The 914,208-nt window shown below is 67.2% G+C and carries 864 protein-coding genes, 6 tRNA genes, 2 other RNA genes, 62 pseudogenes and 1 riboswitch (2 of these 935 only partly in view); of the genes and pseudogenes, 547 read left to right on the top strand and 387 right to left on the bottom strand.

Going from position 1 to position 914,208, the window contains the following annotated elements:
* Positions 1-1,095 carry the 5' portion of an ABC transporter ATP-binding protein gene (locus tag ACFQBT_RS14170; protein WP_377823608.1) on the bottom strand. It extends 615 nt beyond the left edge of the window, so 1,095 of the gene's 1,710 nt are visible here — the first part of the coding sequence; its start codon is at positions 1,093-1,095; its stop codon lies off the left edge, out of view.
* Positions 1,096-1,319: 224 nt separating this feature from the next.
* Here ACFQBT_RS14170 and ACFQBT_RS14165 point away from each other — a divergent pair, with 224 nt between their 5' ends.
* From ACFQBT_RS14165 to ACFQBT_RS14140, 6 genes are all read left to right on the top strand, one after another.
* On the top strand, positions 1,320-2,246 hold the full coding sequence (locus tag ACFQBT_RS14165) for an endonuclease domain-containing protein (protein ID WP_377823606.1): 927 nt from the start codon (positions 1,320-1,322) through the stop codon (positions 2,244-2,246).
* A gap of 589 nt (positions 2,247-2,835) precedes the next feature.
* Positions 2,836-3,615 carry an SURF1 family protein gene (locus ACFQBT_RS14160; RefSeq protein ID WP_377823604.1) on the top strand — a complete coding sequence of 260 codons (780 nt, stop codon included), beginning with the start codon at positions 2,836-2,838 and terminating at the stop codon, positions 3,613-3,615.
* Positions 3,608-3,973 carry a DUF3817 domain-containing protein gene (locus tag ACFQBT_RS14155; protein WP_377823602.1) on the top strand — a complete coding sequence of 122 codons (366 nt, stop codon included), beginning with the start codon at positions 3,608-3,610 and terminating at the stop codon, positions 3,971-3,973. Before ACFQBT_RS14160 ends, ACFQBT_RS14155 begins: the two co-directional genes overlap by 8 nt.
* Positions 3,970-5,544 carry a glutamine-hydrolyzing GMP synthase gene (gene guaA, locus ACFQBT_RS14150; protein WP_377823600.1) on the top strand — a complete coding sequence of 525 codons (1,575 nt, stop codon included), beginning with the start codon at positions 3,970-3,972 and terminating at the stop codon, positions 5,542-5,544. Before ACFQBT_RS14155 ends, guaA begins: the two co-directional genes overlap by 4 nt.
* Before the next feature lie 46 nt (positions 5,545-5,590).
* Positions 5,591-6,448, top strand: coding sequence for a phosphatase PAP2 family protein (locus ACFQBT_RS14145; RefSeq protein ID WP_377823598.1), 858 nt, complete (start codon positions 5,591-5,593; stop codon positions 6,446-6,448).
* Entirely contained in the window at positions 6,445-7,245 is an 801-nt protein-coding gene (locus ACFQBT_RS14140; protein WP_377823596.1) for a phosphatase PAP2 family protein, read from the top strand. The genes ACFQBT_RS14145 and ACFQBT_RS14140 overlap by 4 nt, the downstream gene beginning before the upstream one ends.
* Here the strand turns inward: ACFQBT_RS14140 and ACFQBT_RS14135 are convergent.
* Entirely contained in the window at positions 7,242-8,384 is a 1,143-nt protein-coding gene (locus ACFQBT_RS14135) for a lysylphosphatidylglycerol synthase transmembrane domain-containing protein (RefSeq protein ID WP_377823594.1), read from the bottom strand. The two genes, ACFQBT_RS14140 and ACFQBT_RS14135, sit on opposite strands and share 4 nt — an antisense overlap.
* Positions 8,381-9,214 carry a PIG-L deacetylase family protein gene (locus tag ACFQBT_RS14130; RefSeq protein ID WP_377823592.1) on the bottom strand — a complete coding sequence of 278 codons (834 nt, stop codon included), beginning with the start codon at positions 9,212-9,214 and terminating at the stop codon, positions 8,381-8,383. Before ACFQBT_RS14130 ends, ACFQBT_RS14135 begins: the two co-directional genes overlap by 4 nt.
* Positions 9,215-9,276: 62 nt before the next feature.
* Here ACFQBT_RS14130 and ACFQBT_RS14125 point away from each other — a divergent pair, with 62 nt between their 5' ends.
* Positions 9,277-10,389, top strand: coding sequence for a glycosyltransferase family 4 protein (locus tag ACFQBT_RS14125; RefSeq protein WP_377823590.1), 1,113 nt, complete (start codon positions 9,277-9,279; stop codon positions 10,387-10,389).
* 106 nt (positions 10,390-10,495) lie between these two features.
* Here ACFQBT_RS14125 and ACFQBT_RS14120 read toward each other — a convergent pair whose 3' ends face one another.
* Positions 10,496-11,002, bottom strand: coding sequence for a fasciclin domain-containing protein (locus tag ACFQBT_RS14120; protein ID WP_377823588.1), 507 nt, complete (start codon positions 11,000-11,002; stop codon positions 10,496-10,498).
* Here ACFQBT_RS14120 and ACFQBT_RS14115 point away from each other — a divergent pair.
* Entirely contained in the window at positions 11,001-11,246 is a 246-nt protein-coding gene (locus ACFQBT_RS14115) for a hypothetical protein (RefSeq protein ID WP_377823587.1), read from the top strand. The genes ACFQBT_RS14120 and ACFQBT_RS14115 overlap by 2 nt on opposite strands.
* 41 nt (positions 11,247-11,287) lie before the next feature.
* On the opposite strand, the pseudogene ACFQBT_RS14110 reads toward ACFQBT_RS14115, so the two are convergent.
* The 4 genes and pseudogenes from ACFQBT_RS14110 to ACFQBT_RS14095 all read right to left on the bottom strand — a co-directional run bounded on the left by ACFQBT_RS14110 (position 11,288) and on the right by ACFQBT_RS14095 (position 14,863).
* A pseudogene (locus ACFQBT_RS14110) lies at positions 11,288-12,135 on the bottom strand (molybdopterin-dependent oxidoreductase).
* Entirely contained in the window at positions 12,033-12,797 is a 765-nt protein-coding gene (locus tag ACFQBT_RS14105; RefSeq protein ID WP_377823585.1) for a hypothetical protein, read from the bottom strand. Before ACFQBT_RS14105 ends, ACFQBT_RS14110 begins: the two are co-directional and overlap by 103 nt.
* A 42-nt stretch (positions 12,798-12,839) precedes the next feature.
* Positions 12,840-13,493 (bottom strand): DedA family protein, encoded by a 654-nt coding sequence (locus ACFQBT_RS14100; protein ID WP_377823583.1) that lies wholly within the window; start codon positions 13,491-13,493, stop codon positions 12,840-12,842.
* An 8-nt stretch (positions 13,494-13,501) separates the two neighbouring features.
* Positions 13,502-14,863, bottom strand: a complete 1,362-nt coding sequence (locus ACFQBT_RS14095; RefSeq protein ID WP_377823581.1) for a serine hydrolase domain-containing protein — start codon at positions 14,861-14,863, stop codon at positions 13,502-13,504.
* 128 nt (positions 14,864-14,991) lie between these two features.
* On the opposite strand from ACFQBT_RS14095, the gene pcrA reads away from it, so the two are divergent.
* Positions 14,992-17,295, top strand: coding sequence for a DNA helicase PcrA (gene pcrA, locus ACFQBT_RS14090; protein ID WP_417281785.1), 2,304 nt, complete (start codon positions 14,992-14,994; stop codon positions 17,293-17,295).
* Positions 17,296-17,299: 4 nt separating this feature from the next.
* Here the strand turns inward: pcrA and ACFQBT_RS14085 are convergent, their stop codons facing one another.
* Positions 17,300-17,629, bottom strand: coding sequence for a M23 family metallopeptidase (locus ACFQBT_RS14085; protein WP_377825503.1), 330 nt, complete (start codon positions 17,627-17,629; stop codon positions 17,300-17,302).
* A gap of 33 nt (positions 17,630-17,662) precedes the next feature.
* Between ACFQBT_RS14085 and ACFQBT_RS14080 the strand changes: the two genes are divergently transcribed.
* The 6 genes from ACFQBT_RS14080 (at position 17,663) to purN (ending at position 23,017) form a co-directional block, all read left to right on the top strand.
* Positions 17,663-18,151: a hypothetical protein gene (locus tag ACFQBT_RS14080; protein WP_377825602.1), complete on the top strand. Its 489-nt coding sequence runs from the start codon at positions 17,663-17,665 to the stop codon at positions 18,149-18,151.
* A gap of 268 nt (positions 18,152-18,419) precedes the next feature.
* Positions 18,420-18,833, top strand: a complete 414-nt coding sequence (locus tag ACFQBT_RS14075; protein ID WP_377823579.1) for a cobalamin B12-binding domain-containing protein — start codon at positions 18,420-18,422, stop codon at positions 18,831-18,833.
* 79 nt (positions 18,834-18,912) lie between these two features.
* Positions 18,913-20,106 carry an ADP-forming succinate--CoA ligase subunit beta gene (sucC, locus tag ACFQBT_RS14070; RefSeq protein WP_377823577.1) on the top strand — a complete coding sequence of 398 codons (1,194 nt, stop codon included), beginning with the start codon at positions 18,913-18,915 and terminating at the stop codon, positions 20,104-20,106.
* 9 nt (positions 20,107-20,115) lie between these two features.
* Positions 20,116-21,000 carry a succinate--CoA ligase subunit alpha gene (gene sucD / locus ACFQBT_RS14065; protein WP_377823575.1) on the top strand — a complete coding sequence of 295 codons (885 nt, stop codon included), beginning with the start codon at positions 20,116-20,118 and terminating at the stop codon, positions 20,998-21,000.
* 85 nt (positions 21,001-21,085) lie between these two features.
* Complete coding sequence (locus ACFQBT_RS14060) at positions 21,086-22,285, top strand: cell division protein PerM (RefSeq protein ID WP_377823574.1); 1,200 nt, start codon at positions 21,086-21,088, stop codon at positions 22,283-22,285.
* A 117-nt stretch (positions 22,286-22,402) separates the two neighbouring features.
* Entirely contained in the window at positions 22,403-23,017 is a 615-nt protein-coding gene (gene purN / locus ACFQBT_RS14055; RefSeq protein WP_377825501.1) for a phosphoribosylglycinamide formyltransferase, read from the top strand.
* Here purN and ACFQBT_RS14050 read toward each other — a convergent pair.
* Positions 22,982-24,169 (bottom strand): amidohydrolase, encoded by a 1,188-nt coding sequence (locus ACFQBT_RS14050; RefSeq protein WP_377823573.1) that lies wholly within the window; start codon positions 24,167-24,169, stop codon positions 22,982-22,984. The two genes, purN and ACFQBT_RS14050, sit on opposite strands and share 36 nt — an antisense overlap.
* A complete protein-coding gene (locus tag ACFQBT_RS14045) occupies positions 24,169-25,623 on the bottom strand; it encodes an MFS transporter (RefSeq protein WP_377823571.1) in 1,455 nt (484 codons plus the stop codon). The genes ACFQBT_RS14050 and ACFQBT_RS14045 overlap by 1 nt, the downstream gene beginning before the upstream one ends.
* A 132-nt stretch (positions 25,624-25,755) precedes the next feature.
* On the opposite strand from ACFQBT_RS14045, the gene ACFQBT_RS14040 reads away from it, so the two are divergent.
* From ACFQBT_RS14040 to ACFQBT_RS14025, 4 genes are all read left to right on the top strand, one after another.
* A complete protein-coding gene (locus ACFQBT_RS14040; RefSeq protein WP_377823569.1) occupies positions 25,756-26,772 on the top strand; it encodes an AsnC family transcriptional regulator in 1,017 nt (338 codons plus the stop codon).
* A complete protein-coding gene (locus ACFQBT_RS14035; RefSeq protein WP_377823567.1) occupies positions 26,769-27,314 on the top strand; it encodes a GNAT family N-acetyltransferase in 546 nt (181 codons plus the stop codon). The genes ACFQBT_RS14040 and ACFQBT_RS14035 overlap by 4 nt, the downstream gene beginning before the upstream one ends.
* A gap of 129 nt (positions 27,315-27,443) precedes the next feature.
* Positions 27,444-27,521: riboswitch (ZMP/ZTP riboswitch) on the top strand.
* A gap of 24 nt (positions 27,522-27,545) precedes the next feature.
* Positions 27,546-29,147: a bifunctional phosphoribosylaminoimidazolecarboxamide formyltransferase/IMP cyclohydrolase gene (purH, locus tag ACFQBT_RS14030; protein WP_377823565.1), complete on the top strand. Its 1,602-nt coding sequence runs from the start codon at positions 27,546-27,548 to the stop codon at positions 29,145-29,147.
* Positions 29,137-29,541: a YjbQ family protein gene (locus ACFQBT_RS14025; protein WP_377823563.1), complete on the top strand. Its 405-nt coding sequence runs from the start codon at positions 29,137-29,139 to the stop codon at positions 29,539-29,541. Before purH ends, ACFQBT_RS14025 begins: the two co-directional genes overlap by 11 nt.
* On the opposite strand, the gene ACFQBT_RS14020 is transcribed toward ACFQBT_RS14025, so the two are convergent.
* The 4 genes from ACFQBT_RS14020 to pta are packed head-to-tail and all read right to left on the bottom strand — an operon-like array spanning position 29,542 to position 34,596.
* Entirely contained in the window at positions 29,542-30,207 is a 666-nt protein-coding gene (locus ACFQBT_RS14020; RefSeq protein WP_377823562.1) for a class I SAM-dependent methyltransferase, read from the bottom strand.
* Positions 30,204-31,271 (bottom strand): glycosyltransferase family 2 protein, encoded by a 1,068-nt coding sequence (locus ACFQBT_RS14015; RefSeq protein WP_377823560.1) that lies wholly within the window; start codon positions 31,269-31,271, stop codon positions 30,204-30,206. The genes ACFQBT_RS14020 and ACFQBT_RS14015 overlap by 4 nt, the downstream gene beginning before the upstream one ends.
* A 5-nt stretch (positions 31,272-31,276) precedes the next feature.
* The gene (locus ACFQBT_RS14010) at positions 31,277-32,464 is read right to left on the bottom strand and encodes an acetate/propionate family kinase (RefSeq protein ID WP_377823558.1); all 1,188 of its coding nucleotides are present in this window, start codon (positions 32,462-32,464) and stop codon (positions 31,277-31,279) included.
* Positions 32,464-34,596, bottom strand: coding sequence for a phosphate acetyltransferase (gene pta / locus ACFQBT_RS14005; protein WP_377823557.1), 2,133 nt, complete (start codon positions 34,594-34,596; stop codon positions 32,464-32,466). Before pta ends, ACFQBT_RS14010 begins: the two co-directional genes overlap by 1 nt.
* A 39-nt stretch (positions 34,597-34,635) precedes the next feature.
* Between pta and ACFQBT_RS14000 the strand changes: the two genes are divergently transcribed.
* Both ACFQBT_RS14000 and ACFQBT_RS13995 read left to right on the top strand, forming a co-directional pair.
* Positions 34,636-35,481: a bifunctional methylenetetrahydrofolate dehydrogenase/methenyltetrahydrofolate cyclohydrolase gene (locus ACFQBT_RS14000; RefSeq protein ID WP_377823555.1), complete on the top strand. Its 846-nt coding sequence runs from the start codon at positions 34,636-34,638 to the stop codon at positions 35,479-35,481.
* Entirely contained in the window at positions 35,478-35,738 is a 261-nt protein-coding gene (locus tag ACFQBT_RS13995) for a DUF3017 domain-containing protein (RefSeq protein ID WP_377823553.1), read from the top strand. Before ACFQBT_RS14000 ends, ACFQBT_RS13995 begins: the two co-directional genes overlap by 4 nt.
* Before the next feature lie 70 nt (positions 35,739-35,808).
* Here the strand turns inward: ACFQBT_RS13995 and ACFQBT_RS13990 are convergent, their stop codons facing one another.
* Both ACFQBT_RS13990 and ACFQBT_RS13985 read right to left on the bottom strand, forming a co-directional pair.
* Complete coding sequence (locus tag ACFQBT_RS13990) at positions 35,809-36,795, bottom strand: malate dehydrogenase (RefSeq protein ID WP_377823551.1); 987 nt, start codon at positions 36,793-36,795, stop codon at positions 35,809-35,811.
* A 75-nt stretch (positions 36,796-36,870) separates the two neighbouring features.
* On the bottom strand, positions 36,871-37,413 hold the full coding sequence (locus ACFQBT_RS13985; RefSeq protein ID WP_377823549.1) for a hypothetical protein: 543 nt from the start codon (positions 37,411-37,413) through the stop codon (positions 36,871-36,873).
* Positions 37,414-37,580: 167 nt separating this feature from the next.
* Between ACFQBT_RS13985 and ACFQBT_RS13980 the strand changes: the two are divergent.
* Positions 37,581-38,809: pseudogene (locus ACFQBT_RS13980) on the top strand (NADP-dependent isocitrate dehydrogenase).
* On the opposite strand, the gene ACFQBT_RS13975 reads toward ACFQBT_RS13980, so the two are convergent.
* Genes ACFQBT_RS13975 through ACFQBT_RS13955 form a run of 5 tightly spaced genes read right to left on the bottom strand, consistent with a single transcriptional unit; the run spans position 38,806 to position 45,257 of the window.
* On the bottom strand, positions 38,806-39,924 hold the full coding sequence (locus ACFQBT_RS13975; protein ID WP_377823547.1) for a glycosyltransferase: 1,119 nt from the start codon (positions 39,922-39,924) through the stop codon (positions 38,806-38,808). The pseudogene ACFQBT_RS13980 and the gene ACFQBT_RS13975 overlap by 4 nt on opposite strands.
* Positions 39,921-40,922: a glycosyltransferase family 4 protein gene (locus tag ACFQBT_RS13970; protein ID WP_377823546.1), complete on the bottom strand. Its 1,002-nt coding sequence runs from the start codon at positions 40,920-40,922 to the stop codon at positions 39,921-39,923. Before ACFQBT_RS13970 ends, ACFQBT_RS13975 begins: the two co-directional genes overlap by 4 nt.
* Positions 40,919-42,034, bottom strand: a complete 1,116-nt coding sequence (locus ACFQBT_RS13965; protein ID WP_377823544.1) for a glycosyltransferase family 4 protein — start codon at positions 42,032-42,034, stop codon at positions 40,919-40,921. Before ACFQBT_RS13965 ends, ACFQBT_RS13970 begins: the two co-directional genes overlap by 4 nt.
* The gene (locus ACFQBT_RS13960) at positions 42,031-43,344 is read right to left on the bottom strand and encodes an O-antigen ligase family protein (RefSeq protein ID WP_377823542.1); all 1,314 of its coding nucleotides are present in this window, start codon (positions 43,342-43,344) and stop codon (positions 42,031-42,033) included. Before ACFQBT_RS13960 ends, ACFQBT_RS13965 begins: the two co-directional genes overlap by 4 nt.
* Positions 43,341-45,257: a glycosyltransferase gene (locus ACFQBT_RS13955; protein ID WP_377823540.1), complete on the bottom strand. Its 1,917-nt coding sequence runs from the start codon at positions 45,255-45,257 to the stop codon at positions 43,341-43,343. Before ACFQBT_RS13955 ends, ACFQBT_RS13960 begins: the two co-directional genes overlap by 4 nt.
* Positions 45,258-45,404: 147 nt before the next feature.
* On the opposite strand from ACFQBT_RS13955, the gene ACFQBT_RS13950 reads away from it, so the two are divergent.
* The gene (locus tag ACFQBT_RS13950) at positions 45,405-47,708 is read left to right on the top strand and encodes a glycosyltransferase family 4 protein (RefSeq protein WP_377823538.1); all 2,304 of its coding nucleotides are present in this window, start codon (positions 45,405-45,407) and stop codon (positions 47,706-47,708) included.
* Positions 47,705-49,087: a tyrosine-protein kinase domain-containing protein gene (locus ACFQBT_RS13945; RefSeq protein WP_377823536.1), complete on the top strand. Its 1,383-nt coding sequence runs from the start codon at positions 47,705-47,707 to the stop codon at positions 49,085-49,087. Before ACFQBT_RS13950 ends, ACFQBT_RS13945 begins: the two co-directional genes overlap by 4 nt.
* On the opposite strand, the gene ACFQBT_RS13940 is transcribed toward ACFQBT_RS13945, so the two are convergent.
* From ACFQBT_RS13940 to ACFQBT_RS13915, 6 genes are all read right to left on the bottom strand, one after another.
* On the bottom strand, positions 49,084-50,169 hold the full coding sequence (locus ACFQBT_RS13940) for a glycosyltransferase family 4 protein (RefSeq protein WP_377823534.1): 1,086 nt from the start codon (positions 50,167-50,169) through the stop codon (positions 49,084-49,086). The genes ACFQBT_RS13945 and ACFQBT_RS13940 overlap by 4 nt on opposite strands.
* A complete protein-coding gene (locus ACFQBT_RS13935) occupies positions 50,166-50,399 on the bottom strand; it encodes a hypothetical protein (protein WP_377823532.1) in 234 nt (77 codons plus the stop codon). The genes ACFQBT_RS13940 and ACFQBT_RS13935 overlap by 4 nt, the downstream gene beginning before the upstream one ends.
* The gene (locus ACFQBT_RS13930) at positions 50,396-51,109 is read right to left on the bottom strand and encodes a 2-nitropropane dioxygenase (RefSeq protein WP_377823530.1); all 714 of its coding nucleotides are present in this window, start codon (positions 51,107-51,109) and stop codon (positions 50,396-50,398) included. The genes ACFQBT_RS13935 and ACFQBT_RS13930 overlap by 4 nt, the downstream gene beginning before the upstream one ends.
* 197 nt (positions 51,110-51,306) lie before the next feature.
* A complete protein-coding gene (locus ACFQBT_RS13925; RefSeq protein WP_377823529.1) occupies positions 51,307-52,233 on the bottom strand; it encodes a glycosyltransferase family 2 protein in 927 nt (308 codons plus the stop codon).
* Entirely contained in the window at positions 52,230-53,135 is a 906-nt protein-coding gene (locus ACFQBT_RS13920; protein ID WP_377823527.1) for a glycosyltransferase family 4 protein, read from the bottom strand. The genes ACFQBT_RS13925 and ACFQBT_RS13920 overlap by 4 nt, the downstream gene beginning before the upstream one ends.
* A 145-nt stretch (positions 53,136-53,280) precedes the next feature.
* Positions 53,281-54,375: a glycosyltransferase WbsX family protein gene (locus ACFQBT_RS13915; protein ID WP_377823525.1), complete on the bottom strand. Its 1,095-nt coding sequence runs from the start codon at positions 54,373-54,375 to the stop codon at positions 53,281-53,283.
* A 66-nt stretch (positions 54,376-54,441) separates the two neighbouring features.
* Between ACFQBT_RS13915 and ACFQBT_RS13910 the strand changes: the two genes are divergently transcribed.
* Complete coding sequence (locus ACFQBT_RS13910; RefSeq protein ID WP_377823522.1) at positions 54,442-56,250, top strand: ABC transporter ATP-binding protein; 1,809 nt, start codon at positions 54,442-54,444, stop codon at positions 56,248-56,250.
* 28 nt (positions 56,251-56,278) lie between these two features.
* Here the strand turns inward: ACFQBT_RS13910 and ACFQBT_RS13905 are convergent, their stop codons facing one another.
* Entirely contained in the window at positions 56,279-57,100 is an 822-nt protein-coding gene (locus tag ACFQBT_RS13905) for a hypothetical protein (RefSeq protein ID WP_377823520.1), read from the bottom strand.
* Positions 57,101-57,502: 402 nt separating this feature from the next.
* On the opposite strand from ACFQBT_RS13905, the pseudogene ACFQBT_RS19900 reads away from it, so the two are divergent.
* The 4 genes and pseudogenes from ACFQBT_RS19900 to ACFQBT_RS13885 all read left to right on the top strand — a co-directional run.
* Positions 57,503-57,715 (top strand): annotated as a pseudogene (locus tag ACFQBT_RS19900) (acyltransferase); the annotation flags it as partial.
* A gap of 21 nt (positions 57,716-57,736) precedes the next feature.
* Complete coding sequence (locus ACFQBT_RS13895; protein ID WP_377823519.1) at positions 57,737-58,525, top strand: exodeoxyribonuclease III; 789 nt, start codon at positions 57,737-57,739, stop codon at positions 58,523-58,525.
* A 4-nt stretch (positions 58,526-58,529) separates the two neighbouring features.
* Positions 58,530-59,330: an HAD-IIA family hydrolase gene (locus ACFQBT_RS13890; RefSeq protein WP_377823518.1), complete on the top strand. Its 801-nt coding sequence runs from the start codon at positions 58,530-58,532 to the stop codon at positions 59,328-59,330.
* A complete protein-coding gene (locus ACFQBT_RS13885; RefSeq protein WP_377823516.1) occupies positions 59,327-59,893 on the top strand; it encodes an arsenate reductase/protein-tyrosine-phosphatase family protein in 567 nt (188 codons plus the stop codon). The genes ACFQBT_RS13890 and ACFQBT_RS13885 overlap by 4 nt, the downstream gene beginning before the upstream one ends.
* Position 59,894: 1 nt before the next feature.
* Here ACFQBT_RS13885 and ACFQBT_RS13880 read toward each other — a convergent pair whose 3' ends face one another.
* Entirely contained in the window at positions 59,895-60,704 is an 810-nt protein-coding gene (locus ACFQBT_RS13880; RefSeq protein WP_377823514.1) for a DeoR/GlpR family DNA-binding transcription regulator, read from the bottom strand.
* A gap of 59 nt (positions 60,705-60,763) precedes the next feature.
* Here ACFQBT_RS13880 and trpS point away from each other — a divergent pair.
* The 7 genes and pseudogenes from trpS to ACFQBT_RS13840 all read left to right on the top strand — a co-directional run bounded on the left by trpS (position 60,764) and on the right by ACFQBT_RS13840 (position 67,302).
* Positions 60,764-61,803, top strand: a pseudogene (gene trpS, locus ACFQBT_RS13875) (tryptophan--tRNA ligase).
* A 3-nt stretch (positions 61,804-61,806) separates the two neighbouring features.
* Positions 61,807-62,316, top strand: coding sequence for a 2'-5' RNA ligase family protein (locus ACFQBT_RS13870; protein WP_377823512.1), 510 nt, complete (start codon positions 61,807-61,809; stop codon positions 62,314-62,316).
* A gap of 48 nt (positions 62,317-62,364) precedes the next feature.
* Positions 62,365-63,078 carry a succinate dehydrogenase cytochrome b subunit gene (locus tag ACFQBT_RS13865; protein WP_377823510.1) on the top strand — a complete coding sequence of 238 codons (714 nt, stop codon included), beginning with the start codon at positions 62,365-62,367 and terminating at the stop codon, positions 63,076-63,078.
* Positions 63,079-63,089: 11 nt separating this feature from the next.
* Positions 63,090-65,057, top strand: a complete 1,968-nt coding sequence (locus ACFQBT_RS13860) for a fumarate reductase/succinate dehydrogenase flavoprotein subunit (protein WP_377823508.1) — start codon at positions 63,090-63,092, stop codon at positions 65,055-65,057.
* Positions 65,057-65,797, top strand: a complete 741-nt coding sequence (locus tag ACFQBT_RS13855; RefSeq protein WP_377823507.1) for a succinate dehydrogenase/fumarate reductase iron-sulfur subunit — start codon at positions 65,057-65,059, stop codon at positions 65,795-65,797. Before ACFQBT_RS13860 ends, ACFQBT_RS13855 begins: the two co-directional genes overlap by 1 nt.
* A gap of 142 nt (positions 65,798-65,939) precedes the next feature.
* Positions 65,940-67,115: pseudogene (locus ACFQBT_RS19945) on the top strand (IS1634 family transposase); the annotation flags it as partial.
* A gap of 4 nt (positions 67,116-67,119) precedes the next feature.
* Positions 67,120-67,302, top strand: a complete 183-nt coding sequence (locus ACFQBT_RS13840) for a hypothetical protein (protein ID WP_377823503.1) — start codon at positions 67,120-67,122, stop codon at positions 67,300-67,302.
* 223 nt (positions 67,303-67,525) lie between these two features.
* Here ACFQBT_RS13840 and ACFQBT_RS13835 read toward each other — a convergent pair whose 3' ends face one another.
* From ACFQBT_RS13835 to ACFQBT_RS13825, 3 genes are all read right to left on the bottom strand, one after another.
* A complete protein-coding gene (locus tag ACFQBT_RS13835; protein ID WP_377823502.1) occupies positions 67,526-67,867 on the bottom strand; it encodes a hypothetical protein in 342 nt (113 codons plus the stop codon).
* Positions 67,868-68,151: 284 nt separating this feature from the next.
* Positions 68,152-68,334 (bottom strand): matrixin family metalloprotease, encoded by a 183-nt coding sequence (locus ACFQBT_RS13830; protein ID WP_377823500.1) that lies wholly within the window; start codon positions 68,332-68,334, stop codon positions 68,152-68,154.
* 528 nt (positions 68,335-68,862) lie between these two features.
* On the bottom strand, positions 68,863-69,909 hold the full coding sequence (locus ACFQBT_RS13825; RefSeq protein ID WP_377823498.1) for a glycosyltransferase family 4 protein: 1,047 nt from the start codon (positions 69,907-69,909) through the stop codon (positions 68,863-68,865).
* A gap of 130 nt (positions 69,910-70,039) precedes the next feature.
* On the opposite strand from ACFQBT_RS13825, the gene ACFQBT_RS13820 reads away from it, so the two are divergent.
* From ACFQBT_RS13820 to ACFQBT_RS13765, 12 genes and pseudogenes are all read left to right on the top strand, one after another.
* Positions 70,040-71,155: a mannose-1-phosphate guanylyltransferase gene (locus ACFQBT_RS13820; RefSeq protein ID WP_377823496.1), complete on the top strand. Its 1,116-nt coding sequence runs from the start codon at positions 70,040-70,042 to the stop codon at positions 71,153-71,155.
* Entirely contained in the window at positions 71,152-72,213 is a 1,062-nt protein-coding gene (locus ACFQBT_RS13815) for a quinone-dependent dihydroorotate dehydrogenase (protein WP_377823494.1), read from the top strand. The genes ACFQBT_RS13820 and ACFQBT_RS13815 overlap by 4 nt, the downstream gene beginning before the upstream one ends.
* A gap of 14 nt (positions 72,214-72,227) precedes the next feature.
* Positions 72,228-73,892, top strand: coding sequence for an acyl-CoA mutase large subunit family protein (locus ACFQBT_RS13810; RefSeq protein ID WP_465252292.1), 1,665 nt, complete (start codon positions 72,228-72,230; stop codon positions 73,890-73,892).
* 38 nt (positions 73,893-73,930) lie between these two features.
* Positions 73,931-75,136: an amidohydrolase gene (locus ACFQBT_RS13805; RefSeq protein ID WP_377823493.1), complete on the top strand. Its 1,206-nt coding sequence runs from the start codon at positions 73,931-73,933 to the stop codon at positions 75,134-75,136.
* A 49-nt stretch (positions 75,137-75,185) separates the two neighbouring features.
* The gene (locus ACFQBT_RS13800) at positions 75,186-76,784 is read left to right on the top strand and encodes a hypothetical protein (protein WP_377823492.1); all 1,599 of its coding nucleotides are present in this window, start codon (positions 75,186-75,188) and stop codon (positions 76,782-76,784) included.
* Between the two features lie 91 nt (positions 76,785-76,875).
* Positions 76,876-77,958: a BMP family lipoprotein gene (locus ACFQBT_RS13795; RefSeq protein WP_377823491.1), complete on the top strand. Its 1,083-nt coding sequence runs from the start codon at positions 76,876-76,878 to the stop codon at positions 77,956-77,958.
* 78 nt (positions 77,959-78,036) lie between these two features.
* A complete protein-coding gene (locus ACFQBT_RS13790) occupies positions 78,037-80,637 on the top strand; it encodes an ABC transporter permease subunit (protein ID WP_377823489.1) in 2,601 nt (866 codons plus the stop codon).
* Positions 80,638-80,697: 60 nt separating this feature from the next.
* Positions 80,698-81,879, top strand: coding sequence for an ABC transporter permease (locus tag ACFQBT_RS13785; RefSeq protein ID WP_377823487.1), 1,182 nt, complete (start codon positions 80,698-80,700; stop codon positions 81,877-81,879).
* Positions 81,876-82,274 carry a cytidine deaminase gene (locus ACFQBT_RS13780; protein WP_377823485.1) on the top strand — a complete coding sequence of 133 codons (399 nt, stop codon included), beginning with the start codon at positions 81,876-81,878 and terminating at the stop codon, positions 82,272-82,274. The genes ACFQBT_RS13785 and ACFQBT_RS13780 overlap by 4 nt, the downstream gene beginning before the upstream one ends.
* Positions 82,267-83,549, top strand: a pseudogene (locus tag ACFQBT_RS13775) (thymidine phosphorylase). The gene ACFQBT_RS13780 and the pseudogene ACFQBT_RS13775 overlap by 8 nt, the downstream one beginning before the upstream one ends.
* Positions 83,542-83,895, top strand: a complete 354-nt coding sequence (locus tag ACFQBT_RS13770) for a cupin domain-containing protein (RefSeq protein WP_377823483.1) — start codon at positions 83,542-83,544, stop codon at positions 83,893-83,895. The pseudogene ACFQBT_RS13775 and the gene ACFQBT_RS13770 overlap by 8 nt, the downstream one beginning before the upstream one ends.
* 9 nt (positions 83,896-83,904) lie before the next feature.
* Positions 83,905-84,945, top strand: a complete 1,041-nt coding sequence (locus ACFQBT_RS13765; protein WP_377825499.1) for an adenosine deaminase — start codon at positions 83,905-83,907, stop codon at positions 84,943-84,945.
* Here the strand turns inward: ACFQBT_RS13765 and ACFQBT_RS13760 are convergent.
* Positions 84,926-85,732 carry an RDD family protein gene (locus ACFQBT_RS13760; protein ID WP_377823481.1) on the bottom strand — a complete coding sequence of 269 codons (807 nt, stop codon included), beginning with the start codon at positions 85,730-85,732 and terminating at the stop codon, positions 84,926-84,928. The two genes, ACFQBT_RS13765 and ACFQBT_RS13760, sit on opposite strands and share 20 nt — an antisense overlap.
* A 24-nt stretch (positions 85,733-85,756) precedes the next feature.
* On the opposite strand from ACFQBT_RS13760, the gene ACFQBT_RS13755 reads away from it, so the two are divergent.
* The gene (locus ACFQBT_RS13755) at positions 85,757-86,752 is read left to right on the top strand and encodes a stage II sporulation protein M (RefSeq protein ID WP_377823480.1); all 996 of its coding nucleotides are present in this window, start codon (positions 85,757-85,759) and stop codon (positions 86,750-86,752) included.
* A 43-nt stretch (positions 86,753-86,795) separates the two neighbouring features.
* Here the strand turns inward: ACFQBT_RS13755 and ACFQBT_RS13750 are convergent, their stop codons facing one another.
* A complete protein-coding gene (locus tag ACFQBT_RS13750; protein ID WP_377825600.1) occupies positions 86,796-87,017 on the bottom strand; it encodes a hypothetical protein in 222 nt (73 codons plus the stop codon).
* On the opposite strand from ACFQBT_RS13750, the gene ACFQBT_RS13745 reads away from it, so the two are divergent.
* Complete coding sequence (locus ACFQBT_RS13745; protein WP_377825497.1) at positions 86,910-88,439, top strand: siderophore-interacting protein; 1,530 nt, start codon at positions 86,910-86,912, stop codon at positions 88,437-88,439. The two genes, ACFQBT_RS13750 and ACFQBT_RS13745, sit on opposite strands and share 108 nt — an antisense overlap.
* Here the strand turns inward: ACFQBT_RS13745 and ACFQBT_RS13740 are convergent.
* Genes ACFQBT_RS13740 through ACFQBT_RS13720 form a run of 5 tightly spaced genes read right to left on the bottom strand, consistent with a single transcriptional unit; the run spans position 88,417 to position 93,276 of the window.
* On the bottom strand, positions 88,417-89,706 hold the full coding sequence (locus ACFQBT_RS13740; RefSeq protein WP_377823478.1) for a DUF58 domain-containing protein: 1,290 nt from the start codon (positions 89,704-89,706) through the stop codon (positions 88,417-88,419). The two genes, ACFQBT_RS13745 and ACFQBT_RS13740, sit on opposite strands and share 23 nt — an antisense overlap.
* A 3-nt stretch (positions 89,707-89,709) precedes the next feature.
* A complete protein-coding gene (locus ACFQBT_RS13735) occupies positions 89,710-90,660 on the bottom strand; it encodes an AAA family ATPase (RefSeq protein WP_377823476.1) in 951 nt (316 codons plus the stop codon).
* A complete protein-coding gene (locus tag ACFQBT_RS13730) occupies positions 90,657-91,712 on the bottom strand; it encodes a DUF4350 domain-containing protein (protein WP_377823474.1) in 1,056 nt (351 codons plus the stop codon). Before ACFQBT_RS13730 ends, ACFQBT_RS13735 begins: the two co-directional genes overlap by 4 nt.
* Positions 91,709-92,305 carry a DUF4129 domain-containing protein gene (locus ACFQBT_RS13725; protein ID WP_377823472.1) on the bottom strand — a complete coding sequence of 199 codons (597 nt, stop codon included), beginning with the start codon at positions 92,303-92,305 and terminating at the stop codon, positions 91,709-91,711. The genes ACFQBT_RS13730 and ACFQBT_RS13725 overlap by 4 nt, the downstream gene beginning before the upstream one ends.
* Positions 92,302-93,276, bottom strand: coding sequence for a DUF7847 domain-containing protein (locus ACFQBT_RS13720; RefSeq protein WP_377823471.1), 975 nt, complete (start codon positions 93,274-93,276; stop codon positions 92,302-92,304). The genes ACFQBT_RS13725 and ACFQBT_RS13720 overlap by 4 nt, the downstream gene beginning before the upstream one ends.
* Positions 93,277-93,303: 27 nt before the next feature.
* Here ACFQBT_RS13720 and deoC point away from each other — a divergent pair, with 27 nt between their 5' ends.
* Both deoC and ACFQBT_RS13710 read left to right on the top strand, forming a co-directional pair.
* On the top strand, positions 93,304-93,951 hold the full coding sequence (gene deoC, locus ACFQBT_RS13715; protein WP_377825495.1) for a deoxyribose-phosphate aldolase: 648 nt from the start codon (positions 93,304-93,306) through the stop codon (positions 93,949-93,951).
* Positions 93,952-93,956: 5 nt separating this feature from the next.
* On the top strand, positions 93,957-94,556 hold the full coding sequence (locus ACFQBT_RS13710) for a hypothetical protein (protein WP_377823469.1): 600 nt from the start codon (positions 93,957-93,959) through the stop codon (positions 94,554-94,556).
* On the opposite strand, the gene ACFQBT_RS13705 is transcribed toward ACFQBT_RS13710, so the two are convergent.
* Entirely contained in the window at positions 94,549-96,147 is a 1,599-nt protein-coding gene (locus ACFQBT_RS13705) for a phospho-sugar mutase (RefSeq protein WP_377823467.1), read from the bottom strand. The genes ACFQBT_RS13710 and ACFQBT_RS13705 overlap by 8 nt on opposite strands.
* The gene (locus ACFQBT_RS13700; protein WP_377823465.1) at positions 96,105-96,917 is read right to left on the bottom strand and encodes a purine-nucleoside phosphorylase; all 813 of its coding nucleotides are present in this window, start codon (positions 96,915-96,917) and stop codon (positions 96,105-96,107) included. Before ACFQBT_RS13700 ends, ACFQBT_RS13705 begins: the two co-directional genes overlap by 43 nt.
* Before the next feature lie 31 nt (positions 96,918-96,948).
* Between ACFQBT_RS13700 and ACFQBT_RS13695 the strand changes: the two genes are divergently transcribed.
* Positions 96,949-98,361, top strand: coding sequence for an NAD(P)H-quinone dehydrogenase (locus tag ACFQBT_RS13695; RefSeq protein ID WP_377823464.1), 1,413 nt, complete (start codon positions 96,949-96,951; stop codon positions 98,359-98,361).
* Here ACFQBT_RS13695 and ACFQBT_RS13690 read toward each other — a convergent pair.
* Entirely contained in the window at positions 98,321-98,842 is a 522-nt protein-coding gene (locus ACFQBT_RS13690) for a class I SAM-dependent methyltransferase (protein WP_377823463.1), read from the bottom strand. The genes ACFQBT_RS13695 and ACFQBT_RS13690 overlap by 41 nt on opposite strands.
* 39 nt (positions 98,843-98,881) lie before the next feature.
* Here ACFQBT_RS13690 and ACFQBT_RS13685 point away from each other — a divergent pair, with 39 nt between their 5' ends.
* Positions 98,882-100,216 carry an HNH endonuclease gene (locus tag ACFQBT_RS13685; protein WP_377823461.1) on the top strand — a complete coding sequence of 445 codons (1,335 nt, stop codon included), beginning with the start codon at positions 98,882-98,884 and terminating at the stop codon, positions 100,214-100,216.
* 4 nt (positions 100,217-100,220) lie between these two features.
* Here ACFQBT_RS13685 and ACFQBT_RS13680 read toward each other — a convergent pair whose 3' ends face one another.
* The 4 genes and pseudogenes from ACFQBT_RS13680 to ACFQBT_RS13665 all read right to left on the bottom strand — a co-directional run bounded on the left by ACFQBT_RS13680 (position 100,221) and on the right by ACFQBT_RS13665 (position 101,653).
* A complete protein-coding gene (locus tag ACFQBT_RS13680; RefSeq protein WP_377823459.1) occupies positions 100,221-100,661 on the bottom strand; it encodes a pirin-like C-terminal cupin domain-containing protein in 441 nt (146 codons plus the stop codon).
* 200 nt (positions 100,662-100,861) lie between these two features.
* A pseudogene (locus tag ACFQBT_RS13675) lies at positions 100,862-101,110 on the bottom strand (pirin family protein); the annotation flags it as partial.
* A gap of 119 nt (positions 101,111-101,229) precedes the next feature.
* Positions 101,230-101,421 carry a hypothetical protein gene (locus ACFQBT_RS13670; protein WP_377823458.1) on the bottom strand — a complete coding sequence of 64 codons (192 nt, stop codon included), beginning with the start codon at positions 101,419-101,421 and terminating at the stop codon, positions 101,230-101,232.
* Positions 101,422-101,488: 67 nt separating this feature from the next.
* Positions 101,489-101,653 (bottom strand): hypothetical protein, encoded by a 165-nt coding sequence (locus ACFQBT_RS13665; protein WP_377823456.1) that lies wholly within the window; start codon positions 101,651-101,653, stop codon positions 101,489-101,491.
* Positions 101,654-101,686: 33 nt separating this feature from the next.
* Here ACFQBT_RS13665 and ACFQBT_RS13660 point away from each other — a divergent pair, with 33 nt between their 5' ends.
* Positions 101,687-102,367, top strand: a complete 681-nt coding sequence (locus ACFQBT_RS13660; RefSeq protein ID WP_377823454.1) for a TetR/AcrR family transcriptional regulator — start codon at positions 101,687-101,689, stop codon at positions 102,365-102,367.
* On the opposite strand, the gene ACFQBT_RS13655 is transcribed toward ACFQBT_RS13660, so the two are convergent.
* The 3 genes from ACFQBT_RS13655 to ACFQBT_RS13645 are packed head-to-tail and all read right to left on the bottom strand — an operon-like array spanning position 102,357 to position 106,246.
* Entirely contained in the window at positions 102,357-104,117 is a 1,761-nt protein-coding gene (locus tag ACFQBT_RS13655; RefSeq protein WP_377823452.1) for an acetyl/propionyl/methylcrotonyl-CoA carboxylase subunit alpha, read from the bottom strand. The genes ACFQBT_RS13660 and ACFQBT_RS13655 overlap by 11 nt on opposite strands.
* An 18-nt stretch (positions 104,118-104,135) precedes the next feature.
* A complete protein-coding gene (locus tag ACFQBT_RS13650; protein ID WP_377823450.1) occupies positions 104,136-105,416 on the bottom strand; it encodes a VWA domain-containing protein in 1,281 nt (426 codons plus the stop codon).
* Positions 105,404-106,246 (bottom strand): AAA family ATPase, encoded by an 843-nt coding sequence (locus ACFQBT_RS13645; RefSeq protein WP_377823448.1) that lies wholly within the window; start codon positions 106,244-106,246, stop codon positions 105,404-105,406. Before ACFQBT_RS13645 ends, ACFQBT_RS13650 begins: the two co-directional genes overlap by 13 nt.
* A 23-nt stretch (positions 106,247-106,269) precedes the next feature.
* Here ACFQBT_RS13645 and ACFQBT_RS13640 point away from each other — a divergent pair, with 23 nt between their 5' ends.
* A complete protein-coding gene (locus ACFQBT_RS13640; protein ID WP_377823446.1) occupies positions 106,270-107,241 on the top strand; it encodes a YihY/virulence factor BrkB family protein in 972 nt (323 codons plus the stop codon).
* On the opposite strand, the gene ACFQBT_RS13635 is transcribed toward ACFQBT_RS13640, so the two are convergent.
* The 7 genes from ACFQBT_RS13635 to ACFQBT_RS13605 all read right to left on the bottom strand — a co-directional run bounded on the left by ACFQBT_RS13635 (position 107,204) and on the right by ACFQBT_RS13605 (position 116,229).
* On the bottom strand, positions 107,204-108,472 hold the full coding sequence (locus ACFQBT_RS13635; protein WP_377823445.1) for an MFS transporter: 1,269 nt from the start codon (positions 108,470-108,472) through the stop codon (positions 107,204-107,206). The two genes, ACFQBT_RS13640 and ACFQBT_RS13635, sit on opposite strands and share 38 nt — an antisense overlap.
* A gap of 19 nt (positions 108,473-108,491) precedes the next feature.
* Positions 108,492-109,019 carry a Maf family protein gene (locus ACFQBT_RS13630; protein WP_377825493.1) on the bottom strand — a complete coding sequence of 176 codons (528 nt, stop codon included), beginning with the start codon at positions 109,017-109,019 and terminating at the stop codon, positions 108,492-108,494.
* 73 nt (positions 109,020-109,092) lie between these two features.
* Entirely contained in the window at positions 109,093-110,946 is a 1,854-nt protein-coding gene (locus ACFQBT_RS13625; RefSeq protein ID WP_377823444.1) for a Na+/H+ antiporter, read from the bottom strand.
* Positions 110,947-110,975: 29 nt separating this feature from the next.
* On the bottom strand, positions 110,976-112,622 hold the full coding sequence (locus ACFQBT_RS13620) for an APC family permease (protein WP_377823442.1): 1,647 nt from the start codon (positions 112,620-112,622) through the stop codon (positions 110,976-110,978).
* A gap of 164 nt (positions 112,623-112,786) precedes the next feature.
* Positions 112,787-114,445, bottom strand: coding sequence for a DUF885 domain-containing protein (locus ACFQBT_RS13615; protein WP_377823440.1), 1,659 nt, complete (start codon positions 114,443-114,445; stop codon positions 112,787-112,789).
* A 9-nt stretch (positions 114,446-114,454) separates the two neighbouring features.
* A complete protein-coding gene (locus ACFQBT_RS13610; protein WP_377823438.1) occupies positions 114,455-114,613 on the bottom strand; it encodes an acyl-CoA carboxylase epsilon subunit in 159 nt (52 codons plus the stop codon).
* Complete coding sequence (locus ACFQBT_RS13605) at positions 114,610-116,229, bottom strand: acyl-CoA carboxylase subunit beta (protein WP_377823436.1); 1,620 nt, start codon at positions 116,227-116,229, stop codon at positions 114,610-114,612. The genes ACFQBT_RS13610 and ACFQBT_RS13605 overlap by 4 nt, the downstream gene beginning before the upstream one ends.
* A gap of 24 nt (positions 116,230-116,253) precedes the next feature.
* On the opposite strand from ACFQBT_RS13605, the gene ACFQBT_RS13600 reads away from it, so the two are divergent.
* Genes ACFQBT_RS13600 through ACFQBT_RS13590 form a run of 3 tightly spaced genes read left to right on the top strand, consistent with a single transcriptional unit; the run spans position 116,254 to position 119,698 of the window.
* On the top strand, positions 116,254-118,053 hold the full coding sequence (locus tag ACFQBT_RS13600; RefSeq protein WP_377823434.1) for a biotin--[acetyl-CoA-carboxylase] ligase: 1,800 nt from the start codon (positions 116,254-116,256) through the stop codon (positions 118,051-118,053).
* 10 nt (positions 118,054-118,063) lie between these two features.
* Complete coding sequence (locus ACFQBT_RS13595) at positions 118,064-118,738, top strand: response regulator transcription factor (RefSeq protein WP_377823432.1); 675 nt, start codon at positions 118,064-118,066, stop codon at positions 118,736-118,738.
* 6 nt (positions 118,739-118,744) lie between these two features.
* Positions 118,745-119,698, top strand: a complete 954-nt coding sequence (locus ACFQBT_RS13590; RefSeq protein WP_377823429.1) for a sensor histidine kinase — start codon at positions 118,745-118,747, stop codon at positions 119,696-119,698.
* Here the strand turns inward: ACFQBT_RS13590 and ACFQBT_RS13585 are convergent.
* The gene (locus ACFQBT_RS13585; RefSeq protein ID WP_377823428.1) at positions 119,653-120,153 is read right to left on the bottom strand and encodes a GtrA family protein; all 501 of its coding nucleotides are present in this window, start codon (positions 120,151-120,153) and stop codon (positions 119,653-119,655) included. The two genes, ACFQBT_RS13590 and ACFQBT_RS13585, sit on opposite strands and share 46 nt — an antisense overlap.
* A 32-nt stretch (positions 120,154-120,185) precedes the next feature.
* Here ACFQBT_RS13585 and ACFQBT_RS13580 point away from each other — a divergent pair, with 32 nt between their 5' ends.
* From ACFQBT_RS13580 to ACFQBT_RS13570, 3 genes and pseudogenes are all read left to right on the top strand, one after another.
* Entirely contained in the window at positions 120,186-121,346 is a 1,161-nt protein-coding gene (locus ACFQBT_RS13580) for a 5-(carboxyamino)imidazole ribonucleotide synthase (RefSeq protein WP_377823427.1), read from the top strand.
* A gap of 19 nt (positions 121,347-121,365) precedes the next feature.
* Positions 121,366-121,854: a 5-(carboxyamino)imidazole ribonucleotide mutase gene (gene purE / locus ACFQBT_RS13575; RefSeq protein ID WP_377825491.1), complete on the top strand. Its 489-nt coding sequence runs from the start codon at positions 121,366-121,368 to the stop codon at positions 121,852-121,854.
* A 1-nt stretch (position 121,855) separates the two neighbouring features.
* A pseudogene (locus tag ACFQBT_RS13570) lies at positions 121,856-122,853 on the top strand (LLM class F420-dependent oxidoreductase).
* Here the strand turns inward: ACFQBT_RS13570 and ACFQBT_RS13565 are convergent.
* Positions 122,834-123,730, bottom strand: coding sequence for a hypothetical protein (locus tag ACFQBT_RS13565; RefSeq protein WP_377823425.1), 897 nt, complete (start codon positions 123,728-123,730; stop codon positions 122,834-122,836). The pseudogene ACFQBT_RS13570 and the gene ACFQBT_RS13565 overlap by 20 nt on opposite strands.
* Positions 123,731-123,806: 76 nt before the next feature.
* On the opposite strand from ACFQBT_RS13565, the gene ACFQBT_RS13560 reads away from it, so the two are divergent.
* Complete coding sequence (locus ACFQBT_RS13560) at positions 123,807-124,973, top strand: acyl-CoA dehydrogenase family protein (protein WP_377823424.1); 1,167 nt, start codon at positions 123,807-123,809, stop codon at positions 124,971-124,973.
* Between the two features lie 3 nt (positions 124,974-124,976).
* Here ACFQBT_RS13560 and ACFQBT_RS13555 read toward each other — a convergent pair whose 3' ends face one another.
* The 3 genes from ACFQBT_RS13555 to ACFQBT_RS13545 are packed head-to-tail and all read right to left on the bottom strand — an operon-like array spanning position 124,977 to position 127,173.
* On the bottom strand, positions 124,977-126,011 hold the full coding sequence (locus ACFQBT_RS13555; RefSeq protein WP_377825489.1) for an LLM class F420-dependent oxidoreductase: 1,035 nt from the start codon (positions 126,009-126,011) through the stop codon (positions 124,977-124,979).
* Between the two features lie 8 nt (positions 126,012-126,019).
* Complete coding sequence (locus ACFQBT_RS13550; protein ID WP_377823422.1) at positions 126,020-126,652, bottom strand: LCP family protein; 633 nt, start codon at positions 126,650-126,652, stop codon at positions 126,020-126,022.
* Positions 126,583-127,173 (bottom strand): hypothetical protein, encoded by a 591-nt coding sequence (locus ACFQBT_RS13545; protein ID WP_377823420.1) that lies wholly within the window; start codon positions 127,171-127,173, stop codon positions 126,583-126,585. Before ACFQBT_RS13545 ends, ACFQBT_RS13550 begins: the two co-directional genes overlap by 70 nt.
* A 49-nt stretch (positions 127,174-127,222) precedes the next feature.
* On the opposite strand from ACFQBT_RS13545, the gene ACFQBT_RS13540 reads away from it, so the two are divergent.
* From ACFQBT_RS13540 to ACFQBT_RS13530, 3 genes are all read left to right on the top strand, one after another.
* Positions 127,223-128,170, top strand: a complete 948-nt coding sequence (locus ACFQBT_RS13540; protein ID WP_377823418.1) for a glycosyltransferase — start codon at positions 127,223-127,225, stop codon at positions 128,168-128,170.
* A 97-nt stretch (positions 128,171-128,267) separates the two neighbouring features.
* Positions 128,268-129,110 (top strand): ABC transporter permease, encoded by an 843-nt coding sequence (locus tag ACFQBT_RS13535; protein WP_377823416.1) that lies wholly within the window; start codon positions 128,268-128,270, stop codon positions 129,108-129,110.
* A 1-nt stretch (position 129,111) separates the two neighbouring features.
* A complete protein-coding gene (locus ACFQBT_RS13530) occupies positions 129,112-130,179 on the top strand; it encodes an ABC transporter ATP-binding protein (protein WP_377823415.1) in 1,068 nt (355 codons plus the stop codon).
* Here ACFQBT_RS13530 and ACFQBT_RS13525 read toward each other — a convergent pair.
* Both ACFQBT_RS13525 and ACFQBT_RS13520 read right to left on the bottom strand, forming a co-directional pair.
* On the bottom strand, positions 130,103-130,777 hold the full coding sequence (locus ACFQBT_RS13525) for a TIGR03089 family protein (RefSeq protein ID WP_377823413.1): 675 nt from the start codon (positions 130,775-130,777) through the stop codon (positions 130,103-130,105). The two genes, ACFQBT_RS13530 and ACFQBT_RS13525, sit on opposite strands and share 77 nt — an antisense overlap.
* Entirely contained in the window at positions 130,774-131,778 is a 1,005-nt protein-coding gene (locus ACFQBT_RS13520) for a Gfo/Idh/MocA family protein (RefSeq protein ID WP_377823411.1), read from the bottom strand. Before ACFQBT_RS13520 ends, ACFQBT_RS13525 begins: the two co-directional genes overlap by 4 nt.
* A gap of 26 nt (positions 131,779-131,804) precedes the next feature.
* Here ACFQBT_RS13520 and ACFQBT_RS13515 point away from each other — a divergent pair, with 26 nt between their 5' ends.
* Entirely contained in the window at positions 131,805-133,157 is a 1,353-nt protein-coding gene (locus ACFQBT_RS13515) for an aldo/keto reductase (protein WP_377823409.1), read from the top strand.
* A gap of 24 nt (positions 133,158-133,181) precedes the next feature.
* On the opposite strand, the gene ACFQBT_RS13510 is transcribed toward ACFQBT_RS13515, so the two are convergent.
* The 3 genes from ACFQBT_RS13510 to ACFQBT_RS13500 are packed head-to-tail and all read right to left on the bottom strand — an operon-like array spanning position 133,182 to position 134,909.
* The gene (locus ACFQBT_RS13510; RefSeq protein WP_377823408.1) at positions 133,182-133,868 is read right to left on the bottom strand and encodes an HAD family hydrolase; all 687 of its coding nucleotides are present in this window, start codon (positions 133,866-133,868) and stop codon (positions 133,182-133,184) included.
* Between the two features lie 10 nt (positions 133,869-133,878).
* Positions 133,879-134,592: a hypothetical protein gene (locus ACFQBT_RS13505; RefSeq protein WP_377823407.1), complete on the bottom strand. Its 714-nt coding sequence runs from the start codon at positions 134,590-134,592 to the stop codon at positions 133,879-133,881.
* 11 nt (positions 134,593-134,603) lie between these two features.
* Positions 134,604-134,909, bottom strand: a complete 306-nt coding sequence (locus ACFQBT_RS13500; RefSeq protein WP_377823405.1) for a hypothetical protein — start codon at positions 134,907-134,909, stop codon at positions 134,604-134,606.
* A 115-nt stretch (positions 134,910-135,024) separates the two neighbouring features.
* On the opposite strand from ACFQBT_RS13500, the gene pseB reads away from it, so the two are divergent.
* Genes pseB through ACFQBT_RS13485 form a run of 3 tightly spaced genes read left to right on the top strand, consistent with a single transcriptional unit; the run spans position 135,025 to position 138,247 of the window.
* Positions 135,025-136,014 carry a UDP-N-acetylglucosamine 4,6-dehydratase (inverting) gene (gene pseB, locus ACFQBT_RS13495; protein ID WP_377823403.1) on the top strand — a complete coding sequence of 330 codons (990 nt, stop codon included), beginning with the start codon at positions 135,025-135,027 and terminating at the stop codon, positions 136,012-136,014.
* The gene (locus ACFQBT_RS13490) at positions 136,014-137,144 is read left to right on the top strand and encodes a DegT/DnrJ/EryC1/StrS family aminotransferase (RefSeq protein WP_377823401.1); all 1,131 of its coding nucleotides are present in this window, start codon (positions 136,014-136,016) and stop codon (positions 137,142-137,144) included. Before pseB ends, ACFQBT_RS13490 begins: the two co-directional genes overlap by 1 nt.
* Positions 137,144-138,247, top strand: a complete 1,104-nt coding sequence (locus ACFQBT_RS13485; RefSeq protein ID WP_377823400.1) for a hypothetical protein — start codon at positions 137,144-137,146, stop codon at positions 138,245-138,247. The genes ACFQBT_RS13490 and ACFQBT_RS13485 overlap by 1 nt, the downstream gene beginning before the upstream one ends.
* 7 nt (positions 138,248-138,254) lie before the next feature.
* Here the strand turns inward: ACFQBT_RS13485 and ACFQBT_RS13480 are convergent, their stop codons facing one another.
* The 4 genes from ACFQBT_RS13480 to ACFQBT_RS13465 all read right to left on the bottom strand — a co-directional run bounded on the left by ACFQBT_RS13480 (position 138,255) and on the right by ACFQBT_RS13465 (position 142,090).
* Positions 138,255-140,105, bottom strand: coding sequence for a hypothetical protein (locus ACFQBT_RS13480; RefSeq protein WP_377823399.1), 1,851 nt, complete (start codon positions 140,103-140,105; stop codon positions 138,255-138,257).
* Between the two features lie 25 nt (positions 140,106-140,130).
* Complete coding sequence (gene pseI / locus ACFQBT_RS13475; RefSeq protein ID WP_377823398.1) at positions 140,131-141,192, bottom strand: pseudaminic acid synthase; 1,062 nt, start codon at positions 141,190-141,192, stop codon at positions 140,131-140,133.
* An 80-nt stretch (positions 141,193-141,272) separates the two neighbouring features.
* On the bottom strand, positions 141,273-141,680 hold the full coding sequence (locus tag ACFQBT_RS13470; RefSeq protein ID WP_377823396.1) for a hypothetical protein: 408 nt from the start codon (positions 141,678-141,680) through the stop codon (positions 141,273-141,275).
* A complete protein-coding gene (locus ACFQBT_RS13465) occupies positions 141,677-142,090 on the bottom strand; it encodes a hypothetical protein (RefSeq protein ID WP_377823395.1) in 414 nt (137 codons plus the stop codon). Before ACFQBT_RS13465 ends, ACFQBT_RS13470 begins: the two co-directional genes overlap by 4 nt.
* Before the next feature lie 61 nt (positions 142,091-142,151).
* On the opposite strand from ACFQBT_RS13465, the gene ACFQBT_RS13460 reads away from it, so the two are divergent.
* Positions 142,152-142,979: a LysR family transcriptional regulator gene (locus ACFQBT_RS13460; protein ID WP_377823393.1), complete on the top strand. Its 828-nt coding sequence runs from the start codon at positions 142,152-142,154 to the stop codon at positions 142,977-142,979.
* Positions 142,980-143,035: 56 nt separating this feature from the next.
* Here the strand turns inward: ACFQBT_RS13460 and ACFQBT_RS13455 are convergent, their stop codons facing one another.
* Positions 143,036-143,548 (bottom strand): GNAT family N-acetyltransferase, encoded by a 513-nt coding sequence (locus tag ACFQBT_RS13455; protein WP_377823391.1) that lies wholly within the window; start codon positions 143,546-143,548, stop codon positions 143,036-143,038.
* Positions 143,549-143,595: 47 nt separating this feature from the next.
* Between ACFQBT_RS13455 and ACFQBT_RS13450 the strand changes: the two genes are divergently transcribed.
* The 9 genes from ACFQBT_RS13450 (at position 143,596) to ACFQBT_RS13410 (ending at position 150,902) form a co-directional block, all read left to right on the top strand.
* Positions 143,596-143,847: a phosphopantetheine-binding protein gene (locus ACFQBT_RS13450; RefSeq protein ID WP_377823389.1), complete on the top strand. Its 252-nt coding sequence runs from the start codon at positions 143,596-143,598 to the stop codon at positions 143,845-143,847.
* Positions 143,844-144,680 carry an AMP-binding protein gene (locus tag ACFQBT_RS13445; protein WP_377823388.1) on the top strand — a complete coding sequence of 279 codons (837 nt, stop codon included), beginning with the start codon at positions 143,844-143,846 and terminating at the stop codon, positions 144,678-144,680. The genes ACFQBT_RS13450 and ACFQBT_RS13445 overlap by 4 nt, the downstream gene beginning before the upstream one ends.
* Positions 144,659-145,063 carry an AMP-binding enzyme gene (locus ACFQBT_RS13440; protein WP_377823387.1) on the top strand — a complete coding sequence of 135 codons (405 nt, stop codon included), beginning with the start codon at positions 144,659-144,661 and terminating at the stop codon, positions 145,061-145,063. The genes ACFQBT_RS13445 and ACFQBT_RS13440 overlap by 22 nt, the downstream gene beginning before the upstream one ends.
* Positions 145,056-145,802, top strand: a complete 747-nt coding sequence (locus ACFQBT_RS13435) for an SDR family NAD(P)-dependent oxidoreductase (RefSeq protein WP_377823385.1) — start codon at positions 145,056-145,058, stop codon at positions 145,800-145,802. The genes ACFQBT_RS13440 and ACFQBT_RS13435 overlap by 8 nt, the downstream gene beginning before the upstream one ends.
* Positions 145,786-147,012: a glycosyltransferase family 2 protein gene (locus ACFQBT_RS13430; protein WP_377823383.1), complete on the top strand. Its 1,227-nt coding sequence runs from the start codon at positions 145,786-145,788 to the stop codon at positions 147,010-147,012. Before ACFQBT_RS13435 ends, ACFQBT_RS13430 begins: the two co-directional genes overlap by 17 nt.
* Before the next feature lie 17 nt (positions 147,013-147,029).
* Positions 147,030-147,941 carry a polysialyltransferase family glycosyltransferase gene (locus ACFQBT_RS13425; RefSeq protein WP_377823381.1) on the top strand — a complete coding sequence of 304 codons (912 nt, stop codon included), beginning with the start codon at positions 147,030-147,032 and terminating at the stop codon, positions 147,939-147,941.
* Positions 147,942-147,951: 10 nt separating this feature from the next.
* On the top strand, positions 147,952-148,689 hold the full coding sequence (locus ACFQBT_RS13420; protein ID WP_377823379.1) for a hypothetical protein: 738 nt from the start codon (positions 147,952-147,954) through the stop codon (positions 148,687-148,689).
* Positions 148,686-149,591 carry a DNA-3-methyladenine glycosylase family protein gene (locus ACFQBT_RS13415; protein WP_377823377.1) on the top strand — a complete coding sequence of 302 codons (906 nt, stop codon included), beginning with the start codon at positions 148,686-148,688 and terminating at the stop codon, positions 149,589-149,591. The genes ACFQBT_RS13420 and ACFQBT_RS13415 overlap by 4 nt, the downstream gene beginning before the upstream one ends.
* Before the next feature lie 144 nt (positions 149,592-149,735).
* Positions 149,736-150,902, top strand: a complete 1,167-nt coding sequence (locus ACFQBT_RS13410; RefSeq protein WP_377823375.1) for a DegT/DnrJ/EryC1/StrS family aminotransferase — start codon at positions 149,736-149,738, stop codon at positions 150,900-150,902.
* Here ACFQBT_RS13410 and ACFQBT_RS13405 read toward each other — a convergent pair.
* The 4 genes from ACFQBT_RS13405 to ACFQBT_RS19935 are packed head-to-tail and all read right to left on the bottom strand — an operon-like array spanning position 150,874 to position 154,082.
* Complete coding sequence (locus ACFQBT_RS13405; protein WP_377823373.1) at positions 150,874-152,103, bottom strand: carboxylate--amine ligase; 1,230 nt, start codon at positions 152,101-152,103, stop codon at positions 150,874-150,876. The genes ACFQBT_RS13410 and ACFQBT_RS13405 overlap by 29 nt on opposite strands.
* A gap of 10 nt (positions 152,104-152,113) precedes the next feature.
* On the bottom strand, positions 152,114-153,106 hold the full coding sequence (cofE, locus tag ACFQBT_RS13400) for a coenzyme F420-0:L-glutamate ligase (RefSeq protein ID WP_377823372.1): 993 nt from the start codon (positions 153,104-153,106) through the stop codon (positions 152,114-152,116).
* A complete protein-coding gene (locus ACFQBT_RS19940) occupies positions 153,103-153,669 on the bottom strand; it encodes a 2-phospho-L-lactate transferase CofD family protein (protein ID WP_465252291.1) in 567 nt (188 codons plus the stop codon). The genes cofE and ACFQBT_RS19940 overlap by 4 nt, the downstream gene beginning before the upstream one ends.
* Positions 153,670-153,680: 11 nt before the next feature.
* The gene (locus ACFQBT_RS19935; protein WP_465252290.1) at positions 153,681-154,082 is read right to left on the bottom strand and encodes a 2-phospho-L-lactate transferase CofD family protein; all 402 of its coding nucleotides are present in this window, start codon (positions 154,080-154,082) and stop codon (positions 153,681-153,683) included.
* 209 nt (positions 154,083-154,291) lie between these two features.
* Between ACFQBT_RS19935 and ACFQBT_RS13390 the strand changes: the two genes are divergently transcribed.
* From ACFQBT_RS13390 to ACFQBT_RS13380, 3 genes and pseudogenes are all read left to right on the top strand, one after another.
* Positions 154,292-154,561: a WhiB family transcriptional regulator gene (locus tag ACFQBT_RS13390; RefSeq protein WP_109688840.1), complete on the top strand. Its 270-nt coding sequence runs from the start codon at positions 154,292-154,294 to the stop codon at positions 154,559-154,561.
* A 34-nt stretch (positions 154,562-154,595) separates the two neighbouring features.
* Positions 154,596-157,775 carry a glycosyltransferase family 2 protein gene (locus ACFQBT_RS13385; protein ID WP_377823371.1) on the top strand — a complete coding sequence of 1,060 codons (3,180 nt, stop codon included), beginning with the start codon at positions 154,596-154,598 and terminating at the stop codon, positions 157,773-157,775.
* Positions 157,691-159,216 (top strand): annotated as a pseudogene (locus ACFQBT_RS13380) (DUF5719 family protein). The gene ACFQBT_RS13385 and the pseudogene ACFQBT_RS13380 overlap by 85 nt, the downstream one beginning before the upstream one ends.
* 1 nt (position 159,217) lies before the next feature.
* On the opposite strand, the gene ACFQBT_RS13375 reads toward ACFQBT_RS13380, so the two are convergent.
* Complete coding sequence (locus ACFQBT_RS13375; protein ID WP_377823369.1) at positions 159,218-160,036, bottom strand: SDR family oxidoreductase; 819 nt, start codon at positions 160,034-160,036, stop codon at positions 159,218-159,220.
* Complete coding sequence (locus ACFQBT_RS13370) at positions 160,033-160,422, bottom strand: metallopeptidase family protein (RefSeq protein WP_377823367.1); 390 nt, start codon at positions 160,420-160,422, stop codon at positions 160,033-160,035. Before ACFQBT_RS13370 ends, ACFQBT_RS13375 begins: the two co-directional genes overlap by 4 nt.
* Before the next feature lie 139 nt (positions 160,423-160,561).
* Between ACFQBT_RS13370 and ACFQBT_RS13365 the strand changes: the two genes are divergently transcribed.
* The 6 genes and pseudogenes from ACFQBT_RS13365 (at position 160,562) to ACFQBT_RS13340 (ending at position 166,182) form a co-directional block, all read left to right on the top strand.
* Positions 160,562-160,891 carry a DUF3499 domain-containing protein gene (locus tag ACFQBT_RS13365; RefSeq protein WP_377823365.1) on the top strand — a complete coding sequence of 110 codons (330 nt, stop codon included), beginning with the start codon at positions 160,562-160,564 and terminating at the stop codon, positions 160,889-160,891.
* Positions 160,892-160,929: 38 nt separating this feature from the next.
* Positions 160,930-162,359: pseudogene (locus ACFQBT_RS13360) on the top strand (phosphomannomutase/phosphoglucomutase).
* A gap of 11 nt (positions 162,360-162,370) precedes the next feature.
* On the top strand, positions 162,371-162,577 hold the full coding sequence (locus ACFQBT_RS13355; RefSeq protein ID WP_377823363.1) for a Trm112 family protein: 207 nt from the start codon (positions 162,371-162,373) through the stop codon (positions 162,575-162,577).
* A 20-nt stretch (positions 162,578-162,597) separates the two neighbouring features.
* The gene (locus ACFQBT_RS13350) at positions 162,598-163,761 is read left to right on the top strand and encodes an SIS domain-containing protein (RefSeq protein ID WP_377823361.1); all 1,164 of its coding nucleotides are present in this window, start codon (positions 162,598-162,600) and stop codon (positions 163,759-163,761) included.
* Positions 163,762-163,783: 22 nt separating this feature from the next.
* Positions 163,784-165,163, top strand: coding sequence for a mycothione reductase (gene mtr / locus ACFQBT_RS13345; RefSeq protein WP_377823360.1), 1,380 nt, complete (start codon positions 163,784-163,786; stop codon positions 165,161-165,163).
* A 30-nt stretch (positions 165,164-165,193) separates the two neighbouring features.
* Positions 165,194-166,182, top strand: a pseudogene (locus ACFQBT_RS13340) (cation diffusion facilitator family transporter).
* Here the strand turns inward: ACFQBT_RS13340 and ilvA are convergent.
* The 5 genes from ilvA to ACFQBT_RS13315 all read right to left on the bottom strand — a co-directional run bounded on the left by ilvA (position 166,160) and on the right by ACFQBT_RS13315 (position 169,121).
* Positions 166,160-167,440: a threonine ammonia-lyase IlvA gene (ilvA, locus tag ACFQBT_RS13335; protein WP_377823359.1), complete on the bottom strand. Its 1,281-nt coding sequence runs from the start codon at positions 167,438-167,440 to the stop codon at positions 166,160-166,162. The pseudogene ACFQBT_RS13340 and the gene ilvA sit on opposite strands and share 23 nt — an antisense overlap.
* 59 nt (positions 167,441-167,499) lie before the next feature.
* Positions 167,500-167,634: a hypothetical protein gene (locus tag ACFQBT_RS13330; protein ID WP_377823358.1), complete on the bottom strand. Its 135-nt coding sequence runs from the start codon at positions 167,632-167,634 to the stop codon at positions 167,500-167,502.
* Between the two features lie 97 nt (positions 167,635-167,731).
* Positions 167,732-168,007, bottom strand: coding sequence for a hypothetical protein (locus ACFQBT_RS13325; protein ID WP_377823356.1), 276 nt, complete (start codon positions 168,005-168,007; stop codon positions 167,732-167,734).
* Positions 168,004-168,321 carry a hypothetical protein gene (locus tag ACFQBT_RS13320; RefSeq protein ID WP_377823355.1) on the bottom strand — a complete coding sequence of 106 codons (318 nt, stop codon included), beginning with the start codon at positions 168,319-168,321 and terminating at the stop codon, positions 168,004-168,006. Before ACFQBT_RS13320 ends, ACFQBT_RS13325 begins: the two co-directional genes overlap by 4 nt.
* A gap of 158 nt (positions 168,322-168,479) precedes the next feature.
* Complete coding sequence (locus tag ACFQBT_RS13315) at positions 168,480-169,121, bottom strand: DUF6801 domain-containing protein (RefSeq protein WP_377823353.1); 642 nt, start codon at positions 169,119-169,121, stop codon at positions 168,480-168,482.
* A 254-nt stretch (positions 169,122-169,375) separates the two neighbouring features.
* On the opposite strand from ACFQBT_RS13315, the gene ahcY reads away from it, so the two are divergent.
* From ahcY to ACFQBT_RS13270, 9 genes and pseudogenes are all read left to right on the top strand, one after another.
* The gene (ahcY, locus tag ACFQBT_RS13310; RefSeq protein WP_377823351.1) at positions 169,376-170,827 is read left to right on the top strand and encodes an adenosylhomocysteinase; all 1,452 of its coding nucleotides are present in this window, start codon (positions 169,376-169,378) and stop codon (positions 170,825-170,827) included.
* Between the two features lie 191 nt (positions 170,828-171,018).
* Positions 171,019-171,705, top strand: a complete 687-nt coding sequence (gene mtrA, locus ACFQBT_RS13305) for an MtrAB system response regulator MtrA (RefSeq protein ID WP_377823350.1) — start codon at positions 171,019-171,021, stop codon at positions 171,703-171,705.
* 16 nt (positions 171,706-171,721) lie between these two features.
* The gene (locus tag ACFQBT_RS13300; protein WP_377823348.1) at positions 171,722-172,627 is read left to right on the top strand and encodes a HAMP domain-containing protein; all 906 of its coding nucleotides are present in this window, start codon (positions 171,722-171,724) and stop codon (positions 172,625-172,627) included.
* 11 nt (positions 172,628-172,638) lie between these two features.
* Positions 172,639-173,394: an ATP-binding protein gene (locus ACFQBT_RS13295; RefSeq protein ID WP_377823346.1), complete on the top strand. Its 756-nt coding sequence runs from the start codon at positions 172,639-172,641 to the stop codon at positions 173,392-173,394.
* On the top strand, positions 173,394-174,146 hold the full coding sequence (locus tag ACFQBT_RS13290; RefSeq protein WP_465252298.1) for an LpqB family beta-propeller domain-containing protein: 753 nt from the start codon (positions 173,394-173,396) through the stop codon (positions 174,144-174,146). The genes ACFQBT_RS13295 and ACFQBT_RS13290 overlap by 1 nt, the downstream gene beginning before the upstream one ends.
* Positions 174,095-175,186, top strand: a complete 1,092-nt coding sequence (locus ACFQBT_RS13285) for an LpqB family beta-propeller domain-containing protein (protein WP_377823342.1) — start codon at positions 174,095-174,097, stop codon at positions 175,184-175,186. Before ACFQBT_RS13290 ends, ACFQBT_RS13285 begins: the two co-directional genes overlap by 52 nt.
* A 54-nt stretch (positions 175,187-175,240) precedes the next feature.
* Complete coding sequence (locus ACFQBT_RS13280) at positions 175,241-176,026, top strand: ComF family protein (RefSeq protein ID WP_377823340.1); 786 nt, start codon at positions 175,241-175,243, stop codon at positions 176,024-176,026.
* Between the two features lie 194 nt (positions 176,027-176,220).
* A complete protein-coding gene (gene hpf / locus ACFQBT_RS13275; RefSeq protein ID WP_377823338.1) occupies positions 176,221-176,883 on the top strand; it encodes a ribosome hibernation-promoting factor, HPF/YfiA family in 663 nt (220 codons plus the stop codon).
* Between the two features lie 72 nt (positions 176,884-176,955).
* Positions 176,956-178,940: pseudogene (locus ACFQBT_RS13270) on the top strand (OPT family oligopeptide transporter).
* Between the two features lie 10 nt (positions 178,941-178,950).
* On the opposite strand, the gene ACFQBT_RS13265 reads toward ACFQBT_RS13270, so the two are convergent.
* The 4 genes and pseudogenes from ACFQBT_RS13265 to ACFQBT_RS13250 form a co-directional block, all read right to left on the bottom strand.
* Positions 178,951-179,166 carry a hypothetical protein gene (locus ACFQBT_RS13265; protein WP_377823336.1) on the bottom strand — a complete coding sequence of 72 codons (216 nt, stop codon included), beginning with the start codon at positions 179,164-179,166 and terminating at the stop codon, positions 178,951-178,953.
* A complete protein-coding gene (locus tag ACFQBT_RS13260; RefSeq protein WP_377823334.1) occupies positions 179,163-179,528 on the bottom strand; it encodes a flavin reductase family protein in 366 nt (121 codons plus the stop codon). Before ACFQBT_RS13260 ends, ACFQBT_RS13265 begins: the two co-directional genes overlap by 4 nt.
* 61 nt (positions 179,529-179,589) lie before the next feature.
* Positions 179,590-180,678, bottom strand: a complete 1,089-nt coding sequence (locus ACFQBT_RS13255; protein WP_377823332.1) for a GNAT family N-acetyltransferase — start codon at positions 180,676-180,678, stop codon at positions 179,590-179,592.
* Between the two features lie 113 nt (positions 180,679-180,791).
* Positions 180,792-181,748: pseudogene (locus ACFQBT_RS13250) on the bottom strand (GNAT family N-acetyltransferase); the annotation flags it as partial.
* 154 nt (positions 181,749-181,902) lie between these two features.
* On the opposite strand from ACFQBT_RS13250, the pseudogene secA reads away from it, so the two are divergent.
* Positions 181,903-184,646: pseudogene (gene secA, locus ACFQBT_RS13245) on the top strand (preprotein translocase subunit SecA).
* Between the two features lie 12 nt (positions 184,647-184,658).
* Here secA and ACFQBT_RS13240 read toward each other — a convergent pair.
* From ACFQBT_RS13240 to ACFQBT_RS13210, 7 genes are all read right to left on the bottom strand, one after another.
* Positions 184,659-184,802, bottom strand: a complete 144-nt coding sequence (locus ACFQBT_RS13240; RefSeq protein WP_377823330.1) for an Rv3235 family protein — start codon at positions 184,800-184,802, stop codon at positions 184,659-184,661.
* Positions 184,803-184,904: 102 nt separating this feature from the next.
* Positions 184,905-189,818 (bottom strand): hypothetical protein, encoded by a 4,914-nt coding sequence (locus ACFQBT_RS13235; RefSeq protein WP_377823328.1) that lies wholly within the window; start codon positions 189,816-189,818, stop codon positions 184,905-184,907.
* Between the two features lie 106 nt (positions 189,819-189,924).
* Positions 189,925-191,424, bottom strand: a complete 1,500-nt coding sequence (locus ACFQBT_RS13230) for a hypothetical protein (protein WP_377823326.1) — start codon at positions 191,422-191,424, stop codon at positions 189,925-189,927.
* Positions 191,425-191,489: 65 nt separating this feature from the next.
* Positions 191,490-192,716, bottom strand: coding sequence for a hypothetical protein (locus tag ACFQBT_RS13225; RefSeq protein ID WP_377823324.1), 1,227 nt, complete (start codon positions 192,714-192,716; stop codon positions 191,490-191,492).
* A 125-nt stretch (positions 192,717-192,841) separates the two neighbouring features.
* Entirely contained in the window at positions 192,842-193,360 is a 519-nt protein-coding gene (locus ACFQBT_RS13220; RefSeq protein ID WP_377823322.1) for a hypothetical protein, read from the bottom strand.
* Positions 193,361-193,371: 11 nt separating this feature from the next.
* Complete coding sequence (locus tag ACFQBT_RS13215) at positions 193,372-194,550, bottom strand: DNA cytosine methyltransferase (protein WP_377823320.1); 1,179 nt, start codon at positions 194,548-194,550, stop codon at positions 193,372-193,374.
* A 548-nt stretch (positions 194,551-195,098) separates the two neighbouring features.
* Positions 195,099-195,398, bottom strand: coding sequence for a helix-turn-helix domain-containing protein (locus tag ACFQBT_RS13210; protein ID WP_377823318.1), 300 nt, complete (start codon positions 195,396-195,398; stop codon positions 195,099-195,101).
* Positions 195,399-195,489: 91 nt separating this feature from the next.
* Between ACFQBT_RS13210 and ACFQBT_RS13205 the strand changes: the two genes are divergently transcribed.
* A complete protein-coding gene (locus ACFQBT_RS13205; protein WP_377823316.1) occupies positions 195,490-195,924 on the top strand; it encodes a DUF6912 family protein in 435 nt (144 codons plus the stop codon).
* Positions 195,925-195,927: 3 nt separating this feature from the next.
* Here ACFQBT_RS13205 and ACFQBT_RS13200 read toward each other — a convergent pair whose 3' ends face one another.
* Positions 195,928-196,425: a DUF2505 domain-containing protein gene (locus ACFQBT_RS13200; protein ID WP_377823314.1), complete on the bottom strand. Its 498-nt coding sequence runs from the start codon at positions 196,423-196,425 to the stop codon at positions 195,928-195,930.
* 107 nt (positions 196,426-196,532) lie between these two features.
* On the opposite strand from ACFQBT_RS13200, the gene ACFQBT_RS13195 reads away from it, so the two are divergent.
* From ACFQBT_RS13195 to ACFQBT_RS13180, 4 genes and pseudogenes are all read left to right on the top strand, one after another.
* A complete protein-coding gene (locus ACFQBT_RS13195) occupies positions 196,533-197,012 on the top strand; it encodes a hypothetical protein (protein WP_377823313.1) in 480 nt (159 codons plus the stop codon).
* 8 nt (positions 197,013-197,020) lie between these two features.
* Positions 197,021-201,223, top strand: a pseudogene (locus ACFQBT_RS13190) (NAD-glutamate dehydrogenase); the annotation flags it as partial.
* 113 nt (positions 201,224-201,336) lie between these two features.
* A pseudogene (locus ACFQBT_RS13185) lies at positions 201,337-201,624 on the top strand (histidine kinase N-terminal domain-containing protein); the annotation flags it as partial.
* Between the two features lie 73 nt (positions 201,625-201,697).
* Positions 201,698-202,813, top strand: a complete 1,116-nt coding sequence (locus tag ACFQBT_RS13180; RefSeq protein WP_377823312.1) for a sensor histidine kinase — start codon at positions 201,698-201,700, stop codon at positions 202,811-202,813.
* A gap of 19 nt (positions 202,814-202,832) precedes the next feature.
* On the opposite strand, the gene ACFQBT_RS13175 is transcribed toward ACFQBT_RS13180, so the two are convergent.
* The gene (locus ACFQBT_RS13175) at positions 202,833-203,081 is read right to left on the bottom strand and encodes a WhiB family transcriptional regulator (RefSeq protein WP_109685654.1); all 249 of its coding nucleotides are present in this window, start codon (positions 203,079-203,081) and stop codon (positions 202,833-202,835) included.
* A 329-nt stretch (positions 203,082-203,410) separates the two neighbouring features.
* On the opposite strand from ACFQBT_RS13175, the gene ACFQBT_RS13170 reads away from it, so the two are divergent.
* From ACFQBT_RS13170 to ssrA, 6 genes are all read left to right on the top strand, one after another.
* A complete protein-coding gene (locus ACFQBT_RS13170) occupies positions 203,411-203,800 on the top strand; it encodes a hypothetical protein (protein ID WP_377823309.1) in 390 nt (129 codons plus the stop codon).
* Positions 203,793-205,007 (top strand): DUF2207 domain-containing protein, encoded by a 1,215-nt coding sequence (locus ACFQBT_RS13165; protein WP_377823307.1) that lies wholly within the window; start codon positions 203,793-203,795, stop codon positions 205,005-205,007. The genes ACFQBT_RS13170 and ACFQBT_RS13165 overlap by 8 nt, the downstream gene beginning before the upstream one ends.
* A gap of 30 nt (positions 205,008-205,037) precedes the next feature.
* Positions 205,038-206,897: a DUF2207 domain-containing protein gene (locus tag ACFQBT_RS13160; protein WP_377823306.1), complete on the top strand. Its 1,860-nt coding sequence runs from the start codon at positions 205,038-205,040 to the stop codon at positions 206,895-206,897.
* 39 nt (positions 206,898-206,936) lie between these two features.
* Complete coding sequence (locus ACFQBT_RS13155) at positions 206,937-208,313, top strand: FAD-binding oxidoreductase (RefSeq protein ID WP_377823304.1); 1,377 nt, start codon at positions 206,937-206,939, stop codon at positions 208,311-208,313.
* A gap of 23 nt (positions 208,314-208,336) precedes the next feature.
* On the top strand, positions 208,337-209,608 hold the full coding sequence (locus ACFQBT_RS13150; protein WP_377823302.1) for a class I SAM-dependent methyltransferase: 1,272 nt from the start codon (positions 208,337-208,339) through the stop codon (positions 209,606-209,608).
* Between the two features lie 91 nt (positions 209,609-209,699).
* Positions 209,700-210,067, top strand: a transfer-messenger RNA (tmRNA) gene (gene ssrA, locus ACFQBT_RS13145).
* 28 nt (positions 210,068-210,095) lie between these two features.
* On the opposite strand, the gene ACFQBT_RS13140 is transcribed toward ssrA, so the two are convergent.
* The gene (locus tag ACFQBT_RS13140; RefSeq protein ID WP_377823301.1) at positions 210,096-210,728 is read right to left on the bottom strand and encodes an SIMPL domain-containing protein; all 633 of its coding nucleotides are present in this window, start codon (positions 210,726-210,728) and stop codon (positions 210,096-210,098) included.
* Between the two features lie 50 nt (positions 210,729-210,778).
* On the opposite strand from ACFQBT_RS13140, the gene ACFQBT_RS13135 reads away from it, so the two are divergent.
* Complete coding sequence (locus ACFQBT_RS13135; protein WP_377823299.1) at positions 210,779-212,188, top strand: NAD-dependent malic enzyme; 1,410 nt, start codon at positions 210,779-210,781, stop codon at positions 212,186-212,188.
* Between the two features lie 195 nt (positions 212,189-212,383).
* Positions 212,384-214,384 (top strand): DEAD/DEAH box helicase, encoded by a 2,001-nt coding sequence (locus tag ACFQBT_RS13130; RefSeq protein WP_377823297.1) that lies wholly within the window; start codon positions 212,384-212,386, stop codon positions 214,382-214,384.
* Between the two features lie 87 nt (positions 214,385-214,471).
* Here ACFQBT_RS13130 and ACFQBT_RS13125 read toward each other — a convergent pair whose 3' ends face one another.
* The gene (locus tag ACFQBT_RS13125; protein ID WP_377823295.1) at positions 214,472-215,098 is read right to left on the bottom strand and encodes a YqgE/AlgH family protein; all 627 of its coding nucleotides are present in this window, start codon (positions 215,096-215,098) and stop codon (positions 214,472-214,474) included.
* Between the two features lie 38 nt (positions 215,099-215,136).
* On the opposite strand from ACFQBT_RS13125, the gene ACFQBT_RS13120 reads away from it, so the two are divergent.
* Positions 215,137-215,460 (top strand): DUF3039 domain-containing protein, encoded by a 324-nt coding sequence (locus tag ACFQBT_RS13120; RefSeq protein WP_377823293.1) that lies wholly within the window; start codon positions 215,137-215,139, stop codon positions 215,458-215,460.
* Between the two features lie 633 nt (positions 215,461-216,093).
* Here ACFQBT_RS13120 and ACFQBT_RS13115 read toward each other — a convergent pair.
* From ACFQBT_RS13115 to ACFQBT_RS13095, 5 genes and pseudogenes are all read right to left on the bottom strand, one after another.
* Positions 216,094-216,548, bottom strand: a pseudogene (locus ACFQBT_RS13115) (ABC transporter ATP-binding protein); the annotation flags it as partial.
* A complete protein-coding gene (locus ACFQBT_RS13110) occupies positions 216,545-217,378 on the bottom strand; it encodes an ABC transporter permease subunit (RefSeq protein WP_377823292.1) in 834 nt (277 codons plus the stop codon). The gene ACFQBT_RS13110 and the pseudogene ACFQBT_RS13115, both read right to left, overlap by 4 nt.
* On the bottom strand, positions 217,375-218,313 hold the full coding sequence (locus tag ACFQBT_RS13105) for an ABC transporter permease (protein ID WP_377823290.1): 939 nt from the start codon (positions 218,311-218,313) through the stop codon (positions 217,375-217,377). Before ACFQBT_RS13105 ends, ACFQBT_RS13110 begins: the two co-directional genes overlap by 4 nt.
* Position 218,314: 1 nt before the next feature.
* Positions 218,315-219,478, bottom strand: a complete 1,164-nt coding sequence (locus tag ACFQBT_RS13100) for an ABC transporter substrate-binding protein (protein WP_377823288.1) — start codon at positions 219,476-219,478, stop codon at positions 218,315-218,317.
* On the bottom strand, positions 219,478-220,605 hold the full coding sequence (locus ACFQBT_RS13095; RefSeq protein WP_377825487.1) for a TIGR03364 family FAD-dependent oxidoreductase: 1,128 nt from the start codon (positions 220,603-220,605) through the stop codon (positions 219,478-219,480). The genes ACFQBT_RS13100 and ACFQBT_RS13095 overlap by 1 nt, the downstream gene beginning before the upstream one ends.
* Before the next feature lie 179 nt (positions 220,606-220,784).
* Here ACFQBT_RS13095 and ACFQBT_RS13090 point away from each other — a divergent pair, with 179 nt between their 5' ends.
* The 7 genes from ACFQBT_RS13090 (at position 220,785) to ACFQBT_RS13060 (ending at position 227,606) form a co-directional block, all read left to right on the top strand.
* Positions 220,785-221,465, top strand: coding sequence for a phosphonatase-like hydrolase (locus tag ACFQBT_RS13090; RefSeq protein ID WP_377823286.1), 681 nt, complete (start codon positions 220,785-220,787; stop codon positions 221,463-221,465).
* A 12-nt stretch (positions 221,466-221,477) separates the two neighbouring features.
* Positions 221,478-223,232, top strand: coding sequence for a DEAD/DEAH box helicase (locus ACFQBT_RS13085; RefSeq protein ID WP_377823284.1), 1,755 nt, complete (start codon positions 221,478-221,480; stop codon positions 223,230-223,232).
* Positions 223,233-223,266: 34 nt separating this feature from the next.
* Positions 223,267-223,797 carry a hypothetical protein gene (locus tag ACFQBT_RS13080; protein ID WP_377823283.1) on the top strand — a complete coding sequence of 177 codons (531 nt, stop codon included), beginning with the start codon at positions 223,267-223,269 and terminating at the stop codon, positions 223,795-223,797.
* Positions 223,798-223,817: 20 nt separating this feature from the next.
* Positions 223,818-224,783 carry a Dyp-type peroxidase gene (locus ACFQBT_RS13075; RefSeq protein ID WP_377823282.1) on the top strand — a complete coding sequence of 322 codons (966 nt, stop codon included), beginning with the start codon at positions 223,818-223,820 and terminating at the stop codon, positions 224,781-224,783.
* Positions 224,784-224,799: 16 nt separating this feature from the next.
* Positions 224,800-225,600 carry a family 1 encapsulin nanocompartment shell protein gene (locus ACFQBT_RS13070; protein WP_377823280.1) on the top strand — a complete coding sequence of 267 codons (801 nt, stop codon included), beginning with the start codon at positions 224,800-224,802 and terminating at the stop codon, positions 225,598-225,600.
* A gap of 188 nt (positions 225,601-225,788) precedes the next feature.
* Entirely contained in the window at positions 225,789-226,352 is a 564-nt protein-coding gene (locus ACFQBT_RS13065; RefSeq protein WP_377823278.1) for a manganese efflux pump MntP, read from the top strand.
* A 159-nt stretch (positions 226,353-226,511) separates the two neighbouring features.
* On the top strand, positions 226,512-227,606 hold the full coding sequence (locus tag ACFQBT_RS13060; RefSeq protein WP_377823276.1) for an aldo/keto reductase: 1,095 nt from the start codon (positions 226,512-226,514) through the stop codon (positions 227,604-227,606).
* A gap of 4 nt (positions 227,607-227,610) precedes the next feature.
* Here the strand turns inward: ACFQBT_RS13060 and ACFQBT_RS13055 are convergent, their stop codons facing one another.
* Together ACFQBT_RS13055 and ACFQBT_RS13050 are read right to left on the bottom strand one after the other, a co-directional pair.
* Positions 227,611-229,080, bottom strand: a complete 1,470-nt coding sequence (locus ACFQBT_RS13055) for a gamma-aminobutyraldehyde dehydrogenase (RefSeq protein WP_377823275.1) — start codon at positions 229,078-229,080, stop codon at positions 227,611-227,613.
* Positions 229,077-230,414, bottom strand: a complete 1,338-nt coding sequence (locus tag ACFQBT_RS13050) for an aspartate aminotransferase family protein (RefSeq protein WP_377823273.1) — start codon at positions 230,412-230,414, stop codon at positions 229,077-229,079. Before ACFQBT_RS13050 ends, ACFQBT_RS13055 begins: the two co-directional genes overlap by 4 nt.
* A gap of 178 nt (positions 230,415-230,592) precedes the next feature.
* On the opposite strand from ACFQBT_RS13050, the gene ACFQBT_RS13045 reads away from it, so the two are divergent.
* Positions 230,593-231,996, top strand: coding sequence for a helix-turn-helix domain-containing protein (locus ACFQBT_RS13045; protein ID WP_377823271.1), 1,404 nt, complete (start codon positions 230,593-230,595; stop codon positions 231,994-231,996).
* Positions 231,997-232,136: 140 nt separating this feature from the next.
* On the opposite strand, the gene ACFQBT_RS13040 is transcribed toward ACFQBT_RS13045, so the two are convergent.
* Positions 232,137-233,648: a CoA-acylating methylmalonate-semialdehyde dehydrogenase gene (locus tag ACFQBT_RS13040; RefSeq protein WP_377823269.1), complete on the bottom strand. Its 1,512-nt coding sequence runs from the start codon at positions 233,646-233,648 to the stop codon at positions 232,137-232,139.
* A 79-nt stretch (positions 233,649-233,727) separates the two neighbouring features.
* On the bottom strand, positions 233,728-234,699 hold the full coding sequence (locus ACFQBT_RS13035) for a P1 family peptidase (RefSeq protein ID WP_377823267.1): 972 nt from the start codon (positions 234,697-234,699) through the stop codon (positions 233,728-233,730).
* Positions 234,700-234,810: 111 nt separating this feature from the next.
* On the opposite strand from ACFQBT_RS13035, the gene ACFQBT_RS13030 reads away from it, so the two are divergent.
* The gene (locus ACFQBT_RS13030; protein ID WP_377823265.1) at positions 234,811-235,638 is read left to right on the top strand and encodes an RDD family protein; all 828 of its coding nucleotides are present in this window, start codon (positions 234,811-234,813) and stop codon (positions 235,636-235,638) included.
* Between the two features lie 63 nt (positions 235,639-235,701).
* Positions 235,702-237,549, top strand: a complete 1,848-nt coding sequence (locus tag ACFQBT_RS13025; protein WP_377823263.1) for a bifunctional metallophosphatase/5'-nucleotidase — start codon at positions 235,702-235,704, stop codon at positions 237,547-237,549.
* Positions 237,550-237,576: 27 nt separating this feature from the next.
* Here ACFQBT_RS13025 and ACFQBT_RS13020 read toward each other — a convergent pair.
* Both ACFQBT_RS13020 and ACFQBT_RS13015 read right to left on the bottom strand, forming a co-directional pair.
* Positions 237,577-238,136: pseudogene (locus ACFQBT_RS13020) on the bottom strand (isochorismatase family protein).
* A 1-nt stretch (position 238,137) separates the two neighbouring features.
* On the bottom strand, positions 238,138-239,436 hold the full coding sequence (locus ACFQBT_RS13015) for a nicotinate phosphoribosyltransferase (RefSeq protein ID WP_377825485.1): 1,299 nt from the start codon (positions 239,434-239,436) through the stop codon (positions 238,138-238,140).
* Positions 239,437-239,504: 68 nt separating this feature from the next.
* On the opposite strand from ACFQBT_RS13015, the gene clpS reads away from it, so the two are divergent.
* The 6 genes and pseudogenes from clpS (at position 239,505) to ACFQBT_RS12985 (ending at position 242,650) form a co-directional block, all read left to right on the top strand.
* A complete protein-coding gene (gene clpS, locus ACFQBT_RS13010; protein WP_377823261.1) occupies positions 239,505-239,786 on the top strand; it encodes an ATP-dependent Clp protease adapter ClpS in 282 nt (93 codons plus the stop codon).
* Positions 239,786-240,052, top strand: a complete 267-nt coding sequence (locus ACFQBT_RS13005) for a DUF2017 family protein (RefSeq protein WP_377823258.1) — start codon at positions 239,786-239,788, stop codon at positions 240,050-240,052. The genes clpS and ACFQBT_RS13005 overlap by 1 nt, the downstream gene beginning before the upstream one ends.
* Positions 239,989-240,393 (top strand): DUF2017 family protein, encoded by a 405-nt coding sequence (locus ACFQBT_RS13000; RefSeq protein WP_377825483.1) that lies wholly within the window; start codon positions 239,989-239,991, stop codon positions 240,391-240,393. The genes ACFQBT_RS13005 and ACFQBT_RS13000 overlap by 64 nt, the downstream gene beginning before the upstream one ends.
* A gap of 12 nt (positions 240,394-240,405) precedes the next feature.
* Positions 240,406-241,337, top strand: a pseudogene (gltX, locus tag ACFQBT_RS12995) (glutamate--tRNA ligase); the annotation flags it as partial.
* Entirely contained in the window at positions 241,329-241,931 is a 603-nt protein-coding gene (locus ACFQBT_RS12990; protein WP_377825482.1) for a hypothetical protein, read from the top strand. The pseudogene gltX and the gene ACFQBT_RS12990, both read left to right, overlap by 9 nt.
* Positions 241,928-242,650: an HAD family hydrolase gene (locus tag ACFQBT_RS12985; RefSeq protein ID WP_377823256.1), complete on the top strand. Its 723-nt coding sequence runs from the start codon at positions 241,928-241,930 to the stop codon at positions 242,648-242,650. The genes ACFQBT_RS12990 and ACFQBT_RS12985 overlap by 4 nt, the downstream gene beginning before the upstream one ends.
* On the opposite strand, the gene ACFQBT_RS12980 is transcribed toward ACFQBT_RS12985, so the two are convergent.
* Positions 242,621-243,109, bottom strand: coding sequence for a hypothetical protein (locus tag ACFQBT_RS12980; protein ID WP_377823254.1), 489 nt, complete (start codon positions 243,107-243,109; stop codon positions 242,621-242,623). The two genes, ACFQBT_RS12985 and ACFQBT_RS12980, sit on opposite strands and share 30 nt — an antisense overlap.
* Before the next feature lie 121 nt (positions 243,110-243,230).
* Between ACFQBT_RS12980 and ACFQBT_RS12975 the strand changes: the two genes are divergently transcribed.
* From ACFQBT_RS12975 to ACFQBT_RS12965, 3 genes are all read left to right on the top strand, one after another.
* Positions 243,231-243,302 (top strand) — tRNA-Gln (locus ACFQBT_RS12975).
* Between the two features lie 76 nt (positions 243,303-243,378).
* Positions 243,379-243,454, top strand: a tRNA-Glu gene (locus ACFQBT_RS12970).
* Positions 243,455-243,570: 116 nt separating this feature from the next.
* Entirely contained in the window at positions 243,571-243,990 is a 420-nt protein-coding gene (locus ACFQBT_RS12965) for a PPOX class F420-dependent oxidoreductase (protein ID WP_377823252.1), read from the top strand.
* On the opposite strand, the gene ACFQBT_RS12960 is transcribed toward ACFQBT_RS12965, so the two are convergent.
* Positions 243,987-244,763: a formate/nitrite transporter family protein gene (locus ACFQBT_RS12960; protein WP_377823250.1), complete on the bottom strand. Its 777-nt coding sequence runs from the start codon at positions 244,761-244,763 to the stop codon at positions 243,987-243,989. The genes ACFQBT_RS12965 and ACFQBT_RS12960 overlap by 4 nt on opposite strands.
* Positions 244,764-244,962: 199 nt before the next feature.
* On the opposite strand from ACFQBT_RS12960, the gene ACFQBT_RS12955 reads away from it, so the two are divergent.
* Entirely contained in the window at positions 244,963-245,742 is a 780-nt protein-coding gene (locus tag ACFQBT_RS12955; protein WP_377823248.1) for an IclR family transcriptional regulator, read from the top strand.
* Positions 245,743-245,775: 33 nt separating this feature from the next.
* A pseudogene (locus ACFQBT_RS12950) lies at positions 245,776-246,957 on the top strand (4-hydroxybenzoate 3-monooxygenase); the annotation flags it as partial.
* Here ACFQBT_RS12950 and ACFQBT_RS12945 read toward each other — a convergent pair.
* Positions 246,870-247,535 carry an acyltransferase gene (locus ACFQBT_RS12945; protein ID WP_377823246.1) on the bottom strand — a complete coding sequence of 222 codons (666 nt, stop codon included), beginning with the start codon at positions 247,533-247,535 and terminating at the stop codon, positions 246,870-246,872. The pseudogene ACFQBT_RS12950 and the gene ACFQBT_RS12945 overlap by 88 nt on opposite strands.
* A gap of 74 nt (positions 247,536-247,609) precedes the next feature.
* Between ACFQBT_RS12945 and ACFQBT_RS12940 the strand changes: the two genes are divergently transcribed.
* On the top strand, positions 247,610-248,263 hold the full coding sequence (locus ACFQBT_RS12940; RefSeq protein ID WP_377823244.1) for a NeuD/PglB/VioB family sugar acetyltransferase: 654 nt from the start codon (positions 247,610-247,612) through the stop codon (positions 248,261-248,263).
* A gap of 23 nt (positions 248,264-248,286) precedes the next feature.
* Here the strand turns inward: ACFQBT_RS12940 and ACFQBT_RS12935 are convergent, their stop codons facing one another.
* Both ACFQBT_RS12935 and ACFQBT_RS12930 read right to left on the bottom strand, forming a co-directional pair.
* Positions 248,287-249,318, bottom strand: coding sequence for a TolB family protein (locus ACFQBT_RS12935; protein WP_377823242.1), 1,032 nt, complete (start codon positions 249,316-249,318; stop codon positions 248,287-248,289).
* Positions 249,315-250,667, bottom strand: coding sequence for an MFS transporter (locus ACFQBT_RS12930; protein ID WP_377823240.1), 1,353 nt, complete (start codon positions 250,665-250,667; stop codon positions 249,315-249,317). Before ACFQBT_RS12930 ends, ACFQBT_RS12935 begins: the two co-directional genes overlap by 4 nt.
* A gap of 372 nt (positions 250,668-251,039) precedes the next feature.
* On the opposite strand from ACFQBT_RS12930, the gene ACFQBT_RS12925 reads away from it, so the two are divergent.
* The 8 genes and pseudogenes from ACFQBT_RS12925 to ACFQBT_RS12890 all read left to right on the top strand — a co-directional run bounded on the left by ACFQBT_RS12925 (position 251,040) and on the right by ACFQBT_RS12890 (position 265,859).
* A complete protein-coding gene (locus ACFQBT_RS12925; protein WP_377823238.1) occupies positions 251,040-251,474 on the top strand; it encodes a hypothetical protein in 435 nt (144 codons plus the stop codon).
* Positions 251,432-257,491, top strand: coding sequence for a DUF4082 domain-containing protein (locus ACFQBT_RS12920; protein ID WP_377823236.1), 6,060 nt, complete (start codon positions 251,432-251,434; stop codon positions 257,489-257,491). Before ACFQBT_RS12925 ends, ACFQBT_RS12920 begins: the two co-directional genes overlap by 43 nt.
* Before the next feature lie 99 nt (positions 257,492-257,590).
* Positions 257,591-258,673, top strand: coding sequence for a Gfo/Idh/MocA family protein (locus ACFQBT_RS12915; RefSeq protein ID WP_377823235.1), 1,083 nt, complete (start codon positions 257,591-257,593; stop codon positions 258,671-258,673).
* A pseudogene (locus ACFQBT_RS12910) lies at positions 258,670-259,669 on the top strand (NAD-dependent epimerase/dehydratase family protein). Before ACFQBT_RS12915 ends, ACFQBT_RS12910 begins: the two are co-directional and overlap by 4 nt.
* Positions 259,666-260,802 (top strand): DegT/DnrJ/EryC1/StrS family aminotransferase, encoded by a 1,137-nt coding sequence (locus ACFQBT_RS12905; RefSeq protein ID WP_377823233.1) that lies wholly within the window; start codon positions 259,666-259,668, stop codon positions 260,800-260,802. The pseudogene ACFQBT_RS12910 and the gene ACFQBT_RS12905 overlap by 4 nt, the downstream one beginning before the upstream one ends.
* A 22-nt stretch (positions 260,803-260,824) precedes the next feature.
* On the top strand, positions 260,825-263,266 hold the full coding sequence (locus tag ACFQBT_RS12900; protein ID WP_377823231.1) for a glycosyltransferase family 4 protein: 2,442 nt from the start codon (positions 260,825-260,827) through the stop codon (positions 263,264-263,266).
* Positions 263,263-264,369, top strand: coding sequence for a DegT/DnrJ/EryC1/StrS family aminotransferase (locus ACFQBT_RS12895; protein WP_377823229.1), 1,107 nt, complete (start codon positions 263,263-263,265; stop codon positions 264,367-264,369). Before ACFQBT_RS12900 ends, ACFQBT_RS12895 begins: the two co-directional genes overlap by 4 nt.
* Entirely contained in the window at positions 264,366-265,859 is a 1,494-nt protein-coding gene (locus ACFQBT_RS12890) for an oligosaccharide flippase family protein (protein WP_377823227.1), read from the top strand. The genes ACFQBT_RS12895 and ACFQBT_RS12890 overlap by 4 nt, the downstream gene beginning before the upstream one ends.
* Positions 265,860-265,863: 4 nt before the next feature.
* On the opposite strand, the gene ACFQBT_RS12885 is transcribed toward ACFQBT_RS12890, so the two are convergent.
* Together ACFQBT_RS12885 and ACFQBT_RS12880 are read right to left on the bottom strand one after the other, a co-directional pair.
* Positions 265,864-266,733 carry a glycosyltransferase gene (locus tag ACFQBT_RS12885; protein ID WP_377823225.1) on the bottom strand — a complete coding sequence of 290 codons (870 nt, stop codon included), beginning with the start codon at positions 266,731-266,733 and terminating at the stop codon, positions 265,864-265,866.
* Complete coding sequence (locus ACFQBT_RS12880; protein WP_377823223.1) at positions 266,730-267,377, bottom strand: hypothetical protein; 648 nt, start codon at positions 267,375-267,377, stop codon at positions 266,730-266,732. Before ACFQBT_RS12880 ends, ACFQBT_RS12885 begins: the two co-directional genes overlap by 4 nt.
* 130 nt (positions 267,378-267,507) lie before the next feature.
* Between ACFQBT_RS12880 and ACFQBT_RS12875 the strand changes: the two genes are divergently transcribed.
* The 6 genes from ACFQBT_RS12875 (at position 267,508) to ACFQBT_RS12850 (ending at position 273,341) form a co-directional block, all read left to right on the top strand.
* On the top strand, positions 267,508-268,338 hold the full coding sequence (locus tag ACFQBT_RS12875; RefSeq protein WP_377823221.1) for a hypothetical protein: 831 nt from the start codon (positions 267,508-267,510) through the stop codon (positions 268,336-268,338).
* The gene (locus ACFQBT_RS12870) at positions 268,335-269,726 is read left to right on the top strand and encodes an O-antigen ligase family protein (RefSeq protein ID WP_377823219.1); all 1,392 of its coding nucleotides are present in this window, start codon (positions 268,335-268,337) and stop codon (positions 269,724-269,726) included. Before ACFQBT_RS12875 ends, ACFQBT_RS12870 begins: the two co-directional genes overlap by 4 nt.
* Positions 269,723-270,706, top strand: a complete 984-nt coding sequence (locus tag ACFQBT_RS12865; RefSeq protein ID WP_377823217.1) for a glycosyltransferase family 2 protein — start codon at positions 269,723-269,725, stop codon at positions 270,704-270,706. Before ACFQBT_RS12870 ends, ACFQBT_RS12865 begins: the two co-directional genes overlap by 4 nt.
* On the top strand, positions 270,703-271,383 hold the full coding sequence (locus ACFQBT_RS12860) for a polysaccharide deacetylase family protein (protein WP_377823215.1): 681 nt from the start codon (positions 270,703-270,705) through the stop codon (positions 271,381-271,383). The genes ACFQBT_RS12865 and ACFQBT_RS12860 overlap by 4 nt, the downstream gene beginning before the upstream one ends.
* Before the next feature lie 128 nt (positions 271,384-271,511).
* On the top strand, positions 271,512-272,558 hold the full coding sequence (locus tag ACFQBT_RS12855) for a hypothetical protein (protein ID WP_377823214.1): 1,047 nt from the start codon (positions 271,512-271,514) through the stop codon (positions 272,556-272,558).
* Positions 272,559-272,567: 9 nt separating this feature from the next.
* Positions 272,568-273,341: a PHP domain-containing protein gene (locus ACFQBT_RS12850; RefSeq protein ID WP_377823212.1), complete on the top strand. Its 774-nt coding sequence runs from the start codon at positions 272,568-272,570 to the stop codon at positions 273,339-273,341.
* On the opposite strand, the gene ACFQBT_RS12845 is transcribed toward ACFQBT_RS12850, so the two are convergent.
* The 4 genes from ACFQBT_RS12845 to ACFQBT_RS12830 form a co-directional block, all read right to left on the bottom strand.
* Positions 273,331-274,206: a glycosyltransferase family 2 protein gene (locus tag ACFQBT_RS12845; protein ID WP_377823210.1), complete on the bottom strand. Its 876-nt coding sequence runs from the start codon at positions 274,204-274,206 to the stop codon at positions 273,331-273,333. The two genes, ACFQBT_RS12850 and ACFQBT_RS12845, sit on opposite strands and share 11 nt — an antisense overlap.
* Positions 274,207-274,216: 10 nt before the next feature.
* Positions 274,217-274,951 carry a WecB/TagA/CpsF family glycosyltransferase gene (locus tag ACFQBT_RS12840; RefSeq protein ID WP_377823209.1) on the bottom strand — a complete coding sequence of 245 codons (735 nt, stop codon included), beginning with the start codon at positions 274,949-274,951 and terminating at the stop codon, positions 274,217-274,219.
* A gap of 354 nt (positions 274,952-275,305) precedes the next feature.
* Complete coding sequence (locus ACFQBT_RS12835) at positions 275,306-275,722, bottom strand: TIGR03667 family PPOX class F420-dependent oxidoreductase (protein ID WP_377823207.1); 417 nt, start codon at positions 275,720-275,722, stop codon at positions 275,306-275,308.
* A gap of 49 nt (positions 275,723-275,771) precedes the next feature.
* Complete coding sequence (locus ACFQBT_RS12830) at positions 275,772-276,356, bottom strand: MerR family transcriptional regulator (protein ID WP_377823205.1); 585 nt, start codon at positions 276,354-276,356, stop codon at positions 275,772-275,774.
* Positions 276,357-276,423: 67 nt separating this feature from the next.
* On the opposite strand from ACFQBT_RS12830, the gene ACFQBT_RS12825 reads away from it, so the two are divergent.
* Complete coding sequence (locus ACFQBT_RS12825) at positions 276,424-276,918, top strand: DUF4188 domain-containing protein (protein WP_377823203.1); 495 nt, start codon at positions 276,424-276,426, stop codon at positions 276,916-276,918.
* Here the strand turns inward: ACFQBT_RS12825 and crcB are convergent.
* The 3 genes from crcB to ACFQBT_RS12810 are packed head-to-tail and all read right to left on the bottom strand — an operon-like array spanning position 276,902 to position 278,503.
* The gene (gene crcB / locus ACFQBT_RS12820) at positions 276,902-277,273 is read right to left on the bottom strand and encodes a fluoride efflux transporter CrcB (RefSeq protein WP_377823201.1); all 372 of its coding nucleotides are present in this window, start codon (positions 277,271-277,273) and stop codon (positions 276,902-276,904) included. The two genes, ACFQBT_RS12825 and crcB, sit on opposite strands and share 17 nt — an antisense overlap.
* Entirely contained in the window at positions 277,270-277,740 is a 471-nt protein-coding gene (locus tag ACFQBT_RS12815) for a fluoride efflux transporter FluC (RefSeq protein WP_377823199.1), read from the bottom strand. Before ACFQBT_RS12815 ends, crcB begins: the two co-directional genes overlap by 4 nt.
* Before the next feature lie 10 nt (positions 277,741-277,750).
* The gene (locus ACFQBT_RS12810; RefSeq protein WP_377823197.1) at positions 277,751-278,503 is read right to left on the bottom strand and encodes an IclR family transcriptional regulator; all 753 of its coding nucleotides are present in this window, start codon (positions 278,501-278,503) and stop codon (positions 277,751-277,753) included.
* A 97-nt stretch (positions 278,504-278,600) separates the two neighbouring features.
* Here ACFQBT_RS12810 and leuC point away from each other — a divergent pair, with 97 nt between their 5' ends.
* From leuC to ACFQBT_RS12795, 3 genes are all read left to right on the top strand, one after another.
* Positions 278,601-280,040: a 3-isopropylmalate dehydratase large subunit gene (leuC, locus tag ACFQBT_RS12805; protein WP_377823196.1), complete on the top strand. Its 1,440-nt coding sequence runs from the start codon at positions 278,601-278,603 to the stop codon at positions 280,038-280,040.
* Between the two features lie 14 nt (positions 280,041-280,054).
* Complete coding sequence (gene leuD, locus ACFQBT_RS12800) at positions 280,055-280,651, top strand: 3-isopropylmalate dehydratase small subunit (RefSeq protein WP_377823194.1); 597 nt, start codon at positions 280,055-280,057, stop codon at positions 280,649-280,651.
* Between the two features lie 280 nt (positions 280,652-280,931).
* On the top strand, positions 280,932-281,582 hold the full coding sequence (locus ACFQBT_RS12795) for an HU family DNA-binding protein (protein WP_377823192.1): 651 nt from the start codon (positions 280,932-280,934) through the stop codon (positions 281,580-281,582).
* Between the two features lie 70 nt (positions 281,583-281,652).
* Here the strand turns inward: ACFQBT_RS12795 and ACFQBT_RS12790 are convergent, their stop codons facing one another.
* Together ACFQBT_RS12790 and cofC are read right to left on the bottom strand one after the other, a co-directional pair.
* On the bottom strand, positions 281,653-281,865 hold the full coding sequence (locus tag ACFQBT_RS12790) for a hypothetical protein (RefSeq protein WP_377823191.1): 213 nt from the start codon (positions 281,863-281,865) through the stop codon (positions 281,653-281,655).
* Positions 281,865-282,518, bottom strand: a complete 654-nt coding sequence (cofC, locus tag ACFQBT_RS12785) for a 2-phospho-L-lactate guanylyltransferase (RefSeq protein ID WP_377823189.1) — start codon at positions 282,516-282,518, stop codon at positions 281,865-281,867. Before cofC ends, ACFQBT_RS12790 begins: the two co-directional genes overlap by 1 nt.
* Before the next feature lie 60 nt (positions 282,519-282,578).
* Between cofC and ACFQBT_RS12780 the strand changes: the two genes are divergently transcribed.
* Positions 282,579-283,577 (top strand): NAD(P)H-dependent glycerol-3-phosphate dehydrogenase, encoded by a 999-nt coding sequence (locus ACFQBT_RS12780; protein ID WP_377823187.1) that lies wholly within the window; start codon positions 282,579-282,581, stop codon positions 283,575-283,577.
* On the opposite strand, the gene ACFQBT_RS12775 is transcribed toward ACFQBT_RS12780, so the two are convergent.
* Positions 283,578-284,660 (bottom strand): trans-sulfuration enzyme family protein, encoded by a 1,083-nt coding sequence (locus ACFQBT_RS12775; RefSeq protein ID WP_377825480.1) that lies wholly within the window; start codon positions 284,658-284,660, stop codon positions 283,578-283,580.
* Positions 284,661-284,702: 42 nt separating this feature from the next.
* On the opposite strand from ACFQBT_RS12775, the gene ACFQBT_RS12770 reads away from it, so the two are divergent.
* Positions 284,703-285,818, top strand: a complete 1,116-nt coding sequence (locus ACFQBT_RS12770) for a D-alanine--D-alanine ligase family protein (protein WP_377825478.1) — start codon at positions 284,703-284,705, stop codon at positions 285,816-285,818.
* A 141-nt stretch (positions 285,819-285,959) separates the two neighbouring features.
* Here ACFQBT_RS12770 and ACFQBT_RS12765 read toward each other — a convergent pair.
* Together ACFQBT_RS12765 and ACFQBT_RS12760 are read right to left on the bottom strand one after the other, a co-directional pair.
* Positions 285,960-286,172: pseudogene (locus tag ACFQBT_RS12765) on the bottom strand (hypothetical protein); the annotation flags it as partial.
* A 110-nt stretch (positions 286,173-286,282) separates the two neighbouring features.
* Entirely contained in the window at positions 286,283-286,510 is a 228-nt protein-coding gene (locus ACFQBT_RS12760; protein ID WP_377823186.1) for an Lrp/AsnC family transcriptional regulator, read from the bottom strand.
* A gap of 65 nt (positions 286,511-286,575) precedes the next feature.
* Here ACFQBT_RS12760 and thiL point away from each other — a divergent pair, with 65 nt between their 5' ends.
* The 3 genes from thiL to ACFQBT_RS12745 are packed head-to-tail and all read left to right on the top strand — an operon-like array spanning position 286,576 to position 289,579.
* Complete coding sequence (gene thiL, locus ACFQBT_RS12755; protein WP_377823184.1) at positions 286,576-287,550, top strand: thiamine-phosphate kinase; 975 nt, start codon at positions 286,576-286,578, stop codon at positions 287,548-287,550.
* Positions 287,551-287,592: 42 nt separating this feature from the next.
* Positions 287,593-289,284 (top strand): sodium:solute symporter family protein, encoded by a 1,692-nt coding sequence (locus tag ACFQBT_RS12750; protein WP_377823183.1) that lies wholly within the window; start codon positions 287,593-287,595, stop codon positions 289,282-289,284.
* A 13-nt stretch (positions 289,285-289,297) separates the two neighbouring features.
* Positions 289,298-289,579 carry a hypothetical protein gene (locus ACFQBT_RS12745; RefSeq protein WP_377823181.1) on the top strand — a complete coding sequence of 94 codons (282 nt, stop codon included), beginning with the start codon at positions 289,298-289,300 and terminating at the stop codon, positions 289,577-289,579.
* Between the two features lie 36 nt (positions 289,580-289,615).
* Here ACFQBT_RS12745 and ACFQBT_RS12740 read toward each other — a convergent pair whose 3' ends face one another.
* Together ACFQBT_RS12740 and rpmB are read right to left on the bottom strand one after the other, a co-directional pair.
* A complete protein-coding gene (locus ACFQBT_RS12740) occupies positions 289,616-290,410 on the bottom strand; it encodes a class I SAM-dependent methyltransferase (RefSeq protein ID WP_377823179.1) in 795 nt (264 codons plus the stop codon).
* 273 nt (positions 290,411-290,683) lie between these two features.
* Positions 290,684-290,878 (bottom strand): 50S ribosomal protein L28, encoded by a 195-nt coding sequence (gene rpmB, locus ACFQBT_RS12735; protein WP_109685549.1) that lies wholly within the window; start codon positions 290,876-290,878, stop codon positions 290,684-290,686.
* A gap of 194 nt (positions 290,879-291,072) precedes the next feature.
* Here rpmB and ACFQBT_RS12730 point away from each other — a divergent pair, with 194 nt between their 5' ends.
* The 12 genes and pseudogenes from ACFQBT_RS12730 (at position 291,073) to ACFQBT_RS12675 (ending at position 301,732) form a co-directional block, all read left to right on the top strand.
* Positions 291,073-292,599 carry a DAK2 domain-containing protein gene (locus tag ACFQBT_RS12730; protein ID WP_377823176.1) on the top strand — a complete coding sequence of 509 codons (1,527 nt, stop codon included), beginning with the start codon at positions 291,073-291,075 and terminating at the stop codon, positions 292,597-292,599.
* Positions 292,600-292,606: 7 nt separating this feature from the next.
* Complete coding sequence (locus ACFQBT_RS12725) at positions 292,607-294,256, top strand: ATP-dependent DNA helicase RecG (protein WP_377823174.1); 1,650 nt, start codon at positions 292,607-292,609, stop codon at positions 294,254-294,256.
* Complete coding sequence (locus ACFQBT_RS12720) at positions 294,193-294,798, top strand: helicase-related protein (RefSeq protein WP_377823172.1); 606 nt, start codon at positions 294,193-294,195, stop codon at positions 294,796-294,798. Before ACFQBT_RS12725 ends, ACFQBT_RS12720 begins: the two co-directional genes overlap by 64 nt.
* Positions 294,798-295,367, top strand: coding sequence for a 16S rRNA (guanine(966)-N(2))-methyltransferase RsmD (rsmD, locus tag ACFQBT_RS12715; protein ID WP_377823170.1), 570 nt, complete (start codon positions 294,798-294,800; stop codon positions 295,365-295,367). The genes ACFQBT_RS12720 and rsmD overlap by 1 nt, the downstream gene beginning before the upstream one ends.
* On the top strand, positions 295,364-295,867 hold the full coding sequence (coaD, locus tag ACFQBT_RS12710) for a pantetheine-phosphate adenylyltransferase (RefSeq protein WP_377823168.1): 504 nt from the start codon (positions 295,364-295,366) through the stop codon (positions 295,865-295,867). Before rsmD ends, coaD begins: the two co-directional genes overlap by 4 nt.
* A gap of 103 nt (positions 295,868-295,970) precedes the next feature.
* A complete protein-coding gene (locus tag ACFQBT_RS12705) occupies positions 295,971-296,543 on the top strand; it encodes a YceD family protein (RefSeq protein ID WP_377823166.1) in 573 nt (190 codons plus the stop codon).
* A 1-nt stretch (position 296,544) separates the two neighbouring features.
* Entirely contained in the window at positions 296,545-296,739 is a 195-nt protein-coding gene (gene rpmF / locus ACFQBT_RS12700; RefSeq protein WP_377823165.1) for a 50S ribosomal protein L32, read from the top strand.
* A gap of 16 nt (positions 296,740-296,755) precedes the next feature.
* Positions 296,756-297,517 carry a ribonuclease III gene (rnc, locus tag ACFQBT_RS12695; protein WP_377823163.1) on the top strand — a complete coding sequence of 254 codons (762 nt, stop codon included), beginning with the start codon at positions 296,756-296,758 and terminating at the stop codon, positions 297,515-297,517.
* Positions 297,510-298,405 (top strand): annotated as a pseudogene (gene mutM, locus ACFQBT_RS12690) (bifunctional DNA-formamidopyrimidine glycosylase/DNA-(apurinic or apyrimidinic site) lyase). Before rnc ends, mutM begins: the two are co-directional and overlap by 8 nt.
* Positions 298,402-300,330, top strand: coding sequence for a M3 family metallopeptidase (locus tag ACFQBT_RS12685; RefSeq protein ID WP_377823161.1), 1,929 nt, complete (start codon positions 298,402-298,404; stop codon positions 300,328-300,330). Before mutM ends, ACFQBT_RS12685 begins: the two are co-directional and overlap by 4 nt.
* The gene (gene map / locus ACFQBT_RS12680; RefSeq protein WP_377823160.1) at positions 300,327-301,094 is read left to right on the top strand and encodes a type I methionyl aminopeptidase; all 768 of its coding nucleotides are present in this window, start codon (positions 300,327-300,329) and stop codon (positions 301,092-301,094) included. Before ACFQBT_RS12685 ends, map begins: the two co-directional genes overlap by 4 nt.
* A complete protein-coding gene (locus tag ACFQBT_RS12675) occupies positions 301,094-301,732 on the top strand; it encodes a nitroreductase family protein (protein WP_377823158.1) in 639 nt (212 codons plus the stop codon). The genes map and ACFQBT_RS12675 overlap by 1 nt, the downstream gene beginning before the upstream one ends.
* A gap of 312 nt (positions 301,733-302,044) precedes the next feature.
* Here ACFQBT_RS12675 and ACFQBT_RS12670 read toward each other — a convergent pair whose 3' ends face one another.
* A complete protein-coding gene (locus tag ACFQBT_RS12670) occupies positions 302,045-303,649 on the bottom strand; it encodes a DHA2 family efflux MFS transporter permease subunit (RefSeq protein WP_377823156.1) in 1,605 nt (534 codons plus the stop codon).
* A gap of 129 nt (positions 303,650-303,778) precedes the next feature.
* Between ACFQBT_RS12670 and smc the strand changes: the two are divergent.
* Positions 303,779-307,341: pseudogene (smc, locus tag ACFQBT_RS12665) on the top strand (chromosome segregation protein SMC).
* Here the strand turns inward: smc and ACFQBT_RS12660 are convergent.
* The 8 genes from ACFQBT_RS12660 to ACFQBT_RS12625 form a co-directional block, all read right to left on the bottom strand.
* A complete protein-coding gene (locus tag ACFQBT_RS12660; RefSeq protein ID WP_377823155.1) occupies positions 307,342-308,721 on the bottom strand; it encodes a GH1 family beta-glucosidase in 1,380 nt (459 codons plus the stop codon).
* Positions 308,718-310,682 (bottom strand): cellulase family glycosylhydrolase, encoded by a 1,965-nt coding sequence (locus ACFQBT_RS12655; RefSeq protein WP_377823153.1) that lies wholly within the window; start codon positions 310,680-310,682, stop codon positions 308,718-308,720. The genes ACFQBT_RS12660 and ACFQBT_RS12655 overlap by 4 nt, the downstream gene beginning before the upstream one ends.
* Positions 310,679-311,521 carry a carbohydrate ABC transporter permease gene (locus ACFQBT_RS12650; RefSeq protein WP_377823151.1) on the bottom strand — a complete coding sequence of 281 codons (843 nt, stop codon included), beginning with the start codon at positions 311,519-311,521 and terminating at the stop codon, positions 310,679-310,681. The genes ACFQBT_RS12655 and ACFQBT_RS12650 overlap by 4 nt, the downstream gene beginning before the upstream one ends.
* Positions 311,514-312,446: a carbohydrate ABC transporter permease gene (locus ACFQBT_RS12645; RefSeq protein ID WP_377823150.1), complete on the bottom strand. Its 933-nt coding sequence runs from the start codon at positions 312,444-312,446 to the stop codon at positions 311,514-311,516. Before ACFQBT_RS12645 ends, ACFQBT_RS12650 begins: the two co-directional genes overlap by 8 nt.
* 1 nt (position 312,447) lies before the next feature.
* The gene (locus ACFQBT_RS12640; RefSeq protein WP_377823149.1) at positions 312,448-313,758 is read right to left on the bottom strand and encodes an ABC transporter substrate-binding protein; all 1,311 of its coding nucleotides are present in this window, start codon (positions 313,756-313,758) and stop codon (positions 312,448-312,450) included.
* Between the two features lie 136 nt (positions 313,759-313,894).
* Positions 313,895-314,923, bottom strand: coding sequence for a LacI family DNA-binding transcriptional regulator (locus ACFQBT_RS12635; protein WP_377823147.1), 1,029 nt, complete (start codon positions 314,921-314,923; stop codon positions 313,895-313,897).
* A gap of 90 nt (positions 314,924-315,013) precedes the next feature.
* Complete coding sequence (locus tag ACFQBT_RS12630; RefSeq protein WP_377823145.1) at positions 315,014-316,219, bottom strand: serine hydrolase domain-containing protein; 1,206 nt, start codon at positions 316,217-316,219, stop codon at positions 315,014-315,016.
* 26 nt (positions 316,220-316,245) lie between these two features.
* Positions 316,246-316,485 (bottom strand): hypothetical protein, encoded by a 240-nt coding sequence (locus ACFQBT_RS12625; RefSeq protein WP_377823143.1) that lies wholly within the window; start codon positions 316,483-316,485, stop codon positions 316,246-316,248.
* A gap of 263 nt (positions 316,486-316,748) precedes the next feature.
* Here ACFQBT_RS12625 and ftsY point away from each other — a divergent pair, with 263 nt between their 5' ends.
* Positions 316,749-318,041 (top strand): signal recognition particle-docking protein FtsY, encoded by a 1,293-nt coding sequence (gene ftsY / locus ACFQBT_RS12620; protein WP_377823141.1) that lies wholly within the window; start codon positions 316,749-316,751, stop codon positions 318,039-318,041.
* 4 nt (positions 318,042-318,045) lie between these two features.
* On the opposite strand, the gene ACFQBT_RS12615 is transcribed toward ftsY, so the two are convergent.
* Positions 318,046-318,981 carry an oxygenase MpaB family protein gene (locus ACFQBT_RS12615; protein WP_377823139.1) on the bottom strand — a complete coding sequence of 312 codons (936 nt, stop codon included), beginning with the start codon at positions 318,979-318,981 and terminating at the stop codon, positions 318,046-318,048.
* 87 nt (positions 318,982-319,068) lie between these two features.
* Between ACFQBT_RS12615 and ACFQBT_RS19895 the strand changes: the two genes are divergently transcribed.
* The 6 genes from ACFQBT_RS19895 to ACFQBT_RS12590 all read left to right on the top strand — a co-directional run bounded on the left by ACFQBT_RS19895 (position 319,069) and on the right by ACFQBT_RS12590 (position 325,846).
* Entirely contained in the window at positions 319,069-319,473 is a 405-nt protein-coding gene (locus ACFQBT_RS19895; protein WP_417281784.1) for a hypothetical protein, read from the top strand.
* Positions 319,431-320,441 (top strand): ammonium transporter, encoded by a 1,011-nt coding sequence (locus ACFQBT_RS12610; RefSeq protein ID WP_417281783.1) that lies wholly within the window; start codon positions 319,431-319,433, stop codon positions 320,439-320,441. The genes ACFQBT_RS19895 and ACFQBT_RS12610 overlap by 43 nt, the downstream gene beginning before the upstream one ends.
* Entirely contained in the window at positions 320,438-320,776 is a 339-nt protein-coding gene (locus ACFQBT_RS12605) for a P-II family nitrogen regulator (RefSeq protein WP_377823137.1), read from the top strand. Before ACFQBT_RS12610 ends, ACFQBT_RS12605 begins: the two co-directional genes overlap by 4 nt.
* A 46-nt stretch (positions 320,777-320,822) precedes the next feature.
* The gene (locus ACFQBT_RS12600; RefSeq protein ID WP_377823135.1) at positions 320,823-323,189 is read left to right on the top strand and encodes a [protein-PII] uridylyltransferase; all 2,367 of its coding nucleotides are present in this window, start codon (positions 320,823-320,825) and stop codon (positions 323,187-323,189) included.
* Between the two features lie 48 nt (positions 323,190-323,237).
* Positions 323,238-324,839: a signal recognition particle protein gene (ffh, locus tag ACFQBT_RS12595; protein WP_377823133.1), complete on the top strand. Its 1,602-nt coding sequence runs from the start codon at positions 323,238-323,240 to the stop codon at positions 324,837-324,839.
* A gap of 125 nt (positions 324,840-324,964) precedes the next feature.
* Positions 324,965-325,846, top strand: coding sequence for a hypothetical protein (locus tag ACFQBT_RS12590; RefSeq protein WP_377823132.1), 882 nt, complete (start codon positions 324,965-324,967; stop codon positions 325,844-325,846).
* Between the two features lie 2 nt (positions 325,847-325,848).
* On the opposite strand, the gene ACFQBT_RS12585 is transcribed toward ACFQBT_RS12590, so the two are convergent.
* Positions 325,849-326,484 carry an ABC-2 transporter permease gene (locus tag ACFQBT_RS12585; protein ID WP_377823130.1) on the bottom strand — a complete coding sequence of 212 codons (636 nt, stop codon included), beginning with the start codon at positions 326,482-326,484 and terminating at the stop codon, positions 325,849-325,851.
* A 474-nt stretch (positions 326,485-326,958) separates the two neighbouring features.
* Between ACFQBT_RS12585 and ACFQBT_RS12580 the strand changes: the two genes are divergently transcribed.
* The 3 genes from ACFQBT_RS12580 to ACFQBT_RS12570 are packed head-to-tail and all read left to right on the top strand — an operon-like array spanning position 326,959 to position 329,516.
* Positions 326,959-327,426 carry a MarR family winged helix-turn-helix transcriptional regulator gene (locus tag ACFQBT_RS12580; RefSeq protein WP_377823129.1) on the top strand — a complete coding sequence of 156 codons (468 nt, stop codon included), beginning with the start codon at positions 326,959-326,961 and terminating at the stop codon, positions 327,424-327,426.
* Between the two features lie 27 nt (positions 327,427-327,453).
* Positions 327,454-328,542: an amidohydrolase family protein gene (locus tag ACFQBT_RS12575; protein ID WP_377825476.1), complete on the top strand. Its 1,089-nt coding sequence runs from the start codon at positions 327,454-327,456 to the stop codon at positions 328,540-328,542.
* On the top strand, positions 328,539-329,516 hold the full coding sequence (locus ACFQBT_RS12570; RefSeq protein WP_377823128.1) for a GNAT family N-acetyltransferase: 978 nt from the start codon (positions 328,539-328,541) through the stop codon (positions 329,514-329,516). Before ACFQBT_RS12575 ends, ACFQBT_RS12570 begins: the two co-directional genes overlap by 4 nt.
* Before the next feature lie 28 nt (positions 329,517-329,544).
* On the opposite strand, the gene aceB is transcribed toward ACFQBT_RS12570, so the two are convergent.
* Positions 329,545-331,218, bottom strand: coding sequence for a malate synthase A (gene aceB / locus ACFQBT_RS12565; protein ID WP_377823126.1), 1,674 nt, complete (start codon positions 331,216-331,218; stop codon positions 329,545-329,547).
* 195 nt (positions 331,219-331,413) lie between these two features.
* Positions 331,414-332,709, bottom strand: coding sequence for an isocitrate lyase (gene aceA / locus ACFQBT_RS12560; RefSeq protein WP_377823124.1), 1,296 nt, complete (start codon positions 332,707-332,709; stop codon positions 331,414-331,416).
* A 189-nt stretch (positions 332,710-332,898) separates the two neighbouring features.
* Between aceA and ACFQBT_RS12555 the strand changes: the two genes are divergently transcribed.
* Positions 332,899-334,422, top strand: coding sequence for a helix-turn-helix domain-containing protein (locus ACFQBT_RS12555; protein ID WP_377823123.1), 1,524 nt, complete (start codon positions 332,899-332,901; stop codon positions 334,420-334,422).
* Positions 334,423-334,500: 78 nt separating this feature from the next.
* Here the strand turns inward: ACFQBT_RS12555 and phoA are convergent, their stop codons facing one another.
* The gene (phoA, locus tag ACFQBT_RS12550; RefSeq protein ID WP_377823121.1) at positions 334,501-335,871 is read right to left on the bottom strand and encodes an alkaline phosphatase; all 1,371 of its coding nucleotides are present in this window, start codon (positions 335,869-335,871) and stop codon (positions 334,501-334,503) included.
* Positions 335,872-336,470: 599 nt separating this feature from the next.
* Between phoA and ACFQBT_RS12545 the strand changes: the two genes are divergently transcribed.
* Positions 336,471-338,186, top strand: a complete 1,716-nt coding sequence (locus tag ACFQBT_RS12545; RefSeq protein ID WP_377823119.1) for a hypothetical protein — start codon at positions 336,471-336,473, stop codon at positions 338,184-338,186.
* A gap of 42 nt (positions 338,187-338,228) precedes the next feature.
* Positions 338,229-339,326 carry a peptidoglycan-binding protein gene (locus ACFQBT_RS12540; RefSeq protein ID WP_377823117.1) on the top strand — a complete coding sequence of 366 codons (1,098 nt, stop codon included), beginning with the start codon at positions 338,229-338,231 and terminating at the stop codon, positions 339,324-339,326.
* A 76-nt stretch (positions 339,327-339,402) separates the two neighbouring features.
* On the opposite strand, the gene ACFQBT_RS12535 is transcribed toward ACFQBT_RS12540, so the two are convergent.
* Positions 339,403-339,915 (bottom strand): DUF4395 domain-containing protein, encoded by a 513-nt coding sequence (locus ACFQBT_RS12535; RefSeq protein WP_377823115.1) that lies wholly within the window; start codon positions 339,913-339,915, stop codon positions 339,403-339,405.
* A 218-nt stretch (positions 339,916-340,133) separates the two neighbouring features.
* On the opposite strand from ACFQBT_RS12535, the gene rpsP reads away from it, so the two are divergent.
* The 10 genes from rpsP to ACFQBT_RS12485 all read left to right on the top strand — a co-directional run bounded on the left by rpsP (position 340,134) and on the right by ACFQBT_RS12485 (position 346,379).
* Positions 340,134-340,658, top strand: coding sequence for a 30S ribosomal protein S16 (gene rpsP / locus ACFQBT_RS12530; RefSeq protein WP_377823113.1), 525 nt, complete (start codon positions 340,134-340,136; stop codon positions 340,656-340,658).
* A gap of 2 nt (positions 340,659-340,660) precedes the next feature.
* Complete coding sequence (locus tag ACFQBT_RS12525; protein ID WP_109685476.1) at positions 340,661-340,903, top strand: RNA-binding protein; 243 nt, start codon at positions 340,661-340,663, stop codon at positions 340,901-340,903.
* An 84-nt stretch (positions 340,904-340,987) separates the two neighbouring features.
* Positions 340,988-341,500 carry a ribosome maturation factor RimM gene (rimM, locus tag ACFQBT_RS12520; RefSeq protein WP_377823111.1) on the top strand — a complete coding sequence of 171 codons (513 nt, stop codon included), beginning with the start codon at positions 340,988-340,990 and terminating at the stop codon, positions 341,498-341,500.
* A complete protein-coding gene (gene trmD / locus ACFQBT_RS12515; protein ID WP_377823109.1) occupies positions 341,490-342,677 on the top strand; it encodes a tRNA (guanosine(37)-N1)-methyltransferase TrmD in 1,188 nt (395 codons plus the stop codon). Before rimM ends, trmD begins: the two co-directional genes overlap by 11 nt.
* 162 nt (positions 342,678-342,839) lie before the next feature.
* Positions 342,840-343,202, top strand: coding sequence for a 50S ribosomal protein L19 (gene rplS / locus ACFQBT_RS12510; RefSeq protein WP_377823107.1), 363 nt, complete (start codon positions 342,840-342,842; stop codon positions 343,200-343,202).
* Positions 343,203-343,233: 31 nt separating this feature from the next.
* Positions 343,234-343,863, top strand: a complete 630-nt coding sequence (lepB, locus tag ACFQBT_RS12505) for a signal peptidase I (protein WP_377823105.1) — start codon at positions 343,234-343,236, stop codon at positions 343,861-343,863.
* A gap of 4 nt (positions 343,864-343,867) precedes the next feature.
* Positions 343,868-344,587, top strand: a complete 720-nt coding sequence (gene lepB, locus ACFQBT_RS12500) for a signal peptidase I (protein ID WP_377825475.1) — start codon at positions 343,868-343,870, stop codon at positions 344,585-344,587.
* Positions 344,584-345,333: a signal peptidase I gene (gene lepB, locus ACFQBT_RS12495; RefSeq protein ID WP_377823103.1), complete on the top strand. Its 750-nt coding sequence runs from the start codon at positions 344,584-344,586 to the stop codon at positions 345,331-345,333. The genes lepB (ACFQBT_RS12500) and lepB (ACFQBT_RS12495) overlap by 4 nt, the downstream gene beginning before the upstream one ends.
* Before the next feature lie 10 nt (positions 345,334-345,343).
* Positions 345,344-346,066 (top strand): ribonuclease HII, encoded by a 723-nt coding sequence (locus tag ACFQBT_RS12490; RefSeq protein WP_377823101.1) that lies wholly within the window; start codon positions 345,344-345,346, stop codon positions 346,064-346,066.
* 4 nt (positions 346,067-346,070) lie between these two features.
* Positions 346,071-346,379, top strand: a complete 309-nt coding sequence (locus ACFQBT_RS12485; protein WP_109685460.1) for a DUF2469 domain-containing protein — start codon at positions 346,071-346,073, stop codon at positions 346,377-346,379.
* 13 nt (positions 346,380-346,392) lie between these two features.
* On the opposite strand, the gene ACFQBT_RS12480 is transcribed toward ACFQBT_RS12485, so the two are convergent.
* From ACFQBT_RS12480 to ACFQBT_RS12465, 4 genes are all read right to left on the bottom strand, one after another.
* Positions 346,393-348,834, bottom strand: a complete 2,442-nt coding sequence (locus tag ACFQBT_RS12480) for a CHAT domain-containing protein (protein ID WP_377823099.1) — start codon at positions 348,832-348,834, stop codon at positions 346,393-346,395.
* Between the two features lie 73 nt (positions 348,835-348,907).
* Positions 348,908-350,596 carry a S8 family peptidase gene (locus tag ACFQBT_RS12475; RefSeq protein WP_377823097.1) on the bottom strand — a complete coding sequence of 563 codons (1,689 nt, stop codon included), beginning with the start codon at positions 350,594-350,596 and terminating at the stop codon, positions 348,908-348,910.
* A 41-nt stretch (positions 350,597-350,637) separates the two neighbouring features.
* Entirely contained in the window at positions 350,638-351,099 is a 462-nt protein-coding gene (locus ACFQBT_RS12470; RefSeq protein WP_377823096.1) for a hypothetical protein, read from the bottom strand.
* On the bottom strand, positions 351,096-351,734 hold the full coding sequence (locus tag ACFQBT_RS12465) for an RNA polymerase sigma factor (RefSeq protein ID WP_377823094.1): 639 nt from the start codon (positions 351,732-351,734) through the stop codon (positions 351,096-351,098). The genes ACFQBT_RS12470 and ACFQBT_RS12465 overlap by 4 nt, the downstream gene beginning before the upstream one ends.
* 136 nt (positions 351,735-351,870) lie before the next feature.
* Here ACFQBT_RS12465 and ACFQBT_RS12460 point away from each other — a divergent pair, with 136 nt between their 5' ends.
* From ACFQBT_RS12460 to dprA (ACFQBT_RS12440), 5 genes are all read left to right on the top strand, one after another.
* A complete protein-coding gene (locus ACFQBT_RS12460) occupies positions 351,871-352,236 on the top strand; it encodes a YraN family protein (protein WP_377823092.1) in 366 nt (121 codons plus the stop codon).
* A 78-nt stretch (positions 352,237-352,314) separates the two neighbouring features.
* On the top strand, positions 352,315-352,560 hold the full coding sequence (locus tag ACFQBT_RS12455; protein ID WP_377823091.1) for a DUF3311 domain-containing protein: 246 nt from the start codon (positions 352,315-352,317) through the stop codon (positions 352,558-352,560).
* Complete coding sequence (locus ACFQBT_RS12450) at positions 352,557-354,215, top strand: sodium:solute symporter family protein (RefSeq protein WP_377823090.1); 1,659 nt, start codon at positions 352,557-352,559, stop codon at positions 354,213-354,215. Before ACFQBT_RS12455 ends, ACFQBT_RS12450 begins: the two co-directional genes overlap by 4 nt.
* Positions 354,216-354,237: 22 nt before the next feature.
* Complete coding sequence (locus ACFQBT_RS12445; RefSeq protein ID WP_377823089.1) at positions 354,238-355,779, top strand: YifB family Mg chelatase-like AAA ATPase; 1,542 nt, start codon at positions 354,238-354,240, stop codon at positions 355,777-355,779.
* Positions 355,776-356,951: a DNA-processing protein DprA gene (gene dprA / locus ACFQBT_RS12440; RefSeq protein WP_377823086.1), complete on the top strand. Its 1,176-nt coding sequence runs from the start codon at positions 355,776-355,778 to the stop codon at positions 356,949-356,951. The genes ACFQBT_RS12445 and dprA (ACFQBT_RS12440) overlap by 4 nt, the downstream gene beginning before the upstream one ends.
* On the opposite strand, the gene ACFQBT_RS12435 is transcribed toward dprA (ACFQBT_RS12440), so the two are convergent.
* Positions 356,920-357,615 carry an HNH endonuclease family protein gene (locus ACFQBT_RS12435; protein WP_377823084.1) on the bottom strand — a complete coding sequence of 232 codons (696 nt, stop codon included), beginning with the start codon at positions 357,613-357,615 and terminating at the stop codon, positions 356,920-356,922. The genes dprA (ACFQBT_RS12440) and ACFQBT_RS12435 overlap by 32 nt on opposite strands.
* Before the next feature lie 118 nt (positions 357,616-357,733).
* Here ACFQBT_RS12435 and ACFQBT_RS12430 point away from each other — a divergent pair, with 118 nt between their 5' ends.
* The 3 genes and pseudogenes from ACFQBT_RS12430 to ACFQBT_RS12420 all read left to right on the top strand — a co-directional run bounded on the left by ACFQBT_RS12430 (position 357,734) and on the right by ACFQBT_RS12420 (position 360,850).
* Complete coding sequence (locus tag ACFQBT_RS12430) at positions 357,734-359,068, top strand: transaminase (RefSeq protein ID WP_377825473.1); 1,335 nt, start codon at positions 357,734-357,736, stop codon at positions 359,066-359,068.
* Positions 359,069-359,121: 53 nt separating this feature from the next.
* A pseudogene (locus ACFQBT_RS12425) lies at positions 359,122-360,044 on the top strand (tyrosine recombinase XerC).
* 35 nt (positions 360,045-360,079) lie between these two features.
* Positions 360,080-360,850 carry a DUF3152 domain-containing protein gene (locus tag ACFQBT_RS12420; RefSeq protein WP_377823083.1) on the top strand — a complete coding sequence of 257 codons (771 nt, stop codon included), beginning with the start codon at positions 360,080-360,082 and terminating at the stop codon, positions 360,848-360,850.
* Positions 360,851-360,962: 112 nt separating this feature from the next.
* On the opposite strand, the pseudogene ACFQBT_RS12415 reads toward ACFQBT_RS12420, so the two are convergent.
* Positions 360,963-361,346 (bottom strand): annotated as a pseudogene (locus tag ACFQBT_RS12415) (M23 family metallopeptidase); the annotation flags it as partial.
* A gap of 134 nt (positions 361,347-361,480) precedes the next feature.
* Here ACFQBT_RS12415 and ACFQBT_RS12410 point away from each other — a divergent pair.
* Positions 361,481-362,278: a tyrosine-protein phosphatase gene (locus ACFQBT_RS12410; protein WP_377823081.1), complete on the top strand. Its 798-nt coding sequence runs from the start codon at positions 361,481-361,483 to the stop codon at positions 362,276-362,278.
* Positions 362,279-362,283: 5 nt separating this feature from the next.
* Here ACFQBT_RS12410 and ACFQBT_RS12405 read toward each other — a convergent pair whose 3' ends face one another.
* The gene (locus ACFQBT_RS12405; RefSeq protein ID WP_377825471.1) at positions 362,284-363,381 is read right to left on the bottom strand and encodes a pyridoxal phosphate-dependent aminotransferase; all 1,098 of its coding nucleotides are present in this window, start codon (positions 363,379-363,381) and stop codon (positions 362,284-362,286) included.
* Between the two features lie 321 nt (positions 363,382-363,702).
* Here ACFQBT_RS12405 and rpsB point away from each other — a divergent pair, with 321 nt between their 5' ends.
* Positions 363,703-364,605, top strand: a complete 903-nt coding sequence (gene rpsB / locus ACFQBT_RS12400; protein WP_377823080.1) for a 30S ribosomal protein S2 — start codon at positions 363,703-363,705, stop codon at positions 364,603-364,605.
* Between the two features lie 100 nt (positions 364,606-364,705).
* On the top strand, positions 364,706-365,533 hold the full coding sequence (tsf, locus tag ACFQBT_RS12395; protein WP_377823078.1) for a translation elongation factor Ts: 828 nt from the start codon (positions 364,706-364,708) through the stop codon (positions 365,531-365,533).
* 362 nt (positions 365,534-365,895) lie between these two features.
* On the opposite strand, the gene ACFQBT_RS12390 is transcribed toward tsf, so the two are convergent.
* The gene (locus ACFQBT_RS12390) at positions 365,896-366,435 is read right to left on the bottom strand and encodes a type 1 glutamine amidotransferase domain-containing protein (RefSeq protein ID WP_377823076.1); all 540 of its coding nucleotides are present in this window, start codon (positions 366,433-366,435) and stop codon (positions 365,896-365,898) included.
* Between the two features lie 284 nt (positions 366,436-366,719).
* Here ACFQBT_RS12390 and ACFQBT_RS12385 point away from each other — a divergent pair, with 284 nt between their 5' ends.
* From ACFQBT_RS12385 to ACFQBT_RS12310, 16 genes and pseudogenes are all read left to right on the top strand, one after another.
* A complete protein-coding gene (locus tag ACFQBT_RS12385) occupies positions 366,720-368,111 on the top strand; it encodes an ABC transporter substrate-binding protein (RefSeq protein WP_377823075.1) in 1,392 nt (463 codons plus the stop codon).
* A gap of 114 nt (positions 368,112-368,225) precedes the next feature.
* On the top strand, positions 368,226-369,239 hold the full coding sequence (locus tag ACFQBT_RS12380; RefSeq protein WP_377823074.1) for a carbohydrate ABC transporter permease: 1,014 nt from the start codon (positions 368,226-368,228) through the stop codon (positions 369,237-369,239).
* Entirely contained in the window at positions 369,239-370,171 is a 933-nt protein-coding gene (locus ACFQBT_RS12375) for a carbohydrate ABC transporter permease (RefSeq protein ID WP_377823073.1), read from the top strand. The genes ACFQBT_RS12380 and ACFQBT_RS12375 overlap by 1 nt, the downstream gene beginning before the upstream one ends.
* A 79-nt stretch (positions 370,172-370,250) precedes the next feature.
* Positions 370,251-371,225: a LacI family DNA-binding transcriptional regulator gene (locus tag ACFQBT_RS12370; protein WP_377823072.1), complete on the top strand. Its 975-nt coding sequence runs from the start codon at positions 370,251-370,253 to the stop codon at positions 371,223-371,225.
* 271 nt (positions 371,226-371,496) lie between these two features.
* The gene (gene pyrH, locus ACFQBT_RS12365; protein ID WP_377823071.1) at positions 371,497-372,228 is read left to right on the top strand and encodes a UMP kinase; all 732 of its coding nucleotides are present in this window, start codon (positions 371,497-371,499) and stop codon (positions 372,226-372,228) included.
* Positions 372,229-372,288: 60 nt separating this feature from the next.
* Positions 372,289-372,855, top strand: coding sequence for a ribosome recycling factor (frr, locus tag ACFQBT_RS12360; RefSeq protein ID WP_377823070.1), 567 nt, complete (start codon positions 372,289-372,291; stop codon positions 372,853-372,855).
* A gap of 134 nt (positions 372,856-372,989) precedes the next feature.
* A complete protein-coding gene (locus ACFQBT_RS12355; RefSeq protein ID WP_377823068.1) occupies positions 372,990-373,760 on the top strand; it encodes a phosphatidate cytidylyltransferase in 771 nt (256 codons plus the stop codon).
* Positions 373,761-373,779: 19 nt separating this feature from the next.
* Positions 373,780-374,949, top strand: coding sequence for a dual-specificity RNA methyltransferase RlmN (gene rlmN / locus ACFQBT_RS12350; RefSeq protein WP_377823066.1), 1,170 nt, complete (start codon positions 373,780-373,782; stop codon positions 374,947-374,949).
* Positions 374,950-375,059: 110 nt separating this feature from the next.
* A complete protein-coding gene (locus ACFQBT_RS12345; RefSeq protein ID WP_377823064.1) occupies positions 375,060-376,169 on the top strand; it encodes a polyprenyl synthetase family protein in 1,110 nt (369 codons plus the stop codon).
* A complete protein-coding gene (gene crtI / locus ACFQBT_RS12340; RefSeq protein ID WP_377823062.1) occupies positions 376,166-377,866 on the top strand; it encodes a phytoene desaturase family protein in 1,701 nt (566 codons plus the stop codon). Before ACFQBT_RS12345 ends, crtI begins: the two co-directional genes overlap by 4 nt.
* Positions 377,748-378,875: pseudogene (idi, locus tag ACFQBT_RS12335) on the top strand (isopentenyl-diphosphate Delta-isomerase); the annotation flags it as partial. The gene crtI and the pseudogene idi, both read left to right, overlap by 119 nt.
* Positions 378,876-378,904: 29 nt before the next feature.
* Positions 378,905-379,153: an NUDIX hydrolase gene (locus ACFQBT_RS12330; protein ID WP_377823060.1), complete on the top strand. Its 249-nt coding sequence runs from the start codon at positions 378,905-378,907 to the stop codon at positions 379,151-379,153.
* Between the two features lie 2 nt (positions 379,154-379,155).
* Entirely contained in the window at positions 379,156-379,497 is a 342-nt protein-coding gene (locus ACFQBT_RS12325; RefSeq protein WP_377823058.1) for a lycopene cyclase domain-containing protein, read from the top strand.
* The gene (locus ACFQBT_RS12320) at positions 379,490-379,801 is read left to right on the top strand and encodes a lycopene cyclase domain-containing protein (RefSeq protein ID WP_377823056.1); all 312 of its coding nucleotides are present in this window, start codon (positions 379,490-379,492) and stop codon (positions 379,799-379,801) included. Before ACFQBT_RS12325 ends, ACFQBT_RS12320 begins: the two co-directional genes overlap by 8 nt.
* On the top strand, positions 379,798-380,526 hold the full coding sequence (locus tag ACFQBT_RS12315; RefSeq protein WP_377823054.1) for a class I SAM-dependent methyltransferase: 729 nt from the start codon (positions 379,798-379,800) through the stop codon (positions 380,524-380,526). The genes ACFQBT_RS12320 and ACFQBT_RS12315 overlap by 4 nt, the downstream gene beginning before the upstream one ends.
* A gap of 83 nt (positions 380,527-380,609) precedes the next feature.
* Positions 380,610-382,082 carry an FAD-dependent oxidoreductase gene (locus ACFQBT_RS12310; protein WP_377823052.1) on the top strand — a complete coding sequence of 491 codons (1,473 nt, stop codon included), beginning with the start codon at positions 380,610-380,612 and terminating at the stop codon, positions 382,080-382,082.
* A 6-nt stretch (positions 382,083-382,088) separates the two neighbouring features.
* Here the strand turns inward: ACFQBT_RS12310 and ACFQBT_RS12305 are convergent, their stop codons facing one another.
* The 3 genes from ACFQBT_RS12305 to ACFQBT_RS12295 form a co-directional block, all read right to left on the bottom strand.
* Complete coding sequence (locus tag ACFQBT_RS12305; protein WP_377823050.1) at positions 382,089-383,093, bottom strand: DUF5914 domain-containing protein; 1,005 nt, start codon at positions 383,091-383,093, stop codon at positions 382,089-382,091.
* A 58-nt stretch (positions 383,094-383,151) separates the two neighbouring features.
* On the bottom strand, positions 383,152-383,478 hold the full coding sequence (locus tag ACFQBT_RS12300) for a YbjQ family protein (protein WP_377823048.1): 327 nt from the start codon (positions 383,476-383,478) through the stop codon (positions 383,152-383,154).
* Between the two features lie 88 nt (positions 383,479-383,566).
* Positions 383,567-384,097, bottom strand: a complete 531-nt coding sequence (locus tag ACFQBT_RS12295) for a TetR/AcrR family transcriptional regulator (RefSeq protein WP_377823046.1) — start codon at positions 384,095-384,097, stop codon at positions 383,567-383,569.
* A gap of 98 nt (positions 384,098-384,195) precedes the next feature.
* On the opposite strand from ACFQBT_RS12295, the gene ACFQBT_RS12290 reads away from it, so the two are divergent.
* The 5 genes and pseudogenes from ACFQBT_RS12290 to fdhD all read left to right on the top strand — a co-directional run bounded on the left by ACFQBT_RS12290 (position 384,196) and on the right by fdhD (position 386,998).
* Positions 384,196-385,242, top strand: coding sequence for an ABC transporter permease (locus ACFQBT_RS12290; RefSeq protein ID WP_377823044.1), 1,047 nt, complete (start codon positions 384,196-384,198; stop codon positions 385,240-385,242).
* A 72-nt stretch (positions 385,243-385,314) separates the two neighbouring features.
* Entirely contained in the window at positions 385,315-385,584 is a 270-nt protein-coding gene (mobA, locus tag ACFQBT_RS12285; protein ID WP_377823043.1) for a molybdenum cofactor guanylyltransferase, read from the top strand.
* Positions 385,569-385,919 (top strand): hypothetical protein, encoded by a 351-nt coding sequence (locus tag ACFQBT_RS12280; RefSeq protein ID WP_377823041.1) that lies wholly within the window; start codon positions 385,569-385,571, stop codon positions 385,917-385,919. The genes mobA and ACFQBT_RS12280 overlap by 16 nt, the downstream gene beginning before the upstream one ends.
* Positions 385,888-386,145 carry a DUF6457 domain-containing protein gene (locus tag ACFQBT_RS12275; RefSeq protein WP_377823039.1) on the top strand — a complete coding sequence of 86 codons (258 nt, stop codon included), beginning with the start codon at positions 385,888-385,890 and terminating at the stop codon, positions 386,143-386,145. The genes ACFQBT_RS12280 and ACFQBT_RS12275 overlap by 32 nt, the downstream gene beginning before the upstream one ends.
* A pseudogene (gene fdhD / locus ACFQBT_RS12270) lies at positions 386,142-386,998 on the top strand (formate dehydrogenase accessory sulfurtransferase FdhD). The gene ACFQBT_RS12275 and the pseudogene fdhD overlap by 4 nt, the downstream one beginning before the upstream one ends.
* Here the strand turns inward: fdhD and ACFQBT_RS12265 are convergent.
* Both ACFQBT_RS12265 and ACFQBT_RS12260 read right to left on the bottom strand, forming a co-directional pair.
* Positions 386,985-387,893: a S66 peptidase family protein gene (locus ACFQBT_RS12265; protein ID WP_377823036.1), complete on the bottom strand. Its 909-nt coding sequence runs from the start codon at positions 387,891-387,893 to the stop codon at positions 386,985-386,987. The pseudogene fdhD and the gene ACFQBT_RS12265 sit on opposite strands and share 14 nt — an antisense overlap.
* The gene (locus ACFQBT_RS12260) at positions 387,890-389,053 is read right to left on the bottom strand and encodes an SLOG cluster 4 domain-containing protein (RefSeq protein ID WP_377823034.1); all 1,164 of its coding nucleotides are present in this window, start codon (positions 389,051-389,053) and stop codon (positions 387,890-387,892) included. The genes ACFQBT_RS12265 and ACFQBT_RS12260 overlap by 4 nt, the downstream gene beginning before the upstream one ends.
* Between ACFQBT_RS12260 and ACFQBT_RS12255 the strand changes: the two genes are divergently transcribed.
* The 3 genes from ACFQBT_RS12255 to ACFQBT_RS12245 all read left to right on the top strand — a co-directional run bounded on the left by ACFQBT_RS12255 (position 389,052) and on the right by ACFQBT_RS12245 (position 391,138).
* Positions 389,052-390,089, top strand: coding sequence for an AAA family ATPase (locus ACFQBT_RS12255; protein WP_377823032.1), 1,038 nt, complete (start codon positions 389,052-389,054; stop codon positions 390,087-390,089). The genes ACFQBT_RS12260 and ACFQBT_RS12255 overlap by 2 nt on opposite strands.
* Positions 390,090-390,103: 14 nt before the next feature.
* Positions 390,104-390,262 carry a hypothetical protein gene (locus ACFQBT_RS12250; RefSeq protein WP_377823030.1) on the top strand — a complete coding sequence of 53 codons (159 nt, stop codon included), beginning with the start codon at positions 390,104-390,106 and terminating at the stop codon, positions 390,260-390,262.
* Between the two features lie 261 nt (positions 390,263-390,523).
* Entirely contained in the window at positions 390,524-391,138 is a 615-nt protein-coding gene (locus ACFQBT_RS12245) for a hypothetical protein (protein ID WP_377823028.1), read from the top strand.
* Here ACFQBT_RS12245 and ACFQBT_RS12240 read toward each other — a convergent pair.
* From ACFQBT_RS12240 to ACFQBT_RS12215, 6 genes are read right to left on the bottom strand one after another with little or no spacing between them, the layout of a single operon-like run.
* A complete protein-coding gene (locus ACFQBT_RS12240; RefSeq protein WP_377823026.1) occupies positions 391,135-391,749 on the bottom strand; it encodes a 4'-phosphopantetheinyl transferase family protein in 615 nt (204 codons plus the stop codon). The two genes, ACFQBT_RS12245 and ACFQBT_RS12240, sit on opposite strands and share 4 nt — an antisense overlap.
* Positions 391,746-392,039 (bottom strand): DNA glycosylase AlkZ-like family protein, encoded by a 294-nt coding sequence (locus ACFQBT_RS12235; protein ID WP_377823024.1) that lies wholly within the window; start codon positions 392,037-392,039, stop codon positions 391,746-391,748. Before ACFQBT_RS12235 ends, ACFQBT_RS12240 begins: the two co-directional genes overlap by 4 nt.
* Positions 392,036-392,779, bottom strand: a complete 744-nt coding sequence (locus ACFQBT_RS12230) for a DNA glycosylase AlkZ-like family protein (RefSeq protein ID WP_377823022.1) — start codon at positions 392,777-392,779, stop codon at positions 392,036-392,038. Before ACFQBT_RS12230 ends, ACFQBT_RS12235 begins: the two co-directional genes overlap by 4 nt.
* Positions 392,776-393,972, bottom strand: coding sequence for a saccharopine dehydrogenase family protein (locus tag ACFQBT_RS12225; protein WP_377823020.1), 1,197 nt, complete (start codon positions 393,970-393,972; stop codon positions 392,776-392,778). Before ACFQBT_RS12225 ends, ACFQBT_RS12230 begins: the two co-directional genes overlap by 4 nt.
* Positions 393,911-395,446, bottom strand: coding sequence for an aspartate aminotransferase family protein (locus ACFQBT_RS12220; protein WP_377823018.1), 1,536 nt, complete (start codon positions 395,444-395,446; stop codon positions 393,911-393,913). The genes ACFQBT_RS12225 and ACFQBT_RS12220 overlap by 62 nt, the downstream gene beginning before the upstream one ends.
* On the bottom strand, positions 395,443-395,883 hold the full coding sequence (locus tag ACFQBT_RS12215; RefSeq protein ID WP_377823016.1) for an Lrp/AsnC family transcriptional regulator: 441 nt from the start codon (positions 395,881-395,883) through the stop codon (positions 395,443-395,445). Before ACFQBT_RS12215 ends, ACFQBT_RS12220 begins: the two co-directional genes overlap by 4 nt.
* A gap of 130 nt (positions 395,884-396,013) precedes the next feature.
* On the opposite strand from ACFQBT_RS12215, the pseudogene ACFQBT_RS12210 reads away from it, so the two are divergent.
* The 5 genes and pseudogenes from ACFQBT_RS12210 (at position 396,014) to ACFQBT_RS12190 (ending at position 403,966) form a co-directional block, all read left to right on the top strand.
* Positions 396,014-397,371, top strand: a pseudogene (locus ACFQBT_RS12210) (L-serine ammonia-lyase).
* Between the two features lie 9 nt (positions 397,372-397,380).
* Complete coding sequence (locus ACFQBT_RS12205) at positions 397,381-398,820, top strand: gamma-aminobutyraldehyde dehydrogenase (protein ID WP_377823015.1); 1,440 nt, start codon at positions 397,381-397,383, stop codon at positions 398,818-398,820.
* A gap of 24 nt (positions 398,821-398,844) precedes the next feature.
* Complete coding sequence (locus ACFQBT_RS12200; protein ID WP_377825469.1) at positions 398,845-400,302, top strand: NAD-dependent succinate-semialdehyde dehydrogenase; 1,458 nt, start codon at positions 398,845-398,847, stop codon at positions 400,300-400,302.
* Between the two features lie 137 nt (positions 400,303-400,439).
* Positions 400,440-402,214 (top strand): annotated as a pseudogene (locus ACFQBT_RS12195) (oleate hydratase).
* Between the two features lie 54 nt (positions 402,215-402,268).
* Positions 402,269-403,966 (top strand): AMP-binding protein, encoded by a 1,698-nt coding sequence (locus ACFQBT_RS12190; RefSeq protein ID WP_377823013.1) that lies wholly within the window; start codon positions 402,269-402,271, stop codon positions 403,964-403,966.
* On the opposite strand, the gene ACFQBT_RS12185 is transcribed toward ACFQBT_RS12190, so the two are convergent.
* The 3 genes from ACFQBT_RS12185 to ACFQBT_RS12175 all read right to left on the bottom strand — a co-directional run bounded on the left by ACFQBT_RS12185 (position 403,955) and on the right by ACFQBT_RS12175 (position 407,285).
* Complete coding sequence (locus ACFQBT_RS12185; RefSeq protein WP_377823011.1) at positions 403,955-404,323, bottom strand: hypothetical protein; 369 nt, start codon at positions 404,321-404,323, stop codon at positions 403,955-403,957. The genes ACFQBT_RS12190 and ACFQBT_RS12185 overlap by 12 nt on opposite strands.
* 124 nt (positions 404,324-404,447) lie before the next feature.
* Positions 404,448-406,526: an MMPL family transporter gene (locus tag ACFQBT_RS12180; protein ID WP_377823009.1), complete on the bottom strand. Its 2,079-nt coding sequence runs from the start codon at positions 406,524-406,526 to the stop codon at positions 404,448-404,450.
* A 249-nt stretch (positions 406,527-406,775) separates the two neighbouring features.
* Positions 406,776-407,285: a hypothetical protein gene (locus ACFQBT_RS12175; RefSeq protein WP_377823007.1), complete on the bottom strand. Its 510-nt coding sequence runs from the start codon at positions 407,283-407,285 to the stop codon at positions 406,776-406,778.
* 47 nt (positions 407,286-407,332) lie between these two features.
* Between ACFQBT_RS12175 and dxr the strand changes: the two genes are divergently transcribed.
* The 3 genes and pseudogenes from dxr to ispG all read left to right on the top strand — a co-directional run bounded on the left by dxr (position 407,333) and on the right by ispG (position 411,021).
* Complete coding sequence (gene dxr, locus ACFQBT_RS12170) at positions 407,333-408,526, top strand: 1-deoxy-D-xylulose-5-phosphate reductoisomerase (RefSeq protein WP_377823005.1); 1,194 nt, start codon at positions 407,333-407,335, stop codon at positions 408,524-408,526.
* A 17-nt stretch (positions 408,527-408,543) separates the two neighbouring features.
* A complete protein-coding gene (locus ACFQBT_RS12165; protein WP_377823003.1) occupies positions 408,544-409,836 on the top strand; it encodes a M50 family metallopeptidase in 1,293 nt (430 codons plus the stop codon).
* Positions 409,837-409,867: 31 nt separating this feature from the next.
* A pseudogene (gene ispG, locus ACFQBT_RS12160) lies at positions 409,868-411,021 on the top strand (flavodoxin-dependent (E)-4-hydroxy-3-methylbut-2-enyl-diphosphate synthase).
* On the opposite strand, the gene ACFQBT_RS12155 reads toward ispG, so the two are convergent.
* Positions 411,014-411,559: a DUF402 domain-containing protein gene (locus ACFQBT_RS12155; RefSeq protein WP_377823001.1), complete on the bottom strand. Its 546-nt coding sequence runs from the start codon at positions 411,557-411,559 to the stop codon at positions 411,014-411,016. The pseudogene ispG and the gene ACFQBT_RS12155 sit on opposite strands and share 8 nt — an antisense overlap.
* A gap of 52 nt (positions 411,560-411,611) precedes the next feature.
* Positions 411,612-412,163, bottom strand: coding sequence for a DUF402 domain-containing protein (locus ACFQBT_RS12150; RefSeq protein ID WP_377822999.1), 552 nt, complete (start codon positions 412,161-412,163; stop codon positions 411,612-411,614).
* A 61-nt stretch (positions 412,164-412,224) separates the two neighbouring features.
* Here ACFQBT_RS12150 and ACFQBT_RS12145 point away from each other — a divergent pair, with 61 nt between their 5' ends.
* The gene (locus ACFQBT_RS12145; RefSeq protein WP_377822997.1) at positions 412,225-413,067 is read left to right on the top strand and encodes a GNAT family N-acetyltransferase; all 843 of its coding nucleotides are present in this window, start codon (positions 412,225-412,227) and stop codon (positions 413,065-413,067) included.
* 22 nt (positions 413,068-413,089) lie between these two features.
* On the opposite strand, the gene ACFQBT_RS12140 is transcribed toward ACFQBT_RS12145, so the two are convergent.
* Positions 413,090-414,172: a hypothetical protein gene (locus ACFQBT_RS12140; protein ID WP_377822995.1), complete on the bottom strand. Its 1,083-nt coding sequence runs from the start codon at positions 414,170-414,172 to the stop codon at positions 413,090-413,092.
* A 72-nt stretch (positions 414,173-414,244) separates the two neighbouring features.
* On the opposite strand from ACFQBT_RS12140, the gene ACFQBT_RS12135 reads away from it, so the two are divergent.
* A complete protein-coding gene (locus ACFQBT_RS12135) occupies positions 414,245-414,628 on the top strand; it encodes a DoxX family protein (RefSeq protein WP_377822993.1) in 384 nt (127 codons plus the stop codon).
* Here ACFQBT_RS12135 and ACFQBT_RS12130 read toward each other — a convergent pair.
* On the bottom strand, positions 414,597-415,922 hold the full coding sequence (locus ACFQBT_RS12130) for a CoA transferase (protein WP_377822991.1): 1,326 nt from the start codon (positions 415,920-415,922) through the stop codon (positions 414,597-414,599). The genes ACFQBT_RS12135 and ACFQBT_RS12130 overlap by 32 nt on opposite strands.
* The gene (locus tag ACFQBT_RS12125; protein WP_377822989.1) at positions 415,919-416,554 is read right to left on the bottom strand and encodes a pyridoxamine 5'-phosphate oxidase family protein; all 636 of its coding nucleotides are present in this window, start codon (positions 416,552-416,554) and stop codon (positions 415,919-415,921) included. Before ACFQBT_RS12125 ends, ACFQBT_RS12130 begins: the two co-directional genes overlap by 4 nt.
* A 10-nt stretch (positions 416,555-416,564) precedes the next feature.
* Here ACFQBT_RS12125 and ACFQBT_RS12120 point away from each other — a divergent pair, with 10 nt between their 5' ends.
* Positions 416,565-417,266, top strand: a complete 702-nt coding sequence (locus ACFQBT_RS12120; protein ID WP_377822987.1) for a copper homeostasis protein CutC — start codon at positions 416,565-416,567, stop codon at positions 417,264-417,266.
* On the opposite strand, the gene folP is transcribed toward ACFQBT_RS12120, so the two are convergent.
* Positions 417,236-418,147 carry a dihydropteroate synthase gene (gene folP / locus ACFQBT_RS12115; protein ID WP_377822985.1) on the bottom strand — a complete coding sequence of 304 codons (912 nt, stop codon included), beginning with the start codon at positions 418,145-418,147 and terminating at the stop codon, positions 417,236-417,238. The genes ACFQBT_RS12120 and folP overlap by 31 nt on opposite strands.
* Positions 418,141-418,968 (bottom strand): maleylpyruvate isomerase family mycothiol-dependent enzyme, encoded by an 828-nt coding sequence (locus ACFQBT_RS12110; RefSeq protein ID WP_377822983.1) that lies wholly within the window; start codon positions 418,966-418,968, stop codon positions 418,141-418,143. The genes folP and ACFQBT_RS12110 overlap by 7 nt, the downstream gene beginning before the upstream one ends.
* Positions 418,969-419,007: 39 nt before the next feature.
* Here ACFQBT_RS12110 and ACFQBT_RS12105 point away from each other — a divergent pair, with 39 nt between their 5' ends.
* The 3 genes from ACFQBT_RS12105 to ACFQBT_RS12095 all read left to right on the top strand — a co-directional run bounded on the left by ACFQBT_RS12105 (position 419,008) and on the right by ACFQBT_RS12095 (position 421,376).
* Positions 419,008-420,654 carry an acyl-CoA dehydrogenase family protein gene (locus ACFQBT_RS12105; protein WP_377822981.1) on the top strand — a complete coding sequence of 549 codons (1,647 nt, stop codon included), beginning with the start codon at positions 419,008-419,010 and terminating at the stop codon, positions 420,652-420,654.
* Between the two features lie 67 nt (positions 420,655-420,721).
* The gene (locus ACFQBT_RS12100) at positions 420,722-420,940 is read left to right on the top strand and encodes a hypothetical protein (protein ID WP_377822979.1); all 219 of its coding nucleotides are present in this window, start codon (positions 420,722-420,724) and stop codon (positions 420,938-420,940) included.
* Positions 420,930-421,376 (top strand): TA system VapC family ribonuclease toxin, encoded by a 447-nt coding sequence (locus ACFQBT_RS12095; RefSeq protein WP_377822977.1) that lies wholly within the window; start codon positions 420,930-420,932, stop codon positions 421,374-421,376. Before ACFQBT_RS12100 ends, ACFQBT_RS12095 begins: the two co-directional genes overlap by 11 nt.
* Before the next feature lie 60 nt (positions 421,377-421,436).
* On the opposite strand, the gene ACFQBT_RS12090 is transcribed toward ACFQBT_RS12095, so the two are convergent.
* Together ACFQBT_RS12090 and ACFQBT_RS12085 are read right to left on the bottom strand one after the other, a co-directional pair.
* Positions 421,437-422,822 (bottom strand): HNH endonuclease, encoded by a 1,386-nt coding sequence (locus tag ACFQBT_RS12090; protein WP_377822976.1) that lies wholly within the window; start codon positions 422,820-422,822, stop codon positions 421,437-421,439.
* An 811-nt stretch (positions 422,823-423,633) separates the two neighbouring features.
* On the bottom strand, positions 423,634-424,104 hold the full coding sequence (locus ACFQBT_RS12085; protein WP_377822974.1) for a lamin tail domain-containing protein: 471 nt from the start codon (positions 424,102-424,104) through the stop codon (positions 423,634-423,636).
* Between the two features lie 144 nt (positions 424,105-424,248).
* Between ACFQBT_RS12085 and ACFQBT_RS12080 the strand changes: the two genes are divergently transcribed.
* The 5 genes from ACFQBT_RS12080 (at position 424,249) to ACFQBT_RS12060 (ending at position 428,600) form a co-directional block, all read left to right on the top strand.
* Positions 424,249-426,006 (top strand): proline--tRNA ligase, encoded by a 1,758-nt coding sequence (locus ACFQBT_RS12080; protein ID WP_377825467.1) that lies wholly within the window; start codon positions 424,249-424,251, stop codon positions 426,004-426,006.
* 52 nt (positions 426,007-426,058) lie between these two features.
* Positions 426,059-426,553, top strand: a complete 495-nt coding sequence (locus ACFQBT_RS12075; protein ID WP_377822972.1) for a lipopolysaccharide assembly protein LapA domain-containing protein — start codon at positions 426,059-426,061, stop codon at positions 426,551-426,553.
* A 25-nt stretch (positions 426,554-426,578) separates the two neighbouring features.
* Complete coding sequence (locus ACFQBT_RS12070; protein ID WP_377822970.1) at positions 426,579-427,073, top strand: MauE/DoxX family redox-associated membrane protein; 495 nt, start codon at positions 426,579-426,581, stop codon at positions 427,071-427,073.
* Between the two features lie 63 nt (positions 427,074-427,136).
* Positions 427,137-427,892: a DsbA family protein gene (locus ACFQBT_RS12065; RefSeq protein WP_377822969.1), complete on the top strand. Its 756-nt coding sequence runs from the start codon at positions 427,137-427,139 to the stop codon at positions 427,890-427,892.
* 120 nt (positions 427,893-428,012) lie between these two features.
* The gene (locus ACFQBT_RS12060; protein WP_377822967.1) at positions 428,013-428,600 is read left to right on the top strand and encodes a DsbA family protein; all 588 of its coding nucleotides are present in this window, start codon (positions 428,013-428,015) and stop codon (positions 428,598-428,600) included.
* A 4-nt stretch (positions 428,601-428,604) separates the two neighbouring features.
* On the opposite strand, the gene ACFQBT_RS12055 is transcribed toward ACFQBT_RS12060, so the two are convergent.
* Together ACFQBT_RS12055 and ACFQBT_RS12050 are read right to left on the bottom strand one after the other, a co-directional pair.
* Positions 428,605-429,486 (bottom strand): aminoglycoside phosphotransferase family protein, encoded by an 882-nt coding sequence (locus tag ACFQBT_RS12055; protein ID WP_377822965.1) that lies wholly within the window; start codon positions 429,484-429,486, stop codon positions 428,605-428,607.
* Positions 429,483-430,403: a hypothetical protein gene (locus ACFQBT_RS12050; RefSeq protein ID WP_377822963.1), complete on the bottom strand. Its 921-nt coding sequence runs from the start codon at positions 430,401-430,403 to the stop codon at positions 429,483-429,485. Before ACFQBT_RS12050 ends, ACFQBT_RS12055 begins: the two co-directional genes overlap by 4 nt.
* 116 nt (positions 430,404-430,519) lie before the next feature.
* On the opposite strand from ACFQBT_RS12050, the gene ACFQBT_RS12045 reads away from it, so the two are divergent.
* The 9 genes and pseudogenes from ACFQBT_RS12045 to ACFQBT_RS12005 all read left to right on the top strand — a co-directional run bounded on the left by ACFQBT_RS12045 (position 430,520) and on the right by ACFQBT_RS12005 (position 438,851).
* Complete coding sequence (locus ACFQBT_RS12045; RefSeq protein ID WP_377822962.1) at positions 430,520-432,211, top strand: nitrite/sulfite reductase; 1,692 nt, start codon at positions 430,520-430,522, stop codon at positions 432,209-432,211.
* On the top strand, positions 432,208-432,393 hold the full coding sequence (locus ACFQBT_RS12040; RefSeq protein WP_377822960.1) for a hypothetical protein: 186 nt from the start codon (positions 432,208-432,210) through the stop codon (positions 432,391-432,393). The genes ACFQBT_RS12045 and ACFQBT_RS12040 overlap by 4 nt, the downstream gene beginning before the upstream one ends.
* A pseudogene (locus ACFQBT_RS12035) lies at positions 432,390-433,084 on the top strand (phosphoadenylyl-sulfate reductase). The gene ACFQBT_RS12040 and the pseudogene ACFQBT_RS12035 overlap by 4 nt, the downstream one beginning before the upstream one ends.
* A gap of 68 nt (positions 433,085-433,152) precedes the next feature.
* A complete protein-coding gene (gene cysC, locus ACFQBT_RS12030) occupies positions 433,153-433,716 on the top strand; it encodes an adenylyl-sulfate kinase (protein ID WP_377822958.1) in 564 nt (187 codons plus the stop codon).
* Positions 433,713-434,632 (top strand): annotated as a pseudogene (gene cysD / locus ACFQBT_RS12025) (sulfate adenylyltransferase subunit CysD). The gene cysC and the pseudogene cysD overlap by 4 nt, the downstream one beginning before the upstream one ends.
* A gap of 92 nt (positions 434,633-434,724) precedes the next feature.
* On the top strand, positions 434,725-436,041 hold the full coding sequence (locus ACFQBT_RS12020) for a sulfate adenylyltransferase subunit 1 (protein WP_377822956.1): 1,317 nt from the start codon (positions 434,725-434,727) through the stop codon (positions 436,039-436,041).
* 65 nt (positions 436,042-436,106) lie between these two features.
* Positions 436,107-437,186, top strand: coding sequence for an ABC transporter substrate-binding protein (locus ACFQBT_RS12015; RefSeq protein ID WP_377822954.1), 1,080 nt, complete (start codon positions 436,107-436,109; stop codon positions 437,184-437,186).
* A complete protein-coding gene (locus ACFQBT_RS12010) occupies positions 437,183-437,983 on the top strand; it encodes an ABC transporter ATP-binding protein (RefSeq protein WP_377822952.1) in 801 nt (266 codons plus the stop codon). Before ACFQBT_RS12015 ends, ACFQBT_RS12010 begins: the two co-directional genes overlap by 4 nt.
* Positions 437,970-438,851 (top strand): ABC transporter permease, encoded by an 882-nt coding sequence (locus ACFQBT_RS12005; RefSeq protein WP_377822950.1) that lies wholly within the window; start codon positions 437,970-437,972, stop codon positions 438,849-438,851. The genes ACFQBT_RS12010 and ACFQBT_RS12005 overlap by 14 nt, the downstream gene beginning before the upstream one ends.
* Before the next feature lie 27 nt (positions 438,852-438,878).
* On the opposite strand, the gene ACFQBT_RS12000 is transcribed toward ACFQBT_RS12005, so the two are convergent.
* Positions 438,879-439,391, bottom strand: a complete 513-nt coding sequence (locus ACFQBT_RS12000) for a DUF3817 domain-containing protein (RefSeq protein WP_377822948.1) — start codon at positions 439,389-439,391, stop codon at positions 438,879-438,881.
* A 108-nt stretch (positions 439,392-439,499) separates the two neighbouring features.
* On the opposite strand from ACFQBT_RS12000, the gene rimP reads away from it, so the two are divergent.
* From rimP to ACFQBT_RS11955, 9 genes and pseudogenes are all read left to right on the top strand, one after another.
* Complete coding sequence (rimP, locus tag ACFQBT_RS11995; RefSeq protein ID WP_377822946.1) at positions 439,500-440,066, top strand: ribosome maturation factor RimP; 567 nt, start codon at positions 439,500-439,502, stop codon at positions 440,064-440,066.
* Positions 440,066-441,112, top strand: a complete 1,047-nt coding sequence (gene nusA / locus ACFQBT_RS11990; RefSeq protein WP_377822944.1) for a transcription termination factor NusA — start codon at positions 440,066-440,068, stop codon at positions 441,110-441,112. The genes rimP and nusA overlap by 1 nt, the downstream gene beginning before the upstream one ends.
* 46 nt (positions 441,113-441,158) lie before the next feature.
* The gene (locus tag ACFQBT_RS11985) at positions 441,159-441,458 is read left to right on the top strand and encodes a YlxR family protein (RefSeq protein ID WP_377822942.1); all 300 of its coding nucleotides are present in this window, start codon (positions 441,159-441,161) and stop codon (positions 441,456-441,458) included.
* A 185-nt stretch (positions 441,459-441,643) separates the two neighbouring features.
* Positions 441,644-444,550, top strand: a complete 2,907-nt coding sequence (infB, locus tag ACFQBT_RS11980) for a translation initiation factor IF-2 (protein WP_377822940.1) — start codon at positions 441,644-441,646, stop codon at positions 444,548-444,550.
* A 331-nt stretch (positions 444,551-444,881) separates the two neighbouring features.
* Positions 444,882-445,340: an MFS transporter gene (locus tag ACFQBT_RS11975; RefSeq protein WP_377822938.1), complete on the top strand. Its 459-nt coding sequence runs from the start codon at positions 444,882-444,884 to the stop codon at positions 445,338-445,340.
* Positions 445,238-445,672 (top strand): annotated as a pseudogene (locus ACFQBT_RS11970) (MFS transporter); the annotation flags it as partial. The gene ACFQBT_RS11975 and the pseudogene ACFQBT_RS11970, both read left to right, overlap by 103 nt.
* 55 nt (positions 445,673-445,727) lie before the next feature.
* On the top strand, positions 445,728-446,222 hold the full coding sequence (locus ACFQBT_RS11965; protein ID WP_377825465.1) for an MFS transporter: 495 nt from the start codon (positions 445,728-445,730) through the stop codon (positions 446,220-446,222).
* A complete protein-coding gene (locus tag ACFQBT_RS11960) occupies positions 446,219-447,631 on the top strand; it encodes a pyridoxal phosphate-dependent decarboxylase family protein (RefSeq protein ID WP_377822936.1) in 1,413 nt (470 codons plus the stop codon). Before ACFQBT_RS11965 ends, ACFQBT_RS11960 begins: the two co-directional genes overlap by 4 nt.
* The gene (locus ACFQBT_RS11955) at positions 447,628-448,023 is read left to right on the top strand and encodes a hypothetical protein (RefSeq protein ID WP_377822934.1); all 396 of its coding nucleotides are present in this window, start codon (positions 447,628-447,630) and stop codon (positions 448,021-448,023) included. Before ACFQBT_RS11960 ends, ACFQBT_RS11955 begins: the two co-directional genes overlap by 4 nt.
* 11 nt (positions 448,024-448,034) lie before the next feature.
* Here ACFQBT_RS11955 and ACFQBT_RS11950 read toward each other — a convergent pair whose 3' ends face one another.
* Complete coding sequence (locus tag ACFQBT_RS11950) at positions 448,035-448,418, bottom strand: VOC family protein (protein ID WP_377822932.1); 384 nt, start codon at positions 448,416-448,418, stop codon at positions 448,035-448,037.
* 50 nt (positions 448,419-448,468) lie between these two features.
* On the opposite strand from ACFQBT_RS11950, the gene ACFQBT_RS11945 reads away from it, so the two are divergent.
* From ACFQBT_RS11945 to ACFQBT_RS11920, 6 genes are all read left to right on the top strand, one after another.
* A complete protein-coding gene (locus tag ACFQBT_RS11945; protein WP_377822930.1) occupies positions 448,469-449,314 on the top strand; it encodes a helix-turn-helix domain-containing protein in 846 nt (281 codons plus the stop codon).
* Between the two features lie 207 nt (positions 449,315-449,521).
* Complete coding sequence (locus tag ACFQBT_RS11940; protein ID WP_377822928.1) at positions 449,522-450,109, top strand: hypothetical protein; 588 nt, start codon at positions 449,522-449,524, stop codon at positions 450,107-450,109.
* Positions 450,106-450,336: a helix-turn-helix domain-containing protein gene (locus ACFQBT_RS11935; protein ID WP_377822926.1), complete on the top strand. Its 231-nt coding sequence runs from the start codon at positions 450,106-450,108 to the stop codon at positions 450,334-450,336. Before ACFQBT_RS11940 ends, ACFQBT_RS11935 begins: the two co-directional genes overlap by 4 nt.
* A 92-nt stretch (positions 450,337-450,428) precedes the next feature.
* The gene (locus ACFQBT_RS11930) at positions 450,429-450,821 is read left to right on the top strand and encodes a BatC protein (RefSeq protein ID WP_377822924.1); all 393 of its coding nucleotides are present in this window, start codon (positions 450,429-450,431) and stop codon (positions 450,819-450,821) included.
* A gap of 3 nt (positions 450,822-450,824) precedes the next feature.
* Complete coding sequence (locus ACFQBT_RS11925) at positions 450,825-452,054, top strand: cupin domain-containing protein (RefSeq protein WP_377822922.1); 1,230 nt, start codon at positions 450,825-450,827, stop codon at positions 452,052-452,054.
* Entirely contained in the window at positions 452,051-452,929 is an 879-nt protein-coding gene (locus tag ACFQBT_RS11920) for a sucrase ferredoxin (protein ID WP_377822919.1), read from the top strand. The genes ACFQBT_RS11925 and ACFQBT_RS11920 overlap by 4 nt, the downstream gene beginning before the upstream one ends.
* A 6-nt stretch (positions 452,930-452,935) precedes the next feature.
* Here ACFQBT_RS11920 and ACFQBT_RS11915 read toward each other — a convergent pair whose 3' ends face one another.
* Positions 452,936-453,229 carry a VOC family protein gene (locus tag ACFQBT_RS11915; protein WP_377822917.1) on the bottom strand — a complete coding sequence of 98 codons (294 nt, stop codon included), beginning with the start codon at positions 453,227-453,229 and terminating at the stop codon, positions 452,936-452,938.
* 53 nt (positions 453,230-453,282) lie between these two features.
* Positions 453,283-453,366, bottom strand: a pseudogene (locus ACFQBT_RS11910) (VOC family protein); the annotation flags it as partial.
* Positions 453,367-453,423: 57 nt separating this feature from the next.
* Between ACFQBT_RS11910 and ACFQBT_RS11905 the strand changes: the two are divergent.
* The 10 genes and pseudogenes from ACFQBT_RS11905 to ACFQBT_RS11860 all read left to right on the top strand — a co-directional run bounded on the left by ACFQBT_RS11905 (position 453,424) and on the right by ACFQBT_RS11860 (position 463,373).
* Complete coding sequence (locus ACFQBT_RS11905; RefSeq protein ID WP_377822915.1) at positions 453,424-454,392, top strand: TRM11 family SAM-dependent methyltransferase; 969 nt, start codon at positions 453,424-453,426, stop codon at positions 454,390-454,392.
* Positions 454,393-454,432: 40 nt separating this feature from the next.
* Entirely contained in the window at positions 454,433-454,846 is a 414-nt protein-coding gene (gene rbfA / locus ACFQBT_RS11900) for a 30S ribosome-binding factor RbfA (protein ID WP_377822913.1), read from the top strand.
* Complete coding sequence (gene truB, locus ACFQBT_RS11895) at positions 454,830-455,723, top strand: tRNA pseudouridine(55) synthase TruB (protein ID WP_377825463.1); 894 nt, start codon at positions 454,830-454,832, stop codon at positions 455,721-455,723. The genes rbfA and truB overlap by 17 nt, the downstream gene beginning before the upstream one ends.
* 79 nt (positions 455,724-455,802) lie before the next feature.
* Positions 455,803-456,912 (top strand): Nickel transporter NicT, encoded by a 1,110-nt coding sequence (gene nicT / locus ACFQBT_RS11890; RefSeq protein ID WP_377822911.1) that lies wholly within the window; start codon positions 455,803-455,805, stop codon positions 456,910-456,912.
* 44 nt (positions 456,913-456,956) lie between these two features.
* Positions 456,957-457,904, top strand: a complete 948-nt coding sequence (locus ACFQBT_RS11885) for a bifunctional riboflavin kinase/FAD synthetase (protein WP_377822909.1) — start codon at positions 456,957-456,959, stop codon at positions 457,902-457,904.
* Positions 457,879-459,047: pseudogene (gene rodA, locus ACFQBT_RS11880) on the top strand (rod shape-determining protein RodA). The gene ACFQBT_RS11885 and the pseudogene rodA overlap by 26 nt, the downstream one beginning before the upstream one ends.
* A gap of 42 nt (positions 459,048-459,089) precedes the next feature.
* On the top strand, positions 459,090-460,625 hold the full coding sequence (locus ACFQBT_RS11875; RefSeq protein WP_377822907.1) for an AMP-dependent synthetase/ligase: 1,536 nt from the start codon (positions 459,090-459,092) through the stop codon (positions 460,623-460,625).
* Positions 460,613-460,906 carry a hypothetical protein gene (locus ACFQBT_RS11870; RefSeq protein ID WP_377822905.1) on the top strand — a complete coding sequence of 98 codons (294 nt, stop codon included), beginning with the start codon at positions 460,613-460,615 and terminating at the stop codon, positions 460,904-460,906. Before ACFQBT_RS11875 ends, ACFQBT_RS11870 begins: the two co-directional genes overlap by 13 nt.
* A gap of 19 nt (positions 460,907-460,925) precedes the next feature.
* The gene (locus ACFQBT_RS11865; RefSeq protein WP_377822903.1) at positions 460,926-462,887 is read left to right on the top strand and encodes a TIGR03960 family B12-binding radical SAM protein; all 1,962 of its coding nucleotides are present in this window, start codon (positions 460,926-460,928) and stop codon (positions 462,885-462,887) included.
* A gap of 51 nt (positions 462,888-462,938) precedes the next feature.
* Complete coding sequence (locus tag ACFQBT_RS11860; protein WP_377822901.1) at positions 462,939-463,373, top strand: hypothetical protein; 435 nt, start codon at positions 462,939-462,941, stop codon at positions 463,371-463,373.
* A gap of 6 nt (positions 463,374-463,379) precedes the next feature.
* On the opposite strand, the gene ACFQBT_RS11855 is transcribed toward ACFQBT_RS11860, so the two are convergent.
* The gene (locus ACFQBT_RS11855; protein ID WP_377822899.1) at positions 463,380-464,675 is read right to left on the bottom strand and encodes an MFS transporter; all 1,296 of its coding nucleotides are present in this window, start codon (positions 464,673-464,675) and stop codon (positions 463,380-463,382) included.
* 70 nt (positions 464,676-464,745) lie between these two features.
* On the opposite strand from ACFQBT_RS11855, the gene ACFQBT_RS11850 reads away from it, so the two are divergent.
* Positions 464,746-465,732 carry a GlxA family transcriptional regulator gene (locus ACFQBT_RS11850; RefSeq protein ID WP_377822897.1) on the top strand — a complete coding sequence of 329 codons (987 nt, stop codon included), beginning with the start codon at positions 464,746-464,748 and terminating at the stop codon, positions 465,730-465,732.
* A 139-nt stretch (positions 465,733-465,871) separates the two neighbouring features.
* Here the strand turns inward: ACFQBT_RS11850 and ACFQBT_RS11845 are convergent, their stop codons facing one another.
* Positions 465,872-467,746, bottom strand: a complete 1,875-nt coding sequence (locus ACFQBT_RS11845) for an ABC transporter ATP-binding protein (protein ID WP_377822895.1) — start codon at positions 467,744-467,746, stop codon at positions 465,872-465,874.
* A gap of 135 nt (positions 467,747-467,881) precedes the next feature.
* Between ACFQBT_RS11845 and ACFQBT_RS11840 the strand changes: the two genes are divergently transcribed.
* A complete protein-coding gene (locus tag ACFQBT_RS11840; RefSeq protein ID WP_377822893.1) occupies positions 467,882-468,361 on the top strand; it encodes a MarR family winged helix-turn-helix transcriptional regulator in 480 nt (159 codons plus the stop codon).
* A gap of 4 nt (positions 468,362-468,365) precedes the next feature.
* Positions 468,366-469,085 carry a 3-keto-5-aminohexanoate cleavage protein gene (locus ACFQBT_RS11835; RefSeq protein ID WP_377822891.1) on the top strand — a complete coding sequence of 240 codons (720 nt, stop codon included), beginning with the start codon at positions 468,366-468,368 and terminating at the stop codon, positions 469,083-469,085.
* Here the strand turns inward: ACFQBT_RS11835 and ACFQBT_RS11830 are convergent.
* Entirely contained in the window at positions 469,082-469,789 is a 708-nt protein-coding gene (locus ACFQBT_RS11830; protein ID WP_377822889.1) for a TIGR03936 family radical SAM-associated protein, read from the bottom strand. The two genes, ACFQBT_RS11835 and ACFQBT_RS11830, sit on opposite strands and share 4 nt — an antisense overlap.
* Before the next feature lie 375 nt (positions 469,790-470,164).
* On the opposite strand from ACFQBT_RS11830, the gene ACFQBT_RS11825 reads away from it, so the two are divergent.
* The 10 genes and pseudogenes from ACFQBT_RS11825 to ACFQBT_RS11780 all read left to right on the top strand — a co-directional run bounded on the left by ACFQBT_RS11825 (position 470,165) and on the right by ACFQBT_RS11780 (position 480,891).
* Entirely contained in the window at positions 470,165-472,735 is a 2,571-nt protein-coding gene (locus ACFQBT_RS11825) for an Rne/Rng family ribonuclease (RefSeq protein WP_377822887.1), read from the top strand.
* 104 nt (positions 472,736-472,839) lie between these two features.
* Positions 472,840-473,148, top strand: a complete 309-nt coding sequence (gene rplU / locus ACFQBT_RS11820) for a 50S ribosomal protein L21 (protein ID WP_109685249.1) — start codon at positions 472,840-472,842, stop codon at positions 473,146-473,148.
* 43 nt (positions 473,149-473,191) lie between these two features.
* Positions 473,192-473,482 (top strand): 50S ribosomal protein L27, encoded by a 291-nt coding sequence (rpmA, locus tag ACFQBT_RS11815; protein WP_377822885.1) that lies wholly within the window; start codon positions 473,192-473,194, stop codon positions 473,480-473,482.
* 83 nt (positions 473,483-473,565) lie between these two features.
* Positions 473,566-475,128 (top strand): GTPase ObgE, encoded by a 1,563-nt coding sequence (obgE, locus tag ACFQBT_RS11810; protein WP_377822883.1) that lies wholly within the window; start codon positions 473,566-473,568, stop codon positions 475,126-475,128.
* A complete protein-coding gene (proB, locus tag ACFQBT_RS11805; protein ID WP_377822881.1) occupies positions 475,115-476,266 on the top strand; it encodes a glutamate 5-kinase in 1,152 nt (383 codons plus the stop codon). Before obgE ends, proB begins: the two co-directional genes overlap by 14 nt.
* An 82-nt stretch (positions 476,267-476,348) precedes the next feature.
* Positions 476,349-477,815, top strand: a pseudogene (locus ACFQBT_RS11800) (hypothetical protein); the annotation flags it as partial.
* Positions 477,782-477,952 (top strand): annotated as a pseudogene (locus tag ACFQBT_RS11795) (hypothetical protein); the annotation flags it as partial. The pseudogenes ACFQBT_RS11800 and ACFQBT_RS11795, both read left to right, overlap by 34 nt.
* A 360-nt stretch (positions 477,953-478,312) precedes the next feature.
* Complete coding sequence (locus ACFQBT_RS11790) at positions 478,313-478,642, top strand: RCC1 domain-containing protein (protein WP_377825598.1); 330 nt, start codon at positions 478,313-478,315, stop codon at positions 478,640-478,642.
* A gap of 129 nt (positions 478,643-478,771) precedes the next feature.
* On the top strand, positions 478,772-479,593 hold the full coding sequence (locus ACFQBT_RS11785; RefSeq protein ID WP_377822879.1) for a DedA family protein: 822 nt from the start codon (positions 478,772-478,774) through the stop codon (positions 479,591-479,593).
* On the top strand, positions 479,590-480,891 hold the full coding sequence (locus ACFQBT_RS11780; RefSeq protein ID WP_377822876.1) for a glutamate-5-semialdehyde dehydrogenase: 1,302 nt from the start codon (positions 479,590-479,592) through the stop codon (positions 480,889-480,891). Before ACFQBT_RS11785 ends, ACFQBT_RS11780 begins: the two co-directional genes overlap by 4 nt.
* On the opposite strand, the gene ACFQBT_RS11775 is transcribed toward ACFQBT_RS11780, so the two are convergent.
* Together ACFQBT_RS11775 and ACFQBT_RS11770 are read right to left on the bottom strand one after the other, a co-directional pair.
* Positions 480,876-481,589: a hypothetical protein gene (locus ACFQBT_RS11775; protein WP_377822874.1), complete on the bottom strand. Its 714-nt coding sequence runs from the start codon at positions 481,587-481,589 to the stop codon at positions 480,876-480,878. The genes ACFQBT_RS11780 and ACFQBT_RS11775 overlap by 16 nt on opposite strands.
* Positions 481,586-481,909: a glycosyltransferase gene (locus ACFQBT_RS11770; protein ID WP_377822871.1), complete on the bottom strand. Its 324-nt coding sequence runs from the start codon at positions 481,907-481,909 to the stop codon at positions 481,586-481,588. Before ACFQBT_RS11770 ends, ACFQBT_RS11775 begins: the two co-directional genes overlap by 4 nt.
* Positions 481,910-481,996: 87 nt before the next feature.
* On the opposite strand from ACFQBT_RS11770, the gene ACFQBT_RS11765 reads away from it, so the two are divergent.
* From ACFQBT_RS11765 to ACFQBT_RS11715, 11 genes are all read left to right on the top strand, one after another.
* Complete coding sequence (locus ACFQBT_RS11765) at positions 481,997-482,185, top strand: hypothetical protein (protein WP_377822869.1); 189 nt, start codon at positions 481,997-481,999, stop codon at positions 482,183-482,185.
* 2 nt (positions 482,186-482,187) lie between these two features.
* Entirely contained in the window at positions 482,188-482,793 is a 606-nt protein-coding gene (gene nadD, locus ACFQBT_RS11760) for a nicotinate-nucleotide adenylyltransferase (RefSeq protein WP_377825461.1), read from the top strand.
* Between the two features lie 46 nt (positions 482,794-482,839).
* Positions 482,840-483,196, top strand: coding sequence for a ribosome silencing factor (rsfS, locus tag ACFQBT_RS11755; RefSeq protein WP_377822867.1), 357 nt, complete (start codon positions 482,840-482,842; stop codon positions 483,194-483,196).
* Entirely contained in the window at positions 483,193-483,573 is a 381-nt protein-coding gene (locus tag ACFQBT_RS11750; RefSeq protein ID WP_377822865.1) for a histidine phosphatase family protein, read from the top strand. The genes rsfS and ACFQBT_RS11750 overlap by 4 nt, the downstream gene beginning before the upstream one ends.
* The gene (locus tag ACFQBT_RS11745; protein WP_377825460.1) at positions 483,573-483,806 is read left to right on the top strand and encodes a histidine phosphatase family protein; all 234 of its coding nucleotides are present in this window, start codon (positions 483,573-483,575) and stop codon (positions 483,804-483,806) included. The genes ACFQBT_RS11750 and ACFQBT_RS11745 overlap by 1 nt, the downstream gene beginning before the upstream one ends.
* Positions 483,803-484,309 (top strand): PaaI family thioesterase, encoded by a 507-nt coding sequence (locus tag ACFQBT_RS11740; RefSeq protein WP_377822862.1) that lies wholly within the window; start codon positions 483,803-483,805, stop codon positions 484,307-484,309. The genes ACFQBT_RS11745 and ACFQBT_RS11740 overlap by 4 nt, the downstream gene beginning before the upstream one ends.
* A 183-nt stretch (positions 484,310-484,492) precedes the next feature.
* A tRNA-Ala gene (locus ACFQBT_RS11735) sits at positions 484,493-484,568 on the top strand.
* Positions 484,569-484,716: 148 nt separating this feature from the next.
* Positions 484,717-484,941: a hypothetical protein gene (locus ACFQBT_RS11730; protein WP_377822860.1), complete on the top strand. Its 225-nt coding sequence runs from the start codon at positions 484,717-484,719 to the stop codon at positions 484,939-484,941.
* Positions 484,929-485,069 (top strand): MerR family transcriptional regulator, encoded by a 141-nt coding sequence (locus ACFQBT_RS11725; RefSeq protein ID WP_377822858.1) that lies wholly within the window; start codon positions 484,929-484,931, stop codon positions 485,067-485,069. Before ACFQBT_RS11730 ends, ACFQBT_RS11725 begins: the two co-directional genes overlap by 13 nt.
* A complete protein-coding gene (locus tag ACFQBT_RS11720; protein ID WP_377822856.1) occupies positions 485,069-485,317 on the top strand; it encodes a hypothetical protein in 249 nt (82 codons plus the stop codon). The genes ACFQBT_RS11725 and ACFQBT_RS11720 overlap by 1 nt, the downstream gene beginning before the upstream one ends.
* Positions 485,305-486,360: a tyrosine-type recombinase/integrase gene (locus ACFQBT_RS11715; RefSeq protein ID WP_377822854.1), complete on the top strand. Its 1,056-nt coding sequence runs from the start codon at positions 485,305-485,307 to the stop codon at positions 486,358-486,360. Before ACFQBT_RS11720 ends, ACFQBT_RS11715 begins: the two co-directional genes overlap by 13 nt.
* Positions 486,361-486,814: 454 nt before the next feature.
* Here ACFQBT_RS11715 and ACFQBT_RS11710 read toward each other — a convergent pair whose 3' ends face one another.
* Genes ACFQBT_RS11710 through arsM form a run of 6 tightly spaced genes read right to left on the bottom strand, consistent with a single transcriptional unit; the run spans position 486,815 to position 492,370 of the window.
* Positions 486,815-487,240: an arsenate reductase ArsC gene (locus ACFQBT_RS11710; RefSeq protein ID WP_109686921.1), complete on the bottom strand. Its 426-nt coding sequence runs from the start codon at positions 487,238-487,240 to the stop codon at positions 486,815-486,817.
* A 27-nt stretch (positions 487,241-487,267) separates the two neighbouring features.
* A complete protein-coding gene (locus ACFQBT_RS11705; protein ID WP_109686919.1) occupies positions 487,268-487,885 on the bottom strand; it encodes an arsenate reductase ArsC in 618 nt (205 codons plus the stop codon).
* 19 nt (positions 487,886-487,904) lie between these two features.
* The gene (gene arsA, locus ACFQBT_RS11700) at positions 487,905-489,683 is read right to left on the bottom strand and encodes an arsenical pump-driving ATPase (RefSeq protein WP_377822851.1); all 1,779 of its coding nucleotides are present in this window, start codon (positions 489,681-489,683) and stop codon (positions 487,905-487,907) included.
* A gap of 14 nt (positions 489,684-489,697) precedes the next feature.
* On the bottom strand, positions 489,698-490,519 hold the full coding sequence (arsD, locus tag ACFQBT_RS11695) for an arsenite efflux transporter metallochaperone ArsD (RefSeq protein ID WP_109686915.1): 822 nt from the start codon (positions 490,517-490,519) through the stop codon (positions 489,698-489,700).
* Positions 490,512-491,621: an ACR3 family arsenite efflux transporter gene (arsB, locus tag ACFQBT_RS11690; RefSeq protein ID WP_172461500.1), complete on the bottom strand. Its 1,110-nt coding sequence runs from the start codon at positions 491,619-491,621 to the stop codon at positions 490,512-490,514. Before arsB ends, arsD begins: the two co-directional genes overlap by 8 nt.
* Positions 491,618-492,370, bottom strand: coding sequence for an arsenite methyltransferase (arsM, locus tag ACFQBT_RS11685; RefSeq protein WP_109686914.1), 753 nt, complete (start codon positions 492,368-492,370; stop codon positions 491,618-491,620). The genes arsB and arsM overlap by 4 nt, the downstream gene beginning before the upstream one ends.
* 139 nt (positions 492,371-492,509) lie before the next feature.
* Here arsM and ACFQBT_RS11680 point away from each other — a divergent pair, with 139 nt between their 5' ends.
* On the top strand, positions 492,510-492,803 hold the full coding sequence (locus ACFQBT_RS11680; protein WP_377822848.1) for an ArsR/SmtB family transcription factor: 294 nt from the start codon (positions 492,510-492,512) through the stop codon (positions 492,801-492,803).
* A 1-nt stretch (position 492,804) separates the two neighbouring features.
* Here the strand turns inward: ACFQBT_RS11680 and ACFQBT_RS11675 are convergent, their stop codons facing one another.
* From ACFQBT_RS11675 to ACFQBT_RS11650, 6 genes and pseudogenes are all read right to left on the bottom strand, one after another.
* Positions 492,805-493,221, bottom strand: coding sequence for a hypothetical protein (locus ACFQBT_RS11675; RefSeq protein WP_109686910.1), 417 nt, complete (start codon positions 493,219-493,221; stop codon positions 492,805-492,807).
* Positions 493,222-493,302: 81 nt separating this feature from the next.
* Positions 493,303-494,388, bottom strand: coding sequence for a hypothetical protein (locus ACFQBT_RS11670; protein WP_377825596.1), 1,086 nt, complete (start codon positions 494,386-494,388; stop codon positions 493,303-493,305).
* A gap of 249 nt (positions 494,389-494,637) precedes the next feature.
* A pseudogene (locus ACFQBT_RS11665) lies at positions 494,638-495,159 on the bottom strand (TniQ family protein); the annotation flags it as partial.
* Positions 495,062-496,006, bottom strand: coding sequence for a TniB family NTP-binding protein (locus ACFQBT_RS11660; RefSeq protein ID WP_377822845.1), 945 nt, complete (start codon positions 496,004-496,006; stop codon positions 495,062-495,064). The pseudogene ACFQBT_RS11665 and the gene ACFQBT_RS11660, both read right to left, overlap by 98 nt.
* Before the next feature lie 115 nt (positions 496,007-496,121).
* Positions 496,122-498,104, bottom strand: a complete 1,983-nt coding sequence (locus tag ACFQBT_RS11655; protein ID WP_109686906.1) for a DDE-type integrase/transposase/recombinase — start codon at positions 498,102-498,104, stop codon at positions 496,122-496,124.
* The gene (locus ACFQBT_RS11650) at positions 498,101-498,826 is read right to left on the bottom strand and encodes a TnsA-like heteromeric transposase endonuclease subunit (protein WP_109686904.1); all 726 of its coding nucleotides are present in this window, start codon (positions 498,824-498,826) and stop codon (positions 498,101-498,103) included. Before ACFQBT_RS11650 ends, ACFQBT_RS11655 begins: the two co-directional genes overlap by 4 nt.
* A gap of 228 nt (positions 498,827-499,054) precedes the next feature.
* On the opposite strand from ACFQBT_RS11650, the gene ACFQBT_RS11645 reads away from it, so the two are divergent.
* Complete coding sequence (locus ACFQBT_RS11645) at positions 499,055-499,366, top strand: hypothetical protein (RefSeq protein WP_377822842.1); 312 nt, start codon at positions 499,055-499,057, stop codon at positions 499,364-499,366.
* A gap of 28 nt (positions 499,367-499,394) precedes the next feature.
* On the opposite strand, the gene ACFQBT_RS11640 is transcribed toward ACFQBT_RS11645, so the two are convergent.
* From ACFQBT_RS11640 to ACFQBT_RS11615, 6 genes are all read right to left on the bottom strand, one after another.
* Positions 499,395-500,264, bottom strand: coding sequence for a sortase domain-containing protein (locus ACFQBT_RS11640; protein WP_377822840.1), 870 nt, complete (start codon positions 500,262-500,264; stop codon positions 499,395-499,397).
* A gap of 107 nt (positions 500,265-500,371) precedes the next feature.
* Positions 500,372-503,107 carry a hypothetical protein gene (locus ACFQBT_RS11635; RefSeq protein WP_377822838.1) on the bottom strand — a complete coding sequence of 912 codons (2,736 nt, stop codon included), beginning with the start codon at positions 503,105-503,107 and terminating at the stop codon, positions 500,372-500,374.
* Positions 503,108-503,593: 486 nt separating this feature from the next.
* Entirely contained in the window at positions 503,594-504,502 is a 909-nt protein-coding gene (locus ACFQBT_RS11630; RefSeq protein WP_377822836.1) for a M15 family metallopeptidase, read from the bottom strand.
* Between the two features lie 84 nt (positions 504,503-504,586).
* On the bottom strand, positions 504,587-505,798 hold the full coding sequence (locus tag ACFQBT_RS11625; protein WP_377822834.1) for a peptidoglycan-binding protein: 1,212 nt from the start codon (positions 505,796-505,798) through the stop codon (positions 504,587-504,589).
* A gap of 15 nt (positions 505,799-505,813) precedes the next feature.
* Positions 505,814-506,506, bottom strand: a complete 693-nt coding sequence (locus ACFQBT_RS11620; RefSeq protein ID WP_377822832.1) for a hypothetical protein — start codon at positions 506,504-506,506, stop codon at positions 505,814-505,816.
* Positions 506,507-506,535: 29 nt separating this feature from the next.
* Positions 506,536-506,859, bottom strand: a complete 324-nt coding sequence (locus ACFQBT_RS11615) for a WhiB family transcriptional regulator (RefSeq protein WP_377822830.1) — start codon at positions 506,857-506,859, stop codon at positions 506,536-506,538.
* 290 nt (positions 506,860-507,149) lie between these two features.
* On the opposite strand from ACFQBT_RS11615, the gene ACFQBT_RS11610 reads away from it, so the two are divergent.
* Positions 507,150-507,353, top strand: coding sequence for a hypothetical protein (locus ACFQBT_RS11610; protein WP_109685209.1), 204 nt, complete (start codon positions 507,150-507,152; stop codon positions 507,351-507,353).
* 69 nt (positions 507,354-507,422) lie between these two features.
* Here ACFQBT_RS11610 and ACFQBT_RS11605 read toward each other — a convergent pair whose 3' ends face one another.
* From ACFQBT_RS11605 to ACFQBT_RS11580, 6 genes are all read right to left on the bottom strand, one after another.
* On the bottom strand, positions 507,423-508,049 hold the full coding sequence (locus ACFQBT_RS11605; protein WP_109685207.1) for an NYN domain-containing protein: 627 nt from the start codon (positions 508,047-508,049) through the stop codon (positions 507,423-507,425).
* A 222-nt stretch (positions 508,050-508,271) separates the two neighbouring features.
* The gene (locus ACFQBT_RS11600; RefSeq protein WP_377822827.1) at positions 508,272-511,913 is read right to left on the bottom strand and encodes an FtsK/SpoIIIE domain-containing protein; all 3,642 of its coding nucleotides are present in this window, start codon (positions 511,911-511,913) and stop codon (positions 508,272-508,274) included.
* A gap of 3 nt (positions 511,914-511,916) precedes the next feature.
* Positions 511,917-512,567, bottom strand: a complete 651-nt coding sequence (locus ACFQBT_RS11595) for a nuclease-related domain-containing protein (RefSeq protein ID WP_377822825.1) — start codon at positions 512,565-512,567, stop codon at positions 511,917-511,919.
* Between the two features lie 193 nt (positions 512,568-512,760).
* Positions 512,761-513,129, bottom strand: coding sequence for a hypothetical protein (locus tag ACFQBT_RS11590; protein ID WP_291522047.1), 369 nt, complete (start codon positions 513,127-513,129; stop codon positions 512,761-512,763).
* The gene (locus ACFQBT_RS11585; RefSeq protein ID WP_109685200.1) at positions 513,126-513,419 is read right to left on the bottom strand and encodes a hypothetical protein; all 294 of its coding nucleotides are present in this window, start codon (positions 513,417-513,419) and stop codon (positions 513,126-513,128) included. Before ACFQBT_RS11585 ends, ACFQBT_RS11590 begins: the two co-directional genes overlap by 4 nt.
* A gap of 55 nt (positions 513,420-513,474) precedes the next feature.
* A complete protein-coding gene (locus tag ACFQBT_RS11580; protein WP_377825458.1) occupies positions 513,475-514,536 on the bottom strand; it encodes a radical SAM protein in 1,062 nt (353 codons plus the stop codon).
* Between the two features lie 285 nt (positions 514,537-514,821).
* Here ACFQBT_RS11580 and ACFQBT_RS11575 point away from each other — a divergent pair, with 285 nt between their 5' ends.
* Entirely contained in the window at positions 514,822-515,397 is a 576-nt protein-coding gene (locus ACFQBT_RS11575; protein WP_291522053.1) for an ArsR/SmtB family transcription factor, read from the top strand.
* Here the strand turns inward: ACFQBT_RS11575 and ACFQBT_RS11570 are convergent.
* Both ACFQBT_RS11570 and ACFQBT_RS11565 read right to left on the bottom strand, forming a co-directional pair.
* Complete coding sequence (locus ACFQBT_RS11570) at positions 515,371-515,568, bottom strand: hypothetical protein (RefSeq protein WP_377822821.1); 198 nt, start codon at positions 515,566-515,568, stop codon at positions 515,371-515,373. The two genes, ACFQBT_RS11575 and ACFQBT_RS11570, sit on opposite strands and share 27 nt — an antisense overlap.
* A 978-nt stretch (positions 515,569-516,546) precedes the next feature.
* Complete coding sequence (locus ACFQBT_RS11565) at positions 516,547-517,845, bottom strand: hypothetical protein (protein WP_377822819.1); 1,299 nt, start codon at positions 517,843-517,845, stop codon at positions 516,547-516,549.
* Positions 517,846-518,036: 191 nt separating this feature from the next.
* Between ACFQBT_RS11565 and ACFQBT_RS11560 the strand changes: the two are divergent.
* A pseudogene (locus ACFQBT_RS11560) lies at positions 518,037-519,152 on the top strand (IS1380 family transposase); the annotation flags it as partial.
* Between the two features lie 286 nt (positions 519,153-519,438).
* Here ACFQBT_RS11560 and ACFQBT_RS11555 read toward each other — a convergent pair.
* Complete coding sequence (locus ACFQBT_RS11555; RefSeq protein ID WP_377822817.1) at positions 519,439-520,224, bottom strand: TetR/AcrR family transcriptional regulator; 786 nt, start codon at positions 520,222-520,224, stop codon at positions 519,439-519,441.
* Positions 520,225-520,530: 306 nt separating this feature from the next.
* Here ACFQBT_RS11555 and ACFQBT_RS11550 point away from each other — a divergent pair, with 306 nt between their 5' ends.
* From ACFQBT_RS11550 to ACFQBT_RS11520, 7 genes are all read left to right on the top strand, one after another.
* A complete protein-coding gene (locus ACFQBT_RS11550) occupies positions 520,531-521,394 on the top strand; it encodes a DUF2382 domain-containing protein (RefSeq protein WP_377822815.1) in 864 nt (287 codons plus the stop codon).
* Between the two features lie 135 nt (positions 521,395-521,529).
* Positions 521,530-522,036 carry an Asp23/Gls24 family envelope stress response protein gene (locus ACFQBT_RS11545; RefSeq protein WP_291522063.1) on the top strand — a complete coding sequence of 169 codons (507 nt, stop codon included), beginning with the start codon at positions 521,530-521,532 and terminating at the stop codon, positions 522,034-522,036.
* On the top strand, positions 522,005-522,343 hold the full coding sequence (locus ACFQBT_RS11540; RefSeq protein ID WP_291522065.1) for an Asp23/Gls24 family envelope stress response protein: 339 nt from the start codon (positions 522,005-522,007) through the stop codon (positions 522,341-522,343). The genes ACFQBT_RS11545 and ACFQBT_RS11540 overlap by 32 nt, the downstream gene beginning before the upstream one ends.
* A gap of 354 nt (positions 522,344-522,697) precedes the next feature.
* Positions 522,698-522,874 carry a DUF2273 domain-containing protein gene (locus ACFQBT_RS11535; RefSeq protein WP_291522066.1) on the top strand — a complete coding sequence of 59 codons (177 nt, stop codon included), beginning with the start codon at positions 522,698-522,700 and terminating at the stop codon, positions 522,872-522,874.
* Positions 522,867-522,995, top strand: a complete 129-nt coding sequence (locus ACFQBT_RS11530; RefSeq protein ID WP_377822812.1) for a hypothetical protein — start codon at positions 522,867-522,869, stop codon at positions 522,993-522,995. Before ACFQBT_RS11535 ends, ACFQBT_RS11530 begins: the two co-directional genes overlap by 8 nt.
* A gap of 256 nt (positions 522,996-523,251) precedes the next feature.
* Entirely contained in the window at positions 523,252-523,791 is a 540-nt protein-coding gene (locus ACFQBT_RS11525; RefSeq protein ID WP_291522070.1) for a DUF6286 domain-containing protein, read from the top strand.
* On the top strand, positions 523,788-524,369 hold the full coding sequence (locus ACFQBT_RS11520; RefSeq protein ID WP_291522072.1) for a hypothetical protein: 582 nt from the start codon (positions 523,788-523,790) through the stop codon (positions 524,367-524,369). Before ACFQBT_RS11525 ends, ACFQBT_RS11520 begins: the two co-directional genes overlap by 4 nt.
* A gap of 307 nt (positions 524,370-524,676) precedes the next feature.
* Here the strand turns inward: ACFQBT_RS11520 and ACFQBT_RS11515 are convergent, their stop codons facing one another.
* Together ACFQBT_RS11515 and ACFQBT_RS11510 are read right to left on the bottom strand one after the other, a co-directional pair.
* Entirely contained in the window at positions 524,677-525,699 is a 1,023-nt protein-coding gene (locus ACFQBT_RS11515; protein WP_377822811.1) for a site-specific integrase, read from the bottom strand.
* A gap of 516 nt (positions 525,700-526,215) precedes the next feature.
* Complete coding sequence (locus ACFQBT_RS11510) at positions 526,216-527,157, bottom strand: GlxA family transcriptional regulator (RefSeq protein WP_003941078.1); 942 nt, start codon at positions 527,155-527,157, stop codon at positions 526,216-526,218.
* Between the two features lie 108 nt (positions 527,158-527,265).
* Here ACFQBT_RS11510 and ACFQBT_RS11505 point away from each other — a divergent pair, with 108 nt between their 5' ends.
* Positions 527,266-527,577: a putative quinol monooxygenase gene (locus ACFQBT_RS11505; RefSeq protein WP_003941073.1), complete on the top strand. Its 312-nt coding sequence runs from the start codon at positions 527,266-527,268 to the stop codon at positions 527,575-527,577.
* Between the two features lie 632 nt (positions 527,578-528,209).
* Positions 528,210-529,535 carry an ISL3-like element ISPfr2 family transposase gene (locus tag ACFQBT_RS11500; RefSeq protein ID WP_377822808.1) on the top strand — a complete coding sequence of 442 codons (1,326 nt, stop codon included), beginning with the start codon at positions 528,210-528,212 and terminating at the stop codon, positions 529,533-529,535.
* A gap of 87 nt (positions 529,536-529,622) precedes the next feature.
* On the opposite strand, the pseudogene ACFQBT_RS11495 reads toward ACFQBT_RS11500, so the two are convergent.
* Positions 529,623-530,815 (bottom strand): annotated as a pseudogene (locus ACFQBT_RS11495) (alcohol dehydrogenase catalytic domain-containing protein).
* A gap of 295 nt (positions 530,816-531,110) precedes the next feature.
* Between ACFQBT_RS11495 and ACFQBT_RS11490 the strand changes: the two are divergent.
* Both ACFQBT_RS11490 and ACFQBT_RS11485 read left to right on the top strand, forming a co-directional pair.
* On the top strand, positions 531,111-531,335 hold the full coding sequence (locus tag ACFQBT_RS11490; protein ID WP_291522154.1) for a DUF2188 domain-containing protein: 225 nt from the start codon (positions 531,111-531,113) through the stop codon (positions 531,333-531,335).
* A gap of 143 nt (positions 531,336-531,478) precedes the next feature.
* The gene (locus ACFQBT_RS11485; protein ID WP_377822805.1) at positions 531,479-532,912 is read left to right on the top strand and encodes an IS1380 family transposase; all 1,434 of its coding nucleotides are present in this window, start codon (positions 531,479-531,481) and stop codon (positions 532,910-532,912) included.
* A gap of 169 nt (positions 532,913-533,081) precedes the next feature.
* On the opposite strand, the gene ACFQBT_RS11480 is transcribed toward ACFQBT_RS11485, so the two are convergent.
* Together ACFQBT_RS11480 and ACFQBT_RS11475 are read right to left on the bottom strand one after the other, a co-directional pair.
* Positions 533,082-533,474 (bottom strand): hypothetical protein, encoded by a 393-nt coding sequence (locus ACFQBT_RS11480; protein ID WP_291525019.1) that lies wholly within the window; start codon positions 533,472-533,474, stop codon positions 533,082-533,084.
* A gap of 32 nt (positions 533,475-533,506) precedes the next feature.
* Complete coding sequence (locus ACFQBT_RS11475; protein WP_377822803.1) at positions 533,507-534,130, bottom strand: hypothetical protein; 624 nt, start codon at positions 534,128-534,130, stop codon at positions 533,507-533,509.
* Between the two features lie 40 nt (positions 534,131-534,170).
* Here ACFQBT_RS11475 and ACFQBT_RS11470 point away from each other — a divergent pair, with 40 nt between their 5' ends.
* Positions 534,171-536,861 (top strand): ATP-dependent DNA helicase RecG, encoded by a 2,691-nt coding sequence (locus ACFQBT_RS11470; protein ID WP_377822801.1) that lies wholly within the window; start codon positions 534,171-534,173, stop codon positions 536,859-536,861.
* 64 nt (positions 536,862-536,925) lie between these two features.
* Here the strand turns inward: ACFQBT_RS11470 and ACFQBT_RS11465 are convergent, their stop codons facing one another.
* The 7 genes from ACFQBT_RS11465 to ACFQBT_RS11435 all read right to left on the bottom strand — a co-directional run bounded on the left by ACFQBT_RS11465 (position 536,926) and on the right by ACFQBT_RS11435 (position 543,296).
* The gene (locus tag ACFQBT_RS11465) at positions 536,926-538,077 is read right to left on the bottom strand and encodes a P-loop NTPase family protein (protein WP_291525025.1); all 1,152 of its coding nucleotides are present in this window, start codon (positions 538,075-538,077) and stop codon (positions 536,926-536,928) included.
* Positions 538,078-538,351: 274 nt separating this feature from the next.
* Positions 538,352-539,581: a vWA domain-containing protein gene (locus tag ACFQBT_RS11460; RefSeq protein WP_377822799.1), complete on the bottom strand. Its 1,230-nt coding sequence runs from the start codon at positions 539,579-539,581 to the stop codon at positions 538,352-538,354.
* 132 nt (positions 539,582-539,713) lie between these two features.
* A complete protein-coding gene (locus ACFQBT_RS11455) occupies positions 539,714-540,658 on the bottom strand; it encodes a hypothetical protein (RefSeq protein WP_377822797.1) in 945 nt (314 codons plus the stop codon).
* A gap of 275 nt (positions 540,659-540,933) precedes the next feature.
* Complete coding sequence (locus ACFQBT_RS11450) at positions 540,934-541,152, bottom strand: hypothetical protein (protein WP_291525031.1); 219 nt, start codon at positions 541,150-541,152, stop codon at positions 540,934-540,936.
* A gap of 5 nt (positions 541,153-541,157) precedes the next feature.
* Positions 541,158-542,450 (bottom strand): AAA family ATPase, encoded by a 1,293-nt coding sequence (locus tag ACFQBT_RS11445; protein ID WP_291525032.1) that lies wholly within the window; start codon positions 542,448-542,450, stop codon positions 541,158-541,160.
* A 112-nt stretch (positions 542,451-542,562) separates the two neighbouring features.
* Positions 542,563-542,796, bottom strand: a complete 234-nt coding sequence (locus ACFQBT_RS11440) for a hypothetical protein (protein WP_377822794.1) — start codon at positions 542,794-542,796, stop codon at positions 542,563-542,565.
* Positions 542,797-542,798: 2 nt separating this feature from the next.
* Positions 542,799-543,296 carry a hypothetical protein gene (locus ACFQBT_RS11435; RefSeq protein ID WP_377822792.1) on the bottom strand — a complete coding sequence of 166 codons (498 nt, stop codon included), beginning with the start codon at positions 543,294-543,296 and terminating at the stop codon, positions 542,799-542,801.
* Between the two features lie 54 nt (positions 543,297-543,350).
* Between ACFQBT_RS11435 and ACFQBT_RS11430 the strand changes: the two genes are divergently transcribed.
* Entirely contained in the window at positions 543,351-543,902 is a 552-nt protein-coding gene (locus ACFQBT_RS11430; protein ID WP_377822790.1) for a hypothetical protein, read from the top strand.
* A 134-nt stretch (positions 543,903-544,036) separates the two neighbouring features.
* On the top strand, positions 544,037-546,304 hold the full coding sequence (locus ACFQBT_RS11425) for an ATP-dependent DNA helicase (protein ID WP_377822788.1): 2,268 nt from the start codon (positions 544,037-544,039) through the stop codon (positions 546,302-546,304).
* Between the two features lie 182 nt (positions 546,305-546,486).
* Here ACFQBT_RS11425 and ACFQBT_RS11420 read toward each other — a convergent pair whose 3' ends face one another.
* The 7 genes from ACFQBT_RS11420 to ACFQBT_RS11390 all read right to left on the bottom strand — a co-directional run bounded on the left by ACFQBT_RS11420 (position 546,487) and on the right by ACFQBT_RS11390 (position 556,211).
* Positions 546,487-547,119, bottom strand: coding sequence for an LPXTG cell wall anchor domain-containing protein (locus ACFQBT_RS11420; RefSeq protein ID WP_377822786.1), 633 nt, complete (start codon positions 547,117-547,119; stop codon positions 546,487-546,489).
* Between the two features lie 55 nt (positions 547,120-547,174).
* The gene (locus ACFQBT_RS11415; protein WP_377822784.1) at positions 547,175-547,480 is read right to left on the bottom strand and encodes a hypothetical protein; all 306 of its coding nucleotides are present in this window, start codon (positions 547,478-547,480) and stop codon (positions 547,175-547,177) included.
* A 317-nt stretch (positions 547,481-547,797) separates the two neighbouring features.
* Positions 547,798-549,915, bottom strand: a complete 2,118-nt coding sequence (locus tag ACFQBT_RS11410; RefSeq protein WP_377822782.1) for a lytic transglycosylase domain-containing protein — start codon at positions 549,913-549,915, stop codon at positions 547,798-547,800.
* 446 nt (positions 549,916-550,361) lie between these two features.
* Complete coding sequence (locus ACFQBT_RS11405; protein ID WP_377822780.1) at positions 550,362-551,522, bottom strand: hypothetical protein; 1,161 nt, start codon at positions 551,520-551,522, stop codon at positions 550,362-550,364.
* A 113-nt stretch (positions 551,523-551,635) separates the two neighbouring features.
* Positions 551,636-554,266, bottom strand: coding sequence for an ATP-binding protein (locus ACFQBT_RS11400; protein ID WP_377822778.1), 2,631 nt, complete (start codon positions 554,264-554,266; stop codon positions 551,636-551,638).
* A gap of 153 nt (positions 554,267-554,419) precedes the next feature.
* Positions 554,420-555,529, bottom strand: a complete 1,110-nt coding sequence (locus ACFQBT_RS11395) for a hypothetical protein (RefSeq protein ID WP_377822776.1) — start codon at positions 555,527-555,529, stop codon at positions 554,420-554,422.
* Between the two features lie 55 nt (positions 555,530-555,584).
* Positions 555,585-556,211, bottom strand: coding sequence for a hypothetical protein (locus ACFQBT_RS11390; RefSeq protein ID WP_377822775.1), 627 nt, complete (start codon positions 556,209-556,211; stop codon positions 555,585-555,587).
* A 10-nt stretch (positions 556,212-556,221) separates the two neighbouring features.
* Here ACFQBT_RS11390 and ACFQBT_RS11385 point away from each other — a divergent pair, with 10 nt between their 5' ends.
* Complete coding sequence (locus ACFQBT_RS11385; RefSeq protein ID WP_377822773.1) at positions 556,222-556,383, top strand: hypothetical protein; 162 nt, start codon at positions 556,222-556,224, stop codon at positions 556,381-556,383.
* Here ACFQBT_RS11385 and ACFQBT_RS11380 read toward each other — a convergent pair.
* From ACFQBT_RS11380 to ACFQBT_RS11370, 3 genes are all read right to left on the bottom strand, one after another.
* Positions 556,377-556,901: a DUF7455 domain-containing protein gene (locus ACFQBT_RS11380; protein ID WP_377822771.1), complete on the bottom strand. Its 525-nt coding sequence runs from the start codon at positions 556,899-556,901 to the stop codon at positions 556,377-556,379. The genes ACFQBT_RS11385 and ACFQBT_RS11380 overlap by 7 nt on opposite strands.
* Positions 556,902-556,933: 32 nt before the next feature.
* Entirely contained in the window at positions 556,934-557,140 is a 207-nt protein-coding gene (locus tag ACFQBT_RS11375) for a hypothetical protein (RefSeq protein WP_291525056.1), read from the bottom strand.
* 78 nt (positions 557,141-557,218) lie between these two features.
* On the bottom strand, positions 557,219-557,776 hold the full coding sequence (locus ACFQBT_RS11370) for a hypothetical protein (protein WP_291525058.1): 558 nt from the start codon (positions 557,774-557,776) through the stop codon (positions 557,219-557,221).
* Positions 557,777-558,070: 294 nt separating this feature from the next.
* Between ACFQBT_RS11370 and ACFQBT_RS11365 the strand changes: the two genes are divergently transcribed.
* The gene (locus ACFQBT_RS11365; RefSeq protein ID WP_377822768.1) at positions 558,071-559,576 is read left to right on the top strand and encodes a RecB family exonuclease; all 1,506 of its coding nucleotides are present in this window, start codon (positions 558,071-558,073) and stop codon (positions 559,574-559,576) included.
* A 53-nt stretch (positions 559,577-559,629) separates the two neighbouring features.
* On the opposite strand, the gene ACFQBT_RS11360 is transcribed toward ACFQBT_RS11365, so the two are convergent.
* From ACFQBT_RS11360 to ACFQBT_RS11340, 5 genes are read right to left on the bottom strand one after another with little or no spacing between them, the layout of a single operon-like run.
* The gene (locus ACFQBT_RS11360) at positions 559,630-560,451 is read right to left on the bottom strand and encodes a sigma-70 family RNA polymerase sigma factor (RefSeq protein ID WP_291525061.1); all 822 of its coding nucleotides are present in this window, start codon (positions 560,449-560,451) and stop codon (positions 559,630-559,632) included.
* The gene (locus ACFQBT_RS11355; RefSeq protein ID WP_291525063.1) at positions 560,448-560,897 is read right to left on the bottom strand and encodes a hypothetical protein; all 450 of its coding nucleotides are present in this window, start codon (positions 560,895-560,897) and stop codon (positions 560,448-560,450) included. The genes ACFQBT_RS11360 and ACFQBT_RS11355 overlap by 4 nt, the downstream gene beginning before the upstream one ends.
* Complete coding sequence (locus ACFQBT_RS11350) at positions 560,894-561,757, bottom strand: hypothetical protein (protein ID WP_377822765.1); 864 nt, start codon at positions 561,755-561,757, stop codon at positions 560,894-560,896. Before ACFQBT_RS11350 ends, ACFQBT_RS11355 begins: the two co-directional genes overlap by 4 nt.
* On the bottom strand, positions 561,754-562,041 hold the full coding sequence (locus tag ACFQBT_RS11345; RefSeq protein ID WP_291525067.1) for a hypothetical protein: 288 nt from the start codon (positions 562,039-562,041) through the stop codon (positions 561,754-561,756). Before ACFQBT_RS11345 ends, ACFQBT_RS11350 begins: the two co-directional genes overlap by 4 nt.
* Positions 562,038-563,042 (bottom strand): hypothetical protein, encoded by a 1,005-nt coding sequence (locus tag ACFQBT_RS11340; protein ID WP_377822763.1) that lies wholly within the window; start codon positions 563,040-563,042, stop codon positions 562,038-562,040. The genes ACFQBT_RS11345 and ACFQBT_RS11340 overlap by 4 nt, the downstream gene beginning before the upstream one ends.
* Positions 563,043-564,277: 1,235 nt before the next feature.
* Between ACFQBT_RS11340 and ACFQBT_RS11335 the strand changes: the two genes are divergently transcribed.
* Positions 564,278-565,072, top strand: coding sequence for a hypothetical protein (locus ACFQBT_RS11335; protein ID WP_377822761.1), 795 nt, complete (start codon positions 564,278-564,280; stop codon positions 565,070-565,072).
* 344 nt (positions 565,073-565,416) lie between these two features.
* Positions 565,417-568,275 carry a hypothetical protein gene (locus tag ACFQBT_RS11330; protein ID WP_377822759.1) on the top strand — a complete coding sequence of 953 codons (2,859 nt, stop codon included), beginning with the start codon at positions 565,417-565,419 and terminating at the stop codon, positions 568,273-568,275.
* Between the two features lie 381 nt (positions 568,276-568,656).
* Here the strand turns inward: ACFQBT_RS11330 and ACFQBT_RS11325 are convergent, their stop codons facing one another.
* Entirely contained in the window at positions 568,657-569,163 is a 507-nt protein-coding gene (locus tag ACFQBT_RS11325) for a M50 family metallopeptidase (protein WP_377822757.1), read from the bottom strand.
* Between the two features lie 1,187 nt (positions 569,164-570,350).
* Between ACFQBT_RS11325 and ACFQBT_RS11320 the strand changes: the two genes are divergently transcribed.
* Positions 570,351-572,903 (top strand): type IV secretory system conjugative DNA transfer family protein, encoded by a 2,553-nt coding sequence (locus ACFQBT_RS11320; protein ID WP_377822755.1) that lies wholly within the window; start codon positions 570,351-570,353, stop codon positions 572,901-572,903.
* A complete protein-coding gene (locus ACFQBT_RS11315) occupies positions 572,903-574,438 on the top strand; it encodes a hypothetical protein (RefSeq protein ID WP_377822753.1) in 1,536 nt (511 codons plus the stop codon). The genes ACFQBT_RS11320 and ACFQBT_RS11315 overlap by 1 nt, the downstream gene beginning before the upstream one ends.
* Before the next feature lie 17 nt (positions 574,439-574,455).
* On the opposite strand, the gene ACFQBT_RS11310 is transcribed toward ACFQBT_RS11315, so the two are convergent.
* The gene (locus ACFQBT_RS11310; RefSeq protein WP_377822751.1) at positions 574,456-575,421 is read right to left on the bottom strand and encodes a toll/interleukin-1 receptor domain-containing protein; all 966 of its coding nucleotides are present in this window, start codon (positions 575,419-575,421) and stop codon (positions 574,456-574,458) included.
* Positions 575,422-575,574: 153 nt separating this feature from the next.
* On the opposite strand from ACFQBT_RS11310, the gene ACFQBT_RS11305 reads away from it, so the two are divergent.
* From ACFQBT_RS11305 to ACFQBT_RS11225, 17 genes are all read left to right on the top strand, one after another.
* A complete protein-coding gene (locus ACFQBT_RS11305; protein ID WP_377822749.1) occupies positions 575,575-575,916 on the top strand; it encodes a WhiB family transcriptional regulator in 342 nt (113 codons plus the stop codon).
* A 117-nt stretch (positions 575,917-576,033) separates the two neighbouring features.
* Positions 576,034-577,122, top strand: coding sequence for a hypothetical protein (locus ACFQBT_RS11300; protein ID WP_377822747.1), 1,089 nt, complete (start codon positions 576,034-576,036; stop codon positions 577,120-577,122).
* 105 nt (positions 577,123-577,227) lie between these two features.
* Positions 577,228-577,764 carry a hypothetical protein gene (locus tag ACFQBT_RS11295; protein ID WP_291523204.1) on the top strand — a complete coding sequence of 179 codons (537 nt, stop codon included), beginning with the start codon at positions 577,228-577,230 and terminating at the stop codon, positions 577,762-577,764.
* An 861-nt stretch (positions 577,765-578,625) separates the two neighbouring features.
* The gene (locus ACFQBT_RS11290; RefSeq protein WP_377822745.1) at positions 578,626-579,321 is read left to right on the top strand and encodes a site-specific integrase; all 696 of its coding nucleotides are present in this window, start codon (positions 578,626-578,628) and stop codon (positions 579,319-579,321) included.
* Entirely contained in the window at positions 579,322-580,095 is a 774-nt protein-coding gene (locus tag ACFQBT_RS11285) for a hypothetical protein (RefSeq protein ID WP_377822743.1), read from the top strand. It begins immediately after the preceding gene.
* A 106-nt stretch (positions 580,096-580,201) separates the two neighbouring features.
* Positions 580,202-581,932, top strand: a complete 1,731-nt coding sequence (locus ACFQBT_RS11280) for a cell division protein FtsK (protein ID WP_377822741.1) — start codon at positions 580,202-580,204, stop codon at positions 581,930-581,932.
* On the top strand, positions 581,926-582,339 hold the full coding sequence (locus tag ACFQBT_RS11275; RefSeq protein WP_146202530.1) for a hypothetical protein: 414 nt from the start codon (positions 581,926-581,928) through the stop codon (positions 582,337-582,339). Before ACFQBT_RS11280 ends, ACFQBT_RS11275 begins: the two co-directional genes overlap by 7 nt.
* A gap of 644 nt (positions 582,340-582,983) precedes the next feature.
* Positions 582,984-584,078, top strand: a complete 1,095-nt coding sequence (locus ACFQBT_RS11270) for a hypothetical protein (RefSeq protein ID WP_377822739.1) — start codon at positions 582,984-582,986, stop codon at positions 584,076-584,078.
* Positions 584,079-584,172: 94 nt separating this feature from the next.
* Entirely contained in the window at positions 584,173-585,129 is a 957-nt protein-coding gene (locus ACFQBT_RS11265) for a hypothetical protein (protein ID WP_377822737.1), read from the top strand.
* Between the two features lie 33 nt (positions 585,130-585,162).
* Positions 585,163-585,996, top strand: a complete 834-nt coding sequence (locus ACFQBT_RS11260) for a hypothetical protein (protein ID WP_377822735.1) — start codon at positions 585,163-585,165, stop codon at positions 585,994-585,996.
* Between the two features lie 118 nt (positions 585,997-586,114).
* Positions 586,115-586,780 carry a hypothetical protein gene (locus tag ACFQBT_RS11255; protein ID WP_109685095.1) on the top strand — a complete coding sequence of 222 codons (666 nt, stop codon included), beginning with the start codon at positions 586,115-586,117 and terminating at the stop codon, positions 586,778-586,780.
* Positions 586,777-587,244: a hypothetical protein gene (locus ACFQBT_RS11250; RefSeq protein ID WP_377822733.1), complete on the top strand. Its 468-nt coding sequence runs from the start codon at positions 586,777-586,779 to the stop codon at positions 587,242-587,244. Before ACFQBT_RS11255 ends, ACFQBT_RS11250 begins: the two co-directional genes overlap by 4 nt.
* Positions 587,130-587,648, top strand: a complete 519-nt coding sequence (locus tag ACFQBT_RS11245; protein WP_377822731.1) for a hypothetical protein — start codon at positions 587,130-587,132, stop codon at positions 587,646-587,648. The genes ACFQBT_RS11250 and ACFQBT_RS11245 overlap by 115 nt, the downstream gene beginning before the upstream one ends.
* A gap of 118 nt (positions 587,649-587,766) precedes the next feature.
* Positions 587,767-588,687, top strand: coding sequence for a hypothetical protein (locus ACFQBT_RS11240; protein WP_377822729.1), 921 nt, complete (start codon positions 587,767-587,769; stop codon positions 588,685-588,687).
* Positions 588,688-588,796: 109 nt separating this feature from the next.
* Positions 588,797-589,456, top strand: coding sequence for a hypothetical protein (locus ACFQBT_RS11235; protein WP_109685089.1), 660 nt, complete (start codon positions 588,797-588,799; stop codon positions 589,454-589,456).
* Complete coding sequence (locus ACFQBT_RS11230) at positions 589,398-590,354, top strand: hypothetical protein (protein ID WP_377822727.1); 957 nt, start codon at positions 589,398-589,400, stop codon at positions 590,352-590,354. The genes ACFQBT_RS11235 and ACFQBT_RS11230 overlap by 59 nt, the downstream gene beginning before the upstream one ends.
* Before the next feature lie 27 nt (positions 590,355-590,381).
* Complete coding sequence (locus tag ACFQBT_RS11225) at positions 590,382-591,419, top strand: ImmA/IrrE family metallo-endopeptidase (RefSeq protein WP_291523225.1); 1,038 nt, start codon at positions 590,382-590,384, stop codon at positions 591,417-591,419.
* Between the two features lie 7 nt (positions 591,420-591,426).
* On the opposite strand, the gene ACFQBT_RS11220 is transcribed toward ACFQBT_RS11225, so the two are convergent.
* From ACFQBT_RS11220 to ACFQBT_RS11205, 4 genes are all read right to left on the bottom strand, one after another.
* Positions 591,427-591,852 (bottom strand): hypothetical protein, encoded by a 426-nt coding sequence (locus ACFQBT_RS11220; RefSeq protein ID WP_146202528.1) that lies wholly within the window; start codon positions 591,850-591,852, stop codon positions 591,427-591,429.
* Positions 591,842-592,303: a hypothetical protein gene (locus tag ACFQBT_RS11215; protein ID WP_146202527.1), complete on the bottom strand. Its 462-nt coding sequence runs from the start codon at positions 592,301-592,303 to the stop codon at positions 591,842-591,844. The genes ACFQBT_RS11220 and ACFQBT_RS11215 overlap by 11 nt, the downstream gene beginning before the upstream one ends.
* A 111-nt stretch (positions 592,304-592,414) precedes the next feature.
* Positions 592,415-593,224 carry a hypothetical protein gene (locus tag ACFQBT_RS11210; RefSeq protein WP_109685081.1) on the bottom strand — a complete coding sequence of 270 codons (810 nt, stop codon included), beginning with the start codon at positions 593,222-593,224 and terminating at the stop codon, positions 592,415-592,417.
* Positions 593,225-593,348: 124 nt separating this feature from the next.
* Positions 593,349-594,647 (bottom strand): hypothetical protein, encoded by a 1,299-nt coding sequence (locus ACFQBT_RS11205; protein ID WP_109685079.1) that lies wholly within the window; start codon positions 594,645-594,647, stop codon positions 593,349-593,351.
* Positions 594,648-595,330: 683 nt separating this feature from the next.
* Between ACFQBT_RS11205 and ACFQBT_RS11200 the strand changes: the two genes are divergently transcribed.
* Positions 595,331-596,215: an RNA-guided endonuclease InsQ/TnpB family protein gene (locus ACFQBT_RS11200; protein ID WP_377822723.1), complete on the top strand. Its 885-nt coding sequence runs from the start codon at positions 595,331-595,333 to the stop codon at positions 596,213-596,215.
* Here the strand turns inward: ACFQBT_RS11200 and ACFQBT_RS11195 are convergent.
* Positions 596,185-597,513: an IS256 family transposase gene (locus ACFQBT_RS11195; protein ID WP_245934222.1), complete on the bottom strand. Its 1,329-nt coding sequence runs from the start codon at positions 597,511-597,513 to the stop codon at positions 596,185-596,187. The genes ACFQBT_RS11200 and ACFQBT_RS11195 overlap by 31 nt on opposite strands.
* Before the next feature lie 140 nt (positions 597,514-597,653).
* Here ACFQBT_RS11195 and ACFQBT_RS11190 point away from each other — a divergent pair, with 140 nt between their 5' ends.
* Positions 597,654-598,244 carry an RNA-guided endonuclease InsQ/TnpB family protein gene (locus tag ACFQBT_RS11190; RefSeq protein ID WP_377822721.1) on the top strand — a complete coding sequence of 197 codons (591 nt, stop codon included), beginning with the start codon at positions 597,654-597,656 and terminating at the stop codon, positions 598,242-598,244.
* Between the two features lie 34 nt (positions 598,245-598,278).
* Here the strand turns inward: ACFQBT_RS11190 and ACFQBT_RS11185 are convergent, their stop codons facing one another.
* On the bottom strand, positions 598,279-598,479 hold the full coding sequence (locus tag ACFQBT_RS11185) for a hypothetical protein (protein ID WP_109685075.1): 201 nt from the start codon (positions 598,477-598,479) through the stop codon (positions 598,279-598,281).
* 32 nt (positions 598,480-598,511) lie between these two features.
* Positions 598,512-598,925, bottom strand: coding sequence for a hypothetical protein (locus ACFQBT_RS11180; protein WP_109685073.1), 414 nt, complete (start codon positions 598,923-598,925; stop codon positions 598,512-598,514).
* Between the two features lie 560 nt (positions 598,926-599,485).
* Here ACFQBT_RS11180 and ACFQBT_RS11175 point away from each other — a divergent pair.
* Entirely contained in the window at positions 599,486-600,211 is a 726-nt protein-coding gene (locus ACFQBT_RS11175; protein ID WP_377822718.1) for a M15 family metallopeptidase, read from the top strand.
* A gap of 21 nt (positions 600,212-600,232) precedes the next feature.
* Here ACFQBT_RS11175 and ACFQBT_RS11170 read toward each other — a convergent pair whose 3' ends face one another.
* The 6 genes from ACFQBT_RS11170 to ACFQBT_RS11145 form a co-directional block, all read right to left on the bottom strand.
* Positions 600,233-600,988 carry a nucleotidyltransferase domain-containing protein gene (locus tag ACFQBT_RS11170; RefSeq protein ID WP_109685067.1) on the bottom strand — a complete coding sequence of 252 codons (756 nt, stop codon included), beginning with the start codon at positions 600,986-600,988 and terminating at the stop codon, positions 600,233-600,235.
* Positions 600,985-601,860 carry a DNA-processing protein DprA gene (gene dprA / locus ACFQBT_RS11165; RefSeq protein WP_109685065.1) on the bottom strand — a complete coding sequence of 292 codons (876 nt, stop codon included), beginning with the start codon at positions 601,858-601,860 and terminating at the stop codon, positions 600,985-600,987. Before dprA (ACFQBT_RS11165) ends, ACFQBT_RS11170 begins: the two co-directional genes overlap by 4 nt.
* A 389-nt stretch (positions 601,861-602,249) precedes the next feature.
* Positions 602,250-602,489, bottom strand: coding sequence for a hypothetical protein (locus ACFQBT_RS11160; protein ID WP_109685061.1), 240 nt, complete (start codon positions 602,487-602,489; stop codon positions 602,250-602,252).
* Positions 602,490-602,592: 103 nt separating this feature from the next.
* Complete coding sequence (locus ACFQBT_RS11155) at positions 602,593-603,240, bottom strand: hypothetical protein (RefSeq protein WP_109685059.1); 648 nt, start codon at positions 603,238-603,240, stop codon at positions 602,593-602,595.
* A 2-nt stretch (positions 603,241-603,242) separates the two neighbouring features.
* Positions 603,243-603,497 (bottom strand): hypothetical protein, encoded by a 255-nt coding sequence (locus ACFQBT_RS11150; RefSeq protein WP_109685057.1) that lies wholly within the window; start codon positions 603,495-603,497, stop codon positions 603,243-603,245.
* A gap of 30 nt (positions 603,498-603,527) precedes the next feature.
* Complete coding sequence (locus tag ACFQBT_RS11145; RefSeq protein WP_377822714.1) at positions 603,528-603,986, bottom strand: HNH endonuclease family protein; 459 nt, start codon at positions 603,984-603,986, stop codon at positions 603,528-603,530.
* Between the two features lie 78 nt (positions 603,987-604,064).
* Here ACFQBT_RS11145 and ACFQBT_RS11140 point away from each other — a divergent pair, with 78 nt between their 5' ends.
* From ACFQBT_RS11140 to ACFQBT_RS11130, 3 genes and pseudogenes are all read left to right on the top strand, one after another.
* Positions 604,065-605,186, top strand: coding sequence for a tyrosine-type recombinase/integrase (locus ACFQBT_RS11140; protein WP_377822712.1), 1,122 nt, complete (start codon positions 604,065-604,067; stop codon positions 605,184-605,186).
* On the top strand, positions 605,183-607,339 hold the full coding sequence (locus ACFQBT_RS11135; RefSeq protein ID WP_377822710.1) for a tyrosine-type recombinase/integrase: 2,157 nt from the start codon (positions 605,183-605,185) through the stop codon (positions 607,337-607,339). The genes ACFQBT_RS11140 and ACFQBT_RS11135 overlap by 4 nt, the downstream gene beginning before the upstream one ends.
* A pseudogene (locus tag ACFQBT_RS11130) lies at positions 607,326-607,490 on the top strand (hypothetical protein); the annotation flags it as partial. The gene ACFQBT_RS11135 and the pseudogene ACFQBT_RS11130, both read left to right, overlap by 14 nt.
* Before the next feature lie 2 nt (positions 607,491-607,492).
* On the opposite strand, the gene ACFQBT_RS11125 reads toward ACFQBT_RS11130, so the two are convergent.
* The 3 genes from ACFQBT_RS11125 to ACFQBT_RS11115 are packed head-to-tail and all read right to left on the bottom strand — an operon-like array spanning position 607,493 to position 609,792.
* Positions 607,493-607,882, bottom strand: coding sequence for a hypothetical protein (locus ACFQBT_RS11125; RefSeq protein WP_377825594.1), 390 nt, complete (start codon positions 607,880-607,882; stop codon positions 607,493-607,495).
* Positions 607,883-607,915: 33 nt separating this feature from the next.
* The gene (locus tag ACFQBT_RS11120) at positions 607,916-609,070 is read right to left on the bottom strand and encodes a sensor histidine kinase (protein ID WP_377822708.1); all 1,155 of its coding nucleotides are present in this window, start codon (positions 609,068-609,070) and stop codon (positions 607,916-607,918) included.
* Positions 609,067-609,792 (bottom strand): response regulator transcription factor, encoded by a 726-nt coding sequence (locus ACFQBT_RS11115; protein ID WP_377825457.1) that lies wholly within the window; start codon positions 609,790-609,792, stop codon positions 609,067-609,069. The genes ACFQBT_RS11120 and ACFQBT_RS11115 overlap by 4 nt, the downstream gene beginning before the upstream one ends.
* Positions 609,793-609,992: 200 nt before the next feature.
* Here ACFQBT_RS11115 and ACFQBT_RS11110 point away from each other — a divergent pair, with 200 nt between their 5' ends.
* The 8 genes and pseudogenes from ACFQBT_RS11110 to ACFQBT_RS11075 all read left to right on the top strand — a co-directional run bounded on the left by ACFQBT_RS11110 (position 609,993) and on the right by ACFQBT_RS11075 (position 617,350).
* Complete coding sequence (locus tag ACFQBT_RS11110; RefSeq protein WP_377822706.1) at positions 609,993-610,196, top strand: SHOCT domain-containing protein; 204 nt, start codon at positions 609,993-609,995, stop codon at positions 610,194-610,196.
* Positions 610,197-610,230: 34 nt separating this feature from the next.
* A pseudogene (locus ACFQBT_RS11105) lies at positions 610,231-611,722 on the top strand (multicopper oxidase family protein).
* Positions 611,719-612,630, top strand: a complete 912-nt coding sequence (locus tag ACFQBT_RS11100) for a F510_1955 family glycosylhydrolase (protein ID WP_377822704.1) — start codon at positions 611,719-611,721, stop codon at positions 612,628-612,630. Before ACFQBT_RS11105 ends, ACFQBT_RS11100 begins: the two are co-directional and overlap by 4 nt.
* A gap of 118 nt (positions 612,631-612,748) precedes the next feature.
* Positions 612,749-613,027 (top strand): hypothetical protein, encoded by a 279-nt coding sequence (locus ACFQBT_RS11095; protein ID WP_377822702.1) that lies wholly within the window; start codon positions 612,749-612,751, stop codon positions 613,025-613,027.
* Positions 613,028-613,527: 500 nt separating this feature from the next.
* Positions 613,528-615,828, top strand: a complete 2,301-nt coding sequence (locus ACFQBT_RS11090) for a heavy metal translocating P-type ATPase (protein ID WP_377825455.1) — start codon at positions 613,528-613,530, stop codon at positions 615,826-615,828.
* Positions 615,828-616,142, top strand: coding sequence for a DsbA family protein (locus ACFQBT_RS11085; protein WP_377822700.1), 315 nt, complete (start codon positions 615,828-615,830; stop codon positions 616,140-616,142). Before ACFQBT_RS11090 ends, ACFQBT_RS11085 begins: the two co-directional genes overlap by 1 nt.
* Positions 616,143-616,397: 255 nt before the next feature.
* Positions 616,398-616,757: a Cd(II)/Pb(II)-sensing metalloregulatory transcriptional regulator CmtR gene (gene cmtR, locus ACFQBT_RS11080; protein ID WP_028708027.1), complete on the top strand. Its 360-nt coding sequence runs from the start codon at positions 616,398-616,400 to the stop codon at positions 616,755-616,757.
* The gene (locus ACFQBT_RS11075; protein WP_030153505.1) at positions 616,754-617,350 is read left to right on the top strand and encodes a cadmium resistance transporter; all 597 of its coding nucleotides are present in this window, start codon (positions 616,754-616,756) and stop codon (positions 617,348-617,350) included. The genes cmtR and ACFQBT_RS11075 overlap by 4 nt, the downstream gene beginning before the upstream one ends.
* A 66-nt stretch (positions 617,351-617,416) precedes the next feature.
* On the opposite strand, the gene merA is transcribed toward ACFQBT_RS11075, so the two are convergent.
* The gene (merA, locus tag ACFQBT_RS11070) at positions 617,417-618,865 is read right to left on the bottom strand and encodes a mercury(II) reductase (RefSeq protein WP_030153508.1); all 1,449 of its coding nucleotides are present in this window, start codon (positions 618,863-618,865) and stop codon (positions 617,417-617,419) included.
* A gap of 78 nt (positions 618,866-618,943) precedes the next feature.
* Between merA and ACFQBT_RS11065 the strand changes: the two genes are divergently transcribed.
* The 6 genes and pseudogenes from ACFQBT_RS11065 to ACFQBT_RS11040 all read left to right on the top strand — a co-directional run bounded on the left by ACFQBT_RS11065 (position 618,944) and on the right by ACFQBT_RS11040 (position 622,882).
* Positions 618,944-619,333, top strand: a complete 390-nt coding sequence (locus ACFQBT_RS11065; RefSeq protein ID WP_028708020.1) for a heavy metal-responsive transcriptional regulator — start codon at positions 618,944-618,946, stop codon at positions 619,331-619,333.
* Positions 619,334-620,065: 732 nt separating this feature from the next.
* Positions 620,066-620,665, top strand: coding sequence for a recombinase family protein (locus ACFQBT_RS11060; RefSeq protein ID WP_111251521.1), 600 nt, complete (start codon positions 620,066-620,068; stop codon positions 620,663-620,665).
* 3 nt (positions 620,666-620,668) lie between these two features.
* Positions 620,669-620,755, top strand: a pseudogene (locus tag ACFQBT_RS11055) (hypothetical protein); the annotation flags it as partial.
* A gap of 227 nt (positions 620,756-620,982) precedes the next feature.
* Positions 620,983-621,573 carry a DDE-type integrase/transposase/recombinase gene (locus ACFQBT_RS11050; RefSeq protein ID WP_377822697.1) on the top strand — a complete coding sequence of 197 codons (591 nt, stop codon included), beginning with the start codon at positions 620,983-620,985 and terminating at the stop codon, positions 621,571-621,573.
* Positions 621,570-622,067 (top strand): Mu transposase C-terminal domain-containing protein, encoded by a 498-nt coding sequence (locus ACFQBT_RS11045; protein ID WP_377822695.1) that lies wholly within the window; start codon positions 621,570-621,572, stop codon positions 622,065-622,067. Before ACFQBT_RS11050 ends, ACFQBT_RS11045 begins: the two co-directional genes overlap by 4 nt.
* Positions 622,064-622,882: an AAA family ATPase gene (locus ACFQBT_RS11040; RefSeq protein WP_048544689.1), complete on the top strand. Its 819-nt coding sequence runs from the start codon at positions 622,064-622,066 to the stop codon at positions 622,880-622,882. The genes ACFQBT_RS11045 and ACFQBT_RS11040 overlap by 4 nt, the downstream gene beginning before the upstream one ends.
* A gap of 175 nt (positions 622,883-623,057) precedes the next feature.
* Here the strand turns inward: ACFQBT_RS11040 and ACFQBT_RS11035 are convergent, their stop codons facing one another.
* Positions 623,058-623,435, bottom strand: a complete 378-nt coding sequence (locus ACFQBT_RS11035) for a hypothetical protein (protein WP_377822693.1) — start codon at positions 623,433-623,435, stop codon at positions 623,058-623,060.
* Between the two features lie 147 nt (positions 623,436-623,582).
* Here ACFQBT_RS11035 and ACFQBT_RS11030 point away from each other — a divergent pair, with 147 nt between their 5' ends.
* From ACFQBT_RS11030 to ACFQBT_RS11020, 3 genes are read left to right on the top strand one after another with little or no spacing between them, the layout of a single operon-like run.
* Positions 623,583-625,808 carry a restriction endonuclease gene (locus tag ACFQBT_RS11030; protein ID WP_377822691.1) on the top strand — a complete coding sequence of 742 codons (2,226 nt, stop codon included), beginning with the start codon at positions 623,583-623,585 and terminating at the stop codon, positions 625,806-625,808.
* On the top strand, positions 625,694-627,550 hold the full coding sequence (locus ACFQBT_RS11025; protein WP_377825452.1) for a type ISP restriction/modification enzyme: 1,857 nt from the start codon (positions 625,694-625,696) through the stop codon (positions 627,548-627,550). The genes ACFQBT_RS11030 and ACFQBT_RS11025 overlap by 115 nt, the downstream gene beginning before the upstream one ends.
* A 29-nt stretch (positions 627,551-627,579) precedes the next feature.
* A complete protein-coding gene (locus tag ACFQBT_RS11020) occupies positions 627,580-628,473 on the top strand; it encodes a type ISP restriction/modification enzyme (protein WP_377822689.1) in 894 nt (297 codons plus the stop codon).
* A gap of 459 nt (positions 628,474-628,932) precedes the next feature.
* On the opposite strand, the gene ACFQBT_RS11015 is transcribed toward ACFQBT_RS11020, so the two are convergent.
* Both ACFQBT_RS11015 and ACFQBT_RS11010 read right to left on the bottom strand, forming a co-directional pair.
* Complete coding sequence (locus tag ACFQBT_RS11015) at positions 628,933-629,085, bottom strand: hypothetical protein (protein WP_170119803.1); 153 nt, start codon at positions 629,083-629,085, stop codon at positions 628,933-628,935.
* A gap of 18 nt (positions 629,086-629,103) precedes the next feature.
* Positions 629,104-630,000, bottom strand: a complete 897-nt coding sequence (locus ACFQBT_RS11010) for an IS30 family transposase (RefSeq protein ID WP_377822686.1) — start codon at positions 629,998-630,000, stop codon at positions 629,104-629,106.
* Positions 630,001-630,057: 57 nt separating this feature from the next.
* Between ACFQBT_RS11010 and ACFQBT_RS11005 the strand changes: the two are divergent.
* Positions 630,058-631,454: pseudogene (locus ACFQBT_RS11005) on the top strand (IS30 family transposase).
* Positions 631,435-631,806 (top strand): integrase core domain-containing protein, encoded by a 372-nt coding sequence (locus tag ACFQBT_RS11000; RefSeq protein WP_377822684.1) that lies wholly within the window; start codon positions 631,435-631,437, stop codon positions 631,804-631,806. The pseudogene ACFQBT_RS11005 and the gene ACFQBT_RS11000 overlap by 20 nt, the downstream one beginning before the upstream one ends.
* A 38-nt stretch (positions 631,807-631,844) precedes the next feature.
* Here ACFQBT_RS11000 and ACFQBT_RS10995 read toward each other — a convergent pair whose 3' ends face one another.
* Positions 631,845-632,927 (bottom strand): IS110 family RNA-guided transposase, encoded by a 1,083-nt coding sequence (locus ACFQBT_RS10995; RefSeq protein ID WP_109685050.1) that lies wholly within the window; start codon positions 632,925-632,927, stop codon positions 631,845-631,847.
* A 366-nt stretch (positions 632,928-633,293) separates the two neighbouring features.
* Between ACFQBT_RS10995 and ACFQBT_RS10990 the strand changes: the two genes are divergently transcribed.
* From ACFQBT_RS10990 to ligA, 9 genes are all read left to right on the top strand, one after another.
* Positions 633,294-633,869, top strand: coding sequence for a hypothetical protein (locus ACFQBT_RS10990; RefSeq protein ID WP_109685048.1), 576 nt, complete (start codon positions 633,294-633,296; stop codon positions 633,867-633,869).
* A gap of 445 nt (positions 633,870-634,314) precedes the next feature.
* Positions 634,315-635,580 (top strand): hypothetical protein, encoded by a 1,266-nt coding sequence (locus ACFQBT_RS10985; RefSeq protein WP_377822682.1) that lies wholly within the window; start codon positions 634,315-634,317, stop codon positions 635,578-635,580.
* Between the two features lie 65 nt (positions 635,581-635,645).
* Positions 635,646-635,897, top strand: coding sequence for an ArsR/SmtB family transcription factor (locus ACFQBT_RS10980; RefSeq protein ID WP_170119801.1), 252 nt, complete (start codon positions 635,646-635,648; stop codon positions 635,895-635,897).
* A 69-nt stretch (positions 635,898-635,966) separates the two neighbouring features.
* Positions 635,967-636,905 carry a site-specific integrase gene (locus tag ACFQBT_RS10975; RefSeq protein WP_377822680.1) on the top strand — a complete coding sequence of 313 codons (939 nt, stop codon included), beginning with the start codon at positions 635,967-635,969 and terminating at the stop codon, positions 636,903-636,905.
* A 129-nt stretch (positions 636,906-637,034) separates the two neighbouring features.
* Positions 637,035-638,459, top strand: coding sequence for an IS256 family transposase (locus ACFQBT_RS10970; RefSeq protein WP_377825450.1), 1,425 nt, complete (start codon positions 637,035-637,037; stop codon positions 638,457-638,459).
* 79 nt (positions 638,460-638,538) lie between these two features.
* Entirely contained in the window at positions 638,539-639,426 is an 888-nt protein-coding gene (locus ACFQBT_RS10965; protein WP_377822678.1) for a hypothetical protein, read from the top strand.
* On the top strand, positions 639,423-640,253 hold the full coding sequence (locus ACFQBT_RS10960; protein WP_377822676.1) for an RHS repeat-associated core domain-containing protein: 831 nt from the start codon (positions 639,423-639,425) through the stop codon (positions 640,251-640,253). Before ACFQBT_RS10965 ends, ACFQBT_RS10960 begins: the two co-directional genes overlap by 4 nt.
* Before the next feature lie 393 nt (positions 640,254-640,646).
* Positions 640,647-640,835, top strand: a complete 189-nt coding sequence (locus tag ACFQBT_RS10955) for a hypothetical protein (RefSeq protein WP_146202525.1) — start codon at positions 640,647-640,649, stop codon at positions 640,833-640,835.
* Between the two features lie 20 nt (positions 640,836-640,855).
* Positions 640,856-642,940 (top strand): NAD-dependent DNA ligase LigA, encoded by a 2,085-nt coding sequence (gene ligA / locus ACFQBT_RS10950; RefSeq protein ID WP_377822674.1) that lies wholly within the window; start codon positions 640,856-640,858, stop codon positions 642,938-642,940.
* Between the two features lie 390 nt (positions 642,941-643,330).
* On the opposite strand, the gene ACFQBT_RS10945 is transcribed toward ligA, so the two are convergent.
* The 3 genes from ACFQBT_RS10945 to ACFQBT_RS10935 all read right to left on the bottom strand — a co-directional run bounded on the left by ACFQBT_RS10945 (position 643,331) and on the right by ACFQBT_RS10935 (position 646,277).
* On the bottom strand, positions 643,331-643,732 hold the full coding sequence (locus tag ACFQBT_RS10945; protein WP_109685033.1) for a hypothetical protein: 402 nt from the start codon (positions 643,730-643,732) through the stop codon (positions 643,331-643,333).
* A 443-nt stretch (positions 643,733-644,175) separates the two neighbouring features.
* On the bottom strand, positions 644,176-645,588 hold the full coding sequence (locus ACFQBT_RS10940) for an IS1380 family transposase (RefSeq protein WP_377822672.1): 1,413 nt from the start codon (positions 645,586-645,588) through the stop codon (positions 644,176-644,178).
* A gap of 359 nt (positions 645,589-645,947) precedes the next feature.
* Entirely contained in the window at positions 645,948-646,277 is a 330-nt protein-coding gene (locus ACFQBT_RS10935) for a hypothetical protein (RefSeq protein ID WP_377822670.1), read from the bottom strand.
* 111 nt (positions 646,278-646,388) lie between these two features.
* On the opposite strand from ACFQBT_RS10935, the gene ACFQBT_RS10930 reads away from it, so the two are divergent.
* On the top strand, positions 646,389-646,706 hold the full coding sequence (locus ACFQBT_RS10930) for a hypothetical protein (protein ID WP_109685027.1): 318 nt from the start codon (positions 646,389-646,391) through the stop codon (positions 646,704-646,706).
* 105 nt (positions 646,707-646,811) lie between these two features.
* Here the strand turns inward: ACFQBT_RS10930 and ACFQBT_RS10925 are convergent, their stop codons facing one another.
* The 9 genes from ACFQBT_RS10925 to ACFQBT_RS10890 all read right to left on the bottom strand — a co-directional run bounded on the left by ACFQBT_RS10925 (position 646,812) and on the right by ACFQBT_RS10890 (position 653,301).
* Positions 646,812-647,738, bottom strand: coding sequence for a XamI family restriction endonuclease (locus ACFQBT_RS10925; protein ID WP_109685025.1), 927 nt, complete (start codon positions 647,736-647,738; stop codon positions 646,812-646,814).
* The gene (locus tag ACFQBT_RS19930) at positions 647,707-647,949 is read right to left on the bottom strand and encodes a hypothetical protein (RefSeq protein WP_465252289.1); all 243 of its coding nucleotides are present in this window, start codon (positions 647,947-647,949) and stop codon (positions 647,707-647,709) included. The genes ACFQBT_RS10925 and ACFQBT_RS19930 overlap by 32 nt, the downstream gene beginning before the upstream one ends.
* A complete protein-coding gene (locus ACFQBT_RS10920) occupies positions 647,847-649,331 on the bottom strand; it encodes an Eco57I restriction-modification methylase domain-containing protein (protein WP_377822667.1) in 1,485 nt (494 codons plus the stop codon). Before ACFQBT_RS10920 ends, ACFQBT_RS19930 begins: the two co-directional genes overlap by 103 nt.
* A gap of 20 nt (positions 649,332-649,351) precedes the next feature.
* The gene (locus tag ACFQBT_RS10915; protein ID WP_109685023.1) at positions 649,352-649,801 is read right to left on the bottom strand and encodes a hypothetical protein; all 450 of its coding nucleotides are present in this window, start codon (positions 649,799-649,801) and stop codon (positions 649,352-649,354) included.
* A gap of 629 nt (positions 649,802-650,430) precedes the next feature.
* On the bottom strand, positions 650,431-650,727 hold the full coding sequence (locus ACFQBT_RS10910) for a hypothetical protein (RefSeq protein WP_109685021.1): 297 nt from the start codon (positions 650,725-650,727) through the stop codon (positions 650,431-650,433).
* A gap of 2 nt (positions 650,728-650,729) precedes the next feature.
* Positions 650,730-651,023 carry a hypothetical protein gene (locus ACFQBT_RS10905; protein WP_377822664.1) on the bottom strand — a complete coding sequence of 98 codons (294 nt, stop codon included), beginning with the start codon at positions 651,021-651,023 and terminating at the stop codon, positions 650,730-650,732.
* A complete protein-coding gene (locus tag ACFQBT_RS10900) occupies positions 651,020-652,000 on the bottom strand; it encodes an ATP-grasp domain-containing protein (RefSeq protein WP_377822662.1) in 981 nt (326 codons plus the stop codon). The genes ACFQBT_RS10905 and ACFQBT_RS10900 overlap by 4 nt, the downstream gene beginning before the upstream one ends.
* A gap of 5 nt (positions 652,001-652,005) precedes the next feature.
* A complete protein-coding gene (locus tag ACFQBT_RS10895) occupies positions 652,006-653,052 on the bottom strand; it encodes an RNA ligase (ATP) (protein ID WP_377822660.1) in 1,047 nt (348 codons plus the stop codon).
* A gap of 21 nt (positions 653,053-653,073) precedes the next feature.
* Positions 653,074-653,301 carry a hypothetical protein gene (locus ACFQBT_RS10890; protein ID WP_377822657.1) on the bottom strand — a complete coding sequence of 76 codons (228 nt, stop codon included), beginning with the start codon at positions 653,299-653,301 and terminating at the stop codon, positions 653,074-653,076.
* 106 nt (positions 653,302-653,407) lie between these two features.
* Between ACFQBT_RS10890 and ACFQBT_RS10885 the strand changes: the two genes are divergently transcribed.
* Positions 653,408-653,611, top strand: a complete 204-nt coding sequence (locus ACFQBT_RS10885; protein ID WP_377822656.1) for a hypothetical protein — start codon at positions 653,408-653,410, stop codon at positions 653,609-653,611.
* On the opposite strand, the gene ACFQBT_RS10880 is transcribed toward ACFQBT_RS10885, so the two are convergent.
* Positions 653,592-654,098 (bottom strand): class F sortase, encoded by a 507-nt coding sequence (locus tag ACFQBT_RS10880; RefSeq protein ID WP_170119800.1) that lies wholly within the window; start codon positions 654,096-654,098, stop codon positions 653,592-653,594. The two genes, ACFQBT_RS10885 and ACFQBT_RS10880, sit on opposite strands and share 20 nt — an antisense overlap.
* Positions 654,099-654,186: 88 nt before the next feature.
* Here ACFQBT_RS10880 and ACFQBT_RS10875 point away from each other — a divergent pair, with 88 nt between their 5' ends.
* Positions 654,187-654,459 carry a hypothetical protein gene (locus ACFQBT_RS10875; protein ID WP_377822653.1) on the top strand — a complete coding sequence of 91 codons (273 nt, stop codon included), beginning with the start codon at positions 654,187-654,189 and terminating at the stop codon, positions 654,457-654,459.
* A gap of 4 nt (positions 654,460-654,463) precedes the next feature.
* Here ACFQBT_RS10875 and ACFQBT_RS10870 read toward each other — a convergent pair whose 3' ends face one another.
* From ACFQBT_RS10870 to ACFQBT_RS10855, 4 genes are all read right to left on the bottom strand, one after another.
* A complete protein-coding gene (locus ACFQBT_RS10870) occupies positions 654,464-654,796 on the bottom strand; it encodes a hypothetical protein (protein WP_109685007.1) in 333 nt (110 codons plus the stop codon).
* 120 nt (positions 654,797-654,916) lie between these two features.
* On the bottom strand, positions 654,917-655,402 hold the full coding sequence (locus tag ACFQBT_RS10865; RefSeq protein ID WP_377822650.1) for a RusA family crossover junction endodeoxyribonuclease: 486 nt from the start codon (positions 655,400-655,402) through the stop codon (positions 654,917-654,919).
* Complete coding sequence (locus ACFQBT_RS10860; RefSeq protein WP_377822648.1) at positions 655,395-656,132, bottom strand: N-6 DNA methylase; 738 nt, start codon at positions 656,130-656,132, stop codon at positions 655,395-655,397. Before ACFQBT_RS10860 ends, ACFQBT_RS10865 begins: the two co-directional genes overlap by 8 nt.
* 32 nt (positions 656,133-656,164) lie before the next feature.
* Positions 656,165-657,598 carry a DNA methyltransferase gene (locus ACFQBT_RS10855; protein ID WP_377822646.1) on the bottom strand — a complete coding sequence of 478 codons (1,434 nt, stop codon included), beginning with the start codon at positions 657,596-657,598 and terminating at the stop codon, positions 656,165-656,167.
* Positions 657,599-658,594: 996 nt separating this feature from the next.
* On the opposite strand from ACFQBT_RS10855, the gene ACFQBT_RS10850 reads away from it, so the two are divergent.
* The 13 genes and pseudogenes from ACFQBT_RS10850 (at position 658,595) to ACFQBT_RS10790 (ending at position 674,544) form a co-directional block, all read left to right on the top strand.
* Positions 658,595-659,425 (top strand): hypothetical protein, encoded by an 831-nt coding sequence (locus tag ACFQBT_RS10850; protein ID WP_291523293.1) that lies wholly within the window; start codon positions 658,595-658,597, stop codon positions 659,423-659,425.
* 27 nt (positions 659,426-659,452) lie between these two features.
* A pseudogene (locus ACFQBT_RS10845) lies at positions 659,453-660,604 on the top strand (PHP domain-containing protein); the annotation flags it as partial.
* 189 nt (positions 660,605-660,793) lie between these two features.
* Positions 660,794-664,300, top strand: a complete 3,507-nt coding sequence (gene dnaE, locus ACFQBT_RS10840; RefSeq protein WP_377825448.1) for a DNA polymerase III subunit alpha — start codon at positions 660,794-660,796, stop codon at positions 664,298-664,300.
* 47 nt (positions 664,301-664,347) lie between these two features.
* Positions 664,348-664,983 (top strand): deoxynucleotide monophosphate kinase family protein, encoded by a 636-nt coding sequence (locus ACFQBT_RS10835; RefSeq protein ID WP_291523297.1) that lies wholly within the window; start codon positions 664,348-664,350, stop codon positions 664,981-664,983.
* The gene (locus tag ACFQBT_RS10830; protein ID WP_377822644.1) at positions 664,980-667,001 is read left to right on the top strand and encodes an ATP-binding protein; all 2,022 of its coding nucleotides are present in this window, start codon (positions 664,980-664,982) and stop codon (positions 666,999-667,001) included. Before ACFQBT_RS10835 ends, ACFQBT_RS10830 begins: the two co-directional genes overlap by 4 nt.
* Positions 667,001-667,660, top strand: a complete 660-nt coding sequence (locus tag ACFQBT_RS10825) for a hypothetical protein (protein WP_291523300.1) — start codon at positions 667,001-667,003, stop codon at positions 667,658-667,660. The genes ACFQBT_RS10830 and ACFQBT_RS10825 overlap by 1 nt, the downstream gene beginning before the upstream one ends.
* Complete coding sequence (locus ACFQBT_RS10820; protein ID WP_291523302.1) at positions 667,657-668,331, top strand: class E sortase; 675 nt, start codon at positions 667,657-667,659, stop codon at positions 668,329-668,331. Before ACFQBT_RS10825 ends, ACFQBT_RS10820 begins: the two co-directional genes overlap by 4 nt.
* 80 nt (positions 668,332-668,411) lie before the next feature.
* Entirely contained in the window at positions 668,412-668,915 is a 504-nt protein-coding gene (gene ssb / locus ACFQBT_RS10815; protein ID WP_377822641.1) for a single-stranded DNA-binding protein, read from the top strand.
* Positions 668,916-668,992: 77 nt separating this feature from the next.
* A complete protein-coding gene (locus ACFQBT_RS10810) occupies positions 668,993-669,421 on the top strand; it encodes an HNH endonuclease (protein ID WP_377822639.1) in 429 nt (142 codons plus the stop codon).
* A gap of 148 nt (positions 669,422-669,569) precedes the next feature.
* Positions 669,570-669,899, top strand: coding sequence for a hypothetical protein (locus ACFQBT_RS10805; protein WP_109684985.1), 330 nt, complete (start codon positions 669,570-669,572; stop codon positions 669,897-669,899).
* A 9-nt stretch (positions 669,900-669,908) separates the two neighbouring features.
* Positions 669,909-670,343 (top strand): hypothetical protein, encoded by a 435-nt coding sequence (locus ACFQBT_RS10800; protein ID WP_291523310.1) that lies wholly within the window; start codon positions 669,909-669,911, stop codon positions 670,341-670,343.
* A 42-nt stretch (positions 670,344-670,385) separates the two neighbouring features.
* Positions 670,386-673,784: a hypothetical protein gene (locus tag ACFQBT_RS10795; RefSeq protein ID WP_377822636.1), complete on the top strand. Its 3,399-nt coding sequence runs from the start codon at positions 670,386-670,388 to the stop codon at positions 673,782-673,784.
* Positions 673,785-673,863: 79 nt separating this feature from the next.
* Positions 673,864-674,544, top strand: coding sequence for a hypothetical protein (locus ACFQBT_RS10790; RefSeq protein WP_377822634.1), 681 nt, complete (start codon positions 673,864-673,866; stop codon positions 674,542-674,544).
* A gap of 99 nt (positions 674,545-674,643) precedes the next feature.
* Here ACFQBT_RS10790 and ACFQBT_RS10785 read toward each other — a convergent pair whose 3' ends face one another.
* Positions 674,644-675,159, bottom strand: coding sequence for a hypothetical protein (locus ACFQBT_RS10785; protein ID WP_377822632.1), 516 nt, complete (start codon positions 675,157-675,159; stop codon positions 674,644-674,646).
* A 268-nt stretch (positions 675,160-675,427) separates the two neighbouring features.
* Positions 675,428-676,772: pseudogene (locus ACFQBT_RS10780) on the bottom strand (ISL3 family transposase).
* Positions 676,773-677,015: 243 nt separating this feature from the next.
* Between ACFQBT_RS10780 and ACFQBT_RS10775 the strand changes: the two are divergent.
* Positions 677,016-677,354, top strand: a complete 339-nt coding sequence (locus ACFQBT_RS10775) for a hypothetical protein (protein WP_377822630.1) — start codon at positions 677,016-677,018, stop codon at positions 677,352-677,354.
* Positions 677,355-677,592: 238 nt separating this feature from the next.
* Here the strand turns inward: ACFQBT_RS10775 and ACFQBT_RS10770 are convergent, their stop codons facing one another.
* Entirely contained in the window at positions 677,593-678,525 is a 933-nt protein-coding gene (locus ACFQBT_RS10770) for a LysR family transcriptional regulator (RefSeq protein WP_377822628.1), read from the bottom strand.
* Positions 678,526-678,612: 87 nt separating this feature from the next.
* On the opposite strand from ACFQBT_RS10770, the gene ACFQBT_RS10765 reads away from it, so the two are divergent.
* Genes ACFQBT_RS10765 through ACFQBT_RS10740 form a run of 6 tightly spaced genes read left to right on the top strand, consistent with a single transcriptional unit; the run spans position 678,613 to position 683,389 of the window.
* Positions 678,613-679,296 (top strand): FAD-dependent oxidoreductase, encoded by a 684-nt coding sequence (locus ACFQBT_RS10765; protein WP_377822626.1) that lies wholly within the window; start codon positions 678,613-678,615, stop codon positions 679,294-679,296.
* Between the two features lie 23 nt (positions 679,297-679,319).
* The gene (locus ACFQBT_RS10760) at positions 679,320-679,868 is read left to right on the top strand and encodes an FAD-dependent oxidoreductase (RefSeq protein WP_377825446.1); all 549 of its coding nucleotides are present in this window, start codon (positions 679,320-679,322) and stop codon (positions 679,866-679,868) included.
* Positions 679,868-680,638: an NAD-dependent epimerase/dehydratase family protein gene (locus ACFQBT_RS10755; RefSeq protein ID WP_377822624.1), complete on the top strand. Its 771-nt coding sequence runs from the start codon at positions 679,868-679,870 to the stop codon at positions 680,636-680,638. Before ACFQBT_RS10760 ends, ACFQBT_RS10755 begins: the two co-directional genes overlap by 1 nt.
* Before the next feature lie 49 nt (positions 680,639-680,687).
* Entirely contained in the window at positions 680,688-681,476 is a 789-nt protein-coding gene (locus ACFQBT_RS10750) for an ABC transporter ATP-binding protein (protein WP_377822622.1), read from the top strand.
* Positions 681,473-682,345: an ABC transporter permease gene (locus ACFQBT_RS10745; protein WP_377822620.1), complete on the top strand. Its 873-nt coding sequence runs from the start codon at positions 681,473-681,475 to the stop codon at positions 682,343-682,345. The genes ACFQBT_RS10750 and ACFQBT_RS10745 overlap by 4 nt, the downstream gene beginning before the upstream one ends.
* 57 nt (positions 682,346-682,402) lie before the next feature.
* Entirely contained in the window at positions 682,403-683,389 is a 987-nt protein-coding gene (locus tag ACFQBT_RS10740; protein ID WP_377822618.1) for an ABC transporter substrate-binding protein, read from the top strand.
* 164 nt (positions 683,390-683,553) lie between these two features.
* Here the strand turns inward: ACFQBT_RS10740 and ACFQBT_RS10735 are convergent, their stop codons facing one another.
* Positions 683,554-683,877: a cupin domain-containing protein gene (locus ACFQBT_RS10735; protein WP_377822616.1), complete on the bottom strand. Its 324-nt coding sequence runs from the start codon at positions 683,875-683,877 to the stop codon at positions 683,554-683,556.
* Between the two features lie 42 nt (positions 683,878-683,919).
* Here ACFQBT_RS10735 and ACFQBT_RS10730 point away from each other — a divergent pair, with 42 nt between their 5' ends.
* Positions 683,920-684,357, top strand: coding sequence for a DUF4234 domain-containing protein (locus ACFQBT_RS10730; RefSeq protein WP_377822614.1), 438 nt, complete (start codon positions 683,920-683,922; stop codon positions 684,355-684,357).
* Here ACFQBT_RS10730 and ACFQBT_RS10725 read toward each other — a convergent pair.
* Complete coding sequence (locus ACFQBT_RS10725; protein ID WP_377822612.1) at positions 684,327-684,842, bottom strand: XdhC family protein; 516 nt, start codon at positions 684,840-684,842, stop codon at positions 684,327-684,329. The genes ACFQBT_RS10730 and ACFQBT_RS10725 overlap by 31 nt on opposite strands.
* 35 nt (positions 684,843-684,877) lie before the next feature.
* Between ACFQBT_RS10725 and ACFQBT_RS10720 the strand changes: the two genes are divergently transcribed.
* Positions 684,878-685,468 (top strand): 1-acyl-sn-glycerol-3-phosphate acyltransferase, encoded by a 591-nt coding sequence (locus ACFQBT_RS10720; protein ID WP_377822610.1) that lies wholly within the window; start codon positions 684,878-684,880, stop codon positions 685,466-685,468.
* Here the strand turns inward: ACFQBT_RS10720 and ACFQBT_RS10715 are convergent.
* From ACFQBT_RS10715 to ACFQBT_RS10705, 3 genes are read right to left on the bottom strand one after another with little or no spacing between them, the layout of a single operon-like run.
* Positions 685,465-686,136 carry a PQQ-dependent sugar dehydrogenase gene (locus ACFQBT_RS10715; protein ID WP_377822608.1) on the bottom strand — a complete coding sequence of 224 codons (672 nt, stop codon included), beginning with the start codon at positions 686,134-686,136 and terminating at the stop codon, positions 685,465-685,467. The two genes, ACFQBT_RS10720 and ACFQBT_RS10715, sit on opposite strands and share 4 nt — an antisense overlap.
* A 58-nt stretch (positions 686,137-686,194) precedes the next feature.
* Positions 686,195-686,329: a hypothetical protein gene (locus tag ACFQBT_RS10710; RefSeq protein WP_377822606.1), complete on the bottom strand. Its 135-nt coding sequence runs from the start codon at positions 686,327-686,329 to the stop codon at positions 686,195-686,197.
* A complete protein-coding gene (locus tag ACFQBT_RS10705; RefSeq protein ID WP_377822604.1) occupies positions 686,323-687,285 on the bottom strand; it encodes a flavin monoamine oxidase family protein in 963 nt (320 codons plus the stop codon). Before ACFQBT_RS10705 ends, ACFQBT_RS10710 begins: the two co-directional genes overlap by 7 nt.
* Before the next feature lie 75 nt (positions 687,286-687,360).
* Between ACFQBT_RS10705 and ACFQBT_RS10700 the strand changes: the two genes are divergently transcribed.
* A complete protein-coding gene (locus ACFQBT_RS10700) occupies positions 687,361-688,938 on the top strand; it encodes a Na+/H+ antiporter (protein WP_377822602.1) in 1,578 nt (525 codons plus the stop codon).
* Between the two features lie 77 nt (positions 688,939-689,015).
* Entirely contained in the window at positions 689,016-690,395 is a 1,380-nt protein-coding gene (locus tag ACFQBT_RS10695) for a ClC family H(+)/Cl(-) exchange transporter (RefSeq protein ID WP_377822600.1), read from the top strand.
* 50 nt (positions 690,396-690,445) lie between these two features.
* Here the strand turns inward: ACFQBT_RS10695 and ACFQBT_RS10690 are convergent, their stop codons facing one another.
* Entirely contained in the window at positions 690,446-691,645 is a 1,200-nt protein-coding gene (locus ACFQBT_RS10690) for an MFS transporter (RefSeq protein ID WP_377822598.1), read from the bottom strand.
* 34 nt (positions 691,646-691,679) lie between these two features.
* On the opposite strand from ACFQBT_RS10690, the gene ACFQBT_RS10685 reads away from it, so the two are divergent.
* From ACFQBT_RS10685 to ACFQBT_RS10675, 3 genes are all read left to right on the top strand, one after another.
* A complete protein-coding gene (locus tag ACFQBT_RS10685) occupies positions 691,680-692,831 on the top strand; it encodes an ROK family transcriptional regulator (RefSeq protein WP_377822596.1) in 1,152 nt (383 codons plus the stop codon).
* Between the two features lie 180 nt (positions 692,832-693,011).
* Positions 693,012-693,125, top strand: coding sequence for a GNAT family N-acetyltransferase (locus ACFQBT_RS10680; RefSeq protein ID WP_377822594.1), 114 nt, complete (start codon positions 693,012-693,014; stop codon positions 693,123-693,125).
* 114 nt (positions 693,126-693,239) lie between these two features.
* The gene (locus ACFQBT_RS10675) at positions 693,240-693,386 is read left to right on the top strand and encodes a hypothetical protein (RefSeq protein ID WP_377822592.1); all 147 of its coding nucleotides are present in this window, start codon (positions 693,240-693,242) and stop codon (positions 693,384-693,386) included.
* A 4-nt stretch (positions 693,387-693,390) separates the two neighbouring features.
* Here ACFQBT_RS10675 and ACFQBT_RS10670 read toward each other — a convergent pair whose 3' ends face one another.
* The 9 genes from ACFQBT_RS10670 to ACFQBT_RS10630 form a co-directional block, all read right to left on the bottom strand.
* The gene (locus tag ACFQBT_RS10670) at positions 693,391-694,899 is read right to left on the bottom strand and encodes a glycoside hydrolase family 3 protein (RefSeq protein ID WP_377822590.1); all 1,509 of its coding nucleotides are present in this window, start codon (positions 694,897-694,899) and stop codon (positions 693,391-693,393) included.
* The gene (locus tag ACFQBT_RS10665) at positions 694,896-695,723 is read right to left on the bottom strand and encodes a carbohydrate ABC transporter permease (protein WP_377822588.1); all 828 of its coding nucleotides are present in this window, start codon (positions 695,721-695,723) and stop codon (positions 694,896-694,898) included. The genes ACFQBT_RS10670 and ACFQBT_RS10665 overlap by 4 nt, the downstream gene beginning before the upstream one ends.
* Complete coding sequence (locus tag ACFQBT_RS10660; RefSeq protein ID WP_377822586.1) at positions 695,720-696,385, bottom strand: carbohydrate ABC transporter permease; 666 nt, start codon at positions 696,383-696,385, stop codon at positions 695,720-695,722. The genes ACFQBT_RS10665 and ACFQBT_RS10660 overlap by 4 nt, the downstream gene beginning before the upstream one ends.
* Positions 696,382-696,633 (bottom strand): hypothetical protein, encoded by a 252-nt coding sequence (locus ACFQBT_RS10655; protein ID WP_377822584.1) that lies wholly within the window; start codon positions 696,631-696,633, stop codon positions 696,382-696,384. The genes ACFQBT_RS10660 and ACFQBT_RS10655 overlap by 4 nt, the downstream gene beginning before the upstream one ends.
* Before the next feature lies 1 nt (position 696,634).
* On the bottom strand, positions 696,635-697,951 hold the full coding sequence (locus tag ACFQBT_RS10650; RefSeq protein WP_377822582.1) for a sugar ABC transporter substrate-binding protein: 1,317 nt from the start codon (positions 697,949-697,951) through the stop codon (positions 696,635-696,637).
* Positions 697,952-697,979: 28 nt separating this feature from the next.
* The gene (locus ACFQBT_RS10645) at positions 697,980-699,314 is read right to left on the bottom strand and encodes a sugar ABC transporter substrate-binding protein (protein WP_377822580.1); all 1,335 of its coding nucleotides are present in this window, start codon (positions 699,312-699,314) and stop codon (positions 697,980-697,982) included.
* Between the two features lie 210 nt (positions 699,315-699,524).
* On the bottom strand, positions 699,525-700,568 hold the full coding sequence (locus tag ACFQBT_RS10640; protein ID WP_377822578.1) for an ABC transporter substrate-binding protein: 1,044 nt from the start codon (positions 700,566-700,568) through the stop codon (positions 699,525-699,527).
* A 50-nt stretch (positions 700,569-700,618) separates the two neighbouring features.
* Positions 700,619-701,494: an ABC transporter permease gene (locus ACFQBT_RS10635; RefSeq protein ID WP_377822576.1), complete on the bottom strand. Its 876-nt coding sequence runs from the start codon at positions 701,492-701,494 to the stop codon at positions 700,619-700,621.
* Positions 701,484-702,281: an ABC transporter ATP-binding protein gene (locus tag ACFQBT_RS10630; protein WP_377822574.1), complete on the bottom strand. Its 798-nt coding sequence runs from the start codon at positions 702,279-702,281 to the stop codon at positions 701,484-701,486. Before ACFQBT_RS10630 ends, ACFQBT_RS10635 begins: the two co-directional genes overlap by 11 nt.
* 201 nt (positions 702,282-702,482) lie before the next feature.
* Here ACFQBT_RS10630 and ACFQBT_RS10625 point away from each other — a divergent pair, with 201 nt between their 5' ends.
* Positions 702,483-704,111 carry an ATP-binding protein gene (locus ACFQBT_RS10625; protein WP_377822573.1) on the top strand — a complete coding sequence of 543 codons (1,629 nt, stop codon included), beginning with the start codon at positions 702,483-702,485 and terminating at the stop codon, positions 704,109-704,111.
* Positions 704,105-704,767: a response regulator gene (locus ACFQBT_RS10620; protein WP_377822571.1), complete on the top strand. Its 663-nt coding sequence runs from the start codon at positions 704,105-704,107 to the stop codon at positions 704,765-704,767. Before ACFQBT_RS10625 ends, ACFQBT_RS10620 begins: the two co-directional genes overlap by 7 nt.
* 55 nt (positions 704,768-704,822) lie before the next feature.
* Here ACFQBT_RS10620 and ACFQBT_RS10615 read toward each other — a convergent pair whose 3' ends face one another.
* Both ACFQBT_RS10615 and ACFQBT_RS10610 read right to left on the bottom strand, forming a co-directional pair.
* Positions 704,823-706,049 carry an acyl-CoA dehydrogenase family protein gene (locus tag ACFQBT_RS10615; RefSeq protein WP_377825444.1) on the bottom strand — a complete coding sequence of 409 codons (1,227 nt, stop codon included), beginning with the start codon at positions 706,047-706,049 and terminating at the stop codon, positions 704,823-704,825.
* A 29-nt stretch (positions 706,050-706,078) separates the two neighbouring features.
* Positions 706,079-707,410 (bottom strand): acyl-CoA dehydrogenase family protein, encoded by a 1,332-nt coding sequence (locus ACFQBT_RS10610; RefSeq protein ID WP_377822569.1) that lies wholly within the window; start codon positions 707,408-707,410, stop codon positions 706,079-706,081.
* 154 nt (positions 707,411-707,564) lie between these two features.
* Between ACFQBT_RS10610 and ACFQBT_RS10605 the strand changes: the two genes are divergently transcribed.
* The gene (locus tag ACFQBT_RS10605) at positions 707,565-708,083 is read left to right on the top strand and encodes a type II toxin-antitoxin system PemK/MazF family toxin (RefSeq protein WP_377822567.1); all 519 of its coding nucleotides are present in this window, start codon (positions 707,565-707,567) and stop codon (positions 708,081-708,083) included.
* A gap of 30 nt (positions 708,084-708,113) precedes the next feature.
* On the opposite strand, the gene ACFQBT_RS10600 is transcribed toward ACFQBT_RS10605, so the two are convergent.
* Genes ACFQBT_RS10600 through ACFQBT_RS10580 form a run of 5 tightly spaced genes read right to left on the bottom strand, consistent with a single transcriptional unit; the run spans position 708,114 to position 711,577 of the window.
* Entirely contained in the window at positions 708,114-708,935 is an 822-nt protein-coding gene (locus tag ACFQBT_RS10600; RefSeq protein ID WP_377822565.1) for a glycine betaine ABC transporter substrate-binding protein, read from the bottom strand.
* Complete coding sequence (locus ACFQBT_RS10595; RefSeq protein ID WP_377822563.1) at positions 708,932-709,066, bottom strand: hypothetical protein; 135 nt, start codon at positions 709,064-709,066, stop codon at positions 708,932-708,934. Before ACFQBT_RS10595 ends, ACFQBT_RS10600 begins: the two co-directional genes overlap by 4 nt.
* On the bottom strand, positions 709,063-709,824 hold the full coding sequence (locus ACFQBT_RS10590) for an ABC transporter permease (RefSeq protein ID WP_377822561.1): 762 nt from the start codon (positions 709,822-709,824) through the stop codon (positions 709,063-709,065). Before ACFQBT_RS10590 ends, ACFQBT_RS10595 begins: the two co-directional genes overlap by 4 nt.
* The gene (locus tag ACFQBT_RS10585; protein ID WP_377822559.1) at positions 709,821-710,495 is read right to left on the bottom strand and encodes an ABC transporter permease; all 675 of its coding nucleotides are present in this window, start codon (positions 710,493-710,495) and stop codon (positions 709,821-709,823) included. Before ACFQBT_RS10585 ends, ACFQBT_RS10590 begins: the two co-directional genes overlap by 4 nt.
* Positions 710,495-711,577, bottom strand: a complete 1,083-nt coding sequence (locus ACFQBT_RS10580) for an ABC transporter ATP-binding protein (RefSeq protein WP_377822557.1) — start codon at positions 711,575-711,577, stop codon at positions 710,495-710,497. The genes ACFQBT_RS10585 and ACFQBT_RS10580 overlap by 1 nt, the downstream gene beginning before the upstream one ends.
* Before the next feature lie 69 nt (positions 711,578-711,646).
* Here ACFQBT_RS10580 and ACFQBT_RS10575 point away from each other — a divergent pair, with 69 nt between their 5' ends.
* Positions 711,647-713,047, top strand: coding sequence for an aromatic amino acid lyase (locus tag ACFQBT_RS10575; RefSeq protein WP_377822556.1), 1,401 nt, complete (start codon positions 711,647-711,649; stop codon positions 713,045-713,047).
* 45 nt (positions 713,048-713,092) lie between these two features.
* On the opposite strand, the gene ACFQBT_RS10570 is transcribed toward ACFQBT_RS10575, so the two are convergent.
* Together ACFQBT_RS10570 and ACFQBT_RS10565 are read right to left on the bottom strand one after the other, a co-directional pair.
* On the bottom strand, positions 713,093-713,746 hold the full coding sequence (locus ACFQBT_RS10570; protein ID WP_377822554.1) for a hypothetical protein: 654 nt from the start codon (positions 713,744-713,746) through the stop codon (positions 713,093-713,095).
* Positions 713,747-713,924: 178 nt separating this feature from the next.
* A complete protein-coding gene (locus tag ACFQBT_RS10565; protein WP_377822553.1) occupies positions 713,925-714,572 on the bottom strand; it encodes a hypothetical protein in 648 nt (215 codons plus the stop codon).
* Positions 714,573-714,761: 189 nt separating this feature from the next.
* On the opposite strand from ACFQBT_RS10565, the gene lepA reads away from it, so the two are divergent.
* The 4 genes from lepA (at position 714,762) to hemW (ending at position 719,124) form a co-directional block, all read left to right on the top strand.
* Positions 714,762-716,618 carry a translation elongation factor 4 gene (gene lepA, locus ACFQBT_RS10560; protein WP_377822551.1) on the top strand — a complete coding sequence of 619 codons (1,857 nt, stop codon included), beginning with the start codon at positions 714,762-714,764 and terminating at the stop codon, positions 716,616-716,618.
* A 75-nt stretch (positions 716,619-716,693) separates the two neighbouring features.
* Positions 716,694-717,413: a tRNA (guanosine(46)-N7)-methyltransferase TrmB gene (trmB, locus tag ACFQBT_RS10555; RefSeq protein WP_377822549.1), complete on the top strand. Its 720-nt coding sequence runs from the start codon at positions 716,694-716,696 to the stop codon at positions 717,411-717,413.
* A complete protein-coding gene (locus ACFQBT_RS10550; protein WP_377822547.1) occupies positions 717,410-717,904 on the top strand; it encodes a hotdog fold domain-containing protein in 495 nt (164 codons plus the stop codon). Before trmB ends, ACFQBT_RS10550 begins: the two co-directional genes overlap by 4 nt.
* Positions 717,904-719,124: a radical SAM family heme chaperone HemW gene (gene hemW, locus ACFQBT_RS10545; RefSeq protein ID WP_377822545.1), complete on the top strand. Its 1,221-nt coding sequence runs from the start codon at positions 717,904-717,906 to the stop codon at positions 719,122-719,124. The genes ACFQBT_RS10550 and hemW overlap by 1 nt, the downstream gene beginning before the upstream one ends.
* Before the next feature lie 155 nt (positions 719,125-719,279).
* Here hemW and nadC read toward each other — a convergent pair whose 3' ends face one another.
* The 5 genes and pseudogenes from nadC to ACFQBT_RS10520 all read right to left on the bottom strand — a co-directional run bounded on the left by nadC (position 719,280) and on the right by ACFQBT_RS10520 (position 724,653).
* Positions 719,280-720,182 (bottom strand): carboxylating nicotinate-nucleotide diphosphorylase, encoded by a 903-nt coding sequence (gene nadC, locus ACFQBT_RS10540; RefSeq protein WP_377822543.1) that lies wholly within the window; start codon positions 720,180-720,182, stop codon positions 719,280-719,282.
* Positions 720,179-721,612 (bottom strand): L-aspartate oxidase, encoded by a 1,434-nt coding sequence (locus ACFQBT_RS10535; protein ID WP_377822541.1) that lies wholly within the window; start codon positions 721,610-721,612, stop codon positions 720,179-720,181. Before ACFQBT_RS10535 ends, nadC begins: the two co-directional genes overlap by 4 nt.
* A 2-nt stretch (positions 721,613-721,614) precedes the next feature.
* Positions 721,615-722,595, bottom strand: coding sequence for a quinolinate synthase NadA (gene nadA, locus ACFQBT_RS10530; RefSeq protein ID WP_377822539.1), 981 nt, complete (start codon positions 722,593-722,595; stop codon positions 721,615-721,617).
* 291 nt (positions 722,596-722,886) lie between these two features.
* Positions 722,887-723,801, bottom strand: a complete 915-nt coding sequence (locus tag ACFQBT_RS10525) for an NUDIX hydrolase (protein WP_377822537.1) — start codon at positions 723,799-723,801, stop codon at positions 722,887-722,889.
* Positions 723,794-724,653, bottom strand: a pseudogene (locus ACFQBT_RS10520) (DUF3097 family protein). Before ACFQBT_RS10520 ends, ACFQBT_RS10525 begins: the two are co-directional and overlap by 8 nt.
* A gap of 110 nt (positions 724,654-724,763) precedes the next feature.
* Here ACFQBT_RS10520 and hrcA point away from each other — a divergent pair.
* The 10 genes and pseudogenes from hrcA (at position 724,764) to ACFQBT_RS10470 (ending at position 733,034) form a co-directional block, all read left to right on the top strand.
* Positions 724,764-725,783 carry a heat-inducible transcriptional repressor HrcA gene (hrcA, locus tag ACFQBT_RS10515; RefSeq protein WP_377822535.1) on the top strand — a complete coding sequence of 340 codons (1,020 nt, stop codon included), beginning with the start codon at positions 724,764-724,766 and terminating at the stop codon, positions 725,781-725,783.
* 5 nt (positions 725,784-725,788) lie between these two features.
* The gene (dnaJ, locus tag ACFQBT_RS10510) at positions 725,789-726,916 is read left to right on the top strand and encodes a molecular chaperone DnaJ (protein WP_377825442.1); all 1,128 of its coding nucleotides are present in this window, start codon (positions 725,789-725,791) and stop codon (positions 726,914-726,916) included.
* Between the two features lie 4 nt (positions 726,917-726,920).
* Positions 726,921-727,676: a 16S rRNA (uracil(1498)-N(3))-methyltransferase gene (locus ACFQBT_RS10505; RefSeq protein WP_377822533.1), complete on the top strand. Its 756-nt coding sequence runs from the start codon at positions 726,921-726,923 to the stop codon at positions 727,674-727,676.
* A 7-nt stretch (positions 727,677-727,683) separates the two neighbouring features.
* Positions 727,684-728,700, top strand: a complete 1,017-nt coding sequence (locus ACFQBT_RS10500) for a PhoH family protein (protein WP_377822531.1) — start codon at positions 727,684-727,686, stop codon at positions 728,698-728,700.
* A complete protein-coding gene (ybeY, locus tag ACFQBT_RS10495) occupies positions 728,697-729,191 on the top strand; it encodes an rRNA maturation RNase YbeY (RefSeq protein WP_377822529.1) in 495 nt (164 codons plus the stop codon). The genes ACFQBT_RS10500 and ybeY overlap by 4 nt, the downstream gene beginning before the upstream one ends.
* 7 nt (positions 729,192-729,198) lie before the next feature.
* Positions 729,199-730,494 (top strand): hemolysin family protein, encoded by a 1,296-nt coding sequence (locus ACFQBT_RS10490; RefSeq protein ID WP_377822528.1) that lies wholly within the window; start codon positions 729,199-729,201, stop codon positions 730,492-730,494.
* A pseudogene (gene era / locus ACFQBT_RS10485) lies at positions 730,491-731,404 on the top strand (GTPase Era). The gene ACFQBT_RS10490 and the pseudogene era overlap by 4 nt, the downstream one beginning before the upstream one ends.
* Positions 731,404-731,598 (top strand): hypothetical protein, encoded by a 195-nt coding sequence (locus tag ACFQBT_RS10480; protein WP_377822527.1) that lies wholly within the window; start codon positions 731,404-731,406, stop codon positions 731,596-731,598. The pseudogene era and the gene ACFQBT_RS10480 overlap by 1 nt, the downstream one beginning before the upstream one ends.
* Positions 731,599-732,162 carry a class I SAM-dependent methyltransferase gene (locus ACFQBT_RS10475; RefSeq protein WP_377822525.1) on the top strand — a complete coding sequence of 188 codons (564 nt, stop codon included), beginning with the start codon at positions 731,599-731,601 and terminating at the stop codon, positions 732,160-732,162. It begins immediately after the preceding gene.
* A 23-nt stretch (positions 732,163-732,185) separates the two neighbouring features.
* Complete coding sequence (locus ACFQBT_RS10470) at positions 732,186-733,034, top strand: aldo/keto reductase (protein WP_377822524.1); 849 nt, start codon at positions 732,186-732,188, stop codon at positions 733,032-733,034.
* On the opposite strand, the gene ACFQBT_RS10465 is transcribed toward ACFQBT_RS10470, so the two are convergent.
* The 3 genes and pseudogenes from ACFQBT_RS10465 to ACFQBT_RS10455 form a co-directional block, all read right to left on the bottom strand.
* Positions 733,031-734,164: a M4 family metallopeptidase gene (locus tag ACFQBT_RS10465; protein ID WP_377822523.1), complete on the bottom strand. Its 1,134-nt coding sequence runs from the start codon at positions 734,162-734,164 to the stop codon at positions 733,031-733,033. The genes ACFQBT_RS10470 and ACFQBT_RS10465 overlap by 4 nt on opposite strands.
* A 36-nt stretch (positions 734,165-734,200) precedes the next feature.
* Positions 734,201-735,127, bottom strand: a complete 927-nt coding sequence (locus ACFQBT_RS10460; protein WP_377822521.1) for a MauE/DoxX family redox-associated membrane protein — start codon at positions 735,125-735,127, stop codon at positions 734,201-734,203.
* A gap of 56 nt (positions 735,128-735,183) precedes the next feature.
* Positions 735,184-735,288: pseudogene (locus tag ACFQBT_RS10455) on the bottom strand (hypothetical protein); the annotation flags it as partial.
* A gap of 250 nt (positions 735,289-735,538) precedes the next feature.
* Between ACFQBT_RS10455 and leuA the strand changes: the two are divergent.
* On the top strand, positions 735,539-737,278 hold the full coding sequence (gene leuA / locus ACFQBT_RS10450) for a 2-isopropylmalate synthase (protein WP_377822519.1): 1,740 nt from the start codon (positions 735,539-735,541) through the stop codon (positions 737,276-737,278).
* Between the two features lie 54 nt (positions 737,279-737,332).
* Here leuA and ACFQBT_RS10445 read toward each other — a convergent pair whose 3' ends face one another.
* The gene (locus ACFQBT_RS10445) at positions 737,333-738,610 is read right to left on the bottom strand and encodes a hydroxyacid-oxoacid transhydrogenase (protein WP_377822517.1); all 1,278 of its coding nucleotides are present in this window, start codon (positions 738,608-738,610) and stop codon (positions 737,333-737,335) included.
* A 33-nt stretch (positions 738,611-738,643) separates the two neighbouring features.
* Positions 738,644-739,444, bottom strand: a complete 801-nt coding sequence (locus ACFQBT_RS10440; RefSeq protein ID WP_377822515.1) for a maleylpyruvate isomerase family mycothiol-dependent enzyme — start codon at positions 739,442-739,444, stop codon at positions 738,644-738,646.
* Here ACFQBT_RS10440 and ACFQBT_RS10435 point away from each other — a divergent pair.
* Positions 739,443-740,731, top strand: a pseudogene (locus ACFQBT_RS10435) (aminotransferase family protein). The gene ACFQBT_RS10440 and the pseudogene ACFQBT_RS10435 sit on opposite strands and share 2 nt — an antisense overlap.
* Here the strand turns inward: ACFQBT_RS10435 and ACFQBT_RS10430 are convergent.
* The gene (locus ACFQBT_RS10430) at positions 740,732-741,346 is read right to left on the bottom strand and encodes a class I SAM-dependent methyltransferase (RefSeq protein ID WP_377822514.1); all 615 of its coding nucleotides are present in this window, start codon (positions 741,344-741,346) and stop codon (positions 740,732-740,734) included. It lies immediately after the preceding pseudogene.
* A 143-nt stretch (positions 741,347-741,489) separates the two neighbouring features.
* Here ACFQBT_RS10430 and ACFQBT_RS10425 point away from each other — a divergent pair, with 143 nt between their 5' ends.
* The 7 genes and pseudogenes from ACFQBT_RS10425 to ACFQBT_RS10395 all read left to right on the top strand — a co-directional run.
* Complete coding sequence (locus ACFQBT_RS10425; RefSeq protein WP_377822513.1) at positions 741,490-741,867, top strand: ATP-binding cassette domain-containing protein; 378 nt, start codon at positions 741,490-741,492, stop codon at positions 741,865-741,867.
* A complete protein-coding gene (locus ACFQBT_RS10420) occupies positions 741,852-742,346 on the top strand; it encodes an ATP-binding cassette domain-containing protein (protein ID WP_377822511.1) in 495 nt (164 codons plus the stop codon). The genes ACFQBT_RS10425 and ACFQBT_RS10420 overlap by 16 nt, the downstream gene beginning before the upstream one ends.
* Complete coding sequence (locus ACFQBT_RS10415; RefSeq protein ID WP_377822509.1) at positions 742,343-742,606, top strand: hypothetical protein; 264 nt, start codon at positions 742,343-742,345, stop codon at positions 742,604-742,606. Before ACFQBT_RS10420 ends, ACFQBT_RS10415 begins: the two co-directional genes overlap by 4 nt.
* A gap of 5 nt (positions 742,607-742,611) precedes the next feature.
* Positions 742,612-743,079, top strand: a complete 468-nt coding sequence (locus tag ACFQBT_RS10410) for an ABC transporter permease (protein ID WP_377822508.1) — start codon at positions 742,612-742,614, stop codon at positions 743,077-743,079.
* 16 nt (positions 743,080-743,095) lie between these two features.
* Positions 743,096-744,289 (top strand): sensor histidine kinase, encoded by a 1,194-nt coding sequence (locus ACFQBT_RS10405; protein WP_377822506.1) that lies wholly within the window; start codon positions 743,096-743,098, stop codon positions 744,287-744,289.
* The gene (locus ACFQBT_RS10400; RefSeq protein WP_377822504.1) at positions 744,286-744,909 is read left to right on the top strand and encodes a response regulator; all 624 of its coding nucleotides are present in this window, start codon (positions 744,286-744,288) and stop codon (positions 744,907-744,909) included. The genes ACFQBT_RS10405 and ACFQBT_RS10400 overlap by 4 nt, the downstream gene beginning before the upstream one ends.
* Positions 744,910-744,982: 73 nt before the next feature.
* Positions 744,983-745,450, top strand: a pseudogene (locus tag ACFQBT_RS10395) (GNAT family N-acetyltransferase); the annotation flags it as partial.
* Here ACFQBT_RS10395 and ACFQBT_RS10390 read toward each other — a convergent pair.
* Positions 745,422-746,669: a chloride channel protein gene (locus ACFQBT_RS10390; RefSeq protein ID WP_377822503.1), complete on the bottom strand. Its 1,248-nt coding sequence runs from the start codon at positions 746,667-746,669 to the stop codon at positions 745,422-745,424. The pseudogene ACFQBT_RS10395 and the gene ACFQBT_RS10390 overlap by 29 nt on opposite strands.
* A 37-nt stretch (positions 746,670-746,706) precedes the next feature.
* The gene (locus tag ACFQBT_RS10385; RefSeq protein WP_377822501.1) at positions 746,707-747,336 is read right to left on the bottom strand and encodes an alpha-ketoglutarate-dependent dioxygenase AlkB; all 630 of its coding nucleotides are present in this window, start codon (positions 747,334-747,336) and stop codon (positions 746,707-746,709) included.
* Positions 747,337-747,481: 145 nt separating this feature from the next.
* Here ACFQBT_RS10385 and ACFQBT_RS10380 point away from each other — a divergent pair, with 145 nt between their 5' ends.
* Together ACFQBT_RS10380 and ACFQBT_RS10375 are read left to right on the top strand one after the other, a co-directional pair.
* The gene (locus ACFQBT_RS10380; protein ID WP_465252288.1) at positions 747,482-748,765 is read left to right on the top strand and encodes a DDE-type integrase/transposase/recombinase; all 1,284 of its coding nucleotides are present in this window, start codon (positions 747,482-747,484) and stop codon (positions 748,763-748,765) included.
* Between the two features lie 151 nt (positions 748,766-748,916).
* Positions 748,917-749,636, top strand: coding sequence for a class I SAM-dependent DNA methyltransferase (locus tag ACFQBT_RS10375; RefSeq protein WP_377822499.1), 720 nt, complete (start codon positions 748,917-748,919; stop codon positions 749,634-749,636).
* 198 nt (positions 749,637-749,834) lie between these two features.
* On the opposite strand, the gene ACFQBT_RS10370 is transcribed toward ACFQBT_RS10375, so the two are convergent.
* Positions 749,835-750,254 (bottom strand): TetR family transcriptional regulator C-terminal domain-containing protein, encoded by a 420-nt coding sequence (locus tag ACFQBT_RS10370; protein ID WP_377822497.1) that lies wholly within the window; start codon positions 750,252-750,254, stop codon positions 749,835-749,837.
* Entirely contained in the window at positions 750,182-750,457 is a 276-nt protein-coding gene (locus ACFQBT_RS10365) for a TetR/AcrR family transcriptional regulator (RefSeq protein WP_377822495.1), read from the bottom strand. Before ACFQBT_RS10365 ends, ACFQBT_RS10370 begins: the two co-directional genes overlap by 73 nt.
* A 103-nt stretch (positions 750,458-750,560) precedes the next feature.
* Here ACFQBT_RS10365 and ACFQBT_RS10360 point away from each other — a divergent pair, with 103 nt between their 5' ends.
* Both ACFQBT_RS10360 and ACFQBT_RS10355 read left to right on the top strand, forming a co-directional pair.
* Entirely contained in the window at positions 750,561-751,370 is an 810-nt protein-coding gene (locus ACFQBT_RS10360) for an alpha/beta hydrolase (RefSeq protein ID WP_377822493.1), read from the top strand.
* 192 nt (positions 751,371-751,562) lie between these two features.
* On the top strand, positions 751,563-751,931 hold the full coding sequence (locus ACFQBT_RS10355; RefSeq protein ID WP_377822491.1) for a TraR/DksA family transcriptional regulator: 369 nt from the start codon (positions 751,563-751,565) through the stop codon (positions 751,929-751,931).
* Here the strand turns inward: ACFQBT_RS10355 and ACFQBT_RS10350 are convergent.
* The gene (locus ACFQBT_RS10350) at positions 751,928-753,460 is read right to left on the bottom strand and encodes a phytoene desaturase family protein (protein ID WP_377822489.1); all 1,533 of its coding nucleotides are present in this window, start codon (positions 753,458-753,460) and stop codon (positions 751,928-751,930) included. The two genes, ACFQBT_RS10355 and ACFQBT_RS10350, sit on opposite strands and share 4 nt — an antisense overlap.
* A gap of 72 nt (positions 753,461-753,532) precedes the next feature.
* Here ACFQBT_RS10350 and ACFQBT_RS10345 point away from each other — a divergent pair, with 72 nt between their 5' ends.
* Positions 753,533-754,072, top strand: a complete 540-nt coding sequence (locus ACFQBT_RS10345; protein ID WP_377822487.1) for a GNAT family N-acetyltransferase — start codon at positions 753,533-753,535, stop codon at positions 754,070-754,072.
* Between the two features lie 21 nt (positions 754,073-754,093).
* Here the strand turns inward: ACFQBT_RS10345 and ACFQBT_RS10340 are convergent, their stop codons facing one another.
* The gene (locus tag ACFQBT_RS10340) at positions 754,094-754,687 is read right to left on the bottom strand and encodes a hypothetical protein (protein ID WP_377822485.1); all 594 of its coding nucleotides are present in this window, start codon (positions 754,685-754,687) and stop codon (positions 754,094-754,096) included.
* Positions 754,688-754,804: 117 nt separating this feature from the next.
* Here ACFQBT_RS10340 and ACFQBT_RS10335 point away from each other — a divergent pair, with 117 nt between their 5' ends.
* From ACFQBT_RS10335 to ACFQBT_RS10295, 9 genes are all read left to right on the top strand, one after another.
* A complete protein-coding gene (locus ACFQBT_RS10335; protein WP_377822483.1) occupies positions 754,805-755,725 on the top strand; it encodes a phosphotransferase in 921 nt (306 codons plus the stop codon).
* Positions 755,726-755,731: 6 nt separating this feature from the next.
* Positions 755,732-756,445 (top strand): VOC family protein, encoded by a 714-nt coding sequence (locus ACFQBT_RS10330; RefSeq protein WP_377822481.1) that lies wholly within the window; start codon positions 755,732-755,734, stop codon positions 756,443-756,445.
* A gap of 686 nt (positions 756,446-757,131) precedes the next feature.
* Positions 757,132-757,863, top strand: a complete 732-nt coding sequence (gene recO, locus ACFQBT_RS10325; RefSeq protein ID WP_377822480.1) for a DNA repair protein RecO — start codon at positions 757,132-757,134, stop codon at positions 757,861-757,863.
* On the top strand, positions 757,860-758,669 hold the full coding sequence (locus tag ACFQBT_RS10320) for an isoprenyl transferase (RefSeq protein ID WP_377822478.1): 810 nt from the start codon (positions 757,860-757,862) through the stop codon (positions 758,667-758,669). Before recO ends, ACFQBT_RS10320 begins: the two co-directional genes overlap by 4 nt.
* Positions 758,670-758,801: 132 nt before the next feature.
* The gene (locus tag ACFQBT_RS10315; protein WP_377822476.1) at positions 758,802-760,043 is read left to right on the top strand and encodes an ABC transporter substrate-binding protein; all 1,242 of its coding nucleotides are present in this window, start codon (positions 758,802-758,804) and stop codon (positions 760,041-760,043) included.
* Positions 760,043-761,209 carry an ABC transporter ATP-binding protein gene (locus ACFQBT_RS10310; RefSeq protein WP_377822474.1) on the top strand — a complete coding sequence of 389 codons (1,167 nt, stop codon included), beginning with the start codon at positions 760,043-760,045 and terminating at the stop codon, positions 761,207-761,209. The genes ACFQBT_RS10315 and ACFQBT_RS10310 overlap by 1 nt, the downstream gene beginning before the upstream one ends.
* On the top strand, positions 761,206-761,559 hold the full coding sequence (locus ACFQBT_RS10305; protein WP_377822473.1) for a hypothetical protein: 354 nt from the start codon (positions 761,206-761,208) through the stop codon (positions 761,557-761,559). Before ACFQBT_RS10310 ends, ACFQBT_RS10305 begins: the two co-directional genes overlap by 4 nt.
* Positions 761,526-762,116: an ABC transporter permease gene (locus tag ACFQBT_RS10300; RefSeq protein ID WP_377822471.1), complete on the top strand. Its 591-nt coding sequence runs from the start codon at positions 761,526-761,528 to the stop codon at positions 762,114-762,116. The genes ACFQBT_RS10305 and ACFQBT_RS10300 overlap by 34 nt, the downstream gene beginning before the upstream one ends.
* Entirely contained in the window at positions 762,113-762,970 is an 858-nt protein-coding gene (locus ACFQBT_RS10295) for an ABC transporter permease (protein ID WP_377822469.1), read from the top strand. Before ACFQBT_RS10300 ends, ACFQBT_RS10295 begins: the two co-directional genes overlap by 4 nt.
* Before the next feature lie 2 nt (positions 762,971-762,972).
* Here ACFQBT_RS10295 and ACFQBT_RS10290 read toward each other — a convergent pair whose 3' ends face one another.
* Positions 762,973-765,273, bottom strand: coding sequence for an RCC1 domain-containing protein (locus tag ACFQBT_RS10290; RefSeq protein ID WP_377822467.1), 2,301 nt, complete (start codon positions 765,271-765,273; stop codon positions 762,973-762,975).
* Between the two features lie 54 nt (positions 765,274-765,327).
* A complete protein-coding gene (locus ACFQBT_RS10285) occupies positions 765,328-765,645 on the bottom strand; it encodes a DUF6703 family protein (RefSeq protein WP_377822465.1) in 318 nt (105 codons plus the stop codon).
* A 97-nt stretch (positions 765,646-765,742) separates the two neighbouring features.
* Here ACFQBT_RS10285 and ACFQBT_RS10280 point away from each other — a divergent pair, with 97 nt between their 5' ends.
* The 6 genes from ACFQBT_RS10280 (at position 765,743) to ACFQBT_RS10255 (ending at position 769,691) form a co-directional block, all read left to right on the top strand.
* A complete protein-coding gene (locus tag ACFQBT_RS10280) occupies positions 765,743-766,687 on the top strand; it encodes an ABC transporter ATP-binding protein (RefSeq protein ID WP_377822464.1) in 945 nt (314 codons plus the stop codon).
* Positions 766,684-767,373: an ABC transporter permease gene (locus tag ACFQBT_RS10275; protein WP_377822462.1), complete on the top strand. Its 690-nt coding sequence runs from the start codon at positions 766,684-766,686 to the stop codon at positions 767,371-767,373. Before ACFQBT_RS10280 ends, ACFQBT_RS10275 begins: the two co-directional genes overlap by 4 nt.
* 119 nt (positions 767,374-767,492) lie before the next feature.
* Entirely contained in the window at positions 767,493-768,686 is a 1,194-nt protein-coding gene (locus ACFQBT_RS10270) for a sensor histidine kinase (protein WP_377822461.1), read from the top strand.
* A complete protein-coding gene (locus ACFQBT_RS10265) occupies positions 768,683-769,288 on the top strand; it encodes a response regulator transcription factor (RefSeq protein ID WP_377822459.1) in 606 nt (201 codons plus the stop codon). The genes ACFQBT_RS10270 and ACFQBT_RS10265 overlap by 4 nt, the downstream gene beginning before the upstream one ends.
* Positions 769,289-769,361: 73 nt before the next feature.
* A complete protein-coding gene (locus ACFQBT_RS10260; protein WP_377822457.1) occupies positions 769,362-769,517 on the top strand; it encodes a hypothetical protein in 156 nt (51 codons plus the stop codon).
* 24 nt (positions 769,518-769,541) lie between these two features.
* Positions 769,542-769,691, top strand: a complete 150-nt coding sequence (locus ACFQBT_RS10255) for a hypothetical protein (RefSeq protein WP_377822456.1) — start codon at positions 769,542-769,544, stop codon at positions 769,689-769,691.
* Between the two features lies 1 nt (position 769,692).
* On the opposite strand, the gene ACFQBT_RS10250 is transcribed toward ACFQBT_RS10255, so the two are convergent.
* The 4 genes from ACFQBT_RS10250 to ACFQBT_RS10235 all read right to left on the bottom strand — a co-directional run bounded on the left by ACFQBT_RS10250 (position 769,693) and on the right by ACFQBT_RS10235 (position 771,917).
* Positions 769,693-770,241, bottom strand: coding sequence for a hypothetical protein (locus tag ACFQBT_RS10250; protein WP_377822454.1), 549 nt, complete (start codon positions 770,239-770,241; stop codon positions 769,693-769,695).
* On the bottom strand, positions 770,238-770,450 hold the full coding sequence (locus ACFQBT_RS10245) for a type II toxin-antitoxin system HicA family toxin (RefSeq protein ID WP_377822453.1): 213 nt from the start codon (positions 770,448-770,450) through the stop codon (positions 770,238-770,240). The genes ACFQBT_RS10250 and ACFQBT_RS10245 overlap by 4 nt, the downstream gene beginning before the upstream one ends.
* Before the next feature lie 63 nt (positions 770,451-770,513).
* Entirely contained in the window at positions 770,514-771,209 is a 696-nt protein-coding gene (locus ACFQBT_RS10240; RefSeq protein WP_377822451.1) for a hypothetical protein, read from the bottom strand.
* 117 nt (positions 771,210-771,326) lie between these two features.
* Complete coding sequence (locus ACFQBT_RS10235) at positions 771,327-771,917, bottom strand: hypothetical protein (protein WP_377822449.1); 591 nt, start codon at positions 771,915-771,917, stop codon at positions 771,327-771,329.
* A 330-nt stretch (positions 771,918-772,247) separates the two neighbouring features.
* On the opposite strand from ACFQBT_RS10235, the gene ACFQBT_RS10230 reads away from it, so the two are divergent.
* The 3 genes and pseudogenes from ACFQBT_RS10230 (at position 772,248) to dusB (ending at position 775,214) form a co-directional block, all read left to right on the top strand.
* Positions 772,248-773,381: an LLM class flavin-dependent oxidoreductase gene (locus tag ACFQBT_RS10230; protein ID WP_377822447.1), complete on the top strand. Its 1,134-nt coding sequence runs from the start codon at positions 772,248-772,250 to the stop codon at positions 773,379-773,381.
* Positions 773,378-774,034 carry a CE1759 family FMN reductase gene (locus ACFQBT_RS10225; protein WP_377822445.1) on the top strand — a complete coding sequence of 219 codons (657 nt, stop codon included), beginning with the start codon at positions 773,378-773,380 and terminating at the stop codon, positions 774,032-774,034. The genes ACFQBT_RS10230 and ACFQBT_RS10225 overlap by 4 nt, the downstream gene beginning before the upstream one ends.
* Before the next feature lie 93 nt (positions 774,035-774,127).
* Positions 774,128-775,214 (top strand): annotated as a pseudogene (dusB, locus tag ACFQBT_RS10220) (tRNA dihydrouridine synthase DusB).
* A 118-nt stretch (positions 775,215-775,332) separates the two neighbouring features.
* Here the strand turns inward: dusB and ACFQBT_RS10215 are convergent.
* Positions 775,333-776,166 (bottom strand): sulfurtransferase, encoded by an 834-nt coding sequence (locus tag ACFQBT_RS10215; protein WP_377822444.1) that lies wholly within the window; start codon positions 776,164-776,166, stop codon positions 775,333-775,335.
* Positions 776,167-776,283: 117 nt separating this feature from the next.
* On the opposite strand from ACFQBT_RS10215, the gene ACFQBT_RS10210 reads away from it, so the two are divergent.
* From ACFQBT_RS10210 to ACFQBT_RS10175, 8 genes and pseudogenes are all read left to right on the top strand, one after another.
* A complete protein-coding gene (locus tag ACFQBT_RS10210) occupies positions 776,284-776,853 on the top strand; it encodes a DoxX family protein (protein WP_377822442.1) in 570 nt (189 codons plus the stop codon).
* A gap of 19 nt (positions 776,854-776,872) precedes the next feature.
* Positions 776,873-777,144: pseudogene (locus ACFQBT_RS10205) on the top strand (DUF2277 domain-containing protein).
* Positions 777,144-777,596, top strand: coding sequence for a hypothetical protein (locus tag ACFQBT_RS10200; RefSeq protein WP_377822441.1), 453 nt, complete (start codon positions 777,144-777,146; stop codon positions 777,594-777,596). Before ACFQBT_RS10205 ends, ACFQBT_RS10200 begins: the two are co-directional and overlap by 1 nt.
* The gene (locus ACFQBT_RS10195) at positions 777,593-778,822 is read left to right on the top strand and encodes a deoxyguanosinetriphosphate triphosphohydrolase (RefSeq protein WP_377822440.1); all 1,230 of its coding nucleotides are present in this window, start codon (positions 777,593-777,595) and stop codon (positions 778,820-778,822) included. The genes ACFQBT_RS10200 and ACFQBT_RS10195 overlap by 4 nt, the downstream gene beginning before the upstream one ends.
* Positions 778,819-779,898 carry a nitronate monooxygenase gene (locus tag ACFQBT_RS10190; RefSeq protein WP_377822438.1) on the top strand — a complete coding sequence of 360 codons (1,080 nt, stop codon included), beginning with the start codon at positions 778,819-778,821 and terminating at the stop codon, positions 779,896-779,898. Before ACFQBT_RS10195 ends, ACFQBT_RS10190 begins: the two co-directional genes overlap by 4 nt.
* Before the next feature lie 4 nt (positions 779,899-779,902).
* Entirely contained in the window at positions 779,903-781,777 is a 1,875-nt protein-coding gene (dnaG, locus tag ACFQBT_RS10185; RefSeq protein ID WP_377822436.1) for a DNA primase, read from the top strand.
* A complete protein-coding gene (locus ACFQBT_RS10180; protein ID WP_377822434.1) occupies positions 781,774-782,433 on the top strand; it encodes a hypothetical protein in 660 nt (219 codons plus the stop codon). Before dnaG ends, ACFQBT_RS10180 begins: the two co-directional genes overlap by 4 nt.
* Positions 782,434-782,461: 28 nt before the next feature.
* A tRNA-Asn gene (locus ACFQBT_RS10175) sits at positions 782,462-782,534 on the top strand.
* Positions 782,535-782,645: 111 nt separating this feature from the next.
* Here the strand turns inward: ACFQBT_RS10175 and ACFQBT_RS10170 are convergent.
* Entirely contained in the window at positions 782,646-783,245 is a 600-nt protein-coding gene (locus tag ACFQBT_RS10170) for a TetR/AcrR family transcriptional regulator (RefSeq protein ID WP_377822432.1), read from the bottom strand.
* 117 nt (positions 783,246-783,362) lie between these two features.
* On the opposite strand from ACFQBT_RS10170, the gene ACFQBT_RS10165 reads away from it, so the two are divergent.
* The 17 genes from ACFQBT_RS10165 (at position 783,363) to ACFQBT_RS10085 (ending at position 799,460) form a co-directional block, all read left to right on the top strand.
* A complete protein-coding gene (locus tag ACFQBT_RS10165) occupies positions 783,363-784,784 on the top strand; it encodes an amidase family protein (RefSeq protein WP_377822430.1) in 1,422 nt (473 codons plus the stop codon).
* Entirely contained in the window at positions 784,777-785,256 is a 480-nt protein-coding gene (locus ACFQBT_RS10160) for a DUF3237 domain-containing protein (protein WP_377822428.1), read from the top strand. Before ACFQBT_RS10165 ends, ACFQBT_RS10160 begins: the two co-directional genes overlap by 8 nt.
* 198 nt (positions 785,257-785,454) lie before the next feature.
* On the top strand, positions 785,455-787,104 hold the full coding sequence (locus tag ACFQBT_RS10155; RefSeq protein WP_377822426.1) for an ABC transporter substrate-binding protein: 1,650 nt from the start codon (positions 785,455-785,457) through the stop codon (positions 787,102-787,104).
* A 317-nt stretch (positions 787,105-787,421) separates the two neighbouring features.
* A complete protein-coding gene (locus tag ACFQBT_RS10150; protein ID WP_377822424.1) occupies positions 787,422-788,063 on the top strand; it encodes an ABC transporter permease in 642 nt (213 codons plus the stop codon).
* Positions 788,060-788,923 (top strand): ABC transporter permease, encoded by an 864-nt coding sequence (locus ACFQBT_RS10145; protein WP_377822422.1) that lies wholly within the window; start codon positions 788,060-788,062, stop codon positions 788,921-788,923. The genes ACFQBT_RS10150 and ACFQBT_RS10145 overlap by 4 nt, the downstream gene beginning before the upstream one ends.
* Entirely contained in the window at positions 788,923-789,747 is an 825-nt protein-coding gene (locus tag ACFQBT_RS10140; protein ID WP_377822420.1) for an ABC transporter ATP-binding protein, read from the top strand. Before ACFQBT_RS10145 ends, ACFQBT_RS10140 begins: the two co-directional genes overlap by 1 nt.
* Entirely contained in the window at positions 789,740-790,492 is a 753-nt protein-coding gene (locus tag ACFQBT_RS10135) for an ABC transporter ATP-binding protein (protein ID WP_377822418.1), read from the top strand. The genes ACFQBT_RS10140 and ACFQBT_RS10135 overlap by 8 nt, the downstream gene beginning before the upstream one ends.
* Positions 790,426-790,632, top strand: a complete 207-nt coding sequence (locus ACFQBT_RS10130; RefSeq protein WP_377825439.1) for an ABC transporter ATP-binding protein — start codon at positions 790,426-790,428, stop codon at positions 790,630-790,632. Before ACFQBT_RS10135 ends, ACFQBT_RS10130 begins: the two co-directional genes overlap by 67 nt.
* Positions 790,629-791,138, top strand: coding sequence for a CocE/NonD family hydrolase (locus ACFQBT_RS10125; protein WP_377822416.1), 510 nt, complete (start codon positions 790,629-790,631; stop codon positions 791,136-791,138). The genes ACFQBT_RS10130 and ACFQBT_RS10125 overlap by 4 nt, the downstream gene beginning before the upstream one ends.
* Complete coding sequence (locus ACFQBT_RS10120; protein WP_377822415.1) at positions 791,135-792,322, top strand: CocE/NonD family hydrolase; 1,188 nt, start codon at positions 791,135-791,137, stop codon at positions 792,320-792,322. The genes ACFQBT_RS10125 and ACFQBT_RS10120 overlap by 4 nt, the downstream gene beginning before the upstream one ends.
* Positions 792,319-792,786, top strand: a complete 468-nt coding sequence (locus tag ACFQBT_RS10115; RefSeq protein WP_377822413.1) for a DUF3237 domain-containing protein — start codon at positions 792,319-792,321, stop codon at positions 792,784-792,786. Before ACFQBT_RS10120 ends, ACFQBT_RS10115 begins: the two co-directional genes overlap by 4 nt.
* Positions 792,787-792,889: 103 nt before the next feature.
* Positions 792,890-794,629, top strand: coding sequence for a subtype A tannase (locus ACFQBT_RS10110; RefSeq protein ID WP_377825437.1), 1,740 nt, complete (start codon positions 792,890-792,892; stop codon positions 794,627-794,629).
* Positions 794,629-795,069: a hypothetical protein gene (locus ACFQBT_RS10105; protein ID WP_377822411.1), complete on the top strand. Its 441-nt coding sequence runs from the start codon at positions 794,629-794,631 to the stop codon at positions 795,067-795,069. The genes ACFQBT_RS10110 and ACFQBT_RS10105 overlap by 1 nt, the downstream gene beginning before the upstream one ends.
* A 253-nt stretch (positions 795,070-795,322) precedes the next feature.
* On the top strand, positions 795,323-796,633 hold the full coding sequence (locus ACFQBT_RS10100; RefSeq protein ID WP_377822409.1) for an efflux RND transporter periplasmic adaptor subunit: 1,311 nt from the start codon (positions 795,323-795,325) through the stop codon (positions 796,631-796,633).
* Positions 796,630-797,316: an ABC transporter ATP-binding protein gene (locus tag ACFQBT_RS10095; protein ID WP_377822407.1), complete on the top strand. Its 687-nt coding sequence runs from the start codon at positions 796,630-796,632 to the stop codon at positions 797,314-797,316. The genes ACFQBT_RS10100 and ACFQBT_RS10095 overlap by 4 nt, the downstream gene beginning before the upstream one ends.
* The gene (locus tag ACFQBT_RS10090; RefSeq protein ID WP_377822405.1) at positions 797,313-798,542 is read left to right on the top strand and encodes an ABC transporter permease; all 1,230 of its coding nucleotides are present in this window, start codon (positions 797,313-797,315) and stop codon (positions 798,540-798,542) included. The genes ACFQBT_RS10095 and ACFQBT_RS10090 overlap by 4 nt, the downstream gene beginning before the upstream one ends.
* Before the next feature lie 3 nt (positions 798,543-798,545).
* Positions 798,546-799,460 carry a DUF5666 domain-containing protein gene (locus ACFQBT_RS10085; RefSeq protein WP_377822403.1) on the top strand — a complete coding sequence of 305 codons (915 nt, stop codon included), beginning with the start codon at positions 798,546-798,548 and terminating at the stop codon, positions 799,458-799,460.
* 327 nt (positions 799,461-799,787) lie between these two features.
* Here ACFQBT_RS10085 and ACFQBT_RS10075 read toward each other — a convergent pair whose 3' ends face one another.
* Together ACFQBT_RS10075 and ACFQBT_RS10070 are read right to left on the bottom strand one after the other, a co-directional pair.
* Positions 799,788-800,225, bottom strand: a complete 438-nt coding sequence (locus ACFQBT_RS10075) for a hypothetical protein (RefSeq protein WP_377825592.1) — start codon at positions 800,223-800,225, stop codon at positions 799,788-799,790.
* A 27-nt stretch (positions 800,226-800,252) separates the two neighbouring features.
* Complete coding sequence (locus ACFQBT_RS10070) at positions 800,253-800,564, bottom strand: hypothetical protein (protein ID WP_377825590.1); 312 nt, start codon at positions 800,562-800,564, stop codon at positions 800,253-800,255.
* 244 nt (positions 800,565-800,808) lie between these two features.
* Between ACFQBT_RS10070 and ACFQBT_RS10065 the strand changes: the two genes are divergently transcribed.
* Positions 800,809-801,501 carry a permuted SH3 domain-containing protein gene (locus ACFQBT_RS10065; RefSeq protein ID WP_377825588.1) on the top strand — a complete coding sequence of 231 codons (693 nt, stop codon included), beginning with the start codon at positions 800,809-800,811 and terminating at the stop codon, positions 801,499-801,501.
* A gap of 198 nt (positions 801,502-801,699) precedes the next feature.
* Here ACFQBT_RS10065 and ACFQBT_RS10060 read toward each other — a convergent pair whose 3' ends face one another.
* The 5 genes from ACFQBT_RS10060 to ACFQBT_RS10040 form a co-directional block, all read right to left on the bottom strand.
* Positions 801,700-802,563, bottom strand: coding sequence for an amino acid ABC transporter permease (locus ACFQBT_RS10060; protein ID WP_377822401.1), 864 nt, complete (start codon positions 802,561-802,563; stop codon positions 801,700-801,702).
* On the bottom strand, positions 802,560-803,240 hold the full coding sequence (locus tag ACFQBT_RS10055; protein WP_377822399.1) for an amino acid ABC transporter permease: 681 nt from the start codon (positions 803,238-803,240) through the stop codon (positions 802,560-802,562). Before ACFQBT_RS10055 ends, ACFQBT_RS10060 begins: the two co-directional genes overlap by 4 nt.
* Before the next feature lies 1 nt (position 803,241).
* Positions 803,242-804,075 (bottom strand): glutamate ABC transporter substrate-binding protein, encoded by an 834-nt coding sequence (locus ACFQBT_RS10050; RefSeq protein ID WP_377822398.1) that lies wholly within the window; start codon positions 804,073-804,075, stop codon positions 803,242-803,244.
* 32 nt (positions 804,076-804,107) lie between these two features.
* Complete coding sequence (locus tag ACFQBT_RS10045; RefSeq protein WP_377822397.1) at positions 804,108-804,866, bottom strand: amino acid ABC transporter ATP-binding protein; 759 nt, start codon at positions 804,864-804,866, stop codon at positions 804,108-804,110.
* Between the two features lie 364 nt (positions 804,867-805,230).
* Positions 805,231-806,157, bottom strand: a complete 927-nt coding sequence (locus ACFQBT_RS10040; protein WP_377822396.1) for a glycine-rich protein — start codon at positions 806,155-806,157, stop codon at positions 805,231-805,233.
* 229 nt (positions 806,158-806,386) lie between these two features.
* Between ACFQBT_RS10040 and ACFQBT_RS10035 the strand changes: the two genes are divergently transcribed.
* Positions 806,387-809,305 (top strand): AfsR/SARP family transcriptional regulator, encoded by a 2,919-nt coding sequence (locus tag ACFQBT_RS10035; protein WP_377822394.1) that lies wholly within the window; start codon positions 806,387-806,389, stop codon positions 809,303-809,305.
* 40 nt (positions 809,306-809,345) lie between these two features.
* Here ACFQBT_RS10035 and ACFQBT_RS10030 read toward each other — a convergent pair whose 3' ends face one another.
* Entirely contained in the window at positions 809,346-809,789 is a 444-nt protein-coding gene (locus ACFQBT_RS10030) for a hypothetical protein (protein WP_377822392.1), read from the bottom strand.
* Between the two features lie 186 nt (positions 809,790-809,975).
* Between ACFQBT_RS10030 and ACFQBT_RS10025 the strand changes: the two genes are divergently transcribed.
* The 3 genes from ACFQBT_RS10025 to ACFQBT_RS10015 all read left to right on the top strand — a co-directional run bounded on the left by ACFQBT_RS10025 (position 809,976) and on the right by ACFQBT_RS10015 (position 814,987).
* Complete coding sequence (locus ACFQBT_RS10025; protein ID WP_377822390.1) at positions 809,976-812,984, top strand: hypothetical protein; 3,009 nt, start codon at positions 809,976-809,978, stop codon at positions 812,982-812,984.
* Positions 812,985-813,137: 153 nt separating this feature from the next.
* Positions 813,138-813,797: a response regulator gene (locus ACFQBT_RS10020; protein WP_377822388.1), complete on the top strand. Its 660-nt coding sequence runs from the start codon at positions 813,138-813,140 to the stop codon at positions 813,795-813,797.
* The gene (locus ACFQBT_RS10015; RefSeq protein ID WP_377822386.1) at positions 813,794-814,987 is read left to right on the top strand and encodes a sensor histidine kinase; all 1,194 of its coding nucleotides are present in this window, start codon (positions 813,794-813,796) and stop codon (positions 814,985-814,987) included. The genes ACFQBT_RS10020 and ACFQBT_RS10015 overlap by 4 nt, the downstream gene beginning before the upstream one ends.
* Positions 814,988-815,065: 78 nt before the next feature.
* Here the strand turns inward: ACFQBT_RS10015 and ACFQBT_RS10010 are convergent, their stop codons facing one another.
* Entirely contained in the window at positions 815,066-815,938 is an 873-nt protein-coding gene (locus ACFQBT_RS10010) for a M15 family metallopeptidase (protein ID WP_377822384.1), read from the bottom strand.
* 332 nt (positions 815,939-816,270) lie between these two features.
* Here ACFQBT_RS10010 and ACFQBT_RS10005 point away from each other — a divergent pair.
* Positions 816,271-816,344: transfer RNA gene (locus tag ACFQBT_RS10005), tRNA-Ile, on the top strand.
* 82 nt (positions 816,345-816,426) lie between these two features.
* Positions 816,427-816,798 (top strand): DUF3253 domain-containing protein, encoded by a 372-nt coding sequence (locus ACFQBT_RS10000; RefSeq protein ID WP_377822382.1) that lies wholly within the window; start codon positions 816,427-816,429, stop codon positions 816,796-816,798.
* Positions 816,799-816,809: 11 nt separating this feature from the next.
* On the opposite strand, the gene ACFQBT_RS09995 is transcribed toward ACFQBT_RS10000, so the two are convergent.
* The 5 genes from ACFQBT_RS09995 to ACFQBT_RS09975 are packed head-to-tail and all read right to left on the bottom strand — an operon-like array spanning position 816,810 to position 820,060.
* Positions 816,810-817,172, bottom strand: coding sequence for a biopolymer transporter Tol (locus ACFQBT_RS09995; protein WP_377822380.1), 363 nt, complete (start codon positions 817,170-817,172; stop codon positions 816,810-816,812).
* Positions 817,136-818,059 carry an SGNH/GDSL hydrolase family protein gene (locus tag ACFQBT_RS09990; RefSeq protein ID WP_377822378.1) on the bottom strand — a complete coding sequence of 308 codons (924 nt, stop codon included), beginning with the start codon at positions 818,057-818,059 and terminating at the stop codon, positions 817,136-817,138. The genes ACFQBT_RS09995 and ACFQBT_RS09990 overlap by 37 nt, the downstream gene beginning before the upstream one ends.
* Positions 818,060-818,082: 23 nt before the next feature.
* Positions 818,083-819,027, bottom strand: a complete 945-nt coding sequence (locus tag ACFQBT_RS09985) for an SGNH/GDSL hydrolase family protein (RefSeq protein ID WP_377822376.1) — start codon at positions 819,025-819,027, stop codon at positions 818,083-818,085.
* The gene (locus ACFQBT_RS09980; RefSeq protein ID WP_377825435.1) at positions 819,012-819,623 is read right to left on the bottom strand and encodes an acyltransferase family protein; all 612 of its coding nucleotides are present in this window, start codon (positions 819,621-819,623) and stop codon (positions 819,012-819,014) included. The genes ACFQBT_RS09985 and ACFQBT_RS09980 overlap by 16 nt, the downstream gene beginning before the upstream one ends.
* Positions 819,578-820,060 (bottom strand): acyltransferase family protein, encoded by a 483-nt coding sequence (locus ACFQBT_RS09975; RefSeq protein ID WP_377822374.1) that lies wholly within the window; start codon positions 820,058-820,060, stop codon positions 819,578-819,580. The genes ACFQBT_RS09980 and ACFQBT_RS09975 overlap by 46 nt, the downstream gene beginning before the upstream one ends.
* A gap of 197 nt (positions 820,061-820,257) precedes the next feature.
* Between ACFQBT_RS09975 and ACFQBT_RS09970 the strand changes: the two genes are divergently transcribed.
* The 3 genes from ACFQBT_RS09970 (at position 820,258) to ACFQBT_RS09960 (ending at position 823,388) form a co-directional block, all read left to right on the top strand.
* Positions 820,258-820,827, top strand: coding sequence for a YflT domain-containing protein (locus tag ACFQBT_RS09970; protein WP_377822372.1), 570 nt, complete (start codon positions 820,258-820,260; stop codon positions 820,825-820,827).
* Between the two features lie 144 nt (positions 820,828-820,971).
* The gene (locus tag ACFQBT_RS09965; protein ID WP_377822370.1) at positions 820,972-821,487 is read left to right on the top strand and encodes a DUF3145 domain-containing protein; all 516 of its coding nucleotides are present in this window, start codon (positions 820,972-820,974) and stop codon (positions 821,485-821,487) included.
* Entirely contained in the window at positions 821,466-823,388 is a 1,923-nt protein-coding gene (locus tag ACFQBT_RS09960) for a hypothetical protein (RefSeq protein ID WP_377822368.1), read from the top strand. Before ACFQBT_RS09965 ends, ACFQBT_RS09960 begins: the two co-directional genes overlap by 22 nt.
* Here ACFQBT_RS09960 and ACFQBT_RS09955 read toward each other — a convergent pair.
* From ACFQBT_RS09955 to ACFQBT_RS09925, 7 genes are all read right to left on the bottom strand, one after another.
* Positions 823,385-824,821 carry a carboxyl transferase domain-containing protein gene (locus ACFQBT_RS09955; RefSeq protein ID WP_465252287.1) on the bottom strand — a complete coding sequence of 479 codons (1,437 nt, stop codon included), beginning with the start codon at positions 824,819-824,821 and terminating at the stop codon, positions 823,385-823,387. The two genes, ACFQBT_RS09960 and ACFQBT_RS09955, sit on opposite strands and share 4 nt — an antisense overlap.
* Positions 824,818-826,062 (bottom strand): beta-ketoacyl-ACP synthase II, encoded by a 1,245-nt coding sequence (gene fabF, locus ACFQBT_RS09950; protein WP_377822366.1) that lies wholly within the window; start codon positions 826,060-826,062, stop codon positions 824,818-824,820. The genes ACFQBT_RS09955 and fabF overlap by 4 nt, the downstream gene beginning before the upstream one ends.
* On the bottom strand, positions 826,062-826,310 hold the full coding sequence (locus ACFQBT_RS09945; protein WP_377822365.1) for an acyl carrier protein: 249 nt from the start codon (positions 826,308-826,310) through the stop codon (positions 826,062-826,064). The genes fabF and ACFQBT_RS09945 overlap by 1 nt, the downstream gene beginning before the upstream one ends.
* Before the next feature lie 55 nt (positions 826,311-826,365).
* The gene (locus ACFQBT_RS09940) at positions 826,366-827,403 is read right to left on the bottom strand and encodes a beta-ketoacyl-ACP synthase III (protein WP_377822363.1); all 1,038 of its coding nucleotides are present in this window, start codon (positions 827,401-827,403) and stop codon (positions 826,366-826,368) included.
* Between the two features lie 82 nt (positions 827,404-827,485).
* A complete protein-coding gene (locus ACFQBT_RS09935) occupies positions 827,486-828,583 on the bottom strand; it encodes an ACP S-malonyltransferase (RefSeq protein WP_377822361.1) in 1,098 nt (365 codons plus the stop codon).
* Between the two features lie 91 nt (positions 828,584-828,674).
* Positions 828,675-828,896 (bottom strand): helix-turn-helix domain-containing protein, encoded by a 222-nt coding sequence (locus ACFQBT_RS09930; RefSeq protein WP_377825431.1) that lies wholly within the window; start codon positions 828,894-828,896, stop codon positions 828,675-828,677.
* Positions 828,896-829,828 (bottom strand): PucR family transcriptional regulator, encoded by a 933-nt coding sequence (locus ACFQBT_RS09925; protein ID WP_377822359.1) that lies wholly within the window; start codon positions 829,826-829,828, stop codon positions 828,896-828,898. Before ACFQBT_RS09925 ends, ACFQBT_RS09930 begins: the two co-directional genes overlap by 1 nt.
* A gap of 140 nt (positions 829,829-829,968) precedes the next feature.
* Here ACFQBT_RS09925 and ACFQBT_RS09920 point away from each other — a divergent pair, with 140 nt between their 5' ends.
* Positions 829,969-831,006, top strand: coding sequence for a glycerophosphodiester phosphodiesterase family protein (locus tag ACFQBT_RS09920; RefSeq protein ID WP_377822357.1), 1,038 nt, complete (start codon positions 829,969-829,971; stop codon positions 831,004-831,006).
* Here the strand turns inward: ACFQBT_RS09920 and ACFQBT_RS09915 are convergent, their stop codons facing one another.
* From ACFQBT_RS09915 to aceE, 4 genes are all read right to left on the bottom strand, one after another.
* Positions 831,007-831,543: a universal stress protein gene (locus ACFQBT_RS09915; RefSeq protein WP_377822355.1), complete on the bottom strand. Its 537-nt coding sequence runs from the start codon at positions 831,541-831,543 to the stop codon at positions 831,007-831,009.
* Positions 831,480-831,890, bottom strand: a complete 411-nt coding sequence (locus ACFQBT_RS09910; protein WP_377822353.1) for a hypothetical protein — start codon at positions 831,888-831,890, stop codon at positions 831,480-831,482. Before ACFQBT_RS09910 ends, ACFQBT_RS09915 begins: the two co-directional genes overlap by 64 nt.
* The gene (locus ACFQBT_RS09905) at positions 831,887-833,404 is read right to left on the bottom strand and encodes an APC family permease (RefSeq protein ID WP_377822352.1); all 1,518 of its coding nucleotides are present in this window, start codon (positions 833,402-833,404) and stop codon (positions 831,887-831,889) included. The genes ACFQBT_RS09910 and ACFQBT_RS09905 overlap by 4 nt, the downstream gene beginning before the upstream one ends.
* 154 nt (positions 833,405-833,558) lie before the next feature.
* A complete protein-coding gene (gene aceE / locus ACFQBT_RS09900; RefSeq protein ID WP_377822351.1) occupies positions 833,559-836,321 on the bottom strand; it encodes a pyruvate dehydrogenase (acetyl-transferring), homodimeric type in 2,763 nt (920 codons plus the stop codon).
* 182 nt (positions 836,322-836,503) lie between these two features.
* Here aceE and ACFQBT_RS09895 point away from each other — a divergent pair, with 182 nt between their 5' ends.
* The 3 genes from ACFQBT_RS09895 (at position 836,504) to ACFQBT_RS09885 (ending at position 837,489) form a co-directional block, all read left to right on the top strand.
* Positions 836,504-836,926 carry a DUF3052 domain-containing protein gene (locus ACFQBT_RS09895; protein ID WP_377822349.1) on the top strand — a complete coding sequence of 141 codons (423 nt, stop codon included), beginning with the start codon at positions 836,504-836,506 and terminating at the stop codon, positions 836,924-836,926.
* Positions 836,923-837,381, top strand: coding sequence for a peroxiredoxin (locus tag ACFQBT_RS09890; RefSeq protein ID WP_377822348.1), 459 nt, complete (start codon positions 836,923-836,925; stop codon positions 837,379-837,381). The genes ACFQBT_RS09895 and ACFQBT_RS09890 overlap by 4 nt, the downstream gene beginning before the upstream one ends.
* 32 nt (positions 837,382-837,413) lie before the next feature.
* Positions 837,414-837,489, top strand: a tRNA-Val gene (locus ACFQBT_RS09885).
* A 17-nt stretch (positions 837,490-837,506) separates the two neighbouring features.
* Here ACFQBT_RS09885 and ACFQBT_RS09880 read toward each other — a convergent pair.
* The 6 genes from ACFQBT_RS09880 to ACFQBT_RS09855 all read right to left on the bottom strand — a co-directional run bounded on the left by ACFQBT_RS09880 (position 837,507) and on the right by ACFQBT_RS09855 (position 841,646).
* Positions 837,507-837,992 (bottom strand): SRPBCC family protein, encoded by a 486-nt coding sequence (locus ACFQBT_RS09880; RefSeq protein ID WP_377822346.1) that lies wholly within the window; start codon positions 837,990-837,992, stop codon positions 837,507-837,509.
* A gap of 5 nt (positions 837,993-837,997) precedes the next feature.
* A complete protein-coding gene (locus tag ACFQBT_RS09875; protein WP_377822344.1) occupies positions 837,998-838,525 on the bottom strand; it encodes a DUF4190 domain-containing protein in 528 nt (175 codons plus the stop codon).
* Positions 838,526-838,539: 14 nt separating this feature from the next.
* Complete coding sequence (locus ACFQBT_RS09870) at positions 838,540-839,217, bottom strand: potassium channel family protein (protein WP_377822342.1); 678 nt, start codon at positions 839,215-839,217, stop codon at positions 838,540-838,542.
* An 8-nt stretch (positions 839,218-839,225) separates the two neighbouring features.
* Positions 839,226-840,581, bottom strand: a complete 1,356-nt coding sequence (locus ACFQBT_RS09865) for a TrkH family potassium uptake protein (protein WP_377822340.1) — start codon at positions 840,579-840,581, stop codon at positions 839,226-839,228.
* A gap of 67 nt (positions 840,582-840,648) precedes the next feature.
* A complete protein-coding gene (locus tag ACFQBT_RS09860) occupies positions 840,649-841,044 on the bottom strand; it encodes a hypothetical protein (protein WP_377822338.1) in 396 nt (131 codons plus the stop codon).
* Between the two features lie 23 nt (positions 841,045-841,067).
* On the bottom strand, positions 841,068-841,646 hold the full coding sequence (locus ACFQBT_RS09855) for an esterase/lipase family protein (protein WP_377822336.1): 579 nt from the start codon (positions 841,644-841,646) through the stop codon (positions 841,068-841,070).
* A gap of 176 nt (positions 841,647-841,822) precedes the next feature.
* On the opposite strand from ACFQBT_RS09855, the gene ACFQBT_RS09850 reads away from it, so the two are divergent.
* Genes ACFQBT_RS09850 through ACFQBT_RS09825 form a run of 6 tightly spaced genes read left to right on the top strand, consistent with a single transcriptional unit; the run spans position 841,823 to position 847,151 of the window.
* Positions 841,823-842,695, top strand: coding sequence for an aldo/keto reductase (locus ACFQBT_RS09850; protein ID WP_377822334.1), 873 nt, complete (start codon positions 841,823-841,825; stop codon positions 842,693-842,695).
* 30 nt (positions 842,696-842,725) lie between these two features.
* Positions 842,726-843,583: a Nif3-like dinuclear metal center hexameric protein gene (locus tag ACFQBT_RS09845; RefSeq protein WP_377822332.1), complete on the top strand. Its 858-nt coding sequence runs from the start codon at positions 842,726-842,728 to the stop codon at positions 843,581-843,583.
* A gap of 2 nt (positions 843,584-843,585) precedes the next feature.
* Positions 843,586-844,323 (top strand): zinc ribbon domain-containing protein, encoded by a 738-nt coding sequence (locus tag ACFQBT_RS09840; RefSeq protein ID WP_377822330.1) that lies wholly within the window; start codon positions 843,586-843,588, stop codon positions 844,321-844,323.
* Complete coding sequence (locus ACFQBT_RS09835; protein ID WP_377822328.1) at positions 844,281-845,516, top strand: bifunctional RNase H/acid phosphatase; 1,236 nt, start codon at positions 844,281-844,283, stop codon at positions 845,514-845,516. Before ACFQBT_RS09840 ends, ACFQBT_RS09835 begins: the two co-directional genes overlap by 43 nt.
* Positions 845,517-845,547: 31 nt before the next feature.
* The gene (locus ACFQBT_RS09830) at positions 845,548-845,970 is read left to right on the top strand and encodes a rhodanese-like domain-containing protein (protein ID WP_377822326.1); all 423 of its coding nucleotides are present in this window, start codon (positions 845,548-845,550) and stop codon (positions 845,968-845,970) included.
* Positions 845,958-847,151, top strand: a complete 1,194-nt coding sequence (locus ACFQBT_RS09825) for an O-succinylhomoserine sulfhydrylase (protein ID WP_377822324.1) — start codon at positions 845,958-845,960, stop codon at positions 847,149-847,151. The genes ACFQBT_RS09830 and ACFQBT_RS09825 overlap by 13 nt, the downstream gene beginning before the upstream one ends.
* Here the strand turns inward: ACFQBT_RS09825 and ACFQBT_RS09820 are convergent.
* Both ACFQBT_RS09820 and ACFQBT_RS09815 read right to left on the bottom strand, forming a co-directional pair.
* Entirely contained in the window at positions 847,138-848,067 is a 930-nt protein-coding gene (locus ACFQBT_RS09820) for a hypothetical protein (RefSeq protein ID WP_377822322.1), read from the bottom strand. The genes ACFQBT_RS09825 and ACFQBT_RS09820 overlap by 14 nt on opposite strands.
* A 25-nt stretch (positions 848,068-848,092) precedes the next feature.
* Complete coding sequence (locus tag ACFQBT_RS09815; RefSeq protein ID WP_377822320.1) at positions 848,093-848,836, bottom strand: YaaA family protein; 744 nt, start codon at positions 848,834-848,836, stop codon at positions 848,093-848,095.
* Between the two features lie 50 nt (positions 848,837-848,886).
* Here ACFQBT_RS09815 and ACFQBT_RS09810 point away from each other — a divergent pair, with 50 nt between their 5' ends.
* A complete protein-coding gene (locus tag ACFQBT_RS09810; RefSeq protein ID WP_377822318.1) occupies positions 848,887-850,308 on the top strand; it encodes an RNB domain-containing ribonuclease in 1,422 nt (473 codons plus the stop codon).
* Positions 850,309-850,342: 34 nt separating this feature from the next.
* An RNA gene (rnpB, locus tag ACFQBT_RS09805) (RNase P RNA component class A) lies at positions 850,343-850,714 on the top strand.
* A gap of 60 nt (positions 850,715-850,774) precedes the next feature.
* On the opposite strand, the gene ACFQBT_RS09800 is transcribed toward rnpB, so the two are convergent.
* Positions 850,775-852,352 carry an FGGY family carbohydrate kinase gene (locus ACFQBT_RS09800; protein ID WP_377822316.1) on the bottom strand — a complete coding sequence of 526 codons (1,578 nt, stop codon included), beginning with the start codon at positions 852,350-852,352 and terminating at the stop codon, positions 850,775-850,777.
* A gap of 169 nt (positions 852,353-852,521) precedes the next feature.
* Here ACFQBT_RS09800 and ACFQBT_RS09795 point away from each other — a divergent pair, with 169 nt between their 5' ends.
* Entirely contained in the window at positions 852,522-853,595 is a 1,074-nt protein-coding gene (locus ACFQBT_RS09795) for a zinc-binding dehydrogenase (RefSeq protein WP_377822315.1), read from the top strand.
* A 25-nt stretch (positions 853,596-853,620) separates the two neighbouring features.
* Here the strand turns inward: ACFQBT_RS09795 and ACFQBT_RS09790 are convergent, their stop codons facing one another.
* From ACFQBT_RS09790 to ACFQBT_RS09770, 5 genes and pseudogenes are all read right to left on the bottom strand, one after another.
* The gene (locus ACFQBT_RS09790; protein WP_377822313.1) at positions 853,621-855,015 is read right to left on the bottom strand and encodes an iron-containing alcohol dehydrogenase; all 1,395 of its coding nucleotides are present in this window, start codon (positions 855,013-855,015) and stop codon (positions 853,621-853,623) included.
* 36 nt (positions 855,016-855,051) lie between these two features.
* Positions 855,052-855,876: an HAD-IIA family hydrolase gene (locus tag ACFQBT_RS09785; protein WP_377822312.1), complete on the bottom strand. Its 825-nt coding sequence runs from the start codon at positions 855,874-855,876 to the stop codon at positions 855,052-855,054.
* Entirely contained in the window at positions 855,873-857,192 is a 1,320-nt protein-coding gene (locus ACFQBT_RS09780) for a dihydrolipoamide acetyltransferase family protein (protein WP_377822311.1), read from the bottom strand. The genes ACFQBT_RS09785 and ACFQBT_RS09780 overlap by 4 nt, the downstream gene beginning before the upstream one ends.
* A 34-nt stretch (positions 857,193-857,226) precedes the next feature.
* On the bottom strand, positions 857,227-857,565 hold the full coding sequence (locus ACFQBT_RS09775) for a transketolase C-terminal domain-containing protein (protein ID WP_377825429.1): 339 nt from the start codon (positions 857,563-857,565) through the stop codon (positions 857,227-857,229).
* A 177-nt stretch (positions 857,566-857,742) separates the two neighbouring features.
* Positions 857,743-858,980: pseudogene (locus ACFQBT_RS09770) on the bottom strand (thiamine pyrophosphate-dependent enzyme); the annotation flags it as partial.
* 577 nt (positions 858,981-859,557) lie between these two features.
* Between ACFQBT_RS09770 and ACFQBT_RS09765 the strand changes: the two are divergent.
* Entirely contained in the window at positions 859,558-860,337 is a 780-nt protein-coding gene (locus tag ACFQBT_RS09765) for a GntR family transcriptional regulator (protein WP_377822309.1), read from the top strand.
* Positions 860,338-860,360: 23 nt separating this feature from the next.
* On the opposite strand, the gene ACFQBT_RS09760 is transcribed toward ACFQBT_RS09765, so the two are convergent.
* The 5 genes from ACFQBT_RS09760 to ACFQBT_RS09740 all read right to left on the bottom strand — a co-directional run bounded on the left by ACFQBT_RS09760 (position 860,361) and on the right by ACFQBT_RS09740 (position 866,169).
* Positions 860,361-861,152: an HAD-IA family hydrolase gene (locus ACFQBT_RS09760; protein WP_377822307.1), complete on the bottom strand. Its 792-nt coding sequence runs from the start codon at positions 861,150-861,152 to the stop codon at positions 860,361-860,363.
* Positions 861,149-862,030: a class II fructose-bisphosphate aldolase gene (locus ACFQBT_RS09755; protein WP_377822303.1), complete on the bottom strand. Its 882-nt coding sequence runs from the start codon at positions 862,028-862,030 to the stop codon at positions 861,149-861,151. The genes ACFQBT_RS09760 and ACFQBT_RS09755 overlap by 4 nt, the downstream gene beginning before the upstream one ends.
* Before the next feature lie 104 nt (positions 862,031-862,134).
* Positions 862,135-862,920: a triose-phosphate isomerase gene (locus tag ACFQBT_RS09750; protein WP_377822301.1), complete on the bottom strand. Its 786-nt coding sequence runs from the start codon at positions 862,918-862,920 to the stop codon at positions 862,135-862,137.
* A complete protein-coding gene (locus tag ACFQBT_RS09745; protein ID WP_377822300.1) occupies positions 862,917-864,575 on the bottom strand; it encodes a glycerol-3-phosphate dehydrogenase/oxidase in 1,659 nt (552 codons plus the stop codon). The genes ACFQBT_RS09750 and ACFQBT_RS09745 overlap by 4 nt, the downstream gene beginning before the upstream one ends.
* A 91-nt stretch (positions 864,576-864,666) precedes the next feature.
* The gene (locus ACFQBT_RS09740) at positions 864,667-866,169 is read right to left on the bottom strand and encodes an FGGY family carbohydrate kinase (RefSeq protein ID WP_377822299.1); all 1,503 of its coding nucleotides are present in this window, start codon (positions 866,167-866,169) and stop codon (positions 864,667-864,669) included.
* Between the two features lie 246 nt (positions 866,170-866,415).
* On the opposite strand from ACFQBT_RS09740, the gene ACFQBT_RS09735 reads away from it, so the two are divergent.
* From ACFQBT_RS09735 to ACFQBT_RS09710, 6 genes are read left to right on the top strand one after another with little or no spacing between them, the layout of a single operon-like run.
* Positions 866,416-867,510 carry a DUF7973 family transport facilitator gene (locus tag ACFQBT_RS09735; RefSeq protein ID WP_377822297.1) on the top strand — a complete coding sequence of 365 codons (1,095 nt, stop codon included), beginning with the start codon at positions 866,416-866,418 and terminating at the stop codon, positions 867,508-867,510.
* A 40-nt stretch (positions 867,511-867,550) separates the two neighbouring features.
* Positions 867,551-868,366 (top strand): HAD family hydrolase, encoded by an 816-nt coding sequence (locus ACFQBT_RS09730; RefSeq protein WP_377822295.1) that lies wholly within the window; start codon positions 867,551-867,553, stop codon positions 868,364-868,366.
* Positions 868,363-869,640: a RuBisCO large subunit C-terminal-like domain-containing protein gene (locus ACFQBT_RS09725; RefSeq protein ID WP_377822293.1), complete on the top strand. Its 1,278-nt coding sequence runs from the start codon at positions 868,363-868,365 to the stop codon at positions 869,638-869,640. Before ACFQBT_RS09730 ends, ACFQBT_RS09725 begins: the two co-directional genes overlap by 4 nt.
* Before the next feature lie 38 nt (positions 869,641-869,678).
* Positions 869,679-871,109 carry a dihydrolipoyl dehydrogenase gene (lpdA, locus tag ACFQBT_RS09720; protein WP_377822291.1) on the top strand — a complete coding sequence of 477 codons (1,431 nt, stop codon included), beginning with the start codon at positions 869,679-869,681 and terminating at the stop codon, positions 871,107-871,109.
* Positions 871,106-872,062, top strand: coding sequence for a 6-phosphofructokinase (locus ACFQBT_RS09715; protein WP_377822289.1), 957 nt, complete (start codon positions 871,106-871,108; stop codon positions 872,060-872,062). Before lpdA (ACFQBT_RS09720) ends, ACFQBT_RS09715 begins: the two co-directional genes overlap by 4 nt.
* Entirely contained in the window at positions 872,020-873,366 is a 1,347-nt protein-coding gene (locus ACFQBT_RS09710; protein ID WP_377822287.1) for a 6-phosphofructokinase, read from the top strand. The genes ACFQBT_RS09715 and ACFQBT_RS09710 overlap by 43 nt, the downstream gene beginning before the upstream one ends.
* On the opposite strand, the gene ACFQBT_RS09705 is transcribed toward ACFQBT_RS09710, so the two are convergent.
* Complete coding sequence (locus tag ACFQBT_RS09705) at positions 873,319-874,767, bottom strand: GuaB1 family IMP dehydrogenase-related protein (RefSeq protein ID WP_377822286.1); 1,449 nt, start codon at positions 874,765-874,767, stop codon at positions 873,319-873,321. The genes ACFQBT_RS09710 and ACFQBT_RS09705 overlap by 48 nt on opposite strands.
* Before the next feature lie 25 nt (positions 874,768-874,792).
* Between ACFQBT_RS09705 and ACFQBT_RS09700 the strand changes: the two genes are divergently transcribed.
* Positions 874,793-875,455 carry an MBL fold metallo-hydrolase gene (locus ACFQBT_RS09700; protein WP_377822284.1) on the top strand — a complete coding sequence of 221 codons (663 nt, stop codon included), beginning with the start codon at positions 874,793-874,795 and terminating at the stop codon, positions 875,453-875,455.
* A 14-nt stretch (positions 875,456-875,469) separates the two neighbouring features.
* Here ACFQBT_RS09700 and ACFQBT_RS09695 read toward each other — a convergent pair whose 3' ends face one another.
* On the bottom strand, positions 875,470-876,222 hold the full coding sequence (locus ACFQBT_RS09695) for an FGGY-family carbohydrate kinase (RefSeq protein WP_377822283.1): 753 nt from the start codon (positions 876,220-876,222) through the stop codon (positions 875,470-875,472).
* Between the two features lie 185 nt (positions 876,223-876,407).
* A pseudogene (locus ACFQBT_RS09690) lies at positions 876,408-877,028 on the bottom strand (xylulokinase); the annotation flags it as partial.
* A gap of 170 nt (positions 877,029-877,198) precedes the next feature.
* On the opposite strand from ACFQBT_RS09690, the gene ACFQBT_RS09685 reads away from it, so the two are divergent.
* A complete protein-coding gene (locus ACFQBT_RS09685; RefSeq protein ID WP_377822281.1) occupies positions 877,199-877,375 on the top strand; it encodes a hypothetical protein in 177 nt (58 codons plus the stop codon).
* A 24-nt stretch (positions 877,376-877,399) separates the two neighbouring features.
* Positions 877,400-878,524, top strand: coding sequence for a lipid II:glycine glycyltransferase FemX (locus ACFQBT_RS09680; protein ID WP_377822279.1), 1,125 nt, complete (start codon positions 877,400-877,402; stop codon positions 878,522-878,524).
* 3 nt (positions 878,525-878,527) lie between these two features.
* On the opposite strand, the gene ppgK is transcribed toward ACFQBT_RS09680, so the two are convergent.
* Complete coding sequence (gene ppgK / locus ACFQBT_RS09675; protein ID WP_377822277.1) at positions 878,528-879,319, bottom strand: polyphosphate--glucose phosphotransferase; 792 nt, start codon at positions 879,317-879,319, stop codon at positions 878,528-878,530.
* A 72-nt stretch (positions 879,320-879,391) separates the two neighbouring features.
* Here ppgK and ACFQBT_RS09670 point away from each other — a divergent pair, with 72 nt between their 5' ends.
* Genes ACFQBT_RS09670 through ACFQBT_RS09655 form a run of 4 tightly spaced genes read left to right on the top strand, consistent with a single transcriptional unit; the run spans position 879,392 to position 882,020 of the window.
* A complete protein-coding gene (locus ACFQBT_RS09670) occupies positions 879,392-879,577 on the top strand; it encodes a methionine aminopeptidase (protein WP_377822275.1) in 186 nt (61 codons plus the stop codon).
* Position 879,578: 1 nt separating this feature from the next.
* Positions 879,579-880,787, top strand: coding sequence for an MFS transporter (locus ACFQBT_RS09665; RefSeq protein ID WP_377825427.1), 1,209 nt, complete (start codon positions 879,579-879,581; stop codon positions 880,785-880,787).
* A 13-nt stretch (positions 880,788-880,800) separates the two neighbouring features.
* Entirely contained in the window at positions 880,801-881,574 is a 774-nt protein-coding gene (locus ACFQBT_RS09660; RefSeq protein WP_377822273.1) for an MFS transporter, read from the top strand.
* Positions 881,511-882,020 carry an MFS transporter gene (locus ACFQBT_RS09655; protein ID WP_377822272.1) on the top strand — a complete coding sequence of 170 codons (510 nt, stop codon included), beginning with the start codon at positions 881,511-881,513 and terminating at the stop codon, positions 882,018-882,020. Before ACFQBT_RS09660 ends, ACFQBT_RS09655 begins: the two co-directional genes overlap by 64 nt.
* Before the next feature lie 9 nt (positions 882,021-882,029).
* Here ACFQBT_RS09655 and panB read toward each other — a convergent pair whose 3' ends face one another.
* Positions 882,030-882,878 carry a 3-methyl-2-oxobutanoate hydroxymethyltransferase gene (panB, locus tag ACFQBT_RS09650; RefSeq protein WP_377822270.1) on the bottom strand — a complete coding sequence of 283 codons (849 nt, stop codon included), beginning with the start codon at positions 882,876-882,878 and terminating at the stop codon, positions 882,030-882,032.
* 121 nt (positions 882,879-882,999) lie between these two features.
* On the opposite strand from panB, the gene ACFQBT_RS09645 reads away from it, so the two are divergent.
* From ACFQBT_RS09645 to ACFQBT_RS09600, 10 genes and pseudogenes are all read left to right on the top strand, one after another.
* The gene (locus tag ACFQBT_RS09645; RefSeq protein WP_377822268.1) at positions 883,000-885,321 is read left to right on the top strand and encodes an immune inhibitor A domain-containing protein; all 2,322 of its coding nucleotides are present in this window, start codon (positions 883,000-883,002) and stop codon (positions 885,319-885,321) included.
* Between the two features lie 87 nt (positions 885,322-885,408).
* On the top strand, positions 885,409-886,746 hold the full coding sequence (locus ACFQBT_RS09640) for a glutamine synthetase family protein (protein ID WP_377822266.1): 1,338 nt from the start codon (positions 885,409-885,411) through the stop codon (positions 886,744-886,746).
* A gap of 19 nt (positions 886,747-886,765) precedes the next feature.
* A pseudogene (locus ACFQBT_RS09635) lies at positions 886,766-889,773 on the top strand (bifunctional [glutamine synthetase] adenylyltransferase/[glutamine synthetase]-adenylyl-L-tyrosine phosphorylase).
* Positions 889,774-889,790: 17 nt separating this feature from the next.
* Positions 889,791-891,139: pseudogene (gene hisD / locus ACFQBT_RS09630) on the top strand (histidinol dehydrogenase).
* Positions 891,136-892,287 (top strand): histidinol-phosphate transaminase, encoded by a 1,152-nt coding sequence (locus ACFQBT_RS09625; protein ID WP_377822264.1) that lies wholly within the window; start codon positions 891,136-891,138, stop codon positions 892,285-892,287. Before hisD ends, ACFQBT_RS09625 begins: the two are co-directional and overlap by 4 nt.
* The gene (gene hisB, locus ACFQBT_RS09620) at positions 892,284-892,892 is read left to right on the top strand and encodes an imidazoleglycerol-phosphate dehydratase HisB (RefSeq protein ID WP_377822262.1); all 609 of its coding nucleotides are present in this window, start codon (positions 892,284-892,286) and stop codon (positions 892,890-892,892) included. Before ACFQBT_RS09625 ends, hisB begins: the two co-directional genes overlap by 4 nt.
* Positions 892,893-892,897: 5 nt before the next feature.
* A complete protein-coding gene (locus tag ACFQBT_RS09615) occupies positions 892,898-893,512 on the top strand; it encodes a hypothetical protein (protein ID WP_377822260.1) in 615 nt (204 codons plus the stop codon).
* Positions 893,509-894,120, top strand: coding sequence for an imidazole glycerol phosphate synthase subunit HisH (gene hisH / locus ACFQBT_RS09610; RefSeq protein WP_377822259.1), 612 nt, complete (start codon positions 893,509-893,511; stop codon positions 894,118-894,120). The genes ACFQBT_RS09615 and hisH overlap by 4 nt, the downstream gene beginning before the upstream one ends.
* Before the next feature lie 24 nt (positions 894,121-894,144).
* Positions 894,145-894,881 (top strand): annotated as a pseudogene (priA, locus tag ACFQBT_RS09605) (bifunctional 1-(5-phosphoribosyl)-5-((5-phosphoribosylamino)methylideneamino)imidazole-4-carboxamide isomerase/phosphoribosylanthranilate isomerase PriA).
* Positions 894,878-895,612 carry an SseB family protein gene (locus tag ACFQBT_RS09600; RefSeq protein WP_377822258.1) on the top strand — a complete coding sequence of 245 codons (735 nt, stop codon included), beginning with the start codon at positions 894,878-894,880 and terminating at the stop codon, positions 895,610-895,612. Before priA ends, ACFQBT_RS09600 begins: the two are co-directional and overlap by 4 nt.
* Here ACFQBT_RS09600 and ACFQBT_RS09595 read toward each other — a convergent pair.
* The 5 genes and pseudogenes from ACFQBT_RS09595 to ACFQBT_RS09575 form a co-directional block, all read right to left on the bottom strand.
* Positions 895,569-896,672, bottom strand: coding sequence for a 1-acyl-sn-glycerol-3-phosphate acyltransferase (locus ACFQBT_RS09595; RefSeq protein WP_377822256.1), 1,104 nt, complete (start codon positions 896,670-896,672; stop codon positions 895,569-895,571). The genes ACFQBT_RS09600 and ACFQBT_RS09595 overlap by 44 nt on opposite strands.
* A complete protein-coding gene (locus tag ACFQBT_RS09590) occupies positions 896,669-897,529 on the bottom strand; it encodes a patatin-like phospholipase family protein (RefSeq protein WP_377822254.1) in 861 nt (286 codons plus the stop codon). Before ACFQBT_RS09590 ends, ACFQBT_RS09595 begins: the two co-directional genes overlap by 4 nt.
* 7 nt (positions 897,530-897,536) lie before the next feature.
* Entirely contained in the window at positions 897,537-898,937 is a 1,401-nt protein-coding gene (gene lpdA, locus ACFQBT_RS09585) for a dihydrolipoyl dehydrogenase (RefSeq protein WP_377822252.1), read from the bottom strand.
* A gap of 50 nt (positions 898,938-898,987) precedes the next feature.
* Complete coding sequence (locus tag ACFQBT_RS09580) at positions 898,988-899,152, bottom strand: hypothetical protein (RefSeq protein ID WP_377822250.1); 165 nt, start codon at positions 899,150-899,152, stop codon at positions 898,988-898,990.
* 150 nt (positions 899,153-899,302) lie between these two features.
* Positions 899,303-900,875 (bottom strand): annotated as a pseudogene (locus ACFQBT_RS09575) (catalase).
* A 215-nt stretch (positions 900,876-901,090) separates the two neighbouring features.
* On the opposite strand from ACFQBT_RS09575, the gene ACFQBT_RS09570 reads away from it, so the two are divergent.
* The 13 genes and pseudogenes from ACFQBT_RS09570 to ACFQBT_RS09510 all read left to right on the top strand — a co-directional run.
* Positions 901,091-902,284 (top strand): MFS transporter, encoded by a 1,194-nt coding sequence (locus ACFQBT_RS09570; protein WP_377822248.1) that lies wholly within the window; start codon positions 901,091-901,093, stop codon positions 902,282-902,284.
* A gap of 34 nt (positions 902,285-902,318) precedes the next feature.
* The gene (locus ACFQBT_RS09565) at positions 902,319-902,816 is read left to right on the top strand and encodes a hypothetical protein (protein ID WP_377822246.1); all 498 of its coding nucleotides are present in this window, start codon (positions 902,319-902,321) and stop codon (positions 902,814-902,816) included.
* A gap of 85 nt (positions 902,817-902,901) precedes the next feature.
* Complete coding sequence (locus tag ACFQBT_RS09560) at positions 902,902-904,134, top strand: winged helix-turn-helix domain-containing protein (RefSeq protein ID WP_377822244.1); 1,233 nt, start codon at positions 902,902-902,904, stop codon at positions 904,132-904,134.
* A gap of 234 nt (positions 904,135-904,368) precedes the next feature.
* Positions 904,369-904,932, top strand: a complete 564-nt coding sequence (gene infC / locus ACFQBT_RS09555; RefSeq protein WP_465252286.1) for a translation initiation factor IF-3 — start codon at positions 904,369-904,371, stop codon at positions 904,930-904,932.
* Between the two features lie 88 nt (positions 904,933-905,020).
* Positions 905,021-905,215 (top strand): 50S ribosomal protein L35, encoded by a 195-nt coding sequence (rpmI, locus tag ACFQBT_RS09550; protein WP_377822242.1) that lies wholly within the window; start codon positions 905,021-905,023, stop codon positions 905,213-905,215.
* 33 nt (positions 905,216-905,248) lie between these two features.
* Positions 905,249-905,623, top strand: coding sequence for a 50S ribosomal protein L20 (gene rplT / locus ACFQBT_RS09545; protein ID WP_109684803.1), 375 nt, complete (start codon positions 905,249-905,251; stop codon positions 905,621-905,623).
* A gap of 35 nt (positions 905,624-905,658) precedes the next feature.
* Complete coding sequence (locus ACFQBT_RS09540; protein ID WP_377822239.1) at positions 905,659-906,462, top strand: TrmH family RNA methyltransferase; 804 nt, start codon at positions 905,659-905,661, stop codon at positions 906,460-906,462.
* An 11-nt stretch (positions 906,463-906,473) separates the two neighbouring features.
* Positions 906,474-907,568: a phenylalanine--tRNA ligase subunit alpha gene (pheS, locus tag ACFQBT_RS09535; protein ID WP_377822237.1), complete on the top strand. Its 1,095-nt coding sequence runs from the start codon at positions 906,474-906,476 to the stop codon at positions 907,566-907,568.
* A pseudogene (gene pheT / locus ACFQBT_RS09530) lies at positions 907,568-910,088 on the top strand (phenylalanine--tRNA ligase subunit beta). Before pheS ends, pheT begins: the two are co-directional and overlap by 1 nt.
* A gap of 30 nt (positions 910,089-910,118) precedes the next feature.
* Complete coding sequence (gene argC, locus ACFQBT_RS09525; RefSeq protein ID WP_377822235.1) at positions 910,119-911,165, top strand: N-acetyl-gamma-glutamyl-phosphate reductase; 1,047 nt, start codon at positions 910,119-910,121, stop codon at positions 911,163-911,165.
* A complete protein-coding gene (argJ, locus tag ACFQBT_RS09520; RefSeq protein ID WP_377822233.1) occupies positions 911,162-912,313 on the top strand; it encodes a bifunctional glutamate N-acetyltransferase/amino-acid acetyltransferase ArgJ in 1,152 nt (383 codons plus the stop codon). Before argC ends, argJ begins: the two co-directional genes overlap by 4 nt.
* The gene (gene argB, locus ACFQBT_RS09515; RefSeq protein WP_377822231.1) at positions 912,310-913,227 is read left to right on the top strand and encodes an acetylglutamate kinase; all 918 of its coding nucleotides are present in this window, start codon (positions 912,310-912,312) and stop codon (positions 913,225-913,227) included. The genes argJ and argB overlap by 4 nt, the downstream gene beginning before the upstream one ends.
* Positions 913,178-914,208: pseudogene (locus ACFQBT_RS09510) on the top strand (acetylornithine transaminase); it runs 201 nt beyond the window's last position. The gene argB and the pseudogene ACFQBT_RS09510 overlap by 50 nt, the downstream one beginning before the upstream one ends.

Here is a 914,208-nt window from a genome sequence, read left to right as displayed (position 1 = left end):
GACGGCGACGAATGTGCCTGGTGTGACGGTCAATCCGGAGGTCGGGTCGTGCAATACGCCGGGCTCGTCGGGGAGGCTGGTGATGGCCACGTCGCCAGCGGAGTCGCTGCGCACCTGCAGGACCGCGATCACCTTGTGGGCAGCGACGTGGGTGCGGGTGAGTTTGCCGGCGAACTCGGTTGCGGTCTGCAGCGGCAGGACCAGGAACGCGGCGTACCCGTAGAAGGCGACGAGCTGGCCCACCTGCAGGTCGCCGTCGAGCACCGCGTGAGCGCCGAACCAGGTCACGATCAGCGTGAAGAGTCCGGGCAGCAGGATCTGGGCCGCATCCAAGGTGGACTGCAACCCAGCGACCTGGTTGCCGCGGCGGCGTACGAGCTGGGACTGGTCGCGGTAGCGCTCCAGGAAGGTGGCCTCACCGCCGATGCCGCGCAGCACGCGCAGGCCCGCGACGGTGTCGGCACCCAGCTCGACGAGCCGGCCGGACGCCTCGCGTTGCTGGGCCTGGCGGCGCTGCAGCGGTTTCATCACCAGGGAGAGGGAGGCCAGCAGGACGGGTACGCCGAGCAGCACCAGCAGCCCCAACCGCAGCGACGTGGTGAGCATGATGACCGCGACCACCAGGTAGGACACGATGGCCCCGGCGAAGCGGTTGGCGACATCGAAGCTGCTGCCGATAGTGGGGGCGTCGGAGGCGATGCCGGCGACGACCTTGCCGGTCGGCATCGCCCGGGTCAGCGCGGCCCCGGTGTCCGCGGAGTGATGGCCCAGCCATTGCATCGTGCGGAAACAGGCGCGCAACCAGTTCTCCACGGCGTACCGGTGGCGCAGCGCACCCGTGCCGGCGGAAATCACCGCAAGGGCGAAAACAATTGCAGACCAACGCAATAACGCGGCACCATCGCGCGGAACGATCCCTTGATCGATCGCGCGACCGACTGCGGCCGGGGTCAGCGCGGCGCACAGCATCCAGATGCTGCCCATCACGGCGCCGAGAACCTGGGAGCGGATCTGACCACGCCAGATGCGGGCCAGGAAGCGCCACGGACCGCGCAGATCGGGAATGCCGGGATCGGCGAAGGGGAGTCTTTCCATTTCGAAGATCACCGTGGTGCACGAGGGTGGGGTCCGGCAAATCCTTTTCGGGCGCGACGTGTGGCGGTTTCGTCGTACATCGCGGTGGCGGGTGGTTGCACGGGCGGCGACTCGTGGCGGTTTCGTCGCAGATCGGGGTGGCACCGTCTCGCGGACGGCGGACGGCTGATCGAACCTGTGGATAGCGTCGCGCACGTCCGCGCCGCGTGCATCACGCTGGGCCCGTGAATGATGCCGTGCCCAGACGCAGATTCGGATTGATCACGCGCTCCGAAGCCAACGCTGCCGGGATCACCGACGCGATGCTCGGTGGCCGTGCCTATCGACGCGTTGGACATCGGGTCTACGCGGACAGCAGCTACCCCGTGACCGAAGCGCTGCGACTGGACGCGGCGCTCCTGGTTGCTCCGCCGGAGACGGTCGTGGCCAGACAGAGCGCCGCTCGCTTGTGGCGTGGCATCGTGCCGGACTCGCCCATGGTGACGTTGAACCTTCCCGGGCATCGGCGTCTGCGTTTGGACGGAGTCGAGGTGCGCAGCGTTTCCAGTGATCAGGTCGTGCTCCTCGACGGACGGCGGATCACGAGCCCCGCGCAAACCTTCTGCGAGTTGGCGACCGTGCTGGATCTCGTAGATCTCGTCGTCCTCGGGGACTCGTTGGTGCGGGCGGCGAAGTGTCGACCGGAAGATTTGGTGCAGCGCGCGGCGCAGTGGCGAGGCGCACGATGTCGGCTGGCGCGGCGCGCGGCTGCCCTGGTCCGACGCGGTGTCCGCTCGCCGAGGGAGACGCGGTTGCGGATGCTGATCGTGCTCGCCGGTCTGCCGGAACCACTGATCAGTGTGGAGTTCCGCGACGCCGATGGCCGGACCCGCTACGAGCTCGATCTTGCCTATCGGGCGAAGATCGGCGTCGAGTACGACGGCGAGGACTATCACTCCACGCCGCAGGCCCGGGAGCGGGATGCGAAGCGTCGGCGGTGGTTCACCGATCAGGGGTGGACCGTCCTGACCTACACCAAGAGCGACCTGTGGGAAGAGCCGCGAGCGTTGCTGGAACAACTCGTGTCGATCCAGCGCAGGCACGGCATGGCGGTGCGCATCCGCAGCGACGAGTGGATCAGGTACTTCCCGGGGCGACGCGCCGCCGGTTGACATCGTGGTGGTTTCGTCGCGAATCGTGGTGCTGGCGGCCGGGGGAGCAGCGACGTGTGGTGGTTTCGTCGCGAATCGTGGTGCTGGTGGCCGGGGGAGCAGCGACGTGTGGTGGTTTCGTCGCGAATCGTGGTGGTGGTGGCCGCGGACGCGGCGACGTGTGGTGGTTTCGTCGCGAATCGTGGTGGTGGTGGCCGGGGGAGCAGCGACGTGTGGTGGTTTCGTCGCGAATCGTGGTGGTGGTGGCCGCGGGGGCAGGGACATCGTGGTGGTTTCGTCGCGAATCGTGGTGGTGGTGGCCGGGGGAGCAGCGACGTGTGGTGGTTTCGTCGCGAATCGTGGTGCTGGCGGCCGGGGGAGCAGCGACGTGTGGTGGTTTCGTCGCGAATCGTGGTGCTGGCGGCCGGGGGAGCAGCGACGTGTGGTGGTTTCGTCGCGAATCGTGGTGCTGGCGGCCGGGGGAGCAGCGACGTGTGGTGGTTTCGTCGCGAATCGTGGTGCTGGCGGCCGGGGGAGCAGCGACGTGTGGTGGTTTCGTCACGAATCGGCGAGGTAAGGGCCCCCACGCGACCGACGTACCCTAGAAACCATGCTGCGGACCGCCCTCAAGCCCAAGTGGCTGGGCTGGTTCGCCGCGTTGGTGATCGTTGTCATCGCCTTCATCTGGCTGGGGCTGTGGCAGTTCGGCGTCGCCCATACCAAGGGCGCCCATGACGCTATGCAGGACGAGGCGAACACGACGCGCGTCACCCTGCAGAACTACATCAAGCCCCATCAGGACTTCCCCGCCGACGGTTCGCTGCGACCGGTCGTGGTGAGTGGCCACTACGACCCCGAGCATCAGGTCCTGGTCGCCGGACGGGTGTTGGACGGCACGGACGGCTGGTGGGTGGTGACGCCGCTGGTCGCCGACGGCAGCAACGCCCGGATCGCGGTGGTCCGCGGCTTCGTGAGTACGCCGAGTGCGCCCGCCCCGAGCACCGGCACCTCCAGCGTGAGCGTCGAAGGCGAACTCGCGCCCGGGGAATCGCCCGCTGACGGCACGTATCCCGCGGGCCAGGTCGGCAGCGTCAACCTGGCTGTCTTCGCCAACCAGTGGGGTGGCCAGCTTTACAACGCGTTCATCTTCGCGACCAGCGAGCAGCCGGTCGCCACAGCCGCACCGATCCGGACCTTCCCGCCTCCGGAGCCCGCCAGCGGCGGTCTGCAGATCCGCAACCTGGGCTACGCGATCCAGTGGTGGCTGTTCGCGGCGTTCGCGGTCTACATGTGGTGGCGGATGGTGCGTGATGACTACCGCGATGAGCAGGCACTGAAGGCGGCGGGGGAGAATGTGCCCGATCCCGAGGAGAGAAATGCCAGTGTCTGAGCTCGACCGCATCCAGTTGATCGACGTCCCGAAGGCGCGCACCGCGTTGACGTTCTTCCGCGTGATGGCGGTGATCGTCGGTATCGGTCTGCTGCTGCTGGTCGCCGAACTGATCCTGCACTACGGCTTCAAGAACGAAGCCCTGGCCTGGTGGCCGCAACCGCACGGCATCCTGTTCATCATCTACGTCGCGGCCACCGCCAACCTCGGCTTCAAGATGCGCTGGGACATCCCCCGGATGGTCGGCGTGATCCTGGCGGGCGTCGTACCCTTCCTGTCCTTCTACGTCGAGCACCGCGTCAGCGGCACGGTGAAGCGCGAACTGGACGGCATCGAGGCCCGTAAACTGGAGCAGTGACAGCGCCCCTGCAGGACCATCCCGTCCTCGTCGTCGACTTCGGTGCCCAGTACGCGCAGCTGATTGCCCGCCGCGTCCGTGAGGCCAACCTTTTCAGCGAAGTCGTGCCGCACACCATGCCGGTCGCCGAGATGCTGGCCAAACAGCCGGCGGCGATCGTGCTGTCCGGTGGCCCGTCCTCGGTCTATGCCGACGGTGCGCCGGGTCTGGACAAGGCGCTGCTGGAGGCGGGCGTGCCGGTCTTCGGCATCTGCTACGGGTTCCAGGCCATGGTCAAAGCCCTCGGTGGCACGGTGGAGCGGACCGGTCTGCGCGAGTACGGCGCGACCCAGGCCACCGTGCGCCCCGAGTCGACGCTCTTCAACGGTCAGCCGGACACCCAGTCGGTCTGGATGAGCCACGGTGACTCGGTGTCCGAAGCCCCCGAAGGGCTGGCCGTGACGGCGACCTCTCCCGGTGCCGACGTGGCCGCGATCGAGGACAACGACCGACAGTTGTACGGCGTGCAGTGGCACCCGGAGGTCCTGCACTCCACGTTCGGTCAGCAGGTGTTGGAGAACTTCCTGCTGCACGGTGCCCGACTGAGCGCGGACTGGACCCCCGCCAACATGGTCGAGGAACTGGTGGCCCAGGCCAAGGCCGACATCGGTGATGCCCGCGCGATCTGCGCGCTGTCCGGCGGCGTCGACTCCTCCGTCGCAGCGGCCCTGGTCCAGAAGGCGATCGGCGACCGGCTGACGTGTGTCTTCGTCGACCACGGCCTGCTGCGCGAGGGTGAGGCCGAGCAGGTCGAGCAGGATTTCGTGAAGGCCACCGGCGTCGACCTGGTCGTCATCGATGCCCGTGAGCAGTTCCTGAGCGCGCTGGCCGGGGTGAGCGACCCGGAGACCAAGCGCAAGATCATCGGCCGCGAGTTCATCCGCACCTTCGAGCAGGCCGCGCGCGACATCGTGCACGACCGCGGTGACGAAGAGCACCCGGTGAAATTCCTGGTCCAGGGCACCCTCTACCCCGACGTTGTCGAGTCCGGTGGCGGCACCGGCGCGGCCAACATCAAGAGCCACCACAACGTGGGCGGTCTGCCCGACGATCTGCAGTTCTCCCTGGTGGAGCCGCTGCGGTTGCTGTTCAAGGACGAAGTCCGCCAGGTCGGCCGCGAGCTCGGCGTCCCCGAGACCATCGTCGCCCGCCAACCCTTCCCCGGCCCGGGGCTGGGTATCCGGATCATCGGCGAGGTCACGCAGGAGCGGCTGGACATCCTGCGCCGCGCCGACGCCATCGCCCGCGCCGAGCTCACGGCCGCGGGCTTGGACCGCGACATCTGGCAGTGCCCCGTGGTGCTGCTGGCCGACGTACGTTCCGTGGGAGTCCAGGGCGACGGTCGCACCTACGGTCACCCGATCGTGCTGCGCCCGGTGTCCAGTGAGGATGCGATGACCGCGGACTGGACCCGGTTGCCGTACGACGTGCTGGCCAGGATCTCCGGCCGGATCACCAACGAGGTGGCCGAGGTCAACCGGGTCGTCCTGGATGTGACCAGCAAACCGCCGGGCACCATCGAGTGGGAGTGAGCGCGCACGTAGCGCGCACCCAGCCGGCCCCGCCACACTGGAGGGCATGACTGCCTCCGTCCTCGCCGACCGGGAAGCCGCGGCTGAGCGTACGGCGCGTGACGGGCTGACCGTGCCGATGTGGGTGCACGGGGCGGCGATGATCGTTCTGTCGGCGACGGCGCTGGCCATCCTGGTGCGCTACTGCCTGCACAGCTACCGCGGGATCCGCTGGGACGAGCGGCTGATGTCGACGTGGGGCCTGAGCGGGCCCACCCGAAACGTCACCACGGACTATCTGTCGCTCATCACCGTGCCGTCGGTCGCCCTGGTCCTGACCGGGTGCGTCATCGCGGCGATCGTGCGGCGCCGGGTGGCCGTGGCCGTCGCTGCCGCGACCCTCGTGGTCGGGGCGACGGTGACGACCCAGATCCTCAAATACCAGGTCCTCGAGCGGCTCCCGCACGCCGGCGCCAACACCCTGCCCAGCGGGCACACGACCGTCGCGGTGTCGGTAGGGATGGCCGCGATCCTGGTGGCGCCGACCGGCCTGCGTGTCTTCGCCGCGCCGGTGGTCGCGGGTCTGTCCGCCGCTGTCGGCATCGCCACCGTCGTCAGTTCGTGGCACCGCCCCGGCGACGTGCTCGCCGCGCTCGCGGTCTGCACCGCCTGGCTCGGGATCGCACTGATCGTCGGCTTCGTTCTGCAGGACGGCGGGCCTCTCGCCCGGCGACCGGGTGTCTCACCGGCCCTGGCGCTGGCCGGGCCGACTGCGGTCATCTTCGCGTTGCTGTGGCAGCGCGGGATCGCGATCGGGGCCGGGTTGCCGCTGCTCGGTGCGTGGGCGGCCGTCGCGGTGTTCGCAGCCGCGGTCGGGCTGGTGTTCGCCTGGCTCACCGCCGTGGCCGATCGCGCCCTGGTGTGACGCATCCCTCCCGGTCCGCGCTGGCGATGATCGCGAGCGGTGGGCTCGCTCTCGCCGCGCTCGTCCCGGCCGCCGTGGTCACCACCACCGGTCGGCGGGTCGACCGGCAGTTGATGCTGGCCTGGGCCTACGACGATGTGATCATCGCGCCGGTGGGTGCGCTGGTCCGTTCGCCGCTGGTCGCGGTGGCGGTGGCGGTGATCGTGGCGGTCGCGCTGTTCCGGCGACGGCCCGACCTGGCCGTCGCGGCGGCGGTGCTGGTCGCTGGAGCGAGTGCGACCACCCAGATCCTGAAACGCTTCGTGATCACGCCGCTCACGACCGATGAGAACACCATGCCCAGCGGCCACGTCACCGTGGTCCTGTCGGTGCTGCTCGCCGCGCTGCTGGTCGCCGGGCAGACCTGGCGCCCCGGATGGGCGGCCGCCGTTGGTTTTCTCGGAACGCTGACCGCGATCGGCGCGATGATCGGCACCTGGCACGTACCCGGTGACGTGGTGGCCGCCGCTGCCGTGTGCCTGGTGTGGTCCGGTCTCGTGCTGTCGGCACTGGCCCCGGCCGCTCGGAGATTGCGCCGGACGGCGCGGGCGGTCTGGCCGGCCGATCCTGCGCTGCAGCCGCGCGGCCTGGCCCTGCTGGGCGGGCTGGCCGCGGCCGGTGCGCTCACGGCGTACCGCGGATGGCCCGACATCCCGCTCGGCTGGTTCGTGGCGTCCCGCCTCGTGGGGATGCTGGTGGCGCTCGCCGTCGGCGGCGTCGTCGCCTGGTTCGCGGCGGCGTTGGACGACGTCGACTAGGTCGCGGGGACGTGGTCGGGATGGTCGGGGTGGTCGGTGTGATCCAGGGGCGTCTCCTTGGGTGACTTCCACCAGGCCAGCCAGCCGATCGCACCCAGGGGCAACTCCAGGATGTGGGTGAAGAAGCCAAAGAGCAGTACGCCGGCGGCCGCGGCGGCCGGGTCAGCACCCCACGCCCTGAGCACGGCCAGCGTTCCGGTCTCGGTGATCCCGACACCGCCGGGGGTCACGCCGACCGCGGTGAGCAACCGGCCGATGGCGTACGCCGCGAACAGGTTCACCCAGGGCAGGTTGACCCCGAGCGCGTTGAAGATTCGCCAGAAGAGGATGAAGTAGACGCCCATGAAACCGACCAGGCCCAGGGTCATCGGCAGCCACCCGGTGCGGGTGACACTGGCCATCCGGGCCCGCTGGTCGACGACCAACTCCCCGAGGGCGGGCACCTGACCCTTCTTCTTGCCGCGGCGGAGCCGGCCGAACACCGGTGCGATCCACCGGTCGAGCCACCCGGCGACGAGCGTGGTCAACTTCGGGCTGACCAGGATCGCGATGAACGCCAGCAACAGCACCAGGCCGGTGATCCCGCCCCACCACGCGGCCCGGCGCACGGCGCGCGGCAGAGCATTCTCGCTGAGCGACAGGGCCGCGATACCCAGCAACGGCAGGGCAACGCGGGCGAGCACGTTCCAGACGCCGGACACGATGATCGAGGTCGAGATCTCCCGCCGCACGAAACCCCAGGAGCGGGCCATCAGGTACGTCGTGGCCACCCCGGCCGCGCCACCGCCCGGCAACAGGTTGCCGGCCGCCGAACCCGCGACGTTCATGATCAGCGCCCGCCCGTGCGACAGGCCGGGCAACGAGCCGGTCAGCGTGAACGTGTAACACCACAGACCGAGCACCACGAGGCCGAAGAGTTCCAGGCAGGTCAGCCAGCCGACCTTGCTGAAGGACACGAAGATCTCGTGCCACGTCACGCCACCCACCCACGGCAGGACGAAGATGATCAGGATGGCGGCCAGGCCGATCCCCGCTACCGCCGACAAGAAGCTGCGCCACGTCGGCTTCGGCAAGCGCGGTGCCTCGTCGTGCGCTACCTCCAGCGGCAGGGGTTCGGGTCGGGAATCGTCCGTCGTCATCGGCGGACCTCCTGGGTCGTGTCTTCGAAGATGTCGTGGCGCACCGGGCCGCTGCGCCGTGGATCGACGTACCACTCGCGGCCGAAGACGAGGTCGTAGATCGGCCGGGGGATCCGCAGGAACGCCGCGAGCGTCCGGTCCGCGCCGCCGTCGGCGGCCGCTTGCGAAGCGTGTGCCCGCATCGAGGCGCGCTTGGCCGGGATCTGGCGACGTACGTCGATCCGGTGGGTGATCTGTTCCTTCGCCGAATACGCGCGACGGTAGGAGTCGATGTCGAACTCGGGCGGGAAGCGGTAGAACTTCGCGGCGAGGTTGATGCCCTTGACCAGCAGGTCCCTGGGCACGGTGGCTTCCAGCACCGGGATTCCGGTCAGCTCCGCGGCCCGTGCGCCGACCCGGTGCACCTGGACGTGGTCGGGGTGGCCGTACCCGCCCGCGGCGTCGTAGCTGGTGAAGACACCGGCGTTCTCCTCGCGCAGGATGTCCGCGAGTTCGCCGGCCGCCACGTCGACGTCCGCGTCGACGAAACGGGTCCGGCCACTGCCATCGCGCACGGTGACCGGGCCGAGCCCGGAGTCGGCGTACCCGAGGTTGACCACGCGGGCGACGCCGAGCGCATCGGCGCTGGCCTGCACCTCGGCCAGGCGGGTTCTCGCGAGGTCGGCCGGATCGCCGTACTCGCTGCTGGTGAGCCCCAGCGCGCCGTCGGTGGCGACCACGAGCACCACCCGGTGACCTGCCGCGGCCGCCTTGGCCATCGTGCCCGAGGTGAGCAGAGCTTCGTCATCCGGGTGCGCGTGGAAGAACACCGCGACCGACATGGCCCCCATCCTGCCCTGTGCTGCTGCTATGAGGCTGAATGATTCCCCGGCGTGGCCACTACTGTTGCGCCGTGAAGGTCGCCCTGCTCACCGACTGCTACCTGCCGCGGCTGGGCGGTATCGAGGTGCAGATGCACGACCTGGGCCGGCATCTGGTGGCGGCCGGGCACGAGGTGCACGCGTTCACTGCGACCCGCGGCGCGGACGGCACCCGGCACGGCGACGACGTGATCGATGGCGTGCAGGTGCACCGCCTGGCGATCCCGCTGCCCGGTGACCTGCCGGTGAATCCGTTCGCTCCACGCGAACTGCGCGCCGTCCTGGGTGATTTCGATGTCGCGCACGTCGCGATGGGGGTCGTGAGTCCGTTCGCGATGGACAGCACCCGGGTGGCTTTGCGGCTGGGAGTGCCGACCGCGGTGACGTGGCACTGCGTGCAGGACCGGTTCCGCTTCGTGGTGCAGGCCGCGGGCTACGTGCGGCGCTGGTCGCGGCGGGGAGCGGCCCTCTCGGCCGTGTCATCGGTGGCCGCAGCGCCGCTGCAGGGGTTGTCGAACACTCCGGTTGCCGTGCTGCCCAACGGGATCGACGTATCACGATGGGCCCCGTCGGGGGATCTGCGCGTGCCGTCCGCAGGCGTGGTCGAGGTGGTTTCGGCGATGCGGCTGGCCACCCGGAAGCGGCCGGTGGAGCTGGTGGCGGCGGTGGGCACGGCGCGACGCCGGCTCTCGGCCCGGGGTATCGATCTGCGGCTGACCATCCTGGGGGACGGCCCGTTGCGCAAGGTCACCGAGGCGGAAGCCGCACGGCACGGCGAGCACTGGCTGACCCTTCCCGGCCGGGTCACGCGGGAGGAGTTGCGGTCGCGTTATCTGAGCAGCGACCTGTACGTCGCGCCCGCCCGTCTGGAGGCCTTCGGGATCGCGGCGCTGGAGGCTCGCACGGTGGGATTGCCGGTGGTGGCGCCGGCGATGAGCGGGACCAGTGAGTTCGTGACCGACGGGGTCAACGGGGTCCTGACCGGGCCCACGACGGCAGATCTGGCGGATGGCATCGTCCGGTTGGCGGGAAACACCGGGTTGTTGCGGGAGATCACTCTCACGAACCAGACCTCAGCGCCCGCGTGTGACTGGCCGGACGTCGTACGGCAAGCGCTGGGCGAGTACCGTCGCGCCGGCGCCTGAGGCTCCCGCCAACCCGCCCCCGCAATTTTTGGAACGGGATTCACCCGTAATCAGCGATGCGGGGTGAATCCCGTTCCACAAGTGGGAGGGGTGAGGGCGGACCGGCTCAGCCCATCGAGCCGGGCAGCACGGTGTCGACGATGTAGACCGTGGCGTTGGCGGTCTGCACGTTGCCGCACACCACCGAGGAGGTGCCGTCGACCTTCAGGTTCGGTGCGGTGCCGGTGACCTTGACTTCCGAACCGGCCAGCGACTTGTGATTGCCGACGACGGCCATCGGGTCGAGTTTGCCGGCGACCACGTGGCCGGTGAGGACCTTGGTCAACGCGGCCTTGTCGGCCAGCAGCTTGTTCAAGTCGGCTGCCGGGATCTTGGCGAACGCGTCGTTGGTCGGTGCGAAGACGGTCAGCGCTTTGGCGTTGTTCAGGGTGTCCACCAGGCCGGCCTTCTTGACCGCGGTGACCAGCGTCGACAGCAGCGGGTTGTTCGACGCGGCCGTCGCCACCGGGTCGGAGGTCATGCCGCTGAAGGAGCCCTTACCGGAGGCGGGGACCTTCGCGCAGCCCGCACCGAACGGAGCCATCGCGTTGGAACCCATGGAGGAGGAACCCATGGAGGAGGAACCCATCGACGACGAGCCCATCGAGGACATCGGCGACGAGGACTCGGAGGTCATCGGGGCGGAGGAACTGCTGGTGGCCATCGGCGAGGCTGCCGACGAGCCGCTGTCCGAGCTGGAGGAGCCGCATGCGGCCAGGGTCATCGGCATGACCAGTGCAGCGGCCGCGAGGGTGAGCGTGGAACGAGTCTTCATGAACGTGCCTTCCGTCGGTCCGACCGTGTCGCCGGAGGTGTGATGGTGGTGATTCGGAGTACTGGCGGTACTGGATGGGGCGAATCAGGCGCCGATGACGACGAGTTCCTGGATTCCGCTGGAACCGCTGGGGAACACCGGCGCCCGCTGCGCCGTCTGCGTCTGGTTGTCGCCGTAGATCACGCGCGCTTGCAGGGAGTGCTGCCCGCTGCCCGGGTCGTCCCAGACGAAGTACCACTGACGCCAGAAGTCCACACCGACGTCCGGACCCAACGTGCAGTCCTGCCAGGGTTTGTCGTCGATCTTCAGCTGGACCTTCACGACCCCGCGCCGCTGCGCCCAGGCGACGCCGCCCACGACCGTGCGACCTTTCACCGTCGCCAACGACGCCGGGGTGTCGATCCGGGCCGACGGTTTGATCGGCCCGTCGGTGGTCCAACCGCGCTGTGTCCAATAGGCTTTCGCGTCGCCGTACGTCGTGACGCGCATCTTCGTCACCCACTTGGTGCTGCCGAGCATCCCGTACAGGCCGGGTGTCACCAGGCGCGCCGGGAAGCCGTGCGTGCGTGGCAGCGGCGCGCCGTTCATCCCGATCGCCAGCAGCGCTTCCCGGTCATCGAGCAGGGCACCCAGGGGGTGCTGATCGTGAAGCCGTCGGTCGCCGTACTGAACACCTGGGCCTGGGGCTTGTCCGGGTCCTTCACCCCGGCACGGTCCAGGAGGTCCTTGGTGCGTACGCCGAGCCAGCGCGCCGCCCCGACGTACCCTCCGCCGACCTCGTTGCTGACACAGGTCATGGTGATATCGCGCTCGATCAGGTCCATACCGATCAGCTCGCGATAGTCGATCGTGAACGGCCGCTCGACGTCGCCCTCGATCGTGAGGGTCCAGGAGTCCCGGTCGAGATTGGGTACGGCGAGTGCAGTGTCCACGCGGTAGAACGCACCGTTCGGGGTGCGTAGGGGGTGATGTCCTTGAACCGGCGTTCGACTCCGGCGGGTAACGGCGGCAACGGGTTTCGCGGCTTGGGCAGCGTCAGGTCGCTGGGATCGGTGGCCGTGCTGAATTTCTGACCCAACGCCGCCGATCCGACCGCGGCGATCGCCACGGCTCCGGATCCGGTCAGGAACGCGCGCCGGGTGTTCGCGCCGGAGGGGTAACCGGACGGTGCGGAGCGGCCGATGCGGAACAGGGCGGTGAGCACCAACGGGCCGACCACGGCGGCCAGAAGAGCCGGGCCGAGGTCGCGCCAGGATCCGGTCGGCCGTTCCAGCGTCGCCGCCGCAGCGGTCGCCACGAGCAGCTGCTGCAGCACGATCCCGTAGACCAGTCGTCGCCGGGCCAGCAGCCCGCTGACGGCCGCGAGCAGCACGGTGCCCACGACCACCGACGCGAGCAGGACGGTCTTGTCGTTGGTGCCGAAGTGCTCGATCGCCCAGTCCTTCAGGGGCGTCGGCGTGCGATCGATGACGGCCGACCCGATGACGAGGACCGGCGATGTCGCGGGATCGACGATGGCCGCCAGCAGGTGGGCCAATCCCATCGCGACTGCAGCGGCGAGAACTCCGGCAAGGGCGGCGCGAACACGGGACATACCCGTGGTTCGTCGCGCTACCCCCTGCGGATGGGCGCGGGGTCAGGCCACGTCGGGGTGGGTCCCCTCGGTGCGGCGCTGGTCGGCGTACGCCTCCACCCGGCGGTCGATGGCCTGGCCCATGAACTTGCCCGCCCCGAAGGCGAGGATGACTGCGATCCCCAGGGCGACGTACGAGAACGTGCTGAGGTACTTCTCCGCGGCCTTGCCCAGGTAGTAGACGGCGTAGGTCGTGCCGCCCGCCCAGCAGATCGCGCCGGCGACGTTGGCGGTCAGGAACCGCGGGTAGTGCATCTTCAACACACCCGACAGCGGCCCGGCGAAGATCCGCAGCAACGCCACGAACCGGCCGAAGAACACCGCGAGCATCCCGTACCGGTGGAAGACGTGCTCGGCGTAGGCGATCGTGTCGTCGTTGAAATGCGCGGGGAACCGGCGTTTGAGGATGTCGAAGATCTTGTAGCCGTACTCGCGCCCCACCCAGTAGCCGATGGAGTCACCGATCACCGCTCCGGCCACGCCGGCGATGGCCACCGCGTGCGGCGACACGGCCAGTTCGTGTTTGGAGGACATCAGCGCCGCGGTCACCAGGACGATCTCGCCGGGCACCGGGATACCGAAGCTCTCGATCATCACAACCGCGCCGACCAGTACATAGACCAGCCACACCGGGATCGTGGTGAGGACGTGCTCCATCGTTGCTCCTAGTGCCAGCCGGCGTCGTCGACTCCGCCGGGAATGTCGCTGGCCGGATCGTACGGCGTGCGGGTGAAACGGAAACTACCCACATCGAGGTAGGCCGACCGCTCGCCGCGCGCGTGGACCTGCAACGGTTCCCCGGCGAAGTAGCCGTCCTGGCCGAGCCAGCGATCCCGCGCCAGGCGCACGAACCGGGCGCCGCGCCCCGAGCCCACCGGGGTCAGGACCAGGTCCGGCCCGTGCAACGTCGCGACGTGCGGTCGCGGTCCCCAGAACCACGTCCCGGTCAGGTCCAGGTCGCCGCTGTGCTGTTGCGCAGGTTGCCAGGCGGCGGGCAGGAGCGGCACGTGGCGGCGTAGTTCAGCGATCAGTTCGGTCGCGCCGAGATCGATGCCGGCGGTCGAATTCATCAACAGCACAGCGCAATCGCCCGATTCCGGATCGGCCCGCAACGCCGATTGGAAACCGGGCATGGACCCGCCGTGCCCCACGTAGCGGGCGGTCCCGAGGTTGGTGACGTCGACGCCGAGCCCGTACGCCCGGGCCCAGCGCTCACCGGGCTCATCGTCGACCAGGGTCGGGACCAGCATCCGCTCGCGCAGTTCGTCAGGCAGCACCTCCGCGGCACCGCGGACCAGGAACTGACCGAACGTCAGCAGGTCGCCGGCGGTGGACCACAACTGCCCCGCGGGCGCCATCGCGCCGGTGTCGGTGGCGGGTTCGTCGTGCACCAGATCTGCGTAGGGGTGCACCGCGAAACCGTGGGCACCGCTGCCCGGTCGGTCGTACGTCGTGCGCTCCAGTCCCAGCGGATCGAGGATCCGCTCCTGCAGTACGTCGCGCCAGTCCTTTTCGCGCAGCCGCGCGACCAGCTGCCCGAGCACCGCGAAGCCGACGTTGGTGTAGTGGAATCGGGACGCCGGAATGTGCGCCTGACGGATGCTGGGCAGCAACTGCTCCCAGGTGAGCCCCGCGGACCGTTCCCACCACGGCCCGTCCGTCTCGGCGTACAGGCCGGCGCCGTGAGTCAGCAGCGACTGCACGCTCACCCCCGGCAGGTCCAGCTCCGGCAGGTGCTCGCCGATCGGGTCGGTGAGCGCGACCGCCTCATCGGCGACCAACTGCATGACCAGGACGGCAGTGAACGTCTTGGTGATCGAACCGATCCGGTACGCCGTGTCCGGACCGGCCGGCGTACCCGCGGCGTCCAGGTCGCCCACGGCAGCCGTCCACTCCAGCCCGGCGATCGTGCGCACGCCGCCGACCACGGAGGGAGCGCGATCGGTGTACTGGGCGCGGGCGATGCGCGCGGTCAGCGCCGCGCCGGCCGCGGGGGCAGTTCTTCGGTCACCGGGGCATCCTCCCAAACCACGGTCCTGTCGGAGCCGCGCCGTACCCTGGGTGGTGACATGAGCAGCCTTTTCGATGACCTTCCCCTGCCCGGATTCAGCGGTGCCCAGGCCTCCCCACGCTCGGCCGCCGTGGACGATCGGGGGTGCCGGAGTGGGCGCGGACCGGCTCCGATGCCCCCGAACCGGCCGCGTCACCGCAGCACAGCCGCGGTGAGGAGTTGCTGGCGGGGCTCAACCCGCAACAACGGGAGGCCGTCGTGCACCATGGCGGCCCGTTGCTGATCATCGCCGGCGCCGGCTCGGGCAAGACGCGGGTCCTGGCCCACCGGATCGCCTATTTGCTGGCCGAGCGGCACGTGCAGCCCGGCCAGATCCTGGCCATCACCTTCACCAACAAGGCGGCGGCCGAGATGCGGGAGCGGGTCGAGGCGCTCGTGGGGCCGGCGGCCAAAGCGATGTGGGTGTCGACGTTCCACTCCGCGTGCGTGCGGATCCTGCGCCGCGAGGCCGGCAAGCTGGGCCTGAAGTCGAGCTTCTCGATCTACGACGCGGCGGACAGTCAGCGGTTGATGGCGATGGTGGTGCGCGACCTGGACCTGGACCCCAAGCGATACCCGCCGCGCTCCTTCAGCCACCAGGTCAGCAACCTCAAGAACGAACTGATCGACGAGGAGACCTACGCCGGTCAGGTCAGTGAGGGCACGCACCAGGAGCGGATGCTGGCCCAGGCCTACACCGCCTACCAGCGACGGCTGCGGCAGGCCAACGCGCTGGATTTCGACGACCTGATCATGACGGTGGTCAACCTGCTGCAGGGCTTCCCTGATGTGGCCGAGTACTACCGGCGCCGGTTCCGGCACGTCCTGGTCGATGAGTACCAGGACACCAACCACGCCCAGTACGTCCTGATCCGCGAGCTGGTGTCGGCGCACGTGTCGGATGCCGCGCTGGGGGAGTTGCCGCCCGCGGAGTTGTGCGTCGTGGGTGACGCCGACCAGTCCATCTACGCCTTCCGCGGTGCCACGATCCGCAACATCGAGGAGTTCGAGCAGGACTACCCGGACGCGAAAACCGTTCTGCTGGAGCAGAATTACCGTTCGACGCAGAACATCTTGCAGGCGGCGAACGCCGTGATCGCGGGCAACGACAAGCGCCGCCCGAAGAACCTGTGGAGCGAAGCCGGCGACGGTTCGCTGATCGTGGGATACGTCGGGGACTCCGAGCACGATGAGGCCTCGTTCGTCGCCCGGACGATCGATGAGCTGGGGGACGAAGCCGGGGTGCGGCCCGGTGACGTGGCCGTCTTCTACCGCACCAACGCGCAGTCGCGTGCGTTGGAAGAGGTTTTCGTCCGCGTCGGCCTGCCCTACAAGGTTGTCGGCGGCACGCGCTTCTACGAGCGGCGCGAGGTCAAGGACGCGCTGGCCTATCTGAGGGTGATCTCCAACCCCACCGACACGGTCAACCTGCGCCGGATCCTGAACGTGCCCAAGCGCGGGATCGGCGACCGGGCCGAGGGTGCGGTCGCCGCGCTCGCGGACCGCGAACGCATCCCGTTCATCGCGGCCCTCGGCCGGGCGGCCGATGCGCCGGGGATCGCAACGCGCTCCGTCGCGGCCATCGCGGCGTTCACCTCGTTGCTGGAGTCGCTGCAAGAGGTCCGGGAGAGCGGCGCCGGTGTCAGCGAACTGCTCGAAGCGATCCTGGACCGAAGCGGTTATCTGGCGGAGCTACGCAAGAGCCCGGACCCGCAGGACGAGAGCCGGATCGAGAACCTCGCCGAACTCGTCGCGGTGGCAGGCGAATTCGACGCCAACTACCCGGGCGCTCCGCTGGAGGACTTCCTGGAGCAGGTGTCACTGGTCGCCGACACCGACGAGATCCCCGCCGACGACCAGGAGGATCGCGGTGTCGTCACGTTGATGACGCTGCACACCGCCAAGGGACTGGAGTTCCCCGTCGTCTTCCTGACCGGTATGGAAGACGGCACGTTCCCGCACATGCGATCCCTGGGGGACAAGGACGAACTCGCCGAGGAGCGCCGGCTGGCCTACGTCGGCATCACACGGGCCCGTGAGCGCCTGCACCTGTCCAGAGCGCAGGTGCGTTCCGCGTGGGGATCACCGCAGTACAACCCGCCGTCGCAGTTCCTATCGGAGATCCCCTCGTCACTGATCGATTGGCAGCGGATCGAGACCACGGGCTCCCGGCCGTCCTCGACGCCGGCGGTCGCGCGGTTGGCGGCCCGTCCCGGGGTGCGCTCGCCGGGCAACCGGCCGGTGATCTCGCTGGACGCAGGTGACAAGGTCACCCACGACAGCTTCGGGGTGGGCACCGTGGTGCGGGTCGAAGGCCACGGTGAGCGCGCGATGGCGCACATCGACTTCGGTGGCGACACCGGGGTGAAGCGGCTGCTGCTGCGCTACGCGCCGGTCGAGAAGCTCTGAGCGATCAGAAGATGCCGCGGGCCCGCATCCACGGGCCGGGGTCGACGGCGACACCGCCCACGTGCACCTCGAAGTGCAGGTGCGGTCCGGTGGAGTTGCCGGTGTTGCCCGAGTAGCCGATCACTTCACCGGGGGACACCTTTTCGCCGACGGTCGCGGAGAACGCCGACATGTGGCCGTAGATCACGCTGGTGCCCCCGCCGAGTGCGATCTCGACGCGCATCCCGAAACCGCCATACCACCCGACGGCCACCACGGTGCCGCTGTGCACGGCCCGCAACGGGGTGCCGATCGGGGTCGCGAAATCGTTGCCCTTGTGACTGGTCGACCCGATGCCACCGGGGAGGAACGATGCCCGAAGCCGGAGGTGAACCGCCCGCCGCAGCCGGCGATCGGGCAGACGTATCCGGTCGCTGACGATGTGCTCGCCGAGGAGCCGGCTGCGGACAGGGCAGCCTTCGGAGCTGCGGCCTTGACGGTGAGTTGCTTGGCGGCCGGCGTGCTCGACAAGGCCGTGAGCGCGGCCTTCTTCTGGGCGGCCGCCTGGTCGGCAGCCTTCTTGTCGGCAACCTGTTGGGCAGCGGCCGCCCTCTGGGCGGCAGTGGCCCGTTCGGCCTGGGGGACCGTACGCGCCCGGGAGCGGGAAGCGGCCGTCACATCCGCACGCTCGATCACGGGTGCGGACACCGTCGTGGGCTTGCTGACCGTGGTGTCGGCGGAAGCGATATCGCCGCTGGTCGCCGCCCGGGTGACGCCGGCCGCGGTCAGGGTGATACCCGCAGCAGCGGCCACCGGCACCGTCACCCGGCTGGTACGCCAGATCGGTGGCGTGTGGGAGCGATGGCGACCCTGGTAACGAGACACAGTGACCTTTCAAGAACGGGACATGACGGCACCAAGGCCGTGGACGAACAATCGGCAACGGTACGAAGCGGGTCCCACCGCCCGTCCGGGCGCCCCCGGGACCTGACCGCTCGTCGTACGTTGCCTGGGAGCCCTCACCATACCGTGACCAAACCGTGACTTTTCAAATGTGCGGCCTTCCTGTGAAAAACGACCGGGTGTCGTGGGACTGCCTGACCGGTCGTTCTGTGAACCCGGACACAGCCGCGTAGGCTCCGGGTATGTCCGAGAACTCTCCGTTGCGCATCGTGGTGGCCAAGCCGGGTCTGGACGGTCACGACCGGGGCGCCAAGGTCATCGCCCGCGCCCTGCGTGACGCCGGGATGGAAGTCATCTACACCGGTCTGCACCAGACGCCCGAACAGATCGTGCAGGCGGCGATCCAGGAGGACGCCGACGCGATCGGGATGTCGGTTCTGTCGGGTGCGCACATGACGCTGTTCGCCAAGGTGCTGGAACTGCTCACGGAGCAGGACGCCGCCGACATCGTGGTCTTCGGCGGCGGGATCATCCCCGAGGAAGACATCCCTGCGCTGAAAGAGCTTGGTGTGCAAGCTGTTTTCACGCCGGGCACCACCACGACCGAGTGCGTCGAGTGGGTCCGTGCGCACGTGGGAACCGGCGCTACCGCTTGACCGCGCACCTGTGGCCCGAATCACAGGGATAGAGTCGAAAATGGTGAGTTTTTCTCTCAAAGCAAGGAAGTAGATCACGGTGGATCTGTTCGAATACCAAGCGCGCGACATGTTCGAAGCGCACGGAGTACCGGTACTGGCCGGGAAGATCGCAACCACGCCGCAGGACGCACGTGCTGCCGCCGAAGAGATCGGCGCACTGTCCGGCGGCGTTTCCGTTGTCAAAGCCCAGGTGAAGACCGGCGGCCGCGGTAAGGCCGGCGGCGTGAAGGTCGCCAAGTCTGCCGACGAAGCCGAGCAGTACGCCGAGCAGATCCTCGGCATGGACATCAAGGGCCACACGGTGGGCACCGTGATGATCGCCCAGGGCGCACAGATTGCCGAGGAGTACTACTTCTCGGTGCTGCTGGACCGGGCCAACCGGTCGTATCTGGCGATGTGCTCCAAAGAGGGCGGCATGGAGATCGAGCAGCTCGCCGTCGAACGCCCGGATGCGCTCGCTCGCATTCCCGTCGACCCCAACGTCGGTATCGACCAGGCGAAGGCGGATGAGATCGTCGCCGCGGCCGGCTTCGACGCCGACACCGCCGCGAAGGTAGCGCCCGTGCTGATCAAGCTGTGGGACGTCTACAACGGTGAGGACGCGACACTGGTCGAGGTCAACCCGCTGGTGAAGACCGCGGACGGCGACATCGTCGCCCTGGACGGCAAGGTCAGCCTGGACGCCAACGCGGACTTCCGGCACCCCGATCACGCGGCCCTGGAAGACGTCGCCGCGGCCGACCCGCTGGAAGCGGCGGCCAAGGAGAAGGGCCTGAACTACGTCAAGCTCGACGGCGACGTCGGCATCATCGGCAACGGCGCGGGGCTGGTTATGTCGACCCTCGACGTCGTGGCCTATGCGGGTGAGGAATTCACCAACCCGGCAGGGGAGCACCCCAAGCCGGCCAACTTCCTCGACATCGGCGGCGGCGCGAGCGCGGCCGTCATGACCAACGGGCTGAACATCATCCTGGGCGATGAGCAGGTGAAGTCGGTCTTCGTGAATGTCTTCGGCGGCATCACCGCCTGTGACGAGGTCGCGCGGGGCATCGTCGGTGCGCTGGACGCTCTGGGCGACAGCGCCACCAAGCCACTCGTCGTACGTCTGGATGGCAACGCGGTGGAGCAGGGCCGGGCGATTCTGGCCGAACGCAACCACCCGCTGGTCACCATCGAAGCAACCATGGACGGCGCCGCGGCCAAAGCCGCGCAACTCGCCGCCGCGAAGTGAGGATCTGACATGGCGATCTTTCTGAACGACGACAGCCTGGTCATCGTGCAGGGCATGACCGGCTCGGAAGGTATGAAGCACACGACCCGGATGCTCGCCGCGGGCACCAAGGTCGTGGGCGGGGTGAACCCGAAGAAGGCCGGCCAGTCGGTCGACTTCCCCGGCGACGTCAGCGTGCCGGTCTTCGGCACGGTCGCTGAGGCGATCAAGGAGACCGGCGCCAACGTGTCGGTCGTCTTCGTGCCGCCGGCCTTCACCAAGTCAGCGGTGGTCGAGGCGATCGACGCCGAGATCCCGCTGACCGTGGTGATCACCGAGGGTGTGCCGGTCAAGGACACGGCCGAGTTCTACAACTATTCGGTGGGCAAGCCGACCCGGATCATCGGCCCGAACTGCCCGGGTTTGATCAGCCCCGGGAAGGCCAACGCCGGCATCATCCCCGCGGATATCGCCGGCGCCGGCCGCATCGGTCTGGTGTCCAAGTCGGGCACGCTGACCTACCAGATGATGTACGAGCTGCGGGAGTTCGGCTTCTCCAGCGCCATCGGCATCGGCGGTGACCCGATCATCGGCACCACGCACATCGATGCGCTGGAGGCCTTCGAGAAGGACCCCGAGACCGATGCGATCGTGATGATCGGCGAGATCGGCGGCGACGCGGAGGAGCGTGCCGCGGCGTACATCAAGGAGAACGTCAGCAAGCCGGTCGTCGGCTACGTCGCGGGCTTCACCGCCCCCGAGGGCAAGACGATGGGTCACGCGGGCGCGATCGTCTCCGGTTCGTCCGGCACCGCCGCGGCCAAGAAGGAAGCGTTGGAAGCTGCCGGTGTGAAGGTCGGTAAGACTCCGTCGGAGACCGCTGAGCTCATGCGGGAGATCATGCGCAACGCCTGATCGTTTAGCTGTGCGCGCCGGGACCCTCCAGGGTCCCGGCGCGCCTGCGTCTGCGGGTGGGATCGGCGGGAGACGATAGACCGCGATGAGTGTTCTGGATCGGACCGGCCGTGACGAGCGGGCTGCAGGCGAGTACGACGAGCGCATCAGTCCCGGGGTCGTTGCCGGTTATGGGGCGGTGGCGGCGGGTGCCGTTGTGCTGGTGCTGTTCGCCGTCCTGCTGGTCGGGTGGGTCACCGATCCGCGCAGTGGCGGGTCGTGGATGTCGGTGCTGGGCCTGTCCGGAGACGTGTGGGCGCTGGCGCACGGTGGCCGCGTGCACGCTCCCGTTGTCGGGTCGATCACCTTCGCGCCGTTGCTGGCCACCTTCGCGGCAATCGTCCTGGCGCGCACGGCTGCTCGTCCGGTGCTCGCGACCGGTACACGCCGTGGCCTGTGGCCGACGACGGGCGCGTTCGCCGGAGGCTACGCGGTCGCCGGGGTCGCTATCAGTGCCCTGGGATACCTGGGGCCGGCGACGCCGTCGCCGGTGTATGTGATCCCGGGTGCGCTGCTGGTGCCTCTGATCGGCTTCGTCTGGGCCATCGCGCGCGACAAGGACGACGACAGCCCGCTGCGTGCCGAGATGATCGCGCAGTACGACCGCGTCCCGCCGATGGTGCGCAAGGCCGTGAGGCCCGGTCTGGAAGGTCTTGCGGCACTGACCGGCCTGGGTGCGCTGATCGTGCTGATCGCCGTACTCACCCACCTAGCGCGTATCGGCGCGGTCAGCGGAACGCTCGACATGGGACTGGTCGGCGCCGTCATGCTGTGGGGCGGCCAACTCACCGCGCTGCCGAACGGCGTTGCGTGGGCGACCACCTGGGCCAGCGGTGGCGGTTTGCAGATCGGTCCGGTCGACCTCGGCATCGGCCAGGTGACGCCGGGAACGTTGCCGGCCTTCCCCGCGCTGGGAGGCATCCCGGAAGCCGGTCCGCTCAGCTCCTTGATGCTGATCGCACCTGTCGCGGTGGTTGCCATCGGGGCCGCCATCGGCTGGCGCGTCGTGTCGCGGACCAGCCTGCTGAGCAGTGTCACCAACAAGCTGACCCAGGCCGCGGTCGCTTCGGCGATCGCGAGCGTGACCATGGTAGTGCTGGCTCTGGTCGGCCGAGCGGGTCTGGGAGACAACGCGATGGCGTATGTCGGGCCCACACCGCTGTCGTGCCTGCTGCTGATCGTCGAGGTCATGGGCGCTGCGTTGCTGACCACGACCCTGGTCCACTGGCTGAGGTCCTCGCACTAGCACTGCGCGCGGCCCACCGAGCGCACCGATTCTGAGGATTTGGAGATTGTTGAGGATGGTTTCACCCGTCCTCATCCTCAGAATTGTCGGACTCCTCAGAACCTGTGACGCATTAGGCTGACCGCCGTGAGCGCTACCCCCATCGTCGTCCTCGTCTCCGGGTCGGGAACGCTCCTGCAGGCGCTGATCGACGCTTCCGCGGACCCGGCGTACGGCGTACGCATCGTGGCCGTCGGCGCGGACCGGGACGGCATCGAGGGTCTGGCGCGGGCGTCGCGCGCGGGCATCCCCACCTTCGTGGAGAAGCTGCGCGACTACCCCTCACGTGAGGACTGGGACGCCGCGGTGGGCGCCCAGTTGGACGCCTACAACCCGGCCTTCATCGTGACGGCCGGCTTCATGAAGATCATGGGTCCGGCGGCCATGGGGTCGCGGACGTTCGTGAACACCCACCCCGCGCTGTTGCCGAGTTTCCCCGGTGCGCATGGCGTCCGCGATGCGTTGGCGTACGGCGTGAAGGTCACCGGCACGACGTGTCACCTCGTCGACGGTGGCGTCGACTCCGGCCCGATCATCGAGCAGCGGGTCGTCGCGGTGCTGCCGGAGGATGACGAGGCATCGCTGCACGAGCGGATCAAGGTGCAGGAGCGCGACCTGCTGGTTGATGTCGTGGGCCGGATGGCGCGGCAGGGTTGGTCAGTGGCCGAGCGCCGCGTGACGCTCGGCCACTAGCGCGAGCAACCGGTCACGCTGCACCGGTGAAGTAGCCGCAGCCACGGCGGCAGCCGCCAGCCCGTACGCCGCGTCGACCACCGCACGGTCCGCGGATTCGGTCGTGCCGTAGGACGCGAAGTCCGCTGTGTGGTGGACCGCGTCCTGGACGTCGTAGCCGATCATCGGGTGTATCGACGGCACCACCTGCGACACGTTGCCCATATCGGTCGACCCGCCCATCTCCTCGCGCAGCGGCACATCCCGACCACGGTCCCGCAGCGCATCTTGGTACGCCGAGGACAAGAACGCGTCCTGACGCATGTCGGCGAACTCGTGGCCCTTGGGCGTGACCGACAGCGTGCATCCGGCGGCGAGCGCGCCTGCTTCGAGACAGGCGCGGATGCGCGCCTGGGTCTGCCGCAACCCCGCGATCGTCGGCGAGCGCAGCTCGATGACCGCGGTCGACTGCGCCGGTATGACGTTGGGTGCGGTACCGCCGGAGGTCACGATGACCGAGACGATGTCGTCGCGGGGAAGCTGCTGGCGGGCCAGTGCGATCGCTGTCTGGGCGACCACCATCGCGTCCAGCGCGTTGACCCCGGCGGTCGGTGCGACGGCTGCGTGCGCCGGGCGTCCGTCGTACGTCACGTCCCAGGCACACAGCGCCAGGGAGCCGACACCGACGGCGTCCTCGCCTGCGGCGTGCGCCATCACCGCGAGCGCGACGTCGTCGAAGTATCCAGCGTCGATCAGGTCGACCTTCCCGCCGCGGGTTTCCTCGGCGGGAGTGCCCAGAGCCAGCACGGTGATGCCGACGTCGTCGGCCACCGCAGCCAGGCCCAGGGCGGCGCCCACCGCGGAGGCGGCGTTCACGTTGTGCCCGCAGCCGTGCCCGATGCCGGGTAGCGCGTCGTACTCGACGCACACCGCGACCACGAGTTCGCCGGTGCCATAGGTCGCGGCGAACGCCGTGGGATGACCGACCACCGCAGCGATCGAGAAACCCGCGCCAGCGAGCATCCGCGTGCAGCGGGCGGCGGCGTGGTGTTCCTGGTCACCCAGCTCCGGGTCGGCGTGGATCGCGTGGCTGAGCTCGATCAGTCCGGTACGCCGGGTGTCCAGTTCCGCGCCGACCCGCGCGCTCAGCGCCTGGTCAGCAACGACGCTCATCACACCAGCCCCTCGGCTGCTGCGACCTCTTCGGTGGCTGCCGTCGCCCGGCGGTAGGTCGTCGACGCAGCGGCGGCGATCAACGCGGCCGCCGCGAGGATCATCCAGATCAGGGTGAACCCGCGGAGGGCGATGTGGCCGTCGGCGGTCAGGTTGCTGGCGATCACCATCTGCACCACACTCGCCCCGATCGCGATGCCCAGGGACAGGGCGAGTTCGTTCAAACCGGCCGCGGTGGCCGTCAGGTCTTGGGGCAGGCCTTCGACGGCGAGGGCACGGGTCGCGGACTGATAGGCGCCCAGACCAAGACCGAAGAGGACCAGGCCGGCGACATATCCGACGAAGCTGCCGTGCGCGATCAGGAGCACCACGAAGCCTGCGGCCAGGACCACTCCCGACAAGATGAGTGTGCCGCGCTCGCTGACCACGGTCATCAGCCAGCTGGTGGCCAGCGACGCCAGGAACGACGCCACGCTGGAAACGATGAACAGTTCGGCGATCTGCAGTGGGTCGAGCCCGAAACCATAACCGGCATCAGCGGATTGGCTGTGTAGGAAGATGCCGTTCGCGGCCAGGTAGGAGATGCTGGCGAAGCCGAAGAAGAAGGTCGCGATGGTAATCGTGCGGATCTGCGGCACGGCCAGCATCCGCAGATTGACGAAGTGCTTTCCGGCACGGGACTGCCGGGAGTCCAACCGGGCCCACCAGGCAAGCAATACCACCCCGCCGACGGCGCAGGCCACGGTCTTGAGGTCAGTCCAGCCCCACACGGCGCCCTGGGCGGTAGCCGTCACCAGCGCGATGAGGCCGAGGGAGCAGGTCGCCAGCGGGGCACCAGCGATCGGGGTCTTGTCCGGCGTTCCGGCATCGGGGAGCAGCCACGCACACAGGATGGCGATCGCCGCGAAGGGCACGGCCACCCAGAAGGCCTTCAGTGGGTCGTCCTGGCCGACGTAGCCCGCCAGCAGACCACCGCCCCCGACGGTCAACATCAGCGTGCCGACCATCGTGCCGACCCCGGCGCGGGTGCGGCTCTCATCGGTAGCGCGCAGAATTCCCATCATCAGCGGGATGAAGCCGACGACGACGGTGAGCAGGACTACACCGATCATCACGGTGACCAGGGTGGGCACGATCGCCATCAGCAGTACCCCGATACTGACGACCGCGACCGACCAGCGCAGCGTGCGCCGGTAGCCGAAGCTGTCGCCGAGGCGGGAGACGATCGGCGTGACGACCGCGAAGCCGAGGCTGGACACCAGCCAGATCAGGTTGATCGTGTCGTCGGTGATGCTCAGCGGTCCGCCAAGGGCGGGCAGGATCGGGTTCAGGTAACCCTGGCTGACGCCGCTGAGCGCCTCGATCAGTGCCATTGCGATGATCAGCCGAAGGACCGCCCGCTCACCGCGGGTTCGCGCGGCAGGGGTGGAAGGCTCGGTGGTGATGTCGGTCATGTCGTGCACCTTGGGAGCGGGGGACGCCCGGGCTGGGCGACCAGTGCGCGAAACGCTAGGGACCTCGCGGCGCGACGTTGCCCACCTGCGCGATATCCGCCACTGCGCCCGTCGCTGGTGCACGATTCGTCCATGACGTCCTGGACCGCCTCCGAGCTGGACCACTCACTGGTCGGCGTATTGGAGGTCCGCCCGCGGGCGGAATGGGCCTCGGCCGCAGCCGTGCTGGGGGTGGCGTCGACGACGGTAGCGAGGCATTGGCATGAGTTGGTACGCCGCGGGGCGGCCTGGGTGACGGCCGCGCCCGGTCCACAGCTGGCTGGGCAGGAGGCGTGTGCCCTGGTCCTCCTAGCGGTCGTGCCGACGAAGCGTGCTGCGGTAGCCGCTGCACTGCAACATGACCCAGCTGCCGGGACTGTCTCCACGGTGGAAGGGGCGTGGGACTTCCTGGTCGACACCTTCGAGACTTCCGGACTCGCGCTCACCGCTGCCGTGGACCGCTTCGCGGGGCTGCCCGGGGTACAGCGAACCGAGGTGGTCCACCTGGTCGCGGCGCATCGCGATGGCTCGCACTGGCGCAGTGGAACCATCAGCGCGGGGCAGACCTCCTCCGTGGCAGCTGGATCCCCAGGTGCGGTATGGCCCGCACCGACCAGCCCGGACGCTACGGACAGGGCGCTGCTCAGCAGGTTGACCCTGGACGGACGAACCAGCCTGGCCGACCTCGCGGACAGCTGCCACACCTCGCCGCAAACGGTTGGCCGACGGCTGCAACGGCTGATCGGCTCCGGGTACGCCGCGTTGAGATGTGACACGGCGCAGCCGTTGCGCCGCCCGCATCGAGAGGTCACCTTGCTACTCAACGTTCCACTCGCCCAGATCGATGCGGCAACCGCCTTTCTCGCCACCCTGCCCGAATGCCGGTTGGTCGCCGAGGTGCTCGGCGAACAGAACCTGTTCGCGACGATGTGGGTGCGCGACTACGAGCAGTTGAAGACCAGAGAACGCGAGCTTGGCCGGGCGGCGCCGGGCACGATGGTGCGCGCACGTTTGGCGATCGGAGGGACGGTCAAGCGATCCGGTCAGCTGTTGGGGGAGCAGGAGCACCGGGTCGGTACGGTGCCGATGGCGATCTGGCCCGCGCCGTGACGCGGCCTGTTCTCACGACGCCGCGGTTGGAGCTGCGGCCGATGCTGCCGGAGCACTTGCCGTTGCTGGTCGCGCTGGACTCCGACCCTGAGGTTATGCGGTACCTGCTCGGCCGGGCGCGGTCGACGCAAGAGGCCGAGGAATTCTGGGCTCCGAAGTGCGCAGAGACTCACTGCGAGGATCGTGGGCTCGGCTGGTTCGTCGGTTTCGCCGATGGTGAGTTCGTCGGACGGTGGGATCTGACCACGCCGCCCGAGGACACCGCCGCCGACCCGGAGGCCGGTTGGCGGTTGCGCCGCAAATTCTGGCGACAGGGTCTGGCCACCGAGGGCGCTGCGAGGTTGTTCGACCACGGATTTCGCACCGTAGGTGTGCCGCGGATCTGGGCAGAAACGATGGCCGTCAATCTCGGCAGCCGCGGTGTGATGCGACGGCTCGGGATGCGGCACGTCCGCACCGAGCACCGGCACTGGGATGATCCGTTGCCGGGAAGTGAGCACGGCGAGGTGATCTACGAGATCCTGCGAGACGAGTGGCGCTGATCCGTGAACTTGCGGCGGTTTCGTCGGATATCGCGGTGGCGGTCCTCAAGGGGGCAGTGACTTGTGGTGGTTTCGTCGGATATCGGGGTGGCGGCCGGTGGGATTCCGTCGCCGGATACCGCCGGTAAACTGGCCGCACACGACTGGCGAAGGTGGGACACCACCGGGGAGTGGACAAGTCGCGCATCGCCCGCCTGGGTGCGCTCGTTTCGACAGCAGGAGTGTCATCTCATGGCCGACGAAGGTCGCCGTCCCATCCGCCGTGCACTGGTATCCGTCTACGACAAGACCGGTCTGGAGACCCTGGTCCGCGGTCTCGCCGACGCCGGCGTCGAACTCGTCTCCACCGGCGGATCCGCGAGACTGATCGCCGATCTGGGTCTGCCGGTGACCAGGGTCGAAGACCTCACCGGATTCCCCGAGTGCCTCGAAGGCCGGGTGAAGACCCTGCACCCCACGGTGCACGCCGGGATCCTGGCCGACACGCGCAAACCCGAACATCTTTCGCAGCTGGACGAACTCGGCATCGAGGCCTTCGAGCTGGTCGTGTCCAACCTCTACCCGTTCGAGGCCACCGTCGCCTCCGGGGCGGGCCCCGACGAGTGCGTGGAGCAGATCGACATCGGCGGCCCGTCGATGGTGCGTGCGGCCGCCAAGAACCATCCGTCCGTCGCCATCGTCACCAGCCCCTCGCAGTACGCCGAGACCCTGGCTGCCGTGCGCGACGGCGGCTTCACGCTGGCGGCGCGTCAGCGGCTCGCCGCTGAGGCGTTCGTCCACACCGCGACCTACGACGTCGCGGTCGCCTCCTGGATGGGCAACGTGCTGACTGACACCTCGCAGGGTGAGGGCTATCCGCAGTGGATCGGCGCGACGTACCTGAAGGGGCAGACCCTGCGCTACGGGGAGAACCCGCACCAGAAGGCGGCGCTCTACCTCAACGGCCACCAGCCGGAGCCGGGTCTCGCGCAAGGGGAGCTGCTGCACGGCAAGGCGATGAGCTTCAACAACTACGTCGATGCGGACGCGGCCTATCGCGCGGCGTATGACCAGGGTGACCAGCCCACGTGCGCGATCATCAAGCACGCCAACCCGTGCGGCATCGCGGTCGGCACGGACATCGCCGACGCGCACCGCAAGGCGCACGCATGCGACTCGCTGTCCGCCTTCGGTGGCGTGATCGCCACGAACCGGCCGGTGACCGTGGAGATGGCTTCGTACGTCAAGGACATCTTCACCGAGGTGATCGTGGCGCCGGACTTCGACGACGAGGCCCTCGTGGTGCTGAAGGCCAAGAAGAACCTGCGGCTGCTGAAGGTGCCGCACCGGGTGCCGGGCGATGAGATGCGGCACATCTCCGGCGGTGTCCTGCTGCAGGAGCGTGACCGGGTCGACGCGATCGTCCGCGACGACGACGGCAACGTCACGGGCGGCGACGACGCGGCGTACTGGACCCTGGTGTCCGGCGATGCCGCCTCGCCGGACACCCTCGCCGATCTCCAGTTCGCGTGGCGTGCGGTGCGCGCGGTGAAGTCGAATGCCATTCTGCTGGCGAAGGATTCGGCCTCCGTCGGGATCGGTATGGGTCAGGTCAACCGGGTCGACTCCTCGCACCTGGCCGTGCAGCGCGCCGGTGCCGAACGCGCCGAGGGATCGGTCGCCGCATCCGATGCCTTCTTCCCGTTCCCGGACGGCCTGGAAGTCCTGTTGGATGCGGGAGTGAAAGCCGTTGTCGCGCCGGGCGGTTCGCTGCGAGACAACCTGGTCATCGATGCCGCCGAGAAGGCCGGTGTGACGATGTACTTCACGGGAACGAGGCATTTTGCGCACTAGGGAATTCGAGATCGAGAGCGGCGACCGCGAAGCCGTCGTCGACATCACGCGGGAGTGCGGTTCGATCCTGCAGGCGGGCGACGAGGGGTTGTTGCACGTGTTCGTGCCGCACGCGACCGCCGGCCTGGCGATCATCGAGACCGGTGCCGGAAGCGATGACGACCTGCTCAACGCACTGCGCGACCTGCTGCCGGCGGACGACCGCTGGATTCACAGTCACGGCAGTCGCGGTCACGGGAGGTCGCATGTGCTGCCCGCGTTCGTGCCGCCGTACGCCACGGTGCCGGTGATCGACGGACGGATCGCCCTCGGTGTCTGGCAGTCGATCTGCCTGGTCGACCTCAACGTCGACAATTACGTGCGGACCGTGCGAACCTCGTTCGTCGAGGCCTGATCAGGCCCTACGCGACCGGGCCACGATCAGGAAGTGCATCCAGCGACTGTCCGGGATGAGTTTCATCAGCCCGCCGCGCAGGGCACGCTTGTCCAGGCGCCCGCCGCTGTTGGTGGCCGGGCCGATTCCGACGCACGTCTCGACCTCGAAACCGTGCTCGGTGAAGAGGGACAACGCGGTGGACCGGGTGAAGAACCGGACGTGGGTCCGGTCCAGGATCCCCCAGTCCTGGTAGTCCCACCGGCCGGCGAGCAGGTCGGTCAGGTTCCAGACGAACTGCACGTTGGGGATCGATGCCACGACATGCCCGTCCGGAGTCAGCCGCTCGTGTAGTCCGTCGACCACCGACCATGGATCGATGATGTGCTCGACTACGTCGTTGAACGTGATCACGTCGAACCGGTCGGCACGCTGCGCCAGCACGTCCGGGAAGTACCCGTTCAGCACCTCATCGAATCCGTGGTCGGTGCGGGCGGTGTCCGCCTGGGACGCGACGGGCTCGACGCCCACGATCCGCGCAGTGGGGTAGCGCGCGCGCAGCGTCTTCCCGAAACCGCCTGGGCCGCAGCCGACGTCGAGCACGGCAGATGCACCCGGCGGCAGATAGGGCAGGACCTCGGGGCGGGCCTCTTCCTGATAGCTCGACGATTGTTCGGGGTGGGTCATGCCTCGACCCTGTCAGATCGTGGGCCGCGCAGCAGCCGTCGCGTTCGCGAGACCAGCGGCTCGGGCAGCCTCGCCCGGACCTGGACCCGGGCGAGGCGGGTCAGGTTGCGCAGGGTGCGGTCGTCCTGCGTAGCCAGCAGTTGCCACAGAGCCCAGGTGTCGGCCGCGCTGCGGCCACCCGGCTCCTCGGCGAGCGCATACAGGTAGTGCGGCAGCAGGTTGGTGCCGATCAGCGGTCCGACGGACGCCGCGTCCCGCTCGTGGTCCGCGGGCACGAGGGCCCCGCCGTGACGCATGGCAGCCGCCAACGTCAGCAGCGTCCGTGGCCATCGGGTGGTCACCGACGTGTTGGTCGGATGCACCCGGTAGAGCACCGAGCGGTCGGCGATCGAACCGATCGGAGTGTGCGCCGCCAGCGACTGCAGCAGCACCCAGTCATCGGCCGATCGTGCCCAGGTGGCGAAGCCGCCGACCTGGAGACTGAGGGTGCGAGGCAGCACGTACGACGTGGTGACGGTCAGGCTGCCCGAGAGGACCCGCGAGGTGCGGACCCAGGTGAATTCCGGCTCGGCATCCGCGGGGAGGTCGGTCATCTCCGCGATCACGCGGTCGGCCGCCGGCCACCACGTGACCCACTCGGCGAACGGATGCCCGCCGGCCGTGAGGTCCGCCCGGTCCTCGGCGACCGCGAAAACCCGTTCGCCCGTGACGAGCACCTGCAGGTCCGGATGCGCCGCGAACACCGCTAGCACCCGTTCGGCGCGAGTGGGCAGCCACAGATCGTCCTGATCCAGGAACGCCACGCGTTCGGTCCGGGCCTCCAGCAGCCCGGTGTTGCGAGCGAAGGCCGCGCCGCGGTGTGGACCCAGTTCGATGACGCGGGCGGCGACCGGATGGCTCCGGGCGATGCGCACACTCTCATCCGTCGAGCCGTCGTCGATCACGATCACCTCGTGCAGCGGCGCCGTCTGGAGACGCAGGGACTCCAGCGTGTCGGGCAGAGTGCGCGCTCCGTTGTGCACCGGGACCACGACAGTGAGGCCGTGGTCGGCATGCGCGTCCACGCGGGTCAGGAGATCGCCGCGACCGCTTGTCGGGCGATCTCCAGCTCCTCGTCGGTGGGCACCACGAGTACGTCGATCGCCGAGTCGTCCGCGCTGATCCGGCGAGCGTCGTGGGAGCGAAGAGCATTGCGCTCCGGGTCGATTCGAACTCCGAGGAACTGTGCCTTCTCCAGGACGGCGGCCCGGACGGTAGCGTCGTTCTCACCGACCCCGGCGGTGAAGACGATCACGTCGACCCCGCCGAGCACCGAGACGTACGCACCGAGATACAGCCGCAGCCGGTGGATGTAGACATCGAAAGCGGCCTGCGCTGCCTCGTCCCCGGAGTCGATGGCGGCGGCGAGGTCGCGCATGTCGGTGTGGCCGCTCAGGCCGAAGATGCCGCTGCGCTTGTTGAGCAGGTTGTCCATGTCGTCGACGCCCATCCGCGCGTGCCGCAGCAGGTGCAGCAGCGCACCGGGGTCCACGTCGCCGCTCCGGGTGCCCATCACCAGGCCGGGGATCGGCGTCATACCCATCGACGTCTCGACCGACTTGCCGCCGTCGATCGCGGTGACCGAAGCGCCGTTGCCGAGGTGGAAGACGATCTGCCGCAGGTCCTCCAAGGGTTTGTCCAGGAACTGCGCCGCCGCTCCGGAGACGAACTGGTGGGAGGTGCCGTGGAAGCCGTACTTGCGGACCCGGTACCGCTCGGCCACCGACGTGTCGATCGCGTAGGTGTAGGCGGCGGGCGGGATCGTCTGGTGGAAGGCGGTGTCGAAAACCGCGACGTGCGGAATGTCCGGGAACTGGGCCTGTGCTGCGTTGATGCCCTGCAGCCCGCCCGGATTGTGCAGGGGCGCCAGCTCGGACAGGTCCTCGATGTTGATCTTCACCAGATCGGTGATGATGGTCGGCTCGAAGAAACGTTGGCCGCCGTGCACGATCCGGTGGCCGACCACGGCGGGCGGGTCGTCGTCCAGGGACGGTCCGAAGTCGCTGAAGGCCTCCATCATGGCGCCGAATCCAGCTGTGTGATCGGCGATTTCAAGCTCTCGCTGGTGTTTCGTGCCGTCCACCGTATGGCTGATCCCGGAGTGTTCGTCGCCGATGCGTTCGACCAGTCCGCTGGCAAGGACCTGCTCGGACTCGCTGTCGATCAGTTGGTACTTGAACGACGACGAACCGGAGTTGATCACCAATACTGCTCGCATCAGACACCTCCCGCGATGCTCGACTGGATCGCCGTGATCGCGATGGTCAGGACGATGTCCTCGACCAGGGCTCCCCGCGACAGGTCGTTGATCGGCTTGTTGAGTCCCTGCAGCACCGGGCCGATGGCGACCGCCCCCGCGCTGCGCTGCACCGCTTTGTACGTGTTGTTACCGGTATTGAGGTCGGGGAAGATGAAAACGGTTGCGCGCCCGGCCACTTCGGACTCCGGCAGCTTCGTGCGTGCGACCGCTGCGTCGGTGGCCGCGTCGTACTGCAACGGGCCGTCCACCGGTAGATCCGGCGCTTTCGCGCGGACCAGGTCGGTCGCCGTACGCACCTTGTCCACGTCGGCACCCGAACCCGAACTACCCGTCGAGTAGGACAGCATCGCCACCCGGGGATCGATCCCGAAGGCCCGCGCGGTCGCGGCGGAGCTCACCGCGATGTCGGCGAGCTGCCCGGCGGTGGGATCGGGGATGACGGCGCAGTCGCCGTAGACCAGCACCCGGTCGGCCAGGGCCATCAGGAAGACCGACGACACGACCGAGACCCCCGGTCGGGTCTTGATGATCTCGAAGGCCGGCCGGATGGTGTGCGCGGTGGTGTGCGCCGCGCCGGACACCATGCCGTCGGCGAGGCCGAGGTGGACCATCATCGTGCCGAAGTAGGACACGTCCGTGACGGTGTCGGCCGCCTGCTCGAGCGTGACGCCCTTCTTCTGCCGGATCCGCGCGTACTCGTCGGCGAACCGGGCCACCAGATCCTTCTGGAACGGCGAGATCACCTGTGCCGCAGAGATGTCGGCACCCAGCTCGTGCGCGCGGGCGCGGATCTGCTCCTCGTCGCCCAGGATGATCAGGTCGGCGATTCCCCGGCTGATGACGATCGCGGCCGCTCGCAGGATCCGGTCGTCGCTGCCCTCCGGCAGCACGATCGTCTTGCGCTGGCCACGAGCGCGCTCGACCAGGCCGTACTCGAACATCAGCGGGGTGACGACGCTGGTGTGCGACACATCGAGAGCACGCAACAACTCATCGCGATCGACACTGCGTTCGAAGAGCGCCAGCGCGCGCTCGTAGCGCACCGTGGAGTCGGCGGTCACCCGGCCACGAGCGCCCATCACCCGGACGGCGGTCTGGTAGGTGTTGCTGTCGGTCTGCAACACCGGCAGCGTCGAGGGAATACCGTCCAGCAGCCGCTGGATCACCCCGGGCACCTGGAACGGGCCGTTGAGGATGATCGTCGCCAGCGAGGGGAACGTGCCGGACTGATCGGCGAGCACCGTCGCGAGCAGCATCTCGGAGCGGTCACCGGCAACGATGACGGCGGCACCGTCGGTGAGGTGCTCCAGGGCATTGACGGTCGACATCCCGGCGATGACCAGACCGGTCGCCGGCCGCGACAACCGCGTCGGGTCGCCGCGCAGCAACGTCGCACCCAGGGAGTCCTGGATGTCGCGGATGCTCGGGGCCACCAGCATCGGATCGTCCGGGACGGCCCAGACCGGTGTGTCACCCAGGCCGAGTTGGTCGGAGGCGACGTGGTGGACGGCCTCGCGGATCTGGTCCAAGCAGGTCTCGTCGGCGCGGTTGACCGCGAGGGCCAGGATCTGTGCGCGCTCGTGGATGAGCTCGGCCACCGCCAGGTGCGCGATGTGCCCGAGCTGCTCAGGGGTGCGCGGCTCGCTGATGCCGAGGGTTTCCGCCGCCGAATGGGCGTCGCGCCCGTTGAGCACCAGCAGCACCGGCGCCCCCAGGTTGGCGGCGATCCGCGCGTTGTAGGCCAGTTCGGTGGGACCGCTGACGTCCGTGTAGTCGGTGCCGACGATGACCACCGCTGAGCACTGCGCCTCCACGTGCTTGTAGCGCTGCACGATGGTCGACAGCGACTCCTCCGGATCGTCGCGGACGTCGTCGTAGGTCACCCCCAGGCACTCGGCGTACTCCAGGTCCACGCTGTCGTGTGCGAGGAGGGTCTGCAGCACATAGTCGGGCTCGATGGCCGACCGGGCGATCGGGCGGAACACACCCACTCGCTCACCGCTGCGCACGAGCGCATCCAACACACCCAGAGCGATCGTTGACTTGCCCGAGAACCCCTCGGCGGATGCGACGTAGACGCTATTGGCCACGCCTCCAACCTAGCGGGCGGGGATGGGAGGATGCATGCCGTGAGTGCGACGGTGATGGACGGCACGGCAACGCTGAAGACGATCAAGGCCGAACTGACCCAACGGGTCGCCGTCCTCCGGGACAAGGGCATCGTGCCGGGGCTGGGCACCGTGCTCGTCGGTGACGATCCGGGATCGCACTGGTACGTCGGCGCCAAGCACCGCGACTGCGCGCAGGTAGGCATCACCTCCATCCGTCGCGACCTGCCGGCCACCGCGACCCAGGCCGAGGTCGAAGCCGTGATCGATGAGCTCAACGCCGACCCCGCATGCAGCGGGTTCCTGATCCAACAGCCCACGGGACTGGACGAATTCGCGCTGTTGTCCCGGGTCGATCCGGACAAGGACGTCGACGGGCTGCATCCGTACAACCTGGGCAAGCTGGTGCTGGGGGAGAGCGGCCCCTTGCCGTGCACCCCGATGGGGATCGTCGAGTTGCTCCGCCGGTACGACGTGCCGATCGCCGGTGCGGAAGTCGCCGTCGTCGGGCGAGGGCTGACCGTCGGCCGTCCGCTGGGCCTGTTGATGACCCGGCGCGCCGAGAACGCGACGGTCACGCTGTGCCATACCGGCACCCGGGACCTGGCCCGGCACGTGCGCGATGCCGACATCGTCGTGGCGGCGGCGGGTGTCCCCGGGCTGATCACCGCCGACATGGTCAAACCCGGCGCGGCCCTGCTGGACGTCGGTGTCTCCCGCGTGGACGGCGTCGTGACCGGTGACATCGCGCCGGACGCGATCGAGGTCGCCGGATACTTCTCGCCCAATCCGGGCGGGGTCGGGCCGATGACCCGTGCGCAACTGCTGGTCAACGTCGTGCACGCCGCGGAACGAGCGCTGGGGTGACCGGCGCACGGCTGGGTTCGGCGTGGTGGGCACTCGCCGTCCTGTGTGCCGCGGGCCTGGTGATGATCGTCGCGGATTCGGTGCGCCTCGGCGGCTACGTCATCGGGTCGGCGTTGATTGCCGCCGCCATCGTGCGCGCGTCCGTTCCGTCGTCGAAGACGCCGGGACTGACCATCCGCCACCGGGTGATCGATGTCTGCCTGTACGCCGGTCTGGGCCTGGCGACCGTCGGCATCTTCACCGTCGTGGTCCTGTAGGCGGTTCGCCGGCACAACGAAGAGGCGCCGGTCCGCGGGGGACCGGCGCCTCTCGGCGTACGTGATGGGCTCAGATCAGGCCGAGACCCTTGACGGCGTCGCGCTCCTCGGCCAGCTCGGCCACCGAGGCGTCGATCTTGGCGCGGGAGAAGTCGTTGAGCTCCAGGCCCTGGACGATCTGCCACTCACCGTCCTTGACGGTCACGGGGAAGGAGGAGATCAGGCCCTCGGCCACGCCGTACGAGCCATCGGACTTCACGGCCATGGACACCCAGTCACCGTCGGGGGTGCCCTGGGCCCAGGTACGGGCGTGGTCGATGGTCGCCGAGGCGGCCGACGCGGCGGAGGAGGCACCACGGGCGTCGATGATGGCGGCGCCGCGCTTGGCCACGGTCGGGATGTAGGTGTTCTCCAGCCAGTCCTGGTCGTTGATCAGGTCGGCAGCGATCTGGCCCTTGACCTCGGCGTGGAACAGGTCAGGGTACTGGGTCGCGGAGTGGTTGCCCCAGATCGTCATCTTCTTGATGTCGGTCACGGCAGCGCCGGTCTTCGCGGCCAGCTGGCTGATCGCGCGGTTGTGGTCCAGGCGGGTCAGCGCGGAGAAGCGCGAGGCCGGGATGTCAGGGGCGTTGCTCTGTGCGATCAGCGCGTTGGTGTTGGCCGGGTTGCCGGTCACGACCACGCGGATGTCGTCGGCCGCGACGTCGTTGAGGGCCTTGCCCTGCGGGGCGAAGATTCCGCCGTTGGCCTCCAGCAGGTCGCCGCGCTCCATGCCGGGGCCGCGCGGACGGGCGCCCACCAGCAGCGCGAAGTTCACACCGTCGAAGACCGTGGCCGGGTCGTCCCCGATCTGCACTCCGGCGAGGGTGGGGAAGGCGCAGTCGTCCAGTTCCATGACGACGCCTTCGAGCGACTTCAGGGCCGGGGTGATCTCCAGCAGGCGCAACTCGACGGGAGTGTCCGGACCGAACAGCGAACCGCTGGCGATGCGGAACAGGAGGCTGTAGCCGATCTGACCGGCCGCACCGGTCACGGCCACCTTGACAGGCGTGCTCATGGAAATCCCCTCAGGGCGGAAACGATGCTTACGTCGCGACGCTAGCAGGGCTGACGACCGCCCGAGTGGGTGGGCTCAGCCGACCACCAGGGAGCCGGAGGATGCAGTGGGGTTCGTGAGCCCCCAGCACAGCTGAAGTGTGCAGGTGCGGACCGTGCTACTCAGGATGAACCGGTAGCTGACGTCGATGGCGACGCAGAAACGGCTCACCGTCTTCCCGGCGGGGACGGTGAGCGTACCGGTGATCGTCCCGATCGCCAGCAGATTGCCAGCGGTCGAACCGTTGACGGTGGCCGCCGTGGAATCGGTATAGGTGACGGAATACGCCGCGGTCGGGTCGTCGGCGTTCACGACGCTGAAGAAGAGGCTGAGGAGCCCGCAATTGGAGTTGAGCACGTTCATGTCGAACGTGTAGGTGTTGTCCGTCCTGGTCCAGTCCGAGCCGCGGCTGTAGCCCACCAGGCATTGACACGGAGTGGCCGGCGCGCTGGCCGCCTGTGCCGGTACTACGGACCCCGCCACCAGGACCGGCGTCGTCCACGCCGCGCCTTTGGCCAGGGTGCGGCGGCTGATCGGTCGCACTCCGGACCCGTGCTGGGGGACGTCATCATCAACCATGGCGTGACTCGCCTCTTCTGGGCCGTCCTGTGCGTGTCGTCGTGAGCCTACCCGGTCTGTCAGGACCGGCGGTGGAAAGTTCGAACCGGGTGCCCCGAACGACGGACGCGGCCGGTGCCGTTAGCCTGGTAGGGAAGGTGTACCCACCAGGTAGGAGCGACTTACATATGTCCGGATCGGACAAGATCAAGGTCAAGAACCCCGTTGTCGAACTCGATGGCGATGAGATGACACGCATCATCTGGCAGTTCATCAAGGACCGGCTGATCCACCCCTACCTGGACATCGATCTGAAGTATTACGACCTGGGCATCGAGTCGCGGGATGCGACCGACGACCAGATCACGATCGACGCGGCCAACGCGATCAAGCAGTACGGCGTGGGCGTGAAGTGCGCGACCATCACGCCCGACGAGGCGCGGGTCGAGGAGTTCGGCCTGAAGGAGATGTGGAAGAGCCCGAACGGCACGATCCGCAACATTCTGGGCGGCGTGATCTTCCGCGAGCCGATCATCATCTCCAACATCCCGCGTCTGGTGCCGGGCTGGACCAAGCCGATCATCATCGGCCGCCACGCCCACGGCGACCAGTACAAAGCGCAGAACTTCAAGGTGCCCGGCGCGGGCACCGTGACCATCACCTATCAGCCGGCCGACGGCGGCCCGGAGCAGTCCTACGAGGTCGCGCAGTACGGCGACGACGGCGGCGTCGCGATGGGCATGTACAACTTCAACGATTCGATCACCGACTTCGCGCGCGCCTCGTTCAACTACGGCCTGCAGCGCAAGGTGCCGGTCTACCTCTCGACCAAGAACACCATCCTCAAGGCCTACGACGGCCAGTTCAAGGACATCTTCCAGAAGGTCTTCGACGAGGAGTTCAAGGCGCAGTACGACGAGCTGGGCCTGACCTACGAACACCGCCTGATCGACGACATGGTGGCTTCGGCTCTGAAGTGGTCCGGTGGCTACCTGTGGGCGTGCAAAAACTACGACGGTGACGTCGAATCCGACATCGTGGCACAGGGATTCGGCTCCCTCGGCCTGATGACGTCGGTGCTGATGACCCCCGACGGCAAGACCGTCGAGGCCGAAGCGGCGCACGGAACCGTCACCCGGCACTACCGCCAGCACCAGCAGGGCAAGGCGACCTCCACCAATCCGATCGCCTCGATCTTCGCCTGGACCCAGGGCTTGGCGCACCGCGGCAAGCTGGACGAGACCCCGAGGTGACCAAGTTCGCCGAAACCCTCGAGCGGGTCTGCGTCGAGACCGTCGAGGAAGGCAAGATGACCAAGGACCTCGCGCTGCTGGTCGGCCCGGACCAGCCGTTCCTGACCACCGAGGAGTTCCTGGCCGCGATCGACGAGAACCTGCAGAAGGCGATGAGCGCCTAACCGGCAGCGACTTCTTCCAGGGCCAGGGCGAATCGTTCGCCCTGGCCCTGCCATGTCGGCAGACCGTGCGCAACGTACGCCGCGTGGCCGCCGGACGTGAGCGCCGAACGGACCGCTGCGGCGAAGTCCGGTCCGTGCGCGATGGTCACTTCCGGGCGGTCGCGGAAGCCCGCGATCGGCGTACTGACAACGGGTCGTCCGACGGCGAGATACTCGTACAACTTGATCGGGTCGAGAGATTCGGTGAAGGCGTTGACCAGATGCGGTGCGATCAACACCGACGCGTGCTGTAGGTAGCCGGGCAGCTCGGCGTACGGACGAGCACCGAGCAGTGCGACACCCGCGCGGTGCAACGCCGAACTTGACTGCGGTGTGAGGGCATTCGGTCCCAGCAGGGTGACGGTCGCCCGCCCGCTCAGTCGCTGGGCGGTGGCGGTCACCAGCGCAACGTCGAGACGGTCCTCGTGCAGCGTGCCCAGGTAGAGCACTGCGGAATCCGGCAGGTCAGCGGGCCGCGCACGCGACGTGCGCCAGTGATCCGTATCAACGCCGTTGGTGAGCAACGTGATCGGGCGGCCCGCGGTCTTGGCCGCCAGGATCCCGGGGGAGCAGACCGTCAAACGCGCAGCGTGGCCGAGCAGGTAGTCCTCGTCGGCGACGAGGCGGTCGTGCTCGGCCGGCGTCCGTTGCGCTGCCAGCCAGTCGTCGGTGATGTCGTAGATCGTCGGCCATCCGGTGCGACGGGTCACCGCCGCGCCGCGCGGGTCGTTGACCCACAGCACGGGGCGTGTGAAGCCGATCTGACGGGCGGCGCGCTGAACGTGCCGAGCCCACCGCGCGTCGTACGTCCGGTCCAGGGTTCGGGGCATGAGTTTGGTTGCGCTCCAGCGCCATACGCGATCGGCGTACGGCGACTCATCCGGTGCCAGGTGGCTCAGGCGGGCGCCTGTGCTCGGCCGCTGCCGGCGGGTGACATCGTGAAGGGCGTCGTGATCCGGCTCGACGAAGAGCAGGCGGAGGGTCGGATCGCGCTGCAGCAGGGCGGTGGCGAAGTGCTGGTTGCGTCGCCACACCTCGTCCCAGGGTTCGAGGGAGATCGCCACGACGTCGGTCATCGCACGAGGTCTTCGTAGAGTGCCAGATGTCGCTGCGCACACTCGTGCACGGTGAACCGGGCCAGGTAGTCGCGGTGGAGTGTCTCGCCGAGGCGGGCACGGCGTGGCGGGTCGTCCGCAAGGTCGGCGAGGATGGCGGCCGCGCCGGCTGAATCGCCCGGTGCGAAAAGGGTTTCCGGGCTGAGCGCGCCCACCGTCTCCAGGTGGCCGGCGCGGGCCGTGGCAACGACCGGCGTGCCCGCGGCCATCGCCTCGACGACGCTGATCCCGAAGTGTTCGAACGCAGAGGTGGCCAGAAGGATCGAGGCCCGGGCCATCAGGTCGCGCACGTCGGTGCGGTAACCGAGCACCTCGACGGCCTCATCCGGCAGCGACCGCAGCGCCGGCTCCTGCGCGCCGCGGCCGGCGATCAACAGGCGCCAGCCGCGCTCGGCCAGGCGGGACCGGCGGAACGCTTCGACGCCGACGGCGGTGTCCTTCTCGGCATCCAGTCGTTGAGCGATCAAGATCGTCCGGCTGCGCTCGCGGGCCGGTGGCGGCGGAGTGACGCCGGGGTGGATGACAGTGCTCGGCGTGTCGATGGCCTCGGCGACGGCACGGCTCACCGACACCTGGGTAGCCACTCGGTCCAGCAGGCGGTAGGGCCGCTGCCAGGGGCCACCCCGGCCGCGCAGCCCGGCGAAGTGCCGGGTGGTCACCAGCGGCGCGCGCAGCACGGGATAGCCAGGAAGGGCCCCCAACTCGGCGGCGGTCATGTGGCTGTGGACCAGGTCGGGATGCCAGTCGCGCAGGTGCGCCAACCGCCGCACGACCTCGGGCACGGACGTGGCGGGGTAGTGCGCAATTCCTCTGTCCTGCAATGGTTGTGACATGCGCCCAGGGTCGCCTCCGATGACCCGGACGTCGACACCGAGATCCGACAGCGCCGGTGCCAGGGCCAGGATGTGTGCCTCGACGCCGGCGAAGCCGCCCGAGCGCACGACATGGACGACTTTCATCGGGCCAGTTCGGCGAGGAGGTCGAGGTATCGCTGCGCCACGACGTCCCAGTCGTGCGGGGTCGCCGCTTCTCGGGCCGCCAGGCGCGCGGCGGCGGCGTCGAGGCGCAGGGCGGCGCGAATGCCTTCGATGACGTCCGGGACCGTCGGATCGATCAGGAAGCCGTTGCCTCCCGGCTCGATCAGGTCAGGTGCAGCACCGGTTCTGGTGTGGACGGCGGGCACACCGCAGGCCAAGGCCTCCAACAGGATGAGACTGAAGGATTCGTAGCTGCTGGGTAGGACCAGGACGTCCGATGCCCACAGCGCCCGGCGGGAGTCCGGCTGCACCCCGAGGAAGATCACCCGGTCGTCGACGGCGACCGCACGACAGCGGAGCCGGGCCTCGTTGATGTCCTCCGGCCGGCCGCCCGCGACGAGCAGATGCACCTCAGGCGGCAGGGAGGGCAGTGCATCGATGATGAGCCGCAGGCCTTTGCGGCCGAACTCGTGCCCGACGAAACTCACGACGAATGCGTTGTCGGGCACCTCGAGCGCAGCCCGCGCGCAGGAGCGCTCGGTGTCGTCGGGAGGCCGGTAGTACGTGGTGTCGACGCCGTTGCCGATCACCTCGGTTCGCAGGCGCGATCGCGGATAGAGACGGTGGAACCTCGCCTCCTCCTGGGCGCTCAGATGTACGACCGCCCGGTGCGCCCGGGAGTAGGAGAAGCGCCACCAGTCACGGGCCTGGGTGAACAGGTGCAACGGGTTGCGGGCGAGACGCAAGCCGGCGTGACCGCGCGATTGCATCGCGGCCCGCAACAGCCCGTGGTTGACGTAGACGTCGCCGGCGAGCACGTCGTTGTGGCAGATGGACCACTGCTGCGGGTGCTGCTTCAAGACCCGGCGGGCACGCACGGATCCGGCGGTCGAGAAGTAGATGACCTCTCGCGCATGGTCAAGATGACGGACCACCGCGGTGTGTCCGGGCAACGGCCGGAACGGCGTGTCCGCGAGGGTGAACTCCGCGACCGCGACACCTGCTCTGTCGAGGGCGGCCGCCAACCCGGCGGCAACCGCGCCGACGCCGGTGCCGTGACCGATGCGTGGTGCGAGTTGCCGGACCGATCTCATGGGGCGATCTCGGCCGGCTGCCGGGCCGGAGCAGGCGACGCGGTGGCGACCGGGTTCTCCCAGCGTTGTGTGCCGAGGCAGATGCCGATGAGGATCCAGGGCAGGGACGCGACCACGGCCAGCCAGAACATGTCGAGTTGGCCGCGCAGGACGTGGGCGACGAGAATCGCGATGGCCAGGGCGCCGTAGCGACGCGGAATCCGCGCCAGGATCCAGACCGCGCCGCAGAAGAGCACGACATACGCCGACGCGCCCACGATCCCGGCGCTGGTCAGCATCTCCGTCAGACCGTTCGGGGGAGCGATGATGCCCGGGAAGTCGGGCCGGTACCACCAGCGCAAGCCCTGACCGAACCAGGGATCGAGTTGCCAGATCTTCATCGAGGTCTTCCAGGACGAGATGCGGATGTTGGCCGATGAGAAGTCGCTGGGGTCGGCGAGTTGCTGCTGGGTTGCCCACCAGATGAAGGCCGCCACGGGAACGGCGAGGACCACGATCACGGTCGAGCGTCGCTGCTCCTTGGGCCGCAACCACAACAGCACCAGCACCCCGACCAGGAGGGCGACGATCCCCTGGCGGGCTTGGGTGAAGAGCAGGCCGACCACCAGCAGGCCGAAGGTCAGACGCAGCACGGTGGTGCTGATCGGCAGCCAGAGCGGCCGGGCGTAGGCCAGCAGGGCCAGGAAGGCCAGGATCGTCCCGGCGAGGTTCTTGTGCATGGGCAACGGCCCGGCCAGGTAGACCGCGCTGAAGTCGTCGTGCGCGAACTGCCACAAACCCTGCCCGATCACGCCGAGCGCGATCAGGGCGCCGCAGGTCAGAAGGACCTTGCAGGCGGCGGTGCCCCGACCCGATGCGGCCAGAGTCCAGCCGACGAGCAGCGCTCCGGCCGCCAGCATCCACTCATGCCCCCACTCGATGAAATTCGCGCGATAGGGAGTCGCGATCAACGTGACGGTCAGGGCCGCTTGATATCCGACGCACAGCCACAACAGGGCGCGCAGGGGCGGTGAGTACGGGCGTGGACCGGAAACCAGGGCCGCCACCGCGCAGACGGCGATCGCCAGGTCGGAGACGGCCAGGTCGGTACCCGCGACCGAGATGCGCAGGACCATCAGAAAGGCGGGGCAGCACACCAGGGCCAACAGGCTGGCGTCGTACACGCCCATCAGGAACACCAGCAGGCCGGCGGCCAGCCCGAGCACCAGCTCCGGTCGCTGGCTCACGTGCAGGCCGGCGAGGACGGCGACAACGACGGCCAGGACGGTCGCGAGCAGGCTGCCCCCGCGATCCTTCACGAACGTCGTCATTCCGCTCCCTGCGAAAGTGCCTTCTCCAGCGCCATCGGACCGTGCAGATAGCGTTTCGCGCGGGCCAGGTGCGTCCGGCCGTCGGAGGCCCCCATCGCCCACCGGCCCGCGGCGCCCACGATGACACCCGCCCGGGTCAGTGTCCAACCCAGGCCGCCGAAGTGTTTGCGGGAGAATCGTTCGTGCCCGGCCGCGAAATGGGTTTCGCGACGCAAGGGGTCGGTGCTGGTGGCGGCCGCTTCGTGGGTGCCGGACAGGTCGCGCGCCAGCAGATGCCGCCAACCCAGCAGCCGGGCGCGGTAGGCCCAGTCGGTTTCTTCGGCGTACAGGAAGAAGTCCTCATCGAACCCGCCGACCTGCGCCAGGGCTTCGGCGCGCAGCATCAGGATCGATCCGATGCCGAAGGCCGGTCGTGACCGCCCGCCCAGGCCGACCGCGGCTCGCCAACTCTCGCCCGGTGTCGGGAACGGCCACATCACCCGTGCGGGCCGACCGGTGGCGTCGGACTGGGGTGCCGCAATCGTCGCCGCGTCCGGGTCCGCGCGCAGTTGCCGCTGCATCGCGGCGATCGCGTCGTTGCCGATCGCGGCGTCAGGATTGAGCAGCAGGACGTCGGCCGGGATGTCGAAGTCGGCCAGCGCCAGATTGACGCCGGTGCCGAAGCCCCCGTTGCGACGCGCGTCCAGGTACGTCGCGCCGTGGCGCTGCGCGACGGCCCGCACCTGCTCGTCGGCTGAGTTGTCGACGACCGTCACCGGGTAGGCCAGGCCGGATATGGCGCCCTCGAGCAGGTCGGCGCGGTGGTAGGCGACCACGACCACCCGGACGGCCGGCGGCTCGGCGAGCGGCTCGTGGACGGCGGCGGCGTACACCCGGCGCAGTCGTGCGGCCACCTCGGCCCAGGTCATGGTGCCGGCCCGGGCGACGCCCGCAGCGGCCAGCCGGTGTCGATGGGGTTCGTCCGCGGCGAGCCCGGCCAGTGCGGCCCCGAGTGCACGCTCGTCACCGGCGGGGACGATGACGCCACCGTCCCCGATCACCTCCGGCAGCGCTCCGGAGTCGGTGGCGACGACCGGGGTGCCGCAGGCCATCGCCTCCACCGCTACCCGGCCGAACTGTTCGACCCACGAGGCGGTCCTGAGCGATGGGACGGCCAGGATGTCGATCGAGCGGTAGAAGTCGGCGAGGGCTTGGCCGGACAGTGATCCGGCGAAGGTGACCCGCTCGGCCATCCCCTCGTGCTCGGCGAGCAGCCGCAGCTGCTGCTCCTGCGGTCCCGAACCGCACACCGTCAGGGTCAGCTGCGGGTACGGCGCGAGAGCGGCCACCAGGGTGGCGACACCCTTGTGCGGGGCCAGCCGCCCGGCGTACCCGATGCGGACCGGCCCCGGCGCCCGCGGGCCCGGGCGGGGCCGGAAGACGGCCGGATCGAAACCGAGCGGCGTGACCTCGGGCGCCCCGGGAAACCCCTTGCGCTGCATGATCCGCCCGGCGGCCAGGTTGCAGGGGTAGGCGCCGGAGGCGTGGCGCAGGATGGCGCGCTCGAACCATCGGAACGGGATCGGGTAGCGCTTGGGGATGTTCTGGGCCGAATAGATGACGTACGGCGCGCGGCAGCGGCGTAGCCAGCGCAACAGGAGGAACTCGGCGCTGGCCAGGGCGAACGGTTCCTCGTGCAGGTCGAGGACGTCGAAGGACCGATCGCCCAGGGCGTGCCAGAGCGGACGCGGGTCGTAGACGAACAGGGCCGGATGGGAACCCCAGGTCCGGACTCCCGTGACGTGCTCGTCGGCGCGATCGGCCGCCGACAATCCGACGATGCGACCGCCCTCATCCCACCGCTCGGCGCACAGCAGACGGACCGATTCCCCTGCCGCGCGCAGGGCCTGCTCACGGCCGCGCCAAGCGGCCACGACACCACTGTGCGAAAGACGCAGGATTCGCACGCGGGCTGCCTCGCTCGACTTCAGGGGGTGGACGTGTTCCGGGGTCGAATACACAATCCGGGGACAACTGGGGAACACTATCGCTGACCGGGATCGTGGAAGGAGACCGAATCGATGGCTCCGACGCGACGTCCGCGGGTAGCGATGGTCAGCCATTGCGCGCTTCCCAGCGGCGCGGAACTGGCGACGGCCCGGCTCGCGCGATCGATCCGGCCGGAGGTGGAGCCGGTTTTCGTGTTCTTCGAGCACGGTCCGCTGGCCGACACGCTCGAGGCCGAGGGCTTCGAGGTGGTCGTGGTGCCGCTCGATACGACGGTGAACTCCACGGGCCGGGCGCACGCTCTCGACCTGCCGGCGCTGCGCCGGCAGCTCGCGAACGTCCCGGGCTTCGAACGGCGCCTGCGGAGGGCGTTGAAGCAACTCAATCTCGACCTGGTGCATTCGCAGTCGCTGAAGAGCCACCTGCTGGTGTCCGCGGCGGCAAAGTCCCTGCGTCTGCCGTTGGTGTGGCACTTCCACGACCGGATCGCCGCGGATTACCTGCCCCGGGCGTGGGTCACGACGTTCCGCCGCGCCGCGCGGATGGTGCCGGATGCGGTGGTCGCCAACTCCGACGCCACCGCCCGGACCCTGCCCGGCACACCGGTCAACGTGATCGCACCGGCGTTGGAGCCGGCGGCCCTCACCGGGTCGCGGCGCCGGCCCGATCCGCAGGCACCGATCATCGGGATGCTGGGCCGGATCAGCGACACCAAGGGCCAGGACATCCTGCTGGCCGCAGCACCGCTGATCCTCCAGCGGTTCCCGGCCGCGCGATTGCGCATCGTCGGTGCGGCGATGTTCGGCCAGGACGATTACGTCGCCGCGCTGCGCGACCAGGTCGACCGGCTGGGCCTGACCGGGCACGTGGAGTTCGCCGGGCACGTCGAGGACCCCTACCGAGAGATGGACACCTGGTCGGTCTTCGTGCACGCCTCACCGGTCCCGGAGCCGTTCGGCCAGGTGATCACCGAAGCCATGGCCCGGCAGGTCCCCGTGGTGGCCACCGCCGGCGGCGGAGCCGACGACATCGTGCAACCCTCGCCGCAGGAGCGGTACGGCGAGTTGGTGGCGGCCGGCGATCCGGCGGCGCTCGCGCAGGCCATCGTCAAGGTCCTGACCGACCCGGACGGCGCCGAGGATCGCGCGCAGAGCGCCTACCGGTATGCGGCCGAGCGATACGACCTGGCCGAGTCGGCGCGCAGGACCACGGCGCTGTGGCAACGGCTGATCCCCGGCCGGTCACCGCGACCTGCGCTGGCGCTTGCCCATGACTACCTGACGCAGCGCGGCGGTGCGGAGCGCGTGGTCCGCGCGATGTGCGATCTGTTCCCCGACGCCACGTTGAAAACGCTGATGTACGAGCCCTCGGCGACCTTCGCCTCCTTCTGCGAGGTCGATGTCCAGACCAGCTGGCTCAACGGCGTCGGCTGGTTGCGGCGGCACTACCGGGCGGCCATGCCGATCCTGGCTCTGGCGGCCTCGACGACATCGGTGAGCGGTGACGTCGTCCTGGTGTCCAGCAGCGGCTGGGCACACGGCATCCGGGTCAGCGGTCGCAAGGTCGTCTACTGCCACTCACCGGCCCGGTGGTTGTACAAGACCCGCGAATACCTGGGCGAGAACTGGTGGTTGACGCCCAAAGGAGTGGCACTGGCCGCGCTGCGCCCGGGGTTGCGTCGATGGGACCGCCGGGCCGCGCGAACCGCGGACACCTACATCGTCAACTCCTCCGCGGTCGCCCAGGTGGTCAGAGCGACGTACGGCATCGAACCGGTGATCATCCATCCGCCGGTCACCCTCGATCCCGCCGGCGAGCAGGAGCCGATCGCCGGTATCGAGCCGGGTTTCGCCCTCGTCGTATGCCGGCTGTTGCCGTACAAGAACGTCGACATGGTGGTGCGGGCCTTCGTCGGACGAGCCGACCGGTTGCTGGTCATCGGCGCCGGCCCGTTGAGGGACCAGATCGACGCCGACCGCCCGCCGAACGTCGAGTTGTGCAGCGACGTGCCGGAGGCGCAGTTGCGATGGGCGTACGCGAACGCCCGGTGCCTGATCGCAGCCAGCTTCGAAGATTTCGGGCTGACCCCGGTCGAGGCCGCGCTGTTCGGCACCCCGGCCCTCGCGCTGCGCAGCGGCGGGTACCTGGACACCGTCCAGGACGGAGTCAACGGGCTCTTCTTCGACGCACCCGAAGTGCCGGCCCTCCGTGACGGATTGGCCAGATTCGACGCGCTCTCCTGGGATCATGACAAGGTCATGACGACCGCGCAGCAGTTCGCTCCCGAGCAGTTCGCGCGTCAGTTGGGCACCGTGCTCGGCTCGCAGCTCGTGGCACACTTGCCCGGACTACCGACCACGGAGGCTCGACGCGCGTGACCATCCGCGACTTTCTGCGCATCATGCGCCAACGCTGGCGCTGGCTGCTGGGCACCTTGCTCGTGGTCCTGGCCGCGGCGGCCGTGAGCACTCTGATGCAACCGAAGACCTACGAGGCCAGTGCGCGGTTCTACCTGGCCGGCAGCAACGGCCAGGGCACCCCGGTGCAGCGTGACGACCTCGCCACCTACGCGCAGGTCGTCTCGGCCCCGGCGGTGCAGGACGTCATTCGCAAAGAGGCCAAGGTCGGGTCGGCAGTGCCGGTGAACGTCACCGCGACCCTGTCCGACACGGCCAACATCATGACGGTGACCGCCACCTCCGGCAGCGCCCAGGAAGCGGCGGCGATCGCCAACGCGACCGGACCGGCCCTGGCGGCCGTGGCCCCGCAGTTCTCCCAGTTGCTGTCGGGGGCAGGGTCGGTGACCAGCACTGCGGTGCAACCGGCCACGGTGCCCTCCGCGCCGGCGTCTCCCGACGTCAGGAAGACGGTGGAGCTGGCCTTGGCCGTGGGGTTGTTGCTGGGCGTCGCGATGGCGCTGCTGCGGCACTTCATGGACAACCGGGTGCGGACCGTGGAGGATCTGGAGACCCTCGTGCAGCGGCCGGTGCTGAGCATCGTGCCGCGGGTCGGCGGCGGTCGACGGGTGGTGGACGCTTCCGGGAACGCCTCGGGTGCCATGGTCGAAGCGATGCGTCGCCTGCGCACCAATGTGAAGTTCGTCAACGTCACGAACGACGTCCCGGCCGTGGTGGTCACCTCCGCCCGCCCCGGGGACGGCAAGACGACGGTGGCGGCCAACCTGGCCCTTGCCATGTCGCGCGACGGCCACCGCACGGTGCTGGTGGACGGGGATCTGCGCAAACCGGGTGTCGCGTCCGCGGTCGGCATCGACGGTTCGGTGGGACTGACCAACGTGCTCGTGCACGACGTCGCGCTCAAGGACGTGCTGGTGGAGCCGGAGCCCGCGCTGCCGCTGTTCGTGCTGCCGGCAGGACCGGTGCCGCCGAATGCCAGCGAGCTTCTCGGGTCTTCGGAGATGCACAACCTGTTCCAGGAGTTGGTCGCGGAGTTCGACTTCATCGTCTTCGACAGCCCGCCGATGTTGCCGGTCGTGGACGCGCTGGAACTGGAGAAGCTGGCCGGGACCTTGATCCTGGTCGCTCGTGGCGGGCAGGTGTCCCGCCGCGAACTGCAGGTCACCCTCAAGGCCCTGGAAACGGTCGACGCGAATCTTTCGGGCACCGTGCTCAACTACGCCGACAGCTTCAGCGACGACTACGGCTACGGCGGCAAGTACGGCTACGGCGAGGACCTGGCCGCATCCGGGCCGGAGTCCGGCCGCGGCGGGTCGCGGCGGGCGGGCAAACGCGGCTAACGGCGCACGGTCGCCGCGGTCGTCCAGTGGGCGAGGAGTTGCTCGCCCAGCCGCCGCGGGTCCAGCGTGTTGGCGACCCGTTGCGGGAACCCGGGTCGATCGAGCCCTCGGCGCGACAGCGCCCGCAGTTGGGCGGCGAAGTCCTCCTGGGTGCCGTCCCAGACGGCGCCGGCGCCGTCGCCCACGATGAGGTGCGCGCATCCCACCTGGGGGCTCAGCAGGACCGGGATGCCGCGAATCGCCGCCTCCGTCGCCGCCATCCCGAAGGGCTCGAACCGGCTGGGCATGGCCAGTACGTCGATGCGCGCCCAGAAGGCGGCCAGGTCGGCCACCCAGCCGAGCGCGGTCAGACGCTCGCCCAGGCGGTGGTCGGAGAAACCGCCGCTGCCCGGGCCGGCCATGACCAGTCGCGCGCCGGGGACAGCGGCGACAGCGGCAATGAGCTCCCGGTAACCCTTGCGCGGGTCGAGGCCGCCCAGGAATCCGATGACCGGAGCATCCGCGGGAACCGGCCGCGGCCCGGGTGCCACGTCACCGGCGTCCAGCGCCGGGTCGTAGAGGATCTGCCCACGGGCGGGCGCGCCGTACAACCGTAGGTACTCCTCGCGGATGAACTCACTGCACCACAGGACCTGCGCCCCCGACCCGGTGCGGCGTAGGTAGGCGTCCTCCATCCGTGCGACGAGGCGGGCCTGGGCCCGGCGGGCCCGAGCGCGGTTGCCGGGTTCGTCTCCCAGGGCACCGTGCTCGACGGCGGACCGGGACAGGTAGGACACGTGCCAGGTGTCGGCGAAACCGGTCAGCTGGGGTTGGTAGACGTGCAGGACGTCGTGGGCACTTCCCCGCAGCGCGCGGCGCACCGTCGGTTCCGCCACGGCCCACTGGACGGCGTGCACCCGGGGCGGGACGAACAGGCGCCGCCATTCGACCTCGGTCCGCAGCTCGGGGTCGAGGTCGTGGGCGACGGCGGTGACCCGCCAGCCGGCTTCGAGCGCGACCTGCACCGCCCAGCGGGCCAGTTTGCCGATAGCGGAGTCGCCGTCGATGTTGTTGTGCACGATGGCCACGTGGGCGGTCGTCATCGGATCACCTCGACCAGGAGTCCGGAGGACACCACGGCGTCGATCACCGGTTGGAGTCGGCTGTCCGCCTCGGATGGGTCATCGCCGATGGCCTGCAGGATCGCCACCGCGGAAACCCCTGGTGCGACGGTGATCTCACCGGACACCAGGTTGGCGAGGTAGACGATCAGGTCCGGTTCGCGGCGTACGACGATGCCGGTATCGGCGCCCAGCCGGTAGGCAGCGGTCATGGTCGTCGCCCGATTCGCGCGGTCGCCTTGGTGATTTCCCGCCCGCCGGCCAGCATCCGGCGCCACTGGGCGGTCGCCAGTTCCCGGCGGTTCAGGGGCCGCCCCGCCAGGACCTCCAGGTGCTGGCGGTTGACCAGGACCGCCCGGGCGATTAGGCGGGCGCGGGCGGTCAGCCCGTCGGCGGCGTACACCCTGGCGCACCATTCGGCGGTCCGTGAGGTCGGCTCGCCGACGGCGCGCCAGAGCCGGTAGCTGCGGCGCCGGCGGTACCGCTCCAGGCCACCTTGGGTGACCGCGAACGCCGGCTCGGCGCGGAACTGCCCGATGCGGGCACGGACCTCCTGCTGCTCGGTGCGCGTCAGGCCCCGCCAGCTGCGCTCCAGGTCCTGCGGTCGTGCGTGCGCACCGGCGCGTGCGGCGTTCAGCAGCAGGATGATCCGCTGATCCACCACGGCTGGTACGGCGCAGCCGACCCCCGCGAACTGCCGGTCGTGGCGCGCCGCCCAGAGCAGGTCGAAGGCCCGGGCAGGGTCGATCTCGATGCCCGGCCACCACCGGTGGACGTCGAGGTAACCCCACACCGGGTGGCGCCAGGTAGCCGCGTGTTCGAACGGCGATCCTGCGGCGAAGTCGGTTTCCAGGACCCATCCGCACCGGGCCAGGTGCGATGAGACGGCGGCCGTCCGTGCGGGCTCGACCAGCACGTCCACGTCGTTGCTGACCGTGTCGCGGCGCAGCGGGGGTCCAGCGCCATGCCCTTGAGGTGCAGCACCCGCGCCGAGGCCCGGGCCGCCAGCTGTTCAGCGGCCGCGTGCGTGAACTCCCGCGCGACGTCGTCGGGGACCGGGAGCGTCGACTCACTCATCACGGTGCCGCTCCCGGCCGTCCAGCGCACCGATCACACGAGTCAGCACCGGCCCTGCCGGTCCGCGGTGACGGATCGCGAACGCCGTTGCGCCAGCAACGGATACGAGGGTGCGGCGGGCTGACTCGGCCGGTCCCTCGTGGCGGGCCGTGCGCAACGCCGGCCGCAGCGACCGTCGCGTGTACATCCGCAGCGCGACGGTCCCGCTCGCGTGCCAGACCGTCGCGTAGCGCAGCAGGTTGCGGGCGTAGTAGTAGCCGGTGAGGGGGCGCCCTGCGACGATGCGGAGACCTCGTGGGTCAGGACCGCCGCGTCGTCGATCAGCAGGGGTACGCCGAGCTGCCGGGCCCGCTGGGACCAGTCCGAATCCTCGAAGTAGAGGAAGTAGTCGTCATCGAAGTCGCCGACCCGGTCCCACACGTCCGTGCCCGCGCAGATGCAACAACCCGTGAACATGGGTACGGCGACCAGGCCGTCGTCGCGCCGGGGCAGCGCAGCGAACTCGGACTCGCTCAGGTGGCGGGGCAGCAGGTCGTCCGGGTCGATCGTGACGCCCAGCGACCACGGTTGCCCGGGGCGATCGGCGTAGTCGATGCGGGGAGCGATCGCGGCGGCCGGGATTGCGCGGACGTCGTCACCCAGGCGCGAGAGGACACCCGGGCCGGCGGTGGTGTCGTCGTTGAGCACGGTCAGTATCCCGTAACCGCGCCGCCGCCCCCAGTGCAGACCGGCGTTCATGCCACCGGTGAAACCGCGGTTCTCGGGCAGGGCCAACAGGTCGACCTGCTGCTCGCGGGCGACCAATTCGGTGAGCGCGCGGTCCGCGGGCAACCCAGGGCTCACCGGGTTGACGACGACGAGCAGATCGGCGGTGCCGTCCGCCAGGCAGGATGTCGCGCAGCGCACCGCCCGCCCGGGATCGCCGTAGCTGAGGATGACGACCAGGTGGTCGCGCCTGCTCGCCGTCATGAGGATGTCGCCGCGTACAACGCCTCGTACTGGTCCACGACCGACCGCAGGCTGAACCGCTGGGCCCACTCCTGGGCGGCCCGGCTCAGATCGTCGCGGCCCGCGTGGTCGGACAGCAGATCCACGACGGCGGGACCGATGTCGCCCAACGCAGCCAGCCGGCCGAACCGGCCGTGGTCGGTGACGAACCTGGCCCCTTCGTTGGGAGTGGCGACCACGGCTGCCCCGGCGGCCATCGCCTCGGCGTACGGGATCCCGAATCCCTCGTAATCAGAGGGCAATACGAAGACCCAAGCACGTTGATAAAGATCGGCGAGCTCGGCGTTGGGTATCCGCCCGTAGGCGGTGACACCGGGTGGCAGAGTCCCGGGCGCGTCGTCGCACACCAGCCACAACCGCGCGTCGGGCACCTCGGCCCGGATCCTCCGATCGAAGTCGGCCACCAGGGCCGACCCCCGTTTGCGGCCGTGCCAGGTCCCGACGAACAGCACCGTGGGCCGGTGCTCGCGGCGGCTGTGCAGGTCACCGGCGGGGGCGAAAAGGTCGAAGTCGACGCCGTTGGGGATGACCTGGTGGACCCACGGGTACCAACGCTGCGCCTCGGGTGCCACCGTCACGGTGTGGTCGGCGACGAGCGAGGCGAGCCATTCGCTGCCGCCGAGGGCAGCCATCCGCGCCTTCTCCTTGATCCCGCGAATGGTGAGTGCCTCATCGAAGCAGGAACCGTGCAGGGTGCGTACGTGGGAGGGCACCCTGCGACGCCACATCCAGTAGTCGTCGCCGTGGGCGTGCAGGACGTCGTACCCGCTGAAGTCCGCACGGCGCAGACGGGTCGCGAACCGGAAGGTACGCAGCGAGCCGGTGAGGTCGATCTGCCGATGGCCGTACCGGGCACCGGGCACCGGGGGACAGGGGAGAACACATCGACGGTGTGACCGCGACGGGTCAGCTCGGTGGCCAGGTAGTCGACCTGGTAGCCGATACCCATCTTGCTGGTGCTGGGCAGGTAGTAGGAGATCATCGCGATCCGCAACGGCCGGTGCGCCATCACGCGGACCCGGACGCGTCGGCCACACCGTCTCGCAGCGCCTCGAGCCAGCCGTGGCCGAACTCCAGGTCCGGCTCCAGGTAGTTTCCTTCGGCCCATTCGTTCCACGACTTCACCCACAACAGCCGCTCCTGTGCCGGTCGCGGCAGCGTGCTCGCGGCGGCGCCGGCCACGAGCCGGCGGAACATGTCCGGACGGCTGCCGGTGATGACCAACCCGTCGCGACCGGATCGCGGGGTGTTGTCCCAGTTGGGGTAGACGCACGGCATCAGGTCGTCCCGACCCGCCGACAGGTAGGCCCAGTCCGCGCTGTACGCGTAGGTTTCGGGCCAGCGCAACACCTTGCGGGCCCAGCGGTTTCGCTGTTCCGCCGCCTTCGTCACCTGCGCCGGAACGCGCATGTGCACGGCGGCATCGAAGCCGTCGGCGGCGAAATCGGAGTACACCGGGTGCCGGCCGAGCAGATCGCTCACTTCGGCGACCAGGTAGAGCCCGGGCAGGCCGTTCTGCACCGCCAGTTGTTGCCACAGGTCGATGAACAGGTGGCGGTGGGGCAGTTCCTCCGGTCGGAAGATGTAGAACACGGGCTTACCGTCGACCCGCAGGTAGCGCTCATCGCGGAAGGCCGGAAGGACCGACTCGAAGTGCGCTCGGTAGTCCTGCGGGCCGCCGTAGGTCTGCTGGATGAGGACCCGGCCCGGGTCGCCGTGCCAGACACCGGTCCACGACTGGTTGGCCCACGCCAGGCAGAACTGGACGCTCGGTACGCCGGAGGCGAGGACCTCGGCGAACGGCCGCTCCAGGATGCGCCGGCCCCCGCCGAACCAGTAGTGCCAGTAGGCGAACGCCGTCACGCCGTACTGCTGGGCCAGATCACTCTGCGCCGCACGAGCCTGCGGGGACCGCAGGTCGTAGAAGCCGAGGTCGGCGGGCAGATGCGGTTGGCGATGGCCGGGGAAGAGTGCGCGGGCCCTGGCGGTGTTGGTCCATTCGGTGAAGCCGGCGCCCCAGAACCGGTCGTTCTCCGGGGTGGGGTGGAACTGCGGCAGATAGAAGGCCACCGGGCGGATTCCGCTCACCGCACCTGCCGCCACGGGGATAGGTTAGCGTGATGCGGTGAGGCAACCCGATCGCTCAAGGGGCCCAGGAGCGGAGCTGGAATGATCAGCGTGCTGCGCTCCATCCGCGCCTTCACCGATCGCGAATTCCGGGTGAAGTTGACCTTTGTCTCCCTCGGTAACTTCATCGCCGCGATGATGGACATGCTGGCGATCGCGCTGGTGTACCCGATCGTGAACATCTCCTCGGGGGCCTTCTACGACGCCGGTGTGATGGGTTTGCTGAGCCGCTCGCTGGGTTCCCCGCAACGGTCCACCTTCGTGGCGATCCTGGCCGCGCTGATGGTGGGGTTGTTCCTGTTGAAGGACCTCCTGCAGATCCTCTTCAACTGGTGGTCCACGGCGCTGATCTACGACGAACGCGCCAAGACCTCGGTGCGCCTGCTGTCGGGGTTCCTGCACGCGCCGTACACCCAGATCGCCCAACGGCCCACGGCCGACCTGATCCAGGTCCTGCAGAACACCGTGACACTGGCCTTCAACTACGCCCTGGCGGGCTCGGTCTCGGCGCTGACCAGCATCGTCAGCCTGGTCGCGATGGCGGTCGTGCTCTTCGCTCTGGCGCCGTTGCCCACGGTCGGTTTCGCCGTGTACCTCGCCATCGCCGGCATCGGCTACGTCAAGGTGCTGCGCCCGCGCACGGTGCGGGCCGGCCGCGGGGTCGCCGACTACGCGGGGCAGGAAATCGCCGAGTCGATGAAGGCGCTGGGCGCCAACAAGGAGATTCACCTGCGCAGCGTCCAGGGCGTCTTCATCGAGCGTTACGCCGGGGCCAGTTACCGTCGCGCCTACGCCGACCGGATGGTGGGCTTCCTCAACTCACTACCGCGCTACTACTTGGAGATCGTGTTCATCCTCGGTGTCGGCGTCCTGCTGGCGCTTTCGAGCGTGTCGCAGAGTCAGGGCAACCGAGGATCGGTGGGCCTGCTGGCGGTGTTCGTCGCCGCAGGCTTCCGGACCATCCCCGCGGTGTCGGCGCTCCTGGGAAGTCTCAGCAACATCCGGGCGGGCACGCCCGCCCTCAACGCGATGGTGCGCGACCTGGACCGCTACAGCTCCTACGTGCCGCAGCAGAACTCCGCCGAAGCGGCGCCGCGGCTGCCGCAGGAGGGCACGCTGCAACTGCAGAACGTCAGCTTCCGGTACCCCGAGGCAGTGAGCGACGCCGTCAGCGACGTCGACCTCACCTTCGAGCCCGGTTCGTCGACGGCGTTCGTGGGAAGCAGCGGATCCGGCAAGAGCACATTGGTGGACCTCATTCTCGGGCTACACCTGCCGGACGGCGGCCGGATCACCCTGGACGGGGTGAACCTGGCGGGCGCACCGCAGCAATGGCGTACCGCCGTCGGGTACGTGCCCCAGGACGTCTTCCTGTTCACCGGCACCCTGGCCGAGAACATCGCGTTCGACCAGGACCGGGCGCAGATCGACCGGATCCGGCTGGCCGGTGCGATCCGCGACGCCGAGCTGACCGATCTCGTCGAAGCCCTGCCGGACGGCCTGGATTCCCAGGTGGGTGAACGAGGTTCGCTGCTCTCCGGCGGACAGCGGCAACGGGTCGGCATCGCGCGGGCGCTGTATCGCCAGCCGACCTTCCTGGTCCTGGACGAGGCGACCTCGGCGCTGGACAACGAGACCGAGCACCGGATCGCCCGCACCATCAACGACCTCGAAGGCACGATGACGATCATCGTCGTGGCCCACCGCCTGTCCACCGTGCGCAACGTCGAGCGCGTCGTCTATCTGCAGGGCGGACGCGTCGCCGCCGTCGGATCGTTCGAGGAGGTCGTGGCCGCCAGTCCCGGTTTCGCGCGCATGGTCGAACTCGGCGACCTGTCCCGAGCGGGTTAGTCCAGGTCGGGAGTGACTGGCAGCCGCATCAGCCGGGGCCACAGCGTGCGGGCGAACGGGTGGAAGTTGCGCAGCAGTCGCCAGGTGACGGGTGCGGGCCACCACACCAGGGCGAAGTAGACCGGTCCTCGCAGGCCGGTGGCATGCCCCCAGCCGGTGAGCTTCGACCACGTCTGCCCCGCCGGGCGAGCCCAACTGGCGTGGATGATCGCCGAGTCGGCCGCGATGGTGAGGAGCGGTCCTCCGCGGCATCGGCGGGCCGGGCCACCTGCAGGGAGGCGTCGTCACCTTCGACGACCGGGCGCAGGAAGGCGGCGTCGACGCGCCGGGCGCTGACCAGGCGGGTCCGCGGCCGTACGGCGATCGGCCCCGGGTACTCGTAGTTCGGTTCGCCGGAAGCGGTGGCGACTTGCAACACGCTTCTCCGGGTGCGCCGGAACAGTGTCCGCGACGGCCACTCGACGGCCGCAAGGCCGCGCGACTCGGCGTACGTCAGAACGCGCAGCAACCGGTCGGGGTCCGGCAGGACCTCGTCGTTGTCGATCTGCAGGATCCAGTCGACCTCGTCGCTCAACGCATCGATCGCGGCCTGGCGCTGTCGGGTCTCCGCGTCCAGGGGGTGATCGCGGTCGGTCCACCGACCGGGCACCAGCCGCAGGAGATGACGATCGTCGATCGACTCCACGATGGAGCCGATCGCGGCCAGTGGCAGGTCCTGCCCGTGCCAGCCCAGGCCGTCCTCCGGCCACGGGATGACCAGTGCCGTTAGGAGCGGGTAATAGCTGCCCAGGGACCTGCCCAGCCACGTGGTGTCCCCGGTGAGCACGTAGGCGCCGATTCGCGGACTCACCGGCCATACGCTAATCGGGTGGTCGGGACCGTGCGCGAGAAAGCCAAGAGGATCGCACCAGCGGGCGCCGTGTCGGCAGTCCGATGGCGCAGGGACGTGTGGAGCGATCTGCGGCTGAGGCTGCTCGCCGACGTGGGCTACGTCCCCTCCCACCGGGTCCGGGCGGGTTGTTACCGCCTGGCCGGGATGCGGTTGCCCAAGACATCGAGCATCCACTGGCGGGCCGAGTTCTATGCACCGGACCTGATCACCATCGGGGAGCACTGCACCATCGGCGACACAGCGTTCCTGGACGGGCGCAGCGGGCTGACCATCGGTGACAGCGTCAACCTCGGCAGCCACGTGACGATCTACACCCGTCAGCACGACGTCGATTCGCCCGACTTCGCCGAAGTGGGGGCGCCGGTCCGCATCGGCGACTACGCCTGGATCGCCAGCCACGCGATCGTGCTACCCGGCGTGACGATCGGCGAGGGTGCCGTCGTGGCCGCAGGCTCCGTCGTGACCAAGGACGTCGCGCCGTACACGGTGGTCGGCGGCAACCCGGCCCGTTACATCAAGGATCGCAGCCGTGATCTGCGCTACCGGCTCGGATACGCCAAGCGCTTCGTCTGACCCACCGGGCAGACTGGTGGCGTGCGACTGATCAGTGCGAACGTCAACGGCATCCGCGCCGCCGCCCGCCGGGGCGGCCTGGACTGGCTGGCCGGGCAACGGCCCGATGTGCTGAGCCTGCAGGAGGTGCGCGCGACGCCCGCCCAGCTGAGTGCGGGGCTGGCCGCATCGCCGTACGCCGAGTGGCAGCGTGTGCATGCCCCTGCCGCTGCCCCTGGGCGCGCGGGCGTGGCCGTGCTCACGCCGTACGTCATCTCGGCCGAGCGGACCGGCCTCGCGGGCTTCGAGGACCAGGGTCGGTGGGCCGAAGCGGTCGTCGAGACGCCCTCGGGCGCGGTACGCGTGATCAGCGCCTACGTGCACACCGGCGAAGCCGGCACGCCCCGGCAGGACGAGAAGTACGCGTTCCTCGAGGCGATGACCACGCGGTTGCAGGAGGTCAAGCACGAGCAGGTCATCCTGACCGGTGACCTCAACATCTGTCACACCCAGCAGGACCTGAGGAACTGGAAGGGCAACCGCGGCAAAGCGGGGTTCCTACCCGACGAACAGGCCTATCTCAGTAAGTGGTTCGCCGATGGATGGGTCGATGTGACCCGTCGCGCGGCGGGTGAGGTCGAGGGCCCGTACACGTGGTGGTCGTGGCGGGGGAAGGCTTTCGACAACGACGCGGGCTGGCGCATCGACTACGCCATCCACTCCCCGTCGATCGCCGAGCGGGTCAGCGGCGTCACCGTGGGTCGCGCCGCGACCTACGCGCAGCGCTGGAGCGACCACGCGGCGCTGGTCGTCGATCACGAGGCAGACTGAAGCCATGACGGATTCGAAACCGGTCGACTGCTGGCTCACCGACATGGACGGCGTGCTCGTCCGGGAGCAGCACGTCATTCCGGGCGCAGCTGACTTCCTGGCGGCCCTGCAGGAGACCGACCGACGCTTCCTGGTGCTGACCAACAACTCGATCTTCACCCCGCGCGATCTGCAGGCCCGGCTGCGGGCCAGCGGTATCGAGCTACCCGTCGAGGCGATCTGGACCTCGGCGCTTGCGACGGCGCAGTTCCTGGGTGACCAGCGATCGGACGGCACGGCGTACGTCATCGGCGAGGCGGGACTGACCACGGCCGTCCACGAGATCGGCTACGTGATGTCCGATCGGGACCCGGATTACGTGGTGCTGGGGGAGACCCGCACCTATTCGTTCGAAGCGATCACCCGGGCAATTCGATTGATAGAGAACGGGTCTCGTTTCATCGCCACCAACCCCGATCCGACCGGGCCGTCGAGCGAGGGACCGCTTCCGGCCACGGGTGCCATCGCCGCGTTGATCACCAAGGCAACAGGTGTCGACCCGTACTACGTCGGCAAACCCAACCCGCTGATGATGCGCACCGCCCTGAACCGGATCGATGCGCACTCCGAGCACACCGTGATGATCGGCGACCGGATGGATACCGACATCGTCAGCGGGCTCGAGGCCGGCCTGCGCACGATCCTGGTGTTGAGCGGATCCACCAACGCCGATGCCGTGCAACGTTTCCCCTACGTCCCGACCCGGGTCGTCGACAGCATCGCCGACGTGGTGCCCCTGGTCCACCAGTTCGCGAGAGTTCCGTGAGCGGCATCCTCGTGGTGTGCACCGGCAACGTCTGCCGGTCGCCGTACCTCGAGCGGATGCTGTCGGCGGCCCTGCCGGGGGTGAGCGTGTCCAGCGCCGGCACGATGGCCCTCGTGGGGGACGACATCGAGCCCCGGGTCGCGTCGCTGCTGACCGAACGCGGCGTGAACGCCGCGGGATTCGCCTCCCGGCAGCTGCAGGCAGTCATGGCGGAGGACGCCGATCTGGTCATCACCGCCTCGCGTGAGCATCAGCGCAAGGTCCTGCGCCTGGCCCCGCGGGCGATGCGGCGCACTTTCACCCTGCGCGAGCTGTCCGATGCGCTCGCGGCGGACGCACCGGTGCACGCCGACGAGGGTGGGCTGGCTGCCGTGGTCGCCCGTGCAGTCGCCCTGCGCGGGCGGGGGCCGAAGCGCTCCGACCAGGAATGCACGATCCCCGACCCCTACGGCAAGTCCGATGACGTCGTGCTGGCCATGGCGGCGTACGTCGATGAGACGCTTCCGCCGATCATCCGGGCGATCGAGGTGGCCGGCAGCCCTGCCTCGGCCGGGCAGCAGTAGCTCAGCGGACCAGACTCACCAGCGGGCTGTCGACGTCATCGGTCTGGGCGATGATCAGGTTGACCCCGTGGCGGGTGATCTCGCGGCGCGCTTCCTCGTCGAGATTGGCGTCCGTGACCAGGGTGTCGATGTCGTCCAGTGTGGCGATGGTCGACAGTCCGACCACACCCCACTTGGAGTGATCGGCGACGACGATCACGTGTTTGGCTGACCGGATGAGTGCCCGGTTGGTTTGCGCCTCTTGCAGATTCGGGGTTGTCAGACCGGCGTTGAGGTCGATGCCGTGCACACCGAGGATGAGCGAGTCGACATGGGTCGTTGCGAGCATCGCGTTGGCCACCGGCCCGGCCAGGGCGTCGGACGGGGTGCGGACGCCACCGGTCAGGACCAGCAGCTGGTCGTCGCGGGAGGGGTCGTACAGCGCTTGTTCGACCCGCGGGGAGTTGGTGACCACCGTCAGCCGTTTGATCGGCCGCAGCGCCACGGCCACCGCGTAGGCGGTCGTCCCGGCGGACACGGCAACGGACGAGCCGGCCTTGATCAGGCTGGCCGCGGTGCGGGCGATGTCGGACTTGTGGTCGGGGTTCATCTCCGAGCGGATGTGGAATCCCGGCTCGTCGATGGTGCGTTCGCCGACCGGGATCGCGCCGCCGTGGACCTTGGCGACCAGGCCCCGCTCGGCCAGTGACTCGATGTCCCGGCGGATGGTCATGTCACTGACGCCGAGTTCCGCCACGATGTGGGAAACCCGCACGCCGCCGTTCTCGGCGATCTTCCGCAGGATGTGTTCCTGCCGTTGTCGAGCAAGCATGAGGGGTCAGTTCCTTCCTGGCTTCAGGATAGGACGCGCGGGCTGCGAAGATGGCGCACATGCCTATTTCGTCCTCGGCGCTGCCCGGCAAGGACGCGCGACCGCGCATCCTGTCCGGGATGCAGCCAACTCATGACTCGCTCCACCTGGGCAACTACTTGGGGGCGCAGGTCAACTGGGTGTCCATGCAGGAAGAGTTCGACGCCTTCTTCTGCGTCGTCGACCAGCACGCGCTGACCGTGTCGCCGGATCCGCAGCAGTTGCGCCACCGCACCCGGGTCACCGCCGCGCAGTACCTCGCCGGCGGGATCGACCCCGAGAAGGCCACCGTGTTCGTCCAGTCCCACGTGCCGCAGCACTCGCAACTGGCGTGGGTCCTGTCCTGCATCACCGGGTTCGGTGAGGCCGCGCGGATGACCCAGTTCAAGGACAAGTCCAGCAAGCGCGGGTCGGAGGCGACCAACGTGGGCCTGTTCACCTATCCGGTCCTGATGGCCGCCGACATCCTGCTCTACGACGCCACCGCCGTACCCGTCGGGGAGGACCAGCGCCAGCACCTGGAGCTGACCCGTGACCTGGCCGGGCGGTTCAACGCGCGCTACGGCGAGACGTTCGTGATCCCGCAGCCGCACATCCCCTCCGAGACCGCCAAGATCATGTCGCTGGCGGATCCGCTGGCCAAAATGAGCAAATCGGCAGACAACCAGTCCGGCAACCTGATGATGTTGGACGAACCAAAAACCAACATCAAGAAGATCAAGGCGGCCGTGACCGACACCGACAACCACGTGCGCTGGGACCCGGAGAACAAGCCGGGTATCGCCAATCTGCTGCGGATCCACTCGGCGCTGTCCGCGGAGCCGGTCGCCGACATCGTCGCCCGGTTCGACGGGCCCAACCGGTACGGCGCGCTCAAGGGGAGGTCGCGGACCTGGTGGTGGCCGTCCAGGCGCCGTTCAAAGCGCGGGTGGAGGAGTTACTGGCCGATCCGGGCGAGCTCGACGCGATCCTGGCCAAGGGGGCCGACCGGGCGCGGGAAGTCGCAGGGGGCGTCCTCGCACGCGCATACGACGCCGTCGGCTTCCTGCCGGCGCGATAGTCCGTGCGCACGATCGGAGTCGCACTGGCCATCCCCGAGCCCGGGGGCCAGCTCATCGCAGAGGCTCGTGCCCGTGCGGGGGACCCCTTGGCGAGGTCCATCCCCACGCACATCACCCTGTTGCCGCCGACCAACGTGGCCGGGCTGGACCTGGTGCAGTTCGCCGGCCACCTGGCGCAGGTGGCGCGCAGTATGCAGCCGTTCCGGGTGGTCCTCGCCGGAACGGCGACGTTCCGCCCGGTGTCGTCCGTCGTCTTCGTCACCGTCGAAGAAGGCGTTCCGGAGCTGATCAAGCTGCAGGCCGCGATCCGGCAGGGCCCGGTGCAGCGGCCGCTGGACTTCCCCTACCACCCGCACGTGACGCTGGCCCACGACGTCGGCGACGACGCACTGGACGAGGTGGCCGCCGAGTTCGAGGACTACCGGCAGAGCTTCGTGGCGGGCGGGTTCGACCTGTACGAGCAGGACGAGGGCGGCAGCTGGGAGTCGGTGCGCCCCTTTCCTCTCGGTTAGGCCTGCCTCACCCCCGGAGCGGATACGGCGTCCGTAGAATGTGGATTCGTGGCCACATCAACCGTTCCTGTGAAGCGCACGGGGAAGACCGGCAGCACAATCTTCCTCAAGACGGTCATGGCCGTCACCGGTGTGATCTTCGTTCTGTTCGTCCTGTTGCACATGTACGGCAACCTGAAGTTGTTCGCCGGTGAGTCCGCCTACAACGAGTACGCCGAGCACCTGCGCACCATCGGCGAGCCGATGCTGCCCTACCACGGCCTGCTCTACGTCATCGAGGCCGTTCTACTGGTCTCGGTGATCGCGCACGTCTACTGCGCGGCACAGCTCTGGAGGCGCGCGAATGCCGCACGGCCGCAACGGTATTCAGTCAAGAAGCGGGTGGCTGCGTCCATCTCCAGCAAGTGGATGCGCTGGGGCGGGCTCTTCCTGCTGCTCTTCATCATCTGGCACATCCTCGAATTCACCCTGTTGCGGGTCAACGTGGGCGGCGACCAGTCGGCCGCGATCACCCAGAACCCCTACCAATTGGTGGTGCACAGCTTCAGCGTGTGGTGGCTGACGCTGATCTACCTGGCCGCGATGATCGCGCTGGGGATGCACCTCAACCACGGCATCTGGAGCGCCTCGCAGACCCTTGGCTTCACCCCGACGCCTAGCGCCCGGCGGATCGCCAAGACCGTCGCCGGGGTCGTGGCCCTGGTGGTCGCGGTGGGCTTCATCCTGCCGCCCCTGTTCATCCTTTTCGGCGTCATCGACTAAGGACGGTTCACATGACTGACACCTTCCCCGACCTCTATTCGGTCGGTGACCCGATCGCCGACACCAAGTGTCCCGACGGTCCGATCGAACAACGTTGGACCACGGCTAAATTCGAGAACAAACTGGTCAACCCGGCCAACCGGCGCAAGCTGTCGGTGATCATCGTCGGGACCGGCCTGGCCGGTAGTGCGGCGGCCGCCACTCTTGGCGAGGCGGGCTACAACGTGAAGGCGTTCTGCTATCAGGACAGCCCACGCCGGGCGCACTCGATCGCCGCCCAGGGCGGTATCAACGCCGCCAAGAACTACAACGACGACGGCGACTCGACCTACCGGCTGTTCTACGACACGGTCAAGGGCGGCGACTACCGCTCGCGCGAGACCAACGTGTACCGGTTGGCCGAGGTCAGCACCAACATCATCGACCAGTGCGTCGCCCAAGGTGTGCCGTTCGCCCGTGACTACGGCGGCCTGCTGGACAACCGCTCCTTCGGTGGCGTCCAGGTCGCACGTACCTTCTACGCCCGCGGTCAGACCGGTCAGCAACTGCTGATCGGTGCCTACCAGGCGCTGGAGCGTCAGGTCGCGGCCGGCACGGTCACCGAGTTCACCCGGCACGAGATGCTCGAATTGATCGTCGTCGACGGTAAGGCGCGCGGCATCGTCGCCCGGGACATGGTGACCGGTGAGATCGAGACGCATCTGGCCGACGCGGTCGTACTGGCCTCCGGCGGCTACGGCAACGTCTACTTCCTGTCGACCAACGCGATGGGCTGCAACGTCACGGCCACCTGGCGGGCGCACCGCAAGGGCGCCTACTTCGGCAACCCGTGCTACACCCAGATCCACCCGACCTGCATCCCGGTCAGCGGCGACCACCAGTCCAAGCTGACCCTGATGAGTGAGTCGTTGCGCAACGACGGCCGGATCTGGGTGCCCAAGAGCCGCGACGACGTCGAGAAGGACCCGAGGGACATCCCCGAGGAGGACCGCGACTACTACCTGGAGCGGATCTACCCATCCTTCGGCAACCTGGTCCCGCGTGACATCGCCTCCCGGCAGGCGAAGTACATGTGCGACGAAGGCCGCGGGGTCGGGCCGCTGGTCGGCGACTTCCGCCGCGGCGTCTACCTGGACTTCTCCGACGCGCTGTCGCGGATGAGCCGTGAGGCCATCGACGCCAAGTACGGAAACCTCTTCGACATGTACCAGCGCATCACCGGGGAGGACCCGCGGGTGGTCCCGATGCGCATCTACCCGGCCGTGCACTACACGATGGGCGGCCTGTGGGTCGACTACGACCTGCAGACGACCATCACCGGGCTCTACGCCACCGGCGAGGCGAATTTCTCCGATCACGGCGCGAACCGCCTGGGGGCCTCGTCGCTGATGCAGTGCCTGGCCGACGGTTACTTCGTGCTTCCCAACACCATCAGGGACTACCTGGCCACCGGCCCGTTCGAGCCGGTTGCCGAGGATGCCCCCGAGGTGCTCGAGGCCGTCGCGAACGTCAAGGGCCGGATCGAGAAGTTGCTGTCGATCAACGGCGAGCGCACCGTCGACTCCTTCCACAAGGAACTCGGCCACATCATGTGGGAGTACTGCGGGATGGAGCGTAATCAGGAGGGTCTGCTCAAGGCGATCGACCTGATCCGCGGCCTGCGCGATGAGTTCTGGCGCAACGTGAAGGTCCTCGGATCGGCCGAGACGCTCAACCAGTCGTTGGAGAAGGCCGGCCGCGTCGCCGACTTCCTCGAACTGGGTGAGCTGATGTGCATCGACGCCCTGCACCGTCGCGAATCCTGCGGCGGCCACTTCCGTACCGAATCCCAGACCGAGGACGGCGAGGCGTTGCGGCACGACGACGAATTCGCGTACGTCGCGGCGTGGCAGTGGGGCGGCGACGGCGGCAAGCCGGTGCTGCACAAGGAAGACCTGGTCTACAACTTCATCGAGCTGAAGCAGCGGAGCTACAAATAATGGATCTGACACTGAAGATCTGGCGTCAGGAAGGCCCTTCCGACGAAGGACGTTTCGAGACCCACCACGTCACCGACGTCTCCGAGGACATGTCGTTCCTGGAGATGCTCGACGTCCTCAACGAGGATCTGCAGGGCGGCGACAAGGAGCCGGTGGCCTTCGACTCCGACTGTCGTGAGGGCATCTGCGGGATGTGCTCGCTGATGATCAACGGGATGGCTCACGGGCCGGAGGTCACCACGACCTGCCAGTTGCACATGCGGTCCTTCAAGGACGGGGACGAGATCACCATCGAGCCGTGGCGGGCGGCGCCTTTCCCGGTCCTGCGCGATCTGGTCGTGGACCGTTCGTCGTTCGACCGGATCATCCAGTCCGGCGGCTACATCTCGGTCAACACCGGTGCGGCCACCGAGGCCAACAACCTGCCGGTGCGCAAGGAAGCCGCGGACCGTGCGTTCGACGCCGCCACCTGCATCGGTTGCGGCGCGTGCGTCGCGGCCTGCCCGAACGCCTCCGGGATGCTCTTCATGGGGGCCAAGGTCGCCCACCTCGGCGAGCTGCCGCAGGGTCAGCCCGAGCGGGATGCCCGTGTGGTCAGCATGGTCAACCAGCACGACTTCGAGGGCTTCGGCGGCTGCACCAACATCGGTGAGTGCGCGGCCGCGTGCCCCAAGGAGATCCCGCTGGATGTCATCTCCCAGCTGAACAAGGACTTCCGCAAGGCCAAGAAGCACGCCTGACCGACCGCGGGCGCTGGCTCGGTAATCCTCACCCGACTCGTGCCACTTGAGCAGGATTTCCGTTTCGGCCGGGTATATGTGCTGGTCAGCGGGTTACGGTTCGGCTGATTGACACACCCCGCTACTGGATATCGTCGGGGTCGTGGTGTTCGTGCGGAAGGTCCCGGGTCGTTCCGGTGCGACGAAAGTGCAGATCGCCGAGCGTCGGGCAGGTCGCGACGTGGTGCTGGAGCACATCGGGACCGCTCGGAGCGACGCCGAACTGGCGGTGCTGATGCAGCTGGCTCATGAGCGGCTTCGGCCGGGTCAGGACGTGCTGGAGCTCGGTCTCGACGACGAGAGCGGTGCTACCCGCCCGGGCGTCATCACCGGTAAGACCAGTGCCGTGTTGTGGCAGGTCCTGTCGCAGGCGTACACCGACTTGGGGTTCGACGCGATCGGTGACCCAGCGTTCCGGGAGTTGGTGTTGGCCCGGATCATCGAGCCAGCAAAGCGGACACGGTGCGTGTCCTGGACGAGACCGGCGTCGAACACGCGTCGCTGCGCACGATGTTCCGCTCCCTGAAGCGGTGCGCGGGCAAGGAATACCGGGACACGCTCGCTGGAGCGTGCTTCGAACACGCCGCTGCTGCAGGTGATTTGAGTCTGTGCCTATACGACGTCACGACCCTGTATTTCGAGGCCGAGAAGGAAGACGACCTCCGCAAAGTCGGCTACTCCAAAGAACGGCGCGTCGACCCACAAATCGTCGTCGGACTCCTGGTCGACCGGAACGGGTTCCCGTTGGAGATCGGCTGCTACGAGGGCAACCAGGCCGAGACCGCCACCATCGTGCCGATGGTCCGACAGTTCCAGGAACGCCATGGTTTGGCGGACATGGTCGTGGTCGCCGACGCCGGGATGCTCTCGGCGGAGAACCTGACCAAGCTCGATGAGGCCAACCTGCGGTTCATCGTCGGCTCCCGGGTGGTCAAAGCCCCCGGGGACCTGGCCAAACACTTCCACTGGCGTGGCGATGCGTTCACCGATGGGCAGGTCATCGCTCCCCTCACACTTCGTGCTGGGCGGTACCCCCACCATCACCCCACGCCGGACCAGTACGGCCGCGAGAGCCGAGAACGACCTGGCAAAGTCCGCCGAACCTATATGGGACAAGAACGTGCACCAACTGTCGTGGCGGGCAGTGTGGGCCTACTCCCGTAAACGCGCCGTCCGCGACTCCAAGACGTTGACGATCCAGCAGCAGCGCGCCCAGGCGGTCGTCGATGGGGAACGGGCACCCAAGAAACCCCGGTTCGTCAAAACCGTCGACGGGACAGCCGGTGCCGCGCCACCCGGACCAACTGGTCGATCCCATCGAGAACGCCCTCGCAGCGGTCGCCGATTGCCAGCCGTTCGAGCGAGCACTGACCATCTGGGAATCGGCCGCGAACAAGCAGCTGATCGACAAACCGGCGATGGCCCGGCTGCCGCTGCGACCCCGCGCCCGCGCCGTCCTGTGGTAGGTCGTCCCGTTCGAGGACGAGCCACAAGGTCAGGGGACATGCGTATGTCGAAAAACCGAACGAGTTCAACGAGGACAACGACTACGGTTCCTGCCCGGCACCTTCAACTCGCGAAGCGAGCTACGGGTCGCGAATCGAGGAAAGGTATGGGTGTTCATCAGCCGCATGATCAAGACGTTTGTGTCGGGTGATGCCCGGATTAAATAGCTGTGGAAGCGCTAGCCTAGTGCTGCAACGCCGTCTTCTTGAGCGCGGCGGATAAAGAGTCAAGCGAGTTTGGGATACTTGCGCTCAAGGTGGAAAAAGCTTGGTTCCGACCAGACGTATCGACGGTGAAGCGCCCTGATGGTCCACCGGTTACCTTGTACCGAGAGTCTTCTAAATGGGTAAGAAACAAAAGCACGCGTTCGCCGTTGCCGAAGATTGGATCATCTCTGATTTCGGAGAGCACACCGTTCGACACACCACCGGTCTGCGCAACAATAACACTACTTCCGATCGCGGGAAGAGTCTCCCCGGCACGAGAATAGAGGATCTTACCCACGGTCACATCGACATTGCTCATTTCGTATCCGTCAGGATGAACGTACGACTGACTTTTACCTGCAACTCCAAGTACTACTAAATCAGTATGGGCTACGAGCTCCGGTAGTGAGGAATAATGTACCGCCCAACTTGCGTCAGAGTACTGCGTCGCTGTAACTCCACCGTTGGGAGAAGAGCTGGTAAGTTGTTTCGTCGGTGTCGCCGTGCTCCCACACGCTGTGAGACCGATGGCAACGAGGAGGGTCAACGAACACCTTCCGAGATTTCTAGCTGCCCACAACATTTATGTCACCTTCAATTGACTTAGTAGATTGCACGCATTGCGGCCGCATCGTCTGCGGACGGCGTAAACCCGCAGGTTGCGGAACTCACGGGTGCCATCACGGCACATCCCACCGCGCTATGTCCAAGGCCAGTCGCATGCCCGAGTTCATGCGCCGCCGATCCTTGGTTCTGACTCGTTGACCAATTGACCGTCGTTGCCATCCCGGGCTGAAAGTACACCGTGAAATGAGCGCAGCAATTTGGTGGTGAGGGGTTTCCACCCCAAATTGGACCTTCTAATGTGTAGGCTTGGGCCCGGCCACTGAAACCCATACTCATCGCAACCGCGATCAGAACAACAAGAAATGTTTAAGCGATGCGTGGCGCATATCAACAAAATATCAGAAGGGATTTGGAACACCATAGGCACGCAGCGACGGCCTTCTTCACCGTTGGAGCGCCGGGCGGTTTGAAGTTATAGGGCTCGTGCTTTCCATGGCGTACGGGTGAACGGACCCAATCGTGCGCTGACCCCCTTCTCGGACTCCGGTCTGGAAACCCTGGTGCGCTGGCGGTTGCGCTTCCTGAAGGTGCCGATCCTGGCGCAGGCGCACCTTGCGGGTCGTCCGGTCGACTTCCTCATCGGTGACCGGTTGGTGCTGCAGGTCGACGGCGCCCACCACGTCGGCGAACAGCGCGACGCCGATATCGACGAGACAGTGTCGATCGCCGAGTGTGTGACAGCGGGGATCAGGCGGCCGCCAGCGAGCGCGGTGCCTGCACCTGCCGGTAGTAGTCCAGCAATTGCGCCACGGTGCCGGCCCAGCCGCGTTCCAGGGCCGTCTGCCGGGCGGCGCTGCCAAGGGCCGCCCGGCGGTCGGGGTCGGCGCATAGGTCGAGCACCACCCGGCGCAACTCGTGCGTGTCGTAGAAGCACCCCGTCCGACCCGCCTCCAGCACGTCCAGCGGGCCGCCGACTGACGGCGCGACCACCGGCAGACCCGAGGCCATGGCCTCCTGCAAGGTCTGGCCGAACGTCTCCTTGGTGCCGGTGTGCACGAAGAGATCCAATGCGCAGTAGGCCTGCGCCAGGTCCAGCCCCGTTCGGTAACCCAGGAAGTGCGCCCGCGGCAGCAACCGCTCCAATCGCACGCGACTGGGTCCGTCGCCGACGATGACCAGTGAGATCGAGGGGTCGTCAGCCAGCACCTCGAGGCGGTGCACCTGCTTCTCGGGGGCCAGCCGGCCGACGTACCCGACGACGGTCTCGCCCCGCGGTGCCAGGCACTCGCGCAGGGCGACCACCTCGGGGCAGGTGCGCAGTCGGGGAGTGAAGAGCAAGGAGTCCACCCCGCGGCCCCAGTGCGCGATCCGGGGTACGCCGCGTGACCGCAACTGCTGGATCGTCGCCGAGCTCGGGGCGAGGGTGAGGTCGGCCAAGGAGTGCAGATGGCGCACCCAGCGCCAGGACAGCGCCGCCGCGGGCCGGCCGCCGTACTGGGCCAGATATCCCGGCATGTCGGTCTGGTAGATCGCCACGGTCGGGATGCCGAGGTTGCGTGCGGCGCCCAGGCCACGGGCGCCCAACCCGAAGGGGGACGCCGCGTGCAGGACGTCGGGCTCGAACGACGTCAGCACGGGCTCGAGGATCCCGGCGGTAGACCCACCCGGAACGAGCGAAGGGTGACGCCGCGGACCTGGTGGATGCGGTGGCCGCGGTAGGCGGCGGGCGCGGGACCGGGAGCGATCACCAACGCCTGGTGCCCCAGGCGGGAGAATTCGTCCAAGATCCGGCAAACGCTGGTCGTGACCCCGTTGAGGGTCGGCAGGAAGGATTCGGTGACGATCGCAACCTTCACGACCTACAGGGTGCGCTCGGCAGGTGGCCGGCAGGGGGTCGGCGAGATGGCGCGGTAGTGAGCGTCTCGTGAACCCTCTCGGCTACGGTTGGCCGCGTGAGCATCGACGGATTCTGGGGGTCATCCCCGCCGGTGGCTCCGGGACGCGGTTGTGGCCGTTGTCGCGCGAGGCGTCACCGAAGTTCCTGCACGACCTGACCGGGTCGGGCCGCTCGATGCTGCAATCGACGTTCGATCGCCTGGGCCCGTTGTGCGACGACCGGTTCCTGGTGGTGACCGGGTGGCAGCACGTGGATGCCGTGCGCGAGCAGTTGCCGGAGCTGGGTGAGGACGACGTCCTGGTCGAACCCTCCCGACGCGAATCGATGCCGGCGATCGGGTTGGCTGCGGCAATCCTGGAGGCACGCCACCCCGGCGCGATCATCGGATCCTTCGCCGCCGACCAGGTCATCATCGACGAGAACGCCTTCCGGGCGTGCGTGACCGAAGCGGTCGCCGTGGCGCGGACCGGCAAGCTGGTCACCATCGGGATCGAACCCACCCACGCGGCCACCCAGTTCGGCTACATCGAGACCGGTGATCCCTTGGACGTCGACGGCGCGCCCCGTGCCCACGGCGTCACTGCCTTCGTCGAGAAGCCGGACCCGTTGACCGCTGAGGAGTACTTCAGGTCCGGACGGTTCCGCTGGAACGCCGGCATGTTCGTCGTGCAAGCCGCGACGCTGATGAGCATGCTGGAGCACTACCAGCCGCTGATGGCCAAGTACCTCCGCCAGATCGCCGAGAAGCCGATCCGGATCAACGAGTTGTGGCCCCGGCTGACCAAGCTGGCCATCGACAACGCGATCGCTGAACCGGCTGCGGTCGACGGCCGCGTAGCGGTGATCCCCGGCGACTTCTCCTGGGACGACGTCGGCGATTTCGCGTCGCTGGCCGGACTGTTGGCCGACAACGCCGACGCTCCGGGCGTCAAGGTGCTCGGCCGCCGGGAGTTGGTGGTGATGCAGGACGCGACCGGGGTGGTCGCACCCCGCTCGGGTCGCACGGTGGTCGCGATGGGCGTCGACGACATCGTCGTGGTCGACACCGACGACGCGGTGCTGGTGACCAGTCGGGCCCGGGCGCAGGACGTGAAGAAGATCGTCGAGCAACTCGTCGAGACCGGCCGCGCCAACCTGACGTGAATCCCCGCCGCACCACGCTCGACCTGGGCTATCGCCACCTGCTGCGACCGGCCCTGTTCCGCGTTGGCGGCGGGGACGCCGAGGCCGCCCACGAGCAGACGCTGCATCGGCTGGCCGGCCTCGGTCCGCGCCGGCTCGCCGCGATCGCCGCCGTCCTGAAGGTGCCGACCCAGTCGGTCAGCGTCGCCGGCCTGACCTTCCCGGGGCGGGTCGGGCTCGCCGCCGGCGTCGACAAGAACGGCGTCGCCGCCCTCGCCTGGCCCGCACTGGGCTTCGGTCACATCGAGCTCGGCACGGTGACCGCCCAGGCCCAGCCCGGCAACGACAAACCGCGGCTGTTCCGCCTGCGGGACAGCGCGGCCATCATCAACCGGATGGGCTTCAACAACGCCGGTGCCCAGGCGCTCGCCGAGCGGCTACGCGCGACGGGACCCATCGGCGTACCGGTGGGCGTGAGCATCGGCAAGACCAAGATCACCCCGGTCCAGGACGCGGTGGGTGACTACCTGACGTCGGTGCGGGCGCTCGACGGGGTCGCCGACTATTTCGCGGTCAACGTATCCAGCCCCAATACCCCCGGTCTGCGGTCCTTGCAGGACAAGGAGCCACTGGCCGAGTTACTGGCCGAAATCGTTACGGAGACAACGCGGTTGGCGGCTGCGACCGGGGCCCGTCCCACCCCGGTCTTCGTCAAGATCGCGCCCGACCTGACCGACAGTGCGATCGACGACGTCCTGGATGTCGCGGCGAACAGCGACATCAGCGGAATCATCGCAACCAACACCACCATCGCCCGCGACGGCCTCGCCGACGCCGACCTGTCGCTGGCCGGCGAGGTCGGCGGACTCTCGGGCGCACCACTGACCCGGCGGGCCCGAGCCGTCGTCCAGTACGTCGCCCAGCACACCGGGATGCCGATCATCGGGGTAGGCGGAGTCACCGGCGCCGACGACGCGCTGGCGCTGGTGGACGCCGGCGCGGATCTGGTGCAGGTCTACACCGGGTACATCTACCGGGGCCCGGCTCTGGTCATGGAGCTCAACCAGGCGCTGGGCTGACTAGGCTGAAACCTATGGCTGAGACTGAATCCGGACTGCCGATCCAGGCGGTGTACGACGACCTGCCGGCTGGGTTCTCGCAGGACTCCCTGGGCGAGCCGGGTCAGTTCCCCTTCACCCGCGGGGTCTACCCGAGCATGTACACCGGTCGTCCGTGGACGATGCGGCAGTACGCCGGATTCGGTACCGCGGCCGAATCCAACGCGCGCTACAAGGAACTCGTCGCCAACGGCACCGGTGGCCTATCGGTTGCCTTCGACCTGCCGACGCAGATGGGCTATGACTCCGATGCACCCCTGGCCCACGGCGAGGTCGGCAAGGTGGGCGTCGCCATCGACTCGCTCGACGACATGCAGGTGCTCTTCGACGGCCTGCCGCTGGACCAGGTCAGCACCTCGATGACCATCAACGCGCCGGCCTCGACGCTGCTGCTGCTCTACCAGCTGACCGCGCAGGCCCAGGGCATCGCGGCCGACAAGCTGACCGGCACGATCCAGAACGACGTGCTCAAGGAGTACATCGCCCGCGGCACCTACATCTACCCGCCGGCCCAGTCGCTGCGCCTGATCAGCGACATCTTCGCCTACTGCCACCAGGAGATTCCGCGCTGGAACACGATCTCCATCAGCGGCTACCACATGGCGGAAGCGGGCGCGACCCCCGTGCAGGAGATCGCCTTCACCCTGGCCAACGCCATCGCCTACGTACGGGCTGCGCGCGATGCCGGGCTGGCCGTGGACGACTTCGCGCCGCGGCTGTCCTTCTTCTTCGTGGCCCGTACGACGCTCCTGGAGGAAGTGGCCAAGTTCCGTGCCGCCCGGCGCATCTGGGCTCGGATCATGCGTGACGACTTCGGGGCGAAGAACCCCAAGTCGCAGATGCTGCGCTTCCACACCCAGACCGCGGGTGTGCAACTGACCGCCCAGCAGCCGGAGGTCAACCTGGTGCGGGTGGCGCTGCAGGGTCTGGGTGCGGTCCTGGGTGGCACCCAGTCGCTGCACACCAACTCCTACGACGAGGCCATCGCCCTGCCGACGGCCAAGGCGGCTCGTCTCGCGCTGCGCACCCAGCAGGTCATCGCCTACGAGACCGACGTGACCAAGACCGTCGACCCGTTCGCCGGCTCCTACGTGGTCGAGGCGCTGACCGACGACCTTGAGGAAGCGGTGCTCGACCTGATGAAGCAGGTCGAGGATCGCGGGGAGCCGTCCCGGCGATCGAGGAGGGTTTCCAGAAGGCCGAGATCGAGAAAACCGCCTATGACACTGCGCTGCAGATCGATTCGGGTGAGCGAATCGTGGTCGGCCAGAACAAGTTCACGATCGACGCCGAGGAGCCGTACGAGCCGTTGCGGGTCGATCCCGCCATCGAGGCCCAGCAGGGGGAACGACTGGCCCGGCTGCGCGCGTCCCGGGACAACGCCCTCGTGCAGCGGCACCTCGCGGCGCTGCAGAAGGCCGCGACCGGGTCCGACAACGTCCTGTGGCCGATGCGCGACGCGCTGTCCGCCCGGGCAACCGGCGGCGAGGTCGCCGATGCGCTGCGCGAGGTCTGGGGCGCCTACGTGCCCCGCGACAGCTTCTAGTGCGCCGCCTGCTGGGGTTCGTCGCGAACCACTACCTGCTGTCGGTCGTGTGCCTCCTGGCGGTCGTCCTGCTCATCGTCCTGGTGGCCGGTAGGGGAGCGGTGTGACGGGCTGACTACGCTGGAGCGCGCTGTGGACACTGCTCTGAATGACCTCATCGCCGCCCGCGTGGACGCACTCGAACCCGAGTTGATCGCCCTGCGGCGCGATCTGCACGCGCATCCCGAGATCGGCTACCAGGAACACCGCACGACCGAGGTGGTGCGTGAGCGCCTCGAAGCCAGCGACATCCGCACCCGCCGGCTCGACGGCACCGGCCTGGTCGCCGAACTGGGCGCGGAGCAGCCCACGATCCGGATCGGCCTGCGCGCCGACCTCGATGCGTTGCCGGTGCAGGAGCAGACCGGTTTGCCGTTCGCCTCCCTCGAGCCGGGTATGTGCCACGCCTGCGGGCACGACGTACACACCGCCGGCGTGCTCGGCGCGACGCTGGCGCTGGCCGCGGTCGAGCAGCAGTTGCTCGAGGCCGGTATCGCGGTGCGGGCCATCTTCCAACCCGCCGAGGAAGTGCTGCCCGGCGGCGCCGAATCCATCGTCGCGCAGGGCGAACTCGTCGACGTGGACCGGATCTTCGCGGTGCACTGCGACCCGAGCATCGACGTCGGCACGGTGGGCTTGGCGGAGGGCCCGATCACGGCCGCGTGTGACGACGTGACGGTGACCGTGACCGGCCGCGGCGGTCACACCTCCCGCCCGCACCTGACCGGTGACCTCACCTACGCCCTCGCCAAGGTGATCACCGACGTACCCGCCGTGTTGTCCCGCCGCCTCGACCCGCGCGCAGGGGCTGCGCTGGTGTGGGGCGCGGTGCACGCAGGCAGCGCCCCCAACGTCATCCCCTCCTCGGGTACGGCGCGCGGCACCTTGCGGATGCTCGATGCGCAAACGTGGTTGCGGGCCGAGGGCCTGGTGGAGCAGATCGTGCATGAGGTGGTCGCGCCGTACCGCGTGCACGCGGAGGTTCATCACGAGCGCGGGGTGCCGCCGGTGGTCAACGACGACGCGTGCATCGATGCGTTGCGCCGCAGCGCGGCGACGCTGATCGGTACCGACGCACCCGTTGGCACACCGCAGTCGCTGGGCGGGGAGGATTTCTCCTGGATGCTGCAACGGACGCCGGGCGCCCTGGCCCGGTTGGGTACCCGGACACCCGGCGGTGCGACGTACGAACTGCACCAAGGAAACCTGGTCGTCGACGAACGAGCCGTCGCGATCGCCGCCAAGGTGTTGGCCGGTGCTGTCCTATGTTCGGGTGGTATCGGATTCGGTAGAGTTTGAGGTTTTTGTACCCTCGGGTGCGCATCAAACCGACTCGTAGGGACACTTTGTGACAGATCGACGCCTGCCCGCATGGACTGTGGACGTCCCGAAGGTCGATCGCCGTACGCTCGTGCGCACGGCGACGTGGACCGCGCCGGTGCTCTTTGTCGGGGCCACCGCGCTGCCGGCCGCCGCTTCTCCGCTGTCGGATCCGAACATCGTCAACGTCACGGGTTTCGGGACAGTGGTGCGATGCAGTGTGGTTCCTGACGGCACCGTCACGTTCCGGGCCTTCATCGGGCCCAACCCCGCTCCGGCCGGTTCCGCGGTGACGATCACCCTGCCGACCGGGCTGTCCTTCACCAGCGGCAACCCTCAGACGCAGACCGTGACCGTCGGCGCGAACGGGCTCGTGAGCGTGCCCGCCTTCAAGGTGACCGGAGCCTCGGGTGCGTACTCGGTCGGTGCGACGTTCCAGGGTGTCTCGGACGCCGGGGACGGAGTGGTGACCCCGAATGCCGGGCCGGTCTACGAGTTGTACCGCAGTGTCGGCGGATCCGGTGATCCGGCAACCATCACCTCTGCCGTCACGGGTGTGACCAACGGGCTGTCCGGTGCGATCTCCGGCGATCAGGGGTCGACCACCTCCGGACCGTCGAACGGTTCGAACGCGGCCATCGTGACCCAGGCCGGCACCGTTTCCTACTGGGGACGCAGCCTGGGCGGCACTGCCGCATCGCCGCTCACCCTGCAATTCGGAGGCGTCAATCTCACCGGGCTCAAGACGGTCAGCACGTGGACCAGCGTCAACACCGCCAACGACACCGCCGGAGGCGTCGCCACCGATGGCGCGTCGGTCTACCAGATGTTCAGTTCGGCGGTCGGCGGACCGACGACGGTGACCAAGGTCAGCGGCATCTCCGGGACCGTCCTGGACGCTCAGGCCACCGACGGATACGGCTACGCGCTCACCTCGAACGGCCTCTACTACTGGCCGGACAACGCCACCGGAACTCCCAGGGCCGCCTTGCTCCCCGGCAGCGCCGGCGCCACGGCGTTCAGTGCCTACAGCACCCGGTCCGGATCGGGCACGACGGGCTCACTGACCTTCGGCGGTTCGTTGCTGATCGCCGGCACGGTGCGCAGTTGGTCCCTGGGCTTCGCCCTCACCACTGCGTCCAACGCCCCGACGAGCGTGGTCCAAGTCGTCGCCGAGCCCACCGCCACGTGGGCCCTGACCGGAAGCGGCGACCTCTACGGGACAGGGTCGGCGGTCGGCAACACCATCGGCTGGAAAGACTTCGCCAGCAATATCAAGACGTTCGACAGCTGGGGCTACAACACCTATACCGGCGGGGTGTGGGTCACCGAGGACGGACACGTGATCCAGTTCTTCAGCCACGCCAGCACCAGTCTCAGCACCCTGGACTACACCCAGTACTTCGCCGGCAAGAACGTCGTGCAGGTTTTCGCCTCCGACGGCGGATATCTGGCACTGACGGCCGACAAGCAGGTCTACGCGTGGGCCGGTAACAACGACAACGGGGGCCGCACCACACCTGCGGCGACCGGGATCAACAACGCCACCGATCTGGAAGTGTGGGGCCTGCACGACGGCGACTACTGGGGCGGCGGTTTCATCATCGCCGGGACGGATTGCGCCTAGGCGATAACGGTTCGGTCCCAGTGCTGTGTCCACGTTGAACAGGCCGTTAGGGTAAGTCCGATCATGTTGCTGCCCTGACGGAGGAGATCTTGTGCAGACCCTGAAGAAAATCGCGACAACTTCCGCTGTCGCTGCCCTCGCGATCGGCCTGGCCGCGTGTGGCTCCAACTCGACCAGCGGTTCGTCGCCATCCGGCACCGGAGCGGGCTCGGGGACCGGCACCGGCGGTGCCGGTCAACTGAAGGTCGGTATGGCCTACGACGTGGGTGGTCGCGGTGACCACTCCTTCAACGACTCCGCGGCCGCGGGCCTGGACGAGGCAGAGAAGAAGTTCGGCATCAAGCCGAGCGAAATCGTGGCCACCAGCACCGACAACGACGCATCCCGGCTGAACCGGTTGCAGCAGCTGGCGCAGAACGGCAACACCGCCATCGTGGCCGTCGGTTTCAGCTACGCGTCGGCCGTCGGCAAGGCGGCCCAGCAGTTCCCGAACGTCAAGTTCGCGATCATCGACGATGCCTCGGATGCCTCCAAGGGCACCAACGTCGACCAGATCACCTTCACCGAGGAGCAGGGCTCGTTCCTGGCCGGTGCGGCCGCTGCGCTGAAGTCCAAGTCGAACCACATCGGCTTCGTCGGCGGTGTGCAGAACCCGTTGATCCAGAAGTTCCAGGCCGGTTACGTGGCGGGCGCGAAGTACGTCAACAAGAACATCAAAGTCGACGTCGCCTACCTGACCCAGCCGCCGGACTTCAGCGGCTTCGCGGACCCGGCCAAGGGCAAGACCGCCGCGGCCGGCATGTACCAGAACGGCGCGGACATCGTCTACGGCGCCGCCGGCAAGTCCGGTGACGGCGTCTTCCAGGCGGCCAAGGCTGCGGGCACCGGTCACTGGGCCATCGGCGTCGACTCCGACCAGGCGCTGACCGCGGACGCATCGGTGCGCGACGTGATCCTGACCTCGATGGTCAAGGGCGTCAACGTCGGTGTGCTGGACTTCCTGACCCGCGTGCACGATGGCACCTTCAAGGGCGGCAACACCGTCTTCGCATTGAAGGACGGCGGTGTCTCCCTGGCCACCACCGGCGGTCACATCGACGACATCAAGTCCAAGCTGGACGACATCAAGGCCAAGATCGTCTCCGGCGAGATCAAGGTCCCCACGACCCCCTGATCAGCGTCTCTCCGTGACGCCGGTCCGGTCGCGCTATGGTGCGACCGGCCCGGCGTCACTGTCCTTGAGGAGCCCGTCATGACCGAGCAAGTGGCCGTCGAACTACACGGCATCACCAAGCGATTCCCCGGTGTCGTCGCCAACAAGGACATCGACATCACCGTCCGCAAGGGCACCATCCACGCGATCGTGGGGGAGAACGGCGCCGGCAAGTCCACGCTGATGAAGATCCTGTACGGCGTGCAGGCACCCGACGAGGGCACCATCGCGATCGACGGCAAGGAGGTGAAGTTCTCGGCGCCGGGCGACGCGATCGCGGTCGGCATCGGCATGGTCTTCCAGCACTTCAAACTGGCCGACAACTTCACCGTGCTCGAGAACGTCGTCCTCGGCGCGGAGGACCTGCACGGGATCGGCGCAGGGGCGAGAGCGGAGATCGAACGCATCTCATCGGCGTACGGGCTGAACGTCGAACCGGACGTCCTCGTCGACCGGCTCGGGGTCGGCGCCCGCCAGCGGGTGGAGATCCTCAAGGTGCTCTACCGCGGAGCCAAGATCATCATCCTGGACGAGCCGACCGCCGTCCTCGTGCCGCAGGAGGTCGACGAACTCTTCGCCAACCTGCGGGAGCTGAAAGCCGAGGGGCTGACCGTCATCTTCATCTCCCACAAACTGGACGAGGTACGCCGGGTGGCCGATGAGATCACCGTGATCCGCCGGGGCACGACGGTCACCTCCGTGAAGCCCGCCGATGTCACCTCCCGTGAACTGGCCGAGTTGATGGTGGGCTCGCAGCTGCCCACACCGGCAACCGAAGAGTCCACGGTCACCGATCAGGTGGTGCTCGACGTACGCGACCTGAGCCTGACCGACGAGTTCGGCACCCGGCTGCTGACGGACATCGAGCTGACCATCCACGCCGGCGAGGTACTCGGCATCGCGGGCGTCGAGGGGAACGGCCAGGCAGAACTGGTCGAGACGATCATGGGCATCCGGACCCCCGACGGCGGCACGATCCGGCTGTCCGATGAGGACATCACGCACTGGCCGACGCGGCGAGTTCGCGAGGCGGGCGTCGGATACATCCCCGAGGACCGCCACCGGCATGGCCTGTTGCTGCAGAGTCCCCTGTGGGAGAACCGCATCCTGGGGCATCAGACCGAATCGCCGATGGCCAAGGGATGGTTGATCGACGGTGCGGCCGCGCGCCAGGACACCGAACGCATCGTCCAGCAGTACGACGTGCGCACCCTCCGTCGACGTCACCGCGGGCTCGTTGTCCGGTGGCAACCAGCAGAAACTGATCATCGGCCGCGAGATGGCGCACACGCCGAAGGTGCTGATCGCCGCCCACCCGACGCGCGGGGTCGACGTCGGCGCCCAGGCCGCGATCTGGGACCACATCAAGGACGCTCGCCGCGAAGGCCTTGCGGTGCTCCTGATTTCGGCCGACCTGGACGAACTGATCGGCCTGTCCGACACGATCACGGTGATGCTGCGCGGCAGCCTCGCCGGAACCTTCGACCCCGACACGGTGACGGCGGAGAACCTAGGAGCGGCGATGACGGGAGCTTCGGCGTGAAAAACCTGCGGTTACGACAGATCGGATTGAGCCTCGCGGCTCCGGTGCTGGCCATCGTCGTGGCGGTGGTGGTCACCTCGATCGTGCTGCTGCTCTCCGGTGACCCGGTCGGGCCGGTGTGGAAGGTGTTCCTGTCCAGTCCGATCCCCGGCGTCCCGGCGAACATCCTCAACAACACCGCGATCTACTACCTGTCCGGAGTGGCCGTGGCCATCGGTTTCCGGATGAATCTCTTCAACATCGGTGTCGACGGGCAGTACCGCGTGGCGGCGTTCGCCGCTGCGGTCGTCGCTGCGCAGGCGTGGTTGCCCGGGTATCTGAACGTTCTGCTGGCCCTCATCGTGGCGATGCTGGTCGGTGCGGCCTGGGCCTCCATCGCTGCGCTCCTGAAGACGTATCGCGGTGTTTCAGAAGTGATTTCGACGATCATGCTGAACGCCATCGCCACCGGTCTGGTGGCCTGGCTGCTGACCAAAGCCCAGGACCAGGTCGCCGGGAGCAATGCGATCGGGACCAAACCGATCCCGGAGAGTTCGCACGTCCCTCCGCTGCCCTTCCTCAAGACAGCGTTCAGCAACGTCTACGGATTGGGGCTGCTCGCGGTGATCGTCGGCATCGCCTACTGGTTCGTCATCAGCAAGACGCGCTACGGCTTCGACCTGCGGGCCACCGGGCAGTCCGAAGACGCCGCCCGGGCCAGCGGAGTGGACGTCAAGAAGGCGGCGCTCACAGCCATGTTGTTGTCCGGAGCGGTCGCCGGTCTGGTCGGCATGCCGCAGTTGTTCGGCAGCGACTACAACTACGGCACCAACAGCCAGGCGGGGTTGGGCTTCACCGGTATCGCCGTCGCGCTGATCGGCCGCAACCACCCGGTCGGTGTCGCGTTCGGCGCCCTGCTGTGGGCCTACTTGGACGGGCAGGCCAACGCCCTGCAGGCCAACGCCGGAGTCAGCGTCGCGCTGGTCAACATCATCCAGGGCGTCATGGTGCTCGCCGTGGTCATCGCCTACGAACTGGTCCGACGGTGGCGGATCCGGATGGAGCAACGAGAAGTGGCTGCTGAACTAGCGCCGGCACCCGCCGGGGCGGAGGCCTGAGATGACTGTCACCGCCTCCGCCGCGCCCAAGGCGCCGCGCACCGTCTCCCCCGGGCCCGGTTGCTTCTCTCCCTCCTGACCGGACTGGTGCTCCTGTCGATCCTGCGCACCATCACCGGTGCGCACGACCTGGACTCGGTCGGATCTGTCTCCGCCGCGCTCGCGCTCGCCGTCCCGATCGCGATGGCCGGACTCGGCGGCCTGTGGTCCGAGCGGGCCGGCGTCGTCAACATCGGACTCGAGGGGATGATGATCCTCGGCACCTGGTTCGCGGCGTACTTCGCGCTCAACTGGGGCGCGTGGGCCGGCGTCCTCGGCGCCGTCATCGGTGGAGCGATCGGCGGTGCGGTGCACGCCGTGGCCACCGTCATCTTCACGGTCGACCAGATCGTCTCCGGCGTCGCGATCAACATCATCGCGCTGGGCGTGACCAAATATCTTGCCGCCCAGGTGTTTTCAACGATGTCGGGCGGTGGGCCCACCCAGTCGCCCGGGCTGCCGGATCTGCCGTCGTTCACGGTGCCCGGCGCCGGCTGGCTGCAGGACGTCGCGAACAAACACCTCTTCCTGGTCTCCGACGCCGCTGGTATCGTCGGTGGCTTCCTCACCAACCTGTCGGCTCTGACCATCATCGCGATCGTGCTGGTCGTCGGCTCGGTGTGGGTGCTGTGGAAGACCAAGTTCGGCCTTCGGCTGCGCTCCTGCGGCGAGAGCCCGTGGACGGCGGAGACGCTGGGCGTCAACGTGATCCGTTACAAAATGGTGGCCGTCATCATCTCCGGTGCACTGGCCGGCCTGGGCGGCGGCTTCCTGGCGATGGTCGCGGGCAACAACTACATCGAGGGCCAGACCGGCGGCCGGGGTTACATCGGTCTGGCGGCCATGATCTTCGGCAACTGGATGCCCATCGGGATGGGTGCCGGTGCGCTGCTCTTCGGCTACACCGACGCCATCCAACTGCGCAGCAACGACACCGTGCACGCCCTGTTGCTCGGCATCGGCGTCGCGTTGATCGTGGTGGGTGCGTGGCAGCTGTGGCGTCGTCGCTTCTGGCAAGCCGGTATCGCGCTGGTGCTGGGGGTTCTCTTCGCTATTGCCTACCTGAAGACCGACGCCGTGCCCACCCAATTCACCTCCATGACCCCCTACGTCACGACACTGTTGGTCATGGCGCTGGCCTCGCAACGATTGCGAATGCCCAAGGCCGACGGAGCCATCTATCGGAAGGGCGAGGCAGGATGATCATCGATTGGGAGTCGTTGACCGCGAAAGCGGTCGAGGCAATGCGAACCGCCTACGCGCCGTACTCGCAGTTTCCGGTCGGTGTTGCCGGTCTGGTCGACGACGGCCGGATTGTCACTGGCTGCAACGTGGAGAACGCGTCGTACGGCGTGGGATTGTGTGCCGAGTGCGGGATGGTCTCCTCACTGATCGCCACCGGCGGCGGCCGACTGGTCGCGGTGTCCTGTGTCGACGCGCGAGGGATGTCGCTGATGCCCTGCGGCCGGTGTCGCCAGCTGCTGTGGGAGCACGGCGGCGCAGACTGCCTGCTGCTGACGCCCGAGGGAGTGTTGCCGATGTCGCAGGTGTTGCCGCAGGCGTTCGGCGGCGAGGATCTGGCGGCCGTCCGTGGCTGAGGGATTCGACGCGGTCGACGTCATCCGTACCAAACGGGACGGCGGCGTGCTCTCCGACGGGCAGATCGACTGGGTCATCGATGCCTACACCCGCGGTGTGGTCGCCGATGAGCAGATGTCGGCGCTGGCGATGGCGATTTTGTTGCGAGGAATGACCCGGCCCGAGATCGCCCGGTGGACCGCGGCGATGATCGCGACCGGTGAGCGGATGTCGTTCGCGCAGCTGGGCAAACCCACGGCGGACAAACACTCCACCGGGGGAGTGGGCGACAAGATCACCTTGCCGCTGGCCCCGTTGGTCGCCGTCTTCGGGGTGGCCGTGCCGCAATTGTCGGGCCGGGGTCTCGGACACACCGGCGGTACCCTGGACAAGCTGGAATCCATTGCGGGATGGCGCGCTTCGCTGTCCAACGAGGAGATGATGACCCAGCTGGCCGACGTCGGTGCAGTCATCTGTGCGGCCGGCTCCGGACTCGCACCGGCCGACAAGAAGCTCTACGCATTGCGCGACGTCACTGCAACGGTGGAGTCGATTCCGCTCATCGCTTCCTCCATCATGAGCAAGAAGATCGCCGAGGGCACGGGCTCCTTGGTGCTGGACGTCAAAGTCGGCTCGGGCGCCTTCATGAAGACACAGACCGACGCCGCCGAGTTGGCCCGGACGATGGTCGCGCTCGGCACGGACGCAGGGGTGAACACCGTTGCGCTGCTGACCGACATGTCGACTCCACTGGGTCTGACCGCGGGCAATGCGCTTGAGGTGGCCGAGTCGGTGGAGGTGCTCTCCGGGGAGGACCCGCCGACGTGGTGGAGCTGACCCTGGCGCTGGCTCGCGAGATGCTGCAAGCCGCCGGCGTCGATGAGGACCCGGCTCCCGCGCTGGCCGACGGCCGGGCAATGGACGTGTGGCGCAGAATGATCGCAGCACAAGGCGGTTCGCCCGACGCACCGCTGCCGGTCGCTCGCGAGTCGCACGTCGTGACCGCCCCCGCGTCGGGAATTCTCACGCGTCTGGATGCGCTGGCCGTCGGCATCGCCGCCTGGCGGTTGGGCGCCGGCCGGGCCCGCAAGGAGGACATCGTGCAGGCCGGGGCCGGCGTAGTGCTGCACGCCAAACCCGGGGACGCCGTCACCGCCGGGCAGCCGCTGTTGACCTTGCACACCGACGAATCCGACCGGTTCGCAAGGGCGCTGGAAGCACTTGACGGCTCGTTCGACATCTCCGCGGACCCCGCGTTCTCACCCTCACCTCTGATCCTGGAGCGCTATGCCTGAGTTGTACGCCGCACCCGCCCGCATCCCCGTCCCCGGCGGCAAGATCATCGAGGAGCACATCGGTGCCGCCAGCACGGCCGAGCACCGCGTGTCGGTAGCCCATATGACCGCACCAGCCGGGTGGAGCGAGCCGTTCCAGGCCCCGGAATTCGACGAGTTCACGATTGTGTTGTCCGGCACGGTGCTCATCGACCACGACGCCGGGCAACTGGCCGTCGAAGCGGGCCAGGCAGTGAAGACCGCTGCGGGAGAGCGCATCCGCTACTCCTGCGGACCGGATGGTGCGTCGTACATCGCGGTCTGCCTGCCGGCCTTCACTCCGGAAACGGTCAATCGTGACGTTTGATACGACCCCCTGCCGAAAGTCCTGTTGCACGACCACCTCGACGGCGGTGTCCGACCGGCGACGGTGCTCGATCTCGCACGAGAGACCGGCTACACCGAACTGCCCGCGGACGACCCGGTGGAACTCGGTGAATGGTTCCGCGCTGCCGCCGATTCGGGGTCGCTGGTGCGCTATTTGGAGACGTTCGCTCACACGGTCGGGGTGATGCAGACCGCCCCCGCGCTGCATCGAGTGGCGTATGAGTGCGTGCGTGACCTGTCCGACGACGGTGTCGTCTATGCGGAGGTGCGTTACGCCCCTGAGCAGCACCTGGAGCAGGGGCTGAGTCTGGAAGAGGTCGTCGAAGCGGTGAACGCCGGCTTCCGCGACGGCGAACGGGACGCTGCGGCGGCGGGCCGGCCGATCGTCGTACGTGCGTTGCTCACTGCCATGCGGCACGCGGCCAAGAGCCGGGAGATCGCCGAACTCGCGGTGCGGTATCGCGACGACGGCGTGGGCGGCTTCGACATCGCCGGTGCGGAGGCGGGCTACCCGCCCACCCGGCACCTGGACGCGTTCGAGTACCTGCGCCGCGAGAACGCCCACTTCACCATTCACGCCGGCGAGGCGTTCGGTCTGCCGAGCATCTGGGAGGCCATCCAGTGGTGCGGAGCTGAGCGGCTGGGGCACGGCGTACGCATCGTCGATGACATCCAGCACGACGTCGCGGGCCGTCCGCATCTGGGCCGGCTGGCCGCGTTCGTACGCGACCGGCGGATCCCCCTGGAGATGTGCCCGTCCTCCAACGTGCAGACAGGCGCCGCGGAATCGATTGCGGCGCATCCCATCACGTTCCTGAAGGACCTCACCTTCCGGGTGACGCTCAACACCGACAACCGGCTGATGAGCAACACCTCGATGAGCAAGGAAATGCAACTACTCGTCGACGAAGCCGGCTGGAGCAAGACCGACCTGTTGTGGGTGACCCTCAACGCGATGAAGTCGGCGTTCCTGCCCTTCGATCAGCGGCTGCGGCTGATCGAGGACGTCATCAAACCCGGTTACCGCTGAGCTGCGCGCGTACGGCGTCCTCCCGGGCCAACCGGGCGCTGTCCCGCCGGCGGCGCTCGGCCAGGATCGCCGCCAGCGCGGCCTCGTCCGCAGTACCGGGCGGCGGTGGCGGCGCGACGTAGGGCTGCACCTGGGCGATGAGTGCCGCGGCGGTCGACGCCCGAGCCGCGGGCAGCAACGTGTGGGCGCGCAGCAGGAACTGCCGGATTGCCAGTGCCAGCCCGTCGGGTAGCGGGCGGATGTCGGTGTTGCTGGCCCAGGGCTGCAATGCGATGGGCTCCAGCGGCGGCGGGGTGAGTTTGATCGAGGTCTCCTCGCGCACGACGTACGTGCCGGCGGCCATGTCTCCCAGTCGTTTTCCGCGGGTCGACAAAGCAGCCGCGATCAGGGCCGGTAGGCCTGAGAAGGAGAAGATCTCGATCAGGGCGACCAGCCCGCGGACCAGGGAATGCCGGAACGTGATCGGCCCGCCGTCGTCACGGACGACGCGCAGTTTGAACAGGATCTTGCCGATCGAACGGCCATGGGTCGCGACTTCGATCCCGACGGGGATGAACAGCACGACGGAGGCGTACATCAGCAGCAGCACCGTCGCTGCGTTGGCGTCCAGGCCGCCGACGATCCTGCCGAGACCGAACAGCAGGGCCAGCAGGATCGCTAAGTAGATCACCTGGTCGAGCAACCGGGCTACGACCCGTCCGGGCAACCCCGCCGGGGGTATGTCCAACCGGACCGCGTCACCGCTGACCAGCGATCCCGCCTCCGCGCCGCGCAGCCCCTGCTCCATGACCGGAACGCTACCGTTACGCGCATGGACCTGGATGCCTACGTGTCGGCGCATCACGCCGAGTGGACGCGCCTGGGCCAGTTGATCAAGCAGCGCCACCTCACCGGTGCGGAATCCGACGAGCTGCTCGAGCTCTACCAGCGGGTCGGCACCCACCTGTCGGTGATCCGCACCAGCGCCCCCGACCCGTCCGTCGTGCAGTACCTCTCCACCCTGCTCGCCCGGGCCCGGACCCGGGCACTGGGCGCCCGGACCTCCAGTTGGGCCGATTTCGCGCGGTTCTTCGCGGTCAGCCTGCCGGTCACGCTCTACCGATTGCGCTGGTGGTGGCTGAGCATCATGGCGATCAGCTACGCGGCGGCTGCGGTCATCGCGATCTGGATCATCCGTGATCCCGCGGTCAGCAGTCAGATTGCGACACCCGAGGCGATCAAGCAACTGGTCGATCACGACTTCGCGGACTATTACAGCGAGTACGCCGCTCGCGACTTCGCCTTCCGGGTCTGGACCAACAACGTGTGGGTCGCTGCCGCCAGCATCGGCGGCGGCATCCTGGGCTTCCCGGTGGTCATCATGCTGTGGCAGAACACCGTGAACCTCGGCGTCATGGCCGGGCTGATGATCTCGCACGGCAAGGCGGACGTGTTCTTCGGCCTGATCCTGCCGCACGGGTTGCTCGAACTGACCGCGGTCTTCGTGGCCGCCGGCGCCGGTCTGCGGATCTTCTGGTCGTGGGTGGCCCCTGGTGCCCTGTCCCGATCCGCCTCGCTGGGCCGCACGGCCCGCAGCATGATGGTCGTGGTCCTCGGTCTGGTGATCGTGCTCGGCGTGTCCGGAGTGATCGAGGCCTTCGTGACCCCGAGCGGTCTGCCCACGTGGGCGCGCATCGCGATCGGCGCGATCGCCGAGGTCGCGTTCCTGATCTACGTCTTCACGATGGGCCGGCGTGCCGACCGACTCGGGGAGAGTGCTGATCTGGCCGCCGAGGACCTCAGTGCGGAGGCGCCCGTCGCCGGCTAGGTAAGGTAAGCCTTATGCCGCGAACCCGCCGGGAATGGAAGACCTATCCGATCAACGTGCGCGAACTACGCGTGTTGGAGGTCAGCGATGTCACCCCGCGGATGCGACGCATCGTGATCGGGGAGAGCAACTCGACGCCTTCACGACGCCCGAGGGCATCGCCGTACCCCCGCTGCGCAACGAGGGATTCGATGACCACCTCAAGGTCATCGTCCCCGACGCGGGCCAGGCGGCCGCCGTGCCGCCGCGCCAGGTCGAAGGCCACCTGGACTGGTCGATGGCTTCGGCGGCGAAGGACTACACACCCCGCGAGTGGGATCCGCAGACCGGTCGCCTGACGTTGGACTTCGTGAAGCACGACGGCGGCCTGGCCTCGACGTGGTCCCTCACGGCGAAGGTCGGCGATCCGGTCCATATCGCCGGTCCGAAGAACTCCGCGCTGCTGCCGACGGACGTCGAATGGTTGCTGGTCGGCGGGGATGAGACGGCGCTGCCGGCGATCGGGCGGCTGCTGCAGGAATGGCCCGCCGGCGTCGGTGGTCAGGTTTTCGTCGAGATCGCGGACCCGGCCGAGGAGCAGGACCTGCCAGTGCCCGACGGTGTGACGCTCACCTGGTTGCACCGCCGTGGGGTGGCCGCCGGGCACAGCAGCGTGTTGGCCGATGCGGTCATGGCAATGCCGTGGCGGGACGGTGAGGTGTATTGCTGGTTTGCCGGGGAGGCCATGAGTCTCAAGCCGATTCGCCGCTACCTCAAGGAGCGCGGGGTGCCGGCGGACTGTCTGGAGGTCAGTGGCTATTGGCGCCGCACGGAGGAAAGCCCGGAAACCGCCCGCCTGGTCCGGTTGTTGTCGTTGACACCACAGATCGCGCTGCGCGTCGCGATCCGCGAGGGCGTCATCGCCCGGTTGGAAAAGGCTCCGACCGACCCAGCGACCCTGGCCGCCGACCTGGGTCTGAACGAAACTGCTGTGCGGGCGCTGGCTCGTGCGCTCGTTGCCGAGGATGTGCTGGCCGCCGATGAGTCCGATCCCGCGGTCAACGCCGGGGGATTGCTGTCGCTCGGACCGGTGGGTCAGGTGATGACCGAGGAGTACGCCGAGGTGACCGATCCGCGCGCACAGTACCTCGATCTGTCCGTGGCCTCCGTGACGGCTGCGCTGCACGGCCAGCACGGCCCGCGCCCCGAGGTACCCCAGGACCTGCTCACCCAGGACGCGGCGTGGGCGACGCCCTCGCTGGTGCAGCATCACGAATGGGACTACCCGGTCGCGAGCGTCATCGGCTCGGCTGCCCCGGCCGTCATTGCCCAGTTGCACAGCGACGTACCCAACCTGCCGGTGGCTACCAGTGGCCAGCCCGGCCGCGACGGGGTCATTGTGGCCTGTTGGTGGTTGGAGCAATTCACCGATGACGAGGCATTAGCGGCTTTGCAGGAGCTGGAGGCGCAGTGTCGCCCGGTGGGCGCCACCGTGATCCTGGCGGAGCGACTGCGTGACACCGATGAGCAGGTGCATGACCACGACGCCGAACTCGACCTGCAGTTGCTGGCGGCCTACGGCTCCGGACTCCGCTGCGCCGAGGAGGTCGAATCCCTCGTCACGGCAGCCGGATTCGCAATCACAACCCGGCAGGAACTGGGCTGGGATATGCGGTCGTGGGAACTTACCACAGGCCAGCCCGCTTGAGCTGTAAGTAGTGATCGACCAGAGCGACTGGTAACACGCCGGGCGCCTCGTCCAACACGGTTGCGCCGGCTCGCTGCAGCGACTCAGCGGCGGCCCGGCGCAACTGCTGGGTTCGCTCGGCCGCGGCGGCGTCGTACACCGCCTTGGCATCACCACGGTCCGTAGCCATCGCCGCCACGCCGGGGTCGCCCACGGCAGCCACGACCACCCGGTGGTGTGCGGTCAACACGGGCAGGACCGGTAGCAGGCTCTCGCGCACCACCGCCGGCTCCAGAGCAGTCAGGAGTACGACGAGTGCCCGGGTCCGTGACAACTGCTGCACCGTACCGGCCAGGCGGCTCCAGTTCGCTTCCACAAGAGCCGGTTCGATACCGGCCATGGTCGTCACGGTCTCGTGCATGAGCGCGGCGCGGTCGCTGACACCGGTGATCCGGGCGCGGACCTGTTGATCGCCCAGGGCAATCGAGATGCGGTCACCGGCGCGGGAAGCCAACGCCGTGAGCAGGAGCGCGGCGTCCATGCTGTGATCCAGGCGCGGAGTGTCGAGCACCCGGGATGCGCTGGTGCGGGAGGTGTCCAGCACGATCACCACGCGACGGTCACGCTCGGGTCGCCACGTGCGCACCACCGGGTGCTGACGACGAGCGGTGGCGCGCCAGTCGATGCTGCGGACGTCGTCACCGTCGACGTAGTCGCGCAGCGAGTCGAACTCGGTGCCCTGGCCGCGGAGCTGCACAGCGGAGTTGCCGTCGATCTCGCGCAACTGCCGCAGTTTGCTGGGCAGCACCCGGCGACTGGGGAAGGCCGGCAGGCAACGGACGGACAGGGTCATCGGGACGGATCGCTGCCGCGCCGCCAGACCCAGCGGACCTCGAATCCGTAACGCGCAGTGGTCCGCTCGCCGATCGCCTCGCCGCGTCGGTGTCAGGGTCACGGTAAACCGTTCACCCTCGCCGGGCGGCAGGTCGAAAGGGTGGCGTTCGCCGGTTGCTCCGGCGGAGGGCTGCCACGCCTCGCGGATCATCCCGCGCGCACGGCGACCGGACACGTTGCGCAAGGTCACGACGTACGAGCCGGATTCGCCCAGCCTGATCTGCGGCGGGTCGGTCCGGGATACATCCACCCGCGCTCGGGCCAGCAGCAGATCGACCACCACGAGCAACGCAACCGCGAGCAGCCACCAGCCCACCGTGGCGAACGACGGCCACAGCAGGACAGCGACCACGCCCAGCAGGACGAGGCCGACGGTGCGCCCGGTGATCGCCATTCGTCAGCGGGGAACCGCGACCGAGTTGATCGCCGAGGCGAGGATGGCGGACACCCCGACGCCTTCGAGCTCGGACTCCGGGCGTAGCGAAAGACGGTGCGTCAGCGTCGAATACGACATGGTCTTCACGTCGTCGGGTGTCACGAAGTCGCGGCCCTGCAGCCACGCCCAGCAGCGCGAGGTCAGCAGCAGTGCGGTCGCGCCACGCGGGCTCACCCCGAGCGACAGCGATGGTGACGTGCGGGTCGCGCGGGCGATGTCCACGATGTACGCGGCGATCTCCGGCGCGACATGCACGGTGCGCACGGCCGCCGACCCTGCGGCCAGGTCCTCGGCCGTGGCCACGGGTTGGATGGCACTCAGGTCGCGCGGGTCGAAACCCTCGGCGTGCCGCATCAGCACCGTGACCTCCTGGTCGCGGGGCGGTAGGTCGACTACTACCTTCATCAGGAACCGGTCCAGTTGCGCCTCGGGCAACGGGTAGGTGCCTTCGTACTCGACGGGGTTCTGGGTAGCGCACACCAGGAACGGCTCCGGCAGCGGATGCGGCTCACCGTCGACCGTCACCTGCCGCTCCTCCATGGCCTCCAGCAGCGCCGACTGGGTCTTCGGCGGGGTGCGGTTGATCTCATCGGCCAGCAGCAGGTTGGTGAAGACCGGCCCGGGCCGGAAGTCGAACTGCGAACGGCCCGCGTCGAATACCAGCGAACCGGTGATGTCTCCGGGCATCAGGTCGGGGGTGAACTGGACGCGTTTGGTGTCCAGGTCGATCGCCGCCGCCAGGGAGCGCACCAGCAGCGTCTTGGCCACGCCCGGCACACCCTCGAGCAGCACGTGCCCCTTGGCGAGCAGCGCGATGATCAGACTGGTGACGACGGACTCCTGCCCGACGACGGCCTGGCCGACCTGTGCGCGCACAGCCAGCAACGCCTCTCGTGCCCGGTCTTGGTTCATTGCGGTCGGACCTGCCTTTCCAGGGTGGTGAGTTCGTGTGCGAGGTGGACTAGTTCGGCGTCCCCGGCGACGGGTCCGTCGAGCAACAAGGTGGCGATCTCCTGCTCCGGCCGTCCCGTCCGGCTGGCTGCGGCGCGCACCACGTCGGGGCTGCCGAGGTAGGCCGAAACCCGGGTGCGTGTTGCTTCCCGCAACGCCTGGGCGGCGCGGTCGGTGTCCTTGGCCTTGCGGTAGAGCCGCCCGCGCGCGTTCGTCGTCTCCTGTGCGGGTACGACGACCGGCAGCGGCTCGCGGACCAGTCGCCCGAGCCGGCGGCCGCGCCACAGCATCAGCGCGACGGTTGCCGCGGCCAGGACCGCGATCATCGGACTCCACCAGTCCGGCCAGGGCAACCCGCCGGCCCGTCCGCCGCCCACGGTGGCGTCGCCGCTGAACCACAGCAGGTGCTTGGACCCACCGAGGGCACGCAGACCGATGGCAGCGTTGTCGGCATTCAGCACGCTGTCGTTGGCGATCGCTCCGGTCGCGCCCAGCAGCAGCACGTTGTCGTCGAGCTGCACTGCGGCATAACCGTGTGCGCGATCCAAGCAGGCCTGCCCGGTCGAATCGTCGTACGTGACGTCGGTGGGACGCTCTGCTGAGCGCAGCCCGTCGAGCCAGTCGATGGTGCAGCCGTCGCCCTTGTCGAAGCCGTACCCGACCGGCAACTCCAGGACTTCCGGGTCGGGAGCGAGCAGCACGATGCGGTACGCCGAGGCGAACCGCTTCTCGATGTCCCGCAGCTGTGCTGCATCGAGCATGTCGGGATCACTGATCAGGAGCGTGTCCTGCGGGGAGGACTGGGTCCCCATCAGGTCGGCCATGCTGCGCACCGGGGTGACGTCGACCCCGGTCTGGTCCAGCACCCGGGCGATGGCCCGCCCGCCGGCGGGAGCCGGGTTATCGGGGTCGAACGGGGTCGCGTTGCTGGTTTGACGGCTGGCGAGGAACACCGAGACCACGATCAGCAGCAGCACGACGACTCCCCAGAACGCCCAGGGATGCCGCTTCACGTGGTCACCACGGGGCGGGCGGCTCGCAGGCGCTCATCCAGCCCTCGGATCCGGGTGACGTCAGCCTCGGAAGCCGGCACCTCGCCGTACCGGAAGAGATCGAATCCGTCTGCCGCGCGCTCGATCTCACCCGACTCGGCCGGGAAGTGGTCCGCCAGCGGCCGGCCGAGCTCGTGGGCCGTCAGGCCGGGATCGGCGGGCACCAGTGCGCGCTCCTGGCCGCTGCGGGCCAGCGCCCGGAAGTAGTCCAGATAGGCCCCGGTGAAGTCACCCCGTAGGGCGGCAGCGGCGGCGCTGGCGCGCAACCGGGCGGCGGTGGCGGTCGCATCGGTGAACACCACGTCCCCGACCGACTCGGGCGCGGCACGGCGGGCGCGGAACCGGGTGAGGGAGTAGCCGACGGCAATCGCCAACAGCACCAGCAGGACGGCCACCACGATGCCGGGCGCGGAACTCGCATGGCGCAGAATCGGATCCAGGACGTGCTCGATGATCCAGTCCTTCGCCTCCTGCAGCCAGTTGCGCTGCGGCGCGTACTCCGGATTGGCCAACTCCCGCCGGAGCAGGTCGCGGGCGTGATCGGGGTCGATCACGAAGCGGCTGCCATCAAGGTCACGTCCAGCGCTTCCTTGCGGATCCGTTCGTCGATGTAGAGCAGACCCGTCACGTTCGCGGAGAACGGCGCGAGGACACCGCCGACGATCGCGGACCAGATCGTCGTCACGGTGAGGCCGACCGTACCGCCGACGCCGATCGCGAGGAACGCGACGGGAGTGGTGGCCAGCCCGCTGACCATTCCCACCACGATCCGGGTCAGCAACGAGATCCCGAGAATCCGCCAGAACTGGCTGCGCGACAGGGTCCACGACCGCTTCAGCGCGGCGATCGGCCCGGCCCGCTCGAGTACGACCGCAGGAGCGGCGAGTGACCACCGGGTCCAGAAGAACACCACGGCCGCGCCCACCGCGAGCGCCAGCGGGATGGCGATGGCCACGACCACCGCGCCATCAAGGGTGTTGGCCAGGAGGACGATGAGCCCGACCAGGAGGCCACCGACGACCGCGGTGAGTGCCGCGAGGATCAGCGCCAGACCGATCAGGGGCAGGATGCGCGACCGGACGCCCTGCCAGGCGGCGCCGATGCTGCAGCGCCGGCCCAGGACCGCTTCGGACAGGACGAACACCAGCATCCCGGCGAGGACTATCCCCGCCAAGCTGTCCAGCACGTACCCGCCGGCTTGCACGATCACGCCGCGCGCGTCGCTCTCGATACCGCCGTCGAAGCTCACTTGCGACAGCAAGGCCACGGCCAGCACCGACGGGATCGCGGCGACCAAGGTCACGATGAGCGACAGGCCGATCGTGGCAGTCGGATTGCCGCGGATGGTGGCGACCGCGCCCTCCCAGATGTCGCCGAGGGTCAGCGGTCGCAAGGGGATCACGCCGGGTTTGGGACTCAGCGGCATCGGTTGGTAGGGCATCATCGGCGCCGCCTGCCCCCACTGCGGCGTGCCGTGTGCACCCTGCGGCGGGGTCCCCTCTGGTGGCGTCCAGCCCTGGCTCATACGCGCAGCCTAGCTAGGGTGGCGTTCATGCTGGCAGCGATGATCGACCACACCCTGCTCAAACCCGAAGCAACGGCCGCCGACGTGCAGGCGCTGATCGACGAAGCCGAGGAGCTCGGCACGTATTCGGTGTGCGTGTCGCCGAGCATGCTGCCCCTGAAGCTGCCCGATGACCTGAAGCTCGCGGTGGTGGCCGGGTTTCCCAGCGGCAAGCACCACTCCTCGATCAAAGCCGCCGAGGCAGCGCTCGCGGTGGCGCAGGGCGCCGATGAGGTCGACATGGTGATCGATGTCGGAGCAGCAGTCGCGGGGGAGTACGACGCAGTCGGCGCCGACATCGCACAGGTTCGGGCCGCCGTACCCGATGCGGTCCTCAAGGTGATCATCGAGTCCGCGGCGTTGTCGGACGAGGCGATCGTGGCTGTCTGCGAGGCCGCCGTCGCGGCGGGCGCCGACTTCGTGAAGACCTCCACCGGGTTCCATCCCGCCGGCGGCGCGACGGTGCACGCGGTCGAGCTCATGGCTCGCACGGTCGCCGGCCGCGCGCAGGTGAAGGCCTCGGGCGGCATCCGCGATCGCGCGACGGCGGAGGCCATGGTCGCGGCCGGGGCCACCCGGCTCGGCGTGTCCGGCAGCCGCGCGGTGCTCGCGGGCGAAACGTCCACCGGCTACTGACCGCGATGAACGTACGCCGCGTGGTGCGGCAGGGCTCTTCCCTTGCCATCGGGTGGGGGCTGATCGGGCTCTGCGTCCTTCTCGGGGTGCTCTTCGCCTTCGGGCGTGGCGGCCTGGATGTGGAGTCCGGGTGTTTCCTGCTCGCGGTGGCTCTGATCCTGTGGGCCGTTTTCGTGCGGCCCTGTCTGATCCTGGCGACCGGCGGTGTCGGACTGCACAACATCGTGCGCGACGTCGACCTCACCTGGCCGGTCGTCGATCTGATCGAAAGCCGTTGGAATCTGAAGATCTTCGCCGCCGACGGGCGCGGCTGGGGATCGTGGGCGATCACCACCCAACGACCGAGCGCGCGCGGCGCGGTCCGCTCCGGTGGCGGCAGCGGCCTGGGCCTGGGCCGGGTGGCGGCCGAGGACCTACGTGAGGCACCCGCTTCCTCCTCGGCCATGGCCCGGACGATCCAGTCGGCCAAGGAGGATTACGAGCGTGCCGTGCGTCAGGGGCAGCTCGCACCCCAGGAGGAGCAGGTCAGGATCCGCCCGGCCTGGCCCTCGATCATCGCCCTGGCGGCAGCCGTGGTGTTGATCGTCGTCGGCATCCTCAGCTGAGCAGTGCGCGCACCGCGTCGGTCACGGCCGCGAGGTGCTGGACGGCGACCTCGCGGGAGTCATCGATCGCCTCGAGGTAGACCTTCAGCTTCGGTTCGGTACCACTGGGCCGGATGATGATGCGGGTCCGGTCGGCCAGGTGGATCCGGATCCCCTCGGTCGGCGGCAGCTCACCACCAGCGGAAAGATCCTCGAACCCGCTCACGACGATTCCGGCGATCTCGGTCGGGGGCTGCTCCACCAGCGACGCCGGTAGTCCGGCGCCGCGGATCGAGAAACTGTCGGTGACGTGCGCGCCGTACCGCACGTCCAGTTCGCGCAGGACGTCGATCAGCGTGCGGTCTTCGGCCTTGAGGGTCGCGGCGAGTTCGGCCACCAGCAGCGCCGCGCTGACGCCGTCCTTGTCCCGGACCCGCTCGGGGTCCACGCAGTAGCCCAGCGCCTCCTCGTAGCCGTAGACCAGACCGGGGACCCGGCTGATCCACTTGAAGCCGGTGAGCGTCTCCTGGTGGCGGACACCGTGTGCGTGCGCCATCGCCGCGAGCAGCCGGGAGGACACGACCGAGTTGGCGAACACAGCGCCGTCCGGCACCCCGCGCGAGAGCAGGTGGTATCCGAGCAGCGCGCCGACCTCGTCGCCGCGCAGCATCCGCCAGCCGTCCACGTCACGTACGGCGACCGCGCACCGATCCGCGTCCGGATCGTTGGCGATGACCAGGTCGGCGTCCTGCTGCCGGGCCGTCTCCAGCGCGAGGTCGATGGCACCGGCCTCTTCAGGATTGGGGAACGCGACGGTGGGGAAGTCCGGGTCGGGCTGTTGCTGGGCCGTCACCGGGATGGGCGCCGGGAACCCGGCCGCTTCGAACGCGTCGAGCACGATCTGTGAGCCGACGCCGTGCAGCGCGGTGTGGATCACCCTCAGGTCGCGCGGGGAACCGGGTGCGACCACCCGGACGACGTCCTCGAGGTAGGCCTCCACGATGTCGTCGCCGAGGGTCTGCCAGCCGTCGTCCGCCACGGGTACGTCGGCTGCGCGAGGGGCGATGAGTGCTTTGATCTGCTCGTCGGCCGGTGGCACGATCTGGCTGCCGTCGCCGAGGTAGACCTTGTAACCGTTGTCCTGCGGCGGGTTGTGGCTCGCGGTGACCATGACCCCGGCGTCGGCACCGAGGACGCGGATCGCGTAGGCAAGGACCGGCGTGGGTAGCGGCCTGGGCAGCAACATCGCGTGACCACCGGCAGCGACGGTGACCGCCGCGGTATCGCGGGCGAAGACATCCGAGTTGTGCCGGGCGTCGTACCCGATCACCAGGGCCGGCTCCACGCCGAGGTAACGGACCAGGCCGGCTGCCACTCGGCGTACGACGACGCGGTTCATCCGGTTCGGACCGGCACCCAGGGCACCACGCAGCCCGGCGGTCCCGAAGTCGAGCAACCCGCTGAACCGGTCCGACAACTCGCCGTCGTCGTCCAGCAGCGCGGTCAGTTCGGCGCGGGTCGCCGGGTCGGGGTCGTCGGCGATCCAGGCCTCGGCCTCTTCGCGCAGCGTCACGACAACCTCCGGATCACGTTGGCCAGCAGGTCTCCGCATCGGGCGGCCGCGGCCTGGCCGGCCTCGATCACCTCCTGGTGGGACAGCGGCTGGTCGCTGACCCCGGCGGCGAGGTTGGTCACCAGGGAGATGCCCAGGACCTTCATACCGGCCTGGCGGGCCGCGATGGCCTCCAGGGTGGTGGACATCCCGACCAGGTCGGCGCCCATGATCCCGGCCATTTTCACCTCGGCGGGGGTTTCGTAATGCGGGCCGCGGAACTGGGCGTAGACGCCTTCGGCCAGCGACGCATCGACGGTGTGGGCGATGTCACGCAGTTCCTGGGCGTAGAGGTCGGTGAGGTCGACGAAATTCGCACCCTCGATCGGCGAGGCCGCGGTCAGGTTGATGTGGTCGCGGATGAGCACCGGTGTGCCGGGGCCCCAGTCCTTGTTCAACCCGCCGCACCCGTTGGTGAGCACGATCGTCCGGCATCCGGCGGCCGCTGCGGTGCGGACCGGGTGGACGACGGCTCGCACTCCGCGGTCCTCGTAGAAGTGCGTGCGGGTGCCGAAGACCAATGCGCGACGGTCGGTTTCACCGATCTGCACCGAACGAACCGTTCCGGTATGACCGGCGACGGCGGCCGGTTTGAAACCGGGCAAATCGGTGTTTTCGATGGTGGCCAGCGTCGGTCCGATCAGGTCGGCCGTCTTACCCCAGCCGGATCCCAGCACCAGCGCCACATCATGGGCGGCGATTCCGGTGCGGTCGGCGATGACGTCGGCAGCCGCCTGGGCGAGTTCGAAGGGTTCCTGGGTGTCAGCCACCCCGTCAGGGTAGTGGGGCGTCCGTGGAAGGATGAGGGCCGTGACGACTCGAAAGCGCTCCGTAGTCGTGATCGGTGGTGGCCCGGGTGGCTACGAGGCGGCCCTCGTCGGTGCCCAACTCGGCGCCATGGTCACCGTGATCGAGAAGGAAGGCATGGGCGGCGCCGCCGTTCTCACCGACTGCGTGCCCAGCAAGGCCCTGATCGCGACGTCGGACTTCATGTCCCGGTTCGAGGCGGCCGGCCGGCTCGGCGTGGGCTTCGACACCAGCGAACTGGACCAGCACGCGCATGCCGAGGTGCAGCAGATCAACCACCGCATCGTGCGCCTGGCCAAGGCGCAGAGCTTGGATATCCGTGCGCAGTGCGAGAGCGCCGGCGTGCAGATCTTCGACGGTGTCGGGCAGATCGTCGACCGTGGGCGGGTGTACGCCGAGGGGGCCAACGGCGTGGGGCGCGAGTTCGGAGCTGACACCATCCTGCTCGCGGTGGGTACGACGCCCCGCCAGTTGCCGACCGCCGTACCCGATGGTGAGCGGATCCTGACGTGGCAGCAGATCTACGACCTGCCCGAGCTGCCCAAGCACCTGATCGTCGTGGGGTCGGGCGTCACCGGCGCCGAGTTGGCGCACGCCTACCTCGGCCTGGGCTGCGAGGTCACGCTGGTCTCCTCGCGCGACCGGGTGCTGCCCGGCCAGGACGCGGACGCGGCAACCGTCATCGAGAACGTTTTCCGCCGGCGCGGGATGAACGTGCTGAACAAGTCGCGCGCGGTCGGCGCGGAGCGGGTCGGCGACTCGGTCGTCGTCACCTTGGACGACGGCCGGACCGTCGAAGGGTCGCACGCACTGCTGGCCGTGGGTGCCATCCCGCAGACCGAGGGCATCGGGCTGCAGGCGGCCGGTGTTGAGACGACTGCTTCGGGACATATCGTGGTCGACCGGGTCTCACGGACGAGCGTTCCGGGTATCTACGCCGCCGGAGACTGCACCGGGGTCTATCCGCTGGCGTCCGTGGCGGCGATGCAGGGCCGGATCGCGATGTTCCACGCGCTGGGTGACGCCGTGGCGCCGCTGAACCTACGCGGTGTGTGCGCCAACATCTTCACCGATCCGGAGATCGCGACGGTGGGCTATTCGATGGCGGACATCGACGAGGGCAAGGTCGAGGCGCGCACGGTGACCTTGCCGTTGTCGACGAACCCGCGGGCCAAGATGCGCAACATCACCGACGGTTTCGTGAAGCTGTTCGCCCGGCCCGGTTCCAACACCATCGTCGGTGGTGTGGTCGTGGCGCCGCAGGCCTCGGAGTTGATCTTCCCGATCGGCATCGCGGTGCAGAACCGGCTGACCGTGGATCAGCTGGCGTCCACGTTCTCGGTCTACCCCTCGATGACCGGGTCGATCACCGAGGCAGCGCGCCGCCTGCACACGCTGGAGTCCTAGCCGCGCGCGCCGATGACGACGGCCTGAGGATCGACCTCGCTGCGAGCTGGCTGATGATCTGCGCTACGGACCGGTGGTAGCGGTTCAGGGTGACATCGTGGCCGGACGCCGCCCGCAAATACTTGCCCACCCGGCGTACGCCGTGTCCGACCTGGAAAGCAAGCAGCACCAAGCCGCCGGGCCGCGTCACCCGGGCCATCTCGGCGAATATCCGATCGAGGTCCTCGTCGGGGTTATGGATGGTCGAGTACGAGGAGAACACCCCGTCGAAGGAGTCGTCCGGGTAGCCGAGGTGCCGAAGACTGCCGACCGTGAACCGGTAGCGCGGGACCCGGCGCGGCGATGGAAGCAGCCCCGCGAAGTGGTCGATCATCGCAAGGTCGATCGGCTGCTCCGGTTCGGTTGCAGTGAACAACTGCGCGTAGGCATCGGCGGTCCGGTCGTAGGCGATGCGGGCACTTTCCTCATCGTCCGCGGGCATGAGTCCGATGTTGTCAGACCCTCAGTCTACGTTTGGGCTATGGATGAGAACGAGGTGTTGACCGAGGCCGAACAGGCCGCGCTCGCCCTCGTGCGCGAATGTCGGTCGCGGATCAATTCGACTGCGGGGCAATTTGATTCAGCCCGGATCGGCGATGTGCTCATCCGGGAGCTGGAGTACCTCAAGCACGCGGTCAGCGCCCGGCAGATCGAGTTGACCGCCCGGTTGGTGACCGACGCGAAGGACCGGCTGCGGCCCGAGACGAAGGTGGCCGCGGGGTGGGCGGCACGGGTCACCGCCGTCGCCGTCGGATTCGCTCGTCGCAGGCATCCGGCGGCGGCGGCCCGGCTGGTGCGTCAGGCACAGGTGCTCACCCACGAGATGCCGTCGATCCTCGACGCGATGCGCGCGGGCGAACTGGGTGAGGAGCAGGCAGCCATCCTGGTCCGCGAGACCGACGGTCTCGATCCCGCGGCCCGCGCACAGGTGGCCGATGAGATCTCCGATCGGTGGCACCGCCTGGGCGACCGCGGACTGCGGGAAGCTACCCGCTGCGTGGTCAACCGGCTCGACCCGGACCTCGCCCAGGTGCGCGCGATCGCCGCCGCGCAGGATCGTCACGTCAACTGGCGTTCGGCACCGGACTCGATGCTGCGTCTGACTGCGCTGCTGCCGGTGCGGGAGGGCTTGGCCTGCGTTCAAGCACTACAAGCCGCCGACGACGTTGCGAAGGCAAGCGCCGCAGATCGCGGTCGGGCTATGGCCGACGCCCTGGTGTCCCGTGTGACCGGACGGGCGGCCGGCGAACCGGCACCGGTGGATGTCCGGGTGAACCTCATGATTCCCATCGAGGCGCTCATCAAGGATGCGTCCGGTCACCTGGAGGGGTACGGCACGATCCCCGGTCACCTCGCCCGCGACCTGATCGCCGCCTGCCCCGACGAGGACGGTCCGGCCGTACGGCGGATCTTCACCGCTCCCGGACACGACGAACTCATCGGCATGGAATCCAGCTCGCGCACCTACCGCGGGTTGTTGCGCGAGTTCATCACACTCCGCGACCAGCGCTGCCGTACGCCGTTCTGCGAGTCCCCGGTCAAGCACATCGACCACATCACGCCGGCGGCTGAGGGCGGGAAGACCACTGCCGCCAACGCCGAGGCCGGTTGCGAACGATGCAACTACACCAAGGAACTCCCCGGCTACTTCGTGACCGGCGGCGCGGAGAAGGTCACCCATCGCGTCGGCCGGCTGACCATGATCAGCACTCCGCCACGGCCACCCGGAACCCGGCGGCGGCAGCCGCCGTCCGGTCTCGAGCGGCACTTCGCAGAGGTCATTTGGGACGGCTTCACGGCGCCGAAGCGCGAGTAGCGGGTCAGCCGCGGGGCTTCAGCCGGGTCCCGGGCATCGGCGGGGCCGGGATCGGCGGCAGATGATCGCCTTTGGCTATTCCGAACTGCCCTGGCGCGCTGTCCTGGGTGTCGGTGATCAGCGCGCCGTCACGGGTGATCTGGCGTTGCCATTCCTCTCGGAACGCCACGATCTCGTCGTGATCGCGACCGACGAAGTTCCACCACATGATCAGGGACTCGCCCAGCGGCTCACCGCCCAACAGGATCATCCGGGCCGGTTCGTCCCCGGCCCCCAGGGACAGCCGGCGCGCGCCCGGTGGGAAGTACCGCAGCTGCGCGGGAGCCACCGGTTCACCGGCGGCGGTGAGGTGCCCTGAGTCGACCAGGACGCCGTACTCGAAGTCCGGCTCCAGATCGATCTCCACGCGAGCCCCGGGGGCGAAGTCGAGTTGGGCGCCGAGCACGGGGAGTACGTCGGGACCGGGCTAAACTGCCCCGCGAGGGCGCCCAGGAAGACGCGGAGGCGGACGCCGTCGGATTCGCTGACCGGAGGCACGAAGTGCAGCAACGCCGGGTCGCTGAACCGATATCGGTCCGGCAGGGCCAGCCACAGTTGGGCGCCGTGCAAGGTCGCGGGTCCCGAGGCGTCCGAGATCTCAGAGTGACTGATCCCGCGGCCGGCGTTCATCAGGTTCAGCTCCCCCGGCAGGACCGCCTGGACGTGGCCGGCCGAATCGCGGTGCTCGATCCGGCCCTCGAAAAGCCAACTGACAGTGGCCAATCCGGTGTGCGGATGCGGGGCGACCTGCATCCCGCCGGTCCGGGAGATGTCGTCGGGGCCGTAATGGTCGGCGAAGCACCAAGCGCCGATCAGGCTCCGGGACCGCTGGGGCAGGGTCCGCCGGACCGTCATCGCTCGCAACCCGCCCAAAGGCACATCGCGCGGGTTCAGCAGTTCACTGTGCCCCGCACACGGCGCAGCGTGGATCGGAACTTCGAGCGGATGCGGATCGGGATTGGTCATACGCCACCTTAGGCAGTGGCGAAACCGTGCTTCCATCCGTCGCGGTAGTACGGGACAAGAGCTTCGCGGCTGGCCAGGCGCACCTTGCGGTTCTCCACGAAGAAGTGGGTCAGAACCACCGCATAGGTGCCGATCGAGAGCAGTGCGGCGATCCCGCCGATGATCGCAAACGCCGTGACGGCGAAAGTGATGTCAGCCACGAGCAAGTCCTTTCTACACGTGTAGTGATCCGACGTCGTCGAGACTACAAGTGTAGAAAGAACCGCCTCAAGCCGAATCGTCGTGACGTCGCTCACCCGTCTGTTCCGGCAAGAGGCCCTCGCGTTCCCACCGGTCGTAGCGCGCCTGCCGGATGCGTGGCCGCACCCACCGGACGTAGGCCACCGCGAGCGCAATGACCACCAGCAGCGGAAGCAGGTTGCCCCATCTCATACCACCACCGTAAGCCGGGGCTACGCTGAGCGCGTGTCGAAGTCCCTCGAGCGCCGTCGCGCCGTACGTAGCCGCCGGAGCCGTCCGGAGGGAACCGCCGCCCGGCAGTTGCATCTGCTCGAATCGGCGGCGGCGGTTGTGGCCGAGCAGGGTTTGCGCGGCCTGACCCACCGAGCGGTCGACCGTGAGGCCGGGCTACCAGAAGGCACCTGCTCGGTCTACTACCGCACCCGACTGGCCCTGCTGACCGCGCTCACCGAGCACGTCGGCGCGCGGTTCACCAGTGATGTGGCGGCGATGGGCGAGGGGTTCTCCGACGAGCAGATCCTGAACCGCGTGTTCGTGGTCAACGCCTGCACGCGGCTGCTGCACGGCTGGACGCGGGACGCAACCCTGGTGATCGCGATGGGCGAGTTGAGCTTCGAGTCACTGCGCAAGCCGACGCTCGCACCGGCCGCCAACCACTGGCGCGAGATGATGGCGTTCATCGTCGAGACCATCATCGAACGGATGGGCATCTCCGCGCCCGAGATGCGCTCCAAAGCCCTCGTGTCCTCCCTCGAGGGCATCGTCGTGAGTTCGATGAAGCTGCAGCCGGCCGCTCGCGAGCGATACCTACGTCACACGATCGGCATCCTGGTCCTCGGCATCCTGAACCTCGACGCCGCCGACGTGGTAGCTCTCGACGCGGAGCAGTTGCAGCTCAGTCAGTGATCGTCGCGAGCACGGTGCCGGAGGTGACGGTCTCGCCCACGCTGGCCGACAACCCGCTGACCGTGCCGTCCTTGTGCGCGGTGATCGGCTGCTCCATCTTCATCGCTTCCAGCACCACCACGGTGTCACCCGTCGCGACCTGATCGCCGTCGGCGACCAGCACCTTGACGATGGTGCCCTGCATGGGCGCGGCCAGAGCGTCTCCGGACACCGTCGCCCCGCCGCTGCCGGCGCGCTTCTTGCGCTTGGCCGGCCCGCCCGGTGCCGGCGCGGTTCCGGAGAAGCCCGCGGGCAGGCTCACCTCCAGGCGCTTACCGTCGACCTCGACGACCAGGCTCTGCCGCTCCTGCGGTTCGTCGCCGTCGGCGACCGGCCCCGAGTACGCCGGGATCCGGTTGTCGAACTCTGTCTCGATCCACCGGGTGTGGATGGTGAACGGCGTGTCGTCGTCGGTGGCGAACGCCGGGTCCCGAACGACCACCCGGTGGAACGGCACGACCGTCGGCATCCCCTCGATCACCAACTCGTCCAATGCGCGCCGGGAGCGTTCGAGAGCCTGCTGTCGGTCCGCCCCCGTCACGATCAGCTTGGCCAGCATCGAGTCGAACGCGCCGCCGATGACGTCACCACTGACGACCCCCGAGTCGACGCGCACGCCGGGACCGGACGGCGCCTCGAAGACGGTGACGGTTCCGGGCGCGGGCAGGAAGCCCCGCCCCGCGTCCTCGCCGTTGATCCGGAACTCGATGGAGTGTGCGTGCGGGACCGGGTCGGGGTAGTCCAGCGTGCCACCGGCGGCGATGCGGAACTGCTCGCGCACCAGGTCGATCCCGGTGACCTCTTCGGAGACCGGGTGCTCGACCTGCAGGCGGGTGTTGACCTCCAGGAACGAGATGACGCCGTCCTGCCCGACGAGGAACTCGCAGGTGCCCGCGCCGACGTAATTCGCTTCGCGCAGAATGGCTTTGGAGGCGCGCACCAGCTCGTCGTGCTGCTCATCGGTGAGGTACGGCGCGGGAGCCTCCTCGACCAGCTTCTGGTTGCGTCGCTGCAGGGAACAATCCCGCGTCGACACGACCACCACGTTGCCGGTTGTGTCAGCGAGGCACTGCGTCTCCACGTGCCGCGGCTTGTCCAGGAACCGCTCGACGAAGCACTCGCCGCGGCCGAACGCCGTGACCGCTTCGCGCACGGCCGAGTCGTAGAGCTCGGGAATCTCCTCCAGCGTGCGGGCCACCTTCAGACCGCGCCCGCCACCGCCGTACGCCGCCTTGATCGCCACCGGCAGGCCGTGCTCGCGCGCGAAGGCGACGACCTCGTCGGCGTCGGCGACGGGATCGTTGGTGCCCGGCACCAGCGGCGCACCGGCTTTCGTCGCGATGTGCCGCGCCTTGACCTTGTCCCCGAGCGAATCGATCGCGGCCGGCGGCGGCCCGATCCAGGTCAGCCCGGCGTCGATGACGGCCTGGGCGAAGTCGGCGTTCTCGGAGAGGAACCCGTAGCCCGGGTGCACCGCATCGGCACCGCACTGGGCCGCGACCTCCAGCAGCTTGTCCTGCTTCAGGTAGGACTCCCCGGGCGTTGCGCCGCCCAACGCGTAGGCCTCGTCGGCGACCCGCACGTGCAGCGCGTCCCTGTCCGGATCGGCGTAGACCGCCACGGAGGTGATGCCTGCGTCTTTGCAGGCGCGGGCGACGCGGACGGCGATTTCGCCCCGGTTGGCGATGAGGACCTTCGACACGGACGGCATGGACCTGACTCTAGTGAGTCACAGAACGCGTTCGACGAAGTGTCGCAGGCCGGCTGCCGTGCGGACCTCGTGCATGGGCACGATCTGCCCGTACGCCGAGGCGACCGAGTCGCCAGTGTCCCACCTCGAGCGGGCCTCCGGATTGAGCCAGTACACCCGGCGCACCGTGCGGCGGATGGTCTCCAACGTGTCCAGGTCCGGGCGGGCGTGGTTGCTGCGCGCGTCGCCCAGGATGAGCAACGTGGTGCGCGAGGTGAGACCGTCTGCCGCTGCGAGGTCGCGCAGCGACTGCTCGTAGTTGCTGGAGCGTCCGCGTCGGGTCAGCTCGGGTCGTTCGAGCGCCCAGTAGGTCAGCGAGCCGGAGAGCAGATCCCCGGTGATCAGGTCGGTGATGTCGGCGGCGCTGCTGACGAAACCCAGCACGCGCAACCGGCGGAAGTGGCTGTGCAGTGCCTTGAGGAGCAGCAACGTGAACATCGAGAACCCGCCCACCGATCCGGACAGGTCGGCCAGCACCACCAGGTCGGGTCGGTGTTTGCTGCGCTTGCGGTACACCGGGTCCATCGGCACCCCACCGGTGGACATCGACGAACGCATGGTGCGCCGTACGTCGATCGGGCCGCGTGCGGTCTCCCTGGCCCTGAGGCGGGCCGCGAGTTTCTTTGCCAGCGGGACCAATTCGGCTTTCAGGGCGGCAAGGTCACCCGGTCCCAGGCCGAGCAGGTCACGTTCGAGCAGGGTCTTGTCGACGGCGTACCGGCTGATCTGCTCCACGCCGCGGATCTCCGCGTTGCGCCGGCGCGCCTCGGCCTCGACCAGCTCCCGGAACCGGCCGACCCGGGCACGCAGCTCGTCGCGCTCGTACGCCTGGGAAAAGCCGCCGTCGCCTTTCACCGCGCCGGCGATCGCCCGCTCCGGTCGAAGCTGCTGCAGCGTCTGTTGCGCCGACCAGCCGGAGCCGACCCGACCGTGTTGGGTGACCGCATCCACGGCCAGCTGGTCCAGCGAATCGTTCTGGGCCAGAGCGGTACTCAGCTCCGCAAGCAGGTCACGGTCCTCGACCGCCCGGACTCCTACCGCGAGGGGGAAGTACAGGTCGAAGAGCGGATCGAAGATGGCCCGTTCGGCCGGGGACCCGGTGAGTGCGCTGGCCAGTCCCGCCCGCAACCGGTCCCGGTCGGCGAAGCCGAGGGTCTGCGCCGCAAGCGCCGCGTCGATGCCCTCGCTGGTGCCGACGGGTACGCCGTGCTCACGCAGCGCATGGGTGAACAGGACCAGCCGGTCGGCTACTTCAGCCATGCCGCGCGCACGGTGTCGATGTCGCTCTGGTGTTTGAGCACCACCCCGAGGGTGCGTTCCACCAGCGCCGGATCGAGGTCGTCGGCACCGAGAGCGAGCAGGGTGCGCGCCCAGTCGACCGTCTCGGAGATGGAGGGCGCCTTGCGCAGGTCCAGGTCGCGCAGCGCGGCAACGGTACGCACCACCGAGTCGTTGAGGGCCTGCGGCAGGCCGGGCGCGTGCAACTGCACGATCTCCCGCTCACGCTCCTGGGTCGGATAGTCCAGATGCAGGTAGAGGCACCGCCGCCGCAATGCCTCGGACAGCTCGCGCTGGGCGTTGGAGGTCAGGATGACCAGCGGTGCATGCTCGGCCTTGACCGTGCCCAACTCGGGGATGGTCACCTGGAACTCCGAGAGCAGCTCCAGCAGAAGGCCCTCCATCTCCTCGTCCGCTTTGTCGAGTTCATCGACCAGAAGTACGGCGCGCGCCGGGCTGCGGACTGCCTGCAGCAAGGGTCGGGGCAGCAGGAACTCCTCGGTGAAGACGCTGGAGTCGTCGCCGGCAGCGGTGATGCGCAAAAGTTGGGCGGCGTGGTTCCACTCGTAGAGGGCTCGGGCTTCGTCGACCCCTTCGTAACACTGCAGACGGATCAGGTCGGCACCGGTCGCGCGGGCCAGGGCCGCTGCGAGGGCGGTCTTGCCGACACCGGCCGGTCCCTCCAGCAGGAGCGGGCGGGCCAGGTGGTCGGCCAGGAAGACGGTCGTCGCGATCGCATCGTCGGGCAGGTATCCGGCCCGGCCGAGCGCCGTACTCACGGCGTCGGGGTCGGGGAACCACGGCTCAGTCACGTTAGTGAGGGTAACGTTCGGGCATGTCGCTGATCCGGCGCGTGGACGCCTTCCAGCAGCGGCACGCCGTCCTCGGCTTCCCGATCGGGGTGCTCTACAAGTTCTTCGACGACTACGGCACCTATCTGGCGGCGCTGGTCACCTACTACGCCTTCGTCTCGATCTTCCCGCTGTTGTTGCTCGCCAGCACCGTGCTGTCGATCGTCCTGCAGGGTCATCCGCACCTCCAGCAGGAACTGATCGATTCCGCGTTGAGTGAGTTCCCGGTGATCGGGGACCAGCTGAAGACCCCGCAACGCCTCAGCGGTAGTTGGGCGGCCATTCTCGTCGGAGTGATCGTGGCCCTCTACGGTGCGCTGGGCGCAGCCCAGGCGATCCAGTACGTCTCGAACCAGGTGTGGCAGGTACCGCGCAACAACCGCCCCAATCCCTTTGTCGCACGCGGCAAGTCGATCCTGATCATCCTGATCATGGGCATCGGCGTCTTCGGGGTGAGCCTGGCCAACGTGATCCTCAGCAGGTGGACGTTCCTCGGTGAGCACAGCGGCCTGATTGCCGACGCTGCCGCCTTACCGGTCATCGTGGCGTCGATCGCCTTCATCTTCCAACTGAGCGCCTCGTCGCGGGTGCGGCCCTGGGACGTCCTACCGGGTGCGATCCTCGCAACGATCGCGCTGCGTGTCCTCCAAGGGTTCGGCGCGTCGTACGTGTCGGGGGTGGTGGCCAAGTCCTCGAGCGTGGACGGGGTGTTCGCGATCGTCCTGGGTCTGCTGGCCTTCGTCTATCTGGTCGCGATGAGCCTGATCCTGGCCATGGAGCTCAACGTGGTGTGGCGCAAACGGCTCTACCCCCGTGCCCTGCTGACCCCGTTCAGCGACAACGTGGAACTGACCCGGGCCGACCGGGCGATGTACGCCGGCCGGGCCCGGGCCCAGCGCTACAAGGGCTTCGAGGAGATCACAGTGGACTTCGAGCGGGAGCCGGATCAGAAATGATCGACGACCGGCCGAAGGCGGCGCCCTTGTTCTCCTTGCCCAGCGCGGTCAGCACGATCACCGCGATCAGCACCGGCACGATCGTCGCCGCCAGCGCGAACGGGTAGCCGTGTGATCCGGCCAGCGCCTCCTGGATCGGCAGGTTGAACGCGGCCAGGCAGTTACCGAGCTGATAGGTGACCCCGGGGTAGAACCCGCGAATCTCATCGGGAGACAGTTCGGTCAGGTGCGCCGGGATGACACCCCACGCGCCCTGCACCATGACCTGCATCAGGAAGGAGCCGAGCGTCAACATGCCTGCTGTCGTGGAGTAGGCGAAGATCGGCACGATGGGCAGGGCAAGGACCGCGCAGCCGATGATGATCGCCTTGCGACCGTATCTCTCCGACAGGGCACCGGCGATGAGCCCGCCGATGATCGCGCCGATGTTGTAGACGACCGCGATCCAGGTGGCGGTGCTCTTGGCCAGGCCGGCGCCGTGATCGTTGGTGGCCTTCAAGAAGGTGGGGTAGACGTCCTGGGTGCCGTGGCTCATCCAGTTGAAGGCGGTCATCAGCAGGACCAGGTAGACGAACCGTTTCCAGATCACCGGGTTGGAGAAGATGTCGCGGGTGCGTGTCTTGGTGGCCTTGACCCGTTCGCGGGTCTGCTCCCACACTTCGGACTCCTTGACGCGGGCGCGGATCAACAGCGAGATGGCCGCCGGGATGACCGACAGGGCGAACATCCACCGCCAGTTCAGCCCCCACCAGGTGTTCAGCAGCAGGAAGGCCAGTGCGGCGAACAGGTAGCCCATCGAGTAGCCGCTCTGCAGGAATCCGGAGAAGAAGCCCCGTCGCTCGGCGGGAATCTTCTCCATGGCCAGGGCCGCACCCAGACCCCATTCGCCGCCCATCCCGATGCCGTAGAGCATCCGCAGCACGATCAGGACCCAGAAGTTCGGTGCGAACGCGCACAGGAAACCCACGGTGCTGTAGAAAGCCACGTTGGTCATCAACGGGATCCGCCGGCCCTTGCGGTCGGCCCACAACCCGAAGAGGAATGCGCCGACCGGCCGCATGATCAGCGTCATCGTGGTGATCAGCGCCATTTTGGTCAGCGGGACGTCGAAGTCCTTGGCGATGTCGGCATAGATGAGCACGACCAGGAAGTAGTCGAACGCGTCCATCGCCCAGCCGAGGTAGGCGGCGGCGAAGGAGTTGCGTTGGTCCGATGTCAGCGGAGTGGGCATCCCTCAACGGTAGCGATGATTAGCGAAGCAATGTGATCCATGCAATGCCCAACTGGGTAGTCAGTTCGCGCAACGCGGGCAGGCTGACGCCGATGACATTGTGGTGATCGCCCTCGATACCGCTGACGAACGCGCCACCGATCCCGTCGATGGTGAACGCCCCGGCGACGTGCAGCGGTTCACCGGTCGCCACGTAGAAGTCGATCTCTTCATCGTCCACCTCGGCGAAGTGCACCTTCGTCGAGACGGTGGCACCCGTCGCCGCGTCGCCGAGGACCAGCCAGTGCCCGGTGTGCAGCACGCCGGTGTGACCGCGCATCCGGCGCCATCGTGCGGTGGCCTCCGCCGCGTCGGCCGGTTTGCCGAGGACCTCACCGTCGAACTCCAGCACCGAGTCACAGCCGAGGACCAGCGCCTGCGGGGCCTGCGGGGCGACATCCTGCGCCTTGGCCCGGGCGAGCAGGAGAGGTACGTCGATCGGCGCCAGATCGCCGTACGTCGCCTGCGCATGGGCCAGGGTCGCCGGCTCGTCGACCCCGGACACGATGACGCGCGGGTCCAGGCCCGCGCTACGCAGCGTCTTCAGGCGGGCGGGGAGGCCGAGGCCAGGACGAATTCGCTCACCCCGGCAACTTATCGACGTAGCACCACATCCACCCCTCGCCGGGTTCGAACGAGCGCATCACCGGGTGACCGGTGTCCTCGAAGTGCCGCCGCGCGTGCTGCCCGACGGAGGAGTCGCAGCAGCCGACGTTGCCGCACGTCAGGCACAGACGCAGGTGCACCGGGACCGTTCCTTCGCGCTTGCAGTCCGGACACCCTTGCGGTGTCTGCGGATCCACGGCCACGGGGGCATCGCGCAGATGCTCGCACGCTCCACGTCGCGGCTCCGGCGTGAGCAGGATCCGATCGCGCAGGTCGTCCTGCGTGCCATGGACGTAGCCGATCATCGACTCCTCGATGTCCAGCTGCTCCAGCACGTTGGCCAGCAGCGCGTGGTCGGCCAGCGCGTTGTCCCGCATCTTCAGGACCTTGCCGCGCTCGGCGTCCAGCATCGACAGGCGCAGCCGGCGGTACTCCTCGGTCGGGGTGTCGGTGTCGTGGTCGGGTCGGCCCAGTTGCTCCCACGCCAGGTTGGCGCGGTTCTCGTTCTGCCGGCGCAGTGCCTCCACGACGTTCTCGGGCACGCGAGGATCCAGCTCCTCTTCCAGGCGTTTGTCACCCGCCTGGGTGGCGGCCTGGATGATCTGGGCCAGTTGCAGCGCATCCTCGCGGGGATCCGGACCGTGCAGGTGCAGGGCGCGAGCCACGTGGCTCAGGCTGAAGCCCTGGATGATGAGCGTGCCGATGGTGACGAAGAGCGCGATGAAGATCAACTGCTCACGCTGCGGGGTCTGCTCCGGCAGCAGGAACGCCGCGGCGAGCGTCACCACCCCGCGCATCCCGGCCCAGGACACGACCGCCGCCTCCCGGGGTCGCAGGTTGTTCGGGTCGTCCGGGCGCAGCCGCCAGCTGAGGAAACCGATGGTCATGACGTAGACCGGGCGCAGCAGCATCACCGTGAGGAGCACCAGGACGGCCGCACCGATGGTGCTGGGGCGTACGTCCTCGACGATGGTGCGCACCTCCAGGCCGATGAGCAGGAAGACGACGCTTTCCAGGACGTATTGCAACGACTGCCAGTTCAGGCGTTCGGAGACCCGGGAGGCGGCGGTCTGGATGCTGGGTGCTTGGTGGGCGAGCAGCACCCCGCAGATGACGACGGCGAACACCCCTGAGGCGTGGATGGCCTCGGCCGGAAGGTAGGCCAGCCACGGTGTCAGGTAGGAGATGGCCACGCTGATCGTCGTGTCGGTGACCTGGCGCCTGACCCAGGCCAGCACGACGTACGCGAGCATTCCGACCGCGACGCCGCCGACGACGGCCAGGGCCAGCTGCCCGGTGACGGCCAGCACGGTCACGCTGCCGCTGATCAGGATGCTCTTGGCCGTGTTGACGGTGACCAGTGCCGTGGCGTCGTTGAAGAGCGACTCGCCCTCCAGCACGGCAACGACACGGCGTGGCAGACCCATTCGCCGGGCTACCGCTGTTGCTGCGACCGCGTCGGGCGGGGCGACGATGGCACCGAGGGCCAGCGCCGCGGCGTACGGGATGCCCATCAACCACCACGCGATCAGGGACACTCCGAAGGCTGTGAAGAGCACCAGCAGCATCGACAAGCTGAGGATCTGGCGCCGGTCCCGGCGCAGGTCGACCAAGGAGGTCTGGGAGGCGGCGGCGAACAGCAGCGGCGGCAGCAGGCCCAGCAGGATGAATTCAGGGTTCACCTCGATCCGGGGCATGCCCGGCACGAAGGACAGCGCCGCTCCGACCGCCACCAGCACCAGCGGTGCGGAGACCCGGAAACGCTCGGCGAGGACGCCGACGGCGATCGCCCCGGTGAGCAGCAGGAGGAGAGGTACGGCGATGTGCACGGCCCATTGTCACCTGGGCCGGGCGCGGGTCAGGCGATGCCGGGTGAGGTTCGCAGATCGCCGAGGTGCTCCAGGTCCGCATCCACGACGGGCTCGACCTCTTCGCGCGGGTAGGCCATCTTCAGGACGGCGAAGTAGTAGAGCCCCAGCGACAGCACGGCCACCACCAGAGCATCCCAGTCATCGGGCAGCCAGCCCCGACCGCCGTAGTTGCCCAGCCAGCCCACGACGATCATCCCTACCTGCCAGGTGATCAGCCAGATCGCGAACCGCCAGCGGGAGCGGTCCGGGTCCACGTTCTTGGCGTTGACCCGTGTCGCGATCAGATAGATGAGGCCACCGATGAGCAGACCGATGGACAGCTTCCAGGTCGAGGTGAACGTGCCCCAGTAGACGATCAGGTTGGCGAAGATGAAGCCCACCGGCAGGGTGACGGCCGGGAAGGGCACCCGGTAGGGGTGTTCGCGGTCGGGATCGGAGTGCCTGAGGGCGCCGAGGGCGATCGGGGCGAACGCGTACATCAGCGCCGTGGCGCCGGTGATCAGCCCCACCAACTCCTGCCAACTGGGTGCCGGCAGCAGGAAGAGGACGCCGAAAGCAGTCGCCACGATCACCGACCAGACCGGCACACCGCGCTTGTTGACCTTGGTCAGCGAGTCCGGCAGGCCCAGGGCGTAGGAGATCCGGGCGGTGGTGCCGACGTAGATCAGGCCGGTGCCGCCGGGGGAGATGACGGCGTCGATGATCAGGACGGTGGCCAGCCAGCCGACGCCCGCGTTGATGGCGAGGGTGTAGTACGGGCCGTAGTCGCCGGCGCCGATCGGGTGCTGCCAGTTGTGCACGACGTTCGCCGGGTTCACGGCACCGACGAAGGCGACCTCGAGTCCGATGTAGATGACGGCACCGATGATCATCGCCAGGATGATTGCCTTGGCGACGTCCTTCTGCGGGTTCTTGGCTTCCCCGGCCATCTGGGTGGCCTGCTCGAAGCCCTGGAGGGCGAAGACCACACCGGCGGGCAGTGCGGCGAAGATGCCGTGGAAGCCGTACGGTGCGAAGCCCCCGCCCGCGGTGAAGTTGCCCGGATGGAAGCTGACGATCAGCAAGGTGATGATGGTCAGAAGTGGGACGGCGATCTTCCACAGCACGATGGCGGTATTGCTGTCCGACATCCATTTGGCGCCGGCCAGGTTGATCAGCATGAAGACCAGCATCGCCACGACGCCGATCACGATGCCGGTCACGGTCAGGGTGCCGTTGGTGTTGACCAGCTTCACGTGCGACTTCACCGCATCGATCGAGTTCACGTAGCCCAAGGAGGCCTCGACCTCCAGCGGCGCGATCGCCACCGCCTGCAGGTAGGTCGTCCAGCCGGCCGCGAAGCCGGCGAGGCCGCCGAACGCGAAGTGCGGGTAGCGCGACGTCCCGCCGGCGACCGGGTAGGCGGCGCCCAGATCGGCGTGGATCAGCGCCAGCACCGTCAGCATGATCGCGGCGAGGATCCAGCTGATCAGCGAACCACCGCCCCCGGCGATGGTCGCCGCAGTCAGCGCCCCCAGCAGCCAGCCGGAACCGATGATCGAACCCAATGACACGAAGGACAGACCCCAGAAGCCCACGGTGCGGTGCAAGCCGCCCGGGGTGGTCTCGGGGCCCTCGGTGACGACAGCGGACATGGCAACCTCCATGGGTCGACGGGCCCGGGGCGACACTGACCCGTGAATCGCGCCAGCGTAGAAGTACGGCGCTGGGGCGCCTAGCTCCGCGGGAGCCGATCCGAAGGATTGCCAGCCACTTGGCAGGCGGCGCGCAGATTGCGTTCAGATTGGCGCCGACTGCCTCAGAGCAGGTCGAACTCCCGCAACACGGCGGTCCGCAGAGCGTCCAGGCCGATCGAGCCCACGTCGAGGGCCTTGCGGTGGAATGCCTTGGCGTCGTACGAATCCGCCTGTGCCGCTTGGACATCCGCGCGCAACTGGCGCCACAGGCGCTCGCCGATCTTGTACGACGGGGCCTGGCCCGGCCAGCCGAGGTAGCGATCCAACTCAAAGCGCAGGAAGCCGTCGGCCATGTTGGCGTGTGCCTTCAGGAACGCCCAGGCTTTGTCGTAGTCCCATGACCCGCCACCGACCTCGGCCGGTGCCTCGAACCCGCAGTGGACGCCGATGTCGAGCACGACCCGCGCGGCGCGCAGCGACTGTCCGTCCAGCATGCCCATCCGGTCACCCGGATCGGACAGGTACCCCAACTCGTCCATCAACCGCTCGGCGTACAGTGCCCAGCCCTCGCCGGAACCGGACACCCACACGTCCATCCGCCGCCAGGAATTCAGCAATGCGCTGCGGTACATCGTCTGACCCACTTGCAGATGGTGGCCGGGTACGCCCTCGTGGTAGACGGTGGTCAACTCCCGCCAGGTTCCGAAGTCGGTCACGCCCTTGGGCACGGCCCACCACATGCGGCCGGGCCGGGAGAAGTCCTCGCTGGGTCCGGTGTAGTAGATACCGCCCGAAGTGGTGGGGGCAATCATGCACTGGATGGTGCGGACCGGCTCGGGGATGTCGAAGTGCGTCCCGGCCAGGTCGGTGATCGCCTGGTCGGCTTTGCCCTGCATCCAGCGCTGCAACTCATCGGTGCCGTGCAACTGATACGCCGGGTCGGCGTCGAGGACGTCCATCGCTTCGCGCGGGGAGGCACCGGGTTTGATCCGCTGCGCGGTCTGCTCCATGTCGGCGACGATGCGCGCGAGTTCTTCCTGGCCCCACGCGTAGGTCTCCGCCAGATCGATGGTAGCGCCGAGGAACTGCCGTGAGCTCAACCGGTAGCGGTCCTGGCCGACCGCGTCGGCCTCCGGTGCGAGCGGCAGGATCTCATCGCGCAGGCGATCCGCAGCGCGTGAATAAGCCTGCGCGGCAACGGTGGCCGCGTCGGCGATGTCCGGGTACGTCGATCCGAGCGTGGCGAAGTACCCACCCGGTGCCGTGTTGTCCCCGGCCTGGCTCATGCACGCCTTGACCTGTCGCGCGGCGGCCACGTGGCCTTCTGCGGCGGCGGAATGCAGTGACTCGAACCACTGGTCCAGGGCGGTCGGCATCGCTCGTAAGCGGGCGGCCAGGTCTGCGCGCTGCGCTGCCGTATCGGTCGACATCAGGTCGAGGATGTCGCGCATCTCCTGGAACGGGGAGGCGATGTTGTTCAGGTCCATCCGGTCGAGGCCGGCCTCCGCGAATTCCACCTGTAGGCCGAGCCGTTCGTTCATGGCGTCGAGCGTCACCCGGTCCACGTCGTCGACGGGAGCCGCGTCGGTCAGCCGGGCGAGCGTCGTACGTGCGAGGTCGGTCTTGGCCGCCAGGCCGGCGGGGGAGTAGTCATCCAACTCGCCGTCGTGGCCAGGGACGCCCAATGCCGTTGCGGCAGTAGGCGAAAGCTCCAGGTAGGCGCGGTGGTAGTCCTCGGCGACGGCATCGATGGCGGTGGGAGTGCGAGTGGGCTCAGTCACGCCTCGACGTTAGCGCCCGTGCCAGGACCGCGACGCCCACGGGGTCCGGCCCTGCCACCGAGAGCGCGGCGCAGGCGCGGGGGCGGGCGGTTTCGCGGCGGCCAGGACGGCGACCAGGGCGGCCAGTTCCTCCGGGGTCGGGTTGCCCGAGACGATCGTGAGGGTCACAGCGGGATGTTCCCGTGCTTCTTGGGCGGCAGTTTCTCCCGTTTGGTCTTGAGTGCCCGCAACGCCTTGGTGACCTCGATCCGGGTCTGCGAGGGCTGGATCACCGCATCGACGTAACCGCGCTCCGCAGCGATGTACGGGTTGGCCAGGGTGTCCTCGTACTCGGTGATCAGTTCCTGCCGGCGGGTCTGCACGGCGGCGTCGTCGTGCTTCTCGGCGACCTTCTTCAGCTCGCGTCGGTGCAGGATGTTGACCGCGCCCTGAGCGCCCATGACCGCGATCTGCGCGGTGGGCCAGGCCAGGTTGATGTCGGCGCCGATGTGCTTGGAACCCATCACGTCGTAGGCGCCGCCGTAGGCCTTGCGGGTGATCACGGTGACCAACGGCACCGTTGCCTCGCAGTAGGCGTAGAGCAGTTTGGCGCCCCGGCGGATGATGCCGCCCCACTCCTGGTCGGTGCCGGGCAAGAAGCCCGGGACGTCGACGAAGGTGAGGATCGGGATGTTGAAGGCGTCGCAGGTGCGCACGAAGCGGGCGGCCTTCTCCGAAGCGTCGATGTTGAGAGTGCCGGCCAGTTGCAGCGGCTGGTTGGCGATCACGCCGACCGGCGACCCGTCGACCCGGCCGAAGCCGCAGACGATGTTGGGCGCGAAGAGTTCCTGCACCTGCAAGAACTCGCCGTCGTCGCACACCGCCCGGACCGCCGTGACGATGTCGTAGGGCACATTGGCCGAGTCGGGGATGAGGGTGTCCAGCGCCAGATCGTCGTCGGTCGGCTCGCCGATCTCGCCGGCCGGGTAGAGGACCGGGTCGTCCATGTTGTTGGCCGGCAGGTAGGACAGCAGGTCCTTGACGTAGTCGATGGCATCCTGCTCGTCGCTGGCCATGTAGTGCGCGACACCGGAGCGGGTGTTGTGGGTGCGGGCGCCGCCCAACTCCTCCATGCCGACGTCTTCGCCCGTGACGGTCTTGATGACGTCCGGACCGGTGACGAACATGTGCGAGGTCTGGTCGACCATGACGGTGAAGTCGGTCATCGCGGGGGAGTAGACCGCTCCGCCGGCGCACGGGCCGACGACCAGGGAGATCTGCGGGATGACACCCGAGGACAGCACGTTGCGGCGGAAGATCTCGGCGTAGAGACCGAGCGCGACCACCCCTTCCTGGATACGGGCGCCGCCGGAATCGTTGATGCCGACCACCGGGCAGCCGATCTTGAGTGCCAGGTCCATGACCTTGACGATCTTCTCGCCGAAGACCTCACCCAGGGAGCCGCCGAAGACGGTGAAGTCCTGGGAGAACACGCAGACCGTGCGCCCGTCGATGGTGCCGTACCCGGTCACCACGCCATCGCCGTACGGGCGATTCTTGTCCTGACCGAACGCGACGGAGCGGTGCCGGGCCAGGGCGTCCAACTCGGTGAACGAGCCTTCGTCGAGCAACGCGTCGATCCGTTCGCGGGCGGTCAACTTGCCTTTGGCGTGCTGTTTCTCGATCGCCCGGTCCGACCCGGCGTGCACCGCGTCATCCAGGCGGCGGTCCAACTCCGCCAACCGGCCGGCGGTCGAGTGGGGATCCGGAGCGGACGAAGGATCGGGAGTGGCGACGGCGCTCATGCGTCAAGACTCTAGCCTTGTGTCGTGAGCCACCATCTTGATGCCGACGCGTTGCGCGAGCGTCTGGCCGGCACGGTGTGGGCCGGGATCGACGTCCGTGACGAGGTCGGGTCCACCAACGAGGAGTTGATGCGCGACGCGCGGCCGTTCACCGCGCTCACCGCGGACTTCCAGAGCGCCGGCCGCGGCCGCTTGGACCGGGTGTGGCAAGCCCCGCCCGGCAGCTCGGTTGCCCTGTCGGTCAGCATGCCGCTGCCCGAGGACCCGGCGCGCTGGGGTTGGGTGCCGTTGCTGGTCGGTGTGGCGTTGCGTCGCAGTCTGCGCCGGTTGACCGATGTCGAGCTGGGGCTGAAATGGCCAAATGACGTTCTGGCCCGGGCGACCCTGCACGACGAGTGGCGCAAGGTGGCCGGCATCCTGTGCAACGTCGTGGGTGCACCGGAGCCGCTGGTGATCATCGGGATGGGCATCAACGTGTACCAGGCCCGCGAGGAGTTGCCGCTTCCCGGAGCCACGTCGCTGTCGCTGTGCGGTGCCGTCGTCGGCCGTGAAGAACTCATCGCGACGGTGTTGGAGGAGCTCTCCAGCACCAGCGGCGCCTGGGTCGACGGCAGCCTGGATCACACCTACCGGGCCAGCTGCGTCACCATCGGTCAGCAGGTGCAGATCAGTCTCGGCGACGGACCGGTCGAGGTCGGTCGAGCGGTCGCCGTCGACGACATGGGCCGGATCGTTCTGCAGGATGCGCAGGGCGGACAGATTCCGCACGCCGCGGGAGACGTGGTCCACGTGCGGCCCCGGGACACCGTCGAGATCGACGACGAGTTCTTCAAGGTCCAGCAACCGGACCCCGCGGTGTTCGTCGACCAGCTGGAGTCGGAGCTGCTCGGTTCGCCGCGCACCATGCGCCGGGCGGATGTGGCGCACGCGGTCGGGACGGACACCGAGACCACGCGGTTGATCTGGCGGGCTCTGGGGTTCGCCAGTCCCCGCGACGAGGATCTGGTCTTCACCGAGGCCGACGCTGAGGCGCTGCGACGGCTGCACGAGGCCATGGCCGAGGGGGCGCTGGACACCACCACGGCCCTTGGCCTGGCGCGTGCGGTCGGGCGCACGACCGATCGGCTGGCCATGTGGGCGTTGCAGCTGATCACCGACATGGTCGCCGGCGAGAACGAAGGTTTCGATTCGCGTACAGCGTTCCTCGCCGCGGAGCGGACCGTGCAGGTGATGGACACCTTCGAGCCGTTGCTCAACTACGTGATGCGCCGCAACCTGGCGGTCGCCATTTCGCGGTTGATCGCCGACGCCGAGCCGGAGAGCCACGTCGGGGTGGTGCGCACCATCGGCTTCGCCGACCTGGTGAACTTCACCCAGTTGGTGCGGGAACTGTCCGAACGCGAACTGGCCAAACTCGTCTCACGCTTCGAAGCGACCGCCTCGGACATCGTCGCGTCGCACGGCGGCGCCCTGATCAAGACGGTGGGCGATGAAGTGCTGTTCTCCCACACCACCGTCGAGGGCGCGGTCGCGATCGGGTTCGATCTGCTGGATCTGGCCGCCGAGGACGACGTGATCCCCCGGATGCGCGTGGGAATGGCCAAGGGCCGGGTCCTTGCCCGGTTGGGCGACGTGTACGGCACGGTCGTGAACCGGGCCGCGCGGCTGACCTCCGCGGCCGATCCGGGCACGCTGCTGGTGGACCAAGCGGTCGCGGACGCGATCAGCGGTAGCAACCTGGCTCGCGCCGTACCCCACCCGACCGTATTCCTCACCGGGCTGGGTGAAGTCATCCCGTGGGTGCTGAAGCGCGAGGCGCACTAGCATCCACACCATGACACGCGTACTGCTCGCGGAGGACGATCCGACGATTTCCGAACCCCTGGCCCGCGCTTTGCGTCGCGAGGGATACGACGTCGAGGTGACCCCCGATGGAGCGGCCGCACTCCAGGGCGCGGAGGACAACCCCGATCTGTTGATCCTGGATCTCGGCCTACCGGTGATGGACGGTCTGGAGGTCTGTCGCCGGCTGCGCGCCGCCGGAAACTCGGTACCCGTGCTGATCCTGACGGCGCGCGCGGACGAGGTCGACACAGTGGTCGGGCTGGACGCCGGAGCCGACGACTACGTGACCAAGCCGTTCCGCCTGGCCGAGCTGCTGGCCCGCGCCCGTGCGCTCCTGCGGCGTCAGCCCATCGCGGAGGACGACCAGGCCTTCGTGCGGATCGATTCCGAGGGCCGCCGGGCCTTCATCGACGACGAGGAGCTGCAGCTGACCGCCAAGGAGTTCGACCTGCTGCGGGTCCTGGTGCGCGAGGCGGGCAAGGTGGTCTCGCGTGAGCAGCTGATGCAGGAGATCTGGGAGACCTCGTGGTACGGCTCGACCAAGACCCTCGACATGCACGTCTCGGTCCTGCGGCGCAAACTCGGTGACGACGCGACGAACCCCAGGTTCATCGCCACGGTCCGCGGGGTCGGTTTCCGGTTCGAGCAACCAGACGGGACCTGAGTTGACGTGCGCCGGCGCCTGACCCGCGAGGGGCTGGTAGCCCTCACCTGCGCCGGACTGCCGCCCACGGTGGCAGGGATCGCCATCGCCACCGATTGGCCAGCGCGACTAGCCGTGCTGCTTGCCGGGGTCGTTTCGTTCGCGGTCGCCTGCTGGCTGACGGTGCGCAACGTCGACTGGGTGACGTCGTCGGTGAATGAACTCGTCCGCCGCGCCGAGGACACCCGCGTCGGGAGCAGCGGTCCGCCGCTGAACAGCGGCGTCCAGGAGTTCGACCGGATCGCCGCGGTGTTCGAGCAGCGCGCTGCCTCCCTGTCGCGCAGCATCGCCGCCGAACGGGACTTCGCGGCCGACGCCAGTCATCAATTGCGCACCCCGTTGACAGCGCTGATGATGCGGCTGGACGAGATTGCCGAGACCGACGACATCGTCTTCATCCATGAGGAGGCGCACGCCGCCATCGAGCAGGTGGAACGGCTGACCGACGTGGTGGAGCAACTGCTGCATCGCACCCGCACCCAGGACGACGAACCTGCCGAGACCGTTTCCCTGGACTCGGTCATCGCGGCCCTGCAACGGGAATGGCAGCCGGCGTTCACCGGAGCGCGCCGGGCCGTGCGGGTGACGGGACAGCGCGGGCTACAGGTGCTGTGCGCCCGCGGTGATCTTGCTCAGGTGCTGTCGACCCTGCTGGAGAACGCGCTCATCCACGGCGCCGGCACCGTGGAGGTGCGGGCCCGCAGTAACGGACCGTCGGTGGTGGTCGAAGTCTCCGATCACGGCCCGGGGGTGGACGCCGCGCTAGCGCCGCGGATCTTCGAGCGACGGGTCAGCACCGGCGGCACCGGGCTCGGCCTGGCCCTCGCGCGTGACCTGGCAGCCGCGAACGGCGGCCGGCTCGAACTGCGTTCGGCTCATCCGGCGGTGTTCGCGCTGTTCCTCTCCGAATCGCGATCCTGAGCCGCTTCGGCGCCGTCGCCGTCGACGTCCTCATTGGCGAAGACCACGTTGCGGTAGGCCCAGAAGCGGAAGACGGTTCCGAGTCCGATGCCGATGAACGCATGCACGTTGAGCATCAACGTGGTGTGGGCGTGCAACACGTAGTGGGCGAAGGCGACCCACGCGGCGGAAATCGCCAGCGCGACGCCGTTGACGGCGAAGAACAGGAACACCTCGTGATGAACCGGCCGGTTGCGCCGGTCCCGGAAGGTCCAGTACCGGTTGCCGACCCAGGCGAAGGCAGTCGCCACGGCGCCGCTGATGATTTTCGCGGTGGTCACCTTATGCGACATCGGGCCGGCGATGAGCACGTTGTACCCGCCCAGGTCGATGACGAAGGAGATCGCGCCGATGACTCCGAACTTGGCCAGCTCACGCCACAGTCGGTGGAAGGCGTCGATGAGGCGGGTACGCACGAGGTCCAAGGGTAACCCCCTACGATAGCGGCGTGACGGCACCGCGACGGGCTCCAGGCGGCTTTCCGGTCGTGGGCATCATCGGCGGCGGTCAATTGGCCCGGATGTGCGCACCCGCCGCGGTCAATCTCGACATCACGCTGTCGGTTCTGTGTGAATCCGCTGATTCGGCGGCCCGATTCGTCGTCCCGTCCGCTCCGGTAGGCGACTACACCGACGTCGACACGGTGCTGGCCTTCGCCCGTGACTGTGACGTGATCACCTTCGACCACGAGCACGTCCCCCAAAACGTTCTGCACGCGCTGGTCGAGGCGGGTGTCGCCGTGCATCCCTCGCCGGAGGCGCTGGTCTACGCCCAGGACAAGCTCGCCATGAGGAAGCGACTGACCGGCATGGGCGTGCCGTGCCCGGCGTGGGCCGGAGTGCGGACCGCGGAGGAACTCACCGCGTTCGCGGCGACGCACGGCTGGCCGGTGGTGCTCAAGACGCCCACCGGCGGGTACGACGGCAAGGGCGTCCTGCTGGTGTCGTCGGTGGACGATGCGGCCGACTGGCTGGCCCACGGGGAGCCCCTACTCGCTGAGGAAGCGGTCCCGTTCGTGCGTGAACTGGCGGTCCTGGTCGCCCGCAGCCCATCGGGGCAGGCCGCTGCCTGGCCGGTGGTGCACACCGTCCAGACCGGCGGCATCTGCACCGAGGTCCTCGCGCCGGCGCCGCAGCTGCGGCCGGACCTCGCCGCTCGGGCGACCGAGGCGGCGCTGCGGATCGCGGGCGAACTCGGCGTGACCGGGGTCATGGCGATGGAGACCTTCGAACTGCCCGACGGCGGTTTCGTCGTGAACGAACTGGCGATGCGCCCGCACAACAGCGGCCACTGGACGATGGACGGAGCGGTCACCGGGCAATTCGAACAGCACCTGCGCGCGGTGCTCGACCTGCCGCTGGGCTCGCCGCGCCCGCTCGAGCAGTGGACGGTGATGACCAACGTGCTCGGCGGCCGGGACGAGGATCTGTATCCCACCTACCGGCACCTGATGGCTCGTGATCCCGGGCTGAAGATCCACCTGTACGGCAAGGCGGTCCGGCCCGGCCGCAAGATCGGCCACGTCAACCTGACGGGTACTGATCTGGCCGACCTGCGTGAGCGGGGCCGCCACGCTGCCGACTACCTGGAGGGAACTGTCCGTGAGTGATCCGATCGTCGGTGTGGTGATGGGCAGCGACTCGGACTGGCCGGTGATGAAACTGGCCGCCGACGCGCTGACGGAGTTCGGGATCGGGTTCGAGGCCGACGTGGTGTCGGCCCACCGGATGCCGACCGAGATGATCGAGTACGGCCAGCACGCCGCGGGCCGGGGACTGCGCGTCATCATCGCCGGTGCCGGCGGGGCTGCCCACCTGCCCGGCATGCTCGCCGCGGTGACCCCGCTGCCCGTGATCGGCGTACCCGTGCCGCTGAAGTACCTGGACGGGATGGACTCGTTGCTGTCGATCGTGCAGATGCCGGCAGGCGTGCCGGTGGCGACCGTGTCGATCGGCGGAGCACGCAACGCGGGGCTGCTCGCGGCCAGGATCATCGCCTCTGGGACGGATTCGCTTGCTGCCCACGTGCGTACGTCGATGGTGGACTTCCAGTCCACCTTGCGGGACCAGGCGCACGCCAAGGGTGCGTCGCTTCGATCAGAGATTGCAGGGAGCTGACATGCGATTCGGTGCGTTCGTGCCCCAGGGGTGGCGGTTCGATCTGGTGGGGATCGACCCGGCCCGGCAGTGGGAGGTGATGTCCGGCCTGGCGTCGACGATCGACGCGGATCCGAACTGGGAGTCGTTGTGGGTCTACGACCACTTCCACACCACGCCGCAGCCCAGCGACCAGGCCACGCACGAGGCGTGGAGCCTGATGTCGGCGTACGCCGCGTCGACGGCTCGGGTGCGACTGGGCCAGATGTGAACCTGCATGAGTTACCGCGAGCCGACCTACCTGGCCAAAGTCGCCGCCACCGTCGACGTCATCAGCGGCGGCCGCGTCGAGATGGGCATCGGCGGCGGCTGGTACGAGCACGAATGGCGCGCCTACGGGTACGGATTCCCCCTGCCGGTGAGCGATTGGGCCGCCTGCGGGAAGGTGTTGAGATATTCCGGCAGATGTGGACGACCGGGTCGGCGACGCTGGACGGAAAGTACTACCAGGTCGACGGCGCGCTGTGCCATCCGCAGCCGGTGCAGACCACCAGTGAGACCAACCGCATCCCGATCTGGATCGCCGGCGGCGGTGAGAAGGTCACGCTGAAGATCGCGGCGCAGTACGCCGACTACACCAACTTCGACGGTACGCCCGGCAACTTCGAGGCGAAGTCGGCTGTGCTGCAGCAGCATTGCGACAGCCTGGGCCGCGACTTCTCCTCGATCACCCGGTCGGCGAACTACAACGTGCTGATCGGTTCGCCCCAGCAGATCGACGCCACGGTGACGCACCTGACCGACCGGCTGGCGCCGTACATCGGCGTGGAGAAGGCACGCGCACACGCCGGCGCGCTGCGTGAGCAGCCGCTGGTCGGCGAGCCCGACCAGATCGTGGAGACGTTGCACGGCCTGAACGAGGCCGGCATGGACTACGCGATCTGCTACTTCCCGGACGCGGCGTACGACGACACGTCCCTGCGACGGTTCAGCGAGGAAGTCATCCCGCAAGTTTCCTGAGCTCGGCCGAGTAGCTCGTCTGCCACTGGCGGGTCAACCCTGCGATGTCTGCGCCAAAAACCCTGCGCGCCAACGCATTCAAATCAGCGGGGTTGCTCGTCACGGCCGGGGTGTAGAACGCGGAGACGGCGTCCTTGCGGCGGATTTGCAGGAACACGGCAAAGAGGAACGCCAGCACGTACGACGTCCCGGAGTCCGCGACGAACTGGGCATTGCTGGGCAGATGCGCCGCCGGGGGCGGCTTGGCTGACAACGCCTGGACGCTCGTGACGTCGGTAGCGGCCAGTTGGGCAAATCCCTCGGTGAGCCACAGCGGCTGCGTGGCACGGGCCTGGGGCGTCAACGTGAGCGCGTGCAGCATCTCGTGGGCAAGGACATTCTGCTGCTCGGCGGTGGTCAGTGCCGGTTTGAGCGCGATCCACGGCGCGACGTGTTCGACGACGACGGTCACTCCCCGTTCTTCCGGGTTCAACGACTGGTTGGTCCAGCGGTCGTATTCGGCGGCCGTGGCCGGAGCCAGGATCAGGGTGCTCTCGCGCGGCGCGGGGATGGAGCACAGCTGTGCCAGCGTCGGGGTGTAGCTCATCGCAAGGGTCGCCAGGGTGTTCACCGCCGAGGCGGGAACCGTACCGACAACCACGGCAGCGGAGTTGACGGCGGTTGAGACACCGGTTGCTCCGGGCACCGGCGCGGCTGCTGGGGACAAACCGCTTCGCGCCAGGCGCGCGGTCGCCAGCGCTTGGGGTGACTCGGTGGTCGGTGGGATGGACGTCGCGCTAGTCGTGGCGGGGCTCGAGGCGTGGCAGCCACTCAGCACGGCAGAGACACCGGATCCGACCACCAAGCCGATCGCCGTACGCCGCGGGAGTGGGTTCATCCGCCGGAGGATAGTCGCGAGGACTGGGAGCTAAGCGGTTGCTTAGTAGGCCGGGCAGGCGGGTAGCATTCAAAACGTGACCGGAAACCCTGATTTCGACCTGTTCAAGACTTCTGAGGAGCACGAGGAGCTGCGGGCCGCGGTTCGTGCCGTCGCCGAGGACAAGATCGCGCCGCATGCAGCCGAGGTCGATGAGAAGAGCGAGTTCCCGCAGGCTGCGCTGGACGCGCTGGTGGCTTCGGATTTCCATGCTCCGCATATCCCGGAGGAGTACGACGGGGTCGGCGCGGACGCTCTGGCGACGTGCATCGTGATCGAGGAGGTGGCCCGGGCGTGCGTGTCCTCCTCCCTGATCCCGGCGGTCAACAAGTTGGGTTCGATGCCGGTCATCCTGGGTGCTTCGGAGGAGGTCAAGGCCAAGTACCTGCCGCCGGTGGCGCGGGGTGAGGCGATGTTCTCCTACGGGTTGTCCGAGCGCGAGGCGGGTTCGGACACCGCCGGGATGAAGTGCAAGGCGACCGCCGACGGGGACGACTTCATCCTCAACGGGCAGAAGTCCTGGATCACCAACGCCGGTGTCTCGCAGTTCTACACCGTCATGGCTGTGACCGATCCCGATGGTCCTCGCGGTCGCAACATCACCGCGTTCGTGGTGGAGAAGGACGATGAGGGGTTCACCTTCGGCGCTCCCGAACGCAAGATGGGCATCAAGGGTTCCCCGACCCGGGAGTTGATCTTCGAGGGCTGCCGGATCCCGGGGGACCGGATGGTCGGTGAGCCCGGCGAGGGCTTGAAGATCGCGTTGCGGACCCTGGACCACACCCGGGTCACCATCGGCGCCCAGGCGATCGGCGTCGCGCAGGGCGCCCTCGACTACGCGCTTGCCTACGTCAAGGAGCGCAAGCAGTTCGGCAAGGCCATCGCGGAGTTCCAGGGGTTGCAATTCATGCTGGCCGATATGGGCATGAAGCTGGAGACGGCCCGGCAGATGGTCTACGTCGCGGCGGCCAAATCCGAGCGCGGGGACGCCGACCTGACCTTCTTCGGCGCCGCGGCCAAGTGCTACGCCGCGGACGTGGCCATGGAGGTCACGACCGATGCGGTGCAACTCCTCGGTGGCGCCGGGTACGTCAAGGACCACCCGGTCGAGCGGATGATGCGCGATGCCAAGATCACCCAGATCTACGAAGGCACCAACCAGATCCAGCGCGTCGTCATGGCCCGCCAGTTGCTGAAGGGCTGAGGTTCAGCTCAACGTCTCGGCCAGGGTCGTCAGCCCGGCGACCGGGTCCGGCCAGAAGGTGACCCCCTGCACCAGCAGGGAGGTCACCACGGTCGGCTCCCACCGGCTGAACTGCTCGCGCACCCGTGCCGCCGGGCCCACGAGGGCCACGTCGTCGACCATCTCCAGCGGGATGGCGGCGGCCGCCTCGTCCTTGCGGCCGTCCAGGTAGAGATCCTGCACCTGCGCGCAGACGTCCTCCCAGCCCATCCGGGCGAAGACGTCCAGGTGGAAGTTCTGGCCGCGCGCACCCATACCGCCGACGTAGAGCGCCAGGTTGCGGCGCACCAGGTCGGCGGCGCCATCCAGGTCGTCGGCGATGATGACCGGCACCGAGGCGTGCACTTCGAAATCGCTCGCCGTACGCCGTGCCCCGGCCCGGGCGAAACCCTCCGCCAGCGCCGCGCGATAGAAGTCGTCGCTGCGCGGGGAGAAGAACAGCGGCAACCAGCCGTCGGCGATCTCGGCGGCCAGCGCGACGTTCTTGGGTCCCTCCGCGCCCAGGAAAATCGGCAGATCGGTGCGGTAGGGGTGCAACGTCGAGCGCAGCGGCTTGCCCAGGCCGGTGGTGCCGCCGTCGATCAACGGCAGCGGGTAGTGCGGGCCGCCCGAGGTCACGACCTCGCGAGCGACGGTGCGCCGCACGATGTCGATGTACTCGCGGGTGCGGGCCAGCGGCTTGGGGTACCGCTGGCCGTACCATCCCTCGACGACCTGCGGCCCGGAGACGCCCAGCCCCAGGATGAACCGGCCATCGGACAAATGGTCCATCGTCATCGCCGCCATGGCCGTGGCGGTGGGTGTCCGAGCTGACAACTGGATCACGTTGGTGCCCAGGCGGATGCGGGTTGTGGAAGCTCCCCACCACGCCAGCGGGGTCAACGCATCGGAGCCGTAGGCCTCGGCGCTGTAGATCGCGTCGAAACCCAGGTCGTCGGCTGCGCGCACGATCTCCCCAGCCCTCGCCGGCGGACCGGCTGACCAATACCCGAGGTGCACTCCGAGCTTCACGGCGACACCGACGTCGGCAACGCGGTGTCGTTGCGCAACGCCTCGAAGAGCGCTAGCGCCTTGGGCTTGTCCCACAGCAGCACGTCGCCCACGTTGGTGCTGGCATTACCCGCGATCGGGACCTGGACGGACGTGCCGCTGGAGGAGATGCCCTTCAGCGCCCACACCGTCTTGAACGCCATCAGCGGCGACATCTCGTTGTCGACCGCCAGCCCCTGGGCGCCGGAGACGCCGATGCTGTGCAGCTTCCACGGCATCAGGACGTTGGCCGGACTGGCGATCTTGCTCATCAGCGCCGCGAGGAATTCACGCTGGTGCTTGGCGCGGGCCAGATCGCCCTCGGCGAACGCGTGCCGGGAGCGCACGTAGCCCAGGGCGTCCTTGCCGTTGAGTGTCTGGCAACCGGCCGGCAGGTCGATGTGCGCGTAGTCGTCCTTGACCGCCTCAGGCAGGCACATCCGCACCCCGCCCACGGAGTTGACGACGCCGGCGAAGCCGCCGAAACCGATCTCCATGTAGCCATCGATCCGCAGGCCCGTGGCGTCCTCCAGCGTCTCGATCAGCAGCGGAGCACCGCCGAACGCGAACGAGGCGTTGATCTTGTTGCGGCCATGGCCCGGGATCGGCACGTAACTGTCCCGGGGAAGCTGACCAGCGTCGGCTGGCCGGAGGAGGGCAGGTGCAGCAGCATGATCGAGTCGGTGTGGGCGCTGCCCTGGCTCACGTTCGCCCCGCCGGTGCCCAGATCGTGAGCTTCCTCACTGCTCAAGCCGGCTCGTGAGTCCGAGCCGACGAGCAACACGTTCGTGCCCGACCCCGCCGCGGGCCGGTCCCCGGTCGGGAACGCCGCGATCTTGTCGACCGCGCCCCAGGCGCTGAAACCGGCCCACGCCAGCAACGCCAGCCAGAGGGCGATGATCAGGGCGACGGCCAGTACGACGCGCCGCCACCGCCGCTTGCGACGCGGCTTGGGTGCGGGTGCAGCAGCGGGCTGCCGCACCGGCCCCGCCGGACCCGAGGGCCCGGCAGGGCGTGGCGCGGGTCCGGCCGGCCGCACCGGCATGGCTCGGGTGGCCTGCTGCGGCGCTGCCGACGGCAACCGACGGCGTACCGGGATCGGTTGCGCTCGCTGGTCCTCGTATCCGCTCACGCAGGCGAGGGTAACCGGGCAACCTGGCCGGTCCGGGTAGCCTTGCCGGGTGCTGGACGAGAGCGAGCCGGGAATCTCGGTGATCATGCCGATCCTGAACGAAGAACGGCACCTGGCGGAGTCGGTCGACGCGATCCTCGCGCAGGAGTACGCCGCACCGATCGAGGTGATCCTCGCGCTCGGCCCCTCCCACGACCGGACCGACGAGGTGGCCGCGGGTCTGGCCGCCGCGGATCCGCGCGTCGTCCTGGTCGACAACCCCACGGGTCGTACTCCGGCGGGCCTGAACGCCGCGATCGCCAAGGGGCAGTACCCCGTTGTCGCCCGTGTCGACGGCCACGGCATCCTGTCCCCGGGATATCTCGCCACCGCGGTGCGCACCCTGGCTGAGCAGCACGCCGCGAACGTCGGCGGAATCATGGACGCCGAGGGCACGACCGACTTCGAACGCGCCGTCGCCTGCGCGATGAAGAGCAAGATCGGTGTCGGCGGCGTGAAGTTCAAGCAGGGCGGCGCCCCCGGGCCGGCCGACACCGTGTATCTCGGCGTTTTCGACCGCAAGTGGCTGGACCGGGTCGGCGGCTACGACCCGCGCTACCTACGCGCCCAGGACTGGGAGATGAACTACCGCATCCGCCAGGCCGGGGGACTGTGTGGTTCACCCCGCAGCTCAAGGTCACCTATCGACCCCGTGGCACGTTCCGGGCCCTGGCGACCCAGTACAAGCAGTACGGCATGTGGCGTCGGGTGGTGGCCCGGGAGCACCGCGGGTCGATCAACCTGCGCTACCTGGCGCCGCCGACCGCTGTGGTCGCGATCGCCGCGGGCGCACTCGGCGGCTTGGCGTGGCGACCGTTGTGGGCGATCCCGCTGGCGTACGCAGGGGCGATCAGCGTCGGGGGTATCGCCATTTCACGCGGCGAGGCAGCCACGGTGCGGGCGCTGCTACCCGGCGTACTGGCGACGATGCATGTGTCCTGGGGGTGGGGTTTCCTGACCAGCCGGGTACGGCTTGCAGAGTCCGCCCAGCAGACCCCCAGCAACTGACGGGTAGCCTGACCCGGCACGCCCGACCACGTAAGGATCACACGTCCATGCTCGAACGCCTCCGCAGGATCGTCGACTACCGCAAGGTGCTCGGCACGCTCGTCCGGCGGGACTTGCGCATCCGCTACGCCCGCAGCGTCCTCGGGTACCTGTGGACGCTCATCGATCCGTTGGCGATGACGCTGGTCTACTGGTTCGTCTTCGGGGTGATCTACAGCATCAAGACCACCGGCAGCACGGACATTGCGCACAGTCGCTCCCAGGGCGCGCCGTACGTCGTCTTCCTGCTGGCGGGTCTGCTCGCCTGGAACTGGTTCAACAACTCGATCAACGAGACGGCCCGGGCGTTGTACTCCGAGCGGTTGCTGGTCCGCTCGACCAACCTGCCGCGGGAGCTGTGGGTGATCCGGGTCGTGATCGCCAAAGGCATCGAACACCTGATGTCGCTGCCCATCCTGATCGCGTTCATTCTGCTGTTCTCGGTGACCGGCGACCAGATCCACCTCAACTGGCGGTTCGTGCTGTGGATACCGGCGCTGATCCTGGAGTTCTTCCTGTGCGTGGGTCTCGGCCTGGTGATGGCACCGGTCACGGCCCTGGTCGATGACTTCATCCGCATCGTGCGCATCATGCTGCGGATGGGTTTCTACTTGACCCCGATCGTCTACTCGGTGGGCATGCTGGACAAAGAGCACGCCTGGGCCAAGACCATCCTGCAGTTCAACCCGCTGACCGGCATCAACGACATGTACCGGTTGGGCTTCCTCAGCCCGCAGATCCACCCGGACTACTTCGCCTGGGCAACCTGTACGGCCATCACCATCTTCTGGTTGATCTTCGGCATGTGGGTCTTCCGCAAACTCGAATCCCCGGTCCTGAAGGAGATCTGAGATGACCGATCAGTCGCCGCCGCTCGGGCCGATCGGCGAGCCGGTGATGGGGGCCAACGGCAAACTGCGCTGGCGACCGGTGCGCAAGGCCAACGACCCCGAGGGCTACGACCCCGAGCACAAGCACCGCATCGACGACTACGCCCTGGCGCCGGTCGAGTCGACCGTCACCTGGAAGACCAATCCCGGAGAGCCGGTCATCGAGGTCGAGGACCTGGGGATCGAGTTCTTGCGCGGACGGAAGCGCAGCCTGTCGCTGCGTGAGATCGTCTTCACCGGCAGGAGCGCCCACAAACGCGACACCTTCTGGGCGCTGCGCAACCTGAATTTCACCGTCGGTCGCGGGGAGGCGGTCGGCCTGGTCGGCGGGAACGGCGGCGGAAAGTCGACGCTGCTGAAACTGATCGCCGGCACCCTGATCCCCGATGAGGGGCGCGCCAAAGTGAACGAGGGGGTCGCGCCGCTGATCGAACTCACCGGTGGCTTCATCGGCGAACTCAGTGCGCGCGAAAACATCTACCTCACCGCCGGGCTGCACGGCATGTCCAAGGAACAGGTCGAGGAGCGCTGGGACGAAATCGTCGATTTCGCCGGTCCCCAGGTCCGCGCCGGACTCGACGTGCCCTACCGGCACTTCAGCTCCGGGATGCAGGTGCGCCTGGGTTTCTCGGTGATCACCTGCCTGGACGAGCCCATCATCCTGGTCGACGAGGTGCTGGCCGTCGGCGATGCCGCGTTCCGGGAGAAGTGCTACAACCGCATGGAGAGCCTGCTGGATCAGGGGCGCACCCTCTTCCTGGTCTCCCACTCCGGTCCGGACCTGCTGCGCTTCTGCACGCGCGGGCTCTACCTCAGCGGCGGGCACCTGGTCGGCGACGGCCCGATGGACGAGATCATGGATCGCTACCTGTCGGAGTTGATGGGCGACAACTACGAGCTGCCCACCGATGAAGAAGTGGTCGACCGCCGGCGCAAGCGCACCGATGAGCAGATCAAACGCCGCCTGCGGCGCGAGGCCGAGCGGCGGGCCATCGAGGACGAGGCGGATCGGCGCCGCACCGTCGGTTAGGCGATCGGCAACCCTTCGGCGGCCAGTCGGGACGCGCGTTTGCCGGGATCCTCGTGCCGCAGCAGGATGAGCGATCCGTCACGCGCGTACGTCGTGAGCAGCGTCTGCGGTAGGTCGGCGCCGACCACCACCCGGGGCGCCGTGTGGTCTGCCGCCGCCTGCAGTGCGGCGTAGGGAACCTGCTCACCGCCCAGGTCGACGGCCAGGTCGTCAGGGCCCGGATCGACGTACGGCGTGAACGCATCCGGTTGGCCGGTGATCTCCGAGGCAGCCAGGAAGCCTCCGGCTCGGACAGGTCCGCGGCCGGATCGTCCATCGCGACCCGTACGTCCGCATCGGGATCGTCGCTGAGGACGGCACCGACCGCCCAGGTGGCCAGGATCCAGTAGACCGCGCGCCAGTGGTCCTGCGGGATGTCGACCCGGACCGTGGTGCCGGGGGCGGCATCCATCTCGTCCTGCAACCAGTTGCCCGCCTTGTTGACCCAGCGCAGCACGGTGGAGCCGGACAGTTCGATGCGCTCGCCGGTGGCATCGTTGTAGTAGGTGACCCGTGGCCGGGCGGAATCGGCGGCCAGGTTGGCCAGTTGGGGGATCACAGTTGCCTGCGGATCTCATCGAGCAGGTCCATGATGGCGACGGTTTCCGCCAGCGGCAGCAACGGTGACTCGCGTCGGTCGTCGGCCACGAGCTGCGCGAAATGCGCTGCCTCGTAGACCAATCCCTCGTGCCGGCGCAGCGGACCGGGGTCGATCGTCTCGCTGTCGCCGTCGCGGCCGATCAGGGTGACGGGAGTGGGGGTGTAGAAGTCGGCCGCGAATTCCAGGCGTGCCTGCGTGCCGCTGATCGAGGCCGTCGTGGGGGTCCGCGCGAACAGTGTGGTGTCCAGGACGGCCGTCGCGTCGTCCCGGGTGGCCACGATGCTGACATGGCCGTCGACGCCGGTCGGCGCCGGACGGCCGCTGGCGCGTAGGTGCAGGTCGGTGCCCAGCACGAACGCCGCGAACGACACCGGGTAGATCCCGAGGTCGAGCAATGCGCCGCCCGCGAGATCCGGGTTGAACAGCCGGTGCTGCGGGTCGTAGGCGAACCACTGTCCGTGATCGGCGTACACCGCCTCCAGGTCGCCGAGCGCGCCGTCGGCCAACAGCTGCCGCACGACGTCGGTGCCGGGCAGGAAGCGGGTCCACATCGCCTCCATGCAGGTAACGCCGTTCCTCCGCGCTGCCTCGACCAGGCGTCGGGCCTGCGCTGCGTCCACCGTGAAGGCCTTCTCCACCAGGACGTGTTTGCCCGCTTCGACGGCGACCAGGGCTTGGTCGAGATGACCGGAGTGCGGGGAGGCGACATAGACCGCGTCCACCGTGGGATCCGCGCACATCGCCGCCAGATCGTCGTACGCCCGCTCGACGCCGAACTCGCCCGCGAAGGCGTCCGCGCGGTCCTGGGAACGGGAGGCGACGGCCACGACGCGTTGTCGCGAGTTCGCGTGCATGGTGGCGGCCATCGTCGCGGCGATGCCGCCGGGGGCGCTGAATCCCCAGCGCAGCGGCGCGGCGCTCATCGGGTCGGGGATGCGGGTCGTGGGCAGCACAGCCATCAGGCTATCCGCTAGCGTCACGTGTCATGCCGACCCGCGTGCTCCTGCAGTCCCGGCTGTCCTCGTCCCGATTGCCGGGGAAGGCACTCCTGACGGTGGCGGGCCAGCCCGTCGTGGCGCTGGCGGCCCGCCGAGCGGGCAACACCGGGCTCGATGTCGTGGTGGCCACCAGCGATCAGCCCGAGGACGACGCCATCGCCGATGCCCTGGGCGAGATCGGGGTGGCGGTGTTCCGCGGGTCGCTGCACGATCCGTTGCGGCGCTTCTACGACGCAACCCGTGACCTGGCCGATGACGACCTGGTCGTGAGGTTGACCGGCGACAACGTGGTGCCGGATGGATCGTTCGTGCAACAGATGATCGACGACATGCGGGCCGCGGGCGAGCAGTACATCCGCGTGGCGGTCACCGACATCACCGGGCTGGGCGCGGAGGTCTTCAGCGCCGGGCTGCTGCGGCAGGCACACCGCATCGCCACCGATCACTACGACCGTGAACACGTCACGCCCTGGATCCGTCGGCACACCGCGGACCTGTCCGTGAACCCGCCGCTGACCGGACCGGTGAAAAGGCTGCGCTGCACGATCGACACGCTGCGCGATTTCACCGTCGCGGCCCGCGCACTGCGCGGTGTGCCGGACCCGGTCGCGGTGCCGTGGCGGGTCCTTCTGGATCGCTTCATCGACGCGGGCGGTGCGGTGCCGGCGCCGCTGCCCGGCACGGTGCCCAACCCGATCGGGCAGGGTCCGTGGGTCCTGGATGCGGCACGCCTGGGCGGCGGCGTCGATCTCGCCGAGGTGGCGAGGGTGCTCGACGCCGCCGCGATGGCCGGGGTCACGCACGTGCACACCGACAGTCGGTACGGCGATGCGTCGGCCCGCATCGGGCAGAGCCTTGCGCATGGGCTGAGCGAGCGGCTGTCGGTCGTGGCGCAGGTGGCGCCGCTGACCGTCGTGCCCCCGTCGGCCCCGGCGGGCTGGGCGGCCGCCGCGGTCGAGGCGTCGGTCTACAACACGTTGCGGCTGCTGCAGACGAAGACGGTCGACGCGCTGCTGCTGTCGTGGTCGGACTGGATCTCCTGGTCGGGCGGCGGGCCGCTGGGATTGGCGACGGTGCAAGGTGACGGCCGCTGCCGGACGATCGGGGTGGCGTTGGACGACGCGTCCCAAGTGGCGCCGGCCCTTGCCGACCCACGGGTCGGATACCTGCGGATCCCTCTGCGCTGGAGGGACATTCAGATTCCCCGCTCGGACGTCATCGTCACATGTTCGGACTCAGCGGCGCGGGGATTGCCGTTCGTGACGTCGGTGTCGCTGCCCGCCGCATCGGTGGCGCAGGTCGAGCAGCAGGCGGCGTCGTTCCAGGAGCCGCCCACGTAGTCGGCGCTATCCGTGCGGTCGAGGTTACGCCGGCGTCCGGTCGTGCAGTGGCGACTGCGACCAGTGCGCCAGCAGGTCGGCCGGGTCGCTCCACACCGCGACGGCACCCGCATCGCGCAACTCGGCGGCGCTGGTGCCCCCGCATTCGAGGCCGATGCAGGGCATGCCGATCCGGGTTGCCGCCTGCACGTCCCACACCGCATCCCCTACGAACACCGCTTCCTGCGCCCGCACCCCGATGCGCTGGAGTGCGGCGGTCAGGATGTCCGGAGCGGGTTTGCTCTGGTCGGCGTCCTCACTCGTCGTCGCTTCGTCGATCCACGCCTCGGCGTCCAGGGCGTCACGCAGCGCGTCGTGGTCACGCTGGTCGGCCGAGGTCGACAACACCACCGTGAGCCCCTCGTCGTGGCAGCGCTTCAGCAGGTCGCGGGCACCCGGCAGCGGTGTGAACCGCTGGTACCAGGCGGCGACCAGCGTCGCGTGGGACGCCGTGATCGCATCGTCCTGCCCGTTGTCGTGATCGCCCAGCAGATGGTCGAGGATCTTGTCCGAGCCGAGTCCGATGGCTCGATGGATCGGCGCCATGGGCACCAGGTGGCCGTGTTCGCGCAGTGCCTGCCACCAGGCGATGGTGTGCACGTACGTCGTGTCCACCAGGGTGCCGTCGACATCGAACAGCACCGCACGTGGCCGGTCGGTTGAGGTGTCCATCGGGTCAGTCTTACGCATTCACCAACGCCAGCAGGGCTTCGGCGACCCGATCGCGGCCCTTACCGTCCACGAGCGCCTGACCAGCGCGGGCCTGGCGCTGCCGGAGGTCCGCGGAATCGAGCAGGTCGGCGAGCCGGGCAGAGGCCACACCCGGGTCGAACGTTTCCAAGTGGCCGAGCGGAGTGGCGACACCCAGTTCGGTGGCATGCCGGTAACCGTCGACCTGGTTGTCGACCACGCAGACCAGCGCCGTCGGCACGCCGAGACACAAGAATTCCCACACCGAGGACCCGGCCGCGCTCACGACGATGTCCGCCTCCTGCGCCAATTCGGCCAGCTCGGGTGTCGGTGGGACGATCTGCAGTTCTGCCGGGTCCACCGGGAGTCGGCTGAGGCGGTGCGCAAGGTCCGCGGTCGCCGCCACCGCGGTCACCTCGACGGGCCGACCGGTCGCAAGGATCGCCGGCACGACCACGGGCGCAGCGCCGTAGGGGTCGGTGCCGCCGAAGACCGCCAGCACCCTGGCCGGCCTGGCGAGCGGTCGAGGGGCGACGCGCCGCCGGTCGAGCACGTCGTCCCGAAAGAGGGTGTACTCGATGCCGGAGAGAACCTGTGATCCCGCGGGCCGGGCGCCCGGCGGTAGGAACCGGGAGGGGTCGGCGCCGAGGTTCTGGTCGACGTAGAGGTCGGCTGCCTGACCCGTACCGAACGCATAGTCGGTCATCGCCAGCACGGTCATACCGGCGGCTCGCAGCGCCGCGCCCGTCGCCGGGGAAGGTGATAGCCGTCGAGGACAACGGCATCGACCCCGGAGGACACGGCCAGTTCGCGAAGTTCCCCGGGATCGTCGGGGGCGGGGGCCGGGTGCAGGCCGCGTTGACCGAGCAGCGGCCGCGCCCAGTCCACGTCGGTGACCGTGCCCCAGAGCACGACCCGGGCGCCGCGATGCCGGAGCGCGTCGGTCAGGGCCAGTTGCCGCATGAGGTGACCCACGCCGTACGGGCCGCCGGCATCGCAGCGCAACGCGATCAGCGGCGGCATGCAGGTCCTCGGGCTCGGGAACAGGGGCGGCAAAATGCTAGCCTCTACGGTGGTCTGGCTGCCGTGTCGGCCGCCTCCACCGAGCACCTCCAGCGAATGAGAAGAGTACGCAAGCGTGAGTATCCTGCAGGGTTCGTCCATCCTGATCACCGGTGGTACCGGGTCCTTCGGCAAGGCGTTGATCACCCGCCTTCTCGACGACATCGGGCCGAAGCGGATCGTCATCTACTCTCGCGACGAGTTGAAGCAGTGGGAGGTGCGCCAGCAGTTCGGCGACGACCCGCGCCTGCGTTGGTTCATCGGTGACGTCCGGGATCTGCCGCGGCTGCAGCGCGCGATGCACCAGGTCGACTACGTGGTGCACGCCGCCGCACTGAAGCAGGTCGACACCGGCGAGTACAACCCGTTCGAGTTCGTCAAGACCAACGTGATGGGTAGCCAGAACGTGGTCGAGGCGACCATCGACGCCGGGGTGAAGAAGGTCGTGGCCCTGTCCACCGACAAGGCGTCCAGCCCGATCAACCTGTACGGCGCGACCAAGCTGACCGCCGACAAGATCTTCATCCTGGGCAACCACTACGCCGCGGCGTACGAAACCCGATTCGCGGTGGTCCGCTACGGCAACGTCACCGGATCCCGCGGTTCGATCATCCCCAAGTTCCGTGCGTTGCACGCTGCGGGCGAGTCACTGCCGATCACGGACCTGCGGTGCACGCGGTTCCTGATCACCCTGCCGCAGGCCGTCCAGATGGTCCTGGACACCTTCGAGATGATGCAGGGCGGCGAGCTGGTCGTACCCCACATCCCGTCGCACAAGGTGACCGACCTGGCCCAGGCCATCGCCCCCGGCGCCAAGATGCACGACATCGGACTGCGCCCCGGTGAGAAGCTGCACGAGGAGATGATCTCCCCGGAGGAGGGACGCCGCGCGGTGATCGTCCAGGACGGCAAGTACTACGTGTTGGAGCCGGAGCTGGCGACCTGGGGTTACAAACCCATCGAGAACGCTGTTCCGGTCCCCGAGGGTTTCCACTGTTCCTCGGACAAGAACGACCTGTGGTACTCCGCCGAGGACATCCGTCGCGTCCTGGAGTCCGGAGTCTGATGCTCCCGTACGGGCGGCAGTCGATCGACGAGGACGACATCGCAGCGGTTTCGCAGGTGCTGCGCGGCGACTGGCTGACCACCGGCCCCGCGGTCGCGCAGTTCGAGAAGGACGTCGCTGCGGTGGCGGGCGTCCACGACCCGGCGGTCGCCGTGACCTCCGGCACGGCCGCGCTGCACACGGCGTACGCAGCGGCGGGTGTCGGACCCGGTGACGAAGTGATCACCACGCCGCTGACGTTCTTCGCCACGGCCACCACTGCCATGTGGCAGGGCGCCCGGATCGTCTTCGCCGACGTCAGCGAAGACACCGGCAACCTGGACCCGGAGGCGGCCGCAGCAGCGGTCACCGACCGGACCAAGATCGTGGCCGGTGTCGATTACGCCGGTCACCCGATCGACGCGCCCGCTCTGGCGAAGGTAGCGCACGACGCCGGGGCGCTGCTGCTGGAGGACGCCGCACACAGTGTCGGCGGTTCGCTGGACGGTGTGCCGGTCGGGTCGCTGGCCGACCTGACGACGTTCTCGTTCTTCCCGACCAAGAACCTCACCACCGCCGAAGGCGGTGCGGTGGTGTCGCCCAGTAGCGAATTACTCGCTGCGGCAAGGAATTTCAAGGGGATCGGCTATACCCGGGAGGAATCGAAGCTGCGGGTTACCGATGAGGGCCCGTGGTACTACGAGGTGCACAGCCTCGGCCTGAACTACCGCTTGCCGGATGTGCTGGCCGCCCTGGGTTCCTCGCAGTTGACCCGCCTCGCCCGGTTCAAGGCGCGACGGCAGGAGATCACCGACCGGTACAACGCCGGGCTCGCGGACATCGAGGTGTTGCGGACGCCGGGGCACCGGGCGGGGGCCGAACCGGTCTGGCACCTCTACCCGCTGCGGATCCTCGACGGACGGCGCCGGGAACTCTTCGAGCATCTGCACGCGGACGGCATCGGGGTCCAGGTCAACTACATCCCGGTGCACACCCAACCCATCTTCGCCGACCTGGGTTGGCACAAGGGTCAGTTCCCGGTTGCCGAGGCCTACTCGGCCCAGGAGATCAGCCTGCCGATGTTCCCCGACCTCACCGACGTCGACGTGGACCGGGTGATCGACTCTGTGCGCACCTTCGTGGGGGCCTGATGCATCACGCCAACCATTTCTACGGGCACGCGCACATCATGGCCCGGTACGTCGGGCTCGAGGAGCCGCCGCGGATGTGGGGTTACCTGCAGCACGGCTGGAACATGCACGACGGTTTCGCCGTCGGCACAGTGTTCGCGCCGCGTTACCCCAAATTCGTGTGGTCGCAGGCCTGCGCACGTCGCGGCTGGGCCGATGGTTTGCGGGACTACGTGACGGTCGGGGCGCCGTGGCTGTACCTGCTGGAACTGGAGAAGCAGCGCGACTGGCTGGCCGATGCGCCCGAACGCACCGGGACCATCGTCTACCCGTTCCACGGCTGGGAGGGTCAGCAGGTCGTCGGCAGTCACACCGAATACGTCGAGGAGATCAAGGCCGCCGAGGGCGACGTGCCGATCACCGTCTGCCTGCACTGGAACGAGTTCGACAATCCGGAGGTGCGGCGCGAGTACGAAGCTGCGGGCGTCCGGGTGATCACGCACGGCCAGCGGGGATATCTCTGGCAGGACACCGACGTGGCGTTCCTCTACCGGCAGCTGGCCGAGATGCGCCGGCACAAGCGCGTCGTCTCCAACCGGATGAGCAGCGCCGTGCTGTACGGCGCGACGGCGGGCAACGAGGTCGGGGTCTACGGCGACCCGATGGAACTCGAGGCCGATCACGCGATCCTGGGCGGCGCCAGCAAGCCGCGCCGGATGTGGCCGCAGATGCACCAGTTCTCGGTCCCACGCGACTACGCCTACGGCGTGGCAGCGGACGAACTCGGCCTGGACCATGTGCTGCCCGAGACGGAGATCATCGACGTCTTCGGCTGGGGCGATGTGCTGACCCATCCGCTGCCACCACCGCCGGCGCCGCCGCTGGAGGAGAAGCGCAGCAACCGCGCCGCGTCACGCCGCGCCCGGGTCAACGCCCACCGGGCACCGGTCGAGGCCGAGTCCTCCGACGGCCTGGTCACCGAGGTGGACGAAGAGCTCACCGAGGAGACCATCGCCGTGGAGGCGACCGCGGAGACGACCTCGACCGAACCCAACGAGCCGAGCACGGTGAGTGAACCGGCTCGCACCGACGCCGAACCTTCGACGCCGGGCATCGGCTCCTGACCGGTCCCTAGTCGCCCAATCGCTTGGCCAGGTTGCGGGCCTTGCTCATGGCGCCGGGCGGCAACACCTGGTCCGCGGTCGACTTGGCCATCGACACCGCACGGTTGGTGGCGATCCTGCGCGGGGCGCGCATCAGGTCGACGGCCTTGTAGGTCAGGGTCGTTTCGTAGTTCTCGATCGTCTTCTCCAAGCGCCGGATGTAGCGATCCCGATGCCGCAGAGTGCCCTCCAGCCAGGCGATCTGACCGTCCTTCTGACGCATTTCGCTGGATCCGGCGCGCAGCCGGGTCAACAGCTCTCGATAACCGGCCTGATCGGCGGCGGGCAGGTCGCGGGCATGGCGACCGCTTTCCAGGTCCAGTTCGAGCAGTTCGTCGGCCATGCCCGGCGTTCCCAGCAGCGTCGCCCGGATGTGTGCCGAGGTGTTGGCAACTCGTGCGATGTCGGCCGGCGTGACGGAGAAGCCGGCCATCGCGGCGAGCGTGACGGTCAGCTCATCGGGGGTGACCCCGACCCGCCAGGGGTGCGCGCCGCCGGTGGCGAGCAAGCGAGTAGCGAAGGTCCGCAAGCCGCGCACGAGGGTGTCACCGGCCGACACGATCCCCGCCCGGCTCCAGGTCCGGTCCAGCAGGGTCAGCCCGTCGTCACTCATCAGGACGTTGTCCGGTGTGGCGAAGACGCGTTGGGCGGCGACATCGGTCGGCCAGGCCGAAGCGTCCTCCAGCCACTCGGCGTACCGGCGGACCAGCGGCCGGATGGCCGATTGCTGACGGGTCGCGGCAGCCGATCGCAGGCGCGTTTCCAGGGTGACCCCGACGGGGAATTCGACCTGGAGGGTCCGGGTCAGGTCGACCTCGCTGCGGTCGGCGTCCTGACCTCCGTCGCTCCACGAACGCGTGACCGAATCACCCTCCAGCACCAGCCGCTGGGTCCACCGTGTGGGCCCGGTCTCGACGTAGACCACGTCCGGTAGCGCGGTGCGGGTTGCCGGGCTCTTGCCGGCGACGATCAGCCAGGCAGGAGCCAGGTCGTCCAACTGACCTGCGGCCGTGACCCGGTCGAGTGTGGCGTGCACATCGCGCAGCACCGGCAGTTCGGTCAGTTCCTGGGTGGTGACCTGGGCGGCGACGGCGCGCACGGCTTCGACGCGACCCGCGTCGGTGGCGATGTCCCGGGAGACCAGTAGGTTGTGCGCGTCCAGGTTCGGGAGCGCGGCGTACGTCGAGTGGCAGGTCAGTCCGGCTGCGGCCAGCAGACCGTCCCGCTCACGGGCGTAGGTGGCGCGCTCACTGAAGCCGTCGGCGCCGATCCACCAGGCGACGTCCTCCTCCGTCTGCGGATCGGGTACGGCGCGCACCAGGTCGGTCAGCCCCAGCTCGTTGGCCAGGTCGGTCACCAGCACGCCGTCCTCGGTGAGGACCTCGCTCAGACGGTTGATCGTCTCGCCGATCGTCAGCCCGGTCCGGTCGGGGCTGAGCAGCCGTTGCGGGCCGCCGAGGGCCACGACCAGGTCGTAGTGCCGTTCGGGGTCGAAGTCGAGGAAGCCGCCGCAGAAGTAGGACACCCGCGAGTGCATCCCGCCGAGGATCTCCAGGGTCCGGACGTCGTCCAGCGAGCGGGTGAGGACGTCGATCCGGGCGGTCGTCGGCAGCTGCGGCAGAAGCAGTCCCGCGCGCGGACCGGCGAGCAGGACCGTCTGCGGAGCGGAGCCGGCCACGAGGCGCTCGACGACCGCGGCCGTGGCCCCGGGCGCGGTCAACTCGCTCAGATCGGACCAGGCGATCATGTCTCCGACGATCACGGTTGCGCCGGATACGGAGTCCTGCCGGATGCCGGTGTGCTCAGCCTGTTCGGTCATGGAGGTCAGCTTAGTTGGGCGCTGATCAGATCAGATCCCAGGACAGCGCCGTACCGCGGGCCACGTCGGCGGTGAACGTGCGCCCCTCGACGATCCGGAACAGGTCCGGAGCCAACCCGAGGGCCGGCCGGATGGAACGGACGTTCGCCGGCGTCACCACGTCACCGGCCTTGACGTCCTCGACGACGTAGAGCGAGCGGCGGAAGCGCAGGCCCTCGCGTTCACCAGGGGTGGCGCCGATGCGGGCTTCGCCCAGGCACTGCCACGCCACCTCGGACTCGCGCACCAGTGCACGCAATTCGTCCGGTTCGAGGGAGAAGGAGGAGTCGACGCCGCCGCCCTCGCGGGCCAGGGTGACGTGCTTCTCGATGACGACCGCGCCGAACGCGACCGCGGCGAGCGGTGCGCCGATGCCGGGGGTGTGGTCCGACAGGCCGATGTGGGCGTTGAACGCGTCGCGCATCACCGGGATGCCACGAAGGTTGGAGTCCTCCGGGTTGGCCGGGTAGTCGGCGGTGCAGGACAACACGATGATCTGCTCGTTGCCGGTCTCGCGGGCCGCGCTCACCGCGGCGTCGATCTCACTGATCGAGGCCATCCCGGTGGAGATGATGATGGGCTTGCCCTTGCTCGCGGCCAGGCGGATCAGCGGCAGGTCGACGATCTCGGAGCTGGCGATCTTGTAGGCCGGGGTGTCCAGCGACTCCAGGAGGTCGATCGCCGTCGCGTCGAAGGGACTGGAGAAGCAGGTCAGGCCGAGGTCGTTGGCGAGCCGGAAGATCGGCTCGTGCCACTCCCACGGGGTGTGCGCCTCGGTGTAGAGGTCCCACAGGGTGCGCCCGCCCCACAGCTCGTGGCCGTCGGACAGGCGGAAATCGGGGGCGTCGGAGTCGATCGTGATCGTCTCCGGCTTGTAGGTCTGCAGTTTGATCGCCTGGGCACCGGAGTCGGCGACCATGCGGACGATGTCGAGCGCCTTGTCGAGCGAACCGTCGTGGTTGCCGGAGACCTCGGCGATGATGAACGGCGCGTGGTCCGGGCCGATGGAGTGCTTGCCGATCGTGATGTCGGGAAGTTGCGTGCTCATGTACCTAGCCTTCGTCACGGGTGCGGCAGTGTCCAACTGCGATTACGGATCAGCCTATCCGCCGGGCCGATAGGCCCAGGTCACCGCAGCGGCTTGTTGCCCAGGTCCGCCAGCTGCTGTGCGTACGATCCCGGGAAGCGGGTACGCCGCTTGGTCCCGTCGGTGAGTACGAGCACCGCCTCATCGTCTTGGATGGTCACGGCCGCCACCTCCGGCCAGACGACGTCCTTCTGCGCGAACCCGCGGACGCCGGTGCGGTCAGCAACGCCGGCTGAGTCGCGGTACTTCACGACCAGCAACAGGATGAGTGCAGCGAGGACCAGCCGCACGACGAGCCGTGGCGCCACGTCAGCCGGTGAGCCGCCGTGCGCGAGTTCGTACGCCGCCCGAATGACTGCCGCGGTGCAGTAGAGCAGAGCGATGAGGAAGTAGCCGCGACGCTCTCGCGTGGACTGGCTGCGGTAGCGCAGCACGGTGGGTCGGTTCATTGCAGCGGCTTGTTGCCGACGCTAGCCAGCCGCTCGGCGTACTCGGGCGGGAATCCGGTGGGCTTCTCGGTGCCGTCGTCCATGACGACCCGGACGACGTCGGACCATCGCGTCGGTGCCTGGACGTGGTCGACGTCGCGCCACGGAATGTCCCTCAGGGGTCGCGGCAGGTGGATTGCGTCGGCATCCGCGGTGAGTCGGCGCGGTCGTCCGGCGGTGGCCCGTTGATAAGCGAACCAGCAGGCCGCGATGACCATCCAACCGATAGTGGGCCATGCGATCCGGTGTTTGGTGAACCAGTTGAGGACCATCGTGAGGATCCCAAGCACGACGGCGGCGACCCACACCCACCGTAGCCACGGAATGTCCGGCCTCGGCACCTGATACTCAACGACGTCCGCGTCCCCCACGCGCAGAGCATGCCGCTCGCCGGGGTCGGTAGGTCACCCGGGCGGGTGGATGATGGCCGGGATGGACGTCGACTTCGAGCTGCTTGCGGATTTCCTGGCGGTGACCAAGGAGGGTACGACGATCGCGGCCGCGCGCGCCCGGCGCATCTCCCAGCCGGCCCTCTCCGCACGTATTGCACGCCTCGAAAAGGCCGTTGGTGCAACGCTTTTCGAACGAGGCGCCGGCGGAATGCGTCTCACTGAAGCCGGCCAGCGTTTCGAACCGTTCGTTCGGCAGGCGCTCACCGCACTGGAGCGCGGCGCCCAGGTCGCGCGTGATGGAGGAACGCTGCGGGTGGGCGTGGTCGATGACGAGCTCGCCGTCGTGCGGCAGGTGGTGCAGCAGTTGCCTGCGCCGGTGCAGGTGCTGCGCCTGGGTGAGCCCGAGCAGGAGCGGCTCCTGCGCAGCGGTGACCTCGATCTGGCGATCGCGGGACCGCAGGTCGCCCCCGGTCTGCCCCGCGAGGTGCTGTCGCGCGAGAAGCTGTCACTCGCCGTACCCGCAGCTCACCCGCTCGCCGGTCAGGATCAGGTGACGGTCGCACAGACCGCGGACGAGGTGCATTACCTGCCCCGGGAGGAGTTCGCGCCGTCCTGGGTCGCGCTGGTGCGGGACCTGTTCGCCGACGCCGGGATCAACCCAGGGACGTACGCCGTGCAGTCCGATTCCAGTCTCAACCCGCTGCGGTGGGTAGCAGCGGGGGAGTGCGTTGCGATCAGCCTCGCGAGCACGCCGGCCCCTGCGGGCGTTGCTGTGGTGCCGTTGGTGACGCCGCGACGATTCGAGTGGGTGGCCATTGCGCGGAGCGGCTCAGAACTGATGGCGGTTTCGTCGAAGATCAGGGTCTGATCGCCGAGGCGCACACCGAGTTGTGGCGGTTTCGTCGGAAATCAGGGTGGATCGGGTCAGCGGTCGCCGGGCTGCACGGTCCGCCGGATCCGGTGCACCACCGTCACCAGCCCGTCGATCTCGACATCGTCGACGCCGACTTCCTCGAAACCGTTGCGCTTGTTCATCGAACGCACCGCTTCGTTGGCTTCGAGGACCTCGCCTTCGAGCACGTCCAACGCCAGCCCACCCTTGTCCGTGGGACCGAACGCGAGCTTGACGGCCTCGCGCTGAATCTTGATCCAGGCCGGCAGCAGTTGACCGCGCGCCTCCAAGCCGTCGTTGTCCAGGTAGTAGCCCCACATCGCGTAGCCGTCGTCGATGTCGAAGAACGTCACGACCCCGGCGGGAGTGTCCGCCAGCTCGTAGATGTAGACCTTGCGGTGCGGGTTGTCCTTCAGGGACGCCCAGTACTGCGCGTGCTCGTCCTCGCTGATGGGTTGCTGTTGGAGCGACACCGCCCGCACCACTGGGTGATTGCGCCACTTCAGCGCCAGGTCCTTGTCGTCGTCCGTAGCCGCTCGCAACACATCGCTAAACTACTCCGTGATTCCCGAACACAACCACGGAGGTTGAAGTGGCCACGCTCTCGCGCGACCAGGTACGCACCCTGATGGGGGAGGTGCTCTCGGCGCAGGGCAAACAGCTTCCCGCCGACGACTCCACCCAGCTCTCGGAGATCGGCTTCCGTTCCCTGGACTTCTCCGAGCTGGCGCTGCGCGTTGAGGACGAGTTGGACGAAGAACTCAACTTCGATGCTCCCGGCCTGCGCTCCATCGAGACCGTTTCGGACGTCCTGGACTTCGTCGACCAGCTGCAAACCTCTTGATCGAGTCGGCAGGGGCTGGCAACCGGGTCGTCGCAGGCGACACGGTCACGACGTGGGCGCAGCTGGGCGCGGCACCGGAGGACATGCCGCAGGCTGCGGCCTTCCTGACCGCGAACAACCTTCAAGCCGCGCACGCGGTCTGGGCGCACGTGCTCGACCCCGGCCGGGAGACGCTGATCGCGGCCCGCACCCGGATCGGGCAGGAGCAGGAGACCGAACTGCGCGAGGCCGGTCTGGCGATCATCGAGGGCCATGATGTCGTCCCCGCGCTGACCGAGCGTGCCGCCGAGCCCGGGCGTATCTGGTTGCTCACCAGCGGCTCCACCGGTCGCCCCAAGCAGGTCGCGCACACCCTCGACTCCCTGACCACGGTGAGCGGGCAGCAGCCGCCGCGCACCTGGCTGTGCCCCTATGCCACCGGTGCCTACGCCTGGTGGCAGGTGGTGACCCTGTCGCTGTCCCTGCCCGGGCAGGACATCGTCTTCGTCGAGCCGTCGGAGTTGGACTCCTGGCCGGCCAAGGCCGAGAAGTACGGCGTGACGGCCGCCTCGGGGACCCCCACCTTCTGGCGGCAGGCGATCTTCCGATCGGGGGAGACGATGGCCCGGCTACCGCTGCAGCAGATCACCCTCGGCGGCGAACCGGTCGACCAGGCGATCCTCGACCAGTTGCGCGAGCTGTATCCGCACGCCCGGATCTCCTGGATCTACGCCTCTTCGGAAGCCGGCGCCGCGATCGCGGTGCACGACGGGCATGCCGGGTTCCCCGGGCCTGGCTGGACCGGGACACCCCGGGCCGGCCGCGACTGTCGGTGGACGGCGAAGAACTGCTGATCGCCTCCTCGCACGCGGCCGAAGGGATGGACGCCGTCATCCGCACCGGCGACCGGGTCGAACTCACCGACGACCGCGTGCTGATCACCGGCCGGCTGGCCTCCGATGAGATCAACGTCGGCGGTTCCAAGGCCTCGGCCGGCAAGGTGCGCGACGTCCTACTCAACCACCCCGCGGTGGCGTGGGCCGCCGTACGCGGTCGCAAAGCGCCGCTGGTCGGCAACATGGTGGTCGCCGAGGTCGTCCTGACCGACGGTGCGCAGGTCAGTGACCAGGACCTGGTCTCCTATGCCGCCGAACAACTGCCCGACTACTCCGTGCCGCGGCGGATCCGCGTGCTGCCGCAGATCCCGATCAAGGAAAGCCTGAAGAGCGATGTCTGAACCCACTCCCATCCCGGCCACGAAGACCGTTCTCATCTCAGGCGGTTCACGTGGCCTTGGCCTCGACCTGGTCCGCGGTGCCCTCGACGGCGGCGCGAAAGTGGCGACGTTCGCCCGCACCGTCACCCCCGAACTGGAGCAACTGGCCAAGGAGCGACCGGACGACGTCTTCGTCGGTTCGGTCGACGCGACCGACGAGAAGGCAGTGCGGGCGTTCATCAAGGACGCCGCCGCCCACCTGGGGCCGATCGACTCGCTGATCAACAACGCCGCCATCGGCCAGGACTCGTTGCACGTGCATACCTCACCGGAGCGGATCGCCGACATCATCGGCACCAACCTGACCGCGCCGCTGTTGCTGACCCGCGCTTTCCTGCGGCACGCGATGGCCAAGGTCGGGCGGGGCCGGATCGTGATGGTCACCTCGATCTGTGCGCAGCGCGGCTACTCCGGGCTGGTCGCCTACTCGGCCACCAAGGGCGGTCTGGACTCGGCGATGCGGGCGCTCGCCCGGGAGATGCACGGCCGTTTCCTGGTCAACTCCATCGCGCCGGGTTTCTTTGCCTCCGAGATGAGTTCGGTGCTGGGCACCGAACAGTTGTCGACCATCACCCGGCGTACGCCGACCGGTCGCCTCGTCGAGCCGGCCAACGTCACGCCGCTGGTCAAGTCCCTGCTCTTCGACGACACCAACCTCAACGGCCAGGTCATCGTGGTCGACGGTGGCGGCAGCATCTGACCCGCTGGTCGTCCCGGCGCAGCAGGCGCGGAACCGGCGCAGCGGCGCAGCCAGCTATCTCGCCGACGGCCGCGCGGTGGTGTGGAACGTCCCTGCCGACGACCACGCGGTCGACGCGGAGATCGCGACGCAACCTGTCCCGCCGGCCCTCGCGCGGCGTACGGGCATCAGCGATCCGGCGCTCTTCTGGCCGGCCTGGACCCGCGCGGAGGTCGTCGCCAAGCTCACCGGTGAACCCATGCTGGTGTTGCTCAAGCGCACGGGGTTACCGGTCGGCGTACCCGAAGGCATCGAGGTGACCACGATCGAACGCGACGGCCTGGTGATTAGCCTGGGCAGCATGACGAAGCAGCCCACGGTCGGTGTCGTGATGCTGCACATGGGTGACCGGCCGGTAGAGCTGACGCACGCACTGGAGACGTTGAAGGCGCAAGAAGGTGTCGATCTCGACGTCGTCCTGGTCGGAAACGGTTGGCAGCCAACGGGATTGCCTGACTGGGTGCGCACGGTCCACTTGCCCGAGAACGTCGGCATCCCTGAGGGCCGCAACGTCGGCGCGGCCGAGGCGACCGGCGAACTCATCTATTTCTATGACGACGACGCGAGCCTGCCCACACCCGACGTCCTCGCCCGGTTGGCGGCCGTGATTCTCGCCGAGCCCGACATCGCCGTCGCTCAACCACGCGGGGAGGACCCGGGCGGTAAACCCGCACCGCGCCGATGGGTGCCGCGGTTCGACGTCAGCGATGGGGGAGCGGCCGGTGAGGCGACGTGGTTCTGGGAGGCGGTCTTCATGATCCGTCGTAGCGCCTTCGAGCAGGTCGGCGGCTGGCCCGGACAGTTCTTCTTCGCCCACGAAGGCATTGACCTCGCCTGGCGGTTGGTCGACGCCGGCTGGCGGATCATCTACGCGCCCGACATCGTGGTGAACCACCCGGCGACCGATGCCGCCCGCCACGCCGTCTATTACCGCACCAACGCCCGCAACCGGGTGTGGGTCGCACGGCGCAACCTGCCGTGGCCGCTGGTGCCGATCTACCTGGGCAACTGGACGGCGATCACCGTGTTGCGGGTGCACGACAAGGAGTCGCTGAAGGTGTGGTTCCGCGGCTTCGGTGAGGGTGTGCGCACGCCGGCGGGGGAGCGGCGGCCGATGTCGTGGAAAACCGTGGCGCGGCTGACTCGCGCAGGGCGGCCGCCGGTCGTATGAATGTTGTTGTCACCGGGGTGCGCAGCCGGAGCCATCTGGTCTACGTCGCGTCCTACCTGCGCACGCTGCCGCCGGACACGACGGTGCGGTACCTGGAGGGCGGCGGCTTCCTGTCGGCGACCGTCAGCCGGGACGAGGTCCGCAAGGCGTTGCCCTTGGACGTCGAATTCGCCGACAGTGCAACGGCTTTGGCCCCCAAGGGGCCGGTAACGTACGTCGCGGTCGGAGCTCCCGGGTTACGTCCCCTGGCCGCGTTGCGGCGCACCGACCCGCTGCGCCGGATCACCACCGTGGTCGTCGACGAGGGCCTGGGCACGTACGGCGACTGGGCGACCCGGCGTGCCGCCTACCTGCGTCAGGGTGGCTCGCAACTGAAATCCACCGTGCGCGCGGCCGCGATCGCGACCGGGAACCGGACACTGACCAGCCTGCGCTGGCCGCTTTACCGCAAAGAATCTGATTGGGCGGTGTTCGAGCCGGTCGAAGCAGAGTTCCGCCGTGCGCTGGGACCGGTCGACCCCGGTGCCTACGAGGCCGGCCGGGCGATCCTGCTGACCCAGCCGTGGGTCGATCTGGGGCTGATCGACCCGGAGGCCTACACGCGACACGTCGCTGCACTGGCCGCGGAGCAAAGGGACGCCGGGCGGCGGTTCCTGATCAGGGCGCACCCGGCCGAGACGCCGGGAAGGTACGGCGACTACGAGAGCCTGCCGATCGACGTACCGGCCGAACTGGACCCAGCCGTGGTCACCGCGGACCTGCTGATCGGCGCGTCCAGCACCGCGCTGCTCAACCTCGCTGCGCTGCATCACCGGCCCGTCCTGCGGGTGCTCCCACCGGGGACCGAGGCACTGGAAAAGGCGTTGAGTGCGGACCAGCGCAGTTTGCTGTCGCGCTATCTCCCGCCCCTTGTCAGCCCGGTCGTCTAGTGTCAGTTCTGTGAGGGCCAACCCCAAGACGGCCGCGCTGATCGCGTCCGCACCGCTTGTCCGCAACGCCTTCGATCGAGCCCGCACCGCCGCCCGGGATACGGCGGCCCGGCTGCCGCGCAACAGCGGGCCGTTGGACAAGTCCCACCTGGCCGGAGTGCGCCCCACCGCGCTGTTGGTCGACGGTTCGCAGGCCAAGGCCGCCCGCCGCGCGGGTCGGTTGCTGAGGCTGCCACGCACCATCGACGACACCGCGGCGTGGGCCGCCCTCGGAGCGCTGGCAGCGCTGGTGCGGGTCGTGGACGATGGCCGACGCCGCTCCGTCGTGGTCGACGCGGCCGGGCCCCGCTCGGTCTTCACCCGGTGGGCCGCGCGCGCCGGGTTCGCGCCCTTGTCGCTCAATGTCATGCGACCGGACGTCGTGGGCACCGACCTCGATCCGGGCACGGTGGACATGGTCGTGCGCCTGCACCCGCATTCGGCGACGCCGGAAACCATCGACCTGGATCTGGCGCACGGCGGTGCGGCGCTGCGCCCCGGTGGAGTCATCACCCTGACGACCCGCCTGGGTCCGGCCGACGAGGGGTCCTTCTCCGTGGCCGATCTGCGCGGGGTGATCGCCCGGGCCGACGAGCAGGGCCTGGGCCTGATCGGTGACGTCGGCGTGGTCGAGGGGCAGCTGGCGCGGCGCGCGGCCGACTCCGGCGCGTCGTACGGGCTGGCGCTGCTCACCTTCCGACGCCGGTGACCGCATTCACCACGACCTTCCGGCCCGGGCGGACGGTGCCGTTGCGCTCGATCCTCGGCTCGCTGCGCCGCGGCGCCGGTGACCCGACCTGGCGGGCCGACGCGACGGGCCTGTGGCGGGCTTCCCAGACACCCGACGGCCCGGTCACGACCCGCTTCGTCGCGCGGCCGGACGGGGTCGATGTGACCGCTTGGGGTCCCGGCGCCGGGTGGGCGATCAATCAGGTGCCACGGCTGTTGGGCGATCAGGACGACCCGTCCGGGTTCGTCGTTCACGACGCCGTCTTGCGCGACGCCGCCCGGCAGCACCGCGACTGGCGGATCGGGCGTACCGACCGCGTCATGGATGCGCTGATCCCGGCGATCATCGAGCAGCGGGTGACCGGCAAACAGGCGTTCGGCGCCTACCGGCGACTGGTGCAGCGGTACGGCGAGCGGGCACCCGGCCCGCGCACCGACCTGACAGCGCCGCCGCCGGTGAGTCTCTGGGCGCGGATTCCGTCCTGGGAGTGGTTGCGGGCGGGCGTCGACGCGGCCCGATCGGACACGATCATGAGGGCCGTGCGGGTGGCCGACCGGCTGGAGGAGACCGCGTCGTTGCCGGTGGCCGACGCCTGGCGCCGGTTGCGGGCCGTGCCCGGGATCGGGGTGTGGACCGCCGCCGAGACGTTGCAGCGGGCGATCGGCGACCCGGACGCGGTCAGCTTCGGTGACTACCACGTGGCCAAGGACGTGGGGTTCGCGTTGACCGGGGCGCCGGTCGATGACGCGGGGATGGAAGAGTTGCTCGCGCCGTACGCAGGGCATCGCTTCCGCGTGCAGTATCTGGTCTTCGCCGCGGGTCTGGGTGCGCCTCGCCGCGGTGCGCGACTCACGCTGCCGACCCACCTGCCCGTGCGGTGAGCAAGCGCGCCGGACATAGAAAGCGCAACACGTGATCACTCGACGTCGTATGTCGCCCGACCCCGCGAGCGAAGGCGCAATATGTGACCACTCGACGGGAAAGTGTCGCGTCCGCCGATGAGCCGCGAAGCTAGGGTGGAGCGCATGTCCCAGGCGCACGACGTACTCGCACAACTCGCCGACCGGACCGGGACGCAGGCCGCCGATTGGCATCTGGTCTTCAAGGCCCGCCACGGGATGCAGGTGGTCTTCGAGGAGATCGCGGTCGACGGTCCGGGGTCGGTGGCGACGCAGTTGCTGACCTGCGCAACTGCAGTCGATCCGATCCTCGTCGCGGGTCTGACCCCGGTTTACGGCGAGGTCAATGCCGACTCCCTTGCGCTCGACCCGGACACGCTGCCGACGGGCACCCGCGCGGTCGTGCTGCAGCACACCTTCGGGCTCATCGACGAGGCCCGCGCCCGGCAGCTGCGGCAGCGAGCCGAGGGCGCGCTGCTGGTCGAGGACTCCTGCCACTGCGTCACCCGGATGGCTCGTAGCGAGGACGGGACACCGCTGGCGGACATTTCGGTGCACTCCTTCGGCATCGAGAAGATGCTGCCCACCCGCTTCGGCGGCGCGATCTGGGTCAACCCGGACCTGCCCGATCGGGATCTGCACGCCCGGATCACCGGCCGCTTGGCCACCCTGCCGGTGGTCGACGGCCGGCTGGAGGCGGCGGTGCGCAGCTACCGCACCCAGAACGGTCTGCTGAACCGACTTCCGGCCTCGTTGTCGGGGCGCCTGCGGAAGGCGCTGGTGGCGACCGGAGTCCTCGAGCCGGCCATCGCGCCGGTCGAAACCCGCGGTGGATTGAGCCATCCGCCGATGGCCCCCAGCGCCTCGGTGACCGCGCAGATCGCCCAGGCGCTGCCCGGCCTGGACGCCACCGAAGCGCGCCGCGCCGCGGCGGTAGCGATCTACCGCGAGCAGGTGGCCGATCTCGTGCAGGTTCCCGAATTCGCGACCGCGACAAGTCCGTTGGTGCGCTTCCCGTTCTTCGTGGCCGATGCCGCGGACGCCGAACCGACCGTCAAGAAGCTCACCGAGGCCGGACATTACGCCGGTCGCTGGTACCGGCCAGCCCTGTTCCCGGGCGCCCAGAACCCGGCCGAATACCACTACACGCCGGGCGATCCCAGCGTCGCGCGCACCGAGGATCTGATCTCTCGGATCGTGAACCTGCCGACCGACGTCGAGCCCGACCGGGCACGGGCAGCGGCAGATGTGCTGCGCGAATCCCTTACTGCGAGCGCGTCTTCGCGTACTTGAAATACGCCAGCGTGTGCCGGGCGTCGATCCGGGCGATGTCGATACGCCGGTCGCGGCTGAGGTCGGGTGCGTAGTCCAGCGTGTGCACCTTGCCGTTCTTGGCGGCCGAGGTGTATTGCGCTCGAAGGGATTTCGGCGCGAACCGGCGTACCACCGGATAGGGGACGTTCAACCAGAGCCGCTCTTCGGTGGCCACGGTGAACGGCACGGGCCGGTTGTAGACCAGGTCCTGCACGACCGGACGGAGAAGGTTCCCGCCGCCGGCCATCGCGTAGTACGACGTTGCGCCCGGGCGCAGATTGACCTCCAGCAGTTTGCGCAGCCCGGTCCGGCGGTCGTGCATCACATCGAAGTTAGCCAGCCCGACGTAGCCCACGCCGTCCAGGAAGCGCTGCATCGACGCCACGAGTTCGTCGTCCCGGACCGAGATGATCGCGTTGTTGTTGCCCACCAGTGCCGGATCCCATTCGGTCAGGACCACTTGCCCGCAGGCCGCGAACCGCATCGAACCGTGCTGGTCCGAATAGGTGTTGGCGACCCGCATGACCGCTTCGTCGCCGGCGAGGTACTCCTGCACCACCAGGTCGTCGTCGTACCCGGCCACGAAGATCCGGCCGGCGATGTCCCGCAGTTGCGCAGCATCCTGCACGACATAGACCTTCTGCTTGCCGGGGAAGTCCAGACGCGGGTAGATGTCGGTGTTCGACGGTTTCAGGATCACCGGATACGGGAACGGCAGATCGGTGCCGAAGTCGTCACCCAGCGGCGAGTTCGGACCCACGATCACCGTCTCCGGGTGCGGGACGCCCAGCTCGGCGCAGGTGCGGTAGAAATCGGTCTTGTTCATCAACCGGTCGGTGACGTCCCGGCCCGGCAGCGGCACGACGTACCGCTCGTCCAGGTCATCGCGACGATCCAGCACGACGTTGGTGTAGAACTCGATCGTCGGAATAAGCAGCAGCGTGCGGTCCGGGAACTCACGCGCGACCTCGTCCAGAACACCCACGATGACGTCGGCGTCGGCGAAGTCGGCGCGGGCACGCACCTGCACGATCCCGGAGTGGGCCGTCTCCCGCACCGCGAACCGGCCCAACGCCAGCGACCTCACTCCATAGGCCTCATGCAGCGACCGGGAGATGTTGTAGGCGTTGAGGTTGGTGCCCAGGATCACCGGGACGAAATCGTCGTTACCGAGTTGCACCCGGCCGATTCTAGGTGTGGACCGTGATCCGCACCCGCTGCGGACCGAGTCGTTCGGTGCGCCAGGCCAGGCGCTCCCCGGTCAACGCCACCTCGACGCGCGCCCACAACCGGCCGAGGGCCACCGCGTCGTCCCCGCTCAGTTCGACGGTCTGATCGTCAACGTGTACGGCGACCGGCGCCTGGCCGTGTGCCGCGGTCCGTACGGCGCGCCGCAACCGATCGGTGACCGGCTCCTCACCGGCGGCAGGCAAGCCGACGCGCTCGGCGTCGGGAGAACCGGGAGTCACTCCCAGCGCGTCCCGGACCGCCTCGTGCCGGCCCAGGGCGAACCAGTCGGTCGGCCCCGTGCGGATCAGCGTCGGTTGGGGTGTGTTCGTGAGCAGCCCCGCCAGTCCGCGTACGACGGCCACCGGCACCCGCTCGACCTTGCCCTTGACCAGGTCTGCGGCACAGGCGATTTCGTCGGCCAGGTTGCGTATCGTCACCGCGAGATCGCGTCCGTGCGTGTCAGCCAGGCCGCGCAGATCGTCCAACCTCTGCAAACCGCTGGTGCCGAGAGCGAAGTCCGTCAGCCCGGCCCGCCAGGGGCGCCCGGAGGTGTCGGACAGCACCACCGCGAGCCTGGCCCCGGTCGCCGACTCCAATGCCGCGCGCAGGTCGCCGGCCGCGCCGTCGGGATCCGGCGGCAACAGCAGGAGTTCCTCGCTGTTCGACGCGTCGATGCCGGCCCCGGTCATCACGGGACCGGAAGTCGCGACGACGATCCGGGTCACCCCGGCCGCCGTCGCCCGTTCGGCGACCACCGCGGTGGAGTTCGCCAACACCAGCGCCTGGCGGTCATCGGTGATCACGCGAAGGCCAAGCGCTTTGGAGACCACCTTGCTGGTCACAACCACGATGTCGCCGTCCTGCAACGGGATCGACCCGGCGATCAGCGCAGCCAGGTCGTCGCCCGCTTCGATCTCCGGCAGGCCGGTGACCGGCAGCAGTGTGAGGGTCACGAGTGCACAGCGGGCGCCGTGCCGGCGAGATCGATGGCTGCCTGGGCGATGTCAGCGGTTGCCTCGACATCACTCATCAGCACCGGGCGGGGCAGGACCCGCACACCCCGCAGATCGTCGTACGCCGACAGGTCTTCGTCCTCATCGACCAGCCAGCCGGACAGGAAGTCGGCGTACAAGCCGGCCACGGCCCGCGACGTGGATTCGACGCCGATCGCGGACAGGCACGCATCGGCGTACCCGCGCACCGGTCGACCCGAGATCAGCGGGCTGACGCCGATCACGGGCGCCGTGGTGCCGCGCAGCGCGTCACGGATGCCGGGGACGGAGAGGACGATCCCGATGGAGACCACGGGGTTGCTCGGCGGCAGCAGGACCAGGTCGGCCTGCCGGATCGCGTCCAGCACGCCGGGCGCCGGTGCGGCGCGGTCCATCCCGGCGACCACGAAGCGTTCGGCGGGGATGGCGGCGTGCTCCTTGACCCACCACTGCTGGAAGTGCACGGCCTGCGGCCCGGAACCGTCGTCGATCACCACGTGCGTCTCGACGGGGGAGTCGGTCATCGGCAACAGCCTCACCCCCGTGCGGGCAGTCCCCAACGTTCGGCCAGGCGCGCCGTCACCTGCGACAGGCTCTGCCCCTGGCCCAGCCACTGGCTGCGCACGATGTGGGTGCCGAAGTCCTTGTCGCCCATCCCGAACCACTGGGGCGTCGCGCCGTACGCCGCGAGTTCGGCCTGGACCGAGAACGTCTCGTCCGCGCGGCCCCAGCCCTGTTCCTCGTGGATCCCGCCGCCCAAGGTGTAGAGGACCGTGTCCAGATCCGGGCACACCCGCAGCCCGAAGAGCGTGATGTCATCGCCGGTGTTGCCGATGATCGTGAGGTCGGCTTCCTCGCCGGAGCGTTCGAGGGCGTGCAGCACACCGCGTAGGAAACGGGCGCCGCCGACGCCACCGGAGAGAGCCGTGATCCGCATGCCGACAGTCTCGCAAACGCCCTACACCATCGTGCGGGCGCGTATCTTCCGGCCTCCCGGGGTTGACCTTTGGGAATGACACGCGTGTAATTGCATTGCTGTCATTCGCTGAGGAGCCCGCCATGACCCAACAGGCAATGCACGAACAGACAATCCCCGATACCCCATCGTCCGAGGCCGCCGTCCTGACCCTTCACGACCAGACCGCGATGTTGCGCGAGCTGACCATCGCCGCTTCGACCTCCGCCATCGAGGAGGACGAGCTGGCGTGGCAGCAGCGTGCCCTGTGCGCCCAGACCGACCCTGAGGCGTTCTTCCCCGAGAAGGGCGGCTCCACACGCGACGCCAAGAAAGTGTGCGTGGGCTGCGAGGTGCGCTCGGAGTGCCTCGAATACGCCCTGTTGCACGACGAGCGGTTCGGCATCTGGGGCGGCTTGTCCGAACGCGAGCGCCGTAAGTTGAAGAAGCGCGCGGTCTGATCACCCCTTGTTGCCGGCCGCCGGCACCGCTTCCATGACCACCCTCACCACCGTGACCGACTCCGGCAGCGCCCCTGACAGCAGTGATGCGACAGCGGTCCAGGTCACCGCCGTCCTGGTCGTCCAGGACGACCGGCCCGAACTCCTCACGGGCACCTTCTCAGCACTGACCGCTCTCACCCGCCGCCCGGAGCGCCTGGTGCTGGTCGACGCCACCCCGCAACGCACACTGCGGGACCTGCTGGAGGCGCCGGCCGCGGCCGGGTTGCACGCGGCGTACGACGATCTGCCGGTGATCACCGCCGCGTCCGGTGCCGCGTTCGCCGACATCATCGACGAAGCCGTCGAAGCCTTGCCCGACCCCGGCGAGGACGTGGTCGTCGGCAAGCGGCGGCGCTCGCGGGCCCGGCGCCGGGCGATCCGTCCCCGTGATCGCCGCGAGTGGTTCTGGCTGCTGCACCAGGACGACCGGCCCGCCCCGGACAGCCTGCAGATGCTGATGGCGGTCGTGAGCCGGTCAACGCGGGTCGGCATCGCCGGCGGCAAGATCGTGGCCGGTGACGACAGCCGCCGGTTGCTGCACGTGGGCCTGGACATCACCCGGACCGGCCGGGTCGTGCCCCTGCTCGGAGCCGACGAGACCGATCAGGGCCAGCACGACACCCGGCGCGACGTGATCTCGGTGAGCACCTCCGGGATGTTGGTGCGCCGCGACGTCTACACCGGCCTCGGCGGCTTCGACCCTGCGTTCGACGGCGACGGCGACGCGCTGGACCTCTGCTGGCGGGCGCACCTGACCGGCCACCAGGTCGTGATCGTGCCGCAGGCGACGGTCTTCACCGAAGCCGGCACCGCGAACCGCGAAGACACCCGTCCCGTGCGGATCCAGCGTCGGTTCCGCCAGATCGCCCTGGCCCGGTGCTCGTGGCTCGGGCTGCCGTTCATGTGGCTGTGGACCGTGCTCGGCGGAGCTGTGCTGGCGGGCGCCCTGTTGCTCGGCAAGCGTCCGCGCGCGGCAGGGCACGAACTCGCTACGGCCACCGCGGGATTCGGTTTCGCCCGGATCCTCGGTGCTCGCTTCCGCTTCCTGCGCCAGCGCAGTGTCAGCCGTCGCTCGCTGCGGCAGCTCTTCGTCCCCGCCAGGACCGCGATCGGCGCCTGGTGGGCTTCGATGGGCCAGCGCACCGGTGACGCCTCGTCGGTGACCGGTGACCTGAACTCGCGCGAGAGCGAGGAGGCCCAGGAACTGCCGCAGGATCTGAACCAGGCGTCGTTCTTCGCCGGCCCTGCTCCGTGGGCCGGTGTGATCACCATCGCGGCGGCCCTGCTGTGGTGGCGGCACGCCCTGGGCGCCGGCGTTATCACCGGGACCGGCTGGGGCCTGCGCGGTGGCGAACTCCTGCCGTTCGCCACCGACGCCTCCGGGGTCTGGCACACGTACGTCGATGCCTGGCAGGGCGCGGGCCTCGGCCACCCGAACGTCCCGACCCCCGTCCTGGCGCTGCTGGCCGTGCCGACGTGGCTGGTGCAGGCGCTGCCCTGGGTCACGACCTCCGCGGCCGCCGCCGTCACCGTCTCGTGGTTGCTGATCGGCACCGTGCCGCTGTCCGGATTGACCGCCTACCTCGCCGGCCGGGTGGCGACCCGTGCGCCGTGGCCCCGCACCGCGGCTGCCCTGCTGTGGGCGTTCCTGCCGATCGTCACCGGAGCCCTGCGCGACGGGCGCCTGGGTCCGGCGCTCGCGCACATCCTGCTGCCGTTGGCCCTGGCCGCGGTCCTGCGGATCGGCTCGGCCCGCCGCCGGGTGGTCTCGACCGCGGGCGCGATCCTGCTGCTGACCGCGCTGGGTGGGCTCTCGCCGGTGTCGATGCTCGCCCTGATGGCGCTGGCGCTCGGCATCGTGGTCATCGGTCCGGGCCGGGCGCGGGCGCACGCAGCGACGGCCGTCATCGTGCCGTGGCTGCTGCTGGGCCGCTGGAGCTGGCAGGCGTTGCCGGCGGACTGGCGGATGCTGCTGGCCGGGCCGGGACAACTGGCCGATCCGTCGCGGGTCGCGCCATGGCACCTCGCTCTGCTGCAACCCGGTGACGGGTGGCCCTGGCTCGGGGTCCCGGTCGTCGTACTCGGGGTGCTCGGTCTGGTGCGGTCCGGTTTCGCTCGCGCGCATGTGGCACTCGCCGTGCTCGGCCTTGCCGGACTGGCAGGTGGCCTGTTCGCATCGCACCTGGCGCTGGTCGACACCGCGACGGGGGTGCGCACGCCCTGGGCCGGGACCCCGCTGGATCTCTACGCGGCCGCGCTGCTCGGCGCCGCGCTGCTGGGAGTTCGGGGCTGGTCGCCTGCGGATGGCCGGCTGGTCGCTACGGGCCTGCGCCGGTCGGTGGCCGTGGTGTGCGGTGCGTCGGTGGTCGCCGGGTTGGGGGTGGCCGGCTACCAGATCTGGCGTACGCCGCAGCGGACTGTGGTGGCGGCCGACGACGTCGTTCCTGCGTTCGTCCGTACGGCGATCGACGGCCCGCGCGCCGAACGCGCGCTGATCCTGCGCACCGGGTCCACGACGTCGTTCGAGCTGGTCGGGCGGGAAGTGGGCGGCCCCGCGCGCGACCTACGCAGCGCGCTGGCGGGTGGGGCGGCCACGGCGGCGGTGGTCCGTTCGTTGCTCATCGGCGGTACTCCGGGGGCGACGCTGACCCGACAGCTGCACGACCTGGGCGTCGGCTACGTGCTGGTGGACGGTCCCGGATCGACCGCAGTCGCGGCGCTGAAGGTGTCCGGTGCGGTGACCCAGGCCGGCGACGGTGACCGGGTATGGCGGGTTCTGCCCCTCGAGGACGGTGCTCGCAACGTGGGGGTGAGCCGAGTGGTGCTGGCCGCCGGCGACAGCCCGTCGAGCGCGGTGGACGTCGTGGACGTCGACGGGTTGCACTCACGCACCACGCAGGCCGTGACTGACGAGGCAGGCGCGCGCACGCTGGTCCTGGCCGAGGGTCAGGGCTGGTCACGCCACGGTTCGGTCAGCCTCGACGGGGTCCGACTGAGCGCCGTACCCGGCAGCGATTGGCCCGCTTACCGGTTGCCCGCCGCCGCAAACGGTCGGTTGAGCATCGATCCGGGCCTGGCCGACGGGCGATGGCTCTGGGCGCAAGGGGTCCTGTTGCTGCTCGTGGTGTACTTCGCCATCCCGTTCGGGGCCCGCCGGAGGGATCAGTCGTGAGGGTCACCGGTCTGGCTCGCGCGATCGTCGCCGTCGCGGCCGCCAGCGGTCTCGTCGTTGCCGCCGGCGCGGCCAGCGGCACCGTGCGCGCCACCCGACCGGCCGACGTACCGACCCTTCCGGCGTTGTCCGCCGCGCAGATCCAGAGCCAGGTCATCTGCCCGGGACCGGACCGGCCCGGCAGCGCATCGCCGGACGACAAGCAGCAGGTCGGCGTCGCGATGGCCGCGGCACCGGCAGACCTGGGACCCGAGGGCATCACCGGCGGATCGGTCGTCGGTCAGCGGCTGCCTGCGTCGGTCGCCGCGGCACCCCCGCCGGTCCGCGCACCGGGTTCGGTGGTCGGGGCCACGTTGACGGGTGCGGGGGCCCTGCTGGAGACCGGCTCCGGGCAGTTGGCGGCCGGCTTGACCGGCACCCAGAGCAGTCTGGAGAAGTCGGCGACCGTGCGCGGCCTGAGCACCCTGTCCTGCGCCTCGGCGCCGACGACGGAGGCATGGTTGTTCGCCGGCGGCTCCGATCCCGGCCGGGTCGTGCGCGTGGTGCTGACCAACCCCAACGACACGGCGGTCATGGCGCGACTGCAAGTGGTCGGCCGCTCGGGCGTCGACCCGACCGCGAGCGTCCCGGCGGTGTCGGTGGCGGCCAGGAGCCGCAGTGTGGTGACGCTGGGGGCGTTCCCCGCCGCACTGGCGACCGCAGCCATCCGGGTGACCACCGCGGGCGGCCCGCTGGCCGTAGCTGCCAGCGACAATTGGTCCAAGGGGAGACGCCGGTCGGCGTCGAACTCAGCGGGCCGTCGGCCGCACCGGCGACGGCGGTGGTGATCCCGGCGGTGGGCGTGGTGGGGTCGGCCCCCACGGTGCGAGTGGTGGTGCCCGGTGCCCAACCGGGGATCGTGCGCGTCCAGGCGATCGACGGCTCGGGCGCCGTCGCGGCCGACCAGGTGGCGACGATCGCGGGTGCGTCCAGCAACGAGATCGTGCTGAAGGGCGTGCCGGACGGCCTCTACGAGCTTCGGGTCACCGCGGACCAGCCGGTCACCGCGGCGGCCTTCAGCGCGTCCAAGACCAGCGACTTCGCCTGGGCGCCGGCGACCTCCGCCATCAATGACAGCTCCGCGTTCGTGGTGCCGGCCCTGCGGTCGGGGTCGCAGGCAACCCTGGTGCTCGCCGCGGGGAAGGCCGCGACGGCGGACCTGACGATCGTGTCGACCACCGGTGCTGCGACGACGCGCACGGTCGCGGTGGCTGCTGACCGGCCCAGTGCGGTGTCGATGCCGCTGGGCGGAGCCGTGTGGCTGAAGGTGACCGGCGGCGCGGTGCATGCGGGTGTCTTCCTGCGCAGCCCGGACGGTGGTGGCGATCTGATCGCGGTTGCCGGCCTGGGTCGAGTTCCGTTGCAGCCGGGCGGGGTCGACGTGACGGAGCAGCCCCGCTGAACTAGCGCGAAGCCAGCCACTCGGCGTACGTCGATCCGCCCCGCTGCGCGGTCGGGCCGGGCAGGTTGCTGCCGTCCCGGAACGCGCGCAGGGTCGCGCCGATGGCCGGCGCCGGCAGCCGGAAAGGCGTACGGCGGCCCTCGACGTGAGCGGTCAGTGCCGCCAACTCCTGGAAGGTGAAGGTCTCCGGCCCGGCGTACTGGGACAGTTCGGGCGGGTCCTCGGCCAGGGCGAGGTCGACCAACCGCGCGGCCAACCAGTGCGGATCGATGGGCGCGAACCGCAAACCGGAGACCCCCATGGTCACTCCGGCGCGGGGGCGCAACAGGTCGTGGACGAACGAGTGGAACTGCGTCGCCCGGGCTACGACGTGCGGCACCGGCGCGTCGTACACCAGACGCTCGGCGTCGGCCTTGGCCCGGTAGTAGGGCAACGGGTTGTCGAACACCCCCACGATGGACACATGCACCAGTCGGGCTGCGGGATTGTGCCGCTGCATGGCGGCAATGAGATTTCGCGTGCCGTCGACATCTACCCGCTGGGCATCGGATGGGTCTGTGGCGCAATGGATCACGGCCGCAACATCGTTCAGGGCAGTTTCCAGGCCGGTGCCGAGGGCGAGGTCGGCCGACACCCATCCGTCCGCCAGCTGCGCGGCGTCCGGGCACCGGCCGGCCGGTCGCACCGGCGTGTGCGATGCCGCCAGTTCGCCGACCACCGCACCCCCGAGGATTCCCGAGGCTCCCGTGACCAGGATCGGGCGGCGACCGAGGCCGGGAACATAGGTGACCAGCGACGGAGTGTCCGTGGGATCCGTCACTCGCGACCCAGGTCCTCAGGGGGTACGCCGATCAGATCGGCAACCTGCTCGGTCACCACCTCGTCGATCAGGTCAGCCAGCTCTTCCTCGCGGACCGTGCGCGACTCGATCGGCCGGCGGTAGAGGACCACCCGCGCGGGATTGCCGTGCTCGGCCGGGAACGTGCGGGCCAGGGCGATCTGCGTCTCCCACGGAGCGGGGTCGCTGGGCGGGACGTCCTCGACGGCCAGTTCGATCAGGCCGAGCGGCTTGCCCAGGCGGGCCTCGATGCGTTCGAGAGCGTCGAGCACCAACTCATCGAACAGCGCTGCTCGAGGGCGCATGGCAGGCACCGGAGGCCAGGCGAGCGGGCCGCGGATTCCGCGCCCGTGCCGGTTGTGCTGCATGAAAAGACTCTAGATCACCCCGACCGGCCGTGCCGCGCGCCGCCACGACCGGGTGCCCTCCGTGACCTAGCATCGGGAAGCGCCTGGCTGTGGATCGGCCTGTGACGCGTAGGGACTCGGGTTTGCGAAAGGACGTGCGGTGCGGTTGAAGCGGCAGTGCGATCGAACGGCGTGCAACGCCGGGGCTGTTGCGACCCTGACCTTCGTGCAGTCCGAGGGCACCGCAGTCGTCGGCCCCCTTGCCACCCACGCCGAGCCCCACACGTACGACCTGTGCGCTGTGCATGCCGCCCGGCTCACCGTGCCGCGGGGTTGGACCGTGGTGCGGTTGGCCGTCGAGGAACAGGAGCCGCAACCCAGCGACGACGACCTGCTGGCCCTGGCCGACGCCGTACGGGAAGCCGGACGGGTCACGCCGGCCGCGCCCGCCGCTGTCGCGCCGGCCCGTCCGGCTCTTCGCTTGGTCTGACCCCGCCGCGGCGCTGCGTCCGGTTAGGCTCCACCACTGTGGATCTCGCCTCCTTCGTCAAGGCCTACGACGTACGCGGCGTCGTCCCCGAGCAACTCAACGAGTCGGTCGCCGAAGCCTTCGGTGCTGCGTTCGCCGTCGTCGTCGCCGGGCCCGACGGTGCCGGCGGCATCGTCGTCGGCCACGACATGCGGCCCAGTTCCCCGGCGTTGAGCGAGGCGTTCGCGCGCGGCGCCGCGACGCAGGGCGTGGACGTCACGGTCATCGGCCTGTGCTCGACCGACGGCCTGTACTACGCCAGTGGTGCGCTCGACCGGCCCGGCGCGATGTTCACGGCCAGTCACAACCCGGCCCGGTACAACGGGATCAAGCTGTGCCGCGCCGGCGCGCGACCGATCAGCCTGGAGACCGGACTGGCCCAGATCCGCGACCTGGCCCAGGGACAAGTCGACGGCCAGCCGCTTGTCGAGGCCGCCGTCGCGGGCACGGTCACCACTCGCGATGTGCTGCCCGAGTACGCCGCCTACCTGCGCGGACTGGTCGACCTGAGCGGCATCCGCCCCCTGAAGGTCGTCGTGGATGCGGGCAACGGAATGGGCGGTTACACCGTGCCCGCCGTGCTCGGCACTGACGCGGGACTACCGAAGCTGCCGATCGAGATCGTGCCGCTCTATTTCGAACTCGACGGTACGTTCCCCAACCACGAGGCCAACCCCCTGGAGCCGGCCAACCTGGTCGACCTGCAGGACGCGGTGGTCCGGCACGGCGCCGACGTGGGACTGGCCTTCGACGGTGATGCCGACCGGTGTTTCGCGGTCGACGAGCGCGGCGAACCGGTCAACCCCTCGGCGATCACGGCGCTGGTCGCGACACGGGAGATTGCCCGGGAGGTCGCCGCGGGCGTCCCGGTCGGCGAGATCAGCATCGTTCACAACCTGATCTCCTCGGCCGCCGTACCCCAGATCGTCGCCGAGACCGGCGCCAAGCCGGTGCGTACGCGGGTCGGTCACTCGTTCATCAAAGCCGAGATGGCCCGGCACAACGCGGTGTTCGGCGGGGAGCACTCGGCGCACTACTACTTCCGCGACTTCTGGTTCGCCGATACCGGCATGCTGGCCGCGATGCACCTGCTGGCCGCCCTCGGCGAGACCGACCAGCCCCTGTCAGCGCTGGTCGGGCAGTTCCAGCGGTACGTCGCCTCCGGGGAGATCAACTCCACGGTCAGCGACGCCGCAGCGGCCACCGAACGGGTCCGGCGGTGGGCGGTGGCCCACGCCGGGGAGACCTCGCGACGGACACCCTCGACGGCACGACGCTGACCTTCGACGGCACGCCCATGTGGTGGCTGAACCTTCGTGCGAGCAACACCGAACCGCTGCTCCGGCTGAATGTCGAAGCGGCCGACGAGCCGACCATGAGCGCGATTCGTGACGCGGTCCTGCCGTTGATCCGTGCGTCGACTGATTAGGCTGACCACTTGTGAGCGACGTCATCGAACCTTGGCTGCGTGAGATCCTGCGCTGCCCCATCGGCAAACACGACCTGATCGACGCCACCGCCCCCGACGGGACGGCCGAACTGCAATGCGCGCAGGACTGCGAAGCGCCCGGTCAGCGCCGGGGTTATCCGATCCAGGACGGCATCCCGGTCCTGCTGGCTGACCAAGCGCGCGTCTTCACCGTCTGAGCCACGAGGACGCTCCGCGGATGCCCCGACTGGAAGAGACCTGGATCGACGATGCGGAGCAGATCGCGGCTCGTGACTCACGCGGCACCCTGAGGGCCCTGGCCACCGCCGGCGCGCAGGTCCGGGAATCCATGGCCCTGGCCCACGAGGCCGGGATCGACCAGGTTGCGTACGGCGAGCGGCCGCGCAGCGTCCTGGTCAGCGCCCTCGGCGGCAGTGCCGTCGTCGCAGACATCCTGCAGGCCCTTGCTGAGCAGGGTTCCCCGGTGCCGGTGACCGTGCGGCGCAACGTCCCGGTGCCGGCCTGGGTCGGCCCGCTGGATCTGGTCGTTGCCGTGTCCCTGTCCGGCGCCGCGGACGGGCCGGTGGCCGTGGCCGCCGAGGCCGCCCGGCGGGGCGCTTCGCTGCTCACGGTCGGCGCGCAGGATTCCGTTCTGGCCGACATCAGTCGTCAAGCCCGTGGCGTGCACGTGGACGTCGGCCGAGGTCGCACCTCCAGCCGAACGTCGCTGTGGTCGTTGTTGACCCCGGTCCTGATGGCGGGGGACCGGCTGGGCCTGGTCGACGTTCCCGACGACGCGCTCGCGGCCGCCGCCGAGCGGCTCAACGAGTGGGCTGACGCGTGCCGGCCCAGTTCCGAGTCGTTCGTGAATCCTGCCAAGTCGATGGCACTGTCGGTGGCCGAGAGCGTGCCGGTGGTGCTCGGCGACGGCCCGCTGACCGGCGTCGCGGCGCTGCGGGCGGTGTCCATGCTTTCGCGTACGGCGCGCATCCCGGCCACGTGGGGCGAACTGCCGGACACCGCATCCCAGGTGGTCGCGCTCTTCGACGGCCCCTTCACCGCCGGCGGCGGCGCCGGGGTGGCGCCCACCAAGGACATCTTCGCCGACCCGTTCCTCGACGGACCGGAGCAACCGGCGCTCGGGGTGGTCATGTTGCGCGACGCCGAACCCGCGCAGACCGCCGACGCGCTCACCGACTCCCTCTTGGAGACCGCCCGGGACGCGGGCGCGACCGTGGTGGAGCACCGCACCGCGCCCGGTCCGCCCATTGCCCGATTGGCCGAGCACGTGGCACTCACCGACTTCGCCGCGACGTACGTCGCCCTCGGCCTGGGTGTCGATCCGTCGGTGTCGCCGCATCTGGCCGACTACCTCGAACGGGTGCGCGCGAAAGGACTGTGATCGCTCCTCCTACGCTGGCGGGGTGACTAGCGAGCACTTCGACCTGGCCGTCATCGGCTCCGGCTCCGGCAACTCGATCATCACCCCCGACTTCGACGGCAAACGGGTCGCGATCATCGAGCGCGGCGTCTTCGGCGGCACCTGTCTCAACGTGGGGTGCATCCCGACCAAGATGTTCGTCTACGCCGCGGAAGTGGCCGAGCAGATCAGGTCCGCCGCGACGTACGGGATCGATGCGCACATCGACGCCATCCGCTGGCGTGACATCCGCGACCGGGTCTTCGCCCGGATCGACCCGATCTCCGAAGGCGGCAAGGACTACCGGGCCAACGGGCCCAATACGACGGCCTATCTCGGGTCGGCGCGGTTCACCGGATCGCGGGCGCTGACGGTCACCGTCGATGGCCGCGACCATGACCTGACGGCCGACCAGGTCGTGATCGCAACCGGTTCGAGTCCCATCATTCCCGAGCCGGTCGCGCAGTCCGGCGTCACGTACTACACCAACGAGAACATCATGCGAATCGACGAATTGCCCTCGCGCATCGTGATTCTCGGCGGCGGCTACATCGCGGCGGAGTTCGCGCACGTGTTTTCCGCATTCGGTGTCCAGATCAGCGTGGTCAGCCGGGGCGCGGCCCTGTTGCGTCAGACCGATGAGGACATCTCGACCGCGTTCACCGAGCTGGCCGCGCAGCGATGGGACCTGCACCCGTCCGCCGAGGTGATCGCCGCCCGGCAGGACGCCGCCGGGGTCACCGTCGATCTCACCACCGGCGAGTCGGTGACCGGCGACATCCTGCTGGTTGCGACCGGCCGTGCCCCTAACACGGAGGACCTGGACCTACCCGCGGCCGGCGTTGCCACGCACCCCGACGGGCGCGTCGTCGTCGACGAGTACGGCCGGACCAGCGCCGAAGGCGTGTGGGCGCTGGGAGACGTCAGTTCGCCGTACCAGCTCAAACACGTCGCCAACCACGAGGCCCGCGTCGTGGCGCACAACCTGGCCCACCCGCGGCAACTGCGCAGCATGGACCACCGGTTCGTGCCCTCGGCGGTCTTCACCCATCCCCAACTGGCCGGGGTCGGGCTCACCGAGCGCCAGGCTCGCGACGCCGGTCACGACGTGGTGACCAAGACCCAGATGTACGGCGACGTGGCCTACGGCTGGGCGATGGAGGACACGACCGGCTTCGTCAAACTCGTCGCCGACCGGCGGACCGGTGAGCTGCTCGGCGCCCACCTGATGGGCCCGGACGCCAGCAGCCTGATCCAGCAGCTCATCCAGGCGATGTCTTTCGGGCTGGGCGTGCACCAGATGGCCCGCGGGCAGTACTGGATCCACCCGGCGCTGGCCGAGGTGATCGAGAACGCGCTGTTGGGTCTGGATTTCGGCGGCTGACGCCGCAGCAGCGGCCCTAGACTGCCGGTTATGTCCACCGGCGGAGGAAACAAGGCCATCATCGCCGCGCTGTCGGCGAACCTGGGGATCGCGCTGACCAAGCTGGTCGCCTACCTGCTCACGGGGATGTCCTCGATGTTGGCCGAGGCGGTGCACTCCTTCGCCGACTCCGGCAATCAGTTGTTGTTGCTGGTGGGGGGCAAGAAGGCCAAGCGCTCGGCCGACGTGAACCACCCGTTCGGTTACGGCCGCGAACGCTACGTCTACGCCTTCATCGTCTCGATCGTGCTCTTCACGATCGGCGGGCTCTTCGCGCTGTACGAGGCGTATCACAAGTGGCACGAAGCGGTTTCGGGTCACGGCGAGCGACCGGGGACCGATCAGCAGTGGTGGTGGGTGCCGCTGCTGGTCCTCGTGGTGGCGATCGGGATGGAGGGTTTCTCCTTCCGTACGGCGATCGGCGAGGCCAACCACACCCGGGGAAGTGTGTCGTGGGTGCGCTATGTGCGGGGGCCAAAGCCCCCGAACTCCCGGTGGTTCTCCTGGAGGACTTCGCCGCCCTCATCGGTTTGCTGTTCGCACTGTTCGGCGTGGGCCTGGCCATCATCACCCAGGATGCGCGCTGGGACGCCGCCGGCACCGCGATGATCGGCCTGCTGCTGGTTGCGGTCGCCGTGGTGTTGGCGATCGAGATGAAGTCGTTGTTGATCGGTGAGGGTGCGGCGCCGGAGCGGGTGCGATCCATCCGCGATGCGATCGAGTCGGTCGACATGATCGACCGGGTTATCCACCTCAAGACGCTGCACCTGGGTCCGGACGAACTCCTGGTGGCCGCCAAGATCGCGGTCGACACCGGCGACTCCGGGCAGGAGATCTCGGCCGCGATCGATGCGGCGGAGACAGCGGCGCGGACCGCGCAGCCGGACATGGAGTTGCTGATCTATCTCGAACCGGCGCTCGACACGGGGGAGGCCGGCGCCGATTCGATCGGGCACATCAGGTCAGGAAGCGGAAGCTGACCGATCCGGGGTCCAGGCGTTCGATCTCCAGGGGCGTCTGCGCCATCCGGTGCAGAAGGTCGGAAACGTCTGCCGCGCGGGCCAGTTCGATCCCGACCAGGGCCGGGCCGGTCTCGCGATTGTTCCGCTTCACGTACTCGAACAACACGATGTCCTCATCCGGTCCCAGGACCTCGTCGAGGAAGCGGCGCAGGGCGCCGGGCTCCTGGGAGAAGTTGACCAGGAAGTAGTGCTTGAGCCCTTGGTGGACGAGCGAGCGTTCGACGATCTCCCCGTAGCGCGACAGGTCGTTGTTGCCGCCGGAGACCACCACCACGACCGCGTCACCGGCCTGGACCGGCAGCGGCGCCGCGTCCGGGTCGGTCACGGCCGCCGCGGCGAGCGCACCCGCCGGCTCGGTGATGATGCCCTCGTTCTGGTAGAGCTCGATCATCTCGGTGCAGATGTGCCCTTCGGCCACGGTCCGCACCGGGACGTCATGGGTGCGCAGGATCGCGCTGGTGAGTGATCCCGCGGTCCGCACCGCGGCGCCGTCGACGAACGGATCGATGGTGTCGATCGTGACCGGGCGCCCGGCGGCCAGTGCTGCGGTCATCGAAGCAGCACCAGCGGGTTCGACGCCGAGAACACGCACACCGGGCTGTCGCTCGGCGAGGTACTGGGTGACCCCGGCCGCCAGGCCCCCGCCGCCGATGGGGAGTACGACGAGCGCGGGCGGCTCGCCGAGCTGGTCCAGGATCTCCCGGGCAATCGTGCCCTGCCCGGCGATGACCAGCGGGTGATCGAACGGCGGGACGAGGGTGCGTCCGCTGCTGGTCGCGTCGGCGGCCGCCGCTTCGGCCGCCTCGTCGAAGGTGCTGCCCACGAGGTGCAACTCGACCCACGGGCCGCCGTGGTGCTCGATCCGGTTGCGCTTCTGGCGGGGAGTGTTGCGCGGCAGGTAGATCCGCCCGGGGATCTCCAGGGAGCGGCAGGCCAGGGCGACCCCCTGCGCATGGTTTCCCGCGCTCGCGCACACGACACCGGTTCGGCGGGCGTCGGCGTCGAGGCCGGTCATCAGGTTGAACGCACCGCGCACCTTGTAGGACCGCACCGACTGCAGGTCTTCGCGTTTCAGGTAGACCCGGGCCCCGGTCAGCAACGACAGGCGCGGGCTGAACTCCAGCGCGGTCGGGCGGACCACGGAGTGCAAACGGTCTGCCGCCGCGTCGACGTCGGCGGCGGTGACCGGTGCGGAGGTATCGGTCCGGGACTGCATGACTCCATTGTCGTGGTCCCGGCGGGTGGCCACCTCGTCGGTTCAGATGCCGGGCGGGCTCACGGGGTCTGGGTCACGCTCGGTGATGGTGCCTGGTGCGCGGATGCATCGACGACGCGGGTGACACCGAGCAGTATCAGCAGGGCCAGCACGTAGACACCGAGGTGATATCCGGTGCGTCGGGCGGTGGTCATGGCAATCAGGAGGCCGCGACCGGGCGAAAAATACGTCAGCGGCGCCGCCCGGCGAGGGACGACGCCGCTGACGCCGAGGTGGGACGGACGGGCCCGCCTACTTGACCGCCACGGTCGCGATCGTGACCGGACCGCCGACCGGGGTGCAGTTGATCGGCAGGGTCGTGCCCTTGTTGGTTTTGAACGTGCCGGACACCGAGGTCACCGCGTAGGTGACGGTGCCGGCCTTGGTGGCCGCGGTGTCGGTGATCGGTCCGCCGACCAGGGCCACACCCAGGGCGTTGCCCGCCGGTGGCACGACAGCCAGCGGTGCGGCGACGTTGGTGCTGCGCGCACCCGGTTTCGCCACCGCACCGGTCGCCGTGTACTTCACGGTGGTCGTCCCCTGAAGGACGGAGATTCCCTTGGACTGCAGCAGCGCGGTGGCCTGCGCCGGAGCGCTGATGATCCCGGTGACCAGGGGGTGGAGATCGTGGCGCCCTTGGCGACCGACGACGGGCTGAATGCCGCGACCGCGGCAGTCCAGGTACCGACCGGGATCGTGCTGCCCTTCAGGGTCGAGGTGCAGTTGTACTGCCCGGAACCAGTCCCGGCGGCGTGGGCGGCCGGCGTCACGAGCGCCGAGGCGGAAGCCACGAGGGCGCCCGCTCCGAGGAGAACGGCGGCGCGGCGTACAGCGGAATTCATGAAGCCTCCTGCGATATCTGGACACCGTCCAGAGCTGGTTACGGTTACGTAGGTGGACCTACCATGGCACGGTGTGTCGTAAATCACAAGAGGTGAGCTGACGGCCGGTTCGCGCCCGGTGCAACCGGGCCGCGAACCGGCCGCCCCAGTGCGCGGATCTACCTGACCGCGACGCTGAGAACCACCAGGGACTGGCCCGCGGACGGGGTACAGGCGATGGGCAGGGTCTTGCCGTTGTTCGTCTTCAGGGTGCTGGCCAGACCGCCGATGTTGAACGTCGCGGTCCCCGCCGTCGACGCCGCGGTCTCGGAGATGGGTCCGCCGGTCAGGCTGACCGGGAACGAGCCACCCGAAGGCACCTTCACCGTCGGGACGTTGACCACGGTGCTGCGGTTGCCGGGATTGCTGACCGCACCCGTTGCGGAGTACCAGACCGTTGCACTGCCGGTCAGCGTGGCGATGCCGAGCAAGCGCAGGGTCGATGTGGTGCCCGAGGGAACGGTGATCGCGGCGCCGACCGAGGTCGCGGTCACGGTGGCTCCGCGTGCGGCCGTCAGCGGTGCCGTCACCGTGACGGAAGCGGCCCACGTCCCCAGCCCGATCTTCAGGCCGGCTTTCCAGGTGGAGCAGTCGTATTTCAGCGAGGTGGTCGTCGAGGTGACGGCGGTTGCCGGGAGGGCGTTCGCGTTGGCGGCCAGCGGCAGGGCGGCGTGGGCCGCACCCGGCGCGAACGCAAAGGCCGAAACGGCCAGCGCTGCGGCGCCGAGGCCGGTGGCGGTCCTTCGAAGGGCGATGTGCATGCGATCTCCTGTGCTCACTGGTACTCGGACCTACACTTACGTTTACGTAAGTAAGGGCGATGATGGCGTCAGCGTGAGCTGGATCACAAGGCCTTGGCGGAAAATGATCATTCCGGTGACGCGCGCCCGGGAATCGGGAGTCTGGCCATATCTCGCTAGAATCGTCTGGCCGGCGCGGGTGATGACCGCCGCAGTAGCGAGGCCCAGAAGGGCAGCGCCGGGTAGTCCACCGCCCCATCACCAGGAGTTCACCTATGTCCGTAGACACCAAGACCTTCGACTTCAAGGTTGCCGACCTGTCCCTTGCCGAGGCCGGGCGGCACCAGATCCGCCTCGCCGAGCACGAGATGCCCGGCCTGATGGCGCTGCGCGAAGAGTACGCCGCCGCCCAGCCGCTGCGCGGTGCCCGCATCGCGGGGTCGCTGCACATGACCGTCCAGACCGCTGTCCTCATCGAGACGCTGGTCGCTCTGGGGGCACAGGTCCGCTGGGCATCCTGCAACATCTTCTCGACCCAGGATGAAGCAGCGGCAGCGGTCGTCGTCGGCCCGAACGGCACGCCCGAGGACCCGCAGGGTGTTCCGGTCTTCGCCTGGAAGGGCGAGAGCCTGCCGGAGTACTGGGACTGCACCGAGCAGATCCTGACCTGGCCCGGCGAGCAGGGCCCGAACATGATCCTGGACGACGGCGGCGACGCCACGATGCTGGTCCACAAGGGCCGCGAGTGGGAGATCGCCGGTGCCGTGCCGGCCACCACCGAGGAGGACTCGGAGGAGTTCGGCGTCTTCAAGGAGCTGGTGCGCCGCACGATCGCCGAGGACCCGAAGAAGTGGACCACCGTCGCCGAGGGCATCCGCGGCGTCACCGAGGAGACCACGACCGGCGTCCACCGCCTCTACGAGCTGGCGAAGACCGGTGACCTGCTCTTCCCGGCCATCAACGTCAACGACTCGGTCACCAAGTCCAAGTTCGACAACAAGTACGGCTGCCGGCACAGCCTCATCGACGGGCTGAACCGTGCGACCGACGTGCTGATCGGCGGCAAGGTCGCCGTGGTCTGCGGGTACGGCGACGTCGGCAAGGGCTGCGCGCAGTCCCTCGCCGGCCAGGGTGCCCGGGTCATCGTGACCGAGGTCGACCCCATCTGTGCGCTGCAGGCAGCCATGGAAGGCTTCCAGGTCGCTCGCCTGGAGGACGTCCTCGACATCGCCGACATCTACGTCACCACCACCGGTTGCTACGACGTGATCCGCGCCGAGCACATGACGAAGATGAAGAACAAGGCGATCGTGTCCAACATCGGTCACTTCGACAACGAGATCGACATGGCCGGCCTGGCCAAGGTCCCAGGCGTGACCAAGACGCAGATCAAGCCGCAGGTGCACGAGTGGACCTTCGAGAACGGCGACAGCATCATCGTGCTGTCCGAGGGCCGGTTGATGAACCTCGGCAACGCCACCGGGCACCCCAGCTTCGTGATGTCCAACAGCTTCTCCAACCAGACCATCGCCCAGATCGAGCTGTTCACCAAGAACGGCGACTACGACAAGCAGGTCTACGTGCTGCCCAAGCACCTTGACGAGAAGGTCGCCCGGCTGCACCTGGGTGCGCTCGGTGTGAACCTGACCGAGCTGACCAAGGCGCAGGCCGAGTACCTGGGCGTTGACGTGGCCGGTCCGTACAAGCCGGAGCACTACCGCTACTGAGTCGACGACGAAGAGCGAGGCGGAGGTTGTCGGCGGAGCGCAGCGGAGTCGGCGGCCGGATGCCGAGGTTCGAGGAGTCGGCTCCATAGGTCGACTCCACATAGGACGGGTTTGCCACCCGGCACGTGGGGGTACGCCGATCACCGGGCTGATCGGCGTACCCCACCTGCGTATGTGACACTTGGGACAATATGAACGCGCGGGTACTGGTGGTCGATGACGATCCGTCGCTGGCCGAAATGCTGGGCATCGTGCTGCGGGGTGAGGGCTGGGACGTCGGCCACTGCCCCGACGGAAGCGGCGCCCTCGAGGCGTTCCGCGCTTTCAAGCCCGATGTCGTCCTGCTGGATGTGATGCTGCCCGGCCTCGACGGGGTGCAGGTGTGCCAGCAGTTGCGCGCCGAGTCCGGCGTACCGATCGTGATGCTCACGGCGCGCACCGACACGGTCGACGTCGTCGCGGGTCTCGACGCGGGGGCCGATGACTACATCACCAAGCCGTTCAAACCGCAGGAACTCATCGCCCGGGTTCACGCCCGTCTGCGCCGCACTGACGAGCGCGAAGGCGGCGACGACACCCTGCAGATCGGTCCGTTGTCCATCGACATCACGGGGCACTCGGTGCACCGCGGCGACGAAGTGATCGCGCTGACGCCGCTGGAGTTCGACCTGGTCGTCACCCTTGCGCGCAAACCGTGGAAGGTGTTCAGCCGCGAGGAGCTGCTGCAGAAGGTGTGGGGTTACCGGCACGCCGGAGACACCCGCCTGGTCAACGTGCACGTGCAACGGCTGCGGGCCAAGATCGAGCACGATCCGGAGCATCCGGAGATCGTGCTGACGGTGCGGGGAGTCGGCTACAAGGCCGGCGCCCCCGCCTGAGCGTCCGGTTGCTCCCGTGGGGTCACTCGGGCGGCTGATCAGCGCTCCGGTCGGCCGGCTGGCCCGGTTCTGGCGCCGATCCGTGCACTTCCGGGTCGTGGCGATCACGACGATCGTCGGCGCGTTGTTCACCGTCGCCATCGGTTCGTACATGTACCAGCGCATCGCCGACGGTCTGGTCACCAATGCGATCAACTCCGCCCAGCAGGAAGCGCAGTCCCAGCGGCAGATCGCCCAGAACACGTTCTCCAACGGCGACCGCACCGACCTCACGTCGTTGCGGGTGGCCGCCCGACAGATCGCACAGCAGGTCGCATCGCCGGGCTCGGACACCTCGCGCAGGGTGGTCATCATCCAGGCGGAGGGCAACACGGCGGTGTCCCTCGGTGACGTCAGCACCCAGGGTGCCGACCCGGACATGATCCCGTCGGACATCCGCCTTGCCCTGAAGGAGGATCCGGATCACGAGCAGGTCAAGATCATCACCGTCCCCGACAGTGAGGGTCGCAGCACGGTGCCGGCGGTCCTGATCGGCAGCCGGCTGGAAGTGCCCAATGCCGGCGCCTACGACCTGTACTTCATCTTCCCCATGGACGTGGAAGCGCAGAGCCTGACGATCGTGCGCAACACGTTCGTCTTCGGCGGTATCGCCTTGGTGCTGGCGCTCGCAGCGCTGGCCTACCTGGTGACCCGGATGGTCGTGGCGCCGGTACGTTCGGCGGCCCACGTGGCCGAACGACTCAGTGCCGGTGCACTGAACGAACGCATGCCGGCCGGCGGCGAGGACGACCTGGCCCGGTTGGCGACCTCGTTCAACGCCATGGCGGACAGCCTGCAGCGGCAGATCCGGCAGTTGGAGGATCTGTCCACCCTGCAGCAACGGTTCACCTCCGATGTCTCGCACGAGTTGCGTACCCCCTGACGACCATCCGGATGGCCGTGGACATGATCCACGCCAGCCGGGACGACTTCACGGCCCCGGTCGCGCGGTCGGCCGAGTTGCTGAGCCGCGAGCTGGACCGCTTCGAAGGATTGCTGACCGACCTGCTGGAGATCTCCCGGTTCGACGCCGGGGCGGCGGCTCTGCAACTGGAACCCACCGATCTGCGCGAGATCGCCGCGAGCGCCGTGGACGCGTCCAGCGCGCTGGCCGCGCGGGCTCACACCAGTCTGCGGCTGCAAGCGCGGCGTCCGGCGATAGCGCCGATGGACAAACGCCGCATCGAGCGGATCGTCCGCAACCTGGTCAGCAACGCCATCGAGCACGCGGAGGGACGACCCATCGACGTCGCGGTCGCATGCAACGACACCGCCGTCGCCCTGACCGTCCGCGATCACGGCGTGGGCCTGGCCCCCGGGGACGCGGCCCGCGTCTTCAACCGGTTCTGGCGGGCCGACCCGGCGCGTGCCCGCACGACCGGTGGCACCGGGCTGGGGCTGGCCATCTCGCTGGAGGACGCCCGGATGCACGACGGCTGGTTGCAGGCGTGGGGTGAGCCGGGCAACGGGGCCTGTTTCCGGTTGACGCTGCCCACCCGTCCCGGGGTCCCGATCGCTCGTTCGCCGCTTCCGCTGGCGCCGGACGACTCGGAGGTCGGCCGCGTGATGCCGCCCGGCAACAGCCTGACCATCGGCAGCGCGCTCGTGAGCGGGATCGCACCCCGGGGCGAGGGGAGCGGCCAGTCGTGATGCGGCGTACCCGGATCGTCATCACCCTCCTAGCCCTGGTGCTGGTCGGGGCGCTCAGCGCCTGCAGCGGATTGCCCGCAACCAGTCCGGTGCAGGCGCGTGCCTCGATCGCGCCGGAGCAGGCTCCGGTGGTCAATGTGCGCCCGCCCGGCCCGGCGCGCGGTGCGTCGGCCCGCGACATCGTGCGCGGGTTCCTGCGCGCCAACGCCTACGCGACCGACGACTACTCCGTCGCCCGGCAGTTCCTCACCGGCGGTGCCTCGGCGACGTGGGATCCCAAGACGGAGCTGTCGATCAACACCGGTGAGCGCGACTTCGTCGACTCCATGACCGATGCGCAGACCGTTTCGGTGACCGCCCGACAAACCGCGCTGCTGGACGGCGACGGCCGGCTGCGCGATACGGCGGCGCCGCAGACGCGGACCGGCTCCTTCACGATGCGCAGGGTCGACGGACAGTGGCGGATCGGTGCGCTGCCGAAGGATTTCGGCGCGTGGATCAGTGAAGACGACTTCGACGTCAGCTATACCGCCCAGCGGGTCTATTACGCCGTCCCGGCTACCAAGACGCTGGTTGCGGACGTGCGCTGGTTCCCCCTGGGCGGTTTGACGACCGCGCTGGCGCGGGCCGTGCTGCGGCCGCCGCCGGCCTATCTTGCGCCGATCGTGACCGCGCAAATGCCCCCGGGACACTGCTGCGGGTGGATGCCGTCCCGGTGGACTCCTCGACCGGTGTGGCGACGGTTGATCTGACCTCGGCCGCTCTCGGTGCCACGCCGGCGCAGCGTACTGCCCTGTGGGCCCAGATGCTGGCGACGCTGTCGCTCACCCGCGGTGTGCGCTCGGTCCTCATCACCGTCGACGGCGCGGCGCGGCTGGAAACGCCCGACCTGCCGACGAGTCCGACGACGCCGGAGGATCTGGGTTACACCGTGGTCCAGGTCAATCGCCCCAATCTGATCGGCCGGTCGGGCGGTCAGTTGCGGTGGTTCAACCCGGCCGCGTCCGGCGCCCCCGCCAGCGGGACCACGACGGTGCATCTGCCCGGTGTCCCGCAGACCTGGACCCAGCTGGCGGCGTCCGCCGACGGGCGGCAGGTGGCGGGGGTGTCCAAGGATGCCACCACCATGTCGCGCTGGGTCGCGGGGCGGCAGTACACCCGGCCGGTGTTCGGAACGAACCTGACCAGACCCAGCTTCGCCAGCCGCGCCCCGACGGAGATCTGGATCGCCGGTACGCCGCTGACCCCCGCTGCGGGCGAGGCCGGCTCCACCGTGTGGTTCGTGTCCGCGACCGATCCGCCGCAGTCCGCACCACCTCAGCCGGTCGACGTGCCGTGGCTCGGGGCCGCAACGATCACCGCGGTCGCGGTATCCGCCGACGGGAACCGGATCGCCCTGGTGGTGCGGTCGGCCTCCGGGGGCACCCAGATCGAGGTCTGCGCGATCGTGCGTGACACCTCGGGCAATCCGACGGCGCTGTCGACACCGCTGCGGGTCGGCGACGGCCTGTCGGAGGTGCGTGACGTCACCTGGCTCGACGACAGCACGGTGGGTGCGTTGGCGCGCAGCGCCTCCGACAACGCCCCCGTGCACGCGATCCAGGTGCCGATCGGCGGTCTGCTGGAGGATCTCGGGCAGGTCCCCACCCAACAGCTCGCGGCGATCCGCGGCGTGGGGGACGGCCCCAGCGACGTGTACCTGATCACCGCCGACGACCGCGTCCTGATCCATGAGGGAGCGACCTGGTCGCCGGTGAGCGGACTGACCGGCTTGGTGGTCCCGGGGACCTGAGGTTGTCCACAGGCCGCCGGGCCGATCGCGCGCCGTACCGGCAGGCTGGCCGGTGTGGAGTGGTTACGCGGGGTGACGACACTGCTGGCCGAAGTGGCCGATCTGGCCATGCCTCGTCGGTGTGCCGGGTGCGGGGAGCCGGGGGTGCTGATCTGCGCACTGTGCGCGCTGCAAGTACGTGAGGCATCGCGGTTGCCTCCGTTCCGCTCGGTGCCCGACCCCTGCCCGAACGGGTTCCCACCTGCGTGGTCCGGCACGCCGTACACCGATGTCGTCCGCCGCCTCCTGCCGGCGTACAAGGACGAGGGCCGGACCGACCTGCGGGGGTTGTTGGGTGCGTGGCTCGGCCGTGCTATCGCGGTGGCCGGCAGCGCAGATCCCACTGTCGCCGAGCACAATTCGCTGGGCCGATCGGTGTACGTCGTGCCGGCGCCGTCCAGTCCGGCCGCCCGGCGCGCCCGCGGTCGGGACCCGCTGCGCGATCTGGTGGTCACGGCATTGGACGGTGACCCGGCGTTCCCGGTGATCGATGCTCTCGGCTACGCGCGCCGGGTGCGCGACCAGGCCGGACTGTCCAGCAGCGAGCGGGCCCGCAACCTCGGCGGTGCCCTCCGGGTGCGGCCGCGGGCCGCGCTCGAGCTGTCCGGCCGGGTCTGCCTGCTCGCCGACGACGTCGTGACGACCGGTGCGACCCTGGCGGAATCGGCGCGGGCGTTGCGGTCGGTCGGCGTGGTGCACGTGGTCGCGGTGACGCTGGCTGCGACGCCGCGGACCACGACCGGTTCCCGTGCCGCGGTGCGGCGTGGTCCGGCGTCCGGGACGAACCTGTCCGAGGCCTGATCAACCGCCACGACGCGCCGCATAACGGTTCCGTCACGAGGCGTTGCGAGTTACCGTCGGGACATGAAGAACCTCACCGTCGGCCACGTGCCGGCGGAGGGGTGCGACTGCTCCCGGACCGGGAGGTGATCAGGCGACCAGCGGCCCCGCCCGCCTGCGACGAATCACCGACACCACGGCCCTAGGAGGTCGCTATGGAGATCACCATCACCGGACGTCACGTCACGGTGCCCGAACGTTTCCGTCGCCACATCGCCGACAAGCTCGAGAAGGTCCCGCAGCTCGACCCGCGCGTCACCCGCTGCGACGTGGTTCTCACCCATGAGGCGAATCCACGACAGGCCAAGGAAGCTGAGCGCATCGAGATCACGTGCTACGCCAAGCGATCGGTCATCCGCGCGGAGGCGGCTGCGGGCGACGAATACGCCGCGCTCGATCTCGCGACCACCAAACTCGGCGAGCGGCTGCGCCGGCGGCACGACAAGCGGGTAGTGCACCGCGGCCGCAAGAGCGCCGAGTCGTTGCGCGACGCTGCCACCGTGCTGGATGAGATCGCTGCCCCGCCGGAGCCCGTCCCGGATGAGTTGCCCGAGCACATCCGCAAGGTCGGCGGCGACGAAGGCTGCCCCATCGAACTTCGCGAGAAGGTGCACGCGTCCGAACCGATGACGGTGGACCAAGCCCTGCGCGAAATGGAGCTGGTCGGGCACGATTTCTACCTCTACCACGACGCCGACACGGACAAGCCGTCCGTCGTCTACCGCCGACGCGGCTGGTCGTACGGCGTGATCCACCTCGACATCGAGGCCGTCACCAACGATCGCAGTGAGTCCGCCGACTCACTGGTCGCCGGCTGAACCACCCCGCAAACGTGCCCACCCCGTCGCGGGGTGGGCACGTTTGCGTGCACGCGATGAGTCGGCGGTCCTATGGTGAGGAAGGTGACCACGAGCACCGAAACCCCCAAGGCAGCAGGGCAGGTACGTGAACTCACTGTCCGCAGTGTGATTCTCGGCGGCATCATCACGCTGGTCTTCACCGCGGCGAACGTGTATCTGGGCCTCAAGGTCGGGTTGACCTTCGCCACGGCCATCCCGGCCGCGGTCATCTCGATGGCGGTGTTGCGCTACTTCGCCGATCACTCGATCGTCGAGAACAACATCGTGCAGACCATCGCCTCGGCGGCCGGCACCCTGTCGGCCATCATCTTCGTCCTGCCGGGTCTGATCATGATCGGCTGGTGGACCGGCTTCCCCTACTGGATCACCGTGGCCGTCTGCGCCGTGGGCGGCACTCTCGGCGTGATGTATTCGATCCCGTTGCGACGTGCGCTGGTCACCGGCTCCGACCTGCCCTACCCCGAAGGCGTCGCCGGCGCCGAGGTGCTCAAGGTCGGCGACAGCAGCGGCGGTGCCGAGGAGAGCAAGGCCGGTCTTCGGGTCATCGTCATGGGTGCGGTGTCCGCCGCGGCCTTCTCGTTGCTGGCGTCGCTGAAGGTGGTCAGCAATTCGTTGGCTGCTGCCTTCCGGGTCGGGTCCGGCGGCACGATGTTCGGTGCCAGCCTCTCTCTGGCGCTGATCGGCGTGGGTCACCTGGTCGGTGTCACCGTGGGTATCGCGATGCTCGTGGGCCTGGTCATCTCCTTCTTCGTGCTGTTGCCGATCCGCACCAGCGGCAAGGTGCCCGCGACCGGCGACATCATGGACACCGTCAGCGGCGTCTTCGCCTCCGACGTGCGCTTCGTCGGAGCCGGTGCGATCGCGATCGCGGCCGTGTGGACCCTGGTGAAGTTGATCGGCCCGGTCGTGCGCGGGGTGGTGGAGGCGGTTTCCTCCTCCCGCGAGCGGCGTACGGGCCATGAGGTCGACATCACCGAACGCGACATCCCGATCCAGATCGTCGCCGCTGTGTCGGTGCTCTTCCTGATCCCGATCGGCCTGCTGCTGTGGGACTTCGTCCGGGACACCCCTCTGGCCGGCAGCGCCGGCGGCATCATCGCGGTGAGCGTGATCTTCGTGCTGGTGGCGGGGCTGCTCATCGCGGCGGTGTGCGGATACATGGCCGGCCTGATCGGCTCGTCCAACAGCCCGATCTCCGGCGTCGGCATCCTGGTGGCCATCACGGCCGCCCTGCTGATCAAGGTGACCTACGGCGGCGCCGGCGGCAACGAGTTGGAGGCCCTGGTCGCCTACACCCTCTTCACGACCGCGGTGGTCTTCGGAGTGGCCACGATCTCGAACGACAATCTGCAAGACCTCAAGACCGGGCAGCTGGTCGGCGCCACGCCGTGGAAGCAGCAGGTCGCGCTGATCATCGGAGTCGCTTTCGGATCCTTGATCATCCCGCCGGTTCTGGAGTTGATGCAGACCGCCTTCGGGTTCCAGGGTGCGCCCGGGGCGAAGGCGGATGCACTGGCCGCGCCGCAGGCGGCGTTGATCTCCGCACTGGTCAAGGGGTCTTCGGCGGCTCGCTGAACTGGTCGCTGATCGGCCTGGGCGTGCTCATCGGCGCGGTCGTGATCGTCATCGACGAGGTGCTGGGCAAGACGACCAAGAACCTGCGGTTGCCGCCGCTGGCCGTCGGTATGGGGATGTACCTGCCGATGGCACTGACCCTGATCATCCCGATCGGTGCCTTCCTCGGCCGGATCTACGACAACTGGGCCGCCCGCGGGCCAAACGCCGAATTCCGTAAGCGGCTGGGCATTCTGATGGCGACCGGCCTGATCGTGGGGGAGAGCCTGTACGGCGTGGTGTTCGCCGGGATCGTCGCCGCCACCGGCAACGACGATCCGCTGGCAATCGTGGGCGATGGCTTCGCCACCATCGCCAACTGGCTCGGCGTCATCGTCTTCGCCGGGTTGATCGCCTGGCTCTACGCACGCACCCGCACGATCGCGGCGAGTGTCGAGTAGTCGGTAGCGGTCAGTCCGTGCGGGCCGAGCGCTCGCCCTCCTGCCACCGCCGCCAGGTGATCCGGTCCAGCGCCAACACCTCTCCCAACCGGCCCCATTCGCTGCGGCCGAGCCGGGCGAGCGGGTCCAGTGTCCGCGCGTCGGGCAGTCCGTCGTCCGCCACCACGGCCGCGTCGACGGACAGATGCACCACCTCACCGAAGACCATCACGCAGTCGCCGATCACGTGCTCCCCGCTGGCGCGGCACTCGAACGCGACCGGCGCGTCGGCGACCCGGGAGGCCGCACCGCGCTGCTGGGCGCGGTGGCGATCTGCGCCGAGGCGAATTCGTCCTCGTCGATCGGCAACGGAGTAGCACTGTCGTTCATCTGGGCCAACTGCGACCAGGAACCGATCTGCAGGACGAACTCCCCGGTGGCGCGCACGTTGGCCAGCGTGTCCTTCGCACCGACCGACACGAAGCACAACGTCGGCGGGTCGACGCCGGCCACCGTGGTGAAGGAGTGCGGCGCGAGGTTCGCCACCCCTCGGCGCTGATCGTCGACACCCAGGCGATAGCCCGCGGGATGAGGCTGGCCGTGAACCACGAGTAGAGATTGCCGACGTCAGCGGCCGACCGTTCGATGCGTTCGCTCACGAACGGGGACGCTACGGCACCCGGTCGAAGGCCAGCAGATCGACCACCCTTCCGTCGCCGAGGACTTCACGCTGGTGCCAGGCGCCCACGGGCCGGTAGTCCGCGCCCAGAGCCACCCGCACCGAGGCCGCGTTGCCGTCGGCGACCTGCACCGCGAGATGCCGGAAACCGCCCTCGGCGAACGCCCAGCGGGTGATCTCGCGCAACGCAGCGGTCATCAAACCCTGGCCGCGTGCGTCGGGATGCATCCAGTAGCCGATCTCGGCTTCGCCGTTCTCGATGTTCTGGATCCCGATGCCGCCAGCGAGTTCGTCGCTGCCTGGCGCACAGATCGCCCACCAGATACCCCAACGCTCACGATCGATCAGCGACCGCTGCGCGGCGCGCTCGCGGTTGAACGCCACGGTCCGCGGTTCGGAGTTGAACCACAAGCGGGTGATGGGGTCGGCCTGCACCTGCGTCATCCGCTCGCCGTCGCGCGTGCAGAACGGGCGCAACCACACCCGGTCGGTCTGCAGCGTCGGGGGCGGTACGGCGCGCTGGGCGTCCCGGTCATCGCTGACCAGCAACTCGAAGAAGGTCCCGTCGGAGGCGGTGCCGTCCATCCGGGTCCAGTTCGCCCGGTCGTTGCCCCACTGCCGGAAACCCGCCCGGCGCAGCACGTTCTGCGAGGCGATGTTGTCGGTGTCCGTACCCGCGTGCAGCCGGGTGACGCCGCCCTGCTCGAACGCCCAGCGAACGACCTCTTCGACCGCTTCGTCCACGTAGCCGTGGCCCCGTGCGTTCGTGTGCAGCCAGTAGCCCAGTTCGGCGTTGCCGCGGATGTTCTCGTCGAACCCGAAGAGCAGGATGTCGCCGAGCGGTTCGTCGGTGCCGGCGTCGGCAATGCACCAGCACACGATCTCGCCGCTGTCAGTGAGGCGCTGTCGCCGGGCGAACCACTGATCCCACGGCATCGCCGGCCCCGGCTGGGCATTGGCGGGCATGAACCGTTCGCTGATCTCGTCCCGCTCCTGCCCCGGCCGCGGTGCGTCGTCGGCGCGCCACGGTCGCAGGAGCAACCGCTTCGTCTGCAGGACCGGTGCGATCCGCGGTGACACCCGCTGCACGTCACGGTCATCGGAGGCGGACAGCTCGAACTGGACGGCGTCGGAGACCCGGTGCCGCCGTACGTCAGGGCGTCCCTCTCGGTGCCGATCGTCCGGAAGCCGGCCCGGCGCAGCGCTCGCAGCGATGCGCGGTTGTCCTGGTCCGCGCCCGCCTCCAGCCGCTGCAGACCCAGTTCGCCGAAGGCGTGCGGGATGAGGAGCTCAAGTGCCCGGCCGAGGATTCCGTGCCCCCGGGCGGACGGATGCAACCAGTAGGCCACCCGGCCCCGACCCCAGCGCTCGCGAGTCGCGATGCTCACCACCTGGATGCCGCCGACCGCCCGATCGTCGCCCGACGCGATGCACCAGAAGACCGCCTCGCCGCCCGCCATCCGCTCCTGTTGGCTGGTCAATACGTCGGCGAAGGCTTCCGGACCCGGCGCGGCGCGACCCCAGAACCGCACCGTCTCCGCGTCGTCGGTCCGCACCGCCGCGTCCGACTCCCGCCACGGCCGCAGTCGCAGTCCGTCGCCCTCGATGGTCGCCGGCTCCCACCAGGGCAGTCGCGGCTCGCCCGGATCGGTCGCGTGCCGGTGCCCGAACCAGGTGCCCGCAACGTCGCCGTCACCCACCGGGTGACTTGCGGGCCAGGAGCCGTCCACGGTGAAACCGTTGGCCCAGGCGACCCGCCGTGATGCCCAGTTGCCGACCGCCGCCCGCCACAGGATCGTGCCCAGGCCGAGCCCGTCGAAGCCGTAATCGCAGACCTGCCGCACCGCCCGGGTCATCAGGCCCTGCCCGCGGTACGCCGGGTGCAGGCTGAAGCCGATCTCCCGGGTCCCCGGCGCCACCAGTTTTAGATTCACCGAACCGGCGAAGGTCCCATCGACATCGATGGCCCAGGTGAGGATCGAGTCGTCCCGCCAGCCCGCGACCACGGAGTCCAGGAAGCCCCAGGCTTGCGGCTCGGCGTACGGGCTGGGCAGCGGCACAAAGCGCCGCATCCGCTCGTCGGTGCACATCGCCACGATCGCCGGTACGTCGCCCGGCCGGTGTGCGCGCAGCGTCACCTGGTCGCCCATCAGCACCGGCACGGTCGCAGTCAGGTAGGCCTCGTCCACCCCTGTAGGCAACCACGCGGCGTCCGCCTGCGCACCCGGGTTTCGTGCTGGGAACGGTGATGCGGCCCACGCCCGTTAGTCTTGGTAGGTCTGTCCACTCATTGCAGGAGAGCTTGTGCCCAAGGTTGTCGAGAAGGTGCTGCGTGCCGGTGAAGGCCGCACCCTCAAGAAGTTGCAGGCGATCGCGAACCAGGTGAACCTCCTCGAGGAGGATTTCGAGGCGCTGTCCGATGAGGAATTGCGCGAGGAGACCGACAAGTTCAAGAAGCGTCTCGCCGACGGGGAGACCCTCGACGCCCTGCTCCCGGAGGCGTTCGCGGCGGTCCGCGAGGCCGCCAAGCGCACCATCGGCAAGCGACACTTCGACGTACAGATCATGGGTGGAGCGGCGCTGCACCTGGGCAACGTCGCCGAAATGCGCACCGGTGAGGGCAAGACGCTGGTGGCGACGCTGCCGAGCTACCTGAACGCCCTGGAGGGCAAGGGTGTGCACGTCGTGACCGTCAACGACTACCTGGCCGGCTACCAGTCGGAGCTGATGGGTCGCGTGCACCGCGCCCTCGGCCTCGAGACCGGCGTGATCCTGGCGAGTATGACCCCCGACCAGCGACGGGTCGAGTACGCCAAGGACATCACCTACGGCACCAACAACGAGTTCGGCTTCGATTACCTGCGCGACAACATGGCCTGGTCGACCGACGAACTGGTCCAGCGCGGCCACCGGTTCGCGATCGTCGACGAGGTCGACTCGATCCTGATCGACGAGGCCCGGACCCCGCTGATCATCAGCGGCCCGGCCGACGCCGCGACCAAGTGGTACGTCGAGTTCTCCAAGATCGTGCAGCGTCTGGACCGCGCCGAGAAGGACAAGGACGGCAAACCCGGTCGCGGTGACTACGAGGTCGATGAGAAGAAGAAGACGGTCGGCATCCTGGAGCCCGGTATCGAGAAGGTCGAGGACCTGCTGGGCATCGACAACCTCTACGAGGCCGCCAACACCCAGCTGATCGGCTACCTGAACAACGCGATCAAGGCCAAGGAGCTGTTCAAGAAGGACAAGGACTATGTCGTCATGAACGGCGAGATCCTGATCGTCGATGAGCACACCGGTCGTATGCTCGCCGGCCGCCGTTACAACGAGGGCATGCACCAGGCGATCGAGGCCAAAGAGGGCGTCGAGATCAAGAACGAGAACCAGACCCTGGCGACCGTCACCCTGCAGAACTACTTCCGGATGTACGACAAGTTGTCCGGCATGACCGGTACCGCCCAGACCGAGGCGGCCGAGCTCTACCAGATCTACAAGTTGGGCGTCGTCACGATCCCGACCAACAAGCCGATGATCCGTAAGGACCAGGCCGACCTGATCTACCGCACCGAGGAAGCCAAATTCGCCGCGGTGGTCGAGGACATCGTCGAGCGGCACCATGAAGGTCAGCCGGTCCTGGTCGGCACCACCAGCGTCAACAAGAGCGAATACCTCTCAGAGCAGTTGCGCCGCAAAGGGATTCCGCACGAGGTGCTGAACGCCAAGCAGCACGAGCGAGAGGCATCCATCGTCGCCGACGCCGGCCGCAAGGGCGCCGTGACCGTGGCCACCAACATGGCCGGTCGAGGCACCGACATCATGCTGGGCGGCAACCCGGAGTTCATCGCGGTCGCTGCGCTGAAGAAGCAGGGCCTGGACCCGGAGGAGACTCCGGATGAGTACCAGGCGGCCTGGGACGAAGCGCTGAAGAAGGCCGAGAAGGCCGTGGCCAAGGCCAGCGAGGAGGTCACCGAGCTCGGCGGCCTGTACGTGCTGGGCACCGAGCGGCACGAGTCGCGCCGCATCGACAACCAGTTGCGCGGCCGCGCCGGGCGGCAGGGCGACCCGGGGAGAGCCGTTTCTACCTGTCGCTGCAGGACGACCTGATGCGGCTGTTCAACGCCGGTCTGGTCGACCGGTTCATGGCCGGCGCCGGGATGGACGACGACGTGCCGCTGGAGTCCAAGATGGTCTCGCGGTCCATCCAGAGCGCGCAGACCCAGGTGGAGAGCCAGAACTTCGAGATCCGCAAGAACGTCCTGAAGTACGACGACGTCCTGAACCGGCAGCGCGAGACCATCTACCGCGAGCGCCGCCAGGTGCTCGAAGGTGTCGAGCTGGAGGAGTCGGTCCGCAGCTTCATCAACGACACGATCGATGCCTATGTTGCCGGTGCCACCGCCGAAGGGTTCTCCGACGATTGGGATCTGGACGCGTTGTGGAGCGCCCTGAAGGATCTCTACCCGGTCTCGATCACGTTGGCCGAGCTGGAGGACGAGGTCGGCGGCCGCGCGGGAATCACCTCCGAGCACCTCGCCGAGGAACTGCGTTCCGATGCCCAGCACGCCTACGACGCGCGTGAAGCGGCCCTGGGGGAGGCGGTTACCCGCGAGGTCGAGCGCCGCGTCATCCTGACCGTGTTGGACCAGCAGTGGCGAGAGCACCTCTACGAGATGGATTACCTCAAGGAGGGCATCGGACTGCGCCAGTTTGCGCAGCGCGACCCGCTGGTGGAGTACCAGCGCGAAGGCTTCCTGCTCTTCGATGCGATGAACGACGCCATCAAGGAGGAGACCGTCCGGTTGCTCTTCAACGCCCAGATCGACCCGGCCGAGGTCGAGGCGTCCCTGCCCGAGCCCAAGGAGGAGCGCCTGACGATGGTTGCTCCGAATGAGGACGGAGAAGCGGAGTCGTTCGCGATGGACGACGAGGGCCGCGCCGTAGCGCAGGAGGGCAAGTTGTCCCGCCAGCAGCGCCGGGCCAAGGCTCGCTCGGACAAGAAGACGGACAAGAAGGCACAGACCAAGCCGAAGGCGTCGACCAAGTCCTGACCCGGCGTACGCTCAGCCGATCTGCAGGGCGGTGACCAGCCAGCGTCCGTCCACTCCGGACAGCCGCGCGGCGACCGCCCGCACTCTGCCCTCGTGCTGCACGACCAGGCACACCTCGGCGACCCCGTCGGCCGGTTCGCAGGCGTGGTCGCTCACGAGCGTCAAACTTCCCAGCTAGCGGTGTTGGGCCAGCTTGCCGCCATCTCCAGATGTACTCAGTCCACCGTTTTTCATCGCGGTGGGATGATCTAACTCGGGTCAGTGACCAGAACCGGTAGGTTGCGGGTCCAGAGACGGCAAACCGAGCTGCTTTGCATCACGCCACGCCTGTGCCATGCGCAGCAAACGTGGTGGTTCGCCTGAGAATTTCACGAACGCTTCGCCAGCGCCCAAGGCGCGGATCTGCTCGGGTAGTCGCTGGTCGGCAGGGTCAAGTCGCCTGGCGGCCATTGTGGCAACGGTTGGATCGAGGCCGAAGCAAATTTTTGTCTGAGCGTTAAGTGCGACTTCATCTGGCAAATCGCCAGGTCCCTGGGTGGCGAGGATGACTGCAAGGCCCTTTGACCTCCCCTCCCGCAGCATGACCTGCACCGCTTTAAAGGGCGCGACGCGGTGCGCTTCGTCAACGACGACGAGATATCGAATGGTGTTGGGCACCGGTGGAAGGCTTTGAACCTTCAGTAACAAAGCGGAGAAGATGAATCCAGCGGCTAACACGGTGGTAGCGCCATTGCCCGGGATCTTATTCAGACCGAATACGATATTTTGGTCGACGACGTCACCAAGTGGCTCACCAGCGCCAAATAGGGCGCTGCCGGTGAGGTCGCCGAGTATGCCCTGCAAGTCGGCATCAAGGTGGTCGTCCAGGGTCTGCAGCGTTGGCCAGCGGTGCTCGCTGCGACGGACGTCGAAGGCGGACGTTAACGCGGTCTTGAGCCTTTCGCGCTGGCGCGCGCCTAGGCGAGTATTGACCGACCGCAAAGCCTCTTCGACGGCATCGCGCAATTCAATGACTACGCTCTGCACTTCCCGGTCGCTTGCGTCGGCGCCGTTCGTGTCGTCCAACGCCAGGGGGTTGTACGGCGCACCCTCGTTCCACAGATCCAGGAACTTGGCATCAGCGAACTTAGGGAATCCGTTCTGGTCGCTGTAATCGTTTTTGAAGTCGGCGATGCCGAAGTGTGTGCCCCCGTGACGGGAGAGCTGCGCAAGAAGGGCCATTGTGAACTGGGTCTTGCCCATTCCCGACGAGCCCCACACCTCCATGTGGCCGTTCTGCAACACGCTCTGCTGGTGGCCGGCAGGGTGCCAGTACACCGGTTCGCCAGTGGCGGCGTCCCAGCCGAGTACTGGAGCAACGAACGATGATCGGAGGATGCCGCTGCTGAGGTTCCCCGAGGAGGCATCGCGGGTCGAATCTGACGTCTCGGCAGTCCGAGAAAGGGTGTCGCCGTTGATAATTCCAACCGCAGAGGTCAGCTCTTCGCCTGCCAGATCGGCGCTGGGCGCGCTGGATCTTGTGTTTGCGCCGACTTGGTCGACGCTTCCGTCGGCAAGTGACGTCGTTGCAGGAGCTTCTGCGGCTCCTTCTTCGTCTCCTGCCTCCCTGGAGCGATTATTCCCCGAACCCGCCTCGGGCCTGCGACGCGTACGGGTGCTGGCCAACAGCGGCTCCCTGCCCGTGTTGGCGGTCCGCAGCGTTGTGAGTCGTGTGTCGGTGGCGCGCTCTAGAAGTTGCTGGGTCAGTGGGATATTGAGAATGACGACGGGCACAATGTCGCGCTCGACTTCGATCCGGAAGGTTCTGCTGTGCTGGGTGAGATGTGGCCCGAACACCAGCCCGAGGCCAGCCCATTCGAGGCTGCCACGTCCGAGCCGAAAATTCTCCAGAGCACGGAGCTCAGCCTCATCGAGCTTGAAGCGTGATTCGCGGGCGACTGCATATGCGGCCTCAGCGATGCGATTAAGCCACAGGCGGCTGTGCACCGAGCCCTGAATTGGGTAGGCGGCCCAGCGGGTGGCTGCCAGGGTCTGGTTGAGCTGGTCGAGGGCGTCCTGCCCTGCAATATCGGCATCGGTGCGTCGGGCTTTGATCTCTATTGCAGCGACGTGGACGGCCTCATTGGCCTTATCGAGGGCAATAGCAAGTAGATCGGCACGTTTACCGCCAAACCAATGCCGGTACTCGTCCAGACTCACGAGCAGAACGCGACAGTCCGGAGGCAGTGGCCAGGGTGTAGTGGTGGTAGCCAGCAGACTGAAAGCAACGACGTGGCCAACGAGCTCGTTGATGCCAGCCCCACTGGTGGCTGCCTGCAAAGCAAGAATTCCGTAGCCTTGGCTCGCGACCTTTCGAAGTTTCGTGCCGACAGAGAGAGCCAGATCCCGATTGGGGATGATCCCGGCGCCACGCAGGCTCCGGCCGATAGCGCGGTCGGCAGGGCCTCCAGATCGTTGACTAAGTACCAAAGATAGGGGGCTGTCTCCGCCTAGACGCTTTTGCTGGTGCAGGATGGCCACGTTTTCAGGGCCAAGTGCTTGTTCGAGACTGTCCCTGGTCGCGTAGCGGTCCAGCGTAGCTACCCATAGAGCCAAGTCATGGATCTGGCGCAGTTGCGCCGAGACCTCATTTGCGCCGGTACGCACCTCGGGCACCTGAATGCGATTGCCGGGCTCAGGCCAGCTGTCCTCGATGGCATTTTGCAGTCGTAGCCACGCGATTCCGGACGGGGAAGTGGCCGGGGGCATCAGCAAGGTTCGACGATCCTGGCGGGGTCGCTGCCACACGCGGGGAGCGAATAATACTTCAGCGTCCTCGGCTGGCGGCTCAACCTCACGAGAGTCCACCATTAGTCGGTTGCCGCCGTCCGTGAGTCCAGTGACCAAGGCGAGATGTACTGCTGGCGCCTCAGGGCCGGGTTTGAGCAACTGCTGCGCGCGGTCTAGGTCGGAGATATAGCGCAACTCCAGAACGTCGCGCTCGCTCCTAAGCTCTGCGTCGGCGTACTCAAGAGTGCTGCGGTCAGGGCGAGAAGCTGGGTTGTCGCCAACGCAGAAGACCTCAATGCGCCGGATCTGCGTGCGGTCGATGGTGGTGCCGATCAGTCCGACGGCTTGCGAGACGAGCAGGTCCGCTGCTCCTGGTCCCCAGGCTAGACAGCGCAGGTGGCCAGCAGCCTCGGGCTGCAAACGCAACAGCTGAATGACGACTGAACGTAGAGCGTCCCCAGCAAATCCGCTCTCGTCGCGGCTCGAGGCCCCTCCAAATAGGCTCCAGATGCGTCCCTCGCTGGTAGGCAGCAGAGCTCGGTCGAAACTGGACAGACGTAGGTGTGCCGGAAGGTGGGCAGCGGTGGTTCGGGCAATGCCGCTGGCGGTGGCGACGGCGGCGGTTGGCTCCACACGGTCTTCGCCGGGCTCTTCGGCCCGGTTAATTAGCCCCCATAGCGCCTGGAGGTACTGCGCCAACCATTCAGCTTTCAAAGGTGCGAAGGGGGTCAACGCAGTCGCTTTGCCCGGGCCGCGAACAGCACCAGCGAGGGCGAGGGCTTCGGCAGTGTCAGTGTCGCCGGCCAGTTCGGCCGCGCGGCAAGCGTCAGTCCATGTGGACGTCCAGGCGCTCAACGTTGTGGGGTCAAGGCCATATTCGAGACTTGTTTCGGCGGTTTGCTGCAGATAGCTCGCCAGATGGGCAAGCTTGGGCGCGACGGAGGCATCGGGGATCGCCTCCTGGCTGCCGCAGATTGAGTGCAAGGTCGGTTCAACCGGCGAATACAGGGACAGGACCGGCTGCTCAGCGAATAGCAAAGCGGTCCGAAGGGTTGCCGCGTCGTCAAGATCCGGTCGCCAGTCGACCTGCACGGTGTTGTCGCTGTCGTCATACAGGCGCAGTTGCAGCGTCGGTAGTCGCGCGCCTTCGTCCAGTCCGGCATCCGTGAAAGCGGCCAATACATCGCCCAGGTCGTCTTGGTCATCGCCACGTGCAGAGCGCAACAGCAGCCCATCTACATCACCACCGGCGGCGCCCCAGGCACGTAGGAGCTTTCCAAGCCGCAGTCGCGCACAGGCCAAGGTAATGGCGCGACCAGCTCCCGTTGGGGTGTGGATGTTAGCGTCGTTGGGCTTGGGCGGGTTTATGACCTGGACCCGCTGAATTAGGCCACCGAGATGCTCGGCCGCTTGGACGAGCGCGGCCTCGGGACACGACGGGTTACTGCCCGAAATGGAGCGATTGCGCAAAATCAGCCGCTCAAGCTTACGGCGGGTCTTCGGAGTAAAAACGGCCTTCTGCTGGGCATCGTCTAGCGCACACAGATCCTGCGCAGCGTCGCGCTGATCGGCGCCACCGCGCAACTGATCTGCGCGACGTTCGTAGCGTCCCCAGGGCAGCGCCATAGCCTGACTGTCCTTAGCTAGGCGGGCGCGGAAATCATGCATCTCTTCTTTAACGGTTTCAGGCAGGCCCCTAGGCCGTTGATCGAAGACTTCTCGAGCTTCGTCATATTGCAGCGTTTTCAGTAGGTCGGGGCTACCGGCCTGTAGCTGCTCCATGACGTCGTCGGCAATGGCGCGCGCATCGGAATTGTCGACGCCAGGTCGTCGACGCGCTACCGTTTCGGCCCGCTTGCGCAGGTCCGCGAAGGCGCTGGCTCGCAGTAACTCGTCGCTGGTACGGCGTGCTGCAAGAGACAGATTGTCCGAGATGCGAGAGGAGTCGATACGAACTCCCGGAGCCACCGAATCGCGGTAAGCCCCGATCGTCGGCAGCGCCTCGAGCGCATCCTCGCCAGCAGCTAACCGGTCAAGGTAGTTTGCGACGGCGACGGGGCTTGGTCGAGTGGCCAACGGCGCTTCGTTGATCGCTGAGCGCACGTGCCGAGCGTTCCCATCAAGGGCGACTGGAGGCGCCTGTTGCGACAGCAAGGCGATCCCAGCTGGCGAGTTGAGGAGTTCGCTGGGTGACAGCGGCTCGAATAATCCAAGCGATTGCTGGTCGGGAACCTGTTCCCCTTCACACAGGACGAGCACGACGCCACGCCAGCCCTTGTCCGTCCGGTTGCGCAATTGGGTACCTGATACTCCCTGGCGCATGGCGTGACGGCCAAACAAGTTGGGAGTGCTTGAAACGATGGCAAGCTGCGGCATTGTTGCGTCATCCCAGACCTTACTCATGCCCTCTGCGACGGATGTGGGGATTCTTCGAGAAGCACGAAGCTCTTGTCGTTACCGCGCAGCCGATCACGTAGTTCGGCAGCTAGTGCCCCGCCAAGTCGGCTACTCACGGTTGCCGCCTATCGGCACGCTCGCCGACGATGGTTGTCCGGTCAGATAGGCCAAGTGCCAGGCCCGCATCGCTCATGAGTCGTTCGGCGAGCCGGACGTTGCGTGCGAGGTCAGCTCCGTCGAGCTGGTCTCGTAGCGACGTATCGGCCGCCGACTCCAGGTTGATCACGAGACCCCATTCCTTGCGCACTTCGTTCATAAAGTCGCGGCTAGACATTGGCATTTGAGCAGATAGGGCACCAACCATCGCAGCGAGCAGATCAGTGCCGGCGGTTAGGTAGCGGTAACGGCTGCCCCCGCTGACCATGCCCACAGATTCCAGAAGCACACGGAATCCGTCCTCCGACCCACGGCCGTAACTAGTAGACACCTCAGCTGCGACGCGCGCGAGCCGTGCATACTCGGAATCGGGCGCGTCTACCGGTAGCGCCTCCAGCTGGCTCGCGACGCTATCTGTATCGGAACGAAGGGCAGCGTCGCGGAACTCGCCTGCGAACCCCTTGACGGAGGGGTCGGTTTTCAGCTCCTTCATGCGCTGCCCCAGGGTGGCTACCGTAGCTTCGCCAAGTCGGATTCTTGCTCGGGCATAGGAGTCTTCGGACTTCTGGCGTAGGGCGTCCCCGGCTCGGGGTGCGCCACCGAAGCTCAGTAGCAGGAACCGATCCTCGTCCGGCGTCGCGGTGGCTTCCCATGCGGTGCGTAAGATGTGCACGGCGAAGTCAAGGGCCAAGATGCACCGAAGTTGCCATAGTTTTGCAGGATCGCTCGCGTGGCCCTGCAGCATGACGCCTTCTGCGTGACGACATAGACGGCTGCACAGCTCGGCCAGTCGTGGGTCCGCTCCAAGGGTCCAGGCGTCTTTTTCGTCCTTCTCTATGTCAATAGGCCGATTGGTGTACACCTGATCGGGCGGAAGCGCATTTTCGAGTACATCGCTGATCAAGGCCAGCGGTGTAGGCGCTGTGAGCGCCTGCTTTATGGCCTTAACCGTCACTTGTCCGAGGCGGGCGCTGTCGGGGTCCGGGGGATCGAGGAGCATCCGAGCGAGTGTGATTCCTGTGCCACGCATGTGAACTTTGCGTACTGTATACAGACTCGAGTTGCGGCCACTCCGACGCGCGTCGAACCACAGCAGAGACTCGTGAAATGGGCGCAGTAGCTTTGAGCCGGCCTGCTCGCCACGCTCGGTTTCGGGATCTACAAGGCCCTGCAGCGCCTGCTGTGCCAGAGCCAGGTTCGCTGACCCACGCAAGTCGCTGCCCTTGGCAAGCATTTCCCCATAGTCCTCGGGAGTAGTGCCCCCGTCCGCGGCTCGCTCATTGCGTCGACCGCCGAGAAAATTTACGCCGAGCGCAAGGCTCCGCACCGCGAATAGCTGGCGCTTCGGAGAGCGCAAATCATCAAGATCTGCAGGGGCAACGTAGTTGTTCTGGATGAGGGTCAGCAGGGTTTCAGCACAAAGATAGGGCGCGCGCTCGTCGCGATCTGGTGCCACGCAGAAGAGTCGACGGGCAATTGCCCCAGGGCTCAGCCGGTACTGGTTCGGAGTCTGAGGTGGCATTACAGGCCCGCCCGTGGAGCGAACTGTGGCAGGTTTATCGTCACCAACGCCGGTGGTGAGGAATCTGGGTCAGCAACCCGAAGCACAGCTTCGTTGGTGACGTGTTGAGCAAGCCGTCCGTAAAAGCCCCGAAGGTCGTTCATCTCGGCCACCCCTTGGCCAACGGGACCCTGAAAGTCGGCTGCTTCCCGGATGGCTTCATACATTCGGGGTGTGATCCGAAGGACAAGATCCTGCTGGCCAGAAACCACCAGCTCGACGTCTACATCGTCGACGTCGAGGATCTCGCGAACCATACCTCGGTCCGGTACTTGTAGCCGCAGTTCGTCGGGCCGAATTGTGCTATGAACTAGCGATGGTCGCGCCGGGCGAAAGGAACCGGGATCGCGAGCGAACAAGCAGGCTGGGTCGGGCACGATGAGCCCCTCGCTTGGGCTGGCGAACCCGGTTACGAGGAAATTCAAACCGCGGATCAGGTCGCTAACGGCCAAGATGGTGTCACCGTCCAGCGCCGCAACTTCAGCAAGAGCGAGCAACTCGACCACATGGCCAAAATCGAGCAGACGGCGAGCCGTCTCGTCGGAACCACCCAGCGCGTCCGACGCCTCGAAGTAGACGCGCTGCCTCCAGAGCACCTCAGCGGCCGAGCCGGAGCTACCGTCGCCACGAACCAGGGCGGTGAGCCCATCGGAAACGCGTTCGGGATCCTCGTCGGTGCTCACCATCTCTCCAAGGGCGAAGAACGTCATCTCGCCCTGGGTGGTTGACACCCGGTCGAGTGGCGAAATGGACCCGGCTAGTGGCCCCCTTTTGTCTCGCTCACTCTCGTCAGGGCGGGTGGCGTCCGGGTCGCCCGCCAACACTCGAACAGCGAGGGGCGCCCCGTTAGTGTCCCGTAGCCATCCATCGGTCTCCAGATCACTAACAAAACCAAGCCCTGAGCGCCTCATGCCCGTCAGAAGGGGTGATCGCTCAGAATAGGCGGGCGGAAGCCCACCTCCCAGGACACGGCTGAAGTAGCCGTGAACAGCGTGATGGGCTGATGCACCTCGGTCGCGAAACGCGTCTTTCACCGAATCACAGTCTTGATCGCCCACGATCGCCCACGACAGCACCGCAAGAACCTCGCGCAGCGTCGGCACAGCCTCTCCCGTGCCGAGGCGCACCAGAGTGCGCAACTGTTCTCTCACCTCGGAGCGACGCAGTTGCTGGGCGTTGGCGCGCATCGGACAACCCCCGAGGTCAAAGGGGCAGTCTGCACATCCGCGCCACAACTCGTCGCGTGTGACGTAATCCAATAGCTGACCCCACAACTGGGGTCCGGTGGGGCGTTGACGGTTGAGGTTAACGATTACCAGCCCGTCGGCTCTGGACGCGCCTTGACGAAGTGCCTCCTCAAGAAGACTGGACGCCGTCGCGTCAGGCCGATCAGCCAGCGCGTCGCGTAAGACCCCTTCGTTGGCGCATACAAGAGTCTGTTGGCTCTCCCGGTCCAGCGCTTCGGACAAACACTCGGCGCGACTGGTGGCGTCGGGTAGCCCGGACAAGTCTTTAACAACGCGCCGTCGGGGGCCACGGTTTGCAACGCGTCCTGCTCGGGCAAGGTGGTGCCAATAGCGCGACAGTATGCTTCCGCGACGGCGGTCTTTCCGGTGCCAGCGTTCCCGGTGAGGATTACAGTGCCGGGTTTGCCGCTTTGCGCCCATCGGGATACGTAAGCGCGAAGCTTGGTGTCCACGTCGTCGCCCAGTGCATGTGCAACCTGAGCGAAGTGCTCGCGGTAGGCACCCCCTTGGTCGGCGCTGAACACCGACAGCTTGCGTAACGCGGTGACAACCGGCAACTCGTCCGGCGCGGTGCTCTCCTCCATGGAGACAACGTTCACAGGCCCACAACCTTAGTTTTCGGCTCCGGCTCCGATGAGACGGCGCTGAGCGTACCCCGACCGCGTCGCGCTGCCGCCAGATCTCGGGCGGATCTCGTGGGGACGTCAGCGCGCTCAAGGACTTCAGCGACTGCGCCCACAATAAGTTGGGCTGCCGGTGGTGGCACTGCATTCCCGATCTGCCGGCGCACACGCGGGTATTGCGACGTGGCCCGGCCTCGACCGGGGCCACAGCCGTGCTCAAACACAAAATCGTCCGGAAAACCCTGCAGGCGGGCCTTCTCCCGGTTGGTAAGCCTCCGTGGCTCGACGTGGTGATAACCATGGGTGCCACCCCCACCGCCGGCTATAACGGTGTAGGAAGGTTTGGCGGGGTCAAGTCGCCTATAGACGTGACTGATGAGACCTTTTACGGCCAGCGGGTGATCCTTAGGAATGGCCTCGTAGTTTTCGCCCGGCTTGATCAGCTTGAGCCGCTCAATGACGTCCGGCGAGTCCATGCCCTTCTCGTGGTTGGGAGCGTTGTCCGTCAACGGGTTTCGGTCTAGTGCTTCTGCCACAGTAATTGGATTGCCGAGGTACGGAGAGGGAATCACCGGTGGTCGCTGGCCCAAGTCGCGACGGATGCCGATCACGATCAGGCGCTCGCGGTGCTGCGGCACGCCCAGGTCTGCCATGTCAATGACCTGAGCGCTCACGTCGTAATGGACTGCAGGCCGACGTGGGCCGCCGGCTGAGCTGGCGGCGACGCTAGTAGGCGCTTTGAGCGCGTGACGCACCAGCGTCCAGGCGACCCCCTTGTTCGCCGACAACAACCCTGGGACGTTTTCGAGTACGAAGGCGGCGGGCCTCAATGCGTCCAGGTACCGAGCAACCTGCTTGAACAGGTTGCCTCGTGCAGTTATTAGTCCGTCGTGGTTCCAGAGAGTTGAGTAGTCCTGGCAGGGAGGGCCAGCGAGCAGAATGTCACAGGGCACCGCTGGCACGTTCGTCACCGTGATGTCGGCTTCGACGATATGGGTCCCGATATTGCTGCGGTAGGTCTCGACAGCCCAATGCTCGTTATCAATTGCCCACACAACTCGCGCGCGCCCGGACTGCTCAGCGCCGAGGTCCATTCCGCCACAGCCAGAGAATAGTGAGACTGCAGCGTAACGCTGCGACCGTGGCGCCATCAGGCGTCCTGCTGCGAGCGCAGATTGAGGAAAGCGCGACACGCCACCGCTGTCTCACCAACGGGCGCTTCTCTGTTGTTTCGGATCCGGCCCGTCGGTTCCGAAACCATTGTCGTCGAGTTCGCTCTTACACAACCAGACAACTGGATCCGGGTAGGGGCCGCATCCTGCCTGGGCGCGCACAATCTTCGTTCCGCTCTATCCGCCGCTGACCCATACGTGTGATCACTAGTCACCATGTGCCTAAAGCTATCTCGGTGCACGGACAGTCTCCTTGAACCTACGGTGTGGGGTGTGGCGCAGGCCTCGCGCCAGCCTATTCCTCACAGTTCAGTCACCGGGTTTGGGTGGGCAGGAAGCCTTGGGCCGACCAATACGGCACCTTAGCTGGACGCTGTCGCCGGCCTGAGACCTACTCCCCGACGGGTAGGCTCACGCACCACGTGTGATACCTACTCCTGTGAGTACGGGGCCGCTGGCTCCGACCTGACGGTCCACTAGCGGGACCTCGAATGGGCGGTCGAACTGAAAACCGGAAACCCAGCTGACTACACAACTGCCAGACCGCTGATCACCAGCGCAGCGCGGTCGAGCGCACCCGGAACTACTCGCCATGACCTCGGAATCACCCCGGGCAACTGTTCCACTAGTCCGGCCCCCTCCAGCGTTCTAATATGCTGCTCGACCGACGCCGGAATCGTCGGGTTGGCGCGTAGCTGCGGAATCGTCAAGGGGCCTGATGCGAGCAGCTCAAGAACGCGTAGGCGCGACTCGTTGCCAAGCGCTTTGAACACCACCACGATTGCTTTTTGGTCGCCGAGTTGAGCGTGATCGAGGGCTGTCGCCATGGCGACGAGGATAAGGCTGGATTGGTAAATCAGGGTGGGACATGTTTGCGGGCGGGGGCGACGCGGTTGACCGCCGTGACACGATGACCGCGTGACCACGGGACGCGTCTATCTGCCCACGAGCCTCGAGCGCCTGATCGCTCTGCGCGACCAGCACCGCCTCGAGGGAGCGCTCATCGCGTACGCGCCGACCCCGGCGCTGGCTTCCGCCGTGGGCGGCAATCCGGACGAGGAAGAACTGGAGTACGCCGCGATCCAGGAAGCGGCCGTTGTCGCCACCGCACTCGGCGACGACGTCGTAGCCGCGGTGGACCTACCCAGCGGGCAGCTCGCGCTCGCCATGGAAAACAGCGAACCGCCGGACTCGCCGGCCGCCGTGCGCTTCACCGGTCCGGTCCTGTTGCGTCAGGTCGCCAGCTTGCATCGCTTGGACCCGCCGGGGCAGCGCGACGCGGACTCCGACCTCGACCTGTCCTGGTACGACGTGACCGAGTTGGCACCGCTCATCGAGGAACTGGGCGGCTGACGACTAGCGGCCCAGGTAGACGCGGCCCTGTTGTTCCTCGACCTTGAACCCCTGCAGCAAAGCCGGGGCGACGACTGATTCGACGCGCCCGCCGACCAGCGGGAGCGTGCACCGCACGTCTCCGGCGACGGTGAGCTGGCTACCCTCGCCACCCGGTGTGAGCGAACACGGCCCGTCGAAGGTGACCGGTTTGCCGCGGACCTCCAGGTGCATGGTTCCGGTCCGCGTACCGTCGGATGCCGCCGCACCCCACCGCTGCTCGATGACGATTTCCAACCGATCGCCGATCATCGACTTGAACGCCGAGGGGACGCCCTCGGTGGACATGGTGCGCACCGTGTGCAGGACGGTGTCCGGGCCTTCTTCGGCGACCGTAGCGCTGACCGTCACGGCGGCTGCGGCATCTCTTGCCGCGCGCTGGAACGACTCGTCGGTCAACATCGCGAAGACGGCTGCGGGGTCAGCGGGCAGGGTCCAGGAGTGCTCGATGTGTTTGGCCACGCAGGCAGCCTACGCGGGGCCGGTGTGCCGTGGCAGCCGCTGACGCCTATCGTGGAAGCGGATCGACAACGAGGTCGGTCGAGATCGAGCGTGCGAAGGTGCGTGCTATGCCTGCGGTGAACTCCGCGACCGTGTCCGAATCCGACGAGCTGGTGTCCAGCTACTTCGAGCACACTTCTGCCGAAGATTTCCAAACCCTCAGTCCGCCAGACGTTTCCGGCATCGTGCGCTCGCATCTGGCGCTCGCCGCCGTGCGCTCTCCCGGCACCGCCAATGTCGCGGTGTTCACCCCGCACCCTGACGAGGACGGTTGGGGCCGGGGGCTGGTGGTGGCCCAGATCGTCACCGACGACACGCCGTTCATCGTCGACACCGTGCTGGCGGCACTCAGCCGCGCCCAACGCTCGGTGCGGTTGCTGGTCCACCCCGGTTCGACGTACGTCGATCGGCCAGCGGCGCGCTGGAGTCGGCTACCGGTGCCTCGGGCGAGCCGCCCACGGGCGACACGATCCGGGAGTCCTGGCTGCACGTCGAGTTCGCCCGCGGGCGCTCCGCCGCCGACGACGAGAAGCTTGCGCACGTCCTGACCCAGGTCATGGCCGATCTGCACGCCGCCGTCGAGGACTGGCCGCAGATGCGCGAACGTTGCTGGGAACTGGCCGGATCCATCGCCGGCGAGGTCGGCGACCGTGTGACGGAGGACCAGATCCGGCAGTGCGTGGAGATGCTGCGCTGGCTCGCCGACGACAACTTCACCTTCATCGGGTACCGCGACTACCGGTTGGCCGAACGCGACGGCCGGGACGGTCTGTCGCCGGTCGAGGGCAGCGGCCTGGGCGTCCTGCGCGACGACCACCCGGACAGCTTCCGGCCCCTCACGCCTGAAGCGGCGCGCACGGCACACGACCCGCGGCTGCTGACGATCACCAAGGCCAACGCGTTGTCGACGGTGCACCGCTCGTCGCATCTGGACTACATCGGGGTCCGGGTCTTCGATGAGGCCGGCGCGGTCATCGGCGAGCGCCGATTCATCGGGTTATTCGCCGCTCGCGCCTACAACGAGACGGTACGCCGGGTGCCCGTGGCCCGCGACAAAGTCGAACAAGTCCTCGCTGCAACGGGTTACGCCGCCAACAGTCACGACGGGCGGGACGTGCTGGAAACCCTGGAGACCTACCCGCGCGACGAAGTGCTGCAAGCCGATGTCGACCATCTGGTGCACGTGGTGAAGGTCGTGTCGCGGTTGAAGGAACGCCGCTGCGCCGGAGTGCTGCGGCGGGACGACGAGTTCGGCCGGTTCGTCTCGGTCGTGGTCTACGTGCCGCGGGACGCCTACGACACCACGTTGCGGTTGCGGATGACCAAGGTGCTGCACGAGAGCTACCACCCGCGGCACATCGAGTACGAGATCCGGCTCGGCGACGCGGATCTGGCGTACGTGCATTTCGTGGTCTGGCTCGGTGACGAGCGACCCGAGCCGATCAGCGACCAGGACTTCGATGACGAGATGCTGCGCAGCGTCCAGACGTGGGGGCAGCGCTTCTCCGGTCTCGTGCGCGGTCAGTACGGCGACGAGGCGGCGGCGCGGATCACTGCCGACTACGTGCACGCTTTCCCGGAGGCCTACAAGGAGGACTTCTCGGCCGCGCAGGGTCTGGCCGATCTGCAACGCATCGAAGCGCTGGACGGGCCGGACCCGGCGCTGTTCGCGCTCTACCGGGAGGGCGGTAGCGATCCGCGCGAGCGCCGCTTCAAGATCTTCCGCCGGGATCGGCTGATCCTGACCGACGTCGTGGGCATGTTCACCGACTTCGGCATCGAGGTCACCGACGAGCGGCCCTACTCGATGCGGCTGCCGGACGGTTCGGCGGTCTGGATCTACGACCTCGGTCTGCGATCGGCGTCCACCACCGCGTGGGGCGGCGACGACCCGGATCGGGTGAAGGCAGTGCGGGCCCGCTTCGAGGACGCGTTCGCCGCGGTCTGGCACGGCCGGGCCGACAGTGACCGGCTCGGCGGCCTGGTGCTGTCCGCGGGGCTGACGTGGCGACAGGTGGCCGTGTTGCGCACGGTGGGGCGCTACCTACGGCAGACCGCGTTCTCCCTCAGCTACGGCTATATCCAGGATGCGCTGCTGGCCAACCCCGACCTGGCCGGACTGCTCACCGAACTCTTCGAGCAGCGGTTCGATCCGGCCCGTCGTCTCGAGCCCGACGAGCGGGAGAGTCACCAGCACCGGACCTTGCAGCGGATCGATGCCGCGCTGGCCGATGTCGCCAGCCTCGACCACGACCGCATCGTGCGCGCCATTCGCGACGTCATGCGAGCGACGTTGCGCACCAATGCTTTCCGTCCTGAGTCGCGGGTCGTAGCGCTGAAGCTGGACTGCCATCGGGTGCCGGACCTGCCCGAGCCGATCCCGATGTTCGAGATCTGGGTGCATGGCCCCGACGTGGAGGGTGTGCACCTGCGCTTCGGCAAGGTGGCGCGGGGCGGGTTGCGCTGGAGCGACCGGCGCGACGACTTCCGCACCGAGATCCTGGGTCTGGTGAAGGCGCAGATGGTCAAGAACGCCCTGATCGTGCCGACCGGCGCGAAGGGCGGGTTCGTGGCCCGTCACCTGCCCGATCCCAGCGATCGTGACGCGTTCAACGCAGCAGGCGTGGCGGCGTACCAGGAGTTCATCGCGGCGCTGCTGGGGGTGACCGACAACCTGGTCGACGGCGCGGTGGCCCCGCCCCGCGACGTCGTGCGGTACGACGACGACGACACCTACCTGGTCGTGGCGGCCGACAAGGGGACCGCGACGTTCTCCGACATCGCCAACGACATCGCCCGCGAGAACGGCTTCTGGCTCGACGACGCGTTCGCCTCCGGCGGCTCGGCCGGATACGACCACAAGGCGATGGGCATCACCGCGCGCGGCGCATGGGAGTCGGTGAAGCGGCACTTCCGCGAGATGGGGATCGACACCCAGACGCAGGAGTTCACCGCCGCCGGCATCGGGGACATGAGTGGCGACGTGTTCGGCAACGGCATGCTGCTGTCGCAGCATCTGCGGCTGGTGGCCGCCTTCGATCACCGGCACGTCTTCCTCGACCCGGACCCGGACGCGGCCACGTCGTACGCCGAGCGCCGGCGCCTGTTCGACCTGCCCCGCTCCAGTTGGGATTCCTATGATCGCCACCTGATCTCCGCCGGTGGTGGGGTCTACCCGCGGACGGCCAAGTCGGTGCCGATCACCGACGAGGTACGCCGAGCGCTGGCCCTGAGCGACGACGTCACCGCCCTGACGCCGACCGAGTTGATCCGCGCGATCCTGCGGGCGCCGGTCGACCTGCTGTGGAACGGCGGTATCGGCACCTACGTGCGGTCCTCGCTGGAGACCGATGCGCAGATCGGCGACCGCAACAACGATGCCGTGCGGATCAGCGCGGATCAGTTGCGCTGCAAGGTGATCGGCGAGGGTGGCAACCTCGGGCTGAGCCAGCTGGCTCGCATCGAGGCGGCGCAGAACGGCGTCCGGGTGAACACCGACGCCATCGACAACTCCGCCGGAGTCGACACCTCAGACCACGAGGTCAACATCAAGATCGCCGCCGCCGGGCTGGTCCGCGACGGTTCGTTGGAGTTGGGCCAGCGCGATGAGTTGCTGGCCTCGATGACCGACGAGATCGCCCACCAGGTGCTGCGCGACAACTACGAGCAGAACGTCCTGCTCGGTAACGCCCGGGCTCAGGAGCACGCCATGCTGCCCGTGCATCGCCGGTTCATGGCGTCGGTGCCCGGACTCGACCGCGAGTTGGAGTTCCTGCCCTCGGACGAAGCACTCGACCGACGCGACCGGGCCGGTCACGGTCTGTGTTCACCGGAGTTCTCGGTGCTGGTGGCCTACGCCAAGCTGGACGCGAAACGTCAACTGCTGCAGACGAGTCTGCCGGACGACCCGTGGTTCGAAGCGACGCTGAGCAACTACTTCCCCGAAGCGATGCGGCGCTACGACCGGGCCATCGCGGCGCACCCGCTGCGCCGGGAGATCATCACGACCTGCGTCGTGAACGACCTGGTCAACCGCGGCGGGATCACCTTCGTCTTCCGGGCCCAGGAGGAGACGGGTGCGACGGCCGATCAGGTCGCCCGGGCGTTCGTCATCGTGCGCGAGGTCTTCGGGATGCGCGACTTGCTCGAGCGGATCGAAGCAACTGACAACGAGGTGCCGACCGACGTTCAGACGCGGATGTACCTGGAGGTGCGCCGGCTGCTGGATCGGGCCACCCGGTGGTTCATCCACAACCGACCCGCCGACGGATCCATCGCCGAGGAGATCGAGCGGTTCCGGCCGGTCGTCGCGGCATTGCGGCCCGGCGTGCAGGACTACCTGCGGGGCAGTGAGCACGACCGGTGGGCTGCCAACGCCGATCAATTGCAGCAGGGCGGCGTCCCCGAGGATCTGGCCGCTGAGATCCCCGCGCTGTTGGACGCCTTCTCGCTGCTGGACATCGCCCGGCGCTCGCAGGCAGCCGGTGTCGACCCGGCCGAGGTGGCCCGCACCTACTTCGCCTGCTCCGAGCGCCTGCAGATCGACCGGCTGCTGCACGCCGTGTCCGCACTGCCCCGTGACGACCTGTCCGACGCCCTGGCCCGTAGCGCCCTTCGTGAGGATCTGTACGGCGTGTTGGACTCGTTCGTCGAGGTCGTGCTGCGGTCCACCGATGCCGCACCGGATCGCGTCGAGCAGTGGGCGACCACCCACCAGGCCGGGGTGGAGCGGGCCACGCGGGCGGTGGCGGTGCTCCCGCCGCGTTCGCAGGAGCCGCCGACGCTGGCCCAGGTGCTCGTCGCTCTTCGGGCGCTGCGCTCGGTGGCGACGGTGGGGGCTCGCACACCGATTGAGCCCAATAGGCTTTCCGCGTGCCGTCCCTGCATGAAGTCATCGACGAACAGGCCGGTCTCAAACCCGGGCAGGCCGACTGGTTGCACAGCCTGGTCGGCGACTGGCAGTTGTTGGCCGACCTGTCCTTCGCCGATCTGGTGCTGTGGTTGCGCCGGGCCGACGGCAGCTGGGTCGCCGGCGCCCACGTGCGTCCCACCACCGGCGTCGGAGTCTTCCTGGAAGACCTGGTCGGCGACCCTCTGCCGGAGGTGCGCCGCGCCGCGGTGGACGAGGCGTTCGAGACCGGCACCATCATGCGATCGCGCAGCACGACGTGGCGCGACGACGTCCCGGTCCGGGAGGAGATGATCCCGGTCGTGTGCCGGGGAGGCGATCGCGGTGCTCTCCCGGCACACCAACATGGCCGCGATGCGCACCCCCAGCCGGCTGGAAGTCACTTATCTGGCCACCGCCGACGCGCTGGCCCGGATGGTCGCCACGGGCGCGTTCCCGCACCCCCAGGACACCCCGACCGCCACCCGGGGCACTCCGCGCGTCGGTGACGGTGTGCTGCGTCTCGACGCGGACGGGGTCGTGCGCTACGCGAGCCCGAACGCCGTCTCGGCCATGAACCGCTTGCGGTACGTCGGTCCGATCGTCGGCGTGCGCCTCACCGCCGCGCTGGGGGAGGTACTGCCCGATCGCGGGCCGGTCGATGAGGAACTCATGGTCACGTTGTCCGGAAAGGTGTTCTGGCAGACCGAGATCCAGTCACGCTCGGCGTACGTCGCGGTGCGTTCCATCCCGTTGAGCGAGAACGGTCGACGGATCGGTGCGGTGCTCCTGGTGCGCGACGTCAGCGAGCTGCGCCGGCGCGAGCGGGAGCTGCTCACCAAGGACGCCACCATCCGGGAGATCCACCACCGGGTGAAGAACAACCTGCAGACCGTGGCCGCCGTCCTGCGCCTGGAGGCCCGGCGCCTGCAGGACCCGAGTGCGCGCATGGCCCTGGAGAACGCCGTACGCCGGGTGGGCACCATTGCGACGGTGCACGAGACGCTGAGCTTCGGACTGCAGGAGACGGTCCCGTTCGACGATGTCGCCAGCCGGACGGTGCGTCAGGCGATCGACCTGGCCAACCGCACCGAGACACGGGTGCGCGGCGAGGTGATCGGCCAGTTCGGCACCCTCACCCCCGAGGACGCGACCTCACTGGCGATGGTGCTCGCCGAGTTGGTGCAGAACGCCGTCGAGCACGGTTTCAAGCATGACGGAGGCACCGTGACGGTACGCGTCGATCGCCGGCCCGGTCCGGACGAGGAGATCCTCACTCTCGACGTGCAGGACGACGGCGCGGGACTGCCCGAGGGTTTCGAGCCCGGCAAGGGCGGTCTGGGCAACCAGATCGTGCTGTCGCTGGTGCAGGACCTGCGCGGCACGATCCGTTGGGAGCGGGTCGAACCGCACGGTACGAGGGTGCGGTTGACGGCGCAGCTGCGCGCCATCCGCAGGTGAGAAAGCGGGGCTGACTACCTCAGCCGGCGCGGCGGGCCCGGGCGTTGCGGCGCTTGAGGGCCCGGCGCTCGTCCTCGGACATGCCACCCCACACGCCCGCGTCCTGCCCCGACTCCAGGGCCCACTTCAAGCAGGTGTCGACGACGACACATCGCCGACAGACTTTTTTCGCCTCTTCGATCTGGGCGATCGCCGGGCCGGTGTTCCCGATCGGGAAGAACAGCTCGGGATCCTCATCCAGACACGCAGCGCGGTCGCGCCAATCCATCAGTAATAGCTCCTTGCACAGAGTCGAACGTGCGCGAGCGCACGGAACGACGTCGGTCCGTTGGTCTAGTGGTCCGTCGCGTGGACGATCCGGCGGGTGATTCTTCGCCGTGGATCGCTCTACGTTTCACAGCCGCGGGTGCGGCCTCCATTCGCAAATAACGCGCGCTACGGCATACCTGTTCCAATCCTCACCGCTGGCCCGCGAAGTCACAAGGGTTTGACCGCAGAAATTCGTTATCGAACATGAGGTGTTGGTCACATGACCAAGTCCGGCGTACGCCGCTTGCCCGGTCCGGGCGCCGCTCGCGGGTGCATTAGGGTCAGGTCATGTCCGAGCGCCAGCCGGTGAGTGCGACCCGGCCGGTCGCAGCCCTTCTCCTCCTTCAGGTCGCCCTGCTGGTGGTCGGCGCGGCATGGGTGTTGATCGCCGATCTCGGCGATGGCCGCCAGCAGACCGGGCAGACCATCGGCGAGACCGTGCTGATCCTGGTGCTGGCTGCCTGCGCCGCGGCGTTGGCGATCGCGGTGCGCCGCGGTTGGGACCTGGCCAAGACGCCGGTCCTGCTGTGGGGCGGCATGGTGGCGTTGTGCGGACTGACCCTGGGCACTGCGGGAGCGCCGGTCCTCGGGGTGATCGTCGGCCTTCTGGGTCTGGCCACCGTCGCCGCGGGCAGCCGCCTGCGTCGATACGTCGATGAGTCGGTGCCCCATGAGTGAGGTGGTCCTCGCCCTCCTGCTGGCGATCGGCCTGCCCGCGGCGAGCGCTGCCGCGATGTACCTGTACCTGCGCGGCCACGGCGGATCGCAGCAGTACGCCGGCGTCACGCCGGGTCTGATTCCGACCGACGTGGACAGTGCGCAGATCACCCGCGCCGGTGGCACGCCGGTGCCGGTGCAGTTCAACCCGCCGCCGGCATCCGCCTGGCTGGTCGGCACGCTGCTGACGCTGCGGGCCCGTCCGCGGGAGGTGAGTGCGACGGTCGTCGACCTGGCCGGCCGCGGGTATCTGCAGATGCGCCAGGTCCCAGCCGGCGACGGGGCGGCCCCCGAGTGGTGGTTCACCAGGACCGAGCCGGCGGTGCCCACGCCGCTCGCCGACTACGAACAGACGATCCTGGACGGTTTGTTCGAGCAGGGATCGCCGGTCGCAATGTCCACGCTGCGGCCGACGTTCGGCCGGGTATCCGCACAGGCGATGGGCCAACTGGAGCGGGAGACATTGCACCGGGGCTGGTTCAGCCGGCCCCCGCAGGAAGCGCAGGCGGGCGTTCGCGGTCTGTCGACGGTCCTGATCGTGCTGGGTTTCGTGGCCCTGTTCCTCACCGGGAACCAGCACTTCGGTGCGGCCGGGGTCGGGGCCGCCGTGGGTCTGCTGGGATCCGGCGCGATCGTCGCGTACGGCGCCGGGCGGGTGGGTGCGCGGACGGCGCAGGGCACGGCGGTCGCCGTACAGGCCCTGGGGTTCCGGCGGTACCTCGAGACGGCAGAGGCCAGTCAGATCCGGTTTGAGGAGGCCGCCGGCATCTTCAGCAAGTACCTGCCCTACGCCATCGTCTTCAATCTGGCCGACCACTGGGCCGAGGTCTTCGGCGACGTGGCCCGGGCGGCGCAGGCGGAGGGTTTCGATGTGTCCACGCCCGGCTGGTTCGTCGCCGACGACCTGTCGCTGCTCACCTTCAGCATGCTGGCCTTCTCAATGGACGACTTCATGGGTGATGCGATGTTCGGGGACGACGTCGGCGGGGACTTCGGCTCCGGTGACGGCGGATGGGGTGACGGCGACGGCGGCTCGGGCGGTGACGGTGGCTCCGGCGATGGCGGCGGGGGCTGGTTCGGCGGCGACGGCGGGGGCGGTGACGGGGGCGGCTGGTTCGGTGGCGATGGCGGGGGCGGTTTTGGTGACTTCGGTGGTTTCGGCGACTGAGGTAGCCCACCTGCGCATTAGGGTGAGGCCATGCGTGGGGTACGGATCCTGGCCGTCATCGGAATGCTGGCCGCGTTGGTCTTCGGGCCCGCGTCCATGGCCTCCGCCGCGACCGGTGAGCGGATCATCAGTTGGGTCAGCACCTACGACGTGAAGGCGGACGGTACCGCCCGCGTGACCGAGCAACTGACCTGGCAGTTCGCCCCGGGTCAGGACGCCCACGGCATCAAGCGCTGGATCATCACACGCCAGGGATACGACCCGCAGCCGGACAAATACCGCACCTACGATCTGGACGACATATCGGTCACGAGTCCGACCGGAGCACCGGCGGACGTGCAGCGCACGGAGTCCGGCGCCAACACGGTGCTGCGGATCGGCGACCCCAACACCACGGTGTCGGGCACCCAGAAGTACACCATCTCCTACACGCTGCACGGTGTCGTGAACAAGCAGAGCAACGGCACGACAGAGTTTTACTGGAACGTGACCGGGGCGCAGGTGGCTGTTCCGATCGATTCGGTGCGCGTGACGGTGACCGGCCCGGCGGCCAGCACCAACGCGGCCTGCTACTACGGCGCCGCGAAGAGCACCGACCGGTGCCAGGCGAGCGCCGGGGGCGACGCCACGTTCTCCGCCTCGAACCTGCCTGCCTATCAAGAGGTTTCCGTGGTCAGCGCGATGCCCACCTCGGCCTTCACCAACACCGACCCGATCCTGCGGGACGGCTCGGCCGACCAGGACGACAGCAGCGGGTTGACGCCGGACCAGAAGGCCGCGCTGGCCAAGGTCGGTCTGGCCGGCGGAATCGCGTTGCCCGTCCTGGCTGCGAGCGGCATGGGCGCCCTGGTCTGGAAGCGAGGCCGCGATGAGCGGTACGCCGGGTTGACCCCCGGTCTGACACCCACCGACGGCGAGGGTGAGGTCGTGCGGGGCGGTAAGCAGCCGATCGCGGTGCAGTTCAACCCGCCGGCCGGTGTGCGGGCGGGCCTGATGGGCACCCTCATCGACGAATCCGCCGATACCGTCGACGTGAGCGCCACGGTCGTCGACCTCGCGGCCCGCGGCTATCTGAGGATGCGGGAGATCGAGAAGCGCGGCATGTTCTCGGCGGGCGACTGGGAGCTGACGGCGACGCAGAGCCAGGAGACCGAGCCGCTGTTGCAGTACGAGCAAGTGGTGCTGCGCGGACTGTTCAGCCAGGGGTCACCGATCCAGCTGTCACAGTTGAAGAACCACTTCGCCGGCACCTTGTCCAACGCCAAGAGCGAGATGTACGCCGAGACGGTCCACCGCGGCTGGTTCCGGCAGAACCCGGCGTCGGTGCGCGCCCGGTGGCAGATGCTCGGCGCACTACTGATCGGCGCCGCGATCGCCTCCTTCGTCTTCGTGGCCAACCTTGCGCTCGCGGCCATCGGCTTGCCGATCGGTCTGGTGATCGCGGGTCTGATCGTGATGTTCATGGGCCGCCGGATGGCCTCGCGCACGGCCCTCGGCAGCGCGATGACGGCACAGTCGCTGGGTTTCAAGCAGTATCTGGAGACGGCCGAGGCGGGCCAGATCAAGTTCGAGGAAGCCTCCCAGATCTTCAGCAAGTACCTGCCCTACGCGGTGGTCTTCGGTATCGCCGAGCGGTGGGCCAGGGTGTTCGGCCAGGTCGCGGAAGCTGCCGCAGCACAGGGCCGCCCGATCGTGATGCCGATGTGGTACATCCCGATCAACCCGGGCTTCAACGGGTTTGAGAGTATCGGCAGCGGCGTCGATGCCTTCGGCACTGTCTCGGCCGGGACCTTTGTCAGCACCCCGGCTCGTCCGGAGGAAGCGGTTTCGGCGGCGGCGGATTCTCCGGTGGCGGTATGGGCGGCGGAGGCGCCAGTAGTTGGTAGGTAGAATGGCTATATACATGCCGTAGTGGGTGGAGGAGATCGCGTGATCGGACAACAGGCTCACCTCGCGGCCGTGCAGCGAGTGCGCGGGCAATTGGCGGCCCTACCTGCGGACCAGCCGGTGCGGCTGGCCAAGAAGACTTCGAACCTGTTCCGCAACCGCGAGCGCCTCAGCAGCCCGGGACTGGATGTCAGCGATCTCAACCACGTCATCTCGATCGACCCGCAGCAGCAGACCGCGGACGTGCAAGGGATGACCACCTACGAGGACCTCGTCGCCGAGACCCTGGCGTTCGGCTTGATGCCGTACGTTGTGCCGCAGTTGCGCACGATCACCCTCGGCGGAGCGGTCACGGGACTGGGTATCGAGTCCTCCAGCTTCCGGATGGGCCTGCCGCACGAGTCGGTCACCGAACTGGACATCCTCACCGGCGCCGGGGAGATACTGCACGCGACCCCGGACGGCGAGCACGCCGACCTTTTCCGCGCCTTCCCCAACTCCTATGGGTCGCTCGGTTACTCGGTGCGGCTGCGGATCAAGCTGATGCCGGTCAAGCCGTTCGTGCGGCTGCAGCACGTGCGGTTCGACGATCTGGAGTCCTGTATCGCGCAGATGGATGAGATCGTGCGCAGCGGTCAGTACGACGGCCGGGCAGTGGACTTCCTGGATGGCGTCGTCTTCTCCCGGCACGAGTCCTACCTGGTGGTCGCCACGTTCGCCGAGCACGCGCCGTACGTCAGCGATTACACCGGCCAGCAGATCTACTACCGGTCCATCCAGCAGCGCACCGACGATTACCTCACGGTCGAGGACTACATCTGGCGGTGGGATACCGACTGGTTCTGGTGCGACGGTGCGCTCGGCCTCGGCCGGCCGATGGTGCGGCGGATCTGGCCGGACAAGTACAAGCGCAGCGACGTCTACAGCAAGATCATCCGGTTCGAGACGACCCATGAGATCAAGGCCAGAATCGACCGCTGGCGCGGCAAACCCGATCGGGAGCGGGTCATCCAGGACGTCGAAGTGCCGATCGGCCGGACGGCGGAGTTCCTGCACTGGTTCACCCAGAACGTGCCCATCAGCCCCGTGTGGCTGTGCCCCATGCGTCTGCTAGATCACACCGTCGAGGGGCAACCCTGGCCGCTCTACCCGATGCGCACCGACGAAACGTATGTCAATGTTGGGTTTTGGGCGACGGTGCCCATCGCGGACGGTGCGAAGGACGGTGACGTCAACCGGCGCATCGAGCAGGCGGTCGGCACCTTCGACGGGCACAAGTCGCTCTACAGCGACGCGTACTACGACGAAGACACCTTCTGGCAGCTCTACGGCGGCGAGACCTACCAAGCGATCAAGAAGCGGTACGACCCTTCGGGCCGGCTGCCGGACCTCTACACGAAGGCGGTGTTGCGCAAGTGAGCATGACGCGAAGCAACGGAACCATGACGATCGGCGACGTCGTCACCAAACTGATCGGCGACGACGCACCGTTCAGTGTCACCGCCTACGACGGTTCGGTGGGCGGCAACCCGGACGCGCCGTACGGCGTGCACATCGAGAACGAGCGGGGGATCCGCTACCTGATCAGCCACCCCGGCGAACTGGGGCTGGCGCGGGCCTACGTCAGCGGCGACCTGACGTTGTCGGGTGTCGATCTCGGCGACCCCTACGACTTCCTCAATCTCTTCTGGAGCGGCTTCGAGCCGAAAACCCCGCCGCTGCGAGAGATTCCGGCGATGCTGTCCGCGGTCGGGCTGGGCGCCCTGAGGCCGCCGCCCCCGCCGCCGCAGGAGGCGCCGTCCCAGTGGCGGCGCGCGGTGGAAGGCCTGCGGCACTCCCGCAAGCGCGACTCCGAGGCGATCCAGCACCATTACGACGTCAGCAACGAGTTCTACGAGATGGTCCTCGGTGACTCGATGACCTACACGTGCGCCTGCTACCCCCACGAGGACGCCACGTTGGAGGAGGCGCAGTTCCACAAGTACGACCTGGTCTGCAAGAAGCTGGGTCTGGAGCCGGGGATGCGGCTGCTGGACATCGGCTGCGGCTGGGGCGGCATGGTGCGGCACGCGGTCGAGCACTACGGCGTGACCGCGCTCGGGGTGACCCTGTCGCGGGAACAGGCGAGCTGGGGTCAGCAGAAAATCAAGGAGCTCGGCCTCGATGACCGGGCCGAGGTTCGCTACAGCGACTACCGCGATGTCACCGAGACCGGGTTCGATGCGCTCAGCTCGATCGGGCTGACCGAGCACATCGGCGTACGCAACTACCCGTCGTACTTCCAGTTCGGCATGTCCCGTCTGCGTGATGGTGGCCGGATGCTGAACCACAGCATCACCCGACCCGACAACAAGGCGCCGTCGCTGACCAAGGGCGGGTTCATCGACCGGTACGTCTTCCCCGACGGGGAGATCACCGGCGTCGGGACCATCGTTGGCGCCATGCAGGACGAGGGTTTCGAGATCCGGCACGTGGAGGACCTGCGCGAGCACTACGCGCGCACCTGCCGCGCGTGGTGCAAGAACCTCTCTGCGAACTGGGACGCCTGCGTGGCCGAGGCCGGCGAGCCGACCGCCAAGATCTGGGGTCTCTATCTGGCCGGCTCCTCGTTGTCCTTCACGACCAACCGGATCCAGTTGCATCAGGTGCTCGGTGTGAAGGTGCCGGCCTCCGGCGACGCTTCCTACCCGCTGCGTCCGACCTTCGGAGTCTGAGCCGCTGCGCGCTCGCCGCGAAATAACCGGTTGCGGGTGCGCGTTAGGATCAACGAGCCAACTGAATAGTGTGACGCGCCTGCTTCATCATGGGGGTGATCGGTTTCGACGTTGATCGCCGTCGCAGGGGAAGCGGGTCGAGGATGCACGCTTATCTCGTTAACGATGCGTGCAAAACCAATAGGTGCCAACTCCAAGCGCACCGACTTCGCCCTCGCCGCCTGAGCGAGCCTCGAAGTCCGTCAGCCTGAGCTAGTTTCCGACTCAGTGTCTGGCGTCAGCTAGGAAACTTGCTGCACCGTCTCGTCGGGGGACGGTGTGGGACTCTCACCCGACTGGGCCTGTCACAGAACGTGTGCGCGCGAGCTGCGGGGCCGAGAAAATCCATAGCGCACTGCACCCGGAGAAGTCCTGTCTCGCCGTCAACGGACGCGGGTTCGATTCCCGCCACCTCCACTACACGCAGGCGCGTCACACCAGTTGCGGCTCAGACGAGTTCGTAGACCACCACGATCGTCGCCGTCACCGCGAACTCCCCGCCCTCGATGACAGGGCCGGCCGCGTCCATCGCCATCATCCGCATTGCCTTCGGTTGCAACGGGATGGGTCCGCTCGCAGGCGAGGTGTCGATGGCCAGCACCGGACCCAGCTCACGTCCCGCGAGGCGGGCCAACTCCGTCGCCTGGGACCGGGCATCGTCGAAGGCGTCGCGCTGGGCGCGGCTGCGCAGCGGGTCGGTCTCACTGATCGCCAGGCTGACCGACTCCACGCGGAGATCGTCGCCGGCGGCGTCGGCGGCAGCAGAGATGACGGCACCCGAGGTGTCGAGAGCGGCACGGACCGAGAACCGGTGCCGAGCGACGTACCCGCTCTGGACGTTCCTTTCCGAGTCCCAGCCGCGGTCCAGGGACAGACCCGCCGTCTGGACGTCCTGGTCCGCCACCCCTGTCTCTTTGACGGCGGCTACCAGCCGCTGGGCGCTGGTCGCCGCGGCGTCCAGCGCCTCCGACGCGTTGTCGGCGGTGTGTTCCACCCCGAGGCGAAGCTCGACCCGGTCGGGCGATGCGCCACAGGTGGCGGTTCCGGTCACGCGCAACGTTGCGGACTCCTCGGTCGTCATAAGCGCAGCGTGGCACATCGATTCTGGTCTACGCAGCAGTAGGGGCCACAATGAAGTACGTGACTGTGCAGCCGTCCGTGTCGAACTCCGTGACCATTCGTCTTTCGCTACCCGCCCGGCCCACGGCCGTCAGCGAGTTGACCAGCACGGTCGATGTGGCCGGGGGACTGGTCACCGGTCTGGACGTCACCTCATCCGAGACCAACCGGATGGCTGTCGACGTCACGATCGCGGCTCGCGATCCGCAGCACGCCGATCACATCGTGTCGATGATCGCCGACATCGATGGGGTCGAAATCGGCAAGGTCAGCGACCGCACCTTCCTGGCGCACCTGGGCGGCAAACTGTCCATCGAGTCCAAGGTCCCGATCCGCAACCGCGACGACCTGTCGCTGGTCTACACCCCGGGCGTGGCCCGGGTCTGCATGGACATCGCCGCGCACCCGGAGAACGCCCGCCGGCTGACGATCAAACGCAACACCGTGGCGGTGGTGACCGACGGTACGGCGGTGCTGGGCCTGGGTGACATCGGCCCGTTGGCCGCGATGCCGGTCATGGAGGGCAAGGCCGCCCTGTTCAAACGTTTCGCCGACATCGACGCCTTCCCGATCTGTCTGGACACCAAGGACCCCGACGAGATCGTGCGCACCGTGAAAGCCCTCGCGCCGGTTTTCGCCGGCATCAACCTGGAGGACATCTCCGCGCCGCGCTGCTTCGAGATCGAGCACCGGCTGCGTCAGGAACTGGACATCCCGGTCTTCCACGACGACCAGCACGGCACCGCCGTAGTCGTCCTCGCCGCGTTGACCAACGCACTGAAGGTCGTCGACAAGAAGCTGGCCGACGTGCGCATCGTGCAGTGCGGCGCCGGCGCGGCCGGTACGGCGATCACTCGCCTGCTCCTGCACGCAGGCGCGCGGGACGTCGTCGTCGCTGACATCAACGGCGTCGTGAGTACCGATCGCCCCGACATCGTGGCGGGGGAGAACTCCTCACTGGCGGCCCTGGCGCGCGATACCAACCCCCGCGGTGTGAGCGGCACGCTGCAGGACGCCCTGGCCGGTGCGGACGTCTTCGTTGGCGCCTCCGGCCCGAACATCCTTACCGGACACGACATTTCGACCATGGGCCAAGACGCCATCGTCTTCGCCCTGGCCAACCCGGTGCCGGAAGTCGCCCCCGACGAGGCCGCGCAGTACGCCGCAGTCGTCGCTACCGGGCGAAGCGACTTCGCCAACCAGATCAACAACGTCCTGGTCTTCCCGGGCATCTTCCGCGGGTTGCTCGACGCCGCGGCCAGCAAGGTGACCGAGGATCTGTTGCAAGCCGCCGCAATCGCGTTGGCCGGTGTGGTCCCCGACGACCAGTTGAACCCCACCTACATCATCCCCAGTGTGTTCCACCCCGATCTGAGCAAGATCGTCGCCGCGGCGGTCAGCCGCGCCGCCCGGGAGCAGTGAGCGCACTCACGTCGCGCGTGGTCATGAGCACGGTCTGCCACCCGGTAGACTGGTCACATCCGATCTTGCGTTCTTGAGGTCAGTCTTCTTACGCCGGGCACTATCCCGGTCGTTGTGTGAGCGCTGAGATCCGGCGGCCTGTCATCCGGACAGGACGAACCGCCCGCCAGTTGCCACCTGTGAAGGAACGCACTCATGTCACATCATTCGACGACGCCTGCCGCCACATCGGCCGGTAAGAAACCGCGGTGGACCCGCGAGCAGAAACTCGCAGCCCAGAAGGGCAAGAACGCCGCCTCCACCAAGAACACCACGCGACGCCCGGAGCGCGAGCCCCGCTCCCGGCGCGACGACTACGACTCCTCCCGTTCCGACTCGCGTCCGCAGCGCGGTGACGACCGTCGGTCCGAGAACCGCTCGTACGGCGAGCGTCGTGACAACCGCTCCTACGGCGAGCGTCGTGACAACCGTTCCTACGGCGACCGGCCGCAGCGCAGTGACGAGCGTCGGTACGACAACCGCCGTGACGACAACCGCTCGTACGGCGAGCGTCGTGACAACCGCTCGTACGGCGACCGGCCGAAGCGCAGTGACGAGCGTCGGTACGACAACCGCCGTGACGACAACCGCTCGTACGGCGAGCGTCGTGACAACCGCTCCTACGGCGAGCGTCGTGACAACCGCTCCTACGGTGAGCGTCGCGACGACAACCGCCGCTACGACGACCGCCGCGACGACAACCGATCGTCCTACGGTGAGCGTCCGCAACGCCGCACCTTCGCCCGCCCCCAGCAGACCACGACCACCCGCGCTACCGCGGCCCGCATTCAGGAACCGATTGACATGTCCGACAACGGATTCGCCGCCCTCGGGCTGCCTGAGGTGCTCGTCGAGCGACTGGCTCGTGACGGCATCACCCAGCCCTTCCCGATCCAGCAGGCGGCCATCCCGGACGCCCTGGCCGGCCGCGATGTGCTGGGCCGTGGTCGCACCGGTTCCGGCAAGACCCTGGCCTTCGGGCTGCCGACCCTGACCCGGTTGATGGGTTCCAAGGCCCGTCCGCATCAGCCGCGTGCGATCGTCCTCGTGCCGACCCGCGAACTGGCCATGCAGGTCAGCGATGCACTGCAACCGCTGGTCCACGTGGCTGGTCTGCACCACAAGCTGGTCGCCGGCGGAATGCCTTACGAGCCGCAACTGAGCGCGCTCGCGCGGGGTGTCGATCTGCTGATTGCCACCCCGGGCCGCCTGAGCGACCTGATCGCCCGGGGCGCCGCCGACTTGTCCGCAGTCCAGATCGCGATCCTGGACGAGGCCGACCACATGGCCGAGATGGGCTTCCTCGAGGCGATCACCGAAATCCTCGACCTGGTGCCCGAAGGCGGTCAGCGTCTGCTGTTCTCGGCGACTCTGGACCGCGGTATCGACACCGTGGTCGACCGCTACCTGACCGACCCGGTGACACATTCGACCGACGACGGCACCGCGTCGGTCACCACCATGGAGCACCACGCGTTGCTGATCGAGCCGCGCGACAAGAAGGTCGTGACCGCCGAGGTCGCCAACCGCTCCGGTCGCACGGTCGTCTTCGTGCGCACCAAGCTCGGCGCGGACCGTGTCGCTACCGAACTGCGCGAGCAGGGCATCGTGGCCGCCGCGCTGCACGGCGGGCTGAACCAGGGTCAGCGCAACAAGGTGCTGAGCGCGTTCAAGGACGGTCGTATCCCCGTTCTCGTCGCCACCGACGTCGCCGCTCGCGGCATCCACGTCGACGACGTCAGCCTGGTCCTGCAGATCGACCCGCCGGCCGACCACAAGGACTACCTGCACCGCGCCGGGCGCACCGCCCGTGCCGGCGAGGCCGGCACCGTCGTGACCCTGGCCCTGCCGCACCAGCGCAAGGGTGTGCAACGGCTGCTCGACGAGGCGGGTGTCGGCATCCAGCTGACCAAGGCCCGTCCGGGCGATGACATCATCGCCGCCGCCGGTGGCAGCCGCCCCTCGGGCGACTTCGTCAGCCAGTCCACGCTGGAAGACCTGCTGACCCCGCCCGGACAGCGCGACCGAGGACACCGTGGCGGTCCGCGCGGCTACCGCGGCGGCCCCCGCCGGCCCGGTCAGGGTCGCGGTGACTACCGCGGCGATCGTCGCGGCGGTCGCTCCGAGCGCGGCTACAGCCGCGCCGGCCGCGACTGATTGGTCACCCCTGCGCCACCGATGAAGGGCCGACCCGGGCGACCGGGTCGGCCCTTCATGCGTGCAGCGGGTCCGTGGCCCGAGCGTTCAGTTCAGACCCGGGTCGCCTGGGAAACTGGAGACGAAGGCGATCGTGTTGCGCTGACGGCGCGCAACCTGCGACCACAACTCGTGCGGACGGGTGGTGAAGGCATCGTCGGTATGAGCGTCCACGACGTACCACGCACCCGCCTCGATCTCGTCCTCGAGCTGCTCGGGCTCCCACCCGGCGTACCCGGCGAAGATCCGCAACGCGCCCACCTCCGGCATCACCACCGCCGGCGGGGCGTCGAGGTCGACCAAGGCGACATCGCCGAAAAGCCTTTTGATGCCGATCGATTCGTCGTCACCGGGGATCGCCACCAGGCCGAGCGCGGTGTCCAACGAGACCGGCCCGCCCTGGAAGATCGTGTCAGGGGCGGTGACGTGGTCCTGCCAGCCGGGCAGCACCGCATCGACCTCTGCGGCCAGCGGCCGGTTGAGGATCAGTCCGTGGGCACCTTCGTGGTCGTGGTGCAGGATGAGCACCACGGAGCGCTCGAATACGTTGTCCTGGTCGATCTCCGTGATCGGATCGACGTGTAGGAGGCCGTCGTCGCCCGCGCCCACGGCCGGCAACTGCTCGTGCCGCACCCGCGGTACGGCGATCAACAGCCTGCCGGTCAACGGATCCACACCTCATTATGCGACGTCGCACCCCGTACTCTTGACGTATGAGCACCCCGCTTGACGAGCCCACCGCGCCGGGCGCACCGCAGACCGCTCCGCAGGCGGCGCCCGAAGGTCCGCGGACCACCACGAGCGTCCTGGAGCGCGAGGAGGTGCAGGAGCAAACCTGGGAGCCCGGCGACCACGAGCGCTTCGCGCATTATGTGCGCAAGGAGAAAATCCTGGAGTCAGCGCTTTCCGGTGAGGCCGTGACGGCGCTGTGCGGCAAGAAATGGATCCCCAACCGTGACCCGGAGAGATTCCCGATCTGCCCGACCTGCAAAGAGATCTACGAAGGGCTGCGCGCGCCGCAGGACGGCGAGGACTGAGGTCCTCGCAACGCTACGCCTGGGGCGGTGCCACCAGCGCCGGACTGTCGGGCAGGCTGATCGAGCACCGGGCTCCGGGCGGATAGGACGACGCCACCTCCGAGGGCACGTCCGCCAGCGCGGACTGCTCGCGAGAGCGCACCAGAAGACGGGTGGTCGCCCCCGGAACGTGGCAACGAAGACCTCCCAGTCACCGTCCGAATCCGGGCGTATGCGTATCGCCTCCGGGCGCACCAACACTTCGACAGCCGTCCCTGCTCCGCCCGGCGCAGCGCCCCGGACCGGCAGCGTCTGGTCACCGATCCGCACTGATGCGCCGTCGACCATGATCCCTTCGAGGCGATTCATCGTGCCCACGAAGGTCGCCACGAAGGCTGTCGCCGGCTCGTCGTAGAGCCGCTGCGGCGCGGCGATCTGCTCCAGTCGGCCGGCGCGCATCACCCCGACCTGATCGGCCATGGACAACGCCTCTTCCTGGTCGTGGGTGACGAAGAGCGTCGTGACACCGAGCTCGATCTGAAGTCGGCGGATCTCATCGCGCAGTTGCTCGCGCACCTTCGCGTCCAGCGCCGACAGAGGCTCGTCAAGCAGGAGCACCCGCGGCCGGATCGCCAACGCCCGGGCCAAGGCGACCCGCTGCTGCTGACCCCCGACAACTGGTGTGGGTACTTGTCGAGGTGTTCGGACAGTCCCACCAGGTCGAGTAGTTCGGTGGCCCGCCGGGACCGCTTACCCGAGTCGTGACGTCGCATCCGCAGCCCGAAACCCACGTTGTCGCGAGCAGTCATCGTGGGGAAGAGGCTGTACGCCTGGAACACCATCCCCATGTCGCGCTGATTGGGCGGTAGCCCGCGCACGTCGCGGCCGCCGACGCTGATGGTGCCGGCGTCCGGTGAGTCGAATCCGGCCAAGAGACGCAGGGCCGTGGTCTTGCCGCACCCGGAGGGCCCCAACAGCGCAAGCAACTGACCGCCGGGGATGTGCAGATTCAGCCCGTCGAGGGCGACGGTCCCGGGGAACGCCCGGCGTACGTCGCGGAAGTCGACGTCCACGCCCGCCGGCTCGTCTGCGAGGGGCACAGTACTCATGATGTGGTGCCTTTCTGTCGGCCGGACGTCACGACCGAGAAGCCGATCAGCAGGACCCAGGTGAAGCCCAGGCTGATCAGCGACAGGGCGGTCGTGAGGCGGCCGTCGGTGTTGTTGAACTGCAGCAGCCACACGGTGAACGGCTGGTACTGAAGGATGCTCGCCACCGTGAACTCACCGAAGGCGAGCGCGAAGGCCAGCAGCGCCGCGGTCACGACACTGCCGCGAAGGGTTGGCAGCGCGACCCGCCACAACACCGTCCACCAGGTGGCACCCAGTCCTTGCGCCGCCTCGACGTACGTCGCAAGAGGTACCGCGCGGATTCCGGCGTCCAGTGCCCGGTAGGTAAAGGGCAGCGCCAGCACGAAGTAGAGCAGCGGCAGGATGAACGGCGGGTGGCTGTTCAGCAGTTGGTTGGTGACCTGCCAGCGGACACTGCCGGTATCGGTGGTGTTTCCCCAGGCGATCACTTTGCCGACGCCGACGACCAGCACGATGGGGGGCACCACGAGGGGCAGCAGGCAGAGGATTTCCACCACCGGCCGCAGGCGAGGCAGCCGCAGATGGAGCAACAGCATGGTGGGCACCATGATGACTAAGGTGACCAGCACCGCGACCGCCGAGATCTCCAGCGATAGCAGGACAGCATCGAAAAGTCCTGGTGCTGAGGGGATTTCAGTGTATGCCTGGAAGTCGACACCGTGGCTGTTGCGGATGGAGAACCAGAACGCGGCCGCGAGCGGACCGATGAAGTAGATCGCTGCGAGTAGCAGGACGACCCAGCGGCCCCAGGGTAACGACCGGACCCGGCCGGGGGTGACCGCGGTCATTGCAGCCACCTGGCCGTGCGACGCTGTAGGAAGAGGTACAGCGCCGTCAGGGGCACGATCAGCACCATGAGATCGAGAGCGAGCGCGGCGCCGACATTGGCCTGGTCGGCCAACACGTTGCCGGACAGGACAGCAGCGATCTGCAGCGGTGTCAGGGCCAGGGTGCCATTGGTCAATGCCGCTGCCGTCGCATAGGCGGAGATCGCGCTGCAGAAGAGCAGCGCCAATGCGCCGAGAAAGCTGGGCAGCAGGACAGGTGTCGCGACGTGCCGCCAGTACTGCCACCGGTTCGCGCCCAGATTCAGCGCCGCCTCACGCCATTGCGGCCGCAATCCCTCCAGGCTGGGGATGATCACCAGCACCATCAGAGGAACGAGGAAGTAGAGGTAGACCACCACGACGCCGCTCATGCCGTAGAGGTCGAATCCCAGGTCGGACAGGGAGATTCCGAGGTGGTCGCCCAACAGTGTCGTGACGACGCCGGCGTTGCCGATGGCCGCGACGAAGAGGAAGGCCAGCGGCAGGCCGCCGAAGTTGGTGAGCACCGCGGCGGCGGTTGCTGTGAGCTCCTTCAGGAGTCGGTTGCGGCTGCTCACGATCGCCTGCGCCAGGAAGAGGCCGAGCACGCCGGCCAGCACGGCGTCGATCAGGGACACCTTGGCGCTGTTGATCAGGCCGGTCCGATAGGCGCCCTGGAGCGAGGTGGACACGTTGTGCATCGTGAAGCCGCTACCGGAGGCCGGTTGGAAGGCGGTGAAGAGCAGGACCACGGTGGGCAGGATGAAGAAGACCACGATCAGCGCGAAGAAGGGCACCATGCCCCAGAGCGCGTGTCCCCGCACGCGTCGACCGCCGGACGGCGCGACCGCGCCGGGCGCGCCGGACGTGGTGTCCGAAACGCCCGGCGCGGCAACGGTGAGGTCGGAGTCAGTCACGTCAGCTGACTGCCGCTGACCAGTTCTGCGTCAACGCGGCCTTGGCCTTGGTGACCTGGTCCTGGCTCGGGAAGACCGGGTCCCCGCTGACTTCGGGCAGCTTCGCCGCGGCGGCGCTGTCAATGGTGCCGGCCTTGGTCATGGCGGTCATGGCTGCCGGACGGGCGAAACCCTGCAGGAAGCCGTTCTGGCCCTCGACGCTGAAGAGGTATTCCTGCCACAGGCGCGCGGCGGCCGGGTGCGGTGCGTAGACGCTGATCGCCTGGGCGTAGTAGCCGGGTAGTTTCGCGTCCGTCGGCACCACGGTCTTGAACGTGCTGACCTTCTCCGCCTTGGCCGCGTTCAGGTAGTCCCAGTCCAGCACGATCGGGGTCTCACCACTTTGGATGGTCGCAGCGGTCGCCTGCACCGGGACGTAGATGCCGTCCTTCTTCAGCTTCCCGAAGAAGTCGATGCCGGGCTGGATGTTGTCGAACGACCCGCCCTTGGCCAGCGACGTTGCCCACACGGCGTTGAACGCCGCATTGGCCTTCGTCGGGTCGCCGTTCAGCGCGACCTTGTTCTTGTAGGCGGGGTCGTCCAGCGCCGCGAGCGTGCTCGGGCAGGTGGTCACTTTCGCGGTGTCGCAGCCGATCGAGACGTAACCGCCGTAGTCGTTGACCCAGTGACCTTCGGCGTCCTTCAGGCTGTCCGGGATGTCGTTCCAGGTCGCCACCTTGTACGGCGCGAAAAGCCCCTCGCTGGTGCCGCTGAAGGCGAAAGCCTGACCGATGTCCACCGTGTCGGGTGCGGTTGCCTGGCTCTTCAAGGTCTTGATCGCGGTGATCTCATCGGCGCTGGAGCCGTCGGGGTTGGCGTCGGTGATCTTGATGCCGTACTTCTTGGTGAAGTTGTCCATCAGCGTGCCGTAGTTGGCCCAGTCACGGGGCAACGTGATGACGTTCAACTGGCCTTCGGCCTTCGCCGCCTTGACCAGCGCGTCCATGCCGCCGAGATCCTCAGCCGAGGTGGCTTTGGCGGCGGACACACCGGAGGTGCCCGTCGCGCCGCCGGTGGCGCCGCCGGAGCCGGCTGCCGACGTGCTGGCGCAGCCGCTGAGGGCAAGGGCGCACAAGCTGACGGTGGCCGGTGCGGCCACGATCCAGGATCGACGAGGGATGTTCATTACGTACCTTCTGTCAGAGGGGTGCCGGCAAGCGCCGGCGACAACTGGTCGACGACGTCCGCCGCCAGTCCGAATGAGGTGGTCATACCGATGCCCGATGTGACACTGACAACGTGAACGCCGGGCGACGGCTGGGCGACCAGGAAGGGGTCGGTGGCTGACGCGTAGACGCCTTGCCAGCGGTACCGGACATCGAAGTCGCCGATATCCAGAAGATCTCGAATCTTGTTTATTATCAGGGCATCCCAGGGTTCTCGGGCGAACACATCGGGCACGTCGTCATAGCTGTGCGTGTCACCGATGACCAGATCACCGTCCGGGCGCTGGGTGAGCATCAGGTTCAGTCCTGCTGCGGCTGCGTCGGGTTGGTCACGGGCGATACGCGCCCGGACCTGCGCCAACGAAGGGCTGACGCCGAAGCCGGCGTAGCGCAGCATCGAGTGGCCGGTGAGTACGGCAGGGCGGACCGAGATGTCCCGGTGCGGCCGGATCTGCAGCATGTGCAGCGAACAGCGTTTGATCGATGCAGCCAGGCCGGGGAAGACACGGTCGACATCGTGGTTGACCGCCACCACGACCGCCCGTGCTTCGACGGGTCCCCGACTGGTGGTCACCACACCCTTGTCCACCGCGTGCACGGCAGTCGACCATCTGAAGGTCACCCCCTGGCGGCTCAGCCAGTGAGCGATCGCGGGTACGGCGGCTCGCGGGTCTACGCGTAGATCGCCCGGCAGGAGCGCCCCGCCGATCGTCTCGTGCACCGGCGCAAGCCGTTGTACCGCAGGGGGATCGAGCAGCTGGACCGCGTCCGGACCGCGTGCAGCCCGGAGATCCTTCAGCACCGCCCACTCGTCCTCATGGCGAGCCACCACAAGGGTGCCGGCCTCGCGTGCCCAGAATCCGGCCGCCTCGGCGACGTCGAGCCAGTGCTGGCGACCACGTTGGGCGTAGTGCAATGCATCGCCGTCCTGCACCGTGATGCAGCAGTGTCCGAAGTTGCGGACCGACGCCCCGACTGCGCGCGCGTCGCGGTCGATGACGACGACACGGAGGCCCTTGCGGACGGCGTGGTAGGCGTGGGCCAGTCCGACGATGCCCGCACCCACCACGACCAGATCGGCTGTCATCACGGTGCCAGTGCGCCATGGGTTCCGGTGCCCGTCAACCCGGTCAGGGATTTCCCAGCAAGCGTTCACTGACTGGATGAATTACGTTACGACAGTGCGTCATTCGTTCATCTGGCGGCCATGTTGGACAACGCCGCGACCTTACGGGCTCGTGCCGGATGGCCGTAGGCTTAGCCGTTGTGACGAACTCCTCCGCAATCGAACTGGTCGCCTTCGACATCGCCGGCACGACGGTGCAGGAAGGCGGTCAGGTCTACGTCGCTCTCGAGGAAGCGGTTCGGGCGCTGGGAGCCGAGCCCACCGCCGAGCAGATCGAGAGCTGGATGGGTGCGGACAAGAGGGCCGCTATCCGCGGGCTGCTCGCGGCCAGCGGGATTCAAGCCGATCCGGAGCTGATCGAAGCGGGATTTGCCGATTTCCGCTCCCGGCTGGACACGGCGTACGTGCAGAATCCACCCACGCCCATGCCGGGCGTCGTCCAGCTGTTCAGCGCCTTGCGCGATCGGGGTGTCAAGGTCGCGTTGACGACCGGATTCGACCGCCCGGTCGTCGAGCAGGTGCTGGCGGCGGTCGGGTGGGACGGCAGCACCCTGGACGCCGTGGTCTGTGTCGACGACGTGGACGCCGGACGGCCGTCTCCGGCGATGATCCAGCGGGCCATGCAGTTGCTCGGCGTGGCCGACCCGACTTTGGTGGCGGCCGTCGGGGACACCGTCCGCGACATCGGTGCGGGACGGGCTGCTGGGGCCGGTCTGGTCGTGGGCGTGCGCAGCGGTGAGACCGACGGGAAGACCCTGAGCGACGCGGGGGCGGACGCGGTCATCGACAGCGTTGCCGACCTGCTGGGAGTGCTCCCTTAAGCTGGACGGCCTATGAGCACCTGGGCCGCCTCGCATCTGCCGCCGGCGTTCCCGGACCGGGCGCCCTGGGGCACTGCCGCCAAACTGCGGGCCTGGCAGCACGCCGCACTGGAGGAGTACTTCGGCGACAATCCGCGGGATTACCTGGCGGTCGCGACTCCGGGCGCAGGCAAGACGACCTTCGCGCTCACGCTGGCGGCGCGCCTGCTGCGGGAGGGCGAGATCGAGCAGATCACTGTCGTCGCGCCCACCGAACACCTCAAGACGCAGTGGGCCGACGCCGCCGCACGGGCCGGCATCCACCTCGACCCGCGGTTCACCAACGCCCAGGAGGAGCATGCCAAGGGATTCCACGGGGTGGCGGTGACGTACGCCGGTGTCTCGATGCGCCCCGCGCTGCACCGGATCCGCACCGCCCGGCGGCGGACCCTGGTGATTCTGGATGAGATCCATCACGGCGGAGAGAACAAATCCTGGGGTGATGGCCTGCGCGAGGCGTTCGACCCGGCGTACCGGCGCATCGCCCTGACCGGTACCCCGTTCCGGTCCGACACCCACCCCATCCCGTTCGTGCGCTACGAGGAGGGGGCCGACGGCATCCGCCGGTCAGCGAGCGACTTCACCTACGGCTACGGTGACGCCCTGCGTGACGGGGTCGTGCGTCCCGTGCTGTTCATGGCGTACGGCGGGTCGATGCGTTGGCGGACCAAGGCCGGTGACGAGGTCAGCATCCGGCTCGGCGAGCCGGTGACCAAGGATGTAACCGCCGCTGCCTGGCGGACCGCGCTGGATCCGACAGGGGAGTGGATCCCGGCGGTGCTGCGGGCGGCGGACAAGCGGCTGACTGAGGTACGACGACACGTGCCGGATGCGGGCGGCCTCGTGATTGCATCCAATCAGACTGCTGCGCGGGCCTATTCACGGATCTTGACCGACATCACAGGTGAGCGGCCCACCGTGGTGCTGTCCGACGACGCAGGATCCTCCAGCCGCATCGAGCAGTTCGCGCAGTCCGAGGATCGCTGGATGGTTGCGGTGCGCATGGTCTCCGAAGGTGTCGACGTCCCGCGGCTGTGCGTCGGGGTCTACGCCACGTCGGCATCCACCCCGCTGTACTTCGCGCAGGCCGTCGGACGTTTCGTGCGGGCTCGCCGGCGGGGCGAGGTCGCCTCGGTCTTCCTGCCCAGCGTCCCACCGGTGCTACGCCTCGCGGCGCTGATGGAGGAGCAGCGCGATCACGCACTGGACCGGCCACGCGCAGCGGGCGAGGACGTGTGGGCCGAGTCCGAGGAGGAGATGGCTGACGCAAATTCGGCTGAAAAAGCCTCCGACAGCGGTGAATTCGCGTTCGAAGCATTGGAGTCGAAGGCGGAGTTCGATCACGTCCTCTTCGATGCGCAGCAGTTCGGTCTGGCGGCACACGCCGGCAGCGACGAGGAGGAGGCCTACCTTGGCCTGCCCGGTCTACTCGAGCCCGACCAGGTGGCCCACCTGCTGCGCCAGCGGCAGTCGCGCCAAGAAGCGGCCAGTCGCAAACGCCATCACGACGGGCCGGAGCCCCTGGCGGCCCATCGCGCGCTGGCGGCCAAACGTAAGGAACTGAACTCCCTGGTCGCGGCGTACGCCCGCAAGACAGGGACGGCGCACGCACTCATTCACGCCGAATTGCGTTCCACTAGTGGCGGACCCGCACTGGACCGTGCTTCGACCGAGGATGTGGACAAGCGGATCGAGTTGATCCGACGCTGGTTCGTCGGGCGACGCTAGATCCCCACTGCCCTGGCGCACTACTCTCGATCGGGTGAGCGCATCCCGTCGTGATCTGGTGCGGGCGGCCACGTGGTCGATGCCCGCCGTGGTCGCCGCGGTCGCTGCACCCGCAGCGACCGCGAGTCCGGTGGTCTACCTAGGCCATCTCAATGCCTCCGACACGTCTTCGGTGAAGGACATCGGCGGCTCGACTGTGTATCTGCGACTCGGGGTGACGGTCGCCTCCGATGTCCGAGTGCCGGTGGCCGCCACGTTGACCGCCGCCGTGAGTCTGTTGATCGACAACCCGTTGCGGGCCTCGCCGTACGAAGTCAATAACGTGCCGATCGGCTGGACCCACACCAGCAGCGGCTCGTTGGCAACCCACACCTTCACGCAACCCGTTGCGCGCGGCAACTATGCGTCTACGGCGTTGGTCAACCCGACGCCGACCGGGCAGAACTACTTCCTGAAATGGGCGGGCCGAGCCAGACCCACGATTGCGCGAGTCGTGTTCTCGCTAACGGGTTTCCAGGACTCCGCGCCGGTCGACATCAGTGCCTGGGACGTGCCGTACGGATGACCGCTCGGTAGAGTCGACGCGTGGCCTCCCAACATGTCCTTGCCGAGCCGGCGACGGCCGCCATCTTCCTGGTCGCGACCGTCGATGACGGCGGCGTCGACGGGGTGCGCGACCTGTTGGCTGATCTGGCCGGGCTGACGCGGGCAGTGGCGTTCCGCTCGCCGGGGGACCGCCTGACATGCGTGGCGGGAGTGGGCGCGCGGATCTGGGATGGCCTGTACGGCGAACCGAGACCTGCCGGGTTGCATCCGTTCCAGGAACTGGCCGGGTCCAAGCACACTGCCATCGCGACTCCTGGTGACCTGCTCTTCCATCTGCGCGCACGGCGGATGGATCTGTGCTTCGAACTGGCCCGGCAGATCGGCCTACGGTTGTCGGGCCTGGCGACGGTCGTCGATGAGGTGCACGCCTTCAAGTATTTCGACCAGCGCGACGTCCTCGGCTTCGTTGATGGCACCGAGAACCCCGACGACGAAGACGCGGTCGCGGCCGTGGTGGTAGGTGAGGAAGACCCGTCGTTTGCTGGAAGCAGTTATGTGATCGTTCAGAAGTACGTGCACGATATGGCGGCCTGGCAGGCGAACAGTGTCGAGGAGCAGGAACGCGTCATCGGTCGTTCGAAGGTCGACGACATCGAGATGCCGGACAGCATCAAACCGAAGAACTCCCACATCGCCCTGAACGTGATCGAGGACGAGGACGGCAACGAACTCGACATCGTGCGGGACAACATGGTGTTCGGCAATATCGCCGACGGGTCGTTCGGGACTTACTTCATCGGTTATGCGAAAACCCCGGATGTGATCGAACAGATGCTGCGCAACATGTTCATCGGTGACCCGCCCGGCAATTACGATCGGATCCTGGATTTCTCCACGGTCCTGACCGGCAACCTGTTCTTCGTTCCCACCGCAGACTTCCTGGAAGCTCAGCCTGATTCGCCTTCGACACCGGACGGTTCGCTCCGCATCGGAAGCCTCAAGTAACGACAGAAGGTCAGTCATGAACAACCTGCACCGTGAGCTCGCTCCGATCTCGGCGGCGGCGTGGCAAGAGATCGACGACGAAGCCCGCCGCACGTTCACCGAACGCATCGCCGGGCGGCGAGTGGTCGACGTACCTGATCCTGCTGGCCTGGAATACTCTGCGGCCGGCACCGGGCACATCCGCCCGGTGGAAGCACCGATCGAGGGCGTCAGCGCGCGACAGCGGATCGTGCTGCCGACACTGGAGCTGCGGGTGCCCTTCTTTGTCGAGCGCTCCGCGGTCGATGACGTCGACAGGGGCGCTCAGGACTCCGACTGGCAGCCGGTCAAGGACGCGGCGACGCTGATCGCGACCGCTGAGGATCACGCGATCTTCCATGGCTCGCAGTCGGCCGGCATCGAGGGCATCGCTCCGGCCAGTTCGAACGCCGCCGTCCCGCTGCCCGCGAAGGTCGAGGACTTCCCAGCGGCCGTCGCGCAAGCGATGAACACATTGCGGCTGGCCGGTGTTGAAGGCGACTACTTCCTGGTCCTGAACGACGATCTCTACACCGATGTCGCCGAAACCACCGACCACGGCTACCCGATCCGTGACCACATTGCGCGCATCCTCGGTGACGGCAAGATCATCTGGGCCCCGGGCGTCGAGGATGCGCTGCTGGTCACCGACCGGGGTGGTGACTTCACGCTGCAACTGGGGCAGGACCTGTCGATCGGCTACCTATCGCACGACGCCCAGCAGATCCAGCTCTACCTGCAGGAGTCCTTCACCTTCCTGGTGCACACCTCCGAAGCCAGCGTCGTCCTGCACCGCTGAACTGGCATACTGGCCCACAGCGAAGGGGAGTAGTTCCCGGTCCTTCGGGTCCGGCGGTATCTCGACATGCTGGAGGCCACGGCCTCCCGGGATGCCATCCGCGATGATGCGGACGAGCGAGACCTTCGGCACTGTTCACGTGCCGAAGTGTCTTCATAGGCGTCTCGGCCATCATCGGAAGGCCCCGTGTGTCCCTGCTGGAAATCTTGTTGATCGCTATCGGCGTCTCTGCCGACGCATTTGCCGTCGCCTTGTCGCAAGGCGTCACCATGCGACCGTTCCGCTGGCGGCACGCGCTGGTCATTGCCGGCTTGTTCGGCGTGTTCCAGGCCGTCATGCCACTGCTCGGCTGGCTGCTCGGTCGCGGATTCGCGGAGGCGATCAGTGGAGTCGACCACTGGATCGCCTTCGGATTGCTCGCGGTCATCGGCGGAAAGATGCTGTGGGAGGCGTTTCACGATAGCGGCGAGGACGACGAGGACTCGGATCTGGACCTGCGAGGTCTCCTGATCCTGGCGGTGGCGACGAGTATCGACGCGCTCGCGGTCGGGGTGAGCTTTGCGGCGTTGTCGGTGAATCTGCCGGTTGCATTGGCCCTGATCGGTGGGGTCACCTTCGTGATCTCGCTGGTCGGTGTCCGCCTCGGTCGATCGGTCGGGTCGTGGCTGGGCAAACCGGCGGAGATCCTCGGTGGACTGATCTTGATCGGGATCGGTCTACGGATCGTGCTGGATCACACCGGAGTCATCTGAACCTGCGGCGGACGCTGCGTTCAGCTGACGAGTCGGCGCCGCCACCACGAGGTCGGCTCGGGCGCAGGCTCGGCAGCCAGTCAGCATGAAGTCGGTGACGAAGCAGATCCGGCACGTGTGCTTGACCTGGACCATGGTCCAACTGCTGAGGTAGGAGTCATGGCACGTACTGAATTCCGGATCGGCGATCTGCGGATCCCGTCGATGGCTCTGGGAACGATGTACTTCGGCACCGCCGTCGCAGAGGCGGCGGCGGTGGCTTGTTTGGACGCGGCGTACGACCTGGGGGCGCGGTTCTGGGATACGGCGAACAACTACGCGTTCTGGGCCGGTGGCGTGGGCGATGAGTCGGAGTCGACCATCGGGCGGTGGCTCACGTCTCGCGGGAGCGCTGCGCGAGCGAAGGTGGCGCTCGCGACCAAGGTCGGTGCTCGGCCGGTCAGCACCGATGGTGGCCTGGACCACGTGTACGGCCTGTCTCGCGCCGCTATCCGAAGGCAGGTCCACGACTCGTTACGACGTCTGCAGGTGGACCACGTCGAGGTCCTCTACGCGCATATCGACGACCGTGACGTGCCCTTGGCCGAGACGATTGGCGCGTTGGGTGAACTCGTCGGCGAGGGGAAGGTCCGTGAGATCGCCGCGTCCAACCTGACAGCGTCCCGACTCACCGAAGCGATGTCGGTGCCTGCGCGCCATCGGTATTCGGCATTGCAGTCACGGTTCACCTATCTGCGACCCACGTCGGGAGCGGATCTGGCGCCGCACGTCTTGCTCGATGACGAAGTGATGGCGCTGTGCGCCGCGCACCGCGTGACGGCCCTGGGCTATTCGCCGCTGCTCGGCGGAGCCTACGACCGCGATGATCGGCCGGTGCCTGAGCAGTACGTCGCGGGGAGCCCGGGCCGCTCGGCTCTCGTGACGGTCGGCTCGGCACAGGAGATGACACGTGGGCAGGTGGTTCTCGCCTGGATGGTGGGACGCCGTGACCCTGTGGTGCCGGTCGTCGGGGCCAGCGACGTACATCTCATCGAGGTGTTGTTGCATCTGCGCAGCACCGGCATGCCCCTGGCAACCATCGCCGAATTCACCCGCTGGGTCGCCGCCGACCCGGGCGGGGTTATCGAGCGTCTGGAGCTGTTGCGCCGACACCGAGACCATGTGCGCGACCAGATCGCCGAGTGGGCGACCTCACTGGAGGTGATCGACGGCAAGATCGAGGACTATACCCGGCGGCTTGCCGAGAGCGGTTGAGTCCTTACGGGTTACGCAGGATCGTGCGGTGCCAGTCGCGTTGCGCAGTGCCGGTGCGGTCGAACATCACGTGTTTGACAACCGTGTAGTCGTCGAAGGAGTACGTCGACATGTCCTTGCCGAAGCCGGACTGCTTCATCCCGCCATGCGGCATCTCACTGATGATCGAGATGTGATCGTTGACCCAAACGCAGCCGGCGCGGATCTGCTCGGTGCCGCGCAGCGCTCGGTAGACGTCCTTGGTCCAGACCGACGCAGCAAGTCCGTAGACGGTGTCGTTGGCCAGGGCAATCGCTTCGTCGTCGGAGTCGAAAGGCATTGCGGCCAGGACCGGACCGAATATCTCGTCCTTGACGATCTCGCTGGCCGGGTCGGCGTCAGCCACCAAGGTGGGCGAGTAGTAGTGCCCTGCCGACAACGCCCCGCCGGGGATCACGCCGCCAGTCACCACGCGGGCATAGCTGCGGGCGCGGTCCACCATCCCGGCCACCTTGTCGCGGTGCGCGGCCGAGATCAGCGGCCCGAGATCGGTGGCGTCGTCCGCCGTCGGCCCGAGCACGACCTTGCCCATGAGGTCCGCGACCCCGGCAACGAAGTCGTCGTAGACGCTGCGATGCACGATCGCCCGCGTCGCCGCCGTGCAGTCCTGGCCGCTGTTGATCAGCGACCCGGCCACTGCGCCGTGGATTGCTGCTTCCAGGTCCGCATCATCGAAGACCACGAACGGTGCCTTGCCGCCCAGCTCGAGGTGGACCCGCTTGGCCGTGGTCGCGGCCGCCTCCAGGACGGTCCGGCCCACCCGGGTAGAACCGGTGAAGGACACCATGTCGACGTCGGGGTGGCGCAGCAGGCTCGAGCCGGCGTCCGGACCCGTGCCCGTCACAACGTTGAAAACGCCTGCGGGTAAGCCTGATTCGTGAGCGACCTGGGCGAAGAGCACTGTGGTGAGAGGGGTGATCTCGGCCGGCTTGAGCACGATGGTGTTGCCCGCCGCTACGGCCGGCAGCATCTTCCACGCCGCCATCTGCAGCGGATAGTTCCACGGAGCCACCGACCCGACGACGCCGACCGGCTCGCGGCGGATCGAGGAGGTGTGTGCACCGGAGTACTCGCCGGTCGCCTTGCCCTCCAGGTTGCGCGCGGCGCCGGCGAAGAAGGCGGTGTTGTCGATGGTTCCGGGGACGTCGAACTCGGTAGTCAACCGGATCGGCTTGCCCGCCTGCTGCGACTCCAGCGCAGCGAACTCACCGGACCGCTCTTCCAGCGCCCGTGCGAATCCGGCAAGCACGCCCGAGCGCTCGGCCGGCGTGGCACGCGACCACTCGCCGAACGCCGTACGGGCGGCGTCGACTGCTCGCTGCACCTCATCGGCCCCGCCCAGCGTGATGTCGGCGACGGGGACACCGTTGGAGGGGTCGAAGACGGTGGCCGGCTCGCCGGCGTTGACCAGCTGCCCGTCGATGAAGTGGGTCACGGGCGGTGGGCGGCGAGGGTCTCGTCGATGATGTCCAGGCCGCGGCCGGCTTCGTCGGCGGTGATGATCGCCGGCGGCACCACGTGGATCCGGTTGTCGCTGATGAAGGGCAGTAGACCCCGCTCCAGCAGGCCGGCCTTGAGCTTGCCCATCTCGGGCGCGCCCAGCGGCTCCTTCGTGTCCCGGTTCGTAACCAGCTCGATCGCCCAGAACACACCCTTGCCTCGGACATCGCCGACCACCTCGCGGGTAGCGGCGATCTCCTGCAGCCGCGGGCCGATGACGTCGGCGCCGATCCGTGCCGCGTTCTCCACGATCTTCTCCTCGCGCATCGCCTCGATGGTCGCGATCGCACTGGCAGTCGCCAGCGGGTGGCCGGAGTAGGTCAGGCCGCCGGGGAACACCCGCTCGTCGAAGTGGTGCGCGATCGGATCGGAGATGATCACACCGCCCAGCGGTACGTAACCGGAGTTGACGCCCTTGGCGAAGGTGATCAGGTCGGGGCGCACGTCGTACGCATCGAGGGCGAGCCACTCACCGGTACGCCCGAATCCGGCCATCACCTCGTCCAGGATCAGCAGGATGCCGTAGCGGTCGGCGATCTGGCGCGCTCCGGACAGGTAGCCCGGCGGCGGCGGCATGATGCCCGCAGTGCCGGGGATCGTCTCGAGCAGGATCGCGGCGATGCTCTCTGGTCCTTCGGCCTGGATGACCCGCTCCAGGTGGTGCAGGGCTCGCTCGCATTCCTCGCGCTCCGAGGTGGCCCAGAACTCCGAGCGGTAGAGGTAGGGGCCGAAGACGTGCACGTGGCTGCGGGCGAATTCGTTGGGGATCCGCCGCCAGTCGCCCGTTGCGACGATGGCCGCGCCGGTGTTGCCGTGATAGCTGCGGTAGCGCGAGATCACCTTGTCGCGTCCGGTGAACAGGCGCGCCATGCGGATGGCGTTCTCGACCGCGTCGGCGCCGCCGTTGGTGAAGAAGACCTTGTTGAAGCCCTCCGGCGCGATGTCGGTGATCAACTCCGCGGCCTTGGCGCGGGTCTCGTTGGCCTGTGCCGGCGCGATCGTGGTCAGCTTGTCCGCTTGACGCTGGATGGCTGCGACGACCTTGGGGTGCTGGTAGCCGATGGTGACGTTGACCAACTGGCTGGAGAAGTCGAGGTACTGCTTGCCGTCGAAGTCCCACAGCATGCACCCCGATCCGCCGGCGATCGGAAGCGGGTTCAGCGCGCCCTGGGCGGACCAGGAGTGGAACACGCGGCTGCGGTCGGCCTCGCTGACCTCGGCGTTGGTGGGACCGGCGATGAACTGATCGGCTGCGGCGGTGTAGGTCATGGGCCCATTGTGCCGTGCCCCGTCCCGGCTCCGATCGACAGATTGTCGAACCCGGCTATCTGCCCTGGACATATGCTCAACCCATGCCCACGACGTTGCGCGCCCTGGTGGACACCCCGGACTTCGTCATGCGCGCACGTACGCCGATCGCGGACGCCCAGTGGGACCATCCCCTGGCGTGGGCCCACAACTCCGACCTGCTCGATCCCACCCCTGGCTGGAGCCCGGCGGTCTGCTGCTCACCGACGGCGTGCAGTTCGGCGAACGGGTCAGCCCGCGCCGTGCGCAGGCGTACGTGGCGCGATTGGTGGATCGCGGCGTGGTCGCCCTGGGCTTCGCGGTACGCATCGTGCACGATCGCGTGCCGGAGGTTCTGGTCACCGCGTGTGAGCGAATCGGCCTGCCGCTGCTCGAGATCGGTCCACATACTCCGTTCATGCAGATCATCAGGTCGGTGTCCGACGCGGTCGCGGCCGACCGGCAAGTGCGTCTCGAACGCTCCCTCGCGGCGCAACGGGCGGTGGCCCGGGCCGCTCTGCGCCCGGACGGTCTGGCGGCCGTGTTGCGCGAGCTGGAACGCAATCTGGGTACGTGGGTGGCGCTGTTCGACTCCGGCGGCAGCAGGGTCCGGGTGCCCACCCACCGCAGTGTGCCGACCGAGTTGGAGCAGGTCGTGATCCGTGCTGCCCGGGACTTGCTGGCCGCAGGTAGGCCGGCCGGTGCGCGGTTGTCGGACGAAGGCGCGGGACCGGTCACCCTGCAGACGCTCGGTCAGCGGGGGCGGCCGCTCGGCGTACTCGCGGTCGGCGTCGGTGCCGGTCTCGATCGGGCCGGTACCGACCTGATCACCTCGGTGATCGCGCTGGCCAGTATCGCCGTCGAACAGAGCCGGGCGCTGGGCCAGGCTCGACGCCAATTGCGCTCTGGCGCAATGGAATTGCTGCGCTCCGGATCAGTGGATGCGGCTAGCCGCACCGTTGCGCAGGTGTGGGGTGAGCTGCCCGGCGAACCGATCCGGGTGGCGACGGTAGCTCCTTCGGACGGCTCCACCGACGCGCTCCTGGCCGCCCTGGAGCTGCTGGCCGACGAGCATGAGGGTCAGCTGTTCTTCGCCGAGAACGACGGTGGCATCACCGTGGTGGTCGGGCCCTCGGGCCAGCGTGATGTGCGTACGGCGCTGCGTACCTACGGTGCGCACGCCGGCTTCTCCTCGCCCACCCGGTGGAGCGGCTTCGAGGAGGCCACCGCGCAGGCCCGCAGCGCACTGCGCCGCAGCACCGCCAAGCAACCCTTCGTGGACTTCGAATCCGTCGCTGCCACTGGCCTGCTCGGCCATCTGGAAGCGACGGGTGCCGACCAGGTGGCTCGCACGTTGCTGGCCCCGCTGGACGACGAGTCGTTGACCACGTTGCGAATCTGGTTGGAGCACAACGGATCCTGGGACCCGACGGCGAAGGCTCTCGGTGTCCACCGGCACACCGTGCGGGCCCGGATCGACGCCGCCGGCGTGCTCCTGGGAATGGACCTGAACACCTTCGCGGCGCGGGCCGAGGTCTGGAACGCGCTGCAGTTGGTGGGCTGATCCGGTCGGGCCGCATTCCGCACCCCGACCGACTTTTGATCGGAATTCACCTCAGGCGGCGCTGATGTGGTGAATCCCGATCCAAAGTGGGGGCGGGGCCAGGGCCGCCCATCAGGTCGAACGTCGGGTACGCCGAGTGCTCAGTTCTGCGGGAAGCCCAGGTTGAGTCCGCCGTGGCTGGGGTCGAGCCAGCGGGAGGTCACGGCCTTGAGCTGGGTGTAGAACTTCACGCCCTCGGCGCCGTGGGCCTTGGTGTCGCCGAACATCGAGGCCTTCCAGCCACCGAAGCTGAACGTCGCCACCGGCACCGGGATCGGGACGTTGATGCCGACCATGCCGACCTGGATCTCGTTCTGGAAGCGACGTGCTGCACCGCCGTCGTTGGTGAAGATGGCCGTGCCGTTGCCGAAAGCGCCGTTGTTGATCAGGTCGACACCCTCCTCGTAGGAGCCGACCCGCACCACCGACAGGACGGGGCCGAAGATCTCCTCGGTGTAGACCCGCGAGGTGACCGGTACCTGGTCGATCAGGGTCGGGCCGAGCCAGAAGCCGTCGGGCTCTCCGTCGACCTCGATGCCCCGGCCGTCGATGGCCACGACGGCGCCGTCGGCTTCGGCGACCTCGATGTAGGAGGCGACCTTGTCACGGTGCTCCTTGGTGACCAGCGGGCCCATGTCGCAGCCGCGTCGGCCGTCACCGGTGCGCAGCGTCGCGACGCGCTCCTTGATCTTCTCGATCAGCGCGTCGGCGACGGGCTCGACGGCGACGACGACGGAAATGGCCATGCAGCGCTCACCTGCGGACCCGAACCCGGCGTTGACCGCCGCGTCGGCGGTCAGATCCAGGTCGGCGTCCGGCAGTACCAGCATGTGGTTCTTGGCCCCGCCGAGTGCCTGCACGCGCTTGCCGTACTTCGCACCCTGCTCGTAGACGTACTGGGCGATCGGGGTGGAGCCGACGAACGAAACGGCCTGCACGTCGGGGTGTTCCAGCAATCCGTCGACGGCTTCCTTGTCGCCGTTCAGCACGGTGAAAACGCCGTCGGGCAGACCGGCCTCCTTCCACAGCTGCCCCATCCAGATGGCGGCCGACGGGTCCTTCTCACTGGGTTTGACCACGACGGTGTTCCCCGCGGCGATGGCGATCGGGAAGAACCACATCGGGACCATCGCCGGGAAGTTGAACGGAGAGATGATGCCGACGACACCCAGCGGCTGGCGGGTCGAGTAGACGTCGATACCGGTCGAAACGCCCTCGGAGTACTCACCCTTGAGGTGATGTGCGAGGCCGGTGGCGAACTCCACCACCTCCAGGCCGCGGGTGATCTCGCCCATTGCGTCGGACAGGACCTTGCCGTGCTCGCTGGTGATGATCTCGGCCAGCTCGCCCTTGCGGGCATCCAGCAATTCGCGGAATTTGAACAGGATCGTCTGCCGCTTGGCCAGCGACGTGTCGCGCCAGGCCGGGAAGGCAGCGCGCGCGGAGGCGACAGCGGCATCGATCTCCGCCCGGTCGGCCATCGCGACCTGCTTGGTCACCACGCCCAGGGCCGGGTCGTATACCGGCGCGGTGCGCCCGGAGTGCGATGCGGATTGTGCGCCGTCGATCCAGTGCGGGACGACCGTGGCGGTGTTGGGGCTGGCGACGGACATGGTGGCTCCTGACGGACGTACGGCGATCGCTGACCTGATCAGCCTACGAATCCGGGCCGGGTGGCGACCTGCCGTTTTGTCACACCGGACTGACGTCGATCGACAGTTCGTCGAGTAGTCCCGGATGGACATCTCGTAGAGCGTGCGCGGTGCGCCCCTCGAAGCCGGTCACCGTCTGCGCCGCCAGGAGCGACTTCAACACCGCGGCCTCGGTGGCCTCCATGGTGGCGCCGAAGAGCGGGCTCAGGTCGGCGTCGGCAATCCCGGGACCGGAGGCGGTGGTGAGGGAGATCGCGTAATCGCCACTGCCATGGGTGAATCCGGCACCCACCCGGGACAGTGCGAACACCGCTCGCCGGGCGACCCGACCCAGCTGGCGGGCATCGAGTGCTGCATCCGTGGCCACGACGATCATGCAGGAGTTGGCCGCCCGGGTGACGGGCTCGGAGGCAGGCGGGTCGACGTACCGTGGGCCGAAACGCAGGAGTCCGTCGAAATTGGACTGGACCAGCACACCGACGGTTGCGCCGTCGGCAACCCGGGAGGCAGTCCCGATGCCGCCCTTGAAGCCCAAAGCGCACATCCCGGTCCCGGCACCGACATTGCCCTGGGCGACCGGCCCACCGGTAGCGCTCTGCAGGGCGTGAGTCACGTGCTCGGCACTGATCGGCCGGGCGCGGATGTCCGATAGCCAGCCGTCGTTGCATTCGCCGACCACAGGATTGATCGATCGCAGTGAGGGTTCGCGCTCGATCAGCCACCCGACGAGCGCATCGGCGACCCGGAAGGTCGACAGCGTGCCGGTGAGCAGGATCGGTGTCTCGAGGGTGCCCAGCTCGCGCACTTGGGTGGCTCCGGTCAGTTTGCCGTGCCCGTTGCCGACGAACAGGCCGGCGGGCGTCCCAAGCACTGACGGGATCACGGCCGTGACGCCGGTCTGCAGCGAACTGCTCCGGAGTGTGGTGTGTCCGACCCGGATCCCCGCGACATCGGTAATCGCATCGAGCCGGCCGGGGGCATGCTGGTGGTGCAGGACCTCTGGCAAGCGCATGGGTACCACCCTAGGAAGCGGCGTCAGCGCGGCGGATGCACCCGGTGGCCCTCATCACCGCGCGCGTGTGGCTCGGCCGGAATCCCGCCGGCCGGGTGAGAAGATCGGCCCATGAGCGATGCGCGGCCGTCCGGCTGGTACGACGACCCGAACGATCCGAACCTGCTGCACTACTGGGACGGGGTGTCCTGGTCGGGTCGCACCATGCCGAAGGTGAAGCCCGACCTGGACCGCTCCAGCATCGGCACGCCGCCGCCCGCGGACCCGGTGCAGCAGCCACCGTCCCAGCGGCAGCAACCGTGGGCGCCGCAACCACCGCTGCAGGGTCAGCGAGCGCCGTACACCCCGCCCGTGATCCAGCAGGAGACCATCAAGCGGCGCACGCCCGACGGTGCGGTGCTGTCCGGCTGGTGGAAGCGCGTGCTGGGCTACGTCATCGACAACCTGCTGGTGTCCGCCGTCGCGGTGGCGATCACCTGGTCCTCCTTCGACGCGTGGCTCACCAAGTACCAGGCGTGGTTCGACGATGCCTTCGACCAGGCTTCCTCCGGCGGTTCGTCGACGGTCGCCCAAGCGCCCAACATCCCGTGGCAGACCTTCGCGGCGGTCCTGCTGCTCAGCGCTGTCTACGAGATCGCCATGGTGGCCTGGCGGGGCCAGACGCTCGGTCACATGGCCGCAGGGATCCGGGTACGCCGCTCGACCGATGACCGCGCACCGGACGTCGCGTCCTCGGCCGTGCGCTGGGTGGTCAAACAGGCGGGCAACCTGGCCGGTGCGCTGCCGGCGCTCGCGTTCTTCGGCAGCCTCTTCACCCTGGTCAACTACCTGTTCCCGCTGTGGGACAAGCGCTCTCAGGCGCTGCACGACAAGGCGGCCAAGACCTACATCGTGCGGAGCGATTCGCGTCCCGGCGAACACCAGGCAAAGACTTGGTAAAAGGTGCGATCGGCTGCCGCACTCGGACCCGAAGGCACCCGCGAACGCCTAGCCTCGGCGTACGTGACGAACTCACCAGAAACCCGCAAACTGCCGCACACCACGCGGCGCCAGATGCTCACCGCCGCCGTGGTCGGGGGTGCCGGCTTGGCCGGTATCACGGCCCCTGAGGCCGACGCCCACGGTTGGGGCGGCCACGACAAGTCCTTCAAACTGACCGTGCTCGGTACGACCGATCTGCACGGCCACGTCTACAACTGGGACTACTTCAAGAACGCCGAGTACGACGACAAAGCGCACAACGACATCGGGGCCGCGAAGGCGGCGACGTTGATCAAGGCGGTCCGTGCAGAGCGCGGCCGGCACACCTGCGTGACGCTCGATGCCGGTGACACCATCCAGGGCACGCCGCTGGCGTACTACTTCGCCAAGATCACCCCGATCAGCCCGAACATCAAGCACCCCATGGCCGTGGCGATGAACGCCATCGGGTACGACGCCGCAGCGCTGGGCAACCACGAGTTCAACTACGGCCTGGACATCCTGCGCACCTTCCAGCGCCAGCTGGCCCACCCGCTGCTCGGTGCCAACGCGCTGGACTGGAACACCGGTCGCTCCGTCTTCCCGCCGTTCACGTTCAAGCGGATCTGGGCGAACGGCCGGCTGCTGACCGTCGGCATCCTGGGCCTGGTCACTCCCGGCGTCGCGATCTGGGACAAGACCAACGTCGAGGGCAAGGTCAAGTTCAACGGAATCGTCGAGCAGGCCAAAATCGTTGTACCGCAGATGAAACGAATGGGCGCCGACATCGTCGTCGTGTCCTGCCACTCCGGTGCCGACACCTCCTCGTCGTACGGCGATGCGTTGCCCTACCCGGAGAACGCCAGCACCCTGCTGGCCCAGCAGGTGCCCGACATCGACGCGATCCTCGTCGGACACGCCCACGTGGAGATCCCGCAGCGGTACGTCACCAACGAGCAGACCGGCAAGCAGGTGCTGCTGTCGGAGCCGGACTACTGGGGCATGCGGGTGACGGTCATGGACCTGAACCTCACCTGGCACCGTGGTCAATGGTCGGTGGCCTCGGCCACCTCGACCCTGTTGAACTCCAACACGGTGGATGAGGACCCCAAGGTCGCCCGGCTGGTGCGCTCGGCGCACGAGAAGGTGCTGGCGTACGTCAACTCCAAGATCGGTGTGTGCACCCAGGAGATGAGCGGCGCTACCGCGTGCTGGGAGGACTCGGCCGCCGTCGACTTCATCAACCTGGTGCAGGCCACGACGGTCAAGGCCGGGTTGGCCGGGACCGCCGATGCGAACACACCGGTGCTGTCGATCGCCGCACCGTTCAGCCGTGACGCCGACATCCCGGCCGGCGATGTCACCGTGCGCGACGTCGCGGGGTTGTACATCTACGACAACACGCTGCTGGGCATCAAGTTCACCGGCGCGCAGGTGAAGGCCTACCTGGAGCAGTCCGCGACCTACTTCAAGCAGGTGAGCGGCACCGGACCCTTCCCGTCCTCAGCGGTCACCAATGCGGTGACGGCAACAGCTCCGAACGGCACACCGGACTACAACTACGACGTCATGGGCGGTCTGGACGCGCGGCTGACCTACGACATCGACATCGCCCAGGCACCGGGGTCGCGGATCAAGAACCTGCAGTACGCCGGTGCTCCGGTGGGCGATGCCGACCCGTTCGTGATCGCGATCAACAACTACCGGCAGTCCGGCGGCGGCGGCTTCCCGGGTGTGACGACGGCGCCTGTGGTCTACAACCGGCAGGGCGAGATCCGTCAAGCGCTGATCGACTACGTGACCGCGAAGGGCCAGATCGACCCGCCGACCTTCCACACGATCGACTGGAAGCTGGTGTCGAACGGCACGCCGATCACGGTGACCGCCTGACGCCGCTGCTGGTCAGATCAGCTCGGGTCAGACGACGGTCACACCGGCCGCGCGCATTTCCTCCAGCGCGCGGCCGGTGCTTTCCGGGGCGACCCCGGCCGTCAGGTCGCGCAGCACGGTGGTGGTGAAGCCCTCCCGCACGGCGTCCAGTGCGGTGGCCCGCACGCAGTAATCGGTGGCGATGCCGACAACGTCGACCGCGTCGATGCCACGGTTGCGCAACCACTCCGCGAGTGGCGCGCCGTCGTCGTTGTGACCCTCGAATGCGCTGTAGGCAGCGTCATGCTGGCCCTTGCGGAAGGTCGTCACGCCGACCAGGGCGGCGGCGATGTTGGAGTGGAAGTCCGCACCCGGCGTACCCACTTGGCAGTGCACCGGCCAGGAGTCGACGAAGTCGGGGAGTCCGACCAGTGGCTGCCCGGGTCGATGTGCCAATCGGCGGTCGCCGCCACGGCGTCCCAGTCCTCCGGGCGGTCCGCGAGCAGCCCGGCCACGTCGGCGGCCACCTGCGCACCTCCGGTCACGGCTAGCGAGCCGCCCTCGCAGAAGTCGTTCTGCACGTCGACGATGATCAATGCGCGAGCCATCTCATTGCCCTTCGTAGATGGTGGGAATGCAGGGTTCGCCGCGGGACATCTGCATCGCGGTCGGCGGAAGCTCGGCACGGGATACGGCGTGGCGCTCACGGGCGTCCTGCAGCGTCGCGTCGTAAACCCGCTCGCCGGCGGTGATCAGCGGCACCAACAGCTCGCGATCGTCGCCGTCATTGGCCGGGGGTTCGCCGATGCCCAGGACCTCGGCCTGCGCGACACCGGAGGCGGACCGGCGGCGCATGGCGTACTTGCGACCCCCGACGGACTTCTTGTCTTTGCTGGCCTTGGCGACGGAGAGCATCGAGCCGTCCGCGGCCTCGTGGGCGACCAGCTTGTAGACCAGGCCGACCGTCGGCGAACCCGAGCCCGTGACCAGCGACGTCCCCACACCGTAGGAGTCGACCGGACCCGCTGCCAGGGCTGCGATCGCGAATTCGTCCAGGTCGGAGGTCACCACGATCTTGGTGCCGGTGGCACCGAGGGAATCCAGTTGGGCGCGCACCTCACGGGCCTGCACCAGCAGGTCACCGGAGTCGAGGCGGACCGCTCCCAGGCCGGGGCCGGCCACCTTGATCGCCGTCTCGACGGCTTTGGTGACGTCGTAGGTGTCGACCAGCAGCGTCGTGTTGGTGCCGAGCGCGGCCACCTGAGCTGCGAAGGCCTGCTCCTCGGTGTCGTGCAGCAGGGTGAAGGCGTGCGCTGCGGTGCCGGTGGTGGGCACGCCCCAGCGGCGCCCCGCCTCCAGGTTCGAGGTAGCGACGAAACCCGCGATGTACGCCGCACGCGCGGCGGCCACCGCCGACCACTCCTGGGTGCGCCGTGAGCCCATCTCGATGCAGGGCCGACCGTCGGCGGCAGCGGTCATGCGGGAGGCGGCACTGGCAATCGCGCTGTCGTGGTTGAGGATCGACAGCAACACCGTCTCCAGCAGGACGCCTTCGGCGAAGCTGGACTCGACCACCATCAGGGGCGAGCCGGGGAAGTAGGCCTCCCCCTCGGCGTACCCCCAGATGTCTCCGCTGAAGCGGTAGTCCGCGAGCCAGGCCAAGGTTGCGTCGTCGACCACGGAACGCGAGCGCAGGTCCGCCAGCTCGGCATCGCCGAAGCGGAACGCGGTCACGGCATCCAGCGCGCGACCGATCCCCGCGACCACGCCGTAGCGGCGTCCGTCGGGCAGTCGGCGGCCGAAGAGTTCGAAGACGCACCGGCGATGGGCGGTGCCGGACTGCAGAGCCGCCTGCAGCATCGTCAACTCGTAGTGGTCGGTCAGCAGGGCGGTGCTCACGGGCTGCATGGCGCTCACAGGCAACACTGTAGGCCGACCGATGCCGGCCCAGACCGCTCTAGGCTAGGTAGGTGCCCATGACCGAGACTGCCCCCATCGAGCAGACGGACATCGAGTCCCAGGTCGACATGCCCTGGGTGACGATCGTGTGGAACGACCCGGTCAATCTGATGTCCTACGTGTCCTGGGTCTTCCAGACCTACTTCGGCTACTCCAAGGAGGAGGCCGAGCGGCTGATGATGCAGGTGCACACCGAAGGCCGTGCCGTCGTGTCCCGGGGCACACGCGAGAAGATGGAGACCGACACCGAGGCGATGCACGGTTATTCGCTGTGGGCCACTTTCCGTAAGGACGACTGATGGCAACCGCCTTCCAGCGCAAGGGCTCGCGCATCGTCGGTACGCTCGCGCCGCAGGAGCGGGAGGTCATCGTGAGCCTCCTCGGCCAGGTTCGCGAACTGCTCGGCGGTGACGAAGTAGCCCCGACCGGAGACCCCCTCACCGACCTGATCGGCGAGCTCGAGCCCACCGAAACGCCCCCGACCACGACCGCGATCCTGCCCTGGACCGGCTGCTGCCCAGTGGGCACGAGGACTCCGACGAAGCGGCCGAGTTCCGCGCGATGACCGAGCGCAGCCTGCGCCAACGCAAGGTGGGTCGTATCGACACCACCATCGACACGTTGCGTTCGGTCCAGCGCGACAAGCTCGAACTGGACTTCGGTCAGGCGCAGGAATTCATGATCGCGTTGACCGACGCACGGCTGGTGCTGGCCGACCGGTTGGGCCTGCACACCGAGGAGGACGCCGAGCGCCTGCACGACCAGACGACCCGGTTCCTCGAGGGCGGAGCGGACCTCAGTGACGTCGACGAGACCCTTGCGCTGTTCTACGACTTCCTGACCTGGCTGCAGGAAAGCCTGGCAAACGCGCTGATCACCACTGGTGGGCGACGCAGATCTCGTTAGGATGGCGCCGCTATGACTACGCCATCTCCTGCCCCCACCGGGCCGCGCCTGCGGGTCGCTCCCTCACCCACCGGCGATCCGCATGTCGGCACCGCCTACATGGCCATGTTCGACCTGGCCTACGCCCGCCAGCAGGGTGGCCGGTTCATCCTGCGCATCGAGGACACCGACCGAGCCCGTCTGGTCGAGGGCAGTGAACAGCAGGTCTACGACACGCTGCACTGGCTGGGTCTGACCTGGGACGAGGGCCCCGACGTCGGTGGCCCGTACGCGCCGTACCGCCAGTCCGAGCGGCTGGCGACCTATCGCCCGTACGTCGATCGGCTCCTGGCCGACGGACACGCCTACTACTGCTGGTGCTCGGCCGAACGGCTGGCCAAGATGAGGAGATCCAGCAGCGCACCAAGCAGCCGACGGGTTACGACCGGCTGTGCTACGGCAAGACCCGCGAGGAGCGGGCGCAGCTGCCCGGATTCAGCGAAACGCCGGTCGTGCGGATGTACATCCCCGACGATGCACCGCTGGAGTGGGACGACTTGATCATGGGTCACACCAGCGCCCCGCGACCCGACGACCAGGTGATCCTCAAGGCGGACGGATTCCCGACCTACCACCTGGCGGTGGTCGTCGACGATCACGAGATGGCGATCACGCACGTCGTGCGCGGGCAGGAATGGATCTCCAGCACCCCCAAGCAGTTGCTGTTGTATTCGTGGCTGGGTCTGGACACACCTGCGTTCGCGCACATGCCGTTGTTGCGCGATGAGAAGAAGGCCAAGATCTCCAAGCGCAAGAACCCCTGGGCCCGGTTGACGTGGTTCCAGGAGGAGGGCTACTTGCCCGAGGCGTTGCTGAACTTCCTTGCGCTACAGGGCTATCCGCCGATCATCGAAGCGGATGGTTCGGAGCGCGAAGTCTTCACTTTCGATGAGTTCGTGCAGCGCTTCGACTGGTCCAAGGTCAACAAGGCGGGCTCGGTGTTCAATCTCGACAAGCTGAACTGGCTGAACGGGCACTACATCCGCTCCCTGCCGCCGGACGAACTGGCTCAGCGGCTGCTCCCGGTCCTGCAGGACAACGGGGCGCTGCCGGAGCCGGCGACCATCGGTCAGTTGGCGCTGCTGAAGAACATCACGCCGTTGGTGCAGACGCGGATCACCACGCTGAAGGAAGCGATCCCGCTGATCGCCCCGTTCTACGTGGCCAACGACGCGGTGCCGATCGCCGACGACGCGCGAGCGACCCTGCCCGACAGTGCCGCGGAGGTGCTCGATGCCGCGATTGCGGCCCTGGAGCCCATCAGCGGGGCGTTCCCGAAGCCCGACGGCACCGGTCGTGAGTGGCTGGCGCCGAAGATCGAGTCGTCGCTGCGCGAGGCGCTCATCGACGGAATGGGCCTCAAGCCCAAGGTCGCCTTCGGGCCGCTGCGCGTTGCGGTGTCCGGACAGAAGGTCTCCCCGCCGCTGTTCGAGTCGATGGAGTTGCTCGGCAAGGAGCCGACGCTGACCCGGTTGCGGACTCTGCGCGCCAGCCTGTGAGGGGTCTCGACGGCGTCCTGCTGGACGTCGACGACACCTTGCTGGATACCCGCTCGGCAATGACCACCGGCGCCGAGGCGGGGGTGCGGGCGGTCTGGCCGGCCCTGTCGGCGGCCCGCGCGCACGATGTCGCGATCGCGTTCTACGAGGACGGCGGTCGGCACTTCCCCCGGTTCACCCGCGGCGAGATCGACTTCCGCACCATGCGGGGCTCCCGGTTGGAGTACGCCGCCACGCAGTTCGGTTTACCGCCGGTGGCCCAGGACGCTCCGGAGGTCTTCGAGGAGGCGTTCCGGCCGGCTTTCCACGATGCGCAGCGGGTCTTCGACGACGTGCGGCCGTTCCTGTCCGCCTGCCGTGACGCCGGACTGGCCGTGGGAGCGCTGACGAATTCCTCGCAGGCTATGACCGCCGACAAGCTCGCGGTCGTCGGCCTGTCCTTCGAGGTGGTGGTCACCCGCGACACGCTGGGCTACGGCAAGCCCGCCGCGGAGGTCTTCCATCACGCGTGCGAGCTGCTGGGGACCTCGCCGGAGCGGACCGTCTACGTGGGTGACGAGTACCCGATCGACGTCGCCGGGTCCGCGGCGGCCGGGATGATCCCGGTGTGGTTGAACCGGCAGGGGTTGCCCGACGTGTGGGGCGAGGCAGCCGCAGTGCATGCGCACGCCGTACGGTCGCTGGGGGAGTTATCGAGTGTGCTCGGAGTTGCCGGCTGAGGTCAGCGGTTCGCCGATCAGCCAGCGCACGGCGCTGCGCGCCATCAGCAGCACGAGCACCAGACCGGTCACCGACCAGAAGCCGCCCAGCACGACGGAGCCGCGGAAGACCAGGGCCACCAATTCCAGCACCACGATTTTGCTGCCGGCGGCGACCAACCACAGACTGAGCGCCGCCACCGCGCGACCGCGGCGGGTGGTGGCGGACGTCAGGGAGTGCGTGATGCGGCCCTTGGCGACCAACACCACTTCGAGGACCAGCTTGAGCAGGACGGCGGTGACGAGGGACAGGGTGAAGGTTTCGCTGATCACCGACGGCACATATTCGACGGCGAGGTTGAGCACGACCACGTAAACGAAGACGTCGACGATGTCGGCCGGATGCGCCAGCGCGAAGGAACGCACCGGGCCGGTCCGGCTCGGTTGCCGAGGGTGACTCGACGACGGCTCGGGCGGCACTCTGTGATGCTATGCGCCGGGACAGGCTGCCGTCCGCGGATCCGATTTGGGCAGCGACCCGGTCAGCGGGTAACGTTTCCCCTCGGTTCACCCCGCTCCCGCAGCGTCGGTGATACCCCCATGGGGTATGGTGTAATTGGCAGCACGACTGATTCTGGTTCAGTTAGTCTAGGTTCGAGTCCTGGTACCCCAGCGCTGATCGCGCTAGTCCTCCGGACCAGTCGATTCGCCGGAAGCCGCGCCGCACAGGTAAGGTCTTCCGAAGCCACGGCCCCGTTGTGTAGTGGCCTAGCACGCCGCCCTCTCAAGGCGGTAGCGCGGGTTCGAATCCCGTCGGGGCTACCAAAGTCGAAGGCCCCCTCGTCCGGCGAGGGGCCTTCGGCGTACCTACGTCGCGCGGAGGTCCGTCGGGAACATCGTGACCCGGGCGTGCTGTTCCCACCGTCATGGGCTACCACCACATGAGCGATGACGAGGCAATGACCTGGTTGGCCAGCGGGCGAGCGCGGCCCGGCGTGCTGGCCACCACCCGCGCCGACGGGCGGCCGCATGCGGCCCCGATCTGGTACGACGTGCAGGACGGTTCGGTCTGGTTCAACACCGGCGCCGACACGGTCAAGGGCAGCAACCTGCTCCGCACGGGCCAGGCCGCGCTCACCGTCCAGGACGACGTCGCACCGTTCTCCTTCGTGACGGTCAGCGGCGGCGTCGAGTTGATCGACGACCTGGATCAGGTACGCCGATGGGCCGCCCGTATCGGCGGCCGGTACATGGGCGCCGACCGGGCAGGGGAGTACGGCGAGCGCAACGGGGTCCCCGGTGAGCTGCTGGTGCGTTTGGTCCCATCGCACATCGTGGCCGCACGGGACGTGGCCGACTAGTCTTCCCTGCGTTCCTCCTCGACCCGCGGAGCGGCGCGCACCAGGCGCAGCGCGGTGACCAGGCCAATCCCGCCGATCAGGTTGCCGAAGGCGGCCCAGCCGACCGCGCCGGCCCACTGACCGATGGAGATGTCGCTACCGGAGAAGACGGCACCCAGGATCAGGATGCCGTCCAGCACGCAGTGGAACAGTTGCGCGCCGACCAGGAGCGCGCCGAACAGGATCGCCGGGACCAGCTGCACCCCGAGACTTTCCGTTGCGTGTTGCATCCGGGTCATCAAGGTGATGACCACGCCGGCGAGCACGGCCAACAAAAAGCTCTGGAGGGAGACCCCGAGGTGGGCATAGTGCTCCCCGGTCTCCCGAGCCACCGATTTCAGGTCGGGTCGAGCGGTGACGATGATCCAGATGATGAGTGCTCCGCCGGCGAGATTCGTCACGAGGGTGACGATCCACAGGCGAATCAGTTGCGACCACGAATTGCGCTGGGCAGCAACGGCTGTGACGGGCACGAGGAAGTTCTCGGTGAACAGCTCGCTGCGAGCCAGGAGCAGTGCCACGAACCCGGTGGAGAACGCCAGCGAGGCCAGCAGCTTGTTGTCGGTCAGATGCAGGACGACGAAGTAGGCCAGGATCCCGACGCCCACGTCGATGCCGCCGAGCAAGCCCGTCGGGATCAGCGAGCGCATCGGTCGTTCAAGCCGCTCCTGGCCCTCGTCGACCAGACGGTCGAAGGCCTCGTCGATCTCCGGTTCGGGCCGCTGCTGGCTCACGCGCTCTCCTGACGCTCGGGTGGTGGTGTCGCGCTCATCCTGCGCCCCGCATTCCGGCCGGCTACTCCAAAGAAGGGCGGTCGAACGGACCGCACAGTGAACACCCTGCCGGGTGACGACGGCGCAACCATGCAAAGGAACTCCGGATTCCTGACTGAATCGTATTCCGTTCAGCGGAAGGATGGGCGACGCTGGTGCGATGGCTGGCAACAGTGCGCGCGACGGCGTCAGCGTGACTCACAAGGTGCTGGCTCTGCTGCGTGCGTTCGACGCTCACCACCGAGAACTGACGCTCACCGAGTTGGCCACCCGCGCGCAGCTGCCGCTGGCGACGACTCACCGGCTCGCCGGTGAGCTCGTGAAGGGGCAGGCATTGGCGCGGACGCCTCATGCGACGTACGTCGTCGGTCCGCTGACCTGGGACGTCGGGCAATATGCACCCGGACCCCGCAACCTGACTGATGTGGCCTCGCCGTTCCTGCACGACGTGTACGCCGCGACGCACGCCACCGTGCATCTTGCCGTTCGTGAGGGTGCCACTGCGCTGTATTTGGCACGGCTGCAGGGGAATAGCTCCGTTCCCGTCGTCAGCTTCGTCGGCGCTCGGTTGCCCCTGTCGACGACGGGAGTGGGCAAGGCGCTGCTCGCCTACGCGCCTGACGACGTCCGCCGAGAGGTGATGTCAGATCTGCAGCGGCCCACGGCGTACTCGATCGTCCAGGCGGGCCAGCTCGCCCGGCAACTGGCCGACGTGCGCCGGCGAGGCTACGCCGTCACCGTGCAGGAGATGTCACTGGGCACCGCCAGCGTGGCAGTGCCCGTGCCGGACCCGCACGAACAGGTCGTCGCGGCGGTCGGAGTCGTGGTGCGGTCCCTGCGGCGCGACGAGCGCAGGCTGGCTACCGCCCTCCAGGTCGCCGCGCGTGGCATCCAGCGGCAACTCGCCCTGGGCCTTCCACTGGACGGAATGACTTCCTAGGTGCAGCTCACCGTGGCCAGCACACTGGTGGCCATGACTGTGAAGCAGCTCACTGTCCCCGTCGCCATCGTCGGAGCAGGTCCCGCCGGCCTCATGCTCGCCCATCTCCTCGGCCGAGAAGGAGTGCCGGCTCTCAACATCGACACGCGCACCCGCGAGGAGATCGAGAACACCCACCGCGCTGGCATCCTGGAGCAGGGCAGCGTCGACCTTCTCGTCGACTCGGGTGTCTCCGAGCGGGTGCTGCACGATGGCTACCGGCACGACGGTATCGAGCTGGCTTTCGGGGGAGCGGGCCACCGGATCGATTTCGCCGGATTGGTGGGAGCAAGCACCCAGCTGTATCCGCAGACCGATGTCTTCATCGACCTGGCCGATGCCCGTGCGCGAGATGGCGGTGACGTGCGATTCGGGGTGAGTGACGTGTCGGTCTCCGAGGTCGCCGCGCGACCCCAGGTCAGGTTCACCGACGCCGACGGGCAGCAGTGGCAGGTCGGGTGCGAGGTGCTGGTCGGCGCCGACGGCTCACGCAGCGTGTGCCGCGGTGAGGTGCCCGAGGCCCGCCGGCGGCAGTACTTCCGCGAATACCCCTTCGCCTGGTTCGGGATCCTGACCGAAGCACCCAAGAGCGCCCCGGAACTGATCTACAACCACTCGCCTCAGGGGTTCGCATTGATCAGCCAGCGCACCGAGACGCTGCAGCGGATGTACTTCCAGTGTGACCCGTCGGAGGACGTCGACGACTGGTCCGATGACCGCATCTGGTCCGAATTGTGCGGCCGACTCGGGGCGAACGGCTATGTCCTGCAGCAGGGTCCGATCACGTCGCGTTCGGTGCTGCCCTTCCGCAGCTTCGTCCAGGAGCCTCTGCGCTGGGGGAATCTCGTGCTCGCCGGCGACGCCGGCCACACCGTCCCGCCCACGGGCGCCAAAGGCCTGAATCTCGCACTGGCCGATGTGCGCGTGCTGGCCCCGCTTCTACTGGACGCTCTCAAAGGTGACGACCGCGCCCTCGACGAATACTCGCGGCGCGCCCTGTCCCGGGTGTGGGAGGCCCAGCACTTCTCTTACTGGATGACCACGATGCTGCACTCCCTGCCCGAGGCCAGTCCGTTCGACGTACGGCGTCAGGAGGCTGAGTTGGGGACCGTCACCTCGTCCGTCGCGGGGTCGACCTTCCTCGCCGAGGGGTACACCGGCTGGCCGAGCTCTCGGAGAACGCCGTCTTCCTCGACGAATTCGGTGTGGTCGGAAGGGCAGCGGTAGCGGCCGCCGCCGACATCCTCCAGCGGCAACCCGGCCGGGCCGACCCAACGGATACGGCGTGCGGGCACCCCCGCCACCAGCGCGAAGTCGGGTACGTCCTTGGTCACGACCGAGCCGGCCGCAACCATGGCCCACCGCCCGATGGTCACCGGAGCCACACAGACCGCGCGAGCCCCGATGGAAGCGCCGGTCCGACAGGTAACCGCGACGGCTTGCCAGTCGTCACCGGACTTCAGGGTTCCTTCTGAGGTGACTGCGCGCGGATAGTAGTCATTGGTGAACACGGCTGCGGGTCCGACGAAGACTCCGTCCTCGAGAACGGCCGGTTCGTAGACGAGCGCGTAGTTCTGTAACTTGCAGCGGTCGCCGATCTGCACGCCCGGCCCGACGTAGGCACCTCTGCCGATGATGCAATCACGCCCCACGACCGCTTTCTCCCGGATCTGGGCCAGATGCCAGACGAGGGTTCCGGCGCCGATCGATGCCGCATCGGCGACATCGGCGCTTGGCTCGATACGTGCACTCATGGGATCCATTCCTCTTGGTGGTGGCCGTCAGGATAGACGCCCGGAGCTGAGCGTGCGGCCCGTACGATGAGGCCATGCCCGGGCAGCAGGTGATCGCCACTCCGATCGTGGTCGTGGCGGCTAGCGGCCTTGCGCGAGAGGCCGCGGTCGCGGCCGTGGCCTCCGGCCAGCGCGTGCGCGGAGTCTTGGACGACCGAAAAGACCTGCAGGGCAAGGATATTGCCGAGGGCTTGCCTGTCCTGGGCACCATCGACGAAGCCATTGACCACCTCGATGCCCAGTTCGTGGTGTGTACCGGGAAAGGCCGCGTCCGCCGCACCATCGTCGAGCGACTGAGCGGTCAAGGCGTCGACGGCGACCACTACGTCACCATCACGCATCCTTCCGTCCATGTTCCTCCCGGTTGCCACGTGGGGCCGGGGGCGGTCCTGCTGGCGGGCGTGGTGTTGACCGCGGACGTGAGCGTCGGTGCGCACGTGGTGTGCATGCCTCATGTCGTGCTCACCCATGACTGCGTTCTCGCCGAGTATTCGACGTTGTGTGCGGGGGTCGTGCTCGGGGGAGGGGTACGCGTCGAGCGGGACGCCTACGTGGGCATGGCCGCCTCGGTGCGGGAGAATTCGCGGATCGGTGAAGGGTCTGTCGTCGGGATGGGATCGGTTGTGCTGCAACACGTTCCGGCTTTCCAGACCTGGGCAGGTGTTCCGGCCACGCCCCTGCGTGGGTGAGGCTGGGGCAGGATCATGCATGGTCAACGAACCACGGCGGGTGACCAAGCATCAGCGATCAGCATCGACGGGCTGCCTTTCCCATCGGCAGGGACGACCCACACGTTGGTCTGCGCGGCGTTCGATCCTTCGCCGGGTAGGCCATAGAGGATTCGGGAGTTGTCGAGCCACTCCACTTGGTCGTCGACGCTGCGGCTCTCAGCCAGTTGCGTCTCTTTGCCGGTCGCAATATCCATGACCACCAAGCGCCAGTTACCCCTCGCGCGGTCACCCCGCTTCTTGAAGGCCACCTTGGTTCCATCCGGTGAGAGCGATGGGCACTCGGCGTCGGTGGTGACGGTATCGATGCGGCCGGTCGTCAGTTGGCCCTTTGCCAGGTGGGTCACCCCGCCAAAGGCCACCGTTACGTAGAAGTGGTCGTCGTCCTTGGCGAAGGTGACTCCCCAGTAGTTGCGATCAACCGGCGAAATGCGCCTTCCGCCGTCGTAGAGCGCGAGGTCCTCGAGGTCGACGCTCTTGCGGGTGGCCAGGGTGGTCACCACAGTTCGGGTCGAGAAGTTGGTCGCCGCGTAGGAATCGCCAGCAACGAAACTCGTTGTGGCGGCTAGTTTTCCATCATCGGAGAGCCGCGCTCGGCTTGGACTTCCGGTGAGAGGGATCTGAACAGCTGCGCCGGTGCTCAGGTTGTAGACCGTTGCGCTGTACGTCGTGACCACCCCTCGGTCGGACGCCAGGCAGAGCAACTCCTGGGCTGCTGCGAAAACCCGGTCGCAGGAGTGGCTCAGGAGAGCACGGGGACCACCCGGGTTGTTCAGCGCGACCATTGCTACCTGCCCGTAGTGGCTTGCCACCTCGGTATTGCGTACGACGATCCGGGGCGCGCCGTCCACGGCTGAGGCTGGCATGGTCGAAAGGGTCGGCTGTGCCGATGTGGCGACGTCCTGGCGATCCTTGGTCACGAGGATGTAGACGACGACCGCGGACACCAGGACCAGCGCGATCGGGATGACCAGGAGGACCCGGGCGCGCGGGCTGAGTTGGGTCGGGCCGCTCATTCTGCGGCAGCCGCCGACAGCTCAGAAGGCTGGATCGGTTTCACAGTGGACAGCATCCACCACGCGAGCGGAATCGCCACCAACAGCATCACAGCGAAGTACAGGACTGCCGGACCGCGACCGGTGACGGTCCACAACATCCCGAAGAGGATGGCTGCGGCGAACCGGCCCAGGGCCACCACCGTCTGCGTCGTGGCGATGGACATGCCCCGTACGGCGTCCGGCACCAGACTGGCCGTCAGAGCTGCGAGGACGCCGTCCGTCGCGGCATAGAACGCCCCGAGGAACAACAAGCACAGCAGGGTCGAAGCGGCACCGAACGAGGGGCCGGCTGCGGCGAGATAAGCCGCGACCAACAACAGATGACCCCCGACGAAGACCTTCTGCCGCCCGATACGGTCCGACAACCGGCCCAGGGGGACGGCAAGCAGAAAGTAGGCAATGTTCGTCCCGACGAACAGCAGAGGGAAGTAGGTGGCCGCCAGGTCATCACGTTGCTGCAGGGACAGGTAGAGGAAGCCGTCGCTGACCGCCAATGTGCTGAGCACGGCTGCTGCGATCATCAAGCGGCCCATTCCCCAGCGCTTCATCTGGCGAAGCGAGGCTTGCGGTCGTGGCCGTTCCGCCGCCGGCGAGCCGATGGGGCCGCCGTCGCGCGCAGCTCCGGAGTGTTCGGCGTGTGCCCGCCTGGCGCGCTCGGCCGCTGCTTGTCGTGGCCGCAGGTTGGGCACCAGCAGGACGAGCACGACCAGGCCGATCAGGGCGGCCGCAAAGGAAGCGACAAAGACTGAGCTGTAACTGCCGGGGACCTGCCACAGCACGGTGAAGGCCAACAGGGGCCCGATGGCCGCGCCCACCGTGTCCAGGGCACGGTGCACACCGAACGCTCGTCCGAGCCGTTCCGACGGAGTGGCGGCCGCGATCAGTGCGTCGCGCGGCCCGGTCCGCACTCCCTTGCCCAACCGGTCCAGGGTGATGACCGTGCTCAACGAGCCGAAGCCGGTGAAGACCAGCAGGAGAGGTTTGGTGATTGCTGAGAGGCCGTAGCCGAAGAGGGCAACCCACTTGGGTCGGTCGAGACGGTCGGCCAGGTACCCGCCTGCGATCCGTACCAGGGCACTGACCCCCTGGTACAGGCCGTCGATGAATCCGTAGGCCAGCGGAGTGAGCCCGAGGACGGCGGTCAGATACAACGGCAGGATCGCCGACACCGACTCCGAGGAGATGTCCGTGAACAGGCTGACGAAACCCAACGCCAGGACGGTAGGCGCAACACGTCCGCGGTTCTTCGCCGGGGTGACGTCCGTCGTGGGGACGACCTGCTGCCGCGGGCGTTCTGAGATGTACACGGCTCACAGCTCCCGATGTTGCGAAAGAGAATTGCGTGGCTCGAAGGATCCATCGCGCAGTCGAGGTTAACCGCGATCTGAGGGTCGCGCTGATGGATTCGCGGAGTTGCACCAGGGGCCGTTCTCCGCAACAAAAAACCCCGTACCGAGTTTCCCGCATTTCGGCCCCGGGAAGTGGGCACACGTGGTTAAGTCAAGCACCCCAGCGGTTGCGCTGGGGACTTCCGAAGCGATGAATGCTCTATCAACGCGTCGGTCTTGGATCGCGTAAGTGAGGTGCTTGTGTTCTCAGTGCGTCCCTGGCGACCCCGAGAAGCTCGGACAGGCGGGTATCGAGCCATTGTCCCGACCTGGTTGGTAGCGGTTTTGTGCTTGGTGATCCTGGCCGGTCTCAACCCCTTCGCGTCGAGTGTGGCCAGCGCCGCGACCGACCCCTGCTCGGTGGGTACGCCCGTGGCTTGCGAGAACAGCAAGCCGGGAACCTCTCCCAGTGAATGGGATATTCAAGGCTCCGGTGACGATGCCATTCAGGGCTTCGCGACAACGACGAGTGTCCAGCCCGGCCAGACCGTGCAGTTCAAGATCAAGGCCTCCGCGTCGTACACCGTCGACGTCTATCGCCTGGGTTATTACCAGGGTCTTGGCGCGCGCCGTCAGGCGCCGACGTGGACCGTCAGCAATCCGGCGGCCCAGCCGGCGTGCGTGAGCGACACATCCACGCAGAACTACGACTGCGGCACCTGGGGGTCTCGACGCAGTGGGCGGTGCCGAGCAACGCGGTATCAGGGGTGTACATCGTCAAGCTGACAATGGGTGATGACGTCAGTCAGATCCCCTTCGTGGTGCGGGACGACTCGACCTCTTCCGCGGTGTTGTTCAAGACTTCGGACGCCACCTGGCAGGCGTACAACACCTACGGCGGCGCGGACTACTACACAGCGCCGAACGGATTGACCCAGTCGCAGGCCCGTGCCTTCAAGATCAGCTACAACCGGCCCTACGCGACCCGCGGCGACAACGACGGCCGCGACTACCTGTTCAGCAACGAATACCCCACGCTGCGTTTTCTCGAACGCAACGGCATCGATGTCTCGTACACCACGGACGTGGATGTCAGCAACGGTTCGAGTTCGTTGACCAGCCACAAGGTCTTCATGTCGGTAGGTCACGACGAATACTGGACGAAGTCCGAGCGGGACAACGTCGAAGCAGCGCGTGACGCCGGCGTCAACATGATGTTCCTGTCCGGCAACGAGGTGTACTGGCACACGCGACTGGCGCCGAGCATCGATGGAAGCAACACTCCCGACCGCACCATCGTCTGCTACAAGGACAGCTGGGAGCCGGCGAAGATCGATCCGGGCGAGGGGTCACCCACGTGGCGCGATGCGTCACAGGCCGCCCCGAACGGTTCGCGGCCGGAGAATTCGCTGACCGGCACGATGTACATGTCGAACTACACCGACCTGGCCATCGACGTGTCCGCGGCACAAGGCAAGACACGGCTGTGGCGAAATACGTCACTTGCCACGATGGCCGCCGGGTCGACGGCATCACTGCTGCCGCACAGCATCGGATATGAGTCCGACGAGGATGTAGACAACGGTTCCCGGCCGGCCGGTCTGATGCGGTTGTCCGAGACGACCGGCGCCACCGGACAAAAAGTGCAGAACCAGGCCGGTACCCAGGTCGCCGCAGGTACCACCACGCACAGTCTGACGCTCTACCGCGCGGCTAGTGGTGCTCTCGTCTTCGGTGCAGGCACGATCAACTGGGGCTGGGGCCTGGACGCAACCCACGACGGCGACACCAGCGGCGGTGTGGATTCGCGGATGCAGCAGGCAACCCTGAACATGCTTGCCGATATGGGCGTCCTACCCACCACTTTGATGTCCGGCATGGTCATGCCGGCAGCGTCGACCGACACGGCGGCGCCGACGGTGACGGTCACGTCACCGACTTCCAACACGGCGCTGGCCAACGGCAGTGCCGTGACCGTCACCGGAACAGCCGCGGACAACGGCGGCGGAGTCGTGACAACCGTCGAGGTGTCCCTGGACGGCGGAAAGACCTACCACCGGGCCACTGGGACCACCTCGTGGACCTACAGCGGCGTCATCAGCGGCATCGGCAGTGGTGCCATCAAGGTCCGGGCGAACGACGACAGCGCCAACCTGAGCACCCCGGTCTCGGTCGGTGTCAATGTGGCCTGCCCCTGCTCCCTGTTCGGCCAGCAGACTCCTGCGGTCGCGGCCACCAGTGACACCTCGGCAGTGGAGTTGGGAGTGAAGTTCACGGCGGACTCCGACGGCTTCATCTCCGGTATCCGGTTCTTCAAGGGCAACGGCAACTCCGGCACCCACATGGGCACTTTGTGGACCTCGTCCGGTCAGGCGCTGGCCGCCGGGACCTTCAGCAACGAGAGCGCCACCGGGTGGCAGACGCTGACCTTCGAGAACCCTGTCTCGGTCACTGCCGGGGTGACCTACGTGGCGTCGTACTACGCGCCGAACGGTCACTACGCCGCCGACAACAACTTCTTCTCCTATGCCGATTACCACGCAGCACCGTTGAACGCGCCTGGTGCTCCCTCGAGCGTCACCAACGGTGTGTACGGGTCCGGGCACGGCTTCCCCACGTCGTCCTACCAGGGAACCAACTACTGGGTCGACGTGCTCTACAACCGCGACAACACCACACCGCCGTCGGTGTCCCGCACCAGCCCGGTGACCGGTGCGACCAGTGTTGCGACCACGGCAACGGTGACAGCCACGTTCGCTGCCACGGTGGATCCCAGCACCGTAACGATCGGGCTGACGGATGCACAGGGCAACTCGGTGCCCGGAACCATGTCGTTCGACGCCTCCACCCGCGTGGCGCGATTCGTCCCTTCTGCGCCGCTGGGTCACGGGGCCAGCTACACCGCGTCGGTCTCGGCATCGAGCGGGAGCGGCGTACCGATGGCGGCTCCCTACACGTGGTCGTTCACTGTGTCGGCAGTCGACCCGCTGCCGGGGGCTTGCCCGTGCTCGATCTGGCCGGACTCGGCGACACCGGACACGCCCAGTTCCTCGGATAACGGAAGCCTGGAACTGGGCGTCAAGTGGACAGCTGACGTCGATGGTCAGGTCACCGGGGTGCGGTTCTACAAGGGCACGTTGAACCTGGGTACGCACACCGGCACGTTGTGGACCGCCACGGGCACTCAATTGGCCACCGTGACGTTCACCGGCGAGTCGAGCACAGGTTGGCAGACCGCCTACTTCACCTCGCCCGTCGACGTGACGGCCGGAACGACGTACATCGTGTCGTACCACGCTCCGAACGGCGGATATGCCGTCACCTCAGGGGGTTTGACCACCGGAGTGGATTCACCGCCGCTGCATGCGCTCGCCGGCACAGGCCTGTACACCTACGGCTCGGGCGCCCCATTGAATGCTACGAACAACAACTACTGGGTCGACCTGGTCTTCATGGCTACGGATGCAGCGCCGTCGGTAGCCTCGACGTCACCGGGTGCCAGCGCGACGAATGTCAACGTCGCCGCAACCGTGTCGGCGACGATGAGCGGCAAGGTGCAGAACGGTACGGCCAAGCTCGCCGTGTCTGACGCAGGCGGCAACCCGGTCGCGGGGACCACTTCATGGTCGGCCGCATCGAACACCATCACGTTCACGCCGGGCGCGGCCCTGGCGACTGGGGCGTCGTACACCGCCACCGTCAGCGGTGCAACGGCGTTGTCGGGCAACCTGATGTCACCCTATTCATTCACGTTCACCACGGCGGGCGCAGGTGCATGCCCGTGCACGCTGTTCGACAGCAGCGCGGTGCCGTCGACCGTTGACTCCGGCGATGGCGGATCCGTCGAGCTCGGAGTGTCGTTCAGCCCCAGCATGGACGGGCAGATAACCGGCCTACGGTTCTACAAGAGCGCGCTCAACACCGGCACCCATTCGGGCAGCTTGTGGGATGCGTCGGGGAACCTGTTGGCGTCGGGCACCTTCACCGGCGAATCAGCCTCTGGGTGGCAGTACCTCAGCTTCGACAGCCCGGTCGCGGTCAGCGCCAACCAGACCTACGTCGTGTCCTACCACGCGCCGAACGGGCACTACTCGGCCACTGGTCAGTTCTTCGCATCCGCCTACAGCAACGGGCCCCTCACCGCCGGCACCGGAAACGGTCTCTACAGCTACAGCTCGTCGCGGGTGTTCCCGACCAGCAGCTACGGAGCAACCAACTACTGGGTCGATCCGATCTTCAAGACCGGTACGCCTCCGGATGTCACTGCGCCGACGGTGAAGTCGGCTGCTCCGCTGGATGGGGCGACCAGCCAGCCTGTCGCGAGCACGCCATCGGCCACGTTCAGTGAACCCATCGATCCGTCGACCCTTACGTTCTCCGTAGCGACGAGCGGGGGGACCGCCGTGACGGGTACGGCGTCCTACGACGGCACCAGTCGGACGGCGACTTTCACCCCTACCTCGAATCTGAGCCGAGGCACGAAGTACTCCGTATCGGTGCGGGCCTCGGATGTGGCCGGCAACGCGATGAGTGCGGCGACCACGTGGTCCTTCACGACGGCACAGCCAGATCCGACGATCGGCAGCTGCCCGTGCAGCTTGTGGACCGACGCCACCCAACCGACTTCGATGACCGACCCTGACTCGGTTGCGGTGGAGCTGGGTACGGCGTTCTCGACCGACACCTCCGGCGTCATCACCGGCGTCCGCTTCTACAAGGGCCCGCAGAACACCGGGACCCACACGGTCTCGCTGTGGACGACGGACGGTACCCGTTTGTCCACTGCGGTCGCCAGCAGCGAGTCCAGCACCGGGTGGCAGACCGTCTCCTTCGCGAGTCCGGTCGCGGTGTCGGCGGGGACCACCTACGTGGTGTCGTACAACGCGCCCAACGGGAAGTACTCCTCGGTGGCCGGCGGGTTGAGCTCAGCTCTCGACGTGGGGCCGTTGCATACGGTCGCCGCAGCCGGTCGATACCTCTACAACTCCGGCTATCCAAGCAACTCTTCGAACGCCAGTTACTTGGTGGATCCCGTGTTCAATCCTTCCGTCGCCCAGGACACCACGCCGCCGGTCATCTCGACCGTGAAGGTGACGCCGTCGGCGACCAGCGCGACGGTGACCTGGTCGACTGACGAGTCGTCCACGAGTGTCGTGGCGTACGGCACGTCCGCCGGTTCGTTGACCTCTACCGCGACGGGAGCCAGCGGAACGAGTCATTCGGTCGCGTTGACGGGCCTGGCAAGCGGTACGACGTACTACTACCAGGTGACTTCCGTTGACCCGTCGGGTAATTCGGCGACATCGCCTTCGGCTGCAGCGTCGTTCGGCACCACGGATGTCACGCCGCCGGTCATCTCCACCGTGAAGGTGACGCCGTCGGCGACCAGCGCGACGGTGACCTGGTCGACTGACGAGTCGTCCACGAGTGTCGTGGCGTACGGCACGTCCGCCGGTTCGTTGACCTCTACCGCGACGGGAGCCAGCGGAACGAGTCATTCGGTCGCGTTGACGGGCCTGGCAAGCGGTACGACGTACTACTACCAGGTGACTTCCGTTGACCCGTCGGGTAATTCGGCGACGTCGCCTTCGGCTGCAGCGTCGTTCGGCACCACGGATGTCACACCGCCGGTGATCTCCGCGGTGTCCGCAGCGGGATCCGGTACATCGGCGACTGTCACGTGGACGACTGACGAGACATCGACCAGTGTCGTGGCGTACGGGACGTCCGCCACCGCACTTACCTCGACGGCCAATGGTGGTAGCGGGACGAACCACTCGGTCACGCTTTCCGGTCTGACAGCGAATACCCGTTACTACTACCGGGTTACCTCGGTGGACCCGTCGGGGAACTCCGCGACGTCGCCGGCCACCAACGCGGCTGCCGCACAGTACACCCCGACGGTGACTCCGTTCACCGCGACGTCGGTCTCCGACTTCTCCACGGGCAGTGGGGGGTATGTCAGCGATACCAGTGGAGGCGAGATCATCGCCACCCCGGCGGCCGGTTTCGAATTCGCAGGAACCGCTCTGCCGACCGGACTTGCCTCTACCACGTTGGCAACTGGAGGCACCACCGTCGTCGCGAACAAGGCGGCCACCATCAGCGGTAGCCAGCTCGCCGCGACGCAGACATCGGGGACCGGCATCAGCTTCACGGCTGCGGCGACCATGCAAGCCGGTCACATCATCGCTCTGGGATCCACCAACGGCGGCGCCTCGGGTGTACGTGCGGCGTTCGTCGTCACGAGTGCGGGTGCCATGACCGCGGTCGTCAACGACGGGTTGTTCAACCAGAAGACCATCGCGATCACTGGTTCGTTCAGCGGCACCTCTCACGTGTATCGGATCGACTGGTCCAACCGGGCTGTGACGTTCTTCATTGACGGCGTACAGGTCGCGACGAACGGCTTCGTGCCGATCGGGGCAAGCCTGAAACCGATGCTCATCGACCCGGTGGTGGACACCCAGCCACTGGTCGTGGACTGGTTGCGCACCGGCCCGTATGCCGCCTCCTCCACCTGGGTCTCGAAGGTGATCGATGCGGGCGCGGGCGTCACGTGGGACACGCTCACGCGGGACGTCACCACGGCGACGGGTACCACGGTCACGATTCAGGTTCGTACCGGGGCGACCGCGACGCCCGACTCCTCATGGACCGCCTGGAGCACCGTGTCGGCGACGACGGGGAGCATCGCTAAGACGTCGCGTTACCTGCAGTACCAGGTGGTTTCGACCACTTCGGGTACCCGATTCGTTTCTCCCGAAACCCGGAGTGTGCAGGTCAGTTTCCATGTACCGTGACGAGTCGTCGGGCGTCATGAACGCCTTACGCCGCCGGGTCCACGGCGGCTGCCGCAGGGTGTACCGCGGTATGTCAGATGCAAAAGAGGGGATGCGTCAATGACGCTGCGTGTTGCAGTCGTGGGGGCCGGCTATTGGGGCCCCAACCTGGTGAGAAACTTCCGCGGGTCCGCTGACTGGTCGTTGGCTGCGGTCTGCGACCTGGACGCTGAGAGGGCGGCGAAGGTCGTGGGCGATGCACGCGATGTCGCCGTCGAGACCTCACTGACCAGGCTGCTCGAGCGCGACGACCTGGACGCGGTAGCGATCGCTACCCCCGCGAACACCCACCGGGCCATCGCTGTACAGGCCCTCGAGGCCGACAAGCACGTCCTCGTCGAGAAGCCGTTGGCCTCAAGCCGTGAGTCGGCGAGCCAGATGGTGGACCTCGCTGATGAGCGCGGCCTGGTGCTCATGTGTGATCACACCTACTGCTATACGCCTGTGGTTCAACGTATTCGGGATATCGTTGCCTCCGGTGAGCTCGGCACGATCCACTTCATCGATTCAGTACGGATCAATCTCGGTCTGGTGCAGCCCGACGTCGACGTGATCTGGGATCTGGCCCCCCACGACTTGTCCATCATGGATGCGGTGCTGCCCGGCGGCCTGGCGCCGGTCGGAGTCTCAGCGCATGGTGCGGATCCGATCGGCGCCGGACGGGCGTGCGTCGGCTACCTGACCATGCCCCTGGCAAATGGGGCCATCGCCCACGTGCACGTGAACTGGCTCAGCCCGACGAAGATCCGGCAGATGGTGATCGGTGGATCGCGCCGCACCCTCGTCTGGGACGATCTGAACCCCCAGCAGCGGCTCTCGGTCTACGACCGCGGGGTCGACCTCGACCTGGCTTCCCGCAGTAACGACCTGGCCGATCGGACTGCCGCCGGCATCTCGTATCGCCTGGGTGACATGTACGCGCCGAGCCTGCCGGAGAAGGAGGCGCTTGGCTCGATGGTCTCTGAATTCGCCGCCGCCATCAACCAGGGCCGGCCGCCGCTGACCGACGGGGGCGCAGGCTTGCGGGTGCTGGACGTGCTGGAGGCAGCGACAACGAGCCTTGCAGCGAACGGCCTGATGGTCCCGATCAGCGACCAAGCGCAGCACGACGCGAGCACGCAGCACGCGGAGGTGTTGGTATGAGTGAGATCAAGGGTGCGCGTGTTCTCGTGACAGGCGGCGCTGGAACCATCGGATCGACCATCGTCGATCAGTTGCTCGACGGGGGCTTCGCGAGTCACAGTTCTGGACAACTTGGTTCGCGGCCGCGTCGAGAACCTTGCCGACGCGATGTCGACGGGTCGTGTCGAACTGGTCGAAGGCGACGTGCGGGATCGGGATCTGGTCCACGACCTGACCACTAGCAGCGACCTGGTGTTCCACCAGGCAGCCATTCGCATCACCCAGTGCGCCGAGGAGCCCCGGCTCGCCCTGGAAGTCCTCGTGGACGGCACGTTCAACGTCATCGAGGCTGCCGCTGAACACGACGTCGCAAAACTCGTCCTTGCCTCCTCCGCGTCGGTGTACGGCTTGGCCGAGAGCTTCCCCACGGGGGAGCGGCATCATCACCACAACAACGACACGTTCTACGGGGCTGCGAAGTCCTTCAACGAGGGCATGGCCCGCAGCTTCCGGGCGATGAACGGTTTGGACTATGTCGCGCTGCGCTACTTCAACGTGTACGGGCCGCGGATGGACGTTCACGGCCTCTACACGGAAGTGCTCGTCCGATGGATGGAACGCATCGCCGACGGGCAGCCGCCGATCATTTTCGGCGACGGCGCGCAGACCATGGACTTCGTCTACACGACTGACATTGCCAGGGCCAACCTTCTGGCCATGACGTCCGATGTCCATGAGGGTGTCTACAACATCGCCAGTCAGCATGAGACATCCTTGCTCGATCTCGCCAACGCCCTTCTGAAGGCGATGGATTCGGATCTGGGCGTGGAACACGGTCCGGAGCGTGCTGTCAACGGTGTCACCCGGCGTCTGGCCGATGTGACCGCTGCCCGAGAGGACCTGGGTTGGAGGGCTACGACTACCCTCGACGAAGGTCTGCGTGAGTTGGTGGCCTGGTGGGCGCCCCAGCGTGAGTCGGTGGCCGCCGGCCGTCGGGTGACCGCGGGGGCACCATGAGTCGGATCAATGTCATGAAGCCGTGGCTTGGCCAGGAAGAGGTCCTGGCGGTCACGGAGGTGATCGAGTCAGGGTGGGTCGCCCAAGGTCCCCGCGTTGCCGCATTCGAGAGTGCGTTCGCTCAGCGGATGGAGGTAGCCCACGCGGTTGCGGTTTCCAGTTGCACCACCGCGCTCCACCTGGCGCTGGTAGTCGCCGGGATCGGCCCGGGGGACGAGGTCATCGTGCCGTCGTTCTCGTTCATCGCCACCGCTAACGCGGCATCTTATGTCGGTGCGCGTCCCGTCTTCGCGGATGTGGAGCTCGAAACGGGCAACGTGACGGCGGATACCGTGAAGTCGGTGCTGAGCCCGGCGACCAAGGCGGTCGTGGTGGTCGACCAGGGCGGGATGCCCGTGGACCTCGGGCCCATTCGCGCCCTGTGCGACCCGCTTGGCATCGTCGTCATCGAGGACGCGGCATGCGGTGCCGGTTCGACGTACAACGGTCGACCGGTAGGAGTCGGTGCTGACATCGCTGCGTGGTCGTTCCATCCCCGCAAGTTGCTCACCACCGGCGAGGGCGGAATGATCACGACCAATCGGGCCGACTGGGCGCAGCGCGCCCGCCTCTTGCGCGAGCATGCGATGAGTGTGTCGGCCGCCGACCGTCACCTGTCCGTGCTGCCGCCAGCGGAGGAGTACGTCGAGGTCGGGTTCAACTTCCGCATGACCGACCTCCAAGCTGCGCTCGGGCTCGTTCAGTTGCAGCGGTTGGACGCGATCGTCGCCCGGCGTCGAGCGGTCGCACACATCTACCGGGCCGGACTGTCGGACCTTCCTGGTCTGCGCGTTGTGCACGACCCGGTATACGGCACCGCGAACTATCAATCCTTGTGGGTGGAGGTGGGCGAAGAGTTCCCCGTCGGACGTGACGAGCTGTTGGCGCAACTCGCGGCCTCAGACGTGTCTGCCCGTCGTGGGATCATGGCCAGCCATCGTCAGCCTGCGTACGCGACAACCTCGCATGCTCCATTGCCCGTGACCGAGCGGCTCACGGACAACACCTTGATCCTGCCGCTCTACCACGAGATAACCGACACCGAGACGACTCGGGTCATCGATGCCGTACGCGCCACCACGCACGGTGCATGAGCGAGACGATTGGGGGACTGGCATGCGAATCTTGGTGTACCCGCACGATCTTGAGATCGGCGGCAGTCAGCTCAATGCCATAGAGCTGGCCACCGCGGTCAGAGATCTTGGCCATGAGGTGGTGGTCTACGGCCAGCGGGGAGCGCTGAATCCTCGTATCGAGGAGCTCGGTCTGGAGTTCATCGAGAGCCCACGACCCAGCCTGCGGCCGACCCCGCAGATCGCCGCCCATCTGCGGACAGTGGTCACGCAGCGCGAAATTGACATCGTGCACGGGTACGAGTGGCCGCCGATCCTCGAGGCGCAGATGGCGGTGACCGGCACCAGCGCCGTTGCGGTCGGCACCGTGATGTCCATGTCGGTCGCACCATTCATTCCGCGTGGTCTGCGGCTGGTCGTGGGAACGCGCCAGATCGCGGCGTACGAGCGTTGGGCGGGCAGATCCGCCGTGCACAGTATCGAGCCGCCAGTTGATCTGGGGCACAACGGAATCGGTCACGAGGGTGATCCGGCTGAGTTCCGTCGGCAATTCGACATCCCGGCCGGGCTACACCTGGTGGTTGTGGGTCGTTTGGCTGAGGACCTCAAGCTGGAGGGTCTTCTGACGGCCATCGAGCGGACCCCGCTGCTGGCACCGGACGCCGTCCTGGTCATCGTGGGCGACGGCCCCGCGCGCGACCGCGTCGAGCGCGCTGCGGAGGCCGCCAATGAGCGAGCAGGCCGGCGCGCGGTCGTGCTCACCGGCGAGGTTGACGATCCGCGTCCCGCGTACGCGCTCGCCGACATCTCTCTCGGAATGGGCGGTTCCGCGTTGCGCGCGATGTCTTACGGTGCGCCGCTTGTGGTCCAGGGCGAGAAGGGCTTCTGGGAGACCCTGACGCCCAGCAGCGTGGGGCAGTTCCTCTGGGGCGGCTGGTACGGGGTGGGTGCCGGAGCCCACGAAGGCGCAGCGCGGTTCGACGCTGCGGTGCAGCCGCTGGTGTACGATGCCGCGCTGCGGGAGCAGCTGGGCGCGTTCGCCATGTCGACCGTCAAGCAGCGGTACTCGCTCAGTTCGGCGGCCACCAAGCTGCGCGATGTCTATGCGGCCGCGCTCTCCGAGCGCGCGGAGTTGAAGCTGGGCACGATGGCGTCCGCCCGGGTGTTTGCCGGCGCGCCACTTCGGTGGGCGCGATTCCTGCGCGACAAGATTCCCTACGCGCAGGCTGAGGCTCGTGAAGACTTCAACGCCCGACCGGTGGGTTACGAAGCCGGGACGAGTCCCGCCAACCGGCCATTGGTCTATCTGGCCGGGTCACGGTACGACGACGTGGAAGGCACCGACCGCCGGATGGTCGCCGCCCAGGCATCTGCTCGTGAGGTGCTGTGGGTGGACCCGCCGCGGCCGATTACCGACATCCTCCGGGATCCGACCCTGCGGCCGCGGTTGCGTACGCCACTGGTGCGGGAGACGGCGTCGGTTTCGCGCCTGTACACGTGGGGACCACCGTTCCTGACTCGCAGGGGAGTCCGGCGTATCACCGCCGAACTCCATGCTCGTTCTGTGAATCGCGCTGCTACCCAGATCAATCCACTGGTGCCTCCGATTGCGGTCGTCGCCGGCTGGCTCACGGAGACCTCCAGACTGAGAGCCTTCCCCCGGGCGCTGTACCTCACCGACGACCTGGGCTCCGGCGGCGACCTGTTGGGCACAGACGAGACCTATCTCACCGCGAACATGCGTCGTCAGGTGGCGGCCAGTGACGAGATCTTCGCAGTGTCCGAGGAGTTGCGCGAGCGGGTGGCCAACTGGGGTCGCGGGTCGGTGCTCCTGCCCAACGGGGCTGCACCCGAGGTGGCAGCGCTGCTGATGACGCGCGCCTATCAGTCCCGGCTGTCCGGTCCGCTGGTCGGACTGGTCGGGACGATCAACGACCGTCTCGATGTCCAATTGGTACTCGATCTTGCCCGTACCGGAGTTTCGCTGCTCATCGTGGGTCCGCGTCGTGAACAAACCGCCGAAACGCGTGAGGCTCTCGATGAGTTGGTGGCAATGCCGAATGTCGAGTACGTCGGCCGCGTCGCGTACGCCGAGTTGCCGGCCTATCTTGCGTCCATCCGGGTCGGAATCACGCCGTACCTGGATACCAGTTTCAACCGCGCCAGCTCCCCGCTGAAAACGCTGGAGTACCTGGCGGCGGGGCGACCGGTGGTATCGACCGACCTTCCGGCATCACGCAGGCTGAACACCGAACTCGTCGCGGTAGCCGATGACGCCGAGGAGTTCGTGCGATTGGTCCATGATCAGCTCAGCCGGCCACTCCTGCCAGAAGTCGCGGAAGCGTGTCGCGCCGTTGCTGGAGCCCATTCCTGGCATTCTCGCGCGGCGGCTATGAACGCCGTCTTGGACGGGACCAGCCGGTCCCTGATCAAGCAGCCCAAACGCATCCTGCACGATGCCCTCACAACGGAGACCATCTCATGAACCAACCCGTCCCTCTGGTGGACCTGCGTGCTCAGATGGCAGAGGTCAAAGATGCTGTGGGCGCAGACATCCTGCAGGCGCTCGAGACCGCTGGTTTCATCGGCGGCCCGCAGGTCAGCGCATTCGAAGCGGAGTACGCCGACTACGTGGGGGTCAAACATTGTGTCGGAGTCGGGAACGGAACGGATGCAGTCGAGTTCGCGTTACGAGCCCTCGGTGTTGACCGCGACGATGAAGTGATCGTCCCGGCCAACACGTTCATTGCCACAGCTGAGGCTGTGCGGCGCGCCGGCGCAACGCCCGTGTTCGTCGACGTCGACGATGAGTCGCTGCTGGTCAGCCCGCTTGAGGTTTCCAAGGCACTCACCCGTCGTACCAAGGCAATCGTCCCGGTTCACCTCTACGGTCGTCTGGCCGACGTCGAGGCCATTGCGCACGTGGCACCCGGCATACCGGTCGTCGAGGACGCCGCCCAATCCCAGGGTGCTCGGCGCGATGGGCGTGTCTCGGGGTCCTTCGGCCGGGTTGCTGCGACCAGCTTCTATCCGGGGAAGAACCTGGGCGCGGCGGGGGATGCCGGCGCCGTCACGACCGATGACGACGAAATGGCTCGACGGCTGCGCAGCCTGACCAACCACGGCAGCGCCAAGAAGTACGTACACGATGAGCTGGGATTCAACTCCCGACTCGACGCCGTTCAGGCAATCGCCCTGCGGCACAAGCTACGTCGACTAGATGCGTGGAACGCTGCTCGTCGGTCGATCGCGGAGCGGTATCACGAGATGCTTTCCGGGGTCGAGGATGTTCGCTTGCCGGAGACAGGCGTGGGAGATGCCCACGTGTGGCACCTGTATGTCGTGCGGGTCCCGCATCGGGACACGGTTCTGGAGCGGCTCAATGCGGCCGGTATCGGTGCGGCTCTGCACTACCCGGTTCCGGTTCACCTGACGGCGCCGTTCGCGGCTTGTGCCGACGGACCGGGTTCGTTCCCGGTAGCCGAGCAGGCGGCAGGGGAGATCTTGTCGCTTCCGATGTATCCGCACCTGACACCGGCACAGCAGGAGCAGGTCGTCGACGCGCTGGTGGCTGCACTCGCCTCATGAGCGGGGTGGTGGAGCCATCGCTCGAGGCGTCGGCGGGCCTGGAACCGGCCGACGGCGCTGAGGCCTCGGAAAAGCTCGCGGGCTCGGTTCGCCGCGGCCTGGGCTGGAGTGTCGTCAACACCGTGACCAGCAGGCTGGGTTCGCTGATCGCGGCCATGGTGCTCGCACGACTGCTGACCCCGCAGGACTACGGAGCGTACGCCGTCGCCACCGTCGTGCTGGCCGCAGTGCTCAGTTTCAATGAGTTGGGCGTGAGTCTGGCGATCGTGCGCTGGCCCGAGGATCCAGCGAAAATCGGCCCCACCGTGAATACGGTGTCTGCTCTCCTGAGCTGCCTGCTCTTCCTGGGCTGCACGCTTTCCGCGCCGTACCTGGCTGCCCTTCTCAATGCTCCGGCGGCCACCCCCATGATCCGGGTGGTCAGTGTCTGCGTTCTGATCGACGGAGTCACCGCTTCCAGCGCGGCGATGATCGCCCGGGGTCTGCATCAGGACCGTAGATTCGCGGCTGACCTGGCTGGATTCCTCATGGGGACAGTGCTCTCGGTGGTTCTGGCCATCCTTGGCTTCGGTGCCTGGAGCATGATCTGGGGACTGATGATGGCAAATGTGATCTCAGCGATCACGACGCTGACGCTCGCGCCCCGCCGGTTCGGTTTCGGGTGGGATCGGGATATCACCCGGCGGCTGGTCCGATTCGGTCTCCCGCTGGCAGGATCCAGTCTGCTGCTCTTCGTGATGCTCAACGTCGACTACATTCTGGTCGGGCACTTGGCAGGTGCCGAGGCACTCGGCCTCTACCTGATCGCCTTCAACCTGGCCTCGTGGCCGGTGAACATCATCTCGGCCACCGTCCGGCGAGTGTCGCTCGCAGCATTCAGCCGGGCCGCAGCCGACCACGTCCGGTTGCGGTCGGCGTTCCTTCGCGGGCTGACCCTGGTTCTGACGGCCGCCTTGTTGATCTGCTTGCCCCTTGGCCTGCTGGCGCATTCCGTGTTGCGGGTGTTGTACGGCGCCCAATGGACCGGGGCGGCGCAGGCGCTTGGCCTGCTGTGCGTGTTCTCTGCCGGTCGCATCCTGGCTGAGTACGCCTACGACTACTTCATCGCTAGTGACCGCAACCATTTCAACCTGATTCTCCAGGGGGTCTGGTTGGCTGCGTTGGCGCCCTCGCTCGCCCTGGGAATCCGCTGGGCCGGAATCAACGGGGCTGCCGCTGCACAGGCCCTGGTTGTCGTCGTGGTTGTGATCCCGCTGCTGTTTGCCGGGCTGGGCGGCGCCATTCCCTGGCCGGACCTCCTGCGCGCTGCGCGGCGACCACTGCTGACTGCGTTTCCGCCGGTGGTTGCGTGCCTGTTGATCGGGCTGGTCATCGATCAGCCGCTTCTCCTGCTCCTGCTCGGGGGTGCGGTGACCACGCTGGGGTACGCGATAGCCAACAAGGACACGCTGCTGGACATTCGCCGCAGCCGGGAAGCCCCCGTGGTGTAGAAAGCTACCCGCGGCGCAAGCGTGAACTGAGCTGGGCGGCAGAGGATTTCAGGTCCGTCAGGCCATCCTTACCGGCAACCGCAACGATCGAACCACGGATCAGGCCACGAGCTGCGTCGCGTCCCGTGCGCGAAGGATGGCCGAGGAGACGGTCCTTCAGCAGCCGGGATCGGCTCGGTTCGCCCAAGCCGTCCAGTTGCCCCGGGAACAACGCGGCGTACCGGGCGGGGGAAGTGAGCTGGCCGCGGACCCGGTTGCTGACATTCGTGGTGTGGATGACCTGTAGCCACCCAGGGGCGCGGTCGGAGATGTGGCGAACTGCCATGTGCCGGTCCAGCCGGTTGTGCCAGTCCTCCCAACAGGTCAGCGTCAACGGTCGATCGCTGATGGCGCTGCAGAACGCGTTGGACACGTCTCTGCGCAGATAGACGCCGTCGCTGTCACCAACCAGACCGTAATCGAGGTAAATAGCTGCGGCACCAGGCGGCTCCGCTGCTCGTCGTAGGCGCGTCGAGAAGTCACGGGCGATTGCATCGTCGTTGTCGAGGTTGCTGGTGAGTACCCGGGTCGTACCCGGCGACAGAACTTCTTCGATGTCAGCCAGCAGGTCGGTCTTGGTCACCTCCTGCCGGCCGAGCAGTTTCAGCAGACCACGATCCTGCAACGGGAGCAGGCGATCCAGCAGCCACTGCGGGCTTTCGTGATCGACGTAGACCAGCCACTGGATCGGTTCGGTCTGCGCCGCTACGGAGGGCACCGTGTATGTCTCGAACAACTCGATGCGGTTGCGCAGCCAGCCGTCCCTAGCGCGGATGAAACTCTCCGCTCCTGCACTGGGCAGGTTGAACCGGGTGAGCAAGACGTGTTCGATCACGCGGTGCTCCTCACACGTCGGCGGCTCCACCGCTCGGTGAAGTACACGGCGCAGAGCGTCACGATGACGCCAATAAGGGCGATGGCTGCCATGGGACGCACCCGGGAGCCGCTGATCTGCACTACTTCCGGCGTTTCCGGCGAGATGCTCATGGTGATGCGCTGTTCCGCGCCCACGGAGAACCGATCCTGCAATTGCACGAGAGAGGCATTGATCGAACTCAATTCCCGACGCTGCTTTTGAAGAACGGCGGCGGGGTCCGGTCCGTCGGTCTCCACCTGGATCTTGGGTCCCCGCACCGACACCACCCATTGCGAACCAGAATTGACGATGCGCGCATTGGAAGTGTCGTAGAAGCCTTCGCCGTAGAGCGTGGCGTCACTATTGCGAGAACGCAACAACGTGCGGTGTTCGTTGACCAGGGCAGCGAGAATCTCTGCGGTCGGAATGGGGTCGCTGCTGACCTGCCCGAGCTGTTTCGGCTGTGCATCGAAGGCCGCCGGCGTCTCGAGCGTGACCACCTGGTTGGTCCAGTACACGGTTTGCGGATGGGCATGCCACAGCACCGCACCCGAAGCGACCAGACCGAGCGCGGTCACATACCAGAACCGAAGAGCCGCGCGGGCCAAATCGAACGCTGTCATTCCCCAAAACCGGCTTGCCTGACGACCATTACGTGCATACTAGACACACTGATCAGGTGGCCGGTGCGGGTTTCAAAAGACCTGGTGCACCTAGCTTTACGGAGTTCTGAGCCACGCGGTTCAGGGGAAAGTGTCGTTCATGGATTTGGCTGATCTGGGCCGCACTCTGCGCCGACGGTGGTACCTGACGCTGTTGGCCATAGCCCTTGCGATCGCAGTGGCACTGCTCGGCTGGGGCAGAGCCAAGCCCACTTTCACAGCGGCGGGCACCATCTTGCTGATGCCTCCCGTGTCGGTGGTTGAAGCAAAACCAACCGACGGCGCCGCCTATTCGGCCCGGAACCCTTTGTTGTACTTGGGCGGGTTGACGGAAGCGCGAGATGCCGTGGTGTCTGCGTTCTCCACCGAAGCCACCCGCGCGGATCTCGCTGACAACTATCACTCCACCGTCGAGATCACCAGCAAAGACGGGTCCACCGCACCGATCATCGTCTACAGCGTCGAGGGAACGGATGCTTCGCAGGCCGAGCAGGGGCTGAAGCACTTGGTGTCAAGCGCCGGTCCCCGGCTGATCGAGCTGCAGGACGGCTTGAAGGTTCCTCAGAAGGACCGGGTGACGTTCGAGACACTTTCCGTTGATGACAAGGCGACCGCCTCACACAAGAAGCAACTGGAGCTTGCGGTGGTCGGATTCGCCGGCACGCTGGGTCTGGGTCTCTTGCTGATCGCCCTGATCGACGGTCGACGTCAGGCGCAGCGCTCCGCACGCGAACCCGAGCGTAAAGCGCAAGCCCGAACACGACGTACCCGCCCTGAGCCCACGGCGCGAGGGTTGCGAAGGACCTCGAAGACGCCGGATCCGAAGCCCTCCGTCGAGGAGCCAGCGGCGGGCGTCCACGTCGAATCCGACAGTCCCGCTGCGTCGGATGACCTTATGTCGACCGACGCCGTGCCCCGATGACCGCGAGCTTCGACAACCCGGCTCTGGTGAACACCGGAGCCACGAGAGCGGGCGTCGACGCCGTCAGCGTCCTGTCGGTCTACATCGTTTTGATGATGGCCGTTCCGTCAGCGGTCCGATACCTGCCGGCCGGCACATTGGGTGCGCCAGCGACCATGTTGGCGATCCTGGTTTTCTTCTGGTGGGTCTGGGAACACCTGCACCGCAGCACTCCTCACGTGGCGGAGCCGCAGTGGGTGCGACGTGCAGCGTTGCTACTTCTGGTGGTCATACTTGCCAGCTATGCTCACGCATCGCTGCGCCCCGTCCCCGCGGACGAGGTGACGCCCCTCCTGAGTTGGACCATCCAGTTCGCTGCCCTGCTTGGCCTGACCCTCACCGCATGCGACGGCATCACCAGCACGACGCGACTGATCATCCTGCTCAGGCGAATTGCCCTCGTCGGCGGTGTAGTCGGCCTGGTCGCGTTCCTGCAGTTCTTCACCCATCGGTCCTGGCTGGATCATCTGGTCCTGCCGGGATTGTCGATGACGGGGGACAGTTCGATCAGCGATCGGGGTATGTTCAGCCGGCCGACCGGCACTGCGCAACACCCGCTGGAATTCGGTGCCGTCATCGCGATGATCGTGCCAATCGCGATCACCTCGGCCCGGGTGGCGGTGCGTCGGCGACCGGCCTGGTGGATCCTGGTCGCGATCCTGGTGGTCAGTGCCTGTCTGAGCGTCTCCCGCAGTGCGCTGATCTGCACGACCCTCGCCGTCTTCATTCTTGCCCTCGGGTGGTCCAACCGGGATCGTCTGATCGCTTTGGGAACGGGTGTCGTCGGAGCAGTTGTGATTGCAGTCGCGATCCCCGGATTGGTCGGCACCCTTCGCGGAATGTTTGGCGACCCGTCCAACGACGGCAGCGTGCAGTCGCGCACCGAAGCAGTCAGCTACGTGATGCAGATGTGGTCCCGGTTCTTCTGGCTGGGACGCGGCTACGGCACTTTCCTGCCCAAGTACTGGATTGCCGACAACGGTTATCTGGGCTTTCTGGTGACGACCGGAATCCTGGGAATCACCGCGCTGTCCCTGCTGTATGTCGCTGCGCTGGTGTCGGCCCGGTTCGGCGCCCGGCGGTTCGACGACCCGAGAGACCGCGAATATGCCCACGCCGTGTTCGCGGCCTGTTTCGCGGGGATCGTCTCCATGGCGTTTTTCGATCTACCGTCCTTCCCGCAAGCGGCCGGATTGCTGTTCCTGCTTCTCGGAGTTTGCGGTGCGATACGGCGTCTCGCACAAGCCGAGCGCCGACCAGCCACCGTCGCAGGGGACGCAGCCCACGCCGCTGCGCCGGTTCCGGCCGCTGTCGAGCGCGCGGAACGTCAGCCGTTGGAGGTTTCGTGACAACTGCGCCCACCCCGGTCAGCATCATCATCATCACGTATAACAGCGGGTCTCACATCGGCGCACTCTTGGATTCGCTACCTGCTGCGACGAAGGGTGTCCAGGCCGATGTGATCGTGGTGGACAACGGTTCCACCGATTCCACCGTGGAGCAGGTGCTCCGCCGGCCGCACATCACGGTCGTCGCAGCCGGCGGCAACGTCGGTTACGCGGCAGGCATCAACATCGCTCGTCGGATGATTCCACGGGGTCACGCCGTGCTTGTGCTCAACCCCGATCAGGTACTGGGGCCCGGTGCGGTCACCCACTTGCTGGCGGCCCTGTCGTCGAGCAGTTCCGCTCCGCGTGGGGTTGGGATCGTCAGCCCGGTGCTCACTGATCCAGGCGGTCGCGTTTCCCCACACCTTCGCAGGGAGCCCACGGTCGTCAACGAATTCGGAGAGGCATTGTTTGGTGACCGATGGGCCGCCCGGCCGGGATGGCTATCGCAGGTGCGACGCAACCTCACCGACTACGAGATACCCCACGAGGTGGAATGGGCGGGCGGCGCGGTCGTCCTGGTGGCACCGAAATGCTTTGATGCAGTGGGAGATTGGTGCGAGGACTTCTTCCTTTACGCTGAGGAGACCGACTTCATGGCCCGCGCTCGCGATGCTGGATTCAGTGTGCGCTTCGAACCGCTCAGTGTCGTTGAGCATGTCGGTGCGGGATCGGGAAGTGCGCCTGGGTTGGTGGCGTTGATGGCTGTCAACCAGCTGCGCTACTACCGCTCGCGACACCGGCCGGTCCCGACCGCGCTGTTTGCAACTGCTCTCGTCCTGAACCATTCGCTACGTGCTTCCCGGCCTGAACACCGCGCGGCTGTCGCAGCGTTGCTGTCTTCGCGTCGGCGGCGTCGACTTGCCCGGGGCGACCGGCCGAATCCGCGCGTGGTGCGCTCCGGAAGCAGAGTCGAACAGGTACCAGCGGTGGGCGCATGAACTGGGCGACATCGCGGGTTGCTGAACTGTGCTTCCACGGCATCGGGGTGCCGGACAGGCAGTTGGAGCCGGGGGAGGATCGCTTCTGGGTCGATCCGTCGACCTTCGCGTCAATTCTGGATGCAGTGCGTGACTTTCCCTCAGCAACAATTAGTTTCGACGATTCGAACGTGTCCGACGTCATCTATGCCCTCCCCGGGTTGGAACGTCGGGACCTGCGCGCGGACTTCTTCGTCATCGCTGGGCGACTTGACCAACGGGGTTCACTGGGTTGCGAGGACGTGCGCGAACTCGGTCGACGCGGGATGCGCATCGGCAGTCACGGAATGGATCACGTGTCCTGGAGGCAGGTGCGCAGCGCATCTTCGCAGGAACGCGAGTATGTGCTGGCCCGGCGGATGCTGGGCGACCTGACCGGAACCGAGGTGACCGCTGCGGCCTTCCCGAGAGGCGCGTACGACCGCGCCGCGATCACAACGTTGCGGGCGCTGGGTTATGAAGACCTTCGGATCATCGACGGTGGTGCCTCGTCACCGGATGCGTGGCTGCGCGACCGATACTCCGTAACCCGGTTCGATACCGCCGAGTCGATCGCCGCGTATCTGGCCAGCCCGGATGGCGGACTGGCAGGGCGGCTGCAACGCACCGTGAAGCGAGGGATCAAGCGGTGGCGATAACGGTCCTCACCGGGTTCGCTGAGGCGTTCGCAGCTGTCGAAGCGACCTGGTCCCTCCAGTCCGCCGGAATGGAGGTCGTCCTGCTGGCCAGAGCGGGCCGCCGCAGCGCAGCGCGAAAGGTGCGTGGAGTGCGCGTCGTCGAGGTCACTGCGCCAGAAACCAGCGCCACTCAGTGCCTCCGCGACATCGAGAAGCTCGTGAGCGACGGTGGTCTCGACGCCTTCCTGCCACTCGACGATGCCGCACTATGGGTCGCCGGCAATGCCCGGTGGAGGGCAACCGTCGTGGCAGGGCCGAGCCCGGAGGCTGCATCCTGGGCGCTCGACAAAAGTCGTCAGTTCGATTCAGCGCGCCGAGCCGGCCTGGACGTCCCGGAGTCGACCGTGTTTGAGTGTCCTGAGCTATTGGCACCCCTCGCGTACCCGTGTGTCCTCAAGGCGACGCTGCCGGTTGCCCTCATCGGAGACACCCTGGTCCGCCCGCCGGGCGTCGTCTGCTCGGACGCCACCGAACTCGCGGTTGCACGTGCTCGCTTGGCACCGGTCCCCACCGTCGCACAGACGATGGTCAACGGTGTCGGCGAAGGGGTCTTCGGGATATTCGACGGCGAACACATTCGTGCCGTTTCAGGGCATCGGCGCATTCGGATGGTGAACCCGCAGGGGTCTGCATCATCGGCCTGCGGATCGGTCGACGTCGATCCGCACTTGGCGGAGGGCGTCCGGCGGATGCTGCGAGAAGTCGGCTGGCAGGGCGAATTCATGGCCGAGTTCCTGCGCGATCGGGACGGCACCGCCTGGTTCATGGAACTCAACGGAAGAGCCTGGGGCAGTCTGGCCCTCGCGCGACGGAGGGGTTTTGAGTACCCCGCCTGGACCGTACAGCACGCTTTGAATCTGCCCCTGTCTCCGCCTGCTCCGATTGCCGCGGATCACGTGCGTTGTCGACACGTCGGCCGGGAGATCACTCATCTTGCCTTCGTGGCCAGAGGACCCCGTTCGTCGGCATTGAGCCAGTGGCCGACGTTGTCACGTTCGGTGCGCGATGTGCTCACCGTGCGCCGGAGTGACACTTTCTACAACTGGAACCCACGACAGCCAGGGATTCTGGCGATCGATACATGGCGGACCCTGAAGGAACAGCTCGATGGTGTGCGTGGACGACACGGGAAGTAGGTGCAGTTCATGGCCCGGCTGCGGGTAGCGGCGCACATCCACTCGGCGTTCTCCGACGACTGCGATTGGCCGCTGGACCGGATCTGTCGCACGCTTCGTCGCCAGGGGTATCACGGTGCGCTGGTATGCGAACACGACCGGGGGATGACTGCAGATTCGTGGGAGCGGATCCGCGAGGAGTGCGCCCGCCTCAGTCAGTCCGGGTTCCTGGTTGTCCCCGGGATCGAGTACCAGGATCCGACGCACACCATCCACGTTCCCGTTTACGGTCCGGCGCCGTTCCTTGGCAGTAGCCCAACCGTTCAGGACGTTCTGTCCCATGCCCGCGCCCACGCCGCGATCGGCGTTCTTGCGCACCCACGCCGTCGGGATGCCTACCAGGTCTTGACCACCGACGACCTGCGACTTGCGTCGGGAATCGAGGTCTGGAATCGCAAGTACGACGGGATCCGGCCAAACGACTGGGCCTTCGAGCAAGCCTCCACTCATGGGCTGATCGCGTTCACAGCACTGGATTTCCACGGACCTCGGCAGTTCTTCCCGCTCAGTATGGACGTCCGGGTCGAGGGCGAGCCGACGGTTTCGAACGTTGTGAGCGCGATCGCGGCCGGAGCTGTCGCCCCCACGGTCCTCGGCGCGGCGTTGGAACATGCACTCACCGGAACGTTCGGAACAACGGCCCGGTGGGCTGAGTCGACCCGAGCACGTATGGCGCCAGGTGTGCGACGACTTGAAGCCGCAGTGTCGAACACGAGGCAACGCGTGCCGCGCCTCAAGCGGTGAGGCTACCCACCCGACGGGATTCGTCGCGTTCCCAGAGTGTCGCTGTCTTCCGACGGCCCAGGCGTCCTTGGACGACGACGGAAAGGTAGATGCCGGCGTCGAGGAGAGACCTCGGTCCGTGAACCGTCGCTACCAATTGCCGACCGACGGAGGAGGTGGTCCGGCTCTGTGGTGGCAGCAGACCGTGGTCTTGTAGTTGGCGGTTTCCGCGGTAGGAACGTCGCATGACGCTCAGCAGATCGCGTCGGTTCGTCGGGGCGTAGACAACGACGTCCTCGGTATCGACGATGGTTTTCTCCGCGTTGGAGAACAAAAGGTCGACGAATACGTCATCCGCGATCAGAGCGGGGAATTCTTCGAAACGTTCACGAGCAGATCGGCTCAGACCGTAAGTCCCAGCTCCCCAGAGGTGTCGCTGATTCTCGGGCAACTTCGAGCGGGCTCGGTAATAGGACCGGACAAAAAACGACGACCCGTGTGTGTCGTAGTGCATCGAGGGCCGCGCCGCTAACGAGCGATTGTTGGAAAGGCAATCGAAAACGTCGCGGACCGCGTCGGCCGTGATGCTCACGTCGGCGTCCAGGTAGATACGCGGCCAGTGCGAGGCGAGTTGATCGGCGTAGTTCAAGGCAGCTGTTTTCGATGCGACATCGACCTGCACGACTCGCACCCCTGCCACCTGCGCGGCTACCTCGGCGGTCTGGTCGGTGCATCCGTTCGCTGCGACGATCACCTCCACCTCGCCGTTCGCAATCATCTGCGCCAGTGGGGACAAGGTACGAGCCAGGACCGCCGCCTCGTTGTGCGCTGGGATGATGATCGCACCCAGGACAGCAGCGGATCGCAAACTCTGTTTGTCAGTCATCGTCCGCCGGCTACGCCGATCTCGTCCGGGCGCGCCCTGCGGAGTTGGGCGTACGCCGGGGGCCTTGTAACAGGTAGCGCCGCCAGAGCCGTCGTGGTTCCTTGGCCAGGCGGTAGCTCCACTCCAGGCCGGCGCTCTGGACCCATACCGGTGCCCGGTTAGCGGTCCCCGCTAGAAAGTCCGCCGACGCACCGAAGGCCAACAAAACACGGGCTCCTGTGGCAGCACCGTTGCGCTGGATCCACATTTCCTGCCGCGGTTTGCCCAGGCCGACTACGAGAATCTGGACGTCGTGGGTCCGGATCTCCTTGGCGAGGCGGGTGGACTGCAGGGGGCTGGTGATCTGCTGTCGGCTCGGTGACCACGTACCGGCTAGGTTCAACGTCGGAATCTTGTCAGCGACGCGGGTGCGCAGCCGAGCCAGTGAGTCCTCGGTTCCGCCGAGGAACCCCACCCTCAGGTTGAACTGGGCAGCGTTCCACAAGATGGGCAGGAGAAGGTCCGATCCGGCCAGCCGTGGCCAGTCCTGGCCGGTCAAGCGCCGCACGCACGCGGCAATCGGCGCCCCGTCGATGAGGTTCAGCCAGCGCACGCGATCGTTGTCGACCATCGCTCGGCCGTAGGCTGCCCCGCCGGGCCCGAAGTGGTAGAGATGATCCAGATTCGCTGAGGCGACTGCTAGTGCCGGTTTCTGGTCAGTGACGGCGGCGTCCATGATCTGTTCGAGTGCGCTATTCCAGCTCATGAGATCTACCCGGCTGCCGGAAATATTGACCGATCCGGTACGGGTGTCAAGAGAAACGGACTCATGGTGGAATTGTTTTTGGGCAGAAACCAGCGTCGAATGGTCCCTCATGCTACTTCCTCCGTGTTCGACTGCCCGGTCGCGAGGGCCAAGGACGAGGTTGCGGGCGTCGGGCCGAATGCGACTGGTCTCTCGCAGAAATGCTAGCCTTTCACGTGGTGCGTGTGACCCGATTGGCATAATTCGGCGGGCCGATTTCGCGACGACCCGCGGGGGTAATGACAGGGTCTACGACGTGCGGGCATGTTCGCGGTGTGCGGCGCCCGCTGACCGATGTGCACGACGTCAGCGCGGCTACCTGCGCTCACCAGGAGCGAAGTTTCGTCGGTGTGAGGCGTAGCAGCTGGGAGTACTCCGACTGGAACCCTCCGGGGTCGAGCCGAGGCTCTTGATGCCGTCGGCGTACTTGCGCAGATAGGCCGACATTTCCGCCTCGGTCGCCCCGTTCGGGTCCCGCTCGGCGCGCGCAGTGAGCGCAACGACGTCGGCGCCAGCGGGTGATGAGTTGAGGTTCAAGGCAACTCGCGGGTTGGCAGCGATGTGCTTCAGCTTGCCGGTGCCGGGCTGGCTGAAGATGAGGAAACGATCGTTCTGCCATAGGAACCATACCGGTGTGGAGACGGGGCCGCCTGTGGCGGAGACGGTGGTCAGCCAGATGATCTGCTCGTCGGCGAGGCGCTGCGCGATTGGTTCGGGGATCTCGATTGTCATGGCCTTCACCCTCCTCCGCGCCGCGACGGCCGGCAATAGCCTGCCCGCGTTAGCCGGCGGTGTCCTGATGGGCCAGGCGCCGCAAGGTGGCCAGCAGGGGATCGGTCAGCAGGGTGCCCACCGTTACCTGACGAACGGCGCCGACGGGATCGCCCGGCACGGACGCCACGTCCACCTCGGCGATCTGTCGGATGAGCCTGGCGTAGTCGCGCAGCTGCTGATCGGTCAGCACCACGCCGGTGCGCCGGGCGTAGTCGACCTGCCGGTCGAGCGCGGCCAGTAGCGGGCCATCGGGGTCGACGTGCCAGCCCAGATCGTCGACCAGAGCGCGCGCTGTACCCGCCGGATCCGGTGCCTCGTCCCGCAGTGTCGCGGCCTGCGCCTCCCGTAGCAACTCGCCGCGATCGTCCGGCGGGCGGTCCATCACGGCGATGACCCGGCGGATGGTCGCCAGATCGAGATCGGCCGCCTCGGACAGAGCCCGGATAGTGCGGATCCGTGAAAGGTGCGACTCGTCGTACTCGGCCGTCGTCCTCGTCACGACGACCCCCGGCGGCAGCAGACCCTCCCGTAGATAGAACTTCACCGTCGGCACGCTGACCCCGGCGGCGGCGGCCAGTTCTGAGATTCGCATGGTCACCTCCTTGCGTTGGATATTAGTACTATCTAGATTAGATACCACCACTATCCAAGGAGTTGCCATGTCAGAGCAGAAGACAACCCACCTGACCCACGGGCACGACGGCGACCTCGCCGTCTTCCTGATCGGGATGCGGCTGAACAAACCGCACCGGGTCGACCTGTGGCTGCCGGCCTTCCGGGCGATGGGCCGGATGATCTCCGAGCTCAGTGCCGATCAGGCCGGCGCCGGGCAATTGGGCTTCCTCGCCGCGCGACCGGTGATGGGCCTGACAGGCCCCACCGTGATCCAGTACTGGCGCAGCATCGATGACATCTACGCCTACGCGAACGCGCCCGAGCACGAGCACCGCCCAGCCTGGCGCGACTTCTATCGCCGGACCCGCGAGGCCCGGGGCGCCGTGGGCATCTGGCACGAGAGCTTCGCCGTGCCGGCCGGTCACCACGAATCGCTGTATGTCGACATGCCCACCATCGGTCTCGCCGCGGCGTTCGGTGCGGTGCCCATGGTCCATCGCGGCCGCACCGCGCGCGAACGCCTTACTGCCCCAGCGTGAGACCGGCCCATGCGGCCGCCAGAGCAAGCACCATGACGACCACGCCGTTGATGACGGCCAGCCCGTACCGGCGTTCCTGGGCCAGGCGCACCGTCTCGATGCTTGCGGTGCTGAAGGTCGTGTAGCCGCCCATCGCGCCGGTGCCCACGATCAGCACCCAATCGTGTGACATCGCGCCGCTCGCGCCGAGACCCGTGAGCAGTCCGAGGACGAACGACCCGGACACGTTGATCATCGCCGTCCCGATCGGAAACCCGGTGGGCCATCGGGCCCGGACGGCCCCGTCCACCACGAAACGCAGGACCGCACCGACGCCGCCGCCCACGATGAGCGCAAGGAAGACAGGCAGGCTCACGGAGCCGTCCGCCGATGCACCATTGCCCCTGTGACGATTCCGGCGGTCGTGGCGATCGCGCCGACCAGCACCGTCGCGACGGCGTACAGCCACCCGGTGCCGGCGTCGGCGTGTCTCATCAGCTGGGTCGCCCCGACGGCAAACGTGCTGTACGTCGTGTATCCGCCGAGGAACCCGGTGCCGAGCAGTAGCCGCGCGACACGGCGTCGTCCGGCGTCGGGGCCGTGCCGCACCAGCAACTCCAGGAGCAGCCCCAGGGCGAAGGCGCCGGTCACGTTGACCGCGAAGATCGTGGCGGGAAATCCAGAGTCGGGCCACGCGAGGCTGAGCCCCTCCCGCGCGGCGGTGCCGAGCGCGCCACCGATGAAGACCAACCCGGCGTACGGCGCGCGCAGATGCAGCGGGCGGCTCGCCCGACCCCCGCCGGAGTCGACGTCCGGGTCAACCGGTAGGTCGTCGTACGTCACGGGTTGTCGCTCAAGCGGACTCGCTGCGGCGGGTCTGCGCACTGGCGTTCGCGGAACGGGCCAGAACCTCGGTCAATTTGTTCGCGCCGGCGACGACGGTCGCCGCGTGCAGCCGACCCGGCTGCCGCGAGACGCGCTCGATCGGTCCCGAGATCGACACGGCCGCGATGACCCGGCCGCTGGGGGAGCGCACCGGCGCGGATACCGACGCGACGCCGGCCTCGCGCTCGCCGACGCTCTGCGCCCAGCCGCGACGGCGAACGCCGGATAGCATCGTCGCGGTGAATTTGGCGCCGTGCAGGCCGCGGTGCAACCGGTCGGGCTCCTCCCAGGCGAGCAGCACCTGCGCGGCGGAACCGGCCTGCATCGACAGCGTCGCGCCGACCGGGATGGAGTCGCGCAGGCCCATCGGTCGGTCGGCTGCGGCGACACAGATGCGCTGATCACCCTGGCGACGGAAGAGCTGGGCGCTCTCGTTCGTGTGGTCCCGAAGGGCGCCGAGCACCGGGCCGGCGGCCGCAAGCAGTCGGTCCTCGCCTGCGGCAGAGGCGAGTTCGGCCAGGCGCGGGCCGAGGACGAAGCGGCCTTGCAGGTCGCGCGCCACCAGGCGGTGGTGTTCGAGGGCGACCGCCAGGCGGTGGGCGGTCGGACGGGCCAAGCCGGTGTGCGCGACCAGTTGGGCAAGGGTGGAAGGTCCGGCCTCGAGTGCGGAAAGCACGATGGCGGCCTTGTCCAGGACGCCGACGCCGCTAGAATTGTCCATGCCTTGATATTGCCGTCTCAGTGGGCGAGACGCAACTTCACCGGCCGAATGGGCGAGAGAACCTCGTCACAACAGTATTGCCGACAGGAGAGAAATCATGGGACGCACCCTGGCGGAGAAGGTCTGGGACGAGCACGTCGTCCGACGCGCGGAGGGCGAGCCGGACCTGCTCTACATCGACCTGCACCTGCTGCACGAGGTCACCAGCCCGCAGGCCTTCGACGGTCTGCGGCTCGCCGGCCGCGGTGTCCGTCGCCTCGACCTGACGGTGGCCACCGAGGACCACAACGTCCCGACCACTCCCGGCCCGATCGTGGACCCGGTGAGCCTGACCCAGGTGCAGACCCTGCGCAAGAACTGCGAGGAGTTCGGTGTCCGGTTGTTCCCGATGGGGGACAAGGAGCAGGGCATCGTGCACATCATCGGCCCGCAGCTGGGGCTGACCCAGCCGGGGATGACGATCGTGTGCGGCGACAGCCACACCTCGACGCACGGTGCGTTCGGTGCGCTGGCCTTCGGTATCGGCACCAGCGAGGTCGAGCACGTCCTGGCCACCCAGACGCTGCCGCTGAAACCGTTCCGCACCATGGCGATCAACGTCGAGGGCACCGTGCCCGACGGGGTCACCGCCAAAGACATCATCCTGGCCGTGATCGCCAAGATCGGCACCGGCGGCGGCCAGGGCTACGTGCTGGAATACCGCGGCTCGGCGATCCGGGAGTTGTCGATGGAAGCGCGGATGACGATCTGCAACATGTCGATCGAGGCGGGTGCCCGCGCCGGCATGATCGCACCCGACGACACGACCTTCGAATATCTCAAGGGCCGCGAATATGCACCGGCCGGCGCCGACTGGGACGCCGCCGTCGCAGCGTGGCGCGAACTGGCCACCGACGAGGACGCGGTCTTCGACGCCCAGGTCGATCTGGTCGCGGACGACCTGACCCCCTTCGTCACCTGGGGCACCAACCCCGGCCAGGGGCTGCCCCTGGGTGAATCCGTGCCGTTCCCCGATGAGTTCGGTGATGAGAATGCACGTACGGCGGCCGAGCGGGCCATCGAGTACATGGGCCTGACGCCGGGGACCCCTCTGCGCGACATCGCCGTCGACACGGTGTTCCTCGGCTCGTGCACCAACGGCCGTATCGAGGATCTGCGCGCGGCCGCCCAGATCATCAAGGGACACAAGGTTGCCGACGGTGTGCGGATGCTCGTGGTCCCCGGCTCGGCGCGAGTGCGTCTGCAGGCGGAGGCCGAGGGGCTGGACGAGGTCTTCACGGCGGCCGGTGCGGAGTGGCGGCTGGCCGGTTGCTCGATGTGCCTGGGGATGAACCCCGACCAGCTGACGCCGGGCGAGCGCAGCGCTTCGACCTCCAACCGCAACTTCGAGGGCCGTCAGGGGAAGGGCGGTCGCACCCACCTGGTCAGCCCGCTGGTGGCCGCCGCGACGGCGATCCGCGGCCGCCTTTCGGCACCGTCGGATCTGGCTGCCGATCAACCGGATCCGGCCCGCCCCGTTCCGGCCGGCGCCCGCTGAGATAGGAGATCGAGATGGAAGCTTTCACCACGCATACCGGCGTCGGAGTGCCGCTGCGTCGCAGCAATGTCGACACCGACCAGATCATCCCGGCGGTTTACCTCAAGCGGGTGACCCGTACCGGTTTCGAAGACGGCCTGTTCGCGGCCTGGCGAGGCGACGACGAATTCGTGCTGAACCAGCCTGCGTTCCGCGACGGTTCGGTGCTGGTCGCCGGCCCGGACTTCGGCACCGGGTCGTCGCGCGAGCACGCGGTGTGGGCGCTGATGGACTACGGCTTCCGCGTCGTGCTGTCCTCACGGTTCGCGGACATCTTCCGGGGCAACTCGGGCAAGGCAGGTCTGCTGACCGGCCAGATGCGCCAGGAGGACATCGAGTTGCTGTGGAAGTTGCTCGACAACGAACCCGGGCTGCAGGTGACAGTCGACCTGCGCGAACGGACCGTCACCGCAGGCGAGTATGTCTTCGCATTCGAGGTCGACGACTACATCCGGTGGCGCCTTTTGGAGGGTTTGGACGACATCAGCCTCACGCTGCGCCACGAGGACGAAATCGAGGCGTTCGAAGCGTCCCGGCCGTCCTGGAAACCTGCGGTCGAGCCCGTGTCCTGATTCCTTCTACATCCGAATTCCATTGTGCTGAAAAGCAATTGGATTCGGGCGTAGCGAAGACTCTGAGGTACTGAGAAGCCGGCAAACGGCTCGCGAAAGGGTTCTCCGAAGCGGTATCAGCCCCCCAAAGATGTTGTGCGACAGTCAGATTCCTGGCGCGTCGGGTTGCAGTAGCGCCATTTTCCGGAATACCGTCGGTGTGTCAGAGCCGACCTCGGCCTGGCGAAGTTGTCACCGGATCGGCGAGGTGCCGCATCCACAGAATTAAAGGGGCATCATCGTGAACAAGGCTGAACTCGTCGACGCGCTGGAATCGCGCCTCGGCAGCAAGAAGGCTGCCAGCGATGCCGTCGAAGCCGTTTTCGACGTCATCGTGCGTGAGGTTTCCAAGGGTACGAAGGTCGGGATCACCGGTTTCGGCACCTTCGAGAAGGTCTCTCGCGCAGCACGTACCGGCCGCAACCCGAAGACCGGTCAGGCGGTTCGTATCCGCAAGACCACCGTGCCGAAGTTCAAGCCGGGCACCTCGTTCAAGACCGTGGTCGCCGACCCGCGCAAATTGCCCAAGACCGGCAACGCCAGCGGTCGGCAGAGCACCGCCACCGCGGCCCCGGCCAAGACGGCCGCCAAGAAGGCGACCACCGCCAAGAAGACGACCGCGGCGAAGAAGACCACCGCTGCCAAGAAGGCCACTCCGGCCAAGACCACCACCGCCAAGAAGACGACCGCGAAGTCGACCCCGGCCAAGACGACCGCGGCGAAGAAGACCACCGCGGCCAAGAAGGCCACTCCGGCCAAGACCACCACGGCCAAGAAGACGACTGCGAAGTCGACCCCGGCCAAGACGACCGCGGCGAAGAAGACCACCGCTGCCAAGAAGGCCACTCCGGCCAAGAAGACCACGGCGAAGAAGACCACCGCCAGGCGCTGATCGATCGGCGCATCGAGGAAGCCCGGAACACCCACTGCGGTGTTCCGGGCTTCGTCGTGGCTCAGGGGTTTCAGCGGATGGTTTGCCCCGGCCCGATACCGGACAGCCACAAACGGTTGACGCCATCGGGACCCACTTCGATATTGAGCCGTTGACCCACGCGCAGGAGGCGCAGCGAGGAGGCCTGGAACACCTCGGCGCTGAAGGGCAGGATGCGTCCGTTGTCGGTCAGCACCGAGCCGCGACCGTCGAGGGCGTCGTATTCGTGCACCGTGGCTTGCATCAGCCCAACTGTTCCACGTCGAGGTCCGCGTTGTGCAGCACAGCAGCCGTGTGGCGGCCCAGGCCCATGGCCACCGCCTGTCGCAGCGCCTCGAGATCATCGACGTCCGTGCGAAGTCGGGGTAGGTCCAGATCCAGGCGCCGTGCGGTCTGCCCGTGCCGCAGCGCCGACCCGTGCCCGAACCGCGGCGCCACCCGGCCCGCCTCCTGGTGGGTGAGCAGCACGGTGCCCATCCCGGATCGGTCGGGTACGACGGCCGATTCGACGGCCGCGCACGCCGCCAGCGCCAAGCGCAGGTCGCCGGGTGTCAGCGCGGGAAGGTCACCGAGCAGGATCCCGACCGGTGCGTCGGAGTCGTTGTCCCGCGCCACCTGGACTCCCGCTTCGACGGCGGGGTTCAGGCCCCGGCCCGGGTCGTCGACCACGTGTGCGCCGCCGATCCGCAGTTGGGCGCGGATCCGGTCATCGGAGGTCACGACGAACAAGCGGTCGGCGGATATCACCTCGGCGATCGCGGTCAGGGTGTCCCTGGCGAAGGCGAGCGCCAAGTCACTGCGGGATACCCCGCTCGGAGGCACCAGTCGGGACTTTGCGGCGTGCCGGGACTTGACCGGCACCACAAGTTGCCACGTGGAGAGGCGCTGGGCTCGCACAGGCATGATGGTGTCATGCACGGGCCAACGCCGTAGCATCCACCCCGTGGAAGGACACCGATGACCAAGGCCGCCGTGCTGGGCAGTGGGAGTTGGGGCACCGCCTTTGCCGCCATCATGGCGGACGCGGGAACCGATGTTTCCCTGTGGTGCCGACGCTTCGAGGTTGCCGAGGAGATTGCAGCGACCCGGCGCAACAGCGCCTACCTACCGGACCTGATGCTGCCGGACCTGGTCGACGCGACCAATGACGTGCAGGAGGCGTTGGCCGGAGCGGAGATCGTCGTCGTCGCCATCCCCGCCCAGGAAGTGCGTACGGCGCTGGCCCAGTGGTTGCCGTTCATCGAGGAGGGCGCGCTGCTGGTGTCCCTGATGAAGGGCATCGAGCAGGACACCGGTCTGCGGATGTCCCAGGTGATCGGTGAAGTCACCGGCGTCGAGGAGTCGCGTCTGGTGGTCATTTCCGGGCCGAACCTGGCCAAGGAGATCGCGGCCCGGCAACCGGCGGCCGCGGTGGTCGCCTCCACCAGCCCGCGCTCCCGGGCGAGGGTCGCGGAGGCGTGCGCCGCGCCGTACTTCCGCCCGTATCTCGGGGCGGACGTCATCGGTATCGAGATCGCGGGGGCCACCAAGAACGTGATCGGGATCGCCGTGGGAATGGCCGCGGGGATGGGTATGGGCGAGAACACCGTCGCCAGCCTGCTGACCCGGGGCTTGGCCGAAACCGTCCGCCTCGGAGTGGCGCTCGGCGCCGATTCGCAGACCTTCCTGGGCCTCGCCGGCGTCGGCGACCTAGTCGCGACCTGCACCAGTCCGCTCTCGCGAAACCGCAGTTTCGGCTTCGAACTAGGTCGGGGACGCTCGGTGCAGGACGTCCTGGCGACCAGTCATTCGACCGTGGAGGGCGTGAAGTCCTGCCGCTCGATCCTGCAGTTGGCGCGGGAGGCGGACGTCGACGTACCCATCGTCGAGAACATCGTCTCGGTGCTCTACGAGGACCGCGAGCCGCGTGAGGTGCTGGGGGCGTTCATGAGTCGCACCCGCAAGCACGAGATCTGATCAGGCCGGGTCTGCCCCCGGCTCGAGCGCCTGCACCAGATCGGCCCACAGGTCCTCGACGTGCTCGATCCCTACGGCGAGCCGCACCAGATCCTCCGGCACCGTGTCCACTTCGAGTGCGTGCCGACGTCGTCGCTCCAGCAGTGATTCGACGCCGCCGAGGCTGGTCGCGTTGGTCCACACGGCCACCCGTTGCTCCAATGTCAACGCCGCAGGCAGTCCGCCGGTCAGTTCGATGGAGAGCATCGCGCCGACGCCGGGGTAGCGCACCCGGCTGACCGCGGGGTGGTCGCCCAGTCGCCGGGCAAGGGTCGCCGCGCTGTGCGCGCCGCGTTCCATCCGCACGGCCAGCGTGCGCATGCCGCGCAGTGCCAGCCAGGTCTCCATCGGGCCGGGCACGGCGCCGTGCAACGTACGCCGGGCCAGGAGTTTGCCGTGCAGGTCCGGATCCGCGGTGACGGTGGCCCCCATCACGACATCGGAGTGTCCGGCCAGGAACTTCGTCACCGAGTGCACGACCACATCGGCGCCCATCGACAGCGGTCGCTGCAGGATCGGGGTCATGAACGTGTTGTCGCACACGGTGATGACGTTCGCGCTCCGGGCGGCCTCGCACAGGACGGGCAGATCGGCGATCTCCATCATCGGGTTGCTGGGCGATTCCAGCCACAGGACGGCCGCGCCCGGCAGTGCGTCGAGGACCGCAGGGGTGTCGTCGACCGGCACCCGGAGGACGGTGCAGCGTCCGTCCGCCGCCAGCTGCTCGAGCAGGCCGCCGGTGCCGCTGTAGACGTGCCGTCCGGCGACGATGGTGCCGCCGGGCGGGCAGAGCGACATCGCGGCGGCGATGGCGCCCATACCGCTGCTGAACGTCAGCGCGGTGCCGCCCTCCAGGGCGCCGAGCACCTCTTCGAAGGAACTCCAGGTGGGGTTCCCGGAGCGGGCGTAGTCCGGATCGCCGCCCGCGACGTACGTCGAGGTGAAGGTGACCGGGGTGCTCAAGGAAGCGCCGGGCGCCTTGTCCGGCCGCCCGCCGGCCACGAGGACGGTCTCGGGTCGCAGATCATCGGGGTGCTGTGGCATGCCGCCAGGATCCCAGACCGCGCACCGGTTACGCTCGGCGCGATGAATGCAAAGCGCACCGTAGCGATCATCTTCGGCGGCCGGTCCTCCGAGCACGCAGTCTCGTGCTCGACCGCGGCCAGTGTCTTGCGAGCTATCGATCGGGACCGATACGACGTCGTGCCGATCGGGATCACCCCGTCGGGTCAGTGGGTGCGAATGGCCGACGACCCGGCACCGTTGGTGCTCACCACGTCGCAGGTGCCGCAGGTCGACGGCTCGGAGCAGGTGCTGCTTCCGATCGCGCCGTCCGGCGATGCGCGGGCCGAGGTCGTCGTCCGGGACGCCACTGGGTTGCCGGCCGAACTCGCCAGCGTCGACGTCGTCTTCCCGCTGCTGCACGGCCCGTTCGGTGAGGACGGCACGGTCCAGGGCATGCTGGAGCTGGTCGACGTGCGCTACGTCGGATCGGGCGTTGCAGCCTCCGCGGTGATGATGGACAAAGCCCTGATGAAGGTGGTCTTCTCCGCCGCCGGGCTGCCGGTAGGCCCCTACGTCGTGATCACCGACAAGGAGTGGCGCAGGGATCCCGAAGCCAGTCTCGATGCGGTGTCGGCGCTGGAGTACCCGGTCTTCGTCAAACCCGCCCGGGCCGGCTCCAGCCAGGGTGTGGTCAAGGTGGACGCGCCGGAGGACCTGCGCGCCGCGATCGAGATCGCTCGTGAGCACGACCCGAAAGTCCTTGTCGAGCAGGGCATCGTCGGCCGGGAGGTCGAGTGCGGAGTTCTGGAGGGGCGTGGTGCTGACCCGGCGCGGGCCTCTCAGATCGGTGAGATCGAGGTCGTCGGCGGACAGCACGAGTTCTACGACTTCGAGGCCAAGTACCTCGGTGACGACGCCCGGTTGATCTGCCCGGCGGACCTGCCACCGCACATTACCGAGCAGCTGCGCGAACTGTCGGTCAAGGCGTTCGACACCGCCGGTTGCGAGGGCCTGGCCCGGGTCGACTGGTTCTACACCCCGCACGGCGACCTGTATCTCAACGAGATCAACACGTTGCCCGGATTCACCCCGACCTCGATGTATCCCCGGGTCTGGCAGGAGTCCGGGATCGACTACACCGCGTTGATCACGGAGTTGATCGAGTTGGCGGCTCAGCGCAAGACCGGCTTGCGCTGAGTCCGGTTCAGCTGCAGCGATGCGAATTCTGCGGGATCTGCGTCGCGGCCTGGTCGAAGGCCGACAGTACGAGCGGTTCGGGGAGTACGCCGAGGGCACCAGCACCTCGATCGCCGGCACCCTGCCGTAGGTCACGAAGCGTTTGCCGTCGGACAGTGAACTCATCACCCAATCGACGTCGTCGGCCTCGATGCAATCGGTCGACGGACCCGGCGCGGCGACCCCGCATCGCGCGATGATCGCCGGATCACCCCACGCGGCAACCGTTTTCGTCACGTCAGCGGACTGACCGTTGCCGACGTCGATGCTGACCCGGTCCTTGCCACCCACCGTGCCCGGCCACTGCGCGGCCACCTTGGCGCACAACGGATTCGCGGCGTTCTCCGCCGGGGCGGCGCTCGGGGTGTCCGAGCCGCACCCGGCCAGCACCGCCAGGGCGGCCAGGGCGGCCGAAAGGCCTCGGGTCAGCGCACGACACTGCACGTCAGTGTCCGGGTGATCCCCGGTACCTGCTGGATCTGGGTGATGACCCCGGCGCCGAGGTTCTCCACCGAAGGGGCCTCGACCTTGGCGATCAGGTCGTAGGGGCCGATGACTTCTTCGGCGGACAGGACCCCGGGCAGCTCGCGAAGGGCTGAGGTCACTGAGGTCGCCTTCCCCACATCGGTCTGGATCAAGATGTAGGCCTGCATGGGCTGAACGCTACTCTGCCGAGTGGTTGCTGGCGCCGCCGGCGTCGCACATCGGGAGAGGACACATGGCCGAGGATGAAGGTCCGCTGCGGGGCCACACCGAGGCGCAGATCCTGTCGGTCATCGAGCACGGACTGTCCCTCGCCGGTGGCTCGTCAAGCGAGGTGTTGACGGGCCCGGGCGACGACACGGCGTGGTTGCGGGTCCGCTCCGGGGCAGTGCTGGTGACCACGGATGCCATGGTGCTCGGCCGGGACTGGCGGGACGACTGGTCCTCTCCACGGCAGGTCGGGCGAAAGTGCGTGGCGCAGAACGCTGCTGACATCGAGGCGATGGGTGGGACCGCCACCGGCCTCGTGGTCACGCTCGTCGCCGACCCGGCCACTCCGCTGGCGTGGGTGCGTGAACTGGCGATCGGGCTCGGGCAGGAGGCGGCGCGCGCCGGGACACTGATCGTCGGCGGTGACCTGTCGTCGGCCGGCCCAGGGGTGTGCGTCATCAGCGCGACGGCCCTCGGTGAGTTACCGGACGGCGCCGTGCCCGTGCTGCGCAGCGGTGCACGGCCGGGGGACGCGCTCGCCGTGTCCGGGCCGCTCGGCCGGGCGGCTGCGGGGCTATTGCTGCTGCAGGAGAACCGGGCCGCGGACGATCCGGATCTGGTTGGTTACCAACAAAGCCCGCGTCCGGCGTACGGCGATGGGCGGCGCGCGCTTGAAGCGGGGGCGAGCGCGATGCTGGACGTGAGTGACGGTCTGTTGCTCGACGCGGAGCGGATCGCCAACGCCAGTGGTGTGCGGATCGACGTACGCACAGCGGCGTTGGCCGCGGACGTCGCGGCGTTGACCGCGGTCGGCGACCGCGCAACGGATTGCGTTCTGCGCGGGGGTGAGGAGCACGTGCTGCTGGCCACCTTCGCCGGTAAGGACGTGCCGTCCGGCTGGCGGGTGATCGGCGCGGTGACCCCGGGTGCCGGCGTCTCGGTGGACGGTCTTGACACGCAGGGCGGTGGCTGGGAGCACTTTACGGCTCAACAGGAGTAGCTTCTGAATGTTCGATTGGACTGCAATGCAAAGGGGCTGAGCGTGATCGCGGACGCGTCGTCATCACTGCAACTGAACGCGGGGTTCATCGATTACCTGCTAATCGCGCTGTATTTCGTCTTCGTCCTGGGCATCGGTCTCATGGCGCGGCGGCAGGTCTCCAGTTCGATCGACTTCTTCCTGTCGGGTCGTTCGCTGCCGGCGTGGATCACCGGGCTGGCGTTCATCTCCGCCAACCTCGGCGCGGTCGAGATCATGGGCATGTCGGCCAACGGCGCCCAGATCGGCATGCCGACGATGCATTACTACTGGATCGGTGCGGTCCCGGCCATGCTGTTCCTCGCCGTGGTCATGATGCCGTTCTATTACGGCTCCGGTGTGCGCAGCGTGCCGGAGTTCATGAACCGGCGGTTCGGTTCGACGGCGCACTTGGTGAATGCCATCAGTTTCGCGGTCGCGCAGGTATTGATCGCGGGCGTGAACCTCTTCCTGCTGGCGACCATCGTGCACACCCTGCTCGGCTGGGACCTCACCGTCTCCACCATCGTGGCGGCGGTGATCGTGCTGGCCTACATCACCCTCGGCGGTCTGTCGGCGGCGATCTACAACGAGGTGCTGCAGTTCTTCGTCATCGTCGCGGCGTTGCTGCCCCTGACCCTGATCGCGCTGCACAAGGTCGGCGGCTGGTCCGGTCTGACCGACAAGATGACCGCGGCGGGCACGAAGGGCGAACTCGCCTCGTGGCCGGGCGAATCACTGACCGGCTTCACCAGTGCGTTCTGGTCGGTCATCGGCATCGTCTTCGGTCTGGGCTTCGTGCTGTCCTTCGGTTACTGGACGACCAACTTCGTCGAGGTCCAACGGGCGATGGCCAGCAAGGACATGAACTCGGCCCGGATGGCTCCGGTCATCGGGTCGTTCCCGAAGATGTTCATCCCGTTCATCATCATCATTCCCGGCATCATCGCCGGTGTACTCGTGCCGGAGCTGTCCGGGCTGAAGGCCGGGAAGGATACGGGCGGTTCGTACAACGATGCGCTGCTGTACCTGATGCGTGACCTGTTGCCCAACGGCCTTCTCGGCGTTGCTATTGCGGGCATGCTGGCCGCGTTCATGGCCGGTATGGCGGCGAACATCTCCGCGTTCAACACCGTGTGGTCCTACGACATCTGGCAGACCTACATCAAGAAGGACCGGCCGGACAGCTATTACCTCAAGGTCGGTCGCTGGGCGACCCTGGCCGCGACGGTTATCGCGGTCCTGACGTCGTTGTTCGCCCGCAACTACAGCAACGTCATGGACTACCTGCAGACGTTGTTCGGCTTCTTCAACGCCCCGCTGTTCGCGACGTTCATCCTCGGTATGTTCTGGAAGCGGATGACGCCGACCGCCGGTTGGGTGGGCCTGGTCTCCGGCACCGTGGCCGCGATCGTTGTGGCGATCCTGTCCAAGGATGCGCTGGGCCCGTTGTCGACCGGGGTCCTCAACCTCACGGGTCAGGGCGCGAGCTTCGTCGCTGCCGGGGCGGCGTTCGTCGTGGACATCCTGGTCAGCATCGTGGTCACGATGTTCACCAAGCCCAAACCGGATTCCGAACTGCGCGGGCTGGTCTACAGCCTGACGCCCAAGGAGGATTTCGGCGACCAATCCGTGGCGCACTGGTGGCAGTCGCCGACCAAGATGGCCGGGTTGTCCCTGATCCTGGTCATCATCTTGAACATCATCTTCCGCTGAGAGGTTTGCGATCATGAGTGACACTGACGCCCCGGCGACCACCGGCCGCAAGACATCTGCCGGTCTGTTCGACGTGCGCAACATCATCGGCGCTCTGTTGACGATCTACGGAGTCGTGCTGGTCGGGATGGGCCTGTTCAACTACACCGCAGACGACAAGTCCAAGACCGGCGGCTTCAACATCAACCTGTGGTCGGGATTGATCGTGCTGATCTGCGGGCTGCTGATGATCGCGTGGGCGGTGACGCGGCCGATCCTGGTCCCCGTTGAAGAGGGCACGAACGAAGACGCGTAGCGCAGGTTGTGGGCGAGCGCTTGGTTGCGCTCAGGCTCACGGGGCAGCGATCAGCTCGCCGCTGGGCACCATGAACCAACCGTCAGGGTGGTCAGCCCATTCGCGCCATCCGTCGGCGATGCGCTCCAGATCGGCGCGGTCCGCCCACTCCAGCGCAGTCGCCTGATCGGCGATGGCTGAGTCGGTGATGCGCTCAGCCCACAAACCGCCCCACCAGCGACGGTCGGTCGGTGTGGCGTAGGTCCAGTTGGTCGAACTGGCCTGCAGGATCTGCAGATCCGCGGCCCGGGCCCAGGAGAGCAACCGTCGTCCGGCGTCGGGTTCGGCCCCGTTGTGTCGTGCGAGCCGCCGGTAGAGATCGAGCCACTCGTCCAGTGCCGGGATCAGCGGCCACCAGGTGAACGCCGCATAGTCGGCGTCGCGTACGGCGATGACGCCGCCGGGCCGGGTCACCCGGCCCATCTCCCGCAGGGCGCTCACCGGATCGACGAGATGTTGCAGGACCTGGTGGGCGTGCGTCACGTCGTACGTGCGGCTGGGCAGGTCGAGGTCATGGACGTCACCCACGACGTACGTCGCGTCGATGCCCTGGGCGTCCAACTCGGCTTTGGTCAGGGCGATGGCCTCATCGGTGGCTTCCAGGGCCGTCAGCGGCCCGGGTGCGACGATCCGGGCGAGGTCGGCGGTGATGGTTCCCGGGCCTGAGCCGATGTCCAGCAGGGACTGGCCCGCGTGCAGGCGGCCCAGCAGGTATCCGGCGGAGTTCTCGGCGGTGCGGGAGCGATGGGATCGCAGCACGCTCTCGGCATGCCCGTGGGTGTAGGTAGCCATACCGTCGATCACATCACTTGGTCTCGCATTGCGGACGATGGGGTCATATGGCGGACGCGTGCCCGCCCGCGGGTGAACAGGGCTCCGAGTGTGGCGGTTTCGTCACGAATCGGGGTGGTGATGGCTGGGGAGGCCGCGAAGTGTGGTGGTTTCGTCACGAATCGGGGTGGTGGGTCGCCCGCGCGACCGCGGCGACTGAAGCAATACGCCTGGACAACGACGAACGGCCGGCTCCCTGTTACGGGAGCCGGCCGTTCGTCGTACGGGAAGAGGTCAGCGAGTGACCTTACCCGCCTTGATGCACGAGGTGCACACGTTCAGTCGCTTCGGCGTCGCACCATTCTCACCCACACGGGCGCGGATGCGCTGGATGTTGGGGTTCCAACGGCGCTTGGTGCGGCGGTGCGAGTGCGAGATGGAGTGACCGAAGCCCGGACCCTTGCCGCAGACGTCGCAAGTGGCAGCCACAGTTATCTCCTACGAATAGTTGGTCGGTGTGCGGGATGATCCCGCGGCAGTCGCAACCGACGTGGTCGCGAGCAACCCTGAAATGGTAGCCGAGGCAGCACCGGACGACCAAAACGCGTCCGGCAGGCCGGTAGGTGTCGGGGCCGCGCACTATTGTGCGGGACGGGGTTGACGAGGTAGCGAAGGGGTAGTCGATGGCGCGAGCGGAGCCGCTGCGTTCTCTCGACGCCGCCGCGCTGCGCCGTTGGGCGGTCATCGCCCGCGCCGGTCTTGGCGCCGCGGCGAGCACCATCGACGCACTGAACGTCTTCCCGGTGCCGGACGCCGATACGGGCACCAATCTGCTGCTCACCTTCGAGCAAGCCCTGTTGGCTGAGCGATTCGCGGTGCCCCCGGATGCCGGGATCGCCGAACTCACCGATGCCTTCGCGCGTGCGGCAGTCCTGTCCGCGCGCGGCAACTCAGGGGTGATCCTCAGTCAGCTCGCCCGTGGAGTGGCCGCGGGGGCCGCCGACGATCACACGGCCTGGGGACCCGCCGAGGTCTCGGATGCGTTGCGATCGGCGGCCGACCACGCCCACCGCGCCGTCGCCGACCCACAGAAGGGCACGATCCTCACCGTCGCCGACGCAGCTGCAGACGCGGCACACCGAGCGGCAAGCGGCACGCTGAGCGATGTCGTCACCGCAGCTGTCCAGGGGGCGCGAGCAGCCCTGGAGCATTCGCCGCAGGAGTTGCCCGCGCTGCAGCACGCGGGCGTCGTCGACGCAGGCGGGGCTGGCTTCCTGGTACTGCTCGAGGCCCTGCTGGCGGTCGTTGAGGGCCGCACCGGGTTTGCGGCGCTGCACGACGACTGGTCGCCGGCCGGGAACGTCTCGGTGGCGGGAGCCTGCGACCTGCCGACGGACGGCGGCGGCCCCGGCTACGAGGTGATGCTGGTCCTGGAGGACAGCACCGCCGACTCCGTCACCGCGCTCGAGGCCGACCTGGTGGCTCTCGGTGACTCGGTCGTGATCGCCGGGGACGATTCCTTGCGCTCGGTACACGTGCACACCGACCACGTCGCAGCCGCGCTCGAACGCGCTGCCCGGGCCGGTACCACCGGATATCCCGAGGTGACCCGGTTCGCCGACCAGCTGCGCGGGAGTGTGTCGCGAGATCCGTTGTTGTTGATCACCGAGTCACCCGCCCTGGCCGCGCTTGCTGCTGCACTGGGCGCCCAGGCCCTCGAACACCAGCACTTCGACCCGACCGTCACCGAGGTCGTGGATGCCCTGCGAGCACAGGGAGGCGGCGTTGTGCTCGCCTCGACCGCCGGCGGGCTGGCCGCCGCTCGGGCGGCAGGGGCTCTGACCGATGAATGTTTCGTGGTGCCTGCGACCAGTCCGGTGACCGCGGCCCTGGCGCTGCAGGCCTGGGCCGATTTCCCGCCCGGGACCCCCGGGGCCGAGGCGGGCCGGGAGTGTGCGGAGCTGATCGCGGGCACCCAGGTGGTCGACCTGCGCATCGGTGGCGATGATCTGGCGGCCCGGACCCGGAGTGCGCTTGCACAGCTGGTCACCGACGACACCGAGATCGTGACGATCGTGCGCGGCGCCGACGCGGACTGGCGGGTGCTCGAGGAGGCGCTGGCCGACGTACGCCGATCGCGTCCGCACGTGCTGACCGAGCTGCTGCTCGGTGGCAGCGCCGGGATTGCTGCATCGGTGGGGGCGGAGTGAGGTCGGCATGGTGACCGGTTGGGACACCAGACTGGCCAACACCTTGGGGCGTTCGGCAGGCAAACTCACCAAGAGCGAGAAGCTGGTCACCTCCCGGGATCTGCTGGACTTCCTGCCCCGGCGCTACCTCGACGTCAACAAGGCGGGGAAACTGTCGGAGTTCGAGGTCGGCGAACAGGTAGTACTGGTCGCGACGGTGATCAGCGGCAACTCCCGGCGGATGCGCAACCAGCCCAACCGGTTGATGTACCAAGCGGTGATCGAGGACGCGGAAGGTCAACGTGCCGGGCTGGTCTTCTTCAACGCCCGCGGGCACGACAAGGCGCTGACACCGGGCACGACCGCGGTGTTCTACGGCAAGTTGGACAGTTATCAGGGCGGCCTGCAGATCTCCCACCCGTCCTACTCCCGCGGCGATCTGGACGCACCCGATCTGTACCCGGGGCAGCTGATGCCGGTCTACTCGCATATCCCCAACGTCACGGACGCGGGAATCACCAGGGCCGTCGTCATGGTGCTGGAGGCCCTACGTGCGGACCGGGTTCCGGACCCGGTGCCCCAGGAGCTGCTCGACCGGCACAACCTGTTGGGTCAGCTCGACGCCTACGAGTCGCTGCACCTGCCGATCGACCACGCGCACGCGGCGCGCGGCCGCAGGCGGCTGCGCTACGACGAGGCACTGATCGTGCAGGTCGCGCTGGCGCAGCGGCGCGCCCGGTACGACGACCTGCGGACCACTGCCCGCCGTCCCCTTCCCGCCGGGCTGCTCGAGCGCTTCGATCAGCGGTTGCCGTTCGAACTGACCCAAGGCCAGCAGGAAGTTTCAGCGACGATCTTGTCGGAACTGAGTCGCGAGCGCCCGATGCACCGGTTGCTGCAGGGTGAGGTCGGCTCGGGCAAGACGCTCGTCGCGCTGCGGGCGATGTTGGCGATGGTCGACGCCGGGGCGCAGGCCGCGCTGCTGGCACCCACGGAAGTGCTTGCGCAACAACACGTCCGGTCCATCGAGGCGATGCTCGGCGACCTCGCCCAGGGCGGGACGCTGGGCGCCGCCGAACATGCCACCCGGGTGGCCCTGTTGACCGGGAGCATGACCAAAGCTCAGAAGCAGAAGGTGCTGCTGGACATCGTGACCGGTGACGTCGGCATCGTCGTCGGCACGCATGCCCTCATCCAGGACCAGGTCGAGTTCGCCGACCTCGGGTTGGTGGTCGTCGACGAGCAGCACCGCTTCGGGGTGGAGCAGCGAGATGCGCTGCGGATGAAGGGGATTGCGCCGCCGCACGTTCTGGTCATGACCGCGACGCCGATCCCGCGCACCGTCGCGATGACCGTCTTCGGTGACATGGACACCAGCGAGTTGCGGGAGTTGCCCCCGGGACGGCCGCCGATCACCAGTCATCTCGTCCCCGCGGCCAAGCCGGGCTGGTTGCAGCGCACCTGGCACCGCGTGGCCGAAGAGGTCGCCGCCGGCCATCAGGCCTACGTCGTGTGTCCGCGGATCGGTGAGGACGACCAGGTCTGCGATGAGGAGACGCCGGACTGGGCGCTGGAGGCCGATGCTCCGAGGAGACCGGGCGCCCGATCCACGGGGTGGTCGAGACCCTCGCGACGCTGCGCCGGGAGCCGGCGCTGGCCGGCCTACGGATCGAGATGATGCACGGCCGGATGAGCGCCGCGGACAAGGACGCCGTGATGGCGGCGTTCAGTGCGGGTGACATCGACGTCCTGGTCTCCACCACGGTGATCGAGGTCGGGGTCGACGTCCCGAACGCCACCGTCATGGTGATCCTCGACGCGGATCGTTTCGGCATCTCCCAGTTGCACCAGTTGCGCGGGCGGGTGGGCCGGGGCAGTGGGGGAGGCCTCGCGCTGCTCGTGACCGACTCCCACAACGAGGACACACTCGACCGGCTGGCCAAGGTGGCCGAGAACACCGACGGGTTCGCCCTGGCCGACCTCGATCTGGAGTTGCGCCGCGAGGGCGATGTGCTGGGTGCCGACCAGTCCGGCCGGGGCACCCACCTGCGACTGCTGCGGCTGACGAACAAGAAGGACGTCGAGCTGATCGAGTTGGCCCGGCAGGACGCGGCCGACCTGATCGCGCAGGACCCGACTCTGCAGCGGCACCCCGAACTCGCCGCCCTGATCGCCGGTCAGGTCGACGAAGAGCGCGCCGCGTTCCTGGAGCGTGGCTGATGACCCGCATCATCGCCGGCACGGCGGGCGGTCGTCGCCTCCAGACTCCGCCCGGATCGGGCACCCGACCCACCAGCGACCGGGTCCGCGAAGCGCTGTTCGCCCGGCTCGAGCACCTGGGCGCCCTCGACGGCGCCGCCGTCGACCTCTACGCCGGATCCGGGGCCCTCGGCCTCGAAGCCGCCTCGCGCGGTGCGGCACCGGTGCTGCTGGTCGAGTCCGACCGGCGGGCCGCGGCGGTGATCAAGTCCAATGTCGCCGCATTGGGGCTGACGGACGTGAGCGTCCGGGCGGCCACGGTCGAGCGCACGCTGGCCGGTGACGCGCCGTACGTCGCGCAGCTGGTCCTGATCGACCCGCCCTATGCGGTGACGGAGGCGGCGCTCGCCGGCGTTCTGGATGCCCTGACCGGCGGCTGGCTGTCCCAGGACGCGGTCGTCGTCGTCGAGCGGTCCAGTCGCTCTCCGCAACCCACCTGGCCGCCCGGGCTGACCCCCGAGGACGAGCGCAAGTACGGCGAGACAACCCTCTGGTTCGCCCGGGCAACACCGCTAGGGTCGGCCCTGTGAACGATCTGCTGCCCGGTGATCCGCGCCGCTGCGTCTGCCCCGGCTCCTACGACCCCATCACCATGGGCCACCTGGATGTCATCACCCGGGCCGCCTCCATCTTCGAGGAGGTGATCGTCGCGGTGCTGTTCAACCCGGCCAAGGAGGGCACGTTCACGCCCGACGAGCGGGTCGCGCTGATCAGTGAGTCCACGGGGCACCTGCCCAACGTGCGGGCGGAGGCGTTCGAGCCGCAGCTGGTCGTCGACGTGTGCCGCAGCGTCGATGCAGGGGTGCTGCTCAAGGGGCTGCGCGGGGTGACCGACTTCGAGTACGAATGGCCGATGGCGCTGATGAATGCCGAGATGGCCGGCGTCGAGACCCTCTTCATGCCCGGCGACCCGGCCATGCAGCACTACTCCAGTTCGCTGATCCGGCTGATCGCCGGTCACGGGGCCGACGTATCGGCCATGGTGCCCTCACCGGTCCTGCGACCGCTCATCGATCGCCTCACCCGCTGAGTTTGGGGATTGCCGGTCCCCACCGGTAAAGTTGATCTTCGGTTTGTGTCGGCTTCAACGCCGTCCGGCCGCGCCGAAACCGCTCTACTTCCTCGGACCTGTGATGCCCTTCGAACCGCAACGTCCCCTGGTGCTCGACACCCGGGAACTCGCGCGACGACCCGGTCAGATGGTGACCGAGCAAGTGAGCGTTCCGGCACCGGATGCCCTGGGCAACGCCGTGATCGAGGTGCCCGCAGGTGAGCCAATGCGGCTGGACCTGCGCCTCGAGTCGGTGCTCGAAGGGGTTCTGGTGTCCAGTTCGGTGCAGGCCGAGGCCGTGGGTTCGTGTGTGCGGTGCCTGGATGACGTGACGTACGACGTCGATGTCACGTTCCAGGAGCTGTTCGCCTACCCCGACCGGGCCGCGCACCACCACGAGGTGGCGCCGGTGGACGACGAGGAGGAGATCTACGAGCTCGATGGCGATCTCGCGGATCTCGAACCGATGCTGCGCGACGCGATAGTGCCTGCACTGCCGTTGCAACCGATGTGCCGGGAAGACTGTTTGGGTCTGTGCTCCGAATGCGGGGCACATCTGAACGACGATCCGGACCATCACCATGAAGTGTTAGACCCCAGATGGGCGGCGTTGAGCCAATTGGCCAGCACGCCCGACGATGAGAAGAGGAACTGACGTGGCTGTCCCCAAGCGGAAGATGTCGCGCTCCAACACCCGCTCGCGCCGAGCCAACTGGAAAGCCAGTGCCACCCCGGTGCAGGCGTGCCCGGTGTGCAGCTCGCCGAAGCAGGGCCACCAGGCCTGCCCGAGCTGCGGCGCCTACAACGGCCGCCAGTACTCGGCTGCGGTGCGCAGCGAACACCAGGACTGACACGCCCGACCTGGGCGTGAGCACCAAACGAGCGCGGCGGGACCTGACCGCCCGGCCGGTCGAGGAACTCGCCGGCACTCTGTACGAGCTCAGCGGTACGTCGATCGACGTACCGCTGCTGCTACGTGCCGTCACGCACCGCTCCTACGCCTACGAGAAGGGCCAGGGCAACGCGGTGCTGCCGCACAACGAGCGCCAGGAGCTGCTCGGCGACTCGGTCCTGGGCCTGGTTGTCACCGACGAGCTGTACCGACGCCATCCGGACCTGACCGAGGGCCAACTGACGCCGATCAAGGCTTCGATCGTCAACGCCCGCGCCTGCGCGCAGGTCGCCCGCAGCATCGGCCTGGGCGCCTACGTCCTGCTCGGTAAGGGCGAGTTGGGCAGCGGCGGCCGGGACAAGGACTCGATCCTGGCCGACGCCATGGAGGCCGTCATCGGCACCGTCTACCTGTGCGGCGGCCTGCCCGCGGCGCAACGGTTCATCCTGGCCACCTTCGGCGACCTCTTCGAGGGCTCCCTCGAGCTCGGTCCGGGTCTGGACTGGAAGACCTCGCTGCAGGAGTTGTGTGTCGCCTTCGACGTGCCCGCGCCGCGCTACGTCGTCGCCGAAGCCGGACCGGACCACGACAAGATCTTCACCGCAACCGTGCTCGTCGGCGATCAGGCCTTCGGCTCCGGCGTCGGGCGCAACAAGAAGACCGCCGAGCAAAGGGTCGCCGAGATCGCCTGGCGGGAGATGTCCCAGCGACCGCTGCCCGACGTGCCGGATGCCTGAACTGCCCGAGGTCGAGGTGGTACGCCGTGGCGTGGCCGACCACGTGGTGGGCCAGCGATTCACGCGGGCGCACGTGAGCGGCGTACGTACGGCGCGTCGACACCTGGCCGGCGCAGCTGACCTGTCCGCCCGGCTCACCGGGCGATCAGTCAGCTCGGCCCAGCGACGCGGCAAATATCTATGGCTGACCCTCGATGACGGCGACGAAGCACTGGTCGTGCACCTGGGGATGAGCGGTCAGCTGCTGGTGGAGACGCCGGACGCCCCGCTGGAGAAGCACGCGCACGCAGTGTTCGACCTGTCCGATGGGCGCCAGTTGCGGTTCGTCGACCAGCGCACGTTCGGCGGATTGCAACTGACCCCCGTGGTGACCTCCTCGGTGGACGGACGGGCGGTTCCGGAGCCGGTCGGCCACATTGCCGCCGACCCGTTGGAGCCGGCGTTCGATCAGCCCGCGACCGTCCGGGCGATCCGCCGGCGGCGCACCCAGATCAAACGAGCGCTGCTCGACCAGTCTTTGGTGTCCGGCATCGGCAACATCTACGCCGACGAGGCATTGTGGTCGGCCCGCCTGAACGGCCTGCGCCCGACCGACCGGTTGCCGGCGGCGAAAGTGTCCGAGGTGCTCGATGCCGCGACCGGAGTCATGCACGCCGCGCTGGCGCAGGGGGAACCAGTTTCGATGCGCTCTACGTCAACGTGAACGGCGCCAGCGGCTACTTCGACCGGTCGTTGCACGCCTACGGGCAGCAGGGCCGGCCGTGCACCCGGTGCGGGACGCTGATGGTGCGGGAGGAGTTCATGAACCGCTCGTCGCACTTCTGCCCGAAATGCCAGCCTCGGCCGCGCTCGGTCCGTCCAGCGCACCGCACTAGAGTCACTTCGTGACATCCGCTCCCGCTGTCCTGCACCCGCTCGCCCTGCCCGCACCACAGGAGGCACGCACCTGGTTGCTCCAGCGCTGCGAGGACAGCCTCGCTGACGCGACCACGACCGTCACCGAGCTCAAGGCGCTGGACCACCCGTCGGCCGCGCAGGTGGTCGATGCGTGGAACGAGATCCAGATCGCGCTGGGTAACGCGTCAGCCGCGGCGTCGGTGCATTCCGAGGTCCACCCCGACGCGGCAGTCCGCGAGGCCGGCGACGACGCGATGCGTCGCATCGACGCGTTCTCCACGGATCTGGGGTTGGACCGCGAACTGTCCGACATCGTGAGTGCCGTTTCCGAGGAGGGGCTGGACTATGACGCCGCGCGATTGCTGGCCCGGATCCTCCGCGACTTCCACCGCTCCGGCGTCGACCGGGATGACGCCACCCGCGCTCGGCTGAAGGAACTGGCCGAGCTGGAACTGGCCGCCAGCCAGGAGTTCAGCCGCAACATCCGGGACGGTGTGCGCACGATCCGCGTCCGCCCGGAGGATCTGGCCGGCATGCCCGACGACTGGCTGGGCGACCACCCGGCCGACGACCAGGGCCTGGTGACGGTGACGACCGATTACCCGGACTCCGTGCCGTTGATGACCTTCTGTTCGCGCCGCGCGACGCGTGAGGCGATGACCCTGGAGCGGCTGAACGTCGCCTGGCCCGTCAACGACGAGGTGCTGCTCCGGCTGATCGCGCTGCGCCAGGAGCGAGCGACGCTGTTGGGCTACCCGACCTGGGCCGACTTCGATGCCGAGGTCAAGATGATCAAGACGGGTACGGCGATCCGCGAGTTGGTCGACAAGATCGCCGCCGCTGCGCAGGAGCGCGCGCTGCGGGACAAGGGCGTCGTGCTGCGCCGGCTGCAGGACGACGTACCCGAGGCCACGGATATCACCTCGGTCGACCTGGCTTACTACGGCGAGCTGGTCCGCAAGGAAACCTACGACGTCGACGCCCAGCTGGTGCGCACCTACTTCGACTTCGCGACCGTCCGCCAGGGCCTGCTCGACGTCACGGGGAGGTTGTTCGGTCTGTCCTGGGTCGCCGTACCCGATGCGACGGTCTGGCATCCGGACGTCACGGCGTACGACGTCGAACGCGACGGCGAACGGATCGGGCGCATCTATCTGGATCTGCACCCCCGGGAGGGCAAGTTCAAACACGCCGCGCAGTTCGACCTGGTCAGCGGCGTCTCCGGTCGGCAGTTGCCCGAGGGAGTGCTGGTCTGCAACTTCACCCGGGGGCTGATGGAGCACGACGAGGTGGTGACCCTCTTCCACGAGTTCGGTCACCTGATCCACCACGTCGTCGGCGGCGACCAGCGCTACGCCCGCTTCTCCGGGGTCGCGACGGAGTGGGACTTCGTCGAGGCTCCGAGCCAGATGCTGGAGGAATGGGCCTGGGACGGGGCCGTTCTCGCCTCATTCGCCAAGAACGCTGCCGGGGAACCGATTCCGGCGGCACTCGTCGAGCGGATGAAGAAGGGCGAGGACTTCGGGAAGGGCTATCGCGCGCGCACCCAGATGTTCTACGCCGGCTTGTCGCACGCGCTCTACACAGCCCCGCAGACGGATGTGACCGCGACGCTGCGCGAGCAGCAGGAGCGCTATTCGGTGTTCCCGTACATCCCCGACACGCATTTCCATTGCGCGTTCGGGCATTTGGACGGGTACAGCTCCGGCTACTACACCTACATGTGGTCCTTGGTGATCGCCAAGGACATGTTCAGCGCCTTCGACCCGGCCGACCTGTTCAACCCTCAGGTCGCCGGTCGGTATCGCGACACGGTGCTTGCGCCCGGTGGTTCGCGCGACGCTGCTGACCTGGTGGCCGACTTCCTGGGTCGGCCGTACTCCTTCGACTCCTACGCGGATTGGTTGGCCCGATGATCGAACTCAAGTCGCCCGCCCAGATCGAGCAGATGAAGCCGGCGGGACGTTTCGTCGCCTCGGTCATCACTGCCCTGGGCGAGGCAGCCGGCGTCGGAGTGAACCTGCTGGAGTTGGATGCCCTGGCGCACGACATGATCCGGGAGGCCGGAGCGGAGTCGTGTTACATCGACTACCACCCCAGTTTCGGCGCCATGCCCTTCGGGAAGGTCTTGTGCACGAGCGTGAACGACGCTGTGCTGCATGGGCTTCCGCACTCCTACCGGTTGCGCGACGGAGACCTGCTGTCGGTCGACTTCGCGGCGTCGATCGACGGCTGGGTTGCCGACTCGGCACTGTCGGTCGTCGTCGGCACCGCTCGTCCGGAAGATCTGAAGATCATCGACACCACCCAGCGTGCCTTGGCGGCAGGTATCGAAGCGGCCCAGGCCGGGAACCGGTTGGGCGACGTTTCCGCGGCCATCGCCGAGGTGAGCCGCGCCGCGGGATACCGGATCAACACCCAGTTCGGCGGCCATGGGGTGGGCCGCACGATGCACGGCGATCCGCACGTGCCCAACGACGGCAAGGCGGGGCGCGGTCTGAAACTCCAACCCGGACTGGTGATCGCGGTCGAGCCGTGGCTGATGGAGGGCACCGACCAGATCTACACCGACAAGGACGGCTGGACGTTGCGCAGCAGGGACGGCTCACGTGGTGCCCACAGTGAGCACACCATTGCGGTGACGCCCGACGGTCCGTTGATCCTGACGGCCCGCGACTGATGGCTACCCCCTTCGACCTGGCGGCGACCGACGAATTGCTGGCGACGACCCGCGCGGTCCGCAAGCGGCTCGACCTCGAGCGGCCCGTCGAACTGGAGGTCTTGCTCGAGTGCATCGACCTGGCGCAGCAGGCACCGACCGGCGGCAACCAGCAGGGGTGGCGTTTCGTGGTCGTCACCGACGCTGCCCAGCGACAGCTGATCGCCGACACATACCGGCGGGTGTCGCAGTCCTACTTCGCGTCGCGTGCGGCCACGCCGGGCGATGACCAGACCAGCAGAGTGCGCTCCAGCTCGGACTACCTGCGCGACAATCTCGAACGAGTCCCGGCGATGGTGATCCCGTGCCAGCAGGGCCGCCCGGAGTCCTTGCCGCTGGCCGCCATGGCGTCCTACTTCGGCTCGATCGTCCCGGCCACCTGGTCGATGATGCTGGCGTTGCGGGCTCGGGGGCTGGGGTCGGTCTACACCACGCTGCACCTGGTGGACGACGGCGAGCAGGTCGTCGCGCAGGCTCTGGGAATTCCGGGCGGCTGGACCCAGACCGCGCTCATTCCAGTGGCCTACACCATCGGCACCGACTTCAAACCGGCCAAACGACCGCCGGTGAGCGAGATTGTCGGCGTCAACGGCTGGTAGATCGGTCAATACCGGGACTTTCGACCCGGTGTGGTGGCCCAGGGTTGGTGGGCGGCTGCAATACCGGGACTTTCGACCCGGGGTGGTGGCCCAGGGTCGGTGGGCGGCTGCAATACCGGGACTTTCGACCCGGGGTGGTGGCCCAGGGTTGGTGGGCGGCTGCAATACCGGGACTTTCGACCCGGGGTGGTGGCCCAGGGTTGGTGGGCGGCTGCAATACCGGGACTTTCGACCCAATGAAGCGCACCCGACAACGAACCGCGCCAGCACCCGAGGTCGGGGTGCTGGCGCGGTTCGTAGGGTCGCGGCGGGTCAGTGCACCATGACCGGCGGCACACCCTCGTCGTCCAGCAGGTGGCTCTCCTCGTGTTTCTTGGGCAGGAAGAGCGACACCACGAAGGTCACCGCACACAGCGAGAACGCGACCATGAAGCTCACCGCGAACGCATGTGCCATGTCGTGGTGCATCAGCTTGGTGAAGTTCGCCAGCGCTTCCTGGGCGGTCTTGCCGAAGCCGGCGATGTACTGCTGGATCTCGGTCGGAACCGGTTTGCCCTGCTCCTGCGCCAAGGCCGCCGCCTGACCCGCCGTCACGGCGGGGCTGGCTTTGTACTGGTTGGTCAGGACCACGGAGATCACCGCGACACCCACCGAGCTGGCGATCTGCTGGGTGATGTTCAACAGCGTCGAGCCGCGCGCAACCTCATGTCCGCTGAGGGTACGTAGTGCGGCGGTCATCAGCGGCATCATCGTGGCGCCCATGCCCAGGCCCATGACGAACAGGACCGCGATCAGGTAGCCGTAGCTGGTGTCGGCCTGGATGCGGGTCAGCCCGAACATGCCGGCGACGATGATCGCCAAACCGACCGGCACGATTCTCCCGACGGGGAACTTGTCGGCGAGCGCTCCGGCGATCGGCATTGTCAGCATCGCGCCAAGACCCTGCGGTGCGACCAGCAGACCGGACTGCAACGCGGACTCACCGCGCACCTGCTGGAAATAGGTCGGCACCAGGAGAAGACCACCGAAGAACGCCGCCGCGAACAGGAACATCGTCAGCACCGAGATCGACAGGTTGTAGTTCCTGAACAAGCTCAGGTCCAGCAAGGGGTGCTGCGGTTTGAAGGAGTAGAAGACGAACGCGATGACCAGCGCCAACCCGACCAGGCCGGGGATCAATACCTTCGCCGAGGCGATGGTGCCGGCCTCGGGGATGGAGGACACGCCGTACAGGAACAGAGCCAGACCCGGCGACATGAGCAGCATCCCGATGACGTCGAACGACTCACTGGGTGTGGGGCTGTCCTTGGGCAGGATGAACCAGGCGTAAATCAACGCGATCAGACCGAGCGGGACGTTGATCAGGAAGATCCAGTGCCAGCTGGCGTGCTCGATCAGGTAACCACCGATGATCGGGCCGAGGATCGGGCCAAGCAGCATCGGCACGCCGAGGATGGCCATCAGCCGGCCCATCCGCTGCGGCCCGGCAGCGCGGGTCATGATCGTCATGCCCAGCGGCATCAACATGCCGCCGCCCAGGCCTTGCACCACCCGGAACGCGATCAGCATGCCGATGCTGGTGGCGCCGGCGCACAGCACCGAGCCGAGCGTGAACAGCAGGATCGCCATCATGTAGAGGCGTTTGGTGCCGAACCGGTCGGCGGCCCAACCGGTCAGCGGGATGACGGTGGCCAACGCCAGGGTGTAGGCGGTGACGGTCCAGGCGACGGTGGAGTAATCGGCGACCTGCAAGTCCTTCTGGAAGGTCGGCAGGGCGACGTTGACGACGGTGATGTCGAGGATCGACATGATGGCGCCGAGGACGACGACACCGGCGATCTTCAGCACGGCGGCATCGATCTTCTCGGGGTAGTGGTGTGGAGCGCCCGGGGTGACGGGAGAGGGGGCTTCAGACATGACGACAACGGTACCCGTAACCGGTGACAGCCTCCGCATCGTTTTCGGCCGGTCGGTCCCCGCTCGCGGGCCCTGCCCGCATTAGGCTCACTCGAGAGAAGTGTCGCCACCGCACGAGACGGGTTGTCGTTGTACGTCAAGAACCTGACCCTGAAGGGTTTCAAGTCGTTCGCTTCGGCGACCTCGATGCGCCTTGAGCCGGGCATCACCTGCATCGTGGGCCCGAATGGCTCGGGCAAGTCGAACGTCGTCGACGCGCTGGCCTGGGTGATGGGCGAGCAGGGCGCCAAGAGCCTGCGCGGCGGCAAGATGGAAGACGTCATCTTCGCCGGGACTCCGGGCCGGCCGGCGCTGGGCCGGGCCGAGGTGTCGCTGACCATCGACAACTCCGACGGTGCCCTGCCGATCGACTACACCGAGGTGACGATCACCCGCACGATGTTCAAGGGTGGCGGCTCGGACTATGCGATCAACGGCACTTCATGCCGGCTGCTGGACATCCAAGAGCTGTTGTCCGACTCCGGTATCGGCCGGGAGATGCACGTCATCGTCGGCCAGGGTCAACTCGACGCGGTGCTGCGGGCGACCCCGGAGGAGCGGCGCGGCTTCATCGAAGAGGCCGCCGGAGTCCTGAAGCATCGCAAACGCAAAGAACGAGCGCTGCGCAAACTCGATGCGATGGAGGCCAACCTGGCCCGCGCCACCGATCTGACCGCCGAGATCCGCCGTCAACTGGGACCCCTCGGCCGCCAAGCGCAAACGGCCCGCCGGGCGGCGACGATCCAGGCTGAGGTCCGGGATGCGCGGTTGCGACTGTTGGCCGATGACCTGGTGCAGTTGACCAGCACCCTGGAGCAGGAGGTGGCCGACGAGCAGGCCGTCCTGCAGCGCCGGCAAGCCGTCGAGCGGCAACTGGCCACCGCCAAGCAACGACTCGAGGCGTTGGAGGCCGAGGCCGCCGAGCAGGCTCCGGCCGTGGATCGGGCCGCCGCCCGCTGGTACGCCGCGAACGCGCTGGCCGAGCGCGTCGCCGCAACCGGTTCGCTGGCCGCCGAACGGGTGCGGCTGCTGGCCGAGCATGAGGCCAGCGAGCAGCAGTCTTCCGGTCGGGACCCGGAGAAGTTGCGCGAGCAAGCCGCCCGATTGCGAGAAGACCACGAGCGGCTCAGCGGCGAGATCGACCGCGCCGCAACGGCTTTGGAGGTAGCAGTCCAACGTCGCACGGACCTGGAGGCGGCACACCAGGAGGAGCAGCAGCGACTGCAACGGGTCGCGCGCGCGATCGCTGACCGTCGCGAGGGCTTGGCCAAACTCGAGGGTCAGGTCGCCGCACGACACAGCAGGATCGACGCGGCGCAGGGCGAGTTGGACCGGTTCGACGCCGCCGAGGCCGACATCGCGCAGCGGCTGGTCGACGCCGAGCGTGAGTACGCCGAGCTCGAGGCCGGGATCGCCGCCGACGAGCAGGGTGAGGCCGATCTGGACGCCGCCTACGAAGCGGCGGAGGCCAAACGGGTCGAAGCTGCGGCTGCCCTGGAGGAGGCGCTGGACGCCGAGCGCACCGCCGATCGCGATCGCTCAAGTTTGCAGGCCCGCCTGGATGCCTTGTCGCTCAGCCTGCGGCGCACCGACGGAGCCGCGCATCTGCTGAGCGCCGACGAGGGCGACGGGATCGCCGGCCGCTTGTCGGAGAAGCTGACGATCGACCCCGGGTCGGAAGCGGCGATCGCCGCCGCGCTCGGCTGGGCCGCCGATGCGGTCGTCGTCGCGGACCTGGACACGGCCGACCGGGCCGTCGGGTTGCTGCGCCGTGAGGAGGCCGGCAACGCCGGGTTGGTGGTTTCCGGTACGCCGAGCCCCACCGTGAGCGCACCGACGCACCTTCCCGAGGGGGCCCGTCCCGCCCGTGCCGCGGTGACAGCCTCTGCTGACGTCGCAGCGGTTCTTGACGAGTTGCTGCGTGACGTGGTTCTGGTCGATTCGGCTGATGTCGCTAAAGCCGTTGTACGACAAGACGATTCGTTGACCGCAGTGACGCGGGACGGCGATGTCTTCGCCCGGCGGTTCGTCCGGGGAGGATCGGCCGGCGCACCGAGTCTGCTGGAGATCCAGGCGGCCGTCGATGAGACGAAGTCCGCCCTCGACGAAGCCGTCGCCCGCGCCGAGCAGGCCCGCTTCGCCAGCACCGGCCTGCGCACGACGGTGGCCGAGCACACCGAGGCCACGGAAGCAGCGTTGGCGAGACTGGGGAGTCCGATGCCCGGATGGCCGCGATCGCCGAGCAGCTGGGACGACTGGGCCAGGTCATCCGCGGCGTCACGGCCGAACGTGACCGGTTGGAGCAGTCGCGGGCGCAGGCGCAGCAGGCGCTTGCCGCGCATCGCACCGAACTAGCCGATCTGGAGCAGCGGCTGGCCGATGCGCAGGCCGATGGCGATGACTTGTCCGAGCCCAGCACCGACGAACGCGACCGGTTGGCGGTGGAGGCGGCGGCAGCACGATCCGCAGAAACCGATCAGCGGCTGAACCTGCGCACCCGCGAGGAGCAGGCCCGCTCGCTGAAGGACCGCGTCGACGGCCTCGAAGCCGCGGCGGAGTCCGAATTGCGGGCCCGCGAACGCGCTCGTCAGGCCAGAGCGCGACGGGAGGCGCAGGCCCGCGTCGCACGCGCCGTACAACACGGTTGTCGGCAGACCAAGGGATTGGTCGACACGGTGCTGGCCGTGGCGAAGATCCAGCGGGCGGAAGCCGAGGCGGCTCGCACGGTCAGTGACGCCGCCTTGCGAGAGCAGCGGTCGGCCGTGGCCGCCATCGGCGATCAGCTGCGGGAGCTGACCGACACGGTCCACCGCGACGAGGTGGCCCGTGCCGAGCAGCGGTTGCGGATCGAAGCGATGCAGACCCGGGCGGTCGAGGAGCTGGGCATCGAGCCCGATGCGTTGGTCGAGGAGTTCGGCCCGCACCAACTCATCCCGCACATCGCCGGCCCGGACGAGGACGCCGACGATCTGCCGCAGCCCATCCCGTTCGAGCGCGCTGCCCAGGAGCAACGGCTGCGCTCCGCGGAGCGCAGGCTGTCCCAGCTAGGTCGGGTGAATCCGCTGGCGCTGGAGGAGTTTGCCGCCCTGGAGGAACGGCACAAGTTCCTCACCGAGCAACTGGAGGACCTGAAGAAGTCCAAGGCCGATCTGCTGGACATCGTCGCCGAGGTGGACCAGCGGGTGCAACAGGCGTTCGCGGACGCGTTCGCGGACACCGCCGTGCAGTTCGAGGGCGTGTTCTCCCGGCTGTTCCCGGGCGGCGACGGACGACTGGTGCTGACCGACCCGGACGACATGCTGACGACCGGCATCGAGGTCGAGGCACGGCCGCCGGGCAAGAAGATCAAGCGGCTGTCCCTGCTGTCCGGTGGCGAACGCTCATTAGTCGCAGTGGCTTTGCTGGTGTCGATCTTCAAAGCCCGGCCGAGCCCGTTCTACATCATGGACGAGGTCGAGGCCGCCCTGGACGATGCCAATCTGGGCCGGTTGATCACGCTGTTCGAGGAGTTGCGCGACTCAAGCCAGCTGATCGTGATCACCCACCAGAAACGCACGATGGAGGTCGCCGACGCCCTCTACGGTGTGTCGATGCGCGGCGATGGTGTGACCACCGTTGTGTCGCAACGGATCCGGGACGTCCAGCCGGCCTGATCAGGCGACAGGGGTCTTGCGCTGCGCTGCGATGCGGTTGCGGTACCAACCGAAGCTGGTCTTCGGGATACGCCGTTGTGTCGGGTAGTCCACGTAGACCAGGCCGAACCGCATCCGGTACCCCTCGGCCCACTCGAAGTTGTCGAGCAGGGACCAGCAGAAGTAGCCGCGCACATCGACTCCGTCGGCGACCGCCGCGGCAACGGCATCGAGATGTTCCTGCAAGTAGCGCACCCGGTCGGGATCGTCCACGGTGCCGTCGGGGGCGATGACGTCGTCGCATGCCCGGCCGTTCTCGGTCACGTAGATGGGCGGCAGCGACGGGTAGGTGTCGCGTAGCCACACCAAGAGCCGCCGCAGCCCGTCGGCCTCGACCGGCCAGCCGATCTGCGTGGTCTCACCGCGCGGGTCGATCACGTCGTGCGTGCCCAGGTCCGTGGCGGTGCGCTGTGCCGGGTCGGGCTGCTCGTACTCGACCGCCTCGACCCGGCTGGGGAAGTAGTTGTTGACGCCGAGGAAATCCAGCGGTGCACTGATCACGGCCAGATCTTCATCATGCATCCAGCTGAAATCGGTGATGGCACAGTAGGTTTCGCGGGCCAGGGTCGGGTAGCGACCGGCAAGGATCGGATCGGTGAAGAGAAGGTTGGAGTTCATCAGAGCCCGCTCGGCGGCGGCCACGTCCTGGGGGCGACCGGTGACCGGCTGTACTGGCTGCAGGTTGAGGGTGACACCGACGCGGGCCGTCGTGTCGGCGCGCAGCACCTGGGTCGCCAGGCCGTGCCCGAGGGCCAGGTGGTAGGCCGCGGCCAGAGCACCGTCCCCCTCCCGGGCGCCAGGTGCGTGTCGACCGGTGCCGTAGCCCAGCATCGAGGAACACCACGGTTCGTTCAGGGTGATCCAGTCCTTCACCCGGTCCCCGAGCCGGGCGTGCGCGATCTGGGTGTAGTGCGCGAATCGCTCGGCGGTGGAACGGATCCGCCACCCGCCGGAGTCTTCGAGCGACTGCGGCAGGTCCCAGTGGTAGAGCGTGACGACCGGGGTGATCCCGCGATCCAGCAACCCGTCGACCAGCCGGTCGTAGAAGTCCAGGCCCGCGGTGTTGCCGGGCCCGTCGCCGTCCGGCTGGATCCGCGGCCAGGCCAGTGAGAAGCGGTAGGCGTCCACGCCGAGCTGGTCGAGCAGCGCGACGTCCTCGCTCCAACGGTGGTAGTGGTCGCAGGCCACGTCGCCGGTGTCTCCGTTGAACGTGCGACCGGGCGTGTGACTGAAGGTGTCCCAGATGGACGGCGTGCGTCCGCCCTCGGCCACCGCCCCTTCGATCTGGTACGACGCGGTGGCCGCTCCGAAGATGAATCCGCTGGGTAGGTGGTTGGTCACGAAGGCTCTCCTGGGGTCGGGGGATGGATCAAGACGTCGACGCCGTACGGCGCGAGGGTGCGGTGGTCTGCGACAGGATCACCCTGCAGCGTGGTCAGTTCCGGGTTCGGGTGGTAGGTGACCGACTCATCGGAGGCGTTCACGACCCATTGGAAGGTGCGTCCGTCATCGTGGCTGAGGTGATCGACCATCAATCGCGGATCGTCACCGGCGGTCTCGCGCGGTAGGCCGGCCACGTCGGCCAGCGCACGATAGATGCGCCAGGTCGGGTCAGGGTTGGCTTGGGGGCGGCTGGCCGCGAAATACTCCAGCGGAAGGGTGCACAGCACCGTCTGTCCGGTGCCGCGGCTCGCTCGCAGCAGGACGGGTCGCCCGTGTTGATCGCGTGCCACGACCGTCGCGTCGACGGGTTCGACCGGCAGGATGGCGCGGCCGTCGGCGGTGCCGGCCACGGGAACGGTGATGGTCGCGCCAGCGCCGATGTCGCCGAAGTCTTCCTCGAAGCGGACGGTGACCTCGTCGTCCAGGATCGGCTCGACCAAGCCGTACCGCAGTGTGTGCCGCGCGCCGAACAACGGCTGCATGCCGGTCCACCAGGGACCGCGCTGAGCCGTCGCGTCGCCCGTTCCGTACGACGCGAAAACCGTTGCGCCCGATTCGGCGAGTTCGCGAAGACGGTGCCACGTCGGAGTGGTGACGGCCTTGGTGGAGGGCAGGATCCACAGACTGGGCTGCGTCGGCAAGCCGTCGCTCTCCCGGATCACGGCCGGCGCCAGACCGGCCTCCCGCAGCGCGATGTAGGACTGTTCGGCGTTGCGGAAGACGTCCGTGCGATGCACGGGGTCGACGAACCAGTTGTCCGGTGCGTCCAGGTAGGCACTGACCAGGAGAGCGACCGGGCTCGGGACGCGTCGGCACCGGGGTAGGTCGATGGTTCGCAGAACCTCTGCGAACCGGTGCATTTCGACCAGTTGGGGTTTGGGCCGCCCGCTGACGTCGGTCAGGCCGAAGTGTTGCTCGAACGGCTGGTGACGGTAAGGGTCGAACTGCGCCAGGTTGTCGAAGTCGGTGTTGTTCCAGGCCAGCCAGCCGGTGGCGCCGGCCAGCAGCGACAGATGCAGGACCTGCCGGTAGTAGTCGGCGGCGTGCTCATCGCTGGAGAAGTCACTGGTGACACCGAATTCCTCCAGCACGACAGGAAGCTCTGCGACAGAGGACAGTTCGCAGACGAAGGCCGCGCGCACGTGTTGCCGGACCGGGTCATCGCCCATCGGGTAGACGTGCGGACCGACGAAGTCGCTCAACTGCGCCAGGTCGCGCACGCTGAAGCCGTTGTCGGCGCCGGTGACCTCGACGCCCCACGCTCCGTCACCGAAGGAGAGTGGCTGACGTCCGCCACCGGCACGTACGGCGTGCGCAACGATACGTGCCCACGAGGAGACCGTCGCCCGGTCCCCCGAGCGGTCGTAGTTGGGCATCTCGTTGCTGATCAGCCAGCCGCAGACTGCGGGGTGGTCGGCGAACCGCCGGGTCACCGCTTCGATGTACCAGGCCTGTTGGGCCACCATCCACACGTCGCCGTACACGTCCTTACCCGCGCGCCACGCCGGGTCCCAGTTCTCCCCGGACATGTGCCCGACCAGGAAGGTGGGGATGGTCTGCATCCCCAGTTTGCGGTGCGCTTCGAGGAAGTCGGCGAACCGTTCGAGCACGTCCTCGTCGAGCACTCCCGGTTCGGGCACCGTGTGCGGCCAGAAGAGGAATGACCGCGTGACACCCAGACCGTGCTCGCTCAACGTGCGCAGTTCCGTGCGCACGAGATCCGGGTCGTACGAACGCCACATGAAGGGTCCGCCGCTGCGGGACCAGAAGTTGGCCCCGAGCCAGACCTGCGGCTCACCGTCGGCTGAGCGCACGCACGCCGATGGCCGCGCCACGCGGCCGGTGAGGGAGTTGGTCACTTCAGCGCTCCTGAGGTCAGACCGGCGACCAGGTAACGCTGCAGGAGTAGGAACACCACGACGATCGGCACACTGACCACCAGAGAGGCAGCCATCACCTGGTTCCAGTAGACGTTGATCGAGGTGGAGTAGCTCTGCAGCCCGATGGACAGCGTCTGGGTGTCGGTGTTGGTCATCTGCGAGGCGAAGAGGATCTCGCCCCAGGAGGTCATGAAGGCGTAGACCGCGACGGCGATCACACCGGGACGTGCGGCGGGCAGGATCACCTGCCACAGGGTCCGCATGGTGCCGGCGCCGTCGACCTTGGCGGCTTCGTCCAGTTCCCGGGGGATGCCGTCGAAGTAGCCCGCCAGCATCCAGATCGAGAAAGGCAGCGTGAAGGTCAGGTAGGTGACGATCAGGCCCAACCGGGTCTGGTAGAACACCGTCGTCCCGAGCACCTTGTCCAGGTTGACGAAGATCAGGAACAGCGGCAGCAGGAACAAGATCCCGGGAAACATCTGGGTGGACAGGATCGTGCCGGTGAACAGGCTGCGGCCGCGGAACCGCCACCGGGAGACTGCGTAGCCGGCGAGGATCGCGATCAGCACGCTGAACAGCGTCGCCACGCTGCACACGACCAGGCTGTTGGTGAAGTACTTCGCCAGCGGCACCGTCTGCCAGATGTCTTTGAACGGCTGCAGTGTCGGATGACTGGGCCACCACTCGAACTCGCCCTGGACATCCCCGAGCGGTTTGATCGCGCCGGTCACCATCACCCAGAGCGGCACGAGGACGAAGACAGCCAACAGGAGTAGGACGACGACCCGAAAGATCTTGAAGGACAGGGGTTCACGCACGACGCGACCTCCGGTTCACGAAGAGCAGGTAACAGGCGGTGACCAGCAGCAGGAACAACAGCAGGAGCACCGACATCGCCGAGCCGAGTCCGAAGTTCCAGTTGATGAAGGACGCACCGTAGATGTGGATGGACACCAGGTCGGCACTGCTCGGCGGTTGGGCACCGAAGAGCACGAATGGAGTGTTGAAGTCGTTGAAGGTCCACAGGAACAGCATCAGGACCAGCACGACGTTCACCGATCGCAGCGACGGCATCGTGATGTAGCGGATCTGTTGCCAGATGGAGGCGCCATCCACGGAGGCTGCGTCGTACTGATCTTCGGAGACGTTCTGCAAGCCGGCCAGCAGCATCAGGAAGGCGAACGGCCACGAGCGCCAGATCGCGACGACGACCGCTGACCAGAAGGCGTTGCCCCCCAGCAGCCAGAAGGTGTTGCCGTCGCTCAGTCCCACCGACTTCAGCACGTGGTTCACCAAGCCGTTGTCCCGCTGCAGCATGAAGCTCCAGGTGATGATGCCGGCGTAGATCGGCATCGCGTACGGCACCAGGAACAACGTGCGGAAGAAGCCACGGCCGCGGAAGCCGCGGTGGACCACCAGGGCCGCGGCCATCCCGAAGGACCATGAGATCGCGAGCACCAGAAGGGTGTACGCCGCGGTGACCAGGAACGAGTGGAACAGCCCCTTGCCCACCGGTGAGGAGACGTCGAGGGCGATCCGGTAGGCGGTGAGGCCGTGGTAGGGCGCCTCGGACCAGTTGGCGATGTAGAACTGGGTCAGGTCGACGAAGGACATCCAGACCCCGACGAGCATCGGAATGATGTGGATGAGCAGCTCGAGCAGGACCGCCGGGAGGATGAGCAGGTAGGGAGCGATCTGGCGGGCGGAGCGCCGCCCGCCAGATCGCGCTGTGGTCACCGACATGTCAGCCGGCGGCCGCCATGGTGTCCTGCGCCTTCTGCAGCGCCGCCTTGATGTCGTCGTCGCTCGGCGTCTTACCCGTGGCTGCCTGGGCGGTCAGCTGGACGACGGCGTTGCCGACGTTCGTCTCGTACGCCGCTTCGTTGGGCACCAGCGGCAGCGGTACGGCCTTGGTGTTCAGGATGTCCTGGAAGGTCTTGGCCTCCTGCGTGTTGTCCGTGAAGTTGGGCGTCACGCCCTTCAGGACCGGCAACGCCGCGAACGGTTTGTCGAAGATCTTCTGCTCGTCCTCGCTGGTCATGAAGTTCACGAACTTCAGGGCAGCGTCCTTGTTCTTGGTGTTCTTGAAGATCGACAGGTTGATGCCGGCCACGAAACTGGCGGTGTCCTTGGCCGCACCGGTCGGTGCCGGGATCGCCACCACGCCGTATTCGTCCGATTTCATCCCGTCGGCGACGAGGGTGTTGTCGGCGTTGTTCTGGCTCATGAGCATCGCGGCCTTGCCCTTGGCGAAGTCGCCGGGCGCTTCGGGACCGTTCTTGTACTGCGCGCTACTGGGGTTGACCACACCGCTGCTCATCAGATCGACGTACTGCTTGACGCCTTGGATCTGGCCGTCGCTGGTGAACTGCGGCTTGCCGGAGGAGTCGAACGGATCGGAGCCGTGCTGCTGGCCGAAGATGAAGGCGAAGTGCACGCCCTCGGTGTAGCTGCCGCCCTCCATCGCCATGCCGTAGACGCCTTTGCTCTTGTCGGTGAGCTTCTTGGCCGCGTCCTGCAACTCCTCCCAGGTCGTCGGCGGCTTCAGGCCCGCGTCGGCGAACATCTTCTTGTTGTAGTAGAGGCCGTAGACCAGCGAGTACAACGGCACCGAGGTCGGGTCCTTGCCGGCCATTCCGCCGGTGGCAAGCGACGCCGGGACGAACTTGTCCTTGCCGCCGATGGCGTTGAACTCCGAGTCCCCGAACGGGAGGAAGGCGCCGGTCGCCTGGAGCGAGGGAGCCCACGTGTTGCCGATGTTCAGGACGTCGGGCCCGTTGCCCGAGGTGGTGGCCGCCAAGATCTTGTTCTGCAGATCGGGCCAGCCGATCACCTGCAGGTTGACCTTGATCCCGGTCTGCTTCTGGAACTTGTCCAGTTCCGGCTGCAAGACCTTCTGGTCGTCCTGCAGGGAGGAGCCCTGGTTGCTGGCCCAGTAGGTCAAGGTGGTGCCGCTGCCGCCGCTACCGCTGTCCGAGCTGGATCCGCTTCCGCAGCCGGCGATTCCGACGAGAGCCGCCGACACCGCGGCCGCTGTGATGAGACGTGCTTTCACGTGAGTCCTCCTGCTGAGTCCGCGGCCCCATCGCCGCAGTGAGATCTACATCACAGCACTTACACGGTTAAGTTGCCAGGCCCAACAAACCGCCGTTATCGAATTGTTAACCGGATAAGTTGGGCGAACGACCAGTTCAGCGGCCCGCGGGAGCCCGCCCGGTGCTCTCGCGGATGACGATGATGGACGGCGTCACGCGCACCCGACCGCGGTCGACTCCGGCGATCCGATCCAGCAGCACAGTGGCCGCCTGCTCGCCGTACGCCTCGGTCTCCCGGGCGAGCGCGGTGATGGGGGTAGCGACCATCTCCGTCAATGGTGAATCATCCCAGGAGACGACCGAAACATCCTGTGGCACAGCGAATCCCGCGGCCTTGAGATCTCGTTCTCCTGCAACTGCCGTTAGGTCGTTGGCGTAGACGATGGCCGTCGGTGCCGTTGCCGGATCGCTCATCAGCGAGCGGGTCGCGGCAACTGCCGACGCTGCGTCGTAGGCGACGGACAGGCTGATGAGGTCCACGCCGTACCGCCCCGCCGCCCGCTGCATACCGCGCTGGCGGCTGCGCTCGTGGGCGAATTCGCCCGGGCCGGCGATGTGCCCGATTCGGCGATGACCCAGGCCGGCCAGGTAGTCGATCAGCGTCGCCGCGTCGGCTGCTTGATCGGTCCACAGGCACGGCATCGTGGTGTCACGACGAGGGCCGCCGCACAGTACGGCGGGTAGGCCGAGCTCGTCGACGGCGGCGATTCGCGCATCGCGATGACGCTCGTCGACCAGGATCACCCCGTCGATGCGGCCTTCACCCCACCACTTGCGGTAAACCTTCACCTCCTCGTCGGGATGGTCCCCGATGATGCGCAGCAGGAGGCTCCAATCCCTTTTGACCAGAGCGGTTTCCACGCCAACCAGGAAGCGGATGAAGAACGATTCGATGGCAACGGTCTGGGCCGGTCGCGCCAGGGCCAGACCGATCACCTTGGTGTGGAACCCGCCGAGGGCCCGGGCGCTCGCGCTGGGTTGCCAACCCAGGGTGCGGGCGACGTCGAGCACCCGTTGACGGGTCTGCTCGCCGACGCCGGGCTGTCCGTTGAGCGCATAGGACACCGCCGCCTTGGAGATCTGCAGTTCGCGGGCGATGTCGGCGATGGTCGGCCTACTGGCCATGGCGGTTCTCCTGTCAGCGCCGGGCGGGGTCCCGGGTCATGCTGGACGGAGTCTACTTATCCGGGTAAGCGCAGGCGGGGGAATCGGAGGTCAGTCGACCAGGGCTGCATAGGTGACCTGCTTCAACAGTGGCCGGATCGGCAGCGCGGAGGACGGAATCAGCTGGGTCATGAAGATCGCCGTCAGGTCCTCGACCGGGTCGATCCAGAAGTACGTCGATGCCAATCCGCCCCAGCCGAACTCGCCCGGCGAGGAGGCGATGCCGGTGGCGACGGGGTCCATGGTCACCGCGAAGCCGAGCCCGAATCCCACGCCGGTGAAGGGTGTTTCGGCGTACAACGGGATGCCGAACTCGTCCAGATCCGCGTCCCCGGGCAGGTGGTTGGTGGCCATGAAGTCGACCGTCCGGGAACTGAGCAACCGCACACCGTCCACTGCGCCCCCGCCCAACAGGAAGTCGGCGAAGCGCTGGTAGTCGGCCATCGTCGAGTAGAGACCGCCACCCCCGGACAGGAAGACCGGCGTGGTCGAAGGGTCCGGCCCGAAGGTTTGCAGGATGCGGGCACCCTCCGGCGTGTGAAGGTGCAGGGTCGCCAGCCGGGACGGGTCGACGGCGTGGAACGCGGTGTCGTGCATCCCCAGCGGCGTGAGGATCTCATCGGCGAAGAAGGAGTCCAAGGACCGCCCGGACGCCACTTCGACGACTCGGCCGAGCACGTCGGTCGCCACGCTGTAGAGCCAACTGGTGCCCGGTTCGAAGCGAAGCGGCATCGCGGCGAATGCGTCGCACGCCGTGGCCAGGTCCTTGTCGGCCGGATTGAACTCATAGCCCGCCAGCCGGTAGATCTCGTCCGTCACGTGGGTGCGGTGGAACCCGTAGGTCAGCCCTGAGGTGTGGGTCAGCAGGTGCTTCACGAGCATCGGCCGGGCGGCCGGGTGCGTCACCGGCGCCGTGGCCGGACCGCCGAGGTACACCCGCAGGTCGGCGAACGAGGGGATGTATGCCGAGACCGGGGCGTTCAGGTCCAGGCTGCCCCGCTCGTAGAGCATCATCGCCGCGACCGACGTGATCGGTTTGGTCATCGAATAGATCCGGTAGATCGCATCCGCCGGTGCAGGCGGCGATCCGGTCTGTCCGCTGCCGGTCAGGCTCGTCACGATCTGGCCGCGACGGGAGACCTGGAAGGCCCAGTCGGGCAGTGCGCCGCGCTGTTCGTACGGCGCGATGGCGTCGGCGATGCGACGAAGACGGCGCTGGTCCACGCCGTGGATCACAGAGGCGGTGTCGGTGCTCACGATCGCACCGTACGCTGCGCAGTCGCTCAGGAGCGGCGGCGCACCGGACGTCCGTGCTGGGTGACCTGGGGTTCAGGCTCGGAGTCGGTGTTCGAGCCGTCCCGGCGCAGCACCTTCTCGGTCTTGGCCGTCACGGAGGACACAAGTTCCTCGGCGCGCTCGGTCAGGACCTCCCGGCCTTCGCGACGGGCGGGAATGGCCACGACCGCGACCACCGCGGCCGCCATCGCGACACAGAGCAGCAGAGCGAGAATCAACCAGACCATGCCCCTATTCTGCCTGGTCAACCTGGGGATTTCCGAGCAAGCCCAGGTGTTGGGTGTGCCGCGGGCCAGCCGGTGATACGCGACGTCTTCCCAGCGCCGGTTTGTCATGATGGGCTGGTGGACAGTCTTTGGGTGATCCTTCTCATCATCACGCTCTTCGTTCTCATCGCGCTCACCGCCGGCGTGACCTTGCTGCGCCGCGGTGCCGGCCGTTCGAGCTCGGCGCCGACGTTGCCGCCGAGGCAGGAGCCGGGGAGTCGACGGTGGCGCCCCCGTCGGCGAAGGATGCGCCACGCCGCCGGGCGAACACCTACCAGGCCGCACCGGCCAGCTCGATCGACTTCAGCAAGGTTGCGCAGGCGCCGGTCGAGGCCGCTGCGCTCGAACAGGCGCCGGATGAGCAGGTCGTCAGCGAGCCGGCGTCCGCCCAGCAGGCCCCGGCAGCGGACTACGACGCCGACCAGATCGATCTCCCCGACGACCAGACCAATGACCCGGTGACCGCAACTGCCCCGGTGACCGCCGAGGAAGCCGCCAGCGCTATCGACACCGAGGAACTAGACACCGAGGAACTAGACGCCGAGGAACTACGCGCCGACCAGGCCGCCACCACTCCGGCGGTCGAGAAGCCGGAGTCGGCCGTCGGCCGGATGGGTCGACTGCGCGGTCGCCTGGCCCGCTCCAACTCGGCCATCGGCAAGGCGTTGCTGAGTCTGCTGGCCAAGGGTGAACTGTCCGACGCCGACTGGGAGGACGTCGAGGATGTCCTGCTCGGCGCCGACCTGGGCGCTTCGGCGACGACGGAGCTGGTGGACCGGTTGCGGACCCGCGTGGCCGTCCATGGCACCCCTACTCCGGAACAACTGCACGACTGGCTGCACACCGAACTGCTCGCGCTGGTCGACCCGTCGATGGACCGCCGGATCGCCGCCACCCGCGTCGGTGAGCGTCCCGCCGTACTCATGGTCGTAGGGGTCAACGGCACTGGCAAGACCACGACCGTCGGCAAGCTCGCCCGGGTCCTGGTCGCCCAGGACAAGCAGCCGGTCCTCGGAGCCGCGGACACCTTCCGTGCCGCCGCCGCCGATCAGCTGCAGACCTGGGGAGCCCGTGTCGGGGTGCCGACCATCCGCTCCGACAAGGAAGGGGCCGATCCGGCAGCGGTCGCCTTCGATGCGGTCAAAGCCGGCACCGAGCAGCACGCCGATGTGGTCCTCATCGACACCGCCGGGCGCCTGCACAACAAGGTCGGCCTGATGGATGAGTTGCGCAAGGTCAAGCGGGTCGTGGAGAAGCAGAGCCCGATCGATGAGTGCCTGCTCGTGCTGGACGCGACCACCGGTCAGAACGGGATGCAGCAGGCCCGGATCTTCAGCGAGGCCGTCGACGTCACCGGTGTCGTACTCACCAAGCTCGATGGCACCGCCAAGGGCGGCATCGTGGTCCTGGTGCAGCGCGAACTCGGAGTGCCGGTCAAGCTGGTGGGCCTGGGGGAGGGCCCGGACGATCTGGCTCCCTTCGACCCCTCGGCCTTCGTGGACGCCGTACTCAACTAGAGCCTCAGGCGCTCTGGCGCCGGTCCGTGCGCACCATCGGATCGGACAGCATCCAGCGGATCAACCCGACCCCGACCTGGCCGGCGCCGCGCAACGGCACCGCACCGCCGGGTAGCAAGCGCACCCCCAGCAGCCGCCGGGCGTGTGCGGGCAGCGTCCCGAGCGCCCCGGCGACGAGGGTGAGGTATCCGGGGCGGACCCCCAGCGGCATCGGCGGATCCGCCGCAATGAACCGCAGTGTTTCGCGGGCCGCCGGGGTACCCACCAGTTCCGCAGAGAAGCGGTCCAACGCCGATGCCAGTTCGGCCACGGTTTGCGGCGGGTCAATCACACCGAGCCGCGCCGCGATCGAACCTGCTTGGGCCACATACCGATCCGCGTCGTACGCCGAGAGCCGGCTCGCGCCGTACGTCTGGTAACAGGTCAGGAAACTGTCGGTCTCCGCCACGTGCACCCACATCAACAGATGAGGGTCGCTCGCGGCGTACGGGCGCCCGTCGTCGGCGGTGCCTTTCACCCGGCGGTGCATGCCCCGGATCCGGGCGATCAGCCGCTCCGCGTCCGCGACGGTCCCGAAGGTGGTCGTCGAGATGTACGCGCTGGTCTGCTGCAGGCGGCCCCACGGGTCGTCGCGGTAGCGGGAGTGCTGATCGACCCCGGCCATGGCCAGCGGATGAAGGGACTGCAGGAGCAGGGCCCGGATGCCGCCCAGGAACATCGAGGCGTCCAGATGCACCCGCCAGATCGGATCCTCGGGAGTGAACCACCGCTCACCCTCGGCTCCCCAGATGGCACTGGCCCGCTGCGTCGCATCCTCCCCGGCGACCTTCGATCGCAGAGCCAGCGCTGCGCGATGGCGCAGGATGTCGTGAACCTGCCGTGCGGGGGCCAGGACGGGTCGAGTGATCGCAACGGGGCTGGTCAGACGCGGTGCGAGCACCTATCCAGTGTGCAACAGCCACTTTGCAACACAGAGTTAACACACGACACGTTCGGGTGAAATGCGCCGTTGCGAGGGTTCAGCCCCATGAGCGCACTATCACTTGTGGCGGCGGATACGCCGACACTCGACACCGGTAACACCGCGTGGATGCTGACGTCAGCCGCGTTGGTGCTGTTCATGACCATCCCCGGTCTGGCCCTGTTCTACGGCGGCCTGAACCGATCCAAGGGTGTCCTGAACATGATCATGATGTCCTTCGGCGCCTTCGGCGTCATCGGCATCGTCTATGTGCTGTGGGGCTACTCGATGTCCTTCGGCCCCAACAACGTTGGCGGACTCTTCGCCAACCCCTTCGACTTGTGGGCACTGAAGGATCTGCTGCCCGGCGCGCCGGGGCGGACGCGTCGCTGGCGTACACGGCGACCGGCGTACCCACGCTGGTGTTCGTGGGGTTCCAGTTCACCTTCGCCGCGATCACCGTCGCGCTGATCAGCGGTTCGCTGTCGGACCGCGTGAAGTACTCCACCTGGCTGGTCTTCTCGGTCCTGTGGGTCACCCTGGTGTACTTCCCGCTGGCCCACATGGTCTGGGGCGGTGGCCTGCTCAGCGGTTCGGCCGACGGCATCGCCGCCAAGATCTTCGGTACCACCGACGGGGTGGCGACGGTCGCACCCATTGACTTCGCGGGTGGAACAGTCGTTCACATCAACGCCGGTATGGCCGGCCTGGTGCTGTGCCTCTTCCTCGGCAAGCGCATCGGCTTCGGCAAGGTTGCGATGCGGCCTCACAACGTGCCGCTGGTCATGCTGGGTGCCGGCATCCTGTGGTTCGGTTGGTTCGGCTTCAACTCCGGGTCGGCGCTGGCCGCGAACGAGTCGGCCGGCCTGGTATGGGTCAACACGACTACCGCGACCTGCGCGGCCATGATCGGCTGGCTGCTGGTCGAGAAGTTCCGCGACGGTCACGCCACCTCGGTGGGTGCCGCCTCGGGCATCGTGGCCGGCCTGGTCGCCATTACTCCGGCCTGTGGCAACGTCACCCCGTGGGGGTCGATCGCCGTCGGTGCGATCGCCGGTGTCCTGTCGGCGTTCGCGGTCGGTCTGAAATACAAGCTGGGGTACGACGACTCGCTCGACGTCGTCGGCGTCCACCTGGTCTCGGGCTTCTGGGGCACCATCTCCCTCGGCTTCTTCGCCCGCGGAACCGGCCTGTTCTACGGCGGCTGGAAGCAGCTGATCGTGCAGTTGATCATCGCCTGTGCCGCGCTGCTCTTCACGGCGGTCATGACGGCGATCATTGCGGTCGTGCTCAAGTACGCGATGGGTTGGCGCATCTCTGCTGACGCCGAGGCAGAGGGCATCGACCAGACTGAGCATGCAGAGACGGCGTACGACCTGGCGACAAACTCATTCGGGTCCGTCGCCACGTTCGCCCACGAGGAAGGAGCCAACGCATGAAGCTGGTCACCGCCATCATCAAGCCGTTCAAGCTGGACGAGGTCAAGGAGGCCCTGGAGGCCTACGGCATCGCCGGAATGACCGTGAGCGAGGCCAGCGGTTACGGCCGCCAGCGCGGTCACAGCGAGGTCTACCGGGGCGCCGAGTACAACGTCGACTTCGTCAGCAAGACCCGGTTGGAGGTCATCGTCGACGACGCTGACGCCACCAACGTGGTCGACGTGATCGTCAAGGCCGCCCAGACCGGGCGGATCGGTGACGGCAAGGTGTGGATCGTCCCCGTCGAGGAGGTAGTCCGCGTCCGGACCGGTGAGAAGGGCCCTACCGCACTCTGACGCCGTCCCTGACCACACCATCCGACAACCACCGAGAGAGGCTGTCATGAGTACCCACGCGGACCACATGACAGAGCGTCTCGACCTCGCCGGTACCCGCGACTTCACACGTCCGGGTGCCGGCGAGGCACGTCGGGCCCGCCTGGTCGCCTACGGCCGGCAGTGGCTCGGCGGTCTCTGGGACGAAGCGATCCGGCCCCTGCACACGGGTTCGCAGGATGGCGTCGCCCTCGCCGCCGTCGGCAGTTTCGCCCGCGGCGATGGCGGCCCGCTGTCCGACTACGACCTGGTGCTGTTGCACGACGGCCGCTCGCTGCGCCCCGAAGTCATCACGGCGCTCGCGGACCGCATCTGGTACCCCGTCTGGGATGCCGGTGTCCGGCTCGATCACAGCGTGCGCACGATGGCCGAGTGCCGGGGCGCGGCCAGCGGTGACCTCGCGGCGGCGGTCGGCATGCTCGACATCGACTGGGTCGCCGGAGACCCCGTGCTGGTCTCCGGGGTGCGCCAGATGATCGCCCACGATTGGCGGGCCAACGCCCGCAAACGCCTGCCGGAACTCATCGAGGCGACTCGCCGGCGGCACGAGCGCCACGGCGACCTGACCACCTCGATCGAACCCGATCTCAAAGAGGGCCGGGGCGGTCTGCGAGATATGACCGTGTTGAAGGCCCTGACCGCCGCGTGGCTTTCGGATCGTCCGCACGGGGAGGTCGACGCGGCGTACAACACCCTGCTGGACGTGCGCGACGCACTGCACGTGGCCACCGGGCGAGGCCGGGATCGCCTGGGCCGGGAGGACCAGGACGCGGTCGCCGCGCTGCTCGGGCATCCGGACCCGGACGCTCTCCTGACCGACGTCGTCCAGTCCGCCCGGGTGATCAGCTACTCGCTCGACGGCACCGCCCGTCGAGCTGCGCAATCCCAGCGCGCGCGTACGCCGCGCATCGGTCCCCGCCGCCCCGTCCTGTCCCCGGTGGGTTACGGACTCTACGAGCACGACGCGGAGATCGTCCTCGGCCCCGCCTTCACCACCCGGCCGACACCCCTGCTCCTGCTACGCGCGGCTCGCGCCGCCGCGCGCCGGGAGATTCCGCTGGCTCCTGCCACCCTGGCCAACCTGACCACCTCACTCCAGCCGCCGAGCGTGCCCTGGGAGCCGGAGATCCGGGACGCCTTCGTGGACCTGCTCGCGGCCGGACCCGGTCTGATCCAGGTGTGGGAGTCCCTTGACCTCGGCGGCGTCATCGGCACCTGGATCCCGGAGTGGCGGGCAGTGCGAAGTCGCCCGCAGCGCAATGCGATCCACCGGCACACCGTCGACCGCCACCTCATCGAGACGGTCGTGGAGGCCGCTGACCTGCGGGTGGACGTCGAGCGACCCGACCTGCTGCTGGTCGCCGCCCTGCTACACGACATCGGCAAGATCTCCGGGGTCCACGACCATGCCGTCGAAGGGGCGCCCGTCGCGGCCAACATCGCCCGCCGGATGGGCTTCTCCCGCGACGACGTCGATGTCATCGAATTGCTGGTCCGAGAGCACCTGTCGCTGGTGGACCTCGCGACGCGCCGGGATCCGGACGATCCGCAGACCGTGAACGCCCTGGTTGCTGCCGTCGAGGAGCGTCGCGACATCCTCGAACTGCTGCGCGCCCTCACCCAGGCCGACGCGGTCGCCGCCGGACCGCGGGCCTGGACCCAGTGGCGGGCGACTCTGACCGAACAACTCACCGAGCACGCCCGGGCCGCGCTGGGTGACCGGCACGTCATCGCAGCCGAACCCGCCGACATCGACCAGGAACTCGATCCGCAGGTGTTGCGGGACCTGGCCAACGGCGTTCCCAGTGTGGAAGTGGTGGCTACGGCCGCGGGTGCCCGGGTCGAGATCGCCGACAGGGACCGGTTGGGCCTGTTCGCCGACTCCGCCGGCCTGTTGTCGGCGGCTGGGGTGCAGGTGCGCTCTGCGCGGGTGCGCACCATCGACGGGGTCGCCGTCAACACCTGGGAGATCGAGGCGCCGTCCGGTGATCTACCGCAGGCGGAGAACCTGCAGCGCGGTCTCAGTGCGCTGGCGCGCGGGGACCGGTCACCGTTGCGGGTCCTGGAACGCCGGCGCCGGGCTGCCACGCCGGCCACCGTGGGGACTCGTGCGACCGTGATCCCCGGCGCGTCCGCCGAGGCGACCGTCATCGAGGTCCGCTCGCAGGACCGCCCCGGACTGTTGCGCGACATCGGTATGACGTTCGCGCGGTTCGGGCTCGGGGTGCGCTCGGCCCACGTGGCGACGTACGCCGGTCAGACCCTGGATACGTTCTACGTCACCGCCGCGGGCGGTCACCCGGTCACCCCGCCGCAGGTGGCCCAGGTGATTGCGGCGCTCATCGACGCCTGCGACGGTCCGGTCCCCGCCTGAGCGCTCGCGATTCCTGACCGGCGGGGCCCGGAAGATACCCTGAACCTCGTGTTCAACACTCTGTCGGATCGTCTCACCTCGACGTTCAAGAACCTGCGCGGCAAAGGCCGGTTGTCCGAATCGGACATCAACTCGACCATCCGCGACATCCGCCTCGCGCTGATCGACGCCGACGTCGCGACGCCGGTGGTGCGTGAGTTCACCGGGCGGGTGCGCGAGCGCGCCCTGGGCGCGGAGGTCAGCGGCGCGCTGAACCCCGCCCAGCAGGTCGTCAAGATCGTCAACGAGGAGCTCGTCTCCATCCTCGGCGGGCAGACCCGCAACCTGCAGATGGCCAAGTCGGGCCCGACGGTCATCATGCTGGCCGGCCTGCAGGGTTCGGGTAAGACCACCTTTGCCGGCAAGCTTGCGCGTTTCCTGCGCGATCAGGGCCACTTTCCGGTGCTGGTGGCTGCCGACTTGCAGCGCCCGAACGCCGTCACCCAGTTGGAGGTCGTCGGCGACCGGGCCGGGGTCCCGGTCTTCGCCCCTGAGCGGGGCAACGTGGGCGGGCACGACGCTGTGGCGGAGGACGTGGAGGGCACCCGGTCCTACGGCGACCCGGTGTGGGTGGCGCAAGCAGGTGTAGCCCAGGCGAAGGTGCGCCAGTACGACGTGGTGATCATCGACACCGCCGGTCGCCTGGCCGTCGACGAGAGCCTCATGCAACAGGCCCGCGACATCCGCGACGCCACCCAACCCGATGAGGTCCTGTTCGTCATCGACGCCATGATCGGTCAGGCGGCGATCGAAACGGCATTGGCCTTCTCCGAGGGTGTCGACTTCACCGGCGTCGTGCTGTCCAAGCTGGACGGTGACGCCCGCGGTGGCGCAGCTCTCTCGGTGGCCTCGGTCACCGGTCGGCCGATCATGTTCAGCTCCACCGGTGAGCAGGTCAAGGACATCGAGGTCTTCCACCCCGACCGGATGGCCTCCCGGATCCTCGACATGGGCGACGTCCTGACGCTGATCGAGCAGGCCGAGAAGGCGTTCGACAAGCGCCAGGCCGCCGAGATGGCCCGCAAGTTCATGGAGGAGGAGGATTTCACCTTCGATGACTTCCTCCAGCAGATGTCGGCCATCAAGAAGATGGGCAACTTCAAGGCGCTGCTGGGAATGATGCCCGGCATGGCCGGTATGAAGGACCAGCTCGACTCTCTCGATGAACGGGAGTTCGACCGGGTCGAGGCCATGGTGCGTTCCATGACTCCGTTCGAGCGCACCCACCCCAAGCAGATCAACGGGTCACGTCGCGCCCGCATCGCTCGCGGCTCCGGTGTCTCGGTATCCGAGGTCAACCAGCTGCTGGAGCGGTTCACCCAGGCACAGAAGATGATGCGCCAGATGCGGCGCGGCGGTGGAATGCCCGGTATGCCGGGGATGCCGGGCCTTGGTGGGGGTGCTCCCAAGCGGGGCAAGCAGCAGGGCAAGAAGGGCAAGAGCGGGAATCCGGCCAAGCGGGCGCAGCAGGAGCAGGCAGCCGCCCAGAAGGCGGCGGATGCTCGCACCCGCGCCCTGGAAGGGGCCTTCGGGGCGCCGGAAGAAGAGGCCGATCTGGCCAATCTGAAGCTGCCGAAGGGTTTCGAGAAGTACCTCGGCCAGAAGGATTGATCGTCGGCCGCGGGTGGCGACACGCCGAGCAATCCGGCGTCCGTCGCGCGTGTGACGACTGGTGCCATAGTTAAAGTTGGGTCAGAAGTGCCCATCTACGACTAAGTCTGGGTTTAATGGTGGCCATGCGCCGACACGCTGCCGCCCTCGCAGTCGTTCTCGCCTCCGCCGCCGGCATCACCACCGCGGCCGCTCCGGACGCTCAGGCGTGGCGTCCACCACCAGTGAAAGCCTGTGGCGCGACCGCGGCCGACAAGGCCCTCGCGGCCACGTTGTCACCCACGATCCATTCCGCCGGACTGGCCGGTGTCAGTGCTGATCAGGTGTCCTGTGCCCGGCAGATCCTCGCCGAGGTCAAAGCCGAAGGCTTCACCACCCAGGCCGGGAAGATCGCGCTGATGACGGCCATCACGGAGACCGGTCTGCGCAACTACCTCGGCGGTGACCGCGACAGCCTCGGGCTCTTCCAGCAGCGCCCCTCGATGGGCTGGGGGACCAGGGCGCAGATCATCCGCCCCTCCTACAGCACCCACAGGTTCCTGGCGGCGATGACCAAGCGCTATCCCAAGGGATCCTGGGCCCGCACAGACCCGGGGCGGGTCGCGCAGAACGTCCAGCGATCGGCGTACCCGAGTCGGTACAACCGGGAACGCACCTCGGCCGCCAGGCTGGTGGCGGCGTTGTGGAAGGGCAGCTCAGCACCCAGCGCACCGGTGAAACCGACCAAGCCGGCGAAACCGACCAAGCCTGCACCGGTGTCTTCCGCACAGGCCCTCGTCGTGCCCGGCGGCGGAATCCGGGTCCGCTCTGGACCGACCACCGCAGCGAAGCAGATCCGCTTCCTGCGCGGCGGCAGCAAGGTGACGGCGACCTGCCAACGCGCCGGCAAGTCGGTGACGATCGGCAGGTACCGCAGCGCCTATTGGTCCTACCTGCCGGCCCAGAAGGGGTACGTCAGCAACGCGGCCATGCACCGCAACGGAGCCACCGCCCTGAAGGCTTGCTGAGGTCAGCCGACGAGCTCTTCCTCGGTCTCCTCTTCGACCATCTCGGCCTCGCTCTGCGGCGCGGTCGCCTCACCCGCCAGACGGCGGGACCGCTCGCGCAGTGCGGCGAGGCAGAGCAGCAGGCCGCCGGCGACGACCCAGCCGACGATCTTGAGCACGTCGCTGCCGATGCCCAGGCCGGGGAAGTAGATCAGGTCGCGGCCGGCTTCGTTCAGGCCGGCACCGATCCAGAAATGGTGCAGGGCGGCGAAGAAGCCCGGCTGCAGCGCGGGTGGGAACACGCCGCCGCTGGTCGTGAAGTTCAGGCCGACGAAGAGGGTGACCATGGCCAGTGTCGTGAACCGGCCGATCAACGAGTGCAGCGAAATGCCGAACGCCATGATCGCCAAGCAGTAGACGAAGGCCAGCAGCCCGATCTGCCACTGATGCGAGGGCAGCGCGTGGAAGACGAGCGTGGCGATACCGGTCGCCAGGACGGTGTTCACGGCGGCGGCACCCACGCCGAGGCCGATCCGGGTGCGCATCGGCTTGCTCGCAGCGGCCACACCGATGGCGATCGCCGTGCCGTAGCCGCCGACCGTGAGCGCGACCAGGTAGAAGAACAGCGACTGCCCACTGGGGTCGGCGTCAGGATCCACCGGGACGACATCCCGGATGTCCAGGGTAGCCCGGCGCCGGCCGCGACCGGCTGGAACATCCGCTCGACGGTCACCGCCTGGGTGTCGGACGCCGCCGTGCTGACCAGCAGGGCCGGCTTGGTGGGGGACAGCACGAACGCTCCGGCGATGTCGCGGTGTTCGATGCTGGTCGTGGCCTCGGCCGTCGAGGACACCAGTTCCAGGTCGGCCGCGTCACCGAACGCGGTCTGCAGTTTCTGCGTGGTCGCGGTTGCGACGGGGCCCGACCCGACGATGTCGATGCGCAGGTGGTCCGGCGACGGGTGGTGGAAGCCGCCCAGGTAGGCCAGGGCCATGACCGCGCCCATGATCAATGGAACAGCGATGTGCGACAACACGGTTCGCATCGTGGGTGGAGTCTGGGCGGTATGGGACACGGGTTTCCTCACCTGATGAGTTGTAAAGTGCAACTAATATGGTTGTAATATACAACTCATGGTGACCGAGCGACAAGTCCGATCAGGTACGCCGCGAAAGGAGCGGGTGCGCGACGAGGCTCGCGTCCTGGTCGAGTTGACGGTGTTCTCCCGCAGGGTCCGCGCTGACGCCCGAGACGTCCACCCCGAACTCAGCTACGTCGACTTCACCCTGCTCCGGATCGTGCAGGACAACCCCGGGGTGCTCGCGGGAGATCTGGCCGATGCGGCCCGGATCGACAAGTCCACGGCCAGTAGGCAGCTGAGCGCACTGGTCCGCCGCGGCCTGTTGGAACGCACCGGCTCCGGCGGCCGGGAGGGCAAGCCGCTCGAACTGACTGCGCAGGGCCGGCGGATAACCGCCCGGGCGCAGGAAGCCCAACAGGCACTGGTCGCGCAGCGACTGGCCGACTGGAGTGCGGCCGACGTCGCGGTCTTCGCCGACCTTCTGGCGCGGTACAACGAGGCCGACGCGCCCTCAGCGTGACCTGCGCAGGTGACTAAGGTCGCGTCCATGGGTTACGTTGCGCCGCCCCTGCACCTGACCGGACCGGTTCTGCTCGGCCCCGACGAAGAGCGTGACGGGTTGTGGGTGATCGACGGCCGGATCAGCTTCTCGCCCCCGACGGCCGGGGAGTCCGTGACGCTCGACGGCTGGGTCCTGCCCGGCCTGGTCGATGCCCACTGTCACGTCGGGCTGGAAGCCCAGGGCGGCGTACCTCCCGAGCGGGCCGAGGAGCACGCGCGCGCCGACCGGACCGCCGGCGCATTGCTGCTGCGCGACGCGGGCAGCCCCGTGGACACGCACTGGATCGACGAGAGGGCGGACCTGCCGCGCATCATCCGGGCCGGGCGGCATATTGCCCGTACCCACCGCTACATCCGCAACTTCGCCCACGAGATCGAGCCGGAGGAACTGGTCGAGTACGTCCGTCGCGAGGCTCGTCGCGGGGACGGCTGGGTGAAGTTGGTGGGGGACTGGATCGACCGCGACGCCGGTGATCTCGCGCCGTCGTTCCCCAAGGAGGTGCTGCCGGCGGCGATCGCGGCAGCACACGAAGAGGGTGCGAGGGTGACGGCGCATTGTTTCGGGGAGCAGTCACTCTTCGACCTCGCCGATGCGGGGATCGACTGCATCGAGCACGCCACCGGTCTGACGCCGGAGTCGATCGCCCTGTTCGCCCAGCGCGAGATCGCGATCGTCCCGACCCTGGTCAACATCGCCAACTTCCCCAAGTTCGCCGACGCGGGAGAAGCGAAGTTCCCCGGGTACGCCGCGCACATGCGCGATCTCTACGAGCGGCGCTTCGACACGATCGCTGCCGCTCACGATGCCGGGCTGGACATCTACGTGGGCACTGACGCCGGCGGTCAGCTGCCGCACGGGCTGGTCGCGCAGGAGGTCGAGGCGCTGACCCAGGCCGGGTTGACGCCGCTGGAGGCGCTGGACGCCGCCACGTGGAAGGCGCGGGCGTGGTTGATGCGTCCGGCGATCCAGGAGGGTGCCAGCGCCGATCTGGTCGTCTACGAGGCCGACCCACGGCGCGACGTGCGAGTACTGGCGGATCCGAAACATGTGATTCTGCGGGGGCGGAGCTGGTGAGCTGGTGGTCCGGTCCCGGGACACAGTTGACCGCGCAGGGTGAGCGGGTACGCGTCGCCCCCGCGGCCACGGCCGACGTGCCGGCCTACCGGGAGGCCGTGCGGTTGTCGAAAGAACGCATCGGGCGATGGAACCCCGTCAACGCGGCGGACCTCGAATGGCACCTGACCCGGCAGTCACCGGAACACCGCACCTTTCTGATCCATGCGCTGGATCCGGCCGGATCGCACGGCATCGTCGGAAAGGTCAACGTCACCAACGTGGTTCGCGGCCGGTTCGATTCGGGGACCCTGGGGTACGACGCCTACGACCCGTACGCCGGTCGCGGCCTGTTCGCCGAGGGGCTGCGGCTCGTCGTGGGGCTGGCCCTGACCGCCATGCCGGACGGAATGGGGCTGCACCGCGTTGAAGCGAATGTCAGACCCGGCAACGAACGATCGGCAGGACTGTTGCGGTCATTGGGTTTCCGGCGCGAGGGCACCGTCCGCCGGATGCTGCGGCTGGACGGTCCTGACGGGCAGTTGTGGCGTGACCACGACATGCACGCCCTGACGGTCGAGGAATGGCCTGGCACGCCGTACCCGCCGCACCAGCCCGAACGCCTTGCGGTGCTTGTCGATTCGAGTCTGGGCACGCAGTTCGCCCACCGGCTCAGCCAGGAGCTGGGCGTACCGCTCTTCGATCAGAGCCTGATACCGCAGCCGGAGGTGCTGCTGGCCGTGCTGTCGGCTTCACCGGTGGGCGCGGTCGTCCTCGGCGCGGATCGGCTGGCCGATGAGCAGCTGCAGGCCGCTGGCTACGACCCGGCCCGCACGCCTCGGATCGGCCCCGGGTCCGGGCCTGTCGTCGACCTGGGCGTCGACCCGGCGAAGCCGATCGACGCGCGACGGGTGACGGCGATGGCGTTGCGGTGCAAGGCAGTCTCCGTCGGACAAATGGAACGGGATTCACCCGGATCCAGCGATCCGGGGTGAATCCCGTTCCAGAAGTGCAGGTGCGAGATCAGGCGGGGACGGAAACCTTCTCCGACTGCCGCAGGTCCTCCGGCTCCAGCGTGCCGGTCATCTGCAGCGGCCGCTCGGTCAGGTAGCGCACGTAGGCGTACGGCGTGAAGAAGCCCGGCAGGTAGCTACCGAACGCGACCTCCTCCAGCACGCCCCGAGCCGCCTCGTAGGCGCCCTTCTCGGTGTGCGGAAGGCTGCGGGTCAGCTTGTTGATCTCTTCGCTGACGATCCGGTCCAGCAACTGGCGGTTGACCTCGGGGCCCTCGGCCAACTGCGAGTTGTGGAACAGCCACTGCCACAGTTGTGCTCGGCAGATCTCCACGGTCGCGGCATCCTCGACGTGATTGTCGATCGCCACCGCGCCGCGGCCGCCGACCCACGCGGCGAGGTACTGCAGCGCCACCGAGATGTTGTTGCGCACACCCTCCAACGTGATGGTCTGCACCAGGCCGTCGAGGGAGACCAGATCCTGCGCCGTGATGTTCACGGTGGGGATCTTGTCGCGCTGGTCGGGCTTGTCACCCAGCACCGCGTCGTACGCCTCCTGGCAGATCGCGACGAGCGCGGGGTGTGCGACCCAGGAGCCGTCGTACCCTTCAGCGGCTTCGCGCTCCTTCTCGGTCTGCACCTGGGCCATCGCGCGCATCCGGCTGGTCTCGTCCTGGCGGGAGGGGTTCACGTTGGCCGGGCCGCCGATCGCGTGAGCGCCGCGCCGGTGGCAGGTGGCGATCATCAGGTCGGTGCAGGCCCGCACGAACGGCGCACTGGCGGTGATGCGCTCGCGGTCCGGGAGCACGAACTCCTCACCGCGGTGGGCGAACGTGCGCACGTAGCTGAAGATGTAGTCCCAGCGGCCGGCGTTCAGGCCGGCGCTGTGCTCGCGCAGTTCGTAGAGGATCTCGTCCATCTGGAACGCCGCGGTCATCGTCTCGATGTGCGCGGTAGCGCGGATGGTCCCGCGCGCGATCCCCAGCTCGTCCTGGGCCAGGTTGAACACGTCGTTCCACAGGCGAGCTTCGTCGGCCGACTCGATCTTGGCCAGGTAGAAGTAGGGTCCGAAGCCCTGGTCGATCAGCTTCTGGGCGTTGTGGAAGAAGTAGAGACCGAAGTCCACCAGCGCCGCCGACAGGGGTCGGCCGTCGACGCTCAGGTGCTTCTCGCACAGGTGCCAGCCACGGGGGCGCAGCATGATCGTGGGCCGGTCGCCGGTGGGCTTGACGTCGCGGTCCTCGTAGTCGACGTAGGACAGCGTGCCGTCGATCGCGTCCTTGAGGTTGACCTGACCGCCGATGATGTTGGCGAAGGTCGGTGCGGTGGAGTCTTCCAGGTCGGCCACCCAGACGTTCGCGCCGGAGGACAGCGCGTGCACCGCCATCCGGCGGGTCACCTGCGACACCAGCTCGCAGCGACGGTTGGTGAGGCCAGGGGCCGGCTCGGCGACCTGCCAGGACGCGTCGTCACGGATGGCGGCGGTCAGTTCGGAGAAGTCGAGGTTGGCGCCGGCGTTGATCGCCCGCGCCTTCTCGCGCCGCAACTGCAGCAGTTCGGCGCGGCGCCCGGCGAAGGCACCATCGAGTACGGCGAGGAACTCCAGCGCTTCAGGAGTCAGGATCTCCTCGAATCGGGGTTGCAGCGCGCCACGGATGGTGGCGGTCCGACGCTGACCGTTCATAGCTCTTCCTTGCTGGCGGGGGGCCGATTACTGGTGCCGTATGGCGATGGGTGGGGTTGGTTTCCTGGCTCGCGGGTCGAAATGTGTGACCCGGGCCCCCGCGACCGGAGCCAGGTTGACCGCGGGGGACCGGGTGGTGCGTGGTGCCGGCGGCGGACACCGGGAGGATGTACGCCGCCGGCAAACCGTTGCGGCTTAGTGGAACTGGGCCGCTTCGGTTGAGTTGGCCAGCGCCGTGGTGGAGCTGTCCGGGTTCAGCGCGGTGGAGACCAGGTCGAAGTAGCCGGTGCCGACCTCGCGCTGGTGCTTGGTGGCGGTGTAGCCGCGCTCCTCGGAAGCGAACTCCGCCTCCTGCAGCTTGACGTAGGCCGCCATCTGCTCGCGGGCGTAGCCGTGCGCCAGGTCGAACATCGAGTAGTTCAGGGCGTGGAAGCCGGCCAAAGTGATGAACTGGAACTTGTAGCCCATCGCGCCCAGCTCGCGCTGGAACTTGGCGATCGTGTCGTCGTCCAGGTGCTTCTTCCAGTTGAAGGACGGCGAGCAGTTGTAGGCCAGCATCTGGTCGGGGAACTTGGCCTTGATGCTCTCGGCGAACTTCTTGGCCAGCTCCAGGTCCGGAGTACCGGTCTCCATCCACAGCAGGTCGGCGTACTCCGCGTAGGCCAGACCGCGGGCGATGCACGGCTCGATACCGTTGCGGACCTCGTAGAAGCCCTCGTTGGTGCGGCCGCCGGTGAGGAACTCGCGGTCGCGTTCGTCCACATCGGTGGTCAGCAGGGTCGCGGCCTCGGCGTCGGTGCGGGCGATGACCACGGACGGCACGCCGGACACGTCGGCGGCGAGGCGCGCGGCGTTCAGGGTGCGCACGTGCTGCTGGGTCGGGATCAGCACCTTGCCACCGAGGTGGCCGCACTTCTTCTCCGAGGCCAGCTGGTCCTCCCAGTGCACACCGGAGGCGCCGGCCACGATCATGGCCTTCATCAGCTCGTAGGCGTTCAACGGACCGCCGAAGCCGGCCTCGGCGTCGGCGACGATCGGCACGACCCATTCATCGACGGTCTTGATGCCCTCGGAGAACTCGATCTGGTCCGCGCGCAGCAGCGCGTTGTTGATGCGGCGCACGACCTGCGGCACCGAGTTGGCCGGGTAGAGCGACTGGTCGGGGTAGGTGTGGCCCGACAGGTTCGCGTCACCGGCGACCTGCCAACCGGACAGGTAGATGGCCTTCAGGCCGGCCTTGACCTGCTGCACCGCCTGGTTGCCGGTGAGCGCGCCCAGCGCGTTGATGTAGTCCTCGGTGTTCAGCTTGTCCCACAGCTGCTCCGAGCCGCGCTTGGCCAGGGTGTACTCCTCCTGGACCGTGCCGCGCAGCTTGACGACGTCACCGGCGGTGTAGTCGCGGCGGACGCCGGCCCAGCGCGGGTTGGTGTGCCAGTCGTTCTGCAGTGCAGCTTCCTGGTCGGCGATGCTCGGGGCGTTGGTGTTGCTCATGGCTCCCTGTCTTTCCCATCCTCGGTGGTGGTGCTTCGTTCGTGAGTAACACTGTGCATGGCGATTGCGCTGATTACCGCGAGGTTTTCGTGTAAAGATCGGCGTTTTTTACGCTATCGTCGGCGTATGGCGAGTATTTCCCGGACGCAGGGTGCGCGATCCACTGTCAAGAGTGGCAATTCTGTCCGTATGACCTCGACAGTGCCGACGCCGGCCGGACGGTTGACCACTCCGGACGAGACGCCGGTGTCCGCGGGCGACAGTCGGGCCACGCCGGACCCCCTGACCCTCGGGCGCCGGTTGCGGCACGCCCGGCAGCAGGCGCAGCGCACGCTGACCGACGTGGCGGACTCGGTGGGCATGTCACCCTCCGCGCTATCTCTGATCGAGACCGGTAAACGCGAACCGCGGCTGTCGGTGCTGACCGCGCTCGCGCACGCGCTGGGCACCAGTGTTCCGGACCTGCTCGCGACCGCGCCGCCGACCCGTCGCGCGGCGTTGGAGATCAAACTCGAACGGGCCCAGCGCAGTGAGGCCTACGAGTTGCTCGGGTTGCCCAAGGTCAAGATCGGCCCCCGGCTGCCCCAGGAGGCTTTGGAGGCGCTGGTCGGAATGCATGAGGCAATGGCCGCCGCGCAGGCCGATCAGGCGGCGACCCCGGAGCACGCCCGCCGCGCCAACCTGGCGCTGCGCGAACGGATGCGGGCCGCCGACAACTACTTCGGCGACATCGAGCAGGCCGCTGCCGACATGCTGCGCTCGATCAACCACGCCGGTGGACCGATCAGCCGCGCGTCGGTCGATCGGCTGGCGGCTCAGATGGGCTTCACGCTTGTGCACACTTCGGATCTGCCGAGCTCGACCCGGACCGTGACCGATCTGCAGAACCAGCGCATCTATCTGCCGCAACCAGAGGCGGGACAACACGATTCGCGATCACTGGCGTTGCAGGCGCTCGCCCATCTGGTGCTGGGTCACCGCGTGCCGGCGGACTACGCGGAGTTCCTCAGCCAGCGGGTGGAGATCAACTACTTCGCCGCGGCGCTGTTGATGCCGGAGAAGGAGACCGTGCAGTATCTGCGAACCGCGATGCAGGACAAGGACATCGCCATCGAGGATCTGCGGGACTTCTTCGCGGTGTCCTACGAAACCGCGGCGCACCGGTTCACCAACCTGGCCACCAAGCACCTGGGGCTACCGGTGCACTTCATGCGGATCGCGCAGAACGGTGTGATCTTCAAGGCCTACGAGAATGACGGCATCCAGTTCCCGAGCGATCCCTCGGGCGCCATCGAGGGGCAGCGGGTCTGCCGGTCGTGGACCGCGCGTCGGGTCTTCGAACAACCGGACCTGTCACAGGCGTTCAAGGCCTACACCGACACCCGCTCCGGCACCTACTGGTGTACCGCCGTCGTCGACCGCACCGCGGAGGGACTGTTCTCCGTCAACGTCGGAGTCCCCTACCAGCACGTGAAATGGTTCCGCGGCCGGGAGACCCAGCACCGCTCCGTCTCGCGGTGCCCGGACCCGGCGTGCTGCACGCAACCGCCCGCCCAGTTGTCGGAGCGGTGGGACGGCCAGGCGTGGCCCTCCGCCCGGGTTCACTCGCACCTGCTCGCCGCGATGCCGCCCGGAGTGTTCCCCGGCGTCGACGACACCGAGGTCTACCGCTTCCTCGAGCGTCATGCGCCGGCGGCACCGCCCATCGACTGAGTGACCGGAACGCCCGGGTGAGTAGTCAACCCACCCGGGCGCTCGGCGTACGTCGATGGTCCGGGGTACGCCGGTCGGTTACCGCAGGCGCAACGCGCGGCTGACCGTCCCGAAGAGGTCGGTCTGGTTGGTCACGCCCAGGACGTTGGCGGCCTGCGGACCGCCGGCAGCGATCCGCACCTGGGTGCCGGTGTGCTGCTGGGACTGACCGTACGGCGCCGTCGCATAGCTGATCGTCATGTCCGCGTCGTCATGCGTGTGCAGCGTCGCGGTGACTCCGGTCGTGGTGGAGCCGGTCTCGACGATCTGGCTGGTGTGGCCGTGGTCGGCGGTGACCACGATCAGCGTGTCGGGGTGCTTGCGCTGGTAGTCCAGGGCCAGCTTGACCGACTTGTCGAACTCGACCGTCTCGCCGATCTGGCCGCAGGGGTTGGCGGCGTGGTCCTGCTTGTCGATCGAGGCGCCCTCGATCTGCAGGAAGAAGCCCTTACGCTGGCCCTGGCTCTGCCGGTCCAGGATGCTCAGGGCCTTACCGGCCATCTGCGACAGGTGCGGCTGCGTCGACGATCGGGCGGTGTTGGGCTGGCAGGTGGTGCTCGGCGTACCGGCGGTGGTCGGGGTCGGGCCGGTCCACTCCAGATCCATGTTGTTCGGCGCGAAGGCACCCAGGACCGGGGTCTTCACGTTGTTCGGCAGTGCGGCGAGGCCGGTGGCATCACTGATCAACCGGTAGCCCTGGGTCTGCGCCTGCTGCCACACCGACAGACCCTGGTAGTTGCCCGCTTGCACGGTCTGGTCGAAGTACTGCTTGCCGCCGCCGAAGGTGACATCGGCCCTGGTGTTGACCAGCTGCTCGGCGATGGAGCCCTTTCCACCGTTCTTCAGGTCGTTGGTCGGACACTTGGTCATGGACTGGGGACCCTTGCAGTCGCGCTGGACGACGTGCGAGACCAGCACCGCCGGCGTGGCGTCCTGCAACTCGGCGGTCGTGACGTTGCCGGTGCGGTAGCCGTTCTTCTTGGCCAGTTCGAGCACGGTCGGCACCGGTTTGCCGTTCGGCAGCACCGAGATGGCGCCGTTGTAGGTCTTGTGGCCGGTGGCCCAGCCGGTGCCGGAGGCGGCCGAATCGGTCACGTAGTCGGGCTTGGTGGGGTCGGACTGCTGGACGGCGTACGTCGTGTACGCGCCGGTCAGGGGCAGTTTGTCCATGGCCAGACGGCCGCTCGCGCCGACCTGGTAGTTGCGGGCGATGGTGATCTCGGAGTCGCCCATGCCATCCCCGATCAGCAGGATGACGTTGCGGGCGCTGCCGCCTTGGATGGCCTGCCGCGCGGCGGCAGTGTTGTCGCGACTGGTGGAGGTGGCGACGCCGATCGAGGTGGCGCCGATCGCGACGGCGAGGGCGCCGACGCCGGTGACGCGGGCGGTCGTGGACAAGCGGGAACGCATAGAAGCTCCAGGTGACGTGACGGATCAAAGCACCGCCCATCCCATCCCGGAACCGGGGTTCATCGAGGAAAGAGACAGCGAAATGCCAGCGAACACCCAGTTAACGCTGGCCGCTGGGCACTGTCGGTGCCCGGTGATCATGCGGTGGACGGATATCACGCAGGGGAGCGAAGAGAAGTGCGAGTTCCCGGCGGCGGCCGTGATGTGAACAGAGTCAATCAGAAACTAACCGACGCGGTGGTAATCGCCCACTTGCTATCGATGCCACTAATCACCGAACTTTCCGTTCAGATACAGACCGTATCGCTTTAGTTTTGTCTATGCGACCGGCTTCACAGGTTCGCTCGTGCCGCAATTCGGTGGCTCGTATGGACCGCGGTCTCGTGGTTCAGCGCGCCGCTGAATCATCAACGAACACTTGAAAGAGGGCAAGCGCCATGGCAAACGATGATGTGCCCGTAGACGGGAAAACAAGAATTTCCGACAAGGTAGTTCCACGGGAGTTCACTGTGCAGCGATTGGTGGAGAGGCCCGTCGAGAAGATTGTCGACAAGCAGGTAGAAATTCCGCGGCGGCTGGAACGCTTGGTTGTGGATACCGTGGACAAGGTCACGGATAAGCCGGTGACGGTGAGCCGGTTGGTGGAGAAGCCGATCGTGACGGTGACCGACAAGGTCACCGATAAGCCGGTGACGGTGAGCCGGTTGGTGGAGAAGCCGATCGTGACGGTGACCGACAAGGTCACCGATAAGCCGGTGACGGTGAGCCGGTTGGTGGAGAAGCCGATCGTGACGGTGACCGACAAGGTCACGGACAAGCCGGTGACGGTGAGCCGGTTGGTGGAGAAGCCGATCGTCAACATCGTCGACAGCGTCAAGGACAAGCCGGTCCAGGTTCAGCGGATGATCGAGAAGCTCGTGGTCACCGTGGTGGATCAGGTGAAAGACCGTCCCACTGAAGTCCAACGACTCGTCGAGAAGCTGGTCGTCCAGATCAAGGACAACGTGGTCGAGAAGCCGGTGACCGTGCAGCGCCTGGTCGAGAAACCGGTGGTACAGGTCGTCGACAAGGTCGTCGAAGTCCCCGTCCAGCGCATCGTCGAGCGAGTCGTCGAGAAGCCGGTGGAGAAGATCGTCTACAAGACGGTCGAAAAGCCGGTGGAAAAGATCGTCGAGAAGATCATCGAGGTACCGGTCGAGAAGATCGTCTACAAGACGGTCGAGAAGCCGGTCGAGAGGATCGTCGAGATCACCGTGGAGAAGCCGGTGGTCAAGGTCGTCGAACGGCCCAAGGAGATCCTCGTCGAGAACGTGGTCGAGAAGGTCATCGAGAAGCCGGTTGACAAGGTCATCGAGAAGATCCTCGAGAAGCCCAACGTGGTCGAGAAGGTCGTTGAGCGTCCGGTGGACCGGGTGGTCGAGAAGATCGTCGAGAAGCCCAACGTGGTCGAGAAGGTCGTTGAGCGTCCGGTGGACCGGGTGGTCGAGAAGATCGTCGAGAAGCCCAACGTGGTCGAGAAGGTCATCGAGAAGCCCGTGGACCGGGTGGTCGAGAAGATCGTCGAGAAGCCCAACGTGGTCGAGAAGGTCATCGAGAAGCCCGTGGACCGGGTGGTCGAGAAGATCGTCGAGAAGCCCAACGTGGTCGAGAAGGTCATCGAGAAGCCTGTCGACCGGGTGGTCGAGAAGATCGTCGAGAAGCCCAACGTGGTCGAGAAGGTCGTTGAGCGTCCGGTGGACCGGGTGGTCGAGAAGATCGTCGAGAAGCCCAACGTGGTCGAGAAGGTCATCGAGAAGCCTGTCGACCGGGTGGTCGAGAAGATCGTCGAAGAACCGAAGATCGTCGAAAAGGTCGTCGAAAAGCCGGTCGAGCACGTTCTTGACAAGGTGGTCGAAAAGCCGGTCGTCGTCGAGAAGGTCGTCGAGAAGGAAGTCGAGTTCATCCAAGAGCGGATCGTCGAAAAGCCGATCGAGGTTGAAGTCGAAAAGGTCATCGAAACGATCGTCGAGAAGCCGGTTTACGTGCGGAAGGTCGTTGAGAAGGAAGTCGAGCACGTCGTCGAAGAGACGCAGTCGGTCAAGACTTCCCGGCACGAGCTGAAGGGCGATGTCGGCACGACGAGGGCGAAATTCGTCGCGGGAGCAGCGCGCGAGACCGAATTCATCGATGCGTCGACCGGGGAGCACCCCGAGGACGACGTTGTCGGGCACGTCGAGGACGGCGAGCTACGCCGTGTCGAAGACGTCCGCGTCGTTGATGAGTCCGACGCCAAAGGAGCGTCGTGGCGCCGGCGCTTCCAGAATCCCAAGAAGTGACTTCATACAAGTGAAGATGAACAATGAAAGGGTGGATTCGCCGTGAGTGAATCTCGAACAAAGGCCCCCAGTCTGCTCGTTCTGGCTGCTGCGGCGCCGATCGCGTGTGCTGCCCTCCTGGGCGTCACGGCGAGCAGTGCGACAGCGCTGACCGCAGTACCGGCCCAGTGTGCGATCAATCAGACCCTTCGTTATGGGTCGACTGGTGCGCAGGTCCGGTTGCTTCAGGCAGGAGTAGGCAGCGGTGTAGACGGGATCTTCGGTCGTAACACCGAGAATGCCGTCAAGGCGTTCCAGTCGCGGCACTCGCTGCCGGCGACCGGAGTGGTCGACAAGGCCACCGTTGCGGCCTTCGGCTGCACCGTCGCTGGGGGTACCCCGACCGCCGGGGCGACCGGTGGTGCGACCGCCGGCGCGACCGGCGGTGCGACTGCCGGGGCGACCGGTGGGGCGACCGCCGGCGCCACCGGTGCCGCGACCGGTGCCGCGACCGCGACCACTGCGCCGACCGAAACCGCTACGACCACCGAAGCACCGACGACGACCGCGACGCAGGAGGCTACGACGGCGGCGGCCGTCACGACTGCCGAGGCAACCCCGACGGTGGCTGCCCCGGCCTCGACCAGCCACCACGGTGTGTCGCCCTGGTGGTGGCTGCTGCTGCCGCTGATCCTGTTGCCGCTGCTGGGCTGGCTGCTATGGCGTCGGCGGGGCGTCGACGAGTACGAGACCCGGCAGGCAGCTCCGGTCCGCCGGACCGAGCAACCTGTTGTGCGTGAGCCGGCGAAGCCGGTCGTGCGTGAGCCGGCCAAGCCGGTCGTGCGTGAGCCGGCCAAGCCGGTCGTGCGTGAGCCGGCCGAGCCGGTGGTCCGTGACACCACGACGAAGCCGTTGGTCGGTGAGACGGCCAAGCCGGTGGTCCGTGAGCCGGCCAAGCCCGTCGTTCCGCCGACTGCTCACACCACGGTTCGCGAGACGCCCAGGCCCGTGGTCGACACCACCCGTGAGGTCAGGGGCACCACACCGGTGATCCGCGATCTGACGGGAGATGTGGAGGACGGTGACGTCGAAGTCCGCTACCTGAACAACGCGATCGGCGATCACGAACAGAGTCTCGAGGACAAGTCGGACGACGACTGATTCTCCTGCTCGCCAAGGCGCGGCGGCCCTCATCCTCTGATCGCGGAGGGTGGGGGTCGTCGTTCGTTGTCCGGAGCTACTCGGAGAGCCGGATCGGTTCGGCGGCCAGTCGGTCGCGGCGCGCCCAGATGTTGTTGCACTCCTCGCACACGTCCTGTGGGATGACGCCCGCCTTCATGAGCTGTCCGAAGGCGAAACAGCCGGCGCAGAACCCGAACACCGACTCCAGTGTGGCGAAGAGCGCCAGGACGGCCACGAGTACGGAAGCGAAGCCGGTCCAGCCGAGACCCAGTCCGGTGATGGCGGCGGCGGTCGTGAGGACGGCGCCGATGCCCTGCGCGAAGCGCTTCGGCGGGCCGGCGGTCGGGACCGGCTCACCGAGTCGAGGCGCGATCACCTTCATGGACAGCGCACCGAGCGGGCTCAGCTTCGGCCCCGTGAGCACGCGGGCCCAGAACCCGTAAGCCAGCGGGAGGAGCAGCCAGAGCCAACCGGTTGCCAGGATGACGATGCTCGTGAGCGCGACGAAGGCAGCGACCGTGCGTGCGGCCTTTTCGTTCACGGGATGCGGGAAACCGATCAGACTCACCCGCCCAGCATAACTAACCGTGCGCACTGTGATAACCGGATGTGATGTGAGAGTGAGCCGGCGGACGCGGATTTCCGGGCACCCGGCTTCCTCTGGCAGACTGGTGCGCTGTACCCGCCCGGCGTCCGCCGGTGCGCCTACCCCCGACGTACGGTTCCCCGCGCTGACCATTGCGGTCTTGCCGTGCGCCACAAGATGAGGAAGCAGGAACCACGACAGTGGCTGTCAAGATTCGTTTGAAGCGGCTCGGCAAGATCCGCAACCCCCAGTACCGCGTCGTCGTCATGGACTCCCGCGCCAAGCGCGACGGTCGGGCGATCGAGGAACTGGGCAAGTACCACCCCAAGGAGGAGCCGAGCCTCATCGAGATCAACTCCGATCGCGCCCAGTACTGGCTCGGCGTCGGCGCCCAGCCCACCGAGCAGGTTCAGACCCTGCTGAAGATCACCGGTGACTGGCAGAAGTTCAAGGGTGAGCCGGGTGCCGAGGGCACCCTGAAGACCGCCGCTGCCCGCCCGGACAAGCGGGCTCTCTACGAAGCTGCGCTCGCCGCGTCGCAGAACGCCTCCGACGGGTCCGGTGCGACCACCGCCAAGAAGAAGGCCGCTAAGGCCGACCCGAAGGCCACGAAGGCCGACGCCGCCGACGAGGTCGCAGTGCCGGTCGAGGAGCCCAAGGCCGCCGAGCGCGCCGAGGTCGAGGAAGAACTGGCGACCGACACGCCTGAGACCACCGAGGCCTGACCTTGTTGGAGGAGGCTCTGGAGCACCTGGTCAAGGGCATCGTCGACCACGACGAGGATGTCGTCGTGCGGGCCAAGAACGGCCGGCGCGGGGAACTACTCGAAGTGCGGGTACACCCCGATGACATCGGCCGCGTGATCGGCCGGTCCGGTCGCACCGCGTCGGCGTTGCGCACGGTTGTCGGCGCTCTCGCCGGCGGCAAGAACGTCCGGGTCGACATCGTCGACACCGACCGCGTGCGCTGACCGACGTGGATCGCTTCGGTCCAGTGCTGATCGCCCGGGTACGACGTGTTCGTGCCCGGGCGTCATGCTGCCCGGGGGTCGCCGATGGCTGACGACGTCCTGATCGCCCGGATCGGTAAACCGCACGGGCTGCGCGGTGAGGTGACCGTGCAGGTGCACACCGACCGCCCGGATGAGCGGTTCCAGGTAGGGGAATCGTTCGTCACGGACCCGGCGGGGGCGGGTCCCCTCGTGATCCGTACGTCTCGTGCGCACAACGGGATCCAGTTGTTGTCCTTCGACGGCCACCCGGATCGCACTGCCGCCGAGGCGTTACGTGGTGTGCGGCTGTTGGGTGAGCCCGATGAGGACGAGGACGACGCGTGGTACGCCGATGACCTGGTCGGTCTGTCCGTCCAGGACACGTCGGGCATGATCGTGGGCACCGTCGCCGACCTACACTCCCGGCCGGTGCAGGATCTGCTCGAGGTCACGCTGGTAGCCGGCGGCACGGCGTACGTGCCTTTTGTGGAGGAGATCGTCCCGGAAGTCGACACCGAGCGCGGGGTGGTCGTGATCGACCCACCGGAGGGTCTGCTCGAACTGGGTGAGCAGTGACGTGCAACTCGACGTCATCACCATCTTCCCCGACTACCTTGCGCCGCTGGACCTTTCGCTGATCGGGAAGGCCCGCCGGGACGGTCTGATCGATCTGCGGGTGCACGATCTGCGCGAGTTCACCCACGATCGGCATCGCACCGTGGATGACACCCCGTACGGCGGGGGAGCGGGCATGGTCATGAAGCCCCAGCCGTGGTCCGAGGCGCTGGATCACATCGCGGTAGGAGCGCAGTCGCGGCCGATCCTGATCGTCCCCGCGCCCAGCGGGCAGCGATTCGACCAGGCGACCGCGCGTGAACTGGCCGATGCGGCGCATCTGGTCTTCGCGTGCGGCCGCTACGAAGGTATCGACGAGCGGGTCTACGAATACGCCGATCGTGACTACGACGTGCGGATCCTGTCCCTCGGCGACTACGTACTCAACGGGGGAGAGGTCGCTGTCCTGGCCATGGTCGAGGCCATCGCGAGGTTGATTCCCGGCGTCATCGGCAACGCGGAGTCGTTGGTCGAGGAGTCGCACGAGGACGGTCTGCTGGAGTACCCCGTCTACACCAAACCCGCTCAGTGGCAGGGTCTATCGGTGCCCGAAGTGCTGCTGTCCGGCGACCACGGTCGGATTGCCGCGTGGCGGCACCAGCAACGGCTGGAACGCACTGCGGATCGGCGCCCCGACCTGCTGCCCGCGGCCGCGGCGACGCAGTCCGCGGAGTTGGAGATCCGGCTGGCGACCCCCGCCGATATGGGCGAACTTCTGACGCTGACGCATGCCTGTTGGCTGCGGGTGGGTATCAACAACAACACCCTGGACAACCCCGCTCAACACGAGACGCTCGCCGGTCTCACCCAGTCGCTCAGCCAATGGGCGACGTACCTCGCGCGCAGCCCCGAGGGCCGGCTGGTCGGTTCGGTGCGCGTGCAGCAACAAGGTGACGTCTGGTTCATCGCGCGACTGATGAGCGCTCCCGACCTGTTCGGCCGGGGCATTGGGCGGGCGCTGCTGGAGTACGCCGAGTCGCTGGCTCCAGCATCGGTCCGGGCGGTGGCACTGACCACCGCCAGCGGCAACACGCGCAATCTGCGGATGTATCGTCGAGCCGGCTATCGACCGGTGTCCCCACCACCGGATTACTCGGGCGATCTGATCTACCTGCGCAAGCCGATTTCGCGGAACTAACCTCCGGCTGGCAGAATTGACCGGTAAGTCCGGCACATCTGATCCCCGCCACAGGGGGAGTGAGCTTTCTCGTCACGGGTCAGCTCATGCGGTCAGCGGACTACTCCGACATCGATTGATCGATCGTGTGCGGCCTGTGGCGCCACAAGGAAGTAGTACGTCATGCAGAAGTTCGACGAGCTCGACGCCCAGAGCCTGCGGTCCGACATCCCGGATTTCCGCGCCGGTGACACGGTCAAGGTGCACGTGAAGGTCATCGAAGGTACCCGCTCTCGTGTGCAGGTCTTCCAGGGCGTGGTCATCCGCCGTCACGGTGGCGGCATCGGTGAGACCTTCACCGTCCGCAAGGTCAGCTTCGGCGTGGGTGTCGAGCGCACCTTCCCGCTGCACACCCCGGTCATCGACAAGATCGAGGTCGTGACCCGCGGTGATGTCCGTCGCGCCAAGCTGTACTACCTGCGCGACCTGCGCGGCAAGGCCGCCAAGATCAAGGAGAAGCGCGAGACTCCGGCCGTCAAGGCCTGAGCCACTGCCAACTCCAGCTACGGGCAGCGACGTGTCATCGAGCGCGTCGTTGCCCGTTTCGCGTCCCCGGCGCTGGTGGCCGTGGATCGTCCTGATCGGACTGCTGCTGCTGGTGGTGCTGCGCGGGCTGGTCGTCGAGACATTCTCGGTCCCGTCCGCCTCCATGAGTCCGACGCTGCACGTCGGTGATCGCATCGTCGTCTGGAAACCGGGTGCTCACGACCTGCACCGCGGAGATCTCATCGTGTTCGACGGTGACGGTGTCTTCGCCCAGAGCCCGCCGGCGCCCGGCGGCCTGGCCGGAGCGGTGCGCTCGGTGGGCACCGTCCTCGGCGTGCGGGTCGGGGAGACCGACTACGTCAAGCGCGTCATCGGGCTGCCCGGGGACCACCTGCAGGTGGGTAGCGACGGCGTGCTGATGGTCAACGGAGCGGCGGTCGATGAGAACTATCTACCCGCCGGGACGAGCTCCAGCGCTACCGCGTTCGACATCCGGGTGCCGGCGGGCCGGATCTTCGTCATGGGCGACAACCGGATCGCCAGCGATGATTCCCGTAACCACCTCGGCGACCCCGGCGGAGGCACCGTACCGGAGGACCAGGTCATCGGAACGGTCACCTGGCGGTACTGGCCCCTAGGTTCGTGGGGCACACTGCGCTAGGTGAATATCGGATGACAACGGGGAAGAGCGCCCTACCGCGCGGCGGTCGGGGTGGCGCTGGATACGTGAGGTCCTCATCGTGGTGGCCTGCTCGGTGATCCTGTCGCTGCTGATCAAGACTTTTCTGGTGCAGCCGTTCTGGATCCCGTCCGGTTCGATGGAGAACACCCTCATCCCCGGCGATCGCATCCTGGTCAGCAAACTCACCCCTCGCTTCCAGCACATCGACCGCGGAGACGTGATCGTCTTCTCCGACCCGGGCGGCTGGTTGCAGGGCGAGGCGGAGGACTCCCAGCGCAGCGGGCCGATCGGGGCGGTGCAGAACGCCCTGGAATTCGTGGGGCTCTATCCCGCCGGGGACGACCATCTGATCAAACGGGTCATCGGCCTGCCGGGTGATCACGTGGTGTGCTGCAACGCGGCGGGTCAGATCACCGTCAACGCAGTGCCGTTGAAGGAGACCGAGATCTATCCCGGTGATGCGCCCAGCAGCAAGAGATTCAACATCACGGTGCCCGCGGACTCGGTGTGGGTGATGGGCGATCACCGCGGTGACTCAGCTGACTCCCGGTTCCACGACGACGGCACCGGTGCTACCGGGTCGGTGCCGATCTCCGATGTCACCGGCCGCGCCATCGTCGTCATCTGGCCGTTCGATCGCATCGGACGCCTGTCGGATTACGCTGACATCTACGACGTCGCATCGAAAGGGTCTGGTCCATGACGGACGCACCACCGGACGAGCAGTTGCCGCCGGGTGCCGCACCTCCGGTTCAGACCGGTCGCAAGGAGAAGTCCAAGGGCTCCTTCCTGCGCGAGCTGGTCATCATCGTGGTCGTCGCACTCGCGCTGTCCTTCCTGGTCAAGACCTTCCTGGTGCAGCCGTTCTCGATTCCGTCCGAATCGATGGAGAACACCCTCGACGTCGGCGACCGGATCCTGGTCAGCAAACTGACGCCGCAGCACTCACCGCTGCACCGCGGTGACGTGATCGTCTTCGAAGCGCCGCCGTCGTGGGGTGAGATCGGTCCCGAGAGCACCGGTCTCAAGGCGGTCGTGAAGAACGGCCTGGAATGGGTCGGGATCCTGCCGGCCGGCGGACACCACGTGGTCAAGCGGTTGATCGGCCTGCCCGGTGATCACGTCGTCTGCGACGCGACGTGCGCCTCCTCCGGCGGTCCGCTCACGGTCAACGGGGTTGCGATCGACGAGTCGGCCTACCTCAAGCCGGGTAATGCGCCCAGCGGCCAGAAGTTCGATATCACCGTGCCGGCGAACTCGGTGTGGGTGATGGGCGACAACCGCGGCGACTCCTGGGACTCACGCGGCCACGACAACGGGACGGGCAAGACCGGTTCGGTCCCGATGAGCGACATCACCGGCGAGGTGGTCGCCGTTGCGTGGCCGTTGAACCGCATCCAGTCGGTGAGTTCCGACCCTGAGGTGTTCGCAAAGGTTCCGTCGCCGTGACGGGTACGCCGTGACCGGCGGCAGCGCGGTGCGCACTCGGCGTACGGGAACCGCGAAGGTGCCCACGCTGCGCACCGAGCGCGCCCTGCAACGCGAGGGGTATCGGCTGCTCGCCGGGATGGACGAGGTGGGTCGTGGCGCCCTGGCCGGCCCGGTCAGTGTCGGCGTCGTCGTCATCGATGAGACCTGTCGTACGGCGCCCCAGGGCGTGCGCGACTCCAAACTGTTGACGCCGGCGGCACGGGAAGCGATGGTGCCGCGGGTGCGGCGCTGGGCGCTGGCGTACGCCGTGGGCCATGCGTCGGCGGTGGAGATCGACCGGATCGGCATCATCGCGGCCCTGCGACTCGCCGGGACACGCGCCCTCGCGGCCCTGCCGGTCCGGCCCGACCTGGTGATCCTGGACGGCAACCACGACTGGTTGACCGACCCGCAGCAGGTGGGCCTGTTCGCCGAGTTGGCGCAGCCGGCCGTGCCGCCGGTGCGCACGATGATCAAGGCCGACCTGAAGTGTTCCTCGGTCGCGGCGGCCAGTGTGCTGGCCAAGGTGGAACGTGACGGGATGCTCACGCAGTTGCACGAGCAGTACCCGCACTACCAATGGGCCGCGAACAAGGGCTACAGCGCGCCGGAGCACCTTCTGGCGCTGGACGAGCACGGCCCGTGCGAGCTGCACCGGCGGTCGTGGCGCCGGTTCGTCACCGACGACGCCATCGTGGATCTGGAGGAGTGAGCTGATGAGCGCCGAGGATCTGGAACGTTACGAGACTGAGCAGGAGCTGGCCCTTTACCGCGAATACCGCGACGTGGTGGGCCTGTTCAGCCATGTGGTCGAGACCGAGCGACGCTTCTACCTGTGCAACGACGTCGATGTACTGGTACGCGGCGAAGGCGCGGAGGTGTTCTTCGACGTACGGATGAACGACGCCTGGGTGTGGGACGTCTACCGCCCGGCCCGGTTCGTCAAGAAGGTGCGGGTGCTGACCTTCAAGGATGTGAACGTCGAGGAGTTGCCGGCTCGCGAGATGGAGATGCCCGAACCCTGATCCGCGAGGTTGGTCAGAAACCGGCACCGAAGGCCAGGAACGGTGCCCGCTCGTCGGGGACGGCGGCCAGGAGCGCGTCGCTGGGCGACAAGCCGCCGGCCATTCCCGAGTGGACCGCAGCCAGGTAGTCACTGGTGGCCGCATCGTTGACCGTGCAGGGAGCGGCGATCACGCAGCGAACGCCGGAATGAAGCCACGCTCGCGCCATCCCGATCGTTTCCTCGCCCCAGCGGGCGGTCGACCGACCGAGTTCGCAGGCCGACAGGACGACAACCGACGGCACCATCGTCAGTTCGGCGACGTCATGACCGAACCACGGCCCGTCCAGTAGTTCCAGACCGGAGAACATCGGGTTGCCCGGCGTGTGCCGGCCGTGCGCGGCGACATGCAGCAGGTCGGTGTTGCGCGTCAGTTCCCGCATGCTTGCCGTCGTGGCGTTCGCCGCATCGACGATGGTCGCACCCGGCCATTGTTTGGCGGCGTGGGTGACCTCCGTGCCTGCTCGTGGCACACCGGGCCCGGTGATGAAACCGACGCTGCGGATCGGTGCCTCGACAGCGGTGTGCCGCAGCCATTGCGTGACGCTCAGTGGCACGGTGATGGATCGATCCCGCAGGGGCCGCATCAAGCTCCAGGGGACTGCGGCCAATGCGGCCGGTGCACTGATCACGACGCGTCGGGTCCGCACCGATGACTCGATCGGTTGCCAGATCATGGCGGACAAGTGGTCCAGCCGTCGCCGGAGACCGTCGCGGACGACGGCTGCAAGGGTCGGGCGCAAGTCCGCCGACGACATGTCGAGATCGGCTTGCAGACCGGCCAGGTCGGCCCGGATGGCCGCACGCGAGGTGACCGGGATCACCCGGCATCCGTCGCGGCTGGCAACCAGGACCGACACGTCGCTGGGGTCGGACAGGAACGACACCAAGGTGGCGTCTCGCTCACCCAGGACGTCGACGGTCTCTTCGAGGCCGGCAATGTCGACGCTGATCCGGGAGGCACGCTCCCGGGCCCATTGACGACGTCGAATGCGATCGCGGACCTGCGCCACCTGGGGTGCGTCGAGGTCCTCTCCGATCGCGAGCAGACCGCGCAGGGCTTCCAGCTCGGCGTCCTCGGCGCTGTCCGGAGCGGGAGGGCGGGTCAGCGGAGTCGATGCGGCGACGAATCCGCGGGATCGCTCCGACCATTCGAAATGCAGCGCGGGATCCCCGCTGCGCATGGCAACGGCGGCGGCCTGCTCCACCATCCGGTAACCGTGCATGGCCAGCGACGAGCGCAATTCCAGGCTGTCGGTGCTGGATTGCCAGTTCCGCAGGAGCCGGATTCCGTCGCGGGCACGGTCGAGGGCCTCGGCATCCTGCCCGGTGCGAGCAGAGACCTCCACCCGCACTTCCGCCTCGGCGAGCCGGGTGACGATTGGTGCGTCATCTCGCACCGCCGGAGTGCGCCGCCACGGTTTGCCGGCCCGCACGTGATGCAGTTCCAGGGCCAGGGCGAGCGGCTCCCGCGAGGCGTCCAGGTCCTCGCCGGCCAGATCCGGCAGCGCGCGAGTTGCGGCCCGCACGGTGGTGGGATCCCACGGACGCGACAGCAACGCGACGGTCAGCGACAGTGCTTGTGCGCGCATCGCCCAGGTGAGGCTGCCCCGGCGCCGGAAGCGCGAGGCGGCCTTGCGGGCCAGGAGGACTGCTTGTTCGGGTGCGGAGTCCGCGAGGGTCCGAGCGAGGAGAAGCTCGGCATCCGCCTGGGACTGGCGCAAATGGTGGCGTCCGAACGTCTCAGCGCACCGGCGAAGCAACTCGGAGGCCTCCGCGGGCAGGCCCGCCGCGAGGAGTGCCTCGGCCCGATCGCGGCCGGCGACGGCACCCATCACCGGTGATTGACTGTCCATCGACTCCTGGACCGATCCCATCAGGTGCAGTGCTTGGACCACATCGCCGTGCAGCAGGGCGGCGGCTCCCTCGTTGTGCTGCGCTTGCGCGGCCAGGTGCTCATCGCCGTACTCGCGGGCGATCCGTGCAGCATGCTGGTAGTCGGCAGCTGCGCGCACACTGTCTGAACGCTCATAGAACACCCCGCCGCGCATGAACAGCGCGTTGATCAGCCGATCGGGCTCGTCCCGCAGGCCGGCGATGGCGGCGTCGAGGTGCGGCAGGGCGGCCGAGCCGTCACCCGCGCGCATCCAGACCAGGCCGAGTTGGCTCTGTAGGACGGCCACTGTCCGCTGGGACAGTCGTTCCGACCGGGCGAGCAGATCGTTCAGGGTTCGCACCGCAACCGCGGTGTCGGAGTGTTCGGAGTCCATGACGGCCCGCAGCCCGGCGATGAGAGCGAGCAGATCGGGATCCGACGTGCGGTCGGCAGCTCGTGCCAGATCGGTGGTCGCCGCACGATAGCGGCTCGTCCGAGCGTGCTGGACGCCACGAGCGTAGAGCTCCTGGGCGGACAGCATCGGCGTTCAGCTCCTATCGGACCCCTCCCGCGGCGACGGACGGCGGGCGGTGCTGTGTCCACCGTGGCACGATTTAGCGCGAAACGCCCGTGAGTTGTGCCACAACGCTCCAGGCTGTATCGATGTCCGGTCCGCTCCACGCCGCATCCGGTGGAGGCAGCGTGGGTTCCAGGGCCTGGGCGATCCGGCCGGCGACGTACGGCGCTGCGAACGAGGTTCCGCTCCACAATCCGAACCCGCTGTCGTCGTTGTCGGGATCGATCGACTCGCGCACCAGCCCGTAGCGGCGAAGGCGGGCTAGCGGGAGCTCACCTCCGTCCAGCGGGGGAACGGTGCTCATGATCGATGCCCCCGGTGCGTAGCAGCGCACCCACGGACCGGTGTTAGAGAACAACGCGACGGTTCCGTTCGGGTTGCGGGCGCCGACGGAAATCAGCGGAGCGGCGTCATCCGCCTGGGCGACGACGTCGGCGCCGTCCGACCACGGACCGAACGCCGCGGGGAACAACGGTCGGTCGGTGCCGTCGTTACCCGCTGAGCACACCACCGTGGTCCCGGTCCGGCGGATGCGCAGGAGCATCTCGGACATCGTCGGATCGAACCGGGCGTCTTCGGGAGTCTCGTGGTAGTAACCCAACGACAGACTGAACACATCGATGATTGGACCGTCGCCGCGCGCCTGACTGGTCTCTAGGAGCGTGGCGATCTGGTCCAGGGCTCGCACCAGGTCCGATTCGACGACGGCACCGTCCGATCCGACGATCCGCCACGAAATGATGTCCGCGGCCGGTGCGGTCTGGCGCAGGACACCGGCGATGAATGTGCCGTGGCCGGCGGCGGCGTCGATGACGCCGTCCTCGGGTCCGAACTGGTCCGGATGCCGTTCCGGATCGGTGTTCGGATCCGTATCGCCGATGGGCTGCCCCGTGGGGTCGAGCATGTGGCGTCGTACATCGACCAGCCAGGGGTGGTCTCCGCAACCGGTATCCAGGGCTGCGATGACCGGTCGCCGGTGCGTCCGCCCCTCTTCGCGACCGCGGTCGGGCGGGCTGCCGATGAACTTCACGGGTTGCCGGCCACCGCTACCGGCCAGCATGTACGAGTTGATCGGGCTGCTGTCGTCGACCCCGAGAAACGGATTGATCCCGTGCACCGGGTTGATCCCGTGGACGGGGTTGATCCCGTGGACGGGGTTGATCCCGTGGACGGGGTTGATCCCGTGGACGGGGTTGATCCCGTGGACCGGGTTGGCATCGATCCCCACGGGCGTGACCATGACGGCGTGGTCGAGGCCGACGGACCCCGAGACGGTGCGGTCGTCGAGTTGCCGTGCACGTTGGATGAGCTTCCAGGCGTCCGGGTCGCTGATCGACCGCTTGGGGTCGGCGACGATCGTCAGTCGGGTCAGTGAGATCCTGCCGTCGCGGCAGCTGAGCCGACGACGGCGGTCGGCGCGCGTGGCGTCGGTCTCTTGCGGGGCCACGAGGTAGTGCGGGTCTTCTACGAGGTCCCAGCCGAAGACGTCGGCAGCCGCGCGCAGTGCGGCCACCGCTTGCTTACCGTCGCCGTCGAGGTCTGACACCAGGACGGTCAGCGGGTTGTAGATGGTCGGCGCCGCTGTGCCCGCTGCGGCGGGGGTGCGCGCGGGGTCCAGGGTCCGCCACAGGCGGCTTGCCCGGGGCGAGGGTTCGTCGAGTTTGCCGACGGCAGGCGCCTTGAGGATGTCGTCCCCGGCGAGAATCTCAGGTGAGGCAGTGGACATGGTGGCTTCCTACAGTTTGATGATGGCCCGGCCGAGGTGGGTCAGACGTCGAAATGCGGGGTGGATGAGCGATGGCCGCCCGGACGGTCGAACCAGAGTCGAATGGCGCCGGCGGGGTGTTGGGCGACCTCGAAGCGGCCGTGGTCGTCGATCGGCACCGTGACCTCGCCGTCGGCGGACGGGATGCGCACCGTGCCCGCGGTGGGCGGATCGGTCCAGCCGTCCAATCGACGGACGCCGGGGCCCACCGAACTGATCCGGATGACCACGCTGAAATCGTCACCGGAGAACTCGACCACCGTCGGGGTGGTCGTCTGCTCGCCGCGGGTGCCGAGCAGCTCCCGGTCGGTGAATGACATGGCAAGAAGTTCGAATTCCTCTGCCATACCTTCGGATTCGATCGCAACGATGCTGCTCTCGACCAGATCGCTCGGCACAGGATCGTGGCTCGACCACATCGCGCGCAGGCGGGCGTACAGCTCTTGGTCCGTCCAGGTGCTCATGATTCTTCGTCCTCCATAGTCTCCCCCAGGTGAGCGCGAAGTTTTTGTAGACAACGGGACCGGGTTGGCCCGATGCTGCCGACCTTCATATCCAGTTCCGTGGCGATGGTGCGGTAGTCGGGTCGTTGCTCGAAGGCCACGATCCGCAGCAGCTTCTGGCATCGCTCATCGAGTCTGGCCACGGCCAACCACAGGCGCTGGTTGTCGTCCTCAGTCGCTGCCGACTCGGCCGGATCGGCGCTGTGCGTGGCCAGGTCGCTGCGGTCGAGGTCGACGTCCTGCAGGATCTCCGGGTCGGTCGAGGTCTGGGTGCGACTGCGCCGCGCGACACGCCACGCCTCCCGCCGGGCTGAGATCGTCAACCACGAAGCGATGGCCTGTGGATCCGCGATGTGATCGCGGTTGCGGACCAGCGCCAGCCAGGTGCTCTGCACCACGTCCCGGGCGTCGTCCTCGGGCAGACCGCAGGCGCGAACCACGTGCCAGAGCACCGGCGTCATCACCTGCACCAGCGGGTCGACCTTGTCCTGCCCGTCTACCCACGCGCGGAACGCGGTGGCCGCAAGATCCCACACCGGCAGCTCCGGATCGGAAGGTAGCTGCGCCATAGCATCGCTGACGTGACCGTCGTCCATGCTCCGCATTGTCCTCACGTTCGATAAGGAGGGATAGGGCGGCGGCTCTGATACTCGGCGGCACGTGTGATCTGCATCACGACGTTATCCACAGGGTGAAATTCCTTCGCCCGGCCGAGCGGGCAGGGTAGTGGGCGTGCCAAGCCAACGAGCGACCCTGGGCCGATGGGGTGAGCAGGTCGCGGCGCGATTCCTGATGGACGGCGGCTGGCAGGTCGTCGATCGCAACTGGCGTTGCCGGTACGGCGAGATCGACCTGATCGTGCACGATCCACGTGCCGGGGTGCTGGCCTTCGTCGAGGTCAAGACCCGTCGCTCCGATGCGTTCGGCGGTCCGCTGGCCGCGATCGACCATCGTAAGGCGGCCCGACTGCGCCGACTGGCCGGGCAGTGGCTGCAGGAGCATCCGCAGCGGGCACAGGTCGTGCGGGTCGACGTGGTGGCGGTCTGGGCTCGTGCCGGACAGGTACCGCTGGTGCGCCACGTGTCCGACGTCGCGTGAGGCGGCAGCGCCGCAACGCCCACTGAGGTACTTCGGTTGTCTATGGTCGAACGCACCGACTGTTGCCAGGAGGACGAAGTGTCACAGACCAGACCTGCCACGCGACGTACGACGGGCAGCTATGTGCGCTTCGCACTCGGGGCACTGCCGTTCGTAGGGATCCTGGTGCTCGTCCCGTTCGCGAACCGGGACACCCCGATGATCCTCGGCATGCCGTTCCTGTTGGTGTGGATGGTCGCGTGGGTCATTCTCACCTCGGTCTGTATGACCATCGTCTACCTGATCGATCCGCAGAACCGCGGCGACGAAGCGGACTCGCAGTGAACGGGGCACTGGTCGTCCTGATCGCGTTCTTCCTGCTGGCGCTGGTCCTTGGTCTGTGGTCGCGCCGGGGCAAGGAGATGGACATCGAGCAGTGGAGCGTGGGAGGCCGCAACTTCGGTGCGATCTTCGTCTTCCTGTTGCTCGCGGGGGAGATCTACACGACTTTCACCTTCCTGGGCGCCAGCGGTTACGCCTACACCTACGGCGGTGCGGCGTTCTACATCCTGGGGTACGGCGCCCTCGCCTACGTGATCTCCTACTGGCTGGCCCCGGCGATCTGGCGTTACGCCAAACGGGAGAAGCTGGTGTCGCAACCGGACTGGTTCCGGCGCAAATACGACAGTCGCAACCTGTCCCTGGTGGTCGCCGTGATCGGCATCGTCGCGATGGTGCCCTACCTGGAGCTGCAGCTGACCGGCCTGGGCATCATCGTGCAGGAAACCTCCTACGGATCGATCTCCCGGACCGCCGCGATCTGGATCGGAGCGATCGTGATGGCGGTGTACGTCGTGGCCGCCGGGATCCACGCCGCCGCCTGGAACGCCGTGGTCAAGGATGTGCTGGTCCTGGTCGTCGTCGTCTTCATCGGGATCTACCTACCCATGCACTACTTCGGCGGCGTCGGTTCGATGATGCACACCATTCACGAGCAGAAACCGGGATTCCTCAGTGCGAACCTGCCCAGTCACGACATGGGCTGGTTCATCACCTCCATCCTTCTGTCGGCCCTGGGCTTCTTCATGTGGCCGCACTACTTCGGGGCGATCTACGCCTCCCGCGACACCCGCACGTTCCGGCGCAACGCGATGTTCCTGCCGCTGTACCAATTGGTGTTGTTGTTCGTGTTCTTCACCGGCCTGGCCGCGGTCCTGGTCGTGCCCGGGCTGAGCGACGGCGATCTGTCACTCCTGGCCATCAGCCGCAAGACGTTCTCCCCGGTCGTCGTGGGGCTGATCGGAGCAGCAGGAATCTTCTGTGCGCTGGTGCCGGGCGCCATGCTGTTGTCCACCTCGGCGACCCTGCTGGCCAAGAACGTGGTCCACGAGTTCCGACCCGGGCTGTCCGGACGGCAGACGGCCGTTGTCGCCAAGGCGCTGGTGCCGGTGATCACGCTGGTCGCGCTCTACCTGACCTTCGCCGGCGGCGATGCCATCGTGAATCTACTGCTGCTCGGGTACGCCTTCGTCACACAGTTGTTCCCCTCGATGATTGCCAGTCTGCATCCGCGCAACCCGGTCACGAAGTGGGGCGCGGGCGCCGGGATGGTGGTGGGCGCCGTGCTGGTGACGTGGTTGACCCTTGGCAAGCACACGGCCGGTGACGTGCTGCCCTTCCTGCCCGGATCGTGGCAGCACCTCAACGTCGGCATCGTGGCGCTGGTGGCCAATGTGGTGATCTGCGTGGCGGTTTCGCTGGCTACCGGGGAGCGCGTGCGCTCTCGGTCCCGGCAGTCGCTGCAGGGAGTGCGCCACCAGTCGGCGCCGGAGACGCAGAACGCCGGTGAGCATCCAGCGGGGTACTACCTGATCAAGGATGCCGCCGTGTCCGGCCCTGTGGATGGTGCCCGGCGATCGCCGCGTTTTCCACACCGCGACAACCAGGGCTTCTACCTGGCGGGAGCCTCGCCCAGAGTCGTCTCAGGGGGTGAGGCGTGATGACCGATTCGATTCACGGGCAATGACTCTGGGCCGGACCCGCGCAGTAGCGGTGATGGGTATCGACGGCATACCGATCGAGGTCGAGGCCGATTCGGCGCCGGGGCTTCCGGCGTTCACCATCGTGGGGATGCCGGACACGGCCTGTCGTCAGGCACCCGACCGGGTGCGCTCGGCCGCAGCCAACAGCGAGCTGCAGCTGCCGCGCCAACGCGTGACGGTCAATCTGTCACCGGCCTCGCTGCCCAAGCAGGGCTCCGGTTTCGACGTCGCGATTGCCATCGCAGCATTGGCCGCCGGGGGAGTCGTGGACAACTCTCAGGTCGCGGAGGTGGTGCACATCGGCGAACTGGGTCTCGACGGCGCGGTGCGCGCGGTTCCCGGCGTGCTACCCGCGGTACTCGCAGCGGCAGCCGCCGGGTTCACCAAGGTGGTGGTGCCGGCTGCCAACGCCGCGGAGGCCGCACTGGTGCCAGGAGTGCAGGTGCTGCCGGTCACGGATCTGCGGTCGCTGGTCAGCCGGTACCGGCTGCAGCACAAGGGCAAGCCCGTGCCGCCGGTCGTGGTGCCGGACGGCCTGGACGCCTGCACGCCGGCAGTCCCGGACCTGGCTGATGTGGTGGGGCAGTTCGAAGCCCGCTTCGCGCTGGAGGCGGCGGCAGCCGGCGGGCACCACATGGCCATGGTGGGGCCGCCCGGAGCAGGCAAGACGATGCTGGCCGAGCGGCTGCCTGGACTACTGCCCCCGCTGGGTGTCGACGACGCACTGCAGGTCACGGCCGTGCATTCGGTGCTGGGGGCCTTGGGTTCGGGGGAAGACGGTCGATCGCCGTTGCTGACCCACCCACCCTTCGTCGCGCCGCACCATGGGGCCTCGATGGCCAGCGTGGTCGGTGGCGGCAGCGGGCGGATCCGGCCCGGAGCCATCTCGCGGGCGCATCGCGGGGTGCTCTTCATGGATGAGGCACCGGAGTTCCGTCGCGATGTCCTGGACGCGCTTCGTCAACCACTGGAGTCCGGTTCGGTGACCATTGCCCGGGCCGATCGACTGGTGCGGTTCCCCGCGCGATTCCAGCTGGTGCTGGCGGCGAACCCGTGCCCGTGCGGTGCGGCCCGGGACGACAAGTGCAGCTGCTCGGCCATGGTGCGGCGCACCTACCTGGGCCGCCTCTCGGGGCCGCTGCTGGACCGGGTGGACGTGCGGCTGAAGCTGCTACCGGTGTCGCGGGCGTCGCTGGCCGAAGGCCGCGGCGAGTCGACGGCCTCCGTCGCAGACCGGGTCAGACAGGCGCGGGCGACTCAGGCGGCTCGTTGGTCCGCCTTTGGCTGGCGCCTCAATGCCGACGTCCCCGGCACCGTCCTGCGGGCTGTTCCGTGGCGACTGCCCAAGGAGGTCTCCCGGCCACTGGACGAACAGCTGGAGAAAGGCACCCTGACGTTGCGCGGGTACGACCGCTGTCTTCGCCTGGCGTGGACGCTGGCCGACCTGGCGGGGGAGAAGGCCCCCGGGCCCGCCCAGGTGGGCGGGGCATCGACGATGCGGTCGGAGTTGCGAGCAGCATGAGCCTCACCCACGAGGAGTTCGGCGTCGGGGTGCAACAGGTCCGACAGAACGCGGAGTTGTCGGCCCGGGTCGCGTTGTCCGTCGTCGTAGAGCCCATGGACAGCAAGCTCACGCCGCTGATCCGGGAGTTGGGCGCGCAGCGGGCCTGGTCGGCGATCAACGGCAACGAGGGCGGCCACTTCGATCGTTGCCAGCCGCGCGTGCGGGCGCTCGACCTGGACCACGTCCTGTGGAACACCCAACAGGCCGGCGCCCGGCTGCTGTTCCCGGGGTTGCCCGGCTGGCCGCACGGGCTGGACGATCTGGAGTTCGCCCCGTTCGCGGTGTGGGCGCGCGGATCCAGTTCGGACGTCGACTGGGCGCGCAGCGTCGCGGTCGTGGGATCCCGGGCGGCGACCTCGTACGGTCTGCACGTCGCCGGGGAGCTCGGGTATGACCTGTCCAGCGCCGGTTACACGGTGGTGTCGGGGGCGGCATTCGGGATAGACGCCGCAGCTCATCGTGGCGCGCTCGCGGCGGACGCCCCGACCGTCGCCGTGCTCGCGGGCGGGGTTGACCGGCCCTACCCGGTCGCGCACAGTCAGCTGCTGGACCATATCCGGGCCAACGGACTGATCTTGTCCGAAGCTCCGCCGGGTGCCTCGCCACGCCGGGAGCGCTTCCTGGCCCGGAACCGGTTGATCGCGGCCCTGACCGCCGGGACGGTGGTGGTCGAAGCCGGCCTGCGGTCCGGAGCGTTGAGCTCCGCGGGGCATGCCGAGCGGCTGGGCCGGGTGCTGGCCGCTGTCCCCGGACCGGTGACCAGCGCGGCGTCGGCGGGCACCAACGCCTGGATCCGCGAGGGGCGCGCAGTGCTGGTCAGCAACGCGGCGCAGTGTGTGGAGCTGGTCGCTCCGATCGGGGAGGGCCTGTTGTCGCCGGAACGCGCTGAGTCGGTGCTGGAGTACGACGACCTGGCCGAGGTGCCGCGACGGGTGTTCGAGTCGTTGCCGAAATCCCGTTCGACCACGGTGGACCGGCTGGCGGTGATAGCCGGTGTCAGTGGGCCGGAGGTGATGGCGGCCCTGGGGTCGTTGGAGCTGACCGGGCGCGTGGAGCGCAGCACCGGGGGTGGCGGCGCCGCGCTCAGGGTTCGCCGGGTTAGCGACCCCCGGGCTCGGTGGGCAGTCTGACTCCGTTGCAGCCCTGCAGGATTCGCACCATCGCCGACTTCTCGGCGGCGGTCACCCAGGCCCGGTACTTTGCTTTGACGGCAACTTGCAGCGCGACGTACCGGCACCGGAAACCCTTGTTCGGGGGCAGCCAGGTAGCGGCGTCTCCAGCGCCTTTCTTCTGGTTGGTGGGGCCGTCGACGGCGAGCAGGTTCAGCGGGTCGTTGGCGAAGGCGATCCGCGTCGCGGCGCTCCACTGTTGCGCGCCCTTCTGCCATGCGTCGGCCAGCGGCACCACGTGATCGATCTGCACCTTGCTGGAGGTTCCCCGTCCGCGCACGAAGTCGATGACCTTGCCGGTGTACGGATCGATGAGACGGCCGCTGGTGACGACGGTGTTGCACCGGCCGGACTTCTTGAAGTGCAGTCGGCTCAGGTCCCGGCGCAGGATGTCTTCACGGGTCGAACACCCGTTGTGACCCCACGGTGCCGCGTTGTTGTCGGTCCACGCGGTCCCGAATTTGGCGCGGTCATACCCGGTCTTCGGTGCGCGTCCCTTGACGGTCAGGCGATGCGCCACGCTCAGCGCGCTCGGGGTGTCAGCTTGGGCGGGCAGGTCAGCAGGAACGAGGAGGGCGACGCCGGCAGCGGCGGCCAGGGCGAACGTCATCGGTCGGCGACTCACCGCAGCACGTTAACCCGCGATGAGCTCCGGCAATGCCGGCTCGGTCAGAACCCGGCGGCGTTACAGTCGCGACCATGACGCAGCCCTCCGCACCCGATACCGCCGTCGACCGGGCGCGATTGGCCTCCTCTACCGGCGCGAGGTCGATCAGTTCGCAGCGGCGCATCAAAGCTCGCAGGCCGCCTACGCCCGTGCTGACCATCTGTTCGGGCGGGTGCCGATGACCTGGATGAACAAACTCGCCAGCGGCTTTCCCATCTACCTGGACCGGGCTATCGGGAACCGGGTCTTCGACATCGATGGTCACGAGTACATCGACTTCGCCCTCGGCGACACCGGCGCCATGGCCGGCCACTCTCCGGCGCCGACCGTGGCCGCGATCCAGCAACGGATCGTGACCCAAGGCGGTCTGACCACGATGCTGCCCACGACCGACGCCGAGTGGGTCGGCGCCGAACTGACCCGCCGGTTCGGGGCGGCGAAGTGGAGTTTCTCCCTGACCGCGACCGACGCGAACCGCTGGGCGATCCGCTTGGTGCGAGCGCTCACCGATCGACCCAGGATCCTGTTCAACGCCTACTGCTATCACGGCTCGGTCGACGAATCGCTGATCGTGGTCGGCCCTGACGGGAACGGCATCGATCGTCCCGGCAACGTCGGCGCACCCGTGCCGGTCACCGCGACCAGTCGGGTGGCCGAGTTCAACGACCTGGCCGGCCTCGAACGTCAACTCGCGCACGGCGACGTCGCCGCCGTCCTGATGGAACCGGCGCTGACCAACATCGGGATCGTGGTGCCCGAGCCGGGCTACCTGGCCGGCGTGCGCGACCTCACCCGCAGGTACGGCGCGTTGCTGATCAACGACGAGACACACACCTTCTCCGCCGGTCCCGGAGGCGCGACCGCAGCGTGGGGTCTGGAGCCGGACATCGTCATCATCGGCAAGTCCATCGGTGGTGGGATCCCCTGCGGTGCCTATGGATTGAGTGAGGAGCTGGCCGACCGCGCCCTGCGGCGTACCGATCTCGACCTGGTCGACATGGGCGGCGTGGGCGGCACGCTGGCGGGCAACCCGTTGTCAGTGGCAGCCATGCGGGCCACGCTCGAGCACGTCCTGACCGAGGCCGCGTTCGAGCACATGATCGCTTTGGCGACCCGGTTCACGGCCGACGTTCAGCAGGTGATCGACGAGTACCGGCTGCCGTGGTCGGTCAGCCAGCTCGGCGCTCGTACCGAATACCGGTTCGCCGACCCCGCGCCCCGCAACGGCACCGAGTCGGCCGCCTCGGCGGACCCGTTGCTCGAGGACTACCTGCACGTGTACCTGGCCAACCGCGGGATCCTGCTCACGCCCTTTCACAACATGGCCCTGATGTGCCCGGTCACCGGCGCAGCGGACGTAGCCCGGCACCACGAGGTGTTCGCAGCCGCGGTCGCCTCGTTGTTCGGGTGAGAAGCGCGGCGCGCCCCGCCGGTCCGCCCGGAACCGGTTTGTAGCCTGCAAGGGTGACCGCGTCGACCGAACTGCAGCCCACGCAACTGGTGGGGGAGTTCGAGCGGTATCTGCGCCTGGAGCGGGCCCGATCGGAGCACACCATCCGCGCCTATCTGACCGACCTGCGACATCTGGAGTCGCACCTGGCGGCGGGCGGGCTTGGCCAGTGGGCGGATGTGGGGCTCGCCGACCTGCGCACCTGGCTGGCCGGTATCGACGCGAGCGGAGGCGCGCGGTCCACGGTGAGTCGCCGCGCGGCGTCCGCACGGGCGTTCTTCGGCTGGGCCGCCCGCACCCAGCGGCTTCCGGCCGATCCGGCGGTGCGGTTGGTTTCACCCAAACGCCTTCGCACGCTGCCCGGAGTATTGCGGCAGGCCGAGGCCGGCCAACTGCTCGACGTCGCCGCGGTCGCAGCCGATGACGCCGCACCGACCCACCTGCGGGACCGGGCGATGCTGGAACTGCTCTACGCCACCGGGATCCGGGTTGGGGAGTTGTGCGGACTGGACATCGACGACCTCGACCGTCGGACCCGAGTGGTGCGAGTAACCGGTAAGGGCAACAAACAACGGGTCGTCCCGTACGGCGTGCCCGCGGCGGAGGCGATCGACCACTGGTTGACCCGGGGCCGGCCCAGGGTCGTGACCCCCACAGCCCGCCTGCGCTGTTCCTCGGGGCTCGCGGTGGCCGGATCGATGCCCGCACCGTCCGACGGGTGCTGACCGCGCTGTTGCAGCACGTGCCCGATGCACCCCATCTGGGTCCGCACGGGCTGCGGCATTCTGCGGCCACCCATCTGCTCGAAGGCGGGGCCGACCTGCGCACGGTGCAGGAATTGCTGGGTCACGCCAGTTTGTCGACGACCCAGATCTACACTCACGTGTCTGTGGAACGCTTGCGCTCGTCATTCGCGAAGGCACACCCACGCGCATGAGCCAATCCGTTCCACCTCGCCATTCGGGCGACCGCATGCCAACTCGACACAACACTCCCGACCCGATGCGTCGCCGGCGGATGATCGCTGCAGCGGTCGTCGGGGTGGTGGGGCTCAGTGCCCTCGCCGGTTTCTTGCACGAGTCGGGCAGCGCCGCCCCCACCGCAGCCGTCACCCCGTCGGCCCTGCCGTCCACCACGAGGGCCGCGACGACACCTTCCGCGAGCCCCAGCAGCACGCCGGTCGTCGTACCCACCAGGGGCGCAGGGACATTCACCACGGTGCCGGTCCCTCAGACCACGACGGCGAAGACCGGCCGGGAGATCACCTACATCCTGCAGATCGAGAACGGCCTCGGCTCGGACAACGCCTCGATCGCGAAGACGGTCGGGGCCGACCTCCTCGACGCTCGCGGCTGGCAGGGGGTGGACCATGTGCGCTTCGTGCAGTTGACCGCCGCTCAACTTGCCAAGGGCCAGAAGCCGGCGCTGGCGATCACTTTGGCCAGCCCGGACACCGTCAACAAACTGTGCGCCCCGCTGGACACCCACGGCGAGTGGTCGTGCGGCAACAACGGCCGGGCGACGCTGAACTACGAGCGGTGGATGCTCGGTGTGCCCTACTTCGGCAAGGACCTGACGACCTACCACGCCTACATGGTCAATCACGAGGTCGGACACATCCTGGGGCACCAGCACCGGCATTGCGCCAAGGCCGGCGACTACGCACCGGTGATGCAGCAGCAGTCGATGGGTCTGCAGGGCTGCAAGGCGTGGCCCTGGCCGCAGCGTCCCGCCGGCGGCTGACGAGGTCGGGCGGCGAGCGTTGTTGGGCGTGAGATGCGCCCAGCGGCAGCAGGACGATCGGCCCAACTCCCAACAGGGACAACGGATCGCGGTACTCATCGTCATCGACCAGCAGGCCCCAATGCAGGCAGGTGAGCGGCGCGCAGTGGCTGCCCTGCCCGCTGAGGCGGCCGAGCGGCGTACCCGCAATCACCGCACTGCCCGGCGGGATGCGATGCTCCACCGGCTCGTACGTCGTGCGCCGACCGTCCGGGTGGCGCACGGTGATGACACCCCGGCCGGCGATCACTCCGCTGAAGGTGACGATCCCCGGCCCGGCGGCGACGACGACGGTGCCGGCGGGGGCGGCCAGGTCGACGCCGCGGTGTCCGGCCGACCACGGATGGGGCGGCGCCTCGAATGCGCGAACCACATGGTGCGGTGGAGGTATCGGCCACCCGAAGCCGGTGCCGGCAGTGGCAGCCGAGCTCGCGACGACGGCGCCAGCGATGGCCATCGCGACCGCGAGAAGGATCTGCATGCAGCCAGTCTCGGAGTGCTGCGGACGAACGGGCGACGGCAACCGGGCGGTGTGTGGACAACGGGCACGCGGTGGAGGTTGTCCACATCTGGTGCCGTCACAATGTGGGCATGGAACAGCCCGCGCCCGGAGCACCGATCGATCTGCCGACCCTGGCCAACCTGCGCGATCTGGGCGGCTGGACCGGCGCGGACGGTGCGCGGGTCGCTTCCGGGGTGCTCTACCGCTCGACCAAGCTCGCCGGCATCGACGAGGCCGACACCGACCAATTGGTCGACCGCCGGGTGCAGACCGTCATCGACCTGCGCACCAAGGTAGAGCGCGATGCCGAGCCGGATCCGCAGATCCCCGATGCGAGCAACGTCTTCCTCGACGTCTTCGCGGGCAGCGAGATGGCCGCCTCGGCCGATCTGCGCGACCTGTTGAAACATCCGCGCGAGGTCACCAGCGCCCTCGGCGAAGGCAAAGCGGTCGAGTTCATGTCCGTCGCCTACCGGGAGATCGTCGTGCTACCCAGCGCGCAGACGGCCTACCGCGGTTTCTTCGACACCATCGAGCAGGCAACGCAGCCGGTGCTGTTCCACTGCACGACCGGCAAGGACCGGACCGGGTGGGGTGCCGCACTCATCTTCACCGTGCTCGGCGTCTCCCGGGACCAGATCGTGCAGGAGTACCTGCTGACCAACGAACAACTACTACCGCGGTTCAAGAAGTCATTCGAGGCCTTCGAACTCGCCGGCGGTGACCCCGACGTGCTGCGGCCCGTGCTCGGCGTGGACCGGGCCTACCTGCAGAACTCCTTCGACACCGTCGATGCGCAGTTCGGTTCGATGGATCGCTACCTCGACGAGGGGCTGGGCATGACTGCCGAGCGGCAACAGAGGTTCCGGGAACGCTTCCTGGTCTGAACCGCTTACGCGTGGGTCAGCCGGCGGACCGCCTCCTGCAGGACGTCGTCCTTCTTACAGAACGCGAACCGCACGAGGGTCCGGGCGGCCGCCTTGTCATCGCAGAACACCGACACCGGGATGGCGGCTACGCCGTGGGTGTGCGGCAGCTGCCAGCAGAAGTCCACTGCATCCGTGACGCCGAGCGGCGCGGCATCGGCGATCACGAAGTAGGTGCCGCTGGGTCGGGCCACCTCGAACCCCGCAGCGGTGAGCCCGGTCGAGAGCAGATCCCGCTTGCGCCCGAGATCCTTTGCGAATCGCCCGACGTAGTCGTCCTGGGTGTCCAGTCCGAGGGCGATGGCCGGCTGGAACGGCCCGCTCCCGACGTACGTCAGGAATTGCTTGACCGTCCGGCAGGCGCTGACCAGCTCGGCCGGACCGCTGAGCCAGCCCACTTTCCACCCGGTCGTGGAGAACGTCTTGCCCGCCGAGGAGATGGTGATGGTGCGCTCCGCGGTGCCCGGCAGCGTCGCGAAGGGTAGGTGCTGCGCACCGTCGAAGGTGAGGTGCTCGTAGACCTCGTCGGTCACGACGTACGCGCCGTATTCGGCGGCCAGCTGCGCGATCAGGATGAGTTCGTCGCGGGTGAACACCTTGCCCGTCGGGTTGTGCGGCGTGTTCAGCAGCACCAGCCGGGTGCGTTCGCTGAACGCGGCCCGCAGTGCATCCTCATCGACCGCGAAATCCGGGAAGCGGAGGGCAACGGTGCGCCGCGTCGCTCGCGCCAGGGCGATGCACGCGGCGTACGAGTCGTAGTAGGGCTCGAAGGTGACCACCTCATCGCCGGGCTCGCACAGGGCGAGTACGGCGCTCGCGATGGCCTCCGTCGCACCCACCGTGACCAGCACCTGGGTCTGCGGATCGACCGTGAGGCCGTAGTACCGCTCTTGATGGCGGCCGATCGCCTCGCGCAGCACGGGATAGCCGAGGGCCGGCGGGTACTGGTTGTAGCCGCCGGCGATGGCTTCCCGGGCAGCGGCCAGCACTTCCGGCGGGCCGTCGGTATCGGGAAAACCCTGCCCGAGGTTGACCGCGCCGACCTCGGCGGCGAGGGCGGACATCTCCCCGAAGATCGTCGAGCCGAAGACGGCCAGCGAGGGTGCGATCGGCAGGCGGCTGGTGTTCACGAACGCCAGCCTATGCGCGCACGCGGGGCGTCGATTCGTCGTGCAGCCCGCGCTCGCCGTACGATAGATGCACGGTCAGTGTCGGGTTTTCGCCAGAGAACGCGACATCGGCCGAATTCGCGTGTCCTTCTCCGGATCTCGATCCGGGCCGCGGTAGCAGCAGTCTGACCTTTGGGTCGGCGCGAAACGGCAGGACACCAGGGCGGCTCCTTGCGGGTCGCAGCCAACTGAAACGACAACCGAAAGGACTTCGGCATGGCCGTCGTCACGATGCGCCAGCTCCTGGAGAGCGGCGTCCACTTCGGGCACCAGACCCGTCGCTGGAACCCCAAGATGAAGCGCTTCATCATGACCGAGCGCAACGGCATCTACATCATCGACTTGCAGCAGTCGCTGACCTACCTCAACGACGCCTACGAGTTCATCCGCCAGACCGTGCAGCACGGCGGCACGATCCTGTTCGTCGGTACCAAGAAGCAGGCACAGGAGTCGATCGCCGAGCAGGCCACTCGCGTCGGGATGCCCTACGTGAACCACCGCTGGCTGGGCGGCATGCTGACCAACTTCGGCACCGTCCACAAGCGCCTGGCGCGCTTGAAGGAGCTCGAGGTCATCGACTACGACGACGTCGCCGGCTCCGGTCGCACCAAGAAGGAGCTGCTGGTCCTCAAGCGCGAGAAGGACAAGCTGCAGCGCACCCTCGGCGGTATCCGCGACATGGCCAAGGTGCCGTCGGCGATCTGGGTCGTCGACACCAAGAAGGAGCACCTGGCCGTCACCGAGGCCCGCAAGCTCAACATCCCGGTCATCGCGATCCTGGACACCAACTGCGACCCCGACGAGGTCGACTACAAGATCCCCGGCAACGATGACGCCATCCGCTCGGTCACGTTGCTGACCCGTGTGGTCGCCGACGCCGTCGCCGCCGGTCTGATCGACCGGTCCAAGGGCCGTTCGGGCGACGCTGACGAGGCCGAGCCGATGGCCGAGTGGGAGCGCGAGCTGCTGGAGTCCGAGCAGGCTGCCGCTGACACCGACACCGCTGCCGGCCCGAGCCAGATCGACAAGGCGGCTGCTGAGACCGCTGCGGTCGACGGCGGCAACGAGGGCGTCGCCGCGGCGACCGTCCAGGCCGCCGAAGAGACCACCGAGGCCTGATCAACGCTTCACCCACGGTCCGCACCTCGGTGCGGACCGTGGTCACGCGGGTTTGCCCCGCATCTGATTCCACACTGCTGACGAAGGAGTCATTGAACTCATGGCGAACTACACCGCCGCCGACATCAAGGCGCTGCGCGAGCGCACCGGTGCCGGCATGCTCGACGTCAAGAAGGCGCTCGACGAGGCTGACGGCGACCAGTCCAAGGCCGTCGAGATCCTGCGCATCAAGGGCCTGAAGGGCGTCACGAAGCGCGAAGGCCGCTCGGCCACCAACGGATTGGTGACCGCGCACACCGCCGGCGAGGCCGGCACCCTGGTCGAGGTCGCGTGCGAGACCGACTTCGTGGCCAAGAGCGAGCCGTTCATCGCGCTGGCTGACAAGGTCCTCGCGATCGCCGTCGCCACCGAGGCGGACACCGTCGGTGCCCTGCTGAAGGCCGACCTGGACGGTCGCTCGGTGCAGGAGATCGTCGATGAGGCCAATGCCACCATCGGCGAGAAGATCGAGATCCGTCGCGTGGCCCGGGTGCACGGCGAGACCGTCGTGTCCTACCTGCACAAGACCAGCCCCGACCTGCCGGCGCAAATCGGTGTGCTGCTCGCCGTTACCGGCAACCACGAGCAGGCCGCCCGCGACATCGCGATGCACATCGCGGCGTTCAGCCCGACCGCGCTGACCCGCGATGAGATCCCGGACGCCGTGATCGCCAAGGAGCGCGAGCTGGCCGAGGCGACTGCCCGCGAGGAAGGCAAGCCGGAGCAGGCTCTGCCGAAGATCATCGAGGGCCGGGTCAACGGGTACCTGAAGGACAACGTGTTGCTGGAGCAGCCGCACGCCAAGGAGCCGAAGAAGACCGTCGGCAAGGTCGCTGAGGAGGCCGGCATCACGGTGACCGGCTTCGCCCGCTTCAAGGTCGGCGTCTGACCAAGCGCGAGCCTGGAGTTGTCGGTGAGGCGCTAGCCGAGCCGGAGCGTGAGGAAGACGCCAGTTAAGGACCGTGTCTGACGGGCGCAACGGACAAACATCGAGAGGTACGTCGCCCGCTCACCTGAGCGGGCGACGTACCTCTTTGTGTTCCCACCGAGACGGACTGGGCTCACTGTCCTTGTGTTGCTGGTGTACGGCGATCTCGGGCTCATCCGGCGGGTTGAGAGTCCCTGTATTGCCGAAGTACGGCGATCGCTGGCTCGCTGCGCGGGTCGAAAGTCCCTGTTATGTAGCGGTACGGCGATCGTGGGCTCAGTGGGCGGGTCCAGTGGCCGTGTGTTGCGGGAAGCAGCGGCGGCTCAGGCGTTGTCGCTCTGGATCGCCCGCAGCAGTTCCTTGTCGAAGTCGGGCAGGTCATCGGGTTTGCGACTCGTGATCAGGTTGCCGTCGATGACGACCGACTGATCGACCCAGTCGCCGCCGGCGTTGGAGACGTCGCTTTGCAGGCTGGGCCACGAGGTCACCTGGCGTCCGCTGATCACATCGGCCTCGATCAGCATCCAGGGTGCGTGACAGATCGCGGCGACCGGCTTCCCGGAGACGACGAACTGGCGGACGAAGCTGACGGCGTCCTCGTCCTGGCGCAACGCATCCGGGTTCGCCACGCCGCCGGGAAGGACGAGCGCGACGTAGTCGTCGATGCTAGTCTCGGCGACCTTGCCGTCGGCGTGCTGCGTCGAGGCCTTGTCGAGGTGGTCGAACAGCTGGACATCGCCGCCGTCCGGGCTCAGGAGGACCGGCTCGTATCCAGCGTCGGTCACCGCCTGCCAGGGGTCGGTCAACTCGACCCGCTCGACACCCTCGGCGGCGGTCAGGAACGCGATCTTGCCACTGCTCATCGATGAACTCCTCGTATCTCATGCCGCCCGGGGCGGCGCTGACGAGCTGCATCGCCCGTTGATCCCGACGCTAGGTCGCCGATCACCGGGACGGTTCACCCGCAAGGACCGGAGCTGGCTGTGATTGACGTTATGTAATCGTTATTACAAATTCGAGCGCGGTTCCGCGACAGCGTGATGTAAGCGGTTTTACAGTTCCGTGAGGCCCGTCACACAGGGTCGCATCCTCAACGAAGAGGGCTGGTCGTCTCGGCCACCCACATTCATGTGAAAGGGAGAGACGAATGGCTCTCAGCTCCAAACGGACCGTTGCGGCGCTCGCCGGACTGGTCGCGGTGTCGTTCGGCACGGTCGCCTGCGGTGGCTCGTCGGACGACGGAAGTGGTCCCACCGGCGGCGGCGCTTCCGTCGGCGCGTCGCAGATCGACAAGACCGACTACTCCAACTGGTGCGGTATGAAATCGCAACTCCAGGGCAAGACGGTCACCGTCTACACCTCGATCATCGGACCCGAGGGTGCCGCCCAGCAGGCGTCGTACAAGAAGTTCGAGGAGTGCACCGGGGTCACCGTCAAGTACCAGGGTGACAACGACTTCGAGAAGAACCTGCCGCAGCGCGCGCAAACCGGCAACTTGCCGGACATCGCCTTCATCCCGCAGCCGGGTCTGCTGCAGACGATGGTCTCCACCGGCAAGGCGATCCCGGCGCCGCAGACCGTCGTCGACGAGATCGACAAGGGCTGGCAGCCGATCTGGAAGACCTACGGCACGGTCAACGGCACGGTGTACGCCGCGCCGCTGGGTGCGAACGTGAAGTCGTTCGTCTGGTACTCGCCGAAGTTCTTCAAGGACAAGGGCTACGCCGTTCCCACCAGCTGGGACGAGATGCTGACCCTCACCAAGAAGATCGCGGCTGACGGCGGCGGCACCAAGCCGTGGTGCGGTGGTATCAGTTCGGGTACGGCGACCGGTTGGCCGGCCACCGACTGGCTGGAAGAAGCGATGCTGCGCTTCAACTCCCCGGAGGACTACGACAACTGGATCACCAACAAGCTGAAGTTCAACGATCCGAAGGTTCTCAAGGCGCTGAACAAGATCAGTGAGATCTTCAAGAACCCGGCCTACGTCAACGGCGGTCACGGTGACGTGAAGTCGATCAAGTCCACCACCTTCCAGGACGCGGGTCTGCCGATCCTGAAGAACCAGTGCGCCATGCTGCAGCAGGCTTCCTTCTACGCGGCCAACTGGCCGGCCGGTACCAAGGTCGGCCCGGACGGTGACGTGTGGGCGTTCTACGAGCCCGGTCAGACCGCCTCGGACAAGCCGGTCGAGGGTGGTGGCGAGTTCACCGTCGCTTTCCGCAAGGCACCCGAGGTCCAGGCCTTCCAGGCGTTCCTCGCCTCGGCCGATTGGGCCAACGACAAAGCCAAGGCCACCCCGGCCGGTGGTTGGGTCAGCGCCAACAAGGGCCTCGACGTCAACAACCTGACCTCGCCGCTGGACCAGGAGAGCTACAAGCTCCTGCAGAGTGCGACGTCGTTCCGGTTCGACGCGTCCGACCTGATGCCGAGTTCGGTGGGTGCCGGCAGCTTCTGGACCGAGATGACCAACTGGATCATGGGCCAGAGCGACCAGACGACCTTGGACAACATCCAGAAGTCCTGGCCGTCGAACTGATCGCCGACCGCTCGAGCCGGCGCTGACGGACTCGAGCGCAACCGAATCGCTGAATCAGCCGGGTGGGCGAAGGGTGCACCTTCGCCCACCCGGTGCCGTACCGAGGAGGTATGAATGCCCGCAATCACCCTCGTAGCGGCCGGTCCCACCACGACCGGCGGCAAGTTGACCCTGATGTTCATCGGAATCGTGGTTTTCGCGGCCGTGTTCGTCGGGATCCTTCTGATCGCAGCACTTTTCAAGGGCCGTCTCGGCGAGAAGATCCAAGCCGCAGCGTTCGTGGGCCCGACGATCGTCCTGCTGGTGGTCGGCCTGATCTATCCGGCCATCCTTACGGTGCGGCGCGCCTTCTACGGCGGTCAGTTCATCGACACGAGCATCGGCTACGCGCCGTACGTCGGGATGCGCAACTTCCAGAAACTGTTCACCACCCCCGGGCTCGGTGAGGTCTTCCGCAACACCGCGCTGTGGGTCATCCTCGTCCCCACCATTGCCACCGGCCTCGGCCTGTTGTACGCGGTCCTGATCGACCGGGCCCGCGGCGAAGCCTTCGCCAAGTCACTGATCTTCCTGCCCATGGCGATTTCCATGGTCGGTGCGACGCTGATCTGGAAGTTCGTCTACGCCTTCAACGGCGATCCCGGCGGCACCCAGATCGGCGTACTCAACGCCATCCTCACCGGTGTCGGGCTGAACCCGTTCGACTTCCTGAACGCCGTCCCCTGGAACACCCTCTTCCTGATCGTCATCATGATCTGGATCCAGGCGGGTTTCGCGATGACGGTCCTGTCGGCCGCCATCAAGGCCATCCCGGATGAGATCGTCGAGGCCGCGAAGCTCGACGGCGTCGGCGGCTTCAAGATGTTCCGTTACGTGACGCTGCCGAGTATCCGGTCGGCGGTCATCCTGGTCACCACCACGATCGCGATCGCGACGCTGAAGGCCTTCGACATCGTGCAGGCCAACGACGGTGGCACCGGCGGCGACTCGGTCCTGGCGAACGAGTTCTACCGGCGCACCTTCGTGACCCAGCAGCCCGGACTGGGCGCCGTGCTGGCGATCCTGATCTTCCTGCTGGTGCTTCCGATCATCATCTTCAACGTCCGTCAGATGCGGAAGGACGCCTGATGACCAACGTCACCCCCATCCCCGCTCAACTGCCCGAGGGTTCGAAGGGTTCCCGGTTCGGCCGTAAGTCGGCGGTGGGCGAGGCGGCCAAGGCCGTCAGTTCCCCGTGGGCGTCAGTGGTCGCCATCGTGATGGCGATCGTGTGGACCATCCCGACGATCGGCCTGTTCGTCACTTCCTTCCGCAACCAGAGCGACATCAACAACACCGGCTGGTGGCACGGGCTGTTCGGACCGTTCACGCTCGACAACTACCGGCAGGCGCTCAACGGTGCCGGTAACCCGACGAACGCGTTGTCCAACTTTTTCGTCAACTCGATCGTCATCGTGATCCCGTCGGTGTTGCTTCCACTGCTCCTGGCCTCGCTCGCGGCGTACGCCTTTGCGTGGATCAAGTTCCCGTTGCGGGACTGGCTCTTCGTCGGGGTGTTCGCCCTGCAGATCGTTCCGCTACAGATCGCCCTGGTGCCGCTGACGCTGATGTTCCAGGACGTCGGCCTGGGCGGTACCTACTGGTCGCTGTGGTTGTCGCACACGGCGTTCGCCCTACCCCTGGCGGTCTACCTCCTGCACAATTTCATGAAGGAGATCCCCGGCTCTTTGCTGGAGGCGGCCCGCGTCGACGGTGCCGGCCACGTGCGGATCTTCTTCCAGGTCGTGTTGCCGCTGATCGTGCCCGCCCTTGCCGCGTTCGGCATCTTCCAGTTCCTGTGGGTCTGGAACGACCTGCTGGTCGCCCTGACGATGCTGGGCGGAGCACCGGAGAACGCACCGCTGACGATGGCGCTGAACCAGTTGCAGGGCAACTGGGGAAGCCAGTGGTACCTGGTGAGCGCCGGAGCGTTCATCTCGATCATCATCCCGGTCATCGTCTTCCTCGCACTGCAGCGCTACTTCGTCCGTGGCCTGCTCGCCGGCGGTACCAAGGGTTGATGAGTCCCAACGCCAACCGCAGCGGCGCCGGTCGGTCACGCGGTCACGCGACCATCCACGACGTCGCTGCGGCAGCAGGGTGTCGGTTGCCACCGTCTCGCGGGCGCTGCGCGGCCTGGACCGTGTCAACGAAGCGACCCGGGAGCGCGTCCTCGCGGCCGCCGCGGCCCTGCACTACGTGGCCTCGCCCTCGGCCAGTTCGCTGGCTTCGGGCCGCACCGGAGTCGTCGGGGTCGCCGTGCCGTTCGGGGACCGGTGGTTCTTCGCCACGGTGCTTTCCTCGATCGCGCGACGGGTCCGCGCCCAGGGGTACCAGGTCATGCTGCTGGACCTGGAGCAACAAGGTCAGCACGAAGACCGTCTGCCCCTGACCTCGGACATGCTGGCCAAGCGGCTCGACGGCATCATCACGGTCAACATCGCGGTCACCGGCGCCGAGATCGCCCTGATCGATCGTCTCGGAATCCCGTTGGTATCAGTAGGAACTCGGGTTCCCGGGCGACCTGTGGTGCGCATCGACGACGCGGCCGCCGCCCGTCTGGCGACCGAGCACGTCGTCGGGTTGGGTCACACCAAGATCGGGTACGTCGGTCGCGTGCCTCCGCAGGCGACCGGCCTGACCACCCCGGCGCACCGGTTCGAGGCGTTCACGCAGGTCCTGTCCGAGCACCGCATCCCCTTACGGTCCACCTGGGTGCTGGACTCGGACTGGACGATGGACGACGCCTTCCGTGACGCCACGGCGCTGCTGCGAAGGACCCAGCGACCGACGGCGCTGGTCGTGGGGTCGGACGAGATGGCCTTCGGAGTCATGAACGCCGCCCGCCGGCTCGGGATCCAGGTTCCGCACGACCTGTCGGTGGTGGGGATCGACGACCATCCGTTCTCGGATGTCCTGGACCTCAGCACGGTGCGGCAGGACGTGGTGGGCCAGGGTCTGGCCGCCGCAGACCTCCTGCTGCCCATGCTGCGCGGTCGCCGTCAGGACCCGGCCCTGGAGCAGGTAGAACCCATCCGGCTCATCGAGCGGGGGAGTACCTACCCGGCGGTATGAGCGCCGTACGGCACGCCCCGCTGGGCTGCGGTGCACGGGTGCGACCGAGGGTTTCGAGCATCTGATCGCGGTCGCGAAGGAAGGCGATTGCGGCACGTCGCTGCTGTGCAACCGGTGCCGCGCCCTCCGCCCGCGAATCCATCGTTCCAGTATTGATCGGTTGGCCGACCGAGGGTCGCACAGGCGGTGATGGGAATGCACCCGGGTCGGCAACACCCCCTTGACCTGTGGAAAGATTGCGCGACCGCGCATCACCCCGCTGGGAGGCACCGTGACCGAGCAGACCGTTTCCACGCCGTACAACCGGGTCCTTCTCAAACTGTCGGGGGAGGTCTTCGGCGGTGGCACGGTCGGCTTGGACCCGGAGGTCGTCCGGCAGATCGCCGCCCAGATCGCCGAAGCCGTGCGCAGCGGGGTACAGGTCGGCATCGTGATCGGCGGGGGCAACTTCTTCCGCGGCGCCGAGCTGCAGACCAAGGGGATGGACCGGGCTCGGGCCGACTACATGGGCATGCTGGGCACGGTCATGAACTGCCTTGCGCTGCAGGACTTCCTGGAGAAGGAAGGCGTCGACACCCGGGTGCAGACCGCGATCACCATGGGCCAGGTCGCCGAGCCCTACATCCCGCGCCGGGCGATCCGGCACATGGAGAAGGGCCGCGTCGTGATCTTCGGCGCCGGCGCCGGCATGCCGTTCTTCTCCACGGACACCGTCAGTGCCCAGCGCGCCCTGGAGATCAAATGCGACGCGGTGCTCTACGCCAAGAACGGTGTCGACGGGATCTACACCGCCGACCCCAAACTGGACCCCACGGCCACCAAATTGGACATGCTCACCTACAGTGAGGCGCTTGCCCGCAACCTGCGGGTCGTCGACGCCGCCGCCTTCAGCTTGTGCATGGACAACAAGCTGACGATGCGGGTCTTCAGCATGGACGGCGAGGGCAACATCACGCGTGCGCTGCGGGGTGAGAGGATCGGAACGTTGGTTACCGCGGACTGAGTCCCGAGCGATCCACCCGGCGGTGACACCCGCACGTCATAACCAAGGAGTATCAGTCCCATGAGCGACAGCGTCGACGAGAGCCTGCTCGAGGCCGAAGAAAAGATGGACAAGGCCGTCGAGGTCGCCAAGGAGGACTTCTCGGCCATCCGCACCGGGCGGGCCAGCGCCGCGATGTTCAACAAGTTGACCGTCGACTACTACGGTGCGCCGACGCCGCTGCAACAGTTGGCCTCCTTCCAGACGCCCGAGGCACGCACCGTGCTGATCCAGCCGTTCGACAAGTCCTCGATGGCCGCGATCGAGAAGTCCCTGCGCGAATCCGATCTGGGGGTCAACCCCAGCAACGACGGCAACATCATCCGGGTGATCCTGCCCAGCCTCACCGAAGAGCGCCGCCGCGACTACATCAAGTTGGCCCGGGCCAAGGGCGAGGACGCCAAGATCGCGATCCGCAACATCCGCCGCAAGGCCAAGGAAGAGATCGACAAGCTGGTCAAGGACGGCGAGATCGGCGAAGACGAGGGCACCCGGGGTGAGAAGGAGTTGGAGTCGACCACGAAGAAGTACGTGGACGTCGTGGACGACCTTCTCAAGGGCAAGGAATCCGAACTCCTCGAGGTCTGACCCGCGGCCATGAACCAACCGCATCGCGATCCGGCGACGCGTCGCCGGCGTCGCGAGGAGACGTCGGGTCCACCCGCTCCGGAGGCGGTGAATCCCACCCCCGCGCGGGCCGGAATCTCTATGCCGCCATCGGGGTGGGCGTAGCCCTGGCCGTACTGGTCCTGGTCTCCTTGTTCACCAACAAGGAGATCTTCCTCGCAGTCGCCTCGGGCGCCTCGGCGCTGGGCGTCTGGGAACTGCACCGAGCTCTGGCGCACCGGGACTTCCAGCCGCCGGTGATCAGCACGTACGTCGGGAGTGTGCTGATCCCGGTCGTCGCCTACGTCTGGGGCAAGGACGCCTTCGCCAGTGTCATCGTCCTCGTGCTGGTGGCCGTCGTCGTCGAGGCCTCCGTCGTGCCGCACGCCGACGTCCAACGCAATGCCGCGGTCGGTGCCCTGGTCACGTTGTACGTGCCCGCGTTGGTGGGTTTCGCGGCGCTGCTACTGAAATCCGGTGATGGTGACCTGCGCATCGTCACCTTCATCCTGGTGGTGGTGTGCAGCGATGTCGGTGGGTACGCCGTGGGCGTGCTGTTCGGCAAACACCCGATGGCTCCCTCGGTGTCGCCGAAGAAGTCGTGGGAGGGTTTCGCCGGCTCGGCGATCGCCTGCCTGATCGGCGGCGTGCTCGCGGTGACCCTGCTGCTGGACGGTCGCTGGTGGGTGGGTCTGCTACTGGGTGCCTGTGTGGTGGTCACCGCGACGATCGGGGACCTGTGCGAGTCGGTGATCAAACGCGATCTCGGGGTCAAGGACATGAGCAATCTGATCCCGGGTCACGGCGGCCTGATGGACCGCCTGGACTCCCTGCTGGTGTCCGTGCCCGTGGTGTGGGCGATTCTGACGGTGCTGGTGCCCAGCTGAGAGTCCGTAGACTCAAGGGGTGCCCGAAACTCCTTTGCCGACGCCCGCGGTCGGTCGCCCCGTCCCGGGACAACTGACGTTCAAGGCTCCACGCCGCGGCAAACCGCCGGTGCATCTGGCCGACCTGGATCTGGCCGGGCGCGGGGAGGCGATGAAAGAGCTGGGTTACCCCACGTTCCGGGCCAAGCAGTTGTCGACGCACTACTTCGAGCACTACACGGTTGATCCGGCGCAGATGACCGACCTGCCGGCAGACACGCGCCAGCAGATGGTGGATCAGCTGCTGCCGCCGCTGCTGACCAGCATCCGATCGCTGGAGGCCGACCAGGGGCAGACGATCAAACAGGTCTTCCGGCTCTTCGACGGCGCCCTGGTCGAATCGGTGCTGATGCGCTATCCCGGCCGGGTCACCATGTGTATCTCCAGCCAGGCCGGCTGCGGGATGAACTGCCCGTTCTGCGCCACCGGCCAGGAGGGGCTGACCCGCAACCTAACCACCGCGGAAATCGTGGAGCAGGTGGTCTCGGGCATACGCATGCTTCGCTCGGGCCAGATCGCCGGTGTCGACGCGCACGACCAGGCCAGCGCCGTACGGGTATCCAACGTCGTTTTCATGGGCATGGGGGAGGCGCTGGCCAACTACCGCCAGGCGATCAACGCCATCAAGCGCCTGGTCGCCCCGCCCCCGGAAGGATTGGGGATGAGCGCTCGCGGGATCACCATGTCGACCGTGGGTCTGGTGCCGGCGATCGACAAACTGGCCGCCGAGGGGATCCCGGTGACTCTGGCGCTGTCGCTGCATGCCCCCGATGACCAGCTGCGTGACGAACTCGTCCCGATCAACACGCGCTGGAAGGTCGATGAGGCCCTCGATGCGGCGCACCGCTACTTCGAGACCACCGGTCGCCGGGTGTCCATCGAATACGCCCTCATCAAGGACATCAACGATCAGGCGTGGCGGGCCGATCTGCTGGGCGAGAAGCTGGTCGCCCGGGGTAAGGGCTGGGTGCACGTCAACCCGATCCCGCTGAACCCCACTCCCGGCTCGAAATGGACCGCGTCGCGCAAGGGGGTGGAGCAGCAGTTCGTGGAGCGACTGCGCGCCCACGGGATCCCGACGACGATCCGGGACACCCGCGGCTCCGACATCGATGGTGCGTGCGGCCAGTTGGCGGCAGCCACCGCTTGAGCCGCGCGCCGGCCGCAGTCACCCGAGAAGGTGGAGGAGCCCGGTTAGGGTTTCTCACACCATGCGTTCTGTGCTGAGAGTGCCGGACCAGCAACGGTTCCGGGCGTCCCGTGACGGCTGAGATGTCGGCCGTCAGTGCTGTGTGGCCCACTACCAGCGCCGACCTGCCGGACACCATCGACGCGGTCGACCGCGTCCTGGCTGCGCGCGTGGCAGACCTGCGCCAGATCCTGATCGACGCGGGCTGCGGGCTCTTGGACAGCCCCCGCCTCGGCGTCGACCTGGTCACCGAGCTCGAGTGCCGTCTTGCCGACCCCAGCAAGCGATTCCGGCCGGCACTGGCGCACCGCGGCTGGCAGCTGGGTGGCGGGGACGACCGCAGTTGGCATGAGCTGGTCCGGGTGGCGGCGGCGATGGACCTGCTGCACCTGTTCGGACTGGTCCACGACGACATCATGGACCGCTCGCAGACCCGGCGCGGCCGCGTCACGCTGCACGTCGACAGCAGCCGGCGGCACCGGGAGATCGGCGCATCCGGTGACCCCGACCATTTCGGCGACAGCGTCGCCATCCTGCTGGGCGACCTCGCCCTCAGCGAGGCCAACTCCCTGGTCGGCGAATGCTCCGCGGCGGTACGACATGCGTGGCGGGTGATGAGCGTGGAACTGGTCCAGGGGCAGTTGCTCGACGTCACCCACGCGGCAGACTCCCGTCGAGATGCGGCCAGCTCCCAGCTGATCGCACGTCTGAAGAGCGGCCGCTACACCGTGACCCGGCCGTTGCAGCTGGGGGCGCTGGTCGCGGGCAGTGACCCTGACGTCATCGACCGGTTGATCGCATGGGGCGACGTGGTGGGGGATGCCTTCGCGCTGCGCGACGACGTCCTGGGTGTGTGGGGCGACCCGGCGGTCACCGGCAAACCGGCCGACGACGACCTGATGGAAGGCAAACCGACGATGCTGCTGGTCTGGGCGGCGGAGTTGCTCGACGACCGGTCCCGGCCCCTGCTGAACGCCTGCCGGCTCGGGCGGTTGAGCGCCGACGCGGTCGACCGGCTGCGGCGCGCCATGGAGGCGGCCGGAGTACGTCGTCGCGCCGAACACGAGCTGCGGGCCATGACCCAACGGGCGCGGGCCATGATCCCCCAGCTCACCGACGATCGCGCGGCGGCGGACGCCCTGCACGTGCTGATCGACACTGTTGCCTGGCGGGCAGCGTGAAAGTCATCGTCGTCGGCGCAGGACTGTCCGGTCTGGCGGCGGCCTGCCACCTGACCGCGGCGGGTCACGACGTCACGGTGCTCGAGCGCGAGCCGGTCGTCGGCGGCCGGGCCGGCGTGCTGCATCTCGGCGGCTTTCGCTTCGATCCCGGTCCCGTCGTGATGACGATGCCGGAACTGCTCGCCGATCCCATCCGAGCGGTCGGTGGTGACCCCGAAGCACTGGTGCCGATGACCAGGTTGGATCCGGCCTACCACGCCGTCTTCTCCGACGGCTCGCACATGCACGTGCGCGCCGATCCGGCACAGCTGCGCGAGGAGGTCCGCCGGCTCAGCGGTGACGCGGACGCCGACGGGTTCACCAGGTTCGCCGACTGGCTGCAGCAGCTCTACGACGCCGAGTTCGGGTCGTTCATCGACCGCAACTACACGACGGCGCTGGACCTGGCCGCCGCTCCCGGCGCGGCGCTGCAACTGCTGCGGCTGGGCGCCTTCGGTGCGCTCGGGCCCAAGGTGGGCTCGTTCTTCCGGGACGAGCGACTGCACAAGATCTTCAGCTTCCAGGCGCTCTACGCCGGTGTCGCACCGGCCACGGCCAGGGCCCTCTTCGCTGTCATCACCTATATGGACACGATCCGCGGCGTCTACTACCCGACCGGTGGAATGCACTGTGCGCCAAGGGGGATGGCGACCGCTCTGGTCGCCGCCGGTGTGCCGATCGAGCTCGGTGTGGACGTGGCGGAGGTTCTGCGGCGTGCCGACGGCGCGGTGGCCGGGGTGCGCACGGCCGGTGGGGAGCGGGTGGCCGCGGACGCGGTGGTCTGCACCCTCGACCTACCCGTCGCCTACCAGCGGCTGCTGCCCGGCGTCCCGACCCCGCAGCGAGCCGCTCGCGGCCGGTACTCCCCGAGCGCCGTCGTCTGGCACGTCGGATCCAAGGGAAGCCCTGACCCGGGTACCGCCCACCACACCATCCATTTCGGCCGGCAGTGGGACGAGGCGTTCACGGCGTTGATCGATCGCGGGGAGCTGATGCCGGACCCGTCGCGGTTGGTGACGGTTCCGTCGGTGACCGACCCGACGGCGGCACCGGAGGGGCACACCGCGCTCTACGTCCTGGAGCCGGTCCCCAATACCGTTGCGGGACTTGACTGGTCGGTGCTCGCCGGGCCGATGCGGGAGCGGCTGCACCGGTTCCTGGAGCAGTCGGGCTATCCGGCGCAGGTGGTACAGGAGCAGTTGGTCACCCCAAAGGACTGGGCCGCTCAGGGGATGTACCACGGCACTCCGTTTGCCATGGCGCACACCTTTGCGCAGTCCGGTCCGTTCCGCCCGCGCAACATCGATCGGCGCGTCCCGGGTCTGGTCTTCGCCGGGTCAGGGACCACCCCGGGGTGGGTATTCCGATGGTGCTGGTCAGCGGGCGACTGGCCGCGCAGCGGGTGGATGAGTACACCGGGTTGGCGGTGGCGTCGTGACCGGCAGCCCGGTCGACCCGGCCAAGCTGACGGCGGGCTACAGGGACTGCGCTCGCATCACCCGGAGCCACGGGACGACGTACTACTGGGGAGCGCGGCTGCTGCCGCTGGCCCGTCGCCGGCACGTCTACGCCGTCTACACCCTCGCCCGCCTCGCCGACGACATCGTCGACCTCGCCGGAGCGCGGTCAGCGTCCGAAACCGCCTGCGCTCTGGATGAATTCGAGCTTCGCTTCCATCAGGCCGTCGACGAGGGCGACTCGCCCGATCCCACGATGGCGGCGGTGGCGACAACGGTCCGCTCGTGTCGTATCCCGGCCGAATGCTTCGACCGGTTCTTCGCCGCCATGCGCGCCGATCTCACGCAGACCCGGTACCAGACCTGGCAGGACCTGCTGGACTACATGGACGGTAGCGCCGCCGTCATCGGTGAGATGATGCTGCCGATCCTGCAACCGGGCCGGCCCGCTGTCGCCGCCGCCCGCGCGCTGGGCCTGGCGTTCCAGCTGACCAACTTCCTGCGCGACGTCGACGAAGACCTGGACCGGGGCCGCGTCTACGTCCCCCAGGAGGACCTGCTGCGCTTCGGAGCCGACCCTACGCGGCGCGGGGTCGATGAGCCCTGGCGCGAACTCATGCGCTTCGAGATCGACCGCAACCGGCGCCTCTACCGTGAGGCCGACGAGGGACTGCCCGCACTGCCTGCCGCGTCCCGGCGTTGCGTGGCCACGGCGCGGGTGCTCTACGCCCGGATCCTGGAACGCATCGAGGCGGCGGACTACGACGTGTTCGCCGGTCGGATCCGGGTGCCGACCGCGCAGAAACTGACCCTGGCGTCCCGCATGCTCAGCACCCGAGAGCCAATCGGGATCGTTCGGCGCGACCGCGCGGCCCGAAGGCCGCCAGCGTGGATCTCCGATGAAGCGGTCGTCCTGGTGGACCGGCAGGGCCGGGCCATCGGCAGTCTGCCCAAATCGGCGGCGCATCACGATGCGACGCCGCTGCACCTGGGCTTCTCCTGCTACATCGTTGACGGATCGGGACAGTTGTTGGTGACTACGCGAGCCACGCACAAACCCAGCTTCCCCGGGGTGGTCACCAATTCGGTGTGCGGCCACCCCCTGCCCGGTGAGAGCGCCGTCGAAGCCGTGCGGCGCCGTACGCGCCAGGAGCTGGGCATGGAACTGGCCGACGTGCGGCCGGTGCTGCCCGACTTTCGCTACCGTGCCGCCATGGGTGGTGTGGTCGAGCACGAGGTGTGTCCGGTGTACGTCGCGCGGACCGCCGGGGGCCGCCGCAGCCGGACCCCGCCGAGGTCGGCAGCGCACAGTGGGAACCCTGGGAAACCTTTGCCGCAGAGGTGGTCCGGGGCCGCGAGGTGTCGCCGTGGTGCGCCGAGCAGGTACCCCTGTTGGTGGCGCTGGGCCCGGATCCGCTGGACTGGCCGACGGCACCGGACGGTGACCTTCCGGCCGCCGCCAGGCCGTTGGACGAAGGAGCAGCCTGACCGTGGACGACCGGTTCCAGTATTTGTTGTTGATGGCCGGTTGCCTGGCCATCACGCTGCCGTTGGAGTGGGTGTTGCGGGCGCGGGTCTACCGTCAACCGCGGCGGCTGGTGCTCGCGGTGCTGCCCGTTGTCCTCATCTTCAGCGCGTGGGACATTCTCGGGATCAAGCGAGGTCACTGGTCCTACAGCGCGCAGTACACCACCGGGATACTGCTGCCGTTCGGGATGCCGCTGGAGGAGCTGGTCTTCTTCGTCGTGATCCCGATCTGCGGACTGCTGACCTACACCTCGGTCGGGACCGTCCTGGCCTGGTGGCGAGCACGTCGGAGGGTTGATGCCTGAGTACACACTGTTAGCCCTCGCCTCGGTACTGCTCGTGGTCGCGGTCGAGCGAATCTGGTTGCGTACCGGCGTCTTCCGCACCGCGCAGTACTGGGTCGCGATGGCGATCGTCGCCTTCTTCCAAGTGCTCGTCGACGGATGGCTGACCAAGCTGTCGGCCCCGATCGTTCTGTACGACGACGGGTCATTCCTCGGCGTACGGGCACCCTGGGACATCCCGGTCGAGGACTTCCTGTTCGGTTTCAGCATGGTCACCCTCGCCATCCTGTTGTGGGTGCGCGCAGGCCGGGGGACGGCGAGATGACCCAGGACGGTGCATGGGTTCTCGCGGAGGCCTTCGACCGCGCGGCACCCTCCTACGACGCGATGGTCGCGCTGTCGCCGGGGTACCACGCTCAACTGCGGACCGCCGCCCAGACGCTCGTCGACGAGGTTCCGGCAGGGCAGCAGGAGGCCCGGATCCTCGATCTGGGCTGCGGGTCCGGTGCTTCCACGGCGGCACTACTGGCTGCGTGGCCGCAGGGGCGTCCCCTGCGGCTCACCGGTGTCGACGCATCGGCGGGCATGGTGGCGCAGGCCCGGGAGAAGCAATGGCCGGCGGAGGTCGACTGGCGGGTCGCGGACGCCGCGGCCTACCTGCGTGAGCTTCCCGACCAGTCGGTGTCGGGGGTGCTGGCCGCCTACCTGCTGCGCAACGTCGCTGAGCGCGACGAGTTGCTGGCGCAGATCAGCCGGGTGCTCGTTCCCGGCGGTGTGCTTGTCCTGCATGACTATTCAGTCGCCGGGAGCCTGCGGGCACGCGCGGTATGGGCCGCCGTGTGCCACGGTGTGATCATCCCGCTCGCCGCGATCAAACGCTCGGACGTCCCGCTGCACCGCTACCTCTACGCCAGCGTCCGCGACTTCGACTCCATCGGCGGGGTGTGCGCCCGGATGCAGCAGGCCGGGCTCACAGAGGTACGGCACCGCTCCTACCCGGGATGGCAGAACCACGTCGTGCACACCGCGGTCGGTCACGCGCCCGCATGAGACACCCGGGCCAGCCGGCGCGCTTCCGACCCGGGCGCGACCCGCGTGCGCAGTTCCACCCACCGCCGACGCCAGCGAGTGGCGTGCGCCCTGACCCGGCCTCACGTCAGGTGATCGTCGTGGGCGGCGGTATCGCCGGCCTGACTGCGGCGCTCGCCCTGGCCGAGCGCGGCGTCGGGGTGACCCTGCTGGAGCGTGCCGACACCCTCGGCGGCCGGGTGCGCTCCTGGCCGGTCACCCTCGCCGACGGCGGCAGCGCCTCGATGAGCCGGGGATTCCATGCGTTCTTCCGGCAGTACTACAACCTGCGTTCGATGCTCCGACGGGTCGATCCCACACTGTCGATGCTGCGACCGCTGCCGGACTACCCGCTGGTGCGCCGCGACGGCGGGGCGGACTCGTTCGCCGGCATCCCGCGGACGCCGCCGTGGAATCTGGCCGCATTCGTCGCCCGTAGTCCCAGCTTCGATCTGCGCGGTCTGGCCGGCGTCGATCTGGGTTCGGCGCTGGGTCTGCTGGATGTGCACTTCCCGGACACCTTCGATGCGCTCGACGGAGTCAGTGGGCAGCAGGTACTGGATCGGCTGCACTTCCCCGACGCCGCGAGGCATCTGGCTCTCGAGGTGTTCGCGCGTAGCTTCTTCGCCGACCCGGCTGAGTTCTCCGGGGGCGAGTTGCTGGCCATGTTCCACCTGTACTTCCTGGGATCGGCCGAGGGTCTGCTCTTCGACGTGCCCGCCGACGACTATGACCGCACGCTCTGGGCACCGCTGGGCCGCCGGCTGTGCCAGCTCGGGGTACGCATCGAGACCGGTTGTGCGGTGACCGGGATCGACGCATCCGGGAATTCGATACGGGCGCAATCAGAGTCCGGTGAATGGCGCGCCGATGCAGCGGTCGTCGCGCTCGACCCGCCGGGGTTGCGGCAGTTGGCGGCCGCGTCGGGCGGGCGTTGGACCGATGGCGCCGACCGGGTTCGTAGCGCCCCTCCCTTCGCGGTGTGGCGGCTCTGGCTGGACCGCCCGGTGCGGCCAGATCGTGCGCCGTTCCTCGGTACCAGCGGGTTCGGACCGCTGGACAACGTTTCGGTCCTGGAGAAGTTCGAAGAGCACGCCGCCCAATGGTCGCGGAAGAGCGGCGGGTCGGTCGTAGAACTTCACGCGTACGCCCTGCCGGACGGTTTCGCAGCTGATGCGGTGCAGCGGGAGTTGCTGGACGCTCTGCACGAGATCTACCCGGAGACGCGAGACGCGCGAATCGTTGACGACCGGTGGCTGGTCGAAAGTGACTGTGTGCTGGTCGGATTGGAGCCCCACCGCTCGAGGCCGGGAGTGCGCACCGGGGAGCCGCGGGTGGTGCTGGCCGGTGACGGCATCCGCTGTGATCTGCCGGTGGCGCTCATGGAACGCGCGGCGACCACCGGGTGGCAGGCCGCCGACGAGTTGCTGACCGGCTGGGGGATCCAGGGGTACGGCGTGTGGTCGGTGCCCACCCAAGGCCGCCTGGGACCCTGGCCAGGTCGTGCGCGTCGCGTACTGGCGGGACGGTCGGTCTAGCCCGGATCAGTTGTGCCGCAGCGCATATCGGCGCGCGGCGTACTCCAGGTCGTCGACCCAGAGCTGACGTTGCGAAGCTCGCATTCCGTGCCGGACCAGCGGCGCCAGTGCTCTGGCTGCGCGGAAACCGGCGCGTCCGGAACTGGCGATGACCGCCTCCGTCATCACGGTCGTCGCCGGGTGTTGTCCGGGTGGCGTGACCAAGGTGGCGTGGCTCTCGACGACACTGCCCTCGCCCTCACCCTCGGTGATGGTCATGACGACCGTGGCCGCGTCGGGACAGGTGAAATCGGCCCGCACCGGCACCGCGAACCGGCGGCCGAGCCGGAAGGCCACGTCGAGCACCAGGCGATCGCTGCTGGAGGCAGCGTCGTCGACACGCAGGTCGCTGAACGCATACGGGTGGAACCAGGCCCCGTGCCACGGATCCAGCCGGTTGGCCACAATGTCCCGCGGTTCGCAGATCGCGGAGAGTGAGACCACGGACGCGATCGACGTACGCGGATCGGGCCGACGGGCCATCACCGGGCGGTCGGTGGGGGAGGCGCCTTCCTCGACGGGCCCGACGCGGGCCCAGACCAGGACGCCGTCGTCGAACGCGGCGTATGTCGCCCACGGCGGCTCGGTCGCCGGTCCGAGCGCCATGCCGTGCCACCGGCACAGGATGTTGTCGCCGGCGACCTCGCAGCCGGTCAGCAGCGCGCCCAGGTGGGGGCAGGCACCGGGGCCGGCCAGGACCGATCCGCTCGCGTCGCGCCACAGCACGATCTCGCGGCCGCCGGCGTTCCGGACGATCGACCGCCCGGCGGGCACCTCGCTGGATGCTGCCAGGACCACCCAGCCGTGTGTCGGACGGCTCAGCGCCTCCTGCAGGGCCGCTTCGATACGGGCCGGGCGGGCATCGCGCCAGGTCTCGCGGATCTCCTCCGCCGGTCGCTGGGGCAGATAGCGGACCGGCGAGCGGCGTCGTACCTCAGCTCGGACCGTTCGGTCGATGCGCAGCAAGCTCACCCGACCAGGGTAGTGAGACCCCCGCTCAGGACAGCCCGCACAAAGGGTGTCGGACCGGTCACTGGCCCGATTGCTCGGGCTCGAGGATGACCGCGGTGCCGTAGGCGAGGATCTCGGCCAGCCCGTCGGCCACCTCGCTGGATTCGAAACGTACGCCGACGACCGCGTTCGCGCCCATCGACCGGGCGTGTTCGGTGAGCCGCTCGACGGCGTGCCCGCGGGCGGTGTTGACGACGTCGGTGTATTCGGTGACCTCCCCGGCGCGAAGTGACTTGAAGCCGCCGGTCAGGCCTTTGGCGAACCCGACAGAGCGCACCAGCGTGCCCCACACCAGACCCAGTGGACGGGCGATTCGGTAGCCGGGGACGTCGAAGGTGGTGGACAAGTAGAGCGGGGGCGCCTGCGGCCCGGGGGATTGGTCATGGACCCAACCTACTGCCGAGCGGGCCGCAGTCCTTGTAGGTAGACGTCGGTCAGCCAGTCGCCGAGCCCGTCCATCGGCAGGTCCGGCAGAGGGGGTCGGGTAGCGGCCGGGTCAGCGTGGCCAGTCCGAGTTGGAAACGCGCTGGGCTCAGATCCTCCTGCACCAGACCTGCCGCTTTCGCCTTCTCCAGCACGTCGTCGAAGGCGTTCAGGATATCGCCGCGGATCCGGGTGAGGTCATCGCGCAGGGCCTCGTCAGCGGCGATGTCGAGCAGTCCCGGGATGAGCGCTCCGGGTCGGATGCTGGCCAGGTCGTGGACCAGGGTGGTCCATGCCTTCTCCGGGTCCTCGTCCCACCGGGCCCGGTGGCGCTCGATAGTGGCGAGCGCCTGGTCGCGCAGGCTGCGTGCGACGGCCAGGAAGAGTTCCTCTCGGGTGCCGAAGTGCCGGTAGAGCGTGGCGATTCCGACGCCCGCCTGCTCGGCCACCGCGCTCAGGGGGATGTCGGCGCCGTGCGTGGCCAGCAGGACCTTGGCGGCAGCGGTGATGGCGTGAGCATTGGCGGCGGCGTCGGCGCGCATGACGGCTCCTTTCGTGGCGGTGGCTTTACACAGTCTATACGGAGGAATATGCTCCACTTAAATCGGAAAAAAATACTCCACTTACACGAGGAGCGACGATGGGCAAGCACGAAACACACGCGGCCGGAGCTGCGCAGCAGACACCTGCGTCAGGTCCGCCACGGGGCCGCATCCTGGGTCTGGTTCTCGGTCTGACTGCGGCGGTGGCGCTGATGCTGCTCGCGTTGGTGCTCCCTGCGGCGCACTCCGGACCGGATCACCTGCCTATCGCGATCAGCGGCCCGCAGGGCGCGCAGCGCGACGTGGCCGACACCCTCGAGGCGACCCATCCGGGCGCGTTCGACATCGTGAGCAAGGCCGACGCCGATGACATCGCAGCGGCGATCAAGGACCGTTCGGTCGTCGGCGGCCTCGCCGTGACCCGGTCCGGCGTCACGGTGCAGACCGCCTCGGCGGCCGGAGCGCCGTACGTCACGCTTCTGCACTCCATCGGCACCGCCATGACCGACAAGGGCCAGAAGGTGACGTACGCCGATGTGGTGCCCTATCCCGGGGGCGACCCGGCCGGGTCCGGGCTGACTGCCCTCGGTCTTCCGCTGGTCTTCGGTGGAATGGCCTCTGCGGTAACTCTTTCCACCCTTCTCAAGCGACGCTGGTGGTTGCGGGTGGTCGCCTCCATCGGGTTCTCGGTGATAGCCGGCCTGGCGGTGACGGCCATCCTGCAGTTCTGGATCGGGACGTTGGAAGGCAACTACTGGGAAGCGGCGCTGACGATGATTCTCGGGATCGCAGCGATCTCGCTGACCGTGCTGGGGCTGGAGTCGTTGTTCGGCTACGCCGGACTGTTGCTCGGAGCCATGGTGATGTTGTTCGTTTCGAATCCGCTGTCCGGGATAGCGACCGGCTCGCAGTGGCTGCCCCATCCGTGGGGAACCGTCGGACAGTGGCTACCCATCGGCGCCACCGGCAACGCCATGCGGGGAGTCGGCTTCTTCGACGGCGCACTGGCTGGCGGATCGTTGCTGGTCCTGCTGGGCTGGATCGTCTTCGGGATGGCCCTGACGACCATCGCTCACCTTCGGCACGTCCGCGCTCGCCAGCAGGCGACCGTCATCGGTGCGGAGCCCGAACTTCTCGCCGTCTGAGCCCGGCTGTCGGGGCGGTCGCCCTGTGCACCTAGGGGGACCGTTGCCTCCCGGTGTGAAACGGTGGACGGCATGGACGGCCACCGATCGACGTACGACGCGATCGTGCTGGCCGGGGGAGCCGGTTCCCGGTTGGGCGGGCCGGACAAACCCGACCAGGCGGTCGGCGGACGGTCGATGCTGGAGGCGGTGGTCGACTCGGTCGCCGGCGCCCGGCGCATCATCGTGGTCGGGCCGCAGCGTACGGCGATCCGCGGCGTGCGCTGGGCCCTCGAGCAGCCGCCGGGCGGGGACCGGTGGCGGCCGTCGCGGCCGGTGTTCGGCTGGTGCGGGAGCCGGTGACGCTGCTGCTGGCGGCCGACCTGCCGTTCGTCGCCGCTGCGATCGAGCCCCTGCAGACTGCGCTGCAGCCCGACGACGACGCCGTGGCGCTGGCAGACCGCGCGGGCCGGATCAACTTCCTGGCCGCCGCCTGGTGGACGCGGCGACTCCGGGCCGCCGTATGGGCACTCGCCGATCCCGCGGACCGTCCGATGCGTGCGCTGGGTATCCCGCGCGCCGTACCGGATCCGGCCGGATGGGGGATGATTGCGATACCCCTGAACAGTTGGCGGCGGCCCGGATCCGGGCGGGAGAGGAACACGCGTGACCCAGGAAGTGCAGGAATGGTCCGATGAGCTGGCGGCCGCGCTGGGGCTGGACCCCGCGACGGTCGACGTCGATGAGATTCTCGGGATGACCGGTGTCGTGGCGCACGCGGTCGTGCGTCCCGCGGCGCCGATGTCGGCGTTCCTGGTCGGCCTGGCGGCGGGTCTGCAGGGCGGCGATCGCGCGGCCATCGAGCGAGCGGTCGGGGTGACCAAAGACCTGGCCCAGGCCCGGCCCGACGGTTTGGGCCGGTGAGGACGCAGGCCGCCCGTCGCCGCGTCACCCGCATCCAGGTCGGCGACGGCGGTAGCGTGACGCGGCGCGCGGTCCGCGAGGACCACCTCGCTGCCGAGGAGCCGTTGGAGATCCGGCTTGGCGGGCGCTCGTTCGTGGTCACCATGCGTACGCCGGGCCACGACGTCGAGCTCGCCCAGGGCTTCCTCGTGGGTGAGGGGGTGATTCGCGGCCGGGAGGACCTGCTCAGTGCGCGGTACTGCGCCGGGGAGGTCGACGGGGAGAACACCTACAACGTGCTGGATCTGCGCTTGGCGCCGCACGTGCCGGCACCGCTGGCCAGCGCCGACCGGCACACCTACACCACCTCCTCCTGCGGGGTGTGCGGCAAGGCGAGTATCGATGCGGTGCGGACCATTTCAGCCTTCGACGTGGCCGGCGACCCGCTCGAGGTCAGCCCGGCGCAGCTGGTCGAACTGCCGCATCGCCTGCGGACGGCACAGCGGGTCTTCGAACGCACCGGCGGTCTGCACGGCGCTGCGCTGTTCGACGGTCGCACCGGTGAGTTGCTGGTCGCCCGGGAGGACGTGGGGCGGCACAACGCGGTCGACAAAGTCGTCGGCTGGGCGCTCGAGCACGACAAGTTGCCGCTCGCCGGCACCATACTGATGCTGTCCGGTCGTGCCGGCTTCGAACTCATCCAGAAAGCTTCGATGGCCGGGATCCCCTGTGTCGCTGCGGTTTCCGCTCCTCCTCACTCGCTGCGGAACTCGCCCAAGAGGCGGGCATCACGCTGGTGGGGTTTCTGCGCGACCGCTCCATGGTTGCGTATTCGGGCGAACAGCGCCTCGTGGGCGAGGTCAGTCGAGGGTGAGCGTGCGGGCACCGGCGTCGAGGGTGGCCGCAACACCGATGGGGTAACTCTGCACGTGTCCACCGTGGCCGATGTTGGCGCCCTCGATCGTCGGGATCCCCAGCGTTCCCAGGCGGTCTGGCACCACCTGCGAAAGCACTTTCGCATCGCCGCTGTCGTGCCAGGTGCCGCAGATGACGCCGGCGGCGTTCTCGAAGTAGCCCGCCCGGCGAAGATGAGTCAGCATCGTGTCGATGCGTTCGGGAGACTCGGTTTCGTCCTCGAGCAACCAGATCCCATCGCCGGGTATCCATGCCGTGTCGGTGCCGACCGACCCGGCGAGCAATGACAGGTTGCCGCCGCACGTGACGCCTTCGGTGCGCCCCGCTGTGACCGTGTTCGCAGCGGGAAACGACATCGTGAGCGGCAGGTTCTCGGTCTTCATCAGGCGGATCAGCGAACTGAAGGAGTAGGACTCGGCGAACTCGTGCTCGCTGACCATCGGCCCCATGACGCCGCACCAGCCCAGGCGTGCGGCGACCGCTTCGAGGAGACCCGTCACGTCGGAGTAGCCGACGATGAACTTGGGCTCGATCTCCTCGAGCCCGGACCAGTCGAAGGCTTCAAGGGTGCGCTGGGAGCCATACCCGCCGCTGACGAGGAAGATGGCGTCGATATCCCTATCCAACAGGGCCTTTCGAAGATCGTCGGCGCGTTGCCGGTCGGTACCGGCCAACCAGTCGAAGACGGTTCCGCGCACGGTCGCGGTGTCGTAAAGCACCGGCTCGAATCCGCTGAACCGCAACGTGTCCAGACCCGCGTCGAGCCGGCGCAGCGTGCTGGGGCTGCTCACGCCGAGGACACCTATGCGTGCCCCCGCTCGTAGAGGCGCGGGTCGCCGCAGTGCGCTGATCACGATCGACCCCCGTGCTGCCGCTGAACGAGCGGGAGCACGTCTTCGACGGACTCAACCAGGTGGGTGGCGTTACTCATCGGCCGTCCCTTGGCCATGGCCTCGATCGCCGGCCAGACCGGCACGTCCTGCGTCCACTGCTGCCGGCCCACCAGGATCAACGACGGCAGCGGGCGCTCGTCGGCGACGTAGTACATCGGCGTGACCGCCTGGAAGATCTCCTGCACGGTGCCGGCGGTACCGGGCAACACGACGATGGCGGTGGAGCTACGCGTCAGAAGGGCATCTTCGCGCAGTGCGTTGGAGAAGAACTTCGCGATCCGCTGGGCGAACATGTTCGGCGGCTCGTGCCCGTAGAACCAGGTGGGGATGCCCAGACTGCGCACCTGCCGGGATATCCGCACGGACGCGGCCACGGAGGCGGATTCCCGCGCCCATGCGTCGATACCCTCGGACCAGTCAGGGGTCTTCGCCAGGCGCTCGAGCGCATGCTGCAGGGAGTCCGTATCCCTCACGGCGGCACCGAGATTCGCTGCTTCCATCGCACCGGGCCCGCCACCGGTTGCCACCAGCAAACCCGCCTCGGCGAGGTCAAAACCGAGGCGGGCGGCGTCGACGTACTGGGCGCTGTCGGCGCGCACCGAGTGACCGCCCATCACCCCGACGACCGGACGGTCATCGAGGAGTTCGATGAGCGCGTCGCTCATCGCATCGTCGTGCATGGCCCGGACCAGCGTCGCGTAGGCGTCACCCGCCGTACGCCGATCGCGCAACCAGCGGTAGGCGCGGGCATCGGGGGTGGCCGAGTAACCGCCCTCGGCCAATCCGGTGTAGAGCTCGGCCGGTGTGTACAGCGTGCCGCGGTAGGGATTCACGGGCAGTGCGGGATCGGTGGGGAAGACCAGCGCGCCGATCTGGCGCAGGTGCCCATCCAAGGCCGGTGTCGTCGCTCCGCCCAGCACGACGGTGCCGTTGGCGTGGGTCTGTGCGAGCAGTACGGCCTCCCGGTCGCGCAGATCGAGGTCCTGCAGCCGCAACCCGTCGAGTGAACCGCCCGATTGCAGAATGGCGTCGAGGGATCGCAGCGTCGCGATCTCGGTAGCTCCGGTCACCTGGTCATTCTGCCCGGTCGCGTCGGTGCCCGGCTCTAGTGTTCGAAGCATGTTGCGCACGCTGGCCATCTGCGGATATCGCTCACTGCGCGATGTGACGGTGCCGTTGTCCGGTCTGACCGTGGTCACCGGACCCAACGGCAGCGGCAAGTCGTCGCTCTACCGGGCCGTGCGGCTGTTGGCCGACGTGGGCTCGGGCCGACTGATCGGTTCGCTGGCCAGCGAGGGCGGCCTGGGTTCGGCGCTGTGGGCCGGTCCAGCGCAGTTGCGTTCGGCGCGGGCCAGTGGGGTCACCCAGGGTGTGTTGCGCAAAGGGCCGATCAGCCTCTTGGTGGGTTTCGGCAGCGACGACTTCGGCTATCTGATGGACCTTGGCCTGCCGTCGCAAGCCCCGGGTGCTACGGGTTCGCTCTTCTTGAGAGATCCCGAGATCAAGCGCGAGGTCGTGTTCGCCGGCGCCGCCATGCGTCGGGCCAACGTCCTGGCGCGCCGGTCCTGGGGGCTGGTTCAGGTAGCCGATGCCGACCTCGACGGTTCCACCGGCTGGGCACAGCTCAGCGACCGGCTTGCGCCGTATCGTTCGATGCTCACCGAGTACGCCGAGCCCACCCGGGCGGCCGAACTCGTCGCCGTACGTGAGCAACTGAGGTCCTGGCGGTTCTACGACGGGTTTCGCGCGGATCGGGAGGCGCCGGCGCGCCACCCGATGGTCGGCACCCGCACCCCGGTGCTCGCTGACGATGGCCGCGATCTGGCGGCCGCGTTGCAGACCATCATCGAGGACGGCCGACGCCATCTTGACGCAACGATCGACGACGCCTTTCCCGGGTCCGCTATCGAGATCACTGAGAACGACGGCCTCTTCGACATCGCGCTGCATCAGCCCGGTATGTTGCGCGCGATGCGTGCTGGCGAACTCTCCGACGGCACCTTGCGTTACCTGCTGTGGGTGGCGGCACTGCTCAGCCCGGCACCGCCGCCGCTGTTGGTGATCAACGAACCGGAGGCGTCACTGCACCCTCGTTGCTTGAGCCGCTGGCCCGGCTCATCGCGCAGACCGCGACCAGGTCACAAATCATCGTGGTGACCCATTCATCGGTGATGACCACTGCGCTGCGAGCGGTGCCGGTGCTGGATTGGGACGGATCCGCGCCGTTGCTGCTCCCGCTGAACCGCGACACCGGTGAGACGGTGGTCGACGGGCTCGGTGCACTGACCACCCCCGAGTGGCACTGGGGTTCGCGCCGTACGCCGAGCTGATCCGGCGGTGCGCTGCCAGCCGGCCGGCCCGGAGATTCCCAGCAAATTGGCAGCTTCGGCCCGTTTGACGGCAAAACAGCTGTCCTGCAACGCATCTCGAAGCCCACGCCGGGTGCTGCCCGCCATGGGCCACCCGCAGAGGTGCTTGTGGCGCCGATCACAACCGGTCAAGGTTCAGCAGGCCACGCGCACGATGGCGGGCGGGGCCGAGCAGGGGACGTGACCAGGTCCGCCGTCACCATGGAACGAGGGGTCATTCAGGTGAGCAAGCTGAGCACAGCGGCGGCGGGTGCTGCCGCAACCGCGGTCGTCGCGATCATGTCGGGCGGAGTGGCGATGGCGGCGACGACGCCGAAGCCGATGACGTCGGGCAACTTCGAATACACCGCTCCGCAGTACTACTGCAACCGGCAGGTGCCGGCAGTCGCGGGCTACTTCCGGACGCTGGGTCATGCGGAGAAGACAGTCACCTTGACCCTGCCGGGCGTGGGCAGCAAAGCACTGGGGTCCGCAAAGCCCTACGAGCCGGGCGTTTACGCGGCCGCAGGCATGAAGGGGGCCAACGGCGCGCTCGTCGTCAGCGGGTCGAGCACGGGATCGAAGTTCACGGTGCACATCCACCTGCCGAGCAGTTGCGCCGGGTTGCCGACGACCCGCCCCGGACCGCCGGCCTGGGTGGTTTCCAAGCCGACGGGGTCGAGCAGCCCGACCAGTTCGGGCCGCCCCACCAGCGGACCGCCCGTGGTGACCGACGGCCCGGTCGCGCCGGCCGCGACCGGTGCCAACGAGCAATTGGTCGTCGGCGCCGGGGTGCTGGCCGCGGGCGCACTGGTGACCGGCGTCGGCGTGCGCCGTAGGTTGAAGCGGCAGGGTTAATCCACGCTCTGACCGGCCCCGGCCCACCCGGGGTCGGTCAGCTGCCGTAGTTCAACGGCCGCGTCAGGTGCCGTCGCAGCTGCCGCCATGAATCCGTCCACGGCAAGATCGTGAACCATGAGATCTGGCAACGGTTCTGACGGCCAGCGCGTGACCCGTCCGGAGTCGATCTCTATGAGAGCCAGGGAAAGGCGTAGGCCATCCCCGGTGAGCTTGAGGGCCGCCTCCTTGCGCACCCAGTCCGCCAGATCCGCCGCGCCCGAATCGATCGGCACGGCGCGGCCGACGGGCTCCAGGTCGACGCCGACGGGGGCGTCGCTCACTGCGACCAGCGCCGTGCCGTCGGCGTGAGCGATGCTGAGGTGAGCGCCGTCGGTGCGGGGTCGGCCGTGGGGTGCACCGCACCGTTCGCAGGTCCGGTCGAGCGGCACCTCAGCTGCGGGTACGCCGAGCCAGGCCCCCAGCGCGTACCTCGCGAGCGTCGTGCCCACGAGGAAGTCCGTCGCCGCGGCACTCGACTGGAAGCGCGACAGCCGTTGCTTCTCAGTAGGGTTCAACCAATCGGGCGAGCCTCTCACCGAGCTCACCCACACCTGCACGGTGCGGGTCATCGCGGGAAGGCCCTCGCAAGGCGGGGGAGGGCGCGACGCGCAGCGGCGGGCAGGTTCTCGCCGAAGGGCATTGCCGACACCGGATCACCCGCTTTCCAGGTTGCAACTGCCCGACCCTGATGCACGATCGTCGGAAGGAAGTAGCCGTTGCGTCCGGGCACCACCTTCTCGAAGTCTCCGGAGGCGAGGGTGGGGGACCGGTCGGCGTATCCGATGATGAGTTCGTCGAACGCGGGCAACAGCATCGTGGCCCGCGCCGCTCGGGTCACCGCCGGGAGGGCGTCGATCACGGCGGGGTCGACGAAGGCGGTTCGGCCGTCGAGAGGAGTTCCTCGAACGGCGAAGTGATCTGCGGCCACAGTGGTTTCACGTCCCGGGCCAGTAGTTTGCTCCACCAGCAGAAGTCCGCCATCGAGGCCGGCCCGTGCGATCGCAGATATCGCCGGGCGAACTCCACGATGGCCTCGTCACCCGACACGGTCCGGGACGAGCGGATCCAGGACGAACACAGCACCAGCTGTTGTCGACCCGCCACGACCGGACCGAGACACACCACACCGTCGAGCGCCAGTCGCTGCAAAAGATGAATGAATCGCTGGCCGTTGACGTCGACGCCCGCTTGCGCCCACCTGTCCCGCAGGTCGTTGCGCGACAGCGGCTCGTCCGCCAGCGCGGCCTGCGTCAGCGAACGGACCTGGTCGACGTGGCCGTCATCGATGCCGAGCTGGCGGTGCCGACCCGCGGCTGCGCGAACGGTCGCGGCCGAGGTCAGCGAGAGCATCCATTGCAGATCCTGGGCCGGTAGCCAATGCAACGTGCCCCGCATCGGCCAACTTCGCACGATCTGACCGGAATTCGCTGCTGCGTCGACGGACTCCGCTGACTGGTCCGACCGCAGTGCCAATGCCGATCGGGACGCCTTCCAGTCCTGCGCCTGCAGGCAGGTGAGGTGGGTGACCGCCGCTGTGACCGAAGTGGCCGGTGTCGCGAGCCGCTGCGAAACGATCCGCAGCAGCGCGGCGTCGCTCACGCCGTGACCGGCCCCGCAGTGATTGTGAAACCCTGCGCGCGAAGGCGTTCCGACAACACCCCACCGAGCGCTGTTGCCGGCGTGAGCACACCGCCGTGCAGGCCCTCGGGCAGCGGTAGGTCGTCGCGCTGGGTGGCCAGGGCCAGTGCGCTCTCGCCGAGCATGACGCAGGTGGCTGCGTAGCCCGGATCGCCCTTGGCCGCGAAGAGGCTGCGGCAGCCACCCGAGCGTGCCTCGACGCTGAACCGGCCGCTGGCGCGGTCCTCCTCCGAAGGACCTTCACCGGGCGAGGGCACGACCTTGTCGACCAGAGGACCCAGGGAGTTGACCGACAGGGCGGCCATCCCGATCGCCATGCCCTTGGCGATGGCCTCAGCCCGCAGGCGTCCCTGCCAGCCGTCGCCGGTGGTGAGGGTTTCGCGATAACGGAACCCCTCGCCGTACGCGTGACCGAGCAGGGCATTGCTGCGCCGGACGATGCGGGTGTTGAAGGTCGACATGATGAACGGCGCCGCCCACGAGTGCATCTCGTCGCTGTGCCAGACCTTGAGGGAGTCTTTCCACTCGCCCTTGGGCTCGGCGGAACGGTCGGGGGAGAGGGCGAACTTGTCCAGTGCGACCGCTCGTTTGGCCTTGTCCGAGCGCACCTGAGCCATCTGCTCGCGCGCCGAGGCAACCGTTCCGCCGCTCACGCCGCCCTTCATGCGTACGTACAGCGTGGTGTCACCCAACGGGGCAGCGACCTTGGCCAGCTCGAACACGGCCAGGTCCGAGGGGATCGAGTCGAAGCCGCAGGAATGCACGATCCTGGCGCCGGTCGATGCGGCCAGGTCGTGGAAGCGGTCGATCGACTCGCGCACGAAGAGCACCTCGCCGGTCAGGTCGACGTAGTCGGTACCTGCGGTGGCGCACGCTTCAACCAGCGGCAGCCCGTACTTCGCGTACGGGCCGACCGTGCTGATCACCACGCGCGTCGACTCCGCGAGCGCCTTGAGTGAGGCCGGATCGGAGGAATCGGCAATCACCAGAGGCCAATTCACGCCGAGGTCGGCGCGCACCACTTCCAGCTTGCCCGGTGAGCGGCCGGCTAGTGCGATGCGTACGCCGTCGGGGGCGTGGGCGGCCAGATGCTCAGCGGTGAGTTTGCCGACGAATCCGGTTGCGCCGTACAGGACGATGTCGTAGTCGCTCACCGTCCGAGCCTAACCGGACCGAGCCGCGGCAGAGGATGTCCAGAGCCTGCGTGAGGACGCCGCGCAGGGTCTGCTCGATCCAGTCGAACTCGTCCTGACCGATGATCAGCGGCGGGGAGAGCTGGATGACCGGGTCGCCGCGGTCGTCGGCGCGGCAGTAGATGCCGGCTTCGAACAGGGCCTTGGACAGGAAGCCGCGCAGCAGCCGCTCGGACTCCTCCTCGTTGAAGGTCTCCCGGGTCTCCTTGTCCTTCACGAGCTCGATGCCGTAGAAGTACCCCTCACCGCGGACGTCGCCGACGATGGGCAGGTCGAGCAGCTTCTCCAGGGTCGAGCGGAACTTCGGAGCGTTCTCGTGCACGTGGTCGGTGAGCTTCTCACGCTCGAAGATGTCCAGGTTCGCCATCGCAACCGCCGCGGACACCGGGTGGCCGCCGAAGGTGTAGCCGTGTCCGAACGCCTCGGTGCCCTTGCGGAACGGCTCGAAGAGCCGGTCGCTGGCCATCATCACGCCCAGCGGGGAGTATCCCGAGGTGAGGCCCTTGGCGGTGGTGATGATGTCCGGCACGTAGCCGAAATCGTTGCAGGCGAAGATCTCGCCGATCCGGCCGAAGGCGCAAATGGTCTCGTCGGAGACCAGCAACACGTCGTACTCGTCGCAGATCTCCCGGACCCGCTCGAAGTAGCCGGGCGGCGGCGGGAAGCAACCGCCGGCGTTCTGCACCGGCTCCAGGAAGACCGCCGCCACGGTGTCCGGACCCTCGAACTCGATGGCCTCACCGATGCGGTCGGCGGCCCACCGGCCGAACGCCTTCGGGTCGTCACGCAGCTCGGGCTGCGCACGGTAGATGTTGGTGTTCGGGGCCCGGAAGGCGCCGGGCACCAGCGGCTCGAAGGGGATCTTCAGATCCGGGATGCCGGTGATGGCCAGCGCGCCCTGTGGCGTGCCGTGGTAGGCGATGGAGCGGCTGATGACCTTGTGCTTGGTGGGTTTCCCGGTGAGCTTGAAATACTGCTTGGCCAGCTTCCAGGCCGACTCCACCGCTTCACCGCCACCGGTGGTGAAGAACGCGCGGTTCAGGTCGCCCGGCGCGTAGGTCGCGAGCCGCTCGGCGAGATCGATCGCCGGAGCGTGCGCGTAGGACCAGATAGGGAAGAACGCCAGCTTCTCGGCCTGCTTGGCTGCCGCTTCGGCGAGTTCGGCGCGACCGTGGCCCACCTGCACGGTGAACAGTCCGGCGAGACCGTCGAAGTACTTCTTGCCGTTGACGTCCCAGATCCAGGCGCCTTCGCCCCGCTCGATGATCGGGATCTGCGCTCCGAGGCCGCCTGCGGCCACCGGTTCGTAGACCGACTGCCGGGTGAAGTGACCCCACAGGTGGTCCCGGGCGGCGGCGTAGCGGTCGGTGCCGCGTGGCGTCGTACCTGCTCCGGAAGCGGATGCGGCAGTGGCGGTTTCGGGTGTGGTGCTCATCGCGTTCCCCAGTCGTAGCGTTGTTTCGTCAGGTTGAGATACATCAGGGTTTCGGTCTGCGCGACGCCGTCGACGGCGCGGATCCGGCTACCCAGCAGGTCTAGGAGGTGGTCGTCGTCCTCGCAGACGACCTCGATCAGGATGTCGTAGCGGCCTGCGGTCACCACGACGTAGGCGGCCTCGTCCAGGCGGGCCAACTGGTCGGCCACCTTCTGGATGTCGCCGCGCACGGTGATGCCGATCAGCGCCTGCCGCTGGAAACCCACCTGGGTGGGATCGGTGACCGCGACGATCTGCAGCGTCTCGTTCTCGAGCAGCCGCTGCACCCGGGCGCGGACGGCCGCTTCCGACAGACCCACTTCGCGTGCAATGGTGGCGTAGGGCGCACGACCGTCGCGTTGCAACATGGCGATGATGGCCTTGGCGGTCGCGTCCATAGCACCTGCGTCCCCCGCTCGACTGCGCATCGCGTCTGTCACTGGACCATCGTGGCACTGAATCCGTCGCGAAACAACCTTTGAACGATGAATTCGTGTTTTCCACCGAGGTCGTGGCTATTCTTTCCGTATGGCGCTCAGTGCGTTCGACCTCTACTCGATCGGCATCGGGCCGTCTTCGTCCCATACGGTCGGGCCGATGCGTGCCGCGCGGATGTTCGCCGGCGGACTGCCGGTGGGCCGGGTCAGCCGGGTGAGTGCGCAGCTGTTCGGCTCCCTGGGCGCCACCGGCCATGGGCACGGCTCCGACAAGGCCGTGGTGCTGGGTTTGGAGGGGAGGCACCCGAGACCGTCGACACCGGCACGACCGATGCGCGGTACGCCGAGGTGCGGCGGACCGGCAAGCTCACCGTGATGGGCGATCACCCCATCTCCTTCGATCCCGACACCGATCTGGTGCTGCACCGCCGCAAGACGTTGCCCACCCACCCCAACGGAATGCTCTTCGAAGCCTTCGACACGGACGGCGAACTGGTCGACAGCCACGTGTACTACTCCGTCGGCGGAGGTTTCGTAGTCGATGAGACTGCTAGCGGGGCGGACCGCGTCGTGGAGGACGACACGGCGGTCCCGTTCCCGTTCAACACCGGTGCTGAACTCCTGGCGATCTGCGAGCGGGAGAGGTGCTCGATCAGCGATGTGATGCTACGCAACGAACAGGCTTGGCGCAGTGAGCAGGAGGTCCATGACGGTCTGCTGCATCTGTGGTCGGTGATGCGCGAGTGTGTCGTGAACGGCTTCAACGCCCGTGGTGTGCTGCCCGGCGGCCTGAAGGTGCCGCGCCGGGCGCCGGTGCTCTTCGATGAGTTGATGGAGGCAGGTGCTCGGGATCCGTTGCACGTCATGGACTGGGTGAATCTCTACGCACTGTCGGTCAACGAGGAGAACGCCGCGGGCGGGCGGGTGGTGACCGCTCCCACCAACGGCGCCGCGGGAGTGATCCCGGCCGTCCTGCATTACTACGCCCGGTTGGTCGAGGGCGCCGACGAAGACGGCATCGTGCGCTTCCTGCTGACCGCGGCCGCGATCGGCATCCTGTTCAAGCAGAACGCCTCGATCTCCGGTGCCGAGGTGGGTTGTCAGGGCGAGGTGGGCTCCGCCTGTGCGATGGCCGCCGGCGCACTGTGCGAGGTCACCGGGGGCAGCCCCACGCAGGTCGAGAACGCCGCCGAGATCGGGATCGAGCACAACTTGGGCCTGACGTGCGACCCGGTCGGCGGACTGGTGCAGATCCCGTGCATCGAGCGCAACGCCATCGCCAGCGTGAAGGCGATCAACGCGGCTCGTCTGTCACTCAGCGGCACCGGGGTGCACGCTGTGAGCCTGGACAAGGCCATCAAGACCATGCGCGACACGGGTCGCGACATGTCCGTGAAGTACAAGGAGACCGCCCGGGGCGGCCTCGCAGTCAATGTGATCGAGTGTTGAGGTGGAGCTATGACCCGCATCCTGAAGAACTTCGTCAACGGCGAGTACGTCGAGGCGCGCGGCGACGCGCGTCAGGACGTCGTTGACCCGAGCACCGGCCAGGTCGTCGCCTCCGCAGCGATCTCTGCCGAGGCTGACGTCGACGCGGCGTACACCGCCGCGGCGAAGGCGTTCGAGGAGTGGGGACAGACCACTCCGAGCGAGCGGCAGCAGGCGTTGCTGAAGTTCGCCGACGCGATCGAGAAGCGGGCCGACGATTTCATCAAGCTGGAGGCACAGAACACCGGAAAGCCCTGGGCTCTGACCGAATCCGAAGAGATCCCGCCGATGCTGGACCAGTTGCGGTTCTTTGCCGGAGCGGCCCGGGTGCTGGAGGGCAAGGCAGCCGGTGAGTACATGAAAGGACACACCTCGTGGATCCGCCGCGAGCCCATCGGCGTCGTGGGGCAGGTGACGCCGTGGAACTACCCGATGATGATGGCGATGTGGAAGATCGCCCCGGCGCTGGCCGCGGGCAACACGGTCGTCCTGAAGCCCAGCGACACCACCCCCGAAACCACGTTGCTGCTGGCCGAGGTCGCCGCTGAGTTCCTGCCCGCAGGTGCCTTCAACGTCGTGACCGGTGACCGCTCGACGGGGCAGTTGGTCGTGGAGCACAGGACCCCGCAGCTGGTCGCGATCACCGGCTCGGTGCGCGCGGGCATCCAGGTGGCGCTCTCGGCGGCAGCCGACGTGAAGCGGGTGCACCTGGAGCTGGGTGGCAAAGCCCCGGTGATCGTCTTCGACGACGCGGACATCGAGGCGGCGGTCGAGGGCATCGCCACCGCTGGCTACTTCAACGCCGGACAGGACTGCACCGCCGCAACCCGGGTTCTGGTCCAAGAGGGCATCCACGACGAATTCGTCGCTGCGCTGGCCGAATACGCCAAGAACGAAGCCAAGGTCGGCCTGCCCGACGACGCCGACGCCATGCTCGGACCGGTCAACAACAGCAATCAGCTCGCCCATGTCACGGGCCTGCTGGAGCGGCTGCCGGACCACGCGAGCATCGCCGCCGGTGGCTCACGCCTGACCGCACTGGGCGGCGGCTTCTACTTCGAGCCGACGGTGGTGTCGGGCCTCCTGCAGGATGACGAGGTCAGCCAGAACGAGATCTTCGGACCGGTGATCACCGCGCAGAAGTTCTCCGACGAGGCCGAAGCCATCGCGGCCGGCAACGGCGTGCAGTACGCCCTGGCGTCCTCGGTGTGGACCAAGGACTTCGGCCGGGCGATGCGCGTCTCCAAGGCACTGGACTTCGGCTGCGTCTGGATCAACACGCACATCCCGTTGGTCGCCGAGATGCCGCACGGCGGCTTCAAGCACAGCGGTTACGGCAAGGACCTGTCGCTCTACGGGTTCGAGGACTACACGCGCGTCAAGCACGTGATGGCCAACATCGAACTCTGAAATCACTGGTAGACAAGGAGATTCATCGTGGCATCTTCGGCAGCCGTGGACGGCGTCGCCAAGCAGCTCTTCATCGGCGGCCAGTGGCGGGACGCCGCTGAGGGCAGAACGCTCGTCGTCGACAACCCCGCGACCGGTCAGGAGTTGGCGCGGGTCGCCGACGCCAGTCCGGCCGACGGGATGGCGGCGCTGACCGCAGCGGCCGATGCGCAGAAGGAGTGGGCGCGCACCGACCCGCGCGAGCGGGGTGAGTTGCTGCGCAAGGCGTTCGAGTTGATCACGCAGCGGGCAGATCTCTTCGCCGAATTGATGACCTTGGAGATGGGCAAGCCGCTCGCGGAGGCCAAGGGTGAAGTCACCTACGGCGGCGAGTTCTTCCGGTGGTTCTCTGAAGAAGCCGTGCGTATTTCCGGGCGCTACTCGGTGGCGCCGTCCGGTGGCACCCGGCTGCTCACCATGAAACAGCCCGTCGGGCCCACGGTGATGATCACGCCCTGGAACTTCCCCCTCGCCATGGGTACGCGCAAGATCGGACCGGCGATCGCAGCCGGGTGCACGATGGTCGTCAAGCCGGCTGCCGAGACACCGCTGACGATGCTGGCCCTGGCCCAGTTGCTGGAAGAGGTGGGGCTGCCGGCCGGCGTACTCAACGTCATTACGACGTCCGCCAGCGGCGAGGTGATGGAGCCCATCATCCGTGACCCGCGGACGCGCAAACTGACCTTCACCGGATCCACCGCGGTTGGCCGCAAGCTCATCGAGCAGTCGGCGCAACAGGTGCTGCGGGTGTCGATGGAGCTGGGCGGCAACGCACCCTTCATCGTCTTCGAGGACGCCGACATCGACGCGGCCGTCGAGGGAGCAATGCTGGCCAAGATGCGCAACATCGGCGAGGCCTGCACGGCAGCCAACCGTCTCTACGTGCACGCCTCTGTCGCCGACGAATTCGCCGACAAGATGGCGGCCAAGATGGGCGGTCTCGTGGTCGCCGACGGCATGGACCCCGACTCCCAGGTCGGTCCGCTGATCAACCAGAAGGCCATCGACAAGGTGGACGCGCTGGTGAGGGATGCCGTGGACCGCGGCGCGCAGGTGGTCACGGGCGGGTCCACCACCGGCGAGGCCGGCTTCTTCTATGAGCCGACCGTCCTGACCAACCTGCCCGCGGACGCGGACATGGTGCGCGAGGAGATCTTCGGCCCGGTTGCGGCGATCCAGACCTTCACCGATGAGGACGAGGTCGTTGCCAAGGCGAACGACACCGAATACGGCCTGGCCTCCTACTTCTTCACTCGCGACTTCTCCCGGGCGATCCGAGTGGCCGAGGCGTTGGACTACGGCATGGTCGGGGTCAACCAGGGCATCATCTCCAACCCGGCCGCGCCGTTCGGCGGAGTCAAGGCCAGCGGTTTCGGTCGCGAGGGCGGCTTCGAGGGCATCGACGAATACCTCGAGGACAAGTACGTCGGCATCAAACTCTGAGCCCCGCCGGCCGAACGCGCGTGTCGTGATCGGTGAGACAAAAATTCAGTTGTTGGTGTGTTGTGGTGGATCCGGATCCGGGACAGGCTGGCGGTGGCGGTGACGACGCCGTCGACAGCCAATCGGGAGGATCGACGATGTACCGCAGCAATGGCAACTTCGAAGCGTTCGCGAAAGCTCCGAAACCAGAGGGCAACGAGAACAAGAAGGCGTATTTCGTCGGATCGGGGCTGGCGTCGCTGGCCGGGGCGACCTTCCTCGTGCGCGATGCACAACTGCCCGGTGACCGAATCACCATCTTTGAAGAACTTGCCCTGCCCGGCGGCAGCATGGACGGAATCCTCGATGAACACAAGGGTTTCATCATCCGCGGTGGTCGGGAGATGGAGGTCCACTTCGAGACCCTGTGGGACCTGTTCCGGTCGGTGCCGTCGCTGACCACTCCCGGCGGTTCGGTGCTGGATGAGATGTATGAGATCCACAAGTGGGACCCCAGTAGCAACCCTCGGCGCGCTACCCAGAACCGCGGTGAGCCGATCGATCACCTCAAGGACCTGACGCTGACCCCGAAGGCGGTGCAGGAACTGATCGACCTGGCGCTGACCCCGGAGTCCCAACTGGACGACAAGCGCATCGACGAGGTCTTCACCGAGGAATTCTTCGAGTCCAACTTCTGGCTCTACTGGGCCACGATGTTCGCCTTCGAACCGTGGGCCAGTGCCATGGAGATGCGTCGCTACACCCTGCGCTTCGTGCACCACGTCGCGACGCTTCCGGACCTGACCTCCCTGCGGTTCACCCGCTACAACCAGTACGAGTCGTTGATCCAGCCGCTGGTGGCCTACCTGACCGATCAGGGCGTGACGTTCCAGTACGACACCCAGGTCGACAGCATCGACCTGGACGCCAGCGGTGACAAGATCCTGGCGACCAAGATGAGCATGACCACCGGTGGCGAGAGCAAGAGCATCGACCTGGGCCCGGAGGACATCGTCTTCGTGACCAACGGCTCGATCACCGAGAGCAGCACCTACGGCGACAACGACACTCCGGCGCCGATCGAGACCGACCACGGCGGTGCCTGGAAACTGTGGAAGAACCTTGCCGCACAGGATGCCTCCTTGGGACACCCCGAGAAGTTCTGCGAGAACATCCCCTCCGACAACTGGGTGATGTCCGCAACGGTGACTCTCACCGATGACAAGATCTGGCCCTACATCGAGAAGCTCACCGGCCGCGACCCGCGCAACGGGCACATCGTGTCCGGCGGCCCGATCAGCTTCAAGGATTCCAACTGGCTCTACGGCCTCAGCATGAGCCGGCAACCGCACTTCCAGGCCCAGGACCCGCAGAAGGATCTCGTGGTCTGGCTCTACGGGCTGTTCTCCGACCGGCCCGGCAACTACGTCAAGAAGACCCTGCCGGAGTGCACCGGCGCCGAGATGTGTGCCGAGTTCCTCTATCACCTGGGCGTCCCGGAGGATCAGATCGACGATCTCGCCCACAACAGCGCCAGCACGGTGCCGTGCCACATGCCGTACATCACCTCCTACTTCATGCCGCGCGCTGCGGGGACCGGCCGCTGGTGGTGCCTGAGGGCTCGGTGAACCTGGCCTTCATCGGCAACTTCGCCGAGACCCCCATCGACACGGTGTTCACGACGGAGTACTCGGTGCGTACAGCGATGGAGGCGGTGTACACCATCTTCAACGTCGACCGCGGTGTCCCGGAGGTCTTCGGGTCGCAGTACGACGTGCGGGTCCTGCTCAACGCGCTGTACTACCTCAACGACCGCAAGAAGCTGGCTGACGTGAAGCTGCCCTTGATGGAGCGGGTCGTGGGCGCTGCCGCCATGCACAAGGTCAAAGGCACCTACGTCGAGGAGTTGCTCAAGAACGCCGGACTGGTCTGACAGATCGTCCGGCCCGGGTCGGCATCAGCGGGCCATGCGTCCTACGGTGGGGTCGTGTTCGATGATCGACCGTGGCTGAGCAGCTACTCAGAGGGCGTCCCGGCTGACGTCGAGATTCCACCGACCCTGCTGGACGGCGTGTTGCGACACGCTGCCCATCAGTGGCCGGACCGGGTGGCCGTCGACTTCTTCAGCGCCCGCACGACGTACCGCGAACTGGACGGGCTCGTCGATCGGGCGGCTGCTGGTCTCCGGAACCTCGGGGTGGTCGGCGGGACCCGGGTATCACTGGTCATGCCCAACTGCACGGCTCACGTCGTGGCGTTCTACGCCGTGATGCGTTGTGGCGCAGTGGTAGTCGAGCACAACCCGACGTACACGACGGCCGAGCTGCACGACCAGTTCGCGCTGACCAAGCCGCGGGTGGCACTGGTGTGGCGCAATCGGGTCGCCGACGTCCAGGAAGCCGCGCAGGGCACCGACCTGCAGCACATCGTCTCGGTGGACGTCGCCCGCGATCTGCCGCGCAAGATGCAGTGGCTGCTCCGTTTGCCGGTGAAGGCGGCCCGCGCCAAACGGGACGCACTGACCGGTGGGTCGACGACAGGTGCGCAGGACTGGGTTGAGCTGCTGAGCACCGATCCCGGCGCCTCCGTCGACGTCGAGCGAGTACCCACCGATGAGGCGTTGGTGCTCTTCACGGGCGGGACGACCGGGGTGCCCAAGGGCGCGAGCATCAGCCACCGCAACCTGGTGGCCAACGCGACACAGGGTACGGCGTGGGCAGGCTTCCGGCCGGGCGCTGAGGTGGTCTGTGGTGTCCTGCCGTTCTTCCACGCGTTCGGCATGATCTTCTGTCTCGTGCTGCCCCCCGTGATCGGCGCGACGCTCGTCGCGTTCCCCAACTTCGATCCGCCCGCCGTCATCGCGGGCCAGAAGCGCGCGTCGTACACCTTCATGCCGGCGGTCGCGCCAATGTTCAGCCGCATCCTGGATGCTGCGGGGGACGTCGACCTGCACTCGATCAAACAGGCGTTCTGCGGTGCCATGCCGCTGGATGCCGCGACCGCGGATCGCTGGGAGAGGGCGACCGGCGGTCTGCTCATCGAGGGATACGGTTCGACGGAGACCTCGCCGATCGCTCTGGGCAACCCTGCTTCGGACAAGCGCCGCCGCGGCGCTTTGGGAATACCCTTCCCCAACACGCAGATTCGAGTGGTGGACCCGGATGACCACACGGTCGAAGTAACGCTGGACGAAGGCGGCATCGCGCGCGGCGAGCTTCTCGTGCGTGGTCCCCAGGTGTTCTCCGGATACGTCGATCGGCCGGAGGAGACGGCCAATGTGCTCTCCCCTGACGGGTGGCTGCGCACCGGCGACGTCGTCGAAGTCGATCGCGACGGTTTTGCGGTGCTGGTCGACCGCACCAAGGAGATCATCATCGTCGGCGGTTTCAAGGTGTTCCCGACGGTGGTCGAGGACTACCTTCGTGAGCTACCCGGTATCGACGACGTCGCCGTGGTGGGCGTGCCCCGCGGCGACGGTGGCGACGAGCAGGTCGTGGCGGTGGTGGTGTGCGGCGGAGTGGCGCCGACACTGGAACAGGTCCGCGCCCACGCCTCGCAGCGCCTGGCGAAGTACGCCGTGCCGCGGCATCTGCACGTGGTCGAGGAACTGCCGCGCTCGATGATCGGCAAGGTCCAACGCCGGTTGGTGCGTGACGACGTCCTGAAGCACCACTCAGCTTCCTGAGCCGGCTCCCGCCGGGACTGCTCGTCGTCGTGCCAGCGCACTCAGGGCACCGATCACGACGATCGATTCGGACACGATGGACACCACGCCGAGCGGCTCCAACCAGTTGCCCACGTCATCGGCAAGCATCGGGAAGGCGATCAAGCGCGTAGCCGCATAGCCGATAACGGCAAGGCCGCAGGTGAGGACGGACAGCGCGTACACGACAGCGGAGTCGTGGACGGCCATGGCCGCGGCCAGGGTGAGGCAGGCCAGCGTCAACACGATGAACAGAACACCCATGTACGGCGCCTCTTCAAGGTGCGGAGCGATCACCGGCAGATGTGCGATTGCGGCGACCACGGCCGCCGCAATCATGATCCATCGGTAGGGAACCCGAAGCGGTCGTCCGAGCAAGTGATCCATGTGTTGCGCCTCCCGTGCTGCCAGTCCGGGTGGACCGGTCGGGAGGTGATTCGTCGCCGCGGTGCCGGCGGATCGGCTACTCCTGGCGGCGGGAGAGCGCGCTCGGCCACCAGGTCCTGGGCCCGATGTCGATCGTCAACGCCGGCACCAGCAGGGTCCGGACGATGAGGGTGTCGACCAGGACGCCGAAGGCGACCAGGAAGGCCACCTGCACCAGGAAGAGCAGCGGGATGACCGCCAGCGCCGCGAAGGTGGCCGCGAGGACAACACCGGCTGAGGTGATCACGCCGCCGGTGGAGGTCAACGCTCGCACGATTCCCTCACGGGTGCCGTGCTCCATCGACTCCTCCCGCGCCCGGGTCATCAGGAAGATGTTGTAGTCGATGCCCAGGGCCACCAGGAAGACGAACGCAAACAGCGGGACCACCGGGTCGGCACCGGCGAATCCGAACGGACCGTTGAAGAGCAGCGCCGAAACCCCCAGCGTCGCGGCGAAAGACAGCACCGTCGTGCCCAGCAGCAGGACGGGAGCCACAATGCTGCGCAACAGCAGCATCAGCACGATCAGGACGACGACCAGGACCACCGGGATGATCAGGTTGCGGTCGTGGATCGAGGTCGTGCGGGTGTCGAGGTCGGTCGCCGTGGTGCCTCCGACGACGGCCTGCGAGTCGGGTACGGCGTGCACGGCGGCTCGTAGCTTTTCGACCGTGTCCTGGGCGGGGAGGGACTCGGCGTTGTCCTTCAGCACCACTTGGACGGCTACGCGGCCGCCTTTCACCACCGGTTGACCGTCGGCATCGAGCACCTGGGCGGAGGCGACACCGTCGGTCGACTTCGCTGCCGCGACAACCTTTTCGGCGCTCTGCTGCGAGGTGATGACCCAGGTCGGGGAGCCGCTTCCCGCATCGAAGTGCTGGCCCTGCAGCTTGGCGCCTTCCACGGAGTCCACAGTGCCGATGAAGTAGTCGGTCGTGGCGATGCCGTCGGCTTTGAAGGTCGGCGCGAAGGCAGCGGCCGCCAGCAGGACCAGTGCGGTGGCGATCCAGATCTTGCGTGGTTTGCTCGCCACCCAGTGCGCGATCCGGGACCAGAACCTGTGACCCTGGCCGTCGGACAGGTCGTCGGTGACCCGGGGTTCGAACGGCCAGAAGGCCTTGCGGCCGAGCAGGGCCAGGGCAGCGGGCAGGAAGGTCATAGAGGCCAGGAACGAGGCGACGATGCCGATCGCTGCGACCGGACCCAGGCTGCGGTTGGAGTTCAGATCGGACAGCAGAAGGCACAGGACGCCGAGGATGACGGTCGCGGCGGAGGCAGCGACCGGTTCGATGGTGGCCCGGTAGGCGGACCGCAGTGCGGCGACCTTGTCCTCGGTGTGGATCAACTCCTCGCGGAACCGGGACACCAGCAGCAGTGCGTAGTCGGTGGCGGCGCCGAAGACCAGGATGAACAGGATTCCCTGGCTCTGGCCGTTGAGGTCGAGGATGCCCTGTTTGGTCAGGAAATAGACTGCGCCAGAGGCCAATCCGAGTGCAAAGACCGCCGAGATCAGCACGACAAAGGGCAGGATCGGGCTGCGGTAGACCACGATCAGGATGAGGATGACCACCCCGCCGGCCACCAGCAGTAGCAAGCCGTCGATTCCTTTGAAGGCCACGCTGAGGTCAGCGATCTGACCGGCCGGGCCGGTGACTTTCACGGTGAGTCCGTCGGGCGGACCGCGCAGGGCGTCGCGCAAGGTGGCGACCGTGTCTGCGGGTTCACCCGCAGTGGAGATCGGGACGAAGACCTGAGCGGCCTTCTTGTCCTCACTCGGGATCGGTGGCGAGATCTGCTGCCCGAAGCCGGACTCACCGGCGAACTGGCCGGTTTGCTTCGCCAGCCACGCACTGTCGGATTGGCTGAGGCCACCGTCGCGCACCGCGATGACAACCGCCGGCACCTCGGTGGTGTCCTGGAACTTCTCCAACTCCTTCTGTGCCTTCGTCGACTCGGCGGAGGCCGGCAGGAAGGCGGTGTTGTCGTTGGTGGACACCGAGGAGAGCTTGCCGGCGTACGGACCGGTGAATGATCCGACCACCAGCCAGGCGAGCAACACCAGGGCCGGGATGAGCCAGCGTTTGCGGGACGTTCGGCTGCTCGGCGCGTGGGTCATGGCCTCATCCTGTCAAAACCCTGGACGTCCAGGCTCCGCGGTGTGAGGGGCTCAAGCAAACCCGCGGTATCGAAGGTCCTCGCGGTGGGCCTGCGCAGCATAAGGCGCGCGAGCACATCGCGGGCGACGTGGAGTCGGGTGGGGGCGTACCGCCGTACAGTCCGGAGCAACTCGGTCCGAACGAGGTCGCTGGCGGCGGCGCATCACTCGTGGTCTTCTCCTCGCGGGCACAGCAACGCGAATGGCACCTCAGCCCTTTCGGGTCAGATGGTTTCGCAACCGGCCGATCAGGGATCCGGCACGCCGGCGTCGGTGGTATTCCTCCAGGGTCAGGAGGTTGTCCGGGCCGACGATGGCGGCGGCGGCGGGCAGTTCGGATTCGGTCAACCAGAAGATGCGGCTGTAGTTCTCGTCGTGGAAATAGGCGATGTCCCGATCCCGCCATCCTCCGGCGCGGGTGAACGACGCGTCGTGGGCGAACGGCGCTACCAACAGACAGTCGGACTTCGTGGATTCATCGAGTTCTGCGATGACACACAGGTCCTCATCTATGTTCCGATGGGGCGCGACCCGCCGCGCCAGCCGGTCGGCCGCGGCTCTCACCGCCGCGGGCCAATCGTCACTCGTGTACCACTCGAGCTCGACCTCTCCCGCGACGATGTGTTCGGCGAGCAGGTCGAGCAGTTGATAGCTGGTGTGCAGCCCACGCTCCTGATCCCACCCATCGTCCTCGATCACATAGCCGACCCGCTCCTCCACCAGACCAGGGTGTCAGGCCGTCACTCCTGTTGCGACACAATTACCCGGTGAGCGACGAGCAACACCGGGGTCAGCGCACTGTCGCGTTACTCGGTTCGACCGGTTCGATCGGTACGCAGGCCATCGACATCATCACGGCGAACCCGGACCGGTTTCGGGTGATCGCGATCAGCGCGGGTGGCCGGGATCTCGATCTCGTGGCGCGGCAGGCGGTTCAGCTACAAGCGGAGTTGGTGGGTGTCGCCGCCGGGGACGAGCGCGAGCTGGCCGCGCGGATCGGTGAGCTGGCGCGGGAAGCCGGGCGATCGGCGTACCTGCCGCAGGTCGTCAGCGGACCCGACGCCAGCGTGCAGGTGGCGCAATCGGGGGCGGATGTCGTGCTGAACGGCATCACCGGATCCATTGGCTTGCGCCCGACTCTCGCTGCGCTGCAGGCGGGTTCGACCCTCGCGCTCGCCAACAAGGAGTCCTTGATCGTCGGCGGCCCCCTGGTCAAGGAGCAGGTGAAACCGGGCCAGTTGGTGCCCGTGGACAGTGAGCACAGCGCGATCGCCCAGTGCCTGATGGCGGGCACACGCGATGAGGTACGCCGATTGGTCGTCACCGCGAGCGGCGGCCCGTTCCGTGGGTGGTCGGCCGAGCAACTGCGTGACGTGACCCCGGCCCAGGCGCTGGCCCACCCGAACTTCGCGATGGGCAAGGTCATCACCACCAACTCGGCCACCTTGGTCAACAAGGGCCTGGAGGTCATCGAGGCGCATCTGCTCTTCGATGTGCCGTTCGATCAGATCGAGGTGGTCGTCCACCCGCAGCAGTACATCCACTCGATGGTCGAATTCGTCGACGGCTCGACGATGGCCCAGTGCGGGCCGCCGAGCATGCTGGTGCCGATCTCGCTGGGACTGGACTGGCCGCACCGGGTGCCCGACGCCGAGGCGCCGATCGACTGGACGCAGGCGCGCAGTTGGGATTTCGAACCGCTGGACAACGAGGCGTTCCCCGCGGTGGCGCTGGCCCGGCAGGTGGGGGAGGCTGGTAGGACCTTCCCGGCGGCCTACAACGCGGCCAACGAGGAGTGTGTCGAAGCATTCCACGCCGGGCAGATCGCCTTCACCGACATAGTCCCGACGGTGCAGCGGGTGGTCGACGAACACACCCCGGACGCCCAGCTGGATCTGGACACCGTGCTCGCCGCCGAAGACTGGGCGCGGGCGCGTGCACACGAAGTGTTGGAGGACTGACAGATCCGCGTGCGAGGATGCCGGACGTGCTGTTCGTCGTCGGCGTCCTACTCATCGCGCTCGGGGTGGCGTTGTCCATCGCGCTGCACGAGATCGGCCACCTGGTGCCGGCCAAGAAATTCGGCGTCAAGGTGACGCAGTACATGGTCGGGTTCGGGCCGACGGTGTGGTCACGGACGCGGGGTGAGACCGAGTACGGCATCAAGGCCATCCCACTGGGCGGTTACATCCGGATGATCGGGATGTTCCCGCCGAAGCCGGGCCACCGTGCCGCGAACGCCTCGACCGGGCGGTTCAGCCAACTGGTCGACCAGATGCGCGACGAAGCCCAGGCGGAGGTGAGCGAAGCCGACGACCAGCGTGCCTTCTACCGGCTGAAGACCTGGCAGAAGGTCACCGTGATGTTCGGCGGGCCGTTCATGAATCTGGTCATCGCCTCGGTGCTGATGCTGATCATCCTGGTGGGCATCGGCACCCCGAAAATCACCGGGACCGTGCTGGGCACGATCGCGCCGTGCACGAGCAATGCGTGCAGTCCGGCCGCCAAGGCCGGGCTGAAGGACGGCGACAAGGTCGTATCGGTGAACGGTGTTGCCGTCACGACGCCCACCCAGGTGACCCAGCAGATCCGCCCGCATGCGGGCGAGACGGTGCCGATCGTCGTACGTCGGGATGGTCAGGAAGTCACTCTCAACGTCACGCCGCAGGAAGGCACCCTGGCCAAACTGGATGCGGACGGGAACCCCGTCACTGACGCCAACGGCAAGGCGGTGACCGAGAAGACCGGCATGGTCGGGGCGAGCCTGGCGTCCACCCACGTGTACGTGCGGCAGCCGGTCAGCGAGGTGCCCGGGGTCATCGGCAACGGGCTGAAGCAAACGGCGAGCGTCTTCCTGAAGCTGCCGCAGAAGATGGCGGGAGTCTTCCAGGCCGCCTTCAGCGGGCAGCAGCGTGACCAGGACTCGCCGGTCTCGGTGGTAGGCGTCGGGCGCCTGGGCGGCGACGTGGCCGGTGACTCCCACGTGGCGCTGCTGGACAAGGTGGTGATGCTGCTGAGCCTGCTGGCGGGGCTGAACCTGGCGCTGTTCGTCTTCAACCTGGTGCCGCTGCTACCGCTGGACGGCGGCCACATCGCCGGCGCGCTCTGGGAGGGCGTCAAGCGCCGCATCGCCCGGCTGCGCGGGCAGACCGGCGAGGTCTACGTCGACGTCGCCAAGGGGCTGCCCGTGGCGTACGCCGTGGCGCTGGTCCTGATCGGCATGTCGGCCCTGCTGATGTACGCCGACATCGTCAACCCGGTGAAGTTCTGAGCCGGTTCGCCGCTGGGGGATACTGGGTGGCATGAGTGTTTCGCTCGGCATGCCCTTGGTCAAAGAAGCCCCGCCCGTCATCGCGCCCCGTCGCAAGTCCCGCAAGATCCGGGTCGGCAAGGTCGAGGTCGGCGGTGACGCCCCCATCTCGGTTCAGTCGATGACGACGACGCCGACGACGGATATCAACGCCACGTTGCAGCAGATCGCGGAGCTGACCGCCGCCGGCTGCGACATCGTGCGGGTGGCCTGCCCGAGCCAGGACGACGCCGACGCGTTGCCGATGATCGCGCGGAAGAGCCAGATCCCGGTCATCGCCGACATCCACTTCCAGCCCAAGTACGTCTTCGCGGCCATCGACGCCGGGTGCGCGGCGGTCCGCGTCAACCCGGGCAACATCCGCAAGTTCGACGACCAGGTCAAGGAGATCGCCAAGGCGGCCAAGGACGCCGGCGTCTCCCTACGGATCGGGGTCAACGCCGGGTCGTTGGACAAGCGGCTGCTGGAGAAGTACGGCAAGCCCACCGCCGAGGCGCTGGTCGAGTCCGCGGTCTGGGAAGCCAGCCTCTTCGAGGAGCACGACTTCCACGACTTCAAGATCTCGGTGAAGCACAATGACCCGGTCGTCATGGTCCGCGCGTACGAACAGCTCGCGCAACGGGGCGACTGGCCGCTGCACCTCGGCGTGACCGAGGCCGGGCCGGCGTTCCAGGGCACCATCAAGTCATCGGTGGCCTTCGGCGCCCTGCTGTCGCGCGGGATCGGCGACACCATCCGGGTCTCGCTGTCGGCGCCGCCGGTCGAGGAGATCAAGGTCGGCAACCAGATTCTGCAGAGTCTGAACCTCAAGCCCCGCAAGCTGGAGATCGTCTCCTGTCCGTCGTGCGGCCGAGCCCAGGTCGATGTCTACACGCTGGCCGAGCAGGTGACCAAGGGCCTGGAGGGGATGGAAGTGCCGCTTCGCGTTGCCGTCATGGGCTGCGTTGTGAACGGGCCGGGGAGGCCCGCGAGGCCGACCTCGGAGTGGCCTCCGGCAACGGCAAGGGCCAGATCTTCGTCAAGGGTGAGGTCATCAAGACCGTGCCCGAGTCGCAGATCGTGGAGACCCTGATCGAGGAAGCGATGCGGATCGCCGAGGAGATGGACCCGGTCGAAGGGTCGGCTCCGGCCGTCACGATCAGCTGAGGTCGCGCAACACCTCGAGCCATCGGCGTACGACGTCCTCCCGGAAGGGCGCTCGCGCCGCCTTGACGTCGGCGAGCAGGCCGTCCGCGTCCTTGCGGACCTGAGCAACCACTTCGTCCGGGTAGCCGAAGAGCACCTGGTGTTCGAGGAACTCGTCCTCGTCATCGATGTACGGCGCCTGCCCGCCCCGCTCGACGACGTCCAGGTCGAGATCGATCATTGAGACCGTGAGACCCGAGTCGGTCGCAGCCCACGCCGGCACCGTCGACAGGTCGATGTAGTACCGGATCAATCCCTCCGGGCCGGTGTCGTACAGCCGCCCCACCCAGCCCTCGTCCCGCGGGAAGAGCAGGGTGTGATCGCGTTTGGCGGTCACCCGCCGGCCCGGCCGGTAGAACTCGGTGTCCGCCGAGAAGCCCACCCACACGCCGTACTCGTCTGTGCCCAGCAGGAGACCGTCGGACTGCCAGTGCTCGCGGCCGTCCCACTTGGTGAAGTTGACGTGCACCGGTGTCCCGGGACTCTGCGTGACGTGCATCCGACTAGCTAACCAACCCGCTCTCGCAGAATGGTGTTGAAACTCCCGTGGTTCAGAGACTTCGCAGCGTCTGCAACCACGGCCGGACGGTGCCCTCATCGAACGGAGGGTGGTGCGCGCGCACCTCTTCCAGCAGGGCGTCGGCGTCGGCGCGCACCCGGGCGATGACCTCCGACGGGTAGCCGAAGAGCTGTTGATGTTCGAGAAATTCGTCCTCGTCGTCGATGAACAACCGGCCGCCGCTTTCTTCGACGACATCCAGATCGAGGTCGATCAGCGTCGCGAGCAGGCCGGTGTCGGTCGTCGTCCAGGTCGTGGTGGACGCGAGGTCGATGTAGATCATCGGTTGTTCGGCCAGCGCTTCATCGAAGAGCATCGCACTCCAGCCGAGCTCGCGGGGCACCAGGATGACGTAATCGCGCGTCAGTTCGAAGGAATGACCAGGCCGGTAAGTGCGTGAGCCGCGCGGGAAACCCAGCCACACGCCGTACCCGTCGTCGCCCAGCAACAACCCGTCCGATTGCCAGTGCTCGCGATCGTCCCATTTGCGGAAGTCCAGATGCACGGGAGTCCCGACAGGAAACGCGGCGGGGTCGACGGGCACAGCAGCAACTTACTTGGGCGTTTCGCACCCGAGTTCGTCGTAGGGCAGGCACTCTTGAAGGGTGTTGCGGATCATGCACGGAGCGAGGGTGCTCGGTCGTGACGACTACGGTGCTGCCCTCGACGTGTGCGACCTGGATCCGCTGACGAACGTTTTCGTGGCCGCTCGATTGACCGAGGGTGGGCCCTACGCCACCTCGTCCGCGTTGGGCGTCGACGATCCGGACGGGTTGCGCTCGTTGTGCTGGATGTCGGCCAACGTCGTCCCGGTCAACGCCGACGAAGACGCTCTGGATGCCTATGCCGAGCGCTTGCGCCGTCATCAGCGACGCACTTCCTCGCTCTTCGGCGATGCGTATCAAGTGCTCGGTTTGTGGGACCGCCTCGAGCGGCATTGGGGTCCGCCGAGGTCCCTGCGCCGTCGCCAGCCGATGATGGCGGTCAGCACCGCGCCGCTGGCGTCCGGGCGCGAGGTCGACCCGCGGGTCCGCCCGGCCCGACCCGACGAGGTCGATCTGGTATTGCCGGCCTCGGCCCACATGTTCACCGAAGAGATCGGCTACCGGCCGTACGTCGGGTCCGACCGGGACTACCGGCGCTTGGTGAGCGCGTTGATCGGCGCGGGTCAGACGTTCGTCCTGGTCGAGCGCGGCCGGGTGGTCTTCAAGGCCGACGTCGGGTCGGTGGCCAGCGGGGTCGCGCAGATCCAAGGCGTGTGGGTCGCACCGGATCGCCGCGGCCAGGGGATCGCGATCCCCGCGATGAACGCCGTCGTCCAGCAGGTGCTGGACTTCTTCGCGCACACCGTGACCCTCTATGTGAACGACTTCAACGAACCGGCCGTGCGCACCTACACCTCCGTGGGGTTCCGGCAGGTCGGCGAGTTCGCGACCGTCATCCTCTGAGCCGGATCGCGGCGGGGCCGGATCACGGTGGGCCGGTCCCGGTCAGCCACACCACGCCGTACGCCGTGCCGATCACCCCCAGCGCAACCAGGACGCCCGCGACGAGCGGCCGGGGGAGCCGGGTCAGACGCGTCGCGAGCGGCAGGAGCAGCGGGAACCCGGCCAGCAGATATCGCGGCTTCGAGCCGAAGAACCCCGAGGTCGTGAGGGCGATCGCCACGATGACTGCGCTGTAGAAGATCACCGGCCAGGGCTCGTGATCACGAATCAGGAGCAGCCACAAAGTAATCAGCACGATGATGCCGGCGACCACCGCTACCGCTATTGGCCCGAGGTCGGCGACCCACCGCACGAACGACAGGCCGCCGTCGAAGCCGTTGTGCCAGCCGTCGGTGACCTCGAAGTAGCCGTTGATCGACCCGGTTTGAGTCCCGACCCACGCGAGGTAGCCGACGAGCCCGGTGGGCGCGAGAACGGCCGCGAGCAGGGGACGCCACTGCTGCCGGCTCGCCCTGAGGAGACCTGCGACGAACACCGTCAGGACGATCGCGGCACCGGTGGGCCGAGCGAATCCCGCTGCGGCGGCGAGTAGTCCAGCGATGAGCCATTCTCCGCGTACCAGCGCCAGCAGGCTCCATGCCGCGAGAGCGATGAGCAGCGTGTCCGAGTAGCTGAGCGCGAGTACTGCACTCATCGGAAGGAGCGACCACAATGCGGCGGTCACCAAACCGACTCTCGGAGAATGCAGTTCAGAGCCCAGGGCGCAGATCCCCGCTGCCGCCACCGTGCCGGCAGTCCACGACACGACGAGTCCGACGTCAACCGGAGCGAGCCCGGTCAGTGCGTGACCAGCTCGCTCGATGAGCGGCAGGAGCGGAAAGAAGGCGTAGTCGTAGTGGTGCGACCCGTCGGCGGCGACCTGGTAGTGCCCGTAGCCGGACGAGGCGATCCGGGCGTACCACTGGCCGTCCCAGCGGGTCAGGATCGCGTACGCCGATCGCGGCCGGCCGTCGCGGGTCACCACGAGGAGGGCGGCCAGCCACAGGCTGCGGGCCAGCACGAACACCACGGCAGAGGCCAGCATCGCCTTGGTGCGCGCGCTCATGGCATCACGCCGACTGGTCCGTTGGGCGGTGCGGCACCCGATGAGGATAGTGCGGCGTGGCAGGCTGCCGGCATGTCACTTCCGTTGCTGAGCAAGGTCGTCGTCGGTGCGTTCGCCGGGTCGGGCGTGATCCACCTGGTGCGCCCGCAGGTCTTCGAGCCGATCGTGCCCAAGGTGCTGCCACGCAAGCGCGAACTGGTCTACGTCAGCGGGGTGGCCGAGTTGGCGTGTGCGGCGGGGTTGGTTGCGCCGCGAACGCGGTCGGTGGCCGGCCTCGCCTCGGCCGGTCTGCTGGCGGCGGTGTTCCCGGCGAACCTGCAGATGGCCGCCGACGCCTGGGCTGCCGCACAGCGCAAACCGACCACGCAACGCCGGGTGATGCAGGTGGGAACGATCGCCCGGCTGCCGTTGCAGTGGCCGTTGATCAAGGGTGCTCTGGCCGCGCGGTCCAGCTGAGGGCCGCCGTCCCGTACTCATCCGGCGGGGCCGGGTAGTCGATCAGGCCGCCGTCGACCACGACGGCCGGGCGCACGTAGCGCAGTCGCCCGTAGGCGCTGTCCCGCTCGACAAGGAACCTCTCATCGACCACGTTCGTCAGCTCACCGGGCTGAGCCGGGTGGTCCTGCAGCCAGGCGCCGGTCCGGGCCAGTGAGAGGTGCGCCGCGCGACCGCCGTCGGTTCCCCGTGCGGCGAGCAGCTGCATCACTGCGGCAGCCATCAGGTAGCCGGTCGCATGGTCCAGCGCCTGGACGGGGAGGGCGCCGGGCTGCTCGTGCTCGCCGTACGTCATGCCGATCCCGGTGACGGCCTGCACGATGCTGTCGAAGCCGCGCTGGTGCGCCCACGGGCCGCTGTCACCCCAAGCGGACAGGTCGACACCGATCAGCCAGGGCCGGCGGGCGAGCAGTTCCGGGGCGGACAGCCCGAATTTCGCGAGAGCGCCGGGCCGGTAGCCGGTGATGACGACGTCCGCGGCGTCCAGGAGCTCATCGATGTCCGTCCGCATCAGGTCCGCCAGCGCCGTTCGCTTGCCGAAATCGGTGTCCAGATGCTGGTCGAGCAGTTCCGGGGTGGCCGGCGGATCAAGACGCAATACGTCCGCACCGAGGGCCGCCAGCAGGCGGGTGGCAGTCGGGCCGGCGATGACCCGGGTCAGGTCGAGGACCCGTACACCGCGCATCGGCCCCTGCGTCGTGGGCGCGAGCGGCCGGGTGCTCCCGGTCGGGGAGTCCAGGGTGATCAGGCCGCGGCCTTCGATAGCTTGGCGGTACTGCGGGTGTTCGCGCCAGGTGTGCATCGAGCGTACGGCGCCCGCGATGCCCCCAGCGGCCCGCACGTCCCGCTCGACGTCCGCCGCAGTCCGTGAGCGCAGCGCTGCTTGTACGCCGGTTTTGTCGCCGGCTGCGGTGTAGGAACGGATGACCGCTGCGTGGTGGGGGTAGTTGCCGTGCAACCGGACCCAGCCGTCGGCGGTCTCGAAGAAGCCCGAAAACTCGGCCCAGCCGGAGACGGGTTGATCGTCGCGTCGCAGCAGACCGATCGAATCGAAGGAGGCACCGACGAGGCTACTGTCGACGCTACCCCGCCAGCTCGAACCACGTTGGTTCGCAAGGGCTTTGGCTGCACTCACCGCCGCTTGCACTGATCCGACGGCGAGCGCCTCGACGTCCAGGGGACCGTTCCACCAGCGTCGAGGGCCTTGGACGCCGGCATCCGAGGGCCAGGGCAGCTCGAGGGACGGCCAGGTCATGAGGTCGGGTAGAGGCCCTTCTGGTACCGCTCGACGTCGTAGTACTCGTCGAGTTCGGCCAGCGGGCTGTCCGGGCGGACCAGTTCCTTGGCGATCACCGCGTGCCGGGGCAGCACGGTGGGATCCCAGGTCGCCGGCTCCCACAACTGTGAGCGCATGAACGCCTTGGCGCAGTGGTAGAACACTTCTTCCACCTGCAGCAGCAGCGCCATGACCGGCCGATGACCCTTGACCACGAGATCGTCGAAGAACGGGCCGTCGCTGATAAGGCGCGCCCGGCCGTTGACCCGTAGCGTGTCGCCACGGCCGGGGATCAGGAAAAGCAATCCAACGTGCGGATTGGTCAGGACGTTGTGATAGCCGTCGAATCGCTTGTTACCGGCGCGCTCCGGGACCACGAGAGTGCGGTCGTCGAGCACCTTGACGAAGCCGGGCGGGTCCCCCTTGGGGGAAGCGTCGCAGCGACCGTCCGGGCTCGACGTGGCCAGCACGACGAAGGGGGAGTGGGAGATCCATCGCCGGTCGAGGTCATGCAACCGGTTGCGCACCTTGTCGCGGACGGCCGGTTGGGGCACCCCGAAGGACTCGAGCTCCTCAACCGAATCGATTGCTGGCAGGTCGTCGTAGGCCATGCTGTCCACTATGACAGTGCCCGCATTCGAGTTGATCGCCCAGGATCCACGCGGCCTCGACGTCGCGGCTGCCGTCGGAGCCGACCGGATCGAGTTGTGCTGCGCCCTCGAGGTGGGCGGACTGACCCCGTCGCAGGCCCTGATCGACGCCGCGGTCGCCGCCCGTGACGCCGGCGGGCCGGGGGTGCACGTGCTGGTGCGGTCGCGGCCCGGCGATTTCGAGTATTCGCCCGCCGAGCTGGATCTGATGCTCGCCGACGCGGTCGCCGCCCTGCAGCGTGGTGCGGACGGTGTGGTGGTCGGGGCCAGCCGCGACGGTGCGCTCGACCTGTCGTTCATCGACCGCATGGTTGCGGCGGCCGGGGATGCGAGCGTGACCGTGCACCGGGTCGTCGACAGCCTGGCGGATCCGGTGGGCGCCGTGTCGTCGTTGCGCGACAGGGGAGTACGCCGAGTGCTCACCTCCGGCGGCGCCGACAAGGCCCCAGACGGGGTGGGCACGATCGCCGCGATGGTGCAGGCCGCTCAGGGTCGGATCGAGATCATGCCCGGCGGCGGGGTCAGTGTTGCATCGGTGCCTGCTCTCATCGACGCGCAGGTGTCGGCGATCCACGCCTCGGCGAGCGGCAACGGTCAGCCCGACCTGCAGGTTGCGCGGCAGTTCAAAGCAGCGATCACCGATCACCGCGGACCGCGCAGCCCTCGCTCCTGACGCAGGGGCGGCCGGTCGCCGCGAATCGTGGCCACCATGTCCAGGACCCGACGCGTGGCCCGCACGTCATGGGTGCGGAAGACGGTGGCGCCTTGCCAGGCGGCGACGGCGGTGGCGGCGAGGCTGCCTTCGAGGCGCTCGTCCGCGGGCAGGTCAAGGCTCTCGCCGATGAAATCCTTGCGTGAAATAGCCTGCAACACAGGGAACCCCAGGTCGACAAGGTCCGCTGTGTGCCGTAGCAGGGTCAGCGAGTTGGCGGTGGTCTTGCCGAAGTCGAGCGTGGGGTCCAGCAGGATGCGGTCGCGGGGGATGCCCAGCGAGAGCGCGCGGTGGGCACCCGCGGTGAGCACTCGGCGTACGTCGGCGAGCAGGGCGTCGTCCTCCGACTCGCCGTCGCGGGCGTAGCGCACGTCCACCGGATCGGTGCGCGGCGGCAATCCGCCGCTGTGCGAGCAGACGATGCCGGCACCGATGCGTGCGGCCACCTCGACCAGCCCGGGGTCGTGCCCGGCCCAGGTGTCGTTGACCAGATCCAGGCCGGCCTCGGCGGCCGCTGCAGCGACGGGCGCGCGCCAGGTGTCCAGGCTCAGGATCGCCTCGGGGTGGCGGCGGCGGACCTCGGTCAGGAAGGGTACGACCCGCTCGATCTCCTGTTCGACGGAGACCGACTCACCTTCCTGGCCCGCGCGGACCCCGCCGACGTCGATGATGTCCGCGCCATCGGACAGCGCCGATTGCACTGCGGCGTGGGCGGATTCGTCGTCATGGTGCCGGTTGCCGGCGTAGAACGAGTCGCGGGTGCGGTTGACGATCGCCATGACCGCCGGGCGCGCGCCATCGAAGATGCGGCCACGCAGCAGCAGGGGCGACGGCGTCACCATGCGACGGCGGCACGCTCCCGCCACACCGACAGCACGTCCAGGCCGTCCTGGGTGATCTGGTCACCGCGGTTCCACAAGCCGGCGTACAGCTGCACGGCGGTTCCGTGCCACGTGGAATCAGCATCGCCGGTCGCTTCGGTCGTGACCTGCGGCGGGTTGGCCCCGAAGTGCATGGTCCACGTGTCGCCGGTGTCGGTGGCATGGACCGCGACCACGACATCCCGGGCGGTGCGCATCCCCGATTTCGATCGGGGCAGGAAGCCGCGCAACAGCTCATCGACGCCATCGGCCGCAAACGCCGCCGGGATGTCCAGCTCGCTGCTGTCCGGTGCCGAACCCAGCCGCGCGGCGTACACGTCGATCCAATGGATGGTCGTCTCGTGCGCCTGGCGGCGCGCCCACGCGTCACGCGGCTTCCCGGCGTTCTTCAGGAAGAAGGGCAGGTCGGCGTCCTCATCGGTGCCGCGCAGAACCCACTCCAGCGCCTCGGCGCCGCGTTGCAGCCAACCGCCCGGGTCGGGAGTGTTCATACCTTCGGCTTCGATCAGATCGGTGACCTCGGGGCCGGCGGACATCGGGATCCGGCCGGTGATCACGCCGGTGCTCCAGCGGTGCACCATGCCTTGATGGGCGACGACCTGCCGGACCGACCACTCGGGGGCGGTGGGGCTGATGGCGTTCCAGTCGGTCACTTCGCTGGGCGGATTGTCGTCCCAATCCTCGTAATCGGACCTGTCGGGCCGCGGCGGCTCGGTGGCGTCGGCGATCATCCGGGCCGCCGCCGTACGCAGCCCATCGAGGTACTCGTCCAAACCCAGCATGGGGACAACTTACCCAGCATGCGGCCTACGCTCGGAGGCATGACCGATCCGTTCGCCCGTCACCCCGCCAACCAGGCGTCCGTGCTCGCCGGGCACAACGCCGTACTCACCGATCGAGCCCTGCTGGGCGCTGTGTCGGCGTACGCCGGCGACGAGGCGGACGGGCTGGTGACCTCGCTGACCCCGCTGGGTTGGGTGGCCGGATCGGCGGAGGCGCGCGAACACGGGATGCTCGCCAACGCGTATCCGCCCGTGCTGAAGACGCTGGACCGGTTCGGCGACCGGATCGACGAGGTCGAGTTCCACCCGAGCTGGCACTGGTGCATGGGCACCTCGCTGGAGCACGGTATGGGGGCGACCGCGTGGACGCGCGATGAACCCTTGCCGCACGTACGTCGAGCGGCCGGTTACATCGCCTGGGCCGCTATCGAGCCTGGGCACATCTGCCCCATGACCATGACGTACGCCGCGGTCCCCGCCCTGGCCGCTGATCCCGCCCTCGCGCAGCGGCTGACTGCCGGACTTGCGTCCACTGAGTACGACTTCGGATTGCGGCCACTGGCGGACAAGCGCGGGCTGCTGGCCGGAATGGGGATGACCGAGAAGCAGGGTGGGTCCGACGTGCGGACCAACGTCACGGTCGCCACGGCCAAGGAGGACGGGTCGTATTCGATCCGCGGCCACAAGTGGTTCACCTCGGCACCGATGAACGACCTCTTCCTGATCCTGGCGCAGGCGCCCGGCGGCCTGACCTGCTTCGTGCTGCCGCGGATCTGTCCGGACGGGTCGCGCAACCAGGTCGCGATCATGCGGCTGAAGGACAAGCTGGGCAACAAATCCAACGCGTCCTCCGAGCTGGAGTTCCACGACGCGTTCGCGTGGCGGCTGGGGGAGGAAGGCGCGGGCGTGCGCACCATCATCGAGATGGTGGCGGCGACCCGGCTGGACTGCGTTCTCGGCTCGGCTGCCCTCATGCGGCGCTGCGTGGCTGAAGCGACGTGGCACGCCTCGCAGCGGTCCGCCTTCGGCGGGTTGCTGATCGACAAGCCTGCGATGTCAAACGTTCTGGCGGACATGGCAATTGAGTCCGAGGCGGCCACCCACGTCGGGCTCCGCCTGGCGCTCGCGGTGGAGCGTCCGGACGATGAGCACGAGCGGGCGCTGCGCCGGATGGCGCTGCCGTTGGCGAAGTTCTGGGTGTGCAAGCGCGCGTCGTTCCTGGCCGCGGAGGCGTTGGAGGCCTTCGGCGGCAACGGGTATGCCGAGGAGTCCGGCATGCCGATGCTGTTTCGTGAGTCGCCGTTGAACTCGATCTGGGAAGGCAGCGGCAACGTCAACGCGCTGGACGTCTTGCGGGTGCTGCAGAAAGTGCCCGAAGGGGTCGAGGCGTGGCACACCGAGGTTTCGCTGGCCGGGGATTCCCGTCTCACCGACGCGGTGGTCGAAGTGCAGAAGGTGCTCGCGAACCTGTCCGATGCCGCCTCCGCCGAATACTCGGCGCGGTGGATCACGGCCCGGATGGCGGTGCTGCTGCAGGCGTCGCTCCTGATCCGGCACAGCCCGTCGTACGTTGCGGACGCCTTCGTGACGAGTCGGGTTCTCGGCAACCATGCGGGCGTCTTCGGCACGCTGCCGGCCGGCCTGGACACCGGCGCGATCGTGCGCCGAGCGTTGCCGGTCGTTTGACGCGCCGGCGCCAGGTGTCAACGTTCGGTGATGCTGGGGCGCGATGTCGTGATGTTATGATGCGGTGATGCGAACAACGCTCGACATCGACGACGCAGTGCTCAGTGCTGCTCGGGCTAAGGCGCGGGCCGAAGGGATCTCCGTCGGCAAAGCGGTGTCGGATCTTGCGCGGCAGACGCTCGAGGGAGGTCACGTCGACAAGGTCGGGGGTTTCCCCGTGCTCAAGGGTGTGCCGGGCCACGTGGTGACTGACGAGTTGGTGTCCGCCTACCGCGATGACGACTGACACCGCTCGGCCCGCGTTGCTCGATGTCAATGTGCTGCTGGCGCTGACGTTGGATCAGCACGTCCACCACGCGGCAGCGCACCGGCTGTTTCCGACGGTCGCCGCTGCGTGGGCGACCACTCCCATCACCGAGTCAGGCTTGGTGCGGCTGTTGCTCACCCCGCAGGTGGTTGGCCGCCGGGTGATGTCGTCGGAGGCCGTCTCGGTGCTCAACGGGTTGCGTGATCAGCCCGGCTGGGAATGGTGGTCTGATGACGCGTCGTTCGCGGATACGAATCTCGACCTGCGCCAGTTGATGGGGCGGCGGCAGGTGACGGACATGCATCTGCTCGACCTGACTGTGCGCCGTAATGGCATCTTGGTCAGTTTCGACGCAGCGATCCCGGCCACCGTGTCGCCCGCGCATCGTGATCATGTCGTCGTCTGGGCGAGTTGACGGCTCGGGACCACCGTTGGTGCACGTCGCCATGGGCTTTCACCGCTCCGTGCCCGCGGTTCAGGCAGCGGCTGGGCGCAGGTCCTCGGCCGGGCCAGCTTCGTGACCCCAGACGGCGTACTTCGGCAGGCGAACGGTGATGCGTTTGGTCTGAGAGCGGATGGCGTAAGCGACGGGTCGCTGGCAGCCCGGTGGCGAGGGCGGCTTGGTGGTTTCGGTGAGGCCACGAATGCTGGAGGTCCGTTCGTCAGCGTCACCGGTGACCTTCAGGTCCGGGTGCTCCTTGGTGTAGTTGCACCGTGCGCAGCAGCCGTCCCCGTTGGAGGCGGACGTTGGTCCACCATCGGCGTGGCGTTGGATGTGGTCGATCTGTTGAATCGGTTCATCGCAGAACGGAGTTCGGCAGGTTTGGTCTCGCAATCGGATGAACGCTTCCAGCAGGCCGGGAAAGTGTCGCGCCCGGGAGTCCATGGCGACCAGTCCTGCGGTGTCCGGTGCGGTGAAGACCCGCCGGATCACCCCGTCGGCAGCCTCGTGGTCAGCCAGGAAGTCCCGGGCCAGTTCGGCGGGGATCGGCCCGAACCCCTCCAGATCCGCCGGGGCGTCCCCGGTCAGGGTCTCGATCGGAACCAGCAGGTTGACCGCGACCACCGGGGCCGGGGCGTGCGCCTGGGATTCACCTGCTGCGGCTTCATCTCTGTCCGGAGCGCAGGATGCGGGTCGGCCGCTGATGCGTTCGACCAGGGCGTCGGCCATGAGTTGTCCGCGGGCCCGGCCATCCCCGCCGGCGGATGCGGCGGCCGCCTTCAACGCCGCGATGCACGCGACGCCATCCTTGACGGGGAGCAAGGCAGTCAGCCAGGTCATGGTGTCCGGTGCCGGCCGCAACGAGACTCGCCGCTCGCGTTCCGCGCGGGCACGACGGGCCACCGCGGCTTCAGGATCGAGGCGGTAGGCCGTGGCACGAGCGAGCCCGGCCAGACGGCGTGCCGACACCTTGCCCAGCGCATCCTTCAGCGCCTCGTCGACGGCCTGCCGATCCTCAAGCGACAGATAGGCGGTCTCGGTGACCACCTGGGTCGCCTGCCACTCGCTGATCACGCCGTGTGCCAGCGCAGCCGAGGTATGCGGCATCTCCTGGGTCACCGCACGAGCGACGCCCAGGAACCGGGTGCCCAACCGCGGGCTCTCGCGCCGAGCCAAGCCAAGTTGGGCGCCCACCACGCGCGCCGTCTCGTCGGCGCTGATCCCGCGAGTTTGGTCGGCGGCACGTTGGCTGTCGTGGACCACAACGGTCAGCTCAGCCTGAACCGCGGTCGCAGTGTTCTTGAGCTCTTCTAGCTCCCGCACCATCACCAACGCCAGCTCAGGATCGATCCCGCCATTGCCGGTAAGTAGGCGCTCGCGGAAGGCGCGCACGTCCTCGACAGACAATGACGCAGCCATGGCGATCCTCCCCTCTTGTGGTGCCCGGTCCTCCCCAGAACCGATACCTCAGCTTATCGCACATATGTCCACTTTGGGAAGGCCTTGTGCAAAAGCAAGTTCGATCAATCAGACTGTGGCACAATGGGTTTCGAGCCAAGATAGATCGCCCATGGGTCATCGTAAGAACTCTACTACCCGCTACCGACAGTCGCTCTCCCGTCCCAGTTCCACGTCGTTTGAGACGCCACAAGCGGCAGCCGCTGATCTGTCATCTGGATCTTTGAAGGTGGCTCGCAATGCGGCAGACTCCCGTTGTGATCGCGGAAATCGCAGCCATGCTGACCGGCGGGTGGCTGGCCGGTCGTATCAGCAGGAAGAGAAGCACAAGACGCGTCCGCGTCGCTGCGAGTGGCGGCAGGGTTGTGATCCCAGTTTGGTTCAGCCGACAGGACGTCACGCTGCGCTTGTCCGACCTCCCGGTTGCGACCACCTCAAAAGCCGGCTTATCCATCGAGAACCACGCGCTGGACCGGGCCGGCGCTCACCCGCCACTTCTGGGCAACTTCGGAGACTTCTGGAACGGGACGCTTAGCGCGGCGGCCGACGGCTCACTTCCGATTCACGCCTTCGGTGACCGCGTTCAATTACTGCGCCCAGCGCCGAACTCTCCCAGCACAGCACCACACAGGTGGTCCTAGAACTCAGCGCGGCTGACTGGTCACTCGTCCGAGCGTCGCGGGTGAACGCCTCCTCTCGAGTTGACGATGATCGCGTGCAGCAATAGACGACCCATGGCGGCCGCTAGGTGGGAGGTCGCTAAAGCCCCCGGTCAGCAGTTCTTCCAACCACCGGTCTTTGAGGTGTTTCGCAGTTTGACGTACTTGCAGGAGGCGACCGTCTGCGACTTCGTGTTCAGCAACTGGGCGGTGTCGCCATCGTTGTTCCAGACGAAGTTCCGCTGGTTCCAGTACACGTTGGTCGCATTGTTCTTGCCGCTACCGGTGTGAAGGGTGACCGACTTCTTCGCGCCGAGGGTGAACGTGCCGAAGGTGTAGGTGTGCTTGGCCTTGTAGTCGCGGACCCGGTAGCCCTTCAGGGAGATGGCTTTCGTCGTCGTGTTCGTCACGACGATGTACTCCTTGTTCAGGTTCGCCGCCGTCGCCTTGTCGGTACCCGGCAGGTCAACGAACCACTTACCGAACTTCAGTGGCGGGGTGGCCGCGTCGCCCGGTCCGGCGATCACCGGCGCGACCAGGGCGGCGGTGCAGACGGGCACGAGCAGGACACGAGCGAGGCGCATTGTTGGCTCCTGAGGAGAGACGGCGTTGTCGGCGCGCTCACAGTAGACGTTCAGCGAGCACGATGAGATGCGATAGCCGAATGCCGCCGCGACTATCCTCGCCAGAGCAGCACCCCATCACTTCCAAGGAGCATCCCCGTGGCTATGCGTATGTCGACCCTGTTCGTGCGGACTCTGCGCGACGACCCGGCCGACGCAGAACTGCCCGGCCACAAGTTGCTGGTGCGCGCCGGTTACATCCGCCGGGTTGCCCCCGGCATCTACACCTGGCTGCCCTTGGGAATGAAGGTGCTGGCCAAGGTCGAAGGCATCATCCGTGAGGAGATGGACGCGATCGGTGCTCAGGAAGTGAAGTTCCCCGCGCTGCTGCCGCGCGAGCCCTACGAGGCGACGAACCGATGGACCGAATACGGCGACAACCTGTTCAAGCTGCAGGACCGCAAGGCCAACGACATGCTGCTCGGCCCGACGCACGAGGAGATGTTCTGCCTGGTGGTCAAGGACATGTACTCCTCCTACAAGGACCTACCGCTGTCGCTCTACCAGATCCAGAACAAGTACCGCGACGAAGCACGCCCGCGGGCCGGCATCCTGCGCGGTCGCGAGTTCATCATGAAGGACTCCTACTCCTTCGATATCGACGCAGCCGGTTTGCAGAAGTCCTATGACCGGCACCGCGACGCGTACATCAAGATCTTCAACCGGCTCGGTTTCGAATACGTCATCGTGCAGGCCGACTCCGGCGCAATGGGCGGCTCGGCCTCGGAGGAGTTCCTGGCCGTCAGTCCGCACGGCGAGGACACCTTCGTGCGCGACGACAGCGGGTACGCCGCGAACGTCGAGGCTGTCGAGATACCCCAAGCGCCGAAGCAGGACGTGACCGCCGGCCCGGCCCACGTCGAGCCCACCCCGGACACCCCCACCATCGCCACGTTGGTGGACGCCCTGAACGCTGACCACCCGCGCATCGACGGCCGTCAGTGGACGGCTGCCGACACGCTCAAGAATGTCCTCGTGATGCTCCGCAACCCCGACGGCACCCGCGAGCCCCTCGCGATCGGCGTACCCGGTGATCGCGACGTGGACGCCAAGCGGTTGGAGGCCAAGGTCTCCCCGGCGGAAGTAGAGCCTTTCGAGGAGAAGGATTTCGCGGCGTACCCGACGCTGGTCAAGGGGTACATCGGACCCGGTGCGCTGGGAGAGGGCAAGGGGATTCGCTACCTGCTGGACCCGAGCATCGGTGAGGGCAGCGCCTGGGTCACCGGCGCCGACCAGCCCGGCCACCACGTGATCGACCTGGTCTACGGGCGCGACTTCACCGCCGACGGCACCATCCAGGCCGCCGAGATCAAGGAGGGTGACCCCTCGCCCAGCGGCGCGGGCACCCTCAAGCTCGCGCGCGGTATCGAGATGGGCCACATCTTCCAGTTGGGCACCAAGTACGCCGAGGCGCTGGGCCTGAAGGTGCTCGACGAGTCCGGAAAGCTCACCACCGTGACGATGGGCTCCTACGGCGTGGGTGTCACCCGGGCCGTCGGCGTCATCGCCGAGGACAACCTGGACGACGCGGGTCTGATCTGGCCGCGGACCGTGGCGCCCGCCGACGTACACATCGTGGCCACCGGCAAGGATCCGGCGGTCTATCTCAAGGCCGAGGAGATCGTCCGCGAGCTGGAATCGCTGCAGCTGGAAGTGCTCTACGACGACCGGCCCAAGGTGTCGCCCGGCGTGAAGTTCAAGGACGCCGAACTCATCGGTGTTCCCACCATCCTCGTGGTCGGCAAAGGCCTCGCCGACGGCGTCGTGGAGATCAAGGATCGTCGCTCGGGGGAGCGTCGCGAGGTCCCGGTGTCCAGCGCGGTCGGTGAGGTGCTGGGGGAGATCAACGCAGCAAAGGCGTGACACCACACCCGGCCGGGCGGAGCTGTGGCCCGGTTGTGGAACGATCTGATCCATGACCGACAAGGGTTCGTCCACGCCCCAGCCGCACGGCGCCGATCAGGCGCCGGAACGGGTTTCTGCTGCCCGCGCCAGCACCGACGAGGCCGTCCCGGGTCAGGCCACGGCTCCGGCCAACGCCGGCACGCCGCCCAAGGGTGAGCCGCAGGATAGCCGCAAGGCCGCCGGCAAACCGGTCGAACCCGCGGCGCCCAGCCAGGCCGAGGAACTGGCGCAGTCCGATCTGCTGCACCGCACCAGGGCGAGCATCTGGTACATCGGGCTCATCATCATGGCGATCCTGCTGATCCTGCTGATGATCTTCATCGGCCAGAACCTGAACAAGGTCACGATCCACTTCCTCGGTCTGAGCGGGCAGGTGTCGATCGCCATCGCCTTGGTCATCGCCGCGGTGGCCGGCATCCTGCTCGTCGCGATCCCCGGCGGCATCCGGATGATGCAGTTGCGCAAGCGGGTCAAGGGCCTGAGCAAGGCCGTACTCAAGCCCTGATAGCTCGGCCGGTTACCCTGGCGGGGTGACCGCCAGCACCGCCACAACCACTGACGCGCGCCCGACCACCGACTGGAAGCCGTGGGTCGGCCTCGCCGCCCGCCTCATCCTCGGTGTGACCTACCTGGTCTCCGGCGCGATCAAAGCGACCAACATCCCCGAGGCCCAGTTGGCCACCCGGGCGTTCAAGATCCTGCCCTACGACCTGGCCAACCTGTGGGGTGCGTTCATGCCCTTCGCAGAGATCATCTTCGGTCTGTTGCTGGTCCTGGGGTTGTTCACCCGGTGGGCGGCCATCCTGGGATCGCTGCTGATGATCGCCTTCCTGATCGGCATCATCTCCGCCTGGGCACGTGGTCTGTCGATCAACTGCGGCTGTTTCGGCGGCGGTGGTGAAGTCGGCGTGAAACCCAATTACACCTGGGACGTGCTGCGCGATGTCGGCCTGCTGATCTGCGGCGCCTGGCTGGTGTTCTTCCCGCGCACCAAGTTCAGTCTCGACCAGAAGCTCTGGGGCTGACGGAACCCGGCGCGGCCGCAGATCGTTCCCAGAGCAATCCACACATACAGATAGGGATTTGTCATGCCTCGCCCCGATGCCGCCGACAAGCTGAAGGCGGCGGCGCCCAAACAGGGTCCGTCCAAGGCGCTGATCGCCTCGGTGATCGTCGCCGTCCTCGTCATCGCCGGTTTCGCCGCCTTCCTGGTCACCCAGAGCAAGAGCAGCGGCAGCGCGTCCGGCGCGATCCCGACCGGAGCGATCGCCGGCGGCAAGGGCCTGGTGCTCTACCCGGACGCCAAGCTGCAGTCCGGCGCCAAGACGGTCAACGTCTACGAGGACTTCCAGTGCCCGGTCTGCAAGCAGTTCGAGACCCAGAACGGCGACATGATGAAGACGATGGCCAAGAACGGTCAGGTGAAGGTCGTCGTGCACATGATGTCCTTCTTGGACAACAACTTCGGCAACGACGCGTCGGCCCAGGCCGCCAACGCGGGCTTCTGCGCCGCCGACGCGGGCAAGTTCCCCGAGTACCACTCGACCGTCTACGCCAACCAGCCCGCCACCGAGGGCACCGGCTACACGGTCGACCAGCTGAAGAGCTTCGGCAAGGACGCCGGCATCACCGGCTCGGCGTACACCACCTTCGTCAAGTGCGTCGACAGCAACAAGTACAAGGACTACGTCAACGAGACCGAGACCCAGTCCGGCAAGGACGGTGTGACCGGGACCCCGACGTTCTTCGTGGACGGTAAGGAGATCGACAACACCGGCACCGAGTACAAGACGTTGCTGACCCAGCCGAACTCCTTCGAGTCGGTCATCAACTCCATCAAGTAACAACCGCAGGTACGACGCGGGGCCGGGTGATCGCCCGGCCCCGCGTTGCTACGTGCGGGGGCGTGCAGGGCTCCCTCCTTCAAGGCGTGGCCCGCCACGGTGCGGGCTAGCGTGACACGCATGTCGATCAACGTGCCCGCAGGCGGTCGTCCCGACGGCGACGGAGTCCTGCTCTACCCCGAGGTCGCGGCGCAGCCGGGCGCGGCGACCGTGGACATCTACGAGGACTTCCAATGCCCGTACTGCGCCCAGTTCGAGCACCAGAACGGTGCCTCCGTCAAGGCGCTCGCCCGGGATGGCCGGGTGATCGTGGTGGTGCACATGATGACCTTCCTGGACGAGAACTTCGGCAACGACTCGTCGCGGCGCGCGGCGAACGCCGCCTTCGGTGCCGCGGACGCGGGGCATTTCGCAGATTTCCACTCGACGGTGTTCGCCAACCAACCCGATGAAGGCGGCGGCTACACCGACGACGAGCTGGTGGGCTTCGGCCAGCAGGTGGGGATCGAGTCGACCGCGCTCGACACGTTCAGCGGCGTCGTGCGCGAACACACCTACGCCGACTACGTCGCCGCCACCGAGCAGCGAGCCGAGGTCAACGGGGTCCAGGGCACGCCCGGCTTCTTCGTGAACGGCCTGCAACTGTCGGATCCGGCTGTCCTGCAGGACTTGCTGACCCGGCGCGGAAGCTTCGAAGAGCTCATCTGACCGCTCAGGTCATGGCCTTGGCGATGGTGATCCACCGAGAGAGGGCCGGATCGCCCGGTTCACATTCGGCCGCGTTGATCACGCATCGCACGAACGACCAGGTCATGGCCTCGTCCTCGTCGACCCCCGCTGCCTCGGCGACCAGACCGACCCGCAGCCGAAGATGGGAACGCAGGCTGTAGGCAGCGGTCGCCTCCTGCCAGCGGTTCCACAGCACCGGGGCGACGCCGAAGGCGGGGTCGGAGGTGACCGGTTTCGGATCGATCGCCAGCCACGAAGCCCGCTGTCCCGCAAGCACATTTGCGAAGTGCAGGTCACTGTGCACCAGTCGATCGCCGACGGGTAGATCGCGCAAAAGGGTCGTCGCTCGTGTGACGAAGCGCCGAGGCACGTGCTCTCCGCCGCGATCCAACAGGTCCTGCCACGCCGCGAGCGGGAGTGGACCGATCTGGGGTAGCGCAGGTTGATCCAATTGCCGCAGTAGCAAACCCACGGTTTCGCAGGCCTCCAGGAGATCGATGTCATCCAGCGATCGGTCGGGGTCGAGCTGCTCCAGGAGCAACGCGTGGTCCGAGGTGTCCGCAGCGAGTAGCCGCACCGCACCGCGACCGTTCCACGCCCGCAGCGCCAGATGTTCGAACCGTGCTTCCGGATGGGGCCAGGTCAGCTTGAGCGCGACCGGACCCGACGGTGAGGTGCAGGGCACGACAAGTGCGCACTCGCCGTACCTGGGGGCCTTCGGGTCACTCAACGTCCATCTCCAGGCCGCGGCGGCTAGCAACCGCGGCAGCGCTCGCAACCAGTCGTCGCCCGAGGTGCCATCCGATGGTGCGCGGCCGGTCATCGTGGCGCGCAGGCCGGCCGGGACGTCGACCTCGAAACTCACCCGGTCAGACCCGGGAACGCCACCGGGGCAACGCCCCACGTCCACGACGTGGTCAGGACGGTGCCCCACACCTGTAGCAACGCCCCGACCTGATCGGCCGACCCCTTGGTCGCAACGGCTTGATCGGCGCACGCGGCCACGACCGCCGTGAGCAGGCGGCGCCCCAGCGTCGTACGCGCCTGGTCGGTGCGCGGCTCCGGGTCGAGCAGGTACGTCGAGTGCAGCGGGGGAGCCGCGTCGCCGGCTACCGCTTCGAGTTGCGCGCGGATCGGATACATCGTGTGCAGGGTGCCGGTGACCAGGGCGCGCCCGGTCAGCGCGGTTTTCGCAGCGATGACCTCCAGCCCGTAGACCGCCTCCCGGACAGCCGGCAGCAAGCCGACCGCGACAGCGCTGGGCACGGCGGCCGTCGGCCAGGCCGGTGCGGGACCGGCGGAGGCGAGGCCTTGCGGGCTGAGGGCCACAGCGGCGTCGAGCGCGCTGACCGACGCGAGCATCGACAGGTAGGTCGTTGCTACCCCGGCAATCCGGGCAAACGTCGCGGCGCTGAGTTCACCGCGGATGAAGGTTTCGAAACCGACCGTCGATGTCGTGGGCGTCGTGGTCGACGGAGTGGCTTCCGGCATCCCGGCGCTGGCCATCACCGCTTGCAGACGGGTCAACTGCGTCGAATAGGCCGGCTTGAGCGCCGTCTGCAACCCTTTGGACGGTTGGCGCAGCAGTGACAGCGCCGACTCGCGGCTGCGCACGGTCGCCTGGAGAGCGGAGGTGTCAGCGGGCGGCCCCTGGGTCGGTATGCCCGGAATCGCCGGAGCATCCGATTCCAGGCGGATGCTGCAGGCGGTGAGCCCGCCGGTCAGTGCCATGACACCGGCGGCGCCGAGCAGTCCACGGCGGGTGACGGGCGGTCGGGGCACATGTGGGAAACTACCCGCCGCCGTCTCGTTCGCCGACCGCGCCCCGCCGGTCTAAGGGGTGAGACAACCCCGTCATTATTTGACGTTTGGTTCACCCAAATGTCACGTTATACGACGTGCCAGAACGACCCACCGCCGCCGCGCGCCCGCGCCGCACCGATACCCGCGCACCTCGTAGTGAGGGCCAGTGGGCGCTCGGCCAGCGCGAGCCCCTCAACGCCAACGAGGTCTTCAAGCAGGCCGATGACGGACTCAACGTCCGCGAGAGGATCGAGACGGTCTACGCCCGCGATGGCTTCTCGGCCATCTCTGCCGAGGACCTGCGCGGACGGATGCGCTGGTGGGGCCTGTACACCCAGCGCCGACCCGGCATCGAGGGCGGTCGCACCGCGACCATCGCGCCGGAAGATCTGGACGACGAGTTCTTCATGCTGCGGGTCCGGGTCGACGCCGGCGCACTGACCACGCAGCAGTTGCGCGTCATTGCCGACATCTCGATCGACTTCGGGCGGGACACCGCCGATATCACCGACCGGGAGAACATCCAGTTCCACTGGATCCGCGTGGAGGACGTCCCCGAGATCTGGCGTCGGCTGGAAGGCGTCGGGCTGTCGACCACGGAGGCGTGCGGTGACACCCCGCGCGTGGTCCTCGGCTCGCCGGTGTCCGGCGTCAGTGCGCAGGAGGTTGTCAATCCCGAGCCCGCAATCCAAGAGATCTGCCGCCGCTTCATCGGCGACCCGACCGTGTCGAACCTGCCGCGCAAGTTCAAGACCTCGATCTCGTGGCTGGCCGACGCCGCCCCGGAGATCAACGACGTCTCCTTCGTGGGCGTGCAGCACCCGCAGCACGGCCCCGGTTTCGACCTGCTGGTCGGCGGAGGGTTGTCCACCAATCCCCGCCTGGCCGAGCGACTCGGGGTGTGGGTGCCGCTGGCCGACATCCCCGACGTGTGGCACGGCGTCATCCAGATCTTCCGCGACTACGGTTACCGCCGCCTGCGCCACCGCGCGCGACTGAAGTTCCTGGTCGCCGACTGGGGCACGGAGAAGTTCCGGGAGATCCTGGAAACCGAATACCTGCACCGTCGCCTCGAGGACGGTCCCGCGGCGCCGATCCCGGATCAACCGGTCGATCACATCGGCGTGCACGACCAGATCGACGGCAACAAGTACGTCGGTCTGGCACCGATCGCCGGCCGGGTCAGTGGCGTGGTGCTGAAGTCCGTCGCGAACGCCGCCGAGAAGGCGGGATCCGCGCGGGTCCGGCTGACGCCGTACCAGAAGTTAGTCGTCCTGGACGTGCGACCGGACGCGGTTGACTCCCTGGTCGACGAGCTCAGCGCCGTCGGGCTGGAAGCGAACCCGAGCCCGTGGCGCCGATCGACGATGGCCTGCACCGGTATCGAGTTCTGCAAGTTGGCGATCGTCGAGACCAAGGCCCGGGCGCACACGCTGGTCGCCGACCTCGAAGAGCGACTCGATCACATCGACCTCGAACGGCCGCTGTCGATCCACATCAACGGCTGCCCGAACTCTTGCGCACGCATCCAGACCGCGGACATCGGTCTCAAGGGGCAGATCGTCACCAACGATGAAGGGCAGCAAGTCGAGGGTTTCCAGGTGCACCTCGGCGGCGGCCTGGGACTGGATGCCGGTTTCGGGCGCAAGCTGCGCTCGCACAAGGTGACCTCGGCCGAGCTGGGCGACTACGTCGTCCGGGTCACCGAAAACTTCGTCAAACAGCACGAGCCGGGCGAACGTTTCGCGCAGTGGGCGCAGCGGGCCGACGAGGAGGACCTGCGATGAGTCAGGCTTCTGGCACGCAGCGGGCGGTCCCCTACTACTGCCCCTACTGCAGCGATGAGGATCTTCGCCCCGAGCCGGAGCCGCGCGGTGCCTGGCGGTGCGCCGGCTGCACGCGTGTCTTCACGGTTTCGTTCGTCGGCCTTTCCGTTGAGGGACAGGCAGATTCGCAGGTGCGCGCATGACCACCATCACCGACCTCGAAGCTCTCGCCACGCAGGCGGGCAAGGACCTCGAGGGGGCTGACGCGACACAGATCGTGCAGTGGGCTGCCGACACCTTCGGCAGCCGGTTCGCCGTGGCCTCCTCGATGCAGGACACCGTGCTCTTGCACGTGGTGCAGAGTGTGATCCCGGACGTCGACGTGCTCTTCCTCGACACGGGCTATCACTTCGCGGAGACCATCCAGACCCGGGACCGCGTCGCCGCGCGCTATCCGCGGGTGCACGTGCGCAACCTCACCCCCGGCAGACCGTTGCCGAGCAGGACGCGGACTACGGCAAAGACCTCTTCGCCCGCGATCCGGACCTGTGCTGCGCGCTGCGCAAGACACACCCGCTGGACGATGCGTTGGACGACTACGACGCGTGGGCTACGGGACTGCGCCGGGTCGAATCGCCGACCCGCGCCAATACGCCCGTCGTGTCGTTCGACCCGCGCCGGGACAAGGTGAAAGTCGCGCCGCTGGCCGCATGGACAGACCAGCAGGTCGAGGCGTACGCCGCTGAGCACGACTTGATCGCGAATCCGCTGCTGACGCAGGGCTACCCGTCGATCGGCTGTGCACCGTGCACCCGCCGGGTGGCGGCAGGGGAGGACCCGCGCGCCGGCCGATGGTCGGGCACGGACAAGACGGAATGCGGGATTCACCTGTGAGGACCGACCGAGTTGAGGAAACGAGCGCAGCGAGGCCCGGAGACGAGGGAAGAGGCGCGACCCAGAACATGAGCAGCGGCATCACGATCTGGCTGACGGGGCTTTCGGGGGCGGGCAAGTCCACGATCGCCGAGGCGTTGGCCGATGCTCTGTCGAGCGACGGTGTAGACGTGCAGATCCTCGACGGCGACGAGTTGCGCACGAACCTGTCTGCCGGGCTGGGCTTTTCGCGTGAGGACCGCACGACGCACGTCACCCGGGTCGGGTTCGTCGCGGAGCTGTTGTCGCGCCACGGCGTCGTGTCCATCGTTCCGGTCATCGCGCCGTACGCCGACGCCCGGGCCGCGGTGCGAGCGCAGCACGAGAGTCACGGCACGCCGTACGCCGAGGTGTATGTGGCGACGTCCCTGGCCGAATGCCAGCGGCGTGACGTCAAGGGTCTCTACGCGAAGGCCGCCGCGGGGCAGTTGCGCGGTATGACCGGGGTCGACGACCCCTACGAGGCACCGGTCGAGCCGGATCTGACCATTCAGACCGAGCAGATGAGCGTGCCCGAAGCCGTTCGGATCATCGTCGATCGGTTCGACCTCGGTTCGCCCACTCTTGTCAGCACAGCTCAGGAGATCGCATGACCACCTATGCACCGAGTGACACGGCCACGACTTCCGCACTGCGGGAGCTGGAGGCGGAGTCGATCCAGATCATCCGCGAGGTCGTCGCTGAATTCGACCGTCCGGCTTTGCTGTTCAGCGGTGGTAAGGATTCGGCGGTATTGCTGCACCTGGCCCGCAAGGCCGTCGCACCGGCACCGTTGCCGATCACGCTCCTGCACGTCGACACCGGGCACAACCTGACGGAGGTCATCGCGTTCCGGGATCAGGTCGTCGCCGACGGTCAGCACCGCCTCGTCGTCGCCAACGTCGAGGAGTGGCTTGCCGACGGCAGGCTGACCGAGCGCCCGGACGGCACCCGCAACCCGCTGCAGACCGTTCCGCTGCTGGACACGATCGCCGAGCAGAAGTTCGACGCCCTCCTCGGCGGCGCCCGCCGCGACGAGGACCGGGCACGCGCCAAAGAGCGAATCTTCTCGGTCCGCGACGCGTTCGGCGGTTGGGACCCGCGCCGGCAGCGCCCCGAGCTGTGGAACATCTACAACGGGCGGCACGCTCCGGGCGAGCACACCCGGGTCTTTCCCATCTCGAACTGGACCGAGCTGGACATCTGGCACTACATCGCCATCGAGGATGTCGCCCTGCCCAGCATCTACTTCGCGCACGAGCGGGACGTTTTCCTGCGCGACGGGATGCTGCTCACACCCGGCCCCTGGGGCGGGCCGCGTGAGGAGAAGTCCTGCAGCGCAGGACCGTTCGTTACCGGACCGTGGGCGACGGGTCATGCACGGGCGCCGTCGAAAGCGACGCCACCACGTCCGAGCAGATCATCGCCGAGGTCTCGGTCAGCACGTTGACCGAGCGCGGCGCCACCCGCGCCGACGACCGGCTGTCCGAGGCCGCCATGGAAGACCGCAAGCGAGAGGGCTATTTCTAATGCGGTCCTTCCGGGCCGGCGGGCCGTCACTGCGCGCCGGCACCCCGCACCGGAAGCCCCGCAGCGAATCCATATCTGATTGAAGGCGAAAGATGACCCACACCGACAGCCCCTCTGTGCCCGACGCACCCGCAATCGGCCAACTCCGCCTGGTCGTCGCCGGCTCGGTGGACGACGGCAAGTCGACCCTGGTGGGCCGACTGCTGCACGACACCAAGTCGATCCTGGCCGATCAGTACGACGCCACGTTGGCAGCCAGTCAACGGCGCGGCGCCGGTGACTTCGACCTTGCGCTGCTCACCGACGGCTTGCGAGCCGAACGTGAGCAGGGCATCACCATCGACGTCGCCTACCGCTACTTCTCCACCCCGCGGCGCAGCTTCGTGCTGGCTGACACTCCCGGACACGTGCAGTACACCCGCAATACGGTGACCGGCGCCTCAACGGCCGACGCCGCGGTGGTGCTGATCGACGTACGTAACGGGGTGAGTGTCCAAACCCGCAGGCACGCAGCGCTACTGGCCCTGCTGCGGGTACCGACCGTGGTCTTCGCCGTGAACAAGATGGACGCGGTCGATTGGTCCCAGGAGCGCTTCGAGCGGGTCGCCGCCGATGTCCGAGGGGTCGCCGCCAAGGTGGGTCTGCGCGGCGTCGACATCGTCCCCGTGAGCGCGTTGACGGGCGAGAACATCGTCGAAGGCGGTCCGTCCTGGTACGCCGGCAAGGCCCTGCTGCCGCTGCTGGAGGAGCTGCCCTCGGGCGGCACCGGCGAGTTCGAACCCTTCCGGCTGCCAGTGCAATTGGTGATCCGACCGCGCACCGAGGCACATCCGGACTACCGGGGCCTGGCAGGGCGCATCGCCAGCGGTAGCGTCCAGATCGGCGATGAGATCACCGCCCAGCCGTCCGGGCAGACTTCGAAGATCACCGGCATCGATGGGCCCACCGGTCCGCAACAGCGCGCGGTCGCCGGTGAATCCGTGACGCTGCTGCTCGCCGACGAACTCGATATCGCGCGCGGTGAAGTCCTTGTCCGCGAAGGTGAGAACGAGCAGTGGGGGTCCGGGATCGGCGTACTGCGCCAGATCGACGGGGTCCTGACCTGGCTCTCGGAGAAGGACTCCGTGACCCGGCAGCGGGTGCTGGTCAAGGCCGGCACACGCACGGTTCGCGGGATGCTCGGCCCCGTCAGCGCCACGTGGGACGCCGACGAGCTCACCTGGAGCGATCGCGGCGATCGTCTGTGTCTCAATGACATCGGACAGGTCAGCGTCCAACTGGCCGAACCCGTTGCACTCGATGCGTACGCCGAGCTGCGGGGGACCGGCGCGTTCCTCGTGATCGACCCCGACACGGGCGCCACTATCGCCGCGGGCCTCGCCGGGGCCAGCGACCGTCTGACCGCCTGAGTCAGCCAGCACAGTTCTCCGCTTTCCGACTCGCTATTCCCTACGTTTCCCATAGGAGCACCACCATGACCAACCGGTTCTCGATCGCCCTCGCCTCCGCGGCCGTCGCCGCCCTGGCCACTGCGGCGATTGCCGGGTGCTCCTCCTCGGATGCGTCCAGCAACGTGACCCAGTCCGGTGACGGCACCGCCAGCACCCTGCGCCTCGGGTACTTCCCCAACGTGACCCACGCCGTACCCGTCCTCGGAGTCGAACAGGGCCGGTACGCGAAGGCATTGGGCAAGACCAAGCTGGAGACGCAGACGTTCAACGCCGGTCCCGCGGCCACGCAGGCGCTCCTGTCCGGGGCAATCGACGCGGTGTACGTCGGGCCCAACCCGGCCATCAACGCCTACTCCAAGAGCAACGGCGAGGCGGTGCGGGTGATCGCCGGCGGTGCATCCGGCGGGGCCGGACTGGTCGTCAGCGACAAGATCAACTCGGTCAACGACCTGGCCGGCAAGACGATTGCGACGCCGCAGCTCGGCGGTACCCAGGACATCGCCGCCAAGTACTACCTGAAGCAGCAAGGCTTCACCGTCAACGGTTCAGGCGCCAAGAACGTCACGATCGTCGCCCAGGACAACGCGCAGACCCTGGACCTGTTCAAGCAGGGCCGGATCGATGGCGGGTGGCTACCCGAGCCCTGGCTGACCCGGCTGGTCGCCCAAGGCGACGGGCACGTGCTGGTCGATGAGAAGACCCTGTGGCCCGGTGGGCAGTTCGTCACGACCAACCTGCTGGTCTCCACGAAATTCCTCAAGCAATACCCGCAAACGGTCAAGGACCTCCTGGCCGGCCAGGTGGACACCGCGGACTGGATCAATGCCAACAAGACCGTGGCGGCGACCGACCTGGACGCGGCACTGAAGAAGCTGACCGGCAAGTCGCTGCCCAAGGGGGTCGCGGCCACCGCACTGGCCAACGTGACGCTCGGCTGGGACCCCTACGCGTCGTCACTGCAGACCGTCGCCGACCACGCCGTCGATGTGAACCTGCTGAAGAAGACGGACCTGAAGGGCATCTACGACCTGACGCTCTTGAACGAGGTGCTGAAGGCCAAGGGCAAGCCCGCGGTCTCCGACGCCGGATTGGGACAGAAATGACGACCGTGACGCAGCAATCTCACAACGTCGACGTCGAGGCGGGCGCGCCCCGTGTCCGCGTCGAGAACGTGTCGAAGGCCTTCGACGGCGGGGACGGCACCCAGGTGCTCGCGCTCGATCACATCAACCTCGACGTGGCCGCCGGGGAGTTCGTGACCGTCCTGGGCGCTTCCGGTTGCGGCAAGAGCACCCTGCTGAACCTGATCGCCGGCCTGGACGAGCCCACCGGCGGCCGGATCGAGATCGCCGGCGGCAAGCAGGCCGCGTTGATGTTCCAGGAGTCGGCGCTCTTCCCGTGGTTGACCGCCGCCGGCAACATCGACCTGGCCCTCAAACTGGGCGGTACGCCGCGCGGCGAGCGAGCACGGCGCCGCCAGGAACTGCTCGACCTGGTCCGTCTCGGCGGCGCAGGGGACCGCCGGGTCCACGAGTTGTCCGGCGGCCAGCGCCAGCGAATCGCGTTGGCCCGCAGCCTCGCTCAAGGTGGCGACGTGCTCTTGATGGACGAACCGTTCGCGGCTCTGGATGCCATCACCCGCGACGTGCTGCACGAGGAGCTGTCGCAGCTGTGGACCAGCAGCGGGATGACGATCATCTTCGTCACCCACAACGTGCGCGAAGCCGTGCGCCTCGGCCAGCGGGTGGTGCTGTTGTCCAGCCGACCCGGCCGGGTGCTGAAGACCTGGGATGTCGAACTGTCCCAGCCGCGCAACATCGAGGACCCGGCCGTCGGTGCCCTCTCCACCGAAATCACCCTTGCCCTGCGAGAGGAGATCGTGCGCCATGTCAACCGCTGAGTTGTCCTCCACGACCGAGCTCGACCAGATCAGCGACGGGCTGGATGCGCTCGAGGACCAGTCGATCACCGGGCGCCGCCGACGTATCGACTGGGTCGCGATCCTTGCGCCGATCGCAGTCGTCGCCGCCCTCATCGGCATCTGGCAGCTGATCTACCTGTCCGGCGTCAAGGACCCGTGGGTGCTGCCCAGTCCGGGAAGTGTCTGGAGCACGCTGTGGCAGTCCATCCGCTCCGGTGATGCGTGGAGCGCGATCTGGGTCAGCTTGCACCGCGGTCTGATCGGCTTCGCCGTTTCGGTGGTCATCGGAACCATCCTGGGTCTGCTCATCGGCCAGTTCGCCGTACTGCGCAAGGGTTTCCGGCCACTACTGTCCGCGATGCAGTCGCTGCCCTCGGTGGCGTGGGTGCCGTTCGCCATCGTGGTCTTCCAGCTGAGCCCGGCGACCATCTACCTGGTGGTGCTGCTGGGTGCGGTGCCCTCGATCGCCAACGGTCTGATCGGCGGCCTCGATCAGACCCCGCCGCTCCTGCGACGGGCCGGCACCGTGCTGGGCGCGAACCGACTGGAGATGATCCGCTACGTGCTGCTGCCGGCGGCGCTGCCGACCTACGTGTCCGGCCTCAAGCAGGGGTGGGCCTTCGCCTGGCGCTCGCTCATGGCCGCGGAGTTGGTTGCGAACGCGCCGAGCCTCGGATCCGGCCTCGGTCAGATGCTCGAGAACGGCAGCACCCAGTCCGACATGCCGACGGTGATCGCCGCTATCGCGCTGATCCTAGTCGTGGGCATCGTGATCGATCTGTTGGTTTTCGCGCCGCTGGAGCGCCGAGTCCTGCGGGCACGAGGGTTGACGCCGGCCGGCCTGTAGTCCCGGCACTTCATCGAAGGTCTGGGGTCAGCCGTTCTTACCGAACGGCGGCCCGACGATCAGCAGCACCACGAAGACCGCCGCTACGACCGCGAGCCACACCGCGGCTGCCGCGACCGGCCGCGCCAGCAGTGCTCGCAGGAGCCGATCGGCCGGTCGCTGATTGCGGGGGTCCCGGGTCGGCGTACGACGCCAATCACCCTCCAGCAGGCCGCGCCGCTGCAGGTGGATCTCCGCCGGGACCGTGGCCCACGGGATCACGGACGACACCAACGCCAGCAGCACGGTCGGCAGACGCCACCGCTGGTTGACCGCCACGAGCGCGGTCACCACGACGAAAGCAAGGAAGACGAAACCGTGGATCCCGCCTCCGACCCGCACGCCGATCTGGTTGCCGGTGGCAGCGCGCAGGATCATTCCGCCGATCAGAAGGGTCCACGAGACCGCTTCGGCCATCGCCACGAAACGGAAGATCTGGCGCGGCGTACCGGCGGCGTCGGTGCCCTCCACGGGCAGCGAACGCGGGGCGTCAAGCGTCACGGGGGTGGCTCCTGGTTGGTCGGTCTGGACTGGGGTCAGGCTACGGCAGCGCGATAGGCTGGCCGAAGCCCACCAGCTGACAACCGCATGACACAACAGGAGATCGTTATGAGTACGTCCGTGCGCACCGAGCGGATCGCGCAGGAACTCAGCGACCGACTGACTCCCTTGCACCTGCGGGTCGAGGACCTCACGGTTGCTCCGGCCGGTAGACGACGGATCGTGCGCGTGCTCGTGGACCGCGATATCCCCGATGACGGCCCCGCCACCACCACCCCGACTGCCCCGGTGGATCTGGACCTGGTCGCCGACGCCACCCGGGTGATCGGCACGGCCATGGACGAAGCCGACCTGATGGGCGACGCGGCGTACGTGCTGGAGGTCAGCTCACCCGGCACGGACCGGCCGCTGACCAGCCCACGGCACTTCCGCCGCAACGTCGGGCGCTTGGTCCGGATCGTCCGGGAGGGCGGAGAGCCGGTCGAAGGCCGCATCGTGTCCGCGGACGCGGACGGGGTGAGTCTGCTGGTCACCGGACCCAAGGGCGCCACCACTGAGACCACGCTGACGTACGCCGAGTGCGGCCGAGCCGATATCCAGGTGGAGTTTTCGAAGGTAGGCAAAGAGACTTCAGACACGAACGTCGACGAAGACGGTGAAGGGGACGAAGCCTGATGCACATCGACATGGCCATCCTGCGGGCGTTGGAGCGGGAGAGCGACATCCCGCTGGACGTGATCATTCCGGCGATCGAACAGGCGCTGCTGACCGCCTACCACCGCGAGAGCGACACCTACCAGGACGCACGCGTGGAGTTGGACCGCAAGAGCGGTGACGTGCGGGTGCTCGCCCGCGAACGCATCGAGATCCCGGCCGAGGAGACCGACGAAGACGCCGAACCGGCGTCGCCGCGCTACGAACTGGGCCCGGAGTTCGACGACACACCCTCCGACTTCGGCCGGGTGGCGGCCGCCACGGCTCGGCAGGTCATCGTCCAGCGGATGCGCGACGTTGCCGACGAAGCGGTCCTCGGCGATTTTCGCGGCAAAGAGGGCGACGTCGTAGCCGGGGTCATCCAGCAGTCCAGCGACCCGCGCAATGTGCGGGTAGATCTGGGCAGCGTCGAGGGGATCCTGCCGTCGGCGGAGCAGGTGCCCGGTGAGGTCTACAAACACGGCGAGCGCATCCGGTGCTACGTGGTGAGCGTGAAGCGCGGCATGAAAGGCCCGCAGATCACGCTGTCGCGCTCGCACCCCAACCTTGTCCGCAAGCTGTTCGCGCTGGAAGTGCCCGAGATCGCCGACGGCACGGTGCAGATCGCGGCCATCGCGCGTGAGGAGGGGCACCGCTCCAAAATGGCCGTGACCTCGAAGTCGCCGGGTGTCAACGCGAAGGGCGCCAGCATCGGTCCGATGGGTTCACGGGTCCGCGCCGTCATGAACGAGTTGAACGGCGAGAAGATCGACATCGTCGACTACAGCGAGATCCCGCAGGAGTTCGTGGCGGCCGCCCTGTCGCCGGCGCGGGTGCTGTCGGCGACCATCGTGGATCCACGGGCACGGATCGCCCGGGTCGTCGTACCCGATTTCCAGCTGTCGCTGGCAATCGGCAAGGAGGGCCAGAACGCTCGGCTGGCGGCCCGGCTGACCGGCTGGCGGATCGACATCGTCCCCGACACCGCACCGGATCCCGCCGCATCCGCGGCCGACGAGGGCCCCTGAGCGCGCTGCGCAGTGGTCGGGGCAACGACCGGCCTGGGGTAAACTGGTGAAGATCGATCACTGCGGCTTGCGCACCTGCATAGGGTGCGGGCGGCGAGACGATCGATCAGCGCTGGTGCGGGTTGTCGCGGATCGGCGGGTAGCAGGACCGGTTTCGCCGGTTCTCGTCGTACCCGACCCCCGTGGCGTGCTGCCGGGTCGAGGGGCTTGGTTGCATCCTGATGCTGATTGTCTGAGCAAGGCGATCCGGCGACGGGCCTTCGGTCGCGCGTTACGACTCACCCATGCGGTGGATACGGACGCGGTGCAGCAGTTCGTGGCGGATCGCCGCGAAGGGCTCGACTGACACCAACGCGCAAGACGAAGTGCACACCACCGCGTCGTACTGCCGGAGATCCGGCTGCGACACAAGACCGAGAGCGGGTTCGACGCTGATGAGTGACCGATGAGTACTCAGCGATGAGCATCCCCAAAAACTGACGGTCCGCGTCACCCTGACTCGGACCGTCACCAACCTCGACGAGGAGAAGCGTGGCAAAGGTCCGGGTCCACGAGCTCGCCAAAGAGCTCGGAATCGGCAGCAAGGAACTACTGGCCTACCTGAAGGAGCAGGGTGAGTTCGTCAAGTCGGCGAGCTCGACCATCGAGGCTCCGGTAGTCCGCAAAATCAAGGAAAACCCGCCGGCGGCGGCGAAGCCCGCTGCTCCTGCGGCGACCAAGTCCGCACCGGCGAAGACGACTGCCGCCAAGGCCACTCCGGCCAAGCCGACAGTGAAGCGTGCGCCATCGGCGCCCGCCCCCACCCAGCCTGAGACGGCGGCACCCGCAGCGAAGGTCGCCGAAGTCGCGGCGACCCCCGCAGCACCGGCCAAGCCGGCTGCTCCGGCGCCCGCCCCGGCTGCTCCGGCTGCTCCGGCGCCCGCCCCGGCTGCTCCGGCACCCGCCGAGCCTGCTGCGCCGGCCCCGGCTGCACCTGAGGCTCCCGCCGCCCGTGCGGCGACACCCGGCTCTTCCGGTCCGCGGCCCGGCCCGGCTGCGCCCCGGCCGTCCACTCCGGCTCCGCGCTCCGGCGGCAACGCTCCGCGTCCGGGCGGTGCTGCGCGACAGGGCGGTTCGTCAACCCGTCCCGGCGGTGCCCGTCCCGGCAACAATCCCTTTGCTCCCCGTCAGGGGATGCAGACCGGCGCCGCGCCGCGACCCGGTAACAACCCGTTTGCCCCGAACCAGGGGATGCCCCGTCCGGCTGCCGCGCGCGGCACCGGCGGCGCGGCAGGTCCGCGTCCGGCCGCTCCGCGTCCCGGAAGCGCCGGGCGTCCGGGTGCTGGCGCCGGCGGCGCCCGCCCGAACCCCGGGATGATGCCCGGCAAGTCCTCGGTCGGCGGTCCCGGTGCCGGTCGCGCCGGTGCCGGTGGCCGTGGTGGTCCCGGTGGCGGCAACCGTGCAGGTGGCGGCGGCTTCGCCGGTCGCCCCGGCGGTGGCGGCAACCGTCCCGGCGGTCGCGGTGGCACTCAGGGTGCGTTCGGACGTGGCGGTGGGAAGGTCCGCGGTCGCAAGTCCAAGCGCGCCAAGCGCCAGGAGTTCGAGCAGATGCAGGCGCCCACCATCGGTGGCGTCAGCGTTCCGCACGGTGACGGCAAGACCGTGGTGCGGGTGCGCCGCGGAGCCACGCTGAGTGACTTCGCCGATCGCATCGATGCCAACCCGGCGTCGCTGGTGACGGTGCTCTTCCACCTCGGTGAGATGGCCACGGCCACCCAGTCGTTGGACGAGGACACCTTCAAACTGCTCGGTGCCGAACTCGGTTACAACATCGAGGTCGTCTCGCCCGAGGACGAGGAGAAGGAGCTGTTCAGCGCCTTCAACATCGACCTGGACGCCGAGGCAGAGGCCGAGGACGAGTCCGACCTGCAGCCGCGGCCGCCGGTCGTGACCGTCATGGGTCACGTTGACCACGGTAAGACCCGCCTGTTGGATGCGATCCGCCATGCGGACGTCGCCGAGGGCGAGGCCGGTGGCATCACCCAGCACATCGGTGCTTACCAGGTGCACACCAACCACGAGGGCGAGGACCGCGCGATCACCTTCATCGACACCCCCGGTCACGAGGCGTTCACCGCCATGCGTGCCCGCGGTGCGAAGGTGACCGACATCGCGATCCTGGTCGTCGCTGCCGACGACGGTGTGATGCCGCAGACGATCGAAGCGTTGAACCACGCCCAGGCGGCCGACGTGCCGATCGTGGTTGCGGTCAACAAGATCGACGTCGAGGGCGCCAACCCGGCCAAGATCCGTCAGCAGCTGACCGAGTACAACCTGGTGGCCGAGGAGTACGGCGGCGACACCATGTTCGTGGACGTGTCGGCCAAGCAGGGTCAGAACATCGACGCGCTGCTCGAGGCGGTTCTGTTGACCGCCGACGCCGCGCTCGACCTGCGGGCCAACCCGGACAAGGACGCTCGCGGTGTGGCCATCGAAGCCAACCTGGACCGGGGCCGCGGTGCCGTCGCGACCGTGCTGGTGCAGTCCGGCACGTTGCACGTCGGTGACGCGATCGTCGCCGGTACGGCGCACGGCCGCGTGCGTGCTCTGCTGGACGAGCACGGCAAGAACCTCACCGAGGCCGGTCCTTCGCGACCGGTGCAGGTGATGGGTCTGGCGTCCGTCCCGCGCGCCGGTGACACGTTCATCGTGGCGCCCGACGACCGCACGGCGCGTCAGATCGCCGAGCGTCGTGAGGCTGCTGACCGGCAGGCGTCGCTGGCCAAGGCGCGCAAGCGGATCAGCCTGGAGGACCTCAACGAGGCCCTGGAGGCCGGCAAGGTCGAGACGCTGAACCTGATCCTCAAGGGCGACGTGTCCGGTTCAGTCGAAGCCCTCGAGGACGCGCTGCTGCAGATCGACGTGGGCGACGAGGTGGACCTGCGGATCATCGACCGTGGCGTGGGTGCCATCACGATGAACAACATCAACCTCGCCGTGGCCTCGGACGCCATCATCATCGGCTTCAACGTGCGGGCCGAGGGCCAGAACGCGGAGTACGCCGAGCACGAAGGTGTCGAGATCCGCTACTACTCGGTCATCTACCAGGCGATCGAGGACATCGAGTCCGCGCTGAAGGGCATGCTCAAGCCGGAGTACGAGGAAGTCGAGCTGGGTTCGGCCGAGATCCGTGAGATCTTCCGGTCCTCCAAGTTCGGCAACATCGCCGGTTCGATCGTGCGCAGCGGCGAGATCAGGCGCGGGTCGAAGGCCCGCATCACCCGCGAGGGCGTCGTGGTGTCCGAGGACGTGGAGATTGCCGGTCTGCGGCGCTTCAAGGATGACGTCACCGAGGTCCGCGAGGGCTTCGAGTGCGGTATCAACCTCGGGTCCTACAACGACCTGCAGATCGGTGACCTGATCACGACGTACGAACAGCGCGAGAAGCCCCGCGCCTGACGTAGAGCGAGCCCGCAGTTGTCGGCGAGGCGCTAGCCGAGCCGGCGGCGGAGGGCGAGGTCTAGGAAGGTGCGAAGTAGGGCACTGCGCCTGACGTAGAGCGAGCCCGCAGTTGTCGGCGAGGCGCTAGCCGAGCAGCCCGCAATTGTCGGCGAGGCGCCAGCCGAGCCGGCGGCGCAGATGATTCCCCGGGCGGATCCAGTGCGGATCCTCCCGGGGAATCGCTGTTACCTCGTTGGCTTGTGCGACCAGTGGCCGGAATCGATTGACCTCGCAACGGTTTCGAACATCCGGCCCGCTGCGGGGATACTCGCCACTAGCGTTTGGCTACATGTCGTCTGCTGCACCGCTGCCGAAGCGAATCGTGAACGGATACGGCTTGGGCAGTATTGCCACCGGCACCTTCGGTACCGTGCCCGGTTTGCTGTTGCTGCCCTACCTCACCGATGCCCTCGGCGTCGCTGCGGGTGTTGCCGGTCTGATTGTCTTCGTTCCAAAGGCTTGGGACGTCGTGATGAACCCGATCGCGGGTCGCATCTCCGACCGATCCACCAACCCAGCCGGGCGACGGCGCCCTTTCCTGCTCAAGGGCGGCTTGACGCTGGCGTTCTGTTTCGCCCTGATGTTCGCTGGGCCGACCGCGCCACCGGCCCTGGCTGCCGGGTGGGTGGTGTTGCTCTTCTTGCTGTGTGCCACGGCGTACGCCTTCTTCCAGGTGCCGTATTTCGCGATGCCCGCCGAGATGACCCAGGACTACCGGGAGCGAACGGCGCTGATGACCCCCGCGTAGCAATCATCGCGCTGGCCATCCTGATCTCCGGCGCGACCGCACCACTGATCGTGGACGCGTTCGGTCACAAAAGTGCCGCCGGATACCGGGCGATGGGCGTGTACGTCGCGCTGCTGCTGACCGCCGGCGTGGTCGGCGCGTGGTGGGCGACCAAGGGCGCCCCCGAACATCGGATTCCATCCGTCGAGGAGGGTCTACGCGACCAGGTGCGAGCGGTGAACGAGAACACGGACTTCCGGGCACTGCTGCTGACGTTCGTTCTCCAGGCGCTCGCCGTAGGGGTGATGCTGGCTGGCGTCGCGTATGTCGCGAAGGACCTGCTGGAGAAGAAGTCAGCTGCATCGCTGCTCTTCGTCGCGTTTGTCGGTCCGGCACTCATCGTAACCCCTGCGGGCTCGGTATGCACATCGCCGAGGCAAGCTACGTGGCTGGGTCTGGTCCAGTGTGTTCATGCTGGTCGGGATGGTTCTGCTCTTCGTGGCGCTGGCCGGCCAGCAGTGGCTGGTCTATCCAGCCGCCGCCGTAGTGGGCGTGGGCTACTCCGGGGCGCAGATTCTGCCGATGGCGATGTTCGCCGACGCGGCATCGCACAACCCCACAGGGCGCAACGAGAACCGGATCGGTCTGTTCAGTGGCGTCTGGACCGCGGCGGAGACGTTGGGACTGGCCCTGGGGCCTGCCTTCTTTGCCATCATCCTGGCCGTCGGTGGTTACGTCTCTTCCACCGCGGACGAGTCGGTTGAGCAGCCCGGTTCGGCGCGATGGGCCATCCGGCTGGGATTCACCATACTTCCCGCCGCGCTGGTGGCACTGAGCCTGGTACCGCTGCGTGGCTACCGGCTGGACAGCCGGCTCGCCCCTCGTGAGACTATCGCCGGGTGACCACGCGGCAGATCCTGGGTCAACTGGAGGGACTGCGGGCGCGCGACCTCCCGACGCACGGAGGCCGGACGCTCGCCTACGTCTACGACTCCGGTGTCGCGGAGGCCGATGAGCTGGGCCGCACTGCCCTGGCGATGTACGGCGGCACGAATGGCCTTGACCCCACGGCGTTTCCGAGCTTGTTGCAGATGGAACGAGACCTCGTCGAGTTCGCCCGCCCGATGTTCCACGGTGGTGACCAGATGGTAGGGACCGTGACCTCCGGCGGGACCGAGTCAATCCTGCTGGCGGTCAAGACCGCACGCGACGCGGCGGACGTCGACAAGCCGGTGATCGTCGTACCCGATACCATCCATGCCGCCTTCCACAAGGCGTGTCACTACTTCGGTGTGGAGCGGGTCAGTGTGCCGGTCGATCCGGTGAGCTTCCGCGCGGACCCGGCCGCAATCGGAAAGGCATTGGAGCAATACGGCGATCGGGTGGTCATGGTCGCGGTGTCCGCGCCGTCGTACGCGCACGGTGTCCTCGACCCGGTCCGGCAGGTTGCCGAACTCACCCGGCCGGCCGGCGTCCGGCTGCACGTGGACGCCTGCATCGGCGGGTGGGTACTCCCGTGGGCTGAGGGCCTGCCGCCATGGGACTTCGCGGTCGAAGGCGTGACCAGCATCTCGGCCGACCTGCACAAGTACGCCTACACGCCCAAGGGCGTTTCCCTTCTGCTGTATAGGGATCCGGGGTTCCGGCAGGCCCAGTTCTTCGCCAGCGCCGACTGGCCGGGGTACACGATGCTCAACTCGACCGTCCAGTCGACGAAGTCCGGCGGACCGGTCGCAGCAGCATGGGCGGTGGTGAGGTACTTCGGCGTCGATGGCTACCGGCGCCTGGCGCAGGATGCACTCGCCGGTACCCGCGCGGTCGGCGATGGCATCGCGTCCATCGACCACCTGCACGTGGTCGCATCGCCGGACTCGACTCTCGTCGCGATCGGAGTGGACGACGCGCTGGACGTCTTCACCCTGAGCGACCTGATGTTGGACCGGGGCTGGTTCGTGCAGCCGCAGATGTCGTTCAAGGATTTCCCGGCGACTGTCCACGTGAGCCTGTCGGCAGCAACCGCGCCGTCAGTGCCGGAATTCCTCGCCGCGCTCAGCGGTTCGGTCTCCGCGGCGGTGGCCGTCGGCCCGATCCAGGTCGACCCGGGCTTGCGCGATGCCGCAGCAGCGATCGATCCGGCGACCCTGGACGACGCAACGTTCGATGCGTTGTTGCAGATCGCCGGGCTTGCCGAAGCCGATGGTCAGGTGGCGGCCCCGCCGCGGATGGCTGCCGTGAACGCGCTCCTCGACATCGCGCCGCCGGCCGTGCGCGAGGCCCTGTTGATCGCCTTCCTCGATCGACTCTCGCGATGAGCACGGCAGCCATGGTCAGCGCGGCCCTCTATCCCTTGCTTGAGCCCCGCGGCTTCGCCGACGTGCAAGGCACCGGTGACGAGGGTCAGTTCATCTTCTGCGCGCCGCTGGACGCGGTGTACGAGATGGCACCGGAGCTGTGCGACTCCCGCGATCTGGCGGATCTGGGTCGCGGAGGTTGCTTCGATGTCGTCGTCGAAATCGCGTCCGGGCGCATAGCCAACGTCAGCATTGAGGGCCCGGATCTCGAGGACCGACTACGGGAGTACAACGAGAACACCGATGCGGAAGCCGTGAAGGACGCGTATCAGCAGCCGGTGGGCGCAGCGTTACCGACGGTGGCCAGGGGTCTCGGAACCCTCTTTGCTGCAGTGACGGACTCGAAACTCTGAGGGGCCAGGGCTCAGCCCCAGTTCGCCAGGTTGGTCACGCAGAACGGGTGACCGGCAGGGTCGAGCAGGACTGTCCAACGGTCGCCGCCGGGCTGGTCCTCGGGTTTGGTGGCGCCGAGTTCGACGCAGTGCTGCACCGTGGCTTCGACGTCATCGGCACCTAGGTCGAGGTGGAACTGCTTGGTGCCGTGATTGGGCCACTCCGGAACTCTGAAGTCCTCGGCAACGCCGAAGCCGAGAGCGGCCGCGGTGCCGTCCTTCAGCATCGCGTAACCGTCGCCTTCGTAGGCGACGTCCCAACCGAGCACGCCCTGGTAGAACTCAGACATCTTCGTGACGGTCTGGGGGTCGGGGCAGTCGATGCTGACCATGGCGAGAGTGGCGGTAGAGGGCACGGTAGCTCCTTGATCGGGGTCTGTCCGACCAGCGTCCTACGCTCAGCCTGATGGTGACTAGGACGAAACCGACACACCTGGCCGAGCGGGGCGTGCTCCTCGACCCGGCCGGATTCGCGCGACACGCGACGCTGCAGCGGTGGCGAAGCGCGATGAATCCTCAGTTCGTCGAGCACTTCTGGTCGGTGTCGTGGGACCTACCGCCAGGGACCAGGTACGTCGCGTCACTCGTGCCGTTGTCCGCGATCAACCTCACGAATGAGTGGGGCGGTTCGATCCGGCACGGTGCCGAACGCCCCGGGTCCTACATCACCGGTGTGGTCAGTCGGCGCCGCTTCGACGTGACGTTGTACGGCTGGGGACACGTGGTCGGCATACGTTATCGACCAGGAGCGTTCTCCGTGATCACGGGTATCGACGCAAGGAGCCTGCGGGACAGGACGTTTCGAGCCGAGAAGTTCATCGGCCAGGTGGATCCCCTGGAAGGCATCGACCCCCGGCAGGAGAACGCCGCCCTCCGGTTCGACGCCTTCGTGAGCGGGCAGGTAGATAGGTACGTCTACGACCTGGACGAAGCGGAGAGCATCCTGGAGCGGGCGGCGATTGTCGATGCGGCGGAAGCGTCCTCAGTCGCCGAGCTGGCCGATCAGGTCGGTCTGACCGAGCGTTCGCTGGAGCGGCTGAGCAACTTTTACATCGGCGTCGGTCCGAAATGGCTGTTGATGCGCCGCCGCGTCCATCAGTCGCTCCAACGGCTGAATGCCGCGGAGTACGAGAGTCTTTCGGGTCTTGCGCACGATCTGGGCTGGTTCGATTACGCGCACTTCAGCCGTGACTTCAAGCGCATCGTCGGACAGACCCCGCGGGCCTATGCTTCCGCGCTGACCGGGACGTAGATGCTCGACACCTCACATATTATCGAATAACGTTATTATCGTTGATCGATAACAAAGAGGCTTGGGATGACGTTTGGTGGCCTGGCTGTCGCCACAGTGGTTGCGCTAGTCGCAGTCGCAGTCGTCGTGACTCGTCGCGACCGCCTGTCTGGCCGCGCGGTTGTTCAGGTAACGGGAGGAGCCGCGGCGTTAGGCGGACTAGTCGCGGTGGGCGCGATGGTCATCAGCATCATGCGATGTTTCAGCAGCGGGCCTTCCGCTATGACGGTGCCGGTTTCCTCCTTCTGGCCCGCACTCAACCCAGGCGTCACAGTGGAGGGCCCGACGGCGCATGTCGTGGACGGAGGCTTCACCTCAGCCGACGTTTCCGTGAGCGGTCTGCAGGCCGGGACGCGCATCATCTGGACTCTTGGCGACGTTGCGTCGTCGGCGGTTCTATTGACAATCTGCGTGCTGGTTGCGCTCGCCTGCTGGCAACTCCTCCGCGGCAACCCGTTCGCCCCGGTACTCTCGAACGCGGCGGGATGGGCGGCGTTGGCGGTGTTGATAGGGGGCCTTCTAGCTCAGATCCTGCACGCAGTCGCCGGCGTCCGCGCCTCCGAGGCCTTGCTGCAACTCACCACCTGGTCGAGCCCAGATGTGCATGGGCAGGAGCTACCGACCGGATTGCCCCAGAGTGATGGCAGCTGGACCATCGTGTGGTGGCCGGTGGGTCTGGCCCTGCTGCTCGCGGCCTTCGCGGCGATGGTCCGATACGGCGGCGTGCTGCAACGAGATGTGGACGGGCTCATATGACGCCGCCGGCTGACGAACCGACTGGAATCCACTGCCGTCTCGATGAATTGCTGGCCGAGCGGGACATGACACTCACCCGGTTAAGTGAGTTGGTGGGGGTGTCACTGGTGAACCTGTCGGTCCTCAAGAACGACAGGGCCAAGGCAATCCGGTATTCGACCCTGTCAGCCATCTGCCGGGCGCTGGATTGTGAAGTCGGTCAGCTGCTGGTCATCGTCGACGACTGATGCATCCCTAAGGCTGTCCATCCCGCAAGCCGGGCGGTAGCGTCGCGAACGTGCGCGCATGTCGCACATCCCTTGATCCGAGAGGAACGCTCATGGCGCTCGATGACGACGACATCACTACCTCGACCTCTGGCGGCGAAGGCCCGGCCGACGGTGGCTCGAACCCCGGCGGCCATGACGGTGGCGCCGATGGAACCGCGAGTCAGGGTGAGGGCCCTGCTGACGGCGGCTCGAACCCCAATGGGCACGACGGTGGCGCCGATGGCACGGCCGGTGAGGGTCCCGCGGACGGCGGGTCCAACCCGTACGGTCACGACGGTGGCGCCGATGGCACGGCTAGTGAGGGTGAGGGCCCTGCTGACGGTGGCTCGAACCCCGGCGGCCATGACGGTGGCGCCGATGGCACGGCCAGTGAGGGTGAGGGCCCTGCTGACGGTGGCTCGAACCCCGACGGCCACGACGGTGGCGCGGACGGTTCTGCCTGAGCCATGTTGACCCGTTGTGTCGCGGTCGATCCCTTGACCTTCGCCCAGGACTACTGGGGACGGCAACCGCTGCTGACCCGGTCAGGGGATCTGCCGCGACCCTTCGATGACCTCCTGTCGCCGGAGGCGGTCGATGAGCTGATCGCGGAGCGCGGCGTGCGCACCCCGTTCATCCGGATGGCCCGCGACGGCAATCTGGTGGCTCGCGAAAAGTTCGTCGGGACAGCCGGATTCGGCGCTGAGATGCCGGATCAGGTCGACTCGGCCAAGGTGCTGAACCAATTCGCGAACGGCGCCACTCTCGTGCTGCAGGGCTTGCACCGGTTGTGGCCGCCGATCATCGACTTCGTTCGCGATGCCGTGGACGATCTCGGGCATCCGGTCCAGGCCAACGCCTACATCACTCCGGCGAGCAATCGCGGCTTCGACCCGCACTACGACGTGCACGACGTCTTTGTCCTGCAGGTGTCCGGTCGCAAGCACTGGACGATCCACGAGCCGGTATTCACCGATCCACTCTCCGGCCAGCCGTGGTCCGACCGCCGCGCCGCCGTCGAGGCCCGGGCAGCCGAGGACCCCGTCATCGACACGGTCCTCGAGCCCGGCGACGCGCTCTACCTTCCCCGGGGTTGGCTGCACTCCGCTCGCGCCCTCGGGCAGACCTCGATCCACCTGACGGTGGGTGTGGCCGCCATCACGACGTACGACGTGGTACGGGCCATCGTCGACGAACTGGCCGGGGCCCAAGAACTGCGCGGCTCGCTGCCGCTGGGTGCTGACCTCACCAGTCCGGACGAGGTGGCGGCCATCGCGCAGAAGACCATCGCGGTCCTGTCCGACGTGCTGCGCGACGCCCCTGCCGGCACCGCCGAGAACGCCGGCGACCGGATCGCCCGCACGTTCTCCGAACGGACCCGCCCGACCGCCGTCCGCCCGTTGGCAACGGTGATTGCGGTCGAAAACCTCGACAGCACAACGGTGGTCCGGTGGCGGCACGCATTGATCGCGGCGGTGCGCCGGAACGGCGAAAAGGTGAGCCTGCGGTTGACCGACCGCACCATCACGTTCCCGGCCACCTGCGCCGAGGCGCTGGAAGCCTTGCATGCGGGTACGCCGATCGCAGCCGGAGCGCTGCCCGGACTCGACGCCGACGACGGTGTGGTCCTGGCGCGGCGGCTGCTGCGCGAAGCGGTCGTCGTACCCGCGGACCTGGGCGCAGGGCAGGGCGCTTGATCGATCAGCGGCCCTGCAGCGTTCAGTCCCGGGACCGGCACGACCCGCTCTACGGCACGGCGTCCGCCGGCCTCGCCTGGCTCCTGCTGGAGGTGTCCGGCGGATGGGGCGCATCGGCGTTCCGTGAATCGCCGTCGATTCTCGATCCGGCGCTCGGTCTGGCCATCGTGCGCCGGGCCGAGGCGGCCGGGATGCGGATCGCCGCCATCCGTCGCCCCGGTCGGCGCACACCGACGCCCCGCTGGCGCTGGTTCATCGCAGGCTCGACGCCCGGCCAGGAGTCGTTGGTGGGCGGAGAGGTGACCTCGCCGTCGGAGTATCTCGACCTCCCGCTGGACGGAAGCGGTGGTCACCCGGTCGACGGCCCGCTGGTCATCGTCTGCGCCCACGGCCGGCACGACCAGTGCTGTGCGGTCCGGGGCCGCGGTGTCGCCGCCGCCATCGCAGCCCGATACCCCGAAGAGACCTGGGAGTGTTCGCATGTCGGCGGTGACCGGTTCGCGGCCACGATGATCCTGTTACCGCACGGCTTGTCCTACGGGCGGGTCGACGAGGCCGCCGATCCCGCCGGGATCGTCACTCTCTACACCCAGGGCAGACTGGACGATCGGCTACTTCGCGGCCGATCGGCGTACCCGCATGCCGTGCAGACCGCGCAGCATTTCGCGCGGTTGGCGCGCGCCGACGACCGCATCGACGCCTATGCGCCGCTCGCTGTCACAGAGGACGGGCAGATCACCATCGTCGTGCTGGCCGCCGAGCCCGTACCGCTGACCGTGACGTTGCGCACCCGCCTGTCCGAGCCGCTGCTGTCGACCTGCCACGCGCGGATCCCCGGCCGGGTCAAGCAGTTCGAACTGATCGCCATCGATTGAACGACCTCAGGTCAGGCAGAACTCGTTGCCTTCCGGGTCCTGCATCACCACGAAGTGATCCAGATCGTTGTGGATCTCCTCGACCCGGGTGCCGCCCAGCGCCTCCAACCGCTCGGCCTCCGCGCTCAGCGCCGACGTCTTGCCCTCGTTGCCGCGGACGCCGGACACCCGGATGTCCAGGTGGACGCGGTTCTTGGCGGTCTTGGGTTCCGGCACCTTCTGGATGAAGATCCGCGGACCCGACCCGGAGGGTCGACGATGGCGTAGGCGTCGTTGTGCCGCTCCGGCGGCAGACCCCACGCGGTGAGTGCAGCCGGCCAGCTGTCGAAGCCCTCGGGAGGTGCCTCCTCGGCGTACCCGAGGGCGGCGATCCAGAACTCACCGAGGCGGCGTGGATCGGCGGCATCGAAGGTGACCTGGAAGGTGCGGGCCGGCATCCGACCACGCTACCGAGACGGTCATCCGTCCACCAGTGGCCGGGTAGCGTGGCGGCTGTGAGTGACTACCTGGTGCTGGTTTCGCCGTCGGCGAACCGCGTCTACGCCGCCGATGCGCCACGGCTGATGGCCGCCGAGACCGAGCAGGTGCTCGGTGTGCCGGCCACGGTGACCGAGCTGGCCGGAGTGGCGTACGTCGGGTGCGCGGCCGCCGCCGCCGACATTCCGGCGCTCTCCGGCCTGTCCGGGGCGTTGGCCGTCTTCGAGCACGAAGGCGACCTTTTGCGCCCGATTCCGTTGCAGCGCAGCGAAATCTACCCCGACGATCTAGTGACGATCCAGAAGTACCAGGGCAAGACCAACGAGTCGTGGACCCGGTTGTGCCTGAACGTCACCAACGCACACGTCACGACCAAGGGCCCGCGGCGCACGGTGCTGGATCCGATGTGCGGTCGCGGGACGACGCTGAACACGGCACTGCTGTTGGGCTACAACGCCGTCGGCGTAGACATCGACAAACGGGACTTCGAGGCCTACGAGCTCTTCATCAAGACCTGGCTGCGCAGCCATCGCCTCAAACACACCATCGCCACCAGCCATCGCGGCACCCGCCTGGATCTCGAAACCGCTTGTGACAAGGACGCATTCACAGCCGGCAACACGCAGAAGATCACCTATCTGCGCACCGACACGACCGCCCTGGACGGGTTCGTCCCCAAGGCAAGCGTCGACCTGATCGTCACCGACACGCCGTACGGAGTCCTGCACGGATCGCACGCCGGCCGCGATCTCAGCCGGGGCCCCCTGGAGTTGCTGGACGCGGCGCTGCCCGGCTGGTTGCGGACGCTGAAGACCGGGGGAGCGGTGGGTCTGTCCTACAACCGGCACGTGGCGCCGACCGACGACCTCGCGCAGTTGCTGGACGGGCACGGGCTGCAGGTCGTCGTACGGGACACCTTCCGACACCGCGTCGACGCATCCATCGATCGGGACCTGATGGTCGGCGTACGTGCCGGTCGCAACTAGGCTGTTGTTCTTCGATTCACGGCTAGGAAGGTGGCTCGCCATGGCTGATCCGGCACGCGCACGCAAGGTGGCAGAACGCATCAAGACGCTGGTCGCGGAGTATCTGGAGCGCGAGATCAACGACGAGCGGCTCGGCTTCGTGACGATCACCGACGTCCGGGTCACCGGTGACACCCAGCACGCGTCGGTCTTCTACTCCGTGATGGGCAGCGAAGAGGACCGGGCGACGGCTGAGACGGTGCTGAACGAGTACCGCGGGCGGATCCGCACCTACGTCGGCCAGGGCCTGGGCATCCGGCTCACCCCGTCGCTGGAATTCATCCACGACGCGGTGCCCGAGGGTGCCGAACAGATCGAGAAGGCGCTGGCCGAGGCTCGCGCCCGGGACGCCGAACTGGCTCGAGCTGCTGCGGCGGCAAAGCCTGCGGGAGACGCCAATCCCTACAAGGACTGACTCACCCGACGGACTGCTGATCCTCGACAAGCCGTCGGGCTGGACCAGCCACGACGTGGTCGCCCGGGTGCGTCGGCTCGCAGGCACCCGTCGCGTGGGCCACGCCGGCACGCTGGACCCGATGGCGACCGGGGTGTTGGTGCTGGGGTTGAACCGGGCGACCAAGCTGCTCACCTTCCTGGTCGGTTGCGACAAGACCTACGAGGCGACGATCCGGCTGGGTGAATCCACGGTCACCGACGACGCCGAGGGGTCGGTGACAGCCTCGGCTGACGCGTCGGGCCTGTCCGCCTCGGATATCGGTACGGCGATCGCTGGCCTGTCCGGCGACATCCGGCAGGTGCCGTCGTCGGTGAGTGCGATCAAGGTGGACGGTCAGCGTGCCTACGCGCGCGTGCGCGGCGGCGACGAGGTCAAGCTCGCGGCGCGTCCCGTGCGGGTGTCCTCGTTCGACGTTCTCGCCCGACGCGACGTCGGGGAGTGCGTGGATTTGGATGTGCGAGTGGCGGTTTCGTCGGGGACCTACGTGCGCGCGCTGGCCCGTGACCTGGGCACGGCGCTCGGGGTGGGCGGGCACCTGACTGCCCTTCGACGTACGACGGTCGGCCGGTTCACGCTCGACCTGGCCACCGCGCTGGACTCGCTGGACCCCGACGCACTGCCGGTCATCGCGATGGCTCAGGCGGCTCGGGAGCAGTTCCCGGTGCGAGAGCTGACCGATGACGAGGCGCGTAAGCTGCGGTACGGCCAGAAGCTGGCACCCGCCGACCCGGTCGCCGATCCGGTCGCTGCGATCGGTCCGGGCAAGGATCTGGTGGCGATGCTGGACCAATCGGGCGCCGTCCCCCGGTCGCACGTGGTGTTCCCGGCCCGGTAGTACCTGTCTGTTCGGGGAGGGCGCAACCCTTCGAAGGGCTAGACGCGACCAAGTCGCATCAACCGATAGGCTGCCGATCATGTCGGTCATGAACTCCATGCGCAGCGCCGGGAGCAACGTCAGAGGCTTGAGCCGTAGCGAGATGCGCTCGATTGCCGGGATGGCCGCCTTCATCGTCGCTTTGCACGTGATCGGTTGGGGCACACTGGCTTTCATCATCGCCCCGCAGCATTACGCACTGGGGGACGACGGCACCGGCAAGGCCCAGTTCTTCGGGATCGGGCTGGGCATCACCGCCTACACCCTCGGGATGCGGCACGCCTTCGATGCCGACCACATCGCCGCCATCGACAACACCACCCGCAAACTGCGCGGTGAGGGCCAGCGGCCGGTCAGCGTCGGCTTCTGGTTCTCGCTCGGGCACTCCAGCGTCGTCTTCGGGCTCTGTTTGCTGCTGGCCCTCGGCATCAAGGCCCTGTCGCGCACGGCGACCACGGAAGGCACGACCCTCAACACCATTCTCGGCACCTTCGGCACCACCGTCTCGGGGGTGTTCCTGTGGGCCATCGGGATCATCAACCTGATCGCCCTGATCGGCATCATCAAGGTGTGGCGCAGCCGCACCTCCGGCGAACTCGACGAGGCCGCTCTCGAAGCGCACCTGAACTCCCGCGGCTTCCTCGCCCGCATCCTCAAGCCCATGCTGAACGCGGTGAAGAAGCCGATCCAGATGTACCCCGTCGGCCTGCTCTTCGGCCTCGGATTCGACACCGCCACCGAGATCAGCCTGCTGGTCCTGGCCGGCGGAGCGGCTGCCTCCGCCCTGCCGTGGTACGCCATCCTGACGCTGCCGATCCTCTTCGCCGCCGGGATGAGCCTGTTCGACGCGCTCGACGGCATCTTCATGAGCAAGGCCTACGGCTGGGCGTTCACCAAACCGCTGCGTCGCCTCTACTACAACGCCACCGTCACCAGCGTGTCCATCGTGGTGGCCCTGATCATCGGCACCATCGAGTTGTGCGGCGTCATCGCCGACCGCTTCGACATCACGTCCGGCCCGGTCGCGTCCCTGGGTTCCATCGAGCTGGACAACGTGGGCTTCGTGATCGTCGGTATCTTCATCGGAACCTGGGTCCTCGCGCTCGCCGCCTGGCACGTCTTCCGGCTGGACGAGCACGAACTGGCCTGAGCCCATAGCGGAAGCACCTCAGCGGCCCTGGGTAAGGTTGGCGCGTGCTGCGCCTCACCGCCCTGGACCAGGTCCCGGCCGATCTGCAGGCATCCGTCGTCACGATCGGCAACTTCGACGGGGTGCACCTCGGCCACCGGGCCCTGTTGACCAGATTGGTGGACCGAGCGCACGCCGACCACCTGACCAGCGTCGCGGTCACCTTCGAGCCGCACCCACTCGCCGTACTGCACCCCGATCGCGCCCCCAAGGCCCTGATCAGCCTGGACGATCGGCTGGACCTGCTCGAGGACCTGGGCGTCGATATCACCCTCGTGCTGCCCTTCACCCTGGAACTGGCCGCCCAGACGCCCCGTGAGTTCGTCGAAGAGGTCTTCGTCGACGCGCTCCACGCGCGCCTGGTGATGGTCGGGCGGGACATGCGCTTCGGGGTGCGCAACTCCGGTGACGTGCACACCCTGGCCGAGTTGGGCCGGGAGTTCGGGTACGACGTGGCGATCGTCGATGACGTCGGCACCGACCGGCGCTACTCGTCCACCGACACGAGGGCGCGGATGATCAGCGGCGACGTCGCGGGCGCCGCCGAGATCCTGGGGCGCATCCCCGAGGTGCACGGCGTGGTCGTACGCGGCCTGCAACGCGGTCGCGAGCTGGGCTACCCGACCGCGAACCTGGCTGCCGACGCCACCGGCATGGTTCCCGAGGACGGGGTGTACGCCGGGTGGCTGGTGCGCGATGCCCTGCCCGACAGCGATCCCGACCACCGGATGCCTGCTGCGATCTCCGTGGGCACCAACCCCACGTTCGACGACGTCCACCGCCGCACCGTCGAGGCGTACGTGCTGGATCGCGACGACCTGGATCTGTACGGGGAGTCGGTGCGGGTGCAGTTCGTGCAACGCGTCCGCGGAAACACCAAATTCACGACGATCGAGGCCCTGATCGCACAGATCGGGCACGACGTGGATGAGATCCGCGAACTTCTCGGCTGACGACGCCATGACGGCGCTCGCCCCGGCCGCTGCGCCGTCCGCGCCTCGAACGCCCTGGTGGCGTCTGGACTGGGGCCTGGTCATCGCCGCCTTGGGACTGTCGCTGGTCGGAGCCACGTTGGTCTACTCCACGACGCATCGACTCGGCCACGGCTACCTGGCCCACCATCTGTTCAACCTGGTCGTCGGGATGGTGATGGCGTTCGGGGTGATGCGGCTGCGGGTTCGGACGATCCGGACCCTCGCACCGATCGTCTACGCGCTCGCGCTGCTGGGGCTACTCGCCGTACTCGGACCACTCGGCTCGACGATCAACGGATCCCGGTCGTGGATCGAACTACCCGGATTGTCTTTGCAGCCGGCCGAATTCGCGAAGGTGGCGCTCTGCGTGGCCCTGCCCATGGTCTTAGCCGAACGGGGGAACGCGGAGCCCGGCCGCCGGCCCGCGACGTGCTGCTCGCAGGCGTACTCGTCGCGGTTCCTGTGGCGCTGGTCGTGCTGCAACCGGATCTGGGGTCGGCGACGGTCCTGGTCATGATCGGGCTCGGCGTGGTCACCGTCTCCGGTGCCCGCTGGCCGTGGATCACCGCAGCCTTCGTCGCGATGGCGGCAGTGGTGTGGGCGGCGTTGTTCACGCCGTTGCTGAGCGCCTACCAGAGGGCGCGGCTGACGGCTTTCCTGCACCCGGACGCCGACCCCGGCGGCATCGGCTACCAGATGCACCAGGTGCGGTTGGCCATCGGAGGCGGCGGCTGGACCGGCCAGGGCCTATTGCACGGCCGGGCGACCCAGGCCGGTGTCATTCCCTTCCAGCAAAGCGACTTCGTGTTCTCCGCAGCGGCCGAGGAGCTCGGGTTCCTCGGTGCGGCCGCCCTGATCGCGCTACTCGGTTTCGTGGTCGTCCGCGGCCTGCTGATCGCCTGGCACACCCAGGACAGCTTCGGCCGGTTGGTCGCGGTCGGGGTGTCCAGCTGGTTCCTGTTCCAGATCCTGCAGAACATCGGGATGAACCTCGCCGTGCTTCCGGTCACGGGGCTGCCCCTGCCCTTCGTGTCCTACGGCGGATCGAGCATGTTCGCCTGCTGGATCGGGATCGGTCTGCTGCTGAAAGTGCACTCCGACGACGCTGCACGGCGGCCGTGAGGTCTCTACAGCCGTAGAACCGGCCCGGCTATCATGAAGAGTATGACGTCCCTCACCGCGGAGGCGACCACGCTCGACCAGCCGCGCTCCATCGCTCACATGTTCCTGGAGCGGGTGGCCGCCACCCCCAACGCCCCCGCGTATCGGTACCCCGAAGGCGACGACTGGGTCGACCTGACCTGGGCGCAGACCTCCGCGCGAGTGCGTGACCTGGCTGCGGGACTCATCGCGCTCGGCGTGCAGCCGCAGGGCCGGATCTCTCTGGCGTCGTCCACGCGGATCGAGTGGGTGCTGGTGGACCTCGCCGCCATGTGGGCCGGCGCGGCGACGACGACGATCTACCCGACCAGCACCCAGGATGACGTCCGTTTCATCGTCAACGACTCCGAGAGCCACGTGGTTTTCGCCGAGAACGACACCTTGGTGCAGTTGCTTCTGGAAGGCCGGGACGCCGTACCCGGTGTCAGCAAGGTGGTCACCTTCGACGGGAAATCAGACGGTGAGTGGGTGATCAGCCTCGCGGACCTGACTGCCTTGGGTGCCGACTATCTGGCGCAGCACCCCGAGGTGCTGGACGAGCGGCTTGAGCAGATCACGCCCGATGCGTTGGCGACGTTGATCTACACCTCCGGCACCACCGGGCGACCCAAGGGCGTGCTGCTGCCGCACTCGTGCTGGACCTACGAATCCTGCGCGGTCGACGAGCTCGGCATCCTGAGCAAGGACGACGTGCAGTACCTCTGGCTGCCCCTGGCGCACGTCTTCGGCAAGATGCTGCTCAGCCTGGCCGTGCGGATCGGGATGGAGACCGCCGTTGATGGCCGCCCTGACAAGATCGTCGAGAACCTGTCGGTGATTCGGCCGACCTGGATGGGCGCCGCGCCGCGGATCTTCGAGAAGGTCTACGGCAAGGTCAGCACTACGGTCGACTCGGCGGGCGGGATCAAGGCCAAACTGTTCCACTGGGCCTCCGACAATGCGCGCAAGGTGTCGCAGGCCCGCGAGGACGGCGGGAAGGTGCCGCTGCTGCTGGCCGCCCAGCACGCGGTCGGCGACCGCCTGGTCCTGTCCAACATCCGCACCCTGCTGGGTGGACGCGTGCGGTTCTTCATCTCGGGCTCGGCCGCCCTCAACACCGATGTCGCTCGCTGGTTCGACGGACTCGGGGTGCCCATCCTCGAGGGTTACGGCCTGACCGAGACGACGGCCGCCGCCGGCGTCAACCTGCCGGACGACAACAAGATCGGCACGGTCGGCCCGCCGCTGCCGGGCACGACGTACAAGATCGCCGAGGACGGCGAGGTGCTCATCAAGGGCGGCGGGGTCATGGCCGGCTACAAGGATCTGCCCGACGCCACCGCCGAAGTGTTGATCGACGGCTGGCTGCACACCGGCGACATCGGCGAGTTGCTGCCCTCCGGGCACCTGAAGATCACCGACCGCAAGAAGGACCTCTTCAAGACCTCCAACGGCAAGTACGTCGCGCCCGGAGCTCTCGAGGCGCGCTTCAAGGGCATCTGCCCCTACGTCTCGCAACTGGTGGTCGAGGGGAGAGCCGCAAGTTCGTGTCGGCACTGATCACCCTCGACGAGGAGTCGATCATGGCCTGGGCGGAGGCGAACGGGGTGCCGGGCGACTACCACGACGTGGTCATGTCCCAGCAGGCCCGCAGCATGGTCCAGAGCTACGTCGACAAGCTCAACCTCGACCTGGGCCGGTGGGAGCAGATCAAGCGGTTCATCATCCTGCCGCGCGACCTGACCATCGAGGACGGCGAGATCACCCCGAGCCTGAAGCTCAAGCGCAAGGTGGTCATTGACAAGTACAAGGACCAGTTGGATTCCCTGTATACCGACTGAGCCGCCTACCCTTGTCGGTATGGCAGGGGAGTCGATCTTCACAGACCTCGAACCGCTCCTGGAGCGGGTGAGCAAACCCATCCAGTACGTCGGTGGCGAGTTGAACTCGACCATCAAAGATTGGGACTGCGGCGGGTTCGGTCCTGCGGGGCAGGAGCTGACCGTCCGGTGGGCGCTGATGTACCCCGACGCCTACGAGGTCGGCCTGCCCAACCAGGGCGTGATGATCCTGTACGAAGTGCTCAACGAGCAGCCGGGTGCCCTGGCCGAGCGCACGTACGCCGTGTGGCCGGACATGGAGGCCGCCATGCGGTCCGCGGGTGTGCCCCAGTTCACCGTCGATGCGCACCGGCCGGTCGGCGATTTCGACATCTTCGGTCTGTCGTTCTCCACCGAACTGGGCTACACGAACATGCTGACCGCACTGGATCTGGCCGGCATCCCGTTGCACGCCGCCGACCGCGACGACGACGACCCGATCGTGATCGCCGGCGGGCACGCGGCGTTCAATCCCGAGCCGATCGCCTCCTTCATCGACGCCGCGATCGTCGGTGACGGCGAGGAAGCAGTGCTGGCGGTGACCGCCCTTGTACAGCAATGGAAGTCGGCGGGGCGCCCGGGTGGGCGCCGTGAGTTGTTGCTCTCCCTGGCGCGCTCCGGCGGGGTCTATGTGCCGGCGTTCTACGACGTGTCCTACTTGCCCGACGGACGCATCCAGCGGGTGGCGCCGTCCTCCGATCCGGCCCTGAGCGGGGTGCCGTGGCGGGTGTCGAAACACACCGTGATGAATTTGGACGAGTGGGCCTATCCCAAACAACCGCTGGTGCCGCTGGCCGAGACGGTCCACGAGCGGATGTCGGTGGAGATCTTCCGCGGTTGCACCCGCGGCTGCCGGTTCTGCCAGGCGGGGATGATCACCCGGCCGGTGCGGGAGCGATCGATCACCGGTATCGGCGAGATGGTGTCGCGAGGGCTCGCGGCCACCGGCTTCGAGGAGGTGGGGCTGCTCTCACTCTCCTCGGCCGACCACACGGAGATCGGCGACATCGCCAAGGGGCTCGCCGACCGTTATGAAGGGACGCAGACCGGGTTGTCGCTGCCCTCGACCCGTGTTGATGCCTTCAACATCGACCTGGCCAACGAGCTCACCCGCGGCGGCCGTCGCTCGGGACTGACCTTCGCTCCTGAGGGCGGTTCGGAGCGGATCCGCAAGGTCATCAACAAGATGGTGACCGAGGACGATCTGATCAACACGGTCGCCGCGGCGTACTCCGCCGGCTGGCGGCAGGTGAAGTTGTACTTCATGTGCGGGCTGCCGACCGAGACCGACGAGGACGTGTTGCAGATCGCCGATCTGGCTCGTCGGGTCATCGAAACCGGCCGGCAGGTCAGCGGCCGCCGGGACATCCGCTGCACCGTGTCCATCGGCGGATTCGTGCCCAAGCCGCACACGCCCTTCCAGTGGTGCGGCCAGTTGTCCGCCGAGGAGACCGACGCGCGCCTGATCAAACTGCGCGACACGATCCGGGCGGACAAGCGCTACGGATCCTCGATCGGGATGCGCTATCACGACGGGCAACCGGGCATCGTCGAAGGACTGTTGTCGCGCGGTGACCGCCGGGTCGGCTCGGTGATCGAGGCCGTGTGGCGTGATGGGGGTCGCTTCGACGGCTGGAGTGAGCATTTCTCCTACGAACGCTGGATGTCCGCTGCCGCCACGGTTTTCGAGTCCTCCCCGGTGTCGGTGGACTGGTACACCACGCGCGAGCGTGATGAGCACGAAGTGCTGCCGTGGGATCACCTGGACTCCGGGCTGGACAAGGAGTGGCTCTGGGACGACTGGCAGGACGCCCTCGATGAGACCGAGGTCGACGACTGCCGCTGGACACCGTGCTTCGACTGCGGAGTCTGTCCGCAGATGGGCACCGACATCCAGGTCGGACCGACCGGGAAGAAGTTGCTGCCGCTCACGGTCGTGTAACGATCCGGTCAGGGAGGTGACAGCCGCCGTCGGCAGTCACACGATGAATCCGTGACGCGAAGGTGGTGGGGCATCGTTGCTGCAGTGGTGGTACTGGCTGCGGCAGTCATCGGATGGCAGATGCACACTTCCTCGGCGAGCCCCGCCCCGCTGGTGGACGTGCCGGTCACGGGTGCGCGGTTGACCTGGGATGCCGGGTCGAACTCGAGCCTGCCGAAGGTGACGACCACGGTCGGAGCCTCCGATGCGTCCCGCGTGGCGTCGTTGATCAACGCAACACAACCGATGGGGGAGGGTCCCTACTCCTGCCCGATGGACGACGGGAGCGCGGTCGAGGCCGTCTTCGAAGCGTCGAGCGGCGCGTCGCAGGCAGTGCGCGTCGGCTTGACCGGCTGCGCCGGCCCCGAGGGCCGCTTCATGGGTGATGCGCTGGCTGCCGAGTTGCACACGCTCGCACCGAGTGGGTACTACTCGCAGGCCGGATGACGGCCGTCACACCGCGGCACCGAGTGGATCCGGCTCCGGCTCCGCGACCGGCGGTCGCTTCCGGATCGAGAGGCAACCCAGTGTCGCCAGCAAGCAGAGGGCGCCCGCCCCGTAGAACGCCAGGTTGTAGGTGCCCATGTCGTCGCGGATGGCCCCGGCGACGGTTGCGGCTGTGGCAGCGCCCAGCTGGTGGCAGGCGAAGACCCAGCCGAAGACGATCGGTGCACGGCTGCCGAATGCGCTGCGGCACAACGCCATCGTCGGCGGGACGGTTGCAACCCAGTCCAGACCGTAGAACAGCACGAAGACGAGCATCGAGGGATGCATGCTGTCGCCGAAGAGGGCTGGGAGGGCGAAGAGCGACAGCCCGCGCAGTCCGTAGTACGTGGCCAGGAGCAATCGTGGGTCGAACCGGTCGGTGAGCCAGCCGGAGAAGATCGTGCCGACGATGTCGAAGACCCCGACCAGAGCCAACAGCGAGGCCGCCGCCGTCTCGGCCATCCCGTGATCCATCGCGGCCGGGATGAAATGCGTTCCCACCAGGCCGTTGGTGGAGGCACCGCAGATCGCGAAGGTGGCCGCCAGGAGCAGGAACGTGCGGTCGCGTACGGCGTCCCGCAGCGTGGTCATCGCCAGGGCCGGGGACGCCGGTGCCGGTGGAAATGCCTGGTGCTCAGGGGTTTCCCCGTACGCGGTCACCGCGAGATCGGCGGGCCGGTCTCGCAGGAAGATCAGCACGACCGGCACGATCAGAAGGGCCGCGCAGCCGATGACCAGTGTCGCGCTCCGCCAGCCGTGATGGGTCAGCAGGGTGGCCATCACGGGGAGGAAGATGAGTTGACCGGTCGCGGCCGCCGCGGTGAGCACACCAGTCACGAGGCCACGGCGAGCGACGAACCAACGACCGGTGATGGTCGCCACCAGGGCCATCGAGACCGAGCCGGTGCCCAGCCCGATCAACAGCCCCCAGCACACCAGCAACTGCCACTGTGCGGTCATCCAGATCGGCAGGATGGCGCCGGCGGCGATGAGGACTAGCGCGATGGCGGCGATCCGGCGGATCCCGAAGCGCTCCATCAAAGCCGCAGAGAACGGTGCGGCCAGCCCGTAGAGCACGAGGTTGATGGAGACCGCGAGGCTCATGATGCCCATGTCCCAGCCGAACTCGTCGTGCAGGGCGGGCATGAAAACACCCGGGGCGGAACGGAAACCGGCCGCGCCGATCATCGTCAGGAAGGTCGCGACGGCCACGATCCACGCGGGGTGGATGCGCAGCGCGCGGAAGGTCGGTGAGGTACTCACGGGTCAATACTCGCCGCCGAGCACCCGCAGAGCGAGTGGCCAGAAAGCCATGGTGTGCAAGAATCTGGCCATGAAGCCGCACCGGGTCGTCGTCCTCGCCCTCGACGGGGTGATCGCCATGGAGTTGGGTTTTCCGTCGCGTTTCCTGGCTCATCGCTCGTTGCTTCAAGGGTGGCCGGAGGCACCCGAGGGCCACCCGCCGTACGACGTGCGGTTGGTGACCGTGGGCAATCGGCCGGTGCGTACCAGTGCCGGATTCGACGCTGCACCAACGCATTCCGTCGAAGAACTGCGAACCGCGGACACAGTGATCGTGTGCGGTTTCAATGACCACCCCGTGCTCCTCACAGGCGAGCTGCCGGCAGACCTTCGGACCACTCTCGACCTTGTCCCGCCAGACGCGCGATGGGTGTCGATCTGCACCGGAGCCTTCGTCCTCGCCGCCTACGGGCTACTCGACGGACGCCGGGCCACGACGCATTGGATGCATGCGGCTGAGTTCAGGGCGTTCTTTCCACAGGTGGATCTCGACCCTGACGTGCTCTTCGTCGATCACGGCGACGTGCTGACCTCCGCCGGGAACGCGGCGGGTATCGACGTACTCCTGCACCTGGTCCGCAACGACCTCGGACCGCATCTCGCCAATCAGGTCGCCCGCGGCTGCGTCGTCGCGCCGGTCCGCTCGGGCGGTCAGGCGCAGTTCATCCAACGGCCCGTGCCGGATCGCCTGAACGGTGGACTCACGCCCGTGCGCGATTGGGCCGCAACACATCTGGCGGACGAGATCACCCTCGATGCGGTGGCTCGGCGCGCGGCGATGAGTGTGCGGACCTTTACCCGACGCTTCCGCGAGGAGACCGGTCAGACGTTCGGGCAATGGCTCACTGCCGCCCGCATCGAGCGTGCCAAGGAGCTTCTCGAAACCACCGATCTCGGCGTGGAATCCGTTGCTCAGCGCTGCGGGTTCGGGACCTCTGCCGCTTTTCGCGCCCAGTTCCGCGCCGGCACGGGACTGGCGCCCGCGGCGTACCGGAGCACCTTCTCCCGCGCCGCCTGACCTCGTCGTCCCGGCCCAGGAGCTCCGGCAGGGTTCGCTCGGCACGCCGATCGTCCCAGACACCCCGGCCGGGGTGGACCGCAACGAATCGCGATCCAAAAGTGGGGGAGGGAGCGAAGGGTGGGGGCGAGGAGGGGTGTTACATCACCAGATCTTCGGTGAGCCGATCCTGCGCGTGGACGAGCGCGGCGTACCGACCGTCGAGCGCCATCAGCTCATCGTGGGTGCCCTGCTCGGCGATGCGTCCGCCATCGAGTACGACGATCAGATCGGAATTGCGCACCGTCGACAACCGGTGGGCGATCGTGAGCGTCGTGCGGTCCAGGCTCAGCACGTCCAGGGCGTCCTGCACCGCGCGCTCGGTGGCGTTGTCCAGGGCCGAGGTGGCTTCGTCCAGCACCAGGATCTTCGGGTCGCGAAGAATGGTGCGGGCCAGGGCGATTCGCTGCTTCTCACCACCGGAGAACCGGTAGCCACGGGCACCGACCACGGTGTCGTAGCCATCCGGCAGGGACACGATCAGGTCGTGCACCTGGGCGGCACGCGCTGCAGCGACGATCTGCTCGTCGGTGGCGTCCTCGCGGGCGTAGCGCAGGTTCTCCTTGATGGTGGTGTGCAGCAGGTAGGTGTCCTGCGCGACGACTCCGACGAGGGAGGCGACGTTGGCCAGGGTCATGTCACGCAGGTCGACGCCGTCGATCGCGACCGAGCCGGTCGTCGGATCCTGCAGCCGCGAAACCAGTGACGCCAGAGTGGATTTGCCCGAGCCGGTGGCGCCGACCAGGGCAACCGATGCGCCGGCGGGGATGCTCAGCGAGATGTCGCTGAGCGCGTCGCGGTCGGCATCGGGGTAGCGGAACGACACGTCGCGGAAACTGACCGCACCGTGCGCCGTCGCAGGGTCCACGGCGATCGGGGATACGGGGTCGTCGATCTCGACCGGCATGTCGAGGTACTCGAACACCCGGGAGAACAACGCCATCGATGTCACCACGTCGGCACCCACGTTGAGCACACCCATGATCGGACGGAAGATCGCGGCCTGCAACGCCGTGAAGGCGACCAGGGTTCCGATCGTCATGCCGCCGCCTGTTGCCGGCAGTCCGGCGATCAGGTAGATGAGCGCGGGGATGGTGGCGAAGATGATCGCCATCGTGCCCATCTGCCAGCGGCCGGCCATCTGGGACTCGACCTCGTAGCCGGTCATCTCCTTGGAAGTGCCGGTGAATCGCGACGCCAGCGCCGGCCCGGAGGCCAACGATTTGCTGAGCATGACACCGCTGACCGACAACGACTCCTCGATCTGCGTCTGCAGATCGGCCTGGGCGCGCTGGGCGCGGGTCTGGATCCTGCGCCGGATCCGGGCAACCCGGCGGGTACCCCAGATCGCCGGCGGCAGGATGATCAGCGACAGCAGCGACAACCGCCAGGACAGCGCCACCATGGCGATGGCCGTGGCCATGGCAGTCGTGATGTTCGTCGCGATGGAGGTCGCGGTGTTGGTGATGACGCCCTGCATGGCGTTGATGTCGTTGGTCAGCCGCGACTGCAGCTCGCCCCCGCGGGTACGGGTGAAGAAGGACAGCGGCATCCGTTGCAGGTGGGTGAACAACTGCGTGCGCAGGCCGTGCATGACCTGCTGGCCGACGTTGGTCGACAGATAGGTCTGGACAACGCTGAGCGCCTGGGTGATGACCACCACCACGATCATCGCGACGACCAGGGTCACCAGCAACGACACGTTCTGGTGGGGGATCGCATCATCGATGATGCGGCGGGTCAGGAAGGGCGTGGCCAGGCCGATGATCGACGTGGCGACGATGAGGGCCGTGATGACGGCCAGTGCGCCGCGGTGCGGCGTGAACATGGCGACGATGCGGCGCTTGGACACAGGGTGTTCGTCAAGCTGGGCCAGATCGGCCGCATCGCGCTTCTTGGGCATGAATCCGGGTCCGCCGCCGCGCACGGTGGCGAATCCGCTGGACATTGCTCCGGGGTTGGGTCCTGCTGCCATAGGGCATCAGCCTCCTTGGATAGATCCGGAAGATCGGAAAAGTCGGTGGGTGATCGGGCTGCGTCGCTCGCGATCACATATTAGTGAGGTTACCTCACATTGATGTAACACCACAATCCGCGTTAGCATTCCCGGGTGAGCGAGAGCACGGACAGCAGCCGGGTCGGCGAGCTCCTGCTGCGCTGCGCCCATGCCGTGCGCAAGACCACTGCCGAGGACCTGGAACCACTGGGTCTGTCGCCGCACCACGCCAGGGCGCTGGAGGTGATCGCTCGGGGCGGCGCCGCGCGCGGAGAGCCCGCGATCGACGTACCTCCCCGGCTCAGCCTGCTGGCCGAGCGGCTGCGGATCGCACCGCGGTCGGTGACCGAGGTGGTGGATGCGCTGGAGGACAAGGGGCTGGTACGCCGAGAACCCGACCCCGGCGACCGGCGCGCGACCGTGGTGCAGCTGAGCGAAGAGGGGGAGCGCACGGCCGAGCGGATCCGGCAGCTACGCCACACCCGGATGGACCGGCTGCTGGATGCCCTCGACGACCACGAGCAGGCGCAGTTGACGGTCTTGTTACAGAAGGTGCTGAACGGCACGGAGCGGCCCCCGGACGTGTCACGCTAGGCGCGTGCTGAAAGCGTGCCTCAACGGTCCTCGACTGCCGCATGAGCACTGGAAGCTGCCGGTGACCGTCGACCAACTGGTCCACGCCGCGCAGGAATCCGTCGCTGCCGGAGCCGAGGCGTTGCACGTGCACGCCAAGGACCGGCGCGGGCACGACACGTTGGCACCCGACGTCGTCGACGCGACGGTCGCGGCCCTTCGCGAGGCCGTCCCGGACACGCCGATCGGCCTGACGACCGGAGCCTGGACCTCCGACGATCCGCTCGACCGCGAGCAGCAGGTCGCGCAGTGGAGCGTCCTGCCCGACTTCGTCTCCGTCAACTGGCACGAGGTGCGCTCGGTGCCGCTGGCGGAGCAACTGCTCGAACGAGGGGTGGGCATCGAACCGGGCCTGTGGACCCCCAAAGCCGTTGCGCAGTGGCAGGACTGGCGGCACCGCGACCAGTGCGTACGGATTCTGCTGGAGATCGTCGCCGATCTGCCGGCGGCTGCGGCGCTCACCGCGGCGCACGGCCTGATCGACGCACTCGGTGAGGATCCGGGCGCACCGGTGCTCCTGCACGGTGAGGAACGAGCCACATGGCCGGTGCTCGAGTTGGCGATCGAGCGCGGCTACCAGGTGCGGATCGGTTTGGAGGACACCCTCGAAATGCCCGATGGCACAAGGGCTTTCGACAACGCAGCCCTGGTGCGCACGGTCAGGGACATGCTCACGGTGCCTTAGCCGAGCGGGTCGCCGATCGCCGTACCCTCCAGCGGGCCCTGCTCGATCCGGGTCGCTACGGGCGGCCGCGCCGTGCGGAACCCGGCTACCGACTCCAGGGCCGTCACGACGTCGTCGGGCCGGACGGAGGGCGCCTGATGACGTACGACGATCGACAGCGAAACCGCGTCACCCACCTGCGCGTGAACCAGGGCCGCGCGCATGTCGAAGGTCTTCGGCCCGGCCTTCATCATCCGGGTCACCTCGACGCGCTCGGTGTCCAGCAACGTCTGCACCGCAGCCCGCAACGCCTCGACATCGGTGTCGGCGGGGAACGCCAATTGCCAGGTGCTGGCCTCGAGACGGTCGGCCAGGCCTCCCGGACCCGCGGTCACCGCTCGCACGATGTCCAGACCGGGCGGCAGGGCCGAGTCCAGGTCGGCGCGGACCTGATCGGGGTCGCATTCGCGGGTCAACTGGATCTCGAAGTACTCCGCCTCGCTGGCCGCGCCGGTCGGAGCCGAGTTCGCGTAGCTGATCCTGGGGTGGGGGTGGAACCCGGCGGAGAAGGCAATCGGCAGCCCCGCCCGGCGGATCGCGCGTTCGAGGGCCCGTTGGAAGTCGCGTGAGGAGGAGAAGCGCAGCCGGCCCCGCTTGGCGTACTGCAAGCGCATCTTCTGCACCGCCGGATCGGGGGCAGGACCCTCGGGGACACGTCTGGCCACGAAGCAGCACCCTAATGCGGTGACGGGGCCCGGTCGCGGTGACCGGTGGTCCTCGCAAACTGTGAGACAATGCTGGGCGGACGTGATCGTATCCACACCGCGGTCACAGCCCATGTAGGCAGCGTTTCGCTCCCGCCACCCGTCACGGCCGGTGTCACCGGTAGTGCCACGGAGGGTGCTGGCAGCGGCGAACCCGCATGGCATCGCGTTCCCCGGTGCCGCGCAACGCGCGAGCTGGGACGACGAGATGTAGCAGACGACTTTTCCGTCGTGCGCCTTCGGTCGCGCGACGGGCACACCCGCTCCACGGGGACGAGCGAGCCGCAGGCTCTGGAAGGTGTGGCCCGTCCTCGTGCCGAATGACAAGGAGGGCCAATGGGCCCTTTCGATGCCGAACATCCTGAACACTCCGACGAACAGGTCGTCGAGCCTGACGCTGCCGACCTCGGCGCCGCCGGGACCGTCCCGCCGGCGCAGGACATCGAGGTCGAAGTCGTACAGGTCGAAGACGCCGAGCCCGAAGTGGTCGAGGCAGAACTCGTGGACACCGCGGTCGAGACCATCGTCGATGAACTGGTGATCGAGGTGGAGGAGATCGAGGTCGAGACCGTCGCCTCACCGTTCTCCCACGACGAGGCTCCGGAGGCTCCCGTCGCTCCGGCCCACACGGGAGCCGCTTTCGGCCTGCTGTTCCAGGCCCCCGATCCCGCCAGCGTCCCGCCCCGTCCGGAGCCGGTGAAGGCCGAGCCGGAGGCAGCGGAGCCGGAGCAACAGGACGACGGCGAGTCCGGCGACGGTGAGGACACCCCGGAGGCGAACACGCCCCGCCGCCGTCGCGGTGGCCGCGGCCGGCGCAGCCGGGCCAAGGACGTCGAGTCCGACGGCGACCAGAACGAGCAGAAGAGCGCCGACGAGACCGAACCGGCACCGGCCGGCGAGGCCTCCGCCGACGAGAGCAGCGAGGACTCCGCCACCGAGAGCGGTGAGGAGCAGGGCGGTTCGAGCCGCCGGCGCACCCGTCGCCGGCGTCGCGGCAACGCCAGCGGAGTCGACGAGGACGGCGTCAAGGTGCGCGCCGCCCGCGACGAGGTCACCTCGATCAAGGGCTCGACCCGGTTGGAGGCCAAGAAGCAGCGCCGCCGCGAGGGCCGGGAGAACTCCCGCCGTCGCACGGTGATCACCGAGGCCGAGTTCCTGGCCCGCCGCGAGAGCGTCGAGCGGGTCATGGTGGTCCGGGAGAAGGACGACATCACCCAGATCGGGGTCATCGAGGACAACGTGCTGGTCGAGCACTACGTCTCCCGCGAGACCCAGCAATCCACGATGGCCGGCAACGTCTACCTCGGCCGGATCCAGAACGTGCTGCCCAGCATGGAAGCCGCGTTCGTCGACATCGGCCGCGGCCGCAACGGTGTGCTCTACGCCGGTGAGGTCAACTGGGACGCCGCGGGTCTGGACGGTCAGCCCAAGCGCATCGAGCACGCCCTCAAGTCCGGCGAGACCGTCCTGGTGCAGGTCACCAAGGATCCGCTGGGTCACAAGGGCGCCCGCCTGACCTCACAGGTGTCGCTGCCGGGCCGCTTCCTGGTCTACGTCCCGGGCAACTCGATGACCGGCATTTCCCGCAAACTGCCGGACGTGGAGCGCGCCCGGTTGAAGAAGATCCTGCGTGAGATCGTGCCTGAGGATGCCGGGGTCATCGTGCGCACCGCCGCCGAAGGAGCCTCCGAGGAGGACCTGCGCGCCGACGTCGAGCGCCTCAAGGGTGAGTGGGAACGCATCCAGCACAAGGCCAAGACGGCCTCGGCCCCGGCTCTGTTGCACGGTGAGCCCGATATGACGATCCGGGTGGTCCGCGACGTCTTCAACGAGGACTTCGCCAAGCTGATCGTGGCCGGTGACACCGAATGGGACCGGATCAGCGGCTACCTGAACGACGTCGCCCCAGAGTTGGCGCAGCGTGCGCAGAAGTGGACCGGCGAGGTCGACCTGTTCACGACCTACCGAGTCGATGAACAACTGGCCAAGGCCTTGGACCGCAAGGTCTGGCTCCCCTCGGGCGGATCACTGGTCATCGACCGCACCGAGGCCATGACGGTCATCGACGTCAACACCGGCAAGTTCGTCGGGTCCGGCGGCAACCTCGAAGAGACCGTCACCAAGAACAACATCGAGGCCGCGGAAGAGATCGTGCGCCAGCTGCGGCTGCGCGACATCGGCGGCATCATCGTCGTCGACTTCATCGACATGGTCCTGGAATCCAACCGGGACCTGGTGGTCCGCCGGCTGCTGGAGTGCCTGGGCCGCGACCGCACCAAGCACCAGGTCGCCGAGGTGACCTCGCTGGGTCTGGTCCAGATGACCCGCAAGCGGGTCGGGACCGGCCTGCTGGAGATCTTCTCCGAGCAATGCGAGCACTGCGCCGGTCGTGGCGTGATCATCCGCGACACCCCGGCCGACAAACCCAACACCGCCAACGGTGGCGGCATGGGCAACGGCTCCCGCAGCCAGCGCAAGGGCCGCGGCACCGACAGCCCGAAGAAGAACCGGCAGGAGCAGGACACCGAGCCCGCCAGGCCCAACGGTCCGTCCGCGGCGCAGATCGCGGCCGCTGCCCACGCGGCCGCGGCCAAGAAGTCCGGTGAGGCGAACGGCGAACAGGATGGCGTCGAGGTGGTCCAGGTCGCCGAGGTCGTCGAGGAGACCGTGATCGAGGCACCCGCGCAGCAGGACCCCGGCCCGGCCGTCGAGGAGGCGCCGTCGACGCCCACCGAGCCGGTCGCCGTACCGGAACCGGTCCAGCCTGTCGACCGGCCCGCACCGGTCACCCGGCGCAAGAAGCGGCCCCGCGTGATCGCCCCGGCCGGTCCGCCGACGGGGGCCGCGAGCGTCACGACGATCGAGGAGCCGGCGCAGGATTTGGCCGCGCAGGCGACCCACCAGTAATCTAGACCGTCGGTGCGCCCACCGAGCCGGTGTCCCTCTTGCGAGGGGTAGCTACTGGCCGGTCATACCGAGCGAGCACACCAGAACCGAAAGGCAGTTTCGACGTGTACGCGATTGTTCGCGCAGGCGGTCGCCAGGAGAAGGTCTCCGTGGGCGACGTCCTGACCATTGACAAGGTCGCGGTTTCCGCCGGCGACACCATCGACCTCAAGCCGCTGCTGCTGGTCGACGGTGACAAGGTGACCAGCGACGCCGCCAAGTTGGCGAAGGTGACCGTGAAGGCCGAGGTCGTCGCGGCGACCAAGGGCCCCAAGATCACGATCATCAAGTACAAGAACAAGACCGGTTACCGCAAGCGTCAGGGCCACCGCCAGCCGCTGACCCAGGTCAAGGTCACGGCGATCGAGGCCTGAGCCTCGAGAGCGTTCGACGACACGAGAAGAAGGCTGAGTAGCTATGGCACACAAGAAGGGTGCATCCTCCACCCGTAACGGTCGCGACTCCAACTCCCAGCGCCTCGGCGTGAAGCGTTTTGGTGGCCAGCAGGTCAAGGCCGGCGAGATCATCGTCCGCCAGCGCGGTACCCACTTCCACCCCGGTGAGAACGTCGGGCGTGGCAAGGACGACACGCTGTTCGCCCTCACCGCCGGTGCGGTCGAGTTCGGCAGCAAGCGTGGCCGCAAGACGATCAACATCGTGACGCAGTCGCGCGACGACATCGTGGTTCCGGAGCCGCAGGACGCCTGAGCCTGCGACCACCGCACACCGTGAACGGACGGGCTCGAAGCTGACTTCGAGCCCGTCCTTCGTTTCTACAGTTAGGAATCCCCGTGGCCACCACCTTCGTCGACCGCGTTGTCCTGCACGTGGCCGCCGGCAGCGGTGGGCACGGCGTCGCCTCCGTGCACCGCGAGAAGTTCAAACCGCTCGGCGGACCTGACGGAGGCAACGGCGGTAAGGGCGGCAGCGTCATCCTGGTCGCCGACCCCCAGATCACCACGCTGCTGGATTACCACCACAGCCCGCATCGCAAGGCACCCAACGGCAAACCGGGCGCCGGCGATGAAAAGAATGGCGCCGACGGTGAGGACCTGATCCTGCCGGTGCCCGAAGGCACCATGGTCAAGGACGCCCGCGGCGACGTCCTGGCCGACCTGGTCGGCCCGGGCCAGCAGTACGTCGTGGCCGCCGGCGGCCGCGGCGGCCTGGGCAACAAGGCGCTGGCGTCCCCGCGGCGCAAGGCCCCCGGGTTCGCGCTGCTGGGCGAACCCGGTGACGAGCGCGACGTCGTCCTCGAACTCAAGACCCTCGCCGATGTCGCCCTGATCGGTTTCCCCAGTGCCGGCAAGTCCAGCCTGGTGTCGGTGCTGTCGGCCGCCAAACCGAAGATCGCCGACTACCCGTTCACGACCCTGGTGCCCAACCTGGGTGTGGTCACCGCCGGTGCGGAACGCTTCACGATCGCCGACGTGCCGGGGTTGATCCCCGGCGCCAGTCAGGGCAAGGGTCTGGGTCTGGAGTTCCTGCGCCACGTCGAGCGCTGCTCGGTGCTGGTGCACGTCATCGACTGCGCCACCCTGGAGCCGGGCCGTGACCCGATGAGCGATCTGGACGCCATCGAGCACGAACTGTCCGAGTACGTCGCCGACGACACCCTGGGCGGCAAACCGCTGTCGGAGCGGACCCGCATCGTGGTGCTCAACAAGGCCGACGTGCCGGAAGCGCTCGACCTGGCCGAAATGGTCAAACCGGACCTGGAGGCGCGCGGCCTGGAGGTTTTCATCGTCAGTGCCGTCGCCCACCGCGGGCTGCGCGAACTGACCTTCGCCCTCGCCCGGCACGTGCGCGAAGCGCGCGCCGAGCTGGAGTCCGCTGTGGCGATCGCACCGCGAATCGTTCTGCGGCCCAAAGCGGTTGACGACTCCGGCTTCTCGGTCCGGGTCGAGAAGACCGCCGACGGCGACGTCTTCCGGATCGTCGGCGAGCGCCCGACACGCTGGGTGCGACAGACCGACTTCAGCAACGACGAAGCCGTCGGTTACCTGGCGGACCGCCTCAACCGGCTCGGTGTCGAGGACGAACTCTTCAAGGCCGGTGCCGTACCCGGCTCGACCGTGCTGATCGGCCCGGAGGACAACTCCGTGGTCTTCGACTGGGAGCCGACCCTGCAGGCCGGGGCCGAATTGCTCGGCCGCCGCGGCACCGACATTCGTCTGGAGGACACCCACCGACCGACCCGCGCCGAGAAGCGCGAGCAGTTCCACGGTCGCAAGGACGCCCAGCGCGAAGCGCGCGAGGAGCTCGCCGCCGAGCGCAAGGCGGGCCTGTGGACCGACCGTGACCCCGTCGAGGTCGACGCACCCCAGATCGACGGAAACGATGGCGAGCACTGAGCACACGGCGTACGGCGATCCGTCGGCTGTCCGGGCCCGGATCGCCGGTGCCTCGCCGCTGGTCGTCAAGGTCGGCTCGAGCTCGCTGACCCGGGCCACCGGGGGCTTGCTGCCCGAGAAGCTCGAGGAACTGGTCGCCGCACTCGCGTCCCGGCACGCGGCCGGCTCCGGGGTCGTGCTGGTTTCCTCCGGCGCCATCGCCACGGGGATGACGCCGCTAGGGTTGCGCCGGCGCCCGCGCGACCTGGCCACCCAGCAGGCGGCCGCCAGCGTGGGGCAGGGAGCCTTGCTCGCGGCGTACGACCGGGCTTTCTCCGCGCACGGCATCATCACCGGCCAGGTGCTGCTGACCGCCGACGACGTAACCCGCCGGGGGCACTACACCAACGCGCGGCGCACCTTGGAGCGGTTGCTGGCGCTGGGCGTCGTGCCGATCGTGAACGAGAACGACACGGTCGCCACCCAGGAGATCCGCTTCGGCGACAACGACCGGCTCGCCGCGCTGGTCGCGCACCTGATCGACGCCGAGGCGTTGGTGCTCCTGTCCGATGTGGATGCGCTCTACGACGGTCCGCCGTCGAAGGCGGGTACGGCGCGCATCCCGTTCGTGCCCGGGCCCGAAGCGATCGCCGGCGTCGACATCGGGGGAGTGGGCACCGGTGTCGGCACGGGCGGCATGGTCACCAAGGTGGAAGCCGCGGCGATTGCCACCTCGGCGGGCGTGCCGACGCTGCTGACCAGCGCGGCCAACGCGGCGGCGGCACTCGCCGGCGACGACGTGGGGACGACGTTTGCGCCAACCGCCGCCCGTGGCCGGGCGCGGCGATTGTGGATCGCGCACGCAACGACCCCGCAGGGCCGGTTGGTGCTGGACGCCGGGGCCGTGGCCGCGGTGACCCAGCGCGGCAAGTCGTTGCTGCCTGCGGGGATCAAAGCCGTCGAGGGAACCTTCTCGGCCGGAGATCCCGTCGATCTGGTGGACGAAGCCGGCACTCGGGTGGCTCGCGGGTTGGTGACCTACGATTCGCGGGAACTGCCCGGCTTGCTGGGTCGCCGCACCCGAGAACTCACGGCCACACTCGGCCCCGAATATCATCGCGAGGTCGTGCATCGCGACGACCTCGTGCTTCTCACATAAATCCAGGAAAACCACAGTATTTTCCCAGATAAAGCTTAGGATCTCGAAGACGTCGAGGGACGACGTCCTCGAGGGGTTGTCGATGGGCCGACGTCTGCTGGTGTGGCTGACTGCTGCGCTGTGCGTGCTGGGAATGATGCCGGAGGCACTGGCGGCGCCGACTGCCGCTGGATCGGGGGCGAAGGCGGCCGGCGCTGCGACCGCACCAAACGTCGCCGACCCACCCGTATCGGCCAATCTGGTCGCCCTTGCTCCTGCTCGGCTCCTCGACACGAGGTCCACTGCACGTGTCCCGGCCGGAGGAGTCCGCGCGGTGCAGGTGCTCGGCAAGGGTGGTGTCCCGGCGACCGGTGTCGCCGCCGTGGTGATCAACGTGACAGCGGTTCGCCCATCGGCAACCGGCTGGTTGGCTGCCTACCCGGCCGGGGCGGCGCGACCCAGTGGCTCCACACTCAACTTCGCTGCCGCACAGACCATTGCGAACCAGGCCGTCGTCAAGGTCGGTTCCAACGGTGCCATCACCTTGTTCAGTTCGGCCTCTACCGACCTGCTGGTCGATGTGTCCGGCTTTTACGCCGCGGGGGCAGGATTCACCGCACTTTCCTCCACCCGGGTCCTCGACACGCGCTCGAGCTCCACCCATCCCCGGGCCGGCTCGGTGACGACGCTGGCGGTGACCGGCCGCGCAGGAGTGCCGGCCGCGGGTGTGACGGGGGTGTTGGTCAACGTCACCGTCGTGCGGCCGGCAGCCAGCGGCTGGGCACAGCTGTATCCACACGGCACGGCCCGGCCCAGCACCTCGACGGTCAACTACCTCACCGGGCGGACCGTCGCGGCAGCCGCTATCGCCACGCCGGATGCTTCAGGGCGGGTGAACATCTACACATCGGCCGGCGCGGACATCCTGGTCGACGTCGTGGGCTGGATCGCCAAGGACACGACGTTCGTGCCGATCACCCCCGTGCGAGCGATGGACAGTCGCTACGGCGTCGGCGTCACACGGGTCCGAGTGCATCCGGCCGGCTGGGCGACCGTACGCATCGCCGGCGCCAAAGACCTTCCTGCGAGCGGGGTGGTCGCAATCCAGGCGACGGTCACTGCAGTGCGACCCTCGACCGGTGGCTACCTGACCGCGTTCCCCGCCGATGGTCCGTCGGGCAATCCGCCGAACGCATCCAGCGTGAACTTCGCCAGCGGCGTCACGACCGCCAACGCGGTGACTCTCAAGCTGGGTTGGAACGGCTCCGTGAGTGTTTTCTCCAGCGCCGAGACCGATGTGCTGCTCGATGTCACCGGCTACTGGGCCAAGAGCAACAACCTGGTCTCACAGATCACGATGGGGGATGAGCACGCCTGCGCTCTATCGGCGGCCGGACGTGTCCGCTGCTGGGGTAACAACTACGCAGGACAGTTGGGTCTCGGCGAAGACGAGATTCACACAGGCGTCATCCTGCGGCCACGGGAGGTCCTCGGTATGACCGAGGTGAAAAGCGTCGCTGCCGGCTCGTTCCACACGTGCGCGGTGCGACGGGATGGTTCGGTCTGGTGCTGGGGGAGGCGGACCATCGACAACTGGGTGTGGCGTCGTTGGCTTGGAGCCCGATCCCCGGGCGAGTGCCCGGAATACCTGGACCAGCGCTCTCGGTTTCCGCTTCCGGTGATCACACCTGCGCGGTGCTGGTGTCCGGCGGTGTCGCGTGTTGGGGAAGCAACGACCTTGGTCAGAGCGGACAGCCGGCGTCACCGAACGCCGGTCCCGGTGTCGTGCCCGGCCTTGAGAACGTCGTCAAGGTTGCGCTCGACCGGGACCGTAGTTGCGCGCTGACATCTGCGGGAAAGGTCCTGTGCTGGGGTCTGTCCTACCGCAACTCGCTCGGCAACGGGGATTTCGACGCATCGCGCACGAAGTTCAGCGCAAAACCGGTGCCAGTCGGTGGGCTACCTGCGAACGCGACTGACCTCATGCTGAGTGGCAATAGCTGCGTCGCGACCGCGAGCGGGGCGATGCGGTGCTGGGGCGAAGGCCAGTCACCGACCAACCCGGTGATGTTCTCACCGATAACCTTGATCGAGCCCGTGGCCGCCGTCACCCGCGGTCAAGCCGGCAGTCCATGCGCCGTACTGGCATCAGGCGCCGCCTGGTGCGACATCTACACCTACAGCGGCTCAGGCACTGATGTCGGGATCTCCGCGGGCTACATCTATGGCCTGCACTCCGACGTGGTCGGGATGGCATCCGCGGACAAGGCCACGTGCGTATTGCTGACCGGGGGAGATGTCCGGTGTTGGGGGTCACGGCTCGCGGTCGGCCTGCTCGGGGACGGGGTCCAGTGGGGCTACAGCTTCGAGCCGGTGACGGTCCTCGGCCTGGACTGACCCGAAAGGAACCGCTCCGGGGCGTGCGGCGTTGGTGACCTACGAATGAGTCGAATGCGGTCACCTAGCATGGTCAGGGCGCCCAGTCGATGACGCGGCACCTTCCCCGATCGTGAGGATCTCCCGACGATGACCAGCGACAGCTCCGCAGCCAAGCGGGAGTGGTGGGATGACCCCAAGCTGCCCTGGAGCGGTAAACCCAGTCGCAAGGAATTGTGGTGCTGGTCGGCGATCGCGCTGGTGGGTGTCTACGGGTTGGTGATGATCCCGCTGCGGCCGCTGATTCTGGGCTTGAACACCTGGGCGCTGGCCGCGGTGACCGGCTCCAACATCGCCATGGTCGACATCGGCGCCAAAGCGGCCCTGGGGCAGACCCACTTCTGGTGGCTGGGTCTGTTGATGGCCGCGCTGACTTCGATCAAGTTCGACTGGATCTGGTGGTGGGCCGGTCGGTTGTGGGGTCACAACCTGATCGAGGTCATCAGCGGTCGCTCGCGGTGGGCGGCGCGGACCGGCAGGTACGCCGAGCACCTGGCCCGCCGGTTCGGATCGCTGGCGATGATCGCCTGCTGGTTCGTGCCCTTCCTGCCCTCGGCCATCGTCTACGCCTTCGTCGGCGACGTAGGAATGCGGCTGCGCAAGTTCTTGCTCCTGGACTTCATCGCAGCTGTGCTCTATCGCGGTTTGTGGATGTATCTGGGCTTCCTGATCGGTCAGCCGGCCAAGGACTTCGTGGATCTGCTGGCCAAATACAGCTTCTACATCAGCATCGCCGCCGTGGTGTTGGTGGTCGGTTCGGTCATGTGGCGCAACAGCCGTGGTGGCGGTGCCCAGGTGTTGTCTGAGGACGCCATCGCCTCCGATATCGCCGTGGACGAGGTGCGTCAGGGGCTGCGCGAGGAACACGACGAGGAGGACGAGTCCGGCGATCGCCGTACGCTTGAGTCATGACCGTGTTGACGCAGGCGCCCGAGGGAGCCCAGCAGGAGTCGGTACGCCGGGTGCACGAGGTGGCGCGGCGCGCGCAGCTGGCCGCCGGCGACCTGGCGCTCGCGACCCGGGCGGACAAAGACGCAGCGCTGGCTGCCATGGCGCAGGCCCTGGTGGACCACGCCGACGAGATCGTCGCGGCCAACGCGGCCGACCTGGAGCGCGGCCGCGCCGACGGCATGAACACCGGCCTGCAGGACCGGCTGCGACTGACCCCGCAGCGGATCGCGCAGATCGCAGACGCGGTGCGGGAGGTCATCGCCCTGCCGGACCCGACCGGTGAGGTGCTGCGTGGCTCAACCCTTCCGAATGGTCTGCAGATCCGGCAGATCCGGGTGCCGATGGGCGTCATCGGGATGATCTACGAGTCCCGGCCCAACGTGACCGCCGATGCGGCGGCCCTGGGTGTCAAGAGCGGCAACGCGATGATCCTGAGGGGCGGTTCGGCGGCGGCGCTGTCCAACGCGGTGATCGTGGCAGCGCTGCGTTCGGCGCTGGCCGAGCACGGTCTTCCCGCCGACAGCGTTCAACTCCTCGACGGCGGCCGGGAGGACGTGACCTCGCTGATCACCGCCCGCGGTTTGGTCGACCTGGTCATCCCGCGTGGGGGCGCCGGCCTGATCCAGACAGTGGTGCTCGGCGCGACGGTGCCGGTGATCGAGACCGGGATCGGCAACGTGCACGTCTACGTGGACTCGGCCGCGGACCTGGTGATGGCGCGCGACATCGTGATCAACTCCAAGCTGCGCCGCACCAGCGTGTGCAATGCGGCCGAGACGCTGCTGGTGCACCGCGAGGTGGCAGCGACCTTCCTACCCACGATGCTGGGCGACTTCGCCGCGCGGCAGGTGCGTCTGCACCTGGACGAGCGGGCGGGAGTGGTCGCCCATGACACCGGTGTCGGCTTCGAGCCGGCAACCGCGGCGGACTGGGCCACGGAGTACCTCGACGCCGAGATCGCCGTCGGGGTCGTCGACTCCGTCGACGCGGCCATCGATCACATCAATGCCAACGGAAGTCGGCACACCGAGGTGATTGTCACCGAGAACCGTGCTGCCGCAAGACGATTCGTGGCGCGCGTCGATGCCGCGGTCGTTGCGGTGAACGCCTCGTCCGCCTTCACCGACGGGGGACAGTTCGGGATGGGCGCCGAGATCGGTATCTCCACGCAGAAGCTGCACGCGCGCGGTCCGATGGCCCTACCCGAACTCACCAGCACCAAGTGGGTGCTGGAGGGAGACGGTCAGATCCGGTCGTGAAGAATCTCGGTAGTGACCGGAAGATCCGGGGCATCGGGAATGGGCAACTCGGCCGTATCGGCAGCTGGCGTGTCCGCGTGCGGCGCTGAACTCAACGAGTCGTAGCCGATGTAGTAGGCCGGACGTTCCTGCTGCTGGAGGTACACCCGCCCGACGTACTCGCCGAGGATGCCCAGGCACAGCAGCTGAGCACCGCCGAAGAACGCAATCACCACGACCGACGAGGTCCATCCGGGTGCGTTGTCGCCGAGGATCTTGCCGACGATTGCCCAGACCAGCAGTGCCATGGCGAGGATGAACCCGCCCACGCCGAACCAGGTCGCCAGGCGCAGCGGCGCCATGGAGAAGCCCGTCACGGAGTCCAGGCTGAGTTTCAGCATCTTCGACAGCGGATATTTCGAGTCGCCGGCCGCTCGGTGCTCGCGCCGGTACCCGACCTCGGTCGACGGGAAATCCAGGGTCGGCACGACTAGGCGAAGCACCCGGTTGGCTTCCGGCAGGGTGTTGACGGCATCGACGGTCGCCCGCGACATCAACCGGAAGTCGCCGGCATCCAGCGGAGCGTCCACTCCCGAAATCCGGCGCATCATGCGGTAGAAGAGGCCGGCGGTGTGGCGTTTGAAGGGTGAGTCGGTACTCCGGTCGGTGCGCACGCCGTACACCACATCGACATGCTGGGTCAGGGCCGCCGCGATCATGTCCGCGATCGTCTCGGGGGATCCTGCAGATCGGCGTCGATCGTCACCACCCATTCGCCGCGCGCTCGCTCGAGGCCGGCCGAGATCGCCGCCTGGTGGCCGGCGTTCGCGCGCAAGCGGACGATCCGCAACTGCGGCCACTGCCGTCGCAGGCGTTCAAGCACCGCCGCGCTGGTGTCGGTCGACCCATCATCGACGGTGATGACCTCATAACTGCGCCCGAGGTCGTCGAGAACCGGTCGTAGCCGCTCGACGAGGAGCGGGAGCACATCCTCTTCGTTGTAAACGGGCACGACAACGGTCAGGAACGTCGAACTCATGGTGGGCCAAGCGTAGCCGCCGCAGTCGATTGCCGGTCGCTGCCACGCCATCGCACAGCTTCGGCCACGCACCGATACGATATGCGCATGTCATCGTCCCTGGTTTCGCTGGCTCAGGCCGTGCCCAAGCTCGAAGAGAACGAACTGCCGATGCCGCACTGGGCCTACGGCCTGCTCGGGATCCTGTTCTTCGCAGCCCTGCTCGGGGTGCTGTGGTTCTTCCGTCGTACGGTCGGTAAAGGCATCCCGCAGGACCACAGCGAGCAAGGGCACTGACTCTGCGCCTCGGGGTGATGGGTGGGACGTTTGACCCGATCCATCACGGTCACCTGGTCGCGGCCAGCGAGGTCCAGTCGTTGCTGGACCTCGACGAGGTGGTGTTTGTGCCGACCGGTCAGCCGTGGCAGAAGAGCGAGCGCGAGGTTGCACCGGCCGAGCACCGCTATCTGATGACGGTCATCGCGACGGCTTCCAATCCGCGCTTCACCGTCAGCCGGGTCGACATCGATCGGCCGGGACCGACGTACACGCTGGACACCCTCACCGACCTGAGGGACCAACGTCCCGACGCAGAACTGTTCTTCATCACCGGCGCGGATGCGTTGGCCCAGATCGTGTCGTGGAAGGGTGTCGACAAGCTCTGGGACCTCGCCCAGTTCATCGGGGTCACCCGGCCCGGTTACGAACTGTCCGGTTCCGGCCTGCCGGCCGAGCGCGTCGTGCTCAAGGAAGTGCCCGCGATGGCGATCAGCTCGACCGACGTGCGCGAGCGTGTGCGGTACGGGCACCCGGTCTGGTATCTCGTGCCGGACGGTGTCGTGCAGTACATCGGTAAACATTCGCTGTACCGGCCCGGTGGCACTGATCCCCGCGCCGACATCTGATTCTCACCGTGCAACAGATTCTCAACGTGCAACAGCAGGAGGGGTAGTGGCCGCAACGCAGCGCGCCATCGATCTGGCCAAGGCCGCGGCGGCCGCCGCCGACGAGAAGGTGGCCAGCAGCGTCATCGCGATCGATGTCAGCGACCAGTTGGCGCTGACGGACGTCTTCGTGGTCGCCGCCGCCGACAACGAGCGTCAGGTCGCCGCCATCGTCGACGGCATCGTCGAGCGATTGCACGAGTTGGGCGTCAAGCCCATCCGCCGTGAGGGCCAGCGCGACGACCGGTGGGTCCTGCTGGACTTCGGCGACATCGTCGTGCACGTGCAGCACGAGGAGGAGCGGGAGTTCTACGCACTCGACCGGTTGTGGCGCGACTGCCCGACGATCGACCTCACGGCATGACCGGGCGCCGATTGATCATCTGGCGGCACGGTCAGACCACCTACAACGCCGAGGGGCGCTGGCAGGGGCAACTCGACGTACCGCTGTCCGAGCTCGGCCGCGAGCAAGCCAGGGCCGGAGCGCACGCGCTGCTCGCCTACGACATCGACGCGATCTGGGCCTCCGACCTCTCGCGGGCTTCGGCCACGGCAGAGTCACTCGCCCAGCTGGTGGATCTGCCGATCGCCTTCGACAAGCGGTTCCGGGAGATCGATGCCGGGTCGTGGTCGGGCATGACCGCGGCGGAGGTCAAGGAGCAGTACGCCGACATGCAGGCCCGGGTCGAGGCGGGGAGGACCTGCCCCGCGGCGGCGACGGCGAGACGCTCACTCAGGTGATGGGCCGCTCGAAGGAGGCGGCGCTGGAGTTGTTGCCGACGCTGCCCGAAGGCGGCACGGCGGTGATCGCAACGCACGGCATGTGCGGCCGGGCGCTGACCGCGGCGCTGGTCGGTCTGACCCAGCAGCAGGCGTGGCTGGCGTTCCGGGGGCTGTCGAACTGTCACTGGGGGTCGGTCATCGAGGGTGCCCACGGCTGGCGGATCGAGACCTGGAACGCAGGCGCGCGGTGAGCGCAGGGCACGTGTCGACGTACGGTGCCCGCCCGCGCGTCTCCCCGCGGCTCCTGCGGGTCGGCCTCAACCTGTATCCGCCGCTGCTCGGCGCGGGTATCCGGGTCCTGTCGATCGAGGACGACTGGTCGTCCTGCTCGGTGGCGTTGAAGTTGACCCGCTGGAACAAGAACCAGCAAGGTACGGCGTTCGGCGGCTCGATCGGTGCCATGTCCGATGCGTTCTTTGCGATGTTGCTGATCGGCCAGCTGGGACCGGCTTACAACGTGTGGGACGCGCAGGCGCACATCGACTACCGATCGCCCGGCGTCTCAACGGTTTTCGGCCGTTTCGACATGCCCGCGACGGCTGTGTCCGAGGTCCGTGAGGCGGCGCAGGACGGCTCGAAGGTGCTGCGCTGGTTCGAGACCGATCTGACCCTGAAGGACGGCACGGTGGTGGCCTCGGTGCGGCGGCAGGTCTACGTCCGCAAGAAGAAGGAGCGCTCGCTGGTCGCAGCCTGATCACTGCCCGGGCCGGTTGCGCACACCAACGGCAATCTTCAACTCAGCGGTTGTTTGCCGCTGGAAACGACCGCTGGATCGCAGATTGCCGCTGATCTGCCGGTGACATGCGCCGATTTGGTCAGGGAGGCTGCGGCTGAGTAAGGTAAGGCGGTCGCCGGGACACCGGGGACACTCCCACACGGGGCATTGGCGCAGTTGGTAGCGCGCTTCCATGGCATGGAAGAGGTCAGGGGTTCGAATCCCCTATGCTCCACCACGTAAGCGCAGGTCAGGGGCCGTTTGGCCCCTTTCTTTTACCAGTTTTGTGGTGGTTGGGCCCACGGAATCATCCACAAAACTCCGGCGAAGGATCGACCAGTGACGCAAAACCCCCTTCCGCCCGCATCGCGTCGCACCGTCTGGGCATGTCCCGGCTCACCACACGCGACAAGGTCCTGCGCACCGCGCACTCTTTGGAGCGTCAAGCACAGACCCTTCTCGACCAGGCCGCGACGCTGCGTGAACTGCTGGAGGAGGACGAGTCACCGGCTGGACTGCACGTCGTCCGTGACCCACAAGGCCCCATGGTCTACACCACCGAGGAAGCCGCTGACGTGCTGCGGATCGGGAGTCGACCGTGCGCAAGCTGATGGCCGAGGGGCGCCTGCGAAGAGTGATGATCGGCAGTTCGGTGCGCATCATGCGTGAGGACGTCATGGACCTTCTGGAGCGTTCCCGCACGCAAGACCAGCCGTTGTCCAAGCCGGAGCTTGTCTGATGGCTCGGCCGCGCAAGAAGGGCGGCACGATCAGTCCGGTGGCCAGCGGCGGGTATCGGCTCACGATCACGATGACGGTCGCGGGGGAGTCGATCCGTAAAGAGTTCCGTGGCACCTCTAAAGCGGCGGTGCTGCGCAAACGGGACGACTGGTTGGAGATCAACGGGCTGAGCCTGGACGACGGTTCGGCATCGCCGGCACCAGCCGCCGGGGGACGCCGACGCTGGATGAGTGGATGCGGGTGCTAGACGAGGAGTACGTCAAGCGGGGCAGGTCCGAGGCTACTCGGGCTGCAGCGGCCAGTCAGTACCGCAACCACATTCAGCCGTTGCTGGGGGAGCGACGGCTGGCCGCGATCACTCCCGAAGACGTTGCGCAGATGCACCGGCAGGCTGCAGCCAAAGGATTGGCTACCTCGTCGGTGGCATCCGTTCACAAGTTCCTGTCCCGGGCGCTGACGTTGGCGTGTGCTCGTGGGGTCCTGGTCCAGAACGTGGCGCGTATGGTGCAGCCTCCCGCGGTCAAGGAAGTATCGCCGGAGCCGTTCACCGACGACGAGCTCCGCGCGGTGGTGGAGGTGGCCAGGAAGGATCCGCAAGCAGTGCGGTGGTTGACGACACTGATGACGGGTGCCCGCAAAGCCGAAGTGCTCGGGTTGTGCTGGGACAGTGTGGATTTCGACCGTGGCGCCCTTGTGATCCGGCGGACGCTGACTCGTCAGGTGTGGCAACACGGCTGCGGCGCAACGCTGATAGCTTCGCAGGCAGGGCATTCGCCCGCGAAGTGTCCGCAACGGATACGCGGCCAGATGTTCGGTCGAACCAAAACCAGTGGCAGCGTCCGGGTGATCGCGATCGCGCCGGAACTGGTCGACATGTTGCGGGCGCACAAGTCGTCGCAGGATGCCTGGTTCAAGATGTTTGGGCGGCCCCCGGAGACTGGGCAGGAGTTCGGTGGCCTGGTGTTTCTGAGCTCGGCCGGCACCCGGATCGACCATCGCGGCGATGACCGGCACTGGTTGAAGCTCTTCCAGCGTGCTGGCGTTGACCTGAAGGGTCAGCACGCTTCGCGGCACACGATCGCCACACAGATGCTGGAGGAGGGTGTCGACACTCGGGTCGTCGCGGACGCCATGGGGTGGGCGAGCACCCGGATGGCGATGCGCTACCAGCACGTCGGGGAAAACCTCTCGCGGGAGGCATCCAACGCCATCTCCTCGCGATGGGGCGGCATCTTCGGCAACGACGACGACACGGTGGTCGCGTTGGACCGGAGTCAACGTCCGGGCTGAGCGCACCCCGGCAAGCGTCGCACCGTGAGGGTATGAGCACCGTTGGTTCCCGCCGCGCGGCCAAGCAGCGCCAGCATGCCCCTGGGCACGATTTTCGCCCTGGTGACGTCGTGGCGGTGTCGGGCGTGTGGCCGAACTGGCAGCAGGTGCGCGAGATGCTGCTGGCCGGGTGTGACATCACCCCGAACATCTACTTCGACGCCGACCGCTTGACGCACGCCGCTCCGGGCGAAGTGCCGGGGCCGGACGATCCGCCGCTGTTGGTGGTGACCGGAGCAGTACGGGGTCGCCCGCTGCGCTGCTGTAGGTTCTCGCGATTCCTGACAGTTTCGCGAGGCTCTGACCAGCGCACCGACATCTCGGGTGTCACCGTTCCGTCTCAGCAAAATGTCATCATCCGCAGCAGAGCTTTCTGTCGAGGTCGCAGCGGCAGGCTCTGTGGAGCGCGTCTGCATCAGGCGGAAACTTCGTCGACTCCGAGTTCCCTGAGGAGGGCTCGCACTCTTCGTTTGATGTCGTCGCGGATGGGCCGGACGGCTGCGACGCCTTGCCCGGCTGGGTCATCGAGTGTCCAGTCCAGGTATTGCTTCCCGGGGAAGATCGGGCAGGTGTCGCCGCAGCCCATCGTGATCACCACGTCGGATGCTTGCACGGCTTCGGGGGTGAGGATCTTCGGGCTCTCGGCCGAGATATCGATGTCGTCTTCGAGCATCGCCTCGCGAACTGCTGGGTTGATCGAGTCAGCGGGGGCTGATCCGGCGGAGCGGACTTCGACTGCGCCACCGGACAGGTGGTGGGTGTAGGCGGCTCCCATTTGGGATCGTCCGGCGTTGTGCACGCAGACGAAAAGCACGGACGGGCGCTCGGTGGCTTCGGTCATTCGCGGACTCCTCGGTCATTGCGTAGGTCAGAGGATCTGACGCAGCAGGGTGGTGACGCGGGCTTGGATGTCGTCACGGATTTCACGGACAACCTCGATGGGCTGGTCGGCTGGGTCAGCGACGTCCCAATCTTCGTACCGTTTGCCGGGGAAGACGGGGCAGGTGTCGCCACAGCCCATGGTGATGATGACGTCAGCGGCCTGCATGACGCTGTCGGTCAGTGGTTTGGGATAGGCGGTCCCGAGCGCGATCCCTCGCTCACGCAGGGCCTCAACGACGACGGGATTGATCTCCCCAGAAGGTGCTGACCCGGCAGAGCGGACGTGCACTTTCCGTGCTGACAGGTGCTCGGCCAGCGCGGCAGCCATCTGCGAGCGTCCGGCGTTGTGAACACACACGAACAGAACTTCGGGCACCTTCTTGGCGACGCGGCCTTCGGCTTGGGCGGTGGCCATCAGTTGCTCACGGGCCTGCCGGGCGACAAGCACGGGCAGGAAAGTATGGACGGTGGAGCGAGGGGCGAGTAGGTCCCACGCCTTGTTGACGGCGTCGTCGATGGTGTCCTCGTCGAAGACGCCGGCATAGGAGTAGTTCATGTCGTCAATGAGTTGTGGAACGACGGTTTCGCGGTCAGGTAGATGCATGAGGGCTCCCGTTTTGAGGTCAAACAGGTTGACGGGTCGAGGTGGTGAGGTGTCGCAGAGCGTCGGGGCCGTACGGTTCCTCGGCGAGCATCGGGATGATTGCTGTGCGTCGGGCGAGTTCGGTGATGCGTTCAAGTTGTTGGTGTTCGGCGGCAGCGCGTGCCCGCAGCAGCGGGGATGTCGGTCTGGCCGCGGCGAGGGACGCGTTGACGACCCACGCCCACGGATGGATTCCGGCTCGTTGGAGGTCGTCTTGCAGCTCGGTAGCTTCGAGGACGGGGGTGGTGTCCGGCAGCGTCACGATGATGACCTTGGTCAGGTCAGGGTCGCGGAGCCGCATCAGCGGTGTCGTGTAGGTACCGGTTTCGCCCATGCTGCGTGCAATGTCGCGGTGGTAAGACCCGGTAGCGTCCATGAGCAGCAACGTGTGACCGGTTGGGGCCGTATCCATGACGACGAACTGGCGGCGGGCCCGGTTGACCAGGTGAGAGAACTGCCCGAAGACTGCGACTTCTTCGGTGCAGGGTGACAGCAGGTCTTCGACCAGGCGTGCTCGACCGGCCTCGTCGAGCTGGTTGCCTTTGCTGGCCAACACCTTGTCCCGGTACTCCTGGGTCGCGACGTGTGGGTCAATGCGGGACACCGTGAGGTTGCCGACGACCTCGTGATCAAGCACTTCGTCAAGGTGCGCCGCGGGGTCGGTGGTGGTGAGGTGGACGGTGTGCCCGCGATCAGCAAGAGCGATTGCGATGGCCGCAGCGACGGTGGTCTTCCCGACGCCGCCTTTGCCCATGCACATGATCAGGCCGTGGTCGGTCGTGGCGATTTCGTCGATCAGAGTGGCGAGCGAGCCCAGATCGACCGGCTGCTCGTCTTCGATGCCATCCACGACCTCGGCAGCATCCGTGCGGAGCAGCGCGCGTACCGCGTCGATACCGACGACAGTGCGTGCGCGCAGTGGCACCGTGGTCAGCGGCAATCGGCGTAGTGCCTCGGGCATCGCTGCGATTGCGCGGTGCTCACGTTCGCGGACGGCGTCGGCCAAGGCGTCGGCCTCACCCACGTCGCCTGCGGGAAGGAGGGCGTTGATGACGAGGTGTTGCTCGGTGATCCCGATCGTCGCTAGTTCGGTGCTGGTGCGGGCTGCCTCACGCAGAGTGGACTGTTGGGCACGGGCGACCAGCACGAGCCGGGTTTGAGCGGGGTTGGCGAGCCTACGGACAGCGTCGGCGTACACGGCGCGGGTGCGGTCCAGCCCGGCCATCGGTCCGAGGCACGACGCATCACCCTTCCCGGCATCCAGGAATGAGGTCCACTCACCCGGCAGTTGCAGCAACCGGATGGTGTGGCCGGTGGGTGCGGTGTCGAATACGACGTGGTCGTACCCGGCGATCCGTTCGTCATCGGCGAGGTAGGTGGTGAACTCGTTGAACGAGGCGATCTCGGTGGTGCACGACCCTGACAACTGTTCGGTGATCGAGTCCAGGGCGGTTTGAGGCAACACGTCGCGGACCGGGGCGATGATCTTCTCCCGGTAGGCCTCAGCAGCCTCGTTGGGGTCGATCTCCAGCGCGTCCAGGCCGGGTGCCTGAGGCACCGCTGTGATCTGGTCACCGACGGTGAGGCCGAAGACCTGACCGACGTTGGACGCTGGGTCGGTCGACACGAGCAACACCCGCCGGCCCTGGTCCGCCAAGGTGACAGCGGTGGCGCAGGCCAAAGACGTTTTACCGACACCGCCCTTGCCGGTGAAGAACACGAACCTGGGCAGCTCGGTCAGGTATGGAAACGAGGTCATCAGGCGGGTTCCTTTCAGCAGCAACCGGCTTCGGCGTCTGGGCCGCACCCACCACGTGGTGTGGACGCGGTCAGGCCGAGATCGGTCACGCCAGTAGGCAGTTTGCTGGACGAGGTGATGGCAGCAAACCTGGTCAATTCCGCCCGGCTGGGATAGCGGCCCGTCACAACAGTGACGCCGTCGACCGTGGTCAGCGGCAGACCGGCTGATCCTGCGACGCGCAGGAAGTCTGCGACTGCCGGGTCCGCGGTGAACGCGGTCGGGTCATTGGCCAGGTTGTGCCGTTGGAGATCGGCACCCTGGTTTTGCAGGTGGTCCAGGTCGGCGGTGAATCGGACGAGGTCGTCGTCCAGTTCGGGCCCACAGACCCCCGTGTTGCAGCACAGAGCGGGTTCGTACACCCGCACGACCGGTACGGCGGGCCCAGTGAGTTCGGCGATAAGCGCGTCAATGCGGTCGGCGATGTCGTCACGGATCAAACGCATCCGCTCGATCCCGTCGATGCCTCGCGCCGATGGTTCATCGGTGCTCCAGACCTCGATCGACCCGGCCATGCCCTCAATCGGGTCGACAGTGGCTTCGCTGCCCAACACCACGACGCGATCCACACGGCGCAGCAAGCCTTCGTCGATCAGCTTTGGATGCTGATCGGCCATAGACCCGCCGCTTTCTTCAATGACCTGAGCGGACAACCCATTGACCGCGTCGCCTGGGTGGGTGCCGGCGGAGTGCACTTCGATGGACTCCCCAGCGCGGTGGCGCATCAGGGCGGCAGCCATTTGCGACTTGCCACCGTTCTTCACGCAGACGAACAGCACGGAATGGCGGTCAGCCATGAGAGGCCTCCGGGGCGATAGCAGGGGTGGGGGTGAACCGGGAGCGCAGAGCAAGGGCCACATAGACGAGAGCGACGAGCACCGGCACCTCGATGAGTGGTCCGACGACTCCAGCGAGAGCCTGGCCGGACGTGACACCAAAGGTTGCGATCGCGACGGCGATGGCTAGTTCGAAGTTGTTCCCGGCGGCGGTGAAGGCGAGAGTGGTGGTGCGTTCGTAGCTCATTCCCAGGCCCCGGCCCAGCAGGTAACCGCCGCCCCACATCAATACGAAGTACGCCAGCAGCGGCAGCGCGATCCGGGCCACGTCGAGCGGCTTGGAGGTGATGTTGTCGCCTTGCAGAGCGAACAGGATCACGATTGTGAACAGCAGCCCGTACAGCGCCCACGGGCCGATCTTCGGTAGGAATGATCGCTCGTACGCTGCGCGGCCCCATCGCTTTTCACCGATGCGGCGACTGAGGTATCCCGCCAGCAACGGCACACCGAGGAAAACCAGCACCGAACCAGCGATGTGCCACGCAGAGATGTCCAGGTTGGCTTGGTCGAGGCCGAGCCATCCAGGCAGCACCGACAGGTAGAACCATCCGAGTGCGGCGAACGCAATCACTTGGAAGACCGAGTTGATCGCAACCAGCACAGCCGCGGCTTCGCGATCGCCGCAGGCTAGGTCGTTCCAGATGATGACCATCGCGATGCACCGAGCCAGGCCCACGATGATCAACCCGGTGCGGTATTCGGGCAGGTCAGGAAGGAAGATCCACGCCAGAGTGAACATCAGCGCGGGGCCGACCACCCAGTTCAGCAGCAGACTCGACCCCAACAGGCGACGATCGCCGGCGACCGTGTCGAGCCGGTCGTAGCGAACCTTCGCCAGCACGGGGTACATCATCACCAGCAACCCCAGAGCGATCGGGAGGGAGACGCCTTCGACCTCGACTGCACTGATCGCCGACCCGATGCCCGACACGATGCGGCCGAGCAACAGGCCGGCGATCATCGCGGCGATGATCCACACCGGTAGGAACCGATCCAGCGTCGACAGTTTCGTGGTGACCGTGGCCCGCTCGGTGGACGAGTCGATCTGTTGCACCTGCGTCATGCCCGCACAGCCCGAACGATCGCGGCTTGGGCGAACTCGTGCACAGCGTGGGTGTAGCGGATCTCGACCTCAGTCCACCCGGTGCTCTCTAGAGCTTGGCGGTAGTCGGTTTCGGTCAATGCGCCCGCGATGCAGCCAGTGAAGGCGGTCATGTCAGCCCGGGTGACCTCGTCCATATTGTCGGCTGCGATTACGTCGGACACCGCGAAACGACCGCCCGACTTGGTGACTCGAGCGGCTTCGGCGAGTACAACGTTCTTGTCGGCGGCCAGGTTGATCACACAGTTGGAAATCACCACATCGACGGTGGCGTCCGGCAATGGGATGTCTTCGAGGTAGCCCTTGATGAACTCCACGTTCTGGACACCGGCCTCGGTCGCGTTGCGACGCGCAAGCTCAAGCATCTCGTCGGTCATGTCCAGGCCGATCACTCGACCAGTAACACCCACCCGGCGGGCGGAGATCAGCACATCACCACCGGCACCGGACCCGAGATCCAGCACAGGGTCACCCGCGTGCAAGTCGGCGACAGCTGTGGGTACCCCACAGCCCAGCGAAGCGTCGACCGCCGCGCCGCCTTCGCCCGCGAGGTCTGCGTCGTACAGGTCGGAGCCGAACACGACAGTGCCGTCACCGGTGACGTTGCCGTCGTACACGCTGGACCCGCAGCACCCACCGGCGGATACCGAGCGGGCCGACTCGGCGTACCGCTGCCGTACCTGTTCGCGAATGTCGGCCTGGTCGGCCATGTCACAACCTCCACTGAATCGATAACTGTCGATACAGTGGAGCCTGGCGCATTGCTTCGACATTTGTCAATATGGGGTCATGACGAACTCCGCGCCCGCTGTTGAACCAGGCTGCTGCGTCCCTAGCGACGTCGCGGGGATGTGTGCTGCCGACGCCGAGGACACTGCGGCGCTGCTCAAAGCAGTGGCCGATCCGGTGCGCCTACGCCTGTTCACCCGGATCGCAGCAGTGGACGACTCACTATGCGTGTGCGACATCCAAGACGTCGGCGTCTCACAGCCAACGGTTTCCCACCACCTGAAGAAGCTGCGCGAGGCTGGCCTGGTGGATTGCGAACGGCGTGGCACCTGGGTTCACTACTGGCCTACCGAATTGGGCGCTCGTCTCAGCCGGGCCGTCACCTCGTTGGCGGGCGAGCACATCGGTGCATGAGTCAGGTCTGGGCGCGGCCCGAGCCGGTTCTGTCCACTGAGTTACTGAGCACGGCTGCTGCGATCAACGGCAAAGCCGTCGCTTCGGCATTCGGAAACCGCCCACGCCAACCCCGGCGATGCATCGCCGGGGTTGGCGCTGAGGTGGAGGTGGGCTCGAAGTACCAGTGGACGCGCTGGTTCCCCGCTTCACACGTGTGAGTGATGAGCGAGCGAATGAAGGCGGGACAGTCGGCTGCGGTGATGTCATCACGTAGGACCTGCCGGCGGGCGCTGCGTAGGAAGTGCAGCCATTCCGGTCGGTTGGGCTCAACACCCAGCACGTCACGGTGGTACTCATGAAGCCAGTTAGCCACCTCGTTTTCGTCCAGGTCTTCTTCGCAGGATGCAAGGACGGCATCGATGGCCTGCCGACGCACGAGCGCGAGGTCAGACCGTTCTGCGCGCAGGCTGTGTTCCTGGATCGCCCGACCCTGTGGAAGAGCGCAGGCGGGGTTGCTTCAAGGCGGGGCCCACGTCAGCGGGCCGCCATCTTCTTCACCGGCAGCGTCCTCGATGCAACGCCGGATCTCTTGGAGCAACGCGGTGACTTCTGGTCGATCCACGAGCGATACATGACGGTCCGCGTGCTCGTTCGGCACCGAGGGGATGCCAAGGGGTGCAGGTGCCAAGCGAACGTCGCCGCCGGTGTATGTCGCCCAGAACAGCCGCGCCCATTCGCGCGAATCGATCCCTGGAACTGGGCTTCCTGCTTGCGCCACGATGCGGCTGGTGCAGGATTGAACCCATTCACCGTCGAAGGTTCGTAGCCGACGCTTGTGATAGTCGATGGGCGGAGGATCGGCAGCGAGCCGCACCGCCACTTCCTCTAGTTCTTGATGCAGCGTGTCCCACAGGTCCCGCTTTTGTAGCCATCGCAAACGTGCCGGGGGTCTGGTTCGAAATGAGGCCGGTAGTTGGTTCTCGATCGCGAGATACTGCCAGGAGCGGTTAGACCCAAGTCGTCCCAACAACAGGGCGTCTGTGGCTCGATCAAGGTCGTCCTTGCGCAGATGCTCGGAGATTGTGCCAGGCCAAAGCATCTGCGGTATCCACGCCAGCGACAACTCCCGCTCTCTCGGGGTCAGGCCCTGGTTCGGGCGTCGCGTCGCATCTGTGGGGTAACCCGGTCGTCGACTGGCCGTCCGGTACGTCAACTGCTTGCTTGGGGACAACGTGGCGACGTTTGCGCTCAACACGATGTGGGTCAAGATCGGGTTGTGTGTTGTGTGGGCTGCCGCACGGCTCGCGTACAACGGAGCCTGGCGACTATGCCGCCCGAGAGCCCGAAGCAAGTGTTCGTTCGCTGCGAACGGGTCGGTTTCGCTCAGGATCGCCACGCCGTCGTACATCCTGCTCACCTGCCACTGCGGATCGGCACCCAGCGAGTAGGGGCTGCCGCCGTCACGCGGGTCAGACGCACTCAACACTTCGAACAGGAGTGCCAGGACGTCGGGGAATGGGAACTCCTGGTCAAAGAGCGGCCATCGAATGTCAGTCTGGGCGTCGGCATCAATCAGTCGATTGATCAACTGCTGGGTGTTCACGGCGGACTTCGAGGCGACCCCTTCATCGGTGACGCTGTTACAGAGGTCGAAACCACACCGTGGGATCCTTCGCCGTGGTCCCTTCTGAACACCCTTCAGCAGGCGTGCACACTCCCAGCCTGGCGCAGAACTGTCGAGCCACGCACGCGACGACCACGGTCTCCCAGTGCATCCAGGGCATTCGGTGCGCAGATACGCCTCGTGCTCCAGACAAACCATCGACAAGGGTTGCTGCCAAAGGTGCTTCCACCCACCGCCTCGATCGGCGAGGCATTGTGGACAGAACCGTGACCCGGGCTTGTTCCGCGCGTGCAACGGTCGGTACTCCGTGAAGTATTGGTCGAGGGCCGCCTTCGAAGCCAGGCTCAGCGCACTTGGTTCAAAGAGTCGCTGCTGCGGTAGACCCAGCGCGTCGCAGAGTGCCTCGTGGTGACCGGCCAGTCCCGACTGGAAGTTCTGAAGTGTCCATGCGCTCACGGTGATGCCCATGGATGCGAACAGGGAACGCACCCCCATCTGGTACCGGTGAGCGAATCTGACCGCCCAACTGGCAGCAGGCTCATCGTCGAGGGGCAGCACCGCGATTGGTAGACGTTGTGGATCGAACCCGGCAACGACGGGGCGAAGCTCACCGCTTGAGGATGCGCCCCCGTGTTGCGGTGAACGCTGCGCGTTAGCCGGCGCGGGCACTGGTCTCTGCTGCGTTGTCACCGGTGGCAGCGGCGAGCACCTCGGCAGTGATTTGTTCGACCCCGCTGCGGATCGCGACATAGCTGGCACGATCCAGCAGGTTGGTCAGTGACCCGATGTGGCCCTGGGTGCGGCGATGGAGTTCTTTCGCGTGACTGACCAACATGCCGGGTGCGGCGTTGAGAAGGATCAGATGACTTTCCAAGGTGGACAAAAGCTGGACCCACGCTCGAAATCCCGCGTCGGAGCTGATCGAGAACGGGGCAATCGGCACTCTGGTCGACCGCCGAGACGTCTGAGCGTAGGACGCGTCCTCTCCGATCAGTCCTTCGTCGAAGAAGCGTTTCTCTGTCAGTCGCACACCCACGTAGATGAACGTGACCGGCATCTCGTTCGCGAGGCCTTTGAGGTGGTTGCTGACGTCGCGACCGTTGCGGTGCTTGAAATCGATGAAGTGAATGTCATCGATGATGATCAGCTGAGTTTCGCAGGATCGCACGCAGTCCACCGCCAGAGCGCCCAGCCGTGACGTGCTCGCACGCGTCGCGCCCGGATGGCCGTAGAACGACAGGATCTTCTGGTTCAACCCTTTCAGGGTGATGCCCGCATCCAACGGCACGAACGCCACAGGAAGCCGCTGGTGATCCGCCTGCGTGGAAGGGCCATGGCGTCGAAGAGTGCGCCGGTGAAATTCACGCGCGTAACGCGTCGCGATCGTGGTCTTCCCCAGCGCTGGTGCGGCATCGATCACCACCGAGCCGCGCAGACGGTCGCCATCACGGCGATTGGACGCCATGACCTGCTCGATGACCTCGAACGCATTGCTCAATTGGGCTGTCTTCACCGCGGGTGGGTTCGCGTTCCACACCATCCGCGCTTCGTCATAGTCCTCACGTTCATCCTCCGAAAGCCCTTGAAGCTCGCTCATGGTCAGTCGGTCGAGCGAGGGCGCGCTGCCGACTGCGCGAACGCGTCCCAACCATGCTTCGTCGCCATGTTGAACCGCTTCGGCTCGTTGTCATGCAGCCACTTCGCCCAGGTGTTCATTCGTCGAACACCTGAAACGCCTCACCATCGGGATGGTTGGCGTAGTACTGGTCGAACACATCAAGGTCGTCGACGACGTTTCGCGACCCACGATTCCGAAGGTGAGCGGCTAGATCAATCACATCCGGGATATCGCTCTCGGATGAATCGAGCTGCCCTCGATGATCACTGGTTGACGCAGCAAGCCGCTGGGCGACGTTCTTCTCGCGACGACTCGTCACCGCCTTCTTGCTGTACCGATGCAACAAATCGCCCAGAGCCGCCGGCGCGTCTACATGGCGGTCCGTGTGGCGAGACAACTCGCGGGTGTAGTCGGCAGCCTCAGCACTTAGTGGGCTCTCCAGTCCCGATGCGTGTTCCCACGCGAGAGAGTGCCATGTGAGCGTTGCAGGGTCTTGGAAATAGACGGCCCTGACGTCATCGCGATCCACCATGATCGGCCATTTTCCCGCGTGGACACCGCCATGGGCAGACTTCGTCATTCGATACAAGTTGAGGCCTGAACCGTCATAACGTCGCCCATCGACCTCAACGCCGTAATGCTGAATCGTACGCCAGGCGACGTCCAGGAACTCCATCCGCAGGTCGTCCGAGGACGGTAGCCGTAGCAATCCCGCTGCTGATATTCCTCGCGCAAACATCTCCGTGGGCGAAAGCTCGACGTTGGGCAGGATGGGGTCACACAGGCCCTGATGCGGAGAGTGATGGTAAATCCCAACCCACTCGCGGATGATGGCTTCCAGGTCGCTGACGAAGTAGAACGTCTCGCGCTCAACGTTCTTGCCGCGTGAGTAGATGTCCGGCCCCTTGTACGCCGGTAGGTGTTCAAGGAGTTGCTGCCGAAGGGTACGGAAGAACCGCTCTATTGTCGGCTTATCGGTGGGTTTGTGTGGGATCGCTGGCTGAATGTTGATGCCCAGCCGCTGACAGACCGAGCGTGTGTGGTGAGACAGATAAACCTTGCCGTGGTCGACCACGATCGTGTCCGGAAGCGCGCCCGTGTCCTGGGTGAGGATCGACTCAGGTACGCCCGCGTACGGTCCGCAGCCTTCGCCGATTTCGCTGACTGGACCCCAGGTCTGAGGGGTGACAACTTGGTACAGCACCGCAGCTACGTCGTGGGACTTCGTGGAGATTGGCCGCAGTGCAAGACCCAAGATGCACCGCGAGTAGAGATCCATCGCCACGGTCAGCTCTGTGTTAACCCACCGATTAGTGACGGGCTCCATCGCGAAGACGTCCAACCGTGTGGTGTCGAGGACGACATACTGTCCCGGCCGGTCAGCGCGTAGACGGCCCATAGCGCCCTGAGGACGTTCGGCGACTGAACGCCTCTGCTTCGCAGCCCCGAACGTGTATCGCCCCTTATCGAGTTCTCGGAGGCGCTTGTATGCAACAGCGCGAGAGGGGACAACACCGTCAGGATGGAGGTTGAGGAAAAGCGCGTTTGCCTTAGCGATCACAGTTCCGCGCGTGGGGTTCGATTTGTCTCGAAAACTCGCCAGTGATTCTCTGCATGCCAAATCCCACTCGGGGCTCACCGCAGAGGTTCGTTTCTTGAGTAGGCGACTGTCGAGCAAACCGACCACGCCACAGTCGAGATAGCGCTGTCCTCGACGATATGCAGTCCGAACCGCAATCCCGAGCTCGTCGGCCGCAGCCTCATAGCGGTCGTTAACACTCTTTTCCGAAGATGACGCGATCAATCGTTCGTAGACCTCGGCCTCACGCTCGATCGCGGAGCGTTGCTTGGTCGTCAGTGATCCGAGCCGGATGGCGTCGAGTTCGGCTCGCTCTGATGGCTGCGAAGATGTGCTGAGCGGGCTCGCGAGGCCAACGAGTGCGGGTGCATGCACCCGCACCAGCCTCTCGGCCGAGCGCAACACGACGTTCATGCCGTCTAGTTCGACGACAGTCCACGCGGCTCCCGCGTACCACATCTGTTGGCCCACAGATGTGTCCAAGACTTCAGCCGTCATGCAGCAGCACCTTCCTGAACACGCAGCAAGGAGCCCGAGCTGAGCGGGCGGCTGAGTTCAATCGTCACGTGACCGGACCAGATGAGTGCGGCGAGGGCAACTTGCAGCGAGGAGTCCCGTCCATCAGCTGAGGTGGCTGCACCCCAGGTCAGACCGTCTCGGACTACCTGTCGCGCTCGAACAAGTGCTTCGGCGGGCAGTCGGTCGGGGCGTCGTCCAACCGCAAGGAACTTGATGTTCCTCAGAACATGGGGGTCGGCCCCACTGAACACCTCGTATCCCCAGCCGCGCTCATCACACCACCGACGAGTCCAGTCGAACTGCGCTTTCACTTTGGGAAGATCCAGGAACGCGGAGGGCTTCACGTCGACAACCGTGACCCTGTGATCCGGTGACATCAGCATGAGGTCTGGAACGTGGGACCTCACGACGTCACCGTCGCTTCCTATGGCCTGGAACGGCTGAGTGGTGAGGCTGCCCACCGCAGGATCGAAATCGGCGAGCCAGAGTCGGTCCAGTTCCAACAGGCTTTCGTAGACGTGCACCCGCCCCGTCGTCGCGGACCAAAAGAACCCCGGATAGCTGGTGCGCCCGGGGTACGAGGGCGGCGTCCGGATTGGTAAGCCACCGACGATGGCGTCAGGTCGTGCGAGGTCAAGGGGCGTCTCGACCTCGTCCCCGGCTGCGGTGCAGTACCTCAGCGTGATCCCATGCGCCGCCATGGCCACGATCCTGCATCACTGACACGTTGGGAAGACTACTGACACGCCGCTGACAAGAAGTCGAGACTACTGACAAGTTATGCGAGAACCGACAGCTGCAGGGTGCTTCGGTAGGAGGGTCTGGGTTCGTGCCCCAGTCGCTTCCAGGCTGACGATTGGAACTGGCGATAAGGGCACTTATCGCAGTCGACATAGCGCCGAATCGAACAGGTGTCCTAAGTTTGAGGGATGGGGCAGTCCAAACGGGAACGCACCTGGCGCACCCCGAAGACCACCCGGCACGTCTGGGTCAAGCTGCCCGGCGACGGCCCCGCAGCGCGAGTCCACCCGCACCAGACCCCGCGACAGGGTCTGATCGTGACCTGGCGGCGCGTGTCCTACCGCTGGCAGGCCCTCGTCGTGCTGGTCGACGACCCGACGCTCGACGGAACTGAGTCCACGAAGCAGACCCGCGACCCGGTGGTAGTCCAGCTATGGGTCGACGCCAGCGACCTACGGCCCGTGCCGGCGGACCCGAACCGGGCCTTCGGGTTGCGGTAGCGAACTGAGTGCTCGCTCCAGCAGGCACTCAGTTCGTGGCAACTGGCACAGCCTGGATGACCTCGTTGTCCTCGTGGCCGTAATAAGAACCAGCCGGACCAGCCACGGTGCCCATCGCTCCACCGCAGGTGATGAGGGTGAGCATGCGCTGGGTGGCGGGGTAGAACACCTCGTCGGGTAGCGCGCGTTTGCCGTAGAGGTTCTTGGTCGCCACGCGCCAGGCGGTCGTCTTACCGCTGCCGTCACTGGTGTAGATCAGCGAGCCGACATTGAGCTTCGAGAGATTCGCGAAGACTCCTGGCGTTCCGCCGAGGCTGACGTGGCCGGCGATCACGGTGTTGCCGGTGCTGGCGTTCAGGTCGGCAGACTGGTTGTACCAGGCGGCGCGCCAGCTCTGCGCGGGAATTGTCAGGTATCTGGCCGAGACTTTCTCGGGGATGACCGATGCCAGCACGCCGATGCTCGGGATCAGAACCCGGTTCGGGTGCAGCGTGGTGACCTTCGAGGTCGAGGCGTTCGCTGCGTGCTCGGTGTTGGCGTCGCGGATGGTGGCTGCCACGTTGCGAATCGAGCCGGAGTTGTCCCCGGTGTACGCCGCGCGACGGTCCGCGCCGTCGCTGTCGTCCGGGTTGGCTGTGGCGGTGGCCCGCGCGACCGGCAGGGCCGGGGCGCTCTGGGTCGCCGCGGCGGGGACCTTGATCAGGCCGGACTGGCTCAACGCGCTCGGTCCTGTCGTGGGTGTCGCAGCCGACTCGCTGCTCGGATCTGCGGCGGCTTGTTCGAGCACCGGGTGGGTAGCGGCGTGGATCGCGGTGTAGGCACCGCCGCCGACGCCTGCGGTGCCGAGGATGGCCATGGCCAGCAGGGCTGCGTTGCGATTGCGTTGGGTGGTCTTCATGGTCGGTGGTGCTTCCTTGGTTGGTGTCGGGGTGCACAGACGGGGGTGTCGATCGCTCGACACCCCCGTCTGTTTGGAACGCTTCCGCTAACTCAGGTGACCCCGAGTCAGTTCTCCTGAGTTGCCTTGCGGCGCAGGCGGAAGGCCCCGATCAGGCCCGAGGCTCCAACCACGGTGATCAGGCCACCGACGGCCAGCGCCCCAGTGTCGACACCGAACATCTCGGCGTCACCGGTGGGAACGACGGGCGGCTTGGGCGTCTTGATGTTCGAGGTCTCGGCCTTCTGCCCGAACTTGCCCTTCACCGCAGGCCAGACGTGTCCCTGGTAGTTGCCGCTCTTGGCGGACTCCACGTACACGTAGGTGCCGTCGGTCTTGTTGACGGTGTACTTGGCCGTCGTCGTCGACAGGTTGCCCTTGGCGTCGGCCTTGCCGGACCAGGTGAACGAGCCGACCTTCACCGCGCCCTTGGGGATCGAACCGTCGGTGGTGACGGCGACACCTTTGGGCAGGTAGTACAGGTCGTCGTCGCCCTGGACTGAGGCCCCGGCCGGGAAGCCAGAACCCATCACGGTGTCGGACAGGGCGTCGCCCTGCTTGACGGTGGTGTTGGAGACCTTGGTCGTCACCTTCGGGATGACGTTCTTCACCAGGGAGGCCGACTCGGTGTGCTGGCCGAACTTGCTGATGATCGGCCCCCATGTGCCGCCCTCGCCGGAGCCGGGCAGAACCGACTCGCGGTAGACGTACAGACCCGGCTTGGTCACCGTGTACGACGGGGTCGTCGCCGAGACGTTGCCGGCGGCGTCAGCAGTGCCGGACCACGAGAACGACCCCAGCTTGACCGCGTTGCTGGGCACCGCGTCCGAGGGGCTCAGCTTGGTGCCGTACGGCAAGTAGTACAGGTCGTCGTTGCCCTTGACCGAGGCACCGGCCGGGAAGCCGGAACCGTTGATCTGGTCATGGATCGGCTTGGAGATGTCCTGGCCGGTCTGGATGTGGGTGATAACGCTCGGTGCACCCGGCTTGGTCAACGACGCCGACTCGGTCTTGGAACCGAACTTGCCGGTGATCTTGCCCCAGGTGTAACCGCCGTGGTTACCAGCGTTGGCCGACTCCACGAACACGTACGTCCCGGCCTTGGTCGGGGTGTAGTTCGGCGTGGTCGCGGTGACCTTGCCAGACCCGTCGGCAGTGGCGCTCCACGTGTAGGTGGTGATCTTCTCGGCGTTGGCCGGCACCGTGCCTTCGACGACCTTCGTGCCGTACGGCACGAAGTACAGGTCGTCGGTACCCGTGACACTCGCACCGGCCGGGAAGCCGGAACCGTTGATGGTGTCCGAGATCGGCTTGGCGACGTCGCCGCCAGCCTGGATCTGGGTGGTCACCACCGGGCTGGTCGGGCTGGTCAGGCTGACCGTCTCGTCGGTGTCGCCGAACTTGCCGGTGATCTTGTTCCAGGTCGAACCGCCGGCGCTGCCTGCGTTGGCGGTCTCGACGTAGACATAGACACCCGGCTTGGTCACGGTGACCGGAGCGGTCTTGGCCTGCAGGTCGCCGTCCTCGTCAGCGGTGGCCGACCAGTCATAGGTACCGACCTTGACGGCGTTGGCGGGCACTGTGTCGGACTCGGTCACCTTCGTGCCGTACGGCAGGTAGTACAGCTCGTCGGTACCGGCGACCTTCGCACCGGCGGGTAAGCCGGAACCGATCACGGTGTCGGACAACGGCTTGCTGATGTCCTGACCAGCCTGGACCTGTGTCGCGATCGTGGGGACCTCGGGCTTGGTGAACGTCGAGGACTCCGTCGGCTCACCGAACTGACCGTTGTAGGCCGACCAGGACGACGTGCTGCTGCTCCCGGCCGCCGAGTGCTCGACGAACACGTAGGTTCCGGCCTTGGTCGGCTTGTACGCCGAGGTGATAACCGTCAGGTTGCCCTTGGAGTCCGTGGTGCCCGACCAGTTCAAGGTCGTGACCTTGGTGGCGTTGGACGGTATGGCTCCCTGAGTGATCTTCGTGCCGTACGGCACGTAGTACAGGTCGTCGGTGCCCGTGACCTTCACCCCGGCCGGGAAGCCGGAGCCCTTGATGGTGTCGGTCAGCGACTGGCCGACCTTGCCGTTGGCGACGCTGACCGCTGTGGTGAGCTTCGGGGTGAACTTGGTGATGTTCGCCGAGGCGCTCCACACGGCACTGGCCTTGATCGGAGCGGACTGCGTGCCGGCGACCCACAGGTTCTGCCACTTGCTCGACTTGGTGATCCACAGGCCGTAGTCCGGCGTGACCGTGGACACCGACAAGGTCGCCTTCGCGGTGCTGGTGTACTTCACCTGCAGCGAGGTCAGCGCCGTTCCGGTGAGGCCCTTCTTGGTGGTCGTGCCGTCAGCGAACTTTGCGCCGCCAGTCAGGGTGGCGGTATACGACTCGCCGGGTACGTACTGGCCGGATGCCTTGGCCTTCGCGCCGAACGTGACGGTGCCAGTTGCCCCGACCTTCCCGCCGGCGGCACCCTTGACGACCATGGTCTGCGCGCCGTGGTACTTCTGCGCTTCGGCCAGGTACTTGTCGAACAACGCCTTGACGTTGGCGTAGTCGGAGACCTGGGTGGTCGGGGCCACTCCAGCCGACGGCTTGCCCGGAGACGCCGTCAGCATGTGCTCCTTGGAGTTGCCAGCCAGATAGCCGTTCAGCGCGTCGACGGCGGTGACCATCCGGGCCCGCGTCGCCAACGGCAGAGACTTGGACGGGTTGCCGTACTTGTTGATGACGTAGGCAGCCTCCTCCAGGGTCGTCGCGGAGTACCGGCCTTCGGTGCCGGTGTACGCACCAGTGACCCGCACCGGGGTCGACCAGGTGCTGTTGGGAATCGCGCTGAAGCCGTTGCCCGACGGGCCGTCCTTCTTGTCCTGCGCGCAGTAGTAGACCTGCCCGAGGCCATGTTCACGAAGCCGTGTGCCCGGAAGCCCTGGGACGAACCCAACTTGGTCCCAGCAAGCGGCTGCGGGTGGTTGGTGTTCGCCGACAGCCAGTAGCTGCTGACCGGCTTGGGCGGAGTCGCGGCCATGGCCGGTGCGGCGATGCCGAAACCGACGGCAGCCAGACCGGCAAACGCAACAGCGCGCGCACCGCGGCCGTAGCTGGAGGGAGTGACGGGAGCCGCGTGACGCGGCTGGAGAGTCTGAGTCATTTTGCTGTTCCTCGGGTGGTAACACGACGAAACCCCGGGCCGACAAGGCCCGGGGTTCTACACGAATTGCGTGTACTGACAACGGTATAGAGCAGCTTCTCGAAGACGCAATGACCGCAGCGAGAAACTTTCGCCAGGGCTACCGGTGCTCGAAATGCTGGTAGTCCAACACCCCGGCCTTCCAGTCGCCGCCCCAACTGAAGCCACCCGCCGTGAATGCCTTGTACGTTGCGTCGCCGCACAGGATCTTGCCCTTGCCCGGTGTCCGCGGGACGTAGGTGCTGACGCCGTACTGCGGATGTCCTTGGTACACGTACGGATTCACCCACGGGTTGATGTCGATCGCCTTGCCGTAGGCGTGCATCGACCAGCCGGTGCCGTTGGTGATCTTGCGGCAGTTGTAGGCCGAGGTGTTGTTGGCTTTCACCGAGTTGTCGTCGTTGCCGCCGAAGTCGTCGACCAGGCGCATCTGCTGGATCGGGAAGTGATTACGGGCCAGCGTGTTGAACGCGGTGACCGTGGTCGAGGCGATGCTGGCGTTCACGACCAGTTCTCCGACGTGGTAGCGCTGGTCGTATCCCCAGTACGGCACCTTCACGTAGCGCAGGGCGCTCAGTGATACCGGGCACTCGGCCCGGTACGACGTCTTCATCCGTGTCGCGAGAGCCGGGGTGATGCTCGAAACACTCGCAGCGACAGGGGTTCCCACCGCCGAGCACGGGAAGCCGCCGAGCGCTGACCAGGTGAGCGGGCCGACGATGCCGTCGGCCACGAGACGGTGCGACTTCTGGAACGCCGCGACTGCGGCTTTGGTTCGAGGTCCGAACTGACCGTCGGTGGTGACCCGCAGCCGAGACTGGGTCGAGGACACCAATACACCGCTGTCGCCGGACTGGGTAGTGACCACCGAACAGGACGACGCCACCGTTGCCGATGGTGCTGCTGTGGTCGCCGTCGCGGTACTGACGTCCGCCGCCGCGACGGCGAACGCTGTGGTGGATGCCGCAGTCGCGCCAAGTCCGGCGGCCGCGCGAAGAATGAGGGACATGATGATGTTTCCTTCCGGGAACGTTCAAGCGGGAAACGCAATGCGCCCCGGGGTCCGGGGCGCATTGCGCGAACAAGGAGTTGCTCAGCCGGTGAAGTTGAAGTGGTAGGACTCACCGGTGGTGCCGTAGGCGTACGGCTGGGTGAACCCGTACTTGCCGCCGTTTGCCCGCAACCAGTTGGAACCCACACCGCCCCAGTCGAACTCGGTGGTGTGGCCGTGCCACTCCTGGAAGTCGACCGCCAGGCCCATGCCGTGGTTGGAGCTACCGGGCTTGTTCGCCTGCGCCGGGCCGAGCTTGTCGTACCAATACTGCTGCTCGGCCCAGTCCCGGTAGGCCAGGTCGATGTTGGCGTAGTGCCCGAACTTGGCCTTGTACGCCGCCTGCAACGAGTCCAGTGCGCGGCCCGCCGAGCAGTTGATGTACCGCGTGGTGTTCACCGTGTAACCAGGGGCGAACGAGTTGGGGGAGTTGTACGCCCCGTTCACCGCGCACAACTGCGACACCGGGATCTGGGCGTTCACCCGAGTCAGCGACGACGAGGTCGTCTCGATCTCACCACGGTTGATGTACCCGCCAGCGATCTTGACCCAGTCGGCGTTCACCTGCGTGCCGGAAACCGCTGCACCACTGGCCTTGTGACCCAGCACGCCGTAGTTGAACCCAGGCCCGGAACGCACAGTCGCGGTGATACCACCCGTGGTCGCGATCCAGCCATGCACGTTGCTGGTGGGCGGCTTGGGGCCGACCTTCGGCACGTCGATCAGGTAAGACGCCGCGACGTACTTGCCGGCATAGCCACCGCTGGTGATCTTCATCCAGCCGCCGTTGATGATGCCGGTGACCTTCGTGCCGGGGGACAGCTTGGCCACCCGGGCGTACCCGGTTCCCGGACCGGTGCGCACCGACAGGAAGTCGATGCCCGAAGCGACCTGCTTGGTCACCACGGTGGTGTTGGATCCACCGTTGCTGCAGGGGAATCCGCCCAAAGCTGCCCAGGTCTTCGGACCAACGACACCGTCTGCCGCCAGGTGATGGCTCTTCTGGAACGCCTTCACCTTCGCCAGCGTCTGGTTGCCGAACACACCGTCGGCGCCGAGGCCGCCCAGCCGGGATTGCAGCGTCTTGACCAGTGCCCCCGTCGAACCCTTGTGGATGGTGACCACGGTGCAGGAAGCAGCCGACGGACTGACGGCGGCATCAGCGTGTGGTGCGACCCCGGCGGCAACACCTCCGGCCATGCTGACCAGGCCGAGTACGGCAATGGCGCCTTTACTGGCGATTGAGTTGAACATCCTGAGTGATGCCTTTCAGTTGGTGCCGGCCGCGCGGTCAGCGATGGTGGATGCGAACTGGCGGTGCATGGCGCACAACTGCGCCAGCGGAGCCAGGTCGCCGAACTCGGGGCTTTGGACGGTCACGCCGGCCGGCGCGGAAACGCGCGGCAGCGTGTCACCGGTGTTGAATCCGGGAGCCAGTTGAGTAGAGGCAGCCGCCAGCAACCGGCGACCCTCCTCGTCCCACATCACGCAACCGTGGTGGCCGGTTCCGATGTAGATGCGGCCGAACGCACCATGCACGACACGGCCCGATTCGGAGTCGACGTCGCTGACTCCGAAGCCGCGAACCCCCAGCACCTGGAAGACTCCGGCGAAGCCCCACATCACGTCCTGCGCGGTGGCCGCAACACCTTCTGCCCGGCCGAGGCAGTCGTCGATGAACGCCTGATCGGCGAACTGGTTGAGCGTGCCGAGCTCGCTGGTGTCGACATCGCGCACCGGGGGAGAGGCGACGAACGCGACCTGCGCCTCGTCGACAGGCGCGAACGATCCGCCGTCGTTGACCGGCACCAGAATGATGCCGGCGGCGATGTCGCCCATCTCGGCGTCGTTGCGGTGCTGGAAGAACGTCGCACCCAGGTGATGCAGCGCGATGGAGGCCAGGCTCACGTCGACCTTGGTGGACTTGATACGGGGCGGGGCGGCCATGGACAGTGCGGACATATACGGGTCTTCTTTCGTGGTGGTCGTGGTCAGCTAGCGGAGGAGCGTTTGGGGGTACGAAGTTCGGACACGAGGAGTCCTTGCTGAGCGGCCCACCGCTGCCGTTGTTTCTTGGTCATGCCGCCCCAGATGCCGTCCTCGTCGCGGGCAACCGCGACCTGAAGGCAGTGCTCTCGGATCGGGCACTCTTCGCATGTGCGACGGGCTATCAGCCAGTGCCGTTGTTCGTAGAAGAACTCCGGATCCACACCGGTGCAGGGCAGTTGAGTGCCCGCAGGGACGACCAGGGGGTGTTCGGAAGCCAGGGCGATCCATTTGCCGAGCCCGTACCAGGGGTCGATGGGTTCGACCACCGTTGAGGTGTCGGCTATAGCTGCCTCCTTCGATCGTGGAAGCGCCTGAACCGATCCGTTGGTTGAGGCACATGCCGGAACGGTGCGACGCGGTTGCGCTGTCGCACGTTCGGGGCCTGACCTCACACCAACTGACATGGGCCACGCGCTCCGAGCCAGGACCCGCGAAAGCCCTGACCAGCGGCGATGAGGAAATCCAGGAGCGGCAAAGGTCTGCCTGATACCGGCTTCGACTGCCTCGTCGATGGGGCACAAGCACGCACAGCGCGGCTTCGTCGCACCGTGCCGGCATGACGAACTTCCTGATGTACGCAGCGGCCGCCATGTTCAGCGCTTACGTTCTGAGCAACCTCGCGTTCGCCGCCTGCTTGGCTGTCGGGATCCGAGGAGGCAAAGCCCGGCACACCGTGGCCGCGCTGTGCTCCGTCCTGTTGACGGGGATCGCGGCCCTGGTCCTGCTGTTGGTCGCTGCGGCGGTCAACCTCGCCAGTTAGTAGGCAGTCCTGCAGCAACAACAGGAGCGCCCGGACCTGCGAGGGTCCGGGCGCTCCTGTTGTTGCTGGTCAGCTCGCTGCGAGAACGCGGGCGATGCCGGAGTTGGCCAGTGACGTGAGGCGCGCCCCGCGCACCCACAGCGACCCGGCAAGGTCGCGTGAGGTCAGCAGATGAACGTCGTTGCACGAGGAAGCGAAGTACGGCGACATCGCCCAGCGACCCGTCTCGGTGACGCCGAGCGCGTGAACAGTTCCGCCCAGGGCACGGACCTCCTCGGCGGCCACGGCCAAGTCTTCGTCACCGGATACCAGGACGAAGTCAAGGGTCTGGCCGGTGCGGGCCAGATGCGTCATGTCCCGTTGGATCAAGCCATCCACGCGCTTCTGCTGCCAGACGCCGTCGTGACGCCGCAGTGCACCTAACGTCAGGTCCACCCCGGCGGTCGCCGCCAGTGCTCGGTGCTCGGGTGTCGGTTCCTTGTCCTGTCGTGCCCCGTCGTACCAATGGATCCGCGACACAGGGCGACCAGAGACCGCCACAGCCTTCTGCGCCAAGGCGGCAGCCATTCGCGGCGGGTCCAACTGGATGTCTTCCCGAGATACGCTCGGGGCGCGCGTCAAGGCGGCAGCGGCGGCCAGTAGCAGCCAGCCGCCGTCAACGAACACCCGAGTGTGTCGGGGCGTGATGGTATCCATGCCTGACACGGTGCGACGCTTGCCCCCTGACGTCACCAGTCGTCGGTGGTCACCTTCGGCGGGGAGTCCACTTCGGCCAACCGGGCCGGTCGCCAGAAGCGGACTCGGGGATGGGAGATTCCGGTTCGGCGAACTCATCACCAGCGAACGGGTCGGTGTCCAGTACCGGCTCATCGTCTGATTCCCCGGATGCAAGATCGGCGAGGAAGTCCTCCAAGAACGTCATGTCGAGTTCGGGCGGGGGTCCTCCGTTCGTTGGTCCGAACTCGATTCGGGCGGATCTGATTCTGTGCCGGACAACGCCGGCGAGACTGGGCCATCTGCGTCGCAGCGGTCCATCTCGGGATCCACTGCGCGCTGAGCGGTGCGGTCCGCGTCGTCGAAATCGCCCGAGTCGAGGTCGTCCAAATCCAGGTCGAGATCGAACGATTCCACCTCGATGACATCCTCCGTGTCGTAGCTAGGCTCGTCATCGCCGCCGCGCAACGACGGCGGCAGGTCACCAATGATCTGACCAGGCAGCACTTCCTGTTTCGGCATGAACGGCTCCAGGTCCAGTAGCGCAGACGGGTCCAGTTTCGGCACGCGCGCGTCGAGCTCGAACTTGAACGTGCCTGGGGCGGCAACGTCGGTGTCGGTACCTTGCGGGGCGAACCAACACTGGATCGGCTCTGCCACAGGAGACGTCAACGGCTCCCACAAGCCGCGGCCTTTGGGGATGAAGTCGCCCAGGCTCGGTGCGTCGAACGGGTTGCGAAGCGCCGACATCTTCGCGCCCTGGCTGGCGTTGCCGAAGATCGAACGGCCCATGTTGTCTTTCAGGTCAGCCCCGCCGGGCACTTTGTCCAGGACCGTCTTGTCTAGCTTCTGGGTCGCCAGGATCAGGTTGATTCCCACCGCGCGCAACTCGCGCACGACTTTTCCGGTGTACTGCCCGATAGTGGCGCGGGCCTTGTTGTCCGCTTCGACTTCCGCTCGAACCTTCTGGAGTTCAGGGTCGTTGCCGGCGTCCGGCAAAACCTCCCGGCCCATGGCGGAGGTGAACTCGTCGAAGAACACCACAATTCGCGGCGGACGTTGGTCTTCGGGAATGTCCATGAAGTTACCGACGCGCATCTGCGTCAACAGTTTCTTGCGCTGCTGACCCTCGTCGTACACCGCCTTCATGGCGGCTGCTGCAACGTGCGCAGTGGTGGCGACGGCGATGGCGTGGTCGGCTAGGAACGCGAAGTCGATCGCGGCCTTCTGGATGTCGATCACGACGATCTTCATGCCCTGCACAGCGCACCCGTACAGGATCCCCTGGGCGGTCACCGATTTCCCACTACCGGCGCCCCCACTTACCAGTGCATAAGGGTCTGAGATGAACCGGTGCTCAACGGGTTCGCCTGTGATGCCGGTGGCGAACGGCACGGCGTCGCGCTGAGCGGCGTCGACGGCGTCGAAGTCGAAGGCGACTCGCTCCGGCAACGGGTGCGTGCGACTGACGAGCAACTCGATGAAGCTGGCACCATGTCGGGACGGGTAAGCCTGGCAGAAGGCGTTGTTGGTGCTGGTGGCCAGTTTGGCCAGCGCACCCTTGAATCGCTCCGCCGACAATCCTGACGGCAGGGAGATCACCAGACGCTGCACCGCGTCGTTGTGTTCGAGGGCTCCGACGCTGGTGACGGTCGGGACGGAACCGTCGACGGTGACAAGGTTGGCGTCGGCGAATGCTTGCGACCAGTCGAGGTTGGTCAAGCGCAGCACATCTCGTCCGGGGTTGACCAGGAACGCCGGGTCTGGCTCGCCGCCGGCGAACAACCGCACTCCGTCCGGGATCGACTCCATCCGCAGCCACGGGACACCCAGGGACGCGCGCATCGCCGACGCTTTGGCGCGTACGTCGCCCATCGTCACTCCGTCGTGCAGGCGAAGGGAGATCTCCCACAACTGGTTCTTAGCCGCGCGAGGTGTTGTCAGGCATGTCGCATCGATCAGTTCGGGTCGGGCGAGTTTGGCTGCCGTGAACGCGGTGTTGACGATGCCCGCGGCGACCCACGCCTCGGCGTTGCTGCCTGACATGGGCTGCAGAGCACCCGGCTTGGTGCTGCTCAGTAATGTCAGCGTGGTCGGCACTGCCGTCTGGCTGGGTGCGTAATAGATGGTCAGGCCAAGCGCATGCCGGTCACCGGGGCGACCGCCGCTGCCTGGCCAGCCGGTGATCGCGACAAATCCGGCCGCGTTCAACGCTGCTGCCATTCGCTGCTCCGTGCCGAAGTAGTCGCGCGGGTCGACACCTTTGCGGACCAGAAATGGCAACCTGGTGATCGGAATGGATCCCATGCCGGCGCGCAACGTGCTCACCTCACGTACGACGTGCTGAGCCACCGGCAGGTTTAGCCGGTGTTTGGCTGGTCCGCCATCGGCCCAGTTGCGATCCCATTCGTCTTCGGTGCGTAGGTTGTCGATGGTGCCGCGCAAACCTCCGTCCAGCTCTACCGATTCGAGGTCGCCGACATACAGGACGCCTTTGCGGTGATCCACCTGCACGTCGACCCCGAGCGTCTGCGACATCAGGAACGGGATGTTGGACATCCGCACCGCTCGAAGGTCGCCGGACCAGGTTGTCGCCCAGACACGGGCACCCGGCTGCGTGTCCGGCTCGAACAGCGGTTGCACGGTAACGATCGGCATGGGGTCCATGGCCGCTGATGTGCGAGCCACCGTCATCGCCGCCTCGACCAGTAAGGTCGCCAGTTCGATGTGCTCACCGGTTGGCAGCGCCGACAGGTCAGTGGTGCCAGGCGCGGCCACCAGGATCCGGAACCGGTTCAGGTCGGCGGTTCCCGGTTGCGGTGCACCAGTGCCGTCCAGAACCGGTGAAGTCATCACGAATGTGCCTGCGCCCGAACCCACTTCGGCGGCAATCTTCACCTGCTGCTTGACAATGTCGGCCGCCGACCGGCCGGGCGGAGCGGTGAAACTGACCACCTCTAAACCTTCGACGGCGCCGGAGGGGTCACCGTCGCGGACGTCGTCGACGCTCGGGGCGGGTGCGACTTTCAAGGCTTCCCAGCGGGGCCGCCACTCCGCAATGGCACCTTGCACGCGCTCCCACTGGGCGACTGCCAGCCTGGTCGCGGCGAAATGCAGAATCAGAAGCGTCGTGGTGAGCCCGAGGGCTGCCCATCCCGCTGTCGGGAACGACCCGAGCCACACCCCGACCTGGTCGTTGCCCCCGAACATGCCCGGCACGACTAATCCGGCTGCGATGACAAGAACGAGTGCGCCGACGGCCAGCGCCGTGATGAGCCGGTCGGTGGATACCACCTTCCGGACATGGCTGAACCGTGTTGCCGGGCGGCCCTGCTCGGCGGTGCGGCGCACCGAGGTGAGCGCAGCCGCCAATAGCAGGGCGCAAATGAAGTTGGCCAGGTGAGACGCATTGATCGCCTGCGGAACCGTGTCAGGCTGCGCCGGCTGCTTCAACCACACCGGCCACGCCACCGGCAACGAGACCGCGACCAGCCCGGCCAGCACGCTCAGGGCCCAGGTTGTCCGCACGGGCCAACCAGGCTTGAACAACGACGTTGGGAACAGTAGGGCCGACTTCATTTGCCGCCACCACAGGTAGCCGTCGTAGCGACGCTGCTCAAAATCGTCGGCCGCCGTCGGGGACTTGGTCACCGGGTCACGCGGGCCGGTCAGGATGACCGATGGTTCCATCCACGCCGCCACGACCAGCGATAGCCACAGGAACGGAACGCTGGGCAGGCGCAGCGCAGCACCGGCCACGCACGCCAGCGCCCCGAGCAGAACGATCGGGGCGGCAAGACTGGTGGCCGGTTGGTTGTTGCGAGTACGACGGGTTGCCTGGGCCACGAGTCACCAGCCTTCGGGGTCGAGGATTGCCTGGGTCAGTCCGGCCGCGAGATGCCCGGACGGTCTGGGCTTGGTGACCAGCAGGGGGACCAGTGCGGCCACGATGCGTTCGTCAGCAGGCGCACTGCGGCGCACCCACCCGCCGGCAAGACGGTCCAACTTGCCGGAATGGATCAGGCGCGCGTGCGGGAACCGAGCCGCCCAAGTGGACACTTGGCCGTCGCGAGAAGAAGGCCACACGACGACGGTTGAGTAGATCGACTCGAAGCGCACCGCGCGCGACATCAGGTATGCGCGCAACATGTCGTCGGCGAGCTTCATCGTGCCCTTGTCGCACGACGCGAATCGCCGAGTGCCGCGCCGGGTCTTGCCGCCCCAGGTCCACAAGAACCCCGAAGCCCACGCCTTGGAGTCAACCAGGTGCAGACTCGACCCGGTGACCACGATGTGGTCGATGTTGGCCGAATACTTGCCCGGGATCTTCACGTCGTGCAGCACGACGGCACCGTTGACCCCCGCAATCCGGTTCAGGATCTCAGCGGTGTCGCGTTCCGCCTTCGCTGCTGCCGCAATCGCATGCCTACTCGTGACTTTCTGCCCGGAGAACCCGGCATCTAGCCCGCCGCCCGGCACGCCGTAAATCGTTGTGACCATACCGGGACGGTGCGACGCCTGTTCCCACGCTGAGGGAGCACTCGTCCGGCCCGGTCAAAGGATGCTTCGGACCAACAACACCAATAGGACGACGGACAGGACGATCAACGCGATACCGGTGATCCAGCGACCGGGACCGGCCATCAGGTCGCCGATCTCCTCGTTCACGGAGGGACGTCGCGCAGTGTTGTCGTCAGGCATTGGCCAGGGGCCTTTCCAGGAGGGTTTCGAGGGTGGTGGCGGCTTGCTCGCCCAGGTCGATGCGCAGCAATCGGTACAAAAGAACGGCGGCGTGGACGGTCTCGGTGCTCAGCGCTGTGGGCCAAGCCCGGTCATCCTCAGCGGCATCAAGGCTGCACATCTTCAACAGCAGGGCCAGGGACCTCAGCACGACAGGATCGGAGGTGATGGTGTCGTCGGCGTACCCCTGAACGGCGGCCGCGGTGTCGACCAGGGCTGCGCACGGCTGGTTCTCGCTGAACGCGCCACCGTGGGTCTGACAGAGCCCGTTGACGCTGCGGCATCCCGACAGTCGCAGCGCGACCTCGACCAGATCAGTCATCGGGCGATGACCTCCTCGACCGGCACGACTTCCGCGATCAGTCCGGCGCCGACGACTTCCCAAGGTTCGGAACGAACCAGGCCGCGGCTGGCCAGAACTGCGTCGGCGCTGTCGGCGTCGTACGTTCCGGCGACGACTTCCTCGGTGATCGGTGCGGACAGGAACTGCCCGTTCACCACCTGCGGGTCACGGTGCTCAATGGTGAGCGCGAGTTCCCCGGGGTAGTCCGTGTCGGTGACGACAAAAGCAATGTGATGGTTGGCCCTGACAGTGGCTTGCTGAGCAGTCATGCCGGTACGGTGCGACGCGTTGAGGTCCCAGCCCGCCGCACATTCTGCTCAGCCCTCAGTCGCCGTGCAATTCCTGCGTGGTGTCGAGTACGTCCTGGTCAATGCGGTCCCAGAAACGCTGGACAGCGCCTGGGTCGGCGTGTGGACGAACGTTGAAGTCGCATCGGACCCAGTTGGACTCGGCTGCTTGGTGATTCACTCCGTCAACGACGGTCCCGACCGCCATTTCGCTACGGCCGGCTGTCTGCCAGCAGGAGTAGAGCGTTCCATCGGCGTCGACCGTGATACCGAAGTCAGGGTCGGAACAGAACGGGCAGTTCGCCAAGTCCGTGCGTGGACTCACCGTGAAACCGAGTTCGAGCGCCCTGCGGTTCAACTCGATGATCTGGTCGGCGAGTTCGACGCCCGCTCCGCCGGACACCTCGGCCACGTCATCGAAACCGATCCCTATGTCATCGACGAGGCCAATCACGTACGCGGCAACGCGATCGCCTGCGGGCAGAGCGGAGAGGTCCTCCAACAGGCGAGACTGACCAGTCATCGTCGATGGCATCGCAGAAGTCCTGATCACCCAGCGCATCTGTGGATGGCGCAGTGCTCCGGTCAGGATGTTGCGCACGATCGTGTCGTAGGTGCCGCGGCCCGTGATCATCCGGCGAGTCTGATCGTGAGATTCTGGCCCGCCGTCGAAGCTGACGTACACCGTGTCCAAGCCTGACTCGGCCAGGATGTCCAGGCGGCGCGAATCCAGTAGGACCCCGTTGGTCCAGATGAGCGCCGAGTCGGCGACGACCTCGTTCAGCAGGGTTTGGCAGGCGTCAAGTGCGAGCAATGGTTCGCCGCCGAAAAGCATCAGGCGGGTGTTCGTGACTCCCGAGCGAATAGATCGACGGCGGATGTAGTCAGCAGTTTGAGAGGCGAGCTCGGGAACCATTCTTGCTGAGGAAACCCGGTCGGCGCGCGCCCCTTCCCGCGGGACTGTGACGTTTTGGATGCAGAAAGGGCACGCCAACTGGCAGTTCTGGGTTGGCAGGACAGTGGCCGAAAATGTGCCCGGAGTCGTTGTTGCCTGGTCGAACGCTCGCCGGACGATCTCCGGCGGCACGCCTGACGGCATGAGGTGCGCGGGCACCTTCATCCGCACGGAGTCGTTGAAGACCCAGTGGTAGCCGCCATGCTCCGGCAGGATTCGCACGGGTGCATCCTGCCAGAGCAACCCGACAATTCCCGGTTAGCGCATGGCGCAAACGACCAACGGAGCGACAGTTTTGTACGGCGATTGCAACTGGACGCCAAGTTCGAGCAGGGCCTGGATCAGTGCGGGATCCACTGGTTCTCCTTCTTGGGTGTTACTTTCCGGCACGCCAATACTAGGGCTCCTGAACCGTCTAGTCTTTGCTCCGTGCCTGACGTACCGGACCTCGATCGCATCCTGGCGGCGGCCAACCCGGTGCGGCTGAGCATCATCGAGCGACTGGTCGCCTTTGGGCCGCACACGCAGCGGCAGTTGACGACTGCGCTCCCGCAAGCTTCGGGCAGTATCAAGTACCACCTGCGGATCCTGGAGAACGCCGGGTACATCGACACGTTGCCTGATGGGAAGTTCGCAATCCACCGCAGCGGTGTCACCACCGAAACCGATCCTGGTGGCAGGTCCGACGAGGGCGAACTAGAGGCTGCTCAGGCGGCTTTGGAGCGATTGGTGGTTCAGCGCCGTCTTGACCGAGTCCAGGTGTGGATGAAGGAGAAAGATCACGCGCCCGCAGACTGGGGCAGCCAGCAGGTCAGTTCTGACTTCATTCTGCGACTTACACCGGACGAACTACGGCAGCTCGGCGAGGCCGTCGATGCTGCGATTGCTCCGTTCCAGGAAATCACGGCTGCCCGGGCGGCCGGCTCTGGCGAGTTGGACGGGGTGAGGGCGGTTTTCGCGATGGTCATGGCATTTCCGTTAGGCGTCGCTGACGACGGATCCTGACGCGCGCAGCGTTTCCAGTCGCGGGGCGGCGTACTCCTCGTCCAGGAGAACCTCCAGGTCGGAGCCGCTGGCGTCGATGAGGTACATCGGGTTGCGCCCGAAGGCGGCGCTGATGGCTACGACCAATGCTGCGGATGGGTTGTTGCGCGAACCGTTGCGCATCAGGGACATGTGCGCCTCACTGCAGCGCACGCCGAAATCTCGAACCGTGGCGGCGATCTGTGCGTTGGTGAAGAATCGCGGCGGGCGTGATTTTGCGTCGGCAGGGACCGTCTCGAACAGGCGGTTGAGTCTTTCAGCGAACCAGGGCAATCCTTCCGAGAACATAACTGTAGTCAAGTCCATGAGGGTTGTGACGTCAACATAAACAGCGCCCCTTTGTTTGGCCTGGACGCATGGTCAGGTCACGTTTGCGAACTCTTTACCACAGCTTTACCCAACGGAGGGAGAACCTTGGAAGGGTCTGTCAAGATCTGGTCTGTTCACTGAGTAACACCCAACTACAGTTATGCGCTGTGCGGGACGATCATCTTGACGACCCCCAGTCGGGGATCATCCGGCCGACACGATCCGGGCGCCCAAAGGCGCAGCGTCCGGTCGCTTCGATGGAGTCGGCCCTCAGCGCCGCAGCGTGGCTGCCGCGCGGTTACTGCCTCGGCGAGCCTGCCTGCTCTCTGGACGTCCAGGCCGAGCCAACGCCCGACCAGGAGCAAGCCGGGTAATCAACCGAACAGCAATCGAGAAACCGCCATCGCGGCAGCGTCCTGCGCCGACTCGCCGCACGTACGCCCAGATACCGCGCGCACCGTTGCCGACGGATCGCCCCGAACCCACCAGGCGACACCGGGCGAGCGGTTGGCGGCTAACGCCAAGCGAACCGGCGAGGCGGAGACAGATGGGTCCGAGAACCTCGTCAACTGAGCCGGCGAAAGGTCCGAACGCCGAGCTCCCTCCGCGTCACGCAACACCAAGTCAAGATTCGCCGGTGTTACCTCCACTCGGTCTGGAGGAAATCGCTCCGGCTGTTGCGACGCAGGCGTCGCCGGAAGCCCGATGGACGCTTCACCAGCCTGGTGGCCGGCGAAGCGTCCAGAACGATCTCTCGGCTGACCGTTGTCAAAGTTAGACACCGACCGTTACCCCTGTCCTCTACACATCGGCTGCCTGACGCCGGGCAGGGCCGGCAACGGGTGACGCCGTCGGCCTGGTGACTGCGTCCAGGTGAGCGTTCCAGGCATCGTCGTCCTGCTCGGCCAGCCATGCGGAAATCGCACGAGCGTCCTTGGCGCGGCAGTCCGCGCCGCCCCAGGGAGCCAGGAGCGCGGCAGTCTGTCGGTCAGTGAGCTCCCCGCGAGACAACTTCCGGGCCGCGGCGGCGGCCCCGCCTGCTGCGGCGACTTCCTTCCGGCAGGCGACTGCTGCTCCGGGCGCAAGTCGACGCAACGTCTGTGCGGGGACGCGAACCCCTGCGTGGTGCTGCTTAGCCGCACCCATGCGGGCAGCCTCCACGACACGATCCGCCATGCCGGGGTTAACCGCGAGTTCGCGCCACAACGCACGCGCCTGGTCGGAGTTGGCCTTCGCCAGTTTCTCCGCGATCACCTGGGAGGTCTGCGGGTGCAGGTCGTCCTCGAACGGTGAGAACAGAGCCTTGTGCGCGGCCTCGGACGCGGTGCCGTCCAGTACCTTCTGCGCCACCGCTCGGGCGCCACCGGAGGTAGTCAATGTCTTGTCGGCGCGGCGGACGTCGAGCTCCGAGAGCCGATCCCGGCCCTCGAACAGTTCATCACCGTCACGCTCGGCTGCGCGATCCATCAAGGTCTCGGCGACCTGGTCGCTGGTCATGGAGCCGCCGTGGAGCGCGCTGAACGGCAGGTCCGCACGGTCTTTCAGGCGGTGGTAACCCTTGGTGGCTTTCTGCGTCAGCCCCGCCGTTTGCCCGGCGGCGATCTGCTCGGCCCGCTCCTGGCCTTGCGCGGCGATGATGCGCTCGGACAGTTCGTCCTCCTCGGCGGCGGTCATCATCCGACCGTTCTCGTTCTCGAACACCTTGCGTGCCTCGATGTGGGCGGCGATCGCCTTCATGTCTGGGCCGCGCGTGGTGCCCATCCGCCGCTGCCGGATCAGGTTATTGACGATGGACGACAGGTACTTGGTCGGCCGGTCGAACTGCCTGCCTGCGCTCTGTGCCCGCTGCTGGGCCTCGAAGAATTGCAGCAACGCCTCACTGGCGAGGTCCTCGTCGAGTTCTCCCAACTTGGCCCGGACGGCGTCACGGGCTGTCTTCATCAGCTCGGCGTCCGGGTCGTCCAGGTGGAAGCCGGTGTCGATCTGCTGGCCAGGAGTAGCGAGGCACGATCCGTCGTCGGGCTCACGGTTGGGCTTGACGGCGAAACTTCCGTCAGCGTTGCGTGGGTGGGCGGACTCGGTGAATGTGGTGGTAGCCATACCTTGTTGGTTGGCGGCATCCACGTTTTGCCGTCACAGGCCGTTTGACCTGCGAAAACGGCCGCGCTAGCCTCGAGATTTCATCGGGTGTCGGTGTCGACGGCCGTGTTGTGAACTGAAAAGTGCTCCTGACCTGGGACGATAGGTGTTGCGAAGCAACTATCGGAACCAGTTCGAGGAGCACCTTCCAGGTGAAGAAGACTACCGGGTTCTACCCGTCTGTTCAGGTCGACACGGCACCGGTGTCGGCGGCTGGTTCGGCGGGCGGGGTTTTGCTGACCACGGCCGCGGAGGTGACGGGTCTGTCCCCGGCGATGGCGCGGGCTCTGGATGGGTGGCGCAAGCCGGCGGCGGTGCATCACCCGGCCAAGGTGCTCACCGACCTGGCCGTGACGCTGGCGCTCGGCGGTGACTGCCTGGCGGACGCGGCAGTGATCCGGTCCGAGGCCGACGTGTACGGACCGGTTGGATCCGAGGCAACGATCTCTCGCACGATCACCGCGTTGGCCGCGGACGCCCACCGCGTGTTGAAGCAGGTGGCGGCCGCACGACGTGCCGCCCGTGCCCCCGCGTGGGCGCTGGCCGGTGAGCGCGCACCGACCCACGGTGTGACCGCCACCGATCCGTTGATCGTGGACCTGGACGCCACGCTGATCACCGCGCACTCGGACAAGGAAGAAGCCAAGCCCACGTTCAAGAAAGGCTTCGGGTTCCACCCGTTGTGTGCGTTCGTGGACCACGGCCCGGACGGGACCGGTGAACCATTGGCGATGCAGTTGCGGCCGGGTAACGCCGGCTCCAACACCGCCGCCGACCACATCCAGGTCACCCGGGACGCGCTCAAACAGCTGCCCGGGATCAACCCGGCCCGGCCGGGCCGCAAGGTGCTGATCCGCACCGACGGCGGCGGCGGAACCCAGGAGTACACCAGGTGGCTTGCCCGCCGGGGTGTTTCGTACTCGGTCGGGTTCACCCTGCCCGCGTGCCTGCCCGAGCTGTACCGGCTGATCCCGGCCAGGGCGTGGCAGGCAGCACTGAACGCCGATGGCGAGGTCCGCGAAGGCGCGGACGTGGTCGAACTGACCGGCCTGCTCACGTTCCGCGGTCTGTTGTCCGGCTGGCCGGCAGGGATGCGGGTCATCGTGCGCCGGGAACGACCCCACCCCGGAGCGCAGTTGCGGTTCGACGACGTCGACGGGTACCGGTTGACCGCGTTCGCGACCAACACCACCCGCGGGCAACTGGCGAACCTGGAGTTGCGGCACCGGCGGCGGGCGCGGTGTGAGGACCGGATCCGGATCGCGAGACCAGCGGTTAGCGAGGTGCACCCCCTCGTTTTTGGTTGCCGTGGGGGCCGGGCTCGGCGCAGTCACCGGGGAGTCGGCGACCTTACCCTCACTTCCGTCGCCCACCCCTGATTGATAACGGCAACTTGCGAAGCCACCTTCCGAACCAAACCAGCGGACGAACCTGGCGCCAGGCTTTCCTGGTCGGCTCGAGGGGCGCCGAGTTGAGCCGGTCGCGCGCGGGAGGGTCGTGATGAAGCATCGAGTCCGCGGGCCGCGGTCCCCATGCGGGGTGTTCTTCTTCCCGTCAGCTGGGGTGTTGTTGGAGTTGTTCTTCGATGCGGTCAAGGAGCAATTCCAGACCGCCACGGAACTCTTCTTCGAAGTGGTCTTCGGTCAGACCCTCGCGTAGCCGGTGGATGAGCGGATATCGCTCTGGGTCAACGGCGATGAGGTCTTCGCTGGTGTCGCAGTCGGCGATGTCCTCGCGCTGGCCCTCGGTGCGAGTGGGGCTGAGCGACCCCGGTACGGGGTCTGTGGAGTCCACAGGATCCCCTGGTCCGCCGTCATCTCCGGCCTGGAAGGACCCATCACCTGGTTTGGGATCCGCGATGACCATGGCGCTGGTCTCTAGAAGCAGGTATCCGAGGAGGAAGGAGTTGAAGCACCGATAGGTGTAGAGCACATGCTCATCGGAGAAACCGTCTCCAGCGAGGGTCTGCAACATCTGCTCGATCCAGCGCAGTGAGCGAAGGGGAGGGTTGATCCACGGGGCCTGTGGGGGCCTGGTGGCCACCAAGGGAAAGGCGTGCGGGTGAGTGAGGGCATAGCGGCGTACCCCCCACGCGAGACTGGTGAGATAGGGCCGCCACTGTCCTGCGGCCGCCGCCGATTCGATATCTGGGTCGTCATCGAGTTCGTCGACGATGTGGTCGACCACAGCGTCGAAAAGGTCTTCACGGTTGTCGACGTAGCGATACAACGTCATGACCTGCACATCCAACCGGCGAGCCACCGTCCGCATTGAGGCTGCCGCAATGCCTTGCTCGTCAACCAAGGCCAGGGTCTCGGTGATCAAGCGGTCGGCGGACAACTTCCGACGGGGACCGGGGGCGTGTGGGTCCGTCCTCTTGATCACGATCCCTGCCCTCAACACGCCGCTCTATATGGCACCCGCCGTTGGATATCGGCCCTTGATTGATGTGCAAATTATAGCCACGGAGACAGGTATGGAGGCCTTGCGTCCTGCGGTGCATCGCGTACACCGTATTTAATATACGGTGTACACGGGTCAGGCGGTCAGCGCTGGCCCCCGGGCCGGGAACCTCGTAGGACAATCCCGGGCCGGTTCCGTCGGTGGTGCGTCACCGAAACATCTCAATCCGTAAGGACGACACACGTGATCTCTGTAGAGCAGATTCAGTCCCTTATCGGCGGTGACGCCGTCGACCCCAGTGATGCCAAGATTGGCTCCATTGGCCAGGTGTACCTGGACGACCAGTCCGGTCAGCCTGCGTGGGTGACGGTCAAGACCGGCTTGTTCGGTACATCCGAGACGTTCGTTCCCCTCAATGATGCCGAGGCGGACGGGGACGCCCTCAAGGTTCCTTACACCAAGGACAAGGTTAAGGACGCTCCTCGGATCGACGCTGACCAGCATCTGGGGGTGGACCAACAGCAGAAACTGTACGAGTACTACGGGCTGGCCTACGGCCATGACACTGCGAAGACCGGCCAAGAGCAGGGTGAGTTCGGGAATGTCGGCATCCCGCGGGGCCGGGAAAGCCAGGACGACGACGGGGCCGGCGAACGGCGCAGGGACCTGGCGGGCGAGCCGGGAGTCAAGGGCCGGGACACTTCCGGTCCGACCACCGACCAGGCCATGACGCGCTCGGAGGAGCAGCTAAACGTGGGCACGGAGAAAGTGGAGACTGGGCGGGCTCGGTTGCGCAAATACATCGTGACCGAGAACGTCACCACCACGGTCCCGGTCAGCCACGAAGAGGTGCGGGTAGTGCGCGAACCGATCACCGAGCAGAACCGCGGCGACGCGATTGCCGGCGGTGACCTAACCGAGGAGGAGCACGAGGTCACACTGCACGCCGAGCGTCCCGTGGTCGAGAAGGAGACCGTGCCAGTCGAGCGGGTCAGGCTGGACACCGAGACCGTCGCCGGTGAGCAGGAAGTCACCGAAGAAGTCCGCAAGGAACAGATCGAGACCGACGCCGACGCCACGGCGCGGCAAGGTCGCGACGACCGCTGAACGCGGCCTCATCGCATCCGGGGAGCCGCTCTGGTCCGCAGGAGCGGGCAACTGATAAAACAAACCTGTACGGTGTACGCAGGCCCTGGGCCGCACCGAACACATCAGCCATCTCAGCACGGAAAGGTATCGCGCATGACTGACACGCACGGCAATTCCTCGTCCGACATCGCCGCGTCTGACGCCGCAAAGTCCACCACTCGCAAGCACGGGTCGGAGGTGTCGTCGCGAGAGGACGACAGCCCCTTAGTGACGTCCCAGGGGCGCACATCGATCGCAGACACGGTGGTGGCGAAGATCGCTGGGATCGCCACCCGGGAGGTGTCAGGGGTGCATGAACTCGGGGGTGGCGCAGCCCGTGTGGTCGGCGCCCTGCGGGACAGGATTCCCGGTTCGCGGACCAACTACTCCCAGGGAGTGACGGTGGAGGTTGGTGAACGCCAGGCCGCGGTCGACCTCGACCTGGTCTCCGAATACGGCGTGGCTATCGCCGACCTCGCGGCGGGGGTTCGCCGCAATGTGATCAGCACGGTCGAGGCGATGACAGGACTGGAGGTCACCGAGGTCAACATCACCGTCCATGACGTGTTCCTCGACGACGGCAGCGAGGATGACTCTCAACAGCAATCACGTGTCGAGTGAGGGGGTCGGGGGTGGATCCGCACGGCCGGAGCTCGTTGATGCGATCGCCCAGGCTGTGTTGGCCACCCCCGGCGTGCAGGGTCTGCACTCCGGCAGGTTCGGTGAGGTGGCCACATATTTGCCCGGCCGCCGGGTCGCCGGGGTTCGCACCGCAGAATCCGGGTCTGACATCCACATCGTGGTCGCATGGGGCCACCCGGTGCCGGCCACGGCTGACGCCGTCCGAGCCGCGGTGCAACGGGTGGCCCCCGGCCGCATCGACGTGACCGTTGAAGATGTCGCCGCCCCCGACGAGTCCCTACGATGACGCGTGACGCGCCCCGCAATGCTGCGCACGCCGCCGCGCGGCGTGCGGTGGCGCGTCGCCTGCACCCCGACCTGGGGGGAGATCCGCAGGAGTACCTAGCTGCCATGGAACGCGTGGATCGGCAGTTCGGTACCACGTCGTCCGGTGGGCTACGGCAGGCGGCGTCCGCCCCGCCCTATGTGGTCCGCCGCAGCTCGTCACTTTCTTCAGTTCAAAAAGGGACACGCGGCGCCGTTCGCGCGATCCGTGGGGTACTGCCCCGCGGCTGGCCCGGGGCACGCCGGTACGGCCGACTGTAAGCCTCGTCCATCCCCCTGGGGTCCAACACCTCATCCCTCGCAAGGAGAACTACTCATGAACCGATCTGCCCTTGGACTTCTCGCCGGCCTGTTGATGGCCATTGCCATCGCCGTCGACGGCTTCTCCGGATTCTTGCTCGCATTGGTGCTCGGCGTGCTCGGGTTCGCCGTGGGCGCGTACCTCGAAGGCGAGCTAGACCTGTCGGCATTGGCCCGCGGCAAGCGTGGCTGACGTCCATTCCGGCGGCGTTCCCGATACTCAGGACGCGGCCGAGCGCGGCACCCTGGACGTGCGAGCGGCGGCCATCGAGCACCTGGCCGAACACATCGCCCAGGGGTGCCCGGCACGGTGACCCACCGTTCCGGGCTGGATAAGCTCCGCGGGCGGGGTTTCCCAAACGCGCAGGTCACGATCCGCGGTGCCGCCAGCTGGATCACCCTCGAGATAGCCGTGGCCTGGCCCGGGCCCGTTGAAAAGATCGCTGCGCACGTCCGAGATCAGGTGCGTGCCGACACCAGCCGGTTATCAGGTAGCCAGGTGCGGCGCGTGGACGTCACCGTCCACGTGCTAACGGCCGACCAATTCGAGACCACTGAAAGGCGGGTTCGATGAACCCCAAGGACACCCCCAGGGCCGCGCCGGTAGCCGCGGTGACCGGGTGCTTGGTGGCCTTCTTGCTCATCGCGTTGGCCGTGGTCGGGATCCACGACCTGGCAGTCACCCAGCACTGGTCACGCGGACGCTCCTGGTCCCGCGACGCGATCGAGGCAGTCGATGGCGCCACCCGCGCCGACTGGGTCGTCCCCTTAGCGGTCATCACGCTCCTCATCGGAGTGGTGCTGCTCTACGCAGCACTCAAACCCCGCCGCGCCACCCACCGCCCGGTCCCCGACGAGAGCGACGCGGCCGACGTGTGGATCAGCCCGGCGGCGCTAAGCCAGTTGGCCACTGCCGCCGCTGAGGACGTACCCGGTGTGTTACAAGCCCATTCCAGGGTAACCGCGCGTCGGATTAGAGTCAGTCTGCATACCACACCCGGATCAGACCGGGACCAGATCACCCAGACCGCGACCCAAAGCATCAGCGACCGTGTCGGCGCGCTGAGCGACCTTCCGGTGACGGTCCAGGCACAGGAGGCCAAGGCATGAGCCGAGCCCCGTACAAGATCGACCGGCTCGCCACAATCGTGGTCGCGATACTGATGCTGGCCCTAGGATTAGTGCTGCTCGACTGGCGTTACCACCTGGTGCTGCACGGGTACCCCAAGCAGATCTCGTTGGGATCGTTGGCGATCTGGGCCGATACCAGCTGGTGGGCATGGGCCTTCGCCGCGATCACCCTGCTCCTGGGTGTGCTGGGTTTGTGGTGGCTACTGGCGCACCTGCGGCGCAACACCATCAAAGCGACCAAGATGCCCCAAAGCGGCCCGCAGGGGACGATCACCATGGACACTTCCTCGCTGGCGAACGCCATCGCGCAAACCCTGCAGGACGCCGGACCGTTCAGCTCGGTGGCGGCTAACGCCACCCAGGACGGGCGGGCCACCACCGTGCTGGTTAACGCCTACCCCGACCAACAAACCGACGGCCCCAGCATCATCCAAGCCATCCAGGAAATGCGTGCGCATCTACGCTCGGCGTTCCCTGACCACGGAGTGAGTGCTCGCGTCCTCATCGCTCGACCCCGGGGCTCCGGCAAATCCAGCGCATCCGCCCGGGTGCGTTAATCACTCAGAGTCTGATGAGTGAAACGAAGGACCACACCGCGGCCGCCGAGTGGGCCGAGGGGCAACGACGGCGACCCCGATAACGCTAGACGCACATACCTGCTATTCGAATACCCGGTGTTGACAACACTCGCCGGATGCCTCTCAGGTGGTTTCCCCAGAGGCATCCGGCCAACCTACCGATGCCCACCGATGACCGCGTCGTTCGCGGTCCAACAGGCGTCAAACTCGTAGCCCGAACCCTGCGAAAACCAAGCCGTGCACCCGCGGAAACGGTTGAGCGCTTTGGGCAGAGCCCCAGCCTTTTTCAGATGCCGAGAGTGGTGGCAGCGTTGTTGACCCAGGCGGATTCGACGCGGACGTAGGTGCCAACGGAGGCGGGGGAGCGGTGTCTGGTTTGATGCATGATCGCCCGGTCGCTGGCTCCGCGCAGGTGAGCGTGGGTGACGAACCCGGCGCGGTGGGAGTGCGCGGAGTAGCCGGTGGGGTCCAGGCCGGCCCTGGCTACAGCGCGTTGCACGATGGTGTTGATGGATTCGGGATGGAGCCGGCCGGGGCGTACGCGGTTACCGCGGGTGATCCCACGGAACACCGGCCCTTCGGTGATTCCTGCTTGTGAGAGCCAGGTACGGAGTGCGGTGACTGGGCAGTGTGCCGGGTTGGTGCCGAAGGGCAAAACGACCAGTTCGAGGTTGCCGTGCTGGTTGGTTTTGGAGTGACGCAGGCTGGCGACGAGTCCTAGTTCGTGGTCGGCGAGTTCGTCGACGTTAAGGTCGGCGAGTTCGCTACGGCGTAGAGCCGCGACGAATCCGACCAGGAGCAGGGCCCGGTCGCGTAACCCTCCCAGGTCGGTTTCAGGGTTGGCGATGGTTCGTTTAGTTGACCAGGTGGTGGGGCACGAGTCCAGGACGTCGAATAGGACCGGTGGGTGCAGTGGAGTGGATTGGTCTGGGGGAGTGGCCAGTTGGCGGCGGATGCCTTCCCAGACGGTGACGACGCGGGCGTTGAGGGTGGGGTCGGGCAGGTCGTGCATCCGATGGGCGAATTTGATCGCCGACAGCCGCCGGGAGATGGTGCCGACCTTGGCGCCGGCGGTGGCCAGCTGGGTCAGGTAGCCAGTGATCGCGGCCGGGTCCGCTGGCAGCGATGAGCGACCATGTTGGGTGCACCAGGTGGTGAATTCGGCCCAGTCGGCTCGGTAGCCGCGCAACGTGTTGGGTGCCCAGGCCGCAGCGGCGTAGCCGGCCTCGGCCGCGGACAGCTGCTCCTGGTCGCCGGCGGCGAGCTCACCGAGGGCAACGGGCGGCTGGTCGGGCTGGACAATACTCACCGGTGCATCATCGCGCGAGCAGCCGCCCAGGGCGGTAGTGACGCGGGATTCTGTTCAATTATCCCGTGTAATAGGTGGATACAGACCACAACAGATGTCACCGACACGGAGGGGTGCAAAAAGGGGCTTCTCAGATGAGGGTGTAGGTCGGCCGGGCGCGTCGGTCCGCAGATAGACGTCGAGGTCGCCCGACGACGGAGGTTCCTACGCCATCCATCCGAAAGACCTCGACGTGACCGACGCTACCCCGCCGGCCGGCTTCGGCCGCCCTGACCTGACCGCCTTCGCGTCTCATCTCAATCGACCCTGATCGAGTCTGCTGACCCCCTCGACGAGAACGCAGCGACATCACAGCCACCCAACCCCGACCGTCCGGGAAGCCGGGACACGTCACATGGCCTGTGCTGCGGGCGTGTCGAGTGGGTCGTCCAGGGGCGACGCAGGAGCGTCGACGCGACGTGCTGAGAGGTGGTTCCAGTCGAGCACTAGGACACCGGCTACAGGCATGGCGATAGGTCAGGAACGGCGTCGCTCCCTACGCAGGAGGGAGCGCAGAGTCTCGGCGTTCGCGTAGCCGACCCGTAGCGCGATCTCGGCGGAGGTGAGGTCCGTGGTTGCTGAGAGGTGCCGAGCTCGTTCGATGCGAAGCCGTTGGACGAAGCCGAGCGGAGTGAGGTTGAGCGCCGCACGGACTCGTCGTTCGAGGGTGCGCCGGCTGGTGCCGAGCGACTGCGCGACGAAGGCGACGTTGAACGGTTCGTCCAGGCGGGCGCGCACGAAGCGTTCGAACTCGACGACGATCGGGTCCTCGTGCCGGAGATGTTCGTAGGCGACGAAGGCCGCCTGCGACGGACGCTCGTCGATGATGAGGAGCTTGGCGACATGTTGGGCCAGGTCGGGGCTGATCGATCGCACGAGTGAGAGCGCGAGGTCGATGTGGGCGAACGCGGCGCCGGCGGTGACGAGGTTCCCGTCGACCACGACCATGGTGTCGAGATCGAGGGCGACGGTCGGATAGCGCTTCAGGAACTCCGGCCCCAGGAACCAGCTGGTCGTCGCCCGCCGATGATGCATCCGTCCGGTCTCGGCGACAGCGAACACGCCGGTGCACGCCGCGGCGATCCGGGTGGTCGCGTCGTCGAGACGCCCGAGCGAGGCGATGACCGAACGAGCATCTCGGCTCTGGAGGGCGTCGTTGGTAGCGGCGGCCGTGAGGGTTCCAAGCGCAGGGACGACGACCACGTCGAACTCTGCGGACTCCGACAGCGGGTGGTCCACCGACAGGGTCATCGATGCCGTCGTGGTCACTCTCCGTTTCGGTCCGAGGATGGCGAGTTCGATCGGGTCAATCCGCGGGTCGACATCGCCGCGGGCTCCGTCGGCCACCCGCACGATGTCGATGACCGACGCGACAGCCGAACCGAAGCAGCCGTCGATCGCGATCAGTCCGATACGCATGGCGCGAACAATAGCAATACTGCCGTATACGCCACTTCTCACATGCCCTTGCTCGTCCTACGCTGAACTCGCTTCACCAAGAAACCTCGACACCTAGGAGAACCCCTCATGTCCACACCCGCATCACTTCCCTATGCCTTCGTCGCCAAGATCGTCGCGGCCGATGGACAGCACGACGCGCTCGCCGATCTGCTCGCCGGCGCTGTCGCGCTCGCCAACGAAGAAGTAGGAACGATTGTCTGGTTCGCGGTCAGGACCCACGCCGACACCTTCTGGATCTTCGATGCGTTCCCCGACGAGGCCGCTCGCGACGCCCACGCCAACGGCGCCATCGTCGCAGCCCTGATGGCCAACCAGCACCTCCTCGGCGCAGCACCCGAGATCCTGGCGGCCGACGTCCTCGCGTCCAAGCTCCCGTAGTCCGCCAACGCACGAGACGATCGCGCCCCGCCGAGCCGTCGCCAGGTCGCGACGCAACGCCACGCTGCGTTGCCGAGCGGTGCGAGGCCTATCGGCACACGGCCAGGATGCCGGCCGCGAGCGCTCAGCCGGCGAGGGGTCCGTCGTAGAGGAGAGCGACGTCGGTGTCGGGCAGAGCCGTGAGGCCAGCGCATCGCGCGACCACCAGAACCGAACCGCCCCTGCCCTGCGTTTCCGCAGGTCAGGGGCTGTTCGCCGGAGCCGCCTGTCGGAATCGAACCGACGACCTAATCACGTCGGCTTTGCGTCTACCGCTTGATGCGCCCACTGGGCGAACGAGCCGCTGACCTGCGCAAACGCCGAGCGTGGGGGACGCCGCCATCCGGTGGTGACCGACGACGACCGACCAGTACCGACCGTTTCACCGGAGCTTGCGGCGGCGTCGAAGCCGAGCAAGCTCCATTCCTTTAGCTCACCGCGCCCTCCTCCTCGCCGGTCCCGTCGTCGTCGAAGACGTTTCAGGGGGCTTCTCAGATGAGGGTGAAGGTCGGCCGGGCGCGTCGGTCCGCAGATAGACGTCGAGGTCTCCCGACGACGGAGGTTCCTACGCCATCCATCCGAAAGACCTCGACGTGTCCGACGCTACCCCGCCGGCCGGCTTCGGCCGCCCTGACCTGACCGCCTTCGCTCGACTCGACGGCCTCGGTCTGAGCGTGACCGGACAACGACTTGAACCGGATCGTGCGGTCCTCGCGTGCCGCGTGGTGGAACCAGATCAGTGGTGCCGACGGTGCGGCAGCGAAGGCGCTGCTCGTGACACCGTGATCCGGCGGTTGGCCCACGAGCCGCTGGGCTGGCGACCGACCGTGCTGGAAGTTGTAGTGCGCCGCTACCGCTGTGCCGACTGCGGACACGTGTGGCGCCAAGACACCAGCGCCGCGGGGGAGCCACGCGCGAAGCTCTCGCGCACCGGGCTGCGGTGGGCGCTGGAAGGGATCGTGGTCGCACACCTCACCGTCGCCCGTGTCGCCGAGGGACTCGGGGTCGCGTGGGACACCGCCAACAACGCGGTCCTGGCTGAGGGCAAGCGGCTGCTGATCAACGACCCCACGCGGTTTGAGGGCGTGAAGGTCATTGGCGTCGATGAGCACGTCTGGCGCCACACCAGGCGTGGCGACAAGTACGTCACCGTGATCATCGACCTCACCCCGGTCCGCGATGGCGCCGGCCCAGCAAGGCTGCTGGACATGGTCGAGGGCCGGTCGAAGGCGGCGTTCAAGACCTGGCTCGCCGACCGCGACGACGCCTTCCGTGACGCGGTCGAGGTGGTCGCGATGGACGGCTTCACCGGGTTCAAGACCGCCGCTGCAGAGGAGATCCCGGACGCGGTCACGGTGATGGATCCCTTCCACGTCGTGCGGCTGGCCGGTGACGCCCTCGACAGGTGCCGGCGCCGGGTCCAACTCGCGATCCACGGGCACCGTGGGTTCAGGGACGACCCGCTCTACAAGTCGCGGCGCACGCTGCACACCGGCGCGGACCTGCTCACCGACAAGCAGAGCGACAGGCTACGCGCGCTGTTCGTTGATGACGCTCACGTCGAGGTCGAGGCGACCTGGGGTGTCTACCAGCGCATGATCGCCGCCTATCGCCACGAGGACCGGCAACGTGGTCGCGAGCTCATGGAGAAGCTGATCACCGACGTCAGCGCCGGCGTCCCCAAGGTGCTCACCGAGCTCACCACCCTGGGCCGGACCCTGAAGAAGCGAGCCGCTGACGTGCTCGCCTACTTCGAACGACCCGGCACCAGCAACGGGCCGACCGAGGCGCTCAACGGACGGCTCGAACACCTGCGCGGCTCCGCACTCGGGTTCCGCAACCTGACCAACTACATCGCCCGAAGCCTGCTCGAGACCGGCGGCTTCAGACCCCAACTCCTACACCCCCGATTGGGATGAGCCTGCAAAAACCTTCGTTTGCGCTACATGCGTGAGTGGGGTCCTCAACCGTTTTGGTTGAGGACCCCACTCACGGGATGCGGCTTGTCAGTTCTTGATCATGCCGTGCGGGTCGATGATGTACTTCTCGTCCGAACCCTCGTTGAACTTCACGTATGCGTCAGGGGCCTCGTCGAGACTGATGACCTTGGTGTTGAGCATGTCGCTCAGGTAGGGCATGCGGTCCCACAGGATGGCCATCATGAGTTCACGGTTGTAATGCATGATCGGCGCCTGGCCCGCGGAGATGCGGGGCGACTTGATCCATACCTTGCCGAAGTCGAGCGGGAAGGTGCCTTCCTTGCCTTCCTGCGTCGGCGCGAGCGGGTCGGGCCCGTAGACACCGATGACGCCCGTGGCGCCGCCGGCTCGGGTTGCGTCCATGACCTGGTTGATCGCGGCCTGCGGCATGAGCTTGTCCGCGTCGGAACCGATGCCGTGAGCTTCGGCTCCGACGTAGTCGACGGCGCTGTCGACCATCGGCTCACCGAGGATGGCCTCGATCTGGTCGGTCAGGGGCACGTCCTTGGACAGGTCGATGGTCTCGCAGCCGTTGCGCTTGACGAGGTCGAGTCGCTTCTGGTCGTAGTCGCCGACGATGATGCACGACGCGCCGAGCAGGCGGGCCGCAGCAGCGCCGCAGCGTCCGACGGGGCCAGCGCCGGCGATGTACACGGTGGAGCCCGGCTTGGCGCCGGCTTCCATGAGACCGTGGAATGCGGTGGGGAGGATGTCCGACAGTAGCGCCAGGTCGCGGATCTTCTCCATGGCCTGGTCCTTATCGGGGAAGCGCAAGAGCTGGAAGTCAGCGTAGGGCACGAACATGTACTCGGCCTGGCCGCCGTCCCAGTTACCCAGGTTGAAGCCGTAGGCGGCGCAGGAGGCGTCGGGGTTCGTCGTCTCGCACACCTCGGTGTGGCGGGCGCGGCAGTTGCGGCAGCGGCCGCAGGCGACGTTGAAGGGGACGGAGACGAGGTCGCCCTCGGACAGGAACTCGACGTCAGGGCCGACCTCCACGACCTGCCCAGTCATCTCGTGACCCATGAGCATGCCCTCGGGCGCCGCGAACGAACCGCGGTAGATGTGCAGGTCGGACCCGCAGATGTTCGTTGCGACGAGCTTGAGGATGACGCCGTGGGGGCCTTCTGGCCGTTCGGCATCTCGAGCTTGGGGTAATCGACGGTGTCGACTCGCATGTCTTCGGTACCGTGGAACACCACGGCGCGGTTACCAGTTGCCATGTCCTTCACTCCTTCGACCGCCCCAGCTAGCGGCCCATCGAGGGCCCCGTGGATTACGGGTCTGCCTGTAGCTAACCAGAGTGCGGTTGTATGTTCCAGGCTGAGGCAACCGCGTCGGGGCATCCATCTCGCGAGTCGGCGGGTGCGCACGGGCACTCATATTGGCCAGTCTCGAGGTTGCGAAAACAGTCGTTTGAGCCACAGTGCATAACTCCGTAAAGGCCGCACCCACCCTAAGGTGCCTCAACTCCTTCATGCTGATTGCAGGACGAGGGTGGAGAGGGGGTGAAACGACATGGCGAACAGCATCGAGACCTACCATGAAGGCGGCCAGTGGAAGAACCGGCCCCAGGGGAACAGCCGCGCCAGCAACACGCACGAGACCAAGGCGGCCGCTCAGAGCGTGGGGCGCGAGATGGCCAAGGATCGAGGAGCTGAACACATCATCAAGAAGATGGACGGCACCATCGGAGAGCGCAACTCCTATGGGAACGATCCGCACCCGTCACAGGCCGTTTGACCTGCGAAAACGGCCGCGCTAGCCTCGAGATTTCATCGGGTGTCGGTGTCGACGGCCGTGTTGTGAACTGAAAAGTGCTCCTGACCTGGGACGATAGGTGTTGCGAAGCAACTATCGGAACCAGTTCGAGGAGCACCTTCCAGGTGAAGAAGACTACCGGGTTCTACCCGTCTGTTCAGGTCGACACGGCACCGGTGTCGGCGGCTGGTTCGGCGGGCGGGGTTTTGCTGACCACGGCCGCGGAGGTGACGGGTCTGTCCCCGGCGATGGCGCGGGCTCTGGATGGGTGGCGCAAGCCGGCGGCGGTGCATCACCCGGCCAAGGTGCTCACCGACCTGGCCGTGACGCTGGCGCTCGGCGGTGACTGCCTGGCGGACGCGGCAGTGATCCGGTCCGAGGCCGACGTGTACGGACCGGTTGGATCCGAGGCAACGATCTCTCGCACGATCACCGCGTTGGCCGCGGACGCCCACCGCGTGTTGAAGCAGGTGGCGGCCGCACGACGTGCCGCCCGTGCCCCCGCGTGGGCGCTGGCCGGTGAGCGCGCACCGACCCACGGTGTGACCGCCACCGATCCGTTGATCGTGGACCTGGACGCCACGCTGATCACCGCGCACTCGGACAAGGAAGAAGCCAAGCCCACGTTCAAGAAAGGCTTCGGGTTCCACCCGTTGTGTGCGTTCGTGGACCACGGCCCGGACGGGACCGGTGAACCATTGGCGATGCAGTTGCGGCCGGGTAACGCCGGCTCCAACACCGCCGCCGACCACATCCAGGTCACCCGGGACGCGCTCAAACAGCTGCCCGGGATCAACCCGGCCCGGCCGGGCCGCAAGGTGCTGATCCGCACCGACGGCGGCGGCGGAACCCAGGAGTACACCAGGTGGCTTGCCCGCCGGGGTGTTTCGTACTCGGTCGGGTTCACCCTGCCCGCGTGCCTGCCCGAGCTGTACCGGCTGATCCCGGCCAAGGCGTGGCAGGCAGCACTGAACGCCGATGGCGAGGTCCGCGAAGGCGCGGACGTGGTCGAACTGACCGGCCTGCTCACGTTCCGCGGTCTGTTGTCCGGCTGGCCGGCAGGGATGCGGGTCATCGTGCGCCGGGAACGACCCCACCCCGGAGCGCAGTTGCGGTTCGACGACGTCGACGGGTACCGGTTGACCGCGTTCGCGACCAACACCACCCGCGGGCAACTGGCGAACCTGGAGTTGCGGCACCGGCGGCGGGCGCGGTGTGAGGACCGGATCCGGATCGCGAAGGACACCGGGCTGCGGAACTTGCCGCTGAAAGGGTTCACCGCCAACCAGATTTGGTGCGCCATCGTGATGCTCGCGGCCGACCTGATCGCCTGGACCCAGCTGATCGGGTTCGACGCCGAGCACGAGGCACGCCGCTGGGAAAAGAAACTACGGTTACGGGTCTTCACGATCCCGGCCGCTATCGCCCGGCACAGTCGCCGAATCCTGTTGCACATCAAGGAAACCGCAGCAAACGCCGACCTCGTAATCACTGCCTGGAAACGACTACACGACCCCGCGCCGGCAGCGACCGCGCCGGCAGCGACCGCGCCGGGGTGACCACCGGCACCCGTCCCGACGACCCCGCACGACTACCGGCCACGTGGAAACCGGCGCCCACCGCGAACGACATCGCGGGGACTTGTCACACCCATCAGGCAGAATCGACACCAGAACCGGCGATCACGCCGTCAACGACGGCACACGTCCGCCCGATGAAAGATCGAGGCTAGTCCTCCGGTGGCACCTCGGCGCGACGGAACGGCTTGGCCTGCACCGGCTTGCCGTTGCAGTGCAGCGACATGTTGCAGCGGCTCGGTGCCGTGCTGGAGTACATCTGCCAGCGTCCGCACACCGGGCAGATCGCCACCTTCGACTTGGGACGCAGAAGACCCAGGACATGGGTGTTGGCGTTGACCAGCGACATCTGGGTGTCCGTCAGCCGCAACGGCTCTGGCAGCACCCCGTCCAGGTCGGCCCAGCACGTCACCTTCGCTGCCGCCAGCACCGAGATACCCAACCCGATGCCGTGCAGCATCGAGCGAACGTGCTCCGGCAACGGGGTAGCGGACTGGTTCACCTCGGGGGCGGTGAACCAGATCGGCTTGGTGGCTTCGGACATGGGCGAACGGTGCGACGCGCCGACCGGGCGGTTTAGAAGTTGTCCAGGTCGAAGTCCGGGACCGGCATCGCGCCGACGAGCGCTGGTTCCTGCTCGAACGCAGGCTCGGGCTGAACAACCGGCTCGGCGACGGGCTCGAGCTCGTCAGGCATAACCTCCGGCTCCGGGTCAGGTTCGGTCGACAGGAAGGCATCCACCGGGTTCGGCTGGGGCGCTGGTGCGGTGCCCACCGCAGCGGGTTCGGTTTCAGCAAGCTCAACAACGGGCTGCTCGGTCTTGGTGGCGCGCGGCTTGCGCGCGGCCTTCGGCTTGGCAGCAGGCTTCGCCGGGGCAGAACCAACCTTCCGCATCAACGCGACTCCCAGCAGCGCGGTTGTCTCGTCGCCGTGCAGCACGGCAGCGACCGCCGTACCCGTGGCGAAGTCGAAACGGGACGCGATCAGCAGCGCATCGAACTCGTCCAGTCCGGACGCGGGAACGCCGCCCTCGATTAGCCGGGTAGCCAGATCCAGGTCGCCTTCGGCGATTGCCACGACGACGCGGCCGGTCTTGAACGGGACAGTCTCAATGGCGTCGATCAGGTCAACGCTCTGGTCGGAAAGATTGCTCATGCCGCTACGGTGCGACGGCTCTTCGCTGCGCTCGGCCCATCGCATAGCCGAAGCTGCTTACGACGCTGCGTCGCACCGTCTCTTGGTGAACTACCCGATCGTCCCCGACAACGCTCCGCTGGCAATCGTCACCGGCACCACGCAGTCGCCGCGGATTGTGCTGGAGTCCATCCCTGAGCGACTGCGGCCTTGGGCGCTGACGCTGGGAGCGACACTTACCGACGACGGGCGATTCTGCTTGGACCGCGGACAACGACTGGACGCCGCGTTCGAGCAGGCCGGGTTGATCGTCGTCGACGAAGCTGGTGAGCAAGCCGAAGTCGGCGACCTGGAATTGCCCTTGGTTGTCGTGTCTGGTCAGGTCGTCGAGATCTACCCGCGCCTGATGCCGGTGGCCGACGTCGGCGCGGCCCTGCCCGGCGCCATCTGGGACGCCGCGCAGGGTCGGTTCGAGATGCTGCTACCCGATGGCGGGATGGACGCTGCGCTGCGCGCCGTGCTGGAGAAGTGGACATGGTGGTACCGCCCGGTGGCGGCGCCAACTCCTGCGGCAGCGTTGCGACAGCCGCAGCCTCACCGCAGCGTAGGGGCCGCCCCGGTGCCTTTCGACACAGACGGAACCGTCGCTGCGCTGCACGGGGTGTCGATGTCCGACCTGGACGCCGTCGACCCGACCACGGTCGCCGGGCTCGCCGGAATGGGGATTGTGTCCGCGTACGACCTCCTCCACACGGTGCCCCGCGGTTACCTGGACCGCTCCAACCCCCAACCGGTCGATCGTTGCAGCGTCGGAGAACAGGTCGCGTTCGTCGGTGAGGTTGTCTCCGTGAAGACGCCGCCACGAGGAAGCAGCGGAGCCTCGATCGTGAAAGTCCGCGACACCGGCTCGGCCCACAAGCAGCAAGTGAGCCTGACGTGGTTCAACGCGGCCTGGATCGCCAAGAAGTTCCGAGTGGGGGACCGCCTGCTGGTCTCCGGCGTGCTGGGGGAGTGGGTCAGCCAGTCGGGCTATTGCGCCCTGCAAGTGCGAAACCCTATCTGTGACCGCATCGACGGTGACGGGTCTGACATGACCAACGCCGTCATTGGGGTGTACCCGGCATCCGGCAAGCATGGGGTCACCACTTGGAGCGTGCGACGGGCAGCGAAGGAGGCCGCGCAACGGTTGCCGCCCACGACGGACCCGGTACCGCGCAACATGACGCTGGCCCGTGGCCTGCCTGACCGGCACACGGCCCTGGTCGACCTGCACTTGCCGGCGACCATGAGGCACGCCCAGTCTGCCCGTCGCAGAATCGCGTACGACGAACTGCTGCGCTGGCAACTAGCACTGGCCGGGTCTCATCGAGCGTTGGGTGCATCCGCGGGTATCGCGCATGTCGCACGGGGCGAGTTGTGGGCGAAAGTGCTTGGCGTGCTGCCGTACTCATTGACCGGCGCGCAGCAACGCTCGGTCTCGGAGATCGCCGCCGACCTAAGCGCGCCACACCCGATGAACCGGCTGCTGCAAGGAGAGGTCGGCTCGGGCAAGACCTTGGTCAGCCTCCTGGCGATGCTTCACGCGGTCGATGCCGGATCCAGCGCCGCACTGATGGCACCCACGGAAGCCCTTGCGGCACAGCACCATCGAGACTTCGCCGAGCTCGCTGACGGTATCGAACTAACAGACAGCGACGGCGTCACACGCCCGGTGCGGGTTGAACTGTTGACGAACAAGATCACTGGCCGAGCCCGCAAACAGGTACTGGCCGGGTTGGTCGACGGGTCCGTAGACATCGTCGTCGGCACCAGTTCGTTGCTGGCCGAGCAAGTGCAGTTCCACCGGCTCGGGCTCGTGGTGGTCGATGAGCAGCATCGGTTCGGAGTGGAGCAGCGAAAGGCGTTGACGGACAAAGCAACCGGGGGAGCTATCCCTGACCTGCTGGTGATGACGGCAACGCCTGTGCCGCGCACCGCGCTGATCACGGCTTTCGGCGACCTGGACGTGTCGGTGCTGGACGAACTACCTCCGGGCCGCTCACCGATCGTGACGCACTGCGTCGACCCTGACCAGTTGACCAACGCCGGATCTGCGGTGTGGGCCAGCGTGACCCAGGCGTTGAACGATGGCCGCCAGGTGTTCGTGGTGACTCCGAGCATCGCCGACTCCGAAGCCAAGTCGGCCAAGGGTGCCGATGTGATGGCGGCAGAAGTGTCGACGTTGCTGCCGGGCCGCCGGATCGGGGTCGCGCACGGCAAGCAGACGCCGGCGGAGCGCTCCGCGGTGATGGACGCGATGCGCGCTGGCACGTTGGATGTGCTCGTGGCGACCAGCGTCATCGAGGTCGGTGTCAATATCCCGAACGCGACCGTGATGGTGGTGACCGGCGCCGAACACTTTGGCATCACCCAGTTGCACCAGTTGCGCGGCCGGGTGGGGCGCGGACAGCACGCTGGTAAGTGCTGGTTGGTCCCGTCCAAACCCGCCTCGACGCTGGCCGATTCGTCACAGTCCCGTTTGCAGGCACTCGTCGACTCCACAGACGGGTTCGAGCTCGCACGCCGCGACCTGGCCATTCGTGGGGCCGGATCACTCACGGGCACCAAACAGTCCGGCAAGGCGGGCGACCTGAAAGTGGCCGACCTACTGACCGACACCGACCTCATCGAATGGTCCCGCGCCGACGCGCAAGGGCTGATCGAATCCGACCCTCAACTGCGCCGGCACCCCACGTTGCGGGCCGAAATCGAAGACGTGATCGGCCAAGACGGGATCGACTGGCTCGGAACTCGCTGAGCAAAAGACACCGCCCACCCCGGCTTGGCTCTCGCGCGGGGTGGGCGGTGTCGGCTTGGTAGGGTCAGGCAGCCCGGCGCAGTAGACCAATCTCCGCCAGACGGTCAGCGAACTCGTCACGTACCGCGGCAGGGATCTTTCTGCCCTCGGGGATGTTCGTCAGCAGCTTGCGGGCGAAAGTCCACGTCTTGTCGGGGAACCCGGCCTGCGAGCCAGCCAAGGCCAGGGCCAGAGCCTTGGACCAGGTCGCCCCGGTGGCGTCGTCCTGCGACAACGCCAGGACCGACTGACCCAGCGCCCACACGACGTCCGGCTCGATCCGGGCCCAGTCGACGCTGGCCGGGTTGGCCAGCGCGGCCCGCGGATCGAGCAGGCGGTTCGTCCGCAGGAACTCGCGGAACTGCCGGTGCGCCGCATCACCGACCAGGCCCTTGACTGTCGCCGCGATAGCGTCCGCGTCGTCGGGGTGCAGGTTCGCTAGGACGTCGACCGTCTTAGTCCACGACCGCAGGCTCGGCCACGGACCCGAGCACGCCGACACATCGTCAGGGGTCGCATCGCGCATCGAGGGAACCTGACGCAGGAACGAAGCGACCTGCGTGGACCAGAACAACCGGCTCGGGACGTCGCCACCGGGGGCCAACTCGTCCATCGAGGGCACCGGCATGTCGGTGAACCCGGCCACCAAACCGTTCGCCCAGGAGTCGAAGTCGGTGACCCATTCCAGGTGCAGCATCCGGTTCGCCACTGCCGCAGGCAATTCCACCGCGCCGGTCGCGACACTCGGAGGGTTGATCGCCGCGATGATCGCGGTGTTGGCAGGCAACGGGGTGTCGCCCACCCACCTTTCCTCCAGCACCCGGTGCATCGCCTTCATGGTGTCCTCCGAGGCGTGGTTCAACTCGTCCAGGAACAGCCCCGGACCCTTGCCGGACTCGCCCGCCTTGACCAGTCGCATCGCCCAGCCGAGCGCGGCGTAACCCGTGAAGCCTTCGACGGTCTCGACCGGTAAGCCCAGGAAGTCCGAAGGCTCCCGGTTGCCGCCGCTGACGACCTCCAAGTGATGGCCCCACGCGGACAGCCAGTTCGATAAGGTTGCCGACTTCGTTTGGCCAGGGTTGGACGAGAACACGATCGGGCAACCGCCCTTGATCGCGGCGGCAGTCACGCGCATGGTCACGGTGCCGGGGAACGAGGTTCGCTTCGTAGTAGTCATGCGCTTACGGTGCGACGCGCGCTGTCTGTCCTCGACGCCGAGAGCGCCGAGGACGTGCTCGCCGTTGGCCGACGGGTGGCCCCGCGAGAGCGGGTCCGTCGGGCAACCACCAGATCGAGGTCACCACGTGCGGGCGGCGATGCCTTGCATCGGCCCGCACCGCCGCCGGAGACTCGGCTCCGGCGGCAGATAGCTCAGAAGTCGACGTAGACGACCTGTGCCCATTCCGGGGTCGGCATCCCACCGTCCGCTTGGGTGCCGGTGATCGCGATGATCACCGGGAACGGGGAGCCTCCGACGGCCAGTAGGTGCCACCGTCGGTGCCGACGATCACCAGCGACGGCAGCGGCTTCATCTGCGCTGCACGGACCAGACCTGCACCCATGTCGGTGCCACCCCGGCCCTGCACGGCGTTCAGTGTGTCGAGCCCGGCGTACGGGCGCGGCTCGTACGCGACAGAGTCAACGTCGATCACTTGGAGCCGGTTACCTTTGATACCAGCGGCTTTGGACACGCCCTCAACTTCGTTACCGATCGCGTTCAACTCAGCCACGCTCATCGACCCCGACGTGTCCCGCACAAAAACCACGTCCAAAGTCGGCTTCACCTGGCCAGGCAGGATCAACTTGCGGCCACCCAGGGTCGCGTTGTGACGGCGACGGTTACGCCGCGTCGGCGTCCGGTGACCGCGGCCCGCGACGGCCAGGTTGCGCCGCACCGCCGACCGCAACACCTGCTGCCACGGCACCTTCGGTGGGGCAAGCCGCTGCTGCATTTCAGTGATCATGCTTCCCGGGATGTCACCGCGGCCTTTGCGCACCGCATCGGAGATTTCGTGCGCCACAGCGTCCAGCGCAGCATCAACGTCAGCGCCCGACGAGCCACCGTAGCCCTCGCCCAACTCACCGCCGTCGTCGGGCAGTTCGCACGGCGCGGACTGCCCGCCGGAGGCCGAACCGCAGCCACGGAACGGCTGACCGTTTCCATCGCCGGACTGGCCCTCGCCGCCGGACTGACCCTGCTGGCCCTGCTGGGACTGACGCGCGGCACGCTTGCCCCGGATCACGCCGTAGTAGTGCTCGGCGGTCAAGTGTTCCGGCTCACCCAGCGTGGCCGGCGTGATGAAGTTCGTGCAGTCGAAACCCAATGATTCCAGGTCGTCGTTGATCGCCGCGTCGCCCCCGGCGTTGAAGTCCCTCTGAGCCTGAGCGTCGTTGTCGGACAGACCAATCGCCCTCGCGCGGGCGTCGTGCTCCTGCCAGACGTGTCCGCACTCGTGCAGCAGAGCGAAGGCCAACTGCTCCTGCGGCCAGTCCGCCACAGCATCGAAGTTCACGTAGCAACGCAGCCGACTGTCCACGGCGAAAGAGTCAATCGACGTTGTGCGCACCGGCACGAACCGAAACAGGATCGGCGCCAGGTACGGCATCTTGTCAGCCGCGGCGTCACGCCACAGCGCAAACCGCGCCCGGTCCGCCTGGGAAGGGGTCTGAGTCGTCGTCATGCTGTTACGGTGCGACGCAGCGGCGCTGTGCTTGCTGCATCGCACAGGTTTCGCCCGCCCGCGCTACGCGCAAACAGACGACACCGATCGCGACGCGGGCCGCTGCGGCAGGCCCCGCGCTGGCCGACTCGGTTAGCGGGGTGCACCGGCCACGGCGAGTTCCAGCGGGACGTTCAGCGACTCGACGGCAGCCCCGTCGGTGACGGCGCGGCCGGACCATCGGGTACCGGAGTTGATCACCCCGTCAAATGTTCTCGGCTCGGCGGTCAGGAACAGTCCCTGCGGCATCGCCGCAGCCAGGCCCGCCTTCGAGGAGAACGACAGTTCCCCGCACAGGCGACCGTTGACGTAGGTGATGGCCCCTAGCGTTGCCCGGACTACCGGGTCGCCCGGTTGAGCGAACAGCAGGACGGAAGTGTCGGGCCGCAGTTTGCACGGGTCGTTGGGGTCGCCCAGCGGCACCGTGACGACCTTCGTGGACCGCTCGGTAACCTCGGTGCGCACGACTTCGCCGGATTCGATCGCTTCCTGACGGGCCAATTCGTCCATCGCCAGCGCGCCGTTCCACAGCGTCGCGATCGAGCACGACTTGCGGTACTGCTGCGCGGCGGCGCGGTTCGTGCGGGCGTAGGCCAGGTCGTCGGCGCGAAGCGCGAACTTGTCGATCGACGTCAGCAGCGAACCCACCTTCGCGGTCAGGGTGCCATCGGTGCGGTGCTGCCACTTCGGGGTCACGATGCTGGCCAGCGAAGCAGCGACGCGCGATGGGTCGCTCTCACGCACCCGCATGATTGTGGTCCATGTGGCCAACGTCGAATCCATCGTGTCTGGCAGCCAGTACGCCCGCTCCAACGCCTTCGTCAACACGACCTGGCGACCGGTTGCGGGGAAGCTGCCGGTGACCTCGATCGCGTGTGCGAGGTTGAGCAGGTTTTTGCGCTGCAACAGGCCAACCAGCGCCGCGCGCTCGGTCGGCGTCGGGAACACCAGCCGATAGTCGAGCAGTGACGAGAGCGCCGCCTGCGGCAACGCTTTGCCACCCACCAGCACTTCCACCCCGCGAGGCGTGATCTGCACGATCGCATCGCACTGGATCGCGCCAGCCCCGTACAGGGTCGGGGCGCAGCCGCCAAAAGCCGTGCGACGCAGGGGTAACCGGCCCGCGGCAACCGCCGTCGACGACGCCGCGCGTTGAGTCTGAACATACGAATTGGTCATGCCCGTACGGTGCGACGGGCCGACCGCGCTGCGCGCGAACCGACGGAACCGATTGCGACGTCCCCACGCTGGTCCGGCCGTCCATCGCAAACGCGGACGGGACCAAGCGCGCCGCTTGTACTAGACCGTGTCGGTCAGTTCCCGCAGAGCGGGCAACCGTCGGTCGGTCCGCCGGCGGGCACGCACATCGCAGCGGCCATCTCGACGCGGTTGCGGTTGTCGCCAACGAGTTCGATCCGCAAGTCCGCGACATGCACGTCGCCATGCTGCGCTCGGGCGTCGGCCAAGCGCTGAGCCAGAACCGAGAACGCGCCGCGGACTGCGATAACGCCGTCGTTGATCTGGGTCGCCACGACGGTCACGCCAGCGTTTCGCTGGTGAGGGCACGGCGCAGGTTGCGGTGCGCTCGGACCTGCTTGGGGGCCAACTCGCCCATCGGGCCGGTGCGCCACGCGCCGTCGTGGACGAACGAAAGGTGCGCGGTGTGACGGGACGCCATGACGCACAACCGGCCCATGTCGGCGTGGTGCGCCGACGCCTGCCCACCGGCCAGAGGGTCCACCGCAACGACAGCGGCCCACTGACCGCCCTGGATTTCATCAGCGGTGCCGATCCCGACCTGCCCGAGTCCGCCCGCGAACAGCATCGCTCGCAACGCAGTGACCTGGGACCGAAGCGCAGCACACACCACAATGTCGCTGTGCTCGATGGGCCGCACGCCGTGGTCGCCCATCAGCTCGGTGCCGACCAGTCGCCACACTGCCGCGATGGCGGCGCTCAGTAGGCCCTGATCGGTTGCGCTAGTTGGAACCGAAACCGTTTGCACCCCAGCCAGTTCCGGCAGTCTCGTGGTACCGGCGCGCAAGTAGGTGTCGGGGCGTCCAGAGTCGAACGGGAACGGGTAGAGCGGGTTGATCGCTGCTGCGGTCGCCGCACCCAGTCGGTAGGTCGTCGGCAGGCTGGAAGTCCAGGAGTCTGAACGTGCGCGTAGCGTCGCCGCGAACGGGGCGTGTGGTGCGGACTTCCAGGCGTACGTCGCCACTGGCACGACAGGGCCGATCTGGCCTGGGTCGCCGACCGCGATCACCTGCTCGAAATTGGCTGCTGCGGCCGCACCTTCCTCAGTCGTCGTCTGGTACGCCTCATCCACGATCAGCGTCCGCCCCGACGACTTCGACATCTTCAACGACGCCAACGTGCGGATCTCCACCTTCGCGGTCGGCGCGTGGCTGGAGAAGCCGTCCATCGGTGCCTCTTTGGACAACGCCAGGTGAATGGTGGACGGGTCGACGCACTGACCAAGACGCTTGGCCAGGTCGCGGGCTTGGTTGCGGCGCGGAACGCCGATGGTGACGCGCTGACCCAGCCGGGTCACCAAGTAGTTGGTGATCTGACAGATCGTCGTCGTCTTTCCGCCACCGGGCGGAGAATCCACCACAATCGCCGGGGTGCCGACCGCCGCCTGGTACAGCACCTGCGCCACCAACGAACCCTCTGTCAGCACGATCGGTGCATAGGGGTCTGCAACGGGTTCGATTGCGGCGCTGTCGGGTTCGACGCTGTCGGAGTGCTGCTCACGGGCAGGCGAACGACCGAACAGGTCGTCGAGGTCGTCCAAGCCGGGGCCGAGAACGGCTGCTGTCTGAGTCATGCACCTACGGTGCGACGCCCGCCCGCTTCGCGATCGTCCGGTGCCAGGCTTCGCACACGCGAGCACGCTCGCTTCATGAAACTGACTTCGACGTCCGCCCGCTGATGCTCGGCTAGAACGGTGCGTCGCAGGCTTTGGAGACCGGCCAGGGAGCCAGCTTCGCGTCGAAGTCGAAGTTGTCGTCGCTGTAGTGACCATCGTCGTCGGTGCCAACCCACAGGTCCGGCTGGGACCAGTCGGACCCCGTCTGGCTTGGTCCGGTCAGCGACGTCTCAGGTTCGTCGCGGTGAGTGGGGGCGAAACGGCCCGCGGTGTCGCGAGCCTGAACAGCCGTTGATGTACCCATGCCTATTTGGTTGGCGGGGCTACCCGCTTGCCGTTGCAGAACAAGTCGACATGCAAGGTCACCGGGTCACCGTGTGCGGTGTCGGAGGTTCCGGTGCGCCGGAACGTGCAGTGCTGGCGGAACTGCTCGGCGCCCATCGACAGCCCGTACGTGGCAACAGCCTGCCGGTACAACAGCAGTTGCAGCGCGTCGTCGTCGACGCTGTAGGCCCGAGCGGTGGCGGTGTGCTGCTGCCATGGGAAGTTCGGTGTCCCAACTCCTGGCCCGGCCAGCCCGGTCAGTCCGTGTAATCCGCCGAGCAACGCCGTGGTCGCCACCAAGGACGCCACCAGCGCGATCCCGGCACGTAACCACCGGCGGATCACCCACCACAAGAACAGCGCTACCAGAGCCACCACCAGGATCGCGGCAGGTGTCTTGACGACCCACCGCAACATCGCGGTCAGCCCGCCGTCGTACAGGGAGACCGGGGTTGAGGTGTACGGGATCGGGATGTCCATGCACCCGACGGTGCGACGCGACGGCGCCGCGGCGCTACGTCGCACCGTACGGGCATGAGTACCCTCACGGCGCAGCCCAGTCTGTTGGACAGCTTCATCGAGTCATTCACGACTGGTGCCGCTGAGACGACTCGGCGCGCCGCCCTGGAATGTCCGCGTGAACGTGCGCTAGGTGAAGCGCAGCAGGTTGCCCCGGAGACGGCACCTGCGTTGCTTCGCGCGTGGCATGACCGCCACGACGCCGAGCACGAAGGCCCGATGGACCAGTGCGCCGATGATGTGTGCAGCGTCGAAGAGCCCTTGATCGCGGCTGTGCGCGGTTCAGAGTCGGCGGCTGATCAAGCCCGGACGTTGCACGTCCAGCACTGCGCCGGCGGTCCGGTCGAGCTGTGCAGCAGCGGCACCTGCGCGGGGGCCAGAGAATCTGACAATCCGTTCGTCGCGGCTCATCAACTCGCCGGGCACGGAATGCCGTTCCGGTGCTGCACGAACGAACTCTGCCGGGCAGCAGACGACTTCGCGGCACAGTTCGAGGCGGCCTGGCCCGATTACATCCAGGACCAGGACGAGTGGGCCGCGCTCGACGGCGGCCGCAGCCAGCGATGAGTTCGCAAACCCCGCAGGAGCTTCATGCCCTGCTCGACGATGTGCTGTGCGCGTCAGTTCGCCGGATCACAGGTGGTGCAGCCGACAAGCCAAGAACTGGTCAGGCGGACCTGGCGCACCGAATCCTGGATTCAATGCTCGCCGCTACGGACGTGTCCATGCACGGTCCCAAACAGGTTGCGGCACTGGCACCGACCGGGTCAGGGAAGTCGTTGTCGGGTCTTGCGCCGGCGTTGCTGATCGCTGCCGTGCGCGGTGAACGCACAGTCATTTCGACCGAGTCTCTGTCGCTCCAGGCACAGATCGTTGACAAGGACGCCCCAGTAGTGGCTACCGCTGTGGCTTACGTACTCGGGCTGAACGCGGCGCAGGCCCCGAAAACGGCCGTACTGAAAGGTTGGGGTAACTATTCATGCGGAGCAAGGACTGCCGCGACCCTGGCGGACCTGACGGGGTTCTCAGCGACCGGCCCGGACGACCTGGACCGGGCGCTGCCCGGCCTGGCCCGGCTGTCCTCCGTGGCGGCGTCCAGTACCGGCAAGGTCGGCGCGAAGATCGGACAGGCAGCGATGGCCGGCCGCACACCGATCCCGCGGCGCACACCCGGCGGCAAGGCGGCGTTCGTCGAGGTTGATGGCCGCGAGTACGACGCTCCGGCAGCACTGGCGGCGCTCCGGTTCGCGTGCGGCGAAGGCCCGGAACCGTTGGAACACAGGGACGTCCATCACGTTGAGACTGCCCCGGACGTGTGGCCGCTAGTGTCAACCACAACCGACGCCTGCGAAGGTGCCGCGAAGTGCCCGTTCGGGTCGGCTTGCGCCCCGACGAAAGCGCGCGAGCACCTCGCCGATGCCTCGGTGATCGTCACCAACCACAAACTGCTCGCCATCCAGGCTGCGACGGGTGCGCCGGTCGTGATCGGCTCCAAGAAGACCGGGCCGGTCGACCACCTGATGGTCGACGAGTGCCATGCGTTGGCGAACATCGTGCGCGACACCGGAGCGGTCACCATCTCCGGCAGCCGGATCAGTGGGCTGGCTCGTCGTGTTGGCAAGTTGCTGGTGGACGCAGGCACGGTGGTCGATGACGGTCGGGCCGTCGCCGATCAGGTCGACGTAGCGTTGGCCAGTGCTGTGTTCGAGCACCGGTCTGCATCGAACAGGAGCGCCGTGACGAGGCTGGGGGAGAACGACGACCCGCTGTCCGGGGTGGCCGAGTCGATCCTGGCGTGGGTGGACGCTGCACGCAAAGCGCTGCCGAGTCCGGCGACGATCTCCGACTACGCAACGGGGATCAAGGTGCGCGGGCTGCTGGCGAACCTCGGTTCACTGGCTAGCGAGGTGGGCGACGCGCGAACCCACGTTCCGGGTGTGGCCCGTTGGTTGGAAACCGACCCGATGATGGCGTTGAAGACCTCCCCGGTCGATGTGGCCGCCATGATCCGCTACAACCTGTTCAGCGCAGACGTGCCGGCCGACGGTGACCCCGCCGACTTCGACCCGGAATCGTTCGACGACCAGGAGATTGGTGATGGCCACTTCCGCGTTGGAGTGGATGGCCGCTACGAGCTTTCCGTGACGATGATGTCGGCCACGTTGCCGATGCGGTTCGCCCCCAGTGTTGGGATGACGGTGCAGCCGGTGGACTACCCAAGCCCGTTCGGCGCGGGCCATGGCAACTCGGCGTTGTTCATCCCACAGATCGCTCCGGGCGACGAAGCCGCACTGTCACCGTTCGGCCGGTTCGACACCGGGTCTCACCCGGCGTGGGCGGCGGCGATGATGACAGAGTTGGTGCAAGCCAACGACGGCTCCGCGCTGATCCTGGCGGCAACCACGACAGCGGGCAAGTTCTACGCGGACGCTCTGCGAAAAGCGCTGCGGCGCAGCGGATCCGATATCGAGGTGCTGTCCCAGTGGGACGGACCGCCGGTGCGGATCCTGCTGCAGCGGTGGCGGTCAGACCACCGCAGCGTGATGATCGGCACTCGGTCGCTGATGACCGGTGTCGACGCACCGGGCCAGACGTGCACCCTGGTCGTCATCGACCGCGTGCCCCGCGCGGCCGGCAACCCCGTCGATGACGCGCGAGTCGAACAGATCAGGGCCGGGGCCATGCTCGATCGCTGGTCGGCTGACCGGTTGGTGTACGTCGCGGATGCCCGACTACTGCTGGCGCAAGCCGCCGGGCGGTTGCACCGTTCCAGCAGCGACACCGGAATGATCGCGGTCCTCGACCCCCGCCTGCTGCGCAACAACAAGTTCAGCTACCCCGAACCGACCCGCAAAATGTTGATCGGCGCGGTCGAGCACATGGGGCACAAACTGTCGACACTGCCCCAGGCGACCGGCTGGTTGGCCAGCCACCAGGGCGCCGGGGCGCACCTGACACCGGCGAGTTAGGCCGGCTCCGGGAAAGCCGACGCGACCGCTTCGTCGACTCTGCTGTCCAGCTCCGACTCCGATGCGGCGGTGATCTCGACCATTTCGCCAGTAGTCGGGTCTTCTATTTCTGCGCAGTACACGTCACGATCCACCGGGAGGCCCTTCACACTCTGCTCGCGCCAGCCGAATAAGCCCACGAGTCAGTCCTGCTCGACTGGTGTGTCGTCTGGCGCGCTGGCGCTGTGGCGGCCACTGTTCTTGCGGTGACCGACGCCGAACGCGGCACCACCCAGCGCCAAAGCCCCCACACCGGTGAACGCGAACGCGGTGAGGTAGCTGTCGGCCTCGAAGCCAGTGTGCGGCAGCGTCTTCATCGTGCTGCTGCTGGGTGACGGCGCGCTGGTCGTTCCAGTCACTGTCGGCAGCGCCGGGATCGAATTGGTCGGGACGGCGGTCGTTTTCGCCACGCATCCGGTGTCACTGTCCTTACTGCCGGTGTTGAACAGATGGCTCCAGGACGCCGACTGACTCAGGACGTACCCCGGCTGAGCGACCGCGAAAACCTGCACGAAGGGGCTGGACGGGTCGACCTTGCGGATGCCGGCGTTGACCTTCACCCCGGCGTCGTAGTAGTCGACACCGGTGGTCACCGGGATCGTGTACGTGTCATTGGTAGATCCGCACGAGTCGGTGAACGACGGCGCGGTCGGGTTGACCAGTGTGGCCGCCGACGCGGTCGGAGAGAGGGCAACGGTCGCTCCGGATAGCAGCGTGGCCGCAGTCAGAGCCAGCCCGGCGGACGTGCCGGCACGGTTCAGGTTCAAGATGCTCATATCTCCCTACATGGGCCACATCGGTTCAGCCAGGGTCGGGTTACCAGTTCCGCCGTCACGTTCGGTCGTCCAGAGCGTGCTCCCCGGGTAGGGCGCCGGTGACTTTTCCTGGGGGAGTGCTGTAGTCAACCCAGACGGTGAAGCCTCCCTTGGTGGTGGGGACGAAGAACGCCGCATCCAAAAGGGGGCTGGTCCCCACCATCTGGGGGCTCCCGGTGACGGACTGGTCGGGAATCTGGTCGGGCGAATCCAGGGCCAACTGGTCACCGAAGGCCGTGGAGCACAACGGAGTCAGCGCGTCCGTCCACGCCGTGCGGCCAATCCCAGCGGTGTGGCCCAGCGCTGTCACGAACTTGGACACTAACGCTGTCGTCTCCTGCGGCGGCGGGGGTACCTGACTTGCGCTCTGCGGCGGTGGGTAGTCGGGATCGGTCTCGGTTTGCGACGGCGACGGAGCAGTGGTCGACGTCGAGGTAGATGGTGACGATGAGGTAGCTGACGTGGACGGAAGCAGCGCCCCCGCGGTTGTCGCAGCAGACGACGCCACTGTGGACGCGCTAGTCGACACCGTCGCGCTCGACGTCGTCCGGGCCGCGGGTTCGCCGGAACCGCTGCAGGCCGCGAGTAACACAGCGGCTGCCAACGCGGCCGCGCACGATCCAACCACCCTGCGAGACATCACGATTCGCCCTGCGCGAGATGATGCATCACACCGGTCACGGGGAACCCGTTGAAGTCCATCGTCACCGACTTGCCATCCCATGTCCCGTACCACATCGCCTGCGGTGTGTTTTGGCTTGCCATCTGCACGCGCCACTGTCCCGGTCCTGTCTGCTTGATGAAGTTCACGACGCCAACGTGGCCGGTCGAAGTGCTGCCCCAGGCCATCGACAGAATGTCTCCAGCCGCCAACTTAGTGATCGCCCCTTGCGGTTCGGAGATGGCTCCGGCAGGGGTTCTCCAGTTCCACAAGGTTTTCCCAACGCCGCCGGTCCAGTTCTGCGGCGCCCAGCCTTTGGCCTTCCAGAACCGGCGAACGAGCTCGGTGCACTGCCAGTGCGTACCGTGTACCGACCCGCCGTTGGCGTAGATCGGCACACCCAACCCGCCATACCAACAGTTCGCCGCGTACACAAGCGCGCCATCGGGCAAGCCGCGGGAGTTGCCGTCGCCGCACGTCGCTTCGGTGCCCTCACCGATGCCGAAGGAGCCGCCGCTGCACGAGTCCACACCGCCGGTGCCGACAGCGCCGGAGTCGTACTGACCGGCGTAGTAAAGGACGTCACCCACGTACCACCCGGCTCCGCCGCCGCCGTACTGCAGCAACGCGTTCTCGATGCTGCCTTTCTGCTTGACCAACTGGCTGACCAGGTTGCCGGCCGAGTAGATGGCATCAGCGGCATCGAGGCGGTTCGGGGTGCCGGTGTGCCCCGGTGCGAGCACCCCGTACTGCGCCCAGGCTGTCGGCAAGAACGCCATCGGGCCAGCCGCACCCGTCGGGCTGGACGACACGATGCTGCCGTGGCCGGTCTCGATCATGCCGATACCGGCCAATGTCGACCACGGCAGCCCGTACTTGGCCGCGGCCGCTTTGTAGAGTGCCGCGAAATCCGCTGGGATCGGCAGCGGCGGGTTGTTCAGGGAGTTACGCCGTGGCCACGTACCCACCGGCGGCACAGTCAGCCCCGTGCCGGTCGGTGACGTGCTGGCCGTCGAACTCGGCGTCGCAGTTGACGTGCCAGTGCTTGTCGCGGTCGGGTCACTGACGTTCTGGACGGTGCCGGTGGTCACGTCACACCCGGGCGGTGCCGAATTGCCCAGGTACCAGGCCAATGCTGTTTGGAAAACCGACTGCGCCTTTGCGGGGGACATGCCCCCCAACGGAAGGCTGGCGATGGCACCCGTCCACGCCTGCTCGGTGGCCTGAGCGCCAGGGTCGTCGGAGTCGATGCTGCGTTTACTGCCGCTGCCGGGAGCAACGCGCAAACCTGCAGACAGCGTCATGTAGTCCGAACGTGTCGGATCGTCGTACATCGCGGACTGCAGATGTTGGGCGACCCAGGCTGTCGATGATCGAGTGTTCCTCTTGAAGTCAGCGACCTGGGCCGAGGACAAGCCCTCCGTCGAAACCTGCCAGGCAGAGACGAACTTCGAGTCGTCACATGTCACATCGTTGGTGGAGCTGGCCGATGAGGTGGACGCCGCTGCGCTGGCCGATGAGGTCGGGGTCGTTGACGGTGAGGGGGTCGTCGCGCACGCGCCACCCCCGGCGGATTGCGACTGGTACAAGGCCGCCAAGATTTGCCATGGCACGTTCGTCTGCGACTGCAGATCGACGTACTGGGCGAACTGCTCCTGGGTCACGCCGGCACCCTTAGCGGCGTTGATCGAGGTGGAGATGGCGGAGCCGGATGAGGACGACGCCGTCGCCGACAGCATCGTGACGACCATGGCCAACGCCACGAACACCACGATGAACGGCACGGCCATCGGCGCGACAGCCAGCAAAGCGACCTTCGCCGTGTTGCCGCGGTTCTCCTTCGACAGCGCGGATTTCACACCGGAGTAGATCGCGCCCTGCGCACCGCCACCGAGAGCCTTGGAGACGGTGTCACCGCCCGCTGCGCCCTGCGCAGCGCTAGCCGCGACCGACTTGACCGATCCGGCGACGCCAGTTTTGGAACTCGGAGCTGCTGACCCGGCGGTGTCCTGACGGGCCGAGTTGATCGACTCGCGCGCCTTGCTCAGAATCTTCGAGGGGTCGGTCAATGTTTTCCCGCCAGCGACGGACGACACACCGGAACCGCCGGGCCCAGTGGACGGGACTTTCGGCTTCGGCGCGGGAAGTTCACTCACACCTACCTACATGGGCCAGGTGTCAAACCGCAGGGTGCCGGTAGCGGCCACCGGGGAGAGAGCACACCGTCGACTAGCGTGCGTCGCACCGTGAGCATCGTGGATGAACACCGTTGCTGCTCGAAGGTTTCCTGCAGCGTCGAACACCGACACTGCGACGACCGGCGGCCCTACGCTGTGCCGTCAACCGTGCTGTGGCTGTTCGGCGCGGTGGTTTATGGGGTTGGGATGGGCTTCCTGCCGCCAGGGCGGCAGCCCAGCGCCAGCGACTGGTGGTTCGGCGGTGCGTGCATCGTGTTCGCTGCGTCCTGCGCTGGTGTACTGGCCTGGCGTTTGTGGGCTGTATCCTGCGAAATCCTGGACCAGGTTCGCCGAGACATCCGAGGCTAACCGGCCTCTGCCGCAACGAGTTCGGCCGATTCGACCTGGTCGAAGAGCGACAGTAGGTGGCGGGAGAACTGCTCCGGCGTCCACCCGTGCATGCACCCACTCGCTTCCGAAACACGCTGCGCTGCCTTCTGATACGCCATACGGTCCAGGCTCGCTTGGAGCTGATTCTTCTCGCGTGCGTTCGGATCGCGCCACTGAGAAACGGACAGGTCGGCGCGATCGTGAGCCCAAGTGGTCACCAACCGTCGGCACAGGCGCGGACCGGCTCGATGGTCGGCGCGGTTCAGTAAAGCGACCATCGCGTCAATCGTGGACTGGCGCGGCAACGGCGTCGGGGTGGCCGCAGCTTGCATCAGCGTCTTGCACACGTTGTGCTGATGACTGAGAAGGTGATCCAGTTGGGATCGGGTGTGTTCGGAGACCATCGACTCCACCAACCCGACGTTGTCCCGGTCCGAGTCGTCCAGCAGACCAGCCGCTGCCTGGGCCGGGTCACGCCCCAGCAGCAAAGCCCGCAACACCGCCTGCACGGCGGGTTTGGAGCCGTCCGTTTCCAGCCACGCCAGGAAAGCCGCCCGGCGCTGCGCCGAGTCGAATGCCGGGCGAGCCATCGGGGCCAACTGCAACCCGCGTTCCAACGCCTGTGCCAGTCGTAGGATCCGGGCGCTTCCGCGCAGTGAGCTGAACGAGCGATCCAGCCCGCGGATGATCGCTTCCGGGACCACCTCGTCGGGGTCGTCGGGAGCCGCGTTCAACGAGCGCGTCGGCGCAGGCAGCAGAGCAGGGTCTGTCGGGATGGTCCGACGCACAGGCCGCCGAATCAGGTTCACCGACCAGTCGTGCACGATCTTCGTGGTCAACCGGTCCAACCACGCCGCGAACGAACCACCCGCAGCGACCGCGGCAACATCGAGCGTTGCCGGTTTGCCCCCGCTGCCGACGATCGCGGTCGACAGCGCCAGCGCGAGCCGATCCCTCAGTTCGGTGGCGTAATCGTCGACACCCCAACCCGAATGAGGCGCGGCTAGCGAGCATCGCAGGGCACCTGAGGTGATTCGGCGCGACACCGTTGCGCTGCGCAACGCCAGATCAAGCAGCGCCAGACGGTCAACAGGGGTGGTTAGGCACAAACTCCTCGCGGCAGCGTCCAACTCCATGACTTCACGGTGCGACGCATGTTCATGCTGCCGGCGACCAGACGTGGCGGGACGGCCGTACAGCGATGGTGCGGCGGGGCTCGACCACCACGAAGATGCCCCGCCGCACCGAACTAGGAGAGGCTGAACACGTCGTCGACGACCAAGCCGTCGGCGTCAGCCTCGCTGTCGAACCCGAGCAGGTCGTGATGCTCCAGCGCTGCCTGGCGGGACGCTTCCCGGGCAGCCATCCGCTCCGTGCGGCGACGGATATCTTCTGGGTTGGTCGACACCATTTCCAGGAACTCAGGGGGCAGGTCCTGCACCACAGGCACGGCACGACCGTGCAGATCGACGTGAAGGCCGACGGAACCGCGCACGTTGATCCGTTTGGTCGAGTCACGCGGGTCAGTCCTGAACAGAGCCTTGAAGCTGCCCCAGTTCAGTGCGCCCTCCTTGGACTCACTCGACCCGCCGGAACGCTCCGACGTGGTGATCCGAGTGATGCGCTCGGGAGTTTCCTCCAGCTTGAACAACTGGCATGCGGCGCGCGCCTCAGACTCGTCTTTCAGGTGCATGATGAGCCCACGGCTGATGTAGCCGGCCAAGCCGATTTTCACCACGTCGGTGACGCGCTGGGTGTAGAGCACCGGCAACACACCCTGCGAGCGGGCCAAACGCCCCAGCCGGTTGAGCTCCTCCGGTCCTGCCAGCGTCGCGATCCACGCCTCGTCGAAATGCAGCACGCCGCGGCGGCCGGTCAAAGCCATTGCCGATCCAAACACCAACATGCGGACCAGCGCCACCGAGATGCGCTGCTGGATACTCGACGGCTCCTGTCCCATCGGCGGCAACTCCAGATTGGTGTTACCGACCATGATCAGCGTGATCCCGTCGGCGACCGACAACCCCTTCGTCTGCGGGTCGCGACCGACGATCGCGCCGAACAACGGACTGACGTTGGCCAGGTCCAGCACCGGCTTGACCAGTTCCTCGCTCGCTTTGCCCGCGTCCTGAGCGAGCTTCAACGCCTGGCCGATACAGGTTGCACCCTCCTGGACTCCGTACGCGAGAGCGACCATCAGCTCCGTCTCGAACTGCCGCGCCGGCCTGTCCCACGGGCCCACCTGCACCAGAATGGATCCTGCGACTTCAAGACCGGCCAGCTTGTTCTGCGTGAACCGCAAAGGGTCCAAGATGCCATCGGACTTGGTCAGGTCGTCCAAGGTGGCCACCTGACCGCCAGCGGCCAACACCGTCGCCGAGTGGTCAGAGCCCAACTTCGGATCCACGACAACTTGGGACACGCCGGCCTGAGCCCACTGGTAGGCCATGTTCAGCATGGACAAGGACTTGCCCGAGCCGGTGGCGCCGGCGACCAAGAAGATCGGCAATGCGTCGCCAACGGACGCGGCGTCGTTGGAGATGTAGACCGGCTGCTTGTCGTGCTCGGTGAACCCCAGCAGTGCTCCGGTGTTGTCACCGCACACCGCCAAGTCAGGCGCACCGGTGAAAGCCATTGCGGTGGCGGGCAAGTCGCGCAGCAACGGGTTGCACCGCACCTGGGAGCCCATCATCATCTCCGCCAGTGCCTTTTCCTGTCTCTCCACCAGGTTCGACAGCTTCACCGTGCGAGTCAGCCCCGTCACGTCGTACGAGCCGTCCAAGGAACCGTTAAGTGCCGCAACGATGCTCGCGTCGATGACCGTCGGCAGATGCAGCGTGGAGGACGAGTACAGCGACTCCATCTGCTCGATGGCGGCCTGCTTGTCCTCCTGCTCCTGACGGTCCATCGCACCCTGGGCTTGCGCTTCAGTGATGTCCGCGCGGATCCGACGGCGACCCGTGCGCAACTCGTTGCGCGTGATCGCTGTCGGCTCCACCTTGCCGCGGAAGCTGACCGCCATCGCGCCCTGGCGGACCAGTTCGACGACGAAGTTGGTTTCCAGGGACTTCACCTCACGCCAGTTGTAGTTGAACGTGTCGAACCCGACGAAGCCGAGACTGTGATGGTTGCGCAGATCCGACCATTCCGGTTCACGACAGTCGACGTCCGCCTTCTCCAGTCGCGCCGCTTCCGTCATGGAGGTGGTGGAGGTGAACATGTGCAGGTGGTCTGAGTGCACCAGGTACGGCACGTCCGGGTTGGCACCGAGGTTCCACCACGAATCGGCCAGGTGCATCTCGGCACGAGTGGCGACCATGAGGCCGGCTCGGGTCAGCGCAGCATCGACGCGGCGGTAGTCGGCGGCGTACTCGGGCAACTGGACACCGACGTTCTGCAGCGTCAGCGCCTCGTAGAAGACTCTGACCGACTGCCGCCAACCCGAGCGGAAGGCGTTGTTACGCAGCTTCACCCCGACCAACAGTTCCCGGCAGTAGGTGATCGCGTCCGAAAACTGCCGTGACAGAAAGCCTTTCAGCGGCTGGTCGTCGTCCGGCACGTACCGTTGCGGCACGTTGACCAGCAACATGTGGAACTCGCGGTAGTTGTTCTTGGAGAACCGTCGCGACTTCACTGCGGTGCGCGTCAGGCCCTCGATCTCCACGAGCGCATCGAAGATCGGTTGCCCAACACGCAGAGCGTCGTCCTCGGTGATCGCCGAAGTGACCGGCCCCATCGGGCAACGCCGGTACAGCCACACGTCGTTGTCGATCGAGATCACCAGGCCGGAGTTGTAGATCTGCTTCACCGCGGTAGGCCAGTCCGGCACGGTGTCGGTGAATGGGCGGTTCATCCGCTTCGGAGCGGCCTTAGTTGCCATAGCGAGCCTGCCTCGTGGTGATCGTGCGTGTCATGGTCGAACTGGTCCGGTCAGCGCGGCGGATCCATAGGCCGCCTGGCGGCTGGTTGCGCGACGTCGTCAACATCCGGTCGATCGACAACGACCGGGGCAGCGGTCCGAGCTCGCCGCGCATCAGCGAGCCACCTTCGAGGTGGGCACCGACGTGGGAGCCGACGTCGGCGCGGACGCGCCGCCGGTGTCGTACGCCTTGGATGACGGTGACGTGGCTGCAGTGGGGGTCGACTGCAGGTCGCCGGGCACCTGGATGGCGTTCTGGTACGGCTTGGCAGTCAACCCCGAACCGGGCGCACCCCACGCGACCACCTGCGGGGCGGCGGTGTCGGCGCGCAACACCAACAAGTCGAACTCCAACGGCTGCGTTGACGTGTTCGCCGAACGACCCGCCCAGTGCAGAACCACCTGCGCACGAACAACCAGACCGGCCTTCGTGCTCGTCGAGGCCGTGGACTGTGTCTCCACCGAAGCCACACCGGAGATCGGCACGTACGAATCGGCGGCGTTGGTGTCACCGACAGCCAGTCGCAACTGGTCGGCGTCACCGGAGGTGTACGCCTTCGCCCACGAGTCGACCGCAGCGCTGACCGAGTCCGGCACCTGGGTGTCAGCCTGGATCCCTGGCCACGGCGTCTGATCCTGCGCCCAACCATCCGTGGCAGCGGAAACCACCGGCACCAGCGAAGGGCCAGCGATCGTCTGTGCCCCACCGCGAGGGTCGATCGCCACCTGGAACGCAGCGGTGTAGCCGCGGCCAGCGCCATCAACGACGGTGAAGTTCTCCGTCATACGGGATACCTTCGTGGCGTTAAAGTCGGCCGACTTCACCGAGCCGTCCCACGACACGATCTGCCCACCGGGCAACGGGTTCGGCACCGAAGCCAGCCACGACTGCAGCGACTGGTACGCGGCGAACTTGCCCGGGTCGGACACCGTCAGCGACACCTGCTGGTTCGCGCTTTCAGACTGCGCCGCGGTGACCTTCTTCGACAGGTCGGAGGCGGATATCTGCGCCTGACAACCAGCGAACAGTGACAACGGCACAGCACACAGCAAGACAACCAGCAGCCACTTGATGACCTTCGCTTTGATGATGTTCTTCTCAACCAGGTCCAGGTCAGCGCGCGGGACAAACTCCTCGACCTGGTACAGGTCGCCGCCGTCCAAGATCGAAGACCCGACCGCGTCGTCGCGGCCCTTCTTGCGGTTCAGCAGGTTGGTGGCCATGGTGACACGCCCTTCGTGGGTGGTGGTCGATGCTCGTGGTCGGTGAGTAGAACGATCAGGAAATGAGTTCAGCGATCCGGTGCAGCCGTGCCAGCGCATCGGGGGCAACGTCGCGGGCGGCCTTCGCCAGGTCACGTCCGGCGTGGATCGGATCGCCGGTGGGGGCCTTAGCACCCAACGAGGAGTCAACGCTGGACAACAGCGCCCACACCGAGCGCAGCAGGGGTTTGTCTTCTGCGATGCCCACCGCTTCAACCAGCGCGTCCATCACCGTTTCGGGGTCCGTCGAGGACGGGCGCAACGAGTCCAGGCACGACAGGGCCTTGATGTTCGGGGCGGACGTCAGGCTGAACACAGCCACCTCAGCCGGGTCTGTTTTGCAGCCGAGCAACCTGGCCGCAACTTCCAACGAGTCGTCGTCGAGCTCGGACATCGAGCGGTGGCGTTCGATCGCTGCGAACAGACGCCTACGGGTCTGACGGTCACGCTCGGCGGCAGCCTTCGCAGCTTTAGCCTCGTCCGCGACACTCGCGGCCGGGTGCTGCGCGGCCCGCTTCGATTTGCGCGGTTTGGGCGCTGCCGGGGCGTCCTGCGGTGCAGCAAGAGACTCCAGGGATGGCAGGTCGTCGCCGACGGGCTGCTCGGACTGGAAAGAGGTGTCGAAATCGATGTCGGTGCTCACGTAGATCTACATGGGCCACGTCGAACCGGCCAGGGTCGGGTTACTGATCTGGGCCAGCCTGGCGGACACCGTCTCGCCACGATTCGACGTGCTCGACGTCGCCGTCGGTGTCCATGCGCACCACCGCAAACCCGCGGACCGTGCCGTCATCGTTCAGCGCGTCGCTCAGTAACCGGCCCGGAACCGCAGCACCTGGAACGGACGGCCCCGCATGTCGTAGGTGACAATTGCCGGCAGCTCACCGTCGTCGGTAAGCACCCCGTCGACGAATGACCGCGACTCCAGGACAACCCTGCGGCCACCCACCATGCGGTAAAGCAGCAGAGCTGGTTGACCGTGCCCGCCATCGGCGTTGGTCAAGCGACCGTCGGCGTTGGTCAGCGTTTCCTCGAACACGCCCGGCGAACTCTCACGGGTCAGCCGGGTAAGTACTGCCGCCGGGACAGGGGTGGCGGCGGGCGGGTCCGTGGCCGGTTCGGTGGGCTCGGCCGGTGACGCGACGGTCCGCTCCACGGGGAAGAAACCATCGCCAGCCAACGCTGTCGCCTGGGACCGGTAGTGATGCCCGCAGAACGCCATGTCGAGGCGCTGGTTGGACACCACCACTTCCGAGGGCGCACCGCACTGATCGCAACGCCGATTGATGTCGTCCGTCGCCGAGACCTCAACAGGGGCAGTCGAATCGCTCATGCTTGCAACGGTGCGACGGATCTGGGCTCGGGTCAGCGGCGGCGCAACACGATGAACGCACCTGCCGCTACCGCCAACAACAGGACGGCCCCCAACGGCAAGTGACCCAGCAGACGCCAGGTCGCGACGTGGACGATCGAGCGAGCGATGATCCCGCCCAGGGAACCGAAGCCAGAGGAGTGGCCGTAACCATGTGCGGCGTGGTGAACAGCGGCGAGTGCGGCAGCGGAAAGCGTCATGCCCGCACAGTGCGACGGGCATGACGCTTCGGCCAGGCAAGCGTCGTCCGTCCGGATCAGCAGGCGGACGACGCCAGGTCAGGCAGCGTTCGCGGTCGTGCCGGAACGCAGCGCGTCGATCTCGGCCTGCGAGGCGGTGCCGAGGTCTTTGAGACCCTTCAACACGCGGACCTTCTGGCCGGCGCGGCCGGTCATCTCCTGCATTTCGCCGAACACGAGCACCTTGTGACCGATCAGGTCACGGGCGATGCGTGCGGTGACGCGGCCGAACGGGTTCGACAAGTGCTCGGTACGGATCGTCTCCGTACCGTCCGGGGTGCGGTCCGACACCCGAGAGTGCAGGGTCACGATGACTCGACCCGAGGACGCCTCCGTCGACACACCCGCAACGATCGAACGAAACACCTTCTCCCCGTTCGCGACCGGCGCGACGTCAGCGAACAGACGACCACCAGGAGATGTCGACATCAGCAACTGCTTCGCCTGCTCAGCGACCAGCGCCTCACGGTACTCGGCGGGGGAGAACGGCAGGTTCTCCGCAGCCATCTGCTCAACAGTGGGCATCGGCACCATGGAGTACGCCGCGATCAGCGCGGACTGGATGACGGCCGGGTCGGCCGGGAACTGGTTGGACATGGTCAACAACTTTCGAGGCGAGGACTGCTTACACCCGTACGGTGCGACGAGTCTGCGCATGGACGTTCGTTGCATGGGCTCTGTCCACGCATCCGGGTGCCTTACCCGATACTCGCTTTGTCCTCCATCCTTGGCGACTCGGCCGTGGTGGTATCTACCTCGATATCACCAACCAACTTCGACTAAAACGTAGGAGTGCGGCCCGCCCAACCCGGGTGCAGCAAGCGCAGCGCCAGGACGGCGAAACCTGTGCGATGGACCGAGTGCAGCGACGGTGCGTCGCACCGTGCATGAGTGAGTAAGCCAACCGGTCCAGACCCCCACGACGCGCCCGAACTGAACCAGTGGCTGGCGTTCCAGGGCCGCTCCTTGATCGTGACCGATCGTGAACATCCGGGCGCACAGGCGTTGTTGAAGCCGCGTCCGCTGTCACCTTCGACGGCGGCCGCGATGCACGACGGCTGCCATGCCCGGTGGGCGGTGGAGCGTTCGCTGCCTCGTTCGGCAGACCCGTTCGGTGCCGCCGAGAAAGGAACCGCGGTGCACGCGGTGCTGGAGGAGGCGTTGGCGTTGCCGGCGGAGCAGCGCACCGCGCAGACACTGCACGACCTGCTGGCACGCATCGAAACCATCCGCGACGATGTGGTCGCCCCGGACGACCCGATGAAGGTCACGTCGTGGCGTGGCGAGGTCGCCGCGAAGATGGAGAAGGTGTCCGACGCGATCGACCTGAGGGCGTTGGACGTCATCGGAACCGAAGTGCCGTTGGAGAACCTCACCATCGCCAAAGTGCCGCTGCGCGGGTACATCGACGTCTACGCGCGGGAACCTAACAAGATCGACACGCGGATCCTGGACTGGAAGACAGGTAACCCGCGCACGCCCTACAAGGGCGACCGGGACGCTTACGCGGACCAGCAACGCATCTACGGCATGGCTATCGCGGCACTGACCGGGAAGCTGCCCGTGGGCGCGACACTCATCTACACCGCCATCGGCGTAGCCAAAGAAGTCGACTACAGCCGCGAGGCGATGCGTGACACTGTGGAGGCGTTCAAGCGCAGTTACGACATCGCCCGGAACAACAGTGACACAGGCGTTTTCGCGATGAAGGCGTCCGGGTTGTGCGGCTGGTGCCCACTGGCACTGGTTTGCCCGACCGGCAACGCCAAACGCACGGTCTCAGCGAAAACGACGTCGGCTCTGATCGGGCCGAGCTTGGTGATCCCGACGGTTCTGCCGGGTGTGCGTCGCACCGTACCTGTGGCTGCCGAACAGGGCAGTCAGTCGATGAACGGAGCAACCGTGGTAACCGAAGCCAAGTCGTGGGAGGAAGTGCTGCCCGCCGGGCAGACGGTCCCCGGAACCGGCAGCACCCTGAACCCCAACAGCTACGCGGCCATCGCCGCGATGACCTCGACAACGATGGCGCTGGACGCGCTGCACGCCTACGACGTGCAGAACGGGACGGCGCTAGCGGGCAACGTTTCAGCGATCCGCTCGTTGGGCTTGACGTTCGCCAGCCTGTTCGCCACCGTCCAAACCAACCTGGGTCTGCGGGCGTCCATGCAGGACGGTTCCAACACCCGCCTGCGCGCCGCGATGCACTCAGTCCTGGCCATCCAGCCGCCGCCGCTGCACAGCGCGGACAAGTCCGACTGGGAGGCGTGGTCGGCGCTGGCCGTTCGTCGCCTCGAAGTTCTGTTCAAGGTGTCCGCCGAAATCTGGGAAGCGGGCATCGTCGCCGAACCGTACGCCGACCTCGCTGGAACCATCGCCGCGAACCGGGTTTCGGTCTGACATGAGCCGTCTCGGACCGTAACCCGTTGAAACACAAGGGGTTTAAGGTCCGGTCAGCTTTTCACGGACGCTTGCTCGGCGTGCCGGTCCAGGTGTTTCACCACGATGCCCTGGATCAGCACTCGTTGGCGACGAACCTGGGCGGTCGACACTTCCAGTTGGGCTGCAATCGTGTCGAGCGTGGGTGAGTCCAAGCCTTCCAGCGTCGGCGACAGCAACGCCCGGGCGACCTGTCCGAGCATCCGAGACAACCGATCGCATTCGGTGACGACCGCGTCGACGACCCCGGACAACGCAGCCAGATCCGCGACGTCCTGGTCGTCGGCCACCTGGGTCAGTTCCGGATCGGCATTCAGTGAAACCGGTGGCGGCACAGGTGAACTGAGCCGTTCCACGTCCTGCGGGGTGAGGATCAGGCCGGACTTCGCGGGGTCTTTACGCTTGGCGATCATCCGAGCGTTGTGCTCGGCAGCAAGCTGCTCCGGGGTCGGGTCGACGCCCAGCGTCATCTGCATCGCTCGACGCAACTTCTCCAGGTCACCACGCTTGCGTTCGTCGGCGCGGGTGCCGGCAGGCTGCATACCCCGGATCTCCCGCTGCAGGTTCTTAACTGCCCGGTCCACCAACACCGCTCCGGGCGAACGCACCTCGGTCAAGTACAGATCCGGCATCGTGAGCAGTCCGTGCGCTTCGGACATCACCGCCTGCAGCGGTTCGTCGCCGACGTTCATGTCCGGCGGGCACATACGCATCGCCAACCGCAGCATGTACGGGCGGTTGACGGCCAGGAACGCGTCGATCTGAGCGACGCGCTGTTCATGCGGGAGCGCGGCGAACACGGCCACCGGGTCGGCAGGATTGATCTGGGACCTCATTCGGCGGCCCTCCACACTTCGCGAAGGACCGCGTCAGTATGAAACGGGAACGCAGGGAACGCACGTTGACGGGAGCGCAGGTCACCCATCTCGCTGACCTCCAACACAGCCCCCAACCGGCGCACGGGAGTGCCCTTGTTGCGCATCACCCATCCAACCGTCACCTCACGGTCAAGCATCCCAGTGGGTACCGACAACCGCTGCCTGGCCAACGCCATGTCCCGGTTGAGCGTGCCTTGCGTACGTGTGGCACCGAGTAGGGCGTCGATACGCACCGCCAACAGCGGCCGACCACCCGGTTGGCACGCGGCAGCGATGAGTTCGGGCACGCTCGCTTCGCCGCGGGAGAGTGCCAGCAGCCACCGGGCCCGCAAGGCGCGTGCCTTGGTCGCCTTGGCAGTCATCTCCGCGGTGGAGTTGATCGGACGCTGCACGGGTGCACTCACCGGCCCACTCCGTCGATCAGGGCACGGTTCTTCATCACCGGTGACAGGTTGAGGTTGGTGGCTCTGCGCACCGTGCCCGCGGACCAGGCAGAAGTGTCCGCGCCAGCGGCGATAGCGCTGCGGATCATCTGGCCACTGCGGGGATCGCCGAATCGACGGGCCAGTTCTCTGTTGACCAGGCTGTTGATTTCCATCGACAACCACCGCGCCGGCTCGACGGCCTCGAAGTCGACGTCCACGGCTTTGGCGACGAAACGCCCGACCTGCCCTAACGTGCCACCCGGATCGCCGAACGTCATGGTGGCCGCGATCTGTGTGATCGTTTCGTCGTCGAACCCGGCGCCGTCAGCGAACTGCGAACCTTGACCGATCGACACCAGCGCGCCCACCAGGGACTTGAGTCGGGTCACGATCGCTGTCCGGGTGATCTTCTCCGCCAGCAGAAGCATCTCCCAGTTGGCGACGCGGCCAGCCTCCACCAATCCCGGCAGGTGTTGGTGGCCCGTGTGGACGGCGGCCGATTGCACGTCGCCACCGAACCGTAACGCCTCGGGCGCAGACAGGGCGTGAATCCCACCGGCCTCGAAGGTGAACGCGCGGTGCTGGCCGAACGCGTCCGTGGACTTGGTTACCGGCAGGTCATCGACTCCTACCAGCACCGGTCCGTTCAAGCGATGCGGCATCGTCCGCCGACCCCCGGAGGAGTCAGCCCGGCGCCCTACGAGGGCAAAACCCCACCACCACGCCGGAAGGACCGCGTACTGACCTGCCGGCGTAGCACCGTCAGCCAGCAGTTGCGCGGCTTCCAGCCCGATCACCTGGGCCGAGATCAAGTCGGCCAGTTCCTGGGTCCTGCTCACCTCGGGAACCTCCCCAGAAGGCCTGTGGACGACGCCGGAAGCGCCAGCAGAGCCACCGGAACGGCGACCATGGGCGCACAGACGCCCAGGACCAGCAGCGCGCCCCACAGCGCCCGCTGAGGGCTCACCGGCGGGCGCAGCGCCCACGCGCCGATAACGGCCGCCAGGGCGGCTGCCAACCAGGCCACCAAGCCCCAGCCGTGCGGGACGAGAGACCCGACTGCTCCCGCGACGGCGAACGCCGCGACGCCGCCTACGAAACGCATCTGGGTGGGCGTGGTCATCGCCGGGGCCAGCCCACGAGCCGCTTACGGGGGCCCGACTGCACTGGCGCCGCCGCCGGATCGAACTCGTCCAACCCACCGGCGACCAGTTCGGTGGCACGGGCGTGTTTGACCGCCGCGATCGGCTCGAACTCCGGACGTCCGGTGACGCGCAGCAACACCGAGGCCAACACTGGGGCAAGCGCGGTCGACTTGGTCGGCAGGATCCCGACGCGCAGCTTGGAACGGATCTGCTCCTCGTCGTCGGTGACGCAACCCAGGGACACGGCGAGCTTGGCCAAGGTACGGGTCATTGCTTCGATCTGGCGGGTCAGGTCGTCACCGGGTCGTCGCGGAACGTGGTTGACGGCGAACATGAGCCGCTCCAGGCGGACCCCGGTTCGGGAAGCCAGCGCCCGAAGCACGTCCACTGCCCCCACCAGGCCCGGCTGGGTCGGGGTCGTTAGCAGCACCAGCCACGCTCCGGAGCGCAGCAGCGGTTCGATCACGTCCTGGGTGACCGAACCGTCGACGTACGGCGTCAACCGGCCGCCGTCGACGATCACCAGGTCAGCCACCGTCGCCGCTGTCTCGATGGAAGCCAGCGCAGTGGAGTGCTCAACGGCGGCCCGCTCGGCCAAGCCGCTCGGAGTCAGGATCGTGTGGAAGCTGATGTCCGGGGTCTTGACCGAATCGGTGTTCATCGTGCCGGGGGAGACCAGCGCGGTGCGCACGTCGCCGGTGCGCTGCGCGGTCAACAGCGTCGGCAACACTCCCGAGCCGCGCAGCAGTTGGCGGACGCCGGAACCGACCAAGTCGGCATCAGCGAGCACTGTGCGGGACACCTTGCCGGCATTGCTGGCCAGCTCGGCCGCGGTTGCGGCGAAGCTGGTGACTCCGGTGCCACCGTCGGCGCTGGCGAAGATCAACACCGGGGCCAATCGGCCCTTGATCCTGACCCGAGGGTCGGTGTTCACGAACAGGTCGTCGAGGTTGTCGGCGGGGCTGGTGTCGGTCGTCATGGCTCGGTGGTCTCCGTGTTGAGTCGGCCCTCGGGTGGTCGCGGACGCCTGGTGTGTCCACACACTTATTCCAAGATCGACCGCCTGCCAGGGTGCCCGAAGGCTGTGACCTGCGGTTTCGTGAGTACTCCTGGGTTGTCTGCGTGTCCGAGTCGGCGGTTGCCGGCCACGGTGGTCGGGGTTCGAGGCTTGCTGGTGCGTGCGAGGCAGGCTGCGTTAAGGCTTCCGGGGCACGTCGTCGGCGCCGGTTCGTCACCAGGGTTGGTTGGCGGCGGTTTCGGATCCGCGTCGCATCCGCCGGGATCTTCTGCCCGCTCGCTGGTCGAGGCGGCAGGACAGACGCCCAGTGCGCCGCGGTCAACGTTCCGGATCGTGGAAAATCGGAGGGGATACCCCTCGCGCGCACGCGCGCGTAGGGGTCTGGCCGTACCCGGTGGGGTGCGATAACGGTGTCCTGGCTGCATCCGCCACCACTTGACCACGGGTGTGGTCAGACAGTTCGAGGACGTTTGCGCAGGTCAGGGGGTGTTTGGGGGTCGAAAAACGGCAATCTGGCCACATGGCCACGCCCGCAACAACCCTTATAGGGGATTTGGATATATATATCTCCCCAGAAAGTAATGTAAGCGAATCCTCATAAGGGGGTATATACGGTGTGGTCAAGTGGTCAGATCAGTAAAAAGTAGTAGTAAGTAGTAGTAGTAGAGGGCTCTGACCTGCGGTTTTGTGTTTCGAGGTTCCGGCGAAAACTGACCACATGGTGTGGCCAGTTGCAGCCAGTTGCAGCCAGAAACGGCCACGTTTCCCGGAATGCCGCGGTTTCTGCAGGTCCGGGTTGCGGTTTTGGCGACTCGGTGGGTAGGGTCAGACCCCTACGCGCGCGCGCGAGGGGTATCCCTTCGATTCGGTCCAGGTCAGGGTCTCGTGATCGGCCGACAGCGACGTTTTCACCGAAACCTGCGTAGGGTCATACCCCTCGCGCGCGTACACGTACGCGCGCGTGCGCACGCGCCCGACGGGTACGACCCCTTGGATTGAACTTTCAACTACGTAGTTTGCGTCGCCCGCCCGGAAGCGGGTCAAAGGGTCATACCCCGCGCGCGCGTACGCGTGAGAGGTATGACCCTTTGACGTTTTGCTGCAAGAATCAGTCCCGCGGGCTTCCCCCAGTCGGCGAAGGTGGCAGGCTAAGCCACGTCCCGAACAAACTGGCCCAAGGAACGAGCGAAACTACGATGGTGGCAGGCGAGCCCGGTTTCGACGCACCGGTCGATGTCGCCGTGCGCTGGATCCTGACGATGAGCGATCCGCTCATCCCACCTGGTTACCGAGAGCGCATGGACGCGCAGATGTCTGCGCAGATCAGCGTCCAACCCCGATGGGGTTCCTTCTTCCTCGGGGGAGCGATCAGCGATCTGATCCACACCTTGCCGAGCGAAGACCCGTGGCGCAGCATCAGTGCACGTTTCGGCGACCATGCCATCGGCGACAAGGCACCAGGTTTCGATGGCGCCGTCACCGACGACGGTGCCCCGTTCGGCACCTACCTGAACGCTCTGGACGTCTCCGGCCAAGTCATGGCCTACCCCGAGATCGACCCCGGTCTCATCGCCTTCGCCCAAGACCTCATGCCAGCCTCGTGCTACGCACTCGCCTGCGGCGCCCTGAGCCACACGGAGGCGGCCGAAGCGCTACGGGCTGCATTGGTGCCGCTCGGGTCCTACGACGCCGCTGACGATGATCAGCAGGATGCTGTCGGGGCTGCAGTCATCCACCCCGAAGTGCCGCCGGAGGGTTCTGGGGCGCTTCTGGTCGAGGCCGGGCTGCCCGCCCTGAGGTGGGCCGCCGCCCGCCGACGTTCCTACCTGGACAGCTTCGACGACGGTTACCTGTTCGAGGTGCTCGCTCGCTGGTCCCACCTCGCCGGACGACTCGCCGCGGGCGAAGATCCGGGCGAAGACCAATGGCGGCTCATTTCTGCGCGCAACGAACAGAACGCCATCGAACCGCTGCCCTCCGACGACTTCTGAATCTCCAGGCATCAGCCAAGGACCGGGAACGAAGTCCGGCGTCACCCACGCCGGCTACCGCGCTGCCCGGCGTAGCAGCCCGACCTCCGCGGAAGGGCCGTCGCAATCGGCTTGGTCTTTTCGCGCGCAGCGCGGGCTGACAGAAGCCTGGTGACGGACGGCCGAGCCAGCGACCGCGGCCGTCGCACAAGGTTTCGTGACGCGAGTGTGCTCGCGGTGCAAAGCCTGGCGACGCAGCAAGCGCAGCGCCGTGGCCGTCGCACCGTAGGTCGGTGAGCGATTCGGTTTCTGGTGCGTTGTTCCCGGCGGCAGCGTTCGGCCCTAGCATCACAGGGTTGGACGCGATGAAGTTGTCAGCGTCGGCGGTTGCCCCGTTGGTGGCTTATGCCTCCGGCATGTTCTCGGTGGACGAGACCAACCTGGCGACTGCTGCGCAGGTGCTGGGGGCTGGTACCGACCGTCGCTCGAAAGGCTTCAAGTCGCTGCGCTCGGACCTTCCCGCGTTGGCGATGCCGTGGTACCCGCTGGACCGCGTGGCGGCGGCGGCGGCGCAGATGACCCAGGGCGCGCAGGTGGAGCCGCAGGCCGGGTTCGGCCAGTGGCGTCCAGCGAACCCGACCGCGGGCAAGTACATGATGGTCGCCGGCGCGAACAGCGTGCTGGGCGTCCACCCGTCGATGCCGTCGACGTATTTCGCCGCGCCGGACGCGGTCCTGATCGCAGAGGGCCAGATCAAGGCGTTGTCGGCATTGACCGCGTGGCTGGTTGAGCAGGGCGTGTCCGTCTCGGACCTGTCCGAGACCCGTGAAGGTTCCCGGGTGCGCTTGCGATCCATCATGGAGTCGTTGGACGCACGGCTGCTGGTGGTGTGCATCATCGGAGTGCACAACTGGTCAGGGATGCCCGAGTGGCATGCGCTGCGATTGAAGAACCTGCCGGTGACAGTTGCATTCGACGGTGACACCGCCACCAACCGCCAGGTGTGGGACGCGGCCTCGAAACTCGCCGCGTTCCTGGAGTCTCGACACGCTGTGGTGTCTTTTGCTGACCCGAGCCTGGACGGTGTGTCCAAGGCCGGGGTGGACGACTTTTTCGGCGCGGGCAAGTCGTTCGCCGACCTGATGGACACCACCAAGGACGACCTGCCCGACAAGCCCGAGGCGGAGGTCGAGTTCTACCCGGGCGACGTGCGGATGAACGACGACGATGCGACCTTCGAGGAGTACCACGTCAGCGACGACGGTTACACCAGCCGCGGCTCGTGGGTGCCGAAGGCTGGCATGGCCGGGCGTCTACTGAGTGAATCGAACCCGAAGTCGAGTGACTGGTCCCCGGGCTCGGAACTGGTCGAGGGGAAGCTGGACCCATCACTGATCGACGAGAACGAACCGGTGCGGGTGCAGATCGAAACGTCCTGGAAGTCGCACGACGGCTCCATCGTCAAAGGCGTCGTCAACGGTAATGACGACCTGCTGAGCGAGAACCCGAACCGCTGGCACCTGCGCAAAGCCGTCATCCCGACGACGGTGTCCAAATGCCCGGACTGGGGCAACCTGCCAGGCGCCTGGCTGAAAGCGATGAAGCTGCACCGGGCGGGGGAGACGATCACCAACTACCTGTGGATGCAGATGGGGTGGGTGCCGACTGTCAGTGGGCTGCCGGTGTTCGTCGCCGGCGAAACAGTGCTGGGCATCGAGGGTCGGCTGATCGGTTCGGGCACGGTGCCCGGGTGCACCAACCGGGTCATCCCCGGAACTTCCAAGTTCGGTCTGGCGCCGATCGAAGCCGACACCGACGAGCAATACCGGGCATACCTGCGGGCCAGCATCGAGACCGTGTTCGAGACCTACACCGGCGGCGCATGGGGCAACCAGTCGGTCGCCGCTACCGTCATCGCTGCCGCCTTGCGGCCGGTCGTGCCGATCAGGCCCAAGACGACCATCCTGTTCTACGGACCGCCGCGCGGCGGCAAGTCGTGGTCGGCCAAAGCGATCATGGCGTTCTGGCAGTCCGACCCTGGCGCATTCCAGGACACGCTGCCAGGCGGTGCGTCCGACACCAAGTACAGCCTGGAAGACGTGGTGGCTCGCGTGCCCATCTGGGTTGCCGACGACCTGGCACCCAGCAGTGACGCCCGCAAGAACGAACGCGAGGAGTCCTCGATCGAGGCGATCATCCGTTCGGTGTTCAACGGCACCTCCACCCGGCGGCGCACCGCTGACGGTGGGCGTCGCCGCGTCGACGTGCCGTTGGCAGTGCTCGTGGTGACCGCCGAGAACCCGCTGACGTCCAGTTCGGTGATGGAACGCTGCGTGGCTTTCGACACCGGTGCACGCGGCTTCCTGGGCAACGAAGATGCAACCGACGCGTTGGTCGAGCTCAACACAACCACGCTGACCGCCAACGAGATCACGGCCGCGGCGGTGCAGATGGTGCAGCGGGCCGCTGCCGAGCAGGGCTGGAAGAAGGCCAACCGGGAATGGGCCGAACTGTTCGACATGCACCGTGAAGCGGCGACGTCGTTCCTGCGCCGCAATGGCGGCACCGAGGGAACACTCACCCGTCACGCCGACATCGCAGCGGACCTGATGCTGGGCGGCGACGTGCTGGAAATGCTGGCCGAATGGGCTGGCTGCGATGAAGCGTTCCTGGACCGACTGGGCAAGCTGCAGCACTGGATCCTGGAAGCTGTCGGAGCCAACTACGGTCAGGCAGCGACGGTCACACCGGGTGAAAACCTACTGGCGGCGCTGCGCGGCGTGCTTGAATCGGGCACCGGTCACGTCCTGGGGCAGGACGGCAAGCCTCCGATGGCAGACATGCCGTCTGGCCACCCATTGCGCGGCAAGGCCAGCATCATCAACGAGCGACTGGGCTGGCGTGCGTCATCGGACGAGAAGCGCCCATGGGAGCCGCGTGGCGCGTCCATTGGCCGGCTGGTGTGGAACGGGCAGACCCCCGTTGTGTTGATGAATCACACGGCCGCGTTCGATGTGGCGCAGCGGGCCTACCGCGGGTTGCTGCCACCGGGCACCAAAGCGAGCTCGGTGTGGGCATCTGCCTGGGGGACCGGCCTGTGCCCGGACTTCTGGAAACGGCGGGTTGGTCGGGGCGGCGAACTGCGCCCGATGGTGCGGGTGCGCGACTTCGAGGGTGTGCCGTTCAAGGTGGCGACTCTGCTGGACCTGGACGAGAACGGTTAGGTCCGTACCGCTCGGCGCGAAGGCCGCACGTGTTTGAGCGAGCGTTACGAGAAATCCCGGATCGCTGCTCGACGCGCGCTGGAACGATCGCGGCTGCGGCGCTGCCGGGAATCGGCGTGGAGTCCCGCAGCACCGGATCGACGCAGGTCGCGCAATGCGGCTGCCATCTGAGGGTTGGCGTGTGCGTGAGGGTTGCGCGGCTTGCGTGCCATGACGGTTCCTTTCCTGGAGCTCATGTGGCTGATGACGAGGTGACGGTGCGACGGCTCCGGACTCGGTGCTGGCAGGGGCAACGACCGTGCGCGCAATCGGATTCCAGTGACGGTCAGGCTGCCGAAGACCGGCGCATGCCCTCCGGTTCGGAAGCTGCACGCCCGGCGGCTAGTGCTGTCCGGTCTCCAACTCAATGCCATGCGCGGCCTGGTGTTCCCAGGCGACCTGAACAATCCTGGCGAACGGGATCGAGGAGGAGCCAGCCGCTAGCTCTGCGGTGATGATCTCGATGATTGCTCGGAGCGCGTCCTCGTAACGAACGAGGACCTCGTGCGTTTCAACGTCGGCGAAGGCGAGAGCTGCTCGCCACTCCCCGTCAGTCTTGTCGAACTTGCGCCACATCACGGAGTTGTCGAGAGCGCCATGGTTCGGGTTCGACTTGCCTAGAGCGAGCCGCTCCCCGATCACGCCGGCCCGCGTCGTACGGACCCAGCCCTTCGGCGTTAGACGGGAGACGCCACGCACCTGCGCCACGGCGCCTCCTTCAGGGGTCAGATAGATGTCGTCGAAGGTGCCGCCGAACAGGATGCACGCGACGGCATGTCCCGCTTCGTGTGCGGCCACGACTGATTCGGGAACATCCTGCAACGGAGGGGTATCGATCTGCTCGGGCATGGCGCCCATCGTGCCTCTGTCAATACAACCCTCGTACCTCCGGACAGTGATTGCCACAGTGTCAAAAGCGGAGGTACGCAATGTGGGCGCAGCGAACTCGGCGGCCCGGGGGTTCACTCGCCAACCCCGCGCCGCCGAAATTGGTAGGACGAAATACGCAACATCCGCGAATCTGCCGGGCACCGACTTAACGTGCGAAACACTTTCTTCGACCCCTTGATAGTTGACCTCCTCGCGGACATCATTCTCTGGGCGGTTCAGGCTGCCTCCGCGTGGTGCTGGAACCGCGCCAGGAGAAAACGTCGTGCAGCGCTGCGACGCAGGACTCGACAGGCTCGCCGGGTCCGTAAGCCCAGGAGGTCCAGAAGCAATCAGCGCCGTCGCCGTAAGCCGCGGCGCTGACCACCGGACTCACTGCAGTCACCGACTGTTTTCGATGACCGACGCCGACAACGTTGGCGTCCGGCGGTAGGCGGTAGCAACTGCCGACCGACCTGGCCAGCCGGCAGCAACAGACTGCTGTGAGCCTTCGGCCTTCGGCCTCGGCGGTCTTTTCGTGTGGCTGCTTGTTTGGCTGCTGTTCGGTGTTCTTCTTGGCGGTCTTCTCGGTGCCCTGTTTTGCTTGGCCTGCTGCTCGGATGTTTCGTTTGCTGGCTTGGTCTGCTGGTGTTCTTCGCGTGTGTCTTCTCGGTGTTCTTGCTGGTCGCTTCTCGGTGTTCTGGTCGTTGTTCTTCTCGGTGTTCTGCTTTCCGTCTGGTCTGGTTGTTCGGTGCTGTCGCCACGTCTGCCCTGCTGCTGCTGTCGCTCGCTTGCTTCGGCTGCCCACTTGCGCGTCTGAAACCTCGCCACCACAGCATTCATACCTTCACTGACGTTTACTGTCGTTTAGTACCTTCCGCAGCCATCCACTGTTGTTGACTGTTCCCCGGTTGCACCCTCAGTCGCCCTTTACCGCCCTGCTTCACACCCCACCCACACCGCCGCAACCACCACCACAACCGTTCAACACCTACCAACGCCACCACCCAACACCCTCCTGCCGGAGGCACGCGGGGTCGAGCGCAGTCGCGGCGTTTCCCGGGGACTCGCTGCTGCCGCTCGCAGAATTGGCCGGAAAATTGCGCGTTGTTGCTGGTCAGGGCGTTCCTTAGCCCTGGTCGCCGCCAACCTGGCCCATGTAGAGACGTGTGAACGTCTCCGTCTTCAAGGTCCGCCCGACCGCCTCCAAGCAGCTTGACCCTGCGCTCTACGTTCAACGCGCCAAGGCGTTCGAGTCGTCGCTGCGTTCGGTCAAGCAGGCGACCTTGCTCGCGGTGACCGGCGATGACGGCACCCTTGACGCGTTTTTGGTGACGCCGCCAACCAACAAGAAGGCGGGGCGTGGTGCCGCATCGTTGGCCGCGAACTTGGCCGCGACGATCGACGCTGTGGTCGAGCCGTGCGATGACGTGCCTGACCTGCTGTCGGGGCTGGGGGATCGTCCGTGTTTGGTGTCTGCGCGGGTGCGTCTGGAGTCGGTCGCTGGACGTGACACTGCTGCCGGTGCAGACCCGGCCGAGGTAGCCAAGGTGGTGTCTCGCGCGAACGTTCCGGGGGCGTGGGTGGCATTCACGATGCGCACGCCTCGCCCGGCCGAAGTGTCGGCGTATAGGACGTGGGTCAGTTCTCGCGGCGGCAACGAGTCGCACTATTCGCGCGGTGGGGAACTGTTGGCGACCAGCATCCTGGTGGGTGCCCCAGTCCGGTCGACCGCTGACGACCTGCTGCGCCAGGTGGTCGCGGCGATGCCTGGGTTGGACATCACCGCGGACCCGGTCGTGGTGGGCTCGGGTTCGTTGCCGTGGTTGCTGGGTGCCGGAAGCGCCGGGGTGTTCGGCGCTCAAGTCGCCGGGGTTGTTCCTGCTCTGGGCTCGGTGTCTGACACTTGGCCGTTGGCGCTGGGGTTGAGTGTTCCTGCCGCGCTGGGTGCACACGCGGCGTTGCGTCTGGGTGGGCGTAACCGGTTGCTGTCGCGGCTGGACGGCCTGGACTTTCCTGCACCGCGCCGCACGGCCGCTAAGCACCAGCGTCGACCAGCCACTGACTCTGGTGGCGTGCCGCGTACCGCCCGGGTGGTCTACCCGTTGGATCGCAGTGCGCTGCTGTGTGCGCCGCACATGCTGACGGGATTGGCGGTGCCGCCGGGAGGTTCGGCTTCGGGTCCGGCGACGGCGTCGTCGCGACTGGTCCCGGCAAGTTTGCGGGCTCCGATCGGTCCGATGTTGGGCGCTGACGCGGACGGTAACCCGGCCCATTTGTCCGCCGATGACCTGTACGGCGGAGTTGGGCTGCTGGGCATGCCCGGTTTCGGCAAGTCCGTGGCGATGCGCGCGTGCTTGGGCTGGGTTCTGGCACGGCGTATCGTGGATGACCGTTCGTGCGTGATCGTGTTCGAGAACAAGGGCGACGGCGCGACCGCGTGCCTGCGGATGGCACAGGGCGTGACCGGTGATCCGGACTCGATGCTGTTGATCGACCTGGCGGACGCTTCGACTCCGGCGATCGACGTCTTCGCTTTTCCGGGCACCGCAAGCCAGAAGGCGGCCAGGTTCATCGAGGCTGCCCGGTACGCGTTTGGCGAAGGCACTCTGGAGAACGCCAGCATCGAAGCGTTGAACGCTGTCCTTCCAGCGGCTCTGTGGCTGTCCGATCACGGGCACGGCAACCCGATCGCGTTGACGCACCGCCTGCTGGGTGGGTTCGGTGACACCCCGGCGACGGAACTGGCGGCGGTGGTGCGGGCGGCTGCCGTGAACGACGAGTCCGCGGTGGAGGCGGCCCAGTACACCGAGATCCTGTTCGGTGCGAACGTGTCGGCTTCAACCCGCCGCACCCAGTCCCAGGCGGCTCGCAACAAGTTGGCTCAGTTGGCCGAGATCGAAACGTGGTGGGATCCCAGCAGGGCACGGGTCAGTTGGGAGGACGTCCTGACCAACTATGACGCGGTTGTGGTGAACCTGGGCACTGCCGCCGACGGCACCCAAGTCAGCGACCGGCAGACCCAGTTGCTGAGCAGCCTGTTGCTGTTTCTGCTGCGCGAAGCGATCGGGCGGGTGTGCGTCGGTTGGCGGGACCAAGGTCGGCAGGTGAACATCTTCGCGGACGAGTTGTCGGTCCTAGCCGGTTCCAGCCCAGAGACCGTGACGTGGCTGCGCGACACGGGCCGTAGCTACGGGGTGCGCCCGTTCTTCGCCACGCAGTACCCGCAGCAGTTGCACGAGCGTGTGCGCAGCTCGCTGCTGGGGTTCGCCACGATGCTGTGGTTCGGGCAGGACAACCCCGAGATCGTCAAGAGTGCCGTGGCGGACCTGACGCTGGACGGCTCGGACTTCACCGGCGCTGACATCGCCGCCATCCCGCTCTACTACGCGGTGCTGCGTACCAGGGTCGACGGTGTCCGCCAGTCGCCGTGCCTGATCGGTATAGGCGACTGGGAAATGAGGGGAGACTGGGCGCGGTTCCTGACCGATCAACAAGCGGCCCCTGGCGAGGGCGTTGGCGATGTGGATGAGCGCGTCCCGGTGCTCCGGGGCTGGGTGAGGCCGGGTGTGCAACGCGCAGTTTCGGTTGTTGATGTGCGTGACGACTCGACTGTCGGTGTGCCGGTGGCTGCCGAGTCTGTGGCTGCACCGTACGAACCGGACCGTTTCAGTCCTGACCGGTTTAACCGGCCGATCCCGAACGATCCGCAGGACTGGTGATGGCAGGCTGGTGGCGGCCGCAGCCGCACGGGTTCAAGGACGTGTACGCGCCGGCCGACGACGACCCGAGCATCACTCGGTTCGAGCCGCGGGCGAACAAGCATCTGACCGAGCGCGGCATGCCTGGTCAGTTCGGCCCGTACGTGCCGTTGACCTCTATGCGTAGCCGCGCACCGAAGGCTCACCGGTCGGCGTATCGCACGGAGCCGCTGTGGTCGGGCATGTGGAACGGCCCCGCGACGGCGGCTTGGGCGCAGCGGCGCGAAATCACCCGGCTCATCCAGGACGGCCGGATGCACCGGACGACCGTCGACCCGGCGCTGTTGAAGCCGCCGCAGCCGCACTCGTTGTTTTCGCCGAGCGCACCGAACGGGTTGCTGCGCGCCCGGATGGTTGCGGCGACCATGATGTGGCGCACGTTGACGACGGAACAGTTGGCGGCCTTCACCGGCGACCCTGATGCGACCGGGCACCGCGGCGACTATCTCCCGAAGCGGGTCAAGAATCTGATCGCAGCGGACCTCCTGCAGTACGGGGTGCTGGCCCGGTTGCTGGATCCGGTTCCGGCGCTGGTGCGCCGTACCGACATGCCGCGCTGGGATTCCCAAAGTCGGTACTTGAGTTTCGGTGACTGGCTGAGCGTCACTGCGGGGCGGCGCGTCGCGGACGGCGGCGCCAGGTTCGAGAGGCACGCGGTCATGCTGAACGAGTTGTCGTTGCGCGCTGCTGAGTTCACCGACCTGCAAGCGGTGCTGGGGGAGTCGCTGTGCAAAGTGGGTGAGTTCATGCCGGTGGAGTCGACCCGCACCGCCGACGCTCTATGGGTGCGTCGTGACGGATTCCAGATCGCCATCGAGATGACGACCGGACTGAACGCGAACGTTGACGAGAAGGTCGACGCCTGGGCGAAGGCCCTGGCATCGGACCCGACTCGGGGCACTGCGGTGGTGTTTGTGTGTGCCCGGCAGAACACCGCCAAGGACCGCATCGTGCCGCGTGTGCAGTCTGCGATTGCCCGCGCGGCCACGGCCAGCATGGACCGGATGACTGCGAAGGTGGCGCAACGCATGTTCTACGTGGACTGGTCCGATTGGTTCCCACGCGGCGGGTTGGTGTCCAGCCAGTTTCCGTCGTTGCCGGTGTTCGCGCTGAACAAGCACGTCACGTCCCCAGCCGACAGCGACTTGTGGCGCACGCTGCGGATCGGTGATCCGACCGCGACGCCGTGGGCTCCCGCCACCAGACAGCATGCTGAGCAGGTTGCTCACCAGATGCTGGCGTTCAACCAGTTGTGGGGGCAGCCGTACTGGATGCGCGACCACCTGCTGGCAGCGGAACTGAATCGCCGCCTGGACTTGTGGACGATCCGCAAAGCGGCCGGCTTGGAGCAGCCGGTGTCGATGCCGTTCGCCCGTCCGGATCGTTACGGCGACGGGAATGCTGTGGTCCCGCCGGAGATTGCCCAAGCCCGTTGGCATCCGGGCCCGGTGGACGTGCAGAAGGTTGAGAGTAGGCGGCGCCGCACCGCCGGGTGATTGGGGTCATGTGGACGTCAACCGAGCAGAGCTCGCCTGGCGAGAGGACTCACGTCAGTCACGACCAACTCGCTGTTGCGGATGACTGAGAACCGCAATAGGTGTTGAGACTGCAGGGCCTGCAACACAGCCTGAACTGTCCGGAACGAGGCGCCGTACGTGGTTGGTTCGAGCTTGCGGATGTCCTGGTTCACTACATCAGAAAGGACCTTGGTGCGTAATCCTTCGACGTCCACTCCGTTCGATGCTTCGAGGTCGAGCCACGCGCCGTTCGGGATTCCGTTGATGATGAATCGGGTGCTCCCGGCCATGAAGGTCACGCTCACCTGGCCGGCGGACGCGAGGGCATGCACGCTTTCGATGAAGGAGGGTTCGGTCAGACCTGCCTCCATCGCACGATCCCTGACGGCATCGGAGAAGAGGACAGCATTCGCGCTGTCGTGCGCTTGCAGGTGCTTGAACAGCAACCGCAGTACGGTCTCGTCGGCAGGCGTCTGTGTCTGATGAACGGGCTCGGCGGCGAAGGCCGGTGGTGCGCCGAGCGGCGGCTTTTGATCCACCCCGTACAGATTGTTGACCACTTGCTGGACTGCCCCATCGAGTCCCACACGAGGGACTGACACCCAGAGAAGGTGTTTCAGCGCGCTTGGCACGTCGACATCCTCGTCGAGCACGATCGGGATGAGCCTGGTCTTCCGCTCGGTCGTAATCCGCCTGACGACGCTCGCGTGGAGTTCTTCGGTTACCCACGGCTTGCCAACGCTGACATGTGACAAGACGACCACGATCGCGTCGGCCCGAGGAATGCCCTCATCGAAGATCCGATGCACGAGGCTGTCGCCCGCCCTGATCTCCCACTTATCGACCCAGGCGTCGATCCCCTTCTCGCGCAGCGCGGTCGCGAAGGGCTCGACGAATCGCTCCTTGTCCTCAGTGGCGTGGCTGATGAACGCCTTGATCGGGAGCCGAGCTTCGGTGGTCACGGTCCAACTGTCTCAGCCATTACGCCGCTGGGACGAGTTTGAGCGGTGCGGCGGCGTCGGCGCGTCGCAACGGTTTGTGACGGGAGCTTGCTCGTGTCGTGAGGCCTGGGCGGTGCTCCGAGCACCAGCGAAAGGGCGTCGCACCGTGCACTCATGGACATTGTTTTGGACGCGACCGCCGAGCCTGCTCTGTCGCCGGACGACATTCCGTTGCGGCGTGAGATTGCCTGTCGGGGAATCCTCGACGACACGTTCCAACCGAACCGGCCGGAGGGGTTCTTGCGGGCCAAAGCCATCTGCGACACCTGCCTGTCAACGAAGTCGTGCCTGCGCCGGGGCCGGGAGACAGACGGCTACGGCGTGTGGGGTGGGGTGATGCTGCGCGCCGGCAGAGAGGTCGACTGGTCCAGCATGGGCGCTAAGAAGGGCAGAAAGGCTGGGCGTAAGCCAGGGGCTACCAACAAGCGCAAGGAGCGCGTCGACGCTGCAGCCTGACGCTTTGGCTGTTTCGCCGCCAACCAACACTGGCATGAGCACCTTCTGCCTGCCTACGCCGTCGGTCGATCGCGGCCCCTTTGCCTACCGCGCAGCATCTGTTGTCGGTGGTGTCCGATGAGCACGGTCGATGCGTCGGGCGCGATCCACGGCGCCGACGGGAAGTTCGCTGGGCACGTCGCCGGGGAGGCCGCTGAGGTATCCCTGCGCGGCCCGGATGGCAGTGACACTGTTGCTGCGCCGGTCAGTAGTGACTGGCGGGAGTTGCGTGCCCGGCAACTGGATTCCCTGGGGTATGTCGCGCCGATCGCCACCAGCACCCGGATTGACCCGAAGACCACCGAGGGCATTGATCAGTGGTGGAGTACGACGTTCGTGGACGCCGAGTACGGCCATGGCGGCGGCGACTACCCGTTGATGCCGGACGACAACACCCCGAACATGACTGCGGGCAAGTCGATCTCGGGGAACCGTCGCACGCACCGCATGTCCTACTCGGGTCACGGTGTGACGTTGCGGATGCCGTCCAAGACCGCGATCCATCGGTTCAGCGCTGCCCAGCACGACCGCACGTTTGACGTGCCGGTTTCGGCGTCGCTTCCTGACGGTCGGATGGTGCACGGCACAGTGCGTGTCACGAAAGGTTCTGACGGTCAGTGGGAGACGAAAGGCTTGGGGTTCGCGCCCGAGCACGAGGTGTTCGTCGCCGAGGGTGTCAGTGCTGTCTTGGAAGGCCAGCGAGCTCGTACGTCATTGGCGGCGGCTGGCGACTTGGAGGCACGCCGCCGCGAGCGGTTGGCGAACACCGGCGCGAAGGCGATGCCGGTGACCTCCACCTGGATCCGGTCGGTTGGCTACGGTTCGACCGATTCCGGTGAGGGCATGATGACGTTGACCACGAAGGGTTACACCCGCAAGGACGGCAGCGTGGCGCCGCCGAAAACGTACGGCTACAAGGTCGATCCGGCCACGTACGCCGCGATGGCGAACAGTGACGCGCCGGGCAAGGTGTTCAACCGATTCGTTCGCGGTGAGCGCGGCGTCACCGTCGACACCTGCGGCAAGTGCGGGTTGATGACTGCCAGCGGCGCGGACCATCACTGCCCGACGCGGGAGAAGCCGCGGTCAGTGGAGGACGCGGCGATCCGGGAGCGGCAGCGTGAGCGTGCTGCGTTGGTGGCGCGAATCTTCCGCCGGCGAAACTAGCAGTGCCCGGACGTGGCCCACGCACTGGCGACAGTCGTCGCACCGTAAGGGTGTGGGCCGGGCGTTTGATCCGACCGCGACGATCGACCACTTGGAGACTTGGATATGGCTTTGCTGACTTCGCAGATCGACGGCGACGGCGATCCGATGCTGCCTGTGCACCCTGACGGGGCACGTTGGCAGTTCGTGATGTTGTTCGGCGACCGGATGCAGGCGGTGGCGGACACCGCAACGGAGTTGCTGCCGTTGGTGGTGGCCGGTTACGACCACATCGCGGCCGACGACATCGAGAGTGCGTTCCTTGCCCGTTTCGACCACGCGGCGGGAGTCGCTGCGTTCGTGCAGCATTCGGCGTTGCAGGCAGCCATTGACAGTGGCTACCAGTTGGACGATGACGTGGCGACCACGGCGATGATGTCACCCAAGACGGACCCGTTGCCGGGGCCGGTGCTGGGACGAGCCGGTGTGTGGGACGAGCCGGTGCCGTTGGTTCTGGTTGCCAGCCACTACGCGCCGTACACCGAACTGGCTGCGCCGTCCGGTGACGGTGTGATCCTGGTCGACCCGTACACCGAGAAGGGCTACCTGGCAGGACTGGATCAGTTGGGGCTGGTGACGTTCCGGGAGTTGTCGCTGGTCTGAGCGGCCGGATGCCGTGAGCCCCGGCGTCGTCGCACCGCAGGGGCATGGCTAGTCCTGTTTGCTCGATTGACGGTTGCGACGCAGCAGTGGATGCCCGTGGGCTGTGCGCAGGCCACTACCGACGCCTGAGGCGTTACGGAAACCCGTCAGGCCGCGCGGGGGATGCGAAGGTTGGGCCGCCGTGTGCCGTCGAGGGCTGCACCGTTACCACATTCACCCGCGGTTTCTGCGTGAAGCACTACCAACGCCTGAGGCGTTACGGCGACCCACTGGGTGGAGGACCAGCCTATGGGCCGCGACGGACGGGTTGTTCCATCGAAGGGTGCGATGGCAAGCACTATGGCCGCGGTTACTGCCGCAAGCACTACCAACGGTGGTGGCTTCGTCGCGGTGGTCCCTCATCGCCGACGACGGGCTATCAGTAGATCCCGGCTAACGCCGGCCCCTGTCCGGAGGCGACGCAACAATGGGCCGGTGACAACCCCGACACGTCCGTCGCCAGGCCAGTCGGAGCTCGCCCGGATCGTCGAGTCGACCTGGGCTGAGTCGACGCGCCGCGCCTACCGCAGCCAATGGGTTCAGGTGCAGTCGTGGTGTGACCGCAACGGCGCCCAGTCGCTGCCCCTGGAACCGGAGGATCTGGCTCGCCACCTGCGATTCAGCGCCCAGATCGCTCGGGCCGATGGTTCGCCGGCGGCAGCCACGTCGACATTGGCGTTGCGGGTGGCCGCCGCCAATGCGGTGCATCGGATCGCTGGCTTACCAGAGCCTGGCGGTCACCCGGTCGTGGTTGCGGCGTTGGCGAGCATCCGGCGACAGCGTAAGCGTCCGCCGAAGCAGGCGGCGGCCTTCGATGTTGAGATGCTGCGAACCACCCTGAGCCACTTCGACTTTCGGCACTGGCCTCGCAGCGTGGCGGCGCGGCGGGATGCAGCGTTGCTGTTGTTGGGCTTCGCGGGCGCGTTGCGCCGTAGCGAGTTGGTTGGGCTACGAACCGGGGATGTGTCATTCCAGGCTGGCGCCGATTCCGAACCGCACCTGCGAGTCGTCATCAGGGCCAGCAAGACTGACCAGTTCGGTGACGGGGAGGTCATTGCGGTGCCGGTCGGCCAGCACCCACTGACCTGCGTACCATGCGCGGTGCGTGCTTGGTTGGTGCTGTCCAGCATTGAGGGGCGGCCGCAAACGATGGCCGCAGCGCGGAACCTGTCTGCAGTCAGCAACACCCATCATTGCGACCAGCCGTGGCCGGACAGCCAAGCCGACCAACCACTGTTGCGTCGGGTGTACCGCTCCGGTGCGATCGGTGATGGGGTGCTGTCCGGGTCCAGCGTGGGTGCGGTGTTGGAGCGCAGGATGAGCGCGGCGGGGATGGACCCGGAGCGGTTCAGTGCACACAGCCTGCGGGCAGGCTTTGTCACGACGGCTGACGCGGGCGGGGCGTTGTTGACGGCGATCATGCGCCAGACCCGTCACCGCAAACCGGAGACGGTGGTGCGCTACATCCGCCACGCTAACCCGATGGCTGGCAACGCGGTGAAAAGCGTTGGCCTGTAGATGGATTCGCTGCTCGCCGATTGGCTCACCAGCCGCGGGCTGTCCGTCGGCGATGGTGACCCGCCACGGCTGGCTTTGTTGATCGAGTTCGCCGCCGAGTGTCCCCAGGCGCCGTCGACGCTGCGCCGCAGCCTTGCCGGCTGGTTGCCGAGCACCGTTGCTACGGGTTGGCGGCCGCCGCCGTGGCTGACTGGCTCTGGCACGGTACGTCAGGCTCGGGACCAGGTCATCGGGTTGTTCGCCGGAGCTGGAATGACCCGGGCACAGATCAGTGAACTCACCACCGACGACGTGGTGCTGGTGGGTGCGTCGTGGCGCGTCGGTCCACTGCTGCTGGAAGCGACCACCGACCCGGCGACATGCTCGTGCTGCGCCGTGGCCCGGTGGGCGGCGGTGCTCGATGGGTATGCCGAAACCAGAAGCCCTGACGATGCCGTCCTGGCGTTGCGCCAAATCGACCTTCCTGGCCAGCACGCTTGCCAGTTCGTCGCGGCCTTGGCCGAGTGGGACAGGCGACGTGCGCCGCTACTGGTAGGCATCGACCGACGCGGCTACCTGTCTGATGGTGCGCTCTCGACAAGATCGGTGACGGCGGCGATCTCGCAGGGGCTTCGGCGCGACGGCTGGGTCAGGACCGCTTCGGCGACCAAGAGAGACCTGCCCGCGCCGGGCGTTCGTCGCGTCCCGTCCGACATCGGAGTGTGGTTGGACAGGCTGGAGGAGGCCGTCCAGGTTGCGTTGGAGCGCTCGGAGCACGTCCTGACCGGAGGATAACCGGACCCTGGCATCGCGGATCTGGCCCATGTAGAAGGTTGTGCTGGAACAGATGAGGGTGCCGTTGCCGGCCGGGTTCGACCCGGACCGTCATTCCGGTGCAGTCGTGAGCAAGGTTCGCCAGGCCAAAGGCCCCGAGTGGAGCCTGGCGAACATCGACACCGAAGCGAACGTGGCAGTGTTCCGACGGCACGTCGCTGAAACGACGGTGACTGCTGCGGCCAAAGCCAGTGGCAGCGTGAAGACCCCGGAGAGCTTCCAGGTGTCATTGTCGGCGGCCGACGCCAAACCGACCATGGGCGAGAAGGTCGCAGCGACGCTGCAGGACACCTACCCGGGGTTCTACCTGACTGACTTCGACCCACACCTTGCCCGCGCTACCCTGACGAAACTGGACGACGACACCGCGCGCTGCCGCGGCGCGGTCGCGACGGCGCTCGGGGTGAAGCCGTGGGACGTGCAGGCCGCCCCGCGCCCCGGTGGTGGCTACCTGTTGGGTCTGCCGAAGTCCTACATGCCGTCCAAGCACGACGAGAAGCTGGACGAGGTCGCCACCAGCGTCGTCGGGCAGTTCGGCTGGTACGTCGTCGCGGACGCGAACAAGCTGACGGCTCAGGTCATCCCGAGCGATCCGCCGACTTTTCCACCGACTATCCGATTGAATCTGGCTGGTCTCGGAGCTGATCTGCACCGGACCCCGATCGGCGACATCTTGCCGCCGCCGGGACAGAAGAAGTACGACACCGTGAGCATCGACTGGCGAGCTCACGCGTTCGGATTGGTCAGTGGCACCGCGGGCGCGGGCAAGACGAACACGTTGAACAGCATCATCGCCGACCAGGTCGCCGGGGGCGCTGCGCTGGTCATCGTGGACGAGCCGTCCAAAGCGATCGACTACTCCTGGTGCAAGAAGTACGTGCGCGACGGCGGCTGGGGCTGTGACGGTTTGCGTTCGGCGGTGACGGCGTTGGCGTTGGTCTACGAGGAGGGCAACCGCCGCGCCAAGGTGCTGGAGCAGGCCGGCGTGACCAACTGGTTCGACCTGCCCGACGACCAGCGGTTCCCGCCGATCCTGTGCATCGTGGACGAGGTGGCCGGGTTGCTGGTGGGGGAGAAGCTTCCGCCTGGAGTGGACCGGAAGATGCCCGAAGTGCAAGAGGTTATCGAGGAGAACCGACTGAAGTTCAAGCTGCAACGCGTCATCACGAAGATTGCCGCGGAGAAGCGGTTCGTCGGTATCCGCATGTTGCTGAGCAGTCAGGTGTCGAACCAGAACTCAGGACTGCCGCCGTCGTTGAAGACGCTGCTTGGTCAGCGTGTTCTGATGGGGCCGAACCCCTCGAAGATACAACGTGATCAGGCGTTCAGTGTTGCCGACCGCGTACCGACGGTGCCGGACAACGTCGCAAACGGCGGCATGGTCTCCAAGGGCGTCGGCGGGGCCGAGCTCGAAGGGCAAGCGCCGGTGGTGTTCAAGTCGTTCTTCGCGACCTCTGGCCAGCTCGACGCCGAACTTGCCAGCCGTGGCGTGCCCACCACGTCCCGGCCGGAGCCGACACAGGCGGAGATGGACGAATACTGTCCCGTGTCGGAGGAAGACCTTGACGACGAAGGCCCAGCCTTCGACCCGCGCCGCGACGCTCCGGAGACGTTCAGCGACGACGGTGAGCAACTGTTCGGCGCGGCAGCGGCAGCGGCAGCTAGTAGGCGCCTAGAGGCGCAGGCCAAGGCTCAGCGTGCCGCTAAAGATGCGGGTGCTGGGACGTCAGGCGCCGATGGCCCACGGTGCCCGTCGTGCCGAGCACCCATTCGTAGCGACGGGACTTGCGAATGCTGAGGATGTTCGAGTGGCGGTTCGCGGAGAACATCCTGCTTCGCGCTGTCGGGAAGCTGGTGTACCTGATCGCGTGGATCGTTGGCTTGGCTGTGGCCGGCGCCATTGTGTTGTGGGCGCTCAAAGCGTTCGGCGTCATCGACGTTTTCGCCACGATCAGTCAGTTGCGCGCCAGGATCGGCCTGACCGATTGGAAGAAGACTGCCGGTAGCGCGGTCGGGGTGATCTTCCTCGCCTGGCTGGCGTGGTCGGTCATCGACAGCCCGCCGTCCGGCTCCGGCAACTACAGCAACAGCCAGCAGAACTACTACAACCGGCGCAACGTCACCTACGTCGACCGCCGCGAGATGCGCCGCATGGAACGCCAGCAGGACCGTCGTGATCGACGGGACCGTCAGGACGGCCTGTGATGCGAGCAATTCCGCAGACGTACGCCGGTGTCCGGTTCCGCTCCACCCTCGAAGCCGACTGGGCGGTCAACCTTGATGCGCTGCGGATGGTGTGGCAGTACGAACCAGAGGGGGTCGTCATGCCCAGTGGCACCTACTACCGCTGTGACATGTATCTGCCGCGGCTGAGCACTTTCGTCGAAGTGAAGGGACCCCACAACGAACGGCTCTGGAAACCGGGGGAACTGGCTACTGCGACCATGCACGCACCCGGCTGTGAACACGGCCAACCGGTTGAGGTGTCCGGACTGCATGACGATTGCGCGTGCGGGTTCGGTCCGTCTTTCCCTTGGCGGTTCGTCGTGGTCGCGCGCCCGGGGGAGCGAGGACGAATTGCGTTTCATGCAGCACTTGATGAAGCCAAGGCAGTGATCGCATTGTGTTCGGTCTGTATGCAGTACAGCTTCGCCGACGTCAACGCACCATGGCACTGCCGACGGTGCCGTAGCAGCGGTGCAGTGAAGGTGCTTCGTTCCGGCGACGTCACATTCCGCCAGATCGACCACGAGGCGGGCAAGCATCGAGCAAGGCGCCAAGCCGCCACGAGAGGGACCCGCGCGCAGCCGTCCCGGCGCAAAGCGGGCTGAGCCGCCAACCAACATGGCGTGACCACAGTTGACGCATCAGGCGCGATTCACGGCAACGACGGGCGGTTCGCCGGCCACATTGCCGGTGAACCGGACGACGGACTCGAACTAGCCCAGCCGGGCGCCACCGGCGACGACCTGCCGAACGACCCGGATATCCGCGCCAGAGATGCTGCGACGCAGCGGCGACTGCGCCAGGTGACGATCGAGCCCGGCACCGGTGGCTGCCCGCCGGTCATGGTGGGCGACGTCGACATCGCCAACACCTATATCGGCAACATGCCGCTGCGCGCCCGAGCCTACCTTGCTCTGTATGCCGAGCACATCGAGCAAAACCCGGGCCACCAGGTACCTGAGAGCCTGCGGGATGCGCTGACGGCTAGCCGCGAAAAGGCATTGGCGGCAAGGGAACTGCACGAACAGTTCGGGGGGAACGTCAGCGTCGAGGATGAGCACTTCGGTTCTGACCCGCGCAACACGCAGCGGGTCACGTCGTGGACGAACGCCGACGGCGAGCTGGGCGTGGCCGCGCGCGAATGGGACGCCGCTAGCTTCCGCTACGAAGACGCTCACGGAACGCCGGTCGAGTTCACCGAGACGCAGGACTTCGACGCCCATGACGGCATGGGCCCGGCGGTGGAGAAGCGGTTCGTCTCGGCGACCCGGTTGCCTGACGGCGAACTACTGCGCCCGCAACGGGCCGAATGGGGCGACGGTGACTACCGGTTGCATTTCGAGCGGCAACTACCGGACGGCGGCGCCCACACCTGGTCTGCCGACCCCGACGACCAGTCTGAGGCGTACCACGACAAAATCGGTCTGGTTCACCGCGACGACGGTCCAGCAATGATCGACGAACGCTGCATCGAGTACCGCCGGCACGGCATCACACATCGCGACCGCAATCAGGGGCCGGCGGTGATCGGGTCAGACGGTAAGGCGCACTTCATCGAGAACGGCTGCAACGTCGACGACCAGATCTTCCCTGGCCAGGCGCGGGCTGCCGGTTTGGAACCTGACCCGGCTGGCGGCTGGCGGGTGCCCGGAGCCGGTCCACGATTCAACCCGGCGGACGCCTACTACGAGGGCCGATTCGACGGGGAACCGGCATGACGGCTCGTGACGCATCGGGGCTCCTCGGGCTCGCTGGGCACACCGGGCTCCGCTCGACGCACGGTGCGGCCAGACACAACCAGGAGGGGTCCGAATGAGCACGGTCGATGCGTCGGGTGCGATCCACGGGTCCGACGGCAAGTTCGCGGGCCACGTTGCGGGAGAGGCGGATTCGTCGGTGACCTTGGGCGACCCCGTGCCGGATCAACCGGATACGGCGGTCGACCCCGGGGGCACCAGCCACGACCATGTGGTGCTGACTCAGCGTTGCCGTACAGCACAGCGTGTGCTGCGCGACGCCCGCATGGATCCTCGGACCGGCGGCACGCCACCGCACATCGTGGGCGGCGTCGACATCGCGAACACACCGGTCGAAGACTGGCCGGACAGTGTGCGGTCCGGGGTTGGCAATCTCGGGTTGGGGCTGAGCCTCACGACACAGCGACCGGCTTCGGAAGCCATGCTCAGGGACGTTGAAGCGCACGAAGCGGCAGGCGGCCGCATCGAGGTCATCACCGACAAGCGTTCCCGGCAAGTAGTCAGATGGACTCGCGACGGCCGACCTTGGCGCGACACCAGCGGGTGTCGGCAGATGGGCGTGCCGGTGGAGTTCACCGACCGCACGCCGACCGCCGTCTTGACCCCCGACGGGAACCTGGTGAAGGCAGCCTTGCGCGACCAAGGCATGCTCTCCCATACCGACCCTGACGGGACGATAACCAGCTTCTACCCGCTGACAGGGACGCAATGGTCCGTCGATGAGGAACGTCGTCCGCACCGCACCGACGGTCCGGCGTACCTGGGCGACCGAACAATCGAATACCTACGCCGAGGCATCACCCATCGCGAGGTCGACCAGGGACCGGCCATCGTTGGCTATGACGGTCGGGTCGACTACGTGGAGTTTGGTGCCGGTGTTCAGCCAACCGAAGCCCAGATGGCTCGGCACAACGTGGTTCGTGCCGGCGATGGGTCGCTGTGGCTGAACGGGTTTCACCACGACGACGGCGACCGGCTGCTGGACTGGTACAACCGCGGCTTCATCGTCTGACGGGAAACAGGAACCGCCGCCAACCAACAAGGCATGAGCACAGTCGATGCGTCGGGCGCGATCCACGGCAGCGACGGCAAGTTCGCTGGCCACGTTGCGGGAGAGCCGGACCCGGCGGTGACGTTGGCAGGGGTAACACAGGCAAGTCCCGACTTGGATCAGATCAACGCCGCCAATCTGGACATGGCTGAGCAGATCATCCAGATCCAGCAAGACCTGGATGAAAAGGTCGCTGAACTGCAGGCCCGGCAGATGGCCGCTGCGCTGGTCGCTGACGGTGGGCTGCCGGATGGCGCGTTCGCCGAGATCTCCTTCGACGAAGACGACGGCGACCTGACAGCGACCATCTGGTCGCAGGGCGACTACAACCTTTTGGCCTGCAGCGACCCGATGACCGGTGACCAGGCTGTTGCATTCCAGCAGCGATACGGCGACGGCACCGATGTCGGGCTCGACGTGGACAAGATCCGCAGAAGCGTGTTGAGCCCGATGGAACGGGTGCTCGGAGCGCAGCCGTCTCAGGCTGTCGGAACACTGACTGCCGCACGGTGGCAGTCGAGCCGGGACGACCTCGCCCGGGCCGAGCTGACCACGGTTCGCGACCGGGTCCGCGAGCAGTGCCCCACCGCACGCTACGTCGGCGTGATCGACTCCGACGGCAGCTACGAACTGGACGCAGTCACCGATGTTCAGGGCAACACTCTGCCGTTCGAGGACCCGGGTGACGGGGAGATCTTCGACGCTCTGCAAACACCCGGCGAGTCCGGCTACGGCAACATCGACGGCACTGGTCTGGCACCGCGCTGGTCGCGAGGGAAGTACCACCGCCTGTACGACCTCGACAACATCTCCGGAGTAGCGCTATGACCACGGTCGACGCCGCTGGATTCCTGCGGCTCGCTCCGCATCGCCTTCGCCATCACACCTTGCGCATCGGGCTTCGCTCGGTGCACGAGGCAACCCGACGCAACCTGGAGGTTCTGATATGAGCACGGTCGATGCGTCGGGCGCGATCCACGCCGCGGATGGCAAGTTCGCCGGCCACATCAGTTCCGAATCGACCGTGACGTTAGCGTCGGCGCCTGCGGTCCTCGGCGTCCCGCAGAACGCGGAGCAGATGGAAGTTGGCGACAACCTGGCCGCCGACGTGTTGGACACCAATCTGGCGCTGCAACACTTCGACTTCCCCGAGCGGGGAGCGCTGACCCGCGAGGCTCACGGTGCATCCCTTCGCTCGATCCGCCACGAACTCAGTTCGCGCTACCCAGGCTCGACAGCGGTCGTCTTGGAGTACGACCACGACAGCCGCGACTGGTTTCCCGACCGCGTGTTGGACGGCTCGGGCGAGCCGATGGTCCTGGACGCCGGCGGAAATACCTACCTGGATCTGGTTGACGCCGGAGAACTGACTGACCGGCTGTGGAACGCGCGAGTGAACCTGGCCAACTACCACCCCGAAGGCGCTGACCGCACCGGGTCAGTGACGTTGAGCTTCGACCAGATCGACCAGGACTACCCACCCCGAACCCCGCAGGAAGCGGCAGCCGACCTGGACTCAGCGATCGACGCGCATCTCGCCGAGTTGCAGCGTCGAACGGGAGAACTGCGCAGCGAGCTCGCCACCCGACGCAGCAACGGAGAACCAGCATGAGCACGATTGACCCCAGCGGCGCGATCCACGGAAGCGATGGCAAGTTCACTGGTCACGTCGCGGGAGAAGCGGACGACTCCGTCAGCCTCACCTCTGGATCCTCCAGCCCGGGCAACCCACTGGACGACGACGCGACCCTCGAAGCGGTTGAGCGACGCAATCTCGCCCTGGCGCGGTCACTCGACGCGATCGAGGATCAGATCAACAATGCCGACGCCGACCTGGCAGTCAAAGACTTCGCGGCACAGTTGGCTCGGGCGGAGCGCGACACTCCCTCCATCCGTGACGCCCAGGTCGCGACCGTGTTCGTCGACCGCAGTGATGTGGACGGCCGGATCGTGCTGACGCTGTGCCCGGACGCGACGACATGCACCCGATCTACCGCACGATGCGGGACGGCTCGACGTTGGCGTTCAAGGAACGCTTCGGGGTGGCCGGCCGCGAAGACGACTTGGTCGACCTGACCAAGTTGCGCGCCGAAGCAAGGAAGCCGGCAGCGACTGGACTGTGGGAAGTCAGGGATGCCGCGGAGCGTGCGACCGCGAAGCAGGCGCACGCCACGATCCGTGACGAGGTCCGGGACGTGGTGCCGGCAGGCCGGTTCGTGGCGTACTTCGATGACGCCGACGGGCCGCAGATGGAAGGCGTGTACGACGCCGACGGCAGCCAGGTGTACGGCGACCAGTCCGACCCCAGTTGGCACACCGACTTCGCCGCGCGTGACGACGACTTCGAGATGGACGTCAACGACGACCTGAACGCACTCGGGGACCGCGCCGAGTATTACTGGCCCGACGCCCATGCGGAGTGGGTGCCGCGCGGGTGCAACGTCATCGACCTCGACGCCGACCCGGAGTATCTGCGATGAGCACGGTCGACGCCTCCGGGCTCCTGCGGCTCGCTTCGCGACGCCTTCGTCGCCACGCCCCGCACACCGAGCTTCGCTCGGCGCACGAGGCAACCCGACCGGGCCTGGAGGTTCTGGCATGAGCACGGTCGACGCCTCCGGCGCTATCCACGGGTCCGACGGCAGGTTCGCTGGCCACGTCAGCTCCGAGTCGGACGTGACCCTGGAGCAGCCCGTCGGGCCGCCAGCAGGGAGCCGCTACGTGACGGCGCAGCGTTCCGGGGAGACCGTGTACCTGACGGCCAAGCAGTACGGCGACAAGACGATGCTGTCCTGTTCGATCGAGCCGACGCCGGTCGCCCCAGGGGGCATTGACGACGTGCTGGGACGCGCCGCGGAAGACCCCACGCTGTCAGAGGTGGGCGTGACCGACCCGGAGCCAGATCAGCAGATGCTGCAGCGGGCGGCGTCCAGTGCCCGGCGGGCTTTCGACCTGGGCAATGCTGCTTGGGCGGTTCAGCGGCAGCAGCATGAGAAGTCTGCGATCGCCGCAGCACAGTATGTGCGGGCGTACTACCCGGACGCTGCCACGGTGACGTTCCGCGACAGCGACGAGTACGCCGACGACCGGTGGCATCCGCGGGAGCTGGTCGCCGCCGACGGCACAGTCTTGGAGGACGACCTGTGGGACACCGCCGCATACTCGGACATCGAAGGGGTGTCCGGCGGACTGGTCTACACCGAGGCGTCCATGTCGCCGCACTTCAAGGCCAGCGTCGGTTTCGGCGACGTGCGGCTGTTGACGATGAACATCGACGGAGTGCTCAGGCCGGACGGCTCGGAGTACAACCGCGACACTAGCGTGCGGCGGATCAGCCCGTTCGTCGGCGGATACCTGGCCGCCCACGGCGAGGAGGCCGACAAGCAAACGGCCGTCAAAGACATGCTCACCGACCTACATCACTGGGCGAAAGCCAGCGACGTCGACCTCGACGCGGCCATGGCCGGCGCTTCCTGGATGGCCGATGAGGAAGACGCCGAATGGGGCGAAACCACATGAGCACGGTCGTTACCGCCGGATTCCTGCGGCTCGCGACGCGTGTCCGCGCCCCGCACACCGAGCTGCGCTTGGCGCACGGGGCAACCCGACCTGGCCTGGAGGAGTCTGCATGAGCACGGTCGATGCGTCGGGTGCGGTCCACGGGTCCGACGGCAAGTTTGCGGGTCACGTTGCGGCAGAGTCTGATTCGTCTGTGATGCTGACATCGGCGGCAGAGGCGCAGCCGGATCACGACCAGTACGGGCCGTTGCGGGGCGACCTCGACCGCGTCATCGCTCAGCAGTTCGCTCACCTGTCGACAGCGCAGTTGCGCGCCAAGATTGAACAGATCAAGACCGCCAACAGTGACGACCCCACCTACGAGTTGAACCGCAGACTCGCGACCACTGGCCAGTCGTTCCGGTGGGTTCGAGAGGGTCGTCGAGAGAAGATCGAGATCTACACACAGGGGGAGCCGGGCAAGCCGTACTACGTGCCCGCTGGCCAGCCGGTTCCCACAGAACGCACTGAGGTGGTGCGCCGCTTCAATGAAGCCGCCAGCAAGGCTGCGCGCGGCGAGTCGTTCACCGATTCCGACGCCGCCGACGTCGCGAGGTATCACGCGACGTACGGTCTGCGCGACTTCGCCGACGGCAAGCCGGTCCTGTCAGCCGAGCTCAAACACGCCACTCGTTGGCTGCGCAACCACCGAGTCGAGCAGCCTGAACTCGATGCTTTCGACGCCTGGGTCGACTCTAAGAATCCACACCCTCAAGTACCTCAGACCTAAGAGAAGGGACAGTCACGCGATGACCACAGTTGACGCTTCGGGCGCGATCCACGCAAGCGATGGCAAGTTCACGGGACACATTGCAGGAGAGGCGGATTCGACGGTCAGCCTGTCGACCCCTGGTGGCGCGCAGCTCACCGACCGGCTTTCGCGTGCGGGTGAGGCGACCCTCGAAATGGAGTCGTATCTGCTTGCGATGAGGGAGCAGATCAACGAGGAGATGGCTCGTCTCGCGGGCCGCCACCTGGCCCTGGAACGCGCAGAGGTTTCCTCGGCCAGTGGGCAACCGGATGAGGCAACTCAGGCCGAGGTGACATACGAGTTCGACGGTGACGACTCGGTGGTTTGGATCGAACCAGAAGAGGATGGCGACCGAATCTCGCAACAGTTTTCGATGCCTGCAGACGAAGTAGGCGCGTTCCTGGATCGTTTTGCAGTGCCCGGCACGATGAACCACGACGCCGCCAGCGCACGCATTGACCTGGAGAAACTTCGGCGCGAGCTGGACACACCCGGCAGGCCGATCGACGTGGTGCACCGAGCCTCCAACGCGGGCACCGACATCGCCTCAAAGCGTGACCTGGAGAGCCTGCGGGACATGGTTCGGGCCGAGTGCCCCAGCGGCAGGTTCGTTGCTCTCCGCCGCCCGGACGGTTCCGACTACTGGCAGATCGACGCCGTGCTGGATTCTGACGGGGCTGACGTGGACTTCGACCCCTGCCGGATGATCGGAAACGAACATCCTGAGTCCCTGGTGCAAGGGGCTGCCGAAACCGGGTTCGCGACAGCCTGGACGCAGTTCGGTGGCCGGGACGCCAGCCTCGAACCGGACATGGCGGACACTTGGGACAGCCTGTACGAAGCGGTCATTGATCTGGATGACCTTTCACGTCGCTGACGGGAGTGCGCCGCCAACCAACAAGGCATGACCACGGTTGACATCACAGGCGCAATCCACGGTGCTGACGGGAAGTTCGCTGGGCACATTGCGGGGGAACCTGACGACGGACTGAGCTTGGAGCACCCGGTCGTTGCTGCCAGCCCGTACGCCGACCTCAAAGGCAAAGATCGGGTCGAGGCGATGAAGGCCGACCTGGAGAAGGCGGTCGGCGACCTGGTCGAGTCCGGGCAACTGGGTGCCTACCTGGACGCACGACGCGCCAACGGCATGTCTCGGTGGTCGACCAACAACCAGATGCTGGCGGCGTTGCAAGTCGCGCAACGCGAAGGGTTGACCGAGCCCGATCAGATCTTCACCCGGATGGGGACCATCGACGCGCGCGGGTTCCGCCAGTGGGAGAAGGCTGGACGCGAAGTCACCAAGGGTCAGAAGGCTCTCTACATCCTGGGGCCGAACAAGAAGTGGATCACCGAGGAGGATCCGGACCGCCCAGGCAAAACCCGCAAGAAGCAGATCACGGCGGGGTTCTCCGCGGTCGCGGTCTTCGAGGCCAGCCAGACCGAAGGCGAACCGATCGCCCAGCACCCTGCGAAGCCGTTCACCGGCGAGGTGGAGTCAGGCACCAGCAAGGCACTGCAGGACTTCGTTGCCTCGCGTGGGTTCAGCTACCACGAGGAGGAGATCGCCGGCTGCGACCCGGTCAACCTGACCGGCACCCTCGCGTACGTGAGCCCGACCAGCAAGAAGCTGGTCGTCGACTCGCGGTTGTCGGACACCCAGAAAGCGCAGGCGTTGGCGCACGAAGCAGGGCACATCGCGTGCGGACACTGTGACGGTGACGCACCGGACTACGCCTCGCACCGCGGGCAGATGGAGTCTGAGGCGGAGTCGTTCAGCTACATGGTGCTGCGGGAGCGAGGCATCGACGCCGCCCAACCGAACAGTTTCAGCCCGGGTTACGTTGCCGGCTGGTCCAAGGGTGACCCGAAGGCGGTCACGCAGGCCCTGGACAAGGCGGGTAAGGCGTTCAACGCGCTGCGTGACGAAGCGGGCTGGGAGTAGTCCGCAGCTAGGACTCGGCCCCGCCGAGGTCGATCAGGTTGATGTCCCGCGACGCCCAGTCCGGCGTCGTGTCCGGCCAGTGGTCGCGGGCGATGTCTCCCATGTCCTGGATCAGTCCAGCCGTCTCGCTCTCGAAATCGTCGTCGCGAACGGAGGAGTCGGTGTGCCAACTCGGGTCGGCTTTGTCGCCGTACACCTGGTTCCCATCGGCGTCGTACAGTCCGTCCAGCACCGGGCCATCAGCATCGTTGAAGTACGCCACGAACCGGGCACGCGGGCACTTGTCTCGCACGTCGGTTCTCATCCGGGAAAACGACAACGTCCGTCGCTGCTGGTTGGCCGCATCGGCAACCTGCCACACGCCATCGGGCTGTTCCAAAGCACCCTCGCGACGCAGCTTTGCGACGTCTAGCTCCCACTCCTCATCCCACACGTCCCCGTCGTCTGGGTCGACGGCGAACCGCTCGTAGAACCCGCTGAGTATGCGGCTGTTGGCCCAGACTTTCAGCACGGTTCGGCGGCCGACGGGCGACGTAGACCGCGCGTTCGCCGTCTTCTTCATCGTCGGTGATCGATACCGCTGCGGTGTCGACCCGGGTGAGGTTCAGGTCGATTATTTCCGCGGCCGCCCACTCAGCAGTCATTTCCCGCACGAACAGTTGCGCATCCAGGCGGTCCATCTGTTCTTGGATCGCATTGCGCGCAGCACCGACCTCACTGGTGTAGGCCCGGTGAGCGGCCAAGGCTGCCTGGTCGCTCAGCGGAATCGCCTGCGGTGTAAACAGACTGGACGAAGTCAGGGATATGTCGGGCTCTAAACCTACGTGGCCGGTGAACCGTCCGTCACTGCCGTGAATCGCGCCCGACGCATCAACGGTAGTCATCCGAATCCTCCCTTGTTGCCTCGGGCGCCGCGCTGAGCTCGATGTGCGAGGTGTGATGACGGAGGCGATGCGGAGCGAGCCGGAGGAGTCCGGAAGCGTCGACGGTGCTCATCACAGATCCCCCTCGGCGTACATGTTCATCAAGTCGCAATCGGGGTCGTCGGCGACAGCTTCGACGTACAGGTTGCCATCTTGAGGGTCCAGTCGAACACCGTGGCGCGCCAGCAGGTCGGGGGCGAGCTCCGAGGCTGGAATGTAATGGCCCAACTCGTAGTAGCTGCACTGGCCATCGGCGTCGATCTGTTGGGGTCCATCGCTGCGGTCGCGGTGGGAAACGCCGTGTTCGTACCACTCGACGCTGTCGGCGCTGATCCACGCAGCCTTTCCGCCGCTGCGGTGGAACTTCCCGTCGGAGTCGGTGAACTCGTCGGCGTTGCTCGCCAAGTAGCGGGTGTGCGTACCGCCTTCTGCGGCGTTGGTGATGAACGGCATCAGGGCGCCGGTGCGTGGGTCGGTCTCCTGCCGGACGACAGCGCCGTCACGCATGATCCATGCGGTCGGTTGCCGGTCGAAGGTTTCCACCGGCAGCCCGATGTCGTAGTCATCGAACGCGTCCGGGTCGGCCGGCGTTGTCTGTCGCCACAGGTTGCCGTCGGTGTCGGTCCAGCGGACGTGCTCCTCACCTCGGACCGTGTCGATGTCGACGCGCCCGCCGGCCGCTTCGTGCGCGGCGTACAGCGACTGGACGCGCGCCTGAACGGTGGTGTGGACCCGTTCCAACACGGTCTTGATTTCGGCTTCGCGCGCATTGGGTGCCAGTGGCTCGGCCAGGGCAACCGACGAGGCTGGTTCGCTGGCGATGTGCCCCGCGAACTTGCCGTCGCTGCCGTGAATCGCACCCGACGCATCAACCGTGCTCATGCTGACTCCTCTCGGCCCGGTCGGGTTGCCTCGTGCGCCGAGCGAAGCTCGATGCGCGAGGTGTGATGACGAAGGAGTCCTGAGTCGTCAACAGTGGTCATGCCCTATTGGTTGGCGGCGGAGCTCAGTTGCCGAGACTGGCGAACTGGACGGTTGTGTTGACCGTGACAGGGATCGTGACTGTGCCTGGGATGACCGGTGTGAGCGTGAAGGTTTGCGGCGTGGGCACGGCGCTGCTGGTGGTCCCAGGGGTGGGCGTCGCCGTGCTGGTCGGCGCTTCCGGAGTCGTGGAAGTGGCAGCACTGGTCGAGGGCGTCGGGGCGCTGGTCGGCGCCGCAGGTGTGACTGTGATCGTTGGAGAGGCGGTCCGGGGGTCAGTCGTGGTTCCGGTGTAGGTGACTTGCATCGACAGGGCGAGCGAAGCGTGCCGCGCCGGAGCAGCGAATACCAGCGTTGTCTGTTGACCGGTGACGGTCGCCGACCATGCTTTCGTGCCGCCCAGTCCGGCAGCGGTCACCTTCGGGGTGAGCTTGTACACCGCTGGATCGACGCCACTGAGCCGGTACGTTGCCGTGGTGGTTGGCAAGATGGTGACAACCGTCACCCACACGGTTCCCGTTGGGGCCCAGCCGCTTTCCGGGTTATAAGCGGACCGCGTGACCGACACGATGCCGCACGTCGCGTTGATCTGGACCCCGGTGCTGGAGTCGAACCCGGACTTGATGGGCGGGCAACTGCCTGTGCCGACATTCGACAGGTTGTCGTAAAGGCCAGCCGCAACACCTGTAGTCAGCAGCCGGCCGGTGAACGGATCGTATTTCTGGACCAGGCCCGCGTACGTCACTTGCACGACAGCACTGGAGACGGCGCTGGCCGGGATCGCTACTACCGCTTTGCCGCCGCCGTTGAGGTTGCCCGCCAACGATATTGCGCGGCCACCGGCCAGCAAGGCGATCTTTGTGCGGGATGCGCTGGACGAGGCTGGTGCGTCGACGCCGGCGGTCGGTGCAGGCGCGGTGAACGTCCACCCGATAGGTAGCAGCGTGAAGTCCGACTGGCTGGGTGCGGCGCGCGTGGTCGAGGGGGTGCTCGTCGCGTCAGCCGCCGTGTACGTCCCGTTGGAGACGAAGTACGCCTTGGTGTCGCCTGTCAGGTAACTCGAAACGTTGCTGCGGTCGGCATAGAACGACCAGGACCCGTCCGGCGTGGACAGCTTCCCACCCGCGCCAGCGTCCGCAAAAGATCCCTGGTAGGGCTCAGAAGACCACGCAGCCACCTGGATGGAGCCGTGCACGTTGGCGCCCGAAGTTTGGGTGACCGTCGCGGTGACGGTGCGCGTGGCGTCTGGTGCGCCGGAGCATCCAGCAACCAACGTTGCCGAAGCAATCAGAACCGCGGTGGTGGTCAGGAGGCGACTGCGCATGTTGGTACGGTGCGACGTCCGTCCGCTGGCGCAGCCGTCCGTCGACAAGTTTCGCCCGCCCGCGTTGCGCGCGAACAGACGAAACCGACTGCGACGTCCGTCCGCCCTGCAGCGGTCAGCCGGCGTTGCGTAACAGCGCCGCTTCGGCTGCCGCTCGGCTCGAACCCCGCCAACGGGCATGTTTCCAACGGTCTGCGCGGTGAGTGTGCGCGTCCAAGAGGCTGAGCGTGTCCGCAACCCACAAACGGCCAGAGCCAGTGATCGGGCTGGTCGGTGCCTGCTCGAAGCCCACCGGTCGGCCGTCGCGCTCAACAATGACGACGCCTGGAGCGTTCACCTGGACACGCCCCTGCGCGAAAAGACCGATCGAACCTTGGACGCCAGCCAACACGTACCAATGAACGCGCCGGCCACGGCAAATGCTAGGAGGAAGGTTGCTCCGTTCGGGGCACCACTAGCGGGAAGCATCGCACTGTTCATGTCGCTACGGTGCGACGGGTGTGGACGCCGAGCTACCGTTCAACGCCTCGCCAGTACCTGCGTAGCCACCAAGCGGAAGCGAGGGTGCCCCGTCCTTTAGGGCGGGGGTGAATCGCGTCCGTGACGCGGACACTTCGGATCATCCGTCGCACCGTGTGGGGTATGAGGGTGATGTTGTCGGTGCCTGGTGATGTGGTGGAGTCGTGAAGGTTCGTTACACCTACCGGTTGCGCCCGGGCGCTCAGGCCCGCGCGTACTTGGGGCGGGAGTGGGATGCGTGCCGGTTCGTGTGGAACCAGTTGGTCGAGGCGTCGCAGACCCGGTTCCGGCAGGCTCGTGCGACCGGGGATCTGGCGGCGACGTTCGGTTACAAGGATCAGGCGGCGCTTGTGACGCAGTTGCGGCACAACGTTTCTGGTCCCGGCGTCGATGCCGAGGGGGCCAACTGGTTGGCGCTGTCGGCGCAGGATCCGCAGCAGCAGACCTGCCGCGCGTTCGCGAAATCGCGCACGAAGGCGTTGCTGGACCGTAAGAACAAGGTCCGGGTCACGAGGCGGGCTGGGTTGCCTCGGTTCAAGTCCCGGCACCACTCGTTGGCGACGTTGTCGTATGCCGGGCACAACTTCGGGCTTACCACTCACCCGGCCACCGGGCGGGATGCCCTGCGGCTACCGGGTGGGGTGTTGATCCCGGTGGTGTGGTTACGGCCGTTGCCGGGCAAGCCGAGTTCGGTGACGGTGTTCCAGGACGCGGTCGGGCACTGGTACGCCTCGTTCGTGGTGCAGGCACCGGATGAGACGTTGCCGGCGGTGGGTGATGGTCGGGTGGTCGGAATCGACTGGGGCATCAAGCAACTGGCGACCACGGTCACCGCGCATGTTGATGACGCCGGTGTGGTCACGCAGGTGGACGAGTCCGGCACCTTCGACTTGCTGTACCCAGGGCACGGCAAAACAGCCGCGCAGAAGCTGGCGCGGTATCAGCGGATGATGGCCCGACGGAGCTTGTCAAGTTTTCTGTGTAAGGAATCGGTTTCTCGTTGTTGGTGTTTTGGGGTTTACAGGTGGGGGTTGATGCGGTCGGGGTAGAAGACCGCGAGTTGTGCGAGGGCTTGTTTCCAGTTGGTGACGACTTGTCCTTCGACGAGGCGCCCGGGGGCTTTGCGTGTGGCTGCGGGTCGTCCTTTCTCTTTGGCGCGTTCGCGGGCTCGTTTGTCTTCGATGTTGCAGATCGCTAGCCACAGCAGCTTGATGACGGCGTCGTCGGAGGGGAAGTGGCCACGGTTCTTGGTGACCTTGCGCAACTGGAAGTTCAACGACTCGATGCTGTTGGTCGTGTAGATCACCCTGCGTAGTTCGGGTGGGAACCCCAGGAACGGGATGAACCGGTCCCACGCGGCGTACCACGTCTTCCACGCGTGTGGGTATTTGATGCCCCACTCGGAGTCAGCGAAGTCATCCAGCGCCGCTCTGCTGGTCTTCTCATCGACCGCGGTGTACACCGGTCGCAGTGCAGCGGCGACCTTCTTGCGGTCCTGGTAGCCCACGAACCGCATCGCGGCCCGGATCAGGTGCACCACGCAGGTTTGCACGGTCGCGGCCGGCCAGGTCGCTTCGATCGCATCGGGCAGGCCGGTCAGCCCGTCGCAGCACACGATCAGCACGTCGCGCACGCCGCGGTTGGCCAGGTCCGCGCAGACCCCGGCCCAGAACTTCGCGCCTTCGGTTTGCTGCAGCCAGATCCCCAAGACGTGCTTGATGCCGTCCATGTCGACCCCGACCGCGATGTGCGCGGCCTTGTTGATCACGTGCCCGCCGTCGCGGACCTTGACCACGATCGCGTCCAGGTAGATCACCGGGTACAACGCGTCCAACGGGCGCGCCTGCCAGGCCAGGACTTCCTCGGTCACGGCGTCGGTGATGTTGCTGATCGTCTCGTGGGACAGTTGCGTGCCCAGCGTGGCTTCGAGGTGGTCGGCGATATCGCGGACCGTCATCCCGCCGGCGTACAGGCTGATGATCATGTCATCCAACCCGCCCAAGCGCCGCGAGCCCTTGGGCACCAGCCGCGGGGTGAACGTCCCGTCCCGGTCCCGTGGCACCGCCAGATCCACATCCCCGGCCTGCGTCGCGAGCGTCTTGGGGCTCGAGCCGTTGCGGGAGTTGGGGAACTGGTCGGCGTCCGGGTCGCCCTTGGCGTAGCCGAGGTGATCGGTCAACTCCACGGCCAGACCCCGTTCCAGGCTGGCCTTGATCAGCTCGGTGACGAACCCGCCATCCCCGGTCAGTTCCAGCTGCCCGTCATCGATCTTGGCGAATAGCCCGTCCAACGCCCCGGACTCGGCCAGCTCGCTGACCGCGGCCCGCGCCGGGGACGCAGCCCGGATCGCGCGCCGGGCAGCCAACCGGCTCTCACCCTTCACGGACGGGGCATCGTTCACTTCAGCCTCAACAGTTTCATTGGTCACAGACGACATCGTGTCGCTCATAACGGTCCTTTCTCAGGACCGACTCCTTACACAGACCATTGGACACGCTCGCCCGACGCTCCTACCAAGCGCACGGCAACCCCAGGGGCACCCCGCCAACCAAGGGTTACCGGCGGGCCAAGAAGTTGACGGCCAAGGCGCACCAGAAGATCGCGAACCAGCGCAGCGACACCGCCCACAAATGGGCTAAAGCCCTAGTGGCTCAGCATGATCGGGTCGCGGTCGAAGACTTCCGACCCAAGTTCATGTCCAAGAACCGGTCCCTGGCGCGCAAGGCCGCGGACGCCGCGTGCGGGGCGACCAAAGCGGCCATGGTCTGGCAAGCGGCCAAAGCCGGCCGTGATCTGAAACTGGTGAACCCGGCGTTCACCACGATGGATTGTTTCCACTGTGGCGCGAGAGCCAAGCACCGCATCCCCCTGGACCAGCGCACCTACACCTGCACTTCGTGCGGTGTCGCCAGCGACCGGGACAAGAACGCTGCAGCCGTCGTGGTTGCCCGCGCCTTCGGGCGGGGCAGCACGACCCACGGTTCACCCGTGGACAAGGCTGCCGGGGCTGGTCAACGCCCCGCAGGTGTTGAGGGCGTAAGACCGGAACCCGCCGCAGCGCGGGCACCGGCAGCCTGAGTCTGGAATCCCCGCCCTTTAGGGCGGGGAGGTGTCAAACCAGAAAACTGATGTACGCCAAGGTGATTCGGTGCGGCTGAAGGTCGATGTAAATAGCGAGGCAGGTCATGGCGATGTTGACGCCTAGGAGGATCACGGACAGTAACGACGGGGTGTCCGCGGCCAGCCATGGTGCGAATACAAGGGCGGCCAACAGGACGTCGAGGGCGACGTAGAACCAGATTCGTCGCCGCACCCTTGCATTCGGCGAAGGGGTGTACGTGGACTTCATCGCGCGGCCGGTCGCAACGCTGAGCCGGCCCAGGCTTCCACGCCTGCGCGTAGAGCATCGGCGGCGGCGGCGTTCGAGGGATCGGCGTGGATGGCTAGTGCTGCGGCACCGGCCACTGAGAAGTTGATCGCCTGCTCGATTTTGGCGCGTTCGATGTCGGCGAGCGGGTCGCCGGGCAGGAACAGGCGAACGGTGGCGACACCGCCGGGGAACCGGACCTGGCGACGTGGCGCAATACCGCGCTGGCAGTCGAACCGGGCACCGTTGTTCAGGATCACCTGGCCGCCGACGCTGGACAGGATGTGCCGCGTCAGCAGCACTGGATGCCCGTCGCGTGCGAACACCGACACGACGGCGGTGGTGGGGGTGGCCCAATCGGGCGCCGGGTGCAAGTCGATGACCTCAGCCATGGCGCACCACTGGCATCGACTCAACTGGTGAGTGGGTGTTCACGTCGCTGACGGTGCGACGTCGTGTGCGGTGTTGCCGACGTCGACGAGTCTCGGTGAGCGCGACCAGACCAAGGGTTACGAGGACGATCAGGGTCGTTGGTGCTGCGACGTATACGGCCACCGTTCGCCAAAACCCAGCGTCCAAGACGACAGCGGCGAGGGCGGCCAGATCGGCTGCCGCCGCGACGAACACGCCGAGGATGAGGACAAATCCGGTGCGGCTGTTCGGCGGGCAATCTCTCGGCCACGCCAGCGGTTCGAGTTCCACGCATGCACGGTGCGACGCCTGCGCCAGTCGGCGCGCAGAACGGGTCTCCGGGTTGCTGCTTCGACGTGGGGACTCCGGCGCGACCTCGAACTTGCGCTGCCCGTGATCCGCCGGAGTTGCCCTCACGGTGCGACGAAGGGATTCGGCCTTCTGATCGTCGCACCGTTCGTACGACGGCAACGCGACCCTGCGCGGCCGCGGCAAACAACGACCGGGCGTGCCATCGGCACGTCCGCCATGAGGAGCACGAATGAACATCGTCAAGAAGACTGTGACTAGCGCTGCTGTCGCAGTAGCAGCCCTGTCCGTCGCCCAGGTCGCACCGGCGAACGCCGGGACCAGCATTCGCGGCTGGGTAGCAGGTGATCGGTCGGCAAATGTCCGGTCGGCGCCGTCCACCACAGCCCGTGTCGTCGGTCATCGCGGATCGCACTCGTTCGTCAGCGGCACTCTGGTCAACGGCAGTTGGATCAAGGTCCCCGGCGGGTACATCAACAGGGGTGTGATCGAGTCGCAGTCGACCCGTTTCCGAACTGTCAACGGCCGGTTGTCGACGTCAACCCTGTGCCCGGTGAACAAGCAGTTCAACAGCCCGGGCAGCGTTGGTTACGGCTACACCAAGAACACCCAGCGATACCTGAACTGCTACGCCAACCAGCAACTGAACTCGCTCGAAGCGGCATACAAGAAGCAGTTCGGTCACTATGCCCTGATCGACCTGACCTACCGTCCGGTCGCCGAGCAGCGGTACTGGTTCCGCGTGTTCGGTGCCCCGCGTGCAGCCGTGCCGGGCACGTCCAATCATGGAATGGCAGTGGCGATTGACTTCCGCGAGACCGACTGTCGCGGTGAGGAGTTCGGCTGGGGAGGCGCCGGCAACCGCTGGTTGCGCATCAACGGCGGACGCTACGGGTTCGTCAATCCGTTCCGGTACGGCACCGCCGGCGAGTCCTACCATTTCAACTTCGTGGGCTGAGCCTGGGGAAGGAGCCAGCGCTCATCCCCATCCCCAGCAGTCCCGGTGGGCGTCGATCAGCCAACGATCGACTGACGCGATGTCGGGGCGTTCCGGTACGGCGCAGCGCCCGGAGTTCAGTACCTTCCGGGTGGCGTCGGCGTAGGCGTCGAAGCGCGACAGGACCCCGGACAGTGCCACCTGCCCGGCCCGCACGGCGCGGACCAGGTCGCGGTCGCCGGCATACATCGGCAACTGCAGGTCGCCGGTGGTGGCGACCTCGTGGGCTTGGATCCCCAACCGCAGAATGTGTCCGGCGTATTTGGTGTCGTAGCCGTGCATCTCGATCAGCTCGCGGCGCTTCGGCATTCGAGACTGACGGGTGCCGCGCCCCAGTAGAAGCTGCTTCTGGCTTTCGGCGTACCCGAGGCACCGGTGGACGGTGCGCACCGACAGGAACGCGTGCCGCATCTGGCGCAGTTGCCGGCCGAGATCGGTGACTTCGAGCACCATGTCGGGTGCGGCGAACAGGGGGTCCAACAGGTGCGGATTGCCCTGGCTGGCCAGTTGGACGAAGTGCCGCAACCGATACGTGGTGGTCTCGGTGTCGCCGGCCCGTGACCGCTCGCCGTGACCGGCGTCCCGCTGCACGGTGGCTTTGGTGCGGCTGCCCAGGCCGATTAGGTGCTGGGGTGAGTCCACGGTAATCGCGATGATGTCGGTGTCGGACTGATCGGTCGCGACGCCGTAAGCCTGCGACCCGACGATCACCCGCAGCACAGCGGGATTCGGGCTCACGGCAGATCTCCGGCGTCCGTGACGGCAGCGGCGAGCCCTTGCGAGAGCAGGTTGTTGGTTCCGGTCGACTGGTCGCTACTGACCGGACCTGGCACCGCGAAGATCGGTCGGCCGATTTCGCGGGCCTGGCGGGCAGCGTTCAGGGATCCGGACCGGTGGCTTGCTTCGACCACCAGCATCGAGCCGGACAGGGCGCCGATGATCCGGTTGCGATCCAGGAACGACTGGCGGGCCGGCGCAGCGCCGGGGGCGTACTCGGAGATGACCAGACCGTCGGTGGCGATGCGTTCGATCAGCGGGGCATAGGCCACCGGGTAGGGCCGGTCCACGCCGGATGGCAGAACTGCGACCGTGACGCCGCCCGCGTCGATGGCTCCACGGTGCGCCGCGGCGTCGATGCCGTACGCGGCGCCGGAGACAACCCGGCGGCCCGCCCGGGCCAGGTCGAAGGCGAAACGGTGCGCGGTTTCCCTACCGCCGGCCGTGCAGGCGCGGGAGCCGACGACCGCTACCGCGTCGACGAAGCCGCTCATGGGCAGGTCGGTGCGGCCACGAACCCACAGGCCGATCGGCGGGACGGGTAGGTCGGCCAGTTGGAGCAGCCGGTCGCCAGGGATGAAGCGAGCACCGACGGCATCCGCGGCGTCGAGCACGGCGTCCACGTCGACCCGTGACAGCCGCTGAGCGAGCGGGCCCGGTTTCAAGGACGCCTCGCGCACCACCTCGGCGGCGAAACTGTTGCGCAACCGCTGCACCAGCGCAGCGTTCGGGCCGCCCGCAGCAACCGACAGGGCCACCAGTGCCCGGATGCTGTCGTGCTTGCCGTCCAAGATGCCGGCAGCCGAGTAGGAGATGTCGGTGAGGGTTGTCATTCCGTCACGGTGCGACGGTAGATCTGTCTAGTCGTCGAGCTCGACCCCGCATCGTTGGCATCTGACACTGCGCACAGCAGCCCTGGTGCCGTCCGAGCGGACAATAGTCAAAGTCCCGAGCACGAATCGGTGCCCCTGCGCGCGGCAGAAGCGTCCGTGCCAACCCGGCGGGGGAGAGGCAGTTTCGCGTGGTTCTGCCTGCAAGATGCCGAACCAGCCCGCGAGCCCTGCGTTGGCCAGCACCAGCGGCGTAACGAACCATGCCCACGGGTTGACCGGCCAGCCGGTCCCTGGGTCGATGCAGGTAGCGGCCAATGCGGTGACGAACAGCGACAGGCAGGCCACCACGACGGACGCGGCGGCAAGTACGCGCTTCTCGTGCTGGTCCATTAGCCCGCTGGGATTAGCCGGGGAACGCCACGGTGACGGGGCGCCAACTGGTAGTGCTTGCCGGCGATCACCAAGTGATCGGCCTGCAGGTCGAGAGGGATCGAGGGCAACGTGCGCCCGGACACCTGGTAGACGAACGGACTACCAGAGTCTCGGATCCCGAACTTGTAGTACGCGGCTCCGTCAGAGGTGGAAACAGCGACCCCGGTGTGTCGGGGAGTTACGGCGATAACTCTCATGCCTCCACGGTGCGACGCAGAGGCGCTGCGCTTGTTCCGTCACCAGCCTTCGCACCGCGAGTACGCTTACGTCACGAAACCGCCTGCGACGCAGCAGTGTCGCCTACTCGCGCAGCCCGAGAAACGCGGCGGCTTCTTCGACCAGATCCCACTGCGCCCGGACGCCGTTGTTGATATCGGGGTGAGTGTTGCGCCGCGCCGCCCGGTGCAGCTTGATCAGTTCAGCGCCGGAGGGAGTCTGGGTGACGGCCGTGCCGGAGGCGTTGACCAGAACCTGGATTGCGGTGGGACGGTCCATCACCGAGGCGCCTCTGGCCTCGATCTGCTTGAACCCGGCGTACTGCTCGCCGGAGCCGGTCACGCCGTAGCGGTCCACGGCACGCAGGGCTTCGAGGGTCTTGGCGATCGCTCGAACGTTCTGCTGCCAGTCTTTTGGACCCGAGTAGTACGGGTTGAACAGGCGGTCTGCCCGGAAGACCAGCGGGCCACTCTTGGCCTCGACGTACAGAGCGACCGCGCCCGATCGGAAGTTCGCGCGGGCCCGCAGATCACCATCCAACCGGAAGTCGGCCGCGTCGATGTCGACCTCGATGATCGGGCGGCCAGCTTCGCGCTTGGTGATGTGAGAGATCTCCGTTTTCAGCAGGGCCTTGGTGTCGGCCCACGTCGCCCGGAACTGGCTGGGGCGTTTGCCGTGCTGGCCGATCCACGTCCGGTCGGTCATGGGTTTGAGGTCGAAGAAGTCGGCCACGGCTACGCGTCCTCGTCGAAGTGATCGGTGAGTTCCGTCGGCAGAGTAATGACGGGTGGGACGTGTCTATCGGCGGCCTCGGCGGCGTTGCGCAGTGCCCGTGGCACGGTCGTCAGCGCCAAGTCGGTGACGCGGGGGTCGGGAATGTCGACCGCGACCTCGGTCCGGATTGGGTTGTCGCCGCATTGGAGGCGCACGGTGACCGTCGCGACGACGAGTACGTCGGTGGTTTCCGGCTCGGTGGTGTCGGAGGGCATGGTGTCTACGTCCTTATTCTCTGGGTGGCGTCAGCAGGTGGCGAACGCGCGAGTGAGTGCCGCCTTATCGGCGAGCGGAACGGGCAGTTGGTACTTGACCAGGACCGCGGTGAACTTCGTGGCATAGGTGCAGGCGAACGCCTTGTTGGCGGGCATCCACTGCGAGGGGCCGGAGTCGCCTTTGGCTTCATTTGCTGGGCCGTCGACGGCCAACAGCACCGTGGCGGTGTCGTTGGCGTAGGCATTGCGCTGAGCCTGGGTCCAGGTGTTGGCGCCCAGCCGCCACACGTACGCCAGCGGCGCGATGTGGTCGATCTGCACCGCGGAGGCGTCGGCTTTGGCGAAATGGATCGTCTTGCCCGTGTACGGGTCGTTCAATGTGCCTGCGACCACGATGCACCGCCTGCCGGATTTGAGCTTCACGTCCGACATCTGTTCGCGCAGCACGTCGTCACGGGTTATCTCCACCCAGCCAGTCGGGCGAGGCACCTGTGTAGCGAGGTGCCCGACACGCCGTGCCTTAGCGTTATCCCGCATTGGTGAGTGACGACGAGCCATGATCCTCACGTGGCGTGGAAAGTGGAACGGGCGGTGCTTCAAGACGGGTGGAAGACACGGCTGATCGTCGATGACCGTGGCTTCGATCTGCATCCAGAGGCGATGGGGTTTGTCGTCGCCATGGAAGCGGCGGAGCGGTCACCGAACACGGTGAAAACCTATCTGGCAGCCCTCGCCGGATTCTTGAACTGGGCGGATGTGCAAGGAGTCGACTGGCGGACGGTGAACGTTCTCGACCTCACTCGATACAAGCGGCACCTACAGGAGGAGCCGAGCCGCACTGGGCGGCCGAGGTCGACGGCGACTGTCGGGCTGTCGCTCACGGCAGTCGCCGAGTTCCTGCGCTACTGCGCCTCGGATGGCCACATCGACCCGGTCGTCGCGAACCGGCTGGTGGAGAACCGGTGGGTCCACCCCAAGGGGCGCCGCGGCGCCGGGGAGAGCGGCCAGTTCCGCCGGGCGCGGATCAACGCGCTGCGGGTGAACCTGATCGAGCAGCCTCCGGAGGTGCTCAGCGAGGAGCAGGTCGCAGCGATGCGAAGCCGGGCCGCGTCGGCACGCGACCGCTTCTTGCTGCGGGTGCTGCACGATGGCGGGCCGCGTATCGGCGAGACTCTTGGCCTGCGCACCGAGGACGTGCACCTGCTGCCGAACTCCCGCTCGCTGGGCTGCGCGGTGGCCGGGGCGCATCTCCACGTCAACCGGCGCACCGACAACCAGAACGGTGCCCTCGCGAAGTCGCGACGGCCACGGCACCTGCCCGTTGCTGATGTCTTCGTCGCCGACTACCGCGACTACCAGCACGAACGTTTCATGCGCTTCGGCGACCGGCAGAGCGGCTACATGTTCGTGAACTACGAAGGCTCCGCCGTTGGCCAGCCCATGACGTACTCCAACGTCTACAAGCTCGTGACCCGGCTCGGGCGAAGTTGCGGTTTCCGGGCTACACCGCACATGTTCCGGCACTCGGCTGCGACAGCCTGGGTCGAGGCCGGCAGCGATGTTGATGTCGTGCAGGCACTACTTGGCCATGCCTCCCCGGCCTCGACCGCGATCTACCTGCATGCTTCAGATGAGCGGATGCGTGAGGCCGTCACCAGGGTGCACGCTGCTCGCGGGCGGCGGGCATGAGCGTCGTCGCGTTCACCGGCCCGAGAGCAGAGAGTCCGCCCGCGGCCCGCGTCTCGTGGGCAGACTTCCTCAGCGAGTCGCTGGAGATCGATTGGCGAGCGTCGGAGTGGGACCCGGAGACACTCATGTTCGTGGGGTCGCTCGGTTCACCAACTACCGACATCTCGACCTGTCTGCGTCCCGGCTGCGGCATCGTGGTCGACGGGGCACGGTCCTGGTGCTCGGCATGCCGCAAGGTTCGCCGCCAACTCGGGCCGGATGAACCACTGCCGCCTCGGGTGCCCAACCCGCAGTGGAAAGCCTGGACCGACACCGCTGCACGATTCTGTCTGGCGGGGCTGCACCCCGTTGTCCGGGATGAGCTGTTGTTCGGTCTGCAGGACCGCGACCGGAATCGGTTCGCGATCCGACCGCAGCAGGTGCGGCTCCTGGTCGAGAAGCTCCCGGCAGAGGCGGAGAGCCTCCGCACCCTCACCGACGGGTCGTTCTCTGGCCTGGAGCGCTCACTGCTCAGATCGGTTCAGCAGGCCGTTCACCGCCTCAGCACTGTCTATGCGGGGGACGACGGCACTAGCGGTGACCTCTGGGACTGCGCAGTCGTGGGGCTCCGCGCTGGGAGGGAGCGGCCCTACACGGCTGTGTCCGGCCAACTCGACTTCACCGTGATCAGGCAGCCGTGGCTACGGGACATCACCCGCGCCGCGTTGCGCGCGCTGCGGCCGGCGGTTACCGACTGCCACCGGTACCTGCAGGCCGCGGCCATCGCGAGCTCGGTGCTGACCGGTCGTCCGAGCGGCGACGACCCAAGGGGCCTCCGTGCCGGTGACATGACCGCGATCTGCCAGGCGTTCCACACCGCCGTCGACCCAAAAACGGGTGCGGCGTACTCGTCCAGCCATCGGCGGTCGTTGACCGGTTGGTGGCGACGGCTCATCGACTTCTCCCGTGCCGCGGGGCTGATGGACACCATTCCCGGCACCTTCGCCGTGCGACCCGAGCACATGATGGGCGCGGTCGAGACCAGCGAGGACGACATCGGTCGGGCGATTCCCGAGGAGTGGATCGCCCACCTTGATGCTCACCTGCACCTGCTCGGTACCTCCTCGGGTTTCGAGCCGTACGGGTGGACTGCTGAAGAGCTGCGCGAGATGTACCGCGTCTACTACCAAGTCCTGCGCGACACCGGGCGCAGACCCAGCGAGGTGGCCCGACTGTCCGAGCGGCCCATCGAGTACACCAGCGGGCAGCCGTCCTTGATTTACGACAACACCAAGGCCGGACGGCATCGACGACGGTTGCCCATCGACCAGACCACAGCATCGGTGATCGAGGCGTGGTCCGCCCGACTGGCGACCATGCATATCCCCACGGGCTGCAGGGGCTACCTGTTCCCCACCCCCGGCGCACGGAACCGAGCCCGCCGCGGACACCTGAGCGGCAGCCAGTACCGTCGGGCCTTCGTCGCCTGGCTCACACTGGTTCCCCAACCCACCGGGCTGTCCGACGACGCTGCCGCCTTCCCAGTTGAGCGCATCGACCCCTACGGCTTCCGGCACGCCTTCGCCCAGCGGCACGCCGACGGCGGCACCGCCATCGACGTGCTGCGTGACCTGATGGACCACAGAGAGATCGAGACGACGATGGGGTACTACCGGGTCACGCTCGCCCGGAAGCAGATGGCCGTGCAGCTGGTCGCCCAGCTCGCCCTCGACCGCAACGGCGCCCCCGCACCCTTCCCGTCCGAGCTCGCCTACGAACGTGCCAGCGTCGCCACCGCGTACGGCAACTGCACCGAACCCAGCAACGTCAAGGCCGGAGGCAAGAGCTGCCCGATCCGGTTCCAGTGCAGCGGCTGCGGCTTCTACCGGCCAGACCCGTCCTACCTCGCCGCCATCGAACAACAGCAAGCGCAGCTACGCGCCGACCGGGCCGTCGCCCGCGCTGGAGACGTCGCCCGCTGGGTACTCGACAACCTCGACGAGCAGATCACCTCCTACGAACGCATCGCGGACACCATGCGCAGGCAGATGATCGCCATGCCCGCCCCCGAGCGACAGGCCATCGAGTCCGCCTGCACCGACCTGCGCAAGGCCCGCCAGGTCGCCCTCATCCCCACCGACAGCCTCCACCGGAGACCCGATGACCACCATTGACTCGCGCACCGACCGGCTCGTGGCGAACCGCCGCGCCGCCGCAGCCAAGAAGCAGACCCACACCCTCGCAGCTATCGAGCAGATGCTGGAGCGCGGGACGCGGGTCACCTTCGTCGAGGTCCAGCGGACAGCGGGCGTCTCGACCTGGTTCGTCTACAACAACCCGACCATCCGGTGGGCCATCGAGTCCGCCATCCGCGCCCAGCACGACCACCATGCGGCTGAGGCGACGAGACCCTGGACGACCGCAGCCTGCCCGGTCTCCGCGCTGAGCTGGCCAACGCCCGGGCCGAGATCCGCGACCTGCGCGACGAACGCGACCGGCTCCGACGCAGACTCCAACGAGACCTCGGCGACCAGGTCGACGCTCACAGCAAGCGGGAGCTCCTTGAACGGCTCCGAGTCTTCGAGCAGGAGAACACGCGACTTCAGGACACACTCCGCACGACAACCGCCGAACTCGCGACCATGAAGCGTGAGCGCGACACGGCCGTCGCCGACCTCGAAGGAACCCAACTCGCCCTGCGCCAGACGATGCGCCAAGTCACGACCGTCCCTACTCCTCAGCGGCGCTGGTCATTGAGCGGCGGTGGGCAGGGTGATCATGAAGGTTGCCCCGAGGCTGGAACCTGGGCTCGTGGCGGTGATGCTGCCGCCGTGGGCGTCGACGATGGCTTTGCTGATGGTCAGGCCGATGCCTGAGCCGGTGCGGTCCCGGGTGCGGGCCGCGTCTCCCCGGTAGAAGCGTTCGAAGGCGTGTTCGATCTGCTCGGGTGTCATGCCTTCGCCGTTGTCGGTGACGGTGATCGTGACCTCCGCCCCCTCGCAGTGGGCCGCGACAGTGACGGTGCCTCCGCGTGGGGTCGCCCGGAGGGCGTTGGTCAGGAGGTTGGTGAGGACCTGCCCGATGCGCTGTCGGTCGACGTTCACGTGGAGGCCCGCTCCGCTAGTGGGGTCGATGACGAGGTTGACGCCCTGGGCGGCGTAGCGGTCTCGCATTCCTTCGTGGGCGGCCCAGAGCAGGTCGGCAACACGGTGGTCCTGCGGGTCGAGGGCGAGGCGGCCCTCCTCGGCTGTGGAGACCTCGTCGATGTCGTCGGCCAGCCGAGCGAGTCGCTCGGTCTGCTCGGCCAGAGCGGCGCGGGAGTCGGGCCCGAGGGAGGCGATGCCGTCGTGCAGGCCTTCGTGGTAGGCGCTCAGGGTGGCGATCGGGGTCCGCAGCTCGTGCGCGAGGTCGGAGAGCATCCGCCGGCGGGTGTCCTCAACGCCCTCGAGCCGGGCGGCCATGGTGTTGAACGCGGTTGCGAGGGTCTCGAGCTCGGTGCCGGATCCGACCAATGGGACCCTCGTGGCGTAGTGCCCTCTGCTGAGCTCTCGGGCGGCGTGGGTGACTTGGTCCAGGGGGCGTCGCAGGCGTCGGGTGAGGAACCAGGACACTGCCGTGGCGGCCAGCAGGGAGATGACCAGCCCGACGCCGACGGAGATGAGGGAGGCGTCCAGGTAGGCCATCTCGATGTGGGCCAGCTCGGGTGAGTTCGGCTGGTGGCCGGCTTGGAGAAGGTGGTCGTGGAAGATCGGGGGGCCGATGAGGGTGGCGACCAGTCCGGCGGTGAGGGCGCCGGCGACCAGGACGATGGACTGCCCGGCCAGCAGTCGGGACGCGAGGCCGCGGGACGAGCGGGCGCCGGACGAGCGGCCGCGGAACGAGCGGGGTCCGGACGGGGTGTTCATCCTTTGCCCATCCGATAGCCGATGCCGCGCACGGTGCTGATGTAGCGGGCCGTGTCTGGGTCGTCGCCGAGCTTTCGTCGGAGGTGAGCGATGTGGACGTCGACCAGGTGTTCGTCGCCGACCCAGTCGTCACCCCAGATCGCGTCGATCAGCTGGCGGCGGGAGAAGGCCATCGTGGGCCGCTGCGCCAGGGTCATCAGCAGGTCTCTTTCCGTGGGTGTCAGCGCCACCGGGTCACCGGCGAGGTGGACCTGTTGGCCGGCCGAGTCCACGTGGAGAGCCCCGAACACCCACACTGGCTCCTGACGATGAAGACGCGGGGTGCCGGTGCGGGGTCGGCGCAGGACGGTCTGGACTCGCGCGACGAGCTCGCGGACGCTGAAGGGTTTGGTGAGGTAGTCGTCGGCGCCGACGGACAGGCCGATGAGGGTGTCGACCTCGTCCTTGCGGGCGGTGACGACGATGACGTAGCAGTCGGTGAAGGTGCGGATCTGGCGACACACCTCGATGCCGTCGAGTCCGGGCAGCCCGAGGTCGAGTATCACCACGTCGGGCCCCTCGGCACGGACGGCCTCGACACCCTCGGGTCCGGTGTGCACGACCCTCGCCTGGTATCCGGCGCGGGACAGGTAGGCGGCAATTATCCCCGCGAGAGTTTTCTCGTCCTCGATGACGAGGACCTTCGCGACCGGGGCCGGAGTTGGGGTGCTCACGCCCGACAGTTTCCCTCAGCCGACGCTCACGCGAGACGGCACCACGGGGCGCCTGCTCGCGATCTTCGTCAAACCTCAACCCAGCCACGACCCGGTCATGACGTCCGGGGCCGAGGCTTGATCGTGTTGGCATTCTTGGGCACGACCGGAGTCAACGGAAGGAGTCGACTCATGATGTGGGGCAACGGCTTCGGCATGGGGTGGGGGATGTGGCTGGTCATGGGGGTGGCACGCTCGCGTTCTGGCTCGTCGTCGTCCTGGCCATCCGGGCGCTGCTTCCCGGACGTGACCGGACGAACCCTGCCGGTGACCGTCCGGACCCGTTGACCTTGCTCAAGGAGGGCTTGGCCCGCGGTGAGGTCACCCCGGAGGAGTACGAGCAGCGGCGCCGTCTGATCGTCGACGGCCACTGACTCTGTCTGCTCGACCCGACCCGGAAAGGCATCAATGTCCTCGCCCCTGCTCTCCCGCCGTAACGTGCTGCTCGGCACTCTCGGGGTCGCGACGACCGCGACGCTGGCCGCCTGCACGTCTTCCGGCGGCTCGACCGGTATGCCGTCCCGAGCGTTCGGCGCCCCGGCCCCGGTCTCTGCCACCCCGGGTCAGAAACTGGTTGAGAAGACCCTCACAGCCAAACCGGTGACCCTTGACCTGGGCGGACGGCAGGTGTCGACCTGGGCGTACGGAGACGCCGCACCCGGACCCTCGTGCGCGCTACAGCGGGCGACTTCCTGCGGATCACGCTGGACAACCAGCTGCCTGCGGACACCACCATCCACTGGCACGGCATCCGACTGCGCAACGCCGCCGACGGGGTCCCCGGTCTCACCCAGGACCCGGTCAAGCCGGGCGCCAAGTACGTGTACGAGTTCACGGTCCCCGACCCCGGCACCTACTTCTTCCACCCGCATGTCGGCGTCCAGCTCGACCGGGGCCTGTACGCACCGATGGTGGTCGACGACCCGAACGAGCCCGGCGGATACGACGCCGAGTGGATCGTCGTCCTCGACGACTGGATCGACGGCACCGGCACCACCCCCGACGCCGTGCTCAAGAAGCTCATCGCCGACGGCGGCACCGCATCCTCGGGCGGCATGGGCGGGATGGACCATGGGTCGATGGGTGGGATGTCGATGGGCTCCGGGCCGTGGGGCGACGCCGGCGATGTCACCTACCCGTTCTTCCTGATCAACGGCAGACCGCCGACCGATCCCGAGGTCCTGACCGCCAAACCTAGCCAGAAGGTCCGCCTGCGGATCATCAACGCGGCCTCCGACACGATCTTCACCGTCGCGTTGGGCGGGCACCGGATGACCATCACGCACACCGACGGGCATGCGGTCCAGCCGAGCGAGGTCGACGCCTTCTACATCGGGATGGGCGAACGCTACGACGCGGTCGTCACCCTCAAAGACGGGGCGTTCCCGCTGGTGGCCAGGCCGTTCGGCAAGGCCAGCGGCGGCCAGGCCATGGCCCTGGTCCGCACCGGGGGCGGCGGCGCACCCGGTGCGGATGTCACCCCACCCGAGTTCGCCGGGCAGGTGCTGATCGGTTCCCAACTGCAGCCGGCCGAATCCGCGAAGCTGCCCACCAAGGCACCGGATGCGACCGTCGACCTGAATCTCCAGGGCTCGATGAAGCCCTACCGGTGGGGCATCAACGGGGCCCCGTTCGGCAAGAACGAGCCCTCACCGTCACGGCCGGGCAACGGCTGCGGATCAACGCCGTCAACATGACGATGATGACCCACCCGCTGCACCTGCACGGCCACACGTTCGCGCTGCCGTCGGGTCTACGCAAGGACACCGTCCTGATGGCACCGATGCAGTCCTTCGCGATCGACCTCGACGCCGACAACGCCGGCGACTGGATGATCCACTGCCACAACATCTACCACGCCGAGGCCGGCATGATGATCGCCCTGGAGTACACCAAGTGACGATCCCACTCCGGCGGACCACGGCTGCTGCCACCGCCATCCTTGGCCTCGCCGTTCTCGCTGCGTGCACCTCGACCCCCACCACGGCTCCAAAGCTCACCGCCACGACGACCACGCCCTCCACCACGTCGCCGACAACCTTCGCGACACCTGCCGAGGTGCAGCAGCCGGTGGCGATCACCCACATCCATGCCGTCGCCCGTGACCCCAAAACGGACGAGCTGTTACTGGCCACCCACGAGGGGCTCTTCCGTCAGGTCGACGGTGAGCTGCGCCAAAACGGGCCGATCATCGACCTGATGAGCTTCGCCGTCGGCCCCGACGGCACCTACTACGCCTCCGGACACCCTGGGGTCGGCGTCGACCTGCCCCAGCCGGTTGGCCTCCTCACCTCAACCGACGCCGGCCGCACCTGGCAGGTCGCCTCCCGAGGCGGAGAGTCGGACTTCCACGCCCTCGCCGTCGGGCCCAAGAGCGTGACCGGATTCGACGGCGCCTTGCGCACCTCGACCGATCGGCGAACCTGGACGACCCACTCCATCGCTGCCCCGCCCCGGGCGCTGGCTGCCGCCCCCACCTCCGGGACGCTCCTGGCGACGACGAGTGCCGGCCTGCTCATCAGCGGTGATGACGGCGGTTCCTGGCGAAAGCTCGCCTCGCCGGAGGCCGCACTCTTGGTCGCATGGGCCGACGAACGGACCATCGTCACCGCCACCACTGGTGGGCACTTGGCGACCAGCAACGACGCCGGTGCCACGTGGACCCTTCATCCCAAGAGCATCGGCGCTGCCGAGGCGCTGTTCGCCCAGCACGGCACCGACGGCCAGCTCGAGATCATCGTCGTGGTCGATGGAAAGGTCCTGCGCATCACCGAGGCGGGCGAAACCGCCGAAACCCTCGTCTCCTGAGGCGGCGGGATCTTGACCCACCCTTCATCCAGCCGCAGCCCCACCGGCACAACGCTCGACGAGCCTGGAGTCAGCAGGGCAAGCCGCCCCCGGGACCACCCCCTCAAGGAGACCGACGATGGACAACCAGCACTCACCCTCCAGCGACTACGCACCGTTCACGCACCCCACCCAGGCACCCACACCCGAGGCACCGACCCCTGGTCACGGTCACGGCCACGGCCATGGCTGGATGATGTGGCTCATGTGCCTGCCCATGCTCGTGGTCGTCGGCGTGCTCATCGCCACCGGCGCCCTCGGCGCCGGCGGCCTGCTCTACGCCCTGGGCTGCCTAGCCATGATGGGCGCCATGATCCTGTGGATGAACCACGGCAACACCAACGGAACCCCTTCCTGACGAGCAGTCCCACGGTCAATGGCCTAGCTAGCGAATTTCTCCCACGCCTGCCTCGACGCGGCAGATCGTTGAGCATCCACCACGTCCCAGCACCCGCGACCGGGAAACCTCAGATACCCTCCTGGGGTATGCTTGATGGATCGTCAACCGAGAAGGATCACAATGAGCAGCACGCGGACGTTCGCGCTTACCGGGACGTTTTGCGGCACCGCGAACGAGCCAGCCGCCAACAAGTCGCCCAGCATCTTGCGGTGGATGCCCGACGCGCACCTGATCATGCGATCCCCAAACAGGCTCGAAGCTAAGGGTTTCCCTCGAGACACCAACGCCTTGACAGCCTCAGCGGTCTTTATCCCCGGAGGGTCAGCCGCCCTCACCCACCCCTTGTCGGCACGGGCACCGGCACACCCTCTCTCGGAGGAGGATCAGCCGTGACGGACCACCGCCATCACCACCATCCAGCCGCGACCGGACAGGTCGTCACGGATCCCGTGTGCGGTATGCAGGTCGACCCCGCGACCGCGTTGACATTCGAGCACGAGGGCGTGCAGTATCACTTCTGCTCCACACATTGCCGCGACCGGTTCCAGGCCGATCCCGCCGCCTACACCAGGTCCACCTCCAGGCAGGCCGAGCCCGCCACGACGTCACCCGACGGCGACGGTGGTGCTCAAGCCAGCGAGTGGACCTGCCCCATGCATCCGGAGATCCGCCGCCCCGGTCCCGGGTCGTGCCCCATCTGCGGGATGGCCCTGGAACCGGTGACCGTCACCGCCGACACCGGACCCAGCCCCGAGCTGGCCGACATGACCCGCCGGTTCTGGATCGCCACCGCGCTGACGATCCCGATCGTCATCCTCGAGATGGGCCGCCACTTCATCCCATGGCTGCACAACCTCATCCCGGCCCGCGCCTCGGTATGGCTGCAGCTGGTGCTCGGCACGCCCGTCGTGGTCTGGGCCGGGTGGCCGTTCTTCGTCCGCGGCTGGGCCTCGGCCCGCACCCGCAACCTCAACATGTTCACCCTGATCGCGATGGGCACCGGAATCGCCTGGCTGTTCAGCGTGATCGCAACCCTGGCGCCCGGCATCTTCCCCGACGCCTTCCGCGGCGACGCGGGAACCGTCGACGTCTACTTTGAAGCCGCCGCCGTCATCACCACCTTGGTCCTGCTGGGGCAGGTCCTGGAGCTGCGTGCCCGCGAGCAGACCTCCGGCGCCATCAAAGCCCTGCTCGATCTCAGCCCCAAGACCGCCCGCCGCATCACCGCAGACGGTGACGACGAAGAGATCTCCCTCGACACCGTCCAGCTCGGTGACCGCCTCCGGGTCCGCCCCGGAGAGGCGGTACCGGTCGACGGAACCGTGGAGGATGGCCGCTCCGCCGTCGATGAGTCCCTCGTGACTGGTGAGTCGATGCCGGTCACCAAGACCGGCGGCGACACCGTCATCGGCGGCACGATCAACGGCAGCGGCGCCCTGGTCATGCGCGCCGACAAGGTCGGACGCGACACTATGCTCGCCCGCATCGTTGCCATGGTCGCCGATGCCCAACGCTCCCGCGCCCCGATCCAGCGGATGGCCGACAAGGTGGCCGGCATCTTCGTGCCTGCCGTCATCGGCATCGCCGTGGTCGCGTTCATCGTTTGGGCCCTGGTCGGGCCGGACCCGAAGCTCGCCCACGCCCTCATCGTCGCCGTGGCGGTCCTGATCATCGCCTGCCCCTGCGCGCTCGGGCTGGCCACCCCCATGTCGATCATGGTCGGTGTCGGTCGCGGCGCCGGCCTGGGCGTCCTGATCAAGAACGCCGAAGCCCTCGAACGCATGGAGAAGGTGGACACCCTCGTCGTCGACAAGACCGGCACACTCACCGAAGGCCGACCCACCGTCACCGGCATTGTCACCACCGGCAGCGACCGCGATGACAACGAACTGCTGCGCATCGCCGCCGGCGTCGAACGCGCCTCCGAGCACCCCCTCGCCATGGCCATCGTCGAAGCCACCACCCACCGAGGCCTGCCCATCCCGGACGTGACCGACTTCGACTCGCCTGTCGGGCGCGGCGTCCTGGGGACCGTCGACGGCCACCGGGTGACGATCGGAAGCGCGACGTTCCTCGACTCCGAGGGCATCGACACCAGCACCCTTGCCGGCCGCGCGGACGAGCTCCGCGGCGACGGTGCGACCGTCATCCACATCGGAATCGACAACCACTCCGCCGGGATGTTCGCGATCGCCGACCCCATCAAGGCAACCACCCCGGCCGCCCTGAAGGCTCTACGCGCGGACGGCATCGACGTCGTCATGCTCACCGGCGACAACCGGGTCACCGCCCAGGCAGTCGCCAAGACGCTCGGCATCGACCACGTCGAGGCCGAAGTGCTGCCCGACCACAAGAGTGACATCGTCACCAAGCTTCGAGGCGAAGGTCATGTCGTCGCGATGGCCGGCGACGGCGTGAACGACGCGCCAGCCCTGGCCTCCGCCGACGTCGGCATCGCCATGGGATCAGGGACCGACGTCGCCATGGAAAGCGCCGGCATCACCCTCCTCAAGGGCGACCTCACCGGGATCGTGCGCGCCCGGCTTCTCTCCGAGAAGACCATGGCCAACATCCGGCAGAACCTGTTCTTCGCCTTCATCTACAACGCCCTTGGCATTCCCATCGCCGCCGGCGTCCTCTACCCCGTCTTCGGACTCCTACTCTCCCCAATCATCGCCGCCGCCGCCATGGCCCTCTCCAGCGTCAGCGTCATTGCCAACGCCCTACGACTGCGCGCTCAAACCATCGGAGGTGGGTGATGACGATCGACGTCGAGCTGCTCGTCGTCCCGGACTGCGCCAGCGAGGCAGCCGCGGTGCGACTGACCACGGCTGCCGTGAGCCAGTGCGGGACAGACGCGCGAGTACGTCGCTCCATCATCGTCAGCGATGAGCAAGCCCGGCAACGGGGATTCACCGGGTCCCCGACAATCCTCATCAACGGTGCCGACCCCTTCGCCGTCCAAGGAGCAGCGCCCGCTCTGGCCTGTCGGCTCTACCCGACCGCGGTCGGGCTGCGTGGTGTACCCGAACTCCGGAACTTGATACAAGCGCTCCAGCGAGCGGCCGGGTGACGGCCTCAGCAGCCGATCACGGCGGCGATGTCGCGACGGGCGGCCCACAACATACGGGTTGATGTACAGCCGTGCACGTCCCGAATATGTGGCCTTGGCCGTTATGTGGCGGGGTTCTGTCGCCGCTTCGTGAGTTCCCTGATGATCGGGCGAATCGTCCCGTGGGTCGATCCCCAACTGACACAGCCTCGTTCGCACGCTTAGCGACTCCGGGCTGCGTAAAACCACTTCAGTCCTCGCTGTATAGTTCAGCGCATGCTGACCATTGCTTCTCGCCTGGACGTGATGAACCGGTTGGGCCGCGCGCTGGCCGACCCGACCAGGTCCCGGATCATCCTGACGCTGCTCGACCGGCCGGCCTACCCGGCAGAGCTGGCCCGCGATCTGGACCTCACACGCTCCAACGTGTCCAATCATCTGGCGTGCCTGCGCGACTGCGGCATCGTTGCTGCCGAACCCGAGGGCCGCAAGACGCGCTACGAGATCGCCGATCCCCACCTGACGCAGGCGCTGACCGCCCTGGTTGACGTCACCCTCGCGGTTGACGAGAACGCCCCGTGCATCGATCCTGCCTGCTCGGTGCACGGATGCGACGCAGCAGAGGCGGGCGCGTGATCCTGGCTGCGGTCCTGCAGGCAATCGGCCTGTTCATCGCGACCAACATCGACGACATCATCGTGCTCTCCTTGTTCTTCGCCCGCGGCGCGGGCCAACGCGGGACGACCACCCGCATCTTGGTCGGCCAGTACGTGGGGTTCGCCTGCATCCTCGGTGCCGCTGTGCTGGTGACTATCGGAGCCGGAGCATTCCTGCCCTCAGCAGCTATCCCGTACTTCGGGCTCATCCCCCTGGCCCTCGGTCTCTGGGCTGCATGGCAAGCCTGGCGCGGAGACGATGACGACGATGACGCCAAGGTCACGGGCACGAAGGTCAGCGCGTGGACCGTCGCAGGAGTCACCTTCGCCAACGGCGGAGACAACATCGGCGTCTATGTCCCCGTCTTCCTCAGCGTGGAACCCATCGCAGTGGTCGCCTACTGCCTCGTCTTCCTCGCGCTCGTCGCGGTCCTGGTCGTAGTCGCCAAGTTCGTTGCCACCCGGCCGCCGATCGCTGAAGTCCTCGAGCGCTGGGAACACATCCTGTTCCCCATCGTCCTGATCGGCCTCGGCATCGTCATCCTCGTCAGCGGAGGAGCGTTCGGTCTCTGACGGAGCCAAAGCGAACGAGAGAGGTCGCCAGGCTCGACGCTCCGGTATAGGGATCCCTGTGCGGGTTCATGCTGCGCAGCAGGAGAGTTTGGTGATGTCGGTGGTGAAGGTTTGGGCGGTGAGTTTGAGGCCTTCGGCCATGGTCAGGTAGGGGCTCCAGAGGTTGGCGACCTGGTCGGTGGTCATGCCGGCCTCGAGGATGTAGACGCCGGCGGCGGCGAGGTCACCGGCGTCCTGGGCGAGGGCGGTGATGCCGATGATGCGGCCGGTGTCGGCGTCGGTGACGATCTTGATGAGCCCGCGGGTGTCACGGTTGACGATGGCGCGCGGGACGTGCGCCAGGGGCAGGACGCGGCTGTCGCAGCGGATCCCGGCAGTGCGGGCCTGCTGGTCGGTCATTCCGACGGAGGCCAGGGCGGGGCTGGTGAACACGACCCGGGGCAGGTGGCGGTAGTCGACCTCCCGGCCGGCTCCGGTGAGGGCGTTGTCGGCGACCAGGGCGCCGTGGGCCGCGGCGACGTACACGAACTGCGGGTGGGCGGTGACGTCACCCGCGGCCCAGATCCGCGGGTTCGTGGTGCGCAGGTGGCTGTCGATGATGACCTCGCCGCGCTTGCCGGCGCGCACGCCGATGGTGTCGAGGCCGAGCGTGCCGGTGACCGGGCGGCGGCCGGTGGCAACGAGGAGCTCGGCCGCGCGGAGCTCGTGTGAGCCGTCGGCGGTGGTGGCGGTGACCGTGACCTCGCCGGTGGCCGGGTCGCGGCGCACCGCGGTGGGCACCGCGCCGCGGATGATCTCGATGCCTTCGTCGGCGAGGATTTCTTCCAGGGCGGTGGCGGCCTCGGGTTCCTCGTGGGAGGCCAGCCGTGAGCGGACGAGCATGGTGACCTGGGCACCGAGGCGGGAGAAGAGCTGGGCCTGCTCCATGGCGACGTAGCCGCCGCCGATGACCAGCAGCGACTCCGGGACGTGGTCCAGCTCCATCGCGGTCGTCGAGGTCAGATAACCGGCCTCCTGCAGGCCGGGGACCGGCGGCGCCCAGGGCGTGGAGCCGGTAGCGATGAGGTGGTGCGCGGCCCGGACGGTTTCCGCCGTGCCGTCCGGGCCGGTCACGCGGAGTGCCGGCTCAGTCGGTGTGCCGACGAAGGTGGCCTCGCCGGGGTGGAGGGCCCACCCGTACTCGGCGGCCAGGGCCGCGTACTTCTCGCTGCGCAGCGATCCGACGAGCTTGTCCTTGCCGGCGACCATGGCGGGCATGTCGACCGGTGGGGCGTCGGGGAGTGGCAGACCGGGGAACCGGGCGGCGTCGAGTGTGACGTGGCGGGCCTCGGCGGCCGCGAGCAGGGCTTTGGAGGGCACACACCCGGTGTTCACGCAGGTACCGCCGATGGTGCCGCGCTCGATCATCACCACCCGCTTGCCCAGGGTGGTGGCGCGGATCGCGGCCGCGAACGCCGCCCCACCGGACCCGATCACTGCCAGGTCATACGACCTGCCCTTGTCCGTTGCCGTCATAAGTCCTCCCTTGTTGCCGCGCCTCAGGACCAGGATCGACCTTCCAGTGCACTGGAAGGTCAAGGCAGAATGAGTGGCATGCGGATCGGTGAGGTGGCTCAGGCGTCGGGCACGACAGCTAAGACCCTGCGGTACTACGAGGACGTCGGACTCCTCCCCGACCCCGACCGCAGCCCGGCGGGGTACCGGGACTACGGCCCCGAGGTGCTCGACCGGCTGCACTTCATCCGCCGGGGCCAAGCCGCCGGGCTGACCCTGGCCCAGATCGGCCAGGTGCTGGCCATCCGAGACCGGGGCCAGGCCCCCTGCCAGCACGTCACCGACCTGCTCGACACCCGCCTCGCGGTCATCGACCGGCAGCTCGCCGAGCTCGCGCAGCTACGCACCACGATCGCCATCCTGCGCGAGCACGCCACCACCGGCGACCCGGCCACATGCTCCCCCGAGGACGTCTGCCGCTACCTGTGACCCGCGAAGGTCACCGGCCCGTGGCACCATCGCGACATGGCCGATGACACCCAGCAACGATGCTCGTGCTGCGGCCGCCAGCGGCCACGAAGGTCGCTCCACGCACTCGGGAGCGAACCGGCCTACATCTGCCGAAGGTGCGCGCTCTGGGTCGCCCTTCACATCGCTCGCGACTGAACGACTCCGCCCGCAACGCGGGCACGCCGCCGGCCGCGGCGAACATCGTCGGATGGTGCGCGAAGGAACCAAAGGGCGCGAATGACGACCAATCATCACGCCGCCAGCGCGATCGCGGGCGCCCGTTGCCGCACTCCTCATCCGACGGTCTGAGCTCCACCGCCTGGCAGCGGTCCGAAGCCTGGAGAGGGCATCGGAGCCGGACGGGACCCCTAACGCTCAGTGGTCCGCCCTCGCAGCGGTTGCGGTCGGTCCAGTTGTCCGTCCCGTAGGAGGAACCCGTTGCGGAGGCGGTGCAGGTCATCGGCGGAAACCCACGCCCGAATGTTCGCAAGACCGCCCGAGAAGGGTTGTCCGGTGACGGTGCGTCATGTGGGACGGCCTGTCGTCCCGTAAACGAACGATTCCGCTACAGCGATGACGAGGGTGCGTTGCCCTGTCCAGGATGCTTGACGCTTCGCGGCTCTCAACCCACGGCGTTTGTAGCGGAACTCAGTGCCGGATTCTATGGCTCGATACTTCCAGTGCTGGATGAGTATCGCTACAGTCAGTACCGTGGGGCATCTGCTGGGTTATGCGCGTGTGTCGACGACTGATCAGGACGCTGCGCTGCAGGTCGATGCGCTGACTGCCGCGGGGTGTTACCGGGTCTTCGTCGACACGATCTCTGGCTCCCTGGATCACCGTCCCGAGCTGACGAAGCTGATGGACCAGTTGCGCCCGGGGGACACGCTGGTGGTGTGGCGGCTGGACCGGTTGGGTCGCTCGATCCGGCATCTTATCGACCAGCTGCAGATCTTGTCCGAGCAGGGCGTGGGGTTCCGCTCCTTGCAGGAGACGATCGACACGACCTCCTCGGGCGGGCGGCTGGTGTTCCACGTCTTCGCCGCGCTGGCCGAGTTCGAACGTGACCTGATCCGTGAGCGCACCAACGCAGGACTGGCCGCCGCCCGGGCCCGTGGCCGCAAAGGCGGGCGACCGCCCGCACTGTCGCCGGACCAGGTCAAGGCGGCCCGTCGGATGTATGAGCAGAATGAGATGACGGTGGCGAAGATCGGTGCGGTCCTGGGCGTCAGCCGCGCCACCATCTACCGCGCGCTCAACCGCCAAAGTGTCCCAGTGGTCGAACCACGACAGTCGAGAAGCGCCGTGTAGGTCATGGACGCGGCCGGGCGCTGGCAGATCCTCAGGCTTCACGTCGAGGACCAGATCCCGCTCGCCGCCCTGGCCCGGGACACCGGTGTCGGGCTGCGCACCCTGGAGCGCTGGCACGCCCGCTACCGCACCGAGGGGTACACGGGCCTCGGTACGCGAAGACGCGCTGATGCCGGCAGCCATCACCTGCCCTCCGAGCTCGTGTCCTTGATCGAGGGGCTGGCATTGAGCAAGCCCCGCCCGACGATCATCACCATCCACCGCAAGATCAGCGCCATCTGCGAGGAGGGGGATGGCCGGCGCCCTCCTATGGCGTGGTGCGCGCGATCATCGCCGACCTCGACCCGGGCATGGTCACCCTTGCCCTGGAAGGGCCGACGTCGTATCGCGACAAGTACGAACTGGCGCTGCGACGGCAGGCCGAGCACCCCAATGCGATGTGGCAGGCCGACCACACGATGCTCGACATCCTCGTGGTGGGCACCGACGGCAAGCCTGCCCGGCCATGGCTGACCACGATCATCGATGACCACTCCCGGGCGATCTGCGGTTACACCGTCTTCCTCGGCGCGCCCTCGGCGATGAACACCGCCTTGGCGCTGCGCCAGGCGATCTGGCACAAGGCCGTCCTCTCCTGGCCGATGTGCGGCCTGCCCGATGTGCTCTACGTCGATCACGGCAGCGACTTCATCAGCAACCAACTCACCGGCACAGCCGTGGACCTGCATATCCGGCTCATCCACTCTGCTGTCGCTCGTCCTCAGGGTCGCGGCAAGGTGGAGAGGATCTTCGGGACCGTGAACACCGAGCTGCTGGCTGGTCTGCCTGGGTACATCGCCGAGGGCCACCCTGGCCAACGCCAAAGCTGTCCCTGGCTGAGCTCGACGCTGCGCTGGAGGAGTTCGTGATCACCTACAACGACCGGACTCACAGCGAGCTCGGCACCTCCGCGCGCGCTGCCTGGATCGCCGATGGCTGGCTACCGCGCATGCCGGAGAGCCTGGAGGACCTCGACGGGCTGCTGCTCACCGTCGCCCAGACCAGGGTGGTGCGCCGCGATGGCATCCACTTCCAGGGCCTGCGCTACATCTCCCCGACCCTGGCTGGCTATGTCGGCCGGGCGGTCGTGATCCGTTACGACCCCAGGGACATCACCGAGATCCGCGTGTTCGACCACGAGGAGTTCGTCTGTAAGGCCATCAACCAGGACCACCACGACCAGAAGGTCAGCCTCAAGGAGGTCCAGGCCTCCCGCAACGCCCGGCGCCGGGCGTTGCGGGAGGGCATCAACGAGCGGATCGCCGTCGTGGCCACCCACACCACCGAAACGCCACCAGCGACCGAGGCGCCGCCACCGGCGCCACGGCGGAAGTTGAAGGTTTACAGAGAGGACCTAAGGTGAGTCAGCGCTTCATCGTGACCAAAGAACACCGCCGCTTCACCGAGTTCGCCGACGCCGTGCGGCGCGGGCACACCATCGGCCTGTGCTTTGGCCCAGCCGGCGTGGGCAAGACGCTCTCCGCGCGCCGCTACGCCCGCTGGGACAAGGTCCACGACCTGCTGACCTACTGGGGACCGCGCTCCGACAGTGACGCGCAGGTCTACGCTGCGCTGGCCAAGAGCCGCACCGTGCTCTACACCCCCAGCGTGCTGACCACGCCACGAGCCTTGAAGGACGAACTCGACCAGGTCATCACCCGCACCAACATCTGCATCGAGCAGCACCTCGCGCCGGCCGGGCAGGTCACGCCAGAGACGCGCGGATGGCGCCACAGCAGGAACTACGTGGAGCTGGTCATCGTCGATGAGTCCGAACGCCTCCGCCCCACCGCAATGGAACTGCTGCGCGATCGCTACGACCGAGAAAACCTTGCCCTCATCCTGATCGGCATGCCCGGTCTGGAGAAGCAGTTCAGCCACTATCCCCAGTTCTACAGCCGCGTCGGCTTCGCCCACCAGTACCGGCCCCTGGGCAAGGAGGAACTGCTCTTCGTCCTGCAACGGCATTGGCGCGCCCTCGGTAAGATCCTCGACCCAGAGGACTTCACCGACGCCCAAGCCATCGCCGCCATCGCCCGGATCACCCGAGGTAACTTCCGGCTTCTGGAACGACTCTTCCCCCAGATCGAGCGCGTCCTGAAGATCAACGAACTCGACACCATCACCAACGACGTCATCGAAGCCGCCGCCAGCACTCTCGTCATCGGCGTCAGTTGACCGGGGCCCGCCACATATCACCTACAGAACCCCGCCATTTAACGGCGCAAGCCACACGAATAGGCCGTCCGGCCTCCATTGCCGGTGAGGTGCCTCTTGCGGGACACGTTCGACCATCCACCGCGAGAGACGTGTCCCGTCCCGTCCGTCCCTCACTGAGGACGGGCTGCACTCTTCAGGCTCTCACCAGGCAAGTCAGCTCTGACTCGCTTCCTCTGGTGCAGATAACACGGGTGCCACACCCGTTATGCCCGTCCGGGGCGCTGGTGTTGTCGCTCCAGGCGGCGCCGAAGCTGCACGCCTGACCGGTTCGGCATCCACGCTGGTAGCCGGGAGTGTTCGGTTCGCTGGAAAGCGTCTTCAACGCGTTCAGCTTCGCCAGCATCGCCTTGGCGTCGGGCGTAGTCACTGACGGCACCGACGAGGCGCTCGGGGTCGCGATGACGTTGCCAACGTGCGACTTCAACGCGTTGATGGCCCCGAGCGCCAGAATGGCGACCAGGATGACGGAAGCTACGTCCCAGTTGCCGGAGTTGCGGCGGTTCCTACTCATACGGTCACGGTGCGACGTCTGCCCGCTGACGCCAGCGCCCGTCCATCTCGCAGCGCTCAGGCCGGACGTGGAGGCGTGGTCGCTGCGTTCGAACTTGTCCCGCCCTAGCCGGCACGGTCCGGGCCAGGGTGCGACATGATGACGCCCATGCCGTCACCGTCGCCTGCAGCAACCGCCGTCACCATCTATGACGTTCTGGATCAGATCCGGGCGTCAGCGACGTCGGAGTACGACAAGGGTGACCGGTTTGAGCGGTTGATGGTGACGTTCCTGCGGACGGACCCGACGTACGCCGACCAGTTCACCGAGGTGTGGCGGTGGAAGGACTGGCCTGGCCGGGACGGGAAGGTCGATACCGGGATCGACCTGGTTGCAGTGGACCGCCTGACCGGTGGGAACGTGGCGATCCAGTGCAAGTTCTACGCGCAGAATCACCACGTCTCCAAGGCTGACCTGGATGGGTTCCTGGCGGCCTCCGGGACGGCGCAGTTCACGCGGCGGATCATCGTGTCGACCGGTGCCGACTGGGGATCGAACGCCGAAGCGGTGATGCACAACCAGACCATCCCGGTGACCCGGATCGGGATGGCCGAGTTGGCCAGTTCCAGCGTTGACTGGTCGGTGTATGAGATCTCCACCCCGGAGACGATGCCGACCCTGGGTAAGAACACGGTCCGTCCCTATCAGCGCAAAGCGATCGACGACGTGCTGGCCGGGTTCGAGGAGCACGACCGGGGCAAGCTCATCATGGCGTGCGGCACCGGCAAGACGTACACCTCGCTGCGCCTGGCGGAGGAGCTTGTCGGTGCTGGCGGGCGGGTGTTGTTCTTGGTGCCGTCGATTTCGCTGCTGTCGCAGACGGTCCCGGCGTGGGCGAACAACGCGCAGGTGCCGCTGCGGATGCTCGGGGTGTGCTCGGACCCCAAAGCGTCCAAGGCGACCGCCAGCACCGAGGACATTTCGTCAGTGGACATGCCGCTGCCGGCCACCACCAACGTCGACCTGGTGTCTTCCCGGTTGCAGGACGCTGCGACTGAGCCGGACCGGATGACGGTGGTGTTCTCCACCTACCAGTCGATCCAGGTGGTCTCCGAGGCGATCAAGGCCAGCGAGCTGGGCGGGTTCGACCTGATCGTGTGCGACGAAGCGCACCGCACCACCGGTGTCACGTTGGCCGGGGTGGATGAGTCAGCGTTCGTGAAGGTCCACGACAACACGTTCCTGCCCGCTTCTAAGCGGCTCTACATGACGGCGACGCCGCGGATATTCGGGGAAGCCTCCAAGGGCAAGGCGAAACTCAAAGATGCCGTGCTGGCCTCGATGGACGATGAGGCACTGTTCGGGCCGGAGCTGCACCGGCTCGGGTTCGGTGAAGCGGTCAGCAAGAACCTGCTGACCGACTACCGGGTGCTGATCCTGACCGTGGACGAACGGTACGTCTCGGGCAACTTCCAGAGCGAGCTCGCCGAAGACGGTGAGATCCAGTTGTCCGACGCCGCCAAGATCATCGGCTGCTGGAACGGCCTGGCCAAGCACTTCGACACGATGCCGACCGAGCCGCTGGCACCGATGCAGCGTGCGGTGGCGTTCCTGCCCAACATCAAGACCAGCAAGGCGATCGCGTCGGCGTTCCCGGCCGTGGTGGAACGCCACATCGAAACCATCGAACGCCCCACCGCCGAGGATGACGACTTCGAGGATGACTTCGAGGAGTCTGCTGACGGCTCGACTAGCCGGGGTTACGCCGGCGACGAACCGTCGCGTGACCTGCGGGTCGAGTGCGAGCACGTCGATGGCACGTTCAACGCGCTGGAGCGCAACGAGCGCTTGGAATGGTTGAAGGCCCCTGCGACCGAGGGGGTCTGCCGGGTGCTGACCAACGCCCGGTGCCTGTCCGAAGGGGTCGACGTGCCAGCCCTGGATGCGGTGATGTTCCTGACGCCGCGCGGCTCCGAGGTGGACATCGTGCAGTCGGTGGGTCGGGTGATGCGCCGGGCACCGGGCAAGGACTACGGCTACATCATCTTGCCGGTGGCCGTCCCGGCCGGGGAGGCCCCCGAGAAGGCGTTGGCGGATAACAAGCGGTACTCGGTGATCTGGCAGGTGCTGAACGCGCTGCGGTCGCATGATGACCGGTTCAACGCCGAGATCAACAAGATCGACCTGAACAAGAAGAAGACCTCCCCCGGATCGGGTTCGGCGGCATCGACAAGGACGGCAACACCACCGACGGGTCCGCCACCCAGGAAGGGTTGGACCTGGACTTCGGTGAATGGCGGGATGCGATCTACGCCAAGATCGTGCAGAAGGTCGGCGACCGCAAATACTGGGAGAACTGGGCCGGTGACGTCGCCGTCATCGCCCAGCAACTGATTGAACGCCTCACCGGCCTGCTGGGTGATGAGTCGAACACGGCTGAATCAAACACGGCTGCAGCACAGTTCGATGACTTCCTCGAAGGATTGCGCGGCAACCTCAACGACAGCATCACCCGTGACGACGCGATCGAGATGCTGGCGCAGCACCTCATCACCCGCCCCATCTTCCAGTCACTGTTCGGTAGCTACGACTTCGCCAAGTCCAACCCGGTCGCGCAGATCATGGAGCGGATGCTGGCCGTTCTTGACGAGCACGCCCTGGACACCGAAACCGCGAGCCTGGAGCAGTTCTACGAGTCGGTGGCGTTGCGCGTGGACGACATCGACAACACCGAGGGCCGGCAGCGCATCCTGGTGGAGCTGTACGACAACTTCTTCGCCAAAGCCTTCAAGAAGATGGTCGACAAGAACGGCATGGTCTACACCCCCATCGAGATCGTCGACTTCATTCTGCGCTCGGCTGATGATTTGCTGCGCGAGCACTTCGATCAGGGCCTGACTTCTGAGGGCGTGCACATCCTGGACGGGTTCACCGGCACCGGAACGTTCATCGTGCGGCTGCTGCAACTGGGCTTGATCGAACGTGAAGACCTGATCCGTAAGTATCGCAACGAGATTCACGCCAACGAGTTGTTGTTGCTGGCGTACTACATCGCCGCGGTCAACATCGAGTCGGCGTATCTGGACGCCCGCCGCGAGACAGCGCAGGTGCCGGATGACGTCGAGTACGAACCGTTCCCGGGCCTGGTGCTCACTGACACGTTCCAGTCCTATGAGGACGGCGACACCCTCGATGAGAGCGTGTTCGTCACCAACAACGACCGCATCGTCAAACAACGCGCCCTGCCGATCACCGTCATCATCGGCAACCCGCCCTACTCATCCGGGCAGGACTCCGCCAACGACGACAACGCCAACGAGTCTTACCCCGGCCTGGACGCCTCCATCCGCGACACCTACGCCGCTTTGTCTACTGCCACCAACAAGAACTCGCTGTACGACAGCTACATCCGGGCATTCCGCTGGGCCACGCTGCGACTGGGCGACCGCGGCGTCATCGCGTTCGTCACCAACGGGGGATGGATCGACTCCAACACCGCCGACGGCATGCGCAAAACGCTCGGCACCGAGTTCAGCGACATCTACGTCTACAACCTGCGCGGCAACGCTCGAACCGCCGGAGATCAGCGCCAAAGGGAAGGCGGTGGTGTCTTCTCTGCTGGCTCGCGGGCGACCGTCGCGGTGACCGTGCTGGTGCGCGACCCCGAACGTTCCGGCGTGGCTCGTATTCACTACACCGACGTCGGCGACTACCTAACCCGAGAGGCCAAGCTGGCAGCCGTGGCGGACGCAGGCTCCGTGGTCGAACTCTCTGCCGTCGAGGTCATTCCGAACGAGTTCGGTGACTGGATCAACCAGCGCCGAGACGACTTCGGGCGGTTTATGCCGATCGGCGACAAGGTCTCCCGCCCGACGGTTTTCGGCTCGTACGCAGCAGGCGTCAAGACCAAACGAGATGCCTGGGTGTGGAACTTCGGCCAAAGGAGTCTCATCCGAAATGTGGAGCATACGATCAGGGCTTTCAACGCTGGGCTGAGTTCTTCCTCCGTTGCGTCCAGCCCAGCGGACTTGAGTTGGTCCCGCAAACTTCGTACCCGTCACGAGCAGGATCGTCCGCTCGCCGTAGACATCGAGGCGGTACAGGTGGGGGCTATAGGCCATTCACGAAGGAGCTGATCTACTGCGATAGCGGGCTAGTCGATGAGATGGGTAGCACCCCTAGCTACTTCGCGGGACGAAAAGCCGGGCTCGGGTTCATGGTGGTGGCTCCTCGCGCGGAGGTGGAGTCAGGGCTTCTGGCTTTACATGACATCCCCGACCTGTCCTTCTTCTCGTACAGCGGTCAATTCTTCGCCCGCTGGCGCTACGAGAAAATTGACGCCGACGACGGCACCCTGGGCATCGACACCAGCACGGGCAACGGCGAGATCATCGACGGCTACCGCCGGATCGACAACATCACCGACGAGGCGCTGGCCAAGTTCGTTGCGGCGTATGGCGATTCGTTCACCAAGGACGATGTCTTCCACTACGTATATGGCTTGTTGCACTCACCTGATTACCGCGCAACGTACGCCGCCGACTTGAAGAAGATGCTGCCGCGGATACCGCTGGTCGAGGACGCCGCACCGTACGTCGAAGCAGGTCGGGCTCTGATGGAGCTGCACCTCGGGTACGAGGAAGTGGACGTGTACCCGCTGGCCGGGATCGACGCTGAGCCGCCAACTGGCGCAGACCCGTTCGACTTTTACCGGATCCAGAAGATGGCGTTCGCCAAGACCCGTGACCCCGAAACCAACAAGCAGATCGCGGACCGTTCGACCATCGTCTACAACGACCGGATCACCCTGTCCGGAGTCCCCGAGGGCGCCCACAGGTACATGCTGGGGTCGCGCTCGGCGATCGAGTGGATCATCGACCGTTATCAGGTGAAGACCGATAAGCCGTCCGGCATCGTCAACGACCCGAACGACTGGTCACGCGAAGTGGACGACCCGCGGTACATCATCGACCTGCTCGGCCGCATCGTGACGGTCAGCTTGAAGACCATGCAGGTCGTCGACGGGTTGCCAAGCCTGGCTGTCCGGGAGGTGCAATGACGTGGGAGTGAACGCTTTGATTGCGGGGTCACAGCGCTGCTTCCGGCGGCCTATAGACAGGCCGCGACACCCATTGGTCAGCAAGGATGCGAAGGCGTTGACATGGAGGGCCACGGTGGCTGGCCAGGTGCGAAGATTCACGTGCGAGGCGGGTTGGCGTGCGCAGTTGGCTCGTCCGGCGCTATCAAGTGTCGTCATTTAGAAACCATGGCAACCTTGCTTGTTGCACGATTCTCAGCCTCCCGCAAACTGATGCGGTCGCGACAACCGGCCCAATAGAGTCAGCCCCACAGCGGATGCTGTCAGCGTTGGCACAGATGTGGAGCACTTAGTGCTGGTTGGGTTTTACCGCGTTATTCGCATGATCTCCGTTGCCGCCGTCGCGCTCCTCGCGATTACTGGCGCCTTTATGGTCGCGCCGACGACGGCGACTGCCCAGGGTCCCGGAAAAGTCGTGTTTCACCTGGTCAGGACGTGTGTGATGGCTTGATCGGGGTTGCGGGCGTGATGTCGTAGCCCGGCGGCGATGTTGTCCCATCTGGCCAGGCGCAGGATGCTGATCGCGGTGTTACGCAGGGTGGCCATGATCTGGGGCGCGGCACCAGTGCGCACCTGGGAGCGGTGGCGGATTCAAGTGGTGGCTGCAACGGTGAGTAGTTCGTTGAGCATATTGGCTGGTTTGGCCCAGCCGAGGGTCTTGCGGGGACGGATGTTCAACAACCGCTGCATGTCGGCGATCTGCTCGTCGGCGAAGTTGGTGGACTTGGGGTAGAAGTCGCGGATCAGTCCGTTGGTGTTCTCATTGGTCCCGCGTTGCCAGGGCGAGTGCGGATCGCAGAAGAACACCTGGCAGTTCGTGGCGAGGGTGAACTGTGCGTGCCGGGCCATTTCCACGCCTTGGTCCCAGGTCACCGTTTGCCGCAGCGATGCCGGCAGGTCACGCATCATCGCGATCAGCTGCTCGGACACCGTGGCTGAGTCGTGGGTCAGCGGTAGCCGGCGGACCAGCACGTAGCGGGTCATCCGTTCCACCAGGGTGATCAACGCGCTGGATCCGTCGGTGCCGATCACCAGGTCCCCTTCCCAATGCCCAGGCACGGCACGATCCTCGACCTCGGCGGGGCGCTGGGTGATCATCGCCTCGTCCCCGATCCAGGAGCGGTTACTGGCCCGTGGGGGCAGGTTGGAACGGGCCCGGCGCCGGGTCCGCCCGGTGCGTAACGCTTTCTCCCCGAGGAGTTCTTGGCGTAGCGAGCCTTTGCCCTGCACGTACAGCGCTTGGTAGATCGTTTCGTGACTCACCTGCATATCGTCCCGGCCCGGGAACCGGACACGAAGCTCAGCGCTGATCTGCTCCGGGGACAACCGGTCCTGCAGCAACCGCAGCACCTCGAGCCGAAGGTCAGTGCCCGCCGCGAGCCGGGACGCCCGCGGACGACGACGCCGAACGCGGGCGGACCCAGCGGCTTGAGGTGCCCGGTAGGACCCATCACGGGGATCTCGCCCGCGAGTCACCTCCCGCCACACCGTGCTGCGGTGGCGGATTCAACCGGTCGTCGCAACACCCTGAGCTACGGAGTGTTGATGGGACGTCCAGCAGGCTGGTTGAGGGAGTTGACGGGACGTTCGGCGATGGTCTCACCGGGCGCGCCGAAGACGCGACGTAGCGTCGAGCGTGCGTTCTGGAGGGAGGTCGCGGGCGGGCTCTCATCCGAGGATGCCGCGGTGGTGGTCGGTGTGTCGGCCGCCGTCGGTGCACGGTGGTTCCGGCAGGGTGGCGGCATGCCTACGATCACGCTGACCGAGCCCGGCGGCCGGTATCTCTCGTTCGCTGAGCGGGAGGAGATCATGCTGCTGCGTGAGCAAAGGCATGGGGTGCGAGAGATCGCACGCCGCCTTGGCCGTGACCCTGGGACGATCTCGCGAGAGTTGCGGCGGAACGCGGCCACGCGGGGCGGCAAGTTGGAGTACCGGGCATCGGTCGCGCAGTGGAAGGCCGAGCTGATGGCCCGCCGGCCGAAGCCGGCGAAGCTTGCGACGAACCACCGGCTGCGCGAGTACGTGCAGGAGCGACTCGATGGCGGATGCGGCTGCCTGGCGGTACGGCGGTGAACGGTCCGCCTGTGGTGGCGTGGCAAGGACGGAACAAGCCGCACCGGCAGGACCGGAAGTGGTCGACGGCGTGGAGTCCGCAGCAGATCTCCAAACGGCTCGAGGTCGAGTTCCCCGATGATGAGAGCATGCGCATCAGCCACGAAGCGATCTACCAGTCGCTGTTCATCGAGGGCCGCGGAGCCCTCAAACGAGAGCTCGTCGCTGCACTGCGGACCGGACGGGCGCTGCGCAAGCCCCGTGCCCGATCACAGAACAAGCCCCAGGCGCATGTCACCGCGGACGTGGTGATCTCCGAGCGCCCTGCCGAGGCTGCGGATCGTGCGGTTCCCGGGCATTGGGAAGGCGATCTGATCATCGGGACGAACCGCTCGGCGATCGGCACGCTCGTTGAACGGTCGAGCCGCTCCACGCTGCTGGTGCACCTACCCAGACTGGAAGGCTACGGCGAGCAGCCGCGCACCAAGCACGGACCCGCGCTCAGCGGCTACGGCGCCGTCGCGATGAACGTCGCGTTGGTCGCGTCGCTGACCACGCTGCCGCAGCAACTGCGTAAGACCCTCACCTGGGACCGCGGGAAAGAGCTCTCCGAGCACGCCCAGCTCGCCCTCGACACAGGGACGAAGGTGTTCTTCGCCGACCCGCACTCGCCGTGGCAACGCCCGACGAACGAGAACACGAACGGGCTGCTGCGGCAGTACTTCCCGAAGGGCACCGACCTGTCCCGTTGGAGCGCTGACGACCTCGCCGCCGTGGCCTTTACGCTCAACAACCGGCCCCGGAAAGCACTCGGCTGGAAGACGCCAGCCGAAGTGTTCGCCGAACAGCTACAGTCGACCCAACAACCCGGTGTTGCGACGACTGGTTGAATCCGCCCAGTATCGAGCGGTTCGCTACACCCAGCGGCTCGCTGAAGCCGAGGCCGTCGCATCGGTCGGGTCCAAGGGAGACAGCTATGACAACGCCATGGCAGAGGCACTGAACTCGCTGTTCAAGGCCGAGTGCATCCGCAACCCGGTCATGCGGCCCAGCGGCGGCTGGAAGAACGTCGGCGACATCGAGATCGCCGTCGCCGAGTACGTCGATTGGTTCAACCACAGGCGCCTGCACGGCGAGATCGGGCTCGTCCCGCCCGCCGAGTTCGAAGCCAACCACTGGGCATCCCAGCCCGCGAAGCACTACCCTCAGAACCCGGTCCTCACCGAGGCCGAATCCAACTAACCAAGCCTCTACGAAACTCGGGATGCTTCTATGTCGTGTCAAGCGGCTTGCGTTGCTGTCGTGTTCGCCGGATGGGCGGCTGCGAGAGTCCGGAAGATCTGCCGCGCCACGTAGCGTTTGAGGCACCGTCGGATTTCTTTGGTGGTCTTGCCTTCTGCTTGTCGCCGCTGGATGTACGCGCGAGTGTCTGGGTCGGTTCGCATCCGGGTGAGCACGATGGTGTTCAAGCTGCGGTTGAGCTGGCGGTCGCCGCCGCGGCTGAGTCGGTGGCGGATCGTGTTGCCTGAGGACGCGGGGATGGGTGCGGTCCCGGCGATCTGGGCGAAGGCGGCTTCGGTGCGGATCCGGCCGGGGTGGGACCACACCGTCAGCACGACGGCGGCGGTGATTGCACCAACGCCGTGTAAGTGCAGCAGTTCGGGGGCTTGGGCGGTGACCAGGCTCGTGATTGCGGCACGATTGTTCGCCAATTCCTGGTTGAGCGTCATGATCTTCTTGGCCAGGCGCACCGCCTCCGCCCGTGCCGTGGCGATCCCCAATGGTTCGTCGCGGTGACGCCATCCGGCGACCAGGGTGAACTGAGCGGAAGTCATCGCCGTGCGGGTATCGATGCCCAGGTCGTGAGTACGCAGCAACGCCGTCAGTGCGTTGATGCACCGGAGCCGGTCGATGTTGAGGTGCTCACGTGCGACGGTCAGCACCCGCAACGCGGTGTAAGTTTCGCCGGCGCGGCGGTCGCGTAGCCGCCGCAACGGCATCACCAGTGTCGAGCGGGCGGCCAGCATGGCATCGAGGGCATCGGTTTTGCCTCGACCGCGATCGCGGCGTGGGGTGGGGGCCTCCACGACTCGGTAGCCGGCTTGGCTGAGCACCTCGGCCAAGACCGCGCCGTAGGAGCCGGTCCCCTCGGCCGAGATCAGGACGCCATCGACGTCGCCCTCGCTGCGGCGGGCGATCCAGTCCCGGGCACGACCAAGACCGGCCCGGGTCGTGGGGAAGGTGGCGTGATCAATGGCGGCACCGTTGGCCGCAACGATCGCGTAGCTGTGCGTTGCTGCATGGGTGTCGACACCGACGACGTAGCGGTAGAAGTCGGCGACGGTGGTGTGCAAACTGGTCAAGGCGATGTTCCTCTCTCGAACGGGGTGGACGTCGTTGCCGGCGTCAGCCCGGGAGAGAAGTCACGACGAGGCAGGCCTGTAATGAGCCACACCCCGAGGACGGCAATCCCCGTGGTGGACATGCTTCTGATCAAGCCATCGTCGTGGGCCAGGGTCGGCGCCGGCACCCACCGCCCGATGGACAGATCCCAGGCATGACACCCCACCGGGGGTCAGGCGATTCACGAGTCACAACACGCGGAGAGCGACAGCACCAACCCTGCCAGTCGACCCCAGGCCGACCACCACGAAGACTTACAGGCGATTCAGGTCTCCCCGAACCAGGCGTACACCTACACCAACGAGGAGTGGGGCGAAAGAACCACGTTGCCCACCGCTGCCGGGCCGGCCGAATGCGGCCGGGCCGGAGATAGTCAGCACCCTTACCTGGTCTGCAATGTCCTCACCAGCGCTGGTTGGAAGTCGTACACCAGCACGCCCGGGGACTGGGGCTACGCCTGGCTGCGAGGATGGGTCGCCAACCGCGACGGCACGATCTCCTACTGCCGAGCCGTCGCTGATGGGTCCTCTCTGACCTGCGACACCTTCACCGGCACTACCTGGAAAACTTCCGCATGGTTCAAAACCGACGTCGGCTACGGCGATGGCAACCGGACCTTCCTACCCACCGCTGCCGGGCCGGCCGAATGCGGCCGGGCCGGAGATAGTCAGCACCCTTACCTGGTCTGCAATGTCCTCACCAGCGCTGGTTGGAAGTCGTACACCAGCACGCCCGGGGACTGGGGCTACGCCTGGCTGCGAGGATGGGTCGCCAACCGCGACGGCACGATCTCCTACTGCCGAGCCGTCGCTGATGGGTCCTCTCTGACCTGCGACACCTTCACCGGCACTACCTGGAAAACTTCCGCATGGTTCAAAACCGACGTCGGCTACTCAAACTGACGTCGCTGGTAGCCGCTGCCGAGCAAACATCGTCGCAACGAGGTTGCATTCACCGGAGATCTCAGCAGGCGCAGCGCAGCTACAGGGCAGCCGGAGGCTCATCGGTCTGCACGGGGCTGATCAATGAGGACGCCGCGCCTCCTCCTGGGACCTTGCAGACTGATCCGAAGAGTTCATCTATCACCTGGGATTATGGAATGAATCCCAGGTGATATGGCGCGCCCGCCAGCATCGCTGCGCGGCAACAGCCATAGAGTGCGGAAATGAGCACAACGGCTGAGTCCGACAAGCGACCGCGGCGGCCAATTACCCCGGACTGGCACCAGCTGAACGAAGATGGCTTGCTGGTCCTGGTTGTCTGGACCGTGATCGCGGTGATTGTCGTGTTCCTTGTCGGGTGTTACTTGGCTAGCTGCCTCTATACCGACCTTCACTATTGGTGGCCATGGGGCGCCGCCACACCCCGGACGTCGTCAACGTGGCCAAGGCCTCCGCGACCGGCACCGCACTCATCGGTGCCGCAGTGGCGATCGTTCTGGGGATCCGCAGGCAGCACTCCACCGAACGCACCGTCGCGCTGAACGCCGAGGCGCAGAAGATCAGCGCCGAGGCGCAGAACACCAGCGCCGAGGCGCAGAAGGTCGGCGCCAAAGTCCAGGAGATCAACGCCCAGGCGTACGCCCTGGACCTGCGCCGCGCCGAACGGGAAGACGTGTCCTACCTACGGGACCGGTTCACCACCGCCGCCGAGCAACTCGGCCACGACGCCGACCCGGTCCGCCTCGCCGGCGTCTACGCCATGGCCACCCTCGCCGACGACTGGCTCCGCCAAAACAACCAGCACGAAGCCCAGGTCTGCGTCGACGTCCTGTGCGGGTACGTGCGCACCCGCCGCGACTACGGCGACTCCGAGGTCAAGAAGCAGGCTGACACCGAGATCCGCCAGACCATCGTGCGCACCATCACCAACCGCCTCCAACCCGACGACACACGCGGAGACCTACCGAGCTGGTCGACGCTCGACCTGGACTTCACCGGCAGCCACTTCGACGGCGACTACTCTTTCCATGGCGCCCAGTTCACCGCAGGCAAAGTCACCTTTGACAACGTGCGGTTCAGCGGCGGCACAGTCAGTTTCGATTGCGCCGGGTTCGCCGGCGGCTACGTCAGCTTCAAGAACGCCGGGTTCACCGGCGGCTACGTCAGCTTCAAGAACGCCGGGTTCACCGGCGGCGAGACCACCTTCAGCGGCGCCGGCTTCACTGGTAGCACAGTGCACTTCGGTTCCGCAAAGCTGACCGGTGGCAAGCTCTTTTTCAATGGGGCCAAGTTCAAAGGAGGTCTGGTCACCTTCACCAAGGCGACGATTTCCAATCAGATCATGTCCTTCACTAACGCAGCTTTTGAAGGTAGCCGGGTCAACTTCGACTCCGCGAACTTCAGTGGAAAGGTCAGTTTCAACCAGGCCTCGATCAATGCCGGGTCGCTCTATTTCGGTAAGGCGAGTTTTGTCGACGGCCAGGTCACCTTCAACGGCGCCAAGTTCACCGGCGGCGAGACGACCTTTGACGGCGCCAAGTTCAAACGAGGTCTGGCCACCTTCACCAAGGCCGAGTTCGCGGGTTCGGTGCCTGGGCCGTGGGGTGCGCCAACACCGCCCGATCGGTGGCCAGAGCCACTGCCCGGTTCGAGCCACGGCCACCCCCAATGATTCAGAGCACGTCACCCGACCAGGGCACATCGCTGGCGGCTGCCGCACGGGGGAATCTCGACGCGATGGGGCTAGTGTTCAAGGCCCTTAGCAGCCCGCAACGTCTGCGGATACTGATCCTGCTGCGCGACGGGCCCCGCACCGAACCCGAACTGTGCGCCGCCCTAGACCTGGGCACCATCGAAGCCCACCTACAGACGCTGCTACGGGCCGGGCTGATCGTGCGCCACAAACACGGCGTCGCCCCGAAGAACTACACCCTGGCCGAAGGGGTCACCGCCCAGCTGACCGAACTGCTGGAGAAGTTCCGTGCCTGACCAGCACCCCGCCAAACCGGCGCAAACCCCTCCCCCGACACCACCCTCGGCGGGCTGAACCAACGGGAGGTGTACTACGCCCAACAACACCGAGCCCCGAACACGCTGCGCGGATACGCCGCCGACTGGCAGGAATTCACCTCCTGGTGCCAAGCCCGCGGCTCGCAACCGGCCCCGGCCGATCCCGCCGCCCTCACCGGCTACCTCACGATGCTGGCCGACTCCGGCGCCAAGCTCGGCACCATCTCCCGGCGGCTGTCCTCAATCCGGTACGAGCACCGGATGCGGGGAATGGTGGACCCCACCACCCTGCCGAGGGTGATGCTGGTCTGGGACGGGATCCGCCGCGACAAAGGCCACGACGCCTCCCAGTCCCGGCCCCTGCTGCTACCGCTACTCATCGACGCCCTCGAGGCCTGCCCAACCACCCGCGTATTCAAAGACCCGAAACGGGCCGATGAACCCGATCTCGCCGGCGCCCGGGACCGGGCGCTGCTGCTGGTCGGATTCGTCGCCGCGCTACGACGCAGCGAACTGTCCGCCATGAACGTGACCGACCTCGACGACCACGAACTCGGCATGGTGATCTCGCTGCCTCGGTCCAAAACCAACCAGCACGGACCCGCCGAACTCGTCGTCCTGCCCCGCAGCAGCAACCCCGCACGGTGCCCCGTCACCGCCCTGACCACCTGGCTGGACCTGGCCGGCATCACCGACGGTCCGGTGTTCCGCGGGGTCACCAAAGGCAACCGGGCACGACCCGGGCGGCTTAACCCAGAATCGATCAACACCCTCGTCCAACAAGCCATTACCCGGACCGGGCACAACCCTGATGGGTACTCCGCCCACTCCCTGCGGGCCGGGTTCGTCACCCACGCCCACCTACGCGGCGCGACCGACCGAGCCATCGCCCGTCAAACCCGCCACCGGTCCCTAGCCTCCGTCGGCACCTACGTGCGCGTCGAAAGCGCCTGGAACGACAACGCCGCGACCAACCTCGGCCTATGAACCTCGATCCACCGATGAGCCTTCGGCGGGTGGCGTCGGCGGGACTGTCGCAAAGTCGGTGTTTCTGGTCCGTGACACGCCCCTTTGGTTGGGGCGGGATCGGAGTAGTTGGGTATGACACTGCAGGACATGAACGACAGCACGGTGAAGCAACCGGATGCGACGGGTTCGCGGGGCCGAAAGGTGCCGGCTGACCGGCGGCCGAAGGCCTCGGTCCTTGAACAGGCTCGCCGGGAGGTCATCGCCGATCTGGTGCGTCAGGTGCGTGCCGGTGGCGAGGAGCTGACCGGGCCGACGGGGTTGTTGAAGGAACTGACCAAGATGGTGCTGGAGGTCTCCCTCGAGGAGGAGATGACCGAGCACCTGGGCCGCGGCAAACACGAGCCAACCGCCGACGCGGGCGGTGATGACGGCGACGTTGGTCGTGACGGGGACCAGGGCAGCGACCAGGTGCTCGACGGCGATGTGATGGACGGGCGGGATGGCCCAATCCGTAATGTTCGTAATGGTTTCCGGACCAAGACGGTCATGACCGACAACGTCGGCAAGGTCGCCATCCAGGTCCCGCGGGACCGGGCGGGGACCTTCGAACCGGTGATCGTGGCTAAGCACCAACGCAAGCTGGGCTCGTTGGACGCGTTGGTGTTGTCGCTGACCGCCAAAGGGTTGACCACCGGGGAGATCAGCGCCCACTTGGAGGAGATCTACGGTGCGTCGGTGTCCAAGGACACCATCAGCCGGATCACCGACCGGGTCAGCGAGGAGATGGATCAGTGGTTGGCGCGGCCGTTGGAGGCGGTGTACGCGGCGATCTTCATCGACGCGATCGTGGTCAAGGTCCGCGACGGGCAAGTCGCCAACCGCCCGTTCTACGCCGCGATCGGGGTCACCGTCGATGGCTGCAAGGACGTGCTCGGCTTGTGGGCCGGGACCCCCGGCGACGGCGAAGGAGCCAAGTACTGGCTGTCGGTGCTGACCGAGCTGAAGAACCGTGGCGTGACCGACACGATGTTCGTGGTCTGTGACGGGCTCAAAGGCCTACCGGAGGTCGTGGAGACCACCTGGCCGGACGTGATCGTGCAGACCTGCGTGATCCATCTGCTGCGCAACTCCTTCCGGCTCACCTCCCGCAAGTACTGGGACCAGATCGCCAAGCAACTCAAGCTGGTGTACACCGCCCCGTCGGCGACCGCAGCACGGGCGGAGTTCGACACGTTCGCCGCGGCGTGGGGTGATCGGTACCCGGCGCTGATCCGGCTGTGGGACAACGCGTGGGAGGAGTTCACCCCGTTCCTGGACTACCACCTGGAAGTGCGGCGAGTGTTGTTCTCCACCAACGCGATTGAGTCTTTGAACGCCCGGTACCGGCGGGCTGTTCGCGCCCGGGGACACTTCCCCAACGAGCAAGCCGCCCTGAAGTGCCTGTACCTGGTGACTCGTTCACTGGACCCGACCGGGCGCGGTCAGGCACGATGGACCATGCGATGGAAGCCAGCGCTCAACGCGTTCGCGACCGTCTTCGAAGGCCGCTGGCCCACCGCAGAGAAGTACTAAATCAAGTGGGCCAGAAACACCGAATTTCGGACACTCCCGGAAGTACACCAACAAGATCACCCCGCCGACCGGATCGCAGGTGGGTGCGACCACGATCAGCGGGAACCCGGTGACCTCGGTGACCAACGGCGCCGGTGAGACCACGTCGTACTTCTACGACGATTACCTGAACGTGACCAAGATCGTCGCCGGGGATGTGACGGTCACGTATGTCTATGACGCGGACAACCGGGTGATCTCCCGGACTGATCAGCAGCAGAAAACGGTGTACACCTATGACGTGCGGGGAAATTTGGCGTCGGTAGCCACGACACCGATCGCGACCGGCGCCCCCGCCGCGCGGACGGTGACCTATACGCATGACCTTGTCGGGAACATGACGTCCCGGGCCGTAGACGGTAAGAGCACCAGCTATTCCTACGACGCCCGGAACCTGCTGACGAAGATGGTCGGGGTCGACGGGGCCGCGACGACGTTCTCTTACGACGCCGACGGCCGCCGCACCGACACCTACTGGCACGTCAACGCCAGTGGAACGTCGTGGATGGCGCGCAGCCACACCGATTTCGACAAGTCAGGGCGGGTGACCCGGTCCTGGACGCAAGGGACCTCGGCGTCGGCGACCCGGATCGTGGACAACAGTTACAGCTACGCCAAGGCCGGTAAAGACACCGGGCTCATCCAATCGATCACCAACAACCTGATCAGTTCGGGGAACGTGGCCACGATCAGCTACGACTCGCAGAACCGGATCAGTGCGGTGAGCAACTACAACAACGTGGCGGGCAACGACGGGCATTCCTACACCTACCAGTACGACAAAAACGGCAACCGGACCCAGGTCACGGTCGACGGGACGACGACGCAGACCGTCAAGTTCCGGCCCAGCGACAACGAGATCACTTCCAGCGGGTACTCCTACGACGCGGCGGGACGGCGCACCGTAGATCCGCACGGGGGACGATGACGTACAACAAGGCCGGGCAAATGATCAAACAGGTCACCAACAACGATTCGGCGGATCTGCGGTACGCCGGAGCGGACCAGAACGAGATCATCCAGCAGACCCGCGCCGGTAACCCTGCGATGAACTACTACTGGGGTGTCGCTGGACAGGCCGGGACCCCGACCCTGGAGGAAGTAACTGGTCCGTTCACGCAGTACTGGGACAACGATGCCGCCGGACAACCGATCGACATCGTGCAGGACGGGAAACCGTACTTCATCGTGTTCGATGGGATCGGGCAGTGGTTCAGCACCGTGACCGCGCAGGGCACCCAGAATGGTGCCACCCAGTACGACCCGTACGGGGCGTTCCAGTCCGACATGCTCACCGCAAACACCACCACTGCCAAGGGTCAGGTCAAGGGGTCCACCGACGGGAAGGTCAGCGCGAACGCGGCCGGTACCGGTGGTCAAACCCCGTGGGCCACGATCGGGGTAGGCGACCACATCACCCACTGGTGGAAGCGAGGTGCCCGGTGGAATGACACCTACACCGGCACCTGGACCACCGTGGACCCCATCACCCGCCTCAACGACCCCGACCGCGCCAACCCCTACACCTACGCCGGCGACAACCCCATCAACTACACCGACCCCGCCGGCCTTTGGCCAGATTGGAGTCAGCTTGGGGACGACGCACTCTCATGGGCTGTTGGTTTCAGCGTCACCTTTACCTGCGACTCCATCGCGTTTGCAGCGGCACCGGAGACGGGCGGTCTCTCCTTGGGCGCCACAGTCGGATGCGGTGCTCTGGGGGTCGGAGCAAGCTGGTTGGTGGATCAGCTGTGATCAATTTCACGATCTCGCTGATGGGCGTTCTATTCGCATCGGTTCTTGCCTACGGACTGTTCGCGAAAACCACCAGCGCTACCCGAAGGAACGTGTTGCTTGCCGCGACGCTTTTAGCTGTCGTCACTCTGGTAGTCATATTGGTTGACGTGACCCGGACTTGATCCGAGCGCGGCCGCAGTTCCCGGTTGCGAAGCTTTAGACACGCTTGAGCAGCCAAACGTTTCGCAACCGGGATAGCCGGCGAGCTAGCTAGTAGCTGAGGCAGGCGCCACCCAGCAGTTCCAGGCGGTCGAGCGGATCTTCGAGGGGGCAGCCAGGGCTGCGGTCGCGGCGCGCGGTGGTTTCGCGGCGACTACCGAGACGTTGGCGGCGGCCCTGGCTGTCTGCAAGGTGACCAAGAACCAAGGTCCTGAGCTCCAGTTCCTGGACAACCACCAAGCCACCAGCGGCGGAATGATGCTGGCGACCTGGGGCGACTATGGGTATGAGCCCGAGCACGAGCTGCTGGCAATGCAGGTGCGCGGGCAGCACGTCGGCGACTGGACCGAAGACGCCGTGTTCGCAGCCAAGCGGGGCTGAGCCCGTCGCACCGTGCAGGTATGACAACCACCGATGAGGCAGTGGCCGGCTACCAGATGACGCGCGAAGCACTGCAGAACGCGGCAGCCGCGTACTACGGCGGCGGCGACGTCGTCATGTCGGACGAGCAGTACGACCGGCTGATGGCGGACGCCGCCCGGTTTGAAGCGCAGCACCCGGAAATCACCGACCCGATCTCGACCCAGGTCGCCGCAGGTGCCGGGCTGAACCAGGCTGAGTCAACACTGGCGCACAGCCGCCCGATGCTGTCGCTGGACAACGTCTACTCGGTCGAGGAGTTCCAAGCATGGGTTGACGGCCTGGCTAAGCGAATCGGTAAGCCCGTCAGTGACATTCGGCTTGCTGTCGAGCCGAAGCTGGACGGTCTGGCGACGGCGATCCGTTACGTCAACGGCCGCCCGGTCGCGATGCTCAAACGCGGTGACGGCATCACCGGCGAAGACGCCACACCGGCACTGGCCGACATCACCAACCTGCCCGGGGTCGCGGGCGACTCGCCGGTCCAGTTCCGCGACGCTTCGGGCGCTGCCTTCTTCCAGTTCGAGGTCCGCGGCGAGGTCGTATTCACCCACGAAGACTTCCAGGCCGCCAACGCGGCCCGAGAGCTACGGGGCGACCGGCCGTTCACCAACCCGCGCAACGGTGCCGCCGGAGCCGTCGCCGGGGCAGCCACCCGCGACTACCGACTGCCGCTGCGGTTTTACGCCTACGACGTGGTCGGCCTGCCGGACGCGAGCCACGTTGACCTGATGGTTGACCTGGCGGACGCCGGGTTCGCCACTGCCGCATCGGTGACTGGCTCGCACAGCCAATGCGACCTGCGCGACGCCATCAGCGAGATCGAAGCGGGCAGCCCGCCGCCAGGTGGCGGCTCGGTGTTCACGATGGCCTGCGACGGCATGGTCATCAAGGCCGACCTACCCAGCGACCGGGCCGCGGCCGGTGCCGGGCCGCGTGCCCCTCGTTGGGCGATCGCCTACAAGTACCCCTCCCAGGAGGTCACCAGCACGCTGCTGGAAGTGACGTGGGCGGTGGGGCGGACCGGGGTCATCGCACCGCGAGCCCGGATCGAGCCGGTCGAGTGCGGCGGGACACGGGTCGAGTACGCGACGCTGCACAACCCGGAAGACATTGCCCGCAAAGGGTTCCTGATCGGTGACCCGGTGCTGGTGCGCCGCGCCGGGGAAGTGATCCCGCGGCTGGAGGCACCGTTGGTCGCGTTGCGCGACGGCACCCAGACCCCCGTCCAGATTCCGACGCAGTGCCCTCAGTGCGGCGGCGCGGTGGACGACTCCGGTGCCCGGTTGCTGTGTCGATCGGGGGAGTGCGGGCTGATCCCTGCGCTGACGTACGCGGTGTCGCGTGACGCTCTGGACATCGAAGGTCTGTCGGTCGCGACCATCACCCGGCTGGTGGAGTCGGAGGCGTTCATCGACCTGGCCAGCATCTTCGAGGTCGGCCTGCGGCCAAGCATTCTGATCGCTGACGGCGGGGTCGCCCCGGCGAACGCGCCGAAAATCGTCGCTCAGATCGAGAAGGCCAAGGATGCCGGGTTCGCCCGTGTGCTGACCGCGCTCGGCCTGGCCGGTACGGGCCGGTCGATGTCGCGGCGCATGGCCGCCCACTTCGGGTCGATGGACGCCCTGCTGGACGCGAGCCCCGGCGATCTGTCGGCGGTTGACGGACTGGGCCAGACCAAGGCCGACAGCATCTACCGGCAACTCGCGAAGCCAGGGATGCGCAACGTGATCCAACGTCTGGCCGCTGCCGGTGTGCGGATGGGTGAGGCGGTTCCCGAAACTGCAACTGGCGCAAGTTGTTCGGGTGCACTGGGTTCAGGAGCACTGGACGGATTGGCGGTGTGCGTGACCGGCAGCATGGTCGGAGCCCTGGCTGGGCTGTCCCGTAACGAGGTGAACGAACTGATCGAGCGCCACGGCGGCCGGGCAGCATCCAGCGTCAGCAAGTCCACCGGGCTGTTGGTGGCCGGGCAGAAAGCTGGCTCGAAGCTGGTCAAGGCCGAGTCCCTCGGGGTGCAGGTGGTCAGCGAGGACGATTTCGCCGCGATGCTCGCCGCAATCTGATGTTCACGGTGGGGCGGGGATGACCTGACGCCAGGATTCACCGGCGACCGGCAGGACGTGGACGATTACCCTCGGCGCTCCCGTGCGGAACCCCTGGCACCTGACCGGGAGCCATGCCTGCGGTTAGCGATGCCGAATCGGTCTGATTAGGGTCTCGGCGATTGCCACAAGGACTGCACCGACCACAAGCGCCATGAGCAGTCCACCGGCGAACGCCCCCACGGAATGGGCCGCAGGGATCCCCGTTAGCAAGGCCACAACTGCTAGCCCTAGGGCAATCGCCCACAGGTAGGGACGATTGCTGGTGCGCCATAACTCGTAGGCGACGGCCGCAAGGACGCCACCTACGAGCATGGTGAGGGGGTAGACCGTCATGGCTGCTCCGAACTCTCAGGGTGTGATGTTGTGGCACTGCTGGGCCTTATATTGCCCGTTCAGATACAGGGCCGCGCACGCCGTGCCGTAATGGGCCAGGGTCCGGTTGTTTGGCGCGTCGAAGTCAGGGCCGCTGGCTCCCCAACAGCCGTACTTCGTCTTGCTGGTGTAGCGGGAGTAGATCTTGTTGTTCGTGTCGCGGTAGATGAAGTCGATCCGAGGGTTGCACATGTCCTCGTTGAAATCGAGGTAGCTCGAAGCGGGCGGAGCGCAAGTCCATCCCGCGAACTCGCTGTCCAGCTTCTTCCCGTCCCCCTTGATCGTGTGTCCGAGAAGGCAACCAGCAGGGATACTGATCGAGATGCCGTCCAGCGAATAGCTAAACGACCCGATGCTCTGGAATCCGGTCGCTGACATCGGGTTCACTTTGACCGAAAGATGTGTTGATGGGGCCACGGCGGCTGTCCGCTCGCCAGACCGCGTATTGGCAGCATTCGCGGCGATTGGGGCGAGCAGGGTGTAAGCGGCAACCGCAGTTCCCGCGACGGCTAGAACTTTCTTCACAGGGTCTCTCCTTTAGCCTCAGGTTCCTCGTCATGAGAAACACCAACGTGTCAGGCAAGAGGGGGCCCTGGCGGCGGGGGATACTGCGAATAGTCCCCTAAAACACTGAAAATATCCCGAGTGCTAGCCTCGATCTTTCGTCGGGCCCGTGCGTGATGTCGTCGGCGGCGTGATCGCTGGCCGTGAGGGCGATTCTGGCATCGGGGTGTGACGACCTGCCGCGATGTCGTTCGCGGTGGACGCCGGGTTCCACGTGCCGGTGGGTGTTGCTGCTCGTGCGGTCGGCGGAGGCGTTGCTAGATCGGTGGTCCGAGAGCGGCGAGGCGGGCGTGCGCGGTCAGGACGAGCGGCGCCCATGGTGCGGTGGTTTTGATGCGCAACCACTGCTGACGGGCGTGGCGGACCAGGACGGCGGGGATGCTGAAGATCCGGTGGCGTACCCGTTTGGGTTCCCACCGGCGGGCCGGATCGGTGGCCTCGAACGCCAGGAGTTGCATCCACGCGGTGAGGTCCCCGGCGAGCATGACCAGGTGACACCAGATCCGGTTGCTGTTGAAGCTCTTGAGCGGCAGGTTGGCAAGGCCGGTGTCTTTGGCGATCCGGATCCGGTCCTCGCATCGGGCCCGTCGCCGGTGGCGCAACTCCAACTGTTGCAACTGTCCGTGGGTGGTGTTCGTGGCGAACCCAGTGATCCGGTAGCCGTCGACATCGTCGAACCTCAGTTGTGCGCCGGGGTGGGGTCGTTCGCGGCGGATGATGACTCGTATCCCCTTGGGCCAGCCGGTCAGCAGCCCGTGGTGGCGTAGCAGGTCGGTGATCTCCGCGACGGCTGCACCTTTGCGGATTCCCTCTTCGTCGCTGTCCAACGCCGGTGACCACACGCCCTCGGGGATCAGGGCGTACAGCTGCGGGGTGATCGCTGGGAGGGTGAAACCCACACTGTAGGAGAGGTTCCGCTTGACCAACCAGGTCAAGAACTCCTTGGTGCCGCCGGCCCCATCAGTACGGATCAACACTTTCCGTCCGGGCCAGCGCCGGTCGATCCCCGGCAACTGCTTGAGCGCTTCGGTGGTGACAGCGATGTGATCAGCAGCCGTATTACTGCCAGCGTTGCCGGCGCGTAGCAGCATCGCCAACGGCTCCCCGGTCCCGGCCTGGCCGTGGTCAAGGAACGCACACAACGGGTGGAACCCGAACCCGCGTTTGAACGTGGGCGCAGCCTTCTCCTTCTCCGAATGGGCGGTGACCAGCGTGGCGTCGATGTCCACGATCAACGGATGCTCAGCGCAGGTGTCGCGGTTTGGTGCGGCGTCCCCGGCCAACTCCCAGGCACGGGCTCGGGCGGCGGCCCGGGCAGTGTTGATCCCCCGAATGACCCGGTCCGCGTCCCTGGCCAGCGCGGTGATCGTCCGCGAGATCGTCGCCTCGGAGCCCACGGGCCCGAACAGGCCCGGCTCGGCGCGCAACAGCCCGGCATCAGCCAAGCAGTCCCCGCCCAACGCCACCGAGATCGCCAGATCGGTCAGGACCTTCCCCGGCCGGTGCGTCGCGAACGGCTTCATCCACCGCCCCAGACCATCGACCAACGCGGCGCCCAGCCCGGTCACCGCGGCCGTCTTCGTCAACAGCACCCCACCCGCGGAACCAGCCGCCGAAACCGGTGCCGAATCGACACGGACCTGCGGGTACAACGCAGTAGTCTTGACCACCAGAAAGGTGCTCCTTCTCAGGGACCAGATAGGGACTTCGCAATCACTATCTTCCCAGGTCAGGAGCACTTTTCCTTGTCACGCAACGGGTTTCAGGCCATCCCGCCGTGAAATCTCCAGGCTAGTGCCGACTTCTTGCCAGGAGTCGAACTGCGTTGCCCGCCTAGGAGGCGGGCGCCGTGTCCGTTGGACGACGAAGGCGCGTCGGCCCCGGGCTGCTGTCCGGGGCCGACCAGAACCTACTTGTCGGCAGCTTTCACGGTCGCCTTGCCGAGCGGCTTCGCGTCGCCGTACTGGGGCATTGGGAACTGATTGTCAGACATGGTTCTTCCGTTCGGTTGGCTGCGGTGACTGTTCGGCTACGGACGCCTAAGGGCGTCCCGCACCGTTGAAATGAAGACCTCGATCGCGCGTTCCAGCGCGGCCGGGTCGTCGCAGGTGAGGCCGGTGCACAGAGCCGACGGGTAGTCGCGGTCGCATACCGGGCACCACACGCAGGCGTTGTATTCGCTCCACTTCAAGCCGTCGAAGCGGTCGCCGCTCGGGTGCGCGTGGACCGGGCATGTGTAGCCCTGCTCGCCAGGGGAGAACAGGACGATGCCGCCGGTTTGGCGGTATCCGAGTAGCTGCGCGAACGCGGTGTTGGTCGATGTGCCGGCGACGTGCCGGGCTGGATCGTTGCGGTCCATGCCTTGACGGTGCGACGTCAGGCGCCTGCTGGCTTCGGCTAACTCTGCGGGGCGCTGTCTCGACTACCTGGTGAAGGCGTCGATCCGCGACGCGGAACGGGGAAGATCGTCATGGCTGGATGGACACAGGCCCAGATCATCGAGTGCTGGCGCGCTGAGCGCTTGCGCCAGTTGGAGGGTCGGCTCGACGCGGTTGGGTGGAGCGATGAGGAACGGGAGGAGTGGGGGATGATCCTGCGCGCCATGGGCGCCAAGGGTGCGCCGCTTGAAGACGACCCGGTGGCGATGGCTTTCGGTCTGGTGCCAGACCGCCGGCAGGATCCGGCGTGGTTAGCTGGTCACCGGCTCAGCGCCCGCAACCAAAAGATCGACCTGCGGGCCGCCGCGCAGCGTGTCGTCGACGACGCGACGGACCAGGCCGAGCACTAGCGACTGTGCGCCGGTGCCGCCGAGGGCTGCAGCGGGCGCTTTGCTGTCAAGAGCCCCTGGTCGCCGACGGGCCGAGAGGCCAGTGAGGCGCGAAATCGGCAGGGGTCAAGCGCTGGGCTCGGCTAGGGTGCTCTCGATGAACGTGCCCAGAGGCTCGAAATCGTGCGACCAGATGAGCGTCAAGCCCATGTTCTGAGCTTTGTTGAGGTTGCCGAGTGAATAGCAGCCCGATAGCGCCGCGACGGGCAGGCAGTTCGCTACTCCGAGGTCTGCTACCCATGCCTGCGCCTTTTCACCACAGTCATGAATCAAGCGCTTGTAGGAGTTGGTCTCCGAGTTGCTGACTTTGCACTCGATGGGGAGCAAGCGCCCGTCGAACAGGCGCACCACGATGTCAGCCTTCCCGCCGACTACCGAGGATTCGCCCGAGAACTCCCCAATCTGCGGCCCTTGAGAGGCGTTGGAGATGACGGTTGCCTTCACCTCTGTCAGGCCGCATTCCTCGGCGAGGTAGACCTTCAGTGCCTTCTCGAAAGCCTTGCCTCTGCCGCGCCGGAAGGTCTCCATCTTGCGCATTGCGAACATGGCGGCAGTTGACACGATGGCTGCCTGTCGCTCGGACTCCGAGGGCTCCCGGTCTTCGCCCACCCAGGGGAACCGCTCGCGATCGAGGCCCATGAGGATGTACTCCATCAGGATGTCGATGTTGTCGGGGTTCGCCTTGAGCGCTCCGATGGCAAGGGAGCAGTCCCCCAGAGTCTTCAGATCGTCCTCGCTCAGCGGAGGCGAAGCGACGTAACGGCAAAGGTGCTGGCGCGACTTGTTCAAAAGCAGGTCGGCAGCCGTTTCACGAAGCTTGCGGAGGTCGTCGCTCGCCTCCATCACGTCGGCGAATACGGAGTAGGCGTCTTCATAGAACTCGAGGTAGTGGTCGAGCGGCTCGGTCGTGCGCTCCTCACGGAACTGAGTGGTCGCGGTCAGACGGTCCGACGTCAGCTGCTCATTGTCCCACCTTGGGGGTGTAGCCGTCATCGTTCAGCAGCTCCATCGTTGGCACAGGGAGCCGTTCCATCTCCCTCGGTTCGAACTTGGTCAGACCACCTGCGTACGTCCGACCCTGCCCGAGGGTAACTGACACTCTCAGATGCTCAGTGAGCTTTGCGAGAGCGTGCACCGACATCGCCTCGCGTGGATAGAGCCCATGTGCGATGTTGATGTGCCGCGCATCTGCCGCGTTTCGCACGAAGGCGGGGGGCGGCGAGCCATGTAGGTAGCGAGGATCGGCGCAGGGCTGCGAAGTCCGACACTCCACCACGCCTTGCGGTTAGAGGCCACGAAGCCCTGTTTCGCGACCTTCACCTCCGGTCGGCGGAGAAAGGCGTCCACCTTCCGCCGCTCATCCGGGTCAAGCTCGTCCAGTTCCGTCGGAAGGTCGATGACGACCCGAAGGGTGGATGTGTCCTGGAGAACACTGCCTGCCGCGAAAAGCTCACGGGCCTTCGTTACCGACGGCTGCAACAGGGACTCGGGCAACTTGGTTGTGTCTCTGTGCGTCACCCAAACAGCGTTGGCGCCGGTCACGGTGCCCCGGTGAACACGCGCGAGCTCGCCGAGTTCGACGTAGCCCTCTGGAAGTTTGGGGGTCACGCGAAGAAGCGGCATCCAACGGGGTGCCTCGATGAGCCGTTCCTTGGCCACCGCGTGGCCGTTGGACAGTGCCCCCAGTTCGGGCAGCGTGTTTACTGACTGAAGTGTGATCGACTCGACTTGTCGCCCGACGTTGAAGCAGGTGATGGCTGCCGTCGTATTGGCGTCGAAAGGCATGGCAGCAGGGTCAACTACGTGGACGGAGTCGCCGCCTAGCTTGCCGAGGAGCATCTGCCGAACGAGCGCGCCGTAGTTGACGTCCAGCCACTCCGAAGAGGTGACGAAAGCACCGAAGTCGTTCGTCGTCGCGTGCTGTAGAGTGGCAAGGAAAAAGTGGACGTGCAGCCCTGCGAGCTGCGACGCCTTGTACCCGTGAAGCGCCGCCGTCGCCGAAAGCCACTGCTTCCAGTCTTGTGTGATCCCGTGGTGCCGAACGTAGGGTGGGTTGCCGACGTACAACGTTCGGCCCTCGATCCCTTCCACCATGAGGGCGCGGTAGTCCACCAGTTCGACTCGCGCGCGATCGGCATGACCAGCAGCGTTGAGGTTGGCCCTTGCCATGAGCGCGGCGATGGGGTCCAGATCAGCGCCGATGAGCACAGCATCGGGGAACGCGACCGCTGCCTTGAGCAGGTAACGACCTGACCCCACACCGGGATCGACGACCCGCGCCGGTTCGCCCTGAGCCTTCGCCCAGTTGATCATCGAGTCCACGATGAGGGCAGGCGTGTAGGTCTGCCCCTGGGGTCGACGTTCCTCCGCGCTTCGGAGCGCACAGAACGCATCACCCAATGGGTCAATCCCGGTGGCGATCTGCTCTCGTAGGGCGGCGACATCGCGGCGGCCTACATGCGTCTGCATGATCAGTTCCTTCTCAGCGACGCTCAGGCCGTCCACGTTCTCCGCCCCGAGTGCCACCGCGCACGCCACGAGTTCCTCCAGGCTGCGGATGGTCATGGCGGGCACCTTGTCATCCACCACCGACAGCTTCCCTCTTGTCACGACGCCGCCCGCCCCGTGCGGGCGCGCTGCAAGTAGCCTTCACGGTTGTCGGCGATCGTGCCTCCGAAGAGCGCGAGGGGGTGGTCAAACATGGGGGCGACGTGCGGCCCAGCAAGGCCAACCATGCCCGGGGACAACACGCATGCGAGCGCACGACGGTGTCCCGCCACGGCAACAGCAAGGGTCGGGGCGCCAGGCACAGGTCCGACACTAATGGCCTCGGTCGGGGTGTGCCCGCATCCTTCCAGCGTGTCGAACCAATCGAGCCGAATGCAATCTGGGGCCGCCAATAGCGGAGCCAGCCGGTCCGGCGTCATCTCGGCCGTACGACCAAGGCATTCGCGAGCCAACAGCACGGAGTTCCGGTGCGGCGGGAGTCCTTCAAGGTGCGAACACTGTACGCTGATCTGGTCGCGGTGTTGCTGCAGCCGGGTAGTGGTGGTCATGCCTTCACGGTGCGACGGGCGATTCGCGAAAGCTGATGAGTTCGGCAAGCACTGCCCTCGGCAGGCCGCACCACCACTGATGAGGCAACCTCGCCACCGAGGGGCCCGTGAGCAGGAACACCAGAAGCAGCGAACCCGCGGGCGACGAACACCAACATGGCCTGTCGGCCTGTCGCGGTGGCGCGTCGGGAGACCCAGGGAGCGCACTCGGGGCCGCCAGCCACGCGACGGACCAGGCCGAGCACTAGCGACTGCGCGCCGGTGGCCGGGTCGTTCTCGAAGCGGTGGATGAAGGCGTCGCGGAACTGCCGGTGCGCCGCGTCACCGACCAAGCCCTTGACGTCGCGACTGGCCCGTCCGCCCAGCGGCGAGTCAGCAGGTACCGGTATCGACCGTCCGGCGACAACACCGCATCCGTCACCCGCACATCATGCCGTCCACATAGCGCAGCGGCCCGCGGGCTTCCGACAATGTGCAGCGGGTGATCGGAATAGGTCATACCTTCACGGTGCGACGGGCGGGCTGGGCGGCGCAGGTACGCCGCTACAGGGCGTAGAAAGGCTTGCGCCCCAGTCGTCCTTGCCGGCGACAACCTTCCAAACCTCCGGCTTGACGCCGCCCAGCCAGGTTCATGGTGCGACGGGACCGCCCAGGCTGGCAGGCTGGTCGAACTCCACCAGGCGCAGGGCACGAGCCAGCCGCAGCGGGGTCGTGTCGTAACGGTCGAAGAATCCACGGCAGACGGCGTTCTGGCCACCTAAGGAGCTGTGGCAGATGATCGCGGAGTCCTGCGACACCGCGGCGTTTACCATGTCCTTGACCCGGCCAGGTGCCAAGCGCATCGGGTCGCCCGGCCGGAAGATGCACGTACCGCACCTGTCGGCGACGACGTGGACCTTGCCTTCGCGGAAGGCGTTGCCGGTCATGGCTAGTGGCTCGCAGACCGGTAGTTGCGCTCAACAAGTCTCGGCCGGCGCCGTGTCCGCGGCGACTCCTCCAGGATCGTCAGCATCGCATCGGCGGCCACGCTGTGGGCGACACCAGCCCAGCGGCCAGTGCCGTCGAGAGCCAGAAGTTCCGTCCGCTGGACGCCCTCGAACTCCCAGCGCCGGATCCCAATGAGGACGATGTCGCGGTGCCCGGTCCAACTGCCGTGCGGGATCCGGATGATTCGCCCGTGGTGCTGGCGTCCAAGCTGGCTCGCCGTCAGAGTCGTTGTCATTTGTTGACGGTGCGACGGGTCAGTCTCGGACCTGCGTATGCAAGCACTGCTCTACGTTCATCGGGGCTGGCTCCCCTGGCAGGAGTGGCCTCGCATGCGACTGGCTCGTCTGTCCTGATCGACAACGGAGTCTGTCGTCCTGCGATCTTTCGCAGCCACGGATCAGGTGTCCACAGACTCTGTGGCGCGGGCGAGTTCGCGTCGAGCACGGAGCGCCAGGCGGCGTCGATCGGGGTGCCGTAGACCGCCGAACACCATGCCGGGTTCACCTCGATCACGGACCAGCCAGTGTCGGGCGACCAGCCGACGTCCAACGTGCATGCGTTCAGCGAGGGGCGCTCCACAGGGCCGACCAGTACCTGTTCGCCGAAGTCGATGGCTTCGGCGAGCTCGCCCTGTGGCGCCGGGACCTGGTCGAGCTCCTCGGACCACAACATCGGTTCGCCGGTCGCCGAGTCGCGCACTAGGTACCGACTCGCGCCAACTGCGTGTCCGCCTGCTACGAATAGCCGGTACTCCGCCAACCAGAGCATCCGATCCCAGCACAACGACACCATCGTTGACTCCGAAGCGCCAAGTTTCTCTGCAGCGCAGCGAAACTCACCGACATCGGCGTACCACTGAGCCGGTAGACCCTCGTGTTTCATCATCGCCAGCTTGGCGAACACTGGCCGCTTCGCGGTCATCCGTTCCGTCTCACGCAGAGTCATCGTCACGAGAGGCCGTTTGAGGTGGTGCGGGGCGATCAGGTCGGCCAGGAGGGGAGTCGGCGCAGCCAGCGGGTGGCTCATCCCGGACCGGTAAGCTCGCGCAACCCAGGCCATGGGAGCCCACAAAGCGTCACCCGGACCCACGGCTGGGACGTCGAGCCCGTTGCTGTGGCGCACCTGCCAGCCGTCCGGGGGCGCGGCAGCGAAGTCGTCCGCGATCCAGCGTTGGTGCGTGACGACGTGCAATGTCCTCGTGTCTTTTGCCATTTCGGCTACCCGCCATGCTTCAGCAGGTAGCGGTTGTTGATCGCCTTCCAGTAGTCCCGTCCATCTAGCACCGTCAGGCCATGGCCGTCGGCGGTGTGCCATACGACTCCCTCGGCAGCACGGTCGCGGCCGACAACCGACCGCAACCCGTCCACCTGGGCCACCGCTTCTTCGGTGCCGGCCGGGAACGGTAGGTCCAGTAGCGGCGCAGCGTGATTGAGCGCCACTTGCGGCCACGCCGACCGGGGCAGGAACCGGCGATGAGCGTCCAGAACGTTGAAGACGAACAGCCGTAGGTCGGGCAGCTGTAACGGGTTGCCTTGGATCCCGGGCCCGGCGATCTCCGCCTGCACCACCATGCCCGGTTCGAGCGCCGCACTCAGGCCGATCCGCTCGTCCACGATCTGGCTGGACAACTCCGGCGTCGGACGCAGTTCGAGGTTGCGCGAGCAGTAACGAATGCGACCGTCTGCCGGGTCGCGAACGATTGTCACGGAACTACCGTCGACCTTCTCGGTCGCGATCCAGCCCGCCGGATGCGCAGTCAACACAGCCCAGTGAGCGTGCAGGTTCTGTACGCGCTCAGCATCAGTTCTCGGGGCGAATTGCGCCGGGAATGGTCCGACCACTTGACCTGCCAGATGGGCCGGAATCGGCGGCTCGTACTTGACGATGCCGAGCGAGTCGGTCAGATCAGAACCGACAGGGGACTCGTCCAGGTTGATTCCGGCCTCGTGCTCCGACAGCACAAGACCCTGCGATACCTGGCCTCGTAGTTTCACCGTGCGCAGTACATGCCCTTCCAGGCCCGAACCATCCCGCAGTGCAACGGTTTTCGTTCCGCGCGCAGCCAGGAACGCGAAACGCGGGTCGCTGATCGGCAGCAGCGCATCGACCTCGATGTAGATGACCCGCTGTCCGGCGGCGAACTGGCCCTTACGGACAACGACGTGCCATCCACGGACGGTCGCTCGTTCGATCTGATCGGCGCCGGGAATGGGCTGCAGGTCACCGATGACGGCAACTGTGGCAAGTGCGCGGGAGTCGTTCACGAGTTGACGGTGCGACGCTCGTCACTCGGCGAAACAGACATGATGCCCGTCCACCTCCAGCGGTGCGTCGATCGCGCCGTGGCGAGCCATGACGGCGCACAACTCGATGGCGTCGTTGTCGAAGTGCACTGCCTCAGCGACCATTCGGAAACTACTCGCGCCGGCGTACACCAGGCCGACAACCAGGTCCGACGTGGCGGTGGTGGTCTCGGCAACAGCACTTCGCCGACCCGGAACGAACCATTTCACGCCACCACCGGGAACTGGGCGTAAACCGGTGCTGCGGTGGGCCTTACGTGCCGTGTGCCGGGTTGCGTTCATACCTGGACGGTGCGACGCGTCGCACCGTCCAGGTATGACAACGGTGAGCCTGGATGTCGCGCAGGTCCGCATCGCTGCTTTGACCGCGGAACTAGACATTGCCCAAAGTGACCTACGCCGCCTCGACAACGCAGGGTCTGACTTGGATAACGACTACCGGGGCCACCTGTCGGCCCGGATCGCCGCGATCCAAGCAGACCTGGACATGTGGAGGATGCTTAGAACCGCACAGCCGTGACCACCACGTTGTCTTTGTGGTGCCCGCCTCGCAGGATGACTCCGCCGCAGGTGACCAGTTCCAACTTCATCGAGTCGCGGCCATAGAACACGTCCGCCGGTAGAGCAGACTTCGTCATCTCGGCGCGAACGGTCACAAGGAAGCGGTAGACCCTTCCGGCAGAATCGCTGACGTAGATGACCGTGCCCTTGGTCGCACGAGCAATCGGGGCCAACGCGCCCTTGTACCGGCCGTAAGACAGGGTGTGTCCCGCGATGACAGCCCGTCCGGTCTTTGCGCCATAACCAACCGAGCCGGTCCACCGACCCACCTTCGTCGCGCCGGGGACGACCAGTGCTCCAGCCTTGACCGGTGCCGCGACAATCGACGTGTTGATCCCCAACTTCGGCACGTAGAGCCGGTTGGCACCGAGCCTGGGCAGTTCGGAGGTGACGTTCATGACGGCGAAGCCGCCGCTGCTCCCGGCTGGGGCGCTACCGATAGCCACGACCGATGTCTCCGCGGTGGGCGCCTGAGTCGCTGCCCCAGTGGGATTGCTCGGAACCGGGGGTTCTTTCACGCTGCTGGGCACAGGAGTGGACACCTCGCTCGGCTCGGCCTGCGATGTCAACCTGGGTGTCGGTGTCAGGACGCGCGTGACCGTGGTCGCTGAGCTCGTTGGGTCGGCAGTCATTGGGGTCGTGTCCCCGGCAGTCGTGCGGGCCGAGCTCGAAACCACCACAGGCGAGGAGGTGCTGTGCGACGCGGTGGTGACGACCGGCCGCGAGCTGATGTTGCTGGTGGGTCCGCAGGCGGACAGTGCCGCGACCGAACACACTCCTACTGCACCGCCCAGAATGGACTGGTAGCGCTTCATCGGGAGACCTTCATACTTTCGGACTCGGAGGTACGTTCGTTGGGCACCAAGGCGCGGAACGCGTTGCGTAGCGCGCCGTCCCAGGTGTCGAGTGCTTGGTCAGGTGCCAGGCCGGCGTCGGTGAGTCGCTTGATCGCGTCGTCACGGGCGGCGTTCAAGTCAACGTTCAGGTCACCGGCCGCATCAAGAGCGCAACGTTCGACCTCCGCTGTCGCTGCGTCGATTTCAGGAACGTCGACCAGGCAAATATCGTCCGCCTCGCCAGCAACGTGGCCAGCGAACCGCCCGTCGGCGGCGTGGATCGCGCCAGTGGCATCAACTTTGTTCATCGCGGCTCACCAGCCCAGGGCATGGGTGGGATTCCGGCAGGTGGCCGCATTAAGCGGTGGGGCGAACCATGGGTCATGCCGGTTTGGTTGGCGGGCGTCGCAGTTTTGCGCCACTGCGTTTCAAGCCGCGCCATCAACCTGTATCGGAATGTTGCGCTGGTCGGCCGCTTCCAGCGGGGTGACGGTGATGGATGCGCCTTCCCTGACCGAGCGGTCGCACCAGCCTTTTTCAGCGATCACACGGACGACCTGAGAGTCATCGACGTACACCCTGGCAGCGGTCAGAGCGTCGAGAACGGCTCGCCCGAGCTTGTCGGCGTCGCCGAGAGCACGACTGGTGCAGTAGTCAGGCGCGGACGGTCTCAAACGATTCTGGTTGCGGCCTGTCCCGTAGTGCGATTTTGGCCGGCAGAAGCTGAACCTCGCCGTGACGATGACGGCGCCGGTGAACGGCTCCGCCCCGGCCAGTGCTTCGACGGCGGCGTCAACGACAGTGCTGCGCCACGTTTTGACGTCGGACGACTCCACCAGGATCCCTTTGCCAACGTGTCGTTTGGAACCCTGCGGTCGCGGGTGCCCGATTGCTCGGAACGCCAGATCAGCCATCGGCGGCCCCTAGCCGCAGGCCGTCACCGCAAGTGAGGACAACCCGTGGGCCGAGACTGTGCACCACGGCGTTTATGCCCGCCAAGGTCACGGCGACCGGGTCGATGTCGTTCAACACCCAGGTGACTGTGGCCGGGTCCAGCCCGCGGCGGCGCATTGCGATCGCTGCAGCCACCGGCAACACCCCGGCGCCGCAGGTCGGGTCAGCGAAGGTCTCGCCCTCGACCAATGGGTTCATTTCGGCGAGCAACCGAGCCAGATTCATCGGGGTGTAGAACGCGCCACTGACGCGCTGGGAGTCCAACGAACGCAGGTTGCTGTAGACGGGGCCGAGGAGTTCACCGCCGACGTTCTCGGCCGCTGCGGAGCCGATCAAGTCGATCTGGGCCAGGTCGGTGAAACATGCCCGAGAGACCTTCACCGCCTGGGCGTCGGGGCGACCCGCCCAGCCAGTCAGGTGCGGCAGGTGCTGGCGAAGGAACGGCACCGATGATGCGGCCACCGTCCAGAGTTCGTCCAACGCGACGGTGTCCGGCGCTGAGGCGAAGGACTCCATCATGGGCTGCACCAAGTCCGGACCGGTGCCGAAGAACAGAACGCCTGTAGCGACCGCAGTCAACTGAATCCTCACCGCTTCCCGGTGCCCACCAACCATGGCTGTGGCCGTAGTCAGTCGTCCCGCAAGCTGCTCCGGGGAGAGCACCGGTGCGGACTTCTCGCTTTGCTTCACGCTCGGACGGTGCGACGCATCGCGATAACCAGTCAGGGCGTAGTCGTTAACGGCAACCCTGTGCGGGTATACCGGGCAAGAATCTGTACCTGCAGATCGTCGAGTCCCGCGACGATGACGTCCTCGTTCGGGGCACGATGCTCGACCTGCCGTGTTTTGGCTATGACAGCCAGCCGGGCACGGATTCGCCGGATGGTGGCCGGATCGACGTCGAGTCGGTCACTCAATGCTGCCAACGTCGCGGCGGCCTGCTTCGGTGCTTCGCACAGCATCTTGTGGGGCAGCGGCTCGACCAATTCCGTCGTGGTGTGCGGGGCGTTGCCGGCGCAGGCGAAGCGCAATCGGGGAAGTGTTACCTGCTCTAGCGTGGATTGCCATGACTCGCAGGTGATCCAGGACCGGCGCAGCTTGTGCGCGACGGCTGCGGTGACGCCGGACCCGGCGAACGGGTCGAACACCAGGTGGTCGGGGTCGGTGGCGATCTGGATGATCCTGGTCAGAAGCGCCTCCGGTTTCGGAGTGGCGAACCGAGTGCCGGTGGCGCGCTGGACTTCGTCGCGTGCGTCGCGGACGGATCCGGCGACACGGGCGTCCCACACGCTGGCGGGCGCGGCGCCCGTGGCCGGCAACGGAACTTTGCGGCGCGGACGGCCGGCCCCTGTTCGCCCGAAAAATACCTCCGGCCAGGTGCCCGCGGCCATCCGTGCAGTGGCTTGGCGCTGTGCCTGCGCCAGCCCGCCGGTCAGCATCAGTGCAGGGCTGTCGCCGACGTCGGAGCCGACGATGCGGCGGCGAGTCTCGGCGTCGGGCAGGTGCTGCGGGAGGTAGGACCCCCACGCGGCCAGCCGGGCCGTCATCTCGGTGCGGTTGTAGACCCAGTGCCGCCCCGGACCCGGGTAGTGCACGGTTGCGGTGAATGGCGACTGGATCCCATACACCAGGTCGGGGTGCCGGTCACCGCGTGGCCCGGTCAGATCGCCGGAACTCCACGGGACCAGATCGCCGTCCCAGGACTTGAACCAGGTGTTTTCGTCATCAGTGCGTGGCGGACGACGCACAGTAAAAGCGGGCGACTTGGCCAGTACCAGGATGGGGTCGTGCTGTTCGCGGAAGCCGGTGCCGGCCACGGGTGCCGACGCAGTGCGTTGCCACCAGATGGTGGTCCGGTGCGCTGACGGTCCGAAGGCGGCCAGGGCGGACTGTTCGGCGTACCGAAGCATCGACCGGTTTCCATCACCGACGCCCAAGTGCAACCACAGGCTGCCATGTTCGGGAAGGAGTCCGAATGCGGCAGTGACGAGCCGGTCGATCATGTCGCGCCACGCCTGCCCAGAGGGGTCGGCATAGTCGCCTTGATGGCGGCCGGTGCCGAACGGTGGGTCGGCGTAGATCAGGTCTGGGCGTACACCGATCTGACGCAAGCGATCCATCGTCGCCAAGCCGTCACCGGAGATCAACAAGCCCACGTAGACCTACATGGGCCACCTACGCAACCCCAGGGCCGCCGAAACTCGACCCGAAGATGAAAGCCCCATACCCCTCACGCGTACGCGCGCGCGAGGGGTATGACCCTTTGACCTGGTTCCGGGCGGGCAACGCACACTACGTAGTTGAAAGTTCAATCCAAGGGGTCGTACCCGTCAGGCGCGTGCGCACGCGCGCGTACACGTACGCGCGCGCGAGGGGTGTGACCCTACGCATCTTTCGGTGAAAACGTCGCTGTCGGCCGATCACGAGACCCTGACCTGGACCGAATCGGAGGGGATACCCCTCGCGCGCGCGCGCGTAGGGGTCTGACCCTACCCACCGAGTCGCCAAAACCGCAACCCGGACCTGCAGAAACCGCGGCATTCCGGGAAACTTGGCCGTTTCTGGCTGCAACTGGCTGCAACTGGCCACACCATGTGGCCAGTTTTCGCCGGAACCTCGAAACACAAAACCGCAGGTCAGAGCCCTCTACTACTACTACTTACTACTACTTTTTACTGATCTGACCACTTGACCACACCGCATATACCCCCTTATGAGGATTCGCTTACATTACTTTCGGAGGAGATATATATCCAAATCCCCTATAAGGGTTGTTGCGGGCGTGGTCATGTGGCCAGATTGCCGTTTTACGACCCCCAAACACCACCTGACCTGCGCAAACGTCCTCGAACTGCCTGACCACACCTGTGGTCAAGTGGTGGCGGATGCAGCCAGGACACTGTTTTCGCACCCCACCAGGTAGGGGCAGACCCCTACGCGCGCGTGCGCGCGAGGGGTATCCCCTCCGATTTTCCACGATCCGGAACCGTTGATCGCGGCGCGCTGGGCGTCGAGGCGTTAACCCGACCCTGGCCTGCAGACGATGGCCCATGTTGGTGAGTGAACAGACTTTCTGTCCCCGTCCCTCACCGAAAGGCACCCTTGCGATGCACCAGAGGCGCCCTGGGCTCAGCCCGGGCACATCGTTGATCTTGCCCGGCAACGTCGTCGACTACGTCGTCGCCTTCGACGACTTCGCCAGCGCCATCAGCGTCCCGGCGCCGTCCCTGATGGCGAGCCCCTTGATCGGGCTGCCGTTGCCACCGGCCGGATGGAGCCCTCGGGATTTCGCGCCTGAGCTCATCTGGCATCCAATGGCCTGGTTGCCGGAACGGTTGAAGCGTCCGCTGACCAACGGCGATGACGTCGAACCAGACAACGGCTGGGTGCTGCGCGTCGGTCTGGAACTGCAAGAGTCCGGCCTGTACGACCAGGTGTCCGGGTCTTGGTTTGACGTCCTGACGCATCTTGGGATCGACCCGGCGAACGCCGACGACGCCCACCGCCTATCGTCCTGGCTGGCCGGCGGTCCCGACCGGCGGCTGGACGAGTTCGACCTGGACGAACTGATCTTCGTCGAGGACGCACCCGAGTGGTCGCTCGAAGCCGCCATTTCCAGCCTGGAACCGCTGGAGGTCGTTGCCCGCACGAAGGCTGCCCGACAGTTGCTGGCGATGTGCAACGAGACTCTGACCGGCGATGGGGTCGAGCCTGCCGAGCAAGCCGAAATGGTGGGGATGATGCTGACGCTTGGCGTCTGGGCAACGTGCGGGGATGAGGCGTTGGGCGCACGCATCGAACAGGTCCGCGAACGTCTGGACGCCTACGCCGGCGGGCTGTCCGATGCGGGGTCACCCGTGTTCGCGCTGTCTGCGATCTTCGCCGACATGGTCGATGCTGGCGAGCCGATCGAGAACGACCTTCTGGCCCAGTTCGAGCGGGTCCGGCGCCAAACCGGCCTGTCCGAGTTCGCCGCCAGCTAACGACGACAGGCGTCGCACCGTAAGCCCATGGCCGATTTCGTACACCTCCACAATCACACCGAGCACTCGCCTTTGGACGGCTTGCAACGGGCACGGGAGATGGTTGCTGCGGCCGCCGCGGACGGTCAGCGTGCGATCGCCGTGACCGACCACGGTTCTCTCGGCGGCACGATGGCCTTGGCCAGGGCGGCCGATGAGTTCGGGCTAAAGGCAATAGGCGGCTGCCTCCTGCGAGGTCAGGAGATCTACACGTCGGCCGGGGTGAAGGCGGTGGAAGATGTGGAGGTAGGGGACCTCGTGCTCACGCACCGCGGACGCTTCCGTCCAGTAGTGCGGACAATGACGCGCCGCTACGAAGGCGGCGGCTTCAGGATGCACCTGTCCGGGCGGTACTCCCGCACGCTGACGCTGACCGAGGAGCATCCGATCCTTATCCGCACGCGCGACGGACGACTCGATTGGACGAAGCCTGGTGAGATTGTTGCCGGCAGGCCCGGCAAACGCGAAGGCGCCTCCGCATGGAACTCCTGGGTTTGCCTGCCAAAACTGGAGCAGAAGCCGTACATCATCGACATGGCGACAGTGTTGCCCGCATCTGGCGGCTGGTCCTTTCGACCAAACGCCATGAAGTCGTATCGGCGTCACCATGCTCCCTGTGAGTGGCCGGTACCTCGCATGCTTGAGATTGACGCGGATCTGGCGTACCTCATGGGCGTGTACGCCGCTGAGGGGCACCTGGGCGTCAGGCAAGGTGAACCAAACGGGCGGATCGGGACAACGCACCACATCAGCGAACAATTCATCGTGGATCGGATTGGTCGCGTCGCAAACCGGTTCGGTGCTCAACTCATTAGCCGTCCCCGGGGTGGCTATCGTGAACGCACGATCAACGCCGAGTTCAATTGCCTCCCAATAGCACTCCTGCTCGCCGACACCGTCGGGCGCGGAGCTTCATCTAAAACGGTACCTGCTGGAATCATGACGGCACCGCTCGATGTAAAACGATCTTTCGTACGCGGGCTGCTTGACGGAGACGGTCGAACGTTGGGTATCCCAAGCAACACCAAGAACCGTGCCGACCTCCGAACTACCTCTCCACACCTCGCGTGGGGTCTGCGCGCCCTCTTGGCGGACGAGGGATTCTTCCCCCACGTCGGACGCAAGTCCCGAGCGCCATTCCAAGACATCTACCAAGTTCCGTACAACCCACTAAGGAGCTTCGCGTACGGGAAGCACGACGAGAGCTTCAGCTACCGTCCGGTGGCTCGGGTAGACGAGATCCGTATCGAAGACGATGTCTTCAACTTTGAGGTCGAAGAAGACAACTCATACGTCTCAGATTTCGTTCTCCACAATTGCGAGGGCTACTTGGCCATCGGCTCCAGGTTCGAGCAGAACACCGCCACCTCGGAGTCCGGCTTCGAGGGCTCGAAGGTCCGGCGGTACCACCACCTGACGATGCTGGCTGCGAGCCGGATCGGCTGGACGAACCTGGTGAGCGTGTCCAACGAGGCCGCGAAAACGGTGTGGTACCAGCCACGGATGGACTACGACCTGCTGACCGAGCACGGCGACGGGCTGATTCTGGGCACCGGCTGCTTGGGCGGCCCGGTGATCGCCGCGATGCTGGACAACCCCGGCGACGCACTGGCCCGCGGCGTCGCCGAGACCGAACGGCTGCTGGCGTGCGTCGGCGGCGACAAGAGCCGGTTGTTCGTGGAAGTCATGGACCACGGCATTCCCGCCCAGCGAGCCGTGATGGACAACCTGACCGCGATCGCAGCCCACTTCGGGTTGCGCATGGTCGCCACCAACGACGCCCACTTCACCCACGAGCAGCAGCAGGGCGACCACGACCGGCTGTTGGCTATCGGGGTCAACAAACCGTTCGACGACCCAGACCGTTTCCGGTTCACCGGATCCGGCTACTGGCTGCGCACCGGCGCTCAGATGCGTCAGGTGTTCCCTGATCGGATCGGCGGCCAGGACGTCGTTGCGAACTCCCTGGCCATCGCCGAGCAGGTCGAAGACACTCTGTCGGCATTCCTGCCGACCAACCGGATGCGGCTTCCGAAGTTCCCGGTGCCGGCCAAGATCCAGCAGACCAGTGAACGTCGCGGCGACCCCAGTCCGCAGGACACGCTGCTGCGGCTGTACGTGCTCGACGGCGCCAAGCAGCGCTTCGGGAAAGCCATTCCCTCCGAGGTATCTGAGCGTCTCGACTTCGAGCTCGGCGTCATTTCCGGATTCGGGTTCGCCGACTACTTTCTGATCCTTGCCGAGTTGGCGCACTGGGTGCGTTCGCAAGGCCACAACCTCGGCTCCGGTCGCGGATCGGCCGCAGGGTCGATGGTGGCGTTCTGTCTGACCATCACTGACGTCGACCCGATCGAGCACGGTTTGCTGTTCGAGCGGTTCCTCGACGTGACCCGCAAGGGTATGCCGGACATCGACCTGGACTTCCCGCAGGGACTGGTCGGCGATGTCGTCGCGCATCTACAGGACGTCTGGGGCGAGCGGCACGTTGCGCAGATCGGCACCTACGGCACCAAGAAGGCCAAGTCGTTGGTGCGCGACATGACCCGGTTGGGCGGCGACCCGAGCCTGGGGGAGCGGCTGTCGGAGGCGATCCCGAAGATCAACAAGGGCCTGGCTGTCCTTATGGACCCCACCCACGCCGACGGTGCCGCACTGCGCGACCTGGTGGCAGCGGACGCCAAGGCGGCTGCTGTCATCCAGCAGTGCCTGCCGCTGGAAGGCGTGAAGGCCAGCCCCGGTATCCACGCCTGCGGCATCGTGCTGTGTGACGAGCCCCTGGACGACCTGATCCCGATGCGCGTGGATTCCAAGACCGGCCAGTGGGTGACCACCTGGGAGGCGGGCGAACTGGAGTCGGTCGGCTTCGTGAAGTTCGACCGACTGGCACTGAAAAACCTCGACGTCATCGCCGGGTGCACGAAGATGATCCAGGCAGCAACTGGTGAGGTTGTCGACACCCGCTACGGGCACCTGCCGATGGACGCCACCAGCGACCCCCGAGCCAAAGCCGCCTGGGATCTGTTGGCCGCCGGTGACACTGCCGGCCTGTTCCAGGTGTCCAGTTCAGGTATGACGAAGCTGGTGAAGGGGATTGCGCCGCAGAGCCTTTCGGAACTCTCCGATGCTGTGGCGTTGTACCGTCCCGGCCCGATGGGTGCAGGCATGCACGAGCGGTACGTGGCGCGCAAGCGCGGTGACGAACCGGCCACCTATGACTACCTGACTTCCGACCCAGCAGAGCAGGCCGCGTTGGCGAGCGTCCTGGACGGGTCGATGGGGTTGATCGTGGTCCAGGAGCACCTGATGTCTCTGTCGCGTGTCGTGGCTGGGTTCGGCCCGGGCCGACGCAACAGATTGCGCAAGGCGTTCTCCAAGAAGGTCGAAGCTGAGATGAGGGCGCTTCGAGAGGACTTCCTGTCGGGCGGTCTAGTGGCGACTGTGGACGATCCGGACAACGACACCGAAGCTTCAATTCCGTTCTCCCGCAACACGCTTGACGCACTGTGGACGACGTTCGCCGCATCGGCTAGCTATATCTTCAACGCCAGCCACTCCACCCCTTACGCCTACATCGCCTATCAGACGGCGTTCCTGAAAGCCAACTGGCCTGCGCACTACGCGGCCGCACAGTTGGCCGTGACCGAGAAGGACTCCGACCGATTGCCGGTGCTTCACTCGATCCGTCACAGCGGTATCTCGGTACTTGGTCCCGACCTCCTGAATGGAGGGCTGGACACTGCTGCCATTGATGAACGCACCATCCGGATTGGTCTGTCGGAGATCGTGGGCGTCAAAGACAACGCCGCTGCGCTGCTGGCAGCCCGCGACTCCGACGGTCCGTTCACCTCGTTGGCTGACGTGGTCGCCAGGGCAAAGGCCGCCGACGGCCGGAAACTTCCGATCAACGTGATCGAGGCGCTCATCGACGCCGGTGCGCTCGACGGCTTGGGTCACCCACGGATGGGCATGTTGGCCGTCGTACGCGCCTTCGGTGCCGATGCAGCGGGCGAAGACGTCGATGTGCCAGTGCCCGACATCGAGTTTTCCACGACCGAGCGGGCGGAGCGGGAACGAGCTCGGCTCGGGGTCGTCATCGGGACACACCCGCTGACCGTCATGCAGACGCACGTCCGTGAATGGAACCCGACCGGCGACCAGAGTCCGTGCGTCCCCGTACAGGGCCTGCGTCCGGCAGCCAACGTCGTCACGAAGGCGGTCGTGTCCGAATGGGTCGAGCGGCCCGCGCGAAACGGCGGGATGCGTGCCAACTTCACGCTGGAGGGTTCGACAGGCGCGATCACTGGTGTGATCTGGCCGAACCGGCTGGCGGTCGCCACCGCAGCTAGTGGTGGACGGCACCCGGTGCCCGGCGACATCATCGCCATGCGCGGACGGGTCAAAGTCGTCACGATGCGCAAGGACGACAACGACGAGGTCGACGGTGAAGCCGACGACGAGATCATCGAAGACCCACAGGTGGAGATGGTCGGCGCCAACTTCTGGCTGGCCGACTTCGATGACCCCGCCCGGGATCAGTTGCCACCGTGGCAGTCGCTGCGCCGACCGATCGAACTGGCTCCACGGCCGACGATCGCAGGCAACGCGGGCACAGCCACCATGACCGCCGCAGACACAGTGTTGGAGCTTGACGCCGAAATGGTCGACTCGACCGTGACGTTGCGCCGCCGGATGCGTCTGCGCTTCGGCCGGGTCGTCACCCGTGACGAAATGACCCGGGTCAGTCGGTTGTGGACCGATATGGAGCCCGGCGAAGCGATCGACCTGTCCACCAAGGGGTTCGAGGTTGCGCACGAGGTGCGACTGATCCGCGTGTAGCCGATTGCGACGCAGCGCCGCTGCGCGCTGCGTCGCACCGTGCAGGAGTGAGCGACTTCCCTTCATTGATCGGCCTGTCCGGGTTCGCCCGCTCAGGCAAAGACACGGCCGCCGCCTGCTTGAAACCCTACGGCTACACCCAGGTCGCGTTGGCGGACCCGTTGCGAGCCATCGCATACGACCTGAACCCGTTGCTGCCGTCGGGTTTTCGGCTCTCGCAGCGCGTGGACGCTGTCGGCTGGGAAGGTATCAAGGCCGACCCTGTGGATGCGCCGGAGCTGCGGCGGATGCTGATCGCTCTCGGCATGAGTTGCCGGGAGCGTCTGTGTCCATCGGTGTGGGTGGATGCTTTACGGACGCGGTTCGCCGCGCGTGGTCCCGGGGAGCGGATTGTGGTCTCCGACGTGCGATTGGCGAACGAAGCGCAGGCAGTGCACGACCTGGGCGGCGTGGTCATCCGCGTGACGCGCCCAGGGGTGGGACCCGCGGTGCGGCACGTCACCGAGCAACCGCTACCGGAGGACATGGTGGAGGCCACGCTCGTCAATGACGGCAGCGTCACTGACCTGGCTGGCCGCCTGGTCGAGTTGCTCGATGACCGATCTCTGGTGGGTTGGCAACGCGCGGAGCACCCCGTCCAGGCTGGGGCGTCAGCGACGGTCCGTCGCACCGTAGGGGCATGAATCCGTTCACCAGCAGTCCGGTCCTCGACGTCACGACGCCGGACACGACGACCGCCACGTTCGATGCCGCCGCGACCCCGGTGCTGATGGAGGCGTTGTACGCCCTCTACAGCGACCCAGTCACTGCCGTCACCCGCGAACTGATCTGCAACGCAGTCGATTCGCACGCCTCCGCCGGGCAGGCCAGCCCAGTGCGGGTGCAGGTGCAAGACACCGAGGACGGCCCGGACGGCCGGTCCCGGTGCGTGTTCGTGGTCGCCGACACCGGCCTGGGCCTGGACCGCGAAGGTTTGATCCGCACGTTCAGTAGCTTCGGCGGCTCCGACAAGCGAGAGGCGACCGAGCAGATCGGCGGCTTCGGGCTGGGCGCGAAGTCCGCGCACGCGGTGACGTCGACGTTCACTGCGGAAGGTGTCAAAGATGGCCGGCGCAGTGTGGCGATGATGTCGTTGTCGCCGGAAGGTGTCGGCCAGGTGAGCATCCTGGTCAACGCCGCCCCGACCGGTGCGCCGAACGGGGTTACCGTGCGCGTCCCGATGGAGTTGAACACGTTGGCACTGAGCCAGGCGGTCGATTCGGTGAGTAAGTGGTTGCCGACCGGCTCGGTGGAGTTCGACGGCCAGCTCAACGTCTGCACGCTGGACTCGGGCTTTCGCCTGTCAGACTCGGTGACGCTGGTGAAAGACCAGATTCCGGCGGTGGTGATGGGCGGTGTGCGCTACCCGCTGACCAGTCGACAGAGGCACACACTGGCTGAGTCGCTGCACAACTGCGGCGTGCCGGTGAAGTCAATGCCGACCGGGCTCGTCATCACGTTGCCGCTGGGCGCGGTCCGCCCGGCACCAGCGCGAGAAAGCATCCGGGACAACGCCGACACCGACGCGGTTCTGTTGGAAGCGACCCGCGACATCGGGACGTTGGTCAACGCCCTGGCGGACACGATGGACAACCCGGCGCCGCTGATCGACGCCGCGCCGGTGCAGGTGACCTGGCGGGGAATCAAGACCTGGGACCGGACCGACCCCGCCTTCGCCGGGACGGCCGTGGAACGATGTGCCGGCAGCGGCACCGGGTTCGCGTTGCGCAGCAGCAACCTCGATCACCAGGGCGCGATCAAGTCGAAGATCTACGACAACGTTTCCGATCAGGTCCGGGTGCATCTGACCTCCGGCGCGAACACCGTCGCCGTTGTCACCGACGGCAGCGTCGAGCAGGTGAAGTACCTGCGGACCAACGCCCGCCTGGTCTCGGCCGGCGCGGGTGTCGTGCAGCGGTACGTCGTGGTGGACCAGCCCTCCGGTCACATCGGATACCTGCCCTACGGCCCGGGCGAGGACCAGATTGCGACGTGGACGTTTGAGGAGTTCCGCGCGAAGGTGGTGCGCCCGACCCGTCAGCGGACGGTCACTTTCCAAACCTGGTTGCCTGGCGGCGGAGATGCGCAGCATCTGGACACCGCGGGCGTCAACGCGCTGTCCGGGCGGCTGTACGTCGTCGGTGAAAGCTTTGCGCGGTACAACAACGCCTGGCTGCGTGAGGCGTCCGACCATCTGGGGTGCCCGATCGTCGCCAACGGGGCCAAGAAGGCGTCACCGGGCCGGTTCGGCAAAGGCAAGAAGTCGACCCTCGACGTGCGGGTGCTCGACCTGGGCCTGGTCCGCGACAGCGTGTTCACCACGATCCCGCAGACCTCCCTGGACAAGACCGCCATCGGCGAGGCGTTCGGCCAGGTACACCGCGGCGACTACGACAAACTGCTCGACCCGGTGGTGCGTGACGCGCTGGTGGATTCCCCCGACCTGACGCAACTGTCCCGGCTGCAGCGCTGGGCACTGGAACAGCAGTCCGGAGCCACCATGCGCGGCGAGGTGCCGCAGTGCTACGCGCACCTGCCGCGGAGCTATGCCGCCCGGGGTTTGCGGTCGGCGCAGTTCGTGGAACTCGCCAACGGGCTGTGGGCGCTGGACCAGTTCCGCCAGCACGAAGCCGACCATGACAACCAGGAGGACCCCGCCTAATGCCCCGACCCGCCAAGCCGACCTGCGTCGCGCTCGACATCGAAACCGACACCAGCCCGCTGACCGCAGCCGAGCAGGCTGCCGGGCTCGGACCGCGCGGACTAGACCCTGGCCACACGCCTGTCACCGATGTCGCGTTCTGCGGCATGGACTTTCACGAAGTGTTCACCGGTGACGAAGCCAGCGTGCTGGCCGACACGATGGAGCTCATCTCGATGCTCGGCGAGCACGAGCATCTGGTGACCTGGAACGGCTCCGTGTTCGACCTTCCGTTCCTGGCGGCCAGGGCTGCGGTGCACGGCGTCGACGTCCCCTACCGCCTGGTGCTGGATCCGGCCATCGTGGCCAAGTACGACCCGTGCCCTGGGTTCGATGGCGGTTACCGCGCGCTGATCGACGGGCGCGATCGACACACTGACCTGGCCTATGTGGCGAAGCCGTTCGCGCAAGCACTCGGGGTGCCTTGGTCGTTGAAGCCGTTCGCCGAGCACTGTTTGGGGGAGCCGCTCGTCAGTGTCGATCGGAGCAAGATGCACGAGTTGACCGACGTCCAACGCCGCACGTACGTCGCCAGCGACGCCGACGGGACGTACCGGTTGGTGCCGTTCCTGTTGGGTCGCAGGAAGATTCCGGGCCTCGATGCAAGCGCCCGGCGGTGATCGCCTGGTTCCGGCGCAACCCGCTGGCTGCTGGGTTGTGGTCAGCCTGCGCAGCCTTGCTGGCGATCAGTCTGACCTGCGGTGGCGTCCTGGTGTGGCAGTTGTGGATCGGCAATGCGGTTGCGGCACAGGAGCATTCCGATGAAGTAAGGGCCCTACAGCAGCAGTGGAAGTCCGGCAGAACTGCCGCGCCGGGCAACGACCCGCGCGTCATGGCTCAGCCGGACGCCTACGGCACCCCGTTCGCGATCATGCGGGTGCCGCGGTTCGGGGCGGACTGGATCCAGCCGATCGTGCAAGGCGCGAACCTGGACGAGTTGGCCGCCGGAATCGGCCACGCGGCGGGGTCGGCGATGCCCGGCCAGGTCGGCAACTTCGCTGTCGCCGGGCATAGAACCACGCACGACAAGCCGTTTAACCTGATCGCAACGCTTCAGGCAGGCGACCTCATCACGGTTGAAACCGCTACGGACACCTACATCTACAAGGTCACCAGTCACGAGGTCGTCCAACCGACAGATGTTGCCGTATTCGACCCGGTACCAGGCAAACCCGGTGTTAAGCCAACAGTGGCGATGCTGACGATGTCTAGTTGCCACCCGGAGTTCAGCGCACGGGAACGGTACGTCGTACACGCAGTCCTGGTCGGTTCGCGCACCAAGACGGGGTGATTCGGGAACCTCGTCGCACCGTACGGGTGGACGGCGAACCCGCCGACCAAGTGCAGTGCCTCTACCAAAGGAATCCTCGAATGAGCAGCAACACCATCACCATCGCCGGCAACCTGACCAGCGACCCGGAGACCCGCTTTCTGCAGTCCGGTGTCGCCGTCACCAGCTTCACGGTGGCCAGCACGGACCGGAAGTACGACCGGGACTCGGGCGCCTGGGTTGACGGCGACACCGTCTTCCTGCGTGTGTCGGCCTGGCGCAAGCTCGGCGAGAACGTCGCCGCGTCCCTGCGCAAGGGCAACGCCGTCATCGTCACCGGCAAGTTGAAGTCGAACGTCGTCGAGAAGGACGGTGCCAAGATCACCTACTTCGAGATCGACGCCGAGACGGTGGGAGTGTCTCTGGCGAACGCCACGGCCGCGACCACCCGTAACGCCCCCGCGGGCGGCGCGTCGGGAAACGCACAGGCCCAGCAGGCTTCGGCCGCTCCCGCTGGGCAGCAGTACGCGCAGCCGCAGCCCGTTCAGCAGGCCGCGCCGGTCGCAGCGCCGCAGCCCGCGTACGCCGGCGGGCAGGACTTCTGATCGGAGGGTAGCCCGCAGTCGCCAACCGCGTCCGAGAAACACTCGGGCGCGGTTGGTTTGCGTCGCACCGTGCCTCGGTGAACGTTGACTCCCTCCTGCACCGCTGGCCGCACACGACTGGCGCGTTGTGGTGCGCCGCCGCGCTGGTGGTGTCGATCGTGCTGGCGTGCGCAGTCCGTCGAGTCCGGTCGCACCGCAGTTACCAGCGGGATCCGTTGCGAGTGTTCAGCCAGCAGGACAAAGCGACCGTCTCCGCGTGGTGCGGTGGCCGATGCGAGCACAAGTCGTTGCTGCTGCCTCGTTGCCGGGCGCGTGGGACCGCCGGCGATCACCTGGTCCCGCACTCCAAGGGCGGCCCGACCACGTTGGAGAACCTGCAGATGCTCTGCACGCGCCACAACCTGCGCAAGTCCAACAAGACACCGTCTCGGTTGTACCTGTACCGGTTGGCTGCTCGTCGGCGCGCCTACTTTCCGGACGGACAACCCAGACTCCCTCGCCGCTAGCCCGCCGATCGGTGCGACGCGTCTCGGTGGTGCCCGCCAACCAACAAGGCGAGGAAAGCAGTAACTCGACCCTGGGTTTGCGGACCTGGCCCATGTAGGTCAGTGAGGCCGCAAAAAGGGGGCCGACCACCGACACGGAGGAAGTCTCGTGCGCATCACCAAAGTCCAGACCCTGGCCATCCAGGCCGAAGGTTCCACCTCGAACATGTCCGGTGCCTGGTCCGGCGTGTGGTCGAAGCTGACCAGTTCCGTGCCGAACCTCGGCACGCTGCTGACGTTGGTGGCGTTGGCGCTGGTCGCGTTCGCGATCATCAAGTACCTGATGGATCGGCGTCGCGGCGGCGGCGGCAACGCACAGCACTTGGCGTGGACGCTGGTGGCTGCCGGTGTGTTTGCCGCTCCCGGGTTGCTGTTCCCGCTGTTCCTGAAACTGGCCGATGGCGCGATCAACTGGGGTGGCTCAGTCCTGGGCGGCTGAGCCTCCGCGATGTACGTCTACGACCTGTCCGGGTTGACCCGGAGCCGCTCCGAAGACCGCCGGATGACCTGGCGGGGGTGGGATATGCCGCGCCGCACCTTCTACCTGTTGCTGGCCGTGTCGATTCCGATGCTGCCGATCACCGCGTGGGGATACACCCTGATGGGCATATGGGTGGTTGTTCCGGTGCTGGCCGCGTACGGGCTCATCTACTGGTTGGTCGAGACCCGCACGGCAGACGGTATGCGGCTACGGCGCTATCACGCGCTCATGGACTACCAGCGCTCCAACCGCGGCAGCTTCATCATGTGCGGACGTGAAATCTCGCCCGGCACCATCCGGCTGCACGTTCTGAGACAAGCCAATCGGCCGGCGTACGACGACAGCGCTGAGGCGCTCAGTGCAGCCCAGGAGCACACCACGCCGGAGACCGTATTCGGCTAACCAGCCAGAGCCAGCCCACCGCACCAACCAAAGGACCAGACTTTGCTGTCACGCAACGCGTTCCGTCGAGCCGCTCGCTGGCTGACGCTGTTCGCCGTCGTCTTCACCGTCGTGCTGAGCACGGTCGGTGTCACATCGGCAATCGCGTCGGCGCCGAGCCGCACGTTGGCTCTCGGCACCGGAACCGTTGCGGGACAGGAGGTTACCTACCTGCCGGCGTTCCGCCCGATCTCGCCGGACGAAGGAAGCGCGACCGCCCCGGTGTGCTCATCCAGCGGCAGTAGCGACGGCAGCACGAGCAGCGACCTACTGGCCGTGAACCGTTGGGCTCCAGTCACTTCCAACCTGCATTCCCGATTGGACGCGGACGCTTGGGGTGACATCAGCAACAAGGTGCAGCGCAACCAAGTCGACTCCACCATGCTCAGCGTGGGCAACGCGATGTGGCAAGCCTCGACATCGCTGGTGGAGTTGTCGAACAACTTCTGCATCGCCGACGGCATCGGCTACACCATCGACAACAAGGCTGGCGAACTGGCCAAGACGTTGTGGGGCGACGGGTCGGCCGGCGGCGTCACGATCGTCCTGCTACTGCTGATCGGTGCGATCGCGATGGCCGTGATGAGGGCACGCCAGTCGCCGGGGCAGTTCGGCAGAGCGATCATCAAGCCGGTGATGGTCCTGGCCCTGTTTGCCGTCATGATGAACGGCGCGCTGAGCACGGTTCCCGGCAAGTTCGGCACGATGAGCCCCGGCTGGATGGTCAACGCCGCCAGCAACGTCGTGTCCGGGGTATCCGGCGCGGTCGCGGCACCGATCGCCGACAACGCCTACGCGAACAGCTTCGCGACCCAGAACGCGCGTGATTCTGCGTCTCAGAACGACGCGTCGTGCATCAACTACTTGACGGCCATGCGTTCGCAGTACGAAAAGAGTTTCGGCGGATCCAGTGCCTCGTTGAGGTCGTCAGCGGCTGTGCCTTTGGCGATGGACTCGATGTGGCAACTCAGTGGGTTGTCCAGCTACGTGCGCGCCCAATATGGGACTGACAACAACTACGGTTGGGCCAGCTTCTGCCGAGGACTTGAAGTCAACGCGGGATCCTCCCTGGTCGACGACGCAAAGACAGGTGTCTCAGTTCCGGAGCTTCTGGCGGCGCAAGGGATGAGCGCGCCCAGTACCGTGACGACGTCGTGGGCGTTCGCACCGGCCGACGGCACCACATGGGACGAGATGGCAGTCTTCTGGGCTGCCTGCCAGACCGGTGACGGTGGCAAGAGCTGGTCCGTTGCGCCGGGTTGGGAGACGGTGTCTAACAGTCACACAGACGCCAAGACCCTGGACGCCAAGCAGTGCCTGGACTTCTACAACGGCACCGGCAGCAAAGACGACATGTTCTTCAACTGGCAGGACGATGCCAGCGCTGTCCAGACTGGGACGAAGGACGTCAGTTCGGCCGCGATCAGCAGTGGCAACAACCCGCGTGACTTCCTCAACGTCCTGCACGGCACCAGCACGGGTTCGGCCTCCACCGCGGCGATGCTCTATGCCATGTTCAGCGTCATCAACCTGTTCATCTTCGGGGTGATGGCCGGCATGATCTTCGTGCTTAAAACGCTGCTGCTGGCGTTCGGCGTGTTCGTCTTCTTCGTGTTGCTGGTCGACATCTTGCCGATCCACCGTGAGAGCCAGACGTTGCGCTATTTCAAGACGACGCTCGGATTCGTGGTCGTTGCTTTCGGCTACAGCTTGGCGTTGTCGGTGATGATCTTGCTGACCAGCTTCATCCTGTCCATCGGCAACGCCATGGGGCTGTCTGGCTTCTTCGACGTCCTGTGGGTGTCGGCCGCCCCGATCATCGCGATCGTGGCGATGAAGATGATCTGGAAGAAGATCGCCAAAGCACCGGACCCGTTCAGTGTCCGCGGAGCCAGGGGGTACATGTCCAGCGCCGCCTCCGGCATGATCGGCGGTGCGGCGGCGGAGGGCGTGTCGGGGCTGTTCCAGCGTGGCAAGGAAGCGATGCCGGGCATGGGCCGCAACCCGAACGCCGGTGGCGTCATGGGCGGCGCGGGCAGCGGCTCGACCGTGGCCGGAGGAACCACAAACCCGCAGGGTGCTTCTGCTCGTTCCGGTGGTGCCGACCCTCTGGCGCGTGAGATCGACGGCAACGCGGCCGGTGGGTCTGCGGGTGCGGGAGTCGACCCAGAGGTCGCTGAGCGTGCCGGCGCCGCAGGGTACGACCTGGACAGCAATGGCCGGCCCGTCGCTGGCACCGGAGATGGCAGCCTGGATGACAAACTCGCCGCTGGCGCAGCCGTTGCGAGTGGCGCAAGTAGCGCCTACGACCACAGCAGCGTCGAACGTCGCTACGACCCGAAGGCTCAGCGCAAATCGCGTCGCGAAGGTGCCGCTCAGCGCCGCCAGTGGTACGGGGGCCGCGACGAGGTCGCCGGGGGAGCGAAGGCGAAGGTCGCCAACGAGCTCGCCGCTCGTCGTCAGCGCGCCATCCAGGCGTTGCGGAACAATCCGATCAAGTCGACGCTGCACAGTCGCGGAGCCTGGACCGCCGTTGGTGCCGCTGGGCTCGCAGCCGGGGCCGTCACAGCGATGCCTGCCATGTTTGCCGTCGCCGGTGCCGCCGGCCTAGTGGCTGCAGGGTCAACCTTGTCGCGCCGTGGCCGGGCACACCGTCAGTCGCGCAAGCTACTCGACAACCGGGAGAAGAACGCGTTCTTCGACTCGATGAACCGGCAGGCATCCGAGCGCAACAAGGAGGCGACCCGTCGCGCCGAGGAAGCCGCGCAGCAGCGACAGCAGCAGGCCGCTGGTGGAAAGCCGAACATTGAGACTGGTGGAGGCCAGAGTCAGGGCGAGTTGGACAATTCCGGAGGCCAGCAAACTCAGCCTGGTGGCGGCGATGACGAGACTGACAAGCGGGCCCTGGCAGAAGACCGAGGGATTGGTGGAATGAACCCTGCGGAGACAGCGTCAGGCCAGATCCCGGCCCGGGCCGACACTCAGTCTGGACCACCCCGGGATGGCGCGTTGCCGGACGCCGACGATGAGGGAGATGACCAAGTCCCAGCAACAGTGGGGGCACCTCCGGAGTTCGACGAGCGCGGTGGCGAAACCTCCGCACCGGATCCAGCGCTGCAGCAGCAGAACAGCACGCCGTCAACGGGCGGTGGTCCGGCCAAGAGCGAACCTGTGGGGATGCAGCCCCGTAGCCACCACGCGCCATCTCGACCTGCGGAGACGCTCTCGCCGTCGGCAGAACCTGGCCAGTCCGCTCCAGAAGCGCCGCGGGACACCTCCGTCGCGCCGGCTCCGCCGACTCGGGCCGCGCGGCGCGAGTCGAAGCACTGGTTCGGTGGTGATCGTCCCGCGGCACCGCCTCGCGATGGTGGAGGCCAGGTGCCGCCAACCAATGGGGCATGAGCGAGGTGTTTGAGCCGTGACGACAGTCGATCAGCCTAGAGTCCCCGCAGGGGATCCCAACGGCGGTAAGTTTCAGGCCGTGATTAGACCTGAATCTCCGATCGAACTGTCCGGTCCGCACGCGGGCGGAACGTACAGGTTCCCGCCGAGGATCGTGGACGTCGACGAGTTGCTCGCTTTCTGGACTTCGGTCCCGATCTCCGACGAGGACTGCGAGACCTTCTGCGCCAACTACAAGGAGTACCGGGACCGTCAGGCGGGCGCGGCCAGTGCAAGGTACGGCGAGGCCAACCCGTATCCTCCTGCGGAGAAGCCGTCCAAGAAGTACGCGGACGGAGTCAGCCCACAGGTCGTCGAGGCGCGTCGAATCTGGAAGGAAGGTCGCGACCTCGCGGTGGCTGAGGAACGCAAGAAGGACCGGACCATCTATGACGTCGCCGCGCGAGACCTCTGTCGACTTCGCGGCCTCTGGGAGAACACCTGGGCGCTGAGTCCCGACGACCGAGAACTGCTGTCGCGACAGATGTTCGTCATCGGCGATGGGACGCAGGCGACGCTGGCAGATTTCGCGTCACGGTACGGGTTCGAGAACTTCGGCATCGCCTACAACGTGAAGAAGCGCCGCGCCGAGGAGGAAGCCCAGCGCCTTGCTCGGGAGACAGCCGCGGCCACGAAGGACGCCGCGTTCTGGACGAAGGATTCCGCCAGTTACCTGGGCGCTATCAACACCAACCAGGTCAGCCAGATGAACCCGTACTAAGCCACCACGGAGACCCGAGAGGCGGCGCACCGGACTGGTCCCTGGTGCGCCGCCTCTTGTCGGCCCACCCGGCAGCCGCCGCGGACTACCCAACGAGTGCTAGGCGGTCAGCCTGCTAACCATTGTCTGGATGACGCTCTGCACGTTCGGGCTCATGGTGTTCTGCCATGCCCCCGCGGTGAAGCCGTTGGCTTCGGCTGTGACTCCGCCGTTGAACGTCGTCCCGTCATGCGCGCTTTTATCGGGCGCGAAAGACACGATGAAGCCGCGTTGATTAGTCCCAACCTGACACTGCAGGAGTGTGGCCGTGCCGGGGCGTTGCGCCACAACCACACCGAAGGTCTCACCGGACGGCACGTCCTTGCCGGATAGGTCCTTGTAGACCGCAGCGGCGCTGGCGGGGTCAGTGACTCCCGTCAGCGTCCGGCAAGCGGCCTTGGCGCTGGCATCGTCGGTGATCGACTTCCATGAGACTGTTGTTGATGCGCCGACACCAGACCTCGGGTTGCCACCACTGCCGCTGGCGGAGCCTCCGCTGCACGCGGCCATCGAGAAGCTGGCACCGACGGCCAACGCCGCCGCTGCGAACTTGGCACTTGTCTTCAAGGTCAGCATCGGTCCTCCCCGGTCGTGGGCGGACCGCGCGACCCGTCCTAGTTGGTTGTGGGCATCTGCTGGGCGGCTTCTGGCCGTTGTAGATACTCCATGCGCTGGACGGTGCGACGTGGCATCGCCGGGCTCCCACGCGGGGCCCGGTCGATTTGGTTGGTGCTGTCCTGACGGTGCGACGCCGCTACTGGCTGGGAGCGTCGGATCGAGCGGTTGCATGACCATTCCTTTCGACCACTCGTGGGGGTGAGGGCGGCCGCGGTAATCCGGCTCTTCACAATCCACGGTGTAGGAGCTTGGGTCTGAAGCCGCCAGTTTCGAGTAGCGATCGGGCGATGTAGTTGGTCAGGTTCCGAAAGCCCAGGGCGGAGCCGCGCAGGTGCTCCAGGCGGCCGTTGATCGCCTCCGTGGGTCCGTTGGAGGTGCCGGGTCGGTCGAAGTAGGCGAGCACGTCGGCGGCCCGTTGCTTCATCGTGCGTCCCAGCGTGGTGATCTCGGCCAAGCCCTTGGGGACACCGCTACTGACGGACTCGATCAGCGCCGCCATCAGCTTCTTGCCCTGGTCCCGGTCGGCGTGGCGGTAGGCGGCGATCATCCGCTGGTAGATCCCCCACGTGGCCTCCACCGGCACATGCCGGTCACCATGGACCTGCTCATCGAACAAAGCGCTGATCCGGGCTTGCTGTTTCTCGGTGAGCAGGTCCGCTCCGGTGTGCAGGGTGCGCCGTGCCCGGTACAGCGGGTCGTCCTTCCGGCCCCGCCGCCCGTGGAGGTCTTGTTGGATCCGGCGCCGGCACTGGTCCAGGGCGTCACCGGCAAGGCGCACGACATGGAAGGGGTCCATCACCGCTGTGGCGTCCGGGACCTCCTCAGCGGCAGCGGTTTTGAACCCGGTGAACCCATCCATCACCACCACCTGCACGGCGTCCCGCCACGACTGGGGACGCTCCGCGAGCCAGGTCTTGAACACTGCTTTTGAGCGCCCCTCGACCATGTCCAACAACCGGGCCGGACCGACCCCGTCACGGATCGGGGTCAGATCGATGATCACCGTGACGAACTTGTCGCCGCGGCGGGTGTGCCGCCACACGTGCTCATCGACCCCGATCACCGCCACCCCGTCGAAGCGGTGCTCGTCATCGATCAAGACCCGTCTGCCCTCGGCCAGCACGGCGTCGTTGGCGGAGGGGTACCTCCCGCTTGCGGGGAGTCCAGGCAACCCCGAGGCCCTCGGCGACCCGGGCCACGGTCAGGTGCTGCACCACGATCCCTTCCAACGCCCACCGCAGCCCACCACGGGACAATTTCGCTTTCGGCTCCGCGGCCAAGCTGGTGTCTTGTCGCCACACGTGAGCGCACCCGGTGCACCGGTACCGGCGCACCGTGACCAGCAACGTCGTGGGTCGCCAACCCAGCGGTTCGTGCGCCAGGCGGCGGGTCACGGTGTCCCTCGGGGCGCCTTCGCACCCGCAGCGGCGGCACCACTGATCCGGTTCTACTACACGGCACGCCAGCACCGCTCGATCCACTTCCAGCCGTTGGCCGGTCACGACCAGGCCGAGGCCATCGAGGCGGGCGAACGTAGTCAGATCAGGGCAAGCGAAGGTAGCGTCAAGCACGTCGAGGTCTTCCAGATGGTGAGCGTCAGAACTTCCATCTTCGGGCGACCTCGACGTCTACCCAGCGCCGGCCCTGATTACACCGTCAACTGTGAAGAGCCGGTAATCCTGCCTGCCGATCGGGTGCGTGGGTCTGCGACGCGCCGAGAGCGGTCGGGTCGGCTTCCACCTCTCGGAGTGATTTACGGCGCAAAACTGGCACAGAGTCGATCTTGCGATCGCGGCTGTGGGAGCCTCTGCGCTGTGCTGATCGACGACGCTGAGCATGGGGACCTGGCAGCCCTGGCCGAACTGACCCGCGTGCTCACCTTCCGCAACCTGCGGCTGCTGGAGCTTGTGCGCCAGGCCGAGGCGCCGGCGCTGCCTCGCGATCTTGGATACACCGCGGGCGACTTGAACGCCGCTGAGAAACTCCGCATCCTCGCCCGAGTGGGCCTGGTTCGCCCGGTCCCGACGAAGCCGCTGCGTTACGTGATCGAGCCGGGTGTCCTGCCCCGGCTTGGCAAGCTCGTGGCTCGACTGGGCGCGAAGCAAGCCGTGGCGGTGGGGTCTGTTGCGGGCGCGTCTGGACCCACGAAATAGTTAAGGGGCTTTTACCTTGGGAATCGCCGACCCCCACGAAACGCCCACAAAACCCCCGCATATCGGCCCCGATCGGTAGGGTTGTGGTGGTTTCCCGAACCACCATATAGCGCGGTATAGCGCGGTAGAGCACCAGATCCTCGTTCATGGCATGGAAGAGGTCAGGGGTTCGAATCCCCTATGCTCCACCCATAGGGCCGGACACGAATTTCGTGCGGTCTTTCGCCTGTCTTAGGTGTCACAGATGGGTACGCGTCGCCGGTCGGTAGGGGCGGTCTGCATCTGACTGGTCGAACACCGTTTTGCTCAGTGTTCGCAGCACGACCTGTGCTGCCGGAGAGAACGGGCTGCGCCAAGCAGCCCACGTGCGCACGGCTAGCCGCCGACCGGAAATGTCCATGTCCCGCAGGGGAATCCAGGCCCACCCACGTAGTCTGCTCACTGACGATTCGCGAGTGAGGACTGCCCCGGCGACATCCGTTGCGGCGGCCACCAGAGCGAGCGACTCGGTGAACGAATACAACTCCCAATCGACCGTGATGCCATGCGCATCCGCCGTCTCTCTCAGGTGGGTGTCGTCCGCGCGACCGGGAGCGGAGTGAGTAAGCCATCGGCCATCCGATAAAACGTCAAGGGTCACGCTGTCTGCGGTCGCTAGAGGTGACGAGGGAGGCACGGCCACGCCGTACGGTTGCGTCAACAGCTCGCGATGGGCTGCCTCCGGGGCTGGTACATGGATTAGGGCAATGTCTAGTTCTCCGTGTTGAAGTTGCAAACGCTGACGATCCGTGGTGGCTTCAGTGAGCGCGAGGGCGATGTGCGGTTCGGCCACTTTGAGCTGGTCGATGGCATCGGCGAACCACGCCTTCGGTAGCCCACTCGGGATTCCGACGCGCACCGACACCGTGCCCACGGCGGCTTGTCTGGCTCGCCCAGGGAGTTCGTCGATCAATCGCAGGATGGCTTCGGCGCCATGCCAGAACTCGCGGCCGGCTGATGTGAGTGAAACCCCTGTGGAGCTGCGCTGAAGCAAGGCCGCGCCAACCTCGCGTGATAGGGCTGCCAGTTGTCTACTCATCGATGGTTGCGACGTGTGTAGCGACTCCGCGGCCTTGGTGATCGATTCTAGTTCTGCCGTGCGGACGAAGTACCGCAGCTGCCGTAGTTCCATTCCACCTCCCTATGCCATGCCTTGAAGGCATGAGGTCATGCTATCCATGTCTTTGACGGCATATGTGATCTGTCCCATAGTCAAAGCATGCAGATCAACCCCAAGGCCCATGCTGAGCAACCCGATGTACTCGTTGTCGGTGGCGGTTCCGCGGGCATTGGTGCCGCTATCGGTGCTGCTAACGCGGGTGCCCGTGTGGTGCTCGTCGAGCAATACGGCTTCCTAGGTGGGGCCGCGACGCAGTCTGGCGTGCACACACTGTGCGGCTTCTATGACCGCACCGGCGAGCAGGTGGTTGACGGCGTGGGTGGCCAGCTGTTGCGGTCATTTGCAGCCAGCGGAGGAATGCACCGCCAACGGATGCCTGAGTCTGGGAACGTCGTGGTTCTGCTGGATCCGGAAACGACGAAACGCGTCTACGATCGCGAAGTCTTAGGGTCGGGTGTCGAAATCCTGCTTCATAGCCAGGTAATTCATGTAGAAGTCGAAAGCGGCGCGGTGCGCGGCGTCACGGTGCACCACCGGGGCGGTCTGACCACGATCCGGCCGCGGGCGGTCGTGGACGGCAGTGGTGACGGCGTCGTCGTCGCAGGCGCGGGCAGCGCGACGGTGCCGACCGATCTAAGCCAGCGGCAGTTCAGCACTTTAGTGATGCACGTCGGCGGGGTCGACGCGGACGCGACGCTCGAGGCGTCACGGCTCAGCAGTGCGATTCGGGACTACGCCGAAGCCCACCATGTCAGCTTCCCCGGGACCGCGGCCTCGCGGTGAGGGAGCCGGTGTCCGGGAACGTGATGCTGCTGCTGGCGGACGATCGGCATGATGTTCTTGATCCTCACGGACTTACAGCGGCAGAGATCCAGACTCGGCAGATCACACCGCACTATCTGGCTGCACTACAGCAGATCCCCGGTTGGCAGGGGTCTTACCTCGCGCAGACTGGCCCTCAACTCGGAATCAGGGAAAGTCGCCACCTGCGAGGGATCGACAAGGTCCTGGGTGACGACGCTCTGACGGGCAGGCGCCGAGCGGATGCGATCGCCCGCTGTGGTTGGCCGATCGAGTCGCATGTGGAGCAAGGCCACACCCACTACGTGCCGATCAAGGACGATGGCTGGTATCACATTGGGCTCGACGCCTTGCGATCTGAGACCACGCCGAACCTGTTCGCGGCTGGACGACTCACCGCCGCCGATGCTCAGGCATACGCCTCGCTACGTGTGATGGGCACGTCGTTCGCCACCGGACACGCAGCGGGAGTCGCCGCCGCACACTTCGCTGACTTCGGGGTGGACGTCACGAGGGTTCAGTCGGAACTGAAACGCCAGGGAGCTCTGATCTGATGCGCGTGGCAGTGACCGGAGCCGCCGGCAGCCTCGCGACGGATGTTAGTCCAGCGCTGGTGGCGAAGGGATTTGAGCTTGTGGGGATCGACCGCGTACCACCTCCGACGGACTGGTGCGGGCGTGAGTGGCAAACCTGTGACTTGACCCGGGATGAACCCGACCTCACCGGCTGCGACGCGGTAGTTCACTTGGCAGGCGTGCCGCTTGAATCGGACTGGCGCACGCTGCGTGCTGCCAACGTCGACTCCACCGAACTCGTCCTGCGAGTTGCCCAACAAAGCGGAGTCGCACGTGCGGTTCTGGCTAGTTCGATCCACGCGGTGGGGTTCGCTGCGGTACCTGCGCAGGGGCAGCTGCTCGCCGATGACATCCCCGCGCGGCCGAACACGCTGTATGGCGTATCGAAAGTCGCCATGGAAGCGCTCGGAAGTCTCTACCACGATCGGTTCGGAATGGATGTTGTTGCCCTGCGAATTGCGTCCAGGTTCGACCGACCGCGGGACGCGCGAATGCAGCACACGTGGTTGTCTCCGGCTGACGCCGGCCGACTGTTCGTAGCGGCCCTGACCGCTCCATCGCCGGGCTTCCGGTTGGTTTGGGGCATTTCGGCAAATTCCGAGGCGTGGTTGTCGAGCGCAGGCGGTACATCGATATCCTATGCTCCTCAGGACGATGCTGTGGCATTCGTCACACCTGAGCCGGGGGTAGCCAGCCGTGGGATCGGACGATTGGTGGGGTGTTCAGCTCACCGTCTCCTCCCACGATGAATGAACCCAGCGGCTTCGGCCACGCCACAACACGAAAGGAATTGCGCCCATGAACTCCACCGTGGCGTTCGCGGTGCGCGACGTACACAAGGTCTTCTTCTCTAGTGACCGAGCCGTGCACGCGCTCACGAACATCAACCTCGACATTGAGACCGGGTCATTCACATGCATCCTCGGTCCATCAGGGTGCGGCAAATCTACCCTCTTGCGCATCCTCGGCGGACTAGAGAAACCAACCAGCGGCTCAGTGGAAACGGCCGCGCTGGGGGGCGAGGAAGTACCGGCATCTGCCTACGTCTTTCAAGACCACGGTGTGTTCCCGTGGCTCACGGTGGCAGACAACGTTTCGTTCGGGCTGGAGATGGCTGGCGTTAAGAAGAAAGAGCGCCGCGACATCGCCATGCAATGGCTATCGAAGGTTGGGATGGAGCAGTTCGCCACCGCTTACCCTGAGCAGCTCTCCGGAGGGATGCGGCAACGCGTTGCTATCGCGCGTGCTTTCGCTACTGGCTCGCCGTACCTCTTGATGGACGAACCGCTCGGAGCGCTCGACGCGCAGACCCGCCGTGTCATGCAGGAGCAACTTCTGCAGCTGTGGCAGGAGGAACAAAAAACCGTCGTCCTCGTCACGCACGCCATCGAAGAGGCGCTTCTACTCGGGGATCGCGTGATCACCATGACCGCGCGCCCGGGGCAGGTGAAGGAAGACGACGTCGTGCCGTTCGTGCGACCACGCTCGCTAGACCTCGAGGCCGATTCTGGCTTTATCGCTATGAAGTCGCGGATCTGGCGAACGCTGCGTACGGAAGTCAACGAATCGCTTGGAGTGAGCGCATGACCATGAACGATCAACGTCCGCTCATGGACGACGTGCATCCCGGGACCATAACCGCGACTGGCGACCTCGACGCTGCCGTGGAGCGCATCCGGGCGACAAGGCGCAGGGTCCAGGTGCGCAACTTCGCACTCGGAATCGGCTTCCCTCTCCTGGTGCTTGTGCTCTGGCAGATTGCGGCCAGCACGGCGATGATCGACGACAAGATCTTCCCGGCACCTACCAAGATCGTTTCGGCTGCGATCGATGACATTCAGCACGGCACTCTCCTGGCAGACACACGGGCAACGGTGCTGCGGCTGATCAGCGGCTATCTGCTGGGGTCGGTTGCAGGAATCATCGTCGGGGTCGTGATGGGGCTCATTCCTGCGGTCAAGGCGGCGCTTGAGCCTACCCTGTCCGCGTTGTACGCGCTGCCCAAGATTGCGCTGCTTCCACTGCTGCTGTTAATTTTTGGTATTAACGACATTCCGAGGGTTCTACTGACCGCGATTGGTGTCTTCTTCGTTCTTCAAATCAACACTTTGCAAGGCATCGTGTACACCGATGAGCGGTACCTGGAGGCGGCGACCGCCTTCGGCGCGAAAGGCTGGCGCCGGCTTACCCGGATCGTGCTGCCCGCCGCGCTACCGCAGATTTTCACGGGACTTCGGGTTGCTGCCGGGATGGCTGTAATCATTGTCACGGCGATTGAATTTGTTGCTGCCAATGATGGGTTGGGATACCTGATCTGGAACTCGTGGCAGATCTTCCAGCCCGCAACGATGTATGTCGGCATGGCAGCAGTGTCCATCCTCGGTGCTGTTCTGACCTATCTAGTTGTCCTGGCTGAGAAGGCTGCCATGCCTTGGCGGCGCAATGGGGACAGGTAACTCGCCCTCGTCGCTCAGAATTCCAAACAACGTTGACATCTCAATGAGGAGAGAACCATGAAGTCGACACTGGCCGTCGTGCTCGTAGCTACCGTGGCCACTAGTGTACTTACCGGATGCGGAGGCTCGTCGGACGACTCTTCGTCCGCAGGAGGCTCATCAACCGTCAAGGTGGCCTACGTTCCGCTGGGTCTATTTGCCCCGCTGTACGTTGCCCAGGAGAAGGGGTACTTCAAGCAAAAGGGAATCACCGTCCAGCTTGACAAGGTGACATCGGGCCAGGACGCGATTCCGCTCGCCGCGGCAGGCAAGGAAGACGTCGTGATCGGCGGATTCAGTGCGGGATTGTTCAGCTCAGTCCAGTCGGGTCTGAATATCAAAGTGGTCGGTTCGATGAATGTCGCCGATGGATCGACCGAGAACACACCAACCTCTCTCGTTGTTACCAAGGAATCCGGCATCAACTCTTTGTCTGATATGAAGGGCAAGAAGGTTGCCGTTCTAGCCGGACCGGGAGGGGCAGGCGCGTTCATTCTCGGTCAGATCCTCAAACCTGCCGGACTGTCTGTTAACGACGTAACGATGGTCAACATCAAGTCCTCGGATATGCCTGCCGCTGCCCAGTCTGGGTCTGTCGATGCCGCAATGGCGTCGTACCCATATAACCTCCAGATCGCAAATAAGGGCGGAAGTAATCTCGCTGTTCCCCCGAAGGGCCTGACATCCGGGGGCGTCGTCTATGGAGGTGACTTTGCCAAGAACACCAAGACTGCGACTGATTTCATGGCTGCACTGCAAATGGCATCCAAAGATCTTCAGGGCGACTACCGCAAGAATTCCGAACTGCTCGGTTACATCGGCAAGTACACAGGCGAGTCGACGTCCTCGCTGAAGACCGCGCCGTATAACACCTGGGAACCGCGGTTGCAGCCGTTGCCTGACCAATTGACGGCAATGCAGGAGGTCTGGATCTCCTCCGGTGCGTTGAAGTACAGCACCCCGATTCCGGCGGCCAAGTATGTTGACGACTCCTTTACCGAGTGACTAGGGACGTACTGAATCGACCGTGCGCGCGTGCCGCGTCAACGCCGGCACGCGCGCACTGCCGACCCAAGGAACACCCCCGGGGGGATTGAGACGACGCCTCGTGCTCCGGCTTCCCCGCAGGGATGGCCTGAGAGAGCCTTGTGCGCTTGGGCCTCGCCTCGTCACGACAGGTAGATCTTGCGCAGAGTCTCGCGGACGGTCCAGGTGGTGTGCTCGCCCTGGTGGAGTCTGACCACCGATCCCGGGTGCAGTTCGACGGCACTACCGTCCTCGAACTGAACTGTCGCGGACCCGGACAGCACCACGAACACTTCGTCCGCTTCGACGTCGCTGCAGACGCCGGGAGTCATCTCCCAGACGCCGATTTCGAGATCCGCCAGAGTGGTCAGTGGGACCGACCCGGCGGCGGGATTGCCCTCGATGATATGACCGGGATCCAAGGGTTCGAGCGGCAGCACTTCGGGCACGGCTAGTTCATGGTCCACGCACGCATTGTCGCTGATCATCGGTCACGTAGGTTGCTGCCCATGACCGATAACCCGGGGTATCCCAACTACGGCCCGCCGCCGCCGGCACCCTACGGATTCGCGGGCCCGCCCGGTCCGCCGTTCGTCGCCGGCAAGGTGCGCTCGACCGGCACCTGCTTCCTGCTGATGATCGTGACCCTGGGCTTCTACTCCTGGTACTACTGGTACTGCGTCCACGACGAGCTCAAGACCCAGCGTGGTGGCCGTGGCCTCGGCGGTGGACTGGCCCTCGTCCTCGCGATCTTCCTGCCGGTCGTTCTCTACTTCATGACTCCCGACGAGGTCGGCAACGCCAGCCTGGAGCGCGGTCTGGGCAAACCGGTGAGCGCGATCTACGGGCTGTGGGTGTTTCTGCCGTTCATCGGCAACATCGTCTGGTTCATCCAGGTCAACGATGCGCTGAACCGCTACTGGAGGTCACTCGGAGCGGTCGGCTGAGTCCGCATCGGACCACCGGGACGCTCGTTCCAGGTTGCCACCACCTCGCCCAGCACCGAAAGCGCAATAATCCCAGGCGTTTTCCCACCGATGTTCAGCCCGGCCGGCAGGTGCACGCGTGCCAGGTCGGCCTCGGTAAAACCTTCTGACTGCAACTGAGCCAGCACCGATTCACTCCGGGCGCGGCTGGCCAGCATCGCGACGTACCCGCATCCGGCCCGTAGCGCCGAGCGCAGGATGAGCGGCGCATCGGGCGCGTCGTGGTCGCACAGCACCACCGCATCAGCGGCAGCGGGGGAGAGTGCCGCAACGGCCGCCGCCCCCTTGCCGCCTTCATCCTCGGCGATGAGTCGCGTCGGGACGTCGACGATCTGCGCCAGCGCCACCAGCGCGGTCGCGACGGGGTTCTCGGTGAGCACGATCAGTCGCCCCGCCGGGGCCGGCTCGTCGACCCACGGTTGTTCACGAGAGGTGCGCTGTGACATCGCCCCAGCCTAGAGGCCTGGCTAGAATCGGCCCTGTGAGTCGTCCGATGCCCGTACGTCGTTCCGTTGCCCGTGGTCTGCTGAAAGCCACCCGCTGGCGGCTGGTCGGCGAGATGCCTGAGTCGGGCATCATGGTCGGCGCGCCGCACACCTCCGCCTGGGACTGGGTGGCCATGCTGGCGATCTCCTGGGCCAACTCCCGCAGCCCGCAGGTGCTGATCAAGAGCAGTTACTTCAACGGCCCCGCCGGTGCGATCCTGCGCCACACCGGCGGCATCCCACTGGATCGTGCCAACCCCGGCGACACCATCCGGGCACTACTGGCCGAAGCGGAGAAATCCGACGCATTCCTGCTCGTCATCGCGGCGGAAGGCACTCGCAGCAAGGGGGAGTACTGGAAACCGGGCTTCCTACGGATCGCTCGGCAGACCGGGCTACTGGTGACCCTGGGGTTCATCGACGGACCGACCCGCACCCTTGGCATGGGCCCTACCTTCACGCCCTCCGGCGACGTCGCCGCCGATATGGATTTCGTGCGCGCCTTCTACGCCGACAAATACGGCATCCACCCGCAGAACCGGACCGAGCCGCGCTTGCGCGAGGAGACGACCGGTCTCCCCGCCTAGCGCAGATCGACCCGAATGACCTTCTCGGTGCTGTTGTTCGGGGTGCTGTCGCGGTCGTTGGTCGTGGTCAGCCACAGGTTCCCGCCCGGGGCCGGCTCGATGGTCCGCAGCCGGCCGTAGGTCCCGGCGAAGTACTGCTGGGAGTTGACCAGTGACGAGCCGGAGATCTGCTCGCGGTACATCCGCTGGCCGCGTGCACACGCGACGTACACCACACTCGCGACGATCGCCAACCCGCTGCACGAACCGGCGGACGTCGGGTACGTCTGCTTCGGTGCGATGAGAGAGCCACCGCAGCTGCCCGTCGTACCTTCACATTGCGGCCACCCGTAGTTGCCGCCGCGCACGATCAGGTTGGTCTCGTCCATGACGTTGTTGCCGAATTCCTGCTCCCACAGGCGGCCCTGGGCGTCGAAGGCGAGTCCTTGGGGGTTGCGGTGACCGTAGCTCCACACGTAGGAGTTGAACGGGTTGCCGGCGGGAATGCCCCCGGTGCGGGTCATGCGCAGGATCTTGCCGTTGAGCGACCCGGCTCCGGTCAGGCGCTGCGCATTGGCACTGTTGAGCGCGTCCCCGGTTGAAACGTAGAGCATGCCGTCGGGACCGAACCGCAGACGACCGCCGTTGTGGTAGACGTTGCGCTGGATCCCGGTCAACAGCGTCTGCATCGACGCAACGGCCAACGTCCCGCCGGAGTAGCGAATTCGCGCGACTCGCGCCAGCGGGTTACGTCGACGTGGTCGGGGAGGAGACCGAGTCACCGTAGATCTCGCGTAGCGATGACAGCACCGAGTGCGTGATCTGGTCGTCGGACCACGATCGCACCGCCTGCGCGCACGGACCGGCCGCGAACGTCAGCAACGTCGGCTCCCCGTGCAGCCGGGTGAGGTCGTAGAACGAGTGCCACCACCGCGCCGCGGGCCCTGCCGCCGCACCGCGTAGACGTCAGGATCCCAGAAACGTCCATCGAACCGCAGGAACACCTTCTCGAAGTCGTTCATCGCCAGGTTCGACAGCGCCGCGGTCACCGGAGTCGGCAGAGCCGGTGAGATCACCAGGTCATCCGACTGCAGGACGCCGACCGGCACCGTCACGACCACGTGCCGCGCGTCCAGGCTCAGACCGGCGGTGCTCACTCGCGCGCCGCCGGTCGACCAGTCGATCCGCGTCACGACCTGGCCCAGCCGGATGTCCAGCCCGATCGCCAATCCCGTTGCCAGCTGGACGTATCCGTCCGGGAAGACCACCTCATCGCCGTTGGTCTGGTCGTCGTCCAGTCCGTGTGCGTCCATGTCGGCGATCCACACGCCGTACTGCTCCTCGGTGCGGTGTTGCAGGAATTCCCGGACCCGTTCGATGCGGTCCGGCGTCCAGTCCACGGCGCCGAGTGCGCGGTCGGCCAACTCGGCGTACGACGTGCCGGGGGCCACGGAGGCGAGCAGGACTGCCAGCCGCTCGTCAACGCTCCGCACGTCCTCGACGAAGGCCGCCGCCTGCTCGTCGCTGAGCCGGACGCCGTCGGGTCCGTAGTAGGCGATCGGCCGGCCGCCGGCCTGATAGCTGCCCACGGTGAACTCGGCCGCCCGCATCCCGAGGTCCTGCGTCGCCGCCCAGACGGGTCCGTCGTCGATGCCGTGGATCCACGAGGCACCCAGATCGGTGATACGCCCATCGACGCGAGAGGTGTGCACGCGCCCGCCGATCCGGTCCCGGGCCTCGAGCACGACGACACCCCTACCGGCGTCGGCGAGAAGGCGGGCGGCGGTCAGGCCGCTGATGCCGGCCCCGACGACGAGCGTGTCGATGCGGTCAGTCACCCCTGCAGTGTGACAAATAGGCTCGGTCGACGCTGCTCATGCCAGCCTTGTGCCAGTCCCGTCGAGAGGAGCACCGTGCTGGGCTTGGAGTTGATCGTCGTTCTCGGCGTGGCGCTGCTGCTGTGCGGTGCGCTCGCCCGGCGTTATCCGGTGGCCCCGGCGATCCTGTTGTTGCTCGCCGGAATCGTCATCGGTTTCGTGCCGCGGTTCCGTGAAGCACAGCTGCCGCCCGAGGTGGTGCTGCTGGTCTTCCTTCCGGCGCTGCTGTATTGGGAGAGCCTCACCACCTCGTTGCGGGAGATCCGCAGCAACCTTCGCGTGGTGGCGCTGACCAGTACGGCGTTGGTCGTCCTGACCGCCGGTGCCGTCGCCTGGGTCGCGCATGCGCGGGGCCTTCCCTGGGGCCCGGCGTGGGTCCTCGGTGCTGCCGTCGCGCCCACGGACGCCACTGCGGTGGGCGTTCTCGCCCGAGACCTTCCGCGGCGTACCGTCACCGTGCTCAAGGCCGAGAGCCTGGTCAACGACGGCACCGCCCTGGTGATCTTCGCCGTTGCGGTGGGGGTCACGGTCGGGCAGGAGACGCTCGCGCCGCTGCATCTGACCTGGCTGGTGGTGTTGTCCTACGCCGGGGGCATCCTGGCCGGACTGATCATCGGGTGGGTCAGCAGCACGGTCCGCCGCCGCATCAGCGACCCCACACTGGAGAACATCGCGGTGCTGGTGACGCCGTTCGCTGCGTTCCTTCTTGCCGAATTGATCGGTGCGTCGGGGGTTCTGGCTGTGGTCACGTGCGGACTGTGGATGAGCCAGAGCGCACCTCGCATCACCAGCGCCGCTGCCCGCCAGCAGATGATCGGCTTCTGGTCGCTGGCGACGACCGTCCTCAGCAGCGCGCTGTTCGTGCTGGTCGGACTGCAAGCCCAGTCGGCTGTCCGCAATCTGCGCAGCGAGTCCTACGAGGGCGCTCTCGTGGACATCCTCGTCGTCGGCGCGGTCGTCATCGGGACGCGGTGGATGTGGACCTACACCACGCCGTACGTGATCCGGCTGGTCGACCGCCGCCCGTCCCAGCGCGTCCGACGGGTAGGCGCCCGGCAGCGGATGGTGACGGCCAACGCCGGATTCCGCGGCGCAGTCTCCCTGGCGGTCGCCCTGGCCATCCCGCAGCGACTGGACTCCGGCGAGCCCTTCCCGGGGCGGGATCTGATCATCGTCATCACCTGCGGAGTCATCGTGCTGACCCTGCTGCAGGCGCTGTGGTTGCCGCTCATCGTGCGGGCCGCTCGCTTGCCGACGGACACCTCGGTCGAGCAGGAGCGGAAGCTGGCCGAAACGGTGACCGCCGACGCGGCGTACGACGCGATCGATGAGATCGGCGCCGACCTCGGCAGTAGCGAGCACGTCATCGAGCGGGTGCGGCATGAGATGGACAAACGTCGGCGGCTGCTGACCGCTGCCGACGACGGAAACCAGGCGCTGGTCCAGCACCACGACGAATACACCGCCTTGCGGCTGGCACTGCTCGCGAAGGAACGCGAGACGCTGATCCAGCTGCGCGACGAACGCCGGATCGATGACATCGTGCTGCGACAGGTGCAGTCCCGGCTGGACATTGAGGAGGTGCGCCTGTCGCGGGCGGCGACCACCGAATAAGGGTTCCCGGCCAGCTGTTCGATAATGGAACTATGTTTCCTGGGCGCTTCGACCGCAGCTGGCGGCGGCCGGAGCGTATGCGTCGGTGGTTCGAGGCGTACGGTCGCGGGCGATCGGTGTACGCCACGGGGCAGGGCGCCGGCGAGCTGCTCGGCTTCACTGGTATCGCGGCCCTGGTCGGGATCCTGACCGGGCTGACCGCCGCGACGTTCCGGATCGTGGTGGAGCGGGTGAACGATTGGCGCACCGACGCGGTCGGGATCTGGCACGGCCGGTGGTGGGGTCTGCCGCTGCTGATCCTGCTGTGTGCCGCTGCCACCTCGATCTCGGCCTGGCTGGTGCATCGCGTGGAACCGCACGCCGAAGGCAGTGGCATCCCGCGGGTCGAAGCGGTGGTGGAGGGTCGTTCGGCCCCGGGCCGGTTGCGCATTCTGCCGGTGAAGTACGTCGGGGGCGTGCTGTCCATGGGCGCCGGCCTGGCCCTCGGGCGGGAGGGGCCATCGGTTCAGATGGGCGGAACCATCGCCGCGAGGATCGGAACGGCCCTGCGGCGCAACGCATCCGACGTACGTGTCCTGGTTGCTGCCGGAGCGGCGGCGGGCCTGGCGACCGCCTTCAACGCGCCGATCGCCGGCGGGGTCTTCGTGCTGGAGGAGTTGTTGCGGCGCTTCGATCGGCGTACGACGCTCGCGACGCTGGTGGCGTCGGCGACCGGCTTCCTGGCCGCGCACTTCCTGGTGCGCGGCGGGGTCATCTTCACCGTGCCGCCGTTGCCCGCGCCGCGCGTCGCGGAGGCGCCCTGGGTACTCCTTGTCGGCATCGCGACCGGCGTGCTCGCGGTGGGATACAACCGGGCGATCATGAGGGGCCTGCGCTGGGCCGACACCAGCCGGTGGTCGCCACCGGTGCGGGCCGCGGTCATCGGAGGCGTCGTCGCAATCGTCTGTTGGCTCTCGCCGGGCCTGGTCGGTAGTGGCGACGGACTCACCCAGGATGCGCTCCTGGGCACAGGCACGCTGCTCACCGTGGTCGGGATCCTGTTGGTGAGGATCGCGCTCAGTGTGGTGTCGTACGCCGCGACCGTCCCCGGGGGTCTGTTCGCCCCGATGCTCGTGATCGGCGCGCTCACCGGCGAGATCGTCGGTCGCTTCGCCCATCAGGTCGGCGGAGCCACCGCCCCGTCCGTCACCGCCCTGGCCCTGCTGGGCATGGCCGCCTTCTTCACCGCGAGCGTGCACGCCCCGGTGACCGGGTTGGTGCTGGTGACGGAGATGAGCGGCTCGGCCGGTCAGCTTGCTCCGATGCTCGGTGCGTGCGCGGTGGCGTTGCTGGTCGCGAGTGCGTTGCGCTCGGAGCCGATCTACGACTCGCTCACCGCCCGGTCGGTGCAGGTCTCACGGCTGGCCGACGAGGACCGCGAGGTGAAGACGGCCGCGGGCGGCGCCGCTGCGAATTGATCGGGCGGGTCCGCCGAGGGCCTTTCGTCGCTGGGTCAGGCGCCGCTGGGTCAGGCGCCGCGGAAGGCGGCCGGTGCCAGCAGGGCCAGGATGCCGACCGCGAGCAACAGGGCAGCGGCAACGACCGGCAGCCAGCCGATACCCGCATGCGACAACACGTATCCGCCGACCACGGAGCCGCCGGCGATGCCCACGTTCGCGGAGGAGTTGACCCATGCGCCGGCGACGTCGGCGGAGGCCACCCCGGCGCGCACGGCCAGGGCCTGGAAAAGTGACGGGACCGACCCGAACGCCCCGGTCCACAGCGTGACGCCGACCAGGACGGGCACCAGCGCCGGATAACCGGCCGCGACCACCAACAGGCCCGTCGCCAGGAGCGCGGGGATCATCCGGGCGCTGCCCAGCGGCCGGCGGTCCAGATGCGCAGCGCCGATCCGCAGACCGATCAGCCCCACGACCCCGAAGACGAGCAGGACCGGCCCGATCCAGTCCTGGCGCAGGCCGGCGGACTGCAGCATGGAGGAGATGTAGGTGTAGGCGGTGTAGTGGCCCAGGAAGGCCAGACCGCAGGCCAGGATGACCACGATGAGCGGCCGTGGATCGCGACGAACGCGACGCTGCTCCGTCGGCGGCACGCTGACGTCGGGAAGAACGCGCCAGGCGACTGCTGCGATGGCCAGGACTCCGGCGGTGAGAATCGCGAAGGCCGCGCGCCACCCCCAGACGGTACCGATGACGGTCCCGAGCGGCACGCCCAGCACGAATCCGGCCGAGCCGCCGACGGACATCAGCGCCATCGCCTTGCCGGTGTGCGAGAGCGGGGCCAGCCGGGCGGCGTACCCGATGGAGATGGAGAAGAACAGTGCGTGGGCGATACCGCCCAATCCGCGGGCGAGGGCCAGCACTGCGAATCCGCTTGCCGTAGCGGCGAGTGCGTTGCTGATCGCATATCCGAAGAGCGTTGCGAGCAACAACGGCTTGCGCGGCAGACGGCGGGTCAGGATCGTCAACGGCACCGCGAGGACCGCGACCATCAGGGCGTAGACACCCACCAGCAGACCGGCGTGCTGCTCGGCGATCCCCAGCGAATCGGCGATCTGCGGCAGCAGGCCGACCGGGAGCATCTCGGTGGTCAACGCGCCGAACGAGGCCAGCGACAGCGTCACCAGGCCGATCCGGGCAGCGCGGAACGCCGCGTCACCGTCGGCCACGACCGAAGGCGACCGGTCGGCCGTGGTCGGTTGTTGCACAAAGACTCCTCGAGACACCGGGTAGTATTTCCTCGTGACTCGAGAATATTCGTCGAAGGCCGGGTCTGCCAAGTCGGCCGACGCCGCCGCGGCGGTGATTCCCCGCACAGTGCAGCGCCGGTGGGAGGTCGCCGGCGAGGTACTGCGTCTACTGCACACGACCCCCGGCGTCACCCGCGCCCAGGCCGTCGAGCAACTGGGGATCTCCAGCGCCAGTGCCACCGATCTGTTCGATCGCCTGCGCCAGTGTGAGCTGCTGACCGAAAACCCCGCTCCCGCAACGGGACCCGGCCGGCCCACGACGCTCCTGGCGGCCGCGCCGCAGGGCCCCTTGATCGGCGTACTCGACCTTGCCGGTTCGTCGTGGCAGATACTGCTGGCCGACCTGGCCGGTGACGTCACCCGCCTCGCGCACGGTGCGTACGCCGATGCGACGCCCGCCCGCTTCATTCCCCGCCTGGCCAAGCGGCTGGCCGAAGCCCTCTCGCCGTACGCCGATCGCGTCCTGGTCGTGTCCGTCGCGGTGGCGGGGACGGTCACCGGTAACCGCCTGCTGCAGTTCGCGGGCGAGCAGCCGCAGCCGGCGGACCTGGCTCCGCTGCTGCGCGGGCTGCCGTCGCACGCCGCGCTCTTGGTGGACAACGACGCCACGCTCGGCGGTCTCGCCGAAGCGCGGACCGGTGCCGCCCGCGGCGCCGCTAGCTGCCTGCACCTACTGCTGACCGGGGGCATCGGCGGGGTGATGGTCATCGACGGCGCACCGGTCGTGGGCGCTTCGGGGGCCGCCGGGGAGTTCGGGCACATGCCGTTCGGTGACCCGGCGCAGCCGTGTCCGTGCGGTGCGTTCGGCTGCTGGTCGCGCCAGGTGGATGCGACGGTGCTGGACGCGGGCGAACCGGCCGCGATCGAGGCCGTGGCGCACGCCTTCGGCCGCGGAGTGGGCGCCCTGGTCAACGGGTTGGATCCGCAGGTGGTGACGGTGGGCGGCCTGGCACCCGCCGTGATGGCGGCCGATCCGACCGCCTTCGAGCGGGGCTATCACGACGGCTTGATGGCCTTCCGGCGATCCGATCCGCCGCCGGTGCTGGCGGCTTCGCATGACGACGGGCCGGTCGCCGGCGCGGTCAGCCGGGCGATCGATGAGCTGACGACCCCGGCCGTGCTGGAGGGATGGACCGCGCGATGATGGCCGTATGAGCACTGCGCTGCGCGTCATCGACAACCCGGACGAATCGCGGTACGAGGGCTGGTCCGAAGGCGTGCTCGTCGGTCTGGCGGACTACCGCCCGGCGGGGGAGGGCGTCATCGCGATCCCGCACACCGAGGTCGATCCCGCCCGCCAGGGGCGGGGATTGCCGGGGCGATCGTGCGGTTCGCTCTGGATGACCTGCGGGAGAAAGGTGTTCACGTCGTGCCGTCGTGCCCGTACGTGCGGCGGTGGATCGATCAGCACCCGGAGTACGCCGATCTGGTGGCCTGAGCCACCAGGTTGAGCCGAGCGGCTGCACCGGCGTACAATTTCGATATTGAAATATTCGGACTGCAATATGTGTGGTCCGGATCACCGATCGGAATTCGAAAGTCGAGCCCTAGCATGTCCCGCCTGACCCGTACCCTCGCCGCCCGTCGTGATGCCGCACGCTCCATCCGTGCGTTGCAGCGCGCGATCGATCTGGCGCCGAGCCAGGGTGCCCGCGACGATCTGGTCGCGGCATGGCAGCGTTCCGAACTGCGGCACTGACCCGCTAGCCGGCCGTCCCGTCGAGCAGATCGGCGAGTGCGGCGGCGGTCGGGATGCTGTGCCCGTGGGTGCGCACGACCCGCGGCCATCGAGTGGCCCAGGTCAGCCGGTCATCCCCCGCTGCGCACACCAGGATCGCCTCCGGGTCGGCCACGAGTGCTGCGCGCACGGTCTCGTCCTGGACGGGATCCACGCCGAGGGTGCCGGTGAGCACCAGGTCGGCGTCGGGGGCGACCGGCAGGACGGCGTCCGGTGCGGAATCGTCACCGTGACCCTCGGGCGACTTTTGGCGAGCGAAGGCGCGGACAACCGTCGAACCCGGGTGTCGGCGTACGACCTCATCCACCAGGACGTCGTTGAGCGCGCCGGCAGCGATGTTGCGCGCCCGGCGCGCGTCCAGGATGCGCAGCGGCCCCGCCAGGGGCGGCACCTCACCGCGGACGGTGAGCGCTGATGCGGCCCAGCGACGTTCGTCCTGCGCGGTGGCAGCCGGCAGCCGGTCATGGGGTCCGGTCACCCAGTCCTGCATCCGCGCGATGCGTGCGGCCGCCGTCTGGACGCGAGCAGGATCGAGGCGGCCATTGCGCAAGGCGGTCGTAACGGCTGAAACTGCCTCTCGCAGAACGCCCTCCGGCCCGTCTGCGCCGCCGTTGAACACGGCGTTGCCGAGGGCGATCACGTCGGCGCCGGCGGACAGGGCGCGCACGCAGCCCTCGCCCATCCCCATACCGTCGCGGATAGCCCGCATGTCCAGCGCATCGGTCACGATCAGACCCGTGAAGCCCAGCTCCTCACGTAGGAGCGACAGCGCGGCCGGACTGGTGGTTGCCGGCTGGTCGGGATCGACCGCCGCGAAGACGATGTGCGCGGTCATGACGGCTCGAACGCCCGCGTCCACCGCAGCGCGGAACGGCAGCAGCTCCACGTGTTGCAAGCGAGCTCGGTCGTGATCGATCCGGGGCAGGCCGAGGTGCGAGTCGACGGCGGTATCGCCATGTCCCGGAAAGTGTTTCGCACATCCGGCAACGCCCTGCGACTGTAGCCCGCGCACATACGCGGCGACCTGCTCGCCGACCCGCCGCGGGTCACTGCCGAACGAGCGAATGCCGATGACGGGATTGCGCGGATTGTTGTCGACGTCGGCGACGGGCGCGAAGTCCAGGTCGATCCCGAGAGCGCGCACGTCCTGTCCGATGGCCGAGGCAACCGCCGAGGTCGCCGCGAGGTCATCGACGACCCCCAGCGTCGCCGCACCCAGGTGCGCACTGCCGTGGTGGGTGCCCAGGCGGCTGACCGTCCCGCCCTCCTCGTCGACCGCGATGACTCGAAGGCCCCGAGAGTGGAGATCATCAGAAAGGGATCGGGTGGCAACGGCTTCGGGGCTGACGTTGTGCCCGAAGTAGCACACGCTGCCCAGTCCGTCGTCGATGGCTTCCTTGAGCCAGTCCGGTGCGGTTCGCCCCTCGAATCCGGGCATGAGCACCGAGAGGGCCAGGCGACGCAGCTCGCTCATTTGACCGACCCGGCCACCAATCCGGCACCCATCCGCTTCTGCGCGAGCACGAAGATGACCACGACCGGGATGGTGACGATGGTCGAGGCTGCCATCAGGCCGTTCCAGTCGTTGGTGTTCTGGCCGAAGAAGGACTGCAACCCGACACCGACGGTGAGGCGGTCGTCGCGGGAGAGGAAGGTGAGCGCGAAGGTGAACTCTTCCCAGGCCAGGACGAAGGAGAACGCACCGGTCGCGATCAGTCCGGGCGTGACCAGGGGCAGGAGCACCGAGCGGAACATCCGCCACCAGCCGCAGCCGTCGAGATAGGCGGCCTCCTCCAACTCCACGGGCACGGCCGCGACGAAGCCGCGCAGGTTCCAGATCGCGAACGGCAGTGAGAAGGCGATGTAGACGACGGCCAGCCCGATCAGGGAGTTCAGCAGGTGCCATTGCTTCATCTGCAGGAAGAGCGGGATCACCAGCGCTTCGGCGGGCAGCATCTGCACGATCAGGACGAGCACGAGAACCGTTGTGCGGAAACGGAACCGGAAGCGCGCGATGGCCACCGAGCCCAACAGCGCCAGGAAGACCGACACGACCACCGTGATGACGGTGACGATGGCCGAGTTCACCAGGTACGTACTGAAGTGGCCTTTGGTCATCACGTCGGTGAAATGCCGGAACGTGAACGAGGTCGGCAACAGGCTGTCCGCGCCAGAGGTGTTGGTGTTGCTGACCGCGGTCGTGAGCATGAAGTAGATCGGGAACAAGGTGAAGAGCAGCAGAGCAATCGCCGCGACGTACTTGCCGACCTTCATGGCCGGGGTGGAGTGGCTGTTCATTGCAGGTCGTCCTCCCGGAAGAGCAGTCGCAGATAGACCAGGGTGATAGCCAGCAGGACGAGGGTGAGCAGCACCGCGATCGCCGAGCCCAGGCCGTAATTGGTCTGGTTGATACCGGTGATGTAGGACCAGACGCCCATGTTGAGCACCTCGGGGTTGCTGCCGTCACCGCCGGGCATCAGATAGATCTGCGCAAACACTTTGAAGTTCCAGATCGTCGACAGGATCGTGACGACGGCGAAGACCGGTCGCAGGATGGGCAGCGTGATGCCGGTGAACCGCTTCCAGGCGCTGGCGCCGTCCAACGCCGCAGCCTCGTAGAGGTCTTCGGGCACGGTGAGCAGCCCGGCGTAGATGGTCAGCGCCACGAACGGATAGCCGTGGTGGATCACGTTCAGCGCGGCGATCGCGTAGAAGCTGAGGCGGTCGAGGAACCAGTTGTATCCCTCCGGGCCCAGCAGGCCGACCGCTTGGAGGGCCTGGCGAACGATGCCTGCGTCGGGGTCGAAGATCCAGCGCCAGATGTAGGTTCCGGTAACGGCGGGCAGCGCCCACGCGATCAGCATCGCGCCGATGATGACGCTGCGCCATCTGGGCCCGAGTGCGCGGAGCAGCAACGCCACCAGCGTGCCCAGCACGACCGTTCCCACGACGGTGATCACCGCGAAGACAACGGTGTTGGGCAGGATGATGCTCCACAGGTAGTTCGCCGGCAGGCCGGGGAGCCGGAGAACACCTGCCGGTAGTTCTCCAGCCCGACCCAGCGCGGGACCCCGGAGATGATCTCCTTCAGTCCGTAGGCGTGGAACGACAGGTAGATGACGCGGTAGATCGGGTAGAGCAGCAGGGCCGCGATGACCAGCAGCGGCGCGGCCAGCAACAGCCACGGACGGCGAGTGGTACGGCGCATCTCAGCTCTCGTTCAAGGTGGCAGTCAACTGCTGGTTGGCAGTGCTCGTCGCCTCATCGACGGACGTACCGGTCAGGATCGACTGCAGCATCTGGGGAATGAGCTTCTTGCCCTCCGCCGCGCCCCATTGCGGTGCGCTGGGCAAGGCGCGGCCCTCCTCCAGCATCGCGGTCGCAAACGGTGCGGTCAGCGAATCGGCATTGTTGGCAAAGCTTTTCAGGCCCGACTTGGTGCTGGGAAAGAAGCTGCTTTCTTCGGCGAACTGTTTGGCCAGGGACCCGGTCGTCATCAGTTCGATCAGTTGCCAGTCCAGGTCCTGGTTCTTGCTTCTGGCCATCGCAGCCAGATTGGAGCCCCCGACCAGGGTGGGTGCGATGCCGCCGTCCTTGCCGGGGATCGCGAAGGCGCCGATCTTGTCCTTCAGGCTCGGGTCGGCCTGCACGGCCGCCTTCGGCGTCCAGTTGCCCTGGATCACCATGGCGGCCTTGCCCTTGGTGAAGGCGTCCAGCAGGTCGGTCTCTTTCCATGTGGCGGCGCCCGTCGTGGACGAACCGTCCTTGGTGGCCAGACCGGTGTAGAAGGACAGCCCCGCCCGGGACCGGGCACTGTCCAGGTGCCCGGTCCACGTGCCGCCGCTCTCGGTGGCGAAGTCACCGCCTGCGCCCCAGATGAAGGGGGCAGCGGCGTACTGCGAGGCACCGGCGATCGGCATCGCGGCCATTCCCGGCTCCTTGGCTTTCAACGTCTTCACCGTTGCTTCGAGTTCGGCCCAGTTGGTCGGCACCTTGATGCCGTCCTTGGCGAAGATGTCTTTGCGGTAGACGATTCCTCGGGTACCGGCGTACCAGCCCACCCCGTACTGCTTGCCGTCGTAGGTCGCCGAGTCCTTCAGTGCCTGCAACTCATCGCTGCCCAGGCCGGAGGACTGGATCCTGCCGGATAGATCGGCTAAACCCCCGGCGGCGGCGAACTCGGAGTTCCAGGTGGCGCCGATCTCCGAAACGTCCGGGCCGTCACCGCTGGCGAAGGAGCGCACCAGCTTGTCGTGTGCGTCCGCCCACTCGACCTCGGTGATGTTCACCGTCGCACCGGTCTTGGCTTTGAACGCGCTCTTCAATGCGTTGTAGTAGCCCGACGAATCGGGGTTGGTGCCCTTCATCACCCACAGATTCACCGTCTTGCCGCCGCCGGCAGCGCTACTGGCGGCCCCTGTCGACCCGTCGTCACCACAGCCGGCCAGGAGCACCCCCGTCACTGCGACGATCCCGGCCAGACCGATCAGACGACGGGCGGGGAGGCGAAGTGGGCGGTGGGTCATGGGTGCTCCTGGTGGCGGTGGCGCGGAATCAGTTGGCGTTCAAGGTGGCGGTGATCGCCTGGCTGGCCTTCGTGGTTGCGTCGTCGACGGAGGTCCCTGTCAGGATCGACTGCAACATCTGGGTGATGGTCTTATTGCCCTCGACTTTGCCCCACTGCGGTGCGTTCGGGACGTTGCGACCGGCCTCCAGCATCGCCTTCGCGAAGGGCGCGACCAACGGGTCGGTGCTGTTCGCGTAGGGCTTGAGCGCACTCTGGGTGCTGGGGAAGAAGCCGGTCTCGTCGGCCCACTGCTTGGCGAGCGTGTCCGAGGTCATCAGGTCGATCAGTTGCCAGTCCAGGTCCTGGTTCTTGCTCTTGGCCATGACGGCCAGGTTCGAGCCGCCCAGGAAGGTCGGGGCGATACCGCCGTCCTTGCCCGGCACGGCGAAGGCGCCGATCTTGTCCTTCAGGCTCGGGTCGGCCTGCACGGCCGCCTTCGGTGTCCAGTTGCCCTGGATGACCATGGCGGCCTTGCCCTTGGTGAAGGCGTCCAGCAGGTCGGTCTCCTTCCAGGTCGAGGCACCGGTGGTGGAGGAGCCGTCCTTGGTGGCCAGACCGGTGTAGAAGGACAGACCGGCGCGCGACGTGTCGTTATCAAGGGCGCCGGTCCACGTGCCGCCGCTCTCGGTGGCGAAGTCACCGCCTGCACCCCAGATGAAGGGGGCAGCGGCGTACGACGAGGCACCGGCGATCGGCATCGCGGCCATTCCCGGCTCCTTCTGCTTCAGCGTCTTGACGGTGTCTTCCAGCTCGGCCCAGTTGGTCGGCACCTTGATGCCGTCCTTGGCGAAGATGTCTTTGCGGTAGACGATTCCTCGGGTACCGGCGTACCAGCCCACCCCGTACTGCTTGCCGTCGTAGGTCGCCGAGTCCTTCAGTGCCTGCAACAGGTCGTTGCCCTTGCCGGAGGACTGGATCTTGTTGGACAGGTCCGCCAGGCCGCCGGCGGAGGCGAACTCCGGCGTCCAGGTCGTGCCGATCTCTGAAACGTCCGGGCCGTCGCCGCTGGCGAAGGAGCGCACCAGCTTGTCGTGTGCGTCCGCCCACTCGACTTCCTGGATGTTCAGGGTCGCACCGGTCTTGGCCTTGAACGCGCTCTTCAATGCGTTGTAGTAGCCCGAGGCGTCCGGGTTGGTGCCCTTCATGACCCAGAGGCTGACCGACTTGCCCCCACCGGAGCCACCGCTGGCCCCTCCGGTGGACCCGGTGCTCGAGCCGTCGTCCCCGCAGCCGGCCAGGAACAGCCCGGCCACCGCGATCATGCCGACGGCGCTGAGGGTCGTGCGCGTCCGGCGGGTGCTGGTGCGAAGCGGATGTGTCATGAGGTTGCTCCTGCTCTGGTCTGGGTGGTTCGGCCGACGCATTGACGCGCCCCCCGATGGAGAGCATACGTAAAGAACTCTCCGTAGCGTGGAGATGAATGGTAAAAACTTTCGCGTCCTGGGTCGGGGAACACAGACGTTGCGGGTGCAGGCGTGAAGCGGCCCACCCCGGGCACCCGGGACGGGCCGCTTCGTCGGTGTGCTCGCGGACTACTTGGCCGCCTCCGCGAACTCGGTGGTGTAGGTCTTGGCGACGTCGATGCTGTCCTTCTTCGGCTTGACGGCTGCGGAGAAGGAGCCGAGCACGGTGAGCACGTTCTTGGCGCCGTCGGCGTTCATCACCCCGTTCCCGTTGAACATCCCGATCGAATCGCCGATGGCTTTGACGTACAGATCCGGGTCGCTGCCCTTGTAGTCGGCCGGCATCTTCTCCGCGATCTCGGCAGCCGAGTGGCTGTCGACGAACTTCAGGGTCTTGACGAAGGCGTTGGCCAGTTTTTGCACCGTCGCCTTGTTGTTGGCCACGTAGTCGCAACTCATGTACAACGAACTCGCCGGGTACAAGCCACCGAGGGCCTGTTTGGTCCCGTCCTCGGTGCGCATGTCGACCATCACCTTGCCCATGTCGCCCTGGGTGATCTTGGCGATGGTGGGGTCGGTTGTCATCCCGGCGTCGATGCCGCCGGTCTTCAACGCGGCGATGAAGGTCGAGTCGGCACCGGCCTTCACCGTCGTGTACTGCGAGGTGGTCACACCGGCCCGGCCGGCGAGGTACTGGGTCAGGAAGTCCGTCGAGCTGCCGGCGCTGGTCACCCCCAGCTTCTTGCCCTTGAAACCGGCCGGGTTGGTGACGGAGGATTCCGCGTCTTTGCTGACCACCTCGGCCTCGCCGGGCACGTTGGCGAACTGCACGACGCTCTCCAGGCATTTGCCCTTGGCCTGCATGTCGATGGTGTGGTCGTAGAAGCCCACGACACCTTGTGCCTGGTTGGCGATCAGTGCCGTCTCGGCGGTGACCCCCGCCGGGGTGTCCACCAGATTGACGTTCAGGCCCTGTTGCTTGAAATACCCCAGTTGCTGGGTGAGGGCGGCGGGCAGGTAGATGATCTTGCTCATCCCGCCGACCATGATGGTCACATCCGTCGAGCCTTGGTCACCACCGCCACTGGCGTCGGTCTTCTTCGTGGCACAGCCGGACAGGGCCAGCGTGCTGGCGGCAGCCAGGGCAACGGCTGCAGAAATCGTGCGTTTCATGATGTTCCTTAGCGAATCGAGTTGTAGCAGTGAGTGATTGGGGTCGTTCGTCAGACCTGGATCGCCGCCGTGTTCGTCGGCGGCCGCCAGCGCAGCAACTTGCCTTCGAAGAAGCCGAGGATGAGCTCGGCACCCAGGGCCAGGACCGTGGAGATGAGCATTCCGGCGTAGATCCCAGCAGCGTCGAACGAGCCCTGGGCGGTGCTGATCAGCAGGCCGATACCGTGCGTGGCTCCGGCGTACTCACCGACGATGGCGCCGATCAGTGCGAATCCGAAGGCGGTGTGCAGACTGGCCAGGATCCAGCTGGTGGCGCTGGGGACCACGATCGAACGCAGGATCTGCCAGCGGCTGGCGCCGAGGATGCGGGCGTTGTTGACCAGGTTGCCGTCCACTTCGCGAGCGCCCTGGAAGGCGTTGAAGAAGACCGGAAAGAACACCAGCACCACCGCGGTGGCGATCTTGCTGCCCATCCCGAGGCCGAACCAGATGATGAACAGCGATGCCAGCACGATGCGCGGCACAGCGTTGAGGGCCTGGATGTAGGGCGCGAGGACCTCGGACAGGAGCTTGGCGCGGCCGAGCAGAATGCCGAGAACCACGCCGAGGATGGAACCGATGATGAAACCGATCACCGCCTCGACGAGGGTGTACCCGATCTGCAGCCAGATGGAGCCCTGAGCGGTGCCCTCGGTGAACCAGACCACCAACTTGTTCCAGATCAAGCTGGGCTGGGAGTAGAAGAACGGGTCGAACCAGAGGGCGACTGACAGCTGCCAGAAGGCCAGGACGGCCACGAGGAGCAGGACGCGCAGCACATAGACCTTCGCCTTGTGGCGGCGGACCCGCTGCTTGGGAGTCATCCGACGCGTTCCCGGGTCGGTGTCGTCGGTGCTGGGGTTCTGGATTGCGGTATCAAGCGACACGGTCGGCGCTCCTGCGGGCGATGGCGACCTCGGAGGACAACGACTCCCAGATCTTCGAATAGGTCTGCACGAACTGCGGATCCATCCGCAGTTCCTCCACGTTGCGCGGCCGGGGGATCTCGACGGTGAAGTCGTCCTTGACCGTGGCCGGGCTGGCGGTCATGACGACGACCCGGTCGGCGAGTGCGATGGCTTCCTCCAGGTCGTGGGTCACGAAGATGACCGCTGACCTGGACTGCGACCACAGGTCCAGCAACTCGGTCTGCATCAGCGCACGGGTCTGCACGTCCAGCGCCGAGAAGGGCTCGTCCATCAACAGGATCGACGGTTCGTTGACCAGCGTCTGGGCGAGAGCGACGCGCTTGCGCATCCCGCCTGACAGTTGGTGCATGTAGTACGACTCGAAACCGGCCAGGCCCACCTTGGCGATCCATTCGGCCGCTCTGCCCTGAGCCTCCTCCTTGGCGACACCCCGCCACAACGGGCCGGCGGATACGTTGCCCAGCACGGTGCGCCACGGAAGCATCGCATCCGCCTGGAACATGTAACCGACGCCGTCGGGGATCCCGGTGACGGGCTCGCCCGCAACGGTGACGGTTCCCTCGGAGGCCGGTTCCAGCCCGCTGACAAGGGACAGCGTGGTGGACTTTCCGCATCCGGTGGGTCCGACGATGGCGACGAATTCACCCTCGCCGACACTGAGGTTGACGTCCCTGATGGCGGTGTGGGTGCCACCGGTGCTGGTCAGGAAACGCTTGGTCGCATGTCTGAGTTCGACCAGAGTCATAGGCCCTCCTGGGAGCGATCGGGACCGGAATCCGACGCTGTGATCCAGGTCTCATCCGGGGAGCGAGCCTCACGCTAGGTAGGACCTACAGCCGGTGTCACCGGTTGTGATCGATGCTCGCGTTCTGCTCGATGCGGTCCTTTTGCGCATTCTGCCCAGCAGTTGGTGAGACGCCGGTCACACGGTTTATCGTGAGAAACCATGACCGCGAGGACCTCACGACGCCGCCTGAGCTTCAGCGGGCAGCTACTGGTCTCGCAGGTGCTCGTGGTGCTCCTGCTGGGGATGCTGGGACTGGCTGCGGTGACGTGGTTGGCGCGATCGATGCTGCGCGGTCAGTACGAGCAGCGGGCGCTGGCCGTCTCCCGCACCATCGCGGCCGACCCAGGCCTTGCCGATGCGGTCGCTCGCGAGGACCAGGCAACCGTGCAACGGATTGCGATGGCTCAACAACGAGCAACCGCAGCACTTTTCGTGGTTGTCACCGATCGTCGAGGAATACGGCTTGCGCATCCGAACCCCCAAGAGGTCGGCAAGTCAGTGAGCACGTCGCCGGAAGAAGCCCTGCACGGCCGCGAGGTGGCGGACATCGAGGAGGGGACGCTCGGGCTGTCGGCACGCGGAAAGGTGCCGCTGCGGACCTCCGACGGGGCGGTCGTGGGAGAGGTGAGCGTTGGGTTCAGTGCGGACGACATCGACCGGGCACTGCTCCATCTGTTGGCCATCGCCATCCCGATCGGGGTGGGTGCGGTGCTCGTCGGAGCCTCGGCTGCGGGGCTGGTCGCGCGGCGGGTCAAGCGAGGCACCTTCGGCCTGGAGCCGCGCGAGGTCGCCGACCTGGTGCGCGAGCGGGAAGCGGTACTCCACGGCATCGGCGAGGGTGTGCTGGCGATCGACGACTCGGGCCGGATCACCATGTGCAACAACGAAGCTCGTCGCCTCTTGGACAATGATCTGGAGGTCGGAGCGCTGGTATCGGACGCCGGGTTGCCGGAGCGGTTGCAGCAGGCACTCAGCGCCCCGCCGGACCGGGCGGTTTCGGCCAGCGAGCGACGGGTGCTGATCGGTGTCTCGCGAGGAGTCGAGCACGACGGCAGGAGTCTCGGCGCGGTGTTGACCCTGCGAGATCGCACCGACATCGAATCCTTGACGGATGAATTGGCTTCTGTGCGAACGATGACCAGTGCCCTGCGTGCCCAACGTCACGAGTTCGCCAACCGCATGCACACCGTGATCGGGCTGTTGCGATCAGGGTCGACGGCGGATGCGCTGGAGTATCTGGACGAATCCGGTGCCGTGGAAGGCACCGACCACGTCAGTGCCTTGGATGCGGTGGCGTCCAACACCATCCGGGCGCTCTTCAGCGCGAAGGTCGCGTTGGCGGCCGAGCGTGGGGTCGTCCTGGAGCTATCGGAGCACTCGGCCGTGCCCCACAAGTTGCTGGCACCGGTGGAAGTGGTCACCGTGCTGGGCAACCTCCTGGACAACGCCATTGATGCCGCGGCCGGCTCGGTCAACCGCCCTGCCCGGGTCGATCTCGACCTGCTCGAGGACGGGAGCAACCTGGTCATGTCCGTCGCCGACAGCGGGGACGGCATCGCAGAGCAGATGAGAGGCGTCGTATTCCAGGAGGGCTTGAGCACGCGTGGGCCGGACCGGGGTTACGGGTTGGCGATCGCCCGACGGACAGCGCGTGACCTGTCCGGTGACATCGAGATCACCTCGACCGGAAAGCACGATGCGGCAACGGTTTTCGTCGCTACCTTGCCGGGTGTTCTGGACGCAGACCGGTCGGTCGGACCGAAGCAGGCGGCCGGTTCGCCATGCTGAAGGCGCTCGTGGTCGACGACGACTTCCGTGTCGCGCAGCTGCATGCCTCCTACGTGGGCAAAGTGCCCGACTTCGAGGTTGCGGGGGTGGCGCACACCGGCGCGGAGGCGCTCGAGCAGTGTGCCCTGGTCCAGCCCGACCTGGTGCTGCTGGACAGCTACCTACCCGATCAGCCTGGCCTGGAGGTGGCTGTCCGCCTGGCCGGCACCCGCACCGATGTTGTGATGGTGACCGCAGACACCGCAGCGGATACGGTGCGCGCCGCTTTCAGCGCCGGAGCACTGGGCTATCTGGTCAAACCCTTCACCGAGGACGACCTGGCGGCCAGATTGCTGGCTTATCAGCGCTATCGGTCCCGGATCCAGCGAGGTCACCTGCATCAGAGACAGATCGACGCCGCAGCAGCCGCATTGGTCCCGGGCAAGCCGGCGGGCACCACGTCCCGGCATTCGTCTGTGACCCAGGGACTGGTCCGGGATCTGGTCCGCGACTCCTCGTGCGCGGTGACCGCGACGGAGGTCGCCACCGGCCTCGGCATCGGCCGGGCGACGGCGCAGCGGTACCTGTCGGTCATGGCCGATTCCGGCGAGTTGGCGATCGCGCTCCGGTACGGTTCTACCGGCCGGCCGGAGCACGAATACCGCTGGAACCTCTGACAATTCGGCCCACCCCGGGCATCCGGGGTGGGCCGTGCCGTGCTGGGTTCGCCGTCTACTTCAGCTCCGTCGAAGACAGCTCCAGAAGGCGGCGGGCGACCACCAGCAACTGGATCTGCTGGGTACCCTCGAAGATGTCCAGGATCTTGGCGTCGCGGGCCCACTTCTCCAGCAACTCGGTCTCGGCGTACCCGGTGGCCCCGCACAGCTCGACGCACTTGAGCGCGACGTTGACGCAGGTCCGGCCCGCCTTGGCCTTGGCCATCGAGGCTTCCATCGAGTTGGGTTGACCGTTGTCGGCCATCCACGCGGCGCGCAGCGCCAGCAGGTACGCCGCCTCGAAGTCGGCTTCCATCTCGATCAGGCTGGCCGCGGCGTACGACTGGGTGGTGATCGGCGCATCCAGGTCGGGTTCGACCCCCGCCTTGGCCAGCAACTCGGTCGCGAGGTCCAGGGACGCGCGGGTGAGACCCACCGCCATCGCCGCCACCAGTGGCCGAGTGTTGTCGAAGGTCTGCATGGCACCGCCGAAGCCGCCCTCGGTCTTGATCTCCGGGTCGCCCAGGAGGTCGGCGGCGGGCACCCGGCAGTCCTGCAGGCTGAACGCGGCGGTGTCAGAGGCGCGGATGCCCAGCTTGTGCTCGAGCCGGACGAGTTTGAGTCCGGGGTTCGATCGCTCGACCACGAACGACTTGATCGCCTTCTTGCCCAGGCTGCGGTCCAGGGTCGCCCAGACCACGACCAATTCGGCCCGCTCACCGGCAGTGACGTAGATCTTCTCGCCGTTGAGCACGTACTCGTCGCCGTCCTTGACCGCGGTGGTGCGGATGGCGCCGGAATCCGAGCCCGCTCCGGGCTCGGTGATCGCCATGGCCGCCCAGCGACCGGCGTACCGCGCCTTCTGCTCGTCGTTGGCGACGGCGGCGATCGCCGCGTTGCCCAGTCCCTGGCGGGGCAGTGACAGGGTCAGACCGACGTCCCCGCGGCAGGTTTCCATGATCGACAGCACCGAGGAGAGGTTGGCACCGTTCTTGGCACTGCCGTCGTCGGCCTTCTTCTCGGTGACTGCGGCATCCCTGGTCGCACCGGTGGCACCGGCACCCTGGGTGGCGCCGCTGTCGGACATGCCGTCGATGAGCGCGGACATCAGGTCCAGCTCGACGGGGTATTCGTGCTCGGCCAGGTCGTACTTGCGGCTGATCGGGCGGAAGACCTCATCGGCCATCGAACCTGCCTGCTTGACCAGCGGCACGAATTTGCGGGGGATCTCGAGGTTGATCATGTTCATCTCCTGAAGGTGTGCGGGGCCGCTCAGACGTAGAGGGTGCCCTCGAGGACGCCGGTGGCGCGCAGATCGCGGTACCAACGCTCGTTGTCGAATTCCTTGACGAAGCCGTGCCCGCCGAGCATCTGCACGGCGTTGGACCCGACCTCGGTCAGGTGGCGGGCGGCCAGCGACCGGGCGTGGGCGATCTGGGCGCAGGCGTCCTTGCCCGCGTCGAGCAGCGCCGCGGCACGCAGGACCACCAAGCGCAGGCCGTCGACCTCGATGGCGATGTTGGCCACGGTGAAGGCCACTGCCTGGCGGTAGGCGATGGGCTCGCCGAATGCCTTGCGCTCCTTGGTGTAGCCCTTCAGCTGGTCCAGAACCGCCGTGCCCGTGCCGACCGCCGCGGCGGCCCAGGCCAGGCGGGCTCGGCGTACGGCGTCCGCGTGGTCCGCAGCGGTGCCCAGAACGTTGGCCGCGGGGACGGTGACGTTCTCCAGGATCAACTGGCCGGTCTTCGCCGCGCGGATTCCCATGGCCGGGTCGTCGTCGTGGCGCAGCCCCTGCGTGCCGGGCTCGACGATGATCAGGCGGGGCGACCCGTCCAACAGGGCGGACACGATGAACAGGTCCCTGCTGTCGGCGCCGGGCACGAGGGCTTTGGTGCCGTTGATGACGATGTCGTCGCCCTGGCGGATGGCGGTGGTTGCGGGCTTGGCCGGGTCGAAGAGCGGTTGCGGTTCCTGAATGCCCAAGGCACCGGTAGCCGGGTCCGTTTCGTCCGTGAACGCCGGCAGGAAGGTGGCCTGCTGGGCGGCGTCGCCGTAGTTGGCGATGGCTCCCGCGACCGCGGCGCTGGACATCAGCGCAACAGCCAGGCCCATGTCGCCGCGGGCGAGCTGCTCGAGGACCAGAACCCCTGTGACGGCCGATGCCTCCTCGGCGATTCCGCCGAGCTCGGCGGGCACCCCGACCAGGGTCAGGCCCATTTCCGCGGCCTGGGCGCGCACCTTGTCTGGTAGTGCGCGGTCGGTGTCGGCCTGTGCAGCCGCCGGACGCAGCACCTCGTCGGCGATCTCCCGGGCGGCCTCGGCGATCATCGCCTGGTCTTCCGTGGGGTTCAGGTCAAAGACGGACTTCGGTCTGCTGGGGGTCGCGCGCACGGGCGCCCCGGAACCGGACTTCTTGGCGAACGCCTTACCCGCGACCGTCTGGGCCTTGAAGCCCTGCTTCGCGCCGGAGTACAGGATCTTCTCCAACCGTTTGCGCAGTCCGTCGTTCTTGACCGCATCGAGGCCACCGGCCTTCGTGAGCAGCCGCATCCCGTAGGCCTGGGCCTTGTCGGAGGGCGTCAATTTGGTGTTCAGGATGCTCATGGCACGCCTTTCGATAGCCGGGAACGTGGCAAACGGTGCCCGGACTCGGTCCGCACTTACGACAGCGTAACCGATAACGGGTACGCGCGGTACCGGGAACACCGAGTTACAGGTAATCGGCGAACCCCTACGATCGCGTCATGGCTTCCTCGGGTTGGCGTTCGGTGTTCGAGTCGGTTCTGTCCGCGGTGCGGACCGCGACCAGGAGCAGCGGGTCCGGCCGATCGCCGAGCGGGGAGCCGCGCAGCAGGCGCCGGCGGCCCGGGACTACCCCGGGGACTTCGAAGGTATGCCGCCGATCAGTTACGCCCCGCACGCGGACAGCCGGTTCGATCCCGGCGAGATCGTCTGGGCCTGGGTGCCGTTCGAGGAGGACTACAGCCAGGGCAAGGACCGCCCGGTGCTGGTCATCGGAACGGATGGGCCGTGGCTCCTGGCGTTGCCGCTGACCAGTAAGGACCACGATCGGGACGCCGAGCAGGAACGACGGGCGGGGCGGTTGTGGGTCGACATTGGGTCGGGGGCGTGGGACAGCAGTGGCCGGCCCAGCGAAGTACGGGTCAACCGGACGCTGCGCATCGATCCGGCCCGGGTGCGCCGGCAGGCATCCGCTCTGTCGCGAGACCGCTTCGAGCAGGTCGAACAAGCCGTGCGGGCGGCCTACCGGCAGTAGGCCGCCCGCAGGCTGTGGTCGACGGGTCGATCAGGACGCCGGCTTGGCCAGGTCGGCGATCGAGGTCAGCTTGTACTTCTCCGCGGTCGCCTTCGTGACCACGATGGCGTCGGAGTCTTCGGCCGATGACGACTTCAACGCAATCAAACTGCTCGGCAGCGCCTTGGCGAGCGCGGCATCCACGTCGGCGGTGCTCGAGGCGGTCGCGTTCTTGTCGAGGTAGCTCAGCACCGCCCCGTTGTACTCCGGGAAGACGTCGATCGAGCCGGATTTGAGCGCCGGGAAGTACTTCTCGCGGCTGCCGATGTTCAGTTTCGTGGTCACGTTGGCCCCCGCCGATTTCAAAGCGTCGGCGTAGATCCAGGCCAGGACGACGTTCTCGGGGAAGTTGGCCGATCCGACGGTCAGCGTCGCACCGGAGGCTGCGTTTGCGGCGGTTCCCAACGGGTGATCGGTCAGCCATTGCTTGGCGACCGTCTCCGGGTCCTTCTTGTCGTTCTGCACCGCCCCGACCAGGGTGCCCAGGTCGGCGGTGGTCAGTTTGGCCGAGATGGCGTTCAGCACGTCCTGGGTGCCTTGGTTCGCCTTGGCCTTGTTGACGATCGGCACGATGTTCTGGGCGGCGAAGTTGGACTTCGGGTCGGTGAGGATGACGAAGTCGTTGGCCTTGATCGAGGGGTCGGTGGTGAAGAGATCGGCGGCGTCGATGCGGCCGTTCTTGAGCGCGGTCACGGTCACCGGGCCGCCGGTGTCGGTGGTGATGAACTTGCTGAACGTCACCCCGTAGTGCTTGGTCAGCCCCGGCAGGCCGTCCGCGCGGGTCTGGAACTCGGCCGGACCGCCGAAAATCATCTGCGAGGCAACGGTGGCGCCCCCGACCCGCCGGGGGAGGCGGGGTTGCCGGCGGCGCTGTCCTTGCCGCAAGCGGCCAAGCTGAGGGCGAGGCCGGCGATGGTCGCGGCAGCGAGCGAACGTTTGATCATGACAACTCCAGGGCTAATTCGGTCGGGTCGGCTGACGCCTTCTGGTCCGAGGCGGTCACCCGGCGGAAGCGGCCGGACACCCCGGGTGAAACTACATAACGTTGGATTATGGCAAGCAAAATATCGGTGACCAACGCTAGTCCAGCGACCAAGACTCCACCACCGATCATCTGGGGGTAATCCTGCTGGGCGAGGCCGTCGTAGATGAACCGGCCCAGACCGCCAAGCGTCACGTACGCCGCGATGGTGGCCGTCGCGATCACCTGCAGGGCGGCGGAGCGCAACCCGGAGAAAATCAGCGGCAGGGCGTTGGGCAGCTCGACTTTCCGGAGCACCGACCGGCCGGTCATGCCCATCCCGTACGCCGCGTCGCGCACGTCATCATCGACGTTGTCGATCCCGGAGTAGGTCCCGGCCAGCAACGGCGGGATCGCCAGGATGACCAGCACGATCAACGTGGGGATCAGGAAACCGGCCGAGGTGCGGCCGGTGAAATGGGGCGCGATCATCACCACCAGCAGGATCAACAGACCGACCGTCGGAATCGCGCGCAGCGCGTTGGCGGCCGAGACGATCCACTTCGCCCGTCCGGTGTGTCCGATCCACAGACCCAGCGGAACGGCGATGAGGGCACCGAAGAACAACGCGATCAGGCAGTACCCGACGTGGGTCGCCAACTGCGTGCGGATGCCGGTGTACGGACCGATGTTGCGCCAGTGCGCGGGGTCGTTCAACCACTCCAGGACCTGTCCGATCATGCCGGCGCTCCCACCGCAGAGTTCGTGGCGCGCCGCCACGGCGTGAGCAGCCGGGTGATCAGCACCACCAGCGCGTCGAGCACGAGGGCGAGCAGGATGCACAGCACCAGACCGAGCAGGATCGGCGGGTAGTACGGACCGTTCACCGACAGTTGGTACCCCTGGTCGAACAGGGACCCCAGGTTGGTCATGCCGATCGTGCCGGCGACGGCCACGATGCTGACGTTGGAGACGACCGCGACCCGCACCCCTGCGCTGATGACGGGTACGGCGACCGGTAGGTCCACCGCGAAGAACCGCCGCGGCCCCGTGTAGCCGATCGCGGTCGCCGCGTTGGTCGTGGTCTCACTCACCGAGCCCAGCCCGTCCGCAACGACCCGCACCAGCAACGCCACCGAGTAGATGATCAGGGCGATCGGCACCTGCCACGGAGTGAGCGGATCCAGCCCGAGCAACGGCGGGATCAGCACGAAGAGTGCGATCGACGGAATCGTGTAGAGCAGGCCGGTCACCGTCATGATCGGCGGGTAGGTGAAGGAATACCTGCGCGCGATCCACCCCAGCGGCAACGCCAGCAACAGTCCGATGACGACCGGCAGCGTGGACAGCCAGGTGTGCGCCCACAGCTCGCCCATCACCTCATCGAAATGGTCCCGGAAGTAGGCGAACATCAGGCCGACACCTCGGGTGCGTCCGCCTCGATCCGCTCGATCACCGTGTCCAGTCGGAGCGTCCCCACGAACCGACCGTCCTCGTCGACCACCACGCCGCGACCCGACGGTGAGGACAGGCAGGCGTCCAGGGCAGCGCGCAACGAACCTCCTTGGGTGGCAAGGGTTCCACCGCGGCGCAGAACGTCCGGCGTGATCTGGCCGCTCGTCGTACGTCGATCAATCCAGCCCTGGGGAGCGTCACCGTCGTCGAGCACCAGCACCCAGTCCTCACCCGAGCCGACGTCCTGGCCCAGCCTGACGGTGGGTTCGCCGGCCACGGGTAGGTCGGCGTCGGCGAAACCCAGCGCGCGGTAGCCGCGGTCGCGGCCCACGAAGCCGGCGACGAACGCGTCCGTCGGCCGGGTCAGCAGCTCGTGCGGGGCGGCCAGTTGTGCGAGTTTGCCGCCCACACGCAGCACCGCGATCTGGTCGCCGAGTTTGATGGCTTCGTCGATGTCGTGGGTGACGAAGACGATGGTCTTGCCCAGTTCGCCCTGCAGGCGCAGGAACTCGTCCTGCAACTGGTCACGGACCACCGGGTCCACGGCCGAGAAGGGTTCGTCCATCAGCATGACGGGCGGGTCGGCGGCCAGGGCGCGGGCGACGCCCACCCGCTGTTGCTGGCCGCCGGACAACTGGGCCGGGTAACGCTTGGCGAAGTCGGGGGACAGGCCCACCCGCTCCATCAACTCCACGGCCTGGCTGCGTGCCTGCCGGCGGCCGACCCCGTTGAGCATGGGCACCGTCGCGATGTTGTCCACCACCGTGCGGTGCGGAAAGAGCCCGGCGTGCTGGATCACGTAGCCGATCCCGCGCCGCAACTTCGCTGCCGGCAGCGAGGCAGTGTCCTGGTCGTCGATCAGGACCGTGCCGGAGGTGGGGGTGATCATCCGGTTGATCATCCGCAGGCTGGTGGTCTTCCCGCACCCCGAGGGGCCGACGAGCACCGTGATCTTGCCGGTCGGTGCCGTCAGATCGAGATGATCGACCGCCGTAGTCCCGTCGTCGTACTTCTTGGTCACTGCCTCGAAGCGGATCATGGCTGGCAGTCTTGCGTATTGATCGGACAGTTCGTGGCTGCATCGCGCCAAACCGACGAAAGGGGTGAGATGCGTACCATCGTCCCGGGCGAGCTCGACCTAGCCGGCGTCGCCGCGATTGCCCGGCGGGAAGCGGCATTGGTGCTGACCGATGCCGACCGCGTCGCCATCGAGCATGCCCACTCGGAGGCGGGCCGGATCAGCGCGCAGCGACCGGTCTATGGACGTACGACGGGAGTGGGCGCCCAGCGGATCGCTGCGGTCGCGGACGACGAGGCCCAGTTGCGCCGCATCCTGACCTCGCATGCCACCACCAGCGGTCCGTTGCGCTCGCGCGAGCGGGTCCGGGCGCTGCTGGCGATCCGGATCGCCCAGTGCGCCGGCGGCCACGGCGGGGTCCCTCTGGCCGTCGTGAACCGGCTGGTGCAGGCGCTCGCCGAGGATGACCTGCCTGACGTGCACGAAGGCTCCGCGATCGGCACCGGTGACCTGTCGGTGTTCGCCGAGATCGGGGTCTGGCTGCTGGGCGAGCGGCCCGGACTGCTGCACGCCGGCGATGCCCTGCCGCTGATCTCGAGCAACGCGGCGACCCTGGCCGACGCGGCCCTGGCGGTGGAGCAGATCAGACAACTCAGCGATGCCTGGCTGGGGGTCAGTGCCCTCAGTGCTCGTGCCAGTCGGGCCAACCCGGAGGCGTTCAGTCCGCAGGCGGCCACCGCAGCGCCGTACCGGGGCGTTCTGGTCGTGTGCGAGGTGCTGACCGCGTTGTGGCCGGCCGGCCGCCGCGGCGCGCGGATCCAGGACTCGTACTCGTTGCGCACGCTGCCGCACATCCACGGACTGCTCCTGGACGAGCTGGACTACGCGACGTTCGTGATCCAGCAGGCCGTCCGGACCGGCAGTGAGAATCCGATGTTCGCCGACGGGACGGTGGTCCATCACGGCGGCTTCTACACCAACTATCTGCGGGCCGCGCTGCGAGCCGTGGTGAACGCGCTCGCGGATGCCGCCCGGGCCAGCAACGCGCGCATCTCGGCGCTGGGACAGCCCGGGGTGACCGGCCGGTCGGCGTTTCTGACCGACGGCACCCCCGGGTCCAGCGGCACGATGCCCCTGGAGTTCCTCGCCGCGTCGGCAGCGGCTCAGGTCGCAGGGTGGGACGCGGCGTACGGCGCCGTGTCCATCCCGTTGTCGGCCGGGGTGGAGGAGTTCGCGCCGTACACCAGCCAACTGGCCGTGAACGTACTCTCCGGACTGGCCCAGCTACGGGTCCTGATCGGCACCGAGTTGGTTACTGCCGCACGGGCGCTGGCGGATGCAGCCGACTGGCCGGACTGGCCCGAGCTGGACCGGTTGCGGTCCGTGGCCGAAGACCGACGCGATCGCGACCTCTCGGGCGATGTCACCATTGCGACCCGGTGTCTCGAACCGCTCAGGATGCGCGTCGCCGAAATCCGAACGGCGGGGTGAGCACGGTTGGCACCGTGCTCACCCCGCCGTCGGAGCAGGAGTTACTCAGGCGGCTGCTCCCAGGGCGATGGTCACATCGTTGCCGGGGCCGCTGGCGATCGCATTCAGCAACGGCGTGAGCAACCCGCAGTTGGCGAACGCCGGGATGTTCAGCGTGCCCTTGAGGTTGATCGGGCCGAAGATCTCCAGGCCCTCGTCGGGATCGTTGCCGATCGGCGCCGTCAGATCCAGGGACGCCGTCTTGCTACTGATGCAGGTGTTGGGGACCAGGTTGATCTCCTTGATCCCGATGGGCTCCACGCGCTGGATCTGGACCTTCAGCTTCTGGGTCACCGCCAGGCTCGCTGAACCGTCGGGATTGAAGGTGGTCTGTCCGGTGGCCGGGCCGTCGGGCAGGATCGCGACCTGCATCGTGACCAGGCGGATCGCGCCGCCCAGGTCGATGCTGCCGCGCGCGGTGCCGGGGTTGATGGTGGAGGTCACGGCGAAGGTGTTCGCGTCGACCTTGGTGGTCTCGGTCGTCTGGAAGACCAGGTCCTGGTTCAGCGTCTTGAGGTGCGTGGTGATGGTGCCGGTGTGCTTCAACGTCAGCGTCGCGGCGTCGGCGCCCGGGGAGAACGCGACGGCCGAGGCGACGGCTGCGACCGCGCCGGCGCCGACGACGGCTGCGCGGCGTCCGGTCATTGTGGTTCGGGCCATGAGGGGAACTCCTTCGTTCGGGGCTTAGTTACGGATGAGTAACTGGCCCTCGCACCATATGTGATGGCCATCACGTTTTCAACCGATTCGTCCGGATGGGGTCGGAGCGTCGTACCCACCGCCGTGCCGGGCGCACCCTGGTGGTGCACGCCCGGCACGGGGTAGGACCGTACGTTGCTCAGGCGGCGGCGCCCAGTGCAACGGTCACGGCGTTGCCCGGGCCGGAGGCGATCGAACTGACCAGGCCGTCCAATCCGTTGCAGTCGGTGAACTGCGGGATGTTCAGCGTGCCGGTCAGCGTCAGCGGCCCGAAGATCTCCAACCCCTCGTCGGGGTCATTGGCGATGTTGCCGGACAGGGTGAGGTTGGTGGGCGTGCTCGTCTTGCAGTTGTTGCCGACCAGATTGGCGTTCCAGCCGAACGGCAGGACCTGCTTGACCTGGACGTTGAGCTGTTGGTTGATGGTGAGGACAGCCGAGCCGTCGGGGTTGAACGTGGTCTGCCCGGTAGCGGGGCCGGTCGGCTGGATCGAGATCCAGAACTTGGCCAGGTTGAGTCCGACCGGCTTGAACCATGCACTGCCGTCACTCGGGGTGATGGTGGAGGTGACGGCGAAGGTGTTGGCGTCCACCTTCGTCTTCTCGGTGGTCTGGAACACGATGTCCTGGTTCTGCGAGGCCAGGTGGGTCGTAATCGTGCCGGTGTGGTTGAGGGTCAGGGTGGCCGCGTCGGCGCCAGGGGAGAGGGCGACTGCGGAGGCGACAGCGGCGACCGCGCCCATCCCGATCAGTGCTGCACGGGAGCCGGTGTGGATACGTGATGCCATGGGAGGCGCTCCTTCGTTGTTACTTACGGATCGGTAACTCCGATCGCGCCGTGACAACGTAGGTGACCTGGATCACGCTGAACAAGGATTCGTGGGGAAGTGTTCGCTTACGAGGACGAGTGCGTTATCCGGGTCGAATGCGACGTGGGACGATAGACGCTTACCGGCCGAGTCGTCCCGAGGTGTTTGTTGTCCCCGTCCGCCCGTCATTCCCTGCCCCCCGCGGCGACGCCGCCGGAGGCCATCCGGAATTTCTGCATCATCGCCCACATCGATCACGGCAAGTCGACGCTTGCCGATCGGATGCTGCAACTCACCGGAGTGGTGGACGCCCGCGCGATGCGCGCGCAGTACCTCGACCGGATGGATATCGAGCGGGAGCGCGGTATCACCATCAAGTCGCAGGCGGTCCGGATGCCCTGGGAGGCCGACGGATCGACGTACTGCCTCAACATGATCGACACCCCCGGGCACGTCGACTTCACCTATGAGGTCTCGCGGTCCCTGGCGGCGTGCGAGGGCGCAGTTCTCCTGGTCGATGCCGCCCAGGGCATCGAGGCCCAGACCCTGGCCAACCTGTATCTGGCCATGGAGAACGACCTGGCGATCATCCCGGTGCTGAACAAGATCGACCTGCCCGCCGCGCAACCCGAGAAGTACGCCGAGGAGCTGGCCGGTCTGATCGGTTGCGACCCCGGCGATTGCCTTCAGGTGTCGGGCAAGACCGGCGCCGGGGTGGAGGCACTGCTCGACCAGATCGTGCAGCAAGTGCCCGCGCCGCAGGGTGACCCGGCGGCTCCCGCGCGGGCGATGATCTTCGACTCGGTCTACGACAGTTACCGCGGTGTGGTCACCTACGTCCGCGTCGTCGACGGTTCCCTGACGCCCCGGGAGCGCATCGCCATGATGTCGACCAAGGCCACGCACGAGTTGTTGGAGATCGGCGTCATCTCGCCCGAGCCCGTGCCTGCCAAGGGCCTGGGCGTGGGCGAGGTCGGATATCTGATCACCGGTGTCAAGGACGTCCGGCAGTCGCGTGTCGGTGACACGGTCACGAACGCGGCCAAACCCGCCACCGAGGCCCTCGGCGGCTACCAGGACCCCAAGCCGATGGTCTTCTCGGGTCTTTATCCGATCGACGGCTCGGATTACCCCTTGCTGCGCGACGCCTTGGACAAGCTGAAGCTCAACGACGCGGCACTGGTCTACGAGCCGGAGACCTCCGCGGCGCTCGGATTCGGATTCCGGGTCGGCTTCCTGGGCATGCTGCACCTGGAGATCGTCAGAGAGCGACTCGAGCGGGAGTTCGACCTCGATCTGATCTCGACCCTGCCGAGTGTGGTCTACGAGGTCACGATGGACGACGGCACCCGGATCACGGTGACCAACCCCAGCGAGTTCCCCGACGGGAAGGTTGCCTCGATCACCGAACCCATCGTGCGCGCAACGATTCTCGCGCCGGCGGAGTTCATCGGTACGATCATGGAGTTGTGCCAGTCGCGGCGCGGCACGCTGCGCGGGATGGATTATCTGTCTCCCGAGCGGGTGGAGATGCGCTACACCCTGCCGCTCGCGGAGATCGTTTTCGACTTCTTCGATTCCCTGAAGTCACGCACGCGCGGATACGCCTCGCTGGACTACGAGCCCGACGGCTCCCAGGAGGCGGACCTGGTGAAGGTCGACGTCCTGCTGCAGGGAGACAAAGTCGATGCCTTCAGCACGATCGTCCACCGGGACAAGGCCTACTCCTACGGGGTGATGATGGCCGGCAAGCTCAAGGACCTCATCCCTCGCCAGCAGTTCGAGGTGCCGATCCAGGCGGCGATCGGCGCGCGGGTGATTGCCCGCGAGACGATCCGCGCTATCCGCAAGGACGTGCTGGCCAAGTGCTACGGCGGTGACATCACCCGCAAGCGCAAACTGCTGGAGAAGCAGAAGGAGGGCAAGAAGCGGATGAAGATGGTCGGGTCCGTGGAGGTTCCCCAGGAGGCCTTCATCGCGGCCCTCTCCCAGGACGGCGGACCGGCCGACAAGGCCAAGAAGTAGCCCATGTCCGCTCGACCGCAGGCTGTTTCACGTCCTCTGGCGCGGAATCGGTCGTACACCCGCCGCGGCGGCCGGATGCCGCAACGCCACCACCGAGCGCTCGAAAATCACTCTGGCACCTACCTCCTCGACGTACCCATGGAGGGTACGACGGTCGCGGACGGCGTGCTGTTCGATCAGCGTGCCGCGTTCGGACGGCAGGCTGATCTGGTCGTGGAGGTCGGTGGGGGAGCCGGCGATTGCATCGTTGCGGCGGCCGCCGCCGACCCCGACCGCGACTACCTCGGGATCGAGGTGTGGCGCCCGGGTATCGCCCAGACGATTGCCAAGGCCGCGCACGCCGGTGTGCGCAATCTGCGGCTGCTCACCGCCGATGCTCTGCCTACGGTGCGCGACTTCTTGCCGACGGCCGGAGTTGCGGAGGTGTGGACGTTCTTTCCGGATCCGTGGCCCAAGACCAAACATCACAAGCGGCGGTTGGTGCAGCCGCAGTTCGCCGCCGTGGTCGCGCGCGCCCTGGCCGACGGCGGTAGCTGGCGGTTGGCCAGCGATTGGGCTGACTACGCCTGGCAGATCCGGGATGTGGTCGAGGCCGAGTCGGCGTTCGGAAATCCGCACGCTGGCCGGCTCGCCGACCCGCGCGACGCCGAGTTCGATCCGCGTGGCCCACACGGTGGCTTTGCGCCGCGTTTCGAGGGGCGGGTGATGACCCGCTTCGAGCGCAAGGGTCTCCAAGCCGGTCGGATCATCCGCGACGTCCATGTCCTTCGTAACCCGCGGGGGAGCATCCAGTGACCGTCGTCTACGACGCCTATCGGAAGATCTCCACCAAACCCTTGGGCCGTCAGATGTTTTCGGTGGCGTACATGGTGAAGGCGCCGTACTTCTCCACCGTTCGGCCCTGGATCCAGCAGATGGGCCCGAACCGGGCCGTCGTGCGCATCCGCAAGCGGTGGCGGGTGCAGAACCACATCGGCACCGTGCACGCGATCGCGGTCGCCAACGGGCTGGAGGCAGCGATGGGGCTACTGGCCGAAGCCACCGTTCCCGCCGGCGCGCGCTGGTTGCCACGCGGCATCGAGCTGGAGTACCTGACGAAGACACCGGCCGACGTCACCTGCTGCGCCGAGACCGATCCCTCCGATTGGGCTCACGAGCCGCCGTTCGACGTGCCGGTCCGGGTCACCGCTACCCTCGACGACGGCACCGTGGTGGTGCGCGGCGTCATCCCGGTCTACGTGTCGCAGATCAAAGAGGCGACCGCGAAGGTTGCCCAGTCCGCCTGATGCCCACTCTGCCCGAGGGTGAGCCAGTTCCGGCCGACGGTTCGCTACCCGCCGAAGCTCTGGCCGATCTGGCTGAGCGGAGCTTCGGGGTCTACCTGCACGTCCCCTTCTGCTCGGTGCGTTGCGGGTACTGCGACTTCAACACCTACACGTTGGGCGAGCTGGGCCCGGGAGCTTCCATCTCGTCGTACGCCGATTCGGCCCTGGCCGAGGTCAGGCTGGCTCACCGGGTGCTTGGCGAAACACCCCCGGTATCAACGGTTTTCGTAGGCGGCGGTACGCCGACGATGCTTGCATCGGGTGACCTGGTGCGCCTGCTGGACGGCGTGGCGCAAGAATTCGGGCTGACCGGCGACGTCGAAGTGACCACGGAGGCGAACCCCGACTCGGTCACCCCGGAAAGCCTGCAGCAGCTGGCCGACGGCGGCTTCACCCGCGTCAGTCTGGGTATGCAATCGGCGGTACCGCGCGTGTTGGCGACCCTTGATCGCACGCACGACCCGGCCGGTGTCGATCGCGCCGTGGCCGCCGCGCGCGCCGCCGGGCTGCAGGTCAGCGTTGACCTGATCTACGGCACACCCGGAGAGTCGTTGGCGGATTGGCAGATCAGTCTGGACGCAGCCATCGACCTCGAACCCGACCACATCAGTGCGTACGCGTTGACCGTCGAAGACGGGACGGCGTTGGCTCGCAAGGTGCGCCGCGGTGAGTTGCCGACGCCGACCGGCGACGATGAGGCCGACAAATACGAGCTCGCTGAATCAGTCCTGAGCGCAGCTGGTTTCGGTTGGTATGAGATCAGCAACTGGTCACGGTCCGCGGGCACCCGGTGCCGGCACAACGAGGCCTACTGGTCCGGTGGGAACTGGTGGGGCATCGGTCCCGGCGCGCACAGCCACATCGGCGGAGTGCGCTGGTGGAACGTCAAGCATCCCATGCGGTACGCCGCGTCACTGGCCGACGGCCGCAGCCCGGGCGCAGGTCGGGAACTCCTGGACGAGCAGCAGCAGGAACATGAGCGGATTCTTCTCGGGATCCGCCGGGTAGACGGCCTTGCCCTGGAATCCCTTGACCCAGTGGCGCGTTCCGCGGTCGCCGAGTTGATCTCCGACGGCCTCGTCGCGCCCGGGCCGGCGCTGCGGCGACCCGGCCGGGTGGTCCTGACCCTGAGGGGTCGCTTGCTGGCCGATACCGTCGTACGTCGATTGCTCGCCTGGTAGCGCAGCGAGGCACCATGCCGCACCGGAGCGCGATCACCATCACCGATGCCGACCTCACCGATCCGCGGCTGCCCGCGCGTGCCCTGCACCGATAGGCCAGTCTCAGCGAGCGTCCGGCTGTTCGGGTCCTACCGGCAGGATCCGAACAGTGCGGTTCATGACGCTGGCGTTGTGACCGGGCCGAGGTCACGCAGGTCGAGGCCGAGATCGAGGCAGCGCACACTGTGGGTCAATGCTCCGATCGAGATCACATCGACTCCGGCGTCGGCCAAGCCGCGCACCGTCTCCTCCCGGACGCCGCCGGATGCCTCCACGACGATCGGTGCCGCATGGGCGCGCACCATCGCCACGCCCTGCGCCAGCTCGTCCGGACCCATGTTGTCCAGCAGGACCGCGTGCACCACCGGCGGTCGGCCATCGCTGCGCCGCTGATCGTCGTACTTCAACAGCGTCGCCAACTGGTCGAGGGTGTCGACCTCGACCTCGACGCGCACCAGGTGCGAAGCGTGGTCAGCCAGCCGGTTCAGCACCGGGACGAGGCCGCCGCCGAGGCCGATGTGGTTGTCCTTCACCAGGATCGCGTCATGCAGTCCGAACCGGTGGTTGACCCCGCCACCGGCGAGGACTGCGGCCTTCTCCAGGGCACGTAGTCCGGGTGTCGTCTTGCGGGTATCGGCGATGACAGCGTTCGTGCCGGCGACCAGACCCACGAATCCCGCTGTGCGCGTGGCAATCCCGGTCAGGTGGCCGAGCAGGTTGAGGGCAGTCCGCTCACCGGTGAGGATGGATCGCGCGCTACCGGTGAAGGACCCGATCACGGCTCCTGCCTCGAACGCCTCGCCGTCCCGCAGCTGCCAGTCGACCACGACCGACGGGTCGACCTCGGCGAAGGTCGCCTCGCCCGCCGCTGTTCCGGCCAGCACCCCCGGTTCGCGCGCCACGACGTACGCCGTGCCATGGGCATCGGCTGGCACCGTCACCTGGCTGGTCAGGTCACCGACCAGGCCGAGGTCTTCGGCCAACGCCGTACGAACCACTCGGTACAGTTCCCCGTTCACGCGGTCGCCGCCATCACTGGCTCGTCGGTGCGACGGTGGGCCCCGGCACTGTCCGGATGCGCGAGGGCTGACCGGGCGATCAACCACCCGACGTACGCCGCGTCGCTCGTGGCCGCGTAGGGTGCCAGTTCGTCGATGGCCCGCTGCAGTCCTTCGCCGTCGCGCAGTACGCCGCAGTGGGTATCCAGGGTCGCGCGCACGATAGCAAGAACGGTCGGGTCATCCGTTGAATCGGTCGCTGCCACAACGGAATCGGGGTCAGCGCCGGCGTAGGCCGGCCACGTGTCGTCGAACGTGGCGGCGGAGGCAGCGGCCGCTTTGCCGGTCACTACCGCTTCCAGCAGGGAGTTGGACGCCAACCGGTTCGCGCCGTGTAGGCCGGTGCGACTGCACTCACCCACGGCCCATAGGCCGGGGAGGCTGGTGCGGGCATCGGCGTCGGTGGTGATTCCACCCATGCTGAAATGCAGCGCGGGTCGCACCGGCAGGAGGTCCGTGCGGATGTCCACACCGTGACCGGCGGCGAGTGCGGTGACGGAGGGGAATCGCTCTGTGAGCTGGTGGATATGGCGAGCGTCGAGAACGACCCGCCGTCCGGCGGTCAACTGCTCCCAGACGGCGGCGGCGACGACGTCGCGGGGCTGCAGCTCGTCGACGAACCGGCGACCGTCAGCAAGCAGCGCGGCGCCGGCTCCGCGTAGTGCCTCGGTGAGCAACGGCATCGGATCGGCGCCGACGTCCAGGGCCGTGGGATGGAACTGAACCAGGTGCAGGTCGTCGGTGCGGGCACCGATGCGCGCGGCCAGGGCAACACCCCGGCCGGTCGCGGTGACCGGGTTGGTGGTGTGGGCGAACAGGCCGCCCAGGCCGCCGGTGGCCAGGACGACCCGGTCGGTGCTCAGGTGCTGCACCATGCCGGTGTGCTCATCGCGGACGTCGACGCCGCTGATCCGGCCGCCGTACGTGGTCAAGGCGACCGCGGTGCTGAACTCGCGGACGGTCACCGATGGCAGCCCGGCGACGCGCGCGGACATCACCGAGGTGATGGTGGCACCGCTGTGATCACCGGCGTGGGCGACGCGGTGCCGGCCATGACCGCCCTCGAGAGCCAGATCGAAGTCACCACTCGGCGTACGATCGAATGGCACTCCGAGCCGGGCTAATTCGCGCACCACCTCGGGCGCGGCAGAGGTGATGCGGTCGATCACCTGCCGGTCGCCATAGCGGGCGCCGGCGACAAAGGTGTCGCGAGCGTGCAGCTCGGGCCGGTCGCCCGCGCCGAGGGCGGCGGCGACGCCGCCCTGGGCCCACATCGAAGCCGCGCCGCCGGTGAGGCATCCGGTGGTGATCAGGATGCATGGTGCGGGCGCCAGGGCCCAGGCGGCGGTGAGTCCGGCCAGGCCGGAGCCCACGATGACGACAGGTTCCATGGTTACTTCACCTCCAGCATCCGCTCGATGGCCCGCCGCGCGGGTGCCTCGAGCGCAGGGTCGAGAGTGATCTCGTGCTGACCCAGCTCCAGGCTGCGGCGGATGGCGGTCAGCGTGTTGCGCTTCATGTGCGGGCACAGGTTGCACGGCCGCACGAACTCCACCCCGGGGTTGTCGGCGGCGACGTTGTCGCTCATCGAGCACTCGGTGATGAGAGCGACCCGGCGGGGCTGATTGCGGACCAGGAAGTCCTGCATCTGTGCAGTCGACCCGGCGTAATCGGCAGCGGCGACGACCGGCGGCGGGCACTCGGGGTGAGCAAGGACGGTCACGCCGGGGAAGTCGTCGCGGATGTGGCGGATGTCGGCCGGGGTGAAGCGCTCGTGGACCTCGCAGGCGCCGGGATGGGTGATGACCTCGACGCCTGTGCGGGCCGCGATGTTCCGGGCCAGGTACTGGTCGGGGATCATGATGACCTTGTCGACGCCCAGGGATTCGATGACTTCGACGGCGTTACCGGAGGTGCAGCAGATGTCGCTGGCGGCTTTGACCGCGGCCGAGGTGTTGACGTAGGTCACGACAGGGACGCCCGGGTGCTGGCGTCGGAGCTCGGCGATATCTGCAGGAGTGATGGATTCCGCCAGCGAGCAGCCGGAGCGCAGGTCGGGCAGCAGCACCCGTTTGGCCGGGTTGAGCAGCTTCGCGGTCTCGGCCATGAAGTGCACGCCGGCCAGCACGATGGTGCCGGCCTCGACGGTCTGCGCCTCGCGAGCCAGGGCCAGGGAGTCACCGACGATGTCCGCGACACCGTGGAATACCTCCGGCGTCATGTAGTTGTGCGCCAGGATCACCGCGTCGTGCTCACGCTTGAGTGCCTCGATCGAGCGGATCTCCGGCTCGACCATGGCCCATTCGACCGGCGGGATGTGACTGCGGACCTTGTCGTACGTAGCGATCGACATCTGTGCCCTCCTTGGCGACATGTGCTCATTGCGAGCATTTGCTACAAGTGAGCATAACGGTCTGCCGGGTGGGTGGCGAATCGCGGGGGTGGGTCGAGTGTCCCGGTGAGGTGGGCGTGGAGGGGCCGGGGGCGCCGGGGGTGGGTCGAGTGTCCCGGTGATGTGGGCGTGGTGCGGCCGGGGGCGCCGAGCGTGGGTCGAGTGTCCCGGTGATGTGGGCGTGGAGGGGCCGGGGGCGCCGGGGGTGGGTCGAGTGTCCCGGTGATGTGGGCGTGGTGCGGCCGGGGGCGCCGGGGTCCGACGGCCGCGGGCTCAGCGGGGAAGTGGCAGTTTGGTGCCGGCCTGCTCCCGCTCAGTGAGGACGTCTCGCCGGAACCGGTAGAGCGCGGCGGGCCGGCCGCCGGTGGACCGGGTCGATCCGCCCGTGGGTTCAACCAGATCCTGGGCGGAGATCGCGCGCCGGAAGTTCTGTTTGTGTACGCGTACGCCGCCCAGCGCCTCCACGACCTCCTGCAACTGGCCGAGGGTGAACTCCGGATCCATCAGCTCGAAGACCAGCGGGCGGTATTGCAGCCGCGAACGCAACCGGGATAGGGCCGTGGCCAGGATTCGCCGGTGATCGCCTTTCATGGCTGGCCCCGTGAGGCTCAAAGAGCCTGTACGGCAGGGAGATTCAGCAACCAACCCGGCTTCCCACAGCAGCTCGTAGCGCTGGAGGGCAAGCTCGCTGCGCCAACCGGAACCTTCGAGTCCGAACTGGTAGCTGACCCGCTCCTGGCGAGCCGGGTCCGAGCCCGCCCACCGGCCCAGCGCGGTGTGGATCTCCTGGGACAACCGGTCGGCCGGTGCGTCGTCCGCCACATGCCGGCGGTCCTCCCAGGGCAACAGGTCATAGAGGCTGGCCCAACCGTCGTGTCGGTCGTCGGCCCGCGTCAGGCCCAGGTAGCTGATCGAGATCTCGCGTACCGCGTCGTCGGTGCGACCCAGGTCGGCGAAGGTGTAGAGCTGCTCGACGTAGCCCAGTGTTGCCCCGGTCTGATCCCGGACGAACGCCCGGGCACCTTGCTGGAGCGAGTCGTGGTCCGTGCGCAACGGCCCGGACGGCAGCGCGGGCGGTCGACCGTCGGCCAGGACCCGCGGGACCACCGAACCCGTCGCACCTCCGGTCACCGCCATGACCACCGCGATCAGTTCGGCGCGGATGCCGGCGGCCAGATCCTCAGCCATGACCCGGGTCGGTGACGAAATCGATGAGTTCCTCGACGCGACCCAGCAGTTCCGGCTCCAGGTCGGCGTAGCTGCGGACCGTGCCCAGGATCTTCTTCCAACCCGTCGCCACATCGGCCTGGGTCGAATTCGGCCAGCCGAGCTCGGCCAGGACCCCTTTCTTCCACTCCACCGAGCGCGGAATCACCGGCCACCGCGACCACCCGAGACGCTCCGGACGGACCGACTGCCAGACGTCCACGAACGGGTGACCGACGACCAGGACGTCCGAGCCGCCGTACGCCGCGAGCGCCGCGCGTACGAGGCGATCCTCCTTGCTGCCGCTCACCAGGTGGTCCACCAGCACGCCCATCCGCCGGCCGGGGCCGGGGAGAAGGCGGCGATCACCTCCTCGAGACGGTCCACTCCTTCCAGGAGCTCGACGACCACCCCCTCGACACGCAGGTCGTCACCCCACACCTTCTCCACCAGCTCCGCGTCATGGCGGCCTTCGACGAAGATGCGGGAGCCCACCGCGACGCGGGCGGAGGTGTCGACGGCCACGGAACCGCTCGCCGTACGCGAGGAGCGGGCGGGAGCCGCCGCCGCGCGCGGAGCGGTCAGCACCACCGGCTGTCCCTCGACCAGGAAGCCCGGGCCGAGACGGAACGCGCGGGTCTTACCGTGCCGGTCCTCCAGATGCACCACATGCATGCCGCCGGCCTTCTCGACCCGCACGACGGCGCCGCACCAGCCGGTCTCCAGGTCCTCGACCACCAACCCGGGGTCAGCGGTCTGCTCCCGCGACCGGGTGCGCCCGTGGGCGCGCCAATCGCCGGAGAGCACGTCAGCGCCGTACCGATCAGAGGTCACGACGGCAACGGTAGAGCAACGCACTCTTTTTCAGACGTAGACTTGGCACTCGAGCAACACGAGTGCCAACGAACACCAGTGTCACCGAACTACGCGCGAAGGAGGATGCCGTGAGCGAGGAACGCCGTCTGGAGGTGCTGCGGGCCATCGTCCAGGATTACGTGGCCACTTCGGAACCGGTCGGCTCCAAAGCGTTGCTGGAGCGACACCAGCTGGGAGTGAGTGCCGCGACGGTGCGCGGGGACATGGCCGCGCTGGAGGATGAGGGGCTGATCAGTGCGCCGCACACCTCGGCGGGCCGGATTCCGACGGATGCCGGCTACCGGTTGTTCGTCGACCGACTCAGCACCGTCAAACCGCTCAGCCGGGCGGAGAAGTCCGCGATCCAGACCTTCCTTGCCCAGTCTGTGGACCTGGACGATGTCGTCGACCGCAGTACCCGCCTGTTGGCCTCGCTGACCAACCAGGTCGCCGTCATGCAGTACCCGTCGGTGACCTCGGCGAGCGTGCGACACGTCGAGTTGGTGCCGATGGCCGGCAACCGGCTCCTGGTCGTGCTCATCCTGTCCACCGGGCGGGTCGAGCAGCGCGTGGTGCCGGTGCCCTCGGATCTGAGTGACGAGACCGACCTGCTGGCACAGCTGCGCACCCGGGTGAACGAGGCAGTCGTCGGGCGCCGTCGCACCGACGCCGTCAGCGCGATCAAGGACCTCGCCGTGCCACTGGCCGAGCAACTACCCCAGGCCGACCAAGGCATGCTCAGTCAGATCCTGGCCGAGGTGACCTCCGCGCTGCAGATCCTCGGCGACGAGCGGGTCGTCATGGCCGGCCGGGCCAACCTGGCCAAGTCCGCAACCGACGTCCGCGCCCTGGCGCCGGTCCTGGAAGCCCTCGAACAGCACGTCATCCTGTTGAAGCTGCTCGGTCACCTGGATGGTGACCCCGACAACCTCGTGATGGTCCGGATCGGCGCCGAGAACGACGTGGCCGATCTGCAGAGCACCTCGGTGATCAGCACCACCTACCAAACCGGGGGTCTGGGCGTCGTCGGACCGACGCGCATGGACTACCCCGCCACGATGGCCGCCGTCCGTGCGGTCGCCCGTTACGTCTCAGAGATCCTGGAGTGACATCAGTGAACGACTACTACGGCGACCTGGGCGTCTCCCGGGACGCTTCGCCGGAGGAGATCAAGCGCGCCTACCGGCGACTGGCCCGCAAACTGCACCCGGACGTGAATCCGGGTGAGGAAGCTGCCGAGCAGTTCAAAAAGGTCTCGCAGGCCTACGAGGTCCTGTCCGATCCCGAGAAGCGCCAGTCCTACGACATGGGTGCCGATCCGTTCGCGGCCGGCGGCGGCGGACCGGCCGGGTTCGGCGCCGGATTCTCCTTCTCCGACGTCATGGACGCGTTCTTCGGCGGGCCGGGCGCCGCCGGCGGCGCCGGGCCGCGCTCGCGGGTTCAGCGCGGCCAGGATGCCCTGCTGCCGTTGGACATCGACCTCAAGGTCGCCGTCTTCGGCGGCGCCGAGGACCTGACCTACGACACCGCCGTGGTCTGCCAGACCTGTCACGGTGATGGTTCGCGCCCGGGCACCGGCCGGCGTACCTGCGACGTCTGCAAGGGCGCCGGCCAGGTCCAGCAGGTGCAGCGCACGTTCCTCGGCCAGGTCATGACCGCCCGCGCGTGCCAGGCGTGTCGCGGGTACGGCGAGGTCATCACCGACCCGTGCTTCGACTGCTCCGGCGAAGGTCGCGTCCGCGACCGCAAGACCATCTCGATCAAAGTTCCGGCCGGAGTCGACACCGGCACCCGGATCCAGCTTGCCGGGCACGGTGAGGTGGGGCCGGGTGGCGGACCGGCGGGTGACCTGTACGTCGAGATCCGGGTCAGCAAGCACCCCACCTTCGAACGGCGCCGGGACGACCTGCACTGCAGCGTCAACCTGCCGATGACCGCCGCCGCGCTGGGCACCACGCTGAGCCTGGACACCCTGGACGGCGTGCGAGACGTCGCGGTCAAACCCGGCACACAGGCCGGCGACGTCGTGACGCTCGCCGGTCTCGGGGTCACCCATCTGCGCACGACCACCCGGGGTGACCTGATGGTCCACCTGAACGTGCGCACGCCGACCAAGCTGGATCCCGAGCAGGAGGAGCTGCTGCGGCAGTTGGCCAAGGTCCGCGACGAGGAACGCCCCGAGCCGGTCTTCCAGCGTGCCGACAAGGGCCTGTTCGGCAGGCTGAAGGACGCCTGGAAGTAGTCCGGTGACCGCACCGCTGTTCTTCGCCGACGATCTCGCCGGCGCCCGGGTCGGTGATCGGGTGCTGCTCGCCGGCGATGAGGGCCGGCATGCGGCGACCGTCCGCCGCCTGAAGGTCGGTGAGCCGATCCAGCTCGCCGACGGCGCCGGGTTGGTGCTGAGCGGTGTCGTGGCCTCCGTCGACGGGCCGAGCCTGCAGGTGCGTGTCGAGCGGGTGCGCCGAGAACCGGATCCCGCGCCTTCGTTCACCCTGGTGCAGGCGCTGGCCAAGGGTGATCGGGACGACCAGGCCATCGAGGCGGCCACCGAACTCGGGGTCGACACCATCGTGCCGTGGCAGGCCGACCGCAGCATCGTGCAGTGGCGCGGCCCGCGCGGTGACCGGGCCCTGGCCAAGTGGCGCGGTGTGGTGCGGGCCGCCGCGAAGCAGTCGCGTCGGGCGACCATCCCCGTCGTGGAGCCGGCGATGGACACCAAGGGCTTGGCCCGGCGTACGTCGAGTGGTCGGCTGACGCTCGTCCTGCACGAAGAGGCGACCACCCCGATCGCCGCCGTGGACCTGCCTGCTGACGGGGAGGTGGCGGTCGTCGTCGGACCCGAAGGCGGTATCTCACCCGCGGAACTCGGCGCACTCACCGGCGCCGGTGCGATCAGCGTACGGCTCGGCTCCACCGTGCTGCGCTCCTCCAGCGCCGGCCCTGCCGCGTTGGCGGTACTACTCGCGCGAACCCGGTGGGATGTCGCACAACCCATAGAATGACGAGACGATGACCGATCAGGACCAGCCCACAACACCCACCCACACCGTCGAGATCCCGGCCGGTGTCTCGATGGTCGCGCTCCTCGGCCCGCGTGACGAGTTGCTCCGGACCATGGAACGCGCCTTCCCGGGCCTGGCGATCCACGTACGCGGCAACGCCTTCCGCCTGGAGGGTGACAGCGCCGACATGGCGCTCGTCGAGGAACTGATCGATGAGCTGGTCGAGATCGTCGACGCCGGTCAGCCGCTGAACCGCGACGCGGTCGAACGCTCGATCCAGATGCTGCGCGGGCAGACCCGTGAGCGGCCTGCCGACGTCCTCACGATGAACATCGTCTCCAGCCGCGGTCGCACGATCCGCCCGAAGACGTTGGGCCAGAAGGAATACGTCGACGCGATCGACGCCAACACCATCATCTTCGGGATCGGTCCGGCCGGCACGGGCAAGACCTACCTGGCCATGGCCAAGGCGGTTGCGGCCCTGCAGGCCAAGCAGGTCAACCGGATCATCCTGACCCGCCCGGCGGTCGAGGCCGGTGAGCGACTGGGCTTTCTGCCCGGCACGCTCAACGACAAGATCGACCCGTACCTGCGACCGCTCTACGACGCGCTGCACGACATGGTCGACCCCGATTCGATCCCGCGGTTGATGGCCTCCGGGACCATCGAGGTGGCGCCGCTGGCCTACATGCGCGGCCGCACCCTCAACGATGCGTTCATCATCCTCGACGAGGCGCAGAACACCTCGGCCGAGCAGATGAAGATGTTCCTGACCCGCCTCGGTTTCGGCTCCAAGATGGTCATCACCGGTGACGTGACCCAGGTCGACCTGCCCGGCGGCACCACGTCGGGACTGCGGATCATCCAGGACATCCTCGGCAACGTCGACGACATCCACTTCGCCTACCTCAGCGCGCAGGACGTGGTGCGGCACCGGCTGGTGAGTGCGATCGTCGACGCGTACGGCGCGTGGGACGCCCACCACCCACCAGCCTCGCTGCGACCGGCCGGGAAGCGCTCGTGAGCATCGACGTTCTCAACGAGACCGATGCCGAGGTCGATCTGGAGGAACTGCGCGACTGCGCGGCGTACGTCATGACGCAGATGCGCGTCCACCCGCACGCGGATCTGTGCATTCGCGTCGTCGACGAACCGGCGATGGAGACCCTGCACGTGCAGTGGATGGACCTGCCAGGCCCGACCGACGTCATGAGTTTCCCGATGGACGAGTTGCGGCCCGGACGCGACGGCGAGGACCCCGAGCCGGGCATCCTCGGTGACCTGGTTCTGTGTCCGAGCGTCGCCGCCAAACAGGCCGCGGAGGCCGGGCACAGCACCGACGAGGAACTGTTGCTGCTCACGGTGCACGGACTGTTACATCTGCTCGGCTTCGACCATGCTGAACCGCAGGAACGCCAGGAGATGTTCGGACTGCAGCGCACCCTGTTGTTGACCTTCCTGGCCAGCCAGGAGCGGCGCGAGCCCGCCCGGATCCAGCCGCCGTCCGGAGAGTGACCCGGCCGTGGTCGTGCTGTTGCTCGTCGCGGCCGCCTCGGTGGTCGCGGGGTTCTTCCTGGCCGCGATGGAAAGCTCGCTGGTCCGCATCAGTAAGTCCCAGGCGCGCGAACTGCTTGAGGAGGGCAGGCGCGGAGGCGTGCAACTGGTGCGGTTGGTCGACAACCGCGGACCGGTGGCCATGGTGCTGGCCTTCCTCCGGGTTGGCGCCGAGGCCACTGCGGCAGTGCTGGTAACCCTCGCTGCCAGTAGGGCGTTCAGCTCGATCTGGGTGGCGTTGCTGGTGTCGATCGGCGTCATGGCCCTGGCATCCTTCATCCTGGTCGGCGTATCGCCGCGTACGTTCGGACAACAACATGCGACGGCCATGGCCCTGTTCGGAGCGCCGATCGTCAGCTTCTTCCTGACCGTGCTCGGCCCGGTGGCGCGCGGCCTGGTCGCGGTCGGCAATGCGGTGACGCCCGGGCCGGGTTTCCGGGATGGCCCGTTCGCCTCGGAAGAGGAGTTGCGTGATTTCGTCGACATGGCCACCGACTCCCAGTTGATCGAGGCCGACGAACGCCGCATGATCCACTCGGTCTTCGAGCTGGGTGACACCGTCGCCCGCGAGGTCATGGTCCCCCGCACCGACATGGTGGTCATCGACAAGACGAAGTCGCTGCGCTCGGCAATGTCGCTGTTCCTGCGGTCCGGCTTCTCCCGGGTTCCGGTGGTCGACGACGGCCCGGACGACATCGAGGGCCTGGTCTTCCTCAAGGACGTCGCCCGCCGGTTGACTCTCAACCCCGACAGTGCGTCGTTGCCGGTGACCGAGGTCGTCCGGGAGGTGGCCTTCGTCCCGGACAGCAAACCGATCGATGATCTCCTGCGGGAGATGCAGACCAGTCGTCAGCACTTCGCCGTCGTGATCGACGAGTACGGCGGCACGGCCGGGCTGATCACCCTGGAGGACATCGTCGAGGAGGTTGTCGGCGAGATCGACGACGAGTACGACCGGGTCGCCCCCGGCGTGGAGGAACTCCCCGATGGAGTCCTCCGCATCCCGGCGCGGATGCCGGTGGACGATCTGGCCGAGTTGATGGATGTCACGCTGGAGGACGAGGACGTCGATACGGTTGGCGGGCTGCTGGCCAAGCTGATCGGCCGCGTGCCGATTCCCGGTGCGACGGCCCAGGTGGCCGGTCTGCAGTTGACCGCTGATGAGATGGCCGGGCGCCGACACCAGATTGCGACCATCCTGGTGTCACGGGTGAAATCCGAGGATGAGCCGTCCGTCGAACACGAGGAGGTGGCAACGTCATGAGTGGGGACTACCGCGCCGGGTTCGCCTGCTTGGTGGGCCGGCCCAACGCGGGCAAGTCGACGTTGACCAATGCCCTGGTCGGGCAGAAGGTGGCCATCACCTCCAGCAAACCGCAGACCACGCGGCACACCGTCCGGGGGATCATCACCACCGAGCAGGCCCAGTTGGTGTTGGTCGACACCCCCGGTCTGCACAAGCCGCGCACCCTGCTGGGGCAGCGGCTCAACGACGTGGTCCGCGAGACGCTGCTCGACGTGGACGTCATCGGCTTCTGTCTGCCCGCCGACCAGCGGATCGGCCCGGGGGACACCTTCATCGCTCGCGAGCTCGCCGAGATCCGCCAGGGCCGACGCCGCCCGGTGGTGGCGATCGCAACCAAGAGCGACCGGGTCGACAAGGACCGGCTGGCCCAGCACCTGGTCGCGATCGACGGCCTGGGCGACTGGGACGACATCGTGCCGTGCTCGGCGACCCGCGGCGATCAGGTGGACACCGTCGCCGAGGTCCTGATGTCGCACTTGCCGGTGTCGCCGCAGCTGTACCCCTCCGATGTGCACACCGACGAGCCCGATGCGGTCATGATTGCCGAGCTGGTCCGTGAGGCCGCGCTCGAAGGAGTGCGCGACGAATTGCCGCACAGTCTCGCGGTGGTGGTCGAGGAGATCACCCCGCGTGAAGGCCGGCCGGCCGACAAGCCGCTCCTCGACGTACGCGTGAACGTTTTCGTCGAGCGCCCGAGCCAGAAGGCGATCATCATCGGTCGCGGGGTTCGCGCCTGCGCGAGGTCGGGACCAACGCGCGTACGGCGATCGAGGAGTTGCTCGGTCAGCGCGTCTACCTGGACCTGCACGTGAAGATCGCCAAGGACTGGCAGCGCGACCCCAACCAGCTCAGTAAGTTGGGCTTCTGATGGCGGAGGATCCCGACACCCTGGCGTGGGCTGAATTCGGGGAGTTCCTCCGGCAACCGGAGTCATCCGAGGATTACATCGATCACGTCCCCTGGGACACAGCAGGTTTCGACACATCGCGCCCGCTGCTGGACATCGGGTGCGGCAGCGGCCTGACCACCCAGGTCCTCGCGCACCGGTTCACCGGCACCTAGGTGATCGCGGTCGAGCCCGATCCGTTGATGCGCGCGCTGTTGATGCGACGGGTAGCTGACGACGAGTTGTTGCGCGACCGGGTGACGGTGGTGCCCGAGCCGATCACCGAGTGCTGGTTGCCGGCAGAGTCCGGAGGGGCGCTGCTGTTCAACGTCATCTACTTCCTGTCCGAACCGGCGCGCGAGGCGTTCTGGGAGCGGATGTCGCAGGTGATGGTCCCCGGCGCACCGATCCTGCTCAGTCGCTCCTATGGCGGTGTTCCGGTCACCGAGGTTCCGATGACGCTGTTGCGCAAGGCCACCATCGGCCGGCAGGAGTACCAGCGGTGGTTCGCAGCCCGGCCGTTCTTCGACCAGCGCTCCCGGGAGGACCGGGTGGAGATCATCAACACCTACCGGGTGCTGCGGGACGGGGAGCAGGTGCGTGAGGTCGTCACGCGCATCACGCCGCAGGGGCTGGACGAAGAAACGGTGCTCGGTGAGATTCCGATCGGCCGGTTCAGCATCGAGGAGTTGGACGAGCGATACGTGGCCGTTCGGAGGGCCCCGGATCTGCGGCGCTGACCGGGCCGGAGCAGACTGGTCGCATGACGGACTCCTTCATCGCGACCACATCCCTTGCCACCGCAGATGGCTCGCGTGACCTGCCGCTGATCGGTCTGGGCACCTACCCGATGAAGGGTCAGGAGTGCGCTGATGCGGTGGCCTCCGCGATCGGTGTGGGCTACCGGTTGATCGACACCGCCGCCCAGTACGGCAACGAGGACGGTGTCGGACAAGGGATTCGCGACAGCGGGGTGGACCGTGAAACCCTCGTCGTGACAAGCAAACTGCGAGGCAGCGACCACGGCGCCGATTCAGTACGCCGTGGGTTGGAGAGGAGCCTGACCACGCTGGGTCTGGACTACCTCGATCTGTACCTGATCCATTGGCCCAACCCCAGCCAGGGCAAGTACGTCGAGTCGTTCGCGACCATGTTGGAGTTGCAGTCAGAGGGTCTGATTCGCTCGGTCGGCACCAGCAACTTCGTGCAGGAACAGCTGGCCGCGCTCTACGACGCAACCGGTGTGTGGCCGGCGATCAACCAGATCCAGTGCAGCCCGATGCTGACCCGCACGCAGCTGCGCGGCTTCATGTCCGATCGCGGCATCCTCACCGAGGCGTGGGGTCCGCTGGGTCTGCGGGAGAAGCTGCCGGACTCGCCCGTGGTGCAGAAGGTTGCGGAGGAGACCGGTCGTTCGGTCGGCCAGGTGATCCTGCGCTGGCACGTCCAGCAGGGCATCATCGCCATCCCGAAGTCGGGCAACCCGAAGCGGCAGAAGGAGAACGCCGACGTCTTCGACTTCCAGTTGTCCGACGGGCAGATGGAGCGGTTGTCCGGTTTGGACCGGGGCGAGGACGCCGCCTGGGACTCCCGCACGCACGAGGAGTTCTAGAGCACCTTCACCGTCTGCCACGCATCGCCCACCGCGTCGCGTTGGCTGCTGCTGGCGCCGAACAGTTGTCCCGCAGCCGTGATGGTCGCGCGGGCGAAGCCTTTGAAGTCAACGTCTTTGGCGAGATTGCCGCCGGTCAGGACGGCGTACCAGATGCGCCCTGCGCCTTCCCAGCTGGTGCCTCCGATCGCGGTGGCCGCCAGATAGAACGCCCGGTTGGGGATACCGGAGTTGATGTGCACGCCACCGTTGTCGTGGGCCGAGTCGTGCGGTAGATCCTGGTAGCCGGTCATGTCGGCCGGTTGCGGGTCCTTGCCGAGGTGCGGGTCGTCGTACGCCGTGCCGGGGGCCTTCATCGAGCGCAACGCCACCCCGTGCACCTTGGCGGTGAACAACCCCTGACCGATCAGCCAATCCGCCTGGGCAGCGGTCTGGCCCTTGACCCATTGCTTGACCATCGAGCCGAAACAGTCCGACATCGACTCATTCAACGCCCCGGGCTGCGCCACGTAGGTCAGTCCGGCGGTGTACTGGGTCACGCCGTGGGTCAACTCGTGCCCGATGACATCCACGGAGTCGGTGAACGAGCTGAAGTAGATCCCGTCCCCGTCACCGAAGACCATCTGCTGACCGTCCCAGTAGGCGTTGTCGAAATCCTTGTCGTAGTGCACGGTCGCGATCAGCGGCAACCCTTTGTTGTCCAGCGAATTGCGTTGGAACGCCTGCCAGTACAGCGCGAAGGTGTCCCCGAGACCGTCGTAGGCCTCGTTCACCGATTCGTCGGCGACGGCGGCCTGACCTTCCGCGCGGACCTGCGTGCCCGGCAGGGTCGTGCCCTGCCCGGCGGTGTAGATCGTGCGCTGCGGTCCGGGCTCGCCGGGTGCGGAAGGGGTCCTCACATCGCGCAACTCGGTGCCGGTGGTGCGGTGCGAGCGGGCGCGTTCGCGCAACTGGGGCGGGATCAGGCCGGACTGGTCGGAACGGGCGGCGCGGTATTCGCGCTGCACCGAGATGTCGACACTGAGTTCGAGGGTGCGGCGCGCCGCGTCGGCGACGTCGCCTTCGGCCGAGTCGACGAGGTGCTGCAGCAGGTGCGGGGGGACGATGCCGTGCGGCTGGTGCGGAGTCATGTCTCGAGCATGAACCACACCACCGACACCTTGGGGTCAGCGCGTGGCGGACTCCTCGTCGGGTGCGGTGTCAGCGTCGGTCGACATCGGGTTGACCGTGATCTGCCGACCGTCGTCGTTGGTGAGCACGATCTCCGCCAGGTCGGCCCACGCCGGATCCCATCCGCCGTCGATCAACGCCTGACGAGCCAGCTCCCGCGCCGTGTCGTCGCGCCTCGCCTCGGCTTCGCGCCGTCGCTGCTGCGTGAACTCCGGGGTCCAGATCAGCTCGCGCAGGGGCCCGATGCCGGCCACCGCGCCGTTGCCCAACGGATGGGCGGCGTCGATGAGCGTGCCCGCCGGCGTGCCCGGTCCGCCGACGGCCTTGTAGAACTTCATCTCGGGGTCGTACCACGCGTGATCGAGCAGCGGCTCGAACTCCGGGACCATCGCGAACTGCTCCGGGGTCCCGGCCAGCACCGGCACCAGGTCGTACCCCTCGGCCATCGCGTGCGGCCACCAACGGAACTCCTCGATCGCCTGGGAGCACGCCCCGCAGCCGGCCGAGAAGAAGACCACGTAGGACGGCGGATCCTGCAGCTCGCGGATCGGCAACCGGTCGCCGGCGCGGGTCTGCACGGTGAGGTTGTCGATCAGGTCACGCTCCGCCCGCTGCTCGGCGTTGTTGCGGTACACCACCAGCCCGCCTGCGACCCCCGCGGCCAGGACGGCCGGGAGAACGTACGCCCACCCGCCGAGTCGATCGTCCGCCACGGAAGCGGGTGCGGTGTGCAGGATCAGAGCCAGCAGCGGCAACACGACGAAAATGACGTTGCGAACCACCGTGCGCGGACCGACCTCATCGGCACCGAGGCCGCCGAAGCAGTTGCACGAGGCAGGTACGGCGGAACGCACCGCGCGCACGATGACCACCAGGAACGCCACGAAGAGGGCGGTCGCCCCGGCCAGGGGAGCAGCTGCCACGGACCGGGTAGCAGCACGATCAGCGCGCCCAGCCCCATCTCGATGAACGGGAACGCCTTGGCGAAGGTGTAGTCGCGCAGCAACCAGGCCGGCAGGCGCAGGGTCTGCATGCTCTTGAAGAACTCCCGGTGTCGGCCGAGTTTGAGCGCCCCGCTGCACATCAGCACTGCGGCAACGGCCCACGCGATGATCCCGCCGAGGAGGTCCATCGCACCAGAATAAGTGACGGCGGCCACGTGCGGCGGTCGGTGCGCTACGCTGGGGGACGTGCGTGCGGCGTACCAGCTCCTCCTTGATTGCCGCGGCGAGGCCTAGTTCGACTCGGTCATCCTCGCCGCGGAGGTTTCCGCTGCGCGAGGCAGCAGCGGTACGGACCGGGCGCCCCTCCTTCAGTTCAAAGGCGATTCACCCGTGATCCATCCCCAGCAGAACACCACCATGCCGATCGGCAAGTACGTCCCCTTCCACGAGCAGATCAAGGTCGACCTTCCCGACCGCACCTGGCCGGACAAGATCATCGACAAGGCCCCGCGCTGGTGTGCGGTCGACCTGCGCGACGGCAACCAGGCCCTGATCGACCCGATGAACTCCGAGCGCAAGCTCCGGATGTTCAAACTCCTGGTCCGCATGGGCTACAAGGAGATCGAGGTCGGGTTCCCCTCGGCCAGCCAGACCGACTTCGACTTCGTGCGTGAGCTGATCGATGGCAATCACATCCCGGATGACGTGACCATCCAGGTGCTGACGCAATGCCGCGACGAGCTCATCGAGCGCACGTTCGAAGCGATCGCCGGCGCCCCGCAGGCCATCGTGCACTTCTACAACTCCACGTCCGTGCTGCAGCGGCGCGTGGTGTTCGGCAAGGACCAGGAAGGCATCATCGACATCGCCACCCAGGCGGCGCGTCTGGTGCGCAAGCTGGAGGAGACCGTCCCGGAGACGCAGGTCTACTACGAGTACTCCCCGGAGTCCTACACCGGCACCGAGTTGGAATTCGCGGCCCGGATCTGCAACGCGGTCATCGAGATCATCGATCCGACGCCGGACCACCCGATGGTCATCAACCTGCCGGCGACCGTCGAGATGGCCACCCCCAACGTCTACGCGGACTCCATCGAGTGGATGTCGCGCAACCTCGACCGTCGCGAGTCGATCGTGCTGTCGCTGCATCCGCACAACGACCGGGGCACCGGTGTGGCCGCGGCTGAACTGGGCTACCAGGCCGGCGCGGACCGCATCGAGGGCTGCCTGTTCGGCAACGGTGAGCGGACCGGCAACGTCTGCCTGGTGACGCTGGGACTGAACATGTTCGGCCAGGGCATCGACCCGCAGATCGACTTCTCCGACATCGACGAGATCCGCCGCACCGTCGAGTACTGCAACCAGTTGCCGGTGCCCGAGCGGCACCCGTACGGCGGCGACCTGGTCTTCACCGCCTTCTCCGGCTCCCACCAGGACGCCATCAAAAAGGGCTTCGAAGACATGGAGCGCCAGTCCGCGGCGACCGGTAAGTCGATCGACGAACTGGTCTGGGGCGTGCCGTACCTGCCGATCGACCCGCACGACGTCGGCCGCTCCTACGAGGCCGTGGTCCGGGTCAACTCCCAGTCCGGCAAGGGTGGCATGGCCTACATCCTCAAGACCGAGCACCAGCTGGACCTGCCGCGACGGCTGCAGATCGAGTTCAGCGGTGTGGTGCAGCGGCGTACCGACGAGTTGGGCGGCGAGGTGTCACCCGAGCAGCTGTGGCAGGCCTTCAGCGACGAGTACCTGCCCGGCACCGGCGTCGGCGAAGCGGCGTGGGGCCGGTTCGCACCGATCAACCACCGGGTCGAGTCGGTCGACGACGAGCGTGACCGGATCATCGCGACCGTGACCGATCGCGGTGAGGAGAAGGTGATCACCGGCGAGGGCAACGGTCCGCTGGCGGCGTTCATCGACGCGCTGCACACCCTAGGGGTCGACGTACGCATCCTGGACTACAACGAGCACGCGCTGACCTCCGGCGGTGACTCGGCGGCCGCGGCGTACTTGGAGTGCGCTGTGGGCGACCGCGTCCTGTGGGGCGTCGGGACCTCCAGCTCGATCGTCAAGGCTTCGCTGACCGCGATCCTGTCGGCGGTCAACCGCGCTGAGCGAGACGCCCGCTAGAACGGCGAGAACGACGAGGGGGCCCGCCGGTCGACGGGCCCCCTCGTCGTTTCGTCACCAGTTGCTGAGCGACTCCTCGAAGATCGCCGCGATGTCGTCCTCGGTGACCTCGCGCGGCGAGATCGACAGCAGCCGTTGCTGTTTCATCGTCCCCGGCACCAGCTCAGGGATATCCGAGGCTTCGAAGCCGACACCCGAGATGCCGTTCGGGATGCCGATGTCGCGCATCAGGTTGATCAGCGCGGTCGGCAGCTTCTCCTCGTCCGGGATCTTGGAGTCGAGGTCGGGCTGCAGCATCAGCGCCGCCTGCACGTGTCGCTCGGGCGCGCTGGAGTAGGTGAAGCGGAACGCCGCCGGCGCGGTCAAGGACACCGACATGCCGTGCGGGACCATGGCCTCGTCCTGCGGGTAGTCCACCGGGTGGAAGTCCTTGACCATGCCGGCGATCGGGTAGGCGTTCGCGTGCGGGATGTGCACCCCGGCGTTGCCGAAACCCATTCCTGCACACGTGGCGGCCAGCATCATGTCCGAGCGGGCATCGACGTTGGCGCCGTCGCGTACCGCGGTCCGGAAGGAACGGGCGATCAGCGACAACGCCTTTTCACACCACAGATCCGCGACCGGGTTCGAGCCGCAGTAGGGCACCCGCTCCTCGGCCTTCTTGGCCGGGTAATCCTCGAACGGCCGTGCGGTGAAGGACTCCAGCGCGTGGCAGACGATGTCCATCCCGGACGAGGCCGTCACCCCGGCGGGCAGGCTGAGTGTGACCGTCGGGTCGATGACCGCCATGGTCGGCCGCAGGCGCCAGTGACCGATGCCGGTCTTCACCCGCAGGGACAGCACGTCCATGACGCAGGTGCCCGTGCTCTCCGATCCGGTTCCGGCAGTGGTGGGTACGGCGATGAGCGGCATCAGCGGCCCGCTCGGCGCCCGGCCGTCCCCGACCGGTTTGTTGAGGTACTCGGTGAGTTCGCCGCCGTCGGTGAGCAGCAGGTTGACGGCCTTGGCCGTGTCGATCGACGACCCGCCGCCGACGGCGACGTAGCCGTCGAACGGGCCCTTGTCCTTGGCGAAGTCGAGGGCCTCGTTCATGGACTTGTCGGTCGGCTCGACGTGGCTGTGCTCGAACACTTCGGTCTCGATGCCGTAGTGGCGCAGCGACGCGACGACCCGGTCGGCGATGCCGAGGTGGGCCACCCCCGGATCGGTGACGACCAGGACGCGCTTGGCGCCGTGGGTGCTGATGTCGTACCCGACTTCATCGAGGGCGCCGGCGCCGAATTTCAGCGGTGGTGCTCCCCAGGTGAAGACGGTCTCAGTGCCCTGGCTCATCCTGACTCCTTTGTCCGGTAGTGATCGAGATCACTAATCGATATCTTCATTGACAGCGTAATCAAGACTTCTCAGCGCATCTGGGTCCCCTGCTAGGTCCACGGTTCCGGCTGGCCGATTCCACAGCCACAGCAGCAGATCCGCGCTGGCCGCACTCACGGTGGCCCTGGCCGACAGGCCGTTCTCGACCCGCTCGAAGCCCTGCTCGTGGACTTCGACGCCGTCGGGGGTGATCCCGCCGAACGACCCGAGTTGCAGCGTCCAGCGCTGGTCGGTATCGGTGGCTACCAACTCGACGATCCGGTCACCGGCCGGGGTGAAGGACGCCCAGTCCGGGACGGCACCGCCGCGGATCACATCGATCACCTCATCGACGCCGTCGACGGCAAGCATGGGATCGATCGGTGCGCGCGCGACGCCCGCGGTCAGTTCCGCGTCGACCCGGTGGATCAGGGCCTCCAGCGCCTGGCGCCGGCTGATGTACCCGACCGTGTGCAACGCCGGATCGTGCGCCCACATGTAGCGCTGATCGCTCGCGGGGTAACGGCCGAGGGTGCGGACCAGTTGCGAACCGGACTCCTCGCAATACGCGAGCAAGCCCGCATAGTCCGAGGGTCGTTCCGTGCTCTCCAGATCATCGAGCTGGGCCTCGTCGGTCACGTCTCGGCGTACGACGTTCTCCCAGAAGCTCTGCACCTGACCCAGGTGCCACACCAGGTCCGCGGCATCCCAGTCCGGGCAGCTGGGCACCGCAACGCTCGCGCCGGTTGCCTGCAGGACGGACAGGAACCGGGCGGACTGCTCCCGCACGGTGGCCACGTAGTCGATCGTCATGGACTCCACTCTGCCCCAATCGGCGGCGACCGATACCGTCGAGCCCATGGGCAACTTCTGGCACCCCTTTTCGGACATGGCATCGGTCGAAGCGAACGGTGAATTCGTCATCAGTCGCGGTGAAGGCGTCCACGTGTGGAACGCCGACGGCAACAAGTATCTCGACGCGACCGCCGGCCTGTGGTTCACCAACGTCGGGCACGGTCGCGACGAGCTGGCGCAGGCCGCCGCGCAGCAGATGAAGAAGCTGGCGCACTACAGCACCTTCGGCGACTACGTGCCGGATGTGACGCTGGAGCTGGCGGACCGGTTGGCCGGGATCGCGCCGGTGCCCGGGTCGAAGATCTTCTTCACTTCCGGCGGTTCGGATTCGGTCGAGACCGCCGCCAAGCTGGCCCGTCGCTACTGGGTGGAGAAGGGCAGCCCGACCGCCGCTACATCGTCGGCCGGACCAAGGCTTATCACGGAATGCATTACGCCGGAACGTCTTTGGCGGGTATCCCCGGCAACATCGAGGGCTACGGCGTCCTGGTCGCCGACCAGGCTCACGTGGTCTGGGACGACCCCCAGGACCTGCGCGCGACCATCGAGCAACTGGGGGAGGAGAACGTCGCTGCCTTCTTCTGTGAGCCCGTCATCGGTGCCGGAGGTGTCTACCCACCGCCGGCGGACTACCTCACCGAGGTCCGCAAGATCTGCACCGAGTACGACGTGCTCTTCATCGCCGACGAGGTCGTCACCGGTTTTGGCCGGATCGGTGGATCCTGGTTCGCCTCTGGGCGATTCGGCCTCGAACCGGACATGATCACCACCGCTAAGGGGCTCACCTCCGGCTACCTGCCGATGGGTGCGGTCTTCGTGTCTCCGAAAGTGGCCGAACCGTTCTTCGAGGCTGATGCGGGCCGCTGGTTCCGGCACGGCTACACCTACTCGGGTCATGCGGTGGCCGCCGCGGTGGCCCTCGCCAATCTCGACATCATCGAGTCCGAGGGGTTGTTGGAGGAGTCGGCACGATTGGAGCAGACGCTCCACACGGCGTTCGCTCCGCTGGCCGCACACCCGGATGTGGTCGAGATTCGTTCCGGCACGGGGGCGGTCGCGGCCGTGCAGCTGGCTGATGCACCAGCTGCGATGAAGTTCGCCACGAAGCTGCGCTCGTTCGGGGTCGCGACCCGGGCTGCTGGTGCCGGAGCCATCCAGATCTCGCCGGCCTTCACGATGACCGATGAACAGGTCGGTGAGCTGGTGGCGGCGATTGGTGCAGCGCTGGGCGACGGTCCGGCCTGATCAGCCGACCCGGGCCACGCCGACGCTGAGGAAGCCCAGCGACTTCGGCCGTGCGCCGTAGAACTGCTTGATCGATGTGATCGTCAACCCGGCGTCGGTCAGTTCACGGGTCACGTCGCGAGTGAGGTGGCATCCGCCGGCCACCCGCCGCTCGATCGGGTCCAGCCGGCGCTGCCAGCGGCGTACGTGCTCGTCGGGGGCCAGGCCGTGCTCCAGGAAGTGCAGGCTTCCACCGTCCTTGACCACCCGGATGACTTCGTCGACGGCTGCCCGCGGGTCGGGAATGGTGCACAGCGTGAATGTGCTGAGCGCGGCGTCGAACGTGTTGTCGGCGAAGGGGATCCGCTCACCGTCCAGGCCGGACCGAGTGATGTCGATCGACGCGCTCGCCACCCGGTCAGCGGCCAGCGTCCAGGCGGTGTCGGACGGTTCGATCGCCGCAACGCTCGAGACCGCCCCAGGGTAGGCACCGACGTTGCGGCCGGAGCCGAAACCCAGCTCGACGACGTCGCCGGAGAGTCCCTCACAGGCCCACTGCCGGATCGGAAAGAGGGCAGCACTGCCGCAGGTGAGGTCGACCAGCCGCGGCAGGACGTGCCGGTCGTAGAAGCCCACGACGAGCACCTTAGTGCGATCGATTGGACGGCATCGATCAACCGACCGGTTGACGCCCCACGGCGCTCGGCGCCCCAGGCTGGAGGTATGGAACCAGCTATCACAGTGCGCGGTCTGCGCAAGGAGTATCCGGGGGCCGTGGCGTGCAGGACGTTTCGTTCGACGTCGCACCCGGGGAGATCTTCGGGGTCCTCGGGCGCAACGGCGCGGGCAAGTCGACCACGGTGGAGTGCATTGCCGGCCTGCGCGACCGTGACGCGGGGCAGGTCGCGGTGTGCGGTATCGACCCCGCTGCCGACGAGCCTGCGCTGCGGAAGGTCCTCGGTGTACAGCTGCAGGACGCCGCCCTGCCGGAGAAGCTGACCGTCGATGAGGCGCTGAGCCTGTACGCCTCGTTCTACGACGACCCCGCACCCACCGACGAGCTGCGTGACCGGCTGGGATTGACCCCGGTGGGCGACAGCTACTTCGGCCGGCTCAGCGGGGGCAGCAACAGCGGCTGTCGGTGGCGCTGGCTCTGATCGGGCGGCCCAGGGTGGCCATTCTCGACGAGCTGACGACCGGCCTCGACCCGCAGGCGCGCCGGGAGGTGTGGTCGATCCTGGAACAACTGCGGGACACCGGCACGACCTTCCTGCTGGTCTCGCACTTCATGGAGGAGGCCCAACGGCTCTGCGACCGGGTCGTGGTGATCGACGCGGGGCGCGTGGTGGCGTTGGATACACCAGCACGTCTGGCCGCGACGCTCGAAGCCGGCCAGCGGATGAGTTTCACGCTTCGCGGTAGCCCGCCGATCGACGTACTGCGATCGGTCCCCTCGGTGCACTCGGTGCGGGTCGAGGACGGGGTCGTCTGGGTGGACGGCGACGCGGACGTGGTCACCGAGGTCATCCTGGCGCTGGATGCCCACGGCGCCCGCCCGCGGGATCTGCGGGTTGATCAATCCAATCTCGAGGACGCCTTCGTGGCGCTGATGGAGAAGCAGGAGGTGACGCGATGACCGGTCTGAGCGGACTCGTGCGCAGTGAGGCGGTGCTGTTGCGACGCAACCCGGCGGTGGTCTTGTGGGTGGCGGTCCTGCCCCTGGTGGCGGCAATCGTGCTGGGGGCGATCCCGGCGACCCGCGAACCGGTGAAGGATCTGGGCGGGCTGAGCTGGTTCGCGACGTACCAGCCGATCTTGCTCTTCTTCGCGGTGTCGATCCTTGCGGTCCAGGCGCTGCCCGACGTGCTGACGAAGTATCGCGAACAGGGGTTTTGAAGCGGTTGCGCGCCACACCCGCGTCGCCTTCAGCACTGCTCAGTGCCCAGTTCCTGCTGACTGCAGCGGTGGCGCTCGTGGCGGGCCTGCTGATCGTGGTCCTGCCCGCTGCGTTCGGCGCGGGCGCTCCAGGCAACCCGCTGGGCCTGCTTCTGGCGTTCGTCGTCATGACGGTGTGCCTGTTGTCGATCGGAATGGTGATTGCGAGCGTGTTCACCCGCAACAAGGTGGCTGCCGCGGCCGGCACGGTGTTGTTCTTCGTTCTGGCGTTCCTCGGTGGTCTGTGGTGGCCGCGGCGCACCATGCCGGGCTGGATGCAGACGATCTCGGATCTGAGTCCGGCCGGTGCCGCGGTGGGGTCGTTGCAGGATGCGCTGAGCGGTGGGTGGCCGGGGTGGTCGCACCTGCTGGTCATGCTGGTATGGACCGTGCTGCTGGCCCTGCTTTCGGTCCGGCTCTTCCGCTGGGAGTGATGCCACGATGGAGGTCATGACACAGCACGTGGCCTCGGTGCAGGGACCGTACTGGGACCGGGTGGACGGCCCGGTCGCGGCAGTGCGGTGGGCGCCGCTGGCCCTGGTGGCCGGATCGATGGTCTGCGCGATCGTCGTCCCCATCAGGTCCGGCGCGGTTGGCTACCTGCTGCTGGCCGCATTGTCTGCGGCGAGCGTCCTGCTGGCCGCGTGGTGGATGCACCGGACGGCTCTCGTGCTCCCGTTGCGGGTGGCCATCTTCGCGGCGCATCTCGCGATGGGCGCGGCGATGATCGCCATTTCGCCGTTCTACGGGATTTTCGGGTTCTTCGGCTACGTGATCGCCATGCTGCTTTTCAGTGGCCCCACGCTGCTCGTCGCGTTGGGTCTGAACGCCCTGGTGATGGCGGCATCGCAGGTGGGCGGGTTCTCGGAGGCGGTCTCGAACTGGCACGCTTTCCTGGCGCTCAGCCTGGTGAATGCCGGAGTGGTCGCGGTGATCGTGCATTTCGGGGTGCGCCGGGCTGAAGAGGTGCAGGAGCGAGAGGCGGCGGCGTCGCGGTTGGCCGAGGTGAGCCGGCGTAACCAGGAGTTACAGGATCAGTTGCTGGAGCAGGCACACCGACAGGGCATCCTGCAGGAGCGGGAGCGGTTGTCCCGAGAGATTCACGACACCGTTGCCCAGGACTTGGTCGCTATCGTCAGCCAGTTGGAAGCCATTGATGCTGAGGGGGATTGGCGTTGTCGCGTCACCGCGGCGAAGGCCTTGGCCCGTGACGGGCTCGGCGAGGCCCGCCGGGCGGTTTCAGCGTTACGGTCACCGTTGCTGGACGATGCGTCCGCGGCCGACGCGGTGCGCAGTTTCCTGGACGACTGGTCGGCCCGTCACCGGATCAGAGCACACCTGTCGGTGCAGGGCGTCCCGGTGCGCACTGAGCAGGACCAGATGATCGTCCGCGTCTGCCAGGAGGCGTTGTCCAACGTCGCGCGGCACGCCGGTGCCAGCTGCGTCGAGGTTCAACTGCGCTACACACAGGACGGGCTGTTGCTGCAGGTGCGCGACGATGGCCGTGGGTTCGAGCCGCTGCAGACCGAGTCGGGCCACGGTTTGCGGAACATGCGTGAACGCGTAGAAGCCGTCGGAGGGTCGCTCGATGTCGAATCGGCCTGTGGCGCAGGATGTTTGATCGACGTGGCGGCGCCCGCATGACCGCCGGCGTGGTCACTGTGTTGATCGCCGATGATCATCCCATCGTGCGCAACGGCATCCGCGGCATGCTCGATGGGCATGAGCGGTTGCGTGTCGTCGCCGAAGCCGGTGGGGGGCCTGAGGCGGTGGTGCAGGTACAACGACACGAACCCGATGTGGTTCTGATGGATCTGCGAATGCCCGAAGGGGACGGCGTGGATGCGATCCGGGCGCTGCGCGCACGGGACTCGAACCGGCCCGCGATCCTGGTGCTCACGACGTACGAGACGGATCGGGATATCACGGCGGCGATGGACGCCGGCGCGGACGGCTATCTGCTGAAAGCGCTGGGCCGGGAGGAACTCATCCGGTCGGTGCTCGATGTGGCCGCCGGTCGCACCGTTCTGGCTCCGGTAGCAGCGCAGCGCTTGGTCGCCCGTCGCCGGGAGGAGCGGTTGAGCGAGCGGGAGATCGAGGTCCTGCGGGCAATCGCGGACGGTGGTACCAATCGGTCTGTGGCTCAGCAACTTTTCGTCAGTGAAGCGACGGTGAAGACACATCTGTTGCACATCTACAGCAAGCTGGGGGTGGGCGACCGCGCCGCGGCCGTGCGCGTGGCCTTTGAGCGGGGTCTGCTCTAATCACCTGTGTGCGGGACCATTTCGATGAGTTGACACTGACCGGTGCTGGTTTCACGCTGCGCCCCTTGATCTCTCGGATGCCGATGCTCTCGCCGAGGGCGCATCCGATCCGATCACCTTGGAGTGGTTGCCGCTCCCACGGCCGTATATGCGCGAGCACGCGGTTGACTGGATCTCCCACCACATCGCGCCGCCGGCGTTCCCGCGAGCCATCGACGTGAATGGGTCACTCGCGGGGGTGATCGATCTGAAGAAGACGGACTGGCGCGCCGAGACGACAGAGATCGGTTACTGGTTGCACCCGGCCTTCCGTGGTCGAGGTCTGATGGCGAGTTCAGTTCGCCTGCTGAGGGACTGGGCCCTTACCGATCAGGGGATGCAGCGGGTGGAGATCAGGGTTGCCACGGGAAATCTCGCTTCCCAGCGCGTAGCGCGCGCCGCCGGCTATGTGCAGGAAGGCACCTTGCGCAACGCCGGCTTCCTGCACGACGGGCGGGTCGATCTCATCGTCTTCAGCCGGATCCGGTCTGACCTGAAGTGAGCCTGGCCGCTCGCGGGCTGCGATCGATCGCGCGCTCGATCGCAGCCGCTCCGGCAGCGGCGAGCATCGCAGGTCCGAGGAGAGCCGCGTCCATCCGGGTCAGTTCGAAGACCAGCACGATCGCGGTAGCCGGCATCCGTTGTGCCGCCGCCAGGAACGCCGCTGCACCGATCAGGGCGTACGTCGTGATGACCGTCCCTGGGTTGAGCCCGCTCCACAGCGTGCCGACAAGCGCCCCTAACAGCGACCCGTTCGCGATCGAGGGGGTCAGCAGACCGCCCTGGCCGCCACCGAGCAGCGCCAACCCGACGGCGATCACGCGGGCGGCCAGCAATGCCAACAGCATCCAGAACCCGACCGAGTGATCGAACCCGACCTGTGCGGCGGCCTTGCCGTTACCGAGGATCTCGGGCAACAACATGGAGATGGCGCCGACCGTGGTGAAGGCTGCGAATGCCCGCGGTATCAGATGCCAGTCCCGAGGCGCGGAAGCGGCACAGCGCCGGGTGAACCAACGAAAGCCCCACGCCGCCAGGCCGCACAACGGCCCGAAGACCACCGCCCAGAACCAGACCGATGCGGTGACCGGGGTGTGGCCCACGGTGTACTGCAGGTCGTCCGGCACGATCGCGGCGGCTACGCCGGAGGCGATCGCGCTACAGGCCAGGGCGGGGATGACACAGGACCACGCGAACGACACCAGGAGCACTTCGAGGGTGAAGATCGCACCGCCCAGAGGCACGCCGTACACCGCGGCCAGACCGGCACCGGCCGAACTGGCGATCAGGACGCGCCGTGGATGCCCGAGGATCCCGACCGAGGCGGTGATCCGGTCGGCGACCGCTGCGGAGATCTCCCGGGGTGCGACTTCTCGACCCAACGGTGAGCCGAGCGCCACGGTGACGATCTGCAGAAGACCGTGAACCACGGTGGGCCAGAATGGCATTCGCCTGCCATCGGTGTCCTCGCGACCGAGGGCTGCGCCGATCGAGACCAGGGGTTTGAACCAGCGGTAGACCGCCCACCACCCGACTCCGGCGATCAGACCGGCGGCCATGAGACAGACCAACCGGCGCCACGGGGGCGCCTGCTCGGAGCCGTAGAGGAATAGGCCTTCGGAGTAACCGAACGCGATGTGCTGCACTGCGTGCAGCAGTATCACCAACAGGCCCCCGACCAATCCGGAGGTGACGCCGAGCACCGCGACGATCGCGGACATCCGGGCTAGGGCACGCACGGTGCCGATTATGTCGGTCCTACCTGACCCCGGCGGGACGGAACTGGATGCTGATCCGCGGGCCGGTCGGCGTACTCGATTTGGGTACGGCGTGCTCCCAGGTCCGTTGGCAGCTGCCACCCATCACGATCAGGTCGCCGTGGCCGAGTAGGAACCGGCGAGAACTGCCGCCGCCTGTCGGTCGCAGGAGGAGCGCGCGCGGTGCGCCGATCGACACGATCGCGACCATGGTGTCGTGCGTGGCGCCGCGCCCGAAGCGGTCGCCGTGCCAGGCGACGGAGTCGCGGTGGTCGCGGTAGAGGCACATGCCGACGGTCGCGAACGGCTCGGCTCGGTAATGGGAGGTCAGCGCGTCGCGCGCCTGCTCGATGACCGGGTCGGGGAGAGGTTCGCGCTCACGGTAGAACCGCAACAGGCGCGGCGTGGGCAGTTCCTTGTCCCACATGACCCGACGCTCGCCGCGCCACTCGACACCGGCGCTGCCACCGGCGTTGAGTCGTTCGAAGAGACTGTCCGCGCCGGTCAGCCAACCGGGCCGCAGGTCGAGCCAGGCGCCGTCGGTGAGCTCGATCCGCTGCACGGCACCGGCGAGCGGTCTGAGCCCGACTTCGTCTACCTGGTCCCAGAGCGAGCCCTGCAGCGCGTGCATGGATCGATCATATGTTCGATTGACCGGAACTGGCCAGTGGGAGTCCGCTGTTATCTCTCAGGACATCGGTGACAGTTCTGCATCAGGACATCGGTGACACTTCGGCCGGTCTTGGTGGTGACACTTGTGATCTCAGGCTTCGGGGGTGACTGGTACTGAACCCATTGATCCTCGTGTCCGCCTGGCGATCTCGCAGTGGCCCGACGACGCGCCGCGTGGTGCGGTGTCGACGTTCTGCGCGGAGCACGGCATCTCGCGAAAGTCGTTCTACGTGCTGCGTAACCGGGCGTTGACGGATGGGCCGGCGGCGGTGCTGGAACCGCGGACCCGACGCCCGGCATCCAGCCCCACCCGGCTCAGCGATGAGGTCAAGAAGCAAGCGTTGGAGGTGCGGGCTGCGTTGGAGGCTTCCGGGTTGGACCACGGCCCGATCAGCGTGCACGACAAGATGCACGCGATGGGCCTGGACCCGGTGCCCTCGACCGCTGCGTTGGCCCGGGTGTTCCGCCAGGCCGGGGTCGCCCGGCACGAGCCGCGCAAGAAGCCCCGCTCGGCGTGGCGACGGTTCGTGTATCCGGCCCCGAACGCGTGCTGGCAACTGGATGCCACAGAGTACGTCCTGACCGGGGGCCGTAAATGTGTGATCTTCCAGCTGATCGATGACCACTCCCGGTACGCGGTGGCCTCTCACGTCGCCGAGGGTGAAACCAGCGACGCGGCGATCGCCGTGTTCGACAAAGCCGTCGCCGCGCACGGGGTGCCGCAACGGTTGCTGTCCGACAACGGGATGGCGTTGAACCCCTCCCGGCGCGGGATCCTCGGGCAGCTGGTCGAGCACGTCACGGCGCTGGGGGTGCAAGCGATCACCGGCAAGCCGTACAAGCCGACCACGCAGGGTAAGAACGAACGGTTCCACCAGACATTGTTTCGGTACCTGGACAAGCAACCGCTGGCCAACACGTTGCAGGAGCTACAGGTTCAGGTCGATGCGTTCGATGACATTTACAACACCCAACCTCCCCATCAAGGACTGCCCGGGCGAGTCACACCGGCGGTGGCATGGAACGCGACCCCGAAGACTGATCCGCCGCGGCCCCAGCCGGACGTGTGGGAGCAGTTCGCTGCTCGCCGACCGCCGAGCCGCTACCGGCGACCCAGACAAGCCGTACCGGCGGATCTGCCTGCCGACACCCGCGTGCGGACCGTCGGCACACCCGGCACCGTCAGCGTGGACATGGTGATCTACAAGATCGACCCCGGCCACGTCTTCGAGAAAGTCCTCGTCGTGGTCGATGGCACCAACCCCGGCGACCGGGTCATCATCTCGACCCTGGACGGAGAAGTCATCGCCGAACACACCCGACCCGCCCCCGGCATCACCTACGTCGGCAACGGCCGACCCCAGGGCCACCCCCAAAACACAGCCTGACGAAGTTCTCGGCGACCAGGGCTGACTGTCACCGTCACTGTTCGCGGCTAATGTCGGACGAGCGCCCGGTGGTTTGCTCATCCGGATGCAGCGAGGGTCAAATCGAGATATTTCGTTGTGCCGAACAGTCGATCTTCGGTTGGGTGGTGTGGTGTCCTTCGACTTCCATGCCGCGTACGACGAGTTGAACGCTGATGATCACGATTACCGCTTCTACGGTGCCGTCGCCGGGCAGCTGCAAGCGGGTCGTGTGCTCGACCTTGGCTGTGGCACCGGCACCTTGGCGCGACTGCTGGCCAGGCATGGTCGCGAGGTTGTCGGGATTGACCCCGATCCGGACATGCTGCGGGTTGCCCGCGGAAAGCCGGGTTCTAACGACGTCGACTGGCGTCTCGGTTATTGCGATAGCGCCGACCTCGGTTGGGCTGATCTGGCGGTTATGTCAGGGCACGTCGCACAGGTCTTCGTGTCGGAGGAGGCCTGGGGAGATGTTCTCCAGCAGCTTCATCGTGCCCTTCGAGACGGAGGAATCCTGGCGTTCGAGTCCCGCAACCCCAGCGCGCAAAGTTGGGAGCGCTGGACGCGTGCTGCCACCCTGCGCACCGTCCCGAGCGCGGACGGTGAGGTGGAGTTTTGGCACGAGACAGTCGATGTGTCCTTGCCGCAAGTCACCTACGATACCTTCACGCGGAATCTCACGAGCGGTGACGAATCGCGCAGCCGCAACGTCTTAGCGTTCAGGGATCACGAGGCGATCGACCGCACTTTGCGACGCGCCGGATTCGAGATCGGCAGCGTCTTCGGAGATTGGGATGAATCGATCCTGACCAATCAATCGCCCGAGATCATCGTGCTTGCCCAACGCCAGTAGGACCTTTCCTACACGAACAGGGGCCCACCGACAGCTGATCGCAAGCCGACGCATCCGCTGGGCACAGTCACCGATGTCCTGATACATGGAGTGTCACCGATGTCCTGATGCAGAACTGTCACCCATGTCCTGAGACATCACACCAGTGGGAGTCCGCGGCAATCGGGTCGATGGCCCCGATCGTTCCCGGCACGGCCTCTAGAGCATTCCGTCTCCCTGCGGCGCATCGACGGAATCATCCGCCCGGAGGATGCGCCGGGCGGTCCACAGGAAGGACTCGACGACGTCGGTGGTGTCGTCAACATACGCCCCGACGAGAGCCGAGTCTCGCAGTAACACCAATGCTCTAGCGGTTGCAATTGGATTCGGGCTTCCGGTGGCCTCGACGAGTTCGGCCAGGGTGGCCGCGAACCACTGGCGGTGGATGCGCACGGCCTGCCGCACGGGGTGCTCCGGGTCGGGGAATTCGGCGGCAGCGTTCAGGAACGGGCAACCGCGGGTGTGATTTTCCTGGACGTCGCGGGCAATCCCCTGCAGGACGATCTCTACGGCATGGTCCGGGGTGGTCGCCAGTGCGGAGCCAGCGGCGAAAAGGGTCCGTAGTGCTTCGTCTTCCAACTCGATGTACGCGCGGACAAGCGCGTCCTTCGAGGAAAGTGCCGGTAGAACGTGGCGCGCGTGACCCCTGCCTCGGACACCAGGCGGTCCACGCCCACCGCGTGAATGCCTTCCCGGTAGAAGATCCGGGCCGCCGTGGAAAGCAACCGGCTGCGGGCATCGGAGGGTTTCGAGGTGGGCGCCCTGCCCCCGGTGTGGCTCATCTCACGCATCGTACAGAACGATCATTCTGCAGAGGGGAGCCCATCTAGGTGCCGAGATACTACGGTAGACAGATCGTTCGTTCTACCTGTTAGGAGTCATGAGATGCAGTCGTCGAAACCCGCCATAGTTCTTGTCCACGGGTTGTGGATGACACCGAAGAGTTGGCAGGGCTGGAAACAGCGGTTCGAGGCCGCCGGCCATCAAGTTCTCACCCCCGCGTGGCCTGGAGTCACAGACGACGTCGAAGGACTTCGACGAGATCCCTCGGTCCTGAACGGGCTGCGCATCGGCACTATCGTCGACAGCTACGCCAGTGTTATCGCCGACCTCGACGAGAAGCCGATCATCATGGGGCATTCGTTCGGCGGAGTGATCACGCAAGTCCTGCTTGACCGGGGATTGGGAACGGCTGGCGTCGCGATCGACTCGGCTCAGTCCGCGGGCATCCCGGTCCTGCCGTGGTCCTCCATCCGTGCCGGATTCCCCGTCCTGGGTAAACCGTGGAAGGCACGCGGCACCGTCCTGCTGACGCCCAAGCAGTTCCACTACGCGTTCGCCAACACTCTGACCCTCGCGAAGGCCACCCGCGTCTCTGAGGAGTTTCAGATCCCAGGCCCGGGCAAACCGTTCTTTCAGGCCGCGTCCGCTCTGCTGACCAACACCGGCGACACCCGCATCGACTACCGCAACGCAGTCCGTCCGCCGTTGCTGTTCATCGCCGGTGGCGAAGACCACATCGCCCCGCCGAAGGTCAACCGCGCCAACGCCCGCCGGTACAAGGCCGGCAGCACCATCACCGAAGTGAAGGAATTCGCCGGGCGTAGCCACTACATCGTGGGTGAGCCCGGGTGGGAGGAGGTAGCTGACTACGCCCTGACCTGGGCGACGCTGCGCGCCACTCCTACTGATTGAGGACTGCCATCGCCGCCGTGATACCCGCCGAGGCTGCTCAAGCTAAACGACGAACGATTGCGACCTCAGCGGGGCTACCTGCGCTGACCAACGAACTGTCGCTTCCTTGGTGGCGTCGGATCGTGTCCTGGTGCAGAACAGTCGCCGATGTCCTGAGAGATGACACGAAGGGGTCAGTCCTACGCTCGATGCATGAGGAGCGACGTCGGACCCGGCCGCCAGCGGGCTCGGCGTGCACTCGACCGGCTCGCCGCGGAGGCTCAGGAACGGCTCCGTGACCTCGAAACCCAGGCCCGTGACATCGCGGAGGCCCGACGGGACTCAAACGTCGACGACGAGCACGACCCCGAGGGATCCACGATCGCGTTCGACCATGCTCAAACCGCCGCCCTCGCCCGGGATGCCGCGCAGCGCCTGGCGGAGATCGACGCGGCCCGCGAACGGGTGGACGACGGCACCTACGGGTTATGTGCGTCGTGCGGTCGGCCGATCGGTGCCGGGAGGCTCGAGGCGCGGCCGACTGCGCTCCTGTGCGTCGATTGCCAGCGGCTGGCCAGCTAGGCCTGCAGTACTGCCATCGCCGCGTGATACCCGCCGAGGCCGGAAACCCCGCCACCGCGGCGTGATCCGGCACCGGCGATGAGTACCCCGTCGTACGGCGAGGTGACCCCCCAGCGCGCGGCCGGCGTACTCAACTCCTCGTCGTCCTCCGCGAACGGCCAGGTGAGCGGGGCGTGGAAAATGTTCCCGCCCGGCATGCCCAGTGTGTCCTGCAGATCGCCGGTCGTCTTGGCTTCCACGCACAGTCGCCCGTCGGGCTCACGCATCAGGACTTCCTCGATCGGCTCAGCCAGCACGCTCGACAGCGAGTCCAGGACGCGACGTTCGAACTCCGCGCGCACTACGTCCAGGTTGCGACCGGCCAGCAGCCGGTGCGGCGTGTGGAGCGCGAAGATGGTCAGCGTCTGCGCGCCGGAGTCCTGGAGCTCCGGAGACAGGATGCTGGGGTCAGTCAGCGAGTGGCAGTAGATCTCAGCGGGAACCGGCGACGGTGTGCGACCGGAACTCGCTGCGGCATAGGCAGATTCGAGCTGCTCAAAAGACTCGTTGATGTGGAAGGTTCCGCCGAACGCGGCCTTCGGATCGACGCCGTCCTTGAGTTGCGGCAGGCGCTCCAGCAGCAGATTGACCTTGACCTGCGCGCCTTCGACGGCTGGCGCTTGCTGGCCCATCACCTGGTCGAGGACGGCCGGCGCCGCCGCCCACAACACGGTCGGTGCGTGCGCGGTTCCGGCGTCCCAGGTGACCGTACCGTCGCTGACCGCCTGCACCCGCGCGCCGGTCCGCAGCTCGGCCCCCGCCTCTCGCGCGGCCCGCTCGAGTTCGCCGCTGACCGCGCCCATGCCGCCCACGGGCACGTCCCAGTCCCCGGTCCCGCCGCCCATCACGTGGTAGAGGAAGCACACGTTCTGGCGCAGATCCGGCTCGTACGCCGAGGCGAACGTCCCGATCAAACCGTCGGTGAGGATCACCCCGCGCACCAGGTCGTCCCGGACGGACTGCTCGATGACCTCGCCCAGCGGACGCTCGAGAAAGTCGGCGACGATCGAGTCATCGGCGACCAATCGGCGTACATCGCTGCGCGTCGGGAGCGGGCCGGTGACGGTCGGCCAGAGGGCACGTCCGAGCACCCCGACCCGGTCGTAGAAGGTGCGCCAGCTGTCGATGTCCGCCCCAGCGCCGACGGCGCTGAAGGAGTCTGCGGTGGCGGCGGCGTCGCCATGATCGATCAGCAGACCGCGGTCGGTGCCGGGCAGCGGCGTGTACGACGAAAACCGCCTGCGGCGCAGAGTGATTCGCAAACCGAGGTCATCGATGATCTGCTGCGGCAGCAGACTGACCAGGTACGAATAGCGCGACAAGCGGGCGTCGCGACCGGCGAACGGGCGCTGCGACACACTGGCACCCCCGAGGTGATCCTGGGCTTCGAGGAGCAGGACACGTTTGCCCGCCCTGCCGAGGTAGGCCGCGGCGGTCAGGCCGTTATGGCCGCCGCCGACGATGATCGCGTCGTACCGGTCAGTGCTCATGGCCTCCACGCTATGGGGTCGCGGCTGGTTAACCGCTGGCGGTCGTGAGGTGGCGTCTGCTGAGGTGCTGCCATGACACTCGCTGTGCGCGCTGCCACCTGTGACGACTGGCAAGGCATCTGGCCGATCATTCAAGAGGTCGCCGCGGCCCAGGAGACCTTCGCGATGGATGCAGCGCCCGATGAGTCGGCGATGCGGTCAGCGTGGATGTCTGTGCCGCCGGGTCGCGTCGTCGTTGCGGTCGACGACGGCGGACACGCCGTGGGGACGGCGAACATGTACCCGAATCGCCCCAACCAGGGGGCTCATGTCGCGTCTGGCTCGCTCATGGTGGCGGCCGAACATCGCGGCCGGGGCGTTGGTCGTGTGCTCGTGCGAGACATGATCGCTTGGGCCCACGCCGAAGGTTTCCGGGACATCCAGTTCAACGCGGTCGTCGTGTCGAACGCCGCGGCCGTGCGGTTGTACCAATCCGAAGGCTTTCGAATCGTCGGCGCTGCGCCGGGAGCTTTCATCCGTCCGGTTCGTGGACCGGTCGACCTGTTGATCATGTGGCGTGACCTGCCGTGCTTCGGGAAACGAGTCGCATGGACATCGCAGGAGTCCTGCTAGGCCCGAGGCGAGCCGACGACGTCATTCATGGCACGGTTTGCCCGCAGAGATAAGGATCTGTTCGTGCTGCCCGGTGCCGGTGGTGATGTCGAGAGGCACGCATTGCGGCGCCGCGACAGAGAGACCTCCCGGGTACCACAGCCAGCCACCCCGGTCGGAGGAGCAATTGGCGATGTCGATTCGCGTAGCGGCAACTGGTGTGCCGTGGTTGTCCCACCCGATGGCGACCGCGTTCGCGAGCGCGGCAGGGACGGCGATCGTGGCAGAAGCGCCTGATTTGACGCCCAGGCCGGTTTTGGCGAAGTACCGATGTGCGTTAGCCCCGGGGGAGTCTGCAAGGCTGAGCCGTGACCCCGCGTCGAGGGCGACGGCGTTGCCAACATTCGCGTAGCCAGCCGGTGGCGCTTCAGAGTGATCGATGGGGCTCGAGCAGTCGAATTGAACTGTTCGCATGGATGCCGATGCCGATGCCGATGCCGATGCCGATGCTGATGCCGATGGCGTTCTCGTGCTGAGCTGCGGCGATGCTTTGGAGCCTTCCTCGCCTGCAGTGCACGCGCCGAGGGTAAACAACGCCGTCGCGCCCGCGAGCGCCGACCTGCCATGCACTGCCATGGGTCCGAGTCTCAAGGATCCGGCTCGGTCCCGTCCACCTCTTGCTCCCCGCGCCTGAAACCTGCCACGCGCGAAAAGCGATGGTGTGGCACCCGCCATCCGGCCCAGGATGTCGGGGTGGACCTGCTGCATTCCGACGAGCTGCCCGTGACCGGCTCGTTGGTGGGCGCACTCGTTCGATCGCAGTTCCCGCGGTTCGCGGACTGGCAGGTCACGCGGCTGGGTGATTCCGGATCGTCCAACGTGCTCTTCGCGCTCGATGATGTCGCCGGATCTGGTCGGGTGCTGGTGCGGCTGCCCCGCCAGCCGGGCGGCGGTGCCACCGTGCAGAAGGAAGCTGACTGGTTGCCCACCATCGGCGCCGGCCTCAGCGCTCCCACGCCGGTCGTCCTCGGGGTGGGCGAGTCCGCGTTCGGCTATCCCGAAACCTGGTCGATCACGTCCTGGCTGCAAGGTCGCCGGTTGCGGGCTCCCGGTGGCGAGTACTTAGGGAAGGACATCGCGCAGTTCGTGACCCAGCTTCGCGACGTACCGATCCCCGACGCGGCTGCGGGTGATGACCGGTTGCGCTGGTATCGCGGCGAGTCGTTGGCCGCAATGGATGACGACTTCCAGGAAGCGGCCGCAGCCTGCCGTTCCGCGTCGCTGCCGCTCGATCTCGATCGCGCGGTCGCGGTATGGGCGGACGCTCTTGCTGCGGCGCACTCCGTTTCTGCCGAAACTGCTTGGTACCACGGGGATCTGCTCATCGAGAACCTGCTGGTCGATGATGAGGGCCGGTTGGCCGGCGTGCTCGACTTCGGTGGCCTGGGGGTGGGTGACCCAACCGTCGACCTCATCGTTGCCTGGGAGGCGCTCGATCGAGCTGGCCGGTCGGCGCTATGGAGTGCGCTTGACGTCGATGACGCGCAGATAGCCGTCTCCCGGGGATGGGCGCTGCTGATCGCGTTCATCACCTTTCCCTACTACGGCGCGACCATGCCGGCGCGGTGCGCCGATCGACTGATCATGGCGCAGGCAGCCATCGAAGGAGACTGACGACTGATGAGCGAACTCAGCCAGGTGAGCTTGCGCGGCGTGTCGATCGACGCTGCGAACGTTGCCGCTGAAGCCCGATTCTGGAGCGAGTTGCTGGGCTGGAGCGCCCAACCCGTCCCGGACGGGAGCGTCACGCTCGTGCCGTCGGGTGGGTCGGCGTACGTGGTCATGATCCAGCCGGCCGACACCGCCAAGGTCGGCCCGAACAAGATCCACTTCGATCTCACCAGCGATTCACGGGAGGCAATGGCTGCGAGTGTGCAGCGTGGTGTGGCCGCCGGCGGCCGATTGATCGATATCGGGCAGACAGCGGAGGAGGGCCACGAGGTTCTCGCCGATCCTGAGGGCAACGAACTGTGCATCATCGAGCCGGGCAACCGCTTCCTGGCCGGCACGGGCACGATCGGGGCCATCAATTGCGACGGGTCGCAGGCCTTGGGTTACTTCTGGAGCGCGGCGCTGGGCTGGCCGCTGGTCTGGGACCAGGATCAGGAGACGGCGATCCAGTCCCCGGCCGGAGGTTCAAAGATCGCCTGGAGCGGACCGCCGCTGATGCCGCGCTACGAGCGGGACCGACTCCGACTCGTTGTTGGTACGGCGGACCTGGCCCGGGCGCGCACAGCACTGAGCGCGCTGGGTGCCACCGAGATCGACGCCACCACGATGCGCGATCCGGACGGCAACGAATTCACCCTGACTGAGGTGCTGCGCGCGTCGTGATTCGTGACGGAATTGCCACGACTGCGGCGGCCACCACGCTGGCGGACCGTGGTTTGTGACGAAACCGGCGCGACTGTGGCGGCCACCGCGCTGGCGGACCGTGATTTCTGACGAAACCGGCACGACTGCGGCGGCCACCGAGCTGGCGGACCGTGATTCGTGACGAAACCGGCACGACTGCGGCGGCCACCGAGCTGGCGGACCGTGATTCGTGACGAAACCGGCACGACTGCGGCGGCCACCGAGCTGGCGGACCGTGATTCGTGACGAAATTGCCACGATTGCGGCGGCCACCACGCTGGCGGACCGTGGTTTGTGACGAAACCGGCGCGACTGTGGCGGCCACCGCGCTGGCGGACCGTGGTTTGTGACGAAACCGGCGCGATTGCGGCGGCCACCGCGCTGGCGGACCGTGATTCGTGACGAAACCGGCGCGACTGCGGCGGCCACCGCGCTGGCGGACCGTGATTCGTGACGAAACCGCCACGACTGCGGCGGCCACCGCGCTGGCGGACCGTGATTCGTGACGAAACCGGCGCGACTGCGGCGGCCACCGAGCTGGCGGACCGTGATTCGTGACGGAATTGCCACGACTGCGGCGGCCACCGCGCTGGATCCTGCGATTTTGCGCTCAGCGCACGTCGGTGGCGACCGTTGTCGGTGCGCCGCGCGACAATAGGTGGGCCATGCCCCTTTACCGTGATGCCGCGATCGTGCTGCGGACCCACAAACTGCGCGAAAGCGACCGCATCATCACGATGCTGACCCGGGATCACGGCAAGATCCGCGCAGTGCAGCATGGTGCCCGCAAAACCCGCTCGCGCGCCGGTGCCCGCTTGGAGCCGGGGATGCTCGCCGACGTGCAGTGCTACACCGGCAAGACCAACCTGGACACGGTCAAGGAGACCGCCATCCACGCGGCGTACGGCGATCACATCGCCCGCGACTACGGCGCCTACACAGCGGCCAGCGCCGTGCTCGAAACCGCGGACCGGTTGACCGAGGAGCACGAGACCAGCCGTCCCCAGTTCGCCCTGCTGACCGGGGCGCTCGCTGCTCTCGCCCGCGGCGAACACCCCGCCGGGCTGGTGCTGGACTCCTATCTGCTGCGCGCCCTGGCCATCGGCGGCTGGGCGGCGAGTTTCACCGACTGCGCCGGCTGCGGACAGCCCGGCCCGCACCGAGCCTTCAACCTGGCCAGCGGGGGAGCGGTCTGCGTGCAGTGCCGCGCACCCGGTTCGGCCGCCCCGCGCACCGAGACCTTCGCGTTGCTGGCCGCACTGCAGACCGGCGACTGGCTGACGGCGGACGCCAGCGACGAGCCGGAGCGACGAGAGGCGCGGGGTCTGGTCGCGGCGTACGTGCAATGGCATCTCGAACGCGGTGTGCGATCCTTACGCCTGGTGGACACAGGATGACGATCAAACCCTTCCCGCACCCCAGCGGTGCCACGCCCCCGGGCATCCCGGCCCGGCTGATCCCCCAACACGTCGCCATGGTCATGGACGGCAACGGTCGCTGGGCCAACCAGCGCGGTCTGCCGCGGACCAAGGGCCATGAGGCCGGCGAAGCCCAACTGATCGACGTGATCGCCGGAGCCATCGAGATCGGTGTGCCGAACCTGTCGGCCTACATGTTCTCCACCGAGAACTGGCGTCGCTCACCGGACGAGGTCCGCTTCCTGATGGGCTTCAACCGCGACGTGATCCGCCGCCGTGTGGATCTGCTGCACTCCTGGGGTGTGCGCTGTCGCTGGAACGGTGAGCGTCCGCGCCTGTGGCGCTCAGTGCAGCGTGAGTTGCAACGCGCCGAGGAACTCACCGCTGGCAACACCGTGATGACCCTGCAGATGTGCGTCAACTACGGCGGTCGCGCCGAGATTGCCAACGCGGCCCGCCGGATCGCCGAGCAGGTGCAGCGCGGCGAGTTGAAACCCAGCCGGATCGACGAGAAGACGATCGCGCGCAACCTCACCTGGCCCGACATGCCCGACGTCGACCTGTTCGTCCGTTCCTCCGGCGAGCAGCGCACCAGCAACTTCCTGGTCTGGCAGTCCGCTTATGCCGAGATGGTCTTCCTGGACACGCTGTGGCCGGACTTCGACCGGACCCACCTGTGGCAAGCGATCCAGACGTACGCCGAGCGCGACCGCAGGTTTGGCGGCGCCGTTGACCGTGCGGCGACGCCAGATCCCTCAGGTTCGGAATCCGCGGTTCAAGGCTGATATTTCCGCGTTTTCCGAGGATCCAGCGGCAGACTTGGTTACGGATATGTTGCGTCGGCGCAGATCCTGACAAAAGTCTGAGTTCGTGGGTCAGGCTAGGCGCACCTCACCAGTCTGATTGAAGGGTCATCCATGTCGCGATCCCGTCCGCCGGTCGATCCCCAGGTTCGCGCCGTCCTGGAAGCAGCGCGCGGCAGCCTCAGCCGCCGCACCCTGCTCGGCGGTGGCGCCGCCGCGCTTGCAGCGGGACTGGCGGCCTGTGCCCCACCCACGCCGCCGACCTCGACGGGCGGCGCCGCGGCGCCCACGTTGCCGACGGATGTCTCCTCCACCGAGAAGATCGTGCGCTGGGCGAACTGGACCGCCTACCTGGACTACGACGACAAGACAAAGACGTATCCGACCCTTGAGGCCTTCAAGAAGAAGTACGGCATCAACGCCACCTACTCCGAGGACATCGAGGACAACGACAGCTACTTCAACAAGATCGCGCCGCAGCTGCGGGCCGACCCGCCGCAGGACATCGACCGCGATGTTTTCGTCTTCACCGACTGGATGGCCAACCGGATCGTCCGCGAGCAACTGGTGCAACCGCTCGAACTGATCCGGATGCCCAACGCGAGCAACCTGCTCGACACTCTCAAAGACGTCAGCTTCGACCCCGGCCGCACTCACTCGCTGACCTGGCAGTCCGGCTTCGCCGGTATCGGCTATCACAAGAAGAAGGTCGGTCGGGAGCTGAAGAGTCTTGACGACCTGTGGGCCGACGATTTGAAGGGCAAGATCGTCGTTCTGTCAGAGTTCCGCGACACCCTCGGCCTGGTCATGCAGCGTCAGGGTGTCGACCCGTCGGGTCAGTTCACCAAGGCTCAGTTTGAAACCGCCCTCGATGAGATCAACAAGCGGATCAGCGACGGCAACATCCGCCGGGTCAAGGGCAACTCCTACCTCGAAGACCTCAAGTCCGGCAATGCGATCGCTGGAATCGTCTGGAGCGGTGACCTGTTCGTTCTTCGCAGCGAAACCGAGGACGACGACTGGGACTTCGTCATCCCCGAGTCCGGCGGCACGCTCTGGAGCGACAACATGATGATCCCGATCACCTCTACGCATCGGCGTAACGCGATGACGCTGATGAATTACTACTACGACCCGGCGGTCGCTGCGCAGGTGGCGGCGTACGTCAACTACGTCTGCCCGGTGGTCGGCGCCCAGAAGGAGATGGAGAAGCTGGACAAGGACCTGGCGGAGTCACCGCTGATCTTCCCCTCCGCGGACTGGATCAAGAAGAACAACATCAAGGTGTTCCGGGCCCTGTCGCCCACGGAGGACGCCGACTACAGCGCCGAGTGGGCAAAGGTGGTGGGCAACTGATGAGCCTCTTCACCTCCGCCAAGGCCGAGAGCGGACTGCGCGCTGCCCAAGGCGACTTGCGGCTCGAAGCGATCACCAAGTCGTTCGGGGACTTCACAGCTGTCGATGACCTCACCCTGCGCGTCCCGCGAGGGTCCTTTGCGCTGCTCGGCCCGTCAGGCTGCGGGAAGACGACGACCCTGCGGATGGTCGCCGGTCTCGAACAGCCCACCAGCGGAAACATTCTCATCGGCGATACCGACCTGACCGGCTCGCGCCCCTACCAGCGGCCGGTCAACACCGTCTTCCAGAGCTATGCCCTCTTTCCGCACCTGACGATCCGCGAGAACGTCGCGTTCGGTCCGAAACGACGTGGTGAGAAGGACGCCATGGCGCAGGCCGATCAGGCGCTGGAGCTGGTGCAGCTGACCCATCTGGCCAGCCGCAAACCGGCCCAGCTGTCCGGCGGTCAACAGCAGCGCGTGGCGGTCGCTCGGGCGATCGTGAACAAACCCGAGGTGTTGCTGCTGGACGAACCGCTGGGTGCGCTGGACCTGAAGCTGCGCCGCCAGATGCAGGTCGAGCTCAAGCGCATCCAGTCCGAGGTCGGGTTGACCTTCATCCACGTCACCCACGACCAGGAAGAAGCCATGACGATGGCCGATACCGTCGCGGTGATGAACGCCGGACGCATCGAGCAGATGGCTGACCCGGTCGCCCTCTACGACCTGCCGCAGACTGCGTTCGTCGCGAACTTCGTGGGCCAGACCAATATGGGCATCGGTGAGATCACCGGTACCGACGGTGACTACCTCGTAGCGGACATCGCAGGGACCACGGTGCGAATTCCGAAGTCCCGCAGTTCTGTTCAGCACGGAAAGGTGGCACTCGGCGTACGTCCGGAGAAGGTCACGATCCACAGCAAGCAACCAGAGGGCGCCGGCGACGACGTACGTGCCACGGTCGTGGACGTGTCCTTCATCGGCGTCGCCACGCAGTATCTGGTCACGACCGCCAGCGGTTCCACCTGGAGCGTGTATGCGCAGAACCTCGACGTCGAACCGGAGACGTTGCGCCCGGGCAGCGAGGTGTGGTTGCGCTGGCAGTCCGCTCACGCGTTCGGGGTGCCGGTCGACGATGACGCCATCGCGGCCACCAAGGGCCCGGTCGTCGAGGACGAGTCGTGACCGCCCTGGCCCATGCCAGCAGTACGGCGCCCCCGGGCGAGCCGGCCAAGCGCAAGCGGTCGTGGGTTGCCTACTTGCTCCTGCTACCGGCGACGATCTGGCTGATCGTCTTTTTCGTGGTGCCGTTGATCCAGCTCTTCACGGTCTCCCTGCAGAGCGGGTATCCCGGCTACCCGGGCTACTACTACCGGGACGTCAATTTCGGCAACTATTTGTCCGCGTTCACGCAGTACTGGCCGCACTTCGTCCGGTCGTTGCTCTTCGCCGGTCTGGCCACGTTTTTCGCGTTCGTGCTGGCCTACCCCTGGCCTACGCGATGGCGTTCAAAGCCGGTCGCTGGCGCAATGTGATGCTGATCTGCGTCATCGCGCCGTTCTTCACCTCGTTCATCCTGCGCACCATCGCGTGGCGGCAGATCCTGGCTGACGGCGGTCCGGTGATGTGGGGCTTCAACCATGCGCATCTGACCTGGCTGCTGCCGGACGGCCGGATCACCGAGACGTGGATCGCCGTCGTGGCGGGACTGACCTACAACTTCCTGCCGTTCATGGTGCTGCCCATCTATGCCTCCCTCGAACGGGCCGATCCACGGGTCATCGAGGCGGGCGGGGATCTGTACGCCAACGGATTCACGACCTTCCGCACCGTGACGCTGCCGATGAGCATGCCCGGTGTGCTGGCCGGAACGCTGCTGACCTTCATCCCGGCCGCCGGTGACTACGTCAACGCCGACCTGCTGGGTTCGGACCGCAGCACCAAGATGGTCGGCAACGTCATCGAATCGCAGTTCTTCAAGGTGCCGGGCGGATTCCCCACAGCCGCAGCGCTTTCCTTCACGTTGATGGCGCTGATCCTGCTGCTGGTGTTCTTCTACGTGCGCAGGTTCGGGACGGAGGACCTGGTATGAGCGCTGCAACCATCCCGGCTCCCCGCACGGGTGTCTCGCGCGGGCGGCGGATCAAGAACTGGCTCGCCGATCACTTCGCGATCATCGCGGCCATCGTGGTGCTGGTCTATCTCTTCGTCCCCGTTGCCTACACGTTCGTCTTCTCGTTCAACAACTACCGCAAGTCGAACATCACCTGGGTCTCCGAAGGCAGCCCGACGCTGAAGCACTGGCAGAATCCCTGTGGTGCGCCCGGCGTCTGTGACGCGCTGGTGACCTCGCTGAAGGTCGGCGCGATCGCGACCGTGGTGGCAACCGTGCTGGGCACCATGCTCGCCTTCGCGCTGGTACGGCATGTGTGGCGGGGGCGCTCCGCCGCGAGCACCCTGGTCTTCATCCCGATGGCCACCCCTGAAATCGTCCTGGGCGCAAGCCTGTTGACGATCTTCGTGCAGGGTTTCAGCCGGTTCGGGCTGGACCTCGGCTTCTGGACGATCGTGATCGCGCACATCATGTTCTGCATCAGCTTCGTGGTGGTCACCGTCAAAGCCAGGCTACAGAGCCTCGATCCGCGACTGGAGGAGGCGGCCGCCGATCTCTATGCCGGTCCGGCAGCGTCCTTCTGGCGGGTCACCTTCCCGCTGGTGCTGCCCGGCATCGTGGGAGCGGCGCTGCTGAGCTTCTCGCTGTCCTTCGACGACTTCATCATCACCAACTTCGTCTCCGGCGACGAGACGACGTTCCCGAAGTTCGTCTACGTGTCCTACCTGCGCGGAATCCCCGCGCAAGCCAACGTGATCGGCTTCTCGATGTTCCTGATCGCCGTGATCCTGGTGATCCTGGGGCAGACGATCAGCAGCCGGCGCAAGAGGTGAGGTCAGGACAAGCCCTGCACCGCGACCGGTGAGGGCGAGTCCGCGGTGCCGCCGTTACCGAGCTGACCGCGGTCCCCGGCGCCCCAGCAGTCGACGGTGCCATCGGCGTGAAGCGCACACGTGAACGACGTACCCGCGGCGATGCGGCGGGCGAGCTGCCCGGGGACTTCGGTCGGTAGCAGCCTGGTCGTGCTACCACCGTCGCCGATCTGGCCGCGAGTTCCCTCGCCCCAGCAACGCACCGAACCGCCGCCGAAGAAGATCGCACAGGCGTGCTGGGCGCCGACGGTCACCGCATACGGGTCCTGGTCGCCGATGCTGGCGGCTACCGGTGTGGTCGATGCCGAGGTCGCACCGTCGCCGAGTTGGCCGAGCGACCCGGCCCCCCAGCACAACACGGCATCGCTGTCTTCGACGAAACAACTGCTGGCCCCGCCGCTGCTCAGTTGGGTGCTCCAATCGGCATTCAGGCTCACGTCGCGGGTTCCAAGGAACTGCGGTGTGCTGGCGTCGAGTGACGTGCCGTTGCCCAACTGCCCCGTGTTGCCGGCGCCCCAGCAGTAGAGGTTGACGGACGCGCGGTCGGGGAAGTATTGCGCCTGGTCCATGATCGCGCAGGCGAAGTTCGAGCCGACCCGCACGGCTGCGAGCAGCTGATCTGCCGGTAGGCCGCGGACCGCGACCGGAGTGGACGAGTCGGTGCGGGCGGCGTTGCCGAGTTGTCCTCGGGTGCCGGCTCCCCAGCAATACATCGTCGTGGATTGGATGGCGCAGGTCTCGTCGCCCCCGGCTGCCAGCTCCCTGGCCTGCGTGATGCCGCTGACCTTGACCGGCAGGCTGGAGTTGGTGTGGCCGCCGTTGCCCAACTGCCCGTGGTTGTTGGCTCCCCAACACAGGACCGAGCCGTTGGCGATGGCACAGGTGTGCGCACGTCCTGCGGCGAGAGCACTCGCGCCCCCGGCGGCACGCACGTCGACGGCACGGGTCTGATCGCCCAGGCTGCCGGTGCCGAGTTGGCCCGATTCGCCGGCGCCCCAGCACGAAACGCTTCCTGCGGGGCTGAGCGCGCAGGCGTGGGCACCTCCGCTGACCACGTCGGGGTCACTGGGCGTGGCCCAGTAACCGACGACGTCCACGACGAAGTCGGTTGCGGCCGTGGTGTGCACGTAGACGCGGTCGGCTGAGGACAGCGTCGTCGAGTTCGAGACTGTCGAACCGGCGATCAGATTGAGCGTCGAGGTCGTGGCGGCGCCCCGGTCCGGGGTTATCCCCACCCAGCCGTTGCGTTGCGCGCCGACCGCCGTGACGTTGACCTCGACGGCATTGAACTGGGTGGGCAGGCCGCCGGCGCCGCCCAGCGAGATCGTCAGGGTGCCGCCGGCGGCGACCGCGCCGTGCTGGCCGCCGAGGCCGCTGCGCGTGTCGACGATCCGGGCCGATGACAGCGGTCGGTAGGTGCTGCGGGCCGGGATCCAGCCCACGACATCGACCAGCTGGTGGCTGGCGGCGGAGGTGTAGAGCGAGATCCGCCCGTCGGTGCCCATCGGCACGATGGTCATCCCTGCGGTGGTGCGCCCCGCCGAGTAGTTGACGGTGGACGTCGTCGGCCGCTGGCTGCCCGGGTAGACCTGCAGGTAGCCGGCCCGAGCCGGGTTCACCGCGGTGACGTTGACGACTGCTGCGGCGACCCCGGCCGCCGGGATGCCGTGCCGCCCGGACAGGGCGACGGTGGAAACCGAACCAGCCGATGGTTGCCGGCCCGAGCGGGTGTCGAGGGCGCGGACCGGAGTGACCGCGTGGTAGGCCGTGGTCGCATCCGCGTAGCCGATCAGGTCCACGATCAGATGTGCGCCGGTCGATGCGCGCACCGCGATCTTCCCGTCGGACCCGACGGGAACGACGGCCTGGTTGGCGACGGTACGACCGGGATAGACGTTGAGGTTGGAGGTGGTGACCGAGCTCTGGCCGTCCGGGAACGCCGACACCGAGCCCGAGCCCGCGGCGTCCACCGCCGTCAGGTTGACGATCACCGCGGTGGCACTGCTCAGTGACGGGTTGCCGGGGATCGCCCGGCCGCGGATGTCCACCGCAGTGGTCGCGCCGGCGACCGGTCTGCTGCCGGTGCGGGTATCCAGGATTCGCTGGGCCGTCGGCAACAGGGTGAAACCCGACCAGGGCTGAACCGCAGCCGTACTGACCCGGGGCATCGCGGCTGACGCCCTCGCCGGCAGCATCTGCGCGAAGGAGGACCAGAGCACGAAGCTCAGGAGCAGGACGAGTGAGCGAACCGGGCGCGAAGACATGACGGTGGCCTCTTCTCCAGTGACGGCCGTTTCACGCTACCCCGATCGGGCGGATTATTGGGCGGCCATCACCACGGCAACGGCGACGGTCAGCAGCAGCACCGAGAACCGCATCAGTTTTTCCAGACCGGTCAGCCGTGGCCAGCCCAGGTAGAGCACGCAGACCAGGAGCAGCGCGATGAGGCCGAAGGCGATCGCACCGACGACGTGCCGGGTGAGTACGCCGATGACCAGGAGCGCGCCCACCACCACCAGCGGGATCGCCGGGGTCTGCATCGTGCGTTCGACCACTGGTGCGGCCACGTGCTCCAGGCGGGCGCGCAGCGGCGAGACCCGGACCTCGGGCTGTTGTTCATGCGACGGTGAGGACACCGCAGCAGCGTAATGGGTGGGGCTATACGGTTTGTCATGCCCAGGTGATGACGTCCGCGCGAGGTCCGGATCGGCATACGGCGACAGGCTTACCGGTATGAACTCCACTGTCACTCCACTGCACCGGGCCGGCGCCGCGTCGACACCGGACGCGATCAGCCTGGACGGTGTTACCAAGAGCTTCGGTGACGTCCACGCCGTACGCGGTATCGATCTGCACGTCGCCCCCGGTGAGGTCGTTGCCTTCCTCGGGCCGAACGGCGCCGGCAAGACCACCACGATCGACATGCTCACCGGCCTGTCCCGACCGGACCAGGGGCGGGTCGAGGTGTTCGGGATGGCCCCGCGGTCCGCCATCGAGCGAGGACTGGTGGCGGCGGTGATGCAGACCGGGGGACTGCTGAAGGACCTCACCGTCAGCGAGACGGTGGATCTGACCGCCAGCTTGTTCGCCCAGACCCGCTCGACCCAGGAGTGCCTGGAGCGAGCGGGCATCGCCGACATCGCCACGCGGCTGGTGGCCAAGTGCTCGGGCGGTCAGCAGCAGCGCGTGCGCTTCGCGATGGCGCTGGTGAGCGACCCCGCTCTGATCATCCTGGACGAGCCGACCACCGGGATGGACGTGACCGGTCGCCGCGACTTCTGGTCGGCGATCCACGCGGACGCGCAGCGCGGCCGCACCGTGCTGTTCGCCACCCACTACCTGGAGGAGGCCGACCAGTACGCCGATCGCGTCGTCCTCGTGCGGCACGGGCGGATCGTGGCCGACGGAACCAGTAGCGAGATCAAGGCGCTCACCGCCGGACGAGTCGTCAAAGCCACGCTGCCCGAAGCGAACTCCGCTGTGCTGAGCGCGATGCCGGGGGTCGAGAGCGTCGACGTGCGCGGCGACGTGGTCACGTTCGGCACCAAGGACTCGGACGCACTGGCGCGCTACCTGCTGACCAACACCGCGGCGTACGACCTGGAAATCACCAGCCAAGGCCTGGAAGCAGCGTTCATCGCGCTGACCGGCGACGACTTCGAAGGAGAATCGGCATGAGCACTGCAGCCATCACCCCGGGCGACGACGCGATCACCCTGGATCGCAAGGTCCCGGCCCACGGCGGGCTCAACCTGAGGTTGTTGCGGATCGAGGTGCGCCGCCTGCTGCGCAACCGGCGCACCCTCATCTTTGCGACGATCATGCCGCTGGCGTTCTTCCTGCTCTTCTCCAGCGGATCCGCGGGCCGGATCGGGCGCGGTGACTACAACGCCTACACGATGATCAACTTCGCCCTGTACGGCGCGCTGGTGGCCGCCTGCGCGATCGGGGCCAGCGTCTCCATCGAGCGGGCGCAGGGCTGGAGCCGACAACTGCGCCTGACTCCGTTGACCGGCCGCGCCTACATCGCCACCAAGCTGCTGACCGCACTCGTCGGAAGCCTCGCGCCTGTGGTGATCCTCTTTATTGCGGGCGCCCTGCGGCACTCCAGTCTCCCCACCGATGCCTGGGTCACCTCGTTCCTGTTGACCTGGTTGATGGGCGGGCTCTTCGCTTCCCTGGGTCTGTTCGTCGGGTACGTCGTGCCGACAGAGAACGGCATGCAGATACTCGGGCCGTTGCTGGCCATCCTGGCCTTTGGCGGCGGGCTCTTCGTCCCGTATGACGTCTTGAGCCCCACGATGCAGACCGTCGCCCGCTTCACCCCGATGTGGGGGCCGGTGAGATCGCCCGCTGGCCGCTGATGGGCGGGTCCTTCGAAATCGGGTGGCTGGTCAGCCTCGTGGTCTGGATCGGTGCGTTCTTCCTGGGAGCCACCTACTTCTTCCGCCGAGACACCAAGCGCGTCTGAGACGCTTGAGCCATGGTTCGTGATCGTTCGGCCGCCCTCTCGCGCGATACGTGCGAGGGGGCGACCGAGCGCGGTGATCGTTTCGGTCGATGGGTCGGACTGTTCTGGTCGTGCATCTGGCTGTTCTGGCTGGTGCCGGCATTCGTCCAGGCATGGCAGCACCGGGACGAGGCGTCGGCATGGCTGGGGGCCGCCGCGGTCCTGTGCTTCATCGTCCTGCATGTCGTGCACTTCGCGACCAACAGCGCCTCCTTCGGCCCCGACGGTCCGCCGATTCTGACCACTAGCGGCAACCTGCTGCGCTACGCCGGGCTGGTCCTTCTGGCGGTGGTGGCCTGTTGGACGCTGGGACAGTCCGCCTCGGCCACCGTGGCCTTCGTCGGGATCGTGGCGATGTGGACCTTCCGGGTCCCGATCGCGGTCGGCGTAGCTCTGCTCACAGGTGCGATCTACATCTTCGCGTCCACCCATATCCCGGGGTGGACGACCGACACGGGCACTCTGGTCGGGCTCGGATTCGGCTGTATTGCGGTCGGTTTCGGCCGGCTGGCCAGTCAGCGCCAGGAGGCGCTGCAACGCAGCCGGCTCGAGAACGCCGACCTGAGGGTCCGCGAGGAGCGCAACCGGATGGCTCGGGATCTGCACGACATCCTCGGTCACTCCTTGACCGTCATCACGGTGAAGGCCGAGCTGGCCAGCCGGTTGATCGATGTGGACCTGGACCGGGCCAGGAGCGAACTGGCGGATCTGGAGCGACTCTCGCGGGCGGCGCTGGGTGACGTACGGCGAGCTGTGGAGGGTTACCGGGAGATATCGCTGTCCGGCGAGTTGACCCGGGCGCGGGAGGCGCTGTCGTCGGCCGGCATCCACTCCGATCTGCCGAGCAGCGTCGAGGAGGTGCCCGAGGACCTGAGCGAAATGTTCGCGTGGGCCGTCCGGGAGGGCGTCACGAACGTGATCCGGCACAGTTCGGCAACCAGGTGCGTGATCCGGGTCGGCGCCCAGTCGGTGCAGATCAGCGATGACGGCCGGGGGCCGGCTGCGGTCGCCACGAGCGGCAACGGCCTGCGCGGACTGCGCGAACGGGCCGCCGCCGCGGGTGCCGTATTGATCACGCGGTCCCTGCAACCGCACGGGTTCGAGCTCGCCGTCGCCACCCCCGAGCGGGCCGACCAACTGCCCGTCCTGACCAGCAGCGCCTCATGATCAAGGTGATGCTGGCCGACGACCAGGCTCTGGTGCGCGGGGCGCTCGCGGCGTTGCTCGCGCTGGAGTCCGACCTGGAGGTCGTCGGTGAAGTGGGCCGCGGTGACGAGGTCGTCGACGCCGCCCGCGCCGAGGCGCCGGACGTGGTGTTGATGGACGTGGAGATGCCGGGCATGGACGGCATCGCGGCCACCGCCGCGCTGCACGCGGCGCTACCGCAGATCAAGGTGCTGATCGTGACCACCTTCGGTCGGCCGGGTTTCCTGCGTCGCGGACTGCAGGCCGGGGCTGCCGGGTTCGTCGTGAAGGACACGCCCGCGCGGGAGTTGGCGGACGCCGTACGCCGAGTGCACCAGGGTCTGCGCGTGGTGGACCCGGCGCTGGCGACTGACTCGCTCGTGGCGGGGGAGTCACCCCTGACCCAGCGCGAGACGGAGGTGCTGCGGACAGCTCGCTCGGGCGGAACCGTGGCGGATCTGGCCGGCACCCTCTTCCTGTCGGAGGGGACCATCCGCAATCACCTGTCCTCGGCCATTGGGAAGACCGGCGCGCGGACACGGGCCGAGGCGGTCCAGATCGCTGACAACAACGGCTGGCTCTAGCCGGGGCCTCAGTAGGTGAAGTGCGCTACTGGCCGCTACTGACACCGAGGAAGTCACTCAGGCACGGCAAGCGGTGACCCAACTGCGGGGGCGCCTCGAGGGATTCGTCGACCAGGCCACAACGGCTGGACTATCGGCGGCGACGGTGGCGAAGCTCGAGATGCGGTCGGCGCTGCAGACCGCGACCGCGGAGGCCAGGGTGCGCTTGCTGCTGCTGCCGTCTCGGTAGGCCGGGTTCGACTCGTTCGACCCGGTGGCGTCGTGGGAGTCTGCCGGCGCCGGCGGCCTGGAAGAGCAGCGCTCGATTATCCTGCGGGAAACGGTCGACGTGCGGGTTCTACCCGCGGGGCGCGGCAACCGCACCTTTGACCCGGACCTGGTCAAGATCACCCCGATCTGGTGATCTAGGACTGCCCCTGGCGGCGCACCGTCTTCGCCGCCACAGAGGATGTGCGCCGAACCGGTACCCGAATCTCGCTGGAACCACCTCCGTGGTTCGCGACCTTGAACCCCCGTGGGCTCGCCTTGGACGATCGTGCGATTTTCTTGGTCCCTCGTGCGCTGGTGGTGGACGTGCCCTGCGCGATCTGCGAAACGCGACCGTGGGTGATCCCTACGATCGTCGCGATGTCCCTCACGGAGTACCCGTCGCTGGATAACTGGTGCACGGCTCGGTTGGTGCGTTCCGCGAGTTCTTGCGCTTCCTGCGCGTTGGCCCGGCGGGCCTGCCCGACGGATGCGGCATCTGCGACATCGGCGAGGGAATCGTCGAACCGTAGTTCGATCGCGACGTCGGCATCGTCGGGCAAGTCCGCTGCCATGATCGCGACGTCCTGCAGGTATTCGACCAGGCGGGCGAGGGTGGGTGCGTAGGTCGAGGCACCTTCCAGTTCGGGGATATCCCCGAGCCAGTCGCTGCCCTCGCGGGTGACGTCAGCGGTGAAGGTGTTCACTGCAACCAGCCCTTTCCGAATGCGGGTTCCATATCTTTCTGTATCGAGCGGAGCGTCCCGGTGGGGATGTCCTTGCCCTTGTGGACCTGCACTGTGGTGTGCACTGCCCGGGTGACGCCGTCAGCGTCGTTGTACTTGGCTTCGAAGCGACGGTGCGATCCGCGCTGGCGGGTTTGGTATCCGCCGAGTGCCTCGATGCGCGCGATCACTTCTTGGTGCCTCATACCATACGGTTTAGCCGCTAAACACTCAAGTGTCAAGCAGCTAAACACCTACCCGCTGGATGATCCCCGCGAAGCCAGATACCGGTACGAGTCCTGCAGCACATCCTGCGCCATAGCCACGTATTGCTCTTCGGTGGTGGGAGCGTCGCTGCCGGTGTCGAACCTACCCATCAGATCCGAGGTGATGGCGTCAGCGGCGAACCGCGAGAACGACACGACACTAAGGAGCGCCACCTTGCGGATTGCGATGAGGTGGACGTGCGCGACCTGCTGCCACAGGTGCATCCGGGACTCGAAGAACCAGGTGTCCAGAACGTCGCAGGGCTGGCTCGCCAGCCGGGCGAACGCAGTCAGCGGGCCTAGCCTCATCGAAGCCCGCACCACATCGAGCGCAGCCGCCGGGATCTCGATGCCTGGTCGCGTGGCTGCCTGCATCACGCCGGTCTTGACGGTCCAGGCCGTCAGCAGGTCGGACTGCTCCTTAGACAGCCCTGTAGCTGCATCCAGATCGCCGTTCGCCAACTCAAAGATGAACGGCTCGACGGGCTGTTCGATCAACACATCGGAGCGGCTGTTGCACTCGGCGCACAGCCTCGGCACGCGAATATTCCACGCTGAGGTGCCGACCTGTTTCCGTTCTCGCTTCCCCGTCGCCGGATCGAACCACACCCAGGCAGTACCGGCATGGTTCACCTCCGGGAGTCGCTTGGGCCATGTCTTCTTCAGGACGTGCTCGTCGCTCATCCTGGTGACGACAGGACCGTTACGGGGGCGATCATCGATGTCCCCTGGCTTGCGGCCGCAGTACAGGCATGAAGTAGGTTTGCCACTCATCGCCGCTGACTACCGTTCACAAGTCGGTCACCGGTCTACCATTTTCTGGACCACGACCACCCCGGTGCCGTCCTCGACGACCACGAAGTTGATGTCCTCATAGTCCGTTCCGGTTGTCACGATGTTGTACGCGCCCCGCAACACCTTCTCCGCAGTTTCTTTGTCGTCGTGGCTGATTTGAGCACGGACGAATGCGCTTTTGTTGCGAACCTGCACCCCGGTGATAGTCATCCCCCACGACGTCTGCCCGAAGTTGTCCTTCAGCGCCTTGTACAGCACGGCGCCCTGATCAGCGGTCGTGGTCGGACTCGGCGAGGACGTTGTCGACGTAGTCGGCGCGGCGCTCGAGGAAGAAGCCGGCGTCGTCGTCGTTGTCGTGGGAGCTGTACTCGACGTCGTCGTCGTGGTCGTGGGCGCTGGCGTCGTGCTAGTCGTCACGGACCCGGTCGGAGCTGGCGACGCCGCGTCCTTGTCCTTCTCCTCGGTCGCCGCACCGAACGCGCCGGCGACCACGATCACAGCGATCAGCCACACCCACCATCGTTTCCACCAGGCCTTCTTAACCGGTCCCTGACCGGTGCTCGCCGGCGCAGGGCCCGGATCACTGGTTTCCGTCATCGTCGTCGCCTTCCTGGTGGGTTCTCTTCAAAGCCTTTAGATCTGCGGCAGCGGCGGCTGTCAAATCCGATCGGGCCGATTTCCCCACGCCCGGTCCGGACCTCTTCAGGATTTCCCTGGTCGGATCAAATTCAGAGCAAGGCGATCGCACCTGCACGACGCACTCGACGGGCTGGGGGTACCAACAGATCCCGAAATGTGTTGCCGATCACAACATAGCCACACCGGGGGTCGGAATGATCCGGGTGCCGCTATCGTTGAAGTAGTTGAAATCGCAACGATCTGGATGTGAGGGGTCGGGCGACCAACGACAAACGAAGGGCATACACCATGCAGTTCGGAATCTTCACCATCGGCGACATCACTCCTGACCCGCTGACCGGTCGCGTCCCGACCGAGCACGAGCGGATCATGAACACGGTCAAGCTGGCGCAGAAGGCCGAGGAAGTCGGTCTGGACGTTTTCGCGACCGGCGAGCACCACAACCCGCCGTTCGTCGCCCCGGCCAACCCACCGGTCCTGCTGGCCTACCTGGCCGCCAAGACCGCCAACATCCAGTTGTCCACCTCGACCACGCTGATCACGACCAACGACCCGGTGCGGATCGCGGAGGACTACGCCTACGCGCAGCACCTCGCCGAGGGCCGCCTTGACCTGATGATGGGCCGCGGCAACACCGGCCCGGTCTACCCGTGGTTCGGCAAGGACATTCGTGAGGGCATCAACCTGGCCGTCGAGAACTACCACCTGCTGCGTCGCCTGTGGCGTGAGGACGTCGTGGATTGGTCGGGCAAGTTCCGTACGCCGCTGCAGGGCTTCACCTCCACGCCGCGGCCGCTGGACGGAGTGCCGCCCTTCGTGTGGCACGGTTCGATCCGCAGCCCGGAGATCGCTGAGCAGGCCGCGTTCTACGGCGACGGCTTCTTCCACAACAACATCTTCTGGCCGATGTCCCACACCCGCCAGATGGTCCAGCTCTACCGTCGCCGCTTCGAATTCCACGGCCACGGCCCCGCCGACACGGCCATCGTGGGCCTGGGCGGTCAGGTCTTCATGCGTAAGAACAGCCAGGACGCGGTCAAGGAGTTCCGCCCCTACTTCGACGTGGCGCCGGTCTACGGCTACGGCCCGTCGCTGGAGGAATTCACCCGGGAGACCCCGCTGACGGTGGGTTCGCCCCAGCAGGTCATCGACCGATACGCCGGCTTCCGTGAGCAGGTGGGCGACTACCAGCGCCAGCTGTTCCTGATCGACCACGCCGGCCTGCCGATGGAGACCGTCCTCGAGCAGATCGAGATCCTCGGCTCCGAGGTCGTCCCGGCGCTACGCAAGGAGGCAGAGGCGCACCGCCCGGCGCACGTTCCGTCCGACCCGCCCACCCACGCCTCGTTGGTGGCCGCCGGCGACAACAGCCCCAACGCGCACGTGCTGCCCGCTCGTCAGGAGCAGGAGGCCAGCAAGTGAGCCGCCGCGTCGTGGCCATCACGGCCGGTCTGAGTCAACCGAGTTCGACCCGTCTGCTGACCGACCGCATCGTCGCGTCGGTGCAGCGGCAGGCGGGCGACGGGGTCGAGGTGCAGGTGATCGAGGTCCGCGATCTCGCAACCGACATCACCTCGCACCTGCTGACCGGCTTCCCGTCGCAGCGCCTGGGCGCTGCCCTGGACGCCGTTGCCAGTGCGGATGCGCTGATCGCCGTCACACCGGTCTTCACCGCCTCGTTCTCGGGGCTGTTCAAGTCCTTCGTCGATCTGGTCGACAAGGACGCGCTGTACGAGGTGCCGGTGCTGGTCGCGGCCACCGCCGGCACGTCCCGGCACTCGCTGGTCACCGAGTACGCCTTGCGCCCGCTGTTCACCTACCTGCGGGCGCAGGTGCTGCCGACCGCGGTCTTCGCCGCGACCGATGACTTCGCGGACGACGCGTTGTCGCGCCGGATCGACCGGGCTGCAGGCGAACTGGCCCGGGCGCTTGCCATCGAGGCGCCACGGGCGAAGGTGAACTCGTGGTCGGTGGACACCGGCCCGGCGATCGCCGATGTCCCCGGCGCGCCGAACGCCACCCCGTACGACGCGGTGCCCGATTTCCGCGCATTACTGGGTGAGCAGGCCCGCTAAGTAGACTGGTCGATCGTGACCCTTGCTCCTGCCGTCGCGCCGCCGTTGCGCCTCGGTGACCTCACCATCGCGACACCTGTGGTGCTCGCGCCGATGGCGGGGATCACCAACCGGGCGTTCCGGCGGCTGTGCCGGCAGTCCGGCGGGGGACAGCCTCTACGTCAGCGAGATGATCACCTCACGGGCACTGGTCGAGCGCACGCCGATCACGATGAAGTTGATCGAGCACGACCCGGACGAGTCCCCGCGCTCCATCCAGCTCTACAGCACCGACCCGCTCACTACCGCCAAGGCCGCGCACATCCTGGCCAGCGAAGACCGCTGCGATCACATCGATCTCAACTTCGGCTGCCCCGTGCCCAAGGTGACCCGCAAGGGCGGCGGGTCGGCGCTGCCGTGGAAGACGCAGTGGTTCCGTGCCATCGTGGCCGCAGCAGTACGCGAGGCCACGCCGTACGGGATTCCCGTCACCGTCAAGATGCGCGTCGGGATCGACGCTGAGCACCACACGTACCTGGAAGCGGGCCGGATCGCTGAGGGTGAAGGCGCGGCCTGCGTTGCGCTGCATGCACGTACGGCGTCCCAGGCCTATTCGGGGACCGCTGACTGGTCGGCGATCGCCCGGCTCAAGGAGGCGGTCAGCGGCATTCCGGTGCTCGGTAACGGCGACATCTGGTCTGCCGACGACGCCGTGCGCATGGTCGCCGAAACCGGTTGCGACGGAGTCGTGGTCGGTCGCGGCTGCCTAGGGCGCCCGTGGCTCTTCGCCGACCTGGCCGCTGCCTTCACCGGGAGCGACGAGCGCCTCAGCCCGACCTTGCGCGAGGTGACGGACACGTTGCGCCGGCACGCGGCGTACCTCGTGGAGTTCTACGACGACGAGATCAAGGGATGCCGCGATATCCGCAAGCACATCGCGTGGTATCTCAAGGGCTTCCGGGTGGGTTCGTCGCTGCGCAACCAGCTGGCGCTGGTGGATTCGCTTGCGGCGCTTGACGATTTGATCGCAACTCTCGACCTGGACCAGCCGTGGCCGGGAGAGGCCGCTGACGGTCCTCGGGGCCGCGCCGGCTCCGAGCGCCACGTCGTGCTGCCCGAAGGCTGGTTGGACAACCGCGACCTGTCGGCCAAGCAGCAGGCCGAGGTTGCCGCGGCCGAGGAGCACAACTCCGGCGGTTGAGAGCTGCTGGCCGCGATCCGCGACCAGATGTGACCACTCGACACGTGATGGTCGAGCTGCAGCCCGCGATCGCGACCAGATGTGACCACTCGACGCACTGTGGTCAGCAGCGGTCAGATCAGAGCTCCACGGGGCGGTCGGGGTCGGTGATCCAGTCCGACCACGACCCGATGTAGACGCCGACCGGAGCCTGCACACCGCTGGCCTCCAACGCCAGCGCCAGATGGGCGGCCTGCACACCGGATCCGCAGTAGACCCCGACCTGTTCGTGTGTCTCCACCCCCAGCGCGGTGAAGCGCAGCGCCAGATCGTCCGCGTCCAGGAAATGGCCGTCGGGCTGCAGGTTGGCCAATGCGGGCGCACTCACTGCCCCCGGAATGTGCCCGGCGACAGGATCGATGGTTTCCTCCCGTCCGTGGAAGCGCGGCGCCGGACGGCCGTCCAGTAACAGCCCGGTGCGCGCGAGTTCGGCCGCGTCGCCGGCATCCAGGAGTATCTCGGCGCCCGGCTGCGCAACGAAGTCGCCGGATCGCTGCGGTGAGGGGCCGCTCTCGGTGGGTAGGTCGGCGGCCGACCACGCGGCGTACCCGCCGTCCAGCACCCGCACGTCCTGGTGGCCGAAGTAGCGCAACAACCACCAGCACCGCGATGCGGCGAGCGAATTGCCTGCGTCGTAGACGACCACCGAACTGTCACCGCAGACCCCCGCGGCCCGCATCGCGTCCTGGAAGGCTTGCGTAGCCGGCATCGGGTGGCGCCCACCGGCCCCGGGTGGGCCGGCCAGCGCGGTCTCCAGATCGACGTACGCCGCGCCGGGCAGATGGCCCTGCTCGTAGGCCGGACGCTGGTCGGGTCCGCCCAGTTGCCAGCGCACGTCGAGCAGGACCGGCGGCTCGTCCGGCCACTCCGCAAGGGTCTCGGGCCGGATCAACGGGCTGGGTACGGCGCTCACGCCGGTCAGTCTCCCGGGCCCGGCTGACCGGCGCAACGCCGAGGGAGGTCCCCGCCGTGACGCGTGTCCCGATAGCGTGGCGACGACACGTTCATCTGACCGAGGAGTTGCTGATCCATGCTCGTACGACGTCTCGCCTACGCCGCTCAGGGCGCACTGTTCATCATCAGCGGTTATGACGCGGTGAAGAATCCCGGTGGCCGGGCGAAGGTGGCCGGTCCGTTCCTGGAGAAGGCAGTCAACGCGGCCCCGAACAAGATCTCCGACCCGTTGCCGAGCTCGCCGGAGCAGCTTGTGCGGCTGAACGGCGGCGTCCAGCTGGTCGCCGGCAGCCTGCTGGCCATCGGTAAGTTCCCGCGGATCAGCGCTCTGGCGCTGGCGGCGTCCCTGGTGCCCACGACGATCGCCGGGCACGCGTTCTGGTCAGCTCCCAAGGACCAGCAGGGGATGCAGCGCACCCAGTTCCTGAAGAACCTGGCGATCTTCGGCGGCCTGATCGTCACCGCGGTCGACACCAAGGGTCAGCCGGGTCTGGCTTGGCGCACCGGGCATGCCGTGGACTCGGCCAAGACCAGCATCGGCGACATCACCCAGTCTGCGAGCGACAGCGTGAGCGACTTCGCGCACTCGGCGGAGAAGGCGATCGCCGACGCGCAGTCCGCGGTAGCCGACAAGCTGCCGGGGTAGATGTGGAACGCTTGGTCACATGTGTCGCAACATCCGCCCCCTGAACAACTTCGCACCCCCGCGACAGATGACGAGATCGCGGCGGCCGCGTTGCAGTACGTGCGCAAGGTCGGTGGCTCCACCCACCCCTCGGCCGCGAACCAGGCGGCCTATGACCATGCGGTCGAGGTGATTGCTGCGGCCACCCGCGAGTTGGTGGACTCGCTGGTGACCACGGCGCCGCCGAAGGACCGGGAGACCGAGGCGATCAAGGCGAAGGCTCGGGCGCAAGCCCGCTACGGCGCCGCCTGATGGACGCCCCGCTGTCAGCGGGCCAGTGCATCCGGGCGGTCGTCAACGCCGTGAACGGTTCGACCGCCGTCGGGCTGCTCGTCGCCGTCGCAGGACGTTCCGCGCTGCGGCGCGGTCCCCGCGGCCTGATCCTCGCCCAAGGTTACCGGCTGCCGGTCCCACCGGCGCCCGCGTTCACCGTCGGCAACGTGATCGTCGCCCGCTACGACTGGGATCTGCTCAACCAGTATCGGCCCCAACTGCTCGTGCACGAGGAGAAACACAGCACGCAGTACGCCGTGTGCGGAGGCCTGCTCTACCTGCCCCTCTACGTTGCGGCGAGTGCGTGGTCGTGGCTGCGGACCGGCGATGTGGCCTCGCGCAATGTGTTCGAGCGCGGCGCCGGGCTGGCCGACGGGGGCTACCGCGAGCGCGCCGTCCGCCCGTTGTTCCGTCGGGATCGCCTCGCATGAGCGGCTATTCGGCCGTCGATCGCGAGCGCCTCCTGGGCGAAGACCCGGCACAAAAGAGCGCGGACCGGGACGATTTCGCCCGCGATCGGGCGCGAGTCCTGCACTCTGCCGCGCTTCGCCGGTTGGCAGCGAAAACCCAGGTGCTGCAGCCGGGTAGCGACGATTTCATCCGCAATCGGTTGACCCATTCGTTGGAGGTTGCCCAGATCGGGCGAGAGTTCGGAGCGGCCTTGGGCTGTAACGCCGATGTGGTCGACACCGCGTGTCTGGCTCACGATCTGGGACATCCACCGTTCGGACACAACGGTGAGGACGCGCTGGCCGAGCTGAGCGCGGACATCGGCGGTTTCGAGGGGAACGCCCAGACACTGCGGATCCTGACCCGGTTGGAGCCCAAACGGAGCCTGCCGGACGGGCGCAGCGTGGGGTTGAACCTGACCCGGGCGAGTCTGGATGCAGCCACGAAGTATCCGTGGGGAATCGGCGAGAATCCCTCGGGCGCAGCTAAATTCGGTGTCTACGAAGACGACCGGCCCGCCTTCGACTGGGTGCGTAGGGTTGCCCCGATCGGTCGTGCGTCCTTGGAGGCGCAAGTAATGGACTGGGCCGACGACGTGGCCTACTCGGTGCACGACGTCGAAGACGGTGTGGCCGCCGGTCACATCGACCTGATCGCTCTGCGGGAGCCGGCCTTGGTGGAACAACTCGTGCCACTGGCCGAGCAGCATTACGCAGCCGACCTCGACGAGGAGCTGTTGCGTGAGGGGTGGAGCCGGTTGCTGGCCAGCGGAGTGCTGCCCCGGGCTTACGACGGAACCCGTGCTGCCCAGGCCCGACTGAAGGACATGACGAGCCGGTTGATCGGACATTTCGTCGGTTCGGCGGTCGCGGCAACGCGCGGGACTTACGGGCAGGGACAGATGACCCGGTACGACGCCAACGTCGTCGTACCCGATCTGGTCCGCGCCGAGTGCGCCATGTTGAAGACGACCGCGTTACTGTTCGTGATGCTTTCGGATGTTCGGACGGTTCTGTTGGGCAAGCAGCGGGAGATCGTGGCGGGGTTGGTCGCGGCGTACGTCAAGGATCCGTCGCGGCTGGACCCGACGCAGGCAGAAGCGTTTTCGAATGCAGACAATGACGCGCAGGCACTCCGGGTGATCATCGATCAGGTGGCCTCGCTGACCGACGTGCGCGCGCATCTGCTGGCGGGGGAGTGGCTGTGACCTCGTTGTTGCGGCGCCTCGAACGACCGATCGTCGCCGCCCCCATGGCCGGTGGGCCCTCGACGCCGGAACTGGTCGCCGCTGTCAACGACGCCGGCGGACTGGGCTTCCTGGCCGGCGGTTATCTCACCGCCAACGCGCTGGCCGACCGGATCGTCGAGACCCGCGCACTCACGGCAGCCGGGTTCGGGGTCAACCTGTTCGTGCCCGCCGATCTCGACCGCGACCGGGACCTGGGCTCCGTCCAGGAGTACGCCGATCGGTTGCGTTTCAGCGCCCGTCGCCTGGGCGCCAAGCTGGGCCGCGTCGACTGGCACGATCGCGACCACTTCGAGGACAAGGTCACGTTGCTGCTGGACGACCCGGTTGCCGTGGTGTCCTTCACCTTCGGGATTCCGCCGCAGGCCGTGATCGACGCACTGCACGAATGCGGAACGGAAGTCGTGGTGACCGTGACCGACCCCGACGAGGCGTTGGCCGCGGCGCGGGCCGGGGCCGACGCGTTGTGCATCCAAGGCGCCGCCGCCGGTGGTCATCGCAGCACCCACGACGCGACGGCCATACCGAACGAGGACTCGTGGACCGAGTTACTCCGCCGGTGTCGCAGCATCGCTGCCCTGCCGCTGATCGTCTGCGGCGGGATCATGACGCGCGCCCAGGTCGAATTCGCGATCCGATCGGGCGCTGCCGCTGTGCAGTGCGGGACAGCCTTCCTGCTCACCGACGAGGCCGGCACGTCAACGACGGCGCGAGCCGGCCTCAGCGACAGGACTCTGACCCGGTCGGCGGTCACCCGGGCGTTCAGCGGTCGGCCCGCACGCGGCGTACGCAATGAATTCATCGAGCAGTTCGATGAGTTCGCGCCGCCGGTCTACCCGGTCGTCGACCAGATCACCAAGCCGGTTCGCGCCGCCGCGGCGGCCGACGGCAACTACCAGTGGGTGTCGTTGTGGGCGGGTACCGGTTGGGAGTCCGCCCGTACCGGCCCGGCGGCGGCCGTGGTGGAGAGCTTGCACCCCACGCGACTGGTCCATCCACAGCCGCTCCGCGAGGGCACCGGCGCTGACCTAGACTGAGGCGGTGCCGGGGCGGATCCGAGCCGAGGACATCGAGCTCGTCAAAGAGCGCACCTCCCTGGAGAGTGTGGTGAGCGAGCACGTCACCCTTCGCCCGGCCGGCAGCGGCTCGCTGAAGGGGTTGTGCCCGTTCCACGACGAGAAGTCGCCGTCGTTCAACGTGCGCCCGCAGGTCGGCTACTACCACTGCTTCGGCTGCGGCAAGAGCGGCGACGTGATCACCTTCGTGCAGGAGATGGACCACCTGTCGTTCAGCGAAGCGGTTGAGCGGCTGGCCGCGAAGGCCAACATCATCCTGCGCTACGAGGAGGGCGGCGCACGGGAGGAGACCGGCGGCATCCGACGGATCCGGCTGGTCGAAGCACACCGGGCGGCCGCGGAGTTCTACACCGCAGCACTGCTGTCGCCCGAAGCCCGCCCGGCACGGGACTTCCTGCGCGCTCGCGGCTTCGACTCCGCCGCCTGCGAGCCGTTCGGCGTGGGTTTCTCCCCACGGGACGGCTCGGCCCTGGTGCGCGACCTGCGCCGGCGCGGATTCACCGAGGAGGAGCTGACCGTCGCCGGTCTGGCCTCCCAGGGGCGCGGGCTCTATGACCGGTTCCGTGGCCGGCTGATGTGGCCGATCCGGGATACGACCGGCGACACGATCGGCTTCGGCGCGCGCAAGATCTTCGATGACGACCGGATCCAGGCGAAGTACCTCAACACGGCCGAGACGCCGATCTACAAGAAGGCAACCGTGCTCTACGGGCTCGACCTGGCCAAGAAGTCGATGGCCGCAACGCGCCGGGCGGTCATCGTGGAGGGGTACACCGACGTGATGGCGTGCCACCTGGCCGGTGTCGAGCAGGTGGTCGCGACCTGCGGCACGGCGTTCGGCGCCGACCACCTCAAGACGCTGCGCCGGATCGTGCGCGATGAGGCCGACCAGTCGCCGGCCCGCATCATCTTCACCTTCGACGGTGATGCGGCGGGGCAGAAGGCCGCGATGAAGGCGTTCGAACTCGACCAGCAGTGGGCGGCGCAGTCCTACGTCGCGGTGGCACCCGAGGGCCAGGACCCGTGCGAGTTGCGGCTGTCCGCCGGCGACGCCGCCGTGCGCGGACTGGTCGAGGACGCGGTGCCGCTGTTCGAATTCGCCGTGCGTACGACGATCGGCCGGTTCGATCTGTCCGCCGCCCAGGACCGGGTGGCCGCGATGCGAGCCGTCGCCCCCATCCTGTCCGGGATCCGCGACGCCGCGTTGCGCCCGGAGTACGTGCGCGCAGCGGCCGGCTGGTTGGGTGTTGACATCGAGCCGTTAGCCGCTGAGGTGGCCAAAGCAGGGCGGTCGGCCCACCGTGCCGCGCCCACGGAGCCGGTCGCCGAAGCGCCGCCCGATGAGCAGGCCGCTGAGCCGGCCGGTATCCCCGCACCCGACCTGCGCAACCCGGCGGTACAGCTGGAACGTCAACTGCTGCAAGTGCTTCTGCAATACCCGGGCGCGTTGACCGTGGAGCAGCGCGCCGAGATCGGACCGCAGGATTTCGCCGCACCGGCGCACGCGATGGTGTGGGGCGCAGCCGGCGATCCGACCGGTCTGTCCGGTGCCGCGTGGGTGCAGTCGGTGATTGGGCGAGCGCCGCACCTGCAGCCGCTGGTCACCGACCTGGCCGTCGCGTCGCTGCCGATCCGCTTGGGCCTGAACGGCGAACCCGATTGGCGCTACGTGCAGTCACTGGTCGTCGGACTGCACGAGGCCTCGTTGAAACGCCAGATCGACGAAGCCATGAGCCGGTTACGACGTACGGAGGATCCGGGCGCCAGCCGGGCGATCGCCGTACGTCTGGCGGGTTTGCAGCAGGAGCTGTCCGCCCTCAAGGAACGGGCCGAACCGTGAAGTGGCGCCGTAAGGGCAAGGTGGTCGACCTGCCGGAGCAGGTGCGCGCCAACCTCGGCCTGGAGCGCAAGGAGCGGTTGCTCGCGCACGGGCAGGACGACAACACCGGCGCCTACGTCGCGATCACGACCACCCACCTGGTCGTTGCCACCCCGGACGCGCAGCTGCTGCGCCGCTCGTGGCACGAGGTCGACGCTGGCGCCTGGTCGCCGGACACGTGGACCCTGTCGGTCACCTGGGTGGACGGTTCGCGGCCCGGGCAGTGGACCTTCCGCGACCAGGCCGGGATGATCGCCGAGACCTTCCACGAGCGGGTCCAGGCCAGCGTCGTGCGGTCCGAGCCGCTAGGGCTCAAGGGCCCGAACGGCAACGGGCGGGTCGTCGTACGCCGTGACCTGGCCACCGGTGAACTCCTACTCCAGACGGTGCTCGGCCGGCGGGTCGACCCTCGGATCCGGCCGTCGGGGCCGCCATCGAGCGGGTCAGCGCGGGACTGCGCGACGACGTCGGACTCTGACCGCACCTCACATCTTCGTAGTTCTGCACTATCTCGGTTCGCACCCTGCATGATCGCCGAGATAGTGCTGATTGCCGAGGATATGAACCCGGTCCGCGGCGGCCACCGCGATTCGGTGAACTCCGGGTCACTTTGCTAAGGTTGCGGGGCTGCCACGGCAGCGTGATCCCCTGTAGCTCAATTGGCAGAGCAGCCGGCTGTTAACCGGCAGGTTGTTGGTTCGAGTCCAACCGGGGAGCACCCTAGAAGGCCCGTGACCTGTGGAAACACAAGTCACGGGCCTTTTATGTCCTCTTTGCGTCGGCTATGCATCGTCAAGACGCGGGTACCCAGGCGCACGACCGAGTTCGACTATCGCTTGGCCCCCGCGCGGCGCGGTGGGGCTGACTGTGGCTTCTCGAATTCAAGAATGATGCGCTCCGCGGCTGCCCGCACGATGGGGTCGGACGCGGTGGATCGATCGAGATCGCTGAGAGCGGCGTTTCCGATGGCCAGACAGAGCAAGGCATAGGAACGCCCCGAGAGCAGCTCGGCGTCAGCAGCCGGAAACGTGTCGCTCAGGACGGAGTTGATCTGTTGGCGCAGGCCGTTGTAGCCATCGAGCATGGCTTCGCGGATCCCGTCGTTGGTGCGGGCCGCGTTCAGCAGCTCCAGGACGACGGTGTTCTCGTCGCCGGGCTCCGAGAAAGTCGGGCCGAACAGGTAGTCCAGCATCGCTGCAATGTTGCTGGAGTCAGTCAACTGGCCGCCAGCGGCTATCTCGTCCCGACCGAGCTCCCATTCGACCAGAGCCAGGATGAGGTCATCGCGGTTTCCGATGTAGTGGCGAATGTGCCCGCGGCTCATTCCGCTTTCGGCAGAGACCTTTTCGAGAGTCAGGCCCGCCAGTCCAAATGTGGCGACACACTGCGCGGTAGCGGCCAGGATTTGGGCCCGCCGCTCGGTGCGCACGCTCGGTCTTCCCATGGGGATGCCTCTCAATCGGTTTCTTAGTCACTATTGACTAAGAACGCAACGTCTGTCTAGTGTGCGAGTCGCACCCTAACGCCTCCACGAAGAAGGACCCTTGTGAGCCGACAGCCATGGCAACTGACCGCATCGCAGATCGTCGACGCCGTGCAGCACGGCCAGCTCTCCGCAAGTGAGGTTCTCGAATCCCATCTGCAGCGCATCGACCGGGTCAACCCGAAGGTCAATGCGTTGACGGTCGTCTTTTACGAGCGGGCCCGTGAATACGCCGCAGCGCTCGATGCTCGAATTGCCCTGGGCGAGCGGGTCGGTCGGCTAGCGGGGGTCCCGATCTCGATCAAGGAGAACATCGATTTCACCTGGTCTCCCACCACGGAGGCTGCGACGTTCCTGAAGGACAACGTCGCGCCCACAGATGCGACACTGGTCCAGCGGTTGCTCGATGCCGACGCCGTCCCGGTGGCTAGGGGCAACATGCCCGACTTCGGTCTGCGGTGGGATACGGACAACGATCTGTTTGGCCGGACCATCAATCCATGGGATGCCGAACGGACACCCTTCGGCTCCAGTGGCGGGGACGCCGTCGCGGTGGCCACGGGCATGTCTGCCGTCGGTCTTGGAAATGACTACGGCGGCTCGCTGAGGTTGCCCGCCAGCGCCGCGGGCGTCTGTGCTCTTCGGACCTCGGAGGGTCGAGTGCCCGCACCCGTCGTGGCTGCGGCACCAGTGCCCCTGTCGCTGCAGAAGTTCGCGGTGAACGGTCCGATTGCTCGATCCGTCGCGGACCTCGATCTGGCGTTCAGCGTGATCCATGGTGCGGACGGGCGCGACCCGTTGGCTGTGACGGTCGATCATCCGACTGGGTACGACGGCCCGCGCCGGGCCGCGATCCTTCGCGATCCCCTGGGCTGGGGTGTTGAAGATGGTATGGCGGAGGCCATCGATCGCGCTGCCGGTGCGCTGGGAGATGCTGGTTGGCAGATCGAGGAAGCCGAGCCCCCGCTCCTGGAAGATGCGGCGCGACTGTGGCGACGGTTGTCGTCACAAGAGATGGGCGGCCTATTCGAGCCCGGCGTACTCCCCGGGCCGTTGACCGACGGTGCCACTCAGTACTTCCGAGACAACGTCAAGGGCACCGAATTGTTCGACAACGTCGATGCGTACGTCGACGCCTGGGCACGGCAGGCGCTGATCAGCTCGCTGTGGCGCCAGTTCCAGTCCCGATACCCCGTCATGATCGGACCCGTCTCGACTGCCGATCCGTTCCCCGTTGGATTCGACCTCAGCGGTACACCAGCCACTGATGAGCTGTGGCGGCGCCACCGCCTGGTGGTGGCGGTCAACTTCCTCGGGCTTCCGTCCGTGGCTCTTCCCACGCACATCGGGCGCAACGGATTGCCCTACGGCGTGCAGGTGATCAGCCCGCGGTTCGGTGAACACATAGCGCTGGCCGCGGCATCGGACGTCGAGCGGGAACTTGGCGCCTTTACGCCGGTCGATCCCCGTGAACCCCGTGAGTGATGCGGCGGCGTTCCCGCCGACCCTGGAGTACGTCTTCGAGTTGCGCGTCGACGTGGCGGCGCCAATCCGTATCGGGGCGCCTGGCGACGATGATCTGCACTTCGCTGCCATCCTGGGTGGCGTTGTGCGTGGACCACGTTTCAACGGGCGGGTCCTACCCGGTGGCGGCGACTGGTGGCGCACCAAAGGTGATCCTGAGGACACCTACCTCGACGCTCGGTACCTCATCGAAGCCGACGACGGGGCAACCATCGAGGTACAAAACAAAGGTCACTTCTGGCTCGCCGATGCCAGCTTCGCGGCTGAGTACCAAGCGCGCGCCCCGATCCCGGAAGCCGCCCTCTACTACCGCACGTCGGCGTCCTTCACTACCGCCGACTACCGATACGACTGGATGAACCGGCACGTCTTCGTCGGACTCGCGCGCCCGGAGTGCGACGTGGTGTGCATCCGAGTGTTTCGCTTGTGCTGACAGGGTTTTCGCCTTTGGGGGTGCCGTCAAATTCTTTGTTAGTCATTATTGACTAATAATCCGTTTGCTGCAAATATTCACCAACAGCTCCTCAGCACCGGAGCAGTCCACTCGGTCGGTTCCGGCCTCCTGGGCCTCCAAACAATCCACGACCGACCCGCCGCGATTGGCGACCGGACAGTTCACGAAAGGCACCTCATGAAGCGCAAGCTCGCAGCCACCGCCGCGCTCGCCACCACCCTCGCGGCCTGCTCCTCCGGTGGGTCTTCCACGGGGTCCGGGAGCGCGGACAGCCCGGGCGGTCTGTACCCGGCAGCCAAACTCGTGTCTTCGACGCCGGCAGGGACCAAGGCCGTGGACACCGTGACCTGGGCGCTGGCCACCGGTGAGCCGCCGACCCTGAACCCGGTGCAGTCCGGAACGGACTCGTCGTACATCGTCAACGCGAACCTGTGCGAGAACCTCTTGACGGTGACGCCCGACTTCGGGGTCGCGCCGGGGTTGGCCACCAAGGCGGAATGGACTGACCCCACAACCTTCCAGATTCAACTGCGAAGCGGAGTGAAGTTCTGGGATGGCAGCCCGATGACCTCGGCCGATGTGGCCTACAGCCTGCAGCAGAACGCCAACCCGGCGAGCGGTTCGATCAACGTCGGACTCTTCGGAGCGGTGAAGTCGATCACGGCGTCCGGGCCACTGCAGGTGACGCTGAAGTTCGCCGCACCGAACTCTCAGTTCCGCAACGCCCTGGCAACGAACGCTGGCGTCGTCTTTGAGAAGGCTTTTGCGCAGAAGGCGGGTAAGACCCTCGGTACGCCGCAAGGCGGTCTGATGTGCACTGGCCCATTCGAGTTCAAGAGCTGGACGTCCGGCAAGAACATCGTGACTACGTCCAACCCGAACTATTGGAATGGCCAGCCGAAGGTCAAATCCCTTGAGTACGTCTTCATTCCGGACAACGCAACGCTCACGAGTGCGCTGCTGTCCGGCCAGGTCGACGGCGCCTACGACATTCCCACCGCAAGCGCCAAGGCGTTGGCCAAGGCATCCTCCGGCTCGTTGTACTTCGGCCCCAGCACGGGGACGCTGAGCTTCGGTCCGGTCGCGAGTAGTGGCGCCGCAGCTGACCCCCGCGTGCGTCAGGCTCTCAATCTGGCTATCGACAAGACGGCGTTCGTCAAGAACGTACTCGGCGGCTACGGGAGGGTGGCCAAGACCTTCAGCGTTCCCTTGACCTTCACCGGACTACCGGACGCGGCGATCTACCAGAAGGGGTACGACGCACTTCCGGCGCCGGTGACTGATCTGGCAAAGGCGAAAGCCCTCATCCAGCAAGCCAAACCGGCAAGCACGCCGCTGACTTTAGCCATCCCGTCGGGCAACGACGAGCTTTTGCAGGCGGCCACCCTGATCCAGTCCGCCGGCAAACAACTCGGTCTGACCATCAACGTCAAGCAATTGCAGGCGACCGATTTCGCCGCCTTGTTCTACAACGCCAATGCTCGTAAGGGAATCGACTTCCTCGCGACCATGGGCTACTTGAACGCCCCCGGTCCCATCGCCAACGCCTCGTTCTTCACGATGCCCCCGCCCCTCGGCCTGTTCAACTGGAGCCAGTACAGCGACCCGCAGGTCACGAAGTACCTGGGCTCCGCCAATACGGCCGTCGACGAGACGCAAGCGGCGAACGACTTCGTGAAGGCACAGGCGATCTTTGCTCCGGCGAACCTGCAGGTCACTCTCGGCGAGAAGTACGCCTCGGTGTACCTCAACCCCAAGCTGACGGGGGTCACGACCTCGTTCGCCTACATCGGCTCTCCGTGGGCGCTGCACCTCGGCGGTAAGTGACGGCCAATGATGAGCGTCTTTGCATTTGCGAGTAGGCGATTAGGAGCTCTGATCCTCACAGTATTCGTCGCCAGCGTCCTGATCTTCCTCGCCTTCGCGCTCACCCCGGGCGACCCGGCGGCCGTCCTGGCGGGGGCTCGCGGCCCGACCCGGCGACGCTCGAACAGATCCGTCAGGAGTTCCACCTTGACGCACCGCTATGGCAGCGCTACCTCATCTGGGTCGGCGGTGTTCTCCATGGAGACTTCGGAGAGTCCTTCGTCTACCGCAGCCCGGTCTCGAGCCTCATCGGCCCGCGCATCGAGACGACCACGTTGTTGACCGCCTACGCGGCCCTGCTGATCCTGACGGTGGGCATTGGGAGTGGAATTCTCGCCGCCCTGAGCGGGCGCATCGTCGATCGGTCGATCACGGTCATCGGATCCATCCTCATGGGTGCGCCGACCTTCGTCGTAGCGATGTTCCTGATCTGGCTCTTCTCCCAGAAGCTCAGCTGGTTCCCCGTGTACGGGACAGGTGACGGCTTGCTGGACATGCTGTGGCACCTGACGCTACCGGCGGTGGCGATGAGCTGTGCGTACCTGGCCTTTCTCTCCCGGATCACCCGCACAGCAGTGCGCTCCGCCTTGGGGTCGGAGCACGTCGAAACGGCGACCAGCAGGGGCATCTCGCCCCGGGCGATCATCACGCGGCACGTCCTGCGCAACGCATCACCCGAGGTGTTCGCCGTATCGGGAATCACCGTCGCCGGCCTTATTGCAGCTACCGCGGTGGCCGAAACAGCGTTCGGCGTCAACGGAATCGGAGCACTTCTGGTCCAGGCCGCCGGGCGCAAGGATCTCCCGGTCGTCCTCCTCATCTCCTTGATCATGGTCGTCGCCTTCGTGGTCATCAACACGATCGTCGATCTCATCAACGTGGCCATCGATCCACGACTTGCGCAGAGGAGTGGCACTTGAGCACCGCCCAGATGGTCGGCGCCGGCCGGCTCCCGTTGACCCGCCGACTGGCTTCCGTCGGCTGGTTGAGCGTCGTCGCGCTGATCTTCTTGACCGGACTCGTGGTGCTCGCCGCTGTCGGACCGCTGATCGCGCCCTATGACCCGGACGCGGTCGATGTGACCAACGTTTTCGCAGGACCGAGCGCGCTGCATTGGTTCGGCACGGACTCGTCCGGACGCGACATCTTCTCCCGCGTGATCGTCGGGACGCGGGTCACCCTGCTGGGTCCGGCGTGCGTCGTGCTGGTCTCGAGTGTCGTGGGGACCGCTCTGGCGGTCATCGCCGCCTGGTTCGGCGGCTGGTGGGACACGGTCGTCTCTCGCGCGATGGACATCGTCTTCGCCTTCCCCGGAATCGTCGTCGCCATCGTCGCCGTCACCATGTTCGGTCCCGGCATCGTGGCTCCGGTCATCGCACTGTCGGTCACCTTTGTGCCGATGATCGCTCGCATCCTGCGAACGGCGGCTTTGCGCGAGCGCAACCTGCCCTACGTCCAGGCGCTGCAGGTGCAGGGTGCACCGGCACTCTCGATCGTCATCAGGCACATCGTGCCCAACCTGCTGCCGTTCCTCTTCGTGCAGGCAACGGTGGGTTTCGGTTACGCCCTGCTCGATCTGTCCGCCATTTCCTACCTGGGGCTCGGGTTGCAACCCCCGGCTGCGGACTGGGGTCTGCTGATCTCCCAGGGCCAGTCCGCGATTGTGCAGGGGTACCCCCAGCAAGCCCTCTTCGCCTCAACGCTCGTCGTACTCACCGTTATCGCCGTGAATCTGGTCGGCGACCGCCTGGCCCAGCGCTACGAGATCGGGGAACGTTGATGGCTGCGTTGTTGCAGGTCGAAGACCTGAGGGTGAGTTTCGATTCCGCGGCCGGTCGACGCGAGGTACTGCACGGGGTCTCGTTCGGTCTCGAATCGGGCGACGCGCTCGGCATCGTCGGCGAGTCCGGGTCCGGCAAATCAGTGAGCCTGCGATCCATCATCCGGTTGCTACCGAAGAGGGCCGAGGTGAGCGGAAGTGTGTGCTTCGACGGGCAGGAGGTCCTGTCGATGTCGTCGCGGCAACTGCGGCAGTACCGGACGGGCGATGTCGCCATGATGTTCCAGGACCCCCGCGCGCACATCAACCCGGTCCGCACTATCGGTAGCTTTCTGACCGAGCTGTTGGTGCTGGAGCGCGGCGTCTCGGCGAAGGATGCAGAGTCCCGCGCTGTGCGCATCCTCGGTGAAGTGGGGGTTTCGTCGGCGGCCCGCAGGATGAGGCAGCGCCCGTCGGAGCTGTCCGGTGGTCTGCTGCAGCGCGTCATGATCGCTGCAGCGCTCCTTGCTCAGCCAAGGATCATTCTTGCCGACGAGATTTCGACCGCCCTCGACGTGACCACACAAGAAGAGGTGATGGCGATACTCGACGAGGAACGACGACAGCGCGGGCTTGCCATGGTCTTTGTGACCCATGATCTCGACCTGGCGGCCGCGGTCTGCGATCGCCTGCTCGTCATGAAAGACGGCAACGTAGTCGAGTCGCTCGTACCCGGCGCCGCCATGACGGCAAACGACCCGTACACCATCGCCCTGATGGAGGCGCGCTCGTGGTTCGAATCGACTGCTACACAGGAATTTCCGCTGGCGGTTGACCATGGCTGAAGTCACCAACATGTTGCCGATCCTGTCGGTCGCCGGGCTCGTCAAGGACTATCGGGTACGGCGTCAACAGGGCTGGAGGCACGAAACCTTCCGCGCGGTCGACGACGTCTCCTTCGAACTCCCGACGGGTGGCTCGCTGGCCATCGTGGGGGAGTCGGGGTCGGGGAAGACGACGTCCGCCCGCATCATCGTCGGGCTGGAGCGTGCCACCCAGGGCTCGATCAGGGTCGACGGCCAGGAGTGGCGGCCCACCGAAAAGGTGAGCGGGCGGGATCGGCGGGAGCGCGGTGGCCGGATTCAGATGGTGTTCCAGGACCCGTATCTGTCGCTGGATCGGCGGCAGACCATCGGATCCTGCCTGGATGAGGCGCTGCGAATCCATACCGACCTCGAGCGGTCAGCACGCGCGAAGCGCGTGGCGGACCTGTTGAGTCAGGTGCGCCTCGATCAACAGATCGCCTCTGCTCACCCCCGGCAGTTGTCTGGTGGGCAACGACAGCGGGTCGCGATCGCGCGATCGTTGGCGGCCGAGCCGGACATCCTGGTGCTCGACGAAGCGTTGGCGTCGCTCGACGTTTCCACCCAGGCGCAGGTCCTGAAGCTGCTGGCGGACGTGCGACGTACGACGGGTGTGGCCTTCTTGTTCATCTCCCATGATCTGCCGATCGTCGGTCAGATCTGCGATTCGGTGATCGTCATGAAGGACGGGAAGGTCGTGGAACGGGGGCTGTCGGTGCGGTACTGACCAACCCGCAGCACCCGTACACCCGACAGCTCATTGAATCCGTACCGCGACCGGGCTGGAAGCCCCGTCGCAGAGGCGGTCGCGTCATCGACCCGCCTCGTTCGTCCACCGTTCAGGAAGGGCCCGCCCGCGTCTCATGAAGATCGACTATCTGCAGTTGTCTCCCGCCGAGGTACCTGCGCAGGCCGCAACGCACGCGGTCCGTATGAGGGACGGTGTCCACTTGGCCACCGATGTCTATCTGCCGCCCGGCGATGACGGCCCCGGCCCGGCCATCCTGGTCCGGCTGCCCTACGACAAGGATGGTGAGTACACCTTCCTGCCGCTGGTCGCCGATTACTTGTCGCGACGGGGGTATCGAGTTGTCGTCCAGGACGTTCGTGGCAAGTTCCGTTCCGAAGGTGTGCCGTTGCTGTTCGTCAACGAGGTCGACGACGGCTACGACACGATCGACTGGCTGATCCAGCAACCGTGGTCCGACGGAACAGTCGCCATGTGGGGAGACTCCTACTACGGGTATACGCAGTGGGCGGCGGTAGCTTCCGGGCATCCGGCGCTGAAGGCGATCGCCCCCGGGTCACCGGAACCGCGCTGGGTGAATTTCCCGTCGCGGAGCCCGGCAGTCGGACCCGGGATGTTGAGATGAGCATCATCCTGATGTACGCGTTGACCCACTTCGTCACCCAGGACACCTACCTGTGGGAGCCGGACTGGACTCGTCGGCCCTATATCGATCAACTTGAGCAGTTCCAGGAGGAGATCGGGCTGCGTTCGCCGTCGTTCGATCTGTGGTACCCGAATCCTGTTTATTTGCAACGGTTTCGTGGTGGCAGCCCGTTCGAAGCGCGGCCGGTCCCCGTACTGAGCACTATTGGTTGGTGGGACAACTGCGCACCGTGGTCGTGGCGGGACCACGCCGACATCGCTCGTCGACCGGCGTGGGAACACAACGAGTTTCTGGTCATCGAGTCCATCGACCACGAAAACTATCCGTTGGGATGGCCAGGCGGTGAGCGTACGCAGGAAGCGCTCAGGCAGATGTTGCCGGCCTATCTTGACCCCGCCGTTGAGTTCTTTGATGTCTTCCTGCGGGGGCGCGGCACCGCCGCGCAGATCCCCAAAGTGCGGTGGAGTCTCGCCGGCACAGAAGGCTTCCGGCACGCAGCTCACTGGCCGCCCTCGCAGGTCGAGCGGGTTTCCTGGTGGGCGACCGCGGATGGTCAGCTGTCTCATAGTGATTCGGGCCCGTGCACCCGCCTGAGCTGGAAGCACGATCCGAACGACCTGGTGCCGTCGTCGGTCCCTGACCCCTTTTCGTTCCTACAGCACAGCCCGGACGAGCGTGACCTTGCGCAACGGGCGGACGTGGTCGGCTTCGCCGGGGCACCGGTCGCCGAACCGGTGAACCTCGTCGGGCCGGTCAGGCTGTCGTTGACCGTCGAATCCACCGGTCCCACGATGGACGTCATGGCTCGGTTGTACGACGTGGCGCCCGACGGCCGGTTCCTTCGGATCGCCCGGGGCCAGCAGACGGTCGATGACGCCGGCGTGCCTGTCCGGGTTGACCTGGATCTCGGCCACGTCGGATACCAGCTGGCGGCCGGTCACCACCTGCGTCTGCACGTGCAGAGCAGTGATTTCCCGGAGTTCATGCCGCAACCGGGAACGGACGAATCGCCCTGGTCCGCGGTGGATGTCGCGGCGACAACGCAATCGGTGATCGTCGGTGGACCCGACGGCGTGCGGCTTGAGATGGGCGTCCTGCCCGATCCCGGGCCGGCGTGCCCGACGGTCGCGGTAGGCGGTCACCGCGGGGACGACCGTCGGTGACCGCGCAACTGCTCCACCCTCGTCTGGAGTTCGCCTTCGAGATCCGCGTCGATGTCGAAGACGGCTGGCACGTGGGACGAAGCGAGCAGGAGCGACTCTGGTTCACCCCGATCGTCGGTGGCACGGTGCAGGGGCCTCGGTTGAACGGTGTCATCATTGCGGGAGGGGGCGATTGGTCGGTGGAACGGGGAAGCACGACCCAACTCGACGCGCGATACCTCCTGCGGGCCGATGACGGCTCCGTGATCGACATCCACAACCGCGGGTATTACCGGGCCGACCGCGAGGTCGAACGGCGCATCGCTGCCGGAGAAGCCGTCCCGGAGGAGCAGTACTACTTCCGGACCGCGCCGGTCTTCCAGACCGACGCTCCGCCGCATCGCTGGCTCGCGGAGAACCAGTTCATTGGGCTCGCCCGGGACGAGGGCGGGCAGGTCTGCATTCGATGCTTCGTGCTGCTTTGAGACGTTTACGCCGCCAGCTCGGTGGCAGTGGGAGTCCCGTCAGCAGTCGTGGCCGTTCTCAGCATCACTGAGCCACGCGAGGACGCTCGCGAGTCGGCTTGGTGTGACGTTCGAATGGGTTCCTCGCACCAGCGCGGTATCGGTGTGGCCGGACGACCTGGTCACATGGGGGGGGGGGGGGGGGTTCGAGTTCAACCGGGGGAGCACACGAGAAGACCCTGATCTGCGGAAACGCAGATCACGGGCCTTTTTTGCGCGCTGGTTGCATCGGCTGTGCATCGCTGAACCGGGTAGGTGGCCAGTTCATCGGACCCACGCTCAAAGAGGCCGCACAGCAGACACACCGGGTCAGGCGAATCGGGCGCCCTACGTTGACCGTGGTGCGAGAGCCTCGCGCCGTCACGCAACCCGGGAGTATCGCCATGACCATCAGTCGCCGCACCGTCGTCCAAGGGACAGCCGCCTCGGTCCTGGGCGGCTTCGCGCTGACCGCCTGCTCGGATCCGGAAAGAAGCGCGTCGAAGACCTCAGCGAGCTCGTCTACCGCGACTGCGGATGCCACGGCGGTGGCGGCTTCCTCGGGTTCAACAGCAAGGGCTGGCATTACGACTCCGGGAACGACGTCTACTACCAACTCGGGGTCAGCTACGTTGCCAAACCTGCGGCGAAGGACTACGAAACGCTGGGCGTCTACGTGCCGGGGAAGTATCTGACCGGCACCAAGAACAGCGACGGCACCTACACCGCGGTGGTCAACACCTCGGTGACGGTGGGCGGCTTCACCGCGCGGACCGCGCCGATCGTGCTGCCGGTGAACACCCCGGGGTACGCTGCGCAGAAGCCGCCGACGACATACAGCTACAACGATGTGTCGAGCTACCTGAAGGCCGGATTCGTTTACGTCGCAGCAGGATTGCGGGGTAAAGACTCGCAAAGCACCAGTTATCACGGCAACGCTCCGTGGGGTGTGACGGATCTCAAGGCGGCGATCCGCTATCTGCGGCTCAACCTGGCCTCGATCCCGGGCGGGAAGGACAAGGTCTACGTGTTCGGGATGAGCGGCGGGGGCGCGCAGAGCACCATCGCCGGGGCGACCGGCGACTCTGATCTCTACACCGCCCATCTGAACGCGATCGGGGCCGCGATGACTGACTCGACCGGGGCCGCGATCAGCGACGCCGTGAACGGGGTCATGGCGTGGTGCCCGATCACCAGCCTCGACTATGCCAACGTCGCCTACGAATGGAACATGGGCCAGTTCGCGACCACCGGGACGAGGGCGAGCGGCACCTGGACAACGGGGTACTCCGGGCACCTCGCGGACGCGTTCGCGACGTACGTGAACAAGCTGAAACTGAAGGACGGCTCGGGTGCCACCCTCACCCTGGCGTCGTCCACCTCGGGGCATTACCTGTCCGGCAGCTACTACGACCATCTGGTGTCGGTGATCAACCAGTCGCTCAACGACTTTCTGTCCGATACGACGTTCCCGTATACGCCCAACACCCAGACGATGGCAGGGATGGGCGGCGCCGGTGGCTCGGCGGGCGGGCCGCCGGCGGACAGTTCAGGCGGGGCGCCGAGCGGCGCACCGACGGGTGGTGGACAACCGCCATCAGGTGCTACCGGCGGGTCGCCGTCCTCTTCGTCGAGTACGACCTACAAGACGGTGGCTGACTACATCTCCTACCTGAACACAGACTCGACGTGGGTCACCTACGACGCCAGCACCAAGAAGGCGACGGTCAAAGATCTCGCCGGGTTCGTCAAGAGTCAGAAGAACGCCAGCAAGGACGTCGGTGCGTTCGACGGTCCGGGCGCGGACAGACCGAGAACGTCGTGATGGGTTCCGGCACAGACGGATACCACTTCGCTCAGGTGTCGAAGGAGGTCATCGCCGCCAACCAGAGTGCCTACGTCAAGCTGACCAACTGGAAGTCCTCGTACGCAGCCTCGGAATACGCGGTCGACTTCGCCAGGACCGACTCCGTGGGCAAGACCACGCTGGTGCGACAGGACATGTACAACCCGATGTACTACCTGTCGCCAATGTACGACGGCTACAAAGCATCGACGGTCGCGCCGCACTGGCGGATCCGCACCGGCATCATGCAGGGCGACACCGCTAACACCACCGAGGTGAATCTCGCTCTGGCGCTGACAAACCTGGGGATCACTTCCGTGGATTTCGCCACGGTGTGGGGGCTGGGGCACACGATGGCAGAGCGGACTGGCAACGCCACGACCAACTTCATCGCCTGGGTGAAGCACACCGCCGCCTGACCAGATGCCGCCCCACAGTTCTCGGGGAAGCAAGCTCGCAATGCGTTCCGCGCGGGCGGTGCTGTGTGCCTAGTCCCATTCGGGACATCCTCACCAGCGGTCGTGTTCCCGGACCGCCCCTTTATCACGGGCGCGCCTGTGGCGCAGGTTGATTCACCCAGCAGCACGGAGTCACAGGAACGCGTCCGGCGGCATATTGCGCGCATAGGTTGCCGACAGTGAGGCTCTACATTGCCTTCCTACATTGCCACCTATGACAGAGCATCCCGGGCGTGCGCGCCGCCGGGCGATCGCGGGGGTGGTCGCCGTCGTGGTTGCGGCAAGCGCTGGAGCCGGTTGGTATCTCACCCACCGCAGTGACGACCAGGCCCAGACCGCCGCGCAGACTACGACCACTTTGCAGGCTGCGACTGTGGGAACCGTCAGCCAGACCCTCACCATCTCCGGTACTTTCGCGCCGGCACAAGAGGCCGACCTGGACTTCGCCAGTTCCGGAACGATAACGGCGGTGGACGTCGCCGTCGGCGACAAAGTGACCAAGGGGCAGGTGCTTGCCACGATCGACGACACCGACTTGGCGGCCGCGCTCGCAGACGCCAAGAACACGCTGTCGACGGCGCAGGAGAATCTCGAATCTGTCCAGAGCAGCGGTACATCCACCCAGATCGCCGCGGCAAAGGCCACGGTTGCATCTGACGCGAGCAAGGTGAGTCAGGCGCGTAAGGCGCTGGCGGCCGCCAGTCTCACCGCGCCGTTCAGTGGGACGGTCGCCACCGTCAACATCGCCGCCGGTGACACGTCGGGCAGCTCTAGCGGCGGTGGTGCCACAGCCGGCGCCAGCGGGTCTGGTGTCCAGTCCGCAGGCGGCTCTTCGTCGTCCGGTTCCACATCGGCGATCGTGCTGGTCGACACCACATCGTGGACAGTGAACGCCTCAGTGAGCTCGGCGGACCTGGCCCAACTGGCCAAGGGCCAAAACGCGCAGGTCAGTATCTCGACTGCCACCTCGTCCACGAACAGCCGCAGCGGTGCGTTCGCAGGTGGCTTCGGGGGCGGAAACTTCGGCGGCGCAGCCGGCGGCAACGGAGGCTCGGGCGCTGGGTCGAGCTTGGCATCCTCCGGGTCGTCCGGCAGCACGACAACGACCACCGGCACGGCACTACCGGGCACGGTGAAGTCGGTTGGCATTGTGGGCACCACCTCGACCGGCAGCACCGCCACCTTCCCGGTGGTGATCACCGTGTCCGGTACCGAGAGCGGCATCTACGTCGGCACGAGCGCGTCCGTCGTCGTGACGACCAAAGCTGTTAACAACGTGCTTTCCGTTCCCACCCAAGCGATCTCGACTGCGGACGGGAAGTCCGTCGTGACCGTCTCTCAAGAAGGGCACACCAAGCAGGTGGCAGTGACGACCGGCTCGGTCTACGGCACTCGCACGCAGGTGCTCTCGGGAATTTCGGCCGGCCAGATGGTACAGGTGACCTCGCGGGGTCCGGGCGGATTCGGTGGCGGATCCTTCGGTGGCACAGGCACTTCCGCACGACCAGCAGGTCAGCCCCAATGACCGCCATCCTGTCGCTGCGCGGCGTGACCAAGTCCTATGGTTCGGGCGATCTGCAGGTACAGGCGTTGCGCGGCATCGACCTGGACGTACCCGAGGGCGACTTCTTGGCGATCACCGGTCCTTCAGGCTCCGGCAAATCCACGTTGATGCACATCCTCGGCTGCCTGGACGTACCCACCACCGGAAGTTACGAACTCGCCGGTGTCGACGTGTCACAGATGTCCGAATCCGATCTGGCTCACGTCCGCAATCGCGAGATCGGTTTCGTCTTCCAGCAGTTCAACCTGCTGCAGTCGCAGAGTGCGCTGCGCAACGTGGAGCTACCGATGGTCTACGCGGGCATGGCCCGGGCCGAGCGGCAGGACCGCGCCGCCGAGGCGCTCGAGCGGGTCGGGCTTGGCGACCGGTTGGATCACAAACCCACCCAGCTCTCCGGCGGTCAGCAGCAGCGGGTTTCGGTAGCTCGTGCGCTGGTCACCAACCCCACGATGATCTTGGCGGACGAACCGACAGGCAACTTGGACTCGGTGGCCACGACCGACGTACTCGAACTCTTCCATGCGTTGCACGACCAGGGCCGCACAGTCGTGGTCATCACCCACGAGGCAGACGTGGCGGCAAGCGCCGCGCACGCAGTCCGCATCCGCGACGGGCGACTGAGCCATGAGGCCGCCGGGGTATGAGCTGGACGGAGACGGCGCGCAGCGCCTTCGATGCGATTAACGCCCGCCGGCTGCGCTCAGGACTGACCGTCCTCGGCATCCTGATCGGTATCACGGCCGTGATGCTCACCGTCGGGCTGGGGCAGGGAGCCCAGCAGAAGGTGGCTGATCAGATCAACGCTCTCGGCACCAATCTGTTGGTGGTCACGCCCGGCAGTACGACGTCCTCCGGGGGCGTGCGCGGTGCGGCCGGCTCGGCGACCACTTTGACGCAGTCCGATGCGGCAATGCTCGCTGATCAACAGGTGATCCCCGACGTGGCCGGTGTGGCCGCCACCTCGAGTAGCTCACTGTCGGTGGCCAACGGGAGCACCAACAGCACGACCACCGTGGTGGGCACGACGCCCAGTTGGTTGTCAGTGCGAGCCCGTTCGGTCACGAGTGGCCGGTTCATCGGTGCCGCCGATGTCGCGAACGCCAATTCGGTAGTGGTGCTGGGCAGTACGGTGGTTGCCGCGTTGTTCTCCAACAACCCCGATCCCGTTGGTCGGCAGGTGACCATCGACGGTCAGACGTTCACCGTGATCGGCGTTCTTGCCACGGCCGGCACGGTCAACAACGTCGACCAGGACGACACAGTGATCGTCCCAACGACGACGTTCGCCCACCGGCTGTCGACGTCAACGTCGAACAGCGTCTCGAACATCTACCTCGAAGCCGCCAGCAGCGACCATCTGGCGGCGGCCAAGCAGGAGGCGACCAACGCACTGGCGACCGCACACGGGGTCACCGTCAGCGCGGCCGACTTCTCGATCAGCAGCCAGCAGTCACTGGTCGACACCGCCACGAGCACGACCAAGACCCTGACGGTTCTGCTGGCCGGGATCGCCGCGATCTCGCTGCTGGTCGGCGGGATCGGTGTCATGAACATCATGCTTGTCTCGGTGACCGAGCGGATCCGCGAGATCGGTCTGCGCAAGGCACTGGGCGCCACGCCCCGCACGATCCGGAAGCAGTTCCTGACCGAGGCGTCCATGCTCGGTCTGGCCGGTGGGGCCCTGGGCATCGGGGTCGGCGTCCTAGGGGCCTTGGTGCTGCCCCGATTCCTGGATCAACCGGTCGCGCTGTCGTGGGAGGCAGCGCTGCTGGCCCTGGCGGTATCCATCGTCATCGGCGTCGGTGCCGGCGTCTATCCAGCCAGCCGGGCCGCCCGGTTGGCGCCCATCGAAGCTTTGAGGAGTGAGTAAGTCATGGTGCGTATCCAGCACATCCGCCGGGCGGACCGCGTCGCGAGTGTGGTCGGCGCCGCTCTCCTGGCGGTGGTCGTCGCCGGGTGCGGTTCCGGGACCAGCGGAGCCGCGAACGCTGCCGGTACGCCGACGGGGAACGCGACCGAGCGGGCCGGCGGGCCGGGTGGTGCTCGCGGCGGAAATCCCGGTGTCAGTGGGGTCATCGCGGCGGTTTCCGGTAACAGCCTGACCGCCACGAATTCCCAGGGCAGCACGAACAAGATCACGTGGACCAGTAGCACCCGAATTAGCAGCCAATCCACCGGCGCTGCCGGTGATGTCGTCGCAGGAACCTGCGTCTCCGTGCGCCAGCAGTTCAGCGGTGGGATGGGCAACCGGCCTTCCGGAGCACCCACCGGTGGTGCGATGCCGTCGGGTGGGGTGACGCCAACGGGTGGCCCGTCCGGTAGTCAGCCGTCCTACACGGTGCCGAGCAGTGTGACCGCGACCTCGGTGACCATCCTGCCGGCGGGTGACTGCACAACATCGACCGCATCGGGGCCTGCCTCGCCCTCGGCGACCAGCGCGTCCGGAATAGGGCGGGGGATGGGCGGTTTCGGCGGTCTGACCGGTGTGGTCTCCTCGATCAGCGGCAGTGGCTTCGTCTTCAAAACCACCGGCAACACCGCGAAACCGGTGACGGTCACGACCTCATCGAGCACGACGTACATCAAGCAGGCCACGGCGAGCAGTGCCGTGATCGCCGCCGGCAAGTGCGTCGAAGCACGGGGGACAACCTCGACCTCGGCCCTGGCCGCAACCAGCATCACTATCAGTGAATCCGTGAATGGCGAATGCACCTCGCAGGCGGGCGGTTTCGGCGGCGGGAGCCCCAACGGCGCAGCGGGCAGCGGGGCAAGCGGCAATGCTTCGTGATCCGGATCGACGCCGCCGAATCGTGCTCGGCACCGTTGCCGGACTGTGCGTGGTTGCGGTCACCGCCGCCGTGACCTACGGCGTAGCGCACACGGCCGTCGCCGACGCGCTGTCGGATCACTATCGCTTGGCCATTGCCAGCACCGGATCGGTGAGCAGCCAGTCGACGCTCAGCGGCTCAGTTACGAGGGTCAATCAGGTGTCGGCGGCGTTTCCCGCTTCCGGCCAGGTGACAGCGGTGAAGGTGGCGGTGGGTGACACGGTCACCGCCGGTCAGACGCTGGCCACGATGGATACCTCCGGATTGACCGCCTCCCTTCTGTCAGCTCAAGCCGATTTAGCCGAAGCCAAGGCAGCGGCGGCTACGAGTACGACGACATCGACGAGTTCCACGGGGTCATCGTCAGGAGCAGCCTCGACTTCAGGCTCGACTTCAGGCTCGTCGTCCGGCTCCTCGTCGGGGTCGCGTTCGTCGGTGCCGACGGCCTCCGCCTCAGGGACAACAAGTGCCGGATCTACCGGTTCAAGCTCCGCCGGCTCTGGCTCATCCGGCTCGGACACCATGCAGACCGTCCGGCAATTGAAGTCACTGTCCTCGACGCTGGATCGCCAGATCCGTGAGTTGAAGGCGGCTGTGACGGCGCAGCAGGGGCAGTGCGCGCCGGTGATCGGTTCGACGACCGGATCCGGCGGCGGGGGAGGGTCGACGACATCGCCGACCGCACACCCCACCGAGACCGGGCTGCCCGCGAGATCGGCCAGCACCGTGCGGGCGGGGGACAGCACGAGTGATCAGACGAGCACCGCCACGTCCGCTGCTTCACAGACTGCAACCGATTCGCTCTCCTCCACTGGGTCGTCCGCGTCCTCACCGACCTCCACCGCATCGCCTACATCGAGCGGGGAGCCCACGTCTACACCGACCTCAACCGCATCGCCTACATCGAGCGGGGAGCCCACTGGGACCACGACTGCGACGGGCACCGCAAGCCCGACCAGCACGTCGTCCAGCAGCTCGTCAGTGGACCCTGCCCAAGTCGCCCGGTGCGTGGGTGCCACCAAGACGGCCAGCGGCGCATTCGACCAAGCATCAACCACCCTCACTCACCTGAACACCTTTCTGGCGCGATTGTCGACAGCGTCCGGCGGTCAGTCCGGATCCGGGGGCACATCGGGCTCGGCTGGATCGAAAGCCGGCTCCGGCTCTGCTTCCGGCTCTGCCTCGAACTCCGGTTCTGCCTCGAAATCCGGCTCTGCCTCGGGTTCTGGCTCGAACTCCGGTTCGGGTTCGGGCAGTGTTGCCGCGAACAATGGTGCTTCCGGAGGCGGTGCGGGCGGGACCAAGACCGTGTCGGCGGCGCAACTGGAGGTCACGCAGGCCCAGTCTGCGCTGGATTCGGCTACCCTGACCGCCCCGATCAGCGGCACGGTAGCCAGCGTCGGTCTTACCAACGGCACGGCAGCTTCGACGTCGTCGAGTATCACCATCATCGGTTCCGGCGCCGCGCAAATCACGGTGGATGCCTCGTTGACGCTCCTACCCTCGCTCGCCGTAGGTCAGGTAGCCACAGTGACGCCGGCGGGCGGCGGCGGCACCATCGGCGGGACTGTGACCCAGATCGGCATCCTTCCGGCTGACACGAGTAGCAGCACCCCGACGTACCCGATCGTGATCACGGTCGACGATCCGCCGCAAGCGCTAGCCCAGGATTCGCAGGCTCAGGTCGCCATCACGACGACCTCGGTGTCCGACGTTGTAACCGTCCCGGCCTCGGCGCTGACCATGGTGGCCACGAAGCGCGCCACGGTGCAGACGGTGACCGGGGACCACGAGGTCACGACGCAGACGGTGACCGTTGGCGTGGTCGGTGGAGGTAAGGCGCAGGTGACCGGGCTGAGTGCCGGTACACGGGTGGTCCTGGGTGATCTGACGGCGACGCTGGGTGCCGACAGCTCCGCAAACGAGAACGCCTTCACCGGTGGCGGGCAGTTCGGCGGTGGGATGCCCGGTGGTGGGATGCCCGGTGGCACCCGGCGCTAACCAACGTTGGTCGGCGTTGGTGCGATCACGTCACGCAGCACCGGACGCCGCTGCGGTACTTGACGGTCCGTTAAAGCGTGCGCGTGGTCGGTAGCGCAACTCGTGAAGTGATGGTCTGGCTCTCTCCTTGGACATGACCCCTGAGGCCCACCACACATGTGGCCGGTCGGGCCGTGGACCTCTACGAGAGGCCTCGCGTCAGGTGGGTTCGGCGACCGACCCCTCGGCAACGGGATTGCCGGCGGTGTGCCCGCGCCGCTTGAGCCGGCGTTCCAAGTACTCCGCCAGTTTGGTGAGCGAGTAGTTGATGAGGATGAAGATCAACGCGACCACGAAGATCATCGGCACCAGGTTGCTGTAGTTGCTGGCCGCGGTGTTGCCGGCGTTGAGCAACTCCAAGTAGGTGATGTTGTACCCCAGCGCCGTGTCCTTCAGGATCACCACGAGCTGGCTGACCAGCGTTGGCAGCATTGCCGTAATCGCTTGCGGCAGAAGGATGGTGCGCAACGTCTGCCCGGCACTTAGGCCGATCGACAGACCCGCTTCGCGTTGACCGCGGGGGAGTTGATCGACACCCGAGCGAAGCACCTCGCACAACACCGCGCTGTTGTAGAGCACCAACCCCGTAACGGTCGCGGCGAGCGGATTCAGTTCTGCGCTGAATACCGCGTTGTAAGCATAAAGACCGAAGAAGAAGATCATCATCAGCAGCACCGGGATGGCTCGGAAGATCTCGACCCACACCGTCGCGACGGCTCGCAGCCAGCGCATTCCGGACATCCGGGCCAGCGCGAGCGCCGGCCCCAGGATGCAGGAGATGACGATGGCCAGCGCAGCGGCTTTCAACGTGCCGAGCAGGCCCGGGAGCAGGTAGGCGTCCCAGAGTTCCGCGGTCAGGAACGGCTTCCACTTCGCCGCCTCGAACTGTCCCTTGGACGCGAGTGTGCGGATGACCAGCACGCCGATCGCCAGCGCGAGGAGCGCGCCGATCACCGTGAGGATCCGATACCGCGCCCTGGCCCGCGGACCGGGGGCGTCGAAGAGGACGTTCGCTTCGCTCATCGCTGCACCGCCCATCGTTTGGCCAGCCATCCGGTGGCCACTCCCATCGGGACGGTCAGGATGACGAAGAACGCGGCCACGACTGCGAACGCGAGATTCAGCTTGTCCGTAGCGTATTCGTTGACTTGGTTGAGGACATACGCCGATTCGACCACCCCGATCGTGATCACCACCGTGGTGTTCTTGGTCAGGGCGATCAACGTGTTGCCCAGCGGCGTGATCGCGCCGCGGAACGCCTGCGGGAGGATGACCTGCCGCATGGACTGACTGAACGACAGTCCGATCGAGCGGGCCGCCTCGGCCTGGCCGAGCGGGATCGTGTTGACCCCGCTGCGCAGCGCCTCACACACGAACGCCGCGTGGTAGACGGCCAGGCCGAGAACACCCATCCGGAAGTTGTTCTGGGTGACGAAGTCGGCCGCCTTGTCGTCCGCGAACGAGATGCCCAACTGCACGTAGAGCACGTAGACGCTGGCGAAGATGATCACCGTCAGCGGCGTGTTGCGGAAGATCGTGACGTACGACGTGCCGATCGCCCGTAGCGACGTCACCGGTGACAGTCGGAGGATAGCGATGACCGTGCCGATGATGAGGGCGCCGATCGCGCCGAACACCGTCAGCTTGATCGTCATCCCGAAGGCGCCCCAGAAGTCGAACTGGCCGAACAGTTCGCCCATGTCAGCTGCAGGCGGCGGGGGTGGGCGGGTTCTTCGCGGTGTCGTACTTGTAGTCGGTGCCCAGGTTGTCCTCGACGATCTTCTTCCAGCTGCCGTCGTCGATCATCTTCTTGATCGCGTCGGTGACCTTGTTGCACATGGCGGTGTCGCCCTTCTTGAGGCCGATCCCGTAGTTCTCGGTCGAGAAGGTGCCGCCGACGAGCTTGAACTTGCCTTTGTAGGCGTCCTGGTTGGCGAAGCCGGCCAGGATCGTGTCGTCGGTGGTCAGGGCGTCGATCGCGCCGGAGGAGAGGGCCTCGACACACTTGGAGTAGGTATCGAACTGTTGAGGGACGAGGCCGCTCACCTTCTCCTCGAGGTTCTTCACCGAGGTGGAGCCGGTGACCGAACAGACCTTCTTGCCCTTCAATGCGTCGACGCTGCTGATGTCGCTGTCGCTTCGAACCAGAACTGACTGTCCGGCAACGAAATACGGTCCCGCAAAGGACACCTCCTTCTTGCGAGCATCAGTGATGGAGTAGGTCGCAACCACCATGTTGACCTGGCCCGACTTGATCAGCGTTTCGCGTTGCTTGGATGGGGCCTGGATCCACGAGATGTTGCCAGGTTCATAACCCAGTTCCTTCGCGACGTACTTGGCGACGTCGACGTCCATGCCGGTGTAGTCGTTCCCGGACTTCAGGCCCAAGCCGGGCTGGTCGAATTTGATGCCGATCTTGATGGAGCCGCCGCCGGAGGCTCCATCGCCGGAGGACGACGAGCCGCCGCCGCACGCGGCGAGCAAAAGGGCGACCGAGGCGGCGCCGGCGGCGACCGCAGTGGTGTGACGGAACATCTGATTCCTCCTGATTGGTGGGTGCTGCGAAGTCAGTGGGCGAGGATCTTGCTGAGGAAGTCCTTGGCCCGGTCGGTCTGCGGGTCGGTGAAGAACTGCTCCGGCGGAGCCTGCTCGAGGATCTGCCCGTCGGACATGAACACGACCCGGTCGGCGGCCTTGCGGGCGAAGCCCATTTCGTGGGTGACGACGATCATCGTCATGCCGTCCTTGGCCAGGCCGGTCATGACGTCCAGGACTTCGGTGATCATCTCCGGGTCGAGCGCAGAGGTGGGTTCGTCGAAGAGCATCACCTTCGGTTTCATCGCCAACGAGCGAGCGATAGCGACGCGCTGCTGCTGGCCACCGGACAACTGGGCTGGATACTTGCTCGCCTGCTGGTGCACGCCGACCCGCTCGAGGAGTTCCTTGCCCAGCGAATCAGCCTGTGCTTTGGGCATTTTGCGGACTTTGATCGGTCCGAGAGTGACGTTCTCCAGGATCGTCTTGTGCGCGAAGAGGTTGAACGACTGGAAGACCATTCCGACGTCGGCGCGCAGTTTTGCCAGCTGCGCACCCTCCTCGGGAAGGGCCTGGCCGTCGATGGTGATGGTTCCCGACTCGAACGTCTCCAAGCGGTTGATCACCCGGCACAGCGTGGATTTGCCCGACCCGGAGGGGCCGAGCACCACGACCACCTCGCCGCGGCCGACGGACAGGTTGATGTCCTGCAGCACGTGCAGATCGCCGAAGTGCTTGTTGACCGATTCGATGACGATCAGCGGGCCGTCGCCTTGTGCAGGTGAGGTCATGCACGCACTGTAGACAGCGCATTCAGCAAAAAGACAGGAAGACGCAGCTTATTTTCAGGATTGTGATGTAACCGCCTGGCGCACGGCCGTCGCAGGAGGCGTCGCCGACCACCATCGGCCCTTCGGCACGCGAATCCTGGTCCGGTCATCGGCAGGGCACCTGTCGGCACAGGCGTACCGGTGCGCGAACTCCACGACGGGGTGCATGTAGCGATGCTCCGACAACGTCGCGACATGCCACGTGAACGTCCCGAACCCGCGTCGCTCTCGGCTCGCTCGGCAGTACCGCCCGGTAAGCGTCGGGCGACGCACGCAAGCGACGGCCCGTTGCCCCTCGAGCATCGGACCGTCCTTACGCGATGGCTCAGACGTACATCCAGGTCAGCACAACCTGTCCGTTGGCGGCGGTCTGCTGCGTGTCGTAGCTGTACCGCGGGCTGATGGTGGCGTTCATGACGCCCTCGACCGCGGAGCTGCCGGAGGCACCGCCCCCGCCGGCGTTGAACCCCACGGCTCCGCTGCCGGCTCCGCCACCGGCGAAGCCGCCGCCCCCGCCGCCCCCGTTGCCGCCGAACCCGGACCCGCCGAGGCCTCGAGCCCCTGAACCGCTGGCTTGCGTGGCCGACTTTCCGCCGGCCGCGCCGCCGCCGATCACGCCGCCGTCGGTTGCGGATTGACCGTTCTGGCCGTTCCAGCCAGCACCGCCGTCACCACCGTTGCCGATTTCGCAAATGTCGCCGGAGGCCCCGCCATCGCCGCCACCGCCGGCAGCGATCACGATCGTGCGCAGGTCGGAGCCGTCGGCGTTCTCGATCTGGATGACGGTAGCACCGCCGCCGCCGGCGCTGGTGCGCAGATGATCGCTGGCGCCGTTACCGCTGCCGCCGTCCAGCCCCAGGCCGCCCCAACCACCATGGGGGTCGGATGAGGTGGTGCCACCGGACTCGCCCATCCCGCCGACCGAGATTGCGATCCGCTGCCCGGGGGTGACGGCGATGGACCCGTCGACCACGGCACCGCTGCCCTCGAACTCGGTGCCCGGCCACACACCGAACGTGCCACCGTCGCCGCCGATCGCATGCATGCTCAGCTGGTCGGTATCCGACGGGACGGTCGTCCACTGGACGCCGCCGGTGTAGTCGTAGGTCTGCGACCAGGGCGCACCGCCGAGGTGCTCCTGCGGGGTCGCAGCCGAGGCGGACGGGGACAAGCTCAGGGCTACTCCGCCGAGTGAGGCCGCCGCTGCGACCGAGCAGACCGTCCTGGTGAGGAACATCTTCTGGAACTTCATCGTGACTCCTTGGGCCGGGTCCACGGGCTGCGGACCGATGGCTCAAGCTTCCGGGCGGCCCGGCTTCCAGGCTGTCGCCCGATGGGCTGACCGGACGGCTGAACTGCGGGTCCTCCGATCGGGGGACACAGCAGTGGCGGCGCGCACGCGCAGCGCGGCGAGATGCGTGCGTGGCCGGGATCGACCGAAGGCTCACGGGCGCACTGCTGCGCTGGCTACGCTCTCACTTGTGGGCGTGAGGTTCGCTGCGAGACAACCCGGCTCGGTGCGACCGGCTTTGCGCCTTCGCGATCTCGGACCGCTGTGCGTCGAGATCGAGCGGCACGGTCACGTCGGTGAGGTGCAGCGGGTGGGAGGACCGAAGCCGGAGCGCGTCCTGAGCGCCCTGCTGATGAAGGTCAACAGCCGCGTCTCCCGTGACGAGCTGGTCACTGCCGGTTGGGGTGACCGATCGGTCGCCGAGGTCACCGGGCCGTTGGAGTCCCTGATCTGGCGGCTGCGCGGTGTCCTGGAACCGGACCACCGGCGCGGAGCACCGTGGAGTGTCCTGGTCGGCGACCACGGGGGCTACCGCCTCGTCCTGGACCCCACCGAAGCAGATTCCCTACGGTTTGCCCAGCTCGCCGAGCAGGGCGATGCCGCTCTCGCGACCGGCGACGCAACGCGGGCTGCGGACCGGTACGCCCTGGCCCTCGACCTCTGGAGGGGTACGCCGTTCCAGGCGGTCGCCGACCAGGAGTGGGCCCTGCCCGCACTGGCCCGCCTCGACGAACTGCATGGTCAGGTGCAGGAGCAGTACACCGACGCTCTCCTACGGCTGGGCGAAAATGACCGTGCACTGATCCTGCTGGAGCAGCTGATGGCGTCAAGCCCTCTGCGCGAGCGCGTCTGGCAGCTGCTGATGCTGGCCCGATACCGCTCCGGCCGCATCGGGGAGTCGCTTGCTGCCTACGGTCAGGTGCGGACGCTGCTGCTGGATGAGCTGGGCGTGGAGCCGGGAGAGGGACTGCGCGACCTTCACCAGCGCATCCTGTGTCGGGATCCAGGCCTTGCAGCGGCCCCCGGCATCAACCCGGCGCCGAGGAACGCGACCGTCCAACCGCCCGGCGCCACCGCCGGACCAACGCCGACGCACCTACCGCTGACGCTGACGACCCTGATCGGCCGTCAGGACGAGCTGGCCCGTCTGGCGCGGGCGATCGAGCAGCACCGGTTCGTGACCATCGTGGGTGCGGGCGGCTGCGGCAAGACGCGGCTAGCCATCGAGACGGCCCGTCGAGCGCTGAGTTCCTCGCCGGACGGAGTCTGGTTCATAGACCTCACTGCCGCCGAAAGCCCCTCTGCTGCGGTGTATTCGATCGCCTCCCAACTCGGTGTCGCCGCGCCCGCGACCGGCGACGTCATGACCAGCCTGCGCAGCTACCTGCTGGACCGCCGCCTTCGGCTGGTGCTGGACAACTGCGAGCACCTGCTGCCTGGTCTCGGACCGGTCGTGGCGCATCTGCTCGGCGCAGACGGCGAGAGCAGCGTTCTGGCCACCAGCCGGGAACCTCTGGGCGTGCCCGGGGAGGTGCTATGGAGCCTGGCACCGCTACCGACCCGGGACACAGTCGGCGGCGGCCGGGGTATCGAGACCGGCGCCACGGTCGCAGCGCAACTGTTTCTGGCCCGGGTCGCCGACCTCGAGCCGACGCTCGACCCCAACCCGGACATCGCCGTCGTGGAGTCGATCTGCGCCGCGCTTGACGGCCTGCCACTGGCCATCGAACTCGCGGCGGCCCGCATACGCAGCTTCGGTATCCAGGAGATCCTCGCCCAGGTCACCAACAGCCTGGCCGATCTGTCCCGGATCGGCTCCGGCGACATTTCCCACCACGACACCATCGACCGATCCATCGAGTGGAGCGTCCGGCTCCTATCCACCCCGGAGACTGTCGCGCACGCCCGGATCTCGGTGCTGCCTGGGGTGTTCACCCTCGAGGCAGCCAGCGCCGTGGTCGCCTCCGAGGGCGTATCGCCGGAGTCGGTGCCGCACCTGCTGGCCCAGCTCGTACACCGCTCGCTGCTGGCTGTCGTCCGTCCCACCGAGCCCGACCGGCCGACACGCTACCGGCAGTTGGCGACGGTCCGGGCTCACGCGGAACGGGTACTTGCCGCAACCGGGCAGGGCGATGCGGCCATCCGCGCCCGGGCCTGGTACGTCGAGCAACTGGTGGCCTCGCACCCGGACTTCGAACGGCCCGACGTCACGGGGTGGTTTCCCCGTGTCTCGGACAACCACGACACCCTGGCCGCCGTCCTTCAGCAGAGCCTGGTGACCGAGCCCAGCCCTCGAGGGGTGTACTTACTTGGCCGGCTGACGCTCTACTACTACTACACCAACCGGGTCATCGAGGCCCTGCGTCTGGCTCCCCTCGCAGTGAACCTGACCGGGGCTGACCCGCACGACCGCGACCTGGCGCGCATGACCCTGGCGTGTGCCTACGTCGTCAGCGGCCGACCCGACCTGGCAGAGTCGCAGATCCAGCTCGTGGTGGCCCGCTCCGGGCACGAGCGAGACGGCATGACGACGCAGCTGCTCGCCACCATACGTTGGGCCACGCTGACACAAGGCGGTCGTGAGCTGGACATCGTCGACGCCGAACTGAAGCGCCTGGGCGAGGCCGGCGACAGCACGGCCGAGTTGCATGCTGCACTGCTGGCGACCCTGCTCGAGGTCGGGCCACAAACCGCCGATGCGTCGATCCGCCGGGCGAACGAACTGCGGGATCGTGCGTTGGCGCAGGACAACCTCTACGCGGCCTGGTTGGCCACTTTGCTGGGGATGATGTGCGCCTTGCTGCAGCAGGACGTCCCAACAGGCAATCAGTTGCTGGAGCAGGCCGCGAGCTACCAGAAGCGTCTGGGTTGCCTCGTAACCCCCGTCATGCTGGAGTTCGCCGGTGCCTTCGCGGTACTGGGCGCAGACCTCAACCGCGCGGTCACCCTCTTCGCGGAGGCGCGCGCGACCGCATTCGCGGCGGGGACATCGTGGCCCTATTTGGTTGCCGTGCAACCGATGCTGCAGGCGGTGCGCGACCTACTTCCCATCGACGACTTCCAGAGCGCCTGGCGCCGGGGCTCGAATGCTTCAGCGCTGACGTTATAGCCCGCCCAGTCGACGTCGGAGCCAGCCGTTACGGCCACCCTTAGTCGCCGAGCAGGCCGCGGTAGTCCTCGGCCGTGATGGTGCGCTCGTAGGCAAGAGCCGCCCATTCGCGCGCGCTGATACTTCCGCCGGTAGGACGGGTGAGGAAGGCAACGAGAAGCGAGTCACCGGGGCGCAGGGCGAGGTCGGCAGACGGCACCAACGCCGTGCCGGGCCGTGTGAGTTCCCGGGCGAGCCGTTCCCAGACCGAAGCCGGCAACGGACGCACCCTTGCCACATTGCGTACCGCCCGCCCGCACGGGTCCAGCGAAGGGACGGGCCAACGCTGCACCCAGCCGTCCAGCAGGGTGAACGCGCCGGTGGCGCACAGGTCAGCCAGTTGCGCCTCCGCGTTGAACACCGCGTGTTCGTCAGGCAGCGCCGCCGTACCGGCGATCAGGACGGGCTGGGTCCCGCCGACACCGAGCTGTCGCGTCGTTGTCATGTGCTTCGCCTTCGCTGTCGGGTCCGGCGATCATCCCGAGCCGGTCTCACCAACAGCTCACATCCGAGCCGCACCACGATGTGAGCGGTTTGTGAGGGAGCCTCCACATTCTGGCGGGAAGTTCGTCGCACCACCTCACCCAGCCGGCCGGACGCTTCCGGCCCCATCCCAGAACGGACGACCACGATGAACCGCACCAAGCGCATCGCCACCAGCTCGACCCGCCGAACACTCGTTGCGACGGTCGGAGCGGGTCTCGCACTGGCGGCTGCCGTCCCCGCCGGAGTCGCCTCAGGCACGACCGTCCCGGCCCATGCTGCTGTCACTGCCAACGGCGCGGCCCACCGGGCCTTCCTGTCGACGGGTGTCGTGATCACCGCCCCGTCGGCGATCGGCGTCGTCACGGGCAAGTCCGTCCGGGTGAGCCTTCGGACCGGTACCGCCGTCACCGGGATCAAGGCGTACATCGGCACGACGAACATCTCTGGCATGCTTCGCCGTCACGGTCAATCCTGGAGCGGGGACGTGCCCGTTGCTCGGGTCGGTAACGGCACGCAGAAGCTGATCGTGCGAGCCCTGACCAAGCACGGCGACGGCGGGACCGACTCCGTGACCTTCGTCGTCGGCCATACCGTGCGCGGGTTGCTGACCAACGTGCAGACCCATAACGTCGACAGCTCCGCCGTCACCATCAACGCTCGCACCGCGAGAGCCACAACGGCCACGTTGACGCTGAACGGCGTACCGGTCGCAGACATCAACGACCCTGGGTCGAGCAGCACCCACAGCTGGCGGCTGACCAAGATCTCCGGGCTGCGCTCTGGAGTCAACCGCGCCTCGTTGGTCGTCCAGGATCAGCACGGTGGCCTGGCTACCAAGAGTTGGACCTTCAAACACACGTTGGGTTCAGGCCGCCTCGGAGCCGACGAGGCACCGGCGCTCGGAGCGCAGGGTCTCTACGTCAGTACCGATCTGCAGTCGGTGGACGGCGGCAATAACTACAACACGATGTCCGTCGCCGACACGGCGTACACCTCAACGCTCTCGATCGGCTCCGCGATCATCGTGCAGCTCGACGCTGCGACGTTCGCACCGGTGGCGTCGAGTCTCGACGGCACCGGGGTGGCCCCGAAGGCCGGCACGGTCACGATCGCGGTGTGGAAGGACCACGACGTCTCGTTCGCCGGCACACCGAACGGATCCCGGATGTGGATCGGCACCCGGGAAGTGGCTGACAACGAGAGCCACTACGACTGCAACCCCTACGGGAACTGCAATACGAACCTGCACGGCTGGCTGGAGCCGGCAGCCGGGGTGAACCCCGCAACCTGGACTGACAGCGACATGCTCACCGTCCAGACGCGTCAGGCCGACGACGGCGCCACCAGCAACACGATGACGATCGGCGGCACCTCCTACCCGGTGTCGTTGTCGAGCGGCGCAACCGGCGGTTTCGAGCTCCTGACTCTGAACAACATCGGCCAGCCGACCGATCCGGCCACCGCCTACTCGTTCGTCGGAGACCCGTCCGCCGACGCTGCGACAGTCTCCTCGCTCGCGACCGCGCTCACCAAGGCCATCGACGATGGCCACGTCACCGTCATGCTGCAGGGCTTCGGAAAGCTGCCGCAACTGGCAGGCACCGGGCCGCTCGCGCAGGCCATCACAACGCTCGGCGGAAACGCGGACGTATTGAGCCACATGGGCACCGCCTCCGGTCCCAGCGACCAGGAATACGCGCTCATCGGCGCCCGGTACACCGATCCGAACAAGGCAGCTGCGCTGCCCTACGGCTGGCTGGGCCAAGAAGCCAGCAAGGAACGCAGCGGGGACGGCACCCTGGCCTCGCTGCTCGTGCGCGACCAGACCCAGAACGACTACGTGCCGATGACCACCACGGCGGCGGGTGACGGGCAGATCGAGGGCGACAACGACCTCATGAAAGTGGTCTACCAGACGCCCTCGTCGTGGAAGGCATGGATACCGGACGGCTCCGGTGGACTGCGGACCCCGACCGCGGCGGAGCAGGCAGCTTTCAACGACATCCAAGGCGCCCTCGTCAATCCCTCGGGCAGCCTGATCCCGAGCGATCCGGCGAAGTTCCTCTGTCCGGCCGCTCCCGACCCGATCCGCGGCGCATTGTGCAACACGAACACCAGCGTGCTGCTGTCAGACGCTCTGAACGTGTCGGGGCTGTCGTTCAATGCCGGACAGGGCAGCGCCGGTGGCTACACGGCAGCCGACTTCGCGACGGTCCAATCGGCGGTCAAGACCGAATTCGAGAACGCCTCGATCATCTACACCACCATCGAGGACTATCAGAACATCTTCGGCAACGCCACGGAAAGCGCGATCGTGCAAACGGGCACCATCGGCGACGACATCCTGAAGAACCTGCCAACCTCCGGCGCCACGATCGACACTGACGTTGCGAACGTGCTGACCATGATGACGAACGTCGTCACGGCCTTTGGCCCCGCCGCGCCCGAAATAAGGTACTTCTCCAGCGGGCTCAAACTGATGGGAATGTTCCAGGCCGACAGCGGTCCCGGAGTCCAGGTGGGCGGCACCGAGCGGGTCACGCAGGACACCGCCGCGGCCACCCTCGCGACGAATCTCAACGACGCTTCGACCCAGTTCGCTGTCTACGGTGACTTCCTCGCATCGGACCCGATGAAGCTGATGCAGGGTGCGCACCTGCTCGGGACCGAGTACTCGCTTTCCGGAAACCACGAGGGCGACGTCGAACGGGCCACCGCGTACGGCGTCAACCAGTATTTGTGGGGCACGCTGATGGCTCCGGTATACACCGTGTGGACCGGACCGTCGTCGCTCGGCAATCCCCTCTCCTGCCTCAACACGGAATGGCCCGGATCGGGTTGGGCCGACCCGTTCTCCAATTCCGATCAGAACGCGTTCTGGGCAGGCGTGGGCACAGTGTCCTGGATCGGTGCGATCACCGACCCGAACAACTTCGGCTCATACAGCAAGAAGGGAGTGGCTCAGAAATACGGTCTGCCGGCGGCCACCGCAGACCAGCTGAGCGGAGCGATCAACCCGAAGATCCCGCCGACCTCGAGCACGAACGTCGGCGTGGTCGAGCCGTACTTCCAGAACACCTACCTGACCACGACGAACCTGCCGATCTGGGACCAGTACAGCGGCAATCTCGTTGGCTGCAAGGCACAGTCTTAACGTATGACGAATGGTGGGGACCGGCCGGCACGGATCGGTCCCCACCACGCGCGACCGGCCACGCCACGCGCACTGTACTGATGACCCGCGTGGTGGACATGTCCCGCCGGGTTGCGTCACGCTCGACTGGACTACCCCAACGCTGGAGGTGACATGAGCCCGGGCCAGAGCACTCACGCGCGCCTCGTTCGAGTCGTGGTGGTGGATGATCACCCGTTCTTCCGCGACGGACTGAGCCGTGGCCTACGCAACAGCGGGTACGTCGAGGTGATCGGCGAGGCCGGTGACGGCCGGGAGGGCCTGGAACTCATCCGGTCCCAAGCACCGGACGTGGCCGTGCTGGATTACCAGATGCCCGATCTCGACGGCCTGGACGTCGTACACGCAGTGGCCAGGGAGAATCTACCGACCCGCACCCTGGTGCTGTCCGCACTGACCGACAGCTCGGTGGTCTTCCGGGCCATCCAGGAGGGCGCCAGCGGTTACCTGTCCAAAGAGGCCAGTCGCGCGGAGATCGTGGACGCAGTACGGCGGATCGCCAAGGGAGCAACCGTGGTCCCAGCGGAGTTGACGGCGGGGCTGGCCGAGCAGATTCGCAGACAGCGCCAGCAGGACGGGCCCTCGCTCAGCGAGCGTGAGCAGCAGGTGTTGGAAGGGTTCGCCCGTGGTCTGTCGATCCCTCAGTTGGCCGCCGAGCTGTACCTGGGCGCCAGCACTGTCAAGACGCACACCCAGCGCCTCTACGACAAGCTGGGGGTCTCGGACCGGGCCGCTGCGGTCGCCGAGGGTATGCGCCGCGGACTGCTGGAGTGACCCTCGCCGCGGAGCTGCCGGTTCACGCGCTGCGCGCGGCCCGGATCCGGCAACTGTTGAGGCTGCTGCTGGTCGGCTTCTACGTGGCGGTGTTACTCACCGAGCCGCCCGCCGAGCAGTTGATCCCCTGCTGGGTGATAGTCGGCTGTTATCTGGTCTGGACCATCGGCACCGGATTCTTGGCCACCGCCGACCCACGGGCGCAACGGCTGCTCTGGGTCGCTCTCGTGGTCGATGTCGCGGTGCTGACCCTGCTGACCCTGCTCAGCGACACCGCAGCCACCCAGTCCTGGACCCCGTACCTGCTGATCAACGGCTTCTTCGTGATCCCGATCATCGCTGCGGCACAACTCAACCCGTGGATGTGCGCCGCGGTGGTCGCTCCGACGGTCCTGGTCCAGTTCGTCGCAGGGGCGCTGATCCGTAACGTCGGCGGCGAGCCTTGGTCCTACGTGGTGCTGCGCACCGTGGTGCTGAGCGCGGTCGGCCTCGGCGCCGTGCTGCTGTCCAGGCTGCAGCGGGCGCGGGTGCAGCGGATTGCCGGGCTACTGGCCGACCGGACCGCGTTGCTTGAGGAACTACTCGTGGTGCAGCAGCGAGAACAGCAGGACCTGGCCGAGGTCTTGCACGACGGCGCACTGCAGTACGTCCTGGGCGCCCGGCAGCAGTTGGAGGACGTCGCCGAGGGAGACCCGTCGGCAGGACAGCGCGTCGACGAGGCATTGCGGGAGGCGGCGCGCCTGTTGCGTTCCACCACCAGTCAATTGCACCCGGCGGTCCTTGAGGCCGCCGGGTTGCCCGCTGCCCTGAACGACCTGGTCGAGACCGTTCGGGCCCGACAGCCCCTGCAGGTCTCCCTGATAGTCGAAGGGTGGGACGACCGGCTGCGGACCCCTGTTGACAGTCAATTGTTCGCCGGTGCCCGGGAGTTGCTGACCAACGTGGTGAAGCACGCAGAAGCTGACCGGGTACAGGTCACGCTCCGCCGCGACGGGGGTGAGGCCGTGCTCACCGTGGCGGACGACGGGCGTGGGATGGGATCGGTCGACCTGGCCGCACGACTGGAACAAGGTCACCTCGGACTCGCCTCACTGCGGGTCCGGATGGAAGCCGCCGGTGGGGGCTTGGGCGTCCGAGCGGGGCAGCCGCAGGGGACGGTGGTCGACCTGCGGTTGCCACTTCTGGAGTGACAGCTCGAACGTCGGCGGGCAGGAACGCGAGCCTGTCGAGCTCTTCTCTGCCCTACGCGACGTAGGGTCGCGAGTGGTTCAGGCGTGCTCGAAATGCTGGTAGTCCAGCACGCCGTTCTTCCAGTCGCCTCCCCAGCTGAACCGGGAGGCGATGAAAGCCCGGTAGGTGGCGTCTCCGCGCAGGATCTTTCCCTTTCCGGCGGTGCGGGCAACGTGGGTGAAGGTGTCGAACTGCGGCCGGCCGTGAAAGACGTAGGGGTTGACCCACGGGTTGACGTCGATGGCTCTGCCGTAGGCGTGCTGGGACCACGTTGATCCGTTGGTGATCTTGCGGCAGTTGAATGCCGAGGTGTTGTTGGCCCGCACTGATGCGTCGTCGTCGCCCTTGAAGTCGTCGACCAGGCGAAGTTGCTGGATGGGGAAGCGCTGTGTGGCCAAAGTGGTGAAGGTCTTTGCCGTAACGGTCGCGATCGATGAATTCACCACCAGCTCACCGACGTGGTACCTGCCGTCCCAGCCCCAGTAAGGCAGGCGCAGATACCGCAGTGAGCTGAGCGGGACCGGGCACCCCAAGCGGTAGGAGTAACGCATCCGTGCGGCGACGGCGGAACTGATGCCCGTAACCGTGGCAACGGCCTGGGATCCGACTGCGCTGCAAGGGAATCCACCGAGCGCCGCCCAGGTGAGCGGTCCTACGACGCCGTCGGCGACCAGCTTGTGACCAGCCTGGAACGTCTTGACCGCTCGTGCTGTCACCGCGCCGAAGACCCCGTCCGCTGTGATCCTCAACCGGGACTGCACAACCGAGACCGCGGCCCCGGTGTCGCCGGTTCGTACCGCGAAGACCACACACGAGGCAGTTGCGGTAGCGCTCTGAGCGGGTACGGCGGACATCGCAGCAACAGGTGTTGCGGCGAGCATCGCCGATGCGAAAGCTGACACCATCGCCATGCCCGTTGAGCCTAGCGCGTCGCTGGGTCAGATCATCCTGCTCACGGAGGTAGCGCCGCGGGAACGTCGAGCAAGGATGGTCGGCTGCGGGGCGCCGCGACGGCCTGGGTTGAGCCATCGGTCGGCGGGACGCCCGAGACGACTGGATCGGTGCCCTTGGGCCGGGCGGTGAGGAAAACCGGCCGACTGATGCGCCGTGCAGTGGCAGGGATGAGGACGGGTAGCCTAGCGGTGCTCCGGATCGTCGCGGACGTGTTCTTACTCGCCGATCGGCCAAGACCTGGCCGGTCACGCGGTGGGCGCGCCAGCGGATTCCCCGTGATTCCGGGCAGGGGGCGGTAGCTCAGCCGGTTAGAGCAGCGGACTCATAATCCGTCGGTCCTGGGTTCAAGCCCCAGCCGCCCTACGGCGCCTCACCGCGGCGCGTCCTGAGGGTTCACGTTGCGCTGAAAGGGTGCTTGGCGCCCGCGCCGGTCGATAATCCCACCATGACCCAGCCGGAGGACAAGGTGTGCGCCTCCTGCGGGCGGCGGTTCCGGTGGCGCAGCAAATGGGCCGGCTCCTGGGATCAGGTGCGCTACTGCTCCGGTGCCTGCCGGCGTCGCGGTGTCACCGCTGTGGACGCGCAGCTGGAGGCTTCGATCCTGCAGCTGCTCTCGGATCGAGCGCGGTCCGCGACGGTCTGCCCGTCGGAAGCGGCCCGGGCCATCGGCGGAGAGGGGTGGCGCACCTTGATGGAACCCTCGCGACGGGCGGCGCGCCGGCTGGTGGACCAGGGCCGGGTGCAGATCACCCAGAACGGTCACGTCGTCGACCCCAGCACGGCACGGGGCCCGATCCGGATCCGGCGCGTCGACTGAGCCTCGACGGCTTAGTGGCCGGGGCGCGTGCGGTCGAGTTCTTCTAGTTGTCGCAACGATTGCCGGGCCTGCTCGATGCGTGCGGATTCGGCACGCTCCCACCAACGCGGCCCCCGCTCGCCAAGGCCCAGCTTGGCCAGGGCAACGCGCTGACGGGCCGCGGCCACCGCGTCGTCGTCGCCGCGTCGTCCAGCGACCCGCACGCTGGACCGGCCACGGCCGAGCTGGGATGTGAGGGCGGAGACGAGGTCTGACGGCAGGCACGGATCGGTCCGGCGCCACCGCCGCCCGCCGACCACCAGCCAGCGCTGATCGTCGGTGTAGTCCACGGGTGGTTCTACTGGCTGGCGGTCAGTCCGGAGTGGACCACGCATCCGGATGTCGCGCCCGATGCCGGGAATGCGTTCGCGAGCGCCCGGGCGATGCGCTCGGCCCGCTCGCGGTAGCCGTGGCTGGTGTAGTGGATCTTGTCGGCCGGTTGGTACCAACTGGTCTGCACCTCGCTGCGCCAGTCGAAGACCCGCAGGTTCGGATACTTCTGGCACGCAGCGATCAACGCGTTCGATAGGGCCGGGAAGTTGGCGTCCGTGTACGGACCGGAGGTGCGCAGGGTGCGACTGGTCAGCCACATCACCGGGTTGGACCCGGCATGTTTCATGATCAGGTCGATCCGCATCGAGATCGGCCCGGCCCCACCGACGCTGATGTTGGCCAGGTCGTTGTTGCCGATCGCCATCACGTAGCAGCCCTGATAGCCCTGCTTCTCGAATTTCTCGATCGCGTCCAGCGAGTTCGGCTGGTTGTTCCAGTGCTCGATCACCGCGCGGGCGCCGGAGATGTCGGTCGTGACGTTCTTGACCCCGACATCCTTGTATTGCGCGTCGATCCGCCACGCGGGGTTGGACAGGAAACTGGCGCCCACCAGTCCGTCGGAGGTCGAGTCGCCGATGTGCACCACCGACGTGCACGACGTCTGCGGGTAGGCGACCGCCGCCGCGCCGCTCGATCCCGTCGCCGAGGCGGTCGACGTCATGGAACCGGAAGCGGACGAACTCGCCGAGGCGGTCGACGACGGCGTACTCGTCGTGCTCGCGGCGGCCGACGTGGACGTCGGTGACGATGTGGACGACGGTGACGACGTGGACGACGTGGTGGAGGTCGACGAAGGCGCCGCAGTCGTGCCGCCGCTGCAAGCGCTCAGGGTCAGTGCCGCCACGGTGAGGACCGATGCGGACCCGAGCATCGACGTACGCCGAGCCATGCCTGCACGGGCCTCCGACGCCCTCACTGGTTGGCCTTCAATCCCGAGTACACCAGGCACGTCGGGGCAGGTTTCCCGTCCTTGGGGAAGGCGTTCGCCAGCGCCAGGGCGATCCGCTTGGCGCGCTCCTGGTAGCCCTTGGTCGTGTAGTGGATCCGGTCGTCGGGCAGGTACCAACTGGTCTGCACCTCACTGCGCCAGTCGAAGACCCGCAGGTTCGGCCAGCGTTTGCAGGCGTTCTGCAGGGCGGTCGACAACGCGGGGAAACCCTCGTCGCGGTAGGGGCCCACCGTGCGTAGGGTGCGACTGGTCAGCCACATCGTCGGCTGTCCGGCGGTGTGCTTCATGACCATGTCGATGCGCTGGTCCAGCGAGTACGCAGCGCCGACCGAGAGATTCGCGACGTCGTTGTTGCCCAGGGCGATCACGTAGCAGCCCTTGAAACCGTTCTTCTGGAACTTCTCGATCGCGTCCTGGCCGTTGGGTTGGTTGTTCCAGTGCTCGACGATGGCGCGAGCGCCGGAGATGTCTTCCTTCACCGTCGTCACGCCCACCTTCTTGTACTGGGCGGTGATCCGGTCGGCGACGTTCGGCAGGGACGCGGGGGACTCCAGGCCGATCGAGGTTGAGTCACCGATGTGGGCGACCGTCGTACACGAGGTCTTGCCCGGAATCCCGTTGTGCACCGGTTTGCCGGGGGTGGTCGGCGGCGGGGTGTTGATGGCTCCCGGCGTGCCCTCGCTGCCGGGGTCCGCGACCGAGGCGCTGCCGCCCAGGGCCGATGCGCTGCCCAGGCCGACGCTGGCGACCAGGCCCAGAGCGGCGAAGCCGGAGACGATGACCGGTACGGCGCGTCGGCGGCCCTCGCCGGTGGCCGGGCGTTGGAAAGCGGCCCGGAACCCGTTGCGGCGGATGGGATCCTCCAGCAGCGTCCAGCTCAGCGCGGACAGGATCAGCGTGACGGCCACCTGGCCGACGCCGGTCGGTACGGGATGTGCGTCGATCCAGCTCTGGGGGTGAAGTAGATCACCGGTAGATGCCACAGGTAGATGCCGTACGAGCGCTCACCGATCCAGCGGAACGGCTGGGCGCCCAGGACGTTACGCACGATCATCGAGCCGGGGTGGATCGCACTGATCACCAGGACCGCGGTGAGCAGCGACTGCGCGAGGATGCCCCAGGAGTACAGGGAGTCGGGGTGCGAACCGCTGAAGTAGATGATCCAGCCCAGCCCGACGAGGCTGGCCAGACCCAGGACGTCGACCGGTGCCTTCCACGTCCCTGCGGTGGCCCGGAACGGGCGCTCGAAGAGCACGATCGCGAAGATCGCACCGATCAACAGGCCGCCGGCCCGCGTGTCGGTGCCCTCGTAGGCGCGGGTGGTGCTCCACAACGCCGGCATCACATCGGCCGGGCGGATCGAGAATTTGTACAGCAGCACGAAGCTGATGGCTGACAACACACCCGTAGCGACGGCGACCGCCCGCAGATTGCCGCGGAAGAGCACGATCATGCCGATCAGGAGCAACGGCCATACGAAGTAGAACTGCTCCTCGACCGACAGCGACCACAGATGGTCCAGCGGTCCGCCGTTGCCCGCGGTGATGGCGAAGTAATCTCCCCGGCGGCGATCGTGTGCCAGTTGGCCACGTAGAACAGTCCGGCCAGGCCGTTGCCGACCGTCGCGCCCAGATTGTCCCGGTCGGCGATGAGAGTGGCGACGATGACCACTGCGATCACCAGGACGACGGCCGGGAACAGCCGGCGGGCACGGCGTAGGTAGAAACCGATCAGGCCGACCGAGTTGGTGCGCGCCCAGGCACGCAACAAGATGGTGGTGATCAGAAAGCCACTCAGGGTGAAGAAGATGCCGACGCCGAGCAGGCCGCCGGACAGGCCGGGCACGTTGAGGTGGTAGAGCACCACCGCGCCCACCGCGATGGCGCGGATGCCATCAAGACCGGGGAGGTAGGTGTCCTTGGCGGATACTGGGCGTGGCACTCGCGGGGGCTCCTGTAGCTCCGGAAACACGCAGCAACGGGGATCGTGTGGCTGCGAACCGGCAAGGCCGTTCCGCGTCCGGGACCACCTCGTTGTATGCCGATCCCGGCCAGTGTAAATGGCCCGGCATGATCCACGGCGCTGTTGCCCGCGGCGAGTCGGGGCCCGTGGGCGCGCCCCGCCGATACGATCAGAACATGTCGACAAACTCGATGGGCCTCGGCGCAGCCGCCCGAAATACCGCGCTCACACTCGAATATCCGATGTCTCTGGCCACCTACGCCACCTACCCGGAAGCGCAGAAGGCGGTGGACCTGCTGTCGGACAAGCAGTTCCCGGTCGAGAACTGCCTGATCGTCGGCTCGGACCTGAAGCAGATCGAGCGGGTCACCGGCCGACTCACCTGGAGCAAGGTCATCACCGCCGGCATCCTGTCCGGTGCCTGGTTCGGTCTGTTCATCGGCCTGATCTTCTCGCTGTTCGTCCAGAACATCACCGTGTGGCAGGTCGTGATCTACACCGCTCTCTGGGGTGCGGTCTTCGGTCTGATCTGGTCGGCGATCGGCTACGCCTTCACCCGCGGACAGCGAGACTTCAGCTCGGTCAGCGCGATCGTTCCCAGCAGCTTCGAACTGCTGGTCGAGCACAAGTTCGCCCAGCAGGCCGGCACCTTGCTGGATGAAGCCGGGCTGCGGCCGAACGCCTCGGGGTTTCCGGGCACAGCCGCCACCCCGATCGACCCGTCGGCCACCCCGCCCACCGCGTAGTCACGCCGTCATACCGGCGATCAGGAGCACCAGCGGGTTGTTGTGACCCCTGGTGCTCCTGTGACGTGTGGGGCACAATGGGGGAGTCCTTCACTGTTCGAGGCGTAGGGGAAGACGTCCTCGGTCCCGTGAAGGAGGCAGGTTATGTCGGCATCGCGTTCGCGCGCCGTCGCCCGGGGTGTGGTGTTCATCCACTCCACCCCGGTTTCGTTGTGCCCGCATATCGGCTGGGCCCTGGAGAGCGTCCTGGGGCAGCCGGTTCATCTGGAATGGACCAAGCAGCCGGTAGCCCCCGGCTCGGTGCGTACCGAGTTCTCCTGGGCGGCGGAGCCCGGCACGGGCGCTCGCCTGACAACGGCCCTGCGGGGCTGGGAGGGTGTGCGCTACGAGGTGACCGAGGAACCCACTCCCGGATGCGACGGGTCCCGGTGGGCCAGCACCCCCGACCTGGGAATCCATCACACCTGGACCAACGCGTCGGGGGACGCGGTGGTCAACGAGGACCGGTTGCGCTCGGTGCTGATCGCCAGCGGCGGCAACCCCGAGCAGTTCCGCGTCGAGGTCGCCGAGTTGCTGGGCACCGCCTGGGACCAGGAGCTCGAACCCTTCCGAATCGCGGGGGACGGTGCCACCGTCCGGTGGCTGCACCGCGTCTCCTGACCCCGCGCAGCGCGCTCGGCGGCGTACTACTCGCCCTGCTGATCGCCGTACTGTCCGGATGGGCACCGGCGTCCGCTACTGACGCGTCATCGAGTACGACGAGTAGCAGCCAGGCGCAGCAACTCGCCGACCGCTACGCGCCGGTCCTGGTCGTGCGCAAACACACGAAGCAGTGCGGCGACGGCGAGCCCTATCTGCCCATCTCGGTGGACGCCGTGCTGGGCCGCGCGGAGGTCACCTTGCGCACTGCGCGCGGCACGATCAAGGCTCCGACGGCCCGGCAGCTGGCCGGCGCGGGACCGAACAGCTATCTGGATCTGCCGGGAAACGCGCTCGAACCGGGGTGCACCTACGAGAAGTGGTACGACCAGATCCGGCAGGGCCACGAGCCGACCATCTACGCCCGGGTCGTCACCGACCAGGGTCAGGTGGCCGTGCAGTACTGGTTCTACTACGTCTACAACGACTGGAACGACCGGCACGAGAGCGACTGGGAGATGATCCAGGTCGACTTCGACGTGCCCACGGTCGCAGCGGCGCTCACCGCCCAGCCGTCGCGCACGGCGTACGCCCAGCACGAGGGTTCCGAAACCGCCGACTGGGGCGAGGACAAACTGCGTCTGGTCGACGGCACCCATCCGGTGGTCTACCCCGGGCAGGGCTCGCACGCGTCGTACTACAGCCAGCAGCACTGGCTCGGTCGGGGATCGGCCACCGGGTTCGGCTGCGACGACACCTCGGCGCCGGGGACCGAGATCCGGCCGCACGTCGCTTTGATGCCCACCACGGTGCCGACCGATGCGGGCGATGCGTACGCCTGGCTGGCCTTCACGGGGCACTGGGGCGAAAAGCAGCCGACGTTCAACAACGGGCCCACCGGACCGGCGACCAAGACTCAGTGGAGTACGCCGATCGCGTGGGTCGAGGACCAGGGCCGCCCGGCGTCGGTCGACCTTCCGCAGGTGCCGACGATGGCTACCTCGGCGTTCTGCGGCATGGTTTCCCAGGGCTCGACGCTCTTCCAACGGCTGCTCGCCCAACCGGTGCTGACCGGTGGGCTCATCCTGGCCGCGATCGCCCTGTTCGTCTGGCTGGGCGTTCGGACGAAGTGGCGGGACAGCGAGCCCGGGAGGGTGGATCGCACCCGCAACGTGGGCCAGATCCTGGCGGCGATGTTCGGGGTCGCATGGCGCCTGACCCCGCAACTGCTACCGGTCGCGGGAGTGCTCTTCGTGAGCACCTACATCGTGCGCACCGTGACCGGTCTGGCGACCCGCATCGGGCCGCAGGGAACGATCACCGACCTCGATCCGGGCGTGAACGCCTGGTGGACCTGGGTGATCGCCGGAATCGGATGGGTGCTGGTCGCCGTCATCGACGCGGTCTGTGCTGCAATCGTTCTCGACCTGCTGCAGCAGGTGCGCAACGGCCGTGAACCCGACGTACGCGCCGCCGCGGTCGAGGTCAACGCGCACCGCACACCGGTCTATGTGTTCCTGGTGACGGCGGCGGCGGTGGGGATCGCGCTGCTCACCTTCTGGCTCGCACCGCTGGCGCTGATCATGCTCACCCTGTGGTCGCTCGCCATGGCCGCTGCCGCCGTCGAGGAGCGGCCGCTGCGGGCGGCGTTCAAGCGCAGCGCCCAGTTGGTGTGGACCCGGCCGGTGAAGTCCGCGATCGTCGCGTTGCTGCTCGTGCTCACGGCCGCCGGCGTCGGGCCGTTCATCGGCGGGGCACTGCTGTTGCTGACCGGTTGGCCGATCTGGATCGAGGACCTGATGGGCGGCCTGCTGACCGCGGTGGTGATTCCCGCCGCGGTCATCGGCCTCGGGTTGCTCTTCTTCGATCTGCGGCGGCGCGCCGACCAGGACCAGACCGACCGGGAACCGGCGGCTGCCTAGAGCGGGATGTTGCCGTGCTGCCCACGCTGCGCCGGTGCGGCAGCCAGGGCGGCGGCAACCGCGGTGCGGGTCGCGGAGGGTTCCACGACCTCGTCGACGACACCGATCTCCAGCGCGCGGGTCAGGCCGCCGGCCAGGACCGCGTGCTCGGCCGCGAGCTGGTTCTCCATGTCGGTGCGCTCCTCGCCCTCGGTCTCCGCGAGGCGGCGACGGTGCAGGATGCGCACTGCCGCGACGTGACCCATCACGGCCAGTTCGGCGCCGGGCCACGCGAAAACCTTTGTCGCGCCAAGGGACTTGGCGTTCATGGCGATGTAGGCGCCGCCGTAGGCCTTGCGGGTGACGACGGTCACCCGGGGAACGACGCACTCGGCGAAGGCATGCAGCAACTTGGCTCCGCGGCGTACGACACCGTCCCACTCCTGGCCCACGCCGGGCAGATAACCGGGTACGTCGACCAGGACGATCAGCGGAACGCCGAACGCATCGCACATCCGCACGAAGCGCGCAGCCTTCTCGGCCGAGGACGCATCCAGGCAGCCACCCAGGCGGATCGGGTTGTTGGCCACGACACCGACCGTGCGCCCACCCAGCCGGCCGAGGGCGGTGGTGAGGTTCGGCGCCCACTTCGGATGCAGTTCGACGGTGGTGTGCGGATCGTCGAGGATCTGCTCGACGAGCGGGTGGACGTCGTAGGCGCGTTTGGGCGACTCCGGCAGCAGCGCAGCCAGGTCGCGGTCGTCGACGGCACCCCACGTGCCCTGGTCGCCCAGCAGATGGGTGATCTGCCGACCCCGCTCGTAGGCCTGCTCCGCGGAGTCGGTCACCACGTGCACGACGCCGGAGCGGCGGCCGTGCGGCTCCGGGCCGCCGAGGCGCAGCGCGTCGACGTCCTCTCCGGTGACCGAACGCACGACGTCGGGACCGGTGACGAAGATGCGTCCTTCGGCGGCCAGGATCACGATGTCGGTCAGGGCCGGCCCGTAGGCGGCACCGCCGGCAGCGGGACCCACCACGACGGAGATCTGCGGGATCTTGCCCGATGCCCGCGTCATGATCGCGAAGACGTGACCCACGGCGTCCAGTGACAGGACGCCCTCGGCCAGCCGGGCGCCGCCGGAGTGCCAGAGGCCGATGACCGGCACCTGATCGGCCAGGGCGCACTCGTACGCCGCGACGATGACCTTGCAGCCCGCGTCCCCCATGGCGCCGCCCTGGATGGTCGCATCCGTGGCGAAGGCCACCGCCGGGGTGCCGTCGATCAGGCCTCGGGCGGCGAGCGCACCACTGGCGTCCGGCTCGGTGATCAGGTCGACCGAGTCCGCGTCGAAGAAATTCTCCAACCGCAGCAGGGGGTTCCGCGGATCGTCGACCGCGATCGCGCGTGCCGAAGCGTGGGTTTCGCTGGAGGCGAGAGACGGTTGCCGGGTCACGAGACACTCCTGAGAACGGACGCCACGTTGTGCCCGCCGAAACCGAACGAGTTGTTCAGCGCGGCCGTGGTGTCGGGCAGTTTCCGGTGATCACCACGCACGACATCGAGATCGACCGCGGGGTCGAGGTTCTCGATGTTGATGGTGGCGGGGATGAGCCGGTGGTAGATGCTCTGAACGGTGATCAAGGTCTCCAAGGCTCCGGCCGCGCCGAGCAGGTGACCGGTCATCGACTTGGTCGCGGTGACCGCCATGTCGTCGGCGGCGCTGCCGAAGGCCCGTCGGATCGCGGCCACTTCGGCGACGTCGCCGACCGGCGTCGAGGTGGCGTGTGCGTTGATGTGGTGGATGTCGGAGACCGACAGGTCGGCCAGCTCCAGGGCCTCGAGCATCGCCCGGGATGCCCCGGCCCCCTCGGGCTCGGGGGCGGTGATGTGGTGCGCATCGGCCGACATGCCCACCGAGGCGAACTCGGCGTAGATCCGGGCGCCGCGGGCGACGGCGTGTTCGTACTTCTCCAGCACGATCACCGCGGCACCCTCGCCCATGACGAAGCCGTCGCGGTCCACGTCGTAGGGCCGCGAGGCGTGCGCCGGGTCGTCGTTACGGGTCGACAGCGCCTGCATCGCGGCGAAACCCGCCAGGGGCAGCGCGTGGATGGCCGCCTCCGCGCCACCGGTCACGACGACGTCGGCGCGACCTTCGCGAATCATGTCGGCTGCGTACCCCATCGCCTCGGCGCCGGACGCACACGCCGACACCGTCGTGTGGGCACCGGCGCGGGCACCGAGCTCGAGCGAGACACTGCCGGATGCAGCGTTCGGCATCAGCATCGGAACCGTCAACGGGTAGACCCGGCGCGGCCCCTTCTCCTTCAGTACGTCGTACTGGGCCAGCAGGCTGTGCACGCCGCCGATCCCGGTGCCGATGGCCACCGCCAACCGCTCGGGCTCGACCTCGGGAGTACCGGCGTCGTCCCAGGCTTCGCGCGAGGCGATCAGGGCGTACTGCGCGAACGGGTCGAGCCGGCGCGTCTCCACCTTCGCGAGGCGCTCCGCCGGGTCCTGTTTCAAGGACGCGGCGAAGGTCACCGGCAGGTCGTACTGCGCCACCCAGTCCTGGGTGAGAGTCCGTGCGCCGCTGACCCCCGCCAGCAGCGCATCCCAGGTTGCGGGCGCGGTCTCACCGATCGGGGTGGTCGCGCCGAGCCCGGTGACGACGATGCGCTGCGCGTCGGGCATCAGGCCTGGGCCTGCTGGATGAAGGAAATGGCGTCACCGACCGTGTTGAGGTTCTTGACCTCGTCGTCGGGGATGCGCACACCGAACTTCTCCTCGGCGTTGACCACGATGGTCATCATCGACAGCGAGTCGATGTCGAGGTCGTCCGTGAAGGACTTGTCGGCCTGGACCTGCGCGGTGTCGACACCGGTCTCTTCGTTCACGATGTCGGCGAGGCCGGCGAGGATCTCCTGGTCGCTGAGCGCCATGTGCTTGTCTCCTAAGGGTTTTTGGACGTTTACCTGGAACCGCCAGGTGCGGGGATCAGGGGAGTACGACGACCTGGGCCGCGTAGGACAATCCGGCGCCGAAACCGATCTGCAGGGCCAGGCCACCGTGCGGTGCCTCACCTTCGCGCAGCATGCGTTCGGCGGCCAGGGGGATCGAAGCAGCCGAGGTGTTGCCGGTCTGCGCGATGTCACGGGCTACGGCGATGTCGCTCGGCAGATGAAGTTGCTTGATCATCGCGTCGATGATCCGCATGTTCGCCTGGTGCGGGATGAAGGCGTCGAGGTCCTCGACCCGGATACCGGCCTTGTCGATCGCCTGCTGGGCCACCGGTGCCATGGACCAGACCGCCCAGCGGAACACCGAGGGGCCGGCCATGCTCATGGTGGAGGGGTCGAGTCCGTCCTCCGTCTGCGCAGCGTCACCCTGGTCGCGGATGTCCCACCAGGAGCGCCGCTGCCGGATGACGTCCCACTGCTTCCCGTCCGAGCCCCACACCGTGGGACCGATACCGGTGGTGGCCGAGGGGCCGACGACGGCGGCTCCGGCGCCGTCGCCGAAGATGAACGCCGATCCACGATCGTGCGGGTCGACCAGCGACGACAGCTTCTCGACGCCGATGACCAGGACGTATTCGGCGCTGCCGCCGCGCACCATGTCACCGGCCATCGCGACGGCGTGGCAGTATCCGGCGCACGCGGCCGAGATGTCGAAGGCCGCGGCATCGACGCAGCCGAGACGGTCGGCGATCATCGGCGCAGCGGCCGGGGTTTGGAACGGGTGGGTGATGGTGGCGACCACGACCACACTGACCTGCTCGGGCCGGATACCGGCCTGCTCGAGCGCCGTCCGGGATGCGGGCAGCGACATGTCGACGACAGTCTCGTCCGGTGCGGCCCAGCGCCGGGTCACGATGCCCGAGCGGTCGCGGATCCACTCGTCGCTGGAGTCGATCCACGTGCACACTTCGGCGTTGTCGATGACCCGCTCGGGACGGTATCCGCCGAGGCCGAGGATGGCCGCGTGACGGGCGCCCTCCGGCTCGATGAGGTGGCCGGTTCCCTTGGGCTGCATCACACCTCGCTCGTCTCGGGGTGCAATCTCAGCAGTACTTGACCCGGCGACACGGGGTCGCCCTCCTCGGCCAGCCGCTCGATCACCGTGCCACCGTGCGGGGCGGTGACCGGCGTCGAGGAGCGCGGGTGGAGACGGTCGCCACCACGGCACCGGCCTGCACGTTCGCGCCGGTCTGCAGGTCGGCGTACTCGACGACGCCCTTGGCCGGCGCGACGACGAGGCGCCATGCCGGGTCGAAACTGCTGCGGGGCTCACCGTGCTCGCGCACCATCCGGTGCGCGTCCTCCAGGTCGGCGGGCGTCTTGAGCGCAAGGGTCTCGACCCCCGGCATACCGCGCTTGGCCAGGCCGGCGAGGGTGCCGGCGGGCGGGATCTCGATCAACCCGGTGACCCCCATCTCGGTCATCGTGCGCATAGTCAGGTCCCAGCGGACGGGGCTGCTGATCTGCTGGACCAGTCGGCGCAGCAGCTCGCGGCTGTCGTGCACCACATGGCCGTCCTTGTTGCTGACGACGGCGACGCGGGCGTCGTGGGTGGAGATCGCCCGAGCGTAGCGGGCGAGGTGAGCGACCGCAGACGCCATGTGCTCGGTGTGGAACGCTCCGGCAACGCTCAGCGGGATGACGCGGGCCTTGGCCGGCGGGTTGGCCGACAACTCGGCCAGCTGGTCCATGGTCCCGGCAGCGACCACCTGACCGGCGCCGTTGCGGTTGGCCGCGGTCAGCCCGGCGGCTTCGATGGCGGCATCCACTTCGTCGGGATCGCCGCCAACGACGGCGCTCATGCCGGTCGGGGCGATCGCAGAGGCTGCGGCCATGGCCCGGCCGCGTTCGCGGACGAAGACCATCGCCTGTTCGGCGGTGAGTACGCCGGCCGCGGCCAGAGCGGTGATCTCACCGACCGAGTGACCGGCCCCGACCCCGGTCACTCGGAAGCCGTCGGAGGGGTGCTCGAACAGCGCGAGAGCGGCCACCAGCCCGGCGCCGACGATCAGCGGCTGTGCGATGGCGGTGTCCCGGATGGTGTCGGCATCGGAGGTCGTGCCGTGCTCGACCAGGTCCACGTCGGCGGCGGCACCCAGCCAGCCCAACCGGTCCCGGAAACCGGGCAGTTCCAACCAGGGAGCAAGGAAGCCGGGGGTTTGCGCACCCTGGCCGGGGCAGACGATCGCGAGCACGACTCCTACCCTGCCTAGTCGACCCTGTGCACAGCGACCGATGACACCATGAGATTCACTCGGCGAATCTGTGGGGTTCCTACAAAGGCTTCTATCGCTCGTCCCAGGCAGCGAAGGCGAAGGCGACCCGGACCACGAAAGCTTCCCGCACGTCGGTCAGGTCGTAACCGGTCGCCTCCGCGAACTGCCCCAGCCGGTAGCGCACCGTGTTGGCGTGCACGAACAACGCCCGCGCCGTGGCCTCCAGGCTCGGCTGGCCCAGGAAGCCCACCGCGGTCTCGCGTACCGCGTCGCGGTCCCGCAGCGGGCGCATCACCCGGTCGACCAGACTGCGGCGGGCGTGGTTGTCACCGTGTAACGCACGCTCGGCCAACAGTTCGTCGGCTGGGCACAGCCGGGGGCTTCCGGCCAGGCGGGGGCAGCCCCGTACCCCGACAGGGCGGCCCGGGCGCTGCGGCCGGCAGCGAAGACGTGCGGCACGGTGGGGCCGAGCACGATCGGCCCGGGAGCCCAATGCTCCGACAGGGGCGGCAGCTGCCTGACGGGGTCGGTGACCCCGCCAATGATCGCGATCAGTGATCGGCCCTGCACCGAGACCAGGGACTCCAGGCCGGCGCGCCGTGCTTCCCGGCGCAGGCCGTCCACGATGGCACTGTGTACGCCGCTCGGCGCCCGGCCCACGGCCACCAGTACGTCGTGCACCTCGTCCCAGCCGAGGGCGGCAACGCGCGAGCGGAGGGCTTCGTCGGCCTCTGCTCGCAGGACGGCGTCGATGACGTGCGCCTCGAGCCGGGCGTCCCACGCGCCGCGGGCCTCGGCCGCCTGTGCATAGACCGTCGCGGCGGCGAACGCGATCTCCCGCGAATAGATCAACACCGCTTCGCGCAGCTCCACCCGATCGGCGTCGTCGGCCAGCGCGGGGACGTGTTCCTCGACCACGGCGACACTGGTGCGGATCAGATCGAGGGTGTGGCTGAGGCTGATGGACCTGGCCAGCTCGGCCGGCGCGGGGTCGAAGATGTCGATCGCCGAGGCGGGCGCGGCACCGTCGGCGTGATACCAGTCGATGAAACCGCCGATACCGGCCTGGGCCACCATGCCCACCCAGGAGCGCTCCTCGGCCGACAACTCGCGGTACCACGAGTGCTCGGACTCCATCTGCTGGATCGCCGCGGTCGCCATCGCGCCCGCGGCACCCTGCAGGCGGCGCCAGGTCAGCTCCCGGGTGGTCGAAGTGATCGTCATCGCAGTCCGACGATACCGGTCGTCGTTTGTGGATTCCCTCCAGCGGACGGACTGTCGCAATGTGCAGAGTTCACCATCGGTTCCCTCCCGCGGCACTGCAGGGATGCCTTGCGGTCGTGTTGGACCGGTGAAGTCTGAGCATGGTGGCCTACCGGCTCGACGAACCGCCGCTCGTGATTGGCCATCGTGGCGCGAGCGGCTACCGCCCCGAGCACACGCTTCCCGCCTATGAGCTCGCGGCGCGACTGGGCGCCGACAGTGTCGAGACCGACCTGGTGATGACGGCCGACGGGGTCGCGATCTGCCGGCACGAGAACGAACTCTCGCGGACCACGGACGTGGCGGCCCACCCCGAATTCGCCGATCGGCGTACGTCACGGGTGGTGGACGGCATCGAGCGCACCGGGTGGTTCAGCGAGGACTTCACCCTGGCGGAGATCAAGACGCTGTGGGCGGTCGAACGGTTGCCCCGGCTGCGACAGGCGAACACGATCTACGAACGTCGTTTGCGGGTCCCGACCCTCGATGAGTTGTTAGTGCTACGCCGGGCACTGTCCCAGGAGTTGAGCCGCATCGTGGGGGTCAGCCCCGAACTGAAGCATGCGGCATACTTCCGCGCTCGCGGCCTGGATCTGGAGGGTGCGGTCACGCGCGCCCTGCGTGAGGCCCGACTGGATGCGCCCAATGCTCCGGTCTTCGTGCAGTCCTTCGAGCTGACCAGTCTGATCCGGTTGCGCGAGGACCTCGGGCTGCGCACCCCGCTGCTGATGCTCACCGAGCGGGAGGGAGCACCGACCGATCTGGCCGGCACCCCCGACGAGCGCACGTACGCCGATCTGGTGACTCCGCGAGCCCTGCGGCTGATCTCGACCTGGGTGACCGGGATCGGTCCGAGCAAGGACCAGGTCATCGTGCGTCGCCCGGACGGCTCCCTCGGGCGGCCCACCGATCTCGTGCGGCACGCGCACGACGCCGGTCTCCGCGTGCACGTGTGGACGTTCCGGACCGAAAACACGTTCCTACCAGTCGATTTGCGCTCCAGCCGCGTCCCGCAGGAGTTCGGCGACGGACTCTCCGAGCTCGCCATCTTCACGCGCGCCGGGGTCGACGGATTGATTACCGACCACCCCGACGTGGCCGTGCACGCGCGAGCCGAGGTCTTCGCCCACGCCGGTTGATCAGACCCGTCGGCGGTGCGGCAGCAGCACCGTCGGCACCGGGGAGGTCCGCACGATGCGGGTGGCGGTGGACCCGAGGAACACCCGGGCCACAGGAGCGTGCTCACTGGAGCCCAGGACCAGCAGGTCGCCGGGCAGCCAGTCGAACTGGTCCGTGGCGCGGGACCATCGCGAGCCGACCAGTACGCCGCTGCGATGGGTCGTGACGCCGGACTGCGCGAGCGCCTGACCGATGCGCTCCTGGACGGCGACGGCATCGGCGCGCCAACTGTCGAAGACGCCCTGGTCGGCGAAAATCGTCAGCGCTGCCGAGTCCCGCACCGCGAACGTCACCAAGGTGGCGGGCACCCCGAGCCAGTTGCACAAGGCGGCCGCTTCGCCGGTGAGGCCGAGATCGGTGCGACCCGGTCGCACGGCCAGGACGACCCGGCGGATCCGTTCGTCGTTGGGGCGGTACCCCCTGGGGGCCAGGCCTACCGGGATCGAGGAGCTGTGCACCAGCCGGTCGGAGGTGCTGCCCAGGCTGATCTGACCCAACGGACCCGATGCCGAGGAGCCGACGATGAGCGCGCGTGCGCGTCGGGCCTCCCCTCACGTTGCAGCATCGCCGGAACCGAGCGGCCGGCCCGGACCACCTCGGTGACCGGCAACTGCGCCGGTAGCCGATCGCGAGCGGCCGCCAATGCTTCCGCAGCGGCTTCGCGGATCCGTTGCTGCCATTCGTTGTCGATCCCCGCGGGGTCTCGCAGCGCAGGGGAGTCGGACATGCTCTGGATGATGCAGCACAGCACCAGTTCGTCGCCGGTCGTCCGGGCCAACTGGGCGGCCAGGTACAAGCCCGAGTTGGTGGACGGGTACGGGCCGAACCCGACGACGATGCTCATTGCGGACTTCCCGGGACGGTGCCCTCCTGGGTCAACTCGCCGGCGAGGTCCGGTGTGGCCAACCGGGCGTGCTTGCGGCCGTAGAAGAAGTAGACCAGCAGGCCGATGGCCAACCAGACGAGGAACCGGATCCAGGTCTCGACCGCGAGGCTGGCCATCAGGGCGAGGCAGCAGGCCGTAGCCAGGATCGGCACGAAGGGCACCAGGGGAGTGCGGAAGGGTCGCTTCATGTCCGGCTGCGTCCTTCGCAGGACAACGACCGCGATCGAGACCACCACGAACGCGAAAAGCGTTCCGATGCTGACCATTTCGGCCAGGACACTGATCGGGACGAACCCGGCCAGGATGGCGACGGTGGCGATCGTGAGGGCCGTCATGAGCACCGGTGTGCCCCACGAGGGATGGACCTTGCGGAAGATGGGCGGCAGCAGTCCGTCGCGGGCCAACGCGAAACCGATCCGGCCCATGGCGATGATGTCGACCAGGATCACCGAGCTCAACCCGGCGACCGCCGCGATACCGATCAGGATGCCGGCCCACCCGACGCCCACCTGGTGGAAGACGTCGGCGACCGCGTCGGCCTCGGACAGGTCGCGGTAGTTGACCATGCCGGTCATGACCAGGCAGACCCCGACGTACAGCAAGGTGCAGATGCCTAACGTGCCCAGCAGGCCCAGCGGCATGTCGCGGGCGGGCTTCTTGGTCTCCTCGCCCAGGTTGGCGACCGCCTCGAATCCGGAGTAGGCGAAGAACACCACGGCCGATGCCACCAGCACACCGGCGATGCCGTACTGGCTGGGGGTGACACCGGTCAGGAACTGCCACAACGGGGCCGTCAGTTCGGCTCCCGAACTCTTAGCGGGCTGGGCCGGCGGGATGAAGGGCACCCAGTTCTTGGTCTTGACGTAGAACGCGCCGACCGCGATGACGAAGATGCAGACGATGACCTTGATCGCCACCAGCCCGTTGGTGACCCACTTACTCTCCCGGATCCCGCGCAACGCGACGTAGCCGAGGACGAGGGTGATGAAGATGGCGCCGACGTTGACGACGGATCCCTCTTCGGCGAACCACTTCGATGGCAGGTTGAAGACGCCGGCTATGTATCCGGACCAGCCGCGCGCGACCACCGCTGCGCCCAAAGCGAATTCGAGGATCAGGTCCCACGCGATGATCCAGGCGAAGATCTCCCCGATGGTCGTATAGGCGTAGGTGTAGGAACTGCCCGCGGTCGGAACCGCCGCCGCCAGTTCGGCGTAGCACAACGCGGCCAGCAGCGAGACGGCACCGGCGATCAGGAACGAGATGACGATGGCCGGTCCGGCGTTGTTCTTGGCCTGCACACCGGTCAGGGTGAAGATGCCCGTGCCGATGACGATGCCGATCCCGAATCCGATCAGGTCCCATACCCCGAGGCTCTTGCGCAGACTGCCGCCGTGCTCGTCGGCTGCCCCCGGGTCCTCGTCGTTCTGGTGGATGACGTCGTCCACGCTCTTCTTGCGGGTGATGTCCATCGGTACCCCTTCACTTGGCGGCCACAGACCCTCAGCTCAGCCGACGTTAGGGGAACCGCCGAACCTGGTGCGGGTGACCACCCTTAGGGGACGCCGCGACCGGCGGTCCGAAGACCGCCGGTCGCGTTCGAGACGTGCGCGTGGAACGGCTCCCTCAGGACTCGCCGCCCGCGTTGCCGGAGGTGCCGGCGGTGACATCCAGCAGCCGGTACTTCTCCGCGGCCTGCCCGGCCAGAGCCGGGTCGACATCACCGCGACGGCCCAGTTCCTGCAGCGTCCGGACCGCCAATGACGGGCCATCGATGTGGAAGAAGCGCCGGGCGGCAGCGCGGGTGTCACTGAAGCCGAACCCGTCGGCGCCCAGGGTCACGTAGTCACCGGGCACCCACTCGCGGATCTGGTCCTGTACGCCGCGTTCCCAGTCGGAGGTGGCCACGACCGGACCCTGGGCGTCGGCCAGGCGCTGGGTGACGTACGCCGTGCGCGGCTCCTCCTGCGGGTGCAGGAAGTTGTGCTCATCGCACGCGAGGCCGTCCCGGCGCAGTTCGTTCCAGGAGGTCACCGACCACACGTCGGCGACGACGCCCCAGTCGTCCTTCAGCAGCTCCTGCGCCTCCAGCGCCCACGGCACACCGACGCCCGAGGCCAGCAGCTGGGCGCGCGGGCCGTCGCCGGAGCCCTCGCTGATCCGGTGCATTCCCTTCAGAATGCCTTCCACGTCGACGTTTTCGGGCTCCGCCGGCTGCACCATCGGCTCGTTGTAGACGGTCAGGTAGTAATACACGTTCTCCGGCTGATCGCCGTACATCCGCCGCAGGCCGTCCTGGACGATGTGCGTCAACTCGTAGACGTAGGCCGGGTCGTAGGCAACCACCGCCGGGTTGGTTTCCGCGAGCAGATGCGAATGACCGTCGGCGTGCTGCAAACCCTCACCGGTCAGCGTGGTCCGCCCGGCGGTGGCACCGATGAGGAAACCGCGCGTCATCTGGTCGGCGGCCGCCCACAGGTAGTCCGCTGTGCGCTGGAACCCGAACATCGAATAGAAGATGTAGATCGGCACCATGTGGATGCCGTGCGTCGCGTACGACGTGCCCGCGGCGGTGAAGGCCGCCGTCGAGCCGCCTTCGTTGATGCCCAGGTGCAGGATCTGACCGTCGATTGCCTCCTTGTAGGACAGCATCAACTCGTGGTCCACGGAGGTGTAGTGCTGACCGTGCGGGTTGTAGATCTTGGCCGTCGGGAAGAAGCTGTCCATCCCGAAGGTTCGGGCCTCGTCGGGGATGATCGGCACCACGTGCTTGCCGAACTCCTTGTCGCGCATCAGGTCTTTCAGGACCCGCACGAAGCCCATCGTCGTGGCGACTTCCTGCTTGCCCGAGCCCTTCTTACCGATCGCGTACGCCGAGTCGTCCGGCAGCTTGATCGCCGCCGCCCGGGTGCGCCGGTTCGGCAGTCCGCCGCCCAGCTTGGCCCGCCGTTCCTTGAGGTACTGGATCGCCGGGTCGTCGTCGCCGGGGTGGTAGTACGGCGGGGCGTACGGGTCGGCCTCGAGGACCTCGTCGCTGATCGGGATCTTCAGGGAGTCCCGGAACTGCTTGAGGTCATCCAGGGTCATCTTCTTCATCTGGTGGGTCGCGTTGCGGCCCGCGAAGTGGGTGCCCAGGCTGTAGCCCTTGATGGTGTGCGCCAGGATCACCGTCGGCTGGCCGACGTGTTCGGTCGCGGCTTTGTACGCGGCGTACACCTTGCGGTAGTCGTGCCCGCCCCGCTTGAGCTTCCACCAGATGTCGTCGTCGGACCAGTCCGCCACGAGCTTGCGGGTGCGCGGGTCACGGCCGAAGAAGTGCTCGCGCACGTAGGCGCCGTCGTTGGCCCGGAAGGTCTGGTAGTCACCGTCCGGGGTGGAGTTCATCAGGTTGACCAGCGCGCCGTCACGGTCGGCGGCCAGCAGCGGGTCCCAGCCGCGGCCCCAGATGCACTTGATGACGTTCCAGCCGGCCCCGCGGAAGAAGGACTCCAATTCCTGGATGATCTTGCCGTTGCCGCGGACCGGACCGTCGAGGCGCTGCAGGTTGCAGTTGATGACGAAGGTCAGATTGTCCAGACCCTCGTTGCCCGCCAATTGGAGTACGCCGCGTGCCTCCGGTTCGTCCATCTCACCGTCCCCGAGGAAGGCCCAGACCCGTTGCTGGCTGGTGTCTTTGAAGCCTCGGTTGTGCAGGTACTTGTTGAACTGGGCCTGGTAGACCGCGTTCATCGGGCCGATCCCCATCGAGACGGTGGGGAACTCCCAGAAGTCGGGCATGTTGCGCGGGTGCGGGTAGGACGGGATGCCCTTGAGCTCACCGTCGACGATGTGCGACTTCTCCTGGCGGAAACCGTCGAGCTGGTCCTGGGTGAGACGGCCCTCGAGGAAGGCGCGGGCGTACATGCCGGGGGAGGCGTGACCCTGGAAGAAGATCTGGTCGCCGCCGCCCTCGTGGTCCTTGCCGCGGAAGAAGTGGTTGAAGCCGACTTCGTACAGCGTCGCGGCACTGGCATAGGTGGAGATGTGGCCGCCGACCCCGATGCCCGGCCGCTGGGCCCGGTGCACCATGATCGCGGCGTTCCAGCGCAGCCAGTTGCGGTACTTGCGCTCGGTCTCCTCATCGCCGGGGAACCACGGCTCCGCCTCGGGCCCGATGGTGTTCACGTAGTCGGTGGCGACCAGCGAGGGGACGCCCACCTGCTGCTGACGGGCTCGTTCGAGCAGCTTCAGCATCACGTAGCGCGCACGGTTCTTCCCGGCGTGCTCGATGACCTGATCCAGCGACTCCAGCCACTCGCTGGTCTCGTCGGGATCGGTGTCGGGCAGTTGGCTGGGGATGCCGTTCAGGAGTGGACCCGGGTTTGCCGGGGTTACAGGGTCGGGTGTCATGAGTGGCTCCTCTCGTGCGACACCGTGAAGAGGCTTGCTTCCATCGAAGCACTCCGAAGCCCAAGCGTGCAGGGCCGGGTGGGTTACCCGCCGGTAGTTCCCATTCCTCGGGAATGCCGCTCGGGGGACCTTTTCGCGCCAGTCGGGTTGCGAACGCGGGGGATACCTAGTGGACTACGCGCATGGTGAATGACGCCATCGACGTGGCCTTCTGGGAGAAACTGGGATTCGCGGACGGTCAAATCGTCCAGGAGATCGGCTGGGACGAGGACAGCGACGACGATCTTCGCGCAGCGATCGAGGACGTGGTCAGTGCGTCCTTGGAGGATGAGGACTTCGACGGCGTCGTGGACGTCGTGATGTTGTGGTGGCGCGACGGCGACGGTGATCTGATCGACGACTGCGTCGATGCGTTGACCAACCTGGCCGACAAAGGCTTTGTGCTCTTGCTCGTGCCGAAGGCCGGTCATCCCGACCACGTGGACGCCGCTGACATCCAGGAGGCCGCGCAGACCGCCGGGCTCAAGGTGGGCTCGACCAGCAAGGCCGGGCCCGACTGGATCGCGGTGAAGCTGGTTCAGGCCGGCCAGAGCAAACAGCGATGAGCCTCGCAGTGGGGGACAACGCCCCCGATTTCACGCTGAAGGACCAGTTCGGCGCGCCGATCACCCTGTCCGGGGTGTTGACCGGCAAAGCGGCCCTGGTGGTCTTCTACCCGTTCGCATTCTCCGGGATCTGCACCGGCGAGCTGTGCGGGGTCCGGGACGACCTGGCCCGCTACCAGAACGACGCGGTGGACTTCCTGGCCATCTCCTGTGACCCGATGCCGGCGCTCAAGGCGTGGGGTGAGCAGGAGGGCTACGACTTCTCGCTGTTGTCGGACTTCTGGCCGCACGGTCAGGTGGCCCGCGATTACGGGGTGTTCCACGAGGAGGCGGGGTTCGCCGTACGCGGATCGTTCCTGATCGACCAGAGCGGTGTCGTGCGCTGGTCGGTGGTCAACGGGCCGGGCGAAGCGCGCGACTTCAGCGAAGCGGCGGACGCGATCGCGGCTTTGTAGCGCGGCACTGTAGTCTTGGGCGCCGCCCGTCAGGGCCTGTAGCTCAGTTGGTAGAGCACCGCGTTTACACCGCGGGTGTCGTCGGTTCGAACCCGGCCGGGCCCACCATCCCCAGCTTCGCCGGCTCAGCGCGGTGAAGCCTGCGGGTATCCGCGCCGGACCGTGCGGTCCAGGATCCCGAGTGTGCCCTTGAGGTTCGCCTCGGAGATCACGGGGAAAATGCCCGCGTCGCGCCATTCGGGCGCGATCTGCGACCAGTCGTAGAAGGACGTGACGAGGGTCGAATCCCCTTGCGGCTGCAGAGAATAGCCGTACACGTGACCGATGGGTGGGCGCACGGTGCCCAGAATGGTCCAGGCAATCGACGTGTCCGGCTCGAAGTCGGTGATGGTGACGGTGACGTCGTACTCGCCCATCGGCAGATCGCCCAGCGCCTCGCGATCCATGTGCACGACGAACTGGTCGCCTACAGAACGGACCCGCGCACCGTCGGCGCTCATCAACATCCCGGACGCGTCGATGGCGACGTGCCCCTGGGGGTCGGTCAGGACCGCGAAGATGTCTGATGCTGCAGCGGGGATGGTGCGCGTGACTTCCAGGCGGTCACTCATGTCCCTCAGAACGTTCCGGTGTCGTTGTAGGAGTTGTCGAAGCTGCCGGTGCTGATCAGCGCGATGAGTCCGATGATGGCCAGGACGCTGAGGACCGTGACCACGATGCCGATGATGATGCCGGCCAGTGCCTGACCCGATCCGCCCTGCTGGCCGCCGGTGCGGGCGATCTCCCGCCGGGCCAGGATGCCCAGGATGATCGCCGGCACCGACAGGAACGGCCCGAAACAGAAGAAGCCGGCGATCGCACAGACCAACGACGCCGTCGCTTTGCCGTTCGTGGTGGCGACGACGCCCGGTTGGTAGGGCCCACCCGCGGGGTAGGGGTTGTAGGCCGGACCGTACTGACCGGCGTACTGGCCGTACTGCGGAGGTTGCTGCTGGTACTGCGGGTACTGGTCCCAGGGATTCGGGTACGCCGAAGGGTTGGTCGGGGTCGGCGCGGTCGGCGGGGTGGCCGGTACCGCTTGCGTTGCGGACGGGTCGTACGCCCACGGGTCCTTCGGATCGGACGGGCCGGTCGGTGTGCTCACCCGCACATCATGGCTCAGGACTGCAGCAGTCCGCAGAATGCCTCCACACCTCGTTTGGGTCCGGACACGATCAACTCGTCGCTTTGTTCGAGCGTGGTCTGCGAACTGGCCTGCTCGAAAGCGGCGCCGGCGTGCTTGACGCCCAGGATGGTCACGCCGTACTTGCTCTCGGTCCCCAACTGCCCCAGTTGCCGCCCGGTGATGCGGGGGACGGCCCGGGTCCGGGCGATCGCGAAGTCGTCTTCGAACTGCATGTAATCGATCATCGCGCCGGTGAGTTTGTGCGCGACGCGTTCACCCATGTCGGACTCCGGTCGCACGACGTGGTGCGCGCCGACGCGTTCGAGGATGCTGGCGTGTTTGCGGCTGACCGCCTTGGCCCAGATCTCGGCGATTCCGAGCTCGGCCAGGCTCAGCACGGTCATCACGCTGGCCTCGAGATCGCTGCCGATACCCACCACCACGCGGGAGAAGTCAGCCGCGCCGATCTGCTGCAGAGCCTCGGTGTCGGTCGAATCCAGTGCCAGGCATTGGGTGAACTCGTTGGCGTAGCGCTGCACGACCACCGCGTCCTCATCGACGGCCAGGATCTCGTGGCCCATCGAGGTCAGGGAGGAGGCTACGGAGTAGCCGAACCGGCCGAGGCCGATCACCAGCACGGGATCGACAGAGGGGTTGGAATCCTTGGGCACGGGCACTCCTAGCCGATGATCGGCTGCTCTTCGGGCAACCGGTAGCGGGATTTACGGCGGCGCATCGCGAAAGCGGAGGCTGCGGTAATCGTGCCCACGCGACCCACGAACATCAAGGCGATCACGACCAGTTGCGCCGGGACGCTCAGGTGCGGGGTCAGGCCGGTGGACAACCCGGTCGTGCCGAAGGCCGACGTGGCCTCGAAAGCAGCATCCGGAAGGGTGCTGTCGGACAACAACAGCAGACCGAGCGTCCCTCCCGCGGCGAGGGCGACGCCGATCAGGGCGATCGACACCGCGGTCCGGATGGTCTGGGAACTGATCGCCCGACGGCCGATGCGCACCTGCTCGTCACCGCGGACTTCGGCCAGCACGACGTAGGCCAGCAGGAAGAAGGTGGTCACCTTGATACCGCCGGCCGTACTGGCCGAGCCGCCGCCGATCAGCATCATCGCCAGCGTCATCAACGTGGTCTCGGGGCGCACGGCACCCCAATCGAAGGTGGCCAGGCCGCCGGAGCGCGGCATCACACTTCCCTCGAGGCCGGTCATGATCTTGTGCGGGACCGACTGGGCGCCGATGGTGGCGGCGTTGGTCCATTCGAAACCCAGGAAGCACAGCCAGCCGACGATGACCAGCAGCAGACTGCCCCAGACGGTGAGACGGGTGTGGATGGTCCAGGTGGCGGGCCGCCGCCACCGATCCCGCAACTCGGCCAGCACCGGGAATCCGACCGTCCCCACGAGGACGGCAAGGGTGATCGTCAGAACGACCACCGGATCTGCGGCGTAGGCGGCCAGGCCGTTCGGTTGCAGGCTGAGCCCGGCGTTGTTGAACGCCATGACCGAGTCGAACGCGCCGTGCCAGGCAGCGGTACTGAACCGGTCGAAGTAGGTCATCCGGTAACGGCCGATCAGGATGACCGCGGTCACGCCCTGGAAGAACAAGGTGGTCAGCAGGATGCGCCGGAAGAGCGGACCCACCTGGCCAAGACCGGTGACGTGCAGGTCGGTCTGACTGGCCAGCTTCATCCGTAACCCGATCCGCCCGCCCATCAGGACGCCGAGCGTGGTGGCCACCAGGATGATGCCGATACCGCCGAACTCGGCCAGCAGCAGGATGACCGCCTGTCCCGCCCACGAGAAGTGGCTGCCGATGTCCACCGTTGCCAGGCCGGTGACCGTGACCGCCGAGGTCGCGGTGAAGAAGGCCTGCATGAAACTCACCGACGCGCCGGGCTCGTGACACCACGGCAGCAGCAGCAAACCGGTTCCGAGCAGGATGAACGCGGCGAAGACCAGCGGTACGGCGCGCACCGGGCTCAACAGCGCAGCCGGTACGTGCCAGCGGTCGAGCACACTCACAGCGCGAACGCTACCGGCGCCGTGACCCGATCACGGGCAGCGGCGCCGGTAGCGGGTGCCGTCGGGTTCAGCCGATCAACTGGGTGTTGCCGAAGACGGCCGCCTGGCTGAAGCACAGGATCGAGTGCTGATCACCCGGGTCCAGTTTGTTCAGGACGATCTGCGCGACGTTCTTGGAGTAAGGCAGGCTGACGTGCTCGGAGCCGTCGTTGCCGCAGACGTCCTGGATCGTGATGTTGTCCACGCGTGCACCCGGTCCGGCGGTGATGGCGCCCTGGGTGTAGGGCGTCACGACCTCGTCGTTCTTGGTCATGATGTTGGTGTAGCTGATCCCGGGGACCGTTTCGCTGCCGCCGTTGACCTGCTGGTAGAACGGCGCTTGCGGGTTGGGGCTCTGGTCGGCCTGCTGCACCGCTGCCGGCATCTTGATGGCGTCCAACACGTTCATTGCGGTGGTGAACAAGCCGATGGTCTTACCGAATTGGGTCAGGCCGGACAGCGTGGTCGGGTGGTTCGAGGGGGCGAGGGCGATGACTTGGTCGACCTTGGCCGCACCGCCGATCTTGTTGGCGTAGTAGCGGATGAGCGCACCCCCTGGCTGTGGCCGATGAGGTCGACCTTGGCTGCTCCGGTCTGAGCCAGCACGCGATCGACGAAGGGCGTGATGGCGTTCGCCGAGTCGATCATGTCGCCGGTGCCGTTGAGGAAGCCGATCCCGGTGGTGTTGCCGTAGTTGAGTGCGTAGACGCAGTAACCCTCGGCCTTGATCATCGGCGACAGGCCGTTCCAGTTGTCGTAGGCGTTCTCCCAGGTGCCATGCACCAGCACGACGGGGTAGGGGTGCTTCTTGCTCGGAGTGCAGGACCAGTCGTTCGCGCCGGACGGGTTCCTGGTGGGGTTGCCGATCGAGGTGGTCAACGCCGCGGGGAACGAGTTGTCCTGTCCGATGGCCCCGTATTTCAGGGCCCGGGGTAACGGATTGGTCCACGCCTGTGCGGACCCGGCAGAGGCGGCCAGGGCGCCGATGGTGGCGACGACGGCTACGCCGGTGCGCAACGATTTCATGACATCTCCTTTGATGCGGGCACGCGCATGGCGGAAGGTGTGGCGTGCGTCACAAAACTTACCCAAACGTAAGTGCCTGGTCGAGAGGATCGCGAGTCACGACAGTCCGCTGCATCACACACGGAAGGCGGTGCAGTACCTCAGCACCCCTCGGTCGTGGATCTACCGTGGGGTTTATGAGCGATGCCCCTGCGAATGTTCCTGGAATCCAACTCAATTCGGGCGGTGTGATCCCGCAGCTCGGTCTGGGTGTGTGGCAGGCCGAGGATGCCGAGTGCGAGCGTGCGGTGAAGTACGCACTGGAGGTCGGATACCGCCACGTCGACACGGCAGCTGCGTACGGCAACGAGGAAGCGGTCGGCCGCGGCCTGGCGGCCAGCGGCGTCGACCGCGACGAGTACTTCGTGACGACCAAACTCTGGAACGCCGATCACGGGTACGAGCAGACGTTCCCGGCGTTCTCCGCCAGCCTGGACAAGCTCGGCCTGGACTACGTCGATCTCTACCTCATCCATTGGCCGCTGCAGGACGCCGAACGGCGCCATCGCACCTGGGATGCGCTGGTCGACATCCAGGCTTCCGAGCGGGCCCGGTCGATCGGGGTGTGCAACTTCGAACCGCACCACCTGGCCGAACTCCTCGAGCACACCGATGTGGTGCCTGCCGTCGACCAGGTCGAATTGCATCCGCACCTGCCGCAACACCAGATCCGCGACTTCGCCGCCCAGCACGGGATCGCGGTGGAGTCCTGGAGTCCGCTGGGCGGCTCGCCGCGCGACGGGAAGGCCAGCTCGCTCCTGAGCGACCCGGTGATCTCCGCTGTGGGCGAGAAGTACGGCAAATCACCGGCGCAGGTGCTGATCCGTTGGCACCTACAACAGGGGCTCATCGTGATTCCCAAGTCGGTGCATGAGGAGCGGATCGCCGCCAACATCGACGTGTTCGACTTCGAACTGGATGCCGACGACCTGCGCAAGATCGACGGGCTCGATGACGGCCAACGGTTCGGGGCGCACCCGGACACGGCCAACTTCGGCGCACCCGACTGATCGGACGAGCCGCTGTGCAAGGGTGAGCCGGTGGCCACCCTTGTTGATGTCGTGCAGGCGCTCGATGAGCTCTACCCGCCCGCGACGGCGGCATCCTGGGATCACGTGGGGCTGGTGACCGGCGACCTCGGGCAGACCGTCGAGCACGTGCGGTTCGCGGTCGACCCGACCCTGGAGGTCATCCAGCAGGCTCGTGACGACAGCGTCGACCTGCTCGTCACCCACCATCCGCTGCTGCTTCGAGGCGTGCACTCGGTCGCGACCACGCACGCCAAGGGCGCCGCGCTGACCTCGTTGATCGTCGCCGACGTCGCACTGTATTGCGCGCACACCACCGCGGACGTGGCCCGGCCCGGCGTCAACGATGCGCTTGCGGCGGCGTGCCGTCTGACCCGGTTGCGTGGCCTGTCGCGTGAGGGCGATCGGGAGCTGGGCCTGGTGGGCGAGCTGGTCGAGGCGATCTCGTTGCGCGAGTTCGCCGTTCGGCTTGCTGAAGCCCTGCCGCCGACGCCGGTGGGTCTGCGGGTCTCCGGGCCCGCAGATGCGCCGGTACGCCGAGTGGCGGTCCTGGGTGGCGCAGGGGACGACCGCTTCGAACAGGTCCGGGCTTGCGGCGCGGATGTCTACGTGACGGCGGATCTGCGGCATCACCCCGCCCTCGAGGCGAGGCAGGAGGCCAGAGGTGGCACGCCGTACCTCATCGACGCCGGGCACTTCGCCACGGAGTGGTTGTGGCTCGCCCCGGCGGCGCACCGGCTGGCCGCCGTGTTGGAGCAGCGGGGGATTACCGTAGAGACTTCCGTGAGCGCGGTGCGCACCGATCCCTGGGACTTCCTGGTCGGGCAGCGCCCGGAGGACGTCGGGCAGCGCCCGCAGGCGAAGGAGTAGCAGTGAAAGCAGAGCTGACCCGGCAGTGGCGGCTACTGGATTTGCAGCAACTCGATACGCGGCTCGCGCAGTTGCAGCATCGCGCTCGCAACCTGCCGGAGATCGCCGAGCTGACCGCCGTGTCCGAGCAGCGGGACCGGGCTGCGGAGGACGAAGTGCTGGCCCGGGTCGCGGTCAGCGACGCCGAGCGCGCCGTCGCCAAGGCCGAGACGGATGTCGAACAGGTGCGGGTGCGCACCGCTCGCGACCAGGAGCGTCTCGCCGCCGGGACCGGGTCGGCCAAGGATCTGCAGGGCCTGCAGCACGAGCTGGAGACCCTCGCCCGCCGGCAGAGCGAACTGGAGGACGTCGAACTCGAGCTCATGGAACAGGTCGAGTCGCTGCGTACCGATCTCGACCGGCACACCGCGGCGGTGGCCCGTTTCGGCGGCCGGATCGCTGAACTGAGCGCTGCGCGCGACCGGGAGCTCGCCGCGATCACCGCCGAGCAGGAGGCTGCTGCGGCCGAGCGGGCCAACGTCGCGGCCGGCGTGGGAGCCGACCTGCTGGCGCTGTACGAGCGGTTGCGCGATCAACGCGGCACCGGCGCCGCGGCGTTGGTGGCGAAGCGCTGCACGGGGTGCGGGCTGGAGCTCAACGCCAGCGAGTTGGTGCGGATCAAGGCGGCCGCCGAGGACGAGGTGCTGCGCTGCGAGGAGTGCGGGCGGATCCTGGTTCGCACGGCCGAATCCGGCCTGTAGCCGTGAGCGGAAGGCGGGCGCTTCGGCTTGAAGCGGACGGGGGTTCGCGCGGTAACCCCGGCGTCGCGGGTTACGGTGCCGTGGTCTTCGACGCAGTCACCGGTGACACCCTGGCCGAGCGAGCGGCGCCGTTGGGCAAGGCCAGCAACAACGTGGCCGAGTACAGCGGGCTGATCGCCGGCCTCGAGGCGGCGATGGAGATCGATCCGGGCGCCCGGATCGAGGTGGCGATGGATTCCAAGCTGGTCATCGAGCAGATGGCCGGCCGCTGGAAGATCAAACACGAGGACATGCGCCGCCTGGCGCTGCAGGCCCAGGACCTGGTCCGGCGCATCCGCGAATCCGAGGGCGAGGTCACCTGGACCTGGATCCCCCGGGAGCGCAACAAGCGGGCCGACAAGTTGTCCAACGACGGCATGGACGGTGAGGTCGTCACCTCGGATTACTGGCGGGAGGCGGACTCGCGCCCCGCGTCCCTGGCCGGCGAGCAGTTGACGCTGCTGATGCCGGATGAGGACGGCGAGCGCGCCGTGCCCGAGCCGCCCGTCGTGGTGCCGGCCCGCACCTCGCCCACGCCTCGCCGAATCGTGCTGTTGCGGCACGGGGTCACTGACCTGACCGTGCAGGGCCGGCTCGATGGCCGCGGAGGTATCGACCCCGAGCTCAACCCCGAGGGACGCCGCCAGGCCTACGCCGCCGCGCAAGGCGTGCACGACCAGATCCTGGGCGAGGTCCCGTACGTCGTGACCTCCTCCCTGGCGCGGGCGAAAGCCACGGGCGGGGCTGTGGCCCAGGCACTCGGCGTACCCGCACGGGTCGATGCGGACTGGGACGAGCAGTCCTTCGGAGCCTGGGATGGATTGTCCTTCAGCAGGATTCGTGATCTGGCACCTGACGGTCTGGCATCGCTGCGATCGGACCCGGACTTCTGCGCACCGGGCGGGGAGAGCCATCGCGACTTCATTGCCCGGGTCCTGGCGGCGTACGAGAGGTTGCTGGACGGGGTTGACGAGGGGCAGACGGTGGTGGTGGCCACCCATCGCAAGCCGATCATGGCGGTCCTGGCCCACGTCCTGGGGCTGGACATGGCCTCGGGTTGGCGGCTCGGCTGCGGGCCGGCGTCGTTCACGGTGGTCGACGTGTTCCCCGGCGCCGTCACCATCGAACGTCTCAACGACCAACATCACCTGTAGCCAATCCCGCCCGTTGTGGGAGAGTTTTGCCATGACTGAGTCCGCGCCCACGTACGCCGGGGACGTCACGCCCGCCGAGGCGTACGCCCTGCTCGAGGAAGAGCCGAACGCGACGTTGGTCGACGTGCGCACCCGGGCCGAGTGGACCTACGTGGGTCTGCCCGACCTGTCCGGCATCGGCAAACAGGTCGTCACCGTGGAGTGGCTGAACTACCCCGACGGGGAGGTCAACCCCGACTTCGTCGATCAGGTTCGAGCGGCAACACCGGACGGTGGCCCGATCCTGTTGCTGTGCCGCTCGGGCGTGCGTTCTGTCGCCGCGGCGCAGGCCCTGACTGCGGCCGGTCTGCCGAACAGCTTCAACATCGTCGAAGGTTTCGAGGGCGGCCTCGACAAGGACGGCCATCGCGCCGTCAACGGCTGGAAGCTGGCGGGGTTGCCGTGGCGCCAGTAGAGGATTGGGGTCGCGACACGGTCAGTGTCCGAGGAGGCCTGGCACGCAGTGGTTTTGAGGAAACGGCCGAGGCGCTCTACCTGACCTCGGGATACGTCTACGAGACCGCGGAGGATGCTGAAGCGGCGTTCAAGGGCGACGTCGATCGTTTCGTCTACAGCCGGTACGGCAACCCGACGGTCGCGGTCTTCGAGGAGCGGTTGCGCCTGCTTGAGGGTGCGCAGGCGTGTTACGCGACGGCCTCCGGGATGGGAGCGGTCTTCACGGCGTTGGCGGCGCTCGTCGGTGCCGGCGACCGGTTGGTGGCTTCCCGGGCGCTGTTCGGGTCCTGTTTCGTCATCGTCGATGAGATCCTGCCCCGCTGGGGTGTCGAGACCGTGTTGGTCGACGGCGCCGACCTGTCGCAGTGGGAAGCGGCCCTGTCCTCGCCGACGGCGGCGGTGTTCTTCGAGACCCCGTCCAACCCGATGCAGGAGATCGTGGACATCGAAGCGGTCAGTGCTCTGGCGCATGCCGCGGGCGCCAAGGTTGTCGTCGACAATGTCTTCGGCACGCCGGTGATGTCGCGCCCGCTGGAGTACGGCGCCGACATCGTGGTCTACTCGGCGACCAAGCACATCGACGGCCAAGGGCGGGTCATGGGCGGTGCGATCCTCGGGCCGGAGGATTACATCCACGGGCCGGTCGAGAACCTCATCCGGCACACCGGGCCGACGTTGTCGGCGTTCAACGCCTGGGTTCTGGTCAAGGGCCTGGAGACGCTGCGGCTGCGGGTGGAGCAGCAGGCCCGATCGGCGTACGCCGTGGCGCAAGCTCTGCAGGACCACCCGGCTATCCGCCGGGTCTGGTATCCCTTCTTGGACTCACACCCGCAGTACGACCTCGCCAAGAGGCAGATGCTCGGCGGCGGCACCGTGGTCACGTTCGAGCTCGACGGCGGCAAGGACGAAGCGTTCGCGCTCATGAATGCCCTTGCCATCGTGGACATTTCGAACAACCTGGGTGACTCCAAGTCGTTGATCACGCACCCGGCGACCACGACGCATCGACGCCTCGCGGAGGCGGACCGGCTCAAGGTCGGGATCACCGAGGGTGTGCTGCGGGTCTCCGTGGGCCTGGAGGACGCCGACGATCTGGTGGCCGACCTGACCCAGGCGTTGAAGGCCGCTACGGGCCGGTGAGCGCGGCCCCGACCGCGGCTCCGGCCTGTCGGTGCTCCAGGTAGCGCACCGGGTCGTGCGGATCGGCCCCGTTGTCGATCTGGTGGCTGATGCACTGGACGGTGCGTCCGGGCGCCGGCGGGAAGTACGGCGCGAGGTCGAGGTGGGTGGCGATCAGATCGTCGGGATCGGCCAGATTGGTCCAGGCGGTCACGCAGGCCGGGACATGCGGCGGCTGCACGGTCAGCCGCTCGTAGAACACGGTGGACATGCCCAGCGGGGAGCCGAGGGTGAGCAGGACGATCGGTTGGTCGATCTCCTGCAGGACCTCGTAGGCCGCCACCGAGCCCAGTGAGTGCGCGACCACGACCCTGGTGGTCGGTGTGACGGCGGCGCGGATCCGTTGTTGCACAGCGGTTTTGACCTGCGCATTGGCACTGTAGAGGGCCACTTCGCGCAAGGCGTGGTCGACGAAACCGGCCGCGCTGACGACTCCGGGGCGGAAGAAGTGCAGGTCGTTGAGCGCGTCGCTGAGGATGCGCAACGTGTCCCACAGCGACTCCTCGGTGGCGCCGAAGGCCAGTGCGTCCTGGGCGGCTGTCCGGTCCGCAGGGTCGCTGGATCGTGTGGCCGCCGTTTCCAACCACTGCTGGGTCAGTTGCCCGATGGCCTCGGTGAGGTCGGGGTCGGTGGCCAGCGCCATGGCGTTAGCCGCCTCGTAGGGTGCGAAAACATCCGCGTAGTAGGCCATCTGGACGCCCAGGCGACCGGGACCTGCGACGAGCTGGTCGGCGAGCTCATCGGCTCCAGCCGTGCGCAGTCCGGTCTGCAGGGCCGGCAACCACTGCTGCACCAGCTGTTCCGCGGTCGAGCCGGACTCCCCGATGCCGTGCACCAGAACCACGCCGCTGCCAGCGGTCGGACCGTCGTCGCTCATATGTCGGTTCTACCAGCAAGTGGCGTCAGGCGTACTGAACCGTCAGCCGCCACGGGCGGTTGCTGCGAGTCGGTGATTCTAGAGTCGCCGAAAATGATTCGGAGACAATGGAATGCAGCGCTTGTGGGGTCTTGGCGTCGACGCCGGCCGCGCACAGCTGACGGGTGACCAACCCGCGGCTGTGTTTGGCCATGTGCGTGGCGCCCTGGACGTTGACCTGCACCCAGCGATCGGCGAGCTCGCCGTGCGGGGGCCACGCCGCGGCGTACGTGCTGGATCGGCAGTCGACGATCACGCCACGGGCCATCGCCGGCATGGCCGCATCGAGTGCGGGTCGCCAGAAGCCGGCGAGCGGCCCGATGCCGGGCAGGTTGACGCCCATCGAGAGACGGTAGGGCGCGACGCGGTCGCTGAGGCGCAGCACGCCGTACAGGGCGGATTGCACGGCGACCCACCGGCCCGCCCGGCGCCGGGCAGACGCATCGAGGGAGGCAAGGTCCAGTGCGTCGTAGAGCACTCCCGAATACAGTTCGCCGGCAGGCAGGGCCGAGGCGCTTCGGAGGCGGACGTTGCGGGCGATCTCGTCGGTGAGATTGGCGCTGACCTTCAGGACGGCAGCCGCGTCCGGCTGCGCGCTTACGCGGGCCAGCGCGTCGATCACGCGATCGCGCAACGGATTCAGCTCCGGCGCGCTCAGCGCGTCCAGGGCCATCGGCCGGCCGCGGCTGCGGGCGGACTTGCCCTCCGACGGTGGCAACAGGATGAGCACTGCCGCAGGTTACTGACCGCGACCTGGCCGACCGTCGGTAGGGTGACTGGGTGCTGGCTCGCATCGTCAACGAAGACCCCGAGCCGGGAGCGCCGCTCAACGAGGCGTTCGCGGCGATCCGCACGGAGCTGGAGGTGTCCACCGAGTATCCGGCCGACGCGCTGGCCGAGGCGCAACAAGCAGCTTCGACGGTGCAGCTGCCGGATCGCGATGAGACGGCGGTGCCGTTCTTCACCATCGATCCGCCGGGGTCGACCGACCTGGACCAGGCGATGTTCCTGGAGCGCGACGGCGAAGGATACCGGGTGCGATACGCCATCGCGGACGTGCCGGCCTTCGTCGCTCCGGGAGGGGCGCTGGATCGGGTCACCCGCGAACGCACGCAGACGCTGTATTTCCCCGACCAGCGTGTCCCACTGCACCCGCCGGTCATCAGCGAGGACAAAGGCAGTTTGCTGCCCGGCCAGGATCGCGGTGCCTTCGTCTGGGACATCCGACTCGATGCGGCCGGCGCGCAGACGAGTGCGCAGGTCTATCGCGCGAGGGTGCGCTCGGTGGCACGCCTCGATTACGAAGGAGTCCAGGCTTCGATCGAGGACGGCAGCGCGCCCGAGGGTCTGATGTTGCTCAGGACGATCGGTGAGTTGCGGATCGCGCTGGAGCGTCAGCGCGGTGGCGCCGACCTGCCGATCCCCGCCCAGGAAGTGCAGCGCGACGACAACGGCGACTATCACCTGCGACTGCGTCCGCCGGTGGCCTCCGAGGACTGGAACTCCCAGATCTCGCTACTGACCGGGATGGCGGCCGCCGCGATGATGTTGGAGGCAGAGGTCGGGATCCTGCGAACCATGCCCGAAGCCCCGCAGTTCGCGGTGGACCGCTTCCGGGGGCAGGCCAAGGCGCTGGGCGTCACCTGGCCGAGCGGTCTGGCGTACGGCGAGTTCCTGCGCACGCTGGATCGCAACGATCCGCACCACCTGGCTTTGATGTACGCCGCGGGCAGCCTCTTCCGTGGCGCGGGATACACCGTGTTCGACGGCTCCACGCCGGACCAGACGATGCAGGCGGCGGTCGCCGCACCGTACGCGCACGTCACGGCTCCGCTGCGGCGCCTCGTTGATCGGTTCGGCCTGGTCATCTGCGAGAGCATCTGTGCCGGTACGCCGGTGCCTGACTGGGCGCGCGAGTCACTGCCTGATCTGCCCAAGCTCATGGCCGCCGGTGATCAACTGGCGCACAAGGTCGATCGCATGTGCACCGACGCCGTCGAGGTGGCGGTGATGTCGCATCACGTGGCGGACACCTTCGCCGCGACGGTGGTCGCGCGCACCAAGACCGGCGTCGAGGTCCAGCTCACCGATCGGCCCGTCATCGCGACACTGCCGGGCGACGCAGCTGCGGGAGACTCGGTGCAGGTGAAGGTCGTCAGCGCCGACCTGGCGTCGCGGACGCTGGAGTTCGCGCTCGTCTGAGCCCCTGTCGATGCCCGCTAGACTCGGGCCCGGATGAGCTGGCCAGGCGGCCGCGTCGAGACATGTTCTCGCCGAGGAACGTCCGGGCTCCGCAGAGCACGGTGGTGGCTAACGGCCACCCGGGGTGACCCGCGGGAAAGTGCCACAGAAAACAAACCGCCCACGTTTGCGTGGGTAAGGGTGAAACGGTGGTGTAAGAGACCACCAGCGGTGCAGGTGACTGCACCGGCTCGGTAAACCCCACCGGGAGCAAGGTCAGACAGCGTGCGCTCGAGGGCTGCTCGCCCGAGCACGCGGGTAGACCGCTGGAGGTGGCTGGCAACAGTCACCCGAGATGGATGGTCGCCCGTCGCCGCCGGTTTGCTGGCGGCGACGACAGAACCCGGCGTATCGGCCAGCTCATCCGCCACTACATGCAGCATGCGGCGTGGCGGACAATGTCGTCCGCCACGCCGCTCGGGCCCGATCAGGCCACGAACGCGCTCGCTTTGCGGGTCGCTGACTGCAACTGGTCCCACACCTCGACGGTCGATGCCCGCAGGGAGCGATAGACCTCGAAGAACTCGGTGTACAACTCCGCGCGCTGCGGGTTCGGCTCGTACTCACGTGTGATGGTGACCGTCGCGTCCGCACCCGCCTCGTAGGAGTCGTAGATGCCCAGACCCACACCACCGACGATGGCGGCACCCTTGGCGCCGAACTCGGTGCCGGCGGGGATGATGATCCGCCGGTTGAGCACGTCAGCGAAAATCTGGGACCAGACCGGGCTGTTCGCGCCACCGCCGGCCATCCGCACGGTGTCCACGGGTGTCGGGATGGCATCGAGGCAGTCCCGGATGCCGTAGGCAACGCCTTCGTAAACCGCGCGCAGCATGTGCCAGCGGTCGTGGCCGCCGGTCAGACCGTTGAAGGAGCCGCGAGCGCTGGGCTTGACGAACGGCGCGCGCTCGCCGCCGGGGGCCAGGTAGCCGTGGAAGATGACACCGCCGGAGCCGATCGGTGTCTGGGCGATCTTCTGGTCGAGGTAGGAGAACAGCTGACCGCCTGGCTGCGCCGCGGCCTCGCTGCGGAACGGCTCACCGAACTCACGCAAGAACCAGTCGACGTTCGGCGTGCAGCAGTTCATGCCCAGACCGCGCACCCAGGTGTCCGGGCCGTGCGGGATGACCCAGCCGACGTCCGGGGGCAGGATGTCGCCGGACAGGTCGTTGGTCGCCACCGTGACGATCCCGGCCGTACCGATCACCGCCATGCAGTCACCGGGCCGGGCCACACCCACGCCCAGCGAGGAGGCGGTGATGTCCATCTGGCCCTTGAAGACCGGTGTGCCCTCGATGAGGCCGGTGACGCCGGCCGCGTGGCGGGTGACTGTGCCGCACTGCTCGGTGGGGTTGCGCAGCGCTGGCAGGACGTCGCGGGTGCGCTGGTCGATGCCCAGAATGTCGAAAACGTCCTCCGACCAGGTCCGGGCGCGTACGTCGATGCCCGCGAGGCTGGCGTCGGAGGGATCCGTGCTGAGATCGCCGGTCAACCCGTATTCGACCCAGTCCTTGCACCACAAGTTCGTGTTCCCGGGGGCGAGCAAGGCCGGCTCGTTGTCCTGCCGCCAGCGCAAGAGGGCGGAGGTGGTGCCGGCGTACGGGCCGGTTCCGCTGATCGGGAACTGCTTGGCCACGGCACCACTGTCGTACCACTGGTCCAGCAGATCCCCGGTACGCCCATCGGTCCACAGGATCGCCGGACCGGCGGGCTTACCGTCGGGGCCGACCATCCAGCTGCCGTCTCCTTGTCCCGTGGCGCACACGGCCAGAATTTCCTCGGCACGCACCGAACCGTTGACCAAGGCGTCCTGGATCGCGCCTGCAGCGGCCTCCCACACCAGGTCCATGTCCTCCTCGGCCAGGTGCGGTTCGGGGTTGACGATGGGGACCGTCCTGGCCCCGCGACTCATCTCGTTGCCAGCTTGGTCGAAGATTGCCGCCTTCACGACCGAGGTGCCGGCGTCCAGTCCCATGAGGAACCCGTTGCTGGTTGGTGCGTTCATTTCGCCTCCGGATTTGATTGCGGTCGTGCGGGATTGCCCAGGTCTGACAGGGTCACGAAGCCGCGATGCCGAAAGTGTGCCAGGTCACATCTTGTTAGTGCAATAGACAACCACTATCTTGTACGTACTTGTATAACTATCGACCGCAGAACACGCGGAAGGATGACGCATGCGCGCGTTGCGAAAGACGGCACCGGGGCCGGGGAACGTCGAGCTGGTCGAGGTGGACCGGCCGGTCCTGAAATCCGGTCAGATCCTGCTCGACGTCGCGGCGGTGGCATTGTGCGGCACGGACCGGTCCGCGATCACCAGGTCGAGCACGTATCCCGTCCCGCGCACGCTGGGTCATGAGGTTGCCGGGCGAGTGGCTGCCATCGCACCAGACGTGCAAACCGACCTGAAGGTCGGCGACCCCGTAACCGTCGAGACCGATGCCTACCGGTGCGGCAAGTGCGCGTATTGTCTTGTCGGACAAGTAAATCGGTGCCCGCATCGCAAAGGGATCGGAACAACCGTCGACGGGGGCCTCGCCGAGCAGCTTGCCATGCCGGCCGAGACGGTCCACCGGCTGCCTGACGACGTTCCCCTCACGGCGGGTGCGTTGACCGAACCGCTGGCGATCGCCGTACATGCTGTCATCGAGCGCAGTCCGTCCCTGGCGGGGGAGGTGGTGGTGGTCGTCGGGCCGGGTGCCGTGGGCATGCTGTGCGCCCAGGTGGCACGCGCCGTCGGCGCGACGGTGCTCCTCGTAGGTCGCTCCCGCCACGAGGCGCGGTTGAACCGGGCACGGGAGATGGGGATCGACCACGTGGTGGCCTCCGATCAGGTGGACGTTGCCGCCTACGTCGCGGACCTGACCGACGGGTACGGCGCGCACAGCGTCTTCGAGTGCAGCGGCGCCGCGTCGGCGTTGGAGGACAGCGCCGACTACTTGCGAAAGGGTGGGCGGCTGGTGCTGGTGGCGTTCTACCACGACCGCCCCGCCATTGACGTCACGCAATTGATTGAGCGCGAGTACGAACTGGTCGGTTCGCGGGGTAAGGCACCGTCGAGTTTTCGAATCGCGCTGCGGCTCATGGCCTCTGGTCAGGTTGATCTTGAAAGAGTGATCGGGGAGGTGCTCCCGGTGGCCGAATGGGAGCACGCGCTGGAGTTGATGGCCGACGGTGTGAAAGTCGTGCTGACGATGGCGCCGAGCGACGCGCAGTCCGTCCGTGGACTGGCCGCCGCCGTCGCGGGATAGCGCGCGACGACCACACCGCACACCGTCACAAACCGCCACCGGCGGCGGCCGCACGCTCCAGGACGCGGTCGATGACGGTGTCGTCCCACCGACCGGTGAAGTAGAGCACGTCGGTCAGAGTGAACCGGTCTCGCATGAGCGGCAACGTGCGCAGCACCCACCGCACCCGATCCTCATCGACCGCAGGCGCCAGGTCGCGGAAGCGGGTCGGGGCGCCCCACCGGTGCAACACGGCGGCGATCTCCTCGGGGGTGCGGACCAACGAGCGCAGCGCAGCTTCGTGTCGGGCCCACTCCGACCAGACCCGGCGCAGGGCACCGCAGCTGCGGTGCTCCTCCCAGGTAGCCGACTTGCGATGCACCGCGGCCAAGCACTCCTGACCCACTTGCCCGCTCTCGTCGACGACCGACCACGAGGACAGCACCGCCGGTTCCAGATCCGCTGGTGTGCCGGAGGCATCGGGGTCCATGGCACCGAGGTCCAGCTCATCAAGACTCACTTCCCACAGCGCTGCGCTCACGACGCTGGCGACGCCGACCTGGGCGCCATGCAGATCGTGCTCGGTGCCCCTGGCCATCGCGGCCATGTCCAGCAGGTGGCTCACCAGGTGCTCGGTGCCCGAGAGTGTTGCCGTTGTGCCCGTGACACCGATCGCAAGGCCGCCCAGCGTAAGGGTTTCCGCAAGCGCTGCAAGACCGCTCGGGGTTTCGGGGTCGACGGCACCGAGTCGGTCGGCCGCGGACAGCACCGCATCGACCGCGTCCGACCGGTAGGCCGCGGGATCCAATCCGGTGGCACACGCCAGATACCAGTCGGCCGGCGCGCACCACGCCGCGATGGCGTCGCCGACACCGGCCCGGGTCAGCCGGTCCGGCGCGCCCGCCAGGATGTCGTGGTCGATGACCAGCGTGTGCGGCCAGGTGGACGGCACGGTCCGCTTCGCCCCGGAACGCACCAACACCGACAACGAATCGGAGTAGCCGTTCACCGAGGCTGCGGTCTGCACGAGGATCACCGGTACGTCAAGCGTCGCGCCCAGCTGTTTGGCCAAGTCGCAGACGGTGCCCGAGCCCACCCCCAGGACCAGGTCGGCGCCCGCGGCCTGGGCGACCGCCGATTCCACCGTCGCTTCGTCGAGCGTGACGCCATGGTCAGCTGTGTGTACGACGAGCTGCCGAGTGGTGACCCCGGCGGGTAGCGCCCGGCGTACGCTGTCCAGCACGTCACCCCCGGCGAACGTCTTGGGGACGTCGTCGGTCAGCAACGCCGGCCGCGCGAACCGGCCGGCGCTGTCGAGAATCGCGGCGAGGTCGTCCAATGCCCCCTGCCGTGCGACGACGCGCATCGGCACCTGCGTGCCCGGGATGGCTATCTCGTTGCCTGCGGCGGCGGTGTCGCTGTCGACGGCCGATCGGAACATGGTCGTGCCTCCTTCAGGCGGGGTGTCGCAACTGCATCAGCCGCGGACGGTCAACAGCTCATCGATCCGGTCGAGGACGACGTCGGGCGGGTCGTCGGCTCCGTTGTGGGCCAGGAGTGCCCGATCGGTCTCGCCGGTCAGGACCAGGGCCGACGTCATCCCGCCGCGGTTGGCGAAGCGGATGTCGGTGGCGAGGCGGTCTCCGAGCATCACGGTCGATTCAGGGCGCAACCCGGTGAGGCGGATCATGATGTCCAACAGCCCTCGCTCGGGTTTGCCGAACACCGCCTCGCAACGCACCTGGGCGCAGGCTTCGATCGCCGCGATGACCGATGCGGCATCGGGCTCTCCGCGACCGCCGGGGAAGGGGCAGAAGCGGTCGGGGTTCGTGGCCACCAGCCGCGACCGCTTGTGAAACCACAACGCGTCGAAGGCAATTTGCAGCTTCCGGTAGTCGAAAGCCCGGTCGTAGGAAGCGATGACGACGTCGATCTGCTCGGGGTCGTCACTCAATTCGACGCCGGCTTCGGTGAGCGCAGACTCCAGCGGCGCCTCCCCGATAGCGAAGACCTTGGCACCTGCCGCGTTGTCCTGGATCCACCGCACCGTCGCCGTCAGGCTCGTCACGACATCGGCAGGGTCGGTCGGCACGCCCAGCCGGGTCAGCTTCTCGGCGTACTCCACGGCGGTCTTCGTGGGGTTGTTGCTGCAAAAGACGGTGCGCTTGCCCGAATCGCGCAGCGCATGGATCGTGCGTTGCGCGCCGGGCAGGAGTGCGTCGCCGAGGTAGACGGTGCCGTCCAGATCGAAAACGGCTGTCTCGATCCGGTCCAGCAGCAACCCGGGTGCCGGCGGCGTCATACCAAAAGCAACATCGGCTGCTGCATCAACTGCTTGAAGCGGGCGAGCCACTGCGCGCCGAGGGCGCCGTCCACCGGACGATGGTCCACCGACAGGACCACCGACATCACCGTGCCGACCTCGAGCTGGCCGTCGTCGGTGACCACCGCTTTCGGGACGGCGGCGCCGACGGCGAGGATGCCGGCGTGCGGGGGATTGATGATCGCGTCGAACTCCTCGATGCCGTACATGCCCAGATTGCTGACGGTGAGGGTGCCGCCTTCCAGCTCGGACTGGTTGAGGCGACCTTCGCCAGCGCGGTCGGCGGCGTCCTTGATACGCGCGGAAAGCGTTGAGAGGGAGAGTGATCCGGCGTCAGTGATGACTGGCGTGACCAGCCCCCGCTCGGAGGCCACCGCGACGGCGACGTCCGCCCGTGGTGCCCGCAGGATCGCGTCGTCGGTCCACACCACGTTCATACCCGGCACGTCGAGCAACGCGAGAGCGGCCGCTTTGACGATGAAGTCATTGACCGAGATCCGCTGGTCGCGACTGGCGTTGATCTCGGCGCGCAGGGCCAGCACGGCATCCATCCGCACGGACGCGCGAAGGTAGAAGTGCGGTGCGGTCTGCTTCGACTGCTGCAGGCGGCCGGCCACCAGGCGGCGCAGTTTGGTGTGTGGCACCGCCTCCCACCCGTCGTACGCCGACGAGACCGTTTGCGGGCTCGGTGCGGGCTGCGCAACCGGTGCGGCAGAGGGTGCGGAGGTTTCCGGAGCGGTACCGGCGGCCGCAGCCGCCTCGACGTCCGCGCGCACGATCCGACCCCGCGGGCCGCTGCCGTCGACGCGATCGATGTCAACGCCCAATTCCCGAGCCACCCGTCGCGCCGACGGGCTCGAGAACCGCCGCCCGGCGGTGCCGGCGCCGACCAGTTCCCGCTCCGGAACCGGCGCTGCCGCCGACGGTGCAGCAGGGGCGGGTGTTACAGCGACCGGCACGGAGGGCTCGGGCGGTGCCGGTGCCGTGGGCTCGGGAGCAGACGCGGGTTCGCCCCCGAGCGCCGCCACCAATTCCTCTGCGGCCGCGGCAGGTTCGCCCACCGCGAGGATCACCGCAATCGGGTCACCGACCGGTACGGTCGCACCACCGTCGACCAACAGGGTGTGCACGATGCCGTCGCTATCGGCGGACACCTCGACCAGTGCCTTCTCGGTCTCAACGGTCGCGATGGTCTGATCCTTGCTGATCTCGGCCCCGGCCTCGACCATCCACGATTCGAGGATGGCTTCGTCGGAATCCGCGGAGACGCCTGGCATCCGGAAGTAGCTCGCCATGTGTATTCCTTAGTCGTTGAGGTAGATTCGCGGATCAGGCGGTGACGCGCTGCAGGCCGGCCACGATGTCGCTCTCGTCGGCCAGAGCTGCTGCCTCCAGGACCTTCGAGATGCTGGGGGAGGACTCGCTGCCGTGGACCCGCTCGATCGGCGCATCCAGCCAGTCAAAGTAGCGGCGCTGGATCTCATCGGCCAACCACCCGCCGTACGACGTCTGCAGGGAGCCCTGCTCGACGATCAGGACGCGGTTGGTCTTCTTGATGCTGGCCTCGATGGTGTCCCAGTCGATACTGGCCCGGTCCAGCCACCGCAGGTCGACGACCTCGGCGTCGATGCCGCTGCTGTCTGCTGCGGCAACCGACTTGTTCACCATGGACAGGTAGGACAGCACCGTCACCGCGGAGCCCTCCCGGCGGATGGCGGCCCGACCCGGCGGCAGCACGTAGTCGAAGTCGCGCAGCGGAGCCGGCGCCACCGACTTGTAGAGATCGGCGTCGTGCTCGAGGACGGCGACCGGATCTTTCAGGGCCATCGCTGCGTTCAGCAGACCGACGTACTCCAGCGGTGAGGACGGCGCGATGATGCGCCAGCCGACGGAGGTCGCAAGGATGCCGGCCGGGTCCATCGAGTGCTGTGACCCGTAACCGGTGCCGGTGCCGATCTTGATCCGCAGCAACAACGGCATGTCGTGATCGCCGCCGAACATGTGGCGGGCTTTGCCGATCTGGTTGAACAACTGGTCGGCGGCCACCCAGATGAAATCGGCGTACATCAGCTCGACGACGGGGTAGAAGCGGCCGTCAAGCGCCAGCCCCCGCCGAGCCCGGTGAAGGCGGCCTCGGAGATCGGCGTACCCAGCACGCGGTCCTCGAACTTCTCCGCCAGACCCTTGGTCGCGCCACGCGACCCGCCACTGAGTTTGTGCACGTCCTCACCCATGATCACGATGCGGGGGTCGGCATCCATCCGCCGGCCCATCACCTCAGCGATCACGTCGACGAACTTCTGGTCGGCGACCTCATCGGCGCCGAAGTCCTTCTCCTCGCGGACGCTCCTGCCCTCCAGGGTCGACAGGTCGCCGCGGATGCCGACGTCGATGCGGGCGGGGTCCGGCCACAGCTCGGGGCGGATGCGGTTCTGACCGGGCTTGCCCTCCGGGTCCTGCTCGATCAGACCGGCTCCGATCGTGGCCAACTCCGCACGGATTGCGCTGCGGATGGTGCTCAACTCATCGGCGGTGCGCAGTGTGCGGCGGATCAGGTGCGACTCGACCAACGCGATCGGGTCCCGGTCACGCCACTGGGTCTCCTCGTCCTTGTCGCGGTAGCCGAAGGCGCTGCCGGGGAAGGGACCGTTCTGGTGGAAGTAGCGGTAGGTGTCCGCCTCGATGATCGTCGGACCGCCGCCCGCGCGCATGTGGGCCAGCGCTTGATCCATGGCGAGTTTCACGGCGAGCACGTCCTGGCCGTCCACGCGCCAGCTGGGAATGCCGAACCCGAGACCGCGGGCCGACAGGCGCGCGTCGCCGGTGGCTTCCTGCACCGTGGTGGACACGGCGTACTGGTTGTTCTCGATGAAGAAGCACACCGGGAGGTTCCACGCGGCCGCAAGGTTGAAGGACTCCAGCACCGAGCCGATGTTGACCGCTCCGTCACCGAAGTAGGTGACCGCGACGTTGTCGGTGTCGGCGTGCCGGTCGGCCCAGGCGAATCCGGTTGCGAAGGGGACCGCCCCGCCCACGATGGCGTTGGTACCCATTGCGCCGGCTTCCTTCCACTGCAGGTGCATCGAGCCGCCACGACCGTGGCAGTAGCCGTCGGCGAGACCGGCGATCTCGGCCATCGAGCGGTGGAGGACCTCGCGCACCGCATCACTCAGCGGCTGCGCCGGATCAATGCCGCCCGGAGCAACGAAGCCCAACGCCTTGGCCAGGAACTGGTGGTGCCCTCGGTGCGAGCCGTTGACCTGGTCACCGCCGTTCAACGGCAGACCCGAACCCACAGCACCGGCCTCCTGCCCGATGCTCGAGTGCGCCGGACCGTTGATCAGCTTCTGGCCGGCCAGGACGAGGACCTCCTCCTCGAACGACCGGATGATGTTGAGCTGGGCGTACATGGTGTCCAGCTCGGCCGGCGTGGCTGCGTCCCAGTCCGCCGTGGTGGTGGCGAGCTCGACCCAGGGGGCGAGAGGCTTGAGCGGGGTGGTCTTGGGCACCGGCGTTACCTTCCGGTGTTCTCGTGGTTCGTCAGTGATCGTGACGCGCGGCGGCGCGGTCGTGGGCAGAATGATGGGGATAGCCAGGTACACACAGGTATGGCGTGGGTGCAGTCAAGTAAACGCTCAGCCTGGTACCGTCAGCGAGGCTATGAACATTTCTGCCGCCAGCGCCTCGTCGACCCCCAGCCCGATTCCTGCTGTGCTGGATCGAGACGGTGCCACGCCGATCTACATCCAGCTCGCTGAGGTGTTGCGCGCACGCATCGAGAGCGGTGAATGGCAGCCGGGTCAACGGATTCCGTCGGAGAACGAGCTCAACCGGATGTACGGCGTGAGCCGGATGACCGCCCGACAGGTGCTGGCCCAACTGGTCAACGAGGACCTGCTCTTCCGGGTCCAGGGCAAGGGCACTTTCGTCGCGCACCGCAAGATCTCCACGCGCTCGCCGGCCTACATGGGCATCCGCGAGCAGTTGGAGGGAATGGGTTACGCGGTCCAGACCAAGATCCTCAAAGAAGGCATCGTGCCCGCCGACGGCCGAGTCGCCGAGGCGCTGCGGTTGATGCCGGGGGAGGATGTCTACGAGATCCGCCGGATTCGGCTGCTGCCGGATGACGAGCCGATCAGCATCCACACGTCGTACGTGCCGGCGGCGCTGGCTCCGGGGCTCGGGGCGGCGGACCTTGCCAGCCGACAGTTGTGCGTGGTGCTTGAGTCCGAGTACGGCCTGCGGATGGGGCACATCGATGAGACCCTCGAGTCCACGTTGCCCTCGGCAGCGGCAGCTTCGGAACTGGGCATCAAGCGCAGCACGCCGCTGCTGCTGCTGAGCCACCAGATCTCCGATCCGAGCGGGAAGCTCTTCGAGTACTCGCGCATCCTCTTCCGGGGCGACAAGATCCGGCTGCAGTTCCACTACGACCTCTGATCCGCGAGCGGTCGTCGCGCCGGTCACTGGGGCCACGGGCGGTCAGCCTTGTCGAGAATCAGTTCGAGTGACGACACGGTGACCAGGCCGTCCTCGTCGCGGACGTCCAGGCCCGCCCGGTAGTGCGCCGGCGCACCGGGCTCGCCCAGGTTGCTGATCACGGTGGCAGCGTCTGGGAAGGAATCGTCGCCGGTCAGTGAGCTGATGGTGACGATGTGGCGCAGTCCTGCGGCGGCGGCTGCGCGAGCACCGGACTCCGAATCTTCAACCACGACAACCATTTCCGGGTCCTGATCGAGATCGGCCAGTGCGCGCAGATAGATGTCGGGTGCCGGCTTCTTGGCGGCGACGATGTCACCGGCCCAGACCCCGGCCATGCGGGATCGGGTCGCCTCACCGACGGCCGTTCGCAGGACTGCCTCGACGCTGCGTTCGGCCGAGGTGGAGGCGACCGCCACCCGCCAACCGGCATCGAGCGCACTCTCGATGAGTCGACGCACCCCAGCTCGGCCGGGCAGCTTGCCCGCTTCCACCAGTTCAACGTAGAGCTGGCTCTTGCGCCGGTGCAGATCGGCAACGGTGGCGTCCAGGTCGGCCTCGGCGACGCCCGCCTCCGGGTGGGTCTGTAGGTAGTGGCGCATACGTTCCTTGCCGCCACCGATCTTGACCAGGTCGGCGTACTCCGCCACGCTCCATTCGATGTCCAGGCCGGCTTCGGCGAAGGCTTGGTTGAACGCCACCAGGTGGCCGTCCCGTTCGGTATCGGCCAGGACACCGTCGCAGTCCAGGATGAGTGCGGGTGAGCTCGATGTCATGCGCCCACCCCGACCAGCGCGTGGGCCCTGCCGGCTGAACCGAACTGTTCGATGTGCTCGGTGACGGTCGCGGCCACCGCTGCGGAGATCTGGTCGAACATCTTGACCGGCTCCCATTTGCCGGTCTCCTCCGCCGTCGCGATGTGCGCCTGTGCGGCCTTCATGTAGGCCAGCTTCACGGTCGTCGAGATGTTGATCTTGGCGATCCCGTTGGCGATGAAACGGTCGAAGTCGGTTTGGGACAGCCCCGTGCCACCGTGCAAGACGATCGGCAGGTCGGTCAGCCGGCCCAGCTCCAGGACCCGATCGAAGGCGAGAACCGGGGAGGCCTTGTACAGACCGTGCGCCGTGCCCAATTGTGGCGCAAGCAGATCGACACCGGTGTCGCTGGCGACCTCGACGAGTTGTTCGTTGGTGTAACTGTGCAGTGCTTCATCGGAGCCGACGCCGTCTTCCACGCCGATGATGTTCTCGATCTCGCTTTCCACGCCGACTCCGGCGGCGTGCGCCTCGGCAACGACCTCCGCCGTCTCGCGCCAGGCCTGGTCCAGCGGGCGGTCGGAGGCGTCGAAGAGAACCGAGGACCAGCCGGTACCGATGACCTCGGTGATCACCGACCGGTCGGGACAATGGTCCAGATGCAAACTCACCGGGACACTCGCGGCCTGCGCCGCATGCCGGAACGCATCGAAGAGCGGCTGGGCGCCCGTTGCCTTCACGGTCTTGACCGAGGTCTGGATGATGACGGGTGATTGGGCAGCCTGCGCCGCCTGCACCACGGCACGCAGCGACATTTCGTCGACGATGTTGACGGCGGGAACCGCGTAACCGCCGGCACGGGCGGTCGTTACGAGGTCGACGGTGTTGGCGATAGCCATGAGCTGTCCTAACGTCGGGAGACGGGTGCAGCCGGAGTGGTCAGAACGACACAACGACCCGGGTGCGTGCAGTCACCATACATGTATATACGACCCTAGACAACCTACTCGCGGCGAATGTTCCACACTTCGGTGGCGACGTCGGCGAAGCTGTCAGGATCGACGCCGGCGCGGCCGAGGAAGACGCCGTCCGGCACTGCCTGCGCATCGCCCTGGGCGGCCTCGGCGATGGCGGTGAACGTCCCCGGCTGAGCACTGCCGCCGTACAGGACCCGCACCGAATCACCCCGGGGCGCAAGGAGACTCCGGAGTGCTGCCACAACGTCGACGACGTGCTCGGCTGGTGCCGGTCGATCGCGTCCGATGGCCCAGGCCGGCTCATAGGCCACCACCAATCCGCCCGGGCAGTCCGTGTCGCCGATGACGGCATCGATCTGGGCGCTGACGGCAGCCACGGCGGATTCGCCCTCCACCGCCTCACCCACGACGACGACCGGGGCCATGCCTTCTCGGGCCGTCGCTCTCACCTTGGCCAAGACCGTGTCGTCGGATTCGCCGAACAGGCGTCGACGTTCCGGGTGGCCGGCCATCACCATCCGCACCCCCAGCTCGGCCAGCAACGGGGCACTGACCTCTCCGGTGAAAGGACCAGGGGGATGGACGGACACATCCTGGGCACCGACCAGCCCGCCGCCGGCGCCGAAACCGTCGCGTAACAGCGGGATCAACGCGAAGGCAGGGCAGATGTAGGTGCTTCCCGGGTCCACTCCGGAGGCCTGCAAGCGGCCCAGGACGGTCGGGCCCCAGGCTCTCGCCGCCTCCGCCCCGAGATACGACTTGGTACTGGTCCCGATCAAGGTGGCGGGCAGGGGTGGAACGCCGGCGGTCATGCCGGCACCGTGTCGCGCGCAGGCTGAAGTCCGCCGCGCAGCCGCTGCTCGACGTACTCGCGATGCGCGCGCACCTCGCAGTCGATGTCGGCGGAGTCCCAGCCCATCAAGGGTGCTGCCGCTTCGGCGACCTCGCGATCCACCGACCGTCCCAGATCCGGCTCCAGGCCCACCATGGTGCGTCGGTGCAGCAGATCCGTCAGGTGGGTCGCACCTTCGCCACGGATCGCGATGTCGATCTCGGCGGTCAGTACGGCGTCTCGTCCCTCGCCGATCACCCGGCCGGCTGCCGGGTCTCGCCGGATGAGGTCGATGAGCTGGCGGCACCGCGCGCCGTACACCTTGATCAGACGGCGTATGACGACATCCGGCACGCCCTGAGCGCGAAGCTCGTCGGCCAATTGCGTTGCGACTGCGAGCCATTGATCGGCGGCGCCGGGTAGGGCAGTGGTGTCGGCGTGCGACGGCTGAGTCGAGACTCCCAGTAGCTTCGCGACGACGTCCACCGTCTGGACCCCGAGCGAGAGGTGCGGCGTCAACTTGCCGCCGACGATGCTCACCAGCCGCTCGACCTGGGGGTGGGTCAGGATCAGATGCGACCGAGGGATGTCGCCGGTCGAACCGTCGGGGCGGTACGGCAGGGGCCGAACGCCGGCGTACGTGAACAAGACACTCTCCCGGCTCAGGCCGGCGCTGGGGATCAGCGCGTTGGTCTCGCGGATCAGATAGTCGACATCGTCTTCGTCGGCGGCGACCGTCCCCGGGTCACCGGTGAACCGCTCATCGGTCGTGCCGATGAGATAGCGATCGTTCCACGGGATGACCAGCACGGCGCGATTGTCCGAACGCGCCTCGTAGTAAATGCATTCGGCGGGCGCACCGGGGAACGGATCGACTACCAGGTGGGCACCCTTGGTACCGCCCACCATGCGTTCCAGCGACACGAGACCCGCCAACTCATCCAGCCACGGCCCGGCCGCGTTGACGACCACCTCTGCGGACACGGTGTGCTCGGCACCCGTCGTCAGATCGGTGTAGCGCACACCGGTGGCACGACCGGAGGCGCACGTGATCTCCTCGACGGCGGCGTACGTCTGAACGGTGGCACCCGATTCGACTGCGGACAGGAGGGTTTCGAGGACCAGACGCTCGGCGTACTCCACCTGGCCGTCGTAGTAGTGCAGCCCGCCGGTCAGACCATCGGGGTCCAGGGAGGACAACTCGACGGCGGCCGCCTTCTTGCCGATGCTCCGGTGGCGCGGCAACGACTTCCCGGACGACAGCGCGTCGTAGAGCACCATGCCGATCCGGAACATCCAACCGGGCTTGTGGTTGTGCCGGTAGATGGGTACGACGAAGCCCAGCGGTTTGACCAAGTGCGGTGCGATCTGAAGAAGCCGCTCGCGGTCGTGCAGGGACTCGTGCACGAGCCGCAGCTCGCCGTGCTCCAGGTAGCGAAGTCCGCCGTGAATCAGCCGGCTCGACCAGGAGGACGTGCCCGACCCGATGTCGGCACGCTCCAGGACTGCCACGGAGAGGCCGCGTAAGGCGGCCTCTCGTGCGATCGCCGCGCCGTTGATGCCGGCACCCACGATCACCAGGTCGTAGTGTCGCGCTGCGAGTTGTGCTGCGTCGGTTGCTCCGAGTACGGCCATTGCCCACCCTTACTGTCTGGTTGTGTGCCGATACCAGCACCGGGAGCCGGTGCTGGCATCGATTCGTGCGTTCGTGATGGTGCTGCGCGGCTCAGGCGGGCACCACCCGGTTGGTCCATCCGCGCGTCAGATCGCGGGCGGCGCGCCAGCCGTCGTACATCGCGTCGGCCTGGTCGCGGCTCATCGTGGGCTCGAAGCGGCGGTCCACCTGCCACTTGGCGGAGACCTCGTCCAGGTCGGCGAAGATGCCGGTGGACAGGCCCGACAACAGCATGGTGCCGAAGATCGTGGCTTCGGCGACCTTGGGTCGCACGACCGGAATGCCCAGGATGTCGGCGGTGAGCTGGCACAGGAAGTTGTTCTTCACCGCGCCGCCGTCCACGCGCAGCTCGGCGATGTCCACGGCGCCGGTGCCCTGCCGGGCGGCCTCGACCACGTCCCGCGTCTGATAGGTCATCGACTCCACGGCGGCACGGATGATGTGCAGGCGGCTGGTCGCGTTGCTCATCCCGATGATGGCTGCCCGCGCGTAAGGATCCCAGTCCGGCGCCGAAAGGCCGGTGAAGGCGGGCACCAGGTAGACCCCGTCAGTGCTCGGGACCTGACCGGCGTACCACTCCGAGTCGGGGGCGGCGTGAATGAGTTTCAGGTCGTCACGCAGCCACTGCATGGTCTTTCCCATGGCGAAGAGGACGCCCTCGATCTCGTAGGCGACCTTGCCCTGGACGCCCCAGCCGACGCTCGGGGTCAAGCCCGGAATCAGTTGGGGCTTGTCACCACAGTTGATGTTGAGCACTCCGGCAGTCCCGTAGGTCATCTTGGACAGACCCGGCTCGTAGGCGGCCTGGCCGAACAGGCCGGCCTGCTGATCGCCGAGGTTGGCGGCGATGGGGACCGGCGAACCGAAGGTTGCTTCGATGTCACCGACGACCGCGTCGGACGGGACGATCTCGGCCAGCATGGTCTTGGGGATGTTGTAGATCGCCAGGAGATCGTCGTCCCAGCGCAGAGTCTGCAGATCCATCATCATCGTGCGGGACGCATTGGAGTAGTCGGTGACAAAGGACTGGCGGCCGGTGAGATTCCAGATCAGCCAGGTGTCGACGGTGCCGGCGAGCAGTTCTCCACGTTCCGCGCGTTCCTGTGCGCCGGGGACGGCGTCGAGGATGAAGCGGATCTTCGAGGCGGTGTAATAGGCATCGGGAATCAGTCCGGTGCGGGACTGGATCAGATCGCCGTGACCGGCCTGGGCCCACCGCTCGACCACGTCGACGGTCTGTCGGGAGGCCCACACGATCGCGTTGTGGATGGGCCGGCCGGTGTCCTTCTCCCACACGATGCCGGTCTCGCGCTGGTTGGTCAGCGCCACCGCTGAGAGATCTGACGGGGTCAGGTTGGCATCGCGCAGCGCCGCGCGAATGACCTCCAGCTGGGTGTTCAGGATCTCCGTGGCGTCATGCTCGATCCAACCCGGCTTGGGGTAGTGCTGAGTCAGCTCCTGCTGGGCGAATCCGACGATCGTGCAGTCCTGATCGATGACGAACGATCGTGCGCTGGTGGTGCCTTCGTCGATCCCGAGAATGTATGTGGCCATGGGTCTATCCGTTCTGACGGTGAAGCGCTATGGGAGTAGCGGGGGCAGAGCAGGTGACGCGATGTGAGTCGGATCACAGGGGGTGCTCAGAAGGTAGACCGCTCGTACAAGTACAGTCAAGCACTTGTATAAACTTGTATAGCCAGCTAGTGTCCCGACCATCATTGAGAGCCAGATCACACTTCTTACCCGTGCTTTGGTCTCACCAGGCAGTGCGAAAGCACAGCTCCCGGAAGGTCAACTGGAATGACATTCGATGCACTGATGCTCCTGCTCGCAGCAGGTGGGGGCTTCTTGGGCGCCGCGATCGGCGGCCTCAACGCGTTCATCTTCACCGGACTGGCGGTGTTGTTGGGTAACGCGATCCTGATGGCGGGCGGCTCGGCCGGTTTCCTGAACACCGTGGCGTTCGGCCCGTTCCTCGGTCCGCACGTCGCCTTCGTCGGCGGTGTCGCCGCCGTCGCGTACGCCGGGCGCAAGGCGGCCCGGGTGGCGGAGAGGGCCGCCGATCTGGCGGTCGCTCCCGCCGCCGTCGCGGCGATGTCCGGTGCGGGCACGGCGGATCTGGACCGGCCGCGCGATGTGTCGGTGGTGGATCTTGAGAACGCCGGTCCGGCACCGGACGATGCTCCCATCGTCGGCGGCAAGGACATCGGTGTTCCGCTGATCTCCTTGGAGCAGTGGGACGTTCTGCTGGTGGGCGTCGTGGCCGGGATGCTCGGCTACTGCGTCAACCAGGTCGTCGCCGCAATCGGTTGGTTCGGCACGCACACCGACACCATCGCGTTCACCGTGATTGTGATGGCCATTGCCACCCGCCTGCTGTTCGGCCGCACGGGACTGTTCCCCAAGTCCGGCTCGCGGCCCGACGGGGCCAGCGGCTGGGGCCGCTTCGCACCGTACGACGAGGCTCGCTGGATCAAGTACCACGAGCGGTTCGTGCCAGCGACCATGCTCGGGGCATTCGTCGGCCTGTTCGCCGCCGGCATCACGGTGTTGTTGTCCACTGCGTACCCGGACCTTGGTGCGACAGCCAAGACGTTTGCCTTCGGTTTGTCGGCCCTGTCGCTGATCTTCCTGGGCTTGGGAGTGTCGTTCCCGGTGACTCACCACATCACGTTGCCCGCTGGGGTGGCCGCCGCGGCCTTCCTGCCAATCGTGCACGGCAACCACACCGCGGCCATTCTCATCGGTGTCCTCGGCGGGATCCTGGGTGCGTGGCTGGGTGAGTTGTTCGCGCGGCTCTGGTACAACCAGGGCGACACCCACATCGATCCTCCCGCGGCCGCGATCTGGCCGGCTACGACCATCATTCTGGTGGCTGCGGCCTTGTTCAGCTGACCGACCTGACACCCGTTCGTCGCCAACCAAGAGGAGAACCGTGCCGGCACCCGTAGAGATCCCGGCCGCAGTCGTTGCGGACGTCGACGGAACCATCGCGGGCGCCGACCATCAGGTCTCACCGCGGACGTTGGACACCCTCGCCGCTCTCGAGCGGCGGGGTGTCCCCGTCATCCTGGCCACCGGTCGCTCCGAGGCGAATGTTCTGGCCATCGCCCGGCGCGCGGGACTGACGACTCCGGCCATCGCCTGCAACGGCGCGCTGGTCGTCGATCCCGTCAGCGGTGACCGGCTGCGCGTGCGGACGGTCGCCCCGGCTGACGTCTCGACGATGATCGAGTTGCATCGCCGCACCGGCGCCGCCCTCACCTGGTGGACGCCGGAGCAGATTTTCGTCACCAGTGAGCGACTGAAAGCCGAGCTCGCGCAGCTGGGCGACGGTGAGATCGAGGTTGTCGCTGCGCCAGAGCCGCCACCCCAGGACGTTCTGAAAATCATGTTGAACGGGACCGCCGCGCAGTTGGACGCCATCGGTGACATCGTGACCGAAGCCCTTCCGCGCGTGACCCGTTCGCTTCCGACCTTCTGGGAGTTGTCGGCCCAGGATGGGGACAAGTGGGGCGCCTTGGAGTGGCTGTTCCGGCGGCTGGAGATCGACCCTGACGGCGTGCTGGGCATCGGTGACGGCGGCAACGACGTGCGCTGGCTGGCCCGCGTCGGACGTCCGGTGGCGATGGCCAACGCCCATCCGTCGGTGCATGAGGTGGCCGTGGCCGTCGCCGGACATCACGCGGACGAGGGAGCGGCTGAATTCCTGATGCAGGAAGTGAATTCCTGGCCGGAGGTGGCGTCATGACGGCCAAGGGCAACGACGTGTTCTGCCTTCCGGAGCAGCTTGCCGCGGGGGACCAGGAGTACGTCGTCGGCAGTTACTATCTCGAACTTCCCTCTACTGCAGACGTTCTGGCTCGTGCGGCTGGGTTTGCCGTGGGACAGAGCATCGGAACCTGGGTCGAGGTACCCGGCGTGACGGCTGAGATGCGCGATCGGCACGTCGGCCGCGTGATCGGCGTACTACCCTGCCCGCCAGTTGATCTCGCCACACAGCAGCCAGATGTCAGCGGCTACGTCGTGCAGGTCGCAGTACCCACCGTCAACATCGGGCCATCGATCCCGATGCTTCTCACGACGATCCTCGGTAACGACAGTTCGACGTCGGTGCAAGCGAAACTGATCGACGTGCAAGTGCCACCGCGGTTTGCCGCAGCGATCGGCGGACCGCGTTTCGGAGTCGAGGGTATCCGTGACCTGCTCGGCGTCCCCGACCGTCCGTTGCTGCTGAACATGATCAAGCCGTGCACCGGGTTGACGCCCGAAGCGGGCGCGGAGATCTTCTACCAGACCGCGCTCGGCGCGGTCGACATGATCAAGGACGACGAGCTCATGGGTTCGCCGGAGTTTTCTCCGGTGCCCGATCGGGTCAAGGCCTACACAGCTGCCGCCGAGCGTGCTCGGCAGGTGACCGGTCGGGACGTGGTGTACATCCCCAACGTCACCGACCGCCCGGACCGGATGCTGGAACACGCCACGGCCGCGGTCGACAACGGCGCGCGAGCGCTCATGGTCGCCTTTGCCAGCGTCGGGTACGGCGCGGTGCAGGCTCTCGCCGAGGTGGCCGATGTTCCGATTCTCGGTCACTTCGCCGGCGTGGCACCGTTCTACGAGGGCCCGGCCTCCGGCATGGCATCGCCGATCGCAGCAGGGTTGCTGCCGAGGGTGGCCGGCGCCGACTTCGTCCTGATGGCAACGCCGTACGGCGGGTACCCGCTCGCCCGGCTGCAATACCTGCGGACTGCACAGCAGATCTCACTGCCCAGGCCAGGGGTGAAGTCCGCCATGCCCATCGTCGGCGGCGGGGTGCACCCGGGTGTGGTCGCGACGTACATCGATGATCTCGGCACCGACATCGTGTTGGGCGCCGGCGGCGCGATCCAGGGCCACCCGGACGGACCGGCTGCCGGCGCCGACGCGATGCGTCAGGCGATCGACGCAGCGATGGCGGGCGTACCGGTGACCGAGGCGGCCGGTGACCACCGGGAACTCGCCGCAGCGCTACGCGCCTTCGCCTGACCACCAACCATTCCCGATCAACGCAAGGAAATACCAGGATGAGCAGCAGTACCTCCCTCACCACCCAGGTCGTCGTGCTCGGCGGCGGCCCGGGTGGGTACACCGCTGCGTTCCGCGCCGCTGACCTCGGGTGCGAGGTCGTGCTCATCGACGATCGCCCCGCGTTGGGTGGCGTATGCCTCAACGTGGGGTGCATCCCGTCGAAGGCGCTGCTGCACGCGGCGAAGGTGCTGTCCGAAGCGCGGGAGATGCAGGAGCGGGGTATCAGCTTCGGAGCACCGACCGTCGACATCGACGCCTTGCGCGGCTGGAAGGACGGTGTCGTCGGACGCTTGACCGGCGGCCTGACCGGCCTGGCTCGCAAGCGCAAGGTCCAGACCGTCGTAGGCGTCGGTCGCTTCACGGGGTCACACACGATCGAGGTCGCCGACGACGACGGCCGGACCACGACGGTGAGTTTCGAGCAGGCAATCGTTGCCGTGGGCTCCCGACCGGTCCGACTGCCCTTCGTCCCGTACGACGATCCACGAGTCTTCGACTCGACGGGCGCCCTCGAGCTGCGACAGATCCCGAAGCGGCTGCTGGTCATCGGCGGGGGCATCATCGGCTTGGAGATGGCGGCGGTCTATCACGAGCTTGGCTCGGCGGTCTCGGTGGTGGAACTGGCGCCGCAAGTGGTGCCCGGCGCCGATGCGGATCTGATCGCACCTCTCGCCGCGCGCATCTCGCGGCAGTACGACGCGGTCTGGACCTCGACCAGCGTCACGGCCGTCGATGCCACGCCGAGTGGCATCACGGTGTCTTTCAGTGGTGAATCAGCCCCGGCGACAGCACAATTCGATGCAGTTCTCGTCGCGGTGGGGCGGGTGCCCAACGGTGGGTTGATCGACGCGGAGGTCGCCGGTTTGGACGTGGATGAACGCGGCTTCATCTCGGTGGATTCACAGCAGCGCACGAACGTTGGGCACATCTACGCGATCGGGGATGTCGTCGGCAACCCGATGCTCGCGCACAAGGCCGTGCACGAGGGACGCGTGGCCGCTCAGAACGCCGCTGGACAGTCCAGCGGTTTCGACACCACCTTGATCCCGAGTGTCGCCTACACCGACCCCGAGGTGGCCTGGGTGGGGATGACGGAGAACACGGCGGCCGCAGCGGGCGTCGACGTAGAGGTGGGGGTTTTCCCATGGGCTGCCTCGGGCCGGTCGCTGTCGTTGGGTCGCGACGAGGGTCTGACCAAGCTGGTCGTGGAGCCGCAGACGGGCCGGATTCTCGGCGCGGGCATCGTCGGCCCCGCGGCGGGCGAACTCATCGCCGAGGCGACCCTTGCGATCGAACTGGGTGCGCTGGCCGAGGACGTGGCCCTGACCGTCCATGCCCACCCCACATTGTCGGAGACGCTGGGGATGGCAGCCGAGGTCTGGGAGGGCACCATCACCGACCTCTACCTTCCGCGGAAGAAGGTGTGAACCCTCGATCGGCGCGCCTCGCGGTGCTCACCAGCGGCGGGGACGCGCAGGCGATGAACGCTGCTATTCGCGCGGTCGTCAGAACCGCGTTGCACCTGGGCGTCGAGGTCTTCGGCGTGCATGAGGGGTACGACGGGCTTGCGGGTGCGACGGAACGTATCGAACAGCTGGGGTGGGATGACGTGTCGCGCGTGCTGGATCGCGGCGGCACGATGCTGGGCACTGCTCGCTCGACGGCGTTCCGCGAGCGCGCCGGTCGCCGGTTAGCCGCAATCCGACTCGTGCGCAAAGGAATCGACCGAATAGTTGTCATCGGTGGCGATGGCAGTCTGACCGGTGCGCTGCTGCTGCACGACGAGTGGTCGCAATTGCTGGCCGAGGCGGTGGCCGCCGGTGAGCTGTCCGCCGCCGAGGCAGAGCGCCACGGGGGCGTGGTGATCGTCGGCGTACCCGGCTCGATCGACAACGACCTGCCGGGCACGGATGTGGCGGTCGGGACCGATAGCGCACTGCGGCAGATCGTCGACGCGATCGATGCGCTCGAAGCGACCGCGACCAGTCACCAGCGGACCTTCGTGGTCGAGGTGATGGGCCGAAACTGCGGCTATCTGGCCGCCGCCGGGGCCATCGCGGGCGGCGCCGACTACGTCCTTCTGCCGGAGACTCCCGTCGGCCCGGACTGGCAGCACGAGATGTGCACCCTGCTGGGCGCGGGCCGTGCGGCAGGCCGGCGCAACAGCGTGGTCGTCGTGGCTGAGGGTGCCCGCAATGCGGCAGGCGCCCCGATCACAGCGGGCGAAGTGCGTGCTGCGATCGAGCGGCTGCTCGGTGACGAGACCCGCGTGACCGTCCCCGGGCATGTGCAGCGCGGGGAGTGCCGAGCGCGGCCGACCGCGTGGTCGCCTCGCTCATGGGTGCTGCCGCCGCACGTGCCGCGGTCGATGCCGATCTGACGGCCGATGCGCACCTGGTGGGCATTCGCGGCACCCGGCCGGAACTGTCCCTGCTGCGCGATGCCCTCGCGCGGGCCGGTCAGATCGCGCAGTGTGCCCAACACGGAGACGGCGCCGGGGTCCGGGCGCTGCGCGGCGCAGCGTTCGGGGATCTGGTGCGCACCAGCGACGCCATGGCCCGGGCCGTCCCGCGCAGCCCGCAGGAGGACGCTCGCCGGGTGGGCGTTCTGGTGGAGGGACCGCTCGCGCCGGGGATGAACGCCGTCGTCCGGGCGCTGGTGCGCCTGGGTCTGTCCGAGGGGCTGGAGTTCGCGCAGATCGACGACGGGCTGGCGGGTTTGGTCACGGGACAGGTGCGCAGACTGGATTGGGACAGCGTCTGCGGCTGGGCCGGCGAGGCCGGTTCCCGCGTCATCAGCGGCGACGCGAGACCTGTCGATCTTTCCGACGTCGGCGCCGCGCTGGAGAAACACGGCCTCGACGCGTTGGTCGTGCTGGGCGGTTGGTCGGCGTACGAGCAGGCGACCCGCCTGGCGGCGCTGGAGGTGCCGACCGTGGTGATCCCGGCCTCGATCGGCGGGGACGTTCCGGGGACGGAGACCTGCGTCGGCGCCGACTCGGCGGTCAACTGGATCGTCTCCAACGCCGATCGGATCCGCCACCTGGGTACTTCGCAGGTGCGGTGCATCGTGGTCGAGACCGGAGGGGATGCCTGTGGGTATCTGCCCACTGTCGCGGGCCTCGCCGGGGGTGCGGTTCGCGTCTACGTACCGGAGGAACCGGTGGATGCCGCCATCATCCGCGAGGATGCGCAACGACTGGCGCGCAGCGTGGATCAGGGTCAGCGACTGGGGTTGGTCATCCGCGGCGAACGCGCTGCCGGTGCACTGACGACTGACGAATTGTGCCGCGCTTTCGAGGAATTCGGGGACGGCCGGTTCACGATGCACCAGGTCGTGCCGGGTCAGACACAGTTCGGTGGCTCGCCCAGTCCTGCGGATCGGCTGTTGGCGGCGAGGGTCGCGCGATGCGCCGTCACCTGGCTTGCGTCGGCTGATGGCACCTGTCCGGCACACGTCGTCACGACGGTGCGCGAAGGTCTGGTCTCACCGGAGCCGTTGGCGAGCGTCGCGACCGGCGCCGATCCGATGCGGCGTCGTCGGACCGACACGTGGTGGTCGGAGCTGGCCGTGCTGAGCGAGGCCTTATCGAACCGCCCCGGGACCTCTGCCCGGTTGACGCGCAAATTTGCCTTGTCACCAGGAAGTTTCGCGCGGCCTGCCCTCGTCGTACCCACTGGCTGACTGGACCCCCACCGTGGCGCGCTCGTGGAACTGCCCGATGGTGCGGGCGCCCGCGTAGGTGAAGGACGAGCGGACCCCGGCGATGATCTGATCGATCAGGTCTTCAACGCCGGGCCGTTCGGGGGCCAGGAACATCTTCGAGGAGGAGATGCCCTCTTCGAACATCGCCGACCGGGCCCGGTCGTAGGCGGATTGGGTCGAGGTGCGGTTGCGCACAGCGCGCGCCGACGCCATGCCGAAGGACTCCTTGTAGAGACGCCCGTCGTGGTCGCGGTTGAGGTCGCCGGGAGACTCCCACGTCCCCGCGAACCACGAGCCGATCATCACGTTGGCGCCACCCGCGGCGAGGGCGAGGGCGACGTCCCGCGGGTACTTCACCCCACCGTCGGCCCACACGTGAGCACCGAGTTCCGTTGCTGCCGTGGAGCATTCGAGCACCGCCGAGAACTGCGGCCGACCGACGCCGGTCATCATGCGGGTGGTGCACATGGCACCGGGACCGACACCGACCTTGATGATCTCCGCGCCCGCGCCGACCAGATCGGACACGCCGTCCGCGGTCACCACGTTGCCCGCGGCGATCGGCACATCGGCGCGACCAGACGCATCGCGTACGCCGCGCACCACTTTCAGTGCGTCGAGCATCTTGTCCTGGTGGCCGTGAGCGGTGTCGACGACCAGGACGTCGGCGCCGGCTTCGAGCATGGCCTCGGCCTTGCCCTGCACGTCTCCGTTGATCCCGATCGCCACGCCGAGGCGCAGCCGGCCCCGGTCATCGACCGCGGGCGTGTAGATGCCCGAACGCAGGATGCCGCGTTTGGTGAGTACGCCGAGCAAGGTGCCGTTGCCGACCACCGGGACGACGTCGAGGTGTTTGTCGGTCAGCAGATCGAAGGCGTCCGCCAGGCTCGAGCCGTCCTGCACGGCCACCAGATCCCGGGTCATGACGTCGCCGACCGTTTCGAAGCGGTCGCGCTCCAACAGGTGTCGTTCGGTCACGATGCCCACCGGCTCCTTGGCCGGCCCGATGACAATGGCTGCGCGGTGGGCGCGCTTACCCAGCAGGGCGAGCACCGAGGAGACGGGTGCGTCGGGGGTGACGGTGACCGGTGATTCGTAGACGGTGTGCCGCGACTTGACGTAGTCGATGGTTTCGCGGACCGCATGGATCGGAATGTCCTGCGGCAGGATCGCGATGCCGCCGCGGCGGGCAACCGTCTCGCTCATCCGGCGACCGGAGACGGCCGTCATGTTGGCGACGACCAGCGGGATCGTGGTGCCGGTCCCGTCCGCCGTTGTCAGATCCACGTCGAGCCGGCTGGTCACGTTGGAGCGCGACGGCACCATGAAGACGTCGTTGTACGTCAGGTCATATGCGGGTGAGGAGTGCAGGAACTTCACGGGAGTCCATCGTACGGTTGAACCCATGGAATTGACGCATCTCGGCCACGCAGCAGTCCTCATCGACACCGGGTCGACGCGGGTTCTGGTGGATCCCGGCGGATTCTCCGACGTGAGCGGTGTCGATAACCTGGACGCCGTCTTCATCACCCATCAGCATGCCGACCACGTGACGGGCGAGCAGTTGGCGACGGTGCTCGCCGCCAACCCGGACGTACCGATCTACTCCGACTCCCAATCGGCCGCACAGTTCGGTGACGATGCTCATTCGTTGCAGCCGTGGACCGGCGGCGACGAGGCACTCACGATCGGCGACCTCACCGTCACGCCGGTGGGCTCCCAGCATGCCGAGATCCATCCGTATATCCCGCGCATCGACAACACCGGTCTGGTGATCAGCGGCGGGGGACTGACGCTGTTCCATCCGGGGGATGCGTTGGACGCCGACCCGGGTACGCCGATCGACATCCTGGCCGTGCCCGTCACCGCCCCTTGGTCGGCGGTGAAGGACACGATCGCGTTCGTCCGGCGGATCCGGCCCCGCCTGCTCGTCCCGATCCACGACGGGACCGCCAGTGAGGCGGGCCGCGCCATGTATCTGGGCCACATCAGTGGGTTTGGCATCGACGGGGGAGTGCACCTGCAGGATTTCCGCGGCCAGGGTGCGGTGACTCCCGAGCTGGACTGATCGACGTACGCCGATCAGAAGTAGCGCGCGGACACCTCGGCCAGCGCGTCGTACTGGCCGGCCCTGGCCATGGCTTCATACATTCCCCGGTAGACCTGGTGCAGCTCGTCGTAGAGCTTCGCCGTGGACTCGCTCGGGGTGAACTCACCCTCGACGTTGACCATTGCCCCGACGGCATCGTCGATCGACGCGAACGCCCCGGCGCCATAGGCACCCAGGATCGCTGCGCCCAGCACGGTGCACTCGCGCTCGCGGGTGACCTTGGTGGGCAGACCGATGATGTCGGTCATCAGTTGGGCGAATCCGTCGGACTTGGTGCCGCCACCGGTCAGCCGCAGGTCGGTGATGCCCCCGACGATGTCGCTGCGGAAGGCGTCCACGACCATGCGCATCTCGTGGGCGCAGCCCTCGAGCAGGGCCCGCAGCATATCGGCGCGGGTGTGGTGGATGCCCAGCCCCAACCAGCCGCCCTTGGACGCCGCGTCGTAGTACGGCGTGACCTGGCTGGTGAGGAAGGAATGGAACAGCAGCCCGTTCGCACCGGCGGGTGAGGTGGCCGCCTTGTCCACCATCACCGAGTACACACTGCGACCCTGTGCCTCCGCCTCCGCCAGCTCGTCGCTGCCGAAGTTGTCCCGCCACCACTTGAGATTCGCACCGAGGGCGAAAGCTCCGCCTTCGATATCCCACGCGCCGGGCACGGCGTGGCCACCCCACCACAGGTTGCGTCCCTGGATGCGGTCCAGTCCGTCCAGGTGGGCGACCATGATCCCGGAGGTGCCGACGGTGAATTCCGCCATGCCCTGGCGTACGACGCCGGCACCGATCGCGGCGCACTGCTGATCTCCAGCGCCCCGGCACAATGGAACGCCGACGGGCAATCCCGTTGCGTAGGAGGCGGCTGGCGAGACGACGCCGGCCTGCCCGGACGGAATGCCGACCGGGGGAGCCGGTCACGGTCGATCCCGCACAGGGCCAGGACCTCGTCACTCCAGTCCAGCTTCTCGATGTCGAGCATCCCGTTGAGCGTGAGCGAGGCGGGGTCGGTCACCCACTGGTCAGCGCCGAGGCGGTACAGGAAGTATTCCTGGCCGTTGGCGAACCACCGGGTGCGCGCGAACAGATCCGGTTCGTTGTCCCGCAGCCATGCGATCTTGGCGGCGGACCACAGCGGCGACAGCTGCATGCCGGTGAGCGTCTGGTAATCCTCCGGGCTGATCTGCTCACCGAAGATGGCTTGGTATTTCAGCGCCCGACCGTCGTTCCACACGATGGAGTTGGCCAGCGGGTTCTTGTCCTCGTCCAGGAGCAGGAACGTGCCGCGCTGGCTGGAGAAGCCCACCGACTGATAGGCCTCGTCAGGTAGCGCGGCCGAGGTGACCGCCTCCTTGGTGGCGGCGCAAATACCCCGCCAGACGTCCTCGACGTCTTGTTCGACCCAGCCCGCGCGAGGGGAGATGCAGGGGTACTCCTGATAACCCTCGCCCAGCCGGTTTCCGTGTTCGTCGAAGATCATGACCGTGCACCCTGTGGTGCCGGCGTCGATTCCTACGAATGCGCGGACAGCGCTCATTTCTGCTCCTTAGACACCGCGGACGGCAGTTGCACTGTGACCGCGAACACACTTGGTGTCGAGCAGCGTAAAGCAAGTTGTTGGTACTTGTACATACATGACTGCAGATGCACAGGTAGGGCATGGGTCGACGGTTTCGCTCCAAGGGAAGGCTCGCCTAAGCTGGAACCGTGCCGGTCGTGAGAACCAAGAAGAAGTGCTGCAAGTCCAGCACGCGCTGCAAGAAGTGCCCCGTGGTGTGGCACCGGCTGGCCAAGCAGGGCTACGCCGAGCGTCAGGACAAGCGCACCTTCGAGGTGACCGGCAAGGTCGACAAGAAGTCCTTCAAGGCGGCGCGAGCACGCTGAGCGGACGTGGCTAGGGTTGATGCCATGAGCCTGCAGGTCACCGTCGTCGAGGACGAATCCGCCTGGAACGGCATCGTCAACGACGCCGGCGGCCACCCGTTGCAACTGTGGGGGTGGGGCGCGCTCAAGGCGCGCTACGAATGGGACGTCACCCGGCTAGTGGTGCATGACGACGAGAAAGTCATCGGCTCGGCCCAGGTGCTCTTCCGCAAACTCCCGGTCAGCTGCCTGGCTTACATCCCACGCGGCCCGCAAGCCGCCGAGGGCGACCGGGTCCGGGTCCTGCAGGCCATCGCGGACTACGTGAAGACGAGCCGGAAGCCGCTGGCACTGACGATCGAGCCGGATTGGCCCGAGCCGTTCTCCCCGGTGGCCCAGCCGGCCAAGGGCGACAAGGGACCTTCCGCCGACGAGGTCATCGCCCAGAAGCTCACCGAGCCGGTCAGCGGATGGCTGGCCGGGCTGGAAGCAGCAGGGTTCAGCCGGTCCGAGAACACCGGACTCATCCCGCACACGCTCATCGTGGATCTGACTCCGGACGAGAACGCCATCCTGGCCTCGTTCACCTCGACCACCCGCCAGAACGTCCGTAAGTCATTGCGTAACACGGAAGTTCGTTTCGGCGAGGTCGTGCACGACCGGGATCTGGACGCTGTTCTTGCGATCAACCGAGCCACCGGTGAACGCAACGGGTTCGCGGTCCATGACGATGGGTACCACCGAGGCATCCGCGACCTGATGGGCGGCGACTCGCATTTGCTGGCCGCCTGGGAGGATGAGCAGGTCGTCGCCTTCGTGTGGCTGGTCGCCTCCGCGCGCACCGCCTTCGAGTTGTACGGCGGGGTGTCACCTCGCGGGCAGAAGCTGCGCCTCAACTACGGCCTGAAGTTCTACGCGATGCAACAGATGAAGGCCATCGGAGTGCAACGCTACGACTTCAACGGCCTGCTCAACGACGGCATCTCCGATTTCAAGCGGCAGTTCGCCAAGCACGAGGACCAGTTGATCGGCACCTGGGACAAACCGCTCTCACCGCTCTACGCGCCGTACAGCAGGGCGCTGCCCGTCGTCCGCAAGACAGCGAAAACGTATCTGCCGCAGGCGAAGTCGCAGGTGTCGTCGGCGATCGGCAAGCTGCGCCGGAAGTAGCGGTTACTTCTTCGCAGCCTGGGAGCGTGCGTCGGCCAACCAGGCAGCGCCGACGATCCCGGCGGCGTTCTCCAGCTGAGCCGCCACGATCGGTGCCCGCAGGTGTAGCAGGGGAAGGAATTTCTCCGACTTCTTACTGACGCCGCCGCCCACCACGATCAGGTCCGGCCAGAGCAGGTCCTCCACGTGGCTGTAGTAGCGCTGCAACCGCTCGGCCCACTTCTCCCAGGACAGATCCTCGCGGTCGCGGGCACTGTCCGCCGCCTTGTGCTCGGCGTCGTGACCGTCGATCTCCAGGTGGCCCAGCTCAGTGTTGGGGACCAGCGCGCCTTCGTTGAGCAAGGCGCTGCCGATGCCGGTGCCCAGCGTCGAGACCAGCACCAGGCCTTCGTGGTCGCGTGCCGCCCCGTAGTGCAGCTCGCCGACGCCGGCGGCGTCCGCGTCGTTGACGACGGTGACCGGATGGCCCAGCTTCGAACTCAGCATCTCCTCCGCCGCCATCCCGATCCACCCGGAGTCGATATTGGCGGCGGTGCGCACCACGCCGTGGGTGACCACGGCAGGCAGGGTGATGCCGATCGCCTCGCCGCGGATCTGATCCTCGAAGTGTTCGACGATCTGCGCGATCACCTCGGTGACGGCGGCCGGTGTGGACGGCTGCGGGGTTTCGATGCGCAGCCGGTCGGCGGCGAATTGCCCCGTCGACAGATCGACCGGCGCCCCCTTGATCCCGCTGCCGCCTACGTCAATGCCAAGGGGTACGTCGCGCTCATAGCTGATGAGTCTATGACCCACGCCACGATGAGCGGTCACAGGCGACGACGCATAGGCTGGCCCCGATCCCGTTCGATGCCGCAAGGAGCCGTTATGCAGTACTGGTACAACGTCGATACCGCGCAGGTGGAGTCCGACGACGACCGCTCGCCCAACGCCAACGTCATGGGCCCCTACGACACGCCGGAGGCGGCGCAGAACGCCCTGCAGACGGCACACGAGAAGTCCGAGCAGTGGGACGAAGAGGACCGTCGCTGGAACGACGAAGGACAGCGCTGACCTGAACGCCTACCGCCGCCTCCTCTCGCTGCCGGGGGCACGTTCTTTCGTTGTCAGTGCCGCGGTCGGACGCCTCGGCAACGCCATGTTCGGCGTTGCGATCGTCGCGATGATTTCGGGTCGGACCGGTTCCTACGGACTGGCCGGCGCGGTCTCCGCGGTCGGATTGATGGTCTTCGCCATTACCGCGGTCATCGTCGGGCGCCTCATCGACACCCACGGTCAACGGCGTATCGCTCTGCCGCTCGTGGCCTGGGGTGTGATCTGGTCGGTCATGACCGTGCTGGCCTCGCTGCTGTCCTGGCCGACCTGGACGCTGTTCGTCACCTACTCGCTCAGTGCGATCGTCGTGGAGATCGGGACGATGTCGCGGGCACGCTGGGTGCACCTGGCTCCCGACGATCTGCGGCACTCGGCCATGGCCCTGGAGCAGGTGGCCGACGAGATCTCCTTCGTCATCGGGCCGGCGCTCGCCGCAGCCCTGGCCACCATCTTGTTCCCCGAGTCCGGATTCATTCTCGCGGTGGTGCTCTACGCCAGCGGCACCGCTCTGCTGATGGCCAACCGGCGCACCGAGCCGCCCGCTCGTGCCGAGCACGTGCACCAACCCACCCTGGCCATCGTGCAACCCGGCATCCAGGTCCTCGCGGTGTGCCTGTTCCTGGTCGGAGTGATCTTCGGCAGCAACGAGATCGTCACCATCGCTGTCAGCAAACAGTTCGGTCACGCGAGCCTGGCCGGCATCGTTCTGGGCACGTTCGCCCTGGGGTCGGCCATTGCTGCCCTGGGCTTCGGCACGCGTACGGTGCGGATGCCGATGCGACGGGTTCTTCTGGTCTCCGCGGTGATCCTCGTGGTGATGCAGGCGCCCATCCTGCTGGCCCAGTCGGTCGGCGTACTCGCCGTCCTGATGTTTCTCGCCGGGCTGGCCGCCGCGCCGGCCCTGGTGACCTCTATGAACCTGACCCAGCAACTGATCCCGGTGCATCAGATCAACGAGGCACTCAGCGTGGTCCTCACGGCCATGCTGGTCGGAGTCGCCGCGGGGTCGGCCGTCGGCGGAGTGGTGGCCGATCACGTTGGCGGCGCGCACGCCTACGTGGTGCCGTTGGCCGCCGGTGCATCGCTCGCGCTCACTGCAGCCCTGGGTCAGCGCGTCCTGGCCCGGCCACGTGACGACGCAACGAGCGAGTACATAGAGAAGGTATAAAGTTGGTTATGTGGTGAACCTTTCGCAACCGACGCAACCGGACACCACCTACGACACCCCGGCCGACCTGCGCAGACTGGCGTTACCGATCTACGGCCCGAGCCTGCTCTTCGGCCTGGGCGAGGGCGCGATCCTGCCGGTGATCGCGTTGTCCGCCCGATCGTTCGGTGCCTCCGTCGCCGTGGCCGCTTTGATGGTGATGCTGATCAACGCCGGCTCGCTGGTCTTCAATGTGCCCGCTTCGATCATCTGCGACCGGTACGGCGAGCGGTTGGCCATCGTGGGAGCCTCGGCCCTGGGGGTGGCGGCCACCGTGCTGTGTCTGGTCGCCGGCAACCTCGCTGTCTTCTCGGTGGGCGTTTTCCTGATCGGCATCGCCAGTTCGGTGTTCCTGCTGGCCCGCCAGACGTATCTGACCGAAGCCGTTCCGGCTCAGTACCGCGCTCGCGCGCTGTCCACCCTGGGCGGCGTCATGCGGGTCGGTGTCTTCATCGGTCCGTTCCTCGGTGCGGCCGCGATGGTCGTCTGGCATCTGCGGGGGCGTACGTCGTGTGCGTCGTCGCGCTCCTGCTGGCCGGCGTCCTCGGGGCGACCTTGCAGGACCTACCCGGTCACGGGCTGGCCGCGCGCACGGCACCGGATGCCGTTGCGCCGCCGCGGGTCCGCACGATCCTGCGCGAGAAGTGGAGTGTCTTCGCCACCGTCGGCGTCGGCATCCTGCTGGTGTCCGCCGTACGCCAATCACGCCAGGCGGTCATCCCGTTGTGGGCCGAGCACCTGGGGCTGAGCCCGCAGGTCAGTTCGGTGATCTACGGCGTCTCCGGCGCCATCGACATGCTGGTCTTCTACCCGGCCGGCAAGGTGATGGACGTCCGCGGCCGGCGGTGGGTGACGGTGCCCTCGATGCTGGTGATGGGTCTGTCGATGCTGGCCATGCCGCTCACCCACGGGGTCGCGACGTTGACCCTGGTCTCGTGCATTCTCGGTTTCGGGAACGGGATCGGCGCCGGCATGGTCATGACGTTGGGCGCGGACTTCGCACCTGATCTGGGCCGCGCGCAGTTCCTCGGCATCTGGCGGGAGATGTCCGACATCGGCGGCACCGCAGGCCCGCTGCTGCTCGCCGCCTTCACGGCGCTGCTCGGACTGGGTCCGGCTATCGCCATTTCCGGCGGGATCGGTCTGGTGGCGGCCCTGCAGATGTGGCGGGCCGTGCCGCGGCGGTCGGTGTGAAGGCCGAGCTCAGCTGTCGAATGAATGCTCGGGCCCGGGGAACGTCCCGGCCTCGACCTCGGCCTTGTACTCGCGTGCGGCCGCCAGCAGGGTGCCGTGCAGATCGGCGTACTGCTTGACGAAGCGCGGCATCTTCCGGTCGTTCAGGCCGGCGAAGTCGTACCAGACCAGCACCTGGGCGTCACACCCCACGCCGGCGCCGATGCCGATCGTCGGGATGGTCAGCTGTTCGGTCACCTTGGCGGCAATGGGCGCGGGCACCATCTCCAATACGACGGCAAACGCTCCCGCCTCCTGGACCGCGTGTGCCGAGCGCAGCAATTCCTGCGCCTTCTCCTGCCCACGACCCTGCACCCGGTAACCGCCCAGGGCGTGCTCGCTCTGCGGGGTGAAGCCGATGTGCGCCATCACCGGGATCCCGGCGGCGGTGATCGCTTCGATGACCGGCGCCATCTCGACGCCGCCCTCCAGCTTCACCGCATGCGCCTGCCCCTCCTTCATGAACCGCACGGCGGTCTTCAGCGCCTGCTGCGGGCTGACCTCGTAACTGCCGAAGGGCAGGTCCGCGACAACCAGCGTGTTGGGGGCTCCGCGCACGACTGCGCGCACCAGCGGGAGCAACTCATCGGTGGTCACGGGCAGGGTGGTGTCGTAACCGAGAGCGTTGTTCGCCGCCGAGTCGCCGACCAGCAGAACGGGAATCCCGGCTTCGTCGAAGATCGAGGCCGACGCCCGGTCGTACGCGGTGAGCATGGCCCATCGTTCGCCGCGCTGTTTGGCCTCCAGCAGATGCACGATCCGCGTGCGCCGGCGGGGCGCGGGCGTGCCGGCGCCGTACGGCGCGGTCTGTTCGCTCATGGACGCATCGTAGTTCCTGAAAATGACCTGTCAGTTTCCCACCAAAACACCGGAAAACCTTGCAAGATCCTCTCAGGCGTGCGTAACCCCGCCGCCGATCCGACTCCCACACGGAGGAATTGTGAAAGTACGTCTCGTGGGCGCCTTGACGGGTGCCACCGTGATCAGTCTGGGCCTGACCCTCACCGCCACCGGTGCTGGTGCCCTCTCGGTCCCTGCCGTCGGCCCGGCCGGACCGGATCAGCAGCAGGCCCAGAAGGACAACTATCCCAGCCCGCGCGCCGACGCGGCCGCTGCGTTGCGGCAGGAGGCGGTCACCAAACTCGTCCAGGGTAGGGCCAGCACCAAGGAGGTGAACGGTAAGACCGTCATCGAGGTGCAGTCGGAGACCAGCGGCTCCTCGGGCAAGAAGGGGTCCAAGGGGACCAAGGGCAAGCAGAGCCGCTACGTCGAGTACGACGTGGACCGCACTGCGTCGATCTTCACCGTGCTGTCCCAGTTCGGTACGGCGACCAAACCGGCCGCCGGCGGGACCGCCGGTCCGTTGGTCAACCAGATCGCCAAGCCGGACCGCGCGCAGGACAACTCGACCTACTGGGAGAGCAACTTCGACCGCAAGCACTACCTGGACATGATGTTCGGGACCAAGGGCGAATCCTTCAAGAACTTCTACAAGGCGCAGTCACAGGGCCGGTTCGATGTCGAAGGTGACGTCTCGGACTGGGTGACGCTGCCCTACAACGAAGCGGCCTACGGCAGTAACAAGTACGCCAACGATGCTGTCGGCTACTGGGCCTACATCAGCGACACGCTGACCGCCTGGTACAACCAGCAGAAGGCCTCCGGCAAGACGGACGCGCAGATCAAGGACTACCTGTCGCAGTTCGACAAGTGGGACCGCTACGACTACGACGGCGACGGTAACTTCGATGAGCCGGACGGCTACATCGACCACTTCCAGGCCATCCACGCCGGTGAGGGCGAGGAGGCCGGCGGCGGCGCGCAGGGCGAGGACGCCATCTGGAGCCACCGTTGGGCGGTTGGCTACGGTTACGGCAGCACCGGCCCCGGCGCCAACAAGGGCGGCGGCGTGCAGATCGGTAACACCGGGATCTGGGTCGCGGACTACACGACCGAGCCGGAGAACGGCGGCCTCGGCGTCTTCACCCACGAGTTCGGTCACGACCTGGGTCTGCCGGACCTCTACGACACCACCAACATGGCCACCAACTCCACGTCCTTCTGGACCTTGATGAGTGCCGGTTCCTGGTTGAACCACGGCAAGGACGACATCGGGACGACCCCGGGTTACATGGGCGCCTGGGAGAAGCTGCAGTTGGGCTGGCTCGACTTCAAGACGGTCTCCTACGGCTCGCGGGCACTGGTCAACCTCGGCCCGGCGGACCTGGACAACCGCCGCAAGCCGCAGGCCCTCGCGGTCACGCTCCCGAACAAGACGGTCGTCACGGACTACAACAAACCCAAGTCCGGTTCCTACGAATGGTGGAGCGGTCGCGGCGACAACTACACCTCGTCGCTGACCCGCGACCTGGACCTGACCAGTGCCTCGACGGCGTCGCTGTCGGCCGCCATCTGGTACGACATCGAAGACGGCTACGACTACCTGTATCCGCAGGTGTCGACCGACGGCGGCGGCACGTGGACCAACGTCGGTAACGCCATCACCGGCTCTGCGCCGCAATGGGGTTCGGTCAACTACGACCTGTCGGCCTACAAGGGACAGAAGGTCAAGTTCCGCTTCCTCTACCAGACCGACGGCGGCGTGAACGAGGCCGGAGCCTTCCTGGACGACCTCGCCTTGACCGTGGACGGCTCCACGGCCGTTGACGATGTCGAGTCGACCACCAGCGCGTGGGCGCCCAGCGGGTTCACCCGCATGGGCGGGTCCACCTCCAAACAGGTCGCGCACTACTACCTGGCCGAGTACCGCCGCTACTCCGGCTACGACAAGACGCTCAAGGAGGGTCCGTACAACTTCGGTTGGAGCCCGGCTCCGAAACCTGACTACGTGGAGCACTTCCCCTATCAGGACGGCTTGCTGGTCTCCTATGTGAACAACGAGTTCGCGAACAACAACGTCTTCACCCACCCCGGTGGCGGTTTGGTGCTGCCGGTTGACGCTCATCCGGCACCGCTGAAGTGGTCGACCGGTCAGTTGATGTCCAACCGCATCTCGCCGTTCGACGCCACCTTCGGCACCGAGCGGACCGATGCCTTGACGCTGCACCGCCAGGGCGTCGAGACCAAGGTCCCCTCGCAGGCCGCGGTCCGTACCTTCGATGACTCCAGTGCCACCAAGTACTGGAGCGCCGAAAGCCCGTACGCCTCGGTCAAGACGGCCGGTTCCGGGACGAAGATCTCGGTGCTGACCAAACTGGGTGACGGCATGGTCCTGTGGGTGGACGCCACCAAGAAGCGGTAACCGCCCAGGTGATGGTCCCCGGATGCGTCCGCGTATCCGGGGACCATCCCTGTCTGGGCCTGACCGCAATAGGGCAGGATCGGGGATATGGATCGTCAGCAAGAGTTCGTTCTGCGCACCATCGAGGAGCACGACATCCGCTTCGTGCGGTTGTGGTTCACCGATGTGCTGGGCACCCTCAAATCGGTGGCCGTCGCACCGGCGGAGTTGGAGGGCGCCTTCTCTGAGGGGCTGGGCTTCGACGGCAGCTCCATCGAGGGGCTGGCCCGGGTCTTCGAGTCCGACATGTTGGTGCGCCCCGACGCCTCCAGTTTCCAGATCCTCACATGGCGCGGTGAACGGCCCGGGACCGCAAGGATGTTCGCCGATATCCGGTTGCCCGACGGCACCGCCAGCATGGCCGATCCACGCAATGTGCTGCAGCGGGTGCTGACCGGCGCGGCCAAGGCCGGCTACACCTTCTACGTCCACCCGGAGATCGAGTTCTATCTGTTCGACAGGAAACCCGGAAGCGGTGAGGTGCCCGTGCCGGTCGACCACGCCGGGTTCTTCGATCACGTGCCGCACGGCACCGGCCAGGACTTCCGCAAGGCCGCCATCATGCTGCTGGAGACGATGGGCATCTCGGTGGAGTTCAGCCACCACGAAGCCGGGCCGGGGCAGAACGAGATCGACCTGCGCTACGCCGACGCGCTCACCATGTCCGACAACATCCAGACCTTCCGCGCAATCATCCGCGAGGTGGCCCTGGAGCATGGCCTGTTCGCATCGTTCATGCCCAAACCCCTTGCGCAACAGCCCGGCTCGGGTATGCACTCGCACGTTTCGCTGTTCGAGGGCGACGACAACGCCTTCCACGACCCGGCCGGTCGCTACGAGCTCTCGGAGATCGGTCAGCAGTTCATCGCCGGCATCCTGCACCACGCCCCGGAGATCAGCGCGGTCACCAACCAGTACGTCAACTCCTACAAGCGGTTGTGGGGCGGCGCCGAGGCACCCGCCTACATCTGCTGGGGGCACAACAACCGCAGCGCAATGGTCCGGGTCCCGATGTACAAACCGGGCAAGGGAGCCAGCACGCGGGTGGAGATCCGCTCCATCGACTCGGCCGCCAACCCCTACCTGACCTATGCCGTGCTGCTGGCCGCCGGGATGAAGGGCATCGAGCAGGGCTACGAGCTGCCGCCCGAATCCGAGGACGACGTCTGGAACCTCACCGAGCAGGAGCGCTTGGCGATGGGTCTACGGCCGCTGCCGGCGTCGTTGGACCATGCGATCCACCTGATGGAGGAGAGTGAACTGGTCGCGGAAACCCTGGGCGAGCACGTCTTCGACTTCTTCCTGCGCAACAAGCGTGCCGAGTGGGCGGCCTACCGCGACCAGGTCACGCGGTTCGAGCTCGACGAGTACCTCAACCTGCCGTGACCGGGGCCGGAGCGCTCTGATGGCCACGCCGCGCACCGAGTCCCCTCGTGCTGCCCTGGTGCGGGCCGGGGTCCTGGACACCGATCGCGGGCTGGCCTTCGCCGAGGAGCTCGGCGACTGGGCGCCGGGCCTGGTCCGGTGCCTGGCCAAGGCGCCGGATCCGGACCAGGCGCTGTTGACCCTCACCCGCCTGCGGGAGGTGATGGACGACCAGCAACGTACGGCGATCGCGCAGTTGCTCGAGACCTGCGACGTCCGCTCGCACCGGTTGATCTCCGTCGTGGGGGCATCCGTCGCGTTCGGCGACCACCTGGTCAAACATCCGCAGTCCTGGGTGGACGTGGTGGACGCCGCGCTGGACCCGGCACCCGTCGTACGTGCCGAAATGGTCGAGGCAGTGACACCGGTTCTCCCGCAGCCCGGGCAGGCACCGGACGCGGCATACGACGCGTTGCGGGTCGCCTACGACCGGCGGGTGTGCCGGATAGCGGCGATCGACCTGACATCGGATCCGTTCGAGGCCTTCCCGGCGATCGCCGAGGCGCTCGCCGAGGCGGCGGGTGCGGCGCTGGAAGCCGCGCACCGGATCGCCTGCGCGCGCGTCGAGGGGTCCGACCACGTGCGCCTCGCTGTGATCGCCATGGGCAAAACCGGCGGCCGGGAACTGAACTACATCTCCGACGTCGACGTGATCTTCGCCGCGGAGCCTGCGCCCGGCGTACCCGAACAGGACGCCATGCGCATCGGTGCGGAGGTCGCCAGCGAGCTGATGCGCGCCTGCTCCATGCGCACCGCCGAGGGCAGCCTCTGGCAGGTCGACGCGGCGCTACGGCCGGAGGAAAAGCCGGGCCGCTGGTCCGCTCGGTAGAGAATCACCGGCACTACTACGAGCGCTGGGCCAGCACCTGGGAGTTCCAGGCGTTGCTCAAGGCTCGTCCGGTCGCCGGCGATCCGCAGGTGGGTCAGGCCTATCTGGACGCTGTGCAGCCGTTCGTGTGGCAGGCCAGTAGCCGGGACAACTTCGTGCCCGACGTGCAGGCGATGCGCCGGCGGGTCGAGCAGTTGCTGCCCGCCGGGGATGCCGACCGCGAACTCAAACTGGGCAAGGGTGGTCTGCGGGACATCGAATTCAGTGTGCAGTTGCTGCAGTTGGTGCACGGGCGCACCGATCCCCGGTTGCGGGTGCGGTCGACGCTGTCCGGGTTGGAGTCGCTGTCCCGGGGCGGTTACGTCGGGCGGACCGACGCGCACGACCTGGACGACGCCTACCGGGTGCTGCGGGTGCTGGAGCACCGGATCCAGATGTGGCGGATGAAGCGCACCCACCTGATGCCCACTGCCGAGGATGATCTGCGCCGGCTGGGCAGGGCCGTCGGTTTCACCGCCGATCCCGTGCGTCAGGTGCAGACCCTGCGGGCCGAGGAGTCGCGCAAGGCACGCCGGTTGCACGAGCGACTCTTCTACCGCCCGTTGCTCAGCGCGGTGGCCCGGCTCACCGACGACGATGCCCGGCTCACCACGCAGGACGCCCAGGAGCGCTTGGCCGCTCTGGGCTACCGCGACCCGGCCGGTGCGATGCGGCACATCGAGGCGCTGACGGTGGGGGTCAGCCGGCGGGCCGCGATCCAGCGCACCCTGTTGCCGGTGCTGCTGCGTCGCTTCGCCGACGAGGCCGATCCCGACATGGGGCTGCTGGCCTTCCGCAAGGTCTCCGAAGCGCTGGGCTCGACGCACTGGTACCTGAAGATGCTGCGCGACGAAGGCGGTGCGGCCGACATCCTCGCGCGGGTGCTGGCCAGTAGCCGCTACGTCGGCGGTCTGATCGAGCGCGCTCCCTCCACGGTCGCGATGTTCGGCGACCTGAGCGCGCTGCGACCGCGCCCGCGCGCGGACATCGCGGAGTCGATGCAGGTGGCGATCGAGCGGCACCGCAATGACGACCAGGAAGCCGTGACGGCGGTGCGCACCATCCGGCGCGCCGAACTCATCCGCATCGCGACCGCCGACCTGTCCGGGCGCCTCGAACTCCTCGACATCGAGGACGGCCTGACCGACCTGACCGCGGCCACGTTGCAGGCGGTGCTCGACGTCTCGATCCGCGCGGCGCAGCGGGCCCAGGGCACGATCGTCACCCGGGTCGCGATCATCGGGATGGGCCGCCTCGGCGGCGGCGAGACCGGCTACTCCAGCGATGCCGACGTGCTCTTCGTGCACGATCCGTTGCCGGGTGCGGACGCACAGCTGGCGCAGAACCAGGCTGAGCGCATCGTCACCGAGGTGCGCCGGTGGCTGGGCGGCGCGGGACCCGACCCGGCGCTGGGCATCGACGCCGATCTGCGACCCGAAGGCCGCTCCGGTCCGCTGGTGCGCACTTTCGAGTCCTACGCCGCGTACTACGCGCGGTGGTCGGAGGGCTGGGAGGCCCAGGCGCTGCTGCGGGCGACGCCGGTGGCCGGTGATGCGGACCTGGGGGAACGATTCATCGCCCTGATCGACCCGTTGCGCTATCCCGCGGACGGGATCTCTGCGGCGGCGATCCGTCAGATTCGGTTGCTCAAGGCGCGGGTCGAGGCTGAGCGCATTCCGCGCGGCGGCAACGCATTGACCCACCTGAAGCTGGGTCGCGGGGGACTGTCCGATGTCGAGTGGACCGTGCAACTCATGCAATTGCGCTACGCCGGAAAGGTCCCACAGATCCGCAACCCCGCGACGATCACCCCATTGCACGCGATGGTCGACTGCGACCTGATCAGTGCCGAACACGCCGACGCGCTGGAGCAGTCATGGACGATGGCCACCCGGATCCGCAACGCTTCGGTGCTCTGGCGGGGCCGCGCCGTCGACTCCTTGCCCTCCGACGTGGTCGACGCCAACGGCATCGCCAGCATCCTGGGCATGGGTCAGGGTGCGGGGGAGGCACTGCGCAACGACTACCTGCGGATGGCCCGGCGTGCGCGCGGGGTCATGGAGCGGGAGTTCTACGACCGGGATCCAGACGCCGGACGGGACCGGGAGCCCACCCGGTAGTTCCCTAGAATGGTGCCGTGATCTCCCGTATCGACCTGCGCGGTGACGCGCTGGCGCGCCTCGACGCCCGCCAGTTGCGCACCGTCCTGCCCCGCGCCGAGTTCGACGTGGACGCCGCCCTGGAGACGGTGCGTCCGATCTGCGAGCAGGTCCGCGAGCATGGTGCCGAGGCGCTGCGTGAGTTGGGGGGCGCTTCGATCACGTGCGCCCGACGCAGTTGCGGGTGCCGGCCGATGTGCTGGCGAGTGCACTGCAGGATTTGTCGCGCGACGTACGTGCGGCGTTGGAGGAGTCCATCCGCCGGGCTCGGGTGGTGCACGAGGACCAGCGCCGGGTCGACACGGTGACCCAGGTGGTCCCCGGCGGCGTCGTCATCGAGCGGCACGTGCCCGTCGAGCGGGTCGGGCTCTACGTGCCCGGTGGCCGGGCGGTCTACCCCAGCAGCGTGGTCATGAACGTCGTGCCCGCGCAGGTGGCGGGCGTCGGCTCGTTGGCCGTGGCCAGTCCGCCCCAGGCGGACAACACCGGCGCGTACGCCGGGTACCCCCACCCCACGATCCTGGCCGCCTGCGAATTGCTCGGGGTCGATGAGGTCTACACCGTCGGCGGCGCGCAAGCGATCGCGATGTTCGCCTACGGTGCTCGCGAGGATGACGGCAGCGTCGTGTGCGAGCCGGTCAATCTGGTGACCGGGCCGGGCAACATCTACGTGGCGGCCGCCAAGCGTCTGCTGCAGGGTGTGATCGGCATCGACGCCGAGGCCGGCCCGACCGAGATCGCGATCCTGGCCGACGACAGCGCCGATCCGCAGTACGTCGCGGCGGACCTGATCAGCCAGGCCGAGCACGACCCGCTGGCCGCGTCCGTCCTGGTCACCGATTCACCGGAGCTGGCCGATGCGGTGGAAACTGCTCTGCAGGAGCGGGTTTCGCACACCAAACACGAAGTGCGGGTCAAGGAGGCCCTGAGCGGTGCTCAGTCCGGCATCGTGCTGGTCGACGACGTCGAGGCCGGCGTGCGGGTCGTGGACGCCTACGGCGCGGAGCACCTGGAGATCCAGACCCGCGACGCCGCTGAGGTGGCCGCACGCATCCGCAATGCGGGCGCGATCTTCGTCGGCGACTTCGCCCCGGTCAGCCTCGGCGACTACGCCGCCGGCTCCAATCACGTTCTGCCGACCGGCGGCTGCGCCTGTCACAGCTCCGGACTGTCGGTGCAGTCGTTCCTGCGCGGCATCCACGTCGTGGACTACACGCGCGATGCGCTGGCCGACGTAGCGGCGACCGTGGTGACGCTGGCCGAGTCCGAGGACCTGCCCGCGCACGGCCAGGCGGTCACGGCACGCTTCGGCGACGAACTGCCATGACCGGGGACACCCCGGTGCGTGCCCGGCTGAGTGAGTTGCTGCGCCCGGACCTGCAGGGCCAGACGGCGTACGGCGCGCCGCAGCTTCCCGTGGCCGTGGCCTTGAACACCAACGAGTCCTCGTACTCCGTGCCCGAAGAGGTCGTCGCAGCGATCATCGCACGGGTGGCGCAGGTCGCTCCTGACCTGAATCGCTACCCCGATCGCGAATTCGTCGATCTACGAACGGCTTTGGCGGCCTATCTGCAGATCGCCACTGGTGTCGAGTTGTCACCGGCCCAGTTGTGGGCCGGCAATGGCTCCAACGAGGTCTTGTCGCACATCGTGGCGGCGTTCGGAGGTCCCGGGCGGGTCGCCCTCGGCTTCACCCCGGCGTACTCCATGCACCCCATCATCAGTCGCGGTGTCGGGACGGGTTGGGTCGACGGTCTGCGGAACGCCACCGGCGCCGGCTACGACGTCGACGCGGAGCTGGCCGTGCAGCAGGTGGGCCAGCACGAGCCCGACATCGTCTTCCTGTGCTCGCCCAACAACCCGACCGGCACCGCGGTCGGCCTCGACGTCGTCGAGGCGGTCTATGACGCGTTGCCGCGCGGGATCGTGGTCGTCGACGAGGCGTACGCCGAGTTCGCCCGGCCGGGGACGCGCAGCGCGTTGACGCTGCTGCCCGGGCGGGAGCGGCTGGTGGTGACCCGCACGATGTCGAAGGCGTTCGCTTTCGCGGGGGTGCGGTTGGGCTATCTGGCCGCCGACCCGGAGCTGACCGAGCTGCTGCGGCTCGTGCGGCTGCCCTACCACCTGTCCTCGGTGACGCAGGCGGTCGCCGAGGCAGCGTTGGAACACGCCGGCACGATGCTGGCGATGGTCGAGGCCATCAAGGCTATGCGTGACGAATTATCAACAGCCACAGCACAACTCGGGCTGAAGCCGGTTCCGTCGGACGCCAACTTCGTCCTGGTCGGCGGCTTCGCCGATGCGGCCGGCGCCTGGCAGGTCCTGCTCGATCGCGGGGTGCTCGTACGTGACGTCGGCATCCCGCATCACCTACGCATCACAGCGGGCACGCCGGAGGAGACTCAGACCGTGCTGCGGGTGCTGAGCCAGAGCATCGAGGACGGCAGCATCGCGCTGCAGAAGGAGACATCGTGACGGGTCAGCACCGGACCGCGCACCTACAGCGCTCCACCAAGGAGAGTTCGGTCGACCTGTGGCTCGACCTGGACGGCACCGGGGAGGCGGAGATCAGCACGGGTGTGCGGTTCTACGACCACATGCTCGACAGCTTCGCCCGCCACAGCCTGATCGACCTGAAGGTCACGACGACCGGTGACACGGACATCGATGCGCATCACAGTGTCGAGGACACCGCGATCGTGCTCGGCGACGCAGTCCGCGAGGCGCTGGGCGACAAGAGCGGGATCAGCCGGTTCGGCGATGCGCTCGTCCCGCTGGATGAGGCGCTCGCGCAGGCCGTGGTCGATGTCGCGGGCCGGCCGTTCTTCGTGCACGAGGGCGAACCCGACGCGCAGGCCTACGTGATCATCGGCGGCAGCTACACAGGATCACTGACCCAGCACGTCTTCCAGAGCTTCGCGACGCACGCCGGGATCGCCTTGCACGTGCGATTGGTGTCCGGACGCGATCCGCACCACATCGCCGAGTGCCAGTTCAAGGCAGTCGCTCGGGCCCTGCGGTTCGCGGTCGAGCGGGACCCCCGGGTCGTCGGGATCCCGAGCGCCAAGGGCGCGCTCTAGCGATCATGGCCGCGGACACCCTGCTGTTGTTGCTGCGTAGTGACACCCATCGGGTCACCGCGTGGCTGCGGCGCGGGTCCGTGCCTGCCTACGTCGTGCCCGTCGGTGGTTGGACCGCAGTGGTACCGGCCGGTTCGGACGCACGCAGCAGCGCGCCGTACGACAAGTCGGTGCCCATGCTCGTGGCCCGGCCGGTTTCGTCCGGGTTGCGAGCCGCCCTGTGCTTCGCGGCCATCGACGATCGCGCCGTCCTCGTCCTGCATCCTCCCGGCTGGCGCGCGGTGCCGCGCTGGCTGATCTGGCAGAGCGGCCAAGGACCCAGCGGGCCGACCCCGTTCCCGTCCGTGCGCCCCACGGATCTGGTCAGTGTCGCCGGCATCAGCCGCGAGGATCTGCCCCGGGTCGAGTCTGTGTTGCGTGACACCGACCAGACTGCCGATGACCTGCTACACGATCTCATCGACGCGCTCGGGCTACCCGGGGCCGAACTGTTGGAAGCGGGCGCCGCGCGACACGCGTCCGGCGCCGCTCTGGTCGAACCCGATGAACGCTCGGTGCGGCGCTTTGAAAAGGTGACGCGCGAGGAGCGCGACATCGCCGAGGAGTTGAAGTCCTCGTGACGGCGCGGGTCGCCGTGCTCGACTACGGCAGCGGCAACGTCCACTCCGTTGTCCGGATGCTCAGCCGGGTCGGCGCCGAGGTCTCGTTGACGGCTGACCCCGATGCGGTGCTCCGCGCCGACGGGCTGTACGTGCCCGGGGTCGGCAACTTCCACGCCTGTATGCGCGGGCTGCTCGCGGTGGGCGGAGACCAGCTCATCCGGGACCGGCTGGCGGTCGGCGCACCCGTGCTCGGGGTGTGCGTCGGGCACCAGATCCTGTTCGACGGGTCCACCGAGCCGGCGGTCGAGCCGCTGCCGGGTCTGGGAGTCGTCAACGGGCTGGTCACGCGTCTGCGGGCTGCGGTGGTCCCGCACATGGGGTGGTCGTTGGTGACGGATGCGGCGGAGCTGTCGATGTTCGACGGGGTCGCCGGCGAGCGGTTCTACTTCGTGCACTCCTACGCGGCCGCTGACGCCGCCGCAGTGCAGGTCGGCCACGCCGAGCACGGGGACCCCTTCGTCGCCGCCCTGCAGGAGGGTGCGCTCTGGGGTACGCAGTTCCACCCGGAGAAATCCGGTGATGCCGGAGCTGCCCTCTTGCGCAACTGGATTCAGAGTTTCAGCTAGTCATCACCCCGTTCGGAAGGACCCATTGTGAGTGAGGCACGCCTCGAACTGTTGCCGGCGGTCGATGTCGCGGGCGGTCAGGCCGTCCAGCTGGTGCAGGGGGTGGCCGGCACCGGCGGCCAGTTCGGTGACCCCTGGGAGGCGGCCAAAGCCTGGCAGGATCAGGGAGCGGAGTGGTTGCACCTGGTGGACCTCGACGCGGCGTTCGGTCGAGGCAGCAATGCGCCGTTGTTGGCCGACATCGTGCAGCGACTGGACATCAAAGTCGAGATGTCGGGCGGTATCCGCGACCAGGACACCCTTGAGCGTGCCTTGGCCACCGGCTGCCGGCGGGTCAACCTGGGCACGGCTGCGCTCGAGGATCCCGCGTGGACCGCGTCGGCTATCGCACAGTACGGCGACCGGATCGCCGTAGGTCTGGACGTGCGGGGGACGACGCTGGCGGCGCGTGGCTGGACCAAGGAGGGGGCGACCTGTGGGAGACGCTGGCGCGCCTGGACAGTGAGGGGTGCGCACGTTACGTCGTGACCGACGTCGCCAAGGACGGAATGCTCCAAGGGCCGAACACCGCGCTGCTTCAACAGGTTTGCGATCGTACGGATCGTCCGGTGGTTGCTTCCGGCGGGGTTTCCACCTTGGCCGACATCGAGGCGTTGCGCACGATGGTGCCGGCCGGGGTCGAAGGCGCGATCATCGGCTCGGCGCTCTACCGGGGCGCCTTCGGCCTGCCCGAAGCGCTCGACGTCGCGGGGCGCCCATGAGCCACGACGCCGATTCGGCGGGTCTTCCGTGGGCCGGCCGGGAGGTCACCGGCACCGGGTTCGAGACTGACGACGGTACTGCGGATCCCGCCCTGCGTGCGGCGCTGGCGCACGACGAACGCACCTGGATGGCCGCTCTGGCGCACGCACGGGTTCTCGTGCCGGTCGTCGCGACCGAGGAGGGACGCGATGAGGACGGCGTGGACAAGGCGGCGTCGATGGCGACGGTGATCGTGCAGGGACCGCAGGGGGAACGGGCGCTGCCGGTGTTCACCGGACTGGATTCGCTGGCGTCATGGAGCAGTGCGGCGAGACCGTCCCCGGTGCTGGCCCCCGTGGCCGCCCGTGCCGCGATCAGTGAGGAGTGCGACGTGCTCGTGGTCGACCCCGGATCGGGTACCGAGGTCGTCGTCCGACCCAGCATGCTGTGGGCTCTTGCCCAACACCAGGATTGGCAGCCGGCTCACACGGACCCGTTCGTTGCCCAGAAGGTGAAAGGCGCCGTACGTGATCTGGAACCGGTCGTCGACGTCGCCCTCGAAGACGGTTCGGACGTCGGCGCCGGGGTGCTCCGGGTGGTCATTGCGCTGACCCCCGGGCTGACCCAGGACGACATCCGCCAGATCGCGACGACGATCGGCGAGCGACTGGCCACCGATGGGGAAGTGCGCGCCCGGATCGACGGGCTCACGTTCGCTTTGCGCGCCGCGACGACGCCCGCAGCTGAGTGAGGAACGACCGGGTCGTGATCTGGGCGGTGTAGAGCGGTCGTTCGCCTGCAGTCGCGGGTTGGTGGCTGATCTGCCGCGACCAGTCATCCATGGCGCCCCACTCCTTGTAGAGGTACTCCTTCAGCGCCGTCCCGGTGGGGACCGGACGGTGCTCGGTGAAGCGGACGTGCATGGGTTCCTTCAGGGGGATCGCGGCCCAGATCGACCTCAGGGTGTGTAGATCTTCGACCCCGGCGTGCCAGATGCAGATGACCCGCAGACCGGGTACGGCGTCGATGAAGTTGGCGGCGGCACCCACCCGGGGCGTGAGGACGGTCGGGTGCCGTTCCAACCACGCCACGCGCATGGGCGCGTCCGGATCGTCGCTTACCCGGTCGCGTTCGATGGCCGCAGCGTGGCGGGCCGGCGTCCAGTTCTGGCCCTCCGGGAAGACCATCGCGCCGTCGCGCGGACCCATGGATGCGCAGAAGGCCCGCAGGGAGGCCGTGCGCTCGGCGGCCGGTGTGCCCTTCGGCGGCAGGAAGTAACCGCCCAGGCGGTGGATGATCAGATCGATGGCCGGGTCCCACATCAGGAATCGTTTGAGCACCACGCGGGGTGCGCGGTGCAGTTCATGGGAGATGAGCCAGGCGATCAGCAACGAATCGCCCGGCCCGGCGTGCCGGGCGAGGAACAACACGGGTTCGTCGTCGTACAGCGGTTCGGTGAGGTCGGTGGCCGCGACCCGGAAGCCGACGACCCGTTGGGCGACGCGGACATAGCGGTCCAACGCATCGCCGAGCAGCCGGATGTGGTCGGTGCGCCAGGTGTCCGGATCGCTGTGCCCGAGGCGACGAAGGATCCACAAGCGCCAGCAGCCCAGCGTGATCAGCAGGTCGAGGCCGACCAGACCGGTGGCCATGATGCACACCCGGATTGCCTTGCGGGCGAACCGAAAAGCGCTCAGCAACACCATCAGTCCGCTGAACGCGCCGATGATGATCAGAAGTGCAATCTCCAGCAGCATGATCACCGGTTGGAACGCACGCCGCACCGGGGTGGGGGCAACGGGCAGGTTCATCTCTCCTGCTCGAGATATTTGACGGCCGCGCGGTGGGCGGCGTCGATCCGTCCGGTGACGAATTCGGTGTTCAGATGCAGTAGCGACACCATGGGCGCATCGTCGGTGCCGGACGGCATGACGTGCAACTCGATGTCGCTGGGAGTCTCTGCGATCTCCTCCATGTACCGGTGTCGCCGGGCGATCTCGAACGCGACGGTGCCCACTTCCCACGGCCACTCCGGCGGTTTCAGCGCTTGCTCGACCCGGCCGACGTGCAAGACGTAGATCCGGGTAGCGCCCAGCGCGATCGCCCGGCCGATCGGGATCGAGTGCACCAGTCCGCCGTCGTAGTAGTGCTCATCCCCGATCCGGAAGGGCGGGAAGAGGCCCGGCACTGAGCAGGAGGCCATCACCGCCTCGGGCAGCGGACCCTCCGAAAACCATTGCGCCACAGAGCGCTCGACCGATGCAGCGACGCACTGGAACGGCAGTTGCAGGCCATCGAAGGTCTGGGTCGGCAGCGTGGCCCGCAACATCCGGAGGAACGGCCCGGCCGGGTAGAGATACGACGGTTTGCGCAGGCTGAGCTTGCGCGCACGACCGAAGCGGCGGGGAGGCGTTGCGCCTGGGTCGGTGGGGGCCACGGTGCGCAAGTCGCGCAGGCTGCGGGCACTGGACAGACGCACCCAGTGCTCGGCGAGTGCGTCCAGGTTCTCGACGGTGGGGGAGTAGGCAACGTGCGCGCCGTTGATGGCCCCGATGCTCGTGCCGACGACCAGATCGGGATGTACGCCGCGCTCCAGCAACGCGCGCATCCCGCCGATCTGGGTTGCTCCGAGCAGACCGCCCCCGCCGAGGACGAAGGCGGTCTTCACGGATGTCCTAGAGGTTGATCATGTGGCCGACGATGCCCTCGACGGCCTCCTTGACCGACTCACCCAGGGTCGGGTGGGCAAAGACGTTGCGGGCCACTTCATCGGCCGTCAGATCCCAACGCTGGGCCAGGGTGAGTACTGGCAGGAGTTCGGTCACGTCCGGGCCGATCAGGTGCGCGCCGAGGAACTCGTTGTGTTTGGCGTCGGCGACGATCTTCACGAAGCCCACTGCCTCGCCGAGACCTTGGGCCTTGCCGTTGGCGGAGAACGGGAACTGGGCTGTCTTGACGTCGTACCCCAGGTCCTTGGCCTGTGCCTCGGTGTAGCCGAAGGAGGCGACCTGCGGCTGGCAATAGGTCGCCCGCGGGATCATCACGTATTCCAGCGGCATCGTCTCGGCACCGGCCATGGTCTCGGCGGCAACGATGCCCTGCGCCTCAGCGGTGTGCGCCAACATCAGCTTTCCGGTCACGTCACCGATGGCGTAGACGTCGGGCACGTTGGTGCGGCAGAAGTCATCAATCTCGATGGCCTTGCGCTCGGTGATCTTGACCCCGGTGTTCTCCAGGCCGTAACCGGTCAGCCGCGGTGCGAAACCGATGGCCTGCAGGACCTTGTCGGCTTCGAGGACCTGCTGGTCGCCGCCCTCGGCCGGAGAGACGGTCACCTTCACGTTGGTGCCGGTGTCCTCGATGGACTCGACCTTGGTCTTGGTGAGCACCTTCACACCGAGCTTCTTGTAGTGCTTGGCGAGTTCCTTGGACACGTCCGCATCCTCGGTGGGCACCATCCGGTCCAGGAACTCGACGATCGTGACGTCGACGCCGAAGTTCTTCATGACGTAAGCGAATTCGACGCCGATGGCACCGGAGCCGGCGATGATGATCGACTTCGGAAGGACCGGGTCGAGGATCTGCTCCTCGTAGGTGACCACGCGCTCGGACAACTCGGTGCCCGGGATCAGTCGAGTCGTGGCACCGGTCGCGATGATGATCTTGTCGCCGGTGATCGTGTCGGTGCTGCCATCGTTGAAGTTGACCTCGATGGTCTTGGCGTCCTTGAAGGTGCCCCAGCCGTCGATCTCGGTGATCTTGTTCTTCTTCATCAGGTAGTGCACGCCCTTGACGATGCCGGCCGACACCTGGCGGCTGCGGGCGTGCGTGGGCTCGTAGGACATCGACGCATCACCGGTGATGCCGAACTTGTCCTTCTCGCTGGTGAGGATGTGCGACAACTCCGCGTTGCGCAGCAGGGCCTTCGAGGGGATGCAGCCCACGTTGAGGCAGACACCGCCCCAGTACTTCTTCTCGATGACTGCGGCCTTCAGGCCCAGTTGACTGGCTCGGATGGCGGCGACATACCCGCCAGGTCCGGCTCCCAGGACGACGACGTCAAAGTGTTGTGCCACGGTTTCGACTCTATCCAGTTGCGATGTGTGCGCGGAATCGGGTCCGCGCCTCAGGAAATGCTGCGTCCCTGCGCGGGCAGATCGGCCTCGCGGCGCATCGGGCGGAAGGTGAACGACGAGTCGCCGTTGAGCCGCGCGGAGGAGACCAGCGTGCGCCGGTGGGTGCGGTCGAGCAGGGCCGAGGTGGTGGACCGGACGACGGGGGAGGTGCCCATGATGGTTCCTTACGTTCGTGCGGAGGCTTACTCCGGTTTTAACGGAGGACGGCTCCGGATAATTCCCGTCATGCCGGATTGAGTTGGCATGCGACACGGCGAGGGGTACGCCGGCCCGATGGCCGACGTACCCCTCGCGGTGAGCGGCGCTCAATGCGCGGCGTTGGAGGCGTCCTCCTTGATGGGCTCGTTGTCCTTGGCTGCGTCGGCCTCGCCGCCAGGGTTCGGCGCCTTGGAGCCGGCCTTGACCTTGGCCTCGATCGCGGCACCGGTCGTCGGGTCGACGCTCTTCCAGTATTCGAACGCCTTCTCCAGCACCGGCGACTTGACTCCGCCCAGCAGGTGACCGGCGACGGTGTCGACGAACGCGGCGCGCTGCTCGTCGTTCCACACCTCCCGCACCATGGCTCCCGCCTGGCTGAAGTCGTCATCGTCCGGGCGCAGCGTGTAGGCGGCGCGAACCATCGCCCCGTCGGTCTCCCAGCCATCCTCGACCTCACCGACCTCGTCGGCGTACCCGCGACCGGCGCTGTTGGGGGCGTAGACCGGGTCGTTACCGCTGTGCTCGTAGGCCATCGGACCGTCGAACGTGTAGGTGTTGACCTCCACGCGCGGCTGGTTCACCGGCAACTGCAGGTAGTTCGGCCCGATGCGGTAGCGGTGGGTGTCGGCGTACGCGAAGGCCCGGCCCAGCAGCATCTTGTCCGGGGAGAAGCCGATGCCGGGGACGAGCGCAGAGGGCTCGAACGCGGCCTGCTCGATCTGGGCGAAGAAGTTGTCCGGGTTCTTGTTCAAGGTCATCGTGCCGACCGTGATCAGCGGGTAGTCGGAGTGCGGCCAGACCTTGGTCAGGTCGAAGGGGTTGAGGTGGTAATCCTTGGCGTCTTCGTAGGGCATCGCCTGGATGGACAGCGTCCAGCTGGGGAAGTCCCCGTTGTCGATGGCCTCGCGTAGGTCGCGGCGGTGGAAATCGGCGTCCTCGCCGGCGATCCGGGTGGCGTCGTCACCGGTCAGGCCCGCCACGCCTTGGTTGGAGTGGAAGTGGTACTTCACCCAGTGCTTCTCGCCGGCCTCGTTGATCCACAAGTAGGTGTGCGAGCCGTAGCCGTTCATGTGCCGGTAGCTGGTGGGAATGCCGCGATCGCCCATCAGGTAGGTGACCTGGTGCGCCGACTCCGGGTTCAGCGTCCAGAAGTCCCATTGCATGTGGTTGTCACGCAGGCCGGAGCCCCCAGCCGCTTCTGCGAACGGATGAAGTGCGGGAACTTCATCGTGTCGCGGATGAAGAAGACCGGGGTGTTGTTGCCGACCAGGTCGTAGTTGCCCTCGGTGGTGTAGAACTTCAGCGCGAAACCCCGGGGTCACGCCAAGTGTCGGGCGAGCCCTGCTCGCCGGCCACGGTGGAGAAGCGCGCCAGCATGTCGGTCTTGACGCCCTTCTGGAACAGCGCGGCCTTGGTGTACTTGCTGACATCCTCGGTCGTCTCGAACACGCCGAAGGCGCCGGAGCCCTTCGCATGGACGTTGCGTTCGGGGACGCGCTCGCGATTGAAGTGCGCCATCTGGTTCAGGAAGTGCACGTCGTGCAACAAGATCGGGCCGTCGTTGCCGATCGTGAGTGAGTTACGGTCGCTGACGGCCGGCGCGCCGGTGTCGGTCGTGGAGCCCAGGTTGGCCTCAGGGCTCGGTGCGGTTTCGATAGACGTTCTCGTGCTGTCCGACATGTCGGACCTCCTTGAGTTCGGGTGCATCCAACCAACCGCGCAGAATGGAACGATTCAAGACAGGCCCGCCTAAGTCGTGCCTCCCAACGGGTGGCTCATTGCGTCGTCGGCCTGAGTGCGACGGCCGGGCGCGGGAATGAATCGTTGAGGTGTGGCCGTTCCGCATCCTGGAAAATAGTTGCACATCGAAGTTTCGGAATGGAAATATTACCCCTATGTCCTTGCAGCCCTACCAGCGCGTCCTGTCCATCCGCGACGCCCGTCGCGTGTTGTTGCTGGGGTTCCTGCTGCGGATGCCCATCTTCAGCGCCGGCATCATCCTGACCCTTCACGTGGTCACCCACCTCGGCCACAGCTACGCCGACGCCGGCCTGGTCGCCGCGGCGGCGACGATCGCGATTGCCATCTCCGGCCCGTGGCGCGGCCGGCTGCTCGACCGCATGGGTCTGCGGCGCGTGCTGGTCCCTTCGATGATCGTCAGCGCCATCTGTTGGTCCATTGCGCCGTTCGTCGGCTATGTCCCGCTGTTGGTGTTGGCGGTGATCGGCGGACTCTTCGTCGTCCCCACCTTCTCGATCATCCGACAGGGCGTCATCGCCGCGGTTCCCGACGATCAGCGCCGGACCGCGTTGTCCCTGGACGGGATGTCGGTGGAGCTGGCCTTCATGATCGGCCCGGTCATCGTGGTCTGGTTGACCACGTTCCTGCCCACCTCCTGGGTGTTGTTCGGCATCGAGATGCTGGGCGTCGTACTCGCCGCCCTGCTGTGGTGGGCCAACCCGGCGTTGCGCTCGGCGGAGGTCGATGAGTCCGAGGTCGGTGCCACCGCCCGGCGTTCGTGGTTCCGGGTTCCGTTCGTCGCGATCTGCCTCGCGGCCACCGCCTCGACGATCGTGCTCGGTGGCTCCGACGTGGCCATCGTCGCCGCCATGCGGCACTGGGATGCCGTGTCGCAGCTGGCGGTCGTGCTGATTCCGTGGAGCTTCGGTTCCCTGGTCGGAGGGTTGATCTACGGGGCGATGTCGCGCGGGTTCTCGCCGTTCATCCTGCTGTTGATGCTGGCGTTGACCACGGCGCCGATGGCCTTCGCGCCGAACCTGTGGGTGTTCGCCGTTCTCGCGGTGTTCTCCGGTTTGTTCTGCGCTCCCACCATCACCGCGACCGTCGATGCAGTCAGTCGCGTCGTTCCCGCTGCGGCCCGTGGTGAGGCGATGGGGTGGCACGGTTCGTTCATGACCGCCGGATCAGCCCTCGGTGCACCGCTGGCCGGGATTGCGATCGACGCGGGCGGTTTCGGTGCCGGCCTGCTGCTGGTGTCCGCCATCGGCGCGGCGATTGCGCTGGGTGGCGGCGCTGCCCTGCTGGCCCGTTCGCGGGTCCTTCGGGCCCGCCACGCGCTCGTCGCTTGATCGACTTCCCGTGCGCTGTTGCGATGCTGATCCCGTGTCGACAGCTCGTAGGATCGTCCGCACCGAAAACGCGCCGTGGCTACCGGGCGGCAGTTGCGCCGAGGTCTGGGTCGAGGATGACTGCCGTCCGCCCGAGCCGTCGATCATCGTCCGGCTGCTGCTGACCTCGACGGACCCAGACGCACGCCGGACCTTCTTCTGTGTTCTGACGCCGAAGGGGCCGGACCTGCCGACGTTGTTCCTCGGCCGCGGTCCAGAGCGGATGAGCCTTGACGCCGGGCTGGCTGAACTGCAGCGACGGACTCTGGGCAGGGAAGGACTCCAGCTTCGCTGCGTGGGCTACGTCCGGAATGTCGTTCCCAGCCCGGATGCGAGCTATCCGCACCCCGCGCCGTACGCACACGTTCCGGTCTTCGTCGCGCCGGAGGGGACGACACCGGCCGTCGAAGGGCGCTGGGTCGCGCTAGAACACGCTCGCGGGGAGCTGGACTCGCGGCACTGGTGGCCGATCGTGGCCGAGCACCTGAGCTGACCGCGATCCCGCCAACAGTCCCGGTGCGCGGCCGATCGGCGTACGTCGATCGGAGGGTGTCGGTGTCCACCGTTACCTTGACGGGGTGAGCGATGAGATCTCGTTGGGCCAGGCGCGTCGGATCGCGCTCGCGGCCCAGGGATTCCTGGACCCGCCGCACGCCGCGCCGACCATGCGCACCCTGGAGCGCACCGTCGCTCGCACCGGTGTCCTGCAGATCGACTCGGTCAACGTGCTGGCCCGGGCGCATCTGATGCCGCTGTTCTCCCGCATGGGTCCTTACGACGTCCGGCTGCTGCACCGGGCGACGTCGGTGAAACCGCGCCGGCTGGTCGAGTACTGGGCGCATTGCGCCGCCTACATGCCGGTCGACCTGTGGCCGCACATGCAGCACCGGATGGCCCGCTACCGGTCCAAGGGATCGCGGGTCGAGCGCGAGCAGCCGGAGTTGCTGCAGCATCTCCTGGAGCGGATCCGGGCCGACGGTGCCGCGACACCCCGGCAGTTGGACGACGGCAGCGAACGGAGCAAGGAGAACTGGGGCTGGAACTGGTCGGCGACCCAGGAAGCCCTGGATTATCTGTGGATCGTGGGGGAGTTGGCCGTCGCCGAACGCAATGCCCAGTTCGAGCGCATCTTCGACCTGCCGGAGCGCGTGATCCCGCCGGCGATCCTCGATCAGTCCATACCGAGCGAGGCGCAGGCGCACCGCGAACTCATTCGTCGAGCTGCCCGATCCCTCGGGGTCGCAACGGAACTCACGCTCCAGGACTACTACCGCATGCACCACACGCAGACCAAGCCGGCCATCGCGGCGCTGGTGGATTCCGGTGAGCTGCGCCCAGTGCGTGTCGAGGGCTGGAAGCAACCGGCCTATCTCGACGCGCAGGCCCGCATCCCGCGGCGGGTGCACGCGCAGGCGTTGCTCAGCCCCTTCGATCCGGTGGTCTGGTACCGCCCGCGCAGCGAAGCGCTCTTCGACTTCCACTACCGCATCGAGATCTACACCCCGGCTGCCAAACGGGTGCACGGCTATTACGTGCTGCCCTTCCTGCTCGGCGACCGCATCGCGGCGCGCGTCGATCTGAAGGCGGACCGGCGCGCTGGCCGGCTGCTGGTCCACGCGGCGTACGCCGAGCCCAGCGCCCCAGCCCACACCGCCGAGGCACTGGCCCATGAGTTGCGACGGCTCGCCGGCTGGCTCGGCCTGCAGGACGTCGCGGTCGCACCGCGGGGTGACCTGGCACGGCCCCTGGCGTCCACGATTTCAGCGGACGGCGCACTCGCTGGTATTCTTGATACACCGACCGGTGCGTGAGCATCGGTGTGCAAGAGAAGTCCCGAACTTCCACCTGAGTCGACAGGCATGTCGCCGGGTCCGGTGTGAGCAGCAGTTCGTCACTCGGCGTACCTGATGTTTGCATGCTTTGGGCTCCTCGCGCACTCCGGTGACGAGGAGCCTTTCTTCGTCTCCAGGCGGTACATCGCGAACGACGAAGGAGTAGACATCAGCGTCGAGCCTCGTATTAACGACCGCATCCGGGTTCCCGAGGTGCGGTTGGTTGGGCCGAACGGCGAACAGGTCGGCATCGTCCGTGTGGAGGATGCGCTGCGCCTGGCCGCGGAAGCAGATCTCGATCTGGTCGAGGTCGCCCCGATGGCAAAACCTCCCGTTGCCAAACTCATGGACTACGGCAAGTTCAAGTACGAAGCCGCGGTGAAGGCACGGGAAGCCCGCAAGAACCAGGTCAACACGGTCATCAAGGAGATCAAACTCCGGCCGAAGATCGACCCGCACGACTACGGCACCAAGAAGGGTCACGTCGAGCGGTTCCTCTCCGCCGGTGACAAGGTCAAGGTGACGATCATGTTCCGCGGTCGTGAGCAGTCCCGCCCCGAACTGGGTTTCCGGTTGCTGCAGAAGCTGGCCGAGGACGTCGCCGACCTGGGTTTCGTGGAGAGTTCGCCCAAGCAGGACGGGCGCAACATGGTGATGGTGCTGGGTCCGACCAAGAAGAAGGCCGAGGCCCGCGCGGAGAACCGCCGCCGTCGCGAACAACACGACCCGGCGCCCAGCGAGGACGCCGCGTCGAGCGAGCAGAACCAACCGGCCTGAGCCGGACAGACCTCCCGGCCCCCGGCCGGTAGACACAGACCGCAGCCCACCGGCTGCGAGTTAGCACGAGCCAGAAGGAGATCGGCCCATGCCGAAGAACAAGACGCACAGCGGTGCGAAGAAGCGGTTCCGGGTCACCGGTTCCGGCAAGATCATGCGCCAGCGTGCTCGCCACGTGCACAAGTTCCAGGAGCGCAGCAGCAGCGATGCCCGCCGGTTGGTCAACGACGTCGTCGTCGCACCGTCCGACACCAAGGCCGTCAAGCGTCTGCTCGGCAAGTAATCCCGATCTTTACCAGCTAGAAGGAGTACTCACGTGGCACGCGTGAAGCGGGCGGTCAACGCCCAGAAGAAGCGCCGGACAGTCCTGGAGCAGGCCAGCGGTTACCGCGGCCAGCGCTCGCGGCTCTACCGCAAGGCCAAGGAGCAGGTCACCCACTCGATGGGTTACAGCTACCGTGACCGCCGGGCGCGCAAGGGCGACTTCCGTCGTCTGTGGATCCAGCGCATCAACGCCGGCGCCCGCGCCAACGGCATCACCTACAACCGGTTCATCCAGGGCCTGAAGGCTGCGGAGATCGAGGTCGACCGTCGCATGCTGGCCGAGCTGGCCGTCAACGACGCCCCCGCGTTCGCCGCGCTGGTGGAGATCGCCAAGGCCAACGTCCCGGCTACCGCGCCGGCCGCCTGAGCCCTGCATCACCCGCCGGAACGCCGGCCCACCCCGTGCTGACCAATCCCCGCGCTGAGCGGGTGCGGTCGGTCCGGGCGCTGGGCCGGCGTTCTGCACGTGAGCGGGCCGGTCGCTTCGTGGTCGAAGGCCCGCAAGCGGTCCGTGAACTGCTCGCTTTCGCACCCGACAGCGTCATCGAGATGTACGTCGATTCCAGCGTTCCCGAACGCACCGCAGAGTTCCGCTCGGCTGAGCTGACCATGCCGTTGCACGAGTGCAGTCCCGAGGTGTTCGCTGCGCTGGTCGACACTGCGCATCCGCAGGGCATCCTCGCGGTGGCCCGGCCGGTCGACGTACCCCTGGAGCAGGCTCTCGCCGCCGACGGAGGGTTCGTCGTGGTCCTGTCCAACGTCCGCGATCCCGGTAACGCCGGCACGGTCATCCGCGGAGCGGACGCTGCCGGCGCCGCCGCAGTCATCGTCAGCGATGCCAGCGTCGACATCTACAACCCCAAGGTCGTCCGCTCGACCGTCGGGTCGCTGTGGCACCTGCCGATCAGCATCGGCGAGTCCGTCGAGACGATCATCGGGGCCTGCCGGACGGCCGGCCTGCGGGTCCTGGCGGCCGACGGAGCGGGCGAGGTGCTCCTGCCCGATGTCGACTTGACCGGCCGGCACGCCTGGCTGATGGGCAACGAAGCCTGGGGGTTATCGGCGCAAACCCGCGCATTGTGCGATGAGGTGATCCGGGTGCCGATCTACGGTCACGCCGAGTCGCTGAACCTGGCGATGGCCGCCACGGTCTGCTTGTACGCCAGCGCCGATACTCAGCGGCGCGGCACGGGGCGCGTTCCGTAGACTGGTTGATCGTGTCCGGTCCCAATACTTCATACGACCCGGTCGAGGTCTCCGCGCTCGACCCAGCAGCGATCGATGAGGCAGTGTCCGCCGCCCTGACGGCGATCGCCGCGGCCGGTAGTCTCGGCGAACTCAAGGCGGTCCGCACCGAGCACGCCGGCGACAAGTCGGCGCTCGCGCTGGCCAACCGGGAGATCGGCGCGCTGCCCCCGACCGCGAAGGCCGAAGCGGGCAAGCGGGTCGGTCAGGCTCGTGGCCGGGTCGGTCAGGCGCTCAAGGAGCGCCAGGCCGAGCTCGAGGACGAGCGCGACCAGCGGATCCTGATCGACGAGGCCGTCGACATGTCTCTGGTCCCGCGACGCGCGCCGATGGGCCACCGGCACCCGATCGAGCTGATGGGCACCCGGATCGCCGACATCATGGTCGGGATGGGCTGGGAGATCGCCGAAGGCCCGGAGATCGAGGCCGAGTGGTTCAACTTCGACGCACTCAACTTCGACATCGACCACCCCGCCCGGCAGATGCAGGACACGTTCTACGTCGACCCGCCCTCGGCCGGTCTCGTGCTGCGCACGCACACCTCGCCGGTCCAGGCGCGGGCGATGCTGGAGCGGGGCGCACCGTTGTACGTCGGGTGTATCGGCCGAGTCTTCCGCACCGACGAACTCGATGCGACGCACATGCCTGCCTTCCACCAGGTCGAGGGCCTGGCTGTGGATGAAGGCATCACGATGGCGAACCTGAAGGGCACCCTCGACCGCCTGGCCAGTGAGCTCTTCGGCGAAGGCATCACGACCCGCCTGCGCCCGTCGTACTTCCCCTTCACCGAGCCCAGCGCAGAGATGGATCTGCGCTGTTTCGTCTGCCGGGGCACCGACCCCGACTGCCGGGCGTGCAGCGGCACCGGCTGGATCGAGTGGGGCGGCTGCGGCATGGTCAACCAGAACGTGCTGCGTGCCTGCGGCATCGACACCGACCGCTTCAGCGGATTCGCCTTCGGAATGGGCGTCGACCGTGCGCTGATGTTCCGCACGGGGGTTGCCGACATGCGCGAAATGATCGAGGGAGACGTGCGCTTCGACGCGCAGTTCGGATTGGAGATCTGATGCGGATTCCGCTCGATTGGCTGGGAGAGTACGTCGATCTGGCGCCGGGCGTGCGCGGCACGGACGTGGCCGCCGCCCTGGTGAAGGTGGGCCTGGAGGAAGAAGGTCTGCACGGCGGCGACCTGACGGGACCGCTGGTGGTCGGCAAGGTGCTCACCCAGGACCCCGAACCGCAGAAGAACGGCAAGGTCATCAACTGGTGCACGGTCGATGTCGGTGATGCCAACGGCACCGGTGAACCCCAGGGCATCGTCTGCGGCGCGCACAACTTCGCCCCCGGTGACTTCGTCGTCGTCGTCCTGCCGGGTGCGGTGCTCCCGGGCGGTTTCGCGATCGCGGCGCGGAAGACCTACGGCCACGTCTCAGCCGGAATGATCTGTGCCGCAGATGAACTCGGCCTTCCCGACGACGGATCCGGTGGCATTATCCGGCTGGCTGAGCGCCTGCCCGGCGTCGACCTGACCCCTGGTCAGGACGCGATTGCGCTGCTCGGTCTCGACCGTGAAACCGTCGAGATCAACGTCACGCCGGACCGCGGTTACTGTTTCAGCCTGCGAGGAGTGGCCCGCGAATACTCCCACGCGACGGGGGCAGCGTTCACCGATCCGGTGACCGCTCTCGCGCAGCGCGCCGCGTCCGCCAACGACCGCGGATTCCCCGTCCGGCTGGCCGATGAGGCTCCCATCCGCGACCGGGTCGGCTGCAGCCGGTACGTTGCGCGGATCGTCCGCGGTGTCGACCCTCCGCGCCGTCCCCGGCCTGGTTGGCCACCCGGCTCACCGAAGCCGGGATGCGACCGATCTCGCTGCCGGTCGACGTCACCAACTACGTGATGCTGGCTCTGGGCCAGCCGCTGCACGCCTTCGACCTGACGGCGCTCGACGGTGGGATCACCGTGCGGCGCGCCGCGCCGGGGAGACCTTGAAGACGCTCGACGGGGTCGAGCGGACGTTGTTCGACGAAGACCTGGTCATCGCCGACGACCGGCGCGCGATTGCGATCGCCGGCACCATGGGCGGCGAAGCGACCGAGGTCACGGACACGACCACGGACATTCTGATCGAAGCGGCTCGTTTCGATCAGACCTCCGTGGCCCGATCAGCGCGCCGGCACAAGCTGCCCTCCGAGGCGGCCAAGCGGTTCGAGCGTGGCGTTGACCCCGAGATCGCCGCCGCTGCAGCACAATTCGCGGTCGAGCTGCTGGTCGAGCATGGCGGTGGACGAGTAGACGACGGTGTCACCGACGTGCGGCTGCCGATGCCGCAGGCCGTCATCGATTTCGACCCCGCGGACGCCGGCCGACTCGTCGGCGTGCCGTACACCGCCACCGACGTGATCGACGTACTGCGCGAGATCGGCTGCACCGTCGATGCTTCCGGCGACACGCTGCACGTCACGCCGCCGTCGTGGCGGCCCGATCTCACCACGGGGCCGGACCTGACCGAAGAGGTGGCACGGATCCGGGGCTACGAGCAGATCCCGTCGATCCTGCCCACCCCGCCCGGCGGTCGCGGACTCACTCACGGCCAGCAGGTGCGGCGACTCGTCGCGAACGCGCTCGCGGCCCGCGGGTTCGACGAGGTGTGGTCCGCGCCGTTCGTCGGCGACGACGTCCACGAGGCGTTCGGATGGGATCCTGCGCAGGCCCGTGCTCGCACTGTCGCACTGGCCAACCCGCTGTCGGACGAGCAGCCGCTGTTCCGGATCAGTCTGCTCACCACCATGGTGGACGTCCTGCGCCGCAACGTATCCCGCGGGTTCTCCGACCTGGCCCTTTTCGAGGTCGGGCTGGTGGCCGCCATCGACGGACCGCTGACCCAAGCCCCCTACAGCCCGGTGGGCGTGCACCCCTCGGATGAGGTGCTGGCAGCCATCCGCGGTTCGGTGCCTCCACAGCCGCGCCACCTGGCCTTCCTGCTGACGGGCAACCGCACGCCAGCGGGCTGGACCGGCCCGGGCAGGCCCGCGGACTGGACGGACGCTCTCGAGGCCGTGCAGGCGATCGGGGACGCGTTGGCGGTGCCGCTGACCGTCACGCAGGAGTCGACCGCACCGTTCCACCCCGGTCGCAGCGGTCGGGTCGAGGCCGGCGACGGCACCTTCCTGGGTCACGTCGGCGAACTGCATCCGAAGACGCTCCAGCGACTGGGTCTTCCACCACGGGTCGTCGGCGGTCAGTTGCTTCTGGATGAACTCATCCGGCTCAGTGAGGCCACGCCGCAGGCGACCGCCCTGTCGGTGATGCCGATGGCCGACTCCGATGTGGCGCTGCTGGTCGATGCCGCTGTTCCCGCTGCCGTCGTCGAGGCGGCGCTGCGTGACGGGGCCGGTGAGTTGCTGGAGTCGATCGAGTTGTTCGATCTCTACGAGGGCGAGCAGATCGAACCGGGCAAGAAGTCGTTGGCCTACCGGCTGGTCTTCCGGGCCCCGGATCGCACGCTGAAGACCGAGGAAGTCAACGCCTTCCGTGACGCGGCGGTCGCCCGTGCCGGTGAGAGGGTCGGAGCCGTCCAGCGGTAGCTGCATGACACTGCATGATTGTGTATAGTCATGCAGGTGTTCTCAGTTGCCGTAGCAGGCGCCAGCGGATACGCCGGCGGCGAGATCCTGCGTCTCCTCCTGGCCCATCCGCAGGTGCGGATCGGTGCCCTGACCGCGGGATCGTCGGCCGGTACGCGCCTTGGCGACCTCCAGCCGCATCTGACCCCGCTCGCGGACGTCGTGGTGCAGGAGACGACGCCGCAGGTGCTGTCCGAGCACGACGTCGTCTTCCTGGCGCTTCCGCACGGCACGTCGGCACAGGTAGCAGAGCAGTTGCCGGACACCGTGGTCATCGATGCCGGCGCCGACTTCAGGCTGACAGATGCCGATGCGTGGGAGCAGTTCTACGGATCGCCGTACGCCGGGTCCTGGCCCTACGGTCTGCCTGAGCTGCCGGTCGGCACCGACAGCAAACAGCGCAGCGCCCTGCGCGGTGCCCGTCGCATTGCCGTCCCCGGGTGCTACCCGACGGGGACGTCGCTAGCCCTGGCTCCCGCCTTCGCGGCCGGTGTCGTGGCCGCGCGTGACGTGGTCATCGTCGCGGCCAGTGGCACCTCGGGTGCCGGCAAGTCGCTCAAACCGCATCTGCTCGGCGCCGAGGTGATGGGCTCGATGAGCCCGTACGGCGTGGGCGGCGTCCACCGGCACACGCCGGAAATCGAGCAGAACCTCTCGCTCGCGGCTGGCGCCCCGGTCACGGTCTCCTTCACGCCGACGCTGGCGCCGATGCCGCGGGGCATCCTCGCGACCTGCTCCGCCCCGTTGACCGATGGCGTATCCCCGACCGACGTGCGTGGGGTGTACGAGAAGGCCTACGGCGACGAGCCGTTCGTGCAACTGCTCCCCGACGGCCGGTGGCCCTCGACCGGCGCCGTGCTCGGATCGAACAACGTGCAGCTGCAGATCGCGGTGGATGAGCGGATCGGCCGACTGATCGTCGTGAGTGCCATCGACAACCTGACCAAAGGTACGGCGGGTGGTGCCGTCCAGAGCATGAACCTGGCCCTGGGACTCGAGGAGACCCTTGGCCTTCCGATGACAGGGGTCGCGCCGTGAGTGTCACTGCAGCACAGGGATTCCGGGCCAGCGGGGTGACCGCCGGACTGAAGCCCTCCGGGAAGCCGGACGTCGCGCTCGTGGTCAACGACGGGCCTGACCACCACGCCGCCGCCGTCTTCACCAGCAACCGGGTGTGCGCGGCGCCGGTGACGTGGAGCAAGCAGGTCGTCACCGACGGCCGTGTCGATGCCGTCGTGCTGAACTCCGGTGGGGCGAATGCGATCACCGGTGCCCAGGGATTCATCGACACGCACCGCACCGCGGAGCAGGTCGCTGAGGTGACGGGTGTGTCATCGGGGGATGTCGTCGTCTGCTCGACCGGTCTCATCGGAGAGCTGTTGCCGATGCCGAAGCTGTCAGCGGGGATCACCGAAGCAGCCAGTGCGCTGACCGCCGACGGGGGAGCAGCGGCCGCCGAGGCGATCATGACCACCGACACCCACCCCAAGACCGCTGTGGTGAAAGGGGATGGCTGGGTCGTGGGCGGTATGGCCAAAGGCGCCGGCATGTTGGCCCCGGCCCTGGCCACGATGCTCGTGGTCATCACCACGGACGCGGTGGTCGACGAAGAAATGCTGGACGGTGTACTCCGATCGGCCACGCACGTCACCTTTGACCGGATCGACTCCGACGGGTGCCAGTCGACGAATGACACCGTGCTGCTGATGGCCTCCGGTGCCAGTGGCGTCCGTCCGACGGCCCGGGAGCTGACGGAGGCGGTCACCGCGTGCTGCGCCGATCTGGCCCGGCAGCTGATCGGTGACGCCGAAGGTGCCGCACACGACATCGCCATCGAGGTCCGGACGGCGGCCAGCGAGCACGACGCCCTGGAGGTCGCGCGGGCCATCGCCCGCAACAACTTGTTCAAGTGCGCGATCTTCGGCCGCGACCCGAACTGGGGCCGCGTACTGGCTGCCGTGGGCACCACCAAGGCGGCGTTCGTGCCGGAGCAGTTGGCCGTGAGCATGAACGGCGTGCAGGTCTGCCGGGACGGCGGAGTCGGTGACGATCGGTCGCTGGTCGACCTGACCCCACGCGAAGTGCGCCTCGTGGTGGACCTCAACGCCGGCGCGGAGGCAGTCACCGTCTGGACGAACGACCTGACGCACGAGTACGTGCACGAGAACTCGGCGTACAGCACATGATCGCCCAGCGCCCACCCACCGACCTGAGCGTCGCCGCCGGCAAGGCGGCGACCCTGGTCGAGGCGCTGCCCTGGTTGCAGCGGTTCAAGGACGCCCTTGTCGTGGTGAAGTACGGCGGCAACGCCATGACCGACGCCGCCCTCAAAGCAGCGTTCGCCCAGGACGTCGCCTTCATGCGGTACGCCGGCCTGCGGGTTGTCGTCGTGCACGGCGGCGGACCGCAGATCCAGGCGATGCTCGACCGGGTCGGCCTGGTCTCGGAGTTCAAAGGCGGCCTACGGGTCACGACGCCGGAGACGATGGACATCGTCCGAATGGTGCTGACCGGGCAGGTCTCGCGCGAACTGATCAACCTGATCAACGCGCACGGTGCCCTGGCCGTGGGCCTGTCCGGCGAGGACGGCTCGCTGTTCGGTGCCCGCCGTCGTGGAGCGATCGTCGATGGCGAAACCGTCGACATCGGTCTGGTCGGCGACGTCGTCACGGTCAACCCGGCCGCGGTGCGAGATCTGTTGCGGGCCGGACGGATTCCGGTGGTGTCCTCGATCGCACCCGACCTCGATCACGAAGGCGACGTGCTCAACGTCAACGCCGACACTGCGGCCAGCGCACTTGCGGTGGCGCTCGGCGCCCACAAACTCGTCGTCCTCACCGATGTGGAAGGCGTCTACGACAACTGGCCCGACCGCGACTCGCTGCTGTCGTCGCTGCCGGTCGATCGTGCGGAACAGCTTCTGCAACGGGTGGATTCAGGGATGGTGCCCAAGTTGGAAGCATGCGTGCGGGCGATACGCGGCGGTGTGCCCCAGGCGCACGTGATCGACGGCCGGGCGCCGCATTCCTTGTTGCTCGAAGTCTTCACCGATGCCGGTATCGGCACCATGGTGCTCCCCGAGGAGGGATCCGATGACTGACCCCCTGACCAACAACGGTCTGCTGGATCGCTATCAGGCCAGCCTGCTGGGCGTCTTCGGTCGACCGCCGCTGGTGCTCAGCCACGGATCCGGCTGCTACGTCTGGGATGTCGAGGGCAACAAGTACCTGGATCTGGTCGGAGGTCTGGCCGTCAGCTCCCTCGGCCACGGCCACCCCGCGTTGGTCAGCGCCATCTCGAAGCAGGCCGGCGAGGCGCTGCACGTGTCCAACCTGTTCACCTCGCCGGGACAGATCGCCCTGGCCGAACGCCTGCTGGACCTGACCCAGGCACCCGACGGGTCAAAGGTCTTCTTCGCCAACTCCGGCACCGAGGCCATCGAGGCGGCTATCAAGCTGTCCCGTCGCACCGGTCGCCCGGGGATCGTCGCTGCCGAAGGCGCTTTCCACGGGCGCACGACCGGTGCGTTGGCCCTGACCTACAAGGCGGACTACCGGGAACCCTTCGAACCGTTGATCCCCGGTGTCTCCCATGTGCCCTACGGGGACGTCGATGCGCTGCGGGCGGCGGTTACCGAGCAGACGGGTGCCGTCGTCCTCGAGCCCATCCAGGGTGAAGCCGGAGTCATCGCTCCCGATACCGGGTATCTGCGGGCTGCTCGCGAAATCACCGCCGCCGCAGGCGCGTTGCTGATCGTGGACGAGATACAGAGCGGTATCGGCCGGACCGGTCGCTGGTTCGGTTACGAGCACGAGGGCATTCGGCCGGACGCCATCACCCTGGCCAAAGGGCTCGGCGGGGGCGTCCCGATCGGGGCCCTGGTCACCTTCGGCGGCGCGGTGTCGGACCTGCTCACCGTCGGGCAGCACGGTTCGACGTTCGGTGGCAATCCGCTGGCCGCCGCCGCCGGGCTGGCCGTGCTGGAAACCATCGAGGAGCAGGACCTGGTCGGTAACGCGCAGCGCATGGGGAGTACCTCGCTGCCCGTGTCACGGCGATGGATCATCCGCTGGTCACGGGG

Origin of the sequence: Branchiibius cervicis (assembly GCF_042661605.1) — a bacterium.
Lineage (GTDB): Bacteria > Actinomycetota > Actinomycetes > Actinomycetales > Dermatophilaceae > Branchiibius > Branchiibius cervicis.
The sequence above is the reverse complement of the archived record's forward strand: the minus strand, read 5'-3'. Positions and strand labels throughout refer to the sequence as shown.

Excerpts from the sequence above, each read along its gene's own strand:
- ACFQBT_RS14160 (WP_377823604.1), top strand. The coding sequence starts at position 2,836 with ATGCTGCGGACCGCCCTCAAGCCCAAGTGGCTGGGCTGGTTCGCCGCG.
- ACFQBT_RS14145 (WP_377823598.1), top strand. The coding sequence starts at position 5,591 with ATGACTGCCTCCGTCCTCGCCGACCGGGAAGCCGCGGCTGAGCGTACG.
- ACFQBT_RS14135 (WP_377823594.1), bottom strand. The coding sequence starts at position 8,384 with ATGACGACGGACGATTCCCGACCCGAACCCCTGCCGCTGGAGGTAGCG.
- ACFQBT_RS14130 (WP_377823592.1), bottom strand. The coding sequence starts at position 9,214 with ATGGGGGCCATGTCGGTCGCGGTGTTCTTCCACGCGCACCCGGATGAC.
- ACFQBT_RS14115 (WP_377823587.1), top strand. The coding sequence starts at position 11,001 with ATGGAGGAGGAACCCATCGACGACGAGCCCATCGAGGACATCGGCGAC.
- ACFQBT_RS14120 (WP_377823588.1), bottom strand. The coding sequence starts at position 11,002 with ATGGGTTCCTCCTCCATGGGTTCCAACGCGATGGCTCCGTTCGGTGCG.
- ACFQBT_RS14105 (WP_377823585.1), bottom strand. The coding sequence starts at position 12,797 with ATGTCCCGTGTTCGCGCCGCCCTTGCCGGAGTTCTCGCCGCTGCAGTC.
- ACFQBT_RS14100 (WP_377823583.1), bottom strand. The coding sequence starts at position 13,493 with ATGGAGCACGTCCTCACCACGATCCCGGTGTGGCTGGTCTATGTACTG.
- ACFQBT_RS14075 (WP_377823579.1), top strand. The coding sequence starts at position 18,420 with ATGTCCGAGAACTCTCCGTTGCGCATCGTGGTGGCCAAGCCGGGTCTG.
- sucD (WP_377823575.1), top strand. The coding sequence starts at position 20,116 with ATGGCGATCTTTCTGAACGACGACAGCCTGGTCATCGTGCAGGGCATG.
- ACFQBT_RS14060 (WP_377823574.1), top strand. The coding sequence starts at position 21,086 with ATGAGTGTTCTGGATCGGACCGGCCGTGACGAGCGGGCTGCAGGCGAG.
- ACFQBT_RS14050 (WP_377823573.1), bottom strand. The coding sequence starts at position 24,169 with ATGAGCGTCGTTGCTGACCAGGCGCTGAGCGCGCGGGTCGGCGCGGAA.
- ACFQBT_RS14045 (WP_377823571.1), bottom strand. The coding sequence starts at position 25,623 with ATGACCGACATCACCACCGAGCCTTCCACCCCTGCCGCGCGAACCCGC.
- ACFQBT_RS14040 (WP_377823569.1), top strand. The coding sequence starts at position 25,756 with ATGACGTCCTGGACCGCCTCCGAGCTGGACCACTCACTGGTCGGCGTA.
- purH (WP_377823565.1), top strand. The coding sequence starts at position 27,546 with ATGGCCGACGAAGGTCGCCGTCCCATCCGCCGTGCACTGGTATCCGTC.
- ACFQBT_RS14020 (WP_377823562.1), bottom strand. The coding sequence starts at position 30,207 with ATGACCCACCCCGAACAATCGTCGAGCTATCAGGAAGAGGCCCGCCCC.
- ACFQBT_RS14010 (WP_377823558.1), bottom strand. The coding sequence starts at position 32,464 with ATGCGAGCAGTATTGGTGATCAACTCCGGTTCGTCGTCGTTCAAGTAC.
- ACFQBT_RS13990 (WP_377823551.1), bottom strand. The coding sequence starts at position 36,795 with ATGAGCACGCCTGTCAAGGTGGCCGTGACCGGTGCGGCCGGTCAGATC.
- ACFQBT_RS13985 (WP_377823549.1), bottom strand. The coding sequence starts at position 37,413 with ATGGTTGATGATGACGTCCCCCAGCACGGGTCCGGAGTGCGACCGATC.
- ACFQBT_RS13975 (WP_377823547.1), bottom strand. The coding sequence starts at position 39,924 with ATGACCGACGTCGTGGCGATCTCCCTCGAACCCTGGGACGAGGTGTGG.
- ACFQBT_RS13970 (WP_377823546.1), bottom strand. The coding sequence starts at position 40,922 with ATGAAAGTCGTCCATGTCGTGCGCTCGGGCGGCTTCGCCGGCGTCGAG.
- ACFQBT_RS13965 (WP_377823544.1), bottom strand. The coding sequence starts at position 42,034 with ATGAGATCGGTCCGGCAACTCGCACCACGCATCGGTCACGGCACCGGC.
- ACFQBT_RS13960 (WP_377823542.1), bottom strand. The coding sequence starts at position 43,344 with ATGACGACGTTCGTGAAGGATCGCGGGGGCAGCCTGCTCGCGACCGTC.
- ACFQBT_RS13950 (WP_377823538.1), top strand. The coding sequence starts at position 45,405 with ATGGCTCCGACGCGACGTCCGCGGGTAGCGATGGTCAGCCATTGCGCG.
- ACFQBT_RS13940 (WP_377823534.1), bottom strand. The coding sequence starts at position 50,169 with ATGACGACCGCCCACGTGGCCATCGTGCACAACAACATCGACGGCGAC.
- ACFQBT_RS13935 (WP_377823532.1), bottom strand. The coding sequence starts at position 50,399 with ATGACCGCTGCCTACCGGCTGGGCGCCGATACCGGCATCGTCGTACGC.
- ACFQBT_RS13925 (WP_377823529.1), bottom strand. The coding sequence starts at position 52,233 with ATGACGGCGAGCAGGCGCGACCACCTGGTCGTCATCCTCAGCTACGGC.
- ACFQBT_RS13910 (WP_377823522.1), top strand. The coding sequence starts at position 54,442 with ATGATCAGCGTGCTGCGCTCCATCCGCGCCTTCACCGATCGCGAATTC.
- ACFQBT_RS13890 (WP_377823518.1), top strand. The coding sequence starts at position 58,530 with ATGACGGATTCGAAACCGGTCGACTGCTGGCTCACCGACATGGACGGC.
- ACFQBT_RS13880 (WP_377823514.1), bottom strand. The coding sequence starts at position 60,704 with ATGCTTGCTCGACAACGGCAGGAACACATCCTGCGGAAGATCGCCGAG.
- ACFQBT_RS13860 (WP_377823508.1), top strand. The coding sequence starts at position 63,090 with ATGACTGACACCTTCCCCGACCTCTATTCGGTCGGTGACCCGATCGCC.
- ACFQBT_RS13855 (WP_377823507.1), top strand. The coding sequence starts at position 65,057 with ATGGATCTGACACTGAAGATCTGGCGTCAGGAAGGCCCTTCCGACGAA.
- ACFQBT_RS13835 (WP_377823502.1), bottom strand. The coding sequence starts at position 67,867 with ATGAGCAATGTCGATGTGACCGTGGGTAAGATCCTCTATTCTCGTGCC.
- ACFQBT_RS13830 (WP_377823500.1), bottom strand. The coding sequence starts at position 68,334 with ATGGCAACGACGGTCAATTGGTCAACGAGTCAGAACCAAGGATCGGCG.
- ACFQBT_RS13810 (WP_465252292.1), top strand. The coding sequence starts at position 72,228 with ATGGCTGAGACTGAATCCGGACTGCCGATCCAGGCGGTGTACGACGAC.
- ACFQBT_RS13790 (WP_377823489.1), top strand. The coding sequence starts at position 78,037 with ATGACCGAGCAAGTGGCCGTCGAACTACACGGCATCACCAAGCGATTC.
- ACFQBT_RS13780 (WP_377823485.1), top strand. The coding sequence starts at position 81,876 with ATGATCATCGATTGGGAGTCGTTGACCGCGAAAGCGGTCGAGGCAATG.
- ACFQBT_RS13770 (WP_377823483.1), top strand. The coding sequence starts at position 83,542 with ATGCCTGAGTTGTACGCCGCACCCGCCCGCATCCCCGTCCCCGGCGGC.
- ACFQBT_RS13760 (WP_377823481.1), bottom strand. The coding sequence starts at position 85,732 with ATGGAGCAGGGGCTGCGCGGCGCGGAGGCGGGATCGCTGGTCAGCGGT.
- ACFQBT_RS13755 (WP_377823480.1), top strand. The coding sequence starts at position 85,757 with ATGGACCTGGATGCCTACGTGTCGGCGCATCACGCCGAGTGGACGCGC.
- ACFQBT_RS13740 (WP_377823478.1), bottom strand. The coding sequence starts at position 89,706 with ATGGCGATCACCGGGCGCACCGTCGGCCTCGTCCTGCTGGGCGTGGTC.
- ACFQBT_RS13735 (WP_377823476.1), bottom strand. The coding sequence starts at position 90,660 with ATGAACCAAGACCGGGCACGAGAGGCGTTGCTGGCTGTGCGCGCACAG.
- ACFQBT_RS13720 (WP_377823471.1), bottom strand. The coding sequence starts at position 93,276 with ATGAGCCAGGGCTGGACGCCACCAGAGGGGACCCCGCCGCAGGGTGCA.
- deoC (WP_377825495.1), top strand. The coding sequence starts at position 93,304 with ATGCTGGCAGCGATGATCGACCACACCCTGCTCAAACCCGAAGCAACG.
- ACFQBT_RS13710 (WP_377823469.1), top strand. The coding sequence starts at position 93,957 with ATGAACGTACGCCGCGTGGTGCGGCAGGGCTCTTCCCTTGCCATCGGG.
- ACFQBT_RS13705 (WP_377823467.1), bottom strand. The coding sequence starts at position 96,147 with ATGCGGAGACCTGCTGGCCAACGTGATCCGGAGGTTGTCGTGACGCTG.
- ACFQBT_RS13695 (WP_377823464.1), top strand. The coding sequence starts at position 96,949 with ATGAGGGCCGTGACGACTCGAAAGCGCTCCGTAGTCGTGATCGGTGGT.
- ACFQBT_RS13690 (WP_377823463.1), bottom strand. The coding sequence starts at position 98,842 with ATGCCCGCGGACGATGAGGAAAGTGCCCGCATCGCCTACGACCGGACC.
- ACFQBT_RS13685 (WP_377823461.1), top strand. The coding sequence starts at position 98,882 with ATGGATGAGAACGAGGTGTTGACCGAGGCCGAACAGGCCGCGCTCGCC.
- ACFQBT_RS13665 (WP_377823456.1), bottom strand. The coding sequence starts at position 101,653 with ATGAGATGGGGCAACCTGCTTCCGCTGCTGGTGGTCATTGCGCTCGCG.
- ACFQBT_RS13655 (WP_377823452.1), bottom strand. The coding sequence starts at position 104,117 with ATGCCGTCCGTGTCGAAGGTCCTCATCGCCAACCGGGGCGAAATCGCC.
- ACFQBT_RS13650 (WP_377823450.1), bottom strand. The coding sequence starts at position 105,416 with ATGGCTGAAGTAGCCGACCGGCTGGTCCTGTTCACCCATGCGCTGCGT.
- ACFQBT_RS13640 (WP_377823446.1), top strand. The coding sequence starts at position 106,270 with ATGTCGCTGATCCGGCGCGTGGACGCCTTCCAGCAGCGGCACGCCGTC.
- ACFQBT_RS13635 (WP_377823445.1), bottom strand. The coding sequence starts at position 108,472 with ATGCCCACTCCGCTGACATCGGACCAACGCAACTCCTTCGCCGCCGCC.
- ACFQBT_RS13620 (WP_377823442.1), bottom strand. The coding sequence starts at position 112,622 with ATGTCCGCTGTCGTCACCGAGGGCCCCGAGACCACCCCGGGCGGCTTG.
- ACFQBT_RS13605 (WP_377823436.1), bottom strand. The coding sequence starts at position 116,229 with ATGAGCGCCGTCGCCACTCCCGATCCTTCGTCCGCTCCGGATCCCCAC.
- ACFQBT_RS13595 (WP_377823432.1), top strand. The coding sequence starts at position 118,064 with ATGACACGCGTACTGCTCGCGGAGGACGATCCGACGATTTCCGAACCC.
- purE (WP_377825491.1), top strand. The coding sequence starts at position 121,366 with ATGGGCAGCGACTCGGACTGGCCGGTGATGAAACTGGCCGCCGACGCG.
- ACFQBT_RS13565 (WP_377823425.1), bottom strand. The coding sequence starts at position 123,730 with ATGAACCCACTCCCGCGGCGTACGGCGATCGGCTTGGTGGTCGGATCC.
- ACFQBT_RS13535 (WP_377823416.1), top strand. The coding sequence starts at position 128,268 with ATGCTCGAACGCCTCCGCAGGATCGTCGACTACCGCAAGGTGCTCGGC.
- ACFQBT_RS13530 (WP_377823415.1), top strand. The coding sequence starts at position 129,112 with ATGACCGATCAGTCGCCGCCGCTCGGGCCGATCGGCGAGCCGGTGATG.
- ACFQBT_RS13520 (WP_377823411.1), bottom strand. The coding sequence starts at position 131,778 with ATGGCTGTGCTGCCCACGACCCGCATCCCCGACCCGATGAGCGCCGCG.
- ACFQBT_RS13515 (WP_377823409.1), top strand. The coding sequence starts at position 131,805 with ATGCCGACCCGCGTGCTCCTGCAGTCCCGGCTGTCCTCGTCCCGATTG.
- ACFQBT_RS13510 (WP_377823408.1), bottom strand. The coding sequence starts at position 133,868 with ATGGACACCTCAACCGACCGGCCACGTGCGGTGCTGTTCGATGTCGAC.
- ACFQBT_RS13505 (WP_377823407.1), bottom strand. The coding sequence starts at position 134,592 with ATGACCGACTATGCGTTCGGTACGGGTCAGGCAGCCGACCTCTACGTC.
- ACFQBT_RS13500 (WP_377823405.1), bottom strand. The coding sequence starts at position 134,909 with ATGCCGCCGCTGATCGCGTTGCGCTGCGATGCCGGCGGCCCGTACGGC.
- ACFQBT_RS13490 (WP_377823401.1), top strand. The coding sequence starts at position 136,014 with ATGCTCCCGTACGGGCGGCAGTCGATCGACGAGGACGACATCGCAGCG.
- ACFQBT_RS13485 (WP_377823400.1), top strand. The coding sequence starts at position 137,144 with ATGCATCACGCCAACCATTTCTACGGGCACGCGCACATCATGGCCCGG.
- ACFQBT_RS13480 (WP_377823399.1), bottom strand. The coding sequence starts at position 140,105 with ATGACCGAACAGGCTGAGCACACCGGCATCCGGCAGGACTCCGTATCC.
- pseI (WP_377823398.1), bottom strand. The coding sequence starts at position 141,192 with ATGAGCACGCAACTTCCCGACATCACGATCGGCAAGCACTCCATCGGC.
- ACFQBT_RS13470 (WP_377823396.1), bottom strand. The coding sequence starts at position 141,680 with ATGAACCGACCCACCGTGCTGCGCTACCGCAGCCAGTCCACGCGAGAG.
- ACFQBT_RS13460 (WP_377823393.1), top strand. The coding sequence starts at position 142,152 with ATGGACGTCGACTTCGAGCTGCTTGCGGATTTCCTGGCGGTGACCAAG.
- ACFQBT_RS13435 (WP_377823385.1), top strand. The coding sequence starts at position 145,056 with ATGTCTGAACCCACTCCCATCCCGGCCACGAAGACCGTTCTCATCTCA.
- ACFQBT_RS13410 (WP_377823375.1), top strand. The coding sequence starts at position 149,736 with ATGTCCCAGGCGCACGACGTACTCGCACAACTCGCCGACCGGACCGGG.
- ACFQBT_RS19940 (WP_465252291.1), bottom strand. The coding sequence starts at position 153,669 with ATGACCGACTCCCCCGTCGAGACGCACGTGGTGATCGACGACGGTTCC.
- ACFQBT_RS19935 (WP_465252290.1), bottom strand. The coding sequence starts at position 154,082 with ATGCGGATCACGGCTCTCTCCGGTGGCGTCGGCGGCGCCCGTTTCCTA.
- ACFQBT_RS13390 (WP_109688840.1), top strand. The coding sequence starts at position 154,292 with ATGTTGCGCGAGCTGACCATCGCCGCTTCGACCTCCGCCATCGAGGAG.
- ACFQBT_RS13385 (WP_377823371.1), top strand. The coding sequence starts at position 154,596 with ATGACCACCCTCACCACCGTGACCGACTCCGGCAGCGCCCCTGACAGC.
- ACFQBT_RS13370 (WP_377823367.1), bottom strand. The coding sequence starts at position 160,422 with ATGCAGCACAACCGGCACGGGCGCGGAATCCGCGGCCCGCTCGCCTGG.
- ACFQBT_RS13350 (WP_377823361.1), top strand. The coding sequence starts at position 162,598 with ATGCCCCGACTGGAAGAGACCTGGATCGACGATGCGGAGCAGATCGCG.
- ilvA (WP_377823359.1), bottom strand. The coding sequence starts at position 167,440 with ATGCAGTCCCGGACCGATACCTCCGCACCGGTCACCGCCGCCGACGTC.
- ACFQBT_RS13330 (WP_377823358.1), bottom strand. The coding sequence starts at position 167,634 with ATGACCACCGCCCGACGCACCGGATATCACCTCGGTGTCTACGTGCTG.
- ACFQBT_RS13320 (WP_377823355.1), bottom strand. The coding sequence starts at position 168,321 with ATGAATTCCGCTGTACGCCGCGCCGCCGTTCTCCTCGGAGCGGGCGCC.
- ACFQBT_RS13315 (WP_377823353.1), bottom strand. The coding sequence starts at position 169,121 with ATGCACATCGCCCTTCGAAGGACCGCCACCGGCCTCGGCGCCGCAGCG.
- ahcY (WP_377823351.1), top strand. The coding sequence starts at position 169,376 with ATGTCCGTAGACACCAAGACCTTCGACTTCAAGGTTGCCGACCTGTCC.
- mtrA (WP_377823350.1), top strand. The coding sequence starts at position 171,019 with ATGAACGCGCGGGTACTGGTGGTCGATGACGATCCGTCGCTGGCCGAA.
- ACFQBT_RS13295 (WP_377823346.1), top strand. The coding sequence starts at position 172,639 with ATGGCCGTGGACATGATCCACGCCAGCCGGGACGACTTCACGGCCCCG.
- ACFQBT_RS13290 (WP_465252298.1), top strand. The coding sequence starts at position 173,394 with ATGCGGCGTACCCGGATCGTCATCACCCTCCTAGCCCTGGTGCTGGTC.
- hpf (WP_377823338.1), top strand. The coding sequence starts at position 176,221 with ATGGAGATCACCATCACCGGACGTCACGTCACGGTGCCCGAACGTTTC.
- ACFQBT_RS13235 (WP_377823328.1), bottom strand. The coding sequence starts at position 189,818 with ATGAGTAAGGTCTGGGATGACGCAACAATGCCGCAGCTTGCCATCGTT.
- ACFQBT_RS13225 (WP_377823324.1), bottom strand. The coding sequence starts at position 192,716 with ATGCGCGCCAACGCCCAGCAACTGCGTCGCTCCGAGGTGAGAGAACAG.
- ACFQBT_RS13220 (WP_377823322.1), bottom strand. The coding sequence starts at position 193,360 with ATGGAGGAGAGCACCGCGCCGGACGAGTTGCCGGTTGTCACCGCGTTA.
- ACFQBT_RS13215 (WP_377823320.1), bottom strand. The coding sequence starts at position 194,550 with ATGGCGCCACGGTCGCAGCGTTACGCTGCAGTCTCACTATTCTCTGGC.
- ACFQBT_RS13210 (WP_377823318.1), bottom strand. The coding sequence starts at position 195,398 with ATGGCGACAGCCCTCGATCACGCTCAACTCGGCGACCAAAAAGCAATC.
- ACFQBT_RS13195 (WP_377823313.1), top strand. The coding sequence starts at position 196,533 with ATGCCTGCGGTGAACTCCGCGACCGTGTCCGAATCCGACGAGCTGGTG.
- ACFQBT_RS13175 (WP_109685654.1), bottom strand. The coding sequence starts at position 203,081 with ATGGATTGGCGCGACCGCGCTGCGTGTCTGGATGAGGATCCCGAGCTG.
- ACFQBT_RS13170 (WP_377823309.1), top strand. The coding sequence starts at position 203,411 with ATGTCCGAGCGCCAGCCGGTGAGTGCGACCCGGCCGGTCGCAGCCCTT.
- ACFQBT_RS13165 (WP_377823307.1), top strand. The coding sequence starts at position 203,793 with ATGAGTGAGGTGGTCCTCGCCCTCCTGCTGGCGATCGGCCTGCCCGCG.
- ACFQBT_RS13160 (WP_377823306.1), top strand. The coding sequence starts at position 205,038 with ATGCGTGGGGTACGGATCCTGGCCGTCATCGGAATGCTGGCCGCGTTG.
- ACFQBT_RS13150 (WP_377823302.1), top strand. The coding sequence starts at position 208,337 with ATGACGATCGGCGACGTCGTCACCAAACTGATCGGCGACGACGCACCG.
- ACFQBT_RS13140 (WP_377823301.1), bottom strand. The coding sequence starts at position 210,728 with ATGACGACCGAGGAGTCCGCAACGTTGCGCGTGACCGGAACCGCCACC.
- ACFQBT_RS13135 (WP_377823299.1), top strand. The coding sequence starts at position 210,779 with ATGAAGTACGTGACTGTGCAGCCGTCCGTGTCGAACTCCGTGACCATT.
- ACFQBT_RS13130 (WP_377823297.1), top strand. The coding sequence starts at position 212,384 with ATGTCACATCATTCGACGACGCCTGCCGCCACATCGGCCGGTAAGAAA.
- ACFQBT_RS13120 (WP_377823293.1), top strand. The coding sequence starts at position 215,137 with ATGAGCACCCCGCTTGACGAGCCCACCGCGCCGGGCGCACCGCAGACC.
- ACFQBT_RS13110 (WP_377823292.1), bottom strand. The coding sequence starts at position 217,378 with ATGACCGCGGTCACCCCCGGCCGGGTCCGGTCGTTACCCTGGGGCCGC.
- ACFQBT_RS13100 (WP_377823288.1), bottom strand. The coding sequence starts at position 219,478 with ATGAACATCCCTCGTCGATCCTGGATCGTGGCCGCACCGGCCACCGTC.
- ACFQBT_RS13095 (WP_377825487.1), bottom strand. The coding sequence starts at position 220,605 with ATGACAGCCGATCTGGTCGTGGTGGGTGCGGGCATCGTCGGACTGGCC.
- ACFQBT_RS13085 (WP_377823284.1), top strand. The coding sequence starts at position 221,478 with ATGAGCACCTGGGCCGCCTCGCATCTGCCGCCGGCGTTCCCGGACCGG.
- ACFQBT_RS13070 (WP_377823280.1), top strand. The coding sequence starts at position 224,800 with ATGAACAACCTGCACCGTGAGCTCGCTCCGATCTCGGCGGCGGCGTGG.
- ACFQBT_RS13060 (WP_377823276.1), top strand. The coding sequence starts at position 226,512 with ATGGCACGTACTGAATTCCGGATCGGCGATCTGCGGATCCCGTCGATG.
- ACFQBT_RS13050 (WP_377823273.1), bottom strand. The coding sequence starts at position 230,414 with ATGACCTACACCGCCGCAGCCGATCAGTTCATCGCCGGTCCCACCAAC.
- ACFQBT_RS13040 (WP_377823269.1), bottom strand. The coding sequence starts at position 233,648 with ATGTCCGTCGCCAGCCCCAACACCGCCACGGTCGTCCCGCACTGGATC.
- ACFQBT_RS13035 (WP_377823267.1), bottom strand. The coding sequence starts at position 234,699 with ATGCGCTTGCCAGAGGTCCTGCACCACCAGCATGCCCCCGGCCGGCTC.
- ACFQBT_RS13030 (WP_377823265.1), top strand. The coding sequence starts at position 234,811 with ATGAGCGATGCGCGGCCGTCCGGCTGGTACGACGACCCGAACGATCCG.
- ACFQBT_RS13015 (WP_377825485.1), bottom strand. The coding sequence starts at position 239,436 with ATGCAGCCCGTGAGCACCGCCCTGCTGACCGACCACTACGAGTTGACG.
- clpS (WP_377823261.1), top strand. The coding sequence starts at position 239,505 with ATGACCGAGACTGCCCCCATCGAGCAGACGGACATCGAGTCCCAGGTC.
- ACFQBT_RS13005 (WP_377823258.1), top strand. The coding sequence starts at position 239,786 with ATGGCAACCGCCTTCCAGCGCAAGGGCTCGCGCATCGTCGGTACGCTC.
- ACFQBT_RS12965 (WP_377823252.1), top strand. The coding sequence starts at position 243,571 with ATGAGCGATGACGAGGCAATGACCTGGTTGGCCAGCGGGCGAGCGCGG.
- ACFQBT_RS12955 (WP_377823248.1), top strand. The coding sequence starts at position 244,963 with ATGGCTGGCAACAGTGCGCGCGACGGCGTCAGCGTGACTCACAAGGTG.
- ACFQBT_RS12945 (WP_377823246.1), bottom strand. The coding sequence starts at position 247,535 with ATGAGTGCACGTATCGAGCCAAGCGCCGATGTCGCCGATGCGGCATCG.
- ACFQBT_RS12940 (WP_377823244.1), top strand. The coding sequence starts at position 247,610 with ATGCCCGGGCAGCAGGTGATCGCCACTCCGATCGTGGTCGTGGCGGCT.
- ACFQBT_RS12935 (WP_377823242.1), bottom strand. The coding sequence starts at position 249,318 with ATGAGCGGCCCGACCCAACTCAGCCCGCGCGCCCGGGTCCTCCTGGTC.
- ACFQBT_RS12915 (WP_377823235.1), top strand. The coding sequence starts at position 257,591 with ATGACGCTGCGTGTTGCAGTCGTGGGGGCCGGCTATTGGGGCCCCAAC.
- ACFQBT_RS12905 (WP_377823233.1), top strand. The coding sequence starts at position 259,666 with ATGAGTCGGATCAATGTCATGAAGCCGTGGCTTGGCCAGGAAGAGGTC.
- ACFQBT_RS12900 (WP_377823231.1), top strand. The coding sequence starts at position 260,825 with ATGCGAATCTTGGTGTACCCGCACGATCTTGAGATCGGCGGCAGTCAG.
- ACFQBT_RS12895 (WP_377823229.1), top strand. The coding sequence starts at position 263,263 with ATGAACCAACCCGTCCCTCTGGTGGACCTGCGTGCTCAGATGGCAGAG.
- ACFQBT_RS12890 (WP_377823227.1), top strand. The coding sequence starts at position 264,366 with ATGAGCGGGGTGGTGGAGCCATCGCTCGAGGCGTCGGCGGGCCTGGAA.
- ACFQBT_RS12880 (WP_377823223.1), bottom strand. The coding sequence starts at position 267,377 with ATGACAGCGTTCGATTTGGCCCGCGCGGCTCTTCGGTTCTGGTATGTG.
- ACFQBT_RS12870 (WP_377823219.1), top strand. The coding sequence starts at position 268,335 with ATGACCGCGAGCTTCGACAACCCGGCTCTGGTGAACACCGGAGCCACG.
- ACFQBT_RS12860 (WP_377823215.1), top strand. The coding sequence starts at position 270,703 with ATGAACTGGGCGACATCGCGGGTTGCTGAACTGTGCTTCCACGGCATC.
- ACFQBT_RS12850 (WP_377823212.1), top strand. The coding sequence starts at position 272,568 with ATGGCCCGGCTGCGGGTAGCGGCGCACATCCACTCGGCGTTCTCCGAC.
- ACFQBT_RS12845 (WP_377823210.1), bottom strand. The coding sequence starts at position 274,206 with ATGACTGACAAACAGAGTTTGCGATCCGCTGCTGTCCTGGGTGCGATC.
- ACFQBT_RS12840 (WP_377823209.1), bottom strand. The coding sequence starts at position 274,951 with ATGAGCTGGAATAGCGCACTCGAACAGATCATGGACGCCGCCGTCACT.
- ACFQBT_RS12835 (WP_377823207.1), bottom strand. The coding sequence starts at position 275,722 with ATGACAATCGAGATCCCCGAACCAATCGCGCAGCGCCTCGCCGACGAG.
- ACFQBT_RS12830 (WP_377823205.1), bottom strand. The coding sequence starts at position 276,356 with ATGCGAATCTCAGAACTGGCCGCCGCCGCCGGGGTCAGCGTGCCGACG.
- ACFQBT_RS12825 (WP_377823203.1), top strand. The coding sequence starts at position 276,424 with ATGTCAGAGCAGAAGACAACCCACCTGACCCACGGGCACGACGGCGAC.
- ACFQBT_RS12810 (WP_377823197.1), bottom strand. The coding sequence starts at position 278,503 with ATGGACAATTCTAGCGGCGTCGGCGTCCTGGACAAGGCCGCCATCGTG.
- leuC (WP_377823196.1), top strand. The coding sequence starts at position 278,601 with ATGGGACGCACCCTGGCGGAGAAGGTCTGGGACGAGCACGTCGTCCGA.
- leuD (WP_377823194.1), top strand. The coding sequence starts at position 280,055 with ATGGAAGCTTTCACCACGCATACCGGCGTCGGAGTGCCGCTGCGTCGC.
- ACFQBT_RS12790 (WP_377823191.1), bottom strand. The coding sequence starts at position 281,865 with ATGCAAGCCACGGTGCACGAATACGACGCCCTCGACGGTCGCGGCTCG.
- ACFQBT_RS12780 (WP_377823187.1), top strand. The coding sequence starts at position 282,579 with ATGACCAAGGCCGCCGTGCTGGGCAGTGGGAGTTGGGGCACCGCCTTT.
- ACFQBT_RS12775 (WP_377825480.1), bottom strand. The coding sequence starts at position 284,660 with ATGCCACAGCACCCCGATGATCTGCGACCCGAGACCGTCCTCGTGGCC.
- ACFQBT_RS12770 (WP_377825478.1), top strand. The coding sequence starts at position 284,703 with ATGAATGCAAAGCGCACCGTAGCGATCATCTTCGGCGGCCGGTCCTCC.
- ACFQBT_RS12760 (WP_377823186.1), bottom strand. The coding sequence starts at position 286,510 with ATGCAGGCCTACATCTTGATCCAGACCGATGTGGGGAAGGCGACCTCA.
- thiL (WP_377823184.1), top strand. The coding sequence starts at position 286,576 with ATGGCCGAGGATGAAGGTCCGCTGCGGGGCCACACCGAGGCGCAGATC.
- ACFQBT_RS12745 (WP_377823181.1), top strand. The coding sequence starts at position 289,298 with ATGAGTGACACTGACGCCCCGGCGACCACCGGCCGCAAGACATCTGCC.
- ACFQBT_RS12740 (WP_377823179.1), bottom strand. The coding sequence starts at position 290,410 with ATGGCTACCTACACCCACGGGCATGCCGAGAGCGTGCTGCGATCCCAT.
- ACFQBT_RS12730 (WP_377823176.1), top strand. The coding sequence starts at position 291,073 with ATGGCGCGAGCGGAGCCGCTGCGTTCTCTCGACGCCGCCGCGCTGCGC.
- ACFQBT_RS12725 (WP_377823174.1), top strand. The coding sequence starts at position 292,607 with ATGGTGACCGGTTGGGACACCAGACTGGCCAACACCTTGGGGCGTTCG.
- rsmD (WP_377823170.1), top strand. The coding sequence starts at position 294,798 with ATGACCCGCATCATCGCCGGCACGGCGGGCGGTCGTCGCCTCCAGACT.
- ACFQBT_RS12705 (WP_377823166.1), top strand. The coding sequence starts at position 295,971 with ATGCCCTTCGAACCGCAACGTCCCCTGGTGCTCGACACCCGGGAACTC.
- map (WP_377823160.1), top strand. The coding sequence starts at position 300,327 with ATGATCGAACTCAAGTCGCCCGCCCAGATCGAGCAGATGAAGCCGGCG.
- ACFQBT_RS12675 (WP_377823158.1), top strand. The coding sequence starts at position 301,094 with ATGGCTACCCCCTTCGACCTGGCGGCGACCGACGAATTGCTGGCGACG.
- ACFQBT_RS12670 (WP_377823156.1), bottom strand. The coding sequence starts at position 303,649 with ATGTCTGAAGCCCCCTCTCCCGTCACCCCGGGCGCTCCACACCACTAC.
- ACFQBT_RS12645 (WP_377823150.1), bottom strand. The coding sequence starts at position 312,446 with ATGTCGGTGACCACAGCGCGATCTGGCGGGCGGCGCTCCGCCCGCCAG.
- ACFQBT_RS12635 (WP_377823147.1), bottom strand. The coding sequence starts at position 314,923 with ATGGCCAGTAGGCCGACCATCGCCGACATCGCCCGCGAACTGCAGATC.
- ACFQBT_RS12625 (WP_377823143.1), bottom strand. The coding sequence starts at position 316,485 with ATGGTCTGGTTGATTCTCGCTCTGCTGCTCTGTGTCGCGATGGCGGCC.
- ACFQBT_RS19895 (WP_417281784.1), top strand. The coding sequence starts at position 319,069 with ATGAGCGCACTATCACTTGTGGCGGCGGATACGCCGACACTCGACACC.
- ACFQBT_RS12605 (WP_377823137.1), top strand. The coding sequence starts at position 320,438 with ATGAAGCTGGTCACCGCCATCATCAAGCCGTTCAAGCTGGACGAGGTC.
- ACFQBT_RS12600 (WP_377823135.1), top strand. The coding sequence starts at position 320,823 with ATGAGTACCCACGCGGACCACATGACAGAGCGTCTCGACCTCGCCGGT.
- ACFQBT_RS12590 (WP_377823132.1), top strand. The coding sequence starts at position 324,965 with ATGCGCCGACACGCTGCCGCCCTCGCAGTCGTTCTCGCCTCCGCCGCC.
- ACFQBT_RS12580 (WP_377823129.1), top strand. The coding sequence starts at position 326,959 with ATGGTGACCGAGCGACAAGTCCGATCAGGTACGCCGCGAAAGGAGCGG.
- ACFQBT_RS12575 (WP_377825476.1), top strand. The coding sequence starts at position 327,454 with ATGGGTTACGTTGCGCCGCCCCTGCACCTGACCGGACCGGTTCTGCTC.
- aceB (WP_377823126.1), bottom strand. The coding sequence starts at position 331,218 with ATGAACGGTCAGCGTCGGACCGCCACCATCCGTGGCGCGCTGCAACCC.
- aceA (WP_377823124.1), bottom strand. The coding sequence starts at position 332,709 with ATGAGCAACACCAACGCCCCGAGCATCGCCGACCAGGAAGCTGCACTG.
- ACFQBT_RS12555 (WP_377823123.1), top strand. The coding sequence starts at position 332,899 with ATGACCTCGACAGTGCCGACGCCGGCCGGACGGTTGACCACTCCGGAC.
- phoA (WP_377823121.1), bottom strand. The coding sequence starts at position 335,871 with ATGCGTTCCCGCTTGTCCACGACCGCCCGCGTCACCGGCGTCGGCGCC.
- rimM (WP_377823111.1), top strand. The coding sequence starts at position 340,988 with ATGGCTGACGACGTCCTGATCGCCCGGATCGGTAAACCGCACGGGCTG.
- rplS (WP_377823107.1), top strand. The coding sequence starts at position 342,840 with ATGCAGAAGTTCGACGAGCTCGACGCCCAGAGCCTGCGGTCCGACATC.
- lepB (WP_377823103.1), top strand. The coding sequence starts at position 344,584 with ATGACGGACGCACCACCGGACGAGCAGTTGCCGCCGGGTGCCGCACCT.
- ACFQBT_RS12485 (WP_109685460.1), top strand. The coding sequence starts at position 346,071 with ATGAGCGCCGAGGATCTGGAACGTTACGAGACTGAGCAGGAGCTGGCC.
- ACFQBT_RS12480 (WP_377823099.1), bottom strand. The coding sequence starts at position 348,834 with ATGCTGTCCGCCCAGGAGCTCTACGCTCGTGGCGTCCAGCACGCTCGG.
- ACFQBT_RS12475 (WP_377823097.1), bottom strand. The coding sequence starts at position 350,596 with ATGTCCACTGCCTCACCTGAGATTCTCGCCGGGGACGACATCCTCAAG.
- ACFQBT_RS12470 (WP_377823096.1), bottom strand. The coding sequence starts at position 351,099 with ATGAGCACCTGGACGGACCAAGAGCTGTACGCCCGCCTGCGCGCGATG.
- ACFQBT_RS12465 (WP_377823094.1), bottom strand. The coding sequence starts at position 351,734 with ATGGACGACGGTCACGTCAGCGATGCTATGGCGCAGCTACCTTCCGAT.
- ACFQBT_RS12445 (WP_377823089.1), top strand. The coding sequence starts at position 354,238 with ATGACTCTGGGCCGGACCCGCGCAGTAGCGGTGATGGGTATCGACGGC.
- dprA (WP_377823086.1), top strand. The coding sequence starts at position 355,776 with ATGAGCCTCACCCACGAGGAGTTCGGCGTCGGGGTGCAACAGGTCCGA.
- ACFQBT_RS12420 (WP_377823083.1), top strand. The coding sequence starts at position 360,080 with ATGCCAACTCGACACAACACTCCCGACCCGATGCGTCGCCGGCGGATG.
- ACFQBT_RS12410 (WP_377823081.1), top strand. The coding sequence starts at position 361,481 with ATGGAACAGCCCGCGCCCGGAGCACCGATCGATCTGCCGACCCTGGCC.
- ACFQBT_RS12405 (WP_377825471.1), bottom strand. The coding sequence starts at position 363,381 with ATGTCCGCCCTCGCCGCCGAGGTCGGCGCGGTCAACCTCGGGCAGGGT.
- rpsB (WP_377823080.1), top strand. The coding sequence starts at position 363,703 with ATGGCCGTCGTCACGATGCGCCAGCTCCTGGAGAGCGGCGTCCACTTC.
- tsf (WP_377823078.1), top strand. The coding sequence starts at position 364,706 with ATGGCGAACTACACCGCCGCCGACATCAAGGCGCTGCGCGAGCGCACC.
- ACFQBT_RS12390 (WP_377823076.1), bottom strand. The coding sequence starts at position 366,435 with ATGAGCAGTGGCAAGATCGCGTTCCTGACCGCCGCCGAGGGTGTCGAG.
- ACFQBT_RS12385 (WP_377823075.1), top strand. The coding sequence starts at position 366,720 with ATGGCTCTCAGCTCCAAACGGACCGTTGCGGCGCTCGCCGGACTGGTC.
- ACFQBT_RS12380 (WP_377823074.1), top strand. The coding sequence starts at position 368,226 with ATGCCCGCAATCACCCTCGTAGCGGCCGGTCCCACCACGACCGGCGGC.
- ACFQBT_RS12375 (WP_377823073.1), top strand. The coding sequence starts at position 369,239 with ATGACCAACGTCACCCCCATCCCCGCTCAACTGCCCGAGGGTTCGAAG.
- frr (WP_377823070.1), top strand. The coding sequence starts at position 372,289 with ATGAGCGACAGCGTCGACGAGAGCCTGCTCGAGGCCGAAGAAAAGATG.
- ACFQBT_RS12320 (WP_377823056.1), top strand. The coding sequence starts at position 379,490 with ATGCCTGAGTACACACTGTTAGCCCTCGCCTCGGTACTGCTCGTGGTC.
- ACFQBT_RS12315 (WP_377823054.1), top strand. The coding sequence starts at position 379,798 with ATGACCCAGGACGGTGCATGGGTTCTCGCGGAGGCCTTCGACCGCGCG.
- ACFQBT_RS12295 (WP_377823046.1), bottom strand. The coding sequence starts at position 384,097 with ATGCGCGCCGACGCCGCCGCCAATGCTCACGCCATCACCGCTGCCGCC.
- ACFQBT_RS12290 (WP_377823044.1), top strand. The coding sequence starts at position 384,196 with ATGGGCAAGCACGAAACACACGCGGCCGGAGCTGCGCAGCAGACACCT.
- mobA (WP_377823043.1), top strand. The coding sequence starts at position 385,315 with ATGGACGGCCACCGATCGACGTACGACGCGATCGTGCTGGCCGGGGGA.
- ACFQBT_RS12255 (WP_377823032.1), top strand. The coding sequence starts at position 389,052 with ATGTTGCGCACGCTGGCCATCTGCGGATATCGCTCACTGCGCGATGTG.
- ACFQBT_RS12260 (WP_377823034.1), bottom strand. The coding sequence starts at position 389,053 with ATGCTTCGAACACTAGAGCCGGGCACCGACGCGACCGGGCAGAATGAC.
- ACFQBT_RS12250 (WP_377823030.1), top strand. The coding sequence starts at position 390,104 with ATGACCACTGCGCTGCGAGCGGTGCCGGTGCTGGATTGGGACGGATCC.
- ACFQBT_RS12240 (WP_377823026.1), bottom strand. The coding sequence starts at position 391,749 with ATGACCCGCACCGTGCAGGTGTGGGTGAGCTCGGTGAGAGGCTCGCCC.
- ACFQBT_RS12220 (WP_377823018.1), bottom strand. The coding sequence starts at position 395,446 with ATGAGCACCACACCCGAAACCGCCACTGCCGCATCCGCTTCCGGAGCA.
- ACFQBT_RS12215 (WP_377823016.1), bottom strand. The coding sequence starts at position 395,883 with ATGGACGCGACCGCCAAGGCCATCATCGCCATGTTGCAACGCGACGGT.
- ACFQBT_RS12205 (WP_377823015.1), top strand. The coding sequence starts at position 397,381 with ATGACCCGCATCCTGAAGAACTTCGTCAACGGCGAGTACGTCGAGGCG.
- ACFQBT_RS12185 (WP_377823011.1), bottom strand. The coding sequence starts at position 404,323 with ATGATTGCGGCGGCCGTGGTCGCCGCAATCGCACATCTGCCGGTGATC.
- ACFQBT_RS12180 (WP_377823009.1), bottom strand. The coding sequence starts at position 406,526 with ATGACCCACGCGCCGAGCAGCCGAACGTCCCGCAAACGCTGGCTCATC.
- ACFQBT_RS12165 (WP_377823003.1), top strand. The coding sequence starts at position 408,544 with ATGCCGGACGTGCTGTTCGTCGTCGGCGTCCTACTCATCGCGCTCGGG.
- ACFQBT_RS12155 (WP_377823001.1), bottom strand. The coding sequence starts at position 411,559 with ATGCACGTCACGCAGAGTCCCGGGACACCGGTGCACGTCAACTTCACC.
- ACFQBT_RS12140 (WP_377822995.1), bottom strand. The coding sequence starts at position 414,172 with ATGAGCGCGCGCACCAAGGCGATGCTGGCCTCTGCCGTGGTGTTCGTG.
- ACFQBT_RS12135 (WP_377822993.1), top strand. The coding sequence starts at position 414,245 with ATGTCACTTCCGTTGCTGAGCAAGGTCGTCGTCGGTGCGTTCGCCGGG.
- ACFQBT_RS12130 (WP_377822991.1), bottom strand. The coding sequence starts at position 415,922 with ATGACCTGGCCGTCCCTCGAGCTGCCCTGGCCCTCGGATGCCGGCGTC.
- ACFQBT_RS12125 (WP_377822989.1), bottom strand. The coding sequence starts at position 416,554 with ATGGCCTACGACGACCTGCCAGCAATCGATTCGGTTGAGGAGCTCGAG.
- ACFQBT_RS12120 (WP_377822987.1), top strand. The coding sequence starts at position 416,565 with ATGACAGTGCCCGCATTCGAGTTGATCGCCCAGGATCCACGCGGCCTC.
- folP (WP_377822985.1), bottom strand. The coding sequence starts at position 418,147 with ATGGTGACGCCGTCGCCCCTGCTGCTGCGTGGCCGCATCTTCGATGGC.
- ACFQBT_RS12110 (WP_377822983.1), bottom strand. The coding sequence starts at position 418,968 with ATGCTGGGTTTGGACGAGTACCTCGATGGGCTGCGTACGGCGGCGGCC.
- ACFQBT_RS12105 (WP_377822981.1), top strand. The coding sequence starts at position 419,008 with ATGACCGATCCGTTCGCCCGTCACCCCGCCAACCAGGCGTCCGTGCTC.
- ACFQBT_RS12100 (WP_377822979.1), top strand. The coding sequence starts at position 420,722 with ATGCGAACAACGCTCGACATCGACGACGCAGTGCTCAGTGCTGCTCGG.
- ACFQBT_RS12095 (WP_377822977.1), top strand. The coding sequence starts at position 420,930 with ATGACGACTGACACCGCTCGGCCCGCGTTGCTCGATGTCAATGTGCTG.
- ACFQBT_RS12090 (WP_377822976.1), bottom strand. The coding sequence starts at position 422,822 with ATGGCTGCGTCATTGTCTGTCGAGGACGTGCGCGCCTTCCGCGAGCGC.
- ACFQBT_RS12085 (WP_377822974.1), bottom strand. The coding sequence starts at position 424,104 with ATGCGCCTCGCTCGTGTCCTGCTCGTGCCCGTCTGCACCGCCGCCCTG.
- ACFQBT_RS12080 (WP_377825467.1), top strand. The coding sequence starts at position 424,249 with ATGCGTATGTCGACCCTGTTCGTGCGGACTCTGCGCGACGACCCGGCC.
- ACFQBT_RS12075 (WP_377822972.1), top strand. The coding sequence starts at position 426,059 with ATGACCGACAAGGGTTCGTCCACGCCCCAGCCGCACGGCGCCGATCAG.
- ACFQBT_RS12065 (WP_377822969.1), top strand. The coding sequence starts at position 427,137 with ATGCCTCGCCCCGATGCCGCCGACAAGCTGAAGGCGGCGGCGCCCAAA.
- ACFQBT_RS12060 (WP_377822967.1), top strand. The coding sequence starts at position 428,013 with ATGTCGATCAACGTGCCCGCAGGCGGTCGTCCCGACGGCGACGGAGTC.
- ACFQBT_RS12040 (WP_377822960.1), top strand. The coding sequence starts at position 432,208 with ATGAGTCAGGCTTCTGGCACGCAGCGGGCGGTCCCCTACTACTGCCCC.
- cysC (WP_377822958.1), top strand. The coding sequence starts at position 433,153 with ATGAGCAGCGGCATCACGATCTGGCTGACGGGGCTTTCGGGGGCGGGC.
- ACFQBT_RS12020 (WP_377822956.1), top strand. The coding sequence starts at position 434,725 with ATGACCCACACCGACAGCCCCTCTGTGCCCGACGCACCCGCAATCGGC.
- ACFQBT_RS12015 (WP_377822954.1), top strand. The coding sequence starts at position 436,107 with ATGACCAACCGGTTCTCGATCGCCCTCGCCTCCGCGGCCGTCGCCGCC.
- ACFQBT_RS12010 (WP_377822952.1), top strand. The coding sequence starts at position 437,183 with ATGACGACCGTGACGCAGCAATCTCACAACGTCGACGTCGAGGCGGGC.
- ACFQBT_RS12005 (WP_377822950.1), top strand. The coding sequence starts at position 437,970 with ATGTCAACCGCTGAGTTGTCCTCCACGACCGAGCTCGACCAGATCAGC.
- rimP (WP_377822946.1), top strand. The coding sequence starts at position 439,500 with ATGAGTACGTCCGTGCGCACCGAGCGGATCGCGCAGGAACTCAGCGAC.
- nusA (WP_377822944.1), top strand. The coding sequence starts at position 440,066 with ATGCACATCGACATGGCCATCCTGCGGGCGTTGGAGCGGGAGAGCGAC.
- ACFQBT_RS11975 (WP_377822938.1), top strand. The coding sequence starts at position 444,882 with ATGTCGTCTGCTGCACCGCTGCCGAAGCGAATCGTGAACGGATACGGC.
- ACFQBT_RS11955 (WP_377822934.1), top strand. The coding sequence starts at position 447,628 with ATGAGCACGGCAGCCATGGTCAGCGCGGCCCTCTATCCCTTGCTTGAG.
- ACFQBT_RS11945 (WP_377822930.1), top strand. The coding sequence starts at position 448,469 with ATGGTGACTAGGACGAAACCGACACACCTGGCCGAGCGGGGCGTGCTC.
- ACFQBT_RS11935 (WP_377822926.1), top strand. The coding sequence starts at position 450,106 with ATGACGCCGCCGGCTGACGAACCGACTGGAATCCACTGCCGTCTCGAT.
- ACFQBT_RS11930 (WP_377822924.1), top strand. The coding sequence starts at position 450,429 with ATGGCGCTCGATGACGACGACATCACTACCTCGACCTCTGGCGGCGAA.
- ACFQBT_RS11925 (WP_377822922.1), top strand. The coding sequence starts at position 450,825 with ATGTTGACCCGTTGTGTCGCGGTCGATCCCTTGACCTTCGCCCAGGAC.
- rbfA (WP_377822913.1), top strand. The coding sequence starts at position 454,433 with ATGGCTGATCCGGCACGCGCACGCAAGGTGGCAGAACGCATCAAGACG.
- nicT (WP_377822911.1), top strand. The coding sequence starts at position 455,803 with ATGTCGGTCATGAACTCCATGCGCAGCGCCGGGAGCAACGTCAGAGGC.
- ACFQBT_RS11875 (WP_377822907.1), top strand. The coding sequence starts at position 459,090 with ATGACGTCCCTCACCGCGGAGGCGACCACGCTCGACCAGCCGCGCTCC.
- ACFQBT_RS11865 (WP_377822903.1), top strand. The coding sequence starts at position 460,926 with ATGGCAGGGGAGTCGATCTTCACAGACCTCGAACCGCTCCTGGAGCGG.
- ACFQBT_RS11850 (WP_377822897.1), top strand. The coding sequence starts at position 464,746 with ATGAAGCCGCACCGGGTCGTCGTCCTCGCCCTCGACGGGGTGATCGCC.
- ACFQBT_RS11845 (WP_377822895.1), bottom strand. The coding sequence starts at position 467,746 with ATGGCAGCAGGACCCAACCCCGGAGCAATGTCCAGCGGATTCGCCACC.
- ACFQBT_RS11825 (WP_377822887.1), top strand. The coding sequence starts at position 470,165 with ATGGGCCCTTTCGATGCCGAACATCCTGAACACTCCGACGAACAGGTC.
- rpmA (WP_377822885.1), top strand. The coding sequence starts at position 473,192 with ATGGCACACAAGAAGGGTGCATCCTCCACCCGTAACGGTCGCGACTCC.
- proB (WP_377822881.1), top strand. The coding sequence starts at position 475,115 with ATGGCGAGCACTGAGCACACGGCGTACGGCGATCCGTCGGCTGTCCGG.
- ACFQBT_RS11790 (WP_377825598.1), top strand. The coding sequence starts at position 478,313 with ATGTTCTCACCGATAACCTTGATCGAGCCCGTGGCCGCCGTCACCCGC.
- ACFQBT_RS11785 (WP_377822879.1), top strand. The coding sequence starts at position 478,772 with ATGACCAGCGACAGCTCCGCAGCCAAGCGGGAGTGGTGGGATGACCCC.
- ACFQBT_RS11780 (WP_377822876.1), top strand. The coding sequence starts at position 479,590 with ATGACCGTGTTGACGCAGGCGCCCGAGGGAGCCCAGCAGGAGTCGGTA.
- ACFQBT_RS11775 (WP_377822874.1), bottom strand. The coding sequence starts at position 481,589 with ATGATCGCGGCGGCCCTGACCCAGCATGTCGATGTGGTGTACGGCGTG.
- ACFQBT_RS11770 (WP_377822871.1), bottom strand. The coding sequence starts at position 481,909 with ATGAGTTCGACGTTCCTGACCGTTGTCGTGCCCGTTTACAACGAAGAG.
- ACFQBT_RS11765 (WP_377822869.1), top strand. The coding sequence starts at position 481,997 with ATGTCATCGTCCCTGGTTTCGCTGGCTCAGGCCGTGCCCAAGCTCGAA.
- ACFQBT_RS11750 (WP_377822865.1), top strand. The coding sequence starts at position 483,193 with ATGACCGGGCGCCGATTGATCATCTGGCGGCACGGTCAGACCACCTAC.
- ACFQBT_RS11745 (WP_377825460.1), top strand. The coding sequence starts at position 483,573 with ATGGGCCGCTCGAAGGAGGCGGCGCTGGAGTTGTTGCCGACGCTGCCC.
- ACFQBT_RS11730 (WP_377822860.1), top strand. The coding sequence starts at position 484,717 with ATGTCCCGGCTCACCACACGCGACAAGGTCCTGCGCACCGCGCACTCT.
- ACFQBT_RS11720 (WP_377822856.1), top strand. The coding sequence starts at position 485,069 with ATGGCTCGGCCGCGCAAGAAGGGCGGCACGATCAGTCCGGTGGCCAGC.
- ACFQBT_RS11715 (WP_377822854.1), top strand. The coding sequence starts at position 485,305 with ATGCGGGTGCTAGACGAGGAGTACGTCAAGCGGGGCAGGTCCGAGGCT.
- ACFQBT_RS11710 (WP_109686921.1), bottom strand. The coding sequence starts at position 487,240 with ATGACCGAAGCCACCGAGCGCCCGTCCGTGCTTTTCGTCTGCGTGCAC.
- ACFQBT_RS11705 (WP_109686919.1), bottom strand. The coding sequence starts at position 487,885 with ATGCATCTACCTGACCGCGAAACCGTCGTTCCACAACTCATTGACGAC.
- arsA (WP_377822851.1), bottom strand. The coding sequence starts at position 489,683 with ATGACCTCGTTTCCATACCTGACCGAGCTGCCCAGGTTCGTGTTCTTC.
- arsD (WP_109686915.1), bottom strand. The coding sequence starts at position 490,519 with ATGGCTGACCGCCATTCCGTGCTGTTCGTCTGCGTGAAGAACGGTGGC.
- arsB (WP_172461500.1), bottom strand. The coding sequence starts at position 491,621 with ATGACGCAGGTGCAACAGATCGACTCGTCCACCGAGCGGGCCACGGTC.
- arsM (WP_109686914.1), bottom strand. The coding sequence starts at position 492,370 with ATGGCCGACCAGGCCGACATTCGCGAACAGGTACGGCAGCGGTACGCC.
- ACFQBT_RS11680 (WP_377822848.1), top strand. The coding sequence starts at position 492,510 with ATGTGTGCTGCCGACGCCGAGGACACTGCGGCGCTGCTCAAAGCAGTG.
- ACFQBT_RS11660 (WP_377822845.1), bottom strand. The coding sequence starts at position 496,006 with ATGAGCGAGCTTCAAGGGCTTTCGGAGGATGAACGTGAGGACTATGAC.
- ACFQBT_RS11655 (WP_109686906.1), bottom strand. The coding sequence starts at position 498,104 with ATGACGGCTGAAGTCTTGGACACATCTGTGGGCCAACAGATGTGGTAC.
- ACFQBT_RS11650 (WP_109686904.1), bottom strand. The coding sequence starts at position 498,826 with ATGGCGGCGCATGGGATCACGCTGAGGTACTGCACCGCAGCCGGGGAC.
- ACFQBT_RS11645 (WP_377822842.1), top strand. The coding sequence starts at position 499,055 with ATGGGGCAGTCCAAACGGGAACGCACCTGGCGCACCCCGAAGACCACC.
- ACFQBT_RS11640 (WP_377822840.1), bottom strand. The coding sequence starts at position 500,264 with ATGAAGACCACCCAACGCAATCGCAACGCAGCCCTGCTGGCCATGGCC.
- ACFQBT_RS11630 (WP_377822836.1), bottom strand. The coding sequence starts at position 504,502 with ATGTCCCTCATTCTTCGCGCGGCCGCCGGACTTGGCGCGACTGCGGCA.
- ACFQBT_RS11625 (WP_377822834.1), bottom strand. The coding sequence starts at position 505,798 with ATGTTCAACTCAATCGCCAGTAAAGGCGCCATTGCCGTACTCGGCCTG.
- ACFQBT_RS11620 (WP_377822832.1), bottom strand. The coding sequence starts at position 506,506 with ATGTCCGCACTGTCCATGGCCGCCCCGCCCCGTATCAAGTCCACCAAG.
- ACFQBT_RS11610 (WP_109685209.1), top strand. The coding sequence starts at position 507,150 with ATGACGAACTTCCTGATGTACGCAGCGGCCGCCATGTTCAGCGCTTAC.
- ACFQBT_RS11605 (WP_109685207.1), bottom strand. The coding sequence starts at position 508,049 with ATGGATACCATCACGCCCCGACACACTCGGGTGTTCGTTGACGGCGGC.
- ACFQBT_RS11595 (WP_377822825.1), bottom strand. The coding sequence starts at position 512,567 with ATGGTCACAACGATTTACGGCGTGCCGGGCGGCGGGCTAGATGCCGGG.
- ACFQBT_RS11590 (WP_291522047.1), bottom strand. The coding sequence starts at position 513,129 with ATGACTGATCTGGTCGAGGTCGCGCTGCGACTGTCGGGATGCCGCAGC.
- ACFQBT_RS11585 (WP_109685200.1), bottom strand. The coding sequence starts at position 513,419 with ATGACTGCTCAGCAAGCCACTGTCAGGGCCAACCATCACATTGCTTTT.
- ACFQBT_RS11580 (WP_377825458.1), bottom strand. The coding sequence starts at position 514,536 with ATGCCGTCAGGCGTGCCGCCGGAGATCGTCCGGCGAGCGTTCGACCAG.
- ACFQBT_RS11570 (WP_377822821.1), bottom strand. The coding sequence starts at position 515,568 with ATGTCCCTGATGCGCAACGGTTCGCGCAACAACCCATCCGCAGCATTG.
- ACFQBT_RS11565 (WP_377822819.1), bottom strand. The coding sequence starts at position 517,845 with ATGGCTACCACCACATTCACCGAGTCCGCCCACCCACGCAACGCTGAC.
- ACFQBT_RS11545 (WP_291522063.1), top strand. The coding sequence starts at position 521,530 with ATGACTGACACGCACGGCAATTCCTCGTCCGACATCGCCGCGTCTGAC.
- ACFQBT_RS11540 (WP_291522065.1), top strand. The coding sequence starts at position 522,005 with ATGACTCTCAACAGCAATCACGTGTCGAGTGAGGGGGTCGGGGGTGGA.
- ACFQBT_RS11535 (WP_291522066.1), top strand. The coding sequence starts at position 522,698 with ATGAACCGATCTGCCCTTGGACTTCTCGCCGGCCTGTTGATGGCCATT.
- ACFQBT_RS11525 (WP_291522070.1), top strand. The coding sequence starts at position 523,252 with ATGAACCCCAAGGACACCCCCAGGGCCGCGCCGGTAGCCGCGGTGACC.
- ACFQBT_RS11520 (WP_291522072.1), top strand. The coding sequence starts at position 523,788 with ATGAGCCGAGCCCCGTACAAGATCGACCGGCTCGCCACAATCGTGGTC.
- ACFQBT_RS11510 (WP_003941078.1), bottom strand. The coding sequence starts at position 527,157 with ATGCGTATCGGACTGATCGCGATCGACGGCTGCTTCGGTTCGGCTGTC.
- ACFQBT_RS11505 (WP_003941073.1), top strand. The coding sequence starts at position 527,266 with ATGTCCACACCCGCATCACTTCCCTATGCCTTCGTCGCCAAGATCGTC.
- ACFQBT_RS11490 (WP_291522154.1), top strand. The coding sequence starts at position 531,111 with ATGGCGAACAGCATCGAGACCTACCATGAAGGCGGCCAGTGGAAGAAC.
- ACFQBT_RS11480 (WP_291525019.1), bottom strand. The coding sequence starts at position 533,474 with ATGTCCGAAGCCACCAAGCCGATCTGGTTCACCGCCCCCGAGGTGAAC.
- ACFQBT_RS11475 (WP_377822803.1), bottom strand. The coding sequence starts at position 534,130 with ATGCGATGGGCCGAGCGCAGCGAAGAGCCGTCGCACCGTAGCGGCATG.
- ACFQBT_RS11465 (WP_291525025.1), bottom strand. The coding sequence starts at position 538,077 with ATGACTACTACGAAGCGAACCTCGTTCCCCGGCACCGTGACCATGCGC.
- ACFQBT_RS11460 (WP_377822799.1), bottom strand. The coding sequence starts at position 539,581 with ATGACGACGACTCAGACCCCTTCCCAGGCGGACCGGGCGCGGTTTGCG.
- ACFQBT_RS11445 (WP_291525032.1), bottom strand. The coding sequence starts at position 542,450 with ATGACTCAGACAGCAGCCGTTCTCGGCCCCGGCTTGGACGACCTCGAC.
- ACFQBT_RS11440 (WP_377822794.1), bottom strand. The coding sequence starts at position 542,796 with ATGGGTACATCAACGGCTGTTCAGGCTCGCGACACCGCGGGCCGTTTC.
- ACFQBT_RS11435 (WP_377822792.1), bottom strand. The coding sequence starts at position 543,296 with ATGGACATCCCGATCCCGTACACCTCAACCCCGGTCTCCCTGTACGAC.
- ACFQBT_RS11430 (WP_377822790.1), top strand. The coding sequence starts at position 543,351 with ATGAGTACCCTCACGGCGCAGCCCAGTCTGTTGGACAGCTTCATCGAG.
- ACFQBT_RS11425 (WP_377822788.1), top strand. The coding sequence starts at position 544,037 with ATGCTCGCCGCTACGGACGTGTCCATGCACGGTCCCAAACAGGTTGCG.
- ACFQBT_RS11420 (WP_377822786.1), bottom strand. The coding sequence starts at position 547,119 with ATGAGCATCTTGAACCTGAACCGTGCCGGCACGTCCGCCGGGCTGGCT.
- ACFQBT_RS11405 (WP_377822780.1), bottom strand. The coding sequence starts at position 551,522 with ATGGAGTTGGACGCTGCCGCGAGGAGTTTGTGCCTAACCACCCCTGTT.
- ACFQBT_RS11400 (WP_377822778.1), bottom strand. The coding sequence starts at position 554,266 with ATGGCAACTAAGGCCGCTCCGAAGCGGATGAACCGCCCATTCACCGAC.
- ACFQBT_RS11395 (WP_377822776.1), bottom strand. The coding sequence starts at position 555,529 with ATGGCCACCAACCTGCTGAACCGCAAGAAGGGCCGCGACGACGCGGTC.
- ACFQBT_RS11385 (WP_377822773.1), top strand. The coding sequence starts at position 556,222 with ATGGGCCACGTCGAACCGGCCAGGGTCGGGTTACTGATCTGGGCCAGC.
- ACFQBT_RS11380 (WP_377822771.1), bottom strand. The coding sequence starts at position 556,901 with ATGAGCGATTCGACTGCCCCTGTTGAGGTCTCGGCGACGGACGACATC.
- ACFQBT_RS11375 (WP_291525056.1), bottom strand. The coding sequence starts at position 557,140 with ATGACGCTTTCCGCTGCCGCACTCGCCGCTGTTCACCACGCCGCACAT.
- ACFQBT_RS11370 (WP_291525058.1), bottom strand. The coding sequence starts at position 557,776 with ATGTCCAACCAGTTCCCGGCCGACCCGGCCGTCATCCAGTCCGCGCTG.
- ACFQBT_RS11360 (WP_291525061.1), bottom strand. The coding sequence starts at position 560,451 with ATGAGGTCCCAGATCAATCCTGCCGACCCGGTGGCCGTGTTCGCCGCG.
- ACFQBT_RS11345 (WP_291525067.1), bottom strand. The coding sequence starts at position 562,041 with ATGACCACGCCCACCCAGATGCGTTTCGTAGGCGGCGTCGCGGCGTTC.
- ACFQBT_RS11340 (WP_377822763.1), bottom strand. The coding sequence starts at position 563,042 with ATGACGACCGACACCAGCCCCGCCGACAACCTCGACGACCTGTTCGTG.
- ACFQBT_RS11335 (WP_377822761.1), top strand. The coding sequence starts at position 564,278 with ATGGTGGCAGGCGAGCCCGGTTTCGACGCACCGGTCGATGTCGCCGTG.
- ACFQBT_RS11330 (WP_377822759.1), top strand. The coding sequence starts at position 565,417 with ATGAAGTTGTCAGCGTCGGCGGTTGCCCCGTTGGTGGCTTATGCCTCC.
- ACFQBT_RS11325 (WP_377822757.1), bottom strand. The coding sequence starts at position 569,163 with ATGCCCGAGCAGATCGATACCCCTCCGTTGCAGGATGTTCCCGAATCA.
- ACFQBT_RS11315 (WP_377822753.1), top strand. The coding sequence starts at position 572,903 with ATGGCAGGCTGGTGGCGGCCGCAGCCGCACGGGTTCAAGGACGTGTAC.
- ACFQBT_RS11305 (WP_377822749.1), top strand. The coding sequence starts at position 575,575 with ATGGACATTGTTTTGGACGCGACCGCCGAGCCTGCTCTGTCGCCGGAC.
- ACFQBT_RS11300 (WP_377822747.1), top strand. The coding sequence starts at position 576,034 with ATGAGCACGGTCGATGCGTCGGGCGCGATCCACGGCGCCGACGGGAAG.
- ACFQBT_RS11295 (WP_291523204.1), top strand. The coding sequence starts at position 577,228 with ATGGCTTTGCTGACTTCGCAGATCGACGGCGACGGCGATCCGATGCTG.
- ACFQBT_RS11290 (WP_377822745.1), top strand. The coding sequence starts at position 578,626 with ATGCTGCGAACCACCCTGAGCCACTTCGACTTTCGGCACTGGCCTCGC.
- ACFQBT_RS11285 (WP_377822743.1), top strand. The coding sequence starts at position 579,322 with ATGGATTCGCTGCTCGCCGATTGGCTCACCAGCCGCGGGCTGTCCGTC.
- ACFQBT_RS11275 (WP_146202530.1), top strand. The coding sequence starts at position 581,926 with ATGCTGAGGATGTTCGAGTGGCGGTTCGCGGAGAACATCCTGCTTCGC.
- ACFQBT_RS11265 (WP_377822737.1), top strand. The coding sequence starts at position 584,173 with ATGAGCACGGTCGATGCGTCGGGTGCGATCCACGGGTCCGACGGCAAG.
- ACFQBT_RS11260 (WP_377822735.1), top strand. The coding sequence starts at position 585,163 with ATGAGCACAGTCGATGCGTCGGGCGCGATCCACGGCAGCGACGGCAAG.
- ACFQBT_RS11255 (WP_109685095.1), top strand. The coding sequence starts at position 586,115 with ATGAGCACGGTCGATGCGTCGGGCGCGATCCACGCCGCGGATGGCAAG.
- ACFQBT_RS11250 (WP_377822733.1), top strand. The coding sequence starts at position 586,777 with ATGAGCACGATTGACCCCAGCGGCGCGATCCACGGAAGCGATGGCAAG.
- ACFQBT_RS11240 (WP_377822729.1), top strand. The coding sequence starts at position 587,767 with ATGAGCACGGTCGACGCCTCCGGCGCTATCCACGGGTCCGACGGCAGG.
- ACFQBT_RS11235 (WP_109685089.1), top strand. The coding sequence starts at position 588,797 with ATGAGCACGGTCGATGCGTCGGGTGCGGTCCACGGGTCCGACGGCAAG.
- ACFQBT_RS11230 (WP_377822727.1), top strand. The coding sequence starts at position 589,398 with ATGCTTTCGACGCCTGGGTCGACTCTAAGAATCCACACCCTCAAGTAC.
- ACFQBT_RS11225 (WP_291523225.1), top strand. The coding sequence starts at position 590,382 with ATGACCACGGTTGACATCACAGGCGCAATCCACGGTGCTGACGGGAAG.
- ACFQBT_RS11215 (WP_146202527.1), bottom strand. The coding sequence starts at position 592,303 with ATGACTACCGTTGATGCGTCGGGCGCGATTCACGGCAGTGACGGACGG.
- ACFQBT_RS11210 (WP_109685081.1), bottom strand. The coding sequence starts at position 593,224 with ATGAGCACGGTTGATGCGTCGGGTGCGATTCACGGCAGCGACGGCAAG.
- ACFQBT_RS11205 (WP_109685079.1), bottom strand. The coding sequence starts at position 594,647 with ATGCGCAGTCGCCTCCTGACCACCACCGCGGTTCTGATTGCTTCGGCA.
- ACFQBT_RS11180 (WP_109685073.1), bottom strand. The coding sequence starts at position 598,925 with ATGGCTGAGGTCATCGACTTGCACCCGGCGCCCGATTGGGCCACCCCC.
- ACFQBT_RS11175 (WP_377822718.1), top strand. The coding sequence starts at position 599,486 with ATGAACATCGTCAAGAAGACTGTGACTAGCGCTGCTGTCGCAGTAGCA.
- dprA (WP_109685065.1), bottom strand. The coding sequence starts at position 601,860 with ATGACAACCCTCACCGACATCTCCTACTCGGCTGCCGGCATCTTGGAC.
- ACFQBT_RS11160 (WP_109685061.1), bottom strand. The coding sequence starts at position 602,489 with ATGAGAGTTATCGCCGTAACTCCCCGACACACCGGGGTCGCTGTTTCC.
- ACFQBT_RS11150 (WP_109685057.1), bottom strand. The coding sequence starts at position 603,497 with ATGCCCTCCGACACCACCGAGCCGGAAACCACCGACGTACTCGTCGTC.
- ACFQBT_RS11135 (WP_377822710.1), top strand. The coding sequence starts at position 605,183 with ATGAGCGTCGTCGCGTTCACCGGCCCGAGAGCAGAGAGTCCGCCCGCG.
- ACFQBT_RS11120 (WP_377822708.1), bottom strand. The coding sequence starts at position 609,070 with ATGAACACCCCGTCCGGACCCCGCTCGTTCCGCGGCCGCTCGTCCGGC.
- ACFQBT_RS11095 (WP_377822702.1), top strand. The coding sequence starts at position 612,749 with ATGGACAACCAGCACTCACCCTCCAGCGACTACGCACCGTTCACGCAC.
- ACFQBT_RS11090 (WP_377825455.1), top strand. The coding sequence starts at position 613,528 with ATGCAGGTCGACCCCGCGACCGCGTTGACATTCGAGCACGAGGGCGTG.
- ACFQBT_RS11085 (WP_377822700.1), top strand. The coding sequence starts at position 615,828 with ATGACGATCGACGTCGAGCTGCTCGTCGTCCCGGACTGCGCCAGCGAG.
- cmtR (WP_028708027.1), top strand. The coding sequence starts at position 616,398 with ATGCTGACCATTGCTTCTCGCCTGGACGTGATGAACCGGTTGGGCCGC.
- merA (WP_030153508.1), bottom strand. The coding sequence starts at position 618,865 with ATGACGGCAACGGACAAGGGCAGGTCGTATGACCTGGCAGTGATCGGG.
- ACFQBT_RS11065 (WP_028708020.1), top strand. The coding sequence starts at position 618,944 with ATGCGGATCGGTGAGGTGGCTCAGGCGTCGGGCACGACAGCTAAGACC.
- ACFQBT_RS11035 (WP_377822693.1), bottom strand. The coding sequence starts at position 623,435 with ATGAGTAGGAACCGCCGCAACTCCGGCAACTGGGACGTAGCTTCCGTC.
- ACFQBT_RS11030 (WP_377822691.1), top strand. The coding sequence starts at position 623,583 with ATGCCGTCACCGTCGCCTGCAGCAACCGCCGTCACCATCTATGACGTT.
- ACFQBT_RS11020 (WP_377822689.1), top strand. The coding sequence starts at position 627,580 with ATGGGTAGCACCCCTAGCTACTTCGCGGGACGAAAAGCCGGGCTCGGG.
- ACFQBT_RS10985 (WP_377822682.1), top strand. The coding sequence starts at position 634,315 with ATGGGGCGCCGCCACACCCCGGACGTCGTCAACGTGGCCAAGGCCTCC.
- ACFQBT_RS10980 (WP_170119801.1), top strand. The coding sequence starts at position 635,646 with ATGGGGCTAGTGTTCAAGGCCCTTAGCAGCCCGCAACGTCTGCGGATA.
- ACFQBT_RS10970 (WP_377825450.1), top strand. The coding sequence starts at position 637,035 with ATGAACGACAGCACGGTGAAGCAACCGGATGCGACGGGTTCGCGGGGC.
- ACFQBT_RS10960 (WP_377822676.1), top strand. The coding sequence starts at position 639,423 with ATGACGTACAACAAGGCCGGGCAAATGATCAAACAGGTCACCAACAAC.
- ligA (WP_377822674.1), top strand. The coding sequence starts at position 640,856 with ATGACAACCACCGATGAGGCAGTGGCCGGCTACCAGATGACGCGCGAA.
- ACFQBT_RS10945 (WP_109685033.1), bottom strand. The coding sequence starts at position 643,732 with ATGTCAGCGACCGGATTCCAGAGCATCGGGTCGTTTAGCTATTCGCTG.
- ACFQBT_RS10935 (WP_377822670.1), bottom strand. The coding sequence starts at position 646,277 with ATGGACCGCAACGATCCAGCCCGGCACGTCGCCGGCACATCGACCAAC.
- ACFQBT_RS10930 (WP_109685027.1), top strand. The coding sequence starts at position 646,389 with ATGGCTGGATGGACACAGGCCCAGATCATCGAGTGCTGGCGCGCTGAG.
- ACFQBT_RS10925 (WP_109685025.1), bottom strand. The coding sequence starts at position 647,738 with ATGACGGCTACACCCCCAAGGTGGGACAATGAGCAGCTGACGTCGGAC.
- ACFQBT_RS10915 (WP_109685023.1), bottom strand. The coding sequence starts at position 649,801 with ATGACCACCACTACCCGGCTGCAGCAACACCGCGACCAGATCAGCGTA.
- ACFQBT_RS10910 (WP_109685021.1), bottom strand. The coding sequence starts at position 650,727 with ATGACCGGCAACGCCTTCCGCGAAGGCAAGGTCCACGTCGTCGCCGAC.
- ACFQBT_RS10905 (WP_377822664.1), bottom strand. The coding sequence starts at position 651,023 with ATGACAACGACTCTGACGGCGAGCCAGCTTGGACGCCAGCACCACGGG.
- ACFQBT_RS10900 (WP_377822662.1), bottom strand. The coding sequence starts at position 652,000 with ATGGCAAAAGACACGAGGACATTGCACGTCGTCACGCACCAACGCTGG.
- ACFQBT_RS10885 (WP_377822656.1), top strand. The coding sequence starts at position 653,408 with ATGACAACGGTGAGCCTGGATGTCGCGCAGGTCCGCATCGCTGCTTTG.
- ACFQBT_RS10870 (WP_109685007.1), bottom strand. The coding sequence starts at position 654,796 with ATGAACAAAGTTGATGCCACTGGCGCGATCCACGCCGCCGACGGGCGG.
- ACFQBT_RS10865 (WP_377822650.1), bottom strand. The coding sequence starts at position 655,402 with ATGGCTGATCTGGCGTTCCGAGCAATCGGGCACCCGCGACCGCAGGGT.
- ACFQBT_RS10830 (WP_377822644.1), top strand. The coding sequence starts at position 664,980 with ATGAATCCGTTCACCAGCAGTCCGGTCCTCGACGTCACGACGCCGGAC.
- ACFQBT_RS10825 (WP_291523300.1), top strand. The coding sequence starts at position 667,001 with ATGCCCCGACCCGCCAAGCCGACCTGCGTCGCGCTCGACATCGAAACC.
- ssb (WP_377822641.1), top strand. The coding sequence starts at position 668,412 with ATGAGCAGCAACACCATCACCATCGCCGGCAACCTGACCAGCGACCCG.
- ACFQBT_RS10800 (WP_291523310.1), top strand. The coding sequence starts at position 669,909 with ATGTACGTCTACGACCTGTCCGGGTTGACCCGGAGCCGCTCCGAAGAC.
- ACFQBT_RS10785 (WP_377822632.1), bottom strand. The coding sequence starts at position 675,159 with ATGCTGACCTTGAAGACAAGTGCCAAGTTCGCAGCGGCGGCGTTGGCC.
- ACFQBT_RS10770 (WP_377822628.1), bottom strand. The coding sequence starts at position 678,525 with ATGGAACTACGGCAGCTGCGGTACTTCGTCCGCACGGCAGAACTAGAA.
- ACFQBT_RS10765 (WP_377822626.1), top strand. The coding sequence starts at position 678,613 with ATGCAGATCAACCCCAAGGCCCATGCTGAGCAACCCGATGTACTCGTT.
- ACFQBT_RS10760 (WP_377825446.1), top strand. The coding sequence starts at position 679,320 with ATGCTGCTGCTGGCGGACGATCGGCATGATGTTCTTGATCCTCACGGA.
- ACFQBT_RS10755 (WP_377822624.1), top strand. The coding sequence starts at position 679,868 with ATGCGCGTGGCAGTGACCGGAGCCGCCGGCAGCCTCGCGACGGATGTT.
- ACFQBT_RS10750 (WP_377822622.1), top strand. The coding sequence starts at position 680,688 with ATGAACTCCACCGTGGCGTTCGCGGTGCGCGACGTACACAAGGTCTTC.
- ACFQBT_RS10745 (WP_377822620.1), top strand. The coding sequence starts at position 681,473 with ATGACCATGAACGATCAACGTCCGCTCATGGACGACGTGCATCCCGGG.
- ACFQBT_RS10740 (WP_377822618.1), top strand. The coding sequence starts at position 682,403 with ATGAAGTCGACACTGGCCGTCGTGCTCGTAGCTACCGTGGCCACTAGT.
- ACFQBT_RS10730 (WP_377822614.1), top strand. The coding sequence starts at position 683,920 with ATGACCGATAACCCGGGGTATCCCAACTACGGCCCGCCGCCGCCGGCA.
- ACFQBT_RS10725 (WP_377822612.1), bottom strand. The coding sequence starts at position 684,842 with ATGTCACAGCGCACCTCTCGTGAACAACCGTGGGTCGACGAGCCGGCC.
- ACFQBT_RS10715 (WP_377822608.1), bottom strand. The coding sequence starts at position 686,136 with ATGCAGACGCTGTTGACCGGGATCCAGCGCAACGTCTACCACAACGGC.
- ACFQBT_RS10695 (WP_377822600.1), top strand. The coding sequence starts at position 689,016 with ATGCGTCGGTGGTTCGAGGCGTACGGTCGCGGGCGATCGGTGTACGCC.
- ACFQBT_RS10675 (WP_377822592.1), top strand. The coding sequence starts at position 693,240 with ATGTCCCGCCTGACCCGTACCCTCGCCGCCCGTCGTGATGCCGCACGC.
- ACFQBT_RS10670 (WP_377822590.1), bottom strand. The coding sequence starts at position 694,899 with ATGAGCGAGCTGCGTCGCCTGGCCCTCTCGGTGCTCATGCCCGGATTC.
- ACFQBT_RS10665 (WP_377822588.1), bottom strand. The coding sequence starts at position 695,723 with ATGAACAGCCACTCCACCCCGGCCATGAAGGTCGGCAAGTACGTCGCG.
- ACFQBT_RS10655 (WP_377822584.1), bottom strand. The coding sequence starts at position 696,633 with ATGCGCCGTACCACTCGCCGTCCGTGGCTGTTGCTGGCCGCGCCGCTG.
- ACFQBT_RS10650 (WP_377822582.1), bottom strand. The coding sequence starts at position 697,951 with ATGACCCACCGCCCACTTCGCCTCCCCGCCCGTCGTCTGATCGGTCTG.
- ACFQBT_RS10645 (WP_377822580.1), bottom strand. The coding sequence starts at position 699,314 with ATGACACATCCGCTTCGCACCAGCACCCGCCGGACGCGCACGACCCTC.
- ACFQBT_RS10640 (WP_377822578.1), bottom strand. The coding sequence starts at position 700,568 with ATGAAACGCACGATTTCTGCAGCCGTTGCCCTGGCTGCCGCCAGCACG.
- ACFQBT_RS10630 (WP_377822574.1), bottom strand. The coding sequence starts at position 702,281 with ATGACTCTGGTCGAACTCAGACATGCGACCAAGCGTTTCCTGACCAGC.
- ACFQBT_RS10625 (WP_377822573.1), top strand. The coding sequence starts at position 702,483 with ATGACCGCGAGGACCTCACGACGCCGCCTGAGCTTCAGCGGGCAGCTA.
- ACFQBT_RS10620 (WP_377822571.1), top strand. The coding sequence starts at position 704,105 with ATGCTGAAGGCGCTCGTGGTCGACGACGACTTCCGTGTCGCGCAGCTG.
- ACFQBT_RS10615 (WP_377825444.1), bottom strand. The coding sequence starts at position 706,049 with ATGATCAACCTCGAGATCCCCCGCAAATTCGTGCCGCTGGTCAAGCAG.
- ACFQBT_RS10610 (WP_377822569.1), bottom strand. The coding sequence starts at position 707,410 with ATGAGCATCCTGAACACCAAATTGACGCCCTCCGACAAGGCCCAGGCC.
- ACFQBT_RS10600 (WP_377822565.1), bottom strand. The coding sequence starts at position 708,935 with ATGATTTTCGGCGGTCCGGCCGAGTTCCAGACCCGCGCGGACGGCCTG.
- ACFQBT_RS10595 (WP_377822563.1), bottom strand. The coding sequence starts at position 709,066 with ATGATCAAACGTTCGCTCGCTGCCGCGACCATCGCCGGCCTCGCCCTC.
- ACFQBT_RS10590 (WP_377822561.1), bottom strand. The coding sequence starts at position 709,824 with ATGATCGGACAGGTCCTGGAGTGGTTGAACGACCCCGCGCACTGGCGC.
- ACFQBT_RS10585 (WP_377822559.1), bottom strand. The coding sequence starts at position 710,495 with ATGTTCGCCTACTTCCGGGACCATTTCGATGAGGTGATGGGCGAGCTG.
- ACFQBT_RS10580 (WP_377822557.1), bottom strand. The coding sequence starts at position 711,577 with ATGATCCGCTTCGAGGCAGTGACCAAGAAGTACGACGACGGGACTACG.
- ACFQBT_RS10575 (WP_377822556.1), top strand. The coding sequence starts at position 711,647 with ATGCGTACCATCGTCCCGGGCGAGCTCGACCTAGCCGGCGTCGCCGCG.
- ACFQBT_RS10570 (WP_377822554.1), bottom strand. The coding sequence starts at position 713,746 with ATGGCCCGAACCACAATGACCGGACGCCGCGCAGCCGTCGTCGGCGCC.
- ACFQBT_RS10565 (WP_377822553.1), bottom strand. The coding sequence starts at position 714,572 with ATGGCATCACGTATCCACACCGGCTCCCGTGCAGCACTGATCGGGATG.
- trmB (WP_377822549.1), top strand. The coding sequence starts at position 716,694 with ATGCCGCAACGCCACCACCGAGCGCTCGAAAATCACTCTGGCACCTAC.
- hemW (WP_377822545.1), top strand. The coding sequence starts at position 717,904 with ATGCCCACTCTGCCCGAGGGTGAGCCAGTTCCGGCCGACGGTTCGCTA.
- ACFQBT_RS10535 (WP_377822541.1), bottom strand. The coding sequence starts at position 721,612 with ATGGAACCTGTCGTCATCGTGGGCTCCGGCCTGGCCGGACTCACCGCC.
- nadA (WP_377822539.1), bottom strand. The coding sequence starts at position 722,595 with ATGTCGCCAAGGAGGGCACAGATGTCGATCGCTACGTACGACAAGGTC.
- ACFQBT_RS10525 (WP_377822537.1), bottom strand. The coding sequence starts at position 723,801 with ATGGCTGAGGATCTGGCCGCCGGCATCCGCGCCGAACTGATCGCGGTG.
- ACFQBT_RS10500 (WP_377822531.1), top strand. The coding sequence starts at position 727,684 with ATGACCGATCAGGACCAGCCCACAACACCCACCCACACCGTCGAGATC.
- ACFQBT_RS10480 (WP_377822527.1), top strand. The coding sequence starts at position 731,404 with ATGGCGGAGGATCCCGACACCCTGGCGTGGGCTGAATTCGGGGAGTTC.
- ACFQBT_RS10470 (WP_377822524.1), top strand. The coding sequence starts at position 732,186 with ATGACGGACTCCTTCATCGCGACCACATCCCTTGCCACCGCAGATGGC.
- ACFQBT_RS10465 (WP_377822523.1), bottom strand. The coding sequence starts at position 734,164 with ATGACTCCGCACCAGCCGCACGGCATCGTCCCCCCGCACCTGCTGCAG.
- ACFQBT_RS10445 (WP_377822517.1), bottom strand. The coding sequence starts at position 738,610 with ATGAGCCAGGGCACTGAGACCGTCTTCACCTGGGGAGCACCACCGCTG.
- ACFQBT_RS10440 (WP_377822515.1), bottom strand. The coding sequence starts at position 739,444 with ATGACGATCGACTACGTGGCCACCGTGCGGGAGCAGTCCGCCCGGTTC.
- ACFQBT_RS10415 (WP_377822509.1), top strand. The coding sequence starts at position 742,343 with ATGACCGGTCTGAGCGGACTCGTGCGCAGTGAGGCGGTGCTGTTGCGA.
- ACFQBT_RS10405 (WP_377822506.1), top strand. The coding sequence starts at position 743,096 with ATGACACAGCACGTGGCCTCGGTGCAGGGACCGTACTGGGACCGGGTG.
- ACFQBT_RS10400 (WP_377822504.1), top strand. The coding sequence starts at position 744,286 with ATGACCGCCGGCGTGGTCACTGTGTTGATCGCCGATGATCATCCCATC.
- ACFQBT_RS10390 (WP_377822503.1), bottom strand. The coding sequence starts at position 746,669 with ATGTCCGCGATCGTCGCGGTGCTCGGCGTCACCTCCGGATTGGTCGGG.
- ACFQBT_RS10385 (WP_377822501.1), bottom strand. The coding sequence starts at position 747,336 with ATGCACGCGCTGCAGGGCTCGCTCTGGGACCAGGTAGACGAAGTCGGG.
- ACFQBT_RS10365 (WP_377822495.1), bottom strand. The coding sequence starts at position 750,457 with ATGAGCCACACCGGGGGCAGGGCGCCCACCTCGAAACCCTCCGATGCC.
- ACFQBT_RS10360 (WP_377822493.1), top strand. The coding sequence starts at position 750,561 with ATGCAGTCGTCGAAACCCGCCATAGTTCTTGTCCACGGGTTGTGGATG.
- ACFQBT_RS10355 (WP_377822491.1), top strand. The coding sequence starts at position 751,563 with ATGAGGAGCGACGTCGGACCCGGCCGCCAGCGGGCTCGGCGTGCACTC.
- ACFQBT_RS10350 (WP_377822489.1), bottom strand. The coding sequence starts at position 753,460 with ATGAGCACTGACCGGTACGACGCGATCATCGTCGGCGGCGGCCATAAC.
- ACFQBT_RS10345 (WP_377822487.1), top strand. The coding sequence starts at position 753,533 with ATGACACTCGCTGTGCGCGCTGCCACCTGTGACGACTGGCAAGGCATC.
- ACFQBT_RS10340 (WP_377822485.1), bottom strand. The coding sequence starts at position 754,687 with ATGGCAGTGCATGGCAGGTCGGCGCTCGCGGGCGCGACGGCGTTGTTT.
- ACFQBT_RS10330 (WP_377822481.1), top strand. The coding sequence starts at position 755,732 with ATGAGCGAACTCAGCCAGGTGAGCTTGCGCGGCGTGTCGATCGACGCT.
- recO (WP_377822480.1), top strand. The coding sequence starts at position 757,132 with ATGCCCCTTTACCGTGATGCCGCGATCGTGCTGCGGACCCACAAACTG.
- ACFQBT_RS10320 (WP_377822478.1), top strand. The coding sequence starts at position 757,860 with ATGACGATCAAACCCTTCCCGCACCCCAGCGGTGCCACGCCCCCGGGC.
- ACFQBT_RS10315 (WP_377822476.1), top strand. The coding sequence starts at position 758,802 with ATGTCGCGATCCCGTCCGCCGGTCGATCCCCAGGTTCGCGCCGTCCTG.
- ACFQBT_RS10310 (WP_377822474.1), top strand. The coding sequence starts at position 760,043 with ATGAGCCTCTTCACCTCCGCCAAGGCCGAGAGCGGACTGCGCGCTGCC.
- ACFQBT_RS10300 (WP_377822471.1), top strand. The coding sequence starts at position 761,526 with ATGGCGTTCAAAGCCGGTCGCTGGCGCAATGTGATGCTGATCTGCGTC.
- ACFQBT_RS10295 (WP_377822469.1), top strand. The coding sequence starts at position 762,113 with ATGAGCGCTGCAACCATCCCGGCTCCCCGCACGGGTGTCTCGCGCGGG.
- ACFQBT_RS10290 (WP_377822467.1), bottom strand. The coding sequence starts at position 765,273 with ATGTCTTCGCGCCCGGTTCGCTCACTCGTCCTGCTCCTGAGCTTCGTG.
- ACFQBT_RS10280 (WP_377822464.1), top strand. The coding sequence starts at position 765,743 with ATGAACTCCACTGTCACTCCACTGCACCGGGCCGGCGCCGCGTCGACA.
- ACFQBT_RS10275 (WP_377822462.1), top strand. The coding sequence starts at position 766,684 with ATGAGCACTGCAGCCATCACCCCGGGCGACGACGCGATCACCCTGGAT.
- ACFQBT_RS10270 (WP_377822461.1), top strand. The coding sequence starts at position 767,493 with ATGGTTCGTGATCGTTCGGCCGCCCTCTCGCGCGATACGTGCGAGGGG.
- ACFQBT_RS10265 (WP_377822459.1), top strand. The coding sequence starts at position 768,683 with ATGATCAAGGTGATGCTGGCCGACGACCAGGCTCTGGTGCGCGGGGCG.
- ACFQBT_RS10240 (WP_377822451.1), bottom strand. The coding sequence starts at position 771,209 with ATGAGCGACGAGCACGTCCTGAAGAAGACATGGCCCAAGCGACTCCCG.
- ACFQBT_RS10235 (WP_377822449.1), bottom strand. The coding sequence starts at position 771,917 with ATGACGGAAACCAGTGATCCGGGCCCTGCGCCGGCGAGCACCGGTCAG.
- ACFQBT_RS10230 (WP_377822447.1), top strand. The coding sequence starts at position 772,248 with ATGCAGTTCGGAATCTTCACCATCGGCGACATCACTCCTGACCCGCTG.
- ACFQBT_RS10210 (WP_377822442.1), top strand. The coding sequence starts at position 776,284 with ATGCTCGTACGACGTCTCGCCTACGCCGCTCAGGGCGCACTGTTCATC.
- ACFQBT_RS10200 (WP_377822441.1), top strand. The coding sequence starts at position 777,144 with ATGGACGCCCCGCTGTCAGCGGGCCAGTGCATCCGGGCGGTCGTCAAC.
- ACFQBT_RS10195 (WP_377822440.1), top strand. The coding sequence starts at position 777,593 with ATGAGCGGCTATTCGGCCGTCGATCGCGAGCGCCTCCTGGGCGAAGAC.
- ACFQBT_RS10155 (WP_377822426.1), top strand. The coding sequence starts at position 785,455 with ATGAAGCGCAAGCTCGCAGCCACCGCCGCGCTCGCCACCACCCTCGCG.
- ACFQBT_RS10140 (WP_377822420.1), top strand. The coding sequence starts at position 788,923 with ATGGCTGCGTTGTTGCAGGTCGAAGACCTGAGGGTGAGTTTCGATTCC.
- ACFQBT_RS10135 (WP_377822418.1), top strand. The coding sequence starts at position 789,740 with ATGGCTGAAGTCACCAACATGTTGCCGATCCTGTCGGTCGCCGGGCTC.
- ACFQBT_RS10125 (WP_377822416.1), top strand. The coding sequence starts at position 790,629 with ATGAAGATCGACTATCTGCAGTTGTCTCCCGCCGAGGTACCTGCGCAG.
- ACFQBT_RS10120 (WP_377822415.1), top strand. The coding sequence starts at position 791,135 with ATGAGCATCATCCTGATGTACGCGTTGACCCACTTCGTCACCCAGGAC.
- ACFQBT_RS10105 (WP_377822411.1), top strand. The coding sequence starts at position 794,629 with ATGGGTTCCGGCACAGACGGATACCACTTCGCTCAGGTGTCGAAGGAG.
- ACFQBT_RS10100 (WP_377822409.1), top strand. The coding sequence starts at position 795,323 with ATGACAGAGCATCCCGGGCGTGCGCGCCGCCGGGCGATCGCGGGGGTG.
- ACFQBT_RS10095 (WP_377822407.1), top strand. The coding sequence starts at position 796,630 with ATGACCGCCATCCTGTCGCTGCGCGGCGTGACCAAGTCCTATGGTTCG.
- ACFQBT_RS10090 (WP_377822405.1), top strand. The coding sequence starts at position 797,313 with ATGAGCTGGACGGAGACGGCGCGCAGCGCCTTCGATGCGATTAACGCC.
- ACFQBT_RS10085 (WP_377822403.1), top strand. The coding sequence starts at position 798,546 with ATGGTGCGTATCCAGCACATCCGCCGGGCGGACCGCGTCGCGAGTGTG.
- ACFQBT_RS10060 (WP_377822401.1), bottom strand. The coding sequence starts at position 802,563 with ATGAGCGAAGCGAACGTCCTCTTCGACGCCCCCGGTCCGCGGGCCAGG.
- ACFQBT_RS10055 (WP_377822399.1), bottom strand. The coding sequence starts at position 803,240 with ATGGGCGAACTGTTCGGCCAGTTCGACTTCTGGGGCGCCTTCGGGATG.
- ACFQBT_RS10050 (WP_377822398.1), bottom strand. The coding sequence starts at position 804,075 with ATGTTCCGTCACACCACTGCGGTCGCCGCCGGCGCCGCCTCGGTCGCC.
- ACFQBT_RS10045 (WP_377822397.1), bottom strand. The coding sequence starts at position 804,866 with ATGACCTCACCTGCACAAGGCGACGGCCCGCTGATCGTCATCGAATCG.
- ACFQBT_RS10040 (WP_377822396.1), bottom strand. The coding sequence starts at position 806,157 with ATGAAGTTCCAGAAGATGTTCCTCACCAGGACGGTCTGCTCGGTCGCA.
- ACFQBT_RS10030 (WP_377822392.1), bottom strand. The coding sequence starts at position 809,789 with ATGACAACGACGCGACAGCTCGGTGTCGGCGGGACCCAGCCCGTCCTG.
- ACFQBT_RS10025 (WP_377822390.1), top strand. The coding sequence starts at position 809,976 with ATGAACCGCACCAAGCGCATCGCCACCAGCTCGACCCGCCGAACACTC.
- ACFQBT_RS10020 (WP_377822388.1), top strand. The coding sequence starts at position 813,138 with ATGAGCCCGGGCCAGAGCACTCACGCGCGCCTCGTTCGAGTCGTGGTG.
- ACFQBT_RS10010 (WP_377822384.1), bottom strand. The coding sequence starts at position 815,938 with ATGGCGATGGTGTCAGCTTTCGCATCGGCGATGCTCGCCGCAACACCT.
- ACFQBT_RS10000 (WP_377822382.1), top strand. The coding sequence starts at position 816,427 with ATGACCCAGCCGGAGGACAAGGTGTGCGCCTCCTGCGGGCGGCGGTTC.
- ACFQBT_RS09995 (WP_377822380.1), bottom strand. The coding sequence starts at position 817,172 with ATGCGTGGTCCACTCCGGACTGACCGCCAGCCAGTAGAACCACCCGTG.
- ACFQBT_RS09990 (WP_377822378.1), bottom strand. The coding sequence starts at position 818,059 with ATGGCTCGGCGTACGTCGATGCTCGGGTCCGCATCGGTCCTCACCGTG.
- ACFQBT_RS09970 (WP_377822372.1), top strand. The coding sequence starts at position 820,258 with ATGTCGACAAACTCGATGGGCCTCGGCGCAGCCGCCCGAAATACCGCG.
- ACFQBT_RS09965 (WP_377822370.1), top strand. The coding sequence starts at position 820,972 with ATGTCGGCATCGCGTTCGCGCGCCGTCGCCCGGGGTGTGGTGTTCATC.
- fabF (WP_377822366.1), bottom strand. The coding sequence starts at position 826,062 with ATGCCCGACGCGCAGCGCATCGTCGTCACCGGGCTCGGCGCGACCACC.
- ACFQBT_RS09945 (WP_377822365.1), bottom strand. The coding sequence starts at position 826,310 with ATGGCGCTCAGCGACCAGGAGATCCTCGCCGGCCTCGCCGACATCGTG.
- ACFQBT_RS09940 (WP_377822363.1), bottom strand. The coding sequence starts at position 827,403 with ATGCAGCCCAAGGGAACCGGCCACCTCATCGAGCCGGAGGGCGCCCGT.
- ACFQBT_RS09930 (WP_377825431.1), bottom strand. The coding sequence starts at position 828,896 with ATGCGCCCGCTGCGGGACCGCGACGCGGTACGCGAGACCGCGGTGGGC.
- ACFQBT_RS09925 (WP_377822359.1), bottom strand. The coding sequence starts at position 829,828 with ATGACGATCACTTCGACCACCCGGGAGCTGACCTGGCGCCGCCTGCAG.
- ACFQBT_RS09920 (WP_377822357.1), top strand. The coding sequence starts at position 829,969 with ATGGTGGCCTACCGGCTCGACGAACCGCCGCTCGTGATTGGCCATCGT.
- ACFQBT_RS09910 (WP_377822353.1), bottom strand. The coding sequence starts at position 831,890 with ATGAGCATCGTCGTCGGGTTCGGCCCGTACCCGTCCACCAACTCGGGC.
- ACFQBT_RS09905 (WP_377822352.1), bottom strand. The coding sequence starts at position 833,404 with ATGGACATCACCCGCAAGAAGAGCGTGGACGACGTCATCCACCAGAAC.
- aceE (WP_377822351.1), bottom strand. The coding sequence starts at position 836,321 with ATGACACCCGACCCTGTAACCCCGGCAAACCCGGGTCCACTCCTGAAC.
- ACFQBT_RS09895 (WP_377822349.1), top strand. The coding sequence starts at position 836,504 with ATGGTGAATGACGCCATCGACGTGGCCTTCTGGGAGAAACTGGGATTC.
- ACFQBT_RS09890 (WP_377822348.1), top strand. The coding sequence starts at position 836,923 with ATGAGCCTCGCAGTGGGGGACAACGCCCCCGATTTCACGCTGAAGGAC.
- ACFQBT_RS09880 (WP_377822346.1), bottom strand. The coding sequence starts at position 837,992 with ATGAGTGACCGCCTGGAAGTCACGCGCACCATCCCCGCTGCAGCATCA.
- ACFQBT_RS09855 (WP_377822336.1), bottom strand. The coding sequence starts at position 841,646 with ATGAAATCGTTGCGCACCGGCGTAGCCGTCGTCGCCACCATCGGCGCC.
- ACFQBT_RS09850 (WP_377822334.1), top strand. The coding sequence starts at position 841,823 with ATGAGCGATGCCCCTGCGAATGTTCCTGGAATCCAACTCAATTCGGGC.
- ACFQBT_RS09830 (WP_377822326.1), top strand. The coding sequence starts at position 845,548 with ATGACTGAGTCCGCGCCCACGTACGCCGGGGACGTCACGCCCGCCGAG.
- ACFQBT_RS09820 (WP_377822322.1), bottom strand. The coding sequence starts at position 848,067 with ATGAGCGACGACGGTCCGACCGCTGGCAGCGGCGTGGTTCTGGTGCAC.
- ACFQBT_RS09800 (WP_377822316.1), bottom strand. The coding sequence starts at position 852,352 with ATGAACGCACCAACCAGCAACGGGTTCCTCATGGGACTGGACGCCGGC.
- ACFQBT_RS09795 (WP_377822315.1), top strand. The coding sequence starts at position 852,522 with ATGCGCGCGTTGCGAAAGACGGCACCGGGGCCGGGGAACGTCGAGCTG.
- ACFQBT_RS09790 (WP_377822313.1), bottom strand. The coding sequence starts at position 855,015 with ATGTTCCGATCGGCCGTCGACAGCGACACCGCCGCCGCAGGCAACGAG.
- ACFQBT_RS09785 (WP_377822312.1), bottom strand. The coding sequence starts at position 855,876 with ATGACGCCGCCGGCACCCGGGTTGCTGCTGGACCGGATCGAGACAGCC.
- ACFQBT_RS09780 (WP_377822311.1), bottom strand. The coding sequence starts at position 857,192 with ATGGCGAGCTACTTCCGGATGCCAGGCGTCTCCGCGGATTCCGACGAA.
- ACFQBT_RS09775 (WP_377825429.1), bottom strand. The coding sequence starts at position 857,565 with ATGGTGAACAAGTCGGTTGCCGCAGCAGACAGCAGCGGCATCGACGCC.
- ACFQBT_RS09765 (WP_377822309.1), top strand. The coding sequence starts at position 859,558 with ATGAACATTTCTGCCGCCAGCGCCTCGTCGACCCCCAGCCCGATTCCT.
- ACFQBT_RS09760 (WP_377822307.1), bottom strand. The coding sequence starts at position 861,152 with ATGACATCGAGCTCACCCGCACTCATCCTGGACTGCGACGGTGTCCTG.
- ACFQBT_RS09755 (WP_377822303.1), bottom strand. The coding sequence starts at position 862,030 with ATGGCTATCGCCAACACCGTCGACCTCGTAACGACCGCCCGTGCCGGC.
- ACFQBT_RS09750 (WP_377822301.1), bottom strand. The coding sequence starts at position 862,920 with ATGACCGCCGGCGTTCCACCCCTGCCCGCCACCTTGATCGGGACCAGT.
- ACFQBT_RS09745 (WP_377822300.1), bottom strand. The coding sequence starts at position 864,575 with ATGGCCGTACTCGGAGCAACCGACGCAGCACAACTCGCAGCGCGACAC.
- ACFQBT_RS09740 (WP_377822299.1), bottom strand. The coding sequence starts at position 866,169 with ATGGCCACATACATTCTCGGGATCGACGAAGGCACCACCAGCGCACGA.
- ACFQBT_RS09735 (WP_377822297.1), top strand. The coding sequence starts at position 866,416 with ATGACATTCGATGCACTGATGCTCCTGCTCGCAGCAGGTGGGGGCTTC.
- ACFQBT_RS09725 (WP_377822293.1), top strand. The coding sequence starts at position 868,363 with ATGACGGCCAAGGGCAACGACGTGTTCTGCCTTCCGGAGCAGCTTGCC.
- lpdA (WP_377822291.1), top strand. The coding sequence starts at position 869,679 with ATGAGCAGCAGTACCTCCCTCACCACCCAGGTCGTCGTGCTCGGCGGC.
- ACFQBT_RS09710 (WP_377822287.1), top strand. The coding sequence starts at position 872,020 with ATGGGTGCTGCCGCCGCACGTGCCGCGGTCGATGCCGATCTGACGGCC.
- ACFQBT_RS09700 (WP_377822284.1), top strand. The coding sequence starts at position 874,793 with ATGGAATTGACGCATCTCGGCCACGCAGCAGTCCTCATCGACACCGGG.
- ACFQBT_RS09695 (WP_377822283.1), bottom strand. The coding sequence starts at position 876,222 with ATGGTCGCCCACCTGGACGGACTGGACCGCATCCAGGGACGCAACCTG.
- ACFQBT_RS09680 (WP_377822279.1), top strand. The coding sequence starts at position 877,400 with ATGAGCCTGCAGGTCACCGTCGTCGAGGACGAATCCGCCTGGAACGGC.
- ACFQBT_RS09670 (WP_377822275.1), top strand. The coding sequence starts at position 879,392 with ATGCAGTACTGGTACAACGTCGATACCGCGCAGGTGGAGTCCGACGAC.
- panB (WP_377822270.1), bottom strand. The coding sequence starts at position 882,878 with ATGAGCGAACAGACCGCGCCGTACGGCGCCGGCACGCCCGCGCCCCGC.
- ACFQBT_RS09640 (WP_377822266.1), top strand. The coding sequence starts at position 885,409 with ATGGATCGTCAGCAAGAGTTCGTTCTGCGCACCATCGAGGAGCACGAC.
- ACFQBT_RS09625 (WP_377822264.1), top strand. The coding sequence starts at position 891,136 with ATGACCGGGGACACCCCGGTGCGTGCCCGGCTGAGTGAGTTGCTGCGC.
- ACFQBT_RS09615 (WP_377822260.1), top strand. The coding sequence starts at position 892,898 with ATGGCCGCGGACACCCTGCTGTTGTTGCTGCGTAGTGACACCCATCGG.
- ACFQBT_RS09600 (WP_377822258.1), top strand. The coding sequence starts at position 894,878 with ATGAGCCACGACGCCGATTCGGCGGGTCTTCCGTGGGCCGGCCGGGAG.
- ACFQBT_RS09595 (WP_377822256.1), bottom strand. The coding sequence starts at position 896,672 with ATGAACCTGCCCGTTGCCCCCACCCCGGTGCGGCGTGCGTTCCAACCG.
- ACFQBT_RS09580 (WP_377822250.1), bottom strand. The coding sequence starts at position 899,152 with ATGGGCACCTCCCCCGTCGTCCGGTCCACCACCTCGGCCCTGCTCGAC.
- ACFQBT_RS09570 (WP_377822248.1), top strand. The coding sequence starts at position 901,091 with ATGTCCTTGCAGCCCTACCAGCGCGTCCTGTCCATCCGCGACGCCCGT.
- rpmI (WP_377822242.1), top strand. The coding sequence starts at position 905,021 with ATGCCGAAGAACAAGACGCACAGCGGTGCGAAGAAGCGGTTCCGGGTC.
- argC (WP_377822235.1), top strand. The coding sequence starts at position 910,119 with ATGCAGGTGTTCTCAGTTGCCGTAGCAGGCGCCAGCGGATACGCCGGC.
- argB (WP_377822231.1), top strand. The coding sequence starts at position 912,310 with ATGATCGCCCAGCGCCCACCCACCGACCTGAGCGTCGCCGCCGGCAAG.